Origin of the sequence: Cecembia calidifontis, from assembly GCF_004216715.1 — a bacterium.
Lineage (GTDB): Bacteria > Bacteroidota > Bacteroidia > Cytophagales > Cyclobacteriaceae > Cecembia_A > Cecembia_A calidifontis.
This window is the reverse complement of sequence record NZ_SGXG01000001.1, coordinates 287,740-1,210,485: the sequence shown is the minus strand read 5'-3', so window position 1 is coordinate 1,210,485 and position 922,746 is coordinate 287,740. Positions and strand designations below refer to the sequence as shown.

Below are 922,746 nucleotides of genomic sequence, written 5' to 3'. Positions count from 1 at the left end.
CAGCCCCATTGAAAATCTTATCCCCAACCTTACCCAAATGATCATAATGTGCCATAACTACGATCAATTTTTCTGTCTCTGCACCGGGAACAAAACCAATAATATTAGCTGCATTTTCAAACAGCTGACCATCCCTCCTATGGGTAAAATTGAAATATTGGGTATAATTCCTATACTGAGAGGTAAGACCTAAAGCTTCAAACCTGGACCTGATGTATTCTCTGGCTTTCAAACTTCCTTCAGAAAGCGGCCTTCTACCTTCCAGTTCATCTGATGAAAGGTAAGCCATATCTTTAAGCAATTCCTCCGCATCAATCCTCTGTGAAAAAGAAAGTGTTGGGACAAGGCAAAAAATAATCCAAAGAATGCTCAATAATTTATTCATATTAAGGTTTAATTTTTGTCGTTATGTATATTCGTAAAAATAGTAAGGTTTCAGAACCACAAGCCATTTTCTTATGAAATATCTCGCAGCGCTGCTGTCAATTTTAATAGTATTTAACAAAGCATGGGGTCAGGGAGCTGTTCCAGACTATTTTTTGGATGGAAAAACAGTAGTCTTGATTTCCAGTTCCCCGCTGGCATTTCCCAATATGGAATGGCATCAGATCGCAGAAATAATCCATCCGGCCATAGTATCCGTGGGAGGAGACCCTGTAGCCTATTATGAACTGGAAGATGTAGCCTTATCAGAAGAAGTGCAGACAGGCTATGCCAATGCATTCAACAAACGTTTGATCCAATCCATTGTGATCGTCACAAGAAAATCTAATGGACAGGTAGCTTTCCATATCAGCCCTTTCTCCAAAAACAAAAATATCGTAGCCTCTTCAGGAGTCTGGGGAATAACAGCTGCGTCCTTAGATGAGATGGTTGGAAATCTTCAGACAATAGGTCAGAATGTAAAAACGAGGAATTTTTTGGTATTGGAAGTCCCTGAATTTCCAAATTCAGAAGGCGCCATACAGGGCTCAAGGAGGTTTATCAATAGAAATCCGCTGAACCTCGATGTATTCAAACTTGGAATCCCGCTTTCAGGGGCTTCCGGAGATATTGGTTTATTGGCAAGCTATAGGTACGATTTACTTGGAAAAAGCGAACAAGTTATCCTTGCAGAGCAACAAGCCGAACGATCCGGCATTGAGCAGATTTTTGAAAGCCATTATCCCTACCAATTTGAATTTTTAACCAATCCCAGGGGGGATGCTGAATTGATAAGGGACAGGATTCAGTTTATTCTGGTCAAACTGGAAGGTAAAGAAGGAGACTTGATGACATCTTTGGGATTTCCTGTAGAGAAACCGGAAGAAAAAACCAGAATCGTGGTAAAATATTACATCCGCCTGATCATAAGGGATGAACTCTATACTGGACCTGTTTGGGATGCGGATCCAGACTGGCGCAAAGCCTTGGCTGCATTTCTTGAAAACCTAAAAATAAAATAAGGGACTGTTTCCAGTCCCTTTTTGTAAGCTTGAGTTCGTTTATTGGGTGATCAAACAACTTTCAGCTTATCAATTTATTTATCAATAGAACCCGTCACCCTTTTCATAAAAGCGTTCATGGCTTCTTTTTTATCCATCCCGTCCTTAATCATTTTATTAACTTCCAAAGAACCGTAAAGGTTTGAAAGTAATTCGCCAATTACCTCCAACTCCTCATCTTTCAGGGAAGGAATTTCTGTCAAATTTTCGAGCAATTCTATTGTTTCATTGACCCAATCTTCATCATTGGCTTCAATAAACCCCAAAACATGCTTAATTATCGGCAATCTCATCGATCAAAGATTTTAATACATCCTCTTTATTGGTTTGGGTCTGATTGACCAATTTTCCCCCTTTAAATGAAGCGAAAGTAGGAAGATTGTTAACCTGAGCTAATTTTCTGGACTCTGGATTTTTTTCAGCATCTACATAGAAAAAGGAGATCCCTGCATAATCACCGGCCAGTCTTTTCATTTTTGGCTTCATGATGCGGCAGTTACCACACCAGGTAGCTCCGTATTGAACGATGACTTTTTCGTTGGACTCTACAATTTCCTGTAAGGTATCTGTATTCAATTCTTGCAACATAATTTCACTTTCTTTTTTTAAGACCGCAAAGTTAGGAACATTGACAAGAAATAGCCAATTGATTTTATCTATTTATGATAGATCAATTGGCATACAATTCTCTTTGTAAAAAGGGTATAAGGGCCAGGACTACGGCTTGCTGATAATATTCTTTTCTGTCCAACGCTCCATTGGTGAGGATGCCTACAGCTCCATTTTCCTGTTTGGAATTGGTCCTTTGAAATACCTTATCATCTGCTTCACCCAGCTCCATTCCTGATTCGACTAGTTCCACGATGGCCTTGGGAAGGAAAAAGGTTGAAGTTTTGGCTTTCCCAACTTTACCTTCCTTATCAATAACCACTACCCAGGCAAAGGCATGCATTTCTCCCTCCACAAGATCAACACCTCCTTCTATACCTACCCAGTAATCTGCTTCTGGAAAAACAACTTTGGCGTTTTTTGCACGATTAAATGCTCCCAGATAAGTTTCTTCATCTCCATACGGCTGTTCGGATACCCCTGAGCTAATATTGAGGCCCTCTACTAAAAAAGACCCTTCAAAAGCTTGATGGAAAGCAGCCTCGGTACAGGAAATTTTAACTGGGTTCTTACTCCCTACGATCACCAGTTTTTGTCGCAGGTCTTCTTTGATATTTCTTCTTTTCGGGAAATTCATGTCTTTATTTCAAACAAAAAAGCTGTGGAACAAGCCACAGCCAAATTCAATTAGGCAACGTTGGTAAATACCTGGTTGACATCATCATCTTCTTCCAATCTTTCGATCATCTTGTTGATCTCCTCTTCCTGTTCTTCGGTCAATTCAACAGTTGTCGTAGGGAACCACTGAAAATCAGCATTGATGATCTCGATATTTCTGTCTTCAAGGGCCTTCTGCATTTTTCCAAAATCCTCAAATGCAGTATAAACAAAAATCTCCCCTTCATTTTCAGCAATTTCTTCCAAGCCGTAATCTATTAACTCCAACTCCAGTTCTTCAATATCCAAATCATTTTGTGCAAAACGGAAAACAGCCTTTTTGTTGAACATAAAGCTGACAGATCCTGAAGTTCCTAAAGACCCTCCTGATTTCGTGAAGTAATGGCGGATATTTGCCACGGTACGGTTGGTATTATCTGTGGATGTTTCCACAATCACAGCCACTCCATAAGGTCCATAACCCTCATATACGACTTCCTCATAATTTTTCTCATCCTTATTAGAAGCTCTTTTGATAGCTGCTTCAATGCGGTCTTTTGGCATTGCCGCACCTTTGGCGTTTTGAATGACTGTTCTTAGCTTGGTGTTGTTTGCCGGATCAGGACCCCCTGCTTTCACCGCCATCACTATCTCTTTTCCAAGGCGGGTAAACACCTTGGACATTTTACTCCATCTCTTGAATTTTCTTTCTTTTCGGAATTCAAATGCTCTTCCCATTGCTTTCGAAATTTTAAAAGGTCGGTAAAATTAATAAATCTTTTTCATTAGCTTCAATGCATAATCCATTATCCAAAGCGGAAGGCAGTTTTTCTCATGAACCTAAAACCTCAAAGCCATGGACCAAAGCATCGCCAAAAATCCTATCCCCAATATTCCTAAACCCATTTATAATAAGGATAGTCATTGTAAGTGTTGGCTTTGCAGGGTTAAAATTAGCACAAAAACATTCACATAGACCCTATCAGGTTGTTTTGTTGGATAAAAACAATTACCACATGTTTCAGCCTCTTCTTTATCAAGTGGCCACAGCTGCTTTACCCCCTAATGCCGTATCATTTCCGCTGAGAAGGATTTTTCACAAGACTCCCAATGTGATTTTTAGAATGGCTGTGGTGAAGGAAATGGATGATTGAAGAAAAAGACTACGAGGACTAGTCCACATCCAGAAAATCGGATTTTCCCACCCTGTTCAGAATCAGAGAAAGATAGGTGTTGGGAATTCCGTTTTCTTTCCCTCCTTTGATAATCACTTTCCAATATTCCTCATTAGGAAAAATACCTGTTTCATTTTTAGGGGAAATAAAGGTAAACGCCCTGAATTTCCCTTCTTGGGAATAAACCTCCTTTTCCACAAAATCATACCCTGGCTCCGAATTCAAAAAATAATCCCTGTCCGCCTCTTCAATTTCATAAAGCAAGCCATAGACAGATTCATGTATACTGGGGACAATATTTGCGCGGGCAGATCCGTCAGGATTGGGATGGGAGAAACGGAAACCAAAATTCGGAAGCACTGCGACCCCGATTTTTTGAGGTTTATGTTTCAGCCTTCCTTCCAAGGTACTTTCGTCTAAGTTGCTGGCATAACCGAAATAATAAAACTTTTCCATAAAGCAATTTAAGATTTGTTAACAAAATAATAGAAATCCAAGATTAAACCTGCCAGGTAAGTTGTGGTCTAACCATTGAAATCAGCAAAGAAGAAAGCAAAATTTCCCGGGACCGCCCAATCAAGCTGAAATTTTAACAACACTTTAAAAGAAAAAACCATGAAAAAGCTATTGATAATAACCGCAATGTTTTCGATCACCTTTGCCTCATTTGCCCAAAAGGGAGCGCAGCGAGAAATGCCCAGTCCGGAACAAAGGGCTGAAAGAATCACCAACAGGATGGCCGAACAGCTTGAGCTGAACGATGAGCAAAAACAAAAAGTCTATCAGCTCCATCTCAAAAATGCCCAAAAAAGGCAAGCAGAATGGGAAGCCACAAAGTCTGAAATGGAAGCCAGAAGGGAAGCCATGCAACAGCAAAGGAAGCAGCAAACCGAAGAAATTGAGGCAATATTGAGCCCTGAACAAAAAGAAAAATGGGCTGAAATCAGGGAGTCAAACAGAACAAGGGGAGAAATGATGCATCAGAGAAGGGGAGGAGAAAAGGGGAATGAATACAAAAGACCGCATCGCGGATCATTTCAGGGCAAAGATGCCAGACAATCATATTCTAGGCGCACCGAAAGACATTCAAGATCTTAATTTTCATAGATTAGGTTGGTTGATTTACTCAAAAATCCCGGCTGATGGCCGGGATTTTTTCTTATGCAAAAAGGAACAGGCCATTGACCTGCTCCTTTAAAAGTACTGGCTGTTTACAACAAACAGCCCATCACTAAACTTACTATCACGCTTACTCTTTTATCTTAGGCTTATTGCTTTCAATCTTAATCCTGAAGGGTATCCTCTTCTATTTCATAAAAACCTTCATCTTTTCTCGGAAGATTGGATTCACCCATCAGAAATTCATCCACCTTGACGGCAGCTTCCCTTCCTTCAGAAATCGCCCAAACTACCAATGACTGCCCCCTTCTCATATCACCAGCAAGAAAAACCTTCTTATTGGTGCTTTGATAATCTTTGGATTTGGGAAGGGTGTTTTCCATTTTTTGGACTCCAAATGCTTCCAAAAGACCGTTTTGGGCCGGCCCTGTGTAACCTATAGCGATAAATGCAAGATCGCATGGCAAAGTTCTTTCCGAACCCTTAACTTCAACAAATTGCATCCTTCCATTTTCTTCTTTCCATTCCAGATCCACCAAAACCAATCCGGTAACTTCTCCTTTTTTATTGCCCACAAACTCCTTGGTCAGCACAGAGAAGACCCTTTCGGCACCTTCTTCATGGGAACTGGAAGTCTTCAGGGTCATTGGCCACTCCGGCCAAGGATTAAGGGTGGTTCTTTGCTTGGGTGGTTTTGGCAGCAATTCCAATTGTACAATACTCTTAGCTCCATGCCGGTTAGATGTTCCGATACAGTCTGATCCGGTATCCCCTCCACCAATGACTACCACATGCTTGCCCTTCGCTGAAATCGGATTCTCTTTTATTTCCCCCCCAATTACCTGATTTTGCTTGCCAAGAAACTCCATAGCAAAATGCACACCTTTTAGGTCTGCCCCTTTGATTTTCAGTTCCCTTGGCTGCTGGGCTCCTGTTGCCAGGACCACTGCATCAAAATTGCGGAGAATATTTTCTGCCTTGATATTGAATCCCACTTCCGTTCCGGTGGTGAAAATCACTCCCTCCTGTTCCATCACTTCAATCCTTCTATCAATAACCCACTTTTCCATTTTGAAATCAGGAATCCCATAACGCAGCAGCCCTCCGATTTTTTGGTCTTTTTCAAAAACAGTCACCTCATGGCCCGCTTGATTGAGCTGATCTGCTGCCGCCAGTCCTGCAGGACCCGAACCGATTACTGCCACAGATTTTCCGGTTCGCTGCTTGGGAATCTTGGGAACCACGAAACCCAATTCATAAGCCTTTTCAGCTATGCTTTTTTCAATGAGTTCAATGGCCACAGGGTCTTTGTTGATACCCAAGACACAGGACGCCTCACAGGGAGCTGGGCAAATCCTTCCGGTAAATTCAGGAAAGTTGTTAGTGCTTCTAAGGATGTAAAACGCCTCTTCCCAGTCATTCCTGTATACTGCATCGTTAAACTCCGGAATGATATTGCCCAGCGGACATCCCTGATGACAGAAAGGCACGCCACAATCCATGCAGCGCGCAGCCTGTTGGTTCAGCTTTTTGGCATCAAAAGGCTTGTATATTTCTTTGTAATCATGAATCCTGTCTTCAGGATTGCGGGATTCAGGCAACTCCCTTTTGAATTGTAAAAACCCTTCTTTCGCTCCCATTTTATGATATCAATGTTTTAGACTGTTCTACGGCTCTTTTTCTCAATACTTCTTTGTAATCTCTAGGAATCACCTTGATGAATCTGTTGCGGTACTCATCCCAGTTCTCCAAATATGCTGATGCCAAGGCACTGTTGGTTAAGGCAACATGATTTACGAGTTCTTCCTTAATGCTGACAAAATCATCTTCATTCAGAGGATCAAGATCCACCATTTCCTGATTGATCAAATGGATATAATCCTTAAGGATGTAAGCGATACCCCCACTCATACCTGCCGCAAAATTTCTTCCAATCTCGCCCAGGTTGATCACAAGACCACCGGTCATGTATTCGCAGCCATGGTCACCTATACCCTCTACTACGGCCTTTAATCCGGAGTTCCTAACACAGAAACGCTCTCCTCCTTTGCCATTGATATAGGCAGACCCGGAAGTAGCCCCGTAGAAGGCCACATTACCAATGATGATGTTTTCGTGGGCCACAAATTGGGCATTGCGGCTAGGGTAAATGATCAACTTACCGCCTGACAGTCCCTTTCCGAAATAGTCATTGGATTCTCCCTCCAACTCAAAGGTCACTCCCTTGGTCAGGAATCCTCCAAAAGTCTGACCTGCGGAACCAGAGAATTTGAAATGGATAGTATCTTCAGGAAGACCAGGGCTTCCATAGATCTTGGAAATTTCATTGGAGAGCATTGCCCCTACAGACCTATCAGTATTATTAATTTTGAATTCTCCTTTTACCGGATTGGCCTGTTCCAAAGCAGGAATGGCCGCATGAATCAATTTGCGGTCCAGTACATTTTTTAGGTCAAACTCCTGATCAATTTGTTTGTAAATACCAACATGGTCAGGAACTTCCACTTTGTGGAATATGGGGGAAAGATCTACCTTATCCCATTTCCAATGGTCCAAATGACCTGAAGCCTTGAGTACATCACTCTGTCCAACCATTTCGTCAATGGTCGCAAATCCCAAGGAAGCCATGATTTCCCTAAGGTCCTGTGCCAGGAACATGAAATAGTTGACAACATGGTCTGGATCTCCGGTAAACAACTTTCTCAATTCGGGATTTTGGGTGGCAATACCTACTGGACAGGTGTTCAGGTGGCATTTTCTCATCATGATACAACCTTCCACCACGAGGGCCCCTGTTGAAATTCCCCATTCTTCTGCTCCCAAAAGGGTAGCTATTGCAATGTCCCTTCCGGTTCTCAGCTGTCCATCGGTCTGTAGTACTACCCTACTCCTCAAATTATTTTTGACCAAAGTCTGATGGGCTTCTGAAAGCCCCAGTTCCCATGGCAGACCCGCATGTCGGATCGAACTCAACGGAGAAGCCCCCGTCCCTCCGTCTGCCCCGGAAATGAGGATAACATCGGACATGGCTTTGGCCACCCCTGCAGCCACAGTGCCTACTCCCGCCTGGGATACCAGCTTGACATTGATCCTTGCTTTCCTGTTGGCATTTTTAAGGTCAAATATCAATTGGGCAAGGTCTTCGATAGAATAAATATCGTGATGTGGGGGAGGGGAGATCAAACCCACCCCAGGGGTGGAATGCCTTACTCTTCCTATCCAATCGTCCACTTTGTGACCGGGAAGCTGGCCTCCTTCTCCTGGCTTGGCCCCTTGGGCCATTTTTATCTGGAGTTCTTCGGCATTGGTAAGGTAATTACTGGTTACCCCAAAACGACCGGAAGCTACCTGTTTGATAGCGGATCTTTCCCAATCTCCATTAGGCTTTCTCTCAAACCGTATTTCATCCTCGCCCCCTTCTCCACTGTTGCTTTTTGCACCGATCCTGTTCATGGCTATCGCCAAGGTAGTATGGGCTTCATGGGAGATGGATCCAAAGGACATCGCACCTGTTGCAAAACGCTTGAGAATAGACTCTACCGGTTCCACTTCTTCGAGGGGTATGGATATCCTCTTCTTGAATTCAAACAGACCTCGAAGCGTAAGGGCATCCCTGCTCTGATCATTGATCTTTTGCGCAAACTTCTTATATAATTGATAGTCGTTGAGCCTGGTTGATTTCTGGAGCAGGTGGATGGTTTCAGGGTTAAAAAGGTGTTTTTCCCCCCTTCTCTTCCATTGGTAAACCCCTCCTGTCTCCAGGATAGGACTATCGGTATGATAAGCGGCCCTATGACGGATCAAAACCTCCTCTGCCAGTTCATCAAATGAAATCCCTGAAATCCTACTGATGGTGCCTTTAAAACATCGGTCAATCACCTCAGGGCCCAATCCTATGGCTTCAAAAATCTGTGCCCCCTGGTAAGACTGTAGGGTACTGATGCCCATTTTGGAAAGCACTTTGAGCAATCCCTTGCCGATGGCGTTTTGGTAATTCTGGAAAAGCTGTTTTTGGTTGATTTCTTTTCCAAAAGCCCCTTCTTCATTCAGATGCAATAAGGACTCCAATGCGAGGTATGGATTGATCGCAGAAGCCCCGTAGCCGATTACTGTGGCAAAATGGTGAACCTCCCGGATATCTCCAGCTTCAACTACCAGACCTGCCCTGGTACGGATTTTCTTCTTGACCAAATGGTGATGAACTGCTCCTATGGCCAAAAGTGAAGGAATCGGCGCCTTGCTTTCATCGCTGTTACGGTCAGATATGATAATGATATTCTTTCCGGCATAAATTGCCCCCTCTGCATCCCTGCATAATTGGTTTAAAGCCTCCAATAAACTACCGGATTTGTGGTTAGCCTCAAAATGTGCAAATAAGGTAACGGTCCGGTATCCTTGATCCTCCAAGTGCTTGATTTTTTCCAAATCCTCATTCAGCAGCACAGGCTGTGAAATATGGATCTGTCGGGTATGTCTGGGGCTCTCCGCCAAAATATTATGGCTTTCTCCTATTCTGGTAAACAAGGACATCACCAATCTCTCCCTGATGGGGTCAATCGGCGGATTACTTACCTGAGCGAACAGCTGCTTAAAATAATTGGAGATATGTTGGCTTTGCTTGGAAAGAACAGCCAAAGGAGTGTCTGCTCCCATGGAGCCTACCGCTTCATAGCCACTTTCACCCATAGGCGCCAGGATCACCTTGATTTCCTCTGAGGTGTATCCAAAAATGGTCTGCCTTTTTTTGATCTCTTCGGTAGAATAAGGGTATTCCAGTTTTTCAGGATCAGGCATCAACCGCAGCTTCAACCTTTCTTCCCTTACCCACTTATCATAAGGTTTATTGTCACAAACTTCCGATTTAATCTCATCATCAAAGGAAATCTTACCTTTTTCAAGATCCGCCAATAACATCCTTCCAGGACTTATCCGACCTTTTTCCAATATGGTAGCTTCCCGGATGGGCAAAGCTCCAGCTTCTGAAGAAAGAATTAGACGGTCATCATTGGTGATAAAGTAACGCAAAGGACGAAGGCCATTCCTGTCCAAAGTGGCACCAATAGATTTGCCATCAGTAAATATCAGTGCTGCAGGTCCATCCCATGGTTCCATCAGAGCCGCATGGAATTTATAAAAGGCTTTGCGGTCTTTGTCCATCATGTGGTTATCCTGCCATGCTTCAGGTACCAACATCATCATGACATGAGGCAAAGTCCTTCCGCTCAATGTCAAAAGCTCCACCAAGGCATCCAAATTAGCAGAGTCTGAATTGTGCTTATTGGTTACGGGCATAACCATAGCCAGCTCCTGATCGGTAAAGTGTATAGACCGCATCAGGGTCTGCTTGGATTTCATCTTGTTCAGGTTGCCTCTGATGGTATTGATTTCACCATTGTGTGCCAAATATCGGAATGGCTGTGCAAGCCTCCAGTTTGGGAATGTGTTGGTCGAAAACCTGGAATGCACAATGGCTAGTCCAGAGGTAATCCTGTTGTTTTGGAGATCTTTGTAAAAAGGAAGTACCTGATCAGTCCTTAACTGTCCTTTATATATAAGTGTAAATGCAGAGAAACTGGCAAAATAAAACGCCGAATTGACACCGGGTATGGTACTGTTGATGGTTTTTGATGCGTAATTGCGCAAAACATAAAGCTTCCTTTCCAGATCGATACCGGTAAGTCCATCCATATGGCTGACAAAAACCATTTCAATATTGGGCATTACTTCCAGCGCACCTGAACCGGGAACTGTCTCATCCACTGGCACATTCCTATAGCCCAATAGCCTGAAGCCAAGCTTTTCAATGATATCATTAAGCTGGGCTTTAGATTTCTTATAGAGTTGTTTGTTTCTTGGGAAGAAGGTCATGCCTACTCCATAGCTTCCCTCCTCAGGCAATTCAAATCCTGCCCGGTGGGTGACTTCTTTAAGGAATAAATGGGGAATTTGAATGAGTATACCTGCCCCGTCCCCAGTCTTGGGATCAGCGCCACGTCCACCCCTATGCTCCATGTTGCTGAGCATGTTCAAAGCATCGCTGATGGTCTCATGACTCTTTACCCCTTTGACATTTACTACCGCTCCAATCCCACAAGAATCGTGTTCAAAAGCATCACGATAAAGTCCTTGATTCATTATAAGTATGTTTAATAGGTTTATCAATTTTGGTTGCAAAAATTACAAAAAAATTTCCTTTTTTTAAAATTGAAGCAACAAACAAGGCGTTTAAGTGAATAGTTTACATAGAAAACGATCCTTATTTGATTTTTAGAAAAATAAAGTATTGATTTAAATTTTGGGAAGATTTTCAGAAATCCGCGCAAAAAGTAAAAAACGTTGTTGTTTTTTTTACCTCATTTATAAAAAAGCATGCAGGATTTTGGTTTTTAGGTTTGTGAAAAAAAATTTCAGCTTTGTCGAATTTTTTTAAATGGTTGACAAATTTTTTTCGAAAAAATCAAGATGGTCTTGAAAATAGAAAAAAACCTTCATTTTGCATTTAAAGGTTTTTTCAAAACATTATTTTGTTGGGATTCTACCTAATCCTCGTTGTGACCAGGGGTTTCATCTTTATCAGAAAGGATATGGACCTTAACTTTTTTGATCCGTCGGGTATCAACCGCCAGAATGGTAAATTCAAAGTCCTGATACCTAATTTTCGATCCGTTCTTGGGTAAATTTGAGTTGATTTCCAAAAGTAATCCTCCCAAAGATTCACTTTCTCCCTTTACTTCATCAAAAATCTGTGGATCAACATCCAGCCTCTTACAAAAATCATTCAGAGAAACTTTGCCTTCAAAAACAAAAGTCCGGGAATCTATTTCTTTGAAAAAGTAATCATCTGCATCGTCAAATTCATCATTGATCTCCCCTATGATTTCTTCAATGAGGTCTTCAAGGGTTACCAGACCCGAAGTCCCTCCGTACTCATCCACCACAATGGCCATGTGCACACGCCTTTTCTGAAAATCCTTTAGCAAAGTATCTATCTTTTTATATTCCGGTACGAAAAACCCTTTTCTGATCAGGTTCTGCCATTCAAAGTTCTCATCCTGATCGATAAATGGCAGGAGGTCTTTGATATATAAAATCCCTTCAATGTGGTCAATGGTCTCTTTGTAAACAGGAATTCTCGAATATCCACTTTTATTGATTTTGTCCATCAACTCGTGAAAGTCCGTTTCGTACTCCACAGCAGTAATGTCCATCCTGGACTGCATCACCTGCCTGACTGTGAGCGTTCCAAAATTCACGATCCCCTTTAAAATATCCTTTTCTTCTTCTGTGGTATCTTCCGTGGTAATTTCCAAAGCCTGATGAAGTTCGTCCACAGAAAGGGAATAACCTTTTTTTTCAATCCGCTTTTCAATGACATTGCTTATTGACATCAAAAAAAAGGAAAGCGGTTTTAAAAGTGCAGAAAAGAAATAAATCAAAGGAGCCATCAAAAGGGAAAACTCCACTTTTGCCTTTGTTGCATACACCTTGGGAACAATTTCGCCAAAAAAGACGATGGCAAAGGTCACGCCTATGGTCTGAACAAGAATGATCAAAATTCCGGTAGCATCAGATCCAAAAATGCTCCAGGTAAAAAAGGTGGTCAAAGTGACTATGGCTATATTGATGAGGTTATTGAGTATCAGAACAGTACTCAAAAGATTCTTGGGAGATTCTACCAATTGAATCGCTTTTGCTGCCCGCTTGTCACCTCGGTCATCCATTTGAGAGAGGTCTTCAGCGTTTAAAGAAAAAAAGGCAACTTCAGAACCTGAGACTAATCCGGAGGCAAGTAACAGGAAAACAAAAATCAATAAATTTACCAATATATAGCCAGCCGAAACCTGATTGATTTCAGCCAGCATCATAAGACTCGGGTATGGATCGTCCATCAATTTCTAGAGATGATGATTGCAAAATTAATCAATTCCTGAGTACAATATCAAAATTTATCATCAGAAGGGTAAATCATCCTCCTCTCCGGGACTGTCCATCACAGGGACTTGTGTTGGTTTTGGGGTATTGCTATTGTAAGCTGAATTCCCTTGCGAAGGAGTACTGCCGCCCTCAGGTCTTCCGCCCAACATGGTAAAATTATTTACCCTGATTTTTACCCTTTTCCTATTGTTTCCTTGATCGTCTTGCCAGGTATCCGACTTGATCTTTCCTTCTACATAAATTTGCATGCCTTTTTTGAGGTATTGTTCGGCAATTCTCGCCTGCCCATCCCATAGCTCCAAGTCGTGCCATTCGGTATTTTCTACCCTATTGCCATTCTTGTCTTTGTAAGCCTCGGTAGTAGCCAATCTCAAATTAGCGACCACTTTATCGCCTTCCAAATGCTTTACCTCAGGGTCTGCACCCAAATTACCCACTAAGATTACCTTGTTTATTCCGGCCATAATTTGTAATGTTTAAATGTTTGACAAAAAGTTTACGATTAAATTTAAGGATTATTTTTCTTCGTTCAAATATTTCAAAATCAACCGGGGTTTGGCCAATGCTTCTAATTTCTCCGCATCCACCAATTGATATCCCCTGTTTGATGCCCAAATCTCCAATTGAGGCCTGGCCGATTCCTTTACTTCGAACTTTACAAAGTTGGCAAAAATTCTCTGATGTGTCAGTATATGTTTGTAGACATGCTCATCTTTCACGACATCAATTGTCTCAATATAATTCAAGGCTTCAAAAAAATGATGATTCTCCCTTTCAAATTCATTGCTCTGTTTGAACTCCTGCAGGGGAAAATCAAAAAGTCCCTGCCAAATATCCCCTTCTCCCCGCTGCCTCACCACCGTCATATGTCCACATAAGATATGGGCATATTGAAAGTAACGCTCTTTTACTTTCAGTTTCTTGCTTTTAACCGGTAACAAATCCACCATACCTCTATTCAAGGCATAACAGGATTGCTTTAAGGGGCAGGAGCTACAATCAGGATTTTTGGGAACACATTGCAGGGCTCCAAATTCCATGATGGCCTGATTGTACTCACCGGGATTTTGTCTTGGGATAATTTTGTTGGCAAATTCCTCAAATTTTCTCTTGCCTCTTCCGCTGGCAATATCCTCTGCGATTCCAAAAACCCTACTGAGTACCCTGAAAACATTGCCGTCAACAACAGCTACTGCTTCCCCAAATGCAAAGGAAGCGATGGCGGCAGCTGTATAATTGCCCACCCCTTTCAACTTGATCAGCTCCTCGAAATTTCCCGGAAATTTTCCTCCATATTTATAATGTATATCTTTTGCACAGGCATGAAGGTTTCTTGCCCTGCTGTAATAACCCAAGCCTTGCCATAAACGCATGACCTCATCTTCCGGCGCCAAGGCCAAATCCTGTATGCTTGGATAATTTTCTACATATTTTTCAAAATAAGGCATTCCCTGAGCTACCCTAGTCTGCTGCAGAATGATTTCTGAAAGCCAAATGATATATGGATTTTGGGTGTTCCTCCAAGGCAAATCCCTTTTGTGGAGGCTGTACCACTCTAATATTATATTGGAAAATACTTCAGGACTCAAAATCTACGTTAATTGTTAGGTTAAGACAATGTTAAACATTTCAATCTAATTTTGGGCATTTTGTTTTTATATTGAAATGCTTCGTATAAATTTGCAGTCCCAAAAATAGTTGGTTAATAGGTCGTTAAGCTTATTCGATAATAATTTAAATTCATCAAACAGTGACTAAAGCAGAAGTAATCACCAAGATTTCGGAAAAAACTGGAATCCAGAAAGACGATGTAACTCAAACCATTGAGGCATTCTTCAAAGTGGTAAAAGATTCCATGGCGGATGGAGAGAATATTTATGTCAGAGGTTTTGGCAGCTTCATCAACAAAAAGAGAGCTAAGAAAATCGCTAGAAACATCTCCAAAAACACTGCTATCGTGATTGACGAGCACTATGTGCCGGCTTTCAAACCATCCAAAGTGTTTATTGAGAAAATCAAAAACAGCAAAAAAATTAAAGAAATGGCTCCTCAGGATTAATCCTGAGTGCCTTTTTTTGGTATGAAAAAATCCCAGATCATCATTCTTGTACTTGCTGTGGCCGTCATCGCGGTCCTTTATTCCCTCCCAAGGGTGGTAGTGGACAATGAAGAAGGCACTTCAGGAATGACGGAAGAACCCGGCACAAAAGCTCCGGCGGTAGAAGAAATGCATGATGCTCCTATTTCAGCTGAAGCAAGGGAGGCGCTATCCTCTATTACATCAAAGTTGAAAAATGAGGTAGATAGGGAAAAATTCGTAGCTTTGGCAGATAGCTTGGCGGCACTTTATACACAGGCGGGAAGATTTGACTCTGCTGCCTATTTTATGGAGCAGGCCGCTCTAAAGGTTGAAACCATTGAAAGATGGGAAAAAGCAGGTATTGCCTATTATGAGGCTTTTACCTTTGCCATGAGCGATCAAAAAGTAGCCTATCTGGCCGACAAAACCAGAAGCTACCTGAACAAAGTTTTGGAGAAAGATCCAAAACGTTTGGATTTGAAAACCAAAGTGGCCATGACCTATGTGTCTTCGTCCAATCCCATGCAGGGAATTATCATGCTTAGGGAAATTCTGGAAAAGGATCCTACCAATGAAGACGCATTGTTCAACATGGGCGTATTGTCCATGCAGTCCGGTCAGTATAAAAGAGCGGCGGAACGGTTCGAAGAGTTGGTTCGCTACTACCCGGAAAACCTTCAGGGGCAATTCTATTTGGGGGTAAGTTACTTCGAATCCAAACAAAACAACAAAGCAAAAAAGCAATTTCAGCAAGTTCAAAGCATGACTTCAGACCCTATGGTCTTGGCCAGTGTGGAGAGCTACCTGGAAAGGCTGTAAATAATTGTTCCACTTTAAATCTTTAAAACTATGCCTTGCGGTAAGAAAAGAAAAAGACATAAGATCGCTACGCACAAGCGTAAGAAAAGACTTAGAAAAAACAGACATAAGAAGAAGTAATACACTTCTTCTTTTTGAGTTTTTACACCACACGTTCATTTACATTATAAAACCAGACACGATTGAGCACAGAATTGGTTATTGATTCTGCTCAAACGGGTAGCCGGATTGCCTTATTAAGAGACAAAAACCTGGTAGAACTCCATTCTGAAGGCGGAGAAAACCAGTTCAAAGTCGGGGATATTTATCTGGGTACGGTCAAGAAGATAGTCAACGGCCTCAATGCGGCCTTTATCGATGTAGGCTATGAGAAAGATGCCTTCCTGCATTATCAGGACCTTGGGCCTCAGATCAACAGCCTCAACAAGTTTATCAAACTGATCCGTAACAATAATTATCAAGGCTTCAATCTCAAGGGCTTTGAAAAGGAAGATGACATTGAAAAACTTGGAAAGATTTCCAATGTCCTAGCTAAAAACAGTCAGGTCTTGGTGCAGGTGGTCAAAGAACCCATCTCCACCAAGGGCCCCCGGTTATCCTGTGAGCTCTCCTTAGCCGGTCGCTACTTGGTCTTGGTGCCTTTTGCTGACTCTGTCAGCGTATCTAAAAAGATACGGAGCGCGGAAGAAAGAAAAAGGCTCGTTCGCTTAATTACCTCTATCAAGCCTGCCAATTTTGGAGTCATCATCAGAACAGTAGCTGAAGGACAGTCCGTCACAGAACTGGACAAAGACCTGCGCAACCTGATGACCTCCTGGGAAGATGGCATGAAGAAACTGAACAAAGCCAAGGGTCGCGACAAAATAATAGGAGAAATGAGTATGGCATCCTCGATCATCAGGGACCTACTCAATGAATCATTCGACGCAATCACCGTAGAGGACGAATTGATTTATGATCAAATCAGGTCTTACATCAGATCTATTGCCCCTGAAAAGGAAAAAATTGTTAAGCTTTACAACGGAAAAGCGAAGCTCTTTGAAAGTTTTGGAATCGAAAAGCAAATCAAAAGCTTGTTTGGACAGACAATAAGTCTTCCCCAAGGCGGTTATCTTATTATTGAGCATACCGAAGCCCTTCACGTCATTGACGTCAACAGTGGGAATAAGTCCAATCAGGAAAGTGACCAGGAAAACACTGCATTGAAAACCAACCTGGTTGCAGTAAAAGAAATTGCCAGACAATTACGCCTCCGCGACATGGGAGGCATCATCGTCATTGACTTCATCGACATGAAAAAGGCCGAAAACAAAAAGGTCATCTATGATGCGATGCGAGATGCGATGAAAGATGACCGGTCCAAACATACCGTCCTGCCGTTGACCAAATTCGGTCTGATGCAGATAACGAGGCAGCGCGTGAGACCTGAGGTCAACATTGTCACCAAAGAAACCTGTCCATCCTGTGGTGGTACGGGTAAAATCCAGGCTTCTATCTTAGTGGCCGACCAATTAGAGAAAGATCTCGACCATATTGCTACGATCCAAAACGTTTCAAAAATCCACATCGGATTACACCCTTATCTCTATGCCTACTTCACTCATGGCATCATTTCAAAACGGGTAAGGTGGTTTTTCAAATACTTTAAGTGGGTAAGACTGATCAAAGATTCCTCCCTCCCGGTGACGGAGTACAAATTCCTGGACGAAACAGGAGAAGAAATAGAACTTCAAGTAAAAAGCGAGACCGAATAGGTCCCGCTTTTTTTGTTTTGGGGCAAAGGATTTTAAGAAAATAGCATTATTTTTCCCATACTCCTTGTTCCATTTACCTTCAACAAAATCCTTATTTAGGCAGGAACGTGAATAATCCATCCAGAACTACATTCAGGCCTAACAACTTGGATATTAAAGGTATATTTGCAGCATTCACTGAAGATATCCTCTTTGAATCATCCAAAATGTTGAAATCACCATCAGATTGGGGGGAAAGGAAGCTTTTGTTGATAAAAAAACCTAACTTGTCTATCTACCCAATCCCTCAAATCAAGTAATGATCAAGCCCGATAACATAGAAACTTACATTCAATCCTTCCCTGAAATTGCCCAGAAGAAACTGAAGGAAATCCGGGGAATATTGAAATCCGTTGCGCCCAATGCTACGGAAGAACTCAAATGGGGAAAACCGGTTTTGATTGAAAAAAGGATCCTTTTTTCCTATTCTGCCTACAAACATTTCATCAGCTTTATGCCCACTGGCCCAACTTTAGCACATTTCAAGGAAGAATTAAAGAATTTCAAAACCGGTAAAGACACCATTCAGTTCCCCTATGACCAAGCCTTACCCTTAGACCTGATCAAAAAAATTGCCCAGCACAGGTACAGAGACGTTATGGAAAATGATGCCAAGTGGATGTATTGAGGAAACCCTAATAAGATAAGCCCTTTTTATCAAGTTTTTTGCTAAAGGATATAAATTCGGAATAATGGCTTCTATTGATATTGTAAAAGTTGACATCAAAGACCTTAATACTTTGCAAACTATTGCAAAGCAGACATTTATTGATGCCTTCGAAAAAGCCAATTCACCGGAGCACTTCCAAAAATATTTGGATCAAGCTTTTTCCTTGGAAAAATTAACGACAGAGTTACTTGAACCTAGGAGTGAATTTTATTTTGCCAAAAAAGGAGAACATGTTTTGGCTTACCTTAAACTCAATTTTGGGTCAGCCAAAAATGAGTTACAAGATGGGGATGCGGTAGAAATAGAAAGAATTTATGTGTCCCAAGCTTTTCAAGGTCAAAAAATAGGTGAATTACTTTTACAAAAATCTATTCAAATCGCAAAGGAAAGAATGGCTGCTTATCTTTGGCTGGGGGTTTGGAGTGAAAACCCTAATGCCATCCGTTTTTACAAAAAACATGGATTTGTGCCTTTCGGTGAACATGTTTTCCAATTGGGGGATGATGCCCAAACTGACATACTTATGAAGTTGGAATTGAAGGATTGATGTTTAATTTAAGCCATGAGCCAAAACAAAATGCTTATAACCGAGGAAAAGGAGGGTTTGCTGGAAATCCTTGAAAGCCGCTTTCTGAAAAACATGCACCGCCATCCCAATTTGGTCTGGGAAAATATTGCAGAAAAATTAAAACTTGATCCATCAAAGTTACTTGCGCTCCATATGATGGAGGCAACGGGTGGAGAACCCGATGTGGTAAGCTTCAATGAAGAAACCAAGGAATACCTTTTTATCGACTGCTCAGCAGAAACTCCCACCGGGCGGAGAGGCATTTGTTATGATCAGGAAGCCCTGAATGCCAGAAAAGCCAATAAACCACATCACAGTGCAAAAGGAATGGCTGAATCCATGGGGGTAAAACTTTTGACGGAAGCGCAGTATTTTAGCTTGCAGACATTAGGCGACTTCGATACCAAGACCTCTTCCTGGCTGGATACTCCTATAGACATCAGGAAAAAAGGAGGCGCTATCTTTGGGGACAAGCGCTATGGGAGAACTTTTATCTATCACAATGGTGCGGACTCGTATTATGCCGTAAGAGGTTTTCGGAGTTGTTTATGGGTTTGATTTTGACTGCATCAGAAATATTGCCTCCTTTTCCATCATTTTAAGTCTGTTTAAGTATTGTTACGTCTGATTTCTTGCATCTTATAGTAGAAAGGCTTAAGCGTTTAAGACCTACTTTAATGAAAATTGAAAAACCGAACAAATCAATTCTCAAAACAAAGTTAGGCAGTAAGTACGACACTGGTTGTTGGGCCTCCTAAATGCCAAAAGGTCGTCTCCACTTAATTACAAACTGATCAAGCAGGCTGGGTCTTCCAGCGTTCATGCATCCAGACCCACTGGGTAGGGTCGGCTTCAATAAGTTTTTCAGTAGCCTTGGAAAGCGCCTGGGTGTTTATCCATAAATCCTCTTCTTCATTTCCTGAAACATGAATTTTTACCTCAGGATAAATCCTTAACTGTTGGACATGATTTTCATCCAAGTGAATGCCTATTGGAATTACTTTTGCACCGGTTCGTAAGGCAAATAAGGCCGCTCCAATAGGAGTAGAAGCGGGCATCCCCATAAAATCTACAAAAACACTTTTTACCTTGGTATCCTGATCAATCAACATGGCCACTAATCCCCCGGATTTAAGGTTTCTAACCACCTTCAGGGTATCCTTTCCTCTTTCAATTGCCTCTGCCCCCCTTCTACGCCGGTTTTCCATCATCAATTGGTTCAACCTGGGATCCTTCTGTTGTGTACCAATGATCTGAGGCTTATAATCCATCAAAGCCAGGTAAGTTCCGACCAATTCAAATGCACCAACATGAGCCGTCAGGATGATCACACCTTGCTTAGACTTCATCGCCTCATCCAGGTGTTCCTCTCCAGAAACCTGTACCACTTTTTTGAAATCTTCTAACTCAAACATGTTGACTGAGCGAAAAATATCCGCTGCATTTTTCCCGATCATCACGAAAACCCGCTTGGCCATCTTTTGGATCTCTTCTTCAGAAAACCTGTCTCCATAGACCAGTTGAAGATGTTTGCGTGTCTTTTTCCTGGCATCTCCAACCAGATAGTAAGCCAAACCTCCCAAAAAACCACAATGGCGAAGCATCAACCTCCTTGGAGTGATACTGGACAAAAAAAGTAATGTCTTCACCAAACGGTAAAGCATATCATATTTGATCCGCTTAAATAGGGGCCTTTTTTTAGACTTCATGCTTAAAAATTTGAACAAAAGTAAACGGTTTTTTTGGCTTTCAGGCAATGAGAACTTAATTACACGCATATTCTTTTGTAAAAAATAAAATAAAAACTAGCTTTTGGATCTAATGACTGCTTCACAATGGAAAAAAGGAATGCCTGAAAAATCTATCCCCCAAAAGAGGGTGGACATTTGGCGAGGTCCTTTGTCACTAAGCGAAAAGCAAAGAATGGAGTTTTTGGAAACTCTTTCCCGGGAAGAGAAAGAAAAAGCTTTCCGCTTCCATTTTGAAAAGGACAGCACAGCTTTTATCGCTGCAAGAGGCATGTTGCGTCACTTACTTTCCCATTACCTGGGTGAAAAACCCGAATCTTTACAATTCGGATATAATTCATTTGGGAAACCTTTTTTGATGAGTCCTTCCCATGGTGAACCACTCCATTTTAACCTCTCCCATGCGGGAAATCTTGGTCTTTTTGCTTTTTCATCTGAGCAGGAATTAGGCATAGATGTAGAACTGATCCGGGAAGATTTTTCTATTGACTCAATAGTGGAACACTACTTTTGCCCTCCTGAAATTAAAGCCATTCAAAATTCTGATCCATCCGCTGCATTCAGTCTATTTTTCAAGTTTTGGACTAGAAAAGAAGCTATCAATAAAGCCATGGGCAAAGGATTATCCTTCCCTTTGGAAAAATGCAATGTTTCCCATATTCAAGGTTTTGATTTTTCCCCGGTTTCCCTTCCAGATGCTGAAGAAAAGGATCCTGTCTGGTACGTCAGGGATCTTTCCCCTGAAGGAAACTATGCTGCTGCTCTGTCGCTACAATATCCAGAGATAGAAATTTCATTTTGGGATTTCCCCTTATGAATATAAAAAAAGGATCAGCTCCAAACTGATCCGATTCTCTTACAAACTCCAGGTATTTCCTATTTCCGAAAGGGGAACACATCCTCTATATTCTCCCGGCACAGGATCATAATTGAGGTGTTTCATGCCTATTTCTTCGGATGAGAAATATCCCCATAAAGCCATTGATTTCAAACTGCGGTAAAACCCAACGGGTTTTTGCTCTCCAACAGCTGTTCCCCAAACTTTGGGATTGAACTTGGGAGACTCAGCTTCTTTACTTTTAAAAACAGCCTTTCTATCTTCCATATTTAAATCCGCAAAGACCTTGCCGTGGCGCTGTTTACATTCCTCGTTGAATTTTTTTATTTCATTCACCACATTCTCCTGAGCCTTGGCATCATAAGTTTTGGCAAATACCAAATCCAAAAAAATATCCGTTTTCACATCCAAAGCCCCCGGAGTATCAGTTCTTGGCAGTAAAGTATCTACAAAGGCAGAAACAAATCTTGCCTGGTCCTCACTTAGAAACACCGGTGTCCATTCCAATCTGCTTTGCTTTTTACAGGATTGGAGCAGTGAAAATAATGAGGGAGCGGCAACCGCAGAACCTGCCAAAAGGGCTGTCTTTCTTAATGCATTTCTCCTGTTCATCTTGTCATAGGTTAAGTTTTTTCAATTCGGAAACGGCATGGTTGGCAGCCCTTGCGGTCAGCGCCATATAGGTCAAGGAAGGATTGACACAGGAAGAGGAGGTCATACATGCACCATCCGTAACAAATACATTTTTACAGGCATGCACCTGATTGGTACCGTTCAAAACCGAAGTTTTGGGATCCCTGCCCATCCTGGCAGTACCCATCTCATGGATACCAAATCCGGGCTCATGTTGGTTATCAAAGTCCACAATATCCTTCAGTCCTGCTCTCTCTAGCATTTCTTTGGCATCTTGACGTATCTGTTTGTTGAGGGCTTTTTCATTTTCCTTCCATTCACAGTCTATAGAAAGTGTTGGTTGCCCCCATTTGTCCAAAACATCTTTGTTGAGGTACACTTTGTTTTCATGATAAGGAAGGCACTCAGCAAAGCCTGTAATGAAAAATTCCCATGGTCCTGGCTTCATCAGGCTGTCTTTGAAATCTCCTCCAAAATCCTCGAGATTGGCACCGGCACCCCATCCACTTCTTCCTCCTCCACCCTGGAAACCAAAACCACGGACAAATTTATCTGACTTAGTTTTTTCGTCCAGGTTTACATAGCGGGGAATATAAATGCCATTGGGTCTTCTTCCCTTATAGTATTGGTCTTCAAAACCCTCCACCACACCCATGGCTCCAATTCTGTAAGTATGGTCCATCAGGTTATGCCCCAGTTCACCGCTATCATTACCAAGTCCATTGGGGAAGCGGTTGGAGGTAGAATTCAGCAAGATCTGGGTTGAACTCAATGCGGAAGCATTGCAAAATATGATCCTGGCATAATATTCCATCACTTCATTGGTTTCGGCATCAATGATCCTTACTCCACTTGCTTTGCCTTTTTCTTCGTCATAAATAATGGATTGAACAATAGAAAATGGCCTGATGGTGAGATTCCCTGTGGCATTGGCAGCGGGCAAAGTGACGGCATTGCTGCTAAAATATGCGCCATATGGGCAGCCCCTGTCACAGCGGTTGCGGTACTGACATTTTCCCCTTCCATTTAAGGGAACCGTCAAATGAGCCACCCTTCCGATGATCAAATGCCTACCGGGATAATCTTTTTCTATCCTGCTTTTGATGTGTTTCTCCACACAATTCAACTCCATGGGGGGCAAAAAATGACTGTCCGGCAAATGTGGAAGTCCAAGCGGATCACCACTGATTCCTGCAAATTTTTCTACATAAGTATACCAAGGTTCAATGTCTCTGTACCGGATTGGCCAGTCCACCCCATGTCCATCTTTGGCATTGGCTTCAAAATCCAAATCTGACCATCGGTAGCATTGCTTGCCCCACAGAATGGACCTGCCTCCCATCTGATGGGCACGGACCCACATGAAAGGTTTGACTTCGGTGTAAGGGTTTTCCAGGTCATTGGCATGGAAATGCTCGTTGGTTTCACCAATAAATCCTGATCTGCCCCCTTTATAATGCTTCTTCTGGAGTTCAGGAGTAAGGCCTCCTCTCAGCTCCATATCCCAGGGATCCAGGTTCATGGTTGGGTAATCTTTGACATGCTCCACCATTCTTCCTCTTTCCAGGACCAAGGTTTTTAAACCTTTTTCACAAAGCTCCTTAGCCGCCCAGCCACCGCTGATGCCTGAACCTATGACGATCGCATCATAAGTCATATTTTGTTTTGCATCAATATTAAAATTGGCCATATTGTTTTATGTTTAAGGGATTTAATATAGGAAGATAGCGATTAAAAATCATGGGACAGAATCCAAAAAATACGGAAAATTTTCCCCGGCGGAAATTTTTGATTCAATCGGCAGGACTCATGGCAGCAGTAGGGCTCACGGGTTTACCCTTATCTGCTTTTGCGGGTAAAGGAAGTAATAAAATGACTATCAGAGAGATCATTGAGATACTCATCAGAGATATCTCTGGGGCTCCTTTTGAAAGGACCGTGGACCAGTTAAGATCCGGCAGCATGGATAAGGTAGCCACCGGAATTGTCACCACCATGTTTCCTACCTTAGAAGTCGTTGAGAAGACCGCAAAAATCGGTGCCAACCTCATTGTAGCCCATGAGACCCTCTACTACAATCATCAGGATGAGACGGATTGGCTCGAAGAAGATGAAGTATTTCAATACAAAAAAGCACTTATAGAGAAGCATCAAATCGCCATTTGGCGCTTTCATGATTATTGGCACAGGAGAAAGCCTGACGGGATAGCAGAAGGTAATCTCAAGAAATTGGGTTGGGAAAAATTCTACAACCCTGAATCACCGAGACTTTTGATTTTACCCCAACCTCAGCCTTTAAGGGAGATTCTCTCCCATATCAAAGAACGATTTGAGATTCCACAACTTCGTCTGGTAGGAGATTTGGACCAATCTTGTCAAAGTATTTATCTTGCCTTTGGAGCGATTGACAGCAGGATGATCATCGCTGCTATGCAGGAATATCAACCAGACCTTATCCTAAGTGGGGAGACCAGGGAATGGGAAACAGTAGAAAGGGTAAGGGACGGCAGGTTGATGGGAAAAAATACGGCCTTGATGATTTTGGGACATGAACTCAGTGAAGCCCCGGGAATGGAGTTCGCCGCTGAATGGATCCAAGAAAAAATACCCGGAATTCCTGTAAATTATATTGCCTCCGGAAATCCATTTCAGTTTTTTTGAAAGATTTCATGTTAATTCCGTCACCTTACTGATGGAATTTAGCTAAATACCATCATTTTAGTCCCTTTAAAGTATTTGAAACCATTTTTTGACTTTTTGCATTTTAATAGGACTAGCTAAAATTGAAATAAACTTTATGGAAAAGCCTGATTTTAATATCGAAGAAGTCAATAAAATCATCCGCGGCCGTAGGTCCATGTTTGTGGCCCAATTCAAAGAAAACGACCCGGTGGATGACGCTATCATCGAAGAAATATTGGAAAATGCCAATTGGGCACCTACGCACAAACTCACTGAACCTTGGCGTTTTACCGTATTCACAGGGGAAGGATTGAAAAAACTGGGAGATTTCCAAGCTGAACTGTATAAAGAAAGGGCCACTAAAAGCGGCAACTTTATGGAGGCCACATACCAAAAACTAAAAGAAAATCCGCTTAAAGCATCCCATGTGATCGTCCTCAAAATGAAAAGGGACCTAAAGGCAAACCTTCCTGTCATGGAAGAAATTGCTGCTGTAGCCATGGCCGTTCAGAATATGTACCTGACAGCTGCTGCCCATGGATTGGCCTGTTATTGGGGAACCGGTGGCATGACCTACTGGCCTGAGGCCAAAGAATGGTTGGGGTTGGATGAAGAAGACATGATGATGGGTTATTTTTACGTGGCCAAACCAGCTACAGACAGGTGGCCTGCCGGTAAAAGAAAACCTGTATCAGAAAAAACAGAGTGGGTGAGGGAATAATGCCTGCTTGGAAATAAAAAAAGGGACTATGACACAAACTGTGTAAGTTGGTTTCACTACTTACGAAGTTAAAGTTAAACCTCGAAATTCTCTGTGTGATTTAGAAGAAATCGCACAGGGAATTTGAGGAACCCGCGGTAGGCGCCCCCCGGTCTGTGTGTGGACAATTTCTTACCTTTATAACACACAGATTACAAAAATGAAAAAAGAAGATCTCCTAAATGATGACTTCCTCAAGCAGTTCAGGACTGCCGGGGAGCTTAATTCCTTCCTTCAACAGCTTCAGAAAAGAGCCGTTGAGAAAATGCTTGAAGGCGAGCTGGATGCCCATCTTGGCTATGAAAAGCATCAGAATTCCGATAATCCCAATTCAAGGAACGGCTATTCCACCAAAACAATAAAAAACACATTTGGGGAAGCTGAAATCAGAGTCCCAAGAGACAGGGACGGCAGCTTTGAGCCTGCCCTTGTGCCCAAACGCAGAAGCATGGCGGAGGGCGTTGAAAACGTGATCATTTCCATGTATGCCAAGGGAATGTCAAACCAGGACATCGAAGAACAGATCCGGGAGCTTTATGACATCAATGTTTCCTCCTCCACCATCTCAAGGGTTACCGGTGCCGTAGCGGAGGATATTGTTGCATGGAGAAACAGGCCGCTTGACCCTGTATACCTGATCGTTTGGATGGATGGTATATCCTTCAAAGTCAGGGAGAACTCCAAAGTGGTCAACAAGACCGTTTATATTGCCGTTGGCCTCAGAACTAACGGCCTTAAAGAGATCCTAGGCCTTTGGCTTGGCAAGAATGAATCTTCGGCTTTCTGGATGGGGGTACTCACCGACCTGAAAGCCAGAGGGGTTGAAGATATTCTCATAACGGCAACTGACAACCTGAACGGGTTTACTGATACGATAAAAGCTTCATTCCCCCAATCAGTCACTCAGATATGTGTCGTCCACCAGATCAGAAACGCATGTAGATATGTCGCATGGAAAGACCGCAGGGCGTTTACAAGGGATATGAAGGAAATTTATACCGCCCCTACAAAAGATGCTGCTTGGGCTGCCCTGAACGATTTTGCCAAAAAATGGGAATCCAAATACGCTTATGCCATCAAAAGCTGGAGGGACAACTGGGATGAACTCACCGTTTTCTTCGATTACCCGGCTGAAATCCGTAAAATCATCTATACCACCAACCTGATTGAAAATCTCAATGGAAAGATCAGAAAATACACCAAAAACAAGCTCTCTTTCCCGACAGATGATGCCGTAATGAAGTCTGTTTTCCTGGCTGCAAGAGAAGCATCGAAAAAATGGACTATGCCTATCAGAGACTGGGGAGCTATTCTTAACAGTTTCCTGCTTATATTTGGTGATAGGGTCAGGCTTCTTGATACCTGACAATAAAACCATAATTTGAAGTTTACACACTTATCGGGATAGTGTCTAAAAAAATGGCAGCTGATTGGTCAGCTGCCATTTTTTTTATTTGATGTTTTTCCCAAACATTTACATGCCCATTCCCCTATACCTTGGCGGTTCAATGCCATTCGCCCTGATGTAGGACACGGCCGCTCCTCGGTGATGCGTACAGTGGTCATCGATCAGGGCAATTACTTCTCTTCTGGTTGCGGCAGTTCCAAAGATTTCCACTTTTTCTTCCAAATCCGCCATCCCCAAACTTTTAAAAGTTTTAGTGCCATAATCATAACAAGCCTCCACAAATGCCCTCAATTCGGCTTTGGTAGTTGGCTTAGCGCCGATGTCAAAACCAGGATCCCGCCCATTGAGAAAACGCTGGCTTATACCTGCTATCGCTGAGGCAAAGTGTGTTACCTGCTCCCGGAAACTCATGCCGGAGGCTTCAGGTTTATAGTCAAAAAGCTCCTGGGGCATCTTGTCCACTACTTCTAGGCTGAATTGCTTGCCTGCCTCCCATTTGCTCAAAAACTCTTCCATGGTTGTTTGTCCGACTACCACAGAATGAATAACATAAAAGCCGAATAGGCATACAAAGACTACAGGTAATTTAACAGATCTTTTCATAATCTTCTGACGTTTAGAGTTCTATATAAATATCTGACTAAATAAGCGCATATCAAAACCAAATTGATAAATTTGAGGCATGTCAAAGCGATTCGTCATATATATTACTTTGCTGTTGGTAGCTGTGGGATGTGAAGGCGATTACCTGCCCAAACCAATGGGTTATAACCGTATCGACCTGCCAGGAAGGGAGTTTATTACTTTGGAAAATGGAAAACCTTACAGCTTTCAACACTCCGTACATGCTTTGGTAGAACCAGATTCCTTCAATTTACAGGAAACTGCTTGGATCAACCTCAATTACAAAAGTTTGGGGGGAAAGGTGCATTTTACCTACCTCGAATTGGATACCCAGGGAAAGGACATCAAAACCGTGGTCAATGATGCCATCAACTTGACTGCCAAACATCAGATCAAAGCCTACGGTATTGAAGAATCTGTATTGAGAACGCCTAAAGGCTATACAGGAGTGGTCGCCGAACTGAGCGGAGAAGTCCCTACCCAGTTCCAGTTTTTTGTGACTGATTCTACCAGGAATTTTTTAAGGGGAGCACTTTACTTTAATACCGCCATGAAAAATGATTCCCTTGCTCCTGTGATAGAATACATCAAAGTGGATATGGCACATTTGATCAATACGCTTGAGTTTAAGAATTAAAGCTAAAATGAAATATCCCTCAAATTCCAACTCCCACCAAAGCCGGTTCTGCTTTTGGGGTATCAGATAGAATTTGAGGGATAAACAATTTTTTAAAAGTTTCTTGACAACCCTTAGGTCATTTTAAGTTTTTTCCAGCTTCTGATAATAATCAGCCCTCCTGCCAAAGCGACAATACTGGCTATAACTGCAGAAAGCACATTCCCATAAATCCAGAAGCCAACAGCGAAGAGGGCTGCATACACCATAATGGAGCCGGTTAACATCAAAGCTATTTCCAAAGGAAGTTGTCCTTGTTCCTGTTGCTCTTGTGGATATTTGTTAAGAAGGTTTCTCCATCCTAAAGCCGCTGGTTTTACTTTCCTATAAAAAGACAGGAGTATTTCATCCTTTTCAGGCTGGGTAAAGAGGGTTACCAACACCCAGCCAATGGTGGTAATACCAACTCCATAAAGCAGTTTTAAATAATCTTGGTGTTCTGGAATCTCAATGATCCCCATTCTTGGATTGATACTTTCAAAGAAAATGGCCACCATAAAGGATATGATCATCGCAGCAATCTCGGTATAGGCATTGATCCTCCACCAAAACCATCTGAGAATAAAAATCAAACCAGTCCCTGCACCTATCTGCAAAAGGATCTTGAAAGCCTCCAAGGCAGAAGAAAGCGCAAGTGCCAAAACCGCAGCCAATACCATCAGCAACACCGTGGAAATTCTGCCTACGGCTACCAGTTCCTTATCAGAGGCCTCTGGCCTTAAGAACCTCAAGTAGAAATCATTGACCACGTAAGAAGAACCCCAATTGAGATGTGTAGAGAGCGTGGACATCACCGCTGCAATCAGTGAGGCAAGGACAATGCCAATCAATCCAGTAGGCAGGAAAGTGAGCATCGCAGAATAAGCCAGATCATTTCCCAATTTATCTACAGGAATATGAGGAAAAGCCTCCTGCATATCCGAAACCTGAGGGAAAATAATCAGAGAGGAAAGCGCAATAATAATCCAGGGCCAGGGCCTCATGGCATAGTGGGCAATGTTGAAGAACAATGTCGCACCGATTGCATTTTTTTCATCTTTTGCAGAAAGCATCCTTTGGGCGATATAGCCTCCTCCACCTGGCTCTGCTCCAGGATACCAGGTAGCCCACCACTGAATGGCCAAAGGCATAATCAGCAAGGGAATAACGAGATTCCAATCATTGAAATCGGGAAATAGGTTGAGTTTATCTGCAACATTTGGATGGCTGAGGAGATTATCCAAGGATCCAATTTCCGGCATATCCAATACATAAATGGCTGCACCTATTGCCCCTGCCATGGCAATGAAAAACTGGAAAAAATCTGTTAACAACACTCCTTTTAATCCACCCAGGGAACTATAAATCACAGTTACTAAGGATGCCAACAGCAATGTTTCCCAAGGCGCAAGGCCCAACATAACCCCTCCAATTTTGATGGCTGCCAAAGATACGGTCGCCATGATGACCACATTAAAAAATACACCCAGGTAAATCGCACGGAAAGCCCTTAGAAAAGCAGCAGGCTTGCCTCCATAGCGCAATTCATAAAACTCCAGATCTGTGGTCACTTCTGACCTTCTCCATAATTTGGCATAGACGAATACTGTCAACATGCCGGTGAGTAGAAAAGCCCACCACACCCAGTTTCCCGATACGCCATCTTTTCTGACTATATCGGTCACCAAATTGGGAGTGTCTGCTGAAAAAGTGGTAGCTACCATGGATACGCCAAGCAACCACCAAGGCATATTTCTTCCCGATAGGAAGAATTCTTTGGCGGATGATCCAGCTTTACGGGAAGTCAAAACCCCAATTAACATGGAAATCAGGAAGAAAGCCAAAATGATGGCCCAATCGATCAGGGAGATATGCATAGGTATCTGGGTTTGTTCAAGCTGAGAAGTTTTTTAAAATTTTTAATTTACCCTCAGTGACTTGTTCGATAAATTTTTCTAAGGTAAATAAATATTCAGGAATTCCAAAACAGGTCAATTCAAAATAGCTACAATTATCCCGGCATGAAAAATTTGGACAAGTTCCATTTTCCTGGAATATGCTACATTTACAGGAATTTTGAGCAAGACTTTATGCAACAGATTTCTTGGTTAGCTGATATCGGGCACCTTTATGGAATGGAAATAAAGCAGGACCAAATCCGGCCTTTCGGGGATGGCCATATCCATCAAACTTACCTGGTGGATTTGGGAGAAGAAAAATTCATCCTCCAGCGGTTCAACTATCAGGTCTTTCAATATCCCGAAAGGATTTCCCATAATCATGGAATTCTCATCCGGGAAATTGATCAGGCAAAACTTCCCTTTTTACTTCCACTTCCTATTCCTAATAAGCAAGGGGATTTATTTTCTTTGATTGATGGAAATTATTTTAGGCTGGCTCCATTCGTAAAAGGCAAATGCGTCAATGAAGTGACCTCTCCGCATCAAGCTTATTTGGCAGCAAAAGCTTTTGCAGCATTTATAGTGGCAGGAATCCATATCCAGGCCTCAAAACTTCAAGAATCCATACCCAGTTTTCATGATTTGCAATTACGGTATCAGCAACTCTTACAAGCTATTAACACTACAAAAAGGAAAGTAGGTGGTGAGCTTAAAGATTTGGTGGATTTTTATCTTGATCAACAAGATTTAGTAGAGGAGTATCTTCTTTGGAAAAAGAAACTTCCACTTAGAATGACCCATAGTGATACCAAAATCAATAACCTGATTTATGCCGATGACTTTTCCAAGGTAAATGCAGTCATAGACCTGGACACTATTATGGCAGGTTATGTGTATTACGATTTCGGGGATCTGGTCAGGACTGTGGCCTGTACAGAAGGGGAATCCTCTCAAAACTGGAAAAACATTCATGTGGATAAGGCGAAATATGCAGCCTTATTGCAGGGTTTTCAGGAAGTAGGAGAGGGTATTTTTACAACAGAAGAAATACAGTCTTTGCCTTATGGCGGCCAAATGATGACCTGCATCATGGGCTTTCGTTTTCTAACAGACTACCTCAATGGGAATATCTACTACACCATCCACTATGAGGAACAAAATTTCCATAGGGCTAAAAATCAAATGTTTTTGTTGAAAGCCTTGCAGGATATGTAATCCAAGTGCAAACAGGCTCATGAATCTGATTGTCTTGCCTAAAGTTACCTTCTTCCAAACTCTGCCTTTGCCTCTTCCAGGAAATTCACAAAATTTTGGATATTGGTATCATAGGCTTTAGGCCGCACCAATAATTCTTCATTGTGATCCAGGATCACGTAATAAGGCTGGGCATTGTTATTGAACCGGGTGATCTGAAAATCTGCATTCTGCTTGCCAATGGTGGATTTCACTTTTCCATCATATTCGGAAGTGTACCACTCTGATTCCGGAAGTTCATAGCGTTCATCAATATACAGGGCCACCATTACAAAATCTTCCTTTAACCTTTGTAAAACCTGAGGATCTGACCAAACCCGAGCTTCCATTTCCCTGCAATTGACACAACCATGACCGGTAAAATCGATGAACAGGGGTTTTCCTGCTCTCTTAGCAGCCGCCAAGGCCTGATCATAATCAAAGTAGCCTTGTATACCATGTGGAAAATGAAGGAAATCGGCATATTTGGGAACATCATCCAGTTTGTTTTCCGATGTAGTTCCTCCATACCTATTTTCCAAAATATTGAAGTCATGGGACGCCATAGGAGGAAGATAGCCGCTCAAGGCTTTCAACGGCGCTCCCCACAAACCGGGGATCAAATAAATCACAAATACGAAGGTAGTAATTGCCAACATCAACCTGGGCACACTTATATGATCCATTGGGGAATCATGAGGCAACCTGATTTTTCCAAGGAGATAGAATCCCAATAAGGCAAAAATCACTACCCAAATCGCTATGTAAATATCCCTGTCCAATATACCCCAATGATATACCTGATCTGCAACAGATAGGAATTTGAAGGCCAATGCCAATTCCAAGAAGCCAAGTACGACTTTCACTGAATTCAACCAACCGCCGGATTTTGGAAGCGAATTCAACCATTCCGGGAAAATGGCAAACAGGGTGAACGGAATCGCAAATGCCAAAGAGAAGGCAAACATGCCCAAAATCGGTTTCACCAAAGCTCCTCCCGCAGAGCTGATCAAAATGGATCCTACAATAGGCCCCGTACAGGAGAATGATACCAGAACCAGGGTAAATGCCATGAAGAAGATTCCTGTCATGCCTCCTTTGTCCGCCTTTGCATCCATCTTGTTGACAAAGCCGCTGGGCAAAGTGATTTCAAACATGCCCAAAAAGGCAAGAGCAAAAAAGATAAATATCAAGAAGAAAAAGACATTGGGAATCCAGTGGGTGGAAAGCCAGTTGGCAAACTCAGGCCCCTGAATAGCCGCCACGGCCGTTCCAGCTATCGTATAAATAGCAATAATGGAAAAACCATAAAGAAAGGCGTTTCTGATTCCACTGATCCTTGATTTGGCCCTTCCGGTAAAGAAAGTAACGGTCATCGGAATCATGGGGAATACACAGGGAGTCAACAATGCAGCCAATCCTGCCAGGAAGGCAATCAACATAAAACCGATCAAGCCCCCTTGCTCCCCTTCATCATCCAAGCTGATATAGCTTCTTTCAGTAACTACCTCTTGTCCTATTGCTTCCTCAACTTCTGTTTCACTTAGATTGATTTGTGTTTCTTCAGTTGGTGCTTCGTTGTCCGCCTCGCCTCCCGCTACGGTACCTGGTAAAGCCTGGGCCGTTAATGTAAAATCTTCCTCAAAAGGGATGCATTGGCCAGTAACATCAGTACACATTTGATAGCCAACAAATCCAGTGGCAGTGATATTCGTTCCGGTAATTTTGATGGTCTGCTCAAAAGTGCCCGTACCCACAAAATACGTGACTTCACCTTCCCATATCTCATCGTATTTCTTGCGTGGATTGATGGCCTTTAAGCCCCCCACCAAAACAAACCCCTCTTTTTGTTTCAGTACCAGCTCAGTCAGCATAGGCCCCAAGTCCGGATCAAAATCATTGGAATAGATATACCAATCTCTGGGCACTTGGGCCTTAAAAATAATTTTGACCTCATCGCCCACCTTGATGTTCTTTTCAGACAATTGGATGGTCCACTTAGGCGGGGCAATGATCTGGGCCATGGCCAGGTTGGAAAAAAGAACAAACAGGGAAAGGACAAGACTGATTTTGAGGGATTTTGTCATCTTGGTGATTGGCTTTACTAATCTGTAATAATGGAACTTTTTTGAAAATAGTTCACTGATACCTGTTACAAAAGAAAACTGAGGCCCAAAAGCAACTTTAATCACTTTAAGGCCTCATTTTTTGAATTATTGGACTACTTCGTTTTTGAAATGCTTGAAGAACAAGGCGATGGTCTCAATACCCATCAGGTAATTCTTCACCCCATAGTGCTCATTGGGCGAATGAAGGGCATCGGTATCTAGACCAAAGCCCAACAAGATAGGATCCAGCCCCAATTCCTGTTGGAACAAAGCACAGATCGGAATCGAGCCACCTTCCCTTGTAGGAATAGCTTTTTTGCCAAATGCCTCCTGAATGGCCAGATCTGCAGCCCTGTAACCCGGGGTCTCTGTAGAAACCACCGCCGCCGCGCCACCATGATGGGGAGTAACTTTCACCTTCACAGATTTGGGGGCAATGGCCTTGAAATGTGCTTCAAAAAGCTTAGCTATCTCCTTATGGTCCTGATTGGGCACCAATCTCATGGAAATTTTGGCAAAGGCTTTGGAAGGCAATACCGTTTTGGCGCCCTCACCGGTATAGCCGCCCCAGATACCATTGACATCCAAGGTCGGACGGATACCAACCCTTTCGATGGTGGTGTAACCCACCTCACCATGCACATCAGCAATGTCCAATTCTTTTTTGTAAGCTTCCAGGTCAAATGGGGCCTTGTTCAGGTTGTCCCTGTATGCTTTGGAATATTCCTCCACTTTGTCATAAAATCCTGGAATGGTGATGTGGTTGTTTTCATCATGTAGGGAAGCGATCATTTTACACAGGATATTGATCGGATTGGCTACAGCACCGCCATAGGTTCCCGAATGCAAGTCCCTGTTTGGACCGGTCACTTCCACTTCCATATAGGCCAAACCTCTAAGACCAACAGTTACGGAAGGATGCTCCAAGGAAATCATGTGGGTATCGGAAACCACCACCACATCTGCTTTTAATTTCTCCTTATTTTCCTTTACAAAAATGTCCAGGTTGGCGGAACCCACTTCCTCTTCTCCCTCTATCATGAATTTCACATTGCAGGGCATGGCATTTTCGGCCATCATGGCTTCAAAAGCCTTCACGTGCATATAAAACTGCCCTTTGTCGTCTGCAGAACCACGGGCAAAAATCGCCCCTTCCGGATGTCTTGGGGTCTTTTTGATCACCGGCTCAAAAGGAGGAGAATCCCATAGCTCATATGGATCGGCAGGCTGCACATCATAATGGCCATAGACCAAGATGGTAGGCAAAGATGGATCAATGATTTTTTCTCCGTAAACGATGGGATATCCAGCTGTCTGACAAAGCTCTACATTATCTGCTCCGGCTTTTTCCAAACTGTCTTTGACAAACTCCGCCGCAGCGAAAACATCATTTTTGAATTTGGGGTCAGCACTCACCGAAGGGATGCGCAACAAGTCAAAAAGTTCGTTCAGGAATTTCTCCTGATTGTTCTGAATATATTGTTTTACTGACATAAATGGGTTAATTCTGTTTTTTTAAGATGGGTTCAAAATTACGTTATATCTCAAGAATTGCCTATTTTACCGAAAACTTTTATCCATGAAAGCCATTCTTTGTACTGAATACGGAGGTCCTGAGCTCCTGAAATATACCGAAACCACAGATCCTTCCCCAGGAGAAAAAGAGGTGGTCATTGAAGTGGCGGCCTGCGCCGTAAACTTCCCTGATGTGCTCATCATTCAGAACAAATACCAGTTTAAGCCCGAACTCCCCTTTTCTCCAGGGGGTGAAGTGGCCGGGGTAATTGCCTCGGTTGGTCCCGGAGTAAAGCACTTCCAGAAAGGACAACGCGTTTTGGCACTTTGTGGTTGGGGAGGTTTTGCAGAGAAGGTAAAAGTAGCAGCTGATCGGGTATTTCCCATCCCTCCTTTTATGGATGATATTACCGCTGCTTCCACCCTTTACACCTTTGGAACGGCATACCATGCCCTAAAAGACAGAGCACAACTCAAAGCCGGGGAAACCCTCTTGGTGCTGGGCGCTTCTGGAGGCGTGGGGCTCGCAGCTGTGGAGCTCGGTAAAGTCATGGGAGCCACTGTAATTGCGGCAGCCTCCACTACCGAAAAACTGGCCATTTGCCAAGAAAAAGGAGCCAAGCACCTCATCAACTACGAAAAGGAAGACCTCAAGGAGAAAATAAAGGAACTCACTTCCGGCAAGGGGGTAGATGTGGTCCTGGATGTGGTGGGGGACAAATATGCGGAACCTGCCCTAAGAAGCATGGCCTGGAAAGGGCGCTATTTGGTGGTAGGATTTGCAGCCGGAGAAATCCCCAAGCTCCCTTTCAACCTGACCTTGTTGAAAGGATGCGCGGTGATGGGTGTATTTTGGGGGAGGTTTTCTTCCGAAGAACCTAAACAAAGTCAACAAAACCTAACGGAGTTGGTGGGCATGATACAGGCGGGAAAAATCAAGCAGCACATTTATAAAACTTACAGTCTGGAAGAAGCTCCGCAGGCCTTGAAGGACATGATAGAAAGGAAAGTGGTGGGGAAAGCGGTAGTGGTGGTGAAGGAGAGCCAAGAAGCGGAAGACGAGAAATTAGAGTTTAAAAAGAATCAAGATACAAGATACAAGAACCAAGACATCCCGGAAGGGGGAAATCGGAATGCGGAAAGCAAAGGTGGAAAAATGGTTTTCAGATCGGTAGAGGATTTGAAGGGGTTTGTGGGGAAGGGTTTGGGCAAAAGTTCTTGGACAACAGTCAGTCAGGAACTTATCCAGAAGTTTGCCGAGACCACGAAGGATTTCCAGTGGATCCATGTGGATACTGAAAAGGCTAAGGCTTTGATACCAGGCGGAAAAAACCTCGCCCATGGGTATTTGACCTTGTCTTTGGCACCTAAACTCCTGTATGAAATTTTGCCCTTGGAAGGGGTGCAGATGGCCTTGAATTATGGGGTCAACAAAGTACGTTTTCCGGCTCCGGTTTTTTCAGGTGATCAGGTAAGGCTGATGGCCCGCTTGACCAATTTAGAGGAAAGCCCTGATGGAAGCCTTAAGCTGTATATCAAGGCTGAAATGGAATCGGATGCCAGTAACAAACCCGTATGTGTGGCCGAAATGATCTCTATGGTGAGATTTTGATATTTTCATAAAAGTAATCAAAAGAGAAAATCCAAATGAATAAAATCCTTACTGCCCTACTTTTTATTCTTAGCCTACCATCCTTAGCCCAACATAAGCCTTGGATGATGGGGCCTTTTGAAAGGCCTATGGACGCAAAGCCCATCATTTCTCCAACCGATCAAAATTCTTGGCAGGACCCAATGAGTGGAAGTACCGTCTTTTGGGAGTCCATGGCTACCTTCAATCCGGCGGCCATTGTCAAGGATGGAAAAATCCATGTGCTCTATCGGGCAGAAGAAAAACTGGGCGAAAAGGAGATCGGAGGGCATACCTCCCGCTTGGGTTTGGCCATTTCAGAAGACGGGAAAACTTATCAGCGGCTTACAGAACCCATATTTTTCCCTGATCACGACAATCAAAAAGAGTTTGAGTGGACGGGAGGGACAGAAGACCCGAGGATCGTGGAAACTGCCGATGGTTTGTATGTGCTGACCTATACGCAATGGAACAGGGAATATCCCCGTTTGGCTGTCGCCACTTCCCGTGACCTGAAAAATTGGGAAAAGCATGGTCCTATTTTTAAGGATTTTAAAGATGGGAAATACCACAATCAGGAAACCAAATCAGGAGCAATATTGACAGAATTGAGAGATGGGAAACTCGTGGCCGCAAAGCTCCATGACAAGTACTGGATGTATTTTGGAGTGCCCCATATCTGGTTGGCCTCTTCAGATGACCTCATCCACTGGGAACCCATAGAAACCATCGACGGGAATCTTGCTCCCGTACTGAGTCCCCGACCTGGTTATTTTGATTCTTGGTTGGTTGAAGCAGGGCCCCCGCCTTTGTTGACTGATGATGGAATAGTGGTGCTATATAATGCCGGGAATCAGCAGCATATCGGGGTAAAATATTTGGGAAACCGACTTTATACCGCTGGACAGGCCCTGTACAGTAAAGAAGAGCCTTGGAAGTTACTTGACCGAACAGATGATCCTTTCCTTAAACCGGAATTGCCTTTTGAAAAATCAGGCCAATATGTGGATGGTACCACATTCGTAGAAGGATTGGTTTTTTTCAAAAATCAATGGTATTTGTATTATGGTACTGCCGATTCCATGGTCGGGGTAGTTATTTGGAAACCATAACTATTAAATTCAATCAGAAAATAAGCCCAATATGCGTTTAGAAAATAAAGTTGCTATCATCACCGGCGGAGCCAACGGAATAGGAGAGGCAACTGTGCGCCTTTTTGCCAAGGAAGGAGCCAAAATCAGCCTTTGGGATATGTCTGAAAAAGGCAGGAAATTGGCAGAGGAGCTAACAGAAAAAGGTCATCAGGTAGAATTCAGAAAACTATCCGTCGCAGACCGGGAAGCTGTTTTTCACGCGGTAAAAGGAGTCAAAGAAAAATTCGGAAGAATAGATATCCTTATCAACAATGCCGGCATTACCCGGGACAGGACCTTGGCCAAAATGTCACTCGAGGATTGGAATGTGGTCATAGATGTCAATCAAACAGGAGTATTCAATTGCACGCAAGCCGTATCAGAGGTGATGAAAGAGAATCGTTATGGCAGAATAGTTACTGCAGCATCCAATGTGGGATTGAGGGGAAATTTTGGACAAACCAATTATGTGGCCACCAAATCAGCTGTAATAGGGATGACGAAAGTCTGGGCGCTCGAATTGGGTAAATATGGCATCACCTGTAACAGTGTTGCTCCTGGCTTTATAGAAACTGAAATGACCAATGCCATACCAGAGCAAGTGAAGAAGCAGATGCTGCCATTAATTCCGGTAGGTTTTTGGGGTGAACCCATGGACATTGCCTATGGGTACCTTTACCTGGCTACTGACGAGGCGCGATATGTGAATGGCACATGCCTGGTCATTGATGGAGGCGCAGCGAGAGAATAAAATATATTCCCTTCTAGGCTTCTTTTTTTGTTTATACCCTCCATCCTTTTCCACTTTTTTTGGATTGGCTTTTTCATTACCTTATAGGTTTAAAATCATCAATTAACCTAATTAAACCCAATTTCAATGAGTAACCTCAACATCAAAGCGGTGGCAGAAAACACCTATGATGCCATTGTGGTCGGTTCCGGGATTTCCGGTGGCTTTGCCGCCAAAGAACTTTGTGAAAAAGGCCTCAAAACCCTTGTTCTGGAGAGAGGGCGTCTGGTCACCCACATACAGGATTATCCCACCATGAATATGGATCCATGGGACTTTGAAAACCGCGGAAAGCTTACCCATTCCGAGCGGGAAGACTTCTATGTGCAGGTCCGTTCCGGATTTGTCAATGAGGATAATAAACATTTTTACCACAACGATAGGGCAGATCCCTATATCGAAGAGCAACAGTTTGACTGGATCCGTGCTGATGTGACCGGAGGGCGTTCACTCCTGTGGGGAAGGCAGTGCTATCGTTGGTCTGATCTGGACTTTGAAGCCAATGCCAAAGAAGGCATAGGGATTGATTGGCCAATCCGCTACAAGGATATTGCTCCCTGGTATGATTATGCAGAACGGTATGTGGGCGTTTCCGGTGAAAAAATGGGGCTTCCTCATTTACCTGATGGACAGTTTTTACCTCCTATGGAAATGAACTGCCTGGAAAAACATGTCAAAAAAGAAATCGAATCCAAATTTCCCTTTCGCTACATGACTATAGGCCGGGTGGCGAATCTCACGGTAGAACATAACGGCAGAGGTGCTTGTCAGTCCCGCAACAGATGTCATAGAGGCTGTCCTTATGGTGCCTATTTTAGCTCTATTTCGGTCACCCTACCCGATGCAGCCAAGACGGGCAACCTCACCCTCAGACCCAATTCGGTGGTCCATTCTGTGATCTATGATGAAAAGAGCGGGAGGGCCAGTGGAGTAAGGGTAGTGGACCGGGAAAGCAAGGTAATGACGGAATATTATGCCCGAATCATTTTCTTAAATGCTTCGGCCCCTGCCACGGCGGCCATCATGCTCAACTCCACCTCGAACAGGTTTCCAAATGGCTTGGGCAATGATTCAGGAGAATTGGGACACAATATCATGGACCATCATTACCGCTTGGGTGCAATGGGAACTTTTGATGGTATGGAAGACAAGTATTACAAAGGACGTAGACCGAATGGCATTTACATCCCAAGGTTCCGCAATATCAATGAACAGACCAAAACCGATGCCTTCCTCCGGGGTTATGGATACCAAGGTGGAGCTACCCGCAGCAATTGGGGCAGAGGAGCCAACAGCAAGGATTTCGGGGCGGATTTCAAAGACAAAATGATGCAGGCCGGGAAATGGACCTTTAGGATAGGAGGCTTTGGGGAGGTTCTCCCTTACCATGAAAACAGAATGTACCTGCACCCCACAGAAAAAGATGAATGGGGCATTCCGAAAATGGTTTTTGATGCCGGCTACAAGGAAAATGAGCTCACCATGAGGAAATACATCATGTCCGATGCCGCAGAAATGCTGGAAGCTGCAGGGTTGAAAAATGTGAGTACTTTTGATAACGGCGGTGCGCTGGGTATTGGTGTGCATGAAATGGGAACCGCCAGGATGGGACGTGATCCCAAAACCTCCGTGCTTAATGCATTCAATCAGGTACATACTGTTCCAAATGTTTTTGTAACAGATGGGGCCTGCATGACCTCCTCAGGGACACAGAACCCTTCTATTACTTATATGGCCCTGACCGCAAGGGCAGTGGACCATGCTATGAAAGAAATGAACCGTGGAAACCTTTAAACCTATTCAATCATGAACAGAAGAGAAGCCTTAAAAGGCACTGCAATGATATTGGGATATGCAATAACCGGTGCCACCATAAGCTCAATTGTCCAATCCTGTGGAACAGGCGAAAAACTCTCTTGGACCCCAAAAATACTTAATCAGGAACAGGCAAAAATTCTTTCTGCACTGGTAGATAGAATTCTTCCACGTACCGATACACCGGGAGCACTGGATGTAGGAACGGATGAGTTCATTGATAAAATCCTGGCCTCTGCATTTCCTGAAAAAATCCAGAAAGGCTTTGCCGCAGGATTGGATTCTTTCAATGCAAGCGCCAAGTCCAAGCAGGGCAAAGATTTTGTCAAACTGGATGATCTCAAAAAAGATGAGGTGATCAAAGATTTTGAGGAAAAATCAGGCCCGTTGCCCGGTGCGCTTTGGGCTTATAATTTTGCCGATGCTGATGAATTTCCATTTTATCGCATGATGAAGGAGTTGGCTTTATTGGGTTATTTTCATTCAGAAAAAATTGGGACAGAGTACCTGGCCTACGATCCTATTCCTGGTCCTTTCAAAGGTTGCATCGACTACAGCGAGGTAGGCAAGGCTTGGACAGAATAATAATGAATTGATGTAACTCTTAGAAAGATGAATGGTATACCGGATTTCGAAGGCGGAAGTAAAATTTGGAAAAGGAATACATGAATAGAAATATTTTCGATATCGCCGTCATCGGATTGGGTGCACTTGGCGCTTCGGCACTTTGGCAGTTGAGCAAATCAGGGAAAAGAATTTTGGGAATTGACCAATTTGCTCCTCCCCATACCATGGGGTCTTCCCATGGGGAAACCCGTATTACCCGTCTGGCAGTAGGCGAAGGAATGGATTTCATCCCCATAGTCATGCGCTCGCATGAAATCTGGAGAGAAATTAAAGTACTTACAGGCAGGGAAGTCATGACCACAAGCGGAGGGCTGCTGTTTGATTCCGGAGGAAAAAGTTGGTCCAAACATGGGTCGGAAGGTTTTTTCAAAAGAACGGTCCATTTTGCTGAGCAGGCAGGAATCCCTCATGAGGTTTTTGATGCTTCAGAACTCAAAAGGAGATTTTCAGAATTTAATCTTGAGGAAAACGGAATGGTTTATTATGAACCCAGTGCTGGTTTTTTAAGGCCTGAATTGGCCATTTCTACACAACTTGAATTGGCAGAACAAAACGGAGCCATCATAAAAACCCATACCAAGGTTTTGGGAATTGCCCCAATTCCAGGTGGCGGGGTATGGATCAAAACCAATCAGGGAGAATTTGAAGCAGGAAAGGCTGTCCTTAGTGCAGGAGCTTGGGTCAAGGACTTTTTGCCTCCCATGGAGAAATCCCATTTTAAAATTTGCCGACAGATTTTACATTGGCTTCCGGTAAAAAATCAGGCTTTTACCTTAGGAAAAACGCCAGTATATATGTGGGGATTTGGGCCTGCAGCGGAGGATTTTATTTATGGCTTCCCTTCCTTGGATGGAGTTTCGGTAAAAATGGCTTCTGAATCGTTTGTAGAAAGGCATCATCCGGACACTTTATCCAGAGAAGTGACACAGGAAGAACAAGTGGCTTTTTTAGAGGAAAAGATTGCAGGACGTTTCAACCACCTGGAAAAACGGGTCCTTCAGTCCAAAGTATGCATTTATACAGTTACCCCGGATTCTTATTTTGTAGTGGATGAATTACCGGATTTTCCGGAAGTATTGGTGGCATCCGCATGCAGTGGACATGGCTTTAAACATTCCGCCGGATTGGGGGAGGCTATTGCAGCTAAAACCCTTGATCAGGCAACTCAATTTGACCTGAGTCCTTTTGCATGGAAACTGAATGCTCCTCATTGATCAAATTTCAAGATTACAGTTTTATCATTGTTCCTGACGAACAGCATCCAGTTCTCTTCTTTAACCCTTATAGGAAGAATATGTTGGATTTGACCGGAAATGCCTAAAGATCCTGCCTGGAATGGGGTAAAATTTCCCTTTCCATCTCCTTTAAAAAGGTTACCCCAACTTCCCAAATAGCCTCCAAAATAAGGAGCTGTCTCAATCAAGTTGCCCCCTGTTATCAAATCCAAATGACCATCTCCATCCAAATCTTCTACATGCAGGGCCTGAATCGGTGAAAATTGGGCCTGTACTGGCAAATCATTTTTCTCAAATTTCCCATTCTTGTTTAACCAAACCTGAGAAGCAAATTCCCCGGCTTCAAAATAGTAAGATCCCTGTAAGGAGATCCTGCTGAAAATCTGCTCTACCGTTTTACCGGCAAAATCTGAATTCCTGACAAAATCTTTCTTCAAAGAAGGTAGTCTTTTCACCAATTCATCCCTGTTGGCCAGGGTGAAATATTGATGATCCAGAGGGTAGGCAATGACCTGATCCAAACTGCCATTGTTGTCCAAATCTTTGACCCACATTTTAAGCGGATTGGATGGGTTGGATTTCAAGCGGGTGTTTTTTCCTAAATTTCCGAGAATTAAATCCGGAAAACCATTATGGTCTACATCGTGGACCAAGACCGTATTCCACCAACCCTCGCTGTTTTCAATACCAAATGATTGGGTTTGATCGGTCAGTTGATTTTTTTCAAAACCAAAAACCTTTACGGACATCCATTCCCCTACTACAATCAATTCATTTCTCCCGTCCTGATTCAGGTCTGCCCAAACGGCATCTTTTACCATCCCACAATATTGTATATCAGGAGCCCAAATTTCTGTCCAATCTTCAAATTGGCCATTGCCCGTATTTTTTAAGATATAACTTCTGGGTATTTCACCATATCTACCTGCCATATTCCTTCCACCAACAAACAAATCGAGCTGACCATCCTGATCGAAATCTACCGGAAGAAGCTTAGCAACCTGAAGATTAGGGTCAATGGGAAGACTGATCCCCTGTTCCAATTCTCCATTACCCAAATTCTTATAAATTTTAGAAAAAGAATTGCCGGTAGAATTTGGGATGTTACCTCCTCTTCCTACGATTAAATCAGGCAGATCATCCCCGTCAAAATCCTCCCACACTACTGCAATGTCTTCAAGATCTGCATCCTGGGACAATGCCTGTGGACAAAATAACTGGAAACGGCCTTTTTTATTTTGTAAAAAAATGTGGGCCTGCTGACCACTGGATCCTCCAAGAAACACATCTTCAAGGCCATCTCCGTTGTAATCAAAAGCGAGCGAGGCTGGGCCTTCGCGGGATAATTTATGTGGAATAAGCGGTTCCAAATTAAAATCATTGTAATCATCTTCCTCATGCTCAAAGTCCAGCCCAGTTTGCCCCGCTCCTTGGATTTGCCAATTAACCTGTTTAGCCTCTTTTGGAAATTTAAATTCCCCTTTTGCATCCACTTGGCTCAGGACAAGGGTTTGGTCAGCCCTGACTTTTTCCAACTTTTGGAAAGATTGATCCGTCCAGATGACAAATAGGGAATCCAACTCCCTTATTTCACCTAAGCCTAGGTGTATTTCGGGAGCCAGGCTGGACTGAAATCCACGACTGGTAAAATTTTCCTGGTAAATCTGTTGGCCGCCACTAAAGGCGATCACTTTGTTCCCTATTCCAAATGCATTAAAATTATTCCCGGAAAATCTTATTTTTAAGAAATTAGTCTTTTGCCCTTCTTTCATTTCTTTGGTTTGATTCTTAAAAATCTCTGCCTTTTGATTGATATGATTCACAATCAAATCCAGGTCACCATCATTATCCAAATCAGCGTAGACAGCTCCATTTGAAATGGTTTTTTTGGAAATTCCCCAGGCATTGGAAACAAGCTCAAATTGCAGATTACCTGAATTTTTGAATAAATAATTGGTCACGGCCCCTTCAGGCATTTTTCGGGCAAGTTCAAGGTTTTTAATCTGATCCAGTGATTTGGACGCCGTTATAAAATTGATATAATCTACATCATTAGGCCTACGGTTGATTCCATTGGAAATGAAAATGTCCTTGAATCCATCATTGTCAAAATCAGCCAACAATACCGCCCAGCTCCAGTCTGTGGCATGCACTCCTGCCAGTTGGGCAATTTCAGAAAAGGTGCCATCCCCATTATTCAGGTGGAGCATATTTCTTGAGGCCTGTCTTTCATAACCAAAATTCAGTTTCAACTTATAAATTTCATATGGATCTTCGCCAATTGACATTTTCTGGGTTTTTTCATCTTCTGGCAACATATCCAGGGTGATAATGTCAATCAAGCCGTCATTATTTATGTCTGCAAGGTCATTACCCATGGAGAAGCGGCTGGAATAGGCTAAAGAAGAGGCAATATTTTCTTTAAAAGTGCCATCCTTTTGATTGATATACAGGTAATCATTCTCATTGAAATCATTGGAAACATAAATGTCCGGCCAACCATCTTTATTCAAATCCGCTATTCCGATCCCTAATCCATACCCTACCTGACTGGAAAAAATACCTGCCTCGTTGGTTACAGGAGTGAATTTAAGTTCACCTTTTTCCAGGTTGTTGCGGTATAGTTTATCCCCAGCAAACCCATCATCAATATACCTGAGTGCAGCCCGGCCGAAGCTCCTCTCTGTATGTACCCCATGATTCAATAAATACATGTCCAAATCCCCATCCCCATCATAATCAAAGAATGCCGCATGAGTGCTGAAACCTTGAAAGTCCAGGCCATAAAGTCCTGCACTTTCAGTAAAGGTCAAATCCCCATTGTTGATATATAATTCATTTTTTCCCTGTAACCCTTTGTATCCGCTAACCCTGCAGACATAGATGTCCAATAATCCATCCCCATTGATGTCCACCATACTTACCCCGGTTTTCCAAGGACCTAAAGATGCCACTCCGGCTTTTTCCGTGATGTCTTCAAATTGAAGGTTACCTTTATTGAGGTAAAGTTTGTTAGGCTTTTGATTGGATGAAAAATACAAATCCAATAACCCATCGTTATTGATATCACCCACTGCGATGCCTCCACCATTATAAAAATAGAGGTATTCAATGATATTGAAGGATTCTTCCACATCTAGATCATTGGAGAAATCTATTCCGGAATACGATGCTTCAATAGATTGAAAAAGGGCTTCCTGGGGGGATGTTGTTGTCTTAGAATGGCAAGCATAGAAAATTAACCCAAACACCAATGGGTAAAAGTGCCAAATGGCCATATTCTTGGCTCTTTTCTTTTCCAAGCGCTGGATCAGTTTGGATGATAATCTGGCGTTTTACTCTTTTGGTATTCTGCCTTTAATCTTTCTTCCACTTTTAGATCTGTAAATACAGCCTGCACAAATTGTTCGTCCTTCACGAATAAATTGATCCTTCTTTTTCCATCAATTTTATAATAGACTTTCCCTTGGGTAGGGTGGTTGATGAGTTTAAAATCATCCCCATAAACTTTTTTATAGTCTTCCAAAACTTCCTCCAATAGGTGTTCTGCCCAGTATTGTCGGTTCCAAGGTGCCCAAGCGATGTAAGAATAGGTCACAGGCATTTCAAAAATTTCATAATCAATAAAAGTGGGAAAAAACCTCATGCTCACCTCAGTCGAAAATTTATCTTTAATGCGATGTTCCACACTTGTGGTCCCTCCAGGTCCTTGTGTAATGATTTGCTGCTTATTGAGTTCTGTACAATGGTCGAAAAAATCCTGTTGCTTCATCCCCAAATAAAATCCAAAAAATAACTGGTCGTTTTCTGATGGCTTTTTTTCAAACATTTGGCAGGCTGACATGCCGACCAAAATCAGGAATACAAGATACTTTTTTAATGAATTCATAGTAGCGGGAATGGGGGGACTAAAACTTCTGGCATTTCTCTTTTTTCAGACATAAATATTACGATTTTCTTATGATTGGCACAAATTATACTGATTTGTAAAGCAAAAAAAGCAGGCTAAAACCTAAGTTTTTTGCCTGCTTTTCATAAAATCAAACCCTATAAATTAATTGTATCCTGGATTCTGTCTTAACCTTGGATTGGCCAAAAGCTGAGGTTCAGGAATCGGGAAAAGCTCTAAATGGCTTCCCGGCTGGTGAACCCTTTTTGGTCTGTTCATACCCTGATATGGCCACCAGGCCTCCCCGTACTTTTTGAAGCGGATAAGGTCTTGTCTTCTGGTCATTTCCACGAACATTTCTCTTCCCCTCTCTGCCAATAAATTTTCTTCTGTTAAAGTGGTAAAGGGATCAAGATTACCCGCCCTAGCCCTTATTTGATTGACCAAAGCCAAAGCCTGGGTTGTGTTTCCAAGTCTGAATCTTGCCTCAGCCAATGATAGGATCACATCAGATAACCTAAAGATCACAAAGTCATTACTCATATTATTGGTACCACCCACTTCAAATTCATACTTACCAATCCTAGCTCCAGATTGTCTCAATCCTTGAGGCCAAATTTCATTCAGATAGGGCATAAAAGTCAAGGGAGGACCATCGGGATCACCGTTTCTTCCTGTTGGATCAAATGGTTCCACCCCTGGATCCACCAACCTGCTCCCATCGGCTCTAAACTGTGGGCCTACCAAGAAATTGCTCAATCTACCATCAATGGTTCCTTGAGATTGGGTCAAAGCGAGACCTTTCCAAACAGGTCCTTGAACCCCTGGGTTTTTGACAGGATCTATGTAAGAATTATAAAATTCCTCTACTGTCTGGTAACCATTCCAAGGTTGTTGGGTCAGGTTATAAGTAGATTGGCTCGCAATATGAAGCGTCATCATCACCCAGTTGAATCCACCAGCAAATACTTTGTCATAAGGATAAACAAAGATGTTTTCAGTAGAACCTGCATTGTTGATAATGAAATTGTCTTTGTAGCTGGGCATCAAGCTGTAAGGACCATTATTGATAATTTCCTCCGCGTCAGCAGCTGCCAAAGCCCATTGAGGTGTACCTGTATACACTTCAGCATTGAGGTAAAGCTTCATCCTGATCGTCAAAGCAGCCCATTTGGTCATCCTACCATAAGTGGTACCATCTCTGGCAGTGGGAAGCAAAGGAATTACCTCATTCAATTCAGCAAGGATAAAATCATAGGCTTCTTTTCGGGTCTTGGTGGCCGGCGCCTCTAAAACCGTAAAGTCTGTAACCAATGGAATATTGCCAAAAGCATCCATGGCCCAATAGTAAAACAAAGCCCTCAGCGCCCTTAATTCTCCGATAAAGGCTTCTGAATTGGGGTTGTCCAAGGTCTGGAAAGAAAAGATAAGACGGTTGCAGGTATTAATTCCTCCAAAAAGGAAATTCCATGAATTTTGGAAGAAGGGATTGTCCGGCAAAAACTCATGCTGGTGCAATTGAAGCAAAACACCACCGTCAAACCAGTCCCCGCCCTTGGTAGCAATCACGATTTCATCCGATGCCAGTTCGTTGATAGACCATAGTCCGGAATGGTTACCTAATCCTCCCAATGAACTGTAAGCTGCACCAAGTGCAGAAATGAACTCCTCGTCTGTTTGAAAGAAATTATCAGCCGTAACCGCACTGAAAACTTGTTCTTCCAGATCAACACAGGAACTGGTCACTAAGAAACTCATTCCTAGGCCAATCAAGAAGTATCTTATATTGATTAAATTTTTCATGATATCTTATTTTTAGCTTAGAAACTTATATTAAAGCCAAACGTCGTAATGGTGGTTGTGAAGTAGGTTGCCCTTCTTTCAATACCCGGAGCCAATGGGTCATTTGTTTCTGAATCCAAGTACCTGACTTCCGGATCTACGCCCTGATAACCTGTAAACATGATTGGATTTTGAACAGAAAGGAAGGCCCTTAATCTTGTTACATTTTTGCCTGGTCCCACAAGGAAGTTATATCCAAGTGTAGCATTATCCAATAACACAAAATCTGCTTTTTCAACATGGCTACTATTGTATTCCGCCTTGGTGATCCTCGGATCATAATACTTGGTCTTGACAACATTGTAATTTTGAACAGTTGTACCTTCCAAGTTTTCATAGAAACCTCTGTAGCTATTGATCAGGTAATGACCTATTGATCCTCTAAAGAAGAAGTTCAAATCCCATTGTTTGTAAGAAAAGGTATTGTTGATCCCAAAATTGAATTTTGGATAAGCGGTCCCCAATTGGGTCCGGTCTTCATTACAGTTACAATAGCCACCGCTGCCATTCAGGTCTTTCATCCTTGGGCTGCCGTCATCGTTGACTCCATCAAAAACAGGTCCCCAAATCTGTCCCAAAGGACCATTCTCCTGGATACGGATCAACTGTGTTAGGTTCTGTCCAGGTGAACCAAAATTGGAACGGTAATTCACCTCTCCAAAGCTCAGGTTGCCGGCAGAAAGGCTTCTCAGGTTTGTTCTCAAAGTGGAGAAGTTAAGTCCTGTTGACCATCTGAAATTGGTTTTTTGTATGGCATTGTAATTGACCATAAATTCCAGACCGGAGTTAAGCATTTCGCCTATGTTCAAAACTGTCTGAGGAAAAAGGTTCGGTGGAACAGGTACGTTGATGGGTAAAAGCATACCGGTAGTTACCCTAGTGTAATAATCAATGGCGCCATCGATTTTATTGTTGAAAACCACAAAGTCCAAACCTATATTGTATTCATCTTTAGTCTCCCATGCAAGGTCCGGGTTAGGGTTGGATACCGGTCCATAGGATGGAACAAACTGACCGTTATAGAAGAAGTTGCCCTGACGGCCAAATCTCAAAAGTGAAAGATAAGATTCCCCTGGCTGGGTTCCCGTCCTTCCGTAACTGGCCCTAAATTTCATAGCACTAACCCCAGTAATATCTACCAAGTTGGCAATATTGACACCGGCACTTACTGCAGGGAAAAGTCCCCACTTGTTATTGGCACCAAATCTTGATGAACCTTCATACCTTGCACTGATAGACAACAGGTAAGTGTCACTATAATTGAAGTTTGCCCTTCCAAAAAAGGCTACCAGGCGGTTCTGATTGGCATAACTTCTTACATCTGCCAAACCATTGGCAAAATCCAAAGCTGCACCGATGTTGTTATAAGTAAAGGCATCAGTCAAAAAGTCCCCTGCTTGCATATAATTACCCTGATTGAAAAATTCCTGGAATGAATATCCGCCCAAGAGGGCCATATTCACTTTCCCCAAATCTGTATTATAATTGACAGTTGTTTCAAAAAGCTCATTCAACCTTTCATCATTCTGTATGGTAGCTAGGCCGTTTCTTCCAAATCCCCCTCCAAATTTGGCAGTTTTGGGAGAGTAAAATCCTCTCCAGTCAGTTTCACGTTGAGTGGCATAAAACACAGCTGCAGACAATTTGGATGTAAAGTTGTATTCACCTCTGATACTTGCCAAGATCCTATTGTCTCTTCCGTCAGCAATATTTTGCTCAGCAATGGATACAGGGTTGAACCAATCGAAAATATCCCTTTCTGTATATCCACCAAATGGGGCATCCTGAGGAAGTTGACTCCTTACAGGAACAGTGGGGTTACTTACAATCGCATAACGGAAAGAGTTTTCATTACCAAACCGTCTATCAACTGTAGTTGTAGAAATATTAGTTGTAAAAATTGCTTTATCTTTCAATGCCCTCTGTGTCAAATTAAGTCTTGCATTCAATTGATTAAAACCTGAATTGATGCCGACACCTTCAACATTCCTGGAGTTAACAGAAACCCTATAGGCAGTTGAAGCATTTCCACCGCCTAAAGAAAGGTTATGCACATGTGAAACACCCGTTCTTGTCACTTCCTCCAACCAGTTGGTGTTTCCTCCTAGATCAACAGCGTTGGGCACTTGCCTGTATTCATCTGCAGTCATTACCCTTATCGTCCTGGCTACATTTTCTACAGCAGCACTACCATTATATTCAACAACTGTTCTCCCGGACCTCCCAGATTTGGTGGTAACCAAAATTACACCTGCCGATCCTCGGGTTCCATATATGGCAGCGGCTGAACCGTCCTTCAATACATCAATTGACTCAATGTCATTGGGATCCACAGTACTTAAGGAACCTCCGATCACACCGTCAATAACTACTAAGGGTTCAGCATTTTCCCCAATGGATGAAATACCCCTTAACCTCATATTGAACCCCCTGTTTGGATTGCCTCCTGGGCGTGCTATATTCAGACCGGCAACCTTTCCTTGAAGCAACTGTCTTGGATCATTGACCGTACCTTGGTTAAAATTTTCAGCTTTTACACTGGTAACAGCGCTTGTAATTTCCTTTCTTTCTTGGGTACCATAGCCCACTACAATGATTTCGTTCAGTGCCTGAACAGATTGAGAAAGATTCAGATTGATCACCGATCTATTGCCTACAACCTCCTCAATGGTTTGATAACCGATAAAAGAAATTACAAGAACATCCGCTGATGACGCCATGATAGAAAAGTTGCCATCGATATCTGTAATGGTTCCTCTGGTAGTTCCTTTCACCAAAACACTGACTCCAGGGATTCCTTCACCCGAATCTGAATCAGTAATCCTTCCTGTTATTTGTCCCTGTTGGGCTATGGCACTGCCAAGGCTAAAACTCAACAGGAAAAACAACAGGAACATAAAATTCCATAGTTGTTTTTTCATAGGTTTAATGGGTTTAAATGTTAATAATATTTTGCCGGTTGCTCAATAAACATAATACTGAGTATAGGGAAAATTAAAATAACATCATCAATTTTCCAAATTTTATTCTTTAAATTATTGCTATTGTTTTTGAATTATTCTTATTAATTCGATTTTGTAAAATTTTCAACATCTTTGGTTATGAAAAAATAATTTTCCAATACAAAATAGAATTTTGTTTGCTTTTACTTTATGGAATTAGTTTTTTCCCCGAGCCTTCTTCCCAAAAGAAGGATTAAAAATCTAACCTGAAAGCCGCTATTTGCTAAAAACGATAGAAGTAATACTGGTCTCAGAAAATAATCACTAGCTCCATATTCTATTTTATATTCGAAAATGAATAATTTCAGGAAAACAAAGACTGTCTCTTTCATAAGCCCACAGTAGGGTACTTAATGAGGAAATGGCTTACAAATTCTAATTTTTAATCAATACACTACTATGATCGCTTCAATCAAAACAGAACTGAAATCCTGGGTGGAAAATATGGCCCAGCATTTTAAACCAACAAATATCCATTGGTGCGATGGATCCCAAGCTGAATATGATAAGCTATGTCAGCTTCTTGTAGATAAAGGGACTTTTATCAAGTTAAACCCTGAAAAACGTCCCAATAGTTTTGCCTGTTTCTCAGATCCCAGTGATGTTGCCAGGGTTGAAGACAGGACCTTCATCTGCAGTCGAAGAAAAGAAGATGCTGGACCAACCAATAACTGGATGGCACCGGATGAAATGAAAACCATATTGGATGAACTGACCAAAGGCAGCATGAAAGGCAGGACCATGTATGTCATTCCATTCTGCATGGGCCCTGTCGGGTCTCCCTTATCCAGATATGGAGTAGAAATTACTGATAGTGAATATGTGGTGATCAATATGCGGATCATGACAAGAATGGGAGAACAAGTGCTTCCACATATTGATGAAAATTTTGTGAAATGTATCCACACCTTAGGTGCTCCATTGGAAGATGGGCAAGAAGATGTCAAATGGCCCTGTAATCCAAGTGTAAAATACATTTCCCATTTCCCGGAAGAAAGGCTGATCATTTCCTATGGCAGTGGTTATGGAGGAAATGCCCTGTTGGGAAAAAAATGTTTTGCCCTAAGAATCGCCTCTACCATGGGCCGGGAAGAAGGTTGGCTTGCAGAACACATGCTCATCATGGGTGTAGAAAGTCCACAACAGGAGAAAAGCTATGTGGCAGCAGCATTCCCCAGTGCCTGTGGCAAAACAAATTTTGCGATGATGGTTCCTCCTGAAAAGCTGGAAGGATGGAAGATCACAACGGTAGGTGACGATATTGCTTGGATCCATAAAGGCAAAGATGGAAGGCTCTATGCCATCAACCCTGAAGCAGGTTATTTTGGTGTAGCTCCAGGAACCAATTTCAAAACAAACCCCTCTGCCATGCAAAGCATCAAAGCCAATACCATCTTTACCAATGTAGCCATTACTAAGGACGGAGATGTTTGGTGGGAAGGGATGACCAAAGAAGTTCCTGATGGATTGACCGACTGGCACGGTAAACCCTATGACAAAAACTCAGGCAAACCTGCTGCACATCCTAACTCTAGATTTACTGCTCCGGCTTATCAGAATCCTGTCATTGACTCCGATTGGGAAAATCCGGAAGGAGTGCCGATTACTGCTTTTATTTTTGGTGGAAGAAGAAGTACCGCCGTTCCCCTGGTTTACCAGGCTTTTAATTGGAGTTTTGGGGTGTATATGGCCGCAACCATGGGTTCTGAAATGACCGCTGCCGCTTTTGGAGAAATCGGAAAGGTTAGAAGAGATCCATTTGCCATGCTGCCTTTTATGGGTTACCATATGGGAGACTACTTCAATACCTGGCTGCAGTTTGGGAGAGACCTGCAAAATGCCCCAAGAATATTTGGGGTAAACTGGTTCCGAAAAGACAAAGAGGGGAATTTTATCTGGCCAGGATATGGGGAAAATATGCGGGTGCTCAAATGGATCATCGGAAGGTGCAAAGGCAGGATTTCTGCCGTAGAATGCCCAATTGGCTGGAGACCAAGATACAAAGACATGGACTGGAATGGCCTTGAAAATTTCAGCAAGGAACAATTTGACAGCATCATGGTCATTGAGCGGGAACCTTGGAAAAAAGAACTTTTGGAACATTCCGAATTATTCGAACAGTCCTACGACAAAATCCCAAAAGAATTCCTCTTTATGCGGGAACTGCTTCTTTCTGCCCTTTGGCGATCTCCCGAAAAAATCGGGCTTGCACCAGAGCGGCATTGATAAAAGATTCATTCATAGAAAAGGTGGTCGCAAGACCGCCTTTTTTATTTAAATAAGAATGAAGAGGGCAAGTATGTAACTTTTTCACAGGCTCCCCTTTTTCAGATCAAAAAATCTCCTATTCTTCAGCCAAGAGGAATTTCTGATTTCCATGTTTTGGAATAAGATGTTGAACAATCTATTGTGCCAATGAATAATTTTGTTTAGCATTGTGTATATTATACACAATGAATTTAACCCTTATCCCTATGACCAAAGCCTTTCTATTTCTTTGCCTCTTTGTATTCTCCTACAGTGTTTCCCTGGCACAGGGCAGGGACGGTTTTCCTGTTCAGACGAAAATCAAAAACGGAACCATTGAGGGTTTGTATGATACAAAAAGCGGTATCCAGAAATACTTTGGAATTCCTTTTGCCAAACCACCCATAGGAGAATTGCGATGGAAAGCACCCGAACCTATAGAGAATTGGTCGGGCGTAAAGGAGACGAAAGAATTTGGGCCCAGACCAGTCCAAAAACTGATCTGGGGGGATATGAATTCCCGCTCAAATGGGGTAAGTGAAGATTGTCTTTACCTGAACGTGTGGACTCCTGCTTCCAGAAATACAAAAGACTTACCGGTTTTGGTTTATTTTTTTGGAGGAGGATTTGTTGCAGGTGATGGTTCGGAACCGCGCTACGATGGTGAAAATATGGCCAAAGAAGGAATCGTTGTAGTCACTGTAAATTACAGATTGGGGGTTTTCGGTTTTTTGGCACATCCTGAACTGAGCAAAGAAGCTTCTTATAAAGCTTCAGGAAATTATGGCCTACTGGATCAGGCCCTTGCCTTGCAATGGGTGTATGAAAACATTGCTGCATTTGGGGGAAATCCCCAAAAAATCACCATCGCAGGAGAGTCTGCGGGCTCGATCTCTGTCAGCTACCAAATGGCTTCACCCTTATCCAGAAATTTGATAGCCGGTGCTATAGGAGAAAGCGGGGCAGGAGTGACTGCACTCTCTCCGGTACCATTGGCCGAAGCTGAAAAAGCAGGAAAAGAGTTTTTGGAGAAATTTGGCATAAAAAGTATAGCAGAAGCAAGAAAGCTCCCAACCAGGGACCTTTATGAAATGTACAATGAATCCGGAAGATTTGGTTTTCCGGTGGTATTGGACGGGTACTTATTGCCAAAATCCCTGACCGAAATATTCAAAGCAAGAGAACAGGCCCAGGTTCCTTTGCTATTGGGCTGGAATACCCAAGAAAATCCCGGAGCGGCATTCATGCAAGGTTTGCCATTTACCAAAGAGAATTTCATAAAAAAAGTCCAGGAAGCTTATCCCGAAGACTACACAGAGGTATTGAAGCTTTATCCACATGAAACCCAAGAACAGGTTGCCTATTCCGCCATGGATTTAGCAGGAGACCGTTTTATTTCTTATAGCACTTGGAAGTGGTTTGACCTGCACCGTAAAAACTCGGATCAGCCGGTATACCGCTACCTGTATGCAAAGTTACGACCTCCCTTGGTTGATCAGACCTTAGAAGCAGGACTTGCCGGCGGTACCTCGAGAAGGGCGGACAACGCCCCGCCCAGGCCTAAGGACCTTGGTGCCCCTCACGCTGCAGAAATTGAATATGCAATGGGCAATTTGGACCGTATCAAAGAGTTTGCCTGGACAGTAGAGGATTACAAGACCTCTGAAACCATGTTCAAATTTTTCGCCAACTTTATCAAAAACCACAATCCAAATGGAGAAGGTTTACCGGAGTGGCCAAAAGCGATGGCCAATGACGATAACCCTCCGGTAATGGTCATAGATACACAATCCAAAGCCATCAAAGCCCAAAACGATGCCAGATACAGGTTCCATGATAGGTTTTATGGTAATGATAAATAGGAAATATATTCTGGACTGGAAGGGGGTGTCCGAAAAGTCGAGACACCCTTTTTTTATTGTTGATTTTCTCTAAAATTATTATTTTAGAGTTGAACAAAATACAACAATGTCTAAGGTAGTTTTTAAAAATCAGACTGGCAATTGTCCAGAATTATTTCCGGCAAATATTTTTGATAAAATCCCTGATAACCACCCTGCTCGATTGGTTGACACTGTGGTTAACTCTTTGGATATCAGTGATATTATAAAGAGGTACAAGGGAGGCGGTACATCAGCCTATCATCCACGAATGATGATTAAAGTGCTGTTCTACAGCTATTTATCCAATGTGTATTCATGTAGGAAAATAGCCAAAGCACTTAATGAGAACATACATTTCATGTTTATCTCAGGAAACTCAACCCCCGATTTCAGAACCATCAACGATTTCCGCGGTAAAATCTTAAAAGACTCCATCAAGACATTGTTTGCCGAAGTGGTAAAAATGCTTGTTGAGATGGGATATGTAAGCCTTGATGTACAATACATTGACGGAACCAAGATTGAAGCAAAATCCAATAAGTACACTTTTGTCTGGCGTAAGACAGTTGAAAAGCACAAAGAAAGGTTAGAAGGTAAGATCAAGAGTGTTTTATCAGATATCGAAGAAAGCATCCTATCAGATAATCAAGAAGTTAATCAAGAAGAATTGCCTAAAAAAATTGATTCTGAAGAATTAAGGGAGCGGCTTTCAGCCATAAATAAAAAGCTAAAAGAGCCTTCAAAGAAGATTGCTAAGGAGCTTCAAAAACTTCAGGAAGAACATCTTCCCAAGCTGGAGAAGTATGAAAAAGACCTGGAGATTTTGGGGGATAGAAATTCGTACAGTAAGACAGATCATGATGCCACATTCATGAGAATGAAAGAGGACCACATGAAAAACGGACAACTAAAACCCGCTTACAATCCTCAGATATCAACTGAAAATCAATTCATTACCCATGCTACTATCCACCAAACAGCAGGGGATACCACCACTTTAAAATCCCACTTGGACAGTTTTGAAAAATCGTATAGTAAACAAAGTAAAGAGATAGTAGCTGATGCAGGATACGGCAGTGAGGAGAATTATGAAATGCTTGAAAAAAAGGGAGTTGATGCCTATGTGAAATACAATTACTTCCACATGGAGCAAAAGAAGAAGACAAAGAACAATCCTTTTCTTCCCCAAAATCTTTTCTACAATGCAGCGCAAGATTTTTACGTATGCCCCATGGGACAGCGGATGGAGAATGTTGGACAAGGAAAGCGCACTTCAAGCAATGGGTATGTATCTCAAGTAACTTATTATCAGGCAAAAAACTGTGAAGGATGCCCCTTAAGAGCACAATGCCACAAAGCGACAGGTAACAGAAGAATCGAAGTGAACCATAGGTTAAACTTCTTAAAACAGCAGGCCAAGGAAAAACTAATGAATAAAAAGGGGCTTGAACACAGGAGCAAAAGACCAATAGAGGCGGAAGCTGCGTTTGGCCAGCTGAAAAGCAATAATATATTCAACAGATTTACACTCACTGGTTTAGAAAAAGTGGAATTAGAGTTCTTATTGATGGCAATTGGCCATAATCTGAGAAAAATGGTGGCTAAAAGTATGCACTCTGGACTAAAACTATCTAAAAAATCATCTTTGGGTTATAAACCCTACAATAGTCGGCCGGTATTTTACGTTCCAAAGGAAAATTCTAATCAAAGATCACTGGTAATGGCATTGGATTTTCAAAATCAAAAAATAGCGGCATAAAAAAAGCTGCCCTTTTCGGACAGCCCCCTTTTTTTAAAAATCATTTGCCCCAAGCCGTCATTAGTTTTAACCAAAAATAAAATGTCATACCTAAGTTTTCTGAATAGTTTATAAATTCAACAGAAACTATTCTTCCATGCAGCACGAATCATATCATTTTGATGCGATTGTAATAGGTTCCGGCATTTCTGGTGGTTGGGCAGCCAAAGAATTATGCGAAAAGGGACTCCAAACCCTGGTACTGGAAAGGGGAAGGGATATCAAGCACAATAAAGACTATCCCACTGCCAATATGTCTCCCTGGGAATTTCAGCATCGGGGTGAGATGAGCCGTGAATTTCTTGAAAATAACCCTTTGATCAGCAAAGCTGCGGGATTTGGAGAAGATACGGCACATTTTTTTATTAAAGATGCAGATCATCCTTACATTCAGGAAAAGCCATTTGACTGGATCAGGGGTTATCAAGTGGGGGGTAAATCCCTGACCTGGGGGAGAGCCTGCCAAAGATGGAGCGATTTTGAGTTCAAAGCACCCGAAAAATATGGATATGGGATTGCCTGGCCAATAGGTTATGATGACATCGCCCCTTGGTATTCACATGTGGAAAAATTCGTGGGTATATGTGGCAACAAAGATGGAATAGATGCCATGCCGGATGGAGAGTTTTTGCCTCCATTCGAATTTTCCTGTGTGGAAAAACACATGAAAGATAAAATCAAAGAACATTATCCAGATAGACACCTGGTACAGGGCAGGTGGGCACATTTGAGCCAACCAAAAGAAATACATATCCAACAAGGAAGAGGAAAGTGTCAGGCCAGAAGCCTTTGTATGAGAGGTTGCCCTTTTGGGGGTTATTTCAGCTCAGTATCCTCTACCTTGCCTTGGGCGGAAAGTACAGGAAACCTTACAATCAGGCCTAATTCAGTAGTGCATTCCATTCAATATGACGAATCCTCCGGAAAAGCCTCTGGTGTGAAAATTATTGATGCCATTACCAAGGAGGAAATGGTGTTTACCGCCAATATCATCTTTGTGAATGCCTCTGCTTTGAATACCAACCTTATCTTACTTAACTCTGTTTCCAAAAGGTTTCCAAACGGATTGGGAAATGACAATGGACTATTAGGCAAATACATTTGTTTCCACCTTTACCGCGGTTGGGCAGGAGGCATTATTGATGGATTTGAAGACAAATATGTCTATGGAAAAAACCCTACAGAGACAATTTTGGCAAATTACAGAAACCTTTACCATCAAGAAATGGACTATTTTGGAGGCTTTACAACCTTTGCAGGTGCCTATCGGGTGAGAAAAGAAGGTTTACCGGGAAATGTTCCCCAGTTGGGTGCTGATTTTAAAAAGGCACTTTCAGAAGCAGGAGACTGGCATGTATATATGTATATGCAGGGAGAGACCATCCCCAAAGCCTCCAATAGGGTCTATTTAAGCAAAGATAAAAAAGATGCCTGGGGCATTCCTTTGTTGGTAACCGATGTGGCTTACGATGAAAATGATGAAAAAATGATTGCTGACTTCCTACAGCAAAGCCGGGAAATGTTGGAAAAAATAGGCTGTAGAAATATCTATGCTTACGACAACCATCAGGCACCGGGATTGGATATCCATGAAATGGGCGGCGTAAGGATGGGAAAAAGTCCAGAAGATTCATTATTGAATGAATGGAACCAATTGCATCATTGCAAAAATGTCTTTGTGACCGATGGGGCATGTATGACCAGTACCGGTAACCAAAGCCCATCCATTCTTTATATGGCACTTACTGCAAGGGCAGCAAATTATGCAGCGGATCAATTTTTTACCGGCAAACTGTAAGACAATGAGGAAATGCTCAATTAAAAAACTGACACATGGATAGACGAGAAGCTTTAAAGTTAACCGCATCTTTATTTGGTGGAGTGGTGATAGGTTCCCAGTCATTTCTAACTGCCTGTGGTTCAAAAACTGAAAATTCAATGGTTTTCTCTAAAGAAATCATTTCTCTTTTGGATGAAATAGGGGAGGTGATTTTGCCGGAGACGGAAGATTCCCCAGGAGCCAAAGCCGCTAAAATCGGTGATTTTATTAGAACCATTGTCAACGACTGTTACAGTGAAGAAGAGCAGAAAATATTCAGTGAAGGTTTAAGTACTTTCAAAGATTTGTGCCAAAAACAATTTGATAAATCTTTTATGACAATGAGCGGGGAGGAAAAATTTGAACTTCTTCATCAACTTGATCAGGAAGCCAAAAGTAGGCATTCGGAAGAGAATCCCCATTATTTTGCTATGATCAAACGGTTGACCATCTGGGGATATTTTACTTCCGAACCCGGAATGACAAAAGCGCTTCGCTATAATCCCATTCCTGGAAGGTATGAAGGATGTGTTCCCTATCAGGTAGGAGAAAAAGCCTGGGCAGGTTAATGCCGATAATTTTCAACTTCTTGCTTCTTTTTTAAAAATGTCAGAATTAAGTGCCTGTTATTTTCAAGTCAGGCTATTCTTTTCCCAGAAGATCAATAAACTCTTCTGTTTTAAATTTCTGGTTATTTTTAAATGGACCGTTGTTAAGCCGGTCAATTTGAAAAGAGTTGCCTGATCGTAATATTTTGTTAATTGCGCTACCTGATTAGCCTAATTTATACAAATTGCGCTGGTCAACCAGCCTAATTAACAAATTATGGAATTCAGCTATTCCATATAGGGTTCGAAAAAAGCCAGGTCAACTTCATAAACAACTCTTGGATTGACTGCTAATTTATCTTCTCCAAAAACTTCCTGACCACCTTCAAAGTCTCTTCCTTATTATCATTCAAAGTGCTATGTGCAGCACCGGGAATCACTGCAAACTGGGAATCGGGCACCAAACTGTGGTAATATTTAACAGTACTTGGTCTAGCTTCATCAAATTCTCCAGTCATCATCAGAACAGGCACTTTGATCTGTGGCAGGTATTCAAGACGGTCATAATTTCTTAAAGTTCCTGTGGAGGTAAATTCACTAGGCCCCCACATATAGAGATAAATATTTTCTCCTGATACCAGGTTAAGATGACTCCTGTCAACTTTAGGCCTTTCTTTTCGCGTAACAAATAGGCTATAGTACAATTGGGTGGCTTCTATATATTCCGGATCCCCATAGCTTCCCCTGGATTCATGGTAACGAATAATCTTTTGAACAGAATCCGGCAAGGTGGCGATCAAGGTGTCTGCATCAGCTATCCATAAATCGGTACTGAAAAGTGGACTGCTGAAAATGATGGCTTTGACTTCATCGGGATAGGTCAAATAATAATCCATACCCAGCATGGTTCCCCAGGAATGCCCGTATAGTACAAAATCTTGTAGGTTCAGATGCTTTCTCAATCTTTCTACCTGATCCACATAATTCTCTATGGTCATCAAGGAAGTATCCATCAATGCATCTGACCTTCCTGAACCCAGTTGATCCCAAAAAACAATCGGACCATCATAACCCAATTCCTTCAAAGGCTCAAAACCTAAACTTGTTCCACCAGGACCACCATGGAGTAATAGAACAGGAGATTTTGGACCCGAACCAAATACTTCATACCAGATCCTTCCCCCCTCCACTTCTACATATCCTTCTTTGGAAACAAGGCTCTTTTTACCGGTACATGAAAAAAACAGGAATAAAAGGACGATGACTAGGTGAATTCTTTTCATGTTATGTCATAAGAGATGCATTGTAAATTTAAACTTTTATTCGCTCTTTTTCCTTGAACTTGGCTTTCACTTCCTGAAGCTCACTTGGCCTGGTAAATACCATTGCGTAGGCCTCCTTTAGTGAATTGGAATTTTTGACATCCTTGAAAATATCCACCCATTCATGAAAATTCAGGGTAACCGGATTGTAAGAATTCACTTGTTTGGTCAGGCCATAAGCGGGCCTTTCTTCTTCTGGCATAAATGTCCCAAATAACCTATCCCAAATGATAAAGGTGGATCCATAGTTTTTATCCAAATATTTTTCATTGGAAGCATGGTGAACCCGGTGATGGGATGGAGTAGTGAAAATATACTCTATCGGTCTAGGCAGTTTATCGATATATTCGGTATGGATCCAAAACTGGTATAAAACGGCTATTTGATGAACGATAAAAAACATAACAGGATGAAATCCGGCCAAGGCCACCGGTATAAAGAAAATGATTTTGATATGTTGCGTCCAGCTCAATCGAAAGGAAACCGACCAATTGTATTTTTCAGAATTGTGGTGGGTGACATGGGTGGCCCACCAAAACCGGTTTTCATGTGCGATCCTGTGCGCCCAATACCTCCAAAAATCCAACCACAACAAGCAGAGCACATAAGCCCACCAAGTATTGGGAAAAGACCAGGGAACAAGGTTATAGAAAAACAATATAACACCAAATGTCACTACTTTTAATCCGGCACTCATGGCTACATTCACCAAACCGATTACAGTAGCCGCAACGGTATCCTTGCCATCATAAAAATCCTTCTTTTCTTTATAGGATAAATACCATTCCAAAACAACCAATCCGATCATGATCGGTGCAGCAAAAAAGATGATGTTGGGTAAATCGAGAGATAAAACCTGATCGAGGGTTAATTTTTCTTTTGACATGATGATGGATGAGTGACAAAAATTTTTCTGTATTCTTCTAAGATACAGAAATTTTTAGGAGATTTAAAGGAATTCTTTCATAATATCCCCATTTGAATCGATCCAAAGAAAATATTAAATTGTAATCCTATCTTTCAATCCTACTCCTATGAACACCATAAACAGAAGAGACACGATTAAAACCCTGGCTATAGGAGCCGGTCTAAGTTTGGTTTCCCCCTTTGGCCTAATGGCCTGCAAGTCGGAGGAAAAGAAAAAGGACAAATTAGGCGTGGCCCTTGTCGGACTGGGATATTACAGCACAGACCTTTTGGCGCCTGCCCTTCAACAAACAAAACATTGTTACCTGGCAGGAATAGTAACCGGCACACCTTCCAAAGCTGAAGCTTGGAAAGCCAAGTACAATATCCCTGACAAAAACATTTACAATTATGAAAATTTTGACCGTATCAAGGATAATCCCGATATCGATGTGGTCTATGTAGTCCTACCGCCCTCTATGCATATGGAATATACCATCCGTGCTGCCAATGCAGGTAAGCATGTTTGGTGCGAAAAACCCATGGCTGTTTCGGTGCAAGAATGTCAGGCCATGATCGATGCCTGTAAAGCCAACAACGTGACCTTGTCCATTGGATATCGCTTACAGCATGAACCCAATACCCAAGCATTTCAGGACATTGTAAAAGGTGAAAAACTGGGAAAAGTACTGGGGCTTGATTGCGCCGCAGGATACCGGGAAAACCGGACGGACCACTGGAAACAGAAAAGGGAAATGGGAGGTGGAGTAATCTATGATATGGGGGTGTATTCCATCCAAGGGGCCAGATTGGGGGCTAATATGGAACCTGTTGCGGTAACTTACGCAAAAGTCTATGCCGAAAGACCTGAAATTTACAAAGACGGATTGGGTGAGGTAGTTGAAGCCGTACTTGAATTTCCAAACGGTGCCATAGGCAATATCAAAACCAGCTTTTTTGAAAATGTGAATTTCCTCAATATCCGTTGTGAGGAGGGGACCATAGAAATGGCTCCATTCCAAGCTTATGCCGGAAATAAGGGAAAAAGTCCCCTGGGCGAATTCAATTTCCCTTATGAAGTCCCCTGGCAACAGGCCAACCAAATGGATCAGGATGCGCTTGCCATTATGGAAAAGAGACCTTTACTCGTACCTGGAGAAGAAGGCTTAAGGGATATCCGTATCGTGGAAGCGATTTTGGAATCCGCTGAAACAGGAAACAGGGTGCTGATTTAACGGCACCCTTTTTTAAAACACAAAACTTTAATTGATCTTTACCAACTTAAATCTTGGGGTTGGATTAAAGTCACTTTCCAACCATTGCAATCCGGACATTTATAATTAAGCGCAAACGTGTTCTTATTTACCTTCCTCAAAAATAGGTTTTCATGTAGCACCAGTTGATGAATGGTCTTTTTGAATACGATGAGATTCCCTGCACTATCAAATGAATATTTTTGCATACCATTATTTTCAAATAAAATGGTATCCAACTTCTCATTAACTCTTGCCAAAGTTCCTTTTTTGATCTCCCAAATTTGAGCTTCTTTTTGATCTTCAGAAGAAAGAGTATTCAAGCTATAATTTATATTGATGAAGGTATTCTGGTCAATCCATGTACTATCAATATCAAAGTTTTTGTCATAACCTTTAAAATTCTCATAAATCCATATCCCCTGCAATTCCTTAGGAAAAGTATAGCGGTTTTTTCTCAGGGAAGGCTGAGGCTTGTCTGATAACATGTCTTTGTCCTGAAAGTTTGGGGATATCCCGCGACAAGAACCCATGAGTAAAATTAAAGCCACTGTCCATCTATTCCATTTCATCATTTACCTCCCCTTTTGATACCTCCTTGTTTTTAACAAATACCGAGTAGGTAGTATATCGCTTTTTGCTCCTATGGTAAGTTCTATAATAATTGTCAAATAAACCTTCGTTTATCCTTTGAAGTAACTCTTCTTTGGTAAAACCTACGTCTAAAAATATAAATTTGCCCAAATATTGTAGATAACTGTTGTGGACATTATCATCACTAAGATATAAAACATCGATTTTTTTTAAGGGTCCTATGATAATAGGGTTTACCTGCCAGATGATGGAATCTTTTCTATTCAATACATATATTTCTCTGCTGACCTTCCTTAAAAATTTATTTTCACTCAGTTCAAAACTTTCAGTTCCGATTTTGTGAAAAGATAACGATCCTGCCCTTACTTTAAGGGAACCTTGGGGATTTGGAAAAGAAGCTTGGTCAATTTTCTTGAAAAGGGTTGAATCCTTACATATTAAAATACTATAAGCATATTCTTCAAACTCCACATATGAACGCTTTTTTACAACAGCAAACCCATCTTCAAAAGTAAATTTTCCTCTAAGGGAATTGGGGAAATGATATTTATTTTCGGCATCTATAGGCTGAGGTTGTGAAAAATATACAGGATAGCAAGAAATACATAAGTAGGACAAGCCAAGTATGAATAAAAGGAAAAAAAACCTTTGCAGTCCCATATTTTTGTTAGCCTAAGTAGCTTACTAAATTTAAAAAAATTATTCCGTATTGTGCCACTCATTTCATCCATTTTATTTTGACCCATAGCTAAGTCAAAACTTAACAATTGTTTTGAATTAAAACATCTTTTCATAGAGATGAACGTTTCTCCTATCGACAAAAAATCCTTGTCTGTTTCTATTTTACTTATGAAATCCTACTCCAGTTGATTTCATGCTTTTTCTGGGCTCTGATCTGCCGGAGCACCATGCTATGTTCGGGCTTTACAAGTTCCGGGTCATCCTGGAGCAATTGTTCTGCAGCATCTCTGGCCATGGTGAGTATAGGAGCATCTTTGCTCAAATCTGCAATCAACAAATCCGCTAAACCACTCTGCTGCGTACCCATCAAGTCCCCTGGGCCACGGAGTTTCAGATCCACATCCGCTATTTCAAAGCCGTTGTTGGTCCTGACCATAGTTTCTAACCTGATCCTGCTGTCTTTGGACAGTTCATATTTGGTCATGAGGATGCAATACGACTGATCGGCTCCACGGCCAACCCTTCCCCTTAGCTGGTGCAGCTGGGACAATCCAAACCTTTCTGCATTTTCCACAATCATCACTGAAGCATTGGGTACATTTACCCCCACCTCAATGACAGTAGTAGCTACCATGATTTTGGTCTCCCCCTTGACAAACCGCTGCATCTCAAAATCCTTGTCCGCCGGCTTCATATCCCCATGCACAATACTCACCGGATATTCCGGAAATGCCCTACAGATGCTTTCGTACCCATCCATGAGGTTTTTAAGATCCATGGTTTCAGATTCCTGAATCAAAGGATAAACCACATAGACCTGTCTCCCTTCCTGGATTTGCTTCCTCATGAAGCCAAACACCTTCAGCCGGTCTTTATCATAGCGGTGAACAGTTTGAATGGGTTTTCTGCCCGCAGGTAATTCATCGATGAGCGAAATATCCAGATCTCCGTACAAAGTCATGGCCAAGGTCCGTGGAATTGGGGTAGCCGTCATCACCAAAACATGTGGATAATAATGCTCATTTTTGGCCCAGAGTTTGGCACGCTGGGCGACCCCAAAACGGTGTTGCTCATCTACTATGGCCAAACCCAGATTCCTGAACTGCACCACGTCTTCCAACAGTGCATGCGTTCCTATTATTATATGCAAATCTCCTGATCGCAGCATTTCATGGATTACATTCCTGGCAGATTTCTTCGTGGATCCTGTCAGCAAAGCAATGTTCAGGCCCATGAGATCGGCATATTCCTTCAGGCCTTCATAATGCTGGTTGGCCAAAATCTCAGTAGGTGCCATCAAACATGCCTGGGTACCAGAACTGATGGCAATGAGGATACAGATAAAAGCCACCATCGTCTTGCCAGAACCTACATCTCCCTGAATCAGCCTGTTCATCTGCTTCCCTGACTTCATATCGGCGTACGCTTCCCTCACTACCCGCTTCTGGGCTTCAGTAAGTTGGAAAGGCAAATGCTCCTTGTAAAATTTGGTCAACAGCTCTGTCTGATTCAATACCTGCCCATGGGATTTTTCGGTACGGGTCAGTTTGAGCTTCAATAGCCTGAGCTGAACGAAAAAGAACTCCTCAAACTTCAACCTGAACCGGGCCCTTTTAAGGATTTCAGGATTGTCAGGGAAATGGATCTGTTTGAGGGCATCCCGTTTGGAAATCAGGTTAAAACGCTGCAAAATATCAATCGGCAAAGTTTCCTGAATCTGGGGATAGGCAACCTGGACCAAACCCTCCATGATTTTGGAGATACCTTTGGAATCCAAATACTTTGCCCTCAATTTCTCTGTTGTTGAATAGACTGGTTGAAAGAAGCTTTTTTCCTCCTGTACCTGGGAAAGGGGCTCCATCTCCGGATGGGCAATGCTGAATTTCCGCCCATAGCGGTTGGGCTTACCAAAAAATACAAAGGGAACTCCCAACACTAGTTTTTTTTCAACCCATTGCAGGCCTTTGAACCATGTGAGTTCCATTTCGCCGGTTTCATCATAAATATGGGCCACCAATCTTTTCTTTCTTCCTTCCCCTAAGGTTTCTATGGAACGGATTTTTGCAATGACCTGCACATTTTCCAAGTCCTCCGTGATTTGATGGATTTTGTAAAACTTGGTCCTGTCCTCATAGCGGAAGGGGTAATGCTGGATCAGTTCTCCATAGGTAAAAATGTTCAGCTCCTTGTTGATCAAGGCTGCTTTCTGTGGTCCTACACCACGAAGGAATTCAATTTTGGTATCAAAAAAACCGGACAAGGAGTTTTGAGTTTTATTTTATGCAAAATAATCCCCACAGAGAGATATACAAAGTAGTCTACTTTATTTAAGAGTTTAATGTTCCCAATACCTGATGATGGAAATAAAACCTTAGGTCTTTAATTTAACAGGAATTTGTCTTCCTTCTTTTTTTGCTTGCTCATCTAATCCTTACCCCATGGCAATTCTTAAAGCAATTCCAATTGGAATAAATACATTGACCAAATCCAGATTTTCCCTAATAAAAAAGGAAATCAAATGATCCTTTTCAAAAAATGATCCATTTCCTCTACCACCTGCAAAGCATTCTCCTTTGTGAAAATCAAAGGGGGTTTGGTTTTCAAGACACTGTCCTTAGGACCATCTGTACTGATCAGGATATATTTTTCCCTAAGGCGGTTTTTAATCAATTTTGCCAACTGTTCATCTTCCTCCTTTGTTCCGGGCTTGACCAGGTCCACCCCAAGAAAAAGACCTGAACCCCTGACATCTCCTATACAGGCATATTGCTGCTGCAATTCCTCAAAAAGGGATTTATAATAGTTGCCCACGATCTTGGCGTTTTCCTGTAAAGCTTCTTCCTCCATGACCTCCAAGACAGCCAAACCTATGGCACAGGAAACGGGGTTCCCACCGAAGGAACTGAAAAACTCAACTCCTTTTTCAAATGACTCCGCAATTTCCTGGGTACAGACCACCGCACCCATAGGATGCCCATTTCCCATGGGTTTGCCCAATATCACCATGTCCGGCACTATCCCATGCTGCTCAAATCCCCAAAAATAGTCGCCAACCCGACCGAATCCCGTCTGTACCTCATCGGAAATACATAGTCCTCCTCTTTCCCTAATGGCAGGATAAATTTCTTTCAAATACCCTTGTGCCAAAGGCACCTGTCCTCCACAACCCACGATAGGTTCGGAAATAAATGCCGCAATGGGATAGGAAAATCCATCCATCAATTTTTGGGCATCCGCTGCATATTTTTTGCCTGTTTTTTCAAGCTCATCACTGTATTTTCCACGGTAAGCATCCGGAATGGGAACTTTCAGGATATGATCCTTTTGTCCCTGACCCTTTGGATTGCTGAATTTGTAGTCCGAAATATCAATCGAGATCTGCGTATTGCCATGGTAACCATGTTCCATGACCATGATGCCTTCCCTTCCGGTATACCATTTGGCCAGGCGTATGGCAAGATCAGATGCCGCACTTCCTGAATTCACAAAAAACACCCTGTTCAGGGAGGGAGGAAATTTGGAAAGCAACTTTTCAGCATATTGCGGCAAAAGATCATACAAATAACGGGTATTGGTATTCAGTTTGGCCATCTGTCTTTGCCCTGCTTCCACCACTTTGGGATGGGAATGGCCAACATGGGGAATGTTATTGTAGGCATCCAAAAAAGTATTGCCCAGGGCATCGTACATGTACTGAAAAGCAGCCCTTTCCATTTGGATTGGTTTGGAATAACTTACCGATAAGATTTTGCTCAGGTATTGATGGCGATAAGCCAGACTTTCTTCCAAAGTTCTCACCGGTAGCGGTTCAAAACCTACGGCCATCCTAAATTCATTTTCTGCATGTCGAGGGTTTAGCTTAAGCCATCCATAGAGCATCTTCCAGGCATTTTTCTCACTGATGGACGCATAGGCATTTTCAGGATCAATTTTCCTGGCATGGGCCGAATTGCATACACTGATACACAGCCTACCTGCAATCAGGTAATACAACAAGCTAAGTTCCTTTTCGGTAAGGGGAATCTTTTCATGGTATCCCTTAAGCACTTCCAAAGACCATTCAAGGTAATTTTCTTTGTCATAAGCAGTGTAGGTCATGGCAACTGCCAACTCATGGATCAAAGGACTGTAAGCCAGGTCCCCAAAGTCAATCAGAGTTATTTGACCTTCCCGATTTATCATCACATTCCATTCATTGGCATCATTGTAAATGATCGCCCTCCGTAAATGAGGTAATTCTGGTCTTACCAATTCTTCAAATTGCTTTAAAAAGTACTTTACCGTATTTCGGTCTTTTGGAGAAGGGATATCATCCAGGTATTTTTGGATGAGCTCCAAATATTGCAGGTCCCATTCCCATTTTCTGGATTGGAGTATATAGCTGTTAAGCTTACTGAGCTCCATATCCAATGTAGCAAGAAAACCACCCAGTTCTCGATAAGCAGAGGTGGATGGCTCCAAATTTCCAAGAAAATCACCTTCTAAAAATGTAAGCAAACGGCATATCAGTTGCTGACCTCCCCATTCTTCCAATTTTACAAACTGACCATCTAAAAAGGGTTCAGGACAGGGAATCCTACCATTGAAGTTTTTTTGAAGGGCATGGAGAACCTCTGTCTCCGTCTGTACAAGATCGAAGGTCTCATTATTGAACGGATAAGTTTTAAAAATAAATTTTCCCCGATCTGTCTCCACCAGATAGTTGATATTATCATATCCATTCAATTTTTTAAGTTCCACCGAGTGGAAACCAAAAGCAACTTTTAACAAATCCTGCATGGGGAAGGCTCTTTTAAATCCAATACAATATCAGGAAAAAAAATAAAATAAAGCCCTTCACAATTTCTGGCAGTTTGGACAATAATAAACAGCTCCTCCCATATATGCTTCTTTTACTATTTTTACTCCACATTTGGGACAGGGATGATCAAAGGTATTTTTTGAGAGTATAGTTTTGTACCCCCGTTTTTTCCATAAAGATCTTTCTCCGTATCCCTTCCCCCCTGATCACTCATTTTTTTTTAGAGTCAATTTAAGGCTTTGGAAAAGTTTCTCCTTTTCAGATTCAGACAAACTTGATTTCTTTCTTTTAGGGTGAATTCCGGCATTGAAGAGGATGTCCTGCAAAACTCCATTGCCTAGTCCGGGAATTCTTTGTTCCGTAGCCAAAAGTGCTTTTGCAGAAAGGTCTTTTGCAGCATCCAAAATTTCATAAACATGCGTCTGATCAAAAGCATCATCCAAAGGAGAAATTGCCTGCAGACTTCCTAAATGGTATTTATTTTCAAGTTTGCCCTGATAGACCATAATCCCACCATACATGGCCACCGTAAATACGAGGCAACTCTCATCCTCAAATACTATCAATAATTGGTATTTGGAAGGGGCTTCTACTAAACTGGAATAATATCTGAGGATGGTTCCATCACTGACCGTCAAATGAACATTTTCTTCAAAACGAAAATCCACAAACACCCCATGACCTTCAACAGAGATGACTTTTCTTCCTTCCAGCAGTCTGGGATAATCTTTGGGATCTCCTTCAAACCAAACCAATTTATGGGTATGGGTTGGGGGGAACACTTTGACAACTTTTTTGCCAATAAAGACTTGGCTTGCCTGCCTACTCAGTGTTTTGGATTCAGGGATTTCTATCATAAGCTTTTACCGAAAATGAATATTGGCATTCATCATTTTATTCCACTTTGATCAAATGGCCTCGCCTGCCAGACATTATCCTTCAAAACCATCAACTCTTTGAAACCTAACTCTCTCAGGAATACAACCGTATTTTCATATTCACCTATTATTTCTTTGGGATGATGGCTGTCAGCATTAAGGCAGATAGGGACTTTCAATTCCTTTAGCCGTTGCAAGCCAAATCTCCCGGGATAGGTTTCCGAAGCCCTTTTCTTGTATAGTCCTCGGGTATTTACTTCCACTATGGTTCCTGATTGGGCTGCTGCTTCCAATGTTTGGGAAAGGTAATCCCGATACCAAGAACGCTCTTCATCAAAAAAGAATTTGTTATGATTTTGCATTTTGATTTTATCCACATGGCCGAGGATAGTAGGGCAATCCTGCTCCAACATATGGATGGTAATTTCGAAGTACCGCTTCAGGGCTCTTTTGATATCATTGCTAAAAATTTCCAACAATCCTTTTTCAAAGGTCAAAAGAGGACCATCTATTTCCCATGGCTTCCCATCCGCAAAGGTATCAACAAAATGTACCGATCCCAGCGTGTAATCCAGGTTAAAATCTTTTCTAAAAGTTTCAATTAATCCTGCCTTATCTGGGAAATAATCAATTTCAAGACTTTTATAGATTTCGATTTGACCAGCATATTGGACTTTGGCTTCTTCAACCTCTTTTAAATAGGTAGGTAAATCCCTTCTGTCCATAGACCATTTATTCTCAAAATGAACCGGGGAATGGGAAGTAAAGCCAATGCTTTTCACTCCGTACTTAAGGGCCTGTTGGATATGCTTATCTATTTCATCGACACCATCACAGTATTTGAAGTGGCTATGGTAATTGGTCCAGGCCATAGGGTAAGTTCAAGATTGTTAGTTCCTTACATAGATACAAAAAAACCGGCATCTTAGGATGCCGGTTAGCTGGTAATTTCTGGTAAATCAAGACATTAACCATAAATTTCTTCCAAAACTTGTGCAAGACGGATACCCGCTGCCATCAACCTTTCCTCTACATGATGGTAATGCTTGTAGATGTAGTCATAACCGATTCTGCCATTGGCAGGGATATCATACATGGCCGGACGGATGGCTACAGCTTCTCTCAACCAATCTGCAGGGGTTTTGGAAGTATATTGGTCTATCAGTTCCGGACTGATTCTTTTTTGAAGTTCTGCTGCGATCTCTGAATAACTCATCTTTTTATTTTCGATCAGGTCGGTATCCCAAACTGCATGGATGTTGGTTTCTTTGTTGAAATAACTGACTTTAACATCATTGCCTCCACGATCTCCCGGTTTGCCAACATGAAATGGCTGATGTAAATCACCTACAATGTGGATCAGCATGCGGAGCAGGTCTCTTTCCTCCTCAGGATTCAGTCCCCCTTTTTTCAATGTTTCTTTTATATTCAAAAATATGCCATAGGCATCTCCGGTAGGCTCTTGAATGCTTGGATCATATTCCCCATCTGCTGTGGTCACCCAATGCCAGGTGTAGGTATACTCATACTTTTTATCTGAGCGGATATTATCCATCCAAACTCCCACACCTGAAATGGATTCCTTATTCAAAATGGCTTCAACTTTCTCTACGGTTTGGGGCTTCATTTGCCATTCAGCCAATTTCCCGATAACATAGTGTCCAATAGCTCCCCAGGCAAAAGAACTGGTCTGTGTACTGATGACCAATAAAATGGCGAGTGTCAACTGTTTGGTAATTTTCATATTTTGATTGATATAAGCTTGATATACGGTGGAAATAAATTGAAATATTGAAGAAATAGGATTGAAACAGGTAATATCCCCAAAATCGTGGAGCTGGTATCCAATATCTATTCCTAATTATTTCACGCAAGTAAATTTCGCCAGCTAAATGCCAGCATATTTCACTTTGATTTTAATTCATTTACAGCAATGTAAGCCATCAAACCGGCGCCAATCTCCATTGCATCTTCATCAATATCAAAGGTTGGCGTGTGTACTCCTGATATAATACCTTTTGCTTCATTTCGGGTACCTAAACGGTAAAAACAGCCATCAATTTCCTGGGTGTAATAGGAAAAATCTTCCGCAGCCATCCAAATATCCAAATCCAGCACATTTTCAGCTCCAAGATAATCCACTGCAGCATTTTGTGCCCTCTCGGTAAGTGCTTCTGCATTTTTCAAAAAAGGATATCCCTTTCTGACCTCAAAGTCCACTTCTCCGCCCATGCCTTCGGCAATGCCTTTGGCAATCTGCACCATCTGATGGTGGGCTTTGGATCTCCATTCCTCGTTAAGTGTTCGGAAAGTGCCCTGGATTTTAACCTCATTGGGGATGATGTTGGTCGCACCCAAGGCCTCCACTCTACCAAAAGACAAAACTGAAGGAATCTTGGGAGAGGCATTCCTGCTTACCACCTGTTGTAAGGCCACAATCATATGGGAAGCGATCAAAACAGGATCGACCAAGGTTTCCGGCATGGCGCCATGACCTCCTTTGCCTTTGACCGTGATATAAAGTTCATCCGCACTCGCCATGTACATCCCCTTTCGGAAACCTACTTTACCTACAGGAATCAAGGGCATTACATGTTGACCAATTATACCGGAAGGTTTCGGGTTTTCCAACGCCTTGTCTTTTATCATCAGGGAGGCCCCTCCGGGAATCAGTTCTTCTCCGGGCTGAAAAATGAGTTTGACGGTACCCTCAAAATCCTCTTTGATTTCGTGGAGGATTTTTGCAGCACCCAATAATGAGGCGGTGTGCACATCATGCCCACAGGCATGCATTACACCTGGATTGGTGGATTTATAAGGCACATCATTCTGCTCTATTATTGGTAGCGCATCCATATCTCCCCGTAGGGCAATGGTTTTAGAAGCGGGGTTTTTGCCCTCTATCAGCGCTGTCCAACCTGTATTGGCTTTTTTTTCTATTTGGGTAATTCCTATACTTTTGAGTTTTTCCTCCACAAAAGCTGCTGTCTGGAACTCCTGAAAAGAAAGCTCAGGGTGGGCATGCAAATACCTTCTATTGGCAATAAATTCTGATTTATATGCTTTGGCTAATGCCTTGATTTTATCTTTCACCATCCTGTATCGGGTCTGGATTCACATATCCTTCTCTTTGGAACCGGTCCTGGATAATCCTTGAAGTTGGAAATTGTGCTTTCAATTGATGATAATATTCCTGAGCTTCTATACGGTTGATGAATTTTCCTACTTTAACCAAGTATCTTGGCTGTTGGTATTGCATATCCACTTTCATTTCGGGAAAGGCGGAATAGATATCATTTCTCGTTTTGAATGCCAAGTCCCGGTCAACTCCGCTATATACTAAAACTGTGAAGCCATTCCAGGTTCTTTCTGAACGGTTGCCATTCCTAAATTTTTCCAGGGCAATTTTCAAATCTGCATCCACAGCAAGTTGACTCTCCCCAGATGCAGAAGCATCCTGTTTATTGGCCTGTTCTGCTAAATCAGGGAATGTAATGAGGGTTTCACTGAGATCTTCCCGGTAATTGGCAAAAGCCTCTGCTCCACTTCCTGTTTTTTTCACCGTAGCACAGGAACCCAACACAAATACCAAGACAAAGCTGCCCAGTAATGACCTTTTCATTATCTCTAGATTAATTTTCAATGATCACACATTTTCCTGATTCCACATCCTGCTGGACACTTTTATATTTAACGTCTTTGAGAAGTTTACCATCTGCATATTGCACAGAGACTTTATCGTTTCGACCATAAGTCTTTTCTGATTTGCGGGGTGCTACGACTTGTGGGGATGCAGTTCTGTTGGCTACTGCAGCTGCCGCTTGCCTACCTGCACCTGGATTCAGTGAGCTTCCCACTTCTTCTTTGGATGCTTTCACATTATTCTCTTCCCGTCTTGGAGCCTGCGCAGCCCTTACCTGACTTGGATCTTGGGTGGGCAATTCAGCTTTTGCCAAGAAAGAAATGGTATCCTCATTCAACTTGCCGATAAAGCGTTTGAACATCTCAAAAGCCTCGAATTTGTAAATCAATAAAGGATCTTTTTGTTCATAGACCGCATTCTGCACAGATTGCTTCAGGTCATCCATATCCCTTAGGTGCTCTTTCCAGTTTTGGTCAATTATGGCCAAGGTCACATTTTTCTCGATGGCACGGATCAGATCACGTCCTTCATTTTTGACTGTAGATTCCAAATTGATCACCACTCCGATCTGTTTGATGCCGTCTGTGATAGGAACCATGATTTCTTTTACAGTTGCACCTCGCTGGGCATAAACATCTTTTAATATCGGAAGTGCTTTGGAAATGATACGCTCATTTTTACTTACATAGTTCTTATAAGCTGCATCAAAGAGTTCCTGAGTCAGCACTTTGGCATCTTTGCTCTTGATGTCATCTTCTGTAAACTGGTGATCAATACCCAAAGAACTGTAGATATTCATCCTCAGGTTGTCCATGTCCCCTGTGGATTTTGCCATCTCGATAATGCTTTCACAGACATCATACATGACATTCAGGATATCCAGTTCTAAGCGTTCTCCAAGAAGGGCATTTCTACGTCTTTTGTAAACCACCTCTCTTTGGGAGTTCATTACATCATCATATTCCAAAAGCCGCTTCCTGACCCCGAAGTTGTTCTCCTCTACCTTTCTTTGTGCACGTTCAATGGATTTGGTAATCATGGAGTGCTGAATCACCTCTCCCTCTTCCAGACCCATCCTGTCCATGAGTTTGGCAATCCTGTCGGAACCAAACAATCTCATCAGATTGTCTTCCAGAGAAACAAAAAACTGAGAGGAACCGACATCCCCTTGACGTCCTGCACGACCCCTCAACTGTCTGTCCACCCTTCTGGATTCATGGCGCTCTGTACCAATGATTGCCAAACCACCTGCTGCCCTGGATTCAGGAGTCAACTTGATGTCGGTACCCCTACCCGCCATGTTTGTGGCGATGGTCACGGTCCCCGGCTTACCGGCTTCCGCTACTATTTCAGCTTCGCGGGCGTGCTGCTTGGCATTCAACACTTGGTGTTTGATCTTGCGGATGGTCAGCATCCTGCTGAGTACTTCAGAAATTTCCACAGAAGTGGTACCCACCAAGACAGGCCTACCTGCATTGGTCAACTCAACAATTTCATCGGCTACCGCATTGAATTTCTCCCGGACGGTTTTATATACTTTGTCTTCCCTGTCTTCTCTGATGATTGGTTTATTGGTAGGAATAACAACCACATCCAATTTGTAAATCTGCCAAAACTCTCCCGCCTCAGTTTCTGCTGTACCGGTCATACCGGCCAGTTTGTGGTACATCCTGAAATAATTCTGCAAGGTGATCGTAGCATAAGTCTGGGTAGCATCCTCCACCTTAACATTCTCCTTGGCTTCGATTGCTTGGTGCAAACCGTCGGAATATCTTCTTCCTTCCATGACTCGGCCAGTCTGCTCGTCTACGATTTTCACCTTTCCATCTACGATGATGTACTCCGTGTCTTTCTCAAACATACAGTAGGCCTTCAACAACTGATTGACCGTATGGATCCTTTGGGCTTTTACCCCATAATCCTTGATGATTTCTTCCTTACGGATCAGTTTTTCCTTGTCATCCAGATCCGGATTTTTTTCCATTTCGGCTATGGCCATACCGATATCCGGAAGGATAAAGAAATTGGGATCCTCATTCTTCTGCGTTATGGCTTCAATACCTCTGTCCGTCAGTTCTACGGAATTGGTTTTTTCATCAATTGTAAACAACAAAGGCTCATCTGCCTCAGGCATCATGCGTTTGTTGTCCTGCAGGTAATAATTTTCAGTCTTTTGAAGGATAACCCTGATTCCTGGTTCTGAAAGGTATTTGATCAATGGTTTATATTTAGGGATACCCCTATAAGCCCTGAACAAGGCCAATCCCCCTTCTTTTTCATTGCCTTCAGCAATCAGCTTTTTGGCAGTGTTAAGGTATCCCTGTACCAATTTCCTTTGTTCTTCCACCAAGGTAGCTACCCGGGGTTTCATTTCCATGAACTCATGCTGATCCCCTCTTGGTACTGGACCTGAAATGATCAAAGGCGTTCTGGCATCATCGATCAAAACAGAGTCCACCTCATCGATCATGGCAAAATGGTGCTTGCCCTGTACCAGGTCGCCCGCATCTCTCGCCATATTATCCCTGAGGTAATCAAAGCCAAATTCATTATTGGTACCATAAATGATGTCACAAGCATAGGCCCTTCTCCTTTGGTCGGAGTTGGGCGGATATTTGTCAATACAATCTACCTTCAATCCATGGAATTCAAAAAGCGGTGCATTCCACTCGGAGTCCCTTTTGGCCAGGTAATCATTGACGGTAACTACATGAACCCCTCTTCCGGAAAGCGCATTGAGGTAGGCAGGAAGGGTGGAAACCAAGGTTTTTCCCTCACCGGTGGCCATTTCAGCAATTTTACCTTTGTGGAGTACCATACCACCGATCAACTGCACGTCATAGTGGACCATGTCCCATACCACTTCGCTTCCAGCAGCCATCCAACGGTTGTGCCAAATGGCTTTATCACCTTGTATTTCAACATTGGATTTTTTGGCAGCCAGCTCCTTGTCCCAAAGGGTGGCAGTAACTTCCAATTTTCCATTTTCCTTAAATCTTCTGGCGGTTTCCTTTACAATTGCAAAGGCTTCCACCATTACTTTTTCGAGGACAACTTCCAATGCCGCATCTCTTGTCTTTTCGGTTTTATCGATCTCATTGAAAAGGGCGTCTTTTTCATGTACCTTTTCCGGATCGAGGGCATTGATCTGATCTCTAATAGAAGCGATCTTATCATCAAAGGATTTCAGGTCGGCATTGATGATGGATTTGATTTCCTCGGTTTTTGCTCTCAGTTGATCGTCGCTAAGGCTTTTTAACTTATTGAAAGCCTCATTGATCAACGCTACTTTAGGCGATAATTCCTTTATATCTCTATCGGACTTTGTTCCGAATATTTTGGCCAGTCCTTTGGCTAGAATTTCTAACATAACTTTAGTACGGTAAATAGGGCCTTAAAATTACGCCCTTTTTGTTAATTATAGTAATTGAACGGAAGATATGACAGATAGTACTAGGTTTTATCCGGCAATCCTCCCTTTTTTTAAATCTCTACTTTCATATTTCCTCTGAAAACCTGTTCTGCAGGTCCGATCAACAGGATATTTTGGAAACTGCCATCTGCATTTTCTGAAAACCTCACTTTAAGCTTTCCTCCAGGGGTTTTTATTTTAACTTCATGCAACTCATTCTGATAGCCAAATACCAAAGCACAGGCTGTCACTCCCGTGCCACAGGACAAGGTTTCGTCCTCCACACCACGCTCATAAGTGCGTACATGGATTTCATCCGGGCCGATAGGTGTCACAAAATTCACATTGGTACCTTTGGGGGCATAAGGTTCTGAATAGCGTATCTCCGCTCCCTCTTTTACCACCGGATAACTGGCCACATCTTCTACAAAACGCACATGATGGGGAGAACCGGTATTGACAAAGAAATCCTCGCCCGCATTGGAAAGACTGGAAACAGGACTCATGCCCAATTCTATCCAATCGCCAACCACTCTGGCATCATGCGGGCCATCAATGGCCAGAAAATGCGTTTCATTCTCTATGATTCCCAAAAATTTCGAAAAGGCTACAGCACATCGGGCCCCATTCCCACACATGCTCTGGGAACCATCTGCGTTGAAATAAATCATTTCAAAATCATAACCTTTCCTGTTTCTGATCAAAATCAACCCATCGGCGCCTATCCCAAATTTGCGGTCACATAATCTTTGGACCAATTTCAGGTTTTGGGCAGGAAAGGCCTCAGATCTGTCATCTATCATGACAAAATCATTGCCTGTTCCTTGATATTTATAAAAGGCTATTTCCATAAAATAATTCGGATTGACGGTTTTAGAATGATTTCAAAAACCAAACCAAGTTTTAATCGTTATGCAAACATAAACATCTTGTCAGGATTTCAGACTTATTGTCTGATATTCGGTTTCATAATCAGGATGAATTGGCTATCTTAGGGCTCCTTGTGATAGATCAACCAAACAATCAACGGAAATCAACAACCTTATGAAAAAATCAACTTTTGATGTTTCCAGAAGAAAATTTCTTGGCCATAGCACCAAAGCTACCTTGGCTGTAGGAATTGGAAGCAGTGTACTCGGTTCTGCCTTTTTGAGTGCTTGCGCCGGAGAAAAATCCGGTGGAGAGACTGATGCAGGCAAGATCTTGTTGAGCACAGGTTTTGAACAAACGCCTTTGGCTTATGCCTATGACGCACTCGAACCGCACATCGATGCGATGACCATGGAAATCCACTATACCAAGCATGCTGCGGCCTATGCGAAAAATATGGCCGAAGCAGCAGCAGAAGAAGGAGTGGATGTGAGCAGACCTTTGGAGGAAGTTTTGATGAACATCTCCAAATACTCTACCAAAATGCGCAATAATGGTGGCGGCCATTATAATCATGAGTTGTTCTGGAAGACCATGAGCCCAAATGGTGGTGGTCAACCCGGTGGTGATCTCGCCCAAGCAATCACCGGTGCATTTGGCAGCTTTGAAGAATTTCAAAAACAGTTTGAAGATGCCGCCAAAGGAAGATTCGGATCAGGATGGGGCTGGTTGGTTTTGGACAAGAATAACTTGTTAAAAATCGGTTCCACACCCAATCAGGATAATCCGCTGATGGATATTTCCGAATTCCAGGGGATACCTCTTTTGGGAATTGACGTATGGGAGCATGCCTATTACCTCCACTATCAAAACAGAAGACCGGATTATGTCTCCGCGTTTTGGAACGTAGTCAACTGGACTGAAGTCGAAAAACGATATGACACCTTGATGAAAGGTTAATTGAAACGGGGAGCAATCCCCGTTTTTTTGTTAAAAGATGAACTTTTCACTTTGTATTTTTAACAATGTTTAAAAAATAAACGGTGTTTAAATTTATTGGTTTTTCTTTTTTACTTTGATTTGTTTTTTCACTTAAGTTTAGTGTCTTTAAGAGGAGTAATTTCTATGGAAATTTTTTTAATTTTTTCACCTGGTTGGCTATCTGTAGGAAGAGGAATTTGTAGTACTTAGGTATTTAAAGAAAATTCCTTTCTTTGTAGCACCTAATAAACCAAAATTAAATCATTATGCAAGATCCCAAGAGCCTTACTTCTGTCGCTGAATTCCACAAAACTTTCCAACATCCAATTTTACCTGAACCCATGGTTCCTGATGCCAAAAGATGTGAGCTGAGGGTTTCCCTGATTGCCGAAGAACTCAAGGAACTGGAAGAAGGCATCCAAAATGGAGATATTGTGGAAATCGCCGATGCCTTGTGTGATATTCAGTATGTCCTGGCTGGTGCCGTACTGGAATTTGGTCTGGCGGATAAATTCAAGGAACTTTTTGATGAGGTTCAGCGCTCCAATATGAGCAAGGCATGTAAAACTGAAGAAGAAGCCCAGGCAACAGTCTCACATTACAAAAGTCAGGGCGTGGATTGCTTTTATGAGCAGGTTGAAGACCTTTATTTGGTTTATCGTGAAGGGGATAGGAAAACCCTGAAATCCATATTTTATTCCCCTGCTGATCTGAAAGGCATACTCTCCAAATAAGCGCTGATGCCTATGTCCAAACTTCAAGTAGCCATTCTACTTTTTGATGAGGTTGAGGTGCTGGATTTTGCAGGGCCTTTTGAGGTTTTTTCTGTTACTGCCCAACTCTCCGGTTACCAAAACCTGGAAGTAAAAACTGTGGGCAAAAACAAATCCCTCATCCATGCAAAAAATGGTTTACAGGTGATGCCCGACCTGGCAATCAGTGAACTTGATCAAGTGGATATTTTGGTAATTCCCGGTGGGGATGGAAGTAGGACAGTCATCCGGGATTCCAAACTCATGGATTGGATAAACCAAATGATCCAAAAAGCTCAAACAGTCTTCACCGTTTGTAGTGGTGCACGCATTCTGGCCAAACTGGGGCATCTCAGGGAACAAAGATTTACCACACACCACGAAGTTTTTGAAGATTTAATGGCAATGGAACCTAGCGCTATTCCTGATAAAAGTGCCCGGTTTGTAGACAATGGAAAATTTATGACTGCCGCAGGTGTTGCTGCCGGCATAGATCTTTCGCTTTATGTGGTGGAAATATATTTTGGTGAAGAGGTAATGAAGAAGACAGCGAGATATATGGAATATGAGGGGAAGTGAAATTGGAAAATTGAAAGGCGGATTTCGAAAATTAACTTTTCTCTTAAATGTTTTTATTTCAGAAATCCGCCTTACGGAATTTATAGTTGAAAATCCCTTGAAACCCCACTTTCGACTTCCGCTTTTCGACATCCACCATCTTTATAAACTTCTCAATCCCAAAAATTGACCAGCCTCACTTCTTCCCCAAGCCCAACAACTGTTTCATTCCTGAAAAGACAAAGGGGAATTGGGGAACGCTGTTCCGGATTTTAAATTCTTCCCAAAAGCCGCTTTCATTGGCTAAAAAGGCCAAAATACGCTCAGGATCCACCCGCTTAAATAAGCTCGAAAAAATCTGTTCCCCACTTAGGCTTTTGGTCAGCAGCACATCCAATAAAGTCCTGTCGTACCATTCAAACATTTTTTCCCTAAATGAAAGGGAAACAACAGGAGATTGATTTTGTCCAAGCTGCTCCAGTATCTGAGCGATATGTTTCTGTACAAACTGAAAGGTATAACCTGTACTGGGTTTGGTGTAGCCACCTGCTGTTCCGATATTGACAATACGTTTGTTTTTCCCCAAATGAGCTGGAAATCTGGCCAAAGACATGGGAATTACCCCAAATTCGGAATGGGTAATCTCATAACTCCCTATCCCCAACTTGTCTTTGATATAGCGCTTCAGTGCGGCTTCATATTCTTCTTCTTTCAGCAGCCTTTCGGTAAACAAAGTGTACTCTACCAAAGCCAAATTTTCAGACGTTGGCAATACATATATAAAGGTTGTCCCATGGGTCTGTGGCAAGGTAAAGTCCATGAGAGTACCTACTTTTGGATTAAAAACCGGCTTATCTGTTTGGATATACCAACCCAAAAAATGCTGCAATAAGGTATTTTCTTCGGTCATTTTGGGATAAAAAAGGGAGGTGGAGTTGAATACATAATCCGCTGAATATCTCCCCTTTTCGGTTTTAACCACCGCTTTTTCCCCTTCTTCCACTATCTCAAGGATTTGTTCCTGAACAAAGGTGACATTGGAGAAACCTTTGATAAAATCCAGCACATGGCTATAAAAATCACCAGATTGGATCATTTTGTAGCGGTATGCCTTCATTTTAAATTCCTTGGAAACCTGTGGCGAGAAAAACTGCAAGGTTTCCCATTGGTGGGAGACCAAGGATTCAAATGGCCCTGCTTCCTTTTCCCAAAAGCACCAGGTACGGTCATTTTGGGTTTTCTGGGAGGCATCGATGACCAGGATATTTTTATGCTGTAAGCTTTCATCCTTCAGCAGGCGATACAGGAAACTCAACCCGGCCAATCCGGAACCGGCAACTATATAATCGAATGTATTGGACATGCTGGTTTATAATAAAGGAAAAATGATTCCCTACCCAATAATACCATAAAAGCAGGAGAGTGTTTAAAGCTTTTGGGGATAATCTTTATTTAAAAGATTATCGTCATAATTTTAAAAGGGGTTAAATCCCAAAGGGTATTTGCCCCGGGTTGCCACCCGGGGTCAAAATGACCAATCTCTGTCGTGTTCCTCACAACCCCGAATGGAGTTAAATTTTTTTAATAAACTACAAAGGAGCTTTTAACCAAACAATAGCCTCTTCAATCACCCGGTCCTTTCCTTCAACAATACTCATAGGATTTTCTAAAAACTGATCGGCCTGTACCCCAAATTCAAGCTGCACTCCATCAAGGTCCACAGTTTGACTACCAGAAAATCGGTAAGTCCAGCCATTGGGCAACTCTGCATAAACTGGAATGCCTCCCCCTCCACCTGTCTGATCGCCGAACAGCCGTGCCTGAGGCAAGGTCCGCATCATCTGCGCAAAAAAAGTGGTGGTGCTGTAGGAACGTCGGTTGGTCAGGACAGCAACCTTCCCCAAGTACTTATCTCCGGAATGAGGAGAAATCCTAAGATCTGCCCATGGTGTAAAATCAGCTCTTCCAGGCCCTTTCTTAAAACGTTGTCTGGCATAAGTGACTTCCTGCTCAATGAAACGAGAGGCTATATTGAGTGCATTTTGCAAATTCCCTCCCCCATTACTCCGAACATCAATGATCAGGCCATCATGAAACTGCATCAGGCGGACGATCTCATCCATGTGCTGTGTGGTTAAAGTGCGTTCAAAAGACCTGTAATTGACATACAACATGTTTTCCACGGTCTGTGCATACAAGGGACCGATGATCCTGAAAGTCGTCCCCAGGTAAACCTCCTCAATCAACTGCTGGTCATAAAACAAAGGAAAATCTTCAAACCAACTCCAATTTCGGGAACGGTTAAAAGTGCTCAATAAATTGACATGCCCGTCCTGCAGTTCTCCAAGCATATCCCCCAACACATCAAATAGCGCATCAGGAGCCATATTTTCATGGATCAAGGGACTGTATTGTTGTCTTACCGCCACCCAATCTATCTGTTTTTCTTCAAAAAAACTGTACCTATTATGGACATCGTTCCATAAATGTTCAAATACAGCCCTTGGACTGGCCTCTGGGGCTCTTGGAGCAAGAATTTCTTCACAGGAAATAATCCCTATCATCATTATCAGCCCTAATAAGCTTAAGAAAATTTGGGACTGTCTCATAGCTGAAAATTAAATTGGAAGAAATAATGACCTATTGAACGCTGGGAACGCTGTGCGTTTTCCAAATTCGTATAGTTGAACCTATAACCCACACCGATTTCATTGCCATTGGACAGTTGATAAAACAGCTGGTTCAGGATGCCCAAATCCTGTTGCTGGAAGGGCTGGAAAAAGCGGATGGATTGCCAAAAAGCATTGAAAGTGGACTGTTCGTGCAAAAATGGGTCCGGTGGACTGGTTACATAAGAAGCCGAAAAAAGGAAACCTGTCACCTGAAAATGTGCCTGAGAGGAAAACCTCCACTGTTCCACCTTTCCAAACAAGGTTTGATACTGAACAGCCGGACCAAATGAAGTATGAAAGTCAAACCTGGGATTAAAATTCTGGGCATCCTCGAAATTCCGTAAGCTCAGGGCATTGTTATTGGACCAGCCCAGGGTAAATTTTTCCGGCAACCAGGATGCTTTGTAAAAGGTGTAGGTCATCACATGGGCATGGGTGCCAGCCATGTTTGCATCGAAGGCATTTTGCATGGGAATTCTGCTATAATGCAGGTAAACCTCATCGGTTTTCTTTTCTCCTACACTGGCATAGCCCAAGGTAAAACCAAAGGAAGCCCCACTGTATAACAAGGGCGAATAAGCGAAATCCCTTTCCCAAGCATTATGGGTTCCTGCATTCCAAAAAAGGGTTCGTTGCTTGTCCTGGCCAAATACAGCTACCTGCACCAATAAAAAGGACAAGAACAAAAACCATCTTTTCATTACTATGGATTTAGACTTCAAAATTAAGTAATATACATTCAGAAAAACATGATATCCGTCAGGTGGGGAAAAGTTACATCTAAATGCCTTGTTGGCTTAAAAGAAAGCTGAATTTGATATAAATACGACTTTTTTCATTGTTTCTTAAGGGATAACATGGCAATCATACCAATTATAAAATACAAAATTTCCAAGATCCAAAAGTGGATCTGAAATACACCAGTAGCGAGCACCAAACTTGGAAAAACGGGCAACATCGCATTGGAGGTACCATGGGCCATCAGGGCTGATAAGGGCTTGTGGTTGGAAACTTTCACTACCCAGGAGAAAAAGAAGGAAAGTCCGATGCATCCAATCAGAAAGGCAGGAAAAGGCATAAATACCTGAAAGGAATCAGGAATAAACCAAAGCGGAACATGCCACAAAGTCCAAATGATTCCCAAGATGGTATTGCCCAGCCAAACCCCAAATCTGGATTCCAAAATAGGCATGATGTAACCGCGCCAACCGATTTCTTCCTGACCTCCACCAAAAAATACCATCAACAGCCAATAAATCGGGAAAACAAAAATTGTGGGCAAAAGCATCGACAAACGTTCATAGCCGAAAAATCCAGGAATATACCATGCCAGAAAATTGGCAAGGCCCATCGCCCCAAAAATGATTCCCCAAACTTTCCAGCCAAAATTGAAGGAGAAAAAAGACCGAAGAAAGGGTTTGACTGCTGACTTCCCTTGAAGGGTTTTGATGGAAAAAACCGCAGCAACCCCTGGACCAAATGCGCCCAGGATAATCGCAGGCATACTCAAATTGCTTCTGAGGGTTGCATCCCAGTCCCAAATGTCCAATCCACCCAAAACAAAGGGCAACCAAAGCAGCCAGGACCATAAAAAGGTAACCACAAAGAACCGGATAGGAATGGATTTATGATTTGATACCGCTGTCTTCATAGGAATATTTTTTCAAGAACCACCATGCCAACATGTGCGAACATATGTGCCAGAAATGCACTTTCCAGGCCTTTTTTCCAATAAAGCCAACCAAAAACCAAACCGCCTATGGAGTTACCAAGAAGCACATAGCCAATCATGATCGGACTTGGATTTCCTATAACCTGGAAAACCATGGGGAAATGCCCGACAGCAAAAATAAGTGCAGCCAAAATGATCCCTAACCAATAGATTGAAGGCTTCGTCCCTTTGGAAATTTTAGAAGCGATCCATACCAGGAAGGTCATCAAACCAAAACGCATCAGGATTTCTTCCGTGATGCCGCCGTATAGGAACCTGGCGGCCAATGTCAGTTGAATGTTTGCGGTGAGCTGCTCAAATTCTGAAGGAATCAGCACCCTACCAATCAGCCCAAACAAACTCAAAACAACACCGGTTAGCAGTCCCCCAACAATCCCATACACTAGTATTTCACGGGTTTGAGGGAAATCTTCTTTAAGGCCCAGCCATTTTTCAAAAATGGGAATACTCAGGTTAATCTTTTGGTAAAGCAGGACTCCCACTATAACGGCTATCAACATGATAATGGTGGGATTGATCAATAGCAGCCATTGAATTTGGGAGGGGGTAAACTGTTCCTCCAAAATGGATTGCATTTCCTCCGGTAAAGGGATATCCACAGTCAACATGGACAAAATACCCAAAAGCCCAAGGAAAAATAAACTGATTCCGAGATAAAACTTTTTTAACTTCATGATGCTGGGGAATTGAGAATATTGATAGAAATTAATAGATATTATTTGTGGATAGAATGGGAGACCTGTCAGGTTTTTAAAACCTGACAGGTCTGTTTTAAACTTACAGGCCTTCCAAAAAAACTCTCAATGCACGGTTAAAATCCTCAGGATTGTCCTGATTGGCAATATGGTTGGCACTAGCGATTTCTACACAATGGCTGGATGGCTCCTTTTTATGCCAAGCTTTGGAAGCATTTTTGATAAAACCCAAATCTTTTTCCCCGTAAAGCATCAAAAGGGGAACCTTAGGGGTTTGGGGTGAAGAATCGATCAAATCGTAACACATGTCAGCAGTGATTTTCAATGCCAGCTTCTTACCAATTTTCCCTATACTAATGGCTAAATAATCCTGAACTTCCTTCTTTTCTGCCCTGTGTTTCCCAAAAGATTTGCAGAACATCTTCTCGGGAATCAAACCCATCAAAAAGAGAAAAATAGGAACCATCCATTTGGCCCATTTGCCAACATGGGATTTCAGTTCTATTCCAGGTGCATGGATCACAGCCACGACTTTTTCAGGATATTTGAGTAAAAAATACTGGGCAATCATACTTCCTAATGACTGTCCAACCAAAACGGCTTTGGAAATCTGAAGGCCTTCCATCAACTCATTCAAACTTTCTGCTGACAATTCAGTAAAACGCTTCTGGTAATTTTTTAAGGAGGAATTGCCATGACCCGGCAAATCCCAAACCAAAATCCTGTAATGCCGCTCTAAGGATACAAGCTGTTCTTGAAAAGTCAAATGATCCATACCAACCCCATGAATAAGCACCAAAGTAGGACCAGGACCTATACCTGACAGTTCATAATAGATATCTCCGTAAGTGCTTGAAATGATTCCTTTCTTCATACTAGCTTGTTCAAGATGTCCTTTAAGCAATTATTGAAAGCCACAGGATCGTCGAGGTTGCCCACATGGCCCACGCCCTTTAATTCAATCACCTTTGCTGATGGATTGGCTCCCATGGCCTTTAGCGTTGATTTTAACATGCCGTTGATTCCCTTGTCAAACTCACATCGGATCAGGGTATATGGGACAGGACACTGCGCAATAAATCCAGTGAAATCATAATTTACCAAATTATACCTGAAATGGGGTATAGCAGCCACTGCCTTTTCAAACATTTGCAAGCATGTTTCTTTGGCTTCCTCATTCAGGGCCGTTTGGGATGCCATCAAATTCAGGTACCAATTTTTAAAATATCGGAGCATCAAGGCATCAAAACCTCTGAATACCGGAGCCAAAAATTTGGGGAATTTCATTTGTCCCGTAGTGCCAAATGTGGTCAGGCTTAAGAATTTTTCAGGCATTTGACTGACTACTTCAAACCCTATCACCCCTCCGGCAGAATTGCCTACAAAATGGATATGCTCCAAATCAATGTCTTTGATCAATTGGATGATATCCGCGGCAAAGAGGTTTAAGGCATATTGATCAGTGGTGTTTGGTGAGGGTTTTGGAGAATCCCCATGTCCCCTAAGGGAAACCAACACTACCTTGTATTGGGCAGAGAAAAATTCCTGTTGTTGGTGAAACTGGATCATGCTTCCCCCCGCCCCATGTACAAAAAGAAGGGTCTCTTTGTTCTTTTTTCCCCTAATGCTGTATTCAAGTTGAATGGTGTCCATGACAATAACGATAGAGTTAAAAATCAAAAGTTCGGGCATTGTTCATATTAGTAAAATCCAAACCAAAAAATGGAATTATCAGTCAACTAATTTCAATGATTTGGATTCATAAAGATTTTCAAAAGCTCTGGATAATACTCTTGGAGTGTGGGATATTGCTTCCTATTGTTTTGATAGGCATCGATTTTTTCCAGCAGTTCATCTAAATAGGGCACTCCTCTGCTTTTTTCTCTTTGGTAAGCCCAGTCTCCCAGGCTTTCACATTCCTGTCGGGCCAGCCAGGTGGTAATGGCCCGGATAATAAACTCATTGATGCACTCCTCCCATTCCCCACAAACATGCTGTCGGGCATTTTCAGGCAAAGACTCGAAATTTTCGGAATAGGGCATTATCTTATCTCGATGCATTTCAGTAAGTGGATTGACAAAAGGATGGCTGAACTCATGGCGGATCATATATCTGAAATGGATTTCATCCCCAAAAAAGGGGATATCCTCTTTAATTGACCCTGCTCCCATCACATTGTAAATCTCCCTTTTTCCATCATGCCTTAACAAGGAATTCCCAAATCCCAGAGCGGGATAAAGGGAGACCAGGACAATATGGTAGGAATGTTGGGATTGTCCATAAAAATCCTCCAATTCACGGATAAAGTTGAAATCTCCAATTTGGTCTTTGGCCTGATCAATGGTCTGAAAATAGTATTTTTCGTTTTGGCTGAAAAAATCACTAAATCCAGAAACTTCTACAAAATCCTTGAGCAGGTCCAGGAATACCAGCAAAGAGTCTTGTCCATCGATGCGGTTAAGCACAAATTCATCCAGTTCAATATCATTTCTCAGCTGTAAAACCTGATTGGTAAAGAGCATGATATAAGAAGGAGCATTAAAATTGAGTTTCCTGGGTTGCGCACTAAGCCTGTCAAACATCTTTACAGCGGCATGCCCAGAAAAAGGACCAAAATGTTCTAAGGCACGTTGGCGATAGGAAAATTCCTGTGCGGAAACCAAAAAAGGTAATATTTCAGGATAATTTCCAATGGATTGTAAAATAGATATCAGTTCTACCTGTGGGCTGACCCGTAGTTGAATTTGATGATGTTCTGATAGCATGGCTGATGGGAGCCTTTGGGCTGAAAGATGATTTTCAGTTCCAAAAACCCCCACCAAAATCATTAGAAGTGTCAAGTTTGTTGCAAGGAATCTTGACATTACCGGGGCAATTGTCATGTAGTATAAAATAATAGTTGCTTACAAATTCCTAATTATTCATTCCTAATTTAATGCCGTTAAGTTAAGGAATGTGATTAAATAGATTTGTAATTCATTGAGTATTTCAGTTTAGCTCTGAATTTCCGCTTGAATACCTGGTTTCTTCTTGAATATTCTATTTTGGAAGCGATTTTCTTTACATATTTCTGGATAATCTGCTCCAATTCACCAATTAAATCTCTGATTTTAAGAATCAGGGATTTTGTTTTTGACAATGCATAAGTTTTATTGATTATCAAGGTCCTTGCTGACTTTGATGTCCGTCCTGTTTTGGTTTTTGGCTCCACATCATAGCAAAGAATATTGCAGAGTGATATGATCAGGGTCTTAGCATAGAAGTCCTGCTGGACCGCCCATGCTGTTTTGCCGGAAAAATCAGATACTTCAAGTCTTGATTTGATCAGTTTATATGCTTCTTCTATTCCCCATCTCTGTTTGTACAGGTTTATTAGAGAGGAGGCTGTATATTTTTTCCTGTCCAACAGCGAAGTCGCATATATTGAAATCTTACCCTTCTTATTCTTTTTCTTGATCAGTCTTACGGTCATGGTTTGGGATAACGAGGGATACTTTTCAAGCAGCCATCTGTATTTTGGAGGGAGTATTAATGTATATTCCGCATCAGAGGAACTACTTCGGGAAAAATCTTCGACACATTTCCACCAATTGTCTTTCATCCTGAAAAGAAAGTCGGCCCCTTTTCCTTTCAATTCGAAAAAAAGTCTCAGTGATGCATAATACCTGTCGCACACAAGAAGATCCCCTTCTTTAATATGTCCAAGATGGGCATGACATAGGGTGGCTTCCGAAGTGGTGTAGCTTTCCATACCGGCATCCAGTACAAGGCCGTTGTAAACATCATACAGGTAAGATATCCTGCTCATGTAATGTCCCGCATCCGCATTGGGCCCAAAACCATGATAGCTGAACTTCTCTGACATGGAGGGATGATCCGGGAGTTCAAGTGTTGAACCATCAACAGAAAGCACCCTATGCCCCTTCCATTTCTTGAACTTTGCATGTTGGTAAAAAAGACTGCAGATCAAACCGTTAAGCTTTTTAAAAACTGTATAGCACAGTTTTTTCCTGGCCTGGGTAAATGCACTTTTAGTGGGCGATAAGGAAGATTCCCCAAAAAACTCTTCAAGGCAGATATTAAGTCCTTTGTTGCTCTTTGACAAAATAAAAAGCACAAGAACTTCAAAGGAAAAGAAACGGTCACGAAGAAAATCTTTCACCGAAGTCCTACTTTCGATGATAAATTTTTCATAACTTAGTTTTAACTTGAATTCATTTACAATTAAAGTTTTAAGGCTTCCAGCACTCCCTGCTTTCGGAAGCCTTATTTTATACCTCTAATATAATGAATTTCAGTTAATTAACCACTAACTAAACGGCATTAATTCCTAATTCAACATTATCCTTTATTTTCAACCTGCTTGGATTCTGAACTTCCTTTTCTTCATTTTTTTGGAAAACTTCATCCAACCAATCAAAAACGGTATGACGAATTAGGGTGATGTTAGGAAGCATGTTTTTGCCTGAAGCGCCTTGATCACCTTTACCGATCACCAAATCCACTTTGGGGTTTTTGATCTTTTGCATGGCATCTGCTATAAATCCATGGGTAGCCGAATAGGCCAACTCATCCTCTCCTACTAATAAAAGACTGGGGCAATCAATATCCGAAGGGTCTACTGTGAATTTCTTACAGGCATCCAACCATTCCTGAATCGTATCTACCTGCCATCTCCATTTGTAAATGTCCATGACATTAAACAGACCGGCCAACCAGGAACCAAATATCCTGGTAATCAATTTGAACAAGGGGAAGTTTTCATATTTGGCCAAAACCTTAAGCTCTTTGGCCTGCACCAAATACTCATATTGATTCAAAATGATGCTGTTTGCAATCATGGCTTTGATACGCTTATCATAGGCAGCAGCTCTGGCCACAGTATAACCTCCCAAACTTGGGCCAAAGACAGCCAATTTATCCATGTCCACATCAGGCCGGGTTTCTAAGTAATCAATCACTTTACTGACGGGCTTTTCCATGGTAGGCTCCATTTTCATTCCTTGAATGGCTGTATTGCCCATCCCGGGAAGGTCTACCGTGATGACATTGTAACCACGCTCCTGATCTCCAATCCCAAAAAGGAAACACATGTCCTCACTAAAGGACTCTCCTCCTCCTACATTGTAAATGGTAGGCCTTTTGACATTGCTGTTGTCAGGTTTCATAAAATAACCCTTCAACTTTTTTCCTTCGAAATCAATTTCAATGGGTTCTATGGGAGGGTTGAATAGGGCAGCAGCCTTTCTGAAATTTGCGACCGCATGGTCCAGAATTTCACTGTAACGCTTGGTTTCTTTGACAGGACTGAGGTTAAACAAGGCGGCCCTGTTGAGGTAATACACCCTTAAGAAGGTTTCTCTGGCAGTGATGAGATGTCCACGGGAGAAGCTTCTTTCTGCATCCTTTTCCGCGAGGTCGGCCACTTTGGTCAGTTCCCGCACCCAAGCTTCCGTGTCGTATTGATTGACATTGCTGACAGCTGCAAATGCTTCACCTACATCCGCCCCACCTCTTGCCCCAAAGGCGAGAAGGTAAGAAAAGTAAGCATCTACAATCGGATTTTTGTAGTAAAACTTCATCCTTCCGACCAAGGGCTTATTGTACTTAGGTACCGCTTGAGGGGCGCCTTTTTCTGCTGGGTTATTTATTTTCTGGGTTTTCATAGTAGTGGGGTTTAACTTTTCATCTTATTGATTTACTGTAAATTTCATTAAATACCACTACATTTAATGGGAAAAAAAGCCACAGAATTTGGTATAAAATCAGGTACCTGATTCACTGTGAAAGCTATCCAATAGGCCTATTCTAGTCCTCTTTTATCAAGGATTTCCTAAAACCAGCAGGGGTAAGCCCACTCATTTTTTTGAAGAATTTTACAAAATGGCTGTAATCATCGAAACTTAGCTTCCATGCTACTTCCTTGATGCCTATATCTGAAGCTGACAAGAGGGTTTTGGCATGTAAAAAAGTGATTTCATTGAGGATGTTTTTGGGAGAGGTCTGAAATACTTTTTTTACAGCATCAGACAGGTAAGCAGGAGTGATTTCCAAATGAGAAGCATAAAAAGCGACCGATCTATTTTGCAGGTAATGTTCAAGCACCAAACTTTTGAATTTTGTAGCGATCTTTTGATATTGAAGCTCTACAAACCTTCCGTCATTTCTTCTTTCAGAAACAATCCGGTTGATATACACCACCATTACCTGTAGCAGGTTACGGATTACGAAGATGTTTTCCTCACCCAATCTTTCTTGTTCCTGCAACATCAATTCGAAAAAATGGCTTAACTGCTTATACTCCTTTTTACCGAGGGGGACCACCAGCGGCTGAACACTATGTAAAAAGCCAAAGCTGTCCATTTGCTGCGGCATACTTCCAAGGTTCAAAAATGACTCTTTGAAATTGACCACAAATCCTTCCCAATTTCCTCTTTTCTCCCAGGATAAAATCTGACCCGGCAAATAAATCACCATGGTATAATCTTCTATTTCCTCCCGGATATCAAAAACCCCCACGGCTGCCTTCAGGTCACTTCCAATGGCAATCTGGTAATAAGCAATGCTGAAAGGTCCCATTCCGGTAACAAGTTCTTCACCAAGGTCACAAAACCTCAAGATATTAAATTCATCATGTTTTGAACGCAGAGGGGTATTCGCTGCCACATAGTAATCGTTAAACTCTTTATAGACCGGTATTTCCAGATCCCCTTTCATTTCAAATCATGCTTTTGATGGTTTTGATGATCAGTCCAGAAGCTTTTCTGTGTCCTGCACCATTGACCTGATTGGTAGTCCCACAGAAATATAGATCGGTTTTAGGGTTGAAAAAAGCAAAAGTGCCCGTCTGACCCCAAAAACCAAGAATTTCCCCGGGGTATTTAAATGGGAAAAGAATCCGGGGAATCCATAATTTTTCGAGACCAATCCCAAATTGGAAAAGTCCGGGAGGAGGAAAAATCATTTTCCATTCCTTTAGCGTTCCTATTTTTTCTTTTGGGAAAAAGAACCCTGCAAAAAAAGCTTTCAAAAAGACCATTACCTCATCCACAGTAGATACAATTCCCCCCTCCGGTCCAATAGAGGCCATGTAATTGGGAAGCCACAATTTCTTGGAACCATAATAAAAAGGAGCGGGAATGTTATCCGATATATCTTGGTACACATAGGTATTTTTAAGCCCCAAGTGATCGAAGATATATGTCTTCATGATCTCTGGAATAGATAGCCCTGAAACCTCCTCAATAATTTTTCCCAAAAGCTGGTAATTCGAATCGGAGTATGCTGCTTTTTTCCCCGGTTTGAATTTGGGTTTCAATCCTTTGATAAGTCCAATGGTCCTTTCCAGTGGCCAAGCTTCATCCTTCCCTTCCAGCAAATCATCTGCAACGGTCCGCCCATTTTCCTGTTTGTGAAAAAAATAATCCGGAATGCCGGAGGTGTTGGTAATCAAATGCTTGATGGTCAATTGATCCGAGTAATCCACCCCTTTGAAAAAATGAAGTTTGGTAGAGAATTCACTCGGCAGGTATTTATTGATTTTATATTCTAAACGGATTTTTCCCTCATCAATCAGCTTCATTATGATCGCGGTGATATACATTTTTGTCACAGAAGCAATAAAGTATTTGTCTTCGGCCTGCATACTGCCGGCAGCCCCTGACCAGGATAAGGACGCATCCCCACTTTCCACCTTCATGGCAACACTGAAAATGGATTTGTTATCGACCATTTTCTGCAGGGAAGTTTGGAGAAAGATAGGGTTGAGGGTCCGTTTCATACTATAAATATAAAAAAAGCCTGGAGACCAGGCGGGAAACTTCAAATTTCAAACAGTTCAGCAGTTGAGGATTTGCAATCCTCATTATATATTTTTCGAGATTAAATTGGCCTGCCAAAGTTTCATTTTTCCACCTTCACATACTTTCTCCAATTGTGCTGCTCTTTAAACCCAAGGACTTCCTTGATTTTCCGATTGGAAAATAATGCCTCATGTTCTTCAAGATCCCGGGTAAGAGGCACTCCCGGGAAAAATCTTGCCGCTAATTCTTTACTGGGGATAATGGCACCATTGTGGTCATTACCTGCATTGAATACCTGATAACCCAATCCATCTTTTTTCAGACATAAATCCACAATCTGTCCTAAATCCCTTGCATCTATATAGCAAAACGCATTTCTTCTCCGAACCTCGGGATGTTTGAAATAATGTGGAAAAAGCAGTTCATATTCATGGGGCTCGATGACATTGCCGATGCGCAGGGCATAGATATCAAAACCTGAGCGGCGCTGAAAGCTGCGTGCCGTCTGCTCGTTAACCACTTTGGACAGTCCATAACTGTCCATAGGATCCACATCATAATCCTCCTCCAGGGGCAAGGATTTAGGATCGGTTTTTCCATCTGAAAAACAGATGCCATAGGTAGTCTCCGAAGAGGCTATGATAATCTTTTTGATCCCCAACTTGACAGCCGCTTCTATGACATTATATGTACCCACGGTATTGACCCTGAATGTTTCATTGTCCGGATTGATCAGAATTCTTGGTACGGCTGCAAAGTGCACTACAGCATCAAATTTTGGTACTCCGGTACCTGCTTCCATTTCATCAAAACCTGCATAGGAAGTCATGGCATTGAACATCTGACCGGAATCTGTAATATCTGCTATCAGATTATGTATACCAGGGAGGTCCAAAGGCTTTAAATCCACATTCAAAACCCTATGGCCTTGATCAAGTAAGTACTGTATAGCGTATTTCCCAGCTTTTCCTGAGCCTCCTGTGAAGAATATTCTCATAATTCAAATGGTTTGATGTCAAAGTTGAATACAAAGTAAACACAAACAAAAGGTATAAAAATCATAAATAAGCTACCCAAAAAAAGCATATAAAAATTCAGGAAAAGGAATTTTGCTTTATTTTTATACAAATAGCTCTGTGCCCTCCAGTCTTTAAGATAAATTCTCGATGAATACCTCCAAAACCGAAAGACACAAAGCTATTGATCCCAACAGAACTTAATTGCCTGTCAAAATCTTCATCAGCTCATCCAATTTAGGAGATAAGATGATTTCTGTCCTTCTGTTAAGTGCTCGGCCATCAGCAGTATCGTTGGAAGCCCTAGGCATAAACTCACCTTTTCCGGATGCTGTAACTCTTGTAGGTGAAATATTTTGCTCATCTGTCAGTATCCTTACAATAGATGTTGCCCGTGCCACGCTTAAATCCCAGTTATCTCTGAATCTGGCAGTTCTAATGGGCACATTATCGGTATGGCCTTCCACCAATACATCTATTTCTTCATTCTTTCTCAGCACATCTCCCAACACACGGAGAGCCTGTCTTCCCTTTTGCTCTACATCAGCACTTCCTGACCTGAACAATAGTTTATCAGACATGGAAACATATACTTTGCCATTTCTGATTTCCACAGTCAATTCATCTGAATTAAAACCGAGTAAAGCATTTCTCACCAAATCATTTAAACTCCTTGTAATAGAATCCTGACGGGAAATGATTTGCTGCATTTCGCGCAGCGACTTTTCCCGCTCCGCCAATAAGCGTTCTTTCTCATTGAGTTCATTGGATTTCTGCTGTAGGGCGGTATTAAATTGTTGGGCCTGGGAGACATTTTCATTTCTCAGGTCATCATACAAAGCCCTTAGGTTATCAAATTCCTGCCTGAGAGTTTGATTGTTCTGGATACTTTCGTTGAGTCTTGCTGTGAGATCGGCATTTTCGGATTGACTCATGGCGAGATTTGTACAAAGTTCATCCCTCTCGATGACTACTGCTTTTAAGCGCTTACCTCCGGGTAGTTTGTCCGGAATCCTGTCTCCACAACGGTAAACAGGGGCGCATGAAGAGGCGGCCAAGATGAGGGTGCCGCCTATAAGGACAAAGGATTTAAATTTGTGCATAGGAACGACTGTTTTCTGGATGAATTTTTTTAAGAACTCTAAACGAAAGCGGATAAATTCAGTTCTTTTTTTGGGGAGAATTATTATCAGGCTTTTTTCTCTTTTGATAGAAAAAAAAATTTTTGTTTATAAATGCCAGAAAAAAGACATCAATTGCTTAATAGCAGCTAAATTCTATTGATCTCCTTATTAATTCACAAATTCCAAGCCTTGTTTCAGAGTTTGATATGGAATCATTCACCAATTTTCACCGATGTCATGGTCAAAGACCCCGCCACCGCTTTGTCATTGAATAATTTTATTTCCTCATTTTTTTCCTGCAAGGCCAATGCATACAGGAGAGGCAAATAATGTTCAGGGGTAGGGATGGCCAAATCAAAGGCTTTTCCCTGAGACCGAAAATTAACCAATTCCCGGTGATTACCATCAAGAATATAGGATTTCATTCTCTCATTGGCCTCCATGGCCCAGTCAAAACCGAAAGTCTCATTCAGCCTCCTCCAGTCTACCATTCGGAGATTGTGCACCATATTCCCACTTCCAATGACCAAAACCCCTTTTTCGCGTAGGGACTTGATTTCTCTTGCCAATTCGTAATGGTACAGGGGCGTCTGACGGTAATCGATGCTCATTTGAATCACCGGAATATCGGCATTGGGGTACAAATGCTTGATAACAGACCAGGCCCCATGATCCAGTCCCCATTTGTCATCCAATCCTACCTTGGTTTTGCTGATCAGGGATTTGGTTTCCTTTGCCAAATCGGGGCTGCCAGGTGCCGGGTATTGTACTTCAAAGAGTTCTCTCGGGAAACCTCCAAAATCGTGGATGGTTGGTGGATTTTGCATGGCAGTGACAAAGGTGCCTTTGGTTTCCCAATGTGCCGAAACACAAAGAATCGCTTGGGGTTTGGGGATATCTTTGGCGACATTTCTGAAGCCAGTTACAAATTCATTCTCTTCAATGGCATTCATGGGACTGCCATGACCTAAAAACAGCACGGGCATTTTTTGGGTTTTGCCCAGTGGCGCGGTCATTTTATTCAATTCTTGTAGTTTCATGGCTGCTAGGGTCAATGGTCCCGCTGTTAACAGAGGAACCAAGGTCTTGATAAATGTTTTTCTGTCCATTCTGCAATAAAAATCAGCGCTTTTCAATTTCCACGATGGTGTTGATTTCTATTGGATTGGTGAGTATTTTATGAACAGGGCAGGCATTGGCAATCGCCAATAAGCGTTGCCTTTGGTCTTGATCAAGGTTACCAATAAATTCCAGTTTTCTGGAGATCACTGTTTTGTTTTCTTCCCGAAAGAATTTCAGTTCAATCTCGCTTTTTACTTCCTCCAGATCCCATTCTTTGCGGTCAGCATACATCCTAAGGGTTGCGCTGGTACAGGCGGCTAAAGCAGAAGCCAATAGCTCACTGGGTGAAAAACCAACATTTTTCCCACCCACCTCTATAGGTTCATCAGCAAGTAAAATATTGCCGGTTGAAGACTTGATTTGTGTCTTAAAGTGTTCTCTGCCTATGTGAGATGTTATTCTTGCCATAAATTCTATTTTTTAGGAAAAGTGGGGTAAGGCACAAACTCAGTTTCCTCACCCTTTATCTTTTCAAATTGCTGCGCTATCCATTTTTGTTTTGCCGCTGCAATCAGTGCTTTGTCCGATGCAACGAAATTCCAGTCAATGAACCTTTCTTCTATGATCAAATTGATGTTGGACATGGCTCTTGGAATTTTATTAGCTTTAACCCTGGAACTTCCACAAAGCCCCATTTTTTGTATTCCTTTTAACCAAGTTACCCTTTATAGCCAGTTCATCCAAAAGCTGCTCACTTTCAACCCTAGGCGTTCCGGACAGTTCAGAAAATTCTTTGGCAGTTAGGCTTGGATACATGGAGAATAAAGATTCCCAACTTTTTTGGTATTCCTTCTTTTTCACTTCAGGAGCTAATTTCAAAATGGCGATTTCATAGAAAGCATAAGGTTTGGTGCCATATACAAATTCCGTGTTGCCATTATTATCAGCGAAAAACAGGGAGGGAAAACCCCTGACGCCCCTTTCTTTCGCCAATTTTAAATCTTCGGAGAAAAGCTCCCAGGCCTTACCTTCGAAATCAAGTTCAAACTGGGATACATCCAGGCCCACCTTACCTGCTGCAGCTACCAAATGTTCCCTTTTGGCAATGTTCTTCTTTTGTAAAAAAACCATCTCCCTTATTTCACGGAGAAAGGATATGGCTTTTCCCTCGTCTTGAAGCTGCGCCGCCTTAAAGGCAATGGAAGGTGGATAGGAGGAATTCAAGGGGTCTTCCAACCAAACGTCCCCATCTATGGGCATATCATAATAACGGCTTACTTCATCCCAATGATGGGCGACATCAGAGGGTTTGCTGATCCCTCCACTGTTGTAACTCCAATCAGGCAATAAACCGCCCATTCTGTATTCCATATCTATGAAATGCCCATATTCCAATTTCAACTTTCTGAGTTGAGGTTCTATTCCCCAACAAGAGGAACAGATAGGGTCGGTAAAATAAATTACTTTTATGGCTTTTCCGGAAGATGGCTTCTGCTCCTGAACAGCTACTTGATCTTCCCCATCAGGGATTTCACACATGCCGGTTTCTATGTCGCATAAAAGCGGATTGACTTGTTCTTTCATTTCCCTGTTTTTACTTGATTTGATTATTAGAATAAACTCTGTTAATTGGCTTTTGATTGCTTGCAAAAGCAGGTTTATCGGGCCAAGTAACCCCCGTCTACATTGTAATAGGCGCCGGTAACAAATGAAGCCTTATCTGAATTCAACCATAAGGCCAATTCTGCCACTTCTTCGGAGGTACCTAATCTTCCCAGAGGATGCAGACCTACCAAAGCTTTCATGGTAGCATCATCCAAAGATTTTAGCAAAGGAGTCATGATATAACCCGGACCAATGGAATTGATTCGGATATTTTGTTGGGCATATTCTAGGGCTGCTGTCTCTGTCAGACCTATCACTCCGTGCTTGGAAGCTACATAGGCCGGGGAATTCGGTGTTCCAACTTTACCAAGAATGGAAGCGACATTTACAATACTTCCTCCACCCGACTTCAGCATGGCAGGAATCTGGTACCGCATGCCGTAAAATACCCCGGAAAGATTGATGGCAATGGTTTTGTCCCAGCCATCTATGGGATATTCTCCGGTTGGTGCCAAAGGACCACCAATCCCTGCATTGTTTACGGCGATATCCAATCGGCCAAATTTTTCGACCGCCTTTTCTACCACATTTTTGTTGTCTTCCGGTTTGGAGGTATCTGCCTTTACAAAAATCGCTTCGCCGCCTTTGGCTATGATCTCAGCGATAGTCTCTTGGCCGCCTTTTTCATCAATATCAGAAACGACAATCTTGGCTCCTTCAGAAGAATAGAGAAGTGAAATTGCTTTTCCAATGCCAGAGCCACCACCGGTGATTATGGCTACTTTTTGATCTAAGGTTTTCATCTTTTTTGTATTTAATGGGTTGTTAAAATCTACTATACAAAGATGCAAACCTTAAGAGGGGCAGGGGTAACAGTTTTGGGTAGAAGAGTTGTAAAATCAGGAAAAAAGCTTTTTCATCTCTTCCCGAAACTCAGAGGGAGTCTGCCCTGTCCGTTTTTTGAACACATTGGTGAAATAAGCCTTTTCATTGTAGCCCAGGTCAAAGCCGATTTCGGAAATGTTTTTATCAGAATAAGTCAACTGATTTTTGGCTTCAATGAGTTTTCTGGTTTCAATAATTTCACTGACCGTTTGCTGAAGAATGTTTTTACAGATCAGGTTGAGGTTTCTGGCAGACATAAACAATTTTTCTGCATAAAATTCCACCCCAACAGGCCTATGGTAGTTTTCTTCGAGAATCTGTAAAAAGCTCTGCAAAGTAGTGTTCTGGGAGTGGTTCAATCCTCCTTCTTCCTGAGGAGAAATTTTATTTCTTTCTGATTCAATCATAATGAATAGCGCTGTCAGCAAATGCCTCACTACGCTCAGGTCAGGATTTTCCTGCTGCATTTCCCTCTGGATGATTTCACAGATGGTGGTCAGGCGCTTGAAGCAGTAATCATCCGTCAGTTTGAGCATGGCATGGTTGTGGTAATTGGCATATAGCTGAAAGGTGATTTCTGGTATAAACTCACTTTTGAAGCGCAGTACCCACATTTCACATTTTCCATTCTTTAGTTTTGGAATGGCACGGTGAACTTTGCCTTTGGTCACAAAACTCACAAGGGGAGCATCCATGACGCTATTTTTAAAATCAATAAAATGTTCCAGTTGGCCCTCCATCCCTATGACCAATTCCTCATAATCGTGTTGGTGCGATTTATCTGGAGAAGCAGATATTTTTAAGGCTTCTGCACTGCCTACTTTAAAAATCTGGAAGAGCTGATTCATGTTCATTTACAGCAACTTGTGCCTGCTTGTCTTGGTGGGCCATTCACAGTCCCATAATTCCAATACAGACAAGAGTCGCCCTCTTTTGGCCTTAAAACTATCTTGCAATTTCCACACTCGTAAAAATATTGGCAAGTGTCTTTCGGTATAATTTCTGATTTTTTTGTCGCATTCGGGCATGTAAATAGGTTGGTAGTTAAATTATATTTAGGGTTTATTTTTCCAACTGGTTTTCTACCGGAATCAGTGTAGCTAAATGGGCATCCCTGATTTTTAGGATGGCTGATAAGATTTCAGGGTGCGACTCGGCTATATTCCATCGCTCTCCGGGATCTATACTTAAATTATACAGCAACGGAGGATCATGAGGAGTCAATTGATTGGTGATTTCTAATGGTGGTTGGGTGATCGGGTGGGCAGTTTGAGAGCCGTATTCATTTTGAGTGAAAAAATGAGCCTTGTAGTCTCCCCAACGAATGGCTCTAAGTTGGGTCCCATGATAATAATAGACTATATTCCGCTCACTTTTTCCTGTCCCAAATAACAATCCGGAAAGGTCATAGCCATCATAGGAACGATCGGTGGGAATGGGGAATCCTGATAACTTACTGAAGGTCGGAAACAAATCTAAGGTAGTACCCATATCCATGACCACTTCTTGTTTCAACTTCCCGGGCCACCAGAACAGGGTGGGTACCCGCATACCCCCTTCAAATGTCCCACCTTTGGCTCCTCGAAGCATGCCTGCCGTTCCTCCATGTTCTTTGAAAATATGCCAAGGTCCATTGTCTGAGGTAAAGATCACCAGGGTATTTTCAGCCAATCCTTCTTCTTTCAGCACCTGAAGGATCTGCCCTACGGACCAATCAATCTCTTCTATCACATCCCCGTACATACCGGCCAGAGACTTGCCTTTAAACTCTTCAGCACGAAATAGGGGAATATGAGGTAAGGAGTGGGCAAGGTAAAGAAAAAAGGGTGCCCCATTCATATTTTTGATTTGAGCAATGGCCTCTTCGGTATAACGCCTGGTCAGGGTTCGCTGATCGGTAGGTTGTTCGATGATTTCTTGATTTCTCATTAAGGGAACCTGGTATGCCTCCCATCTTTCTTCCTCGGCCAGTTGGATTTGGCCATTGATCCAATCTTTGACCTCAATGGTTTCTACCCGGTTCATATCATTGGAGTAGGGTATACCATAGTAGGAATCAAAGCCGTGGTCAGTAGGCAAGTATGGGGACTGATGCCCTAAATGCCATTTTCCTATTGCTGACGTCTTGTACCCTACGCTTTTTAGGGCTTTGGCCAGAGTGACTTCTCCTGGAGGTAAGCCTCCTTTGGAATCCGGGAAAAGCACCGCCCGTTTATCACTGGCCATTCCGTTTCTTACCGGAAGTCTCCCCGTAAGCAAACCTGCCCTGCTAGGAGTACAGACCGGAGCAGCAACATAAAAATTGGTCCATTTTTGCCCCTCAAAGGCCATTTGATCCAAGTAAGGGGTTCGAATGCTGGGATGGCCAAACACTCCCAGATCACCATATCCTAAATCATCCGCAAAAATGATAATGTAGTTTGGTTTGGATGGATTTTTCTGCTGAGCAATGGATGAAAGGGAACCTTGGAATACTAAAAGGATAGCAAATAAGTTTGGTCCCAAAAAAGCAATCAACCGAGTAAATGACTTCATGCAAGAACAGATTTGTTTTGGTTATTAAATTATTTTAAGCCTATAATTCAATATGAATTGATTTAATGAATTAACCAAGAATTGCTCTTTTATCCAAAGAGATAACCCCCAAGCTTATATATGACAGTCTAAATTTAAAAATCTATTTGAATCTAAAAAATAACGGTTTCGGGCTTTGCGTTCGGGCGGGTTTCGGAGCACAAAACTGTCAATACACCATCCCGATGTTTCGGGATTGATGCGAGGTAGAATGTTGAATTAACCACTTCACCCGCCATTGTGGCAAACGGCTGTTAGCGGTCGGCTTTCTATTTCTGTCGGTCGTTTCATTGTCATTTACAGCAATTTGTCCCGGCTTGTATTGGTGGGCATTTTACTGTCCCATAACTACAATATACGCAACAGTCACCCTGTTTTGGCCTCAATACTTTCTTACAGTTTTCACACTCGTAAAAATATTGGCAAGCATCTGTCGGCATAGTTTCTTCTTTCTTATGTCCGCATTCGGGGCAGGTGATTGTTGATTGTAAGATTATGTTCATTTTTTCTTTTCGGTTACTGTATAGCCTGTCTTTTCAATGGCTTATTCTATTTCGTCAATATTGGTTTGTGTCTGGTCAAATTCAATGATTGCGTTTCTGTTCTCGTATGAAACAGTCGTCATAACTATTCCTGTCAGTTTGTTTACTTCATGGTTTACGTGTTCTTCGCAACCTGAGCAGGTCATTCCGTTTATTTTAAATTCTGCCGTCTGAATGTTTGATTTGTCCGCAACAATAGTTTGGTTAGTTGTCTTTGGAAAGAAAACGCTGGCATACATTGGGAAAGCAAGCATAAGTCCTGCAAAAATTGTCACTATGCCTAAAAATTTTTTTGTCTGTATGAATGGTGTTTTTTCTGTCGTGTCGCAGTTGCAGTCCACTTGTTTTTGAGGCTTCAATTTTTGATACCAAGCAAATCCAATTACCAAAACTGTCAGTCCAATTAAATACGGTCTTAAAGGGTCAAGCCAAAAAAAAGTTGAAGCAAGTCCACTTGTCCCTGCCAATAAAGCCAGAACAGGAGTAATGCAGCAAAGTGAAGCCGAAATTGCTGTCAAAAGTCCAAGTCCTGCGAGTTTATTATCTGTTTTCATATTTTTTTCAAGCTTTCGAAAGCTCTTGTCTTTGAGTAAATTATTCTTCAATTAACTTTTTGTTTCTGATTTTCAATAATATTTGTGATACCAAAGCTAATATTGGCAATTCAATTAACGGACCAATGACTAATGCCAAAGCAACAAGAGGGTCATTTGGAAATGCTGTAACAGCAATTGCCAATGATATTGGAGAATTTCTCGCCAAGGTTGTCAAATTTAAGCTTGCAGAATCTTCATAATTGAATTTTAACAAGGAACTCACGAACCGACCAAATAAGAAATTGACTATAAAAAAGAAGAGCAATGGAATAAGTAAAATTAAAACGATTTTAAGATTATTGGTTAAGTATGCTCCTTGTGATGCAAACATTGCCATAATGGCCAAGCCTAAAAAAATTACCTGACTTTTTTCAAAAAAAGGTGACATTCTCTTTTCAATAAAATTACCTTTTGATAATTGTTTTGAGATAGACCTTGTAGTTTGAGCTAAAACAAAAGGAACAAGTAACACCAAAAGGATACTTTCAAACAAAACAGCTGAATCGACTGTACCTGTCTTACCAAAAAACAGAAGTAAATAAATGGGCAAAAGAATTACTTGTAAAATCAAATTTAATGGAAGTACAGATGCACTTAAAGGAGTGTTTCCTTTCGCAGTTCCCGTAAAAATCAAATACCAATCCGTGCAAGGGGTTACCATAAGCATCACAAAACCAATCCAAAGACTCACTTCGTTATGGAGGAAAAAATATCCTAAGCCATAAGCAAATATTGGAGTCCAGACAAAGTTGATTCCGATATTAGCCAAGAAAAATTTTAGATTAGAAAAACTTTTAAACAAGTCCTTAACTTAATTGGAATATTGAGAAAAAACCCGAAAAGCATTATCATTAAAAACGGGACAATGAAGTATTCAGCATATTTTCCAATTGAACCATTTTGTCCGATGAGTAGTCCGATGAGAACTGCAATTCCGATTATTATTGTTTGATATTTGTTAATGGAATTCATTAAATGATTTTGCAGTTTCTTATATTTTCAATTACGGTAACTAGTCTGGTTGTGTCGTTATAGCCTTGCCACTAACGTTTTGCCGCTTTTCGAAGGCGGGGATTTTCAGCACTAAACTTCATTAGATGCACAAAGCGACACTATCCCGATAAGTGTGTAAACTTCAAATTATGGTTTTATTGTCAGGTATCAAGAAGCCTGACCCTATCACCAAATATAAGCAGGAAACTGTTAAGAATAGCTCCCCAGTCTCTGATAGGCATAGTCCATTTTTTCGATGCTTCTCTTGCAGCCAGGAAAACAGACTTCATTACGGCATCATCTGTCGGGAAAGAGAGCTTGTTTTTGGTGTATTTTCTGATCTTTCCATTGAGATTTTCAATCAGGTTGGTGGTATAGATGATTTTACGGATTTCAGCCGGGTAATCGAAGAAAACGGTGAGTTCATCCCAGTTGTCCCTCCAGCTTTTGATGGCATAAGCGTATTTGGATTCCCATTTTTTGGCAAAATCGTTCAGGGCAGCCCAAGCAGCATCTTTTGTAGGGGCGGTATAAATTTCCTTCATATCCCTTGTAAACGCCCTGCGGTCTTTCCATGCGACATATCTACATGCGTTTCTGATCTGGTGGACGACACATATCTGAGTGACTGATTGGGGGAATGAAGCTTTTATCGTATCAGTAAACCCGTTCAGGTTGTCAGTTGCCGTTATGAGAATATCTTCAACCCCTCTGGCTTTCAGGTCGGTGAGTACCCCCATCCAGAAAGCCGAAGATTCATTCTTGCCAAGCCAAAGGCCTAGGATCTCTTTAAGGCCGTTAGTTCTGAGGCCAACGGCAATATAAACGGTCTTGTTGACCACTTTGGAGTTCTCCCTGACTTTGAAGGATATACCATCCATCCAAACGATCAGGTATACAGGGTCAAGCGGCCTGTTTCTCCATGCAACAATATCCTCCGCTACGGCACCGGTAACCCTTGAGATGGTGGAGGAGGAAACATTGATGTCATAAAGCTCCCGGATCTGTTCTTCGATGTCCTGGTTTGACATTCCCTTGGCATACATGGAAATGATCACGTTTTCAACGCCCTCCGCCATGCTTCTGCGTTTGGGCACAAGGGCAGGCTCAAAGCTGCCGTCCCTGTCTCTTGGGACTCTGATTTCAGCTTCCCCAAATGTGTTTTTTATTGTTTTGGTGGAATAGCCGTTCCTTGAATTGGGATTATCGGAATTCTGATGCTTTTCATAGCCAAGATGGGCATCCAGCTCGCCTTCAAGCATTTTCTCAACGGCTCTTTTCTGAAGCTGTTGAAGGAAGGAATTAAGCTCCCCGGCAGTCCTGAACTGCTTGAGGAAGTCATCATTTAGGAGATCTTCTTTTTTCATTTTTGTAATCTGTGTGTTATAAAGGTAAGAAATTGTCCACACACAGACCGGGGGGCGCCTACCGCGGGTTCCTCAAATTCCCTGTGCGATTTCTTCTAAATCACACAGAGAATTTCGAGGTTTAACTTTAACTTCGTAAGTAGTGAAACCAACTTACACAGTTTGTGTCATAGTCCCTCTAAAAAATAGACGAGCATCATCGCTTTTATTTTGCTGACGAGTAGCCGATGGGCTTTGCCCAAGTATTTTGTCTTTAAGAATTGTCTCACATCTCCGTTTTTTTCCTGTTAAGCACGCAACGCGGCATTGCAGGTAACGGTTCTCAGCTATACGCAGGCAGGGATTTTAACCACTGAACTTCCAACGAAGAACTGAACTTTATTTTTTCCACTTTCCTGTCCTACTAAGCACAAAACCCCTGCTTGCGTATAGGTGATGTTATGCAATCGCCCTTTTACGTTCTGTTTATCAATCCTTTAAAATACCCGTAATCTTTGTCAACTAAAATTCGTCTGTCGAGATAGCAATTGAATTTTTCGCAAGACGTTTCGGGTAACAATGTACAACTGAAACAAGCGGAAAGATTCAAGTTGGCAACTCCTTGTCCGTGTGTATGGTAGCAAATTGGGTCTGTTGCACAGTCAATGGCACGAATCATTGCTGATTCAATTAGTCTTCCTATTCTGTCGTCATCACAAATTGATGTTATTCCTCCATAACTCCCCTCTGAACCTGCAATTGTGTAAATTAAAACTCCGTTCATTTCGGCATTTTCGTCAATGTATAATCGTTCTTGAATTGAAGTTGATGGATAACCGCACAAATACTCCAATTCTTTAATGATTAAATGCGAAAATGTATGAATGAGAACATATTTTGGGTTTAAGTCAAAGTCTTCATTAAAAGTCGATTCAAACTGTTGTTTGTTTCCGATTAAAATTGAAATCCGTTCTTGTATTTTGGGGTTGTTTTTAATCCATTCATCCAAGGCTTTATTGTCAAATTCAAAAAACACACCTTCGCCAAAACTTTCAATCGCTGGTAAATATTTTGTTGTTTTACCATAAGTAGAAGTGAATTTCTTCACGATACTTTCAATTGTGGTTTTTTCAGGGTCTTCATCATCTAAAATTGCACTTGATGCAATTGGCTCTTGCCTTGTGTACGAAGTCTGAACAGACGAAATTTTTATTTTATCCATTTTGAAAACGGATTTTATCAAATCACTTTGAAAAAAAGAACTGTTTATTTTATTGAAAATCAATTTATCGTCAATTCTCTCGCTATCTTTTTCAGTAATGAATTTATATTCGTCAAACCGATATTCATTTTCAGTTTTTGCAATTTCAAGGTTTTTTTCGCTGAAATTGTTATCAATCAGTTTCTGAACTGTTTCGGAATCTATGTCTATGTTTTTATAGCGTTTTAGGTTTCTCGAAATTGTTTGGGCATTACTTCCGTCATTGTATTCTTCTTTAACCAAGTTGATTGAAAACTCATTTAGCTCATCATTGGCAGGAATGAAAATACTCGACAAAATATTTGGGTAGTAAACGCTGTTACTTGAACGAATAACAGGTTTAAATAGAATGTCCGTTTCCTTTGTGTTCGGAATCAATTCTTGAATTTTCACCCTTAAATCGAATAAACCCGAAAGCGTTGTAAAGTTTATTTGCTCTCCGTTTTTTCTTTTGGCAATTATCCAAATACCCTTTAAATCATCCATTTTATCGGATGTTTTGTATTCAAAAATCACATCATCCGGAACTTGAATGTTTGCAAGTGTGATAATTTCTTCTTCGCTTGGTGATTCGTTGGATTCTGTTTTTTCGCCTTTTTTATTACCTCTGAATAATGACCATTTATCCCAAGGTATATCAGCAATTTCTCCATTTGGCGATGTTAGGACAAAACGAACTTGTTCCAAATCATAGAACTTTCTTTTTCTATCTCTGTTTTTAACGTAGCAACTGTAACATTTGGGCGGATAAAAATTGTCTTTATGATACGAATCAACATTATTTTCCCAATTGATTTTCCACTTGTCAATTCTATCAAAACGGTTACAGTTATTACAATAAAACCACTCTGGAAAATATTTTGCAGATAAAAAAGCAAATGGATTTTCAGGTCTATAGCCTTGTTTTAAATCGTTAACAGGAATTTTTATCAAGTGTTCTAACTCTTGAAAATACTTGCTCAATCGGTTTTTGAATCTTTTGTCAATGACAAAATTATGTTCTTCAAATTGTCCGTTTATGGTTTGAAAAAAAGGCCATTCGTTGAAGTTGTCAATCAATATTGAACCGTCTCTTGTTTCTATAATAGAACCAACGCCACCATACGAACTAATGGCTTTTCTTGTTTGTATTTGCTCAAATTGTCCCATTATCTGTTTATTATTTTTACAATGCTGTTCGTATCTATTTCTCTCATTGACATCATTAAACTCCAATCGTCTAAATCGGACATTTTTTTAATCAAAATTTTATAGGTCAAATCGCCTTCTTTTGTCGTCCATTTTTCGGCTAAACCCTTCAATTTGTCCAAGGCATAATCCAATTGCTTTTTGTTTTTGATTCTTTCCGAAATGAAAGTTTTTAGCTCCTCATAATTGCCTGTGAAATCTTTGGCTCTTTTGTCGAGATATAAACCTTGTTTGTGACGGACAAAACAAACCAACAAGCTCGCCAAAACTTTATCCAAAGCAATTTCGGTAAATGGCGTAACACTTAACGGTTCTACAAATTTGTAATAAGCGTTATTGAAAGGAACGTAATTTTCAAAATACGACTTGTCTCTTGAGCGATTGGCATCCAATAAATTGATAACAACCCCTTTGTCTTTTCTTCCAACGCGACTTGATGCTTGAATGTATTCAGCAACATTTTTGGGTTGACCGTTCATTAGCATTACGTTCAGTCGTTCAATATCAATACCAACTGAAAACATATTTGAAGCTAAAACCAAATCGACTGTGTTTTGAACGAAACTCCATCCGTCTTTTGCAATTAGACTGAATTTCATTTCGAGTTCGTCCAATAGCTTCTTGATAGAATTACTTTCTATTCTACTCGTCAATTCTTTTGTTCTTCCTGCAAGCCCAAAATAGTTAAAGCCGTAAATTTGTTTATTAAATTGGTAGCGGTTGTGTAAGAGTTTCAAGAAATCCGAAATTTCCGCAGGCACCTTGTTGTAAACCTTACCAACATCACGCAGACTGTTGTAAAATGAAACAATTGTCCAAAAATTATTTTCTCGGCTTATTGCTTCTTCTTGTGATAAATTTTCCTTTACTCTGTAATACTTGAATAACTCAATACGAGCCAAAAGCAAATTTCCTAAGATCCGTATTTGAGAATTTAAAGCCGTTTTCCCCGTTGGCATAAAACCGATATGCTTCCTTTTACTTTCGGTTGAAACGTAAGAAAAGAAGTTGTCATCATAAGTTACTCCCATTGGTGGAAATATGTTTAATGCTCTATTTCCGTAAAGCATTGCAACTTGTTGTTCCGTATTTCGGGTTGTTGCTGTTGAAGTAATGATTTTAGGTTTTCTTTTTCCTTTAGTTGAAAGCATTTCAACAATAGATTCGTATAATCCAGTGATTGAGCCCAAAGGTCCACTCAACAAGTGCAACTCATCTTGAATAATCAAATCAGGAGGTAGTTTGTTTTCTTTCAAAGAATTAAAAAGATGATGCCCTTCTTGTCTATGCGAAAGCATTGCAAATTTATCAACTGTCGCAAACAGCAAAGTCGGTGGATTTTGGTAAATTTTATCATCCACAAAATAAATTGGCAACTCCGCACTAAATGCACAATCAGGATTTAAACAGTTGGTTGAAAACGTTTTGTCGGTTGCTTTGTAACCCAAATCAAATTTTCCCGATTGGTTTTGGGTAACTAAATTACAACCACACCAAGAACAGTTGGTAATTGGAAACGTATTTGCTTTACGATAATCGCCTGTTTTTCTGTTATTCAGCTTTGTAATTTCATCAAATACTTTTTTAAAAATTGTCCGAGCGTCAGAATAGGAGTTTGGCGTTGTAGATGCTCCAACCCACATGCCAATTGAAACTTTATCATCGCCAAAAAAGTAATTATCGCCTGAATGAAAGTTCCTTCTCAAAAAGTCCAACGATAGAATCAGTTTTGTTGCTCGTTCAAATTGTTGGGCTGTCAACAATCGCAATGTATATCGCATTATTACGGAAACTCCATCAGCATCTTTACCGTGTAAAATTCTTCGGCTAATTATGGTAAAAGCCGTAATTGCCAAATAGGCTTCTGTTTTTCCGCCACCTGTCGGAAACCAAAGTAAATCAACAACATTGTTTCTATCGTCTGAATCTTCATTAATTGTAGATTCAATATTCAAAAGGAAGAATGCTAATTGGAACGGTCTGTAATTTGGCTTGAACGAATGATTTTTGAAAAAATCTAAATCATTGTAATTGAAGTTTTTGTCGATTTCGGATAGTTCAATTCCTTTTTTGCCAAATAAATCTTTGTTAGAGATTAGCATTTGAATATACATTGCCGTATTTGCCAACAAGAAAGATTTAAAAGCTGTTTCGTTGTCATTTAGAAATTCAATGTTTTTGATTAGTCTTTCGTATGTTTTATTTTGCTTTTCTAAAATGGTTCGTAACGGTTTTTTGTAATTGTCTTCCGTAGTTGTTTTTTCTTGCTCAGTTATCCAATTTTTGTACTCTTTGGCAAATAGCTTTAATTTTTGAATGATTGTTGATTTGTCGAAATCAGTCCAAATTGAAAGTTGCTTCAACTCGGTTATATCTTTCAAATTTGTGGGGAAAGTGTCTTTAAAAGCGTTACTGTAATTTTTAATATCAACTTCGGGTAAAAAGGTGGTTTTTAACTCCGTTGGATTTTTGTCGTTATTCCAAGTAACCGCACATCCGTGTCCAATGGCAAAAGAGTTTTCATTTCTGTATTGAAAATTGATTAGGTTTAATTCTTCGTCAAACGGATTTGTTTCGGAAATTTGCTTGTATGGTAAAAATGGAACACCCGAAACGGCAATTTCGCCCTGAAAAATTGCTTTTGTGTTTAAAAGTTCATTACCAAACGAAAATTTATTTTTCGGGTGGTTCAATCTGTTTGCCAATAGAATTTTTATGAATTTGCCGTATGGCGTTTCATAAATTTTCTTGTAGTAACAAGTAATAATAGAATTGTCCTCTTGGTTTTGGTCTAACGGATATTCCTTTGATTCATCAGCGTTTATTTCCTTTAGATTTAACTCAACAATTACGGGTTCTCTTTTGACTCTTTTCCAAAGTCGTTGTCCTAATATAAGTTCCCCTTTTTTGTAGCCAACACTATCAATTAATTCTTGTTGCTGTTCGTTTTCCTTAAATCGGCTTCTATAATTGCGAACGGACAAACCACCCTTGGCAAATTCTTCTTTGTTTAAGGACATTAGTCCATTTTCATAGCTGAAATATTTGCTGATTGAGTTGTATGGGTTCTCGGTAAACTTTTCAAAATCTTCCTCTGAAATTTCTACTGTTGCATCTGTTGGGCTTATTTGAATGTACTTTGCATAATTGAAACTTACAGTCAAAGTTTTTGCATCTTTCGGAACGCAAAAAGTCAAACCGAAATTTGTCGGGAAATATTGATTGGCTTCTGAATATTCTTTTTCATCTTCTGATTTTGGAGGTTTAGCAGTATTGTTATAATCATCATCATTTTCATCTTCCATTGAATTATCTTCTGGCGGTGGTGGAACGTCTTTATTATCATCTTCCGTTTCAGCATTTGCATTAGCATCAGCATTTTTTCCAATACTGTCCTTTTTGGGTTCATCAATATCACGTTCGGGGAATAAAATCCCTGAGTAATACCTGCTTAAAGGATAATCAGAAATGATTTCGTTTTCAGAATCGGATACAAAAACATCAGAACCGGGACCTATCAAGTTGTTTTGAATTGTATCACGAAATATCAATCTTGGCTCGTTTACGTAGTTACTCATCTACCAAAGTTTTTTTAATTATGGTCTTTTCTTGTATTGTCGCTGTCAGTTTTTCTAAAATGTCGTTAGGTAATTTTTCTAAAGAATCGCTTTTTTCTTCTTTGTTTGAAGCGATATAGTCCAATAAATCATTGCCTAAAATTTTTCCTGCTTGTTGCCTTATGGAATGGTCTTTTTTAGAATACATCTTGAATTTGTCAAATTCAGTTACAATCAGTTCATCTGTACGATTATTCTTCAAACAGAAATCACAGATAACCTCCATTGTTTTTACCCTTGGAAACCGTGTTACACAATCAGTATCTATGTAATTTCGGAATGTGTTGTAATGGATTTTGTATGAATGGAAAAGGGAGTCGTATAGTCTTTCTGTACTTCCAAATTGCACGGATAAATCCTTTAATGTTTGTTTCCAACTATCGGAATACTTGTCAAACGAATCCAATAAATTGTCTGTATCAAAGATTTTCAGGATTTTCCTAAATTCTTCTTTGCTGTTGTTTTGGTAAAACCTAACTGTTGCGTTACTGTACAATTCTCCAATGGTTGTTTTGATTTGTTCGCCATTTTCTATTAGAAAAACGCCTTTTGTAGAATCGAATTTCTCAATCGTTCCATCACTAAATTGAACTTCATAAATAGCACTTTCTTTTGGTAATTCAAGTGCTTCATAAGGATTGTTTTTGAAGTTTTCATTATTCAAGTCAAAAGAAAAAATATCATCCAACTCTCGTTTTTTTATTTCTGTTGGGTGGGAAAAATCCGTTTTGAAAAACACTAATCTATCCTTGTGATTTAATTTTGTTTTTTCTTGATTTTGGTACGCTTGTTCAACATTGTCAAACGAAATTTCGTCTAAATATTCATAACATAAAATCTCGCAATTTCCCTTTATGGCTTTGATTTTTGTATAGAGTTCCATATTGTTTAAATAGGGAACAAGTACCAATTTGTTTTTAGAATTTTGGTCATCATTCAACCATTTGTCCAAATAGAGCTTTGAGCTGTCAATCCGTTTCTCACTTATCAGCTGGATGTTGTGGATTTTTTCGTTCTTAATTTGAACAGAGACAGCATCATAGTTTTTCTTTTCTACGATTACGTATATTGGTTTAGGATTGATTTCTTTTGCCTTTTGCTTAATGTAATCCCATTTCAAATTTTCACTTCCTAATGTGCTTGAAATTTTTGAAAAATAGTTGAAAATGCGGTCTGTATAACTTTTAATTGTATCAGGATTGTAGATGTCTTTTTCGTAAAAAAGACTGTTTAATTCTTCTGAAAAAGCTTCGCTTTGGAAATAATGATTTAGTCGGTCTAAATACTCTTGAAAAATCCCTTTTGACAGATTAGTGTTTACCAAAATTACCCTCAAAAAGAAATTGGTGTACTTTAACACAAAGGCAAGATTTACCTTACTTTCGTCTTTTATGTTTTGAATATCTTCCTTTAGTTCTGAAAACAGGGAATAAAGATTGTCATTCTTCAAACAAACTTTTTTTGTGTTGTTTGGCAATTCATTATTAGCAATTTTTACTTCGTCATTAGACCACCACCATTCTAAAAATTGGTTTTCAGAACTTGGCTTTTCTGTGCCAATAATGATGATGTTTTTGTACTTGTCTCGATATTTTTCTTGCAGAATGAAGTCAAAATCATCACGATACTTGGAATCTCCAATAATTATAACTTCGTCAAACGTTTGGTTTTGATTTAGCAGAAAGTTTTGTGCGGAATCGAAGTCATTGCAACATTCAACCAAGTAGCTGAAAAATGGTAAATCATTGCTGATTTTCCCGTTTTTATTTGTGTATCTAATCGGCAAAAATTTACTTTCCTTGAAAAATTTCTTTTCGGCAATCACCAACGTTCTGTTCTTGAAGTCTGTAATGAAAGGGAAACTATCTCCGAACATATTGTTTAGGTAATTGACATAACTGTCAATGTTTTTAGCTGTATTTCTCCCGTTTGATAAGTTGGGATTTAATTTATAGAACCTACTATCTCGATTTTGAATTCTTGCCCCTTTTTCGTTCTTCTTAGGAAATTGATATTGAAGAGTTAACCCCGAAGAGTTTTTCCCTTTTACTTGATACACCCGCTTTTTTTTATGGGAATATACTAAATCTCCAATTTCGATAGGCGGGTTAGTTCTATCGTTAAAGAAATTTTGGTAGAGTTTGATTAGAACGATTGAATGGAAAATTGAAGCAAAAAAGTTTTCTCTGTATTCGTCTTCGGGTATGGATATGAAAAGGTCGTTTTTGTTAGACTTGTCGTTTAGAATGTGTTGGTAAATTAAGTGAAAGTTTACAAAGTCAAATATGCTATACTTTTCAAAATCAGTCTCGCGAAGATTGATTTCGTCCGAGTAGGATTCCTGTATTTCGGAATTTATTTGGGTTAGATAGCTTTGTATTTGTAATTTCATTCAATACCTTAAATCCGCAGGGCGGATTTAAAAAAAGCCGAAAAAGTGGCTGAATTTATTCAATTCAGGCTTTTCCGGCTCGTTTTTTTTCACTTATTTAGATGATACCACTCAAACTAGATAAGCGGTATGAAAATTACGAATTCGACAGAAAAAATCACACCTTTCGGAGGTTTTAATTTTGTTTTTAACTCTTTCAAAAATTCTGGTCTCCCAGAACTCATTGATAATCAATTGGGGGTTAGAGCCTTAAGGGGAGGGTTTTCATACAGTGACATTTTCGCCAATCATATGGCTATTTTCTTTAATGGTGGCGACTGTACTGAAGATATCAATGTTCACTTGAGAGACGCACTTGAACAGGTCCCTTCATTTTCAGTATGCAGTGCCGATACAATTCTGAGAGGTATCAAAGAGCTTGCTGTTGATACAGAACTCTTTATAAATCCGTCCAGTGGAGTAAGCCATGAATTTAATATCAATGGAAAACTCAACAGCTTGTTGTTAAAATCAGCTTGTAAGACCGGATTACTCAAGTCAGGTGTTGCTTACGACCTCGATTATGACAACACCGTCATTCCAACTGAAAAGTACGATTCAAAAAAGACATATAAACACGTCTATGGATATCAGCCAGGTGTAGCTTCCATAGCACATCCTGAATTTTCACAGGCCATTCCTGTGTACGTAGAGGGCAGAAATGGCAACAGTCAGGCCAAATATTTGCAGGCTGATACACTTACACGCATGTTTGGGCAGCTTACCAATGAAAATATCCGTATCGGAAGGTTCAGAGCCGATTCAGCATCCTATCAGGAAGAAGTTCTCCGCACACTGGAAGCACATACCGAAAGCTTTTATATACGGGCAAACAGATGTGCCAAACTGGATAATATCCTTGGAAGTATAGCCCCTGAGAAGTGGCAGAAAATACGTTTGGGTGTACAGGAAATGGAAGTTACTGACCTATCCGACTACAAACCTTTCGGTAAAGACAGGTCTTACAGGCTGGTCATTACCAGAATCAGGCGTAAAGACGGGCAGGCAGATGTGTTTAGTGGAGATGCATTTACTTACAGGGCTATTCTGACCAATGAACATACATCGTCCAATGAAGCTGTTGTAAGGTTTTATAACGCCCGGGGTGCAAGCGAACGCTTGTTTGATGTACTCAACAATGACTTTGGCTGGTCTAAGTTGCCCTGTTCGTTCCTTGCAGAGAATACCTCCTTTATGCTTATGACGGCTATGTATGCCAATTTTTACACCTATATCATTGGAGAGTATTCCAGAAAAGTTGATTGGCTTAAGCCTACCGACAGGCTCAAGAAGTTTATCTTCAGATTTATCACTGTTTCAGCCAAGTGGATAAGAACGGGAAGAAGAGAAGTGCTCAAACTGTTCACGAGTAAGGATTACAAGCCGATTTTGAACTAAATTCAGATAAAAACCCCTCAGGAGCTCAAAAAATAAAGATTTACAGGGAAGAGGTATGCCTTTTCCATTAAAATTGAGGAAAAAAACCGTCCATTTTATCCTCAAACCTAAAATCCATTGTCTCAAAACTATGAACACTCTTCAATCAAAGGGAAGAAATTCCCGAACTAGACCAAAAATGAACACAAACAAGCAGATTCAAATCTCCAAACTAAAATCCTGCGGATTTTAGGCAATACCTTTCAATTTATCTCGGTGTTCGTTTAGGGTGTTGCATAACGTTTGGCGGCTTTGCGAAGGCGGGGCTTTTTAGCACTACCGTTCATTTGAAAAACCGCACTTCAATTATACGAAAAAACTGTCAACCGAAGCACTGCACCCCCGCTTTTGCAAAACCGCTGTTACAGGCTGGCGTTCTTGTCTTTCGTTGTTTTTTTGAAATTGTTCATAAGTTTGCTTGTAGATTATAAGTATCATTTGTATCTTTGTCAGCGTAATGAAAATAGAGTCCGATATGTCTGTAAAAGTTCAAAAAAGTCAGAACGATGTCTTGAAGTTCCTTGAAATGAAAGTTTCAGGTCAGACCGTTTTTGAACAAAAACTCAATGGAGGAAGCCGAAAACAAAACGGAGTTTTCTTTACTAATTCAATTTCTACAATTGATAAACTTTTAGATGTAATTGAAATTGATGCTGATGTATTTCACAAAAAAATACTTGAGCCTTCTTGCGGTCAGGGAATTTTTCTCCTTAGATTAATTGCTAGGATTTATGAAAAATATCCTGACGAATTATTGATTTCAAATTTCATTGAAAGAAATTTATTCTTCGTTGATGTTGATAGTTTAATGGTGAAAAAAACGATTGACAATATTTCAGCATTTTATTTATTCCTTTTTGGCGAAAAATTTAAAGGTTCATTTAATGCGATTAATTGGGACTTTACGGACAAAAAAGCACCCAAAGGTTTATTTGATGACTTGACTCCTACACCATTTTCTGATTTGTATGGCTCTTTTGATTTTATAATTGGTAATCCGCCATATGTAACGCTTTATGGTCGTAGAGATAAAAAGGAGAATGAGGAGCAAAGAGTTAATTACCTCAGAAATTATGAGCAGTTTCCAGATTATGTGAAAAACGGTAAACTTAATTTGGTGATGCTCTTTATTGAACATTCATTGGATTTGCTTAAACAAGATGGTAAATTAAGTTTCATAATTGATGTTTCATTTTTTGAAACAGCCTACGTTTACACACGTAAGTTTCTTTTAGAGCAAACAATTATTAACGAGTTGCAGGTTAATATTAAAGATTTCGATGTTGCAAGCGGTCAAGTTATTTTAAAAATAACTAAAAACAATAACAACAAAAATAATCGAGTGAAAATCATAGATTGGAAAACACAAAAATCGTATGATGTTTTACAATCAAGTTGGTTTAATAAAGATGATGAGTACAAGTTTAGATATAATGGCTGTAGTGTTTCAAAAAATATAATTGACAAGATTAATTCTAAGAAAGATAAAACCATTTTACAGCTTTTCCCTAATAAGAATTTACGGACTTGTGTAATGTTGCTTGATATGGAAGATAAATTTACTTTCAGTTATAAACCTGAAACAAATGAAAATCTTATATTCCCTTATTATCAAGGCTCTAAAGCGTTATCGGAAAAGTTCGGTGAACTAAGCTTCTCTAAATATTTCTATTACAACAAGCCTTTGCAAGATGAAATAAATGAGAAACTAAAGCAAGAATTAGAAAAGGCTGGGGTAAAGAATAAAAAAAGAATTGGTTTGGGTGAAACAGCAATTTATGAAAATCCTAAAATTTACATTCGCCAATCAGCAAAAGAAATAATTGCAACTCTTGATTTGAATAAAAGTTCTGCTAACAATAGCCTTTATGTTTTTTCTTTTAGAAATAATACAGATGAAACTATTGATTTTCTTTATTTTTTATGCGGTTGGTTAAATACGGATTTGGTGACTTACTATGCTCAACAAATGAATATAATTCGCTTTTCACAAGGTAAGCAGCCACAAATAAAGATTTCTGATTTAGGAACAATCTATATTCCAATGAACAAGTCCTTGCAAAAACAATTCACTGATTTAACGAAAAAACTTTATGAAAGTCCGTCAAACAAAAATGAATTAACAGTCAGGATGAACGATTTAATTAATAACTATTATGGATTAACAAGAGATGAAATTGAAACTGTTTTAACAAGTATCAAAGATTTTTGATTTTATCTTCAGATTGCTTATTTATTTCAATCAGTTTTGCTTTTGTATTTCCTTCTGCAAGTTTTTCTAATGCTTTGGTAGAAATTTCAATTTGTCTTTTATGACTTTCTTCAATTTTCTCAAAAAGAACATTTATAAAATCTTCTCTACTTCTTTCTTCTGGTTTTGCTGAAATATTTACTTGTAGTTGATTTTTGGGGTTTCTTCTGAAAGTTGAACTTATATCTTTCAGAAAATAGATTTTTACAAATTCGCTGTCAGCATTTTTTACGAATTTCAATCCATTTTGAGTTTCTTCATAGTAAACGAAAACGTAAGCCAAGTAGAAGAAGCCACTATATATAAGGTCAATTATTTTGTCTGGTGTTCCGATATCTGGATTGCTGTCAGCACTCGAAATTTTTACTGCTTTAAAGTCAATCCATATCAATTCTTCGTGTCCATTGATATTAAAATAAGTCATTGCATCCCAAGGATTTTTGGTTGCACCTGCTGGTGAGGCAACAGACTTTTTAAAATACTGATGGTTGGCTGTTTCGGCTACAAACTGCTCTTCAAGTAATGAACTTATTTCTGCACCTGCTCTTGATTTTGCAGAAATATTTGGTTCTTGGTTCTTGTCAAGAATTGTTTCTACAACTGCTTTAAGTTCGTTTAATATTTTTCTTTCAAAGTCTTTGATGTCCATTGTTACTTGAATAAATCTGATTTAAAAAATTCGTAAATGGACATATCTAACGCAGTTGCAATTTTTTCAATATTGGCAACAGATACATTTCTTTTGCCCTGTTCAATACTTGCGATATAAGTTCTATCAAGGTCGCAAGTAAAAGCAAACTTTTCTTGACTAAGTCCTTTTTTGGTTCTTAGTTCTCGAAGACGTTGTCCAATTTTTACTCTTATGTCCACATTGCAAAGATTCAACTTTGTAGTTTATCGTACAACGGACTATAAGTATAGCTGTGAGTTTTCTTGTTAATTTGGGTGGTGGGTGGGCTTGGTCTAAAGTCAATAAGAAAAATTGCTTTTATGATTTCAGAAATTTAGGATTTGTCGTTGCCTTTGATATTAGCACTGTCGTCCTACGCTTGCCTGTAACGTTTGGCGGCTTTGCGAAGGCGGGGCTTTTTAGCACTACCGTTCATTTGAAAAACCGCACTTCAATTATACGAAAAAACTGTCAACCGAAGCACTGCACCCCCGCTTTTGCAAAACCGCTGTTACAGGCTGGCGTTCTTGTCTTTCGTTGTTTTTTTGAAATTGTTCATAAGTTTGCTTGTAGATTATAAGTATCATTTGTATCTTTGTCAGCGTAATGAAAATAGAGTCCGATATGTCTGTAAAAGTTCAAAAAAGTCAGAACGATGTCTTGAAGTTCCTTGAAATGAAAGTTTCAGGTCAGACCGTTTTTGAACAAAAACTCAATGGAGGAAGCCGAAAACAAAACGGAGTTTTCTTTACTAATTCAATTTCTACAATTGATAAACTTTTAGATGTAATTGAAATTGATGCTGATGTATTTCACAAAAAAATACTTGAGCCTTCTTGCGGTCAGGGAATTTTTCTCCTTAGATTAATTGCTAGGATTTATGAAAAATATCCTGACGAATTATTGATTTCAAATTTCATTGAAAGAAATTTATTCTTCGTTGATGTTGATAGTTTAATGGTGAAAAAAACGATTGACAATATTTCAGCATTTTATTTATTCCTTTTTGGCGAAAAATTTAAAGGTTCATTTAATGCGATTAATTGGGACTTTACGGACAAAAAAGCACCCAAAGGTTTATTTGATGACTTGACTCCTACACCATTTTCTGATTTGTATGGCTCTTTTGATTTTATAATTGGTAATCCGCCATATGTAACGCTTTATGGTCGTAGAGATAAAAAGGAGAATGAGGAGCAAAGAGTTAATTACCTCAGAAATTATGAGCAGTTTCCAGATTATGTGAAAAACGGTAAACTTAATTTGGTGATGCTCTTTATTGAACATTCATTGGATTTGCTTAAACAAGATGGTAAATTAAGTTTCATAATTGATGTTTCATTTTTTGAAACAGCCTACGTTTACACACGTAAGTTTCTTTTAGAGCAAACAATTATTAACGAGTTGCAGGTTAATATTAAAGATTTCGATGTTGCAAGCGGTCAAGTTATTTTAAAAATACCTAAAATCCGCAGGATTTTAGTTTGGAGATTTGAATCTGCTTGTTTGTGTTCATTTTTGGTCTAGTTCGGGAATTTCTTCCCTTTGATTGAAGAGTGTTCATAGTTTTGAGACAATGGATTTTAGGTTTGAGGATAAAATGGACGGTTTTTTTCCTCAATTTTAATGGAAAAGGCATACCTCTTCCCTGTAAATCTTTATTTTTTGAGCTCCTGAGGGGTTTTTATCTGAATTTAGTTCAAAATCGGCTTGTAATCCTTACTCGTGAACAGTTTGAGCACTTCTCTTCTTCCCGTTCTTATCCACTTGGCTGAAACAGTGATAAATCTGAAGATAAACTTCTTGAGCCTGTCGGTAGGCTTAAGCCAATCAACTTTTCTGGAATACTCTCCAATGATATAGGTGTAAAAATTGGCATACATAGCCGTCATAAGCATAAAGGAGGTATTCTCTGCAAGGAACGAACAGGGCAACTTAGACCAGCCAAAGTCATTGTTGAGTACATCAAACAAGCGTTCGCTTGCACCCCGGGCGTTATAAAACCTTACAACAGCTTCATTGGACGATGTATGTTCATTGGTCAGAATAGCCCTGTAAGTAAATGCATCTCCACTAAACACATCTGCCTGCCCGTCTTTACGCCTGATTCTGGTAATGACCAGCCTGTAAGACCTGTCTTTACCGAAAGGTTTGTAGTCGGATAGGTCAGTAACTTCCATTTCCTGTACACCCAAACGTATTTTCTGCCACTTCTCAGGGGCTATACTTCCAAGGATATTATCCAGTTTGGCACATCTGTTTGCCCGTATATAAAAGCTTTCGGTATGTGCTTCCAGTGTGCGGAGAACTTCTTCCTGATAGGATGCTGAATCGGCTCTGAACCTTCCGATACGGATATTTTCATTGGTAAGCTGCCCAAACATGCGTGTAAGTGTATCAGCCTGCAAATATTTGGCCTGACTGTTGCCATTTCTGCCCTCTACGTACACAGGAATGGCCTGTGAAAATTCAGGATGTGCTATGGAAGCTACACCTGGCTGATATCCATAGACGTGTTTATATGTCTTTTTTGAATCGTACTTTTCAGTTGGAATGACGGTGTTGTCATAATCGAGGTCGTAAGCAACACCTGACTTGAGTAATCCGGTCTTACAAGCTGATTTTAACAACAAGCTGTTGAGTTTTCCATTGATATTAAATTCATGGCTTACTCCACTGGACGGATTTATAAAGAGTTCTGTATCAACAGCAAGCTCTTTGATACCTCTCAGAATTGTATCGGCACTGCATACTGAAAATGAAGGGACCTGTTCAAGTGCGTCTCTCAAGTGAACATTGATATCTTCAGTACAGTCGCCACCATTAAAGAAAATAGCCATATGATTGGCGAAAATGTCACTGTATGAAAACCCTCCCCTTAAGGCTCTAACCCCCAATTGATTATCAATGAGTTCTGGGAGACCAGAATTTTTGAAAGAGTTAAAAACAAAATTAAAACCTCCGAAAGGTGTGATTTTTTCTGTCGAATTCGTAATTTTCATACCGCTTATCAAGGATGTGTGGTAACACCTAAATAAGTGAAAAAAAAACGAGCCGGAAAAGCCTGAATTGAATAAATTCAGCCACTTTTTCGGCTTTTTTTAAATCCGCCCTGCGGATTTAAGGAAATAACTAAAAACAATAACAACAAAAATAATCGAGTGAAAATCATAGATTGGAAAACACAAAAATCGTATGATGTTTTACAATCAAGTTGGTTTAATAAAGATGATGAGTACAAGTTTAGATATAATGGCTGTAGTGTTTCAAAAAATATAATTGACAAGATTAATTCTAAGAAAGATAAAACCATTTTACAGCTTTTCCCTAATAAGAATTTACGGACTTGTGTAATGTTGCTTGATATGGAAGATAAATTTACTTTCAGTTATAAACCTGAAACAAATGAAAATCTTATATTCCCTTATTATCAAGGCTCTAAAGCGTTATCGGAAAAGTTCGGTGAACTAAGCTTCTCTAAATATTTCTATTACAACAAGCCTTTGCAAGATGAAATAAATGAGAAACTAAAGCAAGAATTAGAAAAGGCTGGGGTAAAGAATAAAAAAAGAATTGGTTTGGGTGAAACAGCAATTTATGAAAATCCTAAAATTTACATTCGCCAATCAGCAAAAGAAATAATTGCAACTCTTGATTTGAATAAAAGTTCTGCTAACAATAGCCTTTATGTTTTTTCTTTTAGAAATAATACAGATGAAACTATTGATTTTCTTTATTTTTTATGCGGTTGGTTAAATACGGATTTGGTGACTTACTATGCTCAACAAATGAATATAATTCGCTTTTCACAAGGTAAGCAGCCACAAATAAAGATTTCTGATTTAGGAACAATCTATATTCCAATGAACAAGTCCTTGCAAAAACAATTCACTGATTTAACGAAAAAACTTTATGAAAGTCCGTCAAACAAAAATGAATTAACAGTCAGGATGAACGATTTAATTAATAACTATTATGGATTAACAAGAGATGAAATTGAAACTGTTTTAACAAGTATCAAAGATTTTTGATTTTATCTTCAGATTGCTTATTTATTTCAATCAGTTTTGCTTTTGTATTTCCTTCTGCAAGTTTTTCTAATGCTTTGGTAGAAATTTCAATTTGTCTTTTATGACTTTCTTCAATTTTCTCAAAAAGAACATTTATAAAATCTTCTCTACTTCTTTCTTCTGGTTTTGCTGAAATATTTACTTGTAGTTGATTTTTGGGGTTTCTTCTGAAAGTTGAACTTATATCTTTCAGAAAATAGATTTTTACAAATTCGCTGTCAGCATTTTTTACGAATTTCAATCCATTTTGAGTTTCTTCATAGTAAACGAAAACGTAAGCCAAGTAGAAGAAGCCACTATATATAAGGTCAATTATTTTGTCTGGTGTTCCGATATCTGGATTGCTGTCAGCACTCGAAATTTTTACTGCTTTAAAGTCAATCCATATCAATTCTTCGTGTCCATTGATATTAAAATAAGTCATTGCATCCCAAGGATTTTTGGTTGCACCTGCTGGTGAGGCAACAGACTTTTTAAAATACTGATGGTTGGCTGTTTCGGCTACAAACTGCTCTTCAAGTAATGAACTTATTTCTGCACCTGCTCTTGATTTTGCAGAAATATTTGGTTCTTGGTTCTTGTCAAGAATTGTTTCTACAACTGCTTTAAGTTCGTTTAATATTTTTCTTTCAAAGTCTTTGATGTCCATTGTTACTTGAATAAATCTGATTTAAAAAATTCGTAAATGGACATATCTAACGCAGTTGCAATTTTTTCAATATTGGCAACAGATACATTTCTTTTGCCCTGTTCAATACTTGCGATATAAGTTCTATCAAGGTCGCAAGTAAAAGCAAACTTTTCTTGACTAAGTCCTTTTTTGGTTCTTAGTTCTCGAAGACGTTGTCCAATTTTTACTCTTATGTCCACATTGCAAAGATTCAACTTTGTAGTTTATCGTACAACGGACTATAAGTATAGCTGTGAGTTTTCTTGTTAATTTGGGTGGTGGGTGGGCTTGGTCTAAAGTCAATAAGAAAAATTGCTTTTATGATTTCAGAAATTTAGGATTTGTCGTTGCCTTTGATATTAGCACTGTCGTCCTACGCTTGCCTGTAACGTTTGGCGGCTTTGCGAAGGTGGCGATTTTTACCACTAAACTTCAATCGAAGCATTAAATTTTGACTAACCACTTCACTGTCATACGAAGCACTGCACCGCCACTTTTGCAAAACCGCTGTTACCAGCTGGCGTTCTGTCTGTCGTTTCGTGAAAGTCAGGTCTGATAAGGGTTTCGCTGTCATTGTCCAGTGAGTGTTTTGGTCTTTATGTGTCGGTTGTTCGGTGGCGGTTTTAAAAATTTTTGAAGGGAAGGAAATTTTAAAAAATAATTTTTCTCGGGTGGGAGAGGTGGAAGCTCTTTTGCAAACTTTGGTCTGCGGGTGGGCTTGTAGCGGTTTGCAAATGTGCTTACACCTGTGCGTTGCCATTATCTTGCTCCTTTTTCTATTTCCATAATTTCAGGCATTTCGTCATAAGTCCGTCCGTTTAAAAGTCGTCCTGCTGCCTTTTTATTTCGTCCGCCCCATTGTTTAAAGAAAAATGCTACGTCTGCTTTTTCGCATTGTTCCTGTATGTCTAAAACCCAGTCAGGGTTCATAGGTCTTGGTCGGTGTCCACTTTCACCACCAACAATTACCCAGTCAATTTTTTTTAGGTTAAGGTTTGGTAATGCTCCAATAAGCGGTTCAAGTGATAAAAACTTAACTTTCGCTTTTGTCTTTCTCAAAAAGTTTATACGGTCAACTACTTTGTCATTCTCTACTGAAACACCCATCCAAATATTGTGTGTCCATTTTAGTTCTTTGTGTAGTTCAAATAATCGCTCCGCTCTTTTTGTTAAAACCTGAAAAACGTGTTGTGGATTATCATTCATTACTTTGAAAACATCTTTTATAAAATCAACGGGAACGTCTTTATGAAATAGGTCGCTCATTGAATTTACAAAAACAACTTTAGGCGATTTCCAAGTGTAAGGAATAGACAATGTTTCAGGATGTGTTTTTACTACTTTAAATCCGTGCTTGTATTTTTCCTGACCCATTGCTTTTAATCTACAGGTCATGATTTCCGCATAACAGAATTTACAACCAGCAGAAATTTTGGTGCAACCCGTTGTTGGGTTCCAAGTCATTTCAGTCCATTCTATGCTTGATTGTGCCATTTTTAACTGTTGTATTTTTTTACAATATCATTAGCGATTTTTACTCCACTTTCGTTATTTGTTGCGAGGTATAGATGATACATTACGGAATTTGTGGTATTTTTTAGTTCATATGGTTTTGAAACATATTTAAAAACGTCCTTCAATCTTTTCTGATACAATTTTGCTGATTTTTCTATTGCGTCTTCTTCTTTCTGAACAAATGTTATATCAGGAAAAAGGGTGTCAATTTTTTTGTAAAAATACTTTTCAACTTCATCTCTTGTAAGCCCAAGAAACATTTCAAGACGCTCCAACCAAGCATCAGAAATTTGTCCGTTCTTTTTTAATAATCTATTTACACCTAAGCCTGTTGGAACTAATACCCACATATCTATTGGTAAGTCTCGCAAACATTCAATTGAACGCCATTCTACTTGCATACCACAAGGGTCAATGTAAGCAAGGGTTCGATAATTTTTATTTTTGGGATTTCTTAAAAAATTTGCCATATCAAGCAACTTTTTATTACAATCTTCGGGAACTGTATGAATGTTCTTTTTCGGAAAATCTTCTTTGGTATTGCTTTCTAAAAGCTTAAAATTCTTCGGGTCTTTTTCCACGAAATAGTATGTGTCGAATGGGCGAGGTTCATCAATTTCAATAATACGCCTTGCTGCACCTACAGTAACATCAATTTCAATTTTATTGTCCTTGACTATAAAACCAGAGCCAGCAAAGCCATCAAAATACATCAATTTAAAAAACCTTCGGTTTTTCATAATTGATAGATAAGCTTTCGCATACTCTACGAGTATTTCGATTTTTATTTTTGTCCAATCGCCTCCGAAGTTGTTCATACTTTAAAACGCATTAAACTTATCGCCTAAATAATGCTTCAAGTTCCATTTTTTGGTGGTGTCTAAAGCACGTTCAAGGCAAATGAATTTTTGAGTGTTGTGTTTTTTGAAATGCTCCACCGTTGCCATATCAATGGAAATGTCTAAGCAAATCAAGGTTTCTTTTTCTCCGTCTGTGGCAAAGAAGATTTCATTTTTCTTAAACTCCTCTTGCTTGGTTAAAGTGTAATTGAGTGTGAAACCATTTTTGATTAAAATTTCGGTAACTAATTCATCACGGTTGAAAGCGGTAATGAGTTGTGCTTCTTTGTCTCTGATATATTTTTTCAGCAACTCAATATTTTCTTCGGTTGTTTTTTCAGGGTCGGGAGCCCACTCTACTCTTGGGAAGTTTGATTTTACTAATTTGAAAACCTTAAAGCCCAAACCTTTTATAGCATCTTCTTTGTGTCCGTTGGTAAATAAATCGGGCTGCTCTTTTTTCTTTTCTTCTATGATTCGCTCTACAACTCGTTTGTTGCGTTCAATGGTAATGTCACTTATCTTTTTGTAACCTGCTTTAAATGCTTCGCTTTTAGGGTCGGTAGCTTCAGGTATCTGAACTAGTATGTATTTTCTATTGCCTTCATCCTCTTTGTTTAACTCTGTAATTGCGTGGGCTGTTGTTCCTGAACCGCCAAAGAAATCAAGAATAATATCATCTTTTCCCATTCCAAGCTGTGCTATTCTTTTTATTAATCCTGTTGGTTTTGGAAAAGTGAAAATAGAAAGTGAACCTAAAATATTTTCAATTTCAGTAGACGCTTCGTCATTACTAGCAACATCATCGAGCCAAGTATTGGGTAATTGTCCTTCTAATTCGGAAAGAAAGATTTTAATACGTGGCATACCTTCACCATTTCTCGGAACAACAAGTCTATTCTCCGCTATATATCTTTCATAAGTTTCAGGCGAGCAACTCCATCGTGCAGTAATTTTTCTACCATTTGGTAGTGTCAATTCCCATTCAGGGTTAGTTGAGCTCTCTGGCCTTGCAAGAGGTCCTGTTTGATAAACTCCTCTTGGATCATTATCAGGATTTGAAAAAGATTGATTAATAAATTCCTGAGTATAGGGTAATTTGTTTATTACGAGATTTTCTTTACTTTTTGCATAAACAACAACATATTCGTGAACTGGTGCTATGTGTGTTGCTAAATTGGCTTGTGTTTTTCTTCTCCTTCTTACCAATTCACAGATAAAATTGTCCTCTCCAAAAACTTCATCACATAGTTTTCTCAAATGATGAACCTCGTTATCATCAATGGAAATAAAAATCACTCCATCCTCACGTAAAAGTTGCCTTGCAATTAGCAAACGGCTATACATCATATTCAGCCAGTTGCTGTGGTATCTTCCGTCTGTTTCGGTGTTGGTGTCAATTTTTAATCCTTCTTCGATTACGCCTGCATCTTCCCAATAGGCTTTTTTGTCTTGCGAATAATTGTCAGAATAAACAAAGTCCTTTCCAGTGTTGTAAGGCGGGTCAATGTAAATGCACTTAACTTTTTCTCTGTATGCAGTGCTTAACAATTTCAGCACTTCCAAATTTTCACCTTCAATAATTAAGTTGTCTGTTTCTGTTGCGTTTACACTTCTTTTCTCGTCAAAAATTAATGTGGCATTGCTTGGCGAAAATGCTTTGCGTTTGGCTGCACTTTTCCCAAACCAACGAAATTCGTAGCGCTCCGTTTCGCTTACGCTTTCGGGGTCAACTACTTTTTTTAGTTCATTGATATTCAACTTTCCTTCATTTGTAAAAAGGTCGGGAAACATTTTTTTCAAAGTTTCCAAACGCTCTTTGTTCCAGTCGTTGCTCAATGGCATATAATCGTTAATGTTTTCCATTTCTTTATGCTTGTTCAATTATTGAATTAATCGTTTTGGTAGCTTCTGTTTTAAAGTAGCTGTATTCTTTTACCGGTGCTTTGTAATGCACTTCCACGCCCAAGGCTTCAAAGTGTTTCATTGCACATTTAATACGGTAAACTTCACTTTCGGTCAACGACTTTTTATCGTTGATGTCGTTTGTTCCTTTGGTTTCAATTACAAAATAATACTCGCTTTCACTTCCAGTTTTCAAACTCTTGCGTTTCATTACCAAACCGAAGTCGGGCTCATATTCGCCAATTGGTGTTTTTATTTTGTAATAGCTCGGAAGTTTGAGGAAACAAATTATTTCATCATCAAGGTCGGCTGTTTTAGCAAACCATCTTTCTACATCACTATCCACGAGCATTTTATCAAACACGCCTCTTTTGGGCGTTTCCACATACGCCTGTGGTGCAATATTTTTTACAAAATCATCAAAGGAGAATGGAAATTCTTCACCAGTCAAATGATAGTCAAGTCCTCTTATCATTTCGTCCAATTCAATGTTGCGAATAATAGCTGCCGCCTGGTGAATAAATTGCGGTGGATTTTTTACAAAATGTTCGTGATTGGTAATTCCTTCCACTATTTTAAAAAGCGTTCTATAACTTAACCCTGTGTTCTCGCTTAGTTCTTCCACCAAATCCAATGGCGTGAAGTAGGCTTTCAAAGCATAAGTTTCAGTTCCACCAAAATCATCTTTTATTCCTTCTTCTGTAATTTCGCCAATAGAACGGCTGCTCACTTCTGCCACATAATCGGCAATATTTATTTTGTTGATTTCCTCTTTTGATTTTTCAATGAGATTTTCTTCATTGAACGAAATGAGATAATCCGTTTTCTTGGCTAATGATTTCCAAAAGCGTTTGAAAGCTGCATCAATCGGCTCATTTGTGTTGCGTTTAAAATGAACTTCATTTTGCGGTTTTCCTTTGTGTGTATGTGTTAGCCCTGCACCTGCTTTGGTTGTTCCGTAAACTTCTTTAATTTCTTCCTGATACTGAGTTACAAATGTTTCGTAAGTTTCGTTTGGAATAACTGTTAGCTGATTGATGCGTTCCGTATCTTCTACATTTAAAGCATCATAAATTCTGTGTCCGTCTTGATTTACACAAATTCTCAAACCTCTACCAATTTCCTGACGTTTACGGATTTCTGAATAAGCTGTGTTGAGTGTTGCGATATTGAAAACATTCGGATTGTCCCAACCAACACCCAATGCAGAGTGAGAAAAAATGAACTGAACAGGGTTTGTAATGGTTAAAAGTTCTTCCTTACCTTTTAAAATCAATTCGTAGATTTTCTTTTGCTCTTTTTGTCCTCCTTCATTGTCGGCAAATTCTCCGCTTGCTTTTTGAGCAAAATAATATCCCTGAATTTGGTTGATGTGTTCGTCTGTTGGCTGTTTACCTTCGTTCATTTCAGCATAAACCAGTTTATATTTTTCAATGAAAAGTTCTTTAATGATTGGCGTTTCGCCAATGTAGTTAGCTACTTTATCAATGAAAATGAGAGAAAGGCATTTTATACCTTGCTCCGCAAATTTTTGTGTTTTTTGAAAATGTCTGCGGATAAGCCATTCCAATTGTAAAGCCCAAATGCTTTGTAAGTTTCCTGATGATTGTTTTTCTTCTAAGACTGCACCATTTGAAAATTCAACAGACCATTTTCCAGTCTTTAAACTTTTGTTGATACGGGTAATTTTGTAATTCAAATAACTTGGGTTATTTGTTTTCTCTCCCAAGTTGTCGCCAACTTTTAACCAGTTGGTTTCTTCAAACACATATTTTCCACCTTTCATTTTCCACGCTTTCAGTTTGGCTTTTGGGTCGCCTTTTCCGTTTTGTGTTTGGGAGAGTTCAATTTTTATAGTGGCTTCATCATTTTTTTCGGTTACGGTCAAGACTTCAATTTTCTTTACCAAACCTTGCTTGTAACTATCGTAAGGAGTTAAGCGGTAAACCAAGTTTTTCAAAACCTTATGTGTAGCCGAATAACGAAGTTTGTATAATGGATTGAGTTTGGCGATTTGTTTAATGGAGTTTTCCGTATCCATTCCTTCCTGTGGCTCGTCCATTATAATAATCGGGTTTGTCTTGCCGATTGCATCAATGAAAGGAATGTTTGCAAACAAATCTTCTCTTTGTGCCTGATTTAAAATTTTGTCCTCCGAGTTGAACGAAGCAAGTGTCATTACCATTACTTGCGGATGCTGTTCTTCAATAAAGTTGGTTACTTTATTCAGTCGTTTACTGTCATACTCAAATGCTTTGGGAGTGAAACCATAAATGTTTTCAAGTTGCTTGTCAAAAATTTTAAACGCACTCAAAACACCTTGTCGGATGGCAACTGAAGGAACTAAAATGATGAACTTGGTAAATCCGTAATGTTTATAAAGTTCATAAATGGTTTTGATGTAAACGAGTGTCTTTCCCGTTCCTGTTTCCATTTCAATACAAAGGTCGTTGTCTGTTGAAAGTTTGGCGGTTTCTTCGTCAATTCCGTTTTCAGTCAAAACGCCTTTGATGTTTTCTTTTATTTGTTCTGCTGTCAGTTTGCAAACATTGGAGCGGATGCCTTCAATGCAAGCATTGTCAAAAGTGTTTTTCTCCGTTCCGTCAAAGACTTTCACCACCGATTGAACGGCAATGTCCTGATATTTTAAACTCTCTAATTGTAATTCCATTACTTTTTACCGTTCTTCTTGGTTAAGTATTTAATTTCTTCTTCTGCTACTTTGAGGGCATCAGTTGCGAATTCTTCGTCTTTAATTTCATAAACGACACGGTCGCTTATCCATAGGATTAATAGTTCTTTTTCATTGGTTTCAAAGTATTTGGCTAATTTCTTAACCTGTTCTTTTGTAGCTGTTCTTTTATTGTGTTCCATTTTGCTTAGAACTGCTTGGTCAATGTCAAGATAAGAAGCAACTATGCGTAAAGGCAATTGCCTTTCTTTTCTAAACTTTTTTATGGTTTCTCCGAAAGTTGGCATAAGTTTATTTTGCTTCAGTTGGTTCGGCTTTGGCAGCAACTATTTTTTCGATTTCAGTTACTGTCATTAGTTGATTAATCATTTCTTTCAGTTCTGCAATCTTAACTTCTGTAATATTACCTTGTCTATGATTCATCATCAAATTCAACGGTTTTAAGTCTGCTCTGTTGGGTTTATTAATTCCTAAGAAAGTTTCTAAATCTGCATCAAAACTTTTTATGTGCCAAGTAAATTCATTTTTGTTTGCCTCAATGAAATCATTTATATATTTATGAATGTCCTTATCGTTATCAGAATCCATAAGAACAGAATGAGAAATACCAAGTTTACCAAACAAATTCATATAGCGATGAATACTGAATTTGCCCATAGCATCTAAGAAGTAAATATGTTTTTCTTTTAAATCTTGCCATTTTGTATTTAGCAAGTAATCAATGAATATTTTTTCAGATGCTCCTTCACATATAATTATGTGTTTTGCAAAAAATAATGATGAACGTTCGCTATCAAGCCATAAAAAATACTTTATCGTTTCTTCTTCAAGTTTTAATGCTAAGTCAGGTGCAGCATTCCCTAAATTTTTGTTGTTTATTTTAGCTTTTATTGGGTCTGGTGTTGTCCCATCAGCTAATAAATCAGAAAAGAGTTTGAATAAACTTAAGTTTGCATCAAATAGTTTTTCAATTTCATTCCTCCTGATTTGGAATATATTAGTATGACCTTTTTTCTTTTGAACTTTAATTATGGAGTTAAGAGCCATTGTGTTTTTACACACAAAAATCGGTGAGTGAGTGGTGATTAAAATTTGTTGATTATTTTCAGTTGAAATTTTTTGCAAGTTCAAGTTCATTTGCTCCTGTTGTGACGGATGCAAAAATGCTTCGGGTTCTTCAAAAAGTATTAGTGTAAAATCAGGCGAAAATTCTTTCTTCTTTTCTTCTTTTTTGTCTGCATAGTTTGAGGATAATTTGATTAATGTATAAATCAAATGTCTTTGCAAACCTTGCCCTAATGAAGTAACGTCAATTTCTTTATTACCAGTAAGATTGTTGTCTTGAATGTAATGAGAAAGCAAACTTTTGACAATGTCAGGTGGTTTTATAGGATTTATCTTTATTCCAAATTTTATTTCCCAAGTTTTCAGTTCACTATTTATTTCATCTTCTATCACATTCATTGAATAACCATCTTCGCTTGTTTCCTTTTGAAAGTCTGCATTAAATTTGTCAAATGAACCGTTTAATGATTCAAATGATTTACTTGATTTAATAACCTTTCCAAAAACATAATTAACCATTTCCCTAAAAGGACTTGGACCTGATAGTTTAAGATTTTCGTCAGATTTTGAGAGTTCAGGTATGTATATAATACGACCAAGTTTATTTTGTGAAACTCCCTTTGCTCCATAAAATAGATTAGTGGAAAGTGTTCCTTTTTCGTATGCGTAAATATTGCTTTGATTTCCTTTTACTAAATCAGGATTTTCAGACTTGAAATAACGTCTTACACGTAAAATGTTGTCATCTGATTTATACTCATCTTTTAAAGATTCTTGCTCTTCTGGGGTGGTGCTAAAATAAAGTTCTATCCAACTTTCCTTGTCCTTCGTTGGTATTTTAGGGAAGTCGCTGCCTTCGCTAAATCTTACTCCAGCATCTTCATAGAAAGCTCTTAGTGCTGAAATTACAGTCGTCTTTCCAGCGTTATTTTCTCCAACTAAAAGTGAGTAATCCGCCAAGTCAAACTCGCTATCAAGTATTGAACGGAAATTGTGAATGATAACCTTTGATATTTTCATCTTTGAATCTGTTTGCTTTGACAAATTTCGTCAAAGGTAATAAAGTCTGTTTTATTGACCTTGAAAAAGTTAAATTCTTTTCAACATCCTTATTGCGGGTCGGCAAAATTGGCTCTTTTGGGGTTTGCTGTGGGTCGGGTCGTGCGATGGGGCAAACCCCAAATGTGCCAATGTGCGGTTGGCTAAAATTATTTTTTAAAATGTGCGGTGGAAAAAATTTTTAAAACCATTTGGGTCGGGATGCGTGTCGGAAAAGTCAGGTCGGTTATGTCAAGGAACAGCGAAATTGTCTGCCGAATTAAGGTCGTTTTTTGGTATTCGTGTCGGTTCTCTACGCTTGCTGGTAACGGTTTCGGGCTTGGCGAAGGTGGCGATTTACACCACAAATGTTGATGCGGAGAACGACACTATCCCGATAAGTGTGTAAACTTCAAATTATGGTTTTATTGTCAGGTATCAAGAAGCCTGACCCTATCACCAAATATAAGCAGGAAACTGTTAAGAATAGCTCCCCAGTCTCTGATAGGCATAGTCCATTTTTTCGATGCTTCTCTTGCAGCCAGGAAAACAGACTTCATTACGGCATCATCTGTCGGGAAAGAGAGCTTGTTTTTGGTGTATTTTCTGATCTTTCCATTGAGATTTTCAATCAGGTTGGTGGTATAGATGATTTTACGGATTTCAGCCGGGTAATCGAAGAAAACGGTGAGTTCATCCCAGTTGTCCCTCCAGCTTTTGATGGCATAAGCGTATTTGGATTCCCATTTTTTGGCAAAATCGTTCAGGGCAGCCCAAGCAGCATCTTTTGTAGGGGCGGTATAAATTTCCTTCATATCCCTTGTAAACGCCCTGCGGTCTTTCCATGCGACATATCTACATGCGTTTCTGATCTGGTGGACGACACATATCTGAGTGACTGATTGGGGGAATGAAGCTTTTATCGTATCAGTAAACCCGTTCAGGTTGTCAGTTGCCGTTATGAGAATATCTTCAACCCCTCTGGCTTTCAGGTCGGTGAGTACCCCCATCCAGAAAGCCGAAGATTCATTCTTGCCAAGCCAAAGGCCTAGGATCTCTTTAAGGCCGTTAGTTCTGAGGCCAACGGCAATATAAACGGTCTTGTTGACCACTTTGGAGTTCTCCCTGACTTTGAAGGATATACCATCCATCCAAACGATCAGGTATACAGGGTCAAGCGGCCTGTTTCTCCATGCAACAATATCCTCCGCTACGGCACCGGTAACCCTTGAGATGGTGGAGGAGGAAACATTGATGTCATAAAGCTCCCGGATCTGTTCTTCGATGTCCTGGTTTGACATTCCCTTGGCATACATGGAAATGATCACGTTTTCAACGCCCTCCGCCATGCTTCTGCGTTTGGGCACAAGGGCAGGCTCAAAGCTGCCGTCCCTGTCTCTTGGGACTCTGATTTCAGCTTCCCCAAATGTGTTTTTTATTGTTTTGGTGGAATAGCCGTTCCTTGAATTGGGATTATCGGAATTCTGATGCTTTTCATAGCCAAGATGGGCATCCAGCTCGCCTTCAAGCATTTTCTCAACGGCTCTTTTCTGAAGCTGTTGAAGGAAGGAATTAAGCTCCCCGGCAGTCCTGAACTGCTTGAGGAAGTCATCATTTAGGAGATCTTCTTTTTTCATTTTTGTAATCTGTGTGTTATAAAGGTAAGAAATTGTCCACACACAGACCGGGGGGCGCCTACCGCGGGTTCCTCAAATTCCCTGTGCGATTTCTTCTAAATCACACAGAGAATTTCGAGGTTTAACTTTAACTTCGTAAGTAGTGAAACCAACTTACACAGTTTGTGTCATAGTCCCCGGAGAACCAATGTTTGATTAACCACAAATGTGTCTGCGGAGCACTGAACCGCCACTTTTGCCAAACCCGTGTTATCGGCTGTGGCTTTGTCTTTCGTTCTGCTATTTGTGTATTCTGTCCTGTGTGTCAATATTATCTCTTTTATGGATTACAACAGTCGCAATACGTTGGGTCTTCGGTTGTTTTTTTATTTGGATACATTTCTTCTTTTGTGAATTTGCACTGTTGGCAGACATAAATATAGCTTAGTGTTGAGTTTGTCGGTGAACTACATAAGCTACATTCAAGACCCTTTTTAGCATCTGTTATTCCAAAACCCGGTGTTTGACATTGAGGGCAAGTTGATTTAATTTTTTGCACCAGTTTTTGTGTTGCTTGTTCAATCACACTCATTCGTGTAGGGTTATACATAGCTCTCATATCCGTTTCTGCATAAACTGAATTGTATTTCGAGAAAAAATAGTTAAATGATTTCTGCAAAATTTCACTTTCGGTTATCCCTTTATAAATATCCGTATTTTCATCTTTTGATTTTCTAAGAATTAAACCGTGTGCTGGAAAACCAACCTGTTCTGCAAACTCAAAAAGTTCTTTTTGAGTTTGGATTTGTCTACCATTAAAATTAGTTGAAGTGCTTAATTCTCGAGCGATTACTTCTATGTTATTTTTTGTGTCAATAAAAATTAAAAATTCATCGTCAGCACTTATAAAAAACATAGATGGGTGTGGGCCAAATGAACCCTCACTTGCAATTCCTAAATCACAGTTGTTTGCTTTCATTGCCCGCAGACATTTTTCTCTTGCCGTTGAAATTGGGTCAAGTTCTCTCTCTACTTCACCTGTAAATGTTCCCAAAGCATCCGTATCAAAAGTTTCATCTGTAAAGCAATTTACACCCAATTCTTTTTCGAGAATAGGTGCAATCACTTGCTCTTTGTGGTGCTTGGTTGCGATGATTATTTTTCTGTTTTGAAACATTTCATTCCCAATTAATTTGATTTTGATAGTGATAATCCTCTTTTCGTTTCGTCAAAATTCCCCTTGTCATAAGTTAAATTACCATTTACAAATGTATGGGTCACTTTGGTTTGAAAAGTTGTTCCTTCTAATGGTGACCAACCGCATTTAGATAAAATGTTATTCTTGTCAACTGTCCAGCTTGAATTTAAGTCAACAATAGTGAGGTCTGCATAGTAACCTTCTCGTATGAAACCTCGGTTTTCAATGCCGTAAAGTATCGCTGGATTATGACACATTTTTTCGGCAATTTTTTCCAATGATATTAGTCCTTGTTTGAAAAACTCTAACATAATATTCAATGAATGCTGAATTATCGGTGCACCCGACATTGATTGAAAATATGATTTTTGTTTTTCGTCTAATGTATGGGGTGCGTGGTCTGTAGTTACGATGTCTATTCTATCGTCTAACAAAGCTTTTAAAAGTCCTTTTTTGTCCTTTTCAGTTTTTATCGCTGGGTTCCATTTTATTAAAGTTCCCAAACGCTTGTAGTCTTTGTCAGAAAACCACAAATGATGAACCGAAACTTCGGTTGTTACATTTTTCTCTTTTAGAGGAATGTCATTTCTAAATAAATGTGTTTCTGCTTCAGTCGTCAGGTGCAGAATGTGAAGTCGAGCTTTAAGTTTGTTAGCTATGTCAATTGCTCTTTTGGTTGCTTCATAACAAGCTTTTTCGCTTCTAATAATTGGATGAAATTCAATAGGCACATTTTCTCCATATTTTTCACGATATATGTTTTCGTTCTCTTCAACTATTTGTTCTTTTTCAGAATGAATGGCAATAATGGATTTGCAGTTCGCAAACAGTTTTTCCATTGTTTCTGGATTATCAGCAAGTAGGTTGCCTTTTTTTGTAAAGTAAAGTCCGTCATCTGAAACGCCTAACAGTTTTGATGTCTCGAGCTTAATTATTTCATCAAGGTTGTCTCCATTTACACCTAAAAGGAAGCCAAAATTGGCCAAAGATTTTTTAGATGCTATTTGATATTTTTCATTTAAGATGTCAATGGTTAATACATTCGGTAACGTATTTGGCATATCAATAAATGAAGTCACGCCACCAGCAATAGCGGCTTTACTTTCTGTGTAAAGGTCGCCTTTGTGTGTTAGTCCAGGCTCACGAAAATGAACTTGTCCGTCTATAATACCTGGAAATAAATACTTGCCTGTCCCGTCAACTATTTTTACATTTTTGTGGTCGATTAGTTGTCCGATTGAATGAATTAAACCATTCTCAATAAATAGGTCAGCAACGGTTATTTGTCCCTCATTTACTATGCTTATATTTTTGATTAGAGTTTTTTCTGTCATTGTAAATTGTCTGTCTGTTTCGGGTCTTGCCATTGCCGATAACGGTCTCGTGTATGAGCAGTAGCGGATTTATATCCACTAAACTGTCAGATAGCAAGATACTTAATTAAACGCAAAAACGGCTCAAGTTTGCACCTGAACCGCTATTGCTTATACACAATGTTGTAGGCTTTTTTTATAACCCAAGTGCATAATAGTGGGTACCTGGCAAATCTTCATAAACTCCTTCAATCAGTACACCGCCTTTCTTATCCTTTAGTGCTGTTTCCAAATCATCGACCGACTTGATGACCCGACCATCTATTTTAGTGATGATAAAACCTTCTTTGATGGCTGTGTTGCGTTTGAGCTTGCCAGCAAAAAGCTTACTTACTTTTACTCCTCCGTCAATGTTGAGTTTTTTGGCGGTTTTCTTGTCCAGATCTTCAAATTGTGCGCCTAAATTGTTAAATATAGTGGTTCGGGCTTTGTCGAGGAAGTTCGTTTCACCTTCACGATTGCGTAACACTACCTGACTCACCACTTCTTTCCCCTTGCGGTTCACTTTTACCTCTAATTTATCGCCAGGTCGATGGCTTGCCACCACTTCTTGTAGTTCAGAGGTAGTATTTACTTTCTTACCGTCAATTTCCACAATTACATCGCCCTCTTTAATGCCTGCTTCTTTGGCGGCACTATTTTGACCCACACTGTCCACATATACACCAGTTTCTACCTCCAACTCTTTCTCTTTTATTAACGTAGCATCTACCCCACGAATAGTAATCCCTAAGAAACCACGTTGTACTATTCCGTACTTTAATAAGTCTTCTACTACTTTGTTTACGATGTTGGAAGGCACAGCAAAGCCATAACCCGCATAAGCACCTGTTGGACTGGCAATAGCAGTATTGATACCAATCAATCCTCCACTCAGGTTAATCAAAGCACCTCCGCTATTACCCGGGTTGATAGCCGCATCGGTTTGAATAAACGATTCTACGGCAAACTGCTCCCGTAAAATATTGATATTACGTGATTTTGCACTAACAATGCCCGCTGTTACGGTAGAGTTAAGGTTAAAGGGGTTACCCACAGCAAGTACCCACTCTCCTACTTTCACATCATCAGAATTGACCAACGGCAAGGTACTTAATCCGCTGGCTTTTATTTGAAGCAAGGCAAGGTCTGTGGAAGGGTCAGTACCTACCACAGTAGCCTTGAAGGTGCGGTTATCGTGAAGCGTAACTTCAATATCGTCAGCATTGGCAATTACGTGGTTGTTAGTAACAATATAGCCTTCACTATTGATAATTACGCCTGAACCAGTACCTACCCTTGCCTGTGGCTCTCTCGGTTGTGGAGTTTGGTAATATCTGCGTGGGCCAAAGAATTGCTCAAAAAAATCATCTCCACCGAAAAACTCTTTAAATGGGTCTGGCAGTTCACGGTACTGGTAAGAATTATTGCTATTGGTATATTGCTGTATTTGGGTTGATTTAATATGTACCACAGCATCCATTGCTTTCTCTGCCAATTGTGTAAAATCTACCGGTATCATATTGCCGTTTTCATCGGCAGTATAAAGCGCACCTTGAGCAGGGGTGCCCGAAACGTGTTCTATTTTAACACTTTTGCCAAAGTCAGTAAATTGAGGAACAGCAAAGAACACCCCCAAAGAAACGACTAAGGCTATCAATGCAGAAACTCCATAGTTTTTCATAGTCATTTCGACTTAAAAGTGAAACATAAGTTAAAATGAAAAGCAGGGGAGAGAGCCTAAAGGCTATTACTCCCACATTTACCTAGGCTGCCATTCGGTCTGATGCTTTGTAAGCTGTATCAGTCTGGTTTGACATCCGTTTAACGGTCGCTTTTTCTCTCACAAGAATTGTACTCAAACGAAGCTTATTCAACCAATTCATCACCTCTCGGAAGTTGAAACTCAAATAAAGAAGACAGCCATAAATTAGGGTGATAGCTGATAAGCCAAGTGCTAATTTATCCATAGTTACCTCCTTTTTTTATGGTTCAACATCAAACAAATAGAGTGTTTTACTTCACCTCAATGACTCTGGTCAATTTTTCGTAACCCGCCTTTTTGCCCAAACGGATATTCAACACTCCGTTTTCCATTTTTGCCTGTACTTGCTCAGGGTCAGCACCCTGCGGAAGTTGAAAAACTCGCTGGAAACTGGCATAGCCAAATTCTCTACGCATCCAGTTCTTATCTTTTTCCTCTTTTTCGTACTGTTTTTCCGATGAAATTTTTAGGTACCCGTCTTGAACTTCAACTTTAATATCTTTTTTGTCAAGTCCGGGAACAGCTACTGCCACTTCAAAAGCCTTGTTTTCATCACTGATGTTTACCGAAGGTAAGGTCGCCACTTCTTCGTGTTCAGCACTACCTTGACCCATAATCTTACCAAAGAAATTCTCCACAACCTTGGGGAATTTTGGTTTTATATTTTTTGTCCATTTAACTAAGTCCATAAGAATAAGTTGTTTAAAGGTTCAACACTAAAGTAGAGAAGGGTGGCGGTTGTACACCACCCATCGAAGTAAAATTGATTATGAAATTTCAATTAGCTTAGGTGGTTGCGGTTTCGCTTCCTCTTTCTTAGGAATATTCACTTGCAACACACCGTTTTCGTACTTGGCTTCGATTTTTTCACTATCTGCACTATCAGGCAAGGTGAAAGAACGTTGGAAAGCACGATAAGCAAATTCTCTACGAGTGTACTTATCTTGTTCTTCTTTTGCTCTTCTTGCTTTTCAGAAGAAATAGTCAGTACATTATTTTCCAAATTAATTTTGAAATCGGCTTTTTCCATACCTGGTGCTGCCATTTCAACCAAGAAGCCATCATTGTCTTCCTTGATGTTTACGGCAGGAAGTGTAGTATTGGTAGCTGAAAAGTTGTTATGTCTCCAATTACCGAATTCGGTATTGAAGAAGTCATCGAACAAGCTGCTAAAAGCAGGGAATGCACGGTTTGAATCATACTTTACAATTGCCATAGTTGAAAATATTTAAGGTTAAACATAAATGAACATCAAAACACTTTTACGACTTACAACTGATGTACCAATAAGAATTGAATGACATTTTGTCCTAAATAAGGATAAAACCTAAAAAATAACCGTCATTATGACATATTTATTCAATTAATCCTGCCAATAGGTTGGGCATTGTGGTACATACCTTCTTTGAAAATTGCCTACAACGGTTTCGGGCTTGGCGAAGGTGGCGATTTACACCACAAATGTTGATGCGGAGAACCAATGTTTGATTAACCACAAATGTGTCTGCGGAGCACTGAACCGCCACTTTTGCCAAACCCGTGTTATCGGCTGTGGCTTTGTCTTTCGTTCTGCTATTTGTGTATTCTGTCCTGTGTGTCAATATTATCTCTTTTATGGATTACAACAGTCGCAATACGTTGGGTCTTCGGTTGTTTTTTTATTTGGATACATTTCTTCTTTTGTGAATTTGCACTGTTGGCAGACATAAATATAGCTTAGTGTTGAGTTTGTCGGTGAACTACATAAGCTACATTCAAGACCCTTTTTAGCATCTGTTATTCCAAAACCCGGTGTTTGACATTGAGGGCAAGTTGATTTAATTTTTTGCACCAGTTTTTGTGTTGCTTGTTCAATCACACTCATTCGTGTAGGGTTATACATAGCTCTCATATCCGTTTCTGCATAAACTGAATTGTATTTCGAGAAAAAATAGTTAATGATTTCTGCAAAATTTCACTTTCGGTTATCCCTTTATAAATATCCGTATTTTCATCTTTTGATTTTCTAAGAATTAAACCGTGTGCTGGAAAACCAACCTGTTCTGCAAACTCAAAAGTTCTTGTTGAGTTTGGATTTGTCTACCATTAAAATTAGTTGAAGTGCTTAATTCTCGAGCGATTACTTCTATGTTATTTTTGTGTCAATAAAAATTAAAAATTCATCGTCAGCACTTATAAAAACATAGATGGGTGTGGGCCAAATGAACCCTCACTTGCAATTCCTAAATCACAGTTGTTTGCTTTCATTGCCCGCAGACATTTTCTCTTGCCCGTTGAAATTGGTCAAGTTCTCTCTCTACTTCACCTGTAAATGTTCCCAAAGCATCCGTATCAAAAGTTTTCATCTGTAAAGCAATTTACACCCAATTCTTTTTCGAGAATAGGTGCAATCACTTGCTCTTTGTGGTGCTTGGTTGCGATGATTATTTTTCTGTTTGAAACATTTCATTCCCAATTAATTTGATTTTGATAGTGATAATCCTCTTTTCGTTTCGTCAAAATTCCCCTTGTCATAAGTTAAATTACCATTTACAAATGTATGGGTCACTTTGGTTTGAAAAGTTGTTCCTTCTAATGGTGACCAACCCGCATTTAGATAAAATGTTATTCTTGTCAACTGTCCAGCTTGAATTTAAGTCAACAATAGTGAGGTCTGCATAGTAACCTTCTCGTATGAAACCTCGGTTTTCAATGCCGTAAAGTATCGCTGGATTATGACACATTTTTTCGGCAATTTTTCCAATGATATTAGTCCTTGTTTGAAAAACTCTAACATAATATTCAATGAATGCTGAATTATCGGGTGCACCCGACATTGATTGAAATATGATTTTTGTTTTTCGTCTAATGTATGGGGTGCGTGGTCTGTAGTTACGATGTCTATTCTATCGTCTAACAAAGCTTTTAAAAGTCCTTTTTTGTCCCTTTTCAGTTTTTTATCGCTGGGTTCCATTTATTAAAGTTCCCAAACGCTTGTAGTCTTTGTCAGAAAACCACAAATGATGACCGAACTTCGGTTGTTACATTTTCTCTTTTAGAGGAATGTCATTTCTAAATAAATGTGTTTCTGCTTCAGTCGTCAGGTGCAGAATGTGAAGTCGAGCTTTAAGTTTGTTAGCTATGTCAATTGCTCTTTTGGTTGCTTCATAACAAGCTTTTTCGCTTCTAATAATTGGATGAAATTCAATAGGCACATTTTCTCCATATTTTTCACGATATATGTTTTCGTTCTCTTCAACTATTTGTTCTTTTTCAGAATGAATGGCAATAATGGATTTGCAGTTCGCAAACAGTTTTTCCATTGTTTCTGGATTATCAGCAAGTAGGTTGCCTTTTTTTGTAAAGTAAAGTCCGTCATCTGAAACGCCTAACAGTTTTGATGTCTCGAGCTTAATTATTTCATCAAGGTTGTCTCCATTTACACCTAAAAGGAAGCCAAAATTGGCCAAAGATTTTTTAGATGCTATTTGATATTTTTCATTTAAGATGTCAATGGTTAATACATTCGGTAACGTATTTGGCATATCAATAAATGAAGTCACGCCACCAGCAATAGCGGCTTTACTTTCTGTGTAAAGGTCGCCTTTGTGTGTTAGTCCAGGCTCACGAAAATGAACTTGTCCGTCTATAATACCTGGAAATAAATACTTGCCTGTCCCGTCAACTATTTTTACATTTTTGTGGTCGATTAGTTGTCCGATTGAATGAATTAAACCATTCTCAATAAATAGGTCAGCAACGGTTATTTGTCCCTCATTTACTATGCTTATATTTTTGATTAGAGTTTTTTCTGTCATTGTAAATTGTCTGTCTGTTTCGGGTCTTGCCATTGCCGATAACGGTCTCGTGTATGAGCAGTAGCGGATTTATATCCACTAAACTGTCAGATAGCAAGATACTTAATTAAACGCAAAAACGGCTCAAGTTTGCACCTGAACCGCTATTGCTTATACACAATGTTGTAGGCTTTTTTTATAACCCAAGTGCATAATAGTGGGTACCTGGCAAATCTTCATAAACTCCTTCAATCAGTACACCGCCTTTCTTATCCTTTAGTGCTGTTTCCAAATCATCGACCGACTTGATGACCCGACCATCTATTTTAGTGATGATAAAACCTTCTTTGATGGCTGTGTTGCGTTTGAGCTTGCCAGCAAAAAGCTTACTTACTTTTACTCCTCCGTCAATGTTGAGTTTTTTGGCGGTTTTCTTGTCCAGATCTTCAAATTGTGCGCCTAAATTGTTAAATATAGTGGTTCGGGCTTTGTCGAGGAAGTTCGTTTCACCTTCACGATTGCGTAACACTACCTGACTCACCACTTCTTTCCCCTTGCGGTTCACTTTTACCTCTAATTTATCGCCAGGTCGATGGCTTGCCACCACTTCTTGTAGTTCAGAGGTAGTATTTACTTTCTTACCGTCAATTTCCACAATTACATCGCCCTCTTTAATGCCTGCTTCTTTGGCGGCACTATTTTGACCCACACTGTCCACATATACACCAGTTTCTACCTCCAACTCTTTCTCTTTTATTAACGTAGCATCTACCCCACGAATAGTAATCCCTAAGAAACCACGTTGTACTATTCCGTACTTTAATAAGTCTTCTACTACTTTGTTTACGATGTTGGAAGGCACAGCAAAGCCATAACCCGCATAAGCACCTGTTGGACTGGCAATAGCAGTATTGATACCAATCAATCCTCCACTCAGGTTAATCAAAGCACCTCCGCTATTACCCGGGTTGATAGCCGCATCGGTTTGAATAAACGATTCTACGGCAAACTGCTCCCGTAAAATATTGATATTACGTGATTTTGCACTAACAATGCCCGCTGTTACGGTAGAGTTAAGGTTAAAGGGGTTACCCACAGCAAGTACCCACTCTCCTACTTTCACATCATCAGAATTGACCAACGGCAAGGTACTTAATCCGCTGGCTTTTATTTGAAGCAAGGCAAGGTCTGTGGAAGGGTCAGTACCTACCACAGTAGCCTTGAAGGTGCGGTTATCGTGAAGCGTAACTTCAATATCGTCAGCATTGGCAATTACGTGGTTGTTAGTAACAATATAGCCTTCACTATTGATAATTACGCCTGAACCAGTACCTACCCTTGCCTGTGGCTCTCTCGGTTGTGGAGTTTGGTAATATCTGCGTGGGCCAAAGAATTGCTCAAAAAAATCATCTCCACCGAAAAACTCTTTAAATGGGTCTGGCAGTTCACGGTACTGGTAAGAATTATTGCTATTGGTATATTGCTGTATTTGGGTTGATTTAATATGTACCACAGCATCCATTGCTTTCTCTGCCAATTGTGTAAAATCTACCGGTATCATATTGCCGTTTTCATCGGCAGTATAAAGCGCACCTTGAGCAGGGGTGCCCGAAACGTGTTCTATTTTAACACTTTTGCCAAAGTCAGTAAATTGAGGAACAGCAAAGAACACCCCCAAAGAAACGACTAAGGCTATCAATGCAGAAACTCCATAGTTTTTCATAGTCATTTCGACTTAAAAGTGAAACATAAGTTAAAATGAAAAGCAGGGGAGAGAGCCTAAAGGCTATTACTCCCACATTTACCTAGGCTGCCATTCGGTCTGATGCTTTGTAAGCTGTATCAGTCTGGTTTGACATCCGTTTAACGGTCGCTTTTTCTCTCACAAGAATTGTACTCAAACGAAGCTTATTCAACCAATTCATCACCTCTCGGAAGTTGAAACTCAAATAAAGAAGACAGCCATAAATTAGGGTGATAGCTGATAAGCCAAGTGCTAATTTATCCATAGTTACCTCCTTTTTTTATGGTTCAACATCAAACAAATAGAGTGTTTTACTTCACCTCAATGACTCTGGTCAATTTTTCGTAACCCGCCTTTTTGCCCAAACGGATATTCAACACTCCGTTTTCCATTTTTGCCTGTACTTGCTCAGGGTCAGCACCCTGCGGAAGTTGAAAAACTCGCTGGAAACTGGCATAGCCAAATTCTCTACGCATCCAGTTCTTATCTTTTTCCTCTTTTTCGTACTGTTTTTCCGATGAAATTTTTAGGTACCCGTCTTGAACTTCAACTTTAATATCTTTTTTGTCAAGTCCGGGAACAGCTACTGCCACTTCAAAAGCCTTGTTTTCATCACTGATGTTTACCGAAGGTAAGGTCGCCACTTCTTCGTGTTCAGCACTACCTTGACCCATAATCTTACCAAAGAAATTCTCCACAACCTTGGGGAATTTTGGTTTTATATTTTTTGTCCATTTAACTAAGTCCATAAGAATAAGTTGTTTAAAGGTTCAACACTAAAGTAGAGAAGGGTGGCGGTTGTACACCACCCATCGAAGTAAAATTGATTATGAAATTTCAATTAGCTTAGGTGGTTGCGGTTTCGCTTCCTCTTTCTTAGGAATATTCACTTGCAACACACCGTTTTCGTACTTGGCTTCGATTTTTTCACTATCTGCACTATCAGGCAAGGTGAAAGAACGTTGGAAAGCACGATAAGCAAATTCTCTACGAGTGTACTTATCTTGTTCTTCTTTTTGCTCTTCTTGCTTTTCAGAAGAAATAGTCAGTACATTATTTTCCAAATTAATTTTGAAATCGGCTTTTTCCATACCTGGTGCTGCCATTTCAACCAAGAAGCCATCATTGTCTTCCTTGATGTTTACGGCAGGAAGTGTAGTATTGGTAGCTGAAAAGTTGTTATGTCTCCAATTACCGAATCGGTATTGAAGAAGTCATCGAACAAGCTGCTAAAAGCAGGGAATGCACGGTTTGAATCATACTTTACAATTGCCATAGGTGAAAATATTTAAGGTTAAACCATAAATGAACATCAAAACACTTTTACGACTTACAACTGATGTACCAATAAGAATTGAATGACATTTTGTCCTAAATAAGGATAAAACCTAAAAAATAACCGTCATTATGACATATTTATTCAATTAATCCTGCCAATAGGTTGGGCATTGTGGTACATACCTTCTTTTGAAAATTGCCTACAACGGTTTCGGGCTTGGCGAAGGTGGCGATTTACACCACAAATGTTGATGCGGAGACCAATGTTTGATTAACCACAAATGTGTCTGCGGAGCACTGAACCGCCACTTTTGCCAAACCCGTGTTATCGGCTGTGCTTTTGTCTTTCGTTCTGCTATTTGTGTATTCTGTCCTGTGTGTCAATATTATCTCTTTTATGGATTAAACAGTCGCAATACGTTGGGTCTTCGGTTGTTTTTTATTTGGATACATTTCTTCTTTTGTGAATTTGCACTGTTGGCAGACATAAATATAGCTTAGTGTTGAGTTTGTCGGTGAACTACATAAGCTACATTCAAGACCCTTTTTAGCATCTGTTATTCCAAAACCCGGTGTTTGACATTGAGGGCAAGTTGATTTAATTTTTTGCACCAGTTTTTGTGTTGCTTGTTCAATCACACTCATTCGTGTAGGGTTATACATAGCTCTCATATCCGTTTCTGCATAAACTGAATTGTATTTCGAGAAAAAATAGTTAAATGATTTCTGCAAAATTTCACTTCGGTTATCCCTTTATAAATATCCGTATTTTCATCTTTTGATTTTCTAAGAATTAAACCGTGTGCTGGAAAACCAACCTGTTCTGCAAACTCAAAAAGTTCTTTTTGAGTTTGGATTTGTCTACCATTAAAATTAGTTGAAGTGCTTAATTCTCGAGCGATTACTTCTATGTTATTTTTTGTGTCAATAAAAATTAAAAATTCATCGTCAGCACTTATAAAAAACTAGATGGGTGTGGGCCAAATGAACCCTCACTTGCAATTCCTAAATCACAGTTGTTTGCTTTCATTGCCCGCAGACATTTTTCTCTTGCCGTTGAAATTGGGTCAAGTTCTCTCTCTACTTCACCTGTAAATGTTCCCAAAGCATCCGTATCAAAAGTTTCATCTGTAAAGCAATTTACACCCAATTCTTTTTCGAGAATAGGTGCAATCACTTGCTCTTTGTGGTGCTTGGTTGCGATGATTATTTTTCTGTTTTGAAACATTTCATTCCCAATTAATTTGATTTTGATAGTGATAATCCTCTTTTCGTTTCGTCAAAATTCCCCCTTGTCATAAGTTAAATTACCATTTACAATGTATGGGTCACTTTGGTTTGAAAAGTTGTTCCTTCTAATGGTGACCAACCGCATTTAGATAAATGTTATTCTTGTCAACTGTCCAGCTTGAATTTAAGTCAACAATAGTGAGGTCTGCATAGTAACCTTCTCGTATGAAACCTCGGTTTTCAATGCCGTAAAGTATCGCTGGATTATGACACATTTTTTCGGCAATTTTTTCCAATGATATTAGTCCTTGTTTGAAAAACTCTAACATAATATTCAATGAATGCTGAATTATCGGTGCACCCGACATTGATTGAAAATATGATTTTTGTTTTTCGTCTAATGTATGGGGTGCGTGGTCTGTAGTTACGATGTCTATTCTATCGTCTAACAAAGCTTTTAAAAGTCCTTTTTTGTCCTTTTCAGTTTTTATCGCTGGGTTCCATTTTATTAAGTTCCCAAACGCTTGTAGTCTTTGTCAGAAAACCACAAATGATGAACCGAAACTTCGGTTGTTACATTTTTCTCTTTTAGAGGAATGTCATTTCTAAATAAATGTGTTTCTGCTTCAGTCGTCAGGTGCAGAATGTGAAGTCGAGCTTTAAGTTTGTTAGCTATGTCAATTGCTCTTTTGGTTGCTTCATAACAAGCTTTTCGCTTCTAATAATTGGATGAAATTCAATAGGCACATTTTCTCCATATTTTTCACGATATATGTTTTCGTTCTCTTCAACTATTTGTTCTTTTTCAGAATGAATGGCAATAATGGATTTGCAGTTCGCAAACAGTTTTTCCATTGTTTCTGGATTATCAGCAAGTAGGTTGCCTTTTTTTGTAAAGTAAAGTCCGTCATCTGAAACGCCTAACAGTTTTGATGTCTCGAGCTTAATTATTTCATCAAGGTTGTCTCCATTTACACCTAAAAGGAAGCCAAAATTGGCCAAAGATTTTTTAGATGCTATTTGATATTTTTCATTTAAGATGTCAATGGTTAATACATTCGGTAACGTATTTGGCATATCAATAAATGAAGTCACGCCACCAGCAATAGCGGCTTTACTTTCTGTGTAAAGGTCGCCTTTGTGTGTTAGTCCAGGCTCACGAAAATGAACTTGTCCGTCTATAATACCTGGAAATAAATTACTTGCCTGTCCCGTCAACTATTTTTACATTTTTGTGGTCGATTAGTTGTCCGATTGAATGAATTAAACCATTCTCAATAAATAGGTCAGCAACGGTTATTTGTCCCTCATTTACTATGCTTATATTTTTGATTAGAGTTTTTTCTGTCATTGTAAATTGTCTGTCTGTTTCGGGTCTTGCCATTGCCGATAACGGTCTCGTGTATGAGCAGTAGCGGATTTATATCCACTAAACTGTCAGATAGCAAGATACTTAATTAAACGCAAAAACGGCTCAAGTTTGCACCTGAACCGCTATTGCTTATACACAATGTTGTAGGCTTTTTTTATAACCCAAGTGCATAATAGTGGGTACCTGGCAAATCTTCATAAACTCCTTCAATCAGTACACCGCCTTTCTTATCCTTTAGTGCTGTTTCCAAATCATCGACCGACTTGATGACCCGACCATCTATTTTAGTGATGATAAAACCTTCTTTGATGGCTGTGTTGCGTTTGAGCTTGCCAGCAAAAAGCTTACTTACTTTTACTCCTCCGTCAATGTTGAGTTTTTTGGCGGTTTTCTTGTCCAGATCTTCAAATTGTGCGCCTAAATTGTTAAATATAGTGGTTCGGGCTTTGTCGAGGAAGTTCGTTTCACCTTCACGATTGCGTAACACTACCTGACTCACCACTTCTTTCCCCTTGCGGTTCACTTTTACCTCTAATTTATCGCCAGGTCGATGGCTTGCCACCACTTCTTGTAGTTCAGAGGTAGTATTTACTTTCTTACCGTCAATTTCCACAATTACATCGCCCTCTTTAATGCCTGCTTCTTTGGCGGCACTATTTTGACCCACACTGTCCACATATACACCAGTTTCTACCTCCAACTCTTTCTCTTTTATTAACGTAGCATCTACCCCACGAATAGTAATCCCTAAGAAACCACGTTGTACTATTCCGTACTTTAATAAGTCTTCTACTACTTTGTTTACGATGTTGGAAGGCCACAGCAAAGCCATAACCCGCATAAGCACCTGTTGGACTGGCAAATAGCAGTATTGATACCAATCAATCCTCCACTCAGGTTAATCAAAGCACCTCCGCTATTACCCGGGTTGATAGCCGCATCGGTTTGAATAAACGATTCTACGGCAAACTGCTCCCGTAAAATATTGATATTACGTGATTTTGCACTAACAATGCCCGCTGTTACGGTAGAGTTAAGGTTAAAGGGGTTACCCACAGCAAGTACCCACTCTCCTACTTTCACATCATCAGAATTGACCAACGGCAAGGTACTTAATCCGCTGGCTTTTATTTGAAGCAAGGCAAGGTCTGTGGAAGGGTCAGTACCTACCACAGTAGCCTTGAAGGTGCGGTTATCGTGAAGCGTAACTTCAATATCGTCAGCATTGGCAATTACGTGGTTGTTAGTAACAATATAGCCTTCACTATTGATAATTACGCCTGAACCAGTACCTACCCTTGCCTGTGGCTCTCTCGGTTGTGGAGTTTGGTAATATCTGCGTGGGCCAAAGAATTGCTCAAAAAAATCATCTCCACCGAAAAACTCTTTAAATGGGTCTGGCAGTTCACGGTACTGGTAAGAATTATTGCTATTGGTATATTGCTGTATTTGGGTTGATTTAATATGTACCACAGCATCCATTGCTTTCTCTGCCAATTGTGTAAAATCTACCGGTATCATATTGCCGTTTTCATCGGCAGTATAAAGCGCACCTTGAGCAGGGGTGCCCGAAACGTGTTCTATTTTAACACTTTTGCCAAAGTCAGTAAATTGAGGAACAGCAAAGAACACCCCCAAAGAAACGACTAAGGCTATCAATGCAGAAACTCCATAGTTTTTCATAGTCATTTCGACTTAAAAGTGAAACATAAGTTAAAATGAAAAGCAGGGGAGAGAGCCTAAAGGCTATTACTCCCACATTTACCTAGGCTGCCATTCGGTCTGATGCTTTGTAAGCTGTATCAGTCTGGTTTGACATCCGTTTAACGGTCGCTTTTTCTCTCACAAGAATTGTACTCAAACGAAGCTTATTCAACCAATTCATCACCTCTCGGAAGTTGAAACTCAAATAAAGAAGACAGCCATAAATTAGGGTGATAGCTGATAAGCCAAGTGCTAATTTATCCATAGTTACCTCCTTTTTTTATGGTTCAACATCAAACAAATAGAGTGTTTTACTTCACCTCAATGACTCTGGTCAATTTTTCGTAACCCGCCTTTTTGCCCAAACGGATATTCAACACTCCGTTTTCCATTTTTGCCTGTACTTGCTCAGGGTCAGCACCCTGCGGAAGTTGAAAAACTCGCTGGAAACTGGCATAGCCAAATTCTCTACGCATCCAGTTCTTATCTTTTTCCTCTTTTTCGTACTGTTTTTCCGATGAAATTTTTAGGTACCCGTCTTGAACTTCAACTTTAATATCTTTTTGTCAAGTCCGGGAACAGCTACTGCCACTTCAAAAGCCTTGTTTTCATCACTGATGTTTACCGAAGGTAAGGTCGCCACTTCTTCGTGTTCAGCACTACCTTGACCCATAATCTTACCAAAGAAATTCTCCACAACCTTGGGGAATTTTGGTTTTATATTTTTTGTCCATTTAACTAAGTCCATAAGAATAAGTTGTTTAAAGGTTCAACACTAAAGTAGAGAAGGGTGGCGGTTGTACACCACCCATCGAAGTAAAATTGATTATGAAATTTCAATTAGCTTAGGTGGTTGCGGTTTCGCTTCCTCTTTCTTAGGAATATTCACTTGCAACACACCGTTTTCGTACTTGGCTTCGATTTTTTCACTATCTGCACTATCAGGCAAGGTGAAAGAACGTTGGAAAGCACGATAAGCAAATTCTCTACGAGTGTACTTATCTTGTTCTTCTTTTTGCTCTTCTTGCTTTTCAGAAGAAATAGTCAGTACATTATTTTCCAAATTAATTTTGAAATCGGCTTTTTCCATACCTGGTGCTGCCATTTCAACCAAGAAGCCATCATTGTCTTCCTTGATGTTTACGGCAGGAAGTGTAGTATTGGTAGCTGAAAAGTTGTTATGTCTCCAATTACCGAATTCGGTATTGAAGAAGTCATCGAACAAGCTGCTAAAAGCAGGGAATGCACGGTTTGAATCATACTTTACAATTGCCATAGTTGAAAATATTTAAGGTTAAACATAAATGAACATCAAAACACTTTTACGACTTACAACTGATGTACCAATAAGAATTGAATGACATTTTGTCCTAAATAAGGATAAAACCTAAAAAATAACCGTCATTATGACATATTTATTCAATTAATCCTGCCAATAGGTTGGGCATTGTGGTACATACCTTCTTTTGAAAATTGCCTACAACGGTTTCGGGCTTGGCGAAGGTGGCGATTTACACCACAAATGTTGATGCGGAGAACCAATGTTTGATTAACCACAAATGTGTCTGCGGAGCACTGAACCGCCACTTTTGCCAAACCCGTGTTATCGGCTGTGGCTTTGTCTTTCGTTCTGCTATTTGTGTATTCTGTCCTGTGTGTCAATATTATCTCTTTTATGGATTACAACAGTCGCAATACGTTGGGTCTTCGGTTGTTTTTTTATTTGGATACATTTCTTCTTTTGTGAATTTGCACTGTTGGCAGACATAAATATAGCTTAGTGTTGAGTTTGTCGGTGAACTACATAAGCTACATTCAAGACCCTTTTTAGCATCTGTTATTCCAAAACCCGGTGTTTGACATTGAGGGCAAGTTGATTTAATTTTTTGCACCAGTTTTTGTGTTGCTTGTTCAATCACACTCATTCGTGTAGGGTTATACATAGCTCTCATATCCGTTTCTGCATAAACTGAATTGTATTTCGAGAAAAAATAGTTAAATGATTTCTGCAAAATTTCACTTTCGGTTATCCCTTTATAAATATCCGTATTTTCATCTTTTGATTTTCTAAGAATTAAACCGTGTGCTGGAAAACCAACCTGTTCTGCAAACTCAAAAAGTTCTTTTTGAGTTTGGATTTGTCTACCATTAAAATTAGTTGAAGTGCTTAATTCTCGAGCGATTACTTCTATGTTATTTTTTGTGTCAATAAAAATTAAAAATTCATCGTCAGCACTTATAAAAAACATAGATGGGTGTGGGCCAAATGAACCCTCACTTGCAATTCCTAAATCACAGTTGTTTGCTTTCATTGCCCGCAGACATTTTTCTCTTGCCGTTGAAATTGGGTCAAGTTCTCTCTCTACTTCACCTGTAAATGTTCCCAAAGCATCCGTATCAAAAGTTTCATCTGTAAAGCAATTTACACCCAATTCTTTTTCGAGAATAGGTGCAATCACTTGCTCTTTGTGGTGCTTGGTTGCGATGATTATTTTTCTGTTTTGAAACATTTCATTCCCAATTAATTTGATTTTGATAGTGATAATCCTCTTTTCGTTTCGTCAAAATTCCCCTTGTCATAAGTTAAATTACCATTTACAAATGTATGGGTCACTTTGGTTTGAAAAGTTGTTCCTTCTAATGGTGACCAACCGCATTTAGATAAAATGTTATTCTTGTCAACTGTCCAGCTTGAATTTAAGTCAACAATAGTGAGGTCTGCATAGTAACCTTCTCGTATGAAACCTCGGTTTTCAATGCCGTAAAGTATCGCTGGATTATGACACATTTTTTCGGCAATTTTTTCCAATGATATTAGTCCTTGTTTGAAAAACTCTAACATAATATTCAATGAATGCTGAATTATCGGTGCACCCGACATTGATTGAAAATATGATTTTTGTTTTTCGTCTAATGTATGGGGTGCGTGGTCTGTAGTTACGATGTCTATTCTATCGTCTAACAAAGCTTTTAAAAGTCCTTTTTTGTCCTTTTCAGTTTTTATCGCTGGGTTCCATTTTATTAAAGTTCCCAAACGCTTGTAGTCTTTGTCAGAAAACCACAAATGATGAACCGAAACTTCGGTTGTTACATTTTTCTCTTTTAGAGGAATGTCATTTCTAAATAAATGTGTTTCTGCTTCAGTCGTCAGGTGCAGAATGTGAAGTCGAGCTTTAAGTTTGTTAGCTATGTCAATTGCTCTTTTGGTTGCTTCATAACAAGCTTTTTCGCTTCTAATAATTGGATGAAATTCAATAGGCACATTTTCTCCATATTTTTCACGATATATGTTTTCGTTCTCTTCAACTATTTGTTCTTTTTCAGAATGAATGGCAATAATGGATTTGCAGTTCGCAAACAGTTTTTCCATTGTTTCTGGATTATCAGCAAGTAGGTTGCCTTTTTTTGTAAAGTAAAGTCCGTCATCTGAAACGCCTAACAGTTTTGATGTCTCGAGCTTAATTATTTCATCACAATGCTGTCCTAAATAATTTACAAGACAGATGTTTAGCTGTGTTTCTGCAATTTCTATTGTGATTTTATCTGTAATCCGGAAATAGAACCCCCTGTTGGCTTTTTTGAGGAGGTTTTTCATGGTCTTCAAAGGGTTTGTCCAGCCACTTTTGCAGCTCTATTTTAACGAATATGTTCAGTCTGATAAATGCAACCAGATTGGACAGATGCCATCCGAATTTAGCGGTTGCCTTCATCACTTTTAGGAGCAGAATGGTGATCAGCGCGGTCCATATCTGGATCATCACGGCATTTTTCGATGTTCCGATAAAGGTTTTGATATGGAGTAACTGCTTGATGTCCCTGAAGAAGATCTCAATCTCCCATCGGCACCGGTAAAGATCACCGATTGTCTTTGCTGACCATTTGAAGTTATTGGTAATCAGTTCGACGGTCTGTCGGTTTTTTTCGTCCCATACAGCCACTCTTCTGAGTTTTCCGGGGTACTTCACTTTTGACTGCGGGTTTACCAGTTCAATTTCTTCGTCTATCAGTACTTCCTGTGCAGTATTTTCAGGGAGTCGACGTTCATTGATTGTGCTGAACTTAAGGTTATCCTTGTGCCTTATGACGAAAAAGACCCCCTTGCTGTCCCAAATGTTGAGCATCGGAAAGTCATTGTAATAGCGGTCCGCCACTATAACGGATCCTTTCTCCAAAGGAATATCATAAGCGCCTTTATTGTCTGCCATACTTCCTTCTGTAATATTCACATAAACAGGGAGTTTCCCGTCATAGTCCAGAAGCGTATGCATCTTTACAGCACCCTTTTTGGTCCTGAAGGTTGCCCAGTCAAACATCGAAAGGCAAAGACTTACCACCGTGGAGTCGAGCAGATAGACGGGAGCCTTGATCCGTAGTTTTACCCTGCTCAGGGACGCCTGCTGTCCTAAATGCTTCAGAAGCCCGTAATACAGCTCCTTGAACAGGTCAGAGTCCCTGCGCTTGTTCTGATAACTGATACTGGACTTGGATGGTGCCTTGGCAATCCCCAGATGGTTGAGGTTCCCCGTGGCCGAACGCAGGCCGTTTGAAATATCCCTTACAGAAGTACTTTTGGCAAAATGGCAAAAAAGCATGGAAACCAAATGCGTCCAGCTGTCAAAGCCTTTGCAGCCCTTGTCCGTTTGCTTCTCTTCAACCAGTTTCTTGAAAATTGAACGCTCGATTTTTTTAATAATCTGAGAAAACAATGTAATATTACTCATGGGAGGTTTATGTTTTTTGGTGCAAACCCAAAATAGCTATTTTGGGCAAAAAACCAGACCTCTCATATTTTATTTAGGACGGTATTGATTTCATCAAGGTTGTCTCCATTTACACCTAAAAGGAAGCCAAAATTGGCCAAAGATTTTTTAGATGCTATTTGATATTTTTCATTTAAGATGTCAATGGTTAATACATTCGGTAACGTATTTGGCATATCAATAAATGAAGTCACGCCACCAGCAATAGCGGCTTTACTTTCTGTGTAAAGGTCGCCTTTGTGTGTTAGTCCAGGCTCACGAAAATGAACTTGTCCGTCTATAATACCTGGAAATAAATACTTGCCTGTCCCGTCAACTATTTTTACATTTTTGTGGTCGATTAGTTGTCCGATTGAATGAATTAAACCATTCTCAATAAATAGGTCAGCAACGGTTATTTGTCCCTCATTTACTATGCTTATATTTTTGATTAGAGTTTTTTCTGTCATTGTAAATTGTCTGTCTGTTTCGGGTCTTGCCATTGCCGATAACGTTTTTCAGCTATACGCAGGCAGGGCATTTTACCACGAAACTTCCTACGAAGAACTGAACTTCAAATTTACCATTTTCCTGTCCTACGAAGCACGAAACCCCTGCTTGCGTATAGGTGATGTTATGCGGTCGGCTTTCATTTTTTCTTCTTTCTCGTTAATTTATCAAGCAAAGTTACTAAATTTGCCGTTGTATAATTATAAAAGAATATCTCTATGTTTTGTCTTTGCAGACTATGGACTTCTATCTAAGTGATAGGCAGTCCTGAATAAATTCCAATCAATCTTTTAGGTCAAGACAATCAGGCTATGCTTTGTTTATGCCGTCATTTTTTTGATGGCGTTGCTTTGTCATAGTTGCTCTGTCGGGTAATACTGTCTATTCACTTCTCCACGATTTGAATTCAAGTATTCACCTGTAAGAAGTAATTAATGACAAAAAAGAAATTGCCCGTTCGTTTCACGGGCCAGCACTTTACCATTGATAAAGTGCTCATAGAAGATGCAATAAAACAAGCAAATATAAATAGTCAGGATACGGTTTTGGATATTGGAGCAGGCAAGGGATTTCTTACTGTCCATTTATTAAAAATCGCCAACAATGTCGTAGCTATTGAAAACGACACAGCTTTGGTTGAACATTTACGAAAATTATTTTCTGATGCCCGCAATGTTCAAATTGTCGGTTGTGATTTTAGGAATTTTGTAGTTCCGAAATTTCCTTTCAAAGTGGTGTCAAATATCCCTTATGGAATTACTTCCGATATTTTCAAAATCCTGATGTTCGAGTGTGTTGAAAATTTTCTGGGAGGTTCCATTGTCCTTCAGTTAGAACCTACACAAAAGTTGTTTTCGAGCAAGCTTTACAATCCATATACCGTTTTCTATCATACTTTCTTTGATTTGAAACTTGTCTATGAGGTAAGTCCTGAAAGTTTCTTGCCACCGCCAACTGTTAAGTCAGCTCTGTTACGCATTAAAAGAAATCCGTCTTCTTTTGATTTTGAGCTTAAAGCCAAATATTTAGCTTTTATTTCCTGTCTGTTACAGAAACCTGATTTATCTGTAAAATCAGCTTTAAAGTCGATTTTCAGGAAAAGTCAGGTCAGGTCAATATCGGAAAAGTTCGGAATAAACCTTAACTCCCAAATTGTCTGTTTGTCGCCAAGTCAATGGAAAAACTGTTTTTTGGAAATGCTGGAAGTTGTCCCCGAAAAGTTTCACCCTTCATAATTTAAAGTTGATTTGTCAAGATGATTTTTCTGGTTTGGTGTCGTCTTTTAAGCTGCCGCATAACGTTTGGCGGCTTTGCGAAGGCGGGGCTTTTTAGCACTACCGTTCATTTGAAAAACCGCACTTCAATTATACGAAAAAACTGTCAACCGAAGCACTGCACCCCCGCTTTTGCAAAACCGCTGTTACAGGCTGGCGTTCTTGTCTTTCGTTGTTTTTTTGAAATTGTTCATAAGTTTGCTTGTAGATTATAAGTATCATTTGTATCTTTGTCAGCGTAATGAAAATAGAGTCCGATATGTCTGTAAAAGTTCAAAAAAGTCAGAACGATGTCTTGAAGTTCCTTGAAATGAAAGTTTCAGGTCAGACCGTTTTTGAACAAAAACTCAATGGAGGAAGCCGAAAACAAAACGGAGTTTTCTTTACTAATTCAATTTCTACAATTGATAAACTTTTAGATGTAATTGAAATTGATGCTGATGTATTTCACAAAAAAATACTTGAGCCTTCTTGCGGTCAGGGAATTTTTCTCCTTAGATTAATTGCTAGGATTTATGAAAAATATCCTGACGAATTATTGATTTCAAATTTCATTGAAAGAAATTTATTCTTCGTTGATGTTGATAGTTTAATGGTGAAAAAAACGATTGACAATATTTCAGCATTTTATTTATTCCTTTTTGGCGAAAAATTTAAAGGTTCATTTAATGCGATTAATTGGGACTTTACGGACAAAAAAGCACCCAAAGGTTTATTTGATGACTTGACTCCTACACCATTTTCTGATTTGTATGGCTCTTTTGATTTTATAATTGGTAATCCGCCATATGTAACGCTTTATGGTCGTAGAGATAAAAAGGAGAATGAGGAGCAAAGAGTTAATTACCTCAGAAATTATGAGCAGTTTCCAGATTATGTGAAAAACGGTAAACTTAATTTGGTGATGCTCTTTATTGAACATTCATTGGATTTGCTTAAACAAGATGGTAAATTAAGTTTCATAATTGATGTTTCATTTTTTGAAACAGCCTACGTTTACACACGTAAGTTTCTTTTAGAGCAAACAATTATTAACGAGTTGCAGGTTAATATTAAAGATTTCGATGTTGCAAGCGGTCAAGTTATTTTAAAAATAACTAAAAACAATAACAACAAAAATAATCGAGTGAAAATCATAGATTGGAAAACACAAAAATCGTATGATGTTTTACAATCAAGTTGGTTTAATAAAGATGATGAGTACAAGTTTAGATATAATGGCTGTAGTGTTTCAAAAAATATAATTGACAAGATTAATTCTAAGAAAGATAAAACCATTTTACAGCTTTTCCCTAATAAGAATTTACGGACTTGTGTAATGTTGCTTGATATGGAAGATAAATTTACTTTCAGTTATAAACCTGAAACAAATGAAAATCTTATATTCCCTTATTATCAAGGCTCTAAAGCGTTATCGGAAAAGTTCGGTGAACTAAGCTTCTCTAAATATTTCTATTACAACAAGCCTTTGCAAGATGAAATAAATGAGAAACTAAAGCAAGAATTAGAAAAGGCTGGGGTAAAGAATAAAAAAAGAATTGGTTTGGGTGAAACAGCAATTTATGAAAATCCTAAAATTTACATTCGCCAATCAGCAAAAGAAATAATTGCAACTCTTGATTTGAATAAAAGTTCTGCTAACAATAGCCTTTATGTTTTTTCTTTTAGAAATAATACAGATGAAACTATTGATTTTCTTTATTTTTTATGCGGTTGGTTAAATACGGATTTGGTGACTTACTATGCTCAACAAATGAATATAATTCGCTTTTCACAAGGTAAGCAGCCACAAATAAAGATTTCTGATTTAGGAACAATCTATATTCCAATGAACAAGTCCTTGCAAAAACAATTCACTGATTTAACGAAAAAACTTTATGAAAGTCCGTCAAACAAAAATGAATTAACAGTCAGGATGAACGATTTAATTAATAACTATTATGGATTAACAAGAGATGAAATTGAAACTGTTTTAACAAGTATCAAAGATTTTTGATTTTATCTTCAGATTGCTTATTTATTTCAATCAGTTTTGCTTTTGTATTTCCTTCTGCAAGTTTTTCTAATGCTTTGGTAGAAATTTCAATTTGTCTTTTATGACTTTCTTCAATTTTCTCAAAAAGAACATTTATAAAATCTTCTCTACTTCTTTCTTCTGGTTTTGCTGAAATATTTACTTGTAGTTGATTTTTGGGGTTTCTTCTGAAAGTTGAACTTATATCTTTCAGAAAATAGATTTTTACAAATTCGCTGTCAGCATTTTTTACGAATTTCAATCCATTTTGAGTTTCTTCATAGTAAACGAAAACGTAAGCCAAGTAGAAGAAGCCACTATATATAAGGTCAATTATTTTGTCTGGTGTTCCGATATCTGGATTGCTGTCAGCACTCGAAATTTTTACTGCTTTAAAGTCAATCCATATCAATTCTTCGTGTCCATTGATATTAAAATAAGTCATTGCATCCCAAGGATTTTTGGTTGCACCTGCTGGTGAGGCAACAGACTTTTTAAAATACTGATGGTTGGCTGTTTCGGCTACAAACTGCTCTTCAAGTAATGAACTTATTTCTGCACCTGCTCTTGATTTTGCAGAAATATTTGGTTCTTGGTTCTTGTCAAGAATTGTTTCTACAACTGCTTTAAGTTCGTTTAATATTTTTCTTTCAAAGTCTTTGATGTCCATTGTTACTTGAATAAATCTGATTTAAAAAATTCGTAAATGGACATATCTAACGCAGTTGCAATTTTTTCAATATTGGCAACAGATACATTTCTTTTGCCCTGTTCAATACTTGCGATATAAGTTCTATCAAGGTCGCAAGTAAAAGCAAACTTTTCTTGACTAAGTCCTTTTTTGGTTCTTAGTTCTCGAAGACGTTGTCCAATTTTTACTCTTATGTCCACATTGCAAAGATTCAACTTTGTAGTTTATCGTACAACGGACTATAAGTATAGCTGTGAGTTTTCTTGTTAATTTGGGTGGTGGGTGGGCTTGGTCTAAAGTCAATAAGAAAAATTGCTTTTATGATTTCAGAAATTTAGGATTTGTCGTTGCCTTTGATATTAGCACTGTCGTCCTACGCTTGCCTGTAACGGTTTGCAGCTTGGCGAAGTGGCGGATTTTTAGCTCAGATGTTCAATCGAAGAACTGCACTTTGGTTAAGCACAAAACTGCCATAAAAGAACGTCACCCGCCATTTCGCCAAACTGCTGTTGTGCGTAGTGCTTCTTCTTCCGTCAATGCGAAAATGTCCATTTGTTTGGCTAATTCTTTTGGTTTTAATGTTTGTAAAAAGTCGTCCCATTTATCAAGTGAAACCTGCAAGTTGTAATTTTTATTTATTGAATTGATTTCTGTCTGTAAAGCCAAGTCTGAAAATTGTGTTGCCAATTTGTAAAGGTCAATTCGCATTAAAATGTCTTTCGTGAAAGTCCGTTTAGCATCTGAAAATGTAATGGCTTGCAGTAATTCTTTTGTCTTGTCAGAATTTAAAAGTATGGTTGTGTAAGTCGCAAATTCGATGTTGTCGAAGCCCAACAAATAACAAGTATCGTCAAGCATCAAGGGCTTTTCGTCTAATGGTAAAATTAGACTGAAAGTAAAAGTTTTGTAAAGTCCTGAAATTGCAACTTTGTATGGCGAAAAAGAGTATTCGCCAATTCCAAATATTGAGAAGTCGGGTTTATTGTTGTAAATGCTTGATTTTCTTTGGTCGAAATACGCTTTGTGAGAATGCAAATATCCAAATGTCTTAGGATATTTCTGCTTGATGAAAGAAGTATCTTGTCCAACTTTTTTCTGTGTGATTATTGTAAATTTTCTTGGTTGGTTGATTACAGTTTGTTTCAAGTCGGAACTTTTAAGCACTCCAAAAATCAAGTCTTCTTCAAGTTTTATTTCTTCTTGTTTTCCATTCACAAAATGTCCGTTTACACGTTCTAACTCCATTATGGCTGACAAGTCGTGTTTGATACCTTGTCGCCACTCAAACGGGCAAACTCCGTCAATATCAAAACTATGACGATACAAGTTTGTGTTGGAAACAAACTTGTCCGCAACCCAACCAAATTCTTTTACAATTTTTGACGGTTGGTTAAAATCAAATTCTTTACAAGTGTATTCAGGTTTAGAATTTAGTTTGCAAAAAAGCAAAGCGGCTTCAACTGAAACATCAAATTCCTTTTTACTGTCAATGGTTAGTTTTTCAAGGTCTGAAATATTGTATTTCCTTTGGTGTTGGTCAAACACTACATTTTTAATTACCGAATTTTTTACTAAAAAAGCCAAATGTCCTTTTGAATTTTGGAAAGCATCAAACATCATAAGTGTGATGTATTCGCCAATGTCAAAGTTTCCTTTTCCAGTAATAGCATCAAAACCACTATGCTTTTTAAAGTTTGATTTTTGAGGCAAATTGCTTGACTCCAAACTACTCAATTTAGCATTTGTAACCCAAGGCGGATTTCCCAAAACCAAAATTTCGTCTTTGGATTTACTTACAAGTGAACCAAAATCAAAATCAAACACATTGAAGTGAAAAATTTCGATTTTAGGTTTGCGTTCATTTGGGTTTGAAATATAAAAATCTATGATATTGAACTTTGTCTCCCAAGTGTATGGCTTGTATATTTCAACTCCAATAATTGTTTCTATATGATTGAATGATGAAAGTGCAGCAACGATGAAGTTCCCTCTCCCGCAAGTTGGCTCAATAACAAGTTTGGGGTTTACTTTTTTCTGAGTTTTAAGAAAATGTGTAACAGCTTTTGCCAAATTTTGGTTGGTCTGAAAGTCGCCATATTCGGTGCGGTCAGGTTCAGCTGCAATATTCTGTGTTGATGAAATTGCATCTTTGAAAACTTCATATTCTTCCTGACTACCAAAGAAATTATTGATGCCGAAGGCATCAACTAATTTTTCATTGGCAGTTTCAAAAAGATTAACTCGACTTAGCTTTTTATTAAGCAAGTCTGCTACTTGATGTGGAATATTTGCTTCAAATATTTTCATCAATTTTTCTTTTTATGAACGATTTTGGTAATTCCCTTTACATTCTCGCTTAAATCAACAATACGCTGATATTGTAATCGCCATTGTAAAGCATTAGAGATAGTCAGATAGCCTTGTTCGGGCGGACTTGTTAAAATCTGTTTTGCTAATTGAGAAAGAGTAATCTCGTCAGCCGGAATATTTTTGTCTTGAAGATAGGCAATAATGTCAGCTTCATTGGCTTTGTCTTTTACCATTTCCCGCAAGCGGAAAGTTGTTGTGTAATCTGCGGTTCTTTCTTTTGCAACAAATGAACAACTAACAAAGTTTAGGTTTGCTGTTTTTGTTTTTGGGTCGTCTGTTTTGTCGTAAACAAAAACCAAAAGATTATAGCCAAGCCCAAATATTTTTTGCTTTGCGTCCTTGAACGGGCAAGATGATTGAGGTTGCTTGATTGAAGTTACCTTAATATCAGTTTGTATGTCGTCAGAAGGCAAGTCAATACCACTTGCAGATGAACCAATAGTCAGATTGTATTTATCATCTAAATGCTTTTTGAATTTGTGTTCAATGTGTGTGCCAACGGCTTTGCCGTCAGTTACTCCATAAAGTTCTTTGTTTTTATGTTTTGATTCAGCCACACAAAAAGTGTGGGCTTCTTCAATGAGTTTTTTTATCGTTAATTTTTCTTTCATTACAGCCAAAAATGTATGTCGCTAAGTTAATATTTTATACGGCTTGGTCGTCCAGTCAGGTCTGTAAGTTTTACACAAATTCTGTTGTCAATCCGTCTTGCCTGTCGTGGTGCGTTGTTTCGAAAGCATTACGCACAACGGTTCTCAGCTATACGCAGGCAGGGCATTTTACCACTGAACTTCACACGAAGAACTGAACTTTAAATTTACCACTTTCCTGTCCTACGAAGCACGAAACCCCTGCTTGCGTATAGGTGATGTTGTGCCTTCGTTGTTCTTTTTCGTCCGTTTGTTTGTCGGTCGTTTTGGTCGTGGGTTGGGACAGAAACACTCTTTGCCAAGCTTGGGTTTTAGCGTAGGCTTGAGCGGCTTGGCAATGTGTGTGGCTGTGAGGGTTGGCTATTTGATTTCTATTGCTTTCCATCCCCATTCATTTTTCTTTTTATTGAATGATAGTATCGCTCTTCCCTTTACCTGCTGTCCATCAGTTAGCTTGCTTTCTTCTATAATTTTGGGTTCAACAAAGATGTCTTCTATAAAACCAAAGTTTTGTGGAGAAATTACCTTTATTGTTCCTTCAAAATCTTTCATTGCATCAGATGCCACATTAGAGTCAGCTTTTTTAGCAGAAAGGATTTTATAAAAACCATCTTGTCCTTCTCCATTAAAACGTACTTTTAAAAGGTCGCCAATTTGTGGTTTTGTCAAATTGCCTGAGTAATTGAAGAATCCAAATTTCCGCTTATCCTTCACAAAATTCAGCATACTCTTGTTTTCGTTCACAAACTCAACTGCAATTATTTCTTCCGGTATGTCCTGAAACAATATTTCCTCTGCTTGCTTGATGTGGCTTGAATACAAATCTTGGTTATCCTTTTTAGCTATGGCAGATTTATACCACTCTTGTTCTGTCCATTGCACTATTTGATTCGGCAACTTCCATTCGTGTTTCTCTCTTGTTGCTATAACTTTTTGTATCTCCGTTTTGGCTTCATTGTACATTTTTTTTTCAATGAGCATTTCAGAAAAAGTCTGTCTTAACTTAACTAAAAAGTCTTCGGGGGTTTTTAGGCTCAAGGCTTTACAATAGCATGAAAACTGAATTTCTTTATCATTTGGAAATATTTCTGCCATCAGTTCCCACACCCAAAAGTCATTTCTTTTTTGTTTGGCAAAAGGTATAAATGCAGATAGAACATTTTCATCACTACCTGATGCCAAAAGGAGCTTAGCCTTGAAATAGGGCGGATATTGATAGTCAGGATGTTTATCTATCAAAGAGTCCAGTTTTGGCAAGAATGATTGGATCTTTTCCTTGTCAATGACTCTTTGCTGTCCAAAAGGATCTAAAGCTTCTCCTTCCAAAAGCTTCTTGGAATAAGCAATGTATGCTTGTTCAGCAATAGACATCATCTTTTTGCCTTTGAACTCCTCTTTTAAATAGTCTTCGGAACGAAGATTATCAAAATTCCACCAGTCGGCAAAAGTTAGATAGTTTGACCAGTTTTGATAGCCTTTGTGAAAGGCTTTGTAAATAAAAGAATACGCCTCAGATGGCTTGGTGAAATGAAAGTTCCTGATAATTTCAAACAACTCATTGATTTTACCATAATCTACTTGATCTTGATTCTGTAGTGCAAAAACTAAACGACCGATTGGCCAAGCACAATTGTCAAAGACCATTTTTTCATCTTCGGGTAATTGCAGGTCTTTAATCTTTATAAGATTATCCTTGAATGCTTCATATAATTCAGGTTGAGCGTTCTTTTTGAGATATTCATAATACACCCATGCGGCAGCCCGCTTGTTCCAAATGTTTTCGGGTTCTGTTTCCAAAGCCTGAATTGCCAATTGCAAAGCTTCATCAAGCTTACCTGCTTGTTTAAGTTCTTTGATTTCTTTAAATGACATAATCAGCTTCTTTTAGGTTGTTTACAATGGATTTGATTCTGCCTAGAATTTCGGGGCAGTCACATTTCTTTTCCAATGGAAGCACTCGACCGAAAAAACCTGCTTTATCATATTCAAAGTCAATTATGCAAGACCGTCCATTATTATCTATGGTATATCTTTCACGGTATTCGAGATGCTGGATTTTGGTAATGATTTCATCTTTTGATAAACCTTTACTTATAAAATCGAATAGCTTTTTCAAGAATGGCTTCTCTTCTTCAATGGCTACATCAAATTCAATTTGGGTCAGAATACCTTCAATGTTGTTCCTGTTTACTACAATCGGAGTAGCACACTCTAGTATTTTTGTGATGGTTTCAAATAACTCATCAGAATTGGTTTGTGCAGGTAGCTTTTGAAAATTGCTTTTAAAAACATTCTGACCATTAACCCAATGTTTGAATGCTGCTGTTTGGGCTTCTCTTTTGAAGATATATCGTATTTCATACCCAACTTTCTGCCAAGCTTCAATATCTATGTAATGTTTTCGGAGATTATACCACCTATGAATAAAATGATCTTGGATAGTCAATGGTGCATCAACTAAACCAAATTTTTCCAATTCCGGCAAAACTTCATTGATATTGATTTCAGTTGTCGGATTTGATTGTCCTGTCAACTCATTGAAGGCTTGTTGAACATTCACGTCAATAAAATTCATGGCTGAAAAGGATGAAAAATACGGTGGATTGACGCAAAACAGTTTTTTAGATGCTCGGGTAACGGCAGTGTATGCCCACCGATAGAACTCTGGATTGGTTTTACCCGAACGTTCATGAGGTGATTCATAAAAGTTAAAATTCTCTTTTGTACCCTTATCCCAAAATACAAAGGCATTTGACCATTCACCGCCCTGGGCTTTGTGGCAGGTTACTGCATAACCGTATTTCAAAAGTATGCAATTGAAATACTTATCGTTGATAATGGCTTCCTTAAATTCCTCTGTACCCTTTTTAAGTTTGGGATGCCTGTTTTTAAAATCCACATAAAGGGCTCTTTGCTCTTCGGGTTTTAAGTAGTCATCACCGTATAGATAGTTTTCTAAAATAAATCCGTTTATGGTTTTGGGCTGATTGTTTTCATCAGGTAAAACAAGGCTAATTGCCCTCCAAGTTAATCTTACAGTTTTTGTTTTTCCTTTTTCAATGTAAAAACTAACTTCTCTGCTTTCAACTTGCGGACTGGCTTCTGAAACAATCGCAAATTCACCGTTCATGATACCTAAACGGTAATTGTTGCCACCAATGATAACGGTATCGGATGCCTGAATAGGTAAATCATCTCCAAATTTTTCTCTGCGGATAGCTCGGTTCAAATCAAGTGCTGTTTTGTTTTTGTAGCAGATGATTATTTTTTGGTCTTGTTGTGCCTTGTAGGTTTCTAAGTAATCTTGATAAGCTGGATTGAAAATGTCCCGTCCATTTTCTCTCAAATCAAAATCATTGAAGTAGCCAGAAGTAAGGCACTGCCTTATTTTAGTGGCTGAAATCAAAATGCCATTATTGGCATCTTGACGTTTCACTTCCTTCATTTCCGCTTGCGAAACAGAAACCTTGTAAGTCTCACTTAGATAATTCGGGTCAAGTGCAGGGGAGAAGTTCATTCCTATTGGTGGCAACTGCGCAGGGTCACCAATGAAGATGATTTTGCTGGTTGTGGTAGCTTCTTGAATTCTTCCATAAGTCATTAGGTCTCGCAACAAATGCCCACTTCCAAAGCGGAAAAACTCGCCTTGGCTCAAAATATCGCTGACCATAGATGCTTCATCCACTATCAGAACCGAATCATGAACTTCCGGATTGTTTCTGATTTTGTATTGGTACAAAAACGAAACATCGTTTTCATCTTCACCTTGTTTGATTTCCTGCAATTCCTCAAAGCTGTAAATTCCTTTGTGGATGGTGGTAGATTCAAAGCCTGTTTTTTGATTGATGACTTTTGCAGCTCTGCCAGTTGGTGCCATTAATTGGTATTTCTTTTCTAAAGATTTGAGATATTCAACAAAACCCTTTAATAAGGTTGTTTTACCACTACCTGCATATCCCTGAAGAATAAATATCCGCTCATCGCTTTCTAAAAAAGCGTGAAGCTTTTCCAACGCCTGGCGTTGGTCGTTGGTGAGATTGATGTGTTGGAAATGGTCAAAAATTTTCATGGCTATTATTCTTTCATGCAAAGTTTGTTTTTATCTGTGCGGTGTATCTGCATTTTATCGTATGTTTTTTATTCCGTTTACAACATCAAAAAGTACTTTATGATAAAAACTGTAGTTTTTATCGAAATCATTAAATATACTTTGGAGCTTATTTTTTTCATCTTCATTTAATGTTCCTCTATGACTGCCTTTGTTTCTTAAAAAGTAGATGTCATCTATATTAAATTTGTTTACTGAATAATTGAAGTAATGCATTAGAAATACAGATTTTGTGTTGAAACTGACTTTTGATAATTCCACTGGAGAGTAGACCTTTAATTCTTTATCAAAAGAATAGAAAGACTTGAAAAAATCGTAATCATAGGACTTAGCACGTTCACTCCATTTGAATGGCACTTTGGAATAAAAATCTTTATTTGAATGGATCAATTCATGCACGTTTAATTCAGAAAGAGAATAATTATATATGTTTTCTATTTGTAAGTAAAGTCTTCGTCCAAATTCCACGATATCTTCATTTTTTAATGCGATTTTCATTGCTTTAAAGTCTTTAATAAGTTCTTTTCTGAGATTATCTTCTACAATATCCTTGTAAAACTCTTTACCATAGTTCAGTGCCTTTTTATCAACGAAACTTAAATAAGCCTTTATTCTACCAACGTCAGATTCTGTAATGCTTTGAAATTTATCAGGTCCAGAGGTATTGGCTCCGTTTTGGAAAAAGCTATTGACTATTTCAAGGTTGAAAGACTCAAAAAACCAAGCATACTCATTTTGCCCTTGCAATTGTGTTAGCAAGGTTTTTGTAAACTCTATGAATTTTCTCAAGTCTTCTTCGTTCATATTTATTGATTTTTGAATTTACTATAAAGGTTCATGGCTTTATTGAGTCCTTTGTTTACCAATGTATTTAAAACAGAATTAAGGTCAATCTTGGATTGATCCTTTGTTTCTTTCAATCCAGTCAATTTATCAAACCTTTCCTTCAAACCTATATAAGTAGTATCCTCAGCACCTTTCACCATTTTCAAAAACTCCAATTTCCCATCAAGCACATTCACCAAATGAGCATTGATGTTTTTTACATGGCCTTTGTCGACAATGTAATCCCGTTTAAAAATCTGTTCCGCTTTTTCATAGCCGTACTTTTCCCAATAGTAAAGCCACATGCGGATTTGCTTCACATATCTCCTACGGACATTTACCTTGTCGTTTACAATCAAGCCTGTTGCTTCTTGTCTATACCCTGCTTTTTGTAAACGTGTTTTCTTCGGGTTTATAACCAGTTTTTGGTCATCTTCAATTATTCGCTTTAGCTCATTGTTAAAAGCTTCATCAGTATAGATGTTGTGTGGTGACGAAAATGTAATGTCGTCAGCGTACCTTGTATACGTTGCTCCAAATCGGTTGGCAAGTCCGGTAAGTCTTCGGTCAAGCTTTTTGCAAAGAATATTCGTTAAAGTTGGAGATGTCGGGCTACCTTGTGGGAGTACCGTTTTTTCTTCTCCATCAACTTCAAAAGGATGAGTGCAAAGACTTGCCAACAGAAATGCTAATGGTTCTTTGTCTCCATTCAGGTTAAATGGCTCATACATAAAGCCCATCTTCACTCTGTTTCGGTCGAAAGAGTGAAAAAAATCTTTCAAGTCCATGTTTAGGACATAATGATGCCCCACGTGCTTTTTGGCATTGTCTACAATTGACTTTTCCAAAACAAAACCTGTTGCTGCTTCATGTGGTTCATATACACATTGAAGCACAAAGTTTAGAGAGCGAAGGATAGATTTTAACCCTTTCACGGGTGCATGGATGGTTCTGTCTGCACCCGACTTTTTCTTGATGGTAAAAGTCTGATAACGCGTTTTGCAAAGGGTAGGATTAGCGTAATAGGTCAATGATTTTAATTGAACTGGCTTACATTCCTCACCATAAAGCATATTCTTAGCGTCACTTAATAGTTTCACTAAGTCCTCCTTGCTTTGCAGTTCTGCAAATTCCTTCCGTATTTGGTCGATATGTGCCTGTTCAATTTTCATGTCTAAAGTTTTGAAGGACTTTGAAAACACCTGCCGGATACTCTTTTTGTATGAATATTTCAATTATAATAACTGAAAATCAATACCTATTCATCACTAATAATTACATCAATAACAACTTCATATTATTGACATTGAAATCAATAACCGCTGTTAAAAATGCCTAAGTGACATTCATCCCAACCAGAGGTCGGGAGAAGATGCCGATCATTGTCTCAAACCGAAATCTGAGACCAGCACCCACGAATCAATATCTTGTGGCAAGTGTTTCAAAGAACTTCTGCAAAAGTATAGCGTTTATGTGCACTCAATCTGCACGGTAAAGATACAGATAAAAATAAGTTACAAAAGCGTATTTTGTATTTCCATTCATTACATTGCTCATTCAGGGAATAAAAGTATCTTTGTGCTGTGCATTTCACCTGCACTAAAAATATTTAAATTATGTCTGTCAACAAAAATGCACTTATCCGCTATCAGGTATTAGACCGTTGCTTTCGCAACACGGGCAGGATGTATTTTTGGGAAGACCTGCTCGAAGAGTGCAACAAAGCATTGATGGATTTTGACCCAAACAGCGAAGGAATACAAAGAAGGCAATTGTTTGATGACATTCGTTTCATGGAAAGTGATGCAGGCTGGTCTATCCCTCTTGGCAGAATCCGTCATGGTCGAAAAGTATTTTATCGATATGAAGATTTATCTTTTTCAATCAGTAACCAACCTTTAAATGATTCGGAAGCCGAACAAATAAAGTCAGCCCTTCAAATTTTTTCTCGTTTCTCCGGTACACCACAGTTTGAGTGGGTCAATGAAATGATTCCAATGCTTGAATCTAAGTTTGGCTTAATTGAGCGTAAAAGTGAAATCATCAGCTTTGAGAGCAATATTGACCTTAAAGGGCTTCATTTTTTAACTCCACTGTTCAATGCCATAGTTAATGAGCGGGTTTTACTTGTCAAATACAAGGACTTTAAAAGTTCTGAACCATACGAAATCACTTTTCATCCATACTATTTAAAGCAGTATAACAATAGGTGGTTTGTCTTTGGTCTCAATGCAAACAATCAGGTTCCGAATTGGAATCTTGCCTTAGACCGAATTGAGTCATTGTCTGAAACTGCCCAGAAATACAAACAGTCAGAAACCGATTGGCAAGAGTACTTTTTCGATTTGGTTGGAGTAACCCGCCCCGAAAATGGGGACTTACAGGAAATCATCTTGAAGTTTTCTCCTGAAGTTGCTCCTTATGTCATTACAAAGCCCATTCATCCAAGTCAAAAGCACAAAAACGATCCAACTGGACTTGAAGTCAAAATCAAAGTCATTCCAAATTTTGAGTTGGAACGATTGATTCTTTCTTTCGGAGAACAAGTCAAGGTAATTTCTCCACAGGATTTCAAAGAACGTATTTCTCAGCGTCTCAAGTTAGCCGGTCGTCTTTATTGAGCGTTGGCAAAATTCAAGCTCTTTTGGTTTTTTGTTTGGGCTTTTTGTGTCGGCAAAAACCAAATGTGCTTGAATGTGCGGTCGGCTTTCTACAATGAGGCACAACGTTTTGGGGCTTGGCGTAGTGGCGGCATTATAGCACTACGGTTGATACGAAGAACCAAAGTTCAAATATACCATAAATGTTCAAACGAAGCACTTCACCCGCCATTACGCCAAACCCTTGTTAGCGGTATGTGGCTTTTTGTTGTCCGCTGTTTGTCGTGTTTGGTCGTGTGTCTGCTGAAAAATAAAAAGAGGGGGAAAGGAATTTTTTTGTCTGTCGGGAAAAGGGCAAGCTCTTTTGCAAACTTTGGATTGTGTTGAGCCTTGTGCGGTTTGCAAATGTGCTTGCCCTGTGTTTGGAAGTTATGTGACTCGTCCTAAAAAAAGTTGACACTTTTTTGGTTCTAAATGGGACTATGACACAAACTGTGTAAGTTGGTTTCACTACTTACGAAGTTAAAGTTAAACCTCGAAATTCTCTGTGTGATTTAGAAGAAATCGCACAGGGAATTTGAGGAACCCGCGGTAGGCGCCCCCCGGTCTGTGTGTGGACAATTTCTTACCTTTATAACACACAGATTACAAAAATGAAAAAAGAAGATCTCCTAAATGATGACTTCCTCAAGCAGTTCAGGACTGCCGGGGAGCTTAATTCCTTCCTTCAACAGCTTCAGAAAAGAGCCGTTGAGAAAATGCTTGAAGGCGAGCTGGATGCCCATCTTGGCTATGAAAAGCATCAGAATTCCGATAATCCCAATTCAAGGAACGGCTATTCCACCAAAACAATAAAAAACACATTTGGGGAAGCTGAAATCAGAGTCCCAAGAGACAGGGACGGCAGCTTTGAGCCTGCCCTTGTGCCCAAACGCAGAAGCATGGCGGAGGGCGTTGAAAACGTGATCATTTCCATGTATGCCAAGGGAATGTCAAACCAGGACATCGAAGAACAGATCCGGGAGCTTTATGACATCAATGTTTCCTCCTCCACCATCTCAAGGGTTACCGGTGCCGTAGCGGAGGATATTGTTGCATGGAGAAACAGGCCGCTTGACCCTGTATACCTGATCGTTTGGATGGATGGTATATCCTTCAAAGTCAGGGAGAACTCCAAAGTGGTCAACAAGACCGTTTATATTGCCGTTGGCCTCAGAACTAACGGCCTTAAAGAGATCCTAGGCCTTTGGCTTGGCAAGAATGAATCTTCGGCTTTCTGGATGGGGGTACTCACCGACCTGAAAGCCAGAGGGGTTGAAGATATTCTCATAACGGCAACTGACAACCTGAACGGGTTTACTGATACGATAAAAGCTTCATTCCCCCAATCAGTCACTCAGATATGTGTCGTCCACCAGATCAGAAACGCATGTAGATATGTCGCATGGAAAGACCGCAGGGCGTTTACAAGGGATATGAAGGAAATTTATACCGCCCCTACAAAAGATGCTGCTTGGGCTGCCCTGAACGATTTTGCCAAAAAATGGGAATCCAAATACGCTTATGCCATCAAAAGCTGGAGGGACAACTGGGATGAACTCACCGTTTTCTTCGATTACCCGGCTGAAATCCGTAAAATCATCTATACCACCAACCTGATTGAAAATCTCAATGGAAAGATCAGAAAATACACCAAAAACAAGCTCTCTTTCCCGACAGATGATGCCGTAATGAAGTCTGTTTTCCTGGCTGCAAGAGAAGCATCGAAAAAATGGACTATGCCTATCAGAGACTGGGGAGCTATTCTTAACAGTTTCCTGCTTATATTTGGTGATAGGGTCAGGCTTCTTGATACCTGACAATAAAACCATAATTTGAAGTTTACACACTTATCGGGATAGTGTCTTCTAAATCCTGTTACAAGTTTACACATTTTTCATTAATCCTAAATAAGGTTTACATTTGCCTTGGAGACTAAACGGAAGCAAGCTCTGCTGGAGAGCAACTTGCCAGGGATACATCTCCGGGTGACGGAATAAAACGTCTTATTTAGCCAAGTGTAACAGCTTGGCTTTTTTATTCTTGAACCCTTCATGCCTGAAAAAAACTCATTTTACGACATAACAACCTCCTTCTTTTTTGAATAATAATTTTTCCATCTGCGTTTTAGTTCTCCTTCTCGTAAATGAGCTTCAATAGGAGTTAACATATCAATACTGCTATGCGGTCTTTGATAGTTGTAGATGCTAATTGCTGCTGCAATAGCTTGTTTAGCTTCCTGATAATTGATGTAAATTTTCTCCAACAACTCATCTTTCAAAATTCCGTTTACTCTTTCTGCGATTGCATTTTCTAAAGGGTCACCACTTTGAGTCATGCTGATTTTAACAAAGTGCTTGTCGAGTATTGAAACGTAATCGGCACAACAGTATTGACTTCCTCTATCAGAATGATGAATGAGTCTTCCCAGTTGCGGATTATTATTTAAAGCCATTTGCAATGCTTTTATACAGCCATCTGCCGATAGCGTTTCTGATAGGTAAAACCCTACTATCTTTCTGCTGTAAGCATCCGTAATTAATGATAAATAAGCAAAATCATCTTTCAACGTGATGTAAGTAATATCGCTTACCCAAAGTTGATTGGGAGCAGTTGGAATAAAGTCAACTATCAGGTTCGGATATTTTCGCATCCAGTGATCAGAGAAAGTTGTAACCGGAACTCTACGTTTTCTTTTCCTTATCAATAATTTATGAGTCGCCAGCAAATCAAACATGGCATCTCTGCCAATCTCAATATGGTGTTCTCTCATAAATCCTTCCATTTTAAACAGCAGTTTCCTTGTTCCTAATCGCTTTAGTGTTTTTCTAATTCTCAATACTTCTTGAAGAATTAAATCATGCTGCAATGCTTCTTTTTCAGCGTGTTTGACAAATTTATAAAAGGCTTGCCGACTATAACCAAGCAATGAGCAAAGCGTTTGTATGCTTCGGCTTTCGCTTTGCCCTATATTCATTATTGCTTGGTGCCAAGCTTTTTTTTCCAATCGGTTCCTGTTTCTTTATTGGCAATATTGATGATTTCTTCAAGCAGCTTATTATGCAATTGTTGCTTTTTTTTAAGCTCCTTCTGTAGGAGCTTTACTTCGTTTGGCAATTCAGGCTCTTTTACGCCTTTTTCTTTTTCCCGTTTGCGTTTCATCTTTTCACGCCATGTTGGTTTTCGCCCTTGATATTCCAAAACCCAATCGCAAATACTGCGAAATGGAATATCATATTTCAATCCAAGTTCCCGATAAGTGTAGTTGCCTGTTAAATACTCGGCAACAATTTCTTCTTTTGTTTTTCTTTTTTGACTCATTTTTTGTGCGAAATAAGGTTAACAATTCTGTCAACCTATTTCAGGACAAGTCATGTTATTTTCTCCCCGTTACTTGCAAATAAGTAGTAACCGCCAACTTGTATTGTGTTTGTGCATCTGTCAGCTTATCGGCTGTTTCGGTAACTAATGCCTGTGCTTCCAACAAATCGGATAATGTTACTATACCGCTTTCATAACCTGTTTTACTTACTTTTAAATTTTCTTCGGCTTGTATGGCTGTTTCTTTCATAATGGCTATTTGCTTCCACGCTTCGTTTACATCAGTCCAAGCCTTTTCCATTTGCAGGTTTAATAAACCTTTGGTGTCCTCAAATGTGTTTTCTGCAATTCGTTGTTTTATTTTCTGTTCTTTAATGGCATAGCTTCCGCCCCACCAATCGGATATTGGAATGGAAACCGACACATAAGCCAATCCATTGGTATAATTATTCACTCCTTTTTCCAACATATTGATATGATAACCTGCCAATCCAACGGCAACGGTGGGCATATAGTCGCCTGTTTTCATTTTAGTTTGTAGTTGTGTGGCTTCTACCGATTTTTCCAAAAGCTGGTACTCCGTTCTTTGGGTTAATGCGTTTTGGTTGTCGGTGTAATATTGGTAAGGGCTTTGGCTTATATCAATTACTTCCTGCAATACCAATGTGCTGTCATAAGGTATCCCTATGGTTTGGCAGAATTGCATTGTCGCTAATTTCTTTCCGTTCAGCAATTTGTTTTTATTGGCTTCTAATTCGCTTTGTTTGATTTGCACTTTCAGTACATCGTTTTTAATAATCAACCCTGATTTGAAAGCATCATCTACCTGTTTGCGAACATCGTTTAACAACAGTTCGTATTTTTCCAACGTGTTTTGTTTTTCCTGCAAGGAAATTAACTGCCAATACTGCTGTTCGGTTTTAAGTAATATTTCGTTTTCAGTCAGTTGTTGCTGCTTTTCTTTCACATCTACATTAAGGGCTGCCAATTTGTTTCCTGTGCTTATTTTTCCACCTGCATAAATGGGCTGTGCGATATTTAAAATGCCTATTGCTGAACGTTGAAGCATACTCAATTCCATTCCGGGGAAATAAGCGAATTGCGTAGCTGTGCCAAGATTAGCGGGATTGCCGTCATATACAGGTAAGTTTCCACCCTCCATTTTATATTCAATTAATGGATTGATAGCCTGAAACCCCAAAACATTAGCACTCACTTTCGGGAAATAGTTTGTAAATGCGGTTTTCTTTACCTGATGTGCTGCTTCTATTTCCAAAGCACTGTTTTGCAATGCTTTGTTGTTTTTTAAAGCAAGTGATTTGCTTTGTTCCAACGTTAATGCGGTTTGGCTGTATGCTGCCGCCGATGTAATCAAAGCAACAATGATTATTGTTATTTTTTTCATCTTTTGATTTTTAAGCGTGATTTTTTTTAAATAATTGCTGATACATTACAGGTAGCATATACAGGGTGAGTATCATTGATACCAATAACCCGAAACACACGACCGCACCAAGCGGTCCCCAAAGGGTAGAGCCGCTTACTATCATTGGCACAACACCAACGGCAGCCGCAAATGAGGTGAGAAATATTGGTCGCATTCTGCGTTTTCCTGCTGCTATGGCTGCATTGGAAAGCGACATTCCGTTTTTACTTCTCAATTCTTCCGCATAATCAATGAGGATAATACCATTGCGGACAACAATCCCCATAAGGCTCATAATGCCTAAGAAAGAAGTTAAACCAAACGGATAGCCTGTAATAACTAATCCCAATGCTGCACCCAAAAAACTTAACGGCATTGTCATCATCACCAGGAAAACCAATTTTGGATTTTTGAATTGAAACAACAGGATAAAGAAGATAAGCAAAACACCTGCAAACAAAGCCTTAGCCAATGGGATATAGTTTTCTACTTCGCTTTCTTCTTCCCCGCCATACGATAAAGTAACTTGTTCATCTTTGTGCAGTTTTTTGATTTCTGTTTTTAAATCGGACAGCACTTTGTAAGGCAATACACCACGTTTTACATCGGCACGAACGGTAATAGTCCTTGTTCCGTTTCTCCGGATAATTTGCCCCTCGCTCCAATCATTGGTTATTTTCGTTGCTATCTGTCGTACAGGAACGGTAGCCCCTGTTAATGGCGATGTTACATTTTGATTGCCGATGTCGTCAAAGCTGTTTTTTTGTTGAGGCTCGTTCATCAGCTTAATACTTATCGGATAGTCGCCCTCCCAAATTGTACCGATTGGCAAACCCGATAAACCTGCTGCCAATGATGTAGCTACTACACCTTTGGTTAATCCCAATCGGTTTGCGGTTTCATCGTTTATCTGTATGCTTATTCCTTGTCGTGGATTTAAGTAATCTGTTCTTGCCCAAATAATGTTTTCATTTTTTTCCATTACGGTTTTTACCTGCTGTGCCAATGTTTTAATGGTATCTAAATTATCGCCACTGATACGCACTTCAATGGGTGCTGTGGTACTCAACAGGTCTAATTGTTTCATCCGCACATAAGCGTTCGGAAAAAGATTTCGGTACTTGGTTTCGTATTCTTCCAAAATAGCAGGTGCATCATCAGCCGTTTGGGTGTTCACGACTAATTGGGCATAATTTTTTGACGGAAAATTAGGGGCGTAAGTAGTGTGGAAACGTGGCGAACTTGTGCCTATAAATGCTGCTACATTTAATACCCGCTTGTCTTTCATCAGCATTTGTTCCAAACTATCGGAAACAAAAGCAGTTTGCTCCAACGTACTGCCCTCTGGCAAATAAATTTCTACTGCAAATTGGTTTCTGTCCACCTTTGGGAATAACTGACGTGGAACTAAGGCAAGGATTAATCCACCTAATGCAACCGAAACAACGCCTAACAGAATGGTTGTTTTAGGAATACGAAACGCCCATTCCAATGTGCTGTCATACATTCTCTGCACCCAATCCAATAACGATTTTTTCTTTGGTTTGTCCTGTTCTTTTTTAATTCCTTTTTTGATGAACACATAACTCATATACGGAACAAGCAAACAGGCAATCAGCAACGAAGCAATTAAAGCTACACCAATGGTTATAGGTAACGAACCGACAAAGTCGCCCACCATTCCGTCAAGGAAAAATACCAATGGAACATAAGTTGCTATAATAGCCAATGTTGCAGAAAAAACAGGAACAAACAATTCTTTGGCACTTTTCCAGGCTGCATTCCACGGTGTTTCACCGTGGTCTAATTTTTCAATGTGTCCGTCCAAAACCACAATGGCATTGTCCACCACCATACCCAACACGACAATCAACCCTGCCAATGATACGGTATGCAGTTCCACACCCAACGCATATAAAATACCAATGGTTATGAAAATAGAAATCGGAATAGTTGCTCCCGCAACGGCTGCTACACGGAAAGGCAGCAACAGCATTGTAACAATGATAACCGCTATAATGGCAATGCAAAATTCTTTCAGGAAGTGTGTAATGGAATGCCCGACAGCTTGCGGCATATCGGCAATTTTTGCCACTTGCACATCAGGCGAAATTTTACTTTTTAGCGATTGCAACGTTTCGTCCACTGTTTTACCAAAGGCAACAATGTTGTTGCCGGGTTGCATTTCCAAAGAAATGAGCAAACTGTTTGTACCGTTGTTTTTGATATAAGCATCAGGCTTGGGATATTCTCTTACTACACGGGCTACGTCTTTTACACGGATAACGTTACCTGTGGGGTCGGTATAAACGATTTGATTTTTTATATCTTCTTCGGTATTGTAAGAGGCAGGAATATGTATCGGTGTAATTTGCTCCGCATTATCTAACTCCCCGCCATAATATACAGCACCCTCTAACTGTGCTGCAATCAAAACACTCATTGGTTTTACAGCATAATAAGCTAATTTATCGTTGTCGGGGTAAATGGTAATTTGCTCTTGTGTCAAACCAAAATGTTTTACTTTGGAAACGGCTTTTATTTTTCGCAATTCCGTTTCAATAACTTTCAGTTCACGGTCAAGTTCCTTGTAAGTCTTACTATCCGATTGTACCGTAAGCAAAATGGCTGATGTATTACCAAAGTCATTATTGGCTATCAGGGCTAAAACCTGTGGCGGTAATTCTGCTTTCACATTATTAAGCCCGAATTTTATTTTATCCCAAAAGGCATCAGGGTCTTTTACATTGTTATTGACTTCTACAAATACAATCAACATACCCTCTTTGGAAATGGAATAGGTTTTTTCCCTGTTTACTTCTTCAAATCCATACAAAAAACTTTCTACTTTGGTGGTTAATTGTTCTTCGACCTGTGCAGATGTTGCACCGGGGTAAACACCGATGATTAAGCCTTGACGAATGGTAAATTCAGGAAATTCATTTCTTGGCATTACCCATAAAGCAAACACGCCAAATAACACAAAAATAGATGTAATGATAATGGCTATTTGCTTATGCTTCATAGCCAATTCTATGATATTGAAATTTTTGGTTGTCATAATTAGTTGATGATTTTTACAGGTGTGCCGTTACTTAGTTTTTGTTGCCCCGAAGTGATGATGTTTGCATTTTGTGGTACTTCGCCTTGTATCAACATTTTGTTGTCAATCAGGGCAATGGTTTGTACAGCAATTTTTACTGCCTTACCGTTTTCCTCAACATAGATGAACTGACTGCCGTTTACGTCTTTTTGCAGGGCTTTATTGGAAACCAACAAACCGGAACGCTTATCTTGTGCAACGGTTTGAACGGAACAAATCATACCGGGCTTTATGTCGCCTGTGGTATTTTGTACTTCAATTTTTACAGGGTAGGTATGCGATAAAATATCAGCCGTAACGCCAATTTCCTTTATCGTTCCTGTAACTGTTTTATCAATGGCGTTGATAGTGATTTGTGCGGTTTCGCCTTTCTTAAACAGGCTTATTTCATTTTCCGAAACAGGTATTTTAACATACACCGATTGTATGTTCAGCAATTCCAAAACGGTTGTTGTAGGCACTACATTCATACCCGCTTGCACATTTCTTTTGCCAATTACACCGCTTACAGGTGCGTACAGGTTGCAATCGCTGATATTTTTTTTAGCAATGGCTACGGCAGATTTTGCCTGTGATACTCCTGTTTCTGCTTCCACCCATTTTATTTCGGGAAGTGTGCCGTTTTCTTTCATTGGTTTCAGCCTATGGTAAGCATCTTCTGCCTGTTGTAATTTAGCTGCTGCAATCTGATAGGCATTTTGGGCATTGGAAGCATCTACTTTTGCTAACAATTGCCCTTTGGTTACTGCCTGCCCCTCATCAACAAATATTTCTGTGATTGTACCCATCGTAGCAAAACTCAAAGCCGTTGTTTTTTGTGCTTCTACCACACCCGAATACCCCAACTGTATAAGCCCATTGTAATTTATCGGCTGTTCTGCCTGTACATTGAATGCACCGCTATTTTCTGCGGTTGGTTTATTTTCTTTGTGCGTACAACTTGCCAACACAAGTATTACCGCTAATGCTAAATGATTTATCCTGTTCATTATTTTGTTTTTTAACTTTACTATTTGACTAAATACGTTTTTTGGTCGTTTTTTGGCTCAAAAAAAATGCTCCGAAAAGCATATTTGTTGTAGGTTATCTGCCGATACCTTTTATAAGGATTTCAACCAACAAGTCTGCTTTATCTGCTAAAGCCTTATTCTTGTTATGTGCAATGATGTCCATTTCTACACCTCTAATGCAGCTTACTAAAAGTTCGCTTAATGTATCTATTTCAGGTGTGATTTCATTTGTGAATAATTTACTTTCAACACCTTTTGTCAAAATAGAACCTATCAGTTTCCTTTCTTCATTGTCGTACCTGTTTCGCAGATTGGTAAACTCTTTATTAATCCGCCCCTGCAAATCATTTTCAATCGCAAAGCTATACAGGTTGGTCTTATCCCTTAATGTTTTGACTTTTGTTACAATGTATGCTTTCAGCATACTGATTGCATCTGCCTGTTTATTAACGGTAATTTTTACTGTTTGGAAAAACTCGTCTATTTCAAGGTTGATAACCCTGTCAAATATTTCTTCTTTGTCTTTGAAATAATAATATAAGGTGCTTTTGCTTTTGCCCGCAGCTTTGGCAATATCTTCCATTGTGGTTTTTTTCAAACCATACTGCTGCATTAGCTTTTTAGCACCATTTATTATGTCTTGAACAATTAGTTCGTCTTTTTTTTCTTTCATACTTACTGACTAAAAACGTATTTTGGTCTGCAAATGTAAAAACACTTTTTATATTGTGCAAGTTTTTTTTTCTAAAAAAAATCTGTCAAATCCGAATTGTTGGGTGGTGGGTGGGCTTGGCTCTTTTGGTTTTGCGAAGCGTTGGCTTGTGTGTCGGGCAAAACCAAATGTGCCAAATGCGTTAGGTCAAAAAAAATCCTTTCCTGTGCGTTGGGTTTTTTATTTTTTCTCGTGTCGGTCTGTGTCGTTTGGTCGGGTGTCCGCTTGTCGGTGTGGGTTGTCCTGCCATTACCGCTAACGTTCAGTGTTTATGACGGCTGCGGCTTTCGAATCCGTCATTGTCCCTAATGGACAAACGAAATTAATAAAACAAAACTACATATCAGAGTGTCACCCGCAGCTGGCATAAACACGATGTTATGCACATGTGCCGCAACTGTCCGCTACAAGCAGCACGGATGCCAAAGCTTTGGAAGTGGGTTGAAGGCGCGCGGCTTTGACATTGGTGCTGCGGTTCGAAGCACATATCTTTCTTTAAGTCGGTATCCGCCTTTAGGAGTCCAAATGGGTCGTAAGTGAAAGTCGTTGATGTTTTATTTCTAACGTTGAATCAAGACCTTATGTCTTACGATAGCACTTCCGTTTGTAATGCTCAGAAAATAAATTCCATTGGATAGATCAGCAACTAGAATTGTAATTTTACCAACACCTGAAACTGAAAGTATTTTTTGTCCTGTTGAGCCCGTTAATGTCAGAATACTTAACTCTTCCACTTCTATATTGAAAGCGTCAGTAGCTGGGTTTGGATAAGGATTCTTATTTATTTGTACCTCCAAGCTATTTACTTCTTCAGAAACAGCCTCTTCAGAATCATTCCGGACACGGAGTGGAGTACCACCGCCACCTGACTGAAGAATGATGTCCAAACTATTTGTATAGCTAAATCCACAAGCATTATTGACGCGACAATGCATAGTATAATTTCCATATGATGAACTTGTCATTATATATGGTGTGGATGTAGTGCTACCACTATAAAATGAAAATCCCTGTGGCAAAATCCAGGTCCATGATGTCGGAAAACCCTCTACTTGATCAACACGGAATTGATAAATCGCGCTAGCATTCAGAGTAACGGGATTAACTCCACGTAAACCTACAGGGTAAATTAATGTACTGACGGAAGCTCCTGGATTACCAACCCATATGTTTCTTGTAAGGTTAACTGGCGCACACCCACCATTGATTGTTGCCGTTAATGTAATCGGGCCACTGAAATTATTTTGTCGTGTTGCTACGCCTGTAGTGGGATTAATAGCTAATCCATTTGGATTGCTGCTGCTCCATGTGATAGTCGTGCCGGCAGGTTGGTTTTGAAGGTTATATGTGCCATTAGTGCAGATCAAATTAGGCCCCGTAATTGGGAATGCAGTTTGAAGCGCCCGGAATGCATTTACTCTACCGTATCCCATTTGATTATTCCATGTTAGATTAGGTTGTTCACCGGCACCGAGGGTATATGTATAATTTCCGACTTTATCCGTTGAACTTTCAATTGCATTACGAACTTGTTGTAAAGTCAAAGCAGGGTTTACAGAAAGAATTAAAGCAGCTATACCAGCAACTTGAGGTGCGGCAAAAGACGTTCCGTCAACAGACGTATAGTCACCATTAGGCCCAGCAGTTTGATTGTAACCTAAAGCTCCCTGCCTATCTGTTGTGCTTATACTTACACCCGGTGCTACAACGTCTATCCCGGTTCCATAATTTGAAAAGCTTGCACGACTTGGGGTTCGATTTATAGCACCAACTGCTATTGTTTGTGGATTATTAGAGGGAAAAGCGATTGAACTGGTACTTTGATTATGAGTAATACAAATCACGATCGTACCCAAACCACCTCTACCTTGAGTTACTGCATTATTTATAGCATCATTAATCAGCCCTTGTTGTTCAATGGCATTACTCCCCCAGCTATTATTAATTATCGCTGCTCCATTTTGCCAAGCAAAATTAATTCCGTTAGCGAGTCTTTGACTTAACAGGGGTGCCAGAACCAAATTATTGCTTATTGACATCAATTGTACATCAGGTGACACACCCGATACACCTAAAGTATTATTTCGTGTAGCGCCAATTACTCCCGCAACAGCCACCCCATGATTTCCTCTTACAACACTTGGAGGCGTACCATTTTCAGTATCAAAACTTATCGGACTAATATTATTAAAATCCGGATGATTAAACTCTAAACCATGGTCTAAAACTGCAACTACTATGTTAGCGCATCCCGTAGTTATATTCCATGCTTGGCAAGCTCTAATGTCATTACCAACAGTTCCGCCAGCCTGTCCGGTATTATTTAAGTGCCACTGTTGAGCAAACAATGGATCATTTGTGCAACCCATTAAAAAATCCTCCATTAAGTCAGGTTCAGCAGAATCGAAATACCCTAGTTCATAAAAAAGATTAGCCATTTCCAGTGCATTACCCTTAGAATTTTTATCACATGAAAGAATGTACCATAAAGGCATGAAACTGTCATTCCCAATGATTTCCACTTGGTTGTCTCTTGCCAAGGATTCTAAAATTTCTATATCCTTTTCTTTTCTTAGTTTTACATAAAAGTATTGTGACAAGCCAATCTCTTTACCATTTACTAGAAATGAGGGTGCGGCATAAACAATACCAGATGATTCGACTTTCGCTTTGTCGATTGTGCTATTAACAAAAGCCCAATATTGATTGCTTTCTACGGGCTTGCTAGCTCTATCATTATTAATTGTACTGCTAAGGATAATCGGTTTAAGCTCCGAAATACTTTGCTCTGATACTTCCAATTCTTTTGCTATTGCAATTTTATTTTGCCCTTGGATTAAAATGTATTGCTTCTCTGCATACAGTTCTAAAAAGTACTTTTCTCCGTTAGCCCAATAATAATACTCCTGTGCGTTTGCAATGATTGAGCCAAGCAAAAGGAGCGCAATGAAGAATGACCTTTTCATAATCGTATTAATTTGAGAATTTAACCTCGAATACAACGGGTAGGTTTTCATACTGTCTATCAATGACAGCAAAATAATGTACATTAGTAAAGGCAGCGCAGATCTGTTCAAGCATTCTTACTTTATAGTACAGCTTGTTTTCACAAATTAATGTTTGCTGACTATCAAATACCGCACATTGGTGATGTCGGTAACGTCCAGCGAGGATGAAATATTTATCAAAGTCAACAACAGGCGGTTGGAAGCTGCAAATAAAATATTTCTCGTAGTCGGCTTGCGTCTTTATCACTAGATTTACCACTTTGTCGTTTGTATTAATATTTTGAAGACTACAGGGAATGTCACGAAACTCATCATTGTAGTAGGTTTGTACCTGTTGTGCATTGTCACCTTCGCAAGTTTGGATTCCTGCGTCATCGTCACAGCCACCTATATTTGCCAATAATAATAGACTTACAACGAGATTAAGTATGGTTTTCATGGTACTAATTTTAGTTGTTTGACACTCATTGTGAAAGAATAGTTGGATTATGAAATTTAGAAAATTGCCATGTTCAAGTCATAAATGCAACGCCTAATTTTTTCATTAGACATTCGATAGGACTAAGATAATTAAACTTTCTTATTGGCCTGTTATTGATTTTGGTTTCTATATTTTGGATCTGTTCCCGAGAGATTTGATTGAGGTCAGTACCCTTTGGCAGGAAAGCCCTGATAAGTCCGATTCTGTTTTCCACTGTTCCTTTATCCTGTGAAGTGTATGGTCTTGTAAAGAATGTTGGGATATTGAATTTATCTCTGATTTTATAATGGTTTGCGAATGCCATATCATTATCGAAAGTGATTGATTTGAAGAACGAAGCACCAATTCTCTGTATTCTCTTTGCTATTTTCTGTTCAATGATATCTGCATTTTTACCATCAAGTTTCTCTATGGTAGTAACCAAGGTTGCCCTGTCCACCAGTACCAAAAGAGCTGATTTGTGGTTTTTCCCCATCATAAGGTCTACTTCAATATCTCCTATCCTTTGTCTTTTTTCAACTACAGGAGGCCTTTGGTCAATTGGAACTCTCTCCCTGATAATTCCTCTGGTATGCCTGTAATTACCTCTCTTACGCTTTCTTTTACCATGCCGGAGATTCTTGTAAAGCTCCCTGTCCCTTCGGTATCTCCAATGGCTACTTTTTTTGGCAGTAAATATCCAGTTGTAGAGTGTCTCATGACAAACCCCTTCTTTACCTTGTTTCTTCCAGGTGACCGATATTAGCTCTGGGCTCAATTTGTCAACAACAAGGAATTTGCGGGCCTCTTCTTTAAGGGACTCGGTAAATTTGATTCGCTTTCTCTTGAGTCTATGTCTTTCGTCTGTACGGTTCTGGGCAACTGCAGCCTTATATTCACCGCTATAACGGCCCCTCTTGCCGGTATTTCTTTGAAGTTCTCTGGATACAGTACTTTTGTTGACACCGATAATCGCAGCGATTTTGGTCTGGGAAGTTCCGTTTCTAAATAAAGCCTCTATTTGGTACCTTTGTTCCTGGCTGAGATGTTTAAATTTATTCATGACAACACTAAATTAATATTTTCAGCCTAAGGGAAGGAACCTAGGTTCCTTCCCTTAAACCCTTAGTGTTGCATTTATGACTTGAATATAGGATTTTATAGATTTTGTCCATATTTTTGGCTCTTTTGCTTGCTTTGGTGTCGCGTGGGAATGCGCGGCAAGCAAAAGTGCCAATTTTCGAAGCACCGTATCTGTCCAGCGGAATTGTGCATAACGTTTTGCGGCTTGGCGTAGTGGCGGATTTTTAGCACAAAATTTCAATCGAAGAACTGCACTTGAACCTACCACAAAACTGTCATACGAAGTACTGAACCCGCCATTACGCCAAACCGCTGTTAGGTGCTGGCCTTCTTGTTTTTCGTCCGACTAAGATACTTTTTTTATCTTTAAGTCTGTCGTTTTGAAGTCTAAAATGCTTGTCCAATGCCAAAGTAAAACAGTCTGTCTTCTTTTGAACGTCCATAGTCAAACGATAAAATGGTGGATTGATTCCAAGCAATTCTTAGTCCACCCCCATAGGAAGTTTTAATATTTTTAAAGTTTAATTCTTGCCAACGGTCTCTTACTGTTCCTGCATCAAAGAATGGTGCTACTCCAAACGCAAATCTTTGTTTTCCTAATTTTGTTTCTGCAAGTCTTACTCTCAATTCTACATTAGTAAACCACATTGAACGAGCCAAAAAACGGTTTGCTCGATAGCCACGCAATGATTGTCTGCCACCTAATGCGTTGATACTTCCTTCGGGACTCCATTGGTCTTGAAATTCAAAAAACGGGGCATTGTTTCCAAATATATTTCCCACTCCAAACCTACCTGCTAAAACTGTCCTTTTTCCAACTGGTATTTTCTGATAGGCTCGTCCTTGAATGAAAAGTTTGTCAAAATCAAACTGTGAACCTATGTATTTACTTGAATATTCATTCGCTACTTCAAAGTAATAACCTTTTGTAGGGTCGGGTTCAAAATCTCTTGTGTCAAAAATCAACGCTGTTTGAATAATGGAAACCCAACCACCGTCAACGCCCGAAATTAAACCGTTTTCAAAATCACGTCTTAAAAGTGAAATTCCGTTTGGAGCGGTCGTGTTTTGTCCTGTAATTGGGTCAATTGCATCCGCTTCCATTCCTTCAAAAGTGGCGTAGCTCAAATGCTGTATTTCATAACCACCCATTATCCGCCACTTACCATTTCCAAGTGCATAATCGGCTTTAAGGTTGAGCATATATTCGGTTTCCCTAAATCGGTTTGAGAGTGCATCTGTTACAAAATCAGCTTCTCCAACTCCACCTGTTCTTACTATTTTTCTCGCTCTGTCAAATTCTCGATAAGTTGAAAAAGTTGTGTTTTCGTCAGAAGGTAAGCGAAGTTGACCGAGCGTAGATTCAGTTAGTCCAAAATAAAGGTTGGCTGGATTTTGTTGTGCTTTGAAGTCCACTTTAAATCTCCAACGTGTTCCTTTGTAGTAGGGGACATCCAATTTTAAAATTAATTCTCTTGCATTTGAAGTGTAATAAGCCGCATTGGCCGTCAGTTTCATTAGGTAGGGCGTGTAAGGAAACAAAGGGTTTTCTCGGTTGCCATTCCAATAAATATTTGTTCTTGCACCAAATCCAAAACCTGTAACTGGGTCAGAAGAAAAGTCTGGAATGCCTGTGATAAATGTTCCTTCTTTCTTTTTTTCAAGGTCGGCATCAGACATTCTTTTCGATTTGATGAATGAAAGACTGTCTTTTTCTTGTGCCTTTACAATTGTGATTGAAAACAGAATAAACAGAGTTGCTATACTACGCTTCATAAATTGGATAAATTTTAAGTTACCCTGCAAAACTCCGAAGCGATTTAGAAGAAATTTTGAATTGCCCTAGAAGCTGATTTTAAAAGTGTGTGTGTCCTGCTGAAATTCATAGGTAATTTTCCATTGATGTCTTTTGCAGATTTGCTCAACTATAGCCAATCCAAGTCCACTTCCTAAGCTTTCGTCAGAAGTTTTTTTAAACCGTTTGAAAAGCTGTTCTTGCTCCAATGCAGTCCTTCCTGAATTGCTAATAATAAAGCCCGATTTGCTCAACTTAACTTCAACTGTTCCTTTTAGTAAATTATGCCTAATTGAGTTGAGCAATAGATTGTTGATGAGAATTTCAATCAAAATACTATTTCCTGTTACCACACAATCTTCGTCTATTGATGATTTTAGGTTCAGGTCTTTGTTTGAAAAATGTTCTTGCAATTGCTCTATACATTCTGTGGTCAATTCGCTCAAATTTATTGTTTCACTATCATCAAACTGATGGTTTTCTATTTTGGCAAGCAACAATAGATTTTTGTTGATGCGTGAAACCCTTGTCAATGCTTTATTTATGTCTTCAATAATTTGGTACTGCCTGTCTGTTAAAGCTTCTTTTTGCAGCAGTATGTCCAATTTGTTTTTGATGATTGCCAAAGGAGTTTGCAATTCGTGAGATGCATTTTCTGTAAATTCTTTTTGCGATTTGTAAACCGAAACCGTGTGTTCGATTAATTTATTCAAAGCCACATTCAATTCTTCAAACTCAAGGATAGTTGATTTTTCAAACGAAATATTGCTTTGTGAATTGAGATTAAATGCTTTCAACTTCGCCAAAGTATTTTTAAAAGGTTGCCATAGTTTTACGGATAATCGTCTGTTTAGAATCAGAAAGCCGACAACCATAATCAGAAAAAACAAAAAGGTCAGAACAGCTATTGCAACGACCGTTTCTTCGGTTTCTTCAACATTGGTTTCTACGGTGAGTAAATAATATTCTCCATTTATTTCAATCACTCTCGAAAGCCCCCGAAATCGGTCAATATCTTGGTGAGTTACATAGGGGTTTTTTCTTGATACTGTGTAGGTGCTGTCTTTTCTGTTTTTTTCTAAAGTGGTCTTTTGGAGGTTGGTTCCGGGTTGAATTTTGTTCCAAAGTAATATGCTTTGATTTAATTCAATTTCAGACAGTTGTAATTTATTGAGTTCGTTTTCCGTTCTGTCAGCAACAATTTCATTATGCTCGTCCAATTCACGAAGCCAAATGCTATCAACCAAATAAAGGTATGCAGGAACACTTGCCGCTAATACAATAAGTGCGTAAATGGTGAATGATTTAAGCGATTTGTTTAGTAATCTATTCATCCTTCCCATTTATAACCTGTTCCGTAAACAGTCTTTAAATAACTTTCGCATCCAGCTTCACTCAATTTCTTTTTTAAGTTTTTGATATGAGCGTAAACAAAATCGTGATTGTCTAACATATCTGCAAAATCACCTGAAAGATGTTCAGCTAAGGTGCTTTTTGAAATTACTCTGTTTTTATTTCCGACAAAGTAGAGCAATAAATCAAATTCTTTTTTGGTTAGAATAACAGGTTGATTATGAACTGAAATAGTCTTTGCAAGCAAGTCTATTTCTAATTCATTTTGTCGAACGGTATTTGAATTTCCGAATTGTTTTCTTCGGATAACCGAGTAAATTCTTGCTGCTAATTCAGAAAGATGAAAAGGCTTTGTCAAGTAGTCGTCTGCACCAATTTGAAGTCCTTTTATTTTGTCGTCTAATGCGTTTTTTGCAGAAATAATAATTACTCCGTCTTGTTTGTCTTGTCTTTTGAGTTCTTCTAAAATATTCATTCCGTTGCCGTCTGGCAACATAATGTCTAATAAGATGCAGTCGTAATGAAATGATTCGATTTTCTCCAATGCTTGATTATACGTTCGGGCAAACTCACACAAATAGTTTTCTTCCGAAAGATATTCGGAGATGCTGTCGGCAAGTTCGTTTTCGTCTTCTATAATCAGTATTTTCATTCGTCAAAGTTACCATTTCAATTTTGTAGAAATTTTGAATTTGGTTGTCGGTTTGTCTCGATGGTGTCGTTCTTTAGGCTTGCACCTAACGTTTGGCGGCTTTGCGAAGGCGGGGCTTTTTAGCACTACCGTTCATTTGAAAAACCGCACTTCAATTATACGAAAAAACTGTCAACCGAAGCACTGCACCCCCGCTTTTGCAAAACCGCTGTTACAGGCTGGCGTTCTTGTCTTTCGTTGTTTTTTTGAAATTGTTCATAAGTTTGCTTGTAGATTATAAGTATCATTTGTATCTTTGTCAGCGTAATGAAAATAGAGTCCGATATGTCTGTAAAAGTTCAAAAAAGTCAGAACGATGTCTTGAAGTTCCTTGAAATGAAAGTTTCAGGTCAGACCGTTTTTGAACAAAAACTCAATGGAGGAAGCCGAAAACAAAACGGAGTTTTCTTTACTAATTCAATTTCTACAATTGATAAACTTTTAGATGTAATTGAAATTGATGCTGATGTATTTCACAAAAAAATACTTGAGCCTTCTTGCGGTCAGGGAATTTTTCTCCTTAGATTAATTGCTAGGATTTATGAAAAATATCCTGACGAATTATTGATTTCAAATTTCATTGAAAGAAATTTATTCTTCGTTGATGTTGATAGTTTAATGGTGAAAAAAACGATTGACAATATTTCAGCATTTTATTTATTCCTTTTTGGCGAAAAATTTAAAGGTTCATTTAATGCGATTAATTGGGACTTTACGGACAAAAAAGCACCCAAAGGTTTATTTGATGACTTGACTCCTACACCATTTTCTGATTTGTATGGCTCTTTTGATTTTATAATTGGTAATCCGCCATATGTAACGCTTTATGGTCGTAGAGATAAAAAGGAGAATGAGGAGCAAAGAGTTAATTACCTCAGAAATTATGAGCAGTTTCCAGATTATGTGAAAAACGGTAAACTTAATTTGGTGATGCTCTTTATTGAACATTCATTGGATTTGCTTAAACAAGATGGTAAATTAAGTTTCATAATTGATGTTTCATTTTTTGAAACAGCCTACGTTTACACACGTAAGTTTCTTTTAGAGCAAACAATTATTAACGAGTTGCAGGTTAATATTAAAGATTTCGATGTTGCAAGCGGTCAAGTTATTTTAAAAATAACTAAAAACAATAACAACAAAAATAATCGAGTGAAAATCATAGATTGGAAAACACAAAAATCGTATGATGTTTTACAATCAAGTTGGTTTAATAAAGATGATGAGTACAAGTTTAGATATAATGGCTGTAGTGTTTCAAAAAATATAATTGACAAGATTAATTCTAAGAAAGATAAAACCATTTTACAGCTTTTCCCTAATAAGAATTTACGGACTTGTGTAATGTTGCTTGATATGGAAGATAAATTTACTTTCAGTTATAAACCTGAAACAAATGAAAATCTTATATTCCCTTATTATCAAGGCTCTAAAGCGTTATCGGAAAAGTTCGGTGAACTAAGCTTCTCTAAATATTTCTATTACAACAAGCCTTTGCAAGATGAAATAAATGAGAAACTAAAGCAAGAATTAGAAAAGGCTGGGGTAAAGAATAAAAAAAGAATTGGTTTGGGTGAAACAGCAATTTATGAAAATCCTAAAATTTACATTCGCCAATCAGCAAAAGAAATAATTGCAACTCTTGATTTGAATAAAAGTTCTGCTAACAATAGCCTTTATGTTTTTTCTTTTAGAAATAATACAGATGAAACTATTGATTTTCTTTATTTTTTATGCGGTTGGTTAAATACGGATTTGGTGACTTACTATGCTCAACAAATGAATATAATTCGCTTTTCACAAGGTAAGCAGCCACAAATAAAGATTTCTGATTTAGGAACAATCTATATTCCAATGAACAAGTCCTTGCAAAAACAATTCACTGATTTAACGAAAAAACTTTATGAAAGTCCGTCAAACAAAAATGAATTAACAGTCAGGATGAACGATTTAATTAATAACTATTATGGATTAACAAGAGATGAAATTGAAACTGTTTTAACAAGTATCAAAGATTTTTGATTTTATCTTCAGATTGCTTATTTATTTCAATCAGTTTTGCTTTTGTATTTCCTTCTGCAAGTTTTTCTAATGCTTTGGTAGAAATTTCAATTTGTCTTTTATGACTTTCTTCAATTTTCTCAAAAAGAACATTTATAAAATCTTCTCTACTTCTTTCTTCTGGTTTTGCTGAAATATTTACTTGTAGTTGATTTTTGGGGTTTCTTCTGAAAGTTGAACTTATATCTTTCAGAAAATAGATTTTTACAAATTCGCTGTCAGCATTTTTTACGAATTTCAATCCATTTTGAGTTTCTTCATAGTAAACGAAAACGTAAGCCAAGTAGAAGAAGCCACTATATATAAGGTCAATTATTTTGTCTGGTGTTCCGATATCTGGATTGCTGTCAGCACTCGAAATTTTTACTGCTTTAAAGTCAATCCATATCAATTCTTCGTGTCCATTGATATTAAAATAAGTCATTGCATCCCAAGGATTTTTGGTTGCACCTGCTGGTGAGGCAACAGACTTTTTAAAATACTGATGGTTGGCTGTTTCGGCTACAAACTGCTCTTCAAGTAATGAACTTATTTCTGCACCTGCTCTTGATTTTGCAGAAATATTTGGTTCTTGGTTCTTGTCAAGAATTGTTTCTACAACTGCTTTAAGTTCGTTTAATATTTTTCTTTCAAAGTCTTTGATGTCCATTGTTACTTGAATAAATCTGATTTAAAAAATTCGTAAATGGACATATCTAACGCAGTTGCAATTTTTTCAATATTGGCAACAGATACATTTCTTTTGCCCTGTTCAATACTTGCGATATAAGTTCTATCAAGGTCGCAAGTAAAAGCAAACTTTTCTTGACTAAGTCCTTTTTTGGTTCTTAGTTCTCGAAGACGTTGTCCAATTTTTACTCTTATGTCCACATTGCAAAGATTCAACTTTGTAGTTTATCGTACAACGGACTATAAGTATAGCTGTGAGTTTTCTTGTTAATTTGGGTGGTGGGTGGGCTTGGTCTAAAGTCAATAAGAAAAATTGCTTTTATGATTTCAGAAATTTAGGATTTGTCGTTGCCTTTGATATTAGCACTGTCGTCCTACGCTTGCCTGTAACGGTTTGCAGCTTGGCGAAGTGGCGGATTTTTAGCTCAGATGTTCAATCGAAGAACTGCACTTTGGTTAAGCACAAAACTGCCATAAAAGAACGTCACCCGCCATTTCGCCAAACTGCTGTTGTGCGTAGTGCTTCTTCTTCCGTCAATGCGAAAATGTCCATTTGTTTGGCTAATTCTTTTGGTTTTAATGTTTGTAAAAAGTCGTCCCATTTATCAAGTGAAACCTGCAAGTTGTAATTTTTATTTATTGAATTGATTTCTGTCTGTAAAGCCAAGTCTGAAAATTGTGTTGCCAATTTGTAAAGGTCAATTCGCATTAAAATGTCTTTCGTGAAAGTCCGTTTAGCATCTGAAAATGTAATGGCTTGCAGTAATTCTTTTGTCTTGTCAGAATTTAAAAGTATGGTTGTGTAAGTCGCAAATTCGATGTTGTCGAAGCCCAACAAATAACAAGTATCGTCAAGCATCAAGGGCTTTTCGTCTAATGGTAAAATTAGACTGAAAGTAAAAGTTTTGTAAAGTCCTGAAATTGCAACTTTGTATGGCGAAAAAGAGTATTCGCCAATTCCAAATATTGAGAAGTCGGGTTTATTGTTGTAAATGCTTGATTTTCTTTGGTCGAAATACGCTTTGTGAGAATGCAAATATCCAAATGTCTTAGGATATTTCTGCTTGATGAAAGAAGTATCTTGTCCAACTTTTTTCTGTGTGATTATTGTAAATTTTCTTGGTTGGTTGATTACAGTTTGTTTCAAGTCGGAACTTTTAAGCACTCCAAAAATCAAGTCTTCTTCAAGTTTTATTTCTTCTTGTTTTCCATTCACAAAATGTCCGTTTACACGTTCTAACTCCATTATGGCTGACAAGTCGTGTTTGATACCTTGTCGCCACTCAAACGGGCAAACTCCGTCAATATCAAAACTATGACGATACAAGTTTGTGTTGGAAACAAACTTGTCCGCAACCCAACCAAATTCTTTTACAATTTTTGACGGTTGGTTAAAATCAAATTCTTTACAAGTGTATTCAGGTTTAGAATTTAGTTTGCAAAAAAGCAAAGCGGCTTCAACTGAAACATCAAATTCCTTTTTACTGTCAATGGTTAGTTTTTCAAGGTCTGAAATATTGTATTTCCTTTGGTGTTGGTCAAACACTACATTTTTAATTACCGAATTTTTTACTAAAAAAGCCAAATGTCCTTTTGAATTTTGGAAAGCATCAAACATCATAAGTGTGATGTATTCGCCAATGTCAAAGTTTCCTTTTCCAGTAATAGCATCAAAACCACTATGCTTTTTAAAGTTTGATTTTTGAGGCAAATTGCTTGACTCCAAACTACTCAATTTAGCATTTGTAACCCAAGGCGGATTTCCCAAAACCAAAATTTCGTCTTTGGATTTACTTACAAGTGAACCAAAATCAAAATCAAACACATTGAAGTGAAAAATTTCGATTTTAGGTTTGCGTTCATTTGGGTTTGAAATATAAAAATCTATGATATTGAACTTTGTCTCCCAAGTGTATGGCTTGTATATTTCAACTCCAATAATTGTTTCTATATGATTGAATGATGAAAGTGCAGCAACGATGAAGTTCCCTCTCCCGCAAGTTGGCTCAATAACAAGTTTGGGGTTTACTTTTTTCTGAGTTTTAAGAAAATGTGTAACAGCTTTTGCCAAATTTTGGTTGGTCTGAAAGTCGCCATATTCGGTGCGGTCAGGTTCAGCTGCAATATTCTGTGTTGATGAAATTGCATCTTTGAAAACTTCATATTCTTCCTGACTACCAAAGAAATTATTGATGCCGAAGGCATCAACTAATTTTTCATTGGCAGTTTCAAAAAGATTAACTCGACTTAGCTTTTTATTAAGCAAGTCTGCTACTTGATGTGGAATATTTGCTTCAAATATTTTCATCAATTTTTCTTTTTATGAACGATTTTGGTAATTCCCTTTACATTCTCGCTTAAATCAACAATACGCTGATATTGTAATCGCCATTGTAAAGCATTAGAGATAGTCAGATAGCCTTGTTCGGGCGGACTTGTTAAAATCTGTTTTGCTAATTGAGAAAGAGTAATCTCGTCAGCCGGAATATTTTTGTCTTGAAGATAGGCAATAATGTCAGCTTCATTGGCTTTGTCTTTTACCATTTCCCGCAAGCGGAAAGTTGTTGTGTAATCTGCGGTTCTTTCTTTTGCAACAAATGAACAACTAACAAAGTTTAGGTTTGCTGTTTTTGTTTTTGGGTCGTCTGTTTTGTCGTAAACAAAAACCAAAAGATTATAGCCAAGCCCAAATATTTTTTGCTTTGCGTCCTTGAACGGGCAAGATGATTGAGGTTGCTTGATTGAAGTTACCTTAATATCAGTTTGTATGTCGTCAGAAGGCAAGTCAATACCACTTGCAGATGAACCAATAGTCAGATTGTATTTATCATCTAAATGCTTTTTGAATTTGTGTTCAATGTGTGTGCCAACGGCTTTGCCGTCAGTTACTCCATAAAGTTCTTTGTTTTTATGTTTTGATTCAGCCACACAAAAAGTGTGGGCTTCTTCAATGAGTTTTTTTATCGTTAATTTTTCTTTCATTACAGCCAAAAATGTATGTCGCTAAGTTAATATTTTATACGGCTTGGTCGTCCAGTCAGGTCTGTAAGTTTTACACAAATTCTGTTGTCAATCCGTCTTGCCTGTCGTGGTGCGTTGTTTCGAAAGCATTACGCACAACGTTTTGGGTATTGCCGAAGGCGGGGATTTTTAGCACTAAAGTTCAATCGAAGAACGAATGTTGAACCTTGCATAAATGTCCAATCGAAGCCGTTCAACCCCGCTTTTGGCAATACCTTGTTAGCGGAAGGTGTTTTTAATTCCATTTTAATTCCAAATTCCATTCATTTCGGTCAGTATGATGGGGTTTCCATCGGTAATAACGATTGTATGTTCGTGTTGCGCCATAAAACCGCCTTTGTTTCCTACCATGGTCCAACCGTCATTTAACTCTGTTGCATAGGTTGAAGTTGTAGAAATAAACGTTTCAATGGCAACTACTGAATTTTTTCTAAACCGTCTTTGGTCAAATCGGTTTTTGTAGTTCATTATTTCATCGGGTTGTTCATGTAAACTCCTTCCGATGCCGTGTCCACCCAAATTTTTAACAACCTTGAAGCCTCTTTTTTTTGCTTCGGTTTCCATGATGTGTCCGACTTCTGAAATTTTTACACCACCCTTAATATTTCGGATGGCTTTTTGCAGGATTTCTTTGGATGCATCCACCAATTTTTGATGTTGGTTGACGTCTTCTCCAAGTACGAATGAGCCTCCGTTGTCCGACCAAAAGCCGTCGAGTTCGGCGGAAACGTCAATATTCACCAAATCGCCCTCTTTCAGTATTCTTTTCTCGGACGGAATGCCGTGGCAAAACTCATTGTCCACACTGATACAAGTCCAACCTGGAAAACCATAAGTCAGATACGGTGCGGATTTTGCTCCGAAGCCTGAAAGTATTTTTGCCCCGAAGTCGTCTAATTCTTTGGTTGTCATTCCCGGTTTTGCATAGTTGCGCATTTCCTTCAATGTGTAAGCAACCGCTTCGCTCACTTTTTGCATTCCGGTTAATTCTGATTCTTTCGTTATTGACATTTTTATTTGTATTAATATGGTTCCTAAAAGTTCGCAGCTTTGGGAAGGAGCGGAAATAGAAACACAAAGTTTGTGTTTTATCATTACCATTATTTTTATCCATTAAAATTTTTCTTCTGTTAAACGGTGATTCACCATCGCTCCGGTTATATTTCCGCTTGAAACCGCATTGGCCACCGAACGCAATGGATTGGTGTTGTCACCACAAGCATAGACGCCGGGAACAGTTGTCTGTTGAAACATATCTACTTTTATCAGTCCCGTTTCTGTAATTTCGCATCCTAAATCCAGTGGAATTTTGCAATGTTGTTCAAATGGAATTGCGGCATAGGCTGCATCAAAGTTTTCTTGCGTTCCGTCTTCAAAAATCAACGCTGTAATATTCCCGTTTTGATGTTTGATTTCTTCTATTTCTTTCTCGATAATATTGATTTGATGGTTTTTTAGTTTGACAGATTGTTCTTCCGTGAAATCCGCTTTACCTCTTGTTACAATCGTGATTTTATCGGTCAAATTATTGACTAATGAAGCAACGTGAAAAGCCCGGTCTCCTTCGGCAATGACGGCTGTTTTAGCTCCTTTAAATTCATAACCGTGACAGTAGGGGCAATGAATAATGGTTTTGCCCCAGCATTCTTCAAATCCCTTTATATCGGGGAAAATATCTTTTACACCGGTTGCAAAAATTAGTTTTTTGGCCGAAAATCTTTCACCGGACTCTACGGCAATTTCAAAACCGTTTTCGGTTCTCTTTCCTTCAGCAGCATAGCCTTCAAGGAATTTCACGGTATCGTATTTCAATACTTGTTCTTTGGCTTTTGTCGCAATTTCTCCCGGGACGGAACCGTCCTGCGTGATGAAGTTATGCGAGTGTGGGGTATAACGGTTACAGGGTTTCCCGCTGTCTATAATAAGTACATTTTTTAACGAACGCCCCAAGGCCATTGCCGCTGAAAGTCCGGCATAGCTGCCGCCTATGATGATTACATCGAATTGTTTTTTGTCTGTCATACTATTATCTTTTGAAAAGGTTATCAATGGAAAAGGCATTGCCAATGCCGTTAAAGCAAATCCATACTGTTTTATAAACTCTCGTCTTGTCATTCTTTTTCGGCAAAGGTAATAATAAAATAATTAATGCGACTATATTGCATTAAGGTAATGCAATATAGTCGCATTAACTTTGTGTAATATGCTTAAAATGAAAAGAAGAAATACTCCCTCCAAAGATGCAGTTCTTGAGCTATTGACCCGTACAGGGAAGGCGATGAGTCGTGATGCAATTGAAAAGAACATTGATGTAGCAATTGACAGGGCTACGATTTACAGAATACTGAACCGCTTTTGCGAAGACGGCCAAGTGCATAAAATCGTGGCGGAAGATGGTAAACAATATTTTGCAGTTTGCATTAAATGTGATGATAAGGCTTTTCCCCAAAATCATTTTCATTTTCGGTGCAAGAAGTGCAATACCATAGAATGCCTGCCACAGGCAGTTCATTTTTCCGTACCTGAAGGATATCATGTCGAAAGCATAAATTGTGTACTTACAGGAATTTGTAAAGATTGTGCGAAGGCAACTTGAAACTTTTGTCTGCTTCATTACTCGTCGATTTTACGAAGTATTTTATAGTCAATATAAAACGTACCAAACGGAATAAAACAAGCAACAAGAATCTTCCAGGTAATCTCTTTAAATTTCCAATGTTGTTCTACTCCTACACGTAACGCATTAAACACAAACAGCAGAAAAAGTGCGCCGTGAATGGGGCCAAGTGACTTTGACAAGCCGGGAATATCCCAAACGTGCTTCAAGGGTACAGCAATAAAAACTAAGACAATTAATGATATGCCCTCTAATATGGCAAGTATTCGTAAACGTCCGATAGATGTGTTGAAAAGTTTCTTCATCATTAAAATATTCTGAAATAAGGTCTGCCTGAAAAGGGTAAAAACGGCCAGGGAATGGCAATGAAAATGATAATGAGCGCAATAGAAAACCAAACCAACATTGTTTTGAATTTCTCCTTGTTCGTTTGCTGTCGCTTTGCCTTTGCCGAGCCGATTGTTACCACCACAATAGCAGTTAGCATTAAAATAATATGAATTAAACCGTAAAAAGTCAGTTCTAAGTTTTGAAAACTACTTTCCTTTTCTTTCCAAAAATATTTGACCAGCGGGCTCTTCGTATATAGGATGATGCCAATTATTAGTTGAATATGCGCAACCGTAGCCGTCCAGTGTCGAAAAGCGTTGTCCGTTTTTGAAAAAGCCCTGTCGTTGACCAAGCCGACAAAGGCCCTGTAAATAGAATACAGTATAAAGACTAGTACAAGCCAACGAATCAAAGAGTGAAAGACTAATAAAGTGGAATACATTTTATGCCGTCGTAATTGTTTTTTGTTTTTTGAATACGTTCCAAATGGTAGGTGCACCAAAGAAGAACCAGATTGCCAGAACCGCATCGCACACGGCACAACCGGCGGACGAAAGTGGTGCAAAGTGAATAATGGGATCACCGTATAGATGATGCATAATGTCCCAGCCTGTGTGCATTAGCCAACCGATTCCGATGAAATAATAATGCTTGAGGGCTTTGAAGGCCACAAACAACATAACGGCACCAAAAACATATTCCCAGACGCCTAAGCCGCCGCTCCAGTAAACCCCGCCTGCGCCCGCTATGATAATGGCGTTGATTTTCTGTCGCGAGGGTTCTTTCACAAAGGACATGATAATGATGAATACTAAGCCGATCAACGCTGCAACCAACGCATTGATGATTGTAAATTCCTGGATGCCGTGTGTATGCATATTTCTTTACTTTTTTGTTTTCGGGACAAAAATAATAAAAACATACCAGTTAGTATGTTTTTGTGCAAAAAAATTATTTAAGACTGTTTAGATAAATTTTAAGTTGCTTTAAATAAGAAATATAGACCTTTTTGCTGTTTTCTAATTTTCCCAAATTCCGAATGCCCCAATAGCCCGACAAAACGAAGATGGTTACCTGTTTCGCATTTACGTCCTTGCGGATGACGCCACTTTTCTTTCCTCTTTCAATGGTAGCGGTGATTGCTTCTGTCCATTCCCGGGTTAATTCATTTAAAGCCTTATTAAATTCTGAATTCCACGGGGTCATTTCCTGAGTGAAGTTTGAGGCAGGACAACCATATTCCACCTTCAAAAATTCATTTTTCATTAATAGACTATCCATGAGGTTGTAAATGGCATTCAACGGATCTTGTTCGCCTTGAAGTGGCTCGATGAAACTGCTTGCAAGTGTGGGTTTGAGGACTTCGTTGATGATGGCAAGTCCCATTTCGTCTTTGGTTTTGAAATGATAGTAAAAAGCCCCTTTCGTTACTTGTGTGGTAGCGATGATGTCGTCAATGCTCGTCGTCTGGTAGCCCTTAACATAAATCAGTTCAAACGCTTTATGTAAAATCATCGACCGTGTTGCTTCTGCTTTTTTCATCTATTATCGTCTCTTTTATTATGGGGTCAGACGGAATCATTTTGATTTCGCAAACATACCATTTAGTATCCTGCAAAGGAACGAAAAAAAAGCAAACTTTTAAAGCCACAGGTTTGACTGGCAGTGTACATGGGGAGGAGAAAGTTCTATATCTTCTTTTTTTTTGATTTATATTGTTTACACTTTCCGCTAACGGTTTGCAGCTATACGCAGGTGGGGCTTTCTCGAACCAAACTTTCCTACGAAGAACTACTCTTCAAATTTAGCACTTATTTTTCATTCGAAGCACAGAACCCCCACTTGCGTATAGGTGCTGTTGTAGGCAGTTTTTCTTTCAGTCGTTTGGTCAATAGCTTTTCGTTTTTCAGTTCGCATTCCCAAAGTCGAATAACAGTCCAATCTTTTTGTTTTAAAGTCAGTGTTACTTCTTTGTCTCGTTGTTTGTTTCTCTCAATTTTTTTATTCCAATACTCTTTGTTGACTTGAGGTTTTGTATTTCGGCAATTGTGTCCGTGCCAAAAACAGCCATCAACAAAAACAACTGTTCTCAAAGTCGGAAATGTAAAATCTGGTTTGCCAAAGAGTTTGTAATTCCTTCGCCACCCTTTGATATTGTTAGTTTTTAAAAAGTCAATAAGTTTTAACTCGGTGGATTTGTTGCGACTTGATTTTACTTGTCGCATTACTGCGCTACGCTGTTCTTTGGAAAAAACATCAGCCATTTTTTTGGATTACAGTTATCCAAGATTTATCAAATCCAAGCGCTTTTAAAATCTGTTCTTTGTCGAGTGTTTTCGGTTGCTTGATACGAATTACCAAACTTTTTTCAGGAACTTCTTCAATGATTGTAAACTGTGAACCGTGCGGTTGCCAAGTAAAACGATGCTCTTCCGTTTTCTTGTCAATGCCAATCAGATTGTTATTTTTGTTCCATTCCCATTTATAAAGTTCGAGGTCATAGCGAATAGTTTCAAACTCGAAAACTACTACTTCTGAAAGGTCATTTGATTTGATTAAAACAACTGTACGCAAATGTTTAAATTTCTCTCTGATTGCAGAAACTCTCTCGTTCCAAATATCTAAAACAAGTTTGCCGATTAAATTTGGGTCTGCCGATGTATCAATTCTCTCACCGAACGAATAAACAGGAGAGTTACGCCCCGAAATTAGTCTTACTTTCTTTTGATTTGAGGGCTTTGATGATTTTACAGTTTTTGCACCCCAAGCTGTGTTACCCATCACAACATCATCTAACCCAACATTTGATGGTTTCCAATCTGCACCAATGCAATTGGCGAAAATATTCTCCCATTCAGAACCTTCTAATTCAGCTTTCCCTTTTGAAGCCAAAAGATAAACCAACTCTTTTCCTAAAAGAAATGGGAAGTCTTTTGGAAATTCATTTAGCGGAAATGCTGAAACAGATTTGTTTACTGTCCGAAGTTTCGGTGATTTATCCTTTGCCATATTCTACTTCGTATTCTCTTAATACCGAAGTCATATCCAATGAGGAGGCAACATACGGTAATAGTTTCAGAATAACTGCTTTAACTAAATTCACAGGAACTGCATTGCCGGCTTGTTTTCTTGCCTGGCTGTCATTCACAACAATTTTGTAAGTATCTGGAAAACCTTGCAAACGAAACATTTCTCTTGGTGTTAATCTTCTCTCACCGTTCACTAGCAAATAGTTGTAAGATGCACCTGCTCTCAATGCACACGAATAGGGATAACTGCAAATGTTACCTGCTTTGTTCTCGTGCCAAATAGAAAGTTTGTATGCTGATTTATGCTTTGCTTTACGCTTGTTTACTATGTATTCCGATGCGTAATATTTCTTGTCAACTTTCTTTTCAAGTATTTCAGAAAGCGGTTTGAATGGTCTTACTGGTGATGGAAATGAAAACATAATAGGTTCTCGGTGTCCAACAATTATTACTCTTTCACGTTTTTGTGGTAGTCCGTAGTCTAGTGCATTTAAAACTGCATACTGAACATGATAACCAAGTTCTTGTAAAGTTTTAATAATTATCTTTAAAGTTCTACCCTTGTCGTGTCCAACAAGTTGCTTTACGTTTTCTAGCACAAATGCCTTAGGACGTTTGTGTTTGAGAATTCTTGCAATGTCAAAAAACAAAGTTCCACGTATGTCATTGAAACCTTGCATCTGTCCTATAATACTGAACGGTTGACACGGGAATCCTGCGAACAAAATATCGTGGTCAGGAATATCTTTCTCGTCAACTTTTGTGATGTCGCCTGTAGGCCGATGTCCGAAGTTGGCTTCATAACTATCTTGACAAAATGTGTCTATGTCCGATGAAAAAACACATTCAGGAATGAGGTCGTTTTCCCTGCACGCTTCTTCCATAGCTATCCGAAAACCGCCAATGCCACAAAATAGGTCAATAAATTTTATTTTTTCCATTGTCGTACAATTAAGATTTCGCCAAATTTAAGTTTTTTGTCGGTTTGCGAAGTCGTTAAAGTACACATTTTTTCAACCGTTTTTGTTAGTGGTGTCCGCTCTAATAAAATTGCCTACAACGTTTTTCAGCTATACGCAGGCAGGGCATTTTACCACGAAACTTCCTACGAAGAACTGAACTTCAAATTTACCATTTTCCTGTCCTACGAAGCACGAAACCCCTGCTTGCGTATAGGTGATGTTATGCGGTCGGCTTTCATTTTTTCTTCTTTCTCGTTAATTTATCAAGCAAAGTTACTAAATTTGCCGTTGTATAATTATAAAAGAATATCTCTATGTTTTGTCTTTGCAGACTATGGACTTCTATCTAAGTGATAGGCAGTCCTGAATAAATTCCAATCAATCTTTTAGGTCAAGACAATCAGGCTATGCTTTGTTTATGCCGTCATTTTTTTGATGGCGTTGCTTTGTCATAGTTGCTCTGTCGGGTAATACTGTCTATTCACTTCTCCACGATTTGAATTCAAGTATTCACCTGTAAGAAGTAATTAATGACAAAAAAGAAATTGCCCGTTCGTTTCACGGGCCAGCACTTTACCATTGATAAAGTGCTCATAGAAGATGCAATAAAACAAGCAAATATAAATAGTCAGGATACGGTTTTGGATATTGGAGCAGGCAAGGGATTTCTTACTGTCCATTTATTAAAAATCGCCAACAATGTCGTAGCTATTGAAAACGACACAGCTTTGGTTGAACATTTACGAAAATTATTTTCTGATGCCCGCAATGTTCAAATTGTCGGTTGTGATTTTAGGAATTTTGTAGTTCCGAAATTTCCTTTCAAAGTGGTGTCAAATATCCCTTATGGAATTACTTCCGATATTTTCAAAATCCTGATGTTCGAGTGTGTTGAAAATTTTCTGGGAGGTTCCATTGTCCTTCAGTTAGAACCTACACAAAAGTTGTTTTCGAGCAAGCTTTACAATCCATATACCGTTTTCTATCATACTTTCTTTGATTTGAAACTTGTCTATGAGGTAAGTCCTGAAAGTTTCTTGCCACCGCCAACTGTTAAGTCAGCTCTGTTACGCATTAAAAGAAATCCGTCTTCTTTTGATTTTGAGCTTAAAGCCAAATATTTAGCTTTTATTTCCTGTCTGTTACAGAAACCTGATTTATCTGTAAAATCAGCTTTAAAGTCGATTTTCAGGAAAAGTCAGGTCAGGTCAATATCGGAAAAGTTCGGAATAAACCTTAACTCCCAAATTGTCTGTTTGTCGCCAAGTCAATGGAAAAACTGTTTTTTGGAAATGCTGGAAGTTGTCCCCGAAAAGTTTCACCCTTCATAATTTAAAGTTGATTTGTCAAGATGATTTTTCTGGTTTGGTGTCGTCTTTTAAGCTGCCGCATAACGTTTTGCGGCTTGGCGTAGTGGCGGATTTTTAGTACAAAAGTTCAATCGAAGAACTGCACTTGAACCTACCACAAAACTGTCATACGAAGCACTGCACCCGCCATTACGCCAAACCGCTGTTAGCGGTAGTTCTTTTTTATTTTTCACAAACAACTATATATTCTTTTGTCATTGTTCCTTTTCTTTGTCCTACCTTATTTGAAGGTGAGTTTTGTAATGGCATAGCCTTATTTCCTAATAGCCTTTCATAAGTTATTATGTGTCTAAATCCATAATTTTCAAATCTTTCAGCAATAAACTGGTCAGTTGGGAGTTGAATGTCTTTTACAGTTCTATTGCCTACAATATAAATGATTTTACCTTCTTTCTTTACACTGTTTGCTACATCTTTAATCGATTTATCGAGGTCAAAATAGAATGAAGATACCTCTAAAGCCCTACGTGTTGACTTTTTTGAAATTTCGTTAATAAAATCTGTAATTATACTATTTGGATAAATCTCTTTTACAGGACTACCACCCATTAACATATTGTCAATTTGTCTTGCATATTTTATTCCAAACCATTGATTACTGAACATTGAAAATTGACCATAAGCAACCGTTGTAAAACTATCTCCATAAGGCGGACTTGTTAAAACAATATCGAATTCATTATCTTTTTTAGGGAATTTGCTGTAACTAATATCAATTTTAGCACCATTTAATTTTGGTAAATAGTATTTCTCATAAATATCAATTACTTTATTGAGTTTGTCAAAATAAACACCAAAAACATCAGGATTGAATTGCAGTAATTCTTCAGGTTTTATGCGGTATAGTTTAAATTCGTGATTTCTTGTATAGGAACATTCTCTAATTGTTTCCGAAAGAGGAACCAAAAATAATCTTCTAATGTCAACTTGGATTTTATCAATGAAATGTTTTAAAACAGATAAGTTTTGCAAAACAACTTTTGAAAACCAAAAATCAATGTTATAATGTTGAGGTATATCAATTTTTTTTAGGTTATCTTCAATTTTTACAAATTCATATACTCTGTTCCTAAGACGCTGTCTAATGTCTTTAGCTTTCTCTATGTCAACTTTAGTAAATTTAGCTCTTGAAATTAAAACTGCGAGGGGGTTAATATCAAAGCCATACATTTCTGTTAACCCTCTATCAAGCCCTACAGTAAAGGAAGAACCTGAACCACAGTAGGGGTCAAGAAGTTTCCCTCGTTTTATTTCAAATTCTTTAAATAATTCAATCCCAATTTGAGGTATCATTGTTGCTGGATACTTATGTATGTTGGGATAACTTGTTGAGTATGATTGTCCAATAAAATCATACTTTTCATTTCTTACTACTTTATATTTCATAGGTCAATTATGCTTTGAAAAAGTAAAGGTAATTTATCTTCATATGTTCTAAATCCTGTTCCGTGATTGCGTGCCATCGTCCCTTTGTCGTGAAGTCTTAAATCAACAAGAATATTTTCTTCTCTAAATTGGTCCGCCAATAATTCAGGAGAAGTTCCTTTCATAAGTTGTGCTCTATAAAAATGGAAATATTCAATACCATCACGTTCCTCAGTAAATGCAGAAACAAAAAGTAAAGCTGGCATTTTTTGCATAAATCTATCAGCTAATGTTTGTAATTGCCAAGTAGCAATTACTTCGCCTGAAATATGTCTTACTGAAATTTCGGTTTTTTGAACATCCAGAAAAAGTCCAGCGCTATTTGGTTTAAGCGACATTGTGTAATATAAACCTTGTCTCCCGTCTTTATCCAAACTGCCATATTTTTTAACAGCTTCAAGAGGTGGCATCTTCCAAACTTTATTATTAAACGTAAATAGTGTTATTAAGCTATTTCCTTTTGTTCTATGAGCTTTTAGTTCAGCCCCTTCTATATCGGGGTGTGCATCATTATTTTCAAAAATGCCCAAATGAGTTTCCAAAGTATGCCCAATTCCTGTTGGTCCTTTACGGGTTGTCGGAATAAAACCTTTATTTTTAATTTCTTTAAATTTTGTTTTAAACTCTTCAATTGTCATTTTATTATGTTCTTTTTTCCAAAGTTATAAAATTATATAAGTTTAATTTTCAATGTATCTCGTTTTTTTAGAATTACCGCTAACGTTTTCGGGCTTTACGCTCGGTGGCGTTTCAAGGCACAAACTTTCAAATAAACACTAATGATGATAGAAGCACAAATGTTTAATTTACCACTGCACCGCCACTGGCGTAAAACCCGTGTTACAGGCTGGTGCGGTTTAGTAGCAATAACTTTCAATTATGCACAATAGTAGTTTTAATAATTTTTTGAGCGATGGCAAAAACGGCTTTTCAGAAGCCGAAGGAATTACTGTGTTATCGATGTTTGATGGAATGAGTTGCGGACAAATAGCATTGCAGAAACTTGGAATAAAAGTGAAACAATACTATGCAGCCGAAATAGACAAACACGCCATTCAGGTAACGCAACACAATTTCCCGAACACAATACAGCTTGGTGATGTAACCAAAGTATTTGCCAAAGACTTGCCAAAGATTGATTTGCTTATAGGTGGTTCGCCTTGTCAGGGTTTTTCATTTGCAGGAAAGCAACTTGCCTTTGATGACCCACGAAGCAAACTATTCTTTGAATTTGTGCGACTTAAAAACGAGTGCAACCCTACTTACTTTATGTTGGAAAACGTGAAGATGAAAAAGGAATTTGAAATAATCATTTCAAAGTATATGGGAGTTGCACCGATTGAAATTAACTCTGCTTTGCTATCAGCACAAAACAGGGTAAGGCTTTACTGGACAAACATTGCAAACGAGCCTTACGGATTATTTGGCGATATGCAATGTATGATACCACAACCGAAAGATAAAGGGATTTTGCTTCGTGATATTTTGGAAAGTGATATAATGGATAAATACTACTTATCTGATAAAGCTATTGCAACTGCAATAAGAAAAAGCGATATTGGAATAAACCCAAAAATAAACCCTGACAAAAGCGGAACAGTAACCTGTGGAAACCAAAGTGCAAAGTTTAGTATTGATAATAGCACCACTTTAATTGTGGCAAGTAGAGAGCGAAACCCCGAAAATCCAAAGAGCCGTGAAAGTGGATTGAACACCGAACAAATGCTTGAGCCACGATATGACGGTAAAACAAATTGCCTTACAAGTGTTCAAAAGGATAATTTGGTAATGCAACTAAACCAAAGCACCGAAAGCAACGGATGCCAACCATACCAACAAAACAGAGTTTACGATATTGATGGAATAAGCCCTGCTTTGATGGCTCAAATGAGTTGCGGAACACACGCTATTTTGGAGCAAGGAATGAAAATAAGACGATTAACACCAACCGAATGTGAACGACTGCAAACTGTGCCTGATGGATATACAAGTATAGTAAGCGACACACAACGGTATAGAATGTTAGGTAATGGATGGACGGTTGATGTTATTGCACATATCTTTTCCTTTATGGCTTTGCAAAAGCCAAAGAGCGAGGGAAAAAAAATTATTAAAAGGGACTATGACACAAACTGTGTAAGTTGGTTTCACTACTTACGAAGTTAAAGTTAAACCTCGAAATTCTCTGTGTGATTTAGAAGAAATCGCACAGGGAATTTGAGGAACCCGCGGTAGGCGCCCCCCGGTCTGTGTGTGGACAATTTCTTACCTTTATAACACACAGATTACAAAAATGAAAAAAGAAGATCTCCTAAATGATGACTTCCTCAAGCAGTTCAGGACTGCCGGGGAGCTTAATTCCTTCCTTCAACAGCTTCAGAAAAGAGCCGTTGAGAAAATGCTTGAAGGCGAGCTGGATGCCCATCTTGGCTATGAAAAGCATCAGAATTCCGATAATCCCAATTCAAGGAACGGCTATTCCACCAAAACAATAAAAAACACATTTGGGGAAGCTGAAATCAGAGTCCCAAGAGACAGGGACGGCAGCTTTGAGCCTGCCCTTGTGCCCAAACGCAGAAGCATGGCGGAGGGCGTTGAAAACGTGATCATTTCCATGTATGCCAAGGGAATGTCAAACCAGGACATCGAAGAACAGATCCGGGAGCTTTATGACATCAATGTTTCCTCCTCCACCATCTCAAGGGTTACCGGTGCCGTAGCGGAGGATATTGTTGCATGGAGAAACAGGCCGCTTGACCCTGTATACCTGATCGTTTGGATGGATGGTATATCCTTCAAAGTCAGGGAGAACTCCAAAGTGGTCAACAAGACCGTTTATATTGCCGTTGGCCTCAGAACTAACGGCCTTAAAGAGATCCTAGGCCTTTGGCTTGGCAAGAATGAATCTTCGGCTTTCTGGATGGGGGTACTCACCGACCTGAAAGCCAGAGGGGTTGAAGATATTCTCATAACGGCAACTGACAACCTGAACGGGTTTACTGATACGATAAAAGCTTCATTCCCCCAATCAGTCACTCAGATATGTGTCGTCCACCAGATCAGAAACGCATGTAGATATGTCGCATGGAAAGACCGCAGGGCGTTTACAAGGGATATGAAGGAAATTTATACCGCCCCTACAAAAGATGCTGCTTGGGCTGCCCTGAACGATTTTGCCAAAAAATGGGAATCCAAATACGCTTATGCCATCAAAAGCTGGAGGGACAACTGGGATGAACTCACCGTTTTCTTCGATTACCCGGCTGAAATCCGTAAAATCATCTATACCACCAACCTGATTGAAAATCTCAATGGAAAGATCAGAAAATACACCAAAAACAAGCTCTCTTTCCCGACAGATGATGCCGTAATGAAGTCTGTTTTCCTGGCTGCAAGAGAAGCATCGAAAAAATGGACTATGCCTATCAGAGACTGGGGAGCTATTCTTAACAGTTTCCTGCTTATATTTGGTGATAGGGTCAGGCTTCTTGATACCTGACAATAAAACCATAATTTGAAGTTTACACACTTATCGGGATAGTGTCTATTAAAACGGCATAGATGGCACGAATGTTCAATTTTAGCACGTCCGTAGCACTTGCCTGTAACTTGTTTATTTATAAACCTTTGGTGCATCTATGTAACCAAATTTTATAAATAGATATACCTTTGGTGTTCTTTATTTATAAATCGTCAAAAGGACTTTTGATCCTCCCAAGACTCTTTTGACTGACATGTGTATAGATCTCGGTGGTCTTACTGGACTTGTGTCCCAACAACTCCTGAATATATCTCAAATCTGTGCCACTTTCCAGTAGATGCGTCGCATAACTGTGTCTTAACCAATGAAGTGTAACTGGTTTACCGATCCCAGCTTTCTGCAAGGCAGTCTTTAACACTTTCTGCAAACTTCCTTCACTGTATTTTGAACCTATGGTTTCCCCCTCAAATAAATACTCCTTCGGCTTTTCATATTTGTAATACTCCCTCAAAAGTTCCAAAATCCTTCCACTTAAAGGTACCATCCTGTCTTTTTTTCCTTTTCCCTCCCTTATAAGCAACATACCCCTATTGGTATCAATATCCCTTATCTTGATATTTAACAGTTCAGACCTCCGAAGACCGCAGGCATAGATTAACGATAACATTGCCCGGTGTTTCACATTCTGATGGACTTCCAATATCCGCTTCACTTCTTCTTTACTCAAAACATGAGGCAAAATCCTTGGATTTTTTGGTCGCTCAATTCCCTTAGGATCTAAGTTCTTTTTTAACCTGTTTGAAAAATAAAGCTTCACAGCATTAATAATCAGCGACTGAAATGAAGCGGAGAATTTCCTCCTAATTATATAATTTTTATGAAAGCTTTCCAAATCCTCATTAGTAATAATATCCGGGCTCTTGTTTCCTGTGAATCTAAAAAATAAAGCCAAACCACCTTTATAGTTTTTTATCGTAGATTCTGAATACCGCTTATTTCGCATCCAATCCTCAAACTTGCTGATTTCTTCTTTCAAAAAAACATCCAATTCAGGGAGAGTAGCAAATTTTTTGGGTATCTCCACCTTCTTCAACTCACTGTAATCCAACCAGGCTTTCCCTTTGAAATACTGAAGCAATGCTGACAACATACTATCTTCGTATGTTACCCACCACACTTTCTTCTTGGTATCCCAGCTACAGCCCGGGAATTGCTTGACATATTCCTTCAACTCAAAATCATAGGGAAATTCAATCCTAATAATAGGCTCCTTCCCCATCCAGTCATTTTTCAAAACCAGCTTCTTCATAAAAATGCTAATGAAAAATCTGCTTGAATTTAAGCTTTGATTAACTACCTAAAAAACTTCCCAATTAACTTATCCGATTAAATTGAATTCCATCAAAAAAGCCCCCGATTCCTCAGGGGCTGTAAATGATAATACTTTTCCAAAGTTCTAAACTTTGGAAAAGTTCCTTCATCTTCAATCAGGAAAACGGATACTTCCCTTTCTCAATCATATAGTCCGCAATCTGTCTTCTCAGCTCTTTGGTATTCACCAAGTCTGCCTTCGTGAAGCGCTTCAGACCCATCAGCATTACCTTCTGCTCATCTCCCTTGGCAAAAGCAGCTATTGCTTCCTTGGCTGCTGTCTGGATTTTTTCAACAGCCTCAAATAAATATACCTGGGCCATAGCAATCTGTGGTCCGCAAGCTTCTGCACCCCTCATGGATACCAGTTTTTCAGTTCTCAGGATGGCAGACTCCGCTGCATAAATTTCGATCATTACATCTGCCAGGTTCATCATCACTTCCTGCTCGGACTCGATCTTATCGGCCAAAGCCATGGCAGCCTTTCCTCCAACCATCAGAAAAACTTTCTTCAGTTTTTTGATGACCTCCTTTTCAGCGGCAAACAACTCGGAAGTATCAATGGTCTCAAAGCTTGGCACGGAAGTCAGTTCATTGGCTACAGCCATCGCCGGCTCAAACAAATTGATTTCACCTTTCATCGCACGCTTCAACAACATGCCCACCATCAACATCCTATTGATCTCATTGGTGCCTTCATAAATTCGGGAAATCCTGGCATCTCTGTAAGCTCGCTCCATGGGGGCATCAGCAGAGTAGCCCATACCTCCATAAACCTGTACACCCTGATCTACCACATAATCCAATACCTCTGAACCATGCACCTTGGCAATCGCCGCTTCAATGGCAAACTGCTCCAAGGCTTTCAATTTGGCCTCGGCATCCGGCATTCCCTCAGCCGCCAATGCAGCCATCCTATCTTCAATGTCCTGACCTGCCCTATAGCACAAGGCCTCACAGGCATAAGTCCTGACAGCCATCTCTGCCAACTTCTGCTTGATGGCCCCAAAGGTGTTGATGGATACGCCAAACTGTTTTCTTTCTGAAGAATACTTGATGGCAAGGGAAGCCACAGACCTACAGCCACCCAATACACCAGCACCCAGTTTGATACGGCCTATGTTCAGTATGTTTACGGCAATCTTGAAACCGTTGCCCCTTTCGGAAAGCATGTTCTCAACCGGCACCTTGCAGTCATTGAAGAAAACCTGACGGGTGGATGAACCTTTGATGCCCATCTTTTTCTCTTCCTCGTTCATGGTGATGCCTCCGAATGTCTTTTCTACAATGAAGGCGGTGAGATTTTTGTCATTATCAATTTTGGCAAAGACAATAAATAGGTCCGCAAATCCCGCATTGGAAATCCACATCTTCTGTCCATTGATCACATAGTGCTTGCCATCTGCTGACAATACCGCTTTGGTCTTGCCGCTGTTGGCATCGGACCCCGCATCCGGCTCGGTCAAGCAGTAACAGGCTGCCCACTCTCCTGTAGCCAATTTTGGCAAATATTTGGATTTCTGCTCCTCCGTTCCATAGTAGAGAATAGGCAGGGTACCGATTCCTGTATGTGCACCATAAGTGGTGGAAAATGATCCGGCCGCTCCGATGATGTCAGCGATCAACATAGAAGTATTGAAGCTCATGCCCATACCCCCGTACTCCTCAGGTACGGAAATACCCAAGAGTCCCAATTCACCGGCCTTCTTAAAAATGGAAGGCACCAACTCAGGATGCTTCATGCTGTCAATTTCCTCGACTTTCGGCGTGATTTCCGTATCGATAAAATCCTGACAGGCCTGAGCCATCATTTTCTGCTCTTCATTGAATTCTTCAAAAATGAAGATGTCCTGGGCTTCTGTTTCCCTGATCAGGAATTCACCCCCGTTGATTGATTTTTTTGTTGCAGTGTTCATGTTTTTAGACTTTAGACAAAAGACGCAAGACAAAAGACAAGCTCCGTCCTACAGACTTACGATCATTTTTTTTCAAATTTTAGTATTAGAGAATAAAGCATTTTTTGAATTTCTGTAAGCTCTGATGTGACATTAATAAATTTTTTTTCTTCAATATATCCCAATTCAAAGGCTACATAAAGCTGTGTTTCCAATTCACAAATAGACCCATGAGCGATACCTAAGAAATTTACAAACTCTCCGTCTGTTCTCCTTCCTGCGCCTTCTGCAACATAGGAAGGAACCGATACTGCACTTCTTCTCATTTGAGAAGTAAGTCCAAACCTTTCTTAATTGGGAAAAAGTTGAGAAATCTTATAAATCTCCGTTGTCAATTTGATTCCTCTTTTCCAAACATTCAGCTCTTTGTAGTTATGCATGGCATAAAATTTTAGGTTTTACAAAAAGATTTAAAATTTACTTGTGAAAACAAATTCTAAATGAAACGTGACATTTTCCGCAAGACGTAAGTACTGGCGTGAAACCAGTCTTGCGTCTTGCGTCTCATGTCTTACGTCTACCTTAATAACTCAAAAATCCCAGCAACTCCCTGTCCTCCTCCGACGCAAGCGGTCACCATGCCGTACTTCTTGTTCTGTCTGCGGAGTTCGTTGAAAAGCTGCACGGAGAGTTTGGCTCCTGTACATCCCAGTGGATGGCCAAGAGCTACTGCACCGCCGTTGACGTTAACTTTGTCGATATCCATATCGAGTGACTTGATCACTGCCAAAGCCTGTGCCGCAAATGCCTCATTGAGTTCGATCAGATCGATCTTGTCCAAGGTCAATCCTGCCTGCTTCAATGCTTTTGGAACAGCTTCCTTAGGACCAATACCCATGATGCGAGGTTCCACACCAGCTACAGAATAAGACATCATGCGGGCAATAGGCTCCAAATTGAGCTGCTTCACCAGCCTTTCGGACATCACCACCACAAAGGCTGCTCCATCTGAAGTCTGTGAAGAGTTACCTGCAGTTACCTGACCATTCATCTTAAAGGCTGGTTTCAATGCAGCCAAACCTTCCAGAGAAGTTCCTGCCCTAGGACCTTCATCGGTATCCACGACAAACTTTCTGGTTTTTCTTTTTCCTTTTTCATCCAGGTAGGTTTCTTCCACTTCTACCGGTACGATTTCATCCTTGAACTTTCCCGCAGCGATCGCAGCCAAAGCCCTGTCATGGGACCTGACTGAAAATTCATCTGACTGCTCACGGGTGATGCCGTAATCTTTGGCCAGTTCCTCGGCGGTCAAACCCATGCTCAGGTAGTAGTCTGGCGTTTGGGAGGCAATTTTCCAGTTGAGTGCCGTCTTGTAGCCCATCATAGGCAAGAGGGACATGGACTCTGTACCACCGGCGATGATGCAATCGGCCATTCCGGCCTTGATTTTACCTACCGCTAGGGCAATGGCTTCCAGACCAGAACCACAATAGCGGTTGATGATGAATCCCGGGTTTTCAATGCCCAAGGCAAGGAGTGAAATCATCCTTCCCATTTGCATGCCCTGTTCGGCTTCGGGGATGGCATTACCGACGATGAGGTCGTCTACCATTTTGGCCTCCAGGCCAGGGGTGTTGGCCACCAGATGCTTGATCACATCTGCTGCTAGGTCATCCGGACGGTAGAACCTAAAACCACCTTTTTTGGCCTTCCCTACCGCTGATCTATATCCGTTTATGATGTATGCTTCCATGTATTGGTTTCTTTTTGAGTTATTTTTTCATTTCTTTGATACTTGCCCTTTATGCGAAAGAGAAGCGAGAAACTAGATTCGAGAGGCTAGACTCGATTCTAGTAGGGATTCGATTCCACGTTTGTTTTGAGACCGATGATCATTTTTTGGATTTCATCGAGATCCTGATTGATAGACTCAAAATCATGTTGGTTCAATAATCCCACCCTTCTTGCGATAATTGTTTGCGTTTCGAGTTCAAAGCTTTCTCCGAGACTGATATCGAGACAATTTGTAAAAGCCTTTGAAGTATTTCGAGCAGTTCCCTCAGCGATATTGAAAGGAATAGAAACACTGGACCTTCTCATTTGGGAAGTCATACCAAACTTTTCTTCTGAAGGAAATAAAGCTGGGGTTTCATAAATTTTTACAGCCAAATCAACTGCCTTATTCCAAACATTAAGGTTTTTAAAATTATGTCTCAGCTTCATATCTTTTCGATTTTCTAGTTCTTAACTCTCTAAAGTCTCATCTCTTGCTTCTCGTCTCTTGCTTCTCGTCTCTCGTCTCTCGCTTCTAATTTCTCAACGGTTTTCCCTTAAACAGAATACTATGTATCCTCTCCAAAGTCTTCTTCTCGCCGGTTAAGCTCAGGAAGGCTTCGCGCTCCAGATCAAGCAAGTATTGTTCGCTGACTTCTGTAGGGGAAGAAAAATCACCCCCGGACATCACCCAGGCCAGTTTTCTGGCAATCTTGGCATCATGCTCGGAAATATAATTGCCGTACAACATGCCCGTGATACCTGCTTCGAACAAGGCCAATGATGATTTGCCCAAAACTTTGATATTGGTCTGCTGCAAAGGCTGCGTGTATCCTGCATCATAAAGGGACAAGACCTTTGCCTTAGCATCGGCCAAAAGGCGCTTGCGGTTCAGGGTAATGGAGTCCTTTGGCTGCAAGTAACCTAAGCCTCTTGCTTCGGCAGCGGAAGTGGATACTTTGGCAGTAGCGATATTCATAAAATACTCCTGTAACCTGTTCAGCTCCACGTCACCGGCTTTGATTTCATTGGAGAATCTGAGGGTCATCTCTTTGGTACCTCCTCCGGCAGGGATCAAACCTACGCCAAATTCCACCAGACCCATATACAGTTCGGCATGGGCCTGTACCGCATCGGCATGTAGGGAAAGTTCGCAGCCACCGCCCAGGGCCATATTGTGCGGAGCTACTACCACAGGAATGGAAGAATACCTTGCGCGCATCATGGTATTTTGGAAAGTAGCAATCATCAGGTTGATTTCATCAAATTCCTGATCTCCCGCAAACATAAACAGCATGGCGAGGTTGGCGCCTGCGGAGAAATTGGCTCCCTCATTACCAATTACCAGTCCTTTGTAGGATTTTTCCGCCATACTGATTGCAGTATTGATGCCTTCGATCACCTCCTGACCGATGGAGTTCATCTTCGTATGGAATTCCAGACCTAGTACATCATCCCCTATGTCATAGAGGGTCGTACCTGCATTGCCCCATACTTTTTTATTGGCTGCCTTCAGCGTATCCAGGATGATGAATTCCTCCGTACCAGGGATAGCCTGATAGGATTTACTTGGAATGTCATAATATTTTCTCTGACCGCCTTCAACTTTGTAAAAACTCCCATGGCCCGCAGCCAGCATCTCATGTACCCATGCGGCGGCTTTTTCTCCCGCAGCTTCCATTTTCTCCACCGTTTCCTTTACGCCCAGGACATCCCAAGTTTCGAAAGGACCCAATTCCCATCCGAAACCCGCAGAAACTGCCTGGTCAATTCTGTAAAGTTCATCTGATATTTCCGGAATCCTGTGGGACACATATTTGAACAGGTCATAAAAAGATGTCCTGTAGAATTCACCGGCCCTGTCATCAAAATTCACCAGAAACTTGATGCGCTGCTTGAGGTCATCAATTTCTTTAGAAGCTTCCAAAGCCTTGAATTTTGGCTTTTCAGCATCCTTATATTCAAACGTTTTCAGATCTAGTTCCTTCAGTTCTTTGCTGCCATCCTTGTGACGGATCATCTTGAAGTAACCTTGTCCGGTTTTGTCGCCCCACCATTTATTGTCATAGAGCACTTTCACGATGTTTGGCAACTGGAATTTATCTCTGGATTCGTCATGGGTAAGGGTCTTGTAAAGGTTATTGGCCACATTTACGGTGGTATCCAGACCCACCACATCCATGGTTCGGAAAGTAGCGGATTTGGCCCGACCAATTACCGTACCTGTCAATTTATCTACTTCAGAGACGCCCATACCCATTTTTTCAATGGCATGCATACCGGAAATAATCGCATAAACACCAATGCGGTTGGCTATAAATGCGGGGGTATCTTTACACAATACTGTTTCTTTACCCAAGAATCTATCCCCATAATCCATCAAAAAATCCACAATTTCGGGTTTGGTTTTGGGACCAGGGATGATTTCCAATAATCGGAGGTATCTTGGCGGGTTGAAAAAGTGGGTGCCTGCAAAATGCAATTGAAAATCTTCAGATCTTCCATCGCACATGAGGTGCATAGGAATACCTGAGGTATTTGAAGTGATCAGCGTACCTGGCTTGCGGTACTGCTCCACTTTATCAAAAAGGGATTTTTTGATGTCCAATCGCTCTACTACCACTTCGATCACCCAATCATAATCTTTGATTTTGGGCAGATCATCATCAAAATTTCCAACAGTAATTCTGGAAACGGAAGAAGCATCATAGAGGGATGCCGGCTTTGCCTTCAGCGTGTTTTGCAGGGCAGTGTTGACGATTCGGTTTTTGACCGTCTTATCCGTCAGACTTAAGCCCTTCTTCATTTCCTCCTCATTGAGTTCGGACGGTGCGATATCCAAGAGCAGGACCTGCACGCCGATATTGGCAAAATGGCAGGCGATTCTTGAACCCATGACCCCCGAACCTAATACGGCTACTTTTTTAATGGATCTTTTCATCATAAAATGTATTTTGGTTTTTTTAAAGTCCGTACAACTCATCGTTGTACGTATTTGGATGTATTGTTTCGGATTGCAAATTTTCTATCACGGTGTTGATTTTCTGGAATACTCGGAAAAACACCTCCAATTCCTCTTCTGTCACCTGTTCTCTCACCATAAGATTGAATTCTTTGATGGTCTGCACAGATATTTCCTTTTTCCGCTTTCCTGGGGGGGTAAGGAAAATCCTTACGGAGCGCTTATCTATGGGATCGGGTTTACGGTATATCAAACCCTTCTCTTCCATGGTCTTCAACATCCTTGTAAGGCTGCGCGCTTCAAGCCCCATCAGCGGAGCTATTTTGGTCGCAGGAGTTCCCTCCTTAGAGTTGATATTGATCAGCACGAAACCGATGGCAGTGGTAAAATCATGCTGCGCAGCCTTTTGGTTGTACATACGCGATATGGCATGCCAGGCACTCTTGATATGGTAATCGACTGTTTCTTCGCGTTTCATAGGTTTTCAAAAATGATACGCACAATTTAAGAAAAAGATTGTATGCATGCATACTATTTTCAAAAAAAGTTATGCATGCATAATATTGTAATTTCCTGATTAAAAAGTAGATAAGAAATAAAATTCTGCGAAAACTGAAATACTAAAATTTAATATTTAAAAATAAGTTCAGATCCTGTATTTGTCGAAATAAGTTTCTTTAGAGATTGGGTTGATTGGTTTAATGGGTAAATAAGGATTAGTTACTTATGGAATAGTTAAGCAGGATAGGGAAATTCTATTTCTACCTTATTTCCATTCTAATTTCCATTTGATAGGGTTTGATTAACAAAGGGATGATGATCAGGTAATTCAACTCCTTTAGGATTGATGAATATTTCTCCTCCAAGGTCTTATCCAAGGCTATCCACCGATGGCCTTTCAGGACTTTGAATACTTTTTGTCACGTCCTGATTTTACTTGACACTTTTTTCTTTGTTTTTTCTTTTATTTTCAATCCTCTTAAATGCCCTAGAGCCCAAGTAAGGAGACCTGTCAAGGCCGGAGCGAAGCGACGTTTATATAGCCTCGACAGGGCTACATACCCCCTTTTTTAATTAAATAGCATTTAATCTATGTGCATTGATTTTCAAGTATTTACATTTTCACCTAATTAAATAAGGTTAGAAAAAAGTAAATCAGATTAATGAAAAGTGTCCCCCAAAGTGTCCCCCGATTTTATTTTTCGTATATTTAGGTATCGAATCAAAAGACAGAAATCATGGCAAACTTTAATTACTACCTTAGGGAGAAATCCAAAGATGGGGACACCCCTGTTTTATTGTTTATCAGTTATCATGGCCACCGCCTGAAATACTCCACCGGGAAAAGCATCCATCCCAAGTTTTGGAATGAAGACAGCCAACTTGCAAGACTTGTCAAGGAATTCCCCAACGCTAAAAAATTCAATGACAGATTGAAATTCATCAAAGGTGAAGCAGAAAAAACTTTGATGGGAATGGAGGCAGATTTAAACCGCATCCCCTCCACCATTGAATTAAAAACCAAACTGGATGAAGTTTTAAAAGAAATCCCTGAGGCAGAAAAAGAAGATCCTGACAGGATGCCAACTTTCATGGAACTGTTTGACAGATATATCCAAGAGGCCAAAGAGGGAACCCGCCTGACAGCATCAGGAAAAAGATTTGATAAAAGATCTATCCAAAAATACAATACTGTTTATGACACCTTGGAAAAGTTCGGGAAATCCTATCACCTGACATTTGACACCATTGACAAAAACTTTTATACCAAGTTTGTCACCTACTTGAATAAAGAAATTTCCAAGACTGTCAATGGTAAAAAGGTAATTATCAAACCAAGTTACACAGTCAACACCATAGGAAAGTATATCCAAGTTATTAAGACTTTTTTAGCCTATGCCACAGAGAATGGATATAACAGAAATATGGCTTTTCAGAAATTCAAAGCACACAATACACCCGGATTTTCCATTTATCTGAATGAGGATGAAATTAATCAGATCATGGAACTGGATTTAAGATCCACCCCGCATTTGGAACGTGTCCGGGACTTGTTTATAGTAGGATGTTGGACTGGATTAAGGTTTTCAGATTTTACAGCCATCAGACCTGAGAATATCAAAGATGAATATTTGGAAATAAAAACATTCAAGACAGGGGAAAAAGTCATTATCCCCATTCATTCCATGGTTAGGAAAATCATGGCCAAATATGATGGGGTATATCCAAACAGTCTGCCCCCTGCCATATCCAACCAAAAAATGAATGCCTATCTGAAAGACATTGCAAAACAGGTGGACTGCCTTAAAACCCCGGTGGAGGTGGAACGCATCAAAGGAGGCCTGAAAGCCATCACAAGACAGGAAAAATGGGAACTTGTCACCACACACACCGCCCGCAGATCCTTTGCCACCAACGTTTATAAAAGTGGATTCCCTGCCATCAGTTTGATGAAGATCACAGGCCACAGGACAGAAAAAGCCTTTTTGCTATACATCAAAGTCACCCCTGAGGAAAACGCAAAGCAGTTATTGGATCACTGGAGAAAAACAGCCTTAAAAGTTGGATAATATGGAAGACAAAGAAATACAGGAAATCAGGGAAAAGTTTAAAAATCAAATTACCCCTGAATTAAAGGAATCATTCCAAAAATTAAGAGACAGGATGACTGCCTACAATGATAAAAACCAAAAGGAATTCAAAAAGACATTTAAGACAGTCAAACATATCCTGAAAAGCAGAAAATTGGTATTACCAAGGGACTGGCAGAAAGTCTTTTATGAATGGTATGTAGAAAAATATAGGGATGAAATTAATGAACTGACTTGGGATGACCTGACAGAAAAAATGAAAGATGAAAGCATCATTTTTGAATGGGCAGAAAGTTATACCAAAGAATTAATCCCCGAAAAAATAGAAGTGGAGAAAACCGAAAGAGGGGAACCAATAGCAGTTAGATATTCCATCCTGAATGAATTTTTTAATGAATCAGATCAATTCAAAAACCTATCTGAAAAGCAGAAAGAGCAAATTTTAGCATACATATTAGGCACCATCCCAAGGACTGCAAAAGGCATAAAAAACGGTGAACCCAAGTATTTTTCAGATGGCCATAAAAGCAGGGCAAAGGAATTAATAAATAAGATAAAAAAGGGGGATATTCTTTAATCCCCCTGCCTTATCCCCCTGTCACCTTTGAATAAACAAAACAAATTCAAAGGATATGGACAATCTAATTTTAACTACCTACACCCCTGAGCAACTTACAGGGATCATTAACAATGCAGTGACTGAGGCAGTCAAAAATATCAAAATTCAAGCCTCCACCCCACCAAGTGAAAAACTGTTAACCCGAAAAGAAACAGCAGACAAACTTAAAATCAGTCTTGTCACCCTGAATGACTGGACTAAAAGGGGACTAATACAGTCTTATCTTATTGGTGGACGTGTCCTGTATAAGGACAGCGAAATAGAAGCATCACTGTATAAAACCCAAACTGTAAAATACTGATCCATGGGAGCCATCACAAAAAAGGCACTGCCCGGATCAGATCCGAACAATGCCCGCACCGCCTTAGGTATCGAATCAAAAGCAGTATTCAAATATACCTATTATTTCGGACACCTATTTAGTCAAAACATTGAAATCTTATTTTTTACAGGGGTGGAGGCCTGCACCGGATGAAAACTTTTAAGATACCAATTCAAAGACTGTCCCCATGTGGAACGATTGTCAATATAGAAGCAGTGGCGAATTTAGTCCTGCCTAAGGTGGTAAAATTTGACTACTGGCATGGAAAGAACCTGATTGGATTCATCCTTTGTGAAGTTGGTGAAATGGGAATATTTGAGGCCACAGATATTTTGATAGATGAATATTTCAAGTCTGAGGAATTCAAGGCATTCAGAAAGGAGGCAGGCAAATGGAACTGAATAAAAGGGAGGTGAAAATAGACCCCTCCACAGATTTGAACCAACTTGCAGAGGCAATCCAAAACACCCCAAATACAGCACCACAGGAACCCGAAGAACCCAAACCGATAGACAATAAGTCCCAGGTCAAAGAATGGCTTAAAATGGCTAAAATTGATCCAAACGAGAAGATAGAAAGACCGCCTGTCTGCCTGTCCATCATTGATGGGGATCATGAGGGGATAATAGGAACCTTGGGGAATTTTTCTTTGATAATCGGAAAAGCTAAGTCAAAAAAGACATTCAGTCTTTCTTTGTTCCTGTCTGCCTTAGTAGCAAATCAAACAGTATTTGGAAAGTTCAAAGGCAGTCTGCCTGAGAATAAAACAAAGGTGGTTTTCTTTGATACGGAGCAATCAAGATACCACGTCCAAAAGTTTTATCACAGAGTTTGCAGACTTCTTGGGATTGAAACCCCTGTCAACTTTGAAGCATACTGCCTGAGACAATTTACACCCATAGAAAGACTGGAAATCATTGACTTTTATATCAATTCAGATCCTGACATAGGTTTTGTGGCCATTGATGGAATCAGGGATTTGGTCAACTCAATCAATGATGAAGACGAAGCCACAAAGACTGCATCCCATTTATTGAAGTGGACAGAAACCAAGTCCATCCATATTGTCACAGTCCTGCATCAGAATAAAAGGGATGAAAACGCCCGGGGACATTTGGGGACTGAATTAGTCAATAAAGCAGAAACCGTTTTGTCCGTTTCAATAGATCCACAGGACAGAAAAATATCAGTGGTGGAACCTGAATTTTGCAGGGACAGGGAACCCGAAATTTTTGCATTCACAGTGGATGAAAATGGACTGCCTGTCTTGGTGGATGGATGGGAGAAAGTGGAGGCCACCACGAAAAAAGCAGTGTCCCCGGATGCCATATCAGATGACTATCACAAAGAAAAGTTAAAAGGGATATTCAAAGACCTTGGGGATCAGGTTAAAGGTGGTGAATTAAAAGACTGTATAAAAACAGTTTTTGATTTTGGGGAGACAAAAGCCATTCAATTCAGGACTTATTATAAGAGAAAAAACTGGATAATTCTGAATGGTCACCAAAACAGTCCAAAAGCATTCTACACCATAAATATTTGACTTGACTTACTTAGTTACTTGGTTAGCCATATAGGGTTTTATCTAACTAACTAAGTTCAAAACCTACTAAAAACAGAAATAAGATGACTGAAATAAAAAATCTATACATACTAAATACAGGCTTTAAAATAGACAATGACCTATTTGATGCCTTTTATAATTCACAGCGAAATTTTAAGAGGGATGAATTAATAGACTTAATTCAACAGCTGTTTGGGTACTACAATTGTGAAATGACTTTAGAGGAATCCATTAGCATAGAGTTGAGGCAGTTATTTAAACCCCAAATTATTATTGATGGGGGATCTTTCATTTATGCTTATGGGACAGATTACCCAATAGAACTTCTTAAGGATAAAACCAAGCTGATTGAATGGCTTAAAACCAAAGAAAAAGGAATCAAAGAAAGAATTGATTTAGATGGGACTGATATAAAAATCAGTCAAACTGTCTGCAAGGTGGAGGGCAAAGATCCTAAAATAGAAATCATGCCTTTGCGGGATTGGATAAATATAAAAAGCATAGAATTAATCTGAAAACCTGACTTGGTTACTTGGTTAGACTACTTGTTTAACCAAGTTTAATCAAGTTAAAACCACCATAAAAGACATGAAATCAATACTGGATATAGAAGTAAGCTGTTTTGCTTATTACAATGAAGTGAATCACCCCAAGACAGTCAATTTGTTAGCATGGTTAACGTCCACCAAGTACAAAGACAAAGTGGATCTTATCAGGTCACTGGATGACAAGAAAGAAAGGGGGTTATTAAAATCCAAACTGCCTGCCATCACCCCAAGTGCAATTTTAAAAAATAGGATATCAGAAATCCCATTGAATGAAAAACTAATAAAACATACTGGATTTATTCAAATAGACATTGATTTGGCAAAGGGAAATATTGAAATATCAAACTGGAATGATTTAAAAGACGAAATATCCAAACTGCCACAGATAGCATATTTCGGACTGTCTGCATCAGGGAAAGGATATTGGGGACTGATCCCCATCCCCCCTGATCCTGATAATCACAGTGGATATTTTGACACCCTACATGGAATTTTCTTGCATCAATGGGGGATTGAACTGGATGGATTGCCTAAAAATATTACATCACTTAGGGGTTATTCATACGATTTGGACGCTTATTTTAATCATGAGGCAAAGACATTCACAGTCTTAAAAAAGCCTGTCACAGTGGCTAAAATACCCCCTAAAATCAATCCTGCACCTGTCACAGATGGAAAGTATCAATGGATAGAAAATTGGATCTTATCCAAGATATCGGAAGCCATGCCCGGGGACAGGCATAATGCCCGCCTGAAATATTCAAGACTGGCAGGGGGACTGATAGCAGGGGGATATTTGCCCGCATCAGTGGAACAAAGCATTATTGACAGTTATCTGTCACAATATGGGAACGAAGACACCAAAGAAATCCAAGACAGGGAAATAGAGGCCGTCAAATATGGGATAGCTGAGGGAATAAAAGCACCTGCCACGCCTCCACCCATCAGATGTTTGTTTGTGGCATTCACCGATATAAAAGACTATTCAGATAAGGCATTCAAGATATGGCAGGGGGATGACAAATTTTATATCCCCAAATCCACAGTCTTTGAAATACTGGATTTTGGCTTTTATGTATTGGAATATTATCTGAAAAAGGAAAGAAAAAAAGATGACAGGAAACCGCCCGCCTATCAGTCCACAGCATGGAAAGAATTTCCTTTTGATGCAGACCCCATCCATCAGATCATTGAAAAAAAAACTTTAATCCATGATGACTACCAAACCGAGTTTGACAGCACTGAGGCAGAAATTAGAGAAACTGAGAAAAGAAACCAAAGACTTAGAAGCGATATTGAAAGAATCAAACAGGAATCACAGGGAATGGAAAGTCTGTTTATACAGGTTGCAACGCTTGTTAAATGGGAATGGATTGAACCCGGATGCATTAAAGAACCACAGGGAAAAGATAGATTATTTCGATTGAAATATTATACTACATAGATTTATTCAATATTCCGTAAATTACGGATGAAAAACGGATAATATGGGAAAGTTTGAAAAAGGAAATCCGGGCAGACCCAAGGGAGCGAAAAACAAAGTCAATACTGAGTTACGGGAACTGATCCAAAAGCTGTTTGATGACAATTTTGACACCATTCAAGAAGATTTGGAGGCATTGGAACCTAAGGACAGATTAAAATTTCTTTCTGACTTGTTGCCTTATTTGTTGCCCAAACTACAAAGCACCACCCACACCACAGAAATTGATTTGGATGGCATGAGTGAAGAAGATTTGGACAAATTGATAGAACGGATCACAAATGAATAAGGGACTGAAAATAAGCATCCTGATAGCCTTAAAAAACGGCCTACTGTCAAAGGTGGAGGCAAAGACTTTGATAAATTCTAAAGGGATCAATACCGTCCTAAATAAAATATGAGAGGTCTGGTTTTTTGCCCAAAATAGCTATTTTGGGTTTGCACCAAAAAACATAAACCTCCCATGAGTAATATTACATTGTTTTCTCAGATTATTAAAAAAATCGAGCGTTCAATTTTCAAGAAACTGGTTGAAGAGAAGCAAACGGACAAGGGCTGCAAAGGCTTTGACAGCTGGACGCATTTGGTTTCCATGCTTTTTTGCCATTTTGCCAAAAGTACTTCTGTAAGGGATATTTCAAACGGCCTGCGTTCGGCCACGGGGAACCTCAACCATCTGGGGATTGCCAAGGCACCATCCAAGTCCAGTATCAGTTATCAGAACAAGCGCAGGGACTCTGACCTGTTCAAGGAGCTGTATTACGGGCTTCTGAAGCATTTAGGACAGCAGGCGTCCCTGAGCAGGGTAAAACTACGGATCAAGGCTCCCGTCTATCTGCTCGACTCCACGGTGGTAAGTCTTTGCCTTTCGATGTTTGACTGGGCAACCTTCAGGACCAAAAAGGGTGCTGTAAAGATGCATACGCTTCTGGACTATGACGGGAAACTCCCTGTTTATGTGAATATTACAGAAGGAAGTATGGCAGACAATAAAGGCGCTTATGATATTCCTTTGGAGAAAGGATCCGTTATAGTGGCGGACCGCTATTACAATGACTTTCCGATGCTCAACATTTGGGACAGCAAGGGGGTCTTTTTCGTCATAAGGCACAAGGATAACCTTAAGTTCAGCACAATCAATGAACGTCGACTCCCTGAAAATACTGCACAGGAAGTACTGATAGACGAAGAAATTGAACTGGTAAACCCGCAGTCAAAAGTGAAGTACCCCGGAAAACTCAGAAGAGTGGCTGTATGGGACGAAAAAAACCGACAGACCGTCGAACTGATTACCAATAACTTCAAATGGTCAGCAAAGACAATCGGTGATCTTTACCGGTGCCGATGGGAGATTGAGATCTTCTTCAGGGACATCAAGCAGTTACTCCATATCAAAACCTTTATCGGAACATCGAAAAATGCCGTGATGATCCAGATATGGACCGCGCTGATCACCATTCTGCTCCTAAAAGTGATGAAGGCAACCGCTAAATTCGGATGGCATCTGTCCAATCTGGTTGCATTTATCAGACTGAACATATTCGTTAAAATAGAGCTGCAAAAGTGGCTGGACAAACCCTTTGAAGACCATGAAAAACCTCCTCAAAAAAGCCAACAGGGGGTTCTATTTCCGGATTACAGATAAAATCACAATAGAAATTGCAGAAACACAGCTAAACATCTGTCTTGTAAATTATTTAGGACAGCATTGTAAAGGGATCATTAAACTGGATTTATCCACCCATGGGATGCCTGATCCTGTTTGTCCCATCATTGACAGGATGCCTGATTTGAAACAGTATTTTATTAGAATTATTGACTTGGGACATGGAGAAAACCCACAGATGGAGCAAATTTAATATCAAACTGACAGTCCTAAAAGCATTGAAAAAAGGGATAATATCCAAAAATGAAGCAAAAATGGTACTGGATGCAGATGACCCAAGTAACTACATGTTTTTAACTGAACATGATGAAGATGAAATCTATTCCAAAACAAAAAAATTACTGGAAAGACTTGGGATCATTACACCGCTAATATTTGTTGATGAAAATGGAAATATCTGTTAACGATAAAAAAAAGATATTGGAAGCCTATCTGAAAAAAGCCATCACAAAGGATGACATGAAATTTCTGTTTGAAGTTGGAATATCAGTCCCACCCATTCAATGGAAATTTAAAACTGAGGCAGACGAAAAAAGACACCAAAGAAAAAGGGACTTGGTGGAAATTGTCTTGGGACGTACATTCCCAAAAATTGTATGGGTGAAATCAAAGCATATTGAACAATGAAAAGAACGGAAAAACTACTATTTGAATTGAAGCCATCAGAGTTTAGAAAGATGGTTTTAAAATCCCTGCATTCCGGAACCATAACCAAAGATGAAGCAAAGGTACTTATCAGGGATGGACAGAAAGACAAAGGAATATTTCTGTTTGAAGATGACCTGACAGATGCAGACCTACTTTTAAAATCAGGGCTTGAAAAGATGGGATATTTCGGGGGGATTATTTTGGATGGAACTGGAAAGGATTTTTTAGAAGTTAAGCAGTCTTGAACTTAGTTACTTGGTTAAACCCCTATGCACATATCTAACTAACTAAGTTAAGTCTGCATTTTTCGACATGATAAAAAACTGCAAAAAAACAGACCTATTCCCTGCAAACTGTCCCCCAAACTGTCCCCCAAAAATGAAAAACCCCAAATACAGCCTGTATAAGGGGTTTTTTGTAGCCTCGACAGGTCTCTGTCTTGGGCTACTTTTGCGTTTGAGAGATGAAAACACTGTTAGTCCCTCATGTACCTCAATCGGCTTCTTCATATTTAATGAACAATGTGGCCTCTTTTCATTGTAGGCCCATACTCCATGCCTTACTGCTGCAAACGCTTCTTTGAGATTCTTAAACCTGTCCCCAAGTTTATATTCAATCTTCAGAATCCCGTTAACCCGCTCTGCCATTGCATTATCATAGCAATTCCCTGCTTCTCCCATACTGGACTTTATACCTTCCTTTTCCAGTAATTCAGTATAAATCTTACTGCAATACTGAAAGCCCCTATCTGAGTGATGAACAATGCCTTCTGTTGACGGACATTGTTCTATCGCCATTTTTAAGGCTTCTACAGCACATTTTGACTCAAGCGTATTCCCCAAATACCATCCTACTATCTTCCTGCTGTATGCATCGGTAATAAGATACAGGTACCTGAAGGAATCCCCGACACGGATATAGGTTATGTCCGAAACCCAGGCCTGATGGGCAGTGGTCCAGACATTGCCATTGAACAGATCCTCATATTTACTGTAGCGCATAAATGACTGCGTTGTAACAACATACTTCCTCTTGCGCTTGACCAGCAAGCCTTCAGAACGCAACAACTCAAAGAGCCTGTCCCTTCCTATGCTGATCTCCAACCTCACCGCATCTTCTCTGATCAACTCCTGAAGCTTTCTTGTGCCCATCATCGGATGCGTCCTCCGGTAATCCCGGACAAGCTCCAATACCAGGTCGTATTGCGCTTCCTCCTTCAACTTGGAGTCCATCCAACCATAATATGCTGACCTACTGTAACCAAAGTAAGTACAACCGGACTTAACGCTCACTTCTTCAGGCCTTTTTGAAACAGTCCGTTGCCAAAGTTTTTTTTTAAATCCGTCTTGTATTCATCATTTGCAACATCTATCAGCGTCTCAAGCATCTTGTTGGCAACTATCGAATCGGCCAAGGCAAGTTTTAACCTCTTGTTCTCCTCTTCCAGTTCCTTAAGTCTTCTCTTCTCATCCATAGTCTCTATTCTAACCCTTTTGTTCAACAAATGATCCCTGCCAAAGGACCTGACCCACCTCTGGATCGTCTCCGCTCCTCTAATATCATACTTCTTTTGAAGATAAGAATAGGAACTTCCATTTTCCACCTCCTCTACTACTTGCTTCTTGAAGCTAATACTGTACCTGTTAAATTCCCGAACCGTTTTTGTCATTTTTTTCCTGTTTTTAGTTTGACTTAATCTGTCAAGCTATTTCAGGACGTGACATTTAATTCCAAAATCAGCCTTCCGACATCCAAATTCCAACGCCCCTTAATGAATTCCTTAATTTCCTCAACTCCTTAATGTTTTTAACCAACTCTACAACCTGGTCCTTCGCTAAAATCAGCCTTTTGGCTGATTTCTTTACGCTTGCTCCTGAAATGTCACTTTCGATATTCCCCTTTCAACATTCCAAATAAAAAAACCACCTTACCTATGATAAAGGCAGGTGGTTTAATAAAATATGACCTCTGTGAAGGTAATTTAATTTCCTGAATACATCTCCTCTATTTCTTTGGCATATTTTTCATGGATCACTTTACGCTTGAGCTTCATGGTAGGGGTAAGCTCTCCTGTTTCTACACCCCAAGTAGTATTGAGGATTTTGAATTTTTTAATTTGTTCCCATTTACCAAAGTACTTATTTTGATTGTCCACCTCTCTCTGGAATTTTTCCTGGATTTCGGACTTTTGAAGCATCTCAGAATCCGTAGTGTAAGGAATGTCTTTGTGGTGGCACCAGTCACGCAAACCCTGAAAATTTGGGACAATCAAAGCAGCTGGGAAATTCCTGTTTTCACCGACCACAATAATCTGATCGATTAGAGGAGATTCCTTGAATTTATTTTCCATTGGCTGAGGAGCAATATATTTTCCGCCGGATGTTTTGAACATTTCTTTTTTGCGGTCAGTAATCTTCAGGTAATTTCCCTCATGTAGTTCTCCAATATCTCCGGTATGGAACCATCCCTCTGCATCGATTACCTCTGCTGTAAGATCGGGTTGTTTGTAATAACCCTTCATTACATTGGGTCCTTTGACCAAAATTTCTCCATCTGCAGCAATTTTTACTTCTACATCTTTTACAATCTTCCCAACCATACCTATCCTGATGTCTTTATGGTTGCAAATAGAAGCAGATATTACAGGAGATGTTTCTGTCAAACCGTAACCCTCACAAACAGGAATCCCGGCAGCCCAAAATACCCGGGCCAATCTTGGTTGAAGGGCAGAAGCACCTGAATTGATCTGCATGACATTTCCACCCAATGCCTCCCTCCACTTGCTGAAAATGATTTTATTGGCCATTTTCAACTGAAAATTATACCATGCTCCTTGGTCCTTATTTGGTTCATACCTAAGTCCCAAATTCAAAGCCCAGAAGAAGAGTGATTTCTTTATTCCAGTCAATTCGTAGCCTTTGGATACAATTTTATCATACACTTTCTCTAATAACCTTGGTACTGTATTGAACACATGTGGCTGTACTTCTTTAAGGTTATCTCCGATGGTTTCCATGCTTTCTGCATAATAAATGGAAATGCCCATGTAGATAAAACAGAATGATCCTACCCTTTCATAAATATGGCAAAGAGGCAAAAAGCTCAGTGCTTTTGCTACCCCTTTTGGAGCAACTATTCTATCCTCAATGGCAAACAAATTACTGATTACGTTATTATGGGTCAGCATTACACCTTTGGGTCTACCAGTAGTGCCTGAGGTATAAATGATGGTAAAAATATCTTCTGATTTGACTTCTTCTTTTTTTCTTTCCAGATCTGCCAGGTTACTTGCTTCACCTTTGGCCATAAAATCTTCCCAATAATCACAGCCTTCGACTTTATCAAATGACAAAATCTGTACCTCCATGTCTTTAGATCCTTCGACAGCTTTTTCAAATATTTCCCTGTCACCGACAAAAATTTTCTTGACCTCTGCATGTTGAAAAATATAATTGTAATCGTCAGCTGAAATGGTCGGATACATAGGAACAGAGATGGCTCCAATTTGCTGCAGGGCTAAATCTATAAAGTTCCATTCAGGTCTGTTATTGGAAATAATGGCCACCTTATCATCCTTATCAATACCGGATGACAAAAATGCCAAGCTTAAATTGTCAACAATTTTCTTTAATTCCCTGGAAGAATAAGTTTTCCATTTACCCTCTATCTTCTGGGCCAAAGATACATCCTTATCGTAGGTGGCTATTTGGTGGTTTATGAGATCGAATAATCTGGTGATTTGCATATCATTTTGGGTTAGGCGAATCAAAATATGAAAAAGCTTTCATTAAAACAAAACCACCGGATTGTAGAAATCCACAGTGCTATATCAATTATATTTTATTTAATTAAATAAAACTATTGAAGTTATTATGCTGTGGATTTGTTGATAAAATTTTTTAAAAAATCGATACACACAGTTTTCCCTGTTGATTTGTGATCTATCCACTTTTTGTTCACAGGGTTTCTCATATTTAATTTCTTGATAATGAGATTTCTTCTACTTTTTCCTTCCGCTTTGTGAACATGGCCTTTAAAGTTATTTGTCTATTTCTTTTTCGTGAATTGGATGTGTATAGATGTGGAATATTTTGTGCTTATCCGATAGTATGGCACATGAGCTTCAATGCTGGCTTTATCATTGGGTATAAAGGCCAATTTGTACCCATGTTATCGACCATTATCCACAATATTTTTATTACTTATCTACAGAAATTTTTTCAATTTCTTTTCCTTCGGTTGGTTTTTCTTCTTCTATTTTTTCATCTTTTATAAGTCCTTGTTCTTTTCTGGGATTTATTTCCAGCTCCAACACCCAGCCTCCTCTGACCGTTACATCCTTGCTATTTTCAGCATTTTGGTTCTCTACATAATAGACTGGTTCTGCATATCTCCATTCTCTTAAATTAGAGGTATCCCAGCGCTTGTTTTTGTTTCTATCTACAATCGCTCTTATGTAATAGCTACCCGGTTCCACATATTGAAATGTTGCCACATTGGATTCAGTTAAATACCTTTCAGCAATTATTTCATCCCTTTTGTCTGTTATCTGAACGATCAAAGGTAATTCCGAAGTATTCACTTTTACTTTTACCTCATCTGATAAAGTCTCTTTCTTGAGCCTTTTAAATGTAGATTCTAACTTGTCTTGGTTGAATTCTGATTCTATATCTATAAAAGTGGAATCGCCTGCATATAGTGTGAAGGATTCATTGCTGATACTGTCTGGTATGGACCATCGGAAAGTAAGAGAAGTTCTATCCAAGCTGTCGCTAAAGTAAATAAAGTTTTTATCAACCTGGATAATACCCGCTGTATCATATTTGATCAAAAGTGAATCAAAGTTTATTTTTTGTAAAGGTTTATTGAATTTAAAATTGGTTTGAAGAATATCCACAAAATTCTTCTTTCCTTCTAACTTCGTTTCCAATGCTTCTTTTTTTCTTTCACTTTCCATAAATTTGGCATAGAGCAGCGTATCCAAATTGAAACCTACAGAATCTTTTAATTGTAGTCGTACAGGAATACTGTCATTCAATACCTGAGTGTGGTATAGCCTTAAGGTTTTGTCATTTTGACGGTAAAATAAGGTTTCATTTAAACCTTCATTTTCAATGCTTATTTCAACAGGATATTTGCTTAAGACGATGTCAAAATTTGATCCTACAGAAATGGATCTGTTAACTTTGAATTCTGATACATCAGCTTTACTCAAATAAAACTGTGCCCCATCAATATTCTTATCTATTAAAATGGTGTCTTTTATAAAGGAATATGCTTCTTGTTTTTCTTCTGCTTTCAAAGAGTTGTTGGCATCATGCCAGGCGTAGGCCAAATATTTGCCTTCTTTGATATTTGTCAATCTGAAATTTCCCAAAGAGTCTGTGGCCCCTATGTAATAGGGCGGGGCTGTAAGTACATCGGTCGTATCATTCACTTCATAAAGTCCTACATATACATCTTTTAATAAGACCTCTTTTTGAAGGAATAAATAATCCACTTTACCTGAAAATGTAAGGCTGTCAATATCCGGTCCTGTAGAAAATACCAAGCGTAAGTTTTCTGGGGCATTACCTTCTGTGATGTCCTTGATTGTTTTTTGGAAGTTGAATACATAGGTAGTACTGTCTTCCAAATCTTGGTTTAGTTTGATAAGGACCCTGTTCCTATTGGCTATCACCTCCATTTCCTGTTTGTTGATCCTTGGAGTGACTATTATATGTTTGTTGGCATTTTCTACCTTGACGTATTCGTTGAACAGCAGTTCTATGGTAGATGGTTTCGTATTGATAGATTCATTTTCAGGGTTTATTGAAAGTAATTTGGGCGGATCTTCATCCTTAGGACCTCCCATAGGTGTACTTTGTTTTGCGCAAGAAAACAAGGTAATAATTAAAATAAATGACAATATTTGCTGTAAATATTTCATGATTTCTTTAATATGAACAATAAACTCGAGTAATTATTGTTATGATTTTTTGCCCATTTGTTTGATTTCATTCCATTAATAAATCCATTTTGCAATTGTTTCAAGAATGATTGATCTGGATTTTGGTATTTTTCCGATAGCAAAGAAACATAATAGCTATCAAATTTCATGGGCAGTATTTGATCAATGTGTAGTTTGAATTCATTGGCCAAATAAGCCATGCTTTTATGGTTGAAGTGATATAGATGTCTTGGAACGTCCCAAGCTGCCCAATGTTCTTTGTAATGCTGTGCGTCCAATGAACTATGATTGGGAACAGCAATCATTATGGTTCCATTTTCTTCGAGCAGATGGATCAATTTCTTGATGGTTTTCCTTAATTCGTGTACATGTTCCAGAACATGGAATAAGCTGATGCAATGGTATAATTTTTTGTCATTAATTTTATCAAGGTCTGTGATGACTTTTAATCCTTTTTCTTTGGCTGTTTTTCTGGCTGTTTTGTTGGGTTCTATGCCTGTAACTTTCCAACCACTTTTTTTTGCAGCTTTTAAAAAATACCCCGTACCACAACCAATGTCCAATAGGTTTCCTTTTGCTACATTAAAGGAATTGAGCCAAGCAACTTTTTGTCTTATGGTAAAAATCCTGACCAATTTGTACAGCAGGTTGGTCAGGTTATTGGTTTTATTTTGGTGGGATATATAATCTTCAGATTCGTAATAGTCCTGTATGAATGCTTGTTGAGGTCTTGGATTGGTAAATATCAGATCACATTTGCTGCATTGGCAAAGAAGGAATTTTTCTTTACTGATGGCATAGTCTGTTATTTCATGGAGATTAAGAAAAAGCCCACTTTTACAAAGTGGGCATTTGGTCAATCTTTCTCTTTGGTTCATCATCTTCCCAAGTAGACGGTTAATATGGATAAGTCAGCTGGTGAAACTCCACTTATTCTTGAAGCCTGTCCCAATGTTTCTGGTCTGATTTTATGGAGTTTTTGTTTTCCTTCTGCTGAGAGTGCAGGGACAGCCAGGTAATCAAAATGTGGGGGGATTTTGAAATTTTCCATGCTGTTCAATTTCTCCACCATCTGTTGCTCTTTTTCGATATAACTTTCGTATTTGATTTGAATTTCTGCCTGTTCCAAGACTTCTTTAGAATATTTGGAGAGGTAAGTTTTGAGTTCCTTATCCAGTTCCATGATTTCGTTTAAGCCTAGCTGTGGTCTTTTTAGCAGTTTTTCTACACTTATTTTTTCCTTGACGGTAGCTGTTTCATATCCTTCGAGTCCTTCATTGATGATATCAGGAGACAATCTTTTTTGTTTGAGGTCATTGATCAATTTGGCGGTATCGGATTTTTTGTCCAGCATCTTTTCTAATCTTGTATCATCAGCTAAGCCTATTTGGTGACCCAATTGGGTCAGCCTTAAATCAGCATTATCCTGTCTCAACAATAATCTAAATTCCGCCCGGGAAGTAAACATTCTATAGGGTTCCTCTGTACCTTTATTGATGAGATCATCAATCAGTACACCAATATAAGCATCAGATCTTTTGAGGATGAATGGTTCTTCTTCTTTTACTTTTAATGCTGCATTGATTCCTGCAATCAATCCTTGGGAAGCAGCTTCCTCATAACCGGTGGTACCGTTGATCTGTCCAGCAAAGAAAAGGTTTTCTATCAGGTGAGTTTCCAGAGTTAATTTCAACTGTGTAGGAGGAAAGAAATCGTATTCTATGGCATAACCTGGTCTGAACATCTTGGCGTTTTCAAATCCGGGTATTTTCCGCATCGCTTTAAACTGTACATCTTCAGGTAAGGATGTAGAAAAGCCATTGACATAGATTTCTATCGTATTCCAACCTTCTGGCTCCACGAAAATCTGATGTCTTTCCCTTTCTGCAAACCTGTTGATTTTGTCTTCGATAGATGGGCAATATCTAGGGCCAAGGCCCTGAATTCTTCCATTGAACATAGGTGACCTATCAAAACCTGTTTCCAAGGTTTCATGGACTTCCTTATTGGTATAGGTAATCCAGCAATTTCTCTGTTCTTTTAATGGGCTCGTTTCATCTGAATAGGAGAATTTTTCGGGGTTTTCGTCACCTTCCTGAACTTCCATTCTGCTATAGTCCAAAGATCTGCCATCTACTCTTGGAGGTGTGCCGGTTTTCATTCTTCCCGCTTCAAAGCCTAATGAAACCAACTGTTCAGTAATACCTTTAGCTGCAGATTCTCCTGTTCGCCCTCCTCCAAATTGTTTTTCTCCAATATGGATGACTCCGTTAAGGAAAGTTCCGTTGGTCAGAACAACACTTTTTGATCTTATTTCCAGTCCAATGCTTGTTCTGACACCTACTACCCTATTGTCTTTAACTACTATGCCATTGACCATCTCTTGCCAAAAGTCAACACCTGGTGTAGCTTCCAAAGCCAATCTCCATTCCTCAGCAAAACGCATTCGGTCATTTTGTGTTCTTGGAGACCACATAGCCGGACCTTTGGACCGGTTGAGCATTCGGAATTGTATCATGGATTTATCAGATATGATACCTGACATTCCCCCTAAGGCATCAATCTCTCTTACAATCTGACCTTTTGCCACACCTCCCATGGCTGGGTTACAGGACATCTGGGCAATGGTATTCATATTCATGGTACATAGGAGGACTTTCGCTCCCATTTTGGCTGCAGCATGTGCAGCTTCACAGCCTGCATGACCTGCGCCCACTACGATCACATCATATTCTGGAAACATATATTTTCCTATTTATTGGAGTGTTCCACGTGGAACACTTGTTAGGTTGATGATTTTTTTAAGTTGTATATTTAAATGTTCCACGTGGAACATTAGGAATAAAATGCTGAAATGGATTCGTCTTCCATTTTCTGCATGATTTTTTTATCTTCTTCTTTTTTATCCTTATACCCCATTAGGTGTAGTAGCCCATGACTCATTACACGGAGGAGTTCTTTTTCAAATGAAATCTTTTCTTTTTCTGCATTTTCCTTTACCCTATCTATACTGATAAAGATATCCCCTTCAATGGTCTTTTCATCTTCTGAATTATCAAAGGTGATGATGTCTGTATAGGTTTTGTGGTTCAGGTATTCTACATTGATCTGATACAGGTATTCGTCCGAACAAAAGACATAATTCAAATCCCCGATCTTTAAGGATTGCTTTGCTGCAATTTTTCTCAACCAATTTTTGTGTTTGGTTTTATCCTTGAGAGGGAACTTTATGTCTTCTTCGAAAAAAGAAATTGCCATATCAAAGGTAAAATGTTAAAACCGCTATCCTTCCGCTATCTTCAAACTTTACTTCGTCAGTCAGGTGGCGCATTATAAAAATTCCCCTTCCTCCTGTTTTCTCCAGATTCTCTGGAGCTGTGGGATCCGCCAAATGCTCATAGTCAAAACCAGAGCCTTCATCTTTGATGACAAACTGGACCTGATTTTCATCCAGGTGCAATTCCAGATCTACGGTTTTATTTCCATCCAGCTTGTTGCCGTGAACAATGGCATTGGTCACACATTCTGTTACAGAAATCATGATATTGCCATAGATATCATCATTGATGGCATACTTTTCTCTGGCATTGTCAATGAAGCTTTCTATGATCTTTATATTCTCTATCAGAGAAGGTATAGAAATTTTAATAGAATTCATCAAAATTTTATGGATAATTGGTTATTTAATTTTCCTTTTTTAACTGTCAATTTCTATCATTATAGGACAATGGTCCGAATGTTGTGCATCCGGAAATATCACAGAACTTTTAATCCTATCTTTCATAGGTGTGGTGCTCATGTGATAATCTATCCGCCAACCTAGGTTCTTTGATCTTGATCCTGCCCGATAACTCCACCAGGTATATTGGTGGGGTTCCTGATTGAATATCCTAAAACTGTCATCGAATCCGGAAGCCGTAAACTTGTCCATCCATGCCCTTTCCTCCGGTAAAAAACCGGAAGAGTTTTTATTGGATATTGGATTATGGATATCGATAGGCTTATGACAGATATTGTAATCCCCACTTAAAATGAGATTCGGATATGATTTGATCAAATCCTGACTGTATCCATAGATATCATCCAGAAACTGATATTTGAAATCCTGTCTGACATCTCCTGTCGTTCCTGAGGGAAAATACGCAGAAATAAATGAAAAGTCTTCATAATCTGCTCGAATGATCCTCCCTTCATCATCATATATGGGTAAACCCATGCCATATGCCACGTTTTTGGGTTTTTCTTTACTGAGGATGGCTACCCCACTGTACCCCTTTTTGACTGCTGGATACCAATAAATATGATAACCCATATCTTCAAAAATGGACTTATCAACCTGGTTTTCCAAAGCTTTTACTTCTTGCAGCCCAATGATATCCGGATCTGTTTCCTTCAGCCAGTCTGCTAATCCCTTGTTCAGTGCAGCCCTGATACCATTGACATTATAGGATACGATTTTCATCTGTTTTTGATGCTTTTCTTTTGGTTTTAATTAGTCTATTTGATTTCTATATCAAATTCTCTTTCGAAATATTCCAATACCTGGATTTTCAGAAGCTTTTCCTGCTCCAGAATATCGAAATGGGGTAATTTTTTCAGGAGTTTCCAATGCGGCCATCCGTCCTGATCGATAAAGTCAAGTTCGTAAAAACCCGCATAACTCAGCACTTTGCAAATCGCAATGTGCATCAAATCCTGTTTTTGCTCTTTGGAAAAATTCCTGTTGCCCTGACCCAGTTCCTGAACACCTATCAGAAAAAGCACTCCATTCAGGTCATTTGGCTTTTTTCCTATCAGTTCCTCTATTCCCAGAAGTAACTTGCCCCAACGCTTTTCCAGGTCCAGATCCTTTTTAAACATTTTTGTTTCCTTCTTTTTCGAGTAAATCCCAATATTCAACAGCCCTCCTTAAATGGGGTATCACAATGGATCCACCGATTATGGTAGCAATGGAAAATACTTCAAATACCTCCTCCCTGTTCATCCCGGCTTCATAGGATTTCCCCAAGTGGTATTTGATACAATCATCGCATCTCAAAACCATGGAACAGGCCAGTCCTATCATTTCTTTGGTCTTCACATCCAAGGCTCCTTCTGCATAGGTATTGGTGTCCAGGTTAAAAAACCTTTTGATCACCTTGTTGTCAGAAGCCATGATTTTTTCATTCATTTGGCTTCGGTAAGTATTGAATTCTTCTATCAAATTCATTAATTTTTTAGATCTAAATTTAACCTACAAATATAGCAGGTATTTTCCTGTCATTCAGTTCTAACAAGCCTTTTTGAAAATGCGTTTCCGGATTTTTGAAGATTTTTTATCGCTGGTTTTTCCCAAAACCTGTTGCCTGTGCAAAAGAAGCCTATTTGACTTCGAAAATGTACTCTGCAGATGGTGTACGGCCAACCTGCCTGTAGCCAATTATCACCTTAGGCCCCAGTACAATGATTTATCTGTAAAAATTACTGGACTGACCAAAACCAATCTGGTTTTTGCCTTTTTGAGGTTTACCAAAAAAGGCGAAAGCCAAAAACTCCTGCACCAGCTCAAATACAGGAACCGGCCCGAAATCGGGGTGGAATTGGGTAAAATATATGGGCAAATACTCCTACAGCACGGCTTCCAGGATTGGGACCAAATTACACCTGTTCCCCTTCATCCGGCCAAACAAAAAAGAAGAGGGTATAACCAAAGCGAACAGTTTGCTATTGGGCTTGGGCAGTCCCTTGAAATTCCCGTTAGAAATGACCTCGAAAGGATCCATTTCACAGAAACCCAGACCAAGAAGAGCAGATTACAAAGGTTGGACAATGTAGCTGATGTTTTCAGGACCAAAGACGGCCATAGGCTGAAGGGGAAAAGGGTCTTGCTCGTGGATGATGTGATGACCACAGGTGCGACCCTTTCTACCTGTGCCAATGTACTTTGGAACTGTGAAGCGGAAACAGTGGATTTGGCTGTCCTTGCAGCTGGAAAAAATTAAAAAATTGTAAACAAAAAAATTGAACACAAACATAAAACCCGATCAAACAAACCGGATTCAATGATTTTTGTTCCCTGCTTTTTTGAATAAGGAGAATTACTTATCTTATTGTTCCCAAAATAAAATGCTTTGGTTCATGAATCCTTCAAGAAGAGAATTTCTGAAAAAGACCGCCTTGGTTTCCGCAGGTTTGGCTGCAGGTCCTCTAGCTGCAAAAAGCCTGAACCTTGAACCTGTTCAAAATGCCTTGCCATACTGGAGAGGATTCAATCTACTGGACTTTTTTTCTCCTGATATGGAAAAGGGAAGGAAAAACCCTCCCGAATTTTTGGCCTGGATAGCAGATTGGGGCTTCAATTTCGTAAGGATTCCCATTTCTTATCCTGTCTATCTGGATTTTGACAGGAGCCGGCCTATTCTGGCATCTGAGGTATTGAATTTTGATGAATCCAAAATTGAACAGATTGATAGGCTGGTGTACTTAGCCCATAGTCATGGTCTGCACGTGAGCCTTAACCTTCACCGAGCCCCTGGATTTTGCATCAATGCAGGATTCATAGAACCCTTTAACCTTTGGAAGGATCAAGATGCTTTGGATGCTTTTTGTGCACATTGGGAAATGTGGTCCAAAAGGTATAAGCATATAAGCTCTGATAAACTCAGTTTTGACCTGGTCAATGAGCCTTTTATGCGGGAGGATCCCAATGATCAGCATTCACCGGGTGGTCCTGTTCCTGTGGAAGATTATTACCGGGTGGCAAAATCTGCTTTGGAAACCATCAAAGGCATCAATCCCCATCGCTTGGTGATAGCCAATGGAAACGGGGGAGGCGGAATCGCTGTTCCTGAACTTGCTGATTTGGAACTTGGACAGAGTTGTAGGGGATACCATCCCATGAGCATTTCCCACCATAAGGCCTCTTGGGTGTATAAAGAACCTGACTCACTACCGGATCCAATTTGGCCCGGTGAATTCAACGGTCAATACCATGGCAGGCAAATGATAGAACAATATTATGCTCCTTGGATTGAACTTCTCCAAAAAGGAGTCGGTGTTCACTGTGGAGAGTGCGGTGCTTACAGCAAAACACCCCATGCAGTTTTCCTGCGTTGGTTTGAAGATGTCCTGGATTTTCTAAGTGAAAATAAAATCGGTTTTGGCATTTGGGAATTTTCCGGAGCATTCGGAGTCCTCAACTCAGGCCGAACCGATGTGGATTATGAGGATTGGTACGGACAAAAGTTGGACAGAAAATACCTGAACCTACTGATGAAGTATGCCTAAAGGCTTACCAGCTTCCTCCGGCTCCTCCTCCGCCAAAAGAGCCCCCTCCAAATCCACCGAAGCCTCCGCCTCCAAAACCTCCGCCTCCAAATCCACCAAAAGATCCTTTTCCAGAGCGGAAATCTCCATATTTTCCTTTACTGCTTCCCTTCAGCATATTGGCAAGCATGATGGTAGTCCATAGGTCGATTCCTCCTCCTTTACCGCCCATATGGTTATCATTGTCTCTCTTGTTTTTAAGCAAGGGAAGTACTACAAATAGGAAAATAAACAATAAGAAAAATACCAAAGCTCCTCCATGCTCGCCGGAGGATGCAACCTTATCTGCTTTATACTCTCCGGAGGCCAACTTGAAAATCATATCCGTGGCTTTGTCCAATCCTTCGTAATATTTGCCCATTTTAAAATTGGGAACAATTAATTGGTCCACTATTCTTTTGGCAAGTATATCCGGAATAGCCCCTTCCAAGCCATAACCTGTCGCTATAAATACCTTCCGGTCTTCCATGGCTGCCAGTATCAGTACACCATTATCCCTGTCTTTCTGGCCTATTCCCCATTTGTCACCCAGCTGAAAGGCATAATCACTGATGTCATAAGGACCTACAGAGCGTATCATGACAATGGTCACCTGGGAAGAAGTGGAGTCATTATAAGCTATCAGCTTTCTTTCCAACCTATCTCTTTCATTGTCAGTCAAGGTATTGGTAAAATCATTCACCAATCTAGGGGGATTTGGAGCAGGAGGGAAATCCCCCTGTGCCCAAATCCCGGTTGTTATTAGAAAGCTGATCAGAAAGGAAAGTAAGAATTTATAGTACATGGGGATTATCCAAAAGATATTTCGTCTGGCAATTCATTGATATCCCCACTTTCATTATAAGGAAAATGGGCTTTTAGTTGTTGTCCGCAAAGATATATTCCCCTGCACAGTCCTTCTGTAAAGGCAGAAGCTTTAAAATGATGCAACATTTCTTCCTTGATTTGCTCCCAGAAATTCTCAGGAACAATCCTGTTGATCCCACAGTCCCCTAGAATAGCAAACTGATGGTCTTCTACAGCCAGGTAAAACAAAACGGCATTTCTTTCTTCGGTTTTATGCATTTTAAGCATTTCAAAAACTTCCGCTGCCCTATCCATTACATCCTCACCACAATGGTTTTCTATGTGGACCTGGATTTCCCCGGAAGTTTCCTTTTCTGCCATTTGTATGGCTTCAATGATTCTATTTCTGTCTGCTTCTGAGAATAATCTTTCTGCCATTCCGATTAGAATTGAACGGTTGGTGCATTTTCTGCTCCCTGAGCTGCTTCGAAGTATCCTTTTCTTTCAAATCCGTACCAGCCCGCAAAAATATTGTTAGGGAAAGTCCTCAAAGTAGAATTGTACTCCTGAACAGACTGATTGAAATTTCTTCTGGCTACCGCAATGCGGTTTTCTGTTCCCTCCAGCTGTGCCTGTAGTTCCAAGAAGTTTTGATTGGCTTTGAGATCAGGATACCTTTCCACTGCTACCAGTAGTCTGCTCAATGCACCGCTCAATTGATCCTGTGCCTGCTGGAATTGGGCAATTTTCTCCGGACTTAGGTCTTCAACACTCAAATTGATAGAAGTTGCTTTTGCCCTGGCTTCAATTACCCCGGTTAAAGTTTCCTGTTCAAAATCGGCATAACCTTTAACGGTATTGACAAGATTGGGTATCAAGTCAGCCCTTCTCTGGTACTGCGTTTCCACTTCGGCCCAGTTACCATTGATCCTTTCTTCATTCTGAACAAACATGTTGTATACGCCTACGGCTTTTACATAAATGAAAAGTCCAATCAAGGCAATCACCAAAATAGGAATTAGTGCTTTTTTCATATCCGAGTTGTGTTAGATTATTATTACAAAATTAAATGGTTTCAAATATTTACGTAGGATTCCCCTTGAGTATATTGCTTACTTTATCCATTGGGGAAATCAGGTTCCTCAGGTATATTTTGAATGTAGTGCCTTCTCCAACGGTACTTTCTACTTTAAGGTTGCCATCATGCGCCCTTATTTGTTCGCGGACAAGATACAGGCCTAGACCCTTGCCTTCTACATGAGAATGGAATCTTTGATACAGACCAAATAACCTGTCCCCATAGCGTTCCAGGTCGATTCCAATTCCATTGTCTTGGAAAGTAAGCACAACAAAATTCTTTTCCTGATGGGTGCTGATATGAATTATCGGGTTCCTTTCCGGATGTTTGTACTTGATCGCATTGGTAGTCAGGTTGATAAGGAAATTTTCCAAATGAGAATAGATATAGTTGATTTCGGGAACTTTGGAAAAATCCTTGTGTATCACAGCCCGGGAATCCGCAATCTGCTTGGATAGGCTTTTTTCCACATTGGCCACCAACTGCTTGAAAATTATCCTTTCCACCTTTGGAATTTTATTCTTCTTGATAGAAACTACCTCAATCAGGTCTTCCAAAGTACTGTTGAGGATGGAGGTAGAAACTTTCAAATTTTCGATAACCTCTTTATTTTCAGGATTTTCAGGATTGTTAACATCATAAAGCTCCAAAAGCGAGGAAATATTAACAATGGGCGCCCGGAGGTTATGTGAGGTGATGTAAGCAAAGCGCTGCAATTCTTCATTTTGTGATTTGAGGTCCCTGATCAGTTGCTCCCTCTCTTCCTCGGCCAATTTGGTTTCCGTGATATTTTGGGTTACCAATAGGATCCTATCAATTTCTCCTTGATTGTTGAAAAGAGGAACGCCACTTTTCAGGTAGAATTGTTTATCTGTGATCACTTCAAACATCACGGATTCTCCCTGGAATACCTTATCCAGATGCTTCCGTACCTTATTGGAAATATAACTTCCATATTTGGAAAGATGTGCTGTTCCAATCAGCTCTTTAGGATTGATGCCTTTGTCATGAAATTCTTTTCCTTCTGCATAGACATATTTTAGGTTTCTGTCCAGCACTTCTACCGTACCTTTTGGAAAATTCTCCGCGATACTTCTGAAAAGTTGTTCTGATGCTATCAGTTTTTTTTCATAATTGATCCTGCCCATTTCAGCCCCTATCCTGTCAGCCAATACTTTGAGCAAGCTGGACATATGGGTATTATACGGCCTGTCATTTTCATCCAAAAACACCAAAATACCTAATTTGGTACCATCCAGGTCTGTGATGGGAACACCGATGTAGCAGGAAATGTCCTTATCCTGTAGTGCTTTATCTTTTGGATAGAGGGATTTAGCCCCACTCAAAATGATGTGGGGTTCATTTTTACTCATGCAGTCAAGGCAAGGACTGTTTTTAAGTTCATAGACAAACGATTCGCCTTTTTTTCCATTTTTGGAATATGAAATAACTTTCCCTTTGCCCAGTTCGAGGTCTATTTCTGCAATGAAACAATAAGACATCTGAAGTTTTTGGCTCAAGAGTTCTGTGAGTCCATCAAAAAAATCCTTTCCGCTTAACCTGGAGGTTTTTTCTGTCAATTGGGAAATGATGCTCTGCAAAAACTCCTGTTCGCTGATGTCTTCCAAAATGGCCTGAAAAGTTTTTCCCCTGTCCAGGGTCTTGGCTGTCATCCTCAAATGAAAAAGTTTGTTGTTAAAATAACTGACATAAGGACCTTCGTAATAAGCTTCTCCTTTGACCAAACTTTCCTCATAAGCTTTTCTGATAGGATTGTTCCCTAAGAAATCGAACAAATTCTTTCCTATAAGAAGGGACTTATCCTTGACATCAATTTTTTCCACAAAGCTTCGGTTAACTTCAAGGATAGTTCCCTTGTGGTCGTATTGGAAGATGGGAAGGGGATTTTCTTCAAAAAGTGTTTTGTACCACTGCAAGTTGAGTGAAGATTCCAGTTCTTTTTGCTTGGTATAGCTAAAATCAACAAAAAATCCTGCCCAAATGGATTCGTTCTGATATTGCTTCAAACGATTGGATGCCCCATACACCCATTTTTCTTTACCACTTGGGGTAATGAGTCTGAAATAGGCCTCGAATTTCTTATCCTGAAGGTAAGCTTCCCTGTCTGCCGCTGCCAAGGATTCCCGGTCATCTTGATGTATCAAATCAGCAAGGCTCTGCTCATTTTTGATTATCTGCTCAGGTTCTAATTCGGTGAGTGCCCTACATCCTTCGCTGACAAACAAAAACTGATGACTATAGTCAGGAAATGCCTTCATCAGGTACACCATACCGGGCACAACTCCGGTGAGCTGATCCAATACCGATTTTTTGGCCAATAAGTCTTTTTCTATTTCCTTAAGCGTAGTGACGTCTGAGATCACCCCCACCCAGCTCTCTTCTTTTTCCCCCATTTTGGAAATCTGCACTTCCACAAAAATGTAATGCCCGTTTTTATGGAGCATGCGGTAGGTGATTTTCCCATTTTTGAAGATGTTGTTCCTGTAGTTATGAAGGTCTTCGGGATGCACCAGACTTTCCCATTTTTCCACAGTGATATTTTCAAAAAAAGCGGTAGGATATCCAGTGATTTCCTCAAGGGAGCCTGAAAGGGACATTTTATTTTTGTTTACATCAAACTCAAAGTATATAAGATCAGGCAGCTCTTCCTTATATCTCTTTGCTTTGGTGAAATCTGTGCTTAAATAGATCACTTCCAGCAGGCAATAGTGATCATTGAGTGAGTTTTTGGACAGGTATAAATGCCCTGGGTAAATCGGCAGCATTTCCGACCCATCACGGAGGTAGAAATCTTTAAGAATCTGCGGTTTTATGAATTCAAATTTCCCCGAAATAAATTCCTCCAGCGATTTCGTGTTTTTGATGCTCTGCTCTCCGCTGATCCCTTCAAAAACCTGTCCGGAGTTTTGATTGATAAGCCAGGAAAACCTGGTATTGCTTTTCCATTTCAAAGGCGTGATAAGCACATTGATCAGATAAGAAGCGTCCTCTTGCGAAATTACATACCCCTCAATCTGAACCATCTGAAAAGTCCCGTCCTTTAGTACAATCGGACAAATAATCTTATCCCCCGTTCCAAGGCTTTGAAAAAAGAAGTCAAAAAGCTTTTTGGGCAAGGTAGGAAGGATTGAGTTAAAGAAGGATTCTTCATAAAATTTATCCCCCTTTCGCAAGATATTTCTTATCTCCGAGGAAATATACAAGAGTTCAAAGTTGCCCTCTTGATACTTTTTGAGCGTTAGCAGGATGTTTTGAAAATGATGGATGGAAGAATTGGACATAAGGGCAGCATCCTGATTAAAAACCGAAAATAACTGTAAAGGCCTTAATTCTACTTTCCAAATATAATGAATCCTAACAAAATGTTTAATTAAAAATATAGCCTTCTTTCCCGCTCGAAAACCCGCTTTAAATCTGTCTTTTCAACAGAAAACTTGTCTCAATGACCTCATAATCATCCAGTTGATTGCTTCGGTATCTCTTCATTTTCAGGTTGATACTCCGGTCTTCTTCAGATCTGAAAAGTTTGATCAAATCTGACAATTCCCAAAAATCAGAAGGAATCTTGTTGATTTCCAGAAATACATCGTTTTGTTGGATACCGGCTTCTTCGGCAGGGGAGTTTTTCCTCAAATTCCCTACAATAAAAACTTTATCATCTGTGGGTAGCATTTTGGGGGTGATGCCGCTCATGTCAAACTCAAAGGGATTGGAAAAGGTGGAGCCTTTTTTGAAATAGAACCGGTTTTTCCGGTAATCCAATATGAGTTTTGTCCTGCTTAGCAATTCAGAACCTATGCTTCCTTGCCTCCCACTTTCTTTGATCACATAACTGAATTCTGTTTCCTCCGGGAAGGAGGTGATGATATCATTGAATTTCAAACCGCCAAATTTAAGCGATCTTACCCTGCCCACATAACCGAACAGCTCTCCTCCCAAGGATCTGCCCAAATCGCTTTCAATGTATTTGGGGGGCAGTTTGATCTTTTCCGAGGTTTCCATGTTGAGCAACAGTCCGTGGTTGGCCCCTAAATCAATGAGCAATTTTGCATCCAGGTCCTCTCCAACCAATTGCCTTACTTTTCCTGTAATATAAGGCTTACTGTTTTCAATTTTCATGTTTGTCTTTCTGAAACCCAAAGGCCGCCATCTCAAGCCATCGGTTTCGTAAAAAGTTATGACACTTTTATCATAGTCCACTTTTACCGGATTGTATTTAAAAAATTCAAAGCCGATGACACCAAAAACAGGCACACCAATCACCATTTCCAGTTCAAAAAAATCATCATCCAATACCAGGACCGTCTGCATCACCCCCTCCAGTACTCCCAAGTCCAGGTGATTATTGGGAGAAACATTAGCTGTTAGCACAGTGCTCCCATCAGCTCCTACCAGATCCAGCTTCCGGGTATAGGTCATGTTCAATTGATCTCCGATGGTTTTGCTGAAAAGAATATTCGTCTTAACCCCTGTATCAATCAAAAAATTTACAGCAGGGCCGTTATTGATAGATACAGGCAGAATGATGAGGTTATTGGAGGCGTAGAATGGAACTTCAGTTTTTTTCTTGGGTTCTTTCATGTAAAATCCCGGAACCTGCCCTTCTGCGGTCAGGAAAATACACAATGAGAAGATAAATCCAGCTGTCAATGACTTCAAGACCATGAATGAAAGCTTTTTTCGGGTTTATTTATGGAATATAGCAATAAAAACAATGTAACATATTGCTTATACTACCAGAAGAGGCTTCTTGTTGGCAGTTTTTTAAAAATATTGGTCTGAAGTAAATATTATCCACCAAATCAGCCAAGCCAGGTCATATTTTTTGAAAAAATCTAAAAATCCTGCATATTTAATTTTTGATACAGATAATCATGGCAGAAAAATCAGTTGTAGAAAAAGCGAAGAAGATTTTTGAAAATTTCCTGGCCAGACAGGGAAGCAGAAAAACACCTGAAAGATTTTCCGTAATAGATGAGCTCTATGCCTTGCCTCAGGACGAGCATATAGATGTGGAAGGCTTGTTTTTGTTGATGAGAAACAAAGGCTATTCCATCAGCAGGGCCACAATATACAATACCCTTGACCTTTTGGTAGAATGTGGGCTTGCCGTAAAACATCAGTTCAAAGATAAAGTGGCTTTGTATGAGCAGGCTTTGACATACAAACACCATGACCACCATGTCTGCAACCAATGCAGAAAAATCCGGGAATTTTCCGACGAGCGCATCAATTTGATCAAAGAAGCCATGGGCAGTGAATTCCAATCTTCCATTACGAGTCATTCCCTGGTCTTGTATGGCGACTGTAAAATCCCCGATTGCGAAAACATGAGGATTATTTGATCCTGAATATTTTTTTGTAGATCGGTTTTCTGTACAAAAACTGAAGGAACAAGGCAGGATATAAGAGCAAGGTCATCAAACCAAAGGGGCCTTGAAATTCTATTTCGTCCCTTATGATGCTTTGGTTGCCGGCCCGTATAATCCTGTGTTTGTGCTTCCATTTTTTCAGGAAAAAAGGCAATTCCACACCTTCGTCTATAAAATAGAATTCTTTTTCATCTGTTTGGTCATCTGTAATTGTTGAAATCCATTTTTGCTTAAAAAACAAAAAATCCAATTCCAAAATGACACTGTCACCTTTAGCCGAACCATCAAAACGGAGCAATCGTACCGGAGGAAATGGAGGACTGAGCTGAAGAAAAAGATTTTCATTGAAGCCTTCTTTTACGGTAAGGTAATCCTGCTCAACCGGTGTGGAAATGATTATTTTCATATTTTTTGAATAGACAAGGGTTGGTTAAAATGTCAGCACAAAAATCAAAAAAAGCAGCAGCCATATCAGGTCCATAAAATGCCAATAGGTGGTAAAAAGTGTGATCCTCATTTTTTCATAGGGATTGGTCAGTAAAAGGAGATGCTGTATATCGTCTTTTTCTGTACGGTTGTATTTGACCAGCATGATTATCCCAAATATCATCGCCCCGATAAGATGGAAAATATGGATGCCACTGAGAACATATAGAAAACTGCCACTGGGCAGGCCCCTGAAATCTATCCCCATAGTACCCAGTTCCCTCCAGCCCAAGAATTGAAGGGCCGTAAACAGGACACCCAATAAAAAAGTACTCAAAAGGCTGTTTTTAAGTTTATTCAGGGACTCTTCTTTGAAGTGAAGCAACATTTTGGAAACAGTGTATCCACTGATCAGAATGACCAAGGTGCTGATGATAAAAGATTTTGGCATTTTGAAGCCCAAGCCCTCCATATTTCCCGTACCCGAAGCCAAAAAGGCAACTGTCATAAACAAAAATATCAGTCCACTCCCCAACATGCCCAGGTACATGAGTGTTTGGTAAGGGTGCATTTTTTCAATCTTCTGAAACCAGGTAGTTTTGGTTTTTTTCATGGAGTGAAAATTCTTTAATCTGTAAACATTTTAAGATGGACTAGGTTCAGGATTTTTGGAAACAATTTGATGATTTCATTTAAAACAAGGAAACAAAATCATTTTCCTAAATTTACAGCCTGAAAAACACATCAATCAAACATTTTGGAAAAATCCGATTTCTTATCACTTTACACAAATGACCCTTTTGTCAAAAACCTAACCGAAAGCCTGCAGGCTGCTGGACATAGAAAATTCCAGATCAAGGGACTTTCGGGAAGTTTGGACATGGTCATGTTCAGCGCTGTGGTAAAAGCATTGGGAGGATATCACCTGATCATCGCTCATGATAAGGAAGAAGCGGCCTATCTGAACAATGACCTTCAGGAACTGCTGACCGGTCAGGAAATTTTGCTATTCCCCTCCTCTTACAAAAGACCCTACCAATACGATGAAGTGGAAAATGCCAATATCCTGATGAGGGCTGAAATCCTTAACAGGATCCTGGCAAGGGAAAAAAAGCTGGAGATTGTGGTGAGTTATGCCGAAGCGCTTTACGAAAAAGTAATCAACAAAAGGGCACTTAAGGACAATACCTTCAAGGCCAAGGTAGGAGAAAAAGTGGACCTGGAATTCATCGCCGAGCTCCTGTCTACCTATGATTTCGAAAAAACGGATTTTGTGTATGAGGCCGGTCAGTTTTCAATAAGGGGCGGGATTGTGGATATCTTTTCCTATGCCAATGACCTGCCGTTCCGGCTAGAACTTTTTGGCAAAGAAATTGAAAGCATCAGGACTTTTGATCCGGAAACCCAGCTCTCAGTGGACAGTATCGAGCAGATCAGCATCATCCCGAATGTTCAGACCAAATTGCTCCAGGAAGTCAGGCAATCATTTTTGGAGTTTTTGCCGGAAGGCACCTATATCTGGTTCAAAGATTACCATTACACACTCGATAGCTTGGATGAAAGCTTTCAGAAGGCAGAGAGACAATTTTACCAGATTGTCAAAAGCACAGAAAATGAAAAACTCCTGATCAGGCCGAAGGATTTGTTTGATAATTCCGAGACATTTTTGAATATCATTTCAACTTATCCACAGATAGAATTTGGCCATAAATTCTATTTCAAAGAGGCAAAATCATTTCAGTTTGATTCCCAGCCACAACCATCTTTCAACAAAAATTTTGAACTCTTGGTAGAAAATCTGGTCGAGAATGAAAAGAAAGGCAGGATGAATATCATCTGTTCGGAAAGTGACAAACAGATCAATAGGCTCGAGAATATTTTCCATGAGCTTGATCCTACATTAAAGGTCCAGTCCTTGTTGATCGGTCTCAGGGAAGGATTTGTGGATAAAAACCTGGAGCTAGCCTGTTACACAGACCACCAGATTTTTGAAAGGTTTCACCGTTATAAAACCAAACAAAAAGCCAGCAAGAGCAAGGCTTTGACTTTAAGGGAATTGAATACCCTCAATCCCGGGGATTTTGTAGTCCATGTGGATTATGGCGTGGGCCGCTTTGCCGGACTAGAAAAAGTGGATGTAGGAGGCAAAATGCAGGAAGCAGTACGTTTGGTGTTCCGTGATGATGACCTGCTTTATGTGAATATTCATTCCCTTCACAAGATTTCCAAATATTCCGGACAGGAAGGCACAGCCCCTGCTATGTCCAAATTGGGATCTCCCGAATGGGAAAACAAAAAGAAAAAAGTCAAAAGCAAAGTCAAGGACATAGCGAAGGAACTGATATCCCTTTATGCTAAGCGGAGAAATGCCCCGGGTTTTGCCTTCTCACCGGATTCTGTACTACAGGTGGAGCTCGAAAGCTCCTTTGTCTTTGAAGATACTCCGGATCAGGCCTCTGCCACGGCTGATGTCAAAAGCGATATGGAAAAGCCCTATCCTATGGACCGCTTGGTCTGTGGAGATGTGGGATTTGGAAAGACGGAAGTTGCTATCCGTGCGGCCTTCAAAGCCTTAAATGACAGAAAGCAAGTGGCCGTATTGGTTCCCACCACTATTTTGGCCATGCAGCATTATCAGACTTTCAAGGAAAGATTGAAAGATTTTCCGGTAAAAGTGGAATACATCAACCGCTTCCGTACGGCTAAAGAAATCAAAGAAATTACCAAACAGGTCTCCACAGGCGAAATAGATATTTTGGTCGGCACACATAGAATTGTCAACAAAGATATCAAATTCAAAGACCTAGGCCTTTTGATCATTGATGAAGAACAAAAGTTTGGGGTAAAAGTCAAAGATCAGCTCAAGGAACTCAAGGTCAATGTGGATGTACTTACCCTGACAGCTACACCGATTCCGCGCACCCTCCATTTTTCTTTGATGGGGGCCAGGGACCTTTCGGTGATTGCCTCCCCTCCGCCCAACAGACAGCCTGTCACCACAGAGATTCATACTTTCAATGAGGAAATCATCCGTGATGCTATTGCTTTTGAACTTCGCAGGGGCGGGCAGGTATTTTTTGTGCACAACCGCGTGGGTGAAATCGACTCCATTGCCAACCTCATTATGCGCCTGGTGCCTGATGCAAGGGTAGCGGGAGCTCATGGACAGATGGATGGCAAAAAACTTGAAAAAATCATGGTGAAGTTTATCGAAGGGGAATATGATGTCTTGGTATCTACCAATATCATTGAGTCCGGTCTCGATATCCCTAACGCCAATACCATTATCATCAACAGGGCACATATGTTTGGGCTGAGTGACCTGCATCAGATGAGGGGAAGGGTAGGACGAAGCAATAAGAAGGCCTTTTGTTACCTGCTGACAACACCTACTTCAGGTTTGACGCCTGAAGCCAGAAAAAGACTGCGGACATTGGAGGAATTTTCGGACTTGGGGGACGGATTCAAAGTGGCTATGCGGGATTTGGATATCAGGGGTGCCGGCAATTTGCTGGGAGCAGAGCAAAGTGGGTTCATCACGGACCTGGGATTCGATATGTACCATAAAATTTTGGATGAAGCGGTGCAGGAACTCAAGGAAAATGAGTTTGTCGCACTGTTTGAAGTGGATCTTAAAGAAAAAGTTGAGGTATTGGTACAGGATTGTGTGATCGAGACAGACTTTGAGTTATTAATTCCTGAAAAATATGTATCCAATATTTCTGAACGTTTGAATCTTTATTCCAAATTGGACAATATCAAAAAAGAAGAGGAGCTGCAGCAATTTGCCAATTCCATTCAGGATAGGTTTGGTCCGGTTCCCGATGTTGTCAATGATCTCTTTGAAACGGTGAGGCTTCGGTGGCTGGCCGAGCAACTAGGATTTGAGAAACTTTCCCTCAAAAGTGAAGTCATGAAATGTTACTTTGTACCTTCCTCCAAAGAAAGTTATTATAAGTCAGATACTTTTGGAAAGATTCTTCGTTATATACAAACCCAGCCCAAATCCTGCAAAATCAAGGAGATTAAAGGGAGGCTCATTCTGAACATTTCTGGGGTAAAAAGTATACAAACAGCTAAAAAATGGCTTCAGGACATAAAAGATTCATAAAATTTTGAAAAAAATTAATGGCGCGATAATTGCTTTTCCTGAAGACATATTTGTATTATTCTGCTTCCATTGACCAAAAAGGATTTTTTGGTCAAAAGGTCGGGAAAAAATTTTATTGGAAAAAAGATATGAATGCGTATATATTAGCGTTCTAAACTTGCACAAAAAAACAGTATTGTTCAATGGTTTTTGGAAAAGGAAAATTAGGATTGATCGCAGCTATTTTGCTGATTGTTGGCGGAGCCATCCTTTCATCCTGTAACAAACAGACCGGTTACGGTAGGAGAACGGCGGCTAAGCCGGGTAAAGTAAGTCCTACAACCGGGGCAGCTTTTAGTTTTAACGACAAGGATACCACTAGCTTCAGGGTAACTCGAGTAGCCAAGCAGATTGTAGGCCCGAACTTGAAGTATATCCAGGGTGGTAGAGCCGTTTTGGGTTCCCAAGAGCAGGACGTTATGGCTTTCAGAGACAATGTCGAAAGAACGGTGACTATCGCTTCTTTTTACATGGATGAAACTGAAATCTCCAATAACGACTACAGGGAGTTTATTTTTAACATGAGGAAAAAAGTGAGCGCCGACTCCATTTTGAAGTTGGAACCTTCCGAAAAAGTATGGGCAGGATCACTTTCCTACAATGACGTGTATGATACCTACTATTACAGATTCCCGGGATTTAACTTTTATCCGGTTGTAGGTGTCACTTGGTCCCAAGCCACAGCCTATGCCAAATGGAGGACCGAGTATGTGAGTCAGCTCATGCGTGAAAAAAACAAAATTGATTCTACACTGAACAAGAATCAGTTGATTGAAAGAGGTGTTTCTCTCCCTGAATACCGTCTGCCTTCAGAAGCTGAATGGGAATATGCTGCCAAAGCCATGATCGGTACGCAGTATATGGACGAGAATCAGGAGCAGGGCAGGATCTATCCTTGGGATGGTAGAGGTGTACGAAATCCCTACAACATCAAGCGTAAAGGAAGACAAGGGGATTTCTTGGCCAACTTCAAAAGAGGTAGAGGTGATTATGCCGGTATCTCTGGTTCCATTTCCAATGACGGGGATATCATCCCGACCAACGTATATGATTATCCACCAAATGACTTCGGATTGTACAACATGTCCGGCAATGTCAACGAATGGGTAAATGACGTCTATAGGCCTCTCTCTTATCAGGATTTTGATGACCTGAACCCATTGAGAAAAGACGGTATATTCGATGAAGCGGATACCTATTCCACTACTTTGATCACAGACGAGTTCCGTGTGTACAAAGGCGGATCCTGGAGAGATGTGGCTTATTGGTTGGCTCCAGGTACAAGAAGGTTCCTGCATCAGGATTCAGCGACCAACCACATTGGTTTCAGATGTGCAATGATTGCCATCGGGCAACAAGGCAAGTAATTAACCAATGATAACAATATAAGAATAGGGATCTGAAAGGGTCCCTTTTTTATTGCTTTTTACTTCCTTGGCGGTTAAAAAATTGATTCAATATAAAGCCCACAATGATGTTTTTCTCTACTTTTTTGGTATTACTTCCTTAATAAAGCGACCACTAAGCAGTTTTTAAGACCAAATAGCCAAAAGTCAGGTCGAATTTTGAAAATATCCCTTAAATTCCCACAAAACTAAACTTCTATTACCCTTATGATAAAAAAGTTTTATTCTATAGCCATATTGGCTTGGGTGCTTTCTCTGCCTTTCCTTGCTAAGGTTCAGGCACAGGAAGCTCTGAGCTATCAGACCCCTCCCAAAGCCATCGCTGACCTTGTCAATGCTGCCCCTACTCCATTGGTAAGTTTCAGCCGCTCTGGTGATTTTATGTTGGTACTGGAGAGATCAGGGAATCCCTCTATAGAGGAATTGGCCCAGCCTGAGCTTAGAATCGGTGGCATCCGTATCAATCCGGCCACCAATGGTCCCAGCCGGACAGGTTCATTCGAGAATGTGATCCTTAAAAACACGCGAAACGGTCAGGAGCAGCAGGTCAAAGGGTTACCTGCCAATGCAAGGTTGGGAAGCTTTTCCCTTTCCAGAGATGAAAAATATGTAGCCCTGACCAATACCAGCAATACAGGCATCAGTCTTTGGGTAGTGGACTTATCCACACTGGAAGCCAGAAAACTTACGGATGAAATTGTCAATGCAGTATATGGTACGGGAATCACATGGACTCCCGATAACCAAATCCTTTTCACCGCCATCAACCCAAACAGAGGAGGCTTGCCTAAAGCTCCCCTAGCGCCAAAAGGCCCTACCGTGCAGGAAACTTCCGGAAACGCTGCCCCTTCCAGAACCTATCAGGATCTCCTGACTAATCCTTACGATGAGGCGCTTTTGGAGTATTTTATGGATTCCCAATTGATGCTTGTCAATTTGCAGGGCAACAAAAAACCTATTGGTAAGCCGGGCATGATCAAATCCATGGATCTTTCTCCTAATGGTCAATATATCACCGTTGAACTGATCCAGAAGCCTTTTTCCTACCTTGTTCCTGCTTCCCGCTTCCCCTATGATGTGGAAATCTGGGATATCAACGGCAAGCACGTCAAAACACTTGCCCAGATTCCTTTGGATGAAGTCCGTCCAACAGGTTTCGATGCCACAGTTACAGGTCCACGTTCTATCAGCTGGAGAGCCGACAAACCCGCCACGCTCTTCTGGGTAGAGGCACAGGATGGCGGTGACCCTAGGGTGAAAATGGATGAAAGGGAAATCATTTACACCTTGGATGCTCCATTTTCTGCCCAGCCAAGCAAATTGGCCGGTATTGGTTACCGTTTCAGAGGCATTTATTGGTCTGATGACAATTTTGCACTGTTAAACGAAGGATGGTTTGCGAGCAGGCAGCAAAAAGTAACCCGTATCAATCCTTCAAAACCAAGTGAAAAAGGGACTGTTATCATTGAGCGTTCTTCAGATGACATTTACAATGATCCCGGATCCCCGGTTTTCACGACGAATTCCTTTGGTAGATCAGTGCTTTTAAGAAAAGGAGATGATGTTTTCATGACATCCGAAGGGGGAAGCCCGGAAGGCAGTATGCCTTATCTCTCAGCTTTCAACACCAAAACAAAAACAGAAAAAATCCTGTGGAGATCACAGGCCCCGTACTATGAGCGGGTGGCCAAAGTCCTGAATGCAGATGCTACGGAATTTGTCACCATCAAAGAAAGCACAGATATACAGCCTAATTATTGGTTGGTCAATACCAGAAAACGGATTGCTCCTATACAAATCACACAATTTGCGCATCCTTATGAGTCCATCAAGGGTATCAAAAAGGAATTGGTCAAGTACAAAAGGAACGATGGTCTTGACCTTTCGGCTATTGTGTATACGCCTGAAGGTTATGATCCTGCTAAAGATGGCAGGCTTCCTGTATTGATGTGGGCTTATCCAAGGGAATACAAGTCTGCTGCCGTTGCTGCCCAGGTAAGGGGATCGAAATATACCTTTACCCGATTGAACTGGGGTTCTCCGATCTACTGGGTGACGCAAGGTTATGCCATCATGGATCAAACCGAAATGCCTATCGTGGGGGAAGGGGATGAAGAACCCAATGATACTTTTGTGGTGCAGTTGGTGGCCAATGCTGAGGCAGCCATTGACTATATAGTAGATGCCGGTATCGGTGACAGAAACAGGATTGCTGTCGGTGGACACTCTTATGGCGCTTTTATGACGGCCAATTTGCTTTCACATTCAAATTTGTTTGCCGCGGGTATCGCAAGAAGTGGTGCTTACAACAGGACTTTGACCCCATTTGGCTTTCAGTATGAGCAGCGCACTTACTGGGAAGCACCCGAGGTGTACAATACGATGTCTCCATTTATGAATGCCCATAAGGTGAAAACTCCGATCCTTTTGATCCATGGAGAGGCGGACAACAACTCCGGTACATTCCCCATTCAGTCTGAACGCTATTACAATGCCTTGAAAGGACACGGGGCTACCACCCGACTGGTTTTCTTACCGCATGAAAGCCATGGCTATGCTGCCAAAGAATCCATCCTGCATACCCTCTGGGAACAACATGTGTGGTTGGAAAAGTATGTGAAGAATAGAAATTGAGAAGCGAAAGACGAGAGGTTAGAAAATAGAATTTCGGAAGGAGGATTTCGGAAATTCCCTAAATCGTATGAATTAGGCCTTTGGGAGTACTAAAGTACTCTCAAAGGTTTTTTTGTTGTACGCAAAGATTGCTACCTGAGCGTTAAGCTTTGTGCAACAGAACTTTGTGCCTTTGTGGCAAAGTTATAGAATCACAAAAGGAACAAAAGAAACCAAAAGTTATCCACAACAAAACCCTTAGGCCAAAGTAATCTGTGTCAATCCGCTTTCATCTGCGGTTGGTTTTTTATACAACAAGGAGTGAAGGAATTAAAAAAATTTATACAAGGTAAATTTACAAGCTTTTGTACATGATATAGGCATCCACCAATCCCAACTTTTGATGTCTGAAGGCTTGGGGAATAGTGCCGATGATGGAGAACCCAAAACTTTTCCACAGCTTTACTGCGGGCTCATTGGTACTGACGACAATATTGAACTGCATGCCGAGGTATCCTTTTTTTCTGGCAAAATCAATGGAGTCTTTGCACAAAAGGGTGCCGATTCCCTTTCCTTTTTCATTGGGATGCACCATATAACCTGCATTGGCAATATGGCTTCCAAGTCCGGGTTGATTGGGCTTTACGTAATAGCTTCCAACTATCTTTCCTGAGTTATCCACAGCCACAAAAGTATCCATATTGTCCGCAAACCATAGCCTTTTCAGTTCAGATTTGGGGGTATCCGGTACAAATGAAAAGGCATCTCCACCGGCAATTACATCCAAAAAAATCTCCCAAACCCCATCATAATCCCGTTCAATATCTGCTTCTCTAATTACCATTCTATTTCAACCAATATCCAATATCCATCAATATCTATATCTATTTCCAGCTATTTCATTTCAATCTTCAACACATAATTATCCGCGGTCATGAAAAAATTTTTCTCATCAGTGGAAAAGGCACAGTTGGAGGTAGCTTCCCCGGTTCTCAGTCTTGCTAAGACTTTTCCACTTGGATCAAATACCCAAACTCCCCCCGGGCCGGTAGCAAATATTATCCCTGAACTGTGGATTTTCATTCCATCCGGCAGGCCTTTGAAACCTTCTTTTCCCACCAATTCGGTGGCATCATAAAATAATTCCCTATTGTGGATAAGTCCATCTTGTCCTACTTCATACCTGAACCAAACTGCCTGTTCGGGATCTGAATTGGCAACATAAAGGTATTTTTCATCCGGACTAAATGCCAAGCCATTGGGCCGGGAGATGGTATCGAGCAGTACCAATTCTCCTGTGGCTTTCAGGCAATAAATTCCCTGGAAGGCCAGTTCCTTTGCAGGGTCATTCATATTGAATTCCAGTCCATAAGGTGGATCGGTAAAGTACATATTTCCTGCCTTATCAAAGACCACATCATTGGGGCTGTTGAAGCGCTTTCCCTGATAGTTATCCACAAGGGTGATGAAGGTAGGTTGAGGCTGATCTGAGGGACTGTCCATGCGTGCCATACGCCTGTCCCCATGTTGGCAGAGTACCAATCGGCCCTGTGGGTCCAAAGTCAGACCATTGGCGCCCACTTCCCCACCACGAGGAGCCTCTCCGGTATAACCTGATGGTTTCAGGTAAAGACTGAGTTTGCCCTTGGAGTCGACCCGGAAAACGGAATTGTTGGGGATGTCTGTAAAAATCAGACTTTGCTGTCCTTCCAGCCAAAGCGGCCCTTCTGTCCAGGAAAAGCCCTGTGCCATGATATGGAAAGGAGCTTTTGGATCGAAGAGTTGCGTTGCCTGTTCGTCGAGGATTTCTATAAAGGCGTCTTGTTTCATAGAGGGGGGTGTTGAGGTGCAGGATATAAACCATAACGAAATACACAAAGGAAGGAAAACCAATCTTTTCATTGTTTCAGGCAATTTTGGTGATGTTTTCACCTAAATTAAATATTATTGTGTGAATGGTAAAGTTTCTGGAATTGGTTTACCCTGAATTTCAAGACATTTTAATAGTTGTGCTTAATAAATAATTTGAGAAGATTTTTAAAAAATTGCAACTAAATATTATGATATTTTGACAACGTTATCGTCTAAGTAGGGCGGGAGGTAATGAATTTCGTCCTGTCCGGCGTTGGCCTTATGAGGAGTAGGATTCGAAATTCTTGATTTTTCTGGCTACTTTTTTTATCAAGAAAAGAATTGACAAAGATAAATTGTTAAATATCTAGTCGGTAAGATTGACTTGTAATTCATGTTTTTATTCCAATTACTTGTAAAGTCGAAAGAATTATGCTTGAAGCTTTCTTTTCCGAATATTGATGAATAATTCGAATTTATGGATATTTTGAATCACTGATGAAAGACTCCAATCCACACATTTGCTTTTTAGATATTGAGGTAGATCCTCAAAATGAAAAGCTCTTGGACTTTGGCGCTGTGAAATCTGATGGAAGCACTTTCCACAGCAATAACATAAAAAAATTTGAGGCGTTTTTGGATAGACCGCAATTTGTATGCGGTCATAATATTTTGGGGCATGATCTTCCCTATCTTCAAAAAAAGGGAATTCAATTTTCTAATGTTATTGATACCTTATTTTTATCGCCTCTGCTTTTCCCTAAAAAACCGTACCATAACCTCGTTAAGGATGATAAGCTTCAAACTGAAAGCCTCAGCAACCCTCTTAATGATGCAATAAAAGCCAGAGATCTTTTAAATGATCAAGTAAGTGCCTTTTTAGATTTGGAAAAGGATTTACAGCAAATTTTTTATAGACTGCTAGCTCAATCAGATGCCTTTAAGGGATTCTTTGAATATCTTGATTTTGAAGCAACTACTGATAACATCTCTGAGCTTATCCACAAATTTTTTAGAGGGAAAATATGCGCTCATGCAGATATTTATGAGTTTGTTAAAAGAAAACCGATCCCTCTTGCCTATGCCCTTTCCTTGATTTATGTTGGAGATAGATTCAGCATTACCCCTCCGTGGGTCTTGCAACGCTTCCCGGAAACAGATAGGTTGATGACTATGTTAAGGGGAAGGCCCTGCCTTACCGGCTGTACATATTGCTCCAAAACATTTGATATCCATGCTGGATTAAAGCGGATTTTTGGCTTCGAACAATTCAGAACTTACGGAAATGAGCCTTTGCAAGAAAAAGCTGTAGAAGCAGCCATAAAAGGTGAATCAATTTTGTGCATATTCCCTACAGGTGGAGGTAAATCCATTACTTTCCAACTACCTGCGCTTATGGCGGGAGAAAGGGAGAAGGCCCTTACTTTAGTTATTTCCCCTTTACAATCCTTGATGAAAGATCAGGTGGATAACCTTGAAAAAATGGGCATTACCGAATCAGTTACCATTAACGGCCTTTTGGATCCTATAGAAAGGTCAAATTCATTCGAAAGGGTTGAAGACGGTACTGCATCTATCCTTTACATTTCACCGGAATCCCTTCGTTCAAAAAGTATTGAAAAGCTACTATTAGGAAGAAAAATCAATAGGGTGGTTATTGATGAAGCTCATTGCTTTTCTGCATGGGGACAGGATTTTAGGATTGATTACCTATATATTGCTGATTTTATTCAAAAGCTTCAGGAAATAAAAAATCTCTCTGAACCAATACCTGTCTCTTGCTTCACGGCTACTGCTAAGCAAAAAGTCATAGAAGATATCCAGAATTTTTTTCGTGAAAAGCTTTCGCTTAATCTTGAAATGTTCCGCTCAAGTGTAGCAAGGACCAATCTGCGCTTTGAAGTGGTCGAAAGGAACAAGGAAGAGGAAAAATATCTTGCACTCCGTGACTTACTTGAAGCCAAAGCCTGCCCCAGCATCATTTATGTTTCACGAACAAGGAAAGCATTTGACTTAGCGCAAAGGCTGAATAAAGACGGTATCCCTGCACGTGCCTACCATGGCAAGATGGACAAAACTGAAAAAAACCAAAACCAGGATGCTTTTATTGCAGGAGAGATAAATACCATGGTGGCCACCTCTGCTTTTGGTATGGGGGTAGATAAAAAAGATGTGGGTTTGGTTGTGCATTATGAAATCTCAGATTCCCTGGAAAACTATGTACAGGAAGCCGGACGTGCAGGAAGGGATGAAAATATCGAAGCGGAGTGTTTTGTCCTCTTTGATGAAGAAGATCTCAGCAAGCATTTTATCCTTTTGAATCAAACCAAAATTACCCTCAAAGAAATCCAACAGGTCTGGAAAGCGATCAAAAATCTCACCCGTTACAGAAGTCAGGTAAGCAATTCCGCCCTGGAAATTGCCCGTCAGGCAGGTTGGGACGATTCCATTCGGGAAATTGAAACCCGGGTAACTACGGCCATAGCCGCCCTGGAAGATGCCGGTTACCTCAAGCGTGGACAAAACATGCCCAAAATCTTTGCCAGCAGCATTCAGGTAAACAATGCCCAGGATGCCATCCAAAAAATAGAATCCTCCCCAAGATTTTCCCAACACCAAAAGATTCAGGCAGTCCGGATTATCAAAAAGCTTTTTTCCTCCAAAAGCCGACAGAAAAACCTGGAGGATGAGGCAGAGGCAAGGATTGACTATATCGCTGACCACCTGGCTATGGTCAAAGAAGAGGTCATTGAAATCATTCACCTGCTGAGAGAAGAAAAAATCCTGGCCGATTCCAAAGACCTGCAGGCATATATCCGAAGATCGGATGCCATCCAAAAGCCCATGGATGTTGTGGAAAACATTGGTTTGCTTGAAAATTACCTTTTGGGCCAAATCAATGCTGAAGCTAGGGTTTTCCAGATCAAAAGCCTTAATGAAGGTGCCGCGCTGGAAGGCTTAAAGGGCATAACGCCTGCCAAAATACGAACTGTGATCAATTACTGGTCCATCAAAAACTGGGTCAGCAAGCAATTTTCTACCTCCTCTAAAAACCATGTGGAACTGAAAGCCAACTTATCCACAGAAGTGTTGAAAGAAAAATTCCGCAAAAGGCATGACTTGGCCCGCTTTATTTTGGATTATCTGTACCGAAAGGCAGCTTTGCCAGCACCTGACCTGCCCTTGTTTTCGGGGGAAATGCCTGTGGATTTTTCGGTACTCGAACTGAAAGAATCATACGAAGCTGAAGCAGGTCTTTTTGAAAGAAGTTGTACCCCCGCTGATGTGGAGGATGCTCTTTTCTACCTTTCCAGGATGGATGCCCTCAAAATCGAAGGGGGATTTTTGGTACTCTACAACCGCCTGACCATAGAGCGTACCGAAAGAGACAATAAGGCCCGTTACAAGCAGGAAGATTACCAGAAGCTGGAACGGTTTTATGAAAACAAGGTGCAGCAGATCCACATTGTTGGGGAATATGCCAAAAAGATGATTTCAGACTATCAGGATGCCTTACAATTCGTAGAGGATTACTTTCAGATGAATTACACGGCTTTTCTCAACAAATATTTCAAGGGCAACCGCCAAAAGGAAATCAGCCGTAACATTACCCCTGCCAAATTCAGGAGACTTTTTGGAGAGTTATCTCCAGCCCAACTGAAGATCATCAATGATCAAAATTCCAGGAATATTGTTGTGGCCGCTGGGCCGGGAAGTGGAAAAACCAGGATACTTGTCCACAAATTGGCTGCGCTCCTTTTGATGGAAGATGTGAAACAAGAGCAGTTGCTGATGTTGACCTTCTCCAGGGCTGCGGCCACGGAATTCAAAAAACGCTTGATGGACCTGATAGGAAATGCTGCCCTATTTGTGGATATCAAAACCTTTCATGGTTATTGTTTTGAAATTATTGGAAAGGTGGGTAGTCTGGACAAAACCGATGAGGTCATTGAACAGGCCACCCAAATGATCAGAGAAAATAAAACCGAGCCTAAGGAGGTTACACGGACCGTTTTGGTGATTGATGAGGCACAGGATATCAGCAGTCAAGAGTTTGCCTTAATAGAGGCATTGATGGAGCAAAATGAGGACGTGCGGGTCATTGCCGTGGGAGACGATGACCAGAACATCTATGAATTCCGGGGTTCCAGTGCAGTATACCTTGAAAAATTCATTACAGAAAAGGGGGCCCAGAAATATGAGTTGGTGGAAAATTACAGGAGCAAATCCAATCTGGTCGATTTCTCCAATCAATGGGCGGCAACCATAAGCCAAAGATTGAAAACAAACCCCATTATAGCCCATGATTCAGGATTAGGTTCTTTGCGTTTTTACCAACACAGGGGACCCTATCTTTTGCCTGCCCTGATGGATGATTTTTTTTCCTCAAAACCTAAGGGTACTATAGGAATTTTATGCAGGACCAATGAGGAAGCTTTAAGTATTTTAAGTCGGCTTTTGCAAAAAAATATTTCCGCCAAGCTGATTCAAAGCCATGAGCAATTCCATTTGCTGCAACTCTTTGAAATCCGATTTTTCTTCAATTCCCTTTCTCTCGGACCAGGTCAATATACCGTCCCTGAAGAAAAATGGAAAAGATCGAGGCAGCAGTTGGAAACTGCTTTCGGCCATAGCAACAAATGGGATCTTGTCAAACGCATGTTGGACGATTTTGAACAGATCTTTCCCAAAATCAGGTACCGGACGGATTTGGAAGAATTTATCCGGGAATCCAGAATAGAGGATTTTGCTGATCAGGAGTATGGTACTGCCTTGGTTTCTACCATCCATAAAGCCAAGGGCAAAGAGTTTGACCAGGTGTATATGATGCTTACCCAGTCAGACTGTAAGGAAGACCAAGAGCGCCGCCTATTGTATGTAGGAATGACCCGGGCCAAGTCCTTACTTTCTATTCATTATCGCGGTAATTATTTGGATGGCATCACCGCAGAAGCCATGGAAAGAATTGAAGTTCAGGCCCTTGAGGAAGATCATGGACCTTTGCTTCTACAGTTGGGCTTGAAGGATATCAATTTGGGTTTTTGTGCCTTCAGACAAAAGCTTATTCACCGCCTAAGGACCGGGGACCTGTTAAGTTTGGAAGGAAATGACTGCTTAAATGATCAGGGTCAGACCGTTCTTCGATTTTCTATGGCATTCCAGCAAAGTTTGGCTCAGTTTATGGAAAAAGGCTATACCGTACAGCAGGTATCCGTCAACTGGCTGGTCTATTGGCACAATCCGGAGACCGAAAAAGATGTTTTGGTACTGCTTCCGGAGTTGGTCCTGCATAAAGAAAATCCGAAAGAGATTTAATAAATAGTCTGGTAAATTAACGATAAGGCCTAAGGCCATCCTGCTTTTTGATTTTGAACCTTGAATATCACTATTCAGTATACCTTATTAAACCAAATCATACCCCATGATCCATTCAGATTTTATCCATCACAATCCCAAGCTCCATATTTTTCTTCCGCTATACTACACGCTTTGGACAGATAGTATCCTGACACCCACTGAAATCAAAGAAATGGAAGCCTTGATAGATAGACAGGAATGGTTGAGTGTAGAAGAAAAGGCTTGGCTTCTGGAGAAACTGAACCCTACACGACCACCCAGCCCCAAAGATCTTAAAACCATTCGAAAAGAAATCAGATCTTTGGAAATCAAAGAGCTGGAAAGTCTCACCAGCATAGGAATAGCCCTTGTCCGAAAGTATAATCCAGAGCTTACCTTCAGCCAAAAGACAATCATTGATTTTTATAACACCGAGCGTAACCTAGGGCTTTTGGGAAAAGAAGCCGGTTATGCTTTCAAATCGGGACATCAAACCCTGACCACAGACCATCAAGCACAACAAAATTTTGATGTCCATGAAATGACTAAAGTGCTTGATGGTAATCAAGCAGCGCTCATACGAAAAGTCAAGACAATCATTTCAGACCCTACTTTTGCTTTTAGGGAGTATGAAAGCCTCAAAGAACAGCGGGAACAGACCCTGATATGGTGTCAGGAGCTTGCCAGGCAAGGTTTCGGTGCCTGGGCTTATCCGGGCTTTGCAGATGGTAAAGACGATATGGAAGGATATTTTACCATTATGGAAACCCTTTCCTATCACGATTTGAGCATGGTTATCAAATTTGGGGTTCAATTTGGCTTGTGGGGTATGAGTATTTATTTTCTCGGTACCGAAAAACACCACCGAAAGTACCTCAAAGACGTGGGCAGCCTAAAACTCCCCGGCTGTTTTGCCATGACTGAGACCGGACATGGCTCCAATGTCCGGGGTTTGGAGACTACAGCCACCTACAATCACAGCAAAAAAACCTTCACCATTCACACCCCTCATCCGGATGCCAGAAAAGAGTACATTGGCAATGCCGCCATGCATGGGCAAATGGCCACCGTTTTTGCCAAGCTAATTATCGATGGGGAGGATTTTGGTGTCAATGCCTTTATTGTTCCACTTAGAGATGCCCAAGGAGATATGGTACCAGGCGTAAGGATTGAAGACTGTGGCAGAAAAATGGGCCTTAATGGCGTAGACAATGGGGTGATATATTTTGATCAGGTGGAAATTCCTAAAGAAAATATGTTGGACAGGTTCTCTTCCATCAATGATTCAGGGGAATTTGAAAGTCCGATCAGTTCTGATAACAGAAGGTTTTTTACCATGTTGGGAACTTTGGTGGGCGGTAGAATCGGTATTCCGAGGTCGGCCCTATCGGCTGCCAAGACGGGATTGACCATTGCCATCCGCTACGCGGAGAAACGCAGGCAATTTGGACCGGAAGGAGGGGAAGAGGTGCCGATTATGAATTACAGGATGCACCAAAGACGATTGATCCCACCTTTGGCTACCACTTATGCCCTACAATTTGCTTTGCGCTACCTTACCCAAAGGTTTTTGAACCGGAACGAGGATGATGCCCAAGAGATTGAGGCCCTCGCCGCCGGGATGAAGGCCTATACCACTTGGTTTACAACCGCTGCTTTACAGGAATGTAGAGAAGCCTGTGGAGGCAAAGGGTACCTCTCGGAAAACAGGATCGATGCCCTGAAAAACGATACGGATGTGTACACCACCTTTGAAGGAGACAATGTAGTCCTGATGCAATTGGTGGCAAAAAACAGGTTGACGGAATTTAGGCAGGAGTTCAGCGATATGAACATGTTTACTGTTTTCAATTACGTGGTCAATCAGGCCAAAACAAGTATTACCGAAAAAAACCCGCTTATCGTCCGGAATACGGATCAAGCCCACATTTTGGACATGGATTTCCACCTGAATGCCTTCAGGTATAGGGAAAGAGCGATCCTTGCGAGTGCAGCCCAAAGGATCAAAAGACATATCGACAGCGGCATGGATTCCTTTGATGCTTTCAATATCGTGCAGCACCATTTGATCCAGGTGGGGCAAGCATTCATTGAAAGGATTATTTTGGAGGAGTTCCAAAAGGCTGTTGAGGAAATGAAGGACAAAAGGATCGAAGATGCATTGACCCAACTTTGCCAGTTGTATGCGCTGCATACCATTGAAAAAAACAGTACTTGGTACCTGGAACAAGGCTATATGGAAGGGGTCAAGACCAAAGCTATCAGAAAAGAAGTCAACCAACTCTGTTGGGAAATCAGGAAAAATGCCCTTGCGCTGACTGATGCATTTGATATCCCTGAAACTTGCATTGCAGCGCCGATAGCAAGGAGAATTTGATGCGATAAAATTTCTTGGCGGAATGGATTTTTATCCTGAAGAATAGGGACTTAAAGGGGAATTTGATTTACTCCCCACAAGCCCCTTCTGTAAATTTCAGGATACCCTGGGCATTGGCTTCACAGGCATTGCCGTAGGTTTTTCGATCACAGCCACAGACAGGTTGGTAGATGGCTGCGCACATGGTATCCCGTTTTATTTTACTGGCATCAAAACAATCTTTGTCCAGTACAATCTCAGGTTCGGGCTGCACCGACTCACACATAAAGGCGGTGGATACCAAAAAAGGAAGCATAAAAAGGGCATTGCGTAGCTTTTTCATGGCTTTGGTTTTTCACAATAGACGAAGAATAGGGAGAAATTGCTACAAATTGTATGTCAAAATTTTTTGCCAAAAATTAATCGGTTAAATTAAGTAGGAAGGTTGGGGATGGTTTGACAATTATTATTTTCAATAAAAGGAAACAAATTACCCTCTTTGGAGATGTATTTTGATGATTTTTTCAATGTTCAAAAGCAAGCTATCGAGGTTGTTTCAGTTAAAAAACCCAGCTTCAAAATCTTTTTAATCCAGACGGATTCAATGTTGGAATCAATATCGGAGAAAAAGCCGGACAAACTGTACCCCATGTCCATATCCATTTAATTCCCAGGTATGCAGGGGATGTAGATGATCCTGAAGGGGGAATAAGGGCTGTGATTCCGGAAAAGAGAAAATATAAGTGACAATCCATTACGTTTCGGTCTGAAAACAAGCCTGTAAAATATCCAAAGCCTTTTCATCATTTTGATCCCGGAAAGTGGGGACAATCATATACTTGTTGGCAATATAAAAATTGGCAGAGGAAGCAGGCAGGCGCATGTCTTCATAGACCACCGGTGAAGGTACAAGCAGTTCTATGATGTTCATCTGTTTGCTGTTATCATCAAAGTTCCCTTCCCATTTACCAAAAAGGCTGGCCCATGATCACTGCACCAGGCATCATTGCTGGGGAAGTGATGGGAAAATACCTTGGAAATGTCTACTTCTGCTTTCAGCAAATGTCCTTTGGCAAATTCCTCTACATGCACCAGTTCTTTTTTATGGTCGGCCTGATAAGTCACCTAACCAAAGACATTGGTCACAAAAGAACCTCCCCAAAACTTCATATTCCCTTCAATACCAACCCTGTTTGCAGAGACCACAGAAACCCCATTGGCTACCGCATGGGATTTCTTAACGGTCTGTCAGGCATGGTGCTGTTCTTTGTTGGTGCTTTCGTCCTGATCTTTATGCCGGCCGACTGTGCACCTTTTTGGACCGCTTCACGGATACCGGATTCCGCTTTTTTCAGGTTGGAAGGAAAGTTTGAAGAACAGGCAGGCTGTACCAAAATAACTTTAATTTTTCGTTTATATTACTCCAGTTTTTTTAGCTGTAAATCATTAAATTGTAGAGAAAAATTTCCGAACAGGATTCATGGCTTCATTAGAAAATTTTTGGTCACAGGACCCAAAGGAAGTGTTAAAATTGCTCGATAGCAGTTTAGAGGGCTTAAGTTCTTCCCAAGCCCAGAAACGCTATTTATCCACCTTGTCCAAAAAGAAAAGGCAAAGCAGTTTCCAAAAGGACTTACGTTTATTGATCAGGCAGTTCCAAAGCCCACTGGTAATGCTCTTGTTGGGCGCAGTGATCCTTTCTGCTTTTATAGGAGAAAGGTCGGATGTCATCATCATCCTGGTGATCTTGATCTTAGCAGGACTGATGAGTTTTTTTCAGGAACGCAATGCGGGAAGGGTTGTTGAAAAGCTACAGTCCTTGATGGCATTGAAAAGTACTGTGCTCAGAGAGGGAGCGAATGTGGATATTCCCAATGAACAGGTAGTACCGGGTGATATACTTATTTTAAATGCGGGAGATATGGTTCCCGCTGATTGTTTGTTGCTCGAATCCAATGAGCTGCATGTCAATGAAGCCAGTCTTACCGGGGAATCTTTTCCCTTAAGAAAAGAAGCGGGGAAGCTTCCCGCTAATACCGTTCTTGCCGCACGTAATAACAGCCTTTGGGAAGGTACCCATGTGGTAAGCGGTACAGCGAAAGCAGTAGTGGTTTGGGCCGGCACAGATACTCAGTTTGGGAAAATAGTTCAGGGTGCAGGCCGGGTGGTAGAAACTTCTTTTGAAAAAGGCATCAGGGAGTTCGGTTATTTTTTGATGAAGATCACCTTGGTATTATCGGTATTTATTTTGATAGTCAACTTGCTGGTAGAAAAATCCATCTTGGACTCTGCCTTGTTTGCCCTTGCCCTTGCTGTGGGTATGGCCCCCGAGCTCCTTCCTGCCATTACCACTATTGCCATGAGTTCGGGAGCCAAACGCCTGATGGAAAAACAGGTAATTGTCAAAAAACTTTCTGCTATACAAAGTCTCGGCGAGGTCAATCTCCTTTGTACCGATAAGACAGGCACCATCACTGAGGGACTGATTCGGGTAGACCGTATAGTCAACGGATCGGACCAAAGTGATGACTTTGTGCGGAATTTGGCTTACTGGAATGCTTTTTTTCAGACAGGATATTCCAATCCCATCGATGAAGCCCTTGTCAGTCTTCAGCCTCCTTCATCTCCAAAGCCTGAAAAATTCGGAGAGATTCCCTACGATTTTATCCGAAAGCGACTGAGCATTGCCATTGCCTTGGAAGGAGAGAAAATGCTCATTACCAAAGGGGCATATACACAGATCAGTGAAATATGCACTGGGATCAAAACAGAAGATGGAAAGGTAGAAGACATTAAATTATGGAAAAGGAGGCTTGATCAAACATTCGAAAGCTTTGGAAAAAATGGATTAAGAGCTATTGCCGTTTGTTTCAAACACCTGAATGATGGACAGATTAAGAGGGAAGATGAAAAGGACATGATTTTTGCTGGATTTGTCCTGCTTCAGGATCCTATCAAAGAAGGAATCATAGAAGCCATTCAGGAATTGAAAGACTTGAAAGTGGCTTTGAAAATTATTTCAGGGGACAATAAAAATGTGGCTAAATCCATCGGAAGGCAGATTGGGATTGCTTCTCCAAAAGTGCTTACCGGCAAGGAATTGGCACATACCAGCCCTGAAGCCCTTTTACAAAAGGTCAAGGAAGTCGATATTTTTGCGGAAATAGAACCACAGCAAAAAGAAAGAATCATCAGGGCCCTGAAAAGCCAACATACAGTGGCTTATATGGGTGATGGCATCAATGACGTGTCGGCCATCAATGCCGCAGATACCGGTATTTCTGTGGACAATGCGGTTGATGTGACCAAAGAGGCAGCCGATATTGTGCTGATAGAAAAGGACCTTTCCGTATTGGCATATGGTATTAGGGAGGGCAGAAAGACATTTGCCAATACCTTGAAGTATATTTACATTTCCACAGGATGTACTTTTGGCAATATGTTCTCCGTCGCATTTGTCTCCATGGTGCTGCCTTTTTTGCCCATGCTACCCAAACAGATCCTGCTTACCAATGTGATTTCGGATGTGCCTTATCTTTCCATTACTTCCGACAATGTGGATGACAGTCAGATCCAGAATCCCGGCAAATGGGATATTTCCGTGATACGGAAATACATGCTTATCTTTGGAATCCATAGTTCATTTTTTGACGGTCTTACATTTCTGGTACTCTGGTTTGTCCTTAAGGCGGATGAGGCTACTTTTCAGACAGGTTGGTTTATAGAATCCATCATGAGTGAACTCCTTATCCTATTTATTATCCGAACCCATAAAAAGTTCTATCAGAGCAGGCCGGGGAAATACCTGTTGATTTTTGCCCTTTTGTCTTTTGCCTTTACCCTTGCCCTGCCCTATTTGCCGATGGCTTCTTCTCTGGGTTTGGTTCCCTTGGATAGTCTGACCTTGGGATTGATGCTTTCTATTGTGGCACTGTATATTTTAACAGGAGACTTCCTTAAGGTTTGGTTTTTCAAAAAGCTCGTAAAACATTAAAAAATTAAGTCTTTTGGGAAGAAGACTTCAAACTTTCCAACAGTTTATTCATCAACTGTTGCAGTTTGGTTTTGTCTTTTTCCTGACTTCGACAGTCGTCAGTCCCATTTTTACATAAAGTATTGAAATATAGATCATTATAATTTTCAGATTCTCAATTTGGGTGTCCCGGGGTGGTTTTTTGTACTTTTAGGCATGTTTGTTCGGAGAAAACCCAATAAAAGTGGCAAGATCAGTGTTCAGGTAATTGAGAAGATCAAAGGTAAAAGCAAGGTTGTAAAAACGATCGGAAGCAGTTCTGATCGATCTGAGGTTGAAAGACTTTTTATTCTTGGGGAGGAATGGATAAAAAACCATAAAGGAGCACTTGAAATCCCCTTCAGTGATGAAGAACGGATTGCCGATTCTGTTCTGGAAAGTGTTGAAAACATCACTGTTTCAGGTACCGAGCTGCTTTTGGACAGGATTTTCAATGATATTGGGTTCAGCGCAATCCAAGATGATATCTTCAGGTGGCTGGTATATTCCAGGATCTGTTTTCCTGCCAGCAAGCTTAAAACCTGTGATTACCTGCTCACCTACCACGGCCTCGAATTCCAGGTTCAGGACCTTTACAGGTACATGGACAAGCTTTACAACAACTATAAGGAAACGGTCCAGCTGATCAGCTTTGAACATACCAAGAGAATACTCGGAGGGAGTATCAATATCGTTTTCTATGATGTTACTACGCTTTATTTTGAAGTGGATCATGAAGATGATCTTAGAAAGAGTGGTTTTTCCAAGGAGGGAAAGCATCAAAATCCACAGATTGTTTTGGGTCTGCTGGTTGGACTAGAGGGATATCCTCTGGCTTATGAGATTTTTGAGGGAAACAAGTTTGAAGGGCATACGATGATCCCTGTGATAGAAGCTTTTAGAAAGAAGTATAGCTTACCTGCTCCGATTGTTGTTGCCGATTCAGGTTTACTGTCAAAAAGCAATGTAAAAGAGTTACGGGACAACGGTTACGAGTTTATTCTGGGAGCAAGGCTGAAAGCTTCCCCTGATAAAAGTAAAGAGAGGATATTGGCTTTTGAACTTGAAAACGGCGAGAGCAGGCTGCTGGATTGGGAGGACGGGCTCAGAATGGTTGTCAGTTATTCAGACAGAAGAGCCAAAAAAGACAGGATCAACAGGGAGAAAGGTCTTAAAAAGCTCGAGAAACAGTTAAAATCAGGAAAGCTCAACAAAAGCCACATCAACAACAGGGGCTATAACAAGTATCTTAAAATGGAAGGGGAGGTAAAGATTGCCCTTGATATTGAAAAGTTTGAACAGGATGGGAAATGGGACGGTCTCAAAGGGTATATTACCAACACAAACCTTGACAAAGACGAGGTCATTGAGAATTACAACAACCTTTGGAAAATAGAAAAGGCCTTCAGGATAACCAAAAATGAAATCAAAGTCAGGCCTGTTTTCCATTATAAACAACGCAGGATCGAAGCACATATAAGCATCGCATTCGTCGCTTACAAAGTGTTTAAGGAACTGGAAAGGCAGTAATTGGAAAAAGGACCAAAACTTTCTCCTCAGAAAGCCATAGAAATAGCAAAAGGGATTTACACTGTTGAAATACAGCTCAAATCTTCAGGTAAAAAGCTGAGAAAGACCCTATTTTTGAACGAAAGTCAACAAAAACTCGCAAAAATGTTCGGTTTTTGATTTTGGGTGTCCCAGTGTCGAAGTCAGGAGGGCAGAAAGACATTTGCCAATACCTTGAAGTATATTTACATTTCCACAGGATGTACTTTTGGCAATATGTTCTCCGTCGCATTTGTCTCCATGGTGCTGCCTTTTTTGCCCATGCTACCCAAACAGATCCTGCTTACCAATGTGATTTCGGATGTGCCTTATCTTTCCATTACTTCCGACAATGTGGATGACAGTCAGATCCAGAATCCCGGCAAATGGGATATTTCCGTGATACGGAAATACATGCTTATCTTTGGAATCCATAGTTCATTTTTTGACGGTCTTACATTTCTGGTACTCTGGTTTGTCCTTAAGGCGGATGAGGCTACTTTTCAGACAGGTTGGTTTATAGAATCCATCATGAGTGAACTCCTTATCCTATTTATTATCCGAACCCATAAAAAGTTCTATCAGAGCAGGCCGGGGAAATACCTGTTGATTTTTGCCCTTTTGTCTTTTGCCTTTACCCTTGCCCTGCCCTATTTGCCGATGGCTTCTTCTCTGGGTTTGGTTCCCTTGGATAGTCTGACCTTGGGATTGATGCTTTCTATTGTGGCACTGTATATTTTAACAGGAGACTTCCTTAAGGTTTGGTTTTTCAAAAAGCTCGTAAAACATTAAAAAATTAAGTCTTTTGGGAAGAAGACTTCAAACTTTCCAACAGTTTATTCATCAACTGTTGCAGTTTGGTTTTGTCTTTTTCTGTCCAATCTGCAAAGATTGTTTGCAGGTTGGATGAAAGGGAAAATGCTTTGGACTGTAGGGATTTTCCCGGATAGGTCAACTGAATTTTGTCACGTCCTGATTTTACTTGACACTTTTTTCTTTGTTTTTTCTTTTATTTTCAATCCTCTTAAATGCCCTAGAGCCCAAGTAAGGAGACCTGTCAAGGCCGGAGCGAAGCGACGTTTATATAGCCTTGACAGGTCTCTGTCTTGGGCTACTTTTGCGTTTGAGAGATGAAAACACTGTTAGTCCCTCATGTACCTCAATCGGCTTCTTCATATTTAATGAACAATGTGGCCTCTTTTCATTGTAGGCCCATACTCCATGCCTTACTGCTGCAAACGCTTCTTTGAGATTCTTAAACCTGTCCCCAAGTTTATATTCAATCTTCAGAATCCCGTTAACCCGCTCTGCCATTGCATTATCATAGCAATTCCCTGCTTCTCCCATACTGGACTTTATACCTTCCTTTTCCAGTAATTCAGTATAAATCTTACTGCAATACTGAAAGCCCCTATCTGAGTGATGAACAATGCCTTCTGTTGACGGACATTGTTCTATCGCCATTTTTAAGGCTTCTACAGCACATTTTGACTCAAGCGTATTCCCCAAATACCATCCTACTATCTTCCTGCTGTATGCATCGGTAATAAGATACAGGTACCTGAAGGAATCCCCGACACGGATATAGGTTATGTCCGAAACCCAGGCCTGATGGGCAGTGGTCCAGACATTGCCATTGAACAGATCCTCATATTTACTGTAGCGCATAAATGACTGCGTTGTAACAACATACTTCCTCTTGCGCTTGACCAGCAAGCCTTCAGAACGCAACAACTCAAAGAGCCTGTCCCTTCCTATGCTGATCTCCAACCTCACCGCATCTTCTCTGATCAACTCCTGAAGCTTTCTTGTGCCCATCATCGGATGCGTCCTCCGGTAATCCCGGACAAGCTCCAATACCAGGTCGTATTGCGCTTCCTCCTTCAACTTGGAGTCCATCCAACCATAATATGCTGACCTACTGTAACCAAAGTAAGTACAACCGGACTTAACGCTCACTTCTTCAGGCCTTTTTGAAACAGTCCGTTGCCAAAGTTTTTTTTTAAATCCGTCTTGTATTCATCATTTGCAACATCTATCAGCGTCTCAAGCATCTTGTTGGCAACTATCGAATCGGCCAAGGCAAGTTTTAACCTCTTGTTCTCCTCTTCCAGTTCCTTAAGTCTTCTCTTCTCATCCATAGTCTCTATTCTAACCCTTTTGTTCAACAAATGATCCCTGCCAAAGGACCTGACCCACCTCTGGATCGTCTCCGCTCCTCTAATATCATACTTCTTTTGAAGATAAGAATAGGAACTTCCATTTTCCACCTCCTCTACTACTTGCTTCTTGAAGCTAATACTGTACCTGTTAAATTCCCGAACCGTTTTTGTCATTTTTTTCCTGTTTTTAGTTTGACTTAATCTGTCAAGCTATTTCAGGACGTGACATTTCTACCCTACGTTCATCTTCCTCGCTCCTTTCTCTTTTAACCAGGTTCATGGCTTCCAGGCGCTTCAACAAAGGAGTCAATGTCCCGGAATCCAGGGATAGTTTATCCCCAATTTGCGATACCATCAGCCCATCCTCTTCCCAAAGGCAGAGCATGACCAGGTATTGTGGATAGGTCAGCCCAAGAGCTTCCAAAGGCTCACGGTAGGCTTGGGAGATCAGCCTTGATGCCACATAAAAAGGAAATCCGGGTTCTTTTTCTTGAATAGCCATATTTTTGATTGCAAACAATTCAATTTATGAAAATCTTAATGCTGAAGCAAATTTTTGTGATATTATAATGTCAATCTGACGAAGGAAGAGTCTCACAAAAAAGAGGAGATACTCCCCAATGCTGCTGGGTAGGAATTCGACTCTGCAGGCTCCGGTTCAGGATGACGGATCAAGTGATGTCATTATTTTTCTGAAAATGTCAAATTTCAATCTCTATTTGCAGGTTTGTGGAATTAAGGATTCCAAATCCTTGGTATCACGGTTCGGGTTGCAAATCCCGTACAGCAAGGTTCCTGATTATCCACAATCGATCTTGGTTCCTTAGTCCCTTTGTGGCTTTTATAATGGACCAAAACCTGTCCAAAAACTCAGTAAATCCCGCTCGGCTTGAATTAAGGATTTATTTGATTATATTTCTTTCAATGTTTCATGAATCCTTGTTAAATGCGCAATAGATTTTTAGAAATCCTCAAATGGCCCATCGTTTTTCTTTTAAGGAAACCTACATTGTGGATTTCCAAAAAAGTATCGGCTTCACCTGATAGGGAATATGTTTTTGAAAGGTTGACAGCATTATACCAGGATATTGTGGATAATCCCAAAACCAAACAAGGGGCTCTATACAATTTGGATTTAAAAAATGGAACTACTATCATTTTTTCCGATCATCATAAAGGCAACCGGGGCCGTAGCGATGAATTTCGGTTTTCAGAGCAAAACTACCTTACAGCCCTGGAATATTATGAGCAGCAAAAAGCCAATTATATCAATTTGGGCGATGCAGAAGAATTCTGGAAGTTTAATATTTTTTCCATTATCAAACATAACCAAGCTACTTTTGAGGCAGAGAAAAAGTTTGTCAAAAGAAATGCTTTCTATAAGATTTATGGGAACCATGACATTTTCTGGAAAATCGATCCTTTTGCCAAAATGTTTCTCCGTGAGGTCTATGGCAAAGCCATCAATATTTATGGGGGTATTGTGGTCAGGGTCAGGTTTGAGGACGGAAATCACATCGATGTATTTTGTACCCATGGGCATCAGGGGGACAAAAGGTCTGATGGTAATCAGTTTTCTATATGGTTTGTCTCTTATATATGGGCCCCTTTGCAGTCATTTTTGAATATCAACATCAATACACCGGCAAATGTAAAGACTGAAAAAACCCTGCATAACCGCCTGATGTACGAATGGAGTCAACAGCAGAAAAACTTGATTTTGGTCACCGGACACACGCATCAACCGATTTTTCATTCCTACAGCCATATTCAAACGCTAAAATCGCAGTTGGAAGAGGCCATTGCCAATAGCCAAAATGACTTGGTCAGGGAAATTAAGGAAAAAATAGCCAGGCATCCCAGTCAGTGTGATGGTTCTCCAAAACCTACATCGCATTACAAGCCTACCTATTTCAATGCAGGATGCTGCTGTTACAGTGACCACAGCATTACGGGCATTGAGATTGCCGATGGTTTTGTCCGCTTGGTAAGTTGGAAGGAAGGGGATGGCAAACCCAAGAGGGAAGTCATGGAAGAACTTCCCCTGAGTGAACTAAGGCATATGTTTTTCGGATAAGTTTCTGTTTTTTTCCGCAGAGAATGCAATGGTTTTCGCGAAGGGCGCAGAGGCTTCTCGGAATTTGAAATTTCGTGAAGCGATACTGCGGATTTGTAAACCGCCTGTAAACGGATGTCAGCCTCAAGAATTGAAGGAGTGTTTTTGGCCACTGATCAATGGGGATGAATGAGGATATTGTTGTTTTTAACTCAATCATTTTTCACTGCAGAGAGCGCAAGGGTATTGGCTTAGGCCACTGTTTATCCACAAAGATCCTTCGTGTCGTTGTGGCTATTTTTTTTTGAACCGCAAAAGTGACAAAAGAAAATAAAAAACTCTTTAGTCTTGCTTCTTGCTTATAGATTCCAAGACCCGACCTTAAAATACTTGACACTTGTTATACTTTCTTCCCTTGTGTCCGACTCCTTTGGAGTCGGGATTCAAGAATATTATAATTGCTTCACAGCCCCGGGTTATACCCGGGGCAAATACCCTTAAGGGATCAAACCCCCATCGGGGTGGTTTTGTCACTATTTTAAGCAATTACCTTAATGAATCCCTTAAAACCTTGACTCCTAAATGGCTTCGAAATCTGTCTACCGAAATCCCACTGTCTCGTCTCTAACTTCTCATTTCTCCCTTCTCAATAATACCTTCCAATCATGGGATGGTCCACGATAGCCCTACGAAGCTCCAGTGTTTTGATCGTTCCCGGAACTTTATAAGCCACCTTACCTCCCGGTTCGATCAATAGGGTTAAAGGTAAACTTCCATCCCAGTCATTTTTCACCACATCAATTACCGCATATTTATCATCTGTATCAATCTGATAATTGGTCACTGCGGAATATTTGGATTTCAGGAACTTCAGCACCTTATCTTCATGCTCGGGGTTGTCCATACTTAAAGACACAAATCGGAAATCCCTGGCACCGTACATGCGCTGTATTTCAATGAATTCAGGATATTCCACCACACAAGGGCCGCACCATGTCGCCCAAAAGTTGATTAACAAGAGTTGATCCGTCTTATTCTCCATTAGTTCTGCCAGTTCACTTGTGGATATCTTTTCCAAAGTGACAGGTTTCTTTTTCCATTCTTCGTTGGTTTTAATGGCAAACTCATTTTTCCAGGCCCATTTTGTAGAACAGCCGAAGGCGGGGGTAATGGCCTTGTCGGGTTCTAAGGCCTCTCCTGCCAGGGTTTTGTCAATGGCATTTCTCAGATCTTCTGCATTCGCAGTTCCCGGCTTTTCGGAAGCATCCAATCTTCCGGAATAGGTAAGTTTTCTATCCTTGTCAAAAACAAAAACATGGGGGGTGGCTACAGGTCCATAGGCCAAGGAATATTCGTGGGTGTCCCCATCATAAAGGTATGGGAAGTTATAATTCATGTCCTTGTAGCGGATCTGCATGCTATGGTAATCATCGTTCAGGTCCGTATAGCCCAATTCCTCTGGCAAAATCCCAATTGGGCTATTGGGAGAAATGGCGACAAAGGCGACCCCTTTGGGACCGTATTCCTTTACCAGGTTGATAAACCTTTCCTCATAAGCCTGAGCCGTTGGGCAGTGGTTACAGGTGAAATTGATGACCAGGACGTCTGCTTCTTTGAAATCATCAATGGATACAAATTTTCCGTCCACATTGGGCAAATTGAAATAGGGGGCCTTATCTCCAATAGCCAATTTCCCTACGGGCTGTTCTGCCATTTCCTGCGGATTGGGTATAAATTCTCCGTTGGGCTTTGCCCCCTCCATGCTTTGTTGAGGCCCACAGGAGGCTATCAGGCATATACCTGCGATCAATAGTGTGGATAAATGACTTGCTTTCATATTGCTCTGGGTTTGTTTACCATGTGATTGTATTGCTTCCTGATTTTAGGTTATACTTTTTTCCTTTCCATTCGAATCTCCCGTTCAGTCCTTCCGGCAATATGATTTCTGCACGCTGCTTTCCGAAATCATATTTGGTATGGATGTCTCCTTTTGGATGGGGCATGCTCCCTTCAAATGTGGATAAGTTGCCTGGATTGGGAGCGATCAGCACCGATTTAAAGTAAGCTTCTGCCGGCTGAATACCGCATACGGTGTGGATAAACTCAAAATTGGGACTGGCACTCCAGGCATGACAGTCTGAGCGGGTCTGTACCTCATGCTCTGCAAAAGTGGTCAGCCCTTCTTCCAACATCTGTTCCCAAGTCTGTAGGTTGTTGATAAAGTAATCGCCATTTCCACTTTTTTGTGCTGCACGGGTAAGGTAAAACCTAAAATAAATGTTGGCCTGGGCAAGTCCTTCCTCTGAAATGATTTTTTGGAAAAGCTTACTTTGAAGGGACTTATCCACTGTTTCCGTCAGAATTGCAAAGATATTGGCATGCTGACTGAAGCTGCTTTTGTCCTCCTTGTCTGCCATTAAACCCCTATTTTTATCCCATCCTTTGGTAAGCACTTGTTTTTTGATTTTTGTGGATAAGTCCCTAAAGTGATTGGCGAGGTATGGCTTATCGAATGCTTCAAAAAGGGGGATGGCCTCTTGAATGGCGTAAACATATTGCAGGGTCATAACCAGGGAACCGCCATCTGCAAACCCTGGGGGAGAAGCCATTTCCCATCTAGTAACGTCGGTATAGGACCACCATGGCATAGGGCCTAAAATATAATCCTTGTCCAATTTGTTTTCGAACCAATGGAGAATAGAGACAACTTGCGGTATATAGGCTTTAATAAATTCGGGATCTTCCCTGTGGAGGTAATAGTCATGAAGCATATTGATCCAAAACAGGGAATAGGGAGGGATCATTTGTGGCAAACTGGAAGGATAACGGCTTTGCGTGATTCCTTCATCTGTGATGGAGTGGGCAAACTGTCGGATAGAATTTTTCACCAACCTGTCATCTCCTGCTGCATATAAGGAAATCAAGGCCTGTACCCGTGTATCCCCAACATATTGTAATTGTTCGTAATAAGGGCAGTCCATATAGGTTTCATCGGCACATAGCAGTGCTGTGCGCCAACCCACTTCCCAAATGTCCTCATGGATTTTGAAAGGTGTTTTGAAGCTTCCTGCCTGTTGAAAGGGATAATAAAATTTGTGTGCAAAATAATTATCTAAAATAAGCTCTTCCTCCCCTGTTTGGATGTGCAGTTCAATAAAGCGCCAGGTACGTGGCAACAGCTGGGAGTAGGTTCTGCTTTTTCCTCCATCCAATAGATACCGGTCCTTTTGGCCAATCAGCTTTTTTCCTTCTATTTCATCCCGATGGCCCTGTTTTCTGTCCGGTCCAAAAAGGGCTTCTGCATAGGCTACTTCCACTAATGCTCCTTTTCCCCGGGAAAAAGTAAAATGGGTATGTCCTTTGGTCATGTAACCCTGATCCAACAAGATGGTGGTGCTGGTGTTTTTTGGTATCCTCAAAGATTGTTGGTTTTGCCATTGGTTGAAAAGTGCTTCATCCCAATATCCTGTTGTTTTTCGGATTTTGGGATGTTTCTCTGTCTCTTCATTCATCAAGGGAATGTCCCTTTTGGTCAGGCTGATTTCGGCATGTCCATAAGAATGGGAATGGCCGTAGGGTCTTCCCGGATCGAGGTTTCTGGGACTTTTCCACATGTTGTCATCAAAACCTACCTGATGCCAGCCCCAGGGATATTGATTCCCGCTGATCGCCTCTCCTCCTCCCATGGCAAAATAGCCATAGATTTCAAAATCTTTACCCCTGTACGTTGGCTGATGGGCGAAATTGACCATTAATTTCCAAGAACCTGTCCCTGTATTGATTGTCCTTTCAAATTCCGTGTTTTCAGTTCGGACAATAAACCTCAAACCCAGGTCATGATAGCGTAGTGGGTTCATTTCCCCCAAGGAAAATACGGTCAATCCAATCACATTTTTTCCTTTCTGAAGATGTGGAGCCAGGTCATAGGTATCATAACTGTAATGTTTCAGGTCATTATTGGCAGGCCCTTGACCGATATATTTTCCATTCACAAAGAGTTTGTAACGGATAACCGCCGATACATCAATGAGCAGTTCTTCAGGAATGCTTTTCAATTCTATCTCATTTCTTGCCTGTACTACCGCATAGCGGGGCAACTCGTTTTCCGGCAAGCTGATCCATCGGGCTTTCCATTCCGGCCCGGGCCTTTGTTCTTCCTTTTGTCCTGCAGGTCCAGTTGCTTGAGGATTACTGTCCATATTTATGGATTCCCCGTAAGGAGGAGTGGACAGTAGGATAACATCAGAAGAGGAATGGGCTTCTGCCAAAGGCATTTCAATACCCAGAAATACCCATAACAAAACAAGCAAGGAAAGAGATAGGAGTTGCCTGTAAACCATGATTTACCTAACAAATGTGGAACGCTTCAAATACTCAAAGCTTTTTTGAACGCTTTCAATGGGCTCAAAATTGTACCTTTCTACTTCAACAAAATAATCTTTCATCCCCTGTTTGTAGGCTGCTTTAAAGATGGCCTCGAAATCCATGGTCCCACTTGCCCCGATTTCCTCTTCATCTTTGATGTGCAGCAGGGGAAACCTTCCTCCATACCTTTCCAGATAAGCTACCGGATCCTGACCACCTTTTTGACTCCAGTAAACATCCAATTCGAAGCAGACCAATTTGGGATCGGTATTTTCGATCATGTAATCCATCATGATTTTTCCTTCAATGGTCTCAAATTCCCTGGCATGGTTGTGAAATCCAAATAGCATTCCTGATTTTTTGGCAATTTCCCCGATACTGTTGTAATAGTCGATCCAGTTATCCAGTTCCTTTAAAGTGGTAGGGATGGGCATAGAAGGTTTGATCAGGTATTTGGCACCCATGGCCTTGTGGTCTGCTACTGCTTTTTTCCACCAGTCCAAAGCCTCCCCTTTTTTGGCAGGATCATAAGTTCTTGGTCCACCCACATGGGCCGATCTCAATCTCATTCCCAAGTCCTCAATGTATTTTCTGAAAAAGACAGGCTCCATCCCATAGACCTTTCCGTCTGCATAGCTGGCTGTTTCCAGGCTTTTGTACCCTATGGAAGCTACTAACCTCAGGGTGTTTTGCGGATCTTCCCGCATGGCCTCCCGAAGAGAATAGAGTTGCAGACCGATGGGTTTTTTAGCCAAACTTTCCGCCCACAATGATTGGGGTTTCAAAAGGGCACCCAAAGTGAAGGCGCTGGATATTTTCAGAAAATCTCTTCTATTGTTCATATTTTGCTGGGTTTAAAGTTTATATCCGTTTTCATAGTTGTAATGCAGCCGTGCCCGGGCTTCCCAATCATTTGGGAAAGTCTGATTGACCGGATCCCAATCCAGAGGCCTGCCCAGTTCATGTGCAATGTTTCCAATGGTACAGACCACACAGGTACTGTGTCCGACTTCTACGGGTACAATGGGATCTTTTCTTTTGATCACTGAATCAATAAAATCCCAATAATGTGGGGGATAACCCAGAGCGGGTCTTTCCATGGTAGGTTTTAAGCTTTCATCCGAGGAATCAAAATTTCCACGGGAGACCTTAATCCAGCCCTTGTCCCCAATAAATTTAACGCCCTGTCTTCCCTCATCAAAGGGTCCCACGATCATTTCCACCCCATTGGCATATTGATAGGTCAGAGGCTTGCCGTCCGCAGCAGGAATCACTTTGATGGGACCGCTTCTGTCCATCCCTAAGCCCCACTGAGCAATATCAAACATATGCGCTCCCCAATCGGTCATATACCCCCCTCCTGTTTCTTTGAACCATCTCCAGGCACCCCAAAGCTTTTCATTTTCTTCCGGATCTAGGGAAATGGGAGGGTTAAGCTGTTCATTGAAATGCATTTCAGGTAAAGGTCCCAACCAGGCTTTCCAATCCAGTCCTTTGGGAACCTGCTGTTTTTCCAGGTCGTACCGTCGGGGGTGTTCAGGCTGTCCTACATGCACCAAAACCTTTTGTACCTTTCCAATTCTCCCCCTGAGTACCATCCTTGCTGCATGCTGGAAATTCAGGTCAGAGCGCTGCTGACTGCCTACGGCCAGTACCGTGCTGTTTGCTCTTACTGCCTCGACCAACTTCTGACCTTCATAGATGGTAAGGGTAAGCGGTTTTTCCAGGTAGACATCCTTCCCTGCATTGCAGGCATCTATGGCCATCAGGGCATGCCAATGGTCTGGGGAAGCGATTACTACCGCATCGATATCAGGTCTTTCCAAAAGCTCCTTGTAATTTGCATAAACATTGACATTGGGGCTTGCCTTACCCAATTCATTCGCAATCCGGTTGACCCTGAGTTTGAATCTTTCCCTTTTGATTTCATAAACATCCGCACAGGCCAATACTTCCACTCCCGGGATGCGCATCATGCCATTCAATATGCCCATGGCCTGTCTTCCTACTCCGATAAAACCAAGCCTGATTTGATGGATGTCTTCTGCTGATGCTAAAAGAGAATTTTTTGCAGAACTCAGCCCGGGAATAAAGGAAAGACTGGCCGCACTGAGCAGACTGGTTCCCAGAAATTTTCTCCGGGAAAAAACCGGGGTATTTTTTTTCATGGTGAAATGGGTTTATGGTTAATGGCATACTTCCCAAGCAATTTTCAGATAATCGGTTGATTATTTGTTACTTTAGGATAAGATCAGTATAATATTACTCGAATTTGTCCTTTGTTAAAAATTTCAAAACGTAAAAATCACTTTCCAGAGACCTTAGTTTGATAAAAGGCAGGATGGAATTATGATAGGTATGACCCAAAAACCCAAAATATTGGTCATTGGAAGCGCCAATATGGACATGGTGATTCAGTCCGATCACTTCCCAGTTCCCGGTGAAACGATCATCGGTGGGGATTTCTCACTGATTCCAGGGGGCAAAGGAGCAAATCAGGCGGTGGCGGCAGCACGTCTAGGCGGAGATGTATGCTTCATTACCCGCTTAGGGGAAGATATTTTCGGCAGTCAAAACCTGCTCAATTTCCAAAAAGAAGGCATAGATACCAGTTACATCCATCAGATACCGGAAGTACCTTCCGGCGTGGCCCTGATTACGGTGGATAAAAGCGGAGAAAATACCATCATCGTGGCACCGGGAGCAAATGCCCATTTGACGGTAGGAGATATGAAAGCTTCTGAACAGCGCTTTGAGGAAACTGAATTGATTTTGTTGCAACTGGAAATCCCATTGGAAACAGTGGTGGCTGCTGCGGCATTGGGCAATAAATTGGGTAAAAAAGTACTGCTAAATCCGGCCCCTGCCCAAAAACTGCCGGACAAGCTTTACAGATACCTTCAGCTCATAACACCCAATGAAACGGAAGCTGAGTTTTTGACGGGGATTGCTATTGATGGGGAAGCTTCAGCCGAAAAAGCTGCCAAGTTTTTCATTGAAAGAGGAGTACAGGATGTCATCATTACCCTTGGATCCAAGGGGGCCTATCTTCACAGCAGTAATTTCAAAGGAATTTTACCAACTTCCAAAGTGACTGCCAAAGACACCACCGCGGCCGGGGATACTTTCAACGGCGCCCTCGCCGTGGCGCTTGGAAAAGGATTACCCATAAAAGATGCGGTAAACTTTGCGATGAAAGCAGCTACGCTTTCCGTGCAAAGGATGGGGGCACAGACCTCCATCCCTTATATACATGAATTGTCCATCCCTTGACCTAAACAAACCTCCCACATTATGAAATCAAGCCTTTTCCTGACATGTTTTATAGTCTTTTCTTTTCTGCTTTTTTCATGCCAAAATCCCCAGTCTTCCCAAAGCCTGTTTGAGGATGCTCAGGAAATTTCTCTTTCCAAAACTTCCCTCCAAGACAAGATCAAAGGTGGTTGGGCAGGTCAGGTGATCGGATGTACCTATGGTGGCCCTACAGAATTCAGGTTCAACGGGACCATGATAGGGGACCATATTCCCATTCCCTGGGATGAAAACCAAATGAAGTGGTGGTATGAAAATGTGCCAGGGCTATATGACGATGTCTATATGGACCTGACTTTTGTGGATGTTTTTGAAAAATATGGAATAGATGCCCCTGATTCCCTGCATGCCCTTGCTTTTGCCCATGCGGAATACCAATTATGGCATGCCAATCAAGCAGCCAGGTACAATATATTGAGTGGTATCATGCCCCCTGCTTCCGGGTTTTGGAAAAATAATCCCCATTCTGACGACATTGATTTTCAGATTGAAGCTGATTTTGCTGGTTTGATGGCACCGGGAATGGTCAATACTGCAGCTGATATCGGCAACCGTATCGGACATATCATGAATTATGGGGATGGGGTATATGGGGGAATTTATGTGGCTGGGATGTATGCACTCGCTTTTGTCCATGATGACATGGAATTTATTGTCGAGGAAGCATTAAAAACTATACCTAAGGAAAGCGAATTTCACCAATGCATCACAGATGTCATCCAATGGTACAGTCAATATCCGGATGATTGGAAACGCAACTGGTTTGAAGTGCAGAAAAAATGGAGCTTCGACAAAGGCTGCCCGGATGGGGTTTTCAAAGCCTTCAACATCGATGCAAAAATCAATGCAGCCTACATTGTGATAGGCTTACTGTACGGCAAAGGGGATTATGGGAAGACGATTGATATAGCTACCCGCTGTGGTCAGGATTCGGATTGTAATCCCGCCAATGCAGGGGGCATTTTGGGAACCATGATCGGCTACAGTAAAATCCCGGATTATTGGAAACAGGGAATTGACAAAGTGGAGGATATGAATTTCAAATACACTGACATGTCCCTCAACAAAGTATATGAAATTGGGCTGAAACATGCCCTGGAAATAACTGCCCGGAACGGCGGAAGGATTGAGGGTGATCAGGTAATCATATCTTACCAAAAACCCAAAACCCTGCCATTGGAAGTCGGTTTTGAAGGCATTTATCCTACCAAAAGGATGAATCTTGCCAAAAACCTGAATACGGCCAATCAGGAGGTTGCTTTCAAAATTCAGGGGAAAGGTCTTGTAATCACCGGAGAGGCAGTAAAGGAAGCCTCCTTGAGCCATGATAACCTCTTGCTTAATGTTTGGATTGATGGAAAATTAATGGAAGAAGTCCGCATGCCCACCAACTTTCAAAGCCGAAAACATGAAATCTTTTGGTTTTATGACCTGGAGGAAGGTGATCATGAAGTAAGGTTGCAAGCCAAACAGATCCCTCAGGGCTATCAGGTGAATGTCAGGGAAGCATTGTTGTTTTCTTCTATCAATCCAGGAAATCAAAACTATTAACAACAAATGAAACAGAAAATCATCTACTTCGCCATTTTCTTAGGATGCTGTATAGTATGGTCCTGTTCCTCCCCTAGACAGGAAAGCGGACTTGAACCAAATGTGGAAAATCCTAAAATCAGATTGATTTATGATACCGATGCCAACAATGAACTGGATGATCAGTTTGCCCTGATGTACCTTTTGGTCAATGGTCCCACATTTGATTTGGAAGGTGTAACTGTCAATGCCACCAAAAGCGGAGGTAATATTGATCAGCATTATGAAGAGGCCAAGCGGATTCTTCAGCTGGGACAACGCTTTGGGCAAATCCCCCTCCTGAAAGGAGCAGATGCTTCCTTTGAAGCCATCCGGGCACATGTGCAGGAAACTGATTTTGACGGAAAGGCAGGAGTGGATTTCATCATAGAAGAGGCCAACAAAAGCCATGATCAGGAATTGATCCTTCTTGCGGTGGGAAAATTGACCAATGTGGCTTTGGCCTTGGAAAAAGACCCCTCCATTGCATCCAAAATGCGGGTGGTCTGGTTGGGTTCCAATTACCCCAAACCGGGTGAATACAATCAGGACAACGATACCGTTTCGGTGAATTATGTGCTGAATACCCAGGTACCTTTTGAAATGGTGACAGTTCGGTATGGAGAACCAAGCGGTACAGACGCGGTAAAGGTGACCCAAGCAGAAATCAACCAAAAAATGCCCGGCATGGGACCTCAGATTGAATTGCCAATTATAGGCCGTCACGGCGGGGAGTTTTTCAATTTTGGAGATTATGCGGTAAGCCTCTTTGAGCACATTGATTATTACTCAGATCCTCCCGCCCGGGCACTGTTCGATATGGTGGCCGCTGCTATCCTTAAAAATCCAGATTGGGGAGAGAAAAAAGAAATTCCAGCTCCTATTCTGATCAATAATGAATGGGTAGAAAGACCGGGCAATCCAAGAAAAATCATTGTTTGGGAAAACTTTGACCGCGATGCAGTCATCAATGATTTCTACCATACCCTCGAAAATTATCAATTGGTCAACCCTAAATAATGGTCAACATGTACATCATTGAATCCTATTCCCTTGCGGTTCTATTCTGTATCATCACCATGCTCTGTTGGGGTTCCTGGGCCAATACCCAAAAGTTGGCAGGAAGCCAATGGCGCTTTGAGCTTTTTTATTGGGATTATGTGATAGGAATTGTTTTCTTGTCACTCTTGTTTGGCTACACTTTAGGAAGTACAGGGGATGCCGGAAGAAGCTTTACAGATGATCTTTTTCAAGCTGACAGGAAAAGTTATTCCTTGGCCTTTATTGGAGGGGTTATTTTCAACTTGGCCAATATACTGATCGTAGCTGCCATTGCCTATGCGGGTATGTCCGTGGCCTTTCCGGTTGGCATAGGCTTGGCTTTGGTTTTGGGTGTTATCGTCAATTATGTTGCCACACAAAAAGGAGATCCCATTTTGTTGTTTACAGGTGTGGTCCTGGTAGTCATTGCCATAGTCATGGATGCTTTGGCTTACAGGAAATTGGCGGGTAGCAAACGAAAAAATCCCAAAGTGGGCTTAATACTGGCATTGGTAGGTGGATTCTTGATGTCTTTCTTCTATTTCTTTGTGGCCCAGTCGATGTCTTTGGATTTCAACAACCCTGAGGGAGGAAAATTCACACCCTACGGAGCGGTATTTGTATTTGCCATCGGAATCCTGATGAGCAATTTTGTTTTCAATACCATATTGATGAAAAGGCCCATTGAGGGATCAAAGCTCTATGGCGCAGATTATTTCAAAGGTAGCCTCCCAGTCCATTTGGTTGGGATTTTGGGAGGGATAATCTGGTGTGTGGGCATGTCCTTCAGCATCATTGCGGCCGAGAAAGCGGGCCCGGCCATCTCTTATGGCCTGGGTCAGGGAGCGACCATGGTCGCCGCATTTTGGGGGGTATTTATCTGGAGAGAATTCAAAGCTGCCCCAAAAGGCACGAACTTGTTGCTGTCAGGGATGTTTGTCCTATTTATTCTCGGTTTGGGATTGATTGTGTATGCAGGGGCATAATCCTGAAATGTCGATTCTGTAGAGCCTGATTAAAAATAAATATCTTACCTCAAAGCAATAGATGCCTCCTGATGTCGGCATGACAAATAGAGGCCTCAGCCAATAGTGAGCAGAAATCAAAAGAAGACGAATATGTAGTAAAATCTGTATTCCATTAAAATTAATGGTCCCAAAATTTCAATCTCCAGCATCTGATTCTCAAATTCCTGTTTCTTGATTCTTATTTCTTGCCTCTTGTGTCTGATTCCTAGCTACTAATCTCTCGCCTTTAAAAAGCTTCTTCCACATCATACTTCCACAAATAGAAACATGCCCTGTCCATCCCTTCAAAAGATCTGCCCGGATTGGTCCGTATGGTAACTCTTTTTCCTTCATCGTCCGCCAATTTGACCATTTGGTGACTGCCGAAATAGGAGATTTTTACAATTTTACCGGTCAATTGTTGCCCGTCTCTCTGTACAACTTCCCCGTGTTCGGGTCTAAAAAGGAGTTTAACTTTTCCTTTATATTTTTTCGCCTCCGGATCAGTGATAAAACCAAAAGAAGTGTGATAACCCTCCTCAGTCGGAATGGCCATTATTTCATTTCTTTTACCAAAAAAGTTGGCGACATAAGGATTTACGGGATTTTCATAGAGCACTTTTGGGATATCGATCTGCTGCAGGTATCCTTTGTGCAAAATGGCAATCCGGTCAGCAGTGGATAAGGCATCTTTGGTATCATGGGTTACAAAGATGGCGGTGATGCCTGTTTTCTTGATGATCTGCCTGATTTCTTCCCTTACTTGATCTTTCAGCATGGCATCCAGGTTACTGAAGGGCTCGTCCATCAACAGGATTTTCGGATTGGGGGCTATGGCCCTTGCCAAGGCGACCCGCTGTTGCTGTCCTCCGGATAACTGATGCGGATATTTATTGAAATCTTCTTTAAGACCGACCAAGTTCAGGGTTTCTTTTGCGATGCGGTTGACCTCTTCTTTGGACCCTTTCAGTCCAAACTTCACATTTTCCAAAATGGTCAAATGAGGAAACAGCGCATAATCCTGGAATACCATCCCCACCTGTCTCTCATGGGCAGGAACGGATTTTTTCCCTTCCACGATTTTTTGTCCTGAAAGGGAAATGATCCCTGAATCGGGATGCTCTAAGCCAGCAATCAACCTGAGCAGGGTGGTTTTGCCAGAGCCACTTTCTCCAACCAAAGCCAATATTTCACCTTCTTTGACATCAAAGGATACATCCTTGATGGCAAATTCCATAGCCTGGTTGTATTTCTTGTTGACGTTTTGGAGTGTTAAAATGCTCATCTGGTCGATTTCTTTTGCTCTACTTATCTTTTTTCGATCAGTTTGTTCAGGAACAGGATGGGTATGATTCCCGTCAGGATAATGATCAGTGCTGCATTGGATGATTCGGCAATCATCTCGTTGGTCGCCATGTCAAAGGCTTTGGTGGCCAAAGTCTGATAGTTGAACGGACGCAGGATCAAAGTTAAAGGTAATTCCTTTAATACGTCCACAAACACCAGTATTATCCCCGATACCAAGCTGGTTTTGATGAGTGGCAGGTCTATTTTCCAAAGTGTCTTGGTACTCCTGATTCCCAATAATCGGCTGGCCTCATTGACATGGATCCCGATTTTCTGGAAACCTGCCTCCACCGGGTTGTAACCAACCGCCATAAACCGCACGATGTAGGCAAAAACAAGGGCAAATAAAGTCCCTGAGAAAAAAAGTCCGGCGCTTTTGGAGCTGAGGAGCGTGCCATAGATCCATTTGTCAATGGCAATAAATGGAATCATGATGCCTACCGCAATCACAGCACCAGGAATGGCATAGCCCAAGGTAGCTACTTTGGTGATATTTTTTACCCATTTAAAAGGGCTTAGCCTGAGGGCATACAACATCACCACGGAGAATATCACGATCAACAATCCGCTGACCGCTGCCAAACCAAAACTCCGGTAAATCAACAGGAAAAAATCTTTATTGACGACTTTCTCCCAGGTCATGCTGACCCAGTTCAGTAATTGTAAAAAAGGAATGAAAAAACTCAGCAGGAAAACCGTCAGGCAGATTCCTGAGTACAATATTTTTTTCCCTAAGGAGGGCTGTATCCTGGCTGTGGGTTTTTGCAGACCGTTGACCGCGGTATATTGTCTATTGCCTCTTTGAATGGATTCCAAAAACAAAATCACGAAAACAAAGACCATAAGAATGGCAGCCAGGTAAATGGCGGTATTGGAATCTCCCATAGAAAACCATGCCCGGAAAATACCTGTAGTAAAGGTATTTACGCCGAAGTATTTTACTGTTCCATAGTCATTGAGAACTTCCATGGAAGCCAAAGCAATTCCTGCTACTATAGCCGGACGTGCCATGGGCAGGGCTACTTTGAAGAATGTCTTGAACCGATTGGCCCCCAACAAGAAAGAGGCTTCCTGTAAAGTTTTGGATTGCTGCAAAAATGAAGACCGGGTGATCAGAAAAACATAAGGAAATAAGGTAATGGACAAAATGAAAATAGCCCCGGGAAGGTTCATGATATCCATCAGGCTTCCTTTGAAATGGATATCGAAAGTGTTGCGGAGGAAGACCTGAATCGGTCCTGTATAATCAAGGATGCCCACATAGGTGTAGGCCATGATATACCCCGGAAACCCTAAGGGAAGGATCAATAGCCACTCAAAGTATTTCCTTCCGGGAAATTCATAATTGGAGACCAGCCAGGCAGTACTTACACCCAATAAAAAAGTCAACGCAGCAACACCTAAAAGTAACAAAATCGTATTCTGAAAATAGCTGAAAAGGAGTGTATTGGCAATATGTGTCCAACTCCCACCCGGGCTATCAAATAATTTGATCAAAATGGTGAAAAGTGGAGTGGCTACCAGCAACAAGATCAGTAGCGAGTAGCCGGTCCACTTATTCCACCAATAATAGCTACGTTTGACTGCTTTCAAGATTTATGATTATTTCCAGCCCACCTTATCAAAGATAACCACAGCATCGCTGTTGTTTTCTCCAAGGACAGAAAGATGAAGATCATCCGCTTTGAAACTGCCCCATTTTTTCAATAAGTCTGAGAATTCAGCATTTGGGTTTACAGGGTATTCGAAATTGATATTTGCCAAGAATTCCTGGGCTTGGGCACTGGAAAGGAATTCGATCAATTTAACCGCATTTTCCTTATTTGGCGCATATTTTGTCACACCGGCACCGGAAATATTGATGTGTGTACCTCTATCCTCCTGGTTGGGGAAGAAAACGCCGATTTTTTCCGCAGCCTTTCTTTCCTCTTCATTGGCATCATTCAGCATGATTCCGATGTAGTAGGTGTTGACGATAGCCACATCACCTTCTCCAGCGGCTACTGCTTTAATCTGGTCCCTGTCAGATCCTTTTGGTTCTCTGGCCATGTTGGCCAAAAGACCTGCCGCCCAAGTTTCAGCACCTTCTTTTCCATGATGTGCAATAATGGAAGCCAATAAGGACTGGTTGTAGATATTTTCTGAAGACCTTGTCAAAATTCTTCCTTTCCACTGGGGTTCAGTAAGGGCTTCATAAGTACTCAATTCTTCAGGTTTTACTCTCTCTAAGCTGTAAGCCAAAATCCTTGCACGGTAGGTCAAGCCAAACCAATATCCTTCCGGATCACGGAATTTTGCCGGAATATTGGTGTTGAGAACCTCAGAATTGATGGCTTGCAACAAACCTTTGGACTTAGCCCTGTGAAGCCGTCCTGCATCTACTGTGATCAGGACATCTGCAGGAGAGTTGGCTCCTTCTAATTCCAATTTCTGTATCAATTCGTCTGCGGAAGCGGATACCACGTTTACTTTGATGCCTGTAGCTTCTGTAAACATGTCGAATAGTTTTTGGTCAGCTTCGTAATGTCTATGGGTATAAACATTGACGACTTCTTCTTTTTCTCCTGAACCACAGGAAAACAAAATCATGCCTGCAAAGGCAAAGAGGGTGGATTTGAGAATGTTTTTAAACATATCTTTGATGTTTTACAGGGGCGAAATTATGCATTATTTAAATCAAATCTAAATAAAAAGAAAAAGATTTTTATCTTTGTGCCCTAAGGCACATTTTGACTGGCCTGTAATTCTGAACTTTGTTTTTTTAAGGATAAACATGACCATTCAGCAACTGGAATATATCATTGCAGTAGATAAATTCAGGCATTTCGGACAAGCTGCGGAGTCCTGTTTTGTCACCCAGCCGACTTTGAGTGCACAGGTGAGCAAACTGGAAAAGGAGTTGGAAGTCATCCTTTTTGACCGGTCCAAAATGCCGGTAATCCCTACCGAAATCGGGGCTCAGATCATCGAACAGGCCAAAAAGGTGGTTTCTGAAAGCAAGGGTATCTATGAACTGGTGGCCCAATTGAAGGGAGATGTCAGCGGGGTAATCAAAATTGGGATTATTCCGACCTTGGCGCCTTATCTGTTGCACCGGTTTATCAAAAGTTTCCTGGAAAAATACCCCAATGTCAAATTGCAAGTGGAGGAAACAGTGACTGAGGAAGTCCTCAGGAAATTGAAAAATGATGAGCTTGACCTTGGCATTGTGGTGACCCCTTTGAATGAGAACGGGATTTTGGAGAAACCCATCTTCTATGAAAAGTTTTTTGCTTACATGTCCAAAAACCATCCTTTGCTAAAGAAGGAAAAAATAAAGGTGGAAGACCTCAATACAGACGACCTGTGGATGTTGCAACAGGGACATTGCTTCAGGGACCAAGTGCTTAACCTCTGCAATCAGTCCAAATTTGAACGGATGAACTTTCATTATGAAAGCGGATCCCTTGAGGGCTTGCGCAATATGGTCAATCAATATACAGGCATCACCTTGCTTCCGGAATTGGCCACTTTGGATTTGAGAGAAGAAGAAAAGTCCAGATTGAGGAGATTTGAAGGTGTGGAACCCATTAGGGAAGTCAGCATTGTGCTCACGAGGAGTTTCCTCAAAAAGAAACTGGTAGAATTGCTGTTCAAAGAAATCAGCGAATCTATTCCCCATGAAATGACGTCCAAGGCCCATGGGAAAGTCGTCAGATTCAAATAATTTTTTGATTTGGACCAAACAATTCAGATAGGGGAATTGATTAATTTCGTGGCTGTCTGAAAAATCAAATGATCAAAAGGATTTTGTTTGTTTTGCTGATGCTGTTCACGCATCAGGGTTTTTCCCAAGGTTTTGTAAAAAAATACCTCAATGGTATATTCAATGATACTACGGATATTTCAAGACCCCAATTTTTGGTTTATCCTACCCTTGCCTATGCCCCGGAGACCAGTTGGGAGATAGGTTTTTCTTCACTCTATGTGTATTATGCAAACCGCGATACGGCCAATAGGCTGAGTGAAATCAACGGTTTTACTTTTGTCACTTTGGAAAATCAGTTTGGTATCTGGTTTGACCATGCCATTTATTCTGACCAAAACAAGTGGTTCTTTCTCGGCAGGATAAGGTTGCAGAGTTTTCCGCTGAAGTATCACGGCATAGGCATGAACACCCCAAAGGATTACCTGGCTTTGGTGGATGCCAATCAGGTTATTATCAAAGAAAGGGTTTTGAGGGAGGTAAAGCGCAACTTTTATGCAGGCGTAGAATTGGATTACCAGAAAATGTCTAGAGTAGCTTTTAAACCTGGAGAAAATGGCCCTGTATTTGATTTGCCTTTGGGTTATGAAGGTTCTACCAACTTTGGCATCGGTTTAGGGACTGTATATGATGACAGGCACAATGTACTGAATGTAAGAAAAGGAAATTTTGCAGAACTGGCTTTCCTGCATTATCCCATAGGGTTGAGTACCTTTGAATTCAACACAGTGGTATTGGATACACGGATCTTTAGGCCTGTGGGAAAAAATAATGTCCTGGCCTGGCAACTTCTGGGGGAATTCAACTCGGGTGATGTTCCTTTCAATCAGTTGGGCCTGCTGGGCGGCGATTCGATGATGCGGGGCTATTACCTGGGAAGGTTCAGGGACAAGAACCTCTTGGCTTCACAGCTGGAATTTAGGATGTTGCCTCTTCCGCTAAACTTTACCAACCGAATCGGTGCAAGTGTTTTTGCCAGTACAGGGACTGTTTTTCCCGATTTTTCCAATGCCAGTATCCACAAAGCCGTTTGGGCGGGGGGAGCAGGACTGAAGTTTTTACTTTTCCCTAAAAAGGATATTTATACCAGACTGGATGTAGCCTTTACCAAAGAGGGGAATGGGTTTTATCTGTTTATAGGAGAAGCTTTTTGATGGAGATTTCGAAAGGTGTATTTCGGGATTTTTAAGATTGGCATTGGATTTTGAATTTAAAAATTAGGTCAATATATGTTTTAGTATTATCTTAGTTGACATGATGATGTTGAGTTTCCTCCTTAATTAAAAATTTTTGAGCAATGATCAGATTGAATTCACACCTTAACCAAGTCATTCCAGGTCTTTTGTTGGTCTTTTCTTTTTGGGCATGTTCTAAAGAGAAAGGTTCAGGAAATACTGATTTTATAGAGATCTCCTTTGCCTTGGATACGGTAATGATCGATCCGGGAGATGAAATTTTAAACCTCCGCCAAAGTTTATGGCATGCTGATATTTCCAAAGACGGCAAGTACCTTTTCAATTACAACATCAATGATGCGGTAATGGAGAAAATTGACCTGGACCAACAGGTTCTGGTATCTAAAATAAAATTTGATAAAGAGGGGCCTGAAGGGCTTGGTAATTACATCTCTAAATTTACCATTGATGACCAAGATCAGTTCATGTTTTGGTATTATGGCTTAAGCAAGGTGTTTGACCAAAATGCCAAATTGGTCAAGGACTTAAAAATTGATAAAATATTGGAGGGGACTTTCGCGCAATTCGATGCCCAACCCATAGATTTTTTCAAAATTCCAGGGGATCCTCACCGCCTGATAGGCTTTTACATCAAATGGGAGGATAAAAGTTATGTGATTGTTGACATAGACCTTCAGAAAGAAAGTTTCCATATCATCCCGCTTCCTGAATTAAAAAGAATTCAAGATTTTTCTACTGATTTACTATATGATGGACAATGGGCGGGAGCCTTGGGTACAGGGGCAAATTCATTGGCCAACGGGGAAAGGGTTTTAATTTCTAACAATTGCTTCAATGAAGTTTATATCTATGATGCCGTTCAGGACAGTCTTTACTTAAAAGAATTGGAAGGGCGATTGCTTGGAAGTAAAAAAACCTACATCCCACCCAAGCAGGTAGATATCTCCTCCAGTCAACACTGGGAGGTAGAAAAAAAGCAAAAAGAGGACATCAATTTTGGAAGAATTCTTTGGGATGCTAAAAACCAACGTTACCTAAGGTTGTCCTTCAAAGAAAAGTTTGGTGATGAGGTCATTGAAAACCGGGGCTACAAGGCGATTGGTGCTGAGGTATTTTTAAGTGTATTCGATAAGGATTTTAATTTGATGGCTGAATCTGTGGTGCCACAGTTGAACAAAAGGGCAGGCCAGCATTTTATCAAAGACGGGCAAATCTGGATTTTTGAAAATATAGATGACGAAATGGCCTTTTTGAGGCTTGAAATTTTGAACAGGTAAATGAAGAATGGATTCCCCTACCATTCTTCATTCCTCCCCCTTCATTTTACATTATTTGTCGAGCAGAACCGCTCCTATCCCATTGCCTTCCGGAAAAGTTACCTCTTCAGGGCTAATTGTTACTCCTTTGGCAATGTCTTTTGCCAAGAGCATGGCCCCATCCATATCCACATAATCCAGTAAGGGAGCAATATGGGCAATTGCTGTAATGCCTACAGAAGATTCTGTCATACAGCCTACCATGGTTTTCATCCCCAGTGATTTTGCTTCATGGATCATCCTCAGACCCGGTGTGATACCGCCTGCCTTGACCAATTTTACGTTGATACCATGGAAAAGACCATGGCACTTCTTCACATCTGACTCCACAATACAACTTTCGTCTGCCATCACGGGAAGTCTGGAATAAGTGTAGACTTCCTTCATCCCTTCAAGGTCGTCTTTACCCAAAGGCTGCTCCATAAACTCCACATTCAGTTTGGCCAATTCTTCGGAATAGCGGATGGCCTGTTCTGCCGTCCAGGCACAATTGGCATCTATCCTGAATGTAGAAGACGTGTGTTTTCTGAGTTCCCGGATGATCTCCAGGTCATGGTCTGTACCCAATTTGATCTTGTACAATGGCCAGTCTACTTCTTTCATTTTGTCCACCATTTTTTCAATGGTGTCTATGCCTATCGTGAAATTGGTCAGTGGGATATTTTTGGGATCAAGTCCCAGGTATTCATAGAGCTTTTTCCCCTGTTTTTTAGTGAAAATATCCCAGGCTGCCATATCCAGGGCACATTGGGCAAAAGGGTTGTCCCTGAAGATGTCCCTTCCCTTTTCCCATAATTCCTCCGGACTGTTCCAATTTCCGTGTTCTACCAAGCTTCTGGAAGCCTCAAGTCGCTCCATGATATTGTCTGCCGTCATACCATAAAAGGGATTGGTGGTGGTTTCCCCCAAACCGAATAAGCCATCCTCTTCCAATTTTACAATAATGGTATCTTGCACATCCCGGCTTTGATGGGCGATGGTGAAGGTATGTTTCAAAGGAAGGTCACGGACAAAGAATGAAAGCTTCATGGAGATTATTTTGGTTTTGGTACAAAAGTAAATTTATTTTTTTGCTGAAGTTCCTAACTTAGTCCTATAATTTCTATCCAAACCCAAAACATGAAAAGATTTCTTCCTTGTGATCCTTACTCCGCTATCATCGGTTTGTTTTTTATTTTGATATCCTGTCAACCTAAGGCCTCAACACCAGTCGTAGAAGTCTCTGAATTGGAAAGGGCCTATGAATTGTACAAAGAGCAGTCCATTAACCAAAGGAGATTTAAGTACGATGAGGTAATTCACCTGGTCACTAAAAGAAAGCAGGGGTTTTTTGTGGAGGAAATAGGAAGGTCCGTAGAAGGAAAATCCATTTATCAAATGACCTTGGGCAAAGGTCCCACCAAGGTCATGCTCTGGTCACAGATGCATGGCAATGAAAGCACCGCTACGATGGCTTTGTTTGACCTGTTCAATTTCCTGGAAGGGGAAAATGATGGCTTCGACCCTTTGCGGAAAAAGCTTTTGGAAAAATTGACCCTCCGATTTATTCCTATGGTCAATCCTGATGGGATGGACCAATGGATCAGAAGAAATTCACTGGACATTGACCTGAACCGTGATGCCATTAAGTTGACTTCACCTGAAGCGGCTATATTGAAGAATGCCCGGGACTTTTTCTCTCCCGACTTTGGCTTTAACCTTCATGACCAGCAAATTTATTATACAGCCGGTGAGACAGCCACTCCTGCCACGATTTCTGTCCTCGCTCCTGCCTATAATTACGAGACAGAAGTTAATGATATTCGGAAACGGGCCATGCAGGTCATTGTGGGAATGAACAAAGTCATCCAGCAAATTGTACCGGGACATGTGGGTAAGTATGACGATGCCTTTGAACCAAGGGCTTTTGGGGACAACTTCCAGAAATGGGGCACCAGCACCATCCTGATTGAGTCCGGAGGCTATCCCAATGACCCAGAAAAACAGGAAATTCGCAGACTGAATTTTATCATCATGCTGCATGCCCTATTGGAAATTGCAGAGGTTCAATACACCCAGTACAGTTTGGATGATTATTACAGTATTCCCGATAATGCACTCCGCCTGATGGACCTTGTAATCCGGAACCTTTCCCAAAGCAAAGATCAGCTCACCTATGAAATTGACCTGGGAATCAGAAGAAGGGAATCAGATGCCCATGGTTCCTTCTTTGTTAGTGGTGTGGTAGATGATTTGGGAGATTTATCGGTCTTCTATGGTTTTGAAGAGCTCGATGCCAAAGGAATGGAAGTAGTAGAAGGCAAAATTTTTGAAACTCCTTTAGCCAATGTCGGGAATATTACTTGGGACAAGGCGATGGAACTTCTCAGAATGGGGTATCTCGGTGTCAAGGTTCAAAATGCCTTGGACAGGGAACTTCATAATTTGCCCCTGATGGTGTTAAAAAATGGAAATTCGATTCCTACGGGCATACGGACAGGGGGCAATCCCAATTTCTTCCTTGCTGAAGGGGGCAAACTCCGCTATGCCATTGTCAATGGCTACCTGATAGACCTGAATGACAATAGTCCAAAAGATTTGATGCAGCGTGTACAATAGGGTGCAGGTTATTGGTTTAAATCCTTCATAATAAGCATTTTATTTGCTATCTTTTAGGATTGTTTACCCAAAACCACATGTTATGACAGCACTGATTATTGTAGCCGTAGTCTTGGCCCTTGCTTTTTATGTAATCGGAATATACAACCGCTTGGTCAAGCTGCGGACCCATGTTTCTGAGGCTTGGAGCGGGATTGATGTACAGCTCAAAAAGCGGTATGACCTTGTGCCCAACCTCATCGAGACGGTCAAGGGCTATGCTTCCCATGAGCGGGAAACCTTGGAAAGTGTCACCCAAGCTCGGGTGGCTGCAATCAATGCCAAAGGGATAGAAAATCAGCAACAGGCAGAAAATCAATTGACCCGGGCCATTTCAGGACTTTTTGCGGTAGCTGAGCGCTACCCGGAGCTCAAAGCCAATACCAATTTTCTTCAGATGCAGCATGACCTGTCCGCCATTGAGCAGGACATTGAGCGGTCCAGAAGGTATTACAATGGAACAGTGAGGGATCAGAATATACTTATTGATTCTTTTCCCAGTAACCTGGTTGCCAATGCCTTTGGCTTTTTGAAATCTCCCTTCTTTGAATTGGAAACAGAGGCAGAGAGAGCTTTGCCAAAGGTCAGTTTCAAATGAAGAACTTCCTCCTCTTCATTGGTTTCTTTCTTTCCCTTCAGGTTTTAGGGCAAGAGGAATATATCCGCTCATTTCATACTGACCTGAAGGTAGATACTTCAGGTTTGCTTTCTGTGACTGAGACCATTGAAGTTTTTGCCTCAGGAAATCAGATCAAAAGAGGCATAGTCAGGAGTTTGCCATTGCAGGGTATAGATTACCGATACAGACAGGTAAAAAATGAGTACCAGATTATTTCAGTGGAAAGGGACGGTTCTACGGAGCCTTTTCACACCGAAAAAAAACAGGGAAGCCTTTTTATTTACATAGGAGATAAGGATGTTTTTTTGGATCCTGGTTATTACACGTTTACCATTACCTATGCTGCCAAGGGTCAGTTAGGCTTTTTTGAGGACTATGATGAAATCTACTGGAATGTCAACGGCTTTGGTTGGGATTTTAGGGTGGAAAAAATATCTGCTACTGTCAGCATTCCAATCGAGGCAGATTTTAAAGAATATGCCTGCTACACGGGTTATTCAGGATCTACGGAACAAAATTGTAAGATCGAAAAGTTGGCAGATGGTAGGTTATTCTTCGAGGCAGAAAACCTGTCTGCTTATCAAAACCTGACCATTGCTGCAGGCTTTACGAAAGGTGTGGTGAGCCCACCCCCTCCGCTGGGATTCTGGGAGCAGTTTGGCTTTTTGGTGCTTAGTGGGATAACCTTTCTGGTTCTTTTGCTATATTATGCCATTACCTGGTACAAGTTTGGAATTGATCCTCCCAAGCCAACAGTCATTCCTGAGTTTGATCCGCCTTCGGGAATTTCCCCTGCCTCTTTGGGTATGATCCACAGGGGTTATTTTGGGGGAGACCTGATTTCGGCATCTATTGTGCATTTGGCCGTAAATGGATATTTACGAATTGTGGAAAAAAGTGAGCCTGTCATGTTCGGCTTGTTCCACAGCAATTCTTTTACCTTGATCAAATTGAAAAATCCCGATGCGTTCCTTCCTCAGGAAGAAAAGGTCCTGATGGACAAGCTTTTTCCCAACAACAGTGTTCAGATCAGCATCAGCGGGAGTTATAACAGTCAACTGAAATCCATGTATGATAGCTATGTAGAAAATTTAATGCGCCAGCACAGGCCTTTTTTGAACCAGGGAAGCAACTGGAAATTATGGATTCCCCCTATTTTTATTTTTATCGTTTATGCAATTGTGGCCAGTAGATTTGATTTTTACAACTATGCCCAGCCTAATCTGAGTTTTGATTTAGTGGATATTTCTCCGTTTCCGATTGTCATATTTATTGCAGTTTTGGTCATAATTTCCATTGTCAGAAAAGAGATGGGGAGATGGGTCTTTTTAATCCTGATTTTGCTTTCATTTTTGATTGGATCCTATATGCTCTATCAGTCCAGCACCATTTCCCTCAATAATTTGGTGTTAATAGGTTTTATCCTATTTGCTGTAGTTTCTTACTTTTCCTATATCTACCTTATCAGACAGCCAAGTATTGAAAAGCTGGATTTAAAATCCAGGATTGAAGGGTTTAAGAAATACCTGAGTGCCGCAGAGGAGAGACAATTGCAAATGTTCAATCCTCCCAAAATGACCCCTGAGATTTTTGAAAAACTGCTGCCCTTTGCCATGGCATTTAAGGTGGACAAAATTTGGGGAAAGAAATTCCAAAACCTCATGGAACGGTCAAGTTTGAACCAAAGACATCAGACCACATGGTATTCAGGATCAAGGTTTTATTCTTATCATTTATTGGGCAATCATATCAATAAAGCTTTGGGAACCTCCATCAATCATTCAGCCGGAAGGGGAGGCGGTGGAAGCGGTTCCTCTGGCGGAGGTTCATCAGGGGGAGGAAGAGGCGGCGGAGGCGGAGGCGGTTGGTAATTTTTCCAGCATCTTTCCTGCTTTTTGTTTAAATTTCTAAAAATTCAAAATAGAAACTTTTGACCTTAACGATTATGAAACAAAACCTAACCGCCATCATTTTTGCTTTGGCCATTGTCATCGCTTCTGCTATTTTGGGCAATGCTTTTCTGAACAGAAATAAAAGATCCGGCACTGTGGATGTCACAGGTTTAGGGCAGAAGAATTTCTCTTCGGATCTCGTGGTTTGGGAGGGGAATTTCAGCCGGGAAAACATGGATATCCGGGTGGCATACGCAGAGTTGGAAAAAGATAAAAAAGCGGTAACAGATTACCTGGTGGCCAAAGGCATTCCCAAAGATCAGATTATTTTCCGTGCCGTCAATACCAATCCCCTTTACAGACAAAATTACAGCAGCACGGGTAATTATATGGGACAGACTTTTTTGGGCTATGAACTCAACCAAAGTCTTCAGATAGAATCCAAGGAGGTGGACAAGATAGACCAGATTTCCAGGGAAATCACAGAGTTATTGTTGCAGGGCGTAAAGTTTTATTCCCAGCCTCCGAGGTACTACTACACGGAACTGGAAAGTCTGAAAATTGAAATGATATCCAAGGCCACTGAAGACGCCAGGGTAAGGGCGGAAAAGATCGCAGAGAATTCAGGGGCTAAATTGGGTAAACTGATAGCAGCCAATATGGGCATTTTTCAGATTACCGGACAGTATTCTACGGAGGAATATTCTTGGGGGGGCACCTTCAACACTACCTCAAAAGAAAAGACGGCTTCCATCACGATGCGTCTGAGCTACTCAGTCAGATAATTTTGGAAATCCAAAAAAAAACCCACCGAGTAAGTGGTGGGTTTTAATATTGCCAATAAGAGGAATTATCTTACCCTATCAAATTGATTGAAGAAGAAGTTACCTTCAATTTCTGCATTTTCATCTGAATCAGATCCATGAACGGCATTGGCCTCGATGGATGTAGCGAAGATTTTTCTGATGGTTCCTTCTGCTGCATTGGCAGGATTGGTAGCACCGATCAAAGTCCTAAAATCTTCTACTGCGTTTTCTTTTTCAAGGATAGCGGCAATGATCGGCCCGGATGACATATACTTGCAAAGGTCAGCATAGAATGGTCTTTCTTTATGAACCGCGTAGAATTTTCCTGCCAGTTCTGGAGTAAGCTGAGTGGCCTTCAATGCAACAATTTTAAAGCCTGCTTCCTCGATCATTTTCAATATTGCTCCTGAGTTGCCTGCAGCAAAAGCATCAGGCTTGATCATGGTAAATGTTCTGTTTCCTGCCATTTCTTTGGAATTTATTTCTGAAATCTAATTTGGCTGCAAAAATAGGGGAAATCGGTTAAACTACATAGAAAGCCCGAGAATTCTCTATTATCTCTTTCAGCCTTAGCAGCTTAGACAAATTGGGAAAATTCAAAAATATTACAGACATTTGCAAACTATATTCCTTTTTGAGGAATGTACAAAAGCAATATAATGCAGGAATTAGAGTTATTTAAAAATAGATTATCATCCCCCCATAAAGTTGTCATTACTACCCATCACAAGCCGGATGCAGATGCATTGGGTTCTTCTTTGGGAATGGCCAACTACCTGAAAAAGAAGGGTCATGAGGTCACTGTAATTACTCCTTCAGATTATCCCCAATTCCTTACCTGGATGAAGGGAAATGAACAAGTACTAAACTTTGAAAATCCGGAGCATAGGGAAAAAGCCATAGAAAAAGTATTGGAAGCGGATACTATTTTCTGTTTGGATTTTTCCTGCTTGAAAAGGCTGCATGAACTGGCTTCCTTCGTAACCAAATCCAAGGCATATATCGTCAACATTGACCATCATCAGGATCCAAAAGATTTTGCAGATTTCAGGTATTGGAGTACGAAGGCGGCAGCTACCTGCGAACTCGTCTATGAACTTATTGTTGAATTGGGTGATCAATATTTGATCGATAAAGACATTGCCGATTGTCTTTATGCGGGGATTATGACTGACACGGGAGGCTTCAGGCATCCCAATACCACTAAAAATGTACACCTGATTACAGCAGAACTCATAGGCTTGGGTGCAGACAATACGAGGATTTCAAGGTTGATTTATGATACCAACTCGGTTAACCGCCTGAAATTTCTTGGATTTGCCATTACACGCAGGTTGACCATTTTAGAGGATCTGAAAACAGCCTATTTCGCAATCAGCAAAAGGGACCTTAAGAAATACCAATCGCAGACCGGGGATACAGAAGGCTTAGTAAACTATGCCCTTTCTTTGGACGGAATCAAAATCGCTGCCCTTTTCACCGAAAGGGAGGACGGTGTAAAAATTTCCTTCCGATCCACAGAGGATGTTGCTGTCAATAAGTTTGCAGCTGATTATTTTGAAGGAGGAGGACACAAAAACGCATCAGGCGGAAGGTCTACCCTACCCCTGAAAGAAACCATTGAAAAATTCGAAAAATTAATAAAAGAAAATCAAAAAACGCTTTTCAATCAATTAGAACCCATCCATGAAAAAAATTAAATCTCTATTATTTGCGGTTGCCCTGATGGTGATTGCTTTCAGTGCTATGTCTTGTAACAAGACTAAGACAACTTCAGACGGCATTGAGTATACCTATATCAGAGAAGGTAGCCAAGCACCTAAAAACGGTGAATTTGTTTTGTACCATTTGATAGTGAAAACGGACAAAGATTCTACCTTCATTTCTACATATGACCAAAGCATGCCTGCATACCTGCAGTTCAATGATTCAATCCCAAGAAAAACAGGCATGGATGAAATATTTTTGAGCCTTAAAAAAGGGGACAGTATAGCATTTGAGGCTACTGCCAAAAAAATCTTTGCAGAAAACGTTCCTTTCTTCCTGAAGGATGATCAAAAAGTCAAAGTAAGAATCGGAGTGATAGATGTTTTGGATTACCAAGGTGTGGAAGCGTATTTCAATGCTTTGCAGGAAGCAGAAATGAAAAGACAGGCTGAAGGCGCTGTGAAGCAATTGGAAATCGATACCCAGATCATTCAGGATTACATTGCTGAAAAAAATATCAATGCCATCAGGACAGAATCCGGTCTTTATTACGTCATAGAATCAGCAGGATCAGGACCTCAGATTGAACAAGGTGATTTGGCTTTCGTTCATTATGCAGGTTACTTGTTGGACGGAACGCTTTTTGATACCAGTATCAAATCCCTGGCTATGGAAAAAGGGGTGTACAATGAGCAAAGAGACAATTACGATGGCTATGCACCGCTTGAAGTTAGGGTGGGCATGGGACAGGTAATCAAAGGCTGGGACGAAGGATTGGCTTTGTTGAAAAAAGGTGATAAAGCTAAATTCATCATTCCTTCCCCGTTGGCTTATGGAGATAGAAATGCAGGTGGGCCAATTCAACCAAACTCTATCCTGATCTTTGACGTAGAAGTCACTGATGTTCAAAAATAACACAAATCAATGAAGTACTTAAGTATTGGGATTTTAGCTTTATCGGTATGGCTGTCATCATGTATTTCTGACAGTGAAAATGCCCAGATTATCTTCGAAAGGGACAAGCAAAAAATTGAAGAATTTGTCCGAGAAAATCCCATACCTTCAGTAAAGGAATTTTCTGACCCCGCCCTTGGTATCCGTATCTTTTGGCAGGAGGTCTCCAACAGCGGAAGGAAAGCGTTTCTAGGTGATACAGTTGTGGTGGATTATGTAGGTAAATTGCTCAACGGCAATGTATTTGATACTTCTATCGAAAGTGTCGCAAGGGCGAATAATATTTTCTTTCCGAACAGACCTTATGAGCCATTTAGATTTGCTTTCGGTTATGAATCGGTAATCCAAGGCTTTCTATTTGGTATTTCCCAAATGGAAGAGGGAGATAAGGCCACAGTCATCATGCCTTCTTTGTATGGATATGGAAGGCAGGCTTCCCAAGGAATTCCAAGTAACTCAATATTAATGTTCGAGTTGGATTATATTCAGCTTATAACTCCTGAAGACCAGTAAGAATGAAAAGATTAAGTACTTTATTGTTAGTGTTGTTTGGAATCATTGGTTTTTCCTGTGAGCCAAATAACCCCTTTGGGCCTACCTATGACCTAGAGGGCAACCTGGCCAGAGATGCTAAGATCATTGATGAGTTTTTGAAAACTGCACAGATTGACAGTGTAAGAAGGATTCATGACCAAAACGGTGTAATCATTATTGTACAAGAGGAAGGGACTGGAGCCAAACCCGGAGAATTCCGTTTGATTTATACCAATTACATCGGGAAATTCCTTGACGGAAAAGTATTCGATACCAATCTTGAACAAGTAGCAAAGGATAATAACGTATGGGATGAAAACCGTATTTATAGGGTATTCCAATTTGTTTTAGGTTCGGGAGAAGCTATCCAAGGCTTCAACATTGGTTTTAGGCAGTTAAGAAGCGGCTCCAAAGCAGTCCTTATTATTCCCTCTCCCTGGGCTTACAGGGATCAGGAAAGGGATGGCATTCCCGCGAATTCCATTCTGATGTTTGAGGTGGAATTTCTTGGAATTGAGTGAGAGGGTTAATTTAATAGCCCCGATTTATAACAGATCACTTCTTTGATAAATAAAATCCAAAAGAGGCTGTCCCTATTTATGGGACAGCCTCTTTTCTTTGATAAGATTTCAAGCTTTTGATTCTCATCACAGAACAACCGTCATGAGTCTTTGAAGCGTACAGAATTAATCGGGTTGTATAGCCAGGGATAGAAATGTCCCTTACTTTGAGAATTTAGCCTCTGAATTTTCTTGGGAATAAAGCCGGCACTTCCTTTTTATACTGGGTGTAACTTTTACCATAAAGCTGAATGAGCTTTTTTTCTTCAAAGTAGATTCCCATTGGCAAATAAATGATGAGGCATATCAAATGTATCAAAGAAGCCAAAACCGGATCAAAGAAGAAAAAGCCGAGGAAAATCAGAAGTAAGCCGGCATATAGCGGATGTCTAACATAAGCGTGCATCCCTTTTCTGACAAATTCAGGCCGTTCTTCCAGGTCATCATGAGGCTTTAAGCCCACAAAAGAAGACAGGGAAAAATGCTTCATGGACTTCACTATGATAATTGTTCCAAATGCGGCAAACATGTAAGCCAAATAAGTGGTAAAATCAGTGTTTGCCAGGAGTATTCTTTTTTCAATCATAGCCCCATATACCAAAATTGCCAGTAATCCAACAGCAGAAAATAGGGAATATAGCAGTCGGTACCATGGATAAGCCGTACCCATTTTGCTTCTTATCTTATTTTTGAAAGCAAGGCTGGCCAATAGGGTATGAAGACTATAGTAGATTCCCCAAAATAGCGCCAATAAAATATAAGCCGTCATCTGAATTTGTCAAAGGTTCATCATTTAATCACCAAAATAAATAAGTTAGTTCATTAAGTATTACTTTTATGCCAAGGAGTTTTTTGATTGCCAGTCTTTTTCTAATTTGACATGCTAAACCCAGGATAATGAAAATTGGATTGATCAGAGAGGGAAAAATTCCCCCCGATAAAAGAGTGCCTTTTACTCCAAAGCAGGTCAGGAAACTTTTGGACCTTTACCCTAATGACTTGGAATTCAAGGTTGAACCGAGTCCTATTCGCTGTTTTTCTGATGATGAATTTGTAGAATTGGATATCCAAGTGGATAGCGATTTGTCAGATTGCGATGTGCTCATGGGGATCAAAGAAGTACCCATAGACCAACTCATTCCAAACAAGACCTATATTTTTTTCTCCCATACCATCAAAAAACAAGTTTATAATCGGAAGCTATTGCAGGCAGTTCTTAAAAAGAACATCAAGCTTATAGATTATGAAGTCTTAAAAAATGAGAAGGGAGAACGTACCGTGGCTTTTGGCCGGTGGGCCGGAATAGTTGGGGCTTATAATGGGCTTTGGACCTATGGGAAAAAGACCGGTCTATTTGATCTCAAAAGGGCCTTTGAATGTTTTGATAGGTCTGAGATGGACCTAGAACTTAAAAAAGTGCAGCTTCCCCCCATCAAAATTGTGGTTACAGGAACAGGAAGGGTAGGCAAAGGGGTCCTGGAAGTTCTGCATACGGTCGGAATCAAACAGGTGGCCCCAAAGGAATTTCTCCATCAATATTACGATGAGGCTGTTTTTACCGTTCTGTCTTCCGCTGATTTCAATAGGAGAAAAACAGACGGAGGTTTTGATAAGGAGGAGTTCTATGCAGATCCTCAAAAGTATGAAAGTCACTTTTTGAAATATGCCGAAGTCAGTGATATCCTGATGGCGGCAGCTTATTGGGATAGCCGTGCACCCAGGTTATTTGAATTGGAAGATATTAGCTCAGAAGATTTCAATATATCCGTGATTGCAGACATCACCTGTGATATTCATGGTTCTGTCCCTACTACGGTCAAGGCATCCACTATTTCGGATCCGGTTTATGATATAGACAGAGATAGTTTCGAAATATTGCCGGCATTTGGCAAGCAGAACAGTATCTCTGTTATGGCAATAGATAACCTGCCAACCGAGCTTCCCAGAAATGCGTCTGAAGAATTTGGGCAACAATTGATTGAAAACCTGATTCCAGAGTTATTGAAGCCCAGTTCAAAAATTTTAGATAAGGCTACCATCGCCAAAGAGGGAGATTTAACTTTGGAGTTTATGTATTTGAAGGATTATGTGAATGAAATTGTCGAATGATGAAGAACATTGAAAGATATATTGAGCAAACCATTTTAAAGCCACAGACGGTGGATTCCGATATTGAAGGATTGGTTATGGATGCCAAAAAATATGGTTTTGTAGGGATCTGCGTACCTCCTTTCTGGGTGAAAAAGGCCAAGCGGGAAATCGGGGATGCTCCTATCCAGCTGGTAACGGTAGTGGGTTTTCCTTTGGGGTATAATATGACCGAAACCAAAGTTTTTGAAACCGAGCAAGCCATCAAGGATGGGGCTGATGAGATCGACGTTGTTTGGTCCATTACCGCATTTAAGGCAGGGATGAACTGGCCAAAAATTGAATTGGCCAGATTGGCAAAGGTATGTCATGACCATGAGCGCATCTTAAAAGTGATCATTGAAACAGCCTACCTCAGTGAAGAGGAAATTATCAAGGCATGTAAGCTATGTGCCGAAGCAGGAGTAGACTTTGTAAAGACCTCAACGGGATTTGCTCCAGAAGGCGCCAAGGAAAGACACATCAAATTGATGCGGGAAAATCTGCCCAGCAGTGTAGGCATCAAAGCCAGTGGTGGAATCAAAACCTATGAACAGGCAGTGAAGATGATTCAGGCCGGGGCCGATAGGATAGGTACCAGCTCCGGAGTTCAGATTGTGGAGGCATCAAGGGAGGATTAAACCTCCCTTTATTTTTGGATTTCAGTTTTGTGATACCTGTCCGCATGTCCCATTTCCCGTATGTCCTCATTTTTATTGAAATAAATCAGTAAGAAAGGGATAATGAAAAAAGTCAACAGGATGTAGGCAAACCCCACAAAGCGAGTTTTGGTCGACTCATTGCCCAAGAATGTGGCAATTTTTACGGGAATATTTCTTACGGAAGGGAAGGGCATAAAAAGCAATGCGCCAATAAGATTAAACAGGAAATGGACAACCGCTAAGCTAATGGCAGCGTCAGTCTTATAAATAGCAGCTATTGCAGCAGTTATCGTAGTTCCAATATTTGCCCCAATTATAAACGGAAATGCTTTAACAAGGGAGACTTTTCTGTTGGCAACAGCAGGTACAATGATGGATGTGGTAACGGTACTGGATTGTACGGCTGCCGTGAAAAAAGCTCCATACAAAAAAGAAAAGAAAGGTTTTTGGAAAATGTGCTTGTTGATTTTGTTCAGGTTGGTGGACATGAAAGACTTCAGCACAAATTTGGACAACAACTTGATTGAGGTAAATACCAGGATGACTGCCAAAAGAAGAAGAAGCACCGGTTGATCCAAAAGGTTAGCAAGCCATAATGTCACCGGTCTGGTGAACAATACATTGTATTGGTAATCGACATTAAAATCTTCACCCAAGTTAAAAAATGTGGCAGTGATGTAGGAAGCTGCGTTGCTGAGGAATCCAAAATATACTTCCAAAGGAAAAAGGATCAGAACCGTCAGGATATTGAATATATCATGCAGCACTCCTGCAGCTAAGGCCTTTTTGAAGATATTTCTCTTCATGATAAAGGAAAAAGCTACCAAAGTACTGGTGATGGTGGTGCCGATATTTGCTCCCATGACCAGAGGAACCGCCTGCCCCAGCGTCAACGAGCCTGATGCCACTACTGCAACTATCATGGCTGTAACTGTAGAACTGCTTTGGATCAGGGCTGTCATCAGGAGACCTACAAAAAGGCCCACAAATGGATTGTTGGTAGCAAGGAAAAGAGAGGAGGCGAAATCACTGTTGAGGCGGATCATGCTCACCGTCAACAAATCAATGGAGAACATGAAGAGCAACAGCCCCAAAACTGTAATTAAAACTGAAACTAAGCGGTTTGAACCTTTTGGGTCTAAATTTATGCTGCTCATTTATGGAAAATCCCCGGAAATTGGGGGATCTGTTTATCAAAGTGCAAAATAAATGTACAGGAATTTATTTAATGGCTCCATGATGTGAAGATTTTGTTAATAATAATCACATGGACTTATCCTATGAGCTTTCCTTAAAGTTCTATGGATAAAAAATTGCACTTTTTTGCCTAAATTTGAACTGTGTTTAGAGCATATTGAAGCCCTTTTCATTCAAATTTATAAGAAAAGGGACAGTTTAGGCTCTAATTAACAATTTGTTAACATCAAATCGGGATAATCTTCTTTAACTTTGCAGCGGCTTTAGCTTAGAAACTTACCACCCTTTATGGCCAAACTTAAAGACCAAAACATCAATCAGGACGCACTGTCCAAAGTTGCCTATTCACTTTTTGATTTTACCAAAAAAGAAAAAACTTTCTTAGTTGTAATCTGTATTTTGATTTCTATAGCAGGAATCATTACCCCTTATACCTACTTGGCGATGTGGTTTGGTTTTGCTTTGGCCGCATACTCTGCCATTGCCAATGACAGTATTCAGACCATAGGCACATTCATCGCTTCCAATCAGGAAAGAAAATGGTATTGGCTTTGGTTGTTTATGGGTTTGATATTCGTGGCAACAGTTACCTTCAGCTGGTTTACCTATCAGGGAGATGTCAGTTATCAGAGGCTTCAGGTCCCCGGCTTGGATAAAGCACCGGAGAGTCTGGTATTTCTTCAACTGGCAGCGCCTATCGTACTTTTGGTGATGACGCGGTTGCGGATGCCGGTATCAACCACTTTTCTCTTGTTGAATGTATTTACTTACAAAGCCGGGACAATTCTGGATGTGATGAAAAAAAGCTTCATGGGATACCTCCTGGCTTTTGTCATAGCGATCCTTGTTTGGTTCTTAATCGAAAAATTTGTAAAAGACTTTTTAAAAGGAGAAGCTAAACCTTACTGGTTTGTATTGCAGTGGATTACCTCCGGTACACTATGGGCTGTATGGATCATGCAGGATGCCGCTAACATAGCAGTGTTCTTGCCCAGACAGCTCAATACATGGGAATTTGTCGGCTATACAGGATTTATTTTCCTTGGTTTGGGTTTCTTATTTTACCTCAAAGGAGATAGAATTCAGGGCATTGTCAATGAAAAAACGAAAGTCACCGATGTCCGTGCAGCGACTTTGGTGGACTTTGTGTATGCTATTATCCTGTTCTATTTCAAAATGCTCAACAATGTTCCAATGAGTACCACTTGGGTATTTATCGGTTTGTTGGGCGGTAGGGAATTGGCCATTGCCTTGTCCAAGTCCAAAAAACTCAGCAAGAGGAGAGCAAAAATTTATAGGGCCTATACCTTGGCAAGAAAAGACATCTTTAAAGCAACTATTGGTCTGATCGTATCTCTTATTCTCGCATTGATCATCAATGAGGGGGTAAGAAATGAAATTCTGGATTTGTTCAGGTAAAACATAAATGCTACCCCGTGCCTCTAAAGCATGGGGTTTTTATTTTCCGAAATTTGCCTTCCGGCTTCTACCTTCAAATAGATCCTTCAAAACTGTCTTGTTTATTGTTTCTTCTGTCTAATCCAGTCTAATCTCTAGCTTCTCGTCTCTTGCGTCTCCTTTTTTGCTATTTTTGAACAAAATACTTTCCATGGAACTCTTCTCAGATGCCTACTTCATGAACGAGGCCTTCAAGCAGGCTAAAATTGCTTTTGAAGAAGATGAAATACCCGTGGGTGCTGTTATTGTCTGCAGGAACAAAATCATAGCCAGGGCATACAATCAAACAGAAAAACTCACAGATGTCACTGCACATGCCGAAATGATTGCCATAACTGCAGCAGCAAATGCACTTGGCGCTAAATACCTTCCAGAATGCAAACTGTACGTTACCCTTGAACCCTGTGTGATGTGCGCAGGAGCAAGTTTCTGGTCCCAATTAGGAGAACTTCATTATGGTGCATCGGATCCCAAGAGAGGGTTTTCGCTCATTCAGGAAAGGATATTGCATCCTAAAACCAAGGTAACCAAAGGGTTGATGGGGAAAGAATCAAAAGAATTACTGGATGCGTTCTTTCAAAAATTGAGAAAATGAATCCTTTTTGGGCATTGGAGAACTATTTTTCCATTAATTTGGTTTAATAACTATAAATCCTGATGGATTTTTAATTTTAATGTTTCACCATAAACACAAGAGATAAAAATGGCTTTTGAACTACCAAAACTACCTTATGATTTTAATGCGCTGGAACCATACATTGATGCGCGCACGATGGAAATTCACCATGGAAAACACCACAATGCCTATGTTACCAATCTGAACAATGCCATTGCTGGTACAGATTTGGAAAACAAAAGCTTGGAGGAGTTGATGCTAGTTGCCGGTTCCAATACTGCTGTAAGAAACAACGGTGGCGGTCACTACAATCACAACTTGTTCTGGACCATCCTTTCTCCAAAAGGAGGAGGTACTCCTCAAGGCGAATTGGCGGATGCGATCAATGAAAAATTCGGTTCTTTTGAAGCTTTTAAGGAGGAGTTCAGCAAAGCAGCTGCCACAAGATTCGGTTCAGGATGGGCTTGGTTGACGGTTACTGCCAATGGCCTTACAATTAGCTCTACCCCTAATCAAGATAACCCACTGATGGATGTGGCTGAAATAAAAGGAACACCAATTTTGGGTCTTGACGTATGGGAGCATGCTTACTACCTGCATTATCAAAACAGAAGACCTGACTACATCAGTGCTTTCTGGAACCTGGTCAACTGGGATGAAGTCAGCAGGAGATACGCTGCCGCAAAATAATAAATAGATGTTGTTAGTTGATTGATACAAGCCTTGGGGAAGACCCCAAGGCTTCTTTTTTTGTACCCTTACCGAACGGTTCAAGTGTTCGCTAATGATACACCTGTGATTTTTTTAAATTCAAAAAACGCTGTAAATCAATGATTTACAACTGCTTTTTTGAAATGGCACTAGATTTTCATGTGACTTGGCATAGTACGATGAACACTAAACCAACTATTTTATGAAAATCTCAACCCAAGTATTTGTAGCGCTTTTGGCCTTCTTTTTAGGAATGAGCAACTTGGCAGCGAAGGAGTTTTCCCTGATTACAGGCCGTGTGGCTGATGAGAAGGGAGAATTCCTTCCTTTTGCCAATGTGGCATTGGTCGAAACCGAGTCCGGAGCCTTATTGACCGGTGCGGTTACAAGTGATGACGGAAAGTTTCTGATCGAATCTGCAAGGTCTGCAAAGGTTCATTTGGTGGTCTCTTCCATAGGTTTCGAAACCTTCAAGACCGAACCATTTGATATCAAGCCGGGCACTAATAAGGATTTTGGTTTGATTACCATCAAAGAAGAGGCGGGAAATCTATCTGAAGTAACCGTAAGGGCCACAAGACCGGAAATCATTGTGGAAGCAGATAAAACCATCGTGAATGTGGAAGGCTCTGTTTTGGCTGATGGCAATACGGCATTGGAAGTAATTGCAAGATCACCAGGGGTTTATGTTGATGAAAATGATCAAATCAATCTTAACGGAAGACCAGGGGTCACCGTGATGATCAATGACAGACAAACTTACATGAGTGCAGCTGATCTTGCCCAGTTCTTAAGATCTATTCCTGCAGATAATATCAAAAGCATTGAAATCATCAACAATCCGCCTTCCCGATTTGATGCAGAGGGTGGAGCAGGAGTCATCAACATCCGGCTGAAAAAGAACAATATTGATGGCATGTTCGGTAATATCAGTGCCGGTGGTATGTACAATGGTATCTTTGGTCCAAATGCCGGCCTTTCACTCAATATCAAAAAAGGAAAATGGACCAATCAGGCCAGCCTCAACTACAATGAATTCAACTTTGTCAATGAGTTGGACATCAACCGCAATTTCCAGTTGGAGCAGGGGGTTTCCAGTTTTCACCAAGACGGAAAGATAACTACATACAACAAGAGCCTTTTCTTTAACGGAGGAAGTGATTATGAAATCAATTCCAATCACAGTGTTGGCGTAACGGTTCAGGCATCTGAATACAATGGGGAAAATATCGGCAGGTCTTTGACTGATATCAATAATCCCGGAACGGAGGATGTTTTTTTCCTGAGATCCTTTAATGATGGAGCATCTAGAAACAGGAGAGTTTTTGGTAATTTCCATTATGTGGGCGTATTGGATTCCTTAGGAACCAAGTTGACATCGGATATCGATTTTACCAAGATGGCCTCCTCTTCCAACTCGCTTCTTAGTAATAGGAATTGGATAAATGACGATGAACCTCTCGCTGCAAGGGATTTTATCCTGACCATGAATGAAATGGATTATACCATATTTACTGCAAAAGTGGATTTCATCCGGCCATTAGGTAAAGGCCGTATTTTCGAAAGTGGCTTGAAAGGTAGCTGGGTCAAGTCTGACAATAACCTTGATCTGAGTAAAGCCATAGAAGATGAGCCTTTCCAAAGGGACCCCAACTCCAATCACTTCATTTATGAAGAAAACGTATTGGCCGCTTATGCCTCTTATAAAAGCAAATTTTCTGAAAATATAAGTTTCCAGGCAGGTTTGAGAACTGAATATTCTGATATCACAGGAAACTCTGTGACTTTGGATCAAGTCAATAAGCAAAATTATATTGACCTATTCCCAAGCCTAAGTGTTCAGCAAAAGGTCAGCAAAGATTATCAGATCATCTACAATGCCAACAGAAGGATTACCAGGCCAAATTATAGGTTATTGAATCCCTTTGTGTTTTACATAGACCCACTGACCACTGAAGAAGGTAACCCACTTCTGCGCCCTCAGTACGCCCATAACCTGGAGATGAACCACGTGGTAAAAGGTTCCTATCAGTTCACCTTGGGCTATTCCCTGACCAATGATGTGTTCCAGCAGATATTTACCCAAGATGAAGAAACAAGGACCACGACCACCTATACCGCCAACCTGGACAAGGCGCAGACCTGGAATTTCAGGGCCATGATCCCGGTTGAAATTCGCCCTTGGTGGAATACCAGCAATATGGTTCAGGTAACCAACTCAGCTTGGAAATCTTTGATTGGTGATGCACTGTTGGATGTATCACAGACATCCTTTACCTTGAGGACACAACACAATTTCAATCTTCCAGCCGGATTCAGAGCTGAATTGATGGGGATGTACATCGGCCCAGCACAATATGGACAGGCAACAATAAAAGGATTTGGATGGGTAGATCTGGGAATTACCAAAAGTATGATGAAGGATAAACTGACCCTGACGGTCAATGGAACAGATTTATTGGCCAGTCAGGTGATCCGGGCAAATGTTCAGTTTGAAAATATCGATACCCAGTTCAGACAATACCGCAATACACAGGGAGTTAGATTCACCCTCAGGTATAAGTTTGCCAAAGGAGAAAGCTTCAGGGTGTCCAATAGAAGCGGAAGCACTGAAGAAAGAAACAGGTTGGATTAATCTTAGGACTCCTCCCGCCAATCGGGAGGAGTTTTTAAATTTAGAGTATTGGAGCTAATATTTACTGTTATGAAAAAGGCGATTGTAATGTTTACCCTAATCGGAGTCACTATGGCTTCAGTGATTGCTCAAGACTTTAATAGGGCCAAATTGGATGAGTTTTTTGATGTTTTGGAAACCAATGATAGGGTGATGGGTTCGGTGTTACTTTATTATCGTGGGGAACCCATTTACCAGAAGTCCTTTGGTTATGCAGATCGTAGCAAAAAAATTCCCTTAACCAAAGAAAGTAAATTTAGGGTGGGTTCTATAACCAAAACATTTACTTCGGTCCTTGTTTTCAAGGCCATAGAGGAGGGAAGGATCAATTTGGCGCAAAGTATTGAAGGCTTTTTCCCAGAGTTGACCAATGCCGGAAAAATAACAGTGAGTGATCTGCTAAGCCACAGGAGTGGTATTTATAGCTTTACCTCAAGCCAGGATTACCTGACCTGGAATACAGTCCCTAAGTCAAGAGAAGCATTGTATCAGATAATACTTAAAGGAAAGAGTGAATTTGAACCTGGCACAAAAGCCAATTATTCTAATCCGAACTATGTGCTTTTGACCTGGATTTTGGAGGATATCTATCAGGAGTCTTACCCCTCTTTATTGCAAAAGTATATTTTAGGTCCCCTTGATTTGAATAACACCTACATCGGTGAGGAATTTTCACCTGACCAAGGGGAGGTTTTATCTTATAAATTCTTGGGGGAATGGGAACAGGAAAGTATTACAGACATGTCCATTCCTTTAGGGGCTGGAGCGCTTGTTTCCACCACTAGAGATTTGGCGGTTTTTATTAGGGCATTATTTGAGGGAAAATTAATCAGTGAAGCCAGTCTATCCCAAATGACAGAATTGAGGGACGATTACGGACGCGGAATATTTAAATTTCCTTTTTATGATCAATTTGCCTATGGCCATGATGGGGGCATAGATGGGTTCATGGCTTCTTTAAGTTACTTTCCAGAGAAAGACCTCGCCTATTCACTTACCTTGAACGGGGCCAATATGGATCCTAATCAGATTTCCATTGCCGTGTTGAGCGCATTTTTTGGAAAGGATTTTGACATTCCACAATTCTCCGATGTTTCCTTTACGGCAGAGGAATTGGATGCTTTTGTCGGGGTTTACGGGGCTCCTGGTTTTCCTTTGAATATTACCATCAGAAGACAGAAGCTGGCACTCATGGCACAGGCCACCGGCCAACCTGAATTTTTATTGGAGCATGATGAGGGAACTACTTTTGTCTTCCGATTGGCCAATCTTTCTATTGAATTTCAGCCGGAAAATGATCAGCTGACTTTGTCCCAATCGGGGATGAAATTCGTATTGAAGAAGAAATGATTATTTGAAAATGTAGCTAATTCCCACAGTTGCCACAAAGTTTTTTCTATCCAGTCCCGGCACAAAATACTGGTCGGGCTGGTTTTCCAAGAACCACATATAGTTCAGGGTATTGACATATTGGAAGTTGCCATGTACCAAGAGGTTTCCAAATCTCCAATCTGCGACTAAAGAAGGCACCAGATCCACATATTTATTTCTCCAGTCTTTAGATGCCTCATACCTAAAATAGTAGAAGTCGTTGTTGTAAACGATCCTCTCAAAATGAAGTGCAATCCTGCTGAAATCTTTTACCCAACCGATTTCTACCCAGTTCACATTCGCTGCCGGACCGTATCCTACCCCCAGTACCTGTCCGTTGTGGGTATATCCATGACGTACATGGTTGTGAATATACCAGGTGTCCAAGTTTCGGATGCTTTCTCTAATGGTTTGACCGGTCTGCGTCATTTCTGCGCTGATCTGTAGGAACTGCCCCTGCTTTTTCAATGGCATCAGGTTACTGAATCCAAGGGTGAAGCCCCGGTTCCTTTCCGGAGTAACGATAAAGTCTGAAAACCTCCTGCTATTGCCATTGGTGCCATATTCCCCGTAAAATTCAAAATGACCTTCAGTGCTGATCCATCTGAAAAAGCCGGAGCTGAACTGCTGTCTTTTATCCCTTATCGGATTCCTTACATTGTTCAATCCTTTTTGCCCATTGAAAAAAGGAACATAATCACCCAATCTGTCCATGTCCTCCATATACAAATGGTTGGTGGCTGAATAGCCTAAAAACAAGCCTGGAACCCATTTGGGATGATAACTTAAGATAATACCAGATAAGTACCTGTCCCCATTTTCCCTTTTGGGCATCAGAACAGGGTTGCCCTGAATATGGTATCCCGGATGTGGCGGAAGAAATCCACTGCTGTTCAAAAGACCCGCAATCATCTGCCCTTCAATGTGTCCAATGCCCGTCTCCACAGGTCTCAAGGTATTGGCCGTGAAATGAAGGAAACCTTGGGCATTATTACTCAGAATAAGGGAATTACGGCGGGAAGGCCCCCACCAAAGATTTTCTGTTGAAACCCCAAATGAGAAATCACCGGGATTAAACCGTATACTGGACTGACCTGGAAGGATACGGGTATAAGGCCCGGTACCAAAGCGCTCAGGCATATCAATCCGGTTCATATACTCATAGTAATACAGAATGGTGGCCTGATGTTCTATGGGAAATCCCAAATAGTCTTTGTTTTGGGCATGTAAGATTTCCGGTTGGAACTGTATGGATAATTTTCCCTCCTTTAAAAATACACCGGCACTTACCAAATGTTGAAATCCCCTGTTCGGAATCATCGCTCCATTATTCAGACCAAAAGCATAATCAGAATTGAACTGTGTCCGTAAAGTGACAGGCATAACAAAAAGGTAGTCATTCTTATCCTTTCCAAATACTTGATGTACTTGCGACGTATTCAAATCAGTAAAAGTGCTGTCCAAATCTAAACCATTTTGACGGTCAAAAGCATAGGCTGGATGAAGGGGTCTAATGGCAAAAGATGCATTTTCATTCAGTCTACCCAACAATTGTTGCCTCCTCATGTACTCTTCCAATACAGGGGTGTTGAGCGGAATGGTCTGTGCATAGGCCCAATTTCCCAAAAAAAGCAACAGAGCGAAGAAAATATAGACATTCAGTGTTTTCATGTTCCTACTCATATCACAACCATTGCCGTTACTTCAATTTTCCCCACAGACCAACTTTCATCGCATAATGGGTCAGGGCTGTTCAATTGTTTGAGTTCATCACCCAAAGTAACCTTCACGCTGTTAGTGACATGGGGCACCAGCCTGCTGATCCTATAAACAGTCGTGTAGTTTTGGAAAGCACCGAAGAGACAAAGTCCGGGAAGGTCTGTCCGAATAGCTCCGGTTTTGGGGAAGTTCTGCCTGAAATATTCCTGAGGGAAAGATTGTCTCAAACAAAAAGTGGATTCACAGGGTGAGTTAGAAAAAGTCGTACGGAAAATTTCCTCTTCATCTACTTTCATGTACCAAAAATCCGGCCCACTTAATCCATCATCTGGATTCCCGTCCCAACTATCATGAACGAATACTTCCACTTCAATTTTCAATATGTTGTGATTGGGGAGATCGGGGATGGTAACAGATACCTCCTCATTATTGTAAAACCCCAGTAAGGTATCCCCTTCAAAAATAAAAAGCCTTCCATTTTCGAAGCCCCTTAAATCCAATAGGCCAAAATTATTGGAATAAACCACAACCTGGGATTCCAGGGTGTCAGAACAAGATGAATGGAAAAATCCAATGCATAAGAAGAATAAAAGCAGCAATGAAGTCCGGAAAAATCTTAAAAACATTTTGGAAATAAATTTAATACGTGTTGGAACGTCAGTTCCAAAACTACCCAACGTCTGCAAATAAACGAAATATTCTCGAAAATCAGCTCAGGATGCGCTTTCAATATGGATAATTGGCGGTACAAAGAGGTTTGATTAACTTGCGCTTGATTAATTAATTGTTTTTCTGATGATCAAACTCACGTTGGTTGCTGGAGCCAGGCCAAATTTTATGAAAATCGCTCCCATCGTGCACGCCATTAAGGCGAAGCAAAAAGAGGGTTTCCCCATTTCTTACAGGCTTGTCCATACAGGTCAGCATTATGATAAAAAAATGTCTGGGGATTTTTTCGAACAGCTCAATATCCCTGAACCAGACGCCAATTTAGGAGGGGGTGGAGGCACGCAGGCCGAACAGACTGCGGCCATTATGGTGGCTTTTGAAAAAGAATTGATGGCCAATAGGCCGGATTTGGTGATTGTAGTTGGGGATGTAACCTCTACCTTGGCTTGTTCGATTGCAGCCAAAAAATTGGTGATCGATGTGGCCCATGTGGAAGGAGGTATCCGCTCAGGGGATTTAAGTATGCCCGAAGAAATCAACAGGATGGTTACCGACAGCATCACAGACCATTTCTTTACCACCTCAGAAATTGCCAATGAAAACCTCAGGAAATTGGGCTTTCCCGAAAGCCGTATCCATTTTGTGGGCAATACCATGATTGATACCCTGATGGCAAATATGGAAAAGTTCCGTAAGCCGGATGGGGAAGCCTTTGACAAGCTTCAGCCGGGGCAATATTTCGTCATGACCATGCACAGACCCGCCAATGTGGACCAGGAAGAAAAACTCAAAGAAATGATCAATGCCATCATGGAAGGCACCCAAGGCCTTCCGGTTATTTTCCCTGTACACCCCAGGACAGCCAAAAACCTCCAAAATCTGGGCATCAATGACCCTAATCTGTTGATGACAGAACCTTTGTCCTATCTGGAATTCAATTATCTGGTCAAAAATGCAAAAGGTGTCATTACTGATTCCGGAGGGATTACCGAAGAGGCTTCTGTTATGAACATACCCTGCATTACCCTCAGAGAAAATACAGAAAGAGCGGAAACAATTGAATTGGGCACAAACGAATTGGTTGGTACCAATCCAGAAAACCTCCAACCTTATTTGGAAAAACTGATGCGTGGCGAATGGAAAAAGTACAAGGGGATCCCTTATTGGGATGGTAAAACGGCTGAAAGAATTGTGGGTAAAATCATTGAAATTTATAGCTAATGCACCAGAGGATAAAGGAATTAGTGGAGCAACTTCAGTTGAAGCCCCATCCAGAAGGGGGGTATTATGCTGAAACGTACCGGTCTGATTGGGAAGTTTCTACAGATCATGGAAGCCGGAGTCTGATGACCTGTATTTACTTTTTGTTGACCTCCGATAACTCCTCCAAATTCCATCAAATAAAAAGTGATGAAATGTGGTTTTTTCATGAGGGAAGCCCCCTTACTGTTCATGTGCTTTCTGATAAGGGCTATGAAAAACTCCTGGTCGGGCCATCGGATAAGGAGGGTCACCTGCCCTACCAACTGGTAAAAACGGGAATCATTTTTGGATCAACAGTGGATCAGGAGGAAAGCTATAGTTTGGTTTCCTGTGTGGTAGCCCCAGGGTTTGATTTCGAAGATTTCAGGTTAGTGCCTAAAGAAGAATTGTTGGAGAAATGGCCGGAAGCGCTTGAAATTATCCACAAATTGACTTAATTGGAATAAATCTTCAGCAATACCCTTATGTCTAAAGCAGAGATTTTACTGATTGAAGACGATGAAAGGTTATCCACAGTCCTTAAAAAGGGTCTGGAGGAGAGAGGATATGGGGTGACCCAAGCCTTTGACGGAGATATGGGTCTCCGATTGTTTGAAAATGGAGGGTTTGACCTGATCATTACCGATCTCATCTTACCTAAAGTCAATGGACTGGATATTTCAAAATCCATAAGGTTAAAAGATACCCAAATCCCTATCATCATGTTGACGGCATTGGGAGCGACCGATGATAAAGTTGAAGGGTTTGATGCGGGGGCAGATGATTACCTGGTCAAACCTTTTGATTTTAGGGAACTTCATGCCCGCATAAGGACCTTGTTGAAAAGATCCGGCCGAGTAGCAGAACAGGCTGAGAAATCCATTTTCGTGTACGCGGATCTTCAAATAGATTCCCAGTTGAAAAAAGCAAGCAGAGCAGGGATTGATCTCAACCTTACACCCAAAGAGTACAGTCTTTTGGAGTATATGGTTAAAAATCCAGAGCGTGTACTTTCCAGGGAAGAGATTGCCCGCGAAGTATGGGGAGTAAATTTCGATACCGGTACCAACTTTATAGATGTTTACATCAATTACATCCGGAAAAAAGTGGACAAACCCTTTGAAGATAAACTGATCCATACCCGCTCGGGAATGGGCTTTTTGCTACAGAAAACATGAGGTTACAGCAACAGATATCCTTGATGTTTACGGCCTTGGCAGCCGGAATACTCCTGCTCTTTATTGGGATTGTTTATTTTTCTGCTTATACCAACCGGTTGAATGAATTTTATAACATTCTGGAAAAAGAAGCCATAACCAAAGCCAATTTGCTATTGGATACGCAGTTAGATGCCGAAACACTCCAAACCATTTACAGGAAAAACAGGGAAATTCTTTATGAAGTGGAGGTAGCCATCTACAATTCCAGAATGGATTTGATTTATCATGATGCAGTAGATATTGACTTTGTGAAGGAAACCCCGGAAATGCTTCAGGAAATAAGCAATAAAAAGAAAATCAGGTTTATCCAGGACAAATGGCAGGTCATAGGCCTTGATTTTGAATTTGATCAAGAGCATTACATCATAACTGCCGCGGCCTATGATTTTTATGGTTTCAATAAACTTGAAAACCTGAGGGATACCATGTTGGTCAGCTTTTTCCTTGGTCTGGCGATTATCTTTTTGATCGGGAAATATTTTTCAAGAAAATCACTGGCCCCCATCGCAGGGATAATCAGGGAGGCCCAGAACATATCTGCTTCTAATCTTGATTTGAGGATTCAGGAATATAATTCAAAGGATGAACTGGGTCAATTGGCCCAAACTTTCAATCAGATGTTGGAAAGGTTGGAAAAATCCTTCGATGCCCAAAAGCAGTTTGTCTCCTATGTGGCCCATGAACTGAGGACTCCCCTCACGGCCATCATCACAGATCTGGAGCTGAGTCTGGATAAGGAGAGAACCAAGGAACAATACAGACAGACCATAGAGGAGGTATTGTCGGACAGTCAGAAAGTTGCCCGCTTGGCGAGTACCTTGCTGGATTTTGCCAAGGCCAGCTATGACCGTTCTGAAATCCATTTCAAGCCGGTGCGTGTGGACGAGGTATTGCTGGAGTCCAGTCAGCAGGTCATGCAAAAAAATCCAGCTTACAGGATCCACCTTGATTTTGAAGGAGAAGTGGAGGAGGAAGCCATCACGGTTTGGGGCAACAGTTACCTCCTGGGCATTGCATTTTCCAATCTTATGGAAAATGCCTGTAAATTTTCAGAGGATAAAAGCTGTGAGATTTCAATAGCTGCAGGCCCTTCCGGGGTTAGGATCAAATTCAGAGACAAAGGCATTGGGATTCCTAAAGAAGAGCAGGAAGATATATTCAAGCCATTTTTCAGGGGAAAAAACAAAGGCTACACCGAGGGAACAGGTATCGGTCTTACCCTCGTCCAAAAGATTATCCAGCAGCATAATGGAGAGATCAGCTTAGCATCCGAAACGGGAAAAGGGGCTACATTTACCCTCAGCCTGCCCAAAGTGAAATAGCTTTCTAATTGTTTTCTAATTTTTTTCTAAGAGTCTTCTAAAACTGTCAGCAGCCCAATGTCCGTATCTTTGTAAAAGATTTCAATAGACAAGTTAATGGAACCCATTCCCCCATCATTAATGTGTAATTGTTGATTTTTTACCTGCCTTTTAGGCTTAGGTAAAAATCAATTTCCTAATCCAGAAAGGAGGTCAATATGTCATTGTTTGAGTTTATCATCAGGTTAAATTTAGCCCTATTGCTTGGAGCAGCCATAGGCTTTGAGCGGCAATGGAGACAGAAAAGTGCGGGACTTAGGACCAATACTTTGGTGTCAATGGGGGCAGCAGCATTCATCCTACTGTCCGTTTCTTTAACAGGAGATTCAGGTGATCCTTCCAGGGTAGCCGGACAGATTGTGACCGGTATTGGGTTTTTGGGTGCCGGGGTTATTATGAAAGACGGGTTCAATGTTCAGGGACTGAATACAGCTGCAACTATATGGTGTTCTGCGGCAGTAGGGTCTTTGGCAGGAGTTGGGCTTTTTGCCGAATCAGCAGTTACCGCTGGAGCAGTTATGCTTGCCCACCTTGGACTTAGACCACTTGGAAGAAAGATTAGCAGGATTCCCAATACTCCTGCAGAGGACGCTAACGGAACATTCTTTTACCTTTTTCAGATCAAATGCTTGGACAAAGTTGAAAACCACCTCAGGGTAATGCTCTTGGAAACTATCAAGTCAGATAACAGCTTGCGCCTCCAATCACTCAAAAGTAGGGACAATGGTAATCCACAGCATTCTTATGTAGAGGCTAAGGTTGTTTCCAATGGCAACAGGGATAGTATCATGGAAAATCTGGCAGGTAAACTGACATTAGAATACGGCGTCTTGGAAGTAAGTTGGGAAATCCAAGGGCAGCAAAACGAACAGTAAATCTATGAAAAAGGACCTGGAAACTTGGATTTTATCAGCAGAAAAACAAAAAGTCAGGGAATTGATCCCATTACTTCAAAAAATGACTTTGGTAGAGGTATCGGAAGCTTTAGAACCCTTAGAAGAAGCCACCATATTAGAGGCTTTGGACTACTTTGATCTTCAAAGTCAATCTAAGATCTTTTCCCATTTTGATATCAGGAGGCAACTTTCATTTTTTCAAAAAGTAAGCAAAAAGCGTTTTGCCCCTCTTTTTGAAAATTTGGCATCTGATGACCGATGTGACCTTTTTCAGCATATGAGTCAAGAAGAACAGGCCGCAATACTTCCTTACCTGAGTAAAGAGGCAAGAGAAGATGTATTAAAACTAAGTGCCTATCCTCCTGAAACTGCGGGCGGAATCATGAGTACAGATTTTGCCACAGTTTTGGCTACAATGACAGTAGAGTCTGCCTTGGCTAAGGTGAGAAGGGATAGCCCCTCAAAGAAAATGATCTATTATATCTATGTAGTGGACCACAGGATGAAAATGGTAGGCTTTATTTCACTTAAGGATCTAATTTTGGCTGCTCCTAATAAGCTGATACAAGATATTCTTCATTCCCAATTTATTGCTACGTATGTAAATGAAGACAGGGAAATTGTTGCAAAAAAAATAGAAGACCATGACCTTTTGGCTATTCCGGTTTTGAATCATTCCGGACAACTTGTTGGAATTGTTACTCAAGATGATGCAATTGAAGTAATCCGTGCAGAACATACAGAGGATATGGAAAAATTCATGGGAATCATGGCCGAAAATGCAGAGCAGGATTACATGGTAACAAGTAGTTGGCAGCATTTCAGGAGAAGGGTAGTATGGATTATTTCATTGGCTGCTGTTGGTATTATCTCTGGTATGATTATTCATCGATTTGAATCTACACTTGAGGCTTTAATCATCCTAGCTCTATATATGCCGATGGTTGCTGATACAGGGGGTAACTCAGGATCACAGGCTGCCACCGTGATTGTAAGGGCTTTGGCTTTAGGACAAATTAGCCCAAATCAATGGTTCACAATTGTATTTAAGGAGTTTAAAATTTCCAGTCTTCTTGCTGTTTGTTTGGGAGTTCTGGCTTTTCTAAAAGTGCTCTTTCTTAGTTGGGAAACAAGTATTCCCGAGCAATATACCTTGATTCAAATTGCCCTTGTCATCAGCACAGCGCTATCCTTGCAGGTAATTACAGCTACTTGTATTGGAGCAGGTTTGCCTTTGTTGGTCAAAAGGTTTGGGGGTGATCCTGCGGTAGCTGCTTCACCTGCAATCACAACAGTAGTAGATATAACCGGTCTGTTGATCTATTTCACAGTAACAGTATCATTATTAGAACTATAAACCAATTTATTAAACTTCCATTTCATGAAAAAGCTAATTCTAATCTGGGTTTTGCTGTTAAGCGGAACTGCATTTGCCCAGCAAAAATTAACAAATAGGGAAATTTTTGAGCATAAAAATGTTCATCGGTTGAGCATTTTGGACACAATTTCTCTACCCTTTGAAATCTCATCCGAGAAAAGACTTTCTAAAGAAGATATTCTCAACAAGAAACAGGGCTTTTTTGTCACAGGATTGCCTAGGTTTGAATTTGACCCGATCAGGGGATTTGGTGTAGGTGGAAATTTATTCTTCTTTCAGAATAAGACGGAAAATGACCCTTTTTTTTACTACACTCCTTATCGCTATAGTTTAAATACAGAATTTTTTATTTTTGAGAATGGTCGTGTAAAAGCTGCCTTAAATCTTGATGTTCCTTATTTCCTAAATTCTAAATGGAGATTCAGGGCTGATGCCGTGTTTTGGGAAGATCCCAATGCCCAATATTGGGGGATTGGACGTCAGTTTTTAGATCGGCTGACTTTTTCGGACAAATCCGAAGGAAGTGATGGTCCTGTCCGGGTATTCAACAGGGTCAATGCCTACGAAGATAACCTGAAAATTGCTGTTCCCGGAAATGGTGGAAGGCTACAGACCGATACCCATTTCAACCAGTTTATCCAGCGGGAGAAGCTCTTCAATTTATTGGGAGAACGTGTAGAAATGGGAGGGAAGTTAAGGTTGATGTTTGGATATGAGATGTTGTTCACAGCTTTTGAGGACTATACCGGAAGGATTGCTGAGACTGCCTTCCTTCCCAACGGAACAGAGGTTGAAGCCATCCAAAGAGAGACCTTGGTCAACAGGCAGAAAAATGACGGTACCTGGGACAGGTTCAATCTTGCCGGATTTGAGGACAGGTTTCAATTTACCAGCATGCTGGCCGGTGCAATCATTTATGATACCAGGGATTTGGAACCGGATCCTTCCAAAGGGGTTTTTCTTCAATATTCCCATGAATACTCCGCTCCTTGGCTGGGGTCACAGTTCAACTTCAACAAGTTTATGCTTCAGGGCCAGTTTATCCACACTTTCCATCGATGGAAAAATGAACGTAACAGACTGACTTTTGCAGGACTTGCTGCCTTTGGGCATATTTTCGGGCCAAGGATAAATTTTATTGAGATGTGGGACCTTTCCTCTCAGGCAGAGGCCGGAGGGATTTTAGTATTGGGAGGAGGAAGATCAGTTAGGGGATTTAGGGAAGCCAGGTTCTTAGCGCCCACTGTCGGATTGGTCAATTTGGAAATGAGGGCAAGACTTCATGACTTCAATGCCTTCAACCAGCATTTTGCCTTGGGTTTGACGCCTTTTTATGATTTTGGAACAGTCTGGGAAGGCTTAAGTGATGTGCAATTGAACAATTTTAGAGGAGCTCCTGGTATAGGCGGAAGGATTGCCTGGAATCAGTCTACCATCTTGAGGTTGGATTATGCCCAAAGTAGGGAAGGTGGGCAATTTTTCTTCGGTTTTGGGCACATTTTTTAAATGAATTACTGTCAACGGGTTGAACGGATTACTAAAAAACAGCTACTTTGTATCCATGATGAAACGAGGTAGCTGTTTTTCTTTTTTCATAACTTTTGGACCAATTTTATTCCTTTCCATCCTTCTATTCTGCTCTTGTAGCGGCAATAAGGTTATAACAAGTCCTACACCCTTTCAAGCAGAATGTCTTCAGGGTCTATATTTTGAGGGCAATGATGGTAGCTTTTTGTCCGATTCCCTAAGGATCGGACCGAATCTTAGGAATAATTTTGATAGCAAAGTGATTGAAATGGCTATTGCTGTCAATTTGGTTAATGACCTAGAAAAATTTCTCGATAATCAATTAGAGTCATTTGAAAAGCTGGAACTCAAGACTAGAATGATGGCCAAAGTTTTGAAAATGAACCTTGAACTTCAATCGTTAATGGCAGCTATTGATTGTGAGGAAGAAAAAGCGGGTCAGATTGCATCTTATATGGAAAAAGAGCTAAGGAGAAAAGAGAGAAATCTGACTGTGGCTGCTATAGTTACCGGTGCTGTTGTAGGTGTTGGGGCAGGCATCATTTTGATGGCAGATAATCCCCAAAATGATTGGGCAGAGTATTTAGGGATAGCAGGGGGGCTGACAGAGGTTTTTCTTGGACTTTCTATATTGAAATTGGATAGAAAAATCCTCATTAATCACCCAAAGAATATTTTGAGGGATGTTTACTTTTCAAAGGAAAGACCTGAATATTTTCCTCCCTCCACTTGGTATTATTTCAATAGCAAAAAGCACAGTGATGAAAAAGTTTCTTTGAAGGAACAACTGATTAAAAGGTGGGAAACATATAATTTGAAAGAGGAAGAAATTGCTGTGGTGCTGTCTGATGGGGGAGCCTACTCACCAGAACAACTCAAGGCTAGGGCTGAAATGTTAGATCAATTGGAATCTCAGCTATCTTTGATCAGCAAAGACCTGCTATATTTTACCAATCAGCTGCAAAAGTTATATTGATTCAGAACCACCTGAACTTGATTTTAGGTTTCTGACTGTTTTTTAATTTTCTAAAAAGTTAACATGATATTTTTCAGGGGCAAGTGAATTATCGGTACCTTAGTACATGCTTTTTATGTACCATGGACTCCCTTTCTGATTTAGAATTCATCAAAACCCAGATCATGCACTTGGAAAGTAGCATGAATGAAACCGTTGCCTCCAAACAAAGCCTTTTGAATTCTTTGCATGAGGGTCAGGTTGTTTCTGCCAAAAACCTTTTGTCTTATTTAACCCTTCGTAATCTTGACATCAGGGAACTTCAGGACCTTTTGCATATCTATGGGCTTTCATCATTAGCGAGTTCGGAAGGACATATCCTGAGGCAGGTTCAGGCGATAAGGGAGAGGCTGGGCTATGTTTACAAGGAGCGGGACCTGGACCAATGCACTTTTGCCTTTAGCAAACTCAAAATGGGAGAAAAGAGTCGGCAGCTTTTTGGTCAGAAGTCCGAAGCCAATATGCCTTATTTGATGGTCACCTTTGATGCGGAATTTGCCGATGACTATGCCAAAGTCAAAAGTCTTCTGCAGAATGGGATGAACATAGCCCGGATCAACTGTGCCCACGATGATGAAGATACCTGGTCGAGAATGATCAATCAGGTAAAAAAAGCCATGGAACAGACTGGGATTCCCTGCAAGATTTATATGGATTTGGCAGGCCCTAAAATCAGGACCCAAATTCTAGGTAAAGGCAGGGATAAAGGGAAAGTAAAAATCAAGGAAGGTCAGCTAATCTGGTTGGTGGAAGATGAATCAGAAGCAGATAAGTCACAAATTGTAATAAGTCCGAATGAGTCCGGAATTATCCACCAATTGAGGAAGGGAGACCGTATTTTCATCGATGATGGGGCGATCCGTTGTATTGTGGAAAAAGTTAAAAAAGAAAGAATTGGACTTAGAATTGTGAGAATTTCTTCCAAAAAGAAGCTGCTGAAGGAAGGTAAAGGTATCAATTTCCCGGATTCTTTTCTACAAGTTCCGGCATTGACGGATTTTGATAAGGCATGTCTTCCATTTATTTTTGAAAATGCTGATTTGGTCGGATATTCCTTTGTAAAGACTGCTGAGGATATTGTAGAACTGCGTCAGGCGCTTCGGGAGCTTTCTGAAAGTTATCCACATTTGATCATAAAAATAGAGACTTTGGAGGCTGTGGAAAACCTTCCTTCCCTTTTGCTCGAGGGAATGAAAGAACAGGTATTTGGCCTGATGATTGCCAGGGGAGATTTGGCAGTAGAGATTGGATTTGAGCGCTTGGGAGAAATTCAGGAAGAGATTTTGTGGATATGTGAAGCGGCACATGTACCGGTGGTTTGGGCCACTCAGGTGTTGGAAAATCTACATAAGTCCGGAATGGCGACCCGCTCAGAAATCACAGATGCCGGACATGCTGCTATGGCAGAATGCGTCATGATCAACAAAGGCGATTATACGATAGAGGTGATGGAGACCCTTAGAGATGTTATCCACAGGACCTCAACCCATCGGGTCAAGAAGCGCTTTACCCTAAGGCCTCTGAAAATTGCCCAGAAATTCTTTGCTACCTGAAGATCATTGCAATCCTAAAATCCAATTATTCCTGCTTCCATTTTAACTTGGATATTGGGTCAATGAGTTTTCACCTGATTAGCCTTTGTCATACGGAATAAGTTTGAGGAGTTGCCTTGCTGCTTCTATCATTTCCTCTTCCCTTTTCTCCTTATTAATTTCTATCCATGGTGCAATTTCGGTATGGGTATGGGCAATCATCCGCTCTTTATAAGACTTGTATTCTGCCCAAAGTTCTTTCGATTGCTCGTCAAATGGGGTCATTTTCCATTTGGTCAGGGGACTTGATTTGACTTCTTCCAATCTTTTGGCCTGTTCCTTCTTACTGAAATTGAGGTAAAATTTGATCAATTGTATTCCTGATTCATAGAGCATTCTTTCGAATTCATTGACCTGCCCCATAAAAAGATCATAGTCTTCTTGCGTGCACAATCCATGCACAGGTTCAATGATGGCCCTATTGTACCAGCTTCTGTCCCAGAATACCATTTCCCCACCTTGGGGAAGTTTTTCCACAAATTTTTTAAAATACCACTCCCCATTGGAGTTGCTTTGTTGATGGGGCAGATTTACTTCAACTCTATAATGCCTGGGATTATTGTGGGAGAGGATTTTACGAATGACCCCACTCTTTTCAGAAGAATCGCCTCCGTGGAAAAGGACCATGACTTTTTTTTGATTAGCAATTATCCACAATTGCATCCGTACCAATTCCGCCTGAATTTCCCGCAAGGCCAACTCATACTTTGCCACTGACAAGGCTTTTTGCAGGTTGATTTTTTTATGGGCAAGCAAGTGCTTGAGGCCTATATTCGAATTCAAAATTTTTACATCTTCTTTAGTCAGTTCCATGGTTATAAGTCAAGGTTTTTGTTTTTCCTGAAATAACGGTACACCACATTTGGGTCAGTGAGTAAATTGGCTCCCGAACTCCCCTTTCCTTCATAATCAAACTGGGAAAGAACGTACCGTAGACTTTCAAGTCTTGCAGTTATTTTGTCGTTGGTTTCGACAATGATCCAAGGGCAGAATGCAGTGTGGGTATTGGTAAACATTTTTTCTTTGTACTTGGTATTTTCATCCCACATTTCCTGAGCCTTCATGTCCACAGGGCTGAACTTCCATTCTTTGAGGGGGTTATTTTTTCTGGCTTCAAAACGCTTTTTCTGCTCCTCCTTGGTGATATCAAACCAAAACTTAATGATATAAATGCCATCCTCATACAACATATGCTCAAAATTGGGCACCTGCGCCATAAATGTTTTGTATTGGGGAGTTGTGCAGAAACCCATCACCGGTTCTACCACAGCCCTGTTGTACCAGCTCCTGTCAAAAAATTTTATCTCTCCCCTATTGGGAAGTACTTCTATATACCTTTGGAAATACCACTGTCCACGCTCCACATCTGTGGGCTTAGTTAAGGCCACTACTCCTGAGGTATGGGGATTTAGATGCTCTACAAACCTTTTGATGGATCCCCCTTTTCCTGCCGCATCCCTTCCTTCAAACAAGACGGCTACCCTTAGCTGGTTCTTTTCTATATGGTTTTGTAGATGTGCCAGTTCTATTTGTAGTAATCGCAACTCATCTTCATACTTGGCCCTCTTTATGGATTTTTTAAGCTTTATTTTTTTCTTCTTGGCCAACTCAACCAGTTCCTTTCTGGTCTTTACCTGGAGGAGATCTTCTTTGTTGAACATAAAAACAGGATTAAAGCAGAAAACAATATTCATTTCTGTATCAAATTAAGAAATAAATGGCAAATACCTTTAGAATTCGATCAAAATCTAAACAGATTTAAACCCTTGAAAATTTTTATTGATATTTTGAAATTATTTTCGGTACAAAATTTGTTGAATATCAAAATGACGTACCTTTGCATGGTATCTGAAAGCAAAATGAATGATCAATCCAGATTTCTGATGAATAAGAAGATTGTCCAAATGTTCATTTTGGCACTTTTTTGCACTTATAATATTTTATCAGCCAATACATATCAGGAATTAGGCCAGGTATTTTTTGGAACGGAAACCAAGGTTGATAAAGCCCATCAGGACTTTTTAAATGTTTATTCTGAAACCAGCGCCCTGATTGTTGAAGAGCAGGTCAATGAGAAAGAGGAAAAATCAGATTTTCCCAACAACCTCTTCGTACTTCAAAATCCAACAAAACAATTAATTAGAAATTTAAGCAATATTGTTTCAGCACATTATTTTGGAATTTATTTTCAAAAAGTCCCAGGTTTTATTTTGTACCATAACCTGAAAATACCCCTTTCATTTTAATATTTCCCATTGCCCTTCTTTTTCTCTCCAGATTTTAATTGAGGGCTTTGGCCTGATTTCCTGGCAATTGATGCATCAGGGAAAAATTTGTTTTGGGATCCAAAAGATAGCCCAGAAAGAATATCAGTACATATTATAAATGAAAGAAAAAATGAATAAATTAGGAAAGGATTTGATTTTTCAGGAAAATGCTTACCTGAAGTCATACAGCCCCCTATTTGTTTTTTGTCTTCCTGAGGTAAGGACAGTGTTTGAAGATCCAAAGGGAAGGCTAATAGCGCTGAAGGAGTTTATACCCGATTTTAGCCTCAATTAAAAATAAGCAATAGCTATTATCATGACAAGGAAAACCTCCGATGACGGGATTCATGCCGTTCTGCATGAACTGTCACATTATCTTCCCGCACAGGCTCCTTTGAAGGATTTTGTGCACCACAATACCCTGCATGCCTTTCAGCATCTGCCCTTTCATGAAGCCTTGCAGCAGGCTGCAGAAAATTTCGGGTATAAAGTTTATTGGAACCTGCAGAACTTTAGGGAACTTTATCATCAGAATAAGATCCATCCCAAGATCCTTGATAGGGTCATAGAGGAACACAAAGGAAAGGAGCAAGTCGATTATTGGAAGCAATTGCTGCTTGATTATCCCATACAAGATTATCCGGAGCCTAGGATCGGACAAATCCGCAAACTGTGGAGAAAAGCCTATAACCTTAACCTGGACAAAGAAGTACATCAGACACTTTTCCGTCTGGTCTCTGCCTATTTGGACCAAGGGATAGCCATCTGGAAATTTCCTTTGGAGGGAAAAGGACTACTGGCAAGTTTAAGGACTTTAGAAAAGAACAGTTTCAGTACCTTGATCAAAAGCGAAAGGGCCAGAGAGCTGCTTCTTGATAGGGCTACCCGCTTGGAAGATCTACTCCAATTATTGGTAGGGGACTCCAAATGGTACGGGCAATACCTCTTTGACCAGCAATTTGCCCATCCGGGTTGGTCCGGTATGGTCGCTGTCCTTGAGCACCAGGAAGTTTCCCTACTTGATAAAAGAAAGGTTTCCCTACATGACCTGGTATTTATAGAATGTATCTTGGAGATCGATGCCTTGGACCGTAGAAGGGACGGCAATTGGTCCTCCTTGGCTCCGCATATTCCTGCTGATCTTCCACGGCTCTTCGAGGAAAGTAAGTATTCCCAATGGTTTGATATCCACCGCCTGTGGCAGGAAGCTATGGAATGGACTTATTATGACCAGGTGGTGAGAGGACTTCAGCTCAGCCATTCAGAGGACTTCATCAAAAGCAGGCCCTCTTTCCAGGCCATGTTCTGTATAGATGACCGTTCTTGTTCCATTCGTCGCTATGTTGAGCGCTTTGCACCGGACGCTCAGACCTTTGGTACGGCGGGTTTCTTCAACCTCCCCTTCTATTTCCAACCGGAGCATGGCAAGTTTATGACCAAAGTCTGTCCCGCTCCTGTCAGTCCCAAGCATGTGATCAAAGAGACGGAATCCAAAATGAGGCATGAAAAGGATGTCCATTTCAGCAAGCACAGTAAAGGAGTATTTGGAGGATGGGCCATTTCCCAAACTATGGGTTTTTGGTCCGCATTGAAAATGGCCAAGAGTATTTTCTACCCCTCCGAGACGCCTGCTATGGTATCTTCCTTTAAACACATGGATCCCAAAGGAAAATTGAGCATTGTTTGTCATCATCCTGAGCATACCCATCATGGCCTTCAGGTTGGGTTCACCCTGACAGAGATGGCAGATGCACTGGAGGGATTATTGAAAAGTATCGGGCTTGTCAAAGACTTTGGTCCTTTGGTATATGTACTTGGACATGGGGCCAGCTCTGTCAATAATACCCACTATGCCGGTTATGACTGTGGGGCCTGTAGTGGCCGTTCGGGTTCGGTCAATGCCCGTGTAGCAGCATCCATTGGAAATAACCCAGAAGTCCGCCAATTGCTGGCAGAACGAGGGCTGCTCATTCCGGCAGACACCAGTTTTGTGGGAGGTCTCCACGATACCACCCGGGATGAGATGGAATTTTACGACCTGGACCAATTGGACGAATCTCATCGTCTACTGCATGAAAGGAATGTACAGACTTTTGAAATTGCCCTGGCCTACAATGCCAAAGAAAGATCCAGAAGGTTCCACACAATTGATTCCAGTCAAGAGCCGCAAAAAGTCCATGAACAGATCAAGAAAAGGGCACTGTCTCTTTTCGTGACCCGTCCCGAATGGAACCATGCCACCAATGCGCTTTGTGTAGTGGGGAAGAGGGAAAATAATAGACACCTTTTCTTTGACAAAAGGGCTTTCCTCAATTCCTATGACCATAGCATAGACCCTGATGGAAAATACCTTTTTGGTATCCTCAAGGCCGTCGCTCCAGTATGTGGAGGGATCAATTTGGAATATTATTTCTCGAAAGTGGATAATGACTGCCTCGGTGCAGGAAGTAAACTTCCCCATAATGTTATGGGCCTGATTGGGGTAGCCAATGGCATGGACGGAGACCTTCGTACCGGTCTTCCCCTGCAAATGGTCAATATCCATGATCCTTTGCGCATCCTGATTACCGTGGAACATTTTCCAGAGGTCTTATTACAAACGATACAGTCCCATGCACCTACCTATGAGTGGTTTGCTAACGATTGGGTCAAACTGGTCTGTATCCATCCTGAAACCAAGGAAGCTTTTGTCTTTAAGCAGGGGTCTTTTGTGCCTTATGTACCACTGACAAAGCATATCGAATCCGTGCATAACCTGGATGACATTCTGGAATCCAGCTCAGAAAACCTACCTGTCTACATCATCGCTTAAGCCATGGAAAATCAAATGATCATCAGTGCTTTCGTCCTTTTGCCTTTCCTGGCTTTTGCCATTGCCCTGCTGCTTCCCGAAAAAAAGGAAACAGGTTTTTCCAACCTGGCCTTTGGGACAGTCACGGTGCAATTGCTGGCCATCACAGGCTTTATCGTGCATTGGATATGGGGAGGGATGAAACCCCTCAATATTCCTGAAATGGAAATCTATAACAATAAGCATTATCAGTTTTTGCTGGATTTCTATTTCGACAAAACAACAGCCGTATTTCTCTGGGTGGGAGCCTTTGTGACCTTCCTGATCACCCGATACAGCAGGTTTTACATGCATATGGAGGAGGGCTATAAGCGTTTTTTCAATACGCTGCTCTTCTTTTATCTGGCCTATAACCTGACTGTTTTGGCAGGCAATTTCGAGACCCTTTTCCTGGGGTGGGAGATGCTGGGGATTTCCTCTTTTCTTCTTATCGCCTTTTACAGGGAAAGGTATCTGCCGGTAAGGAATGCTGTGAAGGTATTTACCATATACCGAATTGGGGATATAGGGATCATCTTAGCCATGTGGGCAAGCCATCACCTTTGGCATGAGAACATTACGTTCATCAAGCTATTGGATGAGCAATTGGTATCTGAGCACTTGGCAAGCCATAGCGGAATAGGGCTTTTCATTGCCATAAGCCTCCTTATTGCGGCTGCCGCCAAATCCGCCCAGTTGCCCTTTTCCTCCTGGCTACCCCGTGCTATGGAAGGGCCCACTCCTTCTTCGGCCATCTTTTACGGTTCCTTGTCGGTACATTTTGGGGTGTTTCTCTTGTTAAGGACCTATCCCTTCTGGGAGCATCAGTTAGCTGCCAGGATCTTGATAGGCTTGACAGGTTTGCTTACGGTGGTGATCGCCTATCCTATAGCCAGGGTGCAGTCAACCATCAAGACACAGATTGCTTATGCTTCCATTGCTCAGATAGGGCTTATGTTTATAGAAGTGGCCCTGGGCTTGGAGACCTTGGCGTTGATTCACTTTGCAGGCAATGCCTTCCTGAGAACTTACCAGTTATTGGTTTCCCCATCAGTGGTGGCCTATATGATCAGGGATCAGTTTTACCATTTCAAACCCCGGCAAATTAGTGTGGAGGATACCATGCCCAAACGGCTGGAGTATAGCCTTTACCTGCTTTCCCTGAAGGAATGGAATACCGATTATTTCCTGAACAGGTATGTTTTCCATCCCATCAAAAAGCTGGGTCGAAAGTTGGATTTCCTTACCCCCAAAAACCTCTTACTGTACTTCCTGCCGGTGTATGCCTTGGGCCTTTTTCTTTATTTTCAACAGGAGTTGATCCCTGAAGAAGTGAAGGAATGGTTGCCTGAAATTTTTGGTTTTTTGGGTTTGCTTATGGTCTTCAAGGCCTTTTCCGAAAGGATTTACCCCAGGCTGGCCCTGATGCTGGTCATGGCCAACCATTTCTGGATTGCCCTTGCGGTGTCCTTCAATGAGGCTTTTGATTACAGCGAAACCCTCATCTATTTGAGCGGGGTTGCGGTGGCAGGCATCATTGGATATGCCGTATTGGAGCGTCTTCGAAGAAAGGAATCTGCATTTTTCGATCTGAACCAATATTATGGCCACGTCTATGAATATCCCGGTCTTGCCTTGGTCTTTCTCTTGGCAGCTTTGGGCGTGATGGGCTTTCCGATCAGCCCTACCTTCATCGGCGTGGATCTGCTTTTCAGCCATATCCGTGAAGACCAATACTTGTTGGCCGCATTCGATGCCGTTAGTTTCATCTTCGGGGGCATCGCCCTTATCAGAATCTATGCGAGACTTTTCTTGGGTCCGCATGTAAAAAATTACCATCCTACAGCATTAAAATCTTCCTGATCATTAACCGTTATGAAACAGCATAAAATAGAAGTACCTCTAACAGGTTTAGCTGGACTTCGTCAAAACTGGAAATCTGATATTGTTTCTGGTTTTTTGGTATTCCTTATCGCCCTTCCATTGAGTTTGGGTATATCTATGGCATCTGGTTTTCCTCCCGTGGCAGGTATATTTGCCGCCATCATAGGCGGTGTAATCGTAACCTTTTTGGGAGGCTCGCAGGTTACCATTAAGGGGCCTGCTGCCGGCCTTATTGTCATCGCCCTTGGGGCGGTAACAGAACTCGGTCAGGGAGATGCCATGTTAGGCTACAAACTTACTTTGGCGGTGATTGTCGCTGCGGGTATCCTACAGGTGATCTTTGGCTGGGTGAAATCGGGGGTTTTGGCCGATTTCTTCCCCTCGGCAGCTGTCCATGGCATGTTAGCGGCGATAGGTATCATCATTTTTGCCAAGCAGCTTTTCACCCTTATCGGAGTGAAACCTGAGGCAAGTGAAACATTGGAACTGTTTGCGGAACTGCCCCATGCTTTTAAGGAAATCAATCCGGAAATAGCCCTGATCGGAATCGTGAGCTTACTGATTATGTTTTTGTTTCCCCTATTCAAAAACAAATACCTTAAAATGTTACCAGCCCCGCTCATAGTGATTTTGGTCGCCATACCCATGGGTTTGTATTTTGATCTGGAGCATGAGCATAAATACCTATTTCTGGATGGCCATGAATATACCATCGGACCAAAATTTTTGGTAACTCTTCCTGAAAACCTCTTTGAAGCCATAACTTTTCCGGATTTCAGCCAGGTTTTTTCCATAACTTCCATCAAATACATCATCATGTTTGCACTGGTCGGCAGCTTGGAGTCACTTTTGAGTACCAAAGCTGCTGAAACCTTGGATCCTTATAAAAGGAAAGCAAACATGAATAAGGATCTTGTGGGTGTGGGCATAGGAAACATTATTTCAGGACTTATCGGAGGATTGGCCATGATTTCCGAGATTGTAAGGAGTTCTGCCAACATCAACAATGGTGGAAAAACAGCCTGGTCCAATTTCTTCCATGGTTTGTTTCTGTTGATTTTCGTTGCTTTCTTTCCATTGCTGATCCATCAGATTCCTTTGGCAGCCCTGGCAGCCATGCTGATCTATACAGGATTCAAGTTGGCTTCTCCCAAAGAGTTTTATAACACCTATAAAATCGGTAAAGAGCAGTTTTTGATCTTTATCGTTACCGTTCTGGTAACTTTGGGTACTGATCTGCTTTTGGGAATTGCAGCCGGAATACTACTGAAATTTGTTTTCCATTTAATCAATGGCTTGCCCCTCAAACATGTCTTCAAACCATTGTTTACAGTCAGTGTAAAGGAGGACGAATATGTGGTGGACGTATTCCATTCAGCCGTTTTCAGCAATTATATCCTCTTGAAGAAATCTCTGGATGCCCTTCCAAGAGGCAAACACCTTACCCTTGATTTTTCCAATGCCAACCTGGTAGATCATACGGTGATGGAAAATCTCCATCATTATCAGCATGATTATGAACATGAGGGAGGTAAGTTTGAAATGCGGGGAATGGACCATATGAAGAAACTCAGCGACCATTCCTTTTCAGCAAGAAAAGCAATCAAAAAAGCCTAAGGACTATAAAAAAATAGGTTTGAATAAAGAAAAGAGGCTGTGTCATGAACGGGTACAGCCTCTTTTCTAATTTTTAACAGGGACTGGATTATCTGATAATTTAAGCCAGTTGACTATTTATCTTCAATGATATGGACTTTACCGGTTTCCATATCGTAGAGCGCACCGATGATTCTAAGCTTATTATGTGCCATTAAAGAATCTGCATGCGGGATATTTTTCTTAAGTTCATGAACTCCATGAAGGATATTTGCCTCAATGGCCTTTTCAAAGAAGTTGGGGATATTTCTGGGAAGCGCTTTTTCTTCCTCCTCTGCATCGATATAGTCAATAATTTTTTGGATATGTTCGGGGAAAACGTGGGAGTGGTCATGGTCATGGTCCACAAATGCCCCGATGGCCCCACAATTGGTATGCCCCATTACAATCACCAGTGGAACGCCCAATACTTCAACTGCATATTCCACACTTCCGATTTCGTAATCACTGACGATGTTGCCGGCGTTACGGATGACGAAGAGGTCTCCCAATCCCTGATCGAAAATCAGTTCTGGGGGAACCCTCGAGTCCGAACAGCTGACAATTGCAGCGACCGGGTGTTGACCCATACTGAGGTTCCTTAATCTTTCCAATGTCTGGTCAGGATGAAGGGGTTCATCGGCTGCAAAGCGTTCATTCCCTTCCAACAAAAAATCCAAAATCTGCTCCTTAGGCACTTCTTCGGCAGAGGGCACAATGGGAGGTTTTTTGTAACCAAAGAGGAAAATGATGATTCCTATGGGAAAAAGCCAGATCAGCTGGGTGTATTTTTTTGTATATCGGATCATTAGGCTGAAGTTTTTTAACAAAACTCTCCAATTGGCCAAAAATGCTGCGTGAGAAAAATCACTTAAGGGGTACGGCCATGAAAATTTTTCGCACCCATCGGGGATGCCAAAGAGAATGCTTGATGCAATTCTATGATAGAGCCCTTACCTTAATGGCTTACAATTTGGAAAAATACAGGTAGAGACCTATCAGCAACGCTGCAATACCAGAAATAATGAACATATATTCAGGTCCCAAACTGTACCAAATTAGACCTGCCAATGAACTGGCCATCAGGGTACCGATGCTTTGGAATGCAGTATAGGTTCCAATAGCCGTAGCAGTATCCTTGGCATGACTGATATTGGTAATCCAGGCTTTGGCAACGCCTTCCGTTGCAGCTGAAAACAAACCGTAAAACAGAAAGAGCACTGCAAAAACCCATATTTGCTCAGCGAAAGCCATGCCTAAATAAACTCCTCCAAATACCAGGAGACCAAAAACAAAGATCCTTTTCATCCCCCATTTATCAGCAAAAGAACCCATAGGATAGGCAAATAAGGCATAGACCAAATTGAAAAAAACATACATGCCAATAACAAGGGTATCCCCCAGTCCCGATTCTTTCAGCTTTAATAAAAGGAATACATCCGAGCTGTTGAATACAGTGAATATCAACAAAGGAACAAGCAATTTTCTGTAATTACTGGGGCTCTCTTTCAAATATCGGAAAAAGTCAAAAAACTTGGTTTTTGAAATAAAACCAGGTCTCTCCTTCTTTTTTTCCCTTATCAGGAAGGTAAACCCAATGGCCAGGATGCCTGGAAGGAAAGCAAGCAAAAACAGCATTTTATAATCCTCTGGACGAAAAGCCAGATACAGCAAAGCCAACAGGGGACCCACGACTGCCCCAAGGGTATCCATAGCCCGGTGGAAACCAAACACCCTCCCCTTGGTGGCGGCGGTCGCCTCATCGGATAAAAGCGCATCCCTGGCACCGGTCCTCAAACCCTTCCCCAACCTTTCCAAGGTTCTGGCAAAAAATACCCAAAGTGGAAACACATAAGCCACAAGCAAAGGTTTGGAAATGGCACTCAGTGCATACCCCAACTGTACAAAAGGTAGTCGCTTGCCCTGATTGTCACTGAGCTTGCCAAAGTATCCCTTGCTCAGTCCGGCTGTTGCCTCGGCAACCCCTTCAAGGATACCGATTAAAAGAACGGAAAACCCTATGCTGCTCAGGTATATGGGCATTACCGGATAAAGCATCTCGCTGGCCACATCCGTAAAGAAACTGACCATGGAAAGGATGATGACATTTCTGGTGAGAAGGGAGGATTTCATTGGCCAGGTTCCATGTTTGTTAAACATAAAGCTTTACCATTTCGAGGTAAACAAATTGAAAATAATGCTTCTTTTTGGTTATCGAAAGAAAAAGCACGTATACTAATAGACTTTTCTATGTGCATTTTTCCTCCTGAAAACTTTGATTAACTCCAGAGCAGAGAGCAACAATACGGCTCCAATTAAAGATGGAAGGAAATGTTGATAACCCGGAAAATCAAATTTGAAAATATTTTGTAACCACGTAAGCTTGATGGTCAACAGCAACATGATAAAAGCAGTGAGTGAAATGATCCAAACTGCAATATTTTTTTCAAAAATTGCGGACCAAAAGGTTCTTGAATCGGATAAAGAAGACAGAATCAAAAACACATTCCCTATGATCAGGGAAGAAAAGGCAATAGCCCTTACCTCTCCTTCTGAGTGACCTTGGTTGATGGACAAAAAATATACTATGATTACCATACCCAAGACCATTAACCCTTTTATCAGGCTGTATATTATTTTTCCCCATCCGAAAAACAGTTCCTCTGGGTTTCTAGGTGGCCGGCTCATGATTCCTTTCTCTTCCTGTTCAGATTCAAAAGCAATAGCGCATACAGGATCTATAATTAATTCCATGAATACTATATGGATAGGCATCAAAAGAATGGGTAAAGAAGGAATAAATGACGGTAGAAGGACCAGTCCGATAATGGGAATATGGATAGCAATAATGTAAGACATTGCTTTTTGCAAATTGTCAAAAATCTTCCTTCCCAAACGTATGGCACCTACGATTGAAGCAAAATTGTCATCCAGCAAAACCAAAGAAGAGGCTTCGCGGGCAACATCCGTCCCTTTCAAACCCATAGCGACCCCAATATCAGCGGCCTTAAGCGCAGGCGCATCATTTACGCCATCCCCTGTCATAGCTACAATTTCCCCATTTGCTTTAAGGGCCTGAACTATTTGCAGTTTTTGCTCGGGAACAATTCTGGCGAATACATGGGTATTCTTTATTCTTTCCCTTAGCTCGGCCGTATTCATATTCTGGAGCTCAGTACCTGTAAGTACATTATCATTATGGATCAAACCGATTTGGTTGGCAATACTTTTTGCAGTTGCAGGATAGTCACCTGTAATCATAATGACTTTTACCCCAGCATCATTGCAATCTTTTATGGCGTTGGGAACTTCAGGCCTTATGGGGTCTTCAAATGCAACCAATCCGGTGAATTCAAAATTAAATCCATTCTGCTTATCAGGAAAAAGATTTCCGGAAGGAACTACATTTTTTGCAGCCGCAAGAACCCTAAATCCCTGTTCGGCAAATTGTTGGACAACCCGCTTTTGCCGGACAATTTCAGCTTCAGAGAAACCGCACAATTGAAAAACAGTTTCAGGAGCCCCCTTACAATAAGCGGTTAAAACCCGATTGTTTTCAGATTCAATAAGCCTGGTCATGGAGGTAAATTCTTGGGATAAGGGATATTCTTTCAAGAGTTTACCTTTATCCAAAGTAATTTCCAAATCATTCAATGTGCGGGTAATTGCTTTTTCCATCGGATCAATGGAGTTGCCCGGCGATGCATGATACAAAACCTTCAATAATTCCTGAATCTCTTGGCTATGGGTTTTGAAATCCTGTTTAAAATAAATGTTGCCATTACATGTCAATGCTGCTATGTCCATTTTATTTTGTGTAATGGTCCCGGTCTTATCAGAGCATAAAACTGTGGCTGAACCAAGCGTTTCAATAGCTGAAGGTTTTCGGGTCAAAACTTTGTTTTTTGATAATCGCCAGGCACCCAAAGCCAGAAAAATAGTTAGCACAACAGGAAATTCCTCTGGTAGCAAAGCCATGGCCGCGGCAAGCCCATTGAGGAGGGCAAATAAAATATTGCCCCTTGAAAAGTAAAATGCCGAAATTACCCCAACACTGATGACCGCACCACCTAAAAACAAATTCCTGATGAGTGTCTTCATCTCCAGCTGTAGGCGTGTGCTGTCTTGCTGGATTGTTTGTAGCGATACGCCTATTTTTCCAAGCTGCGTTTTTGTTCCGGTAAGGGTCACTTTGGCTATTCCGCTACCCTGAACCACCAATGTTCCGCTAAAAATCTGATTATTGGAATTTTCGGTTTTGATGACTGGAATAGATTCTCCTGTTAATAGGGATTCGTCTAAAGTTAGGTTGTTACTTTCCAATATCAAGGCGTCTGCAGGTACCCTGTCTCCTTCATGTAGGACAACAATATCCCCCGGAACCACATCCCTACCTGCAATTCTGGTCTCTATTCCGTCCCTTATTACTAAAGCACGGGGAGAAGAAAGCTGCTTCAATGCGGCTAAGGACTTTTCAGTTTTGCGGTGCTGGTAGAAAGTGATAAAAATGATGATGAATACCCAACAAAAAAGTATGATCCCTTCCGTGTAGTCTCCCAAAACAAAGTAAAGCAAACTACAACTGATCAATAAAAGAAACATGGGCTCTTTGATTACCTCAAGCGCTATTTGCCATACATTTTTGGGCTTTGCTGAGGGCAATTCATTGTAGCCGTAATTTTTTAAATTTTCGGAAGCTTCTGCACTTGTTAAGCCTTTTACCATATTTCTCTATACACTTACCCCAAAAAGATACCCCACCAATCCGGAAAGGACCATGGCAATGGTCCCCCAAATGGTGATCCTTAGGACAGCCTTTTTGATGCTTGAACCACCTGTCTTGGCAGAAACGGCACCCAAAATGATCAAGAAAAATATGGTGAAGCCATAAAGCAAATACTCCAGGTTGGTCACAGGGAGCAACAGAATCACCAAAAGGGGTAAAATCCCTCCCGCAGTGAATGCGGCTCCAGAAGCCAAGGCTGCCTGGATTGGTTTTGCCTGGCTGATTTCATTGATGCCCAATTCATCCCTTATATGGGCGCCAAGTGCATCCGCAGCCGTGAGTTCTTTGGCCACCTGCTTGGCTGTTGCTTTGGTCAGTCCTCTTTTTTCATAGATCTGGGCAAGAATCTTCTCCTCTTCCTCAGGCATGTCTCTAAGTTCCTGTATCTCCCTTTCTATGTCCGATTTTTCGATGTCTGTCTGGGAACTAACCGAGACATATTCTCCCGCTGCCATGGATAATGCTCCCGCCACCAAGCCTGCCACCGTGGCCAATACAATGGGGTCTTTGGTGGTACTGGCCGCTGTCACGCCTATGGCAAGGCTGGAGATGGAAATAATGCCATCATTTGCTCCCAAAACTGCCGCTCTCAGCCAATTGCTGCGGTGAATGTAGTGGGCTTCCAAGTAGTTGTCTATGGTGAGTTTTTTGTTTGTTTCCATGGTGAGGGATGCTATGTGGTGTATTGGTTTTTTAATGTTTTTTTAGAAAGAGCATTTTTTACTTGACAATCTGAAATCCTCCTTTGGACAAAAACTGACTTCCTTTGGGGAATTTTTCCGGATTTGCAATCGATGACATTTCCTCGTTTTGAGAAAGTACTTCCACTTCCTTTTTTCTAAATTGGTAAACATCCCCCTCTTTTTTCTCTAAAAGCAGCACATAATTTTTGCCCTCAGCATTGAGTACCGCTGTATTGGGCAAGGCAGGCTGATTGACTGAAGGCAGTGCAATTTTGGCTTCCACAAACATGCCCGGTACCAGGGCCTGCCCATCTTTTTCATCTTTCAAATGGACATGGATGGCCAGCATTCTTTTTTCATTGATGGACTGACCGAGCAGGAAAATCTCCCCTTCAAAAACTTTCGACTTATTATCTGGTAGGTAGAAGGTTACGGGTTGTCCGATTTCCAGGGAAATGGCATCTTTTTCGAAAACGTTCAGTTCTATATGCAAATGGGATTTGTTGACTAAAGTCAAAGCGACATCCGAGGCATTGAGATAAGTGCCCTGATTGACTTTGATGGATTCTATATAGCCTGAAATCGGTGCATATACAGCCGCTTTGGAACTGATGTTGGAAGCCGTGATTTTGTCAGCAGGGATATTGATCAAAGCCAGCTTTTTCCTCAAGCTCTCCGCTTTGGCCAACATGCTTTTGTAATCTGATTCTGCTTTCAGAAAGTTTTTCTGTGAGGTTACATTTTCCTCATATAGGGCTTTTTGTCTTTCGTAATCTGATTTCAGATAACTCAGCTGGCTGGACGCATCCAAATAATCCTGCTGCATCTGCACAAACTCCGGATTTTCCATGACAAAAAGTAGCTGTCCCTTGTTGACTTTTTGCCCTACCAGGAGGTCAAATTGAACAATATTGCCTCCAAAGTAACAGCTTACCTCAAAGCGTCCCTCTGCCGGGATATTGACAATCCCATTGGAAAGGATAAATGAGGTAAAGGGATAATCCTGAAAACCTGTCATTTCCATATTGAATTTGTCAAACTGCTCCTGCGTAATGGTTATCAGATCAGCATCAGCAGTTTCTTCAGTGACCGATGTTTTTTGTTCTTTGGAACCGCAAGCAGCAAAAATTCCAATTAAGGCAAGCGATAGGATGTAAGATGGTATTTTCATAATCAGGGTTGGATCAGGTAGTTGATTTCCAGAACAGTCATGTTGTAACCTTGAAGATTGAACAGGTAATCCAACTCGATATTTCTGGAGTTTTCTATAAGGAGTACGTATTGGAGAAAGTCAATTTCCCCATTTTGAAAGGCAAGGGTTCCCTGGATGATCAGCTGACGGCTGAGATTTTTGCCCTCATTTTGGTAGAAGGAAACCGCTTCCTGGAATTTTTGTAGTTCAATCTCCAGCTGCTGCCTTCTGTTTTCCAGTTGAAAACTATAGTTGTCCAGGGCAAAGGTTGCCTGGTTCCATTCCAGCCTGGAAGCTTGGATTTTGGCTTTCTGAGGCCCAAACCAAAGTGGTACAGCTACACCAAACTGCACGCCGGGATAGACTTTTGCGTTCATACCATTATTGGTTCCCCTGAAAACTTCTGCGCTCAGGTCCGGGAGCAATCGGTTTTTCTCCAGTTGCATATTGTCTTTCCTCAGTTCCAGGTTCCTTTGGAAAAGTCCCAAACCGGGATGATTGGTCCAAATGGCATCCTGTACAGCCAAAGGTTCTAAGGGGATCTCCTTGATTACAAAAGGGCCGTCTGTCTGAATCAGCTGTTCTAATCTTTGGTAGGTTTGTTTTTTACTTTCTGTTGCCTGGGCCAATTTGACTGCCATTTCTCTTTTTTTGGTTTCGGCAGTTACTTTTTCGAGGTAATTGGTCTCTCCTGTGGTAAACCTAAGGTTGGCGGCTTTGGAAAACTGGGCATAAAGACTGTCCAAAAAGCGGAAGTTATTTTCCATTTCCTGCCAGTAGAGGATGGTGTAATAGGTTTGGGATACTTCTTTGAGCAACTGGGTTTTTTCCATTTCAAACTCCTGATAGCGGACTTCAGACAAATCTTTTAGCACTCTTTTTTGAAGTCCGTAAACCGTCGGGAACTGTGCATTTTGGCTTAGACCCCAAACCCTATTGGAAATGCCGTTTTCCGCAATATCATTTTGGTCATGCCTATAAAAAACCTGTGTTTTTTCAATATTTACACCCGCACCCACCAAAGCACGGGTAGCTTCCAGGTTTTGGTAAGAGGCTTTCAGACCCCGGTTATTTTCAATGGCGGCCTGCATCGCTGCCTCGAGATCAATGACAGTGGTTTGGGAATTTGCCCCCAATGGGAAAAAACCGAAACAGACAAGGGCAATGCCTATTTTAAGGATATTATTCATGGGAACTTGATTTAGAATGGAACATGCTGTAAAGAACTGGCAGTACCACAAGGGTCAATAAGGTGGCGGAAACCAGTCCTCCTACCACTACTGTAGCCAGAGGTCTTTGCACCTCCGCACCGGCGGAAGTGGAGATGGCCATGGGTAAAAAACCCAAGGCAGCAGCTGAAGCGGTAAGCAAGACTGGCCTCAATCGTTCTTTGGTACCCCTTAAAATAAGGGACTTTAGATCTCCTTTGTGCACATGCTTCAGCTCTTTGAAATGCTCTATCAAAACAATCCCATTAAGTACTGCAATACCAAAGAGTGCGATGAAGCCCACTCCGGCAGATATACTGAAAGGCATGCCTCTGATAAATAGGAGCAGAATACCTCCTACTGCGGAAAAAGGAATGGCGGTATAGATCATCAAAGCTTCCTTAATGGAGGAAAGGGCAAAAAAGAGCAAGAGGAAAATCAAAGCCAGGGCAATAGGAACAGCAATCATCAGCCTTGCCTTAGCCATGTTGAGGTTTTCAAATTGCCCGCCATAATCCAGATAATAGCCTTCTGGAAGTTTGACTTTTTCCTTTAGTCTTGCCTGTATATCATCCACCACGGACTGAAGGTCCCTATTTCGGACATTGACCCCTATCACCACCCTTCGTTTGGAGGCATCCCTTGAAATCTTGGCTGGCCCCCGGTCCATATAGATTTCTGCAAACTCACTCAAAGGTAGGAAGCTGCCATCAGGAAGCCCTACTGAGGCGAGGCGTATGTTGTCCAAGTTAAGCCTGTAATCTTTATCAAAACGAATGACCAGGTCAAACTGCTTTTCACCTTCGAATACTACTCCTGTTTTCATACCGGCAAAGCCCATGGTGATGATATTATTTAGAGTAGCTATGTTGATCCCGTATTTGGCAATTTTTTCCCTATCGTACCTGATTTTCATTTGGGGTAGTCCGGCAGTTTTTTCCACAATGATGTCTGCCGCTCCTTCCACACCCTGGATAGCCATCTCAATTTCCCTCGCTTTCTGGTTGAGGATTTCCAGGTCTTCGCCAAACAACTTGATGGCCAGATCTGCACGAACACCTGTAATGAGTTCGTTGAAGCGCATTTCAATGGGTTGGGTAAACTCAAATTCCAGTCCCGGAATGATGGAAAGCGCCTCTTTGAATGCGTCTGCCAGCTCATCTTTGGTACTGACGGTCTGCCATTCTTTGGGAGGTTTTAAGGTCACGATGATGTCGCTTTCCTCCATGGACATGGGGTCAGTGGGGATTTCGGCCGCACCGATCCTACTCACCACCTGATCCACTTCCGGGAAGGTCAACAGAATTTTTTCGATTTCTGTAGTCATTTCAATGGTATTGCTCAGGGTGGTGCCGGTTTTTAGGACGGGCTGGATCACAAAGTCCCCCTCGTCCAGAGTAGGAATAAACTCGGCACCCATCCTGGAGAAAATGCCAAAGGCAAAAACCAAAACACCTACTGCTAACCCTAGTACCGTTTTTTTATGTTGCAGTGCCCAATGGAGGGTTGGCTCATAAAAGCGATAGATGAAATCCAGCAAACGGGAAGTGATGTTTTTCTTCTCAGGATCTGTGGCTTTCAAAAACAGCGAGGAAACCACAGGCACATAGGTCAGCCCAAGGATCATGGTGCCTATCAGCGCAAAGCTAAACACCTGGGCCATTGGGCGGAACATTTTGCCTTCCACGCCAGACAGGGAAAGAATGGGGATGAAGACGATGATGATGATGATCTGTCCAAATACAGCGGAATGCATCATTTTGGAGGCAGCATCAATCGCAATCTTATCCCTTTTTTCTTTTATCTGTGCCTTGGAAAGTCCGGAAAATTCGCGGAAACCTTTGGAAAGCTGAAAAGCAATGAATTCCACGATGATCACCGCTCCGTCGATGATGATACCAAAGTCAATGGCCCCCAAACTCATGAGGTTCGCATCCACCCCAAATATGTTCATCATCGAAAGGGCAAAGAGCAAGCTAAGGGGGATCACAGAAGAGACTACGAGGCCTGACCTGAAATTTCCAAGGAGCAAAACCACCACAAAAATCACAATCAAACAACCTAAAATCAGGTTTTCTGCAATGGTGAAAGTGGTTTTTCCAATCAGGTCACTCCTATCCAAAAAGCCGTTGATGACAATTCCTTCTGGTAAGGTAGGTTCTATTTGGGCCAATTTTTCTTTGACGCGGTCGATGGTAGCTTTGGAGTCGGCCCCTCTCAGCATCATGACCTGTCCAAGAACTTTTTCTCCTTGACCATTGGCTGTGATGGCACCAAAGCGGTTGGCATGTCCAAAACCCACCGTACCCAAATCCCTGACATAAATGGGGGTGCCCTGTCTGACATCCACCACAATGTAACCGATCTCCTCCAAGGTTTTGACCTGTCCTTCCGCCCGGATGAAATAAGATTCATCGGTCTTTTCAATATAACCCCCTCCGGCAATGGAGTTGTTTTCCTCTAGGGCGCGGTATACTTGACTGAGGTCTATTTGCAGGGATTTGAGACGCTCTGGATTGATCGCTACTTCATATTGCTTCAAAAATCCTCCCCAAGTATTGACTTCCACTACTCCGGCAATTCCTGATAACTGTCTTTTGACCAGCCAATCCTGAATGGTCCTTAGGTCAGTCAGGCTGTATTTGTCCTCATAGCCGGGTTTCACGTCGATGATATATTGGAATATTTCCCCAAGACCAGTGGTGATGGGACCCATAAACGGGGACCCAAACCCTGGCGGGATGTTTTCCTGGGCACTTTGGATCTTCTCCGCGATCAATTGCCTGGGCAGGAAGGAACCCATGTTGTCCTCGAAAACGATAGTCACCACCGAAAGACCGAACTTGGATACCGAGCGGATTTCCTTGACACCGGGGAGGTTGACCATCTCCAGTTCGATGGGGTAGGTCAGGTACCTTTCCACATCTTCGGTGGAAAGGTTTCTGGAAGTGGTAATGACCTGGACTTGGTTGTTGGTGACATCAGGGACGGCCCCTATAGGAATTTGGGTGAGAGAATAAGCACCAAATCCAATCAGACCGATGACCAGGAGGAAAACGATGATTTTGTTTCCTACACTCCATCTGATAATTTTTTCTAACATAAGCTGGGGAAAAATAAAATTATGAAGTGGCCGTGAAAGGAATTGAAAAAACCAAGAACTTTGCTGGACTCCGGTCCATATTACCTGTTGTTCAGTACCTTTTTTGGCCTAAATTCATAAAAGAAAGTTACGGTTTTTTTTCTGGGCTTTTAGATTGATTTGCAATTTTTTTAGGGCTTAAAGTATAAAATTTTTGGAGTGCAAAACCCTAGTTTATGGAGAGTTGAAATGGATTATTCATACAGGGTAAGCTTGGGTTTTGGGAAGGGCTTTAAAGAGGAAATTTTATCCCTCCGCTTTCTTTTATTTAGGGGCAAAATTGAAAAAGTATCTTACACTGTCCGCTAAAAAATTGGTCTCTTAGCAATCTCGTTTATTGAAAATTCAATTCATGTTTTTTTTGTCCACGGTCCAGCCGGCAGATTTGGAAAGTCCAGGGTTTTTTCCAGTAAAGAGCTTCCCTGCTTTACGGTCCCCTTTCAACTGCCATTGATACCAATGGGTAGCTACACGGGCAAATTCACCTCCAAATGGTTGGGCGTAGGTGCCTCCATGCCCTACCTCCAAATTGCCAACGAAAATCGGTACATGGTTGATCCGATCAAAGTCGTCCATACCATTGGCGTAAGCAATATCAGATTTCCCTCCCAAGAGGTAAAGGGTGGGAACTTTAATGTTGTTCAGTTGCTCTTTGGTCACTTGTGGCATTCCAGGCATCCCTCCACGTGGATTTGCCAATACACCGCTATTGAATACCCCTATGGTGGTGATTCTTGGATCCCCAGCCACTTCCAGGGTTTGCAGTCCCCCACAGGACATCCCACTGACAGCGATTTTTTCAGTATCCAGTTTTTGGTAATATGGACTCTTGGGATCACTATTCTGGGCAATAGCCCAGTCAATGGCATCCAAGAGTTTTTGGGACTTAGAGCGTACTTCTGGTTGTTTGGGCATGGTGCCTATCGCTATCACCAAAAATCCATGGGAGGCTATTTCATTCAAAAAATTAACGTGCTCAAAGGGCGAATCAAAACAGGCTCCATTTCCCCAAGCAATGATCGGAAGCTTGTTTTTCGTGCCAAACTTTGTAAGGTCTTGGGGTTTAAATATAGTATGGGTAGGAAGCGAACTTTCTGAAACCATGATGGCAGGGTATTTTCCAGTACCACCGTTTTCGATTATTTCCGAAAGGGTTTTGGTTTGAAAAACCAAATTTTCAGAGAAAAATGGAAGCGCCTTGGTTTGGATCCGTTCTGCAATCCTATTGAGATGATCTCCTTCATAGCTTTCATAAAAATGTGGAATTTGGTAAGATTCCAAGAGCTCATGAAGGGATTTGGTGGCTTCACTGATTCCCCGGTCCTGTAATCCGGCATCTAATGCGATAGCCTTCAGTTTTTTGAGATTGATGATGTATTGATCTACAAAATTCAGCGTCCGGTTGGCGATGATTTTGTTAATAACCTCTTGTCGGGGCGTCCCGTTCATGGCAGGAAGGTCCAGATAAAAAGGCGGATTTTGGGGATTCGGGGCAAAGGCTGCTGAAGTGGCCAATGTTGCAATTTCGAAGAAATTGGCTCCTTCCAGTTGATCTAAGGTAAATGTTTCAAGCTTGGCCATCAACTCAGGATTGGTATTTGCCCCACCATCCATGCAGCAAGGACTCAGGGCATAAATGGCAGAAAATACCTCAGGATATTTCATCCCCAATCGCAATGTGCCATAACCTCCCATGGAATGACCGGCCAATCCCCGGCTCTTTTTGTCTGCTAGGGTGCGGTAGTTGGCATCTATGTAGCCTACCAATTCCTTGGTTACAAATGTTTCCCAATCACCGATAGTGGCCGAGCTCGCATACATGCTTCCTTTGAAACGGTTATAAGCATTGGGCATCACCACGATCATTTCCTTAGAAAGGCCCTCTGCCAGAGATTGCTCAATGACGGTTTGAAGGTTTATCCAATGGTTTTCCCAACCAAACCATTGTGAATCGGTATCAGTAAAGCCATGAAGCATGTAAAGGACAGGATATCATTTTCCGGATTGGATTGGTAAGATGGGGGGAGATAAACAGTCACCTCCCTTTCCGCCGGATCCCCTATTAAATTTCCATCAATGGCAGCGCTATAGATTTTGATGCGTTCTTTACTGCCTTTTTGGGCAAGGGCAGCATAAGTACTCAGGCAAATTAAAAGGATAAAAACAAGGCGCTTTTTCATAGGTCATTGGGCTTGGTTGATTCGTTTTTATGGAGTGCAGGCAGTTTTAACTCATCACCTTGGACGAAATTTGATTTGGATCATTTTTGCAATTCCTTGAACTTGAAGGTTTTCATGCTCTGAAATCGTAGCCTTAACTTATGCAGATATTTTGAGATAAAAAAGTGGTATTCCATACCATGTGGATAACTCTAAATTTTTCAATAATAGCCTTGAAATGAAAAAGGAAGTGACATCTAAAATCCCACTTCCTTGTTTACATTATTTGCCTTTCTTAAAAAAATTGGAATTAAACTTTTGAGCCATCATGGCCCCTTATTGGACCAACTTAAAGTAGTCCTTCTATTTTCTTGATGCTGTGCATTGGAACATGCCTGTGAATTGCAATCGTTGATTGGACGGGTTTTTCCAAAATAGGCATATTCGATCCTGTCGGCTGAGATGCCTTTGCTTTTTAAATAATCCACAACCGCAGTAGCTCTTCTTTGGGAAAGATGTTCATTATAGATTTCATTTCCTCTTTGGTCAGTATGGCCTTCGACTGTAATTTTTAAATTGAGATCACTCTTCATCTGATCTACTACTTTATCCAACTCTTTTTGGTGCACTTGCCTGATCGTGCTCTTATCAAAATCAAAATAAATGGTAGGAAGATCTTTGGACTTATCCGCTGCGTTGATATCTGAAGCTGTAGAAGAAAGAACTAGATCGCATGGATCACTTATTCCCTTTGGCAACTCATATTGCTTTTGCTGCTCAGGGTACGCCGAAAGGATCAACTCACTTCTTCTGTTCATTTGGTGATTTGCCTCAGGGCATGGAACTCCATCTCCACAATCATTCACCAATTTCTCCTCTCCGAACCACTCCGTACTGATGCGATCGGCACTCAAACCATGACCGGTTAAATAATCTTTAACTGAACCGGCTCTCCTTTCACTGAGTTTTTCATTGTATGCATTGCTTCCCCTTGAATCGGTATGTGAATTGACATAAAGGACGGTATGTGGATTGTCCTTCATCAATGCCGCTATCTTTTTAAGGGTTTGTTTTTCACTTTCTTTTATGTAGGATTTATCAAAATCATAGTAAATATTATCTGAAAATATTTTGGTGTTGTACGGAATCTGAGCCAGTTTGAAAGTCATCACCAGGGTATCACCCTCAAATCCAACCGTACTGAAAGACTTTGGTTCCAAGCCAAAATATCCATTTTTTGAAATTTGCAGGCGGTAATCAGATTCAGGATCCAGGCTTGCATGTAAAATACCTTTTTTAGAAAGTTCAGTTTCAAGAGAGTTTCCTGAGTTATCCACAATGTGAGAATCATATTCTTTAATGGATTCACCGTTACAATCTTCTACCATAACTTTCAACACTTTGTTTAATTCCCTAACGACGTATATATCATCGAGTCCGAGACCATCTTTTCTATCAGAAGTAAAATATCTTTTACCATCTTCCGCAACTACCAAAAAGAAATCATCCCGGTTACTGTTATAGGGAATTCCCATGTTTCGTAAGTTATTCACATTGCCATTGCTGAATTCAGCTACAAAAATGTCCATACCTCCAAAACCCACATGTCCTCTTGATGAGAAATAAAGCTGATTGTCATGGATAAAAGGATGGCTTTCGCTGTGCGGCGTATTGATAATTGGACCAAGATTTACCGGCTTTGAAAAATTAAAATTATCATCAAATTCCGAGTAATAGAGGTCAAAACCTCCATAGCCACCGGGCATGTCAGAAGCAAAATAAAGCCTTTTAGAAGACTTATCCACAAAAGGATTCATCACTCCATAAGACAAATGCTCATTGTATGTAAATGCTTTGCTATTCGTGATGTTTCCTGAATCATCAATTTTACCAAAATAAATACCGGCGTGGTTGACTATATCCTTTCTTCCTCTCACTTTGGTCTTTGCTACAAAAGCGGTACAAAACACCAGGTCCTTTTCAGGATAATAATGAGGATCGCTGATATGAAATACATTTTGTAAATCGGAGTTTACCACAGTAATCTCACCTTTTGGATTTTTACTATAAATCTTGTAAAACTCACGCTCGTTATAGTTGCTCTTCTCTTTACTAAAAATGTTGTTTTTCGCATCTAACCTTAACGTTGGTATGGATTGCTCATTGCCTACTGCACCCCTATCGCTTGTGAATAAAATATTGCCGTTTTTTCCAAACGAAATTCCTAATTCAGATGCGTCGGAATTAATTTCTTCAACAGAAAGCAGTTTTAAGTTTGATGATTTTTTCGAAAGTTTTCTTACTTCGTCAAGATTCAATTCAGGGAAATCAGCAGATGCATATCCGCCTTTTTCCAAAAGTTCATCTATTTCTTCCCAGTTGTGAATCTTTACCGCTGCAACTAAATAATCCCGATAATCCTGCTTGGTAGATTCAGGATGGTCCAGTATTCTTGTCCTCCATTCATAAGCTTCATCATAAGAACCAAATTTTTCTAAGGTATTGGCTATTTTGACGGCTGTTTCATATTTGGCTTTCTTGTCATAAGCCTTTTTGTAAGCATTTGAGGCTTTATAATAATTTTCCAAATCAAATTGCGTGTCTGCATATCTTAATAGGGCAATCTGCGCTTGGGAGTTAAGCTGAAAAAACAACATAAAAAAAATTGAAAAGGCGATAAGGGTTAACGCCTTTCTGATGGAATGAAAAATCAATGATTTCAAAAATCTGAATTTGATCATAATCATTATTTTAACAGCCTAATTCTTTGTGGTTTTCAACAATCTATTTGGTATATCATCAATAAAAGCACAAACCAGTTTTAACATCTGTGATGTAGTGTCTGACTAAATTTTCCAAAAATGTGGATAACTTTATGTTTGGTGATTAAGTTTTTTGTCTATTTAGGGTTTTCCAATCAAGAAAAACAGTTACGATATCTTGCATTGGATCAATTACCCATCGCTTTTGTCAAGCAGCTTTTTACAAAATATTATACACAAAATTGGTGATATTTTGATAATCCCAAAATTTATTTGATAAAAAATTAGCAAAAACAAAACAAAAATCCATGAGATATGTTTTTTTGCTAATGAGATGCAAAAAAATAGTGGCACAAAACTTTTTGGAAATTCTCTATTTTACTGTAAACCCTGCTGATTATATATTTTTCAGGATTTCAGAAAGCGAAATACGTCAAGAATTTTTCTCATTAATAGAAAATGATGGTTTTATTCCTATAAGCCAAGACCTTTCTTTCCAAATGGTATTTAATGGCTTTTGACAAAACTACTTTTTCCACATCCTGTCCGATTTGAACCAAATCTGCGGGGGTATTGTGGTGTCTGACCCGTGCCACCTCCTGTTCGATGATAGGACCGGCATCCAATTCCTCGGTGACATAATGGGCCGTGGCCCCAATGATTTTCACCCCTCGCTCATAAGCGGCATGGTAAGGTTTGGCCCCTACGAATGCGGGTAAAAATGAATGGTGAATGTTGATAACTTGATTTGGATAATGATTGATAAAATCACTGGACAGGATCTGCATGTACCTTGCCAACACAATAAAATCAATATTATTTTGCTCTAATAAAGCGATTTGTTGTTTTTCTGCGTCTTTTTTGTTGGACTTATCCACAGGTATATGAAAGAAGGGAACATGAAAGGCAGTTACTACTTCTTTTAAATCAAGGTGGTTGGAAATGACCAATGGGATATCCACATCAAATTGTCCGGAATAAACGCGGCTCAAAATATCAAACAAGCAATGTGAAAGTTTGGATACAAAGATGGCCATTCTCGGTTTTGGAAAATTGAAATACAGATCGAATTTCATCCTGAATTTGCCTGCCACTTCTTTTTCAAAGGTTGGACCTATTGCATCTTTTTCAAGTCCAAAACTTTCCAGTTCCCATGCCGCCCTCATAAAGAACATGCCGATCTCTTCGTCTACATGTTGGTCCACCTCTAAAATATTGCCCTGATATTTGTACAAAAAATCTGACACATGGGCTACAATGCCTTTTTGGTCCGGGCATTGGACAATCAAAATTGCTTTTTTCATAAGTAAATAGGTTCACTGTTAAAAATAATCCAAAAAAAATTGGGTTTTCAAGGTTGTTAAGCCCTTTATCAATCAAATTAGGAAAGTAAAGCCTCAATATCCTCCTTGCTAAGGCTCTTCATGAAGCTTTCTTCCGTACTGATCAATTCACCTGCCAATGCCATTTTCCTTTCCTGTAAAGCCATGATTTTTTCCTCTACCGTATTGTGGGTGATGAATTTATAAATCATAACCTTGTTTTCCTGTCCGATACGGTGTGCCCTGTCTATGGCCTGTGCTTCGACCGCAGGATTCCACCAAGGATCTAAGAGAAACACATATTCTGCTTTGGTCAGGTTAAGCCCCACTCCTCCTGCTTTGAGGGAAATCAAGAAGATTTTTATTTTCTCGTTTTCCTGAAAGGCCTTAACCTGAGCCTGACGGTCTTTGGTAGCCCCATCCAGGTAGGCATAAGGGATATTTTCACCGTCCAGGTATTCCCTGACAATGGCTAGGTGTCTGACAAATTGGCTAAAAACTAGCACCTTATGTCCTTCACTTGCTGTAGCCTCCAACATGTGGATAACATCCTCAAGTTTACCTGAATCCCCTTTATAATGTTTATCCACAAGCTTGGGATGATTGGCTATCTGCCTCAACTGGGTCAGACCTCTCAATAAGGTAAACTGCTGGTTTCTAAGGCCTGGAAGTGTCATTTCGCTGACAATTTTTTCCCGGTAGTAACTTTTGACCTCTTCATAGGCTTTTTCCTGTTCTGGGGTCATGGTTGCATATTTGACATTGATTACCTTTTCAGGCAGATCGGTAGCCACCTGACTTTTCAGTCTACGCATGATGAAAGGCTTGATCATGGCATGGAGCTTGGCAGCCTTGTCCATGTCATTTTTCTTTTCAATAGGCTGTAAAAACTGCTTTTTGAACATGCCCTGTGTTCCGAGCAGTCCCTTGTTGATAAAATTCATCTGGGACCAGAGGTCCATGGTTCCGTTTTCCACAGGAGTGCCTGTCAGGATCAATTTTTGCCTGCAATTGAGCTCATTGACTGCTTTGGAAATAATACTTCCCGGGTTTTTGATGGCCTGGGATTCATCCAAAATGATATAATTGAAGTAGAACTCTTTTAAGATATCCACATCCATCCTGGCGATGCCATAAGAAGTCAGGACCAGGTCGTATTTGGCAAATCTGCTGCTGTCCTTTATCCTTTGGGTTCCTGTGTAGGTCAAAATTCTTAAACCTGGGGTAAATTTTCTTGCTTCCAACTCCCAATTGTAAATCAGTGAGGTAGGCATGACCAGCAAGGAAGTCGATTCCGGATGTGCTTCTTTTTCATGGGCCAAAAGTGCAAGGGTCTGAACGGTTTTTCCCAGACCCATGTCATCTGCCAGACAGCCACCAAAACGGTATTCATTCAGGAATCTCAGCCAATTGTAACCCGCTTTTTGATAGGGGCGCAGTTCACCTTTGAAAGTCAGCGGTAAATCATAATCCTCTATTTGGCTGAAATCCCTCAACTTTTGCAGTTTCCTGCTCAGTGTCAATTGGAGCAAATTACCCTCTTGAAGTTCCTGGGCAAGTGCAATATGATGCTTTTTTAGGACAAGGCCGGATGATTTTTCATCCTCCTGCTCTTCCAAAAAGGCAAACATTTCGGAATAATTGACAAACCAGGAATTGGGAATCACTGCAATCTCTCCATTAGGTAATTCCAATTCAGTTTTGCCCTGAAGCAGTAGTTTCCTAAGTTTTTGAAAAGGAATTTCATAAGAACCAAATTTGATAATGGCATGTACATCAAACCAGTCAATGTTTTCTTTGACTTCCACTGAAATTCTGGCGTTTCCAAGGAAATATTTTTTCCCTTTCGTTGTGCTTGTTTGGTGGATGGCTATTCCTTGGGCCTCCAATTTATCCCTGTACGTATTGATCCATCCAAAGGCCATGGATTTATACAGCGAATACCTGCCGGATTTGACAGGAAGGTTGAGGTCTTTGAGGAATTCCCCATAGGATTTTTCCTTTTCAGGATTTCTGATGACTTTATGGAAAATATAATGGTCTCCGATTTTTTCCAGCTCCACATTAGTATCCTTTCGGTCTTCCGATCGGAATGTGTAAGGTCCATATTGGAATTGGAGATCAAAAACAATCTTTTCCTCCTCCGCCTCTTCTAAAGCATGGCCAAAAAGGTCAGTTTTTGGCGCAGAGGGAAGGTCGCTAAGGTAAAGAATGGCTTGTGGTTCGCTTTTTTCCACTTTGATATCGAAACCCACTGCATGGACATCAAAAGAAGTTACCAATTGAGTGACGAATTTCCTGAAATACTGTTCTTCTACCTTTTTGGGGATTTCAATGAATTTTTTGTTCAGAAAAGGCAGTAATTTTTTACCATCTACCCCTTTCTTAAAACTGTAAAGCTTATAGTCAGCCACCAACCAAGCGGGTTCATAGCAGACCAGATAGGCATTTTTGTACTGCCATTCCAGTTTTTCACCTTCGTATTTGACGGTAGGGAAATAATGGGTATTGTCCTCATTTCTCCTGAAATGAAATAGCACTGATGCTTTTTGAGGCATGATTTCTATTTCCCTCCAGATGGGATTTCCATCATTGCCCATTTCAAAAAGTCTTTTTCCGCGGAGGTTTTCCAAAATTTTTGCTCTCAAGCCTTCCAATTTGATTTCTATCAATTCTTGAATGGCTTTATTTTCCATTTTCGGCTCATATATTTTTCTGAGAAACTCCTTTGGCTTTAATTTTTTATGGTTAAACCTTTTAACTACTGCATCTTGCTGCATTTCATCCATCCACTTGATGAGCTTATAATCTGTTTCATCCAGACCAGACCCAAACTCTGGAGCATTGATGGAGGAAATATTCTGATGGGCAAAGGATAATCTTCCTTTTTCATCAAGCTGGACAACAAAGGATTCAAACAAGAGCCCAAGGAACTCATGGCTGAACAAAGAGTAAACAAGCTGAAAAGGCTGCTCTGCTGAAACTTTCATGGTGCTGCAAATCAATCACCAACAAAAATCAATCGGTGACTCAAGTTTAGAAATCAAATTAGTTCGAAAATTACTCAAAAAAATCCTCAATAAAAAAGGCAGAGAGAGGGAAAAAGGCTTTTCCTGCCATTATTAATTCATTTTTAAAGGCCTTTTGGTCAATAAAAGATCACCCAGCCATCCAGTTCATATTGATTTTTAAATCGCTCCATGGGGATGGCCACCATGGGTTTGTTCAACCTGCTTTTCTTTACCAGAAGTACTGCAGATTCAGGGCATTCTTCTATTAACCATTCAGGTTTGTCCTTGAGGTTGATCAGGTTTTTTTTCCATTCTTCGTTTTTTTCGAACTGTGTTTCCCTGTTCAAGTCATCCGAACCATCGTACAAAGAGATGATGTTTTTGTCTGACAAAAATGAAATGGAAGGCATCCTACTGTCATATATAAGGATATTTTCTTTTTCCGGCAGATTCGTTTCAATAAAACTGACGATATTCCTTGCATCATTTACCATGCCTGCATTGTTGATAAATACATAAGTCGATGCGGCCGTGATGCCCATGATAAATATGTAGGCGTTGAAAACCGTTTTGTCCTTCACCCTCATGGGGAAAAACCTGACCGATAAAATCACGGCTGAGGTAACTACCAGGACAAAATAAAACTTATAATTCAGAACGAGTTTGGGCTCAATGAAAGAGCTGATGCTTAACCCGATTAGGATGAGCATCTGAAATATGAACAATGCTTTATCCCACTTTTTCTGGGTTTTTTTATTCATTTTAAGCCAGATGGCCGTCGCTGCTAGTGCGATTCCCGGGTAAATCGGCAAGACATACAGAACCAATTTGGATTGACTAAGGGAGAAAAATACAATGGGGACTATAACCCAGGCCATTAAGCTGAGCAACTTTTTGTTATTTTCCACCCATGCTGACCTCACTTGGGACAAAATCACCAAAAACCAAGGAAAAGCGGTGGCAATGATAATGGGAATGTAGAACCAGAAGGGCTGACTCCTTTTGAAAGTATCAGAAGCAAAACGCTCTACGGTATGTTTGAATAGAAAGTAATCCAGGAACTGTCTGTCTTCCAGAAAAAGCATGACAAACCAGCTGAATCCTATCACGAGAAAGATAAAAACACCCAAAACATGTGTGGATAACTTTCCAAAGGAAACTTTAAGAAAGGATTTTTGGGCGACCATCAGCACTACCGGGACAATCAAAACCACAGGTCCCTTGGTCAAAAAACCCAGACCCAATAACAAATAATATAGCAGCAAGTCCTTATGTTGATAACTTTTTAAATACCTGAACCAGAACAACAAAGCCGCTAAGATAAAAGTAGCCAAATAGCCATCCGTCGTCAGACCCCTTCCGGCAATAATGACCGTGGGAAGGGAAGCATAGACCAATGCCGCATAAAAAGCGCCATTTTCTTCATTAAATATCAGTTTCCAGATCCTGAAGACCAGCCAAATCTGCAGTAATATGGCTAACTGCAAGAAAAACCTGGCTGACCAGGAAGAGACGCCAAAGATTTTATAAGAAAGTGCTGTGATCCAATAGGTAATGGGTGGTTTGTGGTAATGGTAAATTCCCATTAATTGAGGATGGAGATAATCTCCGGTTTCCAACATCTCTTTGGGAATCTGGGCATACCTGGCTTCGCTGCTTTCGGTAACCCCCCATTCGCCAAGGTTGAAAAAGAGTACCATAGCGGTGAAAATCAGCAAAGCCTGAAGTCTATAAGGCTTAAATTTTTGAAAAAGAGAAATGGATCTTTTCACGTTGTGATGGAAATTGAGATGGAGATTCCTGAAATATACAACCAGTCCAAAGGATTGTCCAATGAAAAGAACAGCATCTTTTCGGAAAATAGCATAAACAGCAATAATCACCGCCCCTACAATACTGATGTACCAAAATGAAGCGGGGAAAACCGATTCTTTGATTTTTTCCGAATGAATCCACTGAACAACAAATCTGGAGGTGAATATAATCTGACCCAAAGTGCCCCAGGTCAATAGCATGCTTTCTATTTCTGGGTTTTCAAGAAGTTTGCCCCAGTTGTATTCAAGACCAAAAACGAGGAAAATCACCATGCATAAGGGTAAAAAATAAGCAAAATAGCGGATAGCGGAGGGTAGTTTTTCCCATTCCCCCTTTAACTGCAAATTGCGGATATAAATCAGATAACCCACTACCTGTCCTCCCACAATCACAATGTCATTTCTGAAAAAGCCATAGAGGATGAGGAGGAAGGAAGCCATGAGGCTGAGCTGCCAGAATATGGCAGGGGAAACCACCCGGTTGGCTTTTTCTGATTGTAGCAGCTGGACGATGAACCTTGCAGCAAACAGCCCTTGGGCGATCAGGCCCATTCCGATAAGCAAAAAACTATCCATTGACTAAAGGTTTATGGACGATGGCTGTTTGATAGGGAACATTCCTTTTTTTGAGGCGGTAAACCAGCAAAGTGTCTAAAAAAGGCTGTACCATGCGGTTAAATGCATTGAATTTGGATTGGCCTTCCACTCTGGGATAATGCGTAATAGGAATGATTTTTAATTTGCCACCATAAATCTGGGTCAGTGCCGGGAAAAAACGGTGGAAACCATTGAAGAAAGGAAGTCTAATCGCAAAATCCCTTTGGAAAATCTTTAAGGGACAACCCGTATCCTTTATACCGTCATTAAGGAAACTGTTCCTTACCCAATTGGCAAAACCTGATGAAAACTTTTTGCCCAGACCATCTTTTCTGCCCTGCCTCTCACCCGCTACCAATTGGTAATCGGCTATGAAAGGTTCAAATTTCAAAAAATCCATTGGCGATGTCTGCAGGTCAGCATCAATATAAGCAACCCAATCCGTCTGGGCTTGGTCAAAACCAGCCTTTATGGCCGCGCTAAGCCCAAAATTTCTCGTAAATGAAATAAAGCCAAAATGAGGGTTTTCCTTGCAGACTTCCTGTATCCGCTCCAAAGAACTGTCTGAAGATCCATCATTGACAAAGAGGACATAAACCTTGCAAGTGGATTGCTCAATATATTCCTCCAAGGCCCTTTGGACCCTAAAAATGTTTCCCTCTTCATTGAACACGGGAACAATTACCGTGATGGACTTCATACAATAAGTTTCATTTCGTTGGGTTGCCTTTTTTGGTACCTGGATGAAGAGGAATGAATCCTGTACTAACAAACCTAAATCCCAATTCTTTCTTCAAATTGAACCGGAAGATAAAATAGTACCAAATCAAGCTGTAAATTTAGGAATAAATACCAATCAAAAAATTTAAGTAACAAACCTGAGCAATATGAAGGGATTTTTAAAACAACCCTATCCCTATGAAATACCATCTTTTAGAAAAAGCTTACAACACGGTTTCTTTATCGGATCCTTTATTTTTGTGTTTCTTCTGGTATTTCAACCTTTTGGTTTGGATGTCATCCCTTCCCCCTATAAGGCCTGGTGGATAGCAGGTTATGGATTGATTACATTTGCTTCCATAGTTGTTTTTCAGCAGGGGGCTCAAAAGCTCTTCCCCAATTTTTTTCAAGAGAAGTCCTGGACCACAGGAAGGGAAATTGTGGAAAACTTATCCATTCTTTTGTTGATTGGTCTTGGCAATTATTTCTACACCATTTTTCTTGGAGGTGCGGATTGGTCCATCAAAGGATTCCTGTTTTTGTTAGGGGCAACCCTGAGTGTGGGCGTTTTTCCAATAATTGGGCTGGTGTTCTTGAACTATACGAAAAAATTAAAAGAAAACCTGAAGGTTGCCCAGCAAATGGAAAGATCGCTTTCCACCAAGCATGAGGAAATTTACGAAATGGATAGATGGATCATTATTCCTTCCCAATATGGACAGGAAGGCCTTCAAATTCCCCTTGATGATCTATTGTGGATCAGTGCTGCGGACAATTATGTGGAAGTTTGTTTCCAACAAAAAGGACAGCTCAGGAAAACCCTGGTTAGGAATAATCTCGGGGCCTTGGAAAAAGACTTATCCACAATAGGTGTGCTGCGGACCCACCGCTCTTATATGGCCAATTTGAACCAGGTATCCCATATTGAAGGAAATGCCCAGGGATATCAGCTGATTTTTGAGGAGACTCAAGAGAAAGTCCCCGTATCCAGAAAATACGCGCCACAAATTAAGGATTGGCTGGAAAGTTAGCTTGTCATTTACCCCTAAATCTTGTCCAAAAACCCTATTTCAAGCAGGGCATCAGGGATTATGCTATGTTTGAAATAAAAAAACCATGGAAAAATTTTTGCACACCTTATTAGTTATCCACATTGCTGCTGGAAGTATAGCTTTGCTTGCGGGAATCGCTGCAATAGTTTTCAAAAAAGGCATGAAGGGCCATAACCTAAGTGGTAAGATCTATTATTGGTCCATGTTAATCATTGGTATTACTGCTTTTGGTATTGCCATTCCAAAGGGAAATATGTTTCTCCTCATGATCGGTGGATTTAGTACATATATGACTTTGACAGGATACCGGTTTTTGAAGTTAAGGCGGAATCAGGGCATTAAGTTTGGGTTTTGGGATTATACCTTCATTGTGATAGGATTTATTACCTTGATTATTCCTACCATTTATTTCACACAGATTGGATGGCATAATATTGGGGGATTTGGAGTCGTATTTGCTGTTTTTGGCTTGATGTTAACAGGAATGCTACTTGGGGATTTGAGAATTGGAAAAAAGTTATCCACATATCCTAGGGCTTGGTTTTTGAATATGCATATCAGCAGGATGATGGGGGCGTTTATAGCAACCTGCACTGCCTTTCTGGTACAAAACTGGCAGACAGACCCTGTTTTCGTTGCCTGGCTTTTGCCTACCGTTGTTTTCACTCCTGTTATCATTTATTATCAAAGGAAGTTTGAAGTCAGCAATGCTCATCTGAAGCCGAAAACCATGATCAGTAAGTAATGAATGGGGATACTATTGAGTTAAAAATACCTCAAGATGTTGCTGCTTCGTGCAGTGCTTACATTCTAAGCTTATCTTTGAATCCCTCTGAAATTAATAATTACCTTAAATCCGCAGGGCGGATTTAAAAAAAGCCGAAAAAGTGGCTGAATTTATTCAATTCAGGCTTTTCCGGCTCGTTTTTTTTCACTTATTTAGATGATACCACTCAAACTAGATAAGCGGTATGAAAATTACGAATTCGACAGAAAAAATCACACCTTTCGGAGGTTTTAATTTTGTTTTTAACTCTTTCAAAAATTCTGGTCTCCCAGAACTCATTGATAATCAATTGGGGGTTAGAGCCTTAAGGGGAGGGTTTTCATACAGTGACATTTTCGCCAATCATATGGCTATTTTCTTTAATGGTGGCGACTGTACTGAAGATATCAATGTTCACTTGAGAGACGCACTTGAACAGGTCCCTTCATTTTCAGTATGCAGTGCCGATACAATTCTGAGAGGTATCAAAGAGCTTGCTGTTGATACAGAACTCTTTATAAATCCGTCCAGTGGAGTAAGCCATGAATTTAATATCAATGGAAAACTCAACAGCTTGTTGTTAAAATCAGCTTGTAAGACCGGATTACTCAAGTCAGGTGTTGCTTACGACCTCGATTATGACAACACCGTCATTCCAACTGAAAAGTACGATTCAAAAAAGACATATAAACACGTCTATGGATATCAGCCAGGTGTAGCTTCCATAGCACATCCTGAATTTTCACAGGCCATTCCTGTGTACGTAGAGGGCAGAAATGGCAACAGTCAGGCCAAATATTTGCAGGCTGATACACTTACACGCATGTTTGGGCAGCTTACCAATGAAAATATCCGTATCGGAAGGTTCAGAGCCGATTCAGCATCCTATCAGGAAGAAGTTCTCCGCACACTGGAAGCACATACCGAAAGCTTTTATATACGGGCAAACAGATGTGCCAAACTGGATAATATCCTTGGAAGTATAGCCCCTGAGAAGTGGCAGAAAATACGTTTGGGTGTACAGGAAATGGAAGTTACTGACCTATCCGACTACAAACCTTTCGGTAAAGACAGGTCTTACAGGCTGGTCATTACCAGAATCAGGCGTAAAGACGGGCAGGCAGATGTGTTTAGTGGAGATGCATTTACTTACAGGGCTATTCTGACCAATGAACATACATCGTCCAATGAAGCTGTTGTAAGGTTTTATAACGCCCGGGGTGCAAGCGAACGCTTGTTTGATGTACTCAACAATGACTTTGGCTGGTCTAAGTTGCCCTGTTCGTTCCTTGCAGAGAATACCTCCTTTATGCTTATGACGGCTATGTATGCCAATTTTTACACCTATATCATTGGAGAGTATTCCAGAAAAGTTGATTGGCTTAAGCCTACCGACAGGCTCAAGAAGTTTATCTTCAGATTTATCACTGTTTCAGCCAAGTGGATAAGAACGGGAAGAAGAGAAGTGCTCAAACTGTTCACGAGTAAGGATTACAAGCCGATTTTGAACTAAATTCAGATAAAAACCCCTCAGGAGCTCAAAAAATAAAGATTTACAGGGAAGAGGTATGCCTTTTCCATTAAAATTGAGGAAAAAAACCGTCCATTTTATCCTCAAACCTAAAATCCATTGTCTCAAAACTATGAACACTCTTCAATCAAAGGGAAGAAATTCCCGAACTAGACCAAAAATGAACACAAACAAGCAGATTCAAATCTCCAAACTAAAATCCTGCGGATTTTAGGAATTACTTATTCAATATCGGACTTAATAAAAATACACTTTGAATTGACTGAAATAAGTCAGATTTTGCTTATCTGCAAATTCCAAACAGATGAGCAATTCTTCACTCAGCAGACAACTTGGTCTGATGGGCCTTATCGCAACTGGTGTGTGTTCCATGTTGGGAGCATCTATCAATGTGGTGCCCTTTATGATTCAAAGGCATGTACCTGGCATAGGTCCTTATGTCCTCCATGCATTTATTTTTGCTGCCATTCCGGCCATTCTGGCTGCAGTAGCCTACAGCATGTTGGCCACCGCCATGCCCCGGGCAGGCGGAAGTTACATTTATGCCAGTAGGGGGCTTAATCCCTATTTAGGTTTTGTGGCCAGTTTTTCCCAATGGTTTGGGCTTTCCATCGTAATAGGTGTAGTGGCTTATGTAACCATTCCCTTTTTGAGGGATATTGCCCTGGCTTTGCAATGGGAAGAAATGGCCAGTGCCTTAAACACCGGTTTAATCCGGGTAGCTTTGGCCTTGATATTGGTCTGGGTTTTTGTTTGGGTAAATATCCGTGGTGCCAAATCCTATGAAAAAACGGTTATCCCTTTGATGGTGCTGATGTTTTTGATGGGTGGAGTGGTCATCATTGCCGGATTTATTTTTTCTTCCACAGATTTTATACAAAGTGTTTTTGAAAAAACAGGCCAACAAATCAGTGATGCAGGAAAGCAACCGTTCCATCTCCCCACTTTTTTATCGGCAGCAGCCTTGTTATTTGCCAGTTTTATCGGTTTTGATAGCATAGCGCAGGCAGGTGGAGAGGCGAAGGAACCTACCAAAAAACTTCCATTGGCCATTGGATTGACCATTTTGATTGTGGGAGGCTATTACATGCTGTTCACTGCCGCTGTATATCATACTGTGCCCTGGTCTTTTGTAGCCGAACAAGCCATGCAGGGAGATATCACCGCTCCAGGTTTATTGTCCTACCTTTTACCATCCTGGCTCACCGTCATCATAGTAGGTGGGGCAGCAATTGCCCTGGTCAATGACCTTCCTGCCATGTTATTGTCTGTTTCCCGACTGATGTTTGCCTGGGCAGAGGACGGTATATTTCCCCATGGGATCACCAAAATCCACCCAAGATTCCAAACGCCTTATCTGGCCATTATCCTGAGCGGCTTGATGGCGAGTGTCGGCATCTTGGGCAGCCATTTTGCGGGAAATTTCTTTTTGGGCATTGATATTATGGTCACTTCCATGATGGTTAATTTCCTGCTGATGTGCCTTACTTTACTGTTTATTGAAAAAGTAAACCCCAAATTGGCTGAAGATATTACCATATTTAAAAGCAAGGCGAAGAGGCGCTTTATCGGATTTACCGGCACCTTGGTGCTGCTGTTTTTCCTGTTTATCCACACCTTGAAAGACCTTCAAAGTCAGACAGAAGCCTGGTATTTTCACTCTACACCCATTTGGTTGATTGTGATGGCTTTGGCTTCCCTGATTTTCTATGTTAAATTCAGCAGCATGAAAAAAAATGGAGTAGATACAAAAAAACTTTTCCAACAACTTCCTTGAAAATGAAAGCAATACAATATACTGAACTGGCTCCTGGACTAAGAATTTCTAAAGTACTTACAGGATTATGGCAAATTGCCGATATGGAAAGGGATGGTCAGTTGCTGGATCCGCACAGGACTGCCGAAGCCATGTTGCCTTATGTACAAGCTGGACTCAGTACCTTTGATATGGCAGACCATTATGGTTCGGCAGAGGTCATTGCCGGCACTTTTCAAAAGAAATATGGACTGCAGTATCCCTGCCAAATGCTAACCAAATGGGTGCCCAAACCGGGTAAATGCACTAAGGAGGAAGTCAGGGCAGCGGTACAGCATGCACTTGACCGCCTTCAGACAGCCAAAATCGATCTGTTGCAGTTTCATTGCTGGAATTACCTGGATCCCGTTTGGCTGGACCAATTGTTCTGGTTACAAGAATTGAAAGAAGAAGGGCTGATCGGGTACTTGGGCCTGACCAATTTTGATGCCGCCCATTTGCGCATGGTCTGTGCTACGGGAATTCCCGTTGTTTCCAATCAGGTTTGCCATTCATTGATAGATGGCAGGGCAGCCGGTGAGATGGCGGAGGTCTGTAGGGAGTTTGGGGTCAAAATTCTTGCTTTTGGAACTTTGGCGGGCGGATTCCTTTCGGATAAATGGCTTGGAAGGGAGGAACCCAGCATTGATAATGGCGCGACCTGGTCTCAGATGAAGTATATGCGGTTTATTGATGCAGCAGGAGGTTGGGACAGATTTCAGTCCTTGCTTCAGGATGTGGAAAAAGTTGCCAGGAAACATGGTGTATCCATAGCCAATGTGGCGACAAAATATATCATGGACCAGGATTTTGTAGGAGGTGTCATCATTGGTGCCAGATTAGGTCAAAGCGCCCATATTGAAGAGACTTTACAACTGTTTTCTTTTGAACTGGATGAGGAAGACAGGAAAGTTATCCACATTGCCGCTCAGGCACTTGATCCTATTCCCGGAGATTGCGGGGATGAATACCGTAAACCCCCATTTTTGACTGCTTCAGGTGACCTAAGCCATCATTTGGATGCCATGCCCAAACCTTACGAAATGGTACATGGACCGGGCGGCACAGTAAAAGTATTCAGTGGAACCCCTTGGGAAGGTATGGCTGGTTACTGCAGGGCGGTGAGAAAAGGAAACCGGATTTCGGTTTCAGGGACTACGGCCACGCATGGGGATAAAATGATTGGTGGTAAAGATCCTGCTGCCCAAGCTACTTTTGTGCTTGATAAGATTGAAGGCGCAATCGTGTCTTTGGGAGGAAAATTGGAGGATGTAATCCAAACCAGAATTTTTGTCAATGATGTGGATAGCTGGGAACCCGTGGCAAAGGCGCACGGAAAGCGCTTTGTAGGAATTCAGCCTGCCAACACACTAGTAGAAGCCAAGCTTGTAGGAGAAGGCTATCTGGTTGAGATAGAAGCGGAGGCGGAGTTATGAGGTCAAAGCGGATAAATCTTGAAAACAGTCTCAGGACAAATTGTAATAAGATCCATCGATTAAATCATTAATTAAGCACTTATCCAAGACATCATGAACAATAAAATCACCATTTTCTTTATCTTTTTCGCACTGTCCATCCAAAACTTCAGTGCTAAAGCTCAGGAAGACAAAAAAGACATTCCCGAAGCGCTTGTATTCGAAACCCATCATGAAGGAACCTTCCATGGAGTAAAACTCCGGTATAAGGCCATTGCCGGGGAGATACATTTGAAGAATGCCGAAGGAGAGCCCGTAGCCGCATTATGGTCCACTTCATATATCAAGGAAGACCCTAATCCATCCAAAAGACCCGTTACCTTTATTTTTAACGGGGGACCTGGATCAGCTTCGGTTTGGTTGCATATGGGCGTGTTTGGACCTAAAGTGGTCAATGTAGATTCTGATGCCAAAAAAGATGATGGGGCTGCGCCATTTGAAGTTATCCACAATGATTTGGCCCTATTGGATATCACTGACCTTGTTTTTATTGATCCTGTTGGAACAGGTTATTCAAAGGTTATAGGTAAAGGAAAAAATGAAGACTTCTGGGGTCTGACCGAAGATGCCAGATCCATAGCCCAATTTATGAGAATGTGGATAACCCAGCATCAACGCTGGCAGTCCCCCAAATATATTGCTGGAGAGAGTTTTGGTACTACAAGGGCTGCTGCGGTGACCGCTGCGCTTGAAGGTGGGGGACAGGCCATGGCTTTGAATGGGTTGATTTTGATTTCACAGGCTTTGGATTATCAGGGCAGTACTTCCGTACATGATAATATCGCCTCTTATTTTACCTATTTCCCCACTATGGCTGCCACAGCCTGGTATCATGGTAAGGCAGGACAGGGAAAAAAATTAGAGGATTTTGTACAGGAAGCCAGGGAATTTGCTTATCAGGTTTATTTGCCTGCACTGTATCAAGGTAATCAATTATCCACAGAGAATAAAAAAGTTTTGTCAAGCAGGATTGCTTATTTTCTTGGTCTTGATCCCGAGTATGTACTCAGGTCAGATAATAGGATCCTTACTTCACGTTTCAAGAAAGAACTTTTGAGAAAGGAAGGAAAAACGATTGGAACACTGGATGGAAGGTACCTGGGTGAAGAAGGCGATCAGACTGCAGACCGTCCCACGCTGGGGGATCCGTCCAGTTATGGTATTGATGCTGCTTATACGGCGGCATTGAATGATTATTTTGCCAGGACATTAAAAGTACAGATGGACCGGCCCTACCTGACATCCAATGGAAGTATCGGTTCTAAATGGAACTGGAGGCCAGTACCGGAAGGGGCCTATTGGGAGCCATCTTATGTGAATGTGGCAAGGAGCTTGGGAGAGTCCATGAGGAGGAATAAGGACCTCAAAGTGCTGGTGGCCAATGGTTATTATGACCTGATCACCCCTTTTTTGGATGCCGAATATACTTTTGCCCGGCATGATATTCCTATGGAAAGGGTGAAAATGACCTATTATGAAGGAGGACATATGATGTACAACCACAGGCCTGATTTTGAGAAGTTGGTCAGGGATATCAGGGAGTTTATGGGAAGGTAATGGAAAGTTAGAGCTTGGGTTTTTGGGACACAAAATAAAATAGCCACAAAGGCGCTAAGGCACGAAGATTTATTGTGGATAACTTTGAGGCCCTAGCGAAATCCCTTGCGTTCTCTGCGGTTAAAAACAAAGGGTTCACGCAAAGACGCGAAGAAAGTTCTGAACTCTTTTGTTTTCTTTTGTTCCTTTTCCCGATTTTTGGGACAAGTAGTCGTTCATTATTAATTGCCACAAAGGCGCTAAGGCACGAAGATTTATTGTGGATAACTTTGAGGCTTTGGCGAAAACCCTTGCGTTCTTTATGAAAAAAAATAGGAATAATCGCCTAAATCCCAATTAATCAGTCTTCAGGCAGACATCTTGCAAATTGCGGATTAAAAAACCGCAGTATCGATTCCCGAAATTGCAAATTTCTAGTAGCCTTCGCTTCGTTGGCGAAAAGCCTTGCGCTCCGTTCGGATGACAAATGGTTCAAGCAAGAAGATCCTCATTCTTCCTTGGCTAAAACCGAACACCATTTTCTCCTATTGTGGTCCCTGAAATTAGCCAAAAAGGCTGGACTTGTCATTTTTTCAACATAGGAAACAATTTCCTGATTTCGGCTTCAGATGGCTGGGTGCCATATTCGCAGATTTCAAAAAGTTCAACATGTTTTGCCTGAGTGGCTTTTTCTGGGCCATACCACTTTGACAAGCTGGCTTTGGCCGCTTCAGTTACCTGTCCAAATCTTTTGGATTTCAACCAATTGATTCTTTCCTCTTTACCCTTTGGAACTTCCTCTTCATACCTTCCGATCCAGGGAAGCCATTCGTAAAACTGGGATTCATGGGCATCCATGGCATATATTTTTTGATCAAAAACAGCACTGATATCTACAGCGATATCCGCACGGAAAGGATAAGGTTTTTGGAAATTGTCCTGGAAATAAAGGAAGACCGGGTTTTTATCCAAGGCTTTGGTGTCAGGAGCAATATTGGGTACGCCGACCATGTAAGCGGCATCCTGTACCAAAATAGCAGTATAGCGGTGATCAGGATGATAATCATTGGGACGATGGGAAATGACAACATCAGCATTCCATTCCCTGATTTTTCTTATGATTTCCAATCTTATGGGCAAAGTAGCCAGCAATTCACCATCATGATGGTCCAAAACTTCATATTGAATACCCAATCTTCTTCCTGCTTCTTTGGCTTCAGCAGTCCTCCGCTTGGCTAACATGCCGCCGCCCTGTTCCATATGGCCCGCATCCCCATTGGTCACTGATATGAATTTAACCTGATGGCCCATTTCAGCAAAAAGGGCAGCTGTTCCCCCTCCTTTGATATCACAGTCATCCGGATGGGCTCCGATCATGATGATTTTTAAGGGTTGATTTTGTGAAAATGCAAATGATATTGTCCCCAGAAGGAAAAGAAGAGCGAGTGTATAATGTGCTTTCATACTGGAATAAGGAAGGTCTGATTGGATGGTTTTTCAATTTAACAAAAATACTTGGTGGATAATTGCCCTTTCCTGTAAATCAAGCGCTTAAAAAAAAAGCGACAGGTTTTCCCGCCGCTTTGGATTTGGATTTATCCACATTACATCTTTGCAGAGTAATTGGGAGCTTCTCTTGTAATACTTACATCGTGCGGATGGGATTCTTTAACACCTGCCGCGGTAATTTTAACAAATTTTCCATCGCGTTGTAAGTCTTCTATGGTTTTGGTGCCGCAGTAACCCATACCGGCCTGAAGTCCACCTACCAATTGGTAAAGTACTTCTGATACTAAGCCCTTGTATGCTACCCTTCCTACAATTCCTTCCGGAACCAATTTCTTGATATTGTCTTCTGCATCCTGGAAGTATCTGTCTTTGGAACCTGATTCCATGGCTTCCAAAGAGCCCATTCCTCGGTAGGTTTTGAACTTTCTACCTTCATAGATGATCACCTCTCCTGGAGCTTCTTCCGTTCCTGCCAAAAGCGACCCAATCATAATAGAGCTGGCACCTGCTGCAATGGCTTTGACCAAATCACCGGAGTAACGGATACCACCATCGGCAATTACCGGAACCCCCGAGCCCTTTAATGCTTCTGCGCATTCAAAGACAGCCGACAATTGGGGTACACCTACCCCTGCAATTACCCGTGTGGTACAGATACTTCCAGGTCCTACACCTACTTTCACGGCATCTGCACCGGCTTCTTTCAAAGCAATGGCCGCTTCTGCAGTGGCTATATTACCTACGATCACATCCAGATCAGGGAAAACTGCCTTGATTTTGCGACAGGTATCGATTACACCTTTGGAATGACCATGGGCCGTATCAATGGACACTACATCCACGCCAGCATTTTTGAGGGCCTCAACCCTATCCACGATATCGGCAGTAACTCCCACCGCTGCACCCACTCTTAACCTGCCATATTCATCTTTGCAGGCATGTGGCTTGTCTTTTCTTTTCAGGATATCCTTGTAGGTGATGAGTCCCGTGAGTTTGTAATCTTCATCTACAATAGGGAGTTTCTCGATTTTGTATTCCTGCAAGATTTCTTCCGCTTGCTCCAGAGAAACCCCGGCCTTTGCGGTGATCAAGCCCTCAACGGTCATGATGTCTTTGATCATTACGTTGGGGTCTTTGATAAATCTCAGGTCCCTATTGGTAATTATTCCTTTAAGTACCCTGTCCCCATCCACCACAGGTATACCCCCGATATGGAATTCCCTCATGATAGCTTCTGCATCTTTAACCCTGGCATTGATGTCCAGAGTAATCGGGTCAAGAATCATACCTGCCTGAGATCGCTTCACTTTTCTCACCTGAGCAGCCTGCTTCTCGATGGACATGTTTTTGTGGATAAAACCCACCCCGCCTTCAAGGGCAATAGCAATGGCCAAATCGGCTTCCGTTACGGTATCCATAGCAGCGGATACCAAAGGAATGTTAAGCCTGATGTTTTTGGTGAGTTGGGTGGAGGTATTGGTGTCGCGCGGAAGTACTTCTGAGTACCCAGGGACGAGAAGCACGTCGTCGTAGGTGAGTGCTTCGAAGAGGAATTTATCAGTATTTTTGTTCATGGCAAATAATGGTTAGGTTACCCTATTTGCCCGTCAAAGATACAAACATTTTCGCTTGGCAATCAAACCCATTTCGAAATAATTTAAAGTTTTCGGGATTTTTTTTTGCCAACAGCAAATTTTATTTGGGTTACCTTGTCAAAAAATCACCACCCAAAGCGTATTCGTAGCAAGAAAAGTAAAGAGCAGTGTTAAAACCAGCATTTTCCTTGGCAAAGAACCAGGCAAAAAGAAGGATTGGCTGTAAGGCATGTAAACCCAAAAAATGAAAAATACGAAGATCAATATAGCCTTTGGCCCAGTTCAAAAAGAAAATACCCTCTTGGCCATCATCAGGATTATGGTCCATTGGATTTTTTTGACTTTTGCTTTTTGAGAAATTTAAGCTAAAAACCAGGCCATGGTCCAAGAAAAGAGCCCAATGGATAATGCAAACTTCATGGGCTTGTGCCAGAGATTGGCTCCCAAAAGCATTCTGGAATCCAAAAAGGAGACGATCAACAAGTTGAAAATATAACAACGTTGAATAGGCCAAATCTTGATAAAGCCTTATTTCTTTGAAATATTTCCCCAATCAGGTTCATCAATGATAAGGACTTTGGTTCAGCTGCTTGGTTTTGATGGCTCTAACGATGAAATAGATCAAGAGACCAACCGGGCCCATCATAAAGGTAAAGAGCAAGCAGGGAAGAACTGCCCATCTGCTCAGGTCTTTTTCCCAGGCATCTTTACTTATCCACATGCCTACAAAAAGGTCAAAAGCCAAATAGTGGATCCAACCTGCCAAAAGCGCTTCATCAGATTGAAAAGCAGCCCTGACTTTCTCCAAGCTATCAAAGTTGAAATCCTCTGGGCTCCCAAAGCCTTGAAAGAGGTAAAACAAATAGGTAAGTGCCAGGACTATCAAGGTACCTGAGAAAAGGGTTTGATAAATCCATTTTCTGGGATAGAAAATAAACAAGGCAATCCAGGAAAAAATGGCCAAAAGGCTGGCCATACCAAATACGGCTTCAAGGGTGGTCATGGTGTTGGTGTTTTTGTGTTAGTTGAAATTTACACAAAAATCTCACTAATCAACTGCTTTTTGGCAGGGAATCTTTTCCGGATTGTTGGCTTTTTTAGACTTTATGATTCTTTTCTTTTGAGCTTAGCAATGTAAAACCCATCAAAACCGCTTTCCTGAGCCAATACTTTCCGGTCTTCCAGCAGTTCAAATGCTTTTCCCTTATCTGAAGCAAGGAATTTTTCTACCTGAAGCTGATTTTCAGAAGGCAGAATGCTACAAGTGGCATATACCATAAGTCCGCCGGGCTTTACCATGGAAGAATAGTTTTGTAAAATTTCCTGCTGAATGCCCTGCACTTTTTGGATGGATTCCGGACTGAGTTTCCATTTGGTGTCCGGATTTCTTTTGAGCACCCCTAATCCTGAACAGGGTACATCCAATAAGACCCGGTCAGCGGATTCACGGAGCCTTTTGATGGTTTTGCTGTCCTCAATAACCCTTGGTTCAATGATGCTGACACCGTTTCTTCTGGCCCTTAATTTAGTATTCTGGAGTTTCCAGCCTTCAACATCCATGGAGATGATACGTCCCTTGTTTTTCATCAGTGCAGCAAGATGCAGGGATTTTCCACCAGCGCCGGCGCAGGCATCGATCACCCGCATGCCCGGTTCCACTTCAAGGGCTGCAGCTACCAATTGGGAGGAGGCGTCCTGAACTTCAAATAGTCCTTCTTTAAAGGCCGGATGCTTGAAAATATTCTGTCTTTTGGCAAGGACCAGCGCATCCTTGTACCCTTTGGGTGCATATGTCTCAATGCCATCCTCAGCCAATCTTTTCATTAGCCCTTCCCTGCTGATTTTGAGGGTATTTACCCTGAGTACTACTGCAGCCTGTTGGTTGAGCGTATCGATTTCTTTGTCCCATTTTTCCCCTAGGAGTTCGGATCCCATTTGGTCCAACCAATCAGGAATGGACTGCTTTATAGCTCTTTTATCTTTTATCTCTTCGTATTTCTCTTTGATTTTTTTAGGGTCAAGACCTTGGAATTCCTTCCAATCCGGGAGGGCGTTTCCCTGCAGTAACCAATAAGTGCCAAATAAATGGTAAAGGTCTTTACTTGGGCTCACTTCATTGATCAGCCGCCACCAGCGAACCATTTCATAAACCGATTCTGCCACAAATCCTCTGTCTCTTGCACCCCATTTGGGGTTGGACTTCAGGACTTTTTCTATGACTTTGTCCGCATATCGGTTATGGTTAAAGATTTCATCAATGGCCTGGACCACTCCTTTGACTGTATTGGGAAATAATTTCATGCTGCAAAGATAGGCAATCCTCAGCAGCAAAGGACGGGTTTCATTGCCATCTTATGGAAAGCTTTTTTAATTTTGGGCATGGGACAGAAAAAATGCCCTCATTGTGGGGAATGGTCCAATTGGACTACGGATATCAAGGATAAATGTGAGCATTGTGGAAAACCGCTTGGTGGAAGGGATTTGGAATATCATGAAATCCGGGAAAGGGACAGCAAGGCCAATAAAGAGCAATGGATTTTTGATATCAAAGAAACTGATGGGCCCGTAATGGTCTTTTTGAAAAGGGCAGGTAACCTTTTTTACACGATTTACATGGCGATTCTTACCTTTTTAGCCTGGTTGATAGCAGTCTTGCCGGGATAATGTCTGTTCTCAAAAACCCATACTTTGTTGTGGCCTGCCTCTTGTTTTGGGTCAATCAATACCTGGAAAAAGTACAGGGAATTTACCTTCCTTTTATTCATGCCTATCTGGATGACCTCTTGGCCATGCCTGTAGTTCTCGGTATTACTTTGCAGGTATTCCAATGGATACATCCCAAGAAGACAAAATTCAGGTTTACCCCTGTTCAGGTAATAGTTGGATGGCTGTATTTTTCATTCCTGTTTGAATTTTTATTGCCCAAATGGTCCGATATTTATGTGGCTGACCCTATTGATGTGCTGATGTACGGATTGGGTTGCCTGTTGTTCTACCGTTTGATTAACCGTTAAGATGCATAGATGATCAGCATTAGGAAGTTGTTTAAGGAATATGTGGATAAATTGGCCGGGCTCTATCCCTTGGAGGAAGCTGAAAGCTTGGTGATCTGGCTTTTTGAAGAATTTCTCGGGAAAAAGAGAATGGACATCATCCGGGATGAACAGATAGAAAAACTTCCCGAAGCACTGCAGGATGCACTGGATCAACTGCTTAAAGGCAAGCCAATCCAATACATTCTGGGCACTGCTCCATTTTATGGCAGGGAATTCGAAGTAAGTCCTGCAGTTTTGATACCTAGGAATGAAACAGAGGAGTTGGTGCACCTGATCATCAAAGAAAACCCAGGGGAGGGATTGCGGATTCTGGATATCGGAACAGGTTCGGGTTGTATTCCTATCACCTTATCCCGTGAAATGAACCATCCCCAGGTATTTGCAGTGGACATCAGCCCTGAGGCCTTGGAGATGGCCAAAAGAAATGCATTTGTCCATCATGCTGCTGTGGATTTCCGCTTACTGGATATCTTGAAGGAAGATATTCCATTTGAAAACCTGGATATAGTGGTCAGCAATCCCCCTTATGTAAGGTATTCAGAAAAGGAAAAAATGCATCAAAATGTGCTGGAATATGAACCCCATTTGGCCCTTTTTGTCTTCGATGAGGATCCATTGCTTTTTTATCGGGAGATTGCGTTAAAGGCAGGAAAGGTATTGAAGCAGGGCGGTAAACTTTACTTTGAAATCAATGAAGCTTTGGGGCTAGATACCCAAAAACTCATGGAGAGCCTGGGCTATTCCCAAGTCAGGGTGTTGAAAGACCTGAATGACAGGGAGAGGATGGTAGTGGGACTTTGGATTGCTTAATTCCAAATTAAAGATTTAGCTTTTTGGGGTCTTTGTAGTTAGATCTAAAGCTGACTACTTCAAGGTAATCTTGGTTAATCCTGTAATAAATGCTTGTTTGTTTGCTGAAAACACATTTTCAGAGGTCCTTTCTCCTATTTGAAACTTTATACATTTCAGGATTTTGGCAAATGAGACTTTGCGTTTTTTCAATTTTTTCAAAAACCTCTTTGGCCTTGCCATGACCAAACTTTTGAATAATATATTCCAACAATTCAATTTCTTCGTCCCTTGCTCGTAAAGAATATCTAATTTTCAAAGGCACTTTTAAAAGTTAAAACGGTTCTTGATTTCATCTCGGACAGATTGGTGAGAAACATAATTGCCTTTATCAAGCTGATCCAACCCCTCCTCAATAGCTTTTTGCTCATCTTCACTTAATTCTTCCCAAAAATCAACGTCTACCTCAATATTTAGGAGCTTTTTGATTGCGTTCAGGACCTTTTCATCCTCCGTATTGATTATTTCTGTTATGATTCTATATTTTAGAGAGATGTCCATTTTTTAATATCCAATATCGATGATATAAAAATAACAATTTTTTAGGAAGTTCAGGTTCCGTTTTTGAATAGGTTAAGGAAATGTGTTAAAAAACTCTCCAATCCAAAACAGTCCATTAGAATGAAACCAGGTGTTTCCTTCCGGAAGGGTTATCCTGTTATCGGAGTGGATTTTCAGAACTTGGATTCCTTCCTCATTTTTGACTTCTATTAAACTACCTTCGGGAGCGAGGAGCTGTATATCACAAGCAGTAAACCATTTTTTAAAGTTTCCATTTTTGACCGGAAAGTACCTCACCGGACCATCCCAGATCACCAAATCTATGAATTCCAACATAGGCTCCAATTCAGAGACTTTTTGGTGGTCAAAGCCGACGATATTGGCTGCCCCATGCTTGGAGGCAATGAGGTATTGAAGGGCCTCTTCCAGGTAATTTTTATGTTGCACGCCAAGAAATCTTACCGGGTATTGTTCTTCCAGCAGCTTGTAATGGGATCTTTGGAATTCCAGATCAGCAAGTATAATGTCAATTTTGATGCCCCATGAAATAACCGTGTACACCTCCTCCTGGGCTACCAAAACGGTGGGCACCCATTCCAAGAGCGGCGCGATCAAATCAAAGGGAACCCCATTGGTATTTAAGATTACCAGAGCGGGTTCCTGTTGTTCTTTGACAAAATGATGTGAGGACATGCTGCAAATTTATGGATTCTCTTATTTCACAAATAAAACCCCAATCCCTGCTTCCTGGAGCAATTTGTTGTAAGCCGGGATAGCATTCCCCATCAGGTTTGAACCTTGGGCTTTCAGTTCTGCCCATTGAGCTGAAAGTTCTGCATGTCTTTTTCTGGATCCTTGGCTGACCCTTGGAATTGGACTCTCTGTTTGATTGATCAAGAAAAGGTAATTGGCCGTAAATTTATTGGGGAAGTTTTCCACATCATCATAAGCTTTTGATTTGCGCTGCACCATATCCTCATCCCAAGATTGCAGAGATGTCAGGAGTTTTTGTCCTTCCTCATAGAGGGATTTCCTGTCTGCATCTTCCTTGATACGTCCCAGAAAAGCACTGAGTTGGCTTTGGTAATCCATGAGGGTGTTGACCATGTGGTGCATTTCAGTCAGTTCGGTTTCCATTTGCATCATGAAGGCATGGTATTCCGCATACTGTTCGGGGCTGGTTTCAAACAAAGGATTGTCCAGTACCCTGGCAGTAGTCGAGGACTCTCCTGCGCTGGATTTTAGGTGGATACTGTAAGTTCCCGGCACCACTTTATGGCCTTTATAACTCCCTTCGATAAAGGCAACAGGAATACCCGGAAGTGTTGGATAGCGCATGTCCCAAACTAACCGGTTCAGTCCTTTTTTCACTGTCATTACCGGATCAGGGGAAGGGCCACCGTCATAGTTTTTGAAATCGGGATCTGCTTTGCTGCTGAATTTTCTGACCAATTGCCCTTTTTCATCCCGGATCTCCATTTCTAAACTCAGGTCTTCTTTTATGTTGTCCGGTAGATGGTAATAGATGACCACTCCATTGGCAGGATTGACTCCTTCCAAGGCATCAGTTCCTGTAGCCGAATTGCTGTTCATTGCCGAATACCAATGACCGATGATGGCATCATCCGGTGTATAGAGGATGGGCTTATCCACTGTTTTTTTCAACTCCCTGACCACATTGAGGTCATCCAAAATCCAATAGGATCTTCCTGCGGTAGCTACTACCAGGTCATTGTGGGCAATCTTCAGGTCCGTAATGGGTGTGACCGGCATGTTCAACTGAAAAGGCTCCCAATTGGCTCCGTCATTTTTGGAAATGTAAATACCCGTTTCGGTTCCGGCAAAAAGTAAACCCCTCACCTTGGGGTCTTCCCTAACTACCCTGGTAAATGCCCCATAAGGAATACCCCTGCTGATGTTGGTCCAGGTTTTTCCGTAATCGGAGGTTTTGTAAATGGCGGGGGTATAATCGTTGAATTTATAGCGCGTAGTGGCAATATAGGCAGTTCCTGGATGATGAGGGGAAACTTCAATGGCATTCACAAGGGTCTCAGGCAGTCCTTTAGGTGTTACATTGATCCATGTATTCCCTCCATCGCGTGTAAGGTGAACCAGTCCATCATCACTTCCGGCCCAGAAAACTCCTTTCTCATGTGGAGATTCAATAAGATAGGCAATAGTACCATAATTTTCCGCACCCACGGCTTCATTGGTGTAAGGGCCACCGCCTTTTCCCTGCTTTTCTTTTTCATTCTTGGTGAGGTCAGGGGAAATCACATCCCAGGTGTTGCCCATGTCCCTTGTCCTCAGGACGTATTGCGCAGCGTGATAATAAGTACCCGGTTCATGCTGCGACCAGATGATAGGGGCATTCCAGTTGAAGCGGTACTTCATGTCACTGGTTTCCCTGCCCAGGTATAGGATGGGCTCAATCATGATGTTGGTGGAGGCCTGTGATTTGGTGTCCAACACTTCAATGGTGCCCAAGTAACTTCCTCCCAATACATAGCGTGGGTCGTCCGGGTCAAAGGCCAAAAAGGCAGATTCCCCTCCGGCAGAGTAATTCCAGTGTTCCTGGGTAATTCCGCCCCTTCCCAGCGCAAGGCTATTGATGACCACGGAGGTATTGTCCTGCTGGCCTCCATAGATCCTGTAAGGGAATTGATTGTCGGTATTGATGCGATAAAACTGGGCGGTAGGCATATTGTCCTGCCTGGACCAATTTTGTGCAAAATCAAAACTGATGGCTGCCCCTCCGTCATCTGCAATGACCAGGTTTTTGGAATTTTGTGGATTGATCCACATATCATGGTAATCCCCATGGGCGTCAGCCAATACTTCCCAGTTTTTTCCGCCGTCTATGGAGCGCAGGGCCGGAGCACTCAGCACATAAACTGTATTTTCTGCATTGGGATCCGGGAATACCTCAATGTAATACCAGGCACGCTGAACTAGGCGGTTGTCACTACTGACTTTGCTCCAGCTATCCCCACCATCTTCTGAGACAAACAATCCTCCCAACCCTTTGTCAGAATCGCTTTCTATCAGGGCATAGACTTTGTCAGAATTGGCACGGGATACTGCAACTGCCATCTTGCCCATTTCCTTGGGTAAGCCGTTTTGCAGTTTTTTCCAGGTTTTGCCACCATCCGTGGACTTGTAAAGTCCACTTCCATCACCACCCGAAATCACCTTCCAGGGTAAGCGCTGATGCTCCCACATGGCTGCATATAGGACATCCGGAAAGTTCATGTCCATGGACAGTTCTGCTGCACCGCTCAAGCTGTTCACAAAAAGTACTCGCTCCCAGGTTTCTCCTCCGTTGGTAGATTTGTATACCCCCCTTTCCTCATTTGGTCCATGCAGTGCCCCTTGGGCAGCTACATAGACAATCTCCGGATTTTCGGGATGAATGATGATGCGGGAAATGTGCTGCGTTTTTTCCAGCCCCATCTTTTTCCATGTCTTACCTGCATCTGTGGATTTATAAACACCATCCCCATAGGAAGTCATCACGCCTCGTGGTGCATGCTCTCCCATTCCAACAAATACGATTCTGGGATGACTTTCTGATACTGCAATGGCACCCACCGAACCGGTTGTAAAAAATCCATCAGAGATATTTTCCCATTTTTGGCCGGCATCTGTGGTTTTCCAAACCCCTCCTCCCGTAGTACCCATGTAATAGGTCATCGGATCTCCGACCACACCACTAACGGCCACGGAACGCCCCCCACGAAAAGGTCCAATGTTTCGGTATTTGATTGGATTAGAGGCATCAAAAAGGTCTTGTGCCATTACCTGAAATCCGAGGAGGACCAGGAAAATACTCAGGATTTTTTTCATGTTTTGCTGGTGGTTTTTGAAAACTGATCAATTTAATAAACCGGCGCTTAATTTGGACAATTCCTTTGAAATTATTGGTTGGAATCAAATAAAAACCCCGAAGGAAAGCGATTCCTTCGGGGTTGCTGAAATCATCATTTAGCCTAAGCGGAGGGTTTTTCATCCTCGGGTGCAACCCAAGGCATTGAAAAGTTTAACCACTAAAAGCTTATTGATCTATTTCACTTTTTTGCTTTTACTTTTAACTTCATTCTAAAGCCTTCACAATCTGTGCGGATCCCTTCCGAAATCCGACTTCCATTTATCGGTTCCTCCTCGCCCGCTTCATCGGATTGTCTCCTGCTGAAGCTCCGCGAACACCTCCTGCACCTTTGAAAAGCTCAAACCTACTTGGTACAAATTGTCTTGGCCAGTAATTGTTGGCTTCATCGATGTCAGCGGTCTCTCTGTAAGGGTCCAATAGGATGCTTGCCACTTCTTTTTTCTTGGCAAATACCTTGGTTACCTCCCATTCATTCAGTCTCCAGATTTCGGCAGGAATTCTTTCTACCTCAGAGGTTCCGTCTTTGTAGTTGAATTGGATGATCAAAGGCATCACCAGACCTCCAACGTTTCTGAACTTCAATTCATAGAAATTCAATCCACTGTTCAAGAGTTCTTTTTCCTTTGGAGTTAGAGAAGCCATGAAGTTTTTGTAAGCCTGCTCATCTTCGGGAGTTACAGTAAAAGGATTATAGGAATTGTAGAAATCACGGGTAGCCGGATCAGCTTCTACCACGGTCTGAGGGATATCCTTTTTGTTGTAATCCATGGAGATGTGGTATGCTTCCCTTTCCGCCTCTTTTTTCTGGTCTGCTTTTTTCTCCGCCGGAGTACGGTTGTCCATTTTATACCATTTCACCTCTTCCAGGGAAATATCCACAGGGTCGGTACCGAAGAACCAACCTCTCCAGAACCAGTCCAAATCTACTCCTGAGGCATCCTCCATGGTTCTGAAGAAATCTTCAGGGGTTGGGTGTTTGAACATCCACCTTTGAGAATATTCTTTGAAGGCAAAGTCAAAGAGTTCTCTTCCCATGATGGTTTCACGCAGGATGTTCAGGGCAGTGGCCGGTTTGGCATAGGCATTTGGGCCAAACTGGATGATATTTTCAGAGTTGGTCATGATAGGTTCCAAAAGGTGCCTTTCGCTGGCCATATAAGGTGCGATTTTGTGGGCAGGCCCTCTTCTGGAAGGATAATTTCTGTCCCACTCCTGTTCTGCCAGGTACTGAAGGAAGGTATTAAGACCTTCATCCATCCAGGACCACTGACGCTCGTCAGAGTTGACAATCATTGGGAAGAAATTGTGACCTACTTCATGGATGATTACAGAGATCATCCCGTACTTGATGGCATCGGAATAAGTTCCATCCTCATCCGGTCTTCCATAATTGAAGCAGATCATCGGATATTCCATGCCGTTGGTAGCCTCTACAGAGATGGCAACCGGATAGGGATAATCAAATGTTCTGGCGGAGTAGGATTTGATGGTATGGGCTACCACCCTGGTAGAGTATTGTTCCCACAGCGGATTGGCCTCCTTGGCATAGTAAGACATGGCCATCACATCATTGCCACCTTGTTTTACTGCCATGGCATCCCAGATGAATTTTCTGGAAGAAGTCCAGGCAAAGTCTCTCACGTTTTCAGCGTGGAATATCCAGGTCTTTTTGGCTTTGGATTTTTGTTTTTCAAGTCTTTCAGCTTCTTCCTGTGTACGGATGATGACAGGCTTGTCATAAGATTTTTTTGCCTGTTCCCAACGTTGAAGCTCTGTGGGGCTTAATACTTCCTGTGGGTTTTGCAGGACTCCTGTAGCACCTACCATATGGTCAGCAGGCACAGTGATTTTTACCTTGTAATCCCCAAACGTAAGGGCAAATTCCCCTCTTCCTACAAACTGCTTGTGCTGCCAGCCTTCGAAATCGGAGTACACGGCCATTCTTGGAAACCATTCTGCCATGGTGTAGAGGTAATTGCCGTCTTTAGGGAAATATTCATAACCTGGTCTTCCACCAATGAAGCTCATCCTGTCATGGATATTAAAGCTCCAGTCCACGGTAAATTCAATTTGCTGTCCAGGCATCAAAGGTTGTGGCAAGTCCACGCGCATCATGGTCTGTACGATGGTCACGGGAATGTCTTTGCCGGATAGGTCTTTTACGGAATGGATTTTATAGCCAAGATCCAAATCATGCCAAAGAATGGTCTCAATCTGTCGCAGATTCATTCTTGGGTTGATCTTGCTTTCCGCAATTTTTGGGGTGTTGGAATCTTTGGCCCTTTCATTTTGGTCCAATTGGATCCAAAGGTATTTCAATGGATCGGGAGAGTTGTTGTAATAGGTGATTTTTTGCCAACCTTTGATGGATTGGTTGTCATCATTCAATTCCACCTCGATCTCATGGTCGGCCTTTTGCTGCCAGTACATATGGCCCGGAGCACCTGAAGCTGTTCTGTACACATTGGGAGAGCGAAGCATCGGTCCCAACTGCTCAAAACGCTCGGCATGATTCTGCTCAGACCACTGTGCTGCTGCCGGAAGGCTGAATAGCACGGTTCCTAAGAGGAGGGTTAGGGTCAGTAGTTTTTTCATAAGCGGTTTTTATAGTACCCTTTGGTACTTTTATGGATAATAAGTGATTTTTTTACCAAAATTTCGTGTCAATCATCATCATAATGGACATGCCCATGACAATGGAGGAAATGACCAATGCCCAGTCCCTTCTGTTTACCCCGATAATGCCATTGAGGATACCTGCCGCAGTCATGAAGATGGCTACGATAACAAGTTGTCCTACTTCGAGCCCGATATTGAATGCCAAAAGCGGTTCAAAAAGCGAAGCTTCCTTACCCAAAAGGGATCGCAGGTAATTCGAGAAACCCAGTCCATGGATCAGTCCAAAGAAGAGGGCAAAGAGGTAATTGATCTGAAGACCTTTGCCTGTACTTGGTTTGGGTTTTAAGATATTGCTCAGGGCGGTGATGCCAATGGTGACAGGAATCAGGAATTCTACCAGGTCGGTATCTACTTTGATCAGGTTCAGAGTGGCCAGGGCCAAGGTCAGGGAATGACCCACTGTAAAGGCAGTGACCAGGATGATGATTTTTTTCCAGTCCCTCAGGATGTAAATGGCACAGAGTGCCACCACAAAGAGAATATGATCAAAACCATCCAGATCCAAGATATGCTGGATACCCAATTGAAAATACAGTTGAAACTGTCCCATTTACTCTTCTAAGCTATTTAATCCCGATTAATTTTTAGGGTTGCGTATTTAATCTCTAATTTGCAAAGAAAACAAATTACCCGTATACCTATGCAATTGAATTATATTTTCATGCTCTTTTTGGGATGGAAGGTGTTTTTTCACCCATTCTATATCAGCCTGACCGAAATTAGGTACAATCCCAACAACAAAAGCCTGGAAATAGCCCAAAAAATCTTCTGGGATGACCTGGAAGTAGCCTTGGGAGATATCCACAAAACCAAGGTTGATTTTCTAAAGCCTTCAGACAAAAAAGCGCTGGAGGAAATGGCCAAAGCTTACCTTTTGGATAAGAATGAAATACGGGTCAATGGGCAAAATGTGAAGATCAATTACCTGGGTTTTGAAATAGAAGATGAAGCTGCCTGGTTTTATCTCGAGGCAGAAAAAGTGCCCTTGCCCAAAACTGTGGAGGTGTACAATGCAGTGTTATTGCAGCACTTTGAAGGGCAGCAAAATATTGTGAATTTCTATCTGGACAAAAAGCCCAAAAGTCTGATTCTTACCAAAGGTAAGGAAAGTGGGGTGTTGAGGTTTTGAAAGTCGGATTTCGGAATTCGGAAGTTGGAAGGGAGATTTCGGTAACCTTAAAAAAATTAAGGATTTGGAAATATAGCATTTCCGAAAATTAGACCAAGAAATCTAAATTTTTTAAAACCACCACAGTAACAAACCAAATTTATCCACACCCTAACTCTTTGGCAAGAGAAACCTGAGTTCATCTCGATTCATCGGTGGTTAAATTATTCCCTTAATTCTCGATTCAATTTTTAGCATCTCACTTCTTTTTTCACTTTTTCATCACCGTGCCGCATTTTTTGCAGGTGGTGTTCTCCGGGTTTTTCCAGAAGCGCTCCATGATCGGAGGCAATTGGTTTACGATATCAGTAATCTCATGGTATTCTTCATATAACTTATTGCCGCATTTTTCGCAGTGCCAAATAAAGCCATCTTTCTCTCCTTCCCTTCGGTAGCGCTCCATCACGAGGCCTATGGTATTTGCCGGCCTACGGGGTGAATGGGGTGTTCGAGCAGGCAATAAAAACATATCTCCTTCTTTGATCTCAATATCTTTGACCTCGCCATCTTCTACAATTTTGAGAATGATATCGCCTTCCACCTGATAGAAAAACTCCTCACCTTCATTGTAATGGAAGTCTTTTCGGGAATTGGGTCCGCCCACTACCATCACGATAAAATCATCATTGCCCTTGTATATGACCTGATTGCCGATAGGAGGCTTGAGCAAGTGACGGTTTTCCTCTATCCATTTTTTAAAGTTGATGGGTTTGGCGATCGGCATAAGTGTTTTGATTAAATATGGTTTTCGGTTTCAAATCTAAAATTATCAAAAAAACTCTCATTTTTTTGGTTTCTTTGGGAATTCAAATTCAAAGTCATGGCATTTCCCATCATCGATACGCACTGTGATATCCTTTCTTACCTGGCCAAAACGCCCAATGCTTCCCCTGAAAAATCAGAGGACATTGCCTGTGCCATTCCACTGCTCCAAAAAGGACAGGTGAAAATGCAGGTCTGTGCCATTTATACCGATGTCAAAGCAGGTAGTATGGAATTGGCCGTACGACAGGCATTCAAGTACAGGGTAATGCTCCTTACCCATTCGCACGAACTGGTACAGGCCGATGCCGAATTTCTGAAATCCATAGACCTGAATTCCAAGATAGGGATGGTGGCAGCCATTGAAAACGCGGCCGGGCTTGCGGATGAAAAGGCACCGATCCAACAAGCCTATGAACAATTGGATAAATTGATCCATATGACCGGAAGGATTGCCTATATCAGCCTGACCCACCATACCGAAAATAGGTTTGGCGGTGGAAATTATACCGAAGGTATTGGCCTCAAGGAAGATGGAAAAAGGATTTTGGATTATATCTCCGGGAAAAAAATTGCCATAGACCTGTCCCATACTTCCGATCTCTTGGCGGAAGGAATTCTCAAATACATAGATGGGCAAAAACTCAACATTCCCGTCATTGCCAGCCATTCCAATTTCAGAAGCAAGTGGAACCACAGGCGCAACCTTAGTGATGAATTTGCCAAGGAAATCATACAGAGGGACGGTATCATCGGTATCAATTTCCTAAGGGCGTTTTTGGATACCGAGAGGCCGGAAAGGATTTTTGAGCATATCCTCTATGGCTTTAAGATGGGGGCAGAAGAACAAATGTGTTTTGGCGCTGATTTTTTCTACACCAAAGACTTTCCGGATCCGAGCAGGCATCCCTTTTACTTTCCTATTGTGGAAAATGCTTCAAAATACCCTTCCATTTTGGAAAAACTTTCAGAAAGCCTGAGCAGGGAACAATTGGAAAAACTGGCCTATAAAAACTGCCAACGCTTTTTTGGAAAGGTTTGGGAGTCTTAAACCCGAATGATGCAAGAGGCTTGGTTTCACGCAGCGGGCGCAAAGAAGACGCAACCGTCGCAACGGGAAATTTTTCTGCTCCTTATTAGGAATTTTCAGGTTTAACGGTAGTCCACCCTGACATTGGCACCGGAGGTTTCGAAAACTACCGGAATTCCGCCACCATTGATGGTTCCTTTTACCAGGGTTTTTCTGCTTTCCCCTTCAAATTTCTGGTGTTGGCTGACCACTATGCTTCCTTTGAACAGTACGCTCATTCCCAGACCTTGGGGCAAGGAAGCCTCAATGGCTCCACCCTTGGAGGCCAAATGCACACTTTCCAGAGGTTCGCGGAAACTGGCACGGATACTTCCCCCTGCTGTTTCGGCAGTGATTTTTCCGCTCATGTCAAACAGGTTCAGGCTTCCCCCGGCGGATTTTACATCAAGATTTCCTGAAAAATTCTCGAGCCTGACCGAACCCCCCATGGAACTTAGGTTCAGATCTCCGGTAAAGTTATCCATCAGGATGCTCCCACCCAGTGTTTCTCCCTGGATTTTTCCTTTTCCCTGTATGACGCGTACACTTCCTCCATTGCTTTGGATTTGTTGGTTGCCTTCCAAGCCCGCTAAGGTGACAGCGCCACCGGCACTCAGAATGTTGGAAGACATGCCTGTTGGCGTCTGTATTTTGATCAAAAGCACAATATTGTCCCGGGACATTTTGATTCCGGTTCTTTTCGCCTGTTCTACACGAAGACTGACTTTTTCCCCCTCTTGTCGCATATCAAATTCCAAATCCTCCAGTTTTTTCCTGAGTTGGGCGTCATTAGGGCTGAGCACCTTATTGTCTCTCAAGGCAAAAACCTCAATCAAAACCCTGTCTTCTGACCAAGAAGCAATATTGACACTGAGTCCCCCTGTCTCCAGCTTAAGTTCTTTTATCCCTGAAGCATTAAAATCTTTCGAAAGAAAAGGTTTTTCTTCTTGCCATGCCAAGACCAGAGAAGGAAGAAGAAACGCCAGGAAAATTACAAAAGACTTCATGTTTAGGATTTTACTTTATAAGGAATAATTACGGAATGAGAAAAGAACTGTTTTTTTCCAAGCTAATTTAAGGGAGGCTTTTTGTTTTAACCTTGAAGTTCACGAGGTTTTTTTAATATGGGGCTTAGGCTTCTCGGAATTTACATTTCGGGAAAGGATTCTGAGGATTTTTGGACCACTGATAACAGGATGTTAACATTAAGACTTGGTCAAAAGGTTTTAACTACAGATAAGCAGGATGAATTAGGTTTTTTGTGATCAGTCATTTATTTTTTACCGCAGAGAACTCAAGGGTTTTCGCAGTATCGCAAAGTTTTCCACAATGGACTTTGTGCCTCAGCGCCTTTGTGGCTGACTCGATATTTATCGTAAATTGCTAATAAATCAGAAATCCTTATGGACCTCAATGAACTCAACAAGCAACTGGAAAAATTCATAGATGAACAAAACAAGCGGTCTGTTCCTGAATTTGAAGGTTATTCTCCGGAAATGATGAATATCTTGATATCGGACCCTTTTGGGCCCCAAAGTCCCATTCAGCTCCAAAGGTTGACTTCTGACGCCTACAGGCAAATACCCTTGCTGAATCAGGTCAAATACCTTTGTGGATTAATTGAGAAAGCCGGTGCGATTAAACTGACTTCCAAAGGTTACCTCCCCACCAAGGTGGTGTCTGAATTGTATGGGCAGGGTTTTATGGAAGATGAATTAATAGAGTCTGGCCTATACAAGTTGTATAAGGAGACAGATGCCAATTCCGTCCACCTGACGAGGATTTTGATTGAATTAAGCGGTTTGGGCAAAAAGAGACTGGGAAAACTTAGTCTTACCAAAAAAGGAGAGAAGTTGCAGAAGGATGATTTTGAACTGCTGCTGCTTTTATTGAAAACATTTGTCAATAAGTTCAATTGGGGGTATTTTGATGGTTATGAAGTTGGGCCAATAGGTCCCTTGGGTTTTGGGTTCAGTCTGATATTATTATCCAAATATGGAGATAAAGAAAGGCTGGATAATTTTTATGCCGACAAATATTTCAGAGCTTTTCCTGCATTGTTAGATGGACTAAATCCTGGTTGGTCAACCCTATCTTCCTATTCCAAACGCTGTTATTCCTTAAGGACATTTGACAGGTGTTTGGAGCATTTTGGGTTGGTAGCTGTCCGGAAGGAAGGCTCAATCATTGATTCCACCAATTATATCAAGAAGACGGAGTTAATGGATCAGTTGGTGAGGGTAGTTCAATAAGAATGAAAAAAGAGCCAAATCTTGCCCCAAATTCAGCAACAATAACATTGAAACTTTGGAATGGGAGGGATAAAAAATCCCATTTACCAATGTTTGGGATTACAAACTTCAACAGCTTGGTATAAACATTTTTTTTCCGCAGAGAACTCAAGGGTTTTCGCAGAATTGCAAAGTTTTCCACAATGCAATTTGTGCCTTAACGCCTTTGTGGCTATTAATAATAAATCACCAAAGGACTACCTATCAAGATTTTGCGCCTTTCCGTCTTTGCGCGAAACCTTGATTTTTCCGACAATTTGTGACAATTAATTTTTTAATCAGTTCATTTTTCGAATTTTTGGTAAAGGATGCAAAATGAACATTTATGGAAAAGCAGCAACATTGTCCGATATGTCAACAGGAGGTAGATTATTCCTCCAGGTACCCCAAGTACATCTGTGGAACTTGCATGGACCTTATCACCGATGCCGAAGGAAGGCCTTTGGCCTTTTACAACACCACCATCTTCGGTCAGGGCTGTCAGGGGGAGTATAAAGATACGGGAGAGCCCTATTCTGGAGATAGATGCTATGTAAAAGGCATCCCCTGCAAAGCTGAAGAGCATAGGTTTGGCGGGATTGTGGTGCAGGTGGTTTAAAAAGCTTTTAACAATGGAGAAGAAGGATAAGATCTATGAACTGATGTTTAACCCATTAGAAGATGACGCGTTTTTTAAGGCACTAGAAATTCAGTATGGCAAAACAGTTCCACTTTATCATGCAACGGATTTATCATCCTATGAAAAGATTAAAGAGGAAGGTTTGGTATTGAAGGAAGGCAAGAATTACTTGCATTGGGGTTATTCTGGCCAACTTTATTTTCAAATAGGTAAGTCTGATTATTTAGATAGTTTTCGTTGTGTTTTATTGAAATATGAAGCCCCGATTGATTGGTTAGCTCAATTTGGATTTGCGGATATGGATAATGTAACTGTGATAGATGATGATTTGGAAAAATATGGAGTTGATCTTGAGCAGATTACTTCATCAATGAGAGATTTTCTTAAGTATTACATTTGGAATGATTTTAAGATTGAGGGGATGGAGATTGCGATTATGGATTTAGATTTGGTTGGTATTGGGGAGATTTTTCCGGAAAGGATTCTTTGAGTTTTATTTTATAAACCTTGTTTCGTAATGATGCTCCAAAAATTTTTTATCTGGTAAATATCTGCTAGGTAAAATTATTTTTTTGTTTCGGTGTTGACTAAAAAAGTAAATGTTAGCTTCTGTTTTTTCCATTTCTGAAATTTTGTTTGAAATTAAAATATTGTAGTTAGGGTCTATTGTTATTAGTCCAAGTTCATAAGCTTTATCATGTAAATAATTTAGACATAAACCGTTACTTGGGTTCATCCTATTTTTTTCATCAAAACTCCAAGGAACAATGTGACCTGCAACCAATAGACTTGGTATATTGATTCCTGTAATGCAGCAAGTGTTTTTATAAGATGCCAATATTGTTTTTCTAAAGAAATTTTGATTTACTCGTGTTTTGACAATTTGTTCTCTTACTAAACCTTCTATTGGTAGTTCCGAGATATCGATCTCATTTAAAACCTCAATAGGTTTTTTTTCAAGACTTGCTCTCAGCTTTTCACTTTCAAAAGCAACTTCTTCAAAATTGCCGTAGAATTCATTCCAAATTTGCTGATCAAGCTTGCTTGTATTTTTTAACCCACCTACTCCTCGTTCCTGTAAACTGGGGTCAAAACTCCCAAAGTTTCCAAGTTTAAATACAATAGAACAGGGAGTTCTTCCGAGTAACTTAGCCAATTTTATGACCTCTGGATTTCCTGATGAATTTTTCCAAATTCGAGCTTCCAATAAAGGTTTATTCCTAAAATTAATTCTTCACGAGTCCAAGGTTTCTGTCCTTTTTTCATTGAAATGGAATCAGGTTAATGTCGTAAAATCTAATTATTGACTGTTTATTACAAGCTTAACTATAAATATATTTTTAGTGGATATTTTTGAAAAGATTTTATTTCCAAGAATAGCCAATAAATCCCAAATGAACAAAATCATTCCCGTCACCATCGAATACATTTCTTCTTCAAGAACCATTGAAATCTTAAACTTGGTGAGTGTTGAAGAAAGCAAACATGTTTATGTTTACAACTATGAGGGAAAGCATTTTAGGGTTTTTGAAAGTTTGGTTGACTTGATCCAGTTTTTTGAAATTGGAAAGGAACCCATTGCCTCTTTCGAGACTGAAAGTGATTTGAAGGAATATTTGGATAAGTTGCCGATTGGGGATTGGAAAAGGCCTTTGAATCTAAAATTAAATTATCTATATCGGGACGGAGCAAATTACAAGCAGTTCGGTTCGGTTGTTTTTGCAAATTCTAATTTTTTTACCCTTCGAAAAGCATCAGAAAAGTTAAGAAAGAAATTGATTTCCAATGAGTTTTTTGTTCCGGAAGATTGTGGCTTGCCTAGATTACAGTATCATCCTTTTGATCCTGAGATTGACCATGACTATCACGAATTTGAAAATTTTGAATGGACGGTTGTAGAAGTTACTGATAGTCGAAAAGTAGAGGAGTTTTTAGAAGAGGTTAAAAGGAAAGATGAAGTATAAAGAAAATTGAAAGCATCAGCCTTGTTCTAAATCTTAACTATCCAATATATCCACCACCCTTTTCACACAGCTCCCCAACTCCTTCTTCACTTCAAAATCCCAGAACCGCAGTACGGTCCAGCCTTTTGACTGATAGTATTGATTGATCTCGCGGTCGCGCTGCCTGTTCCTTTCTATTTTGGGAATCCAGAAGTCCCGGTTGGATTTGATGGTTTCTTTTTTCCCAGTCATGTCCATGCCAGAAGGAACCGTCCACAAAAATCACCAGCTTATATTTGATCAGGCTGATGTCAGGCTTGCCGGGGAGTTTTTGTTTGTTGCTCCTGTACCTCACTCCCGCATGCCAAAGGGCTTTCCGGAGCAGTTTTTCAGGTTGAGTATTCTTGCCTTTGATCTGGGACATGTTGAAAGACCGCTGAGGGGTAGTATAAAACCCCTCTGCCTCCGAAAAGCGGGGTACCTTAATCTTTGGTTCGCTATAGGGTTTGGGTTTTTTGTCCACAGGAAGGGAGTTGTCTTTTTCCTATAAAAGTCGAAAAATTTAATCAAAAAACTTCCTGCCTTGGCGTCTTTGTGGCACAATCAATTTTGCATAAAAAAGCACTTATTCTCTATAATTCAGTATATTGGATATCATAAACTCCAATTTAGCAAATAATTGTCCGATTTAGAACAAAATAAGATTCTGTACCCTTCAAAACCACAGCTTATGAAAAAATATACCGTCCTACTGTTCATGGCCTTGCTGGGGGGACTACTGTTCTCCTGTGAAGTCAAAGAATCCCGCTCCAAAGGGGAGCAAGTCCAAGAGGAAAGACCTTTGCAGCCTTTTTCCAGACTCAGGGTATCTGGAATTATCAACCTTTATATTTCTCAAGGTGACTCGGAGTCTCTCCGTATGGAAGGGGATCAAAAATTGATAGATGAGCTCAGGGTGGAGCAACGGGGCAACCTGCTTTCCATCAGTCTCAAAGAAGGACAAAAATCCTGGGGAAAGAATGAAAAAATCGAAGTTTATCTGCAGCTGAAGGACCTGAGCGAACTGGAATTTGAAGGGGCAGGGCAGATCAAGACCAGCAGCATGCTGGACCTGGATGAACTCCTGATTACCGGAAAAGGTGTGGGCAATATCGTGTTGGAACTGGAAGCTGAATTGGTGGAAGCAAGACTCAATTTTGTGGGAAATATGGAGCTCAAAGGCTTTTCCAGAGAGCTCCTCATCGAAAACGAGGGCGTTGGGAACATTGATGCTTCCCAATTGATCTGCCAAAAAGTGGAACTTGCCAGTTCAGGTATAGGGGTGATATCTGTACATGCCGAAGAAGAACTGATCATGAATGTCAGTGGCATAGGTGCTGTCAACTATACCGGTAACCCCAAGCAGGTGACAGAGAATGTTAGCGGGTTGGGGAAGGTGAATCGGAATTAAAAAGGAGAGATTAGAAGCAAGAAACAAGAGGCAAGAGACAAGAAATAAGAAGCAAGTAATTCGGGACGGGACAAAGAAATACTGGCGAAAAAATCATAAAGAAGTTAAGGGTGTAAGGGGTTCATTAATAATTGGGTCGGATGCATGAAAAATGCCAAAGGCCTGAACGGCCACCTTTTAATAGCTCTTGATAAAAAGGAATGTTAATGATAATCAATGGCCTAAAAGGCCCATTTGAAGGGGGATAGAATTCAAGTCAACTGGAAAAAGATGATAACGCCATTATTTAAAAAACTGAACTTCAAAAACCATTCGCAGATCCTTGTAATCAATAGTCCTGAGTCTTTTGAAAGTGAGTTGGAGCAAATGGCTCCCAAAACCCAAATTTCTAAATCATTGGAAGGCGTTGATAACCTGCAGTTTGTCATGGTTTTTGTCAAAACCCTCCATGAAATAGAGAGCAGCATTGCGGCCATTTACCCAAAACTGGAAGGGGATGCAGTGCTGTGGTACTGCTACCCAAAAGCCTCCTCCAAAAAATACAGTTGCGAATTCAACAGGGATACGGGCTGGTCAGCTATGGGTAACCATAACCTGGAAGGTGTAAGACAGGTGGCCATAGATGAAGATTGGAGTGCATTACGTTTCCGGAAAGTGGAGTTTATCAAAAATATGACCCGAAGGGAATCTATGAAATTGTCTAAAGGAGAAGCAAAGTAAAGTTGGCCAAAACAACGCCCATAATTTCAAAAAAAAGCACCCAAAAGACCTTTTGAGGTCTAATGGATGCTGGGTCGGAGAAAAAAATAACAATTTATGCGCTCAATTGCTTCTCGGGTACCCTGTTCAGCAAAGGCTTGAGCAGTTTTTCCCACTTTTTGATCAGCACTGGTTCTGTATCCAATGAAGAGAACTTTTCCCCATCATAGAATTCAATAGGGAATGCTGCTTTGTGAATGGGATGAACGATCAGGTTTAGTTCATCTACAATTTTCCTTTTGTTGAATTCATGGTGTTTTTCCTCCATTTTTATACCCTTTACCTGATTCAAGTCCAAGATCAATGGGTCTTGGTCATGGATATTGGATGAGTAAACGAGGATCTTTTTCGTGGGGTCCAAGCCGATAAAATACTGGTTGTTCCAATAATCTTTTACGCTCAGGTTTATGCCTTTGCTTGCTTTTAAGTTTTGGATCAGCTGATCCAGCTTTTTTTCTTTTTGGCTCATTTTTCGGTAATTCCAATAGAATGGAGCGATAAATGCAATGGTTAATACGGCCGAAACGGCCAATGTAGTGATATCTATATCGAACATGTCATTACAGGGTTGTAGGATCCAAATCATGGGTCCTGGTTGAATGTTATAGGTAAGCTTAATTTTCCCTCTCCGGGCAGGATGAAGGGCAGCAATCTTGGTTAGGATTTCCGGTCTTGGGATTTTTGTCAAAAGAAATTAATTACTTCTCGCGGGGATCGTTGCGAATGCGCTGCGTCCGCAGCGTGAAACTACTGACCAATTCCCCCTAAAGTCCCAAAGGAATCTATGATAATGAAGATTGCTGAAGGGCAGGGGTGCGGCTTACCAGAAAAAATGCGTGGGGAATTTCATTTCCCTGACACCAAATGCCAACTCTATCCATTGCTGGTTCCTGTGGCAGGTATTCAAGGATTCGGTCAGGGCATGGATAGCATACCAAGCTCCCGAAAGAAAGGCAACAGCTGTCCAATAGGCTTTGGTCGGAAAGTTAGGTTTTTCCAATCCATCCCATGAGAGCAAAAAATGCGAACTAAATTCCCTTGGAGCCAGTTCGTCACTTTGGGAAGTGGACGCTGTCAGATTGTCATTATAATCCTTAGGAAATAAAGGAAACGTAATGGAAAGGATGACCATCCAAAAGCCCAAGGCTCCGGCCAAGATTCCATGTAAACGTCCTTTTTCCATACTTCTTTTTTGAATAAATATTGTCAAAATCTATACCATAAATTTAGACAAAATGCATCAGTGTTCTTTGTTCTGTTCCTGCAGAAGTCCATTGATGTGCCGGATGTTCTGATCCAGTTCCTGTAAGGATTTTTCCACTTCAGCCAAAAGCTCTTCTTTGCTCAATTCTTCTTCATGCTCCTCAATTTCTTTCAGGTAATTGATGACTGCCATTGCCCTGGTCAATGGTCCTCTGATGGTATGGGACTGATGCCAAATGGTATCCCTAAGTCTCTTGTTTTGCCTTTCGATGCGTTTGACGGCTCTTTCGAGTTTATGGTTAGCTTCTTCGATTTCCTTGGTCCTTTGCTGCACCTTGTATGCGAGCTGTTTCCCAAGTTTCACCTTTAGGGAATAGCTGATGAAGAATATCGCCAATAGAATAATTGTCAGGCAACATAATATCTTAAAAAGCAGGGTTTGGTAAAAGAATGGAAGGACACGGAATTCTAGGCTGTAAATGTCTGCTATTTTTCCTCTATCCAGTTTTTTGACTTCCAAAGTGTAGGTTTTTGGAGGTAAAAGATTGAAGAAAATTTCTTTCCTTTTTCCGAGATAAGTCCAGTCTTCAGACACTTCCTTTATCCTGTAAAAATAGGAACTCTGGTTTTCGTCTTCATAATCAATAATAGAGAAGGTGATAGAAAAATTCCTCGTTCCGGCATCAATTTTTAATCCGTTTTCTATGTTGGAAAATGTATTTCCAAATTTTAGTTGGTCCCAGAAAAACAAAGAATAGGTTTTCCTTTCCCTGAAGGATTCGGGTTGGATGATGCTGATTCCTTCAATGGTTGGTATCCAGATCTGTCCATTGCTCATTATAAATGAGGCTGGAGATACCCTACTATTGGTCTCCAGGTTGCTCATTCCGTGTTTGTCATTGAAGGTTTCTGAAGCCAAAAAGAAATCCTCTTCTCCCTGGTTTTTGAAGCGGCTCAGTTCACTTTCGGGGAATTTCTGTATGCCAAAATTACTGCTGATCCAGAGTTGACCCAAATTGTCCTTGGTGATAGAATATATTCCATTTGCAATAAGGCCATGTTCTTTCCTGATTAAGGAGATCTTTCCATTTTTTCCTGACTTCGACAGTCGTCAGTCCCATTTTTACATAAAGTATTGAAATATAGATCATTATAATTTTCAGATTCTCAATTTGGGTGTCCCGGGGTGGTTTTTTGTACTTTTAGGCATGTTTGTTCGGAGAAAACCCAATAAAAGTGGCAAGATCAGTGTTCAGGTAATTGAGAAGATCAAAGGTAAAAGCAAGGTTGTAAAAACGATCGGAAGCAGTTCTGATCGATCTGAGGTTGAAAGACTTTTTATTCTTGGGGAGGAATGGATAAAAAACCATAAAGGAGCACTTGAAATCCCCTTCAGTGATGAAGAACGGATTGCCGATTCTGTTCTGGAAAGTGTTGAAAACATCACTGTTTCAGGTACCGAGCTGCTTTTGGACAGGATTTTCAATGATATTGGGTTCAGCGCAATCCAAGATGATATCTTCAGGTGGCTGGTATATTCCAGGATCTGTTTTCCTGCCAGCAAGCTTAAAACCTGTGATTACCTGCTCACCTACCACGGCCTCGAATTCCAGGTTCAGGACCTTTACAGGTACATGGACAAGCTTTACAACAACTATAAGGAAACGGTCCAGCTGATCAGCTTTGAACATACCAAGAGAATACTCGGAGGGAGTATCAATATCGTTTTCTATGATGTTACTACGCTTTATTTTGAAGTGGATCATGAAGATGATCTTAGAAAGAGTGGTTTTTCCAAGGAGGGAAAGCATCAAAATCCACAGATTGTTTTGGGTCTGCTGGTTGGACTAGAGGGATATCCTCTGGCTTATGAGATTTTTGAGGGAAACAAGTTTGAAGGGCATACGATGATCCCTGTGATAGAAGCTTTTAGAAAGAAGTATAGCTTACCTGCTCCGATTGTTGTTGCCGATTCAGGTTTACTGTCAAAAAGCAATGTAAAAGAGTTACGGGACAACGGTTACGAGTTTATTCTGGGAGCAAGGCTGAAAGCTTCCCCTGATAAAAGTAAAGAGAGGATATTGGCTTTTGAACTTGAAAACGGCGAGAGCAGGCTGCTGGATTGGGAGGACGGGCTCAGAATGGTTGTCAGTTATTCAGACAGAAGAGCCAAAAAAGACAGGATCAACAGGGAGAAAGGTCTTAAAAAGCTCGAGAAACAGTTAAAATCAGGAAAGCTCAACAAAAGCCACATCAACAACAGGGGCTATAACAAGTATCTTAAAATGGAAGGGGAGGTAAAGATTGCCCTTGATATTGAAAAGTTTGAACAGGATGGGAAATGGGACGGTCTCAAAGGGTATATTACCAACACAAACCTTGACAAAGACGAGGTCATTGAGAATTACAACAACCTTTGGAAAATAGAAAAGGCCTTCAGGATAACCAAAAATGAAATCAAAGTCAGGCCTGTTTTCCATTATAAACAACGCAGGATCGAAGCACATATAAGCATCGCATTCGTCGCTTACAAAGTGTTTAAGGAACTGGAAAGGCAGTAATTGGAAAAAGGACCAAAACTTTCTCCTCAGAAAGCCATAGAAATAGCAAAAGGGATTTACACTGTTGAAATACAGCTCAAATCTTCAGGTAAAAAGCTGAGAAAGACCCTATTTTTGAACGAAAGTCAACAAAAACTCGCAAAAATGTTCGGTTTTTGATTTTGGGTGTCCCAGTGTCGAAGTCAGGGGATTCGGGTTGGATGATGCTGATTCCTTCAATGGTTGGTATCCAGATCTGTCCATTGCTCATTATAAATGAGGCTGGAGATACCCTACTATTGGTCTCCAGGTTGCTCATTCCGTGTTTGTCATTGAAGGTTTCTGAAGCCAAAAAGAAATCCTCTTCTCCCTGGTTTTTGAAGCGGCTCAGTTCACTTTCGGGGAATTTCTGTATGCCAAAATTACTGCTGATCCAGAGTTGACCCAAATTGTCCTTGGTGATAGAATATATTCCATTTGCAATAAGGCCATGTTCTTTCCTGATTAAGGAGATCTTTCCATTTTTTTCCAACATCAAACCACCCTGCGTGCCCAGCCAAAGATCTCCCTCGCTGTCTTCGTAGAAAGTGTATATGATATTTTCACCAGGAACAAGATTTAGCGCTTTGCGCTGTACCACTATTCCGTTCCTGATAATGATATGCCCATAACTTTCAGAACCAAAAACCAAATCACCGTTTTTCAGCAGGTACGAACTGATAAAGTTTACTTTCTTTAAATCATCCGGTAGATTTATTGCCTGGATCTGATTGCTTTTGTCAAGGTAATAAACCCCTCCATGGGCAGCAGAAAACCAAATTTTTCCCGTATTGTCCCTGGTAATCGTATTGATTTGATATCTGGGAAAAGCTTGGCTGAGGTGATAATCTTCGGTGATGGTATTGCTTTTTAGGCCTATCCTGTATAGCCCTTCCCTCGTTCCTACATACATATTTGTTTCATCCCCATATAGGGAAAGAATGCCTTCATGAACCATTCCCTTGGAAGCATCAAAGACCGTGGTTTTTCCTTCAGAGATCCTAAAAACTCCGCTGCTTCTTGTGCCTATCCACACACTTTCGTCATTGGCTTGGAAGATAGGCCGGATATTTTTATTGGATAGCAGGGGGTGTTCAAATTTTTGGATAAGAGACTCTTTGAATACCATTAAGCCCTTGCTTTGTGTTCCAACAAAAAAGTGATTTCCATCTATGAACAGTTTTCGGATCGGGTTTTCGGCAAGTTCAGGAAAATTGAGGTGTTTGACATGTCCGTCTTCGATCAACAGTATTTCGCCCTTTTCTGTACCGGCCCAAATTCTTTCTTCCTTATCAGACCTGAGGCTTCTATAATCAATTCCTGCCAATTCTTTTTCCTTAGTAACCAAGGTAACTGTTCGATCGGACTCCATTTTCCACAAACCGCTCCCTATTGCTCCAAATAAAATATCCTTGCCTGATTGAAATATGTTTTTAACATTATTGGGGCTTTGCGGAAGCCTCTCCAAATTCTCCTTGTTTTTATCGTAAATAAAAAGCCCTGAATCTGTTCCGATCAATAATAAATCGTTGATTGCCAATAAGCTGCTAATAGGATCTTTTCCCAAATTTTTCCACAAGGAAAGGGGAGAAAATGAACCATCATGATACCGGAAAATTTTTCCCTCCTTGGTTCCGATCCAAACATCCCCATTGCGGTCTTCTGACACAGAAGTAAGCCAAGAAGATGCTGTAATGCTATGACAATTGATGACCTTTTTGATGGTTTTGTTGAGCAAAACCAAGCTGAAATCCCCAGTGGCCCAAATTCCTTTACCTGGAACCGGGAAAAAATTATAATAGGAGGTTTCAATGAGTTCAGGGGAGTTGGTAGGCTCAAAAATAACAGTTGAAGATCCGTCAAACCTTGTCAGCCCTTCCTCTGTAGCCAACCAGGTATATCCCATTTGGTCTTTTTCCAGTGCATAAATGGTATTATGCGGAATACCGTTGGTATTGTTCCAGGTGCTTACCGTGAAGTTTTTTGGATTGAATTCCCTTGAAGCCCAAAAATCATCTTCCATGCCAACAAGTGGAATTCCTGCCAACAAGTAAAAAACAAAAAGCACTATAGTCAGCAGTTTTATTTCCTTTTTCGGTCTATTCATTTCCAGGTTTTTTCTCCCACACAGTTTGGCGACAGGGTCTTGGAATTTCCTTTCAGAAATCCCAAATTTCTCCAATTGCCAAGTCCTTCAATAGTCTATTTACAAGTTCTGCTTTTTTCGTTAAGTAAATTTATTTTTCCAGAACCAGATCCTGCAAATAAAAGCGGCGAAAGATACCTAATCATAAATGATGCCGAAAAAGAATTATTTGGAAAGGAAAAAATGTACAAGGACGGGAGAAATCGTCTTTTCCGTAGCGACTAAATCTTTCAGGATCATTGGATTTGCCCTTCGTTCGGTCATGAAATTTAATCCAACATTTTGAAATTTTGACCTGCATTTGATTCAGGAAAAATAACCATTTAACCCTTAATCTTTAATCCTTTAACCCCCAATCCCTTATCCCTTTTTCCCTCCGTCTCTCCGTTTCTCCGTCCCTGAGTCCCCCAGTCTCTCCGTCCCTAAGTCCCTCAGTCCATATTATGCGCCGTAAATGACTTGGTCATACCCAGCATCTTTTCTTTGTAAATTTTGGCTCCAGGAAAGAGTTTCTTCATTTCTTTTTTGTTGATCAGCCGGATTTCGTCCAAGTACTGTTGGGCATCCTGCGGTTTCCATCTCCTCATCCGGCTCAATTTGGTCTTAGTAAGTACGTTGTAGGTTAATTTTTTAGAGGCATATTGGATAAAAGGTATGGCATAATGGGCCTCAATGAAAAAATGTTTGTTAGGAGTCTGAATAAAGTATTTTTTGGAAACACGAACACATTCTTTGGCCATTTTTTGCTGATTTTCCCAGGTATAGAGGTGTTCGATTACTGAATTGGAAAAAACCAGGTCAAAATGTCCGTCTTCAAACATACTGAGGTCTGTCGCATCTCCGGCCATACTTTCCATTCCCTCAGGGACACCGTTTTCTTTTTCCAAGTTGAGTAGGGTGATTTTAAGTCTTCCGTTTTTTATAAGCTCCTTGTCTTTCCAGAAATAAGCGGTTCCTCCTACATCCAGCACACGGATAACCTGATCTTTGTCAAAGTTGCGGTTGATAAGTTGCTCAAAAATCTGGAATCTTTTTTCTCTCATGGCAAAGCCAAAGGAGTCCGGATTGTCGGAAGGGGCCAAAATGGCCTTAAAGTTACTCATAATAGAACGGAAGAATGCGGCAAGCACTGATGATCAGAAGAATTTAAAATTTATCCAACAAATTTAACGGGGAAAAAGGATTCTTTGCTATTTTTGCCCAAGTTGGTCCGTAAAAGTATGAATTTTCAATCAATTTGGAAAAAATTCATCTTTGTTGCCTGCAGTAACGTATAAGCTCTGGTATTTTAGGCTATATTTTTCATGAAAAAGCGCTTTGATAGGGTTTTTCCTTGGTTGTTCGTAATAGGAGATATTTCAGTCATGAGTCTCTCCATTATCTCGACCTCTTTCCTGATGGGGAATTCCTGGCAATACAATGGTCCTGATCCTTCTTATTTTTTGGTGTTTATCTTGGTGTGGATGGTTATCACCATCTTAAGAAAAGATTACCGTTGGGAAAGGACCTCCCGATATGACAATCTTTTCGTTAAATTACTCGGTTCTTTGGTTTGGTTTTTGGTCATAGTGGCCATTCTTTGGGTTCCGGTGTTAATGGAAGCCAACCGTACCGCTTATTTTGGGGTGATGTCCTTGTCCTTGTTTGTCTGGGTTTCCATTTACAGGATCGGTACTTTTTTGGTCTTGAAGAAATACAGGTCCAAGGGCTATAATTTTAGGAATGCAATCATTTTGGGGAAAAGTGAAATAGGAGACCAATTGGCCCGGGTATTGGAGAGAAGGAGGGATTTTGGGATCCGTTATATGGGCCAATATGATTTCAATTCTGAAATCATGCACAATAAAGCTTCCATGAGAAGTTTTTTTGAGGATGCTGTTTCCAAAAAGATTGATATCATTTACCTCAATGAACTCACCAATTCTGAGGCAGTCAAAAAACTGATCGATTTAGCGGATGAGCATTATATCAAAATAAAGGTTCTTCCTGGAGATGCCCTTCAATTGGAGAAAAACCTTTCATTCTCTAGGTATGGGGATCTTTTTGTGATCAATGTGAATGAGATACCATTGGACAATGTCGCCAATAGGGTTCTAAAAAGGTCATTTGATCTGATTTTTTCTTTTTTGGTAACGGTGTTTATTTTGAGTTGGATGATTCCTTTGGTGGGACTGCTGATCAAGCTGGAGTCCAAAGGCCCAATATTTTTTATTCAGGAAAGAAACGGGGTAAACAACAGGGTGTTCAAATGCCTCAAGTTTCGGTCCATGACCCCCAATGATTATGCTGACCAGGTTCAAGCCACAAAAAATGACCCAAGAGTCACCCGCATCGGGGCTTTTCTCAGAAGGACTTCCCTGGATGAAATGCCACAATTTCTCAATGTGCTGATGGGTGACATGTCCATCGTAGGCCCAAGACCGCATACCGTACCCATGAACAAGGTTTTCAAATCCCAGATAGAAAAATACAATTCAAGACATCAGATTAAGCCAGGGATTACAGGCCTTGCTCAGGTTAGGGGGTTCCGAGGGGAAATTGAGCACCCTTTTCAGATCCGCTCCCGCTTCAAACTCGATTATTTTTATATCAAAAATTGGTCAATTTGGCTGGACCTAAAAATCTGTGTAGGTACCTTCCACGAATTGATTTATAATAGAGAGAATGTCTATTGATTTCGGCTATTCCTGTTATTACTGTGGCTGTACTGAAACTCCGAAAAAACATCAGGCCAAAGAAATGATGTTTGGTACGGGAGAATCTTTTGAACTTGATGCATGTACTTCCTGTGGCAGTCTTCAGTTGACAAACCCACCTGCGGATCTTTCAGTTTACTATCCCCCATCATATTATTCTCTGCAGGAACTTGTTGTTTCGGGCCCTTTGAAGCAGTTTTTAAAGCGCTTGAGGTATCGGTTGTTTGTTGCTGGAATTCGGTTTTTAAAACCGGTTTATGGGGATTGGATGCGTTATTCTGGAGCAGGATTAAATTCCAGGATTGCTGATATAGGCTGTGGCAATGGACAGTTGCTTTATGAGATGTATGCCGCTGGATTCAAGGAGCTTGAGGGATTTGATCCTTTTATGGAGAAGGATAGTAAATTGGCCGATGGTTTTCATCTTTTCAAGAAGTCTATTTTTGAAATGACCGGGAAGTATGACCTCCTGATGATGCACCATGCTTTGGAACATATGCCACAGCCTGAGGAGGTGCTTAAAAAATGCTACCAATTGTTAAAGAAGGGGGGCTGCTTGCTTATCAGGATACCTGTTGCCGATGCTCAGGTCTGGAAGGAAGAAGGAGTCAACTGGGTCCAACTGGATGTTCCAAGACATTTACATATTCCCAGTACCTTAGGGTTGAAGACCTTGTCGGAAAAGATAGGCTTTTCGGTCAAAAAGATAACCTTTGACAGCACTGATTTTCAGTTTTGGGGGACGGAGTTATACAAAAAAGGAATTCCATTGAAAGATGCTTCAAGTTTCCCTTTCCCAGAGGAATTGGAAAAGGCCTTTAAAAACAAAGCCCTTCTATACAATCAGAAGGGCATTGGGGACCAGGCTTGTTTTTATTTGGAACGCAACAATTAAATCTTCATCAGGGCATCCAGGAAATTCATGGTTTCCCCTTTTTTCTTGAAAATCAGTGTCGGCACCTCATTGTTGACATTGACCAGTTTTTCCGCAATGCTGCCAAGAAGGACCGCTGCGGAGGCTGTTCTTCCCCTGCTTCCCATTAAAATCATGTCGGCATCATTTTCTTTAGCTACCTTAATGATAAACCTGCCCTCATTTCCATCCTGTTTGAGAAGAAACAAGCAATTGTATTCTGGGAGATGATGTTTTTTTAGGAATTTTTCATATTCCTTCCTTGCCAGGTTTTCCATGATCTTATCGAATTCGGCGTGGCTTTTGCCGGTTTTGTAATAGCCCAATGGGATACTATAAACATGAAGTCCAAGTATTTCTGCCCCGATTTCTTTGGATAATCTCCCGGCAAATTCCAGGGTCATCACCGAATGCTCAGAGAAATCCATAGGTACAAGCAATTTGTGTGGTGTTTTGACTGGGCTCTTTTCTGTTAAGAAAAGAACTGAACACGGGGCTCTATGTGCCATATTTTTGGCCAGGGACCCACTTCCTTCCAAATCCTGTTTGCGGCCCATGATCAGGACATCCACATCTTTGATTTTGGCCCAGCGTAAAACGGTTTCCATTGGTTTTCCTTCCTCCACAATGATGTCAATTTCTGTATTGGAAGGGAATTGAACAGATTTTACCAAAGTTTTGATTTCTGCTTTGATGGTCTCATCTGTAGGCGCCACCAAGTCCGGATACATTTTCTTGACATCCTCCGGAATGGAAAGATCTCTGGCTACATGGATAAAATATAACTTTTCTACTCCTAAAACTTCTGCTAAATGGGCTACTTTTCGGATAAGGATTTCATCCATTTTGGTTAAATCTAGTCCGACCATTGCCTTGTTGAAATGCTTCATATTACTGTGGTCAATATTTGCTTTAATTTACGGGTTAAAAATAACCTTTGGAAAATTCTTCCTGTAATTTAGCACAAAGCTTTTTGAAATAAAGACAAAAGGGCTCAAAACGGATAAATTTGTGTTAAATGGCTACTCAACCTGCAAAATATTTCATCGCACTGGTTCCTGAAGGTAGAATTCAGGAGGAGGCAACCCGGCTCAAAGAGGAAATGCGCGTCCTTTTCAATGTAAAATATGCATTAAAATCCCCTGCACATATTACCATCAAAATGCCCTTTACTTATAATGAGCTTAAACAGGAGCGTCTGATAGGAAAATTAGGCAAATTTTTTGACCAATTTGTTTCTTTTGAACTCCTGTTCAAAGGGTTTGACCGTTTTGGAAGACGGGTCATTTTCGTGGATGTGAAGCCCTCCCAGGAATTGAACCGCTTACAGGAGGCACTGAACAAATTTTGTAAAACGGAACTTAAGTTGGTAAATGAACTCAGCGATAAGGCTTTTCATCCCCATATGACCATAGCCTTCAAAGATGTAAAACCCAAAAACTTTGACATTTACTGGAAGCACATACACAGCAAGCAATTCAACGCACTGTATCCGGTTAAGGATGTTGCTTTATTAAAACGAATAGAGGGGAAATGGGTGGTAATTCACCGTTTTATTTTGAAAGAATGAGTTTTGCTTTCTTTTTGCTTTCTTTCAATTCCTCAAAAACCTGCAGGTATTGGTCTGTGACGTAGTCCCAATTGTACCGGTCAATCAGTCCTTCCCTTGCTGTCTCCCTTAAAAACCGCATAGCCTCCGGTTGTTCTTCTGCTTTGTTGACACAGTCCATGACTGCATTTACCGTTTTTTCAAAGAACCAGCCGTGCTTTCCATCCTGTAGCATTTCCCTGTTGAAAACTGTATCCAAGGCCAATACCGCACAGCCATAGCCAAGGGCTTTTAACATAGCAGGGTTTGTTCCCCCATATTCATGTCCGTGGAAATAAGCGTAGGAATGGATATACAATGATTTGAGTTCTTCAGGATCAGTCACATACCCGGTAAAAAGTAAGCGTTCATCAGGGATTTTTTTCAGTTTGCTTTCAAATTCATCTCTGTAAGGTACATCCCCGACAATGACGAGTTTTTTCTTAGAATTGGATTTGAGAAAGCCTTCTACGATAAGGTCGGCATTGTTGTCCGGAACCAATCTGCCCACGATCAGGAAATAGCTGCCTTTCTCAAGGCCCCATTTTTCGATTTTTTTCACATCCGCTTTTTCTGCAGGGTTGGCCCCATAGGCAATGATGGTAGATTCTACCCCAAACATTTCCTTATAAATCCGGTGCATTTCGTCCGAATCATTGATGATTCGGTCGTAATATTTGGTGGCCATTTTGGATGCCCAGATAAAATATTTGGAGCCAAATCCCCTCCATTTAGGGCGGAGCCATTCCAATCCGTCCACATTAATGGCGGTTGGTTTTCGGAAAAATCTTGAAATAATACCAAAAGGGCCGTTGCCACTGTTGACCACAAAAATTACATCCACATCTGAAAGGCAAGCATGGAGCATCGAAATGCAGGAATGCGTCAATTGGGTGAGGCTTTTTGTTTCAATAGCCGGCGTGTAAATCAGTTTAATACCATTTACAATCGGTGGTTTTTCTTTAAAAAGTGCCCGGTGACAGTAAACCCTTAGGTCAACGCCTCGTTTTTGTAACCTTTCTCCCAGTTCTTTGACTAAGGTATCGTAGCCTCCATACACATAGGGGTATCCTTTTGCGCCCAGAATGGCTACTTTCAATTTTTCGTTTCCGGGAATATCTGGCATATATAATCTTCCATTTTTTGGGCAAACTGCCCGTAACTAAAACTACTTAATACTCGGTCTCTTCCTTTTTTTCCCATTTCCCTGGCCAGCTCAGGCTGTTTCAGCAAAAGGCTTATTTTTTTACTACCTGTTTCCACATCATCTATGTCAATCAGATAGCCTGTGTTCCCATCATCTACCATTTCGACAGCACCTCCTGAACGGGTGGCTACTACCGGCAAAGCAGAGGCCATGGCCTCCAAGACTACTGTCGGAAAGGAATCCGGCATCACAGATGGCAATACAAAAACTTGGGTACAGTGCAGGATTTCCGGAATATCTGATCTATATCCGAGGTCCAGTACATTTTTGCCCAATCCATGATCTTGTATAAAGCTACCAATTTCTTCCAATAAATTTTCATATCCAGGAAAAGGGTCCCCAACGAGCAGGAAAAGTGCGTCAGGATGTTCCTTGATGACTTCTCTGGCCATTTTCAAAAACGACAGCTGTCCTTTGCCCGGATTGATCCGACCTACCATGGTCACTATCTTTCTGCCTTTTGGAAGACCACTTTTTTCAAAGGGATCTTTGATATCTGCCAAAAAGGGCTGGTAATCTATCCCATTGTGTATGACCTCAGGCTGGATATCCAATAGGTTTTCCCAATGCCTTGCCACAGAATCAGAAACGACTATTGGCCTCCTTTCTATTCCATTGATCTGCCTGGCCAAAAACCGCACCAAAAATTTTGGTGACTTTATGATTTCATGGATATGCCAAATATGGGTAATTTTATTTCTCTTGGCAAAAATTGCACCAACAATTACAGCTAAAGTATTGGAATACAATAGGGTGATGGGCTCCTCTTTGTTTAAATCATGGAGAAACTTGTAGGCTTTTAGAAATTTCCTTCCCCTGTCCACGATTCCCAAAGGATTAAAGTATTTTCTCCTGAGTATTCCTAAATTGACAATGGCGACTTCAATCCCTCTTTTCTCTACCTCTACCCTGAAGGGGCCTTCACCTGGCAAAACAAGTAGTGTCGAATAACCTAGTTTTTGAAAAATTTCAATCACATAGATCAGGATTTTGGATGATCCGTATAAGTCGGAATTACTATGTAAAAAAATGACCCTACCTTTATGATTCATGTTCCATTTTTTATCACCCTGTAATTCCATTTTCTGCAATTTCAAGGTAAAAATTTTTGATATGCTGCCTTGTGAAAAAAGACCTGACAAAAATCTATATTCTTTTGTGCCAAGCTTTACGAAAGGCCTGTTGATTCACTTTTTCAAATAAACCCTCAAATGTATGAAAAAGAATTACTGTCGTCCGACTAAATTACGAAAATTAGAATAAAGTCCTCTAGAATGATGTTAGAGGACTTTTTTTTTGATTTCAAAAAGTACCCCCTATCCTGAGAGGAATAATTGGGTTTGCATATTTTGAAGGTCTTTTTGAAATATACTTTTAAAGTAAGCTTCAGGAAAAAGTAAGAACTTTTCAAGACTGACGTAGGAGCAAAGATTTTTTGCTGCTACCATGACCATGGTCGAGAAGTCTTCAGCCTCTTTTATCCGCTTATGTAGAACTGTAAACAGGAGGTTGAGTATCAATGCCACCCAAATCTGGATTTTGATCCCGTTCTCGCTGTCCGACAAAAAATATCTGAGTTCAAAATTCTGCTTGATCTGCTTGAAAAGCACTTCGATAACCCACCTGTTCTTATAGAGAAGAGCTATGGTTAGGGCATCCAATCCCTTAAGATTGGTGATAAACTCCAGCGTTTCACCGCTTTCAGGGTCAGCATAAACCACCAGTCTGGCTTCAACTGTCCGAGAAACTCCCTTCTCCCTGTAGCTCAGTGAGATAATCTGGTCCTTGATGATGTCCAAGGCATGCGTACAGTCAAACTCACTGACCACTTCATATCTTGCATTGTCTTTTTTTCTGGTCACAAAATATCTGTTTGAACTGTCCCACTTTTCAAAGCAGGAATAGCGGTTATATCCTTTGTCGAAAACAGCTATCCCGTGCTCAGGCAGATCCATCACTTTTAAAAACATATTTTCATTTGTGGCCGCAGAACGGATACATATGAAGTTGGGAACGCCTTCTGCCAGATTCATTTTGGCAAATATCTTGGCACCACCTTTTTTCTTTCCGTTCAGGGGATTGCGTCCGGCCCCTCTGAGGATTTCCTTGAACAGCGTGACCGTTGAGGAATCAAAAACCTCAACACGGCTGAGGTCGACCTCTCCACCGATATCGAGCCAATTTCCTACCAAAGATGCCCTATAGTATGAATACAGCCCTTTGTATAGTTGTTCAAAAACACGATAACTGCGTTTACGGTTTGCATCAGAAAGGGTACTCCTGGCAGGTAGCTGCTTCATTCCAAAAGGAATAAGCTTGGTTATGATCAGGCCGATGTTTTTGCAGACCTCTCTAAGACTGCTGTTTCTGGTCAACACCGCATAAAACATGCAGATGAAGTGATCACTTGTTTTAAGTTTCTTGTAGTACCTATCCGAGTTTTCTTCCTCAACGACCTGATTGAATAGCTCTTTGGGAATAAGAGAAAGAAGTTGGGCGATGATAGGATGCCCAGACAAAAATTTATGCTTAACTTGAGACATATTGTTGGTTCTTGGTCGAAACAACAATATAAAAAAGATGGGTAAGTTCCAAAAGAGCTGCCCATCTTTGATTTTTGTACTATTCTAGGATTTTATTTTTTATCTTGTATCAGTTCTCGGACGACAGTAAAAAAGAATTAAAGATACCCACATTCTGATTCAAGCCTTTCTATTTTCAATGTGATTTATTGATTTATTTCAGGCATTTAATGCTTAGCTTAGGATGAGAAATTGAAAGGTACTGATGGGGCCACAATTTAACTTAATACAAAACTCAAAATATTAACCGTGCTTAACTTTAAAAGAGCTTTTCGTATTTCTTAATAAAAGTTGACCTACTGAAATCCTCGCTTCTTACTTTTCCGAGTCCAATCAGTTTTTGGACCAAGTCCTCCGATTGAATAAGCTGTTTCATACATCTTGCCATCGATTGGATATCTCCGATTGGATGGCTTAGGGCTGCACCACCTGCCACCTCAGTCAGGGCCTGCTGTTCGGAGATGATGACCGGTATGCCACTTCTCATGGCTTCTATTACAGGAATGCCGAAACCTTCATTTGAGGATGGGAAAACGTAAGCGAAAGCAGCATCATACAAGCTTTTTACTTCCGGGTCTTTAAGGAATCCCGGTAGCAGAACCTTACCTTCCAAATCAGAATCTGCTATGGTTTTTTTCACCCGATCATAATCATCCAATGCGGAACTAAGTCCCCGCTCTCCCACCAAAACCAGTTTGAATTTGCCCGGATACTCTCTTTCAATGATAGAAAAGGCTTTCACCAAAACAGGGAGTAATTTTCTTTTGTCAAAACTCCCGACATGTAGAAAATAAGCCTTTGATTGTATCCCCAAAATCTCCAAAACTTTCTCATCCCCTTTTTCGGGAAGCAGTCTGGGACATTGGTAGATGACTTCAATGGGATTTTTGATTCCGGTGAATTGAACAATTGCTTTCTTCGCATATTCCGAAGTTGTGATGACCGTACAATTGCCTTTTAGCCCCGCATGAAGCATAGGAATGAAATATTTTCTCCAGTACCTGTTGTAGTTTTGGGGCATCTGCCAAAAGAAGGCATCATGAACTACCACCAGCTTTTTAGCTTTTAAGGGCATGGCTGGGGCAATGTAATCAAAGCAGAGCAGCACATCTGCCTTGTTTTTTTTCACTTGGATCGGAAGGAACAGCTGTTTCCAAAGGAAATAGTAAAAGTGGTAGGCGATTTTTCTCCAATAGGGGACATTGCCTCTGAAAAAACCGCTTTCTGATTGTTTTTTAGGTTCATGGGAGAAAATATATTGAAAGTCCTCCGAAGCCTGTGCATTCACTGCTTCACAAAATTCCAACATGTAGGTTTTGATCCCTGTCAGTGCCGTATTGAGGTAAAAAAGATCTACATATATCCTCTTTTTTCTCATGCCATTATCGCTTTTGGTGTGGAAATCCGTTGATAGGCATGAACACTGTATCCTACCATCCACCAGGTGATCCAGGATACGTAAGTATAAACCTCAGCATTGGCAGTAAACAAAGGGAGCAATAAACCAAATTTTACAGAACCTGCCACAAAGGCAATTCTTGCTGTCATGATATCCTCCGTGCGGTTAAAAACTTTCAGGGAGGTATGAATGCTGAAGGCCAGGATCAGGATATAAAGCATCATGCCCAGCCAACCCATTTGGACACCATAGATCAAAAACTGGTTTTCTCCCCCCACCCGTAATTCGTCTTCCACGCTGCCCACATTCCCGCTCATGGCCAAACCTATACCCAGAGGATTGGCAATCATGGAATCCAAAGCCAAAAGCCATTCTACTAAATGGCCCATACTGGAGGTGTTTTCGAAAGTGATGGTATCTACGATAAAATAGTAAAAATCATCTGAAGCAAAAAACAACACATAGATGACAAAAGCTATCGCAAGACCAAATCCTGACAGGATCAAGCGATAGAGCTTGAAAATCACGGCCACATAAAAGATCATGATAAAGAATGCCAGAAAAGCTGCCCTGGATGCCGCAAAAAAAAGACTGGCCAAAGAACAAAGCATCACCACAGTATAAAGGAACCAATCCTCTCTTTTGCTGGTCAAAAACCAAATAAGCCCGGCAGAAAATCCTAAGAGTACCGAACTTGCCAATTCCAAAGGGTCTGAAAAAAAGGAGGCCAATCTTTTGGTTACTGCCTGGGTTTCAAAAGTCCAGGTAAGCCCAAAATGACCTGTTGGTTCAATCTCGTTGATTTCTTCGTTGAAAAGCGCATAACCTGTAAGAGACTGCAGATGGGTATCAATGGTTTTTTCAAAGACATTGACCAGAAAAGCGGCTATGGCAATAAAAAAAATTCCTTTAAAAAGGCGCTCAATTTCCTGATGGCTGAACTTGGTGTTTCTGCCCAAAAAATAGACCATCGCCGGGATCAGCATGTTTTTGAAATAAAGGGCCTTGTTCAGGAAGCTGGCTTCTCCAATAGGGAGTACCAAAAAAAACAGGGCCAAGATGAGGAATGCGAGGAACAGCATGTCCACCCGGTGAAGGCGGAAAGGATATTCGAAAAGGTTTTTTTGATATAACACAAAACCCATTACCGATGAGATGACCACAATTTCTTTCAAAAACTGGAAAATATTCACCGCCAAAGAAGAGCCTGTGGCCAAATAGGTTATACTCAATACCGTGATGTAAAAGGGCAGGAAAAACAGTAGGAAATAAATCCCATACTCCCATTTTCCCTCAAATAGCACCATTCTGAGCACCCATGAAATGAGTACCAGAGTTACTATGGCTATGAATGCAAAAATAATCAGGGACATAAAGGTTCCGGGTTTTGGTGATCCAAATTCAATCCGTCACGAATTCCTCTGGCCACCGCTTTCATTTTTTTGAATCTTCCTCTCAGGCAAAAATAACACATCCAGGCTACATACTTTAACAGATGATAAGGCCAGGCCAATGAGCCATGGGGAAAGCCAAAATGCCTTCTCAAAATAAAAAGCTGATTCCTAGCATGAAGATAAAAGACTTTCGGGCTGAGCGTACCTTCATCATGTGCCTTTTTGGAAGAGGCACTGCCTTCATGGAAAATGATGCTTTTGGAGGCAAGAAGGATTTTATACCCAGCTTTTCTGACCCTGAGGGACCAGTCCACATCTTCAAAATAGGCGAAAAATGAATTTTCCAAGGCTCCTGTTTTTTGGATGACCGTTCTCGGAATTAGGATACAACAGCCTGTGGCCCAATCCAATTGTCTGTCTTTCAAAGGGTATTCAGACAGTTTTTTATGATCTCCAAGTGTCTTGGCAAAAGCAATGCTACGTACCATTTTTCCTCCTGCACTCCAAATGCGGTCCCGTGAACCGAGAAATAAAATCAAGGGCTGTACCATCCCGCAATCCGGATTATTTTTAGATGCCAGGACAAGTTCTTCCAAAAAATCAGGTTGGACGACTGTGTCATTATTCAGCAATAGAATATAATCAAATCCCTGCTCCATGGCATAGGCAATTCCCTGATTGTTACCTCCTGTAAATCCAAGATTCTTATCGTTTTTCAAAAAAACAGCAAAGGAGAATTCGGATTTTAGCTTTTCGTACGAACCATCCTCAGAGGCATTGTCAACTACGATGACAGAAAAATCCCAATAACTGACTTTTTCCAGTGATAGCAGGCACCTTTTGGTCAGTGCATAGCCGTTCCAGTTAACCAGAATGACCGCTACCGAAGAGGGAGTTTTTGAATCCATGGAATAAGTCTTTGTTTTTGAAATAAATCAAAAAAGTACTTAGGGCGAAAATAAATACTTCTGTGGAAAGAAGGGCATAACATAGGCCAATTCCGCCGAATTGCGAGGTCAAACTAATTGAAACCACGAGCATAAAAGCACACATCAGCCAGGATGTATTGAAAATCTGCCTTTTTTTGTCTTTGACCAAAAGCCCAAGTACATTGGCAATATTAAGACAGGCCAAAAAAGGAACAAATGATAATATCCTTAGATAGCTTACTGAATCTTCCAAGGTTTCCCTTGCCAAGGCTTTGACAATAAATGGTGCGGCCAAATAAGTAAAGACTGCTAAGAGCAACCCTAATAAAAGCGCCCACAAATAAGCCTTTTTCAAAAACCGAAAAAAACTTGGTTTATCGCTTTCAAAAAGTTTGGAGGCATTGGGATATATGGCTTGAATGACCAAAGCAGGAAGCATCCTGAGGACCATGGTGATCCTTTCAGCCAAACTGAACATGCCCAAAGTTTCCGCGTTGGCAAAAAAGCTCAGGACGATCAATCCTCCATTGATGGATATATGAGAGACCAAATTGGAGAGAAATAATAGGATGTTATTTTTTAAGGAATGGAAAACATTCAAAATTTTCGGTAAGATGAATCTAATCTTCATGGCATGATGGATATATGACAGAATCATCAGGTTGACCGAAAGTGCTGTCCCCCCCAAAATAAAATTCGTCCATTTCGCCTGTTCGGCTTCGTGGATAAACAATACAATACCCATCAGGTAAAGTAATTTGCTGAAGACATTGGCAACAGAAATCAACTTCATCTTTTCCATACCTTGGAAGAACCAAAGCGGTAAGGTAGCTTCTGAGAAAAGTAAGAATACTGAAAAGATCAAAATCGTCCTGTATTCCCGGAATAGGTTGAACCCATAGGCGGCAACAAGGATGCTCAGTGTGGCAACACAGGCCAGGACAAACTTGCTGGAAATGATCTGTGAGATGGCCTGTGATAATTTTTCCGTGTTTTTTTGGTTGATGGCTACTTCCCTTGGACCACTTAAATTGTATCCAAACCCCACCAGGATATTAAACAGAAGGATGACGGAAAGAGAGAGATTGACCAGTCCAAACTGGTCCACCCCTATGGATTCGATGAGCAAGGGCATCGAAACCAGTGAAATCAGGATATTTGACGCTTGGATAAAGCCCAGAAATATAAAGTTCTGGATGGATTTGTTCCGGATCAGGTTATGGTAAGAAAAACTAAGGATTTTATCCAACATCGTCCAAAAGGCTAAGCTTCAGTCCCCCTTACGTGAAGACGGTACAATTGCCTTATATACAGGTAAATCAAAGTCAAAATGCCGATAATCAAGCCACCAAATACCATTCCTTTCAATAACCGGATTTCGGATCTTTTGAGGGGATACCGTGGTGCATCAATAATCTGAATCAAGGGGGAATTGTTGCGGTGATTTACTTTGGCTATTTCCAGGTTTTTTACAATCTCTGAATATACGGCCGTAGATGCCTGAACATCTACCTGTCGCTTTCTTGCTTCCACTGTGGCCGCCTGCAGAATGGGGTTGGGATTGGGTACCCTATCTGTACTGCTGGCATAGGCCAAAATGCTTTGGTCCAGAATAGCCCTTACGCTGTCTGCTTGGGACTGCAAGATGGCCACATTTTCAGCAGTTTTCTTGGTTTTGGTCTCAAAGTAGAAGCTGTTCACATTCTCTACCAAGGTTTCGTTGAAGACTTTTGCAAAAGGCTCATCTTTTGAAGAGACATTCACCTGAATAATGGTAAGCTTCCGGTTGGGTTTGTTGACTGTGAGGTGTTTTTCCCTGATCAGTTTGGCAATTTCCTTGACTACAGAATCTTGCTTGACGGTGAAAGCCTCCCGGTCAATGGAAAAATCCATGGTGGATAAATCCACTTTTCTTTTCCATTTTTTCTCCAACTTGTTGAATGCTATATACCGGTCAATCAGTAAAGATGATTCGTCAAAGGGGCTGAGCAGGGTTTTGCCCAGCATGTTGTCTGAGCGATAAAGCTCCATGATATTATCACCCTGAAAAAGTCCACTTGAAGCTCCCAATGAACTAAGGTTTACTCCAACCAAAGAAGCAAGTCCTGACATTTGACTGAGGCCGGACATATCGTTTTCTTCCAATACAAAGGTAGTTTCAGCTTGAAAAACAGGTTTTTTAAGAAATGAAGCCAGCGCTCCCAATCCTACCCCTAACAGACCGGCCAACAGCAACACTTTCCATTGTCCGACAAAGAAAAGTATCCAATATTGTAGGCGCTCCACCACTTCCTTCAAGGTGATTTTATCGTCTATGATATGTTTTTGCTCTGCCATTAGGGATTGATTTGGGTGATCACAAGTACCAAAGTAGCTAATCCTGTTGCTATGCCCACCAATTCTCCTGGTCGGACAGGAACCCTTGGACCTTTGGTAGGGACGATTACTTCAGATCCAGGCCTGACAGCTGGGTAACTTCTTAGTCCCAACAAACTTTTGGTCCTGGCCACTTCGCCATTGGCATAGACGATATAGGTCCTTTTTCTGTTGGCCCTTATATCAAAGCCACCTGCGCGGTTGATGTAATATTTCATTCCCTTATCTTTTTCAAATCTGACGGTGGCAGGATAGACTACATCCCCCCGCATCCTTACCGTCTGAAGCTGTCTTGGAATAGAAATGATATCCCCTTCTTCTAAAATCAGGTCCAGATCAGAACCTGGATTTTTGATAATGGCTTCCAAATCTATGGCTACTGCCTCTGTCTGTCTGATTTTTACGGGAGCTATATCTGCCTTGGTCTCAGTGATTCCAGTGATCACTTCTCTTTTTGTAGCTGCCGTTTCCAGACCTTCTCCGCTTTCCTGCGGTATGGTGCCGAGATCCCTGAACAACCTCTCCAGCAATAATTCCTGGGCCTCTGTATTGTTGGGGTCCATGAGCATTTTTTGCTGAAGATCCATCAGGTTTCTTTGCCTGCGGACCTGTTCTGACTCTGTTTCAAAAAATTCTGTCCTTCTGATCAGGGTGGCCCCATTTGGATAAGCAAAAGGAGTAAGTCCTCCAGCCCTTTTGATCACATCGGAGATTCTTTCTTCCGCATTTTTTATCGGAAAAATTCCAGGGGAATTGACCTGTCCTTCTACTTTGACCAGCTTGTCCAAGGTAAAATTGGACTTTCTGCGGATAACTACCATGTCGTACGGTTCCAAAGTGACGGAATTAGAAGTTGGGATCAACTTTTCATTAACTTCGACAGGTATGAGTTCCGAAAAATTCCCCATAGCTGTTTCATTTGACCTGCGGGCAATCTCAACATCCTTGATATTGGCTGCTTCACGTAAGCCACCGGCCAGGACAATAAGTTCTTCTACGGTCATGTTTTTGGAGAAGGGATAGGTTCCTGGATTTCTTACTTCCCCATTTACCTGAACATAGAATTCTTCTTGTAAATCATAGATGCTGGAAATTCGTACTACATCCTCTCTTCTCAAAGAGACATCAGTAGCTCTTCCTTCCATGATTTCTTTTAGGTTGACAGTAAGTACTTCGGTACTGAAATCTTCATACGTTCTGAGGATGCTGGCCCTTTCCAAATAAGCATCCCCTCTTAATCCTTCCGCATTTTTGATCAGTTGGCTGAGCGTTAGACCTTCATTTAGGGCATAATTTCCCTCTCTAAAAACAGCCCCTTTGATCTGCACCCTATTGGTGTACCGGTTGAGGATCCGCCCAACTTGGTATTCATCCCCGCCTTTGACCAAGAATAACCCAAACTGATTTTGATAGATGTCAGAAACTGCTTTTTCTTTTCCCGTAATGCGGCTGACATTGATGCGTTCTTTAAAGGCTTCATCTGTAAATCCTCCCGCATAGCGCAAGAGATCTTCAAAAGTGTCCCCTTCCTTCACTTCAAATGTTTTGGGCCTTTTCACTTCTCCTGAAACTTTGGCCCTTGCCATAAATGGTTCCACCAAAACTACGTCCTGATCTTGTAGCTGAATGTCAAGATTTGCTTTGCCATTCACCAGGAAATCATAGACATCTACCGTGGCCACAGGTTTGCCGCCACGGATTACTTTAATATTCCGCATGGTACCATTTTCATTGGGACCACCTGCAGCATATAGGGCATTAAAAACTGTACTGAAAGCACTCAAGGTGAATGTTCCTGGCAATCGCAATTCTCCTACCAAATGAACCTTGATGGTTCTAACATTGCCCAATGTCACTTGAACAAATGTGTTGGGATTGCTGCCCCTGATTCCAGGATAGTAGGTTGCCAATCTATTTCTAATGATACCGCTGGCTTCTTCTATGGTCTTTCCTGAAACACTGATCGGTCCGATATTGTCCAAAATCAAGAATCCATCTGCATTGATATTGGCTTCGTAGTATTGCTCGGATTGACCGTAGATATCCACATAAACCATGTCACCAGGCCCCAGAATATAGTTTTTTGGTGTAGCCATGTTGAGGCTTGGTTCAAAACTAAGCCTACGGCTTTTGTTATAGAACAAGTCCAGACCAAAAATATTGGAACTTGATAAATTGGCTTCTTCCAATTCAGGCTGAAATTTTAAGATTCCCTGGCTGATTTCATTGAAATCCATTTGCCGGCGTGGATCTCTTTTGGAGGCAGTGGTACGGGTTCTCGTTCCTGAAACCGAGAGCTGCAATTCTTCAATTCTTTTTTGGAGTTTTTCTGCTTCTCTGGCCGGTAAGCCCCTAAGCCTTGCCATTTGGATCAGTTCCATTTCGGTTATTCCAGCCTCACCGGCTCTCCTGACCAATTCCCTGACCTGTTCGTCTGTCAGCTCATCAACATTGATATTTGCGATATCCGGCAAGTTTTGGCCATGGGAACTTGGAGCTTGTAAGATCAGTAAAAATAGTCCCAAGCAAAAAATAGCCAGTAATCTGATAAGAGGAATGTGGTTTGTATGGGTTCTGGAAGAATGGTCTTTCATTTGTTTTTCATTGATTTTTGTTGTCTCCCCGATTTCTCAGGGCAGGCTATGCCATCTCGCATGGTCAATGGATTTCCCTCTGTCTTATGATCCCTGACATGTAAGATTTCATATGATTTTCTCCGCCTTTTCTTAAACGATTCAAACGCCATTAAAAAGGGTTTATGGCATTTTTTCCAATAAATAATGGTATAAAATCAGCGTAAAGATAAGTATTCCAAGCAGGAAAGAAATAGTCCAGGTACTAAATTACCAACAGAGGGCTTACTCAGTACAGTTTTTGCAGATTTCAATCTGTTTTCGGTCCTCTAAAATCTGATTTCTAAAAGCCCGATATTTATCGTTTTTCCAGATTTTCCCTAAAGTCTGTTCACCCACTTTTCCCATTACATAGTAGCCGTCTTTGTCAAAACAACAGGGTACTACGCGTCCGTCCCAGGTAATAACAGCCCCCTGCCACATCCTCCAGCATTTGTTTTCTATTTTCTTTTTTAGTTTCCATTTTCCATTTCCATCAGAAATATACCTGGAATACTTTAGATCCTTTGGAATCAGCTCAGAGCCATTTTCGAAATGATAAATCTGGGTGCTTTTTAATTGGAGTTCATCTACCCCCATCTCTTTTGCCCAATCCTTAATTTCAGGAATCTGATGCTCATTTTGGCCTGTGACCAAGAATTGAAGGACAATTCGTGGGAATAAAAGATTTCTCTCCTCTCTAAGTTTCAGCAAGAGACCCAATCCTTCCTTTACTTTGGAAAGCTTTCCTCCTACTCGGTATTCCTGATAAATCTCCTGAGTTATGCCATCCATGGAAATGATGAGCTGTTTTAGTCCGGAATCGAGGGTTTTTTGGACGTTTTCTTCATTCAGGTAGTGTGCGTTGGTAGAGGTGGAGGTGAAAATACCAGCCTGATTTGCCAAAGAGACTAAGTCTGTAAATTGTGGATGAAGGTAGGGTTCCCCCTGAAAATACAGATGAAGATAGGTCAGGTATCCTTTGGTTTCACCAATTATTTGTTTGAATAGATTTTCTGAAAGCATGCCTGTGGGACGGGTAAAACTCCTTAATCCCGAAGGACATTCCGGGCATCTTAGGTTACAACTTGTGGTGGGTTCAATGGAAAGTGTAGTGGGAAAACCCCAGTGTATGGGTTTTTTAAGTGCCCTGCTGAGCATAAAAGACAGGTACAAGACAAAAAAATTGGCTGCTTTTTTAAAGCTTAAATGGTAAAGATACGCCCTGATTGTAATCCATTTGTTTTTCACAGATTGAAATAATCAAAAGAATCTGAAAATAAAAAGAGGCCTCACCATTTTGGCAAGGCCTCCTTTACAGTACTCCATAAATTATTCAGGCAAAAGTACCCTGTCGATTACATGGATGACTCCATTGGTTGCATGGATGTTCAGCAAAGACTCAACAAGATTAGATTCGTTGATCTGCAATGAACCCAAATTGACAGTTAAGTTTGCACCTTCTAGCAATGTTGGTAGCTCCGCACCATTTCTCAAATCTTGAGAAAAGGCTCTTGCAGGTACCACGTGGTACAATAATACGTTGGTTAAAGTTTCCAAAGGAATATCATCAATACCATTTACTCCCAATGCATCATAAAGTGCTTCAAAGGCTGCATCTGTAGGGGCAAATACCGTGAGGTCGTCATCAAATCCACCGGAAACTGCGCCGGCTAAATCAGCCCTTACCAAAGCAGCTACCAATTGGGTGAACTGCGGTGTAGCAGATTCTGTAGCGGCAATAGCAATCTCTGCAATACTTTGAGTAGGAGGAGTGATTACATAATCCAATACGTGGATGATACCGTTGGAAGCAGTTACATCAGTTTGAATGATCTGTGCATTTCCATTGATCCACAGATTACCGTTTGGCGCCTGGCTAACAAAGAAAGGTACACCTGAAACTGTATTCACTCTCCCTGGGGTTACTGAAGAGGAAGGAACAGAAGCCGCAAGGACATGATAAGTCAATACGTCTCCTAATTCAGGGGATTGCAATAGGTCATTAGCCTCTAGATTATTGTCCTGCAGGAACCTTGCAAATGCATCGTTAGTAGGAGCAAAAACTGTAAACGGACCTGGACTGGAAAGTGTCTCCACCAATCCAGCGGCATCAACTGCTGCTACCAGAGTGGAAAAGTCATTGGAAGCTGAAGCAACGTCAACAATGGTTGTAGCCTCTTGTACCGGAGCGGTATCATCGTTGTCATTGCATGATGATAGTCCAAAAGCAAACACAATTCCTAATAATGGAAATGTGAAAATGGATTTTAAAATACCTTTCTTTTTCATAATTAATGTTGGTTTAGTGAAAGATTGACAGTATTTAAACTCTAGTTGGCAGGTAAGGTTTCTTTGTTTTTTAAGGTTTGAAGATTTTTGTTGTGTATGCAATTTTATGCGGTATCAACGGGAGATAATTGTAAAAATAATTATTGTATATACATTGATTGAATGCTGGGTTTTTGGTTTGGATCCAAATCAGAGCTTCTAAACAGTTCTATTTCTTGAAAAACTTAGCAATCCTTCCTTAAGATTTGTATTAATTTGTAACCATTGTCATGTATCAACGAATTAGATAGCGATTTATGGATTATTTGTGGAGGATTTCTGCTTTGTTTTTGATGCTTATCTTCTCCTTTTCTTGTCAGAAAAAAGGACAGGAATGTGTGCTGGATAATGAAATTTTAGCAATTGAGATTGATTTTGAGTTGGAACGCCTAGAGGATAAATTTTTTCAGGCAAGGACAGAGGACGAATTTCTCTTGCTGTTGGAGACCTATCCGGAGTTTGCAAAAAATTATCTGCAGGTTGGACAGTACCCATCAAAAGATGAATTGGTTGAAGAGTTGATGTTTGTCAACCAGGACAGTCTAATGGTTGAGCTATATGAGGAAGTTAAAAAGAATTTTTCAGATTTCAGCGATTTGGAAGAGAAACTAAAAACCGCTTTCAAGCATATTAAGTATTATTATCCTGAGTTCAAGGTTCCAAAAGTTTACACTTTTGTCACGGGCTTTGGCTCTGATATTTATTTGGACAGAGATATTTTGGTCATTGGATTGGATTATTATCTGCCTTTTGAACACAGGTTCCAACCCCCTGATCTTCCCCAATACATCACCAAGAGGTATCAAAAAGATTATTTGGTCCCCATGGTGGTCATGGCCATCAGTTCTCAGTTCAATAAAACCGACATGAGTCAGAATACTTTGTTGGCTGAAATGATTTATTATGGCAAAGCTTATCATTTTACCAAAAGTATTCTGCCCTGTACTCCTGATGAATTTATAATTGGTTATACGCAAGAAGAAGTAGCTGCCTGTTTTGCCAATGAAGAGATGATTTGGTCGCATTTTGTTGAAAATGACCTGCTATTTACTACCAATCCATTTGAAATCAGAAAATATATTGGAGAAGCCCCATTCACAGATGCTATAAGTCCCGATGCCCCTGGCAGGTTAGGGCGTTGGCTTGGTTGGAATATTGTAGATGATTACCGTTTCAACAATAAGTTTTCATTACAGGAAGTGATGATGGAGTCCGATACCGAGAAAATTTTCAGGCAGTCAGGATATAAACCCCGTCGTTAGATACTGGTGCAAAATTGCCAGGATTTAAAATGTGGAGAATCTGTTTTATTGCCCTTTCTTTGGTGAAATAGTTTTCGGATAATTTTCTGGCATTTTGCTGCATTTCCCTTAGCTTTTTAGGGTTTTTGGACAGGTTTTCCAGTTTATTCAATGCTTCCATTGGTTTTTTGGGATTATAATAGAATCCCAAATGGTAGGATTTGACCAAGTCATGTACCCAGCCTTTGTGGTTGACCATGATGGCCTTACCTGAGGCCAGAGCATCAAAAAATTTATTGGGGCTATTGGTTTTTAGTACCGGTAAATGATCAAAACTGATAAAGGCTATATCAGAAGCGCTCAAGATTTCAGCAACTTTATTTTTTGATCCGAAAGGGATATGTATGAAGTTCTTTAATTCCAGTGATTTTGCCTTTTTGAGTAAATCCGGTAGATGAGAACCCTTTCCCATGACCACAAACTGAAACTCCAATGCTTGGTCCTGAGCAGCTTTGGCCAGGTCCAAGATTTCATCTACTGCGTTGACTAGTCCAATGGCTCCTGCATAGGTGATGGTCAAGGCGTTTTTTAGCCCATATTTCTTCAGAATAGCAGGGGATTTTTCTTTGGGTTGAAATACCTCACTATCAGCAAAATTTGGCACAATTTGCAATTCACAGTCTGGGCATTTCTTTCTGATATTGTCAGCTATTCCTGGAGAAAGAGCAATTACTTTTAAAGCATGGTGGTAAACTCTCTTTTCCAGAGCATATAGGAATTTCTTTAGGATTGGGTTCTTGATGGCGCCCACCTGAATTGGGGCATCCGGCCATAAGTCCCGTACTTCAAACAAGTAAGGCAAAGCAAATTTTCTCTTGGCCCATAATCCGATCAGACCGGTAGTCAGGGGAGTTGAAGTAATATAGAGATAATCAGGACGGGGCAATTTTTTGATCCAAGTTTTTGCTGCGTTGAGAAAAGCGAAAAAGGACCAAACTCTTTTGAAAAAACCATATTCCTGCTCATACTTGATAGGCAGGTAATGTACTTTGATTCCATCGATGATTTTCAGGTCATAGAAGGGTTTGTTGTGGGCTGTTATCATTTCTACCCCAATCCCATGGTCCACCATCCCTTTGGCCAAGTAATAGGATCTGGTCGCCCCACCTTCATGGGGTGTCAAAAAATACTGATGGATGTAAATAACTCTCATTTATTGATTTTCCTTAAGCCAAGAAGCCAAAAGGAAAAGGTTCCAGACCTGGAGAAATTCTCTTCCTTCTGCTTTAGCGGGATTTAAAGCTAAATTACGCATTTCTTGCGGAAAAAATCCTCCCCATTCTTTTTCCATTTTTTGGATTGGTTCGAATACCCAATGCCTAAAGTTCCGGTCTGAAAGCCATTCTTTCAATGGAAGACCAAAACCCAGTTTTTTTCTTTTTCCAACAAAATCCAGGTTTCTTTTTTCAAGTGAGGCTTTGATCCATTGTTTTCCGATCAGTTCTCTGTGCTTTTCTTCATTTAGGTGTTGGCTTAAGGCAATCAATTCAGTATCCAAATAAGGTGCCCTTCCCTCAATTCCATGGGCCATGCAGGCATTGTCATGGATTTTGAGGATATCATTTACGAGGTAAATGGTCCTGTCCCAATCAAGGGCACTTTTAATACCGTTCATTTTGCGGGGGTAGAGGTATTGGAGTTCCTCCAAAAGTCCTTTTGGCAAATTTTCCAAAGCAGCCATCTGAATATAAGTAAGGCTCGGGCTGTCTTCTATACTCTTTACCATTTTCTCCCAATTAGCGGGAAGGAATTTGGCGATTCCGGAATTTTTTAAAAAATGCCAAAATTTTGGATGCTGATGATAGGAGAGATAAGCCTTATGCCTGTTGTACCCCCCAAATAACTCGTCGGCCCCGGCACCCGAGATCAGCACTTTTACCTGTTTGGAAGCTTCTTGGGCCAACATCCAAGTAAGTATGCCTGCGCTATCGCCAATGGGTTGATCCAGACTTTGAATATATTTTTTCCAATTGTCCTGTATCTTTTGGAACGTAATTTCAACGGGATGGTTGAAGGATGGATATTTTTTGCCAAATCGCTTGGCAAAAAGCGGATCTGAATATTTTTTTTGAAATTTTTCCTCAAAACAAACCGTGAAAGTAGGAAGCTGAACCATTGTTTCTTCATACCAAAGGGCATAGAGCAGGCTGGAATCTGCTCCTCCGGAAAGCATGCTGCCAACCGGTCTTTCGGCATGGAAATTTTTTAGGACAGCATCTTTTAACAGGTCTTCAAATTTGCTGTATTCAGGGGTTTTTTGAAGATCAGTATGGAGAGAACAGGCAAATTCTTTTCTGTTATTCCCCTCGAGATCCATGGTCCAGCATGTACCTGTGGGGAACTGTTGGATACCCTTAAAAAAAGACTGTCCCGGATGCGCATGTCGGAGGAAAAAAAAATAGGGGAACTGGCCTGTATCGATAGTAGGCTTCTGCTTTAGTGCAAATACTATGGGCTTACATTCTGAAGAAAAAAACCAGTTGCCATTTTCTTCTGAATAATAAAGTGGTTTTTCACCCGATGGATCTCTGGCTATAATCAGGGAATTTTTTTCCAAGTCAGCAAAGGCAAGGGCAAACATGCCTTTTAAGCTTTGCACTCCCTCTTTCCCTTGATGTTTTAGCCAATACAATAAGACCTCAGAATCTGAGTTGGTCCTAAAGGAGTAACCCCAATTGAGGAGTTGATTTCTTAGGTCTTGATAATTGTAGATGGCTCCGTTCCAAACCAATACAGCATCTTTTCTTTCTGTCCAAAGGGGTTGGTTGGAAGCATCGCTAAGATCAAGGATTTTTAGTCTATTTGCAGCAAAATGAAGTTGATTGTTTACCTGGCAATGAGCAGAATGATCGGGGCCACGATGGGCAGTGGCTGCCATCATGGATTGAATCCGGTTTTCTGGATCTTTACCTATTATAATATTGATTCCGCACATTAACGCTTAGTTGTAGGGGAAGCATTAGCCTGCTCGATGATTTTTTCTTTATTTTTTTCAAAATACCCACAGAAATGTTTAATCGGACATTCCAGGCATTTTGGATTCCTTGCCAGACAAATGTATCTGCCGTGCAGGATCAGCCAGTGATGGGCGATATGTATGTATTTCTTGGGGATGTTTTTTACCAGATCTTTTTCTACCTCCAAAGGTGTTTTGGTATTCTGATTGACCAGTCCCAGTCTTTTGGATACCCTGAAAACGTGGGTGTCTACAGCCATGTTGGGCTGGTTCCAGACAACTGAAGTGATCACATTGGCTGTTTTCCTTCCCACCCCGGGTAGTTTGATCAATTCTTCTACTGTTGAGGGGACTTCTCCATGGAATTCTTCCACCAGTTTTTTTCCAAGTCCCAAGAGGTGCTTGGTTTTGTTATTGGGGTATGAAATGGATTTGATGTAAGGAAACAATTCCTCAAAATTGGAGGCGGCAAGGTGCTGAGGAGTTGGGAAATCCCTGAAAATGGCCGGAGTGACCATATTTACCCTTTTGTCTGTACATTGGGCGGAGAGCACCACGGCAATCAGGAGTTGGAAGGGATTTTCATACATCAATTCGGTCTTTGCGATCGGCATATGATAGGAAAAGTAATCGATAAAAGCAGCGTACCTTTCTTTTTTGAGCATGATTTTTGTTGTTGTTTTGTAATTACAATTTTAAAGATTAAAATGGTTTTACCAGACCTTTTATAACAAGTATTTCGGGGTAAACGTTTTTCTGGCCGTTAATTATATTCAGATCATGATGAAGCAAGGTTTTGGGTTACAGTATTTTTCAAAAACAATATTTTTATTAGGGTTCATTTTTATTTTCTCCTGCGGGGAAGATAAAGTGGATAATCCTATCCCGGACCCAAGAATTCCCTTGGAGCTGATAGATTTATCCTACGGGACAGATAGCCGTCAGAAAATGGATGTTTATTTGCCGGCCAATAGGACAAGACAAAATACCAAGGTATTGATATGGATCCATGGTGGAGCCTGGATTGACGGGGATAAAGCCGAGTTTAGAGATTTCAAGCCTTGGTTTGAGGCTGTACAGCAGGATTATGCCTACATCTCTTTGAACTATCGTCTATTCAATGCCATCACCGGAGCAAATCCTTTTCCCAGTCAGGAAGAGGACATTGAAAGAGCCATGGACTTTATCCGCTCCAAACTTCAGGAATGGAATGTTTCCGAAAAGGTAGTCTTGGCCGGAGGGAGTGCAGGTGGCCATTTAAGTCTGTTACACAGTTATAAAAACAATGATGGATTGGTTAAAGTTGCTGTAGGCATTTTTCCTCCTACGGATTTGCTCACCTTAGGCAATGGCAATCCCCTGATTGAATTTTTACTGAGGAACCTGATCGGTGATCCCATTATTGACAGGGTACGGTACGTAAATGGTTCTCCGGTCAATTTTATTCAACCCAATGCTGTGCCTACGGCATTTTTTCATGGAGACCGGGATGATATTGTTCCCATAGCGCAGAGCTATTTGTTGGAAGAGAGGCTTAGGGAAAATGGTGTTCCTAAAGCTTTTAAGTATTATCCGGGATTGGGGCATGGGTTTACAGAACCGATTTACAGAGAGATCATTCAAATCACTGAGAATTTTATCAGGCAGCATTTATAAAAAAAAACCTGAAGGCTTTTGCTTTCAGGTTACCGGGAAACTAAAACGACTTCATTTTTTCGAGTCCTGTAGATTTGGCTTTCCGAAGAATGCCTTTTACTACTTTTTCGGAAGGTTCAAGAATGAGTTGGTCCAATTGATCGATGGTGCTCAGCATTTCCAGATATTCTTGCATCAAAGTACCGTCTTCGCGCAAGGCCTGCACTAACCGCTCATTCTCACCCTCACTCATTTCCTGATAGATATATCTGATCAGGTCATTTGGGGTAAAAGGTTTTGTCATAGGCAAAATTTAATTGTTTCATTTTCTTTCTCATGTTGATCAGTGCGTAACGCATCCTTCCTAAAGCTGTATTGATGCTCACGCCGGTCTGCTCGGCAATTTCCTGAAAACTCATATCCATGTAATGCCTCATAATAAGTACCTGCTTTTGAGTTTCAGGTAGCTCATCTATGAGCCTGCGGACCAATTCAAGGGTGTCTTCCTTGACTTTATGGTCTTCAATGTTGTTTTCAGCAAATTTCAGTGTGTTGAACAAGTTTTCTCCATCCTCCATCACGATGGTTGGATAGCGCTTGGTCTTTCTGAAATAATCAATTGCAAGATTGTGCGCAATGCGCATCAACCATGGCTGAAATTTTCCCTCTTCGTTGTAGCCATCTGCGCTTAAGGTATGTATTACCTTGACAAAAACGTCCTGTAACAAATCCTCAGCTACACCTTGGTCTTTTACAATTAGGTAGATGGTGGTATAAACCCTTGATTTATAGCGATCTACCAATTTTTCAAATGCGGTCTCATTACCGTTTCTGTACTGTGAAATCAGTTCAGAGTCCTTAGGACCTAACTTTTTACTCATACTAATGGACTTTAAAATAACGTAGAGGTTTATGCCATAGTATATGTTTGGGGTGAAACAATTAAAATTTTACTGTAATCAAATGTATTGATTCAGTAACATACATGCAAAAAATTATTAAATTTTTTTAAAAACTATTTTGACATTGAAGTGTTTGTTGAAATGGAATTGCATTTAAACCTTTTTTTATAAAATAAAATTTCGCCATGAAACGAAAAAAACACAATTTATAAAACAAAAAAATCCATGTATTTAACGAAAAGAATCACCGCATTTATTGTGCCAAGTCTGGGAATTAACAACGCTTTTTTTGCTTCTTGATTTTGATTCAACTTGGTAAGGCAATTAGGGGCTAATTCCTTACCTTCGTTTTCGGAAATAACAAGTAATATGGAAATAAGTGGAAGAATAATTCAAATCATGCCGGAAATGAATGGCACCGGTAGAAACGGTCAGTGGAGAAAACAGGAATATATTTTGGAAACAGCGGGTACTTATCCCAAAAAAGTGTGCATAACCGTTTGGGGAGACAGTATTGATCAGTTTGCCCTGAAGCAAGGGGATCAGGTAAATGCCTCTATTGACATTGAAAGCAGAGAATATAATGGAAGATGGTACACCGATGTAAAAGCCTGGAAAATCGAAAAAGTGGGTGGTGCAGGTGCTGCTTCAGCCCAAACTAATACCAAAAGCGCTGTTCCGGATGTCACCAGTTTCTCTGATGAAAGTGCAGATGACATCCTTCCCTTCTGATACAGAAGGAGGCCTCCAATTGGGAAGTTTCTTCAGTTGCATTTAGAATCCTTTTTGCATAATATCGAAAAAAATGATTTTGGTAGGGCCTTCTAAATCTATCAACTGAGCTCAGTATTTCGATTTTGATTTTAAGAATTTTGGCATTCTTTAAATTTGTATCCCTTCCAAAAGAGTGGAACAAAGGCTTAAAGAATGCCTTTTTTATGTCAGTTGCTGAAAAAGAATTTCTCTAATCGCTTCTGGTTGGGAATTACCGGCCATTCTTTCTCCGAATTTAAAGCCCAAATAAGCCCCTCCAATCATTAAGATAAGTGTTATCAAAATCAAGAGGATCAGGATACCCAAAGGCATCTCCCAATCTTCTGATCCGATTTTGAATTTGACGTTTTTCTTTAGGTCCATGGCCGATTTTATGCAAAAATAAAAAGAAAAGCGGGCCATAAATGGACCCGCTAACCAATCAATCTAGTAAACTTTCAATTAATGTCTATTTTTTTAACGCGCTTCTCCAACCTTTTGTTTCAATTTTTTTGGCATCTTCCTCAACTTTTTCTTTCAGGGACTTTTTATAATTGTCCAGATTTTTGCCAACCTGCTCATCATAAGCTCCTACGATGGAAGCCGCAAGTATACCTGCATTTTTGGCGCCATTCAAGGCGACAGTGGCCACCGGTATTCCTCCTGGCATCTGAAGAATGGACAGCACACTGTCCCATCCATCAATTGAATTGGAGGATTTGATAGGTACACCAATGACGGGCAATGAGGTCATCGAAGCAACCATGCCTGGTAAATGGGCCGCTCCTCCTGCTCCGGCAATGATCACCTTTAGACCTCTTTCCCTGGCCGATTTGGCATAGTCTACCATGCGTTCCGGTGTCCTATGGGCAGATACTACTGTCAATTCATATTTAACCCCCAATTCCTCCAAAGCCAAGGCGGCTTCTGACATCACAGGTAAGTCTGACTGACTTCCCATGATGATTCCTACTTGTACACTCATGGTGTTCAGGCTTTTATTTTGATAATTTCTTTAATTTCTTTGGCCCTTTGTTTGAGCTGTTCTACGTTTTCATCCAAAAGTGTCACATGCCCCATTTTTCTAAAGGGCTTGGTCAATTTCTTTCCATATAGGTGAATATAAACGCCTTTTTGGCGGATGGCCTCATCTAAACCTTCGACAAAGGCTTCTCCACTGTACCCGTCCTCACCTAGTAAATTGACCATGGCGGCAGGACATCTTAAATCTGTATTGCCCAATGGCATATCCAATACGGCACGGAGATGCTGTTCAAACTGGGAAGTGAAATTGGCTTCAATGGTATGATGTCCTGAATTATGGGGCCTCGGGGCAATCTCATTGACGAGGATTTCCCCTTCTTTGGTGACAAACATTTCTACAGCCAATATGCCTATCAGATCCAATTCCAAAATTACCTTTTTGGCAATTTCTTGGGCTTTTTGTTCCAGTTCGGGAGATATTTCCGCAGGAGCAAAAAGAAATTCTACGAGATTGGCCGTAGGATGAAAAGAACATTCCACGGACGGATAGGTAATAACCTCTCCTTGCTTATTCCGGGCAACAATTACCGAAATTTCTTTTTCAAAATCGATGAGTTTTTCCAAAAGGCCTGGTGCATCAAAGGCCTTATGCAGTTCTTCTTTGCTTTTGAGAATCTGTACCCCACGACCATCATATCCTTCTCTGCCTAATTTATTGACAGCAGGGAGGAAATCTACCTGAAGGTGAACGTCCTCTTTGTTTTCTGTCAGTATAAATTCAGCTGTGGGAATGCCCCTCTCTTCGTAAAAAGATTTTTGCGATCTTTTGTCCTGTATCAGTTTGATCAAATGGGGCTGGGGATAAACCTCCTTGCCTTCTTTGGCAAGTTTTGCCAAGGCATCGGTATTCACATTTTCTATTTCGATGGTGATCACATCGCATTCCCTTCCAAATGCATAGACTGTATCAAAATCAGTCAGGCTTCCCTGAACGAATTTTTGACAGATGGTTTTACAAGGGGCGTTGGAATCCGGGTCTAGGATATGGATGTCAATATTATAATTGATGGCAGACTGAATGACCATCCGGCCAAGTTGACCACCCCCCAGGATGCCCAAAGTTTTTTGCTGGTAATTTTTCTGCACAGGAATTGGCATTGTTTGCCCAAAAATAACAGAAAAATGTAGCTTCAGGAAACTTTAAAAGTATTATGGAACAAGTTCTATTAAATATATTGTAGGGTTGATCTTCGTGGTTCTTATACAGCTCTGCCCCCTATCAATCTGAGAAGGATAGAAATAACGGCTAAAACCAACAAAATATGGATCAGGCCACTTAGACTGTAAACAAAGAATCCAAAGAACCAACCTATAATCAAGACAATGGCGATTAAATACAATAGAGAGCTCATGATTTTTATATTTTGGTTAATAATTTGATTATGAGCTTAATAAATCAATGATTGTGCCAAAGGTGGGTTTATTCAAATTTAATTCCCATCAGCTCCATGAGTTTGTGGGCATTAAAACTGGGGCATGAACCTTCTTTCAGTTTGTAGTCAAATTGTATTTCATTTTCATGGATTTCGCTGTGGAAACTGTAATTGGTCAAATAGGGCAAGGTTTTCTCAAGTTCGCTCAATTCTATGTCATGGGTGGAAATGATTCCCCTTGCATTACCTTTTGCAAGTTGCCGGATCAATGCCTCACTTCCCTGTATTCTGTCTCTCGTGTTGGTTCCTTTCAGGATTTCGTCCATCAGATAAAATACAGTTTCCTTTTTTTCCACTGCCTCCAGGATTTTTCGGATTCTGGAAAGTTCTGCATAGAAAGAACTCACACTTTCACCTAGGTTGTCAGTATTCCTCATAGAAGTGTAAAGGGAAAAATTACCAACTTCCATTTTTGCCGCCATCGGCCTAAGGCCTAGGTTTACCATCACCAAATTGATACCAAGGGTTCGCATGAAGGTGGTTTTTCCTGACATGTTCGATCCAGTCAGCAATACGGTTTTTATTTTTTCATCCAGAAAAAAATCATTGCCTACTGCCAGCGATGGTTTCAACAATGGATGTTGGATTGACTTACACCGGATCAGGTCATTTTCAGTCCATAAGACCTGGCCCTCGAGCTGCATTTCCCGCGAAAAAGCCGACAGCGAGACCAATACCTGCCAATGGTCAAATATTTTCTCCATTTCTGAAAGGTCAGTACCATAGGAATTCTTCCATCTGTTAAGCTGCCACAAAACAAAAAAATCCAACCAGAACAGCAGGTTGAAAATTAAATACACAAAATTCATCCTGTTTTGTACAAGAAGGGAAATTTGCTCCAAAGAGCGGAGTCCCTTTGAAAATTGCCCATCCTCAAAATGGTGATGAATATGTTTTAATCCGGATTCATCAAACTTCTCCTTTTCTAATAATTGGGACCAGATCCGGAAAGTTTTGATATCCCCATCATTGGGCCAAATGCCCGAAGCTTTTTTCAAATCTTTAAAAACCAAGGACAGGAATACTGTTCCTAATAATATCCAAAGCCCCAGCCAACCTGACGCAACCAATCCCATCAAACTGGCCAATATTATGCCCATTCCCCCCAATGGCCCAATGATCATCAGAATAAAATAAGCTTTATGCCAAGATTCGGGTTGTTGTAACCAGGAATAAAATTGGCCCTTGTCCTTCTCTTTTTTGAGAAATGCCCTGCCTACTGCTTCAAAATTCCGTATCAGTTCTGTTTTGTTTTTCAGTTCCTCCACTGAAGCAAATTGGATTTTTGCCATTTCCGGATCCATTTGTTTTTTCAGGTTTTGGGCGAGTAGCTTTCTTCCTGTTTTGGATACGGTATGGTTGATCAGTTGGAATAAGGAATGCTGACCAAATAAATCCAGATCATTGCAAAAAGGATGTCCTTTATCCAAAAACTCCTCTCCCGGATCGAAACTCCCCAATTCCCTGGCTTGGCGTTTTTTTTCCTCAACTTCCATGTCCTGAACCTCTAAAATGAAGGCCTCCAAATCTTTCAGTTGATTGAAAACCTTAATCAAACCAATAAAAATTATCCCCCAAACTGGCACAGCAAGTAGGTAAAGCTTGTTTTCTGAAAGCCCCAAAATCAGAAAACCCAATAGGAGGATGAACACCATTAAGCGGAAAATTGCGGTAATGGCAGCTTTCTTTTTTATTTTATGAAGTTTTACAGGCAATGGATAGAGGTCTTCAGCTAATTTCATGTGTTAAATATAGGCAGGTAAAAGAATAATGATGGGATAAATTCTTATTGCGTTGCCTATGGGGCGATTTTGTTGCCTATCTTTGAACTAAATCTTATAAATCCTGTTTTTAACTTTGGTAGAATATTGGAGGACATAGGATGCTTTAGCTTAGGAAACCCTTATCCAAACTGGATTATGACGAAAAGAATAATAGCGGCAAGCTTGATTGTTATAACAATGGCCAGCGCATTTACCTTTCCCCAGGAAGATAATATGTGGGCTATTTTTGCAAAAACGAGGTTTATTGAGAAACTCAATAGGGAGTTTGGCATGTATTTTCTTTACCCAAAGTTTCCTGATGAATTGAAGGCCATGGAGGGTAAGGTTGTTACCGTTTCTGGGTTTTATATTCCTCTGGAAATGAACAATTCCGATATTGCAGTGGTGTCGAAATTTCCTAATGCGGAATGCTTCTTTTGTGGAGGAGCAGGTCCTGAAAGTATCCTTGTAGGCTATCTCAAAAAGAAGCCTGCCAGGAGAATCAAAATGGATGAAATTGTCAAAATCAGGGGCAAGTTGAAACTGAACGAAGATGATATTGATGAGTTGAATTTCATTCTGTTGGATGCGGAAATTATTTTAGACTGACCCCAATAATCAAAGCCTTTCGAAGGGTGGAACATGAAAAATAAAAAACCAAAAGAAAAAGCTCAGGATTTTGCTGAGGAATGGGATTTCAGCGAAGGTTTTGGAGGAATCCCCCAAGATGTGGACCTGACCAAAAACATTGGATGTGCCTCAGGTGGGAATAAGAAGAAAAAGTCAAGTGTTCCCGAAAACCAAAAGGGTACAAAAGAATAAGGCCGGTAATTCACCGGCCTTATTCTTTTGGTTTTTCTTTTATTTTTTCCCTTCAGGATAATAATGATGTACATCTCTTTGTGGGAAAGGAATTTCAATATCATTGGCCTCAAAAGCTTCTTTGATGGCTTCCATATTGTCCCAATATACCGGCCAAAGATCTGCAGCATCGACCCAACATCTAATGGTCAGGTCTAATGAACTGTCGCCGAAGTTGGTAAAATAAACCACAGCTGCCGGGTCCTCGTGGATACGCTCATCTTTTTTTAGCACATCCAATATAACCTGCCTGGTTTTTTTCAGATCAGTGCCATAAGCCACGCCAACCTTCATTTCCACTCTTCGGGTGGGTTTTTGGGAAAGGTTGATGATCATATTGTTTGCCAGGGCACCATTTGGTACAGTTATTACCCTATTATCAAAAACCCTGATCTTGGTATAAAGGATATCAATGCTTTCTACTGCCCCTAATTGACCCTGGGTTTCGATGGTATCTCCTACCCGAAAGGGCTTGAATACCAGAATCAAAACCCCTCCTGCAAAATTGGAAAGAGATCCCTGTAAGGCTAAACCAACGGCTAGACCTGCAGCACCCAAAATGGTGACAAAGGATGTCATCTGCATGCCAAGGGTTGTAGCCACACTGATCAGGAGTACTACCCAAAGGACGACAGAAAGGAAGCTTTTGAAGAAGGTAGAAAGAGAGGGATCTATCTCATATTTTTCAAGGGCATTCGACAAAATCCTGATCAGGAATTTAATCACCTGTCTACCAATAATCAATAGAATTAATGCTTTCAGCAAAACAGGTCCAAATTGAAAAGCAAGTTCAATGGCTTTTTCTTTGAAAACGTTGATTTCCTGCAAGTTTAGGTTGGGTTCCATAAATAATTTAAAATTTTGATTTTATAATATTTGAAAAAGGCATTTATTGGCAAAAGATGATCAGTCTCCATCTAAATGCCCAATGCCAAGTGATCTGATAATTTTTTATTCCGGAGGCCTGCAAAATTCTTTCCAAATCTGTTCTGACAAATGCTTTTTTTACTGATAATGGTCCATCATTTTTGACCATTTCAGATTTGGAGAAAAATTTTGTCAACAGGCGAATGCTGGCATAAGCTACAGGGTGCCGGTGCAGGTCATTGACCACAATACCCAATCTAGCCTTATTTAAACAAGTCCTAAAAAGTCCAATTAGTTCCTGATCGGTAAAATGATGGGTAAATAAGGTACAGGTGATGATATCGAAAACCTCATTTTCAAATTCGGGAGCAAACACATTTTGGATCTGAAAAGTAGCAGAAGGAATATCTGATAAATTGTTTTTTGCAAATTCGATGATGTTTGGATTGGCATCAATGCCCACAAACTGACAGGTATGGTCATTTTCATTGGCCCATTCCGCCATAATCCGGATCATATCTCCACCCCCGCAACCCAAATCTGCAATTTTGTATTCCTTTTGAGGATATTTGAGCAAAACCTGATGCAAGGCAGAAGTAGTTACATGGTTTCCCCCCAATAATTTGTTGATGGTTTTCAGTTCTTTTAAGGTTTGCTCCAAGACTTGGCCATTCGATTCAAAATCGTCCATCCATTCTTTTTCAAAACTTCTTTGGGCAAATTTCTTCATTCTTTATCCAGCAACATGGTTTCCAAAGTAAGGCCTGGTCCAAAACCCATAGCCAAAATAGGACCGGAAGCTTCTTCCTCCTCCAGCCATTTTTTAAGCACAAAAAGAATGGAAGCTGAGGACATGTTTCCCGAATTCCTTAAGACTTCATGGGAGTGACGGTTGTCCTTCATCCCAATGCCAAATGCTTCCTCCACTTTTTGGAGGATCTGTTTTCCTCCAGGATGGATAGCGAAATTCTTTATCTCGGAAATGTGGAATCGCTTTTCCAAATGATCTTGAATTTTTTGCAGACCTCTATGCAGGAGCTCCGGGACATATTTGCTCAATTTCATCTCAAAGCCAAAATCCCCGATAGTCCATGCCATATCTTCTTCCCCGTTTTTAAACAACTGGGAATCATATTTCTGAATAGCCAATCCGCTTTTGGATCCTGTGACAAGGGCCGCAGCTGCCCCGTCACCAAAGATGGCATTGGCCAATAAATTGTCTTCTGTATATTCCTTCTGGAAATGAATGGTACATAATTCCACGGAAATGACAAGGACTTTCGCTTTGGACTTGGCCTGACAGATTTTATCTGCCAGTTTCAGGGCGTTGAATGCGGCATAACAGCCCATAAAATGTATGGCATAGCGTTCGATGTCTGTCCTTAAGCCCATCTCATGGATAATTTTCAGTTCCAGACCTGGGGCAAACATGCCCGTACATGAAACCAAGATCAAATGTGTCACCTCATTGGGGTAGCACAAGCCGTTTTGGAGACATTGCATGACAGCGCTTTTGGTCAGATCAAAGCCTCTGGCCTGAAAAACTTCCATCCTTTTTTTGGTACCCGGAAAAGGACTGAGTTCTTTATTCTTCGGAAAGAATTCAAATAGTTCTGGATTGTCGTACCTAAAATCCTCCAGTACACTGAACCTTTGGTCGATACCTGATTGACGGTAAACAAAATTCAGAACCCTTGATCCCGCCTCATCCAGTCCGTGGGCGATTTTCATAAAATTGCTGATCTGCATCTGAGGAATGCCCTCTCCCGGATTGGCGGTACCTATGCTTACTAAATGACTGTTCATTGATTGAAGTTAAACTAATTTTTCTAAATTGAGTACCGCAGATTAAACATATCCCCAAGCTAAAAGTTAAAAAATTAAATAGACAAATATGTTGAAGTGGTCCAACTGGAAGCATTTGCGCATTCCTTTTTCTTTTTATCTGATGCCAGTGTTCTTTTTTGCTTTGGCTATGACACCAAATCACAATGGAGAAAGGATCCTGATCGTATTGATAGCGCTGCATTTATTTCTTTATCCCTCTAGTAATGGCTATAACAGCTATTTTGACAAAGACGAAAAAAGTATTGGAGGTCTGAGAAATCCGCCTAAAGTTACTCTTGGACTTTATTATTTATCTCTTTTGTTTTTTCTTGTTGCCCTTGGGTTGGGATTGCTGATCAATTGGCAGTTTGCTTCGATGATGCTTCTTTACGGGCTGGTGTCGATGGCATATAGCCACCCTTCGATCCGTCTGAAAAAGTATGCCTATCCGAGCTGGATTATAGCCGGATTATTCCAAGGTTTTTTTACTTTCTGTATGGCTTATGCAGGCTTGAGTGATTTTGGTTGGGAAATATTCACCCGATCCCATGTAATCATCCCTGGAATCCTGACTTCATTGATGCTTTGGGGTTCCTATCCGCTTACTCAAGTGTACCAGCACGAGGAAGATGCCAAAAGGGGAGACAAGACCTTGAGTCTTAAATTGGGGGTGAAAGGAACGTTTTCGTTTTCCGCGGTTTGGTTTTTCATCTCAGGTCTGGCTTTTGCCTGGTTTTTTATTCAGAGAGGCCAGTTTACTGCGACCTATGGTTTTTTGCTGTCGATGTTGCCCGTGATCCTGTATTTTATTGTATGGTTTTCCTTTGTCCGAAAGGATGAAGTGCAATATGCCAATTACACCTGGGCCATGTGGATGAACCGTATTTCAGGTATTGCCCTGAATGCTTTCTTCATTTGGTATTTTCTTGAAAACACCCAGATTTTACAGGTTTTTTGATCATTTGATGACTGGACCATGGGTGTTCTTCATGATTGCCCGGGCAATAAGACCGGAATTTCGGACCAAACTGACAGCAAAATCTGAAACTTTATTCGCCCCAAAAAGCCATTGAACCCTTCTTCCAAGCCACAACCGGCTTTTGAACTGTCTGGACCATTCGGAGAGGTAGGCTTTTTCAATTTCCGGACGGCTGAGGTTTGTGATCAAAATCTCTGCCGCTATCTTCCCTGAATGGATGGCAATGGCCATCCCATTACCGCATAGTGGAGTGATTAGACCTGCCGCATCTCCTAGCATTAAGATATGGTTTTCTACCGGCAATTTGGGGGAGAAATCCACTTCATTGATTACCTCGGGTTTTTCAAAAAGAAATTCTGCATTTTCGAAGATGGTTTTCAGGTGGGGATTTTTGTACAAGACCTCTTTTTCCATGTCCTGAATATTACCGTATTTCCGAAGATGATCTTTAGATCCCAAATAACAGAGGTTAAATTTTTCCTGTTCGATCCTGTTGATGCCGCAATAACCTCCTTCAAAATTATGCAGGGCTACCAGGTCTTTTTCATAATCGATGCGGATATGGTATTTAACTCCGATATAGGGAGACCTTGAGCGGATAAAGTTCCTGTCAAGGTATTTGTCGATCTTGGATCTCTTGCCAAAAGCTCCCAAAACATGTTTGCTGTAGAAAATCCTTCCATCGTTCAACACTATTCGGAATCTATCTTCATCCGGTAAAAAATCGATGGACTCGGCTTGTGCCTGAAGTAGAAATTCCGCCCCGGCAGTTTTGGATTTATGAAAGAGAAATTCATCCAGTACATAACGGCTGATCCCAAAACCTCCCATATCAAGATCCATTTCTGCCATTTCCCCTTTTACAGAGCTCAGTCTGAACTTACCGATTTCGGCTGGGAAAAATTCTTTTGGGAAAAGGCTTTCCCTTATCAAAAAACCCCTCACTTCATTGGAGATATATTCCCCACATACACGGTGAAAGGGATAGTTTTTTTTCTCAATCAAAAGAACCTCTTTACCTGATTTTGAAAGCTGATGTGCAGCTATCAGTCCTGCAAGCCCCCCACCAATAATGATTATTTCCCGGAATTGTTCTGCCATACCTGCCTTTTATTGGTAGGATCTACCGTTTATCAAATTTCACCTGTTTAAATTAAGAATAAGCTCCTTCAACTGGTTATATTCAAAAGTTAATTTTCATTCAACTAATAAAACATGAAGAAGTTTACCCAAATGAGCTTAAAAAAGGGGCTTCTTTTTTTCTTGATGCTGGGGATGGCATTTTTATCTGAGGATGCCTTTGCCCAGAAAAAAAAGAAAAAAGAAACCACCAATCAACCGGCACCAGCGGCTCAGGCTGCGCCGCCTGCACCCAGGCCAGGTGCAGCGAGAAATGGCATCAAGCCTTATGAAGAGGTCATTACCGCCAAAGCCAAATCCAAAGACGGGCTTTTTAAAGTCCATGAGATAGAAGGAAAGTACTATTACGAAATCCCTGATTCATTGATGGGAAGGGAAATGTTGATTGTAACCACCATAGCAAAAACTGCTGATGGGATAGGATATGGAGGAGAAAGAACGAATACCCTTTTGGTAAGATGGGATAAAAATGGAGATAATGTCCTTTTAAAAGTGGTTTCCTACAGCAATACAGCAGCGGATTCGCTTCCAATATTCACGGCTGTGAGGAGTTCCAACCTTGAACCTATACTTCAGAAATTTGATATCAAGGCCAAATCTAAAGATGGAAATGGTGCAGTGATTGAGGTGACAGACCTTTTCAGCAAGGATGTTCAAGCATTGGGTTTACCCAGAAACCGTAGGACCGAATTCAAGGTATCCCGCCTGGACAATGAGCGTTCTTATATCGAAAGGATCAGCCCATACCCTATGAATATCGAAGCCAGGTATGTGATGACATATGTTGCGGCTGAACCTCCTTCAAACGGAAGTACGGGATTGATCACCGTAGAAATGAACTCTTCTATGGTTTTGCTTCCAAAAGAGCCCATGATGCAGCGATTGGCAGACAGTAGGGTAGGTTGGTTTACCCGCTCTGTCATAGATTACGGTCTGGACGAGCAAAAGGCTACCCAAAGGACATACCTCAACCGGTGGAGGTTGGAAGTAAAGGAAGAGGACTATGAAAAGTTCAGAAATGGTGAGTTGGTAGAGCCTAAAAAGCCCATTGTTTTTTATATTGATCCTGCAACTCCGGAAAAGTGGAGACCTTATCTAAAGCAGGGTGTAGAAGATTGGAATGCAGCATTTGAGGAAGCTGGTTTCAAAAATGCCATTTTAGCCAAAGATCCGCCAAGTAAGGAGGAGGATCCGGATTGGAGTCCGGAAGATGCCAGGTATTCCGTCATCCGGTATTTTGCTTCGGATATCCAGAATGCTTATGGACCTCACGTATCTGATCCAAGATCCGGTGAAATTATAGAGTCCGATATAGGTTGGTACCACAATGTGATGAACCTTTTGCGCAATTGGTTCTTTATCCAAACTGCAGCTGTCAACCCTGAAGCCAGGGGAGTGAAATTCAGGGAAGAGGTTATGGGGAGATTGATCCGTTTTGTATCAGCACACGAGGTCGGCCATACTTTAGGTTTACCGCATAATTTTGCTTCTTCCCATGCTTATCCTGTGGATTCCCTGCGCTCTGCTACCTTTACCAGAGAGTTTGGTACGGCTCCCTCCATTATGGATTACGCCAGGTTCAATTATATAGCACAGCCTGGAGATAAAGATGTTTCTTTGATGCCAAACGTGGGACCTTATGACAAATACTCCATCATGTGGGGATACAGACCGATTTTGGACGCCAAAACCCCGGAAGAAGAACAGCCTGTGTTGAACAATTGGATTCTTGCTAAACAGGATGATCCGGTTTACAGGTTTGGAAGGCAGGGCAACCCTTATGACCCAAGTTCACAAAGTGAGGATTTGGGAGACGATGCCATGAAAGCCTCAGATTATGGTATCAAAAACCTGAAAGTCATTCTACCAAATCTGATGGCATGGACCGCGGAGGAGGACAAACCCTACAAGGATTACAGCGATCTAAATGAAATGTATGGGCAAGTAATCGGTCAGTTCAACCGATATATGGGCCATGTCAGAACCAATGTAGGGGGTGTTTATGAGATGTACAAATCAGCCGGACAAGGAGACCCCGTTTACCTGCATGTGGATAAGGCTACCCAAAGAAGGGCTGTTCAGTTTCTGAACAAAGAACTTTTTGCCACCCCTTCCTGGCTGATGGATGAGGATATACTTTCCAGAATTGGGGATTTTGGGCACCTGGAGAGAATACGTAATGTTCAGGTAACTACCCTTAATGGCATTTTGGAATGGGGAAGATTAGGAAGGGTGATTGAAAATGAGGTTTTAAATGGAAGGAATGCCTACAGCATGTCCGAGTTGTTTGATGATCTGCGTGCAGGGATTTGGTCGGAATTGTCTACAGGCAGAAAAATAGATGTTCATCGTAGGAGTTTGCAACGCGCCCATATCGAAAGACTGGAGCTGCTGCTGACAGGAAATGAGCCCGTAGTGCCTGTACAGTTTAGAACAAGGGTGGGTCCTCAGATCAATGCTTCCCAGTCTGACATCAGGCCGATGGCAAGGGCAGAATTGAAAACCCTCCAAAGGCAAGTTACAGCTGCACTTCCCAATGCTTCGGACAGAATGTCCAAAGCACATCTGGAAGATGTATTGGAGAGGATCAAGAAAATTCTTGAACCTAAATAATCATTTGTAATTTGACCTCTGATTTTGGCTTTTTCTTGTTTTTTAGCAAATAGAGAATTTGACAAATTCAGGGGTCTTTCTTTTTTCATGGGGTTTATGCAAGGGGATAAATCCTTTCCATTCAGGAAAATATCTTTATTTTTACGCATAGGAGTAACATAAAGCAAATGGCAACTAGCCCTACTAAAATCCTTCAGGATCATAAACTGCGTATTACGAGCTGTAGAAAGGAAGTTTTGAGGACTTTTCTGGATAAAAAATCTGCCCTTTCCCATTCAGATCTTGAAGAAATCTTAAAAGAGGAATTCGACCGGGTGACCATTTACAGGACTTTGAAGACTTTTCTTGAAACGGATCTAATCCATAAAGTTCTGGACGACAGTGGAGCTACCAAGTATGCACTTTGTGCCCATGGACATGACGATCACCATTCCCATGATCATGAGCATGTGCATTTCAAATGTGAAAAATGTGGCAGGACAATTTGTATAGATGAGATCAGTCTTCCCAAGGTCAATCTCCCTGAGGGGTTTTTAGGAAAAGAGGTGAATTTATTGGTGACGGGGGTTTGTAATAAATGCAGTTAAACCTCTATATGCTCAGTCCGTTTTTTGTTTTTTGGAACATCCGAAGGCCAAATAACTCCAGGAGGTAGATCTATTTTTGGAGGAGACAAGTCTTCTATACCGCCATCCCCATCATCATTGTTGCTGTCTTTACGGGAAATTTTTGATTTCGTCATGGTAGCCACAAAGTAAATCAGCACCACATAGGCGAAACCACACAATACCAAATCAATTACCAGGCTACTCATACACTCAATTTTCTTCTTAAGTTAATACTTTTGAAGTTAGAAGTCAATGAATTAACTCTTATACAATCAATTTTGATTGATTAAATGCCAGAATTTTTTTTTAGGTTGATGGTCTGATTTGTGAAATACTGGATATAATAGGATATTTGCGCTCTGAAAATTTTATGTGATGATAGTAAAGACTAAAAAATATCAATTAGAAACCGGGACTTATATCAAGTTGGGTCTGATGAATATCCTTAAGGAACAATGGTGGGTGGCTTTGATTGCCATCGCAATTGCCTGTGGTTATTTTTGGATTCCTTCCTGGTGGTGGATCAGCATGGCATTATTGGCTTATATTTTATATTGGGTTTTTTGGTTGATCCAGTTTGCCGGTGTCACACAAATGGAGCAGAATAAGGTGATATTTGAAAAGATGTCGTATGAAATAGACAGCAGACAGATCCTGATGAAATTGAATACCAAACAGGGCATGCCGATCAAATGGGATATGATTAAAAAGGCTGAAATGACCAAAGATGCCTTTATCCTGACCATGTCCAAAGCACAGTTTATCCACCTTCCTTATAAGATCTTCAATTCAGATAATGAAAAGAAGTTTGTGGAAACCATTTTGAAAAGAAAGGAATTGATCAAATAAAAAAAAGCCTGCTATATTCGGCAGGCTTTTTATTTTTTCAACTTCATCACATGGGAGGCAGGATGACCGTGTCTATTACATGTATTACCCCATTGGACGCTTCAATGTCAGCAACCGCTACAGTTGCATTGTTAACCTTAGCTTTTCCATCTTTGAGGGAAATGCTTAACTCAGCACCTTGGGCAGTTTTGGCTTTCATGCCGTCTTTAAGGTCTTTGGAATAAACTTTGCCCGGTACGACATGGTAGGTCAAAACGGCTACCAGTTGCGCTTTGTTTTCTGGTTTCAGCAAGGTTTCCACAGTTCCGGCAGGGAGTTTTGCAAAGGCCTCATTGGTAGGTGCAAATACCGTAAAAGGCCCATCACCTTTTAGAACATCTACTAGGTCACCGGCCTGGACTGCTGCCACTAAAGTGGATAAAATGTCCGTTTGCACCGCTAAGTCCACGATGTCATTTTCAGCATGCACATCATGCTTTGGATTAACTTGAAATGCAGAGCTTACAAAAAAAGTAAGCAAGACTGCGAAGGTCATTAATTTTTTCATGGGTAGAATAGTTTAGTTTTCTGAATATAAAAGCATGTGTGTTAATGCATTGTTTTTCAGAATTTTATAAATTTTCCCTGATTTGTTATTCGTTTCCTTTATGGTAAAATTGATACACAGAAAATTTCCGCTTAATTTTTTAAAAATGATGAGCGGTAGCTATCCAATAAGGTTTTATAGAAGGAATTCATAAATACCGAGTATTTTTGGGTCATGCAGATCAGATTGTTGGCCATAGGAAAGACTGACCATGCTTCCATTCAGCAGCTTGTTGAAGAATATGCGAAGCGATTAGGGCATTATGTGAAATTTGATTTGGAAACCTTACCGGATATCAAAAATGCCAAAAGTTTAAGCGAATCTGTGCAAAAAGAAAAAGAAGGAGAATTGATCTTGAAAAAGGTTCAGCCTGCTGATGAACTTATTCTTTTGGATGAAAATGGTAAACAATTTGGGTCTGTGGAATTTTCCCAGTTCCTTCAAAAGAAGATGAATTCCGGATTGAAACAATTGATTTTTGTGATAGGGGGACCTTATGGTTTTTCTGAAGCTGTTTATCAACGTGCGAACGCCAAACTTTCCCTTTCAAAAATGACTTTTTCCCATCAAATGATCAGGGTGTTTTTTATCGAACAGCTATACAGGGCTTACACCATTTTGAAAAATGAACCTTACCACCATCAATAAACCATTTTTATAATCCATCAAATTTATACCTTTAGCAGTCATTGCCTTCCTTTTTAGGATACATCCAAGGTCCTTTGTTAAAAGGAAAAGGTTTATTTTTAATGTTAAGCCAATGTTAACAAAAGTTCTCATGGATTTTTGTAATGTTAAAAAATTGTTAATTTTGGATTAACAAAATATTTACTTGTGCGTTAATTCTCCTGTGAAAAAGTTGTTGTTGATAGTGATGATAGGTTGCTTGCTAGGCTTTCCAGTAAAGTCTCAGGAAAACTTTGTCGTATATCAACTCCATGTTTTTAATGATCCTCAGGAAAAGTTACTGCTTACAGCGCATCAGGATGAGCCATTTTTATTGTTGCAGGCCATTAATTTCCAGGAAGACGAAAGTGGATTCAAAAAATGGGATGAGCTGACTCAGGTTTTGGACCAAAAGATAAAAAAGGATGTGGGGAATGTTCGAATGCTGTCTGAATTGTTTTTTACCACCCATCAGTTGATGTTGAAAGAATATGCAAAGCATGCGTATTTTTCAAAAACATTGACTGATGGTTTGTATGATTGCGTCACCGGTACAGGTTTGTTTGCGCTATTACTTGACCGTTATCAAATTCCCTATTGGATAGTAGAAACCCAAGAGCATGTTTACATTAAAGGAGAAATCGGGGGAAGGTCCTTTATTTTGGAAAGCACTTTTCCTGATAAGGGGCTAATTACAGGAAAAAGGGAAATCAAAAATTTTGAAAGCCAATTTTTCCCTAATGGCAATTCCAGCAACTTGAATAACTCTCCCATTGGGATCGGAAAGGTCAGTGAGCTTCCAGCTTCCGGAATGGATCTAAATTATATCGGGCTAAGGGAATTGGCAGGTTTACAATATTATAATGATGCCATCAGAAAATTTTACGAAAAGAAGTACAAGGATGCCTATATACAGTTGATCAAAGCAGCATACCTCTATCCTTCTTCAAGAATCAATGATCTCAAATCCAAGATGGAAATTTTATTGGGAATTATTTCGGTGGATACCCAAATGCAACAAGTTAGTCTGCAAGAATAGAGGCTTTATTCAAATAAGCAGTTTTGATTTGTTTTTTCGGCTGAGAATCATCTGTCCACGCTACCCAGATGTGATTGCCTGTTATCGTCATCTGTGGAAAACCACTTGACCTTTTTTCTGAACTTGCAGCGATCTCAATATGGGCGGCTGTTTTCCCGGTTTTTGCCACTTTTTTTCCAAGCAATTTTCCTTCCTCCATCCAGATCACAAAAGCATGCTGATCATCTAACATTTGCAAGGCTACCCGTCCAATAGTTTTTCCAAGTCCAATATGGATTGGAGTTCCGAATGAATTCCCATTGTCTTCTGAGAAAACCAATTTGACTTCCGGCCTATCCTGTGCTGCCGTGAACCAAGCAATGGCCAGGGTGTTGCCAAGCGAGGCAATTCTAGGTCCATTGACTGGACAGGCGGGGATTTCCCATAGGTCCATATTTACAATTTTCGTTTCATTCCAATGGGAACCATCCCAAGAGATAAAACCTATGTCCCTGATTTCTGTCGCGGATCGGTCACGGAATACTACTGCCGGGCCTGATTGGCTTACCGTAGAACCTGTCTGACAGCAGTCGCACACCCGGTCATCCAGAAGCCAATCATTCAGTTTAATCCCTTTTGAATCTAACAAAGCTGCCCTTAAACTCATTTGTCCTTGGTGGCCATGATCATGATTGTGCCCATTTCCACCTGCGGTATTTCTACCATCCAGCCAAGTAATCAACATGTTTTTTCCCCAAGGGCTCATGGAAACAAATCCATGCTCAGTTTGGGTGACATCATCATGAAGTTTTTGAGGAACAGTCCATTCTTTTCCATTTTTTGAAAGGGTGTACATGACATCATATGCAAAAGTTCCAGGGCCACTTTTTTTCAAAAAAACGGTAAGTAAACTTCCATCTTCAAAAATGCGGATCTGGGGATAGTCTGCCCAATTGACAAACCAATCTTCCCCCTCAGCAATCAAGTGGGTGTTTTTTAATTCATTTTGGACCAATTCGGCAAAATATAGCCGACTTGTTTTTTCAGATTGTTCTACCCAGGATGCGTAGGTTTTATCATGATGACTTGTCAGTGAGGGAAGTGCAATATCTTTATCTAAGACTTGAATTATTGGGCCTTTTTGGAACTGAGGAGGCAAAAAAGTTTCGGTTTCTTTTTTTTTCTGACAAGAAAAAAGGGCGATGCTAAGTAGCATCAGCCCTTTTGATAGTTGGATAGCAATTTTGTTTCGCTTCATCATTCCGATACAATCAATTTGAAACCTTCTCCGTGTACGGTGATGATTTGTACTTTAGGGTCTTCTTTTAATATTTTCCTGATTTTGCTGAGGTACACATCCATGCTTCTGGCGTTAAAATAGGAATCATCCCCCCAAATCTGTTTCAATGCGTGGCTCCTATTGACCAGTTTGTTGGTTTCTGAAGCCAGCAACCTCAATAATTCATTTTCCTTAGAGGTGAGTTTGTGGTCACCTGATGGGCTTTTGATGTATTGTTCATCATAGTGCAGTTCAAAATCCCCAAATTGGTAGACTTTCAGGGATTGGGTTTCACCGCTCTTTTGCGTTCTTCTCAAAATGGCAGCAATCCTCAGCAACAATTCTTCCATACTGAAGGGCTTGGTGATATAATCATCTGCACCGATTCTCAGTCCTTCAATGATGTCTTCTTTGAGGTTTTTGGCAGTAAGGTAAATGATAGGAAGATCCTCCTGAACCTTTTTGATTTCTTTGCCTAAGGTAAATCCATCTTTTTTTGGCATCATGATATCCAGGATTGCGAGGTCAAATTTATCTTTCTTGAATTTTGACCAACCTTCTTCCCCATCTCTGCAAAGAATGGTTTCATAACCTTTCATGCTCAGGTATTCCTGCAAAATGTCTCCCAAATTGGGATCGTCTTCTACTACTAAAAGTCTTGCTTTGCTCATTGTTTTTTGGGTAGTTTTATTGTAAATGAACTTCCTTTTCCAGGCTCACTTTTTACTAGAATTTCACCGTGATGCGCTTCCAGCATTGTCTTTACATAAGCCAATCCAAGGCCAAAACCTTTTACATCGTGGAGATTTCCGGTTGGAACCCGGTAAAATTTATCAAATATCTTTTTCACGGCTTCTTTTGACATCCCAATTCCGTTATCTGTCACTGAAATAAAGATATGCTCCTTTTCATCCCAGGCTTTCAAACGAATATAAGGAGCTTCTTTGGAATATTTGATGGCATTGTCCAACAAGTTGTTGAGGATATGGGTTAAATGAAAAGCATCAGCTTCTAAATAAGGATCCTGTAATTTTGATTCCAGAAGGATTTTTCCTCCTTTGTTTTCTACTTGTAAAGCAATCAGGTCACTGGCGTTTGCCAGGATTTCCTCAATATTGAGCTTTTCTAACTTCAGTTTAAATTCTTTCTTGTCCAAAGTGGCTGCCTGAAGGACTTTTTCCACCTGTTGTCCCAGCCTTTTGTTTTCATCTTTGATGATCCCAATGTACCTTTTTCTAAAGGAATCTTGGTTCAGAAAATCCGGATCTTGCAAAGCTTCCACTGCAAGACTTACCGTGGCAATAGGTGTTTTGAACTCATGGGTCATATTATTGATAAAGTCATTTTTGATATCCGATAGGTTTTTTTGACGGATGATGACTCTGATGGCATAGATAAAACAAAAAATGATGATGCCGATAAAAAGCATAGAGCTTAATAAAGGTAGCCAAATTTGCTGCAGGATAAATATCCTTTTATCCGGAAAATTAATCAGAATATGGTTTTCTTTTCCCAAAAGATCGCTGGGAAAAAGCCTTGCCTGTATTCCCGTAAGCAAATTTTCCGGTTCTTTGAGAGTGCCAATAGGGATAAGCATTCCCTGATCATTGCGTATGGCCATATCAAAAGGCTGATCTATACCCCTTTCTTTCAGGTGGTTTTTGACCAAGGCCTTCAGTTGGGTGGTATCTAACCGCTCCATGATGTCTTTTTGTCCCTCCAAAAGTTCCTCCCAGGCCTGATTCATAGCTTCGATTTTCAGGTTTGTCCGACGGATTTTTTCCAAGGCATCCATTGGAATGTTGTATTCTTCTATGAATTCCTGATCTGTACCAAACCGGTTTCTTCCAAAGGATTCCATTTGGTTGAAATATTGTAATTGCCTTTCTCTTTCCTGAAGCAGGATTTCCATTTCATCAGGAGTAAACATGGAAGAGGCGATCTGAGGTGTCAAATACGTGAAGAAGTTGTCCAGATCGTTCAGCAAAGAAGGGTCTACGCCCCTTGATTCCACCAGCCTTCTGAACCTTTGGCTGACTGTCGGCATAGGTTGCCGCATGATGGAGTCCGTTAGGGATGGACGTCTGCGGTTGATGGGTCTTTGTCTGACCTGGACGACAATAGGTTCAATTTTTTGAAAAAGTAACTTTTGCGCTAAAGTGTCCTTGGCCAAATAGGATAGGAAGATATCACTTGTTTCTCCTTTTTCCAGCTGCTCCACTGCCGTGGCGAGGGACTGGTAAACATTCTGTTCAAAGTTTTCCTCGTTGATACGCAGTGCATTATTCACCCAATAGTATTGGAATCCTATGAGACCAATGCTTGCAATGGACATCAAAAGGATGATTAATTTCATTTGGGTTTTTGACATAATGCAAATTTACTGGATATTGATAGCAAGCTTGGATGGTTAACAATTTTTAACAGGGACAATTACAGGAGCTGTTTGTCCGAACTGTCCAAATGTTCTACTTTTGAAAGGATGATTAGTTTCTTAAATTAGCAAAACCATACAAATAAGAAAAGGGAGGTGTAAATCTCCCTTTTTTATTGGTTGCCGATCAGTATCTTTGGCCTCAAATTCAAGATTCATGGAAATTAAAAACCAACAATATCAGATACAGGGAATTGCTTTGACCGACTTGGCCAAGCGCTATGGTACGCCTCTTTATGTATATGATGGTCAGAAAATATTGGATCAGGTGAAATTGTTGCAGGATGCATTTTCGGATGTTAAGCTCAGGATCAAATACGCTACCAAAGCTTTATCCAACATCAATATTCTCAAATTGGTAAAGAAGGCCGGTACTGGTGTAGATGCGGTTTCCATTGAAGAAGTGAAGCTTTGTTTGCATGCTGGATTTCAGCCCCAGGAAATTATGTACACCCCAAACAGTGTTTCTTTCGAAGAAATTCAGGAAGCTGTTGATCTTGGGGTGATGATCAATATTGATAATATTCCTATGTTGGAACATTTTGGGACTTACTATGGCCATCAGGTTCCGGTCTGTATCCGCTTGAATCCCCATATTCTTGCAGGCGGCAATGCTAAGATTTCTGTTGGGCATATTGATAGTAAATTTGGGATTTCGATTTTGCAACTCAAGCATGTCCTCAAGGTAGTGGAGGCTTATGACCTGCAGGTTGTTGGACTTCATGTCCATACTGGTTCTGATATTTTGGATGCTGATGTATTTTTGAAGGGAGCAGAGATTCTTTTTGATGCAGCCAAAGAGTTCAAAGGGCTTAAATTTTTAGACTTTGGAGGGGGATTTAAGGTAGCTTACAAGCCTGGTGATATTGCCACAGACATCAAGGAAGTAGGAGTGAAGGTTTCGCAGGCATTTAAAGATTTCTGTAAGGAGTATGGTTCAGAATTGGAGATTTGGTTTGAACCTGGGAAGTTCCTTGTTTCAGAATGCGGATACCTACTGGTTAAAGTGAATGTGATCAAAGCAACACCGGCATCCACTTTCGTGGGGGTAGATTCCGGATTGAATCACCTGATCAGGCCTATGATGTATGATGCTTATCATGACGTAGTCAATATCTCAAGATTGGAGGGGCCCGAAAGGGTCTACACTGTCGTGGGATATATCTGTGAGACCGATACCATTGCGGCTGACAGGAAACTCAAAGAAGTCCAAGAGGGAGATATTCTTGCTATCAAAAATGCAGGAGCTTATGGATTTAGCATGTCCTCTAATTACAATTCAAGATTAAGACCGGCAGAAGTACTTATTCTTAACGGAGAGGCATATTTGATTAGAGAAAGAGAAACCTTTGATGATATTTTGAAACATCAGATAGATATCGGATTATAGTCCTTTATCCAAATTTTATATGGGCCGGGAATTACAATTTTCCGGCCTTTTTTATTGTTTACTTATTCCATTAAAAAAAATTCCTTTCCGGTATAAAATTTTTTTTTCGCCCCATTTTCAATTCGTCTGTCATTTCAGACCATCAAAAAAGCATATGGTTTAAGGATTTTTGAATATTGAATAATTTCTAGAAAAATAATACTTTTTTTAGTGCTATTTCATTTTTTGAACCCCTCTGTGCTCTCTTGTATTTTCGGGATAATCTTTTATAAATTATACAAATAACGATGATATAAGCAATATCATTTTGAATTGTTTGAAAAGCATAAAATTTTATTTTAAAACATGAAATTCAAATTCATGATTTTGAAAAGCAATTTATGCAAGGCTAAAACAAGGAGCATTCGTCAGAAAAATGTCAGGATTTAGGAAAATAGTAGCTTTGATCTTCATGCTGTCTTTATTGCAGCAGGCATTTGCCTTGTCTGCTCCTAAATCATTTTGGGCTTATAATCCTGGCTCACAGGGTCTGGAAAGGACAGATCTAGGACAGCCGGCAGCGCAACTTTCAGTAAAGGTTTCAGGAAAACTTGCCCTTTGTCATCATTTGGATAGGGGGCATATTATCCTGGAGGTTTCGGGTGGAACTCCGCCGTATTCATTTCTTTGGAATAATCAGGAAAGGACCCAAAACAGACACAACCTTTTTGCCGGAACTTACACCGTATTTATCACGGACAGTCAGGGCCGGAGGCATGAAGAGCGGATTGTTATACAGCCGCCTTTTCCATTGATTGTCGAAATGGCAGGTATTCAAGCCGCCTCCTGTTCCGGAACTCCTGATGGGAGCGCCAAGGTAAATATCAGATTTGGAAGGGGAGAACCATACAAAATTTTATGGAGTCATGGTCTGGAAGATGAATTGGAGGCGAAGGGTTTGATGCCTGGCATCTACAGCGTAAAGGTCATTGATATGTTCAATTGTGATGCCACGCTCACATTCGAAATTAAATCCAATGCAGATTCTTTTGAAGTGAAGGAAAATATCCAGCAGATCAGTTGCTCAGATAATTCTTCGGGTGCAATTTCTTTAGATATCACCGGAGGAAAAGCTCCCTACACCTTTTTATGGTCTAATGGCATGACAACCAAAGATATTTCCGGTGTAGGGCCCGGAAAATATGAAGTTGCAATCAAAGATCAGGCGGGCTGTACAATCAATAAAACTTTTGAAATCAAGTCTCCCTCCACTGTTGAAGTAACTGTTTCCAGGATACAACATAACCTTTGTCATGGAGCCTCAGATGGTGAAATAGATATGGAAGTCAAAGGGGGGCAGGCACCATTAATTTTTAGCTGGAGTAATGGGGCCACTTCTCAAAACCTGAGGGGATTGAAGGCCGGTACTTATACGCTTAAGATTAAAGACGCCTCTGGCTGTGAAGTCAATACGCAAGTAATGGTACAGGAGCCTCAAAAATTAACAGCGAGGTTGGAGTCCAGCATTGAGTTGAACTGTGAGTCAGGTGAAGCCACTGGTTTTGCCTGGGTAAATATTCAAGGGGGAGTCTCGCCATATACCATTAAGTGGGGAACAGGAGAGACTGGGAAAAATGAAATTGTATTCAACCGGCCAGGCGAAATACAGGTAGAAGTTGTGGACAATACAGGCTGTACGGTAGTAGAAAAGTTAAGGGTGGATTTTCCCTTTAATAACCTGATTGCCGGCAGGATTGATTTCAATGTGAGGAAGCTTTCTTTTTCCTCTGAGCCTGAGGTACACGTGTTGGAGCCTTTGGTGTTTGAAAGTGAAATCGGGGAAGATTTTATTGCCTGGGAGTGGGATTTTGGAGACGGGGCTACAGCAATGGACAGAGATCCGGTCCATGTTTTTAAAAAGCCCGGAGAGTTTGATGTCACACTGAGGGGATATGACATTTATGGCTGCTCCTCTGTCCAAAAGAGGCTTGTCACGGTCTTGGAAACAGAGGAATGGGTGACAATCCCCAACGCATTCACCCCAAATGGGGATGGGCTGAATGATGTATTCAGACCTGTTTATAAAGGCCTTGTAAACTTTGAGATGGACATTTTCAATCATTGGGGAGAACACCTTTTTGCGTCACGGGGCTTGGAAATCAGCGGCTGGGATGGAACCAACAAAGGGCGGCTATTACCTAGAGGAAATTATATCTATAAGGTTCAGTATACCACTATTACCGGAGAGACTGTGCAAAAGACCGGCACGGTTACATTAGTTCGTTAGGATTATGAAAAAGTTACTTTTGTGTTTTAGTTTTTTGGTAATTGCTAGTTTTGGAAAAGCGCAGGATATCCAGTTTTCCCAGTTTTATGCAGCGCCGATTTACCTGAACCCTGCTTTTGCAGGTTCTTCTGAAATGACCCGTTTTGGGGTGAATTTCAGAAACCAATGGCCGGGTCTTGAACATAGCCTGAATGCCTATTCGGCCTATTTTGACCATTATTTTTTCAATTTGAATTCCGGTATTGGGCTAATAGTGAACGGGATGAATGAAACAGTGGCCGGCCTGAGCACTACTGAGGTGGGACTTGCTTATTCTTATCGGGTTCAATTGGGGTTCAACAGTTTTTTGAGATTTGGCGGTCAGGCCAGCTTTTTTTCCAGGGATGCCAATATGAACCAATTTATTTTTGAAAGTCAAATAGACAGAGGTACGGGTTCGGTGGGAGACCAAAGTGGTGAATTATTGGGCCTGGATAGTAGGCACCGATATGTGGATTACCATTTTGGAATGCTGTTCAATAATGAGTTTGGTTGGTTAGGGCTTTCAGCGCATCATATTACGCAACCCAACATTTCGTTTATTGATGATCAGATCAGCAGATGGCCCATGAAAATCTCTGCCCATGGCGGATTGAAGTTTGACCTTTCGGGCGGTTCGGTTCGAAACTTTATGAACAATAGCCAAGGCCAGAGGGAACTGGTATTGGCATTTAATTACAAACATCAGGACCCCTTCAATCAGTTGGATTTAGGGGCACAGTTTAACCTTCAGCCTGTTGTTTTTGGCTTGTGGTATAGAGGGCTTCCCAATCTGGGCAATGCCCTTCCCAACAATGAATCATTGATAGGATTAGTGGGTTTTTCGTTGGGAAATGGATTGGATATTGGTTACAGCTACGATTTCACTTTGTCCCCTTTGGGCCAGGCCAATACCGGAGGAGCACATGAGGTATCGATGAGATTGTCGTTTTTATCAGGGGATGCAAAGCAGGCAGGAAGAAAGGGAAGCATCTTACCCTGTTTCAAATATTGACGTAGCTTTTTTGAATAGATTTTTAAACAATGAAGACTTAAAGGGATTATGATGTCATAATCCCTTTGTTTATGCCAAAAACGCTAAGATTGATTTTAGGTGACCAACTCAATAGGAACCACAGTTGGTTTAAGGATAAAAGCAATGACAAGTTATATGTGATGATGGAAATCCGGCAAGAGACGGATTATGTAAGACATCATATACAGAAAGTGATTGCTTTTTTTATGGCAATGAGAAGTTTGGCTGATCACCTTAAAAATCATGGGCATAAAGTTTTGTACATAGGATTGGATCATCCTGCCAACCAACAGGACTTGGTGAAAAATCTCAGCTGGATTATAAGGGAAGAAAAGATAGCGTTATTTGAATACCAGCTTCCTGATGAATACCGTCTTGATAAGCAATTGAAGGACTTTTGCCTTCAATCCGGCGTTCAGGCCCGGGCTTATGACACGGAGCATTTCCTATCGGAAAGGGACTTTTTAGAAAACTTTTTCAAAGGGAAAAAAACCTACCTGATGGAATCTTTTTACAGGGAAATGAGAAAAAAATATGATATCCTGATGGATGGCAAAGAGCCTTTGACAGGAAGGTGGAATTATGATCAGGAAAACAGAAACAAGTTCAAAGATCCACTTCTGCTTGTTCCTCCGAAAAGGCACCAAAAGGATGTATCCGAATTGCTTCGGATGATCCAAATACAGGGAATTCAAACCATTGGAAGTATCGATGATAACCATATAGATTGGCCGGTTAGTAGGGAGGAAAGTTTGGAATTGGTGGAGCACTTTTGTCAATTCTTATTGCCCTATTTTGGAATGTACCAAGATGCGATGTTTTCCGGAGATCCTTTTTTATTTCATAGCCGCTTGAGTTTTTCACTCAATACCAAAATGATTTCACCTTTGGAAGTTGTCCAAAAAGTGGAGGGATACTGGCTTCAAAATCAAGATAAAATAGGTATTGCCCAAGCGGAAGGTTTTATCCGGCAAATCATTGGATGGAGAGAGTATATGAGGGGAGTTTACTGGGCTAAAATGCCTGAGTATGCGAAAATGAATTATTTTGGACATGATAGAAAACTCCCTGATTTTTTCTGGACAGGGAAAACAAAAATGAACTGTTTGAAGCAAGCCATTGGTCAGTCCTTGGAAAAAGCCTATGCGCATCATATTCAAAGATTAATGGTTACCGGCAATTTTGCTTTGTTGTCGGGAATTGATCCTGATGAAGTGGATAAGTGGTATTTAGGCATTTATATCGATGCCATTGAATGGGTAGAAATTACGAATACCCGTGGAATGAGCCAGTTTGCCGATGGAGGGATCGTAGGTACAAAGCCCTATGTGAGTTCTGCCAATTACATTGACAAAATGAGTGATTACTGTGGATCTTGCTATTATGATAAGTTAAAGAAAACCGGGCATAAGGCTTGTCCTTTCAACAGCCTTTACTGGCATTTTTATAACAGAAATGAAGAGAAGTTGGGTAAAAATCCCAGGATAGGAATGATGTACCGTACTTTGGCTAAGATGAAGGATAAGAAAGATATCCTGGAGCAGGCTGAAGTTTACCTGTCCAAATTGGAGGATCTTTGATCCTACCGGATCCTTTGGTATGCTTTCATTATTTCCAGCACCTTTTCTTTAGGGATAGCCTTCACCTTTCTTCCATTTTTGCCTTCCATATCCTGGGCTGCAAAAAGCGAATTGATGATGGCTTCTTCCGTGGCTTCAATGGTGGCAAGAAAAAGGGCTGACATGTCATCGTTTCGAAGGTATTTTTTTTCCTCAAGCTGAAGATTATTCGCTTCATGCGCTATGAGATTGGAGGAATTGTTGGAAAAAGCAATCACATAATCACCGGAGCCATTGGAGGCAATTCCTCCAGTTTTGGCCAAACCCATCATGGCTCTTTGGGCCATTCTTTTCAAGTTCCTTTCATTGACTGGAGCATCTGTGGCTACGATGATCATGCAGGAGCCGTCAGCTGATTCCAATTGGTTCCGAAAACTGTATTGTTCCAATTCTTGTCCAATAGGTACCCCATTGATCTGGAGCACGCCACCAAAATTAGTTTGAACCAAAACACCCACTGTATATCCGCCCAGGGAGGCTGGCAATACCCTTGATGAAGTTCCTATGCCTCCTTTGAAACCAAAGCAAACTGTTCCTGTACCTGCACCGACATTGCCTTCTTTTACTTCACCAGACTTAGCGCTGTCAATAGCTTCAAGTACATCTTCTCTGGAAATGTGTTGGCCACGGATATCATTCAAATAACCATCATTGGTTTCCCCTACAATGGCATTGACAGACTGGACCTGTTCATTTCCCTCCTGACGGAGTGTATAGGATACTATTCCTTGAATACCTGCAGCCACACTTAAAGTGTTGGTCAGTATAATGGGGCTTTCAATATTGCCCAATTCTTCAATCTGTGTACTGCCTGCCAGCTTTCCAAAACCATTTCCAACATAAACAGCCGCAGGAACTTTCATTTGAAATAAGTTTCCATTATGGGGAAGGATTGCTGTCACTCCTGTTCGGATATTTTCCCCTTCTATTTTTGTTTTATGTCCCACAGTCACCTGAGACACATCGGTGATGCTGTTGTATGGGCCGGTTTGCAGGATGCCGATTTGAATGCCCAAGTCTCTTGCTCTATCTTGAGCTTTGGATTGAAGGCTCATGAGGAGGGAAATGAAAATGATGTAATAGGATTTTGGAAACATTCACTTTTGTATTTGGGTGCTGATCAAAACCATTTGAGCAGGCTTTGGATGATTTTTTTGTTAGCAAGTCCGTAAGGAGGAAATAATGGTTTGGAAGCTGTCAGTCCAATTCGCTGTTTTAAAACCGCTTTTTCATTGCTAAAAGCCAAAAAACCAAAATGGCCATGTGCTTTTCCAATGCCGCTGTTGTTGACGCCTCCGAACGGGAGTTCATTTTGAAGAAAATGCAAAACACAATCATTGGCCACCGCCCCTCCCGAAGAAGTATTTGAGAATACTTCCTGGATTTTATTGTTGTCTTTACTGAATATATATAAAGCCAATGGCTTTGGTTTTGAATTGATAAAGTCGAGTGCTTCTTTCAGATCATCATAAGGTTTAACAGGCAATATAGGGCCGAAAATTTCCTCCTGAAGGATTGTCATGTCGTCTGTGACACCTGTAAGTACAGTAGGCTCAAAGAAATTTTCCTCTTCATTTACATATCCTCCAAAAAACAATTGAGCACCTTTAATTTCTGCATCAGCCATCAGGTGTTTGAGTCTTTTGAGGTGTTTGGTACTGACAATTCTTGCGTAATCTTTTGATTTTTCAATGCCTTTGCCAGAAGGATCGTACATTTTTTTGATTTGGTTTTTCAACTCTTCCAAAAAAGGGATCTGAACTGCCCGATGTACCAGCACATAATCAGGAGCAATACAGGTTTGGCCACAATTGACGAATTTTCCCCAAGCGATTTTTGATGCAGCGTCTTTCAGATCGGCTTGTATATCGACAATAGCCGGAGATTTCCCACCCAACTCTAAAGTTACGGAGGAGAGGTGTTCTGCTGCGGACTTCATCACTATTTTTCCCACTGCTGGGCTACCGGTAAAGAAAATATGGTCAAAGGGTTTGGTCAATAATTTCTGCGCAACCTCTATTTCTCCTTCAAACACCGACACCAAGGCCTTATCAAATGTTTCTTCAACCAATCTACGGATCAAGGCGGAAGTATGGGGAGTCATTTCAGAGGGCTTGATGATTGCTGTACAGCCAGCCGATATGGCTGAAACCAAGGGTCCCAAGGCCAGATTAAAAGGGTAATTCCATGGGGCAATGATCAAGCATACGCCTTTAGGTTCGTAGTGAATATAGGAACTGCTGCCCAACATGGTAAGCGGTGTACTCACTTTTTTTGGTTTCATCCAGGATTCCAGATGGTTGATGGCATGTTTTATTTCTGAGGTGACCACAAAAATTTCCGAAATGTCAATTTCAGGATAGGGTTTTTTGAAATCCGCATAGATTGCTCTTCTGATATCTTCTTGATGCTTGGTAATCCAATCCAATAATTTCTTCAATAAGGCTATGCGCAGATTGGCTGTACTGCTCCTCATTTTTAAGGCCTGTTCTTTTTGTAGGGCAAATACCTGATCTATGAGCGTGGCATTTATATCGATATTTTCCGGTTCCATCATTTTAATATTAAAGGTGTTATAGATGATTAAATTAAGCACATATTTTGAAAGGTGAAAAAGTTTCAGCAAATTGTAAAGCTTAATTTAAACCATTAGCAATTTTCACCCGTTAGAATTGCATCACCCAAAATTAAAATGATTATGCAGTGGAGTTTGGAAAGGATTATTCCCCAAGGGATTTTGGGAGATAATCAAAGAATGAGGTTAATCAAAGAATACCTCACAAAAGTAAAAAGTGAAAAACTAAGTAAAACAAAAAGGAGCTAAAGGCTCCTTTATTTTTTTGTATCCTTCCTTGTAAATTTTTTCTGTCAGACATCCAATAAATAAGTTTTCCTGATGATTTCCCTTCTAAAATCAATATAAAAAACCTAAAAAATGTATTTCAAATAAAAAAAAATGATTTACAAATAAAAATAATTTTTCATTTTGCTTGACATGAAAAACAAAAACCTGTATGTTTACTGCAAAAATAAGTATTTGGCAAAATTGATACTCAGGTACTTGTAAAAAATGATGTAAAGCATGGATTTAAAAATCGATTGAATGAGGAAGTATTACGGAAAGCTGAAAAAATAAATAGATGTAAGATCCCCTCATTTTTAGACAGGAAAATTACAGTGACCTGTCAGGATTTCAAGTCAAATAAACCGAATAGCAAGATGGAAAGGATTTTTAGGATTTTGATAGCTGGAATAATGTTTATTCCGCTGATGGTTGCGGGTCAGCAGCTGCCCCAGTTCAGCCAGTACATGTTCAACGGTCTGCATATCAATCCGGGATATGCGGGGTACAAGACACAGGGGTATATACAGAGCACATACAGGAGCCAGTGGGTGAATTTTCCCGGGGCTCCGAAGACTTTTACGGTGACCGCGGACCTGAGTGCGAACGAGGGGATGCAGGGTTTCGGTGTTTCCTTTATGACCGACCAGATCGGGCCTGCGAAGACGACGGGCGGACTTTTCACTTATGCCTACAGGATGCAGGTTGGTGACGAGAGTTTTTTCAGCCTTGGGGTCAGCGGAGGATTTTCGGAATACATGATAGACGGAGACCTGCTGAGGTTCAACGACCCGAACGACCCGAACATTCCGGAGGGGAGGGAGCGTATGGTCACGCCGAACATGAACGCGGGGATTTTCTGGCACAACGCGCGTTTTTATGCGGGCTTCAGTGCGTTCAACATGATAGGAAAGGGGGTGCTTCAGCGCGAGGACCTGTCGCTGGGTTTCCACGATTACCATTATTACCTGACCGCGGGGGCGCTGATCCCCGTGAGCGACAGGGTTGAGTTCAAGCCGAGCTTTCTGGTCAGGGAGGTTAAGGGAGCACCGACGAGCTATGACATCAACGGAATGTTTTTGTTCATGGAGCGTCTGTGGCTTGGTGCATCGTACAGGTCGAACATGAAGATCTGGAACGAGAACCTGGAGCCTAACCTGGGCACCAGGAACGCGGTTGCGTTTCTGGTGGAGGTATTTGCGACGGAGAGCATCAGGCTGGGCTATGCCTACGACCACAACCTGAACGTGCTCCAGGATTACAGGCACAATTCGCACGAGATTTCCTTGGGTTATTATCTTTCGCCCAGAAATGTTAAATTGAAAAACCCAAGATGGTTCTGATCATGAAAAAGAGGATAAAGATATTGTTTGCGGCGGCGCTGCTGCTGCTGTCCACGGATATATACGGACAGGCTCGTCTTCTGAGGTACGGGGACAAGCAGTACGGGCTTGAGAATTACGCAAGGGCTGCGGAGGCGTACCGTGAAGCGTACGGGAGGCGTGCGGAATACGGCACGGCGGTGAAATTAGCGGAGAGCTACGACAAACTGGGGATGTATGCTGAGTCCTACGAATGGTGGGGCAGAGCGGTCGGCCATGAAGGTTCGGGCAAGGAGGATTACGGCAGGTACCTGAGGTCTGCGATACAGGCGGGGCGCTGGGAAGATGTGGACGGGCTTCTGCAATCCGGGGGCTATACGGAATATGATTTTGCGGGTCTTGACCTTGCGGGGATGCGCAGGCTGATGGAAAGCCCTGCGCGGGTGAAGCTGGTTCCGGTAGCGGGGGCGAACAGCGGTGGCAGCGATATCGGTGCTTCGCTGGACGGCAGCGGGGCCATGTATTTTTCGAGCGACCGGGGGACTGTTGGTGACGCTTCGCGCCGTCCCGGGATCAGGCTTGACGCGAAGAACAACATTTACAGCACGGAGCGCAGCAGCTACAACGAGCGTGAGTTTTACAGGATATACAGGAAGGACGGTGACGGCGGGGCAGCTGTTGTGGTGACCGACCTTGCGGGCGCGCTGCATGTGAGCGACCCTTCCCTGATGGCGGACAGAGGGCTTGTTTTCTATACTGCCTTTGTGGGGAAGACCAGGCAGAAGGGCACGCGCGAGATCACGAACCACGCGGGGATCTACTACGGGAGGATAGACGCGGACGGCAACATCACGGGCAGCGTGGCCTTTCCCTACAACGACCACCAGTCCTACGGGGTGATGAACCCCTTCGTGGACACGGAGGCGAAGCGTGTCTACTTTGCATCGGACATGCCCGGGGGACAGGGAGGTTTTGACCTGTACTATGTGGAATATGACGGGGACATGAACTTTTCGGCCCCGGTGAACCTGGGCCCCGGGGTGAACACGGCGCAGAACGAGAGCCATCCTTCAAGGAGCGGGGGCAGTTTTTACTTCTCTTCGAGGGGCCACGGCGGCCTTGGGGGCATGGATGTGTTCAGGGCCGACTATAAAAGCGGAAAGATAGAAAATGTGGTGAACATGGGTGTTCCATACAACAGTGTCCGCGACGACTTTGCGTTCGTGGTGGCGGGTGACGGTAAGCGCTACCTGTCCACGGACAGGGACGGCGGCATGGGCCTTGACGATATTTATACAGTGGAGGACCTGTTCAGGATCCTTCAGGCGCGGGTGCGGGACTGTGACGGGAACGTGGTTCCGGATTACATCGGGGAACTGTCCCGTCAGGGCGGCGGCACCATAGGCGCACAGCTTTCCCGTGAGGGGATCCTGACGGCGGAGCTTGACCCTGATGGCGACTTTGTGCTGCGCATCAGCAGGAAGGGCTACTTCCCTGTGACGGACGGTAGCCTGAGCACGAGGGGCATGGAATCGGACACGCTGAAGCGGGAGTACGTGCTGGCGCCGATCCCCTACAGGACGCCGGTGTATGTGGACATAGTTTACTATGACCTTGACAGGTCGGAGATCAGGAAGGACGCGGAGCCGGCCCTTGACAGGATAGGTGAGCTGATGGGCAGGTACGGTTTCATGGACCTGGTGGTGTCCTCGCATACGGATTCGCGTGCTTCGGAGGAATACAACCGTAAACTGAGCGAGCGCAGGGCGAATTCGGTAAGGGATTACCTTTCAAGGTACGGCATTGACGGGGGCAGGGTGAGGCTGGAGTGGCACGGCGAGCAGAAGCTGGTCAATGATTGCGGTGACGGGGTCGCCTGTCCTGAGACGGAGCACCAGCTGAACAGGCGGAGCGAGCTGGTACTGGAGGCGTTCCCTGACACGGACAGGCAGTATGACCTTCCTGAGGGCGTGGATCCATGCGACCTTCCGGGATATCTTGAGCGTATAGGAGAGGAGGCGGGCCTTCCGACGGTATACTTTGACTTTGACAGGAGCGGCATCAGGCCGGTGCACAGGAAGGAGCTGGAGCGGGTTGGAGTGATGATGAACAGGAAGACGGACCTGAGGCTGTACATCGAGGGGCATACGGACAACAGGGGCAGCGATGCCTATAACATGGGGCTTTCGGAGCGCAGGGCGCAGGCGGTGATGGACTACCTGGTGAAGCGCGGGGTTGAGTCCTCGAGGATGGAGCACAGGTGGTTCGGGGAGAGCCGTCCGAAGGTGGACTGCGCATCGGGCGACTGCACGGAGGCCCAGCACCAGCAGAACAGAAGAACAGAGCTCAGGCTGAGCAGCAAATGATACTGATTGTTTGAATTATTAAAATCCATCTTTCTATTCGGGGGCCGGTTTTTCCAAAACTGGCCTCTTTCTTATTTTGGATAGTCGACTTTGAAGTTAGATTTATAGCTGTCCTCTAAAAAAATAAAAAAGCAGCTCGCATAAATCCAAAACAATGCGCCAAGATTAAGCAATGTCAATCATTATCTAAATTCAATCAATATCCAAAATCTACCAATAGCTAAGGGTACAAACCCCTGGTTTTATTTTGCTTAAGGTAGGTTTACAGCTCTCTAAATTTTAAGATCAATAGATGAAAACGAATACCTGTATGATTTTCCTTAAAAAAATTAGAATTTATTTGTTTAATGTATAGCAAAAATTTTGCATTTCACAACTATAAAAAATTCGTTTAAAGAATTTTATTCCGTTAATAGAAAAAAAACATTTAAAAAATTTTTATTATTTCAGAAAAAAGTGTGATTTTTACCGTAGCTACGAACTGCAATAATTTATTTGGTTTTTATTTAAAGCATACGGATGTTTGTTCACCATTTTTGAACAGGCCGGTTGAAGGACAAATGGCCTGGTGGAAAATAGGGATTGCTTTTAAAATTGACATTAAAATCGATGCTATAACAAGCCAAATTAAGTGTGATAAGCCCTTGTAATTACTTTATATGGCAAAAAAAGTATTTCAAATACAAAAAAAAGCCATACATTGGAAAATATTTTTGAAAACACTTGTTTTTAAAAAACAAAAAAATGTATATTTACAGCAAATTAGTTGATTTGAATAAGTCTATTTAATTCAGGTCAATGCAAAAGGGTAAAGAATATTTTTAAAATAGACTGAATATGATACGTTATCTACAATTAAGTTTGGCAGACTTAGGTGCCAATATTAAAGAAATTTTGTATAAGGTAGGCCTTTCTGGAAATTTCCTAAAGGCTTTTTGTGCATTCCATATTCCGGAAATTCAGGCAAAGATTTTTTTCCTTGATGGTATTCACTCCGGAAACTCACTTCAAAATTTAAATCACTTAAAGCCAGCGATGGTTTTAAATAAATCAAATAGGCTATGAAGACGTATGTTAAATTGTTAAGCATTCTGTTTTTTTTAACGGGTGTTTTCTCTTCATTTTTGGTTTCTGCTCAGTCAGATCCCAACAGTTTTCCTTCCTGTAACCAAGCAAATGTTACAGTGGGAAGTTTGGAATTCAGAAAAAGCGATGGATCTGCTTTTTTACCAACCGATGATTTTCCAATTGGGACACCTATCAATGGTGTAATTACAGCCGTTTTTAGTGGATCAACCAACAACGCATCGGCAACTTATATCCAATATGACATTTTTATTAATGGTCAGTTTCTTAGAACGGATTCAGATTGTCTATTTCAAGGTTCAAGACCGCCACAAAACGTTCCAGTTAGAATTGGTGACTTTACTTGGAACTGGGGAGATGAAATCAGGATTGAGAATGTCTTTATGAGATGGGCGACTGGTTCACTTACCTCAACTTGTCCTGGACTGGCCGGTGGAAATGCCCAATGTTTTTATAGTCAAGAGGGATTCCTTGGAAGAACTCCTCTCGTAGCAAACTTTGATTTCGAAACAAATTGTAATGATTTTGAAGTAGATTTTAAGAACCTTACTACAGGTGGTAACACGACATCTTATTCATTTAATTGGAACTTTGCAGGTTTGGGTTCTTCAACTTCAGCGAATCCTTCTTTTACTTTTCCAGGTCCTGGAACTTACAATGTTACCCTTACTTCAAGTGATGGTTTAACACTGCCTAAGTCAATTACTAAAACTGTTCAGTTATTTCCTTTATTAACGGCATCATTTAATAAAACTGATTCAGATTGTATAAATGATAATACAGGTTCTATCACATTGACGGTTGAGGGGGGCAAAGGCCCATATACTTATTTATGGTCTACAACAAACGGTAATGGACTTGTTGCAGGTCAGAAAGATCAGACGGGGCTATCCTCAGGAACGTATGAAGTAAAGATCACAGACGATAGAGGATGTTTTGAAACATTACAAATTGTAATTGCCCAGCCAAATACAGCTCCTGCTCCATCCAATTATCAAGATGAAGAGATTTGTCAAAATTCTGGTCCATTAGGATATAATATTACTGCTGATGCAGGATATAGTTTGATCTTCTATGACTCGGAAACCTCTACTTCACCATTGACAACTGTTCCTTCGGTTGATTCCAATACCAGCGGAGCAGGTACTTTTTCAGTTTGGGTAAGTCAGATTAAGAATGGAGAATGTGAAAGTGCCAGGGTAAAAGTTAGCATAATTGTTAACCCTCTGCCTGTTTTGAATATTACCAATCCTGCTCCTGTTTGTGAACCGGGAACGATAGATCTGACAGCTGCTGCGATTACCTCTGGTTCTTCCGGTTTTTCAAGCCTGGCTTATTTTTCAGATGCTTCTGCAACTGTAGCCTTAACAAATCCAAGTGCCATTGCGCAATCAGGTACTTATTATATCAAGGCAACATCCGATAAAGGTTGTTTCGTTATCCAGCCAGTAGTAGTGGTAGTCAATGAGGCCCCTGCTGCTCCTATATCAGCTGGAAACATAACAGAGTGTGCAGCCGAAAGCATTCAAACTTTGGATGCCAGAGATGCCATATCAGCTCTTCCTGGAGTTGACATTTTGTGGTATGAAACAGCTGAAGGCGGTAGCCCGGTTACTCCTACTTGGAGTCAAATCGGCTCTAAAACTTATTATGCTCAGGCTGTTAATTCTTATACGGGTTGTACTTCTTTACAGAGAACTCCCGTAACCCTTACTATAGATGATTGTAGGGTAAATATTAACAAGTCTGTCAACTTTGAAAATATCAATGGTCCTGTGACCTTGAATTATACCATTACAGTAACTAATCCTGGAAATATTGCCTTGACAGGTGTAGTGGTTACTGATCCATTAACCAATGGTTCCAATCCATTGACCTTGGGTTCGGGAGATACAAATAACAATGGTAATCTTGACACCAATGAAACTTGGGTTTTCCAAACATCTTTTGAAGTTACCCAAGCAATGATTGATGCAGGGACTTCAATCGTAAATACTGCCTTCGTTAATACAAATCAAACGAAAGAGGCGAAATCAAGTGTATCGACAACTATTTCTCAGAATGCCGATATCAGCATCACCAAGACTGCGGGCCAGCCTACCTACAGTGCTGCGGGCGATGTGATCACCTACAGCTTTGAGGTAAGGAACACGGGCAACGTGACCCTTACTAACGTGAGCGTGAGCGATCCGCTTCCCGGCCTCGGCACGATCAGCCCTGCTTCTGTGACATTGAACCCTGGAGCGAGCCAGACCTTCACGGCGATTTATACCATTACCCTTGCCGACATGAACCTGGGCAAGGTTGACAATACAGCGACAGCCACAGGTACACCTCCGACAGGTCCTGCGGTGACTGCTTCTGACAATGAGACCATTACAGCGGTCCAAACACCGTCCATCAGCATCGTGAAGACCGCTGATAAAACCGCCAATATTCAAGTTGGAGATCTGATTATTTACAGCTATGTAGTAACCAACACAGGTAATATCACAATAAATGGTGTGAATGTAACGGATGAACATCCCGGTACAGGCTCTTTGAGTAACCTGGTTACTTCTGATGCCATCAATAATGTTGACCCAGGTCAGACAGTGACATTTACTGCTACCTACACAGTGAACCAACAAGATATTGATAAGGGTTCAGCTATAACCAATTTGGCCACAGCTACTGCTGTTGGGGCAAATGGACAAAATGTAAATGCTACGGACTCCGCTACTATTACACCTGAAGCTGCATCTGCTTCAATAGAAATCGAGAAGAAGGGAACCTTCGTGGATGCAAACGGTAATGATAGACCTGATGCTGGTGAACAAATCGTCTATACTTTCACAGTAACCAATACCGGTAATGTGACTTTGACAAATATTATTGTCGAAGATCCATTGGTGACAGTAAGTGGTGGTCCGATTGCTTCCCTTGCTCCTGGAGCATCAGATGGGGATACATTTACTGCAGTCTATACCTTGACTCAGGCGGATATCAATGCTACCACATTAAAGAATGTTGCCACAGTTAAAGCAGAGTATGATGGAAATGTGATTGAAAACACAGGAGAGGATGTTCAGACATTTACTACTGTTTCCAGATTTTACGTTGCTAAAACTGCTGATAAAACCACTAATGTGGAGGCTGGAGATCTGATTACCTATACATATCTGGTTAAAAACATTGGAAATGTCACAATTAACAATATAAATGTAACAGATGCCCACCCTGGTACTGGAGTACTTAGTGACCTAACTACCAGTGATCCTGTAAATGGTGTTGACCCAGGTCAGACTGTGACATTCACTGCGACTTATACAGTGACCCAACAGGATATTGATAATGGAACGCCAATTACCAACATTGCTACTGCAACCGGTGTGTGCGTATTGGGTTGCGAATTGATAGCGACAGATGAGGAAACCATTACCCCAATCGCCGCATCACCAAGTGTTACACTTGTGAAAAATGGCCAGTTTATTGATGCCAATGGAAACGATAGACCTGATGCTGGTGAACAAATCGTCTATACTTTCACAGTAACCAATACCGGTAATGTGACTTTGACAAATATTATTGTCGAAGATCCATTGGTGACAGTAAGTGGTGGTCCGATTGCTTCCCTTGCTCCTGGAGCATCAGATGGGGATACATTTACTGCAGTCTATACCTTGACTCAGGCGGATATCAATGCTACCACATTAAAGAATGTTGCCACAGTTAAAGCAGAGTATGATGGAAATGTGATTGAAAACACAGGAGAGGATGTTCAGACATTTACTACTGTTTCCAGATTTTACGTTGCTAAAACTGCTGATAAAACCACTAATGTGGAGGCTGGAGATCTGATTACCTATACATATCTGGTTAAAAACATTGGAAATGTCACAATTAACAATATAAATGTAACAGATGCCCACCCTGGTACTGGAGTACTTAGTGACCTAACTACCAGTGATCCTGTAAATGGTGTTGACCCAGGTCAGACTGTGACATTCACTGCGACTTATACAGTGACCCAACAGGATATTGATAATGGAACGCCAATTACCAACATTGCTACTGCAACCGGTGTGTGCGTATTGGGTTGCGAATTGATAGCGACAGATGAGGAAACCATTACCCCAATCGCCGCATCACCAAGTGTTACACTTGTGAAAAATGGCCAGTTTATTGATGCCAATGGAAACGATAGACCTGATGCTGGTGAACAAATCGTCTATACTTTCACAGTAACCAATACCGGTAATGTGACTTTGACAAATATTATTGTCGAAGATCCATTGGTGACAGTAAGTGGTGGTCCGATTGCTTCCCTTGCTCCTGGAGCATCAGATGGGGATACATTTACTGCGGTCTATACCTTGACTCAGGCAGATATCAATGCTACCACATTAAAGAATGTTGCCACAGTTAAAGCAGAGTATGATGGAAATGTGATTGAAAACACAGGAGAGGATGTTCAGACATTTACTACTGTTTCCAGATTTTACGTTGCTAAAACTGCTGATAAAACCACTAATGTGGAGGCTGGAGATCTGATTACCTATACATATCTGGTTAAAAACATTGGAAATGTCACAATTAACAATATAAATGTAACAGATGCCCACCCTGGTACTGGAGTACTTAGTGACCTAACTACCAGTGATCCTGTAAATGGTGTTGACCCAGGTCAGACTGTGACATTCACTGCGACTTATACAGTGACCCAACAGGATATTGATAATGGAACGCCAATTACCAACATTGCTACTGCAACCGGTGTGTGCGTATTGGGTTGCGAATTGATAGCGACAGATGAGGAAACCATTACCCCAATCGCCGCATCACCAAGTGTTACACTTGTGAAAAATGGCCAGTTCGTTGATGTCAACGAAAACGGAAGAGCCGATGCTGGAGATCAAATTACTTATACCTTCACTATAACCAATAATGGTAATGTAACCCTGACCGGGGTTGTAGTTGAAGATCCTTTGGTAGATGTGTCGGGTGATGAGATTGCATTCCTTGCCCCAGGTGCAACAGACGGAAGTACATTTACTGCAGTCTATACCTTGACGCAAGAAGATATTGATGAAGGAACATTTACCAATACAGCTACAGTAACAGGTCAGTACAATGGTGATGTTACAGCAACAGATAGTGATACTCAGGATTTCGAAAGGAAGCCAAGTCTTGATATAAGTAAAAAGGCAAACGTGTCTTCAGTTAATGCTGCGGGCGATGTAATTGTATACACAATTACTTTGACGAATACTGGAAATGTCACTTTAGTGGATGTTAATAAATCAGATCCAAAAGTATCCTACAATAATGATATTAACTCTTTCGCTCCAGGAGAATCAATATCTGTAGATGTAAACTATGTTGTTACCCAAGCAGACATTGATAGAGGAGTTATTGAAAACATTGCAAGTGGCAAAGGGCAGACGCGTGATGGAATTAACATCAATGTTGAAGCAACTGAAATAGTAACTGTCAATCAAAATGCTTCTCTTAGCTTGAACAAAGCCGCCAACAGACCCACTGTAACTGCAGCAGGTCAGGAGATTGTTTACACCTTGACAGTGACTAACAACGGTAACGTGACCATAGACAACGTTACTGTAGTGGATGAGAAGGTTAGTGTGAACCAAAATGTAGGTACCCTTGCCCCAGGAGGTGAGAGCGCTACTGTGACGGTTACCTATACCGTGAGCCAGGCGGACATGGATGCCGGCAGCATTGTGAACGTTGCGACTGTATCCGGAACTGATCCTAACGGTGAAGAAGCTGGAGCTGAAGACGGAGTGACTGTGACAGTTGAGCAGAATGCTTCCCTAAGCATGAGCAAGACTGCCAACAGACCCACTGTAACTGCAGCAGGTCAGGAGATTGTTTACACCTTGACAGTGACTAACAACGGTAACGTGACCATAGACAACGTTACTGTAGTGGATGAGAAGGTTAGTGTGAACCATAATGTAGGTACCCTTGCCCCAGGTGAGAGCGCTACTGTGACGGTTACCTATACCGTGAGCCAGGCGGACATGGATGCCGGCAGCATTGTGAACGTTGCGACTGTATCCGGAACCGATCCTAATGATACAGATACGAAAGGAGAAGATGAGGTAACTGTTGTGGTTACACCAAATGCTCAGGTGAATGTTGAAAAAGTGGCCAATAACAGTACTTACACTGAAATCGGCGATGTGTTGACCTACACAATTACGGTAAGCAATACAGGTACTGTAACCTTAACTGCAATCACTGTGGTTGATCCATTGACAGGTCTAAATGTTGAAATCGATGCCCTGTCACCAGGTGAACAGAGAGTCTTTGAGACATCTTATACCATTACTTTGGAAGATCTTGAAAGAGGTTCTGTCCTGAACAATGTCTTGGTGACTGCAAAAGATCCAAATGGAAATGAAGTGACTGACGAGGACAGTGTGACAGTGGGAGGTTCAAGCAAACAAATCATTGCCAATGATGATGAGTATGGTGAATTCCCGATCAACTTCGCCGGTGTATTAGGTAATATTCTTGATAATGACCTCTTGGAAGGTCAAAGACCTGATCCAAATGATGTTGACTTTGAGTTCACAGACCTAGATGGAATCATTGGATTGAATATCAATGAAAATGGTGAATTGAGCTTGTTAATTCCAGGAATCAATGAACCTAGAGAGTACAGGTTGAGATATGTTCTGAGAGAGACACTGAATCCAACCAATAGTGATGATGCCTTTGTGATCTTCAGGCTACTGGAAAATGAAGTTGACCTTTCAGTAGAGAAAACTTCTAATAACATTGAAGTATTCGAGGGTGACGAGTTTGACTACACCATTACAGTATCTAATAATGGTGGTACCGATGCCGAAAACGTGGTGATTACCGATGATCTTCCAAATGGTGTTACCTATGTAAGCACAAGCTTTGTATCCACGAATCCGAATGTAGCGTTAACTACAGCGGTACAAGGTAGCAGAGTGACTTGGAGTATACCGTTATTGCCTGCAAACTCAGTGGTGACAATCACCTTAAGAGTAAAAGCCAATCCACTTACCGGAGACGTACCGTTAACCATTACGAACCAGGTAACGATAGTTTCCGATGGTGATGAAAACAATCCATCTGATAACTTTGATACAGATGTGAACAGGGTGAATCCATTCTTCATACCAAATGTGATTACACCGGATGGTGATGGTAAAAATGATACCTTTGAAGTCAAAGGTTTGGGCAAATTTGTCAGCAATGAGATTGTTATCTTCAACAGATACGGTGACCACGTGTTCCAGCGTAAGGATTATGCCAACGATTGGAATGCGCCAGGACAAGTAGCAGGAACTTACTTCTACGTGCTGGTTGGTACTGATGCGCAAGGCAGAAAACATGAATTCAAAGGATGGATTCAGGTAATTAAATAAAGGATGCAAATCCAATAAAAAAGGCGATCATTGATCGCCTTTTTTATTTTCCACACCTCAACTTTTTTATTTTAATAGATTAATTCAAGGTGTTCCATCAACTACAAAATTTGAGGCTTTTTCCTTAAATATCAGAGGCCTTGATTGGCAGGTACATCAGGCTGATATTTTCTTATAATCAGGCGTCCAGCTGGGCGCCTTTTGTTTTTTGTAACCTCTTTAAAATCAAATGAATGTGGATTTTTTATTTTCTGGAATGGAATTTAAGAATCATAAAAAAGCTTTTCAAATAAAAAAAAATGCATTTAATTAAAAATATTTTTACCTTTTCTCTTGACATGAAAAACAAAAAGTTGTATGTTTACAGCAGAATAGAATATTTGTTGTGCTTGAAAAATCAAGTTTTGGTCAAAAAGCCCTCGGATGGTTCAAATTCAAAGAAAATCAGGGTAGGTTAATTTTTCAAGGCCTGGAGTTTTGAGGATACTTTCAAAAGTTCTTATCCCATTTTCAAAAACATCAAATAAACCGAATAGCAGGATGGAAAGGATTTTTAGGATTTTGTTTGCGGTGATAGTGTTTATGCCGCTGATGGTTGCGGGGCAGCAGCTGCCCCAGTTCAGTCAGTACATGTTCAACGGTCTGCATATCAATCCGGGATATGCGGGTTACAAGACACAGGGGTATATCCAGAGTACATACAGGAGCCAGTGGGTTAATTTTCCGGGTGCACCGAAGACCTTTACGGTGACTGCGGACCTGAGTGCGAACGAGGGGATGCAGGGATTCGGTGTTTCGTTTATGACCGACCAGATCGGTCCGGCGAAGACGACTGGGGGTCTTTTTACCTATGCTTACAGGATGCAGGTTGGAGACGAGAGTTTTTTCAGTCTTGGTCTGAGCGGGGGATTTTCGGAGTACATGATAGACGGGGACCTGTTGAGGTTCAACGACCCGAACGATCCGAACATACCGGATGGCAGGGAGCGTATGGTTACGCCGAACATGAACGCGGGTATTTTCTGGCACAATGCGCGTTTTTATGCGGGCTTCAGTGCCTTCAACATGATAGGGAAGGGTGCATTGCAGCGCGAGGACCTGTCGCTTGGCTTCCACGACTACCATTATTACCTTACAGCGGGAGCACTGATCCCGGTGAGCGACAGGGTTGAGTTCAAGCCGAGCTTTTTGATCAGGGAGGTGAAGGGTGCGCCGACGAGCTATGACCTCAACGGGATGTTCCTTTTCATGGAGCGTCTGTGGCTCGGTGGATCCTACAGGTCGAACATGAAGATCTGGAACGAGAACCTGGAGCCTAACCTCGGCACCAGGAACGCGGTTGCGTTTCTGGTGGAGGTATTTGCGACGGAGAGCATCAGGCTGGGCTATGCCTACGACCACAACCTGAACGTGCTCCAGGATTACAGGCACAATTCGCACGAGATTTCCTTGGGTTATTATCTTTCGCCCAGAAATGTTAAATTGAAAAACCCAAGATGGTTCTGATCATGAAAAAGAGGATAAAGATATTGTTTGCGGCGGCGCTGCTGCTGCTGTCCACGGATATATACGGACAGGCTCGTCTTCTGAGGTACGGGGACAAGCAGTACGGGCTTGAGAATTACGCAAGGGCTGCGGAGGCGTACCGTGAAGCGTACGGGAGGCGTGCGGAATACGGCACGGCGGTGAAATTAGCGGAGAGCTACGACAAACTGGGGATGTATGCTGAGTCCTACGAATGGTGGGGCAGAGCGGTCGGCCATGAAGGTTCGGGCAAGGAGGATTACGGCAGGTACCTGAGGTCTGCGATACAGGCGGGGCGCTGGGAAGATGTGGACGGGCTTCTGCAATCCGGGGGCTATACGGAATATGATTTTGCGGGTCTTGACCTTGCGGGGATGCGCAGGCTGATGGAAAGCCCTGCGCGGGTGAAGCTGGTTCCGGTAGCGGGGGCGAACAGCGGTGGCAGCGATATCGGTGCTTCGCTGGACGGCAGCGGGGCCATGTATTTTTCGAGCGACCGGGGGACTGTTGGTGACGCTTCGCGCCGTCCCGGGATCAGGCTTGACGCGAAGAACAACATTTACAGCACGGAGCGCAGCAGCTACAACGAGCGTGAGTTTTACAGGATATACAGGAAGGACGGTGACGGCGGGGCAGCTGTTGTGGTGACCGACCTTGCGGGCGCGCTGCATGTGAGCGACCCTTCCCTGATGGCGGACAGAGGGCTTGTTTTCTATACTGCCTTTGTGGGGAAGACCAGGCAGAAGGGCACGCGCGAGATCACGAACCACGCGGGGATCTACTACGGGAGGATAGACGCGGACGGCAACATCACGGGCAGCGTGGCCTTTCCCTACAACGACCACCAGTCCTACGGGGTGATGAACCCCTTTGTGGACTCGGAAGCGAAGCGCATCTACTTTGCTTCGGACATGCCGGGCGGCCTGGGAGGTTTTGACCTTTACTATGTGGAGTATGACGGTGACATGAACTTTTCGGCCCCGGTGAACCTGGGCCCAGAGGTGAACACGGCCCAGAACGAGAGCCATCCATCAAGGAGCGGGGGCAGTTTCTACTTCTCTTCTCGCGGCCACGGAGGCCTTGGCGGGATGGACGTGTTCAGGGCGGACTATAACGGCGGGAAAATAGGGAATGTGAGGAACATGGGCGTTCCGTACAACAGCGTTCGCGACGACTTTGCGTTCGTGGCGGCGGGTGACGGGAAGCGCTACCTGTCCACGGACAGGGAGGGCGGCATGGGCCTTGACGATATTTACACAGTGGAGGACCTGTTCAGGATCCTTCAGGCGCGGGTGCGCGACTGCGAGGGGGACGTGGTTTCGGATTACAGCAGCGAACTGTCCCGTCAGGGGGGCGGCAGCATAGCCGCACAGCTTTCACGTGAGGGGATCCTGACGGCGGAGCTTGACCCTGAGGGCGACTTTGTACTGAGGATCAGCAGGAAGGGATATTTTCCGGTGACGGACGGGAGCCTGAGCACGAAGGGCCTGGAAGCGGACACGCTGAAGCGGGAGTACGTGCTTGCCCCGATACCCTACAGGACGCCTGTGTATGTAGACATAGTTTACTATGACCTTGACAGGTCTGAGATCAGGAAGGACGCGGAGCCGGCCCTTGACAGGATAGGTGAGCTGATGGGCAGGTACGGTTTCATGGACCTGGTGGTGTCCTCGCATACGGATTCGCGTGCTTCGGAGGAATACAACCGTAAACTGAGCGAGCGCAGGGCGAATTCGGTAAGGGATTACCTTTCAAGGTACGGCATTGACGGGGGCAGGGTGAGGCTGGAGTGGCACGGCGAGCAGAAGCTGGTCAATGATTGCGGTGACGGGGTCGCCTGTCCTGAGACGGAGCACCAGCTGAACAGGCGGAGCGAGCTGGTACTGGAGGCGTTCCCTGACACGGACAGGCAGTATGACCTTCCTGAGGGCGTGGATCCATGCGACCTTCCGGGATATCTTGAGCGTATAGGAGAGGAGGCGGGCCTTCCGACGGTATACTTTGACTTTGACAGGAGCGGCATCAGGCCGGTGCACAGGAAGGAGCTGGAGCGGGTTGGAGTGATGATGAACAGGAAGACGGACCTGAGGCTGTACATCGAGGGGCATACGGACAACAGGGGCAGCGATGCCTATAACATGGGGCTTTCGGAGCGCAGGGCGCAGGCGGTGATGGACTACCTGGTGAAGCGCGGGGTTGAGTCCTCGAGGATGGAGCACAGGTGGTTCGGGGAGAGCCGTCCGAAGGTGGACTGCGCATCGGGCGACTGCACGGAGGCCCAGCACCAGCAGAACAGAAGAACAGAGCTCAGGCTGAGCAGCAAATGATATTTCTACATCAACGACTTTATTTTTTAATATTCGGTCTATTTGATTTACTAAAAAAGCTAACCGGTTTCCGGTTAGCTTTTTTCTTTATCCTTATTCTGTGAAGTTTATATTTTAATAATCAATAAATGGATCTCCTCCTCTTTTCCGATTTTATGGCCTATTCCTTCTGAAGATCGGATTAAAAAATCAACAAATGAATTTTATGAATTTGGGAGTGCAAACAAGATTTAATTTTCAGCAACCAGTTTATCTGGTTTTTCAGTCAAAGGAATAGCTGCAATCTGTTGCATTTTCTCTAATTTAACCTGTTCAAATGCCAATCTGTTTTCTGGAGAAATTGGATCAGACGGTGGGATTTCCTCTTTTAACCAATCAACTTGTTGGCCGTTTTTCCAGAATCTGAAACATAAATGTGGTCCTGTCGCTAACCCAGTGCTGCCCACAAATCCTATAACCTGACCCTGTTTTACCCTTGTTCCAGGTTTGATGCCTGAAGCAATTTTTGACATGTGGAGGTATTGGGTAGTGTAAGTGCCATTGTGTTTGATTTTGACATAATTGCCATTAGCACTAGTAAACCTGGCTTCTACTACGGTTCCATCACCTATCGTACGGATCTCTGTTCCTGTTTTAGCCGCATAGTCGGTGCCTAAATGAGGTTTATAAACTTTTTGGACGGGATGAAATCTGTTGAGGTTAAACCTTGAACTTATTCTACTGTATTCTAATGGATGCCTTAAGAAAGCTTTTTTGAAGCTGTTTCCATTTTGGTCAAAAAAGGTTAATTCGCCATTTTGTGTAAAAGGAATGGCATGGTATTCCTGGCCTTTATGTTCAAAAAATGCGGCTTCAATATCTGTGAACCCGACAACATTTCCGTCAACAACTTTTTCCTTGAACACCACTTTGAATTTATCACCAGGGGGGGTGGACATAAAATCAACATTCCATCCAAACAAGTCGGCGAATTTGTCAATTAGGCCGACATTGACCCCTAGGTCTACCATATTGGTGTACAGGTTTTTGGTTATGACACCTCCGATTTCTACATGCCTTAATTCAATCGGTTTTTCTTCTTTGTAAACTTCGACCTCATCCAGTTTGAAAACTACATATTCTACTGGATTAGGTTCATAAATAAAAAATTGTGCCTGAGAGGAGTCCTTTGGGGTGAGTACAATAAATTTCTTATTGAAAGCAATTTTTTTAACATCAAAAATATCAATGGATTTCCTTGCTATCTCATCTATAATTTGATATGGAACATTGAAAGGAGCAAGAATTGTGGAAAGTGTTTGATTTTTGCCGACTACTCCTTCTATCACATCTAATTCTTTGATATTTATGCCATAAAATAGTTCCTCCTCTTCTTCGAACTCTTCTTCAAAAATTATTTCAGTTTCATCTGCAGCACCTAAGGAAAAGTTGTCTCCAAGCCAATAAAAACCTCCTGCAAGCGCAAAAACCATGGCACTTGCGCTGATCCATCTTTTTTTCATTCTTAGCTAAGCTTTTGGGTTAGTGAGTGAATGATCAAATAAATTTAAATTCCGGTCAAATTCCAAATTTTCATAAGTCAATCTAGGTTTTTTAACATTTTTCCAAGTTTTAAAAGTTTGTATAAAAATTTGCAGATTGTTCAAAGCTTTGATGATTTTGGTGTTTAAAGGCCGTATTTATCCAATTTTTTCATAGATTTTATAGCATTTTTGCCAAAAAATAAACTTTTGGAGGAATCTCTTTCTTCGGTGGTAGTATACTCAAGAAGCTTTGTTTATCTTTGTCCACTTTAAAAAATACAAGGCAATTATCATGCTTAGAACACATACTTGCGGAGAATTAAGAATTGGACATGTTGGCCAGGAAGTTGTTTTGGCCGGCTGGGTACAAAGGGTAAGAAATAAAGGAGGTCTGGTTTGGGTGGATTTGAGAGATCGATATGGACTTACCCAGCTGATTTTTGAAGAGGGATCGACAGACAAAGACCTTTTGGACAAGGCAGCATCTTTGGGCCGGGAGTTTGTGGTTCAGGCCAGCGGAAAAGTGGTGGAAAGGGCTTCCAAAAATGATAAATTGCCTACCGGTGATATTGAAATCAAAGTAGATCAATTAGAAATACTTAATTCTGCCAAAGTTCCACCTTTCATTATTGAGGATGATACAGATGGAGGGGATGACCTTAGAATGAAATACCGTTACCTTGATCTTAGGAGAAATGTGGTCCGGGAGAAGCTTCAGCTTCGCCATAGAATGATGCAGGAAACCAGGAGGTACATGGATGGTCAGGATTTTATTGAAGTGGAGACACCGGTCCTGATAAAATCAACCCCCGAAGGTGCAAGGGATTTTGTCGTTCCAAGTAGGGTAAATCCGGGTGAATTTTATGCTTTGCCCCAATCTCCACAGACTTTCAAGCAATTGTTGATGGTCAGTGGGTTTGACAGGTATTTTCAGATTGTAAAGTGTTTCAGGGATGAGGATTTGAGAGCAGACAGGCAGCCTGAGTTTACCCAGATAGACTGTGAAATGTCTTTTGTAAGCCAAGAGGATATTCTCAGTACTTTTGAGGGCTTGGTGAGGCATTTGTTCAGGTCTGTAAAAGGAATTGAACTGGAAGAGATAAAAAGGATGACCTATGCCGATGCCATGAAATATTATGGGAATGACAAACCGGATCTCCGATTTGACATGAAGATTACGGAGTTGAATGATTTAGCAAAGGGCAAAGGATTCTCTATTTTTGACCAAGCAGAATTGATTGTTGGTATCTGTGCCAAAGGAGCTGGAGAATATACAAGAAAGCAGCTGGACGAATTGACCGATTGGGTGAAGCGTCCTCAGATTGGTGCCAAAGGACTGGTCTATGTCAGATGCAATGCTGACGGCACCTTCAAATCTTCCGTAGACAAATTTTATTCCAATGAGGATCTTAAGGCTTGGGCCGAAGCTATGGCTGCCGAACCAGGAGACCTTTTGTTGGTTTTGAGCGGAGAAGAAAGGAGCACCAGAAAGCAAATGTCCGAATTGCGCTTGAAGATGGGTGAGGATTTAGGGCTGAGAGATAGGACAGTATTCAAACCACTTTGGGTGATAGATTTTCCGTTGTTGGAGTGGGATGAGGAAACCCAGCGTTTCCATGCCATGCACCATCCATTTACCTCTCCTAAGAAGGAAGATATCCCATTACTGGAAACAGATCCAGGAAAAGTTAGGGCAAATGCCTATGATTTGGTCATCAACGGAGTGGAAATTGGAGGAGGGTCTATCAGGATCCATGACCGGCCAACTCAGCAATTGATGTTTAAACACTTAGGTTTTACAGATGAAGAAGCCCAAAAGCAATTTGGGTTTTTGATGGAAGCTTTTGAATATGGTGCGCCACCACACGGTGGTATTGCCTTTGGATTTGATAGACTGTGTGCCATCTTTGGTGGTTCTGATTCGATCAGGGATTATATTGCATTCCCTAAGAATAATTCGGGTAGGGATGTCATGATTGACTCTCCAAGCACCATTTCAGAAGAACAATTGAAGGAACTTTCTATCAGGGTTGTCATCGAACCGAAATCCTAAGGGAGATCATTTTATCGCTCCAAGACTATTTTTCTCTGCGAGCATGGGTCAAATGCCCGATATGGCAAAGAAGAACAGTCTTGGAGTATTTTTTTTGCGTATCCTGTCCTTATTTTCTAACCACTCATAGGGCTTTTTTTCCACTCAAAACTTTCATGAGATCCAGCTTAAACTTTTTCTTAATTCGCGCTGTCTAAGATGTTGTTATAAAATACAAAACGATGAAAGTTAACTTAGTTAAATTATTTTTAACGCTATTTTTACTGGCTTATGCTGTTCATTCTCAAGCACAAAGAGGGGAAGGTCGTAATCAGGAAATTTTACTAAAGGGCCGGGTCATTGAAGGTGAAAGCAAAGAGGCCATGATCGGTGCAAATGTTTTGGTGAAGACTGTAACAGATTCCCTTTTGGTCTCCACAGTAACAGGGGCAGATGGGAGTTTTGAAGTAAGACGCCCTATGATACCCAGTGTGAAGTTGGAAATTACCTTTTTGGGTTATCAGAAAATCACTAAAATCCATAACCGGGGAGATGCCTTGGATTTGGGCACATTGGTTTTGGTAGAAGACAGTAAGCTATTGGGTGAAGTGATCATTGAAGGTCAGATTCCTGTGGGTGAGGTCAAAGGAGATACAACTTCATTCAACGCCAATGCTTTTAAAACAAGGGAGAATGCAGATGCCGAAGACCTGATCCGGAAAATACCGGGGGTCACTATACAGAATGGCGAAATTCAGGCCAAAGGAGAACAAGTTCAGCGGGTTCTTGTAGATGGGCGGGAGTTTTTTGGAAGTGATCCTTTCCTGGCCTTAAGAAATCTTCCTGCAGATGTAATCGACAGAGTAGAAATCCTGGATCAAAGATCAGATCAATCCAGGCTGACCGGATTTGACGATGGCAACTATTCCAGAACCATCAATATTGTTACCCGGCCTGATAGACGCTCAGGTCAGTTTGGAAGAATTTATGCAGGAGGAGGAACACAGGACAGGTATGCTGCCGGAGGAAATTTCAATTATTTTAAAGGAGATAAAAGGATTTCTATCATAGGCCTTTTCAATAACATCAACCAGCAAAACTTCTCTTCCCAAGATTTGGTAGGTGTGTCCGGTGGACAAGGTGGTCCTGGAGGGGGCAGAGGAGGTATGGGCGGTGGCGGAGGTGGCCGTCCTGGTGGCGGAGGCTGGGGCGGAGGAGGTAACAACAACTTCCTCGTAGGCCAGGATCAAGGGATCATCACTACCAACAGCCTTGGCCTAAACTACAGCGATAAAATCGGCAAAACCATGAACCTGACAGCGAGTTATTTCTTCAACTCCACCAATAATAATCTGTTCAGGTTGACGAATAGAGAAACCATCTTGTCTGAAACCAATAGACAATTCTATGAAGAAAGTTTACTGAATACCATTAGGAACAACAACCATCGGATCAATGGACGTATTGAATACGATATCAATGAGAAAAATGCTATTATTGTTACCCCTTCCATTAATTTCCAAAACAATACCACATTCAATGACCGGGATGGTTTGAACCTTTCGGGGGTTTTAAATCCACTGAGCAGTACCCGGACTTTATCCGATGCCACTACAGATGGTTATAATGTTTCCAATAATTTTGTCTACAGGTATAAGTTTGACAAAAAGGGAAGAACCCTTTCCACCACAGTGTTTACTTCCTGGAACAAAAGGGATCAATTATCGGAATTGATTGCTGCTAACAGGGATTTCATAAGGGATATCAGGGATACGATCAATCAGGAGACGTTTGGGCTTTCGGATGGATTCAATTACAGGGCAACACTTCAGTTTACAGAACCCATCACAGAAAAATCACTCCTGACAGCTTCCTATCAAGTGGGTAATAACAAGACCTCTGCCGATCAGCAGACCTTCAGCATGCTGCCTGAGTTGGGCATAATGGTATTGGATACTGCACTGAGCAACGTTTTTGACAACAGATTTACCATTCAGAGACCAAGTGTGGGCTACAGCTATAATCTCAAAAACTGGAATATAAACGCTAATTTGGATTACCAATATGCCGTACAGGAAAATGAAAGCCTTTTCCCCTTGGAACGTACCTTCAACCAGTCTTTCAGTAATTTCCTACCTGGGATGAATGCGTTCTATAGAAACCAACAGAAAGGTACATCATTCAGACTTCGGTATAGAACCAATACCCAAGAGCCTACGGTCAACCAATTGCAAAATGTAATCAATAACCAAAACCCGCTTCAACTTTCTGTGGGTAACCCTGATCTGCAACAGGCGTTCTCCCATTCTGTTTTTACCAATTTCTCCAAAATCAACCTGGAGAAATCTAAAACATTCTTCTCATTCTTATTTGTATCGCTGACAGAAAACTTCATAGGAAACAGCACTTTTGTTTCCCAGACTGATTCTTTGATCAATGGGGAAATATTGCTGAGGCCAGGTGCACAGATCAGCAGGCCAGAAAACCTTTCTGGTCAGTTAAGATCCAGGCTTTTTGTGACTTATGGCTCCCCGATCAAAAAGTTAAAGTCTCAGTTCAACATGAACAGCAGTGTAGCCTTTAACCGTACTCCAGGTTTGATCAATGGACAGAAGAATTTCAATGACAATATTGACCTGAGCCAAGGATTGACTTTGACCAGTAATATCAGCAAGGATGTGGATTTTACACTATCTACTACAGGTACCTATACGATCGTAAACAGTAGTTTGCAAACGAACCTCAGTAACAACTTCTATATACAGAATTCCAATATCAGGTTCTATTATTCACCCAACAATGGGAAACTGTTTGTGTCCAATACGGTCAACAACATGTTGTACAGGGGCTTATCGGCTGACTTAGACCAATCAGTATGGTTATGGAATATTGAAGCAGGATACAGATTCCTTAAAGACAATAAAGGAGAGTTGAAATTCACTGTATTTGATTTGTTGAACCAGAACAATGCTATCGGAAGAACAGTCAATGATGTGACCATTGAAGATACCTTTACTAGGGTTTTAACTAGATACGGGCTTGTTTCTTTCACTTATATTATCGGTAATTTCAAACAGCAAGAAAGAAACGAAAGCGGCCCACCTATGGGAAGACCATGGGGAGGTGGCGGAGGAAGGACTTGGTAAATTCCTTTAAAATCAAAAAAAGAAAGGTGCCCTTTGGGCGCCTTTTTCTTTTTAGGATACTACCTGAAAAAAAGTGTATTTCACTTCATTTCTTTTAGATTTGTGGTTCTGAAAATGAATGAGATTATGCATCAGGAAAAAATTGAAGCCATCAAGGCCGCCATCGCATCAGCTGATGCTCAAAATCAGGATGAGCTTGAGGCTTACAGGTTGCAGTTTATAAGCAAGAAAAGCGTAGTAGGAGAGTTATTTGCCGAAATGAGGAATATTCCTAATGAACAAAAAAGGGAATATGGTCAGCTTGTCAATGAGGTAAAACAACTTGCAGATGCCAAATTCCAAGAATTGATCGATAAGGTCAATGCAGCATCCAAGAAATCAAAATCTATGGATCTGGATCTCACATTGCCTCCCACTTATATTCCGGTAGGGGGTATACATCCATTGACTGCCACCAGACAAAGAATCATAGAAATATTTGAAAGGATAGGTTTCAACCTTTCTGAAGGTCCGGAAATTGAAGATGATTGGCACAATTTTACCGCCCTGAATTTTCCTGAAAACCATCCCGCAAGGGAAATGCAGGACACCTTCTTTATTGAGAAGAATCCCGACATCGCCCTAAGGACACATACTTCATCCGTTCAGGTGAGGGTTATGGAAAACCAAAAACCACCTATTAGGACCCTTTCTCCAGGTAGGGTTTACAGAAATGAAGCAATTTCAGCAAGAGCGCATTGTATTTTCCATCAGGTAGAAGGATTATATGTGGACGAAAATGTGGGCTTTGCGGACCTGAAAAATACCCTTTACCACTTTGCAAAAGAAATGTTTGGCAGAGAGACTAAAGTAAGGTTCAGGCCTTCATTCTTTCCTTTTACAGAACCAAGTGCTGAAATCGATATCAGCTGTCTGCTATGCGGAGGAAAAGGCTGTAATGTCTGCAAGGGAAGCGGATGGGTTGAAATCGGCGGTTCCGGTATGGTAGACCCGAATGTATTGGAAAATTGTGGGATTGATTCAAAAAAATATACTGGATTTGCCTTTGGCATGGGGATAGAAAGAATTGCAATGCTGAAATACCAAATCAAGGACCTTCGTTTGTTTACAGAGAACGATGTCCGTTTTCTCAAGCAGTTCAGATCCTTGCTTTAGATAACAGAAAACGCTTTCACAAAGGAAGCGTTTTTTAATTTGCCATTACCCTTAAGGATTCCAAGAAAGTATTGGCCTCTTCTAATAAATTTGGTGATTTTACTGCTCCATTTCCGATTACAACCAAATCAGCTCCTGCCAAAAAAGCATTTTTAATTTTATCAAGGGTATTTAGCCCACCCCCAACTATTAATGGGGCAGGAACACTTTGTTTGACTGCCTTGATGAGCTTAGGATTGACAGGATTTGGAGCACCACTTCCTGCATCCAGATAAAAATATTGAAGCCCTAAGTAAAAGCCGGCAAGTGCTGTTGCAACGCTCAACTCGGGATGATGATTGGGCAGAGGGATGGTTTGGCTAATGTAATGTACGCTTGTTTTTTCTCCTCCATCCACAAGCATATACCCGGTTGCTAAGACCTCAAGGTTACTTTTTGCTATTAATGGGGCAACATTTACATGCTGACCGATCAATAATTCGGGATTACGTCCTGAAATTAGGGAAAGGAAAAGAATAGCATCAGCCCCAAGTGAAAATTGGATTGAATTGCCAGGAAAAAGAACAATTGGAATTCCAGAAGCATATTTCCTTATCATCTGGATGGATTCACCTATGTTGTTTTTTTGAATCAAGCTTCCGCCCAAAAAAATAAAATCAATGTTTTGTGCGGCTGAAAGCTCTAATCTTTCTGGGGTAATTTCATCTAAATCATCCGGATCGATGAGCCATGCAATTCCTTTTCTTCCAGAGAGGGAAATGGACTTTATTTTATCACCCACCTCATTCTTCATGTTGGGCAGATGGGTTTTGTTCTTGATTAAACCTGTTCATTAATTGTTCTTTACCATAGTTGATTGCAATTGGTAAAAGAACGGCGCTCAACCTTCCCAAAAAGCCAGGATCACTTTTTTTGGTTAGTTTTTTAGTGATTTCATCATCTAATAGACCTTCTTTTTCCAGCACTTTGAGTACTTTTTCGGTCTTTCTCTTTTTCTTGCCTGCCAATAACCTTACTGCCAAGAATGCTACGGCTCCCCCTACCAGTACTGCTGCCCCAACTTTAACCCAGTCTTCCGATTCTTTTTTAGCCAGTGATAATTGCATTTCAAGAGTTTGTTCTAACTCTTCAGCTTTTTTCTTTAAGTCCTCTTTCATGGTTTAATCCTCCTTATGTCGTCCTCCAAAAACAAAGTTTTTCAAAAACCTCTGGAATGAGGCTACGATTCCCCTATAATCTTTAAGGAAGTAAATCAGGATGAACACAAGCAGATAAAGCAAACCCACATATAGGAAACCTTTGTAAGTTGAATACATCTGTTCGCTCAGGTAAAAAGCAAGAGAAAAGCTTGCAAAAAGCAAAACCATTACTGATACTGTCATCATCAATAAAAGCAGAAAAATCCTAGCCATAATGCTGGCTATGGTTTCATTGATTTCGTCCTTGACAAGTTGCACCCTCACATCGATCAGCTGTTTGACCGTTTGGATGATTTCTGAAATGTTAAGCATAAAAGACCCGGATTTTGATGAAATGTTATCACAATATACATCAAAAAGCTGGCATCAAAAATTTTCACTGGCTTCAGGTTCCTGGTTTTCAGTATAAAATTTATAGGTCAGTACCACTTCAATGGCTTTTTTGATGGCCTGATTGATCGGTAACTGCTGTGCGGTAAGCTGAAAATCAATGTTATATAGTTGATTATAAATTCCGGAATTTAAGGGAATTGGAAGGTCTTCATTTATTGATTTGGAAGCTGCTTCAAATTCTGATTTTTTACCTTCTTTTATTTTTTTGCAGGTGATGATTTCCTTTTTGCCTTCTTTGTTTTTACGGGAGGAAGAACTGAACAGTCTGCATATCAATCCCCTGTTGGTATAATCCGAACAGAATCCCTTTGTGTTATCCAAGGACATAGATTTATAAATGATACAGAAGCTTTCCTCATCTTTGCTTTCCAGCATTTCCAATGCTTTTTCAGCTTTACCTTTATCATATAAGTCAAAGGCCAAAGGCAAAAACTCCAGCACAGAGGCATTCACTTTGGGGTTTGAGCAACAAAAACCACAGCCGGGAATGCAGGTAAGTTTGCTTGCTTCCAAAAAAGCCTTGGTTTCCACATCCAGCTCATCAAATACCCTCCTGACTTCCTGTGATTTTTCCTGAAGATTCATAGATTTTAAAGAAAAGTTTGCGAAGGTAAAAAGACTTAAGAATCAAAGCAATAGGGCGATTAAAAATGATTTTTTCATCAAAAAGTTGTTTGGGAAAAAAGAACTGACTTCTAATTTAGCACGTTATTGTTTTAAATTTAGAGCGTTTGGGTACGCGATTTGGTACTATATTTCTCCATATTTAAATTTTAGATTGATGAGCAGTAGATTTGATAATTTTGAAGAAAAAAGAGAGGAAAAAATCAGGAAGGCTTTTAAAGAGAGAGACTGGAACGAAATAAAGAGCACTGATTCCTGGGTGATTTTTAAGGTAATTTCAGAGTTTGTTGAAGGTTTTGAAAAACTCGCCAAAATAGGACCCTGTGTTTCTGTCTTTGGTTCTGCAAGAACACCGGAAAACCATCCACATTATATGATGGCCGAAGAGATTTCTGCCAAGTTGGTCAGACATGGCTATGGAGTAATCACAGGTGGTGGGCCGGGCATCATGGAAGCTGCCAATAAAGGGGCCAATTCTGAAAATGGTAAATCTGTTGGACTTTGTATCAAATTGCCTTTTGAAGCCAAGGGTAACATTTATATTGACCCGGATAAACTCATCAGTTTTGATTACTTTTTTGTCAGAAAGGTGATGTTTACCAAGTACTCTCAGGGCTTTATTGTCCTGCCAGGGGGATTTGGGACTTTGGACGAATTGTTTGAAGCACTTACTTTGATCCAGACAATTAAAATCGGAAGATTTCCTATTGTCTTGGTCGGTAAGGAGTTTTGGGGAGGCTTGATTGATTGGATCAAAAATACTCTGCTTCAGCAGCATGCTTACATAAATGCCGAAGACCTTGACCTTTTCTTTGTGGTTGATGATGCGACTGAAGCCGTAAAAGTCATTGATGAATTTTACAGCAAGTACCTGCTTACGCCAAATTATTGATCATGAGACGCTATCACCTTTTTGTTCTTTATGGGCTGATTGCCATTCTGTTTGCTTTTTTTATCTATCAAAAAAACCAGGAAAAGAATAGAATGGCCGATCAGTTTATCGTGGAGACACCTGCAGGTGATAAAGTAGAACTTACCATACCCGAAGCAAAAGTCCGGATTTTTGATCTTCCGCAAAAAATCTCTTTTTCGGGCGAGCCTGTGCCATTGGATAAATCTGATGTCTATGAGCGTTTTGAACGGGAGATTTATGTGAATGCCTATTGGCAGTCCAATATGGTTTTGTTGATGAAGCGCTCAGGCAAGTTCTTTCCCATCATTGAGAAAATTCTCAAGGAACACGGAATTCCTGACGATTTCAAATATTTGGTTTTGGCAGAATCAGGTTTTTTGAATGTGGTCTCCCCGGCAGGTGCCAGTGGTTTTTGGCAACTGATGCCAGCTACGGCAAAAGAGTATGGACTGGAAGTAAACAATGAGGTGGATGAAAGGTATCATCTTGAAAAATCCACCATAGCTGCCTGTAAGTATCTAAAAGCAGCTTATGCCCGGTTTGGAAATTGGACCTCAGTAGCGGCCAGTTACAATATGGGAATTGCGGGCTTGAGGAAAAGGAAAGAGGAGCAGCGTTTTGAAAACTATTACGAGCTTTTTCTAAATGATGAGACCAGCCGCTATATTTTCAGGATTTTGGCCTTCAAGGAAATTTTTGAAAACCCTGAAAAATACGGTTTTGAGCTTAAAAAGAACGATTACTATAGCCTTCCTTTATTCAGGGAACTAAAAGTCAACCAAAGTATTCCAAACCTTGCCCAGTGGGCACTAAGGCATAACAGCAGTTACAAAGAACTGAAGATACATAATCCCTGGTTACGCTCCACGAAACTTACCGTGGGAAAAAACCAGGATTATTTTATCAAGCTTCCGGTTAAATAATTATCCCTGTTTTCTGTTGAAAAAAGTCCTTATTTTTCAATAACTTAAGTGCATAACTTTGGTGGAATGAAGAAATTTTTAATCTGGCTTTTTGCCCTCCTCCTGACTTCGACACTGGGACACCCAAAATCAAAAACCGAACATTTTTGCGAGTTTTTGTTGACTTTCGTTCAAAAATAGGGTCTTTCTCAGCTTTTTACCTGAAGATTTGAGCTGTATTTCAACAGTGTAAATCCCTTTTGCTATTTCTATGGCTTTCTGAGGAGAAAGTTTTGGTCCTTTTTCCAATTACTGCCTTTCCAGTTCCTTAAACACTTTGTAAGCGACGAATGCGATGCTTATATGTGCTTCGATCCTGCGTTGTTTATAATGGAAAACAGGCCTGACTTTGATTTCATTTTTGGTTATCCTGAAGGCCTTTTCTATTTTCCAAAGGTTGTTGTAATTCTCAATGACCTCGTCTTTGTCAAGGTTTGTGTTGGTAATATACCCTTTGAGACCGTCCCATTTCCCATCCTGTTCAAACTTTTCAATATCAAGGGCAATCTTTACCTCCCCTTCCATTTTAAGATACTTGTTATAGCCCCTGTTGTTGATGTGGCTTTTGTTGAGCTTTCCTGATTTTAACTGTTTCTCGAGCTTTTTAAGACCTTTCTCCCTGTTGATCCTGTCTTTTTTGGCTCTTCTGTCTGAATAACTGACAACCATTCTGAGCCCGTCCTCCCAATCCAGCAGCCTGCTCTCGCCGTTTTCAAGTTCAAAAGCCAATATCCTCTCTTTACTTTTATCAGGGGAAGCTTTCAGCCTTGCTCCCAGAATAAACTCGTAACCGTTGTCCCGTAACTCTTTTACATTGCTTTTTGACAGTAAACCTGAATCGGCAACAACAATCGGAGCAGGTAAGCTATACTTCTTTCTAAAAGCTTCTATCACAGGGATCATCGTATGCCCTTCAAACTTGTTTCCCTCAAAAATCTCATAAGCCAGAGGATATCCCTCTAGTCCAACCAGCAGACCCAAAACAATCTGTGGATTTTGATGCTTTCCCTCCTTGGAAAAACCACTCTTTCTAAGATCATCTTCATGATCCACTTCAAAATAAAGCGTAGTAACATCATAGAAAACGATATTGATACTCCCTCCGAGTATTCTCTTGGTATTTTCAAAGCTGATCAGCTGGACCGTTTCCTTATAGTTGTTGTAAAGCTTGTCCATGTACCTGTAAAGGTCCTGAACCTGGAATTCGAGGCCGTGGTAGGTGAGCAGGTAATCACAGGTTTTCAGCTTGCTGGCAGGAAAACAGATCCTGGAATATACCAGCCACCTGAAGATATCATCTTGGATTGCGCTGAACCCAATATCATTGAAAATCCTGTCCAAAAGCAGCTCGGTACCTGAAACAGTGATGTTTTCAACACTTTCCAGAACAGAATCGGCAATCCGTTCTTCATCACTGAAGGGGATTTCAAGTGCTCCTTTATGGTTTTTTATCCATTCCTCCCCAAGAATAAAAAGTCTTTCAACCTCAGATCGATCAGAACTGCTTCCGATCGTTTTTACAACCTTGCTTTTACCTTTGATCTTCTCAATTACCTGAACACTGATCTTGCCACTTTTATTGGGTTTTCTCCGAACAAACATGCCTAAAAGTACAAAAAACCACCCCGGGACACCCAAATTGAGAATCTGAAAATTATAATGATCTATATTTCAATACTTTATGTAAAAATGGGACTGACGACTGTCGAAGTCAGGTGATGAGACCAGCCGCTATATTTTCAGGATTTTGGCCTTCAAGGAAATTTTTGAAAACCCTGAAAAATACGGTTTTGAGCTTAAAAAGAACGATTACTATAGCCTTCCTTTATTCAGGGAACTAAAAGTCAACCAAAGTATTCCAAACCTTGCCCAGTGGGCACTAAGGCATAACAGCAGTTACAAAGAACTGAAAATGCATAATCCCTGGTTACGCTCCACGAAACTTACCGTGGGAAAAAACCAGGATTATTTTATCAAGCTTCCGGTTAAATAATTATCCCTGTTTTCTGTTGAAAAAAGTCCTTATTTTTCAATAACTTAAGTGCATAACTTTGGTGGAATGAAGAAATTTTTAATCTGGCTTTTTGCCCTCCTTGTTGTCCTCTTGTTGGTCTTAAGAGGCATTCCTTTTTTAATCAACAGTTACCTTAATGCCAATGCTGACCGGATTGTGACCAATCTGATTACAAGGGCCAGCTTGTTTGGAGATCATCAGGTTACTTTCGGTCAGATTCTTTTGGATTATGATTACTTTGGGACATACCTGAAAATCAGAGACATTAAGGTTAAGCCATCAGAAGAATTGGATGAGGAGCATATCAGAATGGACTTGACCATCGATCAGTTGGACCTGACTGGGTTTAAATGGTCGGAATTCCTGTTGAGGAATTCCATTTCCGTGGATTCGGCATTGATCAGTAAAATGATCATCATCTCTTCCACGCCTCCTCTTGATTCCCTACAGCAAAGACCGAGGAAACCCAAAAAAGCCAAGTCCAAGGATTATGAATCTTTAAGCGTCAAATATTTTGATTTAAATGACCTTTCCATTGAATTGGTCAATAACCTCTATGATTCTGTTAGGATTTCTCTCCAGGACATGGATCTGAAGGTTCAAGGGTTTCGGTTGACCAAAGATGACATTCAGGATCCCCAGTCTCTTTTTCATGTGGATGTGGTGAAGGGAAGTATTGGGGAAGCAGTTTTCCATTTTGATCAATTCCGACAACATGCATTGGTCAAAGACATCATTTTGGACACGGATAACCAAAGCATGTTTTTTGGTTACATGGGTTTGCTCAACAAGCAGGGCAAATACCAGTATACCTCTCAGTTTGCCGAAAGGCAGTCATGGACTGAAATAGACAATGCCAAATTGGATTTAAGGGGAGTTCACTTCGGAAGTTTTTTCCGGAAAGGCATCATAGAGGTTGATTCCGTTTTTGCAAGTGATATGCGGGTGGAGATTTTTGTGGATAAAAGAAAAGTGGAGGACAGACAGAAGCGCCCTCAGATGGTACATCAGCTTTTCAAGGATTTGGGCCAAGTCATCCATATTGACCATATTTTTGTAAATAATGCCTATTTGAAAATTGAAGAAAGGCCTGATAATAAATCCCCTAGGTCCGGGTTTTTGTATTTCTCGGACATGCAGGTACACATCATCAATTTCTCGAATTTTGTTGAAAGAAGAGGTGAAAATAAACTGTTAAAATTAGAAGCAAGCGGGAAGTTGATGGGGCAGGGAATGTTGAAGGCCCTGGCTCAATATGAATTGGAAAGTGAGAAAGGAGACTTTACCTTGAAGGGCAGTTTAGGGCCGATGGAACTGAAAGCCTTGGATCCTATGATTGAGCCCCAGTCACAGGCCACTGTCAAGTCGGGGAAATTAAACAGTTTGGTGTTTGATATCAAAGGAAACGATTATGATGGCACAGGCCAACTTACTGTTCTTTATGAGAACCTTGAACTTGCCCTGCTCAATCCAAATTTTGAAAGAGATAATAATTTCTTTCGAAAAGTCGGTTCTTTTCTTGCCAATACACTGATCATCAAATCCAACAATCCTAAAAAAAACGGGGAAACCGTCGCAGGTACAGTATATTATATCCGGGATACGCATAAATCCATGTTTGCCTATTGGTGGAAGCTTATTTTTTCGGGACTGAAATCGACTTTGACCGGAGATGATCTGGAAGAGTTAAAAAAGAAAGAGCAGATAAGGCTGGCTGAAACTACCAATTCTTCAAAAACCCTTGTTTCCCAAAAATCTGATGTCAGTAAAACAGCATCTGAACATGAAAAGTCATCCCATAAAGAAAGAAGAGAGGAAAGAAGACAAAATAAAAAAACAGATTAGATTTTTGTGAAACCTTGCCTGCGCTTTGCTGTTTTAATGGTGGATTTCAGATAGGAATCCCTCGGTTTAATTCGTAATTTTGCAGGCTTAAATAATGCAAATCTCCTCCATGTCAGACCTATTATCAGCGCAAAAAGAAGAATACATTGAAATTTTTGGGGCAAGGGAACACAACCTGAAAAATGTAGACCTTTCCATACCAAGAAACAAATTGGTGGTCATTACAGGATTAAGCGGAAGTGGTAAAAGTTCACTTGCTTTTGACACCATCTATGCGGAGGGGCAACGTAGGTATATGGAAAGTTTTTCGGCCTATGCGAGGTCTTTCTTAGGAGGGATGGAGCGGCCTGACGTGGATAAGATAAACGGTCTTTCTCCGGTTATTTCCATTGAGCAGAAAACCACCTCGAAAAATCCAAGATCAACAGTAGGAACAGTTACTGAAATTTATGACTTCATGAGGCTTCTTTATGCGAGGGCTGGTGAGGCCTATTCCTATCTGTCCGGGCATAAAATGATCAGGCAGACAGAAGATCAGATCATAGAACAGCTTTTTGAAAAATTCAGGAACAAAAAACTGTACATCTTAGCGCCTATAGTTAAAGGTAGAAAAGGGCATTATAGGGAGCTTTTTGAGCAGATCCGAAAGATGGGTTTCTCAAAAGTCAGAGTGGACGGCGTGGTGATGGAGGTGGTGCCCAAGATGCAGTTGGACCGCTACAAGATCCATGACATTGAAATTGTAGTAGACCGGATTGTAGCAGACGAGGAGGACAGATATAGAATCAGTCAATCCCTAAAAACGGCGCTTCAACATGGCAAAGGAGTCATTATGTTAAGGGATGAAGAGGGGAATATCCACCATTTTTCAAAATATTTGATGGATCCCACGACAGGCCTTTCCTATGATGAACCTGCACCTAATACGTTTTCTTTTAATAGCCCTTATGGTGCCTGTCCAACCTGCAGTGGTCTTGGAGTGATTGAAGAAATCACCAAAGAAAGCATTATCCCTGACCCCACTTTGAGTATTACAAGGGGAGGCATAGCGCCGCTTGGAGAGTACAGGGATATTTGGATTTTTAAGAAAATTGAGGCTATACTGAAGCATTATAAATGCAGCATCAGTACGCCCATAGAAAATCTTCCAGATGAGGTGGTAGATATATTGCTTTATGGTGATAAAGTGGAGGTAGCCGTGGATTCAGTCAAATATCCCGGAACGCAGTGGCATACTACTTTTGAAGGGATTGTCAATTTCCTTCAAAAGCAGCAAGAAGGCGGGTCTGACAAAATCCAGGATTGGGTAAGTGAGTTTACAAGTACCAAGGTCTGCCCTGATTGCGAAGGATACCGGCTCAAAAAAGAAGCCTTACACTTCAAAATCGACAATATGCATATTGGTCAATTGGCGATGATGGATATTGCTTCGTTGGGAGTTTGGTTTGAAGGGCTGGAAGACAGAATCAATGAAAGACAGCAGATTATTGCCAGGGAAGTACTTAAAGAAATCAGGAAGCGTATCGGTTTTTTGTTGGATATAGGGTTGGATTATCTTTCGCTTAACCGACCTTTGAAAACACTTTCAGGGGGAGAGGCCCAAAGGATAAGGTTGGCCACCCAAATAGGCACACAGCTGGTGGGGGTACTTTATATTCTAGATGAACCCAGTATTGGCTTGCATCAAAGAGACAATGTCAAATTGATCAAAGCATTACAAGATTTACGGGATTTAGGAAATTCTGTATTGGTAGTTGAACACGATAAGGATATGATGATGGAGGCGGATTACGTGGTGGATATAGGTCCTGGTGCCGGGAGGCATGGAGGTCAGATCGTGGCAGCAGGTACCCCGCAACAGATACTTCAGAAAGGCAGTACCACCGCCCAATACCTTTCAGGAAAGTTAAAAATCCAGGTTCCCAAAGAAAGAAGGAAGGGAAGTGGGGATTTTATTGAGCTTAAAGGGGCTTCCGGACATAACCTTAAAAATGTGGACCTGAGATTACCGTTGGGGAAAATGATCTGTGTGACCGGTGTATCAGGATCTGGAAAAAGTTCACTGATCCATGAAACATTGTTTCCATTGCTCAATCAGCATTTTTACAGATCAAAACGGGAGCCACTACCTTATGGATCGATTGATGGGCTTAAACACCTGGACAAGGTGATTGAGGTAGATCAGTCTCCGATTGGAAGGACGCCAAGGTCGAATCCAGCGACTTATACGGGGGTATTTACTGATATCCGGGCATTATTTACAGAACTTCCCGAGGCAAAAATCAGGGGTTATAAAGCTGGGAGGTTCAGCTTCAATGTGAAAGGAGGCCGCTGTGAAGACTGTGAAGGGGCAGGTATGAAGTTGATTGAAATGGATTTTCTTCCGGATGTTCATATCCCTTGCGAGACCTGTAAAGGCAAGCGCTATAATAGGGAAACGCTTGAGGTCCGGTTCAAGGGGAAATCCATTTCGGATGTTCTGGATATGACTGTAGAGCAAGCAGTAGAGTTTTTTGAAAACCAACCCAAAATTCTCAGAAAAATACAGACCTTAAATGATGTGGGGCTTGGCTACATTACTTTAGGCCAGCATGCTACTACCTTGTCAGGAGGAGAAGCTCAGAGGGTCAAGTTGGCGACAGAACTTTCCAAAAAGGATACCGGAAAGACATTTTATATCCTGGATGAACCTACGACAGGTTTACATTTTCAGGATATTGAACATCTATTGGGGGTATTGAATAAATTGGTCGATAAGGGTAATACGGTTTTGATTATTGAGCATAATCTGGATATTATTAAAGTGGCAGACCATATTATCGACCTGGGGCCAGAGGGAGGAGATAAAGGAGGACAAATTATCGCAGAAGGAACTCCGGAAGAAGTAGCAAATCATCGTAGCAGCCATACTGCCAAATTTTTAAAACTGGAATTGGTTTAAGCACTTAGAATGACCTACCATTGCAGAAATATTGCCCTGCTGTAAAAATTTGGAGGCATTATTATTGCCTTGATTATATTTGGATCAGGCATGAATAGGATTCGTTTATATTGGAGTTTGCAGATTTTGGGCTGGTCAAGCTATGCATTGATCAACCTTTTTTTTGTGTCTCTTGACAGAGGGATTTCCTCGGTGCAGGTAGGCGCTTTTACCTCTTTGGCGGCATTTTACCTGATTTCAACCCATCTATTTCGAAACATTGTCAAAAAATATGGTTGGTTGAACCTGTCTTTCAGCAGTTTGGTGCTCAATACCCTTATTGGTCTGGCTTTGTTGAGTGTACTCAACATGATTGCTCAGATCTTGATCAACCTGATCTTTGATACATTGGATCCGGAAGTGGATTTCCGTCCGGTAGTGATATCGGTAAATATTTTTGTGAGTTTTCTTTTTTATTCTCTGTGGTCGATGTTGTATTTCCTTTTCCATTTTTTGGACAATTACAACCAGAGTTTGAAATATCAGGCAAAGATCAATGAGATCCAGCTCAATCACCTCAAGAGTCAATTGAACCCACATTTTATCTTCAATGCACTGAATTCTGTTCGTGCATTGGTTGATGAAGACCCCAAAAAGGCTAAATTGGCCATTACCCAGCTTTCCAATATCCTCCGTTTTTCTTTGATGATGGACAAGAAAAGGACGATTGATTTTGAGGACGAGATCAATACTGTCAAGGATTATCTTAATTTGGAGTCCATCCGATTTGAAGAAAGGTTGACCGTAAAATATAATATTGAACCCGCAGCATATGATTTCAAGGTTCCCCCAATGATGCTACAGACGATTGTGGAAAATGCCATCAAACACGGGATATCTAACCGGGTTAAAGGTGGCCTGATAGAAATCAAATGTTATGAGGGGATCACAGATCACCTGGTAATTCAAGTTAAAAACAGTGGTCAGCTTAAGTCCAATGCATTCATTAAAAAGCGTGATGGTGAAGGCCATGGAATCAGCAACACCATTCAACGCTTAAAATTAATTTATGGCAACAGGTCGTCCTTCAAAATCTATAATTCAGGGGATGAATTTGTAATAACAGAAATAAAAATTCCAAAACAAAGCCTTACATTAGGTTAAAATTCCAACAAAATGAGAGCATTAGTAATCGATGATGAACGATTGGCCAGAAAAGAGCTGATCAACCTTCTTTCCCAATTTGACCAAGTAGAAGTTGTTGGTGAAGCCAACAACGTAGATGATGCGAAAGAAAAAATCGAATCCCTTTCACCGGATGTTGTGTTTTTGGATATTCAGATGCCGGAAAAAACGGGCTTTGACCTTCTGGAAGAATTGGACAATGTTCCCCATGTGATTTTCACCACAGCCTATGATGAATATGCCCTAAAAGCATTCCAAGTCAATGCTTTGGATTATTTATTGAAGCCAGTGGAGCAAAAGAGACTTGGGGAAGCCATTGAAAGACTACAGAAAAAACTCAGTGAAAGTTCGGAAAGACAGGGTGAGGCAACAGCCGCCCATCTAAACAAGAAACTGACATTGGATGACCAGGTTTTTGTAAAAGATGGAGACAGATGCTGGTTTGTCAAGCTTTCTAATGTAAGGCTCTTTGAATCTGATGGAAATTACATTAAGGTTTATTTTGATAACAATAAACCCATGATCCATAAGTCATTGAATGCCCTGGATGAGCGTCTGGATGAAAAATCGTTCTTTAGAGCAAGTAGAAAACACATCATCAACCTGAGCTGGGTAGAGGCAATAGAGCCTTGGTTTAATGGTGGTCTTGTGGTTACCTTAAAAGGGGGAGATAGGATTGAGGTCAGCAGAAGACAGGCAGCACGGTTCAAAGATATGATGAGTCTATAAATTAGCAGAATAGTTCAACGCAAAGAAAAATAAAATGCATTTATTTGATTGTAAAAGTTAAATTTTGTAAATAGCCCTTTGTTAGGTCATTTATAAAGCTTTTATATTTTACTGTTTCCCAAAAAATAATCTATGAAAGAGGAAAGAATTCTTATCGTTGAAGACGATGTTAACATTGCAGAGAACATTGAGGAGATTTTAGAACTTTTAGGATATGTTAATATTGATATTGCCAATTCTGCCAATCAGGCTATAAAAATCATCAAAAAATACAAGCCCGATTTGGTGTTTATGGACATCAAACTTAAGGGTGATAAGGATGGTATTGAGCTTGGAGAAATCATCAAACAGATGATAGAGGTGCCCTTGGTATATGTAACCTCTTACAGTGATCCAACCATCATCGAAAGAGCTAAAAGAATCAATCCTGCGGGTTTTATAGTAAAACCTTTCAATACCAACGACATCCATGCAATAGTTGAAATCGTACTGTATAACAAAAGGACCAAACCAAGTATTGAGGCTCTTGCTACCAAAGCCAAGGATGATAGCCCTTATTTGGTGACTGATGCTGTATTTATCAAGGCGGACAATGCTTACGAAAGGGTTCCCTATAAGGACATCTACTATGTGGAAGCCAATGGTAATATGGTTACCATTTATACAAAAGGCAGGAACTTTACCATCAGGAAGTCTATGAAAGATATGGAAGACAAGTTGCCTTCCCATCTTTTCTTAAGGGTGCAGAAGTCTTTTATAGTGCAGCTGGGACAGATTGAAAGTTTCAATACAAAAGACATTACTTTGATGTCCGGTGCGGTAGTTCAGGTAGGGAGACAGTATTACAACAGCTTCCTTGCCAAACTCAATACTATTACTGAAAGTTAAAAAGACACAAAAAGAAAAAGGTGAGCAAAACTCACCTTTTTTCTTTTTCAAAAAACCAAACAATCAACTAAACTGCTTTACAAAAGGTAGAATTCATGTTTTCCTGATGCAGTAATAAACTCGCCCTTTTCAAAAAAATCTTTGAATTTAGACTCTAAAACTGATTTTTCACCATAAAACTCAGCAATCACTTCTCCATATTTGTTGATAAAAGTGATGGTAGGTTCGGTTTTTACTTTGGAAAAATCGATTTCTAGTTGTGGTAAAATCTCTTCCTGTACAGTTTCTTTGCTTTCATACAATTCCATTGGAATTACCTCGTTGATGCTATCAACTTTCGCCTCCGCTTTCGCGCTCCACAAGATTGTCAATGCCATGATTAGTCCTAAAAAAGCACAGACATTTTTTTGAGTTAAAATAGTTGGTTTCATTTTCTTTGTTTTTTTGTTCTTTTCATTCCCGAGCATTGCTGCTATGACTTGTATATGCCAAATTTCATCCCAAATTCATAAATGCCTTAAAATCAATCAAATAGAATATTTTTACTTTCTTTACCTGTACGTTATCGTACACAGATATTTTGTTTTTAATACATTTTTTATGATGATTTCTTTGAAGAAATAGTTGCAAAGCTTTTCAGAATAGTATGAAAAAAACCGATAGAATTCGGAAGATTCTATCGGCTTTGCTATAGTTAGTTATTGCTTTCGGATAATTATTTTCCCAAATTTAGTCCATCAGATAAAAATAATGGTTTCCGTGATTCAAGATAAACTTAGACTTTTCGAATGTTTCTAAGAATTTTGATTCAATTTCCTCTTTTGCTCCATAAAACTGAGCGATTATTTCTCCATATTTATTAATGATTGTAACTGAAGGAGAGGTTTTTAGCTCCTGAAGTTCAAGTACGAGTTCGGGAAGTGCTTCATCTTCCACTCTAAGATTTTCGGAAACTTCTTTTGAAGCCAAAACTTGAGAAGACATCAGCATAAGAACTACCACGAACGCTACGTTCGCGTATTTTTTTACTTGGATTGAAAGAAACTTTTTCATACTCATTTATCCTTTTTTTATCGTTTATCCATTAAATAATTATGCTGTTTTTTCAGCATTCGAATAACAGGTACGGCGTAAGAAAAAGAAGGTTTCAAAAACAATCAATAAAAATCCGATAGATTTTTAAAATAATCTATCGGATACCTAAAAATATCACTGATTTACAGAAGATCGTTCGCCAAATTGGCCAGTTCAGATCTTTCGCCTTTTTCCAGTTTTATATGTGAATAGAGTGGATGGTCCTTGACCCGATCAATAAGATAAGACAGACCATTACTTTGGCTGTCCAGATAGGGGGTGTCAATTTGGAAGATATCACCAGTGAATACAATTTTGGTATTTTCCCCAGCCCTGCTGATTATGGTTTTGATTTCATGGGGGGTTAGGTTTTGTGCTTCATCCACTATAAAAAAGATGTTGGACAGGGATCTCCCTCTGATATAAGCCAAGGGCTGAATGACAAGTTTTTCTTGGTTTACCAATTCGGTGATTTTTTGATATTCTTTATCAGATTCTTTAAATTGGTTCTGAATGAATTTTAAATTGTCCCAAAGAGGTTCCATGTAGGGATTTAACTTGGATTTGATATCCCCTGGAAGGTAGCCTATGTCTTTATTGCTCAGAGGTACAATTGGCCTGGCAAGATAAATTTGTTTGAAATCCCTTCTTTGTTCCAAAGCACCTGCCAACGCCAAAAGGGTTTTACCTGTTCCTGCTACCCCTTGTATTGAAACAAGCTTGACTCTTGGGTTGAGGATGGCATGAAGTGCAAAAGTCTGTTCAGCATTTTTAGGTTTGATATTGTAAGCCAATTTTTTATCAACCCTCTCTAAGGTATTTTCCTCTGAATTGTAATAGGCAAGGACTGAATTTTTATCACTCTTTAAGATGTAGTAAGCATTCGCTTTTCTTTTCCTGTTGCCAAGTACTTTTTTTGCTTCGACAGCATGGTTTTCATATAATTGGTTGATGATCAGTGGATCCAGGTCATCAAGTATATATTTACCTGTATTCTCAATTTCGGTGATGTTTTTGATTTTGCCGGTTTCATAGTCCTCAGCATAGATGTCCAGGGATTTTGCTTTCAACCTCAAGTTGATGTCCTTACTGACAAGAATTACTTTTCGGTTTTTTTCTGTTTGCTTCAGGTGTAGCGCAGCATTCAGAATTTTATGGTCATTTTTCTCTTCCCCGAAAATAATATTTGCATTGATGTTATTGTCGGGGTTCATGAGGACCCGGAAGTTGCCTTTGGTTTTTCCGTTCAGGGGTGTCCAATTGTGGATCATTTTATCCTTGGCTAGATTGTCCAATAATCGGATAAATTCTCTGGCTTCGAAATTTTTGGTATCATTTCCCTTTTTGAACTGATCGAGCTCTTCCAATACAGTAATCGGGATGACCACATCATGTTCGGCAAAATTCATGATGGAATTGTGCTCATAAAGGATAACAGATGTATCCAGCACAAAGATTTTGCGGTCTTTATCGGATTTAGCTCTTGGCATAAACAATAAAATTTTAGTGGTTATTAGTTAGGAATAAGTTAGAAAAATAAAATTTAGATTGCCATTTTATTAAGGGAAATTCCGGAAAATTAATAATGCTCCAATCTTATCCAGTTGAATATCAGTTTTATAAAAGTTGAATTTCTGTGCTTACCTACTACTGCTTTCCTAAAAAAGACAAAGACCACTTTTTCAAAAGTGGTCTTTGAATGTATGACTGATATGATTTATTTCAGTTGATTGACTTCTCCTTCCAACTCCATCAGGAATGCATCGATGGTACCCTGTTTGACATGGGGCATCACGACAATTTTGAACCATTCAGGTTCAAATTCATAAGAATTGGCTACCAGATAATATTTATAGGCAAGTTCTTTACTGATGTACTTGGCCTTGATCGCAATAATATTCAGATAAGGATTCCTGAAATATTCTACTCCCATACCTTCCAGTTTTTTACAGATTCTTTCTGTTTTGTCACAGAGTGTTTCCATTTTATACTTCCAGCCTTCAGAACCATGAACCTGTAAAATCATCCACATGGAAATGGCATTGGCCCCAGACCTGCTGCCACTGATGGTGTAATCCTTTCCAGGGATATATTGGGCTTCATCCGTTTTTACATACTCAATAAATCCCTTCCTGATCAGAAACAGGCCTGTTCCATAGGGTGTTTGTAGCATTTTATGTCCATCAGCAGTGATGGAGTTCATGTAGGGATTTTGAAAAGTAAAGCGGCTGGTCGGATTGGTAAAGGGATAGATAAATCCTCCATAAGCTGCATCCACATGGATTTTGAAGGGGGTATTCATGTTTGTAAAAAAGTCACCCAACATGTCAATATCATCCACGGAACCAAACATGGTAGTGGAAAGATTGGCGATTACGATAAAATATTTGATGCCACTTGACATCGCTGCCTTAATTTTACTTTCCAAGGAATCTTTTTTGATCTCCCTTGTATCAGGATCTACCTCCAGTATGATACTGGTAAGGTTCAGAATATTGGCACCTTTGGGCATGGAATAATGAGAATCCTGAGAATAAACCAGTCCTATTTCCCCCAAACGCGCCCCATATTCTTTTTTGAAATAATTTCGGTAAATCCACATGGCCTGTATATTGGCCTCAGTACCTCCAGTGGCTACATAGCCATCCTGTCCATCGGGGTCTCCATTAAAAATTTCCTCAGCCACGAGTTTGATCAATTCCTTTTCGATTTTTTGGGTGCCTTCAAAAACCTCAAGGACCGATTTGTCACTCAGGGTGTGGACCCCAATATGGTTGGGATTCCGGACCATGGCTGACATATATGGAGCGTCCTTTAGAAAAGGCGCATCGGGATAAAATTCTGTGGTGTCCAGGTAGGTCCCAGGTATGCCCAAAATAGGACGATCGCCCCTGTAATCCAGGTTTTGATCCAGGGCTTTGAAAACATATTCTTTGATCTGTTCGTGTGATTTTTTCTTCCAGTACATGATAATTAATGAATAAATGGTTAAGAAATTAATTCCAAATTTTCCAGGCAGCCTCTGCCTGTAGGATCAACATTTCTAAGCCATTTTTCACTATTGCCCCCCTGGCTTCCAATGAACGCATCAGGAAAGTTTTTTCCGGGTTGTACACCAGGTCATATACTTTGTGTTTTCGTGTAATAAATTCCGGATTGATTTCCGGCATTTCTTCCGTTTTTGGGAAGGTACCCAAAGGAGTGGTATTGATAATCAAATGGTGGTTTTCCAGAAAAGAGGCATCTGCATTCAGGTCTTCATAGCTGATGCAGGAAATATCTGAAGAGGGACTTCTTGAAACCATGGTATAAGAAATTCCCAGATCCTGGAGCGCCTGAACAACTGCCTTGGATGCACCGCCTGTTCCTAGCACCAATGCTTTGGGTTTTTCACCTTTAAGCCAGTTTTCTAAAGAGATTTTAAAACCTATGTAATCCGTATTAAAGCCTTTTAACCTGCCCTTTCTGATCTGTATACAATTTACGGCACCTATTTTTTCACAGGCTGTATCTAATTCGTGAAGATATGGGATAATTTTTTGCTTATAAGGTATGGTCACACTTAAGCCCTCGAGCTCGGGATTGTGCTGAAGAAGATCTGGAAAAAGGGAGATATCCTCTATTTCGTAGAGGTCAAAACTGCAGTCGCGGATTCCCTCTTTTTCGAATTTTTCGGTAAAATACTTTTTCGAAAAAGAATGGCCAAGTGGATATCCTATCAGTCCGAATTTCCTCATTTTCTGTTTATATAATAAGCTGTCCGCTCTATACCCAATACCAGGAATACACCAAAAGAAAATGCTAAAGCAGCATATAAGATAAGTGATTCCTGACCTGTTACCTCCAGATAGTGATGTGGCAGGACATTTTCTGTAATAAAGGGCTGTTGAAGTCCTTTGGAATTTAGCCTGTAGGAGATGACCTGTTTCCAAGGCCAAAGTTTATTGATAGATCCAAGCATAAAACCAGATAACAGCCCAATAGTAACAGCATGAAAATTTTTCAATAACCATGAGATCAGCCGGCTAAAAGAAAGTAGTCCTATGATGCATCCTAAAGCAAATAGCCCAAGCGTGATAAGGTCTTTTTGGTTTACTGCCTGAAGGACCCTTTCATATTGGCCCAAGATCAAAAGTAGAAAGCTACCGGAAATTCCGGGAAGAATCATGGCACAAATGGCAATGGCACCTGCCACAAATACAAACCAAAGTGCATCCGGAGAACCTATTGGCGGTAATCCAGTAATCAGGTATGCGGATACAGTTCCCAGAATGATGGCAAGGATTACCCCCCAGTTCCACCTCTTAATATCCCTCAAAATTATCAAAGCGGATATGACAATGAGTCCACTGAAAAAAGACCATAATGGTATGGGATGTTCTTCCATCAGGTAAGAAATGATTTTAGAAAGTGTAAATATACTGGTAAGGATGCCCGCTAAGAGGGTTAATAGAAACCTGCCATTGATATGTTTCCAAAAAGCTTTGATTTCCAAGTTTTTCAACAAGCTTAAAGCTTTGCCGTCAATAGATTTGATACTGTCCAAAAGCTTTTCATAAATTCCGGTAATCAATGCAATGGAACCACCGGAAACACCGGGAACCAAATCGGCAGCCCCCATGGACATACCTTTTAAAAAAAGCAAAATATAATCTTTTAACTGGTACATTCGGTCAAATAAAAAAGACTGCCAGGAGATTTCCTGACAGCCTAAGTTTCATAATATTACAAAGGATGGTCTCCTAAGAAATGGTCAAAGGTATCTCCTCTTAAGCCAAGTCTTATGGTTTCCAATGGGATGAGCTCATTAGGAGCAATGTTGCCCAAGTTGACATTGGCTCCCAATAGCTTGACAAACCAGACCTGTTGTTCTTTCTGCGGTGCTTCCCAAATTATTTTTTCTTCGGGTATTTTGGTGAGGATTTCCTCTACCAAGCCTTGTCGGACTTCACCTGAATCACGGAACAGCCCCACAGTGCCCCCTTCTCTTGCTTCGCCAATCACTTTCCAGGAACCCGCGTCAAGTTCTTTCTGCATTTGCTCTATCCACTTATAAGGAGGGATAATTTTGGCGGCATCTTTTGAACCTACTTCGGACAAGACTGTCACATCCTGAGAAAGTATACGGATATACTCACATTTTTTATCATGGGGCATGCTTATGGATCCATCGGAAACTTCTGCAAAACCCAGATCATATTTCTCCAACACCCTTCTGTAATCATCGAACTGATCTCTGATGACAAACGCCTCGAAAAGTGTGCCTCCAAAATAAACAGGGATACCTGCATCTCTATACACCTGGATTTTTTCTGCAAGATTTTTGGTAAGATAGGAGGTGGCCCATCCCAATTTTACAATATCAACGTAATCGCTGTTGGCACTTAGAAAATTTTCAACTTCCCTGATACTCAGACCCTTGTCCATCACCATAGTAAAGCCTGTAACACGTGGCTTTTCAGTACGTATCGGGAGATTCTTAAGAACGTAATTCATTCTGCTGGAATTTCGGATTGGTTAACCATTTAACTCAAGAAGACGAAGAATCTTCTCTGAATTGCGCTATAATTTTAAATATTGCCTTTTGTTGTTTGATTTCAGGCATCAGATCAAATAAAATTACATGCTTTTCGAAGTCCAAAGTTAATGCATTTTCCAAATAAGTAAAGGCTTCTTTGTATTTGCCAGTTTTTAGGAGATATACGACCATTCTATAATAAAGCTCCGCTTCCTCCGGTAATTCTTCGATGCCTTCTTTCATCACATCGATGGTTTCCTCAAAACGGTTTTGATCAAAATAGATGATAGAAAGATTCACATAGGTTTCCATGATGCCGGGCTCAAGGTTGATGGCTTCTTCATAGGCTTCGGCACTAGCCTGTAAATTGCCCAAATGGTATTCTGCATCAGCAAGACCTACCCAGTAGTTTGGGTTTTCCCCGGTCAGTTTGATGGCTTTTTTGAAGTAGTGGATGGCTTCAAAATATTTTTCTTTTTTGAGCATGCACATCCCAAGCCCAAACCAGGCATCGTCATATTCAGGATCCAGTTTGGCCGACTTTTTAAAATATTTGAAAGCCATGTCAATCTGGTCCAATTTTTCATAGGCCGCACCCAGATAGCAACAGTTCTCTGCATTGGCCCCTTCGCAGTTTATGGTGTTTTGATAAGCTTCCAGGGCCAGATCAAACTGCTGGGTATTCATATAAGCATTACCCAAATTGAAGTAAGCAGAAGCAAAAGCATCATCAATGATCAGGGCATAATCATAGGCCTTGATCGCATCTTCGTACCTGCCCAATCTGTTGTATACAACACCCAAATTATACCAAGCCCCTGCACTGTAGGGATCTTGGTCGATAAACTCCTGATAGAATTGCAGTATTTCATGAAAGGATCCGTCTTCTTCAGTGATCATGGCCAACTGAAAAAGGGCATCTTCATGGTTTATCCTGATTTTGACGCATTCTTTGTAATGGTGGATCGCTTTGTTGGTGTCATTTTCTGCCCTGAACAAATTACCCAGCATGTAATGCACCTCGGCCTTATCCTCCGCCAAAGGAAGAAAGTCTTCCAACATTTGAATGGCTTCTTTAGCGCTATCAGCCATCATCAGCGCATTGGCATATGCTAAAATAATGTCTTCGTTGTTTGGGGAGAGGTTGTTTATATTTTCCAAAATATCCAAGCCTTCATCCAATTCATCATTGAAAATCAGGCAGTTGGCTTTTAGAAGTTTAATTTCTATGCTGTAAGGAAATTTTCCGAGCGCATGTTCTGCTGCTTTAAGGGCTTTGACAAATTTCTGTTGGTCAAAGTAGTACCGGATAATGTTCTCAAATTCTTCCTCTTCGAAGTACAAATCCAGATTGGATTTCATGGAGTTTTCAAATCTTTCTACTAACTCTTTGTCTTCTTCCCATTCGTTTTCAAAGTCTCCGGTCATCGGCTTCAGTTTTGTTTATTTAAGATACCAAATAAATCGGCGTCTTAAAATTCCAATTCAATAATTTTTTTAAGGATGGTGATTTTGGGTGTTTAAATTTGGGTATTTCCAATTGATTACATCACTCAAACAAAACGAGATTGTTTCAATTTTCGTTCGATTTTGCCCAATTCAGTGTTTCAGAAAGTGGGGTATATTTGAATTTTAAAATGCTGTCCACCTTGCTGTTATCCATGACTACTTCCAATTGGGCGAGCATGGCTGTCTGTTTGTTGAGTGGGCTTTTGCTCAAGCCTAACTTTTTACCAAGCCAGGTAAAAATCAAAGCAAAATTGAGCATCCAGTCTTTCACTTCTTTGGAGGGTACCTTTTTGCCAAAAGATTGCGCCATTACTTCAAAAAACTTTTGATAGCTTATGCCCTCCTTGTTCAGAATAAAACCTTCATTCCAAAGTTCTTTTTGATAAAGCTGATAGACAATTTCCGTCGCATCTCTGACATCTATGTAATTTACCGTTCCTTTGGGAAAATAGCTGTTCTCCTCCAGCACATAATTGTAAATCTGAGTACTACTTCTCTGGTCTGAAATTTTTCCCAATAATACGCTGGGATAAACTACCATGGCCTTCAGCCCTTCTTGAACTCCTCTCCACACTTCCAGTTCAGCATGGTGTTTGGATATGGCATAGGGCGTATTTAGATCAGATTCCGACCATTTGTGGGTCTCATCTATTGTGTTCAATTCCGGGCTTCTTCCCAATGCAGCCACCGAGGATATATGGATGATGTTATTTACCCCAGATGACAACATGCCATTGATGAGATTTTGTGTTCCTCTGGCATTGATCTGCATCAGTAGGTCTTTGTCTTCGGATCGGAAAGAAACCATGCCTGCCGAATGAATGACCAAATCTTTTCCGGCTAGCGCTTCTTCTAAAGATATTTCATCCAAGAGATCACCTTCAATCCAGTGGATCTTTTCTGAAAGCTTTCCCAAGAGCCTTTTATCACTTGTGGGTCTGGCCAAAGCATAAATTTCTCCGAGTGAAGCAAATTTCTTGGCAAGATGGCTTCCAAATAAACCTGTAGCACCTGTTATTAATATTTTCATAGCTTTTGATTGAGCAGATCCAATTCCTGGATTTTCTCAAAATATTTGGATTGGGGAAGGGTTTCCAACATGTCAAGATAACGCTGGTTATGACAATCGGTCCCAAAAAGTTTTACTTTTTTTTCATCAATAAGCATTTCAGCAAAATGCTTCGTTGGTTTGGAATAAAACCCTGTCAATGATAAGAGATTGATCTGAAAATAAACATCTCGGTTCAACAGGTCTTCCAACAGATCCGGATCCTTGATGAGGTAATGGTAACGCTCCGGATGGGCCAAAACGGGTTTGTAACCGTTCATTTCCATTGCAAAAAAAATCTCCAATAAAATTTGAGGCTTATTCATAAACCCTGTTTCCACCAACACATAGTTGTCTTTGATGGTCAATAACTCCTGTCCAGCTTCTACTTTTTCCAGAAAAATCTCATCCAAATAGTATTCGGCTGCGGCATCTACCTGAATATCGAGTTCCTCTTTTTGAAGGGCAAGGCGTACATCTTCCAGTCCCAAACGTATAATTTCAGGTGTATTCCTGTAATATTCCGTCATGACATGGGGGGTAGTGATGATTTTCCGTAGGCCGTAATCTTTTAATCTTTTGATAAGGACAACGGATTCCTCCAAGGTCTTTGCTCCATCATCTATGCCTGGAATCAGATGGGAATGCATATCCACTTCCAGCCACTTAAGACTGAAATTTCCAACCTCCTCTTTCTTTTGTGATTTGAATATGTCTAATAATCCCATTTCCCGATAAACTATTGCCCGAGAGTTATATTTGTTACAAACTCTTTGAAAGTCGGCCAGGTTTGGTCTCTTTCAGATAAAATCGGATCTGAAATTTTCCAGTCAATATTTAGTTCTTGGTCACTCCATAAGATGCCACCTTCACTTTCCTTCTTGTAATAATTGGAACATTTATAACAAAAGATAGCATCTTCCAAGACAGAAAAACCATGCGCAAAGCCTTTGGGCACAAATAGCATATTGTGCTGTTTTGCATTGAGTTCAACAGTATAAACGCCACCAAAAGTCTTAGAGTTCGGTCTTAAATCAACAACTACATCCAAAACTCTTCCGGAAATAACCCGGACCAGTTTGGCCTGTGCATCATCTCCTGTTTGGAAGTGTAGGCCTCTAAGCGTTCCAGCCAAGGAAAAAGACTGATTTTCCTGTACCCAACTTTCTTTGATTCCTGCATTTATTAGGATATCTTCCCTGTAGGATTCAAAAAAATATCCTCTATGGTCTTCCCAAACTTTGGGAAAAATTTCCAAAACCCCTTCCAGCGGTGTTTCTTTTATTTTCATCACTATTCTTTGATATAAATGTCAAATATAACAGTTATTCCCGCTAGGTTGGTAAATTTACATCAAATACAAATGGAACTAAATGAGTGCTCCGTTCCTTGATATAACATATGAGTAAATTTTCCAGAAAACTTCAAAAATTATATGATACTGCTCCCAAGCAGGAAACGGCCGTTTTGGTGGCATTGATCCATCAAGGGCAATCTGAACAGCAGGTTCAGGAATACCTGGAGGAATTGGCTTTTTTGGCTGAAACTCTGGGGGCCAAGACTGTATATAAGTTTACCCAAAGATTGGAAAAGCCTGATGTGAAGACCTTTGTGGGTTCTGGTAAACTGGAAGAAATTCAGGCATATGTCCAGCATTTTGAGGTGGATATGGTTATTTTTGATGATGACTTGAGCCCTTCCCAAATGCGGAACCTGGAGAATGAACTCAAGGTGAAAGTTTATGACCGATCCCTTTTGATTTTGGATATTTTCCTCAAAAGGGCACAGACTGCGCAGGCTAAGACCCAGGTGGAATTGGCCAGGTTTCAATACTTACTTCCCCGCTTGACCAGAATGTGGACCCACTTGGAAAGACAAAGGGGCGGAACTGGTACCAGAGGTGGTGCAGGGGAAAAAGAAATCGAAACGGACAAAAGGGACATTCGGAATAAAATAGCCCTGCTCAAAAGCAAACTCAAAGAAATAGAAAAGCAGGGTGAAACCCAACGTAAAGGCAGGAAGGGAATTGTAAGGGTAGCTTTGGTAGGTTATACCAATGTGGGCAAGAGTACTTTGATGAACCTGATCACCAAGACCAATATCCTTGCTGAAAATAAACTGTTTGCAACAGTTGATGCGACGGTCAGAAAAGTTGTGTTGGACAATATTCCATTTTTGCTTTCAGATACCGTGGGATTCATCAGAAAACTCCCCACTCACCTCATTGAATCCTTCAAATCTACACTAGATGAGATCAGAGAGGCTGATTTGCTGGTACATGTAGTGGATATCTCCCATCCTGGATTTGAAGACCATATTGCGGTGGTAAAAAATACTTTGAATGAAATTGGCGCAGGGGACAAGCCCATGTTATTGGTCTTTAACAAAATTGATTTGGTGCCAAAAATGCCAAGTGAGGAAGAAAGACAAAATATGACAGAATTGGAGCTTGAGGAACAGAATTTTCTGGATTTTGAGAAATTGTCCAAAGCTTATGAGAAAAAGACAGGGATAGCGCCGGTATTCATGGCAGCCCACGATGGCACAAATGTAGAGGAGTTCAGAGCAGCTCTGGTAAAAGAAGTGAAAAAACAGCATCTTAAAATTTATCCGCACTACCTCGAAAGCGAAACCATTAATTGGTCTCAATTTGATGTGGAAGAGTAATTTTTACTTCATCCGGATCCGCCACTCTTTGGGATAATTGTTATTTGTTCTGTTCCCAAGATTCTTGATCCATCCCAAAGGGAGCTGTTTAAATGTAACCAAAACCCATCCTTCCGGAGCCCCAGATAGATGGGTTTCTTCTTTTCTAAGAAATTCCAGCGCTTGTATTTCATTTAATTCAAATGTTGCGAATCCCTTTTTGGGAAAAATGCTGACTGCCCATTCATGTGTCGGCACAAATTGGTCCTTGTTGAATTTTCCCAATTCCACCCCAAAATATTTGATGTTCAGGAATCGGGTCAGAAATTCAAAGTGCTGCTGAAACTGTCCGGGAATCCTAAAATAACTCCCCTGAAGACTGTAAATGGATGAGCTTTCCGGAAGGCCTAAGGTTTCAATAAGTTTTTGGCTGATGGTTTTACCTTCTGACTTGATAAATGGATGTTTAAAATCCTTGCCTTTTTGGGGGTCTTGGCTGTACGCGTCTTCAGACCTCTTTAAAACGCAGATAAATAATCCTTCACCATCAACTTTATGAGGGTAAAATCTATATCCATAAAAGGATTTGCATTCTGTTTCCAATTCGGATTCTACAATGCCCCAAGAAGATTCCAAAGGTAGTTTTACCGGTTCATAGGAAAACTCTGAGCAAATAAACCGAAGCATATCCTCATTTTCCTGTTCATTGAATGTGCAGGTGCTGTATATGAGATAGCCACCCGCCCTGACAAGGGCTCCAGCCTGGTCCATGATCCTTTCCTGTCTCATGGCGCATAGATTCACATGCTCGGGTGACCATTCATTTCGCGCATCGGGATCTTTTCTGAACATACCTTCTCCGGAGCATGGTGCATCTACAAGCACAAGGTCAAAAAAACCTTCTAGGTTTGAAAAGTGTTCCGGGTCATTTTGAGTAACCAAGGTGTTCCCAATGCCCCATTTGATGATGTTTTCTTTCAGGATGGAGGCCCTGGCTTTAATGACTTCATTGGCTACAAGAAATCCTTCCTCTCCCAGATAGCTACCCAATAAGGTAGATTTGCCCCCGGGCGCTGCTGCCAGGTCCAGAAAGATTCCATTTTTGGGGACCTGTAAGTAGTGCAGAATATGCTCCAAAAACATGGATGAGGCTTCCTGAACATAATATGCGCCGGCATGAAATAAAGGATCCAAGGTAAAGCTAGGACGGTCTTCCAAATAATACCCCCAATTGGACCAGGGAACCTTGGACAAATTCCCGATTTCCTTCACATTTTTGAAAGGATTTAAACGAATGGAAGTTTTGGGTTCATTTTCCAGAGATTGTTTGAATTTAAAAAACTCCTCTTCACCAAGGAAATCTTTCATTCTTTCTTCAAAAGCTTCAGGAAGTTGGATTGATGACATGCTTAAATTTTTCACAAAAATAAGCTTTTATTATTAAGCGGGCGAAGTGCTTGTAAACACGCTTTGAAGGAAGGTATTGCTTGTTGCATTGAGCTCTTTTTCCAAGGTTTCCAGTTCCTGGAGGATCACTTTCTCCTGATTTTTTTCTTTGGACATTTTGTGACTGACCAGCAGATCATGCCAGTTCCCTATTTTTTCCTGCAATTGATCCAAAAACTCAAAATTGATCCGAATAGCATGTTGCTGTTGTTCTGTAAAAAGTGATTTTAAATACAGAATAATTTTAATTTTCATCCTGGCTTCATGGAATTCCCCTTTTCTCAGTTTGTTGTTGGTTTTGAGTAGGGTACTATTGAAATAGGCGGTTAGGGTATTGGCTTCAAAATTAAGGTCGATTTGTGAGGTATTCTCTTGAAACCGGTTAAGGTATTTATCCCATTTCTCCTTATTTTTCAAAAATCTGTTTATGCTTTTTTCCAGTTTTGCTATTAGTTTTTTTTCATTTTTTTCGTCACGTTCTGGAAGAGATTCTAGCCTGATCAGATGTAGTTGCAACTCTCTGATTTCGCCTGCTTGTTTGAAAAGTTTCCTTATGGGTTGGAAAAGCTTTTTATAATTAGTATCCGGCTCCAGATGTTCAAAAAATTGGATGAGTGCTTTTATTTTTTTGATGTTGACCCTCAGCTGATGGATATCCTCTGCCCCTTTGCTTTCAAAAAACCGGCTAAGATGTTGGCTCACCTGATCCAAATGTTCCTTAAGAAAATTGTTGTATATGGGTTCAGTGGCCATGATTCAGACAATCTATTTCCCAACAACAATTTAAGTTTTATAGGGGTAATAAAAAAATCCCCTCCAAAAGTGAGAAGGGGATTTATTTTAGTTCGGCGGATTAAAACCCATCTTCTTCATCAAAATCCTCATCCGATGCACCCATGTCAAACATGGAGCTGAACAGGTCTTTGAACTGCATGCCGGTATCCAGGAGTTTTTTACTTAATTGGCTATATTCAGATAGCCCGTGAAGCAGGAATTCCATGTAAAATTCTTTTTCCTTTTCTGGTAAGTTCTTGACCATGCTGGTGACCAGGTTTTCCAATCCGGGGACTTTATGTAGACTGCTTTTGTAGTCTTTATTGCTAGTGGAAGCCAAAATATCCAAAGTATTTCCTTCTCCAAACCAGGCCAAAGGAATTACATAAGGGTTGCCTTCCTTTTCTTTCTTCTTTTGTTCCGGGGAAGGGAAATAGTCCGTGAACAGTGTCCTGATGGCTTTACCGATCAGGTTGTAAGCGACAAGGCCGGCACCTTCCTGTTCTCCTTCATATACCAATTCCACTTTTCCAGTGATGGCTGGAATCACACCGATAAGGTCCGAAATCCTGACCACGGTATCTTCTTCATCATTCAGGTAAAGCCTTCGCTCTGCAGCAGAAATTAAATTTTCAAAAGCAGAAATAGTGAGCCTGGCAGAAACTCCACTTTTTTCATCCACATATTCACTTTTCCTGGCCTCGATCGCAATCTGTTCGATAAGGTCCCGCATCAATTCAGGCACATGGATTTTTTCTACAGGTTTTCCCTCCAGCCTGGCTTCTTGTGCAGTGATCCTTTTTCCTATTTCAATGGATTTTGGATAATGCGTAATGATCTGGCTCTCTATCCTGTCTTTCAGGGGAGTGACAATAGAACCTCTATTGGTATAATCTTCAGGGTTGGCAGTGAAAACAAATTGAATGTCCAATGGCAACCTTAATTTGAACCCTCTTATCTGTATATCTCCTTCTTGTAGGATATTAAAAAGGGCTACCTGTATCCTTGCCTGAAGATCAGGAAGTTCATTAATGACAAAAATCGATCTATTGGATCTGGGAACCAGTCCATAGTGGATGACTCTTTCATCATTGTAGGAGAGTTTAAGGGTAGCGGCTTTGATGGGATCTACATCTCCGATAAGGTCAGCAACAGACACATCAGGTGTGGCCAGTTTTTCTGTATACCTGTCTTCCCTATGCCACCAGGTAATGGGAGTTTGATCACCTTTGGTATGGATCAATTCCTTGGAAAAAGAGGATAAGGGCGCTAATGGATCATCATTAAGTTCAGACCCTTGCACTACCGGAATGTATTCATCCAATAAATGAGTCATCATCCTTGCAATCCGGGTCTTGGCCTGTCCTCTTAGCCCAAGCAAATTGATGTTGTGCTTGGAAAGAATGGCCCTTTCAATGTCTGGGATAACCGTGTCTTCATACCCCCAAATCCCTTCAAAGACCTGCTCTTTTTGCTTGATTTTATGAATCAAATTCTTTCTAAGCTCCTCCTTGATTGAAATGGGCTGATATCCTGAAGCCTTTAATTCTCCAAGGGTTTTTATTTTCAATAAGTCTTTGGACGATAATTTGTGGTATTCCATTTTTAGAGTTTTTTAGTCCTGTTTCTTCTGTAGTCTTCAAAAATCAGATTTCCCAATCCTTTCAAACTACTGTAATAAGCGTTTCCATTGTTGACTTTGGTAAATTCTTTTACAAATTCTTTGAGGTAAGGATCAGAGGCAATCATAAATGTGGTGATTGGAATCTTCAATTTCCTACACTGGGCGGCAAGTTTTAGGGTTTCGTTCAGAATTTTGCTGTCAATGCCAAATGCGTTTTTATAATATTTTATCCCGACTTTTAAACAGGTAGGTTTTCCATCTGTAATCATAAAAATTTGCTTGTTAGGGTTTTTTCTCCTCCGAAGCAAATCCATTGCAAGTTCCAATCCTGCGACAGTATTGGTGTGGTATGGTCCCACTTGTAAATAGGGAAGGTCTTTGATTTCAATCTGCCAGGCATCGTTTCCAAAGACGATCACATCCAAAGTGTCTTTTGGGTACCTGGTCTTGATGAGTTCGGCCAATGCCATGGCTACTTTTTTGGCAGGGGTTATCCTGTCTTCTCCATATAATATCATAGAATGGCTGATGTCAATCATCAAGACAGTAGAGGTTTGGGTTCTGTATTCATTTTCCACCACCTCCAGGTCATCCTCTGTAAGCAGATAATCTCCTGAAAAGCCATGATTTACCTGGGCATTTCGTATAGAATCAGTAAGGGCTATTTGGTCAAGGCCATCCCCAAAGCTGTAGGGCCTTCTATCCGTCCCCTTTTCATCGCCTGGACCCGAATGGGTTGTTTTATGCTGTCCGCCTTTGGACCGTTTCAATTTTCCGAAAATTTCTTCTAGGGCATTTTTTCGTATACTTTGTTCCGCTTTCGGAGTGATTTTGATTTCCCCCTTTTGGTTTTCCTCAGTTAGGTAACCTTTGCTCTTTAGGTCCTCAATGAAGTCACCTATCCCATAACTAGGATTGGTTAGCTGATACCTTTTGTCCAGATTGCTCAACCAGGACAGCGCTTCTGCCACATCTCCCCCGGTCATAGTGACCAATTGAAGGAAAATATTGAACAGGTTTTCGAAGGTGTTTTTCTCTGGATCCTTTGGCGGAATATATTTTGTAAATCGGAAACCTTTCATAGCAACCTTGTAACAAAATGAATCTAATTGTGGTTTACTTTGTAAAGATAAATCCCTGATTATCATGAAAAACTATTTATTTCCCGTTTATCTGGTTACATCATTTCTGATTGTGTTTGTAACGGCCATCCATGCAAATTTGAATACTGCATTGATTTTATTTATGTTCTCCATTTCACCATTGCCAATTATTTGGATGGTGTATAGGGTCTTGACAGCAGACATTGTGGTAGAGTCCACCTTTGAGGAAAAATGGTATGAAGATGTGCCAAAGTCCCAGTTGTAAGCCGAAAACTGTATGTGATGATCAATAAACCGTTGTTAATCACAATGAGTTTTTCTTAGTTAATTATAACTAAATCTTGAAAAATTAAAGTTCAAACACACGTAAATATTAATTTTTCCGCTTGTAAATTGTACTAACCAAATATGTGAGAAATTCGGAAAATAAAGAAACGTTTAATACATTTGTATTTGAACCGCACTAATGTGATAACCCTTAAAAAATAATGAACAGACGGATCAAAGTCCATGGCAAAGTTCAAGGAGTTTTTTTCAGAAAAAATACCCAACAAAAAGCGCTTGAATTAGACCTCAAAGGCTGGGTGAAAAATGAAGATGACGGAACAGTATCTTTGGAAATAGAAGGTGAACTTCATTCCATTTTGGCTATGCAGTCTTGGTTGCGATTGGGGCCTCCCAATTCCCAGGTTGAATATTTGGAAATTTCTCAGGGAGAAGAACAAGGTTATCAGGATTTTCTCATTCTGCAGTAGTTTTTAGGAAAGCAAAAAGTTTTCTCTTTATTAAGGCCAATTCCCTCAAAGAATTGGCATTTGTTTTTGGAATTAACTCCTTTAAGATAACTCATGAACCCTCTGGTTTAAATTTACTGCAAATGTCCGTTGCTCCATATCATTCCGGGCCCGGCATTAGCCGTTTGATATATTTTACTAATTTTGCCATTCAAAAAGAACGTTACATATGCTTGAAAAATTACAAGCACTTAAGGATAGATTTATAGAATTAGGCCAACTGCTCATTCAGCCTGATTCCATGTCCGATATGAGTAAGTATACTAAGCTTACCAAAGAGTACAAGGACTTGGAAAAGATCGTTGGGCTGTATGATGAGTATAAATTGGTCATGGATAACTTGGCCAGCACCAAGGAAATTTTGGAGAAAGAGAAAGATCCGGATTTCAGGGAAATGGCAAAGCAGGAGTTGGAGGAATTGAAAGTAAAGCAAGAAGAGCTTGAAGAACAGCTTAAACAGCAGCTTATACCTAAGGATCCTAATGATTCCAAAGACTGCATCCTTGAAATAAGGGCTGGAACCGGAGGTGATGAGGCGGCGATTTTTGCAGGGGACCTTTTCAGGATGTATCAGCGTTTTTGTGACAAGCAAGGCTGGAAGCTGACCGTTTTGGATTTGACCTTTGGGCCTTCCGGTGGTTACAAAGAGATCATCAGCACTGTCAGCGGGGCAGATGTTTATGGTATGCTCAAATATGAATCCGGTGTCCATAGGGTACAAAGGGTACCTGCCACCGAAACTCAAGGCAGGGTGCATACCTCTGCAGCCACAGTGGCTGTTTTGCCTGAAATGGATGAAGTGGAGGTAGAGATCAATATGAATGACATCCGAAAAGATACCTTTTGTTCTTCAGGTCCAGGAGGTCAATCGGTTAACACCACTTATTCTGCGGTCAGGCTTACCCATATCCCCACCGGTTTGGTAGTAACCTGTCAGGATGAAAAATCCCAGATCAAGAACTTTGAAAAGGCCTTAAAGGTACTTCGTTCGCGTTTATATGAAATTGAATTGGCCAAGCACAATGAGGCAGTAGGTGCACAGAGGAAGTCGATGGTGGCTAGTGGAGACAGATCTGATAAGATCAGGACCTATAATTATCCACAAAGTAGGGTAACTGATCATAGAATCAATAAAACCGTATATAATCTCCCTGATGTCATGGATGGAAATATTGAAGAGTTCATTTCCGCTTTGAGATTTGCTGAGAACGTAGAGAAAATGAAAAGCTCAGGTATGGAGGAATGAGTAGATCATTCCTCCAAAAATTAGGATTGAAAATACCTGATTTTTGTAAAATTTTAAAGATTTTTTCCTTTAAGACCTAAATTTGGGATTTTCGTAAAAAACTTCCCACTTTTTGTGACGAATCAGAATAAAGGAACTTATCTTCAAGAAAGATAAATCCTGTTTGGATGAAAATTGAAGGTAAAAGAAATATCAGTTTGGTGACATGGAATGATGACCATTTTCATCAGTTATACCCTTTGGCCAATAACCTCAAAATTGCCAAAAATTTACGGGACAGCTTCCCTCATCCTTATACTATTCATGATGCAAGACATTGGATAGAGTACAATTACAAGTTTAACCCGGCTCAAAATTTTGCAATTGAATTTGCTGGAGAACTGGCAGGGTCTGTTGGCTGTGAAATTGGGAAAAATGAATTAAGGACCAATATGGAATTGGGCTTCTGGATAGGAGAGCCCTTCTGGGGAAAAGGCATTGCTACGGAAGCGGTGATCCTATTTACGGAATATGCATTGTCAAAATTCCCGCAGATTCAAAGGATTTATGCCCAGGTTTTTGATAATAATGTTCCTTCTATGAAAGTGTTGGAAAATGCTGGATTTGAGCCAGAGGCCATACTAAGACATGCCTACATCAAAGATGGAATCGTTGGAGATTTATTTCAATTTGTCCTTTTAAGGGAAGAGGTAGAGAAGTTTGAATAAAAAAAGACCGGTCCAATTTTAGGTGCCGGCCTTTTCTTTTTTTATGCTTTTTCAAGGGCTTGTTCAATATCCCAGATAATGTCAGAATAATGCTCTACCCCAACCGATAAGCGGATCAATTTTTCTGTAATGCCCATTGTCTTTTTGTCTTCTTCAGACACATCACTGTGCGTCATGGTTTCTGGATGCTCTGCCAAAGACTCTGTGCTTCCCAAAGAAACAGCCAACTTGATCAGTTTAAGGCTATTCAGAAATTTGAAGGCTTCTTTTTCCCCTCCTTTGATATCAAATGAGAGCATGGCTCCTGCAGAAAACAGTTGTTTTTTGAAGATGGCATGCTGGGAAGTTCCAGGCTCCAAATGTCCTAAGTAATATACTTTCTCGACTTTAGGGTGGTTTTTCAAAAATTCGGCGACTTTGACGGCATTTTCTGCCTGCTGTGTCATCCTTACCTTAAGTGTTTCCAAACTCCGCATCAATAACCAACCCGTCCAAGGACCCGCCATATTTCCCAAAAATGTCCTTAACGTCCTTACACGCTTCATGTATTTTGACCTTCCTAGAACAGCCCCGGCAATCAGGTCAGAATGGCCTCCAATGTACTTGGTAGCGGAATACACTACCAAATCAGCACCAAACTTAAGTGGGTGTTGCCAAAGGGGCCCCATATAGGTATTGTCTACACAGACCACCACTTCCTTACTTTCGGAAGAAAATGCATCGGCAACTTTTCTACATAATTCTAAATCAAATAATGCATTGGTAGGATTAGCAGGTGTCTCAACATACACCATCTTCAGTTTTTCTCCCAATCCCTTTGATTTAATGTCATGTATTAAATCTTCTGCCGATTGATTGCTGGTAAATCCTATGCCGTGTATGCCGTATTCAGGCAATACTTTATTGATGAAATGATCTGTTCCTCCATAAACAGGTTTACTGTAAAGCAATACATCCCCGGGACGTAAAAACTCCAGCATGACAGTTGAAATGGCAGACATTCCACTTTCAAAGACCGCACATTCGTCAGCACCATCCCAGAGGCATAGCCGTTCTTCCAGAATCTGTAGGTCAGGGTTGTTTAATCTTGAATAAATCAAACCTAACTCTTCATTAGGGGCTTTTTCACGCTGACCGTAGGCCACTTCAAAAAATGCCTTTCCTTCTTCTGCAGAATTGAAGACAAAAGTGGAGGTCTGAAATATGGGGCATTTGATTGCTCCTTCGGAAAGCGCAGGCTTATAGCCATGCGACATCATAAGGCTTTCTGGGTGAAAATATCTGTTCTCCATTATATTAGGGTTTATGGATGCAAATCACCAAAAATCGCGCTTAATTGTCAAGGGTTAACATAAAATAAAATTTTGAATATTCCGCAAAAACTTGCTGTATGTTTTACAAAAACAGAATAAAAACCAAGTTATTTGGTTTTGAAAAAATAAAATTTGGTAATCTGGGTTTTGAAAGCCAGCCAGAATATAAAATAAGGTATTGGTTGTTTACCTTACCAATACCTTATGGGCATATTCTTTTTCCCTTGTCTGAATAAGTACAGTGTAAAGCCCTTTAGGAAGGTTTCTAAACTGGTACTGATTCAATCCATTTTCGGGTCTTACACTATTCAATTCTTGTCCGTATGCATTGATGATACGTATTTGCTGTACATGACCTGTTCCGGCAAGGTCCAAAGTAAAATCACCTTGTGATGGATTTGGGTAAATATTGATTTTATGAATTCCTTCTCTTTCCCTTTCGATGGAAGTGATGATATTTACATTCACGGAAATTTCAGAAGCTTCTCCTTCGTTGCATCCATTCATTGGAGTTACCTTGAGCGTAAAATCACCTTCTCTTTCCCATCTGATGGTGACCCTATGGGTACCCTGACCGGAAATTATTCTTCCCCCCTGACCACTGATGGTCCATTGGAAATTCACTTCAGGAACATTGTTGACGCTATAGATTTCTTCCGTTAAACCAACCCGTTCAGGACCTGAGATTGGAGATGGCTGGGCAGGAGGAGTTGTTACCAGAATTTCTTTTGTGGTGGAAGGCCCTGTTCCGCAAGGGTTATTAGGAGTGACTCTTACTGTTCTGTTACCGGTATTGCTCCACTGAACCAGGATCCTGTTGGTTCCCTGTCCTTCAAGGATATTCCCTCCGTTAACCTCCCATACAAAGACTGTTCCCAAAACAGCATCGACTGAGTAAGCCTCAGAAGTTCCAATACAAACTGCCCCTTCTCCTAAAATGGTGTTGATTTGTCTCGGTGTGGTAGATACGATTACCTCAAGCCCGGTAGTGCCACTGTTTCCGCAGAAATTTTTGCCTCTTACTAATACTGCATTTCTTCCAGGAATTTCCCATTCTACCACAATCCTGCTTGTTCCTTGTCCTTCAATGATCCTTCCTCCGTCTACCCTCCACTCAAATTCCATATCGAGGCCAAGCACTTCCTGAACCGTGTAGGTCTGTGTACTCAAACAAACATTGCTTTCACCAAATATGAGTGTGGGCTGTTCAGGAACCTGGCAGTCGTACGTGAAAAATGTACCATTCTCACCTACCGCAAAACCATTGCTTAGGGTTCCAAAACTAAGCCCTGAAAAGTCCTGAAAAGTAGCTGTTATAAATTTTTCCCATGAAACCCCGCCATCTTTGGTTTGGGAAATAAGTCCTCGTTCCCCTGCAATGAATCCCACTTCTTCATCTAAGAATTCTACTGCACTCAAATTTTCTGAAAATGGCAGGTTTAGAGAAGCCCAGGTTGATCCTTTATCCGTTGTTTTAAAAGCCGTACCTGATTGACCCACGATTACTGCGCTCGTTTCATCCAAAATAGAGATATCTGTAAATCTTACCGTGCTTGGAAGAGGAATCTGCCTCCAAACCTCATTTTCAAGGATGCTGACATATCCGTTGCTCCCTATGAGAATTCCAGATTCCTGATCGAAAAATGCCAGTCTTTGAAAATTAACAGTGTTAGTACCCAGATCAACTTTTTCCCAGTTTACACCCCCATCTGCAGTTCTTGCCAAAAATCCTTTGTCTCCAACGAGATAGCCAAGGTTGTTATTGAAGAAAAACAATCCGTTGAGGTTTTCTGTAGTTCCAGGGTTCAGGGAGGTCCAGTTGGTTCCGGAATTTGTGGTTCTTAAAAGGATGCCGCCGTCCCCACAGACATACCCAAGTGCATTTGTGGTAAAAAACAGGTGATTGAATTTATTGGAAACAGGCCTGGACCTGTCATTGAATGTGGTTCCTCCATTATTTGTAAAGAAAAATCTGCCATTTTCACCCGTGATGTATCCAATTCTGTCAGTTTTGAATTCTGTTGCGGTGTAGTCTACTTCACGTCCTGAAAGTCTCAGTGTCCAGCTTGCTCCTGCATTGGCAGAAGATAGCAAAAAGCCGTTGGTGCCGGTACTAAATACCACATTGGAATTGGTCCGGAAAGCAATATCCGAATAGGTCTCCTGGTTATTGACATTGATGCCTCCAAAGTTTAGTCCGGCATTTGTTGTCCTGAGGATAGTAGCGTTTTCTCCGGTGATTACTCCGATATTGGTATTGGCCCTACTGAAACTGACCGACAGAAGATTTCTCTCGGTTCCGGATGTAATCTGCGTCCATGTAATTCCGGCATCGGTGGTTCGGAGTATGGTGCCCCTGTTTCCCACGGCATAGCCTAAAAGTCCATTGACAAAATACACATCGTTTAGACCTTGATTCTGACCGGTAGTTCTCAGGTTCCAACTGTTACCTCCGTTAAAAGTCCTGATAATTTCTCCATTGGCTGAACTGATATAGCCGGTGTCAGCATTGACAAAGTAAAGGCTCCGGAGGTCGGCAACTGTTCCTACACTTTGCCTCAGCCAAGAATTTCCGGAATCCGAGGAGCGGTACACCTCTCCGTTATCTGCAACAATGTAAATCCGCGTTTGTGTGACATACTTAATTTTATTTAAGCGTACATTACTCCCAATGTTCAACAATTCCCATGTATTTCCCCCATTGTTTGTCCTGAAAATATGGCCATTTTCACCTACCATCATTCCAATGTTTTCATTGAAAAAATCTACTGCCAACATTCTTGTTTTTAGAGGGGCTTGTTGTTCCACCCAGCTGAGGCCTCCATCAATGCTTTTTAAAATGATCTGATTGCCTGAGATGTACCCCACCTCTTCATTGACCCATACAATTCCGGTGTATTGATTGCCCCAACCTCCTAATCTTCTCCAGGTTTGGGCTTCTGCAATTCCAAAAAATAAAACAGCTAAAAATAAAAGGTATAAATGTTTCCTCATTGGTTTTCAATCAACTATACCGTACAAAATTATAATAATTCCTAAAATATGAAACAGGCTGGGATCCAATACCTGCCGAACAAACTATAAATTCAGTCTGTGTAAGGTACAAACTGCATTAATTGTTTCAGAAACTCAGAATATTATCTTATTTTTAAATCCTTAATCGGAATCAGCGATGAGAAAAAAAATTGTAATTATTTTATCTGCATTTGTTTTCGTGGCATGTGGGACCAATGAAAGGGTAAGTAGGGAGGTTTTTGAAGAGGTCAATAAGAGCATGGAAATAAAGAAAGTAAATGAGGCAGATTTGATCAGAGAAGCTTTGAAATGGGGAAATGAAATTTCCCAGGAAGCTCAGGAACAATTGATTGCTGCCTTGCAAAATGCCATTGCGGAGAAAGGAGTTCCCGGAGCTATAGAATTTTGTAATGAACAGGCTTTCCCCATTCTGGAAGAAGTTAGCAAAAAGTATAACGTGAGTATACGGAGGGCTTCCAATGATTTTAGAAACCCGAAAGACAAGCCCTTGGATTATGAAGAAATGATCCTGGATGCATTTGAATACAATCTTGAAAATGAGCTGCAGGTCGAACCCAATATTCAGAAACTGGAAGGGGGAGAGGTCCTTCACTATGCAAAAGTGATTCAGATACCGGGTGCACTTTGTCTCAATTGCCATGGAAATCCTGAAACTGAAATCAGTACCGAAACCAAAGAAAAACTGAAAAAACTCTATCCTGATGATAGGGCTACCGGCCATAAAATCGGTGATTTGAGAGGAATATGGAGTATTAAAATGCCCAAAAAAGAAGTTGTAAAAAGAATGTAAGCCTCAAGTAATCCCAGCCAACAGCGATGAAATTTATTCTTTTGTTTTTTTGTCTTTATACTCCCACAAGGGAATTGGACGCTACTGTTCCAAGGCATGATCAAGTTTTAGGAACAGAAAGACAAAATCAGATTTGGTCGGCCATAGAGAATCCAGCTGAAATGGAGATCGTGTCGATTCCAGAACCGGTCATAAACGATTTTTCCCAAAAAACTGACTTTAATTCCTATCCTATTGGATTTTTACCTGGTTGTGGGTCTGAATTGGTCAGACAATTGTATGAATTAGGTATAACTGTAAAGTCCTATCAGGACCTGAAGGCCGCATTGGAAGAAATTGACGTGCTGATTGGAGAGGTTTTTTAAGAGTTTTATTTTGTGTAATAAAAAAAAGTAAAAATTTATTTAGTGTATTGGGGTCATTTTTGATTTTTTCAACTCTTATTATAAGAAGCTGAAGAAGAACTATTAACCTAGCATGACCATCAACCCAAAAAAACCGTCTTCTCCAGCCAGTTTGTCTTTGAAGTATTCTGAGGTGATCAGAATCTATGGTGAAAAGTCTGACATAGAAATATGGGAAGCTTTTGACCATGGTGATGAATTGGCATTTAATTATTTATATCGAACATTTGTTCCTATACTGTTTAGGTATGGAATTCAGTTGGCTAAAGAAGAAGCTCTTGTTCAAGACAGCATTCAAAACATTTTTATTTATCTAAGAAGTAAACGCGGATCGCTTTCGAAGGTCAACTCCATAAAAGCTTACTTAATAAAATCTTTAAATAGGGAATTGTTGAATAAGATTTCCAAGTCAAAACGAGTTGAATATAAAGATATTGATGATTTAAAAGATAGTTTCTTAATAGATGTATCATGCGAATCCAAAATGATAGAATTTGAATCCTCAAAAGAGACTAAAAAGAAACTAGAGGTGGCGTTGAATCAATTAACTCCCAAACAAAGATTGGCAATTCTTTTATTGTATGAGGAGGGCTTGAATTATCAACAGATCGCAGAGATTCTTGAATTTAAAGAGGTTAAATCAGCTCGTAAATTAGTTTATAGGGCATTGAATAATTTAAAAAGTATTTTAATCAATAAACATTAGTAAGAAGGAATGAAAAGTTTGATCATATACCTCTTACTGCTTTAAAAAAAGTGAATGAAATACGAAGATTTTAATATTGAAGATTTCTTGAAAGATGAGTTCTTCATCCATTGGGTAACTTTTGGAGATGAAAATACAGTACATTTTTGGGAAAAGTGGATTCAACAACATTCTGAAAAAAGAGAGATTGTTTACTTGGCTGCAGACATAATTAGATCTATTGGATATAAAAATAAAGTTGAATTAAACGATAAACTTTATCTTGAAACTTTTGAAAACATATTAATTGCTGAAAAAGAAGAAAAGATAGTAGAAACAAAAAAATATTGGTGGGAGAACTTATTTCAGATAAGGAATATTGCGGCTGTCTTTTTGGTTAGTTTACTCTTTTGGCTTTCTTGGAATGTTTTAAAAAGTCCAATAAAACCCGAAATAAAGGAAGTCGCTTCCTCAGAATGGGTTACCAAAATTGTTCCAACAGGGAAAAAATCAATTGTTACGCTTTCTGACGGAACAAAGATCTTTTTGAACTCAAAAAGTGAATTGTCTTTTCCTAAAAATTTTTCAGATACTTTGCGGACTGTCACTATTAAGGGCGAAGCATTTTTTGAGGTTAAAAAAGAAAACAGGCTTTTCATTGTTCAGGCAAATGGAATAAAAATTAATGTTTTGGGCACTTCATTTAATGTTAGAGAAATGGAAGATGGCCAATTGTCGGTTGCTTTGGTTAGTGGTAAAGTTCGAGTTAATGATGACTCTGGTAATCAAGTTAATTTAAATCCAAATGAGAAGTTGGTTTTAAAGGAAAATGGCCCATTTATAAAAACAGGTTTTGATTCACTAGAAGAGTTCGGATGGAAAAGTAAATATTTGATTTTTAAGAAGGATAACTTCAATTCTGTAAAGAAAAAACTTGAAAATTGGTATGGGATTGATGTCGAGATAAAAGGCAAGGTTAATCCTAACTGGACTTATTCTGGGATCTATCAAGACGAAATGCTTGAAAATGTACTTAAAGGGATTAAGCATACTTCAGGAATAAACTATTCGATAAAGAATAAAAAGGTAATCATTTCTAATATCAAATGAATTTTATGAAACCTATAAAAGATACCAGTTGAAAAAAAAAGCAGAAAGAGTTCTGGGGGGAACAACTTTCTGCTGTAAAAACCCTAGGAGGGTAATGATATAAAATCCTAGGGCCAAGTTCAAGTATCAATCACTTAAACCACTCAATCTTATGAAAAAAAAACTACTTCGACAACTTATTATGCTGTCAAAAAGATTATTGTATGGTTTTATAATTCAGCTATTTATCTGCACTGTTCTTTTTGCGGGTACTAGTAATGCACAAAGGAAAACCATTGAAGAAGTTAAAATTACGCTTAGTTTGAAAGAACAACCTATTAAAAAAGCTTTTCAAGAAATAGAAAAAAGTACCGAGTTCAGATTTACATATAATGATAACCTAATTGATGTAAACTTCCCAATTACTATCGAGACAAAAAACAAACCGGTTATTGAGGCATTAGAGATCATTTCAAGACAAAGTACTTTGCAGTTTGTTCAGATAAATGGTAACATCCATGTAAAACCTGGAGTGAATATTAATAATAAGGATAGAGTTGTAATTAAGGATGAAACTTTATTTAAGGTAATAACCGGAATTGTTGTTGATGATGAAGGAGAACCTTTACCTGGTGTGTCAATTTTAATTGAAGGAACTACAAACGGGACTGTTACTGATATTGATGGGAAGTTTTCAATTGATGTTCCAGAGGGATCTTTTTTAGTTTTTTCATTCATAGGGTTTGAAACAAAAAGAGTACAGGTTACTTCAAGCTACGTTTACAATATTACGATGAATACAGACCTTAAATCTTTAGGGGAAGTAATTGTTGTTGGTTATGGCGAGCAAAGAAAAGAAACAATTACCGGTTCTGTAGCAACTGTCAAAGGAGATGAATTAGTAAAGTCTCCGGCAATGAACCTTACAAATTCCATAGCAGGAAGAATGGCTGGAGTTGTTGCTGTGAATAGAAGTGGAGAACCTGGTTTTGATGGTTCTGCAATTAGGATTAGGGGATCAAATACACTTGGGAATAATGATGCTTTAATAGTTATTGACGGTATTCCAGCCAGAGCGGGGGGAATAGAAAGACTTAACCCTAATGATATAGAGTCTATTTCGGTTTTAAAGGATGCGGCTGCTGCAATTTATGGAGCCAGGGCGGCGAATGGAGTTATTTTGGTAACAACAAAAAGAGGGCAGTCAGGGAAACCAGAACTTTCCTATCAGTTTAATCAAGGTTTTGCCCAACCTACAGTTATTCCTGCGTTGGCTAATGCAGCTCAATATGGACAAATGTTAAATGATTTAAGTGTCTATGAATTGCCTGTATCTGAATGGCAGGCAGCCACAAATGCATTCAGGAATGATGGTGTCTTTACAAGACCTAATGGTCAGGTAAGGACTGCTCCATTTAGTCCCGAGGCATTAGAAATGCACAGGCTTGGGACAGACCCTTGGAATTACCCAGACACGGATTGGTTTGGGGCCACTTTGAAGCCTTGGTCACCACAAGTCAGGCATAATTTGCAATTGAATGGAGGTAATGAAAACGTTAGATATCTTGCTTCTCTGGGATATCAAAATCAAGATGCATACTACAGGAGATCGGCAACAGGATATGAACAATATGATATGAGGATTAATCTTGATGCTAAAATAAATGAGTTTGTTGATGTTCAAGTTGGTGTATTGGGAAGAAGAGAATACAGGTTCTTTCCAACAAGAAGTGCAGGAGCAATATTTAGGATGCTTATGAGAGGAAAACCCCATGAGCCAGCTTTTTGGCCTGATGGAAGGCCTGGACCTGATATTGAGAATGGAGAGAACCCAGTAGTAATAACAACCAATGCCACAGGTTATGATAGAGATACTAGGGATTATTTTCAAACCAATGGTGTTTTAAATGTAAAAATTCCCTGGATTGAAGGATTAAAATTTACAGGAACTGCATCAGCAGACAATTTGAGCAGATTTGTTAAGAGGTGGGAGACACCTTGGATTTTATATCAAAGAGGGAATGGTTTTGAAGCTGATGGAGTAACGCCTATTCTTGTTCCGACAGAAAGAGGGCCTGCTGAACCAAGGTTAAGACAATCAAACAATAATCAGTTAAATATTTTGTTAGGGGGTGTCTTTACTTATGACAAAAAACTTGGGGATCATGGATTACAACTTTTAGCAGGTACAAATAAAGAGACTGTGAGAGGAGATGATTTTTGGGCCTATAGAAGGTTTTTCATTTCAACAGCCATTGATCAAATGTTTGCTGGAGGAGATGATGAAAAAGACAATGGGGGAGGTGCTTTTGCACAGGCACGTCTTAACTATTTTGGTAGAGTAGCTTATAATTTCAAGGAAAAATACCTTCTCGAGTTCCTATGGAGATACGATGGTTCATATATTTTCCCAAGAGAAACAAGGTTTGGATTTTTCCCAGGTGTAATGGCTGGTTGGGTTGTTTCTGAGGAAAATTTTTGGAAAAATAAATTTAACAATTTTGATTTCTTTAAAATTAGAGGGTCTTGGGGTCAAATGGGTAATGATCAAATATTTTTCGATGGAGTATTCCAAGAATTCCAATACCTATCAACATATGGTTTCAGAAGCCATGTTTTAGAAGGACAAGAGGTAAAAACTTTATTTGAAACAAGAGTGCCCAATAATATGATTACTTGGGAGGTTGCAAATAATTCTAATTTGGGCTTTGAGGGGCAATTGTATCAAGGTAAAATTTTCTTCGAGTTTGATTTGTTTTACAATAAAAGGACAAATATTCTTTGGAGGAAAAATGCTTCCGTTCCCCAAAGTACTGGTATAGCCTCTTTACTTCCCGCTGAAAATATAGGAGAGGTTGAGAATAAGGGTTTTGATATCAATTTAGGTTATAGAGGTCAGAAGGGAGGATTTAGATATTCTGTTAGTGTTAATGGAGGGTATGCTAAAAACAATATACTTTTTTGGGATGAGCCACCTGGTGCCCCAGAATGGCAGCGTTCAACTGGAAGACCAATTGGCTCTCCAGGTCCAATTTATGTTTACAATGGGGTATTTAGAGACCAAGCAGATATCGATAGGAATACTTTAGATTATTCTGCTATCACCAATGAATTACGACCTGGTGATATGAAGTTTAAAGATATAGATGGTGATGGGGCTATCACGCCTTTAGATAGAATAAGGTTGGATAAAAATGATATTCCAAGATTCCAAGGAGGTATGAATTTAACTGCCAGTTGGAAAAACTTTGATTTAGCTGTCTTATTCCAAGGTGCTGCAGGAGCAATAGCTCTTGTAAGTGCAGGTGAATCAGGAAATATTGGGAATTATCTTTTAACTTTTTATGAAAACCGGTGGACCGTTGATAATCCAAGCAGCGTCCATCCAAGAATTGCAAATAGAAGTGATCAATACTTCTCATCAGGAAATACTTATTGGTATAGAAGTACTGATTACATAAGGCTTAAAAACTTAGAGTTTGGATATACACTTCCATTAGAGCTTACCAATAGATTGGGTATGAACAACGTAAGGTTTTATGTAAATGGGTTGAATTTGCTCACTTGGGATAAGTTGAAAGTATATGATCCTGAATCCAATAATGCTACTGGACAGTATTATCCTCAAGCTAGAATAATAAACGGTGGTTTTTCAGTTACATTCTAATTTTGAATTTAGCCATGAATATGAAAAAAATAAAATCAATAATTGCGGTTATAGTTACAGTTTTTTTGCTGAGCTGTAATGATAGTTTTTTGGATATTAACCCACTTGGAGAAGTTTCCGAATCAGCAGTTTGGAATGATGCAGGACTTGCAGAAGCCTTTGTAACTGATATTTATGGAGGGCTTGTTTGGGGCGGATTTAATGAACAAGCACTTGCATCTTTGACAGATGAGGCCATTTTCACTCATCCAGGCAGGAATATTAACACTGTAACTGAGGCACGATCAAACCCTCAAAACCCTGGATGGATTGATGACTCAAGGGGTTGGTTAAATCTATATAATAGATTAAGAGCAACCAATATTGCTATAGAGAATTTAACTGAGCCAAAATTTGACAATTCAACTGGTATTGCGGATAGGCTTTTAGGCGAGGCTCTGTTCATGAGAGCATATTTCCATCACCAATTGCTGAGAAATTATGGTGCTTTTCCAATTGCTGATAGGACTATTACTTTAAGTGATGAGTCTTTTGAGAAGGCTAGAAACACATTTGAAGAATGCGTAGATTTCATTATTGCTGATTTAGATCGAGCGGCTCAATTGTTGGCGGGCCTAAATCTCCAAAGAGGCCGTGCTAATCAGGTAGCAGCTTTAGCCTTGAAATCACGGGTATTGTTATATGCAGCAAGTGATTTGCATGATATTCCTACTGCATCTTCAAAGTCTTCAATTATATCTGGTTATAACCATAAAGAGTTAATTGGCTATACTTCTGGAAATAGAATAGAAAGATGGCAAAAAGCAAAAAATGCCGCAAAAGCTGCACTTGATCTTCAACCTGGAAATATGCTCAATTTGGCTGCTCCTTTGGATCCGCAAACTGCAACTCAGGTTTATATCAATAATTCGATTTCCAGAAATGGTGGTGAAAATGAAATGATCTTTGGAAGATATTATCTTAATTCAAAACCAGAATGGGGAGGAAGGCAAGGGTTGTTTAATGGACCCAATGGATATAATAATTGGGCAGGGAATACTCCAATGTCCTTACTAGTAGATGATTATCAAATGCTTGATGGAAGCAAATTTGACTGGTCTAACCCGGAGCATTCTTCAAAGCCATATGAAGGTAGAGATCCAAGATTTTATGGTACATTTTTGTATGATGGAGCACAATGGAAACCAAGATCTCCTGCAAATCAAGCGAGGGATCCTTTAGGTCAGATTCAAACTGGTACTTATGAAGTTACCAATGCTTCTGGCCAAAGAGTGACTCATTTCGGATTGGATACTAGAAACAGTCCAATTGAAGATTGGAATGGGACATTTACTGGTTATTATGTAAGGAAATTTATAGAGCCAGACCCCAACCATGTTGATCAAAATACGTGGCAGGAAATTCCTTGGCCAGCTATTCGTGTGACGGAAGTAGTACTAAATTATGTTGAAGCCTGTATTGAATTAGGTGAGTTTGAAGAAGCAAGAAATTGGCTTAATAAGGTAAGGTTCAGAGCAGGTATGCCAGCAATAACTTCCTCAGGAGATCAATTAAGATTAGATTACCGCAATGAAAGAAGAGTTGAAATGGCTTATGAGGAACAGAGATATTATGATGCAAGAAGATGGATGATAGCTCCTGAGACTTTGGGAAGAAAAGCCAATGGTATTCAAATTAGAGGGACTTTAAAACCTGGTAGGGTAAATAATTTATATAGATATGATCCTGAATTATATGATTACACTTATACGCTAATAGAAATTGATCCGGGGAAAGAAAACAGAATGTGGCTTGATAAAATGTATTGGATGCCTATCAGTTTCGATGAAATGAACAGGAATTCATTACTTATTCAAAATCCGGGATATTAAATATTGATTGATTGGGTAAATTAAGCAGCTTAGCTAACATCACTTAGATGAATTGGCTAAGTTGCTTTTCTATAAGAAATTAAAATAATGAGTATCTACTACTTCCTTTATTATAGAGCTATATTTCTAATATTTATTTTAGGAGTTATATCCTGCCAAAATTTTAAAAATTATTCTAGCAATGAGGTTAAACAAGGTCCAAGAATTTTTGAATTGTTGAGTCCAGTTGAATCTGGTATAAGCTTCCGTAATCAACTTACGGAGGGTCTTAATACCAATGTTTTGATGTATGAGTATTTTTATAATGGTGGTGGGGTTGCTATTGGCGATCTAAACAATGATGGGTTGGATGATATATATTTTACAGGAAATATGGTTTCCAACGCATTATACTTAAACAGAGGCGATTTAAAATTTGATGATATTACAGATATAGCAGGTGTCGGAGGGAGAGAAGGTCCGTGGACGACAGGTGTAACAATGGCAGATGTTAATGGAGATGGTTGGTTGGATATTTATGTTTGTTATTCGGGTAATCTTCCACCTGAAAAAAGAAAAAATCAGTTATTTATTCATCAGGGATTAGATAAAAACGGAATGCCCATATTTGAAGAAAAGTCAGAAGTATTTGGACTTGATATTGACTCTTATTCAACTCAGGCCCTTTTTTTTGATTTTGATTTAGATGGTGATTTGGATATGTTCTTACTTAACCATAATCCGAAATCCCTGCCAGTACTTGATGAATCAAGTACTAAAGATCTTTTAAGTAGAAAAGATCCTTCTGGTTCCCAACTTTTCAGAAATGATCAAGGTAAATTTATTGAAATTACTGAAGCGGCAGGTATAAAGAATTCTGCTCTTTCATATGGGCTTGGCGTTGGGGCAGCAGATTTAAATGGTAATGGTTATCTGGACATTTATGTAAGTAATGATTATACAGCAACTGATTACCTTTATTTTAACAATGGTGATGGAACATTTTCTGAACTTAGTCAATATGCATTGGGGCATATTTCGCAGTTTTCAATGGGGAATGAGTTGGCAGATTTTAATAATGATGGTCTAATTGATATTTATACTTTAGACATGTTGCCAGAGGATAATCGACGACAAAAATTATTGATGAGCCCAGATAATTTTGAGAAATACCAATTTATTGTAAATGTGGGATTGCATCACCAATACATGAGAAACATGCTTCACCTAAACAATGGGAACGGCCGGTTTAGTGAAATTGGCCAAATTTCTGGTGTTTCAAATACTGATTGGAGTTGGGCTGCATTGTTTGCTGATTTTGATAATGATGGTTGGAAAGATTTATTTGTCAGTAACGGATATAGAAGAGATTATACAAACTTAGATTTTTTAAGGTATATGGGTGATTTTATTCAGAATCATAGAGGGAATTTAAAACGTGAAAATATTCTTGAATTGGTATCAAAGATTCCGGCATCCGACATTTCAAATTATGTGTTTAAAAATAATAGAGAAGAAGGTTTTATAAATGTAACAAAAGATTGGGGTCTTTTTAATCCTGTCAACAGCAATGGTGCTGCTTACGCTGATTTAGATAATGATGGAGATCTTGAACTAATTATTAATAATGTTGATTCTCCAGCCTTCATTTATAAAAATCAGACTCAGGAAACCCTACCTTTAAATTGGCTTCAGATAGAACTAAAGGGAGATGGGGAAAATCAATTTGGTATTGGAGCTAGAATTTATCTTTATGAAGGAAATAATCTTCAAATGCAAGAACAGATGCCTACAAGAGGATATCAATCAAGTGTTTCTTATAAAATTCATTTTGGATTAGGTTCCATTTCAGAAATAGATTCTTTGGTTATTATATGGCCAGGTGGAAAGTCAGAAACTGTTAAAAATATTAAAAGTAATTCAAGACTTATATTGGATCAAAGAAATTCTAAAAATCAAGAATTGAGAAATTCTGAAAAAACAGGAAAACCAATTTTTAGGAATTCAGATTCAATAGGTGAGATTGTTCATTCCTCAATTTTCAATGATTTCAAAAGACAACCCTTGGTACCAAACCCAATTTCAGGTACAAAACTTGCAATGGCAAATGGTGATTTAAATGGTGATGGATTGGAGGATATAGTAGTTGGAGGTTTTATTGGTCAATCAGTTCAAATTTTTTTTCAAAATAGAAATGGTGTTTTCCATAATGTAACAAAAGAAAAAAGTGTTGATAATTCTATTAATTTTGAAGATACTGCCGCTTTAATTTTTGATGCAAATGGTGATGGACGGATGGATATTTATATAGGAAGCGGAGGATATGGTAATTTAATTCCAAATGATTTAAGATTGCAAGATAGGCTTTACCTTAATGATGGTAATGGTGATTTCTATAGAAAAGAAGATGCCTTGCCGATAATGCTTTCTCCAACTAATGTTGTGATTTCCAGTGATTTTGATAATGATGGTTTTCCGGATTTATTTATCGGATCAGGTGTAATTCCAGGTCACTACCCTCTTTCATCTAACAGTTATATTTTGAAAAATAAAAAAGACGGATTTTTTGAGGATGTTACATCTAAATATTTTCCTGAATTAAAAAATTTTGGAATAGTAAAAGATGCGAAATGGTTTGATCTAAATGGTGATGGCCAAGAAGAGTTAATTCTTGTTGGTGAATGGATGCCAATTTCAATTTATGCATTCAATGGAGGAAGATTTGTAAATGTTACTTCAAAATATTTGGAGCAAGAATATAGAGGATGGTGGAATACAGTTGAACTTGAGGAAGTCGGAGGTCAAAAGGTACTTATAGTAGGTAATTATGGGCTTAATAGCCAATTCAAGGCAAGTATTGATGAACCTCTTCAGCTATTTTTTAAAGATTTTGACCAAAACGGTTCTATTGACCCAATCTTAACTTCTTATGTAAATGGGATTTCTTATCCATTTCTCACAAGGGATGAATTATTGGACCATTTCACATTTTTAAGATCTAAATTTAATTCTTACGAAAGTTATGCGGATGCGAAAATAGATGATATCTTTTCAAAAGATGAGCTAAAGGGAGCAGGCCATCTTAAAGCATACTATTTAGACACTAAAATGTTTGTTTTGGGAAAAGATAATTTCTTTCAAGAAGTTAAACTTCCTATTCAAGTCCAATATGCCCCTACACATAAAGTGGTGTTTATTGATCATTTTGGTGAGGAATATTTATTGTTTCTAGGGAATCAAGAAAAATCAAGGTTAAGAATAGGGAAGATTGATGCTAATTTCGGGGTCTTGATAAGTATAAAGGATTTAAATAATCCAAAATACATTCCTCAAAATAAATCAGGGTTCAATATTGCAGGTGAAAGTCGAAATGCTGTAAAAATTGGAAAAAATAAGGTAGTTGTTAATGTTTTAGATAGTTCACTTCAAGTTTATGAAAAGTAATTTTCTTAAATTTCTTAGAATAAGAGATCTTGCCATTATTTTTTTGATATTTTCTTTTTGTATTGGTTCTTGTAAACCGAAAGTCAAGGAAATAAACTATACCCATGTTGAAATAGCAAAAGTGATAGATGAAGTAACGCAAGTTATGGTACATGATGTGACAAATCCGCCATTAGCAAGCCGATTTTTTGCTTATATTAGTTTAGCTGGTTTGGAGGCCTTAAGCCCTATTTACAAAGAAGGGGACCTGGTTTTAGCGTCAATCAAAGAATACAAGAGACCAGTGAACAAAAATGCAGTTGAAAATATTGATTTCAAATTAGCTGCAATTTTATCTATGCTTTATACAGCGAAATCAATTCAACCATCTGGAGAAAAACTTACGATTTATTTGAATGATGTCAAAAAAAAGGCTTTGATTGAAGGCGTCTCAAGGAAAATATTATCTTCAACAGAAGCATACAGTATAACAGTTGCTGATCATATTCTGGATTATTCTAAAACTGACGGATATTCAAAAATAAGTTCTCTTCCTCGTTATGAGCCAAGTAACGTAATTGGGGAATGGTATCCAACACCCCCAGGTTATTTTCCAGCGGTTGAGCCTCATTTTAATACCCTCAGACCATTTTTTTTAGATTCCGCAAACCAATTTTTAACAGAACCACCTGTTTATTATGAGGAAAATGTAGAAAGCCTATTTTTTAAACTTGCAGCAGATGTTTATGAGCAATCTTTAACAGATGAAAAGATGAAAATTGCTGCTTTTTGGGATTGTAATCCGTTTGCTCTTGATGATAATGGACACTTATTGATTGGACTCAAAAAAATCTCGCCTGGTGCTCATTGGATGGGTATTGCCAATATAGCTTGTAAGCAAGCAAATACAAACTTTGAAAAAAGTTTAGAAATAAATACTGTCTTAGCCCTGACACTTTTTGATTCATTTATTTCTTGTTGGGATGAAAAATATAGAAGCAATAGAATAAGGCCTGAATCGGCTATTAGGAAACTAATAGACCCAAGTTACAGGCCATTTTTGCAAACACCTCCTTTTCCTGAATATCCAAGTGGCCATTCCGTAATATCTACTGCATCTGCCGAGGTTCTTTCAAGGTATTTTGGAAACGATTTCATTTACATTGATACAGTTGAAGTTAAGTATGGACTTGAATCTAGAAGATTTACATCTTTTAAACAAGCAGCAGAAGAGGCTTCAATTTCTAGAATATATGGAGGAATTCATTTCAAAGATGGTATAACTTCTGGACAGGCCTTGGGTGAAAAAATTGGTTTACATGTAATAAACAAACTAGGGATAAGTAACAATATCTTCAATAAATGATAATCTTGCATTTCTACATATTTTATTATCATAATATTGGATCTAACTACTAAAATCCTTTTCAAATTCCATTGATTCCCTTAATTTTCTTTTCGCTTTGATCTGTCATGCAAAACATAAAGCAATAATGAGAATAGGTAAGTCCTTTTATATTTCGTTTTCCTTGGCTGTGGGATTGTTAATCCTTTGGTCCTGGATAGCTGTTCCTTTCAATGATTTCAAACCTTATTCCCAAAAGATCCCGGATACTGCTTTGTCTTTTGATATGGTACCTATACCTGGAGGGGTCTTTGAAATGGGCAGTACCGGAGCAAATGAAGAAATGCCGGTACACAAAGTTGAACTATCGCCCTTTTGGATGGGAACACATGAGATTACATGGGACATATTTGAACTCTTTCTGGATAAAAATTTTGAGCTTGCCGTTTCTGAAAAACCACTTTCCCCACAAGTGGATGGACTTAGCAGGCCCAGTATTCCCTATTTGGATATGACCTTTGGTATGGGCAAAGAGCATATGCCTGCCATAGGCATGACCCAATACGGTGCGATTCAATTTTGCAAATGGCTGTACCTCAAGACCGGTATATTCTATAGATTACCTACCGAGGCAGAATGGGAATATGCCGCCAGAGCAGGGTCCAAAACCAAATATTTCTTTGGTGATGATCCTTCCCAATTAGACAAATATGCCTGGTTTGCCGGTAATTCCAACGGTACTACCCACCCTGTGGGAAAGAAACTTCCAAATCCTTTGGGTTTATATGACATTTTGGGAAATGTAATGGAATGGACCTCAGACCAATATGTGGAAAATGCCTATCAAAACAGAAAATCTGGTATCTCCAAAGACCCTATAGTCCCTGTTCAATCGCTTTATCCCGGGGCCATTCGTGGAGGACATTATAAAAGTGAACCTGAGGATTTGAGGACTGCTAAAAGATTTTACTCCAAACCCGATTGGAAGCGTATTGACCCACAAATCCCAAAAAGTCAATGGTGGTTTCCTGAAGCACCATTTTTAGGTTTAAGGGTGGTCAGGCCCCTTCATCCGCCAAGCCAGGAAGAAATTATGGCTTACTATAATAAGGCACCCATTGCCGATTATTAGATGCCATTTAACTTATCAATAAATAATTAACCATTTAACCATAAACCTATGAAAAACCCAAGCAATAATCCTAGAAGGGATTTCTTAAAAACATCTGCCTTGGTGACAGGTGGCCTGATGATACAGCCCTTCCATATACCTGGAGCCTATGCCTCCGGTTCAGATGTAATCAAATTGGCCGTCATTGGCTGTGGTGGAAGGGGCACAGGAGCGGTCTTCCAGGCATTTGATACCGGCCACAATATCAAATTGGTGGCCATGGCAGATGCTTTCCGTGATAGGATTGACAAAAGTTATGAACCTATTTTTAATAAGTACGGAAAAGATAAAGTAGATGTTCCTGAGGAAAGGAAATTCGTAGGTTTTGAAGGGTATAAAGAAGCTATCAAATTGGCCGACGTGGTGATTTTGGCAGCTCCTCCGGGATTTAGGCCGGATCATTTTGAAGAATCTGTCAAACAGGGCAAGCAGATTTTTATGGAAAAGCCTGTTGCAGTAGATGCGGTGGGGATCAGAAGAGTTCTTGCAGCGGCTGAAGAAGCAAAAAAGAAAAAATTGAATGTGGTGGTGGGACTTCAGCGGCATTACCAATCTAATTACCGTGAAACTATCAAAAGAATCCATGATGGGGCGGTGGGAGATATTATCGGTGGACAGGTTTACTGGAATGACGGAGGGGTATGGGTCAATGCCCGTCAACCTGGACAAACTGAGATGGAATATCAAATGCGCAATTGGTACTATTTCAATTGGTTGTGTGGTGACCATATCGTGGAGCAGCATGTACACAATTTGGATGTGGCCAATTGGGTGAAAAACAGCTACCCGGTAAAGGCATATGGAACCGGCGGCAGGCAAGTAAGAACCGGAAAGGATCACGGGGAAATATTTGATCATCATTCGGTTACTTTCACTTATGCCGATGGAACGGTGATCTTTAGTGAATGCAGGCATTTTCCAGGAGCTACCAATAGGGTAGATGAAAGGTTTCAAGGTACCAAAGGTAATGTGTATCTGGGAGGTGGAAACCAAGGTATTTTGAAGGCTTGGGATGGAAAGGATATTTACAACCACAACAGGGAGAATAACCCCAACCCTTACCAAGTGGAACATGATGAATTGTTTGATGCCATTGTGAAGGGAGAATATAGGTTTGCCGATGCAGAAAACGCTGCAAAAAGCACTATGACGGCTATTTTGGGACGATATGCCACCTATTCAGGAAAAGAAATTAGTTGGGAAGAAGCCCTGAATTCCAACATAGACCTGATGCCTGAAAGATTGGCCTGGGATGCTTTGCCCAAAGTACTCCCAAAAGAAGACGGCTATTATCCTTATGCTATACCCGGAATGACAAAAGTTATATAATTATGCAGAGAAGGAATTTCATAAAGAGCTTGGGTCTGGGAAGTGCTCTGGCTTTTACGGCAGCAGGGACTTCTTTTGGTAAGACAGCCAAGACCCCTCTTTCCAAAGCTACTTTTAACCTGGATTATGCGCCTCATTTTGGGATGTTTAAAGCCCATTCCGGGGATGATTTGGTAGACCAGTTAAAATTCATGGCTGATCAGGGATTCAGGTCTTTAGAGGACAATGGCTTGTTGGCCAGGTCCGTGGAAGATCAAAACCGTATTGGAAAAACCTTGGAGCAGTTAGGGATGCGAATGGGGGTATTTGTGGTGGATGGCGGAGATAATTGGAAAATCTCTCTCACTACCGGGAAACAGGAATTTATTGACAATTTCGTCCATACCTGTAAGCGTTCCGTTGAAGCGGCCAAAAGGGTCAATGCCAAATGGGCAACTGTTGTTCCTGGATTCTTTGAAAGGCGGTTGCCAATTGGGATTCAGACAGGAAATGTGATTGAGGCTCTGAAAAGAGGTGCTGATGTATTTGAACCTCATGGTTTGGTGATGGTCTTGGAACCTCTGAGTGATACGCCTGAGCTTTTCCTGAGACATTCTGATCAAACTTATGCCATTTGTAAGGCTGTGGACAGTCCTGCGTGCAAAATTTTGTATGATATCTACCACATGCAAAGAAATGAGGGGAACCTGATTCCCAATATGGATGCTTGTTGGGACGAAATTGCCTATATTCAGATCGGTGATAATCCAGGAAGGAAAGAGCCTGGAACAGGAGAAATCAATTATCTCAATGTTTTCAAGCATATTGATAAGAAAGGCTATAAAGGAATTCTTGGAATGGAGCATGGGAATGCCGGACCTGGCAAAGAGGGGGAGGAGGCTTTGATAGCTGCTTATAGAAAAGTTGATCAGTTTAAATAATGCGCTTAGTTTACTTACTGTTGTTCCTATTTCTTTTTTATTCCTGTAGTGCTGGAGAAAAAAGACAAAAGATTGAAAAGCCTAAAGGCTGGGAGGTGATAGAAACACCTGTCACCACCTCCTTAAGGGGGCTTTCTCCATTAACCGAAAGGATTATTTGGGCTTCCGGATCCAATGGAACCTGGCTTCGTACTTTGGATGCAGGACAGTCTTGGGAACATGGTGTGATTGCAGGAATGGATTCGGTGGACTTTAGAGATATAGAAGGATTTGATGCCTCTACAGCAGTTGCCATGTCCTCAGGCCAACCTGCCGTGATTTACAGGACTGAGGATGGAGGCAAATCTTGGCAAGAGGTTTATAGAGGCAGTAATGATGATTTTTTTGATGGGATGGCTTTTTTCAAAACTCATGGTTATGTCATTGGAGATGAGGTTGGAGGGAGATGGAAAATTTTGGTTTCACGAGATTCAGGTAAGCATTGGGAGATTTTGGAAACAAGCCCAAAAGCACAAAAAGGTAGTGGATCATTTGCTGCAAGTGGCTCAGGAATTATTGTGGATGAAGATGAGATTTGGTTTGCCAGCGGAGGCATTGAGAGTTATATCTTCTATTCTTCTGATGGAGGGATCAGATGGGAAGAATTTGGAACCCCAATTCTTCAGGGAGAAAAATCCCAAGGTATATTTTCATTGACAAGGGTCGATGATAATTTATTGATAGGGGTTGGTGGAGATTACCTACAACCTGACCTTGCCGAGAAAAACGCCATCATTTCGCTGCATAATGGAATGGATTGGGCTTTGATAACCGGTAAATTGCCTTCAGGATACCGTTCAGGTGTCGCCTATTTTCCTTTTCATCATTGGCTGATCACTGTCGGACCGAATGGAACTGATTTTTCGAAAAATTCAGGAATGGATTGGGAAAAGTTTTCGGATGAAGCATTTCATGCAGTCTTTGTGGATAAATCCTTTAGCAGTGTTTGGGCTTCAGGTCCTAATGGGAAAATTGGGCGTTTATTATATTAATACTTGATTGTTTCAAAGTTTCACTAGAGTTGGGTTATTTTTTTTCAATGCTGTCCTAAATAATTTACAAGACAGATGTTTAGCTGTGTTTCTGCAATTTCTATTGTGATTTTATCTGTAATCCGGAAATAGAACCCCCTGTTGGCTTTTTTGAGGAGGTTTTTCATGGTCTTCAAAGGGTTTGTCCAGCCACTTTTGCAGCTCTATTTTAACGAATATGTTCAGTCTGATAAATGCAACCAGATTGGACAGATGCCATCCGAATTTAGCGGTTGCCTTCATCACTTTTAGGAGCAGAATGGTGATCAGCGCGGTCCATATCTGGATCATCACGGCATTTTTCGATGTTCCGATAAAGGTTTTGATATGGAGTAACTGCTTGATGTCCCTGAAGAAGATCTCAATCTCCCATCGGCACCGGTAAAGATCACCGATTGTCTTTGCTGACCATTTGAAGTTATTGGTAATCAGTTCGACGGTCTGTCGGTTTTTTTCGTCCCATACAGCCACTCTTCTGAGTTTTCCGGGGTACTTCACTTTTGACTGCGGGTTTACCAGTTCAATTTCTTCGTCTATCAGTACTTCCTGTGCAGTATTTTCAGGGAGTCGACGTTCATTGATTGTGCTGAACTTAAGGTTATCCTTGTGCCTTATGACGAAAAAGACCCCCTTGCTGTCCCAAATGTTGAGCATCGGAAAGTCATTGTAATAGCGGTCCGCCACTATAACGGATCCTTTCTCCAAAGGAATATCATAAGCGCCTTTATTGTCTGCCATACTTCCTTCTGTAATATTCACATAAACAGGGAGTTTCCCGTCATAGTCCAGAAGCGTATGCATCTTTACAGCACCCTTTTTGGTCCTGAAGGTTGCCCAGTCAAACATCGAAAGGCAAAGACTTACCACCGTGGAGTCGAGCAGATAGACGGGAGCCTTGATCCGTAGTTTTACCCTGCTCAGGGACGCCTGCTGTCCTAAATGCTTCAGAAGCCCGTAATACAGCTCCTTGAACAGGTCAGAGTCCCTGCGCTTGTTCTGATAACTGATACTGGACTTGGATGGTGCCTTGGCAATCCCCAGATGGTTGAGGTTCCCCGTGGCCGAACGCAGGCCGTTTGAAATATCCCTTACAGAAGTACTTTTGGCAAAATGGCAAAAAAGCATGGAAACCAAATGCGTCCAGCTGTCAAAGCCTTTGCAGCCCTTGTCCGTTTGCTTCTCTTCAACCAGTTTCTTGAAAATTGAACGCTCGATTTTTTTAATAATCTGAGAAAACAATGTAATATTACTCATGGGAGGTTTATGTTTTTTGGTGCAAACCCAAAATAGCTATTTTGGGCAAAAAACCAGACCTCTCATATTTTATTTAGGACGGTATTGATTTTTTTTTACCAAAATGTACAATACCTGCTTTCCTTTACTATATTTAGTATTTCATACTTCCAAAGGATTAAATCCTTAAGAGCCGTAAATACTGAAAAGCTAAATTCTTTAATATGTTTGATCTGATTCCATCCATTTGGTTGATAGACGGAAAGTGTGTCCGTTTAAAAAGAGGTGATTTTACTACCCAAGAAGTTATTTCCAATAATCCCTTAGAGATAGCACAAGCATTTGAAGATCACGGAATAAGATGGTTGCATTTAGTGGATTTGGATGGGGCCAGGAGAGGGGAACCTAAAAACTACCACATCTTGGAGGCCATAGCAGGCTATACCAACTTAAAGGTTGACTTTACAGGAGGGGTTTCTACGGATGGAGATGTTCTGAAATGTTTTGAGTTTGGAGCCTTTTCTATAACTGCCGCTTCAGTCGCTGCCTTGTATCCAGAGAGATTTGCCCAATGGATCATGTCTTATGGAAGGGAAAAAATCTTTCTCGCTGCTGATACCAATCCTGCGGATCACAAAATCAAGGTGAGAGGATGGACCAAAAAGACCGAAATTGATTTGTTTGACCATATAGAGTTTTTTTATGACAGAGGTCTGAAATACTTGAAATGTTCTGATGTGACCCGGGATGGTGTAATGGAGGGGCCGAACTTTGAACTGTATCAGGAAATCATTGATAAATTCCCTAATATTCATTTGGCTGCTAGTGGGGGGGTAAGAAATATTGATGACTTCAAGCGATTGAAGGATATGGGAGTTACCGCTGTGGTATTTGGAAGGGCTTATTACGAGGGAATAATTACCTTAAAGGATCTCGATAAATTTATGGCCGAACATGGTCAGGAATAGTAAAGCCATCCTTTTGGATGGCTTTTTGATTTTAATATTTGATTTAATGCCGTTTAGTTAGTGGTTATTTGAGTGAAATTCATTATATTAGAGGTATAAAATAAGGCTTCCGAAAGCAGGGAGTGCTGGAAGCCTTAAAACTTTAATTGTAAATGAATTCAAGTTAAAACTAAGTTATGAAAAATTTATCATCGAAAGTAGGACTTCGGTGAAAGATTTTCTTCGTGACCGTTTCTTTTCTTTTGAAGTTCTTGTGCTTTTTATTTTGTCAAAGAGCAACAAAGGACTTAATATCTGCCTTGAAGAGTTTTTTGGGGAATCTTTCTTATCGCCCACTAAAAGTGCATTTACCCAGGCCAGGAAAAAACTGTGCTATACAGTTTTCAAAAAGCTTAACAGTTTGATCTGCAGTCTTTTTTACGAACATGCAAAGTTCAAGAAATGGAAGGGTCATAGGGTGCTTTCTGTTGATGGTTCAACGCTTGAACTCCCAGATCATCCCTCCATGTCAGAGAAGTTCAGCTATCATGGTTTTGGGCCCAATGCGGATGCAGGACATTACATGAGCAGGATATCTTACCTGTATGATGTTTACAACGGCCTAGTACTGGATGCCGGTATGGAAAGCTACACCACTTCCGAAGCCACCCTATGTCATGCCCATCTTGGACATATTAAAGAAGGGGATCTTCTTGTGTGCGACAGGTATTATGCATCACTGAGACTTTTTTTCGAGCTGAAAGGAAAGGGGGCCGATTTTCTTTTTAGGATGAAGGACAATTGGTGGAATTGTGTCGAGGATTTTTCCCTGAGCAGTTCCACTGATGCGGAATATACATTAATACTCCCTCCAAAATACGGTTGGCTGCTTGAAAAGTATCCCTCGTTATCCCAAACCATGACCGTAAGACTGATCAAGAAAAAGAATAAGAAGGGTAAGATATCAATATATGCAACTTCGCTGCTGGACAGGAAAAAATATACAGCTTCCTCTCTAATAAACCTGTACAAACAGAGATGGGGAATAGAAGAAGCATATAAACTGATCAAATCAAGACTTGAAGTATCTGATTTTTCCGGCAAAACAGCATGGGCGGTCCAGCAGGACTTCTATGCCAAGACCCTGATCATATCACTCTGCAATATTCTTTGCTATGATGTGGAGCCAAAGACCAAAACAGGACGGACATCAAAGTCAGCAAGGACCTTGATAATCAATAAAACTTATGCACTGTCAAAAACAAAATCCCTGATTCTGAAAATCACAGATTTAAGTGGTGAATTAGAGGAGATTATCCAGAAATATGTACCTTAAATCCGCAGGGCGGATTTAAAAAAAGCCGAAAAAGTGGCTGAATTTATTCAATTCAGGCTTTTCCGGCTCGTTTTTTTTCACTTATTTAGATGATACCACTCAAACTAGATAAGCGGTATGAAAATTACGAATTCGACAGAAAAAATCACACCTTTCGGAGGTTTTAATTTTGTTTTTAACTCTTTCAAAAATTCTGGTCTCCCAGAACTCATTGATAATCAATTGGGGGTTAGAGCCTTAAGGGGAGGGTTTTCATACAGTGACATTTTCGCCAATCATATGGCTATTTTCTTTAATGGTGGCGACTGTACTGAAGATATCAATGTTCACTTGAGAGACGCACTTGAACAGGTCCCTTCATTTTCAGTATGCAGTGCCGATACAATTCTGAGAGGTATCAAAGAGCTTGCTGTTGATACAGAACTCTTTATAAATCCGTCCAGTGGAGTAAGCCATGAATTTAATATCAATGGAAAACTCAACAGCTTGTTGTTAAAATCAGCTTGTAAGACCGGATTACTCAAGTCAGGTGTTGCTTACGACCTCGATTATGACAACACCGTCATTCCAACTGAAAAGTACGATTCAAAAAAGACATATAAACACGTCTATGGATATCAGCCAGGTGTAGCTTCCATAGCACATCCTGAATTTTCACAGGCCATTCCTGTGTACGTAGAGGGCAGAAATGGCAACAGTCAGGCCAAATATTTGCAGGCTGATACACTTACACGCATGTTTGGGCAGCTTACCAATGAAAATATCCGTATCGGAAGGTTCAGAGCCGATTCAGCATCCTATCAGGAAGAAGTTCTCCGCACACTGGAAGCACATACCGAAAGCTTTTATATACGGGCAAACAGATGTGCCAAACTGGATAATATCCTTGGAAGTATAGCCCCTGAGAAGTGGCAGAAAATACGTTTGGGTGTACAGGAAATGGAAGTTACTGACCTATCCGACTACAAACCTTTCGGTAAAGACAGGTCTTACAGGCTGGTCATTACCAGAATCAGGCGTAAAGACGGGCAGGCAGATGTGTTTAGTGGAGATGCATTTACTTACAGGGCTATTCTGACCAATGAACATACATCGTCCAATGAAGCTGTTGTAAGGTTTTATAACGCCCGGGGTGCAAGCGAACGCTTGTTTGATGTACTCAACAATGACTTTGGCTGGTCTAAGTTGCCCTGTTCGTTCCTTGCAGAGAATACCTCCTTTATGCTTATGACGGCTATGTATGCCAATTTTTACACCTATATCATTGGAGAGTATTCCAGAAAAGTTGATTGGCTTAAGCCTACCGACAGGCTCAAGAAGTTTATCTTCAGATTTATCACTGTTTCAGCCAAGTGGATAAGAACGGGAAGAAGAGAAGTGCTCAAACTGTTCACGAGTAAGGATTACAAGCCGATTTTGAACTAAATTCAGATAAAAACCCCTCAGGAGCTCAAAAAATAAAGATTTACAGGGAAGAGGTATGCCTTTTCCATTAAAATTGAGGAAAAAAACCGTCCATTTTATCCTCAAACCTAAAATCCATTGTCTCAAAACTATGAACACTCTTCAATCAAAGGGAAGAAATTCCCGAACTAGACCAAAAATGAACACAAACAAGCAGATTCAAATCTCCAAACTAAAATCCTGCGGATTTTAGGATGTAAATAAAATCGCTTCCAAAATAGAATATTCAAGAAGAAACCAGGTATTCAAGCGGAAATTCAGAGCTAAACTGAAATACTCAATGAATTACAAATCTATTTAATCACATTCCTTAACTTAACGGCATTAATATTTGATTTTAAATTCAGATAAATCAGGTTTTCTCATTTTTTTCCTTTTCAATTCTAACTGATATAAGTATTCACCCAATTCTGCGAAAAATGGGAAGGCTATTTCATCATACTCATACTGGTTGTCATTCAGGATTTCATTTTCATTGGTATAAATGACAGCAGAAACAAAAAATTCAACCCCATTGTCAAAGTCTACAAAATAAGACCCATCCAAGAGATGTCCATATGCATTTCCGGTTTTATTGAATATCCTGAATTGTGGTGGGATTGGACTTTGGTCTGTTCCGAATTTGAAAAATTTGGAGTAGCTGTCATAATAGTCGGGTAATTCATATTTGGGAAAATCGCTTTCCCCTGGGAGCATGGACATGTATTTTAAAATAAAATCCCGATCATCAGAACTTATCTGAAATCTTTGGTTTGGCTCAAAGTTCTCCGGAAAAATGATCCTTTCAACAGTACCATGCAAATCGGAAAGAGAAAACTTATTTTTGAATGTAAAATCCATAGCTTGATTGATAAGCTCTCCTTGGCTAAAATAAGCCTTTCCAATGCTTGGATGGTCTTGGTTGGCATAAATGCTGCTGGTTTCTCTTGATGGTATTGTCAAGATAACTTTTCCCTGATCATTTTTGAAAGTGATAGGATTGAAGTGCCTGTTTTCTTCTTCACTCATCGGCATGCTCAATCGGTGGTTGATGATGGTATGTGTCATGCCTTTTTCTTTCATTTTCCTATTGATGTAATCTTGGCCCAGCAGTTCATATAATCTGTTGTAAGCATCATTGTCACTTACCAGCAAGATTTTTTTGATGTAATGGCCTATGCTAGGGAGGTTATTGGCAGCGCTACTGTCATAATGCGCAGGAAGCTGGGAAGGCCGGACCGAATCTGTCAGCATGATGCTCTCTTTGTTAAGGCCTGCCACATTTTGTTCGTTGAGCCATTCGAGAGCAAGGATGGCAACAGGTAATTTTACAGTTGAAGCGGGATAAAAATAAACTTCATTATCCAATCGGTAATTGAAATCGGTAAATCGGGGCTTGTTGTTTTGATCCCGGTCAATCTGGGTATATATGATCTGGACCTGGTATTTTTCAGGATGCATCAATACCTGCTTCAATATCCCATATTTATCCGGGATATTTTCAAAAGGATTGGGTTGGTGATGCTTACAGGAAGAAAAAGCAAGCAGAATAATTAAGACAAGTAGCTTGGCCGGATTAAATAGATTCATATAATGAAACTTGTTGGTGGTTTTCCATCATTTATCGGTCTAACCCAAGTTTACAGGGGATTGAATTTTTTTAAGGGCTTCATATAACCTGTTCAAATCTTGTTCCTCGTGGCTTGCCGTAATGACAATTCTATTACTCCAAGGATCGGTAGGTTCCGGGTATGGAAAAGAACTGACGATTATCCCATCTTCCTCCAGCTGACTTACCCATTTCCTTTGTTCAAATGAATATACCGGAAAGCCCAAATGGCTTTCAATAGTATCAAAAGTCCTGATCAGGGAGTTGAAGTAATGCAGGTTTTTGTGCAGTTTTTCAAATTTTTCTCTCAGGATGGTTTCAGCCTGAAGAAATGCCCAAATATAACCTTGTGGAGGTGGAGAAGAGGATCTAAAAATCCTTCTATTGGCCATCCCAATGATGGGGGTAATGGGACCTAATGTAATTCCAGCAGGGATTCCCAGTCCTTTGCCCAACGAACCTGAAACCAACAATTCAACAGGAAGGAATTTCCACCTGTTATAGGTACCAAAAGGATTTTCTCCTACTGTACCAAAGGCATGGCTGTCATCCAATAGGAAAGTGTACTGGTGTTTTCTAGAGAGATTTCCTATCCATGAATAATCATGAATGGCAGGCTTGAGTGGATCCACTGCATTGCCAAGGATCAAAACCCGTTGTGCTTTGAGGGTTTCTGAAGTTTCCTGGACATAAGCTGCCCATTCCTTGAAAGATTGGGAGCTGTCCGGAGTCAATTCATCTGGTAGAATTGCCGGATGAGTATCTGGAGCCATAAATATATAGTCCGTATTATCCAGAAGATAATTTAAAGTGGCATATCCGGCGAGGTAGCCACTGCTCCAAAGAAGCGCTTTTTCAGCTCCGGCTTTTTCTGCAAAATACCCTTCAAATTGATCGTAGATGTCAAACCTTACATTATTGATCCTGCTGAGCCCATGGTTCATTCCCAGTTTTTGAATGCCTTCAATCACCAAGTCTTCAAATTCAAAGCTGGATCCAAGTCCAAGATAATCGGTTCCGCTAAAGAATAGGAACTCTTTATTCCCCCGCTTGATGATCCTGCCTAATTTATGTTGTAAATGGAATAAACTCATGTAAAATTATCTATGGACCAAAATTTCTCGACTTCTACAAAATAAAAAGTCAATTAATCCAAAGGTTCGGTAATTTCCAATATTTAAGCCCGAAAAATATTAAAAATTTGGTTGTCTACTGACTTTTTGGGTTAATCTATGGCCAAATCTGTCGGTAACTTCTACCTCAATTTCCGAATTTTTTGATTGAGTCTTGAAAAAAAACATATGGGAGTTTTTCTGTGCAGTGATCCACGGATGTTTGGCTCCTTCAGCCCTGTTGTTGAAAGTTGAAATTGCCAGTGGATCGTAGGTGTTTTCTTGTCTCACTACATGGGAGACTTTTCCATTTTCCTTCCAGGTAATTTTCCATTCAGGATCCCAGTTCCATATGTTGAGGCAGTACTCATCAGGGAATTCGGGATGGCTTCCCGGAGGATATACCCTAAACTGAAAGTTTTTATCAGTTCCTATTGCTTTGTAGTACCATGATAAGTTTGAACCTGATTGATAAACACTGTAACCTTTCGGTGTTCCATCGTAACAGATATCAGCCGCCCACCAAGCACCACTTATGGATGCTGTATTGTGCTCAAAGATGGTATCATGGAGAATATTCTCATTCCAATGTACGTGGCCAGAGATGATGTGGGATTTAAAATCTTTTAATATTTCATAAAAAGCCTGCCTGTTGATAACGGATTCCTTATTGATGTCCCTGCCTTGGTTTAAAATAGCCACTTTGGATTGAGGGGGGATATGTAGAAAGATAACGATCTCTTTTCCTTTTTCAACTAATGAAAGGTCTTTCTCCAGCCATAGCAATTGTTCTTCATCCAAGTAACCGTAATATTGTTTGTTTCCTAAAAAGAAAACATCATTCAACACCACATAGTGCATATTTCCCCGGTTGAAGGAATAATAGCTTGGTCCATATTGCTCAGTAAAAGGATATTGGCTGGCACTATTTGAACGGGCCAACAGGTCGATATCGTGGTTTCCCAATACCTGAAAGAATGGAATTCCTGTGGATTTTATCCCCTGATTATATTTTTCAAAAAGAACGAATTCATCGAATACCAGGTCTCCAAGTCCTACCCCAAAAGTATTGGGATCATTGATTTCAGAAACCGCATTTCTGATGTCGGAACAGGACTCAGAGATAAAGGTATCTGCCTCTCCTTTGGTTTGAATTTGTGGGTCTGCTATGGTGATAAAATGATGCTGATCTTCGGGAAAATTGTTTTTTTGGAGATTGAAATCCAGATGATTTGCTTTTTTTCCAAAATCAAGTTTTCTGAAAAAGTCCACAGATCCATTTGGCAAAAGATTGAATTTATATCCCGATGGATAGGTAAAATAGACAAATGGCCTGTCAGTTTGAAATTCAAATTTCCCGGATTTGTCAGAAAGGTAAATATGTTTTCCATCTGTAATGGCCACATTAGCAATACCTCTTCCATTGGAATGAATTCTCCCTTTGACTTCTGTGTAAGTGAAGGGTAATAGGTTTTGAATTTCTCCCATTGATAGGATGGGTAGGCTCAATAAACCGGATGTGATTAGGCCGCTGTTTTGTAGAAATTTCCTCCTGTTGATCCTTTTCATTTGTAATTGCGATGGCGTTGTAATTTAATTTCTTAATCCCAAAAAGACCATAAAAAGGGGCTGTCCGAAAAGGGCAGCTTTTTTTATGCCGCTATTTTTTGATTTTGAAAATCCAATGCCATTACCAGTGATCTTTGATTAGAATTTTCCTTTGGAACGTAAAATACCGGCCGACTATTGTAGGGTTTATAACCCAAAGATGATTTTTTAGATAGTTTTAGTCCAGAGTGCATACTTTTAGCCACCATTTTTCTCAGATTATGGCCAATTGCCATCAATAAGAACTCTAATTCCACTTTTTCTAAACCAGTGAGTGTAAATCTGTTGAATTTATTATTGCTTTTCAGCTGGCCAAACGCAGCTTCCGCCTCTATTGGTCTTTTGCTCCTGTGTTCAAGCCCCTTTTTATTCATTAGTTTTTCCTTGGCCTGCTGTTTTAAGAAGTTTAACCTATGGTTCACTTCGATTCTTCTGTTACCTGTCGCTTTGTGGCATTGTGCTCTTAAGGGGCATCCTTCACAGTTTTTTGCCTGATAATAAGTTACTTGAGATACATACCCATTGCTTGAAGTGCGCTTTCCTTGTCCAACATTCTCCATCCGCTGTCCCATGGGGCATACGTAAAAATCTTGCGCTGCATTGTAGAAAAGATTTTGGGGAAGAAAAGGATTGTTCTTTGTCTTCTTCTTTTGCTCCATGTGGAAGTAATTGTATTTCACATAGGCATCAACTCCCTTTTTTTCAAGCATTTCATAATTCTCCTCACTGCCGTATCCTGCATCAGCTACTATCTCTTTACTTTGTTTACTATACGATTTTTCAAAACTGTCCAAGTGGGATTTTAAAGTGGTGGTATCCCCTGCTGTTTGGTGGATAGTAGCATGGGTAATGAATTGATTTTCAGTTGATATCTGAGGATTGTAAGCGGGTTTTAGTTGTCCGTTTTTCATGTGGTCCTCTTTCATTCTCATGAATGTGGCATCATGATCTGTCTTACTGTACGAATTTCTATCCCCCAAAATCTCCAGGTCTTTTTCATACTTCTCCAGCTTGGGAAGATGTTCTTCCTGAAGTTTTTGAAGCTCCTTAGCAATCTTCTTTGAAGGCTCTTTTAGCTTTTTATTTATGGCTGAAAGCCGCTCCCTTAATTCTTCAGAATCAATTTTTTTAGGCAATTCTTCTTGATTAACTTCTTGATTATCTGATAGGATGCTTTCTTCGATATCTGATAAAACACTCTTGATCTTACCTTCTAACCTTTCTTTGTGCTTTTCAACTGTCTTACGCCAGACAAAAGTGTACTTATTGGATTTTGCTTCAATCTTGGTTCCGTCAATGTATTGTACATCAAGGCTTACATATCCCATCTCAACAAGCATTTTTACCACTTCGGCAAACAATGTCTTGATGGAGTCTTTTAAGATTTTACCGCGGAAATCGTTGATGGTTCTGAAATCGGGGGTTGAGTTTCCTGAGATAAACATGAAATGTATGTTCTCATTAAGTGCTTTGGCTATTTTCCTACATGAATACACATTGGATAAATAGCTGTAGAACAGCACTTTAATCATCATTCGTGGATGATAGGCTGATGTACCGCCTCCCTTGTACCTCTTTATAATATCACTGATATCCAAAGAGTTAACCACAGTGTCAACCAATCGAGCAGGGTGGTTATCAGGGATTTTATCAAAAATATTTGCCGGAAATAATTCTGGACAATTGCCAGTCTGATTTTTAAAAACTACCTTAGACATTGTTGTATTTTGTTCAACTCTAAAATAATAATTTTAGAGAAAATCAACAATAAAAAAAGGGTGTCTCGACTTTTCGGACACCCCCTTTCTTGATTTTTATTAGATTAATTGAAGATATATCTCAAACCGAACTGCAATCTCCAAACATCGTTGACAGTTGCAGAACGCTGATAAGTTTCTGTGATCAATTCAGTTCCAAAGTTTCTGAACCTGAACTGAGGTTCACCTTGGGCATTGACACCGGCAGGGATCAAAGGCTGAGTAGAGTTGATCTGATATCCCAATCCCCAGTTTTTGTTAAGCAAGTTACCCACGTTCAGGATATCAACTCTGAACTCAAGAGAGTTTTTCTTTCCTGAAATATCAGTGAACAATTGCTGAGCAAAGGAGAAGTCTGCCCTGTAGATCATTGGAATGAATACAGCACCTCTTTCAGCAACTTTTCCTCTGTTGGCGCTTAGGTATTTGTCCTGCTGAATGAATGCTTCCCAAGCAGCAGCCTGTTCTTCTGGAGTGAAAGTTCTTCCTCCAGAAGTGAACTGTTGGAAATTCATTTCATTGGTGTTTCTGTGGATGTAAATCAGGTCATTGGCTGTACCACCGTCACCATTGAAGTCACCACCATAAACATAGCTGAAGTTGCCTTGGGTTCTACCTTCCCAGAAGATGGAGAAGGAAGTGTTACCAAATTTAAAGAAGTCTTTATTGTAGCTTAGAGCTGTGAATACCCTGTGTCCCATGGTGTTGGCGGAGAAGCCAAGTGTTGGGTTGTTGGCATCACCATTGTGCGGGTTTCCATTCCAAGAACCAAATGCGATGGAACCTGGATCAACCAAGTTTTTGGACTCTCCATAGGAATAAGCTGCTTTAGCAAACAAACCACTTGCAAATGGTTTCTCCAAAGAAACCGAAGCCACCCAGGAATTACCTACAGCTTGGTTTGTCAATACGACAGCGTTATCAATTTTTTGGTTGATTCTTCTTGCAGCATTTCCGCCCACCCATCTTGGTCTTGGATCAGGACCTGCAAATGTTTGGTTAGCAGGAGCTTGGTTGGCATTATAATAAGCTACACCGTTTACATCAGCGTTGTAAATAAACTCTCCTGTTGCGATTACACCGCCAGGTAGTCTCTGGTCAATAGCGATATTTGTTCTCCAGATCTGAGGGAATTTGAAATCAGGTTCAGTTAAGGCCAATTCGTAGTTGGCAGCTGGCTGACCTGTTACCTGAGTAGGCTTATAGAAGTTGGGGTCTGGGTTAAAAGGTCTAGCAGAAGTGTTGTCCAACCTTTCAAAACCTGTTAGGATACCATTGTTACCGATTTGGTTGGAAATCCATACATATGCAGGACGGCCGGTGAAAATACCGGATCCACCTCGGATCTGAGTGGTTCTGTCACCGGAAATATCCCAGTTGAAACCAACTCTTGGCGACCAAAGCACATTTGGATCAGGAAGTTTGTCAGTTCTGAACCTTACAGTTTGACCGGCAGGATTTAAGAAGTTAAAGCCTTCCACTTCTGTGTTTCTGAATCCTGTTTCAGCAAAGAAAGGTACGTCAATTCTCAAGCCAATGGTCAAATTCAAGTCTTTATTTACTTGGTAATCATTTTGACCATAGATACCAGCATAATTTACTTTCAGTGGTTGAATTGGTTTTGTTTGTCCAGGAATGTTGCTATACCTTACTTGGAAAATCCTTACGTTGGATGCTGGATTCGGCGTGCCGCTCAAGAAAGCATTCGCATCCGCATAGAAGTCTTCCAGAGAATTATACACATAAACAGACTGTGAACCAGGGAAGAAAACGTTTTCAGACCGGTAATTCTCATAAGAGAAACCGGCAGTCCAAGTGCTCTTGCCTTTGAAAATCTGTAAGTTGTTTTGGATCTGGAAGGTTTTGTATCTCAATTCGTTGTTTGGAGTAAACGGCTCGAAACCGAAAGTAGTGTAAGTAGCACCATCCTTCAAGATATCTACCATTGGGAAGAAATCACCTCTTGAACCTCTTGATTCATCCTGATAAGTATAGCCAATGATGAAGTTATTGGTCATATTGTCTCTCAATCTCGAGTTCAATTCAGCTACGATAGATCGGATATTTTCGAAAATGATGTAGTTAGAATTCTGGAAGTTCAAACCATCAACTCTCAAGTTTCTGTTTCCAAAGCCCAAAGATGCTGAGTTGGATAACAATACGTCTGTAGAGGAGTCCAAATGGTTATACCTAACTGACAACTTGTTTTTGTCGTTGATGTTATAATCTATCTTAGCCAGATATTTGGTTGCAGCTGTGGTATGGTCATAATCCTGGAATGGTCCTGTTTCGTAACCGAAATTAGTTCGTAAGAAGCTGCTCAGCTGTGTCAAGTCTGAAGCCAAAACTCTGGTGATATTTCCTCCAGGAGTTTCATTTCCATTATTGGCTCTCCAGGTAGTACCTGGTCTTGTGTCAGATTCATCTTCAAAGGAAGCAAAGAAGAACAATTTGTTTTTGATGATTGGACCGCCAACACGGAAACCGATCTGATTGTATTTGAATTCACCTGGATTAAATGTTCTGTCTCCTGCCTTTGTACCTACGTGACTGTCATTTCTCCAGAAATAGTAAGCAGAACCAGAAAACTCATTTGTACCGGATCTGGTAACAGTGTTTACACCGGCACCGGTAAAGTTACCCTGTCTCACATCATAAGGAGCAACGTTAACGGAAATCTGCTCGATCGCATCCAAAGAAACAGGAGAAACACCCGTTCTGTCACCAGGCTGTCCAGCTAGACCGAAAGAGTTGTTGAAGTAAGAACCATCGATAGTAATGTTGTTCAACCTGTTGTCCTGACCTGCAAATGAGTTGCCTGATGCCTGTGGAGTCAATCTTGTAAAGTCATTGATTCTACGGGAGATGGTAGGCAATTTGTTGATGGTTGCATTGTCAATTGCAGTAGTGGCTCCAGTTCTATCTGAACTGAATACTGAATTTTTTTCTCCAGTAACCACAATTTCTGACAATTCCGCACTGTCATCTCTCATGACTACGTTTACGTTAGCAGCTATACCCAAGCTTAGGAAGATGTTTTCTACGGTTTGGGGCTCATAGCCAATGAAAGAAACTGTAACCGTATAAGGACCACCTACCCTCATACCCGGGATAGTGTACCTACCTTCGATATTGGTCACTGCGCCGTACCTTGTTCCAGAAGGTACGTGAGTGGCCACCACATTTGCACCTGGGAGAGTTTCTCCTGAGCTGTCAGTTACCCTACCAGTCATACTGGAGGTAGATACCCCTTGCGAAAATGCAGTTGATGTGGCGAACACCAACATCAATGCCGCAAAAAGATTCTTTAGTAATGGTTGCCTCATAAATTTTGCTGTTTGAATTTGGTTTTTAATATTCATTCCCAATGATTTGGGAACACAAAGGTAGAGTACATTTAAGTTTAATGGTTTTAGAAAATGTTAATTTTTTAACATTTATTCACATTTTAGCTTAACAATTTCTTAATATTGAGCGGCGCATAAAATAGGTTTTTAGGTAAAAAATGCTGCCTTAAGCAATTTTAAACCGATTTCGCTTGGTTTTTCCAAACAATAGTTTTTATCAATTCCTTAATTTTAAGGAATGGTTAAAAAATTGTTAACAAAAAAGCCCCCTGTTTTCAGGGGGCTTTTATCTATTTGATTTTTTTGGCTTTTAGTTAAAGTTGTATCTCAAACCAATTTGCATCCTCCACAAGCCTCCTATACCATTGGTAGGTCTGAAAGTTTCGTTGATTATGGTAGTGGTGCCAGGATTAGTAGTAATCCTGTAAACAGGTTCACCGGCAGCATTGGTTCCTCTGTAATTTAAGATAGATGTCTGCCAAGGGAAGAAAGGTACTCCCCAATTAGGGTTCAATAAATTGCCAAAGTTCAGGAAGTCGAATCTTGCTTCCAACTTGTTTTTTCTGTCGTTGGTGATATTGATTCTTTGTGCCAAACTCAGGTCGAAAGTATGTACCCAAGGTTGAATACCCTCATTTCTTCCAAATACCCTACCTCTTGCATTTCTCAAGAATCTGTCCTGATCGATGAAAGCATCAAAAGCCCTTGCCTGCTCTTCGGCAGTAATAGTTCTACCTGCTAAAGTAAACGGCTGGAAGTTCAGTTCAGAAGCACTGTTAGGTACATAAACCAATCTGGCCTGACCATCACCAATGTTCAATAGGGTATTCAAACCGCCACCATTGGCAATGGTGTAGCTGAATCTTCCGTTTGGACCACCTTCGTAGAATAAGGAGATAGTTGTATTTTCAGTTGTGTAAGAAACAGAAGAAATTATTCTGTGGGGCTGGTCAAAATTGGCAAAGCTCAATTCGGGCTTGTTCCTATTTTCAGACACCACTGTAGGCACCAATGATTGCGCTTGTGATCCACCAGTTGCATCTAGATCTCTTGCTCTGGATAGGGTATAAGCAGTCATTACGTCCAAACCATTGTTGAAGGACTTGGATAACGAAACTGTACCAGAAATATAATCAGGATTAACATTTGCATTGGTCAAATAGAAAACCTGTCTGAAGAAAGGATCGCTGGAAGGTCCAAAGAAACCTTGGGTAGGAACCCAAATTGGTCTTTGATCAGGGCCGGTCCAGTTTCTATCAGGCTCCCTTACAACGATATTTTGTGCAAGTGGAGCTGAAAGATCTTTTGAGTAAATAAAATCGAAAGATCCGATAATTCCACCTGGTAGTTTTTTATCAACCCCGAAACTTGTTCTCCAGGTCTGCGGTAGCCTGAAATTCCTATCAGTCAAGGCCAATTCAGTACCTAAGGTCTGTGAAGGATTAGTAGGGTTATACGCTGTTACATCTGGGTTGAAAATGATGCCATTGTTAATTACTTCCTGGCCTTCATAACCGAAAATACCTCTTATTACCCCCGAACCGTTCACTTGGTTGGATAACCATACAAAAGGAAGTCGTCCGGAGAAAACACCTGTTCCGCCCCTCAGGACAAATGACCTGTCACCGTTTACATCATAGTTAAAGCCAAGTCTTGGGGAGAAAAGTGGGTTAACCTTTGGGAATATTGAAACATCAGGAATCAATGTTTCTCCGTTAGGAAGGGTAAAAGTTGTGCCTCTTTCAGCCAATAATTCGTTTCTAGGAATGCTGATTGGATAGAATGGAAGGTCAATCCTCAAACCACCTGTGATCTTCAGTTTTGAATTCATCTGATATTCATCCTGAACATAGAAGCCAAGCTGGCCAAATCTGGTGCGGTCAGTTGGAGGTGTCGTAGATCCGTCCAAGGCAAAGCTTTTTGCAAAAGCATCAGGGAACACATTAGGGTTTCTGTTGATGACTGCTTCAACGAAATTATCATAGCTCAAGAACCTGTAGTGCCCGTTGAATACAGGGTTAAATGCATTATCAAAGGTGAAGAACTCGAAATTACCTCCGAAAGTATAAGTATGCTTTCCTTTGAACAAAGTGAAGTTATTGGTGATGTTGAAGATCTTGTTCTCCAACAAGTTACCTACGGAAAACAATTCATTACCCATTGACAGGAAGTACTGCAATTCACCTGCTTCATTAGGCTCCAACACTTCAATGAATGGAAATGGTTGACCTCCAGGAATACCTCTTCTTGGGTCTGCAATGGCAGTATAACCGATATTCAATTGGTTAGCAGCACTGTTTCCGATCCTTGTGTTCAATTCAGCTGCGATTGATTCTACCAACCTGTCGTTGGTATAGTTGGCATTCCTAAAATTGATGGCTTCTACACCAGTTCTCGATGTGTTGTTAAACACAGACATATTTCGGGTAGAGCGGACGTTGGTAGGTACGTCTTCAAAAGAAGAGAATCTGTTGTACCTGACAAAAAGTTTGTTGTTCTGATTGATGTTATAGTCCAATCTTAGGTTCAAACGGGTCTGTTCAGAACCGAAAGTGTAGGAGTCAGGTTCTCCTGGATCATAACCATAAATATCGATCAAACTTTGTCTAACAAAATTTGCTGTTTCGATTGGAACCCTTGAAATGAATTGGCCATCAGGTGTTTCTCCTGGTCTTCTGGCCCTTCTCAAGATGGAAGGTCTCAACTCTTCCTCTTCTTCATAATTCACAAAGAAGAACAATTTATTTTTGATGATTGGACCACCCAAGCGGAAGCCTCTGATTTCATTTCTTGCTTCATTTTGAGGTACAAACTGATCCTTAATCCTGTTTGCGCGCATCTGGTCATTTCGCAGGAAGTAGTAAACAGATCCCTTGAAAGTATTATCACCAGATCTTGTTACTGCGTTTACACCCGCGCCGGTGAAACCGCCCTGTCTGACATCATAAGGAGCAAGGTTTACCTGAATCTCTTCAATCGCATCTATGGAAATTGGGTTGCCGCCGGCAAACTGTGCAGTGCCAAGACCAAAGTTGTTGTTCAGGATGTTGCCGTCCAACGTGAAATTGTTGAACCTTGAACTTGTACCGGCAAAGGAATTGCCATTAGATTGAGGTGTCAAACGGGTAAAGTCATTCACACTTCTGTTAATGGTAGGCAGTGAGTTTATTTTATCACTTCCTAAGTTAAGACCGGCACCAGTCCTGTCGGCATCAAAAATTCCACCCCTAGATGCGGAAATTTCAACTGCTTCCAGATCCATTCCGTCAGATAGGACAGCATTGATGTTGAAGTTTTGGCCAAGTGCAAGGTTGATGCCCTCGAAAACCTTTTCTTCAAAACCCACGAAAGAAACTGTCACTGTGTAAGGACCACCAACTCTTACGTTAGGGATAATAAAACGGCCCTCTGCGTTAGTAACAGCACCGTAGCGGGTGCCGGAAGGTGTATGTACCGCTACTACATTTGCTCCTGGTAAAGTTTCACCAGACCTGTCTGTTACCAGACCCTGCATACTTGAAGTCGTAACTCCTTGCGAAAATGCAATGCTCGTTGAAAAAACAAGAGCAATTAACGCAAAAAGATGCTTAAGTAATGTTTGCCTCATGATTTTGTGTTTTTTGTTATATTGTTTTGTGAATTTTTACAGATAAACTCTAGTTTATCCGTTGCAAAACTAATGGTCAAAATCCTGAAGTTTTTTTTCCCTGTGTTAAGTTTTTCAAAAAAAGAAATCGGTCTGGTAACAATTACTTAACATTGAATTATGAAATTTAATTTTATTTTATCTGAAAAAACCCATTTTTAAACTGTTTAATGACATTAAATTTCTTCAAACAATCCATAAATTATTTTTATGTTTTCGGGTTGTTTAATTTGTGTTAAAAAATTGTTAACCCGAAAGGCGGTAAAAACTTCCTGTTTTAGTGGATTAACTGCTTATATTTAGAGATAAAATATGTCGTTCATGAAAAGGAAAAATATAATCTGGCTTTATTTATTTCTACTTATCTCTATTCTTGATATATTCTTTACCTCAAACGGAGAAAATTCAATAAGGTTTTATTCCAAACCCTTTATCATTCCTTTACTTTGGGCGTATTTTATTTTTTCAACTCAAGAACTCAAAGGCCATTTGATCAGGAAAGCAGTTTCAGCTGCTTTGATATTTTCTTGGATGGGAGACACCTTACTGATGTTTCCTAAATTATTCATCTATGGATTGGGAGCTTTTCTGATGGCCCATATCTCTTACATTGCGGCCTTTAAAGTAGCACAAAGACAGCCTTTCAGTGTAGGTAAAGTAGATTTTATCCGGTTATTTTTCCTGAATTTTCCCATCTATCTCTTTGCTGCATTCGTCTACTTCTATATCCGCGGAGGGATAGGAGAATTGAAAATCCCGGTCATTGCCTACCTGATTGTCATTGTCATGATGGCTACAACAGCGCGGGAGCGATTCAATAAGACCAATGCTTCCAGTTTTTGGCAGGTGATGCTGGGGGCTGCTTTGTTTTTGATTTCAGATGGAATACTGGCCCTCAATAAGTTTTATCAGGAATTTCCTGAAGCAGGTGTTTTGGTCATGGGAACTTATATCATTGCCCAATTCCTGATAGTAAGAGGGATTATGGCCCATATAGAAAAAGAAAAAGCAGGTTAAATCCTGCTCATGATATCCGGATAACTGATACCCATATGGCTGGTATCATAAAAGGCCTTCCCATCCTTGACTAAAATGATCTGGGGGGATTGGTGGAATACACCAAATTCCTGGGCAATTTGGTTGGAAATCTCCCTGTAAGAAATTAGATCCAGATAATAAGGGGTGATTTTATCGAAATCTTCCGCTTTCCAATTCCTTCTTAGGCGCTCCAAAGCCATGCTGCTTATAGAACATCGGGTGGAATGTTTGAAGATCATGACAGGCTTTTCTTCACTCTTTTTCTTAATTTCCTGCAATTGCGCAGCTTCTTCCAACTTGATCCAATCCATTTACTTAATTGTTCTTAATTACTGTCGTCCGAGAACTGAGGCAATATAAAAAATAAAATCCTAGAATAGTACAAAAATCAAAGATGGGCAGCCCTTTTGGAGCTTACCCATCTTTTTCATATTGTTGTTTCGACCAAGAACCAACAACGTGACACAATTTAAGCATAAATTTTTGTCTGGGCATCCTATTATCGCTCAACTCCTCTCTCTTATTCCCAAAGAGCTATTGAATCAGGTCGTTGAGGAAGAAAACTCGGATAGGTACTACAAGAAACTCAAAACAAGTGATCACTTCATCTGCATGTTTTATGCGGTGTTGACCAGAAACAGCAGTCTTAGAGAGGTCTGCAAAAACATCGGCCTGATCATAACCAAGCTTATTCCTTTTGGAATGAAGCAGCTACCTGCCAGGAGTACCCTTTCTGATGCAAACCGTAAACGCAGTTATCGTGTTTTTGAACAACTATACAAAGGGCTGTATTCATACTATAGGGCATCTTTGGTAGGAAATTGGCTCGATATCGGTGGAGAGGTCGACCTCAGCCGTGTTGAGGTTTTTGATTCCTCAACGGTCACGCTGTTCAAGGAAATCCTCAGAGGGGCCGGACGCAATCCCCTGAACGGAAAGAAAAAAGGTGGTGCCAAGATATTTGCCAAAATGAATCTGGCAGAAGGCGTTCCCAACTTCATATGTATCCGTTCTGCGGCCACAAATGAAAATATGTTTTTAAAAGTGATGGATCTGCCTGAGCACGGGATAGCTGTTTTCGACAAAGGATATAACCGCTATTCCTGCTTTGAAAAGTGGGACAGTTCAAACAGATATTTTGTGACCAGAAAAAAAGACAATGCAAGATATGAAGTGGTCAGTGAGTTTGACTGTACGCATGCCTTGGACATCATCAAGGACCAGATTATCTCACTGAGCTACAGGGAGAAGGGAGTTTCTCGGACAGTTGAAGCCAGACTGGTGGTTTATGCTGACCCTGAAAGCGGTGAAACGCTGGAGTTTATCACCAATCTTAAGGGATTGGATGCCCTAACCATAGCTCTTCTCTATAAGAACAGGTGGGTTATCGAAGTGCTTTTCAAGCAGATCAAGCAGAATTTTGAACTCAGATATTTTTTGTCGGACAGCGAGAACGGGATCAAAATCCAGATTTGGGTGGCATTGATACTCAACCTCCTGTTTACAGTTCTACATAAGCGGATAAAAGAGGCTGAAGACTTCTCGACCATGGTCATGGTAGCCGCAAAAAATCTTTGCTCCTACGTCAGTCTTGAAAAGTTCCTACTTTTTCCTGAAGCTTACTTTAAAAGTATATTTCAAAAAGACATCCAAAATGTACAAACCCAATTATTCCTTTCCGGATAGGGGGTGCTTTTTGACTTTCAACAAAAAACACCTCTAAAACTTCATTAGAGGACTTTATTTTAAATTTCTTATTTTAGTCGGACGACAGTAGTTCTTAATACTTGTGAAAAGAAATAAATTTGGCCCGAAAATAGTTCCCTTTGGTAGAATCAAAAATGAATACCTAATTTTAATCCCATGAATTTCCCCATAAAATTCAGGTCTGCATTATTCATATTGCTGGTTTTGCTGGTTTCCTGCAAAAGTATTAAGCCTGAAAACCCACCCAGATCGCCCATTCAAGAGGTCCCTACTTCTTATTCCAGCATCAATATCCCTATCGTCATTCCCCTTGCTTATCTGGAGGACAACTTAAACAGACAATGGGGCAGTAATTTGTTTTCAGATAAGGGATTGTCTCTTGGAAGTGGCCTGTTTGCTGATCTCGATGTGAACAGAACGGGCAAAATTTCCCTGAAGGCTTTGGACAACAATAGCATTCAAGTCAAAATTCCAATGAACCTGAAAGGAGACCTGAAATTGGAAAGGAAAGTATTTGGGCAGGTGCTTTCTACAAGTCTACCATTCAATGAAAACCTGAGTCCTGAAATCAGTTTTATTCCTGAAATCGGGAAAAATTGGGAATTGAACATCCGAAATCTGAATATTGACAGTTGGGGAAGATCCATGAAATATAACCTTTTGGGTTTTGAAATCGATCTCGATCCCCTGATCAGAGGACAGCTACAGCGGGTAATGAACAACCAATTGGCCAGTTCGGGACTATTAAGGTTTGATTTCAAACATATGGCGGAACAGACTTGGAAGGCTTTTGCTGAACCTTATACCATCGAACAAAATGGTTTTCAGGTTCATTTTTATGCCAAACCCGAAAAATTAAGGGTAAAGCAGGTGATAAGTCCTGACCAACGGCTTATGCTTTTTCTTGGTTTGGAAGGGGAAATGTTCTCCACTATCGGCCAAAAGCCTGTTATCTTAAGAAGCCCTCTGCCTGAAATCAGTGTGAATGAAAATACAGAAAATGTTCTGGATATAGGGCTTCCGTTGGTTTTCAGGTACAAGGATCTTGATGCTTACCTCAATCAGTCTCTGGAAGGACAGCAGATTCGTCTGGACAAGAAGACCGTACTGATTCCTTCTAATCTCCAATCCAGTCAATATGGGGACAAAACCCTTTTGGGAATTGATTTTAATGCCATCAGGAAAGGTAAAAATGAAGTCAAAGGGAAAATGTATTTTGCAGGAAAGCCCAAGTTTGATCAATCCAGCAAGCAGCTGAAATTTGAAGATGTCCTGTTCGATGTACAAACGGCAAATCTTCCTGCCAAAATCGGTATCCGGTCCAAAAGAAGGAAAATCCAAAATCAGATACAGAAGCTTGCGGTCATTCCTTTGGGTAAATTTTTGGAACAGGCAGAGAATGAACTCCAGAACCAGGGTTACCTTGATACAGACTTTGCTTCTATGCGGGTTATTAGGCCTACAGTTCAGGTGGAGGGAATATATAGCACTGCTGAGGATGTCAGGATTTATGTCCGCTCCCGTGGAAAAATGGATGTCCGCTTAAAGGATCTTAAATAATGTGACAAAAAATACCAAACTATGTTTGGTTTAAAATAGGGAATGGTTTTTGTGTCAGTTAAATTTGTAACAAAATTGTAAATATGCAGGAGTATTTTCTGAACCTGGGAATCCCCAAGGAAGTCTTTGATTACCTGATCATGCCATTATTGATTTTCATGGCAAGGGTCATGGATGTGTCTATCAATACCTTGAGGATTATGTTTGTGTTGAACGGAAAGAAAAATATTGCTCCGATCCTTGGCTTTTTTGAAGCCATGATATGGTTATTGGCCATTGGACAGATTTTCCAGAATATCAATAATCCCATGTCCTATGTGGGATATGCAGGAGGTTTTGCCATGGGAACCTTTGTAGGGATGACCATAGAGGAAAAATTGGCACTGGGCCGTGTACTGGTCAGGGTAATCACCCCAACCCCTATGCCAGAATTGATAGACTACATGAAGGAAAAAAACTTTCGCTTTACCAATGTTGGAGCGGAAGGTAGATATGGAAAAGTGAATCTCCTCTTTACAGTCATGAAAAGGGAAGACCTGAAGGAATACATTGAAACGGTAAAAACCTTAAATGATAAGGCCTTTTACACCATAGAAAGTGTCAAAAGGGTTTCTGAGGATGACCTGAATGTCATGGAAGACCGCCCCAGGTTTACAACCAAAGTTTGGTCAAGGTTAAGAAAATAGGGACTAATTAATAAATGCCTGCCAAGTTCTAGTTAAATGAAAATTGATCCTTCTGATTAGATCAAAAAAGCCATCCATTAGTAGAAGTTTATACTGTTATTTACAAAATAAAAAACCATACCAAGTAGCTGGTATGGTTTTTAGTTTCCGGTGACTATATTCATTAGGAGTCTGCGAACTGTAGTTTTACCAGATTGGCATAATAACCCTCATGTTGCCTGGCCAACTCCTCGTGGGTACCTTCTTCTACAATCCGGCCTTCATTGAGTACATAAATTCGGTCCACTTTTCTGATGGTTGCCAATCGGTGTGCAATGATAATGGTGGTTCTGTTTTTCATCAGTTCATCCAAAGCTTCCTGTACCAATGCCTCTGATTCAGCATCTAAAGAAGAAGTAGCCTCATCCAAAATCAGGATGGCTGGATCTTTTAGAATGGCCCTGGCTATTGCTACCCTTTGACGCTGTCCTCCAGATAATTTGATCCCTCTTTCGCCGACTTTGGTTTCCAGTCCTTCAGGAAACTTCGAGATGAACTGCCATGCATTGGCTTTTTTGGCAGCTTCGATGATCTCTTCCTCTGTGGCATCGGGCTTGGCATAGGCAATGTTTTCTTTGATACTTCCTCCAAACAAAAGAACTTCCTGTGGTACGATACCTATATTTGATCTTAATTGCTTCAGATTCCAGTTTTTAAGGTCTTTGCCATCTACTGCCACAGTTCCTGAAGAAACCGGATAAAATTTCAAAAGAAGCTGAATGATGGTGGACTTCCCTGCTCCGCTATGACCGGCCAAAGCTACTTTTTCTCCCGGGCTGATGGTGAATGACACTCCTTTCAATACTTCAATTTCCGGACGGGTAGGATAACTGAACCTTACCTGATCGAATTGGATATGTCCATTTACAGGCACCTGTTGGTAATCTGCTGTGGATACTTCCGGTGCTTCATCCAGGATCTCCAATACCCTTTCTGAAGAACCAATGGCTTTTTGGATCTGACTGTAAATGTCACCCAATCCGGCAATAGAACCTCCGATAAAGGTGGTGTAAAGGACAAAAGAAACCAAGTCCCCTACACTCATTACTCCTTGGGCCACCAAGCTGGCACCATACCACATGACAGCAACGATCCCCCCAAAAAGGGCAAAAATGATAAAGGAAATAAAAGCACCTCTGAAACTTGCGGCCTTGAGGGCAACTTTTACCACTTTGTTCAGGCCCTTGGAATACCTGCTGGATTCATATTCCTCGCCGGCAAAGGATTTCACCGTCATGATGGAATGCAGGGTTTCCTCTACGATGACATTGGCAGCAGCCAGTTCATCCTGGGTCTGTTTGGACAGCTTCCGGATAAACTTTCCAAATACCATCGCAAAAATGATCAGTACAGGGAAAGTGGCCAGCATGAACAAGGTGAGTTTTGGAGTCGTGACCATCAGGAAAACCACACCTGCAAGAAGGGTGATGATCTGCCTGAAGAGTTCTGCCAAAGTAGTGGAGAAAGTATCCTGAAGTAAACTCACATCTGCTGTGATACGGCTGATCAATTCTCCGGTTCTTCTTTTGTCAAAGAAGGTCATGGGTAACTGTACCAATTTGCTGTACAGCGCCACCCTGATGTCCCGCATACTTTGCTCTGATACTTTGGCAAACAACCAGACCCTGAAAAACGAAAAAATACTCTGAATCAGGAGTATGCCCAAAAGCATCAGGGCGATCAGGTTGATGTCATCCGTCAGCCAAGTCTGTCCCGATGCAGTATCAATGAGTTTGCCTGCAACAAATGGAAAAGTCAGCAAGGTAAGGCTGGAAAAAAACAGGAAGAGCATGCCGAAAATAAAGGGAACCTTGTAGGGCAGCATGAAGCGGAAGATACCTCCCAACTTTTCCAAGTTCTTTTTATTCAGTTTGCGCTTTTCATGCGCCTCCAGGGCATTGCCTCTCTTTTTTGCCATGTACTTGCTTTATTCAAAAGTAATCAATCCGCAAATTTAAGGATTCGGATGGGTTTTATGGATTTTTGACCGAATTTCATGTGCAAAGTCTGAACCTAAAGCCAGAAGAAAAGTTTGATGGAGCCTTGGTTTTTCAAAAAATGCCTCAGAAATCGACATTTACTTTATTTTCTGCCACTTATTCTTTTCAGGAATTGAACTTCCTTTTCCCAAAAAAAACGGAACTGACCAAATACAAATCCCCACATCAATAGGATGATTTGGTAGAGAGGAAGTACAAGCAAAAGGTAGAGGATGGTTTTCCAAAAGCCGCCCCTTTCCATACTCACCCCAAGAAAATCAAAAATCGGTTTTTTGATAAATAAAATGGTAAATCCTGTCAATGCAAAAACAATCAACACCAATACTACCTGGAAAAGACTGTTGAGTTTCCATTTGGCTTGAAGTTTTTGGAGGAAATTCGTTTTTGGCGAGGTCATTTTCTGTGCTTTACCCCACAAAAGTAAAGAATATAATGAGAATAAACCCAGTTTTGAAGACTTGGGGTAGGTTAAGAACCAAGTCAAAAGCGGGAGCTTTGGCAAGTTGGGATATTGGTGCCCATGAATGACATATCTATTTTTATTACAAAGATATACACTGAGAAGTGACAGAGAGACACAGGGATTTTTTTATCATAAATTGCACCAATTTTCCAATGAAATTGGCAATCACTGCTCTATCCTAAAAACAGGATAGCGGTTATGCTCTTTTTCTTTCCAGGGACTTCTTTCATATACCCAGCGTAATTGTGCAGGACCGCTTTTGGCCAATTCGGGATCACTGGCTTTGGCCTTTTCCAGTTCCTGTCTGATTTCCGGATTTTGGCTAAGAAAGGCTGCCGCCAGATCTTCAAATACATAGGCAGAGTATCCTTCTTTGGCCTGAAGGATGGTATCAAAGAAATTCCAGGCAAAAAAACTGTCCTCTCCCTGCGGCTCCAATACTTCCATAATATAGCGGTTGTTCTCCTGGTTCATGGGTACCAGGATATCTCCTGGACGGAAGCGCATGAGTGCCTGAGATTTTTCCACTTGCACATTGCTGTGAAGGTAATGCCCCTCAAAAGGCCTTTGGGCGGTTTGAAAATCGGCGATATGGTACACAGTTACCGGTAGCAGGGTATCTGATTTTAAGGGCTCTAAAGTAATCGCATTTCTTTGGAGATTTTCCAAAACATGGAACCACCCTTGGGGAATGATGTAGGCTTTGGGTTTGGGGATGCTGATTCCGGCTTGGTAAGTGTCATAGAATTTCACCTCTTTGGTAAAGGGTTTGGTCCTGTCGTAATATAGCCTGGGATGGCCCGAAACCTCTGATGGTTTTTGCCCTGACTCGAATCCCATGTATTCTATCAATTTGAATTTTTCCCTGTCCAAGGTATGGTTCAGGTCAAATTGTCTCTGGCTTTTTTTGGCTTCTCTATCGGTCTGAACCAGGGCTACAATCTTTGCAGCATCCTGTTCAGCAATTTCCATAAAAGTCTGGAATAAAGCATAAGTGGATAAGACCCTTTGATCATAAGGTTTGAGCATATGGGTCTCAGGCATAAAGCTCAGGGTACCGAACAGTGCAGCATATCCACTGCTATAGCGGCCGGAGTCTTTGAACTGTGACCATCCGTCTTCCGGTTTGCCGCCCCAAGCATTGACATAGGGCACCATGGGAAAACCCTTGGCTTTCATGCCTTCATACAACTTGGGATTCAGTTCATTTTCCAGGTATTCTCCGGTTTTTCCTCCCAGTCTGTTGTGTTGGGTGGAAATCAGGGTCATCACATGTTGGTAATCGGCCCCGTTGCTGACATGGGTGTCAATAAATATTTGAGGTTTGAGCCAGTTGAAAATCAGTTGAAAGGATCTGGAATTTTTGGTATCTGCCTTGATAAAATCCCGGTTAAGGTCATAATTTCTGGCATTGCCCCGGAAACCGTATGCTTCCGGACCATTTTGATTTACCCTGGAAAAACTGCCCCTGTTCAAATGCCCTCCAATATTGTAAACAGGTATTATGGCCAAGGCCAGGTCATTCGGTACCCTTTGTTTCCCTAACAGGATGTCCCTCAAAAACATCATGGATGCATCGATCCCATCAGGTTCCCCGGGGTGGATGCCATTGTTGATGAACACCACCAAGCGTCCGGTTTCATGCCATTTTTTGGGGTCGAATATTTTTTCCCGGTCATAGAGGACCACATGTAGGGGAAGGCCGGAATCTGTTGTGCCCATTTCAACCATCCTAACTTCCTCAAAGTCCTTTGCCAAGGTTCCGAAATATTGAATGACATCATTATATACCGGTGTTTCCTTTCCATTGGAAGTTTCAAAAAGGGTAGGGTACTGGTTTTGAGCCGATATTTGGCAGGAATATAAAATGGCTATAATAGAAAGCAGGGATTTTTTCATGCCTGAATTTGTACAAAAACATTGATTTAAACCAGAAAAAAACTTCAAAGACTATTGTTTAGAATCTTCTTCAACTCAATAAATGATTTGTGATTAATTTGATTTTTATCGAGCATAAGTAAATTCCTCCAAGCCTTTGCTTGGAGGAATTTACTTATGGAATAGAAAAGAAATAAACCTTATATGGCTTACCATTTACCCAGGTAATATCCAACCTTCCCTTTATTTGAGGGGGATTGTTTTTTTCGGATAAGGCCCATAAAAATGTATAATCTATTGTTTCTACAGAATCTAAGGCAGCTAAATCTACTGTTTCTGAAATGCCATAAAGATTTCTGAAAGTATAAGAACCTGGAAAGGTTTTCTTATATAATGAAATGTCCAGATCGTTTAATAATGTAGTATCTAACCCAACCTTTATCTTTTGCATATCATCGACCTGTATAGATATATTATTGTTTGATTGTTTTGCAAACAACAAAGATTTATCTTGATTTGTATAATCTTGATAATTAACGGATTGCCTATTTTTTTGAAGATGGAGTAATTTTTCCACCCCTTCTTTTTGGAATTCAATTAGGTTTAATCCTTGAATGGTAATCAACATTTGATCAACCCCCTCAACGACTTCCTCCATAACAAGATCAGTTCCGATCCAGGCAGGAGGTGATTCTGTGTTGATACCATACTTGGAAGCAAATAAGGGATTTTCAAGCCCTATGGTGTCTTTCTTTACAATTTCTGGAATCATGACTTCATCTGTTTTTCTTTCTGCTTCACGGCAGTGAGAAAGCAATAAAATGATGTACATGAAAGCACACCTGTTAATTATTAAAGTCATGTTTCATAGTTCCTTTTTTCTTCGTCAAAAATCGTCATGGATAAAATCAATATCTTTGTCAAAACCCTTATTTCTATCAATTAACATTATTCCAGTTTAATTCTTATTGTTTGTATATGATAATTTGGTTTTTTTAATTTTTTAATATCGCATTTACCCCAATTTCTATTTCAGCCAAATTCTGGAACACCAGGTTCTTCATTTGGCGTTCGGTTAAGATATCTTTGGCTTTTTGAGTAACTATAATTCCCCAATGTTTCTCTGGAAGGAAAAAGTCGCTACCATCCCAATTTTCCATTCCAGGGTGTAACCCTTTATAGTATTTACTTAGTGGTCCATTAGGCACTAATCTTTTTTCTATAATTTCACTTTTTTTATAATTTATTGAACCGCTTCTTCCCACAATGGAAAAACCATGATACACTTCCTGAATCTTTTCCCCTTTGTTATCAACAATTTCAACTGGAAAACTTTTCCAACCTGTGAGATTGTTTTCTTCCAAAAGTTTCTTCATCCGATCTGAAATCAAATATAAAATTCCCCAACCAGTACCTATTAAATCACAATGATTTTTGCCGGAGACATGTTTAAAAACAATTGGAAATGTGAATGATTCGTACTGTCCTTCTAATAATTTCATCGCATCAGTTTTGCCCTTATCATCAATTTCAGCAGTTAAGCTTATGGAATTAACTGTAAATGAATTACTTGAAAATTTACTTCCTAAATAATAAAGCATATTAATATTCATAATCTTTTAGCCAATTTCCTATATTCAAGTCATAAATGCAACACTAAGGGTTTAAGGGAAGGAACCTAGGTTCCTTCCCTTAGGCTGAAAATATTAATTTAGTGTTGTCATGAATAAATTTAAACATCTCAGCCAGGAACAAAGGTACCAAATAGAGGCTTTATTTAGAAACGGAACTTCCCAGACCAAAATCGCTGCGATTATCGGTGTCAACAAAAGTACTGTATCCAGAGAACTTCAAAGAAATACCGGCAAGAGGGGCCGTTATAGCGGTGAATATAAGGCTGCAGTTGCCCAGAACCGTACAGACGAAAGACATAGACTCAAGAGAAAGCGAATCAAATTTACCGAGTCCCTTAAAGAAGAGGCCCGCAAATTCCTTGTTGTTGACAAATTGAGCCCAGAGCTAATATCGGTCACCTGGAAGAAACAAGGTAAAGAAGGGGTTTGTCATGAGACACTCTACAACTGGATATTTACTGCCAAAAAAAGTAGCCATTGGAGATACCGAAGGGACAGGGAGCTTTACAAGAATCTCCGGCATGGTAAAAGAAAGCGTAAGAGAGGTAATTACAGGCATACCAGAGGAATTATCAGGGAGAGAGTTCCAATTGACCAAAGGCCTCCTGTAGTTGAAAAAAGACAAAGGATAGGAGATATTGAAGTAGACCTTATGATGGGGAAAAACCACAAATCAGCTCTTTTGGTACTGGTGGACAGGGCAACCTTGGTTACTACCATAGAGAAACTTGATGGTAAAAATGCAGATATCATTGAACAGAAAATAGCAAAGAGAATACAGAGAATTGGTGCTTCGTTCTTCAAATCAATCACTTTCGATAATGATATGGCATTCGCAAACCATTATAAAATCAGAGATAAATTCAATATCCCAACATTCTTTACAAGACCATACACTTCACAGGATAAAGGAACAGTGGAAAACAGAATCGGACTTATCAGGGCTTTCCTGCCAAAGGGTACTGACCTCAATCAAATCTCTCGGGAACAGATCCAAAATATAGAAACCAAAATCAATAACAGGCCAATAAGAAAGTTTAATTATCTTAGTCCTATCGAATGTCTAATGAAAAAATTAGGCGTTGCATTTATGACTTGAATATAGGCAAATAAAAATTAAGTTGAGTTTACAGAGCGCCCAGCTAGAAAGATTCATCCATCATCAACCGAAGTTTAAGGTAAAGTCGAAAGAAGTTAATTGTAGATTAGTTTTTACTCTTGAGCTCCAGTATGAATTGCTACCTGATAAGCTTTTACCTGAAAGCCATAGCAGAAGCGGTCTCTGTGCATGAGCTCATCTTCAAAAACCATCAAATAGATATTTTTGTCTCCTTCGGAACTTAAATTGGCCCAATCTTGATAGCTCAAGTTTTTGTCCCAAATCACTTTAAATTTATCCAATTCTAATAACTTAAAGTGCCGTATAATATGATCTTTTATCGGTAAATGAGCGAGGTAAAGAAAATAACTTGGATGACTGAATTTATCTCGATATACTCTGATTTCTTCTTTTTTGGTATCCTTAGGAGTAGCATATTCACTTTGTTTTATTGAAAACTCTGTATTATCCTTAAATCTTTCAACAACTATGATTACGGTATCCTTTTCAGAATAAATGGAATCACCTTTTGCTTTTTCTAAAGAGAAAAGCAGGATAAAAGGAAGAACTGTATTTACGTAATTTAGCATTTAGTTACAGTTTTTATTTCCTAAATCTCTTATTGCCATTTTAGCATCCTTTACCATTTAAAGTGGAAAGTTAAAGGCTGGATAAATGCTAGGTAAAAGGGGAATTTTTAAGTCTGATTTTCATCAAAAACATTGATTTAGCCCAGTAAACTCTCTTTTTCCTCTGTAAACAAAAGAGTTTTTATACATTATTTCACCCTTTAATTCAAATCGCTCCATCAGCCCGTACAGCTACCTCCAAAGCCTTAAAACGATGATCGAGTATAAATCTGTTTTTTGTCATGTAATCTTCTTGAAATATCATGTAATACTTGTAAGAAGCTACATTTTGCTCTAATTCCACAAAATCACCGAAAGTTAATTGATCTACAAATAATACAGTTGAATAAAGTAAGTCTGATTGGCTTGTATATATTTCCTCATGTTTGTAATCCGGATGGTTATTTTTTGAGGGAATATGAAAAACCTGAGCTGATATATTTGGGATATCAAATGTTATGATAGCTCCGTAAAGGATTGTTTTGTGTTCCGCATAACTTACCTTAGAATTTGGAACATTTGATCGAGGTATTACTAAAAATATCCTTTCTTCCGGGCTGGATTGTTGAGAACTAGCACTGTTTACAAATAAACAGAAACTTAGAATCCATAAACAGAGGTATTTCATGATTTTTTCAATTACAGTTTTTCAATCCCATTTGTGACAGTCTTTTTGCCTCTTCGTATTTTTGAAAAGGGCTTTTAAGGGGTGGATTTACTTTGACATTTTTCATAATCTGAAATGACAAAGTACCAGTTAATCCCTCCCAAGCAAGTGATTTATAAAAGCTTTTTGGGATTCCGTTGGGATAAACATCCTTCAATTCATTGGCAAAGGCTGTATAATCTAATTTTTTATGAATATCGGCAAGAATATCAGCCATTACATCCAAATATCTGTCTGCCATCAGGTTATGGTGGTGATCAGCCGTTCCCATGTACGTTTTCACATATTGGTCGAAAGTATCCCGGAATAATATGTTACCGGAGGACGGCATGTTTGTTTTCACAGCTCTATAAAATTCAGCATGGAACATTTCATGGATCATAGTTCTGGCTTCTTCTAATGCAGATCCTGATTTTATATTTGCTGAAATAGCTGAGAGACTACATTCTTCACCCAGCAGAGGAAATCAATCCACAAATATCACAAATAATGTAATTTTGCATATCCATTCCCATTTTCCAGATTCGTTCTTTTTTAAATAAAATATTGATTCTTCCAATGAATCTTCATAATAAATTAAAGCTTTATTGTCAAAAATGAATGGCGCAGATATCTTGGGCATTATCCCTTTATTATTTTTTTTATAAAGTTTGATACCACTGTTTTCGATAAATTTTTTTTCAATTAATGAAGGGACTGTTTGATTATTAATATGAAACCTAAGATTTTCACGAAAATCTTTTTTAGTAAGCTCTTTGATTATTTTTTGTTTATCATTTTCATCTTCAAAAATGCAGAAGTAAAGTTCCTCATTCAGCCAATTTTGATTAATATTTGAAGCCCAATTTTTATTTGTGGATGTTTGATGAAAGAGATTTATTTCACTTGTGAAGAAATCATTTAGTAATTTATACTGCTCTTCATTAAGCTTCCTTTCATTTTTAGATTGCCATCCAACGAATAAAAAGATAATCAATAGATAAATTACCGTATGAGTATTTCTATTATAGACATTTTTTACTTTTTGCTTCCCTGTTTCCATCGCTTTCATTTTTAATGATGCTTTCAATTCTGTTTCTATCACTTGAATTGGGTATAAAATCATAGAAATCATAGCTGTTTTTTTCTTTAAGCAGTCAAAGATCTAGGTTAGATTAGTTTTTACTCTTGCGCTCCAGTATGAACTGCTACCTGATTAATTGTAATCAATTAATGTATTTTTAGCTTTTCATTTTGTAATCGGGGAAAGATAACAACAAGAATAATTCACATTTTAATCTCCAGTTTCCTTCTTCTAATTCATAAAGATTGATTGCATCTGAAACCATTTCATTATTTATAAAATATTTTTTTCTAATGAAAATCCAATTATTGAATCTGTATGGTAGTGAAATCTGGTAATATTGAGACTTTTTATTCGGTTTTTTGATGATTTTAATTTTATTTGATTCAATTTTTAGCTTATCCCATTCCACTTTTTTCACAAATTTCTGTTCTGAAGAAGATGTCTCAGGAGCTATGTTTTTAAAAAATATTGGAAGATTATTTATCAAACAAGGGCCTTTTATTAAGGAGTTAACAAAAACACTGTCAGATATAGAGTGGATCCAAGAATTATCTTGGTCAATTTTTTGGAGCAAGGAAAAGTCTTCCGAGTTTATAAATAACTGATTTAAGATTTGATGTGCTTTATTTAATTCAACTTGTGCAAAAGTTTTAAGAGAAATTAAATTTAACCAAATGCAAAACGTAAGCTTAATTACATTTAATGCCTTTTGCTGTAGATTTTCCATCTTGTTCATTTCTAATTATGTTAATTATTTGATTCCTTTCATTTTCATCTGGTACCAAGTCAATAAAACCATCAACTGGAAAGTTTGAGTTATCTTTAAATAAACCACCAAATGCCAATGTCCTGTAATATGGATCACCTAAATGGCCTTGTCCATCACCAAATAAAGTGTCCCATTTTTTTAGTGAAAATGCTATCATATCAACGTAACCGACCATAAATTCATGATGCGCTCGGTTTGGGGAAGTATATTTAGTGGAAAAATTATTTATGAAATATGATGAAAATGCCAAATTATTTGAGTTTAACTCATGGATAATATATGCATGAACCATTTCATGGATTATTGTTCTTGCTATAGAAAGGCGGGTTGCCTTGGATAAATAGGTGTCAGATAATGTAATTACTATTTCAATTGTCCCATTATCTCTATTAAAGAAACCAGGCGATGTTTCTGCATTTTTTCCTTCTAATGGTCCATTTTGAATAAACATATCGAACTTTTTAGAATCTTCGAATAATCTATAGATTTCTTCTGCAAAACTGAACTCGGAAAGAGGATTTTCGTTTCCAATAAACATAGGTGAATTCGTTCCTCTTTTTATAGATAGGAATATTTCACTTGCACAGGGGTTTTTTAATTGATTAATTATTTTAGGGGCGATTATTGAAGGCGGAGCATAATTGATTTCTCCGGATACACCACCCCATCCGCCCCCATAAGGATCGTAATCATAGCGCGGGATTGGGGTGCCGTTGGTGTCTAAATCATTATAAAGTGTCCCTCCGCTGCATACCATATGGACCTCGGTTTCATCACGGTAAGAGATTTCCGAGCCATTTCCGGCTGTTACGATTGTCACAACGGTATAAATACTGACCACGTGCCTACAGGTAGTATCTAAATTTTCCCCCTGTAGTGTGGATTTTCTTTTTCTTGCATCAGGCTGATATCCTTCAGGATGTTTGGTGGCGATGAGCTGGCCGTCCTCGATGATAAATCCTACAAAATAACGCTCATCATAAGTCCAGATATCTACGGTTCCCGACCAGCCCGCTCCGATTTTATTGTAAGAAATCTCCTCAAACCTGGAAACGGAGTACTCATCAGCCGGGTAATATCTGGCTATAACCGGATCAAACCTGCCGTTTTGTTTGTTCTCTACAAATAAAATGTTTTGGATAACGGTTTTGGAAGGGTCGGCATCCGGCAGATTATCGGTAAACTGGCTGTTGAGGACGATTTCTTTGTTGGCCAGATTGACCTCGTACACCTGTTTTCCGTCTGGCCATTGATAGATGTGGAATTTGCTCCAGTCGGGCTCCTTCTCAAAAAAAGGAAGAATCAGCTCTTTGCTGTCCTGCCTCTGGTTTAGGCCTGAATCTTTGATTCTCAGATCCTGCTTATTTTCCTCAAACCAGTTTCTGACCTGGGACAAGTGGTCTATATTTGGGGCCTTAATATCCTGAATCTGATCTGACTCTTCCAGGCAAGAAAATAAAAGCATTGAAAAAAGTCCGATGATTAAAAAGCGGCTAAGGTTGTTAAGAACCTTTAATGAATCTAATGAATATGGGGGGGGGTAAATTTAGGTTGTTGCATATTAAAATAGTTTGTTGATAAAAGAATTAGGTTTAATATAAATGACTTAGTTTAAAAAGTCAAATTTTAAACAAATAAAAATTATTTGAGTTTACAGAGCGCCCAGCTAGAAAGATTCATCCATCATCAACCGAAGTTTAATGTAAATTCCAAGGATCTAAATGTAAATTGGTATACTATGATGTTGTTCGGAATTTTCCATACAAACATAGTCCACAAAGAAGGACTTTTATAATCAAACCGTCAAGGCCGGAATTTACCTCTATTGTCATTTCCTATATGTGACTATTCCTCAAACGGGACAAGTTGTGGCCAATGTTTTTTCAACTTAAACCCACCTTTCATTTAGAATAGAATCATAGAATTCATAGCTATGGTTTTATTTTTTTACCCTTTCATTTTTTTAGGGTCTTGTCTGGTGTCAAAAAAATCTGCACTGATTGGTTTTTTCCAAAACACTTATGCTGGAATAAGAAAAAACCCTCCAGGTGTTTAGAAAACTTGGAGGGTTTAGGGAAGATCAGGACTTCTTCAAGGTAAACTCCGGCAGGTACATGATCTTGCCTCCTGCCATGGCAGATTCATGGGCCAAAATACCCACGCAGGTGATATTGGCCGATTGCCTCGCATCTGGATAAGGTGCCCTTCCTTCGTGCAATGCAGTCAAAAACTCATGCACCAAATGCGGATGGGATCCCCCGTGACCCGCTCCCTGAATAAAGGAAAGGTGCTGGTTGTCATTGGAATCATAAACCCCCTTGGTCGTGAAAGGAGCGATTTCATCCGGCAAAAGATGGGCATAATCCGGAACCTTTACCCTTTCAGGTACCTCTCCGGTGTGGATGACCGGCTCTTCATGTTCAATCAGCGTCCATTCAAAGGATTTTTTGGAACCATAGACGTCAAAACTTTCTCGGTACTGTCTGGCAGTATTGAAGAGTGAACGGGTCACCTCTGCGGCCAGGTCAGAATCTTTGAATTTGATATGGCAGGTCTCTATCGCAAATGGGGAACCATATTTAGGGATCAGGTTTTCATCAATCCTGCCCGAACCCAAACAGGACACGTATTCTGCCTGTGCATTGGGCAGTGCCAATACAGGACCTACACAATGGGTAGCATAATGCATAGGGGGCAAACCCTCCCAATATCCCGGCCATCCGGCCATTTCCTGCTGGTGACTCGCCCTGAGGAACTGAATCCTTCCCAGTTCGCCATTTTCGTACATTTCCTTTACAAAAAGAAATTCACGGGAATAAATCACCGTCTCCATCATCATATAGGTCAAACCTGTCTCTTCGCAGGCCTCTACAATCTGACGGCACTCTTCTACTGTAGTAGCCATAGGCACCGTACAGGCCACATGTTTTCCGGCTCTTAGTGCTTTGAGGGATTGCTCAGCATGTGCCTGAATAGGAGTGTTGATATGTACGGCATCGATATTCGGGTCTTTGAGCAATTCATCGTAATCTGTATAACGAACCTCCACTCCAAAAGCATCCCCGATTTCATTCAGCTTTTCTTCATTTCTTTGGCAAATGGCATACATATTGGCCAAAGGATGTCTTTGATAAATCGGAATAAACTCTGCCCCGAAACCGAGGCCTATGATGGCGACATTGATTTTCTTTTGACTCATATAATTTGGGTTTTAATGATTGACTAATGTGTAAAAAACCTGTCTCTGGCCCAATCCTTCAGAAAAGCCAAGCCCTGCTCTGCAAAATAATCCTGACTTGGTGCAAGCGGTTTCCAGATACAGACTGCCCCTGCGAGTTCCTGAACATTGGGGGTAAAACTCTCAATGGAGACACAACCTCTGTATCCCACGGCTTCCAGCCCTTTTTTAAAACTGTCCCAATGGGTCTGTCCTGTACCCGGGATCCCCCTATGGTTTTCGGATACCTGCACATGGATCAGTTTTTTGCCTGCCAATAGAACGGCCTCTTCCATGCTTCTTTCTTCTATGCTCAGATGAAAGCCGTCCAAAAGGACTTTTGCCCGGGGATGGTTGATGTCATCGATCAGCTGCATCAGTTCTTTGGTATTGTTGATGAGGTCGGTTTCAAACCTGTTCAGGGATTCCAAAGCAATATCCTGGCCCCATCCTGCTGCCATTTCACAGACTTTGTATAGGTTATTGACAGCCCTTTCCCATTCTGTTTTCTTTTGTGCTTCGGAGACCAACCTCGCCTTGCCCACAGCAGAATACATAGGTCCGGCGACGAAATCCGCTCCCAATTCTGCTGCTGTTTTAAAACAGGACTGAAGGTAGTCAAAACAAATCTGATGGTATTTGGGGTCATCATGTGTCAGGTCCCGGCTCGGTCCGAATGCCCCGCAGATAATGGGTTTAAGCCCATTATCCAGCAAGGCGGATTTAACATCGGCAATATGAATGAGTGCAGGATCTTCAACAGGGATTTCCACTGCATCAAAGCCCATGGCCTTGATTTTGGGGAATAGGGCTACCGTATCTTTGTTGAATGGAGAAGTCCAAAGCCAGGTACTTACGCCAAAACTTACTTGTAAAGCCATAATGATTTTTTTATTCAACGATCATTTTTCCGTTCATCATTCTCCAGTGTCCCGGTACAGTGCACACAAAAGGATACTCGCCGGGCTTGCTTGGGGCGATGAACATCAGGCTTTCCATATTGTCAGGATCTACGAGCTTGGATGCAATGATGATTTCAGGAATATCCGGAATATAGTTTTTCTCTATGCCTTTTGGATCCCTTGCCATTTCATCAGCGGCCTTACCTACTTTCTCCAAGGACCCAATCTGTGCTACCAAAAGGTTGTGCTGCATGAAGTCTTTGTTTTCAAAATCAATGATAACCGCTTGGCCTGCTTTTACCTTGAAACTTGTTACATCATATTTCATTTCATGCGGGATGACACCAATTTTCACAACTTTGGCGTTTTCTCGTGAAATGCTCGGCTGACCTTTTTCGATGGCAGCTGCCATTAAACTGCTCATGTCAAATGCAGGATTTTTGAAACTGACATAGCTTTCTCTTCCCATTCGGCCTCTCAACCAGGACGGGGCATCATAGTCACCGACCTGGTTTTCTCCTCTCCCATCATTGCCTACGCGTACATTACCTGGATTTAGGCTTACTGTAAATAGACCCGGAGTCTGTGCCTTGCCGATTAATTTATTGTCAATAAATAATTGCATCTCCCCGCTTTCCAATAAGTTGGCATATACCGTGAAGAAGTTATCAGGTACTCCCCCTTTAGGAGTGGATATTTTGTATGCTTTACCGTCTCTTTTTACTACCCAGTTCAGCACATCATCCAATACATACAAGGAATACCCATTGGTTTTGTTGCCCTGGGCTACGATTACACCGATGAGTCCATCATTCCCTTTTGCCAGCTCCGCACGGATATGGATTTCCTTTCCTTTGGCATCAGGAGGGAATGGAATGGACGACCTGCGGTCAAGCTTATATTCCTCTTCCACAATGCTTTTGGCAATACGGTCCGTGAGCGTCATCAGACTATCGGCTTTGTCCTTAGGCATCAGGTTGGCCAGATTGCTTTCAAAGTAATTGGGATTGTTCAACACCCCTGCAAAAATGATCTGGGAGATATAAACATCTTTGCCGTTTACTTCATCCTGACTTGCCTTGAAGAAGAATTCTCCGAGTTCAGGATTGTCTTGGATCAAGGCTATTTTCTGGAAAGCTGATTTCCTGACATTCAGGTCAGGGTCCTGGTCTAGTCTGGCTGTAGTGATGGCCTTGAAGCTGTCCAAATTACGCGGCAGCACCTCTATGGCATTCCTCCTCACACCGGCAGAAGGGTGATTCAGGGCTTTGGTGACCACTTGAAGGCTGTTTTTATCAGATCCGTCCAAAAGCCCCAGGCCATGCAAGGCCCAAAGGGCGTGGATGGCAGGGGTATTGAGTCCCAGTTCATCCGTTTTTCTGTCATTTATCAATTTATACAGGTCACTGACGATGCCTGTATTCTTATTTTCCACAATCAACCTTTGGGCCGTCAATCGCCAGAACATGTTGTCGGATTTCAATCCTGCAATCAGGTCTTTGTTCTTGGCAGGGTCTATGGACATGGTTTTGTAATTGTCATTGCCCTTATAGACCAAGCGGTAAATCCTACCGTGTTTGGCATCCCGCATAGGATTGATGTAAGCATTTCCGGCACCGTTTTCAAATCCTCTGGGTGTAGGATTGTGCTGAATGATGAAATTGTACCAATCGGCTATCCATAGCGCCCCATCAGGGCCTACTTCTGCATGGACCGGCGAAAACCACTCGTCTGAACTGGCGAGGATATTGAAGCCGTTTTTCTCTTTAAAGCCAGAACCGTCCTTTTCAATGATAGCATTGTGCAGGACGCGGCCTGTGGGTTCCGCGACGAAAGCGATCCGGTTCCAGTATTTTTTAGGGAAATTTCTTGCAGTGTAAAAATTATGTCCGGCAGCTGCGGTATAACCGCCATGATAGTCCACCTGTCTTAATGCCGGGGTTAGGTGCGGCATGTCATAGTGACTGTCTATGCCAAAAACCGTATTGGTAAAACCTCCGCTAATCGGCCTGCGGACAAAATCATTGCTCATGGCCAGGTAAGCACTGTGCTGACCATTGGCGGTAGATATGAAGACATTGAAATCTTCTGAGAAGCCTAAGCCCCAGGTATTGTTACTGGTAGAACCCAGGTATTCAAAATCTGATATATCCGGAGCGAAGCGGTAAACCCCTTGGGAAAAGTTGTATTTTTTGCCGGCAATTTCTCCTGTGAAACCGGAATAACCCAGTACCCCCCAGATTTTGTTGTCAAAACCATATTTCAGATTCGATGGTCCCGCATGGGTATCGCTTTTACCCCAACCTGTCATGACTACCTCCCTGACATCTGCTTTTCCGTCTCCATTGGTGTCTTTCAGGAAAACAAAATCAGGGGCCATGGAAATGAGGATACCCCCATTGATCGCCATGATGCTGGTAGGGATATTCAGACCTTCTGCAAAAACAGTGATCTTATCTGCTTTACCATCTCCATCGGTGTCTTCCAAAATTTTGATCCTGTCATTTCCTCCCACATCCCTTACTTCGTTAGGATAATCTTCGGTTTCAATTACATAAAGCCTTCCCTTTTCATCCCAGCACATTGCCATTGGATTGACAATGTCTGGCTCGGAGGCAAAAAGCTGTAATTCAAATCCCACAGGAACCTGTACCAGTTTCATGGATTCCTCAGGACTGAGTGGGAACTGATATTTTGGTGGAGGCACCCTATTTTCATAATTGGGGATAACGGCCTCTTCAAATCTTGGCTGTGGAATTTCGAATGAGGCAACTTGGGCCGCCACTTTTTCCCCAATGGCCCATAATACACCATTGGCCACCAGCGTATGGAATTCAGGTCTGCTCCAAGTCCGTTCATCATGTCCGTAAGCTGTATAGAATACCCTTCCATTCCCCTGGTTTCTTACCCAGGTCCACGGTTCTCTGTGTCCGTTTTCCTCCCTTTCCATCAATACCGTCATGTCAGGATTGAGCATGGTATGGAGGTAAGTTTCATCCCAGGTCTCAAATACACTCACGCCCTTCATTATAGGGTGATCCGGTGCAATGATATCCACTGTAAATTCACCGGTGCCGTGGGACTTGAACTGTCCTCCTACAGCGGCCACATACCAGTCTGAGTTCCTGAAACAAAATGAAGCAGAGTGCAGAGGGATGAAGCCCTTGCCACTTTCAACATATTTCTTCAAAGCCGCTTCCTGTGCAGGTGTTATTTCATCATGATTGGCATAGATCATAATGCCGTCGTACATGTTGAGGTTTTCCAGATTCAGGTCATTGGGGTCTGAAGTGTAAGTGAGGTTGATGCCCTTTGGGAAAAGTGCCCTTGCCAGGATGGGCATCAGCTTTTCTGAATCGTGGTGTTTGCTGTCATGTCCCAGAAACAAAATTTCTGCTCTTCTAGGGCCGTCGTGCAAAGGATTGAAACTGCTTTTGCTTTGGCAGGAAATTAATAATGCCAGGATCAGGTAGGTGAAAATGCGCTGTATTTTCATGAATATGGATTTTGGGTATTGTTCGCTTTATTGGGAAGATAAATTTTATTAAAAAAATATTTAGCTTCTCACTGTTTTTTGTCCTATAATGACTGTTTTTTGATCAAATATTTGAGATTGAATTATTTTTTTGGCATTATTAAGGAAGTTATGAAGCAGGCCTTAGAAAAATCAAGGATTCCGGCCAACAAAGCCTTTGTGGTAAAGGAACTCATCGCACCTTTTTTTGACAATCACTGGCATTTCCATCAGGAATACCAGTTGTTTTTGGTGTTGGAGGGAAGGGGAACAAGGTTTATTGGGGATCAAATGAAACCATTTCGCGAGTATGATATGGTATTTACTGGTCCTAATCTCCCCCATTTATGGAGGAATGATGCGGCCTATTTTGACAAGGAAAGTCATTTAAAAACCCATGGCATTGTGGTGTATTTTGGAGAGGATTTATTGGGTTCGGCTGTCCATGAAAAAGAGGAACTGGAATTGATAAAAACACTTTTTCATAAATCCTTGCGTGGCTTGGAAATTACAGGTGAAACTAATTTGATACTGAGGTCAAAGTTGAAGGAACTGGTTTCCAAGTCAGGTTTTGAAAGTTTTCTTTTGCTTCTTGACATTTTAAGAACAATAGCCACTTCCTATGATTGTGCCCCTATTGCCCAGGCAGGGTATATCAACAATAATAAGGAGTCGGAGAAAGACAGGATGCGGAAAGTGTATGAATATGTCACGGAAAATTTCCAGAAAAAAATCCAGTTACATGAGGTGGCCAGCCTGGCCAATATGACCGAAAGTGCTTTTAGCCGTTATTTCAAGTCAAGGATGAACAAACCTTTTTCTGAATTTCTTTCCGATGTGAGAATCAGCCATGCATGCAAACTGCTGCATGAAGCGGACATCAATGTCAGTCAGGTTTGCTATGACAGTGGGTTCAATACCTTGTCCAATTTCAACAAGCAGTTTAAAGAAAGGATGGGTGTCAGTCCTTTGGTGTACAGAAGGGATTACCAGAGGACTTTGGAATGATAGTTTGAGAAGTGGGATGTTTAAAGTGGGATTTCGGAAGTGGATGTCGGAGGTTTTCCCGTTTCTCGGAATTTGTAATTTCGAGAAGCGATACCGCGGATTTTTAATCCGCAAGGAAAGTGGAGAACAAGGGATTAAAAATTCCAAACAGCCAAGTTTCGTTTTTTACCACATAGATACATAGTTCATATAGTCTGCTTCGCGGAATTTAAGAGGCAGGGTGGATAATATTTGATCTTTTTATACCGAAAGGTTGTGCCTCTGTCACAATTTTTCCTTGGTCAATCCCATGGGGATTACCCATCGGTAGAAAAATAAGCGTTCGAGACCAATCCAATAATCCCATAGGGATTGCCTATTTGTCCTCTCTGTTCCATGAAAGTTAAAATTTTGATAAGCTATAACAGGTATTTTTAATCCCCTCTTCCCATAATTTTATTGAAATCAGGATTGCAAATTCCGAACAGTGGAAACAGCCCGGGTTTTATTCTATGACTCTTGCATAACGCACAGGCATAGGTGGGGCACAGTTTGCCGAAGATCTTGGAATCAGAACATCATTACAGCCCAGAAATGTAAGTACCAAGACGGTATTGTTTTCTTCTAAAGAAAATTCAGCAATTTCATCAGGAATTATCCATTCCAGTTGTTCTTTGAGTAAATTTGTCTGACTAGGCGGGTTTGAAGCATCCTCTGCAATAAAACTCCTGATGTCAGGTAATATCAATCTTTCCTCTCTTTTTGAGAAATTTCCTTTTGAATAACCTATAATTCCTAATCAAACTTATATTCGGATTTTAGGAGTTCGACGGTGAAAGTCATCGGGCCTGAACTAAGGATCTTCCATTCTTCATTGATGGTTCCTCCCCAAAAACGCATTTCCAATTTCAGCACCTCATCCTGCCATTTCCACTTTCCATCAAAATCAGCTGTCACTATAGGAGGGGTCCCACAAAACCCCGAATTTGACCTGTTGATCAATTTACCATTTTTTTCAAAAACATAACCATAGGTGTTTTTAGGAAGGGTATTGGTAGCTTTGAGCGTAAAACCATTTTCCTGCCTGGCATCTATAGTCCATGCACCAAGGGGAAGCTCCCCTTCCTCAAGGGAAATCATTTCATTTTCCACACAGGAATGGAGGATTAGAACCAGGGATAGTGAGAGTAAAAGCTTTTTCATAAAAATTGAGTTTGGTTTTCTGTAGACGAGGACTGAGTAACTTTTGTCTCAAGATGATCGTGTTTTTTTAGACCCTCTTCTCGAGATCGAGAATTTCTAAAGGGGATAAAGGGGGGGGTTAATCCCCTTTACCAAGGTTTGGGATTCTCAATCCCAAACAAACTTTTAGCATTTGAAGAATGTGAAGCTGTAATAAATGTGGGAGATATCAACAACAATATGATATCGGAAACTTTTTCCAATTGAATTTGAAAACTTTTGAAATGAATGGAAAGCAGTAGGAATATTTTCTAATTGTATCTTTCCAACAGCATTCTCTTGAGTTCCTGAGGGCTAACCGTATAATAAATTTTTTCGGTTTTGTAAATGATATCTTCAGGGTCTACCAAAAAAACCACATAGTTCCATAAATCAATGTCATGAACAAAGCTTTTATCTGAAGCAAGAAATTGGGGTGCCCTAAACCCAGCTCCAAATGGCCCAGATGTTGCAGTTCTTTTATTAAAAAAATACACTAAAATTTCTCCTTTTTCCTGATTGTTGATGGTCATGCTTGGATCTCCCAAATGAAGAGTTAATATTTCTTTGGTAGTCCCCAAGTAAGGCTTTGTTCTGGTGAGATCATAGTTACATGAAATAGTGATAACGAATACTATTAATATTAACAATGCCTTTTTCATAACGTATTTCATTAGTTTCTAGGGAATAATATACGTAAAAAAAATTATTGTTATCTAGCATGGTAAAGAATCAAAAACCCCCTTTATCAAAGTTCGGGAATCCGAACTCCGATTGACCTGCATGCTTAAAAGACTCCCTTCAGCGAAAATCCTGCCTAAACAATGCAAAAAATGCACCGATTAATTTTTTAATGAACAAAAATTGCAAAAGCTATTCATCGGGAAACTCCTCCAAGGGTCTTGAACCCTTGGAGGAATTCAATATCAATCTGCCGTACCGGGCTTAATAGTCTGTCCAAAGAATACCGCATTAAGGAACAATTTATTGGTTCCGAGCCAGGTTGCCCTGAAATTTGGATTGTCCACCAAAGCGATTACCCTACCGCTGCCCAATCTTTTGACCTGAACCACTGCTGTGTTTTTGATCTTTTCCAGGTTTTCAGGATGGACATAGCCACTTGCTAGGGGCTTGTCTGTGTACACCATGGGATTAGCATACGGATTTTTGGCTGGCATTAGGAATTGATTGGAATTCCTAAAAGTATAAATGGCCCCTTTGTCATAGCCATATCCCAATGGATGGGTAATGTCTAAGTTGGCATGGAAAATAGTGCCACTGGTCATTCTCACTCCCGTGTTTTTGGTAAAGTCCGCATAAGGCTGGGCTGGCTTTTTCTCTTCTGCTTCTTTATCTTCTTTGAATTCGAGTTTGACCAATTCCTGTTTGTTGAGCCAAGTTAGGGCATTGCCTCTTGCGATCAAGGTGCCTCCTGCCGAAGTCCAGGATTTGATTTTTTCTGCTTCTTCTTTACCAAAGGTATTGTAAGGCCCATTGGGCATGACGATGACATTGTAGCGGCTAAGATCTGTAGCGCTCAGGCGTTCTGTTGGTAAGAGGGTAATGGGTACATCCATGCGCTGATCCATTAAGTGCCAGATTTCTCCAGCCTCCAAACTTACCACGCCTGTGCCTACTAAAAGTGCCATTTCCGGCTTTTTCAATACATCGATCTCCGGTGAGCCCAAATTTATTCCCCCGGTATATCCTGAGGGGATGGCATGGATGGTCAATCCTGTTTCTTTGGCGATTTTTTCCAGTTCATTATCCAGGTCTTTGGCGGTTTTTTCTTTTGGATCTCTTGGCATGCTGACCAAAATGCTGCCACGCTGAAGAACGGTTTTATCTGCCAGGGTAATAGGTTCATGGCTTACCCTTACCAAGTAACCTTTTTGCATCAGTTCATAAGCTGCTTTTGGGGCATAATAGCCTTCCCAACCAAAACCATAAGCATAGGCTTCTTTTTCTCCCTTGACAGTACCGGCCGGCAAGGAGAAGTTTTTATCCAATGGACTCACATTGGCCAGGTTGAGGATTCTGCTGCTGAGTGCCATGTAATCCAGGTTGAATGCCATCGGCATGGTCCAGGCAGATACATCATAAAAAAGGCTGTCCCTGAATTCATTTCTGGTTTCAAAGAATGCCTTGATCAGTCTATATTGGGGCTGGTTTAAGGGGACTATATAGGAATTGCCTTTGGCAAAAGGAACACCATTGACGGTAATGTCTTCATTCAGAGCAAAAATATCAATGGCGTGTTGTTTGATCATTTCTGCCAAGTGGTAACTTCTGGCCCCATCTGTCTTTGAGCCAAATATAAAGGCCTTGTCCGTGTCCGCATTTGCCTCCTGAATTGCAGTTTTATAGAAATTGTGCATGGATTGATTGATTTCCTTACGCATTTCTTTGGCTGCTTCAAAGGAACTGATACTTACCCTGAACTGGTTCCTGACTGTAAAAGCAAAAGTCAATGGGCCATAGTTGCTTTCCTGTAAATGTCCACGGGAAGATGCCTGTTCAAAAAGAATCCCAATGGAACCTTGGATATCCGGGTAGGTGGAACCATAACCAAAATAGTATTCGTCGAAGCTTTCTTTCGCGTAATATAAGGACCCGATCTCCTCCATGGCTTTCACATGGTACTGTGCGATTTTTTCAGTCAGTTCGACAGTCTTTTTTGGAATCAAGGGATGGTCTCTGCTCGGTATGCCCGGTTGGAAAAAGAAGGTGGCATTGCTACCCATTTCATGATAATCCAAATAGATATTCGGCAGCCATTCCTGGAATTTCTTTACCCTGTTCTGTGATTCGGGATGCTGTACCAATAGCCAATCCCGATTTAGATCAAACCAATAGTGGTTGCCTCTTCCCCCGGGCCATGCCTCTGATAATTCCCTGGTATTGGGATCACCGTTCAGGTTGAAGGAGCGATGGGAATTGACCCAGGTGGAATAGCGGCTGTAGCCGTCAGGATTTAGGGAAGGGTCTATAAGTAAAATAATGTTTTTTAGGTCATCGGCAATTTCATTGGCGGCGGTGAAATGGTAAGCTGCCAAAAGAGAAGAATTGATGCCGCTTGCTTCATTTCCATGCACTGAATATCCTGCCTGCAAAACCAAAGGCATGTTATCAAAATTCAAGCTGGCATTAGGATCTTTCAATTTTTGCCTTTCAGCTTTGATTTCATCGATTTTTTGAAGGTTATCCGGATGGGTAATGGTCAATAAAACCTGAGGTCTTTTTTCATAAGAATAACCAAATACTTCAAAGCTTACCCTTGGAGAACTTGCTGCCAGTTTTTCAAAATAGCGGATCAATTGCTCATAATCCACATTCCATTCTCCTACTTCAAAACCCAATACATCTTTGGGTTTTGGGATCTTGGCATCATAAGTAAAGCCATCGGGCAGGTAATAATCCAATGGGATTTCGGCGGTTCCTTTTGGGCCTTTTTGGGCAGTAACCTGCAAGGCTATTAAGGATATCATTACAAATAAAAATGGAATCTTTGGCATGTTGGCTGAATTATGGTTTGAAGCTTGGATATTTCTTAAAAATCGGAAACAAGTAGTTTTCTACCAATACCCTTGGTGTAAAATTCGTAAAAAAAAGAGGTCCAATACACCTATTGGACCTCTGACTTAATTTTTGAGTGAAATTATTCCACTGTTACAGATTTGGCCAAGTTTCTCGGCTGATCAACATTACAGCCTCTCATGACAGCAATATGATAAGAAAGCTGTTGCAATGGAATTACTGAGATTAATGGAACAAAAGCTTCTTCTGTTTCAGGAATTTCAATCACATAATCTGCCATTTGTTTCACCGTTGTGTCACCTTCGGTCACTACTGCGATGATTTTGCCTTTTCTTGCTTTCACTTCTTGGATATTGCTCACTACTTTTTCGTAGGAACTGTCTTTGGTAGCGATGAATACCACTGGCATTTCTTCATCGATCAAGGCGATAGGGCCATGTTTCATCTCTGCGGCAGGATAACCTTCGGCGTGGATATAGGAAATTTCTTTCAGTTTCAAAGCACCTTCCAAAGCTACCGGGAAATTATATCCCCTTCCTAAATATAGGAAGTTTCTGGCATCTTTGAATTTTGCAGCAATTTCCTTGATTTTATCATTGAGCTGTAGCGCTTTTTCAACTTTGGATGGGATAGTCTCCAATTCACTTAGGAGTTGCATATACCTGTTTTCAGAAAGGGTCCCTCTCTGGTATCCCAATTTCAGCGCCATCATGGTCAGTACCGAAATCTGGGCAGTAAATGCTTTGGTTGATGCTACTCCAATCTCCGGTCCGGCATGGGTATAAGAACCTGCATGGGTTGCTCTTGCGATGGAAGAACCTACGACGTTGCATACTCCAAAAATGGTTGCTCCTTTGGATTTGGCCAGTTCTATGGCTGCTAAGGTGTCAGCGGTCTCACCGGACTGGGAAATGGCAATGACAAAGTCCTTCTCACTGATGACAGGGTTTCTGTACCTGAATTCCGAGGCGTATTCTACTTCTACAGGAATCCTGGCAAATTCTTCAAACAGGTATTCGGCAACCAATCCGGCATGCCAGGAAGTTCCGCAGGCGGTGATAATGATCCTGTCCGCATTTTGGAATTTGTTCATATAATCCCTGAGGCCACCCAAAACTAACCTACCATTATTGGCATCCAGTCTTCCACGCATACAGTCCGCAATGGATCTTGGCTGCTCATTGATTTCTTTTAGCATGAAATGCTCGTAACCTCCTTTTTCTATGGCTTCCAACTCCATTTCAAGTTGGTTGATGTAAGGATTGGTTTCTACATTTTCAATGGTTTTGATCTGAAGTTTATTGTTTCTGATGACCGCAATTTCATAATCATCCAGATACACCACTTGTTTGGTATACTCTATAATAGGAGTGGCATCAGATGCAAGAAAATATTCATTTTCACCTACGCCAATTACCAAAGGAGATCCCTTTCTGGCAGCTATCAAAGTGTCAGGCTCTTCCATATTCATGATTACGATGGCATAGGCTCCGACCACCTTATGAAGAGCCAGCCTTACGGCTTCCTCCAAACTGCAGTGGTTATTGACATAAATATCTTCAATAAACTTGATGAAAACCTCAGAGTCTGTTTCAGACTGGAACCGATAACCCTTGTTCATCAGATCCTTTTTCAGTACATCATAGTTTTCAATGATGCCATTATGGATCATGGCAAATTTTTCGCTGGAAGAGTAATGCGGGTGTGCATTCACATCATTGGGTTCTCCATGGGTGGCCCAACGTGTATGACCAATACCGATTTTTGAAGTAAGGTTGCTAAAACCATTGAGATGATTCTCAAGTTCTGAGACTTTGCCTTTCTTTTTGTAGATACTCAGTCCATCTGAATTTAACAAAGCTACACCGGCGCTATCGTAGCCTCGGTATTCCAATCTCTTAAGTCCTTTGATGATGATGGGCAATGCTTCCTGCTGCCCTACATAAGCGACAATTCCACACATATGTAAAAATTTTTAAAAATTGTTTCAATAATGTAAAGGCAAACTTAATAAAAAGTAAGCCAATTAGCGAACTTTATTAAAATTGCACCAAAGTACACTGAGGCTTATTGAAAAAACCAGGGTTTTCCTTAGAAAGCCCTGGTTTTTGAATAGTAGATTTTGAGTATCGGACTTCTTGAGTCCAGGACGAATTCTCTTAATGATTGTCTGTATTCATCGGATCCGCTGACCAGTGGATACAAAATAAAATCCCTTCTCTCAATAGACCCTCTGTAAATGGCATTGACATGAGAGGTCAGAAACTGTCTGTATATATTTTTCTCTCTGTCATGAGCCAATAAGGCTGGTGCATCTGTGAATATTGGCTCTCCTGTAGTGGGGTCTACCTGAGGTCTTCCGTCAGGCTGAACGGCCATTACCCTTCCGTCTTCCCTTAATAAAACACGGTTGGTTTCATTGGTGAAGAACATCTGAAGAAATTGTGGGGGCCTATTGCTGGCGATGTTTCTTTCAAGGGGCCCTAATTCCAAGATCACCTGATTGAAAGTAACATTCCTTAAGGTGTCCAAAAAAGCATCCAAAGGACTCATATCCAGCCTTACCAAAATCCCGGTATTATTTTTCGAACCTGCCCTAGGGCCAAGATCATAGGTCACAAATTTTTCCGTAATGGCTTCAGTTGGGGTGCCGGTTGGATCATTGATGACTTGATTGAAATGTCTTGCTGAGTTGGAATTGATACCTGTAGCAATAGGATAAGCTCGGGATACAGTGTCTCCTTCATTTCTGTAAAAGAATACAAAACCGGTATTATTGCCCGGCCTCACAGTCATTGAGGCTTTTTCGTTTTCTGCCCCCTTGAAAACAATACCTGGAAGGAATTCCCTGAATGTGAAGACATCTGAAAAAGCGGTACCATCTTTGAGAGCTTCAAATAAATCCCGGGCAAAAGGATTTTCATTCAACGTGGCAAACACCAAGGTGTCCTGCCGTGCTGAAAAATTGAATGAAGCGGTAAAAATTGGATCTTGCTCATAATCCAAGCTGCTGAAATTATAGTAGCTGATATCCCTTATCTGTTCGTTCAAGCGGTGAACCTGGAAAGTTTTGGGGGAGTTGAGCTCATCTGCATTGACAAACCTCACGTTGAAATTAAACCTGACGGAATCCAAAACTGCATTGGGCTGAGGTCTGGCAATATCCCGATTAAATAACAACCTGGAGTAGGCAATGGCTTCGGTTTTTCCAAAGAAATCACCCTCATCACTTCCAAAAACCAGATTCTCGGTGTTTGTGGTGATCAGGGAGTCTTGTTTGATGACAAAAGCAGATAAGGGTATCTCTTGGTAGAATACCCCTATCTGATTGTTGTTGGGATCCAGTTCCAAACCTATATTGGAAGGATCTTCGCAGGAACTTAAAATCGGAAAGATAATCAACAGACCAAAGGCCAGTTTAGCCGGCAAGGTCAGTATATATGTTGTAGTAACTTTCAAAAAGTTGGTCTTCTTCTTCGCTGTTGATCTCACACTTCTTGTCTTTTGAGCACTCTTCAATGAGTTGGCTTAGGTTTTCAGATATTTCTTCACTCTTGATGACCACGTCAGCATATTCCATTCCAATTTTCAGGAAACCTTCGTAGTCTTTGGATTTGAGTGGGGCCAAAATGGAGTCGTCGATATCTACCATTTTAACTTTCTCCAACAAATCATCGCCAAATTTATGGTTAAATCCGGTATTGTAAATAGTGAATACGGATTTTGTGTCCTTAAATAATGGTTCGTTTTTGTAAGTAGTTTTAAGGTACATTGGGATCAAACTGGTCATCCAATCGTTACAATGCACGACATCAGGAGCCCAGCCTAATTTTTTGACGGTTTCTATTACTCCTTTGCAGAAGAAAATAGCCCTTTCGTCATTGTCTTCATAGAACCTTTCCTGTTTGTCGAAGAACACGCTTTTTCTTTGGAAGTAGTCTTCGTTGTCGATAAAGTACACCTGAAGTTTTGCATTTGGGATAGAAGCTACCTTAATGATCAAAGGTTTTTCTTCATCTCCTACGGCAATGTTGATTCCAGAAAGCCTAACCACCTCATGCAACCTGTTCTTTCTTTCGTTTATTAATCCAAATCTGGGAACAAGAATACGGATTTCCATTCCTTTTTCCTGCATCGCCTGTGGAAGGGCCCTCACGAAATTTGCTACCTCAGAGGTTTGAAGAAATGGGTTGATTTCACTTGCAACGTAGAGGATACGAAGTTTTGACATATCTTGTTGTTTTTGTTGAGGGATAATTAACGCACAAAGTTACAAAAAAAATATGGGAAAGCCATTGTTTTTCTGGATTATAACATAGTTTTGCCTCTATTTTACATTTATAAAATACAATACTGTGAACGTCCTCTATACTAAGGATACAGTCAAAAAATTTCTGCTCAGCCTGACAAAAAGCCAAAAAACAGTTGGTTTGGTGCCTACCATGGGCGCACTTCATGAAGGACATTTGGAATTGGTTAGAAATGCAAAAGAAAATTCTGATGTTGTCATTGTGTCTATTTTCGTAAATCCTACCCAGTTCAACAATCCCGATGACTTCGCCAAATACCCCAAAACTTTGGACAAAGACTTGGATTTATTGAAAAATATTGGGGTAGATGCTGTGTTTGTTCCTGAAAATCAAGAGGTTTATCCAGAGTCTCCAATGATTAAAATTGACTTTGGGGATTTGGAAAGGGTTTTGGAAGGGGCTTTTAGACCCGGGCATTTCAATGGGGTGGGGATAGTTGTTTCTAAGCTGTTAAATATTGTTAAACCTCATAAGGCCTTCTTCGGTCAGAAGGATTTACAGCAGGTGGCAGTTATCAAAAGATTGGTCAAGGATCTTTCATTTGATGTGGAAATCATTGTAGTCCCAACCGTAAGAGAGGCATCTGGACTTGCGCTTTCCTCCAGGAACCTTAGGTTAAGTCCTGAACAAAGGGAAATTGCTTTGGTATTATTTAAATCCCTTTCTTTTGCCAAAACTGAACTTTTAAAGGGTGAGCAGTGGTTAAATGTCAAATCCGAAATCCAAAACCAATTTAAACATACTCCGGAAGTAGAACTTGAGTATTTTGAATTGGTTGATTCTGAAAAAATGAAAGTTCTCGATGGTTTGCAGGAGGGAAATCCTATATCTATTTGCATCGCCGCTTACGTAGGTGAGGTGAGATTGATAGATAATATTTCGGTAAATCATTAGTTTTGCGCAAAATTTCAAGCAATGCAAATCCAACTATTAAAATCCAAAATCCACAGGGTAAAAATTACACAGGCAGAGTTACATTACGTGGGAAGCATCACCGTAGATGAAGACCTGATGGACGCTGCCAATATCATCGAAAATGAAAAGGTTCAGGTCGTCAATGTCAATAATGGTGAGCGACTGGAGACTTATGTCATCAAAGGTGAAAGAGGGAGTGGCATGATCTGTCTCAACGGTCCTGCTGCAAGAAAGGCACAGGTAGGAGATGTAGTCATTATCATATCCTATTGTTCTATGGAACTCGAAGAGGCAAAAAAGTACAAGCCAATCGTCATATTTCCAGATGATCACAATAAACTGATTTAAGGTGAGGCTTAATTACAAACAATGGATCCAGGTAGTACTCTCATTGGTGGTGGCTGTCTGGATCTTTTGGTTTTTATATAAAGATATAAGCCTGAATAGCCTGAAAGCAGCGCTTCGGGAAACTTCATTTTTATGGATTGGTCTTTCAGTAATCGTCTCCTTACTTGGTTATTGGATCAGGGCCTGGAGATGGGGGCTATTGATCGAAGCGGGGGAAAAGATTAAAATCTCCACCTGGAGCGCATTTGTGGCACTTATGATTGGTTATTTGGCCAATCTTTTAGTTCCTCGTGCTGGTGAAGTGGCACGTTGTGGTATTTTAGCCAAAACCGAAAACCAGCAAATGGGTAAGTTACTGGGTACGGTCATCCTGGAGAGGACCATAGACCTGCTTTTTATGATGGTTACAATTTTTCTGGCATTTGGGCTGGAGAACCAGACATTTCTAAGTTTAATAGGGGATTTGGTTGCCTGGGATGGATTTTTTGAAAGAGTAAGCAAATCCATGCCAATGGTCTTAGGAGGGGGCTTGGTGGCTGTATTATTCTTTTACTTTGTATTTCAAAAATACAGGGACAGCAGTATTTTGAGAAAGATCAGACATTTTATAAGGGATATGATTCAGGGCTTTGTCAGTTTGAGAAAAGTAAAGAATCAAACTGGTTTTTGGTTAAGCTCAGTAATGATTTGGCTCATATACTATCTGATGATGCTATTTGTGGCCTGGGCAATACCCACCACTGCCAGTCTGTCATTGAGTGCGGTACTTATCGTGATGGTAATGGGAAGTATTGGCATGGTAGCGCCTGTTCAGGGCGGAATAGGAACCTTCCATGCATTAGTGGCCTTTATTTTGATGGCATATGGATTGAGTGATGAGCAGGGAAAAATCTTCGCGGTGATCATACACAGCAGTCAGGTATTGACCATTATCCTGATGGGAATGATCACTTTAGGATTTTTCTTTAAAATTACTGCTAAAAAGGAATCCAAAACGTATTAAATTCGTAATTACAAAAGCAAAAAATTAAATAACTATGATTATACTTATTGTCGTTGTATTTGCCATTCTTGGATTTGTAGTCAGCAACAGGCTAAAAAGTAAATTCAAAAAGTATTCACAGACCTCTCTTCACGCAAATCTTTCAGGAAAAGAAATTGCGGAGTTGATGTTGGCCGACCATAATATCAGAGATGTTCAGGTGATATCGGTGGAGGGGCAGTTGACCGACCATTATAATCCGATGAACAAAACGGTCAATCTTAGTCCAGATGTTTATTATGGAAGAAATGCTGCCGCCGCCGCAGTTGCTGCCCATGAATGTGGTCATGCTATACAACATGCCACTGCTTACTCTTGGCTAAAGATGAGGTCAGCCATGGTCCCAATCCAGAACATCAGTGGAAAAATCCTGAATGTGGTGCTGATTGCATCACTTTTTGGAGGTTTTGCACTTGGTTTCCCGGTGGAGCTTATCGGTGCCATCGTAGTGGGAGCGTATGGTGTGATGACTTTATTTACCCTGGTGACTTTGCCGGTTGAATTTGATGCTTCTGCCAGAGCTTTGGCTTGGGTAAGGGACAGGAATATTGTGACAAGAGATGAATATGGAATGTCCAAAGATGCCCTGAAGTGGGCTGCCATGACTTATGTAGTTGCAGCATTGGCTTCTTTGGCTACATTGGCCTATTACATCTGGGTATTTTTTGGAAACAGAGAGTAGCCAGAAACTATTTTAATCCATTTGAGTTTACATTTAAGGGACAAGAAATTGTCCCTTATTTATTTTGTAACTAACTTCCAAGCGGAAAAAAATAAAACCCAAATATCAATACATTATGCATTTTGAACTTACCGAAGAGCACATTGCAGTGCGGGATGCTGCCAGGGATTTTGCCAGGGCAGAATTATTGCCAGGGGTAATAGAAAGAGATACGGAGGCCAAATTCCCTTTTGAGCAGATCAAAAAGATGGGTGAACTGGGCTTTATGGGAATGATGGTCGATCCAAAATATAATGGAGGTGGGATGGATACTATCTCCTATGTGCTGGCCATGGAGGAGATTTCCAAAATAGATGCTTCGGCCTCTGTTTCCATGTCGGTGAACAATTCCTTGGTTTGTTGGGGATTGGAAAAATACGGCACGGAAGCCCAAAAGGAAAAATACCTTAAAAGATTAGCTACCGGAGAGATCATAGGTGCCTTTTGTCTTTCTGAGCCAGAAGCGGGCTCTGATGCTACTTCACAAAAAACAACGGCAGAACTAAAAGGTGATCATTATGTCCTAAATGGCACCAAAAACTGGATTACCAATGGTTCCACAGCATCTGTTTACTTGGTAATTGCCCAGACCGACCCTGCTAAAGGCCATAAGGGAATTTCTGCTTTCATTGTTGAAAAAGGTTGGGATGGATTTGTCATCGGAAAAAAAGAAGACAAGTTAGGTATTAGAGGTTCTGATACGCACTCTTTGATGTTTACTGATGTCAAAGTACCGGTAGAAAACAGGATAGGAGAGGAAGGGTTCGGATTTACCTTTGCTATGGAAACCCTTAACGGAGGAAGAATAGGGATTGCTGCGCAGGCATTGGGAATAGCATCTGGCGCCTACGAACTGGCAGTTGCCTATTCTAAGGAAAGAAAAGCTTTTGGCAAACCTATCTCTCAGCATCAAGCCATTCAGTTTAAATTAGCGGACATGGCCACCCAAATAGAGGCAGCAAGGCTGTTGGTGCTCAAATCCGCATGGCTGAAAGATCAAGGAAAGGATTATGCCTATGCCAGCGCCATGGCCAAATTATATGCTTCCGAAGTTGCCATGAATGTGACGATTGAGGCTGTTCAGGTGCACGGAGGATATGGTTATGTAAAAGAATACCATGTGGAAAGACTGATGCGAGATGCCAAAATTACCCAGATCTATGAGGGTACGAGCGAGATTCAAAAAATAGTTATATCGAGAAGTCTTTTAAGATAATCCCCAAAATATTTCTTAAAAAGGCATAAAATATAATTTTTATGCCTTTTTTCGTTCTTTTTCAAATTTTATGCTTAATTTTTCCAAAGGATTGTTGAAATTTATCCTACTTTTACACTCGAACTTAAACCTAGAGGCAACATGGAATATTACAATAAAGTCATAGAATCGGTTGGAGTCCGCTTCTTAAAAGGCAATAATTACAAAATCGAAAAATCTGTCTCTGTTTTGGACTATCAAGACACTGATAATTCTTTGATTTTATTGCATCAGGGCGTCTTGAAATTTGGAGAGGATCAGGAACTGATCAATGAAGGAGAAATGCTTTTCATCCCTTCCGGTAGGAAGACTTCTATTTCTTTTGGCTCTGTAGGAAAGAAGGGAGAAATCACTAATGAGAATTTTGTTGACAATAAAAGAAAGTACCTTCAGACAATCAGCTTCAAGGAAATCAAAAGCCTTGACGAAGACTGTATTTCAATTGTGAACTTTGAAGCCAAAGTATTTGATGTGGTCAATTTTTTCAATTCATTGGGTATTCCTCCTTTTGCTATCAGGTTCAATGACAGGCTTGCGACAATCGTGGAAGATCTTGTTAAAGAAAGTGAACAGAATATACCCGGCAAAGAGCGGGTGATGAAAATCCATTCCGAGCTTTTGGTAATTGAGATTGTGCGCCACATTTTAAAGAACAGACTCTTTATGGAGGAGTTGTCCACAAACAGTACCTATTTCAAAGACCCAAGGCTGATCGACCTGTTCAATTATATCAAGAAAAATATCGGCGGGGACCTTTCCAATAAGGTTTTGGCCAAAGTTGCCAATGTTTCGGAAGATTATGTAGGGCAGTATTTCAAAATGTTGACCGGAATCAATCCTCAGGATTACATTGAGTACCAAAGAATGGAGGCTGCGGTAGAATTGCTGAGGACATCAAAGAAAAGTATCCGGGATATTGGTAAAGAGGTAGGCTACAAAGATACTGCCTATTTCTGTAGAAGATTTAAGATGATGTACGGTTTGCCGGCTGGAAAAATGAGACGCAGAGAATCTCTGATTAATGTGTAGGCTAATAAATAACGAAAAAGCCGCCTGATTAAATCAAGCGGCTTTTTTGTTACTTGTCTTTAAGCGGTTCACATCGATCGTAAGAAGGATCAATATCAATGAAAACATCTTCTTTTGCGGTAAGGAACCAACGGCTCAATATGCCCTCTTCCTTTTTCCTCCTTGCAGCTGCTTTGAGCTTTTCGTAATCATCATCCATGTTGGCCCTGTGTGCAGGGAACCTTTGCTTGTAATAAAGGATCCTCACTTTCGTTCCTTCTCTTTCATCTTCAAATCGCATGGGTGCTGTAATGCTTCCAACTTTCATTGTATCAATGGTAAAATAGAGAACAGGATCTTCCAAAGTTCTTAATGTAAGTCTGTTGGAGCCATTTTGAGGATCTACGAAAAAGCCTCCATTATCTGAGGTAGCCCGATCATCAGAATATTCTTTAGCAGCCTTTGCAAAATCAATTTTGTTCTCCACGATTTGCGTCCTTAAACTGTCCAAATACCTTTCTGCTTGTTTGATGTCCTCTTCTGAAGGCAAAGGTCTTAATAAGATATGACGTGTATTGTAGGTATTGCCTCTCCTCTCAAGAAGTTGGATCAAGTGAAAACCAAACATGGTCTCTACGGGATCGCTGATTTCGCCCGGCTTCAGCCCCAATGAGGTAGCTTCATATTCAGGAGCCAATTCTCCTCTTCTGAAAAAACCAAGTTCTCCACCCATCATTGCTGAACCAGGATCTTCTGAATATTGCCTGGCGAGCGTCTGGAAATCATCTGTTCCGTCCAAAATCCTTTGCTTGAAATTTTTTAACCGGTTTTCAAGCTCTTTTTTTACTTCTTGATTGACATCCGGTTTTTTTACAATTTGTCCTACCACTACTTCTGCTGAAAAGAAAGGCAGTGAATCTCTGGGAATAGAATTAAAAAATTTCCTCACCTCAGCTGGAGAAACTGTCAGCCCTTCTGTGATTTTTGCCTGCATTTTATTGATGATCAACTGCTCTCTAATCGGCTCTTCTATTTCCGCTTTGAGCTGATCTGCAGTCTTGCCATAAATTTCAGGGATGACGCTTTCATCTCCTCCAAGCTGCATCATGATCATATTGAATCTCTGATCAGCTTGCAGCATCACTTCAGCATCCGAAACCATTACAGAGTCCAGTTCTGCTTTGGCTACCATCAGTTTATTGATCAGAAGTGATTCAAATACATCACAACGCGTAGGTACTTCAAAACCTTGTTGGGACTGGGCGATAGCTTCCAGATAAGCTTTTTGTACATCAGATTCGAGAAGGATATAATTATTGACTTTAGCAACTATTTTGTCTAAAACCTGCCCGGTAGTCGGATTACTGGATTGAGCATTTTCCTGTGCCTGGATTGATGTAATCTGCAAACCAAGGAATACAATCAGGAGATACTTCAATTTACTCATATATTTTAAACTCATTGTTTTCAAGTGCGCGGTTATATATTTCTTTTTGCAATTCTTCGACGAGTTGAACTTTCCTTTTGTTGAGCAGGATTTGGTAAATTTCGTCCTTCACAAATTCTATAGGAGGAACCTGATCAGCCAATTTATATTCCAATATCCTGAAATAATATTTATACCGCTCGTCCTCTACAATAATCAACTTATTGTTTCTAAGGAGACCTACCAAATTGGGGCTATCTGCCAATGGACTGTTTGCGATAATATCATCCACTTTTACCCAAGTTGCATCTTCCATAAAGTAATTGGAGGCGAAGTCCAATACAATTTTATTCAATGCCTCTTTTTGTTCACCCTCCTGTAACCTCAATAACCTTTCCAAATTTCTGTTTTGAGGGTGGTTTCTTTCAATTTTAACAAAGTTTACCCTGAAGATGATCTCTTTAAGGTTAAAATTTTGTTTATTGGCTTCATAATATTGGACAATCTCCTGCTCGGGGATATTGGTGTCGAGATGGGAGTCCAGGTATGCTTTTTCATATTCATATACCATTAAGGCATATTTGTAATCCAATAGCTTTCTATTGATTTCAGCCTCATCATATGCCATGGACCGGGATGCTTCTCTGATCATCAGCTGCTTTCTGATCCAGGATTGGATATATCTGTTGATGATACTGCTACTATCTGATGCTGATAACCCTTGGGTGTTTACCAAGGTCAGGTCAGATTTTCTAAGCACCTGTTGGTCTATAGAGGCGACTATCGGATCTGCCTCATCTTCTTTATCGGATTTGAACCGAAAAAGATCACAGGAGGCTGTGATGACGATCAATAAAGCCCAGCAAATCTTAGTTGCCCACGACAAGGTTATAAATTTTATTTTTCTCATCCTCATTGATACGGATGATATAGTTGTTTTTTAAAGCAGTGACAAGTTCGCGTTCAAGATACTGTTGGTAATCCTGAATGACTTTTCCTCTTGTTTCATTGAACTTTTTGATTTCAGAAGGAACTTTCTCTCCCAGGATGATAAAGGTGGTTTTTCCATCCCATTTGATTTCCTGAAATTCTTTGTTTGGATCTATTTTTGAGAGAATAGGGTGTTTTTCCCATTCAAATAAACCTTCTTCCATGGTGAAAGCCAAAGGATTATTTAACAGGAATGTATTTTCCAATCTGTCAGATAGATCACTTCTATATTTTTTATCCGCTAAAAAGCGCCTTACTGAACTGCTGCTTTCTTCTTTGCCCATTATGACAATCAGGGCCCTCAATCTTTCATTCCAGGTGTAATTTTCTTTGTGCTCCTCATAGAATTTAAGTTGCCCGATGCTGTCCATCAGCGCTTTTTGCCAAACCTTTTCATTCATAAGGGAAAAGAGTAAAATGCCATCCCTGTATTCCTGAAGCAGAAGTTTGTATTCTTGGTTATTGGCAGTCAGGTCTTTTTCCTCTGTTTGGTTCAGTGTAGCTTCAATAAACCGTTCAAGGGAGCCATTAAAGCTGTTTTTGGAGCCTATCCTTACATTCCCTTTTTCAGCTTCGAGGAAGTTGAGGTAATCCGCAACTGTGTTTGGTTTGCCCTGAACCGTGAAAAGTACACTGTCCTGTAAATGACGGGAATTGATGGCGTCTTTTATTTCATTGGCAGATGACTGGTTGATTATACCCTGTATTTGGGCCACCATTCCTTCATTTTCCACAAATGAATATCTTGATTTCTGTATAGCCGTTACCTGTGACTGAATCAGCCCTGATCTGCTGTCCCTTAAGATCCTGGATTTGATCATGGGCTCCATTTCTTCAAAAGAAGCAATTGGCCTTCTTTCCTCCAGTCTGATTATATGATAACCATAGGGTGTTTTTACGGGCGGAGAGATTTCACCTTCTTCATTTAAAGCAAAAGCAACCCTTTCAAATTCAGGAATCACTGTACCTAGACTGATCCAGGGAAGGGCGCCCCCTGAGTTTTTACTGCCGAGGTCTTCAGAATATATCCTGCAGACATCTTCCCAAACACTTTCAGGCTTTTGTAGTTCAGAATAGATTTCTCCTATTTTCCTAAGTGCCCTTTCTTCTGAAACTGGGTCTCCTGCCTGTGTTCTCACAAGGATATGGGACACCTTGATCTCACCCGGATTGGGCTTTCTGTCTTCTACTTTAATGATGTGATAGCCGAAATTGGTCAAGATAGGATCAGAAATTTCACCTATACCTAACGAATAGGCAGCGTCCTCAAACTGATGTACCATTTGAAGGGCAGTAAAATAACCTAAACTGCCTTTGTTTTCTTTTGCGGAAGGGTCATCCGAATATTCCAATGCAAGTTCATTGAAGTCGGCACCTGCCTCTGCTTCCGCTTTTAGTTTCTGTGCCATTCGAAATACAGCGATGGTATCTTCTCTGCTGGCATTGTTTGGAAACTGTAACAGGATATGGCTTGCCTTGACCACTTCTTTCATCCTGTTGTAGGCTTTCATTAATTCACCTTGTTGAAGGGAGTTTTTAATTAAGAATGGCTGTATCAGATCATCTTTAAAAACCTCAAATTCCCTTCTGAATTCTTCCAAGGTATCCAGTCCAAGATTTTCAGCTTCTTTAACTTTTAATTTGTAATTGATGAAAAGCTCCAGGTTTTCTTCAAATTCTTGAGGACTGATTTTCTCTTCTTTTTCCTGAAACTGTCGGTTTTTTGATAATAGGTATAAAAATTCATCTGAAAGGATCTCCTCATTGCCAATGGTCATAAGGGGAACAGGAGCTTGTTCCTGGGCCTCTTCAACCACTATAGTCTTTGGGCTACAGGAAAATCCAATTGCCAAGATGGAAAACCAAAGGTATTTTTTAATCATAGGGTAATACTTGCCAAAATTATACTGCAATGTTACGAATTAAATAAGAAAAAATCTTGGAACTTATAGCACTGACCCACAATATTAACATTTATTTGGATTTAAGCTGTTTGATCAATCTGCAGGTGTTTTTCTGTCCGTTGGATTCGAATTCAATCCTGTCCATTATTTTTTTTACCAGCATGATGCCCAATCCCCCTTTTCTTTTTGTTTTGACGACTTCGGTAAGTTCCGGTTCCTGGTATTCCAAAATGTTAAACCCTTGACCCATGTCCACTATTTCAAAAATCACTTCCTCTTCATTCAATAAGGCTGAAACATTGATAAAACTATTGGGATTGCAGGCATGGGAATGGATCATCAGGTTGGCACAAACTTCTTCTACTGCCAATATCACCTGGTGTTTTTCAATTTCCCCCAATCCGGTTCCCTGCAGGGTCTTAGTTAAAAAATCCCGAAGTATCGCCAACTGGTTTGTATTGCAATATAGTTTCAACCGCTCAATCATGCCATTGCCTCAAGGGCCTCTTCTTGGGTATTTTTAATAGCAATCAATTTATCAAGACCCAAAATGATGAATACTTGATGCACTTTTTCCAATAGTCCAAAAATGATGATCTGAATTTCTTTTTCCTGAAATTCTTCAAGGTAAGACATGAATACCCCCAATCCTGCCGATGAGATATATTCCAAGTGTGTACCGTCTACCAGAATTTTTTTTGCTCCCTGCTGCAGGATTTCCTGTATGGCCGCATCTAAGTCCACTGAATTGCTCGCATCTATTTCGCCTGAAAGGGACAAAATAAAATGGTCATTGGCTCTCGTATATTCAATTTTCAGCATGTGTCTATATACGCGTTTAAAATTTTTTTGGTTTTCACTTAAATTTGATGACCATGATTGAATAGTCATCATCAGCGATCCTATTCTTTCCTACGAATTTGAATACTTCCTGTATGATTTTTTGTTGGATTTCTTCAGGGTTATTTAAAGCATTTTTTGTCAAGGTGTTTTTTAACCTTTCATATCCGAATTCCATGCCCTCACTGTTTTTGGCTTCTACTATACCATCTGTATACAAAACCAGCACATCTCCCGAGCTGAAGCTAAAGGTTTTTTCCTCGATATATCTCTCAAACATTTGGTTTCTTAAAATACCAAGCCCCATCCCTCCAATACTGAGATAGGATGATTCCTGCTTTTGGCTGTTGAAATATAATGTAGGGCAATGTCCTGCTCGGCTGTAAGTTACCGTTTTATTGCTGGTGTGAACGATAAAATACGAAGTAGTGATAAAATGGTTCTTTTCCAGGCACTGGCTCAGCGCATTATTGGCCAAAACCAAAAATTCTTTTGGTGCCGGGTGAATCTGGACCAAGCTATGGAAAACCCCTTTCATCTGGGACATGTTGAAAGCGGCGGAAGTTCCTTTTCCTGATACATCCCCAATTATCAAAGCAAATTCATTGTCTCCCAAATCCCAAGTTTCGTAATAGTCACCCCCAACTTCATCTGCAGCTGCTGAAAAAGCAGCAATTTCAAATGCCTCATTATGATGGAGTTTTTCCGGCAGCAGACTTCTCTGAACCCGCTGTGCAATTTTTAGCTCCTCCTTGTACCGCTCTGTTTTTATCGCCTCGTTCAAAAGTCTGTAATTTTCCACAGAAATACAGGCCTGCCCCACAAAAGTGGAAATGATATTGATCATTTCCTTGTTGAATCCATCCCGTACCTCTTTAAGGAGAAATAATCGTCCAATGGTTTTTTGATTGACCACCAGGGGTACCATGAAGGCTGATTTGTAAACCGAATGCGTTATTTTTCCGTGGAAAATTTTTAAGTCATTTTCCGGGCTGTTCCAATCAAAGTTTTCAAAGGGTTTACTTTTATCAATCAGTTCTGTGATTTTAATTATAGATTTCTTGTCGGTAAACCTTTCCTGGATAAGATGCTTTTCTCCGGATTCATCTATTAATTCAAGCCAACCTGCATCTGCATAAGAAGCGCTCATACAGCTATCCACCAAAATATCCAATACCTGAGTTTCGTTCTGTCCCGGTTTGATAGATTGGCTTAAGCGCTGAAAGTTGATGGCTTCGACCAGTTTTTGTTCAAATACTGAAGAAGTAGGCAGGTTAAACAAGGTCACCAAAAAGCTGAAAAGAGAATAAATAAAGACAAAGCCAAAAAGGCCGATCAAAAATAAATTATCCGTAAGGTTAACAGGTATTTGCTTGGCATCACTGTAAGAAAGCAGCTGAATAAAAAGGTAAGAGGAAGAAACCAGGATGATAAAAAAGAAGAGTATGGACTTCCACTTTTCTTTGAAAGTGAGGTAGGGAATCCATTTTAAGTTGATAGAAAGGGAAATGGAAAAGATAACCAGGAAGACCAACCCAAAAAGGAAGCTATAGTCCAGGGTATTCTTGTTGAAGAAAATAAAAAACATGCTGATAAGGAGCAGTATTTCAAAAGCCTGCCACTGTTGTACCACTTTTTTTGTTTTTTGATACAGGATCAGTCTTTTCCACAAAAGGGTACAGGATATTAAGAATAAAGTAGTCAGCGCAAAGTTGACATGATAAAAGAAATTCCTCAGCAAAGGATCTTCTGAAAGTCTTGAGTCACCCAATGCCATATAAAAGCCTCTGACCAACAAAGAAATGGCCAAAGCCAAAATACCCGTAGTAGCCCCCCTCCAGATCAGATTTAAGAATTCATTCCTTTCACTTTTTGCTATGGAATAATTGTAAAAAAGATAGACCATGGTGAAAAAGGAAATTTCCAAGATATAGGAAACTTCAGGCGCAACCCCAGATTCGATCTGGTTGAGTTCCCCAAAAATCCGGGTAATATCAACAAAGAGTAATGCTAGCCAGGAAAGAATGGCTACCAGTACACTGATTTTTCCGATATTTGGGGTTTGAAGTTTGAACATTGTTCTGAACGCACCACAATAATACCAAAACAAACTTAAAATTTCTTTAACCGTTTGATCCTATAGCCAGAAAATAATGTTCCTAAAATCCGCAGGATTTTAGTTTGGAGATTTGAATCTGCTTGTTTGTGTTCATTTTTGGTCTAGTTCGGGAATTTCTTCCCTTTGATTGAAGAGTGTTCATAGTTTTGAGACAATGGATTTTAGGTTTGAGGATAAAATGGACGGTTTTTTTCCTCAATTTTAATGGAAAAGGCATACCTCTTCCCTGTAAATCTTTATTTTTTGAGCTCCTGAGGGGTTTTTATCTGAATTTAGTTCAAAATCGGCTTGTAATCCTTACTCGTGAACAGTTTGAGCACTTCTCTTCTTCCCGTTCTTATCCACTTGGCTGAAACAGTGATAAATCTGAAGATAAACTTCTTGAGCCTGTCGGTAGGCTTAAGCCAATCAACTTTTCTGGAATACTCTCCAATGATATAGGTGTAAAAATTGGCATACATAGCCGTCATAAGCATAAAGGAGGTATTCTCTGCAAGGAACGAACAGGGCAACTTAGACCAGCCAAAGTCATTGTTGAGTACATCAAACAAGCGTTCGCTTGCACCCCGGGCGTTATAAAACCTTACAACAGCTTCATTGGACGATGTATGTTCATTGGTCAGAATAGCCCTGTAAGTAAATGCATCTCCACTAAACACATCTGCCTGCCCGTCTTTACGCCTGATTCTGGTAATGACCAGCCTGTAAGACCTGTCTTTACCGAAAGGTTTGTAGTCGGATAGGTCAGTAACTTCCATTTCCTGTACACCCAAACGTATTTTCTGCCACTTCTCAGGGGCTATACTTCCAAGGATATTATCCAGTTTGGCACATCTGTTTGCCCGTATATAAAAGCTTTCGGTATGTGCTTCCAGTGTGCGGAGAACTTCTTCCTGATAGGATGCTGAATCGGCTCTGAACCTTCCGATACGGATATTTTCATTGGTAAGCTGCCCAAACATGCGTGTAAGTGTATCAGCCTGCAAATATTTGGCCTGACTGTTGCCATTTCTGCCCTCTACGTACACAGGAATGGCCTGTGAAAATTCAGGATGTGCTATGGAAGCTACACCTGGCTGATATCCATAGACGTGTTTATATGTCTTTTTTGAATCGTACTTTTCAGTTGGAATGACGGTGTTGTCATAATCGAGGTCGTAAGCAACACCTGACTTGAGTAATCCGGTCTTACAAGCTGATTTTAACAACAAGCTGTTGAGTTTTCCATTGATATTAAATTCATGGCTTACTCCACTGGACGGATTTATAAAGAGTTCTGTATCAACAGCAAGCTCTTTGATACCTCTCAGAATTGTATCGGCACTGCATACTGAAAATGAAGGGACCTGTTCAAGTGCGTCTCTCAAGTGAACATTGATATCTTCAGTACAGTCGCCACCATTAAAGAAAATAGCCATATGATTGGCGAAAATGTCACTGTATGAAAACCCTCCCCTTAAGGCTCTAACCCCCAATTGATTATCAATGAGTTCTGGGAGACCAGAATTTTTGAAAGAGTTAAAAACAAAATTAAAACCTCCGAAAGGTGTGATTTTTTCTGTCGAATTCGTAATTTTCATACCGCTTATCTAGTTTGAGTGGTATCATCTAAATAAGTGAAAAAAAACGAGCCGGAAAAGCCTGAATTGAATAAATTCAGCCACTTTTTCGGCTTTTTTTAAATCCGCCCTGCGGATTTAAGGATGTTAAATTTTAATAAAATCATGATCCATTTGCGTTTTGTTTACCCAATTGTATTGTTGCTCATTTTTGCATCTTGTACCTCTTCTGATATCAATAAAATACTCCAGGGAGTAGGGGGGCAGGCTCCTTTGACACAGCAGGAGGTTTCCCAAGGACTGAAGGAAGCCTTGATCCAAGGCATTAGCAAGGGAGCTGACCAAGCTTCAAAGCAGGATGGTTTTTTTGGTAATGAACTTATAAAAATTTTATTGCCGGAAGATGCAAGAAGGGTGGAGAATACCCTGCGCCAGATAGGTCTTGGATCTGAGGTAGATAGGGCACTGTTAGCTATCAACAGAGGGGCTGAAAGGGCAGCACAGGAAGCCAAACCCATTTTCATTAATGCGATCAGGCAGATGACCATACAGGATGCATTCTCTATATTAAAGGGAGAGCAGGATGCCGCCACGCAATTTCTCAGAAGGACAACAGAAAGCCAATTGGTTGCGCTTTTCCAGCCCAAAATTCATGAGTCACTCAATGAGGTCGGAGCCACACGTTTTTACGGGGATATTGCCAATACCTACAACAGCCTCCCGCTCACGAACAGAAAAATTGACCCGGATTTGAATGCCTATGTTACTGAAAGGGCCATAGACGGGTTGTTTAAGTTGGTGGCTGCAGAAGAACAAAATATCAGAAAAAACCCTTTGGAAAGAACTACTGCATTGATGAGAAGGGTGTTTGCTGCGCAGGACTAAAGAAAAACCACCTCCAGAATAACCTCATCACCAAACCGGTTGCTGATCAGTTCCAATACTTTGGACCTGTTCATGGAAAGTTCTTTCTTGACAGGTCCAGAGTTTATTTTCACAAAAAGTTTTTTATCCCTGACATAAAGCGATTCTGTCCGCCTGGCAACTGTATTGCCCATCATTTCAGGCCAGGCCTGAATTACTTGTCTTTCATCGAACTTATCTTTGAGCCTATAGGTTTTCAATAACTCTTCAAACGCTTCCTGAAGAGGAGCCACCTCTTTTTTTCTTCCCGTATGGTCTTTGTACCTTTCCATGAATCAAAGATAAACCTTATTCGCCAATAAAGAGTGAAGCGGCAATACTATCCGCCAATAACTTTCCTTTATTGGTCAGATATAGGTGATTGGAAGAGATGCTGATCATGTCCTCATCACGCAATTTTTTGATAAGCCCATTTTTTTGATCCAAAAGATCAATTCCAAAATTGGATTGAAAGTACCCAAGACTAATTCCCCAAATGGTCCTCAAAGAGGTAAGTATGTACTCATTGGCCAATTCCACATCAGAAAGAGAATCTACTTCATAGGGGAGGACTCCTTCCTGGAGTTTCTTCATATAGCCTACATTATTGGAGATGTTGAAGCCTCTTTCTTTCCCATCAAATGAATGGGCGCTGGGCCCGATTCCTAGATAAGGTTGGGCTTTCCAGTAATTGGTATTATGTATGGCAAAGTGACCCTCTTTTCCAAAATTGGAAATTTCATATTGTATATATCCGGCTTTTTCCATGGCCTCCATCAGCATTTCGAACTGCTCAGCCTGAAAATCTTCTGATGCTTCCTGAAATTTGCCTTTTTTCTGCCAATTTCCGAAAGCTGTCTTGGGTTCAATGGTAAGGGCGTAACTGCTGATATGTCCAGGGTCTAATGTAAGCGCCTGTTCCAGATCCTTTTTCCAAATGGAATGGTCTCCATATGGAAATCCATAAATCAGGTCAATGGAGAGTTTTTCAAAACCGCCTGATTTTGCCAGATCAATGGCCTGGAGCGCTTCTTTTTCGTTGTGGGCCCTATTATAAAATTTTAACACCCTGGCATCAAAACTCTGTATGCCTATACTCAATCGGTCAATCCCAAGACTTTTTAATTCTTTTAATTTTTCCCTATCCAAGTCATCTGGATTTGCCTCCAAGGTGGATTCTTCCAAATCTAAACGATAATGCTTGTAAATGGTGTTCAGGATGTAGTCGATGTGCTTTGTTTCCAATAGGGAAGGAGTGCCTCCTCCAAAATAAAGGGTCCTGACAGGGCTGTCCTTGGGCAAAAAGTCTTTTCGCATTTCCAATTCTGCCCCAATCATTTCAATCAGTGGACCAACAAGCTGTTGATTGGTGCTGAAATGGAAATCACAATAGTGGCAGGCTTGTTTACAAAACGGAATATGAATGTAGATGCCGGACAAATTGTTTACATTTAAGCCCAAAGATACTTCTAAACCTGATAGCTTCCATTGAAATTAAAGTTCATCTTCTTTTTTTGTTTTCTTTATTATTTCGTGCAGCACTTGCCTGCCCAACAGGCCCAATGGCTCCGTTATGAAATTTCAGGGCAAATACAAAAACAAGAAACGGTTTCATTTCGGGATTCGCTACAATTGAATCAGATTAAAAACCATGTTTTGTCAGGCTTGTACCAAAACGGCTATTTGAATCCGGAATCGGATTTTGTAAAAAGGAAGGATACGCTGGTTTGGAATGTAAAAACCGGTGAAAGATTTGATTGGATCAAGCTTAATCTTGGCAACGTGGATCCTGTTTTTTTAGTAAAAGCTGGCGTGGATCTTAGGCAGTTCCAGAATAGACCGGCAAATCCTGAAAGTCTAAAGGGGTTGTATGAAAAATTACTATCATCATCCGAAAACCAAGGATATCCATTTGCTTCCATCAAACTTGATTCTTTGGAGAGACAAGGTCAGGGGTTTTCCGCATCATTGGATTTGGATTTAGGACCGCTGATTACTTTTGACACGCTACAGCTTACCGGAGATTCAAAAACCAAGCGCATGTTTCTTGCAAGGTATATGCAAATCAGTCCAGGAGAGCCTTTTTCTCAAAAAAAGGTGAATGATGGGCTTAGACAGATTAAAAATTTGCCTTATTTAAGGTGGGGTGGAGAACCTGAAATGAGCTTTCAAAATGAAGAGGCTACGCTATTTTTACCCCTCAACGACAGGAGGATCAATTCAATTGACGGGATAATTGGGTTTTTGCCCAATGAACTTGAAGGAGGCAGGATGTTGGTGACAGGTCAGTTTGATCTCGCTCTTTACAATGTCGGGGGCAGGGGCAGAAATTACGAATTGAATTGGCAAAGGTTCAATCAGTTTTCTCAAAGCTTAAATATAAGTGCCCTTGAGCCTTTGGTTTTAGGATCAGGAGTAGATATTATGGCTTCTTTTGCTCTGTTGAAAGAGGATACCACATTTTTAAACAGGGATTTCCGATTGGCATTTGGTTACCGGATGGGATCAAATACATACATGAAAGTATTTTCCAGAAGACAAGCGGGAGATTTGTTGGCCGTTGCCAATTTATCTGAAGCCACTTCACTTCCTCAAGTGGGAGATTTTAGGTTCAATAATTATGGGTTTGGATTAGAGAAATCTTGGCTTGATGATAGGTTTTTCCCTAGGAGGGGGGCTTTGGTTGATTTCGAATTCTCTGTAGGGAATAAAAATATTTTAGTAAACACAGCGATTCCTCCTGGGCTTTATGAAGGCTTGGATCTTAGGTCCCTCCAATATTACATAAAAGGAAATATTGAGAAGTACTTCTATTGGAATTCAAGGTGGGGGATTTTTACCGGATTTTCAGGTGGAATTATGGACAACCCTAATTTGTTTATCAATGATTTGTTCAGATTAGGAGGCTTGAGAAGTATCAGGGGATTCAATGAAAATTTCTTTTTTGCGGACAATTACGCATTTATCAATATCGAGCCCAGATATTATTTTGATACCTACTCTTATTTTATGATTTTTGCCGATATGGGAAGGCTGAACAATAAAGTGCAGCAGCTTCCCGTTGATTATCCATTTGCTGCGGGATTAGGATTCAGTTTAGAAACTGCAGGTGGAATCTTCAACTTCATTTATGCTTTGGGAGGATCGAATACACAGGACTTTGCACTTAATTTCTCAAAAATTCATTTTGGATATACGGGTAGGTTTTAAAAACATGCCTAGGCTAATCTTTTTTTTATTGATGTTTTCTTTGAACCATGTGCTGCAAGCCCAGGTATTGGAGAATTATCAATCCAACATCCTTTACACAAAAAACAAAAGTATTTTTAATAAATATCATTCCGCCCAGTTAGAAGTGAATCTTCAGGATTTTCCAGCAAGCAGTTTATTCTTTGAAATTCCGCAAGGCTCCACCGTATTTCTGGAAGGGAAACTCTGGGTTTTTGCGGAAAGAGATACTGTAATTACTGTGGCACTGAGCCAGCTAAAGGAAACTTTTGTCCCAGCCGATCCTTCAAAAGTTAAGGTGGCAGTACTTAATGATGACGCTTCTTTAGAAGGTTTTCATGTACTGAAAGGATATTTTGGGGAAAGGAGTCAGGACATCCTTGAGTCCTCACCCAGTGTCTTTGATTGGGAACAAAGAAAAGTGGATGATTTTGATGATTTTTTTATCCTAGCTACGATTATCCTTTTGTTTTTGGTATCTATTTTTAAAGTTGTTTTTCCGAATGTATTGGATTTGATTATCAGGCCCCAAACAGTAATTTCTGCTGATGATTTTTCAGAATCAGGGAGTATACAGAAGTTTTTTACTTTAGATGTATTATTCTATATTTTTATGGTCAATCTGGGGATCTCCCTTTTGGTATTGCTTTATGTTCACATTGCAGGGGTCTCTGTTTTTTTGGATTTAGGAAATAGTGATATCAATAATCTATTTTTAATCTGGTTTCTTCTTTCTATTGGACTCGCAATCTTGTCCGTCTTCAAATTCTTGTTTTTAAAGGTAATGGTCTATTTGTTTGACCTTAGCAAATTTGATTTTGCACATTTCTTTTACCTGCTCCGGATCATCTCCATTTCTGTTTTGGGTATGCTTATTTTAAGTATTTTTTTCTTTTTCAACAATCATTCAGTTTTGGTCAATTTCTTTCAAATTGCGTTAAAGAGCTTTTTTTGGGTTTATTTATTTGGTGTATTTTTCATGTTTCTCATCATGGTGAACAGAGTGCCCTTTAAAAATTACCATTTATTTGCTTACATTTGCAGCGCAGAACTGATTCCTTTTTTAATAATAGCCAAATTGGTAATGGGATGATTTCTGAATTAACTTGAAAGGATAAGATTAAGAATATGAGTAAAACTGCAAAAGACAGGCTTAATCCAGTAAGAAGTATCTTAGTTTCTCAACCTCGACCCACCGATGAAAAATCCCCTTATTTTCAACTTGCTGAAAAATATAACCTAAAGATTGATTTTAGGCCATTTATCCAAGTTGAGCCAGTTCCAGTAAAAGATTTCAGAAAACAGAAGATAGATATTCTTAAGCATACTGCTATTATATTTACGAGTAGGAATGCCATTGATCATTTTTTTACAATTTGTAAAGAGCTTAAGGTGGAAATGCCGGCAGAAATGAAATATTTCTGTATTTCCGAACAGACTGCCCATTACTTACAGAAATATGTGGTGATCAGGAAGAGGAAATTGTTTGTGGGGCAAAAGACCGCCTCTGATTTGTTTGACTATTTTAAAAAGCACAAGTCAGAGAAATATCTTTTTCCATGCAGCGATATAAGAAAAGACGACATTCCGGAATATTTGGATAAGATGGGTATTTCTTATACCGAAGCCATCATTTACCACACAGTTGCTGCAGACCTTTCTGACCTAAAAGATATCAAGTACGATATTCTCGCCTTTTTCAGCCCATCCGGTATAAAATCCCTAAAGCAAAACTTTCCAGATTTTGAGCAGAACAATACCAGGATTGCTGCTTTTGGTCCAACCACGGCTAAAGAAGTTTTGAATCAGGGGCTGATACTAGACATTGAAGCGCCAATGCCAAATGCACCAAGTATGACCGGAGCATTGGAACTTTACATAAAAAAGGCAAATAATTTGTGATTGTTTTCAATCTTTTGTGGAGAAATTCAGTTTAATTGTGTAGAATAGAGTTTCTAACCTTATTTCTTATCCTCGATGAAAGAGCTGAAATTTCTCCACATTAAGTTCTATTCCATTTTTATTCTATCTACTGGGTTCCTTTTTTCAGCCAAGGCTCAGCAGGATGCCCAGTTTACCCAGTATATGTACAATGGTTTGTTTTACAATCCTGCATTTGCCGGTAAAGAATCCGGCTATCAGTTTTCTGCCTTACATCGGACACAATGGTTGAATTATACAGGTACTAATGGTCCGGCTCCCATTACCCAATTATTGACAGCTTCTGGTCGGATTGACCAATACAATGTGGGATTTGGGCTTACATTTGTAAACGATAACATTGGGCCGAGTAACAATCAAGAAATCAATTTGGCTGCCGCCTACCATAAAAAGCTGGGTAGGGGCGCTCTTAGTTTAGGGTTTTCCGGCGGTATTTTCTCCAGTACCTTGAAATATGATGAGCTGGTAGTAGTCAACCCCGATCCAAGGGTGCCTTCTTCGGGTAGAGAAACACAAATGAATTTTAATTTTGGAGCAGGAGCCATATACGACAGGGGTAACTATTATATCGGTTTAGGCAGTAAGCATCTCAATGAACCTGGATTTGACTTTGGTGATGGTTCCATAGACAACCAATTGAAAAACCATTCTTATTTATTGGCCGGATACAGGATAAAGACTTTTGCACTTTGGACTTTTGAGCCAAGTTTTTTAATAAAAACTGTCTCATTAAATAATTTCTCCTATGACCTGAGCGTTATTGCCACACATGGCCAAAGAATCAGTGGAGGTCTTGCCTTCAGAGGAGAAGAATCAGTATCACTCCTGTTTGGGTATGGAATTCTAAGGGACAATTCTCTAAGATTAGGGTATGCTTTTGACCTGGTATTTGGTGGACTTGAAGCCAAGGCCCCGACCAGTCATGAGTTCATGTTGACTTATAACCTGAAGCCGGTGACCAGAGAATTTCAAAAAGTAATTCAGAGGACACCAAGGTTTAGGTTTTAAAATTTTCTCGAAATTTCTTGTCAAATTTGCTATATTCTGAGATTTTACTTTAAATTTCGAGATTATAAACGAGTGATTATCAGCAAAATTTTACATCACTTAATTCATGTAAAACATGTATAGAATAATGAATTTCAGAATTTTGTCCGTTTTTATCATCTTTTTTGTGTCCATTATGCTTCAGGGTTGTGGACTTTTTGGCAAGAGAGGAACTGCCAGTGAAAAAGAAAACAGAAGGGGGGAAGTAACAGGCGTCCCCAAGAGACAAATCTGGCAGCAACCCCTTCCAGTAGACATGGTGGCCATCAAAGCCGGGACTTTTTGGATGGGACAGGCAGATGAAGACATTGGCTTCACGCAGTCCGCTTTCAACAAGCAGATTACTATTTCGGAATTTTTTATGGACAAGTACGAAGTGTCCAACAACAAGTACAGACAGTTTGTGGAGGCTGTTCGATTGGGAGAATACACCTATGGTACACCTACCACATTGAAAGAACCACCTGTCTTCAATTTGAACGAGGTACTTCCTGACACCACAGTATGGTCCACAAGTTTCACCTACCATTATGGAGATCCCTTGATGGAGTTTTATTTTGATCACCCCGCTTTTGATAATTATCCTGTCGTGGGTGTCAGTTGGGAGCAGGCTCAAATGTACACCGAGTGGAGAACGTATCACATGAATGCCAATGACAAGTCCGATTACGACTACCCTAGGTTTAGACTTCCAACTGAAGCAGAGTGGGAATATGCAGCCAAAGGTGGCAAAGAGGTAGCCAAGTATCCTTGGGGTGGTCCATATCTGAAAAACAGAAGAGGCTGTCTAATGGCAAACTTTAAGCCAGGAAGAGGTAATTATATCGACGATGGATTTGCCTACACAGCCCCAGTGGATGTATTTGCTCCCAACGGCTTTGGTTTGTATAATATGGCAGGCAATGTCGCCGAGTGGGTACAAGACGCTTACAGCCCCGTTTCCAGCTCTCTTACCTGGGACCTCGATCCTAAATACGATGATCCTAATGAAAGAAGGAAAGTGGTCAGAGGGGGCTCTTGGAAAGATATCGCTCACTATCTAGAAACAAGTACACGAACTTATGAATATCAAGATGTAAAAACTGCACACATTGGCTTTAGGACAGTTGTAACTTTTATGGGTAGATCAGGTTCTTTGGATGTAAATAACAGTAGAAGAAGAAAAAGATAATCACCCAATTCATTACAAATAACAAATTCAACTTAATCATCTATTTAAAAATGACAAAGAAAAAATCTTTCAAGGACAAATTTTATGGCGATGTTATGCCAAAAATTTACGGTATAGGTGCAGCTGTGGTTATTTTAGGAGCAATGTTCAAAATTCTTGACTGGCCTTTTGCCAGCTTGATGATTGGTCTTGGGCTATCCACAGAAGCGGCAATATTTTTTCTATCGGCCTTTGAACCTAAACATAAAGAGGTAGACTGGACTAAAGTATATCCTGAATTGGCGAGCGATGAGCCTGCTCCAGCTAGAGAACAAAGCCCAGCTAAAGGTGCCGGATTGACTCAGAAGTTCGATGAAATGTTGGAAAATGCTAAAATTGGACCGGAACTTTTTGACAGCTTGAGTAAAGGCATTCAAAATCTCGCTTCTTCTGCTGAAAAAATGGGCAAATTGTCCGATGCAGCTGTTGCTACCAATGAGTATGCAGAAAATGTGAAAATGGCTTCCAAAACTTTGGTGGATATCAATCAATCTTATGGCAAAACAGCCACTGCCCTTGTAGAGCTATCTTCTGCATCTAATGATGCCAAGCTGTACCATGCGCAAGTAGTAGAGGTGACCAAAAACCTTTCAGCCTTGAATAATGTCTATGAAATGGAGCTTATCGATGCGCAAAACCACATGAAAACTTTGAATAAGTTTTATTCCAATGTTGCTGCTGCTATGGAGGGTATTACTGAAGCTGGTAAGGAAACAGAAACCTTCAGAAGTGAACTGTCTAAATTGAACCAAAACGTAAGCTCACTCAATAAAATCTATGGTGGTATGTTAACAGCCATGAAAGGTTAAGCCTTTAAGTATCCAATGTTTAATCTTTTATTGAATTAAAATATGGCTGGCGGAAAAGAGACACCTAGACAGCGGATGATCGGAATGATGTACCTGGTATTGACAGCATTGTTGGCATTGCAGGTAAGTAACCAGATCCTCCAGAAGTTTGTATTGCTGAATGATGGATTGGAAAGAACATCCAAAAATTTTATCGACAAAAATGAATTTACTGTTTCATCTATTGCAAATACAGTTGAGCAGCAGGGTAATAATGAGAGGGATGTGCCCAAGGTAGCGGCAGCTCAGGAGGTTCGTAAAACAACTGCTGAGGTTTATGCCTACCTGGAAAGTCTTAAACAGGAATTGATCACTGTTTCTGACGCAAAAAATGAGCAGGGACAGTTTAAAAATTCTGCTCTGAAGAATGTGGACATCCCTGGAAATATTTTCAACAATAACAAAAAGGGATTTGAAATGCAGGAAAAATTGAACAATTATCCTAAGCAAATTTCAGATATCCTTAAAGGCATAGGTGTTAATTTGGAATTCGAAGACATTGCTAAGGATGCTAAGGACATCGAAATCTTCAAAAATGATCCAGATGTTAGGAACAAGAGTTTTGTCTTCTTGAATTTTGTGAAATCTCCAGTTGGTGCAGTACTTGCCCTAATTTCTCAATATCAAAATGAGGTACTTAACATCGAATCTGAAGCCTTGAGAGCAATCACAGATTCCATTGGTACATTCTACTTCAAATCTGACGTCTTTAAAGCAAGTGTGGCTGCAAATTCCAATGTGGTTGCTGCCGGTACTAAATTTGAGGGTAATCTTTTCATTGCATCATCCTCTTCATCTGCTACTCCAAAAATGACAGTGGATGGAAGAGAGGTGCCTGTAGTAGATGGTTTTGGTCAAATTAGTTTTACGGTACCACCTGCTGGACAATATGACGACAGGGGGCTTGCCAAAAGAATTCTGAAAGGAGAGATTACAGTAAATATCGCAGGTAAGGATTCTACATTGACTGTCGATTATGAGTATTTTGTCGCACAGCCGGTCATCAGGGTAACCTCTGAAGTAGTCAACCAGTTATATGCTGATTGTGCCAATGACCTCATGATCGATGTTCCTGCCCTGGGTAATTCTTATGCTCCCGACTTTACCATCTCTAATGGTACATTTATCAAAGGACAAAAGCCTGGTCAGGTAACCGTTATTCCTGGTAATTCAGGGAAAGTTGTTATCGGCGTATCCAGTGGAGGCAATAAAATCGGAGATGTTTCGTATGATATTAAACCGGTTCCTGCTCCTACAATCCGTTTGTTTGATGGGAGAGGACCAATTGACTTGAGCCAGGCATATCCGGCTCCTGGACCTTCTTCTTTGATCGTTGAGGCACTGCCTGAAGTTAACTTTGGAAGAACAATGGCCAGAGATGCCAATTTTGAGGTGACCGGTGGTGAAGTAATTCTACTTAGAAGCGAGGTTCCTAGGGAGAGGGTTGCAATTACTGGCAAAAATGTAGCCATTAGAAATCTTTTGGCTGCTGCCAGATCAGGTGACGGAATTGTGGTAAGGGTGACTGAGGTAACCAGGACCAACTTCCGTGGAAACAAGATCAAAACCACACTTACTACGCCTGAAATCATCAGGTTGCAGATCAAGTAATAACATGGGGACTTTCCCGATTAAAATGAGAATGTTATGAAACTTAAAAATTATTTTACCTTAGCCCTGGCTGCTCTGGGACTTATTTTAGTCACAGATGTTTTTGGCCAAGTTGCCACAAGTGTTAGCCCAAGTAATAGTGGGGACAGGCGCTTCAAAGTAGACACGGTGTTCTCTGTATTACCGATCAGGGAAGATGATATCATGTTCCAGATCAGTGTTTGGAGAAGGATTGATCTAAGGGAAAAGTACAACCACCCGCTGTATGGCTCAGGAGATACCAAAAATAATGGTATCATGAACAATATCTACAAAGCGGTAGTGGAGGAAAATGCCCTTGAGGTTTTTGCTGATGAGCAATTCAAACAGCCTTTGTCCATTTCTGAATTCCAGAACAATTTCTGGATAGCTGCGAATGGTGACAGCATCTTTGTCAAGCAGTTGTACTATCTTGACTTCAAAGAGGACTTCTTATTTGACAAGCATCATTCCCAGGTTAAGTTTGACGTAAAATACATTGAACTGGTCATGCCTTCCCCAACAAATGCCAATGCAGGTCAAAAGACCATCGGTTTTATCAGGTATAAAGATTTTTATAATCACTTCAAAAATCATCCTGAGGCAAAGTGGTTGAATTTCCAAAATGACTCCAAAAGTCTGACTTATGATCAGGCATTTGATCTAAGGTTGTTCAGATCAGTGGTAAGGAAATATACCAATTCCGATAATGCTTTGATTGCTGATATGGTTAATCCTGATCATCCGAATCCAGATTTGGTCGCCTTTCTCAATGCGCTCGAATTTGAGTATAAACTCCTTGATTTAGAAAATTCCCTTTGGGAATGGTAATAAAAAAGGCGGGTCTACCCGCCTTTTTCTTTTATTAACCATTCCTTTAATTTTTTTGCTTTGGATTGCCCGATAATTGATCCTATTTCTTCTTCACTTGCTTCCTTTATTTTTTTTACAGATTTAAAGTGTTTTAATAACCTTTCTGCTGTTTGCTTTCCAATTCCCTCAACTTCTGTCAGTTGGGATCCAAAGGCCTTCTTGCTTCTAACATTTCTATGGAAAGTAATGGCAAATCGGTGAGCTTCGTCCCGGATCCTTTGAAGTAATCTTAGTGATTCGGACTTCTTATCTATATGTACTGGATATTGATCACCTGGGAAATATATTTCCTCCAGCCTTTTGGCTATTCCTATGATAGGAACTTTGCCATAAATACCTAGATTTTTCAGTGCTTCTACCGCAGAAGATAGCTGTCCTTTACCTCCGTCTATGACTATGAGTTTTGGCAGGGGTTTATCCTCTTCCAATAATCTCCTGTATCGTCTTCCCACTACCTCTGTCATACTGGCAAAGTCATTCGGGCCTTCTACCGTTTTGATGTGGTAATGTCGATATTCCTTTAATGCAGGCTTACCATTTAAAAAGCAGACCATGCTGGCAACTGGGTTGCTGCCCTGTATATTCGAGTTATCGAAACATTCGATATGATCAGGCATTTCCTGAAGCGAAAGGTCAGATTGAAGTTGTTTTAAAACTCTGAATTTTTTGTCTTTTACTTCTCCCGAGGCAAGGAGCTTTTCCTGTTTATAGTATTTGGCATTTTTAAGAGATAGTTCTATCAGGCTCTTTTTGTCTCCTATCTTCGGAACATGAATATTCAGGCCTTCGTAATTTTCTTCAATTGGAATATTGACAATGATCTCCTCTGCATCACTGTTGAATTGGTCTCTTAATCTCACAATGGCGGTAAGCAAGAGCTCTGTATCTGATTCGTCCAGTTTTTTCTTCAGTTCTACAGTTTTTGTGATGATGACCGCTCCATTTTTAACTTTTAGGTAATTGACATAGGCATTTTTTTCATCTGTTACCATGGCGAATGCATCCAAGTCTTTGATGGAAGGATTGACCACCATGGATTTTGATTGGTATTTTTCAAGAAGATCTAACTTATCTTTGAAATATTGTGCCCGTTCAAAGGCCAAATTTTCCGCAGCCTTTTGCATCTGTTCTTTAAAATAAGATTTAGCAATTCCCAGATTACCCCTTAGGATGTGTTTGGCCTGTTCGATATCCTGCTGGTAGTCTGATTCTTTTTGTTTTCCTTCGCAGGGACCTAGGCAGTTTCCAATATGATACTCTAAACAGACTTTGTATTTTCCCTCATGGATTTTTTCAGGGTTAAGATCCAATTTGCATGTACGGATGGTGAAAATTGACCTTATCAATTCCAGCACATTATTCATGGCTTTTACCGATGCAAACGGGCCAAAATAGGTGCCTCTATGTGGGATTAATTTCCTTGTAGGGTAGATTTGGGGGAAATGCTCTTTGGTCAATAGCAGGTAAGGGTAGGTCTTATCGTCCTTGAGAAGGATGTTGTACTTGGGCTGTGTCTTTTTGATCAGGTTGTTTTCCAACAAGAGGGCATCAAATTCTGAATCGACAAGGGTAATTTCGATTTTTTGTATTTCCCGGACCATTCTTTTGGTCTTATGGTTGATGCCCTGTCCTTTTACAAAGTAAGAAGAAACCCTTTTTTTGAGACTTTTTGCCTTTCCCACATAAATAAGTTCATTTTCTGCGTTAAAAAATTTATACACCCCAGGATGGTCGGGTAGTAAATTGTATTCGTCAACCTTGAATGAGGGTACTTGCATGGTACAAATTTAACAATCTATGATATTATAGGGTTTTAATGAAGAGGCTATGGGGTTGCCAAGAAAAAAGCCCCATAAGAGGCTTTTTTCGTTTCTGGCTGACATTTGTTAAAAATCATTTTTTCTTGGATCAAAATCGAAGTCGTTGAACCTATTACTGTTGAGATCATATTTGTCGCAATCTATTTCTATGCTCAGCGGTCTTTCCGGTCTGGGGAAAGGTCCTTTGGTATATCCAAGCGTAGGATCAGCGTAGACTTTGGCCATATATCTTACCCAAATAGGCCTCGCCGTTTGTCCACCTTGTCCACTTACCCAGCTTCGGAAGTGGATGGCCCTGTCATCACCACCTACCCAAACCCCGGAGACAAGGTCTTTACTCATTCCCATATACCATCCATCAGAGGCATTTTGGGTAGTTCCGGTTTTACCACCCAATTCATTGCCCTGATCTCTCAGCGTCCATGGTACCCCTTGGCTGGTTCCTCTGGATTCTTCAAAGCCACCTCTCATCATATATACCATAAGATAAGCATGCTCTTCACTCATCGCTGGACGTTTTTTAGGAGTAAACTGCTGCAATACGTTTCCGTTCTTATCCTCTATTCTTTCAATATAGAAAGGAACGATATGCTCTCCTTTATTGACAAAGGTAGCCATAGCCCCCACCATCTCATATACAGAAACGTCTGCTGTTCCCAAAGCAAGTGCCGGGACTTCTTCGAGGTCACTGGTAATCCCTAATCGGTGAGCAGTCTCTACCACCACTTTTGGGCCAAGCTTTTTCATCATAAAGGCCGTTACAGAGTTGACAGACTGTGCCATGGCTCTCCTTATGGTCATCTTTTCATAGGAAAACTTTCCGTCGGCATTTTTGGGTGTCCAGGCCGGCTGACCGGGAATATTTACTTCCACAGGCTGGTCAATTACAGTATAGCAGGGGCTGTATCCATTTTCAATAGCAGCAGCGTATACGAAGGGTTTGAAGGTGGACCCTGGCTGTCTTTTAGCCTGCTTGACATGGTCAAACTTGAAGTGCTTGTGATTGATGCCCCCTACCCAAGCTTTGACATGTCCTGTATGTGGATCCATAGACATAAAGCCAGTTTGAAGGTGCTTTTTATAATGCCTTAAAGAGTCCATCGTGCTCATGAGGGTATCTATTTCTCCTTTGGTCCAGGAAAAAATCCGCATCCTCTTTTTTTCATTTAATTTGATATTGATGGAATCAGATTCGGCCCCATACCTTCTCACCAAATTTCTGTAAGCTTCCGTACGCTTCACTTGGGTTTCAAGGAAATTGGGGATTACCCTGCCATTTTCATCAATCCAGGGGTCTCTGTTGCCCATTTCATTTTCAAACTTTTTCTGAAGTTCTCTCATGTGCTCATCCACGGCTTCTTCCGCATAACGCTGCATCCTACTATCTATCGTGGTGTAAATCTTTAAGCCATCACCAAATAGATCATAAGGGGTTCCGTCTGCTTTGAGATTTTCTTTCGTCCATTTGAGTAAATCTGCTTTCAGGACTTCCCTGAAGTAGGTGGCCAAACCCTGATTTTGGTTTTCAACCCGGTAATCCAATTCAATGGGCAAAGCCATAAGGGAATCACGTTCAGATTTGGTCAGGAAGCCATATTTTTCCATTTGTGCCAAAACCGTGTTTCTCCTTCTCAATGAGTTTTCCGGATTGAATACCGGGCTGTAATAGGTAGGTGCCTTGAACAAGCCTACCAAAACCGCGGATTCCTGAACGGTAAGTTCGTTTGGGTTTTTATTGAAAAATGTTTTGGCAGCTGTTTTTATGCCATAAGCATTGCTTCCAAACTCTGATGTGTTCAGGTATAAAGTCAATATTTCTTCCTTGGTGTAAGATTTTTCAAGCTTGGTGGCGACGATCCACTCTTTGGTCTTAATGATCAGCATCCGTAGCCCTGGCACCCTACTTAAGGCCCCTTGAGATTCCAGATTTCTGGTCTTGAACAAGTTTTTGGCCGTCTGCTGACTAAGTGTACTGCCCCCTCCTGCACCCTGTCTTAAGATTAAGGATTTGAACAATACCCGTCCCATGCTTTGAAGATCAATGCCGGAATGTTTTTCAAACCTTACATCTTCTGTGGCGATGAGTGCATTCACAAGATTCGGGGCAAGTTCATTGTAGCTGACAGGACTCCTGTTTTCCCTAAAGTAACTTCCCAATAATACCCCATCTGCAGAATAAAGCTCTGATGCGACCTCTGTTCTGGGGTTTTCCAAGGCCTTGAAATCCGGTAATTCTCCAAATAGGCCGAGAAAATTGACACTCACTGCCCAGACAAACAGGACAAAACCTATTATTCCGGCAACGAAAACCAACCAAATAATTTTAATGATTTTATTGGTCATTATGATTTAAACGTATTGATGTACTGTTATTTATAAACTCTTCTGTAGAATTGACGGTACTCATTGAGGTTTTTACGTCTGTTGAGCTCCTGGAAGTTCTCGATGGAAATTAAGAAGCTGTTTTCTTTGTCATTTTTTTCCAGGGAATTAGAATTGAAATCGTTCATGAATTTGTTCCTATATTCTTTTGCACGTTCAGCATTGCTGAAGGGGCTCACTATAAAAATCACTTCTTGGCGATTAAGGTTCATATTTCCTGTACGGAGTCTTGAATTGGCAAAATTTTGCGCATGAAATGATTCAAGGTCTGCCAACAGGTTTTTGGATTCCCTGGCTTTTTCCGGATCCAAAGCGATGACAAATATATGAGTTTGGTTAGGATTTTCACGGAATGGGGAGTCTTCTTCATTTTCCAATTCCTGTTCAGCATCTGCAATTTGCTCTTCCATAACCTGAGATTCCATTGCCACTTCTGCACTTTCCGATTTGACTTCTTCTTGTTCTCCTGTTAATGCCAATAGCATATTTCTTGCCAATTTTACCAATTGGGGTTCTTCAGTGGTTTGAATGTAATTTTCCAACCTGTTTTTATACCTTTCCTTGTCGTCGATTTTTCCAGATACCATAATATCCAATAACAATAATCTATCGGTATTCTTGGTGAGAGGATAGTTTTCTAGGGTTGATCGGATCGTTCCTCTTGCCGCTGCAAAATTCCCTGCATAATACTGTTCATAGGCTTTTTTATAAAGCCTTGAGGATTCCAAAAAAGCCTGATTGCCCTTGATGGCATCAGGATTGTTCACAGAAAAGGTGAAAGGTGATTCAGGAAACTCCCTGTTCAGCCTCTGTGCATAGAGCTGTGGGTTGCCGTTAATTTCCTGGTTAGCCAAGAATAGGATATAATAAGCTTCAGCCTTTTTGCTGGAATTGGGATAGGTGGTGATGAGATTTTCCAAATATTCAATACTCATCAATGCTTCTTTAAAATCAAAAAAGAGGAGTTTTCCCAATTCAAAATAGGAATCTTCCAATTCTTCCCTGAGTTGGTTAACTTCTTCTTCTGTCTTTGGAATTTGTGCCAAAAGGCTTTGTTTGTCCGGCAGCTGACCAATAGTGCTGCCAGGTTCTTCTGGGCCGGATTCATCTCTGATTTCGGTACGGGAGCCCATGGACCCAGTATCCCTACCTCCGGACTGGAATCCTTGTACATTTCTCCTCCAGTTATCATCAAGGGGCCGGGTGCCCCAGTTTCTATAAAACTCAATGGAGCCCCTTTGCATGGCCAAAGTGTTGTCAAAATAGAAAGACTCACCTGAACCTCGACCTCCAAAAGCCAAGAGGTTATCAAAAATTCCTGAAGAACGCTGTTCGGATTTTTGTTCTGCTTCCCTCAAGAGCCGCTCTTCTTCCTGTTTGATAAACATTTCAGCAACCAATTCCTGCTCCTCTGCACTCATTTGTGAAAGGCGGATAAGACTGTCGTTTTTGTTTATCGTTTCATAATGCATCACATAATTGTCAAAAATCCCCTTTTTTTGATTGATTTCAGTGTAAATTTTATCAGTGGGGCGTATGGAAGCCAATGCTGAATCCAGGTAATATTTTGTAGCCTTGAAATCCTTTTTGATTTCATAATTGATTTCAGCTAATTTTTGGTAGATATAGCCTTTCTGAAGGGGATTCCTGCCCTCCTTTTTAGCTGCTTGTTTCAGTAAATTTTCAGCCTCCTCTATGTTTTCCTGTTTAAATTCAAACATGGCTTTTTCGTAGAGGATAACATCTCTCAAATCTCTGTTTTTACTGTCTTTAAGTAATTCATCATAATAGTTTCTAACCCTTTTCACATCTTTGCTCTTGTTAAGTTCAGCTACTTGCTGAGCAAATAGTTGGGCAAAAAATGCCCTTTCATAAGGAGGGTTCCCTTTAACTGCTTCTCTGTAATAACTATAGGCCAAAGCATCCAAACCTTCTCTTTGGTAAAGTTGTCCCAGGATGAAGTTTATTCTTGATTTTTCCTTCTTGTCTTTGGTCAAGCCAAGCGTCCTGTCCAAGGCACCGATTTTTCCATTCACGTCCTGCCTTTTTTCATAGTAGTAAGCAAGGGTTTTGTACAATAAAAACTTATTTTCTTTGCTGATACCGGGTTCCTTAGATAAATATTCGATGACATATGCCGCATCTTCAAAATTCCCAAGGTCTGTAAATTGTCGCATGAGTTGGATAAGGCTTCTGTGCCTCACCCTTTTTTTCTTGCTATTTACATTCAGGTAACGGAATGTGTTGGATGATTCATCAAATTTGGCATCATAGTAATCTGCGAGGCCCAAAAGAAAATAAGAATCATCCACCCATTTGGAAATTCTATGCCAATCAATGGCCTTAGAGGCAAATCCCCGGACATCATCCAACAGCTCTTCATTTTGTTCTATCAAAGCGCTATCTACAGGATAAAAAATGGGTAAGACTTGGGTGAAATCTTCCCTATGGTTTTTTGCGATGGCTTTTTCGAGTTCCTCAATATTGGCTTTTGCATAAAAAACCGCATTGTATCGGGATGTGGTGTTATGGAACCACCTATTGGTAAAAGTGTTTTTTTCTGAGGAGCACGCTGTTAAGAAAATTACAGCGATAATCCCTAAACTTGTAAAATACCCACGCATCATTGCTTGTTTGACAAAGTCACAAATTACTGGTTTTGTATCAAATTATTAAACGCTTCCGTTTATTATTATATTTTTGAATATGATTATCCGCTTGTATACAAGTAGGGGCAAATGCTCGCAATAACAAGTCTATCAAAGAGTTTTTTACCAAAGTATCTTCGGTTTAGTTTATAACAGAATTCATTGAGATAGTTTTGAAGCATCTTTTCTGAAACCATATGGTACTTCTGTAAATCCCTTTTAAGGTTGCTTATTGCTATATGTGCCCATTTGAGGTTGAACTTGCCCTCTTTTGTGGAAGATAATTCGCTCACGTGAACATCGATACAATCTTCTAGGTTAGCATAAGTCGTACTTTCATCAGTTTGGAGCACGGCTTTTTTGTCAATCAGTCCTTTTATCAGTTTTTCGGCTGTTTTTGCCTTCAAGTTATCTATTTTGACCATCTTGAAATATCTGCAGCTTTTGTCCTTTTCTCCAGTAATTAGGTCTTCAAGAATAGATGATTCAGCCATAACAGCGACAGTAGCTTGTTTTTGGCTTCCACGGCCTTTCTTCAGCTTCGTCTTTTCCGAAGATTTTGTTGCCTTGCTTACAAAAGCCTCATCATATTCAACCATATCTTCTAGTTTATATTGGCTGTCACGTTTACCCATTGCTTCCCGGAGCTTGTGATACAGTCTGAAAACAGTCTCGTATCTGCTATGACCCATCTGCCTCTGTAGTTCAAGGCAGCTAAATCCCTTCTTGGTTGCGCTTACAAGAGTCATTGCAAGCAACCAAGTCCTCAATGGTAACTTGCTGTTTTCCATAATAGTACCATTTTTCAGTCCTGTCCTAAATTTACAATGTTTACATTGGAACATATTGAGAGAATTAAGCCAGTAGTGATCCTTGGAATTACAATTCTTGCAAATGACACCTTCTCTTTCCCTTTGTTCCTTCAAGTAATGGATGCAACTTGCCTCATCAGGATATCTTTCATTGAATTGTAGAATATTCATGGCCTTCTTATTTATTTACAGCCAATTAAACACTTACAATTCAGCCCTGAAAGTTATTGACACTTATTGTCAAAGTATAAAATTTGCCCACTTGTATGTAGGCGGATATTCATATTTTTGAATCTTGGAAACCAAAAATCTACTGCATTGAAAACACCCGGCAGGTTTATTCAGTCGCTTAAGGCCAAATTCCTTATAGTCATCAGAAAAGAACAGGACTTTTCTGTCATAACTTCTTTCAGCATTTCTACAGGAAGGATGCTTTCTATATTGGCATTGATTTTTATTTTGATTTTTGGTTTTTCATTGATCATGTCAAAAACACTTTTAAAAGCCTGGTTTGATCCAAGTTACCGAGATTCCGAAAACACTGCACTTCTTTTTAAAATGTCAGAGACTGTGGATTCTTTAAGGCTTGAAGTAATCCGAAAAGACAATTACGTGAAAAATATCCAAAGGATCATTTCAGGTGAAACTGAAATATTTGAGGACCAGGAAACTTTGGATACCATGCCTTTTGCCAAAAGGCTCAATCCCGAGTTTAATTTCGAGCCCAGTGAAGCGACATTAAGCATTTTGCAGGAGATGAGAGGGCTGCCTTTGGAAGAAGCGAGGGTTCAGGCACCTGATGGCGGATTTATCGGTGAAACGTATTTTTTCCCTCCGCTTAAAGGAGTGGTTACTTCAATTTTTGATCCTACTAAAGATCACTTTGGAATAGATGTTGTGGCTAAAGAAAACGAGCCAGTCAAATCCATAGCGGATGGGACGGTTATCTTCACCTCCTGGACTTTAGGGACCGGATATGTGGTGGCAGTTCAACATACCAACGAATTGATTTCCATTTATAAACATAATTCGGTAATATTGAAGAACATTGGAGATGTAGTAAAAGGTGGTGAAATCATTTCTATCATAGGAAATACAGGAGAACTCACCACCGGACCTCATTTGCATTTCGAAATGTGGTATAAAGGTTCTCCGCTTAATCCCCAAGATTTCATTTCTTTCAATTAATTATGTTTAATAAAGCCGAAGAAAAAAAATCCGTTGTGGAAATGGTTAACTCCAGCAACGTCATTGCAAAAGAAACCCAGATCAAAGGCGACATTGAAGCCCAGGGCAATATCAGAGTTGAAGGTGCCGTTGAGGGTGTGGTCAAATCAAAAAGTAAGATTGTCATAGGGGAGTCTGCTTTCATAAAAGGAAATCTCTATTCAGCTGAAGCAGAAATATCCGGAAAGATAGAAGGCCAGGTAACCTGTACTGAAATCCTTTATCTAAAAAAATCCGCTTTGGTTACTGGAGATATCATTACCAAAAAGCTGGTAGTAGAAAATGGAGCTACCTTCAACGGGAAGTGTCAAATGGGATCAGTTGAGCTATCCAAAACTCGAAAAGCAGAAAAGCTGAATGTGCCCGAAAAAGAATTCGCAGCAGACTAGGCAACAACAGGTATTCAAATACCTGGGCCTTTCTTTTCAAATGTTTGCAGTAATTGGCCTTGGCACAGCACTTGGCTGGTATATACAACAAAAAAGCCAAATGAAATTTCCCGTTTGGCTTTTACTTTTTTGTTTTCTTTCTATAGTGTTGGCTTTTTATCAGTTGTACATTTCCATGAAAAATGATGAAAACCAAGAATAAGAAGCTAAAAAGCAGTAGCTTTGCATCCTTATTTCCTGGAAATGAAACAAATTCTAAATCTTACCGTAAAACTGCTATTGTTGACCCTGACCATTGCAGGCTTGGTCTATCTAATCAAAGAGGTTTTCCATTTGAATTGGGTCCATGAGAGCATCTGGAAGATCATTTCGTTCTTTTTGATTTTAACCTGGTTAACAGGTATTTTTGCACATTATTTGCTTTCCATAAGCAAAGAAAATTCTGCCAATATTTTAATGGGCACAATAGGAATAAGATTTTTAGCAAGTATCGCATTTGTGGTAGTTATGCTGGTTTTGGGGCAAGAAAATTTAATTCTGTTTGTAATTAATTTTTTTGTCATTTATTTGTTTTACTTATTATTTGATATGTACGGGTTAATAACTAATTTGCGCCCGATTTCAAAATAGGACCTAAATACTCGATTAGATGCTCCGTAAGTTCCTTTACTTAAGTGTTTTATTTTCAGCGTTTTTCCTAACGTTGTCCACACCTGTGTCCGCTGCTGGGGATGATGAAGACAAAACTGGCTTTATCATGCATCACATCAAGGATTCATACGAATGGCATTTTGCCACCTTCGGACACACACACTTGACCCTTCCTTTGCCGGTTATTATTTATTCTTCAGACAGAGGTTTGGAATTTTACATGTCCTCCGACTTCCAGGATCCGGAGACCCACAAATTTGGAAAAGCATTTGCGCATAACGGCTACTACATAGATGAACATGAGCACCTCTATAGTGTAGATGGAAGAGCCTTCACAGACCTTTCCATCACAAAAAATGTGGCCATGATGTTCTTGTTAATCATCGTGATGGCAAGCTTGGTGCTATCTGCTGCTAAACATTACAAGAAAAACGGAATCAGTGCACCAAAAGGTGCTGCAGCACTCATAGAGCCAATCGTTGTTTTTGTAAGAGATGAAATTGCCCACAAGGCCATTGGTCCTAAGTACAGGAAATTTGTTCCGTATCTGTTGACTTTATTTTTCTTTATCTGGATTGGGAACCTGATGGGCTTGATGCCAGGTGCGGCCAACCTGACCGGAAATATTGCAGTGACCATGACTTTAGCTGTATTGACTTTCATTGTGGTCAACGTGAATGGTAATAAAGAATATTGGAAGCACGTATTCATGACCCCAGGCGTGCCTGTTCCTTTGTTGTTGGTGATTGTTCCCGTAGAAATCATTGGTTTATTCACGAAGCCATTCGCCTTGATGGTCCGTTTGTTTGTAGCCATTACAGCAGGTCACATTGTGATTTTGGCATTCATTGCACTGGTCTTCATATTTGAATCCTATGCAATCGGTGTGGTGAGTACTTTGATGGTAACTTTCCTTAATATCATCGAATTATTAGTTGCCACTATTCAGGCTTATGTATTTACCCTGTTTTCAGCGATGTATATCGGTGCGGCAGTGGCAGATCATGAGCATCATTAATTAGAAATTTCTTTGTTCAATTTATAAATAATAAACACGTATGTTAACTTCAATCTTGTTGTCTGCTGGATTAGCACTTATGGGTGCAGGTATCGGTGCTGGAATTGTAGCAATTGGCGCAGGCCTTGGTATCGGTAGAATCGGTGGTCAAGCTATGGAATCTATTGCCCGTCAGCCTGAGGCTGCTGGTAAAGTTCAGACTGCCATGTTGATCATTGCAGCTCTTATTGAGGTGGTATCCCTGTTTGCAGTAGTAGTTTGTCTACTTATTGCTTTGAACGCAGGTGGTCTTACCTTCTAAGAACAAAAGAAAAAGGGATCAGCGCTTGGCTGGTCCCTTACTTTAATTTGAACAAATCCGAAATTATAAATCTAACCATACATGGATCTTATATTACCTAGCTCCGGGCTGATTATCTGGCAACTGATTGGTTTCCTGGCCCTCTTGTTTTTGTTGATGAAATTTGCCTGGAAGCCTATCCTGGCAGCACTGGATGAGCGGGAAAAAAGTATTGAAGATGCGCTCAAGTCGGCAGAAATTGCCAGAAATGAAATGGCCAATCTCAAAGCAGAGAATGAGAAAATCCTTCAAGAGGCCAAAATTGAAAGAGATCAAATGCTTTTGAAGGCTACTGAAACTGCCAAGCAGATTGTGGAAGAAGCTAAGGAAAAAGCACAGGCTGAAGGTGCCAGAATGATCGAAAACGCGAAAGCGGCTATTGAAACCGAAAAGCAAGCAGCTTTGGAAGAAGTTAAAGTTCAGGTAGGGGTTCTTTCCTTGAATATTGCAGAGAAATTGCTTAAAAAGAACTTTGCTGATGAAAAAGCTCAGCAGGCTTTAGTAGAAGAATTGGTTAAAGATCTTAAGCTGAACTAATTATGTCAGATATCAAAGTTGCATCCCGCTATGCCAAAGCACTATTGGAGCTTTCAGTTGAAAAGAATCAGCTGGAAGAAGTGAACAGGGATGTGAATCAGTTATTGGAAATTGCAGCTCAAAACAGGGAGATCGTTCTTCTTCTCAACAGTCCAATAGTCAATTCTGATAAAAAGCATAACGTGTTGAAAGCATTGTTCGAAAAAACAGGTAATCCCATTACTTTGAGTTTTTTCGATATCATCACCAGGAAAAACAGATCCAATAACCTGATCAGTACGGCGAAGGAGTTTAAAAGGCAGTACAATCAGCATATGGGTATTCAAGTGGCGGAGGTGACCACTACCCTCCCTCTTACCGAAGAATTGAAGAAAAGTTTCGTGGAAATTGTTAAAGAAATTTCCGGTCTGGAAAAGGTTGAGCTTATTGAAAAAATTGATCAAAGCCTAATAGGCGGTTTTGTTCTAAAAGTAAATGACAGATTGCTTGACGATTCTTTGAGTGGGAAATTGCGCAACCTGAGGTTGAAATTTGCTCAGAGATATTTCGTCAAGATGTATTAATAATTTATCGCATAACATTTAATAAAAAATATAATGGCACAAGTTAGACCTGATGAAGTTTCAGCAATATTGAGAGAGCAGCTCTCCAATGTTAAAACTGAGGCTGAACTTGAAGAAGTGGGTACCGTACTCCAGGTAGGTGACGGTGTTGCCCGTATATATGGACTTTCCAAAGCACAGGCCGGTGAGTTGTTGGAATTTGACAATGGGCTAAGAGCAATGGTACTTAACCTTGAAGAGGACAATGTAGGTGCCGTGTTGTTCGGTGACTCCAAATTGGTTAAGGAAGGTGACAATGTAAAAAGAACCAAGAAAATCGCTTCCATTAAGGTAGGCGAAGGAATGCTTGGCAGGGTAGTGGATACTCTTGGTAATCCAATCGACGGAAAAGGTCCAATTCAAGGAGATCTTTACGAAATGCCATTGGAGCGTAAGGCTCCCGGGGTAATTTACCGTCAACCGGTAACTGAACCCCTTCAGACTGGTATCAAAGCGATCGACTCTATGATTCCTATCGGTAGGGGTCAGAGGGAATTGATCATCGGTGACCGTCAGACAGGGAAAACTGCTGTGGCTATCGATACCATCCTTAACCAAAAAGAATTCTACGAAAAAGGTGAGCCTGTTTTCTGTATCTATGTTGCAGTTGGTCAGAAAGCTTCTACCGTAGCTGGTATAGTCGCTGCATTGGAAAAAGGTGGAGCGCTTCCTTATTCCGTGGTGGTTTCTGCTGCTGCCTCTGATCCTGCTCCAATGCAGTTCTTTGCACCGTTTACAGGTGCTTGTATCGGTGAGTTTTTCCGTGATACAGGACGTCCTGCTTTGGTAATTTATGATGATCTTTCCAAGCAGGCTGTGGCTTACAGGGAAGTATCCCTACTATTGAGAAGACCTCCTGGACGTGAGGCTTATCCTGGTGACGTTTTCTACCTGCACTCCAGATTGTTGGAAAGAGCGGCTAAAATCAACGCATCTGATGAAATTGCCAGACAAATGAACGATCTTCCTGAATCAATCCGACCAATGGTGAAAGGTGGAGGATCTTTGACAGCACTTCCAATTATCGAAACTCAGGCGGGTGACGTTTCCGCTTATATCCCAACCAACGTGATTTCTATTACAGATGGTCAGATATTCTTGGAAACTAACCTCTTCAACTCCGGTATCCGTCCTGCCATCAACGTAGGTATTTCTGTATCCAGGGTAGGTGGTAACGCCCAAATCAAATCCATGAAAAAGGTAGCAGGTACCCTAAAATTGGATCAGGCACAGTTCCGCGAATTGGAAGCCTTTGCTAAATTCGGTTCTGACTTGGATGCTTCCACCAAAAGAACAATCGAAAGAGGTAGAAGAAACCAGGAAATCCTTAAGCAAGCTCAGTATTCACCTGTTCCTGTTGAACTTCAGGTTGCCATTATCTATGCTTCCACCAAAGGATATATGGATAAAGTACCTGTGGAAAAAGCCAGGCAGTTTGAAGCGGAATACTACAACTTGTTGAAGAGCCAGTACCCTGAAGCATTGGAGTTGATTTTGAAAAATAAAATTGATGATGCGGGTAAAATCCTTGAGCAGGCAGCGAAAGATTTGGCTACCAAATACGCTAAACAATAATTAAACAGCCCAGCAGGTAGATTTCCTTTCTTCCTGCTGGCATTGACTATATTGCTTTTCTTCAAAGAATATTATGGCAAACCTTAAGGAAGTAAAACAAAGGATCACTTCTGTAACATCCACTCAACAAATTACCAAGGCCATGAAAATGGTGGCTGCGGCCAAGTTGAGAAAAGCGCAGGACAAAATCCTAAGAATGCGTCCATATTCTCAAAAACTCACAGCGATATTGAATGATGTCGTAGCAGCCATGGGAGGAGAACTTCATATTGCTTATGCTGAGCAAAGAGCAGTTGAAAATGTGCTCTTGATCCCAATGACTTCTGATAAGGGGCTTTGCGGTGCTTTCAATTCCAATACCATGAAGGCCACCAATAATCTGTTGGAAAATGAATTCAAAGGTAAAAATGTTACCATTCTTCCTTTAGGTAAAAAGTCTTTTGAATTTTACTCCAAAAGAGGATTCAATGTCATCAGTGATTACTATTCTGTATTCAATGATGTTAATTTCGAAAGTGTGAGAGAAATTGCACTTTTTGCCATGAATGGCTTTACCTCTGAAAGGTTTGATAAAGTAGTCTTGATCTATAACCACTTCAGGAATGTGGCAACGCAGGAAATTACTGTTGAACAATTCCTTCCAATGGGAGCCCCTGAAAGCAATGAAAAGGATAACTTCAACAACTTGGATTATATCCTTGAGCCTTCCAAAGAATACATTATCGAAGATTTAGTGCCCAGTGCCCTCAAAACACAGTTCTATAAGGCTGTTCTTGAAAGCAATGCTTCTGAACACGGAGCCCGGATGACTTCCATGGATAAGGCTACTGAAAATGCCAATGAGTTGCTTAAAGAATTGAAGTTGATGTATAACAGAACCCGTCAGGCAGCCATTACCAACGAAATTCTTGAAATCGTTGCTGGTGCAAATGCCCTTGAAGGGAAATAAGAAAATACTAACAATACAACCCGAAAAAACCGCCCAAGAGGCGGTTTTTTTATTGGATTGCCTTTGCAACTTCTCTTGCCATAATTCCGAGTCCCTCTTTATTAGGATGGACCCCATCAGGAAGTAGGTCAGCCCTATCTTTCAATGGGGTATAAAGATCTATGATTGATGCACCTGATTCTTTGGCGATTTCAAGGAGAAAAGGTTGGACTTCATTGACCATAATACTTTCTCTTATCCCAAAATTGTCCTTGGTTACTGGGACAGGTATGCAGATATATACCTTGCCACTTGATGGCATATGCGCTTTTATACTTGCAATGAGCTCTAAATAATCTTTTTTGAAATCTGCTTTATATACCCAATTTTGGGGTTTGGAATCATTGGTGCCCAGTTTAATAACCAGGATATCAGGTTGAAAATCCTTCACTTCTTGAAATTGGGGTTCATTCCAATATGGGAAGTCCCCCTTTTTGAGTAATGTTCTTCCGCTTACCCCGAAGTTTTTAACTTGGTAATTCTCTCCAAGTAAAGCCTGTAATTGTAAAGGATAACTGTCAGGATGTTCTCTTCCCGGTCCTTGGGTAATGCTGTTACCGACACAGGCAACTTTGATAATGTTTTGTCCGAGGGTATTGAATATGAGTCCTAAAAACAGTACGATTGAAAATAAAGTGTTTTTCATAGGTTACTGGTTTATCCTTTCTAAAGTTAAAAAATAACATGCTGTTTTGTCCCATGATGGAATTAATAAAATTTGCTAATATCGTTCCATGAATTTTCTGACATCAATTTGGCGGGTTCTTAATTTGCTCTCTCTGGATGTGGTTTTCGGGGCCATGGCAGGGATGCTTTTTTTTGCTGATTTGCTGGATGTCTCCTTACCTTTTGTCCTTTATGTGGTGCTGGGAATGGCGGTATGGGGAATTTATACTTTGGATCATCTGATTGATGCAAAGAGGATTGTTCATTTGGCAAGTTCTGATAGGCACAGATTTCACCAGAAGCATTTTGTTTCGCTGTGTATTATACTTGCAATAGTTGTTCTTTCCGGATTTGGATTGATGATTTGTTTTGAAAGTCTTCATTTTATCTTTTTCCCCGGAGTAATCTTTGCTGGGGGAATGGTACTTTGGATGGGATTTCTTCAGTTTTTTGAAAAGAAATTGGCTTGGTTAAAAGAAATATCAACTGCTGTTTTTTATGCGATAGGGATTTCTCTGGCCCCATTCTTCTCGGTTTTTCCCAATGAGGTGCCTGTTGAATTCTTTTTAATTCTGATAGCTTATATCCTGCTGGCGGGGATCAATCTTTTTATGCTATCTTATATTGATGAAAAAAGTGATGCGCAAGATAAGTTAGGTTCGGCTTTGCTACTGATGAGCAAAATTGTCTTGAGAAGATTTATCCTTTTACTTTCAATGGGGGCCATTATTTATCTTGTTGGGGTCTTTATTTTAGTTCCCTCTTATTACAGAATCCATGTCAGCGTTTTGCTGCTATTGGTGCTTTTCCATGTATTTGAGTTTAATCGGGAAAATGGTCAAAATATAAGGGAAAGATTGGAGGCCTCTTTTTTGTTGCCTCTGGTTTTGTTGGTACTCTGAAAAATTGATTTTTTTCTTAGCTGCTTTTGTTAAAATAATGTAGCGGCTTTCTCGATTATTTTCATCATGATCTCATCAAAATAAGCACCATTATAGGGTCCATACCAGTTCATTTCCATGGTTTCATATAACTTTTCATCATAATATTTATCAGGAGTAATATAGCCTATATATCCTCCATTGAAGCAACTTACAATTAGATTCAGTCCATTTTCGCGTGCATAATTTTCCCACTTTTCCATAAAAACTCCGGAAATCTCACCACTAGAACTTACCAAAAGTGTTTTCCCTAAAAGAACCATATCAAAATGGGCATTGCTATCTCCTACCAGTAGCTTAAATACCCAAGGCCTTATCCTGATATTTTTGCCAGTGCGGTAATGTGCTTTCCTCAATTGTAAGGGTAATGTTGCGAACGAAATAGGACCCTGATCCAAAGTATCTGAGTCTAAAAGATTCTTGTTAATCGATTCAAAAACCTGTTCGCTATACTGAATGACATCCTCTATTTGCTTGCCATTTACTACCGGTTTATGGCTTCCCACTGTTCCCGCTGCAAACATGGCCAAATCGTAATCTTCCTCCAATTTTTGGCTCAGGTAATGGGGATAATCACCGGACAAACCCATAAACTTTTTGTTCAAAATGGTAGAATGGGCTGAATAACTCAATAAAGTCGCCTTTTGGCCTTTGGAATTGATAAAAGTGAGTTGCCTTATGAAAGGATCTACGGGGTCAGTTTCTTTTAAGCGGTTGGCTACCAAGTCTTTTGTCAATGATTTCTGGAAAACAATAATTGAAGCATCTAGTTTGGAATGTGCAATTTTTAAGGCTTCAAGTGATTTTTCTTCAAGAAATGATACCAATTCTTCATTGTAGCCCCCGAAGGCAAATTTTCCGACTAGGCCTGGCATGTAGCCTCCCATTCCACTATGGGTGTGGGTAGTAGTAAAATAAAGCAGGTCAATTTTCAATCCTGCTTCCCTAATTTTTTCCCGGATTCTTTTTTCCAGATAGGGATGGACAATCATCAATTCAAAATTTACAAAAGCCACATGAATGTCCCCACTGTTGAGGATAATGGTCCTAAGGAAACTGCTGTCCTGAACAAACTCATATTTTCCTCTTGGACTGTATCCTGCCAGGTTGACCGGGCTGTCTGGGGTAATGTTAACTTTTGCCCAGCCTGCCTTCCAGTTGTTGCCTCGTCCTTGCTTCCAATTAATGGTATCTAAATGGGACATAGTAGCATGGTAATAGTCCATTTGTTGGTAAGGCCTTCTGTCAACTTTTGTAAAAAATACCATGAGGATGAAAAACAGTATGCCCATAGTCCAAGCCAGTGTTCTAAATATACGCTGAAGTGTAGATTTGGACATGGTTATCTGGGTATCTAGTGGCAAGTCTTGAAAAGATAAGGAATAATCACCAAAAAATCACTTCATAAGTCTTGGTAAACTGCTTTCACATTCAAGTACATGTTTATGATAAATAGGGCGTTTTTCGAATACTATGTTTTAATATTCGAAAGTTCCGTGTTCTCCTTGTACAGTTACTTTCTTACCTTCAAATGGGACTACTCTTCCAATGATTTTGGCTTCTACCCCCAGGGTTTCGGCAATGTCGATCACCTCTTCGGCATACCTTTCTTCCAGGTAGATTTCCATGCGATGGCCCATATTGAAAACTTTATACATTTCTTTCCAATCTGTGCCGCTTTCCTCCTGAATAATTCTGAACAATGGAGGCGTATCAAATAAATTGTCCTTGATCACATGGACATTGTCCACAAAATGCAATACTTTAGTCTGTGCCCCACCACTGCAATGCACGATTCCATGAATCTGAGGTCTCAGGTATTTCAGCACATCTACCATCACAGGAGCATAGGTCCTGGTAGGAGAAAGTACAAGTTTGCCCATATCCACAGGGAGTCCTGGAGCCGGGTCAGTCAAATTATATTTGCCGGTGTACACCAGTTCATGGGGAACAGCCGGATCATAACTTTCAGGATATTTGGTTTGAAGGATTTTATTGAAAACATCATGTCGGGCTGAGGTCAGGCCATTGGAGCCCATACCCCCATTGTAATAATCCTCATAGGTGGCCTGGCCATAAGAGGCCAGTCCAACGATCACATCTCCTGGACGGATTTGATCATTTGAAATCACCTCGTCCCTTTTCATTCTGCAAGTTACTGTCGAATCTACAATGACTGTTCTTACTAAATCCCCAACGTCTGCGGTTTCACCTCCTGTTAAGACCACGTGGACCCCATGGTCTCTGAGCATTTGAAGGACTTCCTCTGTGCCATTGATGATGGCTGAAATCACTTCACCGGGGACTAGGTTCTTATTCCGTCCGATGGTAGAGGAAACAAGGATGTTGTTGATCGCACCTACGCAAAGCAGGTCATCAATATTCATAATAATTGCATCCTGAGCAATTCCTTTCCAAACACTCAGATCACCGGTTTCCTTCCAGTACATGTAAGCCAAGGAAGACTTGGTTCCAGCACCATCCGCATGCATGATATTGCAGTACTCAGGATCATTTCCCAATGTGTCTTCTACAATTTTGCAGAAAGCTTTGGGAAAAAGGCCTTTGTCCAATTTGGAAATGGCTTGGTGTACATCTTCTTTGGAGGCGGAAACACCCCTTTGCATATACCGTTCATTCATGGAGGAGCTGGGCTTGGTCATTTCGAGACAAAGTTAAAGAATAAATGTGGGAATCGAAGATTTAGAATTTGAAAGATTGAATTTCTGTCAATTAGACTATTTCCTCTCCTGTCAAGATTTGGTTTTTTATTTCCCCTGTAAACCTTATTTTTACGCACCGTTTGAAAAAGAGCTAAACCTGTTATTATATGCCTTATTTATTTACTTCAGAATCAGTCTCTGAAGGACATCCAGATAAAATTGCGGATCAGATTTCGGATGCACTGATTGATCATTTTTTGGCTTTTGACCCTAACTCCAAAGTAGCTTGTGAAACCTTGGTCACGACCGGACAGGTTATCCTGGCCGGAGAGGTAAAATCAGAGACTTATCTGGATGTGCAGCAGATTGCCCGTCAGGTAATCAACCGTATTGGATATACCAAAGGAGAATATATGTTTGACGGTAACTCCTGTGGGGTGTTGTCCGCCATTCATGAGCAGTCACCTGATATCAACCAAGGCGTGGATAAAGGCAATCCGGAAGAACAAGGTGCAGGAGACCAAGGAATGATGTTCGGATATGCCACCAAGGAGACAGATAATTTTATGCCTTTGGCATTGGACCTTTCCCATTTGATCCTAAAAGAATTGGCAGCATTGAGGCGGGAAAATAAAGAGATTACCTATCTGAGACCGGATTCCAAGGCTCAAGTGACTATTGAGTACTCTGATGATAATATTCCCCAAAGGATTGATACTATAGTGATTTCTACCCAGCACGATGAATTTGCCGATGAGCCTACCATGTTGGCGAAGATCAAAGAGGACATGATCAATATCCTGATCCCTAGGGTAAAAGCCCAACTGAAACCAGAAAATCAGGCCTTGTTTACAGATAAAATCACTTACCATATCAACCCAACCGGGAAATTTGTCATCGGAGGTCCTCATGGAGATACCGGTCTTACAGGAAGGAAAATCATTGTTGATACTTATGGTGGGAAAGGTGCCCATGGAGGTGGGGCTTTTTCCGGAAAAGATCCTTCCAAAGTCGACCGTTCAGCAGCTTATGCCACACGCCATATTGCTAAAAACATGGTGGCAGCAGGCGTAGCCGATGAAATGTTGGTGCAGGTGTCCTATGCCATCGGAGTGGCCAAGCCAATGGGTATATATGTCAATACCTATGGAACTGCCAAAGTGAATATGACCGATGGGCAAATTGCCAAAAAGGTTGAAGAGATTTTTGATATGAGGCCTTATGCCATTGAGCAAAGGCTAAAGTTGAGAAACCCCATTTATGAGGAAACTGCGGCCTATGGGCACATGGGAAGAAAAAATGAGGTTGTTACTAAAACTTTCAAGACCCCTGATAACAAAGTGTTGAGTTTTGATGTAGAGCTCTTTACCTGGGAAAAACTGGATTACGTAGATACCATCAAGAAAGAATTTGGTCTTTAAAATAAAAAGCGGTCTAAGTGCCGCTTTTTGCTTTTATTTTGGATAAACACAGGACATATTCATCGAGTTAGGTAAATTGCAGGCTCGTCAAAGGAATCAAAAGGCCTGTTTGGGAGTTTTAATATTCAGCCTGTATTGTTTGGCTTGAAAATTTTCCAAATTATTTATTTGAATCAATATGAAGAAGATACAACTTAAAACCAATGTCAAGTGTGGAGCCTGCGTAGCTGCAATCACACCGGAAATGGATAAAGTAGCCCAAAACGCATGGATGGTGGACCTGAGCCATCCTGACAGGATTTTGACAGTAGAAGGAGAAATTGAAGCAGAAGCTGTACAAAAAGCATTGGAAAATGCGGGCTATAAAGGTGAAAGCATAGAAGCTTAAGCTTATTTCATTTCTCTAAGGCATATTATGATCAATTATCAACGGTTTGTATTGGAAAATGGCCTCGAAGTTTTGGTTCATGAAGACCACAGTACCAAGATGGCTGTACTCAATATCCTGTATAAAGTGGGTTCCAGGAATGAAATTCCGGGAAAAACAGGACTGGCGCATTACTTTGAACACCTTATGTTCGGAAGTTCAAAGAACGTCCCTGTTTTTGATACCGCTTTGGAAAGGGTAGGAGGTTCCTGCAATGCCTTTACCAATACAGACATTACCAATTACTACATCACCCTTCCTGCGGTCAATATAGAGACCGCATTTTGGCTGGAATCGGACAGGATGCTGCAGCTGAATTTGAGCGAAAAGACCATCGAAACGCAAAGGAAGGTGGTCATAGAAGAATTCAAACAGCGCTACCTGAATCAGCCCTATGGTGATGTTTTCCATCATATCCGAAAACTGGCTTTTGATACGCACCCATACCAGTGGCCTACAATCGGAAAGGATATTGAGGATATTGTCAATTACACCAAGGAGGATGTAGAAGAGTTTTACTATACCCACTATCGACCCGATAATGCCATCCTGGTAGTGGCAGGTGACGTAACACTGGATCAGGTCAAGTTTTTGGCAGACAAATGGTTTGGGGATATTCCGACTGGTAAAATTCCCAAAAGGTCCATTCCTGTGGAGCTGCCCCAGACAAGCAAAAAGACTTTAGTGGTCAATGCTGAGGTGCCTACGGATGCCCTGTATAAAGTCTATCACATGCCTGGAAAATTACAGGAAGGATATTTACAGGCTGATCTGATCACGGATATTTTAGGCTTTGGCCGCTCTTCCACCCTGGAACAGAAGTTGGTAAAAAACGGGCACATATTTGCCTCTGTCAGTGCTTATATTTTTGGGACGGTTGACCCCGGTCTCATGGTGTTTTCAGGAAAGATGGAGAAGGGACAAACGGCTGAACTGGCAGAGAAAGCTTTGGACCAGGTAGTGCAGGAATTTTTGGAATCTGCGATTCCAGAGGATACCCTCACGAAGGTGAAAAATCAAGCTGAGGCCATGAAGACCTACGAGTCTGTTCAGTTGCTCAACAGGGCCATGAGTTTGGCCTATTATGCTCATTTAGGAAGCCCGGAGCTTTACCAAACAGAATACGAGAAAAAGACCCAGATCCCCGCCCAAAGTATTTTGGATTGGGGAAAATCAATACTCAAAGAGGAGAATGCTTCAACCGTTTACTATAAGGCTGTTGTGAAATAATTTTGAAGAAAGTTGAAATAGGTTTGTAATAGATATTGGGATATTTATGGGATATGGAGAAATTAAGTCCTATGTCATACATCTTGTGTCTTGACTCTATTTTCAAACCGTGTAGAACATTATCGAAGAGCTATGAATAATTTCAGAATTGGTTTTGGCTATGATGTGCATCAGTTGCACGAAGGGCTGGATTTTTGGTTGGGAGGTATCAAGTTGGAACATGAAAAAGGGGCCTTAGGCCATTCCGATGCGGATGTATTGATCCATGTAATCTGTGATGCTCTCTTGGGTGCTGCCAACATGCGGGATATAGGTTATCACTTTTCAGATAAGGATCCCAAATACAAAGGTATTGACAGCAAAATTCTGTTGCGTGAGGTAATGGTCTTGATCCGGGAAGCCGGTTATGAAGTGGGCAATATTGACTCTACGGTATGTTTGCAGCTTCCCAAAGTCAATCCCCATATTCCTGCTATGAAGGCTTGTTTATCTGAAGTAATGGGAGTAGAGGAAGGTGCCATTTCCATTAAGGCCACCACTACCGAGAAACTGGGTTTTGTGGGAAGGGAAGAAGGTGTTTCCGCCTATTGTGTTGCATTGATTTACAAAAAGTAAGATGGCAAGAGAGGTAAAAATCATCACAACCGAGGATGGTTCCCATTCCTTATTTGTCCCTGAACTTAATGAGACCTATCATTCTTTTCATGGGGCATATAGGGAGTCTGTGCATGTTTTTATGCTGTATGGACTGGAAGCCTGGTATGTACGCAACCCAGACAGGTATCCCATCAGGATTTTTGAGGTAGGTTTTGGTACAGGACTGAATGCCTGGCTGAGTCTTGTATGGGCCGAACAGTACAAAGTCCCCGTCCTTTACCATAGCATTGAGCCTTTTCCTTTGGAAAATGAAGTTTATTCCAAATTGAATTACACGGAAGTGGATACTTCCATCTATCATTATGCTCCCTATTTTCAGATGTTACACGAAGCCCCCTGGAATGAGGGGGGCATTGTATCCGAATATTTCAACATGAAAAAGGATAAGACCACTTTGGAAGAGGCGGTATTGTACCATGCCGATGTTGTTTTTTTTGATGCTTTTGCCCCCAGTAAACAGCCGGAGTTATGGACCAAAGAAATGCTGTCCAAGGTGGTGGAGACGATGAATCCTGGGGCAGTTTTTGTGACCTATTGTGCACAAGGTCAACTGAAGAGAAACCTTAAGGAATTGGGATTGGAAGTAGAGACCCTGCCCGGCCCACCCGGCAAAAAAGAAATGACAAGAGCCTGGAGACTCCAATGATTATTTGGACTCCAGGCGCTTCAGTTCTTTTTTACTCATTTCTTTGCTTATAAGGTTTTCAGGATGGGAAGCGATGAGTTCATTGACCGTTTGGTTGCTGGATATTTCCTTTTCCCCATCAAAAAGTTTAACCGGAATTTGCTCAAACTTGATTTCTCTTTCTACTTTATTCAGCCTGCTCTGGACCATCCGCACATGTCTGCCGCTATTGTATTTTTCACCGGAAGAGGTTGCAAGGGCCTGCCCTGGATAGACTACATCGCCAATTTTCACTTTTTCGGAACCTGATTCCAGCACCATCAATTTGGTAAAAGTGCCGTCTTCATGATAGATTTCAATAAAATTGTCCGAGGCATCAAAAGAAAGGCCAGCTCCTTTGAGTTGGGTATCCATTTTCATATCGCTGACAATACCTTTTCTTGGCGCACAAATAGTAGTGGACTCTTCCAGATAAAAAGCAGTTCCTACATAGCTTGTGTTTTCCGATTCCTTCTTATAGATATTTTCAACATGTGTCATGGGCTGCATGCGGACTTTTTGTCCTTCCTGCACGGGGATCAGGTAAACAGGTTCCTCTTTGCTTTTGTCTAAGTAACTCCCCTTGTAGAGTTTGGTGGAATAGTTATAAGAACTGCCCTGGTTGGCATTGGTTTTCTTTAATCGGGCGACTATGCTCCTGCCTGGGTTGGCCACTGCAAAAACCGTTCTTCCTCCGGAAGAAGTCAGATTCATGAGCGTTGTAAAATCCACCACCAAGGTATAGGGAATCACTTCCGTGTTGTTGGCGTATATGGTGACATTACCGTCTTTGTCCTGTTCAGACTCTAATTTGACTTGAGCAAAAACAGTGGAATACAACAAGAAAAAGAGGAATAAAAGAGAAAAGCGCATTGTTTAGTTTTTTTTGATTTCAATAAAATAATTTTTGATGGAAAACTAAAGGTGTGAGGAAAAAATCTCCTAAAAATCCTTTTGAATTTGATGGTGAGGTTTGAAAATTCAATCCACTTAGCTTAAAAAAATTTCCTAAATTGATTTTTTTAAAAAAAAATCACTCATTCAAACTATTTCTCCAGGCATAGGCCAGCATCGGCAACTGTTGGTAGCTGTTGATGCCTGCTTTTACGCCTTGTGTACGGAGGAAGAGGTCGTTGGATTTGCGGCTGATCTCCAGATTGAAGGGCTTGATCCTTTCGTTGGCCTGCTGAATGGAGATCAGGTCATTACGGATGCCTTTGGGCAGGCTTTTCAAAAATTCCCCATAGAGCTCTTTTGACATGCGATACAGGTCATTCAGCTGGTAACGTAGTAGGCGGAGTTGACCGGAATACTGCAGTAAGGGATCATCAGAATTGGAACAGATGACCCAGGCAATGAAATTGGCCTCCCCTTCATCTGTTACCCCATAGCTATGGGCCATTTCATGGGCTATGGTGAAAGGTTTTTCAAGAGGATGAAGCGTAGGGTCAATGTAACTTTCCCCTGTATAGGGAAAGTAAATGCCCAAAATGCCCATGCGGCGCATAAAGCCTGCAGGAAAGAACTGTTTTGTTCTTGGTTCCCCTGTAAAATTCAGCCCCAAGAGATAGAGGTGCTCCCGCATATTGGCCCTGACCAATTTTTCCAGTTCTGGATAAGGCATGATTTCCTCTATGGCAATGGTGTCCTCTTCAATATTGTAGCGGAGTTGGTTCAGGATATTCCTTGTCAGTTCCAGTTCATGTTGGAGTTGATCCTGATTGAGCGGTACAGGCTTCATACCTATCTGCTGAAAAATCGGGATCCTTTGGTAATTGAATCCCCACAATACCAAAAAAAGGAAGACCAAAGCTCCTGCTCCATTGAAAAAGGAGCGAATCGTAAAACCGAGTTTTTGTTTCCAGCCTTCTTTTTGAATCAAAAAGTACAAGTAGGAAAACAATACCAAAAAAACCGTGAAGACGAAAATATAGACCGTTGCAAAGGGTAATTTGGATATGCTCAGGTCAATCAAATTCCTTACGGCAGGGAAAAAGGTCCTGGAATAGAGTTGCTCGGTTTTTTCAGGATGTTGAACAGCAAAGTACCTGACCACTATACTGGTCAGTCCCAACATACTCCATGTCCAATTTCCTTTTAGCACTTTGATCCGGATCAACTGGTACAAAAAGGAAAGTGTCTTTATAACACTTTCCCTTTCCAAAATAAACGTAAAATTTTCGGAATCCTATACTCCCTCAGCCTGAACTTCTTTGACTTCGGGAAGCATTCTGGTGAGTAGGTTTTGGATACCGGCTTTCAAGGTAATGGTGCTGGAAGGGCAACCTGAACAGCTGCCTTGAAGCAAAACTTTTACGATACCATCATGGAAACTATGGAATACAATCGCGCCACCATCCTGCTCGACTGCAGGGCGGATGTATTCGTCCAATATTCCTTTGATTTTTTTGACGGTTTCAGAATCATTTTCATCAAAAAGAGGGTCTTTGTCAAAAACCGCATTGACTGCTGCTTTTCCTGTCTCCAGGTATTTTTTGATATGGTCCCGGATAAAATCCTGGATTTCAGGCCATTCAATGTCTTCTTTTTTGGTGACAGTCACAAAATTGGAAGCAATGAATACACGCTCTACTGCTGCAAAATTGAAAAGCTCTTTAGCCAAAGGGGAGTTTTCTGTGCTTTCCTGATCTGGATAATCAAAGCTGATGCCTTCATCTGCCAACATGAAATTGACCACAAACTTCAGGGAGTTGGGGTTGGGGTTGGCTTCCATGTAAATATGTACGGGTCTCTTTTGTGCTTGAAGCATAATGATCGGGATTGGATTTTTCTATTATACCACGAAAGGCCGAGAATAGTTCCTTTATTTCTGCCATTTTCCTTTTCTGATCTGGAAAAGGTAAGTCAAGGTTATTTCCAAGGTGGTGCTGTTGATATCATATATCCGGTCTTGGGATTCAGGCCCGGCAAATTCATAGGCAAAGCGCACATCTCCTGCCAGCGTACTTTTTCCAAATAACTTGGACAATCCTGCACCTAAATTAAGTCCGTACATGAAGCGTTTAGGATCATCTCCCGCCTGTCCATAAGTGGGGAGAGAGGTTTCATTGCCTACAAACTCCCTTCTTACATCCCGGGCATCTAAGAGGTAGCCAAAATGCGGGCCAATTTTGATGTGGAAACGCCCTTTATTCCCAAAGTAAAAATTAGAAAGCAAGGGCATCTTCAGGTAGTCCCATTCACTCTGATTGACGGCTTCTCCTTCATCTGTCTGGGTATACCCCAAGGTGATTTTTTGGAATTCAAGCTGTAGTCCTGCATTCTTTTGCCCAAAATGCTCCAAAACAAAGGCAAAAGTAGTACCCTGAATGCCCGAAGTAAGCACAGGAGGGCGGCCGAGTCTATACCGGTAGCTTACTTGGGAACTACTCACACCTCCCCGGAAACCAAGGCTTGTCTGGGCCAATAATTCCGGTAGGAAACAAAAGAATCCCAAGAATAAGGTGAAAACCACACGGATGGCCATTTTTTGCATAGGGCAAAATTAAGGATACTTTTTGGGAATTACTGACGGATGGGGATAGAATAAGTGGCTTGTATAGGTTTGCCATCTATACTCAACCCCATCACTTCAATAATTTTTTCACCAGGACTGTCATTGGTGAAAAATTCAAAGGTGAAAGTTCCTGTTTCATCATCAGTTACTGCATAAGGGTCCCAAAATAAGGTAACCCTTTGATCAATCTCCGGTATTTCTTCTGCTTGCTCATAATTGAAAGGAATGAAACTTGGAGGAAATCCAAAGCCATCGATGATCAAATTGTTCAATCCCGGTGTGTTGCTTCCTAAAAGTGGGGACTGGGAAAGTCCTTTTTTCAGGTAAACCGCAATGATTCCGTTTCTTCCTAAATCTCCCATCATGGAACTCATCCGGCTTACCACTTCAATTCTATCAATATCATTTGGATTTACGGTTGCGATATTGTCAGCAGCCCTCACTCCCGGAGCGGAAGGCATCACTGCCCCGTTGATCATCACCAAGGGCTCCATGGAAAGATTGGATGAAGTGGCTCCTCCCCTGATCCTGATTTCCAGGGTAGTGGTGACATTCATACCCGGCACTTGGGATTTAAGGCTCATCAATAGGTCTGTGATATTGCCATTGCGGTTTAGGTTTTCCCCTTTGATTACATAATCCGCCCTGCCATATATCGCCCTGGTACCGCTTTCTTCTTTTTGGCTTTCCACCGTCACCTGTTCTAATGGAATGATTTCATCCTGTACTGATACTTTTTCAAAAATGGATTCGCTTACTTTGGTGATCTTTGGAAACTTGATGGAGGCGGGAACAAAGAAGGGAGGATTGAGCCTTTCAACCAGCTCAAATGAACCAAACGCTTTTCCTTTTTTGTCCAGGGCCATGAAAGTAAACTCTAAAGGACCATAAAAGTCCATGGCTTCTAAGGTAAATAATCCGTCCTTATCGCTCTCAAGGTCCAACATGCCTTCAAAGTTGTTGAAATAAACAGTGAATGGGGCAGCTGCCGGCCTGCCTTTTTCATTTAGAAACCTTCCGGAAACATTCCATTCTTTTTCGAGTGCATAGGTGAATTTCTCGGTGGTAATATTGGAAGGCACTTCTTTGATTTGAAGGATCTCCGCTAGGGAAGGGCGCTCCACAAGCTCGGGGGCATATTTGCCGTCCCTAACTGTCACCGAAAGACTGGAGGCTACCGGTCTTCCCTCTTTGTCCTTGATGCTCAGGTTGACCTTCACTTTCTCTCTTTTGCCATAGCTGTTTTCCGCGGTGCTGAAGCCAACTTGGATATCCTGTGATTTCGCTTGCCTGATCTCCGAAGCCGTGATTCGCTCATATGGACTCAAAACCGGTAAAGCTTGGATAAAATAAGTGTCCGGTCCGTAATTTCTGTTCCAGTTGGTATAAGCCCTAAGGTAATAAGTTTTCTGACTTAGGGTATCCGGAAGAAAAAACTCCCCAAAAGCCAACCCATTTTCAATTTTGAACTTTTTTTGTAGAATCAAATCCCTTTCGCCCGAAATAAGCTCTACATAAAGGATTTTGCTCAAATCCCTTTTCAGTTCCGGGTTGGCATAGTTGAAATAAGCTTTGAAAAGAACAGGGTCACCTTGATAATAGAATCCCCTGTCGGTATGCAAAAAGACCTTTTCCTGCATGCCATTTGCATCCCTGGCCACTTGGGTATTTACCCTATCAGCTAAATTGGGCTGATAATCCAATGGAAGAAGGCTGGATATTTTTCTTTTGTCCATGTCTCCCGAAAAAATCACATCCTTTTGGTTCAGGATCATTCCATTTGAATTGACGGTAACATAATTACCGTTCACTTCTACCCAAGAAATGGGGTAGGGCGCATCTTTATAAGTATTGACGGTACTGTAGCCTTTTTCATAATGGATTTCGATCCTGCCTTTCAGGTAAATGCGGTATTCTCCCGGTCTCCTTCCCGGTTGTACCAGGTTATCAGGTTTATAAGGGACTATTGACTTGCCCAGTTCATTCGCAAAAATATCGGATCTCAGATTCCTGCTTTCCGATCCTCCTGCTTTGTCTCCATATAGGTAAAAACCTTCCTGATTGTGTTGGTTGACTATCATGGCGCGGAACATATTCGCTGGCGATTTCAGATAGGTGTCCAACCTTTTTCTTTCCCATTCCGACTTGGTTTTGTCATCAGGTGCTTCCAGGTCTGTAAACCTTGTAGCGCCAGAAATTATGTAATAGCTGGGTGTGAACTGGAAGGCCTTGAGGTCAAAAGTCAACTTATAGCCTAATGCCCTGTTCTCAATTTCAATGGGCTGTATGGCTTCTGCCCTGAAATTATTGCTGCTGTTGTCAGCAGGAAAATCAATGACCCATGGGTTCAGGATTTCGCATTGGGCAGCCATGTCATCATTGCCCAGGAAATAATTTTTGAACCTTCTCAGTTCTCTTTCCCAGGCCCTGTCCCTTGAGGCTTTGACTTCTACATCAGAGAGTTCCTGTTCCAGCGATACCAAGCTGACATTGAAGGTCAATTGGCTTCCCGGCCTGATGCTGGCGGGTTTTTGAACAGCCTGGTAGCCAATAAAAGAAAAACCAAGCTCGAATTCTCCCTCTGGGACATTGTCCAAAGTATAATTTCCATCCAGGTCAGTCGTGGTAGCAATGGTAGTATTGCTGATGAAAACATTACAGAAGGGAAGCGGCTCACCTGTCTTACTGTCAGTTACTTTTCCTTTGATGGAAGCATTTTGGGAAAATGCAGGGAGGCAAAATAAAAATAGAAGTCCAAAAACGAAGAAATTCCTCATGTTGTTACTAATTTTTAAGTCGAATATAAGGAATTTGAAGATTCTCACAGGAATTTATTTCAATTTTTTATCAGAGCAAAAAAAAACCGATCCATGTGGACCGGTTTTGAATTACTTTTTCTTCTTTTTACCTTCTTTGATATCATCAATATCCTCTCTGTCCTTCAGCTTTTTGTCATCCACATTTTTATTGAGGAATTCATTGATTTTATCAATAGGGAAAGTACTGGAGATTTCCCCAAAAGAGTCAATATTCATTTTGAATCCTTCCAAGTCCTTATGGACCTTAGGGGTTTCTTCTTTTTTAGGTTTTTTGGCCATCTCCTTCAACTTTATATTTTATCCTTGAACAGGTAATTGTGCTAGTGCGTAGGATATCCGGTTGATCAGTTCATCTTTTCCTATGATACTGAATACAGCCATCAGATCCGGTCCTGCACCCACACCAGTGGCTGCTAAACGCACCGCCTGCATCACCTTACCCAATTTAATGCCATTTGCTTCAGCAGCCGCTTCTAGTATGTTTTTGGCAGCTTCAGGGGTAAAGTCACCTGAAAATGCTGACAATTTTTCCTTATAAGTATTCAATACCGTCACCGCTTCCTGATTCCATTTCTTGGAAGCCACACTTTCATCGAATTCCTTTGGAGCGATCAACATGAATTTACCTTCTTTCCAAAGGTCGGCAGGGAAAGTAGCCCTTTCTTTCATGATATGTGCGATCTTGGCGGCTTTTTCCTCCTCAATCTGTATGCCTTCCTTCTCAAGATCAGCAATCAGATAAGCAGCCAATTCCTGATCTGATTTTGCCCTTAGGTACTGTTCATTGTACCATTTGGCTTTATTGATGTCAAATTTAGTACCTGACTTCCCGATCCTTTCGATAGAGAAAGCTTCCACCAGTTCATCCAAGGTAAACATTTCCCTGTGATCTCCCGGATTCCAACCCAGGAAAGCCAGGAAGTTAATCACCGCTTCTTTCAGGTAACCCTGTTCTCTGAATCCCATGGCTTTTTCGCCAGTGTTTGGATCGGTCCAATCCATCGGGAATACAGGAAATCCGTGTTTGTCGGCATCCCTTTTGGACAGCTTTCCATTCCCATCTGGTTTTAACAGCAAAGGCAGGTGGGCGAACTGTGGCATGGTTTCTTCCCAGCCGAGGTATCTGTAAAGCAGCACATGCAAAGGAGCCGATGGTAGCCATTCTTCTCCTCTGATCACATGGGTGATGCCCATCAGGTGGTCATCCACGATATTGGCCAGGTGATAAGTAGGCATTCCGTCAGATTTCATCAGTACTTTATCGTCCAGGGTGGAGGAATGGACCATTACCCAACCACGGATCATATCGTTCAGCCTCACTTCTTCCTTTCTAGGGATTTTTATCCGGATTACATAGGGTTCACCGGAAGCCAGCCTTGCTTTTACCTCATCCTCAGGCAGGGTAAGGGAGTTTTTCATTTGGGTCCTGGTGATGGAATTGTACTGAGGGGAAACAACCCTGGCTGCTGTGAGCCTTTCTCTCATGGCTTCTAATTCCTCAGCAGTATCGAAAGCATAATAGGCATGGCCTTTTTCTACCAGGTCCATTGCATATTGCATGTATATCGGTTTGCGCTCGGACTGACGGTAAGGGCCGCAATCACCCGGATTCCAAGGGCTCTCATCAGGAGTTATTCCCAACCAATCCAAGGATTCTTTGATATATTCCTCCGCCCCCGGCACAAAGCGGGTTTGGTCTGTATCTTCTATTCTCAGTAAAAATTTGCCTTTGGTTTTTCTGGCAAAAAGATAATTGTAGAGGGCGGTTCTTACCCCTCCGATATGCAGTGCCCCGGTAGGTGAGGGGGCGAAACGTACACGTACTTCTTTGTTCATGTTGGTTTTTTCTTCTGTAATCCAACCATTTTAGCTTTGAAATGGTTGCTTGGTTTCTGAAAATCAGGCTGCAAAGATAATAAATTTTAACCTTGATTCTAAGATAATAGAAAAGTAAGGTAGTTAAGTTACTTCAATTTAAGGTTTGGAAAAGAGCCTAGGCAAAATGTAAAAGTAAAAAGGGAGATTTCGGATGCCGGAAGGGTTAAATTGTGGGTTTTGAAATATTAAGTTCTTTTCCAATTGAACCAAAACCAAAAAAGGGAACCCATTTGGATTCCCTTTTTGCATAAGATGCTTTTGATCTTATTTGCTGTGTCTGATTCTTTCCTTGATTCTGGCAGACTTACCTTGACGGCCTCTCAAGTAGAACAATCTTGCTCTTCTTACTTTACCTTCTCTCAACAGTTCGATTTTTTCGATCGCAGGAGAAAGGATTGGGAAAATTCTTTCCACACCCACACCATTGGATACCTTTCTTACTGTGAAGGTTTCACCGTTGGTATTAGGGTTTTTTCTTTGGATTACAGTTCCTTGGAATTGCTGGATACGCTCTTTGTTACCTTCTACGATTCTTACGTGAACGTTGATGGTATCTCCAGCTTTGAAAGAAGGGAATTTGGCTCTCACCTCGTTGTATTCCGCTTCTACAAATTTAAGTAGTTCGCTCATAGCTTTATCTTTTATTTGCTTGTAGCAACCGCGCCTCGACGCAGTTTTTGTTAGACTCTATTGAATGTTAGCTTTCTTATTATCGCCTTAGAAATCTTTCCCTTCCAATAAGTCGGGTCTTCTTTCCTTGGTACGGCGAACCGATGCGTCAAATCTCCAGGCTTCAATTTTTGCCTGATGACCGGATAAAAGCACTTCAGGAACTTTCATTCCTTTATAGTCTGCCGGTCTGGTATAGACCGGAGGTGCCAATAGTCCGTCCTGGAAGGAGTCTGTCAAGGCGGAGGTTTCATCGTTCAACACCCCTGGGATCAAACGGATCACGGCATCTGCCACTACGGCTGCTGCCAGTTCCCCACCGGACAACACAAAGTCTCCGATACTTATTTCCCGGGTAATGAATTTTTCACGGACTCTTTCATCCACACCTTTATAATGTCCGCACAGAATGATGAGGTTACCTTTCAGGGAGAGTTCATTGGCCATTTTCTGGTTAAAGGTCTCTCCATCGGGTGTCATGTAAATGACTTCATCATAATCCCTTTCGCTTTTCAATGCTTCAAGGCATTTAGCTATGGGTTCTATCATCATGACCATACCGGCGCCGCCTCCAAATGCATAATCATCGACCTGCTTTTGTTTGCCGCTGGCATAATCCCTTAAGTTGTGTACCCTGACCATAGCCAAGCCTTTGTCTTCTGCTCTTTTCAGAATAGAATGTGAAAAAGGTCCTTCCAATAATCCTGGTACTACCGTGATGATATCTATGCGCATCAGTCTTCCAAGTATATGTCAAGCAATCCATCGGGCAATCGGCAGTAAACTTTTTTAGCTGCCTTGTCGACTTTGAGGAGGATTTGGTCCTGAATGGGTATCAGAACTTCCTTTCCCTGATGGTCAACGCCCAATAAATCCTGGGTTTCTAAGTCATAAATGACTTTGACTTCCCCGATCTTTCCGAGTTTTTCGTCCAAAACCTCGAAACCGATCAATTCATGGTAATAGTATTGGTCTTCATTGAGCTTTGCCAGTTGGCTGAGCGGAAGATACATGGCCGAACCGACCAATTTTTCAGCATCTTCTACTGTGTCACAGTCCTCAAACTTTGCCAGCACTTTATTGCTATGGGAGACGACAAAGTGCTCCAAGAAGTAAGGGACCAATCTGGATTTTTGCTCAAGGAAAACACTCTTTAGGTCTTCGTACTCTTCTGGATAATCCACATCCAGTACTACACCCACTTCACCGTGAAGTCCATGAACTTTGGCTATATAGCCCAATTGAAAACAATTGTCTTTGTTCATGGGATGGGGGAATATTAAGCTTGGGTTTCTTCTCCTTCAGCGGAAGCTGCAGGGGTTTCGCCCTCGGTGCTAGCTTCAGCAGCCTCTGCAGCAGCGGCAGCTTTAGCTTCTTCTTCTTTTGCTTTGATAGCATCCAGACGGGCTTGGTTTTTAGCTGCTTCAGCTTCCAAAGCCTTCTTACGGGCTTCTTCTTTAGCTTTGGCCAATCTGTCCACTTTGCCTCCGATGGCCGCTTCTTTGGAAGCTTTCCAAGCTTCAAATTTCTCATCAGCCTGCTCTTGGGTGATAGCACCTTTCAACACACCGATCTGAAGGTGTTTTTTCAATAATACACCCCTGTAAGAAAGCATCGCCTTAACTGTATCAGTTGGCTGTGCACCGTTCAACAACCATTTGAGAGCACGCTCATTGTTGATGTTGATAGATGCTGGGTCAGTGTTTGGGTTGTATGTACCCAACTTCTCGATAAAGCGTCCATCACGTGGAGCTCTAGCATCAGCGACTACTACGTCATAGATGGCCATTTTCTTTCTGCCTCTACGCGCTAATCTGATTTTTACTGCCATATAATTTTGATATTTAGTGAATTGATGGATCCCGTCCATCGTAATTTTTGGACTGCAAAGATAGCGCTTTATTATCGAAATGCACAAATGCCTTGAAATTTATTTGCGTGAATAGGGAAGAATGCTTTAAATTGCGGCACGAATTAGAAGCGAGAGACGAGAAGCAAGATTTAAGAAACAAGAAACAAGAGGCAAGACTCTAAACAGTCTTATTTCTTGATCCTAGTTTCTAGCAGTCTCAGCATGGCCTCGTAGTTCAATGGATAGAATGGAAGTTTCCTAAACTTTAGATACAGGTTCGATTCCTGTCGAGGCTACAATCTTTTTCAACTTTTTTATGATGAAGGAAGTGTTTTATGCTTACGTATTAAAAAGCAAGCAAGATGATTATTTTTATAAAGGTCATTGCAAGGATCTTCAAAAAAGACTTTTGTAGCACAATTCAGGGATGACAGATTCAATAAGGCCTTACATTCCTTTCGAGATCGTCTATTTTGAAAAATTGGAAACTTTACAGGAAGCAATAAAAAGAGAAAAGTATTTCAAATCGTCCAGAGGAAGGGAGTTTCTCAAAAAAATATTGGCCCCGTAGTTCAATGCCCGCCCGGCTGACATCGTTCCGACGGGCCCGCCCGGCTGAGGCCAGTCGGACAGGGATAGAATGGAAGTTTCCCAAACTTTAGATACAGGTTCGATTCCCCCGCCCGTACCGAACGGTACGTACGGGTATCGAGGATACAAACTTGATTTACAATTATTTAAGGGATGAAATTCATCCCTTTTTTAGTGTCTTAGCTCCAACATACTAATGGGGAAAAGGATTTTTGGATAAAAACCATTAAAAGTTTAGCATAAGGGACATGGGTAATGCTGGGAATGGATAACAGGTATGTTTAATTAGATCCTATCCTTGGGAATCAGTTTATAAATGATTAGTTTTAGTAGGTTTTGAGATAATGCTGAACAAAATCAGGGATATAAACAAGTTGCCGGCCATTGGACCGGAAAAACGCAGCTTACTAACAAGTGATGCCTCTAAATTATGGTATTTACAAAGCCAAGCGATTGAACTTTTGACAGTATGTTAATGATCAAAAATATATGATTATCAATATGGTAAATGAAAAACAATAGGTTTAATAAAATTTTAACCTTGTGAAAAACTTCATCATATTAAGCGTGTTGATGCTAACAACATGGCTGGAATTACTTGGTCAAGATGGTATTTATAACAGATTTAGTATTTCTGTTAGTGGAGGAAGGGCTATTCCTGTTGGCTCATTTGGGAATAAAAACATTGTTAATTCAGCTATTTATACCCTTGAGGGTGTGCAAAACCCATGGGTGATTGGCATAGATAAATCAAAAAGCGGATTTGCAGAGCCGGGGTACTTTGTTAATCTCGAAATGAAATACATGCTGAGTCAATCTTTTGGAATAAGGTTACAAACAGGATCCACCTTAAATAGCGTTTGGACTGACGGCATTACTCAGTTCCTTTCTACAAATTACGGAGATCAAAAATTTGAACATGTCGACTACAGAATATTGCATGCTGCCCCGGGAATAGGATACGAAAAAAAAATTGGAAATTTTAGTCTGGGGCTTGGTGTATATTCAGGTCTTGCGCTCACAAACTATCCATACTATGAAAGCATATTGCTATATACAACGACAGTTCCGCCTCTGAAATGGGCCCATGATGGTGATCGTTCAAATTTGAAAGCTCTCCTATTAGGGGCTTCGATAAATCTCAATTATCAAAAATCTTCAAAATTCAACTGGGGGATTGTGCTATCATATCAAAGCGCAAACTTTGACTACTCTATGACAACAAGAGTCATTCCTGGTTTTTCACCTAACCCAGAAATTAATGATGTTTTAAAAACTTCTAATCTAAATATCGGTCTTAAACTTCAATATATTTTTGCAAGAAGACAATAAATTGAAGGTAAAATATGAATTACTACAAATTAAAATATTTAATTTGGAATTGGGAAAATCCGTTAATGTTACATTGGATATTAAACCCAGGGCTAGCTAATAATGAACTCATTATGGGTCAAAGGATTCCAAAAGTGACCCTAATAGAAAGAAACCCAATACACAGACAAATTAAAAAGCACTGCAGCTAAAAGCCGTAACCCTTGCGCTACTCCATATTAAATCAAGATAATATAGCTTTGCCGTAATTTGATTGATTTCCCATTTTTGGATTGGATGAAAAAGTTGGTTGGTAGTTTTTGGGGAGCTTACAGAACAACCACAGGAACTGTTAAAGACCATCTTTTTAAAATGCTTCAATTTACATTTTAATCCCATATCTACTACCCTCAACAACTTTTGAAAAACTGCTTTTGCTCCAGCCTCTTCTCTATTTCCTTGGCTGTTTTGGTGATGGAAAGCCCACCCAAATTGGTGCATCTCAGGGTATTGGGTATACTTTTTCCGACTTCATACATGGTCTCAATTACTTCATCCAATGGGATCAGGTGGTCATAATCCGCCAGGGCCATATTGGCACAGGACAAAGCATTGGAAGCGGCCATGACATTTCTGTTGAGGCAGGGGGCTTCGACCCTGTTGCCAATGGGGTCACAGATCATACCCAAAGAACTCTGCAATGCCATAGAAGCGGCAGAAAGGCTTTGATGTAAACTGCCTCCCGCCAGACCCACAATGGCCGCAGCGGCCATGCATGAACCAGAACCGCATTCTGCCTGGCAACCCCCGACTTCGGCCGCAAAGGTTGAATGTGCCGCGATGAAAACGCCGATCAAACCTGCCACCATCAATGCTTTCACTGTTTCTTCCTCAGACAAACCCAGAGCATCGGCAACGCCCAAAACTGCGCCTGGCATCGCCCCGCAGGAGCCAGCCGTAGGGGCAGCCACAATCACCCCCATGGAACTCTTTACCTCCATAATGGCCGACACGTACATGATGATCTTGTTCAGCACAGAGGCATCCACCATTTTTTTGCTTTCCATCCTTTCTTTAAAAGTGACTGATTGAGGTCCTAATATCCTGTCCTCAAATTGGGTTCCCTTCAATCCCGTATCCACAGCATTACGCATAATCCTGTAGATGTGCCTCATTTTGGATAAAACCTCTTCTTCCGTAATGTTGCCCCGTATGCTTTCATACCTGACAGCCAGTTCCCAAAGGCTCAAATTTTTGTCCTTATTGTAAGCCAGCATTTCCTCACAAGTAATAAAAGGTACTGTTTGGTTTTTCGCCGTAAGAACAGGCAATACAGGCTTTATCTGCCTGATTTGGCAGTCTTTGTCCAATTCTCTGATATCCTGCAGGAGCGTTGGATCCAAGGCAAACTGAGACCTGATCAATATGAAGGAGGGATTTCCTTTTTTGAATTCCAGACTGTCCAAATCTTTCACCTGCCCCAGGAAATTTAAAATTGCTTCCTGATCTGAAGTGAAAATCAATGTAAGGTAGGCATCCCCAGCGTAGGAAAGTTCTGCTCCATCTATTTCAATCACTTCAATCATGCCTCCTCCGGTGGAAATGGCAATTACCTGATGCTGTTCCCTTGGGCTGATTAAGGTGATCTGATAGGTATTAGGGTGTTCCGCTTGGATGTCTTTGATATGGATATTTACCCGGATTCCAGCAATCCCAATATGCTGCTCTGAGTGGACCAGGCGTTCGTCGTCCGCTTCCCATCCCAGAAATCCCCCAAATAATCCCATGTCTGAGCCCTGATCCTTGTGGGTAGTGGCCAAGGAGCCATTAGGGTCAAAGTCGATTTCAATTTGAGAGATCACCCCTCCCATGAGGTCATGGCATATCCTCCCAATCCTCAGGGAGGCCGCACAGTGGGAACTTGAAGGTCCCCGCATCACGGGTCCTAAGACATCGTTGAAGATACTTGGATAGCTCATGGTCTCAGCAAATGGTTAGCATTAAATATAGTGATTTTGCCTTATTTTATTATCTTTAAACCCATTGGTCCTGAAAATTTTAGCTATGAAAAAGACAATTGCCCTGGGGTTTGTTTTCCATTTCCTTTCCATTGTCGTTGTATTGGGTCAAAGTGCATTGACTTTGGAAGATATTTTTCAAAAGGGCACTTATGATCAAAAAAGGTTTGGCCCAATCCGTTGGATGAAAGATGCGGAAGGTTATTCCAGCATTGAAAGAAATCCACAATTTTCAGGGGATGATATTGTGAGGTATGAAGCCAAAAGCGGCGAACGTAAGGTATTGGTCGGAGCAAAAGAATTGATACCTGCAGGGCATAATAGACCATTGACTGTTGCAGACTATCAATGGTCTGATGACAATGGCAAATTGTTGATTTTCACCAATACCCAAAAAGTCTGGCGTTACCATACCCGCGGGGATTATTGGGTGCTGGATCTTGCAACAAAACAATTGAATCAATTGGGCAAAGGGCTCAAAGCATCTTCCCTGATGTTTGCCAAGTTTTCCCCCGATGCTTCAAAGGTGGCTTATGTAAGCGAGAACAATATTTATGTAGAGGATTTAAAGTCTTCTAAGGTTACCCAAATTACCCATGATGGAAGTGAGGAAATCATCAATGGGACTTTTGATTGGGTATATGAAGAGGAGTTGGATTGTCGGGATGGATTCAGGTGGAGCCCGGATGGAGAGCATATTGCCTATTGGAGCTCTGACACCAAAGGGGTGGGAACATTTTACCTGATCAATAACATCGACTCCATCTATTCTAAGCCTATTCCTTTGCCCTATCCAAAAGTTGGGGAAACCCTTTCTTCGGTAAAGATTGGAGTGGTGTCCAGCAAGGGAGGGGATACACGTTGGTTTGATTTTCCCGGAGACCCCAGAAACAATTACCTCGCAAGGATGGATTTCATACCGCACTCAAAGGAAGTGATGGTACAGCAACTCAATCGCCCACAAAACAGAAATACAGTTTGGACCGGGAACATTCAAACGATGGAAATTTCCACTATCCTGGTGGAAGAGGATGATGCTTTTCTGGATATCCATGACAATATCCTGTGGTTGGAAAATGAAAGCTTATTTACCTGGACCAGTGAAAGGGATGGCTGGATGCACCTTTATAAAGTCTCCAGGGACGGGAAAACCATGGATCTGATCACTGAGGGTGATTTTGATGTAGAACGTATCAGTCATATCGATCCTCAATCCGGCTATGTTTATTATATCGCCTCCCCGGAAAATTTCACACAAAGGTATCTTTACAGAAGCCCTTTGTTGAAAAAGGGAAAGGCGGAACGCATTACGCCGATTGACCAACCCGGGCAACATGCCTATCAGCTTTCCCCCAATTCGGGATATGCGATTCATACTTTTCAAAACACGGTGACGCCACCAAAAATTTCCTTGATCAGCTTGCCCCGGCATGAAACCATCAGGGTTTTGGAAGCCAATGAAAACCTGTATAATAAATACCATGCTTTGGGACTGACCCAAAAAGAGTTTATAAAAATTGATATAAGCGATGATGTTTTGGATGCCTGGATGTTGAAGCCAAAAATATTTGATCCCTCCAAAAAGTATCCCTTGTTGTTTTATGTCTATGGAGAGCCCGCCGGGTCAACCGTACAGGATGCTTGGATGGGTGGAGATTTATGGCATCATTACATGGCTGAACTTGGATATGTCGTGGTCAGTATTGACAATAGGGGGACCAAGACCCCAAGGGGCAGGGAATGGAGGAAATCAATTTACGGACAAATCGGAATCTTGGCTTCTCAGGACCAGAAGGAAGCTACGGAACAGCTTTTAAAGACCTACGCTTTTCTTGATGCGGACCGAATTGGCATCTGGGGATGGAGTGGTGGTGGTCAGATGACCCTCAATGCCTTGTTTAGGTATCCTGAACTTTACAAGGCTGGACTGGCTTTGGCATTTGTTTCTGACCAGCGGCTGTATGATGCCACTTACCAGGAGCGCTATATGGGTCTTTTGAAAGATAATCCGCAAGGCTACCATGATGGCTCTCCTATCAATTTTGCCCAAAATCTTCAAGGAAAATTGATGATCATTCATGGCACCGCTGACGATAATGTGCATTACCAGAGTTTTGAAATGCTGGTGGACCGGCTGATCAAATACAACAAACAATTTGATATGATGTCCTACCCCATGCGGGCCCATGGCATCAATGAAAGGGAAAACACCACCTTGCATCTCCGGAAAACCATGGAGCGCTTTTGGTTGAACAATTTACCTCCGGGAGGAAAGTAAGCTTGGGGAAATCAGGTACCAATTGGCTTCGGTCTTTGACTGGTTTTTTGACGTATTTTGCGTTACGTAAATTACACAACGCAAAATATGAGAGGCTTAAATAATTCTTTTATCAAGTGGGTGCCAGCAAGCTAAAAGTTATCAAAACCTTTAAAAATCAAATTTTGGTACTGTCCTAGTAGTTTTTGTTTGAAGCAAATAAAAATCGGTATTGAAATACATCCAACCTTCAACAGGATTTCCTTTTTTATCCAGTGCGGGAGAAAATTCTCCGTGATAAGCATCTATAATTTCTTGGACTTTTTTTATCAAAGATGGGTGCAATTCCTTGGCATTGATGCCCGTACTCTCCAAAAGTTCTCCATTGGTACCTATTCTTAAACCCATCCAAACGGTTCCTTCATGTTTGCCCTTTCTTGCTATTTCTGGGTATTTAAAATTCTCTCGGGCAAACTTAAACCAACCTTGGATATCTGAAAAATTAGGCTCGAATATGTTCCTGTCAACAGGTATGGTTTCTTCTGAATCCTCAGGGTAAAATAAGCCGTTGCAATTGCTGAATTCATCACAGGATAATTCAAGAAGGAGTTTCTCATTGTTAAAAACCTTTGTTTTTGTGGAATCGCTACTGGCATCCACAATTATTATCCTGTCTATCTCTCCTAATTCATTAAACTTTTGGGTTTCCTTCCACAATAGTTGTTTCCCTTCAGGATCTTTGAAAGAGGACTTACTTATTTCTATGGGGCGGTTTTCTAAATTGTATATTTTTTCCAAAAGCTCACCTTGCGTTGAAACAGAAACCACTTTGTTGTAGATGTGTTCATTGCTTCCGTTTTCAGTTGGGATTAAGTGCTCATTAATCGGAACAATAACTCTGTTTTGGGAAAATACAGCCCCCGCCATTAAAAAAAGGAAACAGCAAAGACTGGAATATTTGAGAACTCCAATACTTTTCATTTAACTAAATTATGAGATTATGAGAAAAAATCAAAAATACCATGTCTTAAGTCCCACAAAACGTCTGAAAACCTTTATCCACCTCTATTGGTACTTCCTGGAATTTTTCAAAACCGGGCTTATCGGTATAAGGGTCTTGTAGTACAGCCAAAAGTTCCTGAAAAGGCTGCATATTGCCATCATTACTTGCTGCCTCCAAGGTTGCTTCTACCAAATGGTTTCGCGGGATAAAAGCAGGATTGTTCTGATCCATCAATTCCTGGGCTTTTGTCCTGTTCTCTGAAATTCTTTCCTGCCACAATTGGAGCCAAGCCTTGAAATCCACTTCTTGATAAATACTGTCCTGGGGAAAGGCATTCCTTCTCAGGTAAAGGAATGTATTGGTAAAATCAGCTTTGTTCTTTTTCATCCAGTGCAAGAGGTCATCTACCAAAGCTTTGTCTGAGGGCTTTATTTGAGCTATTCCCAATTTTTTCCCCATCATTTCCAGCCATTTAGTTTCATAGGCTAAAGGGAATTTGTTGATGGATTCCTGAGCCAATTTCACTGCATCGGCAGTTTTGGCTGCAATTTCAGGAAGCAGGGCAGATCCAAGACAGCCCAAATTCCAATGGGCAATGAAAGGCTGATTGCCATAGGCATACCTTCCTTGGGTATCAATGGAACTAAAAACCGTCATCGGGTCATAAGCATTCATGAAGGCACATGGACCATAATCAATCGTTTCGCCAGGAATACTCATATTGTCTGTATTCATCACCCCATGGATAAAGCCTACCCGCATCCAGTGGAGGATCAGGTTCAGCTGCTTGTCCATCACAGCCTCAAAGAAGGCCAAAGCCGGATTTTCTGACTCATCGAGTTCCGGATAATGCCGGGCAATGCTGTATTGGAGCAGGTCTTTGAGGTATTTTCCCTCATGGAAATTCCTGGCATATTCGAAAGTTCCCACACGGATATGACTTGAAGCAACTCTGGTAAGGATGGCGCCATGCCTCACTTTTTCCCTATAAACAGGCTCCCCTGTAATCACCACGGCCAAGGACCTGGAAGTTGGGATTCCTAAAAAATGCATGGCTTCGGAAATCAGGTATTCCCTCAACATGGCACTGAAATGTGCCCTTCCATCTCCGCCCCTGGAATAAGGCGTTCTGCCGGAACCTTTCAGTTGGATGTCATATCTTTCTCCTTTTGGGGTAATCTGCTCTCCAAGCAAAATAGCCCTACCATCTCCCAGCATGGTGAATTGACCAAATTGATGTCCTGCATATGCTTGGGCCATGGGTTGGGCATCTTTGGGGATTTGGTTCCCTGAAAACAATGCGCTTAAGGTGGCTACATCATAATTTTCAAGATGTAAGCCAAGTTCATCCGCCAGGTTTTGATTTAACAAAACCAGTTGCGGAGCTTTTACCGGGATGGGATGAATGGTGCTGAAAAGGGCTTCGGGCAGCTGTTGGTAGGTATGTTCCAGGTTCCAGGTAATTTCCATGCGTCAATTAGGCTTATTGTTGGTTTAACAACAGAGATTGGTTTTTGATTCCTATAGTGAATGATTAAAAATCAGGGAAATCAAATTTATGTGAAATATTAAAGGTCGATAAAAATTAATATTTTTAAAAAGTTGGGAAAGAGGCAAATGAAATGCCTGAAAGGCTGAAATGTGCCAACCCAGACTGAAGCTTGAGGAAGTCTGTGGTAAAAAGAATAGGTAGTGCAGAGGTCTGTAGGGGCGATCTATTGCATCAAAATGTATCCCTTTGTTGATTTGAACCAGTTTATTGAAATTAAGTCCAAAAAACGATAATGAATGTTGATATTTTGTGTATAAATGGATAGTTCCTGTTGAAAAATTGTGTATAAATAAATGGGTAAAATATTGGTTTTCAGTTTTTTGTTAGCGAAATTTGATAACATCAAGTAAGAGATAAAAGAGTGAAGGTAAAACTTCAGGTTACTTTGACAAACTGGATTAGATCAAGAAGTAGGGAGGTTGAAAAATCAAACTATAACAGGTAATGCTGAAATTCTGGAATCTGTAAAAGCATGTAAAATGCATTGCGGCCATCTGATGGACCGCCATACCAGTTCAAAGTAATTTCAAATCGGGCAACTGAAATGACTCATAATAACTGTAACTTGACATAGTTTGGCAAACTACGGTTTACCAGGTTATGAAGCGGGAAGCATTCGAAAGAAAACTTCCCGCTTTTGTTTTTTAGGTATTGAGATTGCTCCTGTCGATCAGGAATTTCAAAGACGGATGCATCCGAAAAAAGGATGCTTAATCTCTCTCTTTTGATATCAGTCATGTTTTGGTAGCAGGATTTATTTTGGCGATTACGGAATTCATTCCTGTTGGCGATTTCAACCTTGATGAAAAAATAGCAGGTATTTCTTTTTGGGGAGTTCAAAAAAACAACCCTTCAAAACTGATTTGAAGGGTTGTTGAGATGATATTTCCTGTTAGATTAAAACGGAATGTGGATATTAATATTGGCTACTCCCCTTCTTGGAGGGTAACTGCGGTAGTAGTCATCATAATAAATTTCCGGCCGGACATTTAAAGGGATGTCGCTCATAACCTGCATTCTTGCATTTCCAAGGTCAATATTGGCGATAAAAGCTGGCAGCACGGCTGAGAAAGCCCAGTTTCCATTGTTCCAGTAAACATAGCCACTCCTTCTTGCATCATAGAAAAAATGGTAATCAGGGAAATAGACATGCTGCTTGGCCCTGTACCCGTGAGCCGGAGCCCAAGGCGGAGGGCCTTTTTGTCTGTAAGCTTGATGGTGCTTACCTTTATATTTGCCCTGATGGTGTTTGTATTCTTTCGGATGTCCTTTTTTTCCATGGCCGTTACCTCGACCTTGTGCGTAGCCATCCATTACAAAGATCAGGCTGATAATTAAGAACAAGCTTATGATTTTTTTCAAAGTTTTCATGGTAACCTCCTTTTGTAATACTCATGAGAGTGCCAAGACCGTGCCATAAAAGCCTCTCAAGCTACAGGATGGAATTGAAAAAAAGTAAACATCCAGTCTTTAAGGAAATTAAATTTTAATGGTAGGACAAATTTTCCTTGAAAATCAGATGAAATAAGTGTTTATTTGGTAGAACATAAAGTTTTTCTCCTTGCTTTTTACCGCTTTCCTTAACTTACCCATTGTCGCAATGCCACTTCTTTTCATCAAAAACATGCAGGATTAGGCAAGAATCCTTTGGTATTGGTTTGGATTAAAAACACATCCCCGCTCAAAGGAAATTCCTCCAACTGAGCTTCATTTAAGTTTTCCCTGGCCGTTGTCACCAATAAAGTGTCCAGGTTTTTCCCACCAAAAGTACAAGAAGTCACATGAGGAACAGGTAAGGTAACTTTTTCCATCAATTTTCCGGTGAACGGATCCCATCTAAAGATCCCAGAACCTCCATAATGGGCAATCCACAGTTTCCCCTCTACGTCTATGCACATTCCGTCAGGGGTTCCCAAAGATATGGGAATTTCAACGACCGTCCGGTCAAATTGAAGGGTTCCGTTCTCCAAATCAAAATGATAGGCATTGACCTTTTGTGTCGGGCTGTCAATATAGTAGAGCGTTTTGTTGTCAAGAGTCCATGCCATTCCATTGGAAATGGTAATGTGTTCTAAATGCTTTTTGACATGGCTATCGGCTTCCAAACTATAAAAAGCGCCAGCACCTTGGTCGAATGTCTTGCTCATAGAACCTACCCATAATCTTCCCTTGGCATCACATTTCCCGTCATTCAGGCGGTTGCCCGGTTTGTCCTCTATCGATGCAATCCATTCCAGGTTCTCAGTTTCAAGGTTAAAACGTGCGATTTTCTGGTCCAATGCCAATATCAGGTGGTCGGCTTTTCCTTCCACGACCAAAGTAATGCGCTGCTCAAATTTCCAAGTATTAACTTTTCCGCTTTCCAGGGGATATTCAAACAGCTTCCCATTTTCTATGTCCACCCAGAAAAAACTGTTCCTTCCTGCATGCCAATAAGGGCCTTCTCCCAAAAAGCATTGTGATGCGTACAAATGAATTGCTTCCATAATTTTTGACTTTATCCGGGCCAATACTGGTTCATTTTTTTTCTTAAAAAGGTTACGCTTCTTTCAAGCTGATCCATGCCTTCCACCCCATCTTCAATGCTGATCCAACTGTCAAAACCCACCCATTTCAATTCGGTAAAGATGGCATCGTAATCATTCAACCCCTTGCCGATTTCTCCATGACTTAACCTTTTGGCATAACCTATTGCGCCATCTTCTTCATTTCTCAAATCTTCGATGGTGCCAAACTTCAAATACCTGTCACTGGCATGCATGGTGACCACCCTATGGGAAATTTTTTTGAGCAATTCCAAAGGATCTTCCCCTGCCAAAAAAGCGTTGCTGGGATCATAATTTACACCAAAATTGGGATGGTCGATGCTGTCCACCAATTGGGTGAATACGTCCATTTTTTGGGCAAATTCGGGATATTCCCAAAAATCATCCTTGTAATGGTTCTCTAAAATCAGGGTAATTTTACGTTCCTCCGCATAAGGGAGACAGCTTTGTATACAATCAGCCGCCAATTTTACGCCTTCTTGAATGGTCAACTCCGGCCGCCTTTGACCCGATAGCACCCTGCAATAAGAACCGCCCAGCGCATGGGTCATATCTATCCAGTATTTTTGCTTGTCTATTTCTTGCTGTCTGAAAGCTTTGTTGGGATGGGTGAAATCAGGTGAACAGCACATCATTGGGATAACCTTCCCCTTGTCTTCTGCCATTTTTCGAAACAGAGGCCAATTATTTTTGTGCTGCATTTCCAAAAACCCGGCATACCATTCCAATCCCTCAATGTCCAATTTGGAGGCAAGTTCAATCCAGGTGGCCAATTTCATACTCCCATCTTTGCAGAGGGCTTGCATGAAGGCTTTGGGAAAGGCAGCTAATTTTGGCATAGGTCCGTATTTTTTATGGTTTACCATGAATGGTGGAGGAATCTTTGGGAGCATTCCTGCCCATCAGGGGATGTTGTTCCAGGTCTACTACCTGCCCACTGATCGGGCCACTTTCGTCAGCTAACCAGTAAATGGCTGCAGCAGCAATTTCGGAAGGCCAAAGTATCCTTCCCGAGGGGGCATACATTGCCGGTATTTCTTCATACCATTTTTCTGAGAGGCCATGTTGTTTTTTGCGGATCATTTCCCTTTCGGTGAGTACCCATCCCGGGTTGATCTGATTGACCCTGACACCATGCGTTCTTGGCAGTACATCACCCAGGTTTCTGGTCATTGTCATCAATGCTCCTTTGGAAATGCTATAAGCCAATAAATTGGGCTCGCCGCTCCAGGCATTCACTGAACCAATATTCAATACCACACCTTTGGATGTTGATAAATGAGGAAGCGCTGATTTGATCAAAAGGAATGGGGCAATGCTGTTCACCTCCAGTACTTTTTCTAAAAATTCTTTGTCCGTGGTATCAATATCTGAACTTACAATCCAGGCAGCATTATTGACCAAGGCATCTAATTTTCCCCAAGTCTTGACCGCCAAATTTACCAATCTTTCTGCACAGCCTGCTGCCGTGATATCTTCTACATGCAGTATGGTATTGTCTTCCCCCAGTTCTTTTGTGGCCAGTTGGCCCAAATCTTCTTCCAATCCATGGATTACAACTTTTGCCCCTTCCGTTAAGGCTGCTTTGGCAATGGCTTTTCCTATACCCGTCGTGCTTCCGGTGACGATGATGACTTTATTTTTTAACCGCATCCTACACAGGCTTTAAGACACTTTTTACTACTTTCCCATCATGCATCAGCTCAAAAGCCTTTTTCCATTCTGTAATTGGCCAAACGCCGCCAATGATGGGTTTGACATCCAATTTTCCACTGGACATCAGGCTGATCACTTTTTCCCATATCGGCCAGTTGTGGCTGAAGCTTCCCTGTAAGCGCACATTTTTCTGAACCAAGGGATCGAGGGAAAAATTGCAGGGCTGGGGACCCCAACCTACTTTGGTGATCTGCCCATTGGGACGAACCAGTTTCATGGCTATTTTTAGGGTTTCGGAAACACCAGCCGCATCCACGATAAGATCTGCTCCCAGTCCATCTCCTAATTTTGCCCAATCTTCAGCTGCATCTCCAATCAAGGTATCGCAGCCATATTTTTTGGCAATTTCCAGTCTTCCTCTATCTGCTTCTAAGCCAACAATTCCCACTTCTGCCCCGCATAAGTTGGCGACAGCCGCACAAAGGATTCCGATTGTTCCAGGTCCAATCACCAATACCCTGTCCCCGGGTTTGATTCTTGAATTTCCAACCACTGCATTATAAGCTACGGAGCAAGGTTCGGTAAGACAGGCCTCCTCAAAAGCCAAATGATCAGGTACATGATGAAGGCATCTGGCAGGAACCCTTACAAACCTTGTCATGGCCCCGTTTACTCCATACCCAAAGCCTTTTCTGCTTGGATCGAGGTTGTAGAGCCCCGTTCTGCTCATAGGGTTTTGTGCATCAATCACCGCTGCGGTTTCACTTACGACCCTGTTTCCGACCGACCAGCCTTTTACCCGGCTTCCGAGGGCAGCAATTTTCCCACCGAACTCATGGCCTAATACCACCGGATAATTCACCGGCCAGCTATGGTCAGAAGTCCACTGATGGAGATCGCTTCCACATACACCTACATTCTTCACTTCCAACAAGATATCCTCTTCCCCGATTTCAGGAATGGGAATTTCTCTGATTTCCACAGAGCCCTTGGCTTCTGCATAATTGACAACTGCTGCTGATTTGCCTGACATGGTTATTTTATGGGTTATATTTTTGGTTATTGGGCATGGATGGCCGCACAGATTTTCCTTAAGGATGCTTCCAAGTCCCCATCTGCCGTTTTGAAGGCATCTGCATCGATGGTAAGTGGAGCGCCTAAAACGACAAGTGGAGCGCCTAATTTGGGGCATTGAATGGCTTGTTCTAAGCTTAGCCCACCAACGGCCTGAACAGGGATGTTGACCGCTGCTACTACTTCTTTTAACTGATCCAAGGGGCTGGGCATTGTCCTTCCACTGGCAGCGATACCCCTTCTTTCATCATAGCCTATATGGTGGATCACATAATCGCAGCCCAAATCTTCAATTAGTTTGGCGCCAGCGACCATATCCGGACAGCCCAAGTTATCACCCATGACTGCTATACCGTAATCTTGACCGGCTTTTACCACACATTTGATGGTTTCTTCATGGGCCCTTGCCATGACCACCACATGGGTAGCACCTGCTTTGGCCATCATTTCGGCTTCCAGGTATCCACCGTCCATGGTTTTGAGATCAGCTACTATGGGAATTTCTGGAAATGCTTCTCTCAATTTCCTAACGCCATGGAGGCCTTCCGCTAAAATTAAAGGTGTACCTGCTTCTAACCAGTCCACTCCGGCCCTGATGGCCATGGCAGCTGTTTCCAAGGCCTCATCGATATTGGTCAGGTCCAGGGAAATTTGAACAATGGGTTTCATAGGTATTTTGGGTTGAATATTAGTTGTCCTTTAACTTATCAGCTGCTTAGGCTGCTCATATCGATCAAACATTCCACATTGGGGTGTAGCCAAAGTAATGTTGCCGGACAATGAGTTGTAATCCTCCTTTCCAGAATTTGCTGAACGGCATCCTGTTTTCCTTTTCCCGTAATCAGAAAAATAATCTTTTTGGACATCATGATGTCCCTCATACCCACACAAAGTCCATAAGCTGGTTCCGGCCCTTTGGAGAGGTTGGGGTCATGCTGGATGGTGGAAGGCTCAAGGAGGTTTTTGTGGAACCGTGTTTCCAAGTATTCCCCAGGCTCATTGAAGGCAATGTGCCCGTTTTTTCCCAGACCCAAAATGATGACATCAAAAGGCCCCTTTTCCTGAATATAATTTTCCATCCTTTCGCATTCTGCTTCTACCTTTTCTGGGGAGGTATCAAAGGTTATGTACCTTTTGCTTGGGATGTGAAGAGGGTCCAAAATATGTTTTTTGATGTAGGTTTCACAGGAATCCGGGTGGTCCAGAGGAATGATGCCCCATTCGTCCATTTTAACGATGGTCATATTTCCAAATACACTTGGCTTTTTGGCCATTTCATTATACATGCCGGTAGGGGAGTTGCCCGTAGCGGCACAAAAAAGTAAATCACTTTTTTTGCTTGCCTCTTGTTCGACTATGCCTGCGGCCTGTTTGCTTAAGGCCTCATAGTCATTCACATAATAGATGTTCATTAGGGTTTGGGGTCTATTGGGTTAATATGTGTGACAGGTTAGGCATTTCCTAAAATGTTTTGCTCAATGAAACTATTTCGAAACTTCCCATCGGGGTCATGATTTTGCATGAGTCTTCTAAAGTCATTGAGTTTTGGATACCTTTTTTCAAGCTCAGAAGGGGGAATGGTGAACAGTTTAGCCCAGTGTGGTCTTGCTTGAAAAGGCGCTAATTTTTCTTCCATTTTTGGTAATATTCCCATTACCTCAGGAATTTCTTGTTTCCATGTGGTATGAATGGCAATGGTATCCCTTTGATAGCAGGGGCTTAACCAAAGCGCATCACTTTTTATGGCCCGTATTTCTGAAATAAACAAGAAGGGACTGATCTCTTTGGCCATTTCCTGGATGCTGGAAATGGCTTCAAAAGCATGCTCAACAGGAATGAAATATTCCGATTGTAACTCTTTTCCCGCGCTAGGCTGAAATTCCATTTTGAAATGGGGCAGGATTTCATACCATTTTCTGAGTTGGCCCATTTGGGTTGTGCAACTCTCTGGTGAGATGCCCGGTACGGGGTGAACTGCCGTTTCAAATGGAAGGGCACCGAATAGGTCCGAAGGAAAATCAACTGTTCCATTTTGATGCGCGCGCTTCTTAATCCAAACCTGATTGATGTTTTCACTGGTCCAATCCGTAAATAAACTGACGCTGTAACCAGTGGACATAATTTCAACAAAATGTTGTTTGAGTGCAGACATGGGTAAGTCTTTATAGATTACCTGTGCCATTTGGTAAGATGGCTCGATGTCCAAGGTAACTTTGGTCATCATCCCCAATGCCCCAAGTGCCACTACTGCCCCCATGAAATTACCATCCCTTTCCCTCTCAAGTTTCACCAATTCTCCCTTTCCATCAATGAATTCAATGGCTGCTACCGCTGAGGAGAGGTTTCCATTCCCTATTCCTGAACCATGAGTACCGGTACTGATAGAACCGGCAATGGAAATGTGGGGCAGGGAAGCAAGGTTGTGCAATGCATAACCTTCTTTTTCAAGCAATAAGCAAAGGTCACCATATTTCATTCCTGCTTCAACAGTCACCTTCCCGTTGACTTTGTCCAGATTTACCAACTGATTTAAGTTATTGGTAGAAATTAAATGCCGGTCACTGTCTGCAATGGTGTTGAAGGAATGTCTGGAACCCAAAACCCTCAACTTGGGCAGTTCTTTCACCAACTTGACCGCTTGTTCCAAGTTTTTGGGTTCGTGTATTTGGGAAGTACTGAATTGTAAATTTCCTGCCCAATTGTAGAGCGCTGATGTGGATTCCATTTCTTTTTTATTGGGATTACATTGGATAAGGGGCGCCAAAAGAGCTGCTCCCGTAAATGTGGAGGCCGTTTTGAGAAATTTTCTTTTGTCCATAAGTAGCTGGGAAAAATTAGGTCTAAGAGCATGTACAAATTAGTAAAAATCAGGAAAGAATGGAGCGAACGGGTGTGATATTAAAAAATTTAGTGAAAATATTAACGGTCTCCTGAGGTTATAAAAACTTATGGTGGCAAATATTTAGGACCGGAATTTTGATGAAGCACATAAATTTTAACCGATGAAAGCGGATTGGACGGTTTTTGTGGATAATTCTGTAGATAAGTCAATCTACAATGTTGAAATTTTGTGAATAAAAATATATTCAGAATTTTGTTTTTGAAATATAAATTTGCGTAATTTGATAACATCAAGTAAGAGATAAAAGATCGGAAGTAGCATTCCGGACTTTGGCTTAAAATGTCAGGATAGTTTGTGAAGGAGTTTCAACATCGCTGTTGAAATTTGAGACGGGTAACCGCAGAAGCGATCGGTCCTGGACTGGAAGTTGAAAGATGGACAGGAAATTTTAAGTGGAAGTTTTGAATTCCGGGCAACTGGGTTCAACTCATAATAACGGTAACTTGACATAAGCACCTGACTATGGTCAGCAGTTTATGAGGCGGGAAGTAAATCTTAAAAGGTTGCTTCCCGCTTTTGTTTTTTATATGTGTTTATTTTTTTAACAGTGTAAAAAAAACAGCGCTTAAATTTCTTTTTCATGTTGCACTCATTTAAGAGTTTGGTCCATTTATTAGCTTGAATGGCCTGTTTATGTAAAAATCCAACAATTGGATCAGGAAAAATCAATCCATGTTTCACGACTGTAAAAAGTTTGGGTATATTGGAAGGGACTGATTCCCTATGTGATAAGATAAATTCCGGAAACCTATTTAACCACAACCCAAATGATCCTGATTCTTACCATCCTGCTTGCATTGGCAATAATTTTGATCGCCATCGTAAAGTTTGATATCCATCCATTTCTGGCCCTTTTTGTAACCGCAATTTTATATGGTCTTCTATCAGGTATGTCTGGAGATATGATCATCAAATCTATTTCTGAAGGTTTTGGAGGGGTTTTGGGAAGTATTGGTCTGCTGATTTTATTAGGGGTGTTTTTGGGGACCTTCTTGGAAAAGACGGGAGGAGCCCTGGTTATTGCTGAGAAAATATTGGGTTGGATCGGTCAAAAGGCGGTCACCAAGGCCATGTTGCTTTGTGGGTACATTTTGTCCATTCCTGTTTTTGGGGACAGTACCTTTATTATGATGAATCCGATCAGCAAATCTCTTTCCCTTAAAAGTAAAGTGCCTTATGCAGCGACAACCATAGCTGTTGCATTGGGTGCCACAGCCTCCCATTCCTTGGTTCCGCCTACTCCTGGGCCAATCGCCACAGCGGGGATTCTGGAAGCAGACCTCGGTATGGTGATTTTTTGGGGTTTGATCATCAGTTTGATTACCTTGATCCCAAGCTATTATTTCATCAAAAAGGTGGCATATAATATTCCTTTGGAGCCTCAATTTGCAAAAATTGATCTTGAGAAATCGGAGAAAAAATATCCATCAGCTTCCAGATCTTTTATGCCTGTCATCTTGCCCCTTTTGTTGATTGTACTGGCATCTATCGCTAAATATCCATCCCAACCTTTTGGAAGCGGTATTTTTACTACCATCATCACCTTTGTGGGAAGCCCGGTCATCGCATTATTGATCGGTGTATTAATTTCCTTTACCTTACCCAGTAAGTTTGACCGTAAATTATTGTCCTCTTCAGGCTGGATTGGGGAAGCAATACTGATTGCCGCTCCTGTGATACTGATTACCGGCGCAGGTGGGGTTTTTGGAAAAATGCTCCAAAATTCCGGAATTGGAGATATGGTAGGGGAGAGTTTGTCCCATGCGAGTTGGGGAATATTCCTCCCTTTCCTTATTGCATTCTCTTTAAAAACAGCCCAGGGATCGTCCACTGTAGCGATGATAACCACGGCATCTATCATTGCGCCCTTGTTGGGCGCATTGGGAATGGACTCAGATTCCATGAGGGTTTTTGCAGTGCTGGCCACCGGTGCCGGAGCCATAGCGATTTCGCATGCCAATGACAGTTTCTTCTGGGCAGTGACCCAGCTTTCAGGGCTGAAAATATCTCAGGGAAATAAGACCCATAGCTTGGGGACCATCATCATGTCCTTTACAGCTATAGGGCTGATTTTCCTGATTACCAAAATCTTCTATTGATCAACGGGCAGTCCAGCCTCCATCGACGGTCAGTATAGAGCCTACCATGTAAGAGGCAGCATCACTGGCCAGGAAAAGGGCCGCACCCTGAATTTCTTTTAGTTCACCCCATCTGCCCAATGCAGTGGCTCCGACCACAAATTTCTTTCCCTCTTCTGTGTCTGCAATTGGCAGGTTCATCTCAGTCAGGAAAGGTCCAGGGCAAATGGCATTGACATTGATGTTGAAAGGAGCCAGTTCAATCGCCAAAGCCCTGGTCATCTGTACTACTGCCCCTTTGCTGGAAGTATAAGGCGTCCTATTGGCCAATCCGACAAGGCCCAAGGTGCTTGCCAGGTTGATGATATTTCCTTTAGCGGCTTTTTTCATATAAGGTACCACCGCCCTGCTGCAAAGCCAGGTTCCGGTTACGTTAACATCCATAACTTTTTGAAAGTCCTCCAGACTGAGGTCTTCTATTGCCCCACGGATGTTGATACCGGCACTGTTGATCAAAATATCAATCCTTCCAAATTCTTCCATCGCTTTTTGGGCCATAGCCTCAGTTTGTCCTTGATTGGCCACATCTGCACTGAAATAAATTACTTTCACAGGATATTTGGATGACAGTTCTATCGCTGCCGCCTCCCCTTCAGCCTTGTTTCTGCTTACCAGCATGAGATTGGCGCCGGCAGATGCCAGTCCGGCCGCCATGGCCATTCCCAGTCCTTTGGATCCTCCGGTTACAATGGCCGCTCTGCCACTCAGATCAAAAAGTTTTATTCCTGGTAGATTTTCCATAGTCTTAAATTTAGTTTTTAGAATTGGTGGGTTTTATCGATTCATTTTTAAGTTTCTTTTACCGTATGCGAGGCAAGCAAGGATGTTGTCTTCCTCCTTGGAAAGTTGTTCTTCAGCATCCAAATTGCTGATGATGGGGAGTGGTCCTTGGAAACTTTTATCCCTCACCAATCGGAGTGTTTTAGCCAGTTCAGTTCCTGGAAGTTCCCCGAATGTTTTCCAATAATCCTCCTCCAGACAAGGAATTTTCAGTGGATCCCTGGTAATCATTTCCAAGTTGAATCTGATTCCAGGATTGTATTTCAGGCAAAGGGAAACAGCTTTTTCCAGATTGACCACTCCCTGTCCCAGGGGGATTTCAGAAAGTAAAAATCCGGATTCATAGGTTTTTACTCCCATATCCTTGATATGTGTGGAAAAGGAATATGGGGCTAAAATTTCAATAACTTCATCCGGGTCTTCCAAAAGTGAAATGTTATTGCCAAAATCCAAAGTGACTCCTGCCCATGGATTATCCAGCCATTGGACAATTTCAACCAGTTCTTTGGCCCTCCAATCTTTATGGTTTTCAATGGCCAGCTTGACCTGATGTTTTTCTGCTATTTTAACAGCAGTTTTTAAGGCTTTCAAGGACTCCTCCTTGAAGACGTCAAATTCCGATTGACTTTTGAATGTTTCATAGCGCCTGCCTCCAAGACAAACAGTACGGAAGACATCCACTCCTGCAGATTTGGCTATTTCAATTTGTTTTTCGAATGAGCCTGATTCTTTTTCCGACCTTGGAAGACCAATGCTCCCTTCAATAAACATGTTGAGGGCTTTGCTTCTTTTCTTGAGCAGGCCCGCAAATGATTCCGTCCAGTTGTGAACTCCGACCTGAATGCCTCCTGACCCAATCCGATGGCAGTGTTCAAGAAGTTGTAGGGCATCCTGAAATCCCGGAAAATTTCGGCTCTGATGGGAGGAATTCCAGCGGAGTCCATAAGAATGAACGACGATCCCCATTTTTCCCCTTTCCCCTGATTTTCCCAAAACATCAACTGGAAAATTCATGGCAAAAGTTAAAATCCCCGCACTGAGCAGAAAGTTTCTTCGGCTTGGATTAAAGGATGGTTGAGGGTCTTGGCTGGGTTTCATGGTCAGGGATTTTGTGTGGGTGGGTTTTCCAGTCTTTTTACATGTTCATTGATCTCAATAGCTGTCCAAGGATATACCCTTCCCTGGTTCAAATGTCGGGTAGTTGCTACTAATCTTCCGCTGACCGGGCCGGCCTGATTGCCCCATTCATTGCGTATATAGGTAAGAATGGCGGCAATGCTTCCATCATCCATGGTAGAATGAGAAGGCATAACAGGAAGGATTTCCGGAGCGTCATATACTTTGCCTCCTATTTCCAAGGGCCCTTCCATCCCATGTAAAAGAATCAAAGCCAATCGGGTTTCATTTTCAGTTACCCATTCCGAACCTGCCAATGGAGGCCCCATGCGGGCCACTCCCTTGCCATCTGAACCATGGCATCCGGCACAACTGGATAGGTATTTTTGTCTTCCCAAGGCAAACTGTTTAAGGTCTGATTCGGTCAGGCTGACTGCGGAAGCAACAAGTGTTTCAGGGGAATGACCTGGCCAACGAAAAATTCTTTTCATTAAATCCGCTTTATTGGCGCTCAGCTTTTGTTCTGCTATCCCAATGATCATCGGCTCTTTATTGAATTTCATTAATCCAAGATTTTGGGGTTCGGCACCTTGTATCGCCAAGGTGTTTAAGGCGATATTTGCTTTCCAGTCTTCCTTGCCTTCATTTTTTTCTATCCAATGGACCAACTCGCCGAGCTCGTGGATGTCTTTTCTTTTAATGATGGAAGTGACCAACATCTCCAAAAATATTTCCCTTTCCGGGATGCTTTTTGACCAGTTTTCTGAATTCCATAATGCTTGTGCCAGGGCAAATTCCCTGTCTTTGAGGCTGCTCAATAAAGCATCACGGATGAGAGGTTCCTCACCATATTTTTCGAACAGGATCTTGCTTAGTGCTACCTGACTTTGTTCAGGAAGTATGGAAGCACTTAATGCCAGCTGGAGGGCCCTTTGTCGGGAAGCATTTGGTGCCTCAGCCAAAACAGATTCATAAATATTTTCAGCCAGGCCAGGTTCTTGCTTTATTTTTTCTTCCAAGAGCCTAAGGGCATGATTGGCCAAAAGGGTAGATGGTCCGGAAATCAAGCCTGACAATAGGTCACTGGACAATGCCCCCATGCCCTCCAAGGTCCACAGGGCATGCATCCTTCCCAATTCATTTGTTCCCTCTTTCACCAAGATTTCCAATTGGGGTACTACGCTGAGCGCCTGTCTTTCCACCAGAAGCCTTTGGGCCATATCCCGGTGCCAGCCGATGGGATGGCTCAATCTTTGGACAAGGTCTGCACTGCTTTCGGTGGAGAGTTTTGGAAATGGCGATGGTTTCCATTTTTTGGGTACTATTCTCCAGATTCTTCCCATATGAATGGGCAGCACCAGGTCTTTTTTTAAGGTTTGCTCCCGTAGGTATGGCGTCACATAACTTCCATGTTGGATCAGGCCCCGGTACATGTCCGCCACATACAAAGCCCCATCAGGGCCTACCGCCAAATGGACCGGTCTAAAGCGCTCATCTGTTGACGCCAAAAATTCCCGGCCGGGATGTGGATCAAATGCCTCCAAATTGATCCCTGTTTCTTTTATAACATTTCTTTTGATCAAATTACCTGCAGGCTCACAGACAAACACATTGCCATAAAAGTTTTCAGAAAAGAGCGGGCTTCTAAAAACTGTTGGTGAACAGGCGGCAGTAAATTCCAAGAGCTGCCCTTTAGCATCCAGGGTACCTGGGATATAGCCTCTGTTTACTGCCAGATTGGGCCTTATCGGATAAATCCTTCGGTCTATGGTCAGCCCATGATCTATGCCAGAGGATGGGGTGTGATGGGGGTTCCTTCCAAGGTAGTTGGGAGGCACCAGATCCCCATGGAGCTGTGACCAGTTGTAGTTGTAAATCAGCCTGCCATAATCATCATGGCTGATTCCATATTGCCCTCTTTCTTCTGTAATGTCCCTAATCCATTCGCCGTTGATCTGACGGTATCGCAACTTGGATTTGGCATTGTAGTACCAGTTGTCAATGTTTCTGAGCAATCCATTATCAGAATGCTCTGGAATACCATTGGCAGCATAAGTTGGGTCAAAAAGTTCCTTTCTATCAGCCACCAAGTCCCCATCATCATCAAAGGTAAGCCAAAGCGCATTGTTTTCAGCGACGAGTGCGCCTCCTCTGATCAGCCCAAGTGCCCTTGGCATGATGAGGCTGTCCAGGTAAATGGTGCTTTTATCCATTTTACCATCTCCATTACTGTCTTCCAGGATATTGATCCTGCCCAAAGGGAGTGATTCTCCATTCCCATCTATATCCGGCATAAAACTTCTCATTTCAACTATCCATAAGCGGCCATCTTCATCAAAAGTGAGGAAAATTGGGTCCTGTACCATGGGTTCCGAGGCGACCAACTGGATTTCAAATCCGCTTTCGATCTGAAAACTTTTCAGCGCTTCTTTAGGACTTTTCGGGGGGGAAGGGGCAGTTCCATCTATGGGCTCCTGCTTCGAGCAAGCGGAAAAGCAGGACAGGATACAGAAAAGGAATAAAAACCGGATGGTAATCATCTTACGGCTGGGTTAATAGGTTACTGAGGGTCGGTGCGGGGTTTCTATTTTTTTAAAAACAAGCACTTGGCTTAAGTTGGCATTAATTACTCAAATACGCAATAGGGATTTACAGCAGTGGCTAAATAATTGATTTGCAAGATAGAATGTACGCCCATACGGATGGAGGAAGCAGGCAAAGGAAACTTTCTGAAAAAATGTCAGATGTATTATTTCCCTTTATGCATTCAGGTAATCCTAATAGTCTCCATCTTCCCAATTGGCAGGCTTTCACGGTTGACAAAGGAGAAACCAAGTTTCTCTAAAATACCTGTGAACTACTCAATGCCCCGGATAGGTCAGCCAGACAATCCCTCCCGGTGGTCTGATTTCCAGGCCTTCCTTAAAAAGCGCAACCAGTTACCAAACATGACCTTCTCTATGTCTTTGGCAGTATAACCCCGCTTAGACAATAGGGAAGGAATCTTTTGGAGATCTGCGATGGTTTCCAGGTCATATGGGCATTGTTCTTTGCCAAAGGCGCCATCCAGGTCTGAACCTATCCCGATATGATCTGCATTTCCGGCAAGCTGGCAGATATGGTCAAGGTGATCAATCAATTTTTCCAGGTTGCAGCCCATTTCTTTGGGTTTGGATTTGCCTCTTACCCAGTTGGGTACCATCATCCAGGCATCCATTGCACCTCCGATCACTGCCCCTCTTTCTATGAGTGTTTTGATCTGATCATCCGAAAACTGCCGGTTGTGGTTGACCAATGCCCTACAGTTGTTATGGCTGGCCCAAACTGGTCCATGGAAATGGTCCATAGCCTGCCAGAAGGCATCATCACATAGGTGGGTGGCATCCAGGATGATATTCAGACGCTCCATTTCCTTTAACAACTCCAGACCTTTGGGACCCATTTTTCCTACAGCATCTGTACCATTGGCATACCTTCCAGGGCCATAATGTGCTGGACCCAAAGCCCGCAGGCCATAAGCATAAGCTTTTTCCAAGTATGATAAGTTGACCAGGGAGTCTGCCCCTTCCAAGGATAAAATATAACCAATGGGTTTGGAGCCAAAGGGCAATTCATTCAGCCAAAGGTTAAGGTGTTTTTCCAGACCTTCCAGATCCTTGACCTGAACCATTTCGCCTGCCTCTTCCATGGCTTTGTACCAGGCCAACTGTCCCTGGGTCTGTGCCCAGGCTTGTTCAGGGGAATGCCAACCCGGCAGGGGATTGTCTTTGTCAACAAAACGGGCAATCTGAGTGGCCACCACCAATCCTACGTTTCCTTTTCTGAGTTCAGGAAGGGAAACAGTGGCATTCCCTCTGTCGGGTTTGTCATCCATTCCCTTTTCCCTGAGATTGATTTCAGCTACAGGTTTTCTCAGGTCCCTGTTCCATTCCAGGGCATTCATACTCAGGTCTAAATGGGCATCTATGGTGAACATTTTCTTTTGTTGTGTTGTAGTAGTTGTAATGGTTATTAGATCTTTGTTTCGCTTCAAATCCAGCTTTTTCTGGAAATCATCTTTTTAGGACTAAGATTATATCATCCTACACTTTCAATTTTTTTAGAATAGGGGTTCAACCCATTTAATGTTGCTCTAAAGAGGAAAATATTCTATTCCCAAAACGCCAAGTTGCACCCATGACTATTGAAAGATAAATTTACATCGTACTTGTCGCCAGCGGATTCACATAATGCCAAATTCTTCATTCATCATTTTTTGCGAAATCCGCCTTCGCCCTTCCCAATTTCTTTTGATAGATTCTCATCCCTCATTCCAGTTCAAACATCGCCTCTATCTCCACGGGGATATTGTCCGGTAGGGAACCCATACCTACCGCACTTCTTACACCGATGCCATTTTCTTCTCCCCAAACAGCAGCAAATAGCTCACTGCATCCATTAATCACATAGGGATGCCTCTCGAAATCAGGGCTTGCATTGACCATTCCCAAAACTTTAATGACCCTTTTGACCTTGTTGAGGGAACCAATATTGGCTTTGATCGTGGCCAGCATGGCCAATCCAACCTGCCTTGCAGCCAGCTTTCCTGCTTCTATATCCATGTCAACCCCAATCCTTCCAATGATCAGACTTCCGTCTTCTTTTACGGTTCCATGACCGGAAAGGTAGAGGTATTTTCCATCCACCAAGCAGGGCTTATAGACCCCGAGAGGATTGGGTGCAGGGGGTAGGACAAGCCCCAAGGCCGCGAAATTTTCTTCAGCTGTTTTCATACTATTATCTGTTTATGTTTTAAATAATTGCATCCAAGGCAAGGACACCCAATAAGCCAACAACTGCTACAATGGTTTCCATCAGGGACCAGGATTTGATGGTGTCCTTTACAGATAGGTTAAAATATTCTTTATACAGCCAAAAGCCCCCATCGTTGAAATGGGAAAACATCAGGCTTCCTGCGCCAATAGATAAAACCAGAAGATTCGGGTTCACAATGCCTCCGCTTACCATGGGAGCGATGATACCTGCAGTGGTCAGGCCTGCTACCGTTGCCGATCCTACCGCTACTCTGATCAAGGCTGTAATGGTCCATGCCAAAATCAATGGATGGACATCCCAGCCTTGTAGGGAATCTGCAATACTCTTGCTTACCCCTGAATCCATGAGGACCTGTTTCAGGGCACCTGCGCCGGCTATGATCAAAAGAATCATGGCGATATCTTTTGTTGCAACCACGTAGGTCTCCATGAGTTGGGCTGTTTTGAAATTCATGTGGATGCCCAGGGTGTAGGAGGCCAGCAGCAATGAAATCAGCATGACCATGCCGGGATCTCCGATGAATTTGATATAAGGGGCAATTACATGCCCAGGGTCAACCTGAAAACTCAAAATGGTAGTTCCAATCAACAGGAATACCGGAAATAAAGCTGAAAAAAAGCTGTTGAATGTACCTGGTAATTCACTTTCTTCTTTCGGTTTGGCCTGGAAAGTTTCCAAAGGCCGCGCATCAATTTTTTTCAGGAATTTGGCAAAAAATGGCCCTGCAATGATAATTGTGGGTATGGCAATCAACAAGCCATAGACTAAAGTTAGCCCCATATTTGCTCCAAATTGGGCTACCAGTGCAGCAGGAGAAGGATGGGGCGGAAGAAAACCATGGGTTACAGATAAGGCTGCCAATAAAGGGATTCCCACATAAACAGCAGGTAGTTTATACTGGTAAGAGACAGTAAAAACCAAAGGAACCAACAGGACAAAACCGACATTATAAAACAAAGGAATACCAACGACGAGTCCTGTCACCATCATTGCCCAGGTAACATTTTTTACCCCAAAAATACCCATCAACACTTCAGAAATCCTTTGAGCTGCACCGCTTTCAGCCACGAGTTTTCCCAACATGGCCCCCATGACGATGATGATGACCAAATCGCCTAAAAGAGAGCCAATCCCTTTTTGTATGGAACCGGCAAGAAGTTCTAAAGGAACACCCAAAAGAATTCCTGCCAGAATGGAGGAAATTAGGAAGGCAATAAATGGATTGAATTTCAGCCAGGTGATCAAAAGTATCAGTACCGCTATGCTGATCAATAGGAATACAAAGGTCATAGGTCAGGTTTGGGTTGAAGCACCAATTTAGAAAATATATTGGGAAGCTGATTCTTTCGCCAAGCTTGTATTTGATGAATGGCCAATTTTTATTTACTTTTTATCCATTTCACAGCCTTTGCATTTTGTCCTTCTCTTACACTTATGAAATAAAATCCTTCTGGAAGCTTTGACATGACCTGTTGCAATAGAATAGCATCATAGTTTCCTGAATAAAATTGTTGGCCATTGACACCCCGGATTTCAAAGTTGATCTGTTCAGTATTCCAATCTGAACCTAAACGCAAAAATACAGGGCCTTCACGGTAAGGGTTGGGCCATAGCTTGATGGAATGGTCATGGGGCAATTTCCAACCTTCCAACCTGAAAATCCGGCTTAAAGTCTTTTTGCCGTCCAGGTCTACCTGTTCCAACTGGAAATAAACATGGGTCTCTGGAATACTTTCCCTGTATTCAAAGCTATAATGTTGCAATCTTTCGCTTTCCCCGTGGGAGGGTATTTCTGCAATGGCTTCAAAATCATTTGCCTGACCAAAAGAGCGGTAAATGATGAATTTTTCATTTTTACTTTCATGGTTCGTACTCCATTCGATACGGATTCTGTCATTTTCCCAAGTAGCTTTTTCCGATACCCAAGTTACCGGTAAAATGGACAGTTCCCGGAAGCTTCCTACCGTGAATGTTTGGCCATGGATCTCCCCAAAACTGAGATTACGTCTCGCCCAAAGTAAGGCAGGATCCAATCCCGGGATATGGCTTCCGGGAGCTGCCTGCCCATTGCTGACAATGCGCAGGTCATCCACATCGTCCACGATCAGGTTTTGGGCAGAGATGCGCATTTCCAGAGTTGAAGGGGCTGAAAGACTGGTAGAAAACTCAAAATAACTGTTCAATTGGTACAGGATGGGTGTGCCATCATTGTCGTTGAAGTTGGGTTCCCAGTTGGCCCCAGGGATTTCAATAAATCTGATGGAGAGGTCACCCCCAGGACTTGAACCCAGTAGCTGGATTTTACGGATACCGCCCTGATAGGCATCTTCGAATGGGAAACTTGCATTCCATGTATCCAATTCACTGGGTAAATTCAGGTAATTGAACTGGGAGAGATTCAGCCAAGTTCCCCCTTGATAAGTTAAGCCGCCTGGACCAGATCCGTTAATGGTAAAATCAAAACCATTAAAGTCAATCTGCCCATTTTTCATAATTAAAGCTCCATGAATCATTAGGTCTTCTTCCAAAATTATCCTTCCCGAAGCCTTATCCACAGACCAGGATTCAAAACCATTGGACCAACCTGATATCCCTTGCTCGGATGGTCCAAAAAAATGAAAGTTGGTAGAGGCAGTAAGGATATTCCCCGAGGCCTCATTGATCAGATTGCCTGAAAGGGAGATGTTTTCTTTAAGGACTTTTGTCGAATTACCTCTGAAAATGAGGTCATGGTAAGCCAAGACTTCTGAAGATGCGGCAAATGTTTTTCCCAACATCTGCTGATTGCCAGTATTGGAATTATAAATTACTGTGCCTTCCATCTGGATAATGGCAGCTTCCAAGCGGGGAATATTGCCGTTCAAAATTAGGGACGCCCCGGGTTTCAGATGAAAAAGAGCAGAGGGTGTGGTATTGGATCGTCGGATGATCTGATCCAATGGTGCAGAACAGTCTGAAATCAAAGTTCCTCCAGGTTCAATGATAAAGTCTCCGTAAGGTCCCCCACCATTGAAAATGGCCTGTGTATTGAAAGAAAAAGTAGAGCAGGCCGGTAAACCCATGGTATTTACGGTTTGTAGAACAGTCCCAGTACGGATTATAAAAGTACTGGCTTTGAAGGCAGAATTGACAATCAGAGTTTCCCCGGGATCTGGGTCGAAGACCACCGTGTAGCGGCTGTTTTGGTTGTTTGCACTCCATGAAGCCCTATCTACCACGGTTCTGGAAATTCCTTTGAATACGATTTTCCCCGTTTGGGGATAAATCCAATCTATCAAAAGGCTGCTTACTGAGTTGATAAAGAAAACGCCACCTTCTTTTCTGAGGGCCCGAAGGGCACCATAAACATGGAGTTCAAAATTTTGAAGGTTAAGCTTTCTACCTGGATCGGCTGCACTGAACAAATACAGGTGCTTGGCACTTTCATTGGCGGTCAGTCGGACTTCATGGTTTTGGTCAATAAAAATGTTGTTGTTAAGGTTGGGTTTTTGAACTGCATTTATCCATTGGGAACCGTCCCATGTTTCCCAAATGGCCGGATTTTCAAAGTCTCCAGAGGCTATGCTCCGGTAATCGCCGGGCTCTAAAGGTATCTGCGCAAAGCAAAGCATATAGAATATCCCCACTTTCCAACAAAAAAATGTTAGAAACGAGTAAATTCGTGCCGAATGAAGTAAGCGATCCATAGCTTTTCCGATTTAATAAGTGTTTGTCCGAAAAAGTCCTCGTGCTTAATAAAATTAGTTTTATGCGCTCCCTTTTGAAAAAAATATTCCTAATTTATCCGTTTATTTATCCGATTATTTTTGCAGCCCCTGCCCAGAATTATCAGATCAGCCTATTGACCTGTGATCCGGGGGACGAATTGTATTCGGCTTTTGGGCACAGTGCCATCAGGGTATGGGAAAAGGACTCCAATCAGGATTTAGTATTCAACTACGGGACTTTTGACTTCAATACGCCTTATTTCTATGTCAAATTCACTCAACGGACGCTGGATTACATGCTCAGTATTTCGACATATGAGCGTTTTTTGTACGAATACAACTATTTTCAGCGCAATGTCAGGGAACAAGTTTTGGATCTTAATCCCGAACAGGCCAGGCAATTGGTACAATTCCTTCAGGTCAATTATCAGCCTGAAAACCGCTTTTACCGGTATGATTTTTTTTATGACAACTGTGCTACCCGTATCCGGGATGCTTTTGAAGCCGTTTTGGGAAAGCAATTGGATTGGAATGAAAATCCTGAGCCTGAAAAAAAGACCTTTCGGAACCTGATCGATGAATATGTTTACCCACTTCCCTGGGCCGATTTTGGAATTGATCTGGCACTTGGAGCTGTAATCGACGTGGATGCCAAAGAAAGGGAGAAGCAATTTTTGCCCGATTATATGGAGGAGGCATTTGCCCGTGCCAAGGTTGTGGGAGATGGTCCGACACGCCCTTTGGTGAAATCCAGCCATGTAGTCCTGCAATTTGATGAAAGGCAATTCAACATGGGGCTGTTCAACCCTTACCTGGTCTGGTGGACTTTGGCCATAGGTGCGATCCTATTGACTTATTTTGGACATAAAAAGGGCCGCTTGTTCAAGGGTTTTGATATTGCTTTTTTTACAGCTCTGGGTCTTCTGGGTCTTCTCATTGTGCTACTTTGGTTTTTTACTTTTCATTCACAAACCAAATACAATTGGAATATTTTATGGGCATTCCCCGGCCATTTGTTTTTAGCCTTTGGGCTTTTGAAAGGTACCACGAAGCCTTGGCTCAAAAATTATTGCCTTGCGGCATTGGTTCTTGCCAACCTTAGCCTGGTTTTCTGGATTTTCGGAATCCAGTCATTTCATCCAAGCATTGTCCCTTTGCTCCTGATAGTGATTTTGAGGACTAATTTCCTTTATTACAACTGGGGAAAATTTCAGGTGGCAAAAAGGATTAATGTTTGAAAGGGTAAAACTTTTTGCCCCATGATTTTTGTTATACTTTGCTAAGACTGAAGCGGAATGGACTTTAAACTTGTATCAGAATACCAGCCGACAGGGGATCAGCCTCAGGCTATTGCCCAGCTTTCTGAAGGAATAAAAAACGGAGATCCGGCACAGGTGCTGTTAGGGGTTACCGGATCCGGTAAGACCTTCACCATTGCCAATGTGATCCAAGAGGTCCAGAAGCCAACATTGGTACTGAGTCATAACAAGACATTGGCTGCCCAGTTGTATGGTGAGTTCAAGCAGTTTTTTCCCGAAAACGCGGTGGAGTATTTTATCTCCTATTACGATTATTACCAGCCGGAAGCTTTCATTCCCACATCAGGGACTTACATCGAAAAAGACCTCTCCATCAATGATGAAATAGAGAAACTCAGGCTAAGCGCTACTTCCGCCTTGCTTTCGGGCAGGAGGGATGTGATCGTTGTAGCTTCGGTCTCCTGTATCTATGGTATAGGAAATCCCGATGAATTTGGGAAAAATGTCATCCGTCTGCAGGAGGGAGACAGGATACCCAGGAACCAACTCCTTTTCAAATTGGTGGACATCCTGTACAGTAGGACGAATAATGACCTCACGCATGGTACATTCAGGGTCAAGGGTGATACTGTGGATATTTTTGTGGCCTATGCGGATTTTGCTTACAGGATTTATTTCTGGGGTGATGAAATTGAGGCCATCCAAAGAATTGATCCTATCAGTGGGAAAAAAATATCTGATGAAAGGATTATTTCCATCTTTCCTGCAAATCTATTTGTTACAGGAAGGGATGTGATCGAAACGGCCATCCGTGAAATCCAGGATGATCTGATGGCGCAGGTGGCATTTTTTGAAAGAGACATGAAATTGATTGAAGCCAAAAGGCTTAAAGAGCGGACTGAGTTTGACCTGGAAATGATCCGGGAGTTAGGCTATTGTTCAGGCGTTGAAAATTACTCCAGGTATTTTGACAGGAGGAAACCTGGGACCAGACCCTTCTGTTTGCTGGATTATTTCCCTGACGATTACCTGATGGTAATAGATGAAAGCCACGTGACCCTTCCACAAATACGTGGGATGTGGGGAGGTGACAGGGCCAGAAAGGTCAATCTGGTGGACTATGGTTTCCGATTGCCTTCTGCCTTGGACAATAGACCTTTGAATTTTGATGAATTTGAAAGTTTGGTCAATCAGATCATTTATGTCAGTGCCACTCCGGCAGATTATGAACTGAACAAGGCTGAAGGGGTCGTGGTAGAACAGATCATCAGACCTACTGGCCTGCTTGATCCCATTATTGACGTCAGGCCAAGTGCCAATCAGATTGATGATCTGCTGGAGGAGATAGATGAAAGGGTGAAATCGGGGGACAGGGTTCTTGTGACCACCTTGACCAAAAGAATGGCTGAAGAACTTCAAAAATTCCTCGAAAGGGCTGGGGTGAAAAGCAGGTATATTCATTCTGAGGTCAAACCCTTGGATAGGGTGGAAATTCTACGTGAGCTTCGCCTGGGAATCTTTGATGTCCTGGTAGGGGTCAACTTGTTGAGGGAAGGGCTTGATCTTCCGGAAGTTTCTTTGGTTGCTATTTTAGATGCAGATAAGGAAGGATTCCTGAGAAATGAAAGGAGTTTGGTTCAGACCATTGGTAGGGCTGCAAGGAATGAAAACGGAAAGGTGATCATGTATGCAGATACGATCACAGATTCTATGCAGATGGCCATTGACGAAACCAAGAGAAGAAGAGGATTACAGATGGCTTACAATGAGGAACATGGTATCGTTCCTCAAACTGTACGTAAATCCAAAGAAAAGATCTTGGGACAGACCACTGTAGCTGATTCTAAGAAAAATGCCAAAGTATATGAAGAAAGGGTGGATGCCGAAGCCATGGTAGCTGCAGATCCTGTTGTCCAATACCTGAGTAAGGAAAAGCTGGAAAAGCTGATCGCCCAGACCCAAAAACAAATGGAAAAAGCAGCCAAAGAGCTGAACTTCATGGAAGCTGCCAGGCTAAGAGATGAATGGCAGGGTTTGAAAAATAGGTTGGAGGAGCTGAACAGAGGACCTGGATCACTCTAATGAATATTTGGAGAATTTAAATAGGTCCTGTTCCAAGAAATGAAATGACACTACAGGAAATCAATAAACTCGCGCAGCAAGGAGAAGGACTTAAGGTGGAGTTCAAAAAGAAGGCTGCCTTTCCTGATAAAATTGTCAGGGAGATCATTGCTATGGCCAATACCGAGGGCGGTTTTTTGTTGATTGGGGTAGATGATGATGGGACTGTCAGTGGTCAGCGTTTTATAGAAGAAGAAGTATTTGTCATGGAAAAAGCGATCCGTGAATTGGTGAGGCCATCACTGCAATATCAAGTAGAAGTCATCAAGTTCAATGCTAAGAAAGGCGTGGCTGTATTTCAAATCCCCAAATCAGAAAGTAGGCCTCACTATATCCTGGATCAAAACCGTAAAAGAGCATTTGTAAGGGTAGCTGACCGGAGTATTCAGGCAAGTCGGGAGATGTGGGAAATTCTCAAGCGTGACAAAAAGCAGCAGGATATGGTATTTACTTATGGCGAAAAGGAAACCGTTCTCATGAAGGCCTTGGAAGAAAAAGGTAAAATTACACTTAAGGATTTTCAGGATTTGGCCAGGTTGCCCAGATTTTTAGCCTCAAAAACATTGGTGAGGTTGGTATTGGCCAATGTCTTACAGATTGTTCCGCAGGAAAAAGAGGACTATTACATTTCTAAGGAGTCATAAAGGAAGTGAAATTCCAAACCGTTGATTGAATCCGGCAAGACCTTGAATACCTCCTGTATGAAGTAACAGTACTTTTGAGCCTGAAGGGATCCCTCCGGATTTTATCTGTTCTAGCACTCCGAAGACCATTTTACCAGTATAAATCGGGTCTAATGGGATTTGAAATTCCCTGTAAAACCATCTGATAAAATCCAGCAATTCTTCATTGTGCTTACCGTATCCCCCAAAGTGGTATTGGTCCAAAATTTTTGTCTTGCCTTTAGGTATGACTTCAAATTGTTTCATTAGGGAATTTACTTCTTCATGGATGAAATCTCCCTTTAATGAAGAAAAGCCTATAAGTTCCTGGCCAAAGCTGATACTATTGGCCAATCCCGAAAAAGTTCCTCCGGTTCCTATAGAAGTACAGATATGGCTGTATTTTTTATCTTCTTCCAAAAGGATTTCTGTTGTGCCTTTTACAGCCAGCGCATTGGTCCCCCCTTCAGGAACCAAATAGAAATCCCCAAATTGTCTTTTTAGATTTTCAATAAATGCATCTTCCTTTTTATTTCTATAAGCAGACCTGCTGATATAGTGAATTTCCATTCCATGAGATTGAGCCGCCTGCAGTGTGGGGTTGAGCGGTAAAGTCTCTTCACCCCTGATGATGCCTATGGATTTGAAACCTGCATATTCCGCTGCTGCTGCTGTGGCATAGATATGGTTGGAAAAAGCTCCGCCAAAGGTCAGAAGGGTTGTTTTTTCTTGTTTTTTAGCTTCTTCCAAATTGTATTTTAGTTTGTAAAATTTGTTTCCAGAGGCTTTGGGATGGACCTGATCCAATCTTTTAATAGACAGTTCAATGCCTTTGTTTTCCCAAAGTGGATGAAGGAGGATTTCTGTTTGAATGGAGTTTGGGATCAGCATGGCAAAAGGTATTGTTCTGCAAATATCAAAAACTTTAGCAAATGCCCTTATTTTTGCGGAATGGCAAAAGACTTTGAAAACGAAATTCTTGACGAGGAAGAAGAGCTAGAACTCTTTGAGCATTTTAGCTTTGTGGTAGACAAAGGGCAGAGTTTGACCCGAATTGATAAATTTCTGACGGACAAAGTGGCCAATGCAACCCGCAATAAGGTTCAAAATGCTATAGAGGCAGGAAATGTCCTGGTAAATGGTAAACCTACCAAGTCCAACTACAAAGTCAAGCCATTTGATGAAATCAAGGTGTTTCTGGAAAAACCGCCCAGAGATACAGAAGTCGTTCCTGAAAAAATTCCTTTGGACATCGTTTATGAAGATGAGCATTTGTTGGTAGTGAACAAACCTGCTAGTATGGTGGTACACCCGGCGCATGGCAATTGGACCGGAACTTTGGTCAATGCGTTAGTTTATTATTTCAATCAACTGCCAACACTGCCGGGAAATACGGGAAGACCAGGATTGGTTCACCGAATTGATAAGGATACTTCAGGCTTATTGGTCGTTGCCAAGTCTGAGTTGGCTATGACTGATTTGGCCAATCAGTTTTTTCACCACCATATTGACCGGACCTATCTGGCCTTAGTATGGGGAGAACCAAAAGAAGAGGAGGGAACCATCAGGGCTCATGTGGGGAGGAGTGCCAAAGACAGGAAGGTCATGGACGCTTATCCAGACGGTAGTCAAGGGAAACACGCAGTCACCCATTGGAAAGTTTTGAAAAGGCTGAGGTACGTGTCTTTGATCCAGTGCAATCTGGAAACGGGAAGGACACATCAGATCAGGGCCCATATGAAGTTTATCGGACACCCGCTTTTCAATGATGCGCTCTATGGTGGAGATAAAATCAGGAAGGGCACGCAATTTTCCAAATATAAGGCTTTTGTCCAGAACTGTTTTGATATCATGCCACGGCAGGCCCTTCATGCCATGTCTTTGGGATTTGTCCATCCAGTCACCAAAAAGAAACTTTATTTTGAAGCAGCATTACCGCAAGATTTTTCCACAGTTTTAGAAAAATGGGAGAATTATGTAAAATTTGAAACCTGAAATCTGTAAAAAAGATTGTTTTTTATTTGAAAAGGTAAAATTAGAAGGGTTTAAGAATAGGATTTTATTTATAATCTGAGTTGGAAACCCGTTTTTCTTTATCAAGTTTTCAAAGTGAGAGCTTCCGCAATCGATTTTCGATAATGAATTTATATTTTTTAAGCACAAAAATAAAAAATCTGTAATTTTTTATTTAAATTTTTGTGAAGTTTGTAAAATTTGAGATTCGGGGTTAATTTTGAACCACCAATAAGGATATATTGTATTGATAGTACATGTGGGGTGAAAAACGCTGGTGAGGTATCTGCCTCGAAGGTTCGAATCCTTCTCCTACATCAGGTTATTTTGGGTTTATTGTTAATTGACTAAAGCTGTGGAATCTTGTTTCACAGCTTTTTTTTATTTTCATTTCTTATCTCAACATTTTCTTAGAAACCGTAAAAGACATAGAATTTTGTAGGAATAGCTTCTCCAGATTAGAAAAAATCGATTGCGGAATTTTTAATGAGTCTCTTGAAATCCTATAATTTATTATTGAAATTTCATTTATAATGAGTTTTAGATAAAAATAATGTAAAAAAATAGTATTTGTGTTGAAAAAATTTTAAAAAAAGAATCGCTTTATTAATTTTGACCTGTCTTTTAAATCAAAAGGCCCGCACTGTAGGATGTTGAAATTGGCAGACAAGCCCTCCTGTCTCGGGGGTGGGGATCCATGGAGAAAGCGCACCAAGAGCTCTAGTGTTGCCTAACTACCCCGTGGAGGTTCGAATCCTTCTCCTACAGCATCAACTAATTATAGTAAAGAAAACCTGGAAGGTGATCTTGCCCGTTCAATAGAATTGGGTAAGATTGCCTTTTTGAGTTTATGTGGAGAATCATTTTATAAGGGTATATTTTTCAGCGACATTAGTATTAAATTTGCATCGGAAATTTTAGGTAATGGAAGACAATACAAAAGAAAGATCTCAAAGAAAGTGGTATCAAAGGAAGTTTATCCGGGTTCTTGGGATTTTGGTATTAGTCCTTCTATTTCTTCAGCTGTCTTTTTATTTCGGAGCGAATTATTTCCTGAGAAATTATATCAAGGAAAAGGTCAGGACCGCTTCAGAAGAAAAATATGAGATAGATTTTGAAAGGTTCCATATCCTGTTTTTACAAAGAGGGGTTTCCTTTAAAGGTTTGACCATTAATCCAGTAGATGAAAAAATCCAATTGCTGGAAAATATTGCCTACTACAACCTTGAATTTCCGAGCATCAGCCTAAAGGGCTTCAATTACCTGCTCAGGAAGAAAGAATTGGTCGTGGGCAAAATAGAATTGGAATCACCGGTGGTGGATTTCCGATTGAAAATTTCAGATGAGGGAGAAGAGCAGATTCAATTATCTCCGCTGGAAATACTTCAGAATGAAATCAAGAAATCATTCCTTCAATCCACCATTCAAGATATTCGCATCAAATCCCTAAAAATCAATAATGCTGATTTACTTATTCGCAATTTTATTGCGCAGAGAAGTATCAAGGCTGAGAATTCCAGCTTATTGGTTAAAAACATCCAACTTTTGAAGGATAGAGAACCTGCAACACCATTCAATGCGGAGGGTTTCTTTTTTGAAATTGAAAATTTTGAGCTGTTGTTGGCAGATAGCGTGCATAATATTAAGGCACAGCAATTAAAGGTTTCGTCTCTTGAACAATTTATTCAGGCTAAAAACCTATTGATTGAACCTGATTTTTCACGTTTTTCAGAAAGTTATTTTCAGGCAAGCTTGAAAGACCTGCTTTTGAGCGATGCAGATATCAATAAGGTTTTTTATACCTCTGAAGTAGAAATCGGACACCTGAAACTTCAACATCCAAAATTTGATCTTTTTGTAGGAAACCGAAAATCTAGTGAGGAAAGGGAAACGGGGATCAAGCCTTTTGAGCTTTACGATTTGATTGATGGTATATTGGTGTCCATTCAGATTAAGAAGCTGGATATTGAAAATGGAGAATTTGCCCAAAGGAGCATAGCAGAAGACGATAAGTTTAGGATCAGGGCCAAAAGAATTGATTTCAACATGCAGGATTTTTATGTTGGCCCTGAAGTAACCAAAAAGGAAAATCAGTTTTTTTATGCCAATCAGGCAAAAGTGGAGCTATCAGGGGTTGATTTGGCTTTGGCAGATAGTATTCATTGGATTACAGCTGATTTTGTATTGCTTTCGTCCAAAGAAGATGAAATCAAAATTGAGGATTTCCATCTTTTTCCCTTGGAAGCGCCAGATTCCATAAAAGGTCAGACCCGACTGGAGATCACTGTGCCACAAGTGAGCATCACACAAGCGAACCTCAAAAAGATATATAATGATGGAATTGTGGATGTAAAAGATATCACCGTAGAAGGTCCAGAAATTCTTTTGAAAGATGTAAAGGCCAAACAGGATGGGAGCATGGGATTTGATTTCTCTGATTTTTATTCTGAATACCTTGATGCGATTTATGTGCAGCGGTTTGAAATTAAGGAAGGGTCATTGGTGGTGGACAATAGGTTAAGGGTCAGACAGGACAGTCTTTCATTTGGTAAAGTCAATCTTGTATTGGAAAATTTTGCAATAGATGATGATACAGGGACCGCTGATACCCGAAGCTTTTTTTGGGCGGAAAATTTACAATTAGAACTTAGGGATTACGCCTTGAAGTTGGCAGATAACCTGCATATGTTCAAAGCGGACAGGGTTTATCTGAACACCAAAACTTCAGAACTGGACATAGATGGTTTTGCCATCAGCCATTTTAATCCAGATCAGACCCAAACCGCCCTGGACAGGTATGGAAGGACTACCATTCTCGATATTTTTGTTCCCCGTTTTCGGGCAAGGGGAGTTGGGATTAGGGATGCTTATTTTGATGAAGTGCTCAGAATAGACAGGATTACGGTTCCTGCTCCTAGAATAAATATTAATAAGTATAGGGCGGTTTCTTCGGAAGAAGAAGAGGAAAAAGAAGTAGACCAAAAAGAAATCCTGGATTTGCTGACCAATTATTTTAGGGAGGTAAATATCGGTAGTCTGAGTATTCAAAATGGGACATTGAATTATGAAGGTTTTGGAAGAGATAGGATCAAAACTTTTTCAGAAGAGAATGTGTCCATCACCGTTAGGAATTTCCATATCCATGAAGAAACTGATCCTGAAAATGTCCGGTTTTTGTTCTCCGAGGAGGTGGACTTAAGGCTGAATAATTATGTGTTCAATATTGCTGATGGTAAATACAATCTACTTGCCGAAAGAATCAATTTCAATACAGCAAGAGAAGAAATCATTGTTTCTAATGTTAGGCTCAATCCCAATTTGAACATTCAGGACAAAACCCGGGTGACGGCCAATATACCTGAGCTAACTTTTAGGGGTGTGGACCTTGAGGCATTTCTTTTTGATAACAGCCTCAGCTTGGAGAAGGTCAGGCTATTAGACTCAAAAGTTGAGGTACTTATCAATAACGATCTTCAGGAAAGTGTCAGGAGCTCAGCGAGGAGACAAAGAAGGGGTAGGGAGCTTCCAAAAACAATCGATGTCGTGAGCATCGATACCATTCAGGCAGAGAAAGCACAGTTTAACCTTGCTTTCCGTGAAAAAGGTGCCCAAAGGGAGTTGATCAATACCCGGATTGACCTTTCTATTTATTCGTTCTTGTTGGATTCTGCCAAAATTTCTAATGGGGATATAGCTGGCTTTTTCAATGCCATGTCACTGGGTATAGATGAATTTTGGCTTACGCTAAATGACAGCATTCACCGGATTACTTTCTCCAAAGTGGAATTGGATACCCGGTATGAAGGGGTTTTGTTAAATAATTTCAGGATAATTCCGGAGGAACTATCGGGCAATCCCGGAAGGCCTATTTTCTCAGGTCATATTCCGAGGGCATTGATCAAAACCAAATCCCTTTCAGAAATTCAAAAAAGCAAGGATTTATGGATTACGGAATTAAGGTTGTTTAGACCTGATCTGGAAATTTTTGTCGATCAGGCAAAGCCTTCAGGAAGGAAGGAAAAGTCAATCGATGATAAAAAAGAAATCCTTGAATCAATACAGGTTGATGAATTTGAGTTGGTAGAAGGGAAGATATCTATTTTTCAAAAAGACGGTTCCAAAGCTCCCCAGGAGATAAAAGATTTGAACTTAGGTTTCAAAGATCTTGCTTTTAATTTAGTTGATCTTAGTGGTCTTTCCAGGCAGGCTATTTTGAAGAAAGATTTTCAGCTTGATTTCCCAAATTTTCAGCTGCTGTTAAAAGATAGCCTGAACAGTATTTCTGTTGGTAGGGTAGCGGTTAACAATGAGGAAATTGTGCTCAGGGATGTGTCTTATGGTCCAAGAATTGGAAAATACCATTATGCAAGGAAAGTGGGATACCAAACTGACGTCGCGAGAATTCAAATTCCTGAGGTCCGAATAAAAAAACCAGATCTGGATAAACTTATTGAGCAAGAAATCATGGAGGCTGATCTGGTTGTTTTGGAAGGTATTGAAGGGGAGTTTTTCCGGGACAAGAGATTTGAAAGACCAAATTATGTGTTTAAGCCAATGCCGCAGGAACTGATGAAAAACATTGGTGTAATTGCAAAAATTGACACTTTGCTGGTCAAAGATGCAAAGATTGTTTATTTGGAATTTCCTGAAAAAGGGATGGTGCCAGGAGAAATTTATTTTTCAGAATTGGATGCCTTGCTTGCGCCATTTCACTTAGGGAAGGGGGCTGAAACTTATTATGTAAGAGAATCACAATTATTGGCCAATGCCAAGATCAATGGAGAAGCGCCTATCAGTCTTCAGGGGAGGCTCTATTTTGATGAGCCATATCGCATGAATATCAATGCCCAATTGGGGGAATTTGACCTGGATTTGATCAATTCTATCCTGAAATATAATGCATTTGTCCGTGTCAGGGCCGGAAGGATCAACAGTGGGGATTGGTCATTTACAGCCAATGAAAGAGAAGCTTTTGGTAAGATGAAACTGTTGTACAGTGGTCTTAATCTGGAATTGCTTGAGGTAAGAACCTTGGAAAGAGGTAGGGGAAGGAGCCGCATATTGACTTTTGTCCTGAATACATTTGCCGTTAGGTCAAATAATCCAAGAAAATTTATAGGTGGAACTGTGCAATCCAATATCTACCATCAAAGGGATTCAGACAGGTTTATTTTTAACTATTGGTGGAGGACAACAGTATCCGGTCTGAAAGGAAGTGTTGGTCTCGGACAACCGAAAGTTCCACGAAGGAAAGAAGAGGATTAACCTACCTTCTATTTCCGACCCAAACACCAAATATCACAGCGGCAATTCCCAGATAATGCCCTGCCAAGAGCTGTTCTCCATCGAAAAGCCCCCACATAATGGCAACAATTGGGATTAAATAAGTCACAGAACTGGCAAAAACCGGGGTGGCAACCTTGACCATAACATTGAAAAGAATGAGGGCCAAAGCGGTACCAACAACTCCTAAAATGGCGATATAACCTGCCGCCATAACTGCCCCTTCTACATGAAGGATTTTAAAAGAAAACTGGGTATAAGAAAAAAGATAGATCAAAGCCAAAGGCAATACCAAGGTAAGTGAAATGGCTGTAATGGCTACTGGTTTTAATTCAACAAATCTGAACTTAATGATGTTGAGGTTCAGTCCATAGCAGGCACAGGCCAGTAATACGAAAAATGCATAAGCATTGATGTCAGTAAAGGAGCCAATGCCTACCCCTTCTTTTACTGTCAATAATATTACGACACCGATAAATGCAATAAAAAGGCCCAGGGCATTCTTTTTGGTTATTTTTGAATTGAAAAACAAGGCCCCAATAAGTACCACAAAAAGTGGGGTCATGGCATTGAATACTCCTGTAAGGGCTGAACTAAGTTGGGTCTGCGCTTTGGCAAATAAAAATGCCGGAATAAAACTTCCAACCATCCCCACGGTTATCAGGTTTTTGATTTGCTTTTTGTTCAGATTTTTGAGCTTGGGTAGGGACAATGGAAGTAAAAACAATCCTGCTGCTACAATCCTGAATGCCCCGACTTCACCAGGTGAAAAAACCTCAAGGCCTCTTTTGATGAGAATAAAGGAGCTGCCCCAAATCAGCGCCAAAATCACAAGGAAACCCCAGGCTTTCAAGGCGCTTTCAGATTGAATATCTCTTGACATTTGAAATTTTATTAAGGGACTTAATAGGAACCAACAAAAGTAAGGCCTCCTGCTCTAATCCAATCATCAGGTTATCCGGGCGGTTCAGATCACCTGATGAATTGTAGGTTTTTATTTTATTGATTTTAGAACTGATAATCTGCAAAAACTTCCCCTACTTCTTCCAGAATAGCTGAAACTTCTGCATAAGTTTCTGCTGTGACCATTCTCGTTCTGAAAGGTTTGAAGTTGGGCATCCCACGGAAGTAGTTGGTATAATGTCTTCTCATTTCCAATATTCCCTGTTTTTCGCCTTTCCACTTCACGGAAAAGTCCAAATGCTTTTTAGTAACCAGAATCCTTTCCTCAAGATCGGGCCCTGCCAGTTTTTCCCCTTTATCAAAAAAATGTTTGATTTCATTGAAAATCCAGGGGTAACCAATAGAAGCACGGCCTATCATCATTCCGTCAACATTGTATTTTTGGCGATATTCCAGGGCTTTTTCAGGGCTGTCTATGTCACCATTTCCGAAAACAGGAATTTTTAGACGTGGGTTTTCCTTGACTTTATTCAGGTAAGACCAATCCGCCTCTCCTTTGTACATTTGCTGTCGGGTCCTGGCATGTATGCTGATGGCCTGTATGCCGACATCCTGCAAGCGCTCGGCAACTTCCACAATACGGATCGTGTCATGTGACCATCCTAATCTTGTTTTTACTGTAACCGGGATATTTACCCTTTTGACTATCTCAGCCGTCATGGAAACCATTTTGTCAATATCGAGGAGAATTCCGGCACCCGCACCTTTACAGGCCACTTTGTGTACAGGACAGCCATAGTTGATGTCTAGGATATCAGGTCCAGCTGCCTCCGCTATAGCGGCAGCTTCCCTCATGGATTCGATTTCATTGCCAAAAATCTGGATGCCAATAGGCCTTTCATATTCGAAAATATCCAGTTTCTGAACGCTTTTGGCTGCATCACGTATCAGTCCTTCAGAGCTGATGAATTCTGTAAACATCAGGTCAGCGCCATTTTCTTTGCAGACCGCTCTGAAAGGAGGATCACTCACGTCCTCCATGGGGGCCAAAAGCAATGGGAATTCTCCCAATTCCAAGTTTCCTATCTTAACCACTTCTGATTTGTAATTTTCCTGTAAATTTACCGCAATTATGCAGATATATAAAACCCAAGCTCCAATTGCATCCAAAAGGTCATGGTTTTTGTCCTTACTGATGATGTTATTGGTAACCGTTGGTGTGATGATTGTGTTACAATCGATCGCTTTAATTTTAATACCTCCCCTCTTTCAAATTCCTTTGGATGAAATAGTGGAAATATTCACCGGTGATTCCAATCACCCCCTTGCCAAATATGCCCTCTATTTTGTTCAGGCCATTAGTGCGGGGCTCGCTTTTCTGGTTTCGGCCATACTTATTGCCAAGTTTATTGAGAAAGCCGATGTCGGGTGGAAACAACAAAAGTCCCGGTTTAAGTTCATGGGTTTCATTATTTTGTTGTTTATCATGTTCGGGAGCATGCTTTTCAATTCTGTAATTATAGACTGGAATGCAAACATTTCGCTCCCGGAAAATTGGTCTGCCTTGGAGCGCATGATGAAGGATGCCGAAGAAAACCGAATGGCCCTGACCAAGTTTTTGACAGACTTCCAGTCACCCCTGGAGTTTATAATAGGCATACTTGTGATTGGCATTCTTGCAGGTGTTGCCGAAGAAGTTTTTTTTAGGGGAGTCCTTCAGCCTAAAATGTATATTTATACCCATAATATTCATTTGGCAGTTTGGATTTCGGCATTTATTTTTTCGGCCATACATTTTCAGTTTTATGGTTTATTTCCGAGGATGGTCTTAGGGGCAATATTCGGGTATCTTTATTTCTATTCCGGTAGTTTGGTTTATCCGATAATTGCTCATATTTTGAACAATTCCTTTACAGTTACTTTGGTTTATCTGGGTAATTTGGGCATTATTGATTTCGATATCGAAAAAACGGACCAAGTAGGTTGGCCTTTGGCTATGGTTGGTCTAGCGGGGCTTCTTATTGGCCTTAAGGCTTTTAAGGAAAACCACAGAAATTTTAAATTGGATGATGGATTGGCAGAAAATCTTTGAGGACAATTCCCCTGTAAGGGCAGAAATAGTCAAGGGGGTACTCGGTGACAATGATATCCCTGCAGTGATCGTCAACAAAAAAGAATCTGTCTATCAGATTCATGGACATTATGAGGTGATGGTACCTGTGAATGATGTGCTCAGGGCCATAAATATTGTGAAGAATGAGATCTCCTTTTCGAATGCGTGACCGCTTCAATATCAACAATTACAGTAATTTGGGGCAAAGGGTCATTACGGCAATTATTGGTGCGGCCATTATCATTGCAGGTTCTATTGTTAGCCCTTGGCTTTATTTCCTGATTTTTGGCCTGATTTTGGGGTTTTCCCAAATGGAATTTTACAGACTGACGGGCCTTGACGGTATGTTGCCTTTGAAAAGCTTTGGAACATTTCTGGGGATTACCATTTTTACCTTGTCTTTTCTGGTGGGTATTGGCCACTTGGAAGACAAATATTACTTCCTGATTTTCCCCTTGGCTTCCCTGGTGTTTTTTATCAAACTTTACCGCAAATCTGACAAAAAGCCATTCACAGGCGTGGCATTTACTTTCTTGGGGATTTTTTATGTGGCGGTACCATTTTCCATGTTGAATGTGGCAGCTTTCTCAGTGGATGACACGTTCCATTATGAAATCATACTAGGTTCTTTGCTGATTCTTTGGGCCAGTGATACGGGTGCTTATTTTGCAGGAACCAAATTTGGGAAAACCAAATTGTTTGAAAGGGTATCTCCCAAGAAATCATGGGAAGGATTTTTGGGTGGTGCAGCTTTGGCATTTTTGGTTGCCTATATTCTTGCGCAAACCTTCACCGCATTGCCGGATTGGAAATGGTTATGTATAGCCACTATCATTATCATAGCTGGCACTTATGGGGATTTGATAGAGTCCCTTTTTAAGAGAAGTATTGAGATCAAAGACTCTGGAAGAGCCCTTCCAGGGCATGGTGGATTTATGGACCGTTTTGACGGATTGTTATTATCAGCTCCTTTCATTGCCTCGTTTTTGAAAATCTTTTAAAATCACCGATAGATATTAAAAAACTCATTAATATTGTATCATAATTGAACTATTCAACTAAATAAACCCAATATGGCTTACATTGAACCGGCTCCCATTAAGGATAAAGAAAATCCTTTGGAGTCCATGATGGAAAGATTTAACATCGCAGCCGAAAAGTTAGGACTTTCTGACGAAGTCTATAATGTGCTGAAAAATCCCGCCAAACAAGTCATTGTTTCCCTACCAATCACCATGGACGATGGAAAAATCCGGGTGTTTGAAGGAATCCGTGTTATTCACTCCAATATTTTAGGCCCAGCCAAAGGAGGTATCCGTTTTGCGCCAGATGTTCATTTGGATGAAGTAAGGGCATTGGCAGCTTGGATGACCTGGAAATGTGCGGTAGTGGATATACCCTATGGCGGAGGTAAAGGGGGGGTTCGTTGTAATCCAAGAGAAATGTCCAAGGGTGAAATTGAAAGACTGATGCGTGCCTACACCTTGGCCATGATTGATGTATTTGGTCCCGATAAAGATATCCCGGCACCTGACATGGGTACAGGACCTAGAGAAATGGCCTGGTTAATGGATGAATATTCTAAGGCCCATGGAATGACCGTAAATGCAGTAGTAACCGGAAAGCCCTTGGTATTGGGTGGATCTTTGGGAAGAACAGAAGCTACCGGAAGAGGGGTGATGGTGACCGCACTGTCAGCTATGCAGAAACTTAAAATCAATCCTTTTCAGGCCACTTGCGCAGTACAGGGCTTTGGGAACGTAGGATCCTGGGCTGCACAGCTTTTGGAAGAAAGAGGGTTGAAAGTAGTAGCAATTTCCGATATTTCCGGAGCTTACCATAATGACAATGGTATCAATATACAGGAAGCTATTGCATACAGGGATAGCAACAACGGTACTTTGGAAGGATATAAAGGTGCCGAAAAAATGGCCGATCCGATGGAGCTGTTGGAACTGAATGTAGATGTATTGGTTCCTGCTGCTGTGGAGGATGTGATCACCATTAAAAATGTGGAAAAAATTAAGGCCAAGCTTATTGTAGAAGGTGCTAATGGGCCTACTTCTGCCAAGGCTGATGCCATCATCAATGAAAAAGGTATTATGGCTGTTCCTGATATCCTTGCCAATGCAGGTGGTGTAACTGTTTCATATTTCGAATGGGTACAAAATAGGCTAGGCTATAAGTGGACAGCTGAAAGGGTAAACAGGAGATCTGATAGGATCATGAAAGATGCTTTTGACCATGTCTATCAAGCTTCTGTAAAATACAATGTGCCTATGAGAATTGCCGCTTACATTGTCGCCATTGATAAAGTAGCAAAAACCTATACCTTCAGGGGCGGCTTCTAAAAACAGTCAAAATAGAAAGTTTACTATATTTGGGGTGTGGGAGCAAGTCTCCTACACCCTTTTAAATTCTTATCCCATGACCATACATAGAGAAGGAAGAAAATTGTTGTTTTGGATGCTGATAGTATTGGCAGCCATAAATTTCGGATTGAATAAGTGGATTCCCGAGCAGGAAACAGTGTTGAATGTGGTTTTACTGGTCAGTGTTGTACTTTATCTGATCGTCCTGCAGTTTTTCAGGAGCCCATATATCAAATTGCCTAATGATGAAAAACTGGTATTTGCACCTGCAGATGGAAAAGTAGTGGTAATTGAAGAAACCATGGAGGAAGAATACCTGCATGAAAAAAGAAAGCAGGTTTCCATATTCATGTCCCCTATCAATGTCCATGTTAACCGCTCCCCCATTGCTGGGATTGTTGAATACTTCAAATACCATCCCGGAAAATACTTGGTTGCCTGGCATCCCAAGTCCAGTTTTGAAAATGAAAGAACGACTATGGTTGTCAAAAGCCAAAACGGAGTTAAAATACTAGTAAGGCAAATAGCAGGTGCCCTTGCCCGCAGGATCAAATGGTATGTGAAAGAAGGAACGCCTTTGGCACAAGGTGGGGAATTTGGGTTTATCAAATTCGGTTCAAGGGTGGATATATTTTTGCCATTGGATGCAGAGGTTTTGGTAAGTATCGATGAAAAAACCAAAGGGGGAAGAACGCCGATTGCGAGGTTGAAATAAAAAATCAGATTTATTTCTTTCGGAAAAAGGCTTAAAAAAAACATCTACCTGCCGGGATTCTGGCAGGTATTTTTTTGTCCAATTTTTTTTGAAACAAAAAATTAAGTATAGCGTAATACACTATTAACCAATAAGTTGCCTCATGAATTTTTTTTAAAAATCACTTAATTGGGCAATATCTATAAAAAACATTGTTAAATTTTTATATCCAATAAAATTCATAAAAATTATTTTAAATATTTGTTCGTTTTGATTTTTTGATTTTGTTTTATGCGGAAATGATTTTGTTAAACAAAAAAGAACGCATATGAGAAAAATTTTATCACTGATTATTTTGATGTGTTTTGTGTCATTGATGCAGGAGCTTCAGGCACAGACAAGAATGGTTCGGGGAAAGGTATTCTCAGAGGATGATCCAATGGGTTTGCCCGGTGCAGCAGTACTTGTAAAAGGGACTACTGTAGGTACTGTAACTGACATGAATGGAGAATTTTCTTTGGATGTTCCGGCCGGGCGCAACATCCTTGTTATATCTTTTATTGGCATGAGATCCCAAGAGGTGAACATTGCCAACAGGGATGAAGTTAATATTACCCTAAAATCTGATGATACTGATCTTTCTGAAATCATTGTGACCGGAACAAGGGTCGGAGCGAGGTCCAGAATTGATTCCCCTGTTCCTGTGGATATCATTCCTGTTTCAGAGGTAATTGATGCAGTGGGACAGATAGACCTTAACCAAATCCTAACTTATATTGCACCTTCCTTCCAGTCAAGCAGACAGACCATTTCTGATGGTACAGACCATATGGACCCAGCCCAGCTAAGGGGTTTGGGCACTGATCAGGTTTTGGTCTTGGTCAATGGCAAAAGGAGGCACCAATCCGCCCTAGTAAACGTCAACGGTACTGTAAACCGTGGCCAGGTTGGTACAGACTTGAATGCTATTCCAGCCAATGCAGTTGAAAAAATAGAGATTTTGAGAGATGGCGCTGCAGCACAATATGGTTCAGATGCCATTGCGGGCGTGATCAATATCGTCCTTAAAAAGACAGAAGGTATTTCTGGAAATGTGGCGGCAGGTACACATGTAACCCGTTTTCAAAGGGATTATGTGATCAATGGGGGTGAAGATACCTTTGCCAGTGTAAGAGATGGGGATATGGTCAGTGCTGCATTGAATTATGGATTAAAAATCGGACAGGAAGGTTTTCTTAACGTAACCGGTGAATATTCCAGGAGAGGATATACCAACCGTTCAGGCACTTATACTGGGCAGATTTTTCCTTTGGTCAATGGACAAAACGTGGACGAAGAGGAGCTTGTAGCAAGGGGTTTGACAAGGCAGGATTTTGATATGAGAATAGGTAACTCTGCCATCAATAGCGGAGGTATTATGTTGAATTTTTCTTTACCGCTTAAAAATGGAATGGAATTATACTCTTTTGGGGGCTATAATAATAAAAGAGGAAATGCAGCAGGCTTTTACAGGTACCCAAATGCTGTCCCGGCAGCAGCAAGGGCCAATGTTTTCCAGGTTTATCCTAATGGATTTTTACCTGAAATAAACACCGATATTTCTGATATTGCCAATACCTTGGGCCTAACTGGTAATCTTGGATCATGGAGGTTTGATTTATCCAACACCTATGGGCAGAATATTTTTGATTTTCTGATTACCAATTCTGTCAACTACACCCAGGCTATTTCCACACCCAATTTTCAAAGGGAATTTGATGCAGGGGGGCTTAATTTTCTTCAAAATGTTGTCAATTTTGATGTGGCAAGAAAATATGATGTTTTGGCAGGCTTGAATGTGGCAGCAGGTTCAGAGTTTAGAGTTGAAAGATTTGGCATAAGGCAAGGTGAAGAATCTTCTTACAGGAATTTCGATCCAAATTCCGGAGTTGCAGCAGGCGCTCAGGTTTTTCCGGGTTTTGCCCCTTCCACTGCAGGCACCTGGACAAGAAATAACATTGGTCTGTATTTGGATTTAGAACAGGAATTCACTGAAAAACTCAATGTAGCAGGTGCTTTGAGATTTGAAAACTACTCTGACTTTGGAAGTACATTGAATTACAAATTGGCTTCAAGGTATAAAATCACGGATGGTTTTGTATTGAGAGGTTCTACTTCCACAGGCTTTAGAGCTCCCTCCATGCAACAGCGTTTTTATTCCAGGGTAAATACACTCTTTGTTACCTTGCCGGGGCAGGGTTTGGTTCCAGTTGAAGCAGGAACTTTCAGAAATGACAGTGAACCTGCACAGATACTTGGAATCCCTACCCTTCAGCAGGAGACTTCCAGAAGCTTTACCTTAGGCACCACCTTGCAGCCTGTTAATAATCTGGAAATCACGATCGATGCCTATCAAATAGATATTGATGACAGGATTGTTTTGACCAATAACTTTACTGCAGGAGGAGATCCTGTTTTGGCGGAGAAATTAAGGGCTGCAAATGCCAATACAGCCAACTTCTTTACCAATGCCATTGATACCAGGGCAAGAGGAATAGAAACAGTGATAACCTATAACCTTTTCTTCAGAAATAACTCAAAACTGAACCTGATTTTGGCAGGTACTTTCATTGATAATTCTGTTAAGAAAGATGCAGATGGCAACCCTATAATTAAAGCTTCTCCTATTTTGGAACAAACCGGTCAGATTGGAAACTACTTTAACAGAGAAGATCAAAGTAGGATTGAGGTAGCCAACCCAAGGGATAAGGTCAGCTTCATGGCCAATTACAATATTGGAAAATTCACTTTTATGTACAGAGCGGTAAGGTTTGGACAGGTAGTGTTCCTGGATCCTACCATGGGCCCGGATCCTGCTACTTGGCCCGTCAATACGCTTACCGGTCAAAGAGAAACTTTGGACCAGACTTTCTCACCAAAAGTAGTGACGGACGTGACGGTAAGTTATAAGTTGACGGATAATATGAGACTAAATATAGGTGCTAATAACCTATTTGATGTATATCAGGATGTTCATACCCATAGTGGAAATTTCAGTTTGGGAAGATTTGTGTATTCCAGGAGGGTTCAGCAGATGGGCTTCAACGGGAGGTTCATCTTTGCAAGGCTGAATTTCAACTTCTAGGCAAGAATCATTAAAGAATAGTAGAGGCTGTCCCTTTTTATGAGACAGCCTCTTTTTTTAAATCGCTAAATACTTTTTTGTTGCGGGTTGGTTTAGCCCGATTTTCTTCTTTTAAAATATAAATAACCAAAAGCCAAAGTGCTCAGAAAAAAGATCAAAGTGGTCCATTCATAGGTTCTTTTGTCTGACTTTTTTTCTTCCACTACCTGATCTTTTTCTGCCAAGGCCCTCTTTAGTATGGCAATTTCCCTTTCCTGTTTTTGGGAAATGAATTTGTAGTCATTTTTCTCGTAAGTGATTTCCGTTTTTTCGATTTCACTCAACATCTTGAGCTCATCCATGATCTGATTGTCCTTTTGGATGATCCTGGCCATCCAGTCATGTGTTTCGATCATGTCTTTTTTGGTACGGTTGCCAAAAATTCCGCTTTTTTTACTTTCAGATGCTTTCCACTCCCGGTGCATTTTTTCCCTCTCAGCCAATAAGTTTTCCAGCCTGGCTTGGGAAAATCCATAAAATGGAACTAACAGCATAATAAAAACCATCAATTTCTTCATCATAGCCATTTTGGTATTACCTGAACCCCTGCTCAAATAACATGCCGAAGATCTTGATGGTCAACGGAATTTCTTGCCTATTCTTCTTTTGAAAGCTCCTTGTCTGCGCTTACTGTTGGTATAGAAATTATACCCTAAAATCCGCAGGATTTTAGTTTGGAGATTTGAATCTGCTTGTTTGTGTTCATTTTTGGTCTAGTTCGGGAATTTCTTCCCTTTGATTGAAGAGTGTTCATAGTTTTGAGACAATGGATTTTAGGTTTGAGGATAAAATGGACGGTTTTTTTCCTCAATTTTAATGGAAAAGGCATACCTCTTCCCTGTAAATCTTTATTTTTTGAGCTCCTGAGGGGTTTTTATCTGAATTTAGTTCAAAATCGGCTTGTAATCCTTACTCGTGAACAGTTTGAGCACTTCTCTTCTTCCCGTTCTTATCCACTTGGCTGAAACAGTGATAAATCTGAAGATAAACTTCTTGAGCCTGTCGGTAGGCTTAAGCCAATCAACTTTTCTGGAATACTCTCCAATGATATAGGTGTAAAAATTGGCATACATAGCCGTCATAAGCATAAAGGAGGTATTCTCTGCAAGGAACGAACAGGGCAACTTAGACCAGCCAAAGTCATTGTTGAGTACATCAAACAAGCGTTCGCTTGCACCCCGGGCGTTATAAAACCTTACAACAGCTTCATTGGACGATGTATGTTCATTGGTCAGAATAGCCCTGTAAGTAAATGCATCTCCACTAAACACATCTGCCTGCCCGTCTTTACGCCTGATTCTGGTAATGACCAGCCTGTAAGACCTGTCTTTACCGAAAGGTTTGTAGTCGGATAGGTCAGTAACTTCCATTTCCTGTACACCCAAACGTATTTTCTGCCACTTCTCAGGGGCTATACTTCCAAGGATATTATCCAGTTTGGCACATCTGTTTGCCCGTATATAAAAGCTTTCGGTATGTGCTTCCAGTGTGCGGAGAACTTCTTCCTGATAGGATGCTGAATCGGCTCTGAACCTTCCGATACGGATATTTTCATTGGTAAGCTGCCCAAACATGCGTGTAAGTGTATCAGCCTGCAAATATTTGGCCTGACTGTTGCCATTTCTGCCCTCTACGTACACAGGAATGGCCTGTGAAAATTCAGGATGTGCTATGGAAGCTACACCTGGCTGATATCCATAGACGTGTTTATATGTCTTTTTTGAATCGTACTTTTCAGTTGGAATGACGGTGTTGTCATAATCGAGGTCGTAAGCAACACCTGACTTGAGTAATCCGGTCTTACAAGCTGATTTTAACAACAAGCTGTTGAGTTTTCCATTGATATTAAATTCATGGCTTACTCCACTGGACGGATTTATAAAGAGTTCTGTATCAACAGCAAGCTCTTTGATACCTCTCAGAATTGTATCGGCACTGCATACTGAAAATGAAGGGACCTGTTCAAGTGCGTCTCTCAAGTGAACATTGATATCTTCAGTACAGTCGCCACCATTAAAGAAAATAGCCATATGATTGGCGAAAATGTCACTGTATGAAAACCCTCCCCTTAAGGCTCTAACCCCCAATTGATTATCAATGAGTTCTGGGAGACCAGAATTTTTGAAAGAGTTAAAAACAAAATTAAAACCTCCGAAAGGTGTGATTTTTTCTGTCGAATTCGTAATTTTCATACCGCTTATCAAGGATGTGTGGTAACACCTAAATAAGTGAAAAAAAAACGAGCCGGAAAAGCCTGAATTGAATAAATTCAGCCACTTTTTCGGCTTTTTTTAAATCCGCCCTGCGGATTTAAGGTATACATAAAATTGATGGCAAAAACAGTGATGGTCAGTGGGATAAACAAATCTGGAAGCATGATTTTGATACCCAAAAGGATCAAAAGGGTGGCTATAATTCCCATTTTAAAGGTAGTATGGCTCTCAGGATAGACCCTTCCTATGAGGTACAAACTTAAACTTTCAATTAGAGCCATCAAAATGACCAAATAGGTTAACATGTCCTTCATGGTGGTGTCCTGGGACCAGACTACCCATGCCAGTCCTGCCGCTACCAAGATTAAACTGGCTGATTGGATAGAGGTATTCAATCTTTCTCTCATGATGCGTTTTTTGGGTTCAACTGCCAAATAAGATAGGGATTTTATCGAAAACATCAAAAAATCGGTTGTTAAACGAGAATTTTACTGATAAGTGGTTTTATGAAAGATATGTTAGTAAAGGCTTTGATCATTGTAAATCTCAAAATCATTTCACCACATAGACACATAGATCACATAGCGGTAGAACTAAATTATGGCGATAAGTTTTTCATTGCCGAAGTCTACTATGTGCACTATGTTTCTATGTGGTATTAAAAAAGATAAGGCTGAAAAAGGCTTAATCATCGCAAATCTGAAAATTATGTCACTATACAATCATATAGGTAGCACAGCAAAGTAGCTGCAAAAAGTGATGAAGTTTTTGATAATTGAAGCTTACCTTATGATTTTATGAAGTGAGAAAAAATGCACCAAGTACCAAGATTAGCACTTGGTACATTGTACTTGGTACTTGGTACAATGAATCAAAGTTTTCTCTTAATCCAATCGGTCATCAAGCTGTACAAATGCCATGTGGTATTGCCCCCATAGATTCCATGGTTTCTATTGGGATAGTACATGGTTTCAAACTGTTTATCTGCTTTGATCAATGCATCTACCAGGTCCACCGCATTTTGGAAGTGCACATTGTCATCTCCTGTTCCATGTATCAAAAGATAGTTTCCTTTTAATTGGTTGACATGTGTGATAGGGCTGTAATCATCATATCCAGCCGCATTCAACTGAGGGGTTTGTAAATACCTTTCTGTGTAAATGGTGTCATAATACCTCCAGGTAGTCACAGGGGCCACAGCAATCGCTGATTTAAAGACATCATTTCCGATCATCAGTGCCAATGAAGACATGTAACCTCCATAAGACCATCCCCAGATCCCTATCCGGGAAGCATCCACATAAGGCAGCGTTCCCAGATATTTAGCGCCGGCAATCTGATCCTCTGTTTCGTATTTGCCCAAATTGGCATAAGTGACATGTTTGAAATCCCTTCCCCTCGCACCTGTGCCTCTGTTGTCCACGCAGACAACAATATAGCCTTCGGCTGCCAGATGGTGATGCCACAGGTCACGGGTGCCGCCCCAGGAATTGGTGACATTTTGGGAGCCTGGACCTCCATAGACATACATCAGGACAGGATACTTTTTGTCTTCCTCAAAATGAGGAGGTTTGATCATATAAGCATTCAGGGAGGTGCCGTCTACTGTTTTAAAAGTAAAGAACTCTTTTGGCGAAATGCGGTAACCTGCCAATCTTGACCTGAGTTCTGAATTTTCCTCCAACACCTTCACCAACTTTCCGGAAGCCTCGTTCAAGGTAACCCTTAGAGGACTGTTGGCACTGGTATGATTGGCGATGAAGTATTTGAAATCCTTGCTCATATTGACAGAAGTCATGCCCTTTTCAGGAGTCAGGATCTTTTTGTTTTTGCCGTCCAGATTGATCACGTACAGGTTTCTTTCCAAAGGAGAGGCTTCAGTAGAAATAAAATAGATTTTTCTGTTTTTCTCATCAACCCCTACCAGATTGGTGACTTCCCAGTTTCCTGAAGTAATCTGACGGATGAGTTTTCCTTCATTGTCATGGTGATAAATATGCTTGAAACCGTCCTGTTCTGAGGTTCTGATAAATCCCTTGTTGCCTTCCAGAAATCTTAGATCATCATTGTAATCCAAGTCCACATAAGTTTTGGATTTTTCCTGAAGAATCAGGCGTGATGCTCCGGTTTGTGCATTGGCATAAAAGAGATCCAGTTGGTTTTGGAGTCTATTGAGCCTTAAAAACGCCAAGGTGTTGTTGTCATTGGTCCAATAGATTCTTGGAAGATAAATATCTTTTTCTTCTCCTGTATCCACCTTGACCGTTTGTTTGGTGCTTAGGTCATAGACATGAATGCTTACTTCTGAATTTTTTTCACCGGCTTTTGGATATTTGAAGCGGTAATCTTCCGGGTACAGTTTTCCCCATGTCTGCATGTTGAATTCCGGAACATCTGTTTCATCAAACCGGATGAAGGCTATTTTTTTACCGTCTCTGGACCAGTCAAAGGCTTTGGACATAGAGAATTCTTCCTCATATACCCAATCAGCTGCACCGTTGATGATATGGTTCCATTTTCCATCTGTGGTGATCTGGGTTACCTGATTGGTAGCAAGTTCTACCACGAATAAATTATTGTCCTTAACAAATGCCACCTTATCATTGTCAGGGGAAAGGGTAGCATACATAATTTTTTCCCCATCCATTAATTTCTGGGCAGTTCCTGTTTTTAGATCTACCACATGGAAGACAGCCTTGGATGATCTTCTGTAAATACTTTCCACATCGGAAGCAATCAGTGCTTTTGTTTCATCCGGATTAAAAGAATAACTGGAAAAGTTGATGCCTAGTTTACCGCCATCTATCAATACACCTGCTTCTTCTCCGGTGGCCACATTGATTTTGACAACTATTGGTCCGGACAGGCCTCTATTCAGGGAGGAATAATATTGCCCATCTTTCATCCAGTTGATGCCATAGACGGATTTTTGGGAAAAGGTATTGTTTTTAAATACATCTTCGAGGCTGACTGTTTTTTTATCTTGTGCCTGCGAGTTTCCTGGAAACGGAAAAACCAGGAAATACATTAAAATGAGGCTAAATCTTAGCATATAATTGAGTTTATTTCAAAGGCGAAGATAATTAATTTGAGGAGAAGGAAAAGTTGGACTTACATCAAGGGCAAAATACCAAACCCAAATGTTCAATACATATAAATTGCAATTCTGAACAAAACAACCTTCAAGATTTATTTGCCTTATTTCTGAAGAAATTTTCCTAAATTTTCAGTAATTCGGGTATTCAATCCTATGCTTTATGAAGAAAAAAATAGCTTTGGTGACCGGTGGTTTTACAGGTGAATCGGTAGTCTCCCTAAAAAGTGCTGCAGTTGTGGAAAAGACCATTGACAAAAACAGATATGATATTTATAAAATCTTGGTTTATCCCGGTGATTGGTACCATGAAACTACGGAAGGTGAGAAAATTCCGGTTGATCTCAATGATTTTTCGATTCAATTGAACGGGCAAAAAGTCACTTTTGATGGAGTATTCAATATCCTTCATGGTTCTCCGGGAGAGGATGGTAAACTGGCCGGATATTTTGACATGTTGCGCATTCCTTATACCACCTGTGATGCGCTGACTTCTGCCATCACCATGAACAAAGGTTATACCAAGGCGATAGTGCAGGATATACCTGAACTGTATGTGGCCAGGTCTATTCAGCTTTTTGAAAAAAAAGCTGAAAATGCGGAAATGATCCAAAAGGAACTGAGGTTTCCCCTCTTCATAAAACCAAACAATGGAGGCAGCAGTATTGGTATGAGTAAGGTTAAAGTTCCCGGAGAACTTCAAGAAGCTCTGGACAAGGCCTTTGCAGAAGATAGCCAAGTACTTGTGGAAGAGTTTGTGTTGGGAAGGGAATTTTCCATAGGAGTTTACCGGGCCAAGGGGAAGACCACGGTTTTGCCTGCAACTGAAATAATCAGCAGCAAGGAATTTTTTGATTTTGAGGCTAAGTATTCACCAGGAGTGACCGAGGAGATCACCCCGGGAAGGATGACGGAAGAAGAAGTGAATAGGGTAAATAGAATTATTGAGAGGGTGTACCAAAAACTCAATTGCAGAGGAGCGGTGAGAATCGATTACTTCCTGGAATATGAGACCGATAAATTTTATTTCATTGAGATCAATACCGTACCCGGACAGACTGAGACCAGTTTGATTTCCCAGCAAGTCCGGGCTATAGGTATGGATGTAAAGGACTTCTACACTGAATTAATTGAAGAAATGTTTACCTGAGCCTTAAGCTATTGCTCACAACAGATACGGAACTGAGTGCCATGGCAGCCCCGGCCAGCATAGGATTCAAAAGGAAGCCAAAGGCCGGGTAGAGAATTCCGGCAGCTATAGGGATCCCAATGATGTTATAGATAAATGCCCAAAATAGGTTTTGGTGGATGATACGCACTGATTTTCGCATCAGTTGCAGTGTTTTTGGAATTTGCTTTAGGTCAGAATGTACCAGGGTGATTTCAGCTACTTCCATTGCTATATCCGTACCTTTACCCATGGCAATGCTCAAATCTGCCAAGCTGAGGGCTTCACTGTCATTGATCCCGTCACCTGCCATGGCTACTGTTTTGTTTTGGGATTTGAGGGTTTTGATATAGTCGGCTTTGTCCTGAGGCAGGGTTTCAGACCTGTAATTCTTAATGCCCAGTCGGTTGGCAACCCAAGAAGCAGTCTTTTCCTGATCTCCTGTCAGCATATGAACTTCTATTCCCATTTCTTGGATGGCATGTATCGCCTCTTTAGAACCGGCTTTGATGGGATCTGAAATTTTTATGGCCCCGATTAAATCATCTGCTTTGGATACAAAAACAACTGAAGCTCCTTCATTTACGGCGTTTTTCCCCCAATCCAGAATGGCTTCATTTTCCCTTACGCCTTCCTCTTTAAGCCATTTTAATGTCCCAACCCTGTAGATTTTGTTTTCAAAACTGGCCATTACACCTTTTCCTGTTTCACTTTTGAACTTGGTGAGGGGTATGGTGTCGTCTTGCTCGCTTAAGTGGTGCACAATGGCTTTGGCCAATGGGTGTTCACTTTTTTCTTCCATGGCTTTAAGTATGGAAAAATCCATTTCTGTCCAGGAACCATCGAAGTGTTTATCTGTTACTTGAGGATTACCTTCTGTGATCGTGCCTGTTTTGTCCAGAACAAGGACATCAATTTTTTTGCCCTTTTCAAGACTTTCTGCGTCTTTGATCAGGATGCCCATAGAAGCCCCTTTTCCCATGGCTGCCATGATGGCTGTAGGGGTAGCCAGTCCTAAAGCACATGGACAGGCAATCACCAGAACGGTAATCAAGGCCAACATTCCTTTAAGCCAGGCGTCATCCACTCCGCTGAAGCCCCAGATCAAAAAGGTCAGGAAAGCGATGGCCAAAACTGTAGGAACAAAAATACCTGCCACCTTATCCACGGTTTTTTGAATAGGAGCCTTGGAGCCCTGCGCCGCTTTTACCCTTTCAATAATCTGGGAGAGAAGGGTCTGATCACCTACTTGCTCTGCCCGAAAAGTGAAACTGCCTTCCTGATTGATTGTGCCGGCAAATACCTTTTGGCCTTTTTCTTTGAGTACCGGCAGTGGTTCGCCGGTGAGCATGCTTTCATTGACATAGGAACTTCCTTCTGTTACCGTTCCGTCCAATGGGATTTTTTGTCCGGGCCTGACCAGAATGATTTCACCAACTTTGACATCTTTGGTGTTTTTGGGGATTGGCTGACCCTTTTCCAGTACAGTCAGTTCCTGGCTTTGTAGCCCCATCAATTTTTTAAGGGCATCACTTGTTCCTGCCTTGGCTCCGGATTCTAAGGTCTTGCCCAGCAAAATAAAAAACAGGATCACTGCTGCTGCTTCAAAATAGACATGGGGCTCCAATCCTCTTTTCAAAAGGAATTCAGGTAAAAAGGTGTTGAATGTGCTATAGATGTAGGCTATGCCTGTACTCATGGCCACGAGGGTATCCATGTTAACCTGACAGTTTTTTCCCAATTTCCAGGCCTGAATGAAAAATTGCCTTCCAAAAATAAAAAGAATAGGAGTCGTCAAGGCCCACATGATGTAATTCCCAAAAGGCATATGCATCCAAAACATTCCTATAAGGAAAACAGGGAAAGCCAGGAGACCAGCGTATAAGGTCCTTTTTTTAAGCTGCTGATGTGCCTCCCATTGCAGTTTTTCCAGTTCTTCCTGCTGAAGGTTTTCAATCAGCAGATCGTAACCACTCGACTGCACCCGTTTTTTCAGATCCTCAAGGTTGGTGGTTTCTTCTTCCCACTCCACTAAAGCACTATGGTTGGCGTAATTAACCGCTGCTTGTTTTACTCCAGGGCTTGCTGCAAGGGTTTTTTCCACCGCAATGGCACAGGCAGCGCAACTCATTCCACTGACAGGTATTTCTTTTTTTTTGGTTGACATATTAATTGTTGTTATAGGCCACAAAGGTACCAAGACACAGAAATATTATGTTTTATACCAAAGAGGCAAGAAGCCTTAAAGGTCTTTAAATGCCATAAAGTTACTCCTTGGGTCTGTCATCCAGTTATAGAATTTTTGTAAAAATTAAATCCTCCATTGACCGTTCCTATAATTTGAAAATTAATGCGAACTTTATGCTTTGCAGGGAAGTTTACTTCTTTTGTACCTTCAAACCCAACATTGAACCCAATTATACATGATCAAGTCAAGTGTAGATCCTGAGTGTACCGGACAGTTTTCCCAATTGTTTTTAGACTATATCAAGCTAAAGCCCCAGTTGAGTCCATTTTTCAATGTTTTCCCCCGTATTCAATATTTTGAATCCCTTATCAATGGGAAAAATTTCCCTTCTCATAACAGAGAAGTTTTGCACAAGGCCTTAGAAAAGCAATATGAAGGTTTGGAGGTTTCCGAGCTGACTTCCAATCAGATAAATTCAGTAAAACACTCGGGGACCTTTACGGTCACGACAGGACATCAGCTGAATCTTTTCACCGGTCCGCTATACTTTATTTATAAGATTGTTTCTACCATCAATTTGGCAGAGCAGCTCAAATCCACCTATCCGGATTATCATTTTGTGCCTGTTTACTGGATGGCTTCTGAAGACCATGACTTCGATGAAATCAACTATTTCAAGTTGGACGGTAAAAAGTACCAATGGCAAACCGATCAAAAAGGACCTGTAGGAAATTTTAAACTGGATCAAAGCTTCAAAACTTTCTTTGAGGGGGTGAACCATTTTGTACCTGATTTTTTCAGGGAAGCTTATTTAAGCTCAAACCATTTGAGCCAGGCTGTTAGAAAGTATGTCCACCATCTCTTCGGGGAGAAAGGACTTTTGATCATAGATGGAAATGATGCTGACCTCAAAAGCTTATTCAGTCAGGTAATCAGAGAGGACTTGATTTCCCATCTTCCCCATGAGTTGGTTCAGAAGCAGACGGAGGAACTTGAGCTTTTAGGGTATAAAAGTCAGATTTTTCCAAGAGAGATCAATTTGTTTTACATGGAAGAGGGGTTGAGGGAGAGAATTGAACTTGATGCACACGGGCGGTATAAAATTTTGAACACAGATATCATTTACAGCAAAGAAGAAATCGAAAAACTGATCGATCAATTTCCAGAGAAATTCAGTCCAAATGTGGTATTGAGGCCACTCTATCAGGAGATGATTCTTCCTAACCTGGCATATTTGGGTGGGCCAGCTGAAGTGGTGTATTGGTTACAGCTGAAGCCGGTATTTGACCATTTTGGAATTCAGTTTCCCGCCTTATTGCCAAGGAATTTTGCCATGATATTGGACATTGCTATTCAAAGAAAAATCAGTAAGCTTGGATTGGAAGACATTGAACTTTTCCAAAGTGTGGAAGAATGGAAAAAGCAATTTCTGGAAGAGCATGCTGCATTTGATTTAACCTTGGCTCAAGAAAAAGAATCCTTGAAAAAGATTTTTGATCAGGCAGGGCATAAGGCTGTAGGTTTGGATCAGACTTTGGAAGGCGCATTTCAGGCAGCAAAAGTAAGGGCTTTGAAAATTTTGGAACAATTATCAGGGAAAGTTAGGAAAGCGGAAGAGAGAAAACAGGCAGTACATATACGTCAGCGCATGGAGATACAGGAATACCTCAATCCGGGAGGTTCGCCACAGGAAAGGGTAGAAAACTTTATGCGTTTTTATCTTGGCAATGAAAATTTTATTCAGGAATTGTTTGAGCTTTTTGATCCATTGGATTTCAATTATCTCATTTTAAAAATGAACCATGGATAAGGAATCAATTCGGACCGCTTTCAAAGAAAAAAGGAGGGGTTTATCGAAGGAGGAAATCCGGCTCTTATCTGGTAAAATTTCGGATAACCTATTACGGTATTTAGAAGAACATGCTGCTATAAAACATATCCACCTGTTTTTGCCCATTGACCGTTTGCATGAAGTGGATACATTTCCTTTGTATTACACCCTTCAAAAAAAGGGCTATAAATTATATACTTCTACGGTAAATAAGGAAGACGATAACCTTGACACTTTGGAGATTTCAAATGTCGCTCATTTTGAATCAGATCCTTGGGGAATTCCTGTTCCGGTAAATGCAAGACTTGTTGATCCTGATAAAATCCAAATGGTCCTAATCCCTCTTTTAGCTTATGACCGCCGTGGATTTAGGTTGGGATATGGTAAGGGCTATTACGATAAATACCTTGCCAACCTGAAAAGGGATGTCCTTAAATTGGGCTTAAGTTTTTTTGGGCCAGTGGATTTTATTCCCGAAGAGTCACATGATGTGCCCTTGGATTATTGTATCACTCCTGAGGGTGTTTTGAAATTTTGACAGTAAGAACACTCCTTCCAGCTGTAATCATTAAATTATGGCAATTTGAAAGCTTGGATTTTCCGATTTTGAATAACAATTTATTCAAGGCATGATACTTGTATTAAATTTGTCATAGGTAAAATTTATCAATATGAGAAAAGTTTGTTTTTTGTTATTGGTATTAGGTGGTTTGGCTGTTCATCAACAGACTTACGCCCAATACACGACAGGAATAGGTGTCAGGGCTGGTGTAACTAATGGGGTTACTGTAAGGCACTTTATTGGTCAGGAGTCAGCTTTTGAAGGACTCTTTCATACCCGCTGGGGTGGATTGATTGTCACAGGCTTGTACGAGGTGCACAAAGACATCAGGGATGTCAAGGGTTTAGGTTGGTTTTTTGGGGGAGGGGCCCATTATGGGACCTGGAATGCCAAAAACAGCAACAGATCCTGGGGGGATAATTCCGTAAGTACAAGTGCATACGGATTGGATGCTATAATAGGATTGGATTATGCCTTTGGCAGAAGGGCACCTCTAAATCTCTCTTTGGACTGGAAGCCGGCCATCAATTTTGGAGAAGGCGGATTCTGGTGGGATGAGATAGGTATATCCATCCGCTATGTTTTTTGATTTTATGGGCCTGACTCAAGAATCAGGCCCATAAAACACCATCAATATAGAATTTTGCTTCTTTTTTGTTTAGCCAAGAAAAAAAAATTCCAATAAGCCTTGGGTAAAGTTTTAATTTTTTGAAGTCTTCTGATTTATTTTTAATAAAAAGCCATTCCTGTTGATGAATATTTATTAATGCCGGCATAAGAGTAGTTTTTTTATATTAAACGACTCAAAAAATTTAAAAATTAGAAATTTTTTTTCTTCAAATTTTACAAAATTATATTTTGATAACTGTAAGTGGGGTTCGAAATTTTTTGATATATCTATTGATAAAATTCCCTTTTCCAAATAATCCCTTTTTTATGCCGTTCAAAGCTTAAAAAACCCGTTTGTTTTTAATATTTCATAAAAATATTGTATAAAAAAGAATTGATGTTGTTTAATGAAGTTATAGCTTTATCAACTTGCTTAAAGTTCAAATATTTTGTAATAAAAACGTTAATGTTTGTTAAAGTTGGGGCATTTTGAAAAGTGCAATAAATAATTTTTATTTACGCATCAACTAAACTAAAATACCTTATGAGAAAAGCTTTACTCTTTGTTATTGCGCTTTTCACCGTGGCACTTACGTTTGAGGTGTCGGCGCAACAACGGGTAATTACCGGAAAGGTAATTTCCGACGAAGACGGACTGGGCTTACCAGGCGCGTCCGTGCTTGTCAAAGGTACGACCATAGGTACTACCACCGATTTGGATGGTAATTACTCTATAAGCGTACCTGCAGGATCAAATGTACTGATCTTCTCTTTCGTAGGTCTTAAGACCCAAGAAGAGGTCATCGGTAACAGGTCAGTAATTAATGTTACCCTTACTATTGATGCCGCCACCTTGGGTGAGGTCGTTGTAACAGCGATCGGTATCGAGAAGGAAAAGAAAGCCCTGGGGTATGCGGTATCTACCGTGGGCGATGAACTTATCCAAAACAGACCTGAAGCAGACGTTTCGAGGGTATTGCAAGGAAAAGTTGCCGGTGTAAACATCACAGCTACCAACGGTATGTCAGGTTCCGGTACCAACATCATCATCAGGGGTTATTCCTCTGCCACCGGTTCTAACCAGCCTCTTTTCGTTGTAGATGGGGTGCCATTTAGTTCTGGTACCAACGCAACCGGTCAATTCAACAGAGGTGGTGCAACTACTTCCAGCCGTTTCTTGGATATTGATCCAAACAATATCGAGAACGTGTCTGTTTTGAAAGGCCTTTCCGCTACCGTATTGTATGGTGACCAAGGTAGAAATGGTGTAATCTTGATTACTACCAAATCCGGTACCAGAAAAAGAAAAGCGGCGGAGGTAACGATTAACCAGTCTGTGTTTGGTAACCAGGCGGCTTCATTGCCAACTTTCGGTCAGACTTATGGTAACGGTTTCCAGCAGCAGCCGGGTTTGTTCTTCTCCAATTTTGGTCCTAGACTGGATATTGGTTTGACTATTGCTCACCCAATCGGTCAGTCTGCCATTGCGGAAATCAGGAATGCTTTCCCAGAGTTCTTTGTTCCAAATCCTGATGGAACACCTTCTACTACGCCAATCAGGTATGATTACAGGGCGTACGAGGACGTTAGTAAAGTGTTCTTTAGAACAGGTGTTGTTTCTAATACCTCTGTTCAAATTTCAGGTGGATCAGACAGAACTGGCTTTAATGCTTCTTTTGGTTATACAGATGAATCCGGTTTTACTCCCGGCAACGAGTTGACCAAATACAATTTTGGTTTGGGTATCAACTCTGCTGTGACAGATAAATTATCTGTGAACTCTAGCTTTACCTTTGCCAGAACGGATTTGGTTACCCCTCCGGTGAACGCTGCTTTCGGTTCCGGTCCTTCTAATGGTATACCATCTATTTTTGCCAACACGCTTTACATCCCAAGATCTCATGACTTGAAAAATCTACCATGGGAAATCCCAACTACCAGAGGGTCTGTTATGCACAGGGCTGGTAATGATCAGGTAAACCCAATATGGATGTCCAAAAATATGTTAGATTATTCTGTTGTAGATAGGTTCTTTAACTCCACTTCATTGAACTACGACTTCAATGACAAGTTTGCTGTTACTTACAGACTTGGTTTGGATACCTACACAGAAAGCAGGGATGCAAAATACAACAAGGGTGCGGGTCAAGGTGTAAGTGCATTGGTTAATTCAGGCTATTACAGGTCAATTTCTATAAGAAATTCCATTTGGAACCAAGATTTGATTTTAACATACAGAACAGATCTTTCTGATAAAATCGGTTTAACTGCCTTGTTGGGTGGTAATAGCCGTTATGACAGATTTGAAAGGACAGGTTTGGTTTCTTCGAACCAATTGGCTTTCGGTCTTTTCAACCATGGTAACTTCCTGGATGTGTCTTCTAGAGACCCATTTAATGGTTTGGTTTTCGACAGATTGGAAGAAGAACAAAGAATGGGGGTATATGCGAACGTAACTTTGGATTACAGCAATTATTTATTCTTTAACTTATCTGCAAGAAATGACTGGACTTCAACGGTAGAAAAAGAAAATAGAAGAATCCTGTATCCGGGAGCTTCCGTTTCCTTTTTGCCTTCAGATGCTTTCAATTGGAATTCTTCAACTGTCAATGACCTGAAATTAAGATTGGGTTATGGTACTTCTGCAGGTTTCCCAAGTCCTTACAGCACAAGAAACATTTTGCTTCAGGCACCTAGGGCATTCATCAATACCGCAGGAACTTTGTTCCAGTCACAGTCTATTGACAATTTCTTGGGTAACCCTAACTTGAAGCCGGAATTGCACGAAGAGTTTGAATTTGGTGTTGAATCTACCATGTTCAACAACAAATTGAGATTCGATCTCTCTTTGTATCAGAAAAATACCAGAAACCTGATTACTACTGCTCCGATTGATCCTGCTACCGGATATACTTCTACTTCCATCAATATTGGTAGGATCAGGAACAGGGGTATTGAATTCCAGGCTACAGCAACTCCAATCAGTACAGCGAGTGGTTTTAGCTGGGAATCAATTGTAAACTTTACGCTTTACAGAACAGTAACCATGGAATTGGGTGAAGGCTTGGATGAAATTGTTATCGCAGGATTTACCGATCTAGGAAACTTCGCAATTCCTGGTAGACCATTCAATGTGATTAAGGGTTTTGGTATTGAAAGAACTGATGACGGCCAGCCAATTGTATTGCCTAACGGTGATTATCAAGTCTCTGCTGAATTGGAAGAACTTGGTGATCCAAACCCAGCTTGGACAGGTTCTTGGATCAATACCTTCAGGTACAAAGGATTCTTCTTGAATGCGATGATCGAGTACAGACATAGAGGTGCTATCTTCTCCAACACTGTTACCGCTACGCTTGCAAGGGGTGTAACCAAAGACCCAGTAGTAGACAGGGAATTGACCTTTATCCTTCCTGGTGTAAAAAGAGCAGCTGATGGTAGCTTCGTACCTAATGATATTCAGGTTACTGCTTCCAACTACTTCTTCAACAACTACCATGGAGCAGTTGATGCAGCCAACGTGTTTGACGGATCAGCTATCAGGTTGAGAGAAGTTTCTTTGGGATATGATATTCCTGGTTCTGTGATTTCAAGAACTCCATTCAAGAGAGCTTCTGTTGCACTTTCTGCTACTAACCTTTGGTTTAGGGCATTGAACTTCCCTCCTAACATGAACTTCGATCCAGATGTATTAGGTACAGGTGTGGGTAACGGTTTGGGCTTTGACTTCGTGACAGGACCTAGTTCCAGAAGATTTGGTGGTACTGTAACCCTTGCTTTCTAATCACCTAAAACGAAAAGACAATGAAAAGAATACTATATAGCTTATTTACTGCCCTGAGTTTGCTGGTGGTAAGTGCCTGTGACCTGGATCTGCAAGATGATCCAAATGCGGTCACTAGAAGTACAGCTAACCCTGATCTTGTTTTGAACAGGATACAGTTGGATTTTCCAGCTCATTTTGACGGAACAAGTTTCTATGGGATGAGGTTGACAAGGATGATGGGGCAGCCCAACAACTTGTATGAGCAGGCTTACATTCCAGTTACTTTTAATACTGTCTGGACCAATGCTTATGCCAACCTCTTAAATGATATCAAATTCTTGGAGGAAATTGCAACAGAAAGAAACTTCCAAAGACACTTGGGCATTGCCAGAACTTTGAAGGCTTATATCCTGATGAACTTGGTGGATTGGTTTGGTGATGTTCCTTACACCGAGGCTTTAGATCCTAACAATTTTAACCCGAAATTGGATAATGGTGCGGCAATTTATGCAGAAGCTTTGGCAATTTTGGACCAGGCTGCTGCTAACTTTACCGCAGTTCCTTCTGCCGGCAATCCACAGGATTTGTATTACAATAGGGATTATACCAAATGGAGAAAGTTGATCAATACATTGAAATTAAGGGCACATTTGAACTTGAAGCTGACCAATGCTACTGGTTCTGCTGCGGCAATCAATGCTCTGATCACTGAAGGTAATTTGATTGGCACAGGTGATGATTTTGTTTTCCGTTTCGGAACAAACTTCACCGATCCTGCTTCTCAGCACCCTTATTACAATCAATATAACAATGGTGGTGGCGGTGAATATCACTCTACCTGGTACATGTTCCACTTGACAGAAGCGAAAGGTTTTGACGATCCCAGAGCAAGATATTACCTATATAGACAGAGAATTACAAACCCCACAGATCCTGATCAATTAAGATGTATTTCTGAGATTGCACCAGGCCATTATTTAGCAGGTGGTTGGCCATTCTGTTTGCCAGGTAATAGAGGATATTGGGGTAGAGATCACCTGAACGCTGAGGGTATTCCACCAGATGGGCCTTTGAGAACCCAATGGGGCGTTTATCCAGTCGGTGGTCGATTTGATGACAATGCCAATACTTCAGTAAGCAGAGGCGCTGGTGCCAATGGGGCAGGTATTTGGCCTATCATGATGGCTTCCTTCGTAGATTTTATGAGAGCTGAAGCTGCCTTAACCCTTCCTGGTGTTGCCGGTAATACAATAGAATTGATGGAAAGTGGTATCAGAAAATCCATGAATTTTGTACGGTCGTTCTCAGTAGCATCTTCGGGCTCCAATGCTGCTGCCATTCAGGCTTGGCAAAATGATGCAGGATATGCTACTTCAGTGAACAATTACATTAACTATGTTATAAATGAATGGAATGCTGCACCAAATGATGACAGGAGGATGAACCTCATCGCCAGAGAATACTGGTTGTCTTTGTTCGGCAACGGTAACGAAGCTTACAACCTTTACAGAAGAACCGGAAAGCCGGATAACATGCAGCCAGGATTGTTGGAAAATTTTGGTACTTTCCCAAGATCGCTTCCATATCCTAACAACCACGTAGTTACCAACAGCAATGCTCAGCCTAAAGCAGGTCTAAGTGTAAGGGTGTTCTGGGATAATAATCCAATAGGCAATTTCCCAAATGGGATATATTAATCTTTGACCTTTAAATTGAAAGTTATGAAAATTAATAAAATTGGTTTTGGATTCTTGATGTCCCTTATGATGGTGTTTTCTGCCTGTGTGGACTTTGTGGATCCTACGATACCATATAAAACATTTGATACTGCCCTTTACCTAAGAACATTGGAGCGTTCAACAGACCTCAATTTCTTTAACTTGGGCAATGCACGCGTTAGGCTTACTTTAGAAGCTGTGGATGCTGAAGGGGGAGAGACACTTCAGTCTGTGGAAGTTAGGGTAAGACATAGAAGATTGATTACTGGGGTTGGTTTTCAATATATTCCAACAGGTACAGCTACCAATGTTCAAGATGTTTTGGTTAAAACGTTGACTAAAGCAGATTTTCAAAAAGCTACAGAAAACCCTAACCATCCGACTCAAACCTATTTGAGAACAACATTTGAGGTTACCGCTACGGAAATGATTGCTGCTTTGGGTCTTACAGCAGCTCAAATTGAAGGTGGTGATGTTTTTGAAGTTAGATTACGTGCCACAGACAGGTTTGGCAGAGTCTTTACAGATACCAACCGTTCTTCTGATGTAGCAGGTGGTTTCTTCTATGCTTCTCCATTCTTCTATGCTGCAAGCGTAGTCTGCCCTTCTGATCTAGAAGGTACTTACAGATTCAGACATGATGGCGCTACCGGTCCTTTAGGTTCTTGCCCTCCTTCTTTTGAAGGGACCACTACCTGGACCAGGACTGGTCCTACGACCTATAGGGTTTCTGATGGAACCTTCGGTTACTGGGCTTGTATCGGTGATACCTGGGGTAATGGTAATGTGGTTATCTCGGATGCTTGTGGTAGATTGACCATGAGTGGTGCTGATAAATATGGTGACCTCTACTCCATGGAGGTTCTCAGCTCTAGCGCATCTGAATTGGTTTTCAGATGGGTGAATACTTATGGGGAATCCGGAACAGTAACTATGTTTGCCAATGAGGGCAAGCCATTCCCTCCTGGTTTGAGATAATGATAAAATCAAGTCAACTAGTAAACTTTCTTCATAAAAAAAGCAGCGCTCTATGGGCGCTGTTTTTTTGTTTTGCTTAATTGATATACATTTAATTCTGTTTTTGACCATTTTTTGGCTTTTAATCCTGGTTACTTTAGTGTTTTTCCGTTCATATTTTCCTTTTGGAAGAAAAAGACACCGATTGATAGAATAATATTTGGTTAGGGTCGTGAATTTGAAGAAAAATAAATATATATGGATATTCGGTTATACGGTTTTTTTACAATTTTATTTACCTATACCTTTGTAAACAAAGACATTAAATCGATATGGATAATTATTCCTACATTTCCAATGCGCATGTGGCTTACATTGATGAGCTGTATGCGGAATATAAAAAGAACCCTGATTCAATAGACCCAAGTTGGAAGACTTTTTTTGACGGCTTTGATTTTGCCATTACAAAATTTGGAGAGGACGAAGAAGGTGGTGCGGTAAAAGTTGTTGCAGGAAACGGTGAGAGCAGACCTGCAGTGAGCGGTGCTTTGGCTACCAGAGGTACAATCATGGATATGGAGCAATTGCCCAAAGAGATCAAAGTAAGGGCCTTGATCCATGCTTACAGGTCAAGGGCACACCTGAGATCCAAAACCAACCCAGTAAGGGAAAGAAGGGATAGGAAAGCTTTGATTGATCTTGAGGATTTTGGCTTAGACCAAAATGATCTGAATACCGAGTTTCAAGCCGGAAATGAAATTGGTATTGGTACTGCCAAGCTTTCAAAAATTGTTGAGGCTCTCAAAATCATTTATGAAGGTGCGATTGGTTTTGAATATCTGTACATCAGGGATCCGGAGATGTTGGATTGGTTGAAAACCAAAATTGAAAAAGAAGCTCTGGCTTTTAATCCCTCTGTAGAAGAGAAAAAAAGAATTCTATTTAAATTAAATCAGGCTGTTGTATTTGAGAATTTTCTTCATACCAAATATTTGGGCCAAAAAAGATTTTCCCTTGAAGGTGGTGAAAGCACCATCCCTTTCCTGGACGCGGTAATCAATACTGCTGCGGATTATGGAGTAGAAGAGGTGATGATCGGTATGGCACACAGGGGACGTCTCAATGTCCTCGCCAATATCATGGGTAAAACTTATGAACAGATTTTCTCAGAATTTGAAGGTACTGCCAAGCCTGACCTCACCATGGGTGATGGGGATGTAAAATACCATATGGGTTATTCTTCCGATATCATTACTACAGGTGATAAAAAAGTGAACCTTAAACTGGCTCCTAACCCTTCCCATTTGGAGGCGGTGGATCCTGTAGTGGAAGGTTTTATACGTGCCAAAATTGATTCCCAGCATAAAGGGAATTCCAAGAAAGCTCTACCCATTTTAGTTCATGGTGATGCTGCGGTAGCCGGCCAGGGTATCGTGTATGAAGTTACCCAGATGGCGGGCTTGAAAGGCTATAATACCGGAGGCACCATACATTTTGTCATCAATAACCAAGTAGGTTTTACGACCGACTTTGATGATGCCAGAACTTCTATTTATTGTACAGATGTGGCCAAAATTATAGATGCTCCGGTCATCCACGTAAATGGTGACAATGCGGAAGCAGTAGTTTTTGCAGCCAAATTGGCCGCTGAATTCCGTCAAAAATTTGACAAAGACATTTTTGTGGATATGGTTTGTTACAGAAGACATGGCCACAATGAGTCTGATGAGCCAAAATTCACCCAGCCTGAGTTGTACAATATCATCTCCAAGCATCCCAATCCAAGGGAGATTTATGTAAAAAGATTGACCGAAAGAGGGGATATTGATGCCAAGATCGCCAAGCAAATGGATGAAGAATTCCGTAAGCTTTTGCAGGACAGGTTGAACATGGTGAAAGAGAAGCCTCTTCCCTATCAATTTACCAAATTCGAAAAAGCCTGGCAGGAACTGAGAAAATCCACTCCAGAAGATTTTGAAAAATCACCTGAAACCGGCATCAACCTGGATATGGTGGAGAAAGTGGCTGAAGCCCTGACCACCATCCCTAAAGGTTTCAAACCGATCAAACAAATTGAAGTGCAGTTGAAGCAAAGGAAGGACATGTTCTTCCAATCCAAATCCCTCAACTGGGCCGCAGCCGAATTGCTGGCATATGGTTCATTATTGCTGGAAGGCAAGACCGTGCGGATTACAGGGCAGGATGTTCAGCGTGGAACTTTCTCCCATAGACATGCGGTGGTACATGATGCCAATACCAACAAACCGTACAATTTCCTCAAAGAATTGAAGGACAGTAAAGCCCAGTTCCATATCTACAACTCCCTGCTTTCTGAATATGCTGTGTTGGGATTTGAATATGGATATGCCATGGCCAATCCGCATTCTTTGGCTATTTGGGAGGCCCAGTTTGGTGACTTTGCCAACGGCGCTCAGACCATGATCGACCAGTTTATCTCCTCTGCTGAATCTAAATGGGGTAAAATGAACGGTATGGTATTGTTATTGCCCCATGGTTATGAAGGCCAAGGTCCTGAGCACTCCAATGCCAGACCTGAAAGGTTCCTTCAGTTGTCTGCTGAATACAATATTGTAGTAGCCAATATAACCATACCTTCAAACTTCTTCCATTTGCTCAGAAGGCAGTTGGCATGGGAGTTCCGAAAACCTTGTATTGTGATGTCCCCAAAGTCTCTTTTGAGGCATCCAAAAGTTGTTTCTCCTTTGGAAGAATTTACTTCCGGAAGGTTCAGAGAGCTTATTCCTGATACAACGGCAAAAGCGGCAGATGTAAAACGAGTGGTGCTTTGCTCAGGTAAAATATATTACGATTTGGATGAAGCCAGAGAAAAGGAGAAAGTAAAAGATGTCGCGATCATTCGTGTTGAACAGCTGCATCCACTTCCCAAGAAGCAAATTCTAGAAGTATTGAAGCAGTACAAAGGTGCTGAGATATACTGGGTACAGGAAGAACCGGAAAATATGGGTTATTGGAATTACATGTTGAGAATGCTTTACAAGGAGATTCCAATGGAAGTGATTTCCAGAAAACCATCTGCTTCTCCAGCAACCGGATACCACAAGGTACACGTGGAAGAGCAGTCGGCCATTATCAATAAAGCGTTAAAACTTTCGTAAATAACCCCTAATCCCGAAGGCATAAAGGATTCGGGATATAGGTTTAATTTAAATTTTATCCAATTAAATTAGCCTTAGGCCTGCTGGAGCGGGCTTGGGGGTAAAAAAGAAAAAACAATGAGCCTAGAAATGAAAGTCCCCGCTGTAGGGGAATCCATTAGTGAAGTGACCATCGGAAAATGGTTTAAAAAAGACGGTGACCAAGTGGCCATGGATGAAGTGATCTGTGAATTGGAATCCGATAAAGCAACGTTTGAACTTACTGCTGAGCAAGCAGGAGTATTGAGAATAAAAGCACAAGAGGGCGAAACCTTGGAGATAGGTTCAGTTATCTGCGTCATAGAAGATGGTGCTGCCGTATCCGCGGCCCCTGCTCAAGCTGCTAAAAGTAAAGAAACCACCGCTAGCGGTACCAAGACAGGAGAGGTTAAAGAAATGATCGTTCCCCCAGTCGGAGAATCCATTACAGAAGTTACTTTGGCCTCTTGGTTGAAAGCGGATGGCGAATTTGTTCAGTTGGATGAGATCATTGCAGAAGTCGATTCTGATAAAGCGACTTTTGAATTGCCGGCCGAGGCAACAGGGATTTTAAGGCATGTTGCCAAGGAAGGGGACACATTGGAGATCGGTGGCTTGATCTGCAAAATTGAAGTGGTAGAAGGGGGTGCTCCGGCGCAAACAGCTGCCCCAGCTGCTGCTCCCGCAGCCTCATCAAGTGCTTCTCCATCTGGATCACAGACATATGCTACGGGACATGCTTCTCCTGCAGCGGCAAAAATCATAGCTGAGAAAGGTTTGAATCCAGCTGAGATCGCAGGAACCGGAAAAGATGGAAGGATCACAAAAGAAGATGCCTTGACTGCCCAGCCTAAACCACAGGCAGCTCCTCAAGCTGCAGCCCAACCCGCTGCTCCTAAAGTTTCAGAAACAGCTGCAGCTCCAAGAGTATTTGGTTCAAGAGAAAGCAGAAGAGAGAAGATGTCTTCCTTGAGAAGAACGGTTTCGAGGAGGTTGGTATCCGTGAAAAATGAAACTGCCATGCTTACCACTTTCAATGAGGTGAACATGGCGCCGATCATGGAGCTGAGAAAGAAGTTTAAAGACCAGTTTAAAGAGAAGCATGGGGTCAACCTTGGTTTCATGTCCTTCTTTACCAAGGCAGTATGCGTAGCCCTTCAGGAATGGCCTGCAGTAAATGCCATGATTGATGGGAATGAGATTGTTTACCATGATTTCTGTGACATTTCTATTGCGGTATCCGCGCCAAAAGGTCTGGTAGTGCCTGTGATCAGAAATGCCGAATCCATGAGCTTCGAACAGATTGAAAAAGAGGTTGTCCGATTGGCTACCAAAGCAAGAGACAACAAATTATCCATTGAAGAAATGACAGGGGGTACCTTTACCATTACCAATGGAGGAATCTTCGGTTCCATGATGTCCACGCCGATCATCAATGCGCCTCAGTCTGCTATCTTGGGTATGCATAACATCGTAGAAAGACCGGTAGCTGAAAACGGACAGGTGGTTATCCGTCCGATGATGTACCTTGCCCTTTCTTATGATCACAGAATCATCGATGGTAGGGAGTCAGTAAGCTTCCTGGTAAGGGTAAAACAGCTCTTGGAAGATCCTACGAGGTTGTTGTTTGGAGTTTAAAGAGAGGCGAGAAGCTAGATTCTAGAAACAAGACACAAGAGATAAGACACAAGAAACAAGAAGCAAGAAGCGAGAGTCAAAGTGTACCATGTACCAAGTACAAAGTACCATGTAGCAGAGCGTAGTACAAGAAAATGCTCAGTGGTTATTAATCGGTTATTTATCCGTTTATAATTTGTATAGTTCTTTTCTTTGCAGTTAGATTTAGGCTAAAAGTTCACCTTAAATCCAACAAATATGCACCGATACAAAGAATTACATGTATGGCAAAAGGCCATTGATCTCGCTGTTGAAGTTTACAGGATAACTGAGAAACTACCTGCAGAAGAAAAGTATGGGTTGATTTCTCAAATGAACAAATCCGCAGTTTCTATTCCTTCAAATATTGCTGAAGGGGCAGGAAGAAATGGAAAGAAAGAATTTGACAATTTCTTGGGAATAGCCTTAGGCTCTTCCTTTGAACTAGATACTCAAATTTTTATTTCTAATAGGTTGGATTATATTAACGATCAAGATTTCCAACATCTTGAGAGTGAATTGGAGCATCTTCAAAACATGATCGTTAAACTTAAAAAAAGTTTAAATATTCACTAATCACCGCGTACTTGGTACATCGTACTTGGTACTTGGTACAAAGTCTTAAATATGTACGACCTAATAGTAATCGGTTCAGGACCAGGAGGGTATGTTGCTGCTATCAGAGCGGCACAGCTTGGGATGAAAACCGCCATCATTGAAAAATATCCTACCTTGGGGGGTACTTGTCTCAACGTAGGGTGTATTCCTTCCAAGGCATTGCTCGATTCTTCAGAGCATTACCACAATGCTGCCCATACTTTCAAAACCCATGGCATCAACCTGAGTGGCCTGAAAGTGGATCTCAAGCAGATGATCGCCCGCAAAGAAGATGTGGTTAAGCAAAATGTGGACGGTATCCAGTTTTTGATGAAGAAAAACAAAATTGATGTGCACCATGGTTTCGGTTCCTTTGTGGACAAGAATACCGTAAAAGTGACCAAAGAGGATGGTTCTTCTGAGACCATTCAGGGTAAAAACATCATCATCGCCACAGGCTCCAAGCCGGCTTCACTTCCATTCATCAAAATTGACAAGGAAAGGGTTATCACTTCCACAGAAGCTTTGAAGATGAAGGAAATCCCCAAACACCTGATTGTTATCGGTGGTGGCGTGATTGGTATGGAATTGGGCTCTGTGTATGGAAGATTGGGTGCCAAAGTCTCTGTTGTTGAATTTATGGATGCCATCATTCCTTCCATGGATAGGACCATGGGCAAGGAGCTTCAGAAATCATTGAAGAAACTGGGCTTTGATTTTTACCTCAAACATAAAGTGACGGCTGTTGAGAATAAAGGAAAAGAGGTAATTGTCAGAGCAGATAACGGCAAGGGTGAAATCGTGGAAATCAAGGGTGATTATGTCCTTGTTTCCATCGGTAGAAGACCTTATACTGATGGCCTGAATGCGGAAACTGCAGGAGTAAAACTGAATGAAAGGGGTCAGGTGGAAGTGGACGATCACCTTAGAACCAATGTGCCTAATATTTATGCCATCGGAGATGTGGTTAAAGGTGCCATGTTGGCGCATAAGGCAGAGGAAGAAGGGGTTTTTGTAGCAGAAAGCATCGCCGGACAAAAACCACATATCAATTACCTATTGATCCCCGGGGTTGTTTACACCTGGCCTGAGGTAGCTTCAGTGGGTTACACCGAGGAGCAATTGAAGGAAAAGGGTATGAAATACAAAGTTGGTAAGTTCCCGTTCATGGCTTCAGGAAGAGCAAGAGCTTCCATGGATACCGATGGTTTGGTAAAAGTTTTGGCTGATGCCGAAACAGACGAAATCTTAGGTGTACACATGATCGGACCAAGAACTGCCGACATGATCGCAGAGGCGGTCGTAGCCATGGAATACAGGGCTTCTGCTGAAGATATCGCCAGGATGTCCCATGCCCACCCAACTTACACAGAAGCTTTCAAAGAAGCTTGTTTGGCGGCTACGGATAATAGGGCTTTGCATATCTAAGATTTGAGATATAAGACACAAGAAGGAAGACAAAAATAATTTCGAAATTTAGAAGACGGATTGCGGAGATAGAAAATAACGAAGTGATTGAACCCACAAAGTGGTATTTTCTCCGAGTGAAACCCGGTGGTAATGGAGGATATTAGTGTTCGGGAATCCCAACCCTAAAAGGGTTGAATTATCATGTCAAAACAAAAAAAGTGTCAAGTATTTCTAGGATAAGACAAGGGAACTATCGGGTCCATTCTTGAGTATAAGAAATTTAAATTTGAAAGAAATTTCTATGACAGAACCAGGTGCTTCAAAGGCCCTGGTTTTTTTTATAAATTGTGGTGATGAAAACAGTAGAAGACATCCTCAAACTCGGTGATCCAAGGTTGTATGAAACCTGCGAGCTGGTCAATAAGGAAGAACTTCCCTTGGTAACGGATTGGGTGAAGGACCTGCATGAGGCCATGGAAGATATCCGAAAGCGGTATGGGTTTGGGAGGGGGATTGCTGCCCCTCAATTGGGAATTATGAAGCGGCTTTTTTATCTCAACCTGGATAAACCTTATATCATCATTAACCCTGCAATCGTCCATGCCAGCGAGGAGATGTTTGAATTGTGGGATGACTGTATGAGTTTTCCCAATCTATTTGTCAAAGTGAAGAGGCATCAGTCCCTGACATTGGAATACCTGGATGAAAACTGGGAGAAACAAAGCTGGAAAGTGGAAGGGGCGATTTCTGAATTGATCCAACATGAATACGATCATTTGAATGGGGTTTTGTGTACCATGCGGGAGATTGATGAGAAGAGTTTTAAGTGGAGGGTTTAGGGGGATGGGAAGAGCCAAGTAAAAAGGCAAAAGTCGGATGTCTGATGTCGGATTAGGCCTGAAAGGCCTTGATAACAAAGGGATGGTTGTAGGTCAACCCGGATTTGAAGGGCCGTTTTGAAGTGGGATTTCAAAATTCCGATTTCGGAAGGGTGAGGTGGGGATTTTAAAAGGCGGAATTCGAGTTTGAGATAGGTTTTAATATAATCCCCAGAATTCCCGATGTTTTTTGAATTCAATCGGGCTACTTAAAATTATTTCCCTAATTTTGCACCAATTTAGCCATAAGTATTTAACCCTCTTAAAACCTCATTTAGAATGCCTAAGGACACCAGCATCAAACACGTTCTACTTATCGGTTCAGGCCCTATTGTTATCGGACAAGCTTGCGAATTTGACTATTCAGGTTCACAAGCAGCCAGGTCACTCAGGGAAGAAGGGATCAAGGTCACGTTGATCAACTCGAATCCTGCAACCATCATGACGGACCCGGTTACGGCCGACCACGTGTATTTGTTGCCACTCGAGAAAAAATCCATTGTCAAAATCCTTCAGGAGCACCCGGACATTGATGCGGTATTGCCGACCATGGGAGGTCAGACTGCGCTCAATCTCGCCATTGACTGCGATAAGGCAGGTATTTGGAAAAAATTTGGTGTCAGGATGATCGGTGTGGATATCGATGCCATCGACACGGCAGAAAACAGGGAAAAATTCAAAGCCCTGATGGAAAAAATCGGCGTGGGGGTTTGTAAGGGAGATACCGCAACTTCTTTCCTTCAAGGAAAAGAAATTGCTCAGGAAATCGGATTCCCTTTGATTATCCGTGCTTCCTATACTTTAGGAGGGGCCGGTGGAGCTTTCGTAGAGAAAGCAGAGGATTTTGAAAAACTCTTGATGGCTGGCTTGCAGGCTTCTCCTGTTCACGAAGTCTTGATCGAACAAAGCATCCTTGGCTGGAAAGAGTATGAACTGGAAGTCATGAGGGACAATTTGGGTAACATGATCGTCATCTGTTCCATCGAAAACTTCGACCCTATGGGAGTTCATACTGGAGACTCCATTACCGTAGCGCCCGCGATGACCCTTCCTGATACGGTGTATCAAAAGATGAGGAATTATGCCATCAAGATGATGAACAGCATTGGGAATTTTGCTGGAGGATGTAATGTGCAATTTGCAGTAAGCCCTGATAATTCGCAGATCATTGGTATTGAAATCAACCCGAGGGTTTCCCGTTCTTCCGCCCTCGCATCTAAGGCTACCGGGTATCCTATTGCAAAAGTAGCCGCCAAATTGGCCATTGGCTACAATCTGGATGAATTGACCAATTCCATTACAGGAACAACCTCTGCTTTCTTTGAACCTTCCATTGACTATGTGATCGTGAAGATCCCAAGATGGAATTTCGATAAGTTCAAAGGTTCAGACAGAAGATTGGGCCTTTCCATGAAAGCAGTAGGGGAAGTAATGGGTATCGGCCGCAACTTCCAGGAAGCACTTCAAAAAGCCTGTCAGTCTCTTGAAATCAAGAGAAATGGACTGGGTGCAGATGGCAAAGAATTGAAAAACCAGGAACAGCTACTTTACAGTTTGGCCAATCCAAGCTGGAACAGGCTGTTCCATGTATATGATGCTTTCAAACTGGGTATATCCTTCAGGACTATCCATGATTTGACCAAAATTGATAAGTGGTTCCTCAAACAAATCGAGGAATTGATCCACGTGGAAGCCGAAATTGAAAAATATAACATCGATACCATCCCAAGGGAATTGATGGACATGGCCAAGAAAAAAGGCTATGCAGACAGACAGATCGCTCATTTGCTAGGCTGTCTTGAATCAGAAGTCTTCAATAAGCGCTATCATGAAATGGGGATCAAGCGGGTGTATAAACTCGTAGATACCTGTGCCGCGGAATTCGAAGCCAAGACGCCTTATTATTATTCCACCTTTGGTGAAGAAAATGAGTCCCAGCCTTCCAACAAGAAGAAGGTAGTGGTCTTGGGTTCAGGACCTAACCGGGTGGGACAAGGTATTGAATTTGACTATTCCTGTGTGCATGGGGTGTTGGCTGCCAAAGAATGTGGCTATGAGACCATCATGATCAACTGTAACCCGGAGACAGTTTCCACCGACCCGGATATTTCTGATAAGCTGTACTTTGAACCGGTTTTCTGGGAGCATATTTATGAGATCATCCTTCAGGAAAAGCCTTTGGGTGTGATTGTTCAGTTGGGAGGCCAAACAGCCCTCAAGTTGGCCGAGAAAATGGATAAATACGGTATACCTATCATTGGTACCAGCTTTGAAGCCTTAGACTTGGCAGAGGACAGGGGACGTTTCTCTACCTTGCTGAAAGAAAATGATGTGCCTTATCCTGAGTTTGGTACTATCCATAATACCGATGAGGCATTGGAGTTGTGCAAGACTATAGGCTTCCCGTTGTTGGTTAGACCATCTTATGTCCTTGGTGGTCAGGGGATGAAGATCGTGATCAACGAGAAGGAATTGGAAGAGCATGTGGTAAATGTCCTGAAGGATATCCCAAATAATGAGATCCTCCTGGACCATTTCCTGGAAGGTGCCATTGAAGCCGAAGCGGATGCCATCTGCGATGGAGAGAATGTTTATATCATTGGCATCATGCAGCATATAGAACCTGCCGGTATCCACTCCGGAGATTCTTATGCAGTATTGCCTCCTTATAATCTGGGAGATTATGTGATGCGCCAAATCGAAACTTATACCCACAAAATCGCCTTGGCACTCAAAACAGTTGGGTTGATCAATATTCAGTTTGCAATCAAAAATGATAAGGTTTATGTGATTGAAGCGAACCCAAGGGCCTCAAGAACCGTTCCTTTCATCTGTAAGGCTTATCAGGAACCTTATGTCAACTACGCTACTAAGGTGATGTTGGGGGAGAAAAAGGTAACCGATTTTGAATTCAAACCAGTGAAAAAAGGTTATGCTATCAAAGAACCGGTATTCTCTTTCCATAAATTCCCTAATGTGAATAAGGAATTGGGTCCTGAAATGAAATCTACAGGGGAAGCGATCTATTTCATCGATGATCTGATGGATGATTATTTCATGAAGATTTATGCCGAAAGGAATCTTTATTTGAGTAGATAAAAAATATTGCGGAACCAAGGAGGTTTTTAAGAGACTAAAGACACAAGATACAAGACATAAGATTTGGGTTGGAAATTCAGTTTAAACTAGATCTTATGTCAGTATTCTTATTGAGAATATTGTCTTGCGTCTAACTTCTTGCATCTAAAAGTCTAAATATGGGATTTATATTTAAATTTCTTTTGATTGCCATTGCCCTGTCCTGGATATTCTCCAAACTTTTGCAGTTTTTCTTAAGAAGTAAACTGAAGCAGTTTGTGGATCATGCCAATAACCTGAAAAGGGAAGAGGAGCTGAGAAAAAAAGGCAGGTCTGGAAAAGGAGAGGTCAATGTGGACCATATTCCAAGAGATTACCAGGAAAAAAGGGCCAAGGAAATCAAAGGAGGAGATTATATTGATTACGAGGAAGTGAAGGATTAAGGTTAGAGACGAGAAGCGAGAGTAGAGAATATCAAAAGGGAGATTTCGGAAGGTGGATTTTGGAATGACACTATCCCGATAAGTGTGTAAACTTCAAATTATGGTTTTATTGTCAGGTATCAAGAAGCCTGACCCTATCACCAAATATAAGCAGGAAACTGTTAAGAATAGCTCCCCAGTCTCTGATAGGCATAGTCCATTTTTTCGATGCTTCTCTTGCAGCGAGAAAAACAGACTTCATTACGGCATCATCTGTCGGGAAAGAGAGCTTGTTTTTGGTGTATTTTCTGATCTTTCCATTGAGATTTTCAATCAGGTTGGTGGTATAGATGATTTTGCGGATTTCTGCCGGGTAATCGAAGAAAACGGTGAGTTCATCCCAGTTGTCCCTCCAGCTTTTGATGGCATAAGCGTATTTGGATTCCCATTTTTTGGCAAAATCGTTCAGGGCAGCCCAAGCAGCATCTTTTGTAGGGGCGGTATAAATTTCCTTCATATCCCTTGTAAACGCCCTGCGGTCTTTCCATGCGACATATCTACATGCGTTTCTGATCTGGTGGACGACACATATCTGAGTGACTGATTGGGGGAATGAAGCTTTTATCGTATCAGTAAACCCGTTCAGGTTGTCAGTTGCCGTTATGAGAATATCTTCAACCCCTCTGGCTTTCAGGTCGGTGAGTACCCCCATCCAGAAAGCCGAAGATTCATTCTTGCCAAGCCAAAGGCCTAGGATCTCTTTAAGGCCGTTAGTTCTGAGGCCAACGGCAATATAAACGGTCTTGTTGACCACTTTGGAGTTCTCCCTGACTTTGAAGGATATACCATCCATCCAAACGATCAGGTATACAGGGTCAAGCGGCCTGTTTCTCCATGCAACAATATCCTCCGCTACGGCACCGGTAACCCTTGAGATGGTGGAGGAGGAAACATTGATGTCATAAAGCTCCCGGATCTGTTCCTCGATGTCCTGGTTTGACATTCCCTTGGCATACATGGATATGATCACGTTTTCAACGCCCTCCGCCATGCTTCTGCGTTTGGGCACAAGGGCAGGCTCAAAGCTGCCGTCCCGGTCTCTCGGGACTCTGATTTCAGTCTCTCCAAAAGTATTTTTTATTGTTTTGGTGGAATAGCCGTTCCTTGAATTGGGATTATCGGAATTCTGATGCTTTTCATAGCCAAGATGGGCATCCAGCTCACCTTCAAGCATTTTCTCAACGGCTCTTTTCTGAAGCTGTTGAAGGAAGGAATTAAGCTCCCCGGCAGTCCTGAACTGCTTGAGGAAGTCATCATTTAGGAGATCTTCTTTTTTCATTTTTGTAATCTGTGTGTTATAAAGGTAAGAAATTGTCCACACACAGACCGGGGAGTCGCCTACCGCGGGTTCCTCAAATTCCCTGTGCGATTTCTTCTAAATCACACAGGGAATTTCGAGGTACAACTTTAACTTCGTAAGTAGTAAAACCAACTTACACAGTTTTTGTCATAGTCCCTTTGGAATTCCGACTTCCACCTTTCGAAATTCAACTTTTCTTCAGTTCAAAATCTTGTACCTATAGCAAACAAAAAGCCGATTGGAGCCCACAATCGGCTTTTTTATGCTATTCAGATCACCTTATTCTGCTGTTGTTTCTGCATATTCTTCCACCGGAATACAGCTGCACACCAGGTTTCTGTCACCATAAGCTGAATCAATTCTCCTTACAGAAGGCCAGAACTTATTGCCTTTTACATAAGGAAGGGGATAGACAGCTTTCTCTCTGCTGTATGGGAAGTTCCAGTTGTCCGCCAAAGCTAATGCTGCTGTATGGGGTGCATTTTTCAACACATTATTTTCTTTATCAGCAATCCCATCTTGTACTTCCCGGATTTCCGCCCTGATGGCAATCATGGCATCACAGAATCTGTCTAATTCAGCCATCGTTTCGGATTCGGTTGGCTCTACCATCAAAGTACCTGCAACCGGGAAAGATACTGTTGGCGCGTGGAAACCATAGTCCATCAATCGCTTAGCAATGTCTTCTACTTCTATGCCGAATTCTTTGAAAGCCCTGCAATCCAGGATCATTTCATGAGCAGCCCTTCCATTGGCTCCAGTGTATAGGATAGGATAGTGTTGCTCTAACCGTGCCTTGATGTAGTTGGCATTGAGAATAGCAATTTTGGTGGCATTGGTCAATCCCTCACCGCCCATCATCGCTATGTATGCATAGGAAATAGGAAGGATAGAAGCACTTCCAAATGGAGCAGCCGAAATGGCATGTATCGCCTGCGTACCACCTGTTTTTACCAATGGATTTCCTGGCAAGAAAGGAGCTAAGTGTTTGGCCACACAGATTGGTCCCATGCCAGGTCCACCACCACCGTGAGGAATACAGAATGTTTTGTGCAGGTTCAGGTGGCAAACATCAGCGCCGATTCTGCCCGGACTTGTCAAACCTACCTGGGCATTCATATTAGCACCATCCATATATACCTGTCCTCCATTGTCATGGATGATCTGACATATCTCCTGGATAGCCTCTTCAAATACACCGTGGGTAGATGGATAGGTCACCATCAAGGCAGAAAGCTCATTTTTATGTTCTTCGGCCTTTGACCTGAGGTCATCGACGTCGATATTTCCTTTTTCGTCACATTTTACCAAAACCACTCTCATTCCGGCCATTACCGCTGAGGCCGGGTTGGTTCCGTGTGCAGATGTTGGGATCAATGCGATATTTCTATGATGGTCACCTCTGCTCATGTGATAGGCCCTGATTACCATCAGACCGGCATATTCACCTTGAGCCCCGGAATTTGGCTGCAAAGAAGTATCAGCAAAACCGGTTATTTCAGTCAACCAGTTTCTTAGATTTTGGAACATCTCATAATATCCTGCTGCCTGATCCTGTGGTGCAAATGGATGCAATTGACCGAATTCAGGCCAGGTAACGGGGATCATTTCTGTGGTAGCATTCAATTTCATGGTACAAGAGCCCAATGAAATCATAGAGTGCACCAGGGAAAGGTCTTTGTTTTCCAGCCTCTTGATATATCTGAGCATTTCATGCTCAGAATGGTACTGATTGAAAACAGGGTGGCTCAGGTATTGGGATTTTCTTTCCAAAGTATCCGGATAATTCACCTCCAGGCTTTCAATTAAGGAATTCCAGTCAATACTTGCCTTTAGATTGGTAGATTTGGCAAATACTTCCACAACCGCTTTAACATCTTCTACCGTTTTGGCTTCATCAAATGACAGGAAGATGGCGCCCTCCTCATATCTGAAATTCATTTCAGCAGACAGTGCAAAAGCCTTTATTTTGGATTGTTGCACATCATCCACCTTGATTTTAATGGTGTCAAAATAAATATTGTTTGCTTGCTCGAAGCCGATTACCTGGAGTGCTTTGGCTGTAAGTTGGGCCAATCCATGAGTCCTTTCCGCAATTTCCTTCAGGCCTTTAGGGCCATGATAAACGGAATACATGCCTGCCATTACAGCTAACAATACCTGTGCAGTACAGATATTGGAAGTAGCTTTTTCTCTTTTGATGTGCTGTTCCCGGGTCTGCAAAGCCATTCTGTATGCCTTGTTGCCGTCTTTGTCTACGGAAACACCGATGATCCTGCCGGGTACTTGTCTTTTGTAAGCCTCTTTGGTAGCGAAGAATGCAGCATGTGGCCCTCCATATCCCATCGGTACACCAAATCTCTGGCTGGTTCCCACTACTACATCTGCACCCATTTCGCCTGGAGGGGTTAATAGGGTCAAGCTCAGTAGGTCAGTTGAAAAAGCAGTCAATACGTGATTTTCTTTGGCAGAAGCTACCAAGGCGCTATGGTCAATTACTTCTCCATCCAAGTTTGGATATTGCAACATAATACCAAACAATTCCGGATCTGTCAGGTCAAGTTGGGCCAAAGGCGCGATCACCAATTCGATTCCGATAGGTGTAGACCTGGTTACCAATAAGTCTTTGGTTTGAGGGAATATTTTCTCGTCCACAAAAAACTTATGGGCATTTTTCTTCTCTTTGGGCTTGGAAGCATAAAGCATGGTCATGGCTTCAGCTGCAGCAGTCGCTTCATCCAACAAAGAAGCATTGGCCATTTCCATTCCGGTCAGGTCCATCACCATGGTCTGATAGTTGATCAAAGCTTCCAATCTTCCCTGGGCTATTTCAGCTTGGTAAGGAGTATAAGCTGTGTACCATCCTGGATTTTCAAGGATATTTCTCAATATTACCCCAGGTACTAAAGTGTCATAATAACCCAGGCCAATAAATGATTTGAATATTTTATTTTTAGAAGCCAGGGATTTGAAATCCTTCAAGAATGCTGCTTCTGATTTGGCAGAAGGGAGATCGAGGGCTTTCTCCAATTGGATGGATTTTGGAATGGTCTGATCAATCAGCTCATCCAAAGAAGCCGCACCGATTGCTTGAAGCATTTTGGAAACTTCCTCCTGAGAAGGCCCATTGTGTCTATTTTCAAATTTGGTAGTGGGATGGAGATTAATTTTCATATTCGGATATTGTAGGGAAATTTTTGGGTTATATTCCGTTTATTTTTTGGTAGTGCAAAGGTATAAATTCTTGAACGATAATGGATTTTTCACCTCAAAGAAATATACCCAATTAACATCCAAATTGATAAACGGTTTTAATCTGTTGGGAATAATTTTTATGTTTAAAACCCAAATTGATTAACCTGAATATAACATATGAAAAAACGAGTTTTAATTGCGTCGGTCCTGGGGTTGTTTTTGGCCATCAAGGGCCAGGCGCAGGATGCTACTGCCTTAAAGTATGCTGCTACAATTACGGCCCAGGATCTGGAAAGGCATCTGACTTATATTGCCTCAGATGAACTGGAGGGGAGAGATACCGGCGAAAAGGGCCAAAAGCTTGCTGCTGAATATCTTGCTAATTTCTACAAAGACCTTGGGCTGAAGGGGCCTGTGGAAGGAAGTTATTTCCAGAAGTTTAACCTGTCCTCAGTTTCTTATCCTGAGGTTAACCTTACTGTTGGAAAACAAAAACTCGTCCAAAATGAGGATTTTATATTTATTGGGGATGCAAATATGAGCCGATTGAAAAGAACCGATCTGGTTTTTTTGGGGCTTGCCAATGAGGAAAACCTTAAAAAAGTTGATGTCAAAGATAAATTGGTCGGACTATGGGCAATTGGGAGCAGGGCACAGACTGTGGTCCCAGAGGTCATGCAGGCCGGAGCCGCAGGGATTGTTATAGTGACAATGGAGGGACAGGCAAATTTTGATAGGATGGCAAATTGGTATAAGTCTTTAAGTGGTAAAGGGAGACTAGGTTTTGAACAACCTACCAAGCAAGAACCGATTTTTTTGGTGAGCAGTGAGAAAATGTCAACATTGTTTCAAACCCCGGTGGAAATTTTAAAGGAGGCAGCCAAGAATAATCCGGAGTCCATTCCTTCCCAAAAAGTTTCTTATTTGGTCAAAAAACAAAATAAGGTGGTGCCAACGGAAAATGTGATGGCATTCCTGGAAGGTACAGATAAAAAAGAAGAAGTTCTGGTCATTTCCTCCCATTATGATCACGTGGGAATCAATAGCAAAGGAGAAATCAATAATGGGGCAGATGATGATGGATCAGGAACGGTAGCAGTTATGGAAATTGCGGAAGCTTTTGCCATGGCCGCCAAAGATGGATTTAGACCAAGAAGAAGTATCCTGTTCTTAAATGTGACCGGTGAAGAAAAAGGATTGCTAGGATCTGAATATTATTCCAATCATCCCATTTTCCCATTAGAAAACACAGTCAACAACATCAATATTGACATGGTGGGAAGGATAGATTATGAGTATCAAGACGCGGAAAATCAAGAATACATCTATGTGATCGGATCAGAGATGCTTTCATCCCACCTTAAGGTGATCAATGAATACAACAATATCACTTATACCAATTTGATTTTGGATTATAGGTATGATGCCGAAGATGATCCTAACAGATTCTATTACAGATCTGATCATTATAACTTTGCCAAACACAACATCCCGGTAATCTTCTTCTTCAATGGGGTGCATGATGATTATCATCAGCCTACAGATACTGTTGATAAGATTGAATTCCCGTTGATGACCAAAAGGACCAAGCTTATTTTCCATACCGCTTGGGATTTGGCCAACAGGGAAAATAGAACTCCGGTTGATGGCACCAATAACAGAGGGGAAAGATAATCATCATTGCTTGATAGTCCTCTGACATAAAAAGAACAAAAGCAAAGACCTGTTGGGCGGAAATCCTGACAGGTCTTTTTGTTTTCAGATAAATGTGTAATCTTCAAGTCTACCCAAAATTTGCTGCCATGAAATATTTCCTTGCCATATTTAGCTGTCACGTCCTGAAACCCGACTTCGAATTTCCGACTTACGTTTCACCCTATTTATTCTTATACTTTCCTTGCGTTTTAAGCTGATTGCGGTTCCTTTTGGCCTTGGAGTTTTTATTCCCTCTTTTTTCCTTTTTTTGCTGGGATGGTTTATGCTTTACCTTTTTTTCATGGAAGGCTCCTTTGTAATCAGGATTTTCCTTCTTTTTCTGGTTGTCTATTTCCCTTTCATACCCCTGTTTCTCTTCAAAAGGCGTTGGGGTAATTTCTACCTCTGAAGGAATCTGTACCCTTGGAACTTCCATTCGGATGATGTCCTGGATTTTTTCGAAATGGTATTCTTCTGCCGGGTTGACAAAGGTGATGGCAAATCCTTCATTTTCAGCCCTACCGGTCCGGCCAATTCTGTGAACATAATCCTCATAAATCAAAGGCACATCAAAATTGATTACATGGCTGACCATGCTGATGTCAAGACCCCTGGCTGCTACATCGGTGGCTACCAAAATACGCACTTCTCCTGACTTGAAGTCTTCCATGGAGTTGATGCGGGTGTTTTGACCTTTGTTTGCATGGATTACTCTAATTTCACCTATTTTTTTTCTTTCCAGGTAACTGTAAACCGACTCTGCATTTTTTCTGGATTTGGTAAAAATGATCACCCTATTCAAGCTTGGATCCTCCAAGAGGTGGATCAATAGATTGATCTTGGTTTTAATGTTGGGAACTTCATATTTTACCTGTTGGATGGTTTCTGCTGTAGTGGCCTGCGGGGCTACTTCTACCCTTTCAGGGAATTCCAGGAATTCGTGCGAAAGCCTTTCTACTTTTGGGCCAAAAGTCGCAGAAAACAATAAATTCTGTCTTTTGACCGGGATGACTTCGAGAATAGCACGGATCTGGGGCATGAATCCCATGTCCAACATCTTGTCTGCTTCATCCAGGATCATGGTTTTGATTTCCTTGGTGAATATCTCTCCTTTTTTGTAAAGGTCCATGAACCTTCCCGGGGTGGAGATGATGATATCCACTCCCTGTTGGAGTTTTTCGATCTGGGTTTTTGGGCCAAGTCCTCCATAAAGACAGACATAGCGGAGGTCCGTATATTTTCCAAAAGTGACTACTGCTTCCTCAATTTGCATGACCAATTCCCTTGTCGGTGCCAAAATAAGGGCACGGGTATGCATGCCCTGTGCATACTTTACTTTCATGAGCAAAGGGAGCACATAGGCAGCAGTTTTTCCTGTTCCTGTTTGGGCGATACCCAAAACGTCATGGCCTGATAGGGCCAATGGAATAGCCTTTTCCTGAATAGGAGTAGGTTTGGAATAGCCAGTCTCATTTACTGCCTCCAAAAGCTGTTTATTTAATTTGAAATTTTCGAAAGTAGGCGTGCTATCAGACATGTTTTTGTATTTTTGGAACAGAAGTTCAGGGGTTATCAAAGGAACACTTTTGAGTTAAGGCCTGTTGTTTATAGATGACAGGTGAAATCCCTGATTTCATCTCCCAAACCATATAAATTGTATCAAACTGAATAAACCGAATGAAAAGTATACTGATAACCGGTGCAAATATAGTAAATGAAGGACAGATTACCCGTTCTGATATTTTGGTGAAGGATGGATTGATCTATAACGTGGGTCCTGATCTCTCAGGTTTTGATGCTGACCTGCGTATTGATGCCTCCGGGAAGTATATATTTCCGGGGATTATTGATGATCAGGTGCATTTCAGGGAACCCGGACTTACCCACAAAGCCGACATTTATACAGAAAGCAAAGCTGCTGTTGCAGGAGGGGTGACTTCTTATATGGAAATGCCCAATACAGTGCCGCAGAGCATTACCATTGAATTGTTGGAAGAGAAATTTAAAATCGCTTCCGAGAAATCACTTGCTAACTATTCCTTCTTTTTTGGGGCTACCAATGATAACATAGAAGAAATCCTAAAGGTAGACCCTGAGAATGTATGCGGCATTAAAGTATTCCAAGGTTCTTCCACTGGCAATATGCTGGTGGATAATCCGGAAAGTCTGGAGAGGATTTTTGCGGAGTGCAAACTTTTGATTGCTACCCATAGCGAGAATGACAACATCATCAAGGCAAACCTCGAAAAATTCAAAAAGGAATACGGTGAAAATATTCCCGTGAAGTTTCATCCGATCATCCGTTCAGAAGAAGCCTGCTATGATGCCTCCAAAAAGGTGGTTGATTTGGCCAGGAAATATGGTACTAAACTCCATGTGCTCCATATAAGCACAGGCAAAGAGGTGGACCTTTTTGATAATACCCTTCCATTGGAAGAAAAAAGGATTACAGCGGAAGCATGTATCCACCATCTTTGGTTTTCTGATGAGGATTATGAAGAAAAAGGCAATCTCATCAAATGGAATCCGGCTGTAAAGACCAAAGCCGACAGGGACAGGATCCTTCAGGGAGTTCTGGAAGGGAATATTGATGTGATTGCCACGGACCATGCGCCCCATACCCTGGAAGAGAAGGCTCAGCCCTATACTTCAGCTCCTTCAGGAGGGCCTTTGGTCCAACACAGCCTGGTAGCCATGCTGGATCTTTATCATCAGGGCAAGATAAGGCTAGATCAGATAGCCCAGAAAATGTGTCATAATGTGGCCATCCTTTTTGAAATAGAAAAGAGGGGCTATATCAGGCCGGGATACTATGCCGATTTGGTCATTGTGGATTTGGATAAGCCCTGGAAAGTGGAAAAAAGCAACATTCTGGCCAAATGTGGATGGTCTCCTTTTGAAGGGCATACCTTCCGTTCCCAGGTTACCCACACGATTGTTTCCGGACATTTGGTGTACGAAAACGGCGAATTTCATGAAGAAAAGAAAGGGATGCGTCTAAAATTTTCCAGAAAAATTAAAGACTGAGTATTGCTTAGAAAATAAGGAAGCATTACCTTTGCAATCCATTCGGGAAGATGTCCTGAATTTTAAGATAAACGGTGGTTGTAGCTCAGCTGGTTAGAGCGCTGGTTTGTGGCACCAGAGGTCGCCGGTTCGAACCCGGTCTCCCACCCAAAAAGCCCCTTTATACAGGGGCTTTTTTAGTTTTTAACTTAGCAAAAAACCCAAAATGGCATAAGTTTTGTTTAATTGGTTAAAAAAAGTTACAAAAGGCATGTTTACATTATTTAAAGTTTCGCCAAAATTTCCGAAAATTCAACCTGTGGATATCAAGGTAATCAGACTTTATATGTCGAAATTTGAAGAATCCTTAAAGAACTTCGAGGAATTGCAGAAGGAAGGCATCCGTTCTTGATCTGGGGAATAACCAGAGAAAATGGAATAATCTTCATGATTTAGTTTAAAACATTCCGTTTATCAAATAATTTGGCTAAGGTTATGGCAACATAACCTTTATTTTTGTGCTAATTAGTTTTTCTTTCCCGACCAAAAAGGTATTTTTATGGAAATCTCAAACTTTTACCGCATGAGTTATATCCATTTTGACAAAACCCAACTAATCAACCTGAATTATTCACTGGATAGGGAAATCATCCGGACAAATAGAGGCGGGTGCTATACCAGTACGACCATAATAGGATGTAACACCAGAAAATACCATGGCTTATTGGTAGTTCCACAGCCCCAAATCAATGAACAGCTCCACGTCATGCTCTCTACTGTGCATGAAACAGTTATCCAAAGGGGGGCAAGTTTTAATTTGGGGATCAGTAAGTTTCCAGGAAATTATTTCCCCAGGGGGCATAAGTACCTTGAGGATTTCACTTCGGAACCCATCCCAAAATTGACCTATAGGGTAGGAGGGGTGCTGTTGCAGAAGGAATTGATTTTGGATACCAATAGAGACAGGGTAATGATCCGTTATACCTTATTGGATGCGCATTCCCCTACAAAAATTCAGATCAAACCCTTCCTGGCCTTTAGGGGCTATCATGACCTTTCCAAAGCCAATGACAGGGTCAACAGGAATTTTGAAAAAGTACCCAACGGTGCCAAGTTTCAGTTGTATCCTGAATATAGTCCTTTATACCTCCAGCTTTCTAAGAAGAATAAATTCCATTCTGAACCGGATTGGTATTATAATTTTGAATATATCATGGAAAGGGAAAGGGGTTATGAGTATCAGGAGGACCTCTTCTACCCGGGTTATTTTGAATTTGATATTGAAAAGGGCGAGTCGGTGATTTTTTCTGCCGGCTTGACTGAAGCAGATCCAAGTACCCGACAGCGTGCTTTTGAGAAAGAATTGGCCAGACGTGTGCCCAGGAATAATTTCGAAAACTGCCTGATCAATTCTGCCAGTCAGTTTATCCAAAGGAGAGACGGAAAAACCCATGTTGTGGCTGGCTACCCTTGGTTTGGTTGGTGGGGAAGGGATACTTTTATAGCTTCACCAGGACTGACCTTGACACAGGGGGATAAGGAAACCTTCTTGGAAATTATGGATACGATGGTCGCTGATCTTCATGGGCCACTCTTCCCAAATGTCGGAAGTGGGGTGATGAGGAACATGACGTCCATGGATGCGCCGCTGTGGTTTTTCTGGTCCCTTCAGCAATACATAATTTTTACCGGGGATAAAAAGACCGTCAAAGAAAAATACCTTGACAAAATGAAAGGCATTATTGATGGATTTAGGGTGGGGACTGATTACAATATCCATATGCTGGACAATGGTCTGATGTATGGGGGAGAAGAGGGCATAGCTTTGACATGGATGGATGCCGTTAATTCAGATGGACCTGTTACGCCCAGGATCGGATGTCCCGTGGAAATCAATGCGCTCTGGTACAATGCACTTTGTTTTTATCATGAGCTGTCCGGAGATGAAGAGATCAAATCAATTGCCGACTTGGTCAAAAAATCCTTTAATGAGGTCTTTTGGGATGAAAAAAGAGGTTACCTCGCCGATTATGTAGACGGAAACTACAAGGATTGGTCAGTAAGACCCAATATGATTTTTGCCACTTCACTGCCTTACTCTCCATTGGAAGAAAGCCAGATGGATTCTATTTTGGAAATCGTCAAATCAAAATTGCTTACGAAAAGAGGGTTGCGCTCATTGTCCCCTGATGATCCGGGATACAAAGGGTATTACCATGGCAATCAATACACCAGAGACCTGGCATATCACAATGGAACGGTATGGGCCTGGCTATTGGGCCATTTTGTAGAGGGGTATCTCAGGCTTCATGGGAAATCAGGAAAGCATTTCGTGGAGAAGATCATTCAAGGATTTGATGAGGTAATGAGCCAATATGGCATTGGGACAGTGGCTGAGATTTATGATGGTGATCCTCCCCATAGGCCTAAGGGATCCATATCCCAGGCCTGGAGTGTTGGTGAATTGTTACGAATGATGTATTTGGTCAAAAAATTATAATTGTTTTATTATGAAGGTTTTAATGTTTGGGTGGGAATTTCCGCCACACATTTCCGGAGGTTTGGGAACGGCCTGTTATGGCCTGGTAAAAGGTCTTGTCCATCACAACCAAGATATCATTTTTGTGGTGCCCAAACTTTGGGGAGATGAGGAACCGCTAGCTGATTTTGTCAATGCCAGCGATATAGAGATTGACTATCGGGAAAAAAAGTTCATCGATACCTGGAAAAACCTCACCTATCTGGAAATCAACAGCTTCCTGGTGCCCTACCTTGGTCCTCAGGAATTTGAGAAATATACGGACTATACCCTTCACCATAGAACGGATGTAGAAGAGTCGGTATTTTCCAATAAATATGAATTTTCCGGAAAGTATGGGAAAAACCTGATGGAGGAAGTCTCCCGCTATGCGCTGGTGGCTTCCCAGATAGCCAAAATGAAGGACCATGATATCATTCATGCCCATGATTGGCTTGCCTATCCTGCAGGGATTGCTGCCAAGCAGATCAGTGGCAAACCTTTAATCGCCCACATCCATGCCACCCAATTTGACAGGGCTGGACAAGGCGGAGCACAAGGGCCAGTCTTTGAAATAGAAAAGGCAGGACTCTTAGCGGCAGACCACGTGGTAGCTGTTAGTCACCTCACCAGAAATTTAGTCATAGAAAAGTATGGAGTAGATCCGGACAGGGTGAGCGTGCTCCATAATGCAGTGTTAGACGCCAGTATCATTGAATCCACTGTCAGAAAAAATGTCCCAGAGAAAATTGTCACTTTCCTGGGAAGAATAACTTTCCAAAAAGGCCCAGAATATTTTGTGGAGGCAGCAAAGAAGGTAATCGATAGGGATCCCAATGTGCGTTTTGTGATGGCGGGTAGCGGCGATCTGCTCAACCGGATGGTAGAAAGGGTTGCAGAATTGGGAATGGGAACCCGGTTTCATTTTACAGGTTTCCTGAAAGGTCAGGACGTGGATGACATGTATGCCATCTCTGATGTGTATGTCATGCCTTCGGTTTCCGAACCATTTGGTATAGCACCTTTGGAAGCAGTACGACATAATACCCCTGTGATTATTTCCAAACAATCCGGTGTGGCTGAAGTGCTTCGAAATGCCATCAAAATTGATTTTTGGGATGTGGATGCCATGGCGGATGCAATTTTCGGCTTGCTTCATTATGAAAGTATTGCCAAGATGTTCAAGGAACTGGGGAGTGAAGAACTGAAAAATTTGAAATGGGAGCATGTCGCTGCCAAACTTGTCACTGTTTACGAAAAACTACACAAAGAACAACCATGAGAACTATTTGCTTTTATTTTCAGGTACACCAACCTTTCAGGATAAAGCCATATCGTTTTTTTGATATTGGCGAAGACCATTATTATTGGGATGATTACAGCAATAAAAGTATCATCAGAAAGGTGGCCACTAAATGCTACTTGCCTATGAATGCCCTCTTGCTGGATCTGATCAAACGCTACAATGGGAAATTCAAAGTTACTTTTTCTATTTCAGGAGTCTGTCTGGATCAGTTTGAAGCCTATGCACCTGATGTACTTGCCAGTTTCCAGGAATTAGTAGCGACCGGTCATGTGGAATTATTGAGCGAAACAGATGCGCATGCCTTGTCTTCTTTGGCCAGCGAAGAGGAATTTGCCAGAAGTGTGGAAAGGCACAAAGCAAAAATCAAGCGTCTATTCAACGGATATGAGCCTAAGGTTTTCCGCAATACAGAATTGATCTATTCCGATAAAATAGGTGCCATGGTATCCAAAATGGGTTATGAAGCCATGCTTACTGAGGGTGCTAAACATATTCTCGGGTGGAAAAGCCCCAATTTTGTTTACCAGAATTCAATCGATCCCAACCTAAAAGTTCTCTTGAAGAATTTCCAGTTGAGTGATGACATCGCATTCAGATTCAGCAACAAAACCTGGTCCGATTACCCTTTGACCACGGAGAAATTTGTCAACTGGATCAATGCCATCCCCAAAGAGCAAGAGGTTTTGAACCTGTTTATGGATTATGAAACATTTGGGGAGCATCAGTGGGCAGAAACAGGAATCTTTGAATTCATGAGGGTACTCCCAGCTGCTGTATTTAGCCATACTGATTTTGATTTCAGCACCACTTCTGAAGTGGCCAGAGGAGCCAAGCCCATTGCAAAAATCAACGTACCCGTACCCATCTCCTGGGCAGATGAAGAAAGGGATTTGACAGCTTGGTTGGGTAATGATCTTCAAAAAGAGGCTTTTACCAAATTGTATGAACTGGAGCCTAAGGTAAAGAAAATAGATGACGCTGATATCCAAAGGGACTGGAACTACCTTCAGACCTCGGATCATTTCTACTATATGTGTACCAAGTTCTTTTCTGATGGGGCTGTCCATTCCTATTTCAGTCATTATGATACCCCTTATGACGCATTTATCAATTACATGAATGTGTTGAGTGACTTTATCCTAAGGGTGAAAAATAAAGAGAAGGAATTGATCGCGGCAGAATAAAAAAATAGGGCTTGTGTTAAAACAGGCCCTTTTGCATGGCATCTAAATGAAGTAAAAATGAAAAAGCTTATACTACCTTTATTGCTATCTCTTGCAGCTTGTAATTCTGAGATAGGCAAGCAGCAATCGGCAGGAGGCCCTATTAAAGAGGAATTTATCGTCAGATATGACAGGCCTGATGCAAGCATTTTAAGGGGTGTCTATATTCCCGCAGGCAAAGAGTATTTTTATACCTCCGGATTGGTTGCCCCTGTCAAGGATCCCGATGCTGTTCCAGGGACATACGGACGATATGGAGATACCTATGAGCAGAGCATTGGTATTCTGGAAAGAATCAAAGAGACTATTGGGGAAGCCGGATTTACCATGGAGGATGTGATTTTCTTGAGGGTTTACATGGCTCCTGACAAAGAAGGCAAGATTGATTGGGATGCCTGGTTCAGGGCCTATGGGGAATATTTCAATAATGATGCAAATCCCAATAAAGTGGCACGGTCTACCCTTGCTGTATTTGCTTTGGCCAATCCAGACCTGCTGATTGAGATTGAGGCCGTGGCGGCCAAGTAGCCTTTAACGATACGTATGAAAAGAGGATTGCTGTTATTTCTTCCCCTGTTGTTTTTGTTCAGTTCCTGTGCCTGTGATGGGGAAAAGGTAATGAAGGCCATGTTTTGGGGAATGAACAAACTTGCAGGTGACGGTTATTTTCCACCTGAGGAATTATTGGCATTGGGGGACTTTGAGCGGGTAGAGGTCAATATGTATAGGTCAAACCAAAATGGTGTTTCCAATGCAGAGGTTGAACTCCGGCTTATCAATGGTAAAGGGCATGCCATGCACCAAAGCGAAGAAAATCTGGCCCGAAAATGTGCCGAACTTTATGCAAAAAGCTATTCTAAAATCATGGAGTATGATGAAGTGAAAATTGTATTTATTCAGACAGACCCTTTCAATCCCAATAATATGGCCATGAGTGAATACAGTTTTAGGGTGGAGGATCTTGTTTATTCCGAAAATTCAAATGATTATGGACTTCAATAATGAATTTAAACATCCCCCGGTCAATACCGGAGATTGGTTCCTGAGCATTTTTATTGCCAATATTCCGGTATTGGGATTGGTCATGTTGGTAGTATGGGCCATCGACAAAACAGGAAATCCTAATAAAGCCAATTGGGCCAAGGCCAAATTGCTTTGGTATGCAGTAGCCTTTGGGATAGGTATTATTATCCTTATTTTGATGGGAATTGGTGCAGTTACAGGGGTTTTTGATAATTGAGATTTTGTGGATTTCTAAGTGATCTCAAAGTAGTCCTTCTCTGCTCTCGGATTCCTCAATGGCTCTTGCCAGAAAATCATGGAAGGGTTTCATTTTTCTGAAATGATCGATGGCTTTTTGCCTGAATTTACCACAATTGATTTCCTGGTCCGATAGGGGGGTGGAAACAATAAAGCTTTTGAACCGCAATAGGTCAATATATGGATGGTCTGATTCGTAACCCTTAGGCGTTGTTTTCAGTTGTTCGCCTTCCAGGCCACCAAAAGCCTTTTTGAAATCAGGTTCCTCAAGGATTGCTGATAGTTCATTTCCTGAATAATCAATCTCTTGGCGGATTTTCTTCAAGAAATCTGCCGGTGGCATCCATATTCCTCCTGCAAGGAAGCTTTGGCCCGGTTGGATATGTAGGTAGTAGCCTGGTCCATTGGATTTTTTCCCACCAACTGAAAAGTAGACGGCAAAATTGATCTTATAAGGTTCTTTGTTGGCCGAAAAGCGGATATCCCTATTTTGTCTGAAGACACAGTCCTTGGCTTTGAAATTGGACATTTCGGGTTCCCACTGACTGATGGCCTTGAGCAAAAAATCAACATCTTCCAAAAACTCAGCCCTCACTTCCTGATACCAATCCCTGTTGGCATCCATCCAGTCTTTGTGGTTGTTTCGGGATAGTTCAGATAAGAAGGGGAGATAGTTTTTGCTCATAATTTTTGATTTTTTTAAAAACGAATTATTTCTTAGATTTGAAGCTTAAAGTTAGGCTAATGAAAGTAATAAGCTTATTTTTTGGGATTTTGTTTTTTGTAATCAATCCTGTCTTATCCCAAACAGTAGACCTTTGGAAAATCAATGCGTTTACTCCTACTTTGGAATATGAGAAAAGTATAGCTCCTCAATGGACCCTTGCCCAGAAAGCCGGCATTACATTTTCCGGAAGCCTACCTCCGCTAACAGAACCGTTCGTTGGTACAGGTGTGTTGTATCAGATTGCCCCTTTTTATGATATTCAGACCAGAAGGTATTATAATTTCAATAAACGTATTGCTAAAGGGAAAAACATAGAAAACAATGTTGGCAATTTCATCACTTTTAGGGCTCAGTATGTAGGTCCTGAAATTGCCAGTAGTTTTGTTAGGTATTCCCCGCATACCTTTAAAATTGGTCCTTATTGGGGACTTCAGCGCAACAATGGGTCCCTCAATTATTATTTTAATATTGGACCGGCATTTATTTTCGATGATGTTGGCAACAGAGCAATATGGCCTATTGAGGTAGAATTCAGGTTAGGCTGGCTCTTGAAGAAGAAAGTGAACTCTTCCGAGAATTGATTTCTTTTGTTTTTAAGGACTGGTGTAGGAATGTTTTTAGACTTTGCTACACCAGCCTATGATTATCTAAATGAAATCAACCAATCCTTCCAGTTTCATGCCCCTACTTCCTTTGATCAATATCAAATGATCTTCCAGCTTGGAGTCCTGAAGCCAGTTGCGGAAAGAAAACGGATCCGGGAAATACAGGGAGCGGATGGGTGCTTTTTCCAATGCGGCCTGTATATGTTTCCCGGTGAAACAAATCTTGTCAAAGTTGTAACGCGCTACCAATTCTCCTAATTTTCTATGTTCTTCCTCAGTGCTGTCTCCCAGTTCATACATATCCCCCAAAATGACCATTTTGTATTTTTTTCCGGTCATCTGACCAAAAGTCTGTATGGCAACTTCCATACTGGAGGGATTGGCATTGTAAGCATCCAGGATGATCAAATTGGATCTTTTTTCCAGCAATTGCGATCGCATGTTGGAAGGCTTGTAATTGACCACAGCGTCTACAGCTTGCTCCATAGGGACTCCAAAAAACTTGCCCACAGTCAGGGCTGTGGCTATGTTCCCAAAATTGTAAGCACCTATAAGTGAACTTAGGTGAACTGTATCGTCCCCTTCCACTTTGAACTTTACAAAAGGATTAGCTCCTACAAATGTGACCTCACAAAAATCTCCCTTGGCGGGATACAGGATAGGATTCTCAAAGCGCTTGGCCATATTGGACAGGATGGGATCCTGGGAATTGATAAATACTGTTCCCTTGTTGGCCCGAAGGTGCTGAAAGAGCTCAGTTTTGGTTTTTAGCACACCTTCTGGTCCGCCCATGCCTTCCAGATGCGCCTTTCCGATATTGGTGATAAAACCATGGGTAGGCTCGGCAATCTCACAGAGTTCCTGTATATCCCCTTGCTTGTTCGCCCCCATTTCAATGATGGCAATTTCTGTATCCTTGGGAATGGATAGCAAAGTCAATGGCACTCCTATATGGTTGTTCAGGTTACCCACAGTTGCTGAAGTTTTGAATTTTTTCTTCAGTACGGCATGAAGCAACTCCTTCGAGGTCGTCTTACCATTGCTTCCCGTCAGTCCAATAATGGGAATGGTCAATTGTCTTCTGTGGTGGTTGGCCAATTTTTGGAGAGCCAGTAGCACGTCATCTACCAGGAAATACCTTGAATCACCTGAGGGTATCACCCGCTCCTCATCCACCACTACCAAGGATGCACCTGTTTCCAAAGCTTGCACAGCAAAATCGTTGGCATTGAAATTTGGACCCTTGAGTGCAAAGAAAATGTTTCCTTTTTCTATTTTTCTGGTGTCTGTACTTACACCAGTGGATTGGAGGTAATGCTTGTAGAGTGCTTCGGTTTTCATTTTATCCCAATTGAAGCCTAAAATTAAGTCTTTGCAAAAATCTTTAATCAAATTCTTTCGTTTAATTTTAGGAATTCAAATTCCCTTCGGATGAAGTACGTTTTCTTCTTTTTTTTCTTACTATCCTGTTTGTTCTTGACTGCTCAGCAGACTTTTATTTATGACCAAAACCTTAACATCAAAGTCCAGGGAAAGGATATCCCCATGCCTTTTGCGGTAGGGATCAATGCGGCCCAGATTCAGGAAATGGATACCAATGGGGATGGAAAAGAGGAAATTGTTATTTGGGATATCAATTCAAGAAGAATTTTGGTGTTTGAAAGCACCCAGGATGGGTTCAGGTATTTGCCCGAAATGGCCTATTACTTTCCAAATGATGTCAATGGGTTTTTGGTCTTGGCAGATTTTGATGGGGACGGAAAAAAAGATCTTTTTACCAGCAGTCCCTTTGGAATCAAAGCCTACCGAAATGTCACAGCTGCAGGTGGCGCTGTACCAAGATGGGAAGTGGCGCAGAATTTCCTGCGATTGGATAACGGCTCCAATGTTCAGGCCAATCTATTGGATATTCCTGTGATCCAAGATATTGATGGAGACGGGGATTTGGATATTGTCACTTTTAATTTTGTGGTTGGGGATTATCTTGAACTATACAGGAATACATCCGTAGAGCGTAAAGGTGTTCTAGACATAGATGGCTTTGCATTCCCTGTAGCCAGATGGGGAGGTTTTGAGTTTTGTACTTGTGGACAGTTTAGTTTTGGAGTCACCTGTGGAGGCATTCCCATTAGCCAGGCACCTAACAATGAGCTTTCAGGGGCAAGAATCCAGCATGCTGGCGGACATTCTGTTCGCTATGCTGATTTTAATGGGGATGGGATATTTGATCTATTGATCGGACAGGATGAATGCGATGTGCTTTATTTCCTGCCCAATGAAGGGAGCAATATAAATCCGGTATTCAGGGAATTTTCCAATACCCTGCCCGGTTATGGTCAACTTCCCCGCTTTCCAATTTTCCATGCCTCTTACCTGAAAAATGAAAGCTTATTGATCAGCAGCAATTCCTCAGATGCTTCTGGAGTTTATAATGCTGATTTCTCAAATAATGTTTTTGAATTGACAAAAGGCCAATCCGGAATCAGGCCTTTTATTCAGGCTGATATCTTGGATTTGGGGGAAAATACACGTCCTTTTTTCAAGGGCTTTAAAAATTCAGGGGATTTGATCCTGACCGCCAATGTCAATTCTCAGGGAAGGACGATTGGTAAAGCTTACCGTTTCCTGATGAATGAAGAAGGGTTTGAAATGGTGGACGAGGATTTTTTAGGCCTTTCGCGGTTCAATCTTTCTGATATTCAATATTCGGAGTACAGGACTATATCCGGAAGAAATACTTATTGGTTTTCGGGTGTGGATACCCTGAATTTTCTGCCAAGAAGAAGGGTTTATTTTGGTTTTTCAGCAGATCTGAGTGACCTGAGTGAAATAACTGTCCCCAATACAGGGATAAGGGCACAGGATTATTTTACTTTTTTTGCCTATGAAAACAAAGATTATTTTCTTTTGGCCCGTCAAACCGGGGAACTGGTCTTGTTTTCATTGGATTTAAGTGCCGGAAATCAGCTGACCCTGGTCAGTAGGGATTTTCTTGGTTTTTCTGATAACCCGGCCAACAGGAACCTGAATGTGCATGTGCTTGAAGGAAATAAGCCTTCTCTTTACGCTATCGACCAAAGGGGCATTTTGTTGTTTGTTGAAGACTTCATGAATCAAAACCAAAGGCAAACTGTAGCGATCAGCTTTAAAGACAACGAGACAGGACCTACCAGAATGGGAAGGAATACCTGGATTACTTCTTTGCCTCAGCCATTTTCTCAGGACAGGGATTTGATTCTGGGAAATACGGCTGGGGGATTGGAATTTTTGAAATTCAAGGGTTTTGGACTACCTCCTTCAGGGGAGCAGTTGCAGGTCAAAGTATTTCCCAACCCATCTTTTGGTCAAGTGAAGGTCCTGGTATCGGAAAACGCATCATTCAGGATAGTAAATATGTTGGGGCAGGAAATTTTAGAAGGGACCGATTTACAGGCTAATATAGAATTTGACTTAGGGCATTTGTATCTTGCTCCCGGCGTTTACATTTTACAATTTACTTCTTTGGGAAATAAAAAGCAGTTAAGTAAAAAACTGATCATCCACTAACCGCTCATCAATAGCTTTCGCTTTGATTTGGGAAATCTTTTGCCTTTACATCATCTATGTAATCCTGAACCGCCTTGGTCATGATACTCCTGAGATCTGCATACTGACGGAGAAATCTGGGTTTGAATTCCTGCGTAATGCCCAACATGTCGTGGACCACCAATACCTGTCCATCCACGTCAGGCCCTGCCCCAATGCCGATTACCGGGATTTGAATGGTCTCTGCCACTTTTTTTGCCAAAGATGCTGGGATTTTTTCCAATACAATCGCAAAGCAGCCACACTCTTCCAGTAATTTGGCATCTTCTAATAGTTTTTTGGCTTCTGCTTCCTCCCTTGCCCTTACGGTGTAGGTGCCGAATTTATAAATGGACTGGGGTGTAAGTCCCAAGTGTCCCATCACCGGTACTCCTGCACTTAGAATTCTGACGACTGATTCCTTGATTTCTGCACCGCCTTCCACTTTGATGGCATGCGCTCCTGATTCTTTCATGATCCTAATGGCCGATCTGAGAGCTTCAGAACTATTGCCCTGATAGGAACCAAAAGGTATATCCACCACTACAAATGCCCTTTTGACTGCACGGACTACAGAAGTAGCATGATAGATCATCTGGTCCAAGGTGATTGGAAGGGTAGTTTCATGACCCGCCATCACATTGGAGGCAGAATCCCCCACCAAAATGATGTCTATTCCCGCTGCATCAATAATGCCAGCCATAGAAAAATCGTAGGCGGTAAGCATGGAAATTTTTTCTCCACGCATTTTCATTTCCTGAAGGATATGGGTAGTGATTCTTTTGATATTGGAGGACTGGTGTACAGACATGATTTTTTAGTGAAGGTGGACAGTTTGTTTTTCCTTGGTGAGATCTACGGTGATGTGTTCGCTCAGGGTAGTAGCAAGTTCAAGCCCTGTATAATCCGGTGTCACGGGGAATAATTTATGGCTCCTGTTGACCAGCACAGCTACCTCCATCTTCTTAATTGGGGCGTCAAGGAAGGGTTTGAGGGCGTACATCAGTGTTTTTCCTGTATTCAATACATCATCTACAACAATGACACATTTGTTTTTCAGATCGATGTTTTCTGAAAGTTTTACCTCACCCCGGTTAACCTCTTGTTTGTCCAATATGATTTCAATGACCTTTGCTTTCAAAGGTGAAATTTCTTCCAGGGTTTTGGCCAGGGCTGAGGCAAGAAGACTGCCCATTCCTTTGATTCCTGCAAACAGCAAGTGCTCTTCTGAGGAATTGCGTTCATATATTTCATAAGCCATCCGGATAATCTTTTGCTGGATCTGCTTATGGGCTAATACCAGGGTCATGTGTTCACTCATGCCGATTTGTTTTGATTTCAAAAAGGAAAATTAAACCAATTGGTGTTGTATTCAAAGTGTTTTTATTGTCAACTCATTTTTTGGTCTGCTTCAAATGGATTTTTCTATTCCGTAATAGCCCATTCATAGAATCAATTGGTATTTTCTAACCAAAGGCAGTACTTTTGGTTTTCATTAGAAGAAAGAAAAAGCAACAGTTCAATGATAAGTAAAAATAAAGCAAAAACCGGGGTGCTCCTGGTAAATTTAGGTACTCCTGACAGCACCAAAACCGGAGATGTCAGAAAATATCTTAGGGAATTCTTAATGGATGGCAGGGTAATAGATTTTCCTTTTATTCCAAGGTGGATGTTAGTGAACCTGATAATAGCCCCATTCAGGGCACCCAAGTCTGCCAAGGAATACAGAAAACTTTGGACCGACAGGGGCTCTCCCTTACTTTTTCATACAGAGGATCTTCGGGAAAAACTTATACAAAAGCTGGACATGGACAAATATCAGGTAGAGATAGCCATGCGTTACCAGTCCCCCAGTATTGAAGAAGGGCTTAAAAAACTCAATAAAGCCAATGTCAAAAAGATCATTGTCATTCCTTTATTCCCTCAATACGCTTCTGCGACCAATGGCTCCGTGGTGGATAAGGTAATGGAAATTGCCAGAAAGTGGCAGATTATCCCCAATATTACCTTCATCAGTAATTTTGTCGAACACCCCCTTTTTTTGGAGGCCTGGGCTGAATTGGGCAGGGAAATGACGGAGAAGGAGAAATATGACATGTATCTTTTTTCTTATCATGGATTGCCCGAAAGGCAGATCAGAAAAGGCTCTGTAGATGGGTATTGCCAGCTGAGTGATAAATGTTGCGGTAATTATACCAAGAAAAACCAGTTTTGTTATAGGGGGCAGTGCTTTCACACTACCAGGTTAATAGCCGCTAAATTAGGTTTGCCGGAAGATAAGGTAGTCACCTGCTTCCAGTCCAGATTGGGCAAAGACCCTTGGATCAAACCTTACACCGAAGATGTCATAGAGGAACTTGCGGCCAAGGGAGTGAAAAAAGTTTTGGCATTTTCCCCAGCCTTCGTGGCTGATTGCCTGGAGACTACCATTGAAGTTGGTGAGGAATACAAAGAAGAATTTGAGGAGTTGGGAGGAGAGAAATGGGATTTGGTTCCAAGTCTTAATTCCAGGGACATGTGGGTGGATTGTATAAAGGATATGGTGGAGCAAAATACCTGAAGCGGGGAGCTTAGAAATTCTTGACTGTATGATTTCAGATAAACCGCTTTATCAGCAACCTTGGTTGCTGTTTATGGGGATACTTTTGGTTTCCTTCAACCTCAGGCCTTCCATCACTGCAGTGGGTCCTTTGATTCCTATGATAAGGGAAGACCTGGATTTATCCAATGGTTGGGCGGGCTTCTTGACCACATTGCCTTTATTGACCTTTGCCACATTTTCCCTGTTTTCCGCTGCAATAGGTAAATATTTCGGAAATGCCAGGGCGATTCTGTATGCCCTGGTTTTGCTTTTAATTGGTTCGGTTATCCGGGTATTAGGGGATGCTGATATGCTGTTTATTGGTACGGGTTTGACGGGCATAGGCATAGTTATCTGCAACGTGCTTTTGATTCCTTTGATCAAGAACAGGATGCCCGGAAAAATAGGATGGGTGACGGCTTCTTTTACCACGGGAATGACGCTGTTTGCTGCCATTGCTTCTGGGATTTCGGCGCCAATGGCTATTGATTTGGAATTGGGCTGGAGAGGTTCTTTGCTTGCTTGGGTAGGCTTGTTGCTTATTGGGATTTTGATCTGGACACCCCAACTGAAGTGGAAAGAAAATCCCAAAACTGAAGCAGGGGATATGCCAAATATTAATGTCTGGAAATCCCGACTGGCTTGGGATATCAGTATGTTTATTGGCGTGCAGTCCTTATTGTTTTTTACAATTGTTGCCTGGTTGCCGGATATGATGATGGACAGGGGACTGAGTGCAGTGGAGGCGGGAATATTGCTTTCCCTGATGCAAATCGTCGGTTTGAGCGGATCATTTCTTTCACCCATTATTGCTACCCGCTATAAAGACCAGGTTGGGGTAGTTATCGTATTGGGAATGATGTATTTGGTGGGCTTCAGTTTAATGTTTATCCAAGTATTATGGGTAAATTATGTGGGCCTTACCCTTGTTGGGGTTGGCTTAGGCTCCAGTATTTCTTTGGCCTACACGTTGATAGGATTGCGTACCCGTCATGACAACACTACAGCATCCCTTTCCGGAATGGCCCAGTCCATGGGTTATTATCTCGCTGCCTTGGGTCCCCTTTTGTTCGGGATTACCTTTGATCTATTTGCTGAATGGAAGGTATTTATTGGCCTGATGCTGCTCTGCTCGGTTTTATTTATCTATTTTGGTATAAGATCGGGGAAGTCCCAGCAGATTTAAAAAGAAAAAACCCCGTCTTTTGACGGGGCCTTCTTTATTGATTGGTCAGTGCCGTTTTTTCCTTGAACTTTTTGATCTGTCTGCGAAGGGCTTCCACCGCTTCGTCCGCTGCCGCCTCAAAAGAATCACTTTGGTGTTTGGCAAAAAGGGTTTTACCCGGCACATTCATTTTTATTTCAACAATTTTATTTTCATTTTTTTCATTTTTGTCTAATCTCAAAAAAACTTCACCGTCGACAATACGATCATAGAAAGTATCCAATTTATCCGCCTTCTTTTGGATGAAGTCGATTAGCTTGCGATCGGCATCGAAATGGATGGAATGCATTTGAAGTTTCATAACTGTAAAGATTTAAAGTTAAACGTATATTAAGCCTTAGGATGTGCCTGTTCAAACACAGCCTTAAGTTTTTCCAAGGAATTATGTGTGTATACTTGGGTAGCAGCAAGGTTGGCATGGCCCAATAAATCTTTTACCGCATTAAGGTCTGCCCCTTTGTTGAGTAAATGGGTGGCAAAGGTATGTCTCAGCAAATGGGGGCTTCGTTTGGTCGTCTGAGCAAAAAGGTCCAAATAATGTCTCACAATGCGGTAAATCTTCATAGGGTAGGCCTGCTCTTTGCTATTAGTAACGATAAAATAATCACTCTCATTGAAATTCGGAAATGTTTCTTCAAATACTTTTTTGTACGAAAGAATATTTTCTTTTAGAGTTTTTGTGATCGGTATTATTCGCTCTTTTTTTCTTTTTCCTAACACCTTTATCGTGGCTGTGTGCAAGTTTATGTCCTTCCATTTTAAGTCCAATAATTCAGAAAGACGTACCCCTGTGAGGTAAAGAAATTCCATGACCATACGGTCTCTTTTTCCCTCAAATGTGGGTTCATACACCATTTCATCAAGGATTTTTTCAATCGCCTCTTCCTGCACAAATTCCGGAAGCCGCTTGGGGGTCTTAAGGGCTTTGATTTTGTAAGTCGGGTCTTTACTTAATTCTCCTGAGCGCAAAAGGAATTTATAAAAAGACCGGAGGGTGGCAATTTTGCGGTTGACCGAGGTAGCGCTGAGCTGCTGCTCGACCAGGTCTATGATCCAAGCACGGATTTCGGTGTGCTCGGCCTTGCTGATATCCTCTTTTTCAAATGCTGTTTGACAGAAATCGGAAAACTGCTCCAAATCTTTCCTGTAGGCCAGAACGGTATGGGCGCTTGCTCTTTTTTCTAATTCCAAGTAATTGATAAAGGAGTCTATCATGCTTTGAATAACCTTGCTACAATTTAGGTTTATCCTAAACTACGGCTTATTTTTTTAAAAAACGTAGCCTAAGGCTTAATAATTGTTAAATACAAAAAAAGCGCATCCACTTTCGGTAGATGCGCTGTCTGTATGATTTCGAAAAGATGACAAACAATTACTTCATTGCTTCTGTCTGTAACCTTTGTCTGTAAGCAGCTCTGATAACTTCGTCTCTTCTTTTGACAGAAGGCTTCACAAAGTGCTGTCTGGCTCTTAGTTCCCTAACAGTTCCAGTCTTATCAAATTTCTTTTTGAAACGCTTTAGCGCTTTCTCGATAGATTCGTTTTCTTTTACGTTGACTATGATCATTTGTATACACCTCCTTTCAGGATTGCAAAGATATGAATTAAAAATTCAATTGCAAAATAAGTTACTGAAATAAATGGAATTATGTCTTTGAGACATATTCATCAGAGGAGAGCTTACTAATATATACCAGTTATCAGAAAGTGAAAAAAAAGCCCGATCAAATGACCGGGCTTTTAACTTATGCTGATAAGAACTTATCCTATTACTTTTTCTGCCAAAAGGACAATTTTGTTATCATTTACTTCCACTACTCCTCCTTCGATCACATGGCTTTGTTTTCCCTCTTTGGTGGTATAGGAAACATTACCTTTTGCCAGAGCAGAAACAATAGCCGCGTGGTTTTTCAAAACCTGGAAGGAACCGCTTGCACCTGGGAAGGTAGCCTCAGAGACTTCTCCCTCAAATACTTTTTGGTCCGGAGTAATTATCGTCAACTGCATCATAAATTTTGATTTTTATTCAGGTGATCCTGAAATATTATTGATTGACTTCGGCCAGCATCTTCTCACCTTTGGCGATGGCATCTTCGATAGTACCTACCAAGTTGAAGGCTGCTTCTGGCAGGTGATCCAATTCACCGTCCATAATCATGTTGAAGCCTTTGATGGTGTCTTTGATATCTACCAACACACCTTTCAAACCGGTAAACTGCTCTGCTACGTGGAAAGGCTGAGAAAGGAAACGCTGTACCCTTCTGGCTCTGTGTACCACCATCTTATCTTCTTCGGACAATTCTTCCATACCCAAGATAGCGATGATGTCCTGCAATTCTTTGTAGCGCTGAAGGATCTCTTTAACCCTTTGTGCACAGTTGTAATGTTCTGCACCTAAGATATCCGGAGTCAAGATCCTTGAAGTAGAATCCAAAGGATCTACAGCAGGATAGATTCCCAACTCAGCAATCTTTCTGGAAAGTACGGTAGTAGCATCCAAGTGGGCGAAAGTAGTCGCCGGAGCAGGGTCAGTCAAGTCGTCAGCAGGTACGTAAACCGCCTGTACTGAAGTGATGGAACCGTTTTTGGTAGAGGTAATTCTTTCCTGCATGGAACCCATTTCTGTAGCCAGTGTAGGCTGATAACCTACCGCAGATGGCATCCTGCCCAAAAGTGCGGATACTTCGGAACCCGCCTGGGTAAATCGGAAGATGTTATCAATGAAGAAAAGGATATCCTTCCCTGCACCATCACCTTCACCATCCCTGTAGTATTCAGCCAAAGTCAAACCTGTCAAGGCAACCCTTGCACGGGCACCTGGAGGCTCGTTCATCTGACCAAACACGAAGGTTGCTTTTGACTCTTCCAATTTTTTCAAATCAACTTTGGAAAGATCCCAACCACCTTCAGTTTCCAAAGTATGTAGGAACTCTTCACCGTAAGTAACGATACCGGATTCGATCATTTCCCTCAAAAGGTCATTACCTTCACGGGTTCTTTCACCTACACCGGCAAATACGGAAAGACCTGAATAAGCTTTAGCAATGTTATTGATCAGTTCCTGGATCAATACGGTCTTGCCTACACCTGCACCACCGAAAAGACCGATTTTACCACCCTTTGCATAAGGCTCGATCAAGTCGATTACTTTGATACCGGTAAACAACACCTCTGTGGAGGTAGAAAGATCTTCAAATTTTGGAGCTGATCTGTGAATAGGCAATCTTTTGGCTGATTCTACCTCAGGTAAACCGTCAATAGCTTGACCGACCACGTTGAATAGTCTTCCTTTGATGCTCTCGCCCGTAGGAACAGAGATTGGCGCACCATTGTCCACAGCTTCCTGACCTCTTACCATACCTTCAGTAGCATCCATAGCGATGGTTCTTACCCTATCTTCGCCAAGGTGCTGCTGTACTTCTAGGACTACTTTCTGACCATCCTCTTTGGTGACAGTCAAAGCATCCAAAATATTAGGCAATTTACCTCCTTCAAAGGAGACGTCCACTACCGGACCAATTACCTGGGTTATCTTACCAATATTTGCCATTTGTATTAAGTAATGTAAAAAGGATGAACACTTTTTAGATATCGGTCGCAAAATTAATTATTAATAATGAATACCAAAGGATGTTTGGAAAATTAATCCCAATAATCGGTTGATTTTTATTTCTATAACTTATTGTGATCCCTTGCACATGAAAATTCTTTTTAAAAATGATTTTCTGGTGGCCTTCAATTAATCTTTTGTCGGTTTTTGGCCATGAAAATAGGAGGAAAATATGCGCCGCAACCTTCCGATAGATTTTATCAATTTCATTTAAAAATCATAACCCTTTGAATGATAATCTAATTCGATAGAAAATTTCAATCAATATTTATTTGGATTTAATCTTAATAAGGTGATATTTGCCATGTAATTTCTAATTAGTCTAAATAATGATAAGGTATTCATTCATCTATTCTTTGCTGGCCTTGTTGCTATTTTCTTGTGGAAGGAACCAATCCGTGGTTGAGATTGACTCTAAAGAAATCAAAATAATCACTGCAGGAGGTACCGTTTCTGAAATTGTGGCTGCCTTAGGATTTCAGGATCAGATTATTGCTACAGACATAACATCTACTTATCCAGCAGATCTCCAAAAACTCCCTTCCATTGGTTATAGGAATCAAATTAAAACTGAAGGGATTCTGGCGCTGGGTCCTGATTTGGTATTGGCCGAAGAAGGATATCTTACTCCTGATGTGGTTCAACAATTGGAATCTACAGGTATTGTTCTTCATTTTTTTAAAAAACCAAAGCAGATTTCAGAAACATATGGGTTAATCAATGATCTCGGTGCTTTTCTTAAAGCAGAAGAAAAGGCATTAGAAATAGTTGCCAGGCTTGAGGCTGATGAGGCAGCTTTAAAAGCTTTTGTTGAGGAAAATCAAAAGAAAGAAAAGCCAAAGGTCGCTTTTGTGATGGCAAGAGGTTTGGAGACTATTTTTCTTGCGGGTGAAGAAACCTTTGCGGAATCTTTAATTGAAATGGCCGGTGGGGAATTTGCAGGCAAAGGTTTCAAGGATTTTATACCTCTCACGCCTGAAGCTATTGTTTCTATCAATCCTGATTATCTTCTTTTTTTCGAATCAGGTCTGGCCACTATTGGAGGAAATAATGGGGTTTCTCAGATTCGGGGATTAGACCAAACCACTGCTTTCCAAAAGCAGCAGGTATTAGCATCCGATGGACATTACCTTTCAGGTTTCGGTCCAAGAATAGCGGAAGCAGCTTTGGAATTGGCAAGGTCTATTAGCAAAAATTAAATGGTATCTAAAGTGGTAATACCGAACAAAAAGGTCCGTCATAAACTGACCTTAGGAACCATGGCTTTAATGCTTTTGGGTCTTGGCCTTCTTTCTTTGAGTTTGGGTGCTTATCCAATTCCTTTGTCGAAAGTAATGCATGTATTTTTTGGGGACTGGATTGGGGCAGATATTGTCAGTTTACAGGAAAAAAGTGTATTGCTTCAGATCCGTTTGCCTAGATTGCTATTGGCAATGCTGGTAGGTGGTGCACTGGGCATTGCGGGAGCTTCACTGCAGGGGCTATTTAGAAACCCCCTTGTTGAACCTGGCCTCATCGGTGTCAGTAGTGGCAGTGCCCTTTTTGCAGTCATTTTCATTGTTTTTGGTTCTTCGCTAACAATTCTTTCTTCACTTGGGAAATTTGGATTGGTTGGCTTTGCTTTTATTGGAGGCTTGTTGAATACCTTTTTGGTATATCGCTTATCCAGTCAGGCAGGTAAGACGGATATCTCTTTGCTTATTCTTGCAGGTGTGGCATTGAATGCCCTCGCGGGTGCTTTGATAGGCCTTACCATTTTTTATGCAGATGATGCGGCCTTGAGGAATTTTACATTTTGGAGTCTCGGGGACGTGGGCGGAGCCAATTGGGAAAAAGTCATACTTATGTTGGGATTCTCCTTTTTACCTGTGGGCTTGATTATAGGTCAGCACCGCGCATTGAATGCACTCGCGATTGGAGAAAGTGAGGCCTTTCATATGGGAGTAGATGTGCAGCGGACCAAGCTTTTCATTTTGGTTGGTAGTGCTTTGGTCGTGGGAACCGCCGTAGCGTTGACCGGTACCATTGGCTTTGTTGGCTTGGTGGTGCCTCATTTATTAAGAATATTATTTGGAGCAGATCATCGCCTGGTTATACCGGGATCTTTCTTGGCAGGGGCTATTCTATTGACGATGGCAGATTTACTGGCTAGAACCATGGTGGCCCCGGCTGAGATGCCGATTGGTATCATAACGGCCATTTTGGGGGCGCCATTCTTTATCTGGTTATTGATTAATGTAAAACAAATCAGAACGTAGTATGCTGGAAGCAAAAAATATTCAATATCTGGTTCAGGGAAGAGCAATTGTCAATAAGGTTTCTCTGGATTTAAAGCCAGGAGAATTTGCTGCTATTGTAGGGCCAAATGGTGCTGGAAAGTCCAGTCTTTTGAAATTGTTGGCGGGAGAATACAAGGTTCATGCTGGGGAAATTAAGTACAATGGCAAAGCCATACAAAATTACCGATCTAAGGAATTGGCAAAAGTTAGGGCGGTAATGCCTCAGCACAGCCAACTTACTTTTCCATTCAAGGTAAAGGAAGTCGTAGAGTTAGGTCTTTTGTCCTTAGGGATATCCGGAGGAGAAGAGCTCATCGAAGAGGTTATGATAGAAACCCTGACCTGGGAATTCAAGGACAGGTTGTATGGAGCGCTTTCGGGTGGAGAGAAACAGAGGGTACAGTTGGCCAGGGTCTTGGTACAGGTTTGGGCAGAATCTGAGCAGTCTAAATTCCTTTTGTTGGATGAACCTACTTCCAGTTTAGACATAGCCCATCAGCATCAGGTTTTACACATAGCCTCAAAACTAAAAACAAAAAATATCGCTGTTTTGGCTGTGCTACATGATCTCAATATGGCGGCAGCCTATGCAGATCAGGTTATCCTTCTAAAAGAGGGGAAGGTTTATCAGCAGGGTACTGTGGCCGAAGTAATGGCTTCAAAGCACCTTGAATACGTATTTGAGCATCCCATTTTGGTTAGGGATGGATTTGATGGGATGCCGCATTTAATCCAGTCTCTACCAGTTTATCATCAAACCCATTCATTCAAAATCGCATAAGTTTATGGAAACCGCATTACAAAAATTTACATTAGAAACTTTGAAGCAGGCATGGAATGCCTTGAAAGATGAGCAGCCACAATTAAGGATTAGAGATGCTGCGGCAAAATTGGGCGTATCCGAAATGGAATTATTGGCCACTACCATTGGAGAATCCACTACACGGCTGGAAGGAAACTGGGCGGAGTTTATTTTGGGCTGTAAGAAGCTAGGCAAGGTGATGGCTTTGACAAGAAATGATGGTTGTGTTTTAGAACATAAAGGAAATTTCCAGAAAATTGATATTCAGGGACAGGAGCCTTACCAAGTGGCAACGGTAATTGGTCCTATTGAACTGAGGGTGTTTTTTAATGCTTGGAAGTATGGCTTTGCAGTGATCAATGAGACTCCAAGAGGTACGATGCGAAGCTTTCAGTTTTTCGACAAAGCCGGTGAAGCCATTTTGAAAATTTACCTGCAGGAGAAAAGTAATGTGGAAGTTTTTGATGAAATGGTAAATCAATACCAAGCTGCCAACCAATTTGAGGAACTTCATACCGAAGCCTTTGCTACACCCGAATATGCTAAGGAGATTGATATGGAAGCCTTCACCCATGATTGGGAAAATATGAAGGATACCCATGAATTTTTTAGAATGCTTAGAAAATATAAGATTCATCGCTTGGATGCCGTAAAATGGATCAATGATAAATGGGCCTATGAGGTAAACAGACTTTCTGCAAGGAAAATATTGGAGGTAGCTTCTTCCGAAAAGATGCCCATCATGATTTTTGCAGGCAATAAAGGTAATATTCAGATCCATCAGGGGAAAGTGCGTACAATCCGTCAAATGGGGAATTGGCTGAATGTGCTGGATCCTGATTTCAATATGCACCTCAACGAAGACTTAATAGATTCGGCTTTTGTAGTGCACAAGCAGACAGAAGATGGTATAGTGTCCTCTTTGGAACTTTTTGACCAGAAAGGAGAAATGATCGCCCAGTTCTTTGGCTTGAGAAAACCGGGAATTCCTCAGTCGGATGCCTGGAAAAATCTAATAGACAGTTTGTAAAATCTATACCGCCGGGAGCCAGTCTCCCGGCAAAAAAATTTCAATATATGATTAGATTTAATCTAAATAAATTTAGTCTGTTTTTTTTCTGCATGCTTTTGGTGTTTTGCTCCTTTGCCATGCCGGAAAAAGGCTTGAGGGGGAAAGTTGTGGATGAAAAGGGCAGGCCTATCCCTTTTGCCACTGTCCAATTTGGGGATGCTAAAGGAGTTGTGGCCGATGTGGAGGGCGTATTTGATATTGGTAACTGGGAAACGGTAAGTTTCTTGAAGATTTCTGCGGTGGGCTACAACAGCCAAACTTTTCCCTATCAACCAGAGTCCTCGACCTCTGTATTCGTGCTCAAAGAAGCACTCAATGATTTGAAAGAAGTGGTCATTACCGGGAATTTTGGTCCTCAATCCGCCAGACAATCTACCTACATGGTAAGGTCAATTGATAAAGAAAGAATACAGCAGCGGGCAGCCGGTAATTTACAGGAAGTCCTGAATACCGAATTGGGTATCCGTTTCAGTCAGGACAATGCACTGGGCAGCAGTAATCTGGAAATGATGGGCATGTCCGGGCAAAATGTAAAAATATTGATTGATGGGGTGCCGATGTTCGGTAGACAGGGGGTCAATAATGAAATCAATCTCAATCAGATTGATATCAATCAGATTGAAAAAATAGAAATTGTAGAAGGTCCCATGGCTGTCATTTATGGGGCTGATGCCTTAGCAGGAGTGATCAATATCATTACCAAAAAACCTGACTCCAAAGCAGGATATATTCTATCGACCCGCTTGCAGGAAGAAACGGCTGGCAATGAGTACAGCCCTTTCCATGGGGCAGGTAACCGAATCAGATCCATCCAAGGCACCTATACGGCAGCAGGTCCGCTTTCATTAGGAATGGGACTTACCCAAAATCAATTTGGAGGATGGAAAGGACCTCAGACCGGGAGGATGTTCCAATGGCTTCCCAAAGACCAATGGTTGGCCAATGCTTCTGTTGGATTCCGGAAAGACAAAGTTGAGTTGGATTATCAAGTTGACTTTTTGGATGAAATTATCACCTCTTTTGGACCTGAAAACCGATTAGAGGTCATCGACAGGAATTTCATCACCCAAAGATGGATGCACCGGTTGAATGCCAAGGTAGATTTCAGCCCAACATTTCAATGGTCCACACAAATGGCTTACACCGACTTTAAAAGAGAGACCCAAACTTGGGTCACCAATATACGGACTAATGAAAAGAACCTATCGCGGCAGGAAGGGTCACAGGCTTTGGTTACCCATCAGGGATTTACTTTCCGCACAATAGGCAATTGGTTGCTGTCGCCAAATCTAACTTTGATGCCCGGAATTGACATCAATACCGAATGGGGAATTGGTGATAGAATCAGTGAGAACAGCGGCATTCAGGATTATGCTGCCTTCCTTACAGGTGAATGGCGAATCAGTTCATTCCTTCAGGTAAGGCCAGGTTTACGGACAGCCTATAATTCAGCCTATCAGGCTCCTCCATTGATTCCTTCCATCAATACAAAACTGGCCATCAGTACCAAATTGGACCTTCGGTTGGCCTATGCCAATGGCTTTAGGGCCCCATCTATCCGGGAGTTGTATTTTGATTTCTTTGATGCCAGTCATTCCATTGCAGGCAATCCGGATCTTTTGCCAGAGCGCTCGGATAGCTTCAATGCTTCCTTGACATTTCAGGATAAGGAACATGCTTTAGGTTGGAAGACTGTGTTCAGTGCTTTCCATAATGAGGTGAGGGACAGGATAGCTTATGGGATGGACCCATCAGACCCTAGGATTACTACCTTATTTAACATTGAAAAATACCGTACTCAAGGGCTAATGCTGAATCAGAGTTTGAGGGCAAATCGCTGGTCCTTTGACGCTGGAGCATCCTATATAGGGCGTTTCAACTTGCTTTCTCAGGAAGATCAAGCACTTCCTGTCATGATGTTCAGTCCTGAAATAAACAGTAACATCACATATAAAATCCCATTCATAGAAACAGACATTAACCTGTTTTACAAGTGGACTGGACCCCTTCCAGGGTTTGAATTGGCAGCAGGAGATGGTGGACAGGCAGTGCCCAGTCAAATCATGTTGGAAGGATTTCACTGGATGGACTTGACCTTTAGTAAAAGACTACGGATAGGCGTCACAGTTATCGGAGGAGCCAGAAATCTATTCAATATTTCAGATATCATGAGCACCTCTACGGCCGGGAGCGCCCATGGTGGTGGTCCTGCAAGGCCTATGGGCTTTGGCCGCTCCTATTTTATCGGAATTACTTATCAATTATCAAAATAACACGAAGAAAAAATGATTACCTCAAAAAACATTCACCATTATATTATAGGCGCTTTGGCCGCCTTCATGTTATCCTGTGCAGAGTCCGAGGATCCCATCCTTGGAGTTCCACCCGTAGAAGAGGGATTCATAGAAATCAATGGTGGGGGAGCAACTTTCCCCAATTCGGTATTTATTAATTTGAGTAAGGGAGAGCAGCTTCCAGTCAGTAGAAAAAAATGGGACCTCGCCTTTTCGACTGGAACAGATTTTAAGGTTTTGATTAATGGAACAACAGGAGCCTTGGCCTATCCTACTGGGATCTTTGATATGAATGCCGTAGGGGAGCTTCAGGCAGAAGCTTTGAGGAGTAGTGGAAGACTGGAAATGAGTTTCACCAATATGGAATCTATTTTATTTGTTGACCTTCCATCTGATCCCCTTTCCGCTCCGGTGATGGGTTCCGTTAGTACATCTGCTGCATCCAATCAAGTATATATACTCAATAGGGGATCATTTGGCTTAGATCCCAGACCATGGAAGAAAATCAGGGTGTTGATTCAGGACGGTAAATATCTTTTGCAGCATGCAGATATTACATCTACTACCTTCAGTACAATGGAAGTTTCTAAAAACAAGGATTTTAATTTTGTATATGTTTCTTTAGAGGAAGGAGTGGTTCAGGTTGAGCCTAAGAAAGAAGATTGGGATTTTATGTGGAGTGCGGGTACCTCTACCACTCCTTTCCCTCAAGCGGTAAATGGAACCTTGGCATATCCTTTTCAGGATCTGGTTTTCCATAACGTTTATGGAAAAGTAGGAGCGGTTCAGATTATGGAATCCGATATAGCTTATGAAAATTTTACTGAAAACAATCTTACAGGATTGGAATTCATTCAAAACAATAGATTGATTATTGGATCCAACTGGAGGGGAGGAGGGGGGCCAAATGTATCTCCTACCATACGTAATGACCGGTATTATATCATTCGTGATTCCCGCGGAAATATTTATAAAGTCAGGTTTGTTGCTTTAACTAGAGATGGAGAGAGAGGAAGGCCATCATTTGAGTTTGCCTTAATAAAAGGAGTGTAATAGTAAAATCAGGAGGGAATTGAAAAACCTCCTGATTTTTTTTTATAATATCCTTCTTCCATATAAAAATGCCTTACTCCAATAGGCGCTCGACAAATTGTCTTCTGTCACGCCAAGGCTGGTGGAAGAATGGATGAAAATGATGCCTCTTCCGGAAACTTCGGTCACTATTCCGGAATGGGTTACCTTTCTTTTGTTCTTTCCGGTAGCAAAAAATACCAGATCCCCCTTTTGAAGATTCCTTCCCGGAACACTCTTTCCAACTTTGCTTTGTGACGCTGAGGTCCTTGGCATCTCGATACCCACACTCGCAAAAGAATGGTAAATCAATGCTGAACAGTCCATACCTGATCTCGTTGTGCCTCCGTACCGGTAGGGCGTGCCCCTATAGGACCGGGCCGTGGCAATTACTTTTTCGACATCTTTGTTCCGGGATTTTTTACCAGAAGCGCAGGAACTGAAAAATATTCCCAAAGAAAACATCAAAAACAATAAAAATAGGCTACTTCTGTAATTTTCCAGGGTACGCGTGTTCATAAATGCATAAAATATTTTTAACTTCAATAATAGCTTTGAAAAGCAAAGTATCCAAAACTTCCAACGTCTTAATGCCTTGAATTATGAGAATGTTTTACGTTTTTTTTATGATGCTGTTAGTTTTTTTCAAAGGATGTGATTCTCCTGCTTCAAAAAAGGTCGGCAATAAAAACGGCTATATTTTAGAGCCAAGCGGTGTTTTTCAGGGGATTAGCCTTTTAGGGGATTCTTTGATCACAGAGGTAGATTCCGTATCCCAAAATGAGCAGCTTTTGAAGCTAGAAGAAGCGGAGGAAAGATATGCAGAAGATCCTTCTTTGGATAACCTGATCTGGATTGGAAGAAGGGAGGCCTATCTGGGAAGATATGACCTGGCCATCAGGACTTTTTCCAAAGCAGTTAAAGAATTTCCTGATGCCTTTGAGCCCTTAAGGCATAGGGGGCACCGCTTCATCAGCATCAGGAAGTTTGATCCAGCCATAGCAGATTTGGAGAAAGCTGCGGAGCTTATGGAAGGCCGGCCTTTGCAAGTCGAGCAGGACGGTATTCCCAATAAATTGAATATTCCGCTTTCCACAGTACAGTTTAATGTTTGGTATCACCTGGGACTGGCTCATTACCTCAAAAGGGAATGGGAAGAAGCCATCCGAGCCTACGAAAAATGCCTGGAGGTATCGGAAAACGATGACTCCATTGTGGCTACTTTGGACTGGTATTATATGGCACTGGTAAAGTTAGGAAGGAAAGAGGAAGCTAAAAACCTGATTAAAAACGTAAAGCGGTCCATGAATATCATCGAAAATGATGCCTATCATAAAAGGATCCTGATGTACAAAGGGGAACTTAATCCCGAAACATTGCTTTCTACAGATGCCAATGCGGATGACCAAAAATTGCAATATGTGACACAAGGATATGGTTTGGGTAATTTTTATCTTGCTCAAGGTGATACTGCCCGTGCCAAAACCATCTTTGAAAATGTATTGTCTACTGGATATTGGTCGGCGTTTGGTTATATTGCTTCTGAAATGGAACTGGCGAATTTGAAAAATGAGTAGGGAAGACTTTAGGAATTTACCTTTACACAAAAAGATACATTTGCTTTATACAGAAGGCACCTTCATTGTGGGTATCCGCTACTATACCCATAAGGTAAACCTTTATTTGTTGGGACAGGAATACATTGAGGTTTTTTACAACCATAAATTGGATAAGATAGACAACATTGATTTCCTGAATACTGGACATTCCAGGATGAAATTCTACCTGGATCAGATACAATTGCCCCTTTAATTTTGCGCTAAGCTGAGCAATTCCTGGTGAATGGCCAATACCTGAGGAATCAGCAACTTATTGTCAGCATTTTTGATCACATAATCAGCCTTGCTGTTTTTTTCCTCATCCGGCAATTGTTTATTGATGATATCATTGATCTGTTTTTCATCCCGATGAGGATCCCGCAACAAGATTCTGTTTATCCTTATCTTCAGAGGAGCACTGACGTTGATGACTTTGTCCAGCTCCTGATATGACCCTGTCTCAAAAAGTAAAGCAGCCTCCTTTAGGACATAGGGGCTGTTTTGGGCAGCTGCCCAGGATTCAAAATCTCTTTTTACGGCAGGATGGACCAAGCTATTGATGGTTTTGACCTTGTCATCGTCTGCAAAAACATGGGCAGCAAGGTAACTCCGGTTGAGTTCCCCTGATTCGGAATAACTTTCCCTCCCAAACTTTTCAATGATGGCCTTTTTTAATTCGGAATCATGGGACATCAGCCATTTAGCCCTGTCATCGGCATAATAAATAGGAATACCTAAGATTGCAAAAATTTTGGCTACCGTGCTTTTTCCGGAACCAATTCCACCTGTTATACCCACCAGATAAGGTCTTTGCTTAGTCATATTTGAGTTTTAAAATTTCCGGCTCAAATTTGATTTTCTCTAAAAATGCAGGTTTGGGAGATACCTGAACGGCTATTGTGCTGTCTTGTCTGTTTCTGTTATTGTAATTCAAGATAGCCTCAAATTCGTAATTTCCCAGTTCACTTACCTGACGTTCATCAATGAGGTAAGACATCATGATGGTGGTCACCTCTCCATCAATCCTTACGTTTTTCGGGAAGTTGACGGTTCGGATTTTCAGGCGCTTGTTCCCTTCCAACATCTGTGTGACATCAAATCGGATGTGAACGCTTTCCTCATCCAGTGTAAGGTAGTCTCTTAGGGAGTTGGGGGCTTCCAAAGGAAGGATTTTGTTGAAATTTTTATTTATTTTTTCCTCTCCCAAGGGGACTTTAAGGGTTCCTTCCAGTTGCTGAAGGACAGAAGTAGGCCCTTTAATATTGACCATATCTGGGTCAACTTCAATATTCCCTACCAAACGGTAGTTCTTTGCCAAAGTGTTGGCGGTAGTGTCGGGAAGGATCTTGATTTTTCTAGTGACTATTTTATCCACCTGAAACTTGATGGTGTCCGTGACCATAGAGACCAGTCCAGTCGGGGCCAATGATTCTGCCAGGCTTCTTCTGATCTCTGATGTCAGGATATAGTTTTTGGTAGAGGGATTGCTGATTTCTATCAAAAAAGGTGTTTCGTTGATTTTGAAATACTTTCTCAATAGGTCCCATCCATTGCCAGTGATTTCGATTTTGATCCTGCTGGGCAATTTTTCTACAGCCATGTACTCTTCCGGATCGAAAATTATTTCGATGGGATAGTCCACAACTGTAGTGTAATTATCCTTATTGAGGGCATTTAAAACCCAAAAAGTGGCGGCTGCCAAAAAGCAAAGTGCCGCCACTTTCAGGTTTGCCATCTTTTGAGGATTCAGATTGGCAAATGGTTTTTTTATTGTAGTCAAGGTTGAATTATTTCGTCCCGGTAGCTTTTTTGGTATAATCGGCTGAAATCGCCGATTTTTCCACTGTGATTTTAAGTCCTCTGTCCAGTTCCAAAATGATGGTGTCCCCTTCTACGGCACTCACTTTGCCGTGAATTCCGCCAATGGTGACCACAGAATCCCCTTTTTTGATGGCTTCTAGGAACAGTTTTGTTTCTTTTTGTTTTTTCTGTTGAGGTCTGATCATGAAGAAATACATGATCAAAATGATAGAGCCAAAAAGGAACACCTGCCCCATGATTCCAGCTCCGCCATCAGCTTGCAATAATATCCAATTGTTCATAGATCAATTCTTAATTGGACCTAGTTGGGTGGTAGCACCGGCACCTCTAGGAGTAACATTTCCTTTCATTCTCAACCTGGTCACATTCGGGTTGGTATTGGCCTGAATGGTTACCGTAGGGGCTTGAGTACCCGGTTTGGCAGTGGAATTGAATACCACTTTTACAAATCCCTCTTCGCCTGGTTTTACTGGAGTTTTGGTCCAGTCAGGGCTGGTACAGCCACAGGAAGCAGTGATGTTGGAGATCACCAAAGGGGCCTCGCCATCGTTGGTAAATTTGAAAATGTGTTCGATTACTTTGCCTTCATCGATGGTTCCAAAATCATATTCCATTTCCTTGAAACTGAATTTGCCCAAAGTGGAAGGGTCTGCAGGGGTTACAGAAGTTACATTCGAAGGCACAGCTGGTTGGCTTGCCGCTTCCAATCTTGCCAATTTCTGTTCTAATTCTGCAATTTTGTCAGACTGGTCGTCTTTTTTAGAATCACAGCTGGCCGCCATCAACGCAACACCGAGCGCCAAGGCTGTTAATCTGAAGTATTTCATATGAATTTTAAGGGTTAGTTAGCTTCTCTATTTATTTGGTCTATCAGTTTATTGACATCGCTTAAAAGGTTTTCTGCCTTATTTTTGGCATCAGAAATCACTTTATTTCCTTCTGATTTGGCCTCATTGAAGGGCATATTTTTGCCTTCTACCAAGTCATTGATCAGCTTCTCCAATTCTTCCTTGTATTTAGAAAGTTGGTAGGAAAGCTTGTCTCTGGTGTTTTTTCCCGTGTCGGGAGCAAACAATATGCCTAAGGCTGCACCTATGCCAGCACCGGCTACAAATGCAATCCATCCATTAGTACTCTTGCTCATGATCAGTATTTTTATTTGTTATCTAATAATCCTCTTCCACTCTTACGGATTTGGCCGCTTTCGGTTAACTCTTTGGACAAAACATCCAACAAGCCATTGACAAACTGCTTACTCTTTGGCGTGGAGTAATTTTTGGAAATGTCAATGTATTCATTAATGCTAACTTTAACAGGGATACTGGGGAAATTTTTCATCTCCGTGATGGCCATGGAAAGGATAATCTTATCCGTCTGCGCAATCCGCTCAATGTCCCAATTTTGGGTTCTTTTAGCTATCAGATCCTTGTTATCGTCGTCATTTTGAACGGTCAAGTTAAATATATTTTGGAAAAATTCCTTATCCTCCTCCCAGTTTAGCGCAATCTCAGGCAATACCTCTCCCTCTATTTCAAAATTATCCTTAACATTTTTGAGCACTTTTGATGCCAGACTCCTTACTATGGATTTGTTTTCAGTCCAGTTGAGGTCTTTTTCGGAAAAGAAATTCAAAATTGCATCAACTTTGAAGATGACTTTTTTTAAGATATCGTCCGCAATTTCAAAATCCTCTTCCAGGCTAGGGTTGTCAATTTTGATGTATTCCTGATAACTTTCCAGTGGTTTGACATAATCCCTGAACCACTCTTTGATTTCCAGTTCCAAATCTTCCAGGTCAACCATATGCCGGATACAGGCAGACTTGAATTCGGCAGAATTTCTGATCTTATCCAGGATTTTATTATGGGCCAGGTTAAGTTCCCCCTGTGTCATTTTGATTTTTTCCTGGGTGAATTTCCTTTTCCTGTCTCCCTCCGCTGCAACATGTTCACTGAATGCCAATAATATTTTGATGGCAAACAGGTACAATTGTGGCAGCCTTTCTGCAGAGGTGATCATATTTTTGGAAAGGAATTCAAAATCCTTCCTGTTGGCATTGTGGTAATAGTTGAGGGCATGTTTTACCTCTTGTACGATCTTTTGGTTGCCCACATTGTCTGTTTCCAGGATGTCTTTGTTCAGGTTGTTGGTAAAAATCTCAATGGCTTTCGCCGCATCTCTTTTTAACTGTCCCTTGTCCTGCACCTCCATGCTATTGAGGTCGGGCTGGAAAGCTTCCCGGATCTGGTCTTTTGCAAGGTTAAAATTGGAGGCTTTACACTGCTCGTAGGCGTAAAGGTTCTGAAATGCTTTGACCCTGAGTATTCGTCTGTTTAACATACCTGAAATTAAAGAACGTAAATATAATTAAAATGGGGTAAGGTTTTGAGTTTGTTTCCCTCTTCCCGGGGATGATGTACAAAAAACCACCTGTCTTTATGTAAAAGTTCCCTGACAGGTGGTTTTTAAATAGTAAATCGGGATCAGTAAGACAATTTTACTTTTCCAATGGATTCTATTCTGTTCCAGGCCATTTCAATTGCGGCCTGTTGTGAAGGCTTGTTTTCTTTTTCTGACTTGTTCAAGATGGCCAAGCAGGTATCATAGATTTTTTCTGCATGTCCGTAAGCCACTTCTCTCTTGTACCCGCCCAAGAATTCGGTATACACATTGATCAGGCCACCTGCATTGATCAGGAAGTCAGGGGCGTAAATGATGCCTTTGTCCAATAATATCCTGCCGTGCTTCTCTTCATCCAGCAACTGATTGTTGGCGCCACCGGCGATTACCTGGCACTTCAGTCTGTCAATGGTTTGGTCATTGATAGTGGCACCCAAAGCGCATGGAGCGTAGATATCCATATCAATGTCATAAATAGCATTTGGGTCTACTACGGTGGCTCCGGTTTCATTGGCCACAACTTTCAACCTGTCTTCAAAAATGTCAGTTATGAATACATCTGCGCCTTCTTTCACCAAGTGGTTCACCAGGTATTTTCCTACTTGACCGATTCCTTGGACTGCTATTTTTTTACCGGCAAGGGAATCTGTACCATAGGCTTTTTTGGCCGCAGCCTTCATGCCCAAATAAGTTCCATAAGCCGTTACAGGGGAAGGGTCACCCCCACCGCCTTTGTATTCAGGGAGGCCGGTCACATGCTTGGTCTCCATGGCGATGTATTCCATGTCGCTTGTTTTGGTATTGACATCTTCTGCTGTGATGTATCGTCCATTTAAGCTTTCTACAAACCTTCCAAACCTTCTCATAAAAGCTTCATTTTTCATCTTTGGATCGCCAATGATGACAGCCTTTCCACCACCCAAGTTCAATCCTGAAATGGCAGCTTTGAAGGTCATACCTCTGGAAAGCCTTAAAACATCTGTGATGGCTTCAGCTTCTGAGGCATAGTTCCACATACGGGTTCCTCCCAGTGCAGGACCCAGTACTGTGTTATGTATACCAATGATGGCTTTTAGTCCGGTTGGCTCATCGTAGCAAATAACCAATTGCTCGTGGCCCATTGAAGTAATTTGTCCATACATGGAACCTTCCTTCACTTTTTCCTCAGTATTAATCTCTACCATTTGAACTTGGAAATTTTTAATGTGTTATATTTGGGATTACTCTTTTGTAGAAGCCCGGCACAAAATTATATATTTTGATTTGGGTTTACCAATGCAATTAATAGAGTATTATAAAACTAATCAAGTGATTTTAAAGTTTTTATTTCGTGAAACCACTCTGGCGGCTCAATAAATATCTATTCAAATACAAGGGTTATCTTTTGTTGGGGATTTTATTTACTATCATTTCCAACATTTTTGTAATAATTCCTGCCCAATTGGTGCGGATTGCCATAGATTATGTGGTTGAAAGTTTTTCCTTTTACCAGGCATTTTCGGGCCTTGGATTGGCAGGCGTAGCCCGTTCCCAATTCTTACAATATATTCTGGTTTTTGGTGTCTTGATTTTGGTCATGGCATTATTGAGGGGGTTTTTCTTATTCCTTATCCGCCAGACCATTATCATCATGTCAAGGCTCATAGAATACGACATGAAAAACGAGATTTTTGAGCAATATCAAAACCTCCCTTTGAGCTTTTACAGAAGAAACAGCACAGGTGACCTAATGGCAAGGATCACAGAAGATGTCAGCAGGGTAAGGATGTACCTCGGGCCTGCCATTATGTACGGACTCAATCTCCTGATTTTGTTTCCCATGGTAATCGGCTATATGCTTTCAGTCAATGTGGAACTTACCATTTACTCCCTCCTTCCTTTGCCCATCCTTTCATTGAGCATTTATTTTGTCAACAACATGATCAATGAGCGCTCAGAGAAAATCCAGCGCAGCCTTTCCGGGCTGAGTACTTTTGTACAGGAAGCGTTTTCAGGGATCAGAGTGCTCAAAGCCTTTGTCAGGGAAAATGACTCTGCCAATGAATTTGCCAAAACGAGTGAAGATTATAAAGAAAAATCCATTAGCCTGACCTTGGTCCAATCCCTTTTCTTCCCTTTGATTATGGCGTTGATCGGGATCAGTACCATCTTGACTGTATATATAGGAGGGATGCAGGTGATGAACGGGACCATTGGATATGGGGTCATCGCAGAATTTATCCTATACGTGAACATGCTTACCTGGCCGGTGACCTCCCTGGGTTGGGTGACCAGTATTGTACAACGGGCGGCGGCCTCTCAGGTCAGGATCAATGAGTTTCTGGATGAAAAAAATGACATTGTAAGCACCGAGTCTTTGGAGGTTCCCATTCAGGGCAATGTAGAGTTTAGAAAAGTAAGTTTTGTCTATCCTGACTCCGGTATTCAGGCCCTGAAAAATGTCAGTTTTAAAATCAACGCCGGGCAGTCCCTCGCCATTATTGGTACTACAGGTTCGGGTAAATCAACAATTGCTAACTTGCTGATGCGTATGTATGATGCTTCAGAAGGGGAAATCCTGATAGACGGCAGGAGTATCAAAGCCTATGATATTGCATCGCTCCGCAAGCAGATCGGTTATGTGCCTCAGGATGTGTTTCTGTTCAGTGATTCCATTGCCAATAATATTGCCTTTGGACTTGATAGCGTTCGAAAAACTGTAATTGAGAAGGCCGCAAAGGATGCGGATGTGTACCAGAATATCATTGATTTTCCCAATGGTTTTGAAACCAAACTGGGTGAAAGGGGAATTACCCTTTCAGGTGGTCAGAAGCAAAGGGTTTCCATTGCCCGTGCCATAGCCAAGGAGCCAAGTATTCTTCTGCTGGACGATTGTCTGTCCGCTGTGGATACCAAAACTGAAAACGCCATTTTAACTGCGCTTAAGGACATCATGGCCAAGAGGACTTCCATTATCATTTCACACCGGGTATCATCAGCCAAGCTGGCAGATAAAATTATCGTCTTGGATGATGGGGAAATTGTTGAGAATGGCACGCATGAAACACTGATGGAAAAGAAAGGGGTTTATGCGGAATTATATGAAAAGCAAACCCAGTCACCAGAGACCATTGAAGAATGATCATTCCCGGGGTTTGGCAAAAAAGTCAAACCCTATTTTTTTTGGATTACCCATACTGGAGGTGTGTTCCAGTTTTTGGTGGTAAGTGATGACCATGATGTCATGGAAGGCTGGGGCAAGGAGATCATTGTCCAATGCAGACTCTACGAGCTGCTCGATCAGGCTGCGCATTTTTTCAGGAGTTGCGGGGTTGTCCCTGAGTTCGGGAAAGCTAAAGACAATTTTCCGGTCTCCTTCCAGGAAGAACTTGTTTTCCCTGTTCAGCAGGATCCTTCCTATCAGGTAGCCTGGATCATCAAGCCTTCCGTAGGTCAAGGTGTCGGCGATGAAATTATAAATCAGGATCTGCCCAAAATATCTTAAGGTTTCATCTTCTTTGAGGTATTTGGACCTGCTGAGGTACGTATCATCCGGAAGGCGGACAATATTGCTCTGCAGGATAAATATCAGTACATCCCCTCCAATCCGGAAAATAAATTCAAAGTCATTGATGCGTTCTACCTTAAGGGGAACAGGTTTGTCATCCTCGTTGGCGGTATGGATTTCTTGGGCGATGGTATGGCAGATTTCCTCCATTTGCCTGAAAAGGGCTTCGCTCTGTTCAAACAAATTGTATTTGAGTTTGCTGGTAGTTTGGAGCTTATTGAGTATCTTGTTGATCATATTTTGGGTATTTGACTAAAACATTTCACATTTTGGCTGCGAAAAAGACCGGATTTGAAGAAGTGGAAACTATGCTTCAGGACATTGGTACTAAAATAGAAGAATTAATTGAAAAAGGTAAGGAAGTAGGTGGAGAAGCCAAGGAAGATATCGAGAAAAAGATCAAAGACTTTAAGGAAAAGAGGACAACTTTGGAAGATGAATTCAAAAAAGGTAAGGAGAAAGTAGAAAAACTCTATAATGAAAAAAGGGAGGAAATGGAACCCAATCTTTCTGCTTCTGCCGAACATTTCAAAGAGGGATTTAAGGAGATTTTGGAAGGGGTAAGGAAGTTGTTAGGTAAATAGGAGACAGGGGATTTAATAAATCTCCTAAATCTTTATTGGCAATTAAACTTATATCATTCTTTGAAATTGGTAAAATGTTGATAAACTCTGATTTTAGGAATTGTAATAAAAAACATTTGATTACTTGCTTTTTAAAAATGGGGGGGGTATATTGCTTGAGTAAGGAAAAGTTTTACTTGAAAAATTGTTTCCTAAAATCCGCAGGATTTTAGTTTGGAGATTTGAATCTGCTTGTTTGTGTTCATTTTTGGTCTAGTTCGGGAATTTCTTCCCTTTGATTGAAGAGTGTTCATAGTTTTGAGACAATGGATTTTAGGTTTGAGGATAAAATGGACGGTTTTTTTCCTCAATTTTAATGGAAAAGGCATACCTCTTCCCTGTAAATCTTTATTTTTTGAGCTCCTGAGGGGTTTTTATCTGAATTTAGTTCAAAATCGGCTTGTAATCCTTACTCGTGAACAGTTTGAGCACTTCTCTTCTTCCCGTTCTTATCCACTTGGCTGAAACAGTGATAAATCTGAAGATAAACTTCTTGAGCCTGTCGGTAGGCTTAAGCCAATCAACTTTTCTGGAATACTCTCCAATGATATAGGTGTAAAAATTGGCATACATAGCCGTCATAAGCATAAAGGAGGTATTCTCTGCAAGGAACGAACAGGGCAACTTAGACCAGCCAAAGTCATTGTTGAGTACATCAAACAAGCGTTCGCTTGCACCCCGGGCGTTATAAAACCTTACAACAGCTTCATTGGACGATGTATGTTCATTGGTCAGAATAGCCCTGTAAGTAAATGCATCTCCACTAAACACATCTGCCTGCCCGTCTTTACGCCTGATTCTGGTAATGACCAGCCTGTAAGACCTGTCTTTACCGAAAGGTTTGTAGTCGGATAGGTCAGTAACTTCCATTTCCTGTACACCCAAACGTATTTTCTGCCACTTCTCAGGGGCTATACTTCCAAGGATATTATCCAGTTTGGCACATCTGTTTGCCCGTATATAAAAGCTTTCGGTATGTGCTTCCAGTGTGCGGAGAACTTCTTCCTGATAGGATGCTGAATCGGCTCTGAACCTTCCGATACGGATATTTTCATTGGTAAGCTGCCCAAACATGCGTGTAAGTGTATCAGCCTGCAAATATTTGGCCTGACTGTTGCCATTTCTGCCCTCTACGTACACAGGAATGGCCTGTGAAAATTCAGGATGTGCTATGGAAGCTACACCTGGCTGATATCCATAGACGTGTTTATATGTCTTTTTTGAATCGTACTTTTCAGTTGGAATGACGGTGTTGTCATAATCGAGGTCGTAAGCAACACCTGACTTGAGTAATCCGGTCTTACAAGCTGATTTTAACAACAAGCTGTTGAGTTTTCCATTGATATTAAATTCATGGCTTACTCCACTGGACGGATTTATAAAGAGTTCTGTATCAACAGCAAGCTCTTTGATACCTCTCAGAATTGTATCGGCACTGCATACTGAAAATGAAGGGACCTGTTCAAGTGCGTCTCTCAAGTGAACATTGATATCTTCAGTACAGTCGCCACCATTAAAGAAAATAGCCATATGATTGGCGAAAATGTCACTGTATGAAAACCCTCCCCTTAAGGCTCTAACCCCCAATTGATTATCAATGAGTTCTGGGAGACCAGAATTTTTGAAAGAGTTAAAAACAAAATTAAAACCTCCGAAAGGTGTGATTTTTTCTGTCGAATTCGTAATTTTCATACCGCTTATCAAGGATGTGTGGTAACACCTAAATAAGTGAAAAAAAAACGAGCCGGAAAAGCCTGAATTGAATAAATTCAGCCACTTTTTCGGCTTTTTTTAAATCCGCCCTGCGGATTTAAGGTGTTTGTTGAATGTAAATTTTAAAACGACACTATCCCGATAAGTGTGTAAACTTCAAATTATGGTTTTATTGTCAGGTATCAAGAAGCCTGACCCTATCACCAAATATAAGCAGGAAACTGTTAAGAATAGCTCCCCAGTCTCTGATAGGCATAGTCCATTTTTTCGATGCTTCTCTTGCAGCCAGGAAAACAGACTTCATTACGGCATCATCTGTCGGGAAAGAGAGCTTGTTTTTGGTGTATTTTCTGATCTTTCCATTGAGATTTTCAATCAGGTTGGTGGTATAGATGATTTTACGGATTTCAGCCGGGTAATCGAAGAAAACGGTGAGTTCATCCCAGTTGTCCCTCCAGCTTTTGATGGCATAAGCGTATTTGGATTCCCATTTTTTGGCAAAATCGTTCAGGGCAGCCCAAGCAGCATCTTTTGTAGGGGCGGTATAAATTTCCTTCATATCCCTTGTAAACGCCCTGCGGTCTTTCCATGCGACATATCTACATGCGTTTCTGATCTGGTGGACGACACATATCTGAGTGACTGATTGGGGGAATGAAGCTTTTATCGTATCAGTAAACCCGTTCAGGTTGTCAGTTGCCGTTATGAGAATATCTTCAACCCCTCTGGCTTTCAGGTCGGTGAGTACCCCCATCCAGAAAGCCGAAGATTCATTCTTGCCAAGCCAAAGGCCTAGGATCTCTTTAAGGCCGTTAGTTCTGAGGCCAACGGCAATATAAACGGTCTTGTTGACCACTTTGGAGTTCTCCCTGACTTTGAAGGATATACCATCCATCCAAACGATCAGGTATACAGGGTCAAGCGGCCTGTTTCTCCATGCAACAATATCCTCCGCTACGGCACCGGTAACCCTTGAGATGGTGGAGGAGGAAACATTGATGTCATAAAGCTCCCGGATCTGTTCTTCGATGTCCTGGTTTGACATTCCCTTGGCATACATGGAAATGATCACGTTTTCAACGCCCTCCGCCATGCTTCTGCGTTTGGGCACAAGGGCAGGCTCAAAGCTGCCGTCCCTGTCTCTTGGGACTCTGATTTCAGCTTCCCCAAATGTGTTTTTTATTGTTTTGGTGGAATAGCCGTTCCTTGAATTGGGATTATCGGAATTCTGATGCTTTTCATAGCCAAGATGGGCATCCAGCTCGCCTTCAAGCATTTTCTCAACGGCTCTTTTCTGAAGCTGTTGAAGGAAGGAATTAAGCTCCCCGGCAGTCCTGAACTGCTTGAGGAAGTCATCATTTAGGAGATCTTCTTTTTTCATTTTTGTAATCTGTGTGTTATAAAGGTAAGAAATTGTCCACACACAGACCGGGGGGCGCCTACCGCGGGTTCCTCAAATTCCCTGTGCGATTTCTTCTAAATCACACAGAGAATTTCGAGGTTTAACTTTAACTTCGTAAGTAGTGAAACCAACTTACACAGTTTGTGTCATAGTCCCTTTAAAACCAATTAATTTTATGAAAAAGTATTTTGCTATTTTAGTCCTTACGGGCGTTTTATACCTTCCAATGCCCAAAACTCAATTATCGTTTGCAGCAAATGGATATCAAATGAAAACTGAGCGATGCACTGATGGAAGCACACAACAAAGATGCAGGCCACTTAATAATTCAACTTGTTCTGTAAGTGATCAAACAAGTTGCGGAGGGGGAGGCGGTGGTGCCATTCATTAGATATTTATTGGCTGCATTATATAAAATGTAGCCATTTCTTTTTAATATTTCCTATGAAAGGTGGTTTATTTCAAGTTGTAATTGCTGTAGTTTTAACTACTTTGGGATCTTGTTCAGGTAAAAATCCTTCCGGGTTGACTTCAATAAGAATAGACCCAAAAGACTCTCAAAGTCTTATGCTTTCTGAGTTTTTTGAGGAAATAAATTATGTATTTTTGGATGATTCAGATTCTTTACCTCTCGTTAATCCTTATAAAATTTCGTTTAAGTCGGATTTAATTTTGGTGAGTGACAATGTTATGGATAATATCCATATTTTTAATGATTCTGGGAATAGGCATATTACATTGAAGTCTTTAGGGCAAGGCCCAATGGAGTTTTCACATATAGAAGATTTTTTCGTTCATGGTGACAGTATCATCATTAAAGATAATGTTCTCAAAAAATTGTTGTTTTTTGATCTGAAAGGTCAGGTTTTAGGTGAGCAAAAATTCAAATTACAATCTGCTGAATTTTTTTATCATCCATTTTTTCGAATTTATTATTTGGAAAATAATGAGGCTTACAACTTTGCAAAAATTGATTATAAGGGTAATATTTTAGAACGATATTATCAGGTAGACCAAAATATTCTTGGGTTCAAATTGCTTTCCAATCATGGGTTTCAAAAAGACAGTTTTAGAAATTTAATATTTTTTAATATTCCATATACCTACCATGTGGCAATTTTTGATGAGTTAGGAAAGATGGTTAAGGTTCTTGAATTTGACTTTGGAGCAGCAAATATTTCTTCATCACAACATGCCAGATTGGGGCGTGGATATGAAAAACGGAATTTTGTGGAACAGCATCAACTTGTAGAAATGATCACTTGTTTTTTCCCTTTTAGGAGTGGTTATTTTGTTTTTTTTATTCAAGGAAATAAAGTGTGGCATTTTGTTTGGCTAGATAATGATTTTACTGTTATTCAACAGGTAAAAAGTTTTAAGAATGATTTGGATTTGATGAAAATACGAACTATTCCATGGTCCTATGATGAAGAATCTGTTGTTTTTATGACAAGATCCATTGACTTATATAACGATTTTAAAGAACGTGAGAATGAGATACGAACCAATTATCCTAGTTCTCAAATTATTTCCTTCTACGAAAAATATAAAGAAAAACTTAAAGAAGATAAAACGGTACTCGTCAAATTAAAAATCCATTCTAATTTAAATACTGAGTAGCTTTAAGAGTTTAAATTTCTGAGTTTTAAATAATCTCCATTTTTGAAGACACTATCCCGATAAGTGTGTAAACTTCAAATTATGGTTTTATTGTCAGGTATCAAGAAGCCTGACCCTATCACCAAATATAAGCAGGAAACTGTTAAGAATAGCTCCCCAGTCTCTGATAGGCATAGTCCATTTTTTCGATGCTTCTCTTGCAGCCAGGAAAACAGACTTCATTACGGCATCATCTGTCGGGAAAGAGAGCTTGTTTTTGGTGTATTTTCTGATCTTTCCATTGAGATTTTCAATCAGGTTGGTGGTATAGATGATTTTACGGATTTCAGCCGGGTAATCGAAGAAAACGGTGAGTTCATCCCAGTTGTCCCTCCAGCTTTTGATGGCATAAGCGTATTTGGATTCCCATTTTTTGGCAAAATCGTTCAGGGCAGCCCAAGCAGCATCTTTTGTAGGGGCGGTATAAATTTCCTTCATATCCCTTGTAAACGCCCTGCGGTCTTTCCATGCGACATATCTACATGCGTTTCTGATCTGGTGGACGACACATATCTGAGTGACTGATTGGGGGAATGAAGCTTTTATCGTATCAGTAAACCCGTTCAGGTTGTCAGTTGCCGTTATGAGAATATCTTCAACCCCTCTGGCTTTCAGGTCGGTGAGTACCCCCATCCAGAAAGCCGAAGATTCATTCTTGCCAAGCCAAAGGCCTAGGATCTCTTTAAGGCCGTTAGTTCTGAGGCCAACGGCAATATAAACGGTCTTGTTGACCACTTTGGAGTTCTCCCTGACTTTGAAGGATATACCATCCATCCAAACGATCAGGTATACAGGGTCAAGCGGCCTGTTTCTCCATGCAACAATATCCTCCGCTACGGCACCGGTAACCCTTGAGATGGTGGAGGAGGAAACATTGATGTCATAAAGCTCCCGGATCTGTTCTTCGATGTCCTGGTTTGACATTCCCTTGGCATACATGGAAATGATCACGTTTTCAACGCCCTCCGCCATGCTTCTGCGTTTGGGCACAAGGGCAGGCTCAAAGCTGCCGTCCCTGTCTCTTGGGACTCTGATTTCAGCTTCCCCAAATGTGTTTTTTATTGTTTTGGTGGAATAGCCGTTCCTTGAATTGGGATTATCGGAATTCTGATGCTTTTCATAGCCAAGATGGGCATCCAGCTCGCCTTCAAGCATTTTCTCAACGGCTCTTTTCTGAAGCTGTTGAAGGAAGGAATTAAGCTCCCCGGCAGTCCTGAACTGCTTGAGGAAGTCATCATTTAGGAGATCTTCTTTTTTCATTTTTGTAATCTGTGTGTTATAAAGGTAAGAAATTGTCCACACACAGACCGGGGGGCGCCTACCGCGGGTTCCTCAAATTCCCTGTGCGATTTCTTCTAAATCACACAGAGAATTTCGAGGTTTAACTTTAACTTCGTAAGTAGTGAAACCAACTTACACAGTTTGTGTCATAGTCCCTTTTTGAACGGACTTAGCTTTTCCTTTATGACACTCATAAGTGATAAATGGTAACAAAAGATTCATAGAATTTTATTTAATGTTCAAACATCAAGCTAAACCAGAGGTAGGTATTTTCTTCCGATGGGCTTGATGCTATAATGTTAAAATTTTCAGTGGTTTAAAAATGAATTTTTAATAAAACCCTAAAATCCGCAGGATTTTAGTTTGGAGATTTGAATCTGCTTGTTTGTGTTCATTTTTGGTCTAGTTCGGGAATTTCTTCCCTTTGATTGAAGAGTGTTCATAGTTTTGAGACAATGGATTTTAGGTTTGAGGATAAAATGGACGGTTTTTTTCCTCAATTTTAATGGAAAAGGCATACCTCTTCCCTGTAAATCTTTATTTTTTGAGCTCCTGAGGGGTTTTTATCTGAATTTAGTTCAAAATCGGCTTGTAATCCTTACTCGTGAACAGTTTGAGCACTTCTCTTCTTCCCGTTCTTATCCACTTGGCTGAAACAGTGATAAATCTGAAGATAAACTTCTTGAGCCTGTCGGTAGGCTTAAGCCAATCAACTTTTCTGGAATACTCTCCAATGATATAGGTGTAAAAATTGGCATACATAGCCGTCATAAGCATAAAGGAGGTATTCTCTGCAAGGAACGAACAGGGCAACTTAGACCAGCCAAAGTCATTGTTGAGTACATCAAACAAGCGTTCGCTTGCACCCCGGGCGTTATAAAACCTTACAACAGCTTCATTGGACGATGTATGTTCATTGGTCAGAATAGCCCTGTAAGTAAATGCATCTCCACTAAACACATCTGCCTGCCCGTCTTTACGCCTGATTCTGGTAATGACCAGCCTGTAAGACCTGTCTTTACCGAAAGGTTTGTAGTCGGATAGGTCAGTAACTTCCATTTCCTGTACACCCAAACGTATTTTCTGCCACTTCTCAGGGGCTATACTTCCAAGGATATTATCCAGTTTGGCACATCTGTTTGCCCGTATATAAAAGCTTTCGGTATGTGCTTCCAGTGTGCGGAGAACTTCTTCCTGATAGGATGCTGAATCGGCTCTGAACCTTCCGATACGGATATTTTCATTGGTAAGCTGCCCAAACATGCGTGTAAGTGTATCAGCCTGCAAATATTTGGCCTGACTGTTGCCATTTCTGCCCTCTACGTACACAGGAATGGCCTGTGAAAATTCAGGATGTGCTATGGAAGCTACACCTGGCTGATATCCATAGACGTGTTTATATGTCTTTTTTGAATCGTACTTTTCAGTTGGAATGACGGTGTTGTCATAATCGAGGTCGTAAGCAACACCTGACTTGAGTAATCCGGTCTTACAAGCTGATTTTAACAACAAGCTGTTGAGTTTTCCATTGATATTAAATTCATGGCTTACTCCACTGGACGGATTTATAAAGAGTTCTGTATCAACAGCAAGCTCTTTGATACCTCTCAGAATTGTATCGGCACTGCATACTGAAAATGAAGGGACCTGTTCAAGTGCGTCTCTCAAGTGAACATTGATATCTTCAGTACAGTCGCCACCATTAAAGAAAATAGCCATATGATTGGCGAAAATGTCACTGTATGAAAACCCTCCCCTTAAGGCTCTAACCCCCAATTGATTATCAATGAGTTCTGGGAGACCAGAATTTTTGAAAGAGTTAAAAACAAAATTAAAACCTCCGAAAGGTGTGATTTTTTCTGTCGAATTCGTAATTTTCATACCGCTTATCAAGGATGTGTGGTAACACCTAAATAAGTGAAAAAAAAACGAGCCGGAAAAGCCTGAATTGAATAAATTCAGCCACTTTTTCGGCTTTTTTTAAATCCGCCCTGCGGATTTAAGGAAAACATATTCCATCTCATTTTCACCTTCCTCAAATTTTATTCTGTATAGGTTTATAATACTCCCCAAAATTGAGACCAGAGGTTAAGTTAAAAAAAACTGTTTAAATTTAACCTTATGAACAAGCAAACAAGACGAAAGTTTTCTCCTGAGTTCAAGGCAAAAGTAGCCCTTGAAGCAATCAAGAATCAGTTTACATTGGCTGAATTGTCCAAGAAGTTCGATGTTAGCCCTGTGATTATATCCAAGTGGAAGGGTGAGTTTTTGGATAATATGTCAGCTGTATTTGAAAAGGAGCATTCAAAGAAAAAGGAAGAAGGCCCTGCCCTTGAGCAGCTCTATGCCCAGATCGGAGAGCTAAAAGTAGAGAATGACTTTTTAAAAAAAAGCTGCAAGAAACTGGGGATATGAAAGATCGGGCGACATTGATTTGTTCTGATTATAAGGGGCTGTCTATAAGGAGACAGTGTGAAGTATTGGAGGTTCCCCGAAGCAGTCTATATTACAAACCAAAAGGGGAAAACGAGGTCAATCTGAAACTTATGGGAATCATGGACAGGCATCTTACCGATCACCCTACTGAAGGCGTTGTGTCGATGGTCTATCTGTTGACAGGACTGGGCTTCGTTGTCGGCCCAAAGCGCATCAGGAGGCTTTTCAGGCTGATGGGCAGGGAAACCCTTTACAGGAGGAAGAACCTTACCAAATCCGGTTTGCGTGAATATATCAGGCCTTATCTTCTCAGGAACTTAAAGATTGAAAGACCCAACCAAGTGTGGGTAACCGATATCACCTACATTCCGATGCAGAAGGGGTTTATGTTCCTGACCGCAGTCATGGATGTTTACAGCAGAAGGATACTGTCATGGGGTATATCCAACAGTCAGGACGCCAAATGGTGTAAGCAGGTAATCGAAGAGGCCATCAGAGAATATGGTAAGCCAGAGATAGTCAATTCCGATCAGGGAAGCCAGTACACATCAGCCTTATGGATCAATTACCTTGAAGGGCTGGATATCAAAGTATCAATGGACGGAAAGGGAAGGGCTTTGGACAATGTATATATTGAAAGGTTCTGGAAGTCGATCAAGTATGATTACATCTATCTGAACCCAAGCGAGGACGGTTATGACCTGCTCAAAGGTGTCAAAAAGTATATTGAATATTACAACCAAAAGGTCCATCATACCACCAGGGAGAAGCCCGGGGAAAGGTATTTTGGGGCAACCCAAAAAGCAGCATAAAGCAAAAGTTAGTTGTCTTAATTCCCAAGGGTCCCCTTGGGAAATAGGACAACTAAGGATATATTAACAAATAAATAAATTAACTTAGCAACTGATACTTTTGGTCCAACAAATGGGGAGTATTATAGTTGTTATCATAGCTTCTGATTAGATTGCAGGGTTTATTAAATTCAAATGGGAGATTAATTTTTTTTACTAAGTTGAAGTTTCTGTCAAGAACCAAAACCAATTCTTCTCTATCTAAAGAAATTGGTTGAAAATTGTTTAATTCAATTTGGCCGACTTCTGCTAGCAAGACAAAGAAATTATCTAAAATATATATCCCTTTTAAGATGCTATTTTTAAGTCCGTATTCAAGTGCTTTAATCCTGTCTTGGTTCATTATAGTTTTAGCATCTTGTTCCAATTTTTCCACTTTAAATTTTTCATCTTCCAAGAAAATAATCTTATCATCAACCATGCGGTCTAAATCCAAATTGTGAATCCTTAAGGAATGGGAAGGAGCATATAAGAGCATATTATTCCAAATGTCCATAGCTCCTGAACACGCGTTAAAATTCAATAAAACCTGCTCATTTTCCACGTAACCAAATTCTTTTACCTTCTTAAATGGACTTTTTTGAAACACTTGTATATAATGCTGATGCGTGATGTTAGGGATGTAAGTTATAATATGGTCTTTTGAAACAGAAAAATCTCTAATTGCATGGTCAAATCCCAGGTATTCATCAACTGGATTTCCCTCATTATCAAATTGTACTATTTTTAATAAATCTGTGCACCATACAAAAAAATGGTCCTGAAATTTTTTTACAATAGAGGGATTCATCATCTCAAATTGACCAGCGCCATGGATATCAATTATCTTGCTTTGTTTTCCAGAATTATCATAGAGTATGAGCTGGTTTTTTTCGGTAATTACTACTAAGCGTTCATTTCCTACAAAATCAAATGAAACAATTGGAGCTATTGGCGAAAAATTTTCCTGAAAACGGAATACAATATCCTCATGGATTTGGTTTGTTTTATCGTCTTTTAACTCCGATCTATCATTACAGGCAGTTAAAAATATTCCTGATAAAAAACATAAAGTGATTAATATGAATCTTTTCATAAACATTTCAGATTAAAAGCTGAGGTTGAAGTAACCTCAGCTAATACGAAATTTCTCAATTCTCTACTTATTTGGTTGATCCTCCCAAAATAATTTTGTTTTGTTAAAAACTACCAACCTTTGGTAGCGTGAACCTATATTCAAGTCATAAATGCAACACTAAGGGTTTAAGGGAAGGAACCTGGGTTCCTTCCCTTAGGCTGAAAATATTAATTTTGTGTTGTCATGAATAAATTTAAACATCTCAGCCAGGAACAAAGGTACCAAATAGAGGCTTTATTTAGAAACGGAACTTCCCAGACCAAAATCGCTGCGATTATCGGTGTCAACAAAAGTACTGTATCCAGAGAACTTCAAAGAAATACCGGCAAGAGGGGCCGTTATAGCGGTGAATATAAGGCTGCAGTTGCCCAGAACCGTACAGACGAAAGACATAGACTCAAGAGAAAGCGAATCAAATTTACCGAGTCCCTTAAAGAAGAGGCCCGCAAATTCCTTGTTGTTGACAAATTGAGCCCAGAGCTAATATCGGTCACCTGGAAGAAACAAGGTAAAGAAGGGGTTTGTCATGAGACACTCTACAACTGGATATTTACTGCCAAAAAAAGTAGCCATTGGAGATACCGAAGGGACAGGGAGCTTTACAAGAATCTCCGGCATGGTAAAAGAAAGCGTAAGAGAGGTAATTACAGGCATACCAGAGGAATTATCAGGGAGAGAGTTCCAATTGACCAAAGGCCTCCTGTAGTTGAAAAAAGACAAAGGATAGGAGATATTGAAGTAGACCTTATGATGGGGAAAAACCACAAATCAGCTCTTTTGGTACTGGTGGACAGGGCAACCTTGGTTACTACCATAGAGAAACTTGATGGTAAAAATGCAGATATCATTGAACAGAAAATAGCAAAGAGAATACAGAGAATTGGTGCTTCGTTCTTCAAATCAATCACTTTCGATAATGATATGGCATTCGCAAACCATTATAAAATCAGAGATAAATTCAATATCCCAACATTCTTTACAAGACCATACACTTCACAGGATAAAGGAACAGTGGAAAACAGAATCGGACTTATCAGGGCTTTCCTGCCAAAGGGTACTGACCTCAATCAAATCTCTCGGGAACAGATCCAAAATATAGAAACCAAAATCAATAACAGGCCAATAAGAAAGTTTAATTATCTTAGTCCTATCGAATGTCTAATGAAAAAATTAGGCGTTGCATTTATGACTTGAACATGGCGAATTAAAAGTTTACCGGTAAAAACTAATTTGTCTGTAATTAAAAAAAACGACTTGGTTGTCAAGTTTTAAGCTAAAATTTTTTACGGCAAAGTCATAACTGTCTGAATTTTAAGGGAAAAAGTCCCAGTGAAGGCTTTTGTGACTGTTGCTTTCTTTTGTCTTTAATTAAAAAACCCTCCAAGGGTTAGGAACTCTTGGAGGGTGGTAGGGTTACTGATTTTTAAATCAATTCCACACTGCGCTTCACAAAAGCAGTCAGGTCTTTGCCGGTCAGCAAGCCCTGGGCCAGGAGCGCCAGGTCAAATGCCTGCTTGGCCAGTTTGGTCTGATCTTCTTCGGCTTCTGTTTTCAGGATCTTGTCAATCAAGGGGTGGTTGCCATTGATGGCGACTTTGTAGTTGTCCGGCATAGCGCCATAGAAGCCCATGCCGCCTCCCATCTGCGCCATTTCTTTCATCCTGCGCATAAATTCCTCCATGGTCACTGTCACCGGCATTTCTTCGGGGCTCAGACCTTCTACTTCCACTGTGTATGACTTGTTGTCTATGGCTTTCTCGAAGATTTCCTTCACCTTTTTGGATTGCTCCTCATTCAGGAGATTGGCGTAGCCAGCATCTTTTTGGATCAATTTGTCCACCACATCGGCATCCACACGCTTCAGGGAAGTTTTCTCTTCCTTCATCTCCAAGTGCTGGATAAAGTGGTTGTCAATAGGTGAATCCATTACCAGGACATCGTAGTCTTTTTTGTTGGCAGATTGGATAAATGCGTCTTGTTTGGCCACATCGGTAGCGTAGAGGTAAACGACCTGATCGTTTTTGTCGGTCTGAAGGGCTTTTACTTTTTCCCTATATTCTGCCAAAGTGAAGAACTCTCCTTTGGTGTTTTTCAGAAGGGTGAAGTCTTTGCCTTTTTCGGCAAACTTTTCTTCACTGATCATGCCATATTTCACAAATAGACCGATATCATTCCACTTCTGCTCATAGGCTTTTCTGTCCTTTTTGAAGAGTTCTGCCAACTTGTCCGCTACCTTTTTGGTGATGTAATTGTTGATCTTTTTCACATTGGAGTCGGACTGCAGGAAGCTTCTGGATACGTTCAGAGGAATGTCCGGTGAATCAATCACTCCGTGCAGCAGCATCAAAAATTCAGGAACAATATCCTTGACTTCATCAGTGATAAATACCTGGCGGCTGAAGAGTTTGATCTTGTTTTTCTGCAATTCAAAATCATTTTTCACCTTAGGGAAGTAAAGTACCCCCGTGAGGTTGAAAGGATAGTCCACATTCAGGTGTATCCAGAATAATGGATCTTCACTGAAAGGATAGAGCTCTTTGTAGAATGCAAGGTAATCCTCGTCCTTCAGGTCATTGGGAGACTTGGTCCAGATGGGGCTGGTGTTGTTGATGATGTTGTCCACTTCCACGGACTTCCAATTCTTTTCTCCTTTATCATCCACGCCATCTTCCACACTTTCTGTTCTGGTGCCAAACTTGATCGGCACAGGAAGGAATTTGGCATATTTATCCAGGATGCCCTGAAGTCTCCACTTATCGAGGAACTCTTCTGAATCCTCATTGATGTGCAGGATGACATCTGTACCCCTGGTTTTTCTGTCACCTGCTGAAATTTCAAATTCCGTGCTACCATCGCAAGTCCACCTGGCAGAAGCAGCTCCTTCCTGATAGGATAAGGTGTTGATTTCTACCTTTTTGGCTACCATGAAGGCAGAGTAGAATCCCAGACCAAATTTTCCGATGATCTCATTGGCATCTTTGGCATCTTTGAATTTTTCCACAAATTCAGTAGCTCCAGAGAAGGCGATCTGGTTGATGTACTTTTTGATTTCCTCAGCTGTCATCCCCAGGCCTTTATCCGAAATGGTGATGGTCTTTTTGTCTTTATCAAATGACACCTCCACAGTCAGATCTCCAAGCTCCCCGTTGTACTGTCCAAGCTGGGCCAATCTTTTGATTTTTTGGGTGGCGTCTACCGCGTTGGAGACCAATTCACGGAGAAAAATCTCATGGTCAGAGTATAAAAACTTCTTGATGATCGGGAAAATGTTCTCGGTATGTATCGAGATGGTACCTTTTTCCTGCATAGCTATATTTGGTTTAGTTACAGATTAACAAATTTGACTATATATCCTTATCAAGGCCTGTTCCAAAGGATAAAAAATGTCATTTTGGCAGTCTTTGTACTTCGTATATGCTACTTGGTACAATAAGGTCAATTTCCCCTATCTTTGTCCCATGTTCCGACAGATCCAAACTCTTATTATCAAAGAACTCACCCTTGAATGGCGGCAAAAATATGCCCTGAATGGGATTTTGTTGTATGTGGTCTCGGCAGTTTTCATTGTTTACCTCAGTGTGGGGGCCAAGCAGGGGAATATTGCTGTGCCCACCTGGAACGCCCTGTACTGGATCATTATTCTTTTCTCATCGGTTAATGCGGTGGCCAAAAGTTTCGTTCAGGAACATCAGGGCAGGCAATTGTATTATTACATGATAGCCTCGCCAGAAGCCATTATCATTTCCAAAATGCTGTACAATACGCTTTTGACTTTGGTTTTGGCCATGTTGGGATATTTGGTCTTCAGTGTGATTCTCGGGAATCCGGTTCAGGACCAGGGACTTTTTGTGCTCAATTTACTTTTGGGTTCAGTGGGTTTCTCTGCCTGCCTGACCATGGTTTCCGGTATCGCTTCCAAAGCGAGCAACAATGCCACCTTAATGGCCATTCTCAGCTTTCCTGTGATTATCCCCATCTTACTGATGGCTATCAGGGTTTCCAAAAATGCAGTTGATGGCTTGGATTGGGCGGTCAGTGTAGATAAGGTCCTTACCCTTTTGGCTATTAATGCTATTGTTGCTGTTACGGCTTATATCTTGTTCCCCTATTTGTGGAGGAGTTAAAGTGTAAAATGAAGAATGGTGAATGGGGGATGAACTAAGGCTAGAAATTTACTGATTCAGTCGATAAAATGTTTGAATTCGATATTTAATCCAAACCAAAATCCTATCCTTTCCGTACCCACTTTTTGATATTTCTTTTATCTTTTATTGGGGTATAGATGGGATTTTATTTACGAAAAGGTTTCAATTTTGGTCCTTTGAGGGTCAATCTATCCAAAAGCGGATTGGGGATTTCTGCCGGGGTGACCGGTGCACGCATAGGAATCAATTCTCAGGGAAGAACTTATGTTCATGGGGGCAGGCATGGTCTGTATTATCGGAAAAACCTTCCCATAGGGAATAAATCAACCTCATCCTCAAAGGGCAAAACTTCTAACTTAAGCCTGGAAGAGGAAATGTTTTCTGATACAGGCCTCACCTATAAGATCATGGATCTTACCCGCCAAAAGCTGGTACTTGAGCCCCTTTTCTCCTCAGACCGCAAAATCTATTTGTATTTAGGTTTATCAGCTTTACTGGTTGGTATTTTCAGTACTGCCATGATTTTTAAGTTGATGATGCTTCTGACCGGAGCCCTGATGATTACTTGGTTTATTTTGGGTAAGCTGAGGCAGAAAAATCTAAAAAAGTCCTTAGAATCATTACAGGGCCTGAGTGCCGATCAGCAAACTGAGGCCAATTGGATTCAAAACAGTCAAGGCCTAAATCAAAATGACCTGAGGCTTTTGGCAATACATACCTTAGATGCCTGGCTGGAAAATCAGGTGCGAGATGGTCAATTAATTCCTTTAGAAAACCTCGTGATGTTTTTGCCCATCGATCGGGAAAAAGCATTATCCTTGGCATTAGGTCACTATAATGAAGTGGTACACAGCGTCCTGGCTGACCACCAATTGGAAGATTCCGAAAATGAATTCATTGAGTCCATAGAGGACAATTGGTCTATCCCTGCTGATGAAATCCAACAGGAGCGTAAACTGATCGATAGTTTTCGGATGCTCCGCCAAATACAGCAGGAAGAACTTCCATTGAAAAGCTTTTCCAGAGACTTGGTGGCCGGAGAAAAACCCTATTTTGAAGGAGAAGGGAGGCTGTTGGTGCTAAGGGTGCTGGATTCTTGGCAGGCCAATAGGGTAAGGTATAAAACGAAGGGATATCAATTGGATATGGAAGGTATAATCCGAATTAGCAGCCGGGTGGTAGAAATTCATGAGGGCCGCAATATCAGGAGCTATCCCATAAGGCAGGTGGAAGACGTTCACCTATCGCTCGGTGAGGGTATAGTGGAGGTTTTTATGAGCAATAGAAAACAGCCCTTGGTTTTTACTGCTCCGGATTTGTTTGAATTCTCAGCAGTTTTATTAAAGGCGAGCGGTCAAAATTGATCTTTAGGAAAAAGAATTTTCTGGTGGCTTTACAGGCCGAATTCCCAATGATTATTCTTTCAAAAAGCCCCTTTTGCATCTGCCGGGAAAACATTCGTTAACTTATGTCATAAAAAGCGCAGGAATCAGGAACTTATAGCTTATTTTTGCACTTGAATTAGCAAATATCTTCAAATGAAAAAGAGTTGGTGGAAAATCCTTGCTATTGCCTTACTGGCTTACACCCTGATAGCAGGACTTCTTTTCGATGTGCCCAGATTGCCCATCCTCAATGAAACCATCCGTGCCCTTTATTTCCATGTCACCATGTGGTTTGGGATGATTATCATGTTAGTAGTGGCTGTGGTGTACAGTGTCAAATACCTCAGGGCCAATGAGCTAAGGTATGATGACCTGGCTGTGGAATTCACCAATGCGGCGATTTTGTTCGGAGTCTTGGGTATTTTGACCGGAATGCTCTGGGCAAAATTTACCTGGGGGGATTATTGGTCAGGTGATCCCAAACAAAACGCCTCTGCAATCGGTCTTTTGATGTATTTTGCCTACCTGATATTGAGAAACTCCCTGACGGATGTTCATCAAAGGGCCAGAATAGGAGCAGTGTACAACATCTTTGCTTTCGCGGCCTTTATTCCATTGATATTTGTATTGCCCAGACTGACTGATAGCCTGCACCCTGGAAACGGAGGCAATCCGGGTTTTAATGCTTATGACCTTGATAGCAAATTGCGTTTGGTGTTCTATCCGGCTATTATCGGATGGACACTTTTGGGAACCTGGATAAGTTCTGTACGTGTAAGGCTAAGAAGAGCGGAAAGAAAAATTGAAGACAGATTGATCAATCAGGTTTCCTGAGAAAAGGAACCTTTGAAGTCAACACTGTTCTGACATAAATAGGAAAACTAAATGAAAAAATGGTTAGTGATCTTTTTCCTGGTATTTAGCCTTCAGGCTGTAGCACAGGAGAAAATTGAAATTACAGAAGCGGATTATCAGAATTCTCGGGTAGAAATGGCCGATGTGATGCGTTCTGAAGGAAAAATATATGTGCTGGTGGGTATCATTGCGATTGTATTTGCAGGGATTTTGGTTTATGTGATCAATACAGACAGAAAAGTCGCCAAACTGGAGAAGTTGTTACAGGAATAATAAACCTCTACAATTCTTTTTCAGAAAAAGGCTAAATGAATACAATATGAAAAAAGGACATCTAATAGGGCTTGGGATTATTGCAGTGGCCATCATTATTATCGTCTCCATGATCGGTGATGCGAGTACTTATGAAAGTTTTGCAACAGCCAAAGCCATGAAAATGAGGGGAGAAGATAAGCCTATCCATGTGGTGGGAGAGCTTAAGAAAAATGCAGGTGGTATGGTAGAAGGGATTGAGGTCAATCCAGACAAGACATCATTTTATTTCATGATGGTGGATAATGACGGTACAGAACAAAAAGTATTCTATAATGAGCCCGTACCCCCTGATTTTGCCAGGGCTGAACAGGTAGTGGTAATCGGCTCCTATAAAAATGAAGATTTGTTTGTTGCGGACAAGATCCTGATGAAATGTCCATCCAAATACCAGGAAAATGAGGTCAGCACTGCTGGTATGTAATTCTTAACATCTTATTGATCAAAAAAGAACATGATAAATACCTTTATAGGTAATTTGGGCCATTTCGCGGTTATCTTGGCTTTTGTAAGCTCCTTGGTTACTGCCTTTGGCTATTACCAGTATACTGTAGTACCTGAACTCGAAAAGAAAACTTGGCAGCGGTTCAGCAGGTTGGCATTTTACGTCCATTCAGCAGCCGGGATTACCATTGCATTGGCATTGTTTGAAATCATTTACAGCCACCGCTTTGAATATTTCTATGCTTATTCCCATTCCTCCAAGGCCCTTCCTGTACATTACATGATCTCCAGTTTCTGGGAAGGTCAAGAGGGTTCATTTATCCTTTGGATTGTATGGAATGTGTTGTTGGGTCTGGTTTTGATCAGGACAAATAAAGCATGGGAAGGACCTGTGATGGTGGTATTTGCCCTGGTTCAGGCATTCCTCGTTTCCATGATTTTGGGAGTAGTAATTGGTGATCTAAAAATCGGAAGCTCTCCATTTATCCTTTTGAGGGATGCTGTAAGCGCTCCGGTTTTTCAGATAAATCCTGATTTTGTCCCCGAAGATGGCACAGGTTTGAACCCATTGTTGCAAAATATCTGGATGGTCATCCACCCGCCTACCTTATTCTTGGGTTATGCTACAACCTTGGTACCCTTTGCCTTCTTAATTGGAGGATTGGCGACCAGAAAATATACAGAGTGGGTACGTCCTGCACTTCCATGGGCCCAATTTTCGGCCATGGTTTTGGGAATGGGTATCATTATGGGGGCTTATTGGGCTTATGTCACTTTGAACTTCGGTGGTTATTGGAACTGGGATCCGGTTGAAAATGCGGTTTATGTTCCATGGCTGATCTTGGTGGCAGGTATCCATACCATGATTACCTTTAAGAAAAGCAGCACGGCTTTGAAGTCATCCATAGTTTTGATCATTGCAACCTTCATTTTGGTGCTTTATGCTACATTCTTGGTGAGAAGCGGTGTTCTTGGAGATTCTTCTGTTCACTCGTTTACTGATTTGGGGCTTTCCGGGCAGCTTTTGATTTACATGCTTTTCTTCCTGGCTGTTTCTGTATATCTCGCTGCAAAGCACTGGAAAAATATCCCTTCTTCTGAGAAGGAAGCCTCTGTGTATTCCCGTGAGTTTTGGATTTTTATTGGGGCGATTACCTTGGCTTTGATGGCCTTTCAGGTGATTCTTCCAACTTCCATTCCTGTATGGAATGCTATAGTAGAAATGTTTGGAGGGATTTCCAATATGGCACCGCCAGCAGATCAGGTTGGCTTCTACACCAAATTCCAGCTTTGGTTTGCTGTGGTGGTTGCTTTGTTGACTGCGGTGGGACAGTTTTTCTGGTGGAATAAAATGGATGCCAAAGCCCTGAGAGAGGCATTGGTGGTGCCTTATGTAGTCGCCGTGATACTTTCAGCAATAATTATTGTATTGGGCAAGGTTTATGACATCTCCTATATCGTGGTGGTGTTGGCGAGCACCTTTACCATAGTGGCCAATGCTACTATCCTATATCGTTTGGTCAAAAAATCAACTTTCAAGTTGGCGGGGGGCTCTTTGGCGCATATTGGCTTAGGGATGATCCTGATCGGAGTGATGTTTTCCTCTGGTTATTCTCAGGTAATTTCATTCAACATGTCAGGTTTGACTTACAGCAATAGTTGGGAGGACGAGCTGAACAAGGAACATGTGCTGCTGTGGATCAATAAGCCTACACAGATCAAAGAATATACGGCCATCTACAGAGGTAGGCAGAAAAAAGTCAAAGGTGTTCCAGGTCTGGTAAATGTTAATTTGCTGAAATCCACCGATAATGTCAATGAGGCCATAGCCCTGGGAGATATCGTTTACAGAGGTAAGACTTATTTTCAGAAGGGAGATAGGGTGCCTATTGTATTAGAGGAAAACGATTATTTTCAAATTGACTATTATAAAGGGGATGAATACCAGTTTACCCTGAACCCTATGTCCCAATTCAACACCAGTATGGGATTGATTTCTTCGCCGGATTCCAGAAGATTTATTGATAAAGACCTTTATACTTTCGTGTCGGCAATCAATGATTATGAAGATCCTGAGTGGAGGGAAGATGAGTTCTTTCAAGTTTCACCGGGCGAGACCTTCTATATTTCTGATTTTGTCACCGAATTCCAGGGCGGAGAGGTCCTGAACCAGATTGAAGGTGTGGATCTCAGGGATGGGGATGTAGCAGTGAAAGCCAGATTGGTGGTCATGGACTATGATGTGGAAAAGGTGCTTGAGCCCATTTTTATTATCCGTGGCAATCAGGTTGGAAAAATCCCGGCCATTGACAATGAACTTGGGGTAAAAGTAGAAATTGACAATATTCTGCCTGAATCCAATCAATTTTCTTTCAAGGTCAACCGATACCAGAAAGATTACGTGGTGCTGAAAGCCATCATCAAGCCACAGATCAATATCCTGTGGGCTGGAACCATCATCATGTTGTTTGGTTTCTGCGTGGCCATCTACAGGAGATATGATGAATTCAGAAAAATGCGTGACAAAGGTTTGGAATATTAACACGTTCAATACCAAGACCCCGGATATTTTCCGGGGTTTTTTGTTGGCTTTTAGAATCGGTCAAAAATCTTTTATCTTTCAGCCATGAAGTTCAAAGTTGCAATATTAGGAACAGGAAATGTTGCCTGGCATCTTGCCCCTGCTCTGGAAGAAGCTGGGCATACAGTGACTGAAGTATATGGGCGGGATCTCAGCAAAGTGCAGCAGGTTACCAAAAGGCTATACACTACGGAAGCAAAAACTGATCTGGATTTTTCAGATTCCGAGGCGGAAATCTTTATTTTGGCAGTAAGCGATCAGGCTATTTCCGAGTTGGCCGATGAGGTGATTTTGCCTGAGGACGGTATTTTGGTACATACATCAGGAGCGGTTTCCCTGGATATCCTGGGGTACAGTTCTGCCTCTTACACTGGGATTTTTTACCCATTGCAGACTTTTTCCAAAGACCGGGAAATCAATTTTGAGGATGTTCCCTTCTTACTTGAGTCAGAAGATGGCACTACCTTGCAGAAACTTAAAAAATTGGCCAAAAGCCTTTCTCCTATGCAATATATTCTCAAGTCCAAAGACAGGATGGCATTACATATTGCAGCAGTATTTGCAAGCAATTTTTCTAACCATATGCTCCGCTTAGCAGAGGAAATTATGGCAAGAAAAGGGCTGGATTATGAGATGCTGAAACCCCTTATTATAGAAACCATCAGCAAAAGTCTCGAACTTGGCGCTAAAAAGGCACAGACAGGTCCGGCCATCCGATCTGACTTCAATACTTTGGATGCACACTACCAGTTTCTTAACTATAATGCACAGGTGGCGGAGATTTACAGGCTGATTTCCCAGGATATCATTGATTCTTACTGAAAATTACCCTGTTCAGGGGATTTTTTTGGATTATTAATCTACTTAACTTGTCCCTATCAAAGGATATTTTTGGGGATAAGATCCTGATACCCGGGATAGGCTTTTTTTAGTGTTTGGTTGAACGTTTTGTAGAGGATAAAAGTGGTCAAATGGGAATTTGACCACTTTTTATTACTAGCTGTATAAAACTTGCCTCAGTTATTTTTTTCTTTCGTACATTTAATTGGCTTTAGGCATTAATTGAACCATGGCGTTTACTTACAGGAGAATTTTAACCTATTTCTTTCGTGGGCTACTTTTTGTTGTCCCCATAGCTTTGACGATTTATGTGATTTGGCTCATTATTCAGTTTTTAGACGGGATACTCCACATTCCTATACCGGGTTTGGGGATATTGATCATGCTTTCCTTCGTGACTTTTATCGGTTTTTTGGCCAGCATATTCATCACGAAGCCCTTGTTTGAAATGTTTGAGAGAGGGGTATTTAAAATCCCACTGATCAACATCCTTTACACCAGCATCAAGGATTTGATGTCTGCATTTGTAGGCGATAAAAAGAAATTCAGTGCGCCTGTCATTGTGCGATTGTCGGAAAATATCTCGAGATTGGGGTTTATTACCCAGGAAGACCTTAGTGTTATTGAAGAAGAGGGGTTGGTGGCCATTTATTTTCCCCATAGTTATAATTTTTCCGGGAACCTCTTTTTGGTACCTAGGGAGAACGTAAGAGTACTTAAAAATGTCCGAAGTGCAGACGTGATGAAGTTTATTGTATCAGGAGGGGTTTCGCATTTGGTAAGAGAGTAGGGGAAGTCGGATTTCGGTTGGAATGAAGAATGAGGAATGAAAAGCCATTGAATAGAATCTTACAAACCAATTAACATATACCTAAAAACAATTTAAATGAAAAAACTACTCGCCTTTATGTTGTTATTATCCTTGTCCTTGGCAGTCCGTGCCCAGGACGGATGGATATCTTTATTCAATGGAAAAAATCTGGATGGATGGAAAATTGCAGAAAATCCATCTTCGTTTTCAGTGGAAGATGGCATTATCAAAATTGATGGCCCGCGTGCCCATGCTTTTTATATGGGTGATGTCAATGGGGGAGTCTTTAAGGATTTTGAATTGATGGTGGAGTTGAAGACCATGCCAAAAGCCAACTCGGGCATATTTTTTCACACTGCTTATCAGGAAAAGGGATGGCCAGATAAAGGCTATGAAGTTCAGGTGAATCAGACCCATGGGGACTGGAGGAAATCAGGAAGCCTTTATGCCTTCAATGATGTGAGAGAAACTTATGTCAAAGATGGGGAATGGTATACTACCCATATCATTGTCAAAGGAGATCATGTTACGGTAAAGCTGAACGGGGAAACGGTAATGGAATATGTGGAGTCTAAAGATGAAAACAGACCAGCCAATGCCGGCGAAAAAAGAATAGACAAAGGTACATTTGCCATTCAGGCCCATGACCCCGAGAGTGTCATTTATTACAGAAGCATCAAGGTCAAGGTGTTATAAAAACAAAAATCCCGGAGTATTCGCTTCGGGATTTTGTTTTGCTTTATCGTATTTTCTTAAAGAACTGCATCCAATTTTTGAGCAAGGATAGCTTTAGGAACTGCGCCTACTTGCTTGTCCACGATCTGACCTCCTTTAAAGAACATCAAAGTTGGGATACTTCTGATTCCCAAAGCTGAAGCCACTGCCGGGTTGGAGTCCACATCCACTTTGCCGACTACTGCTTTGCCTTCATAATCCCCGGCCAATTCTTCCACAATTGGGCCGATCATTTTACAAGGACCGCACCATTCTGCCCAAAAGTCCACCAGTACAGGCTTGTCTGATTTTAATATTTCTTCAAAGTTAGCGTCAGTAATTTCAATTGCTTTTGCCATCGTATTGATAATTTTGTTTATGCTTGATTTTCAAATATACTATCCAAATTTAAATTCCCGGTAAATAGTTCCAAATCAGGTTGAATATTTCTACAAACCGCATGCTGGTTTTCAAGGTGTCTTATTCCAGCCTGCCGCAATTCCATAATCATCAAATGATCTGATAAACCACCTCTGGGATTTGTCCGAGGTCCTTGATCATTTCATTGGAAGGATCCACCGTGTAGCGTTTTGACATCAGGTCTAAGGTGATGTTTTCTTTGCTGTCGATGACATTGATGTACAGCTTGGCATCTCCCTTGTACTTTTTGGTAATCTCTTCCAGCTTTTCCATCAGGTCATAGCTTAGGTCATCCAGATCAATGTTTACCCTGAGCCCTTTGATCAATTTTCCCCTGACTTCACTGAGCAACATCATGTTGTTGATCTTGAATTCAAACTCATTTTCCTTCCATTTGTTTGGATGGACTGAGCCTGTCAGGTACAGGAACCAACCGGTCATGAAGTATTCTTTGTACTTGATGTAATCCTCACCGAAAAGGAAAAATGTATGCCCACCGTGGTAATCCTCCATGGTAAGTGTACCGAAAGGCTTACCCGTTTTGGTGGTCCTATGGGCAAAACTGGTAACCATTCCCGCAGCCTTGATATCTCCTTTTTTCTTCAGGATTTCCATGTCTGAGAATTCAGGCAGCGGGGTATTCGTAAAGGATTCCATTTCTACCTTGAACTGATCCAAGGGGTGTCCTGAGATATAAAGGCCAACTACCTCTTTTTCAATATTTAGAGCCTGCAATTGACTGAATGGCTCCATAGCTGCCACGGATGGAAGCGGAACTTCCATTCCTGATCCTCCTCCAAATAAGCTTACCTGAGCACTTTCTGATTCCTGCTGTACTTTCTGGGCATATTTTACCGCCTTTTCCAACAAGGTAACATCCCCTTCAGGAGCTTCGAGATACTGTCGGCGATGGTGCTGAGGGAAGCAATCAAAGCTTCCTGCCATAGCCAGGGATTCCAGTGATTTTTTATTCAGGGCCCTGCTATTTACACGCTTACAGAATTCGAAAATGCTGCTGTACTTCCCGTTTTTCTCCCTTTCTTCCACAATGGCCTCTACAGCGGCTTCCCCTACACCTTTGATGGCGGCCATTCCAAACCGGATCTGACCTTCTTTGTTCACAGTGAATCCACTTTTGGATTCGTTGACATCCGGTCCCAAAACTGATATTCCCATACGCTTGCATTCTTCCATAAAGAATGTCACCTGCGTGATGTCGTTCATGTTGTTGCTCAGTACAGAGGCCATGTACTCAGCAGGGTAGTGTGCTTTGAGATAGGCGGTCTGATAAGCGACCCATGCATAGCAGGTGGAATGGGATTTATTGAAGGCATAAGAAGCAAATGCCTCCCAGTCTTTCCAAATTTTTTCCAGTTTTTTGGCATCATGTCCTTTTGCAGAAGCCTGTTCTATAAACTTTGGCTTCATTTTATCCAAGACATCCTTTTGCTTTTTACCCATGGCCTTACGGAGCACGTCTGCCTCACCTTTGGTAAAACCGGCCAGTTTTTGGGATAAAAGCATTACCTGTTCCTGATAAACTGTAATCCCGTAGGTTTCTTCCAGGTATTCCTGCATATCATCCAGGTCATAGGTAATGGGTTCTTGACCATGCTTCCTTTTGATAAAAGAAGGGATGTATTCCAAAGGCCCCGGACGATAGAGAGCATTCATGGCAATAAGGTCAGCAAAAACAGTGGGTTTTAATTCCCTCATGTATTTCTGCATACCGGGAGATTCGTACTGGAAGATGCCGACAGTTTCGCCTCTTTGGAACAGTTCGTATGTTTTGGCATCATCAATTGGGAAATTGTCCGGATCCAGCTCAATGCCATGTCTTTCCTTCACGATTTTAACAGCATCCTTGATCAAGGTCAGGGTTTTTAGGCCAAGGAAGTCCATCTTGAGTAGTCCGGCACTTTCCACTACGGAGTTGTCAAACTGGGTACACACCATGTCGGAATCTTTGGCCAGTGCTACTGGGACAAAGTTGGTAATGTCATCCGGTGTAATAATCACCCCACAGGCATGGATACCGGTATTCCTTACCGATCCCTCCAGGATTTTGGCCTGGTTGATGGTTTTGGAAAGCTCATCTTGTCCTTTGGAAATCCGGATCAATTCTTCCGCTTTGGTAAGGTCTTCTCCGTTGCCTTTCAGTTTTTCCGACAGCTTGGCCCTGTCTTTGGAAAGGTCAAACAAAGCCTTGAGCTTGATGTCAGGAACCAATTTCGCCAATCGGTCTGCTTCTGACAAGGGAAGGTTAAGCACCCTTGCCGTGTCCCTGATGGCCGATTTTGCAGCCATGGTACCATAGGTGATGATCTGGGCCACCTGATTGGACCCGTATTTATTGATCACATAATCGATTACCTTTTGGCGTCCTTCATCATCAAAGTCAATATCAATATCGGGAAGGGAAACCCTATCGGGATTGAGGAACCTCTCAAATAGCAGGTCATAAGCAATGGGATCCACATTGGTGATCCCTATGCAATAAGCTACGGCGGATCCTGCGGCAGAACCCCTTCCCGGACCTACGGACACGCCCATTTTCCTTGCGGCACCTGTGAAGTCCTGCACAATCAAAAAGTAGCCCGGGTAACCGGTCCTTTCTATGGTCTCCAGTTCGAAGTCCAATCTTTCCCTGATTTCATCGGTAATCACCGGATAGCGTTTTTTTGCTCCTTCGTAGGTCAAATGTCTAAGGTAGGCATTTTCTCCTCTTTTACCCCCGTCAATTTCGTCTTCAGGATGTTTGAACTCATCCGGAATGTCGAATTTTGGAAGCAATACATCCCTTTGGAGCTTATAGGTCTCGATTTTTTCTACAATTTCATTGGTGCACGCTATGGCCTCAGGAAGATCTGCAAAAAGCTTTTTCATTTCTTCCGGGCTTTTGAGGTAGAATTCATCGTTTGGAAAACCAAACCTGAATTCCCTGCCCCGCTTGCCCACATATTTTTTGGGCTTTTCTACAAGTTCCCCGTCCTTAACGCAAAGCAAAATATCGTGCGCTTTAGCATCTACTTTTTGATTGTAATAGGTGTTGTTTGCCGCAAAATATTTTACACCATATTTCTCGGCAAATTGTAGCAATACCTCGTTTACTTTTTCCTCTTCAGGGATGCCATGTCTGTTGAGTTCCACATAAAAATCCTCCCCAAACTGTTCTTTCCACCAAACAAAAGCCTCTTCGGCCTGGGTGTCGCCCACATTGAGAATGAGATAGGGGATTTCTCCCCAAAGGCCTCCCGTTGTGGCAATCAGGTCACTTTTGAACTGTACCAGCAATTCCTTGTCTATTCTGGGGACATAATAGTACCCTTCAATATTGGCGTAAGAAGCCAATTTGGCCAGGTTATGATAGCCTTTCTTATTTTTTGCCAGGAGTACAGTCTGGAAACCATCGTCCTTGGTGCTTTTGTTGGTTCTGTCTCTACAAAGGTTGAATTCGCAACCAATAACAGGTTTTATGTTAGCAGACAAAGCAGCCCTTACAAAATGGAATGCTCCCATCATATTGCCGTGATCGGTTATAGCAATCGCCGGCATATTCATCTCTTTGGCCAGAGCAATCAAAGAGGGGATTTCAGAAGTGGCCTGCAGTACCGAATATTGGGTGTGGACATGGAGGTGGGAAAAAGGCATGTCCACCATTTCTGAAATGTCCGCTGTCCCTGCTGCCTTGAGGATCTCTTTGGCTGCAGCTTTGGTGTCATCTTTGGCTGCGGCAAAATTTGCAACATCCAATTTTGGGGCCTCATAAATTACCTCTGTTGAACTTATCCCGGGCTCAGGTTTGATGACTTGCTGGGTGATAAGCCCAAAAAAGCATTTTGCTGTGGCATCCACGTCATAGGCGGCATCATGGGCATCAGCAAAACCGTTGCCGAAAAGTTTGTGATGTAGTTCGGTTAGGGTGGGCCATTTGAATTTACCGCCCTTGCCTCCTGGGATGGCACAAAAATCGGTGGCAAGGTCTTTGGTGTCCAGTTCCTGCATCTCCCTCAATTTCATCGGGATTTGCTTTCTAAGAAATTCTGAACCTACCACATTGATGTCAAAGCCGATGTTATGGCCTACCAGGTATTGGGCCTTTTCCACATCATCATTGAAAACCTGAAGTACTTTTTCCAGGTCATGGCCTTCTTTGGTCGCCCTTGCTGTGGAGATGCCGTGGACTTTTTCCGCATTGTATGGAATGGTAAAGCCCTCTGGTTTGACAATATAATTATGGTTGGAAATCAGTTTTCCCTTGGCATCATGGAGCTGCCAGGCAATCTGGACCAGGCGGGGCCAGTTGTCCAAATCTTCCATTGGGGCATCATAATTCCTGGGTAATCCTGTGGTTTCGGTATCAAAAATAATGTACATACAAACTCCTGAATTTTGGGACATCTAAAATAAGGGATATCCTTTGGAGCTGCCTCATCCCTGGCACAAATTGTCAGGAAATTTTTTATTTGAACCAGATACTTGCCATACCTGTTTTATATTTCGGAACAATTTAAATATCTTTAGTCCATGCAGGCATACGAATTCATCAATAATCTCATACCTCCTTTGAAGCTAACGGATAAGGCCAAGATGGCTTTGTCCTGGATGGAAGAGATCAGAACCAATGTTTTGCCTGTGGTAGATAATGGTAATTTTCTGGGCTTTTTGACGGACGATCAGATTTATACCAAGAACAAACCGGAATCAAAAATCGCCGAATTTGATCTCATATGCCCGACTTGTTTTGTCTATTTCGATAAGCATATCTATGATGTCATCAAAGTTTCCTCCGAATTTGATATCAATATGGTGGCCGTCGTTGACAGGGATAAAAAATACCTGGGTGTAGTCACCATGGAGGATGCTATTGGGGCTTTTGCCGATACCCTATCCATTCAATCCCATGGTGCTGTACTGGTTTTGTCCATGTATATGACGGATTACAGTCTTTTTGAAATTGCCAGGATTATCGAATCAGAAAATGCCAAGATATTAAGTAGTTTCATTTCCAATGACCCGCTTGATGACAGCAAAATCAAGTTGACATTAAAATTGGATAAAACAGAACTGAGGCATATAAAAGCCACCCTCGAAAGGTTTGGTTTTAAGATTTTAGACCAATATCAGGAAGAAAACAACATCAGTGAAGAACAGGAAAGGATTGGTAACCTATTCCGCTTCTTGAATATTTAACAGCTCCGCAATGAACACTGTCCTTCATGGAATAAACCTGAAAAAAGAATTTGTACCGTTTATTGAACAATTGATAGGTTTATTGAAAAACCGGGGGAGCCGGATCTTTTTTACAGAAAGTTTCTCCAAATCCTTCAAAAGGCCCTCTTCAAAACTTTCAGATGCCCAAGTCATCAGTTCCAAAGAGGAAATGAAGGAGATGGATTTTGTGCTTTCTGTAGGAGGGGACGGAACATTATTGGATACAGTCATACAGGTAGGGAGGTTAGAAATCCCGATCTTGGGTATCAATACCGGTAGGATGGGCTTTTTGGCCACAGTGGCCAAGGAAAATATTCAAAAGGCGATTAACGCCCTTTTTGAGGGCGAATATAGCCTTGAATCCAGGACCTTGGTAAGTTTGGAGTCCTCTAGGCCTGTATTCAACGGGACGAATTTTGCATTGAATGAATTCACCATCCATAAGAGAGACACCTCTTCCATGATTATTGTCCATACTTACATCAATGGCCAATATCTAAACAGCTATTGGGCAGATGGACTTATTGTAGCGACACCTACGGGTTCTACCGGTTATTCTTTGAGTTGTGGTGGTCCTTTGATTACACCAGGAGCCAAAAACTTCGTGATCACACCCGTAAGCCCGCACAATCTCAATGTTAGGCCGATCATCGTTTCAGATGAATCAGTCATCAGCTTTCAGATTGAAGGAAGATCAGAGAAATTCCTTATTTCTTTGGATTCGAGGTCCACTGCCATTGATGCTACTGTGGATCTGAAATTAAAGAAGGCAGATTTCTCGGCAAGGCTGGTGAAGTTTTATGGTTATAGCTATTTCGATACCCTGAGGCAGAAATTGAATTGGGGCTTTGATATGAGAAATTAGTCTGGATTGTTTTCAAATCCGAAGGATTTAGATTAGCTTTCCAAAAGCTTGTTAATCTTAACAAAAATTAACCCCTGAAATACTAAACGGGGTTTTTATATCGTTTTGTACTTCATAAATTGCATCGTCTTGAATAAAGTCAACATTCGGATCGTCCTTTTCCTGCTCATGATTGCGATAGGATTGGTTACAGACCGGGTCTCTGCACAGAGTTATGATTTTGGCGGAGGTTTGGGAGTGGCCACCTACACGGGTGATCTGGTGAGGAGGTTCGATCAGGGAAATGTTGGGATTCAGGGGACGTTGTTTGGCAGACGAAATTTTGACAATGTGTGGTCCTTGAGGGCAGGGCTTTCTTTTGGAAGATTGGCTGCAGCGGATTCTGTGGCCAGAATAGACCTGCCTTCTATCAATAGAGATGCATACTTCAAGGGAAATGTTTACGAGTTTACAGCTGTTATGGAATATCATTTCATTGATTTCCTTCATCCGCAGTCGGTGTACCGGTTTTCTCCTTATGGCTTCTTCGGACTGGGCTATTCCTATTTCAGTGGTTCAGGCAGAAGTTATTTTGCTGATCCAGAAGCAGGAGACTATAACCTCAGTACGCCGGTCATTCCTTTTGGGATAGGTATCAAATATAAATTGAACGACAAATGGATGCTTGGTGCTGAACTGGGTTTCAGGGCTACATTTACAGATTTACTCGATAAAGTGGACGGCAAACTGCCCATCAATCCTGTAATTCCAGATGCCAATGGGGTTAATCAACCTGCAAGAATCAGCCGGGGCAATTACAGTGACAATGACTGGTATTACTTTTTTGGCCTGACAATCAGTTATTCCTTCAATACCATCAAGTGCTACATTTACAATTAATTGAGCATTAGGTTAGAATATTGGAAAAGAAATAGCATTTTTGTACCTCCAAAAATAAGAGTGGATTCTTTACACCCGGAATGAAGGAATTATTAGACAGGAATAACATCCCCCAACATATTGCGATAATCATGGACGGAAATGGGCGTTGGGCCCAGAAAAAAGGTGCCATGAGGATTTTTGGTCATAGGAATGCCCTCACCGCTGTAAGGGAGTCTATTGAAATAGCTGTAGAAATCGGTGTCAAATACCTTACACTTTATGCGTTTTCTACTGAAAACTGGGCCAGGCCCCAGGATGAAGTCAATGCATTGATGGATATCCTTATCAATTCCATCACCGATGAGGTGCCTACCATGATGACAAACAATATCAGGTTGTCCTCCATCGGTGATATCCAAAGCCTGCCTGTATCTGCCCAGGCCAAATTGCAGGAAGCCAAAGAACTTACCTCCCATAATACTGGATTAACCGTATTCCTTGCACTCAGCTATAGTGGAAGATGGGAAATTGAAAATGCACTGAAGAAAATTGTCAAGAAAGTAGTCGAAGGACAAATTAATATAGAACAGATCAATCAGCAATTGATTGCTGATCATTTGGATACAAAAGGGGTACCTGACCCTGAATTATTGATCAGGACGAGTGGTGAACTGAGGATCAGCAATTTCTTATTGTGGCAATTGGCCTACACAGAGCTGTATTTCACAGAAATCCTGTGGCCGGACTTTAGGAAAGAGCATTTATTGGAAGCCGTATTGGATTACCAAAGAAGGGAGAGGAGGTTTGGAAAAACAACCGCCCAGATTAAATCAAAACCTTGAATGAAGCGGAGTACCTTAATACTTTTAATGATAATGTGGGCAGTTGCTGCCCAGGCACAGATCCGACTGGGGCAAAGTAGGTTTACCCCCGCAAAGCCTGTTGATTTATTGGAGCTCAATTATTCCAAGCCACAGAAGTTCAGAATAGCAGAGATAAAAGCTGTGGGGCTTTCCACCTTAGATGAGGTTGCAGTGGTTTCACTTTCAGGTCTGAGGGTAGATGATGAAATTTCCGTACCCGGTGATGCGATTTCCAATGCTTTGAAAAAGCTTTGGGGGCAGGGGATTATAGGGGATGTCAAAATCTTGGTTACAAAAATTGAAGGTGAGGACATCTATCTGCTTCTTGAACTTACTGAAAGGCCAAGATTCTCCCGTGTGGAATTCTCCGGGGTAAACAAGACCCAAGAGGGGGAGCTTAAAGATAAGATAAAAATCCGTGGAAGGGTAGTTAGGGATGATGTACTCAATACATCTCAAAGAAACATACGCCAGTATTTTGTCGACAAGGGTTTCCTCAATACAGAGGTAAAGGTCATTCAGGAAAGGGATACAACACTTCCAAATAGTGTGAAGATCCGTTTTGATGTAGATACTAAGTCTAAGGTCAAGATCAATAGGGTCAATATCTACGGGAATGAGGAAATTTCTGACAAAAAGCTAAAAGGGAAGCTTAAAAAGACCAAAGAGCATCCGCGCCTGCATTTCTTCCGTGAATTGGCTTCCAGGATCAGCAATACTACCCCAAAATCTGTCAAAGAAGCAGTTATTTACAGAAATGTGGTAACTGATGAGCAGGTGAAGGATTACTTCAATAGAAATTTCAAACTGAATTTCTTTGTGTCTTCCAAGTTTGTGGCCAAAGACTTCAAAGAGGACAAGCAAAAGCTTATTGCTTTCTACAACTCCAGAGGTTATAGGGATGCGGAAATCATCGCCGATTCTACCTATAGACATTCTCAAAACACCATCAATGTGGACATTTCTTTGGAAGAGGGCAGGAAATACTATTACCGAAATATCACTTTTGTAGGGAATTACCTGCATTCTTCCGATGTCTTGCTGTCCAGGTTGGGGATCGAAAAAGGGGATGTGTACAATAAGGAAAGGCTTGAGAAAAGGTTGAATTTTGATCCTCAAAAAGAGGATGATGTAAGTTCTCTTTATCAAAATGATGGTTATCTTTTCTTCCAAATAGACCCTGTAGAGGTTGCTGTCCAAGGGGATTCCATTGATATTGAGTTAAGGATATTTGAAGGACCTCAGGTTACTGTGAATTCTGTCAATATTGAAGGAAATGAAAGGACCTCTGACCATGTGGTGATGAGGGAAATCAGGATATTGCCAGGCCAGAAGTTTAACCGAAGCTTGTTGGTCAGGACCATCCGGGAACTTTCTCAGTTAGGATATTTTGATCCGGAAAAGATTGAACCGGATATGCGTCCTAACTTTGAAAATGCTACTGTGGATATTACTTTCAGATTAGAAGAAAGACCCAATGATCAGATTGAGCTTTCCGGTGGATGGGGAGGTTTCTTTGGATTTGTGGGCACAGTAGGGTTAGTGTTCAATAATTTCTCCATTAAAAATATAGGCAATTTTGAAAAATGGAGGCCACTTCCTGTAGGTGATGGTCAAAGACTATCACTGAGGGTGCAGGCCAATGGCCGGACTTTCCAAAACTACAGCATCTCTTTGACTGAACCTTGGTTTGGAGGTAAAAAGCCCAACGCACTTTCTGTAAGCTTCAACCATTCTGTTCAGCGTCAAGTTGACTTCTTCGGTGGAAATCCAAATAGAGAGATAGGTTCATTCAAAATTACGGGAGCAACTGTCGGTCTTTCAAAGAGGATTACCTGGCCGGATGATTACTTTATGGTAAGCAATTCAATGACATTCCAGATTTATGACTTCAATGAATTCGGAACTAGTTTTGGTCTCAGTTTCCCAACAGGAAGAGCTAACAGTTTGGCTTTTAACAACACCATAGCCAGGAACAATATTGACAACCCAATTTATCCAAGGTTAGGTTCAAATATTTCCCTGACAACTACCTTTACCCCGCCTTATGCTTCGCTTAACCCGAACATAAACAGGGAGTCACCTGATGAGGAGAAGTTCAGATGGCTGGAATACCATAAATGGATGTTTGACGCTTCCTTCTATACACCTGTCTTTGGTTCACCCAAATGGGTAATAAGTGCCAGAACGCACATGGGATTCTTGGGATCTTATGGCAACAGAATCGGCATCATTCCATTGGAGCGGTTTGTGTTGGGTGGAGATGGTATGAACTTCAACAACTTTGCCCTAGGACAGGAGATCATTGGTCTGAGAGGGTATGAAAACCAATCTCTTACTCCGGGTAGGGAATCCAGGTTTGATCCCAATAGGACTGAGGGTTATGGAGGTATTGTATACAACAAGCATGTCATGGAACTGAGGTTTCTGGTTTCTCCAAACCCATCGGCTACTATCTTCCTGCTTGGATTTGCGGAGGCGGGTAACAACTGGGGATCCTATGCGGAGTTTAATCCGTATAATTTGAAAAAGTCTGCCGGTGTAGGAGCCAGGATCTTTATGCCTGCATTTGGTCTGCTCGGTCTGGATTGGGGATATGGATTTGACCCAATTCCGGGAAGTATCCAGAGAAGTGGACCCCAATTCCACTTTACTATTGGTCAGCAATTCAGATAATAATGGAAAGATCACTCAAATTCTTATTTTTGTTTGTTTTTATGGGGGCTCTGACCATCTTGAAACCGGTTCAGGCTCAGAAATTCGGATATATCGACTCTGAATTTCTGCTTAACAAACACCCTGATTACAAGCTGGTTCAGAAAGAGCTGGCAGCTTTGAGTGAGCAATGGAAAAAAGAGGCACAAAAATTGGAGCAGGATATCAAGGAGATGCGTTCCAACCTGAAGGCAGAAGAAGTGCTGCTGACTGAGGAAATGTACAGGGAAAGGTTACTGGCCATACAGGAAAAAGAAAAACAGGCCATTGCCTTCAATAACCGTGTGTTTGGTATCAATGGACAGTATTACCAAAAACAAGCGGAACTATTGCAGCCTTTACAGTCAAAGATCTTCGATGCCATTGACAAAGTTTGCAAAAGATTCAATCTTGCAGTACTGTTTGACAAGGCATCAGGACCATTGATGATATATACAGATCCGAGGCATGACTATTCTGAGTTTGTGCTTCAGGAATTAGGTTTAGAAAAATAAAAATTAATTAACAAGAACAATGATGAAAGTAAAAGTTATCCTTTCCGCAATCGCGTTATTTTGCGTAGGATTCGTAGCTCAGGCACAGTCAGACATCAAAATCGGCTACACCAATGTAGAACTTTTGATGGACCTGATGCCAGAGATGGAGCAAATTGGTGCAGATATCCAAGATTATCAGACTCAATTGCAGACCAATATGCAGACCAAGGCTCAGGACTTTGAAAGAAGAGTTCAGTCCTATCAGCAAGCAGCACCTACCATGACTGAAGAAGCAAGAACTCAGAGAGAACAAGAGTTGAGAAGGCTGCAGCAAGAGCTTCAAAAAGCTGAGCAAGATGCACAAGTTGCTTATCAAAGGAAGCTACAGGAATTGCTTGAGCCCGTACAGCAGAAGGTATTCAATGCCATCAATTCTGTGGCAGCTGAGCATAATTACACCCATATCTTCTCTGAAGCAGTTGGAAATTCTCCAATTCTGTTGTATACCAGAGATGATGACAAATTCACTGAGTTAGTGTTGGCCAAATTGGGTATCCAACTTCCGGCAAGACCAAATCAATAATCGGTTCATATCGTGAATTGTATGGCCTGTCTCCATGTTATGGGGGCAGGCCTTTTTTGTGATTTTTGTTCCAGAACTTTTTAAGGGTAGATTTTGTCTATAATAAAGTATGGCAAAGAAAAAATTTAAAGAGGTGATCCAAAGTTCCGATGAAGCGGTTTTGGTTGATTTTTTTGCGGATTGGTGTGCACCTTGTCAAACTATGAATCCGGTGTTGGACGCTGTGGTAGAGGAATTGGGAGAGAAGGTAAAGTTGTATAAACTGAATGTTGATAAAAATCCACAGGTCAGTTTGCAATTTGGTGTTAGGTCTATTCCACACTATATCCTGTTCAAAAGGGGAAAGATCGTCTGGAGAAAAGGCGGCTATATGACTAAGAGAGAAATGCTCCAGGCTTTGAAAGGTTTTGTATAAAAAAGCCCCAAAGGTTCCGAACCCTTGGGGCTTTTTTTATTGATCAACAAGTTGAGTCTTTATTTTTTCCAACTGGCTTTGCCGCCTTTAGCAGAGTCTACGTTAATACTATAATTGCCTCCTCCGCTTACTATCCAACGCACTTTTACAGCCCCCATACCCGGAATGTTTTCTACCTCCAGTTTTTCAGGGTTGATCTTCTGTTCTTTAAGTTTATTGAAGTCTTCATTTTCCACTATGAATCCGGCTACCACCTTAGCTCCTGAAATGCTAATATAATTAGGTCTTTCGATCTTGTACTTGATATCCTGGGAGGAGTGTGTTGGGATCAAACGCTCATTGTAAATGGTGGCAGTAATTTCTTTCAAACCACCGCCTAGATCTTTTTCCTTCACCTCAGATACACTCAATTTAGGAGTATGGTAGGCATGTAGGATGGTAAAAGCCGAATTTCTGTGGGCATCCTGTTCCATAAGGAAGCCAGGATGTAATCTCCCAAAATTTTTCTTGAACCCTCCGATTTCAATTTTTCCAAACTGTGGGTGATCATACTCTTGCCAGTTGACAAAGGCATCGCCAAAGGTCAGGTAGGTGTCTACTTTCATTTGTTCGTCCTGATTGCCTCTTCCGGCATTTTGATGTAAATACAGGTAAGAGGTCATAAGCTCATTGGAATAAGTAAATATTCCTCTTCCTCCATAGAACCAATCCAATTGACCGCCAAATACGGAATAAAGGTCTTTGTACACCACCAAGTACTTGTATCCAGGCATAAACTCTTCTCCCTTCTTAGCGATGGCATCATAAACCCGCACATCAGATGCATTGTAGGTATTGAGGTCCTCTTCTGCACCAGGTCCCCTCAGGATCATCCCGCCATAGTTGTGGTAAGACTGAGCCGCTGCTATGTTGGGATGTTTCATTACAAATTCCATTACAGCCCTGTTTTCCGGAACGGAGAATGGATACTTCCAGGCCCCCCTTTGGATGTAATCCGGCTGCCAGTTCCAGGCCCAGTCTCTGTTGGGATCATAATAACCAATACCGTCTTCATTGACCTCACCGTCCCCATCCATATCGTAGCCTTCATAGCCTAGCATTTCGTATTCCCCCTTTTGATCAGCTGCTACCGGGATTAATTTCCTGGGATCCATTTTATCTTTGATAAATCTTCCGGTAGGAGACTTTCTGATCATCATGGTGATATGTCCGTCACCATTCAGGTCATTGAAGGGGTCTTCTCCTGCAATACCATCTCCATCATTGTCCATGACGATCATGCCTGAACGTGGGGAGTTTTGGTTATTGGCTTCTTTGATAAAATAATCATGGGCGTCCGGGTTGATGGTTGGGGCTATGTAGAAAGTTTTGTCTTTCAAAAGCTCCGTGATAAATTCCAGGTCGCCATACATTTCAGTCAAATACCAGGCCGTATAGAGGGCAAATTCAGTTCCCTGGATTTCATTGGAGTGAATATTGCCGTCAATCCACATGGCCGGTTTGTCCTCTGCTTTTCCGGTTTTAAAATCGGTGATGGTCAATACCCAAATGTCATTGCCCTGAAAGGATTTGCCTATGCTTTCCAGTCTGACCAGATTGGGGTGCTGTTTCACCATATTTTTCATGATTTCCTCCAAGGCCAGATTGGTGTGGTACCTGTTCCAGGAAACCTGCACTTTTGGATTGTGAGGGGTTCCTATTGCACGGAAGTACCTGTCCTGTCCCACTTGGGCAGAAGTCTCACTGATGCCAGCGAAGCTGATTGCTGCTCCTAAGGCTGCTGTATATATCCAATTTTTAATTTTCATCTTCATTTGCTTTAAAGTCTCACATTTAAAGTGGCAAAACCAGTATGAGCTGCTCCGGCTTTGATGTCCACGGAACCCGAACCTTTCACTATCCAGCTCAATGTGACATTTTCATAAGCACCGAGTTTGTTGATCAGTTTGATTTTGTCACCTGAGACGATGTCTTTCACATCTCTATTGATATCCACTCTGACTTTTCTTAGCCATCTGGATTTTTCTCCCATTTCAGAATGGGTTGGCAGGGGAGAGTTGTTGAAAAGATCCACTGTGATTCTGGTCAGTCCATTGCCCAGTTTTTCGGTTTTGAGGTTGTGGAATTCCATCTTAGGGCTCATCTCTGCCAATTGGATGATGAAATCGGTATGCTCTTTGGCGATGTCATTGACCATGGCATAAGGAGGATTGTGCATGACAAACGGTTTGATGCCTCCTACTTCGACCTTTTGGCCGGGGAAATCAGGGTGGTTGACCGAAGTCCAGGGCACAAATACATTGTTTAATCCTTGTTCTGCAGCCCAGGCCAGGAAGTTGGCTTCAGCATTGCTGTTGGATTTGCCATCCTCTCCTTTCACTTCAGGAACCCACCAACCCGGTGTACTGAAACTCAATCTTCCAAAGTGGAAATAGGCCCATTGGAAAAAGTCCCCATCGGTTCCCTGATTGGTCTGATTAAAAGCTTTTTGGCTGACAGTTTTGTTGTAAATGCCTGACACCATACTGTTGATGGCCACGTCTTTTTCTAACATGGAAGTGATAATTCTTTTTCTGGCATCAGCAGCATTGTATTTCAGTGGGGCAGATAGGTTGTTGGCCGGACTGAAGGTTACAAATGCATAGATATTCCATTGGTCAAAGAGGTAATCGAGTAATGCCCTGCTTTCTTTTTCCGATACGGCATAGTCACCTGCCAAAGGAGTAAAGATTGGGAATTTGTAAGTCATGTTTCTGTTGAAGGCAATACCCTCTCTCAGGTCTTCCCCGAATTTCCCATCTTTGTCATTGTCCCTGCTTTCAGGAAAAACCATATAGGCTCCTTTTTCTCCTTTGGAACGGTCAGCTTTGACCATCACCCTCTCATCCGAGGATAAAGTCATGTAATCACCCATAGGAGACTCTACACGCATCAAAGTGATCAATCCGTCCTTGTTGAGATCTTCATAACCATCTTCCGACACCCTTCCGTCCCTGTCATGGTCCACATTGGAGGCATTGCCTCTCCTCTCATATTTGAGAGATGCATGGTACTGCTCGTAGGCATCCGGGGACATGTTGGGGAACACATAGAAAGTGGTTTTGTCCAGGATTTGGCTGTGTTCTTTGACCAGTCTTTCAGCAAACTGTACTGCAAGTTCTACGCTGAGCACATGGAAACCTTCCGCTCCGCCTACAACGGCAATAGCCGGTTTGTTATCCATATCACCTTTGCCGATTTTTAATACCCAAATGTCCTTGCCTCCCTCAGTTTTGGTCAGTGAGCTCAATTTGGCAGCACTGCCACTTCCTGAGATAGCCTGTAGTCTTTGGGTAACCTGACCCAGTGTGGGATAGTCTCCCTGGGCCAAGGTGGTTGATTGGACAGCAAAAAGCATTCCTGCCCCTGCAACCAACGATAGATACATTTTCTTCATAAAGTATATCAGGTTTAGTTTTTTTGGACAAGTAGGGACTAATAACAGCTCCACTTGCGGCACCTATGTTACAAAAAATAGACGGTTAAATAAAAATGCTTTCGCTGTGCTGACCCCCTTGGTTTTGAAAGGTGTTTCGGATGGATAAACGGAATGTCAGCTTTTTTTGAGCCAATATTCCTTTTTAAACCTATTTATTTTTCCTTAATAATCAGTGTAGAGGGAATATTTTCAAGCCATAGGCTCTTGGTTTCCAGAAGGCCTTTCCAACTTTCCAAACTTATAATCATTAGGTCTTGGGTTTGGAGGAAGTCTTTTTCAATCACTTTCTCTTTAATCAGCTGGATATGGTTTGGGGCAACTTGCTCAATTGCCCTTATTGATTCTTTAAACCGGATGTCTTGATATAAATTACCGGAGGCATCAAGGAAAGTGATCTGTGAACCTGCGTTGTTGATGAGTTTCTGGGCATAGGCAACAAGGAAATAGTCTGATTCACTAAATACAGGTATGAACACTGTATCTGTACTTTCGAAACCTTTGTCAATCAAAATACCTACTGAAGAATCACTTCTTTTGAGAATATTTCTGGTCCGCTCATCAAAAGGGGAGTTTTCAAAAAAACTTTCTTTACCGGTAACCTGGTTATAAATTTTTTCGGGGTTAATGAATTTAGTCGTAAAGCCTAGGACTTTTCCCAACATGCTACCCTCAAAAATAGACTGCCCTTCTCCTATCAACAAGAGATCAAAGTCGCCTTTGTTGGTGATGTCCACAATATCTGAATCTATATCATGTGTCGGCTTAAATAAAGTCAGGATTCTCTGGTTAAGTTTTTGAGATTCATTTTTGATGGGGGAGAAACTCTCTTCCTCGTATTGATTTAGGTTATATTGGTTGAGTTCGTCTACGGGTGTCAAATGCATGGCAGTAATGCTCGCGTTTCCATTTACTTTTTTCACAAGTGAATGGGCCAATCTCAATAAGGAACGGCCTCTTTCCGGGTGGCCAAACGATATGAGAATCTTAAACTTGCTGTTTTGTATTACCTCTTTTGGAATTTCAGGGGTATTCTTTTTGAATAACCATTGGATGAGGTCTAATGCAGGTCCTGTCATAAAAGTAGTGACCAAAGCCATGATTACCATCATGGCAAAAATCTCCGGGGTCAAGACGCCCAGGTCATATCCAATATTGAGAACCACAAGCTCCATCAAACCTCTTGTATTCATGAGTGCACCAATGGTAAGACTATCTTTCCAATTTTGTCCTACATATTTGGCTGCAACGGCGCTTCCTATGAATTTACCTATGATGGCAACCAGAATGATCAAACCTGTGACCTTCCAAAGGTATGGGTCATTAAGCAAACCAATCTCTGTGCGCAGGCCAGTATATACGAAAAATAGTGGCAGTAATAAGACCAGAGCAACATCTTCAACCTTTTCAATAAAGATATTTCTGAAACTGGTATTGATGGGCATAATTGCACCAGCCATAAATGCACCAAAGAGGGCATGGATACCTATTACCTCAGTGGCATAAGCAGATAGAATCAGGGTGAGAAAGAAAATGGCAACGATAGGCTTTCCCAAATTCTCTTTGGTATGATGCAGGTCACCTACGCGCTTGAGGAAAGGTCTTACTACTCTGATCATCAGGATCACATAAATCAAAGCTAAGCCTATAGTATAAAGAGCACTTACAAAAGACCCTGCTTTTACAATCGCTATAACAGCTGCTAACAAACACCAGGCTGTAATATCATCTGCTGCAGCACAGGTAATCACCACTGTTCCAAGCCTTGTCTTGTGAAGGCCTCTCTCTTGGACAATCCTTGCCAGTACAGGGAAAGCAGTAATACTCATGGCTATTCCGAGAAACAGTCCAAAAGACAAAAACTGAACACCCTCAGGTGAAAATGACGTGTAGATGTAGTATGCCAGCCCCATCCCAAGCGTAAAAGGAATGATAATGCTTGCATGGCTAATGACAACTGCATCATGTGCTTTGTTTTTTAAGACACTGATGTCCAATTCCATCCCAATTACAAACATGAAGAGGATCAGCCCAATCTGACTCAGAAATTGAAGATTCCCCAAAGAATCCACAGGAAATAAAGTGTTGAAAAATTCAGGGAAGTACATCCCTATCAAAGAGGGACCTAATACTATCCCCGCTATGATTTCTCCAATAACTGTTGGTTGTCCAATTTTGCTGCAAACCCAACCAAAGAACCTTGCAGCCAGTATGATGGTCACAATTTGGGCAAGTAAAATTGCCAGTGGATGATCAAAATTATGGATCAATGAATCCAAAAATTCTTTCCATTGAGAATTTCCTGTATTGGGAATGATGATGTTCCTGCCTTCTTCCAATTTGGCTCCGACCTGTACAATCCAGTACATCAGCAAGGTAAATCCACCAATTACACCGATATAGAAAAAACTGTTTTTGAACTTGTTGATCATATCACCTCTCATTAAATTCGTTTAACCTAAGCCCTACTCCAATTCCTATATGCCACCTCCCGTTTTCAGTGGGAGTTTTTGGATTGTAATATAGGGGCAGTTGGATTGCCCATATTTTATAACTGTATGTGAACCCTATGCCCAAATTGGGAGTAGCGAAAGCATTTTTGGGTGTGCTACGGTCTTTCTTGAACCTTAGGGACGGAAGCATGCCAATGATAAATTTTGAGTTACCATAAGTGGCGTTGATGTTAGGTCCTGTGAAGTTTAGAAATCCTCCCTGATCTATGTAGCCACCAATAAAGATTCCATCATAGAATGATACATTCAATTTCTCTTCTTGGGCTTCTGTATTCATGATCATCAAAGGGAATAATAAAAAGACCAAAACAAGAGGTTTTTTCATGATCCTCATTTTATAATGAAACACTTATTATCCTGTTGATCGGAATGGTAATGCCCTGTTTTAGGATAACCCTTTCTTCTGTGAGTCCCCAAATCGTAGTGTCTACCAGATAAGATTTCTCTGAGTCAGTAAAATAAATTTGGACTTTGATTTGTTCAAGGTTTCCAAGTGAAAGCGCTCTGTTAAGGGCCGCTTTCCTTGCCTCTCTATCCATTTCGCTGTCAAGTACTTCCTCTTTTGGAAAGTAAAGAACACCTATGTGCTCCTTCTGTGTCAAAATAAAGTCTCTTTCCATTGCCTTATTATTTGATTATACAAAAATGCAAGTTTGGGAGCATTGAAAACTCAGCATTGAAGCTAACAAAAGAATATATGTAATAAGGTGGGGAAAAAATGTAATGAATTAAATGTTTATCTTCTGGATAAATTCTGTTCTGTAATTTTCACTCAATGAAAGTCTGAGGTTTTTACCGTTTTTGTCGATAAGGTTCGTAATGACTTCATCAAAGGAAAAAACCTGGACAGCCTTAAGGGAAAGCATTTCTTTTTTATTTATTCTGCAAAACTCTTTTTTAGGAAGCGAATCAAGTAATTTACCGAAGGTGACGTTTTTTAAAACGATTTCTTCCCCATCTACGAGAGTGACTACCTTATCCCTGCTATCTACTTCAGAAGTACGGATATAGGCTATTTTTTCAAAAAACAGTACTGCTTTTCCTTTATTGGTATTGGCTTGGAAAAATTTCCTTTCCGGAACAGAAGCAGATTTTCCAAGGATTTGGGAAACTTTTTCAATTCCTTGCCTCAAGCGTTCCAGTTTGATGGGTTTTCTGATGTAATCTGCTGCGTTAAGGTCAAATGCCTCGGCGGCAAATTCCTTGTAGGCCGTTGCAAAAATCACAGGTTTCCCTGCTAGTAAATTAGCAATCTGTAGCCCGTTCATGTATGGCATTTCAATATCCAAAATGCAAAAATCAAATTCCAGATTAGGGACTTCCTTGAGAAAAATTTCAGGATCATTAAAAGCTTTTACCACTTCCAGTTCGGGAAGCTGCTCACATAACATTTTCAAATAAGTAAGCCCTGGAAGCTCATCGTCGAGCAGCAAGCATTTTAGCTTTGTGTTCAAGTAGATTGATTTTTAGGTGTGCTATAAATACGTCTCCTTCTATAAATCGGTCGAGTTTAAAATTGTTGCCATAGATGATCCTCAGTCGTTGATCAAGTGTTTCTGAACCAATGCCACTTTTTTCTTTTTTCATCGGATTTTTCCCCGATATTTTATTGGCCACGGTTAGGGAAAATATACTTTCCTTAAACTCGAATGTTACCGCAATAAATGCATCTGAACTCTGCAGGTCAGCATGTTTGAAAGCATTTTCGATGAGATCAACAGAAATCAATGGTGCCAGTAAGTTTTGTTCATACAAAGGTTCAGACTCATTGATTCTTGCTTTGATTTTCAGTTCAAACAAAGGGCTGACTTTGATTTTATTAATCTCGATAAGGTTGAGCGCAAAATCTATTTCTTGTCTTGGAGTGACAAACATCCTTCTGCTTTCATACAGGATATAGTCCAGTACATTGGCCAGCTTGTCCAGGGCAAAATAGGTCTGATAGGCATGTGACTGTATGGAATTGAGGATGTTTTTAAAAAGATGGGGATTCAGTTTGGATTCAAGTGTCTCTAATTCCAATTTACCAACTTTACCTTCCAGCTCCCTGAATTTTTCCTCTACCATCTTTTTTTGTTTTTCAGCCTTTGAAAGTTTCCAGGTCAGGTAGAGAATGAGTCCAAAAAACAATAACGCAAGTAATGCAATCAGTAAAAAAATTTTATCCGGTATAATGAAATTAGTGGCCATAGCAATACAAAGTTAACCTTTTATCAGATTCTTTTACCTATGGCTTTCTTCCTCATAAAGCATATTGACATAACTGTCATAACGGTAAGGGTGGATGTATCCTTCTTCCAGTTTTTCAAGCACCATGCATCCCGGTTCGTTGATATGTTTGCAGTTGTTGTATTTGCATTGCCCCAGGTATTGCCGCATTTCTACAAAGTAGTGGGAGAGTTCCTGATCTTCAATGTCCAGAATGCCAAATTCCTTGATCCCCGGCGTGTCTATCAGATAACCACCGCCCTCCAGCTCAAACATTTCCGCAAAAGTAGTAGTATGGACTCCCTTAGCGCTGAATTTGGAGATTTCCTTGGTGGCCTGTTGCGCTCCAGGTACCAACTTGTTGAGAAAAGTGGACTTGCCTACTCCGGAATGTCCTGACAATAGGGTGGCTTTGCCCTGGAGCAAGGGCAAGAATTTCTCCTTCAAATTTTCCTCTTTTAAAGCAGAAATCTCCAGAACTGGATAGCCTATGGGCTCATAGATTTCTTTGATTGTCTCGAGATATTCCAGGTCCTTTTCCTTGTAGGATTCATCCATTTTATTGACCAGGATACTGGCCGGGATACGGAAACTCTCCGTGCTGACCAAAAAGCGGTCAATAAAACCCAGTGATGTCCTGGGGTTTCTTAGCGTAACAATCAAAAATGCCTGGTCAATATTGGACGCCAGAATATGGGAAAAATGGGTTTTCCGGGTCGATTTGCGGATAATATAATTTTCTCTGGGAAGAATGTCCGTAATCACTGAGGTGGCCTGGTTTTCTTCCTTCTCGATCAGTACATAATCCCCAACTGCGATGGGATTGGTCAGTTTGAGTTCATCCTGCTTGAATTTTCCCCGTAGCCTTGCCTGTATGGTGCCAGCATCCGTTTTTACCGAATACCAACTTCCTGTTGATTTGATGACCCTTCCTTTCATAGACTTAAATTTTTTTCCATCCAACCAATCAATTTTTCCTGATCAATTTGGTCACACTTCTCCAAACTTTGGATATTCATGAAAATGATATCGGGATTCGATTCGCAGGTTTTCAGTTTTTTTTCAATATAACCTCGTCGCCTTCCATAAGGGTGTAAAAATACAAAAGACGGTTTTGCGAAGTTTTGATTTCCATTTCTGATCTCCAGGTGATAATAAAGTGAGGCGCAATTGAACTGGTTGTTATGCCTGAATTTATAGGAAATCTGCTTTTCCAAAATTTCGGGATTTTCCTTAAAGAATGCTTCAGCACTTTTCCTATTGACAGTATGTGGAGTATGGCTTGAAAAGAAATAGCGCCATTTGAACCCAAGGATTGCAGCGGCATTCCATTGTCCGATATGGAAGGAAGGTTTAGGCTGAAAATCGGGGTTGTTCAGCAAATGTCTATTAACATTTTTGCGAATGTTATTCCATGCATTCCTTAGGAAAGGCGCAGGCAGCCATGTCCCTCTCATGACAGCATTTCCATTAACGAATAAATCTTCCGGTTTCAGTTCCTTAACCAGAAACATGTCATCGCTTAAAAAGATGAACCGGTCAGCCAAACCTGGAATGCGCCAAATCACTGCCTCAATGGACCTGCTATTGAATACAGGCAAGTATTGCTCGTATCCTTTGAAAATTTCCTTGTGGTCTACAATGCTGACATCCTGAAGCCTTTCGGGGAAATATTTTTGGATATCGGGAAATACTTCAGGATGCTGCTCGTCAGTTACAATAAAAATTTTACGGATAAAAGGGGCAAAGCGTAAGATAGATAGTATGCTGTATTTAAGCTCATTGGCGTTGCCAAACCGTGTTTTGTCAGCTCCAGGTATGTGTTTTCTGGATTTATTGCCGAGCGCTTTTTCCAGTTTTGCCTGATGAATGGGGTCATTTCCATCCACCCAGGTAATGACGGCATCAATCGGTTCTTTTATTTTGTGATCCATATTATTCTGTCAGACAATCCCCTTAAAACGATCCGGGATTTTTATGACCAACTTCCACTTTAGCATGGTTGGTTTGTTCCAAGCCCAAATGGGCCTTGCATAGGTTTGGAGATTTCTGGCGATTTTCAGCCATTTCTCCTCCTTTTTTGCTTTTGATTTGGTGACAATGTCGATAGTTTTTGCCCTTTTTTTGATGTGGCCTGCTCTTCCTGTAGCCATCCGGTCTTTGTCCTTAAAACGGTCTTGGATCATTTTATAATCCACAGACCCGAAATGAAACAGGTAAAGGTTGGGATCGATCCTGAAGTTATGGCCTTTGACACGGTGAAAGCCAGAACCCCAGTTGACCGGCTGCGAGATGACAGAAGGTTTAGTATAGCGGGAAGAAAGCAATGCGTATTCTCTTTGGGTTAAAAAGGGTTTTTCTTTGTCCAGATCAGGTTCCTTTCCCAAGAGCTGACCAACATCTACCCCTAGCCCTGACACTGAAGGGTTGATCTCGATTTCGCTGAGGTAGGCGGCAAGGCTTTTTCCAACTTTCGGGTCAACTACCAAAAACTCGTCTGCATCCACCCCGATGATGATATCATATCGTTCCAACAGGGATTTTGCAACTTTGGAAAGAAATCCCAAGCGGCGTTTTTCCGCTTTGACTACATGTTCTGCCACTCTTTTTTCATGGAATACATTGACCTTTCCGGCATTTGCAGGAACGGGTTGGTCTTCTCCGTCAAGGTAGATGAAGCAATTTTCTTCTCCAAGCTCTTTGCCGTAATATTTGATCCAACGGGAAAGGAAGAAATCATCATTTCTCGCCATGGTGATCACGGCAATTTTTTTTGGTTGGTTTCCCATTAAAACTTCCGCTATGATTAGCCAATTGATTTATGAACCCAAATGTACTCCATTTGTAAGGAATAAGAAACGAATAGTGCGCTTTCCATTGTGCTTGTCATTCAAATAAAATTCCTCAGACTTTTTTAAGGTGGAACTAATAAATTTACTTTTGGCATAGCTAAAACATGGCCTTGAATTATGAATTTTAAATATTTTTTCAAAAAGACTTATAACCGATTGAGATTTGATCTCTGTGCCTCAGAAAACCCTGTTTACCTTGGTTTTTATAAATACCTTTACCGGGCGCCTAAAGGCTCTTTATCTGAATTTTTGGATCACTATTCAAGAAAAGAAGCCCCAATTACTTTTTTGCAGATTGGTGCAAACGATGGTTTTATTTATGACCCATTACAGAAATTTATCAAAAGAGATAATTGGAGCGGTGTGATGCTGGAGCCACAGCCACATGTTTTCAATGAATTTTTGATAAAAATCCATGCCAAGAGGCCTGAAATAATTCCAGTAAATGCAGCTCTTTCCAAAGATGATGGAAAAACCACCCTTTTTACCATAGCATTTAGCAAAGAGCGATGGGCAACCGGGCTTTCGAGTTTTGATAAGGGGGTACTTTTAGAGAAATTCCGGGATGGGACAATTCACAAAAAGGCCGCTAAGCAGGTCATTACTGTACCCAAAGACGAAAAAGAATGGATTGAAGAAATACAAATTGATGCAATAAGCCCGGAGACGGTTTTGAAAAAATTTAATGGAAAACAAATTAACCTTTTAGCTATAGATACTGAGGGCTTTGATTTTGAGATTTTAAAAATGCTTCCTTTAGGAAAAATGAATCCGGAAGTAATAATTTATGAAGAGGAGCATTTTGATGAGGATACTAAGCATGCCTGTAGGTCATATATCGAAAAACATGGATATTCTTATCATCGAGCAGGAAGGGATGTGTATGCAACAAAAATTGGATTGATCATCTAAGCAACAGAAAAAAAGCCCCGGATTTCCGGGGCTTTTGGTTTTACGAGAGTATTTGAAATTAATTGTTGCTCAGGTAATTGGCTACGCCTTCCCTGGAAGCGGTCATGGCTTCCTTACCCTCTTCCCAGTTGGCAGGACAAACTTCGCCATATTTTTCTACATGGTGAAGTGCATCTACCAATCTGATCATTTCGTCAATATTCCTTCCTAGCGGGAAGTCATTGATGGTTTCGTGTCTTACGATACCTTGCTTGTCGATCAGGAAAGTTCCTCTGTAAGCAATAGGGGCACCTTCGAAGGTCAATTGTCCTTCTTCATTGTAGTTCCATTCACCAGCCAACACACCGTAATTATGTGCGATGGTTTTGGCTACGTCAGCCACTAATGGATAAGTAACACCTTCAATTCCTCCATTCGACTTGGGCGTCATCAACCAAGCCAGGTGTGTTTCTTCGGTATCTGTAGATGCACCGATCACGGCGACACCTCTTTTTTCAAATTCAGCTAATTTTTCCTGAAAAGCCAGGATTTCTGTAGGGCAAACGAAAGTAAAGTCTTTTGGATAAAAGAAGAATACCACATCTTTCTTGCCGATAAACTGCTCCAAAGAGAAGTTTTCTACGATTTCTTCACCGTTGATTACCGCTCCTGCTGAAAATAAAGGAGCTTTTTTTCCTACTAATGACATAATTTTACTTTTAGGATTTGAAATTTATTCTTGAGCTGGTTGATTTTTGGGTTTAAGCCTGATTCTCTGCTGGTAATGCATGGACTACCTGCTTTCTGCGAAAACCTGTTCCTCTCTTTTAAAGGTCAAAAGGAAGTCCAAGGCTGGTGCAAATTTAAATGTGCTTGCTTTAACAAACAAAAAATGCAAAATTTAATTCCGAAAATTGGATAAAATTTGAATCAATTGAGGTAAATTAATTAAATTTCGTTTTTTTAACAATTAAAATTCTGTAAGGGATTAAAACCCCAAACAAAAGCCAAGTAAATTGAAAAGGTCCTTCGGATTAGTTTTGTGCTATGGTTTTAAAGTGTTTCAAAAATTAATTAACTTGAAACTTGTTATTGAATTCGGTCGGCCCTGGTATTTGTTATGATTAAAGTTTTATTTGTTTGTTTAGGGAATATTTGTAGATCGCCTTTGGCGGAAGGTATCTTCAATCATAAAATCAGAAAATATGGATTGGAGAACAAATTTGAGAGTGATAGCTGTGGCACTTCTGATTACCATATCGGGGAACTGCCGGATGATAGGACATTGAAATGTGCTTCAAAATATCAAATTCCGATCAATCACCGGGCCAGACAGATCAACCGTGTGGATTTGCGTGAATCACATTACCTGATCGCTATGGATTTCTCCAACAAAAGGAATATTGAAAGTTTGCTGGAAAAACATCGCATAAAGCATGATCAATTGTTTTTAATCCGCGAGTTCCAGCCGGGTGCGGAAGAGCTTGAAGTACCGGATCCCTACTATGGTGGAGAGGATGGCTTTGAAAAAGTTTATCAAATTCTGGACAATTCTATAGAGCATTTTCTGGAACATCTCAAACAGTCCCAGAATATCTATGTTTGATGACAGAGACTTTTTTGAACAGGTTATTTTTTTAAGTACCGGATGGCATGAAACTTCGATTGAAAGTAGGTTGATTGTAGCGGGTAATATCAATCAAGGGATATATTAGAAGGTCAAAGAAACCTCTTATTTTTTGAAGGTCAATTTTGAGCAAAGTCTGGATGTTTTTGAAAAGGAGGCTCATGGATTGGCCCTTATGGCCCAGTTTTCGCCGTTCAAAATCCCCAAGGTGTTTCATCAAGGAAGGATTGAAGACCGGAATTTTCTTTTGATGGAATATATCGGGCCAGGTAGGCCTAGTCTTGGCTATTGGGAAGAATTAGGTGTAGGCCTGGCCCAGATGCATATGGCAACTAGACCGGAATTTGGTCTTGATGAAGATAACTATATCGCTTCTCTTCCCCAGGTTAACAATAACAGGTCATCCTGGGTTGATTTTTTTATCCATCAAAGACTGGATCCTATGATCGGAAAGGCATATTATGAAGATTTGATTGACACTGCTTTCTTAAAAAAATTTCAATCCGTCTATCCAAGGTTGACCAACTTTTTTCCCAAAGAAAAACCCGCACTTCTTCATGGAGACCTTTGGTCCGGGAATGTCATGCAAGCAGCTGATGGCAGGCCTTCTCTGATCGATCCTGCAGTATATTATGGGCACAGGGAGATGGACCTGGCATTTTCCAGACTTTTCGGTGGTTTTGATGAAGCTTTTTATCGTGCTTATCAGGAAGTTTTTCCTCTTGACCAAGGATTTGAAGAAAGGATTGCTGTGTACAACCTTTATCCCCTCTTGGTCCACCTATTGTTGTTCGGGAAAAGCTATCTTCCTGGTATCCAAAAAACCATCCAAAGGTTATTGTGATTTGGTCACCATCTGGAAGGTGGATCGTGTGACCTGTTCCATGAGGATTTCTTTATTTTTCATCAATTCCCCCATTATTTTCGGGTTATGGTTTTTGACGGTGATCAGTTGGAGGGATTCGTTGTATCTGATTTCGAAATCCTTATTCAGGGTATGGATTAATTTTTCCATTTTGAAAAGCTGCTTATCAATTACCAGAGAAACACTGATGGCTGATGTCTGCAACATATTGACCCTGAGTTTTAATTTTTCAAGCTCTGAATAAATCTGGTGAATATGCCCTTCATGAATAAATGTGAAATCAGTCACTTTGAAGCTGACAAGAATCTGATCATCCTTGACCACGATACATGGTGTCTTGTTTTCATGTCGGACATGATGGATTTTGGTACCACTTCCTTCCGGATGGATAAATGATTTCACAAAAAGGGGGATAGACAGGTTGGCCAATGGTTTGATAGTTTTTGGGTGGATGACCGATGCCCCGTAATAGGTAAGTTCGGCAGCTTCATGGTAATCCAATTCATCAAATTTAATCGTATTGGGGAATCTTTTAGGATCTGCATTCAAGACCCCATCCACATCTTTCCATATGGTCACAGATACAGACTTAAGGCAGGAGGCAATAATGGCAGCTGTAAAGTCAGAGCCTTCTCTTCCAAGGGTGGTGGTATTGCCATTTTTGTCTTTTCCTATAAATCCTTGGGTTACTACCGGGAATTTTTCAAGAATGGGTAGAAGGCTTTTTTTTATCCGGCTGCTTGTTGCCTTCCAGTCCACCTTGGCAAACCGGAAATCCGAATTGGTTACAATAAATTCTCTGGCATCCTGCCAGATGCAATAGATGTTCTCCAGGCAGAGGTATTCCTGGACTATTCTCGTGGCAATCAGTTCGCCATAAGAGATGATCCTATCATAGTACAAATCATAATTGTCCTGGCTAAGGGGTGCTTCAAGATCCCGCTGGAGTTGCAAAAAATAATTTTTTACAATGGCATGAATCGGATGGTTTTCTCCAAAAAGCCCCATGCAGGTCTCCAAGTGGTAGTTTTCTAAAATTGTAATATTTGAAGAAAAATCTTCTTGCCTGTATTTTTTTTCCAAAATTCCTTCCAATGCGTTGGTAGTTTTTCCCATGGCAGAAACTACAATCACAGTATGATTTCGCAATCGATTGAATAAAATTTTGGATAAGTTTTTGATCGAACCGGCATCTTTTACAGAAGCTCCCCCAAATTTGAAAACAAAAGTTTTTAACATCTGAATTTATGTTGTAATTTTCGGGAAATAAATTCCCAAATATAACTTTTCCAATATTTAATGAAAGTCAAATACTACACTCCCAGCGATTCCAAGTTAGCCTATTCTGTCGGCGTCACTTTGGACAGATTCATCAAAATGAAGCAGGATGATTTTCCATTTGCCTCCGGAGAATTGTCCCAGCTTTTGCGTGATATAGGATTAGCAGCAAAGATAGTAAATCGTGAGACCAATAGGGCAGGATTGGCCAATATTGCTGGTGCCTTTGGCAATACCAATGTTCAGGGTGAAGAACAGCAGAAGTTGGATGTAATTGCCAATATCCGGTTTACCCGTGCCCTGACCAAAGGAGGGGAAGTCTGTGCGATTGTTTCAGAAGAGGACGATGAAGTCATAGACCTTCAAAATACTTCAGGGAAATATGTGGTAGCCATCGATCCCCTTGACGGCTCGTCCAACATAGATGTCAATATTTCCATTGGTACCATTTTTTCCATTTACAGGAGAGTGACGCCTGTTGGCAGTCCTATTCAGCCCGAGGATATCATGCAGCCTGGAAATAAACAGGTGGCAGCAGGATATGTACTATATGGTTCTTCTACCATGTTGGTGTATACCACCGGTCATGGAGTCAATGGGTTTACTTATGAGGCTTCTTTAGGAGAGTTTTTCCTCTCCCATCCCGATATGAAAGCCCCAAAAGACGGGAAGATATACAGTGTGAATGAAGGGACTTACAACCAATTTGAACCTGGGCTGAAGGAGTATATTGAAAACTGTAAGAGGAAAGAATACAGCGCCAGGTATATAGGAAGCCTGGTGGCTGATTTTCACAGAAATCTCCTGAAAGGAGGGATCTATATCTATCCATCCAGCCCAAAATCTCCTTCAGGGAAATTGAGGCTACTCTATGAGGCTAATGCCCTGGCATTTATCGCCGAGCAGGCAGGGGGAAAGGCAACTGATGGGGAAACCAGGATTCTGGATATCCTACCAACAAGTCTGCATCAGCGGACACCTCTATATATTGGTTCCGAATCCATGGTCAATGAGGTGGAGTTGATGCTAAAAAAACAAAGGGCTTTGACGGTTTAAAAGCTATAAGAGAGTGTTTGATTCGATGAATAAAATTCGGGACGGGGAGCAATCCTTTGATCGTCCCGGATTTTTATTCATTCTGGTACTTCTTCCGGATTTCGATTTTTTGAACTTGTCTTTTGACCAAAGCCCTGGAGAGATCATTTGCCATCTGGTCCGGGTCAGATTCATGGAGAATCTTTTTGAGCACTTGCTCTCCCAGATCAATCCGATAGCAGATCTGCAAAAGCCTTTCAAAATCCCTGTCCAGCATTTGCTTTATTACTGGCGTTAGGATTTCCACCAACCCTTCTTCAGTAAAATTTTCCTGAATTTCCGGTAAATTAAAGTCTTTTTTGAGGATCTGGGCTGTTTGTTGAAGGATAGGAAACATGGTTAGGGAAGTCAAATAAAAAAGTGGAGCGCTAAAGGCTCCACTTATATATTCATTATTCTGATTGGGATTCTTTGTTTTCTTCCTGCTCTTGAAATACCTCTGGCGCTTCAGCTTTGATTATTTTATACCAGGATATGAGTTTTTTGATATCAGAGGGGTAAACCTTGTTTTCATCATAATTAGGGAGCACGTGCTTAAGGAAAGCCCTAAGTTCATCTGCGTCAGCCTCAGCGTCAAGTCCTAAGTCACCATTAAACTCCCTGTCAATATTTTTCATGATTTCCTCTAATGGGGAGGCGCCTTCCTCTGTCATGGTGTACATAGAGATCTCTCCCAAGATGGAAACCCGCTGATTGGCTCCCACAACCAACTTACTTTTTTTGGCGTCCAGGGATTCCAGAATCACTCCTCCCCTGGTAGGTTTCAATACTTTGTATAAGCCCGGTTTACCGGAAACAGTAGCTATTTCGTTGAATTTCATTGCTGATGTATTTATTAAGGCTGCAAATATAGGATATCCGCCTGAAAGGCCAAGCCTTACTTATGGCTGTCATAGTATTCCTGGACTTCATTCTCTATGAAGTTGACCAATTCCTCTTTGCCTTCACCGGTCTGGGAAGAGGTGATGAAATAATCTGGTTCATCCCCAAATATTTCCTTGGCAGCGTCCAGGAATTTCCTGACATTACCAAGAGTTTTGGTCTTACTTTGTTTGTCTGCTTTGGTGAAAATCAGGATAAAAGGAATTTCATTTTCACCGCACCAGGTGATGAACTCAAGATCTATTTTTTGTGGATCCAGCCTGCTGTCTATCAGAACACATACCGCTACCAGGTTGTCCCTATGGATGAGGTAGTCGCTGATCATTTTTTCCCAAGTGGATTTGATGCTCTTGCTCACTTTGGCAAATCCATATCCTGGAAGATCTACCATGTACCAATTGTCATCGATCAGAAAATGGTTGATCAATTGGGTTTTTCCTGGCTTACCAGAAGTTTTTGCCAGATTCTTATTGCCGGTAAGCATATTCACCAATGAACTTTTGCCCACATTGGACCTGCCGATAAATGCAAATTCCGGCTTGGTCGGTGCAGGGCATTTTTTGTAATCTGTATTGCTGATTAAAAAACTGGCTTTTTTGATCATGGCTCTTTTTTGGTGCAAAGGTAATTCTTTTGAAAGAATTGCACCTTTTTATTGGTGGATAATCTCCTGATAAAATTTTCCATTCAACCGATTAATCTCCAACATTTTTCAAATGCTCAGGTTTACTTAGTAATATTGCACAAAATTTTATACGCATGTCAGTAGTACCTTACAAAGAAAAGCAGGCCGGAAAGAAGGAGCAGGTAGCCGAAATGTTCAACAACATCAGCAAGAAATATGATTTTTTAAATCATTTGCTGAGTTTGGGGATAGATATCATATGGAGAAAGAAGGCGGTCAAAATGCTTAAAAAAGATCAGCCAAAACTGATTTTGGATATTGCTACTGGTACGGGTGATTTTGCAATTGAGGCCCTGGCCTTGAATCCGGATAAAATTATCGGGGTGGATATTTCTGAAGGGATGCTGGAAGAAGGCCGCAAAAAAATGAAAAAGCGTGGTCTGGACCATATTATTGATCTTCAATTAGGGGATTCTGAGAAGTTGTTGTTTGAAGATAATAAGTTTGATGCGGTCATCGTTTCTTTTGGAGTAAGAAACTTTGAAAACCTGGAAAAAGGTTTGGCGGATATGTACAGGGTATTGAAACCGGGTGGGAAGACAGTCATCGTAGAGTTTTCCAAACCGAAAAAATTCCCGATGAAGCAAGGATATAATTTTTATTTCAAATATATTTTACCTCAAATCGGTAAATTGGTATCTAAAGACAATTCCGCATACACCTACTTGCCTGAATCGGTTCAGGTATTTCCGGACGGGAAGGATTTTCTTGCTATTTTGGAAAAGGTAGGTTTTAAAAAAACAAAATGCAGACCCCTGACATTCGGCATCAGTTCGATTTATATTGGAGAAAAATAATCCTGTTTCTGCTTTTTTTAGCAGGGTTGCAGTTACATGCCTACTCACAGGCACGTTACGGAGAAATCAGCAAGGCTGGACAGGATGATAGATTGTTTTCTTATGGGTTCTTTTTGGCGGCACAGACCAATTACTTTCGCTTGAAATATTCTGATGCTTTTGCCAATCTGAACAATGGGCAAGGGGATAACATCGAAAGTATTGTGCCAGTATATACCCCAGGGTTTTCTTTGGGATTCTTAAGTATTTTTAGGATACATGACCAATTTAACCTGATGTTTACGCCAAAAATTGGTTTCTATGAGTTTGCCACTGATATTAATTCCTGGAGTCCAGGCCCAAGTGATGGCCCTGAAATGAGGGCAGAGCGAGTATTATCAGAAGCTACCATGGTAGAATTGCCCTTACTGTTCAAATACAAAGCCCAGCGCTTCAATAACAGCAGGATGTTTTTCACTGCCGGAGGCAGTTATATGTTCAGGACCAAAGAACAGGAGGAAGCGGATATAGAACCCATAGTTACCACGGGGAGAGATGTGACCCTTGATTTGGGGATAGGTTTCGATATGTATTTCAAATACTTTAAATTTTCTCCTGAAATCCGGTTTTCTCATGGTCTGATGAATATTTACAGACCGGAAACCACTGATCCAAGGTTCAGGGACCTGATTTCTGAAATCAGGAGAAAATCCATCACCCTATATCTGCATTTCCAATAAGGTTCATTTTTCCAATGGCAGGCATTCTTGTTCTTTTTGGTCAGCTTATGATCAGTTTCATTATGAGAATGGATGCTTTATGTACTTTTGTCCGTTTGAGTTAGGTATTTTAATGTTTAGACAAGGTTTGAATCATAATGAACAAGGTAGCAACGATTATTGTAACCTATAATGGGTCGAAGTGGATAAGAAGGTGTTTAGAGCAGGTATTGAACGGGTCAGTAACTCCTCATGTGATTATTGTCGACAACAACTCTTCGGATGATACCATTGAAATAATAAATCCTTTTCTTCAGAAAGTCGAATTAATTCGATTACAATCAAATCTGGGTTTTGGTGGGGCGAACAACATTGGCATAGAGAGGGCTTTAGAACAGGGTTATTCTCATTTTTTCCTCTTGAATCAGGATGCTTATGTGAACAAAGATTGTGTTTCCAAATTACTTGAAACAGCAATATCCCACCCCCATTATGGCATAATAAGCCCTATTCAATTGGATCAAGAAGGAATTGCCATGGATCCTGTATTTTATAGTCAGGTATTTAAATATTATAACCCAGATAAGGACAGGCTTATTCATGAGTTTGAAAAAATAAATCCAGCCGATCCAATAGAAGTAAGGTTTGTTGGAGCCGCTGCCTGGTTTATAAGTGCTAGTGTAGTAAAAAAAGCAGGTTTTTTTCATCCCGTATTCTTTCATTATGGAGAGGACAATAATTTTGCTGCCCGAGCTCAATATTTTGGTTATAAGATCGGGATTCAAGTGACCACTGCTGTTATTCATGATAGGAAACCAAGAGGAAAACAGGAATTTTTACCCGTCAAACTCAGGTCTTTTCCACTTCATCAATTGTTGGATATCAGAAAACCTTTTGTTATCGGCTGGATTGTTGGTTTGTACCAACTAATAAGAATTTCGAAAAAGCTTAAAAAAACAAGTGGGACGCAATACAAAAAACAGTTTTTGGAAAGCAGGAGCTGGTTTTTTTCAAAAATTAAAGATGCTTTTAAAATCAGGAGGGAAATGAAAAAAGGATTGACAGAACCATAATTTGTAAAGGTGAGTAACCTGAACTTTTTCCGGATTTTTTCCTTCTGTCTAAGTTTACCTTCTATCCACTAATTTATATATCTTCAAACGCATAGCAGCGCTTATTTTTCAAATTTGCTTTACTTTTTTATCCAGGGGTTTGGATGAATGTTCAAGGAAACGCTTTTCGAATCCTGTATCTTCCGTTTTCATCCAAACGTCCCAAAAAGTAAAATACAAACCGTAATTGCAGCGGTATTTCAGATGGTGAAGGTCATGATGGGTAGCTCCGACCATCCACCGCGCAATGGGATTGCTGATGGCTCCGCTGGTATAGATTTCCACCCCGGCATGGTTGATTACAGCAGTAATGGACATGGTAACCAACATGGCCAAGAGAACCGAAAAATGCATTGGGAGAATCAATACCAATACAGGAAGGAAAATCGCCTGAAGGAAAGCTTCAATAGGATGAAAGGAAAAGGAAGTAAAAGAACTGGTATATAAGCTGTTGTGGTGTATGTGGTGAAAATGTCTCAGAACTTTAGGGAGGTGCATCCAACGGTGAAGCCAATAGTAATAGGTTTCATGGATAAATAATGCCAAAAAGAAACTCATGGGAATCCAAATCAAATCCACCATAGATAGGCTGGTGTAAATTTGTGTATAACCTCTCTGCCAACAGATCAGCATTACAGTTCCTGATAGGGCAAATATGATAGCGCCTAAAAAGGAATACCATATCTCTTTTCTGACCTGAGGAAGTCTTACCTGTTGGTGCAATCTGCGGTAAGGCTGAGCGTCTCCCAGTTTTTTGTAGATAAGTTCATGATAAACCCATGCCAGTAAAAGGTACCTAAGGAAAATTCCTGTAAAAAGTATACAAGCAATTATCATAAAATTCTTGGGCTGAGAATAATCCGTACCCAAAAGCCAATTCAGATCGAAATCCATATTTGTAAATTACCTTGGCGTAAAATTAGATAAAAGTAATAGAAAAAGGATGACCATTTGGGTCACCCTTCTGCTTTGGGTTTTAGGAAACCGTTGACATTAAGCCAGTGGGTAAAGGCTTCAAACCAACGGTTGCTTGTCCGGTTTGGATTTCCTAGACCGAAACCATGTCCACCATTTTGGTAAAGGTGAAATTCCACAGGTCTGCCGGCTTTGTACCAGGACTCGATGATTCCAAATTGGCCGCGAAATAGAAAATCATCTGTGGCAATTACATTGAACATAGGAGGAGCATTTTCGGGAACTTCTACCGGTCCCATTCCACCATATATCGGGCCGATGAAGGCCAGTTTCATGGTTTTGGAATTCAATGTACAGTGCATGGTCAGCCCAGCTCCGGCAGAAAAGCCGATCATTCCTATCCTGGAAATATCAACTCCCCATGCTTTTGCATTTTTAAGGATCAGTGCATAGGCTGCCTCCGCATCCTCCAATTGATTGCTCAAGTCCCATCTGGGAGGGCTCGGAGGGGTGTTAGGTGTTGGATTGGCTGCTGCTGAGAAACTCCTGTTCATCGATTCGCTGAAGTCTTCAAGTGATGCCGGGGTAGGTTGAAGACGGTATTTGAGTACAAAGGCGGCTATTCCTTGCTCAGCAAGTGCTTCTGCTACTTCCCAGCCCTCATTACCCATTGAAAGCCATCTGAAGCCCCCACCCGGTGCTACAATGACTGCAGCGCCGTTTGCTTTGGCCGGATCCGGTAAAAAAGGTGTGAGAGTAGCAGTAGAGATATTTCGAGCCATGGGGTCGCCCCACTGTCTAAACCAGGTTTCTGGTAAGTTTTGTCCTTCCACACCTCCGGTTCCGAGAAGAATGGCATTAGGTTCTGCGGGGTTTTCTAATGGATAAATGGTGCCGTCCTGCGCCATGGCAGTTATAGCAAAGATTAGGAATAGGGCTGTAATAATGGTTTTAGATAGGTTCATGGTTATTTGAGGTTTTGAGTATTGATGCCTTTGTAAAATTTTAAAATTAAGGTTTTTGGCGATTAAAAAAGCCATCCTGGGAACAGCATGGCTTTTTTAAGTAGGTTATCTTTATTTGGTTAGTTGCCTTGAGGGATCAGTTTGATCATCAGTCCGGTAGCTTCTGTGATGGCATAAATATAGCCGTCCGGGCTTTGGGACACTTGGCGAACCCTACCTATATCTTTCAGAAGGGTTTCTTCTCCCACATATTTGGTACCATCCAGTTCTACCCTGGCAATTTGCTGACCTGCCAGTCCGGCTACCAAGATGTTGCCTTTCCAAGCAGGATATTTATCTGAAGTCACCAAAGTCATACCGCAGGTGGCGATAGATGGTACCCAGTAAGTTACCGGCTGCTCCATGCCTTCTTTTTCTGTCAGTTCGGTCAGGATGGTGCCATCATAATTGATACCATAGGAGATTACCGGCCAACCGTAGTTTTTCCCTTTTTCGATCAGGTTGAGTTCATCGCCACCCTTAGGACCATGTTCTACTGCCCAAAGCCTGTTGTTTTCTTTGTCATAGACCATTCCCTGAGGATTTCTGTTGCCATAAGTCCAGATAGAGGGTCTCGCACCAGGGGTGTTTACGAAAGGATTGTCCTCCGGTATTCTTCCGTCATCATAAATTCTATGGATTTTGCCATGGTCATTGTCCAGTTCCTGGGCATTCTCCGGCCTTGAACCTTTATCGCCGTTTGAAAAATACAGGTAGCCATCATTGTCAAAGACAATTCTTGATCCGAAGTGTCTGCCTCCTTTCCATTCAGGCCCACAGACGAAAATTTCTTCCACGCTGTGGAGGTTGTTTCCGTCCAATTTGGCTCTGGAAATGACCAAAACATCTCCTTCACCTTCCGGTCTGGCATAGGCCAGGTAGATCCAGCCATTGCTGGCATAATTGGGGTGGATAGTGATGTCCAATAGGCCCGCTTGATTGATTTCATGCACCTCCGGCACTCCTGTCAGTTTTTCTCCTGTGAATTTGTCGTTTTTAAATACAAGAATTTCTCCTTTTCTCTCCACCACCAACATCCTGCCGTCAGGAAGCCAGGTCATGCCCCAAGGGCTTTCAAATTGGGTGTAAAGCGTGTCCACCTTGATGGTCATTTTTTCGGTGACCGTGGCAAATGGACTGGGTTCGTTATGGGTGCTTTTTCCTTCTTTTCCTGAACAGGAAGCCAAGCTTATTGCCAAACAGCCTGCCAAAATAAAAGAGAGATTTTTCAGGTTCTTCATAAGGTTTTGATTGGTTAATTTTCAAAATTAATCAATTCCCGACAGAATTGTTTGATTGATTTGATCAGCGGTGGCTTTTTGAAGTAAAAAGCCTTTTAAATACTGGATGTGCTTAATAACTTTAGCCGAATTAAAACCAAAATACCTATGAATCAGATTTGGATCATGACTTCTGCCTTTGACCAGCTCAACCTGGATCAGACCATTGAAAAAGCCAAAGAAGCAGGAGTACAGGGACTGGATGTATGTGTGTTCAGAAAAGACGGTACCCGAGATGATTTTGTGGCTACCCATATGGATTATGAACATTTTACACCGGATAGCGCTAAGGAGATTATTGAAAAATTCAATGCCGCCAATTTACGTTTGTCAATTGGTGCTTTTGAAAATCTGATCGGGGGAGATCCTGTTCATAGAATCAAGAACCAAAACCATTTACTCAAACTGATCCGGATGGCATACCTTATGGGGGGGGATGAAAATGATGTCAAAGTGGGTACTTTTGTTGGTTATAATCATGAATTGGGCAACCAGGAAAATGGTTTTGAAAAAAACCTGGAGGAATATCAAAGGGTCTTCGCGCCCATTATCAAATATGCAGAAGATCTTGGGGTTACTGTTTTGTATGAAAACTGTCCCATGGAGGGTTGGCGCTCTTCCGGCTACAGTACAACCTTCAACAACCTGACAGGTGTATTGGCTGCTAGGAAAATCATGTATGAACTTATTCCAAGCCCCAACCATGGGGAGATTTATGATCCTTCCCATGATATATGGCAAAATACTGATCCTGTTTCGGTCATCGAGCATACAGATATGTCAAGATTAAAAAGGATACATGTGAAGTCCACGCGCAATTTACCGGATCCATTTTGGGGAAATATGTACCCTATGCAGCGGGTGAAACCGGAGTGGGCAGCCAAGGCTGGAATTCCATACAGCACCAATGAATGGGACAGACACCATTATGAGGCCACTTTGCCGGGATTTGGATTAGGTGACAGTATGGATTGGAGGAGATTTGTAGAGGTTTTGCAAAAGAGGGGATTTGATGGGCCATTTGAAATTGAAAATGAGGCCAAACTATCGAAGCAAACAGGCAAAATGGGGGCGATCATGCAGGGAATTAAGGCTGCAGTCCAAAACCTTGCTCCAATGTTGTACCCATTAACTGAGGAGGGTTTTGTTTACCCTAAATCACAAGTTCAGCCACTCAAAGACCTTAACCGCAAGGATGTTCCGGTGGTGAAGATGGAGGAGTTGTAGAAAGAGCCAAGACAAAAGTAAAAAAGAGCCAAGGAAAAAGGGAAATGGGGTAATAATGAAGAGTTAACAATAGAGAAAGAAATAATGAGGGGTGAAGAATGGAGAATGAAGCGTGAAAATTGGAATTCCCTAAAAGGTCTGAAAGACCGCTCTGTATCAGCCTGGGGTGAAATCGCAGGTAAAAATAGGGAATCCACCATGCGAGGTCTGAAGCACCGATCGGTGATTGAAGGTAAATGCGTATTGAAACAGGGGTTTAAGTTTTTGATTTAAATTATTGTCATTGACAAAAATTGTGGCAGAGCGCCTCATTTTGTAAAAGCCTTAATGAGGTAAACGGCAATAGTCCCAAAGAGGGCAATTAGAAAGACAGGCATGAATTCCTTTCCCAATCCTTCCTGATTCCCTATGGCGTTTTGAATGGTAGCATAGGTTGTATAGAGGAAAGTAACAACAATTATTACATTTAAGGTTCTGATCAAACGGGTAGCCATGCGGTATTGCCGTTCCGCATTTTCAGGGGTAATGGTAGAGGGATAATTGAAGAGGTGTGGGATTTTATTGAGGAAAAATAAACCCGCATAGGTGATCAAGCCCAAAATCGGCATCACCCATATCATTCCTTTTCCGCCAAAGGCGGTAATCTGTCCGGAGGCATCATAGTGCCTTGGGATCCGGTCAGGGAGTTCCGGGTAATAATAAATGGGAAGAACCAATAAGAGGACCAGGGCCAAAAAGCCCAAGCCCTCCATGATTTTATCCAAGGCGGACCGTTCCAGTTTGATGATGGGTCTTTCTGCCATTTTTTTTCTTACATTTCCCAGCCCGGTCTTACAGGTTCCTTGATATATTGGTCAGCCTCAGGGATACCTTTGGCCTTCATATTGTCATAATCCCGTTCTATCAATTTACCTCCCAACCTGAGCGAAAGTACACCCAAAAGGGTGATTTCTGTTAATCTGGCCCCATATTCAAAATTAGAGGAAGCTTGATCCCTGTTGCGAATGGCATCGATCCAATCCTGAAAATGACCATTGGACCTTTTTAAACTTGGTTTAGGAGGCTTGATATTGGTGCGTAATGATTCCGGGAAAACCTGTGGTTTTCGGTTTCCTCCATCGTTGATGATGATGCCTTTGGTGCCTACAAACATCGAGGCCCTGGCTGGATAAACATATCCTTTGGGCAGGGCAGAGTGGAGGTCAGGCTTCAAGCCTCCGGAATACCAGTTGATTTTCATGGCCTTTTGTTGGCCTTTAGGCGAAAAATGGAAATAGCCGATCTCACCATAAGGGGCAATCTTACTGTCTGAATAACCGGCAGGAAATACCTGTACCGTATCTGGACTTTTCAGGTCAAAGGCCCAAGTGACAGCATCGAGGTCATGGCAACCAAAATCTCCCAAGGCACCACAGCCATAGTCCCAAAAATCCCTCCAGGTTACTGGGACATAATCTTTGTGGAAATGCACCATTTCTCTTGGACCAATCCATTGGTCCCAATCAAATCCGATAGGCATGGTGCTTTGGCCTTGGGGTAAACCCTTCAATCCAGGTAGCCAGCGGCCGGCAGGTACCCAGGCATGACATTCTTTCACTTCTCCAATGACCCCGGCACGTAAGTACTCCACAGTTTCCCTGATGCCCTCCGTGGAATGGCCCATATTGCCCATTTGGGTCATCAGGCCTGTTTCTTTGGTGACCTTGGCTACTTCCCTGGCTTCCCAGATATTGTGGGTGAGTGGCTTTTCGCAATAGACATGCTTGCCCATTTTAAGGGCCATAAGCGCTATGTAGGCATGGGTATGGTCAGGGGTGGAGATGACGATGCCATCCAAATCTGATGAATTTTCCATCAATTTTCGGAAATCTCTGTATTGGACAACCCGCTTGTTGTCTCCTTTGGCCGCATAATGGGCGTCAATCATATTGGAGACGGGTCCTAATCCTGCTTCTGATCGGTAATAAAAGTCAGCTAAATTCCAATAGTAGGCGGGGTCTGCAACTGCAGTGATGTTCACATTCTCTATTTTGAGGAAATCCTGAGCATTTTGCTTTCCTTTGCCTCCCGCACCGATAATGCCCAAGTTAACCTTGTCGTTTGGTGCTGTATATCCTGGTCCACCGATCACATGTCTCGGCACTATCATCATTCCTGTACCGCTTAGGGCAGCGGCTTTGACAAAGTCTCTTCTGGAAAGGGGCGATTTTTTGTTTTTCATCGTCAATAGGGTTCAAGGTTGGTCAATGCATAAGTTATTTATTTTGACCTAACAAAAAATAATTTATTTGATGAAAGTAGATTCATCGAATTTTCATGGTCATTTTGTGCTTTTCACCCTCCTTTCCTTCTTCCGTTTAAGGGCTGCCATAGCTACTAAGTAATCATAGCCTTTGATGAGCTGCTCTAAACGGTGATCATGGATTGATTTTTACGGGTTTTAGCTCCTCGAAGAAAATATCGTCGTTGGGTACATTAAAATCCATTCCGACAACCTGCATTTTATTGTTGAGTAGGAATTGGAGTGTGCCGAAGTTAAACCAGGCATGCTTCTCGTCCCAGATGATTTCATAGGTGTCATAATGCCAGTGTTTCAGGCTGGCACTCAGTCTTGGAGCATCTTCAAAGTAAAGGCGCAAAGCCCCTTTTTCTTCTTTGACTTCGATTTTGCCATAGATGTCTGAGCGATAAGTACCTGCAAATTGGGAAGGAGAGAGGGATGTCTTGGTATTGAGGACTCTGGCTTTTTTGATGTCTGCGATACGGGTGTCATAGGCTTGGTTGGCCAAACTCCTTTTGAGCATATCTCCAGACCAATCTTTACTTCCTGTTCCTAAAAATTGGTCAAAAGCATAGTAGGTAGCAGCCATGATGGGGCTTTGGTGGCCATTGGTCAGCACCACTACGCCCAACTTTTCTTCAGGAATCATGGTCACTGCGGTAATCATGCCATCGTAGCCTCCTGTATGGCCTACCATCAACTTCCCATGGAAATCTCCCAAATTCCAACCCAGTCCATAACCATTGAAATGCCTTCCCAGGTCGTTTGGCTGGGTATGGTCCACCACATTCACATTGTGCATGGTCCACATCAGGTTGCGGTTTGCTCTGGAGATAAGCGTGTCCTCTCCGATGATGCCATGGTTTATATTGAAGATCATCCATTTGGCCACATCGCTCACGGAAGAAATCAACCCGCCTGTAGCACCAATAGTGTCCCAATCTTCAAAAGCAATAGGGAAGTTTTTTCCTTCTTCACGTCCGTGGGCAGTGACATAATTTCCCTTTTTATCCAAGTCTTTGGCAGTGGTGATGGTCCTGTCCATGCCTAAAGGGTTGAGGATGCGCTCCTGTACATTTTCTCCCCATGTTTTGCCTGTAATTTTCCTGATGATTTCCCCAGCAGTCACATACATCAGGTTGGAATAGCCATAACCTCCTCTGAAGTCGAAAGCTTGTGGAACTTTCCCTGCCCTTTTGATAAAATCCTCGGCGGAACCTTCATTTTTGTACCAGATGACGTCTCCACTAAAGGTTCCCAGGCCCACCCTATGGCTGAGCAGGTCGCGGATGGTGACATGCGCACTGATCCAAGGATCATCGAAAAGGGTAAAATATGGAAGGTGGTCCTTTACCCGATCGTTCCAATTGAGTTTTCCCTCCTGTACCAGCATAGCAAGGACCGCAGATGTAAAAGCCTTAGAATTGGAAGCAATGGCGTAGAGGGTATGTTCATCGGGTTTTTCATTTTTACCAACTGTCTTGTTGCCGTAGTTGCCGGTGAAAACCAATTGTTCATCCTTAACAATGCCTATACTGGCTCCCGGAACATCCCAGTCTTTGACCATCTGTTCAAAATAAGTATCAAGTTTTTGGAAATCGGGGGTAGTTTGGGCCTCAGGATAGTGAATTGCCAGCAGGAAAAAGACCCAAATGAAGAGAATATGTTTTTTCATTGATTGAGCGGGGAAAGTTGATGGCTCAATATAAAAAGGACTTGGGACTGTCCAAATAAAAGAGAAGTGTTTAGAATTAGAAAAATTAGTAAAGGGACTTTTTTCATGATATTAGGTATTCGGCAAAATCATTTGCCCGCTTTCAGGTCTTTTAGGAAGGAGTTTTTCCCCATATGAATGAATACAATTATTTTATTGAATTCGATGAGAGCGGTAATCCTTTGAGGTGAAAAGACACGTGAGGTGAAAATACAAGGTTTGTTGAAAGCACAATTGAAATAAATTACATCTGCGCTAAATCGGTTGAATCAGCTTTATCTGTGAGAGACTGTTCACCTCTCCACCCTTATCTGTCTTCTGATCAATCCTTCTTTATAACGGATATGTAGGTAATAGAATCCGCTTTTGAGTCTGCGGGTGTCCATGCTTATCTTTTCTTTGATACCGGATTTACTGAATACTAGTTCACCTCGCTGATCATATAGCTGAACATCAAAGCTAGAATCATCTCCTTCCATTCGCTTTACCAAGGGGTTCCATTGTACCTGCAGTTCATCATCTACCGGATTGGGGAAAGTCAAAAAGCAAAGTTCACAACCTCCACCGGCGCAGGAAGGCTCCGTATACATGCTGACTGACTTCCAATCACTCCAAAAGCAGCCATTGTGTATCCTCACAGATACTGACGCATCAAAGAACGGGGGTGATGGAGTGTAATTGTTAAAATGTATCCAGAAATACCCGTGGCTCACTTCTGTATAGTGACCATTGGTTACTTGTACTTCATATTGGTACCAGGGTTGATTAGGCCCTGGATAGAAGCCGAATGTCTGGTTGGGACAGACATAAGGAGAAGATTCAAAAGGCTCCAGACTGATAGCTGAGGTAGGGATGGGTCCTGTAGCTGTGACGAAAGTCTTCTGCACCTCCACATCCCCACAATCGGTGGTGATGGTGGCTGTAAGCGTAACCTGTCCATTTCCCTGTGGAGTAAGGTTTACGCTGTTGCCGCTTCCTGAAATACCCGCCATTCCTGCCGGACTGGTCGACCAACTGACCGTACTTCCCACAGGGGCATTCTGTAGGGTATAGGTATCGCTTGAACAGAGGAAGTCGGGGCCGGAGATGGTGGCGCTGACACATTCGCAAAGGCAATCAGCGTTTGCCACACTGTTTCTTATCACATTGCCCGGTTGAAGACCGAAACCAAGGTTAAAATTAACGCCTACACTCTGCAAATGACAATAACTCATAATTGTGCCGCCACCTGAAGGAACACCGGGATTAGGGCAATTTTGACATCCCCCACCATTAGGATCAGGATTCTCCACACAACCCCAACATCCATCGATAGCCGTGTTATTTCCATTCCAAACACATGCATGGGTATGGCGAGAGCCGAACAAATGGCCAAACTCATGGGCTACTATATGGACAGTCCAACTATAAGTAGGAACAGTCTCATAGTTGTTATGTAACATTGCAACAGACAATCTCTCAGAAATGTCTGGATTACATATACCATCCATTTCGAGAGCAGCAATACCTCCTCCCACGTCTGTTCTAAATGTCAGCAATTGACCCAAATCACCGTTAAATATGGTTCTATTGGTTTGGAATTGCTGCAAAAGAATACCTAAGTTATTGGACGTATAGGGATCAACAGTAGTCCATACAAAAATCTCAGAAATCGATGTTTCTATATTTTCATTTTGATAAAGTGTAGCAACTTGGTTGAACACAGCAGCTACAAAACTTTCCACCGAGGCCACGCTTCCTCTTGTCTGGAAAATATCATGTTCGGTTTCAAAGTAAAATCGGACACAAACATCTTCCGAACTGATGGAAGATTTTGATGCTTGGGATAAGATTTCTGGATCATAATCTGTAATACCATGCCCATGAGTCTCACATTGAAAGTCCAATTTCTCCTTTAGATTCCTGTCACTATAAAAAATGTGTCTTCCACTTATTTTATCCAATGCCAGATTGAAATTGCCTTCATCTGTAGCGATCAAGCCTATCACCTCATCTTCCATAAAACTGATGGCTACCAAGCTGTTGGGGTCACCTTTTACGATTCCCCTGAAGTGCTTGATATCCTTGTTGGCCGATAGGCTTTGCCCATCACTGGTTACCACTTTGTAGCTGTAAAAAGAATCGGGAACTTCTAGCAGTTCAAGTTGGAGTTGCCCGGTTTTTAGGGGAATACTAAGTGAAACAGCCTCTTGTAAATCAGCAAAAACAGAGTTTTCATAATGTAAAAAATGAACTTCCTCTGAACTTTCAAAGTTGCCGAGCATTACCTCATCATCCCAAGATTGCGCAAAAACAGTTGATACTACCCGGAACTCTATTTTACGGGTCTTGGCCTCTTGTACACTCTTGAGCAACAGGTTTTCCTGACCAATAACGATTGTAGATAAAAAGATGAAAGCTAAGAAAGGTAAATTACAAAGGGACTATGACACAAACTGTGTAAGTTGGTTTCACTACTTACGAAGTTAAAGTTAAACCTCGAAATTCTCTGTGTGATTTAGAAGAAATCGCACAGGGAATTTGAGGAACCCGCGGTAGGCGCCCCCCGGTCTGTGTGTGGACAATTTCTTACCTTTATAACACACAGATTACAAAAATGAAAAAAGAAGATCTCCTAAATGATGACTTCCTCAAGCAGTTCAGGACTGCCGGGGAGCTTAATTCCTTCCTTCAACAGCTTCAGAAAAGAGCCGTTGAGAAAATGCTTGAAGGCGAGCTGGATGCCCATCTTGGCTATGAAAAGCATCAGAATTCCGATAATCCCAATTCAAGGAACGGCTATTCCACCAAAACAATAAAAAACACATTTGGGGAAGCTGAAATCAGAGTCCCAAGAGACAGGGACGGCAGCTTTGAGCCTGCCCTTGTGCCCAAACGCAGAAGCATGGCGGAGGGCGTTGAAAACGTGATCATTTCCATGTATGCCAAGGGAATGTCAAACCAGGACATCGAAGAACAGATCCGGGAGCTTTATGACATCAATGTTTCCTCCTCCACCATCTCAAGGGTTACCGGTGCCGTAGCGGAGGATATTGTTGCATGGAGAAACAGGCCGCTTGACCCTGTATACCTGATCGTTTGGATGGATGGTATATCCTTCAAAGTCAGGGAGAACTCCAAAGTGGTCAACAAGACCGTTTATATTGCCGTTGGCCTCAGAACTAACGGCCTTAAAGAGATCCTAGGCCTTTGGCTTGGCAAGAATGAATCTTCGGCTTTCTGGATGGGGGTACTCACCGACCTGAAAGCCAGAGGGGTTGAAGATATTCTCATAACGGCAACTGACAACCTGAACGGGTTTACTGATACGATAAAAGCTTCATTCCCCCAATCAGTCACTCAGATATGTGTCGTCCACCAGATCAGAAACGCATGTAGATATGTCGCATGGAAAGACCGCAGGGCGTTTACAAGGGATATGAAGGAAATTTATACCGCCCCTACAAAAGATGCTGCTTGGGCTGCCCTGAACGATTTTGCCAAAAAATGGGAATCCAAATACGCTTATGCCATCAAAAGCTGGAGGGACAACTGGGATGAACTCACCGTTTTCTTCGATTACCCGGCTGAAATCCGTAAAATCATCTATACCACCAACCTGATTGAAAATCTCAATGGAAAGATCAGAAAATACACCAAAAACAAGCTCTCTTTCCCGACAGATGATGCCGTAATGAAGTCTGTTTTCCTGGCTGCAAGAGAAGCATCGAAAAAATGGACTATGCCTATCAGAGACTGGGGAGCTATTCTTAACAGTTTCCTGCTTATATTTGGTGATAGGGTCAGGCTTCTTGATACCTGACAATAAAACCATAATTTGAAGTTTACACACTTATCGGGATAGTGTCATTACAAAGTAACTTTTTCATAATGCTGTAATTTGAGTTGGAAATTATTCAATCCTTAAAAAACGGAAAATTGGACCATCGACGTGCGCCATATTTAAAGTCATCTCACTTTCCCCAATCTTAAAAGGCCATTTTAAATCACCTATACGTAATTTAATGTGATCTTCATTTTCAGCAGGAGGAATAAGTTCATAATTATAAACACCAGTTTCATATCCCCAACCCCCAACATTATCATTAATTTGCAACACTCCATCTGGTTTGAAGCAGTATAAAACATTGTCACAGGAGTAGTCCTTGACCTCAATCTCTCCACTAAATAAACTTATTGTCCTTCTCTCAACCAACTTCCATTTCCCTACCACATCATCTTCCTGACCTTCCACCGCCTCCACAGGACATTTAAGTTCACCTTGGGGCAATGCATCCTCCTGACAAGCCCCAATCAAAATCAAACTTAAAAACATCAGTGCAAAAACACCTTTTCTATTGAATCCAAATTGAGCTTCCATATTACCTACTTTTTAATCCCAAACTAATTATTTTACCCCCACCCCCCTTCAAATCCATGACGCATCCAAAACCCAATATGCTACAATCTAAAGCTAATTATCCACAAAAGCAACAATTAGTTGAAAAATAAATTAAGAAATTAAGAGCAAATGATCGGAATTTCAATAGATAGCTAACATCCAATTAAACTTTATTTTATCACATACTTCTCCCTAAAATGGAAACAAGTGCCACCGATTATTGGAATGAGCGGAAGATGTCCCTTATTCGAAGCTACAAACTTCTGAAAACAGCATACAGAAGCTTTTGTAATTGCCCTACTAAACTCATCTGACAGGATGGATGATAGCGGGAATCCTTTGAGGTGAAAAGACACGGTTTTTTGAAGGCGCAATTGAAATAAATTACATCTGTACTTGAGCTGAAAAAGAAAAGCTAAGCAAAAGCAAGAAGAAAGAAAGTATTGTCTTCATAAGCGAAAATTTTCAGAAGAAGGTATTGCCTTTTTGAACGAAAAATTAAGAACTGGGTTTAAATTTCTCGCCACGAGCGCTAAGATAAACGCCACGGACGCTAAGAAAAAAAACCACATAGTTGCGAGCGTTGCGTGAACCTCATTATTTTTCTCATAAGTTATTAACTAATCCCTTAAATCCGCAGGGCGGATTTAAAAAAAGCCGAAAAAGTGGCTGAATTTATTCAATTCAGGCTTTTCCGGCTCGTTTTTTTTTCACTTATTTAGGTGTTACCACACATCCTTGATAAGCGGTATGAAAATTACGAATTCGACAGAAAAAATCACACCTTTCGGAGGTTTTAATTTTGTTTTTAACTCTTTCAAAAATTCTGGTCTCCCAGAACTCATTGATAATCAATTGGGGGTTAGAGCCTTAAGGGGAGGGTTTTCATACAGTGACATTTTCGCCAATCATATGGCTATTTTCTTTAATGGTGGCGACTGTACTGAAGATATCAATGTTCACTTGAGAGACGCACTTGAACAGGTCCCTTCATTTTCAGTATGCAGTGCCGATACAATTCTGAGAGGTATCAAAGAGCTTGCTGTTGATACAGAACTCTTTATAAATCCGTCCAGTGGAGTAAGCCATGAATTTAATATCAATGGAAAACTCAACAGCTTGTTGTTAAAATCAGCTTGTAAGACCGGATTACTCAAGTCAGGTGTTGCTTACGACCTCGATTATGACAACACCGTCATTCCAACTGAAAAGTACGATTCAAAAAAGACATATAAACACGTCTATGGATATCAGCCAGGTGTAGCTTCCATAGCACATCCTGAATTTTCACAGGCCATTCCTGTGTACGTAGAGGGCAGAAATGGCAACAGTCAGGCCAAATATTTGCAGGCTGATACACTTACACGCATGTTTGGGCAGCTTACCAATGAAAATATCCGTATCGGAAGGTTCAGAGCCGATTCAGCATCCTATCAGGAAGAAGTTCTCCGCACACTGGAAGCACATACCGAAAGCTTTTATATACGGGCAAACAGATGTGCCAAACTGGATAATATCCTTGGAAGTATAGCCCCTGAGAAGTGGCAGAAAATACGTTTGGGTGTACAGGAAATGGAAGTTACTGACCTATCCGACTACAAACCTTTCGGTAAAGACAGGTCTTACAGGCTGGTCATTACCAGAATCAGGCGTAAAGACGGGCAGGCAGATGTGTTTAGTGGAGATGCATTTACTTACAGGGCTATTCTGACCAATGAACATACATCGTCCAATGAAGCTGTTGTAAGGTTTTATAACGCCCGGGGTGCAAGCGAACGCTTGTTTGATGTACTCAACAATGACTTTGGCTGGTCTAAGTTGCCCTGTTCGTTCCTTGCAGAGAATACCTCCTTTATGCTTATGACGGCTATGTATGCCAATTTTTACACCTATATCATTGGAGAGTATTCCAGAAAAGTTGATTGGCTTAAGCCTACCGACAGGCTCAAGAAGTTTATCTTCAGATTTATCACTGTTTCAGCCAAGTGGATAAGAACGGGAAGAAGAGAAGTGCTCAAACTGTTCACGAGTAAGGATTACAAGCCGATTTTGAACTAAATTCAGATAAAAACCCCTCAGGAGCTCAAAAAATAAAGATTTACAGGGAAGAGGTATGCCTTTTCCATTAAAATTGAGGAAAAAAACCGTCCATTTTATCCTCAAACCTAAAATCCATTGTCTCAAAACTATGAACACTCTTCCTGACTTCGACAGTCGTCAGTCCCATTTTTACATAAAGTATTGAAATATAGATCATTATAATTTTCAGATTCTCAATTTGGGTGTCCCGGGGTGGTTTTTTGTACTTTTAGGCATGTTTGTTCGGAGAAAACCCAATAAAAGTGGCAAGATCAGTGTTCAGGTAATTGAGAAGATCAAAGGTAAAAGCAAGGTTGTAAAAACGATCGGAAGCAGTTCTGATCGATCTGAGGTTGAAAGACTTTTTATTCTTGGGGAGGAATGGATAAAAAACCATAAAGGAGCACTTGAAATCCCCTTCAGTGATGAAGAACGGATTGCCGATTCTGTTCTGGAAAGTGTTGAAAACATCACTGTTTCAGGTACCGAGCTGCTTTTGGACAGGATTTTCAATGATATTGGGTTCAGCGCAATCCAAGATGATATCTTCAGGTGGCTGGTATATTCCAGGATCTGTTTTCCTGCCAGCAAGCTTAAAACCTGTGATTACCTGCTCACCTACCACGGCCTCGAATTCCAGGTTCAGGACCTTTACAGGTACATGGACAAGCTTTACAACAACTATAAGGAAACGGTCCAGCTGATCAGCTTTGAAAATACCAAGAGAATACTCGGAGGGAGTATCAATATCGTTTTCTATGATGTTACTACGCTTTATTTTGAAGTGGATCATGAAGATGATCTTAGAAAGAGTGGTTTTTCCAAGGAGGGAAAGCATCAAAATCCACAGATTGTTTTGGGTCTGCTGGTTGGACTAGAGGGATATCCTCTGGCTTATGAGATTTTTGAGGGAAACAAGTTTGAAGGGCATACGATGATCCCTGTGATAGAAGCTTTTAGAAAGAAGTATAGCTTACCTGCTCCGATTGTTGTTGCCGATTCAGGTTTACTGTCAAAAAGCAATGTAAAAGAGTTACGGGACAACGGTTACGAGTTTATTCTGGGAGCAAGGCTGAAAGCTTCCCCTGATAAAAGTAAAGAGAGGATATTGGCTTTTGAACTTGAAAACGGCGAGAGCAGGCTGCTGGATTGGGAGGACGGGCTCAGAATGGTTGTCAGTTATTCAGACAGAAGAGCCAAAAAAGACAGGATCAACAGGGAGAAAGGTCTTAAAAAGCTCGAGAAACAGTTAAAATCAGGAAAGCTCAACAAAAGCCACATCAACAACAGGGGCTATAACAAGTATCTTAAAATGGAAGGGGAGGTAAAGATTGCCCTTGATATTGAAAAGTTTGAACAGGATGGGAAATGGGACGGTCTCAAAGGGTATATTACCAACACAAACCTTGACAAAGACGAGGTCATTGAGAATTACAACAACCTTTGGAAAATAGAAAAGGCCTTCAGGATAACCAAAAATGAAATCAAAGTCAGGCCTGTTTTCCATTATAAACAACGCAGGATCGAAGCACATATAAGCATCGCATTCGTCGCTTACAAAGTGTTTAAGGAACTGGAAAGGCAGTAATTGGAAAAAGGACCAAAACTTTCTCCTCAGAAAGCCATAGAAATAGCAAAAGGGATTTACACTGTTGAAATACAGCTCAAATCTTCAGGTAAAAAGCTGAGAAAGACCCTATTTTTGAACGAAAGTCAACAAAAACTCGCAAAAATGTTCGGTTTTTGATTTTGGGTGTCCCAGTGTCGAAGTCAGGCCGATTTTGAACTAAATTCAGATAAAAACCCCTCAGGAGCTCAAAAAATAAAGATTTACAGGGAAGAGGTATGCCTTTTCCATTAAAATTGAGGAAAAAAAACCGTCCATTTTATCCTCAAACCTAAAATCCATTGTCTCAAAACTATGAACACTCTTCAATCAAAGGGAAGAAATTCCCGAACTAGACCAAAAATGAACACAAACAAGCAGATTCAAATCTCCAAACTAAAATCCTGCGGATTTTAGGTAATCTATGAATTCCATCCTTTAAAAATTTTACATTAAAGTTAATCAGGAGTCCTAATCTTTTATCAGCAAGCTTTAGATAGGTCAATGTTTGAGCAAAATGTACTGGGGCAAGTCCTTCATTTGCTTTAATTTCAACAATCACTTTGTTTTCTACTAGTAAATCCAACCGAAAACCAGATTCAAAATTTATTTCTTTGTAAACTAACGGAACAGGTACTTGGGAAGCAACCATTATTTTAGTCTGATTTAATTCAAACTCTAATGCCTTTTCATATACTGATTCCAATAAACCAGGACCAAGTGCTCTGTGGATTTCAAAAGATTTATCGAGAACTATTTTTGCAATCTGATTTTCAGTCATATCAATAAAAGTTTTATTACTTTCAAAGTACAGACAGATTAAAAAACTAAGCAACTTTTACAAACAACTTAAACGGTTAAATAGTCGAATAACTTTAGGGAGGGATACGCTTCGCATACTACCAATACGCAAATAGTTCAGTGAAAAAAAAATTTTAGCTTTTGTTATCGATACATCATATCCTCTGCGGGGATAAGTTCACGCAACGAGCGCAAAGAAGAGCGCCAAGGACGCTAAGAGTACCTAAAATCCGCAGGATTTTAGTTTGGAGATTTGAATCTGCTTGTTTGTGTTCATTTTTGGTCTAGTTCGGGAATTTCTTCCCTTTGATTGAAGAGTGTTCATAGTTTTGAGACAATGGATTTTAGGTTTGAGGATAAAATGGACGGTTTTTTTCCTCAATTTTAATGGAAAAGGCATACCTCTTCCCTGTAAATCTTTATTTTTTGAGCTCCTGAGGGGTTTTTATCTGAATTTAGTTCAAAATCGGCTTGTAATCCTTACTCGTGAACAGTTTGAGCACTTCTCTTCTTCCCGTTCTTATCCACTTGGCTGAAACAGTGATAAATCTGAAGATAAACTTCTTGAGCCTGTCGGTAGGCTTAAGCCAATCAACTTTTCTGGAATACTCTCCAATGATATAGGTGTAAAAATTGGCATACATAGCCGTCATAAGCATAAAGGAGGTATTCTCTGCAAGGAACGAACAGGGCAACTTAGACCAGCCAAAGTCATTGTTGAGTACATCAAACAAGCGTTCGCTTGCACCCCGGGCGTTATAAAACCTTACAACAGCTTCATTGGACGATGTATGTTCATTGGTCAGAATAGCCCTGTAAGTAAATGCATCTCCACTAAACACATCTGCCTGCCCGTCTTTACGCCTGATTCTGGTAATGACCAGCCTGTAAGACCTGTCTTTACCGAAAGGTTTGTAGTCGGATAGGTCAGTAACTTCCATTTCCTGTACACCCAAACGTATTTTCTGCCACTTCTCAGGGGCTATACTTCCAAGGATATTATCCAGTTTGGCACATCTGTTTGCCCGTATATAAAAGCTTTCGGTATGTGCTTCCAGTGTGCGGAGAACTTCTTCCTGATAGGATGCTGAATCGGCTCTGAACCTTCCGATACGGATATTTTCATTGGTAAGCTGCCCAAACATGCGTGTAAGTGTATCAGCCTGCAAATATTTGGCCTGACTGTTGCCATTTCTGCCCTCTACGTACACAGGAATGGCCTGTGAAAATTCAGGATGTGCTATGGAAGCTACACCTGGCTGATATCCATAGACGTGTTTATATGTCTTTTTTGAATCGTACTTTTCAGTTGGAATGACGGTGTTGTCATAATCGAGGTCGTAAGCAACACCTGACTTGAGTAATCCGGTCTTACAAGCTGATTTTAACAACAAGCTGTTGAGTTTTCCATTGATATTAAATTCATGGCTTACTCCACTGGACGGATTTATAAAGAGTTCTGTATCAACAGCAAGCTCTTTGATACCTCTCAGAATTGTATCGGCACTGCATACTGAAAATGAAGGGACCTGTTCAAGTGCGTCTCTCAAGTGAACATTGATATCTTCAGTACAGTCGCCACCATTAAAGAAAATAGCCATATGATTGGCGAAAATGTCACTGTATGAAAACCCTCCCCTTAAGGCTCTAACCCCCAATTGATTATCAATGAGTTCTGGGAGACCAGAATTTTTGAAAGAGTTAAAAACAAAATTAAAACCTCCGAAAGGTGTGATTTTTTCTGTCGAATTCGTAATTTTCATACCGCTTATCAAGGATGTGTGGTAACACCTAAATAAGTGAAAAAAAACGAGCCGGAAAAGCCTGAATTGAATAAATTCAGCCACTTTTTCGGCTTTTTTTAAATCCGCCCTGCGGATTTAAGGGAGTAAATAATATTTTTTTGCGAGCGTTGCGTCATTTCGTTGCGAGCGTTGCGAGAACCTCATTATTTATCTCATAAGTTATTAACTAACCTATGAATTCCAACTTTAAAAAATTTTACATAACCATGTTCAAAATAAAAGATGTTACATCTTCTATAGAACATTACTGAAATATGTTCACCCAACGAGCGCAAAGAAGAGCGCCACGTACGCTAAGAGTAAATAATATTTTTTGCGAGCGTTGCGTCATTTCGTTGCGAGCGTTGCGAGAAACCTTGAAATCTACACCCTCTCCTTCTCCACCAGCATCCCCGTAATCTCATTCATAGCCTTTACCTTGTACTCAAAATCACCTTTGAGGGTAGCACGATAGGCATTCAGGTTTTCCAACAACTCATCTATTTCCTCTGGAAGGATTTCTTCAAAAAGCTCCCGCAAACGCTTGGCGGTAGTTGGGGATTTGCCATTGGTGCTGATAGCGATCTTTAGATTTCCCTTGGTCACTATGCCTCCCAAATAAAAATCACATAAAGCAGGGGTATCGGCTACATTGACCAGAATGAAGCGCTCCTTGGCGTCGTCGTGGATTTGTTTGTTGACCTCCGGGAAATTGGTGGCAGCTATCACAATGTGTTTGCCTCCCAAATACTTCTCATGGTAAGCATCTTCTATGAGCGTAACATGGGAAGCAGACCGGGCAACTTCCAAAAACTCTTCATTGAATTCCTTGGACACTACAGTAACATGGGCTTCGGGACTACTTTTAAGCAAAAAGGAGAGTTTCTCCGTACCCACAAAACCACCTCCGATCAGGAGGACGTTGAGTTGGTGGACTTTGAGGAAGATGGGATATAAGTGGTTCATGGTTTTAGATGGTTAGAGGCGAGAGGGCCGAGCGTTATAAAAAGCTATTTTGATAGCTTTTTAGCGAGGAGCCAGGTTGCAGGGCTGGGAAAATTAGAACTTAGAAACAAGAATCAAGATGCAAGACTTGGATTTTCCGAGGAAATACGAACTATTTACTATTGAAATTTGGTGAAAATATGATTTCTTCTTTTTGGTTCACGCAGCGAGCACTACGAAATACGCTACGGGCGCAACCTCAACTTTAGCGTCCGTTGCGTTCTCCTTTGCGAGCGTTGCGAGAAAAAAGAATTGATATTGGTCGGTACTAGCTTTGCGATATTGGGATATTGGTGCGTTCCTTTTAAATACAGGTATTTGTCGGTAAAACGGGAATCCCAATATCCAATAATATCCAATATCCATAAATATCTTTTTCGCTAAGTTGGCTTTTCAATGACCGATATTGACCGTTTGTTCATAAACCTCCTTCAATCGATAACTCTCCTTCACCACCTCTCCTACCACAATAATCGCTGGCGCGGCGATGCCTGCATGCTGGGCTTTGGAGCTGATGTCTTGGATGGTGCCTGAGACAAACTGCTCTTCCTTGGTAGTGCCGTTTTGGATTATTGCCACAGGAATATCAGACTTTCCTGCTGCTTTATAAGCTTTTACAATCTCGGGCAGTTTCTTTGTTCCCATCAAGATGACGACGGTAGCGGTGGATTGGGCAGCGATGGTGATATCTCGAGAGAGTTCCCCATAACTTGTGGTGGCGGTGATGACCCAAAAACTCTCGGAAACACCCCGCTTGGTCACAGGAATGCCTATGGAAGCAGGAACAGCAACCGCAGAAGTAATTCCAGGCACTACTTCGGTAGGAATGCCAAAGGCTTCGATATAGTCAATTTCTTCCGAACCTCTTCCAAATACAAAAGGATCTCCTCCTTTGAGTCTGACCACATGCCCATGTTTAAGCGCATATTCTACACAGAGTCTATTGGTCTCTTCTTGTGGGCAGGAGTGTTTGCCTACCCGCTTACCCACAAAGATCTTAATGGCTTGAGCAGGGGCATGTTTGAGAAGGGATCTGTCAACTAAGGCATCGTACAGGACCACATCTGCTTTGTTCAATGCTAATACCGCTTTCAAGGTGATCAATTCAGGATCTCCCGGACCGGCTCCTACGAGCGTAACTTTTGGTTTGATAAGCTGATTCATGCGAGTACCTCCTTTTCTCTGTATGCACTGATGGCTTCAAAAACTTTTCCTGCATCCTCAAAATAGGATCTGGCAAAAGCTTCTGAAGGTTCGTGTTGATTGATTTGATAAATGATGTCCTTGAGCGTCCCTTCGATGGCTATCTTTCCAGTCTCCACGAAGGTCTCATCAAACAAATTCACAATATTCGCATAGGAATTGGTGCTTTTGCTTTCGGACAATAAGATGGCTTTGGCTGCATTGACCATAGCGGCATAGGTATGGTAAATGCTATCAGACCAACGTTTTTCCACAAAGGCCTCTTTGGATAAATCCAACTTCTCCCGGGCTTCCAACAGCAAGGTAGCAACCAAGTCAATCACCACTCCGGCACACTCTCCAACACCCACAGCCACTTTGTAAGCGTCATCATTGCCCCAATCCACCTGATCTTCTTCAGTAAGGGTATCCGTATTGGTCAAGCTTTTGAGGATATCGTAGAAGTACATTTGTCCTTTGCGATCGTAGTAGTGAAGGAAATCTTCTCCTGCCTCCTGATGTTGTGCAAAGTCATCCAATAAAATTCTCAAAGCTTGTGGCCCTCTTTTGCTTGGGATTTTGATCACCTTATCCGCAAAACGTCCATTGCCATCTCCTATATTTCCTCCCCCCAACAAAACCTGTAGGGCGGGAAATACGGTTTTCCCGGCTTTCAAAGACATGCCCTGGAAACCGATATGTGCCATGTTGTGCTGTCCGCAGGCATTCATACATCCGGAAATCTTAATGGTCAGATCCTTGGATTTTAAATATTGCGGATATTCTTGCGCAATCACTTTCTCCAATTCCCTGGCTATCCCTGTACTGCTTGCAATTCCCAGATTACAGGTATCTGTTCCCGGACAAGCGGTGATATCTCCCAAAGAATTGTAGCCATAATCTGCTAATCCTATTTTTTTTAGCTCCTGATAGAAATAAGGAACTAACTCCTCCTTCACGTCCCGGATCAGGAAATTTTGCCTGAGTGTAAAACGGATTTCATTATTGGCATATTGCTGTGCCAGGTCGGCTATGAACCGTGCCTGTGCAGTGGTAAAATCTCCCAGCAAGACTTTCACTCCAATGGCTACATAACCAGCTTGTTTTTGAGGGATTACATTGGTCAATTTCCATTGCTCGTAAGCCAGATCAAGTGGTTCCGTAACCTCTACCAATTTAGGATTGGGAAGACTTTTGCTTGCCTCGTAATCATCAACATCAATGGGATAGGTTTTATAGGGTAAGGCTTTTTTCTCTTCCGCTACTAACTTCAAAAATTCTTCGGTTCCAATTTCATTGATCAAGAATTTCATCCGAGCCTTCAACCTTCTGGCACGTTCGCCGTGCCTGTCAAATATCCTTAGAACCCCTTCTATGAAAGGAATCAATTCTTCTGTGGCAAGAAAATCTGTGATTACATCCCCATGTCGTGGTTGGGATCCCAGGCCTCCTCCCAATAAAACCTTAAACCCTCTAATTTCTTCGCCATTTACAGTTTTAACTTTTGGAATGAAGCCTAAGTCGTGCAAGTAGGAAAGTGCGGTATCTTCGTCCGAAGAAGAGAATGCCATTTTAAACTTTCGGCCCATTTCCTGGCAAATGGGATTTCTGAGGAAATATCGAAATACTGCATCTGCATAAGGGGTTACATCAAAAGGTTCGTTGGGATCGATGCCCGCAATTTCGGAAGCAGTCACGTTTCTGACCGTATTGCCACAAGCTTCTCTTAAGGTCACATCGTCTTTTTCCAGTTCGGCCCAGAGTTGGGGGGTTTCGTCCAAACTCACGTAATGGATCTGAATATCCTGACGGGTGGTAATATGTAGTTTGCCAGTGGAATACTTGTCAGAAACATCACAGATGCGTTTTAGCTGGTTACCCGTAACACGTCCATAAGGTAATTTGATACGGATCATTTGCACACCCGGCTGCCGCTGTCCATAGACCCCACGCGCCAAGCGAAGGCTACGGAATTTCTCCTCATCTATTTTCCCCTCCCGAAAAAGCCGGATTTTCCGTTCCAATTCGATGATGTCCTTTTGGACGATGGGATTCTCAATCTCGGTTCTAAAGCTTTCCATTGTTATGTTTGTCTATAGGTTAAGTAGAGTTTTTGAAAGTATAAAGTACAATAGCTTGTCCCGAGTATCGGGATACCAAGTATGGATTTCGTGTGAGTTTAAGATTTGGTTTTATACAGACCTTCTAAGAATTTTAGAAACCTAGAGGTTTCTAAAAGAACCTACTGTTTAAGTTTTAATTTATAATCTCTTTTCTAACTGTCTTGATACTTGGTACAGTACTTTCCAACTGTCTTATTTCTTGATTCTTAATTCTTGCTTCTAAGTCTCGCTTCTCGCTTCTAATTTCTCGCCTCTATAAAACCTACACTGACCGTATCATGCGTGCCTTCATCAATCAGGATAAAGCTGCCATTGGAACGGTTGACTTGGTAGGGATCGAAGTGGATAGCTTTGCTGAGTTTGAAGCTCACTTTGCCAATATCATTTAATTTCAAAGCATCGGTACTTTCTTCTCCGCTGAAATCGGTTTGTATTTTGGAGTGGATGGATTCCACTCTTGCCAATACCCTGTTCACGCCATGCTGCAAGGTATATTTCTCACCAACCTTCAATGGCTTATGATTGACCTGACAGATAGTTGCTGTGATGCTTTTCTCAGAGCTGGGCAATTCCGTAGACTTCACAATCATATCTCCCCTGCTGATATCCACTTCATCCTCTAAGGTAATAGTAACCGATGAACCGGGAACAGCCACCTCTAACTGCCGATCGAAAAATTGAATGGATTTGATTTTGGATTCCGTGAAGGATGGCAGGATAGTTACCTGATCGCCAACCTGTAGATTTCCTCCATACAATTTTCCCGAAAATCCTCTGAAATCATGGAAGGCATCAGTCTTAGGACGGATCACATACTGCACAGGAAACCTCGCGAACGCTTGTTCCTGCAGGTCCTCCGGCTCCAATACTTCCAAATGATCCAGCAAGGTATTGCCTACATACCAAGGCATTTCGGTTGACTTCTTGGCGATGTTTTCTCCTTTTAATGCGGAAATTGGAATAAAGGTAATCTGTTCAGTTCTAAAGCAGCTTTTCTCCACCAAAGCGTCAAAATCTGACTTGATTTTCAGGAATACGTCTTCATCATATCCCACTAAGTCCATTTTGTTGATGGTAACCACCACATGGCTCAATCGAAGCAAATTACTGATAAAGAAATGCCGGTAGGTTTGCTCGATAACTCCTTTTCTGGCATCAATCAGGATGATAGCTACTTGAGAAGTAGAGGCACCTGTAACCATATTGCGGGTGTACTCCACGTGTCCGGGCGTATCCGCTACGATAAAGTTGGTCTTATCCGTATTGAAATAAATATGCGCCACATCAATGGTGATGCCTTGTTCCCGCTCTGCCACCAAACCATCCGTAGCCAAGGAAAAATCCAAGTAATCAAATCCCCGCTGACGGCTGGTCTTTTCAATTGCCTCCAATTTGTCAGTGGTCAAGGATCCCGTATCGTACAATAATCTTCCAATCAAGGTACTTTTCCCATCATCCACGGATCCTGCGGTAGCTATTTTTATAAGTTTTCTATTTTCCATACGCGTTGTTTTTTTCTCGCAAAGGTGCAAAGACGCTAAGTTTATTTTAGGTTTTGGAATAAAGACTCAGGACGCAAGACAAAAGATCCAAGACTTTGATTTGCGTTGGAAAAAAGAATGCGTTAGAAATGAAACAAGGTTCTTATTTGGTGTATTTTCATTCTTCATTCCTAATTCTTCATTCTCTCTTTTGCTTGTTTCTTGCGTCTAAACTCTCGCTTACAGTCTCTTGCTTCTCAGAAATACCCTACCTTTTTACGCTTCTCCATCGCTGCCTCTGAGCGTTTGTCGTCAATTCTAGCACCGCGTTCTGAAATGGTAGATTGGCGGATTTCTTCGACCACAGCGTCCAGTGTATCGGCTTGGGAGAGTACTGCCGCTGTACATGTCATATCGCCGACAGTTCGGAAGCGCACCATTTTCTCGACCACTTCTTCATGTGGTTCCCTGTACACATGTTCGTTTGCTGTCCAGATTAAGCCATCCCGGAAGAATACCTCCCGCTTGTGCGCGAAATAAATGGATGGGATTTTGATATTTTCTGTTTTGATGTACTCCCATACATCCAATTCCGTCCAGTTGGAAATCGGAAATACCCGAACATTTTGCCCTTGGTCGATTCTTCCGTTGAGCATATCAAAGAGTTCGGGGCGTTGGTTTTTTTCATCCCATTGTCCAAAATCATCCCGTACAGAGAATACCCGCTCTTTTGCCCTTGCTTTTTCTTCATCCCTCCTTGCACCTCCTATGCAGGCATCGAATTTGAATTCTTCGATCGCATCCAAAAGGGTGGTAGTTTGAAGGGTATTCCTGCTGGCATAGCGGCCTTTTTCTTCCCTGACCTTTCCTTGGTCTATGGAATCCTGTACATTACGCACGATCAGTTCCAAGCCCAATTCCTTAACCAATTCATCCCTGAACTGAATGGTCTCAGGGAAGTTGTGCCCTGTATCAATGTGCAGTAATGGAAAAGGAATCTTGGCAGGATAAAATGCCTTCTGCGCCAAACGCACCAGAGTAATGGAATCCTTTCCTCCCGAAAAGAGCAAAACCGGCCGCTCAAATTGTGCCGCTACCTCTCTTAGGATATAGATGGATTCTGCTTCTTTAGGATTGAAATATATGGTTGGCATGTTGTTTTTGATTTTTAAATTCAGATTTTTTTAATAGGGGCAAGAGGTTAGAAACAAGAGACAAGACACGGGTTTTCGAAGAAATACTATTGTTCTATTTTAGATATCAATAGAATGTTAACCATTCCTGTGGTACTTTTTAAATTACCTGGTCCTTAGGTTGAAATCCACTGCTAATATTCTTGATTGCTCTTGTGTCTTGAATCTTAGGTCTAGTTTCTAAACTCTCGCTTTTACCTCCATGCAATCCACATTCCTTCTTTGAATCTTCCCACCACCATCTGCCTGCCCTAGGGTTTTCTCCGGGTTGGATGGCTCGGGTACAAGGGGCGCAGCCTATGCTGATAAAATTTTTGTCATGCAAGGGATTGTAGGGAATGTTATTTTCTTTGATGTAGGCAATCATTTGGTCATAAGACCAATCCAGTAGCGGGTTGTATTTGATGATCTGATTGGCATCATCCCATTCGATTTTATGCATAGCCTTCCTGTTGGCACTTTGTTCAGCCCTTAAACCAGTTATCCAAACACTTTTTGAAAATAATGCCCTTTTTAAAGGCTCTACTTTTCTAACCTGACAACAGGATTTTCTATTTTCTATAGATTCATAGAAGCCGTTGATTCCAATTGAACCCACTAAGTTCTCGACAGATTCTCTTTCAGGATAATAGACTTTAATGCGGGTTTTGTAGCGGCTTTCCGTCCGAGCAATCAAGTCAAGGGTCTCAGGAAATAAACGCCCGGTATCCAAAGTGAAAATCTCCACAGGCAAATGATGTGCGGCTATCATTTGGGTAATCACCTGATCTTCTTGTCCCAAAGAGGTTGAAAAAACGACTTTTTTGTGGAATAAGTCTGACAGCAAAGCTATTCCTTCCCATGGGGAGAGGGAGCTTATTTTGTTACTTAGGTTAGGCAAATTCTTCTTTAGGCTCATCTCTTTTTACTTTAGTAGCAGTTTCCCAAATTCTTTCATGGAAATAATACAGTGCTATTTTAGTGATCACTTCTATGGAACCGATAGAAACAGCCATGACCAATTGTCCTGTCACAAAATAGGAGATCACCATGGTGTTACCTACTGCTCTCCAGGAGATGGATTTTGCCAGGCTTTTTACATTACTGTCTCGGCCATTTTTGTTGATAAAGAATTTTTTGATAGGCTGATCTAGGATCATGAACAATTTCAGGTTAAGTGCAATTACAAAAGTATATAAAACCTATAAAAAAAGTAGGGTAAATAGGGAAAAAAATTTTATTCTTTATCTAAAATATCAGATAATGTCTTGTTTTCCAATATTTTAAGTGTTTCGTCTCGTACCTCGGCCATCACTTTATTGAGCCCACATTTGGCCTCATCTTTACACTCTGCACATGGTTCATAGTAATTCAGACTAACACATGGGAGCAGGGCTATGGGGCCTTCCAATAATCGGATCACTTTACTCAAAGGGACATCTTTGGGGTCTTTGATCAGGTAATAGCCTCCGCCTTTACCTTTTTTACTTCCTAGAATACCCGCCTTTTTGAGTTCTAAAAGGATGTTTTCAAGAAATTTGTGGGAAATGCCGTATTCCTCAGCTATGTCCTGGATCAATACGGTCTTTTGATCTCTGTGTTTGCCCAGATAGGTGAGGGCATGAAGGGCGTATTTGGTTTTCTTTGAAAGCATTGTTACAAAAATAGGTTTTGTATTTGAATCCACAAAGGCGAAACCTATTCTTGACCTTGGTCAGCGTTTCAATCTATTTTCAGTTATCTTTGCGGCATGAATTACCTATCTGTAGAAAATCTAAGCAAGTCTTTTGGGGAGCGCGTACTTTATCAGAACATTTCTTTCGGCATTGACCAGGGGCAGAAGATAGCCTTGGTTGGGGTCAATGGGGCAGGAAAGTCTACTTTGATGAAAATCATTATGGGATTGGAAGTGCCCGATTCCGGTAAAGTAGCCATCAATCAGCAGACCAAAGTTTCCTATGTCCACCAAAATCCAGTTTTTTCGGGCGGTTTGAGCATTTATCAAACCATATTTGAGGGTAGCCAAAATGAAACGCTTCAGGTGATAGAAGATTACCGCAAGGTATTGTTGGAGGCAGAAAGTGGTAAGGATACAGGAGATCGGTTGCAGCGTTTGATGGAAAAAATGGATGCCTTACAGGCTTGGGATTATGAGCATCAGATCAAGGAAGTTTTGGGAAAACTGGGGCTTCATGATCTGGAACTTCAGGTAGGGACCTTAAGTGGGGGTCAAAGAAAACGGGTAGCATTGGCCAAAGCTATTTTGGAAAAGCCGGATCTGCTTTTGTTGGACGAACCTACCAATCATCTCGATCTAGAAACCATAGAATGGTTGGAAGATTACCTTTCTAAGGCCAATTTGTCCCTATTTATGGTTACCCACGACCGGTATTTTCTGGAGAAAGTGACCAATGAAATCCTTGAACTGGACAACGGGAATATTTACCGTTATCAAGGCAATTATGGGTATTTCCTGGAGAAAAAGGCTGAGCGCAGGGAAATAGAGATGACCGAACAGGAAAAAGCAAAGAGCCTTTATAAAAAAGAGCTGGAGTGGATCCGTCGGCAGCCCAAGGCCAGAGGTACCAAAGCCAAATATAGGATCGATGCTTTTGAACAGACCAAAGAAAAGGCCTTTCAAAAAAGGGAAGAGCGGGAGATTGAACTGAGTGTGACCACTCAAAGGCTGGGCAATAAAATTCTTGAAATTGAAAAGCTGAATAAATCCTATGATGGCAAGCCCATCGTGAAGGATTTCAACTATATTTTCAAAAAAGGGGACAAGGTGGGCATCGTGGGTCCTAATGGTGCCGGGAAAACCACCTTTTTGAATATGCTCACCGGTTTGATTGCCCCGGACAGCGGATCTATCAATCTGGGGCAGACTACTGTTTTTGGATATTACAGACAGGAGGAAGACAGGTTTGATGAGGAAAAAAGACTCATTGATATCGTCAAAGAAGTGGCTGAAGTGGTCACCATCTCAGGAGGTAGCACGATTACGGTTTCCCAATTCTTGAACAAATTCGGATTTCCGCCCAAGCAACAACATACGCCTATTGCCAAGTTAAGCGGAGGAGAAAGAAGGCGCTTGCAACTCCTCATGGTGCTGATAAAGAGTCCAAATTTTCTCATTCTCGATGAGCCTACCAATGATTTGGATATCATGACTTTGAATACCCTGGAGGAGTTTCTGGATACTTTTCCGGGATGCTTGGTCATTGTTTCCCACGATAGGTATTTTATGGACAGGTTGGTGGACCATTTGTTTGTTTTTGAAGGGGAGGGGAGGATCAAAGACTTCCCCGGCAATTACACGGACTTCAGGGAATGGGAAAAGGAGCAAAAAACACTGGAGAAAAGCGAAAAGGCAGAGAAACAGGTTTCTGCTGAACCTAAACCGAATGCTGCAAAAGTCAAGGCCAGTTTTAAGGAGAAAAAAGAATTTGAAAGTCTGAGTGTTCAGATGGAAGCACTGAACAGTGAAAAATCCCAGTTGGTGGAGCAGATTTCTTCAGGTACGGAAGACCATGAAGCCTTGGTGAAATGGTCCCAAAGAATTGAGGAAATAGAAGGCAAGCTCGAAGAAATGGAAATGCGTTGGCTGGAACTGAGCGAACTGGATGGGATTGAATAAGTGGTTTCTGTACAGGATAACATTTTTTATGTTACACAGAGAAGGCACAGAGGTTCATGGAATTTGGCATAGTGGCTAAAGTGCCTGGAGTTAAGTAAGGAGCTTAGGAAGTCTTGGTTAAATGGTTCCCTTTAAAAATACATGCTTCGTTTCAGGCTCAAATTTTTCAATGGCGAACCTTAACATGGTCCTTGGCATGTTTTTATAGTGCTGTCTTAGAAATTGAAGTGCAGTGTGATAATCCCGGTTGCCTATTTCACGGATCATCCAACCGACTGCTTTATGGATGATGTCATGTGGGTGGGGAAGCAGGATCTCGGCGATTTTCAGGCTGTCTGAAAAGTCATCATGGTCAATGAAATAGAAGGTGCTGATTACCGCAATCCGTTGGACCCAGAGTTGTCCGGAATGGGCAAGTTCATACAGCAGACTCCTGTCTTTGTCGTAAAGCCAAGGCCCTAGAATTTTATGGGCAGAACTGTCCACCAAATCCCAATTATTGAGAAATTTTTTATTGGCAAGGTAAAAATCAACAATCGCCTGTTTTTCTTCCTCTGATTTTGACTTTTGAAACTTCTGCACCAAGATAAAAACGGCGGTCAGGCGGACTTCATGGTAAGGGTTTTGTATAGGTTCTTTCAGATCATCCAAAGTGACATCTCTCCAAAATTGACCTGCGATTTTTCTCTGTTCGGGGACTTTAACGCCCAAGAATTTGTCCCCTTCACCGTATTCGCCTTTACCGGTTTTGAAATATCCCTGTAGCAATTTGGCTTTGACTGGGTCTGCCAGGTATTCTAAACATTTAATGATTTCTTTTGCTTTGGGTGGATGGACCATATCATGGAATGTTTATCACAAATTAAGCTGTTTTCATAAAATACCCTTTAGATATTGCATCTAAAGGGTATGTGGGTGAATGGGCAACTTTTTACTAAAAGTCCATATCTTCTTCAAATTCTTCTCTATCTCTACTTCTTCCGTTCCGATCTTTAAAACCACCAAATCTATAGGCAAAGGAAATGGTGCCGATTCTGGTTTCCCTGTTAAACATCCTGTCCTGAACAAACCTTGAGTCCTCTGTTCTGATTCTGAAAATCCGCGTATTGAAAATATCACTGACATTCAGACTCACAGTGGCCTTGTTATTCATGATATTTTTTCTAACTCCTGCATTAATGCCCCACATGGGTTCAATTTCCCCTTGTGGCAATACAATCGGACCTCTATAGTTACCTTGTATCTGCACCGTGGCAAAATTTGGGATGGCCATATTTCCTAATAAAGCAACGGTCCAACTCAAGTTGGAATTGTTAAATCCTGCTTCAATATTGTCTCCGATAATTTCGGAATAGAAAACATTCCCGGTAAGGGTAGCATCAAACCATTGGGTTACCTGGATTTGGTTGACCAATTCAAAACCGGTAGCACTTCTGCTGTTGGCGTTTTCCCTGGTCTGTATGGCGACATTATTGTCATCCAGACGGATGACCCTGGTGAGGATATTGGTGGAAAACCTATGATACACTGTGGCGTTTAGCAAGTACTTTTCCCATCCTTTCATGTATCCTACCTCATAGCTGTTGGTGAGTTCAGGTTGTAGAAATGGATTCCCTACGGAAAGATTAAACAAATCAGACACCCTAAAAATGGGAGCCAAAGCCCACATATTGGGTCTGGAAATCCTTCTGCTAAAATTAGCAGTAAACTCCTCTTCTTTTCCCAAGTCATAAGAAAAATACAGGCTGGGGAAAAGATTGAAATAATTATTGATCACCTCATTTTGGTTCCTTTCTTGAATAGATCGCGTTTCTGTATATTCCCCTCTCAATCCACCCTGGTAGCCCAATTTCCCGATTTTATTTCGGTAACTCAAATAGGCGGCATATACATCTTCTTTAAAATTGAAGCCATCACTGAACAAATCGCTTCTTACTGGGATAAACTCTGTGCTGGCATCGCCTTGGAAAAAGTCCTGGCCTCTGTCCCATTCACCGAAAGTCCCTTTTAGGCCCGACTCAAGCTTGCCGCCGTTGGCAAAAGGTTTTTCATAGTCCAGCTGTAAAACATAAAAATGACTGCTCTGAGGTCTTTCGTTGATTTGCAATAATCGATTGGTGGGTATTTCCTGGTTGAATTGGTTGAAAAACAATTGATCGTAAATTTCTTCTTGGAACCTGTTGTCATAAGAGTAGGAAATGGAACTGAACAGCCGCTGACCTAGGGTATCAATGTCCCAAGTGTAATTAAGCCCGGTTTCTATGTTGTAACTTGTTCTGCTGTCGTCTGTATTTCTCACAAACAAACTGTCCAATTGCCGTAGGTTATTTTCATTTCTCTGATTAAGCTGATCAAAGGCCGTTCTATCCCTGAAATTTCCCTGCACATAGAACCCCAAGGTTTTATTTTCTGTAAAATTCAAATCGATACCCGTCCTCAATAAGTGATTCACATTGAAGTTTTCTCCATAATTGTCCTGATCCAAAAATGCAGAAGTGCTTGGCAAGAAAGACTGCCTTAATCCTTCTCCTTCCCTGAACAACCTTCTGTCCTGATAATTATAGGAGGCATAAATATTGGCAATACCTGTACCGTAGTTCATGTTAATACCCGCTTGATATTTATCTCTGGTTCCCAGAGAAAAGTTGGTTTGCCCATTGAAACCTGTTTTTTCATTTTTTTTAAGGATGATATTAATGATGCCACCTACTCCCGCGGCATCATATCTGGAGGAAGGGTTGGTAATCAATTCCACAGATTTGATGCTGTTGGCCGGAAACTGGGCCAAAATACTCTCAGCGTCATCTCCGGAAAGGTTAGAAGGCCGGCCATTGATGTAAATCAGGATATTTCCACTGCCCCGCATAGAAATTCCTCCTTCATCATCTACCTGAATGGATGGTAAAGTTTCCAATAATTCTGTCGCAGTTGCTCCCTCCGCCACAATGCTGTTTTCCACATTGTAGGTTCTTTTATCAATATCACTTTCAAACATGGAGGTAACCCCTTCCACTACCACTTCTTCCAAGTTAGTCGCATCAGGCCTGACCCTTAAATTCCCCACATTCAGCACCTCTTTGTCGGCCAGGTTGATTTTTCTGAAGTAATTCTCATAGCCGATAAAACCAACCCTTAACAAAAAATCCCCGCTTTGATCGGTCTCGAATGAAAAAGTACCATCCAAATCACTCATTCCGCCTGTCACAAGTGAGGAATCCGACACATTCAGCAAGGCAATATTGGCAAATTCCATGGGCTGATTGGACTCTCTGTCTGTTACTTTCCCTTTTATGGTAAAAGTTTGGGCCTGAAGCTTTGGGCTTAAAATAAGGAGGATCAAGATGTATAAATATGATAAAAGAAATTTCATTTTTAATCTTTTTTATGATTCGTGACCGCTATAGAAAGGCGTATTTGATATGTTAAAAAGCGCATTGCGCTTCAATTTTACCGCTTAATGGAAGTGAATTTTATCGGAAAATGACATAACATTCCGTTTTTACATTTTCGATAACTTTTAATTGGAAAGATTAAATTTAATTCCGTCTCGGATAATTTATATAATCTTGTATTTTAAAAAACGTGTATAATTGGGAATGGTTCCGGTAAATAAATGTATATACACCAATGCCCTGCTCAGGGTCTGTGCAGTCAAATACTTATGTAAGCGGTAAGGAAAACTGAGCGAAATAAGAAGGGAAAAATCAATTTTGGAAAAATAGTGGGAGTCAGGTCCCCACTATATTTTCCAAGGTTTGCTGGATCAGGCGATCTACAATGCCATAAGCATCATTTGAAAATTCATGTGTAATTCTATTGGCTATGATGGCATTTAAGCTCATTACTTCATGTCCCAATAACCTGCCCATGGCATAATAGCCGGCAGTTTCCATTTCAAAATTGGTCAATTGGAAACCTTCCACTTCAATAGTACCCAATTTTTCGATGATATCAGGAATAGCCGGTTTGACCCTTACTTCTCTTCCCTGTGGGCCAAAGAAACCAGGACAGGTTACCGTGTTTCCAATAATCAATCCTTTACCCACTTGCTCCAGCAGTTTTTGGGAGCCCTGAATACAGTAAGGGCGGAATGATAAGTCCAGTTCTTTTTGGATGGCTTTACTGACCCTTTCCTCGAGAGAGCTGTATTCAGTTTTGTAAAAAGCCATCAAAGTGTCCAGTCCAATGCCGTAAGCTGAAGCCAGCAGTGAACCTGCTGGGATTTCTCTCCGCATACTTCCTGAGGTTCCTATGCGGATAATGTCTAAGCAAGTGTGTTCATCTTTGGGTAAACGTGTTTTGAAATCAACATTCACCAGTGCGTCCAGCTCTGTCATGAAGATTTCAATATTATCCGTCCCCATTCCCGTACTGATGGCGGTGATTCTTTTTCCTTTATAGTATCCGGTATGGGTGACAAATTCCCTTTTAGAAATTTTGAATTCTATGCTGTCGAAATATTGGGAGACTTTTTGAACCCTTTCCGGATCCCCTACGGCAATAACAGTTGAAGCCAGGTGCTCTGGCTTCAGGTTGAGATGATAAATGCTTCCGTCCGGATTAATGATCAGCTCTGACTCTGGAATCCTTTTCTTCATGGATGATATTTTTTACTTTTTCCTTATCCTGTCTTCTGAAAAGACCCTTGTAAGGATTGTATCCGTTAGTGTTTTTTTGATAGTATCCTGTACCATCATATGGCCTTTTTTTAGGGTGCTCTTTGCATTCCGAAGAGCAGGCTCCTTCCATTTCCCAGCCGCATTTTTCACAGATCGGAAGGTGGGCATTACAGGTTGGGTTGGCACAGTTGACCATCCTGTCGCAAGTTGTACCACACACATGGCAGGTTGAAATAACAGTCGGGTTTACCTTATTGACATCTACGGCAATTCTGTTGTCAAACACATAACACTTTCCTTCAAAATCTTCCCCGCCGGCTTCTAATCCATATTTGATGATGCCGCCATGGAGCTGATAGACATCTTTGAAGCCTTGCTCTAATAGGAAAGCAGATGCTTTTTCACATTTGATACCACCAGTACAGTAAGTCAGTACTTTTTTATCCTTAAGGTGTTCAAGCTCTTTTACCTTTTCGGGAAAATCCCTGAAATTATCAATATCCAGGGTAATGGCATTCTTGAACCTGCCGAGTTCGTGCTCATAATTGGAGCGGACATCCAGAATGACCACGTCTTCCTGATCTTTTAAAGCTTTGAATTCTTCAGGTTCCAAGTGTTTTCCTGTTTTCACATTGGGATCAATATGGCGCAGGCTGCTGTGTACAATCTCAGGTTTGACCCTCACATGGATTTTTGCAAAGGCATGCTTGTCGTGGGATTCGATTTTGAATTCCGTTTTGGCAAATCTTGGATCTGAATGCACATAAGCCATGTACTTCTCACAATCTTCCTTAAGTCCGGATACGGTACCATTCAGACCTTCGGGCGAGATGATGATACGGCCTCTGATATTGTTTTCTATACAGAACAGGTGGTGTTCTTCTCTGTATGCCTCAGGATCTTCGATCTGTGCATAGCAATAATAAAGCAGGATGCTGTAATTGTTGTTTTCCATAACTTATGCCCTGTTTCCGACAGGGTGTTTTGGTGTATTATTGAATTGATTTTACTTTCTTATGGGTGCCGCAGGGTTGCCAAAAACAGTTTCACCGTCTTTGACATCAGCAATCACCACAGAGCCGGCACCAACTCTGGCGTCTTTACCAATGGTAATTCCAGACACGATCACTACACCGGAACCAATAAAAGCGCCTTCTTTGATGGTCACATTCGAATTGACTACAGAGCCGGCCCCTAACTGAACGAAATCTCCCACTTCGGCCTGATGCTCAACGATCGCTCCTGAGTGAATGATGCAGTGGTTACCAATCTTAGCTCCGGCACCAATATGGCTGTTGGCATTGATGAAGTTGCCATGACCAATGGCTGCATCCGTTGAAATATAAGCCCTTTCGTGCACGGCATTGACAGGCTGTACTTTTCTTCTCTCATTGAGCAGTTCTACCAGAAATTTTCTGTATTTGTTGTCATCAACCGCTACAAATGCCTCGCATTTTTTGCCGATCAATTTCAGGTAACCGTCGTCCTCAGGATGCCCTAAAACGGGTACCACATTGATTTCATTGCCGTGAAGCTTTTCATCCTCTTCCAGAAAACCATAAACAATGATCTGGTTGCTGTTGAAGATTTCCAAAGCTGGATGGGCAATTCCCTTTGCACCAAGAATGATTACCGGTTTGTCCATGTTCATAGTAAATTGGATGGCAAAAGTACGGCAAATCGGGGTTTAAAGCAAAAGTCATCTTTTGGTAGGCTTCAGCAGAGACTGTCCAATTTTACAATCCAGGCAGCGTTTGGTTTTACAATATTGACGGTAAAGCCCTATCATGCCCTGACTGTCAAAGGCATTGTCTGCAGGCCATCCAATTTGGGCAAACTTTCTGATTATAAAGTTATTTTCCGAAGGGATTTCTTGAAGCAATTCGAAACATTTCTCTTTCCAATCCGGATCATTGAGGTATTGTCCATACGCATACCATAGTGGTGTGATTAAATTGATAATCAATAGATTAATGGTGTCCTTGCTTAAGGATGCGGCTAATTTTCTTTTGGAAGATATGCCTGGTCGGGTATGTTGTTGCCAATATGGGGCCACCTCAATGGTAAAGATTTCCTTGAACTTTCCGAGACCTTGGGAGGCATCCAAAATAGTGGAAAACAAAGAAGGGTTTTTAGCGATGATCTGGGCGAGTTGGGCAATCCTTTGGTAGGGAAAATTGCCCGGGCGGACCCCCATAAATTTCCAATCATGATAGTTCAAGTTGGACTTTAGCCCATATTTTTTCTGATAAAAATCATATTCAGACTTTAAGAAAATTGTCCTTTCATCCCTACTTGCATCATATAATAGTCCTGCCTGACCCAATAAGAGGGCTTCCAAAACCATGAACTTGCTGCCCTGCTTTTGGAGGATTTTGAATGGTAAAGATTCAGCAAGAATCAGCATGGAATCGGAATTGGTTTTGAACCCAAAGCAATTCAACATCCATCGGTAAGCCGTCTCTTCCCAATCCATTCCGGTTTTCTGAAGGATTTCCAGTACTTTTTGAGATTTGAGTTCCATTCTTTCTACCAAAGCCTTCTCCAGCATGGAAAATTTTATGATCTGAGGTACTGATCCTATGCTGTCGCCACAAAGTATTTCTCCTTTGTTCAAGGTTAATCTCTCATAATTCCGGATGACATCCAGCCAGATTTTACCTTTTAATTCCAAGGTGGGAATAGGGCTGCCATCCCTATGAAAAATGGGTACATCATGGTTGAAAACTACATGCAGGATTACCGAATTGTACTTGTCGTCCTGACTGTGTGCATGGTGATTCCAGTCAGATGCATTCCTGTGGATTTCTACATGTCCATGGTAATCCAAATTTCCAATCTTGAGGTGTGCTTCCAGAAAATCCGGGCCTTCATGAAAATTATGAAAGCCGATTTTTTTTACCTCCAAGTTTTGCCCAGTTGTGGTCTGTAGATTTTTTTTGTCAAAATATTGATACTTCCAGACCGTTTGAAGAAAATTTTCCTGAAAATCCATAACCAAAAGTCCGTTTAAAAATTAAATCCATAGATTCATAAATAAGGACTTAATTTAACGCAAAATAGACACGAATGAAATACTTGTACCTGATTTTCTTTTTTATGCCACAGCTGATGTGGGCACAAAACCCTACTTTAGACAGCCTTTTTGCTGAAAAATCCAAGCCTCATCATGACACGGTATATTCGGCCATTTACAACAATATTTTTATCGAATATTTTGAAAAGGACATCGACCTGGCCTTGAAATACTTGGATACCGCCATCCTTTTTGCCGAAAAAGCGGAGAATGTGAGAAGGATGGGTTTATTGATTAAAAATAAAGGGGTGGTGCTTCAACGGACCGGAAAAACAAATTTAGCTCTGAAAACCTATTTGCAGGCCCTGAATTATGCGGAGGCAGCAAGGGATATGCAAAGCATGATTCGGTTGTTTGGTAATATGGCTTCGATTTACATGTCCCAAAATCAACTCGAGCAGGCTGAGGCTTACTACCAGAAAATCCTTCTGAATTTTGAGGAAATGAAGGATACGGTCATGTATATTAAAACACTGAATAATATCGGGCTTATTTACAAACGGCAAGGGAACTATAAGCAGGCTATGGATTTTTTCCAAAGAGGGCTGGATTTGGCTGAAAAGAAATCGGAAAAATTAGATAAAGCCAATATCCTGAACAATTTAGGTCTTTCTTACCTGGAACAGGAAGAATTTAAAAAGGCTAAATCTGCATTTGATCAGGCCTTGGAAATCAATCTCAGCTTAGGTTCTACTTACCAAGAGTCTATGAACAGGCTTAACCTCGGCAAACTTTATCTGTTACAGAAGCAATATTTGGAAGCAGTTAGGGAAGGGGAAAGGGTATTGTCCTTGGCGGAAAAGGAAAGTTTTCCTGAAGATGAAGCGCTTGCCAATCAATTGCTTTATGAAGTTCACAAAGAATTGGGGCAGGCGGAAAAGGCGATGCATTACCTGGAAAGATATGTGGAACTTCAGGAAAAGTTGCTAAAAGAAACGTATAGCCGGGATTTGGCTGAATTGCAGGAAGAATTCAATGTGGTACAAAAGGAGCAGGAAATCACATCGCTGAGACAACAAGAGGCGGTTCAGGCGGCCCTGCTTTCAAAAAGAAACATCCAGTTGACATTTGGGACAGTGCTGCTTTTCTTGTTGATCGGATTATTGCTGTCGGCCTTGTATCTGATGAAGGTCAGGAAGAAAACTTCCGATGAGCTTGCCAAGAAAAACCAAAGAATTGAAACCCTGATCCGGGAGCTTCATCACAGGGTAAAAAACAACCTTCAGATAGTCAATAGCCTATTGAGTTTACAATACAACAGGGTAGAAGATGAAGGTACAAAGCAGGCCATCATGGAAGGGCAGAGCAGATTGGAAGCCATGGCATTGATCCACAAAAACCTGTACATGGAAGATGATTTTTCAGGTCTGGATATGCGGCAATATATGGACTTTTTGACACGTAGTCTTGCTGTCAGTTATGGGTTTCCGGTAGATGCGGTTAGCAATGACATCCAACTTGAAAATCCGGTTTTTGATCTTGATCAGGCAGTTCCGCTGGGATTGATAGTCAATGAATTGGCTTCAAATGCCTTCAAATATGCTTTCGAAAACAAAGAATACGCACAGCTCATGGTGGAGATGAAGGAAAAAGACAACAAAGTAATATTTCGTATGAAGGATAATGGTATTGGGCTTCCAAAAGAAGTCCAACCTGAAATGAGTCCTTCCTTTGGTCTGAAGCTTGTCACCACATTGATAAAGCAACTTAACTCCAAGCTTGAAACCAATAATTCCCAAGGCTTGGAATATGTATTTGAATTTAACAGGAAATAAGATGGCCTATCCACAGCGTGTCCTTATCATTGAAGATGAACTTTTGGTTGCCCTTGACATTGAGGAAACGGTTCAGTTATTGGGATATACGGTTGTTGGGTCAGCAGGCAATCCCTGGGAAGCAAAAGATCTTTATTTCCAACACCTTCCTTCCATTGTCATCTGTGATGTCAATCTCCATGCAGAACAGGATGGTATTGACTTGATGAAAGAGCTTTACAAAATCCAATCCTGCCAGGTGGTGTTTTTGACAGCCTATCATGACGAGAAAACCATCAATAGGTCTTTGGAATTACCCAATAGCCAATATTTGGTCAAACCTTTTAATGCCAATCAGTTAAAAGCAACCCTTCAACTGGCTACTGCCAAGACAGGTCCATCAGCGAATTCTCCTGACTTTCTTTCTTCCCGGGAACTCGAGATAATCAGGCAGCTTGCTGATGGCAAAACCATGCATGAAATAGCTGATGTGCTCAATCTAAGCTACCATACCGTGACCACTCATACCAAAAATATCAGAAGAAAAATGGAGGTGCACAGTAATCTGGATGTGGTGGCTGTGGCGTTTAAAAACAAATGGATCTAAGGGTTGTCTTATAAATACATATCCAGAAGGGCTTCCATTTCTTGCTGAAGTTTTCCTGCCTCGTTTCTTGCTGCTTGGGCAAAATTATGGTCACTTCCTGCGTAAATGATTCCTCTTGAGGAGTTTACCAACAATCCGCATTCCCTGTTCATTCCGTATTTGGCCACTTCTTCCAGGCTTCCTCCTTGAGCTCCGACTCCTGGCACCAAGAAGAAGTGGTCAGGAACAATTTTTCTTACTTCTCCGATTTTTTCACCTCTGGTAGCGCCAACCACATACATCATGTTTTCGGGACTGCCCCATTGGGAGCTTTTTTCCAGGACCTCCTGAAAAAGTGGTTTGCCATTGGCAGCACCGAATAGCTGGAAATCTTTGCTTCCTTCATTCGAGGTCAAGGCCAATAGAATTACCCATTTGCCCTCGAATTCAAGGAATGGCTTTACACTGTCCACTCCCATGTACGGAGCTACCGTGATGGAATCAAAATCCATCGATTCAAAAAAAGCCTTGGCATACAATGAAGAAGTATTCCCTATATCTCCTCTTTTGGCATCGGCAATGGTAAAAATATCTTTGGGGATATATTCTAGTGTTTTATTTAAACTTTCCCATCCTTTTGGGCCCAAAGCCTCATAGAAAGCAATATTGGGTTTGTAGGCCACGGCATAATCGGCCGTAGCATCTATTATCTGTCTGTTGAATTCAAAAACAGGGTCTTTTTCCCGGAGCAGATGGCCAGGGATTTTGGAAAGGTCAGTATCCAGGCCTACGCATAGAAAGGATCTTTTCTTTTGGATTTCTTTTATTAGCTGCTTTCGGTTCATTTGGTGGTTTTTTCTTCAAAAGTAGGGATAAAAAAGAATCCCGCACGGTATGCGGGATTAAAATCATCTCAGATCAATAATTTCTACTTTGCCGTATTGCTGAGGATTAAATACAAAATGATCATCAGGTAAATCCACGTTTGTATTGAGGCTGGTAAACCTGTATTTGAAGACATCACCCTGGTCATCATGTATTTCCCAGCCGAGGAGGTCTTTCTTTTCTTTATCCACTGTCAAAATTACTTTTTTGAAAGGAGCTGAAGATTTTTCGGCCAAGAGTTCTATTTCCTGAAGTACCACCCTGTTTTCGGTCCTTTCACCGATCAACCTGTAATTGTATCCTTTTTGGTATATGGTGTACACAGAGGAAGGGGTTAATTCATCCCCCATATCACTGGCATTGTTGATGGTTACTTCTTTATAGCCCGAAGATTCTATATAAGTCCAAACCGTTTTCCCATTGTTGAAAATTTCCTGATCCGGTAATTTGATACGGTATTTTTCACCTTTGATGGCAATTTCCCCTTTTCTTGGTTGCATTCTACCATCAGAAAATTCAAAGCTTGCCTTCATTCCCTTCAGGGACTTGTATTTTTGGCTTACCCCATCCAATATAGCCTTCGCTTTTGGGTCTTTTTGGCTGTAGGCCGCCTGCGAGAAAAGCCCCAAAAGGCAAACAATCCATATAAATTTTCGAAACAACATTTGATTTTTGAGTTAATCCTTCTCTTTAATCTAATTACGGTCTTACAAGCTGTTCAATAACCGTTCCAAACTTTCTTCATCCTGAATCAAAACTTCCCGGGCCTTACTTCCTTCAAATGGTCCTACAATACCTGCCGCCTCCAGCTGATCTACAATCCTTCCAGCCCGGTTGTAACCGAGTTTGAGTTTTCTTTGGATCAGGGAAGTACTGCCCTGCTGGTGGAGGACGATCAGCCTTGCGGCTTCATCAAACAAAGGATCCCTATCTGCCAGGTCAATATCAGCAATGCCGCTATCTCCCTCTTCTCCTTCAAATTCTGGCAATAAATAAGCATCTGGGTAGCCTTTTTGTTCACCTATCCAATCGCAGATAGCATCTACTTCCGGCGTGTCCAGAAAGGCACACTGCAAGCGGGTGACATCCGAGCCTTGAGAAAGGAGCATGTCCCCCATACCGATCAATTGTTCTGCTCCTCCTGAATCCAAAATCGTACGGCTGTCTATTTTGGAAGTCACCCGGAATGATAACCTGGCCGGAAAATTGGCCTTGATGATACCGGTAATCACATTGACGGAAGGCCTTTGCGTAGCTACCACCAAGTGGATCCCGATAGCCCTGGCCAACTGTGCCAGACGGGCTATTGGTGCTTCAATTTCTTTGCCCGCCGTCATCATCAAATCTGCCAATTCATCGATTACCAATACGATATAAGGCATGAATTTATGGCCTTTCTCGGGATTCAGTTTACGCGCGATAAACTTGGCATTGTATTCTTTGAGGTTTCTACAGCCCGCATCTTTGAGCAGGTTGTACCGGTTGTCCATCTCTATACAAAGGGAGTTCAGCGTATAGATTACTTTTTTGGTATCGGTGATAATCGCCTCCTCCGAACCGGGCAATTTGGCCAGGAAGTGGCGTTCAATTTTATTGAAAAGGGTAAGTTCCACCTTTTTGGGATCCACCAGGACAAACTTTAGCTGTGCAGGATGTTTTTTATAGACCAAGGAGGCTAGGATCATGTTCAATCCCACAGATTTACCCTGACCGGTGGCACCGGCCATGAGCAGGTGGGGCATTTTGGCCAGGTCTATGACGAACACTTCATTGGAAATGGTTTTTCCCAATGCCACAGGCAGATCCTTGTCACTCTTCATGAATTTCTCTGTACCCAGCACCGCTTTGGCAGGGACCAGTTCCCGGTTTTTATTGGGAACTTCAATACCAATGGTCCCTTTGCCCGGCATGGGAGCGATGATCCTTATACCTAGAGCCGCCAGATTAAGGGCAATATCATCTTCCAGGTTTTTGATTTTGGAGATTTTTACCCCCGGATCAGGTACAATCTCATATAAGGTAACTGTGGGGCCAATCGTGGCTTTGATTTCCTGAATGCCGATTTTGAAGTTGACCAAGGTCTCTACGATCTTGTTCTTATTTTCTTCCAATTCCTGTCTGGAGACGGTGACCTTTTGGAAGTCATACTCATTCAATAAGTCCAAAGTTGGATATTGGTATTTGGGAAGATCCAAGGTAGGATCGTAAGGATCCAGATTTTCCACTTGATCTGCAGTTTTTTCCTCTCCTTCTCCTGTGATTACTGAAAATCTTTTTTCATCGGCTTTTGATGAGGTTTCGGCAGGAACAAGCTCTTCTACCTTTGATTCTTCCACATTGAAAACAGGTGAAGGTACCGGTGATTTCTTGGTTTTTTCCTCTGAAGAAATGGTCCAAGAACTTCCATCATCTTCGGCTTCCTCCTCTGTCAAACCCATCTCATCCTGTTCATCCTCTATTTCATCGGTATCGGCTGCAAAAGGTGATTTCTTTAATTGGGCTTCCCCTGTAGCAGGTTCTGATTCCTCTTTTTGGCTGGAAGTAAACCAATTGAACTGATCAATATTGAAATAAAAGACTATGAAAATAAGCAGAGAGACGACAATCAATATAAATGTTCCCCAGCCGAGAAAATTGTCTGCCAAAACACCCAGTTCGATGCCAAATCCCCCGCTCAAATCCCCTAAAACATGGTATCCATCAGATTTTTGGACCAGATATCCGGTAAGCAGACAAAGCCAAAAGGTAAAGAACAGGGCAAAAGTAGCATACCGGGACAGGGAGAAAATCTTCTTTTTAAATGCCATCTTGAACCCAAGAATAAACAGGAAGGGCGGCAATAAGAAAGAAGCAATTCCAAACCATTTATGGATGAAGACGTGGGAAAGCTGTGCACCCAAGAATCCCAGCCAGTTGCGTGCCTCTTCTGCTGTGCTTCTGATATCCTGATCTACAGAAGAAACTACTACATCCTGATCAGCCCTGCCTTCAAACAGGTAGCTGATAAATGCAAAAAACATGAATAAAGAGAGTGAAATCAGAATGATCCCAAATGTCAATGGAATTCTTTTGTCTTGTGTAAAGGACATGGAAAACCATTTTTTCCCACTCGAACTGGGTTTTTGTTTGGGGTCGTTCTTTTTTCTAAAAGTATTTGCTCTGGGTGTCTCTGAAGCCATTTTGTGTTCGGTCAGTCTCTAATTCTCGTGGAAGATTGTCGAAATATAAGGATTTACTTTTATTGCTTGCCCAAATATCTGGCCAAACCTTTTTTGATACTTTTGACTATTCCTGGGCCTTCATAGATCATGCCTGTATATACCTGCACCAATGATGCCCCTGCTTCCAGTTTATTTATGGCATCTTGAGCTGAAAATATTCCGCCAACTCCAATAATCGGGAAAGCATGGTTGGATTGGGTAGCCAAATACCTGATCACCTCTGTGCTTCTTTTGGAAAGCACTTTCCCACTGACCCCCCCTGCTCCTATGCGCTGCACCTTTTCTTTAGGGGTCTGCAGCATGTCCCTTTCGATGGTCGTGTTGGTGGCAATTACCCCGTCAATTTTGGTTTCCAGTACTATCTCGATGATATCATCCAATTGGCCGACAGTCAGGTCTGGGGCGATTTTTAATAGAATAGGTTTTGGATTTTTCTTCTTGCTGTTGGCCGTTTTTACTTCTGTCAAGAGCTTTTTAAGCGGTTCTTTTTCCTGAAGTTCTCTCAGATTGGGGGTGTTTGGTGAACTGACATTGACGACAAAATAATCTACAAAAGGGTGAAGAATTTCCATACAGTAGAGGTAGTCCAAAACTGCATTTTCATTAGGTGTAACCTTATTCTTTCCGATATTTCCCCCGATGAGGATGTCAGATTTTCTTTTTTTGAGTCTTTTGACGGCCTCTTCCACTCCACCATTGTTGAAGCCCATCCGGTTGATCAGGGCTTGGTCTTCAGGGAGACGGAAAAGCCGGGGCTGAGGATTGCCTTCCTGAGGTTTTGGCGTGAGCGTTCCTATTTCGATAAAGCCAAATCCCAAGAGGGCCATTTCGTCAATCAATTTGGCGTCTTTATCAAATCCTGCTGCCAAGCCAACGGGATTTTTGAATTTCAATCCAAATACCTCCCTTTCCAAAATGGGGTTTTCATATTTGAAAAACCATTCAATTATCGGTTTGAGTAAAGGAAGGTTAAAGGTCTTTTTGATCAATGAAAAAGTGAAATGATGGGCATCTTCCGGATCTTTTTGAAAAAGAATAGGCTTGATAAGGACTTTATACACGATGAAAGAGGTTTATGACGCTTGCAAAATTAAGCGTTTTGGGCAAAGTCAGGGAATAATTTTGCGGATCTTATGAAATAACCTTCCATTCAATCACAATAATGGATTTGGGTTTTTAGGGTGATAAAAAGACTTTTGGTGAAGTGGATGAATTCAAAAAAAGAAATTCAGTCCAAGACCAAAGTTGGATAGGAGATTCAGGTCAAATTCACTGCTTTGACTGATGTTGGTTTGCGACATCAAGTTATAGGTATTTGTGGTATTGTACTCCAATATACCCGACCTTAATTCCAAGCCAATTTTTTTCGAAAGCATATAGTGAACACCTAAGGAAATTCCCGTATTCCAGCCATCAACTTTGCTGTCGAAGAACATTCCACCCGAACTTTCAAAAAATGGTCTTCCCCAGACCCTATTCCCATAACCTTCCAGAATGAACGAAAACTTTTCATCCATTACCAGGAATTTTCTAAGAAAAATGCCTGCGTAAAAATCCCTTGTGACAGTTCTAGACTCGGAATAACTATTGGTGCCTCTTCCCATACCTCCCTGGGCACCAAGGGCCAGGTTTTCTTTTATGAAATAACCCAAACCGGGAAGCAAAATCCAAATATTCTCTGTTCGATTATCTGAATTTGGGAATTGCGGATTGATGTTTTTCCTTTCTGTATGGGTGGTCTTATAACCAACATTACCCCTTGCCATTATTGACCCTTTTTGGAATTGTGCATAGACAAGGCTTTGGAAAAGCATCAGGAAAATCAGGAAGAGTAGAAGTTTTTTCATTTTTTCCTATTGATAAAAAAGTTAGCGCCTATAAAAATGGAAGAAGTGTTCAAATCAAAATTGAAAAATGATGATGACGTTTCGGTACGCCATTCTGGTGTATTAGAACCATTAGCTTCCGTCCGTTCTATTCCAAAACTCACTGGAATTACCTGTAATTCTATAGCTATCCAATGGGTAGGGAAGAAGGATATGCCAGCACTGATACGATTGTCCCAAATCCGGGAAATGCTTGCAAAATCAAGGGTACTGTTATTTTGATTCAAGGAATTTTCTTGATTTCTACTTAGGTAGCCGGAACTGAATTGTCCGAAGAATGCGAATTTATCTTGAACTGGGAAGAACTTTCTCATAAAAGCCCCTGCTCCAATACTTTTAATGTCGGTAATGGAGGTCGATTCCGAAGGAGACTGGACATTGACCCTTTGCCAAAATTCTGAATAACTGCCTTCAAATCCGATCACCAAATTGTCTGTAATTAAGTAACCTAGCTTTGGCTTAAGCAAAAAGACGTTTGATTTTAATTCAGACTCAGTTCCTATTAAGTCAAAACTTTCAGTATTTGATATGCCATAATTTAAGCCGCCTCCAACCATAAAATTGCCTTTTTGAAGTTGGGCAAAAGTGAAAGGCGTTATTGTAAAACAGAAGATCAGGATAAAAACGGTGCTAAAAACTTTTTTCATAAAAGATCAGGTTGCATGGTGTTTGGTTGAACGTCCGATATAACTAAAAGTTTTGATTTGAGAAAAGTTTTTTGTTTTGATCTGTAACTCTTTATCAGGGACATTCACTGCTCCTTATTTCCTGGGATGAAATTCATTGAGCACTTGTCTAAGGTAATCCCTGTCCAAGTGGGTATAAATCTCAGTGGTGGTGATGCTTTCATGTCCCAGCATTTCCTGAACCGCCCTCAGGTCCGCGCCACCTTCAATCAGATGGGTAGCAAAGCTATGTCTGAAGGTATGTGGACTGACATTCTTTTTGAGGCCAATGGCTTCCACTTGTTTTTTGATGATCAAAAAAACCATGACTCGGGAAAGTTTTTTCCCCCTTCTGTTTAAAAACACAAACTGTTCATGTCCCTTGGCTGTCTGTATATCCCTCCTGAATTCTTCCAAGTAGATTTTCAGGTATTTCAATGCATCCCTTCCAATGGGAACGAGCCGCTCCTTATTCCCTTTCCCGATTAACCTCAAAAAACCTACATCCTCATATATATTGCCGATTTTAAGGTCAATCAGCTCCGATACCCGCAATCCGGAACTGTAGAGGATTTCCAACATGGCCCTGTTCCTATGGCCTTCAGGCTCTCCCAAAGGGATGCTTTCCAGGATTTGGGTAATTTCATGGTAGCTCAGCGTGTCCGGTAACTTCCTCCCAAGTTTGGGAGCTTCCAATAATTGGGCAGGATCTTCGGAAATGCGGTCTTCATAGACCAAAAATTTATAAAAGGCTTTGATGCCCGAGATGATCCGTGCCTGCGTATATTCGGAGATTTCCAGTTCCGCCAAGCCATTGACAAAATACCTCAGGTGCTGTAATTGTACTTCTGTAGGGCCTACCTGGGGAAAGTTTTTTTCCATGAAGCGGCTTAGCTTATCCATATCCTGTTGATAGGCCAAAATGGAATTTTCACTGAGAGACCTTTCGAGTTTCAGGTAATGCTGAAATTGACGGATTTGGCTTGACCAGCTGCTCATGAAATTGTTAGGGTTCTTTGAATTTTCAAATTTAAGCTTCCTGTTCAGATAATTCACGAATTTCGGTATTCAAACCAAAAGCTTGCTTAAATTTATGCCTCGAAACCACCAACCAGAATAAATTTTGAAAATCATCATCATCAACGGCCCCAATCTTAATTTGCTGGGTAAGAGGGAACCGGAAATTTACGGTAGCACCTCCTTTGAGGACTATTTTCAGCAGCTAAAGTCGCGCTTTCCCGAGGTGCAGCTCAGTTACTTTCAGAGCAATGTCGAAGGCGAGCTCATCAATAAAATCCATGAAGTGGGATTCAGCTATGATGCCATTCTCTTAAACGCAGGAGGCTATACCCATACTTCCGTTGCGATTTCTGATGCCATTGCAGGGGTAAAAACTCCTGTACTGGAAGTCCATATTTCGAATATTTACAAAAGAGAGGAATTCAGACACAAAAGCATCATTTCAAAGGAATGTGTAGGGATGATCTCTGGATTGGGCCTCAGAGGCTATGAATTGGGTATTTTGTACTTTCTCAACCGTTAATTACCATGATAACATTTGCGCCGGGGCCTTCTAAGGTTTACGATAAACTGCCCCAGTACCTATTGGATGCTTATCAACAAGGCATAATCAGTGCCAACCACCGCTCTGCTGTCTTTATGAACCTGTACCAGGAAACAGAGACTTTGATGCGTGAAAAACTGCATATGCCGGAAGGATTTAGGCTCTTATTTACTTCTTCTGCTACTGAAAATTGGGAGATCATTACCCAATCTATTGTACAATCAGCGAGTTATCATATTTTTTCCGGTTCATTTGGGAAAAAATGGTATGACTATGCTAAATATATTGAGCCGAAATCCTTTGCGCATAAACTGGATGCCGAAGAAACCATTGATGTGGAGGGATTGATTATAGGTGATGAATTCGATCTGATCGCCATTACCCAAAACGAAACTTCCAATGCCACTCAAGTGACCAATGAGACGATAGCAGCCATTGCAAAGAAGTTTCCCGAAAAAATGATTGCTGTGGATACCACTTCTTCCATGGGAGGGATCGAGTTGGATTTTACCCTGGCGGATATCTGGTATGCCTCTGTACAAAAATGCTTCGGACTTCCTGCCGGATTGGGGATTTTGTTGGTTTCTCAAAAGGCCATCGCCAAAACCAAGGATAAGGGTGAAAAGGGCCGGTACAACAGCCTGAATTTTATGCTGGAGAACGCCCAAAATTACCAGACCCATTATACCCCAAATGTACTTGGGATCTACCTTTTGTACAGGGTTTTGCAGGATATGCCCGAAATCCAGCATGTGGATAAAAGGACCAAGGAGCGTATGAGAAAACTGGAGGATACTATTGCGCATACCTCCAAATTGAGACTTTTGATCCAAAATCCCGATGCCCGGAGCAGTACAGTCCTTGCTGTGACGGGAAAGGAAGAATTTATATCTGAAATCAAAAAAAGCGCAGAGAAAGAAGGTATGCAGCTTGGAAGTGGCTACGGGCCATTAAAGCCCACCAGTTTTAGGATTGCCAATTTTCCTGCCTTTACAGATCAGGAGCTGGAAAAATTGATGGATTTTCTTAAAAAGTATTAAGCCATGTTTGACTTTAAAGAGATTTTCTCGGTTACCTTGATTTTGTTTTCTGTGATCGATATTCTTGGATCCATTCCTATTATTATCAATCTAAGAAAAAAGGTGGGGCATGTACAATCCGGAAAAGCCACCATAGCGGCAGGGGTTCTGATGCTGTTGTTTCTGTTGGTGGGAAAATCCATTTTATCCCTTTTTGGTATTGGGGTAGAGGATTTTGCCATTGCAGGTGCGCTGATCATCTTTGCATTAGGGGCTGAAATGATTTTGGGGATCGAGTTGTTCAAGCCGGACCCTGAGGCTTCCACCACCTCTGCATCAATCGTGCCGATTGCATTTCCGCTGATTGCCGGTGCAGGTACACTGACCACTATTCTGACCCTGAAATCAGAGTATAGTCAATTAAATATCGCCATAGGTATCATTATTAATCTTGGGATTGTGTATTTGGTATTGAAAAGTACCAACTGGCTGGAGAGGAAACTTGGAAAGACTGGATTGGATGTCCTGAGAAGGATTTTTGGGATTATCCTTTTATCGATTGCTATCAAGATTTTCAAGACTGCTTTGAGTAGTTCTGAGATTTTCTAAAATATTACCATATCATAAGACTCCTGGACAGGTATAAGCGACTTGTTCAGGAATCTTTTTTCTTTGTGCCATGATTATCATTCATACAGATGGGGCAGCCAAAGGTAATCCGGGTCCGGGTGGCTATGGGGCTATCCTTCAGTACAAGCAGCATAGAAAGGAGCTTTCGGAAGGATTCCGGATGACGACCAACAACCGCATGGAACTCTTGGCAGTCATTAGGGCATTGCAGGAAATCAAAGTGACAGGAATCCCTGTGACAATTTATTCCGATAGTAAATATGTGGTAGATGCAGTTGAAAAAGGTTGGTTGTGGTCCTGGCAAAAAAAAGGTTTCAAGGACAAAAAGAACCCTGATCTTTGGAAACAATACATTCCTCTGCACATGAAATATAAACCCAAATTGATTTGGGTAAAAGGCCATGCCGGTCATCCTGAAAATGAGCGCTGTGACCAATTGGCGGTAGCTGCAGCTGAAAAACCCAACCTGCCACCGGATGTGGCTTATGAAAGTCAAAATGACGGGACCTTATTTTAGTTTTTGCTCATTTTAAAATAGCCATGTCTAAATCTTACTTCCAATTCAAACAGTTTGGAGTTCACCAAGACCGGTGTGCCATGAAAGTGGGTACAGATGGGGTCATCTTGGGAGCATTGGCAGGGGATGGGAATGCGAAGACTATGCTGGAAATTGGTGTGGGAACGGGAGTTGTGTCCCTGATGATGGCTCAACGTTTCGGAAATTTGAACATCACAGGGGTAGAATTGGATAAAGATACCATTGGTCAGGCCCTTGAAAATGCCAATAGTAGTCCATGGAAGGAGAGGATAACTTTTTTGCATCAGGACTTTCAGTCCTTTTCAAGAAATTCCAACCAAAAGTTTGGTCTGATTGTCAGCAATCCTCCCTATTTTCCCAATCATCTCAAATCTATGGATACCAAGAGGAACCTTGCCATGCATAATGATAGCCTGCCTTTTGATGATCTGATTGAGGGAGTTCAAAGGCTGTTGGAGGAAAAGGGCAAATTTTGGGTGATTTTACCCCCAAAGGAAATGAGAGTTCTGGAGGAAAAGGCCAAAGTGAAAAACATGTTTCCTGAATGGCGGCTAGTGGTAAAAGACAGGCCCTCCAAGCAACCGCATAGGGAAGTCCAGGTTTTTTCTCTTCAATCCGTAGAAAAGCGTACAGAAGAATTGATCATTAAAGATGAAAACGGTGCATATTCCTTGGGCTATTCCAGACTATTGACGGAATTTCTGTTGATTTTCTGAACCATAGGTTAAAATTCCGTCCAAATCTTTTTATGCGTTTTTTTTGAAGGATATTTCGGTTAAATTTAAACCCGCTTTAAACTATTAGGTGTAATGAATAGAAGTTTTGTTGGTGTTTTTTTGTTGTTGACTTTTCTTGTGGTCTTTTTTTCATCCTGCGAGGAAGAAATTGAAGTAAGCCCTTCTCTGGTAACTGAGGATATTCTTTTTGTCAGCGGAGAAAAAATCAGAGTGTCGGGAAGGATAATTACCACAAGGAATATCAATGCTACGGACCATGGTTTTTATATCTCTGAAAACGAGGCTTTTTCCCAGCCCATAATCATTTCATTGGGAGAGAGGGAGGCCCCGGGAAGATTTATAGGTGAGGCCATGGGCTTAAGGTTGGGAAGGAGGTATTTTGTCAAATCCTTTGTTGTGATAGGAGGAGAACAGATTTTTGGAAACATTATTCCATTTGAAACCCTTACCCCTGAGATTTTTGACTTTTCTCCCAATAATGGACCGGTGGGGACCATAGTGACCATTAACGGTAAAAATTTCACCTCAGATACAGAGGTTTTCTTTGGGACATCCAAGGCTCAGGTAATTTCTATTGATTTTGATTCCAGGATGCAGGTAAGGGTTCCTCCTGTGGGTTCTCAGCCCGATGTCAATATAAGAGTAGTAAGTCAGTCCAGAGAATTGGTATTTGACAATATATATAGGTATACAACCGGGAAATTCAACCAATTGGCTAATTTTCCTTCATCCATTAGGATCCAGGATGGTGTTTATTTGCAGGAAGGAAATCTTTTCTATGTAGGATTAGGCTCAGACCGTAGTCAGACCATCAATCAGACCATGTGGAGGTACCAAGTGGGCAGTACCAATTGGGAACAAATCTCAGTTCCCGCACAATCTATCTGGAGAGGGTTCACCAGCAAGACGTATTTTGGAGGAGGAAGGACCTCAGTAGCCTTTCCTGAATTTTCCAGGGATTTTTTCAGACTCCAAAACGGGACATTTGTTAAGCTGCCTGATTTACCTTTTTTCACAGTAAATGGTCTTGCCTTTGAAATCAATAATCAACTTTATGTGATCGGCAGTGTAGAACCGCCCACTTTTACATCTGCTTCCTTGGTATACCGCTACAATCCTAGCAGCCAAACCTGGAACTTATTGGGCCAGGCTCCATTTGCAATCAATAGGAATTTGATCAGCTTTACCTATCAAGACAGACAATTCATTATCAATCCCGACAACCGGGAATTAGTAGCCTACAATACCACGTCCAATAGCTGGGAGACTGTTGGTGTTTATCCCGGAGAAATTGGTAATGGCACAGGCATCGGAGCAGTAGTGGGACAGAAAGCTTATGTTGGTCTTGGAAACAGGTCGGTTCAGATGTGGGAACTGGACCTGAATAATTTTGAGTGGATAAGGAAAAATGATTTTGGTGGCTCCACGACATTCAGAAACGAAGCTACTTATGTGCATGATGGGTTGATTTATGTACTCAGAAGTGCCGAATTACAGATTCAGGGAGTCCCGTCCGAATTCTGGGTTTTCGATCCTTTAGGTTTTTAAAAGAATGATTATGAAGAAACATATACTCTTGATGCTATTTTTTACCCTCTGTTTTACCGGTTTGGTATATTCCCAAACCAGAACAGTAGTGGGCCGTGATATAGGGGAGCTAAAAAACCTGCGGATTTCCGGTAGGATCACCGATCAGATCACAGGGGAAGCTTTGGTAGGAGCTACGGTCACCGTGCGGGAAACCAATAAAACAGAGATCACGAATGCCAATGGGAATTTCTTTCTTGTCCTGGATAGAGCTGAATATACCTTGGAATTCAGGTATGTAGGATACGAGACAGTAATCTACCCTATTGTTGCAGTAGGAGAGGGAAGGATCAACCTCACCATGATCCAGGAAGATTTCACTTTGGATGACGTAGTTATTTTCGGAAGAGATCCTGAGAAAAATATCCGGAGTACGGATATGGGAGCAATCAGCATCAGTATGAATACTTTGAAGGAATTGCCTCCATTTTTGGGAGAGGTAGATATCATCCGTTCCATTGCGACCTTACCTGGGGTAAGCCAGGTCGGAGAAGCCTCTTCCGGATTGAATGTCCGCGGAGGAGGGGCTGACCAAAACCTGATCATGTTTGCCGGTGCACCCGTATATAACCCTTCCCACATGTTTGGTTTATTTACTGCCTTCAATCCGGATATTGTCAATGACTTTACCCTTTATAAGGCAATCATCCCCAGTAGATTTGGAGGTAGGGGTTCTTCCATTCTTGATATTGCCCCAAAATCAGGCAGCTTGACCCGATGGGGTGGTGATATGATGGTGGGAACTGTATCGGGAAAAGCCTCCATCAACGGGCCTATTGTAAAAGATGTTTTGTCTGCCCAGGTGGGATTCCGTGGGTCTTACATCAATTGGTTGCTTAATTCTTTGAAAAATCCGGAGCTAAGGACCAGTCAGGCAAATTTCAATGATGTCAATGCCATTCTATATGGTGAAATCAATGAAAACCATAACCTAACTTACAGCTTTTACAGAAGCTACGATGATTTTGCCCTGGCATCGGATACCACTATTTCCTGGACAAACCAAAGCCACTCTGTCCAATATAAGGGCAATTTTGGAGAGAGGGCCAGTGTCGACCTGATTGGTTTTTATACCCTTTATGATTTTTCCATTTTCAATCAATCCGGCATCAATAATTTTGACCTTAAGTCCGGTATTGTGGACACCGGTGTACGCTTTAATTTCACTTATAAGTTGGGAGAAAGGAATAGGATTAATGTAGGAGGGGATACTAAAAATATTACCATACAGCCAGGGGAATTGATCCCTGATCCCAATGGGGAATCCAGCGTGCTTCCTCAGAAAGTTCAGAATGAGTACGGAAGGGAAAGTGGGCTCTTTTTCCAGCACGAACTGGAAATAGGCGAAAAGTTCGGGTTTTCGTATGGACTACGGTATGACCTTTACCAATATTATGGACCAAGGACAGTAAGGGAATACCGCGAAAACCTTCCATTAGACGCTGGAAACGTGATAAGTGAAAGATCCTACTCGGATGGTGAGGTGATCCAATCCTATGATGGTTGGGGACCTCGTGTCTCCATGAGGTATTCTTTGGATAGCAAAACCTCTATCAAAGCCGGATACAATAAAATGTACCAGTTTATTCATTTGATTTCCAATACTGCTACTATTGCTCCTACGGATGTTTGGAAACTGAGTGACCAATTCCTAAGACCGCAGATTGTGGATCAGTATTCCCTAGGAATCTATAAAAACTTCAAGGGTAATATTTTTGAGACATCGGTTGAAGTGTATTACAAAGACATTCAAAATGTGGTGGAATATAAAGATGGGGCAAGGTTACTTTTGCAAAACCATTTAGAGACTGAAATTATTCCCGGACAAGGTCAAGCCTACGGCTTAGAAATTTATGCAAAAAAGAATCTGGGAAGATTGACGGGATGGGCGAGTTATACCTATTCCAGGGCTTTGAGGAGGGTCATTACTCCATTTGAAGAGGAAATTATCAATGATGGGAACTGGTTTCCTGCCAATTTTGATAAGCCCCATGACCTGACTTTGATCGGTAATTATAAATTAAGCTCTTTTACTTCCTTGTCAGGAACTTTTTCTTACAGCACGGGCCGTCCAGTTACCTTCCCGGAGGCTAAGTTTGACTTTGCGGGAAACTCATTGGCTTACTTCAATCAAAGGAATCTCCAAAGAATACCTGATTTCCATAGGTTGGATCTTTCTTTGAATTTCAAGTTTCAGGGTGAAGGGAAATTCTTTGATGGTGACTGGACTTTTTCAGTCATGAATGTTTATGGGCGAAAAAATCCATTTTCCATATTCTTTGCAGATCAGCCAGGTTCTCCACCGCAAGCTTACCGCTTAGCCATTTTAGGAGTTCCGCTTCCAACATTGAGTTATGCTTTAAAATTTTAGAAAAATGTTTAGAAGGTTAGTTTATATATTTCTGATCATGCTCCCTTTGTCCTGTATTGATCCTTATAGGGTTGACTTGTTGGAAGGTGAGCAGTTGTTGACAGTGGATGGATTTATCCATACAGATCCAGGCCCTCATTCCATAAGATTGACCAGGACTGACACTTATGGGTCAGTTTTTGAGGGATTGATCAGGCCTGTGAGACAGGCAACAGTAAGTGTTAGGGACAGTCAAGGTCTTGTGACCTTCCTCACGGAGGTTGAACCCGGACTTTATCAGACTCCAAGTAGTTTTCAGGCAAGGCCTGGGCTATCCTATACCTTGCAGATCAGGTTATTGGACGGTAAAGAATATGCCTCGTTTCCGGAAGAAGTACACCCTGTCCCTCCAATCGATCAGATTTCTTACCGAAGTGTCCGTCGTGCTACCGAAAACAGGTTGGAAGATAGATTTGGAGTTGAATTCTTTGCACATTTCAGAGATCCCTCAGAACAGAAAAACTATTACTATTGGCGGATGGATCCATCTGTGTTTGTCTTAGTGGCCAATCCTGAGCGCTACACCAATCCTCCTACCCACCCCACCAACCCCAGAGGCCCTGCTCCTAAGGATTGCTGTGATATCTGTTATTTGGTAGAGCAGCCCAGGATTCAACAATTTGCCATAGCCTCAGATGAAAACTTCAATGGACTGAATACAGTGGTACCGATAGCTTTTGTGGAGGATAATGGATTGCGGTTTAAAGACACCTTCAGGGCAGAGTTTTTGCAGATGGGGATATCCCAGGGTGCCCATAGGTATCTAAGACTGATTGATCAGCAACTTGGCATAACGGGAAGTGTCTTTGACCAGCCACCGGCCAATATTAGGGGAAATATCATCAGTCTGGACAATCCTGATGAAACAGTCTTGGGCTATTTTATAACCGGTTCTGTCCAAAGGAGCACCGTATATGTCAAACGCAGTGAACTGGAATTTACGGCTTTGCCCAGGATTATTCCCGATGACTGCAGGACAGTAGCCAATGCTACTATTGCGCCACCAGCCAATTGGAATCCGGGGAATTAAGCCTCATAATTTCCATTCCTGTTCCTTAAAGTGGATATGGTGTTTCTCCAACTCCTGTAAGATAGGCTCATAGATGGATTTGGCGATAGGGATTTTTAAGCCCTTGTCCTTGATTTTTCCATCCAAAAACATGTCTACTGCGATGGCCAAAGGCAAACCAACAGTTTTGGCCATGGCAGTATATTCCTGGTTTTCTCCTTTGGACACCAAGCTTGACACAACACGTTTGATGCCTTTGGGTGTTTTTATGTCAAAAAGGTGCTGCATGACTATCATGTCCCTGTCATTTTCCTTCAAAGCCCATTTTTTTTCCAAAATGGCCTGAAGAATAGCAGCAGGGCTTCCCTGGAATTTGGGTAAAGATTCCTGATTGAAAAAACCCAGCCACTGAATTTTTTCCATAACTTCTTTGTCCACCCAGGGCAGGATTTCTTTCAGTTTTTCCTCCATGATTTTTGTTTCATGATAGGGAAGGAATGAATCCAAAAAATCCCGATAGGTATAAGTTTCTGGGAGTGCCATTTCAAAGCTGTCATCAGTCATTCCCAATTGTACAAACACATTCCAGCTTTGGCAGAATCCGCTTCTTCTTAAAGTGCCCCTCAATAAGGTTGGGATTTCTTCGAGTCCATAAACTTTTCTGTATATCAAAGAGTCCCTATTGGCATAGCCGTCAAATTCACCCGCTTCTTCAAAGCTGATCTTGTCCAACCGCTGAAAGAGCATATGATAGGGGATATATTTGTATTTTCCATTGCGGATATACCTGGAGACACCCTGCCCGGCCAGCACCACATTTCTTGGATTCCAGGTAAACTTATACTTCCAAGGATTGTCTTCACTTTCCGGAGCCAGGACACCTCCTGTGTAAGATTTAAATGACAGTATCTCATGTCCAAGGGCTTTTTCCCTTTCTATCACCTGCATGGCGGACATGTGGTCTAAACCAGGATCAAGTCCACATTCATTGAGAAACAACAGGTTTTTTGATTCAATTTGGGTTTTGAGTTTTCTCAATTCTTCCGATTCATAAGAGGCTGTGAAAAAATGTTTCCCAAGTTCCAGGCAGTCTTTTGCGATGACAGGATGTAAAAATGCCGGAAGCATGGAAATTACAAGATCATTTTGTTGGATAAGTTTTTTTCTGCTTAGATCATCTTCAAGCCTGATGGAGCTGGCTTTGGCATGGGGATGTTCCTTGATTTTTTTCAAAGCAAGCTCCTCCTGTAGGTCTGCTACTGTTATTTGTCTGTTTTTTTCAATGGAAGTTTCAAGGAGAAAATCTATCAGGTAAGCTGAGGATTTACCTGCACCGATGATCAGGATATTTTGCATCTCAAAGCGTATTAGGGGTTTATTGGTGTACAAGTTGGCAAAAAAACCATATAGACTGAAAGGTTCACTGCTTAAATCCTAAAAAAAGAACATTTGCGAAAATTTTTTCGTTAATTCAATCTCTTTTTAAATTGTTAGCATGCAGGAAAAAATTGAAATGAAAGTGTCCCTGACGGTATATCCGACAGCGGATTGGTCGGAGGAAGATCGGGTGTTGGTTGGTATGGCAAAAGAAATTATGGAAAAAGCCCATGCTCCTTATTCAGACTTTTTGGTCGGGGCGGCACTATTACTTGAAAATGGAGAAAAATTAATGGCCAATAATCAGGAGAACGTATCATTTCCTGTTGGGGTATGTGCCGAAAGGGCTGTCCTGAGCTATGCCATGGCCAATTTTCCGATGTCAAAACCCCTTAAAATCGTCATTTCAGCAAAAAAAAGAAATGGAAATAAATTTGCCACCGTTACTCCGTGCGGACTTTGCAGGCAGACCATCAATGAGTATGAGAACAAATTCCAGGCACCTATTCAGGTCATGATGCTGACACCAGAGGGTAATTTGCTGGTAGCGGATGGTATTGAGCAGCTCCTTCCCTTCAGATTTAATGATTTGAACAGTTAAATGAAAAATTCTATCAAGTATGAGCATATAGCTCACTACAGGACTTCCCATGTGGTCAATAGGCAGGAGAAGGAAATTATCTTTGCCCTCCATGGTTATGGTCAGCTTTCAGAGTTCTTTTTGAGGAAGTTTTCTCCTCTTTTTAGGGAGGAAAGGATTTTTGTCGTGCCTGAGGCGACCAATTATGCTTATTTGGAGGGATTTTCAGGACGGGTAGGAGCCAACTGGATGACAAGACATGAAAGGGAGGCGGCAATTGTCAATAACAACCATTTTCTCAATGCTGTATTGGAATCACTTTGGATTAAGTATTCGGATAAGCCAAAATCAAGGTGTTGGGGTTTTCTCAAGGTGCCGCTACTGCCACCCGCTGGGTGAGCCAATTGTCCATTCCGGTGGACAGTCTGATTCTTTGGGGAGGGGGATTTGCCCATGATTTGGAGCCGGCAAAAGCAAATGAGAAATTGAAAGGAAGTCATTGTTACTTGGCCATAGGGGATCAGGATGAGTTCATTACAGCCGAATCCTTAAAAAAGCAAGATCAGTTGGTTAAAGAACTGGGGGTCAAAGCCCAAATAGTGCAGTACAAGGGAGGGCATGAAATTGATGTTGAACTTTTGGGCCGGATATTGGTTCATCAAGTATCCTAACTGAATCATTGCGAAAACAGTTTGATTTTAGATGGCAGTTATTTAATTTTCAAAAAATTTTATGTCTTATTTCAAATGCTTACCCTATCAGAAAAAGAAGTTGAAAACATAGCGGCACAGCTGCTGAAAGGGATGATCTGTTTTTATCAATTGGATAAGAAAAAAATTCATCACTTGCCCGATGACGAAGATTATTTCAACTATGACCTTACCCCAGAGGAAGAGGATATTTTAGATGAAATAGATGAAAATCCGGATAATTTTGCTGAATTCACCAAGATGGAACCCGCACAGGAACATCAGATGATGGAGAATTTTGCGGAAAGGATTGTTAAGGAAAGGAATTTCCAGGATGAACTTTATAACGCATTAAGTAAACCCAAGGCTGCAACCGCCTTCAAATTCCTCATTGACAGTTCGGGGAAATACAATGAAAGATGGATAGAGTACCGATTGCAGCGGTACAAAGATTGGGTCAAAGAACAAGTTGATAGTTTCAATTATGCAGAAGAATAAAACAAAAACAACCGCAAATCGCGGTTGTTTTTGTTTTATTCAGACCTTAACCATTTCCATAAGGTTTTGTAATTGACTTTGGTGCCATGGATGAGGATTCCAATCCGGTATATTTTTGATGCTATCCAGGTACTGAAAAGGAATCCAGCAACCAGCAATCCCATGGAAAGCAGGAGATCAGATGTGGGAATGCCGTAACTCGCCCTGCCCATCATGCCGATGGGAGAAGTAAATGGAATAATTGACAACCAAAAAGAAGGGTTGCTATTGGGATCATCCAAAACAAAAATGAATAGCCCCATATAGGCAATCAACAATGGAATAGTAATGGGAAGCATAAACTGCTGGGCTTCTGAAGGCGCGTCCACAGCGGCACCTATAGCTGCAAATAATGCCCCGTACAAAAGATAACCTCCTATAAAGTAAAAAATAAAGGTGAATATCAATTGCACAAAATTAATATCCTGAATTACCTGAACAGCCTGTATCCAGCCCTTGTCAGGGGAAATGTCCTGTGCAAGCTCAGGATTTGTTGCTGATAATATTTCCTGTTGTGGCATGTTCATTCCCAAATAACCCATTACAAAGGCGGAAACTGTGCTGATCAATACAATCCAAATAAGGAATTGGGTAAGTCCCACTGCCCCTATGCCAATTATCTTCCCTACCATTAGCTGAAAAGGCTTGATAGAGGAAACCAGTATTTCAATGATCCTGCTTGATTTTTCTTCAATCACCCCCTGCATGATCTGATTGCCATACACAAAAATGAAAATGTAGATCAGGATTCCTGAAAAGAAGCCCAAAACATAATTTACAGTAGCATCTGATATTTTTTCCTGACCTGAAGTATCCAGATTGACCGTCTGTATATTGACTTTGGTTCGGTAAGCTGAAAGAATTTCGGGATCTAATCCCGCCTTGTACATACGCTGTTCTTCAATTCTCCTTTTGAGACTGCCCTCGATGAAAGAAATAAGTCCCATGCTGGGCGTTTTTTCACTGTAAAAGGTGATTCCACTTGGTTTTGTGAGATCAAGGACCGGTATGTATAAAAGTCCAAACCTTTCTCCTTCTCTTACCATCCGCTTGGCCTCTTCCAATGGGGTATTGGAAAAAGAAAAGGCATATTGTTCCGAGCTTTCGACAAAAAACAGGTTGTTTTCATCCACCACCTCAATAATACTCAGTGTGGGCCTTTCCATATCATCGAAGGCGATCCAAAGGAATAAACCCATGATCGCAGGGAATATCAGCGGGGTGAGAATCGTGGCCAGAAGAAATGACTTTTTTTGTACCCGGGACAGGTATTCTCTTTTGATAACAAGCCAGACCTTATCCATTGCTGTGGTTTTTTACTTGTTGGATAAATATTTGTTCCATGGTGGGGAGTATTTCCTTAAAACCCTTGACCTGACCTATTTCCATGGCTGTCTCCAGCAGCTCATTGGTGGTTTTTTGGTCTAAACCAGCTATATAGGTTTTTTCAGGCCCCTCAGCCCGCAATTTCCAGGAATTTGGAATGGCTTCTTCATTTGTGACCTGAATGCTGATTTCAAATTCATTTTTCCGGAATTGGTTTTTAATGTCCGAAAGCCTCCCGGAGAGAATTTTTTCAGATTTGTTGAACATGGCGATTTCATCACACAACTGCTCCACGGATTCCATTCTATGGGTGGAAAGTAGGAGAGTAGCACCTCTTGCTCTCAGTTCAAGGATTTCATTTTTGATGACTTCTGCATTGACCGGATCAAAACCTGAAAAAGGCTCGTCCAGAATAATCAGTTCTGGTCCATGGATGACGGCAGAGATAAACTGAATCTTCTGGGCCATACCTTTAGAAAGGTCATCTATTCTTTTTTGCTTCCAATGGGCAATTTCCAGTTTTTCCAGCCAATGGTTGACTTTGGTGTTGGCTTCGTGGGCAGAGAGGCCTTTCAGTCTGGCAAAGTAGACCAGTTGATCCCACACATTCATTTTTTTGTACAGACCTCTTTCTTCAGGAAGATATCCTATCTGGCTGATATGTTTTCTCTGCAATGGTTCTCCCTTGAAGAATATTTTTCCTGAATCTTTGTCTATAATCTGATTAATGATCCGGATCAAGGAGGTCTTTCCGGCACCATTTGGCCCAAGAATGCCAAAAATCATTCCTTTGGGTATGAGCAGGTCAATCTCATGAAGGGCTTTGGTATTTCCGTATGACTTGTTGAGATGTTGTATTTCTAGAATATACAAGGCTGTAGGTTTTGGCTAAAAATAGTAAAAAGTTCAGTAATTATTTAATAGTGACAGAACCCACTGAAACATCTATGGTCAGTTTCATCAGGTTTGTCGCTTTTTCATTGTATGCCTTATTCACATAAGTCTTGGGTGCAATTTCCCTAAAATGCTTTGGGATATGGGTTCGGCTCATCGCAGTTGATTTAATTTTAACGATGAGAGGCTGACTGTCATCCTGTAGATGGAAATCAACTTTGCCTGCGCCAACAGTTGCATTTATCTGACAAGGTTCAGACATTTTTTCTGAAACAGTAAGATTCAATGTCCCATAGTTGGCTTCGAAAATCATTTTTTTCGCATTGGTCAAATTGAGGTGATTGGCCTCCAAGGACCCCATGTTGATGCTGACCATCATGGTGTCCATTTTGACAGAGTTGGCCATTTTCTGACTGTAATCCAGTTTGATATCTGCACTTGCCGATTTGATGATGCAGTTGGATATCGGTAAGTGGGAAAGGTCAAAAATGGCTTTCCCTATTCCAAAATGAAAATTCAACGCATATAAGTAATGGGAGTTTAGGCCCACTTTCCAGGTATGGTCAAAATCATCATTGCTGCTCGAAAAAAGTTTATAGGATAGGCTTTTGCCAAGATTTTCGGATTCTACATTCCTGTGTACCAAGGAGGTATTGAGTACATTATTCTTTATTTCATGGCTAAAAGAAGGAAGTATGTTTACCTTGGCCAATTGGCAGGAAACCAAGACAGGACTTTCATCTTTGTGCCGCTTGATTTCAGAAATTCCCTTATAGACATTAAAGTCCAACTGGACCAGATTGAATCCTTCCTTCTGTTCTGCCTTAAACTCTTTGGTAATCTGGGCTTTAGCAAGGGTGTAGATCCCTAATAAGAAACATAATACCAAGTATAATCTTACCTGCATACGGTTAAGTTACGACTACCAAAATAAAAGGTTTTAAAGGTATAAAAAAAGCCGGTCAAAAAACCGGCTTAGACTTTAGAAGAATTCTTTCATCTTATCGAAAAAACTCTTTTCCCCTGAGTCAGGGGAAGGTTTGAAATTCTCGGAATTTCTCAGGCCTTCAAGGATTTGTCTTTCCTCTTTGCTGAGTTGTTTTGGCGTCCAAACATTCACATGGATGAGTTGGTCTCCTCTGCTGTATCCATTGATATCCCTGATACCTTTGCCTTTCAGTCTTAAGATTTTTCCGCTTTGTGTTCCTGGTTCGATTTTTATCTTAACTTTTCCATCGATGGTTGGAACCTCGATTTGTGCACCAAGAGCCGCATCTATAAAGCTTATATATAAGTCATAGACTACATTGTTGCCATCTCTGTGAAGTATATCGCCCTCAATTTCTTCAATTACGATCAGCAGATCTCCCGGGATACCTCCGGCAGTTTCGTTTCCTTTGCCGGACATGCTCAGCTGCATGCCGTCAGCTACACCGGCCGGAATATTAATAGTAATGACTTCCTCTTTGAGGATCAATCCCCTGGCATCTGCTTCAGCGGGCTTTTTGTCCACGATCTGACCATTGCCACCACAAACATGGCAAGTGCTTGCTGAAACCATCTGGCCAAGCATGGTATTGACCACTTTTTTGATCTGACCTGAACCTTGACAGGTACTACATGTTTTGAATGTAACACCGTCTGCGAGCACCTGGCGCTTGACCTTGATTTTCTTTTCCACGCCATTGGCAATTTCCCTAAGGTTCAATTTGAGTTTTACCCTGAGGTTAGTGCCTTTTTTTGTCCTTCTGCCGCTTCTTCCGCCACCAAAGAAGGATTCAAACCCTCCTCCTCCAAAGATATCTCCAAATTGGGAGAATATGTCTTCCATATTCATGCCGCCGGCTCCGAAGCCGCCATTACCACCAAGCCCCTGATGGCCGAATTGGTCATATCGCTGACGTTTTTCAGGATTGCTCAGGACTTCATAGGCTTCTGCTGCCTCCTTGAATTTTTCCTCAGCTTCCGGATTGTCAGGGTTTTTATCGGGATGGTATTGGATGGCCAGCTTTCTGTAGGCCTTTTTTATCTCCTCCGGGCTTGCGCTTTTGGAGACTCCCAATACCTCATAATAATCTCTTTTTGCCATAATTCGTGATTAAGATCCTGTTACTACCTTTGCAAATCGGATTACTTTTTCTCCTAGAGTATATCCTTTCTCCACTACATCTATAACCTTGCCCTTCATGTCTTCGGTAGGAGCAGGGATTTGGGTGATTGCTTCCTGCGTATCCGCATCAAATGGATTACCGATCAGATTTTCCATTACCTTTACCCCTTTGTTTTCCAAAGTTTTTACCAGTTTATGGAAAACCAGCTCATGTCCTTCCCTGACTTTGGCGGCATCATCTTCTTTTTCACTGGCCTTAAATGCACGCTCAAAATCATCCAATATCGGGAGAATCTCTTTGATAAGGTCCTCAGAAGCTGTTTTGATCAGATCCAAACGTTCTTTGGAAGTTCTCCTTCTATAATTTTCAAATTCAGAGTAAAGTCTTAGGTATTTGTCCTTGAGGTCTTCCACTTCCAGTTGAAGCTTTTCTTCTTTGGATTGATCTGCTTCTGGTGAAGCATTGGTTTCTTGCTCCTTCACATTTTCTGTAAGCTCCTGTTCCTGGGAAGCGGTTGGCTCATCTTTTATGGTTTCTTTCTCACTCATCTTTCTCAAAATTTTACATGAATCCTTTATCAATTAATTTGCCACTACAGATTTACTGACAAACTGGCACTTTATGGCATATTGATGGCCTGCCAAAGCATGTCTTTTAGCCTGTCTAAGTTGTATCCCGTCACGGATGAAATGAAAACCGATGGAAGGTCTTTTGGGATTTCTGATTTCATTTGTTCCATTAATTCTTCATCCAGCATATCTGATTTAGTAATCGCCAGGAGCCGTTTCTTATCCAACAGTTCAGGGTTGTATTTTTGAAGTTCTCCAAACAAGATTTTGTATTGGCCTGAGATACTGTCAGCATCAGCTGGTATCATAAAAAGAAGAATAGAGTTTCTTTCGATGTGTCTCAAGAACCTCAGACCAAGCCCCCTGCCTTCAGATGCTCCTTCGATAATCCCCGGAATGTCGGCCATGACAAAGGATTTACCATCCCTGTATGGGATAACACCCAGATTGGGAACTAAAGTGGTAAATGGATAATCTCCGATTTCAGGTTTGGCGGCAGAAATACTGGAAAGTAAAGTGGATTTGCCCGCATTTGGGAAACCTACCAAACCCACGTCTGCAAGCAATTTGAGTTCGAGAATGATCCATTCTTCAATACCTGGCTCACCGGGCTGGGCGAAATGTGGCGCCTGATTGGTGGAGGTTTTAAAATGATCGTTCCCTAAACCACCTCTTCCCCCAGGTGTCAAAATTACTTCTTGTCCATCTTCGGTGATTTCAAATCTGACTTCCCCTGTTTCTGCATCTTTGGCAACCGTGCCCAAAGGTACTTCCAAAACAACATCTTTTCCGTCACGTCCCTTTCTTCTTCCTCCTTCTCCGCCTTTGCCATCTTCTGCAATTACATGTTTCTTATATTTAAGGTGTAATAGGGTCCAAAGTTGGGCATTGCCACGCAAAATGATGTGGCCGCCCCTTCCTCCATCACCACCGTCCGGGCCACCTTTCGGGACATGTTTTTCCCTTCGGAAATGTACTGAGCCTGCACCCCCAGCCCCTGATCTTGAGCAAAATTTTACGTAATCAATGAAATTGCTTTCTGCCACCGTTTTAGAATTTTAATACCTTAAATCCGCAGGGCGGATTTAAAAAAAGCCGAAAAAGTGGCTGAATTTATTCAATTCAGGCTTTTCCGGCTCGTTTTTTTTTCACTTATTTAGGTGTTACCACACATCCTTGATAAGCGGTATGAAAATTACGAATTCGACAGAAAAAATCACACCTTTCGGAGGTTTTAATTTTGTTTTTAACTCTTTCAAAAATTCTGGTCTCCCAGAACTCATTGATAATCAATTGGGGGTTAGAGCCTTAAGGGGAGGGTTTTCATACAGTGACATTTTCGCCAATCATATGGCTATTTTCTTTAATGGTGGCGACTGTACTGAAGATATCAATGTTCACTTGAGAGACGCACTTGAACAGGTCCCTTCATTTTCAGTATGCAGTGCCGATACAATTCTGAGAGGTATCAAAGAGCTTGCTGTTGATACAGAACTCTTTATAAATCCGTCCAGTGGAGTAAGCCATGAATTTAATATCAATGGAAAACTCAACAGCTTGTTGTTAAAATCAGCTTGTAAGACCGGATTACTCAAGTCAGGTGTTGTTTACGACCTCGATTATGACAACACCGTCATTCCAACTGAAAAGTACGATTCAAAAAAGACATATAAACACGTCTATGGATATCAGCCAGGTGTAGCTTCCATAGCACATCCTGAATTTTCACAGGCCATTCCTGTGTACGTAGAGGGCAGAAATGGCAACAGTCAGGCCAAATATTTGCAGGCTGATACACTTACACGCATGTTTGGGCAGCTTACCAATGAAAATATCCGTATCGGAAGGTTCAGAGCCGATTCAGCATCCTATCAGGAAGAAGTTCTCCGCACACTGGAAGCACATACCGAAAGCTTTTATATACGGGCAAACAGATGTGCCAAACTGGATAATATCCTTGGAAGTATAGCCCCTGAGAAGTGGCAGAAAATACGTTTGGGTGTACAGGAAATGGAAGTTACTGACCTATCCGACTACAAACCTTTCGGTAAAGACAGGTCTTACAGGCTGGTCATTACCAGAATCAGGCGTAAAGACGGGCAGGCAGATGTGTTTAGTGGAGATGCATTTACTTACAGGGCTATTCTGACCAATGAACATACATCGTCCAATGAAGCTGTTGTAAGGTTTTATAACGCCCGGGGTGCAAGCGAACGCTTGTTTGATGTACTCAACAATGACTTTGGCTGGTCTAAGTTGCCCTGTTCGTTCCTTGCAGAGAATACCTCCTTTATGCTTATGACGGCTATGTATGCCAATTTTTACACCTATATCATTGGAGAGTATTCCAGAAAAGTTGATTGGCTTAAGCCTACCGACAGGCTCAAGAAGTTTATCTTCAGATTTATCACTGTTTCAGCCAAGTGGATAAGAACGGGAAGAAGAGAAGTGCTCAAACTGTTCACGAGTAAGGATTACAAGCCGATTTTGAACTAAATTCAGATAAAAACCCCTCAGGAGCTCAAAAAATAAAGATTTACAGGGAAGAGGTATGCCTTTTCCATTAAAATTGAGGAAAAAAACCGTCCATTTTATCCTCAAACCTAAAATCCATTGTCTCAAAACTATGAACACTCTTCAATCAAAGGGAAGAAATTCCCGAACTAGACCAAAAATGAACACAAACAAGCAGATTCAAATCTCCAAACTAAAATCCTGCGGATTTTAGGTAATAAATAAAAATGGCCAAGCTGTTGGGCTTAGCCAAATATTTTGCTACAAAGTTAAGGAATTATAATTTCAATAACTGTCAATGACATTTGAGATTTCCTGAAAAATCCCATCAATGCTGCCCACTCCATTGATTTTGGTAAGCTTGCCCTGCTTATCATAGTAGTCTGCTACAGGAAGTGTTTCGTCCAGGTATACCTTAATTCTAGTCTCAATTTTGGCTTCATCCTGATCATCTACTCTCCCGGAGGTTTTTCCTCTTTCGCGTATCCTTTCTTTGAGTACTTCCTCGGCTACATCCAATGCTATCATACCGGCAATTTGGGTCCCCTTCCTCTGCATGAGTTTGTCCAGGGCTTCAGCTTGGGCAACAGTTCTTGGAAAACCATCGAAAATAAATCCGTTGGTTTCGGGAGTGTTGGCAATTTTATCATCCACCATGTCAATTACTACTTCATCAGGAACCAATTTTCCCTCATCCATGTATTTCCTTGCCAATTTGCCCAATTCGGTCCCTTCCCCAAGGTGCTTCCTGAACAGGTCACCTGTGGATAAATGGGTCAGATTATACTTAGCGATGATTTTTTCGCTTTGTGTGCCTTTGCCTGCTCCGGGAGGTCCAAATAAAACGATGTTTAGCATTTTTCTTTTGATTTGATTTTTTGATATGTGCTGGTCACTATTAATCTTTAACTGATAAATCTCTGGAATATTTCTTCCAAAGCCATCATAATCAAGGCCATAACCTACTACAAACTTGTTTGGGATTTCAAATCCAAGGTAATCGATTTTGACCGGATGTTTTAACGCCTCCGGCTTGTGCAGCAGGGTTACAATCTTAACTGAAAGAGGTTGTTTTTCATTGATGAGGTTGAGCAAATGTACCATACTCAGGCCTGTATCAACAATGTCTTCCACAAGGATTACATGTCTTCCCTTCAGTTCAGCATCCAATCCTATCAAGTTTTTAACTTTTCCTGTGGAGGTCTCACCTTGATAGGAGGCTATTTTTAAAAATGAAATTTCTGCGGGTATTTGAATATGTTTGACGAGGTCTGATAAGAACATAAATGATCCGTTAAGGACGCCTATTATAATGGGGTCTTTGTCCTTGTAGTCCTCCGACAATTGTTTGCCCAGTTCTTTCACCCTATTTTCTATGACAGTTCTGTCAAGATATGGAGTAAATATTTTGTCTTTTATCCGAATCATTTAATGAAATAAAAAAGCCCTTTATCAAGGGCAATACAAATATATAAATAAATTCATAGAGGAGCATTTTTATTGTCGCTAATCGCTATAGATGCTTCATAAGAAACTGGTACATCTTGATCATGGCATCTAGGTCCTTGAGCGCTACCTTTTCATGAGGGGTATGTACATGGTCTTCCGGTGCGCCGATAAAGCACCAATCAATAGCATAAGGTGAGAATTGGATCTCGCGTCCATCACTGCCGCCAGCTGCTTCCACCTCAAGTTGGAAAGGAATACTGCTTTTTTCAGCCAGTCCAATTACTTTATCTAAGAATTTTTTTCTTGGAATAAACTTATCCCGGATGGAAATTGCTACTCCTTCTCCATGGTGCACGCCATCAGTTACCCAGGTGATGTCTGAAATCAAAGCCTGTTTAATAGGAGCCCTTTTTTGAATAAAATTCAGAAGGTAGGGTATACTGCCTCCTCCATGTTCCTCATAAGTGGAGAAAACCACCCATCCGTTTTCCAAGGTTTCGCATAATTGCAATGCATTGTAAATGCCCAACCTGTTGTCTAAATAGGCCGCTTCAATGAATTCCTCATCTATTTTGATAGACTGCTCAAAAGAAAGTCTGGTTCCTCTTTCTATGGGTCTGCCAAAATCGTGGTAGGCAGCACCTTCATAAGTGTGTAGTTTACATCGGATAGGGCCTAGACTGTCCATTCCAACTAAATAACAGCCTTCGATGATTTCAGGGCCGCCGACTGGTACCAATTGGTTTTCATATCTTGCCATAAAGCCAATAGTATCTATATGAGCAAAGACAGCGGTAGTTGGATTGCCAAATTTGAGCAATAAACAATCATGAAAATCATCACCAAAATAAATTTCCGGTGTAACCTTCCAGGACGACATTCGTTTATGGGTGTAACGAATGAGAAAATCTGTCATTTTGGATTCATCACCCGAAACACTGTCAATATGAAGTAATTCTTTAAGTGTATTCATTATGGCATAGTTTATGTTTCTTTGGCAAATCGAAAAAAATATCTGATAAATTGAAAAGAATTTTCAGAAAATTTATAGTTTTAAAAAATAAACATACATTTGTGATTAGTTAGAAGTTTATAAATTTGCAGTTAAATCAATCAAACACTTAAAAAATTTGAAAAAAAAATTTTTTATCATGAAAAAATTATTACTCTCTACAATTATGGCGGGTGCTTTAGCTGTCGGAGCTAACGCCCAGGTCGACTACAACAGATGGTCGGTTGAGTTTGGTGGTGGATTCAATAAGCCTATGGCGCCGTTGACTCCAGGCTTTTACTCTCCAACCCTAAACCTTGGACATGCTGATCTTGGTGTAAGATACATGTTCAATGAAAAGTTCGGTGCGAAACTTGATTTCGGTTTCGGTTCATTTAGTGAAGCTTCTAAGGACAACAATCCTGAGTTCTCCACAAATTATCACAGAATCAACTTGCAAGGTGTTGCTAACCTTGGAAGGATCATGAACTTTGAGTCTTTCTCCAGAAGATTGGGCATGTTGGCTCACTTAGGAGGTGGTATCGGTCAAGTTAGACCTCAAGATGGTCCTTTCAGTGATTTCAACGATAATGTGTACAACATCATCGCAGGTATTACCGGTCAGGTTAAACTTTCTGAGAGAGTTGCATTGGTAGGTGACATCAGCACTATCTTGAACGGTAGACAAACTGTCGCTTTTGACGGTGCTTCTGCTATCGGTCCTTTGGATCCAGGTTTCTATGGTGCTAATGGTACTTGGTGGACTGGAACTTTGGGTCTTAACATTTATCTTGGCAGCAAGTCTACTCACGCTGACTGGTACATCGCAGCTGACAAATATGCAACTAAAGATGAATTGGCTCAGCAGATCGGCGAAATCAAAGATATGTTGAAGGATTCTGACGGTGACGGAGTTCCTGATTATTTGGACAAAGAACCAAACACTCCAGCTGGTGCTAGAGTAGATTCTCATGGTAGAACTTTGGATTCTGACGGTGATGGTATTCCTGATCACTTAGACAAATGTCCATTCGCCCCAGGTCCTGCTTCTAACAATGGTTGTCCAGTAGAGAAAGTTGACGAAGTTGACTTCTTCAAGAAGGCGATCAACGAAGGATATGTTAACGTATACTTTGCATTTGACAGCGCCAAACCTCTTGGATTCTCTGCCTCTGGAATTGACTATGTTGCTAACTTCATGAAGAGAAATCCAGGTGTCAAAGTTGAGTTGAAAGGTTTTGCTGATGAGCTAGGTCCTGAAAACTACAACATGAGACTTTCTGAAAGAAGAGCTAAAGCTGTATATGATATTCTTATCGCAGCAGGTATTGATGCTTCCAGAATGACTTACAAAGGTTATGGTGAGGATACCAGCGTTGACAAGCGCTCTGCAGATGCCCGTCAGTTGGCTAGAAGAGTTAGCTTCGAAGTAAAATAATTTGATTAATTGCACAATAAACTGTAAAAGGCTGTCCACAAGGACAGCCTTTTTTCTTGTCTTTTTATTTCTGCTCAAGGTTTAGAAAAAAAAAGCTGTCCCTTTTTATAGGACAGCCCCTTTCAATAATCAAAATTCTTTTATTAATCAATCCTGACAATATCAGCACCCAAGGCATTCAATCTTTGATCGATATACTGATATCCCCTGTCTATTTGCTCAATGTTGTCAATGATTGAGGTTCCTTCGGCTGACATGGCAGCGATCAGAAGAGAAACACCTGCCCTTATATCAGGAGAGGTCATCTTAATTCCTTTCAACGGATATTTCCTGTCCAAGCCGATTACAGTAGCCCTATGTGGATCACAAAGAATAATCTGTGCCCCCATATCAATCAATTTATCTACAAAGAATAGCCTGCTTTCAAACATTTTCTGATGAACCAATACTGTACCTTTGGCCTGCGTTGCTGTTACCAAGACAATACTTAACAAGTCAGGCGTAAATCCCGGCCAAATGGCATCTGCAATTGTCAAGATGGATCCATCAATGAAAGTTTCTATTTCATAATGCTTTTGGGAAGGAATATAGATGTCATCTCCTCTGAACTCCATCTTGATGCCCATCCTTTTGAAAGTATCCGGAATGATTCCCAATCGGTGAATCTGTGCATCTTTGATCGTGATTTCTGACTGGGTCATGGCTGCCATACCGATAAATGAACCAATTTCAATCATATCGGGAAGCATGGTATGCTCTGTTCCTTTCAATTTCTTAACCCCCTCAATAGTTAGCAAATTGGATCCAATTCCTGTGATTTTGGCACCCATGCGGTTGAGCATGTCACAAAGCTGCTGTAAATATGGCTCACAGGCAGCATTGTAAATGGTGGTTTTTCCTTCGGCCATAACTGCTGCCATGACAATGTTTGCAGTGCCAGTTACTGATGCCTCATCCAGAAGCATGTAGGCTCCTTTAAGATTTTTACCATCTATGTGGTAAATTTCTTTCTTGCTGTCATAATGGAATTCTGCCCCAAGTTTCTGAAATCCGAAAAAATGGGTATCCATTCTTCTTCTTCCGATTTTATCCCCTCCGGGTTTGGAAAGCCTGCCATGTCCAAATCTTGCCAATAACGGGCCAAGAATCATAACAGAACCCCTCAATGAAGATGCTTTTTTCAAAAAATCATCTGTTTCTAGGTATTTGAGGTCCACATTGTCGGCCTGAAAGGTATAGGATTCCTGTCCGGTTTTCTGCACCTTCACTCCCATGTCGGTCAGGAGCTCGATCAGCTTGTTGACATCTCGGATATTGGGAATTTTATGGATAGTGACTTTTTCTGAAGTCAATAAAACCGCACAAAGAATCTGTAAGGCTTCATTTTTGGCTCCCTGAGGAATGATTTCTCCTTTGAGCTTTAAGCCTCCTTTTACTCTGAATGATGACATTTATCTACGTTTTTTGGAATGACCGCCGTTTCTTCTTCTGTCCCCGCCATTGAATTTTTTCCTGGTTACAGTTGAACTGCTTTCTGATTCTGAAGGTAATTTGAAATCTCTTCTGGTATTGGTTTCAAAAAGCCCCATTTCCCTCACTTTTTCCAGGTCGATGTGGAGCTTCCCCTTGGAAAGGGTCTTGATATCGTCTATGATGATGGCATCATCAAAATTGTCCCTGTTCCAAGTAGAATGGAAACTTCTCATCAACTGTCCAATATAAATGATGGCAGCTTCCTGCTCTTCATCGTCCTCAATTTCAACAGCTTTTTCTATGAGTTTTTCAATGTTCCTTCCGTAGTGTTTGAATTTCACCTCTCCCTTTGGATAGCCCACGATCTTTGGTTTCTTAAAAAGTAAATCTTCCTCTGGCTTTGGGTAAGGGCCATCTACATCTAGCGCAAATCCAGACATGATGTGTATGTCATCCCATATTTTCTGGTCGTTTTCAGACTTCATTTGGGGATTAAGCTGCTTGACCAGTTCCACAAGAGTAAAGGCACTTTGGGTGCGCTTATCCCGGTCCTCAATACCGGCAATATGAATTGCCAGCCTTTGGATATTTTTTCCGTATTCTTTCAAAATGACGGAATGCTTGTTTGTTTCTGTATTTTCCATAAGGTGATGCATTAAGCGGATATTCCAATTATAAAAATCATTCCTGATCCGCTCTTTAATCTATGATCCGAAGCTTTGCAAAGCTAAGTAATAAAACCTTTTCTCCAAAGTTATCAAATTGTATGGTAGCTTTCTTATTTATTCCCTCAATTTCTATCTTCAAAACTTTCCCATAACCGAATTTTGGATGTTCTACCAGCATCCCTTCTTTTAGGCTATTGGTGTTGGAAGGTTTGAAATCAGGGCTAGGGCTGTGTATTTTGGCTGTGGTCATTGGCCGGACCTCCGGTTTCTTGATACCGATAAAGCCTGACCTTCCTTCACTGGATTCATTTCTAAGGGCTCCTGACAAGGCGGTGGTCATCCTTTTATTGACCCTGATGCAGGCCGGATCCACTTCTTCCAAGAACCTGCTCGGCTCACAGTTGAGCAGTCTTCCAAAACGATAACGAGTCAGGGCATAAGTTAAGTATAATTTTTCCATGGCCCGGGTAGTGGCCACGTAGAATAGCCTGCGTTCTTCTTCCAGGTCCTCTCTGCTCTGCATCATCATTTGGGAAGGGAAGAGGTCTTCTTCCATTCCCACGACAAATACCTGCTTAAATTCCAATCCCTTAGAAGAGTGGATAGTCATTAAGGTTACGGCATCTGTGGTGTCTTTATCCCTGTCATTGTCTGTCAGTAGGGCTATTTCCTGCAGGAAGGCCCCAAGACTTTTGTCTTCATTCTCCGGATTGTCCACATATTCTTTGATGGCATTGAGCAATTCCTGCACGTTTTCATAGCGGTTGAGACCTTCTATGGTCTTATCTTCATACAATTCCCTGAGCAAACCGGATTGTTTGGCAATGGAATTAGCTGCTTCATAGGCATCTTTTCGCTCCATTTCTATGCCAAAGCTTTTGATCATAGTAGCAAAATCATCCACTGCATTGGCTGCCCTCCCTCCCAAGAAGCTATTGGCATTAATGATCACTTCCCACAAGGGTATATCATGCTCATAAGCCGCCACCAGGATTTTTTCTACCGTACTGTCCCCAATCCCTCTTTTTGGGTAGTTGATAATTCTCTTGAATGCTTCTTCGTCCTCTTTATTGACCACAAAGCGCATATAGGCCATCAGGTCTTTGATTTCTTTCCTTTGATAAAATGAAAGGCCTCCTACAATTTTGTAGGTAATGTTCATCTTCCTTAAGGCTTCTTCTATTGCCCTGGACTGGGAGTTGGTCCGGTAGAGGACAGCAAAATCACTGTTGTCGAGCTTCTTGTTGTTTTTTTCTTCGAAGATGGTGGTGGCGACCAATCTGCCCTCTTCATTGTCTGAACTTGCCTTGATGAGTTCGATCGGTTCTCCGTGATGGTTCTGTGTCCAGACTTCTTTTTTGAGCTGGGCCTTGTTTTTGGCGATGATGCTATTGGCAGCCTGTACGATGTTTTTGGTGGAGCGGTAATTCTGTTCCAGTTTGACAACAAACAAATCCGGGTAATCCTTTTCAAAATTGAGGATATTCTGGATGTCTGCTCCACGGAAGGCATAGATACTCTGGGCATCATCTCCCACCACACAGATGTTTTGGTGTACAGCTGCCAGTTTTTTGGTAATCAGGTACTGGGAGACGTTGGTGTCTTGAAACTCGTCCACCATGACATATTTGAAACGCTGCTGGTACTTGTTCAGCACATCCAAATGGTCCCGGAAGAGTACATTCGTATTGAAAAGCAGGTCGTCAAAGTCCATAGCGCCTGCCTTGAAAAGCCTCTTTTGGTAGTTCCTGTAAATTTCTCCCATCCGTGGCTTCATGGCAGCCTCATCATCGGCTTTGATGAAAGGGTCATTGATGTAGTTTTCCCAGGAAATCAGGCGGTTTTTCGCTCCTGAAATTCTGGATAGGACAGTGCTTGGCTTGTACACTTTGTCGTCCAGCTTCATTTCCTTGATAATGGTCCGGATCAGGGACTTGCTGTCATCGGTATCATAGATGGAAAAATTGGAAGGATACCCGATTTTATCCGCTTCAACTCTTAAAATTTTGGCAAATATGGAGTGGAAAGTACCCATCCAGGTATTGCGTGCTTCCAGACCGATAAGCTTTTCTATCCTATGCTTCATTTCACTGGCAGCCTTATTGGTAAAGGTCAGTGAAAGGATGTTGAAAGGATCTACTCCCTTAGCATGTATCAAATGGGCAATTCTGTAAGTCAGAACCCTTGTTTTGCCTGAGCCGGCACCTGCGATGATCATAACAGGGCCTTCAGTATGTTCAACAGCTTCTCTTTGGGGGGGATTGAGTCCTTTTAAGTAATCCATGCTTCTTTTTTCCAACAGGTTTCAAATTTAAGGATTTTGGAATGGAAGCGATAAGTTGTACGATTAAAATTAGAAGAGGAGTTTTGGTATTAGCAAAAAGTGGTCAAACAGTAATCAGATTTTGAATTAAGGATTAGTTAGTTTAATTTATCAAATGTTCTTTATTTCAGCAATTGGTATTCAATCATGCCCTATTTTACCCTCATTATGAAAAAATCAAGATTTATAGTATTATTGGTGGCATTAGGCTGCAATATACCTCATGAAGACTCAAGACTTGTTTTCACGGAAAAACAACTTCCAACTCCAATTCAACTTAAGGGAGAGAAGCTTGATTTTGGTTTGGAATTTGCGCTTAATCCAAAAGAAATCCTTTTAAAAGATCAGAATTTGATCGTAGCGGAAGGGAAAAGTCTTCAAAATGAAAAGGTTCATTTATTGGATCTTCGTGGTCAGAAATACAGAAGAAGTGTAGGAAAAGATGGCCTTGGGCCTGGAGAGATTACTATTGGATATCCACTTCTTGATAGCGGAGAACCTGATATTTTTTGGGTGTATGATACTCAGCAATTTAAATTTTCTGCCTTTTCCATAAAAGATACATCATCATTGGCCATCAGGCAGTTTAAGGGTCTGGATATCCCCCTTTATATTACTTCTGTTGACTGGGGACCTAATAACACGCTTTTGGTAAATTTGGTTGATGGTTGGGTGAAGTATTTTCAGCTGAATACAGATGGCGATACCATCCGGTATTTTGGGTCATGGGAGAACATGCTTGATGGTAGAGAATTGCCCCAAGGGGTGAAGAGAGAAGATTTACAACCTAATTTATTGGCTTCTCTTCATCAAGGAAAAATAAAGAGCAATCCTTCAAAGACCAGGTTTGTAAAGGCTGGAACCCATGTGGATTTTATTGATATCATTGATATTGAAAATGAAGAAGTTATAACGGTATATGGGCCCATTGATGAATTGCCTGAATTTAGGGTTTCTATGAATCAAGGATTCCAGATGCCGGCTTTTGATCTTTCAAAATTGACTCTCAAGTATCTGGATATCTATGCCGGGGATAAGTCATTTTTTGCATTGTATTCTGGAAAAAGCTTCCGGGAAATCAGTGAAGATTCCAATTTAAATAGGTTATTTGAGTTTGATTACGATGGCAAGGTTTTGAATCACTATCAGTTGGATTTTCCTTTGATAGGATTTACAGTGGATGAAATCAATAGGAAAATTTATGGTATTTCAACAGATATGGACCCTGGAATCGTACTGTTTGATCTTAATTGAATTGATTTTTCAACTAAAACTTGCGTATAATAATAGTATTGCGAAAGCTTTCGGTTGAAAGCCAGCTTTGGCCAGAGCTTTTATCAATTCTTAATAATTACTATTATGAAAAAGTTAATTTTGATGTTGACCTTTATTGGATCGTTTGGTTTTTTCATCAATTCTGGTATAGCGCAAGAATCTGTAGATCCTGGAGACGGTAATTCAGCAGGAGGTGTTTGTTGCATGCAGACAAGAAGTTCATGCGCTCATCCAAGTGCAGGGGTTTTTGCTGACTCTGTATGGTCTTCTGGACAAAGTACCTGTTAAATACGTTTTCGGTGAAAAGGGGTTCAATCTTGGATTGGATCCCTTTATTTTAAAGTAGAAATATGAAGAATTTATTGTCAATTATTGCCTTAATTTTATTTCTAATTTCTTGCGAAGTTCGAAAAGAAATCAATGAAAACAGGTTTACCCAGAAAGACTTACCAGAAAAGAAATTACTTAAAGGTTTTAAATATGCCTATGAGGGAATATTAAATCCTAACGGCATTTTATTGAAAGATGATTATCTGGTTGTTTCAGAAAGGAACAATATTTTGGATTTAAAGTTGCACGTGATTGATGTGAGTAAAGAAGAATACCTGTATGCAAAGGGTAAAGATGGCATAGGTCCGAATGAAGTCAATTTGGTATATAGTATGGATGATGTAGGTGAGAAGAATATGATTTGGACTTACGATGTAGAGCAGAGAAAATTTTCAAAATTTGATATTTCTAATTCAGAGTTGTTGTCTGAGGACGAATTTAGGTCGCCTGAATTGGATTATTTCATTACTCATGCTACATGGACCTCTGATTCAACCTTACTGGGAGGGCTAGTGGATGGCTGGGAAAAATTTATACATATTACAAAAGAAGGTACTTTACTTAATACTTTTGGATCTTGGAGAGATAATTTAGAGTATTATGAATTGCCTCGTGGTTATAAAAAGGAAGAGTTGGATCCAAATTTGGTTAGCTCTTTATTTCAAGCCAAAATTCGAGGTAATATTTCCAATGGGGTTTACGTTTTAGCAGGGATTACCACTGATTATATTGAAATAATTGATTTAAAACAAGGTAAATCTAAATTAGTAATTGGGCCTGTTGGAAAAATGCCCGATTTCGAAATAACTTATCATCTTGGATATCAGATGCCTGCGATAAAGGGGCCTGTAAAAATACAGTATTCCGATGCTTTTGTTGGTGAAACTTCAATATTCGTCCTATATGTGGGTATGGACTTGAATAAGATTTTTACGAGCAGAATCTTTCAATTAGATTTTGATGGGAATTTTTTGAATCAGTTCGAGCTTGATTATCCCATATTGGATTTTGTTATAGATGAAAAATTAAAAATCATTTACGGGGTCACCGCTGACAAAGAGCCCAATGTTGTTACATTTAAATATAACCAATAGGAATAGATCAATATTTTTATTTTCTATATTTTCATTCCCCCTTCTTCCACTTCCAGCGATTGTGGCTCCAAAGGTATAAAGCAGGTTCTGTCCTGATGTTTTCTTCGGTCAGGCGTATAAATTTGTCTGTGATGCTGTGTTCAGGCCTTCCATTATAAGGGGGGGCGTCGAGCAGCTGATAGTTGTACACATAATGTCCCCTTTTTGGTTTGGTAACTTTAGCAAAAACCACAGGGTGTCCATATCGCTTGGCCATTTTTTCCGGTCCTTCATAAAAAGCCGTTTCCCTGTGCATGAATTCTGTCCAATACCGGATATCTCTGTTTCCAGGGCGCTGATCTGCTGCCAGTCCAATTAGCCTTACGGTATTCCTTTCTTTGAGGTAGTGGCGGGTGAAGTCTGACTTTTCTACCAGAAAACCTCCAAACCGACTTCTGATTCTCTTCATGAGATTTTCGAAAAAAGCATTGTTAACTTTTGTATAGACGGTCTCCATTCTGGAATCCACCTGGGCCTTAAAAGCCAATACCTGTCCTTCCCAGTGAAAAAAGTGTGCAGTCAGCCCCAAAACAATTTCTCCATTGTCCAACCTTTCCTTGATGATTTCGGGATGCTCAATCCTGAATCTTTGTTTTATTTCATTTTTTCCCATAGTGAAGAGCTTAAGGGTCTCAGCAAAGGAATCAGTCAGGTTCCTGAAAAACTTTTTGGCGATCTGCTTTCTTTCCTTTGGGCTTTTTTCAGGAAAGGCATATTCGAGATTTCTTAAGATGACTTTTTGTCTGTATTTCAAAACATGGTATCCAAATAGATATAGGATATCAGTAATCAAATAAAGTGCAGGTAAGGGCAAATAAGATAAGAGTCTAAATAGAAACATGCCGCGGGCTTGTTGTGATTCTTTGAAAGCTTTCAAAATAAGGGAAAAGCCCTGACTTTATTCAAAAAAATTAGTGATAAATTTAACCATTGATTACTTTTGAACTTATGTCTGAAGTGCAGCGCAAAAAATATTCCGACAAGGAGAAGAACCAAATATTTGACAGGGAATTTATGCCCCACATAGATTCCATGTACAATTTTGCCTACAGGTTGACCTTTGACGAAGATGATGCCAAGGATCTGGTGCAGGATACCTACCTGAAAGCTTACCGTTTTATCAATTCTTTTGAGCAGGGGACCAATGCAAAGGCCTGGCTATTCCGTATCCTGAAAAACTCTTTCATCAATGATTACCGTAAAAAGAGCAAGCAGCCTGCCAAAGTGGATTATCAGGATGTGGAAACTTATTACAACTCAGATGATGTTGATTATACAAGCACCACTGACCTGAGGGTGGATGCGGTTAAGGATATGTTGGGAGATGAAATCTCCAATGCGCTGAACAGTTTGGCCGTAGACTTCAGAACAGTGATCATTTTATGTGACCTGGAAGGCTTTACCTATGAGGAAATGGCCAAGATCCTGGATATTCCGATAGGAACTGTGAGATCCAGGTTGCACAGGGCTAGGAACTTATTGAAGGAAAAATTACGTTCCTATGCACAGACCATGGGTTACAATACGGATGAGGAAGAATAAATTAGGCATCACGGTTGAGCATTGGGGTATTGATCATATAGAAAGTTTTATCATAGAGTACAATGGATTATAATTTATCATCGGCTGGAGAGAAAAAGACCAACTGTGCGGAAAAGAACAAGTGTTTCCAGCTTTTGGAGAGTATCCTAGATGGGGAAAATATCCCGGAGGCAGATAGGATATTGAAAGAAAAGCTGGAAAAATGCGAGCCCTGCTACAGGCATTTTCATCTTGAAATGGCCATTAAAGAGCTGCTTAAAACCAAATGCTGTCATCAGATCACACCTCAGGATTTGTTGGAAAACATCCGTAAAAAAGTGCAGGAAATAAAATAAGCATTCATGGTCACAGGAAAAGCGATTATTTTTTCGGCTCCATCAGGATCTGGGAAAACGACAATTGTCAGGCATTTGCTTAATAAGTTTCCGGAACTTGGTTTTTCGATTTCAGCCTCTACCCGGGACAAAAGGGGCAGAACAGAACAGCATGGAAAAGATTATTATTTTTTGAGCCCCGAAGAATTCAAGAAAAAAATTGATGAAGATGCTTTCATAGAATGGGAAGAGGTCTATGAAGGCAATTTCTATGGCACCCTAAAGGAAGAAATCCAAAGGCTTTGGAATGAGGGCAAACATGTTATTTTTGATGTGGATGTGAAAGGGGGACTTAATCTAAAGAAATATTTTGGAGACCGGGCATTGGCGATTTTTGTCAAAGTGCCTTCCATGGATGTCCTCAAAGAAAGGCTCAAGGACAGAGGAACTGAATCCGAAGAAAGCCTATCCAGAAGGCTTTATAAAGCCAAATTCGAAATGAGTTTTGAGGATAAGTTTGATGTCACCATTGTCAATGACAACATGGAAAAGTCATTTGCAGAAGCTGAAAAATTAGTAGGGGAATTCCTGTCGAAATAATCCTTTAGTGCTTTGAAAATCGGTCTTTTTTTCGGATCTTTTAATCCTATTCACATCGGTCATTTGATCATCGCCAATGTGATGCAGGACAGGACTGATTTGGATGAGGTTTGGTTTGTGGTCAGTCCACAGAATCCATTTAAGAAACAAAAATCATTACTTCATGAATTTGATCGGCTAAAGATGGTAGAGCTCGCCATCGCCGATCATTTTTATTTTAGGGCTTCCGATGTGGAATTCCATATGCCAAAGCCAAGCTTTACCATTGATACACTCACTTACCTTTCTGATAAATTCCCCCAGCATCAATTCAAATTGATCATCGGAGGGGATAACCTTACCCATTTTCACAAATGGAAAAATTATGAGCAAATCCTTGAACATTATGGACTGTATGTTTATCCCCGTCCAGGTGAAAAGAAGGAATTGATCCATGACAATATTCAGTTTGTGGAAGCACCGCTGATGGATATTTCAGCAACTTTTATAAGAGAATCTATTAAAAATGGCCATTCTGTGAAATATTTGTTGCCCCAGCCCGTAGAAGAGTATATCAGGGATAAGAAATTGTTTTTGTAAGGTCCATTTCAAACTTTCTAAAAGCTTATCCAGACACTGCGTAAAGCAATCCGTTTTTGGTGATATTTACTGCAAACCTCTATAAGTGGATCTTTTTTGGTTATTCTTCAAACCGTTATCGTCTAATGCAGTAGAGGTAAATAATCTATCTATTGCTAAATTATTTATATTTCGATTATTAATAAATAAAAATAATTTTGGTAATCAGAAGGCAAGGAGTTTCGGAATTCTTTGTTTAAGCTATCGAATTGTTCGTGAATTGTTTCTCCTGAAACCCCAAAAACTATCTGATTTTGATCTGCAAAACTTTTATTCCTGACTTTTAAACCTGTGTTCATGTCATCCAAAAAAAAGGAAATCATTTGTGCTTTGGAAGAATTTAGATCTATAACCAAGGGGTAATAATGTAATGCATGAAAAACGGTGGCTATCAGTTGATTTTCCTTTCCAAAGTACAAACCTTCATGCAGTGAGTAGGTATCACTATTTGATAGCTTTTCATAGAATTGATATCCATTTTCTACATTGGCAAAAAAATCATCAGGAATTTTCCTTTTTCCAAAATTCACCTTTGAAAAAGGTTTGAAAGTAAAATCTTCAGAAGCCAAGTAAAGTGTATCGTTGAATGGAAAAGAAGTTAAAGTTTTCCCTTTTTGAATAGCAAATGGGGAATAAGCCTTGAAATAAGGATTGAAATTTTTCGGGACTACAGGAATGGAATTACTTATGGTTCCGTTAGAACCCAAAAAGAAAATCTGAAAAGGTACTTCCGGGGACAGATTATTGTTATACATCAAATATTTCTCACCGATCTTTTGAATGAACCCAGCTCTATTAGGTAGTTTTTTTAAGAAAAATGGGTTTAAATTATCGTCGAAAGCAAAAATAGATTCGCCATTGATGGCAAGGAAAAGTGAATCCCTATGGACAAAATAATTGGTAATACCATTAAGGGGAATCATTTGGTCTCCATAAAATCCCTTTTTATTCAAAAGGTCTCCATTTAAATCAAATTGCCATAGATTACCAGAATGGTTTTGATCAAAAAGATAAATATTTGATTGGGTCACTAAAATATCCGTGGGAGTATGGATGGGTTGCGAAGTTTTTAACCTTATAATTTTTGAACTTTTCCCAATTTTTGAAAAGTTCATTTCTTGGAAGTTTTCAGAAACATTAATTACTGTAATTTTATTTTGCGGAGTATTGCATGAAAAAAACAAAGAATAGGATATTAAATAGGTTAAAATTTTCTTCATTATGATTTTATCGGGTTTGGAGGTTTTTTCCATTGACCAATTTAAATTTGATATAAGCTAGAATTGTGTAACCTTGAAATAATGAACATTAGGTATTCAGCTTTTTTTAAAATTTTAAGCCCTTTTTTTAAGAGGAAGATGCGAAAATTAAGCACATTATTTAAAAAGTGTGACTTCCGTGAGGAAGTCACACATTGTGATTTAAGGACAAGGTTCTTGGTCTCCTGCACTACAAGGATCACCCCCTGAAAACCTGCATTTAACAACGATTGGTCCATCAGCTCCGCATCTTTCGTAGGTGACATAATAGCTTGTGCCTGGCAATCCTTGATCCTGAGCTAACACGGTATAAGGTGTAATGTTGCTGAAAATCAGTAGCATTAAAATAGATGATGAATAAATTAATTTTTTCGTAGTTTTTAAAATTTAGTGGTTAGTACTAATAGTGCAAGTATATTATTATTATTATTGTGCAATAGAAAAAATAAAAAATAATTTCTAAGCTAGTATATATGGTATTAATTATATTAAAGCATGTTTTTAATTAATACAAAGTTGTATTTAGATAATTAAAAAAATATGTTCTTTGTAATTTTAAATTTGCAAATGAAATCAGGAAAAATGCTTGTTTATTTTAATGGCAAAGTTGAAGAATAATTTCAGATGAGATTTCTGTACACTCATATGCTTATTCCTAAAAACTATTTAATATAGTAGAGGGTCAATTAGATATGCCCTTCCTTTCCTGAGGCGATTTCATATAACAATTCCCTGGACCGGTGAAGCTGGGCTTTGACTGTTCCCAAAGGCTTGTCCAGTTCTACCGCAATCTCTTCATAGGACAGTTCGTCAAAATACCTTAACTGTACCAGTTTACGGTATTTGGCCGGCAGCTTGTCCACGAATATCCTGACCATCTCAATCCTTTGGGATTTGATGAACTCATCCTGAGGGTTGTTCTCATCATCCTCCACATCGATATTCACCGAATTGCCACTGTCATCGCTCATAGTGCTGTTGAGACTCATGGTTTTGAGTTTCTTTTTTCGGATAAAGTCAATGGTGTTGTTGGTAGCAATACGGAACAGCCAAGTGGAGAAAGTATAGTCTTTCTTGAATTTATGGAGGTTTCTAAAGGCTTTGGCAAAGGCTTCCATAGTCAGGTCTTCGGCATCATCCGCATCCCTGATCATTTTGAGAATCATGAAATAAACCGCTTTTTTATAGCGCTTCATCAAGGTAGCAAAAGCCTGCTGATCTTTTTCGATCACGGCCTTATCGATAAGATCGAAATCCTCTAATGCTTTGTTGGAAAATCCTCTGTCGTTTACTTCCATCTAACTTTTTTTGATTGGTACCCTAACGCGCCAAGAATCCAAAAGTAACCCAAATACATCAGGTCGAAGAATCCTGTCCAAAACACTTTGGTTTTGCCTTCCAGTTTTTTTCTCGCCGAGGTAAATACTGAAGTCAACAGTATGGACCGGACAATAATTATACCTAAAAAGACCGAAAAATGTTCCCAGTTTTGTTCTAAACCTAGAAGGATTAACAAATAAATTCCAGTAACCCAAAAAACAAGGTGTGTGAAACTGTAAATCCCTATCTTTAATTTATCTCCCGCTTGGTAATATTTGCCCGCATGGAAATGTCTTTTTTTCTGGATAAAATAGGATTTCCAGCTGGTTTTTGGCGTGGAAAGGGTGATGCTTTCAGGGCTGATTACTACCGCGGTGTTTTTACCGTTGGCATATTGGTTGACAAATAAGTCATCATCCCCGCCGTTGATCTGCCATAGCCCTTTGAAGGCCTTTTTCTCCATGAAAAAACTTCTTCGGTAACACAGGTTCCTTCCTACTCCCATGAAAGGTGATTTCCAGATGGCAAAAGCCAAAAATTGGAGTCCTGTCCAGAGGGTTTCGAACTGAATCCACTGGTTAAGTAGCCCTTTGCCATAATTGTACTGTGAAAAACCCAAGGAGAATGTTTTTCCTTCATTTCTAACCGGAGCTGTCATCAATTCTATCCATTTGTTGCTTTTTGGGATGCAGTCTGCGTCTGTTAGCAACAGGACGTCATTTTTTGCCACTTTTATACCCAAGGTCAGGGCATATTTTTTGGCAGTGACATGGTCTGGGGTATATTCTACGGTTACGGTTCTCAATTTGGGATACTGGGACATCATTTCCTCCAGCAAGCCGCGGGTACCATCCCATGAGCGGTCATTGATGACCATGACATCAAAGTTGGGGTAATCCTGTTCACAGACAGCCGGGATCAATTTTTTTAAATTCTCCTTCTCATTGTGGGCGGCGACGATGACCGTTACCCCTTCCGGATTGGAAAGGGGATCTTTGATTTTCTTTTTGTAAAAGAAAGACATACGACCAAAAATGATCAATATGTAAAAAATCTGCACGCCAACCGCAATCAAAAATATTACCGATACAATGTTTGTAAGCATTCCCATACCTTTAGCGGGGCAAATATAAAATCAAATTGAGCATGGATTAAGAATAAGCTTATATTTTTGTGTCCTCAATCAGGTATCAATCTTTAAGGAGCTGGGAAAAGGACTTAATGATCAATTTATTAGGATGAAATTTAAATTAGAGCATACAGACAGTAAGAGTAAAGCCAGGGCAGGGATGATCAAAACCGATCATGGGGATATCCAAACTCCTATTTTTATGCCTGTGGGAACTGCAGGTTCGGTCAAGGCCGTCCATCAGCGAGAGTTGATGTATGATGTCAAAGCCCAGATCATTTTAGGAAATACCTACCATTTGTATCTGAGGCCTGGTTTGGATATTCTGGAAAAAGCCGGGGGGTTACATAAATTCAATGGATGGTCCAAGCCTATTCTTACAGACAGTGGGGGGTATCAGGTTTTTTCCCTGGCCGAAAACCGTAAACTGACCGAAGAAGGGGCGGTGTTCAAGTCCCATATTGATGGTTCCAAACATTTGTTCAGTCCAGAGCGGGTCATGGACATTCAGCGCATCATCGGCGCGGACATTATCATGGCCTTTGATGAGTGCCCTCCTTATCCCTGTGATTTTGCTTATGCCAGAAAATCCATGGAGCTCACCCATCGATGGTTGAAGCGCTGCATCGACAGATTTGACAGTACAGAAGGAAAGTATGGGTATAGCCAGACGCTTTTCCCTATTGTACAGGGATCTGTATTCCCTGAACTCAGAAAACAATCCGCCGAGTTTATCGCTTCCTGTGAACGGGAGGGAAATGCCATTGGCGGCTTATCAGTAGGGGAGCCGGTAGAGGAAATGTATGCCATGACCGATATGGTGACCGATATCCTGCCCAAAGACAAGCCAAGGTATCTTATGGGCGTGGGAACTCCTGCCAATATTTTGGAGGGAATAGCATTGGGTGTGGATATGTTTGACTGTGTAATGCCTACCCGTAATGCCAGGAACGGGATGTTATTTACCTCGGAAGGCATCATCAACATCCGTAATGAGAAGTGGAAAGATGACTTCAGTCCCATCGATCCCCACATCAATTCTTATGTGAGTTCATTTTATTCCAAGGCCTATTTGCGCCACCTGACCATAGCCAAAGAAATTTTGGCCGCACAGATTGCCAGTATTCATAATTTAAGCTTTTATTTATGGTTGGTTGGCCAGGCCAGGGAACATATCATTGCCGGTGATTTTGCCGTATGGAAAAACCAGATGGTAGAAAAAGTGAGCAGAAGACTGTAATATGAAGATACTGGATAAATTGATCATCAAGGATTTTCTCAAGACCTACATTTTTGTGGTCCTGATGCTGATTCTTATTGTCCTGGTATTGGACTTTACTGAGAAGAATGACAAGTTTATCCGAAATCAGGTTCCTGCAAAGGATATTTTGATTTATCTGGGCAATTATGGTTTGTACCTAAACAATTTGCTGACGCCCATCACCGTGTTCATTTCGGTCATCTTTATCACTTCCAAAATGGCAGGAAGGACGGAAATCATTGCCATACTGAGCAGTGGGGTTTCCTTTGTAAGGATGCTGGTTCCCTTTTTAGTAGGTGCAACCCTTATCGGTTTGGTCAGTTTCTTTATGAATGGCTGGGTACTTCCCGGAGCTACCGCCGGGGTGACAGAATTCAAATCCAGATGGCTGGAGGAAACCAAGTTTTATACCGAAAGTAATATCCATATCAAAGTGGCTCCCGATGTGTATGCCTACATTTCCAGGTATTATACTTCTGGCAATACAGGTTATAACTTCACTTTGGAGCAAATACGCGACGGACAATTGATCGCCAAGTTGTCGGCAGACCGTATTGTCTGGGATACTGCCATCAATTCCTGGTCAGTCAAAAACTGGAGATTGCGTGAACTCCATGAATGGGGGGAGAAATATACCGTAGGGGAGTCTCTGGATACACTACTCTCCATTACACCCAATGACTTTGATTTACCGGTCAACCATCATGAGACGCTCAAACTCCCCGATCTCACCAGACAAATCAAAGTGTTGGAGGAGAGAGGGGCAGACAATGTCAATTATTATAAGATTGAAAGGTATGTGCGGTTGATGTCTCCCTTTGCTGCTGTCATTCTGACTTTTATTGGTGTGATTGTTTCCTCAAGGAAGACGAGGGGAGGTTCCGGTTTTCAGATTGCCTTGGGCTTTTTGTTGGCCTTTATTTACATCATCATGTTTTTGCTTTCCAGGACCTTTGCGGAGGCAGGAACAGCCTTCCCGCTCTTAGCCGTCTGGATTCCCAACATTACTTTCGCCATTACCGGATTAGTGCTTTACAAAACCGTGCCCAGATAAGATGCAGCCGGATTCCACTGTCAAGGATTATTTGATGCTCCATTTCATTGTCTTGATCTGGGGATTTACGGCAATTTTGGGCTTGTTGATCAGCATTCCTTCTTTGGAGATTGTATTTTACCGTACGCTGATAGCCACAGGTATATTGGGATTGGTGTTTTTGTGGAGGAGAACACCCATACGGGTTTCCCAAGGGGCTTTGCTTAAGATAATAGCCACAGGTTTTATCATTTCTCTGCACTGGGTCCTGTTTTTTGGGGCGGCGAGGGTTTCTACGGCATCTGTTTGTCTGGCAGGGATGGCCACTACTTCCTTGTGGACTGCCCTGTTAGAACCTATCGCCAACAAGAGAAAAGTGAAAGGGTTTGAAATCTTTTTGGGTTTGCTGGTGATAGTGGGACTTTATGTGATTTTCCGCTTTGAGTTGGACTATTGGTTGGGCCTTATGATGGCTGTCGCTTCAGCTTTTTTGAGTGCGGTGTTCACCGTGATCAACGGAAGGTTTACCAAGCATCATAACCCCTATGTGCTGACCTTCTATGAAATGTTCGGGGCTTTCCTTTTTTCGGCCTTATTGCTCCCATTCTATGCCTATTTCTTTGCAGATGAAGGGCTTCAGATGGTGCCAAAGGCAATGGATTGGCTGTGGCTGCTTTTATTGGGCGGCGTCTGTACGGTCTATGCTTTTTCCGTATCCGTAGAACTGATGCGCAGGATTACAGCTTTTGCAGTCAACCTGACCATCAATTTGGAACCGGTGTATGGGATTATTCTGGCTGTATTGATTTTTGGAGATAAGGAAAAAATGACCGGAGGATTTTATTTGGGTACTTTGATCATTTTGGTGTCAGTGCTGATTTATCCGGCATACAATTATTACCTCAGAAGAAAGGCAAAGGGAAATAACCTGTTGAGGGCTTAAGGGATATTTTTATGGTTTTATTTATAAAAAATCAATACCGTCCTAAATAAAATATGAGAGGTCTGGTTTTTTGCCCAAAATAGCTATTTTGGGTTTGCACCAAAAAACATAAACCTCCCATGAGTAATATTACATTGTTTTCTCAGATTATTAAAAAAATCGAGCGTTCAATTTTCAAGAAACTGGTTGAAGAGAAGCAAACGGACAAGGGCTGCAAAGGCTTTGACAGCTGGACGCATTTGGTTTCCATGCTTTTTTGCCATTTTGCCAAAAGTACTTCTGTAAGGGATATTTCAAACGGCCTGCGTTCGGCCACGGGGAACCTCAACCATCTGGGGATTGCCAAGGCACCATCCAAGTCCAGTATCAGTTATCAGAACAAGCGCAGGGACTCTGACCTGTTCAAGGAGCTGTATTACGGGCTTCTGAAGCATTTAGGACAGCAGGCGTCCCTGAGCAGGGTAAAACTACGGATCAAGGCTCCCGTCTATCTGCTCGACTCCACGGTGGTAAGTCTTTGCCTTTCGATGTTTGACTGGGCAACCTTCAGGACCAAAAAGGGTGCTGTAAAGATGCATACGCTTCTGGACTATGACGGGAAACTCCCTGTTTATGTGAATATTACAGAAGGAAGTATGGCAGACAATAAAGGCGCTTATGATATTCCTTTGGAGAAAGGATCCGTTATAGTGGCGGACCGCTATTACAATGACTTTCCGATGCTCAACATTTGGGACAGCAAGGGGGTCTTTTTCGTCATAAGGCACAAGGATAACCTTAAGTTCAGCACAATCAATGAACGTCGACTCCCTGAAAATACTGCACAGGAAGTACTGATAGACGAAGAAATTGAACTGGTAAACCCGCAGTCAAAAGTGAAGTACCCCGGAAAACTCAGAAGAGTGGCTGTATGGGACGAAAAAAACCGACAGACCGTCGAACTGATTACCAATAACTTCAAATGGTCAGCAAAGACAATCGGTGATCTTTACCGGTGCCGATGGGAGATTGAGATCTTCTTCAGGGACATCAAGCAGTTACTCCATATCAAAACCTTTATCGGAACATCGAAAAATGCCGTGATGATCCAGATATGGACCGCGCTGATCACCATTCTGCTCCTAAAAGTGATGAAGGCAACCGCTAAATTCGGATGGCATCTGTCCAATCTGGTTGCATTTATCAGACTGAACATATTCGTTAAAATAGAGCTGCAAAAGTGGCTGGACAAACCCTTTGAAGACCATGAAAAACCTCCTCAAAAAAGCCAACAGGGGGTTCTATTTCCGGATTACAGATAAAATCACAATAGAAATTGCAGAAACACAGCTAAACATCTGTCTTGTAAATTATTTAGGACAGCATTGATAAAAAATATAAATACTTAATCTGACTATTCGGAATGTTACACGTATCAATTGGAGGGCCTCGGCAAGCTCGGCCACCGGGACTTAAATAAATATGGGGGGAGGGAAGAAATGAGGCTTTGCCGAATTTCTTCCCTCCCCCCCCCGATTTTCCAAACCTAAATCCCGTTCCCCGAGCTTGCCGAGGGGCTCTTCAACCAAATATAATTCTACTACGTGTAAGATTAAGAATACTCAGAAAACTCTATTTTGGCTCTTGTATTCTTTTCACTTTTGATTTACATTTTCTGCATAATTGATAGCCTTTCGGTATTTAATACAGACCCTGTATCCATCTTTCAAAAAAAACATCATATACTTCGTAGGTAGTGCCACCATCTTTATCGTATGCTTTGATAATCATTTCTTTATCCCTAAGCGCATCAAGAGATTTAAAGACAGTTGAAGGATTGCCAAGGTTATTTTTGCCTATAAAATCCTTGGAAGTTGGTGCTGTTACTTTACCTGTTTTGGCAATGGCGACAAGAAGCTTCCATTGTTGTGGACTCAGAAGAGTTCTGTAATGGATGAAGAATGCTTCCTGTTCCTTGAGTATATCCTTGGCGCATTTTAGCCAATCTTCTTTGAAATATTGTCTATTAGGCAATTGATATAGCCTATTGCAAAGCATTTGGACATAGTAGGTATAGCATTTGGTCCATTCCAGCACTTCATCTACTATTTGTCCGGGTATGGATTTTCCCGCTAAACTAAAATGGCGGATGATGAATTCCTTATATTCGGGATGATGTATTTTTTCTATTTTAATGGGAGAGGCACTTCTGAAAAATGGTCTGGAGGGGCTGCTGAATAGTTCGTTTAAGATACTTTGCTGACTACCAGAAAAGATAAAATAAACATTTTGCAACTGTTGGATAATTGATCTTAACCAGGCATCGGTGTTTTTTTCAGGATACTGCGTGATTTGTTGAAACTCATCTATTGCAATGACAGTGTTGTAATCCAACTTTGAAAGAAAGAGCAAAATATCCTCAATGGGTTTTTGTGTATTGACACTCAAAAAGCTAACCTGGGGCAACCCCGATAGTTGATCGAAACTAATGGTAGGTTGAAGGCTTTTTATAAACTCCCAGACGTTTCTCCCTAATTTGCTTTTCTCGTTGAAACTTCTCAACAAAGCTGACCCGAAAGTATCCAGAAATTCCCTTTCACTTCCCGTCGGAAGGATGTCCAAATAGAGGAAGATCCAATCTTTTGGCAAAAAGCCTTTGACGTGGTGAATCAAAGCGGTCTTGCCCAATCTTCTGTTACCCATTAAAATGCAGGATTGTCCATTTTTTAAAAACTGGGATATTTTCAGGCTTTCCTCCTCCCTGTCACAAAAAATACTCCGGTCCAAAATAGCCTGTTGTTGGAAAAGGATTCAAAGGCTTCTTACTTTTCATGTATAATTTTATAAGTTGATTCACTAAAGGTAATTTACTTTTAGTGAATTACAAAAGGTGAATTAGGAAATTTAGCCAGACTGAGTATAAATCTTGTCGGTTGTTCTTAACCTAATACAATGGGTCACTGAGGTTGTTCTAATTTTGGGGAAAGCGAGAAAATGACCGGAGGATTTTATTTGGGTACCTTGATTATTTTGGAGTCGGTGCTGATTTAAAAGTTTAATATGTGTATCCGCATTACTGCACGTAAGGATGAACAGCTGCAACAATCAGTCTGTCAAATAACCTTTCTCCAAAATATCTTCGGTTAAGCTTATAGACAAATTCATTGAGGTAGTTCTGTAAATATTTATACGTGATCATGTGATGTATTCCCAAGAGATTTCTTTTTAGGTTACTGATTCCCTTATGTACCCATTTTAGGGTTTCATTGACACTTACTTTATCTGAAACGACCATATAATGTGTGTCAACAATATCTGCAATGTCAACATAGGCTGTGTTTTTGTCGGTAAACAGGACGATATCTCCAGCTGCATTCTTCTTAATGAATTTGTTGACATGATCTGCATCCACTTTTCCGATTACTTCCATTTTATAATAGCCACATGCCCTGTCCTTCTTTCCAGTTTTGGGATCTTCAAGAGGGGTAGATTCAGCAGCAACAGCTACTTTTGCCTGTCTTTGGCTACCTTTTCCTCGTTTAAGATGCTGTTTTACCTGTTTTGGAGTTGCAACTTCTACAAAGCATTCATCAAACTCAATCATGTCATTTAAGATATACAGGGAATCCCTTTTACCCATCATGGCACGTATCTTATGCATCAGTCTGAAGGCAGTGTCATACCTTGACAATCCAACCTGCCTTTGGAATTCAAGACAGGAAAAGCCCTTCTTAGTAGCTGACATGAAAATAAAAGCCAACATCCAGGTGTGAAGAGATATCTTACTGTTTTCCATTACTGTTCCACTTTTTAGGGAGCTCCTCCTTCTGCATTGACTGCACTCAAAGAATTTTCCACCACTGAACCAGTAATGCTTGGTAATGGATTTGCAGCTTTTACAGCATATGCCTGCCTTTTCTCTGCTCTCTTTGATATAAATTTCGCAGCTTTCTTCATCTGGAAAGTATTGTAGAAATTGAAGTATCGTCATAATGTTTCCTATTTTTATACAAGAAACAACAGCGGATGCCAATCTACAACTATTTGACACTTACTGTCAAATTTTGTCACGTGCATTCAAGCGGATACACATAAAGTTTAAATACCTTTAATAAAATTCAAACAACCAACTTATATCCAATACCTCTGATGTTAACAATTTTTATTAAAGGATCATCTTTAAGATATTTCCGGATTTTGGTGATGAATACATCCATACTTCTTGCGGAAAAAAAATCATCCGTCCCCCAGACAAGCTTTAAAATATAGGACCTGTCCAAAACCTGATTCTGCTTTTTGATCAATTCATTTAATAGTACTGATTCCTTATAGGTCAGAACGGTTTCTTTCCCATGTAGATCCAGAATCTGGTGTTCAAAATTGAATTTATATTTCCCAATAGATACCCACTGTTGTTCAAAATTGATTTTCGAAATTCGCAAATGAGAATTTATTCTTACTATGAGTTCTTCCATACTGAAAGGCTTCTTAATAAAATCATTGGCCCCGTTTTCAAATCCATCTATAACATCCTGGGTTCTGTTTTTTGCTGTTAGAAAAATTATTGGGACATTTCGGTCCAACATTCTGATTTCTCTTGAAACCTCAAAACCGTCTTTATTGGGCATCATAATGTCCAAAACGACAATATCAGGTGAGAAGGACTTGAATACTTCGATTGCTTTTTTGCCACATCCAACATGTTCTACTGCAAAACCTCTACTATCAAGACTTTCTTTGATGATTTCTCCCAAAGAAATCTCGTCTTCTGCAAGTAAAATCTTTCCTTTCATGATACTTTCGGGATTTTAATTATAAAATTGGTCCATCCATTTTTCAAGTTCAATTCAATAGTTCCATTGTGTGCCTCAATGACTTTTTTGGCAAAGAACAGCCCTATTCCATGACCTTTAACGAGATGCAGATTTTCCCCTGGAATCCTGTAGAACTGTTCGAAGATTTTAGGCATTTCTTCCTTTGCAATGCCAGGACCATTATCAGAAATGGACAAGGACACTTCTTTTTGGTCTATTTCAAGTCTAATGATTATTTTTTGTCCACCATATTTTAAAGCATTGTCCATTACATTCACAAGCGACCTTTTCATATGGAATTGATCTGCCTGAATTTTAACAGAAGAAGTATTGCTAAAGAATTCAATTCGATCATAATGATGATCAAATGGAGATTCCTTTAAAATGCCTTCAATCATTTTCACCAAATCGATTTCATTTTTCTCCAAAACATCACTTTCAGATTCAAAACTTGCAGACTCCAATAAACGGTCAATCATATCAGATACCTGATCGAGATAGTTGCCGGCAATTTTGAGGTATTTTTTATTTTTTTCTATATTGTTTTCAGGGTTGAAGTTGTGTGCTGCCTCAATGGCAACTTTTGCCGCTGAAATGGGTGTTTTAAATTCATGGCTTAAATTATTAACAAAATCATTTTTCAATGTGACTAAATCCCTTTGTCTTTTTGCTGTACTATATAACTTCCAAAGTGCAAAAATAAACAGGAGCAGAAATATTATTGACAGCAATATCTCTATCCCTCCCTGGATGAATATGTATGAAAAATCTGGATGATAAGTGAATTCAATCTTATGGCTTAATGGGATTTCTCTTGTATCCGATGTAATGGTGTATCCCTGGTTTGAAAAGTTCCCAGTTGCTATTTCATTTATTTCCACGCCCCTTAAGGAATGCCTGATACTGTAAGTTCCTTTTAAGCCATAGTAGTCCATTTCATTGTCAAGAAAACCTTTGAGCAGCAACATGTTTACGGTGTCTTTGGAGACTTTGACTACAGCCCATTTGTTTTCAGTAAAATCCTCATTTACCAACTCATTCCCTGCACGCTGAACTTTTGAATTGCTTGGTTCCTTTGGAATAGATGTTCCCTCATCAATTTCATTTAATTTTTCAAAGGAATCTGTTCTAATGGATATAGTCCGGGTTCCAAATTCAAGATAATAATGTTCGACAGCTTTATCCAATGCTGTTTTGATGTCCCTATGAAATTTTTGGCGCAGCGATTCATAGGTGTCCCAGATTCGGAACAGCTGTAATGCTAATGCCAATGAGGCAACAAGCCATACCATGACCCACATTTTTTTAAAATTCACCGCTTGAATCATACGCTAATATATATTCGAAAAAGCTATTAACGAAAGATTTAACACTGGTTAACACTGGATAACGCTTTGTCAGGGATTATTAAATGATTTTTGGTCAAGTAATTATGAACACCTATCTAATTCATTTTAACCACTAAAATCAAAAATTATGAAAACTTATATTTTATTACTGATCATCACTATTGTGGTCGGTCTTTTCTCATTAGATATTCAAGCCCAGGAAGGCAAAATTACTTATCGGGCCTATTCAGGAAAATTGGCTATTGCATCCCCTCCAAATGAAAACGGTTATCCAAACGAATATGAAATCGAAAAGGCAACCTTATATTTTTCGACTTCAAAGTCCCTGTTTATTCAGGATCAGAATAAGGTAGTTGTCCAATTCATTTCTTCTCCCAATGGCACTGAACGGATAGAGGTTCCAAGAAACAATCTTGACCCATATGGAACGGTTTTTTTCCTAGATTTTTTGACACAGGAACAGTATACCAGAGAGTCTTTCTGGAATAAAAGTACGTTCGCAAACATTAAAGAGGAGATTTTACCAATAGATTGGAAAATTACCGACGAGAAGAAAACAATTGGGAAATATGCTAGCATTAAGGCCACCGCAACAATATTAGGTAGAGAGTGGGAAGCTTGGTTTACCCCTGAAATCCAAGTGCCTTTTGGTCCCTGGAGATTAAATGGACTGCCGGGACTTATCCTTGAAGCCTATGATTCAACATTGGATTTTATGTACCATTTGTCTAACGTAGAAATTCCCCATGCATTTACGCCTCACATAGAAACAGATATTGTTTTTTCGGAAAAACTTCTTAGTAGGTCAGAATTTAATAAAGAGAATACAACTAAAAAAGAAAAATATATTTCTTACATGAAATCTGTCGCACTTGAAAATGACGGGAAAGTAGAGATCAGATTCTATCCGCAAATAGATTTATCAGCGAAATCTCTCAAAAAGTGATATTTTGGAAAATAAGCCTATATATATTCTTTACTCAGTTTTTTTACTTATCATTTTCTGCTCCTCCGTGGTATTTGGACAAACAGATAACAGGATAATGGGAATTGTACTTGATGAGAAAACCGAACCAGTACCTTTTGCTTCGGTAATGCTTCTCAATCCCCAGGACTCCACAATCATAAATTTTGGCCAGACAAACTTCCAGGGGGAATTCCTCATTGTAAGTGAATACCCCGTACAACTATTTCTAAAAGTTTCCAGACTTGGATATCAGGATGCATATTATACAACTGAAAGCCTTGGTTTTCTGACACTTAATGTCCAGTCCAAAGAAATAGAACTCAATCAATATACTGTTGAATACCAGGAGCCCATGAGAATAAAAAGTGACACTACGACTTATGATGTAGCAGCTTTTAGTGATGGCTTCGAAAGAAATCTTGAAGAACTCCTGAAAAAAATTCCCGGAATGACCATCAGTGATAATGGAACTGTTTTCTTTAATGGGAAGGCTATAGATAAAATCCTGGTGGAAGGAGATGATTTTTTTTCGAAAAATTATAAGGTCTTATCCAGAAACATTCCACCGGGATTACTTGAAAGTATAGAAGCCATCGAAAATTTCAATGACAGAAAACTATTGAGAGGAATCGAAAACTCTGATAAAACTGTTTTGAATCTAAAATTTCAAAAAGGATTAAAAGCCTCACTTTTTGGCAATGGATCAATAGGGGGAGGATTGCCTCAGAATTATGAAGGAAACGCTGTTCTCTTCTCTTTATTGGATAAAATCAAGGTAGGATACATCGGCGATATCAATAATTCCGGAAAGGAAAGTTTAGCAGAATCCGAGGATTTTCTTTCATGGGAATCAACAGAATCCTTATTGATAAAACCTTACTTTTTAACCGCCGAGCTACCCTTAAATGCGTTTACCCCTTTCATCCCAAATCTTCCAAAAAGAAGATATAATATCAATAACGACTTATTACAGGCTTTACAGTTCAATGGCTCCAATAATAGGAATTATAAATCCAACACCTATGCGCTTTTTCAGCAGAACCGGATCAGAAATACCTTAGAGAACTTTAATAGTTTTTTTCTTAATAACAACACCTTTGATGTCAGGGAGACAGGAAATGGAAATTCAGGAATCCGGAATTTACAGCTTAGATCTGTCCACGATATAGAACTGGACAGCTTGTCCCAAATAACCTTTACATTGAGAGTAAATAATAGTTTAGAATCTTCTGTGTTAAACAGTACCGTGGAGACAGAGGACAGACAGGCCAGTGTTTTTCAAAATCTGAACTCCATGAACCAGACAAGGTATTTTAGAGGAGAGTATCTGAAAAAGTTAAATTACCGTACGGCCATACAGTCAGATTTTTTTATTTCACGAAATATTTCTGACCAAAATCTCGATATTTTCAGAGGAACATTTGACGAAAATCTTACGGAACAATTAGAATATGAACTGATTCAGTCTTTTAATACTTCTTCTTTTTCAGCGGGTAGCAGCTGGAAATTTGCCGGGCGAGCTGGAAAACACCAGTACGGGTTTCTTTTTCATTATGGATATTTAACTTTTGATCTCAATTCGGACCTTACCCAACAGCAGGCTCCTGCCTCATCTGAAATAGATGAAGCTGGTTTTTTGAATCAAATTAACTTTGAAAACCAAACGCTAATCTTCTCCTTTTCGGATCGGATTTTTTTGGCAAGAAATACTGTGCTTAAATTACAAGTTGAAAAACAATGGTTCCAAAATAATATTAGACAAGCTGGGGATGATAATCAGACTACATCGGATTGGCTACTAAACTACCAGATAGGATTAAACCATACTATCAGTTCCAGACACAAGTTCTTTTTTGAACATTACAGCCATAATCAACTTTCCTCACCATTACAGGCTTTTAACGGCAGAGTGTTTAACAGCGCAAATTCCAGCGTAAATTTTGCGGGTGGACTAAATATAATTGAGCAGACAGGGCTGAACTGGCGTTATGATTTTTTTGATCGTACGAGTTATTGGAAAATGGCTGTGTCAGGGAATCATTTTATTCAGAAAAACCCGTTCATTATTGATTTTCAAAATGATGGTGACCTGCTATTCAATATTACCGGTTTTGCTTCACCAATATCCAATACACAGAATAGAGCTGATTTGGAGACAAGCAAAATGGTGTTCCCGGTGAAGTCCAGAGTTGGAATAAGAGGTGGTTTATCCCAAAATTTGATCAATAGGGCTGTAAAAGGGATTTTACTGCCAATTGAACCTGTCAATACAACAAGCATTGGATTCTTCTGGGTAAGTGCATTCGATAGACCAATTAATTTCCGATGGGAATCGAAAAGAAGGAATTCCAGGATCATTTCAGAAAACTTAACATCTGATTTTTCATTTTCTAATTTCCAGCATCAAGGATCACTCACCTACAGCCTAATGGAAAACCTAAGACTTAAATTAGCTTATGAACTTATAACTTGGGATGAGAGAAAAATTGATTTCCTGGATTTTCATGCCGATTATACTCCATGGAAGAATAAAGGAATCCATTTACAGCTCAATGCTACCAATTTGCTGAATAATTCGGAACTCACCTTTCTGAATCTTTCAAACACCCTGAAGAATAGTACAACCTATTCTATCCTTCCCAGATTAATTTTGTTAAATGTGTCTTTTGATATTGGAAGAAGATAGTTGCAGTTGGATCCTGGATCGAGACATGAAAAATACAATTATTTTCATCTGTTTTAGTTTTATTCATACAGTTAGCCGCCCTTCTCTGAGGTTTTCAAACATCAGCCAAAAGCCTAAGTTCAAGCAGTAATAAATTTCCTAAAAAATTAACTTAATGTTCAAAAAATTCCTTAATAGATTTTAAAGTTGAATTATGTAGAATTTCCAGATTGACAGTTAGCTTCTCTTTAGGTAATTTACCTGGATTATAGGTGAATAAATATAACTTAAAAGGAATTGAACTCCAAGCGAAAAATTAATTTCCCAAAGACCTTCACAGAAGCTTATAAAAGTAAAAATACCTTGGTGAATAGGGGAAATTTTAGGGAGTTTATTGGAAAGTAATGGTGGTTAACAAAAAAGCCTAACATTTTATAAATTTGAGTTAAACCAAAACGCTTTTCAATACAGGCTCTGTATCCATCTTTCAAAAAAAACATCATATACTTCGTAGGTTGTAGTGCCACCTTTGTCGTATTCTTTTATAATCATATCTTTTTCCAATAGAGCGTCTAGAGATTTAAAAACTGTAGAAGGATTGCCAAGGTTATTTTTGCCGATAAAATCCTTGGAAGTTGGCGCGGTTACCTCCCCCGTTTTTGCAATTGCGACCAAAAGCTTCCATTGTTGTGGACTGAGCAGTGTTCTGTAATGGATGAAGAATGCCTCCTGCTCTTTGAGTATATCATTGGCGCATTTTTGCCAATCTTCTCTGAAATATTGCTTATTTGGTAATTGATAGAGCCTATTACATAGCATTTGGACATAATACGTATAGCATTTGGTCCATTCCAGCACTTCATCTACCACTTTTTCAGGTATTGATTTTCCTGCCAGGTCAAAATGACGAATAATGAATTGCTTGTATTCAGGATGATGTATTTTTTCGATTTTTATGGGACTAGCACTTCTGAAGAATGGCTTGGAGGGACTGCTAAATAGTTCGTTTAAAATGCTTTGCTGACTCCCTGAAAAGATGAAATACACGTTCTGCAATTGTTGAATGATTGATCTTAACCAAGCATCGGTATTTTTTTCAGGGTATTGCGTGATTTGTTGAAATTCATCAATTGCTATGACCGTATTTTGATCCAAATTTGAAAGAAATAGCAAAATATCCTGAATGGGTTTTTCCGTAGAAACGCTCATAAAGCTAACCTGTGGCAAACCTGTAAGTTGGTCGAAACTAATTGTGGGATGTAGGCTTTTAATAAAATCCCAAACTCTTCTTCCTAATTTGCTTTTCTCATTGAAACTCCTCAATAAAGCTGATCCGAGAGTATCAAGAAATTCTCTTTCGCTTTCTGTCGGAAGAATATCCAAATAGATAAAGATCCAATCCTTTGGCAGAAATTCTTTGATGTGGTGAATCAATGCGGTTTTGCCAAGCCTTCTGTTACCTATCAAAATACAGGATTGGCCATTTTTTAAAAATTGGGATATTTTCAGGCTTTCCTCCTCCCTATCACAAAAGTATTCCGGACCATAATAACCTGTTGTTGGGAATGGGTTTAAGGGCTTTTTGCTTTTCATGGTAATTACATCTCTTGATTCACTAAAGGTAATTTACTTTTAGTGAATTACAAAAGGTAAATTGAAGAACCTTGGAAGGTTTAGCTTGGATTTTTTCCAACCTCATCATAAGGTCGTAATATCCTGTAAGGTCCCCAAAACCTGCTTCAATTCATCAGCAGATATCTCCCCTATCTTCTCTACCAAGCGCTCCTTGGCAATCGATCGGATATGAAATACCATCATTTCAGAAGGGGATTCCAAATTATTAATATTATTGGGTTGGAGGATAGGATTTCCCTGGTAGTTTTTGATTTTAGTCGTCAATGGTACGGTGATGACAACATTCAAGTACTTGTTCAGCAAGTTGCCGCTAATAATAACCACAGGTCTAATTCCAGCTTGTTCCGAGCCTCTAACTGGATTCAAGTCGGCATACCAAATTTCACCTTGTTTCATCTTCCAATTGCTTCAAATAGACTTCCATACCTTCTTCAGCCAGGGAAAGCATATCCTCATCGTTTCCAGCTTTTTTGTAGGATTTGACATAGGCTGCCCTTTTAAGATGATCCAAATACAGGCTCAGTGCCTTTTCGATCAACTTATTTTTAGGAACATCCAGGGTTTTGGCATAATCCGAGAGCTTTTGGACAAGCTCATCAGGTAAAGAAGTAGTGATTGTTGTCATTTTATATTTGCTTTTTGTAAATATAAAATGGAAATATCATTTACACAAGCTTCTCAAAAACAAAGTATTCTGAAGACCAATCACTCATTGGTGGGGTTTCTTTGAATAAACCAAACATGGTAGAACCTGATCCTGACATGGCTGCATAGTAAGCTCCCATTTCATACAATTGAGCTTTTATTTCTGCTAGCTCAGGGTATTGAGGAAAAATATTGGCTTCAAAATCATTGATGAGTTTTTCTTTCCATTGACTTTTGTCCATCAGTACATCCTTCAGCACATGTTGGGGTGCTTGGGGTTTCACGCCGGCATAAGCTTCCTTGGTGCCTACATGTACCGGAGGCTTGATAAGCAGTATATGGTCTCCTTTAATATCTATAGCTACTGGCTCAAGAATTTCTCCTATTCCTGTGGCAATTTTAGGGGTGTTTTCAATAAAAAAGGGACAATCACTCCCTAGTTGTGCTGCATAATCTTCCAAAAACCAATCTTCCAAGTGCAGGTCAAAAAGTCTGTTCATCAGGGTGAGCGCAAATGCAGCATCTGCAGATCCCCCGCCCAAGCCTGCACCCATGGGGATATTTTTATGCAGGTGGATATGAACAGGCGGCAAGTCGTTGAAATCTTTACGGAGGAGCTTTAACGCTTTAATGATCAGGTTGTCTTTTTCCGTCCCCGGAATTTGTAACCCGCTCGTTTCAAAAAGGTCTTTTTTTCCCTCAATCATTTCCAAAGCATCAAAAAGCGGTATAGGAACCATGCAGGTCTCTATGTCGTGGTAGCCGTCTTTTCTTTTGGCTGTGATATGCAGGCCAAGGTTGATTTTGGCATTTGGAAAACAGATCATAATGCGTCATCTTTTAGCTGTTGTAAATATGGGAATAATATCTTGAAACTTTCATTTTGGTGAATTCAGCCAAAAATCCTTTTCATTGAAAAATTTCCTGTTACATATTTTTGTGGTTAAGAAAAAATCAAAAAAAATAAGGATTTCTTGAAATTTGTTGAAATCGGAACAAAATTCTGATTTTTTTCAAAAGCGCAAATCATCCTTTATTTTCATATTGAAAAAATATGGATAGGCAGATTTAAATTTTACATTATAATTTTTGACATACATAATAAATCCATTGACTGTGTAAAAAATGAAATTAAATATTGTTTCTCTCAGATTTCAGGCTTAATTTTGACCCATCAATCAAAAAGAACCATAACCGCATGTTTGAAATAGTCACTCCTCTAAGCTTTATTATTCTCATTTGTAATAAATGAAGAGGCGCTAGACTATTTTGAAAAACAACCATACAATGTTAAGTGCCTCAGTAAATGGGGCACTTTTTTTATAAACCTATAAGACCTATTAATAACCATATGAATTTGAAGAAGTACAGTTGGGAAATCAGTCAGAATGAAGAGCATCCTGCAGGTAAGGCCATGTTGTATGCCACAGGGATGTCGGATAAACAGATGAACCAGCCCTTTTTGGGGATAGCCAGTTGTGGCTACGAAAGTAACCCCTGCAACATGCATCTCAATGATTTTGCCGGTCTGATCAAGCAAGCCTCTAAGGCTCATGATCTGACCGGTTTGGTTTTTAATACCATGGGTATTTCCGATGGAATTTCCATGGGAACTTCAGGAATGCGCTATTCTCTGGTGTCCAGAGAAATCATCGCGGATTCCATAGAGTCCTTCATTCTCGGCCATTCTTTTGATGCCTGCGTGGCAGTGGCAGGTTGTGACAAAAATATGCCCGGGGCTGTCATGGGTATGCTGAGGATCAATAGGCCCTCAATCATGGTGTATGGGGGTACGATTCGGTCTGGAAATTATAAAGGCGAAAAACTCAATATTGTTTCTGCTTTTGAAGCTTATGGAAAGCGTATCAAAGGGGAAATGAGTGATGAAGATTATCAGGGTGTTATTCAAAATGCCTGCCCAGGGGCAGGTGCCTGCGGGGGTATGTACACCGCCAACACCATGTCTTCGGCCATTGAGGCCATGGGCATGTCCCTTCCTTACAGCTCTTCTACACCCGCCACCGCCCCAGAGAAGCTGAAAGAATGCCAGGCTGTGTCCCGGTATATCAAGATACTTCTGGAAAAAGATATCAAGCCCAAAGACATTGTCACCAAAAAAAGTTTGGAAAACGCTGTCCGCGTTGCTGTGGCACTTGGTGGCAGTACCAATGCCGTTTTGCATATCCTTGCTATAGCCAAGACAGCAGGGGTAGATTTTACTTTGGAGGACTTCAAGCGGGTAAATCATGAGACGCCCCTTTTGGGAGACTTCAAGCCTTCCGGAAAATACCTGATGGAAGACCTTTTTGAAC

The 922,746-nt window shown here is 41.0% G+C and carries 782 protein-coding genes, 2 tRNA genes and 10 pseudogenes (2 of these 794 cut by a window edge); 335 read left to right on the top strand and 459 right to left on the bottom strand.

The window, feature by feature from the left end; genetic code table 11:
• A protein-coding gene (locus BC751_RS05170) for a M28 family peptidase (protein WP_130274608.1) crosses the window boundary here: on the bottom strand, nt 1–385 show its beginning. The gene continues 521 nt to the left of window position 1, outside the view; only the first 385 of its 906 coding nucleotides appear in the window; its start codon is at nt 383–385; the stop codon falls past the left edge of the window.
• A 73-nt stretch (nt 386–458) separates the two neighbouring features.
• On the opposite strand from BC751_RS05170, the gene BC751_RS05165 reads away from it, so the two are divergent.
• Nucleotides 459–1,445, top strand: coding sequence for an NTPase (locus tag BC751_RS05165; protein ID WP_130274607.1), 987 nt, complete (start codon nt 459–461; stop codon nt 1,443–1,445).
• Between the two features lie 74 nt (nt 1,446–1,519).
• Here the strand turns inward: BC751_RS05165 and BC751_RS05160 are convergent, their stop codons facing one another.
• The 4 genes from BC751_RS05160 to BC751_RS05145 form a co-directional block, all read right to left on the bottom strand.
• On the bottom strand, nt 1,520–1,777 hold the full coding sequence (locus tag BC751_RS05160; protein ID WP_130274606.1) for a DUF6952 family protein: 258 nt from the start codon (nt 1,775–1,777) through the stop codon (nt 1,520–1,522).
• A complete protein-coding gene (locus BC751_RS05155; protein WP_130274605.1) occupies nt 1,758–2,072 on the bottom strand; it encodes a thioredoxin family protein in 315 nt (104 codons plus the stop codon). Before BC751_RS05155 ends, BC751_RS05160 begins: the two co-directional genes overlap by 20 nt.
• Before the next feature lie 82 nt (nt 2,073–2,154).
• Nucleotides 2,155–2,730 (bottom strand): inosine/xanthosine triphosphatase, encoded by a 576-nt coding sequence (yjjX, locus tag BC751_RS05150; RefSeq protein ID WP_130274604.1) that lies wholly within the window; start codon nt 2,728–2,730, stop codon nt 2,155–2,157.
• A 50-nt stretch (nt 2,731–2,780) separates the two neighbouring features.
• A complete protein-coding gene (locus tag BC751_RS05145) occupies nt 2,781–3,488 on the bottom strand; it encodes a YebC/PmpR family DNA-binding transcriptional regulator (protein WP_130274603.1) in 708 nt (235 codons plus the stop codon).
• Between the two features lie 56 nt (nt 3,489–3,544).
• On the opposite strand from BC751_RS05145, the gene BC751_RS05140 reads away from it, so the two are divergent.
• Nucleotides 3,545–3,904, top strand: coding sequence for a hypothetical protein (locus BC751_RS05140; RefSeq protein WP_341272827.1), 360 nt, complete (start codon nt 3,545–3,547; stop codon nt 3,902–3,904).
• A gap of 18 nt (nt 3,905–3,922) precedes the next feature.
• Here BC751_RS05140 and BC751_RS05135 read toward each other — a convergent pair whose 3' ends face one another.
• Complete coding sequence (locus BC751_RS05135; RefSeq protein WP_130274602.1) at nt 3,923–4,381, bottom strand: gamma-glutamylcyclotransferase family protein; 459 nt, start codon at nt 4,379–4,381, stop codon at nt 3,923–3,925.
• A 159-nt stretch (nt 4,382–4,540) separates the two neighbouring features.
• Here BC751_RS05135 and BC751_RS05130 point away from each other — a divergent pair, with 159 nt between their 5' ends.
• Complete coding sequence (locus BC751_RS05130) at nt 4,541–5,023, top strand: DUF4890 domain-containing protein (protein ID WP_130274601.1); 483 nt, start codon at nt 4,541–4,543, stop codon at nt 5,021–5,023.
• Between the two features lie 185 nt (nt 5,024–5,208).
• Here BC751_RS05130 and BC751_RS05125 read toward each other — a convergent pair whose 3' ends face one another.
• The 5 genes from BC751_RS05125 to mutY all read right to left on the bottom strand — a co-directional run bounded on the left by BC751_RS05125 (nt 5,209) and on the right by mutY (nt 14,568).
• Complete coding sequence (locus BC751_RS05125) at nt 5,209–6,684, bottom strand: glutamate synthase subunit beta (protein ID WP_130274600.1); 1,476 nt, start codon at nt 6,682–6,684, stop codon at nt 5,209–5,211.
• A 1-nt stretch (nt 6,685) separates the two neighbouring features.
• Nucleotides 6,686–11,179, bottom strand: a complete 4,494-nt coding sequence (gene gltB, locus BC751_RS05120) for a glutamate synthase large subunit (protein WP_130274599.1) — start codon at nt 11,177–11,179, stop codon at nt 6,686–6,688.
• 404 nt (nt 11,180–11,583) lie between these two features.
• The gene (gldE, locus tag BC751_RS05115) at nt 11,584–12,933 is read right to left on the bottom strand and encodes a gliding motility-associated protein GldE (protein ID WP_130274598.1); all 1,350 of its coding nucleotides are present in this window, start codon (nt 12,931–12,933) and stop codon (nt 11,584–11,586) included.
• Between the two features lie 63 nt (nt 12,934–12,996).
• On the bottom strand, nt 12,997–13,443 hold the full coding sequence (locus BC751_RS05110) for a single-stranded DNA-binding protein (RefSeq protein WP_130274597.1): 447 nt from the start codon (nt 13,441–13,443) through the stop codon (nt 12,997–12,999).
• Nucleotides 13,444–13,494: 51 nt separating this feature from the next.
• Nucleotides 13,495–14,568 carry an A/G-specific adenine glycosylase gene (mutY, locus tag BC751_RS05105; protein ID WP_130274596.1) on the bottom strand — a complete coding sequence of 358 codons (1,074 nt, stop codon included), beginning with the start codon at nt 14,566–14,568 and terminating at the stop codon, nt 13,495–13,497.
• A 161-nt stretch (nt 14,569–14,729) separates the two neighbouring features.
• Here mutY and BC751_RS05100 point away from each other — a divergent pair, with 161 nt between their 5' ends.
• The 6 genes from BC751_RS05100 (at nt 14,730) to BC751_RS05075 (ending at nt 19,467) form a co-directional block, all read left to right on the top strand.
• The gene (locus BC751_RS05100; protein ID WP_130274595.1) at nt 14,730–15,038 is read left to right on the top strand and encodes an HU family DNA-binding protein; all 309 of its coding nucleotides are present in this window, start codon (nt 14,730–14,732) and stop codon (nt 15,036–15,038) included.
• A 21-nt stretch (nt 15,039–15,059) separates the two neighbouring features.
• On the top strand, nt 15,060–15,878 hold the full coding sequence (locus BC751_RS05095) for a tetratricopeptide repeat protein (protein ID WP_130274594.1): 819 nt from the start codon (nt 15,060–15,062) through the stop codon (nt 15,876–15,878).
• A 182-nt stretch (nt 15,879–16,060) separates the two neighbouring features.
• A complete protein-coding gene (locus BC751_RS05090; protein ID WP_130274593.1) occupies nt 16,061–17,632 on the top strand; it encodes an Rne/Rng family ribonuclease in 1,572 nt (523 codons plus the stop codon).
• Between the two features lie 298 nt (nt 17,633–17,930).
• Nucleotides 17,931–18,299, top strand: coding sequence for an iron chaperone (locus BC751_RS05085; protein WP_130274592.1), 369 nt, complete (start codon nt 17,931–17,933; stop codon nt 18,297–18,299).
• Between the two features lie 64 nt (nt 18,300–18,363).
• The gene (locus BC751_RS05080; RefSeq protein WP_130274591.1) at nt 18,364–18,888 is read left to right on the top strand and encodes a GNAT family N-acetyltransferase; all 525 of its coding nucleotides are present in this window, start codon (nt 18,364–18,366) and stop codon (nt 18,886–18,888) included.
• A gap of 15 nt (nt 18,889–18,903) precedes the next feature.
• A complete protein-coding gene (locus BC751_RS05075) occupies nt 18,904–19,467 on the top strand; it encodes a DUF4256 domain-containing protein (protein WP_130274590.1) in 564 nt (187 codons plus the stop codon).
• Nucleotides 19,468–19,703: 236 nt separating this feature from the next.
• Here BC751_RS05075 and BC751_RS05070 read toward each other — a convergent pair whose 3' ends face one another.
• Complete coding sequence (locus tag BC751_RS05070; protein ID WP_130274589.1) at nt 19,704–20,618, bottom strand: lysophospholipid acyltransferase family protein; 915 nt, start codon at nt 20,616–20,618, stop codon at nt 19,704–19,706.
• A 112-nt stretch (nt 20,619–20,730) separates the two neighbouring features.
• On the opposite strand from BC751_RS05070, the gene BC751_RS05065 reads away from it, so the two are divergent.
• Nucleotides 20,731–21,474 carry a 4'-phosphopantetheinyl transferase family protein gene (locus tag BC751_RS05065; protein ID WP_130274588.1) on the top strand — a complete coding sequence of 248 codons (744 nt, stop codon included), beginning with the start codon at nt 20,731–20,733 and terminating at the stop codon, nt 21,472–21,474.
• A 39-nt stretch (nt 21,475–21,513) separates the two neighbouring features.
• Here BC751_RS05065 and BC751_RS05060 read toward each other — a convergent pair whose 3' ends face one another.
• Together BC751_RS05060 and BC751_RS05055 are read right to left on the bottom strand one after the other, a co-directional pair.
• Nucleotides 21,514–22,107 carry a gluconate 2-dehydrogenase subunit 3 family protein gene (locus BC751_RS05060; protein WP_130274587.1) on the bottom strand — a complete coding sequence of 198 codons (594 nt, stop codon included), beginning with the start codon at nt 22,105–22,107 and terminating at the stop codon, nt 21,514–21,516.
• 4 nt (nt 22,108–22,111) lie between these two features.
• Entirely contained in the window at nt 22,112–23,818 is a 1,707-nt protein-coding gene (locus BC751_RS05055) for a GMC oxidoreductase (protein WP_130274586.1), read from the bottom strand.
• Between the two features lie 119 nt (nt 23,819–23,937).
• Here BC751_RS05055 and BC751_RS05050 point away from each other — a divergent pair, with 119 nt between their 5' ends.
• The 3 genes from BC751_RS05050 (at nt 23,938) to BC751_RS05040 (ending at nt 26,936) form a co-directional block, all read left to right on the top strand.
• Nucleotides 23,938–24,789: a Nif3-like dinuclear metal center hexameric protein gene (locus BC751_RS05050; RefSeq protein WP_242617376.1), complete on the top strand. Its 852-nt coding sequence runs from the start codon at nt 23,938–23,940 to the stop codon at nt 24,787–24,789.
• A gap of 136 nt (nt 24,790–24,925) precedes the next feature.
• Complete coding sequence (locus BC751_RS05045; protein ID WP_130274584.1) at nt 24,926–25,531, top strand: nitroreductase family protein; 606 nt, start codon at nt 24,926–24,928, stop codon at nt 25,529–25,531.
• 199 nt (nt 25,532–25,730) lie between these two features.
• The gene (locus tag BC751_RS05040) at nt 25,731–26,936 is read left to right on the top strand and encodes an IS256 family transposase (RefSeq protein ID WP_130274032.1); all 1,206 of its coding nucleotides are present in this window, start codon (nt 25,731–25,733) and stop codon (nt 26,934–26,936) included.
• 108 nt (nt 26,937–27,044) lie between these two features.
• Here BC751_RS05040 and BC751_RS05035 read toward each other — a convergent pair whose 3' ends face one another.
• A complete protein-coding gene (locus BC751_RS05035) occupies nt 27,045–27,581 on the bottom strand; it encodes a DinB family protein (RefSeq protein ID WP_242617375.1) in 537 nt (178 codons plus the stop codon).
• A 79-nt stretch (nt 27,582–27,660) separates the two neighbouring features.
• On the opposite strand from BC751_RS05035, the gene gldD reads away from it, so the two are divergent.
• Entirely contained in the window at nt 27,661–28,239 is a 579-nt protein-coding gene (gldD, locus tag BC751_RS05030) for a gliding motility lipoprotein GldD (protein WP_130274583.1), read from the top strand.
• A 113-nt stretch (nt 28,240–28,352) separates the two neighbouring features.
• On the opposite strand, the gene BC751_RS05025 is transcribed toward gldD, so the two are convergent.
• Nucleotides 28,353–30,134, bottom strand: coding sequence for a sodium:solute symporter family protein (locus BC751_RS05025; protein WP_130274582.1), 1,782 nt, complete (start codon nt 30,132–30,134; stop codon nt 28,353–28,355).
• A gap of 144 nt (nt 30,135–30,278) precedes the next feature.
• Between BC751_RS05025 and BC751_RS05020 the strand changes: the two genes are divergently transcribed.
• Nucleotides 30,279–31,373: a phosphotransferase enzyme family protein gene (locus tag BC751_RS05020; RefSeq protein WP_242617374.1), complete on the top strand. Its 1,095-nt coding sequence runs from the start codon at nt 30,279–30,281 to the stop codon at nt 31,371–31,373.
• A gap of 44 nt (nt 31,374–31,417) precedes the next feature.
• On the opposite strand, the gene BC751_RS05015 is transcribed toward BC751_RS05020, so the two are convergent.
• Together BC751_RS05015 and BC751_RS05010 are read right to left on the bottom strand one after the other, a co-directional pair.
• The gene (locus tag BC751_RS05015; RefSeq protein ID WP_130274581.1) at nt 31,418–33,478 is read right to left on the bottom strand and encodes a protein-disulfide reductase DsbD family protein; all 2,061 of its coding nucleotides are present in this window, start codon (nt 33,476–33,478) and stop codon (nt 31,418–31,420) included.
• 126 nt (nt 33,479–33,604) lie between these two features.
• Nucleotides 33,605–34,993: a dipeptidase gene (locus BC751_RS05010; protein ID WP_130274580.1), complete on the bottom strand. Its 1,389-nt coding sequence runs from the start codon at nt 34,991–34,993 to the stop codon at nt 33,605–33,607.
• Nucleotides 34,994–35,078: 85 nt separating this feature from the next.
• Here BC751_RS05010 and BC751_RS05005 point away from each other — a divergent pair, with 85 nt between their 5' ends.
• The 6 genes from BC751_RS05005 (at nt 35,079) to solA (ending at nt 42,223) form a co-directional block, all read left to right on the top strand.
• Nucleotides 35,079–36,626, top strand: a complete 1,548-nt coding sequence (locus BC751_RS05005; RefSeq protein ID WP_130274579.1) for a zinc-binding dehydrogenase — start codon at nt 35,079–35,081, stop codon at nt 36,624–36,626.
• A 35-nt stretch (nt 36,627–36,661) separates the two neighbouring features.
• Nucleotides 36,662–37,756, top strand: a complete 1,095-nt coding sequence (locus BC751_RS05000; RefSeq protein ID WP_130274578.1) for a glycoside hydrolase family 130 protein — start codon at nt 36,662–36,664, stop codon at nt 37,754–37,756.
• Between the two features lie 31 nt (nt 37,757–37,787).
• Nucleotides 37,788–38,528, top strand: a complete 741-nt coding sequence (fabG, locus tag BC751_RS04995; RefSeq protein ID WP_130274577.1) for a 3-oxoacyl-ACP reductase FabG — start codon at nt 37,788–37,790, stop codon at nt 38,526–38,528.
• Between the two features lie 126 nt (nt 38,529–38,654).
• Nucleotides 38,655–40,361, top strand: coding sequence for a GMC oxidoreductase (locus BC751_RS04990; protein ID WP_130274576.1), 1,707 nt, complete (start codon nt 38,655–38,657; stop codon nt 40,359–40,361).
• A 12-nt stretch (nt 40,362–40,373) separates the two neighbouring features.
• Nucleotides 40,374–40,967, top strand: coding sequence for a gluconate 2-dehydrogenase subunit 3 family protein (locus BC751_RS04985; RefSeq protein WP_130274575.1), 594 nt, complete (start codon nt 40,374–40,376; stop codon nt 40,965–40,967).
• 80 nt (nt 40,968–41,047) lie between these two features.
• Nucleotides 41,048–42,223: an N-methyl-L-tryptophan oxidase gene (gene solA / locus BC751_RS04980; RefSeq protein ID WP_130274574.1), complete on the top strand. Its 1,176-nt coding sequence runs from the start codon at nt 41,048–41,050 to the stop codon at nt 42,221–42,223.
• On the opposite strand, the gene BC751_RS04975 is transcribed toward solA, so the two are convergent.
• The 4 genes from BC751_RS04975 to BC751_RS04960 form a co-directional block, all read right to left on the bottom strand.
• Entirely contained in the window at nt 42,217–45,522 is a 3,306-nt protein-coding gene (locus tag BC751_RS04975; protein ID WP_130277497.1) for a VCBS repeat-containing protein, read from the bottom strand. The two genes, solA and BC751_RS04975, sit on opposite strands and share 7 nt — an antisense overlap.
• A 32-nt stretch (nt 45,523–45,554) precedes the next feature.
• Nucleotides 45,555–46,133 carry a hypothetical protein gene (locus tag BC751_RS04970; protein ID WP_130274573.1) on the bottom strand — a complete coding sequence of 193 codons (579 nt, stop codon included), beginning with the start codon at nt 46,131–46,133 and terminating at the stop codon, nt 45,555–45,557.
• Nucleotides 46,134–46,298: 165 nt separating this feature from the next.
• The gene (locus BC751_RS04965) at nt 46,299–47,936 is read right to left on the bottom strand and encodes a RagB/SusD family nutrient uptake outer membrane protein (protein ID WP_130274572.1); all 1,638 of its coding nucleotides are present in this window, start codon (nt 47,934–47,936) and stop codon (nt 46,299–46,301) included.
• Between the two features lie 17 nt (nt 47,937–47,953).
• On the bottom strand, nt 47,954–50,896 hold the full coding sequence (locus BC751_RS04960; RefSeq protein WP_130274571.1) for a SusC/RagA family TonB-linked outer membrane protein: 2,943 nt from the start codon (nt 50,894–50,896) through the stop codon (nt 47,954–47,956).
• Between the two features lie 480 nt (nt 50,897–51,376).
• Between BC751_RS04960 and BC751_RS04955 the strand changes: the two genes are divergently transcribed.
• The 5 genes from BC751_RS04955 to BC751_RS04935 all read left to right on the top strand — a co-directional run bounded on the left by BC751_RS04955 (nt 51,377) and on the right by BC751_RS04935 (nt 59,293).
• Entirely contained in the window at nt 51,377–53,203 is a 1,827-nt protein-coding gene (locus BC751_RS04955) for a phosphoenolpyruvate carboxykinase (GTP) (protein WP_130274570.1), read from the top strand.
• A gap of 248 nt (nt 53,204–53,451) precedes the next feature.
• Nucleotides 53,452–55,086 (top strand): carboxylesterase/lipase family protein, encoded by a 1,635-nt coding sequence (locus BC751_RS04950; RefSeq protein WP_130274569.1) that lies wholly within the window; start codon nt 53,452–53,454, stop codon nt 55,084–55,086.
• A 106-nt stretch (nt 55,087–55,192) separates the two neighbouring features.
• Nucleotides 55,193–56,866, top strand: coding sequence for an IS1182 family transposase (locus BC751_RS04945; RefSeq protein WP_130274568.1), 1,674 nt, complete (start codon nt 55,193–55,195; stop codon nt 56,864–56,866).
• A 136-nt stretch (nt 56,867–57,002) separates the two neighbouring features.
• Nucleotides 57,003–58,703, top strand: coding sequence for a GMC oxidoreductase (locus tag BC751_RS04940; protein WP_130274567.1), 1,701 nt, complete (start codon nt 57,003–57,005; stop codon nt 58,701–58,703).
• A gap of 35 nt (nt 58,704–58,738) precedes the next feature.
• Nucleotides 58,739–59,293, top strand: a complete 555-nt coding sequence (locus tag BC751_RS04935; RefSeq protein WP_130274566.1) for a gluconate 2-dehydrogenase subunit 3 family protein — start codon at nt 58,739–58,741, stop codon at nt 59,291–59,293.
• Nucleotides 59,294–59,622: 329 nt separating this feature from the next.
• Here BC751_RS04935 and BC751_RS04930 read toward each other — a convergent pair whose 3' ends face one another.
• Together BC751_RS04930 and BC751_RS04925 are read right to left on the bottom strand one after the other, a co-directional pair.
• Nucleotides 59,623–60,555 (bottom strand): proline iminopeptidase-family hydrolase, encoded by a 933-nt coding sequence (locus BC751_RS04930; protein WP_130274565.1) that lies wholly within the window; start codon nt 60,553–60,555, stop codon nt 59,623–59,625.
• Between the two features lie 28 nt (nt 60,556–60,583).
• Nucleotides 60,584–61,480, bottom strand: coding sequence for a sterol desaturase family protein (locus BC751_RS04925; RefSeq protein WP_130274564.1), 897 nt, complete (start codon nt 61,478–61,480; stop codon nt 60,584–60,586).
• 148 nt (nt 61,481–61,628) lie between these two features.
• On the opposite strand from BC751_RS04925, the gene BC751_RS04920 reads away from it, so the two are divergent.
• The gene (locus BC751_RS04920; protein ID WP_130274563.1) at nt 61,629–62,735 is read left to right on the top strand and encodes a Gfo/Idh/MocA family protein; all 1,107 of its coding nucleotides are present in this window, start codon (nt 61,629–61,631) and stop codon (nt 62,733–62,735) included.
• A 38-nt stretch (nt 62,736–62,773) separates the two neighbouring features.
• Here BC751_RS04920 and BC751_RS04915 read toward each other — a convergent pair whose 3' ends face one another.
• The 11 genes from BC751_RS04915 to dapF all read right to left on the bottom strand — a co-directional run bounded on the left by BC751_RS04915 (nt 62,774) and on the right by dapF (nt 77,613).
• The gene (locus tag BC751_RS04915; protein ID WP_130274562.1) at nt 62,774–63,328 is read right to left on the bottom strand and encodes a hypothetical protein; all 555 of its coding nucleotides are present in this window, start codon (nt 63,326–63,328) and stop codon (nt 62,774–62,776) included.
• On the bottom strand, nt 63,312–63,818 hold the full coding sequence (locus BC751_RS04910; protein WP_130274561.1) for a hypothetical protein: 507 nt from the start codon (nt 63,816–63,818) through the stop codon (nt 63,312–63,314). Before BC751_RS04910 ends, BC751_RS04915 begins: the two co-directional genes overlap by 17 nt.
• 376 nt (nt 63,819–64,194) lie before the next feature.
• The gene (recG, locus tag BC751_RS04905) at nt 64,195–66,288 is read right to left on the bottom strand and encodes an ATP-dependent DNA helicase RecG (protein ID WP_130274560.1); all 2,094 of its coding nucleotides are present in this window, start codon (nt 66,286–66,288) and stop codon (nt 64,195–64,197) included.
• A gap of 254 nt (nt 66,289–66,542) precedes the next feature.
• The gene (locus BC751_RS04900) at nt 66,543–68,807 is read right to left on the bottom strand and encodes an aminotransferase class III-fold pyridoxal phosphate-dependent enzyme (RefSeq protein WP_130274559.1); all 2,265 of its coding nucleotides are present in this window, start codon (nt 68,805–68,807) and stop codon (nt 66,543–66,545) included.
• A 228-nt stretch (nt 68,808–69,035) separates the two neighbouring features.
• On the bottom strand, nt 69,036–69,686 hold the full coding sequence (locus tag BC751_RS04895; RefSeq protein WP_207226839.1) for a hypothetical protein: 651 nt from the start codon (nt 69,684–69,686) through the stop codon (nt 69,036–69,038).
• Between the two features lie 32 nt (nt 69,687–69,718).
• Nucleotides 69,719–70,579, bottom strand: coding sequence for a histidinol-phosphatase (locus tag BC751_RS04890; RefSeq protein ID WP_130274558.1), 861 nt, complete (start codon nt 70,577–70,579; stop codon nt 69,719–69,721).
• A 95-nt stretch (nt 70,580–70,674) separates the two neighbouring features.
• A complete protein-coding gene (locus BC751_RS04885; protein WP_130274557.1) occupies nt 70,675–71,451 on the bottom strand; it encodes a S1/P1 nuclease in 777 nt (258 codons plus the stop codon).
• Nucleotides 71,452–71,612: 161 nt separating this feature from the next.
• Nucleotides 71,613–72,803: a M20 metallopeptidase family protein gene (locus tag BC751_RS04880; protein ID WP_130274556.1), complete on the bottom strand. Its 1,191-nt coding sequence runs from the start codon at nt 72,801–72,803 to the stop codon at nt 71,613–71,615.
• Complete coding sequence (locus BC751_RS04875) at nt 72,790–73,329, bottom strand: hypothetical protein (protein WP_130274555.1); 540 nt, start codon at nt 73,327–73,329, stop codon at nt 72,790–72,792. Before BC751_RS04875 ends, BC751_RS04880 begins: the two co-directional genes overlap by 14 nt.
• 10 nt (nt 73,330–73,339) lie before the next feature.
• Nucleotides 73,340–76,720, bottom strand: a complete 3,381-nt coding sequence (gene secA, locus BC751_RS04870; protein WP_130274554.1) for a preprotein translocase subunit SecA — start codon at nt 76,718–76,720, stop codon at nt 73,340–73,342.
• Between the two features lie 113 nt (nt 76,721–76,833).
• Entirely contained in the window at nt 76,834–77,613 is a 780-nt protein-coding gene (gene dapF, locus BC751_RS04865; RefSeq protein ID WP_130274553.1) for a diaminopimelate epimerase, read from the bottom strand.
• Between the two features lie 193 nt (nt 77,614–77,806).
• Between dapF and BC751_RS04860 the strand changes: the two genes are divergently transcribed.
• From BC751_RS04860 to BC751_RS04850, 3 genes are all read left to right on the top strand, one after another.
• The gene (locus BC751_RS04860; RefSeq protein WP_130274552.1) at nt 77,807–78,592 is read left to right on the top strand and encodes a superoxide dismutase; all 786 of its coding nucleotides are present in this window, start codon (nt 77,807–77,809) and stop codon (nt 78,590–78,592) included.
• A gap of 287 nt (nt 78,593–78,879) precedes the next feature.
• Complete coding sequence (locus BC751_RS04855; RefSeq protein WP_130274551.1) at nt 78,880–79,347, top strand: pyrophosphohydrolase domain-containing protein; 468 nt, start codon at nt 78,880–78,882, stop codon at nt 79,345–79,347.
• Between the two features lie 12 nt (nt 79,348–79,359).
• Entirely contained in the window at nt 79,360–79,944 is a 585-nt protein-coding gene (locus BC751_RS04850; protein WP_130274550.1) for a DJ-1/PfpI family protein, read from the top strand.
• Nucleotides 79,945–80,119: 175 nt separating this feature from the next.
• Here BC751_RS04850 and BC751_RS04845 read toward each other — a convergent pair whose 3' ends face one another.
• The 29 genes from BC751_RS04845 to BC751_RS04705 all read right to left on the bottom strand — a co-directional run bounded on the left by BC751_RS04845 (nt 80,120) and on the right by BC751_RS04705 (nt 113,025).
• Nucleotides 80,120–81,286 carry a lycopene cyclase family protein gene (locus BC751_RS04845; protein ID WP_130274549.1) on the bottom strand — a complete coding sequence of 389 codons (1,167 nt, stop codon included), beginning with the start codon at nt 81,284–81,286 and terminating at the stop codon, nt 80,120–80,122.
• Between the two features lie 226 nt (nt 81,287–81,512).
• Nucleotides 81,513–82,532 carry a S41 family peptidase gene (locus BC751_RS04840; RefSeq protein WP_130274548.1) on the bottom strand — a complete coding sequence of 340 codons (1,020 nt, stop codon included), beginning with the start codon at nt 82,530–82,532 and terminating at the stop codon, nt 81,513–81,515.
• A complete protein-coding gene (locus BC751_RS04835) occupies nt 82,529–83,296 on the bottom strand; it encodes a hypothetical protein (protein ID WP_130274547.1) in 768 nt (255 codons plus the stop codon). The genes BC751_RS04840 and BC751_RS04835 overlap by 4 nt, the downstream gene beginning before the upstream one ends.
• Before the next feature lie 134 nt (nt 83,297–83,430).
• Nucleotides 83,431–84,246: a type II CAAX endopeptidase family protein gene (locus BC751_RS04830; RefSeq protein WP_130274546.1), complete on the bottom strand. Its 816-nt coding sequence runs from the start codon at nt 84,244–84,246 to the stop codon at nt 83,431–83,433.
• Nucleotides 84,243–85,001 (bottom strand): CPBP family intramembrane glutamic endopeptidase, encoded by a 759-nt coding sequence (locus BC751_RS04825; protein ID WP_130274545.1) that lies wholly within the window; start codon nt 84,999–85,001, stop codon nt 84,243–84,245. The genes BC751_RS04830 and BC751_RS04825 overlap by 4 nt, the downstream gene beginning before the upstream one ends.
• A gap of 103 nt (nt 85,002–85,104) precedes the next feature.
• Nucleotides 85,105–85,896: an alpha/beta fold hydrolase gene (locus tag BC751_RS04820; RefSeq protein ID WP_130274544.1), complete on the bottom strand. Its 792-nt coding sequence runs from the start codon at nt 85,894–85,896 to the stop codon at nt 85,105–85,107.
• Nucleotides 85,893–86,675: an alpha/beta fold hydrolase gene (locus BC751_RS04815; protein ID WP_130274543.1), complete on the bottom strand. Its 783-nt coding sequence runs from the start codon at nt 86,673–86,675 to the stop codon at nt 85,893–85,895. The genes BC751_RS04820 and BC751_RS04815 overlap by 4 nt, the downstream gene beginning before the upstream one ends.
• A gap of 92 nt (nt 86,676–86,767) precedes the next feature.
• Entirely contained in the window at nt 86,768–87,886 is a 1,119-nt protein-coding gene (locus BC751_RS04810) for a DUF4932 domain-containing protein (protein ID WP_165389800.1), read from the bottom strand.
• Between the two features lie 95 nt (nt 87,887–87,981).
• Entirely contained in the window at nt 87,982–89,184 is a 1,203-nt protein-coding gene (locus tag BC751_RS04805) for an IS4 family transposase (RefSeq protein ID WP_165389799.1), read from the bottom strand.
• Between the two features lie 151 nt (nt 89,185–89,335).
• On the bottom strand, nt 89,336–90,688 hold the full coding sequence (locus BC751_RS04800) for an alpha/beta hydrolase (RefSeq protein WP_130274540.1): 1,353 nt from the start codon (nt 90,686–90,688) through the stop codon (nt 89,336–89,338).
• 142 nt (nt 90,689–90,830) lie between these two features.
• Nucleotides 90,831–91,739, bottom strand: coding sequence for a helix-turn-helix domain-containing protein (locus tag BC751_RS04795; protein WP_130274539.1), 909 nt, complete (start codon nt 91,737–91,739; stop codon nt 90,831–90,833).
• Between the two features lies 1 nt (nt 91,740).
• Nucleotides 91,741–92,802 carry a serine hydrolase domain-containing protein gene (locus BC751_RS04790; protein ID WP_130274538.1) on the bottom strand — a complete coding sequence of 354 codons (1,062 nt, stop codon included), beginning with the start codon at nt 92,800–92,802 and terminating at the stop codon, nt 91,741–91,743.
• 122 nt (nt 92,803–92,924) lie between these two features.
• The gene (locus BC751_RS04785; protein WP_130274537.1) at nt 92,925–93,821 is read right to left on the bottom strand and encodes an NAD-dependent epimerase/dehydratase family protein; all 897 of its coding nucleotides are present in this window, start codon (nt 93,819–93,821) and stop codon (nt 92,925–92,927) included.
• Nucleotides 93,822–94,040: 219 nt separating this feature from the next.
• Nucleotides 94,041–94,943, bottom strand: a complete 903-nt coding sequence (locus BC751_RS04780) for an OmpA family protein (RefSeq protein ID WP_130274536.1) — start codon at nt 94,941–94,943, stop codon at nt 94,041–94,043.
• Nucleotides 94,944–95,176: 233 nt separating this feature from the next.
• Nucleotides 95,177–96,004 carry a 4,5-DOPA-extradiol-dioxygenase gene (gene ygiD / locus BC751_RS04775; protein WP_207226838.1) on the bottom strand — a complete coding sequence of 276 codons (828 nt, stop codon included), beginning with the start codon at nt 96,002–96,004 and terminating at the stop codon, nt 95,177–95,179.
• Between the two features lie 82 nt (nt 96,005–96,086).
• Nucleotides 96,087–96,494 (bottom strand): OsmC family protein, encoded by a 408-nt coding sequence (locus BC751_RS04770; protein ID WP_130274534.1) that lies wholly within the window; start codon nt 96,492–96,494, stop codon nt 96,087–96,089.
• 5 nt (nt 96,495–96,499) lie between these two features.
• Nucleotides 96,500–96,670, bottom strand: coding sequence for a hypothetical protein (locus tag BC751_RS04765; RefSeq protein ID WP_207226837.1), 171 nt, complete (start codon nt 96,668–96,670; stop codon nt 96,500–96,502).
• A gap of 22 nt (nt 96,671–96,692) precedes the next feature.
• Nucleotides 96,693–97,610, bottom strand: a complete 918-nt coding sequence (locus BC751_RS04760; RefSeq protein ID WP_130274533.1) for a ClpXP adapter SpxH family protein — start codon at nt 97,608–97,610, stop codon at nt 96,693–96,695.
• A gap of 74 nt (nt 97,611–97,684) precedes the next feature.
• The gene (locus BC751_RS04755) at nt 97,685–98,434 is read right to left on the bottom strand and encodes an SDR family NAD(P)-dependent oxidoreductase (RefSeq protein ID WP_130274532.1); all 750 of its coding nucleotides are present in this window, start codon (nt 98,432–98,434) and stop codon (nt 97,685–97,687) included.
• A gap of 96 nt (nt 98,435–98,530) precedes the next feature.
• Nucleotides 98,531–99,364 (bottom strand): helix-turn-helix domain-containing protein, encoded by an 834-nt coding sequence (locus tag BC751_RS04750; protein WP_130274531.1) that lies wholly within the window; start codon nt 99,362–99,364, stop codon nt 98,531–98,533.
• Nucleotides 99,365–99,366: 2 nt separating this feature from the next.
• A complete protein-coding gene (locus BC751_RS22300; protein WP_130277496.1) occupies nt 99,367–99,582 on the bottom strand; it encodes a GDCCVxC domain-containing (seleno)protein in 216 nt (71 codons plus the stop codon).
• Nucleotides 99,579–101,051 carry a sulfatase family protein gene (locus tag BC751_RS04740; protein ID WP_130274530.1) on the bottom strand — a complete coding sequence of 491 codons (1,473 nt, stop codon included), beginning with the start codon at nt 101,049–101,051 and terminating at the stop codon, nt 99,579–99,581. The genes BC751_RS22300 and BC751_RS04740 overlap by 4 nt, the downstream gene beginning before the upstream one ends.
• A gap of 332 nt (nt 101,052–101,383) precedes the next feature.
• Entirely contained in the window at nt 101,384–101,593 is a 210-nt protein-coding gene (locus BC751_RS22295; RefSeq protein ID WP_130274529.1) for a GDCCVxC domain-containing (seleno)protein, read from the bottom strand.
• Nucleotides 101,594–101,634: 41 nt separating this feature from the next.
• Nucleotides 101,635–102,237, bottom strand: coding sequence for a mercuric transport protein MerTP (merTP, locus tag BC751_RS04730; protein WP_479722970.1), 603 nt, complete (start codon nt 102,235–102,237; stop codon nt 101,635–101,637).
• Nucleotides 102,227–103,030: an arsenic resistance protein gene (locus BC751_RS04725; protein WP_207226836.1), complete on the bottom strand. Its 804-nt coding sequence runs from the start codon at nt 103,028–103,030 to the stop codon at nt 102,227–102,229. The genes merTP and BC751_RS04725 overlap by 11 nt, the downstream gene beginning before the upstream one ends.
• Before the next feature lie 352 nt (nt 103,031–103,382).
• On the bottom strand, nt 103,383–104,588 hold the full coding sequence (locus BC751_RS04720; protein ID WP_130274032.1) for an IS256 family transposase: 1,206 nt from the start codon (nt 104,586–104,588) through the stop codon (nt 103,383–103,385).
• 454 nt (nt 104,589–105,042) lie between these two features.
• The gene (gene drmB, locus BC751_RS04715) at nt 105,043–106,977 is read right to left on the bottom strand and encodes a DUF1998 domain-containing protein (protein ID WP_130274527.1); all 1,935 of its coding nucleotides are present in this window, start codon (nt 106,975–106,977) and stop codon (nt 105,043–105,045) included.
• Nucleotides 106,977–110,594, bottom strand: coding sequence for a helicase-related protein (locus BC751_RS04710; RefSeq protein ID WP_130274526.1), 3,618 nt, complete (start codon nt 110,592–110,594; stop codon nt 106,977–106,979). Before BC751_RS04710 ends, drmB begins: the two co-directional genes overlap by 1 nt.
• Nucleotides 110,587–113,025: a hypothetical protein gene (locus BC751_RS04705; protein ID WP_130274525.1), complete on the bottom strand. Its 2,439-nt coding sequence runs from the start codon at nt 113,023–113,025 to the stop codon at nt 110,587–110,589. The genes BC751_RS04710 and BC751_RS04705 overlap by 8 nt, the downstream gene beginning before the upstream one ends.
• 129 nt (nt 113,026–113,154) lie before the next feature.
• Between BC751_RS04705 and BC751_RS04700 the strand changes: the two genes are divergently transcribed.
• Together BC751_RS04700 and BC751_RS04695 are read left to right on the top strand one after the other, a co-directional pair.
• Nucleotides 113,155–114,462, top strand: coding sequence for an IS1380 family transposase (locus BC751_RS04700; protein ID WP_130273823.1), 1,308 nt, complete (start codon nt 113,155–113,157; stop codon nt 114,460–114,462).
• A 514-nt stretch (nt 114,463–114,976) separates the two neighbouring features.
• Complete coding sequence (locus BC751_RS04695) at nt 114,977–116,713, top strand: Eco57I restriction-modification methylase domain-containing protein (RefSeq protein ID WP_165389795.1); 1,737 nt, start codon at nt 114,977–114,979, stop codon at nt 116,711–116,713.
• Here BC751_RS04695 and BC751_RS04690 read toward each other — a convergent pair.
• Both BC751_RS04690 and BC751_RS04685 read right to left on the bottom strand, forming a co-directional pair.
• Nucleotides 116,700–117,401 carry a hypothetical protein gene (locus BC751_RS04690; RefSeq protein WP_130274492.1) on the bottom strand — a complete coding sequence of 234 codons (702 nt, stop codon included), beginning with the start codon at nt 117,399–117,401 and terminating at the stop codon, nt 116,700–116,702. The two genes, BC751_RS04695 and BC751_RS04690, sit on opposite strands and share 14 nt — an antisense overlap.
• A gap of 2 nt (nt 117,402–117,403) precedes the next feature.
• The gene (locus BC751_RS04685; protein WP_130274491.1) at nt 117,404–117,622 is read right to left on the bottom strand and encodes a helix-turn-helix domain-containing protein; all 219 of its coding nucleotides are present in this window, start codon (nt 117,620–117,622) and stop codon (nt 117,404–117,406) included.
• Nucleotides 117,623–117,675: 53 nt separating this feature from the next.
• Here BC751_RS04685 and BC751_RS21855 point away from each other — a divergent pair, with 53 nt between their 5' ends.
• Together BC751_RS21855 and BC751_RS04680 are read left to right on the top strand one after the other, a co-directional pair.
• Nucleotides 117,676–118,002, top strand: coding sequence for a hypothetical protein (locus tag BC751_RS21855; protein WP_165389798.1), 327 nt, complete (start codon nt 117,676–117,678; stop codon nt 118,000–118,002).
• Nucleotides 118,003–118,046: 44 nt separating this feature from the next.
• On the top strand, nt 118,047–118,949 hold the full coding sequence (locus BC751_RS04680) for an Eco57I restriction-modification methylase domain-containing protein (protein ID WP_165389797.1): 903 nt from the start codon (nt 118,047–118,049) through the stop codon (nt 118,947–118,949).
• Nucleotides 118,950–119,116: 167 nt separating this feature from the next.
• Here BC751_RS04680 and BC751_RS04675 read toward each other — a convergent pair whose 3' ends face one another.
• A complete protein-coding gene (locus BC751_RS04675; protein ID WP_130273823.1) occupies nt 119,117–120,424 on the bottom strand; it encodes an IS1380 family transposase in 1,308 nt (435 codons plus the stop codon).
• A 159-nt stretch (nt 120,425–120,583) separates the two neighbouring features.
• On the opposite strand from BC751_RS04675, the gene BC751_RS04670 reads away from it, so the two are divergent.
• Complete coding sequence (locus BC751_RS04670) at nt 120,584–121,453, top strand: TaqI-like C-terminal specificity domain-containing protein (protein WP_130274523.1); 870 nt, start codon at nt 120,584–120,586, stop codon at nt 121,451–121,453.
• Here the strand turns inward: BC751_RS04670 and BC751_RS04665 are convergent.
• From BC751_RS04665 to BC751_RS04505, 37 genes and pseudogenes are all read right to left on the bottom strand, one after another.
• Nucleotides 121,440–122,141 (bottom strand): hypothetical protein, encoded by a 702-nt coding sequence (locus BC751_RS04665; protein WP_130274492.1) that lies wholly within the window; start codon nt 122,139–122,141, stop codon nt 121,440–121,442. The genes BC751_RS04670 and BC751_RS04665 overlap by 14 nt on opposite strands.
• Nucleotides 122,142–122,143: 2 nt before the next feature.
• Nucleotides 122,144–122,362 carry a helix-turn-helix domain-containing protein gene (locus BC751_RS04660; protein WP_130274491.1) on the bottom strand — a complete coding sequence of 73 codons (219 nt, stop codon included), beginning with the start codon at nt 122,360–122,362 and terminating at the stop codon, nt 122,144–122,146.
• 559 nt (nt 122,363–122,921) lie between these two features.
• Nucleotides 122,922–123,656 (bottom strand): DUF5131 family protein, encoded by a 735-nt coding sequence (locus BC751_RS04655; RefSeq protein ID WP_130274522.1) that lies wholly within the window; start codon nt 123,654–123,656, stop codon nt 122,922–122,924.
• A gap of 2 nt (nt 123,657–123,658) precedes the next feature.
• The gene (gene tcmP, locus BC751_RS04650; RefSeq protein WP_130274521.1) at nt 123,659–124,495 is read right to left on the bottom strand and encodes a three-Cys-motif partner protein TcmP; all 837 of its coding nucleotides are present in this window, start codon (nt 124,493–124,495) and stop codon (nt 123,659–123,661) included.
• 3 nt (nt 124,496–124,498) lie between these two features.
• Nucleotides 124,499–126,382, bottom strand: a complete 1,884-nt coding sequence (locus BC751_RS04645; RefSeq protein ID WP_130274520.1) for a site-specific DNA-methyltransferase — start codon at nt 126,380–126,382, stop codon at nt 124,499–124,501.
• Between the two features lie 4 nt (nt 126,383–126,386).
• Nucleotides 126,387–129,092, bottom strand: a complete 2,706-nt coding sequence (locus BC751_RS04640) for a restriction endonuclease (RefSeq protein WP_130274519.1) — start codon at nt 129,090–129,092, stop codon at nt 126,387–126,389.
• Entirely contained in the window at nt 129,092–129,400 is a 309-nt protein-coding gene (locus BC751_RS04635; RefSeq protein ID WP_130274518.1) for a helix-turn-helix domain-containing protein, read from the bottom strand. The genes BC751_RS04640 and BC751_RS04635 overlap by 1 nt, the downstream gene beginning before the upstream one ends.
• A gap of 4 nt (nt 129,401–129,404) precedes the next feature.
• Complete coding sequence (locus BC751_RS04630) at nt 129,405–131,198, bottom strand: ATP-dependent nuclease (protein WP_130274517.1); 1,794 nt, start codon at nt 131,196–131,198, stop codon at nt 129,405–129,407.
• A 449-nt stretch (nt 131,199–131,647) separates the two neighbouring features.
• Complete coding sequence (locus BC751_RS04625; protein WP_130274032.1) at nt 131,648–132,853, bottom strand: IS256 family transposase; 1,206 nt, start codon at nt 132,851–132,853, stop codon at nt 131,648–131,650.
• A gap of 319 nt (nt 132,854–133,172) precedes the next feature.
• A complete protein-coding gene (locus tag BC751_RS04620) occupies nt 133,173–134,009 on the bottom strand; it encodes a DUF6671 family protein (RefSeq protein WP_130274510.1) in 837 nt (278 codons plus the stop codon).
• 11 nt (nt 134,010–134,020) lie between these two features.
• A complete protein-coding gene (locus BC751_RS04615) occupies nt 134,021–135,397 on the bottom strand; it encodes a dihydroorotase (RefSeq protein ID WP_341272826.1) in 1,377 nt (458 codons plus the stop codon).
• 142 nt (nt 135,398–135,539) lie between these two features.
• Nucleotides 135,540–137,066 carry a Do family serine endopeptidase gene (locus BC751_RS04610; protein WP_130274516.1) on the bottom strand — a complete coding sequence of 509 codons (1,527 nt, stop codon included), beginning with the start codon at nt 137,064–137,066 and terminating at the stop codon, nt 135,540–135,542.
• A gap of 82 nt (nt 137,067–137,148) precedes the next feature.
• Complete coding sequence (locus BC751_RS04605) at nt 137,149–137,352, bottom strand: hypothetical protein (protein WP_130274514.1); 204 nt, start codon at nt 137,350–137,352, stop codon at nt 137,149–137,151.
• A 46-nt stretch (nt 137,353–137,398) separates the two neighbouring features.
• Complete coding sequence (locus BC751_RS04600; RefSeq protein WP_130274515.1) at nt 137,399–137,836, bottom strand: Hsp20/alpha crystallin family protein; 438 nt, start codon at nt 137,834–137,836, stop codon at nt 137,399–137,401.
• Between the two features lie 78 nt (nt 137,837–137,914).
• Nucleotides 137,915–138,049, bottom strand: a pseudogene (locus tag BC751_RS22650) (Hsp20/alpha crystallin family protein); the annotation flags it as partial.
• Nucleotides 138,050–138,759: 710 nt separating this feature from the next.
• Nucleotides 138,760–139,267: pseudogene (locus BC751_RS22645) on the bottom strand (DUF6671 family protein).
• Between the two features lie 52 nt (nt 139,268–139,319).
• Nucleotides 139,320–139,394 carry a DUF6671 family protein gene (locus BC751_RS22640; protein ID WP_341272856.1) on the bottom strand — a complete coding sequence of 25 codons (75 nt, stop codon included), beginning with the start codon at nt 139,392–139,394 and terminating at the stop codon, nt 139,320–139,322.
• 275 nt (nt 139,395–139,669) lie between these two features.
• Complete coding sequence (locus tag BC751_RS22635; protein WP_341272855.1) at nt 139,670–139,870, bottom strand: amidohydrolase family protein; 201 nt, start codon at nt 139,868–139,870, stop codon at nt 139,670–139,672.
• Between the two features lie 297 nt (nt 139,871–140,167).
• Nucleotides 140,168–140,977, bottom strand: coding sequence for an amidohydrolase family protein (locus BC751_RS22630; RefSeq protein ID WP_341272825.1), 810 nt, complete (start codon nt 140,975–140,977; stop codon nt 140,168–140,170).
• Between the two features lie 142 nt (nt 140,978–141,119).
• The gene (locus BC751_RS04580; protein WP_130274516.1) at nt 141,120–142,646 is read right to left on the bottom strand and encodes a Do family serine endopeptidase; all 1,527 of its coding nucleotides are present in this window, start codon (nt 142,644–142,646) and stop codon (nt 141,120–141,122) included.
• Nucleotides 142,647–142,728: 82 nt separating this feature from the next.
• Complete coding sequence (locus BC751_RS04575) at nt 142,729–142,932, bottom strand: hypothetical protein (protein ID WP_130274514.1); 204 nt, start codon at nt 142,930–142,932, stop codon at nt 142,729–142,731.
• A 46-nt stretch (nt 142,933–142,978) separates the two neighbouring features.
• Nucleotides 142,979–143,416, bottom strand: a complete 438-nt coding sequence (locus BC751_RS04570; protein WP_130274515.1) for an Hsp20/alpha crystallin family protein — start codon at nt 143,414–143,416, stop codon at nt 142,979–142,981.
• 78 nt (nt 143,417–143,494) lie between these two features.
• Complete coding sequence (locus BC751_RS22285; protein WP_242617370.1) at nt 143,495–143,773, bottom strand: Hsp20/alpha crystallin family protein; 279 nt, start codon at nt 143,771–143,773, stop codon at nt 143,495–143,497.
• 574 nt (nt 143,774–144,347) lie between these two features.
• A pseudogene (locus BC751_RS22625) lies at nt 144,348–144,975 on the bottom strand (DUF6671 family protein).
• A gap of 325 nt (nt 144,976–145,300) precedes the next feature.
• Entirely contained in the window at nt 145,301–145,627 is a 327-nt protein-coding gene (locus tag BC751_RS22270) for an amidohydrolase family protein (protein WP_242617367.1), read from the bottom strand.
• Nucleotides 145,628–145,847: 220 nt separating this feature from the next.
• Nucleotides 145,848–146,393, bottom strand: coding sequence for an amidohydrolase family protein (locus tag BC751_RS22265; RefSeq protein WP_242617366.1), 546 nt, complete (start codon nt 146,391–146,393; stop codon nt 145,848–145,850).
• Complete coding sequence (locus BC751_RS22260) at nt 146,374–146,559, bottom strand: hypothetical protein (protein ID WP_242617365.1); 186 nt, start codon at nt 146,557–146,559, stop codon at nt 146,374–146,376. Before BC751_RS22260 ends, BC751_RS22265 begins: the two co-directional genes overlap by 20 nt.
• Nucleotides 146,560–146,701: 142 nt before the next feature.
• A complete protein-coding gene (locus tag BC751_RS22015; protein ID WP_207226835.1) occupies nt 146,702–147,388 on the bottom strand; it encodes a PDZ domain-containing protein in 687 nt (228 codons plus the stop codon).
• On the bottom strand, nt 147,349–148,230 hold the full coding sequence (locus BC751_RS22010; protein WP_207226834.1) for a trypsin-like peptidase domain-containing protein: 882 nt from the start codon (nt 148,228–148,230) through the stop codon (nt 147,349–147,351). Before BC751_RS22010 ends, BC751_RS22015 begins: the two co-directional genes overlap by 40 nt.
• Before the next feature lie 82 nt (nt 148,231–148,312).
• Nucleotides 148,313–148,516, bottom strand: coding sequence for a hypothetical protein (locus tag BC751_RS04545; RefSeq protein ID WP_130274514.1), 204 nt, complete (start codon nt 148,514–148,516; stop codon nt 148,313–148,315).
• Nucleotides 148,517–148,562: 46 nt separating this feature from the next.
• The gene (locus BC751_RS04540; RefSeq protein ID WP_242617569.1) at nt 148,563–148,775 is read right to left on the bottom strand and encodes an Hsp20/alpha crystallin family protein; all 213 of its coding nucleotides are present in this window, start codon (nt 148,773–148,775) and stop codon (nt 148,563–148,565) included.
• A 2-nt stretch (nt 148,776–148,777) separates the two neighbouring features.
• Entirely contained in the window at nt 148,778–148,999 is a 222-nt protein-coding gene (locus tag BC751_RS04535; protein WP_130274512.1) for a hypothetical protein, read from the bottom strand.
• A 78-nt stretch (nt 149,000–149,077) separates the two neighbouring features.
• Complete coding sequence (locus BC751_RS04530; protein ID WP_130274511.1) at nt 149,078–149,527, bottom strand: Hsp20/alpha crystallin family protein; 450 nt, start codon at nt 149,525–149,527, stop codon at nt 149,078–149,080.
• Nucleotides 149,528–149,924: 397 nt separating this feature from the next.
• Complete coding sequence (locus tag BC751_RS04520; RefSeq protein ID WP_130274510.1) at nt 149,925–150,761, bottom strand: DUF6671 family protein; 837 nt, start codon at nt 150,759–150,761, stop codon at nt 149,925–149,927.
• 11 nt (nt 150,762–150,772) lie between these two features.
• Nucleotides 150,773–151,846, bottom strand: a complete 1,074-nt coding sequence (locus BC751_RS04515) for an amidohydrolase family protein (protein ID WP_242617364.1) — start codon at nt 151,844–151,846, stop codon at nt 150,773–150,775.
• A complete protein-coding gene (locus tag BC751_RS04510) occupies nt 151,791–152,972 on the bottom strand; it encodes an IS4 family transposase (protein ID WP_130273808.1) in 1,182 nt (393 codons plus the stop codon). Before BC751_RS04510 ends, BC751_RS04515 begins: the two co-directional genes overlap by 56 nt.
• Nucleotides 152,973–153,034: 62 nt before the next feature.
• Nucleotides 153,035–153,493, bottom strand: coding sequence for an amidohydrolase family protein (locus BC751_RS04505; RefSeq protein WP_242617363.1), 459 nt, complete (start codon nt 153,491–153,493; stop codon nt 153,035–153,037).
• Nucleotides 153,494–153,934: 441 nt separating this feature from the next.
• Here BC751_RS04505 and erm (BC751_RS04500) point away from each other — a divergent pair, with 441 nt between their 5' ends.
• Together erm (BC751_RS04500) and BC751_RS04495 are read left to right on the top strand one after the other, a co-directional pair.
• Nucleotides 153,935–154,735, top strand: coding sequence for a 23S ribosomal RNA methyltransferase Erm (gene erm, locus BC751_RS04500; protein WP_130274480.1), 801 nt, complete (start codon nt 153,935–153,937; stop codon nt 154,733–154,735).
• 298 nt (nt 154,736–155,033) lie between these two features.
• Nucleotides 155,034–156,770, top strand: coding sequence for an Eco57I restriction-modification methylase domain-containing protein (locus tag BC751_RS04495; protein ID WP_165389795.1), 1,737 nt, complete (start codon nt 155,034–155,036; stop codon nt 156,768–156,770).
• Here BC751_RS04495 and BC751_RS04490 read toward each other — a convergent pair.
• From BC751_RS04490 to BC751_RS04455, 8 genes are all read right to left on the bottom strand, one after another.
• Nucleotides 156,757–157,458, bottom strand: a complete 702-nt coding sequence (locus tag BC751_RS04490; protein WP_130274492.1) for a hypothetical protein — start codon at nt 157,456–157,458, stop codon at nt 156,757–156,759. The two genes, BC751_RS04495 and BC751_RS04490, sit on opposite strands and share 14 nt — an antisense overlap.
• Nucleotides 157,459–157,460: 2 nt before the next feature.
• Nucleotides 157,461–157,679 (bottom strand): helix-turn-helix domain-containing protein, encoded by a 219-nt coding sequence (locus tag BC751_RS04485; RefSeq protein ID WP_130274491.1) that lies wholly within the window; start codon nt 157,677–157,679, stop codon nt 157,461–157,463.
• A 283-nt stretch (nt 157,680–157,962) separates the two neighbouring features.
• Nucleotides 157,963–159,786, bottom strand: a complete 1,824-nt coding sequence (locus BC751_RS04480) for a DNA methyltransferase family protein (protein ID WP_130274490.1) — start codon at nt 159,784–159,786, stop codon at nt 157,963–157,965.
• Nucleotides 159,786–160,460, bottom strand: coding sequence for a type II restriction-modification system restriction endonuclease (locus BC751_RS04475; protein WP_130274489.1), 675 nt, complete (start codon nt 160,458–160,460; stop codon nt 159,786–159,788). Before BC751_RS04475 ends, BC751_RS04480 begins: the two co-directional genes overlap by 1 nt.
• A 399-nt stretch (nt 160,461–160,859) precedes the next feature.
• A complete protein-coding gene (locus BC751_RS04470; RefSeq protein ID WP_130274509.1) occupies nt 160,860–162,371 on the bottom strand; it encodes a DUF7017 domain-containing protein in 1,512 nt (503 codons plus the stop codon).
• Nucleotides 162,361–164,568 carry an ATP-dependent DNA helicase gene (locus BC751_RS04465; protein ID WP_130274508.1) on the bottom strand — a complete coding sequence of 736 codons (2,208 nt, stop codon included), beginning with the start codon at nt 164,566–164,568 and terminating at the stop codon, nt 162,361–162,363. Before BC751_RS04465 ends, BC751_RS04470 begins: the two co-directional genes overlap by 11 nt.
• Nucleotides 164,569–164,622: 54 nt before the next feature.
• The gene (locus BC751_RS04460; RefSeq protein ID WP_130274507.1) at nt 164,623–165,411 is read right to left on the bottom strand and encodes a hypothetical protein; all 789 of its coding nucleotides are present in this window, start codon (nt 165,409–165,411) and stop codon (nt 164,623–164,625) included.
• Nucleotides 165,412–165,413: 2 nt separating this feature from the next.
• Entirely contained in the window at nt 165,414–166,604 is a 1,191-nt protein-coding gene (locus tag BC751_RS04455; RefSeq protein WP_130274506.1) for a reverse transcriptase family protein, read from the bottom strand.
• 513 nt (nt 166,605–167,117) lie between these two features.
• Between BC751_RS04455 and BC751_RS04450 the strand changes: the two genes are divergently transcribed.
• Nucleotides 167,118–168,053 (top strand): helix-turn-helix transcriptional regulator, encoded by a 936-nt coding sequence (locus BC751_RS04450; protein WP_242617362.1) that lies wholly within the window; start codon nt 167,118–167,120, stop codon nt 168,051–168,053.
• Nucleotides 168,054–168,685: 632 nt separating this feature from the next.
• Nucleotides 168,686–169,891, top strand: coding sequence for an IS256 family transposase (locus tag BC751_RS04445; RefSeq protein WP_130274032.1), 1,206 nt, complete (start codon nt 168,686–168,688; stop codon nt 169,889–169,891).
• A 254-nt stretch (nt 169,892–170,145) separates the two neighbouring features.
• Here the strand turns inward: BC751_RS04445 and BC751_RS04440 are convergent, their stop codons facing one another.
• The 12 genes from BC751_RS04440 to BC751_RS04385 all read right to left on the bottom strand — a co-directional run bounded on the left by BC751_RS04440 (nt 170,146) and on the right by BC751_RS04385 (nt 185,994).
• Entirely contained in the window at nt 170,146–171,078 is a 933-nt protein-coding gene (locus tag BC751_RS04440) for an IS3 family transposase (protein ID WP_130274504.1), read from the bottom strand.
• Nucleotides 171,048–171,392 (bottom strand): hypothetical protein, encoded by a 345-nt coding sequence (locus BC751_RS04435; RefSeq protein ID WP_130274503.1) that lies wholly within the window; start codon nt 171,390–171,392, stop codon nt 171,048–171,050. The genes BC751_RS04440 and BC751_RS04435 overlap by 31 nt, the downstream gene beginning before the upstream one ends.
• 55 nt (nt 171,393–171,447) lie before the next feature.
• The gene (locus BC751_RS04430; protein WP_130274502.1) at nt 171,448–172,797 is read right to left on the bottom strand and encodes a TolC family protein; all 1,350 of its coding nucleotides are present in this window, start codon (nt 172,795–172,797) and stop codon (nt 171,448–171,450) included.
• Between the two features lie 10 nt (nt 172,798–172,807).
• Nucleotides 172,808–175,879 (bottom strand): efflux RND transporter permease subunit, encoded by a 3,072-nt coding sequence (locus BC751_RS04425; protein WP_130274501.1) that lies wholly within the window; start codon nt 175,877–175,879, stop codon nt 172,808–172,810.
• A 2-nt stretch (nt 175,880–175,881) separates the two neighbouring features.
• Entirely contained in the window at nt 175,882–176,910 is a 1,029-nt protein-coding gene (locus BC751_RS04420) for an efflux RND transporter periplasmic adaptor subunit (RefSeq protein WP_130274500.1), read from the bottom strand.
• Between the two features lie 94 nt (nt 176,911–177,004).
• Nucleotides 177,005–177,604 (bottom strand): TetR/AcrR family transcriptional regulator, encoded by a 600-nt coding sequence (locus BC751_RS04415; protein ID WP_130274499.1) that lies wholly within the window; start codon nt 177,602–177,604, stop codon nt 177,005–177,007.
• 599 nt (nt 177,605–178,203) lie between these two features.
• On the bottom strand, nt 178,204–180,609 hold the full coding sequence (locus tag BC751_RS04410) for a S8 family serine peptidase (protein ID WP_165389796.1): 2,406 nt from the start codon (nt 180,607–180,609) through the stop codon (nt 178,204–178,206).
• 7 nt (nt 180,610–180,616) lie between these two features.
• Nucleotides 180,617–181,090, bottom strand: coding sequence for a hypothetical protein (locus BC751_RS04405; RefSeq protein WP_130274497.1), 474 nt, complete (start codon nt 181,088–181,090; stop codon nt 180,617–180,619).
• Nucleotides 181,091–181,163: 73 nt separating this feature from the next.
• Nucleotides 181,164–182,174, bottom strand: a complete 1,011-nt coding sequence (locus BC751_RS04400) for an IS30 family transposase (RefSeq protein WP_130273814.1) — start codon at nt 182,172–182,174, stop codon at nt 181,164–181,166.
• A gap of 407 nt (nt 182,175–182,581) precedes the next feature.
• Entirely contained in the window at nt 182,582–183,970 is a 1,389-nt protein-coding gene (omp85, locus tag BC751_RS04395) for an Omp85 family outer membrane protein (protein ID WP_130274496.1), read from the bottom strand.
• 66 nt (nt 183,971–184,036) lie between these two features.
• Entirely contained in the window at nt 184,037–185,323 is a 1,287-nt protein-coding gene (locus BC751_RS04390; protein ID WP_130274495.1) for a sensor histidine kinase, read from the bottom strand.
• Complete coding sequence (locus BC751_RS04385) at nt 185,320–185,994, bottom strand: response regulator transcription factor (RefSeq protein WP_130274494.1); 675 nt, start codon at nt 185,992–185,994, stop codon at nt 185,320–185,322. Before BC751_RS04385 ends, BC751_RS04390 begins: the two co-directional genes overlap by 4 nt.
• A 324-nt stretch (nt 185,995–186,318) precedes the next feature.
• On the opposite strand from BC751_RS04385, the gene BC751_RS04380 reads away from it, so the two are divergent.
• Complete coding sequence (locus tag BC751_RS04380) at nt 186,319–188,055, top strand: Eco57I restriction-modification methylase domain-containing protein (protein WP_165389795.1); 1,737 nt, start codon at nt 186,319–186,321, stop codon at nt 188,053–188,055.
• On the opposite strand, the gene BC751_RS04375 is transcribed toward BC751_RS04380, so the two are convergent.
• The 6 genes from BC751_RS04375 to BC751_RS04350 all read right to left on the bottom strand — a co-directional run bounded on the left by BC751_RS04375 (nt 188,042) and on the right by BC751_RS04350 (nt 193,899).
• Nucleotides 188,042–188,743, bottom strand: coding sequence for a hypothetical protein (locus tag BC751_RS04375; protein ID WP_130274492.1), 702 nt, complete (start codon nt 188,741–188,743; stop codon nt 188,042–188,044). The genes BC751_RS04380 and BC751_RS04375 overlap by 14 nt on opposite strands.
• A 2-nt stretch (nt 188,744–188,745) precedes the next feature.
• On the bottom strand, nt 188,746–188,964 hold the full coding sequence (locus tag BC751_RS04370) for a helix-turn-helix domain-containing protein (protein ID WP_130274491.1): 219 nt from the start codon (nt 188,962–188,964) through the stop codon (nt 188,746–188,748).
• A 283-nt stretch (nt 188,965–189,247) separates the two neighbouring features.
• The gene (locus tag BC751_RS04365) at nt 189,248–191,071 is read right to left on the bottom strand and encodes a DNA methyltransferase family protein (RefSeq protein WP_130274490.1); all 1,824 of its coding nucleotides are present in this window, start codon (nt 191,069–191,071) and stop codon (nt 189,248–189,250) included.
• Nucleotides 191,071–191,745 (bottom strand): type II restriction-modification system restriction endonuclease, encoded by a 675-nt coding sequence (locus tag BC751_RS04360; RefSeq protein WP_130274489.1) that lies wholly within the window; start codon nt 191,743–191,745, stop codon nt 191,071–191,073. Before BC751_RS04360 ends, BC751_RS04365 begins: the two co-directional genes overlap by 1 nt.
• A gap of 285 nt (nt 191,746–192,030) precedes the next feature.
• Nucleotides 192,031–192,795 carry a type I methionyl aminopeptidase gene (gene map / locus BC751_RS04355; RefSeq protein WP_130274488.1) on the bottom strand — a complete coding sequence of 255 codons (765 nt, stop codon included), beginning with the start codon at nt 192,793–192,795 and terminating at the stop codon, nt 192,031–192,033.
• Between the two features lie 102 nt (nt 192,796–192,897).
• The gene (locus tag BC751_RS04350; RefSeq protein ID WP_242617361.1) at nt 192,898–193,899 is read right to left on the bottom strand and encodes an NAD(P)/FAD-dependent oxidoreductase; all 1,002 of its coding nucleotides are present in this window, start codon (nt 193,897–193,899) and stop codon (nt 192,898–192,900) included.
• Between the two features lie 88 nt (nt 193,900–193,987).
• Here BC751_RS04350 and BC751_RS04345 point away from each other — a divergent pair, with 88 nt between their 5' ends.
• Nucleotides 193,988–194,380, top strand: coding sequence for a Fur family transcriptional regulator (locus tag BC751_RS04345; RefSeq protein WP_130274487.1), 393 nt, complete (start codon nt 193,988–193,990; stop codon nt 194,378–194,380).
• A 17-nt stretch (nt 194,381–194,397) separates the two neighbouring features.
• Here the strand turns inward: BC751_RS04345 and BC751_RS04340 are convergent, their stop codons facing one another.
• The 7 genes from BC751_RS04340 to BC751_RS04310 all read right to left on the bottom strand — a co-directional run bounded on the left by BC751_RS04340 (nt 194,398) and on the right by BC751_RS04310 (nt 198,701).
• Nucleotides 194,398–194,709 carry a DUF3817 domain-containing protein gene (locus tag BC751_RS04340; protein WP_242617360.1) on the bottom strand — a complete coding sequence of 104 codons (312 nt, stop codon included), beginning with the start codon at nt 194,707–194,709 and terminating at the stop codon, nt 194,398–194,400.
• Nucleotides 194,709–195,173, bottom strand: coding sequence for a hypothetical protein (locus tag BC751_RS04335; RefSeq protein ID WP_130274486.1), 465 nt, complete (start codon nt 195,171–195,173; stop codon nt 194,709–194,711). Before BC751_RS04335 ends, BC751_RS04340 begins: the two co-directional genes overlap by 1 nt.
• Before the next feature lies 1 nt (nt 195,174).
• The gene (locus BC751_RS04330) at nt 195,175–195,609 is read right to left on the bottom strand and encodes a DUF6010 family protein (protein WP_130274485.1); all 435 of its coding nucleotides are present in this window, start codon (nt 195,607–195,609) and stop codon (nt 195,175–195,177) included.
• A gap of 73 nt (nt 195,610–195,682) precedes the next feature.
• Nucleotides 195,683–196,273, bottom strand: coding sequence for a TetR/AcrR family transcriptional regulator (locus BC751_RS04325; protein ID WP_130274484.1), 591 nt, complete (start codon nt 196,271–196,273; stop codon nt 195,683–195,685).
• Nucleotides 196,274–196,542: 269 nt separating this feature from the next.
• Entirely contained in the window at nt 196,543–196,995 is a 453-nt protein-coding gene (locus tag BC751_RS04320; protein ID WP_130274483.1) for a very short patch repair endonuclease, read from the bottom strand.
• Nucleotides 196,988–197,740 (bottom strand): hypothetical protein, encoded by a 753-nt coding sequence (locus tag BC751_RS04315; RefSeq protein ID WP_130274482.1) that lies wholly within the window; start codon nt 197,738–197,740, stop codon nt 196,988–196,990. Before BC751_RS04315 ends, BC751_RS04320 begins: the two co-directional genes overlap by 8 nt.
• Complete coding sequence (locus tag BC751_RS04310; RefSeq protein WP_130274481.1) at nt 197,727–198,701, bottom strand: DNA cytosine methyltransferase; 975 nt, start codon at nt 198,699–198,701, stop codon at nt 197,727–197,729. Before BC751_RS04310 ends, BC751_RS04315 begins: the two co-directional genes overlap by 14 nt.
• Nucleotides 198,702–199,252: 551 nt before the next feature.
• Here BC751_RS04310 and erm (BC751_RS04305) point away from each other — a divergent pair.
• Nucleotides 199,253–200,053, top strand: coding sequence for a 23S ribosomal RNA methyltransferase Erm (gene erm / locus BC751_RS04305; protein WP_130274480.1), 801 nt, complete (start codon nt 199,253–199,255; stop codon nt 200,051–200,053).
• Between the two features lie 201 nt (nt 200,054–200,254).
• Here erm (BC751_RS04305) and BC751_RS04300 read toward each other — a convergent pair whose 3' ends face one another.
• Complete coding sequence (locus tag BC751_RS04300; RefSeq protein ID WP_101359778.1) at nt 200,255–201,478, bottom strand: TRM11 family methyltransferase; 1,224 nt, start codon at nt 201,476–201,478, stop codon at nt 200,255–200,257.
• Nucleotides 201,475–202,155 carry an MvaI/BcnI family restriction endonuclease gene (locus BC751_RS04295; protein WP_101359777.1) on the bottom strand — a complete coding sequence of 227 codons (681 nt, stop codon included), beginning with the start codon at nt 202,153–202,155 and terminating at the stop codon, nt 201,475–201,477. Before BC751_RS04295 ends, BC751_RS04300 begins: the two co-directional genes overlap by 4 nt.
• Before the next feature lie 241 nt (nt 202,156–202,396).
• Here BC751_RS04295 and dcm point away from each other — a divergent pair, with 241 nt between their 5' ends.
• Both dcm and BC751_RS04285 read left to right on the top strand, forming a co-directional pair.
• Nucleotides 202,397–203,683: a DNA (cytosine-5-)-methyltransferase gene (gene dcm / locus BC751_RS04290; RefSeq protein ID WP_207226832.1), complete on the top strand. Its 1,287-nt coding sequence runs from the start codon at nt 202,397–202,399 to the stop codon at nt 203,681–203,683.
• Nucleotides 203,684–203,810: 127 nt separating this feature from the next.
• Nucleotides 203,811–205,016 (top strand): IS256 family transposase, encoded by a 1,206-nt coding sequence (locus tag BC751_RS04285; protein ID WP_130274032.1) that lies wholly within the window; start codon nt 203,811–203,813, stop codon nt 205,014–205,016.
• Between the two features lie 184 nt (nt 205,017–205,200).
• Here BC751_RS04285 and xerA read toward each other — a convergent pair whose 3' ends face one another.
• The 7 genes and pseudogenes from xerA to BC751_RS04250 form a co-directional block, all read right to left on the bottom strand.
• The gene (gene xerA, locus BC751_RS04280; protein ID WP_130274479.1) at nt 205,201–206,307 is read right to left on the bottom strand and encodes a site-specific tyrosine recombinase/integron integrase; all 1,107 of its coding nucleotides are present in this window, start codon (nt 206,305–206,307) and stop codon (nt 205,201–205,203) included.
• 178 nt (nt 206,308–206,485) lie between these two features.
• The gene (locus BC751_RS04275) at nt 206,486–208,285 is read right to left on the bottom strand and encodes an acyl-CoA dehydrogenase family protein (RefSeq protein ID WP_130274478.1); all 1,800 of its coding nucleotides are present in this window, start codon (nt 208,283–208,285) and stop codon (nt 206,486–206,488) included.
• Nucleotides 208,286–208,347: 62 nt separating this feature from the next.
• Nucleotides 208,348–208,602: pseudogene (locus BC751_RS04270) on the bottom strand (four helix bundle protein); the annotation flags it as partial.
• Nucleotides 208,603–208,841: 239 nt separating this feature from the next.
• Nucleotides 208,842–210,017 (bottom strand): thiolase family protein, encoded by a 1,176-nt coding sequence (locus BC751_RS04265; RefSeq protein WP_130274477.1) that lies wholly within the window; start codon nt 210,015–210,017, stop codon nt 208,842–208,844.
• Between the two features lie 98 nt (nt 210,018–210,115).
• Nucleotides 210,116–210,487, bottom strand: a complete 372-nt coding sequence (locus BC751_RS04260) for a four helix bundle protein (RefSeq protein WP_130274476.1) — start codon at nt 210,485–210,487, stop codon at nt 210,116–210,118.
• 85 nt (nt 210,488–210,572) lie between these two features.
• Nucleotides 210,573–212,978 (bottom strand): 3-hydroxyacyl-CoA dehydrogenase/enoyl-CoA hydratase family protein, encoded by a 2,406-nt coding sequence (locus tag BC751_RS04255; protein WP_130277492.1) that lies wholly within the window; start codon nt 212,976–212,978, stop codon nt 210,573–210,575.
• A gap of 22 nt (nt 212,979–213,000) precedes the next feature.
• On the bottom strand, nt 213,001–213,477 hold the full coding sequence (locus BC751_RS04250; RefSeq protein WP_130274475.1) for a MarR family winged helix-turn-helix transcriptional regulator: 477 nt from the start codon (nt 213,475–213,477) through the stop codon (nt 213,001–213,003).
• 760 nt (nt 213,478–214,237) lie between these two features.
• Between BC751_RS04250 and BC751_RS04245 the strand changes: the two genes are divergently transcribed.
• The 14 genes from BC751_RS04245 to BC751_RS04185 all read left to right on the top strand — a co-directional run bounded on the left by BC751_RS04245 (nt 214,238) and on the right by BC751_RS04185 (nt 222,685).
• On the top strand, nt 214,238–215,569 hold the full coding sequence (locus tag BC751_RS04245) for a site-specific integrase (protein WP_106568031.1): 1,332 nt from the start codon (nt 214,238–214,240) through the stop codon (nt 215,567–215,569).
• 1 nt (nt 215,570) lies between these two features.
• Nucleotides 215,571–216,167 (top strand): hypothetical protein, encoded by a 597-nt coding sequence (locus BC751_RS04240; RefSeq protein ID WP_130274474.1) that lies wholly within the window; start codon nt 215,571–215,573, stop codon nt 216,165–216,167.
• Nucleotides 216,168–216,222: 55 nt separating this feature from the next.
• Entirely contained in the window at nt 216,223–216,510 is a 288-nt protein-coding gene (locus BC751_RS04235) for a helix-turn-helix transcriptional regulator (protein WP_106568029.1), read from the top strand.
• Between the two features lie 3 nt (nt 216,511–216,513).
• The gene (locus tag BC751_RS21850) at nt 216,514–216,684 is read left to right on the top strand and encodes a hypothetical protein (protein ID WP_165389794.1); all 171 of its coding nucleotides are present in this window, start codon (nt 216,514–216,516) and stop codon (nt 216,682–216,684) included.
• A gap of 62 nt (nt 216,685–216,746) precedes the next feature.
• Nucleotides 216,747–216,932 carry a hypothetical protein gene (locus BC751_RS04230; RefSeq protein ID WP_130274473.1) on the top strand — a complete coding sequence of 62 codons (186 nt, stop codon included), beginning with the start codon at nt 216,747–216,749 and terminating at the stop codon, nt 216,930–216,932.
• Nucleotides 216,923–218,074, top strand: a complete 1,152-nt coding sequence (locus BC751_RS04225) for an AAA family ATPase (RefSeq protein WP_106568027.1) — start codon at nt 216,923–216,925, stop codon at nt 218,072–218,074. The genes BC751_RS04230 and BC751_RS04225 overlap by 10 nt, the downstream gene beginning before the upstream one ends.
• A gap of 83 nt (nt 218,075–218,157) precedes the next feature.
• Nucleotides 218,158–218,610, top strand: a complete 453-nt coding sequence (locus BC751_RS04220) for a hypothetical protein (RefSeq protein ID WP_106568026.1) — start codon at nt 218,158–218,160, stop codon at nt 218,608–218,610.
• A 73-nt stretch (nt 218,611–218,683) separates the two neighbouring features.
• Nucleotides 218,684–220,087, top strand: coding sequence for a BT4734/BF3469 family protein (locus tag BC751_RS04215; protein WP_106568025.1), 1,404 nt, complete (start codon nt 218,684–218,686; stop codon nt 220,085–220,087).
• A gap of 43 nt (nt 220,088–220,130) precedes the next feature.
• On the top strand, nt 220,131–220,415 hold the full coding sequence (locus BC751_RS04210) for a hypothetical protein (RefSeq protein WP_106568024.1): 285 nt from the start codon (nt 220,131–220,133) through the stop codon (nt 220,413–220,415).
• A gap of 174 nt (nt 220,416–220,589) precedes the next feature.
• Nucleotides 220,590–221,771, top strand: coding sequence for an IS4 family transposase (locus BC751_RS04205; RefSeq protein WP_130273808.1), 1,182 nt, complete (start codon nt 220,590–220,592; stop codon nt 221,769–221,771).
• Entirely contained in the window at nt 221,716–221,985 is a 270-nt protein-coding gene (locus BC751_RS04200) for a hypothetical protein (RefSeq protein ID WP_130274472.1), read from the top strand. Before BC751_RS04205 ends, BC751_RS04200 begins: the two co-directional genes overlap by 56 nt.
• Nucleotides 221,986–222,010: 25 nt before the next feature.
• Nucleotides 222,011–222,196: a hypothetical protein gene (locus BC751_RS04195; RefSeq protein ID WP_165389793.1), complete on the top strand. Its 186-nt coding sequence runs from the start codon at nt 222,011–222,013 to the stop codon at nt 222,194–222,196.
• Complete coding sequence (locus BC751_RS04190; RefSeq protein ID WP_130274471.1) at nt 222,180–222,419, top strand: hypothetical protein; 240 nt, start codon at nt 222,180–222,182, stop codon at nt 222,417–222,419. The genes BC751_RS04195 and BC751_RS04190 overlap by 17 nt, the downstream gene beginning before the upstream one ends.
• A complete protein-coding gene (locus tag BC751_RS04185; protein WP_106568020.1) occupies nt 222,416–222,685 on the top strand; it encodes a hypothetical protein in 270 nt (89 codons plus the stop codon). Before BC751_RS04190 ends, BC751_RS04185 begins: the two co-directional genes overlap by 4 nt.
• Nucleotides 222,686–222,727: 42 nt before the next feature.
• Here BC751_RS04185 and BC751_RS04180 read toward each other — a convergent pair whose 3' ends face one another.
• The 11 genes from BC751_RS04180 to BC751_RS04130 all read right to left on the bottom strand — a co-directional run bounded on the left by BC751_RS04180 (nt 222,728) and on the right by BC751_RS04130 (nt 233,599).
• Nucleotides 222,728–223,732 carry an IS3 family transposase gene (locus BC751_RS04180; RefSeq protein WP_165389792.1) on the bottom strand — a complete coding sequence of 335 codons (1,005 nt, stop codon included), beginning with the start codon at nt 223,730–223,732 and terminating at the stop codon, nt 222,728–222,730.
• Nucleotides 223,729–224,109, bottom strand: coding sequence for a transposase (locus BC751_RS04175; protein ID WP_130274441.1), 381 nt, complete (start codon nt 224,107–224,109; stop codon nt 223,729–223,731). The genes BC751_RS04180 and BC751_RS04175 overlap by 4 nt, the downstream gene beginning before the upstream one ends.
• Before the next feature lie 312 nt (nt 224,110–224,421).
• Nucleotides 224,422–226,185, bottom strand: coding sequence for an AMP-dependent synthetase/ligase (locus BC751_RS04170; RefSeq protein ID WP_130274469.1), 1,764 nt, complete (start codon nt 226,183–226,185; stop codon nt 224,422–224,424).
• A 453-nt stretch (nt 226,186–226,638) separates the two neighbouring features.
• The gene (locus BC751_RS04165) at nt 226,639–228,294 is read right to left on the bottom strand and encodes an Ig-like domain-containing domain (protein WP_242617359.1); all 1,656 of its coding nucleotides are present in this window, start codon (nt 228,292–228,294) and stop codon (nt 226,639–226,641) included.
• Between the two features lie 71 nt (nt 228,295–228,365).
• Nucleotides 228,366–229,271, bottom strand: a complete 906-nt coding sequence (locus BC751_RS04160; RefSeq protein ID WP_242617358.1) for a class I SAM-dependent methyltransferase — start codon at nt 229,269–229,271, stop codon at nt 228,366–228,368.
• Entirely contained in the window at nt 229,268–231,133 is a 1,866-nt protein-coding gene (gene mnmG, locus BC751_RS04155; RefSeq protein ID WP_130274467.1) for a tRNA uridine-5-carboxymethylaminomethyl(34) synthesis enzyme MnmG, read from the bottom strand. The genes BC751_RS04160 and mnmG overlap by 4 nt, the downstream gene beginning before the upstream one ends.
• Before the next feature lie 92 nt (nt 231,134–231,225).
• Nucleotides 231,226–231,648 carry an rRNA maturation RNase YbeY gene (gene ybeY / locus BC751_RS04150; protein WP_130274466.1) on the bottom strand — a complete coding sequence of 141 codons (423 nt, stop codon included), beginning with the start codon at nt 231,646–231,648 and terminating at the stop codon, nt 231,226–231,228.
• A gap of 1 nt (nt 231,649) precedes the next feature.
• Complete coding sequence (locus tag BC751_RS04145; RefSeq protein ID WP_130274465.1) at nt 231,650–232,048, bottom strand: ATP-binding protein; 399 nt, start codon at nt 232,046–232,048, stop codon at nt 231,650–231,652.
• A gap of 39 nt (nt 232,049–232,087) precedes the next feature.
• Nucleotides 232,088–232,852, bottom strand: coding sequence for an exodeoxyribonuclease III (locus tag BC751_RS04140; RefSeq protein ID WP_130274464.1), 765 nt, complete (start codon nt 232,850–232,852; stop codon nt 232,088–232,090).
• A gap of 35 nt (nt 232,853–232,887) precedes the next feature.
• Nucleotides 232,888–233,250 (bottom strand): hypothetical protein, encoded by a 363-nt coding sequence (locus BC751_RS04135; protein ID WP_130274463.1) that lies wholly within the window; start codon nt 233,248–233,250, stop codon nt 232,888–232,890.
• A complete protein-coding gene (locus BC751_RS04130; RefSeq protein WP_130274462.1) occupies nt 233,243–233,599 on the bottom strand; it encodes a carboxymuconolactone decarboxylase family protein in 357 nt (118 codons plus the stop codon). The genes BC751_RS04135 and BC751_RS04130 overlap by 8 nt, the downstream gene beginning before the upstream one ends.
• Nucleotides 233,600–233,678: 79 nt before the next feature.
• Here BC751_RS04130 and BC751_RS04125 point away from each other — a divergent pair, with 79 nt between their 5' ends.
• The gene (locus tag BC751_RS04125; RefSeq protein ID WP_130274461.1) at nt 233,679–234,371 is read left to right on the top strand and encodes a ComF family protein; all 693 of its coding nucleotides are present in this window, start codon (nt 233,679–233,681) and stop codon (nt 234,369–234,371) included.
• Nucleotides 234,372–234,507: 136 nt separating this feature from the next.
• Nucleotides 234,508–235,656 carry a glycoside hydrolase family 5 protein gene (locus tag BC751_RS04120; RefSeq protein WP_130274460.1) on the top strand — a complete coding sequence of 383 codons (1,149 nt, stop codon included), beginning with the start codon at nt 234,508–234,510 and terminating at the stop codon, nt 235,654–235,656.
• 4 nt (nt 235,657–235,660) lie between these two features.
• On the opposite strand, the gene BC751_RS04115 is transcribed toward BC751_RS04120, so the two are convergent.
• The 5 genes from BC751_RS04115 to BC751_RS04095 form a co-directional block, all read right to left on the bottom strand.
• Nucleotides 235,661–236,479, bottom strand: a complete 819-nt coding sequence (locus BC751_RS04115) for a TPM domain-containing protein (RefSeq protein ID WP_130274459.1) — start codon at nt 236,477–236,479, stop codon at nt 235,661–235,663.
• A 5-nt stretch (nt 236,480–236,484) separates the two neighbouring features.
• Nucleotides 236,485–236,919 carry a TPM domain-containing protein gene (locus tag BC751_RS04110; RefSeq protein WP_130274458.1) on the bottom strand — a complete coding sequence of 145 codons (435 nt, stop codon included), beginning with the start codon at nt 236,917–236,919 and terminating at the stop codon, nt 236,485–236,487.
• A gap of 5 nt (nt 236,920–236,924) precedes the next feature.
• Entirely contained in the window at nt 236,925–237,515 is a 591-nt protein-coding gene (locus BC751_RS04105) for a LemA family protein (RefSeq protein ID WP_130274457.1), read from the bottom strand.
• A 49-nt stretch (nt 237,516–237,564) separates the two neighbouring features.
• A complete protein-coding gene (locus BC751_RS04100) occupies nt 237,565–240,861 on the bottom strand; it encodes a PAS domain S-box protein (protein WP_130274456.1) in 3,297 nt (1,098 codons plus the stop codon).
• A 127-nt stretch (nt 240,862–240,988) separates the two neighbouring features.
• Nucleotides 240,989–242,245: an aspartyl protease family protein gene (locus BC751_RS04095; RefSeq protein ID WP_130274455.1), complete on the bottom strand. Its 1,257-nt coding sequence runs from the start codon at nt 242,243–242,245 to the stop codon at nt 240,989–240,991.
• A 209-nt stretch (nt 242,246–242,454) separates the two neighbouring features.
• Between BC751_RS04095 and BC751_RS04090 the strand changes: the two genes are divergently transcribed.
• Nucleotides 242,455–242,925 (top strand): Fur family transcriptional regulator, encoded by a 471-nt coding sequence (locus tag BC751_RS04090; RefSeq protein WP_130274454.1) that lies wholly within the window; start codon nt 242,455–242,457, stop codon nt 242,923–242,925.
• On the opposite strand, the gene BC751_RS04085 is transcribed toward BC751_RS04090, so the two are convergent.
• Nucleotides 242,918–243,358, bottom strand: a complete 441-nt coding sequence (locus tag BC751_RS04085) for an SRPBCC family protein (protein ID WP_130274453.1) — start codon at nt 243,356–243,358, stop codon at nt 242,918–242,920. The two genes, BC751_RS04090 and BC751_RS04085, sit on opposite strands and share 8 nt — an antisense overlap.
• A 24-nt stretch (nt 243,359–243,382) precedes the next feature.
• A complete protein-coding gene (locus tag BC751_RS04080) occupies nt 243,383–243,991 on the bottom strand; it encodes a cytochrome c oxidase subunit 3 (protein WP_130274452.1) in 609 nt (202 codons plus the stop codon).
• A 144-nt stretch (nt 243,992–244,135) separates the two neighbouring features.
• On the opposite strand from BC751_RS04080, the gene mfd reads away from it, so the two are divergent.
• From mfd to BC751_RS04065, 3 genes are all read left to right on the top strand, one after another.
• Nucleotides 244,136–247,489 (top strand): transcription-repair coupling factor, encoded by a 3,354-nt coding sequence (gene mfd, locus BC751_RS04075; protein ID WP_130274451.1) that lies wholly within the window; start codon nt 244,136–244,138, stop codon nt 247,487–247,489.
• A 182-nt stretch (nt 247,490–247,671) separates the two neighbouring features.
• Nucleotides 247,672–248,895, top strand: a complete 1,224-nt coding sequence (gene gldJ, locus BC751_RS04070; RefSeq protein ID WP_130274450.1) for a gliding motility lipoprotein GldJ — start codon at nt 247,672–247,674, stop codon at nt 248,893–248,895.
• Nucleotides 248,896–249,141: 246 nt separating this feature from the next.
• Nucleotides 249,142–251,568: a S9 family peptidase gene (locus BC751_RS04065; RefSeq protein WP_130274449.1), complete on the top strand. Its 2,427-nt coding sequence runs from the start codon at nt 249,142–249,144 to the stop codon at nt 251,566–251,568.
• Nucleotides 251,569–251,902: 334 nt separating this feature from the next.
• On the opposite strand, the gene BC751_RS04060 is transcribed toward BC751_RS04065, so the two are convergent.
• Entirely contained in the window at nt 251,903–252,391 is a 489-nt protein-coding gene (locus tag BC751_RS04060) for a GNAT family N-acetyltransferase (RefSeq protein ID WP_130274448.1), read from the bottom strand.
• A 50-nt stretch (nt 252,392–252,441) separates the two neighbouring features.
• Nucleotides 252,442–253,377: an SMP-30/gluconolactonase/LRE family protein gene (locus BC751_RS04055; RefSeq protein ID WP_130274447.1), complete on the bottom strand. Its 936-nt coding sequence runs from the start codon at nt 253,375–253,377 to the stop codon at nt 252,442–252,444.
• A 519-nt stretch (nt 253,378–253,896) separates the two neighbouring features.
• Here BC751_RS04055 and BC751_RS04050 point away from each other — a divergent pair.
• Nucleotides 253,897–258,714 (top strand): RecQ family ATP-dependent DNA helicase, encoded by a 4,818-nt coding sequence (locus BC751_RS04050; protein ID WP_130274446.1) that lies wholly within the window; start codon nt 253,897–253,899, stop codon nt 258,712–258,714.
• 106 nt (nt 258,715–258,820) lie between these two features.
• The gene (locus tag BC751_RS04045; protein WP_130274445.1) at nt 258,821–261,112 is read left to right on the top strand and encodes an acyl-CoA dehydrogenase family protein; all 2,292 of its coding nucleotides are present in this window, start codon (nt 258,821–258,823) and stop codon (nt 261,110–261,112) included.
• A 67-nt stretch (nt 261,113–261,179) separates the two neighbouring features.
• Here BC751_RS04045 and BC751_RS04040 read toward each other — a convergent pair whose 3' ends face one another.
• A complete protein-coding gene (locus BC751_RS04040) occupies nt 261,180–261,434 on the bottom strand; it encodes a Kazal-type serine protease inhibitor family protein (RefSeq protein ID WP_130274444.1) in 255 nt (84 codons plus the stop codon).
• A gap of 236 nt (nt 261,435–261,670) precedes the next feature.
• Here BC751_RS04040 and BC751_RS04035 point away from each other — a divergent pair.
• A pseudogene (locus BC751_RS04035) lies at nt 261,671–261,838 on the top strand (HIT family protein); the annotation flags it as partial.
• Nucleotides 261,839–261,845: 7 nt separating this feature from the next.
• Here BC751_RS04035 and BC751_RS22255 read toward each other — a convergent pair.
• Both BC751_RS22255 and BC751_RS22250 read right to left on the bottom strand, forming a co-directional pair.
• The gene (locus tag BC751_RS22255; protein WP_165389790.1) at nt 261,846–262,022 is read right to left on the bottom strand and encodes an agmatine deiminase family protein; all 177 of its coding nucleotides are present in this window, start codon (nt 262,020–262,022) and stop codon (nt 261,846–261,848) included.
• Entirely contained in the window at nt 262,019–262,216 is a 198-nt protein-coding gene (locus BC751_RS22250; protein ID WP_165389789.1) for an agmatine deiminase family protein, read from the bottom strand. The genes BC751_RS22255 and BC751_RS22250 overlap by 4 nt, the downstream gene beginning before the upstream one ends.
• A 355-nt stretch (nt 262,217–262,571) precedes the next feature.
• On the opposite strand from BC751_RS22250, the gene mgtA reads away from it, so the two are divergent.
• The 3 genes and pseudogenes from mgtA to BC751_RS04010 all read left to right on the top strand — a co-directional run bounded on the left by mgtA (nt 262,572) and on the right by BC751_RS04010 (nt 267,443).
• On the top strand, nt 262,572–265,085 hold the full coding sequence (gene mgtA / locus BC751_RS04020) for a magnesium-translocating P-type ATPase (RefSeq protein ID WP_130274443.1): 2,514 nt from the start codon (nt 262,572–262,574) through the stop codon (nt 265,083–265,085).
• A gap of 195 nt (nt 265,086–265,280) precedes the next feature.
• Nucleotides 265,281–266,792 (top strand): annotated as a pseudogene (locus BC751_RS04015) (IS1634 family transposase).
• A 54-nt stretch (nt 266,793–266,846) separates the two neighbouring features.
• Nucleotides 266,847–267,443, top strand: coding sequence for a cation transporting ATPase C-terminal domain-containing protein (locus BC751_RS04010; protein WP_242617357.1), 597 nt, complete (start codon nt 266,847–266,849; stop codon nt 267,441–267,443).
• Between the two features lie 288 nt (nt 267,444–267,731).
• Here BC751_RS04010 and BC751_RS04005 read toward each other — a convergent pair whose 3' ends face one another.
• From BC751_RS04005 to BC751_RS03995, 3 genes are read right to left on the bottom strand one after another with little or no spacing between them, the layout of a single operon-like run.
• Complete coding sequence (locus BC751_RS04005; RefSeq protein ID WP_165389788.1) at nt 267,732–268,610, bottom strand: IS3 family transposase; 879 nt, start codon at nt 268,608–268,610, stop codon at nt 267,732–267,734.
• Nucleotides 268,607–268,987 (bottom strand): transposase, encoded by a 381-nt coding sequence (locus tag BC751_RS04000; protein ID WP_130274441.1) that lies wholly within the window; start codon nt 268,985–268,987, stop codon nt 268,607–268,609. The genes BC751_RS04005 and BC751_RS04000 overlap by 4 nt, the downstream gene beginning before the upstream one ends.
• 31 nt (nt 268,988–269,018) lie before the next feature.
• On the bottom strand, nt 269,019–269,315 hold the full coding sequence (locus BC751_RS03995; protein ID WP_130274440.1) for a MarR family winged helix-turn-helix transcriptional regulator: 297 nt from the start codon (nt 269,313–269,315) through the stop codon (nt 269,019–269,021).
• Between the two features lie 444 nt (nt 269,316–269,759).
• On the opposite strand from BC751_RS03995, the gene BC751_RS03990 reads away from it, so the two are divergent.
• Entirely contained in the window at nt 269,760–270,890 is a 1,131-nt protein-coding gene (locus tag BC751_RS03990; RefSeq protein WP_130274439.1) for a metallophosphoesterase, read from the top strand.
• 625 nt (nt 270,891–271,515) lie between these two features.
• On the opposite strand, the gene BC751_RS03985 is transcribed toward BC751_RS03990, so the two are convergent.
• From BC751_RS03985 to BC751_RS03970, 4 genes are read right to left on the bottom strand one after another with little or no spacing between them, the layout of a single operon-like run.
• Complete coding sequence (locus tag BC751_RS03985) at nt 271,516–272,706, bottom strand: redoxin domain-containing protein (protein ID WP_130274438.1); 1,191 nt, start codon at nt 272,704–272,706, stop codon at nt 271,516–271,518.
• A 16-nt stretch (nt 272,707–272,722) separates the two neighbouring features.
• Entirely contained in the window at nt 272,723–275,209 is a 2,487-nt protein-coding gene (locus BC751_RS03980) for an alpha-L-rhamnosidase-related protein (RefSeq protein WP_130274437.1), read from the bottom strand.
• Between the two features lie 3 nt (nt 275,210–275,212).
• Nucleotides 275,213–276,076, bottom strand: a complete 864-nt coding sequence (locus BC751_RS03975) for a sugar phosphate isomerase/epimerase family protein (protein ID WP_130274436.1) — start codon at nt 276,074–276,076, stop codon at nt 275,213–275,215.
• Nucleotides 276,077–276,088: 12 nt separating this feature from the next.
• On the bottom strand, nt 276,089–277,402 hold the full coding sequence (locus tag BC751_RS03970; RefSeq protein WP_130274435.1) for a Gfo/Idh/MocA family protein: 1,314 nt from the start codon (nt 277,400–277,402) through the stop codon (nt 276,089–276,091).
• Between the two features lie 190 nt (nt 277,403–277,592).
• On the opposite strand from BC751_RS03970, the gene rbsK reads away from it, so the two are divergent.
• Genes rbsK through BC751_RS03950 form a run of 4 tightly spaced genes read left to right on the top strand, consistent with a single transcriptional unit; the run spans nt 277,593 to nt 282,142 of the window.
• Nucleotides 277,593–278,507 (top strand): ribokinase, encoded by a 915-nt coding sequence (rbsK, locus tag BC751_RS03965; RefSeq protein WP_130274434.1) that lies wholly within the window; start codon nt 277,593–277,595, stop codon nt 278,505–278,507.
• A gap of 21 nt (nt 278,508–278,528) precedes the next feature.
• On the top strand, nt 278,529–280,097 hold the full coding sequence (locus BC751_RS03960; protein ID WP_130274433.1) for an ADP-ribosylglycohydrolase family protein: 1,569 nt from the start codon (nt 278,529–278,531) through the stop codon (nt 280,095–280,097).
• A 6-nt stretch (nt 280,098–280,103) separates the two neighbouring features.
• Nucleotides 280,104–281,135, top strand: coding sequence for a nucleoside hydrolase (locus BC751_RS03955; RefSeq protein ID WP_130274432.1), 1,032 nt, complete (start codon nt 280,104–280,106; stop codon nt 281,133–281,135).
• Nucleotides 281,136–281,143: 8 nt separating this feature from the next.
• Nucleotides 281,144–282,142, top strand: coding sequence for a GRP family sugar transporter (locus BC751_RS03950; protein WP_130274431.1), 999 nt, complete (start codon nt 281,144–281,146; stop codon nt 282,140–282,142).
• Nucleotides 282,143–282,410: 268 nt separating this feature from the next.
• On the opposite strand, the gene BC751_RS03945 is transcribed toward BC751_RS03950, so the two are convergent.
• From BC751_RS03945 to BC751_RS03935, 3 genes are read right to left on the bottom strand one after another with little or no spacing between them, the layout of a single operon-like run.
• Complete coding sequence (locus BC751_RS03945) at nt 282,411–283,448, bottom strand: ABC transporter ATP-binding protein (RefSeq protein ID WP_130274430.1); 1,038 nt, start codon at nt 283,446–283,448, stop codon at nt 282,411–282,413.
• Nucleotides 283,449–283,471: 23 nt separating this feature from the next.
• The gene (locus BC751_RS03940; protein WP_130274429.1) at nt 283,472–285,103 is read right to left on the bottom strand and encodes an ABC transporter permease; all 1,632 of its coding nucleotides are present in this window, start codon (nt 285,101–285,103) and stop codon (nt 283,472–283,474) included.
• 9 nt (nt 285,104–285,112) lie between these two features.
• Nucleotides 285,113–286,144, bottom strand: a complete 1,032-nt coding sequence (locus BC751_RS03935) for a Fe(3+) ABC transporter substrate-binding protein (protein WP_130274428.1) — start codon at nt 286,142–286,144, stop codon at nt 285,113–285,115.
• 139 nt (nt 286,145–286,283) lie between these two features.
• Between BC751_RS03935 and BC751_RS03930 the strand changes: the two genes are divergently transcribed.
• From BC751_RS03930 to BC751_RS03920, 3 genes are all read left to right on the top strand, one after another.
• Entirely contained in the window at nt 286,284–287,216 is a 933-nt protein-coding gene (locus BC751_RS03930; RefSeq protein WP_130274427.1) for a hydrogen peroxide-inducible genes activator, read from the top strand.
• Between the two features lie 68 nt (nt 287,217–287,284).
• The gene (locus tag BC751_RS03925; RefSeq protein ID WP_130274426.1) at nt 287,285–288,409 is read left to right on the top strand and encodes a BamA/TamA family outer membrane protein; all 1,125 of its coding nucleotides are present in this window, start codon (nt 287,285–287,287) and stop codon (nt 288,407–288,409) included.
• A 143-nt stretch (nt 288,410–288,552) separates the two neighbouring features.
• Entirely contained in the window at nt 288,553–289,728 is a 1,176-nt protein-coding gene (locus BC751_RS03920) for a DUF4221 family protein (RefSeq protein ID WP_130274425.1), read from the top strand.
• A gap of 51 nt (nt 289,729–289,779) precedes the next feature.
• Here BC751_RS03920 and BC751_RS03915 read toward each other — a convergent pair whose 3' ends face one another.
• Nucleotides 289,780–290,796: a dipeptide epimerase gene (locus BC751_RS03915; protein WP_130274424.1), complete on the bottom strand. Its 1,017-nt coding sequence runs from the start codon at nt 290,794–290,796 to the stop codon at nt 289,780–289,782.
• 90 nt (nt 290,797–290,886) lie between these two features.
• Here BC751_RS03915 and BC751_RS03910 point away from each other — a divergent pair, with 90 nt between their 5' ends.
• The 4 genes from BC751_RS03910 (at nt 290,887) to BC751_RS03895 (ending at nt 295,700) form a co-directional block, all read left to right on the top strand.
• Entirely contained in the window at nt 290,887–292,365 is a 1,479-nt protein-coding gene (locus BC751_RS03910; RefSeq protein ID WP_130274423.1) for a M14 family metallopeptidase, read from the top strand.
• A gap of 82 nt (nt 292,366–292,447) precedes the next feature.
• Complete coding sequence (locus BC751_RS03905; protein WP_130274422.1) at nt 292,448–293,002, top strand: LemA family protein; 555 nt, start codon at nt 292,448–292,450, stop codon at nt 293,000–293,002.
• A complete protein-coding gene (locus BC751_RS03900; protein ID WP_130274421.1) occupies nt 292,999–294,894 on the top strand; it encodes a DUF2207 domain-containing protein in 1,896 nt (631 codons plus the stop codon). The genes BC751_RS03905 and BC751_RS03900 overlap by 4 nt, the downstream gene beginning before the upstream one ends.
• Before the next feature lie 74 nt (nt 294,895–294,968).
• Nucleotides 294,969–295,700 carry an SIMPL domain-containing protein gene (locus BC751_RS03895; RefSeq protein WP_130274420.1) on the top strand — a complete coding sequence of 244 codons (732 nt, stop codon included), beginning with the start codon at nt 294,969–294,971 and terminating at the stop codon, nt 295,698–295,700.
• 65 nt (nt 295,701–295,765) lie between these two features.
• Here BC751_RS03895 and BC751_RS03890 read toward each other — a convergent pair whose 3' ends face one another.
• Nucleotides 295,766–296,188: a nucleoside-diphosphate kinase gene (locus tag BC751_RS03890; protein ID WP_130274419.1), complete on the bottom strand. Its 423-nt coding sequence runs from the start codon at nt 296,186–296,188 to the stop codon at nt 295,766–295,768.
• 192 nt (nt 296,189–296,380) lie between these two features.
• Here BC751_RS03890 and BC751_RS03885 point away from each other — a divergent pair, with 192 nt between their 5' ends.
• The 4 genes from BC751_RS03885 to BC751_RS03870 are packed head-to-tail and all read left to right on the top strand — an operon-like array spanning nt 296,381 to nt 299,437.
• The gene (locus tag BC751_RS03885) at nt 296,381–297,421 is read left to right on the top strand and encodes a DHH family phosphoesterase (protein ID WP_130274418.1); all 1,041 of its coding nucleotides are present in this window, start codon (nt 296,381–296,383) and stop codon (nt 297,419–297,421) included.
• Complete coding sequence (locus BC751_RS03880) at nt 297,408–298,343, top strand: FKBP-type peptidyl-prolyl cis-trans isomerase (RefSeq protein ID WP_130274417.1); 936 nt, start codon at nt 297,408–297,410, stop codon at nt 298,341–298,343. Before BC751_RS03885 ends, BC751_RS03880 begins: the two co-directional genes overlap by 14 nt.
• A 9-nt stretch (nt 298,344–298,352) precedes the next feature.
• Entirely contained in the window at nt 298,353–298,895 is a 543-nt protein-coding gene (locus tag BC751_RS03875) for an FKBP-type peptidyl-prolyl cis-trans isomerase (RefSeq protein ID WP_130274416.1), read from the top strand.
• A gap of 2 nt (nt 298,896–298,897) precedes the next feature.
• Entirely contained in the window at nt 298,898–299,437 is a 540-nt protein-coding gene (locus tag BC751_RS03870) for an FKBP-type peptidyl-prolyl cis-trans isomerase (RefSeq protein WP_130274415.1), read from the top strand.
• A gap of 214 nt (nt 299,438–299,651) precedes the next feature.
• Here the strand turns inward: BC751_RS03870 and BC751_RS03865 are convergent, their stop codons facing one another.
• A complete protein-coding gene (locus BC751_RS03865; RefSeq protein ID WP_130274414.1) occupies nt 299,652–300,245 on the bottom strand; it encodes a methyltransferase family protein in 594 nt (197 codons plus the stop codon).
• Nucleotides 300,246–300,373: 128 nt separating this feature from the next.
• Between BC751_RS03865 and BC751_RS03860 the strand changes: the two genes are divergently transcribed.
• Together BC751_RS03860 and deoC are read left to right on the top strand one after the other, a co-directional pair.
• Entirely contained in the window at nt 300,374–301,585 is a 1,212-nt protein-coding gene (locus BC751_RS03860; RefSeq protein ID WP_130274413.1) for an NAD(P)-dependent oxidoreductase, read from the top strand.
• On the top strand, nt 301,585–302,244 hold the full coding sequence (gene deoC, locus BC751_RS03855; RefSeq protein WP_130277488.1) for a deoxyribose-phosphate aldolase: 660 nt from the start codon (nt 301,585–301,587) through the stop codon (nt 302,242–302,244). Before BC751_RS03860 ends, deoC begins: the two co-directional genes overlap by 1 nt.
• Before the next feature lie 8 nt (nt 302,245–302,252).
• Here deoC and BC751_RS03850 read toward each other — a convergent pair whose 3' ends face one another.
• Nucleotides 302,253–303,422: a Na/Pi symporter gene (locus BC751_RS03850; RefSeq protein WP_130274412.1), complete on the bottom strand. Its 1,170-nt coding sequence runs from the start codon at nt 303,420–303,422 to the stop codon at nt 302,253–302,255.
• 328 nt (nt 303,423–303,750) lie between these two features.
• Between BC751_RS03850 and BC751_RS03845 the strand changes: the two genes are divergently transcribed.
• From BC751_RS03845 to BC751_RS03825, 5 genes are all read left to right on the top strand, one after another.
• Entirely contained in the window at nt 303,751–304,881 is a 1,131-nt protein-coding gene (locus tag BC751_RS03845) for a hypothetical protein (RefSeq protein WP_130274411.1), read from the top strand.
• Between the two features lie 190 nt (nt 304,882–305,071).
• Nucleotides 305,072–305,515 carry a nucleoside deaminase gene (locus tag BC751_RS03840; RefSeq protein ID WP_130274410.1) on the top strand — a complete coding sequence of 148 codons (444 nt, stop codon included), beginning with the start codon at nt 305,072–305,074 and terminating at the stop codon, nt 305,513–305,515.
• A gap of 108 nt (nt 305,516–305,623) precedes the next feature.
• The gene (locus tag BC751_RS03835) at nt 305,624–306,226 is read left to right on the top strand and encodes a superoxide dismutase (protein ID WP_130274409.1); all 603 of its coding nucleotides are present in this window, start codon (nt 305,624–305,626) and stop codon (nt 306,224–306,226) included.
• 223 nt (nt 306,227–306,449) lie between these two features.
• A complete protein-coding gene (locus tag BC751_RS03830) occupies nt 306,450–308,882 on the top strand; it encodes a TonB-dependent receptor (protein WP_130274408.1) in 2,433 nt (810 codons plus the stop codon).
• 69 nt (nt 308,883–308,951) lie between these two features.
• Nucleotides 308,952–310,271 carry a serine hydrolase domain-containing protein gene (locus BC751_RS03825; protein ID WP_130274407.1) on the top strand — a complete coding sequence of 440 codons (1,320 nt, stop codon included), beginning with the start codon at nt 308,952–308,954 and terminating at the stop codon, nt 310,269–310,271.
• Here the strand turns inward: BC751_RS03825 and BC751_RS03820 are convergent, their stop codons facing one another.
• Nucleotides 310,272–311,963, bottom strand: coding sequence for a capsule assembly Wzi family protein (locus BC751_RS03820; protein ID WP_130274406.1), 1,692 nt, complete (start codon nt 311,961–311,963; stop codon nt 310,272–310,274). It abuts the gene before it with no gap.
• Between the two features lie 8 nt (nt 311,964–311,971).
• Nucleotides 311,972–312,637: a hypothetical protein gene (locus BC751_RS03815; RefSeq protein ID WP_130274405.1), complete on the bottom strand. Its 666-nt coding sequence runs from the start codon at nt 312,635–312,637 to the stop codon at nt 311,972–311,974.
• A gap of 169 nt (nt 312,638–312,806) precedes the next feature.
• Between BC751_RS03815 and wecB the strand changes: the two genes are divergently transcribed.
• The 9 genes from wecB (at nt 312,807) to BC751_RS03770 (ending at nt 322,872) form a co-directional block, all read left to right on the top strand.
• Nucleotides 312,807–313,901, top strand: coding sequence for a non-hydrolyzing UDP-N-acetylglucosamine 2-epimerase (wecB, locus tag BC751_RS03810; RefSeq protein WP_130274404.1), 1,095 nt, complete (start codon nt 312,807–312,809; stop codon nt 313,899–313,901).
• The gene (locus BC751_RS03805) at nt 313,901–314,380 is read left to right on the top strand and encodes a cupin domain-containing protein (protein WP_130274403.1); all 480 of its coding nucleotides are present in this window, start codon (nt 313,901–313,903) and stop codon (nt 314,378–314,380) included. Before wecB ends, BC751_RS03805 begins: the two co-directional genes overlap by 1 nt.
• A gap of 27 nt (nt 314,381–314,407) precedes the next feature.
• Complete coding sequence (locus tag BC751_RS03800) at nt 314,408–315,100, top strand: response regulator transcription factor (protein WP_130274402.1); 693 nt, start codon at nt 314,408–314,410, stop codon at nt 315,098–315,100.
• A complete protein-coding gene (locus BC751_RS03795; protein WP_130274401.1) occupies nt 315,097–316,464 on the top strand; it encodes a sensor histidine kinase in 1,368 nt (455 codons plus the stop codon). Before BC751_RS03800 ends, BC751_RS03795 begins: the two co-directional genes overlap by 4 nt.
• 197 nt (nt 316,465–316,661) lie before the next feature.
• Complete coding sequence (locus BC751_RS03790) at nt 316,662–317,378, top strand: MgtC/SapB family protein (protein WP_130274400.1); 717 nt, start codon at nt 316,662–316,664, stop codon at nt 317,376–317,378.
• A gap of 4 nt (nt 317,379–317,382) precedes the next feature.
• On the top strand, nt 317,383–318,756 hold the full coding sequence (mgtE, locus tag BC751_RS03785; RefSeq protein ID WP_130274399.1) for a magnesium transporter: 1,374 nt from the start codon (nt 317,383–317,385) through the stop codon (nt 318,754–318,756).
• A 24-nt stretch (nt 318,757–318,780) separates the two neighbouring features.
• Nucleotides 318,781–320,283: an Omp85 family outer membrane protein gene (gene omp85, locus BC751_RS03780; RefSeq protein WP_130274398.1), complete on the top strand. Its 1,503-nt coding sequence runs from the start codon at nt 318,781–318,783 to the stop codon at nt 320,281–320,283.
• A 226-nt stretch (nt 320,284–320,509) separates the two neighbouring features.
• A complete protein-coding gene (locus tag BC751_RS03775) occupies nt 320,510–321,280 on the top strand; it encodes a hypothetical protein (protein ID WP_130274397.1) in 771 nt (256 codons plus the stop codon).
• A gap of 122 nt (nt 321,281–321,402) precedes the next feature.
• The gene (locus BC751_RS03770; protein ID WP_130274396.1) at nt 321,403–322,872 is read left to right on the top strand and encodes a pyruvate kinase; all 1,470 of its coding nucleotides are present in this window, start codon (nt 321,403–321,405) and stop codon (nt 322,870–322,872) included.
• A gap of 78 nt (nt 322,873–322,950) precedes the next feature.
• Here the strand turns inward: BC751_RS03770 and BC751_RS03765 are convergent, their stop codons facing one another.
• Together BC751_RS03765 and ppk2 are read right to left on the bottom strand one after the other, a co-directional pair.
• The gene (locus tag BC751_RS03765; RefSeq protein ID WP_130274395.1) at nt 322,951–323,724 is read right to left on the bottom strand and encodes a polyphosphate kinase 2 family protein; all 774 of its coding nucleotides are present in this window, start codon (nt 323,722–323,724) and stop codon (nt 322,951–322,953) included.
• 2 nt (nt 323,725–323,726) lie between these two features.
• Nucleotides 323,727–324,605, bottom strand: a complete 879-nt coding sequence (gene ppk2, locus BC751_RS03760; protein ID WP_242617356.1) for a polyphosphate kinase 2 — start codon at nt 324,603–324,605, stop codon at nt 323,727–323,729.
• A gap of 189 nt (nt 324,606–324,794) precedes the next feature.
• Between ppk2 and BC751_RS03755 the strand changes: the two genes are divergently transcribed.
• The 5 genes from BC751_RS03755 to BC751_RS03740 all read left to right on the top strand — a co-directional run bounded on the left by BC751_RS03755 (nt 324,795) and on the right by BC751_RS03740 (nt 331,509).
• Entirely contained in the window at nt 324,795–325,157 is a 363-nt protein-coding gene (locus tag BC751_RS03755) for a hypothetical protein (RefSeq protein ID WP_130274394.1), read from the top strand.
• A gap of 151 nt (nt 325,158–325,308) precedes the next feature.
• Complete coding sequence (locus tag BC751_RS21835) at nt 325,309–325,473, top strand: hypothetical protein (protein ID WP_165389787.1); 165 nt, start codon at nt 325,309–325,311, stop codon at nt 325,471–325,473.
• A 21-nt stretch (nt 325,474–325,494) separates the two neighbouring features.
• The gene (locus BC751_RS03750) at nt 325,495–327,990 is read left to right on the top strand and encodes a YbcC family protein (RefSeq protein WP_130274393.1); all 2,496 of its coding nucleotides are present in this window, start codon (nt 325,495–325,497) and stop codon (nt 327,988–327,990) included.
• A gap of 3 nt (nt 327,991–327,993) precedes the next feature.
• Nucleotides 327,994–329,871 carry a proton-conducting transporter transmembrane domain-containing protein gene (locus BC751_RS03745; RefSeq protein ID WP_130274392.1) on the top strand — a complete coding sequence of 626 codons (1,878 nt, stop codon included), beginning with the start codon at nt 327,994–327,996 and terminating at the stop codon, nt 329,869–329,871.
• Nucleotides 329,872–329,883: 12 nt separating this feature from the next.
• Entirely contained in the window at nt 329,884–331,509 is a 1,626-nt protein-coding gene (locus tag BC751_RS03740) for a SulP family inorganic anion transporter (protein WP_130274391.1), read from the top strand.
• 113 nt (nt 331,510–331,622) lie between these two features.
• Here BC751_RS03740 and BC751_RS03735 read toward each other — a convergent pair whose 3' ends face one another.
• From BC751_RS03735 to BC751_RS03675, 14 genes are all read right to left on the bottom strand, one after another.
• Entirely contained in the window at nt 331,623–332,336 is a 714-nt protein-coding gene (locus BC751_RS03735) for a carbonic anhydrase (protein WP_130274390.1), read from the bottom strand.
• Nucleotides 332,337–332,493: 157 nt separating this feature from the next.
• Nucleotides 332,494–333,660 (bottom strand): MFS transporter, encoded by a 1,167-nt coding sequence (locus BC751_RS03730; RefSeq protein ID WP_130274389.1) that lies wholly within the window; start codon nt 333,658–333,660, stop codon nt 332,494–332,496.
• A 102-nt stretch (nt 333,661–333,762) separates the two neighbouring features.
• Nucleotides 333,763–336,252, bottom strand: a complete 2,490-nt coding sequence (locus BC751_RS03725; protein WP_130274388.1) for a cation-translocating P-type ATPase — start codon at nt 336,250–336,252, stop codon at nt 333,763–333,765.
• Nucleotides 336,253–336,258: 6 nt separating this feature from the next.
• Nucleotides 336,259–336,975: a VIT1/CCC1 transporter family protein gene (locus BC751_RS03720; protein ID WP_130274387.1), complete on the bottom strand. Its 717-nt coding sequence runs from the start codon at nt 336,973–336,975 to the stop codon at nt 336,259–336,261.
• 58 nt (nt 336,976–337,033) lie between these two features.
• Nucleotides 337,034–338,167 (bottom strand): efflux RND transporter periplasmic adaptor subunit, encoded by a 1,134-nt coding sequence (locus tag BC751_RS03715; RefSeq protein ID WP_130274386.1) that lies wholly within the window; start codon nt 338,165–338,167, stop codon nt 337,034–337,036.
• Between the two features lie 2 nt (nt 338,168–338,169).
• Complete coding sequence (locus BC751_RS22235; RefSeq protein WP_130274385.1) at nt 338,170–339,378, bottom strand: TolC family protein; 1,209 nt, start codon at nt 339,376–339,378, stop codon at nt 338,170–338,172.
• The gene (locus BC751_RS03705) at nt 339,371–342,499 is read right to left on the bottom strand and encodes an efflux RND transporter permease subunit (protein WP_130274384.1); all 3,129 of its coding nucleotides are present in this window, start codon (nt 342,497–342,499) and stop codon (nt 339,371–339,373) included. Before BC751_RS03705 ends, BC751_RS22235 begins: the two co-directional genes overlap by 8 nt.
• A 384-nt stretch (nt 342,500–342,883) precedes the next feature.
• Entirely contained in the window at nt 342,884–344,515 is a 1,632-nt protein-coding gene (locus tag BC751_RS03700) for an alpha/beta hydrolase-fold protein (RefSeq protein ID WP_242617355.1), read from the bottom strand.
• Entirely contained in the window at nt 344,455–344,718 is a 264-nt protein-coding gene (locus BC751_RS22230; protein WP_242617354.1) for a hypothetical protein, read from the bottom strand. Before BC751_RS22230 ends, BC751_RS03700 begins: the two co-directional genes overlap by 61 nt.
• Nucleotides 344,719–345,023: 305 nt before the next feature.
• Nucleotides 345,024–347,438, bottom strand: coding sequence for an OmpA family protein (locus BC751_RS03695; RefSeq protein WP_207226831.1), 2,415 nt, complete (start codon nt 347,436–347,438; stop codon nt 345,024–345,026).
• Between the two features lie 470 nt (nt 347,439–347,908).
• The gene (purU, locus tag BC751_RS03690) at nt 347,909–348,763 is read right to left on the bottom strand and encodes a formyltetrahydrofolate deformylase (RefSeq protein ID WP_130274383.1); all 855 of its coding nucleotides are present in this window, start codon (nt 348,761–348,763) and stop codon (nt 347,909–347,911) included.
• Between the two features lie 77 nt (nt 348,764–348,840).
• Nucleotides 348,841–351,771 carry a DEAD/DEAH box helicase gene (locus tag BC751_RS03685; RefSeq protein ID WP_130274382.1) on the bottom strand — a complete coding sequence of 977 codons (2,931 nt, stop codon included), beginning with the start codon at nt 351,769–351,771 and terminating at the stop codon, nt 348,841–348,843.
• A 158-nt stretch (nt 351,772–351,929) separates the two neighbouring features.
• Entirely contained in the window at nt 351,930–354,182 is a 2,253-nt protein-coding gene (locus tag BC751_RS03680; protein ID WP_130274381.1) for a lipid-A-disaccharide synthase N-terminal domain-containing protein, read from the bottom strand.
• The gene (locus tag BC751_RS03675; protein WP_130274380.1) at nt 354,175–354,903 is read right to left on the bottom strand and encodes a glycosyltransferase family 2 protein; all 729 of its coding nucleotides are present in this window, start codon (nt 354,901–354,903) and stop codon (nt 354,175–354,177) included. The genes BC751_RS03680 and BC751_RS03675 overlap by 8 nt, the downstream gene beginning before the upstream one ends.
• 187 nt (nt 354,904–355,090) lie before the next feature.
• Here BC751_RS03675 and BC751_RS03670 point away from each other — a divergent pair, with 187 nt between their 5' ends.
• From BC751_RS03670 to BC751_RS03645, 6 genes are all read left to right on the top strand, one after another.
• On the top strand, nt 355,091–355,954 hold the full coding sequence (locus BC751_RS03670; protein ID WP_130274379.1) for a LytTR family DNA-binding domain-containing protein: 864 nt from the start codon (nt 355,091–355,093) through the stop codon (nt 355,952–355,954).
• An 85-nt stretch (nt 355,955–356,039) separates the two neighbouring features.
• On the top strand, nt 356,040–356,720 hold the full coding sequence (locus tag BC751_RS03665) for a DUF2306 domain-containing protein (protein ID WP_130274378.1): 681 nt from the start codon (nt 356,040–356,042) through the stop codon (nt 356,718–356,720).
• A 226-nt stretch (nt 356,721–356,946) separates the two neighbouring features.
• Entirely contained in the window at nt 356,947–358,254 is a 1,308-nt protein-coding gene (locus tag BC751_RS03660) for an IS1380 family transposase (protein WP_130273823.1), read from the top strand.
• Between the two features lie 322 nt (nt 358,255–358,576).
• Nucleotides 358,577–360,049 (top strand): APC family permease, encoded by a 1,473-nt coding sequence (locus tag BC751_RS03655; RefSeq protein ID WP_130274377.1) that lies wholly within the window; start codon nt 358,577–358,579, stop codon nt 360,047–360,049.
• Between the two features lie 2 nt (nt 360,050–360,051).
• On the top strand, nt 360,052–361,503 hold the full coding sequence (locus tag BC751_RS03650; protein ID WP_130274376.1) for an aldo/keto reductase: 1,452 nt from the start codon (nt 360,052–360,054) through the stop codon (nt 361,501–361,503).
• 93 nt (nt 361,504–361,596) lie between these two features.
• A complete protein-coding gene (locus BC751_RS03645) occupies nt 361,597–363,099 on the top strand; it encodes a S10 family peptidase (RefSeq protein WP_130274375.1) in 1,503 nt (500 codons plus the stop codon).
• A gap of 564 nt (nt 363,100–363,663) precedes the next feature.
• On the opposite strand, the gene BC751_RS03640 is transcribed toward BC751_RS03645, so the two are convergent.
• The 4 genes from BC751_RS03640 to BC751_RS03625 form a co-directional block, all read right to left on the bottom strand.
• On the bottom strand, nt 363,664–364,542 hold the full coding sequence (locus BC751_RS03640; RefSeq protein WP_130274374.1) for a PIG-L deacetylase family protein: 879 nt from the start codon (nt 364,540–364,542) through the stop codon (nt 363,664–363,666).
• Nucleotides 364,543–364,682: 140 nt separating this feature from the next.
• Nucleotides 364,683–366,161, bottom strand: coding sequence for an IMP dehydrogenase (gene guaB / locus BC751_RS03635; RefSeq protein ID WP_130274373.1), 1,479 nt, complete (start codon nt 366,159–366,161; stop codon nt 364,683–364,685).
• A gap of 583 nt (nt 366,162–366,744) precedes the next feature.
• Nucleotides 366,745–367,185 (bottom strand): ABA4-like family protein, encoded by a 441-nt coding sequence (locus BC751_RS03630; RefSeq protein ID WP_130274372.1) that lies wholly within the window; start codon nt 367,183–367,185, stop codon nt 366,745–366,747.
• Between the two features lie 101 nt (nt 367,186–367,286).
• A complete protein-coding gene (locus tag BC751_RS03625; protein WP_130274371.1) occupies nt 367,287–368,483 on the bottom strand; it encodes an RsmB/NOP family class I SAM-dependent RNA methyltransferase in 1,197 nt (398 codons plus the stop codon).
• Nucleotides 368,484–368,561: 78 nt separating this feature from the next.
• Here BC751_RS03625 and BC751_RS03620 point away from each other — a divergent pair, with 78 nt between their 5' ends.
• The 3 genes from BC751_RS03620 to prmC are packed head-to-tail and all read left to right on the top strand — an operon-like array spanning nt 368,562 to nt 370,048.
• Entirely contained in the window at nt 368,562–368,846 is a 285-nt protein-coding gene (locus tag BC751_RS03620; protein ID WP_130274370.1) for a hypothetical protein, read from the top strand.
• Nucleotides 368,846–369,196 (top strand): magnesium citrate secondary transporter, encoded by a 351-nt coding sequence (locus BC751_RS03615; protein WP_130274369.1) that lies wholly within the window; start codon nt 368,846–368,848, stop codon nt 369,194–369,196. Before BC751_RS03620 ends, BC751_RS03615 begins: the two co-directional genes overlap by 1 nt.
• A gap of 9 nt (nt 369,197–369,205) precedes the next feature.
• Nucleotides 369,206–370,048, top strand: coding sequence for a peptide chain release factor N(5)-glutamine methyltransferase (gene prmC, locus BC751_RS03610; RefSeq protein ID WP_130274368.1), 843 nt, complete (start codon nt 369,206–369,208; stop codon nt 370,046–370,048).
• A gap of 306 nt (nt 370,049–370,354) precedes the next feature.
• Here the strand turns inward: prmC and BC751_RS03605 are convergent, their stop codons facing one another.
• The 5 genes from BC751_RS03605 to BC751_RS03585 all read right to left on the bottom strand — a co-directional run bounded on the left by BC751_RS03605 (nt 370,355) and on the right by BC751_RS03585 (nt 377,706).
• Nucleotides 370,355–370,588, bottom strand: coding sequence for a hypothetical protein (locus BC751_RS03605; RefSeq protein WP_130274367.1), 234 nt, complete (start codon nt 370,586–370,588; stop codon nt 370,355–370,357).
• Between the two features lie 72 nt (nt 370,589–370,660).
• The gene (locus BC751_RS03600) at nt 370,661–371,281 is read right to left on the bottom strand and encodes a thiamine pyrophosphokinase (protein ID WP_130274366.1); all 621 of its coding nucleotides are present in this window, start codon (nt 371,279–371,281) and stop codon (nt 370,661–370,663) included.
• A 21-nt stretch (nt 371,282–371,302) separates the two neighbouring features.
• Complete coding sequence (locus tag BC751_RS03595; protein WP_130274365.1) at nt 371,303–374,434, bottom strand: WD40/YVTN/BNR-like repeat-containing protein; 3,132 nt, start codon at nt 374,432–374,434, stop codon at nt 371,303–371,305.
• 301 nt (nt 374,435–374,735) lie between these two features.
• Entirely contained in the window at nt 374,736–377,072 is a 2,337-nt protein-coding gene (locus tag BC751_RS03590; protein ID WP_130274364.1) for a M1 family metallopeptidase, read from the bottom strand.
• A gap of 52 nt (nt 377,073–377,124) precedes the next feature.
• Nucleotides 377,125–377,706, bottom strand: a complete 582-nt coding sequence (locus tag BC751_RS03585) for a HupE/UreJ family protein (RefSeq protein WP_130274363.1) — start codon at nt 377,704–377,706, stop codon at nt 377,125–377,127.
• A gap of 90 nt (nt 377,707–377,796) precedes the next feature.
• Between BC751_RS03585 and BC751_RS03580 the strand changes: the two genes are divergently transcribed.
• The gene (locus tag BC751_RS03580; protein WP_130274362.1) at nt 377,797–378,285 is read left to right on the top strand and encodes a DUF6702 family protein; all 489 of its coding nucleotides are present in this window, start codon (nt 377,797–377,799) and stop codon (nt 378,283–378,285) included.
• A gap of 250 nt (nt 378,286–378,535) precedes the next feature.
• Here the strand turns inward: BC751_RS03580 and BC751_RS03575 are convergent, their stop codons facing one another.
• Entirely contained in the window at nt 378,536–379,048 is a 513-nt protein-coding gene (locus BC751_RS03575) for a 3-hydroxyanthranilate 3,4-dioxygenase (protein ID WP_130274361.1), read from the bottom strand.
• 96 nt (nt 379,049–379,144) lie between these two features.
• On the opposite strand from BC751_RS03575, the gene BC751_RS03570 reads away from it, so the two are divergent.
• The gene (locus BC751_RS03570) at nt 379,145–380,137 is read left to right on the top strand and encodes a dipeptidase (protein ID WP_130274360.1); all 993 of its coding nucleotides are present in this window, start codon (nt 379,145–379,147) and stop codon (nt 380,135–380,137) included.
• A 101-nt stretch (nt 380,138–380,238) separates the two neighbouring features.
• On the opposite strand, the gene BC751_RS03565 is transcribed toward BC751_RS03570, so the two are convergent.
• Nucleotides 380,239–381,162 carry a DUF4097 family beta strand repeat-containing protein gene (locus BC751_RS03565; protein WP_130274359.1) on the bottom strand — a complete coding sequence of 308 codons (924 nt, stop codon included), beginning with the start codon at nt 381,160–381,162 and terminating at the stop codon, nt 380,239–380,241.
• Nucleotides 381,163–381,558: 396 nt separating this feature from the next.
• Between BC751_RS03565 and BC751_RS03560 the strand changes: the two genes are divergently transcribed.
• From BC751_RS03560 to BC751_RS03550, 3 genes are all read left to right on the top strand, one after another.
• On the top strand, nt 381,559–382,407 hold the full coding sequence (locus BC751_RS03560) for a hypothetical protein (RefSeq protein WP_130274358.1): 849 nt from the start codon (nt 381,559–381,561) through the stop codon (nt 382,405–382,407).
• 364 nt (nt 382,408–382,771) lie between these two features.
• Entirely contained in the window at nt 382,772–383,044 is a 273-nt protein-coding gene (locus BC751_RS03555) for a hypothetical protein (RefSeq protein WP_130274357.1), read from the top strand.
• 13 nt (nt 383,045–383,057) lie between these two features.
• Entirely contained in the window at nt 383,058–383,555 is a 498-nt protein-coding gene (locus BC751_RS03550; protein WP_130274356.1) for a hypothetical protein, read from the top strand.
• A 3-nt stretch (nt 383,556–383,558) separates the two neighbouring features.
• Here the strand turns inward: BC751_RS03550 and BC751_RS03545 are convergent, their stop codons facing one another.
• On the bottom strand, nt 383,559–384,272 hold the full coding sequence (locus BC751_RS03545) for an HNH endonuclease (protein ID WP_242617353.1): 714 nt from the start codon (nt 384,270–384,272) through the stop codon (nt 383,559–383,561).
• 187 nt (nt 384,273–384,459) lie between these two features.
• Between BC751_RS03545 and BC751_RS22225 the strand changes: the two genes are divergently transcribed.
• Nucleotides 384,460–385,029 (top strand): hypothetical protein, encoded by a 570-nt coding sequence (locus BC751_RS22225; protein ID WP_242617352.1) that lies wholly within the window; start codon nt 384,460–384,462, stop codon nt 385,027–385,029.
• 33 nt (nt 385,030–385,062) lie between these two features.
• Here BC751_RS22225 and BC751_RS22220 read toward each other — a convergent pair whose 3' ends face one another.
• On the bottom strand, nt 385,063–385,140 hold the full coding sequence (locus tag BC751_RS22220) for a hypothetical protein (protein ID WP_242617567.1): 78 nt from the start codon (nt 385,138–385,140) through the stop codon (nt 385,063–385,065).
• Nucleotides 385,121–385,531 carry a very short patch repair endonuclease gene (locus BC751_RS03530; protein WP_242617351.1) on the bottom strand — a complete coding sequence of 137 codons (411 nt, stop codon included), beginning with the start codon at nt 385,529–385,531 and terminating at the stop codon, nt 385,121–385,123. Before BC751_RS03530 ends, BC751_RS22220 begins: the two co-directional genes overlap by 20 nt.
• Nucleotides 385,532–385,738: 207 nt before the next feature.
• On the opposite strand from BC751_RS03530, the gene BC751_RS03525 reads away from it, so the two are divergent.
• Both BC751_RS03525 and BC751_RS03520 read left to right on the top strand, forming a co-directional pair.
• Entirely contained in the window at nt 385,739–386,458 is a 720-nt protein-coding gene (locus BC751_RS03525) for a head GIN domain-containing protein (protein WP_130274355.1), read from the top strand.
• A 270-nt stretch (nt 386,459–386,728) separates the two neighbouring features.
• Nucleotides 386,729–387,178, top strand: coding sequence for a hypothetical protein (locus BC751_RS03520; RefSeq protein ID WP_130274354.1), 450 nt, complete (start codon nt 386,729–386,731; stop codon nt 387,176–387,178).
• A gap of 94 nt (nt 387,179–387,272) precedes the next feature.
• Here BC751_RS03520 and BC751_RS03515 read toward each other — a convergent pair whose 3' ends face one another.
• The 3 genes from BC751_RS03515 to BC751_RS03505 form a co-directional block, all read right to left on the bottom strand.
• The gene (locus BC751_RS03515) at nt 387,273–387,803 is read right to left on the bottom strand and encodes a hypothetical protein (RefSeq protein ID WP_165389786.1); all 531 of its coding nucleotides are present in this window, start codon (nt 387,801–387,803) and stop codon (nt 387,273–387,275) included.
• A gap of 234 nt (nt 387,804–388,037) precedes the next feature.
• Complete coding sequence (locus BC751_RS03510) at nt 388,038–388,400, bottom strand: hypothetical protein (protein ID WP_130274352.1); 363 nt, start codon at nt 388,398–388,400, stop codon at nt 388,038–388,040.
• A 57-nt stretch (nt 388,401–388,457) separates the two neighbouring features.
• Nucleotides 388,458–389,435: a triple tyrosine motif-containing protein gene (locus tag BC751_RS03505; RefSeq protein ID WP_130274351.1), complete on the bottom strand. Its 978-nt coding sequence runs from the start codon at nt 389,433–389,435 to the stop codon at nt 388,458–388,460.
• A 193-nt stretch (nt 389,436–389,628) separates the two neighbouring features.
• On the opposite strand from BC751_RS03505, the pseudogene BC751_RS03500 reads away from it, so the two are divergent.
• Nucleotides 389,629–391,140 (top strand): annotated as a pseudogene (locus BC751_RS03500) (IS1634 family transposase).
• On the opposite strand, the gene BC751_RS03495 reads toward BC751_RS03500, so the two are convergent.
• Complete coding sequence (locus BC751_RS03495) at nt 391,058–393,106, bottom strand: ligand-binding sensor domain-containing protein (RefSeq protein ID WP_130274350.1); 2,049 nt, start codon at nt 393,104–393,106, stop codon at nt 391,058–391,060. The pseudogene BC751_RS03500 and the gene BC751_RS03495 overlap by 83 nt on opposite strands.
• Before the next feature lie 470 nt (nt 393,107–393,576).
• Nucleotides 393,577–394,248: a class I SAM-dependent methyltransferase gene (locus BC751_RS03490; protein ID WP_130274349.1), complete on the bottom strand. Its 672-nt coding sequence runs from the start codon at nt 394,246–394,248 to the stop codon at nt 393,577–393,579.
• A 201-nt stretch (nt 394,249–394,449) separates the two neighbouring features.
• Between BC751_RS03490 and BC751_RS03485 the strand changes: the two genes are divergently transcribed.
• Complete coding sequence (locus tag BC751_RS03485) at nt 394,450–395,820, top strand: exopolysaccharide biosynthesis polyprenyl glycosylphosphotransferase (RefSeq protein ID WP_130274348.1); 1,371 nt, start codon at nt 394,450–394,452, stop codon at nt 395,818–395,820.
• Entirely contained in the window at nt 395,810–396,736 is a 927-nt protein-coding gene (locus tag BC751_RS03480; protein ID WP_130274347.1) for a class I SAM-dependent methyltransferase, read from the top strand. The genes BC751_RS03485 and BC751_RS03480 overlap by 11 nt, the downstream gene beginning before the upstream one ends.
• Here the strand turns inward: BC751_RS03480 and BC751_RS03475 are convergent.
• A complete protein-coding gene (locus tag BC751_RS03475; protein ID WP_130274346.1) occupies nt 396,733–397,644 on the bottom strand; it encodes a universal stress protein in 912 nt (303 codons plus the stop codon). The two genes, BC751_RS03480 and BC751_RS03475, sit on opposite strands and share 4 nt — an antisense overlap.
• A gap of 128 nt (nt 397,645–397,772) precedes the next feature.
• Between BC751_RS03475 and BC751_RS03470 the strand changes: the two genes are divergently transcribed.
• Complete coding sequence (locus tag BC751_RS03470) at nt 397,773–398,324, top strand: 2'-5' RNA ligase family protein (RefSeq protein WP_130274345.1); 552 nt, start codon at nt 397,773–397,775, stop codon at nt 398,322–398,324.
• Here the strand turns inward: BC751_RS03470 and BC751_RS03465 are convergent.
• The 11 genes from BC751_RS03465 to BC751_RS03415 all read right to left on the bottom strand — a co-directional run bounded on the left by BC751_RS03465 (nt 398,308) and on the right by BC751_RS03415 (nt 413,133).
• Nucleotides 398,308–399,468: a glycosyltransferase gene (locus BC751_RS03465; protein ID WP_130274344.1), complete on the bottom strand. Its 1,161-nt coding sequence runs from the start codon at nt 399,466–399,468 to the stop codon at nt 398,308–398,310. The genes BC751_RS03470 and BC751_RS03465 overlap by 17 nt on opposite strands.
• Complete coding sequence (locus BC751_RS03460; RefSeq protein WP_242617349.1) at nt 399,438–400,631, bottom strand: glycosyltransferase family 4 protein; 1,194 nt, start codon at nt 400,629–400,631, stop codon at nt 399,438–399,440. The genes BC751_RS03465 and BC751_RS03460 overlap by 31 nt, the downstream gene beginning before the upstream one ends.
• A 234-nt stretch (nt 400,632–400,865) precedes the next feature.
• Nucleotides 400,866–402,092 carry an IS4 family transposase gene (locus tag BC751_RS03455; RefSeq protein ID WP_130274342.1) on the bottom strand — a complete coding sequence of 409 codons (1,227 nt, stop codon included), beginning with the start codon at nt 402,090–402,092 and terminating at the stop codon, nt 400,866–400,868.
• A 298-nt stretch (nt 402,093–402,390) separates the two neighbouring features.
• The gene (locus BC751_RS03450; RefSeq protein WP_130274341.1) at nt 402,391–403,509 is read right to left on the bottom strand and encodes a glycosyltransferase family 4 protein; all 1,119 of its coding nucleotides are present in this window, start codon (nt 403,507–403,509) and stop codon (nt 402,391–402,393) included.
• A complete protein-coding gene (locus BC751_RS03445) occupies nt 403,506–404,903 on the bottom strand; it encodes an O-antigen ligase family protein (protein ID WP_130274340.1) in 1,398 nt (465 codons plus the stop codon). The genes BC751_RS03450 and BC751_RS03445 overlap by 4 nt, the downstream gene beginning before the upstream one ends.
• The gene (locus tag BC751_RS03440; RefSeq protein WP_130274339.1) at nt 404,894–405,832 is read right to left on the bottom strand and encodes a glycosyltransferase family 2 protein; all 939 of its coding nucleotides are present in this window, start codon (nt 405,830–405,832) and stop codon (nt 404,894–404,896) included. The genes BC751_RS03445 and BC751_RS03440 overlap by 10 nt, the downstream gene beginning before the upstream one ends.
• On the bottom strand, nt 405,789–407,105 hold the full coding sequence (locus BC751_RS03435) for an oligosaccharide flippase family protein (RefSeq protein WP_130274338.1): 1,317 nt from the start codon (nt 407,103–407,105) through the stop codon (nt 405,789–405,791). Before BC751_RS03435 ends, BC751_RS03440 begins: the two co-directional genes overlap by 44 nt.
• 11 nt (nt 407,106–407,116) lie before the next feature.
• Nucleotides 407,117–408,190, bottom strand: coding sequence for an exopolysaccharide biosynthesis protein (locus BC751_RS03430; RefSeq protein WP_130274337.1), 1,074 nt, complete (start codon nt 408,188–408,190; stop codon nt 407,117–407,119).
• The gene (locus BC751_RS03425; protein WP_130274336.1) at nt 408,190–410,823 is read right to left on the bottom strand and encodes an SLBB domain-containing protein; all 2,634 of its coding nucleotides are present in this window, start codon (nt 410,821–410,823) and stop codon (nt 408,190–408,192) included. The genes BC751_RS03430 and BC751_RS03425 overlap by 1 nt, the downstream gene beginning before the upstream one ends.
• Before the next feature lie 264 nt (nt 410,824–411,087).
• Nucleotides 411,088–412,002 (bottom strand): radical SAM/SPASM domain-containing protein, encoded by a 915-nt coding sequence (locus BC751_RS03420; protein WP_130274335.1) that lies wholly within the window; start codon nt 412,000–412,002, stop codon nt 411,088–411,090.
• 171 nt (nt 412,003–412,173) lie between these two features.
• Complete coding sequence (locus BC751_RS03415) at nt 412,174–413,133, bottom strand: fasciclin domain-containing protein (protein WP_130274334.1); 960 nt, start codon at nt 413,131–413,133, stop codon at nt 412,174–412,176.
• A gap of 296 nt (nt 413,134–413,429) precedes the next feature.
• Between BC751_RS03415 and gldB the strand changes: the two genes are divergently transcribed.
• Nucleotides 413,430–414,434, top strand: a complete 1,005-nt coding sequence (gene gldB / locus BC751_RS03410; protein WP_130274333.1) for a gliding motility lipoprotein GldB — start codon at nt 413,430–413,432, stop codon at nt 414,432–414,434.
• Here the strand turns inward: gldB and BC751_RS03405 are convergent.
• From BC751_RS03405 to nth, 3 genes are read right to left on the bottom strand one after another with little or no spacing between them, the layout of a single operon-like run.
• Nucleotides 414,403–415,626 carry a glycosyltransferase family 4 protein gene (locus tag BC751_RS03405; protein ID WP_130274332.1) on the bottom strand — a complete coding sequence of 408 codons (1,224 nt, stop codon included), beginning with the start codon at nt 415,624–415,626 and terminating at the stop codon, nt 414,403–414,405. The genes gldB and BC751_RS03405 overlap by 32 nt on opposite strands.
• Nucleotides 415,627–417,408, bottom strand: a complete 1,782-nt coding sequence (gene asnB / locus BC751_RS03400) for an asparagine synthase (glutamine-hydrolyzing) (RefSeq protein ID WP_130274331.1) — start codon at nt 417,406–417,408, stop codon at nt 415,627–415,629.
• The gene (gene nth, locus BC751_RS03395) at nt 417,408–418,094 is read right to left on the bottom strand and encodes an endonuclease III (protein ID WP_130274330.1); all 687 of its coding nucleotides are present in this window, start codon (nt 418,092–418,094) and stop codon (nt 417,408–417,410) included. The genes asnB and nth overlap by 1 nt, the downstream gene beginning before the upstream one ends.
• Before the next feature lie 115 nt (nt 418,095–418,209).
• Between nth and BC751_RS03390 the strand changes: the two genes are divergently transcribed.
• Complete coding sequence (locus BC751_RS03390) at nt 418,210–419,085, top strand: alpha/beta hydrolase (RefSeq protein ID WP_130274329.1); 876 nt, start codon at nt 418,210–418,212, stop codon at nt 419,083–419,085.
• 40 nt (nt 419,086–419,125) lie between these two features.
• On the opposite strand, the gene BC751_RS03385 is transcribed toward BC751_RS03390, so the two are convergent.
• A complete protein-coding gene (locus BC751_RS03385; protein WP_130274328.1) occupies nt 419,126–419,368 on the bottom strand; it encodes an anti-sigma factor in 243 nt (80 codons plus the stop codon).
• Nucleotides 419,343–419,945, bottom strand: a complete 603-nt coding sequence (locus tag BC751_RS03380) for an RNA polymerase sigma factor (RefSeq protein ID WP_130274327.1) — start codon at nt 419,943–419,945, stop codon at nt 419,343–419,345. The genes BC751_RS03385 and BC751_RS03380 overlap by 26 nt, the downstream gene beginning before the upstream one ends.
• Before the next feature lie 390 nt (nt 419,946–420,335).
• On the opposite strand from BC751_RS03380, the gene BC751_RS03375 reads away from it, so the two are divergent.
• The gene (locus tag BC751_RS03375) at nt 420,336–420,698 is read left to right on the top strand and encodes a DUF3127 domain-containing protein (protein WP_130274326.1); all 363 of its coding nucleotides are present in this window, start codon (nt 420,336–420,338) and stop codon (nt 420,696–420,698) included.
• 204 nt (nt 420,699–420,902) lie between these two features.
• Here the strand turns inward: BC751_RS03375 and BC751_RS03370 are convergent, their stop codons facing one another.
• The 5 genes from BC751_RS03370 to BC751_RS03350 form a co-directional block, all read right to left on the bottom strand.
• Nucleotides 420,903–421,103 (bottom strand): hypothetical protein, encoded by a 201-nt coding sequence (locus BC751_RS03370; RefSeq protein WP_130274325.1) that lies wholly within the window; start codon nt 421,101–421,103, stop codon nt 420,903–420,905.
• Between the two features lie 85 nt (nt 421,104–421,188).
• The gene (purE, locus tag BC751_RS03365; protein ID WP_130274324.1) at nt 421,189–421,704 is read right to left on the bottom strand and encodes a 5-(carboxyamino)imidazole ribonucleotide mutase; all 516 of its coding nucleotides are present in this window, start codon (nt 421,702–421,704) and stop codon (nt 421,189–421,191) included.
• 5 nt (nt 421,705–421,709) lie between these two features.
• A complete protein-coding gene (locus tag BC751_RS03360) occupies nt 421,710–422,849 on the bottom strand; it encodes a 5-(carboxyamino)imidazole ribonucleotide synthase (RefSeq protein WP_130274323.1) in 1,140 nt (379 codons plus the stop codon).
• A gap of 113 nt (nt 422,850–422,962) precedes the next feature.
• Nucleotides 422,963–423,115, bottom strand: coding sequence for a lmo0937 family membrane protein (locus tag BC751_RS03355; RefSeq protein ID WP_130274322.1), 153 nt, complete (start codon nt 423,113–423,115; stop codon nt 422,963–422,965).
• 68 nt (nt 423,116–423,183) lie between these two features.
• Entirely contained in the window at nt 423,184–424,938 is a 1,755-nt protein-coding gene (locus BC751_RS03350) for a MutS-related protein (RefSeq protein ID WP_130274321.1), read from the bottom strand.
• Nucleotides 424,939–425,115: 177 nt separating this feature from the next.
• Here BC751_RS03350 and BC751_RS03345 point away from each other — a divergent pair, with 177 nt between their 5' ends.
• Nucleotides 425,116–425,568: a hypothetical protein gene (locus tag BC751_RS03345; RefSeq protein WP_130274320.1), complete on the top strand. Its 453-nt coding sequence runs from the start codon at nt 425,116–425,118 to the stop codon at nt 425,566–425,568.
• A 33-nt stretch (nt 425,569–425,601) separates the two neighbouring features.
• The gene (locus BC751_RS03340; RefSeq protein ID WP_130274319.1) at nt 425,602–425,781 is read left to right on the top strand and encodes a hypothetical protein; all 180 of its coding nucleotides are present in this window, start codon (nt 425,602–425,604) and stop codon (nt 425,779–425,781) included.
• Nucleotides 425,782–425,820: 39 nt separating this feature from the next.
• Here BC751_RS03340 and BC751_RS03335 read toward each other — a convergent pair whose 3' ends face one another.
• The 3 genes from BC751_RS03335 to BC751_RS03325 are packed head-to-tail and all read right to left on the bottom strand — an operon-like array spanning nt 425,821 to nt 428,493.
• Entirely contained in the window at nt 425,821–426,666 is an 846-nt protein-coding gene (locus BC751_RS03335) for a mechanosensitive ion channel family protein (protein ID WP_130274318.1), read from the bottom strand.
• A 43-nt stretch (nt 426,667–426,709) separates the two neighbouring features.
• Nucleotides 426,710–427,417: a methyltransferase domain-containing protein gene (locus BC751_RS03330; protein WP_130274317.1), complete on the bottom strand. Its 708-nt coding sequence runs from the start codon at nt 427,415–427,417 to the stop codon at nt 426,710–426,712.
• Nucleotides 427,414–428,493 carry a type III polyketide synthase gene (locus tag BC751_RS03325; RefSeq protein ID WP_130274316.1) on the bottom strand — a complete coding sequence of 360 codons (1,080 nt, stop codon included), beginning with the start codon at nt 428,491–428,493 and terminating at the stop codon, nt 427,414–427,416. Before BC751_RS03325 ends, BC751_RS03330 begins: the two co-directional genes overlap by 4 nt.
• Nucleotides 428,494–428,581: 88 nt before the next feature.
• On the opposite strand from BC751_RS03325, the gene BC751_RS03320 reads away from it, so the two are divergent.
• On the top strand, nt 428,582–429,472 hold the full coding sequence (locus BC751_RS03320) for a UbiA family prenyltransferase (protein ID WP_130274315.1): 891 nt from the start codon (nt 428,582–428,584) through the stop codon (nt 429,470–429,472).
• Here BC751_RS03320 and BC751_RS03315 read toward each other — a convergent pair whose 3' ends face one another.
• On the bottom strand, nt 429,473–430,594 hold the full coding sequence (locus tag BC751_RS03315) for an NAD(P)/FAD-dependent oxidoreductase (RefSeq protein WP_130274314.1): 1,122 nt from the start codon (nt 430,592–430,594) through the stop codon (nt 429,473–429,475).
• A gap of 114 nt (nt 430,595–430,708) precedes the next feature.
• Between BC751_RS03315 and BC751_RS03310 the strand changes: the two genes are divergently transcribed.
• The gene (locus tag BC751_RS03310) at nt 430,709–433,246 is read left to right on the top strand and encodes a zinc-dependent metalloprotease (RefSeq protein ID WP_130274313.1); all 2,538 of its coding nucleotides are present in this window, start codon (nt 430,709–430,711) and stop codon (nt 433,244–433,246) included.
• A gap of 167 nt (nt 433,247–433,413) precedes the next feature.
• On the top strand, nt 433,414–433,833 hold the full coding sequence (locus tag BC751_RS03305) for a Fur family transcriptional regulator (RefSeq protein ID WP_130274312.1): 420 nt from the start codon (nt 433,414–433,416) through the stop codon (nt 433,831–433,833).
• Here BC751_RS03305 and BC751_RS03300 read toward each other — a convergent pair.
• Nucleotides 433,830–434,060 (bottom strand): hypothetical protein, encoded by a 231-nt coding sequence (locus tag BC751_RS03300; RefSeq protein ID WP_130274311.1) that lies wholly within the window; start codon nt 434,058–434,060, stop codon nt 433,830–433,832. The genes BC751_RS03305 and BC751_RS03300 overlap by 4 nt on opposite strands.
• Before the next feature lie 169 nt (nt 434,061–434,229).
• Between BC751_RS03300 and BC751_RS03295 the strand changes: the two genes are divergently transcribed.
• Nucleotides 434,230–434,703, top strand: a complete 474-nt coding sequence (locus BC751_RS03295) for a YcxB family protein (RefSeq protein WP_130274310.1) — start codon at nt 434,230–434,232, stop codon at nt 434,701–434,703.
• Nucleotides 434,704–434,749: 46 nt separating this feature from the next.
• Here the strand turns inward: BC751_RS03295 and BC751_RS03290 are convergent, their stop codons facing one another.
• Complete coding sequence (locus BC751_RS03290; RefSeq protein ID WP_130274309.1) at nt 434,750–435,250, bottom strand: fasciclin domain-containing protein; 501 nt, start codon at nt 435,248–435,250, stop codon at nt 434,750–434,752.
• Between the two features lie 213 nt (nt 435,251–435,463).
• Here BC751_RS03290 and rlmH point away from each other — a divergent pair, with 213 nt between their 5' ends.
• Nucleotides 435,464–435,937, top strand: coding sequence for a 23S rRNA (pseudouridine(1915)-N(3))-methyltransferase RlmH (gene rlmH, locus BC751_RS03285; protein ID WP_130274308.1), 474 nt, complete (start codon nt 435,464–435,466; stop codon nt 435,935–435,937).
• 202 nt (nt 435,938–436,139) lie between these two features.
• Nucleotides 436,140–436,994 (top strand): hypothetical protein, encoded by an 855-nt coding sequence (locus tag BC751_RS03280; RefSeq protein WP_242617348.1) that lies wholly within the window; start codon nt 436,140–436,142, stop codon nt 436,992–436,994.
• On the opposite strand, the gene BC751_RS03275 is transcribed toward BC751_RS03280, so the two are convergent.
• From BC751_RS03275 to BC751_RS03265, 3 genes are read right to left on the bottom strand one after another with little or no spacing between them, the layout of a single operon-like run.
• A complete protein-coding gene (locus BC751_RS03275; protein WP_242617347.1) occupies nt 436,978–438,234 on the bottom strand; it encodes an exo-alpha-sialidase in 1,257 nt (418 codons plus the stop codon). The two genes, BC751_RS03280 and BC751_RS03275, sit on opposite strands and share 17 nt — an antisense overlap.
• A complete protein-coding gene (locus BC751_RS03270; RefSeq protein ID WP_130274307.1) occupies nt 438,231–438,923 on the bottom strand; it encodes a response regulator transcription factor in 693 nt (230 codons plus the stop codon). Before BC751_RS03270 ends, BC751_RS03275 begins: the two co-directional genes overlap by 4 nt.
• Entirely contained in the window at nt 438,920–440,608 is a 1,689-nt protein-coding gene (locus BC751_RS03265; RefSeq protein WP_130274306.1) for a sensor histidine kinase, read from the bottom strand. Before BC751_RS03265 ends, BC751_RS03270 begins: the two co-directional genes overlap by 4 nt.
• A 235-nt stretch (nt 440,609–440,843) precedes the next feature.
• Between BC751_RS03265 and lysA the strand changes: the two genes are divergently transcribed.
• The 4 genes from lysA (at nt 440,844) to BC751_RS03245 (ending at nt 446,976) form a co-directional block, all read left to right on the top strand.
• Nucleotides 440,844–442,076: a diaminopimelate decarboxylase gene (gene lysA / locus BC751_RS03260; RefSeq protein ID WP_130274305.1), complete on the top strand. Its 1,233-nt coding sequence runs from the start codon at nt 440,844–440,846 to the stop codon at nt 442,074–442,076.
• 415 nt (nt 442,077–442,491) lie between these two features.
• Nucleotides 442,492–444,342 carry a T9SS type B sorting domain-containing protein gene (locus BC751_RS03255; protein ID WP_130274304.1) on the top strand — a complete coding sequence of 617 codons (1,851 nt, stop codon included), beginning with the start codon at nt 442,492–442,494 and terminating at the stop codon, nt 444,340–444,342.
• Nucleotides 444,343–444,346: 4 nt separating this feature from the next.
• Nucleotides 444,347–445,375: a PorP/SprF family type IX secretion system membrane protein gene (locus tag BC751_RS03250; protein WP_130274303.1), complete on the top strand. Its 1,029-nt coding sequence runs from the start codon at nt 444,347–444,349 to the stop codon at nt 445,373–445,375.
• Between the two features lie 71 nt (nt 445,376–445,446).
• Complete coding sequence (locus BC751_RS03245; protein WP_130274302.1) at nt 445,447–446,976, top strand: cryptochrome/photolyase family protein; 1,530 nt, start codon at nt 445,447–445,449, stop codon at nt 446,974–446,976.
• A 2-nt stretch (nt 446,977–446,978) separates the two neighbouring features.
• Here BC751_RS03245 and BC751_RS03240 read toward each other — a convergent pair whose 3' ends face one another.
• Nucleotides 446,979–448,112: a DmpA family aminopeptidase gene (locus tag BC751_RS03240; protein ID WP_130274301.1), complete on the bottom strand. Its 1,134-nt coding sequence runs from the start codon at nt 448,110–448,112 to the stop codon at nt 446,979–446,981.
• A gap of 23 nt (nt 448,113–448,135) precedes the next feature.
• Entirely contained in the window at nt 448,136–449,572 is a 1,437-nt protein-coding gene (locus BC751_RS03235) for an aldehyde dehydrogenase family protein (protein WP_423191584.1), read from the bottom strand.
• Between the two features lie 662 nt (nt 449,573–450,234).
• Here BC751_RS03235 and BC751_RS03230 point away from each other — a divergent pair.
• From BC751_RS03230 to BC751_RS22550, 6 genes are all read left to right on the top strand, one after another.
• A complete protein-coding gene (locus BC751_RS03230; protein WP_130274300.1) occupies nt 450,235–451,200 on the top strand; it encodes a PorP/SprF family type IX secretion system membrane protein in 966 nt (321 codons plus the stop codon).
• A gap of 2 nt (nt 451,201–451,202) precedes the next feature.
• Nucleotides 451,203–453,545, top strand: a complete 2,343-nt coding sequence (locus BC751_RS22555) for an OmpA family protein (protein ID WP_278043576.1) — start codon at nt 451,203–451,205, stop codon at nt 453,543–453,545.
• Nucleotides 453,546–454,382: 837 nt separating this feature from the next.
• Nucleotides 454,383–454,610, top strand: a complete 228-nt coding sequence (locus BC751_RS03220) for a hypothetical protein (RefSeq protein ID WP_130274298.1) — start codon at nt 454,383–454,385, stop codon at nt 454,608–454,610.
• Complete coding sequence (locus BC751_RS03215; RefSeq protein ID WP_130274297.1) at nt 454,607–462,037, top strand: DUF7507 domain-containing protein; 7,431 nt, start codon at nt 454,607–454,609, stop codon at nt 462,035–462,037. The genes BC751_RS03220 and BC751_RS03215 overlap by 4 nt, the downstream gene beginning before the upstream one ends.
• Before the next feature lie 540 nt (nt 462,038–462,577).
• The gene (locus BC751_RS03210) at nt 462,578–463,543 is read left to right on the top strand and encodes a PorP/SprF family type IX secretion system membrane protein (protein ID WP_130274296.1); all 966 of its coding nucleotides are present in this window, start codon (nt 462,578–462,580) and stop codon (nt 463,541–463,543) included.
• 2 nt (nt 463,544–463,545) lie between these two features.
• The gene (locus BC751_RS22550) at nt 463,546–465,888 is read left to right on the top strand and encodes an OmpA family protein (protein WP_278043575.1); all 2,343 of its coding nucleotides are present in this window, start codon (nt 463,546–463,548) and stop codon (nt 465,886–465,888) included.
• Nucleotides 465,889–466,118: 230 nt separating this feature from the next.
• Here the strand turns inward: BC751_RS22550 and BC751_RS03200 are convergent, their stop codons facing one another.
• Nucleotides 466,119–467,390, bottom strand: a complete 1,272-nt coding sequence (locus tag BC751_RS03200) for a peptidoglycan DD-metalloendopeptidase family protein (RefSeq protein WP_130274294.1) — start codon at nt 467,388–467,390, stop codon at nt 466,119–466,121.
• 313 nt (nt 467,391–467,703) lie between these two features.
• Between BC751_RS03200 and aspS the strand changes: the two genes are divergently transcribed.
• The 3 genes from aspS to pheS all read left to right on the top strand — a co-directional run bounded on the left by aspS (nt 467,704) and on the right by pheS (nt 473,744).
• Nucleotides 467,704–469,464: an aspartate--tRNA ligase gene (gene aspS, locus BC751_RS03195; protein WP_130274293.1), complete on the top strand. Its 1,761-nt coding sequence runs from the start codon at nt 467,704–467,706 to the stop codon at nt 469,462–469,464.
• 221 nt (nt 469,465–469,685) lie between these two features.
• Nucleotides 469,686–472,589 (top strand): outer membrane beta-barrel protein, encoded by a 2,904-nt coding sequence (locus BC751_RS03190; protein WP_130274292.1) that lies wholly within the window; start codon nt 469,686–469,688, stop codon nt 472,587–472,589.
• A 126-nt stretch (nt 472,590–472,715) separates the two neighbouring features.
• Nucleotides 472,716–473,744 carry a phenylalanine--tRNA ligase subunit alpha gene (gene pheS, locus BC751_RS03185; RefSeq protein WP_130274291.1) on the top strand — a complete coding sequence of 343 codons (1,029 nt, stop codon included), beginning with the start codon at nt 472,716–472,718 and terminating at the stop codon, nt 473,742–473,744.
• Between the two features lie 34 nt (nt 473,745–473,778).
• Here pheS and BC751_RS03180 read toward each other — a convergent pair whose 3' ends face one another.
• Genes BC751_RS03180 through BC751_RS03165 form a run of 4 tightly spaced genes read right to left on the bottom strand, consistent with a single transcriptional unit; the run spans nt 473,779 to nt 475,921 of the window.
• A complete protein-coding gene (locus BC751_RS03180) occupies nt 473,779–474,537 on the bottom strand; it encodes a geranylgeranylglyceryl/heptaprenylglyceryl phosphate synthase (RefSeq protein ID WP_130274290.1) in 759 nt (252 codons plus the stop codon).
• On the bottom strand, nt 474,527–474,901 hold the full coding sequence (locus BC751_RS03175; protein WP_130274289.1) for a hypothetical protein: 375 nt from the start codon (nt 474,899–474,901) through the stop codon (nt 474,527–474,529). Before BC751_RS03175 ends, BC751_RS03180 begins: the two co-directional genes overlap by 11 nt.
• A 3-nt stretch (nt 474,902–474,904) precedes the next feature.
• The gene (locus BC751_RS03170; protein WP_130274288.1) at nt 474,905–475,255 is read right to left on the bottom strand and encodes a phage holin family protein; all 351 of its coding nucleotides are present in this window, start codon (nt 475,253–475,255) and stop codon (nt 474,905–474,907) included.
• A 54-nt stretch (nt 475,256–475,309) separates the two neighbouring features.
• A complete protein-coding gene (locus BC751_RS03165; protein WP_130274287.1) occupies nt 475,310–475,921 on the bottom strand; it encodes a YkgJ family cysteine cluster protein in 612 nt (203 codons plus the stop codon).
• Between the two features lie 196 nt (nt 475,922–476,117).
• Between BC751_RS03165 and BC751_RS03160 the strand changes: the two genes are divergently transcribed.
• Together BC751_RS03160 and BC751_RS03155 are read left to right on the top strand one after the other, a co-directional pair.
• Entirely contained in the window at nt 476,118–476,852 is a 735-nt protein-coding gene (locus BC751_RS03160) for an LOG family protein (protein ID WP_130274286.1), read from the top strand.
• 2 nt (nt 476,853–476,854) lie between these two features.
• Nucleotides 476,855–477,796: a lytic transglycosylase domain-containing protein gene (locus tag BC751_RS03155; protein ID WP_130274285.1), complete on the top strand. Its 942-nt coding sequence runs from the start codon at nt 476,855–476,857 to the stop codon at nt 477,794–477,796.
• A 129-nt stretch (nt 477,797–477,925) separates the two neighbouring features.
• Here the strand turns inward: BC751_RS03155 and BC751_RS03150 are convergent.
• A pseudogene (locus tag BC751_RS03150) lies at nt 477,926–479,437 on the bottom strand (IS1634 family transposase).
• A 145-nt stretch (nt 479,438–479,582) separates the two neighbouring features.
• Here BC751_RS03150 and BC751_RS03145 point away from each other — a divergent pair.
• The 6 genes from BC751_RS03145 to BC751_RS03120 all read left to right on the top strand — a co-directional run bounded on the left by BC751_RS03145 (nt 479,583) and on the right by BC751_RS03120 (nt 487,416).
• On the top strand, nt 479,583–479,828 hold the full coding sequence (locus tag BC751_RS03145) for a hypothetical protein (protein WP_341272820.1): 246 nt from the start codon (nt 479,583–479,585) through the stop codon (nt 479,826–479,828).
• A gap of 66 nt (nt 479,829–479,894) precedes the next feature.
• Nucleotides 479,895–481,694 (top strand): DUF748 domain-containing protein, encoded by a 1,800-nt coding sequence (locus BC751_RS03140; protein ID WP_130274284.1) that lies wholly within the window; start codon nt 479,895–479,897, stop codon nt 481,692–481,694.
• A 109-nt stretch (nt 481,695–481,803) separates the two neighbouring features.
• Nucleotides 481,804–484,635, top strand: a complete 2,832-nt coding sequence (gene uvrA, locus BC751_RS03135) for an excinuclease ABC subunit UvrA (protein ID WP_130274283.1) — start codon at nt 481,804–481,806, stop codon at nt 484,633–484,635.
• A 90-nt stretch (nt 484,636–484,725) separates the two neighbouring features.
• Nucleotides 484,726–485,778, top strand: coding sequence for a sensor histidine kinase (locus BC751_RS03130; RefSeq protein WP_130274282.1), 1,053 nt, complete (start codon nt 484,726–484,728; stop codon nt 485,776–485,778).
• A gap of 12 nt (nt 485,779–485,790) precedes the next feature.
• Nucleotides 485,791–486,528, top strand: a complete 738-nt coding sequence (locus BC751_RS03125; protein ID WP_130274281.1) for a LytR/AlgR family response regulator transcription factor — start codon at nt 485,791–485,793, stop codon at nt 486,526–486,528.
• 132 nt (nt 486,529–486,660) lie between these two features.
• Nucleotides 486,661–487,416: a LytR/AlgR family response regulator transcription factor gene (locus tag BC751_RS03120; protein WP_130274280.1), complete on the top strand. Its 756-nt coding sequence runs from the start codon at nt 486,661–486,663 to the stop codon at nt 487,414–487,416.
• Nucleotides 487,417–487,493: 77 nt separating this feature from the next.
• Here BC751_RS03120 and BC751_RS03115 read toward each other — a convergent pair whose 3' ends face one another.
• The 11 genes from BC751_RS03115 to rfbC all read right to left on the bottom strand — a co-directional run bounded on the left by BC751_RS03115 (nt 487,494) and on the right by rfbC (nt 497,856).
• Nucleotides 487,494–487,847 (bottom strand): hypothetical protein, encoded by a 354-nt coding sequence (locus BC751_RS03115; RefSeq protein ID WP_130274279.1) that lies wholly within the window; start codon nt 487,845–487,847, stop codon nt 487,494–487,496.
• Between the two features lie 298 nt (nt 487,848–488,145).
• Nucleotides 488,146–488,469 carry a hypothetical protein gene (locus tag BC751_RS03110; protein ID WP_130274278.1) on the bottom strand — a complete coding sequence of 108 codons (324 nt, stop codon included), beginning with the start codon at nt 488,467–488,469 and terminating at the stop codon, nt 488,146–488,148.
• Between the two features lie 164 nt (nt 488,470–488,633).
• Nucleotides 488,634–489,980: a PhoH family protein gene (locus tag BC751_RS03105; RefSeq protein ID WP_130274277.1), complete on the bottom strand. Its 1,347-nt coding sequence runs from the start codon at nt 489,978–489,980 to the stop codon at nt 488,634–488,636.
• Nucleotides 489,981–490,207: 227 nt separating this feature from the next.
• Nucleotides 490,208–491,458 carry a pyridoxal-dependent decarboxylase gene (locus BC751_RS03100; RefSeq protein ID WP_130274276.1) on the bottom strand — a complete coding sequence of 417 codons (1,251 nt, stop codon included), beginning with the start codon at nt 491,456–491,458 and terminating at the stop codon, nt 490,208–490,210.
• 28 nt (nt 491,459–491,486) lie between these two features.
• Nucleotides 491,487–492,227 (bottom strand): shikimate dehydrogenase family protein, encoded by a 741-nt coding sequence (locus BC751_RS03095; protein WP_130274275.1) that lies wholly within the window; start codon nt 492,225–492,227, stop codon nt 491,487–491,489.
• Nucleotides 492,224–493,159 (bottom strand): polyprenyl-phosphate transporter, encoded by a 936-nt coding sequence (locus tag BC751_RS03090; protein WP_130274274.1) that lies wholly within the window; start codon nt 493,157–493,159, stop codon nt 492,224–492,226. Before BC751_RS03090 ends, BC751_RS03095 begins: the two co-directional genes overlap by 4 nt.
• Nucleotides 493,160–493,215: 56 nt before the next feature.
• A complete protein-coding gene (locus BC751_RS03085; protein ID WP_130274273.1) occupies nt 493,216–493,986 on the bottom strand; it encodes a phosphosulfolactate synthase in 771 nt (256 codons plus the stop codon).
• A gap of 34 nt (nt 493,987–494,020) precedes the next feature.
• Nucleotides 494,021–495,436 (bottom strand): tetratricopeptide repeat protein, encoded by a 1,416-nt coding sequence (locus tag BC751_RS03080; protein ID WP_130274272.1) that lies wholly within the window; start codon nt 495,434–495,436, stop codon nt 494,021–494,023.
• Nucleotides 495,437–495,581: 145 nt separating this feature from the next.
• A complete protein-coding gene (locus tag BC751_RS03075; RefSeq protein WP_130274271.1) occupies nt 495,582–496,547 on the bottom strand; it encodes an NAD-dependent epimerase/dehydratase family protein in 966 nt (321 codons plus the stop codon).
• Nucleotides 496,544–497,293 carry a tyrosine-protein phosphatase gene (locus BC751_RS03070; RefSeq protein WP_130274270.1) on the bottom strand — a complete coding sequence of 250 codons (750 nt, stop codon included), beginning with the start codon at nt 497,291–497,293 and terminating at the stop codon, nt 496,544–496,546. The genes BC751_RS03075 and BC751_RS03070 overlap by 4 nt, the downstream gene beginning before the upstream one ends.
• 11 nt (nt 497,294–497,304) lie before the next feature.
• Nucleotides 497,305–497,856, bottom strand: coding sequence for a dTDP-4-dehydrorhamnose 3,5-epimerase (gene rfbC, locus BC751_RS03065; protein WP_130274269.1), 552 nt, complete (start codon nt 497,854–497,856; stop codon nt 497,305–497,307).
• A gap of 110 nt (nt 497,857–497,966) precedes the next feature.
• Here rfbC and hflX point away from each other — a divergent pair, with 110 nt between their 5' ends.
• Nucleotides 497,967–499,232 carry a GTPase HflX gene (gene hflX, locus BC751_RS03060; protein ID WP_130274268.1) on the top strand — a complete coding sequence of 422 codons (1,266 nt, stop codon included), beginning with the start codon at nt 497,967–497,969 and terminating at the stop codon, nt 499,230–499,232.
• A 3-nt stretch (nt 499,233–499,235) separates the two neighbouring features.
• Here the strand turns inward: hflX and BC751_RS03055 are convergent, their stop codons facing one another.
• The 4 genes from BC751_RS03055 to BC751_RS03040 form a co-directional block, all read right to left on the bottom strand.
• Nucleotides 499,236–500,618: a methyltransferase RsmF C-terminal domain-like protein gene (locus BC751_RS03055; RefSeq protein ID WP_130274267.1), complete on the bottom strand. Its 1,383-nt coding sequence runs from the start codon at nt 500,616–500,618 to the stop codon at nt 499,236–499,238.
• 33 nt (nt 500,619–500,651) lie between these two features.
• Nucleotides 500,652–501,410 carry a CHAD domain-containing protein gene (locus BC751_RS03050; RefSeq protein WP_130274266.1) on the bottom strand — a complete coding sequence of 253 codons (759 nt, stop codon included), beginning with the start codon at nt 501,408–501,410 and terminating at the stop codon, nt 500,652–500,654.
• Between the two features lie 100 nt (nt 501,411–501,510).
• Nucleotides 501,511–503,034, bottom strand: a complete 1,524-nt coding sequence (locus BC751_RS03045; RefSeq protein ID WP_130274265.1) for a magnesium chelatase — start codon at nt 503,032–503,034, stop codon at nt 501,511–501,513.
• A gap of 2 nt (nt 503,035–503,036) precedes the next feature.
• A complete protein-coding gene (locus BC751_RS03040) occupies nt 503,037–504,137 on the bottom strand; it encodes a vWA domain-containing protein (protein ID WP_130274264.1) in 1,101 nt (366 codons plus the stop codon).
• A 64-nt stretch (nt 504,138–504,201) separates the two neighbouring features.
• Between BC751_RS03040 and BC751_RS03035 the strand changes: the two genes are divergently transcribed.
• The 4 genes from BC751_RS03035 to BC751_RS03020 all read left to right on the top strand — a co-directional run bounded on the left by BC751_RS03035 (nt 504,202) and on the right by BC751_RS03020 (nt 506,905).
• Entirely contained in the window at nt 504,202–504,423 is a 222-nt protein-coding gene (locus BC751_RS03035) for a hypothetical protein (RefSeq protein ID WP_130274263.1), read from the top strand.
• A 223-nt stretch (nt 504,424–504,646) separates the two neighbouring features.
• Nucleotides 504,647–504,913, top strand: a complete 267-nt coding sequence (locus BC751_RS03030) for an acylphosphatase (protein ID WP_130274262.1) — start codon at nt 504,647–504,649, stop codon at nt 504,911–504,913.
• Between the two features lie 208 nt (nt 504,914–505,121).
• The gene (gene prfA / locus BC751_RS03025; protein WP_130274261.1) at nt 505,122–506,198 is read left to right on the top strand and encodes a peptide chain release factor 1; all 1,077 of its coding nucleotides are present in this window, start codon (nt 505,122–505,124) and stop codon (nt 506,196–506,198) included.
• A 167-nt stretch (nt 506,199–506,365) separates the two neighbouring features.
• Nucleotides 506,366–506,905, top strand: a complete 540-nt coding sequence (locus tag BC751_RS03020; RefSeq protein ID WP_130274260.1) for a GNAT family N-acetyltransferase — start codon at nt 506,366–506,368, stop codon at nt 506,903–506,905.
• A gap of 41 nt (nt 506,906–506,946) precedes the next feature.
• Here BC751_RS03020 and BC751_RS03015 read toward each other — a convergent pair whose 3' ends face one another.
• Together BC751_RS03015 and BC751_RS03010 are read right to left on the bottom strand one after the other, a co-directional pair.
• Nucleotides 506,947–508,197 (bottom strand): cystathionine gamma-synthase family protein, encoded by a 1,251-nt coding sequence (locus tag BC751_RS03015; RefSeq protein ID WP_130274259.1) that lies wholly within the window; start codon nt 508,195–508,197, stop codon nt 506,947–506,949.
• 207 nt (nt 508,198–508,404) lie between these two features.
• Nucleotides 508,405–511,212 carry a YCF48-related protein gene (locus tag BC751_RS03010; RefSeq protein ID WP_130274258.1) on the bottom strand — a complete coding sequence of 936 codons (2,808 nt, stop codon included), beginning with the start codon at nt 511,210–511,212 and terminating at the stop codon, nt 508,405–508,407.
• 178 nt (nt 511,213–511,390) lie between these two features.
• On the opposite strand from BC751_RS03010, the gene BC751_RS03005 reads away from it, so the two are divergent.
• The 12 genes from BC751_RS03005 to BC751_RS02950 all read left to right on the top strand — a co-directional run bounded on the left by BC751_RS03005 (nt 511,391) and on the right by BC751_RS02950 (nt 528,958).
• Nucleotides 511,391–512,044 (top strand): Tll0287-like domain-containing protein, encoded by a 654-nt coding sequence (locus BC751_RS03005; protein WP_130274257.1) that lies wholly within the window; start codon nt 511,391–511,393, stop codon nt 512,042–512,044.
• A 26-nt stretch (nt 512,045–512,070) separates the two neighbouring features.
• Nucleotides 512,071–512,409: a hypothetical protein gene (locus tag BC751_RS03000; RefSeq protein ID WP_130274256.1), complete on the top strand. Its 339-nt coding sequence runs from the start codon at nt 512,071–512,073 to the stop codon at nt 512,407–512,409.
• Between the two features lie 112 nt (nt 512,410–512,521).
• Entirely contained in the window at nt 512,522–513,154 is a 633-nt protein-coding gene (locus tag BC751_RS02995) for an RNA polymerase sigma factor (RefSeq protein ID WP_130274255.1), read from the top strand.
• 54 nt (nt 513,155–513,208) lie between these two features.
• Nucleotides 513,209–514,243, top strand: a complete 1,035-nt coding sequence (locus BC751_RS02990; protein WP_130274254.1) for a FecR family protein — start codon at nt 513,209–513,211, stop codon at nt 514,241–514,243.
• Nucleotides 514,244–514,394: 151 nt separating this feature from the next.
• Nucleotides 514,395–517,889, top strand: a complete 3,495-nt coding sequence (locus BC751_RS02985) for a SusC/RagA family TonB-linked outer membrane protein (RefSeq protein WP_242617346.1) — start codon at nt 514,395–514,397, stop codon at nt 517,887–517,889.
• Between the two features lie 20 nt (nt 517,890–517,909).
• The gene (locus BC751_RS02980; RefSeq protein ID WP_130274253.1) at nt 517,910–519,760 is read left to right on the top strand and encodes a RagB/SusD family nutrient uptake outer membrane protein; all 1,851 of its coding nucleotides are present in this window, start codon (nt 517,910–517,912) and stop codon (nt 519,758–519,760) included.
• Nucleotides 519,761–519,847: 87 nt separating this feature from the next.
• Entirely contained in the window at nt 519,848–523,183 is a 3,336-nt protein-coding gene (locus BC751_RS02975) for a VCBS repeat-containing protein (RefSeq protein WP_130274252.1), read from the top strand.
• Nucleotides 523,173–524,528 (top strand): vanadium-dependent haloperoxidase, encoded by a 1,356-nt coding sequence (locus BC751_RS02970; protein ID WP_130274251.1) that lies wholly within the window; start codon nt 523,173–523,175, stop codon nt 524,526–524,528. Before BC751_RS02975 ends, BC751_RS02970 begins: the two co-directional genes overlap by 11 nt.
• Before the next feature lie 127 nt (nt 524,529–524,655).
• On the top strand, nt 524,656–525,639 hold the full coding sequence (locus BC751_RS02965) for a formylglycine-generating enzyme family protein (protein WP_130274250.1): 984 nt from the start codon (nt 524,656–524,658) through the stop codon (nt 525,637–525,639).
• Nucleotides 525,640–525,687: 48 nt separating this feature from the next.
• Nucleotides 525,688–527,007 carry a Gfo/Idh/MocA family protein gene (locus BC751_RS02960; RefSeq protein ID WP_130274249.1) on the top strand — a complete coding sequence of 440 codons (1,320 nt, stop codon included), beginning with the start codon at nt 525,688–525,690 and terminating at the stop codon, nt 527,005–527,007.
• Nucleotides 527,008–527,009: 2 nt separating this feature from the next.
• Nucleotides 527,010–527,927, top strand: coding sequence for a hydroxypyruvate isomerase family protein (locus tag BC751_RS02955; protein ID WP_130274248.1), 918 nt, complete (start codon nt 527,010–527,012; stop codon nt 527,925–527,927).
• On the top strand, nt 527,927–528,958 hold the full coding sequence (locus BC751_RS02950) for a WD40/YVTN/BNR-like repeat-containing protein (RefSeq protein ID WP_130274247.1): 1,032 nt from the start codon (nt 527,927–527,929) through the stop codon (nt 528,956–528,958). The genes BC751_RS02955 and BC751_RS02950 overlap by 1 nt, the downstream gene beginning before the upstream one ends.
• A gap of 111 nt (nt 528,959–529,069) precedes the next feature.
• Here BC751_RS02950 and BC751_RS02945 read toward each other — a convergent pair whose 3' ends face one another.
• Nucleotides 529,070–530,251: an IS4 family transposase gene (locus BC751_RS02945; protein ID WP_130273808.1), complete on the bottom strand. Its 1,182-nt coding sequence runs from the start codon at nt 530,249–530,251 to the stop codon at nt 529,070–529,072.
• A 203-nt stretch (nt 530,252–530,454) separates the two neighbouring features.
• Between BC751_RS02945 and BC751_RS02940 the strand changes: the two genes are divergently transcribed.
• From BC751_RS02940 to BC751_RS02930, 3 genes are all read left to right on the top strand, one after another.
• On the top strand, nt 530,455–531,198 hold the full coding sequence (locus BC751_RS02940; RefSeq protein ID WP_130274246.1) for a 1-(5-phosphoribosyl)-5-[(5-phosphoribosylamino)methylideneamino]imidazole-4-carboxamide isomerase: 744 nt from the start codon (nt 530,455–530,457) through the stop codon (nt 531,196–531,198).
• Nucleotides 531,199–531,406: 208 nt separating this feature from the next.
• Entirely contained in the window at nt 531,407–532,513 is a 1,107-nt protein-coding gene (locus tag BC751_RS02935; RefSeq protein ID WP_165389785.1) for an IS4 family transposase, read from the top strand.
• A 117-nt stretch (nt 532,514–532,630) separates the two neighbouring features.
• Nucleotides 532,631–533,938: an IS1380 family transposase gene (locus BC751_RS02930; RefSeq protein ID WP_130273823.1), complete on the top strand. Its 1,308-nt coding sequence runs from the start codon at nt 532,631–532,633 to the stop codon at nt 533,936–533,938.
• A 363-nt stretch (nt 533,939–534,301) separates the two neighbouring features.
• Here the strand turns inward: BC751_RS02930 and BC751_RS02925 are convergent, their stop codons facing one another.
• From BC751_RS02925 to BC751_RS02900, 6 genes are all read right to left on the bottom strand, one after another.
• The gene (locus BC751_RS02925) at nt 534,302–535,546 is read right to left on the bottom strand and encodes a serine hydrolase (RefSeq protein WP_130274244.1); all 1,245 of its coding nucleotides are present in this window, start codon (nt 535,544–535,546) and stop codon (nt 534,302–534,304) included.
• A gap of 39 nt (nt 535,547–535,585) precedes the next feature.
• Nucleotides 535,586–536,659 (bottom strand): aminotransferase class I/II-fold pyridoxal phosphate-dependent enzyme, encoded by a 1,074-nt coding sequence (locus BC751_RS02920; RefSeq protein WP_130274243.1) that lies wholly within the window; start codon nt 536,657–536,659, stop codon nt 535,586–535,588.
• 99 nt (nt 536,660–536,758) lie between these two features.
• Entirely contained in the window at nt 536,759–538,246 is a 1,488-nt protein-coding gene (locus tag BC751_RS02915) for a calcineurin-like phosphoesterase C-terminal domain-containing protein (protein WP_130274242.1), read from the bottom strand.
• 83 nt (nt 538,247–538,329) lie between these two features.
• Nucleotides 538,330–540,003, bottom strand: coding sequence for an IS1182 family transposase (locus tag BC751_RS02910; protein WP_130273766.1), 1,674 nt, complete (start codon nt 540,001–540,003; stop codon nt 538,330–538,332).
• 104 nt (nt 540,004–540,107) lie between these two features.
• Entirely contained in the window at nt 540,108–543,368 is a 3,261-nt protein-coding gene (locus BC751_RS02905) for a TonB-dependent receptor (protein WP_130274241.1), read from the bottom strand.
• A gap of 331 nt (nt 543,369–543,699) precedes the next feature.
• Nucleotides 543,700–546,996, bottom strand: a complete 3,297-nt coding sequence (locus BC751_RS02900) for a TonB-dependent receptor (RefSeq protein WP_130274240.1) — start codon at nt 546,994–546,996, stop codon at nt 543,700–543,702.
• A gap of 360 nt (nt 546,997–547,356) precedes the next feature.
• Here BC751_RS02900 and BC751_RS02895 point away from each other — a divergent pair, with 360 nt between their 5' ends.
• Nucleotides 547,357–548,052, top strand: coding sequence for a lysoplasmalogenase (locus BC751_RS02895; protein WP_130274239.1), 696 nt, complete (start codon nt 547,357–547,359; stop codon nt 548,050–548,052).
• On the opposite strand, the gene ytxJ is transcribed toward BC751_RS02895, so the two are convergent.
• The gene (ytxJ, locus tag BC751_RS02890) at nt 548,049–548,384 is read right to left on the bottom strand and encodes a bacillithiol system redox-active protein YtxJ (RefSeq protein ID WP_130274238.1); all 336 of its coding nucleotides are present in this window, start codon (nt 548,382–548,384) and stop codon (nt 548,049–548,051) included. The two genes, BC751_RS02895 and ytxJ, sit on opposite strands and share 4 nt — an antisense overlap.
• A 148-nt stretch (nt 548,385–548,532) precedes the next feature.
• Here ytxJ and BC751_RS02885 point away from each other — a divergent pair, with 148 nt between their 5' ends.
• The 3 genes from BC751_RS02885 to BC751_RS02875 all read left to right on the top strand — a co-directional run bounded on the left by BC751_RS02885 (nt 548,533) and on the right by BC751_RS02875 (nt 552,026).
• Complete coding sequence (locus BC751_RS02885; protein ID WP_130273774.1) at nt 548,533–549,759, top strand: IS4 family transposase; 1,227 nt, start codon at nt 548,533–548,535, stop codon at nt 549,757–549,759.
• Between the two features lie 177 nt (nt 549,760–549,936).
• Nucleotides 549,937–551,340, top strand: a complete 1,404-nt coding sequence (locus tag BC751_RS02880; protein WP_130274237.1) for a DUF4403 family protein — start codon at nt 549,937–549,939, stop codon at nt 551,338–551,340.
• Nucleotides 551,341–551,423: 83 nt separating this feature from the next.
• Nucleotides 551,424–552,026, top strand: coding sequence for a DUF2179 domain-containing protein (locus BC751_RS02875; RefSeq protein ID WP_130274236.1), 603 nt, complete (start codon nt 551,424–551,426; stop codon nt 552,024–552,026).
• Between the two features lie 163 nt (nt 552,027–552,189).
• Here the strand turns inward: BC751_RS02875 and BC751_RS02870 are convergent, their stop codons facing one another.
• The 5 genes from BC751_RS02870 to BC751_RS02850 all read right to left on the bottom strand — a co-directional run bounded on the left by BC751_RS02870 (nt 552,190) and on the right by BC751_RS02850 (nt 558,019).
• The gene (locus tag BC751_RS02870) at nt 552,190–553,983 is read right to left on the bottom strand and encodes an ABC transporter ATP-binding protein (RefSeq protein WP_130274235.1); all 1,794 of its coding nucleotides are present in this window, start codon (nt 553,981–553,983) and stop codon (nt 552,190–552,192) included.
• Nucleotides 553,984–554,147: 164 nt separating this feature from the next.
• Entirely contained in the window at nt 554,148–554,462 is a 315-nt protein-coding gene (locus BC751_RS02865; RefSeq protein ID WP_130274234.1) for a DUF6787 family protein, read from the bottom strand.
• Between the two features lie 231 nt (nt 554,463–554,693).
• On the bottom strand, nt 554,694–556,427 hold the full coding sequence (locus BC751_RS02860; RefSeq protein ID WP_130274233.1) for a M14 family metallopeptidase: 1,734 nt from the start codon (nt 556,425–556,427) through the stop codon (nt 554,694–554,696).
• A 154-nt stretch (nt 556,428–556,581) separates the two neighbouring features.
• Nucleotides 556,582–557,238 carry a hypothetical protein gene (locus tag BC751_RS02855; protein WP_130274232.1) on the bottom strand — a complete coding sequence of 219 codons (657 nt, stop codon included), beginning with the start codon at nt 557,236–557,238 and terminating at the stop codon, nt 556,582–556,584.
• Nucleotides 557,239–557,401: 163 nt separating this feature from the next.
• Nucleotides 557,402–558,019 (bottom strand): imm11 family protein, encoded by a 618-nt coding sequence (locus BC751_RS02850; protein WP_130274231.1) that lies wholly within the window; start codon nt 558,017–558,019, stop codon nt 557,402–557,404.
• 109 nt (nt 558,020–558,128) lie between these two features.
• Between BC751_RS02850 and BC751_RS02845 the strand changes: the two genes are divergently transcribed.
• Nucleotides 558,129–559,139, top strand: a complete 1,011-nt coding sequence (locus BC751_RS02845; RefSeq protein ID WP_130273814.1) for an IS30 family transposase — start codon at nt 558,129–558,131, stop codon at nt 559,137–559,139.
• Between the two features lie 113 nt (nt 559,140–559,252).
• On the opposite strand, the gene BC751_RS02840 is transcribed toward BC751_RS02845, so the two are convergent.
• The 9 genes from BC751_RS02840 to BC751_RS02800 form a co-directional block, all read right to left on the bottom strand.
• Nucleotides 559,253–559,729, bottom strand: a complete 477-nt coding sequence (locus tag BC751_RS02840) for a hypothetical protein (RefSeq protein WP_130274230.1) — start codon at nt 559,727–559,729, stop codon at nt 559,253–559,255.
• Between the two features lie 205 nt (nt 559,730–559,934).
• Nucleotides 559,935–560,396 carry a hypothetical protein gene (locus BC751_RS02835; protein ID WP_130274229.1) on the bottom strand — a complete coding sequence of 154 codons (462 nt, stop codon included), beginning with the start codon at nt 560,394–560,396 and terminating at the stop codon, nt 559,935–559,937.
• A 7-nt stretch (nt 560,397–560,403) separates the two neighbouring features.
• A complete protein-coding gene (locus BC751_RS02830) occupies nt 560,404–560,778 on the bottom strand; it encodes a hypothetical protein (RefSeq protein ID WP_130274228.1) in 375 nt (124 codons plus the stop codon).
• Between the two features lie 123 nt (nt 560,779–560,901).
• Nucleotides 560,902–561,549, bottom strand: coding sequence for a hypothetical protein (locus tag BC751_RS02825; protein ID WP_130274227.1), 648 nt, complete (start codon nt 561,547–561,549; stop codon nt 560,902–560,904).
• A 106-nt stretch (nt 561,550–561,655) separates the two neighbouring features.
• The gene (locus BC751_RS02820) at nt 561,656–562,228 is read right to left on the bottom strand and encodes a hypothetical protein (RefSeq protein ID WP_130274226.1); all 573 of its coding nucleotides are present in this window, start codon (nt 562,226–562,228) and stop codon (nt 561,656–561,658) included.
• Nucleotides 562,191–563,735 (bottom strand): hypothetical protein, encoded by a 1,545-nt coding sequence (locus BC751_RS02815; RefSeq protein WP_130274225.1) that lies wholly within the window; start codon nt 563,733–563,735, stop codon nt 562,191–562,193. The genes BC751_RS02820 and BC751_RS02815 overlap by 38 nt, the downstream gene beginning before the upstream one ends.
• 615 nt (nt 563,736–564,350) lie before the next feature.
• Nucleotides 564,351–565,469, bottom strand: a complete 1,119-nt coding sequence (locus BC751_RS02810; RefSeq protein WP_130274224.1) for a Gfo/Idh/MocA family protein — start codon at nt 565,467–565,469, stop codon at nt 564,351–564,353.
• A 23-nt stretch (nt 565,470–565,492) separates the two neighbouring features.
• Entirely contained in the window at nt 565,493–566,368 is an 876-nt protein-coding gene (locus BC751_RS02805; RefSeq protein WP_130274223.1) for a sugar phosphate isomerase/epimerase family protein, read from the bottom strand.
• 10 nt (nt 566,369–566,378) lie between these two features.
• On the bottom strand, nt 566,379–569,885 hold the full coding sequence (locus BC751_RS02800; protein WP_130274222.1) for a PVC-type heme-binding CxxCH protein: 3,507 nt from the start codon (nt 569,883–569,885) through the stop codon (nt 566,379–566,381).
• A 150-nt stretch (nt 569,886–570,035) separates the two neighbouring features.
• Between BC751_RS02800 and BC751_RS02795 the strand changes: the two genes are divergently transcribed.
• Nucleotides 570,036–570,911, top strand: a complete 876-nt coding sequence (locus tag BC751_RS02795) for an AraC family transcriptional regulator (protein WP_130274221.1) — start codon at nt 570,036–570,038, stop codon at nt 570,909–570,911.
• A 484-nt stretch (nt 570,912–571,395) separates the two neighbouring features.
• On the opposite strand, the gene BC751_RS02790 is transcribed toward BC751_RS02795, so the two are convergent.
• From BC751_RS02790 to BC751_RS02760, 7 genes are all read right to left on the bottom strand, one after another.
• Nucleotides 571,396–571,638 (bottom strand): hypothetical protein, encoded by a 243-nt coding sequence (locus tag BC751_RS02790; protein WP_130274220.1) that lies wholly within the window; start codon nt 571,636–571,638, stop codon nt 571,396–571,398.
• Nucleotides 571,639–571,685: 47 nt separating this feature from the next.
• Nucleotides 571,686–572,093, bottom strand: a complete 408-nt coding sequence (locus BC751_RS02785; RefSeq protein WP_130274219.1) for a hypothetical protein — start codon at nt 572,091–572,093, stop codon at nt 571,686–571,688.
• Nucleotides 572,094–572,383: 290 nt separating this feature from the next.
• The gene (locus tag BC751_RS02780; RefSeq protein WP_130274218.1) at nt 572,384–572,773 is read right to left on the bottom strand and encodes a hypothetical protein; all 390 of its coding nucleotides are present in this window, start codon (nt 572,771–572,773) and stop codon (nt 572,384–572,386) included.
• A gap of 264 nt (nt 572,774–573,037) precedes the next feature.
• Nucleotides 573,038–575,599, bottom strand: a complete 2,562-nt coding sequence (locus BC751_RS02775) for a M14 family metallopeptidase (RefSeq protein ID WP_423191592.1) — start codon at nt 575,597–575,599, stop codon at nt 573,038–573,040.
• 170 nt (nt 575,600–575,769) lie between these two features.
• The gene (gene glmS, locus BC751_RS02770) at nt 575,770–577,611 is read right to left on the bottom strand and encodes a glutamine--fructose-6-phosphate transaminase (isomerizing) (RefSeq protein ID WP_130274216.1); all 1,842 of its coding nucleotides are present in this window, start codon (nt 577,609–577,611) and stop codon (nt 575,770–575,772) included.
• Nucleotides 577,612–577,739: 128 nt separating this feature from the next.
• Complete coding sequence (locus BC751_RS02765; protein ID WP_242617345.1) at nt 577,740–579,107, bottom strand: DUF4270 family protein; 1,368 nt, start codon at nt 579,105–579,107, stop codon at nt 577,740–577,742.
• Nucleotides 579,067–579,879, bottom strand: coding sequence for a glycogen/starch synthase (locus tag BC751_RS02760; protein ID WP_106567972.1), 813 nt, complete (start codon nt 579,877–579,879; stop codon nt 579,067–579,069). The genes BC751_RS02765 and BC751_RS02760 overlap by 41 nt, the downstream gene beginning before the upstream one ends.
• 124 nt (nt 579,880–580,003) lie before the next feature.
• Here BC751_RS02760 and panC point away from each other — a divergent pair, with 124 nt between their 5' ends.
• The 6 genes from panC (at nt 580,004) to BC751_RS02730 (ending at nt 585,268) form a co-directional block, all read left to right on the top strand.
• The gene (gene panC, locus BC751_RS02755; protein ID WP_130274215.1) at nt 580,004–580,852 is read left to right on the top strand and encodes a pantoate--beta-alanine ligase; all 849 of its coding nucleotides are present in this window, start codon (nt 580,004–580,006) and stop codon (nt 580,850–580,852) included.
• 21 nt (nt 580,853–580,873) lie between these two features.
• Nucleotides 580,874–581,221: an aspartate 1-decarboxylase gene (gene panD / locus BC751_RS02750; protein ID WP_130274214.1), complete on the top strand. Its 348-nt coding sequence runs from the start codon at nt 580,874–580,876 to the stop codon at nt 581,219–581,221.
• Nucleotide 581,222: 1 nt separating this feature from the next.
• The gene (locus BC751_RS02745) at nt 581,223–582,224 is read left to right on the top strand and encodes a lysylphosphatidylglycerol synthase transmembrane domain-containing protein (RefSeq protein WP_130274213.1); all 1,002 of its coding nucleotides are present in this window, start codon (nt 581,223–581,225) and stop codon (nt 582,222–582,224) included.
• Nucleotides 582,225–582,258: 34 nt separating this feature from the next.
• On the top strand, nt 582,259–582,945 hold the full coding sequence (locus BC751_RS02740) for a zinc metallopeptidase (protein WP_130274212.1): 687 nt from the start codon (nt 582,259–582,261) through the stop codon (nt 582,943–582,945).
• Between the two features lie 115 nt (nt 582,946–583,060).
• Entirely contained in the window at nt 583,061–584,200 is a 1,140-nt protein-coding gene (locus tag BC751_RS02735) for an acyl-CoA dehydrogenase (RefSeq protein ID WP_130274211.1), read from the top strand.
• Between the two features lie 141 nt (nt 584,201–584,341).
• Nucleotides 584,342–585,268, top strand: coding sequence for an AraC family transcriptional regulator (locus tag BC751_RS02730; protein WP_130274210.1), 927 nt, complete (start codon nt 584,342–584,344; stop codon nt 585,266–585,268).
• 49 nt (nt 585,269–585,317) lie between these two features.
• On the opposite strand, the gene BC751_RS02725 is transcribed toward BC751_RS02730, so the two are convergent.
• From BC751_RS02725 to BC751_RS02695, 7 genes are all read right to left on the bottom strand, one after another.
• Complete coding sequence (locus BC751_RS02725; protein WP_130274209.1) at nt 585,318–586,694, bottom strand: peptidylprolyl isomerase; 1,377 nt, start codon at nt 586,692–586,694, stop codon at nt 585,318–585,320.
• On the bottom strand, nt 586,687–587,559 hold the full coding sequence (locus tag BC751_RS02720; RefSeq protein WP_341272818.1) for a peptidylprolyl isomerase: 873 nt from the start codon (nt 587,557–587,559) through the stop codon (nt 586,687–586,689). Before BC751_RS02720 ends, BC751_RS02725 begins: the two co-directional genes overlap by 8 nt.
• Nucleotides 587,543–589,546: a peptidylprolyl isomerase gene (locus BC751_RS02715; protein WP_130274207.1), complete on the bottom strand. Its 2,004-nt coding sequence runs from the start codon at nt 589,544–589,546 to the stop codon at nt 587,543–587,545. Before BC751_RS02715 ends, BC751_RS02720 begins: the two co-directional genes overlap by 17 nt.
• 91 nt (nt 589,547–589,637) lie before the next feature.
• Nucleotides 589,638–590,054, bottom strand: coding sequence for an ATP-binding protein (locus BC751_RS02710; protein ID WP_165389782.1), 417 nt, complete (start codon nt 590,052–590,054; stop codon nt 589,638–589,640).
• Nucleotides 590,051–590,389: an STAS domain-containing protein gene (locus BC751_RS02705; RefSeq protein ID WP_130274206.1), complete on the bottom strand. Its 339-nt coding sequence runs from the start codon at nt 590,387–590,389 to the stop codon at nt 590,051–590,053. Before BC751_RS02705 ends, BC751_RS02710 begins: the two co-directional genes overlap by 4 nt.
• 34 nt (nt 590,390–590,423) lie before the next feature.
• Nucleotides 590,424–592,484 carry a GAF domain-containing SpoIIE family protein phosphatase gene (locus BC751_RS02700; protein WP_130274205.1) on the bottom strand — a complete coding sequence of 687 codons (2,061 nt, stop codon included), beginning with the start codon at nt 592,482–592,484 and terminating at the stop codon, nt 590,424–590,426.
• A gap of 314 nt (nt 592,485–592,798) precedes the next feature.
• On the bottom strand, nt 592,799–594,106 hold the full coding sequence (locus BC751_RS02695) for an IS1380 family transposase (protein WP_130273823.1): 1,308 nt from the start codon (nt 594,104–594,106) through the stop codon (nt 592,799–592,801).
• Between the two features lie 144 nt (nt 594,107–594,250).
• On the opposite strand from BC751_RS02695, the gene BC751_RS02690 reads away from it, so the two are divergent.
• Nucleotides 594,251–594,970 (top strand): DUF4197 domain-containing protein, encoded by a 720-nt coding sequence (locus BC751_RS02690; RefSeq protein WP_130274204.1) that lies wholly within the window; start codon nt 594,251–594,253, stop codon nt 594,968–594,970.
• Here BC751_RS02690 and BC751_RS02685 read toward each other — a convergent pair.
• Nucleotides 594,967–595,281 carry a DciA family protein gene (locus BC751_RS02685; protein ID WP_130274203.1) on the bottom strand — a complete coding sequence of 105 codons (315 nt, stop codon included), beginning with the start codon at nt 595,279–595,281 and terminating at the stop codon, nt 594,967–594,969. The two genes, BC751_RS02690 and BC751_RS02685, sit on opposite strands and share 4 nt — an antisense overlap.
• A 16-nt stretch (nt 595,282–595,297) precedes the next feature.
• Entirely contained in the window at nt 595,298–596,428 is a 1,131-nt protein-coding gene (gene hemW / locus BC751_RS02680; RefSeq protein WP_130274202.1) for a radical SAM family heme chaperone HemW, read from the bottom strand.
• Between the two features lie 48 nt (nt 596,429–596,476).
• On the opposite strand from hemW, the gene BC751_RS02675 reads away from it, so the two are divergent.
• The 8 genes from BC751_RS02675 to porN all read left to right on the top strand — a co-directional run bounded on the left by BC751_RS02675 (nt 596,477) and on the right by porN (nt 605,722).
• A complete protein-coding gene (locus BC751_RS02675) occupies nt 596,477–598,198 on the top strand; it encodes a BamA/TamA family outer membrane protein (RefSeq protein WP_130274201.1) in 1,722 nt (573 codons plus the stop codon).
• A 4-nt stretch (nt 598,199–598,202) separates the two neighbouring features.
• Nucleotides 598,203–599,309, top strand: coding sequence for a DUF4271 domain-containing protein (locus BC751_RS02670; RefSeq protein ID WP_130274200.1), 1,107 nt, complete (start codon nt 598,203–598,205; stop codon nt 599,307–599,309).
• A 35-nt stretch (nt 599,310–599,344) separates the two neighbouring features.
• Nucleotides 599,345–600,118, top strand: coding sequence for a uroporphyrinogen-III synthase (locus tag BC751_RS02665; protein ID WP_130274199.1), 774 nt, complete (start codon nt 599,345–599,347; stop codon nt 600,116–600,118).
• A 75-nt stretch (nt 600,119–600,193) separates the two neighbouring features.
• Nucleotides 600,194–601,165: a PorP/SprF family type IX secretion system membrane protein gene (locus BC751_RS02660; RefSeq protein ID WP_130274198.1), complete on the top strand. Its 972-nt coding sequence runs from the start codon at nt 600,194–600,196 to the stop codon at nt 601,163–601,165.
• Between the two features lie 115 nt (nt 601,166–601,280).
• The gene (porK, locus tag BC751_RS02655; RefSeq protein ID WP_130274197.1) at nt 601,281–602,375 is read left to right on the top strand and encodes a T9SS ring complex lipoprotein PorK/GldK; all 1,095 of its coding nucleotides are present in this window, start codon (nt 601,281–601,283) and stop codon (nt 602,373–602,375) included.
• 50 nt (nt 602,376–602,425) lie between these two features.
• The gene (gene porL / locus BC751_RS02650) at nt 602,426–603,223 is read left to right on the top strand and encodes a type IX secretion system motor protein PorL/GldL (protein WP_130274196.1); all 798 of its coding nucleotides are present in this window, start codon (nt 602,426–602,428) and stop codon (nt 603,221–603,223) included.
• Between the two features lie 42 nt (nt 603,224–603,265).
• A complete protein-coding gene (gene porM, locus BC751_RS02645; RefSeq protein ID WP_130274195.1) occupies nt 603,266–604,873 on the top strand; it encodes a type IX secretion system motor protein PorM/GldM in 1,608 nt (535 codons plus the stop codon).
• Between the two features lie 36 nt (nt 604,874–604,909).
• Nucleotides 604,910–605,722, top strand: coding sequence for a type IX secretion system ring subunit PorN/GldN (gene porN / locus BC751_RS02640; RefSeq protein WP_130274194.1), 813 nt, complete (start codon nt 604,910–604,912; stop codon nt 605,720–605,722).
• A 14-nt stretch (nt 605,723–605,736) separates the two neighbouring features.
• Here porN and uvrC read toward each other — a convergent pair whose 3' ends face one another.
• The 4 genes from uvrC to BC751_RS02620 form a co-directional block, all read right to left on the bottom strand.
• Nucleotides 605,737–607,542 carry an excinuclease ABC subunit UvrC gene (uvrC, locus tag BC751_RS02635; RefSeq protein WP_130274193.1) on the bottom strand — a complete coding sequence of 602 codons (1,806 nt, stop codon included), beginning with the start codon at nt 607,540–607,542 and terminating at the stop codon, nt 605,737–605,739.
• A 108-nt stretch (nt 607,543–607,650) separates the two neighbouring features.
• A complete protein-coding gene (locus BC751_RS02630; protein WP_130274192.1) occupies nt 607,651–609,927 on the bottom strand; it encodes a penicillin-binding protein 1A in 2,277 nt (758 codons plus the stop codon).
• A 26-nt stretch (nt 609,928–609,953) separates the two neighbouring features.
• Complete coding sequence (gene porW, locus BC751_RS02625; RefSeq protein ID WP_341272817.1) at nt 609,954–612,593, bottom strand: type IX secretion system periplasmic lipoprotein PorW/SprE; 2,640 nt, start codon at nt 612,591–612,593, stop codon at nt 609,954–609,956.
• Nucleotides 612,594–612,676: 83 nt separating this feature from the next.
• Nucleotides 612,677–613,597, bottom strand: coding sequence for an IS1595 family transposase (locus BC751_RS02620; protein ID WP_130274191.1), 921 nt, complete (start codon nt 613,595–613,597; stop codon nt 612,677–612,679).
• A gap of 147 nt (nt 613,598–613,744) precedes the next feature.
• Between BC751_RS02620 and BC751_RS02615 the strand changes: the two genes are divergently transcribed.
• From BC751_RS02615 to atpG, 10 genes are all read left to right on the top strand, one after another.
• Complete coding sequence (locus tag BC751_RS02615; RefSeq protein ID WP_242617344.1) at nt 613,745–614,614, top strand: M23 family metallopeptidase; 870 nt, start codon at nt 613,745–613,747, stop codon at nt 614,612–614,614.
• Between the two features lie 2 nt (nt 614,615–614,616).
• Nucleotides 614,617–615,042, top strand: a complete 426-nt coding sequence (locus BC751_RS02610; RefSeq protein WP_130274190.1) for a bactofilin family protein — start codon at nt 614,617–614,619, stop codon at nt 615,040–615,042.
• A complete protein-coding gene (locus BC751_RS02605) occupies nt 615,011–615,244 on the top strand; it encodes an AtpZ/AtpI family protein (RefSeq protein WP_130274189.1) in 234 nt (77 codons plus the stop codon). Before BC751_RS02610 ends, BC751_RS02605 begins: the two co-directional genes overlap by 32 nt.
• A 41-nt stretch (nt 615,245–615,285) precedes the next feature.
• The gene (locus BC751_RS02600; protein ID WP_242617342.1) at nt 615,286–615,672 is read left to right on the top strand and encodes a hypothetical protein; all 387 of its coding nucleotides are present in this window, start codon (nt 615,286–615,288) and stop codon (nt 615,670–615,672) included.
• Nucleotides 615,673–615,691: 19 nt separating this feature from the next.
• Nucleotides 615,692–616,711 (top strand): F0F1 ATP synthase subunit A, encoded by a 1,020-nt coding sequence (gene atpB, locus BC751_RS02595; RefSeq protein WP_130274188.1) that lies wholly within the window; start codon nt 615,692–615,694, stop codon nt 616,709–616,711.
• 40 nt (nt 616,712–616,751) lie between these two features.
• Nucleotides 616,752–617,012 (top strand): ATP synthase F0 subunit C, encoded by a 261-nt coding sequence (gene atpE / locus BC751_RS02590; protein WP_026955099.1) that lies wholly within the window; start codon nt 616,752–616,754, stop codon nt 617,010–617,012.
• An 81-nt stretch (nt 617,013–617,093) separates the two neighbouring features.
• The gene (gene atpF / locus BC751_RS02585) at nt 617,094–617,588 is read left to right on the top strand and encodes a F0F1 ATP synthase subunit B (RefSeq protein ID WP_130274187.1); all 495 of its coding nucleotides are present in this window, start codon (nt 617,094–617,096) and stop codon (nt 617,586–617,588) included.
• Between the two features lie 2 nt (nt 617,589–617,590).
• Entirely contained in the window at nt 617,591–618,151 is a 561-nt protein-coding gene (gene atpH / locus BC751_RS02580) for an ATP synthase F1 subunit delta (RefSeq protein WP_130274186.1), read from the top strand.
• A 33-nt stretch (nt 618,152–618,184) separates the two neighbouring features.
• Nucleotides 618,185–619,765 (top strand): F0F1 ATP synthase subunit alpha, encoded by a 1,581-nt coding sequence (gene atpA, locus BC751_RS02575; protein WP_130274185.1) that lies wholly within the window; start codon nt 618,185–618,187, stop codon nt 619,763–619,765.
• 73 nt (nt 619,766–619,838) lie between these two features.
• Nucleotides 619,839–620,714, top strand: a complete 876-nt coding sequence (gene atpG / locus BC751_RS02570) for an ATP synthase F1 subunit gamma (protein ID WP_130274184.1) — start codon at nt 619,839–619,841, stop codon at nt 620,712–620,714.
• A gap of 49 nt (nt 620,715–620,763) precedes the next feature.
• On the opposite strand, the gene BC751_RS02565 is transcribed toward atpG, so the two are convergent.
• Nucleotides 620,764–621,399, bottom strand: coding sequence for a GDSL-type esterase/lipase family protein (locus BC751_RS02565; RefSeq protein WP_130274183.1), 636 nt, complete (start codon nt 621,397–621,399; stop codon nt 620,764–620,766).
• An 88-nt stretch (nt 621,400–621,487) separates the two neighbouring features.
• On the opposite strand from BC751_RS02565, the gene BC751_RS02560 reads away from it, so the two are divergent.
• On the top strand, nt 621,488–622,321 hold the full coding sequence (locus tag BC751_RS02560) for a hypothetical protein (RefSeq protein WP_130274182.1): 834 nt from the start codon (nt 621,488–621,490) through the stop codon (nt 622,319–622,321).
• Nucleotides 622,322–622,350: 29 nt separating this feature from the next.
• Here the strand turns inward: BC751_RS02560 and BC751_RS02555 are convergent, their stop codons facing one another.
• Both BC751_RS02555 and BC751_RS02550 read right to left on the bottom strand, forming a co-directional pair.
• Entirely contained in the window at nt 622,351–623,700 is a 1,350-nt protein-coding gene (locus BC751_RS02555; protein ID WP_207226829.1) for a neutral/alkaline non-lysosomal ceramidase N-terminal domain-containing protein, read from the bottom strand.
• Nucleotides 623,701–623,838: 138 nt separating this feature from the next.
• Nucleotides 623,839–625,002, bottom strand: a complete 1,164-nt coding sequence (locus tag BC751_RS02550; protein WP_130277474.1) for an AIR synthase related protein — start codon at nt 625,000–625,002, stop codon at nt 623,839–623,841.
• Between the two features lie 188 nt (nt 625,003–625,190).
• Between BC751_RS02550 and metK the strand changes: the two genes are divergently transcribed.
• The 5 genes from metK (at nt 625,191) to mnmC2 (ending at nt 629,404) form a co-directional block, all read left to right on the top strand.
• The gene (gene metK / locus BC751_RS02545; RefSeq protein WP_130274181.1) at nt 625,191–626,444 is read left to right on the top strand and encodes a methionine adenosyltransferase; all 1,254 of its coding nucleotides are present in this window, start codon (nt 625,191–625,193) and stop codon (nt 626,442–626,444) included.
• 178 nt (nt 626,445–626,622) lie between these two features.
• Nucleotides 626,623–626,832, top strand: a complete 210-nt coding sequence (locus tag BC751_RS02540; RefSeq protein WP_130274180.1) for a heavy-metal-associated domain-containing protein — start codon at nt 626,623–626,625, stop codon at nt 626,830–626,832.
• 27 nt (nt 626,833–626,859) lie between these two features.
• Nucleotides 626,860–628,101, top strand: coding sequence for a M16 family metallopeptidase (locus BC751_RS02535; protein ID WP_130274179.1), 1,242 nt, complete (start codon nt 626,860–626,862; stop codon nt 628,099–628,101).
• Between the two features lie 132 nt (nt 628,102–628,233).
• The gene (gene ispF / locus BC751_RS02530) at nt 628,234–628,716 is read left to right on the top strand and encodes a 2-C-methyl-D-erythritol 2,4-cyclodiphosphate synthase (protein ID WP_130274178.1); all 483 of its coding nucleotides are present in this window, start codon (nt 628,234–628,236) and stop codon (nt 628,714–628,716) included.
• Nucleotide 628,717: 1 nt separating this feature from the next.
• Nucleotides 628,718–629,404 carry a tRNA (5-methylaminomethyl-2-thiouridine)(34)-methyltransferase MnmC2 gene (mnmC2, locus tag BC751_RS02525; RefSeq protein ID WP_130274177.1) on the top strand — a complete coding sequence of 229 codons (687 nt, stop codon included), beginning with the start codon at nt 628,718–628,720 and terminating at the stop codon, nt 629,402–629,404.
• Here the strand turns inward: mnmC2 and BC751_RS02520 are convergent, their stop codons facing one another.
• The 11 genes from BC751_RS02520 to BC751_RS02470 all read right to left on the bottom strand — a co-directional run bounded on the left by BC751_RS02520 (nt 629,405) and on the right by BC751_RS02470 (nt 640,136).
• Nucleotides 629,405–630,295, bottom strand: a complete 891-nt coding sequence (locus tag BC751_RS02520; protein ID WP_130274176.1) for a M23 family metallopeptidase — start codon at nt 630,293–630,295, stop codon at nt 629,405–629,407.
• 160 nt (nt 630,296–630,455) lie between these two features.
• Nucleotides 630,456–631,526: a DUF3810 domain-containing protein gene (locus tag BC751_RS02515; RefSeq protein ID WP_130277473.1), complete on the bottom strand. Its 1,071-nt coding sequence runs from the start codon at nt 631,524–631,526 to the stop codon at nt 630,456–630,458.
• Nucleotides 631,527–631,610: 84 nt separating this feature from the next.
• Nucleotides 631,611–632,192 carry a NifU family protein gene (locus tag BC751_RS02510; RefSeq protein WP_130274175.1) on the bottom strand — a complete coding sequence of 194 codons (582 nt, stop codon included), beginning with the start codon at nt 632,190–632,192 and terminating at the stop codon, nt 631,611–631,613.
• Between the two features lie 54 nt (nt 632,193–632,246).
• Nucleotides 632,247–632,909 carry an outer membrane beta-barrel protein gene (locus tag BC751_RS02505; RefSeq protein WP_130277472.1) on the bottom strand — a complete coding sequence of 221 codons (663 nt, stop codon included), beginning with the start codon at nt 632,907–632,909 and terminating at the stop codon, nt 632,247–632,249.
• A gap of 38 nt (nt 632,910–632,947) precedes the next feature.
• The gene (locus BC751_RS02500; RefSeq protein ID WP_130274174.1) at nt 632,948–635,716 is read right to left on the bottom strand and encodes a TonB-dependent receptor; all 2,769 of its coding nucleotides are present in this window, start codon (nt 635,714–635,716) and stop codon (nt 632,948–632,950) included.
• A 111-nt stretch (nt 635,717–635,827) separates the two neighbouring features.
• Nucleotides 635,828–636,037: a hypothetical protein gene (locus tag BC751_RS02495; RefSeq protein ID WP_130274173.1), complete on the bottom strand. Its 210-nt coding sequence runs from the start codon at nt 636,035–636,037 to the stop codon at nt 635,828–635,830.
• Between the two features lie 18 nt (nt 636,038–636,055).
• Nucleotides 636,056–637,594 carry a glutamate--tRNA ligase gene (gltX, locus tag BC751_RS02490; protein WP_130274172.1) on the bottom strand — a complete coding sequence of 513 codons (1,539 nt, stop codon included), beginning with the start codon at nt 637,592–637,594 and terminating at the stop codon, nt 636,056–636,058.
• A 306-nt stretch (nt 637,595–637,900) separates the two neighbouring features.
• Nucleotides 637,901–638,266, bottom strand: coding sequence for a 50S ribosomal protein L19 (gene rplS, locus BC751_RS02485; protein WP_130274171.1), 366 nt, complete (start codon nt 638,264–638,266; stop codon nt 637,901–637,903).
• Nucleotides 638,267–638,353: 87 nt separating this feature from the next.
• Complete coding sequence (trmD, locus tag BC751_RS02480) at nt 638,354–639,040, bottom strand: tRNA (guanosine(37)-N1)-methyltransferase TrmD (RefSeq protein ID WP_130274170.1); 687 nt, start codon at nt 639,038–639,040, stop codon at nt 638,354–638,356.
• A complete protein-coding gene (gene rimM, locus BC751_RS02475; protein WP_130274169.1) occupies nt 639,040–639,570 on the bottom strand; it encodes a ribosome maturation factor RimM in 531 nt (176 codons plus the stop codon). Before rimM ends, trmD begins: the two co-directional genes overlap by 1 nt.
• A gap of 14 nt (nt 639,571–639,584) precedes the next feature.
• Nucleotides 639,585–640,136, bottom strand: coding sequence for a 30S ribosomal protein S16 (locus tag BC751_RS02470; RefSeq protein WP_130274168.1), 552 nt, complete (start codon nt 640,134–640,136; stop codon nt 639,585–639,587).
• Nucleotides 640,137–640,381: 245 nt separating this feature from the next.
• On the opposite strand from BC751_RS02470, the gene BC751_RS02465 reads away from it, so the two are divergent.
• From BC751_RS02465 to BC751_RS02455, 3 genes are all read left to right on the top strand, one after another.
• Nucleotides 640,382–640,453: transfer RNA gene (locus BC751_RS02465), tRNA-Arg, on the top strand.
• A 131-nt stretch (nt 640,454–640,584) separates the two neighbouring features.
• Nucleotides 640,585–640,728: a GIY-YIG nuclease family protein gene (locus BC751_RS22190; RefSeq protein WP_242617341.1), complete on the top strand. Its 144-nt coding sequence runs from the start codon at nt 640,585–640,587 to the stop codon at nt 640,726–640,728.
• Between the two features lie 563 nt (nt 640,729–641,291).
• The gene (locus tag BC751_RS02455; protein ID WP_130274167.1) at nt 641,292–642,080 is read left to right on the top strand and encodes a hypothetical protein; all 789 of its coding nucleotides are present in this window, start codon (nt 641,292–641,294) and stop codon (nt 642,078–642,080) included.
• Nucleotides 642,081–642,469: 389 nt separating this feature from the next.
• On the opposite strand, the gene BC751_RS02450 is transcribed toward BC751_RS02455, so the two are convergent.
• Nucleotides 642,470–644,038: an L-serine ammonia-lyase, iron-sulfur-dependent, subunit alpha gene (locus BC751_RS02450; RefSeq protein ID WP_130274166.1), complete on the bottom strand. Its 1,569-nt coding sequence runs from the start codon at nt 644,036–644,038 to the stop codon at nt 642,470–642,472.
• Between the two features lie 85 nt (nt 644,039–644,123).
• Between BC751_RS02450 and BC751_RS02445 the strand changes: the two genes are divergently transcribed.
• A complete protein-coding gene (locus BC751_RS02445; protein WP_242617340.1) occupies nt 644,124–646,355 on the top strand; it encodes a S9 family peptidase in 2,232 nt (743 codons plus the stop codon).
• Between the two features lie 150 nt (nt 646,356–646,505).
• Here the strand turns inward: BC751_RS02445 and BC751_RS02440 are convergent, their stop codons facing one another.
• The 10 genes from BC751_RS02440 to BC751_RS02395 all read right to left on the bottom strand — a co-directional run bounded on the left by BC751_RS02440 (nt 646,506) and on the right by BC751_RS02395 (nt 656,983).
• Nucleotides 646,506–647,315: an energy transducer TonB gene (locus BC751_RS02440; RefSeq protein ID WP_130274164.1), complete on the bottom strand. Its 810-nt coding sequence runs from the start codon at nt 647,313–647,315 to the stop codon at nt 646,506–646,508.
• A gap of 46 nt (nt 647,316–647,361) precedes the next feature.
• The gene (locus BC751_RS02435) at nt 647,362–648,807 is read right to left on the bottom strand and encodes a protein adenylyltransferase SelO (RefSeq protein ID WP_130274163.1); all 1,446 of its coding nucleotides are present in this window, start codon (nt 648,805–648,807) and stop codon (nt 647,362–647,364) included.
• Between the two features lie 979 nt (nt 648,808–649,786).
• Nucleotides 649,787–650,260 carry a hypothetical protein gene (locus BC751_RS02430; RefSeq protein ID WP_130274162.1) on the bottom strand — a complete coding sequence of 158 codons (474 nt, stop codon included), beginning with the start codon at nt 650,258–650,260 and terminating at the stop codon, nt 649,787–649,789.
• Nucleotides 650,261–650,505: 245 nt separating this feature from the next.
• Nucleotides 650,506–651,375, bottom strand: coding sequence for an SMP-30/gluconolactonase/LRE family protein (locus BC751_RS02425; RefSeq protein ID WP_130274161.1), 870 nt, complete (start codon nt 651,373–651,375; stop codon nt 650,506–650,508).
• A gap of 11 nt (nt 651,376–651,386) precedes the next feature.
• Entirely contained in the window at nt 651,387–652,274 is an 888-nt protein-coding gene (locus tag BC751_RS02420) for a sugar phosphate isomerase/epimerase family protein (protein WP_130274160.1), read from the bottom strand.
• Nucleotides 652,275–652,287: 13 nt separating this feature from the next.
• The gene (locus BC751_RS02415) at nt 652,288–653,088 is read right to left on the bottom strand and encodes an SDR family NAD(P)-dependent oxidoreductase (protein WP_130274159.1); all 801 of its coding nucleotides are present in this window, start codon (nt 653,086–653,088) and stop codon (nt 652,288–652,290) included.
• A gap of 1 nt (nt 653,089) precedes the next feature.
• The gene (locus BC751_RS02410; protein WP_130274158.1) at nt 653,090–654,124 is read right to left on the bottom strand and encodes a zinc-binding dehydrogenase; all 1,035 of its coding nucleotides are present in this window, start codon (nt 654,122–654,124) and stop codon (nt 653,090–653,092) included.
• A gap of 26 nt (nt 654,125–654,150) precedes the next feature.
• Nucleotides 654,151–654,834 (bottom strand): orotidine 5'-phosphate decarboxylase / HUMPS family protein, encoded by a 684-nt coding sequence (locus BC751_RS02405; protein ID WP_130274157.1) that lies wholly within the window; start codon nt 654,832–654,834, stop codon nt 654,151–654,153.
• 38 nt (nt 654,835–654,872) lie between these two features.
• Nucleotides 654,873–655,577 (bottom strand): 6-phosphogluconolactonase, encoded by a 705-nt coding sequence (locus tag BC751_RS02400; RefSeq protein ID WP_130274156.1) that lies wholly within the window; start codon nt 655,575–655,577, stop codon nt 654,873–654,875.
• Between the two features lie 38 nt (nt 655,578–655,615).
• Nucleotides 655,616–656,983, bottom strand: coding sequence for a D-arabinono-1,4-lactone oxidase (locus BC751_RS02395; protein WP_130274155.1), 1,368 nt, complete (start codon nt 656,981–656,983; stop codon nt 655,616–655,618).
• A gap of 851 nt (nt 656,984–657,834) precedes the next feature.
• On the opposite strand from BC751_RS02395, the gene BC751_RS02390 reads away from it, so the two are divergent.
• Nucleotides 657,835–659,166: a GntP family permease gene (locus BC751_RS02390; protein ID WP_130274154.1), complete on the top strand. Its 1,332-nt coding sequence runs from the start codon at nt 657,835–657,837 to the stop codon at nt 659,164–659,166.
• On the opposite strand, the gene BC751_RS02385 is transcribed toward BC751_RS02390, so the two are convergent.
• Genes BC751_RS02385 through BC751_RS02375 form a run of 3 tightly spaced genes read right to left on the bottom strand, consistent with a single transcriptional unit; the run spans nt 659,167 to nt 663,641 of the window.
• Nucleotides 659,167–659,946: an SDR family NAD(P)-dependent oxidoreductase gene (locus tag BC751_RS02385; RefSeq protein ID WP_130274153.1), complete on the bottom strand. Its 780-nt coding sequence runs from the start codon at nt 659,944–659,946 to the stop codon at nt 659,167–659,169. It lies immediately after the preceding gene.
• A gap of 33 nt (nt 659,947–659,979) precedes the next feature.
• Nucleotides 659,980–661,083 (bottom strand): sugar phosphate isomerase/epimerase family protein, encoded by a 1,104-nt coding sequence (locus BC751_RS02380; RefSeq protein ID WP_130274152.1) that lies wholly within the window; start codon nt 661,081–661,083, stop codon nt 659,980–659,982.
• Nucleotides 661,084–661,085: 2 nt separating this feature from the next.
• The gene (locus tag BC751_RS02375; RefSeq protein ID WP_130274151.1) at nt 661,086–663,641 is read right to left on the bottom strand and encodes a DUF7133 domain-containing protein; all 2,556 of its coding nucleotides are present in this window, start codon (nt 663,639–663,641) and stop codon (nt 661,086–661,088) included.
• Nucleotides 663,642–663,775: 134 nt separating this feature from the next.
• On the opposite strand from BC751_RS02375, the gene BC751_RS02370 reads away from it, so the two are divergent.
• A complete protein-coding gene (locus BC751_RS02370; protein WP_242617339.1) occupies nt 663,776–663,946 on the top strand; it encodes a hypothetical protein in 171 nt (56 codons plus the stop codon).
• A gap of 33 nt (nt 663,947–663,979) precedes the next feature.
• Here BC751_RS02370 and BC751_RS02365 read toward each other — a convergent pair whose 3' ends face one another.
• The 4 genes from BC751_RS02365 to BC751_RS02350 all read right to left on the bottom strand — a co-directional run bounded on the left by BC751_RS02365 (nt 663,980) and on the right by BC751_RS02350 (nt 669,527).
• Nucleotides 663,980–665,077, bottom strand: a complete 1,098-nt coding sequence (locus tag BC751_RS02365; RefSeq protein ID WP_130274150.1) for a dipeptidase — start codon at nt 665,075–665,077, stop codon at nt 663,980–663,982.
• Between the two features lie 331 nt (nt 665,078–665,408).
• The gene (locus BC751_RS02360) at nt 665,409–665,873 is read right to left on the bottom strand and encodes a RidA family protein (protein WP_130274149.1); all 465 of its coding nucleotides are present in this window, start codon (nt 665,871–665,873) and stop codon (nt 665,409–665,411) included.
• Between the two features lie 19 nt (nt 665,874–665,892).
• On the bottom strand, nt 665,893–667,206 hold the full coding sequence (locus BC751_RS02355) for a gluconate:H+ symporter (protein ID WP_130274148.1): 1,314 nt from the start codon (nt 667,204–667,206) through the stop codon (nt 665,893–665,895).
• 89 nt (nt 667,207–667,295) lie between these two features.
• Nucleotides 667,296–669,527, bottom strand: a complete 2,232-nt coding sequence (locus BC751_RS02350) for a T9SS C-terminal target domain-containing protein (RefSeq protein WP_242617338.1) — start codon at nt 669,525–669,527, stop codon at nt 667,296–667,298.
• 137 nt (nt 669,528–669,664) lie between these two features.
• Between BC751_RS02350 and BC751_RS02345 the strand changes: the two genes are divergently transcribed.
• The 3 genes from BC751_RS02345 to BC751_RS02335 are packed head-to-tail and all read left to right on the top strand — an operon-like array spanning nt 669,665 to nt 673,647.
• Nucleotides 669,665–670,861, top strand: coding sequence for an Lnb N-terminal periplasmic domain-containing protein (locus BC751_RS02345; protein ID WP_130274146.1), 1,197 nt, complete (start codon nt 669,665–669,667; stop codon nt 670,859–670,861).
• A 57-nt stretch (nt 670,862–670,918) separates the two neighbouring features.
• A complete protein-coding gene (gene uvrB, locus BC751_RS02340) occupies nt 670,919–672,964 on the top strand; it encodes an excinuclease ABC subunit UvrB (RefSeq protein ID WP_130274145.1) in 2,046 nt (681 codons plus the stop codon).
• A gap of 44 nt (nt 672,965–673,008) precedes the next feature.
• Nucleotides 673,009–673,647 (top strand): AlbA family DNA-binding domain-containing protein, encoded by a 639-nt coding sequence (locus BC751_RS02335; protein WP_130274144.1) that lies wholly within the window; start codon nt 673,009–673,011, stop codon nt 673,645–673,647.
• Here BC751_RS02335 and BC751_RS02330 read toward each other — a convergent pair.
• Nucleotides 673,642–674,556 carry a 1-aminocyclopropane-1-carboxylate deaminase/D-cysteine desulfhydrase gene (locus BC751_RS02330; RefSeq protein ID WP_130274143.1) on the bottom strand — a complete coding sequence of 305 codons (915 nt, stop codon included), beginning with the start codon at nt 674,554–674,556 and terminating at the stop codon, nt 673,642–673,644. The genes BC751_RS02335 and BC751_RS02330 overlap by 6 nt on opposite strands.
• Nucleotides 674,557–674,616: 60 nt before the next feature.
• Between BC751_RS02330 and BC751_RS02325 the strand changes: the two genes are divergently transcribed.
• Both BC751_RS02325 and BC751_RS02320 read left to right on the top strand, forming a co-directional pair.
• Nucleotides 674,617–675,660 carry an RluA family pseudouridine synthase gene (locus BC751_RS02325; RefSeq protein ID WP_130274142.1) on the top strand — a complete coding sequence of 348 codons (1,044 nt, stop codon included), beginning with the start codon at nt 674,617–674,619 and terminating at the stop codon, nt 675,658–675,660.
• 942 nt (nt 675,661–676,602) lie between these two features.
• The gene (locus BC751_RS02320) at nt 676,603–680,943 is read left to right on the top strand and encodes a hypothetical protein (protein WP_130274141.1); all 4,341 of its coding nucleotides are present in this window, start codon (nt 676,603–676,605) and stop codon (nt 680,941–680,943) included.
• A 1-nt stretch (nt 680,944) separates the two neighbouring features.
• Here the strand turns inward: BC751_RS02320 and BC751_RS02315 are convergent, their stop codons facing one another.
• Nucleotides 680,945–681,844, bottom strand: coding sequence for a DMT family transporter (locus BC751_RS02315; RefSeq protein ID WP_130274140.1), 900 nt, complete (start codon nt 681,842–681,844; stop codon nt 680,945–680,947).
• 125 nt (nt 681,845–681,969) lie between these two features.
• Entirely contained in the window at nt 681,970–682,959 is a 990-nt protein-coding gene (gene dusB / locus BC751_RS02310) for a tRNA dihydrouridine synthase DusB (protein WP_130274139.1), read from the bottom strand.
• A gap of 37 nt (nt 682,960–682,996) precedes the next feature.
• On the opposite strand from dusB, the gene BC751_RS02305 reads away from it, so the two are divergent.
• The 6 genes from BC751_RS02305 to BC751_RS02280 all read left to right on the top strand — a co-directional run bounded on the left by BC751_RS02305 (nt 682,997) and on the right by BC751_RS02280 (nt 690,167).
• The gene (locus BC751_RS02305) at nt 682,997–683,956 is read left to right on the top strand and encodes a CPBP family intramembrane glutamic endopeptidase (protein WP_130274138.1); all 960 of its coding nucleotides are present in this window, start codon (nt 682,997–682,999) and stop codon (nt 683,954–683,956) included.
• On the top strand, nt 683,931–684,146 hold the full coding sequence (locus BC751_RS02300) for a putative signal transducing protein (RefSeq protein ID WP_130274137.1): 216 nt from the start codon (nt 683,931–683,933) through the stop codon (nt 684,144–684,146). Before BC751_RS02305 ends, BC751_RS02300 begins: the two co-directional genes overlap by 26 nt.
• Nucleotides 684,121–684,978, top strand: coding sequence for a phosphatidate cytidylyltransferase (locus BC751_RS02295; RefSeq protein WP_242617337.1), 858 nt, complete (start codon nt 684,121–684,123; stop codon nt 684,976–684,978). Before BC751_RS02300 ends, BC751_RS02295 begins: the two co-directional genes overlap by 26 nt.
• A 72-nt stretch (nt 684,979–685,050) precedes the next feature.
• The gene (locus BC751_RS02290; RefSeq protein ID WP_130274136.1) at nt 685,051–686,328 is read left to right on the top strand and encodes a Glu/Leu/Phe/Val family dehydrogenase; all 1,278 of its coding nucleotides are present in this window, start codon (nt 685,051–685,053) and stop codon (nt 686,326–686,328) included.
• Between the two features lie 76 nt (nt 686,329–686,404).
• Entirely contained in the window at nt 686,405–687,064 is a 660-nt protein-coding gene (locus BC751_RS02285; protein ID WP_130274135.1) for a phosphatidylserine decarboxylase family protein, read from the top strand.
• 307 nt (nt 687,065–687,371) lie between these two features.
• Nucleotides 687,372–690,167 carry a TonB-dependent receptor gene (locus BC751_RS02280; protein ID WP_130274134.1) on the top strand — a complete coding sequence of 932 codons (2,796 nt, stop codon included), beginning with the start codon at nt 687,372–687,374 and terminating at the stop codon, nt 690,165–690,167.
• A 92-nt stretch (nt 690,168–690,259) separates the two neighbouring features.
• On the opposite strand, the gene BC751_RS02275 is transcribed toward BC751_RS02280, so the two are convergent.
• From BC751_RS02275 to BC751_RS02260, 4 genes are all read right to left on the bottom strand, one after another.
• Nucleotides 690,260–690,724 carry a Clp protease ClpB gene (locus BC751_RS02275; protein WP_165389879.1) on the bottom strand — a complete coding sequence of 155 codons (465 nt, stop codon included), beginning with the start codon at nt 690,722–690,724 and terminating at the stop codon, nt 690,260–690,262.
• 366 nt (nt 690,725–691,090) lie between these two features.
• Nucleotides 691,091–692,398 (bottom strand): IS1380 family transposase, encoded by a 1,308-nt coding sequence (locus BC751_RS02270; protein WP_130273823.1) that lies wholly within the window; start codon nt 692,396–692,398, stop codon nt 691,091–691,093.
• A 77-nt stretch (nt 692,399–692,475) separates the two neighbouring features.
• The gene (locus tag BC751_RS02265) at nt 692,476–692,880 is read right to left on the bottom strand and encodes a hypothetical protein (protein WP_242617336.1); all 405 of its coding nucleotides are present in this window, start codon (nt 692,878–692,880) and stop codon (nt 692,476–692,478) included.
• Between the two features lie 410 nt (nt 692,881–693,290).
• Complete coding sequence (locus BC751_RS02260) at nt 693,291–695,447, bottom strand: S9 family peptidase (RefSeq protein ID WP_423191591.1); 2,157 nt, start codon at nt 695,445–695,447, stop codon at nt 693,291–693,293.
• Between the two features lie 229 nt (nt 695,448–695,676).
• On the opposite strand from BC751_RS02260, the gene BC751_RS02255 reads away from it, so the two are divergent.
• The gene (locus tag BC751_RS02255) at nt 695,677–696,663 is read left to right on the top strand and encodes a D-alanine--D-alanine ligase (protein ID WP_130274132.1); all 987 of its coding nucleotides are present in this window, start codon (nt 695,677–695,679) and stop codon (nt 696,661–696,663) included.
• Here BC751_RS02255 and BC751_RS02250 read toward each other — a convergent pair.
• Nucleotides 696,656–698,848 (bottom strand): heavy metal translocating P-type ATPase, encoded by a 2,193-nt coding sequence (locus BC751_RS02250; RefSeq protein ID WP_130274131.1) that lies wholly within the window; start codon nt 698,846–698,848, stop codon nt 696,656–696,658. The two genes, BC751_RS02255 and BC751_RS02250, sit on opposite strands and share 8 nt — an antisense overlap.
• Before the next feature lie 256 nt (nt 698,849–699,104).
• Between BC751_RS02250 and bshC the strand changes: the two genes are divergently transcribed.
• The 3 genes from bshC to BC751_RS02235 all read left to right on the top strand — a co-directional run bounded on the left by bshC (nt 699,105) and on the right by BC751_RS02235 (nt 701,851).
• Nucleotides 699,105–700,679: a bacillithiol biosynthesis cysteine-adding enzyme BshC gene (gene bshC / locus BC751_RS02245; RefSeq protein ID WP_130274130.1), complete on the top strand. Its 1,575-nt coding sequence runs from the start codon at nt 699,105–699,107 to the stop codon at nt 700,677–700,679.
• Nucleotides 700,672–701,238: a 5-formyltetrahydrofolate cyclo-ligase gene (locus BC751_RS02240; protein WP_130274129.1), complete on the top strand. Its 567-nt coding sequence runs from the start codon at nt 700,672–700,674 to the stop codon at nt 701,236–701,238. The genes bshC and BC751_RS02240 overlap by 8 nt, the downstream gene beginning before the upstream one ends.
• 133 nt (nt 701,239–701,371) lie before the next feature.
• Nucleotides 701,372–701,851, top strand: a complete 480-nt coding sequence (locus tag BC751_RS02235; protein ID WP_130274128.1) for a hypothetical protein — start codon at nt 701,372–701,374, stop codon at nt 701,849–701,851.
• 22 nt (nt 701,852–701,873) lie between these two features.
• Here the strand turns inward: BC751_RS02235 and BC751_RS21830 are convergent, their stop codons facing one another.
• A complete protein-coding gene (locus BC751_RS21830; protein ID WP_165389781.1) occupies nt 701,874–702,038 on the bottom strand; it encodes a hypothetical protein in 165 nt (54 codons plus the stop codon).
• Between the two features lie 377 nt (nt 702,039–702,415).
• Here BC751_RS21830 and BC751_RS02230 point away from each other — a divergent pair, with 377 nt between their 5' ends.
• The 10 genes from BC751_RS02230 to BC751_RS02185 all read left to right on the top strand — a co-directional run bounded on the left by BC751_RS02230 (nt 702,416) and on the right by BC751_RS02185 (nt 719,529).
• A complete protein-coding gene (locus tag BC751_RS02230) occupies nt 702,416–705,655 on the top strand; it encodes a SusC/RagA family TonB-linked outer membrane protein (protein WP_130274127.1) in 3,240 nt (1,079 codons plus the stop codon).
• A gap of 20 nt (nt 705,656–705,675) precedes the next feature.
• The gene (locus BC751_RS02225; RefSeq protein WP_130274126.1) at nt 705,676–707,334 is read left to right on the top strand and encodes a SusD/RagB family nutrient-binding outer membrane lipoprotein; all 1,659 of its coding nucleotides are present in this window, start codon (nt 705,676–705,678) and stop codon (nt 707,332–707,334) included.
• A gap of 24 nt (nt 707,335–707,358) precedes the next feature.
• Nucleotides 707,359–708,333 carry a hypothetical protein gene (locus BC751_RS02220; RefSeq protein ID WP_130274125.1) on the top strand — a complete coding sequence of 325 codons (975 nt, stop codon included), beginning with the start codon at nt 707,359–707,361 and terminating at the stop codon, nt 708,331–708,333.
• 311 nt (nt 708,334–708,644) lie between these two features.
• Nucleotides 708,645–711,449, top strand: a complete 2,805-nt coding sequence (locus BC751_RS02215) for a 2-oxoglutarate dehydrogenase E1 component (protein ID WP_130274124.1) — start codon at nt 708,645–708,647, stop codon at nt 711,447–711,449.
• 117 nt (nt 711,450–711,566) lie between these two features.
• On the top strand, nt 711,567–713,105 hold the full coding sequence (gene odhB, locus BC751_RS02210; RefSeq protein WP_130274123.1) for a 2-oxoglutarate dehydrogenase complex dihydrolipoyllysine-residue succinyltransferase: 1,539 nt from the start codon (nt 711,567–711,569) through the stop codon (nt 713,103–713,105).
• A gap of 237 nt (nt 713,106–713,342) precedes the next feature.
• Nucleotides 713,343–713,699 (top strand): four helix bundle protein, encoded by a 357-nt coding sequence (locus tag BC751_RS02205; RefSeq protein ID WP_130274122.1) that lies wholly within the window; start codon nt 713,343–713,345, stop codon nt 713,697–713,699.
• 51 nt (nt 713,700–713,750) lie between these two features.
• Nucleotides 713,751–715,148: a dihydrolipoyl dehydrogenase gene (lpdA, locus tag BC751_RS02200; protein ID WP_130274121.1), complete on the top strand. Its 1,398-nt coding sequence runs from the start codon at nt 713,751–713,753 to the stop codon at nt 715,146–715,148.
• A 335-nt stretch (nt 715,149–715,483) separates the two neighbouring features.
• Entirely contained in the window at nt 715,484–715,969 is a 486-nt protein-coding gene (locus tag BC751_RS02195; RefSeq protein ID WP_130274120.1) for a peptide deformylase, read from the top strand.
• A 318-nt stretch (nt 715,970–716,287) separates the two neighbouring features.
• The gene (gene carB / locus BC751_RS02190) at nt 716,288–719,107 is read left to right on the top strand and encodes a carbamoyl-phosphate synthase large subunit (RefSeq protein WP_130274119.1); all 2,820 of its coding nucleotides are present in this window, start codon (nt 716,288–716,290) and stop codon (nt 719,105–719,107) included.
• Nucleotides 719,108–719,265: 158 nt separating this feature from the next.
• Nucleotides 719,266–719,529: a DUF4834 family protein gene (locus BC751_RS02185; RefSeq protein WP_130274118.1), complete on the top strand. Its 264-nt coding sequence runs from the start codon at nt 719,266–719,268 to the stop codon at nt 719,527–719,529.
• 112 nt (nt 719,530–719,641) lie between these two features.
• Here the strand turns inward: BC751_RS02185 and BC751_RS02180 are convergent, their stop codons facing one another.
• Entirely contained in the window at nt 719,642–720,847 is a 1,206-nt protein-coding gene (locus BC751_RS02180; RefSeq protein WP_130274117.1) for an IS256 family transposase, read from the bottom strand.
• Nucleotides 720,848–721,147: 300 nt separating this feature from the next.
• On the bottom strand, nt 721,148–724,042 hold the full coding sequence (gene gcvP / locus BC751_RS02175; protein ID WP_130274116.1) for an aminomethyl-transferring glycine dehydrogenase: 2,895 nt from the start codon (nt 724,040–724,042) through the stop codon (nt 721,148–721,150).
• 198 nt (nt 724,043–724,240) lie between these two features.
• On the opposite strand from gcvP, the gene BC751_RS02170 reads away from it, so the two are divergent.
• Nucleotides 724,241–725,737, top strand: coding sequence for a M28 family peptidase (locus BC751_RS02170; protein ID WP_130274115.1), 1,497 nt, complete (start codon nt 724,241–724,243; stop codon nt 725,735–725,737).
• Nucleotides 725,738–725,939: 202 nt separating this feature from the next.
• Here BC751_RS02170 and BC751_RS02165 read toward each other — a convergent pair whose 3' ends face one another.
• The gene (locus BC751_RS02165) at nt 725,940–727,295 is read right to left on the bottom strand and encodes a DEAD/DEAH box helicase (protein WP_130274114.1); all 1,356 of its coding nucleotides are present in this window, start codon (nt 727,293–727,295) and stop codon (nt 725,940–725,942) included.
• Between the two features lie 140 nt (nt 727,296–727,435).
• On the opposite strand from BC751_RS02165, the gene BC751_RS02160 reads away from it, so the two are divergent.
• The 8 genes from BC751_RS02160 to BC751_RS02125 all read left to right on the top strand — a co-directional run bounded on the left by BC751_RS02160 (nt 727,436) and on the right by BC751_RS02125 (nt 735,051).
• Complete coding sequence (locus tag BC751_RS02160; RefSeq protein WP_130274113.1) at nt 727,436–728,785, top strand: dihydroorotase; 1,350 nt, start codon at nt 727,436–727,438, stop codon at nt 728,783–728,785.
• Between the two features lie 73 nt (nt 728,786–728,858).
• Nucleotides 728,859–728,934, top strand: a tRNA-His gene (locus BC751_RS02155).
• 413 nt (nt 728,935–729,347) lie between these two features.
• Complete coding sequence (locus tag BC751_RS02150) at nt 729,348–731,264, top strand: amylo-alpha-1,6-glucosidase (RefSeq protein ID WP_130277468.1); 1,917 nt, start codon at nt 729,348–729,350, stop codon at nt 731,262–731,264.
• Nucleotides 731,265–731,274: 10 nt separating this feature from the next.
• Nucleotides 731,275–732,564 (top strand): glycosyltransferase family 4 protein, encoded by a 1,290-nt coding sequence (locus tag BC751_RS02145; protein ID WP_130274112.1) that lies wholly within the window; start codon nt 731,275–731,277, stop codon nt 732,562–732,564.
• The gene (locus BC751_RS02140) at nt 732,561–733,772 is read left to right on the top strand and encodes a glycoside hydrolase family 57 protein (RefSeq protein WP_130274111.1); all 1,212 of its coding nucleotides are present in this window, start codon (nt 732,561–732,563) and stop codon (nt 733,770–733,772) included. Before BC751_RS02145 ends, BC751_RS02140 begins: the two co-directional genes overlap by 4 nt.
• Before the next feature lie 57 nt (nt 733,773–733,829).
• A complete protein-coding gene (locus BC751_RS02135; protein ID WP_130274110.1) occupies nt 733,830–734,339 on the top strand; it encodes a RidA family protein in 510 nt (169 codons plus the stop codon).
• A gap of 15 nt (nt 734,340–734,354) precedes the next feature.
• Nucleotides 734,355–734,813 carry a hypothetical protein gene (locus BC751_RS02130; protein ID WP_130274109.1) on the top strand — a complete coding sequence of 153 codons (459 nt, stop codon included), beginning with the start codon at nt 734,355–734,357 and terminating at the stop codon, nt 734,811–734,813.
• Nucleotides 734,800–735,051: a hypothetical protein gene (locus BC751_RS02125; RefSeq protein ID WP_130274108.1), complete on the top strand. Its 252-nt coding sequence runs from the start codon at nt 734,800–734,802 to the stop codon at nt 735,049–735,051. Before BC751_RS02130 ends, BC751_RS02125 begins: the two co-directional genes overlap by 14 nt.
• Nucleotides 735,052–735,075: 24 nt before the next feature.
• Here the strand turns inward: BC751_RS02125 and BC751_RS02120 are convergent, their stop codons facing one another.
• Nucleotides 735,076–735,756, bottom strand: a complete 681-nt coding sequence (locus tag BC751_RS02120; protein WP_130274107.1) for a DUF2461 domain-containing protein — start codon at nt 735,754–735,756, stop codon at nt 735,076–735,078.
• Between the two features lie 59 nt (nt 735,757–735,815).
• On the opposite strand from BC751_RS02120, the gene BC751_RS02115 reads away from it, so the two are divergent.
• A complete protein-coding gene (locus tag BC751_RS02115) occupies nt 735,816–736,379 on the top strand; it encodes a hypothetical protein (RefSeq protein WP_130274106.1) in 564 nt (187 codons plus the stop codon).
• Nucleotides 736,380–736,445: 66 nt separating this feature from the next.
• On the opposite strand, the gene BC751_RS02110 is transcribed toward BC751_RS02115, so the two are convergent.
• Entirely contained in the window at nt 736,446–737,744 is a 1,299-nt protein-coding gene (locus tag BC751_RS02110) for a UDP-N-acetylmuramoyl-tripeptide--D-alanyl-D-alanine ligase (protein WP_130274105.1), read from the bottom strand.
• 90 nt (nt 737,745–737,834) lie between these two features.
• Here BC751_RS02110 and BC751_RS02105 point away from each other — a divergent pair, with 90 nt between their 5' ends.
• Nucleotides 737,835–739,949 carry a T9SS type A sorting domain-containing protein gene (locus BC751_RS02105; RefSeq protein WP_130274104.1) on the top strand — a complete coding sequence of 705 codons (2,115 nt, stop codon included), beginning with the start codon at nt 737,835–737,837 and terminating at the stop codon, nt 739,947–739,949.
• Between the two features lie 7 nt (nt 739,950–739,956).
• On the opposite strand, the gene panB is transcribed toward BC751_RS02105, so the two are convergent.
• Nucleotides 739,957–740,778: a 3-methyl-2-oxobutanoate hydroxymethyltransferase gene (gene panB, locus BC751_RS02100; protein WP_130274103.1), complete on the bottom strand. Its 822-nt coding sequence runs from the start codon at nt 740,776–740,778 to the stop codon at nt 739,957–739,959.
• Nucleotides 740,779–740,784: 6 nt separating this feature from the next.
• Nucleotides 740,785–741,288 carry a phosphoribosyltransferase family protein gene (locus BC751_RS02095; RefSeq protein ID WP_130274102.1) on the bottom strand — a complete coding sequence of 168 codons (504 nt, stop codon included), beginning with the start codon at nt 741,286–741,288 and terminating at the stop codon, nt 740,785–740,787.
• Nucleotides 741,289–741,492: 204 nt separating this feature from the next.
• Here BC751_RS02095 and hemH point away from each other — a divergent pair, with 204 nt between their 5' ends.
• Entirely contained in the window at nt 741,493–742,527 is a 1,035-nt protein-coding gene (gene hemH, locus BC751_RS02090; protein WP_130277467.1) for a ferrochelatase, read from the top strand.
• Nucleotides 742,528–742,555: 28 nt separating this feature from the next.
• Nucleotides 742,556–743,734, top strand: coding sequence for a CynX/NimT family MFS transporter (locus BC751_RS02085; protein WP_130274101.1), 1,179 nt, complete (start codon nt 742,556–742,558; stop codon nt 743,732–743,734).
• A gap of 34 nt (nt 743,735–743,768) precedes the next feature.
• On the opposite strand, the gene hpf is transcribed toward BC751_RS02085, so the two are convergent.
• From hpf to atpD, 5 genes are all read right to left on the bottom strand, one after another.
• Nucleotides 743,769–744,074: a ribosome hibernation-promoting factor, HPF/YfiA family gene (gene hpf / locus BC751_RS02080; protein ID WP_130274100.1), complete on the bottom strand. Its 306-nt coding sequence runs from the start codon at nt 744,072–744,074 to the stop codon at nt 743,769–743,771.
• Nucleotides 744,075–744,103: 29 nt separating this feature from the next.
• Complete coding sequence (locus tag BC751_RS02075; protein WP_130274099.1) at nt 744,104–744,988, bottom strand: tyrosine-type recombinase/integrase; 885 nt, start codon at nt 744,986–744,988, stop codon at nt 744,104–744,106.
• A 157-nt stretch (nt 744,989–745,145) separates the two neighbouring features.
• Nucleotides 745,146–745,340 (bottom strand): 30S ribosomal protein S21, encoded by a 195-nt coding sequence (rpsU, locus tag BC751_RS02070; RefSeq protein ID WP_130274098.1) that lies wholly within the window; start codon nt 745,338–745,340, stop codon nt 745,146–745,148.
• A 194-nt stretch (nt 745,341–745,534) separates the two neighbouring features.
• On the bottom strand, nt 745,535–745,783 hold the full coding sequence (gene atpC / locus BC751_RS02065) for an ATP synthase F1 subunit epsilon (protein ID WP_130274097.1): 249 nt from the start codon (nt 745,781–745,783) through the stop codon (nt 745,535–745,537).
• A 34-nt stretch (nt 745,784–745,817) separates the two neighbouring features.
• Nucleotides 745,818–747,323: a F0F1 ATP synthase subunit beta gene (gene atpD / locus BC751_RS02060; RefSeq protein WP_130274096.1), complete on the bottom strand. Its 1,506-nt coding sequence runs from the start codon at nt 747,321–747,323 to the stop codon at nt 745,818–745,820.
• Nucleotides 747,324–747,712: 389 nt separating this feature from the next.
• On the opposite strand from atpD, the gene BC751_RS02055 reads away from it, so the two are divergent.
• Genes BC751_RS02055 through BC751_RS02030 form a run of 6 tightly spaced genes read left to right on the top strand, consistent with a single transcriptional unit; the run spans nt 747,713 to nt 754,883 of the window.
• A complete protein-coding gene (locus BC751_RS02055) occupies nt 747,713–748,582 on the top strand; it encodes a heme/hemin ABC transporter substrate-binding protein (protein ID WP_130274095.1) in 870 nt (289 codons plus the stop codon).
• Nucleotides 748,583–748,642: 60 nt separating this feature from the next.
• Nucleotides 748,643–749,641, top strand: coding sequence for a FecCD family ABC transporter permease (locus BC751_RS02050; RefSeq protein ID WP_242617335.1), 999 nt, complete (start codon nt 748,643–748,645; stop codon nt 749,639–749,641).
• A 1-nt stretch (nt 749,642) separates the two neighbouring features.
• The gene (locus BC751_RS02045) at nt 749,643–750,443 is read left to right on the top strand and encodes a heme ABC transporter ATP-binding protein (RefSeq protein ID WP_130274093.1); all 801 of its coding nucleotides are present in this window, start codon (nt 749,643–749,645) and stop codon (nt 750,441–750,443) included.
• A gap of 4 nt (nt 750,444–750,447) precedes the next feature.
• Complete coding sequence (locus BC751_RS02040) at nt 750,448–751,494, top strand: hemin-degrading factor (RefSeq protein ID WP_130274092.1); 1,047 nt, start codon at nt 750,448–750,450, stop codon at nt 751,492–751,494.
• 47 nt (nt 751,495–751,541) lie between these two features.
• Nucleotides 751,542–753,809, top strand: coding sequence for a TonB-dependent receptor (locus tag BC751_RS02035; RefSeq protein WP_130274091.1), 2,268 nt, complete (start codon nt 751,542–751,544; stop codon nt 753,807–753,809).
• A gap of 12 nt (nt 753,810–753,821) precedes the next feature.
• A complete protein-coding gene (locus BC751_RS02030; RefSeq protein ID WP_130274090.1) occupies nt 753,822–754,883 on the top strand; it encodes an HmuY family protein in 1,062 nt (353 codons plus the stop codon).
• A gap of 42 nt (nt 754,884–754,925) precedes the next feature.
• On the opposite strand, the gene BC751_RS02025 is transcribed toward BC751_RS02030, so the two are convergent.
• A complete protein-coding gene (locus tag BC751_RS02025; protein ID WP_130274089.1) occupies nt 754,926–755,420 on the bottom strand; it encodes a C40 family peptidase in 495 nt (164 codons plus the stop codon).
• A 107-nt stretch (nt 755,421–755,527) separates the two neighbouring features.
• On the opposite strand from BC751_RS02025, the gene BC751_RS02020 reads away from it, so the two are divergent.
• Both BC751_RS02020 and BC751_RS02015 read left to right on the top strand, forming a co-directional pair.
• On the top strand, nt 755,528–756,478 hold the full coding sequence (locus BC751_RS02020; protein ID WP_242617334.1) for a tetratricopeptide repeat protein: 951 nt from the start codon (nt 755,528–755,530) through the stop codon (nt 756,476–756,478).
• Complete coding sequence (locus BC751_RS02015) at nt 756,471–756,713, top strand: hypothetical protein (RefSeq protein ID WP_130274087.1); 243 nt, start codon at nt 756,471–756,473, stop codon at nt 756,711–756,713. The genes BC751_RS02020 and BC751_RS02015 overlap by 8 nt, the downstream gene beginning before the upstream one ends.
• Here BC751_RS02015 and coaE read toward each other — a convergent pair.
• The 7 genes from coaE to BC751_RS01980 form a co-directional block, all read right to left on the bottom strand.
• On the bottom strand, nt 756,710–757,321 hold the full coding sequence (gene coaE / locus BC751_RS02010; RefSeq protein ID WP_130274086.1) for a dephospho-CoA kinase: 612 nt from the start codon (nt 757,319–757,321) through the stop codon (nt 756,710–756,712). The genes BC751_RS02015 and coaE overlap by 4 nt on opposite strands.
• Nucleotides 757,314–758,234: a YbbR-like domain-containing protein gene (locus BC751_RS02005; RefSeq protein ID WP_242617333.1), complete on the bottom strand. Its 921-nt coding sequence runs from the start codon at nt 758,232–758,234 to the stop codon at nt 757,314–757,316. The genes coaE and BC751_RS02005 overlap by 8 nt, the downstream gene beginning before the upstream one ends.
• Nucleotides 758,235–758,286: 52 nt before the next feature.
• Nucleotides 758,287–758,601: a preprotein translocase subunit YajC gene (gene yajC / locus BC751_RS02000; protein WP_130274084.1), complete on the bottom strand. Its 315-nt coding sequence runs from the start codon at nt 758,599–758,601 to the stop codon at nt 758,287–758,289.
• A 3-nt stretch (nt 758,602–758,604) separates the two neighbouring features.
• Nucleotides 758,605–759,147, bottom strand: a complete 543-nt coding sequence (locus BC751_RS01995) for a DUF1573 domain-containing protein (protein ID WP_130274083.1) — start codon at nt 759,145–759,147, stop codon at nt 758,605–758,607.
• Nucleotides 759,148–759,161: 14 nt separating this feature from the next.
• A complete protein-coding gene (locus tag BC751_RS01990; protein WP_130274082.1) occupies nt 759,162–759,464 on the bottom strand; it encodes a YtxH domain-containing protein in 303 nt (100 codons plus the stop codon).
• An 11-nt stretch (nt 759,465–759,475) separates the two neighbouring features.
• Nucleotides 759,476–760,660, bottom strand: a complete 1,185-nt coding sequence (gene nusB / locus BC751_RS01985; protein ID WP_130274081.1) for a transcription antitermination factor NusB — start codon at nt 760,658–760,660, stop codon at nt 759,476–759,478.
• A gap of 143 nt (nt 760,661–760,803) precedes the next feature.
• Complete coding sequence (locus tag BC751_RS01980) at nt 760,804–761,904, bottom strand: Glu/Leu/Phe/Val family dehydrogenase (RefSeq protein ID WP_130274080.1); 1,101 nt, start codon at nt 761,902–761,904, stop codon at nt 760,804–760,806.
• A 146-nt stretch (nt 761,905–762,050) separates the two neighbouring features.
• Between BC751_RS01980 and BC751_RS01975 the strand changes: the two genes are divergently transcribed.
• A complete protein-coding gene (locus tag BC751_RS01975; protein ID WP_130274079.1) occupies nt 762,051–763,841 on the top strand; it encodes an ABC transporter ATP-binding protein in 1,791 nt (596 codons plus the stop codon).
• On the opposite strand, the gene BC751_RS01970 is transcribed toward BC751_RS01975, so the two are convergent.
• Nucleotides 763,842–764,504, bottom strand: a complete 663-nt coding sequence (locus BC751_RS01970) for a hypothetical protein (protein ID WP_130274078.1) — start codon at nt 764,502–764,504, stop codon at nt 763,842–763,844.
• A gap of 32 nt (nt 764,505–764,536) precedes the next feature.
• Between BC751_RS01970 and BC751_RS01965 the strand changes: the two genes are divergently transcribed.
• Entirely contained in the window at nt 764,537–764,851 is a 315-nt protein-coding gene (locus BC751_RS01965; protein WP_130274077.1) for a hypothetical protein, read from the top strand.
• A 423-nt stretch (nt 764,852–765,274) separates the two neighbouring features.
• On the opposite strand, the gene BC751_RS01960 is transcribed toward BC751_RS01965, so the two are convergent.
• Together BC751_RS01960 and BC751_RS01955 are read right to left on the bottom strand one after the other, a co-directional pair.
• The gene (locus BC751_RS01960; protein ID WP_130273823.1) at nt 765,275–766,582 is read right to left on the bottom strand and encodes an IS1380 family transposase; all 1,308 of its coding nucleotides are present in this window, start codon (nt 766,580–766,582) and stop codon (nt 765,275–765,277) included.
• A gap of 196 nt (nt 766,583–766,778) precedes the next feature.
• On the bottom strand, nt 766,779–767,984 hold the full coding sequence (locus BC751_RS01955; RefSeq protein WP_130274032.1) for an IS256 family transposase: 1,206 nt from the start codon (nt 767,982–767,984) through the stop codon (nt 766,779–766,781).
• 465 nt (nt 767,985–768,449) lie between these two features.
• Here BC751_RS01955 and BC751_RS01950 point away from each other — a divergent pair, with 465 nt between their 5' ends.
• Nucleotides 768,450–769,625: a 6-bladed beta-propeller gene (locus BC751_RS01950; RefSeq protein ID WP_130274076.1), complete on the top strand. Its 1,176-nt coding sequence runs from the start codon at nt 768,450–768,452 to the stop codon at nt 769,623–769,625.
• A gap of 93 nt (nt 769,626–769,718) precedes the next feature.
• Here the strand turns inward: BC751_RS01950 and BC751_RS01945 are convergent, their stop codons facing one another.
• Nucleotides 769,719–770,924: an IS256 family transposase gene (locus tag BC751_RS01945; RefSeq protein ID WP_130274032.1), complete on the bottom strand. Its 1,206-nt coding sequence runs from the start codon at nt 770,922–770,924 to the stop codon at nt 769,719–769,721.
• A gap of 594 nt (nt 770,925–771,518) precedes the next feature.
• Nucleotides 771,519–772,826 (bottom strand): IS1380 family transposase, encoded by a 1,308-nt coding sequence (locus BC751_RS01940; RefSeq protein ID WP_130273823.1) that lies wholly within the window; start codon nt 772,824–772,826, stop codon nt 771,519–771,521.
• Nucleotides 772,827–773,066: 240 nt separating this feature from the next.
• Between BC751_RS01940 and BC751_RS01935 the strand changes: the two genes are divergently transcribed.
• Both BC751_RS01935 and BC751_RS01930 read left to right on the top strand, forming a co-directional pair.
• Nucleotides 773,067–773,360 carry a transposase gene (locus tag BC751_RS01935; protein ID WP_130273826.1) on the top strand — a complete coding sequence of 98 codons (294 nt, stop codon included), beginning with the start codon at nt 773,067–773,069 and terminating at the stop codon, nt 773,358–773,360.
• Entirely contained in the window at nt 773,357–774,193 is an 837-nt protein-coding gene (locus tag BC751_RS01930) for an IS3 family transposase (protein WP_130273825.1), read from the top strand. Before BC751_RS01935 ends, BC751_RS01930 begins: the two co-directional genes overlap by 4 nt.
• A 79-nt stretch (nt 774,194–774,272) precedes the next feature.
• Here the strand turns inward: BC751_RS01930 and BC751_RS01925 are convergent, their stop codons facing one another.
• On the bottom strand, nt 774,273–775,307 hold the full coding sequence (locus tag BC751_RS01925) for a hypothetical protein (RefSeq protein WP_130274075.1): 1,035 nt from the start codon (nt 775,305–775,307) through the stop codon (nt 774,273–774,275).
• A 225-nt stretch (nt 775,308–775,532) separates the two neighbouring features.
• Between BC751_RS01925 and BC751_RS01920 the strand changes: the two genes are divergently transcribed.
• The gene (locus BC751_RS01920; RefSeq protein ID WP_130273814.1) at nt 775,533–776,543 is read left to right on the top strand and encodes an IS30 family transposase; all 1,011 of its coding nucleotides are present in this window, start codon (nt 775,533–775,535) and stop codon (nt 776,541–776,543) included.
• Nucleotides 776,544–776,772: 229 nt separating this feature from the next.
• On the opposite strand, the gene htpG is transcribed toward BC751_RS01920, so the two are convergent.
• The gene (htpG, locus tag BC751_RS01915) at nt 776,773–778,656 is read right to left on the bottom strand and encodes a molecular chaperone HtpG (protein ID WP_130274074.1); all 1,884 of its coding nucleotides are present in this window, start codon (nt 778,654–778,656) and stop codon (nt 776,773–776,775) included.
• A gap of 151 nt (nt 778,657–778,807) precedes the next feature.
• Between htpG and BC751_RS01910 the strand changes: the two genes are divergently transcribed.
• The 9 genes from BC751_RS01910 (at nt 778,808) to BC751_RS01870 (ending at nt 787,418) form a co-directional block, all read left to right on the top strand.
• Complete coding sequence (locus BC751_RS01910) at nt 778,808–779,473, top strand: heme exporter protein CcmB (protein WP_130277466.1); 666 nt, start codon at nt 778,808–778,810, stop codon at nt 779,471–779,473.
• Nucleotides 779,474–779,631: 158 nt separating this feature from the next.
• Nucleotides 779,632–780,858 carry a DUF4236 domain-containing protein gene (locus BC751_RS01905; RefSeq protein WP_130274073.1) on the top strand — a complete coding sequence of 409 codons (1,227 nt, stop codon included), beginning with the start codon at nt 779,632–779,634 and terminating at the stop codon, nt 780,856–780,858.
• A gap of 174 nt (nt 780,859–781,032) precedes the next feature.
• A complete protein-coding gene (gene ccsA, locus BC751_RS01900; protein ID WP_130274072.1) occupies nt 781,033–781,713 on the top strand; it encodes a cytochrome c biogenesis protein CcsA in 681 nt (226 codons plus the stop codon).
• Nucleotides 781,714–781,764: 51 nt separating this feature from the next.
• Entirely contained in the window at nt 781,765–782,007 is a 243-nt protein-coding gene (locus BC751_RS01895; protein WP_207226827.1) for a CcmD family protein, read from the top strand.
• A gap of 46 nt (nt 782,008–782,053) precedes the next feature.
• Nucleotides 782,054–782,470: a cytochrome c maturation protein CcmE domain-containing protein gene (locus BC751_RS01890; protein WP_130274071.1), complete on the top strand. Its 417-nt coding sequence runs from the start codon at nt 782,054–782,056 to the stop codon at nt 782,468–782,470.
• A 30-nt stretch (nt 782,471–782,500) separates the two neighbouring features.
• Nucleotides 782,501–785,032, top strand: coding sequence for a heme lyase CcmF/NrfE family subunit (locus tag BC751_RS01885; protein WP_130274070.1), 2,532 nt, complete (start codon nt 782,501–782,503; stop codon nt 785,030–785,032).
• Between the two features lie 84 nt (nt 785,033–785,116).
• Complete coding sequence (locus BC751_RS01880) at nt 785,117–785,893, top strand: Rossmann-like and DUF2520 domain-containing protein (RefSeq protein ID WP_130274069.1); 777 nt, start codon at nt 785,117–785,119, stop codon at nt 785,891–785,893.
• A 247-nt stretch (nt 785,894–786,140) separates the two neighbouring features.
• Nucleotides 786,141–786,701 carry a DUF502 domain-containing protein gene (locus BC751_RS01875; RefSeq protein ID WP_130274068.1) on the top strand — a complete coding sequence of 187 codons (561 nt, stop codon included), beginning with the start codon at nt 786,141–786,143 and terminating at the stop codon, nt 786,699–786,701.
• 96 nt (nt 786,702–786,797) lie between these two features.
• Nucleotides 786,798–787,418 carry a 3-keto-disaccharide hydrolase gene (locus BC751_RS01870; RefSeq protein WP_130274067.1) on the top strand — a complete coding sequence of 207 codons (621 nt, stop codon included), beginning with the start codon at nt 786,798–786,800 and terminating at the stop codon, nt 787,416–787,418.
• 56 nt (nt 787,419–787,474) lie between these two features.
• Here the strand turns inward: BC751_RS01870 and trxA (BC751_RS01865) are convergent, their stop codons facing one another.
• Both trxA (BC751_RS01865) and dnaE read right to left on the bottom strand, forming a co-directional pair.
• A complete protein-coding gene (gene trxA / locus BC751_RS01865) occupies nt 787,475–787,795 on the bottom strand; it encodes a thioredoxin (RefSeq protein ID WP_106566830.1) in 321 nt (106 codons plus the stop codon).
• A gap of 151 nt (nt 787,796–787,946) precedes the next feature.
• Entirely contained in the window at nt 787,947–792,233 is a 4,287-nt protein-coding gene (gene dnaE, locus BC751_RS01860) for a DNA polymerase III subunit alpha (protein WP_130274066.1), read from the bottom strand.
• Nucleotides 792,234–792,383: 150 nt separating this feature from the next.
• On the opposite strand from dnaE, the gene BC751_RS01855 reads away from it, so the two are divergent.
• The 8 genes from BC751_RS01855 to trxA (BC751_RS01820) all read left to right on the top strand — a co-directional run bounded on the left by BC751_RS01855 (nt 792,384) and on the right by trxA (BC751_RS01820) (nt 799,848).
• Complete coding sequence (locus tag BC751_RS01855; RefSeq protein WP_130274065.1) at nt 792,384–793,049, top strand: CBS domain-containing protein; 666 nt, start codon at nt 792,384–792,386, stop codon at nt 793,047–793,049.
• A 10-nt stretch (nt 793,050–793,059) separates the two neighbouring features.
• Nucleotides 793,060–793,935, top strand: a complete 876-nt coding sequence (locus BC751_RS01850) for an NAD kinase (RefSeq protein WP_130274064.1) — start codon at nt 793,060–793,062, stop codon at nt 793,933–793,935.
• Nucleotides 793,936–794,064: 129 nt separating this feature from the next.
• Complete coding sequence (porG, locus tag BC751_RS01845; protein WP_130274063.1) at nt 794,065–794,814, top strand: type IX secretion system protein PorG; 750 nt, start codon at nt 794,065–794,067, stop codon at nt 794,812–794,814.
• 80 nt (nt 794,815–794,894) lie between these two features.
• On the top strand, nt 794,895–795,638 hold the full coding sequence (locus tag BC751_RS01840) for an isoprenyl transferase (protein ID WP_130274062.1): 744 nt from the start codon (nt 794,895–794,897) through the stop codon (nt 795,636–795,638).
• Nucleotides 795,639–798,335 (top strand): BamA/OMP85 family outer membrane protein, encoded by a 2,697-nt coding sequence (locus BC751_RS01835; protein ID WP_130274061.1) that lies wholly within the window; start codon nt 795,639–795,641, stop codon nt 798,333–798,335.
• 2 nt (nt 798,336–798,337) lie between these two features.
• Nucleotides 798,338–798,868 carry an OmpH/Skp family outer membrane protein gene (locus BC751_RS01830; RefSeq protein WP_165389780.1) on the top strand — a complete coding sequence of 177 codons (531 nt, stop codon included), beginning with the start codon at nt 798,338–798,340 and terminating at the stop codon, nt 798,866–798,868.
• Between the two features lie 19 nt (nt 798,869–798,887).
• A complete protein-coding gene (locus BC751_RS01825) occupies nt 798,888–799,433 on the top strand; it encodes an OmpH/Skp family outer membrane protein (RefSeq protein WP_207226826.1) in 546 nt (181 codons plus the stop codon).
• Between the two features lie 109 nt (nt 799,434–799,542).
• Nucleotides 799,543–799,848 (top strand): thioredoxin, encoded by a 306-nt coding sequence (gene trxA / locus BC751_RS01820; protein ID WP_130274059.1) that lies wholly within the window; start codon nt 799,543–799,545, stop codon nt 799,846–799,848.
• 59 nt (nt 799,849–799,907) lie between these two features.
• Here trxA (BC751_RS01820) and BC751_RS01815 read toward each other — a convergent pair whose 3' ends face one another.
• The 10 genes from BC751_RS01815 to BC751_RS01770 all read right to left on the bottom strand — a co-directional run bounded on the left by BC751_RS01815 (nt 799,908) and on the right by BC751_RS01770 (nt 810,833).
• Nucleotides 799,908–801,656: a M14 family metallopeptidase gene (locus BC751_RS01815; RefSeq protein WP_130274058.1), complete on the bottom strand. Its 1,749-nt coding sequence runs from the start codon at nt 801,654–801,656 to the stop codon at nt 799,908–799,910.
• Nucleotides 801,657–801,667: 11 nt separating this feature from the next.
• The gene (locus BC751_RS01810) at nt 801,668–803,284 is read right to left on the bottom strand and encodes a M14 family metallopeptidase (protein ID WP_130274057.1); all 1,617 of its coding nucleotides are present in this window, start codon (nt 803,282–803,284) and stop codon (nt 801,668–801,670) included.
• Nucleotides 803,285–803,478: 194 nt separating this feature from the next.
• The gene (locus tag BC751_RS01805; protein WP_242617332.1) at nt 803,479–805,755 is read right to left on the bottom strand and encodes a cation:proton antiporter; all 2,277 of its coding nucleotides are present in this window, start codon (nt 805,753–805,755) and stop codon (nt 803,479–803,481) included.
• A gap of 1 nt (nt 805,756) precedes the next feature.
• Nucleotides 805,757–806,161 (bottom strand): DUF3575 domain-containing protein, encoded by a 405-nt coding sequence (locus BC751_RS01800; RefSeq protein ID WP_242617331.1) that lies wholly within the window; start codon nt 806,159–806,161, stop codon nt 805,757–805,759.
• A gap of 10 nt (nt 806,162–806,171) precedes the next feature.
• A complete protein-coding gene (locus BC751_RS01795; protein ID WP_130274056.1) occupies nt 806,172–806,456 on the bottom strand; it encodes a hypothetical protein in 285 nt (94 codons plus the stop codon).
• Between the two features lie 108 nt (nt 806,457–806,564).
• Complete coding sequence (locus BC751_RS01790; protein ID WP_130274055.1) at nt 806,565–807,290, bottom strand: LytR/AlgR family response regulator transcription factor; 726 nt, start codon at nt 807,288–807,290, stop codon at nt 806,565–806,567.
• Nucleotides 807,253–808,026 carry a sensor histidine kinase gene (locus BC751_RS01785; RefSeq protein WP_130274054.1) on the bottom strand — a complete coding sequence of 258 codons (774 nt, stop codon included), beginning with the start codon at nt 808,024–808,026 and terminating at the stop codon, nt 807,253–807,255. The genes BC751_RS01790 and BC751_RS01785 overlap by 38 nt, the downstream gene beginning before the upstream one ends.
• A 33-nt stretch (nt 808,027–808,059) precedes the next feature.
• Nucleotides 808,060–808,983: a ribosome small subunit-dependent GTPase A gene (gene rsgA, locus BC751_RS01780; RefSeq protein ID WP_130274053.1), complete on the bottom strand. Its 924-nt coding sequence runs from the start codon at nt 808,981–808,983 to the stop codon at nt 808,060–808,062.
• Nucleotides 808,980–809,978: a Stealth CR1 domain-containing protein gene (locus BC751_RS01775; RefSeq protein ID WP_130274052.1), complete on the bottom strand. Its 999-nt coding sequence runs from the start codon at nt 809,976–809,978 to the stop codon at nt 808,980–808,982. The genes rsgA and BC751_RS01775 overlap by 4 nt, the downstream gene beginning before the upstream one ends.
• A 9-nt stretch (nt 809,979–809,987) precedes the next feature.
• On the bottom strand, nt 809,988–810,833 hold the full coding sequence (locus BC751_RS01770) for a glycosyltransferase family 2 protein (RefSeq protein ID WP_242617330.1): 846 nt from the start codon (nt 810,831–810,833) through the stop codon (nt 809,988–809,990).
• A 180-nt stretch (nt 810,834–811,013) separates the two neighbouring features.
• Here BC751_RS01770 and BC751_RS01765 point away from each other — a divergent pair, with 180 nt between their 5' ends.
• Nucleotides 811,014–811,808 carry an FkbM family methyltransferase gene (locus BC751_RS01765; protein ID WP_130274050.1) on the top strand — a complete coding sequence of 265 codons (795 nt, stop codon included), beginning with the start codon at nt 811,014–811,016 and terminating at the stop codon, nt 811,806–811,808.
• A gap of 58 nt (nt 811,809–811,866) precedes the next feature.
• Here the strand turns inward: BC751_RS01765 and BC751_RS01760 are convergent, their stop codons facing one another.
• Complete coding sequence (locus BC751_RS01760; protein ID WP_130274049.1) at nt 811,867–812,496, bottom strand: peroxiredoxin; 630 nt, start codon at nt 812,494–812,496, stop codon at nt 811,867–811,869.
• Nucleotides 812,497–812,907: 411 nt separating this feature from the next.
• Here BC751_RS01760 and BC751_RS01755 point away from each other — a divergent pair, with 411 nt between their 5' ends.
• Together BC751_RS01755 and BC751_RS01750 are read left to right on the top strand one after the other, a co-directional pair.
• Nucleotides 812,908–813,393, top strand: coding sequence for a low molecular weight protein-tyrosine-phosphatase (locus BC751_RS01755; RefSeq protein ID WP_130274048.1), 486 nt, complete (start codon nt 812,908–812,910; stop codon nt 813,391–813,393).
• A 133-nt stretch (nt 813,394–813,526) separates the two neighbouring features.
• Nucleotides 813,527–814,258, top strand: a complete 732-nt coding sequence (locus tag BC751_RS01750; RefSeq protein WP_341272815.1) for a fructosamine kinase family protein — start codon at nt 813,527–813,529, stop codon at nt 814,256–814,258.
• Here BC751_RS01750 and BC751_RS01745 read toward each other — a convergent pair.
• Nucleotides 814,250–815,518 (bottom strand): aspartate kinase, encoded by a 1,269-nt coding sequence (locus tag BC751_RS01745; protein ID WP_130274047.1) that lies wholly within the window; start codon nt 815,516–815,518, stop codon nt 814,250–814,252. The genes BC751_RS01750 and BC751_RS01745 overlap by 9 nt on opposite strands.
• Before the next feature lie 60 nt (nt 815,519–815,578).
• Between BC751_RS01745 and fbp the strand changes: the two genes are divergently transcribed.
• Nucleotides 815,579–816,613, top strand: a complete 1,035-nt coding sequence (gene fbp / locus BC751_RS01740) for a class 1 fructose-bisphosphatase (protein WP_130274046.1) — start codon at nt 815,579–815,581, stop codon at nt 816,611–816,613.
• 73 nt (nt 816,614–816,686) lie between these two features.
• Here the strand turns inward: fbp and BC751_RS01735 are convergent, their stop codons facing one another.
• The 3 genes from BC751_RS01735 to yihA are packed head-to-tail and all read right to left on the bottom strand — an operon-like array spanning nt 816,687 to nt 818,138.
• A complete protein-coding gene (locus tag BC751_RS01735; protein ID WP_130274045.1) occupies nt 816,687–816,989 on the bottom strand; it encodes a hypothetical protein in 303 nt (100 codons plus the stop codon).
• Nucleotides 816,990–817,044: 55 nt separating this feature from the next.
• Nucleotides 817,045–817,473, bottom strand: a complete 429-nt coding sequence (locus tag BC751_RS01730) for a DUF5606 family protein (RefSeq protein WP_130274044.1) — start codon at nt 817,471–817,473, stop codon at nt 817,045–817,047.
• A 56-nt stretch (nt 817,474–817,529) separates the two neighbouring features.
• Nucleotides 817,530–818,138 carry a ribosome biogenesis GTP-binding protein YihA/YsxC gene (gene yihA, locus BC751_RS01725; RefSeq protein WP_130277461.1) on the bottom strand — a complete coding sequence of 203 codons (609 nt, stop codon included), beginning with the start codon at nt 818,136–818,138 and terminating at the stop codon, nt 817,530–817,532.
• A gap of 155 nt (nt 818,139–818,293) precedes the next feature.
• Here yihA and ubiE point away from each other — a divergent pair, with 155 nt between their 5' ends.
• From ubiE to BC751_RS01710, 3 genes are all read left to right on the top strand, one after another.
• On the top strand, nt 818,294–819,016 hold the full coding sequence (ubiE, locus tag BC751_RS01720; protein ID WP_130274043.1) for a bifunctional demethylmenaquinone methyltransferase/2-methoxy-6-polyprenyl-1,4-benzoquinol methylase UbiE: 723 nt from the start codon (nt 818,294–818,296) through the stop codon (nt 819,014–819,016).
• Entirely contained in the window at nt 818,965–819,735 is a 771-nt protein-coding gene (gene porT, locus BC751_RS01715; RefSeq protein ID WP_130274042.1) for a type IX secretion/gliding motility protein PorT/SprT, read from the top strand. The genes ubiE and porT overlap by 52 nt, the downstream gene beginning before the upstream one ends.
• A gap of 137 nt (nt 819,736–819,872) precedes the next feature.
• On the top strand, nt 819,873–820,787 hold the full coding sequence (locus tag BC751_RS01710; protein WP_130274041.1) for a glycosyltransferase family 2 protein: 915 nt from the start codon (nt 819,873–819,875) through the stop codon (nt 820,785–820,787).
• Nucleotides 820,788–820,895: 108 nt separating this feature from the next.
• Here the strand turns inward: BC751_RS01710 and BC751_RS01705 are convergent, their stop codons facing one another.
• From BC751_RS01705 to BC751_RS01695, 3 genes are all read right to left on the bottom strand, one after another.
• A complete protein-coding gene (locus tag BC751_RS01705; RefSeq protein WP_130274040.1) occupies nt 820,896–821,720 on the bottom strand; it encodes a sterol desaturase family protein in 825 nt (274 codons plus the stop codon).
• 62 nt (nt 821,721–821,782) lie between these two features.
• The gene (locus BC751_RS01700) at nt 821,783–822,706 is read right to left on the bottom strand and encodes an alpha/beta hydrolase (RefSeq protein ID WP_130274039.1); all 924 of its coding nucleotides are present in this window, start codon (nt 822,704–822,706) and stop codon (nt 821,783–821,785) included.
• 119 nt (nt 822,707–822,825) lie between these two features.
• On the bottom strand, nt 822,826–823,986 hold the full coding sequence (locus BC751_RS01695) for a PQQ-dependent sugar dehydrogenase (protein WP_130274038.1): 1,161 nt from the start codon (nt 823,984–823,986) through the stop codon (nt 822,826–822,828).
• A gap of 147 nt (nt 823,987–824,133) precedes the next feature.
• Here BC751_RS01695 and BC751_RS01690 point away from each other — a divergent pair, with 147 nt between their 5' ends.
• On the top strand, nt 824,134–825,252 hold the full coding sequence (locus BC751_RS01690; RefSeq protein WP_207226825.1) for a sugar phosphate isomerase/epimerase family protein: 1,119 nt from the start codon (nt 824,134–824,136) through the stop codon (nt 825,250–825,252).
• A gap of 84 nt (nt 825,253–825,336) precedes the next feature.
• Nucleotides 825,337–825,525, top strand: coding sequence for a hypothetical protein (locus BC751_RS01685; RefSeq protein WP_130274037.1), 189 nt, complete (start codon nt 825,337–825,339; stop codon nt 825,523–825,525).
• 35 nt (nt 825,526–825,560) lie between these two features.
• Here the strand turns inward: BC751_RS01685 and BC751_RS01680 are convergent, their stop codons facing one another.
• The 4 genes from BC751_RS01680 to BC751_RS01665 form a co-directional block, all read right to left on the bottom strand.
• Nucleotides 825,561–826,055, bottom strand: coding sequence for a DUF1648 domain-containing protein (locus tag BC751_RS01680; protein WP_130274036.1), 495 nt, complete (start codon nt 826,053–826,055; stop codon nt 825,561–825,563).
• An 8-nt stretch (nt 826,056–826,063) separates the two neighbouring features.
• Complete coding sequence (locus tag BC751_RS01675) at nt 826,064–827,473, bottom strand: Gfo/Idh/MocA family protein (RefSeq protein ID WP_130274035.1); 1,410 nt, start codon at nt 827,471–827,473, stop codon at nt 826,064–826,066.
• A 196-nt stretch (nt 827,474–827,669) separates the two neighbouring features.
• Nucleotides 827,670–829,208 carry a serine hydrolase gene (locus BC751_RS01670; RefSeq protein ID WP_130274034.1) on the bottom strand — a complete coding sequence of 513 codons (1,539 nt, stop codon included), beginning with the start codon at nt 829,206–829,208 and terminating at the stop codon, nt 827,670–827,672.
• Nucleotides 829,209–829,540: 332 nt separating this feature from the next.
• Nucleotides 829,541–831,601: a M12 family metallo-peptidase gene (locus BC751_RS01665; protein WP_130274033.1), complete on the bottom strand. Its 2,061-nt coding sequence runs from the start codon at nt 831,599–831,601 to the stop codon at nt 829,541–829,543.
• Nucleotides 831,602–831,843: 242 nt separating this feature from the next.
• Here BC751_RS01665 and BC751_RS01660 point away from each other — a divergent pair, with 242 nt between their 5' ends.
• Nucleotides 831,844–833,049 (top strand): IS256 family transposase, encoded by a 1,206-nt coding sequence (locus tag BC751_RS01660; protein ID WP_130274032.1) that lies wholly within the window; start codon nt 831,844–831,846, stop codon nt 833,047–833,049.
• Nucleotides 833,050–833,139: 90 nt separating this feature from the next.
• Here BC751_RS01660 and BC751_RS01655 read toward each other — a convergent pair whose 3' ends face one another.
• A complete protein-coding gene (locus BC751_RS01655; protein WP_106566800.1) occupies nt 833,140–833,607 on the bottom strand; it encodes a hypothetical protein in 468 nt (155 codons plus the stop codon).
• Nucleotides 833,608–834,378: 771 nt separating this feature from the next.
• On the opposite strand from BC751_RS01655, the gene BC751_RS01650 reads away from it, so the two are divergent.
• Both BC751_RS01650 and BC751_RS01645 read left to right on the top strand, forming a co-directional pair.
• On the top strand, nt 834,379–835,686 hold the full coding sequence (locus BC751_RS01650; protein WP_130273823.1) for an IS1380 family transposase: 1,308 nt from the start codon (nt 834,379–834,381) through the stop codon (nt 835,684–835,686).
• Nucleotides 835,687–835,942: 256 nt separating this feature from the next.
• A pseudogene (locus BC751_RS01645) lies at nt 835,943–837,454 on the top strand (IS1634 family transposase).
• A 211-nt stretch (nt 837,455–837,665) separates the two neighbouring features.
• On the opposite strand, the gene BC751_RS01640 reads toward BC751_RS01645, so the two are convergent.
• From BC751_RS01640 to BC751_RS01595, 10 genes are all read right to left on the bottom strand, one after another.
• On the bottom strand, nt 837,666–838,094 hold the full coding sequence (locus BC751_RS01640; protein ID WP_130274031.1) for a GxxExxY protein: 429 nt from the start codon (nt 838,092–838,094) through the stop codon (nt 837,666–837,668).
• Nucleotides 838,095–838,569: 475 nt separating this feature from the next.
• A complete protein-coding gene (locus BC751_RS01635; protein ID WP_130273823.1) occupies nt 838,570–839,877 on the bottom strand; it encodes an IS1380 family transposase in 1,308 nt (435 codons plus the stop codon).
• Nucleotides 839,878–840,282: 405 nt separating this feature from the next.
• On the bottom strand, nt 840,283–840,864 hold the full coding sequence (locus tag BC751_RS01630) for a precorrin-2 dehydrogenase/sirohydrochlorin ferrochelatase family protein (protein ID WP_130274030.1): 582 nt from the start codon (nt 840,862–840,864) through the stop codon (nt 840,283–840,285).
• Nucleotides 840,865–841,296: 432 nt separating this feature from the next.
• On the bottom strand, nt 841,297–842,067 hold the full coding sequence (gene cobA / locus BC751_RS01625) for a uroporphyrinogen-III C-methyltransferase (protein WP_130274029.1): 771 nt from the start codon (nt 842,065–842,067) through the stop codon (nt 841,297–841,299).
• Complete coding sequence (locus BC751_RS01620; protein ID WP_130274028.1) at nt 842,064–844,166, bottom strand: HEPN domain-containing protein; 2,103 nt, start codon at nt 844,164–844,166, stop codon at nt 842,064–842,066. The genes cobA and BC751_RS01620 overlap by 4 nt, the downstream gene beginning before the upstream one ends.
• Before the next feature lie 281 nt (nt 844,167–844,447).
• Nucleotides 844,448–845,710, bottom strand: coding sequence for a sulfate adenylyltransferase subunit 1 (locus BC751_RS01615; protein WP_130274027.1), 1,263 nt, complete (start codon nt 845,708–845,710; stop codon nt 844,448–844,450).
• 236 nt (nt 845,711–845,946) lie between these two features.
• A complete protein-coding gene (gene cysD / locus BC751_RS01610) occupies nt 845,947–846,843 on the bottom strand; it encodes a sulfate adenylyltransferase subunit CysD (protein WP_130274026.1) in 897 nt (298 codons plus the stop codon).
• Between the two features lie 139 nt (nt 846,844–846,982).
• The gene (locus BC751_RS01605; protein WP_130274025.1) at nt 846,983–847,780 is read right to left on the bottom strand and encodes a phosphoadenylyl-sulfate reductase; all 798 of its coding nucleotides are present in this window, start codon (nt 847,778–847,780) and stop codon (nt 846,983–846,985) included.
• A complete protein-coding gene (locus BC751_RS01600; RefSeq protein WP_130274024.1) occupies nt 847,755–848,021 on the bottom strand; it encodes a DUF2061 domain-containing protein in 267 nt (88 codons plus the stop codon). Before BC751_RS01600 ends, BC751_RS01605 begins: the two co-directional genes overlap by 26 nt.
• A gap of 77 nt (nt 848,022–848,098) precedes the next feature.
• Nucleotides 848,099–848,515 carry an RrF2 family transcriptional regulator gene (locus BC751_RS01595; protein ID WP_130274023.1) on the bottom strand — a complete coding sequence of 139 codons (417 nt, stop codon included), beginning with the start codon at nt 848,513–848,515 and terminating at the stop codon, nt 848,099–848,101.
• A gap of 96 nt (nt 848,516–848,611) precedes the next feature.
• On the opposite strand from BC751_RS01595, the gene BC751_RS01590 reads away from it, so the two are divergent.
• Nucleotides 848,612–850,498 carry an ABC-F family ATP-binding cassette domain-containing protein gene (locus BC751_RS01590; protein ID WP_130274022.1) on the top strand — a complete coding sequence of 629 codons (1,887 nt, stop codon included), beginning with the start codon at nt 848,612–848,614 and terminating at the stop codon, nt 850,496–850,498.
• Between the two features lie 117 nt (nt 850,499–850,615).
• Here the strand turns inward: BC751_RS01590 and BC751_RS01585 are convergent, their stop codons facing one another.
• The 6 genes from BC751_RS01585 to BC751_RS01560 form a co-directional block, all read right to left on the bottom strand.
• Nucleotides 850,616–851,338: a DNA alkylation repair protein gene (locus BC751_RS01585; protein ID WP_130274021.1), complete on the bottom strand. Its 723-nt coding sequence runs from the start codon at nt 851,336–851,338 to the stop codon at nt 850,616–850,618.
• A gap of 94 nt (nt 851,339–851,432) precedes the next feature.
• On the bottom strand, nt 851,433–853,868 hold the full coding sequence (locus tag BC751_RS01580; RefSeq protein ID WP_130274020.1) for a TonB-dependent receptor: 2,436 nt from the start codon (nt 853,866–853,868) through the stop codon (nt 851,433–851,435).
• Nucleotides 853,869–854,226: 358 nt separating this feature from the next.
• The gene (locus tag BC751_RS01575; RefSeq protein ID WP_130274019.1) at nt 854,227–855,096 is read right to left on the bottom strand and encodes a nucleoside phosphorylase; all 870 of its coding nucleotides are present in this window, start codon (nt 855,094–855,096) and stop codon (nt 854,227–854,229) included.
• Nucleotides 855,059–856,072: an oxygen-dependent tRNA uridine(34) hydroxylase TrhO gene (trhO, locus tag BC751_RS01570; RefSeq protein ID WP_130274018.1), complete on the bottom strand. Its 1,014-nt coding sequence runs from the start codon at nt 856,070–856,072 to the stop codon at nt 855,059–855,061. Before trhO ends, BC751_RS01575 begins: the two co-directional genes overlap by 38 nt.
• 51 nt (nt 856,073–856,123) lie before the next feature.
• Complete coding sequence (locus tag BC751_RS01565) at nt 856,124–856,762, bottom strand: acetyltransferase (RefSeq protein ID WP_130274017.1); 639 nt, start codon at nt 856,760–856,762, stop codon at nt 856,124–856,126.
• Nucleotides 856,763–856,816: 54 nt separating this feature from the next.
• A complete protein-coding gene (locus BC751_RS01560; RefSeq protein WP_130274016.1) occupies nt 856,817–858,112 on the bottom strand; it encodes a DUF2851 family protein in 1,296 nt (431 codons plus the stop codon).
• Between the two features lie 74 nt (nt 858,113–858,186).
• Between BC751_RS01560 and BC751_RS01555 the strand changes: the two genes are divergently transcribed.
• Entirely contained in the window at nt 858,187–859,968 is a 1,782-nt protein-coding gene (locus BC751_RS01555; protein WP_130274015.1) for a tetratricopeptide repeat protein, read from the top strand.
• 1 nt (nt 859,969) lies between these two features.
• The gene (locus tag BC751_RS01550) at nt 859,970–860,554 is read left to right on the top strand and encodes a response regulator transcription factor (protein WP_165389779.1); all 585 of its coding nucleotides are present in this window, start codon (nt 859,970–859,972) and stop codon (nt 860,552–860,554) included.
• 8 nt (nt 860,555–860,562) lie between these two features.
• Here BC751_RS01550 and pyrF read toward each other — a convergent pair whose 3' ends face one another.
• The 7 genes from pyrF to xerD form a co-directional block, all read right to left on the bottom strand.
• Nucleotides 860,563–861,378 carry an orotidine-5'-phosphate decarboxylase gene (gene pyrF / locus BC751_RS01545; RefSeq protein WP_130274013.1) on the bottom strand — a complete coding sequence of 272 codons (816 nt, stop codon included), beginning with the start codon at nt 861,376–861,378 and terminating at the stop codon, nt 860,563–860,565.
• Nucleotides 861,379–861,441: 63 nt separating this feature from the next.
• A complete protein-coding gene (gene lolA1 / locus BC751_RS01540) occupies nt 861,442–862,083 on the bottom strand; it encodes an outer membrane lipoprotein periplasmic chaperone LolA1 (RefSeq protein WP_423191582.1) in 642 nt (213 codons plus the stop codon).
• Nucleotides 862,084–862,125: 42 nt separating this feature from the next.
• Nucleotides 862,126–864,597 carry an FtsK/SpoIIIE family DNA translocase gene (locus BC751_RS01535; RefSeq protein WP_130274012.1) on the bottom strand — a complete coding sequence of 824 codons (2,472 nt, stop codon included), beginning with the start codon at nt 864,595–864,597 and terminating at the stop codon, nt 862,126–862,128.
• A gap of 59 nt (nt 864,598–864,656) precedes the next feature.
• The gene (locus tag BC751_RS01530) at nt 864,657–865,700 is read right to left on the bottom strand and encodes a quinone-dependent dihydroorotate dehydrogenase (RefSeq protein ID WP_130274011.1); all 1,044 of its coding nucleotides are present in this window, start codon (nt 865,698–865,700) and stop codon (nt 864,657–864,659) included.
• A gap of 153 nt (nt 865,701–865,853) precedes the next feature.
• On the bottom strand, nt 865,854–866,486 hold the full coding sequence (locus BC751_RS01525) for a hypothetical protein (RefSeq protein WP_130274010.1): 633 nt from the start codon (nt 866,484–866,486) through the stop codon (nt 865,854–865,856).
• On the bottom strand, nt 866,483–867,172 hold the full coding sequence (locus BC751_RS01520) for a hypothetical protein (protein WP_130274009.1): 690 nt from the start codon (nt 867,170–867,172) through the stop codon (nt 866,483–866,485). Before BC751_RS01520 ends, BC751_RS01525 begins: the two co-directional genes overlap by 4 nt.
• Nucleotides 867,173–867,286: 114 nt before the next feature.
• Nucleotides 867,287–868,189, bottom strand: coding sequence for a site-specific tyrosine recombinase XerD (xerD, locus tag BC751_RS01515; protein WP_130274008.1), 903 nt, complete (start codon nt 868,187–868,189; stop codon nt 867,287–867,289).
• Nucleotides 868,190–868,313: 124 nt separating this feature from the next.
• Between xerD and aroQ the strand changes: the two genes are divergently transcribed.
• The 8 genes from aroQ to BC751_RS01475 all read left to right on the top strand — a co-directional run bounded on the left by aroQ (nt 868,314) and on the right by BC751_RS01475 (nt 876,705).
• Complete coding sequence (gene aroQ, locus BC751_RS01510) at nt 868,314–868,733, top strand: type II 3-dehydroquinate dehydratase (RefSeq protein WP_130274007.1); 420 nt, start codon at nt 868,314–868,316, stop codon at nt 868,731–868,733.
• 5 nt (nt 868,734–868,738) lie between these two features.
• The gene (locus tag BC751_RS01505) at nt 868,739–869,794 is read left to right on the top strand and encodes an aminotransferase class V-fold PLP-dependent enzyme (protein ID WP_130274006.1); all 1,056 of its coding nucleotides are present in this window, start codon (nt 868,739–868,741) and stop codon (nt 869,792–869,794) included.
• A gap of 3 nt (nt 869,795–869,797) precedes the next feature.
• On the top strand, nt 869,798–870,382 hold the full coding sequence (locus tag BC751_RS01500; RefSeq protein WP_130274005.1) for a MarC family protein: 585 nt from the start codon (nt 869,798–869,800) through the stop codon (nt 870,380–870,382).
• 70 nt (nt 870,383–870,452) lie between these two features.
• A complete protein-coding gene (rnhA, locus tag BC751_RS01495) occupies nt 870,453–870,920 on the top strand; it encodes a ribonuclease HI (protein ID WP_130274004.1) in 468 nt (155 codons plus the stop codon).
• Between the two features lie 23 nt (nt 870,921–870,943).
• The gene (locus BC751_RS01490) at nt 870,944–871,657 is read left to right on the top strand and encodes a tRNA1(Val) (adenine(37)-N6)-methyltransferase (RefSeq protein ID WP_130274003.1); all 714 of its coding nucleotides are present in this window, start codon (nt 870,944–870,946) and stop codon (nt 871,655–871,657) included.
• 93 nt (nt 871,658–871,750) lie between these two features.
• Nucleotides 871,751–873,226 (top strand): IPT/TIG domain-containing protein, encoded by a 1,476-nt coding sequence (locus BC751_RS01485; RefSeq protein ID WP_130274002.1) that lies wholly within the window; start codon nt 871,751–871,753, stop codon nt 873,224–873,226.
• A gap of 10 nt (nt 873,227–873,236) precedes the next feature.
• On the top strand, nt 873,237–875,636 hold the full coding sequence (locus BC751_RS01480) for a TonB-dependent receptor (RefSeq protein ID WP_130274001.1): 2,400 nt from the start codon (nt 873,237–873,239) through the stop codon (nt 875,634–875,636).
• Nucleotides 875,637–875,640: 4 nt separating this feature from the next.
• Entirely contained in the window at nt 875,641–876,705 is a 1,065-nt protein-coding gene (locus BC751_RS01475) for a DUF4249 domain-containing protein (RefSeq protein ID WP_130274000.1), read from the top strand.
• Between the two features lie 3 nt (nt 876,706–876,708).
• Here the strand turns inward: BC751_RS01475 and BC751_RS01470 are convergent, their stop codons facing one another.
• Nucleotides 876,709–878,040, bottom strand: a complete 1,332-nt coding sequence (locus tag BC751_RS01470) for a saccharopine dehydrogenase family protein (protein WP_130273999.1) — start codon at nt 878,038–878,040, stop codon at nt 876,709–876,711.
• Between the two features lie 139 nt (nt 878,041–878,179).
• Between BC751_RS01470 and BC751_RS01465 the strand changes: the two genes are divergently transcribed.
• The 4 genes from BC751_RS01465 to BC751_RS01455 all read left to right on the top strand — a co-directional run bounded on the left by BC751_RS01465 (nt 878,180) and on the right by BC751_RS01455 (nt 879,828).
• Nucleotides 878,180–878,662, top strand: coding sequence for a cytidine deaminase (locus BC751_RS01465; RefSeq protein ID WP_130273998.1), 483 nt, complete (start codon nt 878,180–878,182; stop codon nt 878,660–878,662).
• Nucleotides 878,663–879,040, top strand: coding sequence for an alpha/beta hydrolase (locus BC751_RS22180; RefSeq protein ID WP_242617327.1), 378 nt, complete (start codon nt 878,663–878,665; stop codon nt 879,038–879,040).
• Nucleotides 879,037–879,312 carry an alpha/beta hydrolase gene (locus BC751_RS22175; protein ID WP_242617326.1) on the top strand — a complete coding sequence of 92 codons (276 nt, stop codon included), beginning with the start codon at nt 879,037–879,039 and terminating at the stop codon, nt 879,310–879,312. The genes BC751_RS22180 and BC751_RS22175 overlap by 4 nt, the downstream gene beginning before the upstream one ends.
• Nucleotides 879,313–879,387: 75 nt before the next feature.
• Nucleotides 879,388–879,828, top strand: a complete 441-nt coding sequence (locus BC751_RS01455; RefSeq protein ID WP_130273997.1) for a UPF0158 family protein — start codon at nt 879,388–879,390, stop codon at nt 879,826–879,828.
• 35 nt (nt 879,829–879,863) lie between these two features.
• Here BC751_RS01455 and BC751_RS01450 read toward each other — a convergent pair whose 3' ends face one another.
• The 6 genes from BC751_RS01450 to obgE all read right to left on the bottom strand — a co-directional run bounded on the left by BC751_RS01450 (nt 879,864) and on the right by obgE (nt 885,813).
• Entirely contained in the window at nt 879,864–881,171 is a 1,308-nt protein-coding gene (locus BC751_RS01450) for an ABC transporter permease (RefSeq protein WP_130273996.1), read from the bottom strand.
• A complete protein-coding gene (locus BC751_RS01445) occupies nt 881,164–882,066 on the bottom strand; it encodes an ABC transporter ATP-binding protein (protein WP_130273995.1) in 903 nt (300 codons plus the stop codon). Before BC751_RS01445 ends, BC751_RS01450 begins: the two co-directional genes overlap by 8 nt.
• Nucleotides 882,067–882,106: 40 nt before the next feature.
• Nucleotides 882,107–882,994 carry a hypothetical protein gene (locus BC751_RS01440; protein ID WP_130273994.1) on the bottom strand — a complete coding sequence of 296 codons (888 nt, stop codon included), beginning with the start codon at nt 882,992–882,994 and terminating at the stop codon, nt 882,107–882,109.
• A gap of 75 nt (nt 882,995–883,069) precedes the next feature.
• Nucleotides 883,070–884,176: a molecular chaperone DnaJ gene (gene dnaJ / locus BC751_RS01435; protein WP_130273993.1), complete on the bottom strand. Its 1,107-nt coding sequence runs from the start codon at nt 884,174–884,176 to the stop codon at nt 883,070–883,072.
• A gap of 9 nt (nt 884,177–884,185) precedes the next feature.
• Nucleotides 884,186–884,746, bottom strand: a complete 561-nt coding sequence (locus BC751_RS01430) for a nucleotide exchange factor GrpE (RefSeq protein ID WP_130273992.1) — start codon at nt 884,744–884,746, stop codon at nt 884,186–884,188.
• A 71-nt stretch (nt 884,747–884,817) separates the two neighbouring features.
• Nucleotides 884,818–885,813, bottom strand: a complete 996-nt coding sequence (obgE, locus tag BC751_RS01425; RefSeq protein WP_130273991.1) for a GTPase ObgE — start codon at nt 885,811–885,813, stop codon at nt 884,818–884,820.
• Between the two features lie 142 nt (nt 885,814–885,955).
• Between obgE and BC751_RS01420 the strand changes: the two genes are divergently transcribed.
• Nucleotides 885,956–887,263, top strand: a complete 1,308-nt coding sequence (locus tag BC751_RS01420; protein ID WP_130273990.1) for an IS1380 family transposase — start codon at nt 885,956–885,958, stop codon at nt 887,261–887,263.
• Between the two features lie 303 nt (nt 887,264–887,566).
• On the opposite strand, the gene BC751_RS22000 is transcribed toward BC751_RS01420, so the two are convergent.
• The 3 genes and pseudogenes from BC751_RS22000 to BC751_RS01410 form a co-directional block, all read right to left on the bottom strand.
• Nucleotides 887,567–888,139, bottom strand: a complete 573-nt coding sequence (locus tag BC751_RS22000; protein ID WP_207226940.1) for an adenylate kinase — start codon at nt 888,137–888,139, stop codon at nt 887,567–887,569.
• A gap of 60 nt (nt 888,140–888,199) precedes the next feature.
• A pseudogene (gene hpt, locus BC751_RS21995) lies at nt 888,200–888,709 on the bottom strand (hypoxanthine phosphoribosyltransferase); the annotation flags it as partial.
• Nucleotides 888,710–888,794: 85 nt separating this feature from the next.
• Nucleotides 888,795–889,703, bottom strand: coding sequence for an aminopeptidase (locus BC751_RS01410; RefSeq protein ID WP_130273988.1), 909 nt, complete (start codon nt 889,701–889,703; stop codon nt 888,795–888,797).
• Between the two features lie 178 nt (nt 889,704–889,881).
• Here BC751_RS01410 and BC751_RS01405 point away from each other — a divergent pair, with 178 nt between their 5' ends.
• Nucleotides 889,882–891,159 carry an OmpA family protein gene (locus tag BC751_RS01405; RefSeq protein ID WP_130273987.1) on the top strand — a complete coding sequence of 426 codons (1,278 nt, stop codon included), beginning with the start codon at nt 889,882–889,884 and terminating at the stop codon, nt 891,157–891,159.
• A 143-nt stretch (nt 891,160–891,302) separates the two neighbouring features.
• Here BC751_RS01405 and murA read toward each other — a convergent pair whose 3' ends face one another.
• Genes murA through BC751_RS01390 form a run of 3 tightly spaced genes read right to left on the bottom strand, consistent with a single transcriptional unit; the run spans nt 891,303 to nt 895,584 of the window.
• Nucleotides 891,303–892,610: a UDP-N-acetylglucosamine 1-carboxyvinyltransferase gene (gene murA / locus BC751_RS01400; RefSeq protein ID WP_130273986.1), complete on the bottom strand. Its 1,308-nt coding sequence runs from the start codon at nt 892,608–892,610 to the stop codon at nt 891,303–891,305.
• Nucleotides 892,611–893,276, bottom strand: a complete 666-nt coding sequence (locus tag BC751_RS01395) for a DUF4290 domain-containing protein (RefSeq protein WP_130273985.1) — start codon at nt 893,274–893,276, stop codon at nt 892,611–892,613.
• 55 nt (nt 893,277–893,331) lie between these two features.
• A complete protein-coding gene (locus tag BC751_RS01390) occupies nt 893,332–895,584 on the bottom strand; it encodes an ATP-dependent helicase (protein ID WP_130273984.1) in 2,253 nt (750 codons plus the stop codon).
• A 207-nt stretch (nt 895,585–895,791) separates the two neighbouring features.
• On the opposite strand from BC751_RS01390, the gene BC751_RS01385 reads away from it, so the two are divergent.
• From BC751_RS01385 to BC751_RS01375, 3 genes are all read left to right on the top strand, one after another.
• The gene (locus BC751_RS01385) at nt 895,792–896,877 is read left to right on the top strand and encodes a BF3164 family lipoprotein (protein ID WP_165389778.1); all 1,086 of its coding nucleotides are present in this window, start codon (nt 895,792–895,794) and stop codon (nt 896,875–896,877) included.
• A 105-nt stretch (nt 896,878–896,982) separates the two neighbouring features.
• Nucleotides 896,983–897,186 carry a hypothetical protein gene (locus BC751_RS01380; RefSeq protein WP_130273982.1) on the top strand — a complete coding sequence of 68 codons (204 nt, stop codon included), beginning with the start codon at nt 896,983–896,985 and terminating at the stop codon, nt 897,184–897,186.
• Between the two features lie 62 nt (nt 897,187–897,248).
• Nucleotides 897,249–898,322, top strand: a complete 1,074-nt coding sequence (locus tag BC751_RS01375; RefSeq protein WP_130273981.1) for a BF3164 family lipoprotein — start codon at nt 897,249–897,251, stop codon at nt 898,320–898,322.
• A gap of 31 nt (nt 898,323–898,353) precedes the next feature.
• Here the strand turns inward: BC751_RS01375 and BC751_RS01370 are convergent, their stop codons facing one another.
• Entirely contained in the window at nt 898,354–899,202 is an 849-nt protein-coding gene (locus tag BC751_RS01370; protein WP_130273980.1) for a lysophospholipid acyltransferase family protein, read from the bottom strand.
• Between the two features lie 107 nt (nt 899,203–899,309).
• On the opposite strand from BC751_RS01370, the gene BC751_RS01365 reads away from it, so the two are divergent.
• The 4 genes from BC751_RS01365 to nadD all read left to right on the top strand — a co-directional run bounded on the left by BC751_RS01365 (nt 899,310) and on the right by nadD (nt 901,396).
• Entirely contained in the window at nt 899,310–899,903 is a 594-nt protein-coding gene (locus tag BC751_RS01365) for a sigma-70 family RNA polymerase sigma factor (protein WP_106566751.1), read from the top strand.
• Nucleotides 899,904–899,965: 62 nt separating this feature from the next.
• Nucleotides 899,966–900,238: an anti-sigma factor gene (locus BC751_RS01360; RefSeq protein WP_130273979.1), complete on the top strand. Its 273-nt coding sequence runs from the start codon at nt 899,966–899,968 to the stop codon at nt 900,236–900,238.
• Between the two features lie 6 nt (nt 900,239–900,244).
• Entirely contained in the window at nt 900,245–900,817 is a 573-nt protein-coding gene (gene gmk / locus BC751_RS01355) for a guanylate kinase (protein ID WP_130273978.1), read from the top strand.
• Between the two features lie 12 nt (nt 900,818–900,829).
• Nucleotides 900,830–901,396, top strand: coding sequence for a nicotinate (nicotinamide) nucleotide adenylyltransferase (gene nadD / locus BC751_RS01350; RefSeq protein WP_130273977.1), 567 nt, complete (start codon nt 900,830–900,832; stop codon nt 901,394–901,396).
• A 164-nt stretch (nt 901,397–901,560) separates the two neighbouring features.
• Here the strand turns inward: nadD and BC751_RS01345 are convergent, their stop codons facing one another.
• The 3 genes from BC751_RS01345 to BC751_RS01335 form a co-directional block, all read right to left on the bottom strand.
• Complete coding sequence (locus BC751_RS01345) at nt 901,561–902,388, bottom strand: hypothetical protein (protein WP_207226824.1); 828 nt, start codon at nt 902,386–902,388, stop codon at nt 901,561–901,563.
• Nucleotides 902,389–903,380: 992 nt separating this feature from the next.
• Nucleotides 903,381–903,992 (bottom strand): RNA polymerase sigma factor, encoded by a 612-nt coding sequence (locus tag BC751_RS01340; RefSeq protein WP_106566744.1) that lies wholly within the window; start codon nt 903,990–903,992, stop codon nt 903,381–903,383.
• Nucleotides 903,983–905,119, bottom strand: coding sequence for a glycosyltransferase (locus tag BC751_RS01335; protein WP_130273975.1), 1,137 nt, complete (start codon nt 905,117–905,119; stop codon nt 903,983–903,985). Before BC751_RS01335 ends, BC751_RS01340 begins: the two co-directional genes overlap by 10 nt.
• A 133-nt stretch (nt 905,120–905,252) precedes the next feature.
• Here BC751_RS01335 and tgt point away from each other — a divergent pair, with 133 nt between their 5' ends.
• The 4 genes from tgt (at nt 905,253) to BC751_RS01315 (ending at nt 909,681) form a co-directional block, all read left to right on the top strand.
• Nucleotides 905,253–906,383, top strand: coding sequence for a tRNA guanosine(34) transglycosylase Tgt (gene tgt / locus BC751_RS01330; RefSeq protein ID WP_130273974.1), 1,131 nt, complete (start codon nt 905,253–905,255; stop codon nt 906,381–906,383).
• A 1-nt stretch (nt 906,384) separates the two neighbouring features.
• Nucleotides 906,385–907,458: an LptF/LptG family permease gene (locus tag BC751_RS01325; protein WP_130273973.1), complete on the top strand. Its 1,074-nt coding sequence runs from the start codon at nt 906,385–906,387 to the stop codon at nt 907,456–907,458.
• A 1-nt stretch (nt 907,459) separates the two neighbouring features.
• Nucleotides 907,460–908,380, top strand: a complete 921-nt coding sequence (locus BC751_RS01320; RefSeq protein WP_130273972.1) for a DMT family transporter — start codon at nt 907,460–907,462, stop codon at nt 908,378–908,380.
• Between the two features lie 119 nt (nt 908,381–908,499).
• The gene (locus tag BC751_RS01315) at nt 908,500–909,681 is read left to right on the top strand and encodes an IS4 family transposase (protein ID WP_130273808.1); all 1,182 of its coding nucleotides are present in this window, start codon (nt 908,500–908,502) and stop codon (nt 909,679–909,681) included.
• Nucleotides 909,682–910,060: 379 nt separating this feature from the next.
• On the opposite strand, the gene BC751_RS01310 is transcribed toward BC751_RS01315, so the two are convergent.
• The 4 genes from BC751_RS01310 to BC751_RS01295 form a co-directional block, all read right to left on the bottom strand.
• Nucleotides 910,061–911,146 (bottom strand): AAA family ATPase, encoded by a 1,086-nt coding sequence (locus BC751_RS01310; RefSeq protein WP_341272814.1) that lies wholly within the window; start codon nt 911,144–911,146, stop codon nt 910,061–910,063.
• A 286-nt stretch (nt 911,147–911,432) separates the two neighbouring features.
• A complete protein-coding gene (locus tag BC751_RS01305) occupies nt 911,433–912,350 on the bottom strand; it encodes an IS1595 family transposase (RefSeq protein WP_130273971.1) in 918 nt (305 codons plus the stop codon).
• 127 nt (nt 912,351–912,477) lie between these two features.
• Complete coding sequence (locus BC751_RS01300) at nt 912,478–913,152, bottom strand: response regulator transcription factor (protein ID WP_130273970.1); 675 nt, start codon at nt 913,150–913,152, stop codon at nt 912,478–912,480.
• Nucleotides 913,149–914,465: a sensor histidine kinase gene (locus BC751_RS01295; protein WP_207226823.1), complete on the bottom strand. Its 1,317-nt coding sequence runs from the start codon at nt 914,463–914,465 to the stop codon at nt 913,149–913,151. Before BC751_RS01295 ends, BC751_RS01300 begins: the two co-directional genes overlap by 4 nt.
• A gap of 184 nt (nt 914,466–914,649) precedes the next feature.
• On the opposite strand from BC751_RS01295, the gene BC751_RS01290 reads away from it, so the two are divergent.
• Nucleotides 914,650–915,468: a GLPGLI family protein gene (locus tag BC751_RS01290; RefSeq protein ID WP_130273969.1), complete on the top strand. Its 819-nt coding sequence runs from the start codon at nt 914,650–914,652 to the stop codon at nt 915,466–915,468.
• 97 nt (nt 915,469–915,565) lie between these two features.
• Nucleotides 915,566–918,175: a peptidase associated/transthyretin-like domain-containing protein gene (locus BC751_RS01285; protein WP_242617324.1), complete on the top strand. Its 2,610-nt coding sequence runs from the start codon at nt 915,566–915,568 to the stop codon at nt 918,173–918,175.
• Between the two features lie 441 nt (nt 918,176–918,616).
• Here BC751_RS01285 and BC751_RS01280 read toward each other — a convergent pair whose 3' ends face one another.
• From BC751_RS01280 to ispE, 4 genes are all read right to left on the bottom strand, one after another.
• Complete coding sequence (locus BC751_RS01280; protein WP_130273967.1) at nt 918,617–919,747, bottom strand: AAA family ATPase; 1,131 nt, start codon at nt 919,745–919,747, stop codon at nt 918,617–918,619.
• Between the two features lie 105 nt (nt 919,748–919,852).
• Nucleotides 919,853–920,185 (bottom strand): type II toxin-antitoxin system PemK/MazF family toxin, encoded by a 333-nt coding sequence (locus tag BC751_RS01275; protein WP_130273966.1) that lies wholly within the window; start codon nt 920,183–920,185, stop codon nt 919,853–919,855.
• On the bottom strand, nt 920,172–920,414 hold the full coding sequence (locus tag BC751_RS01270) for a ribbon-helix-helix domain-containing protein (protein ID WP_130273965.1): 243 nt from the start codon (nt 920,412–920,414) through the stop codon (nt 920,172–920,174). The genes BC751_RS01275 and BC751_RS01270 overlap by 14 nt, the downstream gene beginning before the upstream one ends.
• Nucleotides 920,415–920,454: 40 nt before the next feature.
• Complete coding sequence (gene ispE, locus BC751_RS01265; RefSeq protein ID WP_130273964.1) at nt 920,455–921,261, bottom strand: 4-(cytidine 5'-diphospho)-2-C-methyl-D-erythritol kinase; 807 nt, start codon at nt 921,259–921,261, stop codon at nt 920,455–920,457.
• 524 nt (nt 921,262–921,785) lie between these two features.
• Between ispE and ilvD the strand changes: the two genes are divergently transcribed.
• Nucleotides 921,786–922,746 carry the 5' portion of a dihydroxy-acid dehydratase gene (gene ilvD, locus BC751_RS01260; RefSeq protein ID WP_130273963.1) on the top strand. Its footprint extends 716 nt past the window's final position, so only the first 961 of its 1,677 coding nucleotides appear in the window; its start codon is at nt 921,786–921,788; the stop codon falls past the right edge of the window.

What these genes read in the sequence shown, in the direction of transcription:
- BC751_RS05095 (WP_130274594.1), top strand. Translation starts at nt 15,060, where the DNA reads ATGAAAAAATCCCAGATCATCATTCTTGTACTTGCTGTGGCCGTCATC.
- BC751_RS02410 (WP_130274158.1), bottom strand. Translation starts at nt 654,124, where the DNA reads ATGTCAGGCAAATCAGCAGCAGTTGTCAATTATGCAGAAGCCAAGGGC.
- BC751_RS04465 (WP_130274508.1), bottom strand. Translation starts at nt 164,568, where the DNA reads ATGAAAATTTTTGACCATTTCCAACACATCAATCTCACCAACGACCAA.
- BC751_RS02170 (WP_130274115.1), top strand. Translation starts at nt 724,241, where the DNA reads ATGAAAAAACGAGTTTTAATTGCGTCGGTCCTGGGGTTGTTTTTGGCC.
- BC751_RS03515 (WP_165389786.1), bottom strand. Translation starts at nt 387,803, where the DNA reads ATGATTTGGATCCTACAACCCTGTAATGACATGTTCGATATAGATATC.
- BC751_RS02275 (WP_165389879.1), bottom strand. Translation starts at nt 690,724, where the DNA reads ATGAAGAAATTGATGGTTTTTATTATGCTGTTAGTTCCATTTTATGGA.
- BC751_RS02185 (WP_130274118.1), top strand. Translation starts at nt 719,266, where the DNA reads ATGGGATTTATATTTAAATTTCTTTTGATTGCCATTGCCCTGTCCTGG.
- rnhA (WP_130274004.1), top strand. Translation starts at nt 870,453, where the DNA reads ATGATTATCATTCATACAGATGGGGCAGCCAAAGGTAATCCGGGTCCG.
- BC751_RS04765 (WP_207226837.1), bottom strand. Translation starts at nt 96,670, where the DNA reads ATGTCCAACATCAATTTGATCATAGAAGAAAGGTTCATTGACTGGAAT.
- BC751_RS04790 (WP_130274538.1), bottom strand. Translation starts at nt 92,802, where the DNA reads ATGAAACGGACCCTCAACCCTATCTTTCTCCAAACTTCCCTGCAGAAA.
- BC751_RS03995 (WP_130274440.1), bottom strand. Translation starts at nt 269,315, where the DNA reads ATGGCTATTCAAGAAAAAGAACCCGGATTTCCTTTTTATGTGGCATCA.
- BC751_RS05070 (WP_130274589.1), bottom strand. Translation starts at nt 20,618, where the DNA reads ATGAAGTCTAAAAAAAGGCCCCTATTTAAGCGGATCAAATATGATATG.
- BC751_RS01490 (WP_130274003.1), top strand. Translation starts at nt 870,944, where the DNA reads ATGTCTAAATCTTACTTCCAATTCAAACAGTTTGGAGTTCACCAAGAC.
- BC751_RS03845 (WP_130274411.1), top strand. Translation starts at nt 303,751, where the DNA reads ATGGCCAAACTTAAAGACCAAAACATCAATCAGGACGCACTGTCCAAA.
- BC751_RS02965 (WP_130274250.1), top strand. Translation starts at nt 524,656, where the DNA reads ATGAGAATAGGTAAGTCCTTTTATATTTCGTTTTCCTTGGCTGTGGGA.
- BC751_RS02040 (WP_130274092.1), top strand. Translation starts at nt 750,448, where the DNA reads ATGGAAACCGCATTACAAAAATTTACATTAGAAACTTTGAAGCAGGCA.
- BC751_RS02710 (WP_165389782.1), bottom strand. Translation starts at nt 590,054, where the DNA reads ATGATTGAGCGGTTGAAACTATATTGCAATACAAACCAGTTGGCGATA.
- BC751_RS03605 (WP_130274367.1), bottom strand. Translation starts at nt 370,588, where the DNA reads ATGGACATCTCTCTAAAATATAGAATCATAACAGAAATAATCAATACG.
- htpG (WP_130274074.1), bottom strand. Translation starts at nt 778,656, where the DNA reads ATGCAGGAAAAAGGTACCATCTCGATACATACCGAGAACATTTTCCCG.
- BC751_RS01660 (WP_130274032.1), top strand. Translation starts at nt 831,844, where the DNA reads ATGAAAAAAGAAGATCTCCTAAATGATGACTTCCTCAAGCAGTTCAGG.
- BC751_RS02600 (WP_242617342.1), top strand. Translation starts at nt 615,286, where the DNA reads ATGAAACAAATTCTAAATCTTACCGTAAAACTGCTATTGTTGACCCTG.
- BC751_RS02315 (WP_130274140.1), bottom strand. Translation starts at nt 681,844, where the DNA reads ATGTCAAGAGATATTCAATCTGAAAGCGCCTTGAAAGCCTGGGGTTTC.
- BC751_RS03055 (WP_130274267.1), bottom strand. Translation starts at nt 500,618, where the DNA reads ATGTCATCAATCCAACTTCCTGAAGCTTTTGAAGAAAGAATGAAAGAT.
- BC751_RS05135 (WP_130274602.1), bottom strand. Translation starts at nt 4,381, where the DNA reads ATGGAAAAGTTTTATTATTTCGGTTATGCCAGCAACTTAGACGAAAGT.
- BC751_RS03975 (WP_130274436.1), bottom strand. Translation starts at nt 276,076, where the DNA reads ATGAACAATAGAAGAGATTTTCTGAAAATATCCAGCGCCTTCACTTTG.
- BC751_RS03100 (WP_130274276.1), bottom strand. Translation starts at nt 491,458, where the DNA reads ATGTACTGGAAGAAAAAATCACACGAACAGATCAAAGAATATGTTTTC.
- BC751_RS04415 (WP_130274499.1), bottom strand. Translation starts at nt 177,604, where the DNA reads ATGAAAGAAAAAAAAGACGAACTAATTGTTCAAGACATAATAAATGGT.
- BC751_RS01785 (WP_130274054.1), bottom strand. Translation starts at nt 808,026, where the DNA reads ATGGCCACTAATTTCATTATACCGGATAAAATTTTTTTACTGATTGCA.
- BC751_RS02330 (WP_130274143.1), bottom strand. Translation starts at nt 674,556, where the DNA reads ATGCTGATCCCAAACTCCATTCAAACAGAAATCCTCCTTCATCCACTT.
- BC751_RS03990 (WP_130274439.1), top strand. Translation starts at nt 269,760, where the DNA reads ATGCGCAATAGATTTTTAGAAATCCTCAAATGGCCCATCGTTTTTCTT.
- BC751_RS01300 (WP_130273970.1), bottom strand. Translation starts at nt 913,152, where the DNA reads ATGAAAGGAAAGATTTTACTTGCAGAAGACGAGATTTCTTTGGGAGAA.
- atpB (WP_130274188.1), top strand. Translation starts at nt 615,692, where the DNA reads ATGCTCCGTAAGTTCCTTTACTTAAGTGTTTTATTTTCAGCGTTTTTC.
- BC751_RS04080 (WP_130274452.1), bottom strand. Translation starts at nt 243,991, where the DNA reads ATGAAAAAAACCAAAACTACCTGGTTTCAGAAGATTGAAAAAATGCAC.
- BC751_RS03875 (WP_130274416.1), top strand. Translation starts at nt 298,353, where the DNA reads ATGAAGTACTTAAGTATTGGGATTTTAGCTTTATCGGTATGGCTGTCA.
- BC751_RS01280 (WP_130273967.1), bottom strand. Translation starts at nt 919,747, where the DNA reads ATGAAAAGCAAAAAGCCCTTAAACCCATTCCCAACAACAGGTTATTAT.
- rsgA (WP_130274053.1), bottom strand. Translation starts at nt 808,983, where the DNA reads ATGAAAGGAAGGGTCATCAAATCAACAGGAAGTTGGTATTCGGTAAAA.
- BC751_RS03895 (WP_130274420.1), top strand. Translation starts at nt 294,969, where the DNA reads ATGAAACAAAACCTAACCGCCATCATTTTTGCTTTGGCCATTGTCATC.
- BC751_RS02150 (WP_130277468.1), top strand. Translation starts at nt 729,348, where the DNA reads ATGAGTTATATCCATTTTGACAAAACCCAACTAATCAACCTGAATTAT.
- trmD (WP_130274170.1), bottom strand. Translation starts at nt 639,040, where the DNA reads ATGCGCATAGATATCATCACGGTAGTACCAGGATTATTGGAAGGACCT.
- map (WP_130274488.1), bottom strand. Translation starts at nt 192,795, where the DNA reads ATGTCAATAACGAAAGAATCAGAATTAACCGGAATGCAAAAAGTGAGC.
- BC751_RS02405 (WP_130274157.1), bottom strand. Translation starts at nt 654,834, where the DNA reads ATGAAACCCATTGTTCAAATTTCCCTGGACCTGACCAATATCGATGAG.
- BC751_RS22000 (WP_207226940.1), bottom strand. Translation starts at nt 888,139, where the DNA reads ATGCTAAACATCGTTTTATTTGGACCTCCCGGAGCAGGCAAAGGCACA.
- BC751_RS04320 (WP_130274483.1), bottom strand. Translation starts at nt 196,995, where the DNA reads ATGGCTGATGTTTTTTCCAAAGAACAGCGTAGCGCAGTAATGCGACAA.
- BC751_RS03885 (WP_130274418.1), top strand. Translation starts at nt 296,381, where the DNA reads ATGCAGGAATTAGAGTTATTTAAAAATAGATTATCATCCCCCCATAAA.
- cysD (WP_130274026.1), bottom strand. Translation starts at nt 846,843, where the DNA reads ATGCCAACCATATATTTCAATCCTAAAGAAGCAGAATCCATCTATATC.
- BC751_RS01555 (WP_130274015.1), top strand. Translation starts at nt 858,187, where the DNA reads ATGAAATACTTGTACCTGATTTTCTTTTTTATGCCACAGCTGATGTGG.
- BC751_RS02280 (WP_130274134.1), top strand. Translation starts at nt 687,372, where the DNA reads ATGAGAAAAATTTTATCACTGATTATTTTGATGTGTTTTGTGTCATTG.
- BC751_RS03590 (WP_130274364.1), bottom strand. Translation starts at nt 377,072, where the DNA reads ATGAAAAAACTACTGACCCTAACCCTCCTCTTAGGAACCGTGCTATTC.
- BC751_RS04810 (WP_165389800.1), bottom strand. Translation starts at nt 87,886, where the DNA reads ATGTCAAGATTCCTTGCAACAAACTTGACACTTCTAATGATTTTGGTG.
- BC751_RS04325 (WP_130274484.1), bottom strand. Translation starts at nt 196,273, where the DNA reads ATGAAAAAAGCAGAAGCAACACGGTCGATGATTTTACATAAAGCGTTT.
- BC751_RS02915 (WP_130274242.1), bottom strand. Translation starts at nt 538,246, where the DNA reads ATGAAAAGGATCAACAGGAGGAAATTTCTACAAAACAGCGGCCTAATC.
- BC751_RS01630 (WP_130274030.1), bottom strand. Translation starts at nt 840,864, where the DNA reads ATGAACCACTTATATCCCATCTTCCTCAAAGTCCACCAACTCAACGTC.
- BC751_RS03355 (WP_130274322.1), bottom strand. Translation starts at nt 423,115, where the DNA reads ATGAGCTCTCTATTGTATTTAATCGCCATTGTCTTGATTATAGGTTGG.
- BC751_RS22260 (WP_242617365.1), bottom strand. Translation starts at nt 146,559, where the DNA reads ATGGCAAGACCCGAAACAGACAGACAATTTACAATGACAGAAAAAACT.
- BC751_RS05065 (WP_130274588.1), top strand. Translation starts at nt 20,731, where the DNA reads ATGACTGCTTCACAATGGAAAAAAGGAATGCCTGAAAAATCTATCCCC.
- BC751_RS02740 (WP_130274212.1), top strand. Translation starts at nt 582,259, where the DNA reads ATGATTATACTTATTGTCGTTGTATTTGCCATTCTTGGATTTGTAGTC.
- BC751_RS04960 (WP_130274571.1), bottom strand. Translation starts at nt 50,896, where the DNA reads ATGAAAAAACAACTATGGAATTTTATGTTCCTGTTGTTTTTCCTGTTG.
- BC751_RS02520 (WP_130274176.1), bottom strand. Translation starts at nt 630,295, where the DNA reads ATGCGCTTTTCTCTTTTATTCCTCTTTTTCTTGTTGTATTCCACTGTT.
- BC751_RS02985 (WP_242617346.1), top strand. Translation starts at nt 514,395, where the DNA reads ATGAAAAAAAAACTACTTCGACAACTTATTATGCTGTCAAAAAGATTA.
- BC751_RS03115 (WP_130274279.1), bottom strand. Translation starts at nt 487,847, where the DNA reads ATGAAACCAACTATTTTAACTCAAAAAAATGTCTGTGCTTTTTTAGGA.
- BC751_RS02610 (WP_130274190.1), top strand. Translation starts at nt 614,617, where the DNA reads ATGTTTAATAAAGCCGAAGAAAAAAAATCCGTTGTGGAAATGGTTAAC.
- BC751_RS02800 (WP_130274222.1), bottom strand. Translation starts at nt 569,885, where the DNA reads ATGAAAATACAGCGCATTTTCACCTACCTGATCCTGGCATTATTAATT.
- BC751_RS04770 (WP_130274534.1), bottom strand. Translation starts at nt 96,494, where the DNA reads ATGGCAAGAATAACATCTCACATAGGCAGAGAACACTTTAAGACACAA.
- porT (WP_130274042.1), top strand. Translation starts at nt 818,965, where the DNA reads ATGCAGACCCCTGACATTCGGCATCAGTTCGATTTATATTGGAGAAAA.
- BC751_RS02260 (WP_423191591.1), bottom strand. Translation starts at nt 695,447, where the DNA reads ATGTATTTCCTGGTTTTTCCGTTTCCAGGAAACTCGCAGGCACAAGAT.
- BC751_RS02900 (WP_130274240.1), bottom strand. Translation starts at nt 546,996, where the DNA reads ATGAGGCAAACATTACTTAAGCATCTTTTTGCGTTAATTGCTCTTGTT.
- BC751_RS02805 (WP_130274223.1), bottom strand. Translation starts at nt 566,368, where the DNA reads ATGGCTTTACAAGTAAGTTTTGGCGTAAGTACCTGGCTTTGGACTTCT.
- BC751_RS02560 (WP_130274182.1), top strand. Translation starts at nt 621,488, where the DNA reads ATGAATTTTCTGACATCAATTTGGCGGGTTCTTAATTTGCTCTCTCTG.
- BC751_RS03765 (WP_130274395.1), bottom strand. Translation starts at nt 323,724, where the DNA reads ATGGAACTGACTAAAGAAGATGTAAAAATTTTGAATTCGAATATAGGC.
- BC751_RS04435 (WP_130274503.1), bottom strand. Translation starts at nt 171,392, where the DNA reads ATGAGTCAAAAAAGAAAAACAAAAGAAGAAATTGTTGCCGAGTATTTA.
- BC751_RS04065 (WP_130274449.1), top strand. Translation starts at nt 249,142, where the DNA reads ATGATAAAAAAGTTTTATTCTATAGCCATATTGGCTTGGGTGCTTTCT.
- BC751_RS01615 (WP_130274027.1), bottom strand. Translation starts at nt 845,710, where the DNA reads ATGGAAAATAGAAAACTTATAAAAATAGCTACCGCAGGATCCGTGGAT.
- BC751_RS01995 (WP_130274083.1), bottom strand. Translation starts at nt 759,147, where the DNA reads ATGAAATACTTCAGATTAACAGCCTTGGCGCTCGGTGTTGCGTTGATG.
- BC751_RS03230 (WP_130274300.1), top strand. Translation starts at nt 450,235, where the DNA reads ATGGAAAGGATTTTTAGGATTTTGATAGCTGGAATAATGTTTATTCCG.
- BC751_RS02025 (WP_130274089.1), bottom strand. Translation starts at nt 755,420, where the DNA reads ATGAACACGCGTACCCTGGAAAATTACAGAAGTAGCCTATTTTTATTG.
- BC751_RS02445 (WP_242617340.1), top strand. Translation starts at nt 644,124, where the DNA reads ATGAAAAAGACAATTGCCCTGGGGTTTGTTTTCCATTTCCTTTCCATT.
- solA (WP_130274574.1), top strand. Translation starts at nt 41,048, where the DNA reads ATGAATAGAAATATTTTCGATATCGCCGTCATCGGATTGGGTGCACTT.
- BC751_RS03315 (WP_130274314.1), bottom strand. Translation starts at nt 430,594, where the DNA reads ATGGCAGAACAATTCCGGGAAATAATCATTATTGGTGGGGGGCTTGCA.
- BC751_RS02345 (WP_130274146.1), top strand. Translation starts at nt 669,665, where the DNA reads ATGCGCTCCCTTTTGAAAAAAATATTCCTAATTTATCCGTTTATTTAT.
- BC751_RS05000 (WP_130274578.1), top strand. Translation starts at nt 36,662, where the DNA reads ATGAATAAAATCCTTACTGCCCTACTTTTTATTCTTAGCCTACCATCC.
- BC751_RS03385 (WP_130274328.1), bottom strand. Translation starts at nt 419,368, where the DNA reads ATGACAAAACCTTTTACCCCAAATGACCTGATCAGATATATCTATCAG.
- BC751_RS04785 (WP_130274537.1), bottom strand. Translation starts at nt 93,821, where the DNA reads ATGAGAATATTCTTCACAGGAGGCTCAGGAAAAGCTGGGAAATACGCT.
- ccsA (WP_130274072.1), top strand. Translation starts at nt 781,033, where the DNA reads ATGAAAAAGAGTTGGTGGAAAATCCTTGCTATTGCCTTACTGGCTTAC.
- BC751_RS04675 (WP_130273823.1), bottom strand. Translation starts at nt 120,424, where the DNA reads ATGAAAATTACGAATTCGACAGAAAAAATCACACCTTTCGGAGGTTTT.
- BC751_RS01485 (WP_130274002.1), top strand. Translation starts at nt 871,751, where the DNA reads ATGAATAGAAGTTTTGTTGGTGTTTTTTTGTTGTTGACTTTTCTTGTG.
- BC751_RS03560 (WP_130274358.1), top strand. Translation starts at nt 381,559, where the DNA reads ATGGACCTCAATGAACTCAACAAGCAACTGGAAAAATTCATAGATGAA.
- BC751_RS03705 (WP_130274384.1), bottom strand. Translation starts at nt 342,499, where the DNA reads ATGTTAGAAAAAATTATCAGATGGAGTGTAGGAAACAAAATCATCGTT.
- BC751_RS02815 (WP_130274225.1), bottom strand. Translation starts at nt 563,735, where the DNA reads ATGCTTTTATTTTCTTGCCTGGAAGAGTCAGATCAGATTCAGGATATT.
- BC751_RS01650 (WP_130273823.1), top strand. Translation starts at nt 834,379, where the DNA reads ATGAAAATTACGAATTCGACAGAAAAAATCACACCTTTCGGAGGTTTT.
- BC751_RS02305 (WP_130274138.1), top strand. Translation starts at nt 682,997, where the DNA reads ATGCAGATATATAAAACCCAAGCTCCAATTGCATCCAAAAGGTCATGG.
- purE (WP_130274324.1), bottom strand. Translation starts at nt 421,704, where the DNA reads ATGAGTGTACAAGTAGGAATCATCATGGGAAGTCAGTCAGACTTACCT.
- BC751_RS03680 (WP_130274381.1), bottom strand. Translation starts at nt 354,182, where the DNA reads ATGGATAGTTTTTTGCTTATCGGAATGGGCCTGATCGCCCAAGGGCTG.
- ygiD (WP_207226838.1), bottom strand. Translation starts at nt 96,004, where the DNA reads ATGAAACTACAAGAATTGAATAAAATGACCGCGCCACTGGGCAAAACC.
- BC751_RS04175 (WP_130274441.1), bottom strand. Translation starts at nt 224,109, where the DNA reads ATGACAAAAACGGTTCGGGAATTTAACAGGTACAGTATTAGCTTCAAG.
- BC751_RS05155 (WP_130274605.1), bottom strand. Translation starts at nt 2,072, where the DNA reads ATGTTGCAAGAATTGAATACAGATACCTTACAGGAAATTGTAGAGTCC.
- BC751_RS01560 (WP_130274016.1), bottom strand. Translation starts at nt 858,112, where the DNA reads ATGGATTTTCAGGAAAATTTTCTTCAAACGGTCTGGAAGTATCAATAT.
- gldD (WP_130274583.1), top strand. Translation starts at nt 27,661, where the DNA reads ATGTCAAAGCGATTCGTCATATATATTACTTTGCTGTTGGTAGCTGTG.
- BC751_RS02300 (WP_130274137.1), top strand. Translation starts at nt 683,931, where the DNA reads ATGATGGATTGGCAGAAAATCTTTGAGGACAATTCCCCTGTAAGGGCA.
- BC751_RS04795 (WP_130274539.1), bottom strand. Translation starts at nt 91,739, where the DNA reads ATGAAAGGGGATCTGGAAATACCGGTCTATAAAGAGTTTAACGATTAC.
- BC751_RS04050 (WP_130274446.1), top strand. Translation starts at nt 253,897, where the DNA reads ATGAAAGACTCCAATCCACACATTTGCTTTTTAGATATTGAGGTAGAT.
- BC751_RS03210 (WP_130274296.1), top strand. Translation starts at nt 462,578, where the DNA reads ATGGAAAGGATTTTTAGGATTTTGTTTGCGGTGATAGTGTTTATGCCG.
- BC751_RS02970 (WP_130274251.1), top strand. Translation starts at nt 523,173, where the DNA reads ATGAAAAGTAATTTTCTTAAATTTCTTAGAATAAGAGATCTTGCCATT.
- BC751_RS04125 (WP_130274461.1), top strand. Translation starts at nt 233,679, where the DNA reads ATGCGTTTCCGGATTTTTGAAGATTTTTTATCGCTGGTTTTTCCCAAA.
- BC751_RS04120 (WP_130274460.1), top strand. Translation starts at nt 234,508, where the DNA reads ATGAATCCTTCAAGAAGAGAATTTCTGAAAAAGACCGCCTTGGTTTCC.
- BC751_RS02605 (WP_130274189.1), top strand. Translation starts at nt 615,011, where the DNA reads ATGTGCCCGAAAAAGAATTCGCAGCAGACTAGGCAACAACAGGTATTC.
- BC751_RS03295 (WP_130274310.1), top strand. Translation starts at nt 434,230, where the DNA reads ATGATAGTAAAGACTAAAAAATATCAATTAGAAACCGGGACTTATATC.
- BC751_RS04300 (WP_101359778.1), bottom strand. Translation starts at nt 201,478, where the DNA reads ATGAAATATAAAGTAGTAAGAAATGAAAAGTATGATTTTATTGGACAA.
- BC751_RS02105 (WP_130274104.1), top strand. Translation starts at nt 737,835, where the DNA reads ATGAAGTACGTTTTCTTCTTTTTTTTCTTACTATCCTGTTTGTTCTTG.
- BC751_RS03275 (WP_242617347.1), bottom strand. Translation starts at nt 438,234, where the DNA reads ATGATGAAGCGAAACAAAATTGCTATCCAACTATCAAAAGGGCTGATG.
- BC751_RS04040 (WP_130274444.1), bottom strand. Translation starts at nt 261,434, where the DNA reads ATGAAAAAGCTACGCAATGCCCTTTTTATGCTTCCTTTTTTGGTATCC.
- BC751_RS04470 (WP_130274509.1), bottom strand. Translation starts at nt 162,371, where the DNA reads ATGTCATTTAAAGAAATCAAAGAACTTAAACAAGCAGGTAAGCTTGAT.
- BC751_RS04215 (WP_106568025.1), top strand. Translation starts at nt 218,684, where the DNA reads ATGAAATCAATACTGGATATAGAAGTAAGCTGTTTTGCTTATTACAAT.
- BC751_RS04510 (WP_130273808.1), bottom strand. Translation starts at nt 152,972, where the DNA reads ATGAGTAATATTACATTGTTTTCTCAGATTATTAAAAAAATCGAGCGT.
- BC751_RS03790 (WP_130274400.1), top strand. Translation starts at nt 316,662, where the DNA reads ATGTCATTGTTTGAGTTTATCATCAGGTTAAATTTAGCCCTATTGCTT.
- BC751_RS01925 (WP_130274075.1), bottom strand. Translation starts at nt 775,307, where the DNA reads ATGAAAAGATTCATATTAATCACTTTATGTTTTTTATCAGGAATATTT.
- metK (WP_130274181.1), top strand. Translation starts at nt 625,191, where the DNA reads ATGCCTTATTTATTTACTTCAGAATCAGTCTCTGAAGGACATCCAGAT.
- BC751_RS01465 (WP_130273998.1), top strand. Translation starts at nt 878,180, where the DNA reads ATGCAGGAAAAAATTGAAATGAAAGTGTCCCTGACGGTATATCCGACA.
- rpsU (WP_130274098.1), bottom strand. Translation starts at nt 745,340, where the DNA reads ATGATCATAGTCAACGTAAAAGAAAACGAATCTATCGAGAAAGCGCTA.
- BC751_RS04475 (WP_130274489.1), bottom strand. Translation starts at nt 160,460, where the DNA reads ATGAAAGAAAAATTAACGATAAAAAAACTCATTGAAGAAGCCCACACT.
- BC751_RS02230 (WP_130274127.1), top strand. Translation starts at nt 702,416, where the DNA reads ATGAGAAAAGCTTTACTCTTTGTTATTGCGCTTTTCACCGTGGCACTT.
- BC751_RS01450 (WP_130273996.1), bottom strand. Translation starts at nt 881,171, where the DNA reads ATGGATAAGGTCTGGCTTGTTATCAAAAGAGAATACCTGTCCCGGGTA.
- BC751_RS22630 (WP_341272825.1), bottom strand. Translation starts at nt 140,977, where the DNA reads ATGGCAAGACCCGAAACAGACAGACAATTTACAATGACAGAAAAAACT.
- BC751_RS03455 (WP_130274342.1), bottom strand. Translation starts at nt 402,092, where the DNA reads ATGTCTCAAGTTAAGCATAAATTTTTGTCTGGGCATCCTATCATCGCC.
- BC751_RS03890 (WP_130274419.1), bottom strand. Translation starts at nt 296,188, where the DNA reads ATGGCAGGAAACAGAACATTTACCATGATCAAGCCTGATGCTTTTGCT.
- BC751_RS03620 (WP_130274370.1), top strand. Translation starts at nt 368,562, where the DNA reads ATGGGACAGAAAAAATGCCCTCATTGTGGGGAATGGTCCAATTGGACT.
- BC751_RS04255 (WP_130277492.1), bottom strand. Translation starts at nt 212,978, where the DNA reads ATGAAAAGATCCATTAAAAAAGTAGCCGTATTAGGTTCGGGGGTCATG.
- xerD (WP_130274008.1), bottom strand. Translation starts at nt 868,189, where the DNA reads ATGAGCAGCTGGTCAAGCCAAATCCGTCAATTTCAGCATTACCTGAAA.
- ubiE (WP_130274043.1), top strand. Translation starts at nt 818,294, where the DNA reads ATGTCAGTAGTACCTTACAAAGAAAAGCAGGCCGGAAAGAAGGAGCAG.
- BC751_RS01320 (WP_130273972.1), top strand. Translation starts at nt 907,460, where the DNA reads ATGCAGCCGGATTCCACTGTCAAGGATTATTTGATGCTCCATTTCATT.
- nusB (WP_130274081.1), bottom strand. Translation starts at nt 760,660, where the DNA reads ATGTTAAACAGACGAATACTCAGGGTCAAAGCATTTCAGAACCTTTAC.
- BC751_RS04405 (WP_130274497.1), bottom strand. Translation starts at nt 181,090, where the DNA reads ATGAAAACCATACTTAATCTCGTTGTAAGTCTATTATTATTGGCAAAT.
- BC751_RS02365 (WP_130274150.1), bottom strand. Translation starts at nt 665,077, where the DNA reads ATGTTCACCATAGATGCCCATTTAGACCTGAGTATGAATGCCCTGGAA.
- BC751_RS04680 (WP_165389797.1), top strand. Translation starts at nt 118,047, where the DNA reads ATGTCTGTAAAAGTTCAAAAAAGTCAGAACGATGTCTTGAAGTTCCTT.
- BC751_RS03030 (WP_130274262.1), top strand. Translation starts at nt 504,647, where the DNA reads ATGAACAGACGGATCAAAGTCCATGGCAAAGTTCAAGGAGTTTTTTTC.
- BC751_RS03755 (WP_130274394.1), top strand. Translation starts at nt 324,795, where the DNA reads ATGAATAAGAAGATTGTCCAAATGTTCATTTTGGCACTTTTTTGCACT.
- BC751_RS04940 (WP_130274567.1), top strand. Translation starts at nt 57,003, where the DNA reads ATGCAGCACGAATCATATCATTTTGATGCGATTGTAATAGGTTCCGGC.
- BC751_RS02555 (WP_207226829.1), bottom strand. Translation starts at nt 623,700, where the DNA reads ATGTCCAAATCTACACTTCAGCGTATATTTAGAACACTGGCTTGGACT.
- BC751_RS02715 (WP_130274207.1), bottom strand. Translation starts at nt 589,546, where the DNA reads ATGATTAAAAAATACCTTTGGTTTTCCATCTTGGCAATTGGATTTTCC.
- BC751_RS04840 (WP_130274548.1), bottom strand. Translation starts at nt 82,532, where the DNA reads ATGAGACAGTCCCAAATTTTCTTAAGCTTATTAGGGCTGATAATGATG.
- BC751_RS22295 (WP_130274529.1), bottom strand. Translation starts at nt 101,593, where the DNA reads ATGAACATAATCTTACAATCAACAATCACCTGCCCCGAATGCGGACAT.
- BC751_RS04330 (WP_130274485.1), bottom strand. Translation starts at nt 195,609, where the DNA reads ATGCATACACACGGCATCCAGGAATTTACAATCATCAATGCGTTGGTT.
- BC751_RS02905 (WP_130274241.1), bottom strand. Translation starts at nt 543,368, where the DNA reads ATGAGGCAACCATTACTAAAGAATCTTTTTGCGGCATTGATGTTGGTG.
- BC751_RS02660 (WP_130274198.1), top strand. Translation starts at nt 600,194, where the DNA reads ATGAAAGAGCTGAAATTTCTCCACATTAAGTTCTATTCCATTTTTATT.
- BC751_RS03830 (WP_130274408.1), top strand. Translation starts at nt 306,450, where the DNA reads ATGAAAATCTCAACCCAAGTATTTGTAGCGCTTTTGGCCTTCTTTTTA.
- BC751_RS02235 (WP_130274128.1), top strand. Translation starts at nt 701,372, where the DNA reads ATGAGAAAAGTTTGTTTTTTGTTATTGGTATTAGGTGGTTTGGCTGTT.
- BC751_RS03900 (WP_130274421.1), top strand. Translation starts at nt 292,999, where the DNA reads ATGAAGAACTTCCTCCTCTTCATTGGTTTCTTTCTTTCCCTTCAGGTT.
- BC751_RS02145 (WP_130274112.1), top strand. Translation starts at nt 731,275, where the DNA reads ATGAAGGTTTTAATGTTTGGGTGGGAATTTCCGCCACACATTTCCGGA.
- purU (WP_130274383.1), bottom strand. Translation starts at nt 348,763, where the DNA reads ATGAAAAAAGCAATTTTGATTGTCCAATGCCCGGACCAAAAAGGCATT.
- BC751_RS01455 (WP_130273997.1), top strand. Translation starts at nt 879,388, where the DNA reads ATGCTTACCCTATCAGAAAAAGAAGTTGAAAACATAGCGGCACAGCTG.
- BC751_RS02075 (WP_130274099.1), bottom strand. Translation starts at nt 744,988, where the DNA reads ATGATAGACTCCTTTATCAATTACTTGGAATTAGAAAAAAGAGCAAGC.
- BC751_RS02860 (WP_130274233.1), bottom strand. Translation starts at nt 556,427, where the DNA reads ATGAAAAAATCCCTGCTTTCTATTATAGCCATTTTATATTCCTGCCAA.
- BC751_RS03870 (WP_130274415.1), top strand. Translation starts at nt 298,898, where the DNA reads ATGAAAAGATTAAGTACTTTATTGTTAGTGTTGTTTGGAATCATTGGT.
- BC751_RS22235 (WP_130274385.1), bottom strand. Translation starts at nt 339,378, where the DNA reads ATGAATAATATCCTTAAAATAGGCATTGCCCTTGTCTGTTTCGGTTTT.
- BC751_RS03235 (WP_423191584.1), bottom strand. Translation starts at nt 449,572, where the DNA reads ATGATGGAACCGGAAAATATCGATATAAATGCCACGCTCATAGATCAG.
- BC751_RS05145 (WP_130274603.1), bottom strand. Translation starts at nt 3,488, where the DNA reads ATGGGAAGAGCATTTGAATTCCGAAAAGAAAGAAAATTCAAGAGATGG.
- BC751_RS04965 (WP_130274572.1), bottom strand. Translation starts at nt 47,936, where the DNA reads ATGAAAAATTTAATCAATATAAGATACTTCTTGATTGGCCTAGGAATG.
- BC751_RS03290 (WP_130274309.1), bottom strand. Translation starts at nt 435,250, where the DNA reads ATGAAAAAATTAATGACCTTCGCAGTCTTGCTTACTTTTTTTGTAAGC.
- BC751_RS03730 (WP_130274389.1), bottom strand. Translation starts at nt 333,660, where the DNA reads ATGAAATCCTCCCTTCTCACCAGAAATGTCATCATCCTTTCCATGGTC.
- BC751_RS03685 (WP_130274382.1), bottom strand. Translation starts at nt 351,771, where the DNA reads ATGAAAGTTTCAGCAGAGCAGCCTTTTCAGCTTGTTTACTCTTTGTTC.
- BC751_RS22230 (WP_242617354.1), bottom strand. Translation starts at nt 344,718, where the DNA reads ATGAAAAAGCGCCTTGTTTTTATCCTTTTAATTTGCCTGAGTACTTAT.
- BC751_RS01395 (WP_130273985.1), bottom strand. Translation starts at nt 893,276, where the DNA reads ATGGAAAATACAGAAACAAACAAGCATTCCGTCATTTTGAAAGAATAC.
- BC751_RS03575 (WP_130274361.1), bottom strand. Translation starts at nt 379,048, where the DNA reads ATGCCGATCGCCAAACCCATCAACTTTAAAAAATGGATAGAGGAAAAC.
- BC751_RS03795 (WP_130274401.1), top strand. Translation starts at nt 315,097, where the DNA reads ATGAGGTTACAGCAACAGATATCCTTGATGTTTACGGCCTTGGCAGCC.
- BC751_RS01770 (WP_242617330.1), bottom strand. Translation starts at nt 810,833, where the DNA reads ATGGGAAACCAACCAAAAAAAATTGCCGTGATCACCATGGCGAGAAAT.
- BC751_RS04085 (WP_130274453.1), bottom strand. Translation starts at nt 243,358, where the DNA reads ATGAAAATAATCATTTCCACACCGGTTGAGCAGGATTACCTTACCGTA.
- BC751_RS02055 (WP_130274095.1), top strand. Translation starts at nt 747,713, where the DNA reads ATGATAAGGTATTCATTCATCTATTCTTTGCTGGCCTTGTTGCTATTT.
- BC751_RS03125 (WP_130274281.1), top strand. Translation starts at nt 485,791, where the DNA reads ATGAGAGCATTAGTAATCGATGATGAACGATTGGCCAGAAAAGAGCTG.
- BC751_RS04055 (WP_130274447.1), bottom strand. Translation starts at nt 253,377, where the DNA reads ATGAAACAAGACGCCTTTATAGAAATCCTCGACGAACAGGCAACGCAA.
- BC751_RS01655 (WP_106566800.1), bottom strand. Translation starts at nt 833,607, where the DNA reads ATGGAAGCTCAATTTGGATTCAATAGAAAAGGTGTTTTTGCACTGATG.
- BC751_RS03960 (WP_130274433.1), top strand. Translation starts at nt 278,529, where the DNA reads ATGAAATCAAGCCTTTTCCTGACATGTTTTATAGTCTTTTCTTTTCTG.
- BC751_RS03165 (WP_130274287.1), bottom strand. Translation starts at nt 475,921, where the DNA reads ATGAATCTTCAGGAAAAATCACAGGAAGTCAGGAGGGTATTTGATGAG.
- yihA (WP_130277461.1), bottom strand. Translation starts at nt 818,138, where the DNA reads ATGATCAAAAAAGCCAGTTTTTTAATCAGCAATACAGATTACAAAAAA.
- BC751_RS02120 (WP_130274107.1), bottom strand. Translation starts at nt 735,756, where the DNA reads ATGAGCAAAAACTATCTCCCCTTCTTATCTGAACTATCCCGAAACAAC.
- BC751_RS02325 (WP_130274142.1), top strand. Translation starts at nt 674,617, where the DNA reads ATGGCAAAAGACTTTGAAAACGAAATTCTTGACGAGGAAGAAGAGCTA.
- BC751_RS02705 (WP_130274206.1), bottom strand. Translation starts at nt 590,389, where the DNA reads ATGCTGAAAATTGAATATACGAGAGCCAATGACCATTTTATTTTGTCC.
- BC751_RS22190 (WP_242617341.1), top strand. Translation starts at nt 640,585, where the DNA reads ATGACAGATTCAATAAGGCCTTACATTCCTTTCGAGATCGTCTATTTT.
- BC751_RS02960 (WP_130274249.1), top strand. Translation starts at nt 525,688, where the DNA reads ATGAAAAACCCAAGCAATAATCCTAGAAGGGATTTCTTAAAAACATCT.
- BC751_RS01305 (WP_130273971.1), bottom strand. Translation starts at nt 912,350, where the DNA reads ATGACGATACTTCAATTTCTACAATACTTTCCAGATGAAGAAAGCTGC.
- BC751_RS04710 (WP_130274526.1), bottom strand. Translation starts at nt 110,594, where the DNA reads ATGAGTAACTACGTAAACGAGCCAAGATTGATATTTCGTGATACAATT.
- BC751_RS03800 (WP_130274402.1), top strand. Translation starts at nt 314,408, where the DNA reads ATGTCTAAAGCAGAGATTTTACTGATTGAAGACGATGAAAGGTTATCC.
- ybeY (WP_130274466.1), bottom strand. Translation starts at nt 231,648, where the DNA reads ATGGCAATTTCTTTTTTCGAAGAAGACATAAAGTTCCCTCTCAAGGAT.
- uvrB (WP_130274145.1), top strand. Translation starts at nt 670,919, where the DNA reads ATGGACTTTAAACTTGTATCAGAATACCAGCCGACAGGGGATCAGCCT.
- BC751_RS02390 (WP_130274154.1), top strand. Translation starts at nt 657,835, where the DNA reads ATGATCCTGATTCTTACCATCCTGCTTGCATTGGCAATAATTTTGATC.
- BC751_RS01955 (WP_130274032.1), bottom strand. Translation starts at nt 767,984, where the DNA reads ATGAAAAAAGAAGATCTCCTAAATGATGACTTCCTCAAGCAGTTCAGG.
- BC751_RS04880 (WP_130274556.1), bottom strand. Translation starts at nt 72,803, where the DNA reads ATGGTGAAAGATAAAATCAAGGCATTAGCCAAAGCATATAAATCAGAA.
- BC751_RS01850 (WP_130274064.1), top strand. Translation starts at nt 793,060, where the DNA reads ATGAACACTGTCCTTCATGGAATAAACCTGAAAAAAGAATTTGTACCG.
- BC751_RS03005 (WP_130274257.1), top strand. Translation starts at nt 511,391, where the DNA reads ATGAGAAAAAAAATTGTAATTATTTTATCTGCATTTGTTTTCGTGGCA.
- BC751_RS04635 (WP_130274518.1), bottom strand. Translation starts at nt 129,400, where the DNA reads ATGCCAACTTTCGGAGAAACCATAAAAAAGTTTAGAAAAGAAAGGCAA.
- BC751_RS22555 (WP_278043576.1), top strand. Translation starts at nt 451,203, where the DNA reads ATGAAAAAGAGGATAAAGATATTGTTTGCGGCGGCGCTGCTGCTGCTG.
- BC751_RS01590 (WP_130274022.1), top strand. Translation starts at nt 848,612, where the DNA reads ATGAATTACCTATCTGTAGAAAATCTAAGCAAGTCTTTTGGGGAGCGC.
- BC751_RS04835 (WP_130274547.1), bottom strand. Translation starts at nt 83,296, where the DNA reads ATGAAAAGATGGTTTTTGTTCTTGTCCTTTTTATTGGTGCAGGTAGCT.
- BC751_RS05015 (WP_130274581.1), bottom strand. Translation starts at nt 33,478, where the DNA reads ATGACAAAATCCCTCAAAATCAGTCTTGTCCTTTCCCTGTTTGTTCTT.
- BC751_RS02250 (WP_130274131.1), bottom strand. Translation starts at nt 698,848, where the DNA reads ATGTCAACCAAAAAAAAAGAAATACCTGTCAGTGGAATGAGTTGCGCT.
- BC751_RS02550 (WP_130277474.1), bottom strand. Translation starts at nt 625,002, where the DNA reads ATGAATGAACGGTATATGCAAAGGGGTGTTTCCGCCTCCAAAGAAGAT.
- BC751_RS02700 (WP_130274205.1), bottom strand. Translation starts at nt 592,484, where the DNA reads ATGTTCAAACTTCAAACCCCAAATATCGGAAAAATCAGTGTACTGGTA.
- BC751_RS04705 (WP_130274525.1), bottom strand. Translation starts at nt 113,025, where the DNA reads ATGAAATTACAAATACAAAGCTATCTAACCCAAATAAATTCCGAAATA.
- BC751_RS04185 (WP_106568020.1), top strand. Translation starts at nt 222,416, where the DNA reads ATGAAAAGAACGGAAAAACTACTATTTGAATTGAAGCCATCAGAGTTT.
- BC751_RS04000 (WP_130274441.1), bottom strand. Translation starts at nt 268,987, where the DNA reads ATGACAAAAACGGTTCGGGAATTTAACAGGTACAGTATTAGCTTCAAG.
- BC751_RS04895 (WP_207226839.1), bottom strand. Translation starts at nt 69,686, where the DNA reads ATGATAGAAATCCCTGAATCCAAAACACTGAGTAGGCAGGCAAGCCAA.
- BC751_RS02450 (WP_130274166.1), bottom strand. Translation starts at nt 644,038, where the DNA reads ATGAGCTATCCAAGTATCTTCAACGATGTCTTAGGACCCGTGATGCGG.
- BC751_RS02795 (WP_130274221.1), top strand. Translation starts at nt 570,036, where the DNA reads ATGAAGCAGGCCTTAGAAAAATCAAGGATTCCGGCCAACAAAGCCTTT.
- atpF (WP_130274187.1), top strand. Translation starts at nt 617,094, where the DNA reads ATGGATCTTATATTACCTAGCTCCGGGCTGATTATCTGGCAACTGATT.
- BC751_RS04200 (WP_130274472.1), top strand. Translation starts at nt 221,716, where the DNA reads ATGAAAAACCTCCTCAAAAAAGCCAACAGGGGGTTCTATTTCCGGATT.
- BC751_RS01335 (WP_130273975.1), bottom strand. Translation starts at nt 905,119, where the DNA reads ATGCTTACAAACATTGTATCGGTAATATTTTTGATTGCGGTTGGCGTG.
- BC751_RS03615 (WP_130274369.1), top strand. Translation starts at nt 368,846, where the DNA reads ATGTCTGTTCTCAAAAACCCATACTTTGTTGTGGCCTGCCTCTTGTTT.
- uvrC (WP_130274193.1), bottom strand. Translation starts at nt 607,542, where the DNA reads ATGCAAGTACCCTCATTCAAGGTTGACGAATACAATTTACTACCCGAC.
- BC751_RS22225 (WP_242617352.1), top strand. Translation starts at nt 384,460, where the DNA reads ATGAACAAAATCATTCCCGTCACCATCGAATACATTTCTTCTTCAAGA.
- BC751_RS03945 (WP_130274430.1), bottom strand. Translation starts at nt 283,448, where the DNA reads ATGAGCATTTTAACACTCCAAAACGTCAACAAGAAATACAACCAGGCT.
- BC751_RS04265 (WP_130274477.1), bottom strand. Translation starts at nt 210,017, where the DNA reads ATGGAAGCATACATCATAAACGGATATAGATCAGCGGTAGGGAAGGCC.
- BC751_RS03920 (WP_130274425.1), top strand. Translation starts at nt 288,553, where the DNA reads ATGATCAGATTGAATTCACACCTTAACCAAGTCATTCCAGGTCTTTTG.
- BC751_RS05165 (WP_130274607.1), top strand. Translation starts at nt 459, where the DNA reads ATGAAATATCTCGCAGCGCTGCTGTCAATTTTAATAGTATTTAACAAA.
- BC751_RS01825 (WP_207226826.1), top strand. Translation starts at nt 798,888, where the DNA reads ATGATGAAAGTAAAAGTTATCCTTTCCGCAATCGCGTTATTTTGCGTA.
- BC751_RS02630 (WP_130274192.1), bottom strand. Translation starts at nt 609,927, where the DNA reads ATGACCAATAAAATCATTAAAATTATTTGGTTGGTTTTCGTTGCCGGA.
- BC751_RS02840 (WP_130274230.1), bottom strand. Translation starts at nt 559,729, where the DNA reads ATGCTAAATTACGTAAATACAGTTCTTCCTTTTATCCTGCTTTTCTCT.
- BC751_RS02415 (WP_130274159.1), bottom strand. Translation starts at nt 653,088, where the DNA reads ATGCGGTTAAAAAATAAAGTCATCATCGTCACCGGAAGCACGACGGGT.
- BC751_RS04970 (WP_130274573.1), bottom strand. Translation starts at nt 46,133, where the DNA reads ATGAATTCATTAAAAAAGTATCTTGTATTCCTGATTTTGGTCGGCATG.
- BC751_RS03415 (WP_130274334.1), bottom strand. Translation starts at nt 413,133, where the DNA reads ATGAAAAAGAAAGGTATTTTAAAATCCATTTTCACATTTCCATTATTA.
- BC751_RS04360 (WP_130274489.1), bottom strand. Translation starts at nt 191,745, where the DNA reads ATGAAAGAAAAATTAACGATAAAAAAACTCATTGAAGAAGCCCACACT.
- BC751_RS04165 (WP_242617359.1), bottom strand. Translation starts at nt 228,294, where the DNA reads ATGGGAGGTCCTAAGGATGAAGATCCGCCCAAATTACTTTCAATAAAC.
- BC751_RS04845 (WP_130274549.1), bottom strand. Translation starts at nt 81,286, where the DNA reads ATGTCCAATACATTCGATTATATAGTTGCCGGTTCCGGATTGGCCGGG.
- BC751_RS05080 (WP_130274591.1), top strand. Translation starts at nt 18,364, where the DNA reads ATGGCTTCTATTGATATTGTAAAAGTTGACATCAAAGACCTTAATACT.
- omp85 (WP_130274496.1), bottom strand. Translation starts at nt 183,970, where the DNA reads ATGAAGCGTAGTATAGCAACTCTGTTTATTCTGTTTTCAATCACAATT.
- BC751_RS02945 (WP_130273808.1), bottom strand. Translation starts at nt 530,251, where the DNA reads ATGAGTAATATTACATTGTTTTCTCAGATTATTAAAAAAATCGAGCGT.
- yjjX (WP_130274604.1), bottom strand. Translation starts at nt 2,730, where the DNA reads ATGAATTTCCCGAAAAGAAGAAATATCAAAGAAGACCTGCGACAAAAA.
- BC751_RS04780 (WP_130274536.1), bottom strand. Translation starts at nt 94,943, where the DNA reads ATGCACAAATTTAAATCCTTTGTCCTTATAGGCGGCACCCTCATCTTG.
- BC751_RS01325 (WP_130273973.1), top strand. Translation starts at nt 906,385, where the DNA reads ATGAAGATACTGGATAAATTGATCATCAAGGATTTTCTCAAGACCTAC.
- BC751_RS03370 (WP_130274325.1), bottom strand. Translation starts at nt 421,103, where the DNA reads ATGGACCTAAAGAAAAACGTCAAATTCAAAATCGGATCAGAAGATTGG.
- BC751_RS04860 (WP_130274552.1), top strand. Translation starts at nt 77,807, where the DNA reads ATGAAAAAATCAACTTTTGATGTTTCCAGAAGAAAATTTCTTGGCCAT.
- BC751_RS03420 (WP_130274335.1), bottom strand. Translation starts at nt 412,002, where the DNA reads ATGCTCAGCAGGGCACTTAAAAAACCCATACACTGGGGTTTTCCCACT.
- BC751_RS01365 (WP_106566751.1), top strand. Translation starts at nt 899,310, where the DNA reads ATGTCTGAAGTGCAGCGCAAAAAATATTCCGACAAGGAGAAGAACCAA.
- BC751_RS03750 (WP_130274393.1), top strand. Translation starts at nt 325,495, where the DNA reads ATGACAAGGAAAACCTCCGATGACGGGATTCATGCCGTTCTGCATGAA.
- BC751_RS01810 (WP_130274057.1), bottom strand. Translation starts at nt 803,284, where the DNA reads ATGAAGAAAATGTATCTATCGTTGGTTGCAGGGGCAGGAATGCTTTTT.
- BC751_RS03335 (WP_130274318.1), bottom strand. Translation starts at nt 426,666, where the DNA reads ATGGAACCCAACCTAAACTTGCAGGAAATCAACGTTTTCAAAGAAAAA.
- lpdA (WP_130274121.1), top strand. Translation starts at nt 713,751, where the DNA reads ATGTACGACCTAATAGTAATCGGTTCAGGACCAGGAGGGTATGTTGCT.
- prfA (WP_130274261.1), top strand. Translation starts at nt 505,122, where the DNA reads ATGCTTGAAAAATTACAAGCACTTAAGGATAGATTTATAGAATTAGGC.
- BC751_RS03240 (WP_130274301.1), bottom strand. Translation starts at nt 448,112, where the DNA reads ATGTTTCCAAAATCCTATTACATCATTTTCATTTCCCTCCTCATGAGC.
- gcvP (WP_130274116.1), bottom strand. Translation starts at nt 724,042, where the DNA reads ATGAAAATTAATCTCCATCCCACTACCAAATTTGAAAATAGACACAAT.
- BC751_RS03220 (WP_130274298.1), top strand. Translation starts at nt 454,383, where the DNA reads ATGATACGTTATCTACAATTAAGTTTGGCAGACTTAGGTGCCAATATT.
- panD (WP_130274214.1), top strand. Translation starts at nt 580,874, where the DNA reads ATGCAAATCCAACTATTAAAATCCAAAATCCACAGGGTAAAAATTACA.
- BC751_RS05140 (WP_341272827.1), top strand. Translation starts at nt 3,545, where the DNA reads ATGCATAATCCATTATCCAAAGCGGAAGGCAGTTTTTCTCATGAACCT.
- BC751_RS04740 (WP_130274530.1), bottom strand. Translation starts at nt 101,051, where the DNA reads ATGAAGTCATTTACTCGGTTGATTGCTTTTTTGGGACCAAACTTATTT.
- BC751_RS04090 (WP_130274454.1), top strand. Translation starts at nt 242,455, where the DNA reads ATGGCAGAAAAATCAGTTGTAGAAAAAGCGAAGAAGATTTTTGAAAAT.
- BC751_RS01430 (WP_130273992.1), bottom strand. Translation starts at nt 884,746, where the DNA reads ATGAGTGAGAAAGAAACCATAAAAGATGAGCCAACCGCTTCCCAGGAA.
- BC751_RS03655 (WP_130274377.1), top strand. Translation starts at nt 358,577, where the DNA reads ATGAGCAATTCTTCACTCAGCAGACAACTTGGTCTGATGGGCCTTATC.
- BC751_RS04335 (WP_130274486.1), bottom strand. Translation starts at nt 195,173, where the DNA reads ATGTATTCCACTTTATTAGTCTTTCACTCTTTGATTCGTTGGCTTGTA.
- BC751_RS02385 (WP_130274153.1), bottom strand. Translation starts at nt 659,946, where the DNA reads ATGGAAAATCTACCAGGAATAAAACTTTTTGATCTGAGTGGCAGAGCG.
- BC751_RS04695 (WP_165389795.1), top strand. Translation starts at nt 114,977, where the DNA reads ATGTCTGTAAAAGTTCAAAAAAGTCAGAACGATGTCTTGAAGTTCCTT.
- BC751_RS03140 (WP_130274284.1), top strand. Translation starts at nt 479,895, where the DNA reads ATGAAGAAATTTTTAATCTGGCTTTTTGCCCTCCTTGTTGTCCTCTTG.
- BC751_RS02270 (WP_130273823.1), bottom strand. Translation starts at nt 692,398, where the DNA reads ATGAAAATTACGAATTCGACAGAAAAAATCACACCTTTCGGAGGTTTT.
- BC751_RS03435 (WP_130274338.1), bottom strand. Translation starts at nt 407,105, where the DNA reads ATGTTGGATAAAATCCTTAGTTTTTCTTACCATAACCTGATCCGGAAC.
- BC751_RS01525 (WP_130274010.1), bottom strand. Translation starts at nt 866,486, where the DNA reads ATGAAAAAACTTCTACTCTTCCTGATTTTCCTGATGCTTTTCCAAAGC.
- BC751_RS03805 (WP_130274403.1), top strand. Translation starts at nt 313,901, where the DNA reads ATGCACCAGAGGATAAAGGAATTAGTGGAGCAACTTCAGTTGAAGCCC.
- BC751_RS01960 (WP_130273823.1), bottom strand. Translation starts at nt 766,582, where the DNA reads ATGAAAATTACGAATTCGACAGAAAAAATCACACCTTTCGGAGGTTTT.
- BC751_RS04225 (WP_106568027.1), top strand. Translation starts at nt 216,923, where the DNA reads ATGGAACTGAATAAAAGGGAGGTGAAAATAGACCCCTCCACAGATTTG.
- BC751_RS01680 (WP_130274036.1), bottom strand. Translation starts at nt 826,055, where the DNA reads ATGGCAGAAAGACCCATCATCAAACTGGAACGGTCCGCCTTGGATAAA.
- BC751_RS04620 (WP_130274510.1), bottom strand. Translation starts at nt 134,009, where the DNA reads ATGTTTCAAAACAGAAAAATAATCATCGCAACCAAGCACCACAAAGAG.
- BC751_RS03695 (WP_207226831.1), bottom strand. Translation starts at nt 347,438, where the DNA reads ATGATCAAATTCAGATTTTTGAAATCATTGATTTTTCATTCCATCAGA.
- BC751_RS02855 (WP_130274232.1), bottom strand. Translation starts at nt 557,238, where the DNA reads ATGTACATCATTTTATTGCTTTCTCACTGCCGTGAAGCAGAAAGAAAA.
- BC751_RS02140 (WP_130274111.1), top strand. Translation starts at nt 732,561, where the DNA reads ATGAGAACTATTTGCTTTTATTTTCAGGTACACCAACCTTTCAGGATA.
- BC751_RS02730 (WP_130274210.1), top strand. Translation starts at nt 584,342, where the DNA reads ATGGAATATTACAATAAAGTCATAGAATCGGTTGGAGTCCGCTTCTTA.
- BC751_RS04110 (WP_130274458.1), bottom strand. Translation starts at nt 236,919, where the DNA reads ATGGCAGAAAGATTATTCTCAGAAGCAGACAGAAATAGAATCATTGAA.
- rplS (WP_130274171.1), bottom strand. Translation starts at nt 638,266, where the DNA reads ATGAGCGAACTACTTAAATTTGTAGAAGCGGAATACAACGAGGTGAGA.
- bshC (WP_130274130.1), top strand. Translation starts at nt 699,105, where the DNA reads ATGATCAAGTCAAGTGTAGATCCTGAGTGTACCGGACAGTTTTCCCAA.
- BC751_RS01855 (WP_130274065.1), top strand. Translation starts at nt 792,384, where the DNA reads ATGCAGGCATACGAATTCATCAATAATCTCATACCTCCTTTGAAGCTA.
- BC751_RS02440 (WP_130274164.1), bottom strand. Translation starts at nt 647,315, where the DNA reads ATGAAAAGTATTGGAGTTCTCAAATATTCCAGTCTTTGCTGTTTCCTT.
- BC751_RS01875 (WP_130274068.1), top strand. Translation starts at nt 786,141, where the DNA reads ATGGCGTTTACTTACAGGAGAATTTTAACCTATTTCTTTCGTGGGCTA.
- BC751_RS01870 (WP_130274067.1), top strand. Translation starts at nt 786,798, where the DNA reads ATGAAAAAACTACTCGCCTTTATGTTGTTATTATCCTTGTCCTTGGCA.
- BC751_RS03675 (WP_130274380.1), bottom strand. Translation starts at nt 354,903, where the DNA reads ATGAAGTCCATCACGGTAATTGTTCCCGTGTTCAATGAAGAGGGAAAC.
- BC751_RS01440 (WP_130273994.1), bottom strand. Translation starts at nt 882,994, where the DNA reads ATGCAGGTAAGATTATACTTGGTATTATGTTTCTTATTAGGGATCTAC.
- BC751_RS01730 (WP_130274044.1), bottom strand. Translation starts at nt 817,473, where the DNA reads ATGAAATTCAACGAAATAGCTACTGTTTCCGGTAAACCGGGCTTATAC.
- BC751_RS04690 (WP_130274492.1), bottom strand. Translation starts at nt 117,401, where the DNA reads ATGGACATCAAAGACTTTGAAAGAAAAATATTAAACGAACTTAAAGCA.
- BC751_RS04190 (WP_130274471.1), top strand. Translation starts at nt 222,180, where the DNA reads ATGGAAATATCTGTTAACGATAAAAAAAAGATATTGGAAGCCTATCTG.
- BC751_RS01575 (WP_130274019.1), bottom strand. Translation starts at nt 855,096, where the DNA reads ATGAAGAAAAGGATTCCAGAGTCAGAGCTGATCATTAATCCGGACGGA.
- gldB (WP_130274333.1), top strand. Translation starts at nt 413,430, where the DNA reads ATGGATTATTTGTGGAGGATTTCTGCTTTGTTTTTGATGCTTATCTTC.
- BC751_RS01930 (WP_130273825.1), top strand. Translation starts at nt 773,357, where the DNA reads ATGAAAGATCGGGCGACATTGATTTGTTCTGATTATAAGGGGCTGTCT.
- BC751_RS04950 (WP_130274569.1), top strand. Translation starts at nt 53,452, where the DNA reads ATGACCAAAGCCTTTCTATTTCTTTGCCTCTTTGTATTCTCCTACAGT.
- secA (WP_130274554.1), bottom strand. Translation starts at nt 76,720, where the DNA reads ATGTTAGAAATTCTAGCCAAAGGACTGGCCAAAATATTCGGAACAAAG.
- xerA (WP_130274479.1), bottom strand. Translation starts at nt 206,307, where the DNA reads ATGAAGAAGCTGGTTTTGAAAAATGACTGGATGGGGAAGGAGCCTATT.
- asnB (WP_130274331.1), bottom strand. Translation starts at nt 417,408, where the DNA reads ATGTGCGGAATCAATATTATAATAGGTAAAGATCCAGAAAACCGGATT.
- BC751_RS02320 (WP_130274141.1), top strand. Translation starts at nt 676,603, where the DNA reads ATGGAAGACAATACAAAAGAAAGATCTCAAAGAAAGTGGTATCAAAGG.
- BC751_RS01885 (WP_130274070.1), top strand. Translation starts at nt 782,501, where the DNA reads ATGATAAATACCTTTATAGGTAATTTGGGCCATTTCGCGGTTATCTTG.
- BC751_RS04350 (WP_242617361.1), bottom strand. Translation starts at nt 193,899, where the DNA reads ATGACAAGACGAGAGTTTATAAAACAGTATGGATTTGCTTTAACGGCA.
- BC751_RS04760 (WP_130274533.1), bottom strand. Translation starts at nt 97,610, where the DNA reads ATGAAAGAACAAGTCAATCCGCTTTTATGCGACATAGAAACCGGCATG.
- BC751_RS01520 (WP_130274009.1), bottom strand. Translation starts at nt 867,172, where the DNA reads ATGAAAAAAGTTTTTAGCACCGTTTTTATCCTGATCTTCTGTTTTACA.
- BC751_RS02400 (WP_130274156.1), bottom strand. Translation starts at nt 655,577, where the DNA reads ATGAACATCTATTATGTGAATGACTATGAGGCCTTAAGCAAACAGGCC.
- BC751_RS01380 (WP_130273982.1), top strand. Translation starts at nt 896,983, where the DNA reads ATGAAAAAGTTAATTTTGATGTTGACCTTTATTGGATCGTTTGGTTTT.
- rfbC (WP_130274269.1), bottom strand. Translation starts at nt 497,856, where the DNA reads ATGAAAATAAAAGAAACACCGCTGGAAGGGGTTTTGGAAATTTTTCCC.
- BC751_RS04630 (WP_130274517.1), bottom strand. Translation starts at nt 131,198, where the DNA reads ATGAAAATATCAAAGGTTATCATTCACAATTTCCGTTCAATACTTGAT.
- drmB (WP_130274527.1), bottom strand. Translation starts at nt 106,977, where the DNA reads ATGGGACAATTTGAGCAAATACAAACAAGAAAAGCCATTAGTTCGTAT.
- BC751_RS22010 (WP_207226834.1), bottom strand. Translation starts at nt 148,230, where the DNA reads ATGAAAAACTATGGAGTTTCTGCATTGATAGCCTTAGTCGTTTCTTTG.
- BC751_RS02845 (WP_130273814.1), top strand. Translation starts at nt 558,129, where the DNA reads ATGAATAAATTTAAACATCTCAGCCAGGAACAAAGGTACCAAATAGAG.
- BC751_RS04570 (WP_130274515.1), bottom strand. Translation starts at nt 143,416, where the DNA reads ATGGACTTAGTTAAATGGACAAAAAATATAAAACCAAAATTCCCCAAG.
- BC751_RS05050 (WP_242617376.1), top strand. Translation starts at nt 23,938, where the DNA reads ATGGCAGCAGTAGGGCTCACGGGTTTACCCTTATCTGCTTTTGCGGGT.
- BC751_RS03520 (WP_130274354.1), top strand. Translation starts at nt 386,729, where the DNA reads ATGATAACGCCATTATTTAAAAAACTGAACTTCAAAAACCATTCGCAG.
- BC751_RS04235 (WP_106568029.1), top strand. Translation starts at nt 216,223, where the DNA reads ATGGACAATCTAATTTTAACTACCTACACCCCTGAGCAACTTACAGGG.
- BC751_RS04060 (WP_130274448.1), bottom strand. Translation starts at nt 252,391, where the DNA reads ATGGTAATTAGAGAAGCAGATATTGAACGGGATTATGATGGGGTTTGG.
- BC751_RS03580 (WP_130274362.1), top strand. Translation starts at nt 377,797, where the DNA reads ATGCAATTGAATTATATTTTCATGCTCTTTTTGGGATGGAAGGTGTTT.
- BC751_RS05025 (WP_130274582.1), bottom strand. Translation starts at nt 30,134, where the DNA reads ATGCATATCTCCCTGATCGATTGGGCCATCATTTTGGCTTTCTTCCTG.
- BC751_RS04505 (WP_242617363.1), bottom strand. Translation starts at nt 153,493, where the DNA reads ATGGCAAGACCCGAAACAGACAGACAATTTACAATGACAGAAAAAACT.
- BC751_RS01755 (WP_130274048.1), top strand. Translation starts at nt 812,908, where the DNA reads ATGATTAAAGTTTTATTTGTTTGTTTAGGGAATATTTGTAGATCGCCT.
- BC751_RS01410 (WP_130273988.1), bottom strand. Translation starts at nt 889,703, where the DNA reads ATGAATACACTTAAAGAATTACTTCATATTGACAGTGTTTCGGGTGAT.
- dapF (WP_130274553.1), bottom strand. Translation starts at nt 77,613, where the DNA reads ATGGAAATAGCCTTTTATAAATATCAAGGAACAGGCAATGATTTTGTC.
- aspS (WP_130274293.1), top strand. Translation starts at nt 467,704, where the DNA reads ATGCTTAGAACACATACTTGCGGAGAATTAAGAATTGGACATGTTGGC.
- BC751_RS03325 (WP_130274316.1), bottom strand. Translation starts at nt 428,493, where the DNA reads ATGAACAGTCATTTAGTAAGCATAGGTACCGCCAATCCGGGAGAGGGC.
- mgtA (WP_130274443.1), top strand. Translation starts at nt 262,572, where the DNA reads ATGGCTTCATTAGAAAATTTTTGGTCACAGGACCCAAAGGAAGTGTTA.
- atpE (WP_026955099.1), top strand. Translation starts at nt 616,752, where the DNA reads ATGTTAACTTCAATCTTGTTGTCTGCTGGATTAGCACTTATGGGTGCA.
- BC751_RS05075 (WP_130274590.1), top strand. Translation starts at nt 18,904, where the DNA reads ATGAGCCAAAACAAAATGCTTATAACCGAGGAAAAGGAGGGTTTGCTG.
- BC751_RS02920 (WP_130274243.1), bottom strand. Translation starts at nt 536,659, where the DNA reads ATGAGTTTATTCCATTTACAACATAAATTAGGCAGGATCATCAAGCGG.
- gltX (WP_130274172.1), bottom strand. Translation starts at nt 637,594, where the DNA reads ATGAACAAAGAAGTACGTGTACGTTTCGCCCCCTCACCTACCGGGGCA.
- BC751_RS03970 (WP_130274435.1), bottom strand. Translation starts at nt 277,402, where the DNA reads ATGAAAAAAAATACCCCGGTTTTTTCCCGGAGAAAATTTCTGGGAACC.
- BC751_RS01405 (WP_130273987.1), top strand. Translation starts at nt 889,882, where the DNA reads ATGAAAAAATTATTACTCTCTACAATTATGGCGGGTGCTTTAGCTGTC.
- BC751_RS03345 (WP_130274320.1), top strand. Translation starts at nt 425,116, where the DNA reads ATGACGAAAAGAATAATAGCGGCAAGCTTGATTGTTATAACAATGGCC.
- odhB (WP_130274123.1), top strand. Translation starts at nt 711,567, where the DNA reads ATGAGCCTAGAAATGAAAGTCCCCGCTGTAGGGGAATCCATTAGTGAA.
- BC751_RS02670 (WP_130274200.1), top strand. Translation starts at nt 598,203, where the DNA reads ATGCCTAGGCTAATCTTTTTTTTATTGATGTTTTCTTTGAACCATGTG.
- BC751_RS01700 (WP_130274039.1), bottom strand. Translation starts at nt 822,706, where the DNA reads ATGAACCTATCTAAAACCATTATTACAGCCCTATTCCTAATCTTTGCT.
- porM (WP_130274195.1), top strand. Translation starts at nt 603,266, where the DNA reads ATGGCTGGCGGAAAAGAGACACCTAGACAGCGGATGATCGGAATGATG.
- BC751_RS02165 (WP_130274114.1), bottom strand. Translation starts at nt 727,295, where the DNA reads ATGTCTGATAGCACGCCTACTTTCGAAAATTTCAAATTAAATAAACAG.
- BC751_RS04275 (WP_130274478.1), bottom strand. Translation starts at nt 208,285, where the DNA reads ATGAACACTGCAACAAAAAAATCAATCAACGGGGGTGAATTCCTGATC.
- BC751_RS03445 (WP_130274340.1), bottom strand. Translation starts at nt 404,903, where the DNA reads ATGTCCCTGATTATTTTTGCATTCATAGCCATAGTAACTCTGGTACTC.
- BC751_RS02785 (WP_130274219.1), bottom strand. Translation starts at nt 572,093, where the DNA reads ATGAAAAAGCTTTTACTCTCACTATCCCTGGTTCTAATCCTCCATTCC.
- BC751_RS04535 (WP_130274512.1), bottom strand. Translation starts at nt 148,999, where the DNA reads ATGGACTTAGTTAAATGGACAAAAAATATAAAACCAAAATTCCCCAAG.
- BC751_RS03180 (WP_130274290.1), bottom strand. Translation starts at nt 474,537, where the DNA reads ATGAAGAATGAGGTGGGTGATAAAATAAAGTCCATTTCCCTCTCTGGA.
- BC751_RS02895 (WP_130274239.1), top strand. Translation starts at nt 547,357, where the DNA reads ATGAAAAGGAAAAATATAATCTGGCTTTATTTATTTCTACTTATCTCT.
- prmC (WP_130274368.1), top strand. Translation starts at nt 369,206, where the DNA reads ATGATCAGCATTAGGAAGTTGTTTAAGGAATATGTGGATAAATTGGCC.
- BC751_RS02030 (WP_130274090.1), top strand. Translation starts at nt 753,822, where the DNA reads ATGATTACCTCAAAAAACATTCACCATTATATTATAGGCGCTTTGGCC.
- BC751_RS03820 (WP_130274406.1), bottom strand. Translation starts at nt 311,963, where the DNA reads ATGAAAACACTGAATGTCTATATTTTCTTCGCTCTGTTGCTTTTTTTG.
- BC751_RS03840 (WP_130274410.1), top strand. Translation starts at nt 305,072, where the DNA reads ATGGAACTCTTCTCAGATGCCTACTTCATGAACGAGGCCTTCAAGCAG.
- BC751_RS03015 (WP_130274259.1), bottom strand. Translation starts at nt 508,197, where the DNA reads ATGGAGAACAGATATTTTCACCCAGAAAGCCTTATGATGTCGCATGGC.
- BC751_RS03925 (WP_130274426.1), top strand. Translation starts at nt 287,285, where the DNA reads ATGATCAAAAGGATTTTGTTTGTTTTGCTGATGCTGTTCACGCATCAG.
- hpf (WP_130274100.1), bottom strand. Translation starts at nt 744,074, where the DNA reads ATGAAACTTCAAATGCATTCCATCCATTTCGATGCCGATCGCAAGCTA.
- BC751_RS02035 (WP_130274091.1), top strand. Translation starts at nt 751,542, where the DNA reads ATGATTAGATTTAATCTAAATAAATTTAGTCTGTTTTTTTTCTGCATG.
- BC751_RS01765 (WP_130274050.1), top strand. Translation starts at nt 811,014, where the DNA reads ATGAATTTTAAATATTTTTTCAAAAAGACTTATAACCGATTGAGATTT.
- BC751_RS03120 (WP_130274280.1), top strand. Translation starts at nt 486,661, where the DNA reads ATGAAAGAGGAAAGAATTCTTATCGTTGAAGACGATGTTAACATTGCA.
- BC751_RS01705 (WP_130274040.1), bottom strand. Translation starts at nt 821,720, where the DNA reads ATGGATTTCGATCTGAATTGGCTTTTGGGTACGGATTATTCTCAGCCC.
- BC751_RS02360 (WP_130274149.1), bottom strand. Translation starts at nt 665,873, where the DNA reads ATGAAAACAGCTGAAGAAAATTTCGCGGCCTTGGGGCTTGTCCTACCC.
- BC751_RS04160 (WP_242617358.1), bottom strand. Translation starts at nt 229,271, where the DNA reads ATGATGAACCAAAGAGAAAGATTGACCAAATGCCCACTTTGTAAAAGT.
- BC751_RS02215 (WP_130274124.1), top strand. Translation starts at nt 708,645, where the DNA reads ATGGATAATTATTCCTACATTTCCAATGCGCATGTGGCTTACATTGAT.
- BC751_RS02350 (WP_242617338.1), bottom strand. Translation starts at nt 669,527, where the DNA reads ATGCTTTGCTTTGCGCAGATACCTTTAGAGCCCGGCGATTACCGGAGC.
- BC751_RS05040 (WP_130274032.1), top strand. Translation starts at nt 25,731, where the DNA reads ATGAAAAAAGAAGATCTCCTAAATGATGACTTCCTCAAGCAGTTCAGG.
- BC751_RS04390 (WP_130274495.1), bottom strand. Translation starts at nt 185,323, where the DNA reads ATGAATAGATTACTAAACAAATCGCTTAAATCATTCACCATTTACGCA.
- BC751_RS04100 (WP_130274456.1), bottom strand. Translation starts at nt 240,861, where the DNA reads ATGTCCAATTCTTCCATCCATCATTTTCAAAACATCCTGCTAACGCTC.
- BC751_RS03320 (WP_130274315.1), top strand. Translation starts at nt 428,582, where the DNA reads ATGTTGAAGTGGTCCAACTGGAAGCATTTGCGCATTCCTTTTTCTTTT.
- BC751_RS05110 (WP_130274597.1), bottom strand. Translation starts at nt 13,443, where the DNA reads ATGGCCGGAATAAACAAGGTAATCTTAGTGGGTAATTTGGGTGCAGAC.
- BC751_RS03725 (WP_130274388.1), bottom strand. Translation starts at nt 336,252, where the DNA reads ATGGTAAAAGGCTTAACAAGTGCAGAAGCTTCCGAAAATTTAAAAAAT.
- BC751_RS01420 (WP_130273990.1), top strand. Translation starts at nt 885,956, where the DNA reads ATGAAAATTACGAATTCGACAGAAAAAATCACACCTTTCGGAGGTTTT.
- BC751_RS02005 (WP_242617333.1), bottom strand. Translation starts at nt 758,234, where the DNA reads ATGGCAAACCTGAAAGTGGCGGCACTTTGCTTTTTGGCAGCCGCCACT.
- BC751_RS02565 (WP_130274183.1), bottom strand. Translation starts at nt 621,399, where the DNA reads ATGAAAAACACTTTATTTTCAATCGTACTGTTTTTAGGACTCATATTC.
- BC751_RS04430 (WP_130274502.1), bottom strand. Translation starts at nt 172,797, where the DNA reads ATGAAAAAAATAACAATAATCATTGTTGCTTTGATTACATCGGCGGCA.
- BC751_RS02045 (WP_130274093.1), top strand. Translation starts at nt 749,643, where the DNA reads ATGCTGGAAGCAAAAAATATTCAATATCTGGTTCAGGGAAGAGCAATT.
- BC751_RS04410 (WP_165389796.1), bottom strand. Translation starts at nt 180,609, where the DNA reads ATGAAAAGGTCATTCTTCATTGCGCTCCTTTTGCTTGGCTCAATCATT.
- BC751_RS04720 (WP_130274032.1), bottom strand. Translation starts at nt 104,588, where the DNA reads ATGAAAAAAGAAGATCTCCTAAATGATGACTTCCTCAAGCAGTTCAGG.
- BC751_RS04345 (WP_130274487.1), top strand. Translation starts at nt 193,988, where the DNA reads ATGCTTAAAATGAAAAGAAGAAATACTCCCTCCAAAGATGCAGTTCTT.
- panB (WP_130274103.1), bottom strand. Translation starts at nt 740,778, where the DNA reads ATGTCTGTACACCAGTCCTCCAATATCAAAAGAATCACTACCCATATC.
- BC751_RS03190 (WP_130274292.1), top strand. Translation starts at nt 469,686, where the DNA reads ATGAAAGTTAACTTAGTTAAATTATTTTTAACGCTATTTTTACTGGCT.
- BC751_RS02825 (WP_130274227.1), bottom strand. Translation starts at nt 561,549, where the DNA reads ATGATTTCTATGATTTTATACCCAATTCAAGTGATAGAAACAGAATTG.
- BC751_RS03255 (WP_130274304.1), top strand. Translation starts at nt 442,492, where the DNA reads ATGTCAGGATTTAGGAAAATAGTAGCTTTGATCTTCATGCTGTCTTTA.
- BC751_RS03555 (WP_130274357.1), top strand. Translation starts at nt 382,772, where the DNA reads ATGGAAAAGCAGCAACATTGTCCGATATGTCAACAGGAGGTAGATTAT.
- BC751_RS03270 (WP_130274307.1), bottom strand. Translation starts at nt 438,923, where the DNA reads ATGAGCAAAGCAAGACTTTTAGTAGTAGAAGACGATCCCAATTTGGGA.
- BC751_RS04885 (WP_130274557.1), bottom strand. Translation starts at nt 71,451, where the DNA reads ATGAAAATTACCAAACAGTTGACACTCGCCATTTTATTGGTCATCAGT.
- BC751_RS03215 (WP_130274297.1), top strand. Translation starts at nt 454,607, where the DNA reads ATGAAGACGTATGTTAAATTGTTAAGCATTCTGTTTTTTTTAACGGGT.
- BC751_RS02925 (WP_130274244.1), bottom strand. Translation starts at nt 535,546, where the DNA reads ATGAATCTATTTAATCCGGCCAAGCTACTTGTCTTAATTATTCTGCTT.
- BC751_RS02430 (WP_130274162.1), bottom strand. Translation starts at nt 650,260, where the DNA reads ATGAAAACTTTGAAAAAAATCATAAGCTTGTTCTTAATTATCAGCCTG.
- BC751_RS03175 (WP_130274289.1), bottom strand. Translation starts at nt 474,901, where the DNA reads ATGAAAGAGGACTTAAAGAAAAAAGCTGAAGAGTTAGAACAAACTCTT.
- BC751_RS02780 (WP_130274218.1), bottom strand. Translation starts at nt 572,773, where the DNA reads ATGAAAAAGGCATTGTTAATATTAATAGTATTCGTTATCACTATTTCA.
- BC751_RS01835 (WP_130274061.1), top strand. Translation starts at nt 795,639, where the DNA reads ATGAAGCGGAGTACCTTAATACTTTTAATGATAATGTGGGCAGTTGCT.
- BC751_RS02505 (WP_130277472.1), bottom strand. Translation starts at nt 632,909, where the DNA reads ATGGCCATCCGTGTGGTTTTCACCTTATTCTTGGGATTCTTTTGTTTC.
- BC751_RS02880 (WP_130274237.1), top strand. Translation starts at nt 549,937, where the DNA reads ATGAATTTCCCCATAAAATTCAGGTCTGCATTATTCATATTGCTGGTT.
- BC751_RS01470 (WP_130273999.1), bottom strand. Translation starts at nt 878,040, where the DNA reads ATGCAAAATATCCTGATCATCGGTGCAGGTAAATCCTCAGCTTACCTG.
- BC751_RS04625 (WP_130274032.1), bottom strand. Translation starts at nt 132,853, where the DNA reads ATGAAAAAAGAAGATCTCCTAAATGATGACTTCCTCAAGCAGTTCAGG.
- BC751_RS02725 (WP_130274209.1), bottom strand. Translation starts at nt 586,694, where the DNA reads ATGAGTAAATTGAAGTATCTCCTGATTGTATTCCTTGGTTTGCAGATT.
- BC751_RS01295 (WP_207226823.1), bottom strand. Translation starts at nt 914,465, where the DNA reads ATGGTATGGCTTGTTGCCTCATTGGCATTAGCATTACAGCTGTTCCGA.
- BC751_RS02950 (WP_130274247.1), top strand. Translation starts at nt 527,927, where the DNA reads ATGCGCTTAGTTTACTTACTGTTGTTCCTATTTCTTTTTTATTCCTGT.
- BC751_RS02990 (WP_130274254.1), top strand. Translation starts at nt 513,209, where the DNA reads ATGAAATACGAAGATTTTAATATTGAAGATTTCTTGAAAGATGAGTTC.
- BC751_RS02420 (WP_130274160.1), bottom strand. Translation starts at nt 652,274, where the DNA reads ATGCCAAAATTAGCTGCCTTTCCCAAAGCCTTCATGCAAGCCCTCTGC.
- BC751_RS03735 (WP_130274390.1), bottom strand. Translation starts at nt 332,336, where the DNA reads ATGATCCGATATACAAAAAAATACACCCAGCTGATCTGGCTTTTTCCC.
- BC751_RS03045 (WP_130274265.1), bottom strand. Translation starts at nt 503,034, where the DNA reads ATGGAATACCACAAATTATCGTCCAAAGACTTATTGAAAATAAAAACC.
- porK (WP_130274197.1), top strand. Translation starts at nt 601,281, where the DNA reads ATGTATAGAATAATGAATTTCAGAATTTTGTCCGTTTTTATCATCTTT.
- BC751_RS03470 (WP_130274345.1), top strand. Translation starts at nt 397,773, where the DNA reads ATGGCTACTCAACCTGCAAAATATTTCATCGCACTGGTTCCTGAAGGT.
- BC751_RS03480 (WP_130274347.1), top strand. Translation starts at nt 395,810, where the DNA reads ATGTCTATTGATTTCGGCTATTCCTGTTATTACTGTGGCTGTACTGAA.
- gmk (WP_130273978.1), top strand. Translation starts at nt 900,245, where the DNA reads ATGGTCACAGGAAAAGCGATTATTTTTTCGGCTCCATCAGGATCTGGG.
- glmS (WP_130274216.1), bottom strand. Translation starts at nt 577,611, where the DNA reads ATGTGTGGAATTGTCGCTTATGTAGGGCAGCAGGAAGCATTGCCCATC.
- BC751_RS03660 (WP_130273823.1), top strand. Translation starts at nt 356,947, where the DNA reads ATGAAAATTACGAATTCGACAGAAAAAATCACACCTTTCGGAGGTTTT.
- BC751_RS04460 (WP_130274507.1), bottom strand. Translation starts at nt 165,411, where the DNA reads ATGAACGAAGAAGACTTGAGAAAATTCATAGAGTTTACAAAAACCTTG.
- BC751_RS01980 (WP_130274080.1), bottom strand. Translation starts at nt 761,904, where the DNA reads ATGGTAGAGATTAATACTGAGGAAAAAGTGAAGGAAGGTTCCATGTAT.
- BC751_RS04135 (WP_130274463.1), bottom strand. Translation starts at nt 233,250, where the DNA reads ATGTTTAAAAAGGATCTGGACCTGGAAAAGCGTTGGGGCAAGTTACTT.
- BC751_RS04700 (WP_130273823.1), top strand. Translation starts at nt 113,155, where the DNA reads ATGAAAATTACGAATTCGACAGAAAAAATCACACCTTTCGGAGGTTTT.
- murA (WP_130273986.1), bottom strand. Translation starts at nt 892,610, where the DNA reads ATGTCATCATTCAGAGTAAAAGGAGGCTTAAAGCTCAAAGGAGAAATC.
- atpD (WP_130274096.1), bottom strand. Translation starts at nt 747,323, where the DNA reads ATGGCAAATATTGGTAAGATAACCCAGGTAATTGGTCCGGTAGTGGAC.
- BC751_RS03035 (WP_130274263.1), top strand. Translation starts at nt 504,202, where the DNA reads ATGAAAAACTATTTATTTCCCGTTTATCTGGTTACATCATTTCTGATT.
- BC751_RS03565 (WP_130274359.1), bottom strand. Translation starts at nt 381,162, where the DNA reads ATGAAGTCTTTTGTAATTTTCCTGGCGTTTCTTCTTCCTTCTCTGGTC.
- BC751_RS04310 (WP_130274481.1), bottom strand. Translation starts at nt 198,701, where the DNA reads ATGGAAAAAATAAAATTTATTGACCTATTTTGTGGCATTGGCGGTTTT.
- BC751_RS02835 (WP_130274229.1), bottom strand. Translation starts at nt 560,396, where the DNA reads ATGAAATACCTCTGTTTATGGATTCTAAGTTTCTGTTTATTTGTAAAC.
- BC751_RS02095 (WP_130274102.1), bottom strand. Translation starts at nt 741,288, where the DNA reads ATGAGTGAACACATGACCCTGGTATTAGCCCATAAGCAGATCCAGCAA.
- BC751_RS03715 (WP_130274386.1), bottom strand. Translation starts at nt 338,167, where the DNA reads ATGAAAATACCATCTTACATCCTATCGCTTGCCTTAATTGGAATTTTT.
- BC751_RS04520 (WP_130274510.1), bottom strand. Translation starts at nt 150,761, where the DNA reads ATGTTTCAAAACAGAAAAATAATCATCGCAACCAAGCACCACAAAGAG.
- erm (WP_130274480.1), top strand. Translation starts at nt 153,935, where the DNA reads ATGACAAAAAAGAAATTGCCCGTTCGTTTCACGGGCCAGCACTTTACC.
- BC751_RS01815 (WP_130274058.1), bottom strand. Translation starts at nt 801,656, where the DNA reads ATGAAAATTAAAAATTGGATATATACAGCAGCCTTAGGAGCAGCAATC.
- BC751_RS01800 (WP_242617331.1), bottom strand. Translation starts at nt 806,161, where the DNA reads ATGAAAAAACCTCTTGTTTTGGTCTTTTTATTATTCCCTTTGATGATC.
- BC751_RS04220 (WP_106568026.1), top strand. Translation starts at nt 218,158, where the DNA reads ATGACTGAAATAAAAAATCTATACATACTAAATACAGGCTTTAAAATA.
- BC751_RS01565 (WP_130274017.1), bottom strand. Translation starts at nt 856,762, where the DNA reads ATGGACAAACCGGTAATCATTCTTGGTGCAAAGGGAATTGCCCATCCA.
- BC751_RS04515 (WP_242617364.1), bottom strand. Translation starts at nt 151,846, where the DNA reads ATGAAAAACCTCCTCAAAAAAGCCAACAGGGGGTTCTATTTCCGGATT.
- BC751_RS04665 (WP_130274492.1), bottom strand. Translation starts at nt 122,141, where the DNA reads ATGGACATCAAAGACTTTGAAAGAAAAATATTAAACGAACTTAAAGCA.
- BC751_RS03645 (WP_130274375.1), top strand. Translation starts at nt 361,597, where the DNA reads ATGAACAATAAAATCACCATTTTCTTTATCTTTTTCGCACTGTCCATC.
- BC751_RS03950 (WP_130274431.1), top strand. Translation starts at nt 281,144, where the DNA reads ATGTACATCATTGAATCCTATTCCCTTGCGGTTCTATTCTGTATCATC.
- BC751_RS22635 (WP_341272855.1), bottom strand. Translation starts at nt 139,870, where the DNA reads ATGTGTCATAATCCAGCGATACTTTACGGCATTGAAAACCGAGGTTTC.
- BC751_RS03650 (WP_130274376.1), top strand. Translation starts at nt 360,052, where the DNA reads ATGAAAGCAATACAATATACTGAACTGGCTCCTGGACTAAGAATTTCT.
- BC751_RS03640 (WP_130274374.1), bottom strand. Translation starts at nt 364,542, where the DNA reads ATGAAAGCACATTATACACTCGCTCTTCTTTTCCTTCTGGGGACAATA.
- BC751_RS01675 (WP_130274035.1), bottom strand. Translation starts at nt 827,473, where the DNA reads ATGAAAAACAAAAAATCGCCCCTTTCCAGAAGAGACTTTGTCAAAGCC.
- ispF (WP_130274178.1), top strand. Translation starts at nt 628,234, where the DNA reads ATGAATAATTTCAGAATTGGTTTTGGCTATGATGTGCATCAGTTGCAC.
- BC751_RS01500 (WP_130274005.1), top strand. Translation starts at nt 869,798, where the DNA reads ATGTTTGACTTTAAAGAGATTTTCTCGGTTACCTTGATTTTGTTTTCT.
- BC751_RS04815 (WP_130274543.1), bottom strand. Translation starts at nt 86,675, where the DNA reads ATGGACACCATTCAACTTGAATACAGCATTAGGGGAAAAAAGAACAAA.
- BC751_RS04975 (WP_130277497.1), bottom strand. Translation starts at nt 45,522, where the DNA reads ATGGCCATTTGGCACTTTTACCCATTGGTGTTTGGGTTAATTTTCTAT.
- dcm (WP_207226832.1), top strand. Translation starts at nt 202,397, where the DNA reads ATGCACAATAGTAGTTTTAATAATTTTTTGAGCGATGGCAAAAACGGC.
- BC751_RS04105 (WP_130274457.1), bottom strand. Translation starts at nt 237,515, where the DNA reads ATGAAAAAAGCACTAATTCCTATTTTGGTGATTGCCTTGATTGGACTT.
- BC751_RS01890 (WP_130274071.1), top strand. Translation starts at nt 782,054, where the DNA reads ATGAAAAAAGGACATCTAATAGGGCTTGGGATTATTGCAGTGGCCATC.
- BC751_RS03095 (WP_130274275.1), bottom strand. Translation starts at nt 492,227, where the DNA reads ATGAGGAAATTCGGACTGATAGGATATCCACTTGGCCATTCTTTTTCG.
- BC751_RS03390 (WP_130274329.1), top strand. Translation starts at nt 418,210, where the DNA reads ATGATGAAGCAAGGTTTTGGGTTACAGTATTTTTCAAAAACAATATTT.
- BC751_RS05160 (WP_130274606.1), bottom strand. Translation starts at nt 1,777, where the DNA reads ATGAGATTGCCGATAATTAAGCATGTTTTGGGGTTTATTGAAGCCAAT.
- BC751_RS03930 (WP_130274427.1), top strand. Translation starts at nt 286,284, where the DNA reads ATGACCATTCAGCAACTGGAATATATCATTGCAGTAGATAAATTCAGG.
- BC751_RS03405 (WP_130274332.1), bottom strand. Translation starts at nt 415,626, where the DNA reads ATGAGAGTTATTTACATCCATCAGTATTTTTTGACACCCCATGAAGGT.
- BC751_RS04820 (WP_130274544.1), bottom strand. Translation starts at nt 85,896, where the DNA reads ATGAAGAAAGGAATCATTTCAAGCACTTACGGAGATATCTATTATGAA.
- BC751_RS03860 (WP_130274413.1), top strand. Translation starts at nt 300,374, where the DNA reads ATGAAAATTGGATTGATCAGAGAGGGAAAAATTCCCCCCGATAAAAGA.
- mnmG (WP_130274467.1), bottom strand. Translation starts at nt 231,133, where the DNA reads ATGTTTCCAGAATATGATGTGATCGTAGTGGGCGCAGGTCATGCAGGC.
- BC751_RS02850 (WP_130274231.1), bottom strand. Translation starts at nt 558,019, where the DNA reads ATGAATATTAATATGCTTTATTATTTAGGAAGTAAATTTTCAAGTAAT.
- BC751_RS04260 (WP_130274476.1), bottom strand. Translation starts at nt 210,487, where the DNA reads ATGAAGCTGAGACATAATTTTAAAAACCTTAATGTTTGGAATAAGGCA.
- BC751_RS04380 (WP_165389795.1), top strand. Translation starts at nt 186,319, where the DNA reads ATGTCTGTAAAAGTTCAAAAAAGTCAGAACGATGTCTTGAAGTTCCTT.
- BC751_RS01640 (WP_130274031.1), bottom strand. Translation starts at nt 838,094, where the DNA reads ATGACTGAAAATCAGATTGCAAAAATAGTTCTCGATAAATCTTTTGAA.
- gltB (WP_130274599.1), bottom strand. Translation starts at nt 11,179, where the DNA reads ATGAATCAAGGACTTTATCGTGATGCTTTTGAACACGATTCTTGTGGG.
- hflX (WP_130274268.1), top strand. Translation starts at nt 497,967, where the DNA reads ATGAGTAAATTTTCCAGAAAACTTCAAAAATTATATGATACTGCTCCC.
- BC751_RS01670 (WP_130274034.1), bottom strand. Translation starts at nt 829,208, where the DNA reads ATGAAAAAACATATTCTCTTCATTTGGGTCTTTTTCCTGCTGGCAATT.
- BC751_RS04900 (WP_130274559.1), bottom strand. Translation starts at nt 68,807, where the DNA reads ATGCAGGATTTGTTAAAAGTTGCTTTTGGTTTCCACTCGGTGGAACTT.
- BC751_RS03825 (WP_130274407.1), top strand. Translation starts at nt 308,952, where the DNA reads ATGAAAAAGGCGATTGTAATGTTTACCCTAATCGGAGTCACTATGGCT.
- BC751_RS04375 (WP_130274492.1), bottom strand. Translation starts at nt 188,743, where the DNA reads ATGGACATCAAAGACTTTGAAAGAAAAATATTAAACGAACTTAAAGCA.
- BC751_RS03630 (WP_130274372.1), bottom strand. Translation starts at nt 367,185, where the DNA reads ATGACCACCCTTGAAGCCGTATTTGGTATGGCCAGCCTTTTGGCCATT.
- BC751_RS01270 (WP_130273965.1), bottom strand. Translation starts at nt 920,414, where the DNA reads ATGACAACAATCACTACTTCTTTACCTGATGAGCTTGTCCAAAAGCTC.
- BC751_RS04250 (WP_130274475.1), bottom strand. Translation starts at nt 213,477, where the DNA reads ATGAAACGCGAAGAAACAGTCGATTACCATATCAAGAGTGCCTGGCAT.
- BC751_RS04455 (WP_130274506.1), bottom strand. Translation starts at nt 166,604, where the DNA reads ATGAAAATTGAACAGGCACATATCGACCAAATACGGAAGGAATTTGCA.
- BC751_RS04600 (WP_130274515.1), bottom strand. Translation starts at nt 137,836, where the DNA reads ATGGACTTAGTTAAATGGACAAAAAATATAAAACCAAAATTCCCCAAG.
- BC751_RS01385 (WP_165389778.1), top strand. Translation starts at nt 895,792, where the DNA reads ATGAAAAAATCAAGATTTATAGTATTATTGGTGGCATTAGGCTGCAAT.
- erm (WP_130274480.1), top strand. Translation starts at nt 199,253, where the DNA reads ATGACAAAAAAGAAATTGCCCGTTCGTTTCACGGGCCAGCACTTTACC.
- BC751_RS01595 (WP_130274023.1), bottom strand. Translation starts at nt 848,515, where the DNA reads ATGCTTTCAAAGAAAACCAAATACGCCCTTCATGCCCTCACCTATCTG.
- BC751_RS01775 (WP_130274052.1), bottom strand. Translation starts at nt 809,978, where the DNA reads ATGGATCACAAAATAAAAGAACCGATTGATGCCGTCATTACCTGGGTG.
- BC751_RS04170 (WP_130274469.1), bottom strand. Translation starts at nt 226,185, where the DNA reads ATGCAAATCACCAGATTATTCGATCTCATAAACCACCAAATAGCCACC.
- BC751_RS04830 (WP_130274546.1), bottom strand. Translation starts at nt 84,246, where the DNA reads ATGAAGACAGCGGTATCAAATCATAAATCCATTCCTATCCGGTTCTTT.
- BC751_RS01340 (WP_106566744.1), bottom strand. Translation starts at nt 903,992, where the DNA reads ATGGAAGTAAACGACAGAGGATTTTCCAACAAAGCATTAGAGGATTTC.
- BC751_RS02285 (WP_130274135.1), top strand. Translation starts at nt 686,405, where the DNA reads ATGACCATACATAGAGAAGGAAGAAAATTGTTGTTTTGGATGCTGATA.
- BC751_RS02295 (WP_242617337.1), top strand. Translation starts at nt 684,121, where the DNA reads ATGAGATCTCCTTTTCGAATGCGTGACCGCTTCAATATCAACAATTAC.
- pheS (WP_130274291.1), top strand. Translation starts at nt 472,716, where the DNA reads ATGCATCAGGAAAAAATTGAAGCCATCAAGGCCGCCATCGCATCAGCT.
- BC751_RS02130 (WP_130274109.1), top strand. Translation starts at nt 734,355, where the DNA reads ATGAAAAGAGGATTGCTGTTATTTCTTCCCCTGTTGTTTTTGTTCAGT.
- BC751_RS01275 (WP_130273966.1), bottom strand. Translation starts at nt 920,185, where the DNA reads ATGAAACAAGGTGAAATTTGGTATGCCGACTTGAATCCAGTTAGAGGC.
- BC751_RS21830 (WP_165389781.1), bottom strand. Translation starts at nt 702,038, where the DNA reads ATGCCGGCATTAATAAATATTCATCAACAGGAATGGCTTTTTATTAAA.
- BC751_RS04130 (WP_130274462.1), bottom strand. Translation starts at nt 233,599, where the DNA reads ATGAATTTGATAGAAGAATTCAATACTTACCGAAGCCAAATGAATGAA.
- BC751_RS02930 (WP_130273823.1), top strand. Translation starts at nt 532,631, where the DNA reads ATGAAAATTACGAATTCGACAGAAAAAATCACACCTTTCGGAGGTTTT.
- BC751_RS03475 (WP_130274346.1), bottom strand. Translation starts at nt 397,644, where the DNA reads ATGAAGCATTTCAACAAGGCAATGGTCGGACTAGATTTAACCAAAATG.
- BC751_RS22180 (WP_242617327.1), top strand. Translation starts at nt 878,663, where the DNA reads ATGAAAAATTCTATCAAGTATGAGCATATAGCTCACTACAGGACTTCC.
- BC751_RS03910 (WP_130274423.1), top strand. Translation starts at nt 290,887, where the DNA reads ATGAAAAGATTTCTTCCTTGTGATCCTTACTCCGCTATCATCGGTTTG.
- BC751_RS02875 (WP_130274236.1), top strand. Translation starts at nt 551,424, where the DNA reads ATGCAGGAGTATTTTCTGAACCTGGGAATCCCCAAGGAAGTCTTTGAT.
- BC751_RS05060 (WP_130274587.1), bottom strand. Translation starts at nt 22,107, where the DNA reads ATGAACAGGAGAAATGCATTAAGAAAGACAGCCCTTTTGGCAGGTTCT.
- BC751_RS04640 (WP_130274519.1), bottom strand. Translation starts at nt 129,092, where the DNA reads ATGGAATTACAATTAGAGAGTTTAAAATATCAGGACATTGCCGTTCAA.
- BC751_RS01585 (WP_130274021.1), bottom strand. Translation starts at nt 851,338, where the DNA reads ATGGTCCATCCACCCAAAGCAAAAGAAATCATTAAATGTTTAGAATAC.
- BC751_RS03200 (WP_130274294.1), bottom strand. Translation starts at nt 467,390, where the DNA reads ATGAAAAAAAGATGGATCAGCGCAAGTGCCATGGTTTTTGCGCTTGCA.
- BC751_RS02380 (WP_130274152.1), bottom strand. Translation starts at nt 661,083, where the DNA reads ATGAAACCCAGCCAAGACCCTCAACCATCCTTTAATCCAAGCCGAAGA.
- BC751_RS03980 (WP_130274437.1), bottom strand. Translation starts at nt 275,209, where the DNA reads ATGGTTTACAGGCAACTCCTATCTCTTTCCTTGCTTGTTTTGTTATGG.
- BC751_RS03905 (WP_130274422.1), top strand. Translation starts at nt 292,448, where the DNA reads ATGACAGCACTGATTATTGTAGCCGTAGTCTTGGCCCTTGCTTTTTAT.
- BC751_RS01505 (WP_130274006.1), top strand. Translation starts at nt 868,739, where the DNA reads ATGATAACATTTGCGCCGGGGCCTTCTAAGGTTTACGATAAACTGCCC.
- BC751_RS01315 (WP_130273808.1), top strand. Translation starts at nt 908,500, where the DNA reads ATGAGTAATATTACATTGTTTTCTCAGATTATTAAAAAAATCGAGCGT.
- BC751_RS04890 (WP_130274558.1), bottom strand. Translation starts at nt 70,579, where the DNA reads ATGGCCTGGACCAATTACCATAGCCACTTCAAATACTGTGATGGTGTC.
- BC751_RS03985 (WP_130274438.1), bottom strand. Translation starts at nt 272,706, where the DNA reads ATGAAAGCAAGTCATTTATCCACACTATTGATCGCAGGTATATGCCTG.
- ppk2 (WP_242617356.1), bottom strand. Translation starts at nt 324,605, where the DNA reads ATGAATATTGTTTTCTGCTTTAATCCTGTTTTTATGTTCAACAAAGAA.
- BC751_RS01390 (WP_130273984.1), bottom strand. Translation starts at nt 895,584, where the DNA reads ATGGATTACTTAAAAGGACTCAATCCCCCCCAAAGAGAAGCTGTTGAA.
- mgtE (WP_130274399.1), top strand. Translation starts at nt 317,383, where the DNA reads ATGAAAAAGGACCTGGAAACTTGGATTTTATCAGCAGAAAAACAAAAA.
- carB (WP_130274119.1), top strand. Translation starts at nt 716,288, where the DNA reads ATGCCTAAGGACACCAGCATCAAACACGTTCTACTTATCGGTTCAGGC.
- BC751_RS02995 (WP_130274255.1), top strand. Translation starts at nt 512,522, where the DNA reads ATGACCATCAACCCAAAAAAACCGTCTTCTCCAGCCAGTTTGTCTTTG.
- rlmH (WP_130274308.1), top strand. Translation starts at nt 435,464, where the DNA reads ATGCAGATCAGATTGTTGGCCATAGGAAAGACTGACCATGCTTCCATT.
- BC751_RS04240 (WP_130274474.1), top strand. Translation starts at nt 215,571, where the DNA reads ATGGAAGACAAAGAAATACAGGAAATCAGGGAAAAGTTTAAAAATCAA.
- BC751_RS03080 (WP_130274272.1), bottom strand. Translation starts at nt 495,436, where the DNA reads ATGACCGGAGACTTTGAAAACGAATGGGAAGAAGACAAAGAGTTAGTA.
- BC751_RS03815 (WP_130274405.1), bottom strand. Translation starts at nt 312,637, where the DNA reads ATGTTTTTAAGATTTTTCCGGACTTCATTGCTGCTTTTATTCTTCTTA.
- BC751_RS03170 (WP_130274288.1), bottom strand. Translation starts at nt 475,255, where the DNA reads ATGCTTAACATTTCAGAAATCATCCAAACGGTCAAACAGCTGATCGAT.
- pyrF (WP_130274013.1), bottom strand. Translation starts at nt 861,378, where the DNA reads ATGAACCGAAAGCAGCTAATAAAAGAAATCCAAAAGAAAAGATCCTTT.
- BC751_RS05125 (WP_130274600.1), bottom strand. Translation starts at nt 6,684, where the DNA reads ATGGGAGCGAAAGAAGGGTTTTTACAATTCAAAAGGGAGTTGCCTGAA.
- BC751_RS04985 (WP_130274575.1), top strand. Translation starts at nt 40,374, where the DNA reads ATGAACAGAAGAGAAGCCTTAAAAGGCACTGCAATGATATTGGGATAT.
- BC751_RS01805 (WP_242617332.1), bottom strand. Translation starts at nt 805,755, where the DNA reads ATGATCAACAAGTTCAAAAACAGTTTTTTCTATATCGGTGTAATTGGT.
- BC751_RS01475 (WP_130274000.1), top strand. Translation starts at nt 875,641, where the DNA reads ATGTTTAGAAGGTTAGTTTATATATTTCTGATCATGCTCCCTTTGTCC.
- BC751_RS02375 (WP_130274151.1), bottom strand. Translation starts at nt 663,641, where the DNA reads ATGATTACCATCCGGTTTTTATTCCTTTTCTGTATCCTGTCCTGCTTT.
- BC751_RS05020 (WP_242617374.1), top strand. Translation starts at nt 30,279, where the DNA reads ATGAAAAATTTGGACAAGTTCCATTTTCCTGGAATATGCTACATTTAC.
- BC751_RS05045 (WP_130274584.1), top strand. Translation starts at nt 24,926, where the DNA reads ATGGAAAAGCCTGATTTTAATATCGAAGAAGTCAATAAAATCATCCGC.
- cobA (WP_130274029.1), bottom strand. Translation starts at nt 842,067, where the DNA reads ATGAATCAGCTTATCAAACCAAAAGTTACGCTCGTAGGAGCCGGTCCG.
- BC751_RS03490 (WP_130274349.1), bottom strand. Translation starts at nt 394,248, where the DNA reads ATGAGTAACTTTAAGGCCATTTTGGCCCCTTCCGACAATCCGGACTCC.
- BC751_RS01990 (WP_130274082.1), bottom strand. Translation starts at nt 759,464, where the DNA reads ATGAGCAAGAGTACTAATGGATGGATTGCATTTGTAGCCGGTGCTGGC.
- BC751_RS03665 (WP_130274378.1), top strand. Translation starts at nt 356,040, where the DNA reads ATGGAAAAATTTTTGCACACCTTATTAGTTATCCACATTGCTGCTGGA.
- BC751_RS03090 (WP_130274274.1), bottom strand. Translation starts at nt 493,159, where the DNA reads ATGTACCAGTTAAAAGATTATATTTTGCTTTTTTTAAAAGGTATGTCC.
- BC751_RS22255 (WP_165389790.1), bottom strand. Translation starts at nt 262,022, where the DNA reads ATGAACATCATAGAACTGCTTGTACCTTCACCGGTGGTCTATGAAGAC.
- BC751_RS03915 (WP_130274424.1), bottom strand. Translation starts at nt 290,796, where the DNA reads ATGAAGCTTTCATTCTTTGTCCGTGACCTTCCTTTGAAACATACCTTC.
- trxA (WP_106566830.1), bottom strand. Translation starts at nt 787,795, where the DNA reads ATGGCAAAAGCAATTGAAATTACTGACGCTAACTTTGAAGAAATATTA.
- porW (WP_341272817.1), bottom strand. Translation starts at nt 612,593, where the DNA reads ATGATGCGTGGGTATTTTACAAGTTTAGGGATTATCGCTGTAATTTTC.
- BC751_RS02435 (WP_130274163.1), bottom strand. Translation starts at nt 648,807, where the DNA reads ATGGAAATTACCTGGAACCTGGAACATACCTACCAACAGCTGCCCGAA.
- BC751_RS01535 (WP_130274012.1), bottom strand. Translation starts at nt 864,597, where the DNA reads ATGGCTTCAGAGACACCCAGAGCAAATACTTTTAGAAAAAAGAACGAC.
- BC751_RS04295 (WP_101359777.1), bottom strand. Translation starts at nt 202,155, where the DNA reads ATGACAATTGAAGAGTTTAAAACAAAATTTAAAGAAATTAAAAATAAA.
- BC751_RS01760 (WP_130274049.1), bottom strand. Translation starts at nt 812,496, where the DNA reads ATGTCATTAGTAGGAAAAAAAGCTCCTTTATTTTCAGCAGGAGCGGTA.
- BC751_RS02110 (WP_130274105.1), bottom strand. Translation starts at nt 737,744, where the DNA reads ATGAAAACCGAAGCACTCTACAAGCATTACCTCCAATCCACTGGTGTA.
- BC751_RS02195 (WP_130274120.1), top strand. Translation starts at nt 715,484, where the DNA reads ATGAAAACAGTAGAAGACATCCTCAAACTCGGTGATCCAAGGTTGTAT.
- BC751_RS02500 (WP_130274174.1), bottom strand. Translation starts at nt 635,716, where the DNA reads ATGAGGAATTTCTTCGTTTTTGGACTTCTATTTTTATTTTGCCTCCCT.
- BC751_RS04610 (WP_130274516.1), bottom strand. Translation starts at nt 137,066, where the DNA reads ATGAAAAACTATGGAGTTTCTGCATTGATAGCCTTAGTCGTTTCTTTG.
- BC751_RS02160 (WP_130274113.1), top strand. Translation starts at nt 727,436, where the DNA reads ATGAAAAGTATACTGATAACCGGTGCAAATATAGTAAATGAAGGACAG.
- BC751_RS02115 (WP_130274106.1), top strand. Translation starts at nt 735,816, where the DNA reads ATGAAAGTAATAAGCTTATTTTTTGGGATTTTGTTTTTTGTAATCAAT.
- nth (WP_130274330.1), bottom strand. Translation starts at nt 418,094, where the DNA reads ATGCTCAAAAAAGAAAGGTACGCTGCTTTTATCGATTACTTTTCCTAT.
- BC751_RS02810 (WP_130274224.1), bottom strand. Translation starts at nt 565,469, where the DNA reads ATGAGTCAAAAGAAAATCAATGTCGCCATCATAGGCCTCGGTTTCGGG.
- BC751_RS03085 (WP_130274273.1), bottom strand. Translation starts at nt 493,986, where the DNA reads ATGAATTACGTTCTTAAGAATCTCCCGATACGTACTGAAAAGCCACGT.
- BC751_RS02735 (WP_130274211.1), top strand. Translation starts at nt 583,061, where the DNA reads ATGCATTTTGAACTTACCGAAGAGCACATTGCAGTGCGGGATGCTGCC.
- BC751_RS02540 (WP_130274180.1), top strand. Translation starts at nt 626,623, where the DNA reads ATGAAGAAGATACAACTTAAAACCAATGTCAAGTGTGGAGCCTGCGTA.
- tgt (WP_130273974.1), top strand. Translation starts at nt 905,253, where the DNA reads ATGAAATTTAAATTAGAGCATACAGACAGTAAGAGTAAAGCCAGGGCA.
- BC751_RS01905 (WP_130274073.1), top strand. Translation starts at nt 779,632, where the DNA reads ATGGGATTTTATTTACGAAAAGGTTTCAATTTTGGTCCTTTGAGGGTC.
- BC751_RS02220 (WP_130274125.1), top strand. Translation starts at nt 707,359, where the DNA reads ATGAAAATTAATAAAATTGGTTTTGGATTCTTGATGTCCCTTATGATG.
- BC751_RS01685 (WP_130274037.1), top strand. Translation starts at nt 825,337, where the DNA reads ATGAGGGGTGAAGAATGGAGAATGAAGCGTGAAAATTGGAATTCCCTA.
- BC751_RS02690 (WP_130274204.1), top strand. Translation starts at nt 594,251, where the DNA reads ATGATCCATTTGCGTTTTGTTTACCCAATTGTATTGTTGCTCATTTTT.
- fbp (WP_130274046.1), top strand. Translation starts at nt 815,579, where the DNA reads ATGAAAGTCAAATACTACACTCCCAGCGATTCCAAGTTAGCCTATTCT.
- BC751_RS22550 (WP_278043575.1), top strand. Translation starts at nt 463,546, where the DNA reads ATGAAAAAGAGGATAAAGATATTGTTTGCGGCGGCGCTGCTGCTGCTG.
- BC751_RS02910 (WP_130273766.1), bottom strand. Translation starts at nt 540,003, where the DNA reads ATGTCTAAGGTAGTTTTTAAAAATCAGACTGGCAATTGTCCAGAATTA.
- BC751_RS01970 (WP_130274078.1), bottom strand. Translation starts at nt 764,504, where the DNA reads ATGATCAACAAGATACTCAATAAGCTCCAAACTACCAGCAAACTCAAA.
- BC751_RS01710 (WP_130274041.1), top strand. Translation starts at nt 819,873, where the DNA reads ATGAACAAGGTAGCAACGATTATTGTAACCTATAATGGGTCGAAGTGG.
- BC751_RS04580 (WP_130274516.1), bottom strand. Translation starts at nt 142,646, where the DNA reads ATGAAAAACTATGGAGTTTCTGCATTGATAGCCTTAGTCGTTTCTTTG.
- BC751_RS03625 (WP_130274371.1), bottom strand. Translation starts at nt 368,483, where the DNA reads ATGAAATTATTTCCCAATACAGTCAAAGGAGTGGTCCAGGCCATTGAT.
- BC751_RS01290 (WP_130273969.1), top strand. Translation starts at nt 914,650, where the DNA reads ATGAAAACTTATATTTTATTACTGATCATCACTATTGTGGTCGGTCTT.
- BC751_RS03835 (WP_130274409.1), top strand. Translation starts at nt 305,624, where the DNA reads ATGGCTTTTGAACTACCAAAACTACCTTATGATTTTAATGCGCTGGAA.
- BC751_RS02425 (WP_130274161.1), bottom strand. Translation starts at nt 651,375, where the DNA reads ATGGAAGCAATTCATTTGTACGCATCACAATGCTTTTTGGGAGAAGGC.
- BC751_RS01605 (WP_130274025.1), bottom strand. Translation starts at nt 847,780, where the DNA reads ATGAGCCTAAAGAAGAATTTGCCTAACCTAAGTAACAAAATAAGCTCC.
- trhO (WP_130274018.1), bottom strand. Translation starts at nt 856,072, where the DNA reads ATGGAAAACAACAATTACAGCATCCTGCTTTATTATTGCTATGCACAG.
- trxA (WP_130274059.1), top strand. Translation starts at nt 799,543, where the DNA reads ATGGCAAAGAAAAAATTTAAAGAGGTGATCCAAAGTTCCGATGAAGCG.
- BC751_RS03510 (WP_130274352.1), bottom strand. Translation starts at nt 388,400, where the DNA reads ATGGAAAAAGGACGTTTACATGGAATCTTGGCCGGAGCCTTGGGCTTT.
- rimM (WP_130274169.1), bottom strand. Translation starts at nt 639,570, where the DNA reads ATGAACAAAGACAATTGTTTTCAATTGGGCTATATAGCCAAAGTTCAT.
- BC751_RS03450 (WP_130274341.1), bottom strand. Translation starts at nt 403,509, where the DNA reads ATGAGAAAAAAGAGGATATATGTAGATCTTTTTTACCTCAATACGGCA.
- BC751_RS04145 (WP_130274465.1), bottom strand. Translation starts at nt 232,048, where the DNA reads ATGAATTCTATTAAAATTTCTATACCTTCTCTGATAGAGAATATAAAG.
- BC751_RS04205 (WP_130273808.1), top strand. Translation starts at nt 220,590, where the DNA reads ATGAGTAATATTACATTGTTTTCTCAGATTATTAAAAAAATCGAGCGT.
- dnaE (WP_130274066.1), bottom strand. Translation starts at nt 792,233, where the DNA reads ATGTACATTATTTTTGATACCGAAACCACAGGATTACCCAGGAATTAT.
- BC751_RS02225 (WP_130274126.1), top strand. Translation starts at nt 705,676, where the DNA reads ATGAAAAGAATACTATATAGCTTATTTACTGCCCTGAGTTTGCTGGTG.
- BC751_RS02870 (WP_130274235.1), bottom strand. Translation starts at nt 553,983, where the DNA reads ATGGCAAAAAAGAGAGGCAATGCCCTGGAGGCGCATGAAAAGCGCAAA.
- BC751_RS04645 (WP_130274520.1), bottom strand. Translation starts at nt 126,382, where the DNA reads ATGGAAAACATTAACGATTATATGCCATTGAGCAACGACTGGAACAAA.
- BC751_RS02020 (WP_242617334.1), top strand. Translation starts at nt 755,528, where the DNA reads ATGATGCTGTTAGTTTTTTTCAAAGGATGTGATTCTCCTGCTTCAAAA.
- BC751_RS03495 (WP_130274350.1), bottom strand. Translation starts at nt 393,106, where the DNA reads ATGAATAGACCGAAAAAGGAAATAAAACTGCTGACTATAGTGCTTTTT.
- BC751_RS02205 (WP_130274122.1), top strand. Translation starts at nt 713,343, where the DNA reads ATGCACCGATACAAAGAATTACATGTATGGCAAAAGGCCATTGATCTC.
- BC751_RS03070 (WP_130274270.1), bottom strand. Translation starts at nt 497,293, where the DNA reads ATGGGATTATTAGACATATTCAAATCACAAAAGAAAGAGGAGGTTGGA.
- BC751_RS04140 (WP_130274464.1), bottom strand. Translation starts at nt 232,852, where the DNA reads ATGAAAATCGTATCCTATAATGTCAATGGTATCAGGGCTGCACTGAAC.
- BC751_RS04425 (WP_130274501.1), bottom strand. Translation starts at nt 175,879, where the DNA reads ATGACAACCAAAAATTTCAATATCATAGAATTGGCTATGAAGCATAAG.
- BC751_RS02255 (WP_130274132.1), top strand. Translation starts at nt 695,677, where the DNA reads ATGAAGAAAAAAATAGCTTTGGTGACCGGTGGTTTTACAGGTGAATCG.
- coaE (WP_130274086.1), bottom strand. Translation starts at nt 757,321, where the DNA reads ATGACTAAGCAAAGACCTTATCTGGTGGGTATAACAGGTGGAATTGGT.
- BC751_RS04755 (WP_130274532.1), bottom strand. Translation starts at nt 98,434, where the DNA reads ATGAAAACCTTAGATCAAAAAGTAGCCATAATCACCGGTGGTGGCTCT.
- BC751_RS04495 (WP_165389795.1), top strand. Translation starts at nt 155,034, where the DNA reads ATGTCTGTAAAAGTTCAAAAAAGTCAGAACGATGTCTTGAAGTTCCTT.
- BC751_RS04095 (WP_130274455.1), bottom strand. Translation starts at nt 242,245, where the DNA reads ATGGTCTTGAAGTCATTGACAGCTGGATTTATCTTCTCATTGTGTATT.
- BC751_RS03010 (WP_130274258.1), bottom strand. Translation starts at nt 511,212, where the DNA reads ATGAGGAAACATTTATACCTTTTATTTTTAGCTGTTTTATTTTTTGGA.
- BC751_RS04400 (WP_130273814.1), bottom strand. Translation starts at nt 182,174, where the DNA reads ATGAATAAATTTAAACATCTCAGCCAGGAACAAAGGTACCAAATAGAG.
- BC751_RS03525 (WP_130274355.1), top strand. Translation starts at nt 385,739, where the DNA reads ATGAAAAAATATACCGTCCTACTGTTCATGGCCTTGCTGGGGGGACTA.
- BC751_RS22285 (WP_242617370.1), bottom strand. Translation starts at nt 143,773, where the DNA reads ATGGCAGCACCAGGTATGGAAAAAGCCGATTTCAAAATTAATTTGGAA.
- BC751_RS04920 (WP_130274563.1), top strand. Translation starts at nt 61,629, where the DNA reads ATGAACACCATAAACAGAAGAGACACGATTAAAACCCTGGCTATAGGA.
- BC751_RS01910 (WP_130277466.1), top strand. Translation starts at nt 778,808, where the DNA reads ATGTTCCGACAGATCCAAACTCTTATTATCAAAGAACTCACCCTTGAA.
- BC751_RS04800 (WP_130274540.1), bottom strand. Translation starts at nt 90,688, where the DNA reads ATGAAAACCCAGAAAATAAATAACCCAGCAGAAAAAGGCGCCCCTCAA.
- BC751_RS02940 (WP_130274246.1), top strand. Translation starts at nt 530,455, where the DNA reads ATGTTTGATCTGATTCCATCCATTTGGTTGATAGACGGAAAGTGTGTC.
- uvrA (WP_130274283.1), top strand. Translation starts at nt 481,804, where the DNA reads ATGTCAGACCTATTATCAGCGCAAAAAGAAGAATACATTGAAATTTTT.
- BC751_RS01550 (WP_165389779.1), top strand. Translation starts at nt 859,970, where the DNA reads ATGGCCTATCCACAGCGTGTCCTTATCATTGAAGATGAACTTTTGGTT.
- BC751_RS21850 (WP_165389794.1), top strand. Translation starts at nt 216,514, where the DNA reads ATGGGAGCCATCACAAAAAAGGCACTGCCCGGATCAGATCCGAACAAT.
- BC751_RS02975 (WP_130274252.1), top strand. Translation starts at nt 519,848, where the DNA reads ATGAGTATCTACTACTTCCTTTATTATAGAGCTATATTTCTAATATTT.
- BC751_RS02775 (WP_423191592.1), bottom strand. Translation starts at nt 575,599, where the DNA reads ATGATATCCTTAATAGCCTTGCAGGTTACTGCCCAAAAAGGCCCAAAA.
- atpH (WP_130274186.1), top strand. Translation starts at nt 617,591, where the DNA reads ATGTCAGATATCAAAGTTGCATCCCGCTATGCCAAAGCACTATTGGAG.
- gldJ (WP_130274450.1), top strand. Translation starts at nt 247,672, where the DNA reads ATGGTTTTTGGAAAAGGAAAATTAGGATTGATCGCAGCTATTTTGCTG.
- BC751_RS02015 (WP_130274087.1), top strand. Translation starts at nt 756,471, where the DNA reads ATGAGTAGGGAAGACTTTAGGAATTTACCTTTACACAAAAAGATACAT.
- BC751_RS02050 (WP_242617335.1), top strand. Translation starts at nt 748,643, where the DNA reads ATGGCTTTAATGCTTTTGGGTCTTGGCCTTCTTTCTTTGAGTTTGGGT.
- deoC (WP_130277488.1), top strand. Translation starts at nt 301,585, where the DNA reads ATGAAGAACATTGAAAGATATATTGAGCAAACCATTTTAAAGCCACAG.
- BC751_RS03305 (WP_130274312.1), top strand. Translation starts at nt 433,414, where the DNA reads ATGGCAACTAGCCCTACTAAAATCCTTCAGGATCATAAACTGCGTATT.
- BC751_RS03380 (WP_130274327.1), bottom strand. Translation starts at nt 419,945, where the DNA reads ATGAGTAAAAAGTTAGGTCCTAAGGACTCTGAACTGATTTCACAGTAC.
- BC751_RS03865 (WP_130274414.1), bottom strand. Translation starts at nt 300,245, where the DNA reads ATGACGGCTTATATTTTATTGGCGCTATTTTGGGGAATCTACTATAGT.
- BC751_RS02355 (WP_130274148.1), bottom strand. Translation starts at nt 667,206, where the DNA reads ATGACCTTTGTATTCCTATTGATCAGCATAGCGGTACTGATACTTTTG.
- BC751_RS04575 (WP_130274514.1), bottom strand. Translation starts at nt 142,932, where the DNA reads ATGGATAAATTAGCACTTGGCTTATCAGCTATCACCCTAATTTATGGC.
- BC751_RS04365 (WP_130274490.1), bottom strand. Translation starts at nt 191,071, where the DNA reads ATGAAAATATTTGAAGCAAATATTCCACATCAAGTAGCAGACTTGCTT.
- BC751_RS01840 (WP_130274062.1), top strand. Translation starts at nt 794,895, where the DNA reads ATGAAGGAATTATTAGACAGGAATAACATCCCCCAACATATTGCGATA.
- BC751_RS04750 (WP_130274531.1), bottom strand. Translation starts at nt 99,364, where the DNA reads ATGAATCAGCTCTTCCAGATTTTTAAAGTAGGCAGTGCAGAAGCCTTA.
- ispE (WP_130273964.1), bottom strand. Translation starts at nt 921,261, where the DNA reads ATGATCTGTTTTCCAAATGCCAAAATCAACCTTGGCCTGCATATCACA.
- BC751_RS03600 (WP_130274366.1), bottom strand. Translation starts at nt 371,281, where the DNA reads ATGTCCTCACATCATTTTGTCAAAGAACAACAGGAACCCGCTCTGGTA.
- BC751_RS02470 (WP_130274168.1), bottom strand. Translation starts at nt 640,136, where the DNA reads ATGGCAGTAAAAATCAGATTAGCGCGTAGAGGCAGAAAGAAAATGGCC.
- fabG (WP_130274577.1), top strand. Translation starts at nt 37,788, where the DNA reads ATGCGTTTAGAAAATAAAGTTGCTATCATCACCGGCGGAGCCAACGGA.
- BC751_RS01375 (WP_130273981.1), top strand. Translation starts at nt 897,249, where the DNA reads ATGAAGAATTTATTGTCAATTATTGCCTTAATTTTATTTCTAATTTCT.
- porL (WP_130274196.1), top strand. Translation starts at nt 602,426, where the DNA reads ATGACAAAGAAAAAATCTTTCAAGGACAAATTTTATGGCGATGTTATG.
- BC751_RS04530 (WP_130274511.1), bottom strand. Translation starts at nt 149,527, where the DNA reads ATGGCAATTGTAAAGTATGATTCAAACCGTGCATTCCCTGCTTTTAGC.
- BC751_RS03700 (WP_242617355.1), bottom strand. Translation starts at nt 344,515, where the DNA reads ATGCTTCATGGCTTTACTGATACCGATTCACAATGGTTTGGTTGGGAA.
- BC751_RS01695 (WP_130274038.1), bottom strand. Translation starts at nt 823,986, where the DNA reads ATGAAGAACCTGAAAAATCTCTCTTTTATTTTGGCAGGCTGTTTGGCA.
- BC751_RS03880 (WP_130274417.1), top strand. Translation starts at nt 297,408, where the DNA reads ATGAAAAAAATTAAATCTCTATTATTTGCGGTTGCCCTGATGGTGATT.
- BC751_RS21835 (WP_165389787.1), top strand. Translation starts at nt 325,309, where the DNA reads ATGAATAAATTAGGAAAGGATTTGATTTTTCAGGAAAATGCTTACCTG.
- BC751_RS01600 (WP_130274024.1), bottom strand. Translation starts at nt 848,021, where the DNA reads ATGATCCTAGATCAGCCTATCAAAAAATTCTTTATCAACAAAAATGGC.
- BC751_RS01940 (WP_130273823.1), bottom strand. Translation starts at nt 772,826, where the DNA reads ATGAAAATTACGAATTCGACAGAAAAAATCACACCTTTCGGAGGTTTT.
- BC751_RS05005 (WP_130274579.1), top strand. Translation starts at nt 35,079, where the DNA reads ATGAAAGCCATTCTTTGTACTGAATACGGAGGTCCTGAGCTCCTGAAA.
- BC751_RS02335 (WP_130274144.1), top strand. Translation starts at nt 673,009, where the DNA reads ATGACACTACAGGAAATCAATAAACTCGCGCAGCAAGGAGAAGGACTT.
- atpA (WP_130274185.1), top strand. Translation starts at nt 618,185, where the DNA reads ATGGCACAAGTTAGACCTGATGAAGTTTCAGCAATATTGAGAGAGCAG.
- BC751_RS04990 (WP_130274576.1), top strand. Translation starts at nt 38,655, where the DNA reads ATGAGTAACCTCAACATCAAAGCGGTGGCAGAAAACACCTATGATGCC.
- BC751_RS02665 (WP_130274199.1), top strand. Translation starts at nt 599,345, where the DNA reads ATGAGTAAAACTGCAAAAGACAGGCTTAATCCAGTAAGAAGTATCTTA.
- BC751_RS04445 (WP_130274032.1), top strand. Translation starts at nt 168,686, where the DNA reads ATGAAAAAAGAAGATCTCCTAAATGATGACTTCCTCAAGCAGTTCAGG.
- BC751_RS03740 (WP_130274391.1), top strand. Translation starts at nt 329,884, where the DNA reads ATGAAACAGCATAAAATAGAAGTACCTCTAACAGGTTTAGCTGGACTT.
- BC751_RS03850 (WP_130274412.1), bottom strand. Translation starts at nt 303,422, where the DNA reads ATGAGCAGCATAAATTTAGACCCAAAAGGTTCAAACCGCTTAGTTTCA.
- BC751_RS03110 (WP_130274278.1), bottom strand. Translation starts at nt 488,469, where the DNA reads ATGAAAAAGTTTCTTTCAATCCAAGTAAAAAAATACGCGAACGTAGCG.
- BC751_RS03550 (WP_130274356.1), top strand. Translation starts at nt 383,058, where the DNA reads ATGGAGAAGAAGGATAAGATCTATGAACTGATGTTTAACCCATTAGAA.
- BC751_RS02620 (WP_130274191.1), bottom strand. Translation starts at nt 613,597, where the DNA reads ATGAATATTCTACAATTCAATGAAAGATATCCTGATGAGGCAAGTTGC.
- BC751_RS02125 (WP_130274108.1), top strand. Translation starts at nt 734,800, where the DNA reads ATGGACTTCAATAATGAATTTAAACATCCCCCGGTCAATACCGGAGAT.
- atpC (WP_130274097.1), bottom strand. Translation starts at nt 745,783, where the DNA reads ATGATGCAGTTGACGATAATTACTCCGGACCAAAAAGTATTTGAGGGA.
- BC751_RS04285 (WP_130274032.1), top strand. Translation starts at nt 203,811, where the DNA reads ATGAAAAAAGAAGATCTCCTAAATGATGACTTCCTCAAGCAGTTCAGG.
- BC751_RS01480 (WP_130274001.1), top strand. Translation starts at nt 873,237, where the DNA reads ATGAAGAAACATATACTCTTGATGCTATTTTTTACCCTCTGTTTTACC.
- BC751_RS05010 (WP_130274580.1), bottom strand. Translation starts at nt 34,993, where the DNA reads ATGTCAGTAAAACAATATATTCAGAACAATCAGGAGAAATTCCTGAAC.
- BC751_RS04925 (WP_130274564.1), bottom strand. Translation starts at nt 61,480, where the DNA reads ATGTCAAAAGAAAAATTAACCCTCGATCAGGTTTTATCTCTCGATTTA.
- BC751_RS01690 (WP_207226825.1), top strand. Translation starts at nt 824,134, where the DNA reads ATGAATCAGATTTGGATCATGACTTCTGCCTTTGACCAGCTCAACCTG.
- tcmP (WP_130274521.1), bottom strand. Translation starts at nt 124,495, where the DNA reads ATGAACAACTTCGGAGGCGATTGGACAAAAATAAAAATCGAAATACTC.
- BC751_RS03425 (WP_130274336.1), bottom strand. Translation starts at nt 410,823, where the DNA reads ATGAAAGACCATTCTTCCAGAACCCATACAAACCACATTCCTCTTATC.
- BC751_RS02955 (WP_130274248.1), top strand. Translation starts at nt 527,010, where the DNA reads ATGCAGAGAAGGAATTTCATAAAGAGCTTGGGTCTGGGAAGTGCTCTG.
- BC751_RS03770 (WP_130274396.1), top strand. Translation starts at nt 321,403, where the DNA reads ATGGACTCCCTTTCTGATTTAGAATTCATCAAAACCCAGATCATGCAC.
- BC751_RS01635 (WP_130273823.1), bottom strand. Translation starts at nt 839,877, where the DNA reads ATGAAAATTACGAATTCGACAGAAAAAATCACACCTTTCGGAGGTTTT.
- BC751_RS05085 (WP_130274592.1), top strand. Translation starts at nt 17,931, where the DNA reads ATGATCAAGCCCGATAACATAGAAACTTACATTCAATCCTTCCCTGAA.
- BC751_RS04115 (WP_130274459.1), bottom strand. Translation starts at nt 236,479, where the DNA reads ATGTACTATAAATTCTTACTTTCCTTTCTGATCAGCTTTCTAATAACA.
- BC751_RS01285 (WP_242617324.1), top strand. Translation starts at nt 915,566, where the DNA reads ATGGGAATTGTACTTGATGAGAAAACCGAACCAGTACCTTTTGCTTCG.
- BC751_RS04955 (WP_130274570.1), top strand. Translation starts at nt 51,377, where the DNA reads ATGATCGCTTCAATCAAAACAGAACTGAAATCCTGGGTGGAAAATATG.
- BC751_RS02135 (WP_130274110.1), top strand. Translation starts at nt 733,830, where the DNA reads ATGAAAAAGCTTATACTACCTTTATTGCTATCTCTTGCAGCTTGTAAT.
- BC751_RS03595 (WP_130274365.1), bottom strand. Translation starts at nt 374,434, where the DNA reads ATGAAAAAAATCCTGAGTATTTTCCTGGTCCTCCTCGGATTTCAGGTA.
- BC751_RS03250 (WP_130274303.1), top strand. Translation starts at nt 444,347, where the DNA reads ATGAAAAAGTTACTTTTGTGTTTTAGTTTTTTGGTAATTGCTAGTTTT.
- BC751_RS04045 (WP_130274445.1), top strand. Translation starts at nt 258,821, where the DNA reads ATGATCCATTCAGATTTTATCCATCACAATCCCAAGCTCCATATTTTT.
- BC751_RS04945 (WP_130274568.1), top strand. Translation starts at nt 55,193, where the DNA reads ATGTCTAAGGTAGTTTTTAAAAATCAGACTGGCAATTGTCCAGAATTA.
- wecB (WP_130274404.1), top strand. Translation starts at nt 312,807, where the DNA reads ATGATCAAACTCACGTTGGTTGCTGGAGCCAGGCCAAATTTTATGAAA.
- BC751_RS02510 (WP_130274175.1), bottom strand. Translation starts at nt 632,192, where the DNA reads ATGCTTCAAGCACAAAAGAGACCCGTACATATTTACATGGAAGCCAAC.
- BC751_RS03955 (WP_130274432.1), top strand. Translation starts at nt 280,104, where the DNA reads ATGAAACAGAAAATCATCTACTTCGCCATTTTCTTAGGATGCTGTATA.
- BC751_RS01370 (WP_130273980.1), bottom strand. Translation starts at nt 899,202, where the DNA reads ATGTTTCTATTTAGACTCTTATCTTATTTGCCCTTACCTGCACTTTAT.
- BC751_RS05130 (WP_130274601.1), top strand. Translation starts at nt 4,541, where the DNA reads ATGAAAAAGCTATTGATAATAACCGCAATGTTTTCGATCACCTTTGCC.
- BC751_RS04385 (WP_130274494.1), bottom strand. Translation starts at nt 185,994, where the DNA reads ATGAAAATACTGATTATAGAAGACGAAAACGAACTTGCCGACAGCATC.
- BC751_RS01795 (WP_130274056.1), bottom strand. Translation starts at nt 806,456, where the DNA reads ATGGAAAGAGACTTTATTTTGACACAGAAGGAGCACATAGGTGTTCTT.
- BC751_RS01935 (WP_130273826.1), top strand. Translation starts at nt 773,067, where the DNA reads ATGAACAAGCAAACAAGACGAAAGTTTTCTCCTGAGTTCAAGGCAAAA.
- guaB (WP_130274373.1), bottom strand. Translation starts at nt 366,161, where the DNA reads ATGAACAAAAATACTGATAAATTCCTCTTCGAAGCACTCACCTACGAC.
- BC751_RS02695 (WP_130273823.1), bottom strand. Translation starts at nt 594,106, where the DNA reads ATGAAAATTACGAATTCGACAGAAAAAATCACACCTTTCGGAGGTTTT.
- BC751_RS04875 (WP_130274555.1), bottom strand. Translation starts at nt 73,329, where the DNA reads ATGAAAAGGTCATTACTGGGCAGCTTTGTCTTGGTATTTGTGTTGGGT.
- BC751_RS04245 (WP_106568031.1), top strand. Translation starts at nt 214,238, where the DNA reads ATGGCAAACTTTAATTACTACCTTAGGGAGAAATCCAAAGATGGGGAC.
- BC751_RS02535 (WP_130274179.1), top strand. Translation starts at nt 626,860, where the DNA reads ATGATCAATTATCAACGGTTTGTATTGGAAAATGGCCTCGAAGTTTTG.
- BC751_RS03720 (WP_130274387.1), bottom strand. Translation starts at nt 336,975, where the DNA reads ATGGAAACAAACAAAAAACTCACCATAGACAACTACTTGGAAGCCCAC.
- BC751_RS03375 (WP_130274326.1), top strand. Translation starts at nt 420,336, where the DNA reads ATGGAAATAAGTGGAAGAATAATTCAAATCATGCCGGAAATGAATGGC.
- BC751_RS03485 (WP_130274348.1), top strand. Translation starts at nt 394,450, where the DNA reads ATGAAAAAGCGCTTTGATAGGGTTTTTCCTTGGTTGTTCGTAATAGGA.
- BC751_RS04935 (WP_130274566.1), top strand. Translation starts at nt 58,739, where the DNA reads ATGGATAGACGAGAAGCTTTAAAGTTAACCGCATCTTTATTTGGTGGA.
- BC751_RS04315 (WP_130274482.1), bottom strand. Translation starts at nt 197,740, where the DNA reads ATGGCAAAGGATAAATCACCGAAACTTCGGACAGTAAACAAATCTGTT.
- dnaJ (WP_130273993.1), bottom strand. Translation starts at nt 884,176, where the DNA reads ATGGCAAAAAGAGATTATTATGAGGTATTGGGAGTCTCCAAAAGCGCA.
- BC751_RS03340 (WP_130274319.1), top strand. Translation starts at nt 425,602, where the DNA reads ATGAAAAATAAAAAACCAAAAGAAAAAGCTCAGGATTTTGCTGAGGAA.
- BC751_RS03000 (WP_130274256.1), top strand. Translation starts at nt 512,071, where the DNA reads ATGAAATTTATTCTTTTGTTTTTTTGTCTTTATACTCCCACAAGGGAA.
- BC751_RS02685 (WP_130274203.1), bottom strand. Translation starts at nt 595,281, where the DNA reads ATGGAAAGGTACAAAGACCATACGGGAAGAAAAAAAGAGGTGGCTCCT.
- BC751_RS01620 (WP_130274028.1), bottom strand. Translation starts at nt 844,166, where the DNA reads ATGGAAAGCTTTAGAACCGAGATTGAGAATCCCATCGTCCAAAAGGAC.
- BC751_RS03570 (WP_130274360.1), top strand. Translation starts at nt 379,145, where the DNA reads ATGGCATTTCCCATCATCGATACGCACTGTGATATCCTTTCTTACCTG.
- BC751_RS04615 (WP_341272826.1), bottom strand. Translation starts at nt 135,397, where the DNA reads ATGGCAAGACCCGAAACAGACAGACAATTTACAATGACAGAAAAAACT.
- BC751_RS03160 (WP_130274286.1), top strand. Translation starts at nt 476,118, where the DNA reads ATGAGCAGTAGATTTGATAATTTTGAAGAAAAAAGAGAGGAAAAAATC.
- BC751_RS02395 (WP_130274155.1), bottom strand. Translation starts at nt 656,983, where the DNA reads ATGGACAAAAGAAAATTTCTCAAAACGGCCTCCACATTTACGGGAGCA.
- BC751_RS04420 (WP_130274500.1), bottom strand. Translation starts at nt 176,910, where the DNA reads ATGAACAGGATAAATCATTTAGCATTAGCGGTAATACTTGTGTTGGCA.
- BC751_RS01895 (WP_207226827.1), top strand. Translation starts at nt 781,765, where the DNA reads ATGAAAAAATGGTTAGTGATCTTTTTCCTGGTATTTAGCCTTCAGGCT.
- BC751_RS04340 (WP_242617360.1), bottom strand. Translation starts at nt 194,709, where the DNA reads ATGATGAAGAAACTTTTCAACACATCTATCGGACGTTTACGAATACTT.
- BC751_RS03265 (WP_130274306.1), bottom strand. Translation starts at nt 440,608, where the DNA reads ATGAAATTAATCATCCTTTTGATGTCCATTGCAAGCATTGGTCTCATA.
- BC751_RS03130 (WP_130274282.1), top strand. Translation starts at nt 484,726, where the DNA reads ATGAATAGGATTCGTTTATATTGGAGTTTGCAGATTTTGGGCTGGTCA.
- BC751_RS03440 (WP_130274339.1), bottom strand. Translation starts at nt 405,832, where the DNA reads ATGGATTCAAAAACTCCCTCTTCGGTAGCGGTCATTCTGGTTAACTGG.
- porN (WP_130274194.1), top strand. Translation starts at nt 604,910, where the DNA reads ATGAAACTTAAAAATTATTTTACCTTAGCCCTGGCTGCTCTGGGACTT.
- lolA1 (WP_423191582.1), bottom strand. Translation starts at nt 862,083, where the DNA reads ATGTTGTTTCGAAAATTTATATGGATTGTTTGCCTTTTGGGGCTTTTC.
- BC751_RS03075 (WP_130274271.1), bottom strand. Translation starts at nt 496,547, where the DNA reads ATGAAAATATTAATAACAGGTGCTACAGGTTTATTTGGAAGCCATCTT.
- BC751_RS05035 (WP_242617375.1), bottom strand. Translation starts at nt 27,581, where the DNA reads ATGAAAAGATCTGTTAAATTACCTGTAGTCTTTGTATGCCTATTCGGC.
- BC751_RS04930 (WP_130274565.1), bottom strand. Translation starts at nt 60,555, where the DNA reads ATGAAAAGAATTCACCTAGTCATCGTCCTTTTATTCCTGTTTTTTTCA.
- BC751_RS01830 (WP_165389780.1), top strand. Translation starts at nt 798,338, where the DNA reads ATGGAAAGATCACTCAAATTCTTATTTTTGTTTGTTTTTATGGGGGCT.
- BC751_RS03020 (WP_130274260.1), top strand. Translation starts at nt 506,366, where the DNA reads ATGAAAATTGAAGGTAAAAGAAATATCAGTTTGGTGACATGGAATGAT.
- BC751_RS03330 (WP_130274317.1), bottom strand. Translation starts at nt 427,417, where the DNA reads ATGAAGAAATTTGCCCAAAGAAGTTTTGAAAAAGAATGGATGGACGAT.
- BC751_RS03460 (WP_242617349.1), bottom strand. Translation starts at nt 400,631, where the DNA reads ATGGAATTACAGGGTGATAAAAAATGGAACATGAATCATAAAGGTAGG.
- BC751_RS03105 (WP_130274277.1), bottom strand. Translation starts at nt 489,980, where the DNA reads ATGCCAAGAGCTAAATCCGATAAAGACCGCAAAATCTTTGTGCTGGAT.
- BC751_RS01360 (WP_130273979.1), top strand. Translation starts at nt 899,966, where the DNA reads ATGGATTATAATTTATCATCGGCTGGAGAGAAAAAGACCAACTGTGCG.
- BC751_RS03430 (WP_130274337.1), bottom strand. Translation starts at nt 408,190, where the DNA reads ATGGCAGAGCAAAAACATATCATAGACGATAAAATCACCTTGAAGGAA.
- BC751_RS01950 (WP_130274076.1), top strand. Translation starts at nt 768,450, where the DNA reads ATGAAAGGTGGTTTATTTCAAGTTGTAATTGCTGTAGTTTTAACTACT.
- BC751_RS04825 (WP_130274545.1), bottom strand. Translation starts at nt 85,001, where the DNA reads ATGAAGTTAAAAAAGTTTTATCTCGGAATCAGTTTATTTTTCCTTGGG.
- BC751_RS02085 (WP_130274101.1), top strand. Translation starts at nt 742,556, where the DNA reads ATGATTTCAGATAAACCGCTTTATCAGCAACCTTGGTTGCTGTTTATG.
- omp85 (WP_130274398.1), top strand. Translation starts at nt 318,781, where the DNA reads ATGAAAAAGCTAATTCTAATCTGGGTTTTGCTGTTAAGCGGAACTGCA.
- BC751_RS01735 (WP_130274045.1), bottom strand. Translation starts at nt 816,989, where the DNA reads ATGTTTCCTATCCTTCAACAAACAGCCCAGATCCTCAAAAAAGACTTT.
- BC751_RS02495 (WP_130274173.1), bottom strand. Translation starts at nt 636,037, where the DNA reads ATGGCCAAAAAACCTAAAAAAGAAGAAACCCCTAAGGTCCATAAGGAC.
- BC751_RS04490 (WP_130274492.1), bottom strand. Translation starts at nt 157,458, where the DNA reads ATGGACATCAAAGACTTTGAAAGAAAAATATTAAACGAACTTAAAGCA.
- BC751_RS03350 (WP_130274321.1), bottom strand. Translation starts at nt 424,938, where the DNA reads ATGAAATTAGCTGAAGACCTCTATCCATTGCCTGTAAAACTTCATAAA.
- BC751_RS04545 (WP_130274514.1), bottom strand. Translation starts at nt 148,516, where the DNA reads ATGGATAAATTAGCACTTGGCTTATCAGCTATCACCCTAATTTATGGC.
- BC751_RS03585 (WP_130274363.1), bottom strand. Translation starts at nt 377,706, where the DNA reads ATGGGACAGTTTCAACTGTATTTTCAATTGGGTATCCAGCATATCTTG.
- lysA (WP_130274305.1), top strand. Translation starts at nt 440,844, where the DNA reads ATGGAAATTAAAAACCAACAATATCAGATACAGGGAATTGCTTTGACC.
- BC751_RS02980 (WP_130274253.1), top strand. Translation starts at nt 517,910, where the DNA reads ATGAAAAAAATAAAATCAATAATTGCGGTTATAGTTACAGTTTTTTTG.
- BC751_RS03300 (WP_130274311.1), bottom strand. Translation starts at nt 434,060, where the DNA reads ATGAGTAGCCTGGTAATTGATTTGGTATTGTGTGGTTTCGCCTATGTG.
- BC751_RS03155 (WP_130274285.1), top strand. Translation starts at nt 476,855, where the DNA reads ATGAGACGCTATCACCTTTTTGTTCTTTATGGGCTGATTGCCATTCTG.
- BC751_RS05055 (WP_130274586.1), bottom strand. Translation starts at nt 23,818, where the DNA reads ATGGCCAATTTTAATATTGATGCAAAACAAAATATGACTTATGATGCG.
- BC751_RS04450 (WP_242617362.1), top strand. Translation starts at nt 167,118, where the DNA reads ATGTATTTTTGGGAAGACCTGCTCGAAGAGTGCAACAAAGCATTGATG.
- BC751_RS04480 (WP_130274490.1), bottom strand. Translation starts at nt 159,786, where the DNA reads ATGAAAATATTTGAAGCAAATATTCCACATCAAGTAGCAGACTTGCTT.
- BC751_RS03670 (WP_130274379.1), top strand. Translation starts at nt 355,091, where the DNA reads ATGAAGGGATTTTTAAAACAACCCTATCCCTATGAAATACCATCTTTT.
- BC751_RS03745 (WP_130274392.1), top strand. Translation starts at nt 327,994, where the DNA reads ATGGAAAATCAAATGATCATCAGTGCTTTCGTCCTTTTGCCTTTCCTG.
- BC751_RS01580 (WP_130274020.1), bottom strand. Translation starts at nt 853,868, where the DNA reads ATGAAATTTCTTTTATCATATTTATACATCTTGATCCTCCTTATTTTA.
- BC751_RS04850 (WP_130274550.1), top strand. Translation starts at nt 79,360, where the DNA reads ATGTCCAAACTTCAAGTAGCCATTCTACTTTTTGATGAGGTTGAGGTG.
- BC751_RS03935 (WP_130274428.1), bottom strand. Translation starts at nt 286,144, where the DNA reads ATGTTTAAAAACATTCTCAAATCCACCCTCTTTGCCTTTGCAGGCATG.
- BC751_RS02180 (WP_130274117.1), bottom strand. Translation starts at nt 720,847, where the DNA reads ATGAAAAAAGAAGATCTCCTAAATGATGACTTCCTCAAGCAGTTCAGG.
- BC751_RS04605 (WP_130274514.1), bottom strand. Translation starts at nt 137,352, where the DNA reads ATGGATAAATTAGCACTTGGCTTATCAGCTATCACCCTAATTTATGGC.
- BC751_RS01745 (WP_130274047.1), bottom strand. Translation starts at nt 815,518, where the DNA reads ATGTTAAAAACTTTTGTTTTCAAATTTGGGGGAGCTTCTGTAAAAGAT.
- BC751_RS04855 (WP_130274551.1), top strand. Translation starts at nt 78,880, where the DNA reads ATGCAAGATCCCAAGAGCCTTACTTCTGTCGCTGAATTCCACAAAACT.
- BC751_RS02290 (WP_130274136.1), top strand. Translation starts at nt 685,051, where the DNA reads ATGGCTTACATTGAACCGGCTCCCATTAAGGATAAAGAAAATCCTTTG.
- rbsK (WP_130274434.1), top strand. Translation starts at nt 277,593, where the DNA reads ATGACCCAAAAACCCAAAATATTGGTCATTGGAAGCGCCAATATGGAC.
- BC751_RS02265 (WP_242617336.1), bottom strand. Translation starts at nt 692,880, where the DNA reads ATGTTTTCGATAAAATCCCTATCTTATTTGGCAGTTGAACCCAAAAAA.
- yajC (WP_130274084.1), bottom strand. Translation starts at nt 758,601, where the DNA reads ATGAACAATTGGATATTATTGCAAGCTGATGGCGGAGCTGGAATCATG.
- BC751_RS03040 (WP_130274264.1), bottom strand. Translation starts at nt 504,137, where the DNA reads ATGAAAGGTTTCCGATTTACAAAATATATTCCGCCAAAGGATCCAGAG.
- BC751_RS02865 (WP_130274234.1), bottom strand. Translation starts at nt 554,462, where the DNA reads ATGACCTCGCCAAAAACGAATTTCCTCCAAAAACTTCAAGCCAAATGG.
- BC751_RS04655 (WP_130274522.1), bottom strand. Translation starts at nt 123,656, where the DNA reads ATGGCACAATCAAGCATAGAATGGACTGAAATGACTTGGAACCCAACA.
- mnmC2 (WP_130274177.1), top strand. Translation starts at nt 628,718, where the DNA reads ATGGCAAGAGAGGTAAAAATCATCACAACCGAGGATGGTTCCCATTCC.
- BC751_RS22015 (WP_207226835.1), bottom strand. Translation starts at nt 147,388, where the DNA reads ATGCGGGTTATGGCTTTGCTGTGGCCTTCCAACATCGTAAACAAAGTA.
- BC751_RS02240 (WP_130274129.1), top strand. Translation starts at nt 700,672, where the DNA reads ATGGATAAGGAATCAATTCGGACCGCTTTCAAAGAAAAAAGGAGGGGT.
- BC751_RS01945 (WP_130274032.1), bottom strand. Translation starts at nt 770,924, where the DNA reads ATGAAAAAAGAAGATCTCCTAAATGATGACTTCCTCAAGCAGTTCAGG.
- BC751_RS02820 (WP_130274226.1), bottom strand. Translation starts at nt 562,228, where the DNA reads ATGGAAAATCTACAGCAAAAGGCATTAAATGTAATTAAGCTTACGTTT.
- BC751_RS03310 (WP_130274313.1), top strand. Translation starts at nt 430,709, where the DNA reads ATGAAGAAGTTTACCCAAATGAGCTTAAAAAAGGGGCTTCTTTTTTTC.
- BC751_RS02760 (WP_106567972.1), bottom strand. Translation starts at nt 579,879, where the DNA reads ATGTCAAAACTTCGTATCCTCTACGTTGCAAGTGAAATCAACCCATTT.
- BC751_RS04915 (WP_130274562.1), bottom strand. Translation starts at nt 63,328, where the DNA reads ATGATGAAATGGAATAGATGGACAGTGGCTTTAATTTTACTCATGGGT.
- BC751_RS04210 (WP_106568024.1), top strand. Translation starts at nt 220,131, where the DNA reads ATGGGAAAGTTTGAAAAAGGAAATCCGGGCAGACCCAAGGGAGCGAAA.
- BC751_RS03050 (WP_130274266.1), bottom strand. Translation starts at nt 501,410, where the DNA reads ATGGCCACTGAACCCATATACAACAATTTTCTTAAGGAACATTTGGAT.
- atpG (WP_130274184.1), top strand. Translation starts at nt 619,839, where the DNA reads ATGGCAAACCTTAAGGAAGTAAAACAAAGGATCACTTCTGTAACATCC.
- BC751_RS01920 (WP_130273814.1), top strand. Translation starts at nt 775,533, where the DNA reads ATGAATAAATTTAAACATCTCAGCCAGGAACAAAGGTACCAAATAGAG.
- BC751_RS03245 (WP_130274302.1), top strand. Translation starts at nt 445,447, where the DNA reads ATGCCAAAAACGCTAAGATTGATTTTAGGTGACCAACTCAATAGGAAC.
- BC751_RS01880 (WP_130274069.1), top strand. Translation starts at nt 785,117, where the DNA reads ATGAAGTTCAAAGTTGCAATATTAGGAACAGGAAATGTTGCCTGGCAT.
- BC751_RS03465 (WP_130274344.1), bottom strand. Translation starts at nt 399,468, where the DNA reads ATGCCAGATATTCCCGGAAACGAAAAATTGAAAGTAGCCATTCTGGGC.
- ytxJ (WP_130274238.1), bottom strand. Translation starts at nt 548,384, where the DNA reads ATGGATTGGATCAAGTTGGAAGAAGCTGCGCAATTGCAGGAAATTAAG.
- gldE (WP_130274598.1), bottom strand. Translation starts at nt 12,933, where the DNA reads ATGGACGATCCATACCCGAGTCTTATGATGCTGGCTGAAATCAATCAG.